This is a genomic window from Lysinibacillus sp. ACHW1.5, assembly GCF_022014815.1.
Lineage (GTDB): Bacteria > Bacillota > Bacilli > Bacillales_A > Planococcaceae > Lysinibacillus > Lysinibacillus capsici.
The window spans coordinates 2,363,307-3,286,052 of record NZ_CP091777.1; the positions used below are offsets into that span (position 1 = coordinate 2,363,307).

Consider the following 922,746-nt stretch of genomic DNA (forward strand, 5'->3'; position numbering starts at 1 on the left):
CTTCTTGTTAGTGAGATTCCTTTACTATTACTATTTTCATCTCTACGATATCCTTATAATCAATGAATGGCTGAGCATCATCGTTCCCAATCGACTGTCTATACTGAACTTCTACTCGATCACCAACTGATAGTGTTTTCGGGACATCCACTAGAGGGAACCATGTACCATTACTGTGTTTTTGCACTAATTCATCGACAGATTTTTGACCAACCTCGCTAGCCAAGACGCCTGAGACAACTAAAAATTCATGTTCCTTAATCGCTAAGACGGTTCCACTTCTGATGAGCTTCATTTGGCTGTCCTTTTCAGGGATTTTATATTTTTTTCGTAAGGCGGCAATGTCTTTATGATAATGTTGTTCTAAATAATTCATGGCTTCTTGCTCGACAAGCCATGTACGAATGGGATTACTTACATCCTTATAATCGGCTTGACTTGCCTCCCATAATAAGTCAAATGTAGCCATTTTATAGGCAATTGGCTTGCCATAGTTCTCGATAAACCCTTCGTTTGTGACTTGCAACATTTGCAGAAGCTTATCATAAGTTGGCCGAGTATCATCCTCATAGCTCCACTCTTGCATGAACTGTTCGAGTGCCTTATCTACTTGCTCTTGTGTAGGTACTAGTTTTTTCGATTGCGCATAAGCAAAGGTCGATTCAAAATATAAAAAATTATCAAAGCTTGCCTTATATAAACGATTCTTTCCGTTCATAAAAGAATCAAGTTGTAAATATAGCTCTAAAATCCGCTCATCTAATACGGGTGGAATAGTAGAAGCTTGCTGTTGTTGTTCATTATATTGCTGATATATAAACAGCCCTATGCAGACACTTAAAATCATAGCCAAAACACCATATGGCCAACGTTTTGCAGATTTTTTTTCTTGGCGTTGCTGTAAATGCTGAACCACATTTGCCATCACACGCTTTTTACTTTCTGATAAATCCCTTACTACACGAGCATCCATTTTACTCATGCAGGAGCACCTCCCATTCAACATGCTGTAATTGTAGCTTCAATAACTCTCGCCCACGACGTAGCCTTGTTTTGACGGTGCTTTCAGGAATCGTTAACAGCTCTGCAATGTCTACCACAGACATTTCTTCAAAATAAAAATGTATAATGACCTCTCGCTGTTTGAAAGGGAGAGCTAGAATCGCATTTTCAATCAAAGTACGTTCATCTTGCTGTACAAGCATATCTCTTCTCATAACGGTTTGCTGCGGAAAAATCTTCTGTTGCACTTGAATTTTCCGATAGGTCCAGCTACGTAAATAATCTTTACTTCGATTACTAACTAATTTTGATAAATACGCCTTTAGCTCCCCACGTTCCTCATAGCTTTGCTGATTATCATAGAACTTAATAAAGACATCCTGTACGATATCTTCAGCACTTTGTAAATCTCTAACATAGTAAAAGGCAAGACGAATAAGCCTCTCTGTATGCTGTTCCATTATTCTTTCCAGTTCATGAATTAGCAACATTCTTCCTCCTCTCTACCCTGTAAACGGTGCTCACGGCTTCGAGGTTTGCCTTTTTTGTCATTTACTCCAAATCATTGTCAGCAAATGGTGTAATCACCTGTTTTTCCGTTGAAGATAATACGATATTAGTAGAAGGTGTGCCATAGGGCATAGCCGCATCAATAAATTGTTCCAATGTTTCTACTGAATAGGTCGCTAATTTAACAATATAGCTAATTTCCCCAGCCACTCGATAACATGCCAAAACATCAGGATGAGCATTACAAAATGAAGAAAGACTTTTACAATCAATGGACTTAAATAAAATAATGGCTTCAATCGTACGCTCCATCTTTTTCAGATTTACCTTTGCATGATAGCCTTCAATTACACCCTGTTCCTCTAGCTTTTTGACTCTTTCAATAACGGCAGGAGAGGATAAATGAACGGTAGTGGCTAATTCCTTCATCGAGATTTTGGCATTTTGCTGTAACTGCTGTAAAATTTGTGTATCAATATGATCCATGGTCCATCACCTTTCTAAATAAATTATTTATGACATAATACCTTTTCAAATAAAGTTTTTCACCTAAAATCCATTATACAACGTATGTAATCTTTTCTCCCTTTTGTTTACAATAAAAGCAATAAAGGAGGCAAAATAAATATGAAAAAAATATTGTTACTATTAGCAAATGGCTTTGAAGCGGTGGAGGCAAGCGTATTTACCGATGTGCTCGGGTGGAATAAGTGGGAAGGTGATGGTACAACAGATGTGGTTACGGTCGGCCTGCATGAACAGCTGCAATGCACCTGGAATTTTAAAGTCACTCCTGAAAAATTGCTCCATGAAATTGTAGTAGAGGATTTTGATGCATTAGCGATTCCTGGAGGCTTTGAGGAAGCTGGTTTTTATGAGGATGCGTTTAGCGAGGAATTTCAGGCAGTCGTTCGCCACTTTGATGAACACAAAAAACCGATTGCAACAATCTGTGTAGCTTCTCTTATTTTAGGCCACAGTGGAATTCTTCAGCATCGTCAAGCAACAACCTATAATCATCCAACAAGTAAACGTTTAGCACAGCTAAAGGGCTATGGCGCAACAATTGTCAACAAGCGCATTGTGCAAACCGATCATATCATCACCTCCTCCAATCCAGGAACAGCCTTTGATGTTGCCTTTCGCTTACTAGAAACTCTAACATCTGCTCCAAACACAGCGAAAGTAAAAGAATTAATGGGCTTCCACTAAAGCATAAAAAAAGTAGGCTTACACCAATATACTTGGCATAAACCTACTTTTTGTATTATTTACTTACTGGTGCTGTTTCGGATGCACTCAAATCCATTTCCTTTGCATTGTCTAGCACATCTTTTGGAATCGTAATTGTCGTTACCGCATTGAAATCATGATATTTGATCGTTGTTTGCTGCCTTGTTTTGATCGAATTGCCTTCTACTTGCATCTTTAATGTCATATCCATAGCAATTTCTTCTACATCGAATGTTTCTTTATTAATCAATAATTTATATGTGAGACCATCAAAGGAAATATTGCCTAATTGTGCCTCTAGATCCGCTTCCATTCCTAAATCCATTGCGCCAAGCTGCTGCTTCACTAGCTCTGTGAATTTATCGCCAGAGCCTTTTAATGTTAATTCATAACGATTTGCTGATTCTACTATTGTAAAATCTTCGGCAAATGCTTGTAGCATCTCCAATTGTTCAGTTGCATCTGGCTGCATCCCTGTTTGGCTCAGTACATCTTCAAATAATTGTTTCGGGAACTTTACCCAAGCCTTTTGTTCTGCCTCATACATATACATACCATCTTTAGCCGTCATATACATTTTAATCGGCAAATTAATCGCTTCACCACTTGTTGGATCTGTTAAAGCCATTGAACCATCAGCAAAGAATTGCATTGGCTCTGTAACAATTTCCATCTTCATGTTGCCTTTAGAATCCATTTTCATAGTTTCCTTACCATCGTTTGCCTCTACTGTCTGAGAGATCGTCATGGTAGCCTTCATGCTTTTTAGCTCTTTTTGCTTGGCTAATGTTTTCGTAAATACTTCCTCTAACAAAGCACTATCCTTTGTTGTAGTAGGCTGTTCTTCTGTTACTTGCTCCTCTTTAGGCTCTTCCTCTTTTACTTCCGTTGTAGGCTGTGTATCCTCAGCTAGGCCTAATGCGTTCACAATAAATGTTGCTAACTGCCCACGAGTAACATTTTTATCTACACCAAATTCTGTGGCAGTAACACCCTTCGCAATGCCTGCCTCATAAAGGGCTGTTACTGCATCTGCAAATGGACTATCTGACTGTACATCTGTGAATGGACTTTTACCTTCTGCTGTTAAACCTGCAGCCTCTGCTACCATTACCGCCATTTGACCACGAGTAATTGTGTCATCTGGACGGAATGTATCATCCTCATAGCCTTGTACAACGCCAAGATTAACTAATGTAACAATCGCTTTATAGTATGGGCTAGATGTGTCGACATCCTTGAAATTCGGATTCTCGACAGCCGTATCCGTTGTAGTTAGATGAAAAGCACTTGCGATCATCTTTGCTGCCTGTCCACGTGTTACATCCTTTGAAGGCTTAAATGTACCATCTGGAAAACCATTAATGATATCTGCCGCATGCAATGTGGAAATACTATTAAAATGCGCATAATCCTCACTCACATCTGAAAATGGACTAGCCGCCGATACAGGTACTACTGCAACAGCAGTAACCGCCATTGCAGCTGTTGCCGCCGTATAAAACTTATGTTTTTTCTTTGTCATAATTAATCGTCCCCCGTTTATGTAAATTTAATGCTTACCTATTAATTTTATCGAAAGAATTGGAAAAATGCTAGGTTCATTGGAAATTAAATTATAATTATCCATTAAATCCGTCATTTGGTGCTATTTATACATATTTTGGTCACTTCTATCCATCACTCTCGTAATAAATAAAAAAACCGACCTCCAAAGAGATCGGTTTTTAGGGCAATGATTACTCAGCAGCTTTTGCGCGTAGAACCATTTGTAGGATACCACCATGGCGGTAGTAGTCTACCTCTACTTCTGAGTCGAAACGAGCTAAAGCTTGGAAAGTTTTAACTGTGCCGTCTTCAGATTTAGCAGTTACTGTTAAGATTTCACGTGGTTTTACGTTGTCAGTAATGTTAACAGAGATTTCTTCTTTACCAGTTAAGCCTAATGTATCAGCAGATTCACCTGGCATAAATTGAAGTGGAAGAACACCCATCATTACTAGGTTAGAACGGTGGATACGCTCGTAAGATTGTGCGATAACAGTTTTCACGCCAAGTAGGAATGTACCTTTCGCAGCCCAGTCACGAGAAGAACCCATACCGTAGTCGTTACCAGCAAGTACGACTAAGCCAGTACCTTGCTCTTGGTATTTCATACATGCGTCATAGATGTACTCTACTTCGCCTGTTGGCCAGTAAGTAGTGAATCCACCCTCTGTACCAGGAGCAACTTGGTTACGGATACGGATGTTTGCAAATGTACCACGCATCATTACTTCGTGGTTACCACGACGAGAACCGTAAGAGTTGAAGTCACGGATTGCAACACCGTTTTCAATTAAATATTTACCTGCAGGTGTATCTTTACCGATTGCACCAGCTGGAGAAATATGGTCAGTTGTGATTGAGTCACCGAACTTCGCCATAATGCGTAAGCCGTCTAAGCCTTTAATAGCTTCTGGCTCTTTTGCAAGACCTTGGAAGAATGGTGGGTTTTGGATGTAAGTTGATTTGTCATCAAATGTGTATAGAGACTCAGTTGATGTTTCAATTGCATTCCATTTTTCGTTCGCTGTGAATACAGTTTCGTATTCTTTTTGGAATAACTCACGGTTAACAACAGTACCTAATACTGCATTAACTTCTTCAGTTGAAGGCCAGATATCAGCGAAGAATACTTCGTTACCATCTTTGTCTTTACCGAATGAATCTTTTTGTAGATCGATATCCACTGTACCAGCAAGTGCATAAGCAACAACAAGTGGTGGAGAAGCTAAGTAGTTAGCTTTTACAAGTGGGTGTACACGACCTTCAAAGTTACGGTTACCAGAAAGAACTGAAGTTACGAATAAGTCATTTGCTTTAATTGCTTCTTCGATTTCAGGTAATAATGGACCTGAGTTACCGATACATGTTGTACAACCGTAACCTACAGTGTTGAAACCGATTTGGTCAAGGTATGTTTGTAAACCTGAATCTTCAAGGTAACCAGTTACAACTTTAGAACCTGGTGCTAAAGAAGTTTTTACCCATTTCGGCACTGTCAGACCTTTTTCTACAGCTTTTTTCGCCACTAAGCCCGCAGCAATTAATACGTATGGGTTAGAAGTATTTGTACAAGAAGTGATCGCAGCAATCGCAACAGCACCTGTTGGAATTTCTACATCGCCTTCAGCGAATTTCGCTACAGAAGTTTTTTCGAATTCATCTTCTGTTAAACCGAAACCTTGTGTACCTTGTGGTGCCACTACTGCTTCTTTGTAACGAGAACGCATTTGAGATAGTGGAATTAAGTCTTGTGGACGTTTAGGACCAGAAAGGTTTGGTTCGATTTCAGCTAAGTTTACTTCTAAAACGTCTGTGTAAACTGGCTCTAATGTTGGATCAAAGAACATGTGGTTCGCTTTTAAGTAAGCTTCTACAACCGCAATGTGCTCTTCGTCACGACCAGTTAAACGCATGTAGTTTAATGATTCTTCGTCGATTGCGAAGTAACCACATGTAGCACCATATTCAGGAGCCATGTTAGAGATTGTCGCACGGTCAGCTAGTGGTAATTTAGATACGCCAGGTCCGAAGAACTCAACGAATTTACCAACTACGCCACGTTGACGTAATACTTGTGTTACTTTTAATGCTAAGTCAGTAGCAGTTGTTCCGTTTGGAAGATCGCCCACTAATTTAACACCGATAACTTCTGGAATAGGGAAGTATGAAGGCTGACCAAGCATACCTGCTTCAGCTTCGATACCACCTACGCCCCATCCAAGAACGCCGATACCGTTGATCATTGTTGTATGAGAGTCAGTACCTACTACTGAATCTGGGAATGTTTCGAATGTGCCATCAGCATTTTCGTTTACGTGTACAACTGGAGCTAAGTACTCTAAGTTTACTTGGTGAACGATACCTGTTGCTGGTGGTACAGCACGGAAGTTATTGTAAGCAGTTTGAGCCCATTTTAAGAAGTTATAACGCTCAGCGTTACGTTCGAATTCTAGGTCCATGTTTGCTTGTAATGCAGATGCATTACCATATTTGTCAACTTGTACAGAGTGGTCAATTACAAGGTCAACTGGAATAGCAGGGTTGATTTTGCTTGGGTCTCCACCCATTTCTTTCATTGCAGAACGAAGAGATGCAAGGTCAACAACTACTGGTACACCAGTAAAGTCTTGTAATACAACGCGAGAAGGCTTGAATGGTACTTCAGCTTCTGGATCAGCACCATTGCCCCATTTTGCTAATTCGTTTACGTGCTCTTCTTTAATTACATACGCATCATATTGACGTAAAACAGATTCTAATAATACTTTGATTGAGTAAGGAAGGTTTGAAACTTTTGCAACGCCAGCTTTTTCAATCGCAGCTAAGTCATAGTAATTGTAAGTTTTACCATTCACTTCGAATGATGCACGGCTGTTGTGTAAATTACCTTGTGCCATTTGCGGATCCCCCTAATATATCTTTTTGAAAAGGCTTTAAAAATGTGTAGCATCTTTTCTCCAATACCCATGATAGCGCATTTATATTCATAAGTAAATTACATTAATATTATCTTTTTTGATAAGCATAACTTATGACCTTGGTTTCTATCCTGATGTTTTTAATTTTTTGATGTGCATAATATCAAGGTTTTGTATTAATGAAGGTTTCTATACCTGTCTAACGAAGTGTATCTAAGTGTATTTAACTGGGGCACTTTTTGGGGCACTTGCTGGGGTACTGGAGTTTTTTTTAAAAAAAAGTGCCCCAGTTCGTAAAAATGCAGATAAAGAAGGTTTGGACAGGTACTATTTTATAAGGAAAGAACGATATAAATTCCCTTAAAGTTAATATTATCTCTTTGCCACAATCTGTGGGATTTTTATTTTTTTATACACAAACAACATTTTACTATATTAATACATTTTTATTATTACAAATAACTACCGAGAGAGTATTTAGGAGGTTGTTTTGGGTTTCAGCAACCTTTTTTGCTGGATCTTTTTTCTTTGACTTTGCCATTTTAATCCTCCTAACAAGAACGTTTGTTTGTACATTTCACAGAACTTACGTCCTTATTTTAGCAATAAAAAAATGTCTAGGCTCAAAATTAAGTGGGTATCTGGGCAATTTCGATAATATCCCAAATTTAATCTTCATAGTAATATAATGTATATAATAAAGAAAAATTTGGAGGTTAACCAATGAAAAAACAAATTAGAGTGGCAGCTATAAGTACACTACTGTTATCTAGTATTGCTGCCCCGTCTGTTTCTTTCGCTAAAGAAACAATTGTAGCAAATGTACAAGCAAATACGAATTTCACAGATGTTGATAAAAACCATTATGCTTACGAGGCAATTAAATGGGCACAGCAGCAAGGCATTGTAAGTGGTTATACAGACAATAAAGGAAAACCAAACGGTAAATTCGGTCCAAATGACAGTGTAACCGAGGCTCAATTCACTAAGATGCTTGTTGAGTTTTATGGATTCAAAGATGATAAAGGAGACCTAAATATACACACACCGGCTCCACTATGGTCTGATACATATTATGATGCATTAGCAGCTTATGGAGTACCCTTAAACGGTTATTTTGACAGTGGATTAAGAAACAAGCCTGTTAAACGTGGGGTTGTCGCACAAGCAATTGGTCACATATCTGGTAATGTCAATTCATTGGCTGATTCAATAAATTACATGATTGGTGAAGGGATTACTACTGGTCAAAATCCACAGTATGAAAACAGTGATTTATTTAAGTACTTTGGGACAAATAATACGTTAACTCGTTCTCAAGCTGTTGCTTTTTTATACCGCATGCATAATATCGGCGTTAACAAAGCTGGAGGTATTGCAGTATCAGTATATAACAACACGGAAAGCTTAACTTTGGCAGCTCTTGCAAATAAAGGTGTGTCGAAATTAGATAGTAGTTTAAAACTAGGAAGTCTAGGTAGTGATAAACCTGTGAGTAATAATAACAGTGGGACAATACCCTCTGGTGAAACTAATTCAGATTATAGTAATTCAAAAATTCCAGTTGCATCTGATGCGCCTGCTAATAGAATAAATGTAAATGACATAAATAAGGTCGTGTCAAAGATTTCAGAAGCAAGCTATAAAAAAATATTAGAAGCAGGTTACGAAGTAAGTTTTACTGATACAAATACTATATATTTGGGGGATTTAGATATTCATGTTAGAGATTCTAATGAAGAAATAGGTTATATTAGTTATAATAAATCAGTTTCTACAGATCTATTAATAAGTTTAGCAAAAGAGCTATTTGGTCTAAAATTAACTACAAATGATCTCTACCCAAGTTTCGAGAATAAAACTAGTGAATACATTATTGAAAACTTTGGTAACGATTTTATTATGAGAGTACAAAATTTTAAAAATTAATTAATACAACAGATTATAAATATAAGAATTTAACGGCTAAGAGAACTATAGTAATCTTAGCCGTTAATAAATTAACGTTGTGAAATAATGATTTTCAAACCTTCAAAATCACCACTTGTCATGGTACCTGAATCAAATTTCTCTAGCCACGACTTATCGATTTTTCCTTTATCTACAGCCTGTTTAATGTAATCACGTACTGCTGCTTTAGTTGCCTCATTTGTGAATTTCATTATGTCATCATCCTTTTCTGTTGGTTTCTGTGTATCTTCTACAATAAGTTGTACCTTAACAGCACTACTTGTTGGTACTACTACTTCTCTTTCTAATTTATAGCCTGCAGGCATCTTCCACGATGCAGGAATTTCGAAATGAGGTGCATCATATTTTCCTGCCTCCCAATAACCTCCCCACGTAATATCTAACCTTTTAGCAATTGCCCCTACCTTTGATAAAGTGGAAATGTCGTATAAGTTTCTTGGCGGTGCTACAGCAATATCCCAGGCTCTACGTGAGATATGATTACTATTACGTGTCCAGGTAACTACTGGTCCTGGTCTTGTTCGCCCTTGCTCATATAAGTAATTTTGGCGCGCTTGGCTGCGGTATGTTTCTGTGATAAAAATGTCTACAATGCCAGCTTTGAAGCATTCCTGAAAAAGTAGTCGACAAGCTGCTTGAGCAGCTGCAGTTAATTCGCTTAAATCTCGACATGTAGTTTTTACACTTGTCATTATTGTTCACCTTCTTTTTTAGCAGCCTTTAGTAAATCAAATGTGCCTGATGCTGTTAATCCTGCAATAAAGCCAGCAATCAACATGATGTACACTGGATAATCAGCTAACGGCCATAAAATCAAACCAATAAAAATACCAATCACTACTGATGTGATTGGCATGTATTGAGTATTAAGATTAAATGTCTTTTTTAGAACTTCTGCAACTGCTAATACAATTGCTACCATCACCATAGCGATCATAAAAATATTTGTTAAATTCATATTATGCACTCTCCTTGTTATAAGTATGTTTTTCAATACGGTCAACTCGACCCTCCAATGTTGAAAGGCTTGAATGAATTCCTTCTAATGCATTTGCTGTCCTTTCTTGAGATTCATTGGAACGCTCTAAATGCGTCATTAACGCCTTTTCCCGTTCTTTTGATTCGTCACGGTGCGATTGATCTAGTTGAATTAAATAATTGAAAATGTATCGTCCTGCAATCAAAACCGCGATTATTAATATGATTGATAAGTAAATCCATGGATTTGAACTATTGGCCACTTTTTCAGCTATACCTGCCCCTGTTATTACTAAAAGCTCCACTGCCCTCACCTCTACATAAAAAATAGCACTGCTCGGCACAGTGCGTTGCTTAGATTTTGACGTAAAATAAAAGGGTGCGTTAAAAAAGCACCCTTTAAATAAAGAATTCCATATTAAGATCTAATTGCGTTATTAAGATAATACCCTTTTACTTCTGAAAATTATCGAAGCAATAGCCAACATAATAAGCGATGCAAACAAAACAAAATATCTCTCTTTTAATTCTAGATCAACAACAAAATAAACAATGCTTAATGCTACCCATGATAGTGTAAATGTCAGAAAAGTATTAAAATACCTCTTTTCGGTTCCATATAAAAGTTGTTGAAGTTTATTAAGTTTAAATATTTTCTTCTCAAAAATCAACCCGTTCCAATCTTCATGAAATAGAAACCTTCCGTTTTCATCCATTAGCAAGATTCTATTTTTAGTTGATTTTCTGAACAAGTACCATTTACCTTCTGTATTCGGCAAAGAAGTAAAAAAGTAATATTTTACCCCGAATATTTTTTTGATTAATATAAGTAGCAAATTTAGTCCTAAAGAAATAACGAATCCAATTATAAATAAATTTACCAATAATATCATTACATGCGTAGATTCAAAATCTTTCACATGATACATTTTTTCAAGAGGTTCTTGATTTAATAATAATAAAATATAAAGTACAAAAGAAATTACTATGGATTCTAGTAATATAGTAGAAGAAAATATCTGTAATTTTTTAAAATTTGACATTAAATGATTCTCTAATGTTGTTGCGTCCCAATTATTAATGGCGTAAGTAATCACTAAAATTAGCAATGAACTGACAGGTACTAAATAGTAATATTCAATATATTTATCAATCATTTCCATCCTTCCTTTCTTACAATTACTCTTTTCGACAAAAGGAAGAGATTACCTTCTAAAAACGACAAAAAATAATGCTAATCCTATGCCTGTGTTTCAAAATCTTGCTTCGTGATTTCTTTGTATTGTTCCGGCGTAATCTCACCGAACGGATTTGCATCAGTTTTTACTGCTAATCGTAATTGTGCTGCAGTTACCCACTTGTACATAAAAGCAATTTGCCAAAATTGCATTATACCTCGCCCCCTTTCATGGCCAAAATTTCTAGTTTCAATTGTGTAACTGTTTGACCAAGGCTGTTTATAAGAAGATCCTTTTGAATACCCTTAATCTTCTCCTGAGCTAATTGTTCGCCTAGCGATAACACTTGTTCATCCAGTTTTAAACCCGTCCCAACTCTTACAGGCTGACCCATAGAGCCATCAGATTCACGCTGTTTATATTCTAAAGCCATTACTCAACCGCCCCCGATATTAGATGGATTTTGTGATTAACATTTGCATCTGGCAGTGTTGTAGACAGTTTTAAAATGATATTGTCTTTCGGCTCTGTGGCCTCATAATAATAGGTATCTTCCACAATGCCATTCATATTAGGCATAGGAGCTGTATTATCAGCTGTTAGCGTTTCATACTGCTCTTGCTCGCCAGCTAGTGTCATGGATAGCTCAACTTTTAGATTCATTTCCTCATCACGCTCGATGAATAATAAAACGCCCTTTGCGGATCCAGCAGGAGGTTTAATTTTATACCTCCCAACAGCATGCAAAATAGGCGTTTTCACTTCATTTTTATTGAGTTTAATCGTTTTACTAGTCTTAGCATCGTAATTGTCGATTACTTCAATAATTATCGTATTTTCATTGACTACGAGTTGGGAAAGAAAAACCTCAAATTCCCAAGCACCACCTGCTCCGTTGTAAACTTCAACTGGGTTAGCCCCATTAATTCGATAGTTAACTTTAATGTTCGAATTAGCGTCCTGATCCGATGCAGTACCACTGATTTTAAATTTATCAGTATTAATAATTCCGCTTGGCACCACTGAATCTATAGCTAGTAGTGGGGCTCTGTTTGGAACGACATAAAATGTTCGCTCTACTGTTTCAGATTGAGCTCCTTCATTATCTACGGCCCAAACTTTCAAGGTATGTGGTACACCTTCTGCTAACGTATCTGTTAATACTATCTCGCCATCAAACAGCTTACCACCTTTAAATGTGAGCTGTTTTGATAGGGATATTTGTATCTGACTTAGATTTGTTGCTAAGACCTTTTTGGGATTATTATCAATTTGATAATAAACAGTAACCGATTGATCTGGATCTTGGTCTATTGCCGTACCTGTGACGTTTAATGTGTCATTTTCATACAAGGTTATATTATTAGTCGGACCCGTTACAGTTACCGTAGGTGCCTTGTTATCCTCATAATCCACGGTGACGACATATTGATAATAATAGGCATATGTGCGGGTATCCACTGCAGGTTTTGTCACAGTACCTTCATAGCTATAGGTACAATACGAAGTTTTAATCGCTCCGCCCGTATTAGGTAATACTGCAGGACAACTACCTGCAGAAATTCGCCCGTTAGAACCACCATCACTATGCGCGCTTGCAGATTTTAAGCTTAATGTCCCGTGGAAACCTTGCCCATCACTATAAGGCATTGTCGAAGGTATACTATCTCCAGGACTGACAGAACCACCTGCAACGCCTGTTTTTGTCTGTGCTGGTGTATACGTACCGCCTGTTTGTACGCTACGCGTAGACGAGCCACCCGACAATGAAATTGTAACTTCGTTTCCATTAATTGATGTAACGACAGCATTACCTGTATTCGCCTTAACTGATATGACTTTAGTTAAATTAGGTATGGTTATCTTAAGAGTTTGGGAACGACTTGTAGATTCCGTAGATGTAAATGCCTTTGTTACCAACTTATACCACCTCCACAATTTCTAATCTATAGGTTTGCCAATTACCCACACCCATTTCAGTGTTTACTGTATCTATTAAAACGTTAGTTCGAGCCACTTTCGCACCCTTTTTGTACGCATTTTTTAATGCTTGTACTTTGATTGTGTTTGTTCCTACTTCTGTGATCACAACGTCCTCTTTAGCAACATCATCAAAAATAGTGACTTGCGTAAATGGCGTAAAACCATCAACACTAGCCACTTTTAAAGTAGTTGTACTGATTGCCACAGGCTCAATGACATCAGTCAAAGCTGTGTCTAATTTAATTTTGTTTGAGCTGCCGTCTAAAGGATCAGCAAATGTCCCTGAGTTGCCAGGTACTCGCCCGTCCAATTCCATCTGGATCTGCATACGTTGCATTTGGCGAGCTTGTTCTATCAAAAAACGGTATGCATTATAAAGACCCCACTCAAGATTATTTCCATATTCCGCCCAAAAAATTGTGCCCTCTTCTAGTACTTCACCAGTGTTGGGGTCAGTTAAATCATCCTCCCATTTCACTCGTTTATATGGATTTGTTTTAAAATTCAAAGGAATTTCTCCTGTCATAAATTCAGCCATTTACTTCCACTTCCTTTGCTTCAACAGTGAGAGGGAATGCAATGGTATAGCCTTGCGCTCCTTTTTGGTAGTTCATAATTTTCACATATAGCTCTCGACCCATCGAATCTACTAAAACTACTCGAGTAATTAGACCTTTTTCGGTTGTTAATTTCACATATTTTCTCAATCCATAACGATCACTAGTATGTGAAATAGGTTTATCATAAACCACTCCATCAATTGTTACCTTTGCCCCAACGACCAAATTACTTAAAAATGCTTCAGTAAGTTGTATTAATAAAGGCTGTATTTCACTCACACTAATCCACCTCCTGCTCTAAATCGCCCACAAGTCCGTGCGCGAAGTAAAAAAGCATACGATCCATCTCGTACGCTTAAATTTTCTTTGCCTATGATTGCTGATTTTGAAGCTGTTTTAAATCGTCCACATATACGATTATTGTTAAAATTCCAAGCATATGTTCCAGCGATCAACACTAAAGAATCCTTAATAGCAAGTATTGTCGCCATCAAGTCGATATTTAAAGGCACGATGCGCTCAATTATATTTATTACCTCTTTATAATAAATGGTTTGCTCTACATCAATGGCTACTTCCATTTCGAAATGATCAATGTCTAGTAAAATTTGATGTTTATTTTCACCCAATAAATTAGTAAGAACCTTAATTAAGTGTTCGAGTACATAAGGTGCTTTATCTTGCATACGAGCAAGTAATCTTAGCTTGCGAAACTTCAATGTTTCACTTTTTAGATCTGCACGAATCCCGAAATCTTTTTCTCTCATTGCAACAGCAGTTTCGCTTGATGTTAAAATAAACTGATCATTTTCCATATCAAAAAGAGCTTCATCAAGTTGGTCCCAACTTGCTGTAACTGTGTTGGACATCTCACGAAACTCTCTAATATTTTTATAGTAAGGTGGTAATTCCTCTAAAAAAGGATTGGTCATGTACTCACTTCCCTCAGTATTACTTGTGAGAGAACAGGGATATCTTTAATCATATTGATGTTCTTATCAAGCCCATTTAACGTGGTTGAAGTAATATCCTCTACTCCTTCGATTTCCACAAGTCTCGCTTCAATATGGGTTATCCTCACATTAATTTCTAAATCCTTATACCAAATTGCACGTAGTTCTGCAAAATACTCTTCTAAAGTTTCGTTTATTTGTGCCTCGATTTGCCCAATGGTTACTCCATTAAGAATTAGTTCACTCTCAACAACAATATCATTTTTTCCTACACCTTCCACGGTGACTCCATGGCCAATAGGTGCCGTGCCGTAGCCCTCACCTTTATACTCGATTGGATCTATAATCTCTTGAACATAGGATACAAACTCTGGTGTTGGTACTTTAAAATCAGAATCAATAATAATAGCTTTTACTGTTCCTCCTCCAAATGGCGCACGTCGTAAACGGACACCACCTACACCTTGAATGGCCCTTAACTTTTTCTTATAATCAGCACGATTCCCTCCAAAAGCTTTCTCACGAATATGATCTAGAAACTTTTGATAAAGGGAGTCATCTGTTTCATCATCTTCACCAGGCACAAGGACATCTGCTAAAATCGCTTTCCCTAACTGATTGTTTGCCTCTAAAGGGAGCATTTCACCATAATCTTTATTTCCAACGGATCCAGCTGTTTGAGCTTCTGCTTTAAATTCACCCGCTTCTATCCGTTCAATTATCGTATATACAATTTCATCTAAACGATATTGGCTACTTATTGACACATCAAGTGGTTGTCCATCACCATCTGCAAACAAAGCACGACGAATAGCCTTACCTGCTTTTTTTCGCTCAACTCCATGCTCATTTACACGCTTTTCAAGATCATCACCGTCTGCCGTAGCAGCAAAAGTTCGACGATAGAGGACAGCCATATCCCAATAAGTTTCAGCGAGTTTCAACGCTGAGGGAGCAAGCGCATCATAGATGACACTACCCTCTCGCTTGTCAACATCATCTGGTACACGTTCAAGCAACGCCGTTAGGATACTATCAAAAGATTGTGCTTCTAAGTAATCAAGCAATCCTTATCGCCTCCTTCAAGAGACTTACATCCCCATAAATAGTGCGAGCGATAAAAGTCACTAATACATCTTCCTTTGAAGTAAATTCAAGGCTAAAATTCTCTAATGAAGTAATACGCTCATCTTGTAGGATTGCGTCATGAATACGCCTAGCTAAGTCTCCTCTAACATACAATTCATCATAACCAACCATATTCTGAAAACCATAGTTATTTGTATAGATAAGATGTTCGAAGCGGATGGTATTTAAAGCTTTGAAAATAGCTTGTTCCATTGCTTTCTGACCATCAATAAATCCTGTACAACACCCTTTTTTGAAATCCAAGTGATATGTTCGAGTGGGTAATTCAACGGCATCGATCACCTCAATTTCTGGTGTTATTGTTATTGCCTCTGTTGGGACTACCATACGCTATCACCTTCCTTGTATCTGTCTGAAACGAAATATTTTTGCCCTCCCTGCACCCTATGCAGCAAAACTTTATCACCTATTTTAAGCCCATCTTCAAAAATAAATTTTGCGTATTTCATGTCATATTTTTCATAAGGATTAGGTGCAGATTCACCTATATTTTTCCGTGTAGAACTTGCTTGTTTCAATGCATCTCCCATACGACCACTAGAAAAATTTTGTGCATGTTCATAAGAAAGCGAAACTATACGTTCATGCCTTGTCAAATGCTCTGCAACAAGCAAAAACTCATCCGTTAAGATGAGCTTGGAATGGACTTCTATTTTCAAGGGCTTCGATTCAATTACTTCACCTACAACAATATTAACTGGATTGGATGCTTGAAAGGCAGCCATGGCTGTTGTTTTGATTAAATCTAGTAAACTCATCATATCACCTTCAATTCTAATGACATTGTATGAACTTTAGGTGTCCACTCATGGGTACAAGCATCCACCAAAAACAGTTGTTTTAACCCTAGCTTTTCGATGAAGATGAACACCATTTTGCCTGCTCGTACACGCCAGTCACCTAAACATTTCAAAGATAGTTTCTTTTTTTCTTTATTGTGTACAGCTAGTAATGCATCTAGTAAGCTCTCAACTTGCGCTTTCGTCATATTTTCATCTACTTTTTCGTAATACTGTAATTGCCCCCATTTAGCGATATTGTTACTATCCTGCGCTATAAATACCCGTCTCTTTGATGCTTTTTTATCATCTAAAACAAGCTTAATGCGATTGTAACTATCATCAATTGATACTGAATAATCGAAATCATATAAGAGACTTTCTTCACCAATATAAAAATCAGTAGGAGGGATAACTAAATCCTTAATATTATGCAGACCAAGTACACCAAAATTGTCCATAAACACAAAGCTTTGGTTGGTTGCTACAATAGCAGAATCAATATACTTCATAATGACATCTAATGCTTTTTTATCTTCCTCTATCATTGCTGGTGCTTTATAGCCTGTCTTTGTAGATACACTTAACTTCAATTTAGCTTTACTACATATTTGAGCTATAGCAGCCTCGGACTGCATTGATTTCATGACAAACGTGTCATTGAACATTAAATACCTCAGTTGGTCATAAGCAGTAATCTTAAATTCGCTGCTTTTCCCCAATTCAGCTTTAAATGAATAACCATAGAAAATTTTGTGCTTCTCATCAGTCACCCTTACAATCGCACCAGATACAATTTTATTTTCGAGTGGCTTAGGATTTAACAGATTAACATTCAGTTCAGAAGCTTTTCCTGTTTTTTCTGTTTTCCAACTAATTGACGTGACAGGAACTTCATATATCTTTCCATCACGATTGTCGATTAATACTTCTATACCTGTCACCTCATTTCTTAGCTGTCCACTCAGGCGGTATTTTTACTTTTAGGCCAATAGGTAATTTTCTTAACTCACTGTCCTTTATTCCATTCAACGATTGTAGCGCCTTGTAGTTTGCTCCATTTCCGGTATACTTTTGAGCTATCTTCCAAAGAGAATCCCCTTTTACTAAACTATAAGTCTGTGGAACAGGTTTAGGATTATCTCGCGGAGCTTCCTTTTTCGCAACTGTTACTGGCTGCTTAATGGACGCCGCTCCCTTTTTAGCAGCATTCTTTTTTACTACTTCCATCTTTTTAAAACCAAACGGCACATGTTTTTTAAAAGAAATTGTGTAATCCACATCTTCTGTGCCAAATTGATCCTTTGGTTCAAAGCTTTCAATTGTCACTAATTCATTAACGGAAAAGGAGCCACCAACATAAATAAAGCGGATAACCGTTTCTGCGGCCATCCACTTGTTTATCTGGTCTATATATATTTGAGGTTCTCTGAACTGAGTTTCTGCATAATGGGTATCATCAGCAGGGAAAAATGATGAGAAAGCAAACTCTGTTAGTTTCATTGGTTTAGGTACATTAACAGTTCCCTTTTTGGCGATAGAAAATTCTTCACCATCAGCGGTGTTTTTAAAAGGGAGTTCAGGTGGATTTACAGGGATACGAAAGCCCTCAGTATCATTCTTAGCACTAAGATAGATGCCTATCATGTATATACCCCCTCAACAGAACGATCTTGCTCATCTTTTAACCACTTCACAATTTGTTTGATTAGTTCCTGCAAGTCCACATCTTTATGAATATCACCTGAAAATTCAATTTTAGGATCACTCTTAATATGTTGCACTATGGTCTTATTATTGTTGGTAATAGGTGAAGCGGAAACATTTTCACGTATGTCTTTTGACACTGCAACATCATCTCTTGACGGAGAGGTTAATGTTTGGGTTACAAGATCATTAATTTCCGTTGCATTGCCGCCTATCCTAGACAAATCATCAAACTTATTAAGCATTTTCTCCATTTTGCTACCTGTAGTATCCTCAAACTTATTATGAACCTGTAAGTTTGGTGTTAAAGAAACAATGTTATTAATGGCCTTACCCTCAGCTATATCTTTAAATATCTCAAGATATTCGTCTGCAAGATTTATTTTGTCCTCAATCTTTTTGACCTTATCAAGTTTACCACCTTTTAGTTTTCCTTTGTCTGGATCTCCTGCTGCACCTAATCCAGATTCAGAAGGAGCGGTTTTTACAACATCATCCATTAAGCTTGCTTTATCAAGAAAAGGATTTTCTTTATTTTTATCATCTTTACCTAATCCAGCTAAACTTTTTGCCTTATCAACTAAGCCACTCACTTTATCAGCAGCGCCCATCATACCGTCATATGCCCATTCGTTTGCTTTATTAAAAGTATCTGGGATACTAAAGAGCTTGGCCTTAGACAAACTAACTACGTTTTTATCACTGGTTGGAGCTTTAATATTTGCAGCAAAGTTCTGCCAATGCTTTGTAATAACATTTGATTTACCAGTCTGTAACTCTCCTATTTTACCGAAATTAACACCAGGTATTTTATTAACTAAGGTGATTAATCCATTTACAGCCTTGATAGCAATGTTAACGCCTGCAACAAAGGCATTTCCTAACGCTGTTGCAGCACTATCAAAACTCCCTGTCATAGCTGACATATTTTCCACTACCATCATGACCAAATCATAAAATAATTTTTTTACTGCATAAACGGGGTCAATAAATAAATTAATAAAGAATTCTGCAAAAATTGTTAAGAAATTTGCTATATTTATAAATTGATTAAGGATATAGGCTCCTAATGCTGCGAAAATGCCTGCTACAAACCCAACTACCGTGGCAGTCTCTTCACCCCACATAACCATGGCCATCACTACTAAGGCAATTACGGTAATGATGGCAATAAGTACCCACGTTATCGGATTTGAAAGAAATGCAGCATTTACAACCCATTGAGCCGCTGCCCAAGCAAGAGTGGCTACTCTAATTAAACCTAATATTGCATATTTAGTTGCTAGTATTGCTACTATTGATCCTATAATCGTTCCTAAAATCACTAAAATAGGTACCACCAAACTAGCATTATCATACATAAACAGCCCTATAGTCCCAATCATGTTATACAATGCCTCAAGAATCGAGAATACGAATGATAGCCCTGATACAAAAAGATTAATAAACACCATTGCATGCCCTGCTAAAATTCCGAAAGCATTGGAATTTACAAATTGTCTAAAACGTACAAATAACGGCTCGAAAGCTCGCTGTGCCCAGTTATTAAAGACTGTCATAGCATCAGCAAATGTCAGTGGCATTTTATTGAATTTGTCTTCAATTTCTGTAGCTGCTGCAAACAAAGATTTTTTAATAATATCAGCAGTAATTTCACCATCTGACGACATATCCTTCAAGCCTTCCATTCCAACACCTGTTGCATCAGCAATCGCTTGACCTAGGAGCGGAGCATTTTCCATTATTGAACGAAATTCATCTCCCTGTAGTCGCCCTGAAGCCATCGCTTGTGTCAATTGGTACATACCTGCTTGTTTCTCTTGTGTCCCCGCTCCTGATACGCTAAATGATTTATTCATAAGCTCTGTGAAACGTAAAGCTTCATCATTGCTTGCAAAAGCATCTTTAGCCAATAGATTTAACTTAGCAACACTTGACGCTGTATCGTTATATGAACTTAAACTTCGTTGAGATGCCCTATAAATCTTGTCTTGTAACTCCTTCTGGGTCTGCAATCCGTCGTTAATATTAGCTAAACGGGCATTAGTATTTGAATAATTATCAGATGCTTGTGTAAATTTACTTAACCCGTTAGTAATGCCTTGAATAGATAAGTACGCAGTTGTAAAACCCAATAGATTAGTTAACAACATACGTACGCTACTGGTGGCAGAATTCGCACTATCCCGGACTCCATTTAGACTATCTCTTAATCTATTTCCTGAAGTTTGCCCCTCGCTACCTGCCAACCTAGCACTTGATCTTAAACGTTCGAAAGAAGCACTTGCACTTTCTATGTCTCGCCGAGCTCTCTGCAAACTGCGCATATCACTAGCTCTATTAGATGCTGTGTGCATTTGTTCCATTGCCCTAATGGTACTATTCATTGCTTTCATCATTTTTTGAAGAGTGCCAGTCATTTTATCTGTTAATGACATCGTTGTGCGTACAGACAGTTTAATCATCCTCCTCCCTAGCCAAAATAAAAAGCACTCAATAAGAGTGCTCCAGACTGTAGACAAACTCAATGAATTTTGAGTTTGCCTACAGTCTTTTTTCTTTTACAATAAAATAAAGTAAAGCCGTTGATTTCCACTACGGGCGGACGCTTTCCGCGGGCGGGGTCGAGCTGCTTCCCTCGCTTCGCTCAGTCCAGGATCTCGACTTTCCCGCTTTTCCCGCAGGAGTCGCCACCCTTCGTTCCAATCAACTCCTACATAAAGAATTCCTTATTCATCTATTGATAAAAAGTACACTTTCGAGGTGATTAACCATGATGACGAAAAATCAAATCAATGAACGTGAACAATTAGAAATGTTAACGATTGATCAATTAGTTCCCCAAGATCATTTAGTACGAAAACTAGAGGCGGCTATTGATTTTTCATTTATCTATCCTTTAGTAGAACATCTCTATTCACCTAATGGGCGTCCTAGTATTGATCCTGTTGTTCTCTTTAAAATGACGTTTATTCAGTACGTTTTTGGTATACGGTCCATGCGTCAAACCATCAAAGAAATTGAAACGAATATGGCGTATCGTTGGTTTTTAGGATTTGGCTTCCATACAGAAGTTCCGCATTTCTCTACCTTTGGTAAAAATTATGTCCGTCGCTTTCAAGACACTGATATATTTGAGCAGATATTCTATCGTATATTAAAAGAGATTATGCATCAAGGACTCCTCCATGCAGACCATTTATTTATCGATTCTACGCATGTGAAAGCGAGTGCGAATAAACGAAAGTATGATAAAAAAGTTGTGCGAAAAGAAACACGGGCTTATGAAGAGAAACTTCAATTAGAGTTAAATATTGATCGTGAGGAACATGGAAAAAAGCCCTTTTCCCCGGAGAAATTTGAAAAAGAAGAATGGAAAGAAATAAAGGAAAGCACGACAGATCCTGAAAGTGGGTATTACGTGAAGGATGAACGTACGAAACAGTTTGCGTATTCTTTTCATGCAGCGACAGATGAAAAGGGCTTTGTCTTAGGTGCCATTGTGACTCCGGGAAATGTGCACGATAGCCATGTATTGCAGCCACTTGTTGAAAGAGTCATTCAAAACGTTCAAAAACCAATCGCTGTTGCGGCAGATGCAGCCTATAAAACACCAGCGATTACGAACTTTTTATTAGAGAATCAAATGTTGCCTGTTCTTCCGTATACACGTCCTAAAACGAAAGATGGATTCTTCCGAAAGCACGAGTATATATATGACGAGCACTATAATTGTTATCTTTGCCCACAAGGGCAGATATTGAAGTATGCAACAACGACGAAAGAAGGATATCGGCAATATAAATCGAATCCTTTGATTTGTGCGAAGTGTCCAAGCCTTTCCCAGTGTACAGAAAGTAAGCATCATCAAAAACTCATTCAACGCCATATCTGGGAGTCGTATGTGGAGGAAGCTGAACATTTACGCCATTCCTATGACATCAAACAAATCTATGCAAAGCGCAAAGAAACGATTGAGCGTGTCTTTGCCGATGCAAAAGAAAAGCATGGTATGCGATGGACAACCTTAAGAGGTCTGAAAAAATTGTCCATGCAGGCGATGCTTACTTTTGCTGCCATGAATTTAAAGAAACTGGCTACTTGGACGTGGCAAGTAGCTTAAGAGAGCAACTATGCTCGAAGCGTATGTTGGATTTGGTAATGTATGACCAAATATCAAGACGACATAGGAAGAAAAATGATAAAAGCCCTTGAGAGTGAACTTCTCGAGGGCTTTTGTCTACAGTCTGAAGCACTCAATAAGAGTGCTCAAAACATTTTTTGCATCAATAACTTATAAATTTTTTCATTAACTTCAATTAAACTTTTCTTACCATCTTTGAACTCAATAACCAATGTATGTGTACCTTTATTTTTTGCAGTTAAGCCTGCTAAGAGTCCAACAGGTCCTAATAATGCCCCGCCAACTAATCCCCGAGTTACGCCGCTTACTGCACTTTTTCTATGTTCTTCTGTAATTAATTCATAAGAATCAACAGTTTCTTTATTCAAAGGAAATTTTTTAGTGAATCCTGTGAATAAAAAAACTTCTTCTTTACTGAAGAACCCCTGTTGGCCAATCATTATGTTTTTTCCTTCATAATCTCCTGCAAGTACCTTATTTTGAGCCATGTGTATCCCTCCTCATACACAAATATACATAACTTGGAGGGATTTCACTATACTGTATTGGCATAACGCTACTATTTCTTTGCCGCTTCTGCCTCTTTTTCAAGCTCTATGTCCAAACTTGCAATGATAAACGCCCTCTCTTTACGATCCATACTTAAAAAGCTATTGGGCAGTATATTAAACCGATGTAGCGCAACATGTGCATAGAAAGCTAGTCCGTCACGCTCATCCTCACTGCCCTGTATTAGTTTTTTGCTTCTTCTATTTCATCTTCTAAAGCATGATCTAAACCACTAATCTCTGATACTTTTTCAGAAATTTGAGATGCTTCTCCAACCCAGAACATTGCACCAAACAATTGCTCAGCACCTTTTACTCCGTATGATTTTTGTAGTTCTGTATCGTTTAAGTCTGGATAAATAATCGAAGCTACACTAATACCACGATTGTAAGCGACTGGATCAAATACACGCTCTTGGCGCCCCTTTCTACCAGGCTTATTTTTAAAGCAGCGGTCATTAATTAAATCAGACTCCGCAGATGTTAAAGGACGTAATTTAATTGATTCTGTAAATCTTTCTAATTTCAGTTCTACTGGATCTGCCTGACGTACATTTTCTTTCATAAAAGCTTTAAAATTGCTCATTTATAAGTTCCTCCTTATTGGATAACACTGAATTGGTTTAAGATTTCAAAATCGTCAAATGTAAATGGGAATTCGTCTTTTAATGTATCAGCGCTATCTGCATCAAGCATTGCCAATAGGGTTTTGTCTGGTACAATGTTTCGAATATCTACTGTTTGTTTACCAGCTGCACTTGTAATATCTGCGTTGACGATTGTTGCATCAAACATCGGTGACTTCCCTGATCGCAAATAATCCGAAGCCATGGCGCGAATTTCTGGACGATGATAGTACATGGTCATCTCTCCAACACCTTTAGCTCCAACAATTTTCGAACCTTCCATACGAGCATTTAGACGCTTTACTTCCACCTTGTTATATTCTACTTCTGCTTTAAACTTTAGAATTTCCGCAATTTCGAATGTTTGACCCTCAATATTAATAAACACCAAGCCCTCACGTGAGGACATGGCGTCTTTTGTTTGCATAACATTTGGTGCCATCAAGCCTTACCTCCTTCTTATTTACACTCGACACGCATATATAATTTTTCCATTGCGTCAATGAACTTGATACCTAAGACTGCTAATACTGCATCTTTTTCATCGCCCTGTTCAACCACAATATCTTCTGGCATATATGGATCAATTACACCAAGTCTTACATAAGGATCAAGAACAGTTTTCATAAGATGTTTCTTAAATAAATCCCGGCCATTCGCATCATTATTCACTTTACCAATGAAGTATTTACGGAAAATATGACGAGCGTTGTTCTCGATAATAGACATGCCACGATCAATCTTCCCCTTCCGGAAATCCTGATTTTTTTTCGGTGAGAATGAGCGGAATGTGTTAATATCTTGCTCCACTACAACTTCATCATTATTGAATGAATAGACAATATGACCATCTTTTAATGCTTGAATAATCTCATCATTGGTCATCGTTTCTGCCTCAATCGCCCCGGGGTATGTTGCATAGGTAAGCGACCCTACTGTAGAAGCGGCAAATGCTGCAGCAAACCAATATACAGCATCTTTTGCTGTTAGCACTTCTCCCCCATCCAAAGTGACGCCATTTTTAATGGATACGGTACTTTCATGGTCAGCTGCATTGTAATTGTTCGTTACAAATGTTACACGTTTACCTACCTGCTCCCGAAATTCCCTCACTTTAAGAGCAAGCAAGGACTTGATGGTATGATCATCTGTACCATATGCAACTGTTTTAAAATCTAAGGAATCTAAAGCTGAGGCAAACTCTGAAATAGATTCGTTCGTTGCTGCTACAGTTGCCCCACCCCCAAGTGTCAAAATCGCATCAGCTCCAGGAAGGCTTCCCGTAAAAATAACAAAGTCATTTGCTTTCAATTCTTCAAAACTCGCTACCTTTTGGGAATCTACTTGTGTAGCTTCAAAATACGTTTTAATAGTTACAGCGCCATCTAAACCAACAGTGACGGTTACATGAATTTTATTTCCGTCTGAGCCACCATATATTGCTGTTGCTGTAAGTCCTTCTGCTGTGGCTTTTGCCTTTTCCCCTAAACCATTGATGTTATACAAGAAAATGTTACTTGTTGCTTTAAATGATTCTCTTACTGGCAAAATCTCTGCAAGTGACTTGCCAAATAGCGCCTTGAATTTTGTATTGGTAGATAGTTTAATAAATTTACCTACCTCACCCCAATCAAGCGCAAGAGGAATAGCTAATGCACCATTTGAATCTAGCCCCATTGTATTAAGGCTATTGGTTTCAAAGTTAATGTACGCATCTGGCCGTACTTTATTTTGCGTTTCCCAAATACCGCCCATTAAGCCTCTACTCCTTTCTTTTTCCATTCATCAACAAGTCTATCCGCTTCACTTTTGGTATAACTCTTACCATCTTCAAGCACTACCTCATACTCTAACCTTGCCTTTGTGGAAGAAGCGGACTCTAAAAAAGCAACCTTGGAGAACTTTTTATTCCCAGGTTGCTTCGCCGTTTTGTTTGTTGTCTCTTGTGTCAAAATCAACGCCCTCCAATGTTCTCATTTTCACTTCTTCTAATATGTCGTGTAGACGAGCTTTCACTTGATATTTCATAACTAATGTTTCATCAACTATTTCACCTTCAATTTCATGTACATGAAACCTACCAGCAAGGTACTTAAAGTTGTTTTGCACGACTTCTAATACATTTAGGCATTCTTCGTCTATATCGTCTGTAGCAGGGAAATAGACCATGCTAAAAGAATAGGTTCGATTGGCTTGATACTTCATACCTCGCTCTTGGTGTACATTTAAAATACGTACTAAAAAAGCAGGTACTTTTAAGCCCTGCTTCACTGGTTTATCGTACACTTTTATTGTTGGGTAAAGAGAACGTATTTGCCTAATTGCAAGTGTCTTAATGCCTTCTGTTACATTTACATCACTCACCTAGAATACGCCTCCATTCTTTCTCAATTTCACGCTCCCACATTCGTGGCGCCAGCCTTTCCATTTCTTGTTCTGTCAGTTCTAACATAAACTGACCGTCCACAAACCCTACTGTACGGCCAGCTATTACAATACGGTGGCCTTTCTCTACAAAAAGTGCGTATTCTACATTGTTATAGATAATAATTTTGTACGTATCGCCTTGCTTAATGATGTGATACTTCCAGTTATTGCGTAAATCACCCGTATCAACAGGCGTAAGCATTTTAACCTTACGGATGGCTAAATGAGCAATTCTTTCTGCCACTTTTTTATGAATCTTACCCGATGCAATGGTGAGCTCTTTCATCTTTTCTGCTAGTTGTTTCACTTCTTCAAATTCAAAGGCCATTAAGCATACACCTTCTTCTTCAAAAGTACTTCCTGATGTGTTACATAAAGAAAAGACTCTTCAGCAGACGTAAATTCATCCGTCATAATCAGCTCGCCATCTTCAAATAGCTGAACCGCAATTTCGTCCCCAGCTAAAATATCAACAGTTGAAGAAAGAAACAGCTTGGCATCATATAGAATCTGATTTGCTTCTCCTTCCACAGTATTATTAAGTGTCTGCATTCCTACTGTAGATAAACGGCAAGGCACATTGGCATGCTTTGTAATCCATTTCTGTCCGGTTGAACTATTAGGCTTTTCATACTCTTCATACCGCTTCACTGTGGCCTCTCGATCATACATGAGCTCAACAGACTTTGTAGCTGTAGCCAATAGCTTTCGAATGTTCAATCTACCACCTCAATTTTCGGAAGCGGTTAAGCTGAGATGTGTAGTTAGTGAGAATTTGCATAGTTTCTTGTTCACTTGTCGTTGTACTGGTACCTAATTCAACGGTGACATCGCCCTCTTTAACAGACTTTGCAACAGCAAAATCGGATGGATTCATGGATTTCATTTCATAGTTGATTAAATCAAGTGTCATATTCGCATGCACGAATTTTATGTCGTCCGGAATATCACTTCGGTTACAATATGTTTTAATCGCTTGAGCTACCTCTTCAATTTTTAGAAGTAGCTCCTCTGTAGTAAATGTATCTGGTTGAACTTTACTTTTTACAATTTCGAATACGTTCAAGCTAAAACCTCCTATTCAGTAGGTTCCGTAGATTTCGTAGTGCGTTTCTTGGATGTTTCTATTACCGATAAAATCTCAAAACTAGGATGCTCAGCGTGTTCACTAAGCACTTCTAATTCCTCACCAACTTTGTACACTTCATCATCATAGCGTACAGGGAAGCTGTTCTCTTTGACTTTCACAAGAGTTTTCATTTAGCAACCTCCTTATATTGTTTGAGCTTGGAAAACGTTATCGGCAGCATGAAATGATGGAATAGCTGTAGCGGCTGCTTTTGTCCAAGTCGAAACTGGGTCTTGTCCTTCTTCAAACACCATTGTGATGATTTTACCCACGCTCGACACGTCTGCACCTTCTCGCAACATACGACTTTCTTCTGGTGTTGGTCCATATAACGTTTCACCTAAAGTTCCATCACCAAACATGACGAATTTGTCTTCATCAAGGTAACGATGTGATGTGTAAGATCCATTGGCTGCTTGCTTACGATACTTTGCATCATATACTGCAATGACAGGCAAATCATGTTGTTGTAAAAAAGCGTTTAAATCTTGTCGTGTTGGAATACGACCTGAATCTTTACCAAATAAAGCAGCAATGATTTTAGCATTTCTTAAAATTGAGCGAAGTATTTTAGTAGAAGTTAATGCACGTGTAGGTTTATCAGTTAAAGTATCTGCCCAACGTTCCATATCACCGATAATATCAGCTGAATCAGCTGTCCATAGTCCAGCACCACTCAAAGCTTCTTGGTGGTCAGACGGTACATGGTAATTGACAGACATATTAAGTCCATTTTCATTCAACGTCACTTTTCCTTTTGATAGCGCTTCGATTCGCATTAATTCAACACGGGCGCGTACACCATTCACAAGTGCATCAACATCATTAAATACGTTTTGCATTAAGTAATTCTTTTCAGCTTCATTGCGAGGTTGAGCCAATGCAATTAAATCTTTCTCAGTAATTTGCATTTTACGTTTAATATAGGCTGCCTCTAAAGCTTGCTTAGAAGCTTCCCGACTACCAATTTCAGCCTCTGTGTCAAATGCATGTACTGATGCAATTGTCGGTAATGAACTTCCTCCTTTAATCATGTCAAACTCAAGCGTAGAATGTTTAACCTCTGGGAAAAGTGTTTCTCCTAGTAACGGCTTGTACTCTCTTGTTTTTGAGTAATCAAGCATTGTTTTTTGATTGAATAATTCTAATACATCTGGCATATTCGTTTACTCCTTTCAAATGGCCGCTATTAGCGGAATGTAATATTCTTTAAAGCTGTTTTCGCTTCTGCTGAAGGTGCTGTGTGTAACCGAGCTTCTAAAATGTAAGCTTGATCAATTAACGAACCAGGTTGTGGTCCGTTTGTTACATCTACATCTGTATACAAAATACCTTTCGCAGTACCGTCATTTGCAGGTAATACTGTCCCTGCTTTAACAATCTTTTTACCGTTTGAATCTGCAACTACACCTACATCACTTACCTGATACGTGAACGATTGCACCTTTGATGATGCTAAAAAATTTACACGTTCTGCTTTTTGTACATTACTTACATATGGCATATAATGTCCTCCCTAATCCCAAATAGTTTTTGTTTCACTTGACTGACTGCGTGTATTTAATTGTTGAGCGATTTGAGCACTGATTGATGTAGATGGTTTATCGTCATTTTTACCTTCACCCGGTTTAGTTCCCTTTGGTAGCGGCTTTTCCTCAGTTTCAGGTGTAAATAAAAAGGCTTTAGATTCGCGCAGTGTTTTAATCTGCTCATCTAAGCCTTTTTTTACGTTACCTTCTTCGTCCAATTCAATTGTTGATTTATCAATAAGACCTGTAACGAGATCAGTATCATGTACTTTACTGGCAAGTGCTAATTTCAAGGCACTTTTAAGTTGGGTATCCTTGATTTTCGCTTCATATTCAGCCTTGTCAGTTTCATTTTGTTGCTGAAGCTCTTCAATTTTTGTCTGTAACCCAGCTGCATCAATTTTTTTCAAATCATTTAGCTGAGTGTCACGTTCTTTCAATTGATTTGTTAGGTCCTTTACTTCATTGATTTTATCGTCAAGACGACTTTTAGGAACCATGGTGCCAAAACCTGCTATTACTTTATCTGCCTGTTCCTCCGATAAACCTAAAGCAATTAAATCTTCTTTTTTCATCGTATAGCCTCCTATTTCCCATTATCGTAGTACGCACGATAGGTTCTTGCTTTGAATCTTTTACGTCTGCAAAGCAAAAAAGACGCAGGATAAGCTTTATGCAACATACTTTGCTTCCCATTCTTTATAATTCATTTTCTTAATCCTACCGTTAGCAGAATTTCGTGTTTCATAAGCCATATACTCAGCTTCATCAAAAAATGGAATCGTCGTAGTTCTGCATCGCGCATGAAATGGGGGTGCATTAGTACCTGGCTTATAATCCTTCACAAAGTAAATATTCATATCCTGCTCTTGGCAAATTTCAGATGTGCGATTGTCCAAAGTAGCAAGGATTTGATAACGTTCCAGATCCGCTTCAATGTATGAATTATTAGCAGCAATGTTATGAAAGAAGTTAGCTTCTGTTCTTACCAGTGCCTCTGCTCTACTTAATACCACGTTAGTAGATTTGCTGATTGCCCTTGATGTTTTACTAAGGGAGCGACCTTGCCTAAATGATTTTTCTAACTCTCTTTTAACAGTAGCCATAGTTGCCGCTTCATGGCCCCAAATGCGCTTTGAAAACTCCTTACCTGACCAGTTATAGGTGAGTACTTCTTTCATAACGCTATCCGTTAACCTAGCGACAGGCTGATAAACAGCAGTAAATGTGGCAATGTCATATAACCCTTTATAATAAGAGTTTTCGTATACTTCTGTTAAACCTGTATACGTATAGGCCTGTAATCCATTCACGCCACCATATAGTTCAAGCATCTGTAACTGGATCTGTAAATGCAGCATCTCTAAACGAGAGATACGAGCACAATAGCCAATTGCTTCTAAAATGCGATCATATTCTGGATTCCTCGACAATGAAAGGGCTTTGTATTGCTGCAATGTAATATTTCGAAAGTCTTTTAACTCTTTGGCCGTTAAATACTTCTTAGCCTCTGAATAGGAGATCTTATTATCAATAGCATAACTAGAATAAAACACCTCAATCTGCTGTATGATGTTCGCTTGTGCCATGCGGAGTTGTTCTTCCATGCGAGCAAGATACTTACTGGCAATAAGTTGTGATTCCAATTCACGTTGTGCAGCACGATTTTCCCAATACTCACTCATCGTCCATCACTTCCGATTGAGACTGGCGCTGTTTCTCCAAAGCCTCTTGATACTCATCTATCTCTTTCTGTTCTTCCGCTTTTTGTTTGGCTAACCTATCCTCAACTTCTGGCGTGTACCACGGATGATTTTCACGGTTGGTTTGATCATCAATAATCCCTACTGACTTCTCACACATTTCAACCGCTTCTACTTCATTAATAATAATGTCACGATTAAATACAAACTTAATTTTTTCATTGGTGAAATCCCCTTGACCAATCATGTCCAAGTAATGAGTAACAAACCACATCATGTGCTCAATGCTCGACTGCATTTCACTCTCTAAAATATTGCAATCCATATCTAAATCACTATAGCGGAATTTAAGTGCTACCCCAGATGCATTGCCCAAATTTTCATGTAATGTATCAACTCCACGGCCAAGCTCATAAATAGCTCTACGTGTACGTTCAAGTTCTTTTTCGTTAGCTTCAGTTTGAATCTCAGCCGATAATTTATCAACATCACCATTTTCATCCGTTTTGACTGCACGATAGACATTAAGATCGTGAAGAAACTCTTTTAAATCGACTCCACCATAATTAATGAGTTTATAGATAAAATTAGGAATATCAGCAAGTACATCTGCATTTGTAGAAGCTTGGGTATTGTAATTGTCAACGAGTGATTTAATCAGCTCAATTAAAGGCTGCTCTTCCTCGTTATACCTGAAATGAATAAGGGGTATCTTTTCCCACAGCACCGGTTGATCACCTAATAAAAAGTGATATCCTTGTTTTCCTCCCGCTGGGACATCAGAGATGAGTGTTGAACCTTCAAATACGTAGTGATCTATCCCATCACTGTGATAATGCTCTACCTTTTTCAACGTCTTTTTGGTCGTACCATCATAATGATTGGTTTCATACACCCGTAAAAACGACTCAATTTTCATATTTTCAGAGTCAGCATAAAACGGTATGATTTGCTCGGATGGAAACCGCATAAAGCTAAGCTCCCCAGTTTCATTAAAGTAAGGATGCAAGTAAGCAACACCTTTGTTAATGGCCTCTTTTCCTACTTTACGTAAGCGGTTAATCATGCCAGCATCAAATATGTCATCTAACTTTTTCTGATAACCTTCATTTTCACTAGTGACTGAAGGTTGCTTCGAAAGAACATAGCCAATTTTTTGATCAACAAGTTTCTTCACGTAGCCATGTATCAGCTTTAAGTTGGACTTCCACTCTGCATCCCGCTTCTTTTCTTCAATGTCCATCTTATTTTTGTAATACCTGTCACCTGTTAACATGAGCTTCCGCTTCGGAGAATCCTCCCAATCCTTTATCTCATTAAGCAGCACTTTTTCATTTTTAATAACGCTTTCCACCATTCGTTTTATCACCTCCTCCATCTGTTCATGCCAACGTGGTCTATATAAATCCTCAATTAGCATTTAATCACCTCACTTTAGAACGGATAAACCACCTTTTTTGAATATGACTGTGTTAACAAAATATCTATCACTATCCATCTGGTGATCATTATGTTTTACTGGCTTATCCTCGCCACGATCTGCCGCTTTTTCATCCCAAATGTAAGACGAAAACTCACGAAAGGTTTCTTTACAGCAATCGTTATACTTGATTAAACCGTTAATAAGCGCATTGCCAACATTTCTAATACCTTCTAACACATCATTTTTCGCCTTTATCACACGTATACCATTCTGTTTTAGTAGTGTGATGAATGAAGAAGCGGACGGGTCAACAATAACACCTTGGAAGTTTTCAACGCCCTTAATAAAATCTAATAAGTCCTTATAATACTCCTGGTCTGTCTTTTGTTTACTTCTCTTACGACCGTCATAATGATATTCCTTAACCTTGTACCAAATCCCATCAAAAAAGCCCCACAGACCAAATGTTGTAGGGTTCTGTGTGCCATAGTCGACACTCACATAGTATTTGGAATATTTGCGTTTCTCTGTTTTCACACTGTGTACGGCCTCATCAAACATATCGTAAATGATACCTTCAGCAAGTACCCATAACCCAAGTATAAATCGTTGATAGAACACACCTTTATACATGCGCTTGTACCGTTCTTTAATACGTTGTGATAACGAAAGGTTATCGTCCATCGTAAAGTGCAGATGCAGCATGTTCTTATCTTCTAGTTGATCTAAGTACTCTAACTTGAACCAATGATAAGGACCAGCTGGGTTACAATTAAACCAGAACTTCGCTCCATCGACAGAACATCGAGCAGTTGCTTGGTTAACAAATGATTGAGGCATAAGTGCTACTTCATCAAAGAACATTCCAGCGAGTGTAATCCCTTGGATAAGATCCTGTGACGCCTCATCTCTTCCACCGAAAATATAAAAATAGTTCACCTTGCCATTTCGAGTGACAGTGAACATATTTTCTGAACGATATTCTTTTACTTTATAACCACGGGACTGCAGCATCCGCTTCAAAGGTTTGAAAACGTTTCGTCTGAACGAACCGATTGTTTTACCGGCCATGCCAAGGTTTTCATCATCAAACGTTTCCATTGCCCACATAACAAATGATAAAGACATAACGATTGTTTTCCCAGCACGAACAGAACCATCACAAATAAGGCCATCTTTATCCTTGTGAGGGGAATCAGATTGCCACCATTTGAGTACTTTGAGTTGCTTCTTGCTAAACGGTTTGAATTTGAATAGAGCAGGTTTCTTCCGTTTACTCATCCCAATCCACTTCCGTTCCCTTAAGCGCCTCTAAGAAACCATCATCCTCAAACTCATCGTCGTCATCACCATTTTCTTTACGGATATCGATTTTGGTAAGTTCGATGTCTGTTTTTGTTTTCTCTATGTTTAGCTGCAACTGCTCGAGTTTGAGTCTACGCTCATCATTATAATCCGCCATCTCAACAAATTGACGAATAGAAGAACGCAACTCCCCTATTGCTCTCGTTTGAGCAGTAAGTAGTTGCGCCTGTCGTTCCCATGCGAATTGGAATTCATATTCTTCTTCAGTTACAGCTTTTTCTACTCCTCCACCATCTTCTTTAGAACGCGGATAGTATTCGTATTTTGCCTTTTTGAGCTCTTTAATTATTTCGTCTTTCGATTCGACATGCATAATACGTTGAGCTCGAATGATAGCAGCATACTGTATCTGTATTTGATCCCAGATTAAATCGGTTGGAGAACGTTCATTCATCGCCTCCATGATTTCGAGTGTTTCTTCTGGCAAGAACTTAGCAAAGAAGCCATGTGTTGTAGCATTCTGATTTTGCTTAGGTGCACCATGGCCTTTTGCGTTGTTGTTACCTATAGGAGCACCACGACTTCTTTTAGTAACGTTACCATTGGATTTAGTAACGTTACCTTTCAATTGGTCATCCCATTTATCTTGGTTCTTCCACTTTCGAATTTGTGAGTCGGATAATTCTAACTGCTCAGCAATATCCTTCAGGAGCATTTGCCCTTTGCTTTCAAGCCACATTTGAAAAGCTTCGTCACGCTTCGGATTTCTTGGTCTAGCCATATCTCATACACCACCACCTCCATCGTCATTTGTTTGTTTTGTAATCACCCCATTATGCTAGTTGCTTGGTAGTAATAACAAAAAGACACTTCTTCTCAAAGTGCCTCTTATTACTATCTATTAATTTCAATTTCTATTTGCTCTAACAATTTTTTTACATCATTCCAAAATTCTATTACTTCTTCTTTACTGAATACCTCTCCAGAATCGTGCGAAAGTTCATTAGCAATATTTATTAAACGTTGTTCAATTACAATATTCCCTTGAAGATCATTAATTTCAGGTTTTAATTTACCTAGATTTAATTGACCATACTGAGCATCTATTTTCAAATCTATTTCTCTAAAGATGCAGTAAAACTTAAATGTATATTCCAAAATCCTTCTTAATGTATTACCTTGGGCAAAAATTTGATCATAATCGTATTCGTCTGTCTCATCTAGTAATTGTTTTACTTTATCAATACGTTCCTGCACATTAATTAGATTTTCTTTTAAAATTATCTTCTTAGAATCCTTCAAAGGTTTTTGTCCTTCTTTTGGTTGAATCAAAAATGAGTAATATGGTAAGTTATGTACTATACATTTTTGCTTTTCATCGATTTTTTCTAAAACATATTCATGGTAAAACTCATGATTATACTTATTTAAACTTACTTTATATCCGTCTTTTTCAAATTCCCTTTTCAGTTTTTTAGTAGGTATCATTTGTGTTTTTACAAGCACAAACACATGTTGCTCCTCAACTATGAATTTAATTTTTTCAATTTGGCATAAAGAGTATATACTAGTAAAATCACCATAAATACTTTTTTCATTCATTTTCCCCATTTTATTTCCAAAGTTTTTAAAAGTAATTTTTAAATAGGAATCATACGGTTCTATTTTCTCAATACGATCATAATTTTTTAAAGAATAATGATCTACATTTACATCACCAGCAGTAGCTTCAATTAAGTGATTTAAAAAATCATAAATACTAGTAGATTTTGTTATAGTACTACCATTAGTTACAGCATACTTATTCTTTAAGTCTAAAAATAATTTTTCACTAATTTCGTAATCATATTCTTTCGGATGAATCAGTGCGTTAAACATATCACTATTCAAATAACTTGATATAAATCGGATTGTCGCTTCTTCATTATAATTAGTAGGAATAGAAATTCTCAGTATTTGATCTGCTTCGTCCGCATGAATTACTTTTACTGAGTTTGATGGAATATATTCATACAAACCACTTTTTGTAATTTCAAACTCAAGTATATTACAATATTCTTCTGGTTTTTCTGATGTTATTTGCGCTCTATTAGAACCATCGAGTTGATATATTTTTACAATTAGATTTTTTTCCATAAAATTTTTTCCTCTCAAAATATTATTTTCTCTTAAACCTACTACATAATTATAATCTTAAAGTCATGAATTTGGAATAATTTTCTACAAATTCCACTCTCAAAATTACACCAAACTCTGCCCTATCAACTCTTAGTGTTTTGCAGTTTTTAAAGTAAAAGTTCCTTGCAGATTCGATCCTGTAACCGAACCGGCTTCTCTTTCTTTGAGCTATAGAAGCATAATAAAAAGCACCTCCGAAGAGATGCTTAAACTATTTTTCAAATTTTATGTTCGTTACCATAGAATGAAAATATACTGCTGTCGGATATGTTGAAAAAGCGCGAATCATTAGCAAAGTAAAATACATGGCTAATACAAAGGTTACCATAAATGAATAAAAAACAGTGCCAGTGAACTTATCTAGTAATGTATAAAGTGAAATAATAAAACCAAAAACAGCTATTAGTACAGGGAAATATTTTGAAGGGTCGTTAGATTCTTTAAAGTCGGCACTCCTCCCTATAACTAGCGCTTGTTGAGTCGAATCCAAAGTTTCTAAAAACTCTATATTTTTGTTTATTCTTTCAATGCCGAAAGGGGATTTCTTTATGTATAAATGTTCATCAATGAATTTCTTCAATTCCTGATCTTTCCCTCTTGTCGCTTCGATTAAATCGCTAATGAAAACACTCTGATCCGAACTATTCGTTTGTTCAGTCATTCAAATCACTCTCCCTCTTTAAGTCATTATTCCACCCGATAATAGAAATTACTTCCTAACCACTAAACTAGACCAGTATTCTCTATATTTTCAAAACTCCTACCTCCTTAGCCCAATACTAACCCAGAAGATAAAATATATGTAACAACTTTTTGCTCTCAAAACCATACCAAACCTGACCATCTCATCGGAATTTGAACTATCAATTGCTTAATACGATACTTTTAGAACATCTTTATCTTTCTAATCATATCCCATAAATCATACCTCTCCAATTACTTACACATTTTCATAAAATCTGATAAATTATTCTCAAATACATGTAAGAGGTGATTGAATTGCTAACTGAAAAGAAAACATGTCGAGATGAATTATTAATAGCTCTTCGTGAATTAATTAAAACTACAGGGAAAAATGAATTCTCAATAAACGAAATCATTACTTTTATGAACAATCAAGGAACTATGTTTAAAAAAGGTACTATCAGAAATCATATTAAATATAGATGCTACGCCAATGCTAAACAACGATACCACGCAACCAATTATGATGATTTAATAATGCTAGAAAACGGTTTGTATTCTTTAAATACTAAATAAAGTGAAGCAACCTGAAGGTCATTTCATCATATCAATAACTAGTTTCTCACGTAGAGAAAAATTTATTTCTATCACTATATAGGTATTTGTACGACAAACTTTATACTGCAAATAAAAAAAGTTTTTCTTTTCTAATGTTATTTGCAATTTTGGATTCTGCACGTTTCACATAATTTTGCACGGTACCACGACTTACCCCTAGTATTTTGGCAGCCTTACTAAAGGTCATTTGCTCTGCTCGTATCATAATGAAAGCGGTACGTTCATTTTCTGTTAAACCGGCCATAGCTTGATTAGCTATATCTTTAACATTAAACATTTTCTCAATTTCTTTAACTACAGAATTGTCGTAACTACAATCAATGACCTCAGCAAGTACACTAGGAGTCATTTTATCACTATCGACATACGTAATTAGGTCTTGCATTAAATGATGGTCCATAACATAAACATCTGTACGTGTAGCGGCCCTATACTCTGCTGGATCATATCCTGTTTCCATCCACTTTATAGCTTCCTGCATATCTTTTATCATACTGAGACACCCTCCTACTACTTTTAACTCTTTAAGAGATTGTTTATATTCTTCGATTAAATCTGGAAAGTACATGGCCATCTTCCTTTCTACTCTATGTAAAAATAAAAAGGACACTAATAGAGTTGACATAATTGCCAACAACTATTAGTGTCCATCGGTTTTTCCGTAAGGACGATTATTTTGTTTTTTTAATACGTATACGTTCAGCCCTCTCCACATCAAGTACTTGACCATTGTGCCAAATGATTGTGTCTTGCCCAAATGATTTTGGTTTTAGCGGTGTAATTATTCCATCTTGTACGATGTATACACCGTTTTCAGATGTGTTGATTTGTTCGATAGATGTCTGTTGTGTCATAGTTTTGCCCCCTATGATATAATCAATTATCTGACTGAACTTATAAAAGGGCAGGAACCAATTTGACGGCTGTAGCGTGTGACGACGCTGCGGCTTTTTATTTAGTATTAATACTTTCCCAATTGTTTAAAATCTCTTGTATTGTATATTTGACAGATTGATGATCATAATTCTTTGCTTTGGAAATAAGTGCTACAAATTCAGCTATCAAGATTTCTTTAGGTAGTTCATTTAACAAATCTTTAATTTCTTTTATTTGTTCGTAATCCAATTTAATCACCCTCAATTTTCATATCCACTAATTTATAGCCTCTTGCCTGGTATGGGAGTTTGTGTTCCCTAAGATAGAATTTTTCAGTAATAACAGCACCTTTGGATTCAGATTTCTTTAATTGATTATCACGTTCATTCTCCGTTTTAGCACGAATAATTATTGATTTTTTCACTCAAACTTCTCCTTCAACTTTTCTTCAAAATGTTCAGTAGAGCATCCGCTTCTAAAAAAGTTGCTAGGACTTCTAAATCACCACTTGCTACGACCATATCCCAAGCAAAACCTACATAGCCATATTCCTCTTGAAGAGTTTTTACTGCCTGTTCAAATCTAGTAAAATCGTATTCACCGAAATTTAATGTTAAAGTCTATGACATTCATTTCACCCTTTCTGCAAATAATCTTTCTAAAACGAAAATTTTTATATGATTAAGAACGTTTTCTAGCAGGCATTTCTACACGTCGCTCTTTATGCTCTTCCCAGTACTCTTCACGATAAGATTCTTTCATACGATATTTCAATTTTTTATCCTCTGTATAAATTTCTAGCCAAATTACTATTTCAAAACAACTTGATTTTAATGGGAAAATAAACCTATAATGAGTTATTAAATATTTATCAAGTAGAGGAACATTATGGATATTAAAGAAATCATCACAAAATATAAGAAAGCTGATAGCACCGAAAAACTTGGAATCATTAGTAATATCGTTACTATAATCACAGCGATAATTGCTTTAGTAACAGGTCAAATACTCACTTTTAATTTCGTTGTTGAAAGTACTTCTCTTATTAAATTAGGATTATATATGATGGGTATGAGTTTTTCGACAATGCTCCTCGGTTTTTATTTTTGGAGCTTAAAGAAGATAAGCATAGTATTCGAAAGCTTTTTTGTTAAAATGTCACTTTATTTGTCATCTACTACAACACAACTTTTTTGTAATATTATAATTTGGTCGTTTTTTCTGGAACTTAAATAATCATACTCCCTGAGTGTGATTATTTATTTGTAATTTAACACCTTAAGTCTAACTTCTTTTACAGAAAGTCTATTGACTCCATATTTCACTATTCGCCTAGTAGACTTTCAAATATCTAGCTCCAATTGACCTGTTATTTCTTTTACATGATCATTCCAAGCAACTTGATAATTCTTGCTATCAGAGTTAGCGGGAACAAAATAGGCTTGTTTTAAATGGCGACCAAGACCATTGGAACCGTACCAAATAGAAATCCTTTTTAATATAGTGCCTGGTATCCAGCCATAAAGTACCTCATAATTTTTATCCGTTTGCTCTAGTAAAATATATTGAGTCTGTTGCTCTGGAGGAAGTATTTCAGATACCTTCAAAATTTCACCCCATTTCCTCTTTCCATTCCCATAGGCTTAGCTTTCCTTTTGCTGGCGCTGGCTCAGATAACACTTTCACTGTATTCAACTCCCATGCATAACGACCATTCATAAAATCACCAAAGTACAGTTCGTCACCCTCTAATTTTTTTCCGAATTCAATGCCAGCAGCGCTTAACTCGTTTGGTATCAAATGGCATTCAACTAATTCAGCAGTAGCAACGACAACTCCAAGTGGTAAGTCTGTATTATCAATTCCATGTCTTTGAAGCGCTCTCTTAATTGGCGGATATTCACAATATTCCTTATCCATTGTTTTACCAGCATGAATAGCAATAGGACCTCGATATTTCGTCTGCCAGCTACGTGTCTCGAACCGCTTCTCACCCAAAGCAATAAGAGTAGCCCAAGGTTGTTTAATTGTGATTGCTTTCATTTGTGTTCTCCTCTAATTCGTCTTTGTAGACCAATAGACGTGCTGGTTTGTAACCTTCGAAATGACTAGTTAGCATATCCACTCTCCGATTTTGGGTATATCCACCTTTTGAAAGTTTCTCTGTTAATTCACACCATTGTGGTCCAATGACAGAAAGTAATCCTTCGTCTACAACTTGTAGTGTGGCATTTGAAATAATTCGTACATGCTCCCACCTTTTTGGATATTCTCGTGTCAATTCTTCCTCTGTAAAGTCAATTACTTTCATAGGCACTAAATCTAAATAATCTACAAAGGAACTTTTACTTCGGGACCAAACATGGGTATCAAATTCACCCGATCTGCAGCCATTAACAAAACATAATGATCCCTTTGGTAGATCTCGCTCTGATCGATTCCCTTTAAATCGGACAACTGGTGCAGAACTTGCTTGTAAAAACCATGGGCGTTCTAGTTCTTGCTTTCGTAATTCATCACGAAAACTTAATTGCTCATTCATTTCTGTCCCTCCTAAAATAAGCTCAATTGCTCATATTCTTGTTTTTTGGAAGGCACGTGCACAGTTTCTACCGTTTCTTGCACCTTTTCCTGCTTATCGTTCACCATAGCCGCTTCTAGTACAGTTCTTGATCCAACTTTTCTAATAGCCTGTAGATCCTCTCCTACTAAAAGCACACTACTTATGACCATATTATCTACAGGCTCATTTCTTTGAATTGACATGCAACCATAAAAATTCTCTATCACTGTTGCCTGTATACCATTTTCATAATGTTTACGTCCTATAATCGATGCGTCTGCAATTTCTACAATGTCACCAACCTCAAATACGATAGCCGTTTCTGTTGCTAATTTTTCAAGAGGTACAATACGCTCAAAACAATCAGTACGTTTATATGCCCCGATCGGTGGACATCTGGACAATGCTTAAAAAACACACTGTAGTAACCATCTGTTCTTGGCTCCGTAATGATGTATTCCTCATCGATCAGATAAAAATGTGAGGGTGGCTTCACTACACGTGCCAAATATTTATTAAGTACTTTAGCTTGCGCATCAACAACAACATCCACTAGCTCAAAGTGATTCTTTTGGTAGGCTCCAAAGTGAGATCCCAGTCTAGGGAAGCGGCTAGCACAATATGCATGACCGCCATGTGGGAAAAGATAGTACACTTCACCTTTTGTAAGATTAGTAGATCCGCCCGTATCAACACATTTTCCCTGTAACATCCTCATCACCTACTTTCGATAAATGGCAGCAAGTAGTGCAAAGTATAACCGTCCATCGATACAGCTTCGCTTGCATGTTCTTCAAGTGTTGCCAGTGGAATCGATTTACGCCCACCACTTTGAGCTGTCTGCCAAGCTGCTTGAAGCGGTGGAAATGGTAAGCGATAGTATTTATCCAACTCGCTGAAATACACAAGTAGAAAAGTGATAGCGCCTTTTTCGTACCAGGAGCGGAGCAGTTCGTATTGATGTTCATGTAAGTTTTGGAGCGGAAAACTTTTGCCCTTCGTTTCCTTTGCATCAAACACCACTGCTCGTCCATTACAGACACCTGCATAGTCCACCCATTCAGGTTTTTCCTTCCGTCCTTCTATTTGGGAGCCTTTATCTTTTGTAATTTGTACAGGCGTTGGAATTTTACGAATATCAGCTAATCCCGCATTACGATATTTTGTGTTGGCCATATCAATGACACGTTCTAAAAACTTGCCACGGTTAGCATGTGTTACTGATTTCGCACGCTGTTTAGTTGATTGATTATGAAACATCCTGTGTCCTCATTTCTTCTCGATTTTCCGCATCTAACACGTCAAATATGGTGATTTGATTTTTCAAAAAATCCTCTTCCAAGTCATCTAAATGCCGTTGCCAGCAAGTGAACCCATATTTTCGTACTATGGATTCACCACTTTTTAAAGGTCTGTTACATCTTTTACAACGACTCATGATGTACTCTTTAGCAAAATTTCTTCAATGATTTCTACATCATCAGCTCTAAATGTAGGAGAAGGACCAAATTCATATTCTTCCGCTTCCCAATCTTTAATAAATTCATCACGCTCATTAACATAAGTGCCAAAGTAAGGATCTTGTTCTGCTTGGTAAAATAATTCCCTAATTCTTTCGTCATCCTCTTTTTGCCATACATATAACCCATAATCGGCAACACCAAATTGACCACGATCATATACAACAACCTCTAAACCATCTAGTTTGTTATAGACATCAATATATCCCTGTATTTCTTCCTCACTAGGTTCTGGACCGACGGATCCATCATACATTTGTTTAATATCATCTGGCGTTTTTCCAGCAGTTCGTAATATAGCTTTGAATATTTTAAACATGAGAAAATCCCCCTATTTTTTAAAATGGCAAATCATCTTCTGATACTTCAATTGGACCTCTACGATTCGCAAATGGATCTTCATCAACTCGCGTATAGCTTGGATGATTCATAGGAGGTTGTTGTTGATTCGTGTTATAGGAGCCTCCAAACTGTTGTTGAGGTTGCCCACCACCATAGGATGGTTGATTATTTCCGTTTGCTTGTCCTCCGTATTGAGGCTGTTGTTGCTGCTGTTGCAGATATTGGTTTGGTTGATTTTGATAATTAGGAGTGTTTTGTGGCCCTCCTCCACCGCTTCGTGATGGTTCTAAAAATTGAATACTATCGGCAACAACGTCAGTGGTATACACTCTTTGACCATTTTGTCCCTCGTAACTTCCCGTTTGGATACGACCCTCTAAACCAATCAAAGCCCCTTTACGTTGATAGTTTGCTAGATTTTCAGCTTGCTTGCGCCATGCTACACAACTGATAAAATCAGCATCACGTTCACCTTGTTCGTTTGCAAATGTGCGATTTACAGCTACTGTGAAGCGACAAGATGCAATACCGTTAGGTGTGTAACGTAACTCAGGATCTTTTGTAAGTCGGCCAACTAATACGACACGATTAATCATTTGTTTGAATCCTCCCTTTTTGTGGCGATGCCAGCATGTACGTTATTTTCTAGGTATCTAAGTTGCTGCATAGCATAATGTGGGCAATGGCTGTCACTTAACCGCTTCTGTACGTCTTGTAGGACTAGAAGCGGAAACTGGTACTCATTGATGAGTTGGTTAATCCGAATTGCAACTTCCTCATGTGTCATCTTTTTAACTGCTTGTACCAGCGCTTTGTCTGTGCCGTTAGTAAAAGTCCCATTAGCCAGTGCAGCCTTTGCCAAATGGTCACGCATTTTCATGTGTTCATCATGTCTGCTCAAATTTTTCTTCCACCTTCCCTAACGTTGCTAAGATTTTTTGTCGTTCTGCTTCAAAGTAAGCTTTCTGTTCTTCCGACGGCTCTGTTTCGACAAGGCTGGATGATTTCATTGGTTCTTGAATGTGTGAGTTTTCCCGATTACGATCTTTAAACCAGCCTGGTACAACCTCTTCACGTCTATTTTTTTGAGGATAAAATCTTTGTGACTGTTTACGTTGCTGAGTTGCTTGGATTTGTTGATTCTTCCACTGCAAGTCAGCCGCTTCTACTGCTTCCAACGTGAAGAGTTTCTTGTTGAACCAATCTTTTAAAATGGTTTCTACATAACCCCAGTTAGTTTTTCCGTTAAGTACAGCCTTCTCCATTGCGTGAATAACTAAAGGCTCTGACAAGTCATTAATCCATTGGTCAATTTTGAAAATGATTAGAGATCCTAATGCTCCAAAATGATTCTGCTCATAAAATGCAAATGCATTCTGTGTTGGAGAAGCGGTTTGCTTTTCTGGTGGTGCTACATAAGCAGGTGGCTCCTTATCATCATTATTATTAATTAATCTATTAGTACTTAGTAAATCAGTACTTGGTATATCAGTACTTAGTAGTCCTTGATTTTCCACTAATGGTTTTTCCACTCGTGGATTTTCCATGGATGGTTTTTCGGGGTATGGTTCTACCATAGGGTGATTTTCCACTAATGGTTTTTCAGGTGATGGCTGTTCCACTAGTTGGTCCTTTTGTTCCCCATCGAACTGTGGAACTTCATATACCACCGTGACCCATTCAAATTTGCCATTTGTTCCACGTCGCCTTTCTTTTTTGACATAGCCGTATTTCTTTAATTCTTTCAAACCTGTATCAAATGATGTATCACCATCCGTGGCCCATTGGGTAAGCTCGCTATTATGAAATGTCCAATCGTCTGGTTTCGAGAGCATAAAGACATGGATGGCTTTTGCTTTCCAACTTAAATTAGTGTCATAAAGCGATGTATTGTTAATGACTGTATAATCTTTGTTTTTGACTACTCTGACGATGTTTTTACTCTCCATCAGCTGATCCTCCTATAAAAATCTATCAGTTCGTTCACAGATGGCGAAGCTACCCTCAATTCGTATAATTTTGTAGCCTTGGTAGCTCAGCCACATGTAGCGGCGTACAAGGCGATCTAATTCCTTTTCATCGCCTGCCGCCTGTTCAAAAATCCATTGTGGCAACAACACTCTGTGCGGTACAGAATTCATTGAGGCACTTGCATCTTGATAGCACGTAAATATTGAATTAAGCTATCCGCTTCTTTCACTGTTAATAAATCCGAATTCTTATCAGGAATTTTGCATCTCTGCATAGCACCGTTATAAACTGTATTAGGATCGGAACCATATGCTGTGGCAACTTCACTCAACAATTTTGCTATTTCATTGAACTGTTCCTGAGTCCTTAAACCTGTGTGATTAGGTTGATTTTTTTGTTGCTGTGGCTGACCACTGTTATTTGGTTGCTTTGGAGAAGCTTGATTCATATATTGATAATCATTACCGCTCGCTCCATTTGCATCATCATCCTTCTCGGTAGCCAGTCCTAACATAGCCGACAAGCTATAGCGCTTCATGTAAGTAATCTGACCACCGAAATCTTGCATGCTGTTGGCAGCTGGGAATTTGAGTGGATAAGATTTCACATACTCTCCTGATTCATGCAGGAATATGGTTTCTACACAAGCCATTGTTAAATTCCCTTCAACGGTTGTATAGCTGTTCTGAATGATGGATAAATGATTTTGGACAAATATTGGTCTGACAGCATCTAAAATGCCATTGAGATCCGTGTATTCAAACGTATATGAACCACCATTTTTGGTGCGAACATTTACTTTTGCATTATGTTTTGGTGTTTGAATAGTAGCCCATGCTTTAGCTAATGCTGCCGAAATATTGACATTACTCTCGGAAAAAAGCATATTCTTCCTCCTAGCTAGTTGATTTTTTGAAGTCTTGGGCGTAAAATACAAAGTAACTATTATTTCGAATAATTTTTTAGACCACTGCCGCAAACAGTGGTTTTTACTTTGTATAGGCCTGTGAATAAATAGTAGAACGTTCTGCAAATTTCAACGTCACAACTTCTCCATCTTTAGCGACACCTTCAAGCCCTGTGTTCTTAACTTGTAAAAATCGAAATTCTTTCTGATCGGATAAACGCTTGAAGAAAACAATACGCATTTCAATCACCTACTTTCTGATGGAATCCCATCAAGCAGCCTATAACTGCAAAGCAATCCGTCAAGGGGAGGAACGGGTTATAGACTGCTTGACGAGAGCGAGTATCGTACTCGCAATCATCTAGTTTTGTGATATAATTATCGAGACTAATATAGTTCTGCTGTTTAATCGCGCCAACGATTAAGCGGCTTTTTTATTGCCAGCAAGCCATAATGATTGGTACGCCAATAGCAACCATGACAATTCCGCATTTCACACAGAACTCCTTATGTTCTTGATCCCGGCCGTCATCTGGCATATACAAATAATTCACTAGCCATTTCACCATGCTGACCACCACTTCCCTACTGACACTAAGCGTTCTTGCAATGACAAATTACTCCATTTATTAACTTTTAATATTTTCATTAGCAAGTTTCTTCACCACCTTTAGGGAAATACCTGACCTACTAAAATCTTGAATTAACCCACCAAAATTTTTGTTATCTTGTAGCTGGACTTCTAAACGTCTGATAGCATGTTCTGCCTTTTTAATCCGCCAAGCACATTCAGCTGCTAAGTTGTATGTACCGTGCTGTCTATGAAATGCCATGGCTCCTTGTAAATCCTCAATGCACGCTTTCTTTGCGGCTATCTCTAGCTCCAATTTCTTTACATGATCCAATTGAAAATCCCTCCCCCTATAAACATTGGTACTGTCTGTAAAAACTGCACTGCTGCATCTGCGCTAAATAATGCCGCTACTACTGTGTCTTGAGAATTTGTAATAGCTGCTGCTCGAGCTAAAAATTTAGCTTCACAAGCAATGAGATTTTGCTCAATTCGACTAATCGTAGATTGCGTAGTATGCATAAGCTCCGCGAAGGCTTCCTGCGATAATTTTGCTTTCTTGCGGCACTTTCTGATTAACTCTCCAACATCTACATGCAATGAAATCACCTCCTTATGCAGAAAGTGCATATTATGCTTACCACGCATGGTTTCTCTATTAAGTTATCTTTATAGTTGAGATATAGATTGTTTGCCCCAATCTCTTTTACATACCTGTCCGGGTAGTTGTTTTTTAGTAATCTTTATTCAAAATTTCATCGAGTACTTTAGCTGTGGGCTCTGCTAACCAAACCCTTTTGTATCTAGAGCCTAATTGTCTTTGGTGCTCCCTAATGCGAGGGTCACAAAGAATATATTTTTCTAATGAGGCCTTACTAAATCTAGTTTCTCGAACTAGATCATCGATATCCCAATACAGTGTTCGTTTCCTAATGGTGGCTTGTACTATTTGGTCGTACCTTTCTAACAGTTCTTTTTTAGAAAGACCAGCGTTCTCCAGTACTATTTGAGTAATGTCCATATCATTTTTAATCACGGTCACTTGGCACCACCTTCAACAAGTTTTAATCCCTGTTGGTTGTAAGCGTTGATTTCCATTCGTAGAGTTGTAGATGGCTGCCACATGGAGATAAATTTGATACTTTCAGCAAAACGTGTTTTAGGAATTTCTCCATAACGTGGGACTTCAAAGTAATTTTTGAAATCTCGCCAAAAAGCGGAAAATACTTGACGGCTTATTTTTTTATAGGCATTCGATTCTTTGCCGCCTAACGCAGCTACCACAACTTCTCGGCCACGCTTACTTATCTGCGCTTCTTGATTGCCATCAATACGCATTGTGACAACAAGGTTTTGTACAGTTTCTTTAACTTCAACAACTTCCATTTGGATGCTCTGCAATTGCTTCCGCGTATTTAACGCTGATTCAAGCGCTAATGTGATAGGATCTTGTGATAGTTGCTTTTCAATCTGTTGCTCCATTTCATTGAAGCGTTCGATGTATTTAACCGCGAATTGTGTGCCCTTTTTGCCAGTCATACGAGTGCCATATAATTCGCACCCCTTCTTAGTTAACAAGAAGCAAGGTTGCTGCTTATTTTGACTATTTGTATAAGTAGATTCGATGAAATAGGACTGGGGTAAATTACCCTCTCCTAATTGAGCAATAATGCGCCTCAGATCTTTCAAGACTTCGTTATGGTCACGTCCGACCATTTCTGCAACTTCTGTACTCGGGATATTCCTTGATAAATGATTCATTTTGAGACCTCCTTCTCTAATACTATTTATTATAGAAATTGGCGTTTTTACATTTTTGGAATTAACTTGCTTATTATCCTGATGTATTCTGATGTATCTAACTTCATTTACGAGTTTGACCTATCCAACGAAGTATATTTAACTTTAAAATTGGAAAAAAGGAGACAACCTCAAGTCAAGAACTTTTTTATAAGTCTGGGAACAATTCAAAAAATGGTGTTTCTAGAACCTGTTCTAGCTTCATTGAAAGCTCTATATTTGGATTAGCTCGTCCAACCTCTAAATGACTAATCAGAGCAGTTGAACAACCAATTAATTTTCCGAGTTGTCCCTGTGAAAGACCCTTGGCTTTTCGTTCAGCAATCATTCGTTCGCGTTTAGAACCTTTAAGATTTCGAAATTGCTGTGAAGGAAACTGCTCTTTGCGTTTCTTTTTACGCTTTGATTTAGTCATGCTCACACCCCCTTTCGTTGTTGGATTAGCGTTGCTACCGCTCCGTGAGCTATGAGGAGGGATAAAACCACTAATATAAAAATTATGCCGTGTAAAAATTACCTTTTGGTAAATCGTTGTTTAAAATAAAAACCTCTTCAAAGGTTAGATCAGGATACTCTGTCAATACACCAGAAATAAATTTCCCGCCCGGGTTACGTTTACCATTGAGAACTCGATTGACAGTACTATGTGCAACTCCAATTTTTTTAGCAAAATTAGCTTCACTTATATTATTTTCTTTCAAATAATCCCTAAGGACATCTTCGTTCAAATATATAGATCGCATTATTATTCCACCACCTTTTACCTTTTGGTAATTACCTTATGGTAAAAATATATCACCGATTTTACCTTATGGCAATACTTTTCTTTTAATTTCTTTATTTAAATTTCCTTTTGGTAATACTGTTGCTTAAAATAATACATAGGAGGGATAGCCATGACCGAATTCGGTTCTTACATAAAAAAAATCAGAGAATCTAAAAACATGACACTAAATCAGGTTGCTTTATACGCTGAAATAAGCGCTGCACAATTATCACGTATAGAGACTGGTAAACGCGGTACACCTAAACCTCCAACTATAGAAAAAATAGCTCGTGCTTTGAAGATAGATTATAACGAACTAATGAAGATTGCTGGTTACTTAGAATCAGATACTTCAGAAGAAACGCAAGTTGAAAAAGACGAAGCTGAGTTCCAGGCTTTCGCCAATAACCCTACCCTACAAAAATGGTACAAGGAATTGCCGAAATCGAAGGAAGAGGATTTGGAGAAGCTTCGAAAGATGTGGGAGATTTTGAAGGATAATGGTGAATTGTAATAAATTCAGTTACTACTTAGGGTGAACACGTATGCTGAACTTTATGGAAACATAAAGAAAGGACCGCATAAAGGCGATCCTGATAACAAATTGATGGCTGCAAGAGCATTCGCTGATGATACAGTTTACGGTGCTGTAAGTAACTTCACAAAAGAGGGTGACGCTATGGATAAATTCTTAGGAAACCATAAGTCATCTCTTGCAAACACAGAGTTATATGGAGCAGTAAGTCGAGTTGCATCTGCATTTGATAACAGCGCAGTTGGTATTATAATGCCCACTCTATAAGTAATTATAGAGAAAGTACTGGGTGAATTCAAAGGAAACCTAAGGCAAAATGCTATGGCAACTTTGAGCCAAGCTGACGAATCCTTTTACGTAGTCAGAAGGTGCAACGCATAGGTATTGAGTAAGGAAACAATAATATACCCACGAGCGCCCAGCACCCTAAGTATAGCTAATTATTAATCTAAAAAGGACATGATAATTTCATGTCCTTTAAAAGTACTATAAATGGTAGTATTATTCATTTATGTTTTATATTATTTTTTTACCATTGTTATAGGTATATTTACGCAAGAACTATTAACTACTATAAACAGGAGTGAAAAAAATTGTTAGTAAGAAAAATTGATATAAAATCTTTTAGGAAATTTGAAAATCAACAATTGAATTTAGGCAAACGTATTACATGCATTTCAGGTTATAATGCAGTTGGAAAATCTACAATTCTTGGAATATTAGCCAATGCAACTGAATATATAAAGAAAGATGGCACTACATTAGATGATCATCCATTTAAAGTTGAATTAAAAGACATAATAAAGTTCCATCCAGATTTTGATGCCACTAAATCAGATGTCTTTACATTCTATTGGGATAATCCCCCTACTAATAGTGACTACGCTGAACAACTTACTTATAGATCAACCTGGCAAGAAGACAATACTAGATATCGCATTTTACCAAAGAAGACTCGAGAACGAAATACTGAAAAGAAGATAAAGTGGCCTACATTGTATTTAGGGTTGAGTAGACTTTATCCTGTTGGTGAAGTACTTGATGATGAAATTACTCCCAAATCACTTTCAACTGATGACTACTTCTTAAAAAGTACCCATAAAAACATACTTTCTTCTAATGAAGATTATCAAGAGTCTGTTTCTTTAAAAATACAGAATACTAAAAAAAATGGTTTTGGAGTAGTTACTGATAAATATGATGCATTGTCCAATTCAGCTGGGCAAGATAATTTAGGTCAAATTTTAAAAGCAGTATTATCATTTAAAAAGCTAAAAGAAAAAATGGGAGAAGATTGGATTGGTGGACAACTTCTAATTGATGAAATTGATGCTACCCTTCATCCAGCTGCACAAAATAAATTAATTGACTTTTTATTTGAGTTCTCAGGACAAAACAATATTCAAGTTATTTTTACAACACATAGTTTATCTTTACTTGAGCATATTCATGATACATACACAAAATCAGTATCCCAAATCACTTCATTAAACAAGGAATCATTTGTCCAATTTGAAATGGCGTATATTTCAAACGGAACTGGGGAAGCTATTATTCATAGGAATCCTGATATTTCAAAGATTAAGCAGGATTTATTAAATCAATATCAAGGAGTGAATAATAAAATTATTAAAATATATTCCGAGGATGCCGAAGCTAGATGGTTTTTTGAGAAGATATTTTCATATTTAAAAAAGAATGAATATATAACATCAGATCCAATTGCTATTAATCATATAAATGTTTCATTAGGACATATGCAATTATTGAAATTATTGGTAGAAGATTATAACTATTTTTCAAAAGGGATTATTTTACTTGATGGTGATGTATCGGAAGAGACAATTAATGAGGAAATTATAGGAAAAATCCCTTTAAAATTTAAGGATACTTCTAAGAACAACAAAATTATCTTAAAATTGCCTGGTGGAGATAATCCAGAAAAAATATTGTGGGAATATGCTAATTTAATTCCAGAAAATCACAAATTCTACTCACTTACAGGAGATTTTGAGTTTCATAAAAGAGCATTTACTGAAAACGGGCCTTTTTCTCCTGTTTATAATACACAATCGAAAGATAGAGAAAAATATAAAGCATGGTTTAAAAATAACAAGTATTATCTAAACTCTTTAATTGAATATTGGATAGAGGATAATTTTGTTGATGTATTGCATTATATGGAGCAACTAAAATTTGTATACGATTACTCGGCCAGACAAAACGGATATCCAGGTATGCTTTTTATAAAAAAAGATGCCCATCCTTAGACGATATATACTATTATAGTATTGAGGTGATTAAATGGCCACTCTATCCCCCCTTCGTTACCCTGGAGGAAAAGATAAAACATATCAATATGTGAAATATTTGGTACAAAAAAATAACATTACTACTTATATTGAGCCTTTCGCTGGGGGTGCTGCTGTTGCCCTCAGACTTTTACTAAATGGTGACGTTCAAAAAATTATAATAAACGACTATGATAAAAGTATTTATGCTTTATGGCACTCAATCATAACGAATCATAAAGAATTGGTAAAACTAATTGCTTCTACAGAGATTACTATGGATGAATGGTATCGACAAAAAGAAGTACAATTAGACAAAGAAAATGCAGACGAAATATCATTAGCCTTCTCTACTCTCTTTTTAAATCGAACTAATCGAGCTGGGATCATAAAGGCTGGTGTAATCGGTGGCAAAGCTCAAAATGGTAAATACAAATTAGATTGCCGATTTAATAAAAAGGAGATAATTAGAAGAATCAATAATATAGCTGAAAAAGCTGACTGTATTGAAATTTATAATATGGATGCTCGGGAGTTTATAACTACTGTTATTAAAAGAACTAGGAAATCACTTACTTTTTTTGATCCTCCTTATTATGATAAAGGCCCGGATTTATATACCAATTTCTATTCACATGACGATCATGCTGAATTAGCCAATACAATTAAAAATATGATGAGGAATCGTTATTGGATACTAACCTATGATATTGCTGAACAAATTGAAAAAATGTATGAAGGCTTTAAACCTCAAAAATATCATTTAAATTATTCAATAGCCAAACCTACAAAAGGTCAAGAGTTTATTTTCTTTTCAAAGAAAATCGATCCAGGTGATATAAAATCGTATTTGAAAATTATCTAACCCTACTTCCAGATAGTAGGGTTTTGTTATACAATTAAACGGAACATATGTTCCATTTCGTCGTTTTAGGGGTTGGTTTACATGCACTATACACATCTTGAAGATTATGTCCAACAGTTCTACACTCGTTTGGGCATTACAGACCCTACCCTGCTGCATGTTGAAGAAGTGGCTTTTAGAATGGGATTGAAAGTTTTTTATTGGCCAGATAAGAGTCAGGCCTTATTTATTAATGGACGGCATTATATTTTTCTTAATGAAAATCAATCGCCACAGCAACAATGGCAAGACTTTTGCCATGAGCTATCACATGTCTTGTTACATACAGGTGATCAATTTCATATGTATCCCCTATTTCGTGAGTATCAGGAATTCAAGGCTAACAATTTTATGTACCATGCTTGTATTCCCACTTTTATGTTGGAGGCTTTGTCAATACATAATCATACCGAACAAACGATTAAACAAGTGATGCAAATCTTTAACGTAGAATACGATTTTGCTTATAGAAGATTAACACAATATAACAATAAGCAGATTATGCAGAGGTTGCATAATATGGCCTGTCTAAATATGAGATGATGAATATAGGACAGTTCATAAGTGAGTTTAATATAGGTTATCTGCTTCAAATTACTGTGGAAGGAGTGATGTTCTAATTGTCCTTAAACTCTATTCAATGTACCTGTCCGGGTCAGTTAGATAGGAAGTGGACGATATGATTAGAAAGAAACTTAATAGTACTAAAAAGGAAAATATTTATTGGTATTATGATTCAAACAAGAAGAAGAAATTTGCCTACCGTTACAAATTTTATGACCATACTGGAGTACGTAGAGAAAAAACGAGACAAAACTTTAACTCTAGTATCGAAGCTGAAAAAGCATTAACAGCATTAAAAGCTACTGTTTTAAATGGTGGAGAAAAAATAATATTTAATGAAAACATGACAATTGCTCAATGGGTAGATATTTATTTTGATCGTAAAAAATCAAAATGGAAAGGTACCTCCCCTAAAACTTATCGTAATGTAATTGAAATTTACATTAAACCTTATATCGGTAGATATAAGCTATCTCGACTGTCCAAAAGTTTTTACCAATCTGAATTTATTGATAAATTATCTTTAATAGCTGCTCCAAAAAGCATTCAAATGTATCATAATTTTTTCATAGGATGTATTAATGCTGCTGTAGAAGATGATATTTTGGATAAAAACCGCATTGCGAAAGCTGAATTACCTAGGATAGAAAAAATTAATAATGATGAAGTCGAGGGCAATTATTTAGCTCCGACTGAGCTAGAATACTTACTTAAATGTGTAAAGCAATCTTGTGATATTTCAAGATATACTTTAATTTCTATTCTAGCAGCTACTGGTATAAGACGTGGCGAAGCTGGAGGTTTACGTTGGTCCGATATAGATTTTAAGAATAATTTAATTTACATCAATCGTACTCGTGATTTTTATGGGGAGCGCTCGGCCAAAACACTAAACAGTATTCGCTGTATTGATATGACAGAGGTACTAGGTAAACAATTAGATCGTTATAGAAAATGGTGTATCGAAAGAAAATTAATTTTCGGGATTCAACATAGCGAGGATGATCTTGTCTTTATAAGTAAAACATGCAAGCCTCTTAATCAAAATGCAGCTAGATTAACGCTAATCTTAATGCATGAATTATATGACGTTAAACTCATCTCTCCTCATGGTTTACGACACACATTTGCTACCATCTCAATTGCATCCGGTACACCGCCAACAACGATTGCCAAAATCCTTGGTATGACTACTTCTACTCTTTTAAAAACCTACGCCCATTCGTTTGCAGACCGAGAGAAAAAAGCCATGCAAGTTCTTAGTGAAATTGTTAATTTCGATTAAAACACTATCTTTCTTTAAAATGGGGCACTTTTTGGGGCACCAATGAGGTTAGCCCCTCCCCAACCCTTGATAATCAAAGGGTTTATAAAAAAATAACTATAAGCATAACTTATGACCTTGGTTTCTATCCTGATGTTTTTAATTTTTTGATGTGCATACTATCAAGGTTTTGTATTAATGAAGGTTTCTATACCTGTCTAACGAAGTGTATCTAAGCGTATTTAACTGGGGTACGATGTGGGGTACAAACTGGGGTACATGAATTTTTCTTAAAAAACGTACCCCAGTAGAAACTTCACCTGGAAATATATATAATAATAGTAGAAATCATAACAAAAAACATATCTACAACAACTTCTACTTTAGAATTATCATTAGCTACTAGCAAACTATATAGAACCATATTTGTCTTGTAAAGGCAATAAAATATAAAGGGTGATACATATTAGTCATATATAATATGTATCACCTTTATCTTCTTGCTCAACAATGCGCCCGATGGTGGAAGATTTCAATAATTATTTATTATACGTTAGTCTAAGTTAAAAGTTCTATTTTAAACAAATGTACATCATTTTTTTTCTGAAATTCTCTCTTATATCACCTTTATTATTTTCAATCATTTTTAAGTATCTATTATAATAATTTCTAATTTCCGTTGTGAAATTTTTTACATCTACTTTGACATACTCTTTATTTTGATATTTCACTAGCTTTACTACATAATCTTCATTAAAAGTTAATTTACTTTTCCCTTTAGTTTGTGCAGAATGAAGTATTCCGCATCTTATATCTGAATAAAACTTGCCTGCCAAGCTTAAATTAAAGATACGGGGAAATTCGCTTACTAAAAAATCTGAATAACTTCTTTTATTTCCGCCCTCTGTCTCATCCCAACCATTTTTAAATTGAAGAAGCGTTTCAATTAATAAACAATTCAGAGCCATTATTATAAAACCATCTCTCATTAACTCTTCTCTTTGAATTAATTCATCTATTACATTAAAATATCTACCTTGAATTCTATCTTGAAAAATTTCTATAGCTGTATCCCAATTATCATCTGAATTCAAACAAAGCCTTAAATCTAAAAAATCATCCTTAGTATACCTTAATGAAATAAATGATTCATTATTGTACTCCATCAAATCACTCCTTCTATTTTATATTTACCAAAGTTATAATTAAGCGCTTTAAAAACATAATCTCCTTAAAATTATTCATAAAAACTTTATAATTTAATACAAAAAAAATTATACTATAATTTCCTCAAGTCTATTTATAACTAATAATAAATATACCCAAAAAATAATTTGGAACTTCTGTAAAACTTGTAATTTTAATCAAAATTATAAAAGTGGTAAAATTTGTAGAAGAGGGGGCATGAACATGAACGAAGTATTTTTAGAATCTTTACTTAATCAAACTGAACATGAGGGGCTGGACTTCAAAAAAGGCTTATATGTAAAACAAAGCTATGAAGAATTACTAAAAGATGTATTAGCAATGGCTAATGCAAAAATAAAAGGTTCAAGATATATTGTATTTGGTGTGAAAGAAAATGCACTGCAAATTAAAGAAATATTTGAGCTTAGCAATCCAGTTGATGCAGCTACTTATCAGGAGATTGTATTAGAAAATATTGAACCACAATTAATCTGCAATCTTACGTATATAAGCTACCAAGAAAAACGATTGGCTATACTTGAAATCACCGAGCCTAAAGAGCAGCCCTATTTAATGAAAAAAAAATACGGTTCTCTACATAAAGGCTTTTGTTATGTAAGAAAAGGTAGTAAAAATGAACATGCGACAAGAGCAGATTTCGATTATTTCTTTAAACAAGGGCAATTTGAAATACATATTCTTGATAAATATTTGGCCGCTGTTGATTCAGAAAGTGGGCATGCTAGTTTGGAGTGTTCGTTTAGAAACTGTACAGAATTTCCGATTTCTATTCGTTCTGCCTTTTTAGAAGTTTGGGACAATAAACAAGTAAGAACTATTCACCGTTTATATGGTTTCGACAAAAATCATATAGGTGCAGATTTCCGCCTTTCTATTCCTGCAATGACCGAGATTACGGATTACTTTGCCTTTGGTTTTACTTCAAATGATTGTTTAATCCTTGAGATGAACGAATATGGATATACCAATCTCCCTTTAAATTTTAAACTATATGTCTATGATACTCTTGATAACGAGTATTATGTTGAAGTTGAAAATTGTCGGGTGATGGCAAAAGGAAAATTCCTTTGGAAAATAAACTCAAAAAATAACTACTTCTAAAAAGAAAGTCCAATAAATTATTAAGGGATGAAACGATTGTAATTTAGGATATCAAATCGCAAAATTTGCAAAGGATGATTCGCACAATAATTCACATCAAAATGGCTTGGAGGAAAAATCCGAGCCATTTCTAGTGTTTACACTGTTATAATCGAAATCAACCATTTTATTTTCCAATTTATAAAACTACTTAGGTAAAACTCCAAAATAGAAGTATTATATTTACCTTTGTTGTTATTTACTGTATAATTGGAATAATTAAATGATAGCGTACTGGGAAAACCCCAATACTAGACTCATAATGAGCGGTATTGGGGTTTTTTCATACTTACCTGTTATTAGATTGGAGGTGAATGTATAGTGATAGCTGCAACAATTATATTTTGTATATTACTGATCATTTTTGCCATACAGACGGTAGCATTAACAATATGTGGGCGCATGTTGTACTTAAATTTGAAGCACAATACTAAGAGTTACAAGCATATAATAATCGCTTTAGCCTGCTTTTTATTTTTAGGTGAAGTATCTGATTGGGTAATGGCTATCCCATTATAATATTAAAGAAAGGCCAAAACGCGATATATAGCTGTCTTGGTCTTTTTATCATTCTACCTCGTACAATTTTGTTTTTTTTGCTATCATCATTATAGACTAGCTTCAAATTTAACATATCTGCTATTTCTCGTACTTGTACATAGGTCCTACCATCTACAATCTTTGCAGGAATCATCTTCGCATCATTCAACATGACTTTTGTTTCTAAAGGTTTACCCACGTTGACTATCTCCTTTTCAATTCCATTTTTTTATATCTAACTTAAATTGTGTCTCTGATATTCCCATACTCTCCAGATATGAATACGGTTCTCTATGTGTTGTACCTTATAAATTGTCAGTAATCCATCTATGGGACTTGATACCATTACCACTACCATCAAGTACAGGTATTCCAGCATCTTTATCAAGCTTTCTCAAAAGCCAAATATACTTATTTCACGCATTGCGTTAACTTGTTCACCTTGGGCTGCTGTTAACGTTTCTAAATTTTCCATTAGTTTTTGTTCACTTTTGGCAGAATTCCAAAAAACATAAACTACTAAACAAATACACATAATTGACCATACTACTTGTGAATTTACTACCTGACTTGCTGCTGTTACTGGATCCTTTACATCACCAATCCTTTGCCCTATTTAAAATAAAAAGCCATGAGAAGCATCGAGATTCCGTAACATGTACCGTTGCCCATCTCGATTGCTCTCATAACATAAAAACCCATTATTTATTAATTCATATTTAATGTAAATATTCACTCTTATTTCTCGTATTATGTTATCAACGAAAAATAAAAAAAACCACCATATTTAACCATTTTATTTTTCGAAATAAATTAAAGCGACGGAGGTCAATTTTTTATGAAAAAACCACCATATGGAATTACCGAACAAGATTTTTTTGCTGGACCATGCATCGATTTTTATCGACAAGTTTTATACAGTTTACCTAATCATCAAGCTATGATGAAGTGGACATATGATTATGCAGTTTTTCTAAAGAATAACTGTCCACTAATCCATAAAGATAGAACTATTCAAGCTATCTACATTCACCTTGTTTATATGGATAACCTTCTAGAAGGTGTTCAACCTAAATATTCTCAAAAGGACTCTGATTTTGCTGGTTGGAAACCAAGAAATGGGTATGTTGGACTTAATCCAATAACATCAAAAGTCCCTTATCTTTAAGTAGGTTAATAAGGTGTCAGTTAGTCAAATAACTGGCACCTTAAAATTCTAATTTTGTGATTTTTTCGTACTCTTCAGGTGTAATCTTACCATAAGGATTTGCATCTGTTTTAACTGCAATTCGTAGTTGTTCAGCTGTTACCCACTTAAACATGAAAGCGATTTGCCAAAACTTCATCATCCCCCACCACCTTTCATTGAAATGACATCTAATTTTAGTTGTGTAAGCTGAGAGCCAAGGTTATTGATCAGGAGGTCCTTTTAAATGCCTTTAATCTTATCCTGTATTAGTTGTTCACCTAATTCCATGACTTGCTCTTCGGTTGTGGGTATCGATCCAACCTTTTCTAGTGGACCTAATTCTCCGTTAGGTAGCCTTTTCTTCCTACTATTATTCCAACACTCCCCATACTAAATAGATTTTATCGTCTATATTTACAATAGCTCTAGAAGTAGTCAGTTTAAGAATGATATTATCCTTCGGTTCTACAGTTTCATGGTAATATTCATCTTCAACAATCCCCTCTCAGACCTCTACAATGTATTCGGGTTAGCTTCAAGTTATATATATATTGCTCCTGCTCGCCAGCCAATGTCATGGATAACTCAACCGTTAAATCAAGGTCTTCATCCCGTTGTATCCAAATTAAAACGCCTCTTGTGGAACCTTTAGGAGGGGAGATTTTATACCTCGCTACAGATTGCAAAATAGGCGTGTTTACAGTGTTTTTATTAAGTTTTATCGTCTTACTTGTTTTAGCATTATAATTATCAATTATGTATCCTTTTTATGAGAGTCCTATCTGTAACAGTTAACGAAATATAGAGTTTGAAGTCCTCTACACGAGAATCTGTATGGCTCATACCTTTTGCATAGGCTTGATAGTTATCAATTGTTACTGGCTCATTAGGATGACCGTCAGTAACGGGCTTAGAACGTGCAGAACGTATTGTACGGTCACTAAAGATTTCGTCAGGCTATTTTGCTCCATCTGAACTTTCCATCTTGTCGTTGATACGAAACACCAGGGCGAGTAATCGGTACATTGACCGTTAAATACCCTTCTGGTGTTTCCATGTAATCTTTTATATATGATGTGTCATAGCGTTATAGTTTCAACGTTTCACCCCTTTCTAAAATTTAAAGTTCAAGCTTCTTCGAAGAGTTGCTAAAAAGAGGTATTTAAAAAAATTGTCAATTAACCTATTTCCAATAAATAAAAAAACCACTCAAAAGAGTAGTCTATTTATTTAAAACTTTATATAATTTCTTACATAATTTTAATGCTTTATACGCTTCTTTACTCGCTTCGGTTTTACCATCAAGCAGATAAGTTATTAACGGAGATACCATGTTATCAGCATTTGCTTGATGTGTGTTTATATTCTTCAAAGCTCTAGTATTATTAATTTTATCTATCAATTTTTCATCTAAAAGGTTATTTTCTTTACATACTTTTAAAAAATCATTCAAACTTAAACCTCTAACATATTGAGCCTTAAATTCTACTTTTAAAAGTTTTTCTATAAATGAAGCTGCCATAATTTGAGAAGAATGATTACTTCCTATAATGTAATTATCTATTGCTTCTGATAATGTTACTTTTAAATTATTATTAACACTTGAGTCTGTAACCAATCTTTTTGTTGTTAATTTATTTATATCCTTGACTTTTTTTCGTCGTACTTTTTGTGCTTTTTTATTTAACATATGTATCCCTCCACTCAGTATAAGGGATATTTTAACATACATTACAGTTAATCATCATCAAAAACTGGAATAGCCACACACCTACAACGATAATCCTCATCAGGCAATACCACTCTTCCATTTACAGTAGGTGGATCATCATATGAAAATACCTTTCCGCTAAGCCTTTTATGCGTATCTCGTACTCGTTCATCAGCTGAATCATACCATTCGAATTTTTCAATACCTATATTCTGATGACGTTGAGCTGTCATTTGCCCTAAGATAGAGCCTGCTTGGTCAACAGCTAAGAATTGCGCTCTACTTTCAGCAACATCTACTCGTTCTAGTATGGACTCACGTATCTGTTTGATAGATTGCCCTTCTTGAACACCATCTCGAACGACATCCTCAACCTCTCTCCGATAATCTTCTTCAATGTTTTTGATGTAATTCACATTGTCTTTGATTTTATTGACTATGAATGTCTCTAACCAAGGTTCTCGTTGTGCCAGATCAATCCCTCTTACAACGAGTTGTTTAGCAATATTATGTCTATTAAACCGATTAACGATATTTACAAATCTTTTAGCTGCTGAAAGCTTTCTCCGCTCACTGAACGACTTAGAAGCTTTATTCGCTAATACTTTAAACATTCGTTTGATATTGTCGAATATCCCAACACCTAAGTATTCTATTGAGTCCTGTCTTTGAACGTTTAACAATGGCACTACATACTTTTCAAACTGCTTTAAGGTTTCATCTCCCAACTCAAGAATCATTTTTCGGATGTCGCGACTGTACGTAACGGCTGCTGCATCTGGGAAACGTGTTATCGGAACCTTTTTACTCATGGCGGTCATGATACCCTTTGTATACTTTAACAGCAAGGTTCTTCAAATCAGCTTCATCTCCACTTCATTTAAGAGATCTGACAACCCAAACTGACCAAAGCATGCCTCGCGGATTTCATCAGCAGTAATAATATTATTGAGTAAGTAAATCTGGTCAATTTCAGCAACTAACTTGCGTATTTCAGCATCTGTTTTAGCATCAACGTTCCAAAGAGGGTTAAATTGTATTTCTCACTCTAATGATTCAGGGTTAATACGTCCTCCTAGCTCCTTTTCGGCCATTAATAACATACGAATCAGCTTTTCTAGATGGGGTTTTTCATATCATTCTCTTGATCTGCTACGATCATCAGGGCAAAAGAAAAAGACTTCCTAAGATGGCTTCATAAATTTTGATTCTTTTTTCTTTATCTATAAACGCAATTAACCAAAAGCAGTCCAAGCTATAAACAATCCAAAAATCACACTAGTAATTACAATAATCGGCACCAAAAGAAGACCTACATATTTTAATCTCTTATCCCCTACATTCTTCCTAAAACCAAATAACCCTAACATAAAGCTCAGAATGAAACAAAGTATCCCTGTAGCAAAAAATACATAAAAAAGTGTTAACTGCATAACGGAATAGTTTTCCATTCCCCTTTGTATCGCGGCGATGCCTGATGCGATAAATAATAGTATACCGATAACCCCAAGAATTATTGAATACATAGAAAATTTATTCATAAGAACACTCCTTCAGTATTATTAGCAAGAACGAACTTACAGTCACATAATCCCCTTACACACTATAATAATCAGGAAGGGAATAATTTGGAACCATATACTACAAACCCCACTTTCAAAACCACACCTAACTCCACCCCATCGGTTACTAGTACATGCCAGCGCTCCTTGGTATCTAATCTTCCTGAGATACTTGGTCACCCGTAAACCAGTCCATTTTATTTGTATGGCTGTTTGATGCAGTTTTCAAAGCAAAATAAAAAGCCTCAACTCATATTGAGTGCGACTTTTGTATCTATGTATTATTCATTCTTTAACTTTGTTGAAATGTAAATTTCAATTCATTCCCCATCCGCCACTTACCTTTATCTGTTAAGGTTAGATTGATAAATCCAAATTTGTCTTCATCAGAATAATCATCTCCTTGTATATACCCGAAGCTTATTAACATGTATATCCCTTGTAGTTCTTCTCTTGGTACATCATTAATTTTGTTACTAAAAAGAATTTCAGTTCTTCCATTTTTAACTTCTTCTAACATTTTCATTTCCACATCATTCATCTCAAATATTCTAAGCACCTTTAACACCCCCAATATACCTATATATATTATAAGGCAAATGGAATGTATTGTAATTACAAGAAATATAAAACACAATAAAAAGCCTCGATCCGAAGATGAAAACTTTGATATTATGGTAGTGCTCTTTTCCTGCTCGTGGTAGAGCGCACCACGTTATTCCTGTAACGAATTGTGTTTAGTGCATTTTCTTGCACTTGTAGTAAGTTTGACTGACATTATGAAAAATGGACGAAGTTCACATATAAACCACTCCTTTCAAAATTCGAACTATACTAATTTATAAATACAAAAAGCCCACCTTATTAGATGTGACTCGCAATAAAACCGTTATGTCAATCTTAAAATTACAATAGACGCGCTGATAACTGAACTACCACCAGCTGTAGTATTTAATAAAGATACGGGAGTGTTTTAATATTCCTTAAAGTAAGAACATCCAAAGCATTTAAAGTCGTGATCACTACCAATAGGTTGTTGTGGTACCTGTACTCCTTGATGGACATTCTTGTTATTACAACTTACCTCCCAATCTTCATGAATTCTGCTAACTCTATTATTAGTTGGCTCTTTTTCACTTCTATTGAGATTGTCGAAACGCATTTTATCATCCTCTTTGTTTTATTACATTATTCAATGAGGGATAAATGAAATAGACAATTTTACTAAACCTGAATGTAATAAATAGCTATCATAAATAAATAAAAGACCACTATATTAAGTGATCTTTGAACAAGGGAATGATTTATTTTTATACATATTATTCTTAACAAAACAAGTAAACTGGCGCATTGCCTTATCTCTAAAAAAATATAGGCCAGCCATGTATGTCATGCTCTGAACTAATTTGCTTGGCGCAGGTAGGTACTCCGTCTGGCTTTCCCTAATAATTCAGCTCCTTTAAATACCAAAGGAGGAAAACCCTGCTGAACCGTTCTATCTCCCATTTTACAAGATAAATTTTTTTACTACCTAATTTGTAAGGTATATAATGTTTGTAACATATATCACATCTAAACATTTATTCGTTTATTATTTCTCAATACTATTGCAAGCATTGAGTATGTAATTCATGAACTGGATAGTATCATCAATACGTTGTTTTTTTGATCTATAATAACGTATGTGTAATCCTTCTCTAATACTAATAGCTTCTTTTATAAGGTTATGCCATCTTTCTGGTATATGATTGATTGCATATTTACTAGCATCTACCTTTGAAACGATATCATATTCTCTAAGTGTATAAAATTGACGTAACATCCCTGTAACAGACCACTCTACTTCCATATCGACAATTTTATTTGGTAACAGAAGAGCTAGGGTCTTATATTTTTTTAATGTCTTTAATCGATTTAACCAATAGGTATTCATATTATCTAAAACATAATCAATTAATATACTTTCATCAACATTAAACACTAGTGTGGTAACATCTGTACCCTTTATAGTGATTCCTTTGGTTTTTAAAATCCACCAAGTAATAGGGTTAGTACCATCATTACTCCATTTTGTTTTACCTTCATTTACGTATAAACAATTCTCTATCTCAGATTGTTTCTTACCAACATCTTTATCTAGTAAATAACACCCATCCATTACTGTTTTCTTATATTTTTGATTTAAGTTTTCATGAAGATCAGATATTATTTTCACATCTGATTCAGTTAGGGATCGATTTACAACAGCAATAAAGTCAATATCACTAGAACCTTCTATGTAAGCATGAAGAGCAATTGAACCATGTAAATATAATGCATCCAGTGTATTAGGAATTTGATTTTCAAATAACGATAAATATTCATTTAAAAAACTTTGAACTTGGATAGAAACTTTAGAATCCACAGAAACTCTCCTTATAATTCTAATCAATACTTATTTTACTAAATAAATAATATAATTCTCTTTTCATTATGAAGATATTCTTTTTTTTATTCGACACTTTTTAAATTAGGAATAGTATACTTTTTCTACTTTATATAATGTCTGCTCGATAGTGGAGCAGAGAACGGCATCCGCTTTGTAAAATTTAACTCGAAAGTATAAACTTTTCAAAAAGTTCTTTATATTATTTTTTTGCTTAAAGGCAGGGAGAAATTCTGAATTTTTCTCCACATCACCAAAACTTTGAATCCACTGCTCTACACAAGTCTGACTAAGTATTTTTCTATTTAAAACACTAATTATGGATTTGACCATTCTCTCATCTTCCCCATCGGAGTAAATTCGCTCTGTTATAGTCATCTTTTCGTAAACCAAATCGAGGATAGTTAAGAGGTCGCTTTTATCCAGTTCGGAACATTGAGCCAAATCATCTAAAACATCTGCTGCATGGGCTATGGCATGAGCCCAGCCTTTTTCTTCATCATACCCACGGTAATCTCGCTCTTCTTGTACATTGTAAAATACTTTCTCTTTTATGTGATGAATTTGCTCTCTTGAGAGAAATGGTGATTCTCTATGCCTCGTTAAGAGGAGCGGTATGACTAGCATGGAGAAAGACCGAGTGAAGACAGAGTCTGTATTTGTTTCACCGAGCTTAAAAAGCAAATGGTTTTTATCCAAAACAACCGGTAAAAGTTGTTCTAGTTCGTTTGCGGTGAGAGATTTATCAGGAATCCAGTGTGATAAGGTTGTATAAATTAGCTCATCACGTAGTTGGGCATTCAAAGAGCCAATGTTATTTATCATTTCTAGTATCAACTGAAATCTATCGGGAGGTACTTGGTACCCATTTTCTTTTATTAATATCAACTTTTCTTTTAAATTCATTTTACACGCTCCTATTAGAAAAATTTGTTTGAAATCAACCCTTTATTGATTAGTAAAGTATTCAACTTACGCCTTTTCTTAATTCGCTCAGTTTTTCTACAACAAAATCATTCAAATCTTTTAGTAATTTATTTGAATCCTTTATGTAATACTTATTATGCCATCGGAACGTTTCTTCTAGTTCATTTAAATTACCTATCGAATCTAAACTATTAATTATTATTTCGATATTCCGATTAATTGTATGTTCGTAACCATTAATTTGGTCTGATAAAATTCCGATGTAAATATTTTCTATTAAAGTATTTAAACAAACCATTAATTCGTTTCGCAGTTTTTCGATTTTCAGATTGTTTTTGACCAAATCCCTTTTAGCCCTATCATAAATTTCGTCATCTTTACGTTTTAAAGAAAATCTATCCTCATATGTGTTAATTATTAGTAATTCTGAAATTATCCATTATTTTTTTGTAGATTTGAGTAGATTTTATAATTTCATGGTTCAACGCTTCTGCTTTGGTAAGAATTAATGCAATGTAATCTCTATCCCTTGCCTGCTTATCTTGTTTTTTTAACGAATCCTCCACTGATTTTTTGTTTGCTTCGATAATGAAAGAAGTAGTTACAATTACGCCTACCATTCCTATTATCCCACCCACTATACTACCTATAAGTCCATTATCAACTTTTAATCCATTGATCAATATTGTATCAATTACGAATGATGTCCCTAAAATTAGGACAACAAAAAATATGATTCCAATAAAAATGTTTTTAATTTTATCTGAGGTTATTTAACCTCCCACTAAATCATAATCTGAGAGATAATAAATTGGAACAATTTTCTACAAATTCCACTTTCAAAACATCACCAACCCCTGCCATCTCAACTCATAGCGTTTTGGCTGTTTGATGCTGTTTTCAAAGCAAAAGAAAAAGGTGTGACCTTTAATATTGTTTTACATTAGATTCGCTTTATGGAATTTCCTTCTAATTACTTTTGCAATGGATTCATATTTGGTAATTCCATTTTCTATTAGTGTTAATTTCGGAAGTGTAAAGTAAATTATTATTGCAGAAGTAATTCCAATAAGAGCACCTACCATTACATCTAATGGATAATGAACTCCTACCCAAATACGTGAAATTCCGACTAATATAGCCAGCAAAATCCATAGAATCCATTTTCCTTTTTTAAATAACCAAAATGTATCTTTAAACCATCGTAAAAGGTGACAATTAATTGCTTAAGCTAACATTATTGTCACTTTGATTTGAAAGCCTTTATGATTAGTTGTATCAATTGCTCGTTTCTGACATGCACGTACAAGTGAACGTGTTTATTTTACATATTCATAATGTATATTGACTCAATCTGAATAGTGAAATATTTACCAGTTTATGTTATCCTTATATAAATTATTAGGAAGCCTCGGGGGTTGTTATGTGTTGAAAATACATTCTACAAATAGATTTATCATATTTATTTTTGGCATTACTTTGATGATAACTGGATTAGGAAGATTATCTGGTTTCTTTGAATATGATTCAGTTATTCCAGATCAATCTGTTGCACTACTATACATATCTATGGGCGTTTTTGTAATGTTCATTTCTTACTTTGTCAAACCCAAAAAAGAAAAAGGTTAATAATTTACCATTCCATATCTTTCAAGCATGTTCCTCATATTGTGTAGTTAGAAACTGTATCCAACCATCCTTGAAATATCTCTTTAATTCTCTTTTCCTAACAACCGTTTCTTTATTGTTATTTACTAATCTTACATACTTACTATTTTTTGTTAGCATGAAAGTATAACTTTCGTATGTTTTAACTTTAAAACCTATGGTATAGGTTCTACGATACTCTAATTTGCTAGGTAGCCAGCCTAGTTTATGCCGTAATATAAATGGTTTCATAAAACATACTCCTTTATTATAAATTCATATAATTTACTGACAGCCCATATTGACTTTCGCACTTTAGTACTTCCTCCATCAACCTCAATTACTCCTATTGTACAATAATCAAACCGAACCATATTTTCAAATATTACTTAATCATGTTATCATTTTGTAAGTTATTACCTAAATATCAGGGTTGTTATAAAATGAAAACACATTCTAAAATTGGACATATCATATTTGTTTTAGGCATCTTATCGCTTTCAATCGGATCAGCGAGATTAACAGGTGCCCTAGAATACAATTCATTTATTTCAAATAAATCTGTTGCAATACTTTTCATTGCTATAGGGGTTTCTGTTATGTTCATTTCATTCTTTGTAAAACCTCTAAAAGTTAAATAACTTTACAGAACAATATCTTTTAAATATCTAACTCCAATTGACCTGTTATTTCTTTTCTTGTACATGATCATTCCAAGCAAGTTGATAATTACTTGCTATCAGAGTTAGCTGGAACAAATTTAAAAGCCTCTAACAGTCAAGTTGCAAACTACGTTTTAAAAAGACCATTAACGATATAACCAGTACTCATATTATTTTATAAGTGACCTGACTTTACTGAGAAAGTGAATTAATATCTTTATTACGAATATGAACAACTCCTGTATTACTAACTTTTATATTCACTTCTGTAATGCCTCTTTTTAAAATATGTTCTATTGCATATCTAATCTCCCATTCTTTAACCTGACCAAGATCATTTGAAATACTAGCATGGCTGGATTTCTTATTTTCACTATGAATAATGACTGTCCCTTCACATTCATATACCTTTACAACACCACCCATAAAACCAGAAGCAATAGTTACAACATCAACTCTTTCCTTTGTTATATCTCGAAATGCTTTAGTTGGAAAATTATATATTTTCGCCATTTTGACCTCTCCTTCCACGGAACGTTTGTTTGTATTTATATTAGAACAAACATTCGCTCTTTAGCAAGGAGAAATTTATGAAAATATAAAAAGTATGTTATGTAGATTTTTTTGAGATTAACGCTTATTCTATGTACAAATTAATCTGCTAATTATTGATAGTTCTTTAACCACTCATAATGCATGTGTAGCCCCTACTTTTTAATCAATTTTAAAACCAATAATACCCATTTATTGAAATATACACTAATATATGATTAAATGTAAATTACTAGGGGATTATACTAGAATGGAGGAATAATAATGGTAAAAACAATTAAAGGTCGCATTTTTGGTTTTGCTCTACTCTCAGCTTTACTTGTTTCATTTTTCATCTATCCATCAGGTAATGTTTCAGCAGCCGAAATCAACGTTGTTCAAAACTCTACTAGTATAGACAATGTCAGTCCAGCTGCTGTGTATACTAAATATGTCACAGTTAATACAAGAACTTCAACGTTTCCACCTGGACAAATTTATCATGTTGAATGGGATGGAGATTTTAAATACGCAGGATACCTAACAAGATTTGATTATGCATACGATCCTGATGCAGGTATTTACTTTGCAACATATAAAGGAAATATTACAATTCAATAAAATTGAATAAACACCTAATCCCCTAGAGTTTTAATAAAGCATAACTAAACATCCTGGTCACTTTTAATAGAAGTGACCATTTTCTTTCGATAATCCTCGGTAAACTTAATTAATTGTCTACCTTCTCCTCGCTAATACGCTTTTGATGTCATGTAAAACTTGATTAATTTATCATCAATCTTGAATTGTTTGTCGTTTATCACTTTGTACAATGCATATTCAGCTGCTATTGACTCCCCACTTTCTTTCCAGTAATCTTTCTGTTTTATTAAATCCTCCAGTGGTTTTAGCAGCCTGTAGACAAACTCAATAAAGTTTGTCTACAGGCTGACACCTTCTTCTCTGTTTTAATGAAAATTTGATTTATTTAGTAAAGTCCCAAAGGCAATGTTCACATTTTTTAAGAAGCTTCTTTACAAATCATTAGTAAATTGCCATCAAGATCTTTAAACACAAAATAAAAATTATCCTGAATCTCTGTAACAAGTTCAACATTATTTTCTCTCATATATTGATAAGAAGCTTGAATATCATCGGTGAAAAGCTAAATAGAAGCAGCTTAAATTATTGTTTTTCATACTGAATATCGTGGTACTCGAAAGTTTCATTTGCTTGCCAATCGCTCGCATACTTCTTGAGGATCAATGTTTATCACTTTCTAAAATATGGGTACATTCTTTTCCTAAATTTTCTAAATACATCGTTAAAATCAACAATTTTCTTCTTTATTTTTCTCTAAAAGTTGCTTTATTTTATTATCTATATTTAATAAAACTAGTTTAATTTGTTTAATCTGATATTCTCTTTGTAACATCTGCTCATATTTTTCTTGAAATATAACTTTGATTTCAAGCAGATTTTGTAATTCTTCTTTTGTCAGTTTTTTATTTTGATCAATATTTTCCGACCAATCAAAAAGCATTTTGATTTCTTGAAGAGAAAATCCTGTTTGTTTAAGTTTAAGTATTGCTTCCACTGTATCAAAGTCTTTCTTGTTATAATTACGGTGCTTATTTTTAATTTCTGGATGCAATAAATTCATTTTTTCATAATAACGTATAGTATCTTTACTAAGACCAGTACATATTGCAAATTCACCAATTTTCATTATGATCCCCTTCTATAATATAAATTTATAAACCATTAGGGTAATTATACAATGGAAAATGAAACGAATGATATGATGGCTGAATGTAATTCGTCCATTTGTTAACCGCCCTTCTGAAACTGCCAATATATGTATCAGGATAAATGCAATTATCAGTAATATAAACATCCAGTCTTTGTTTGGTAGACATAATATTAAGAGAATACTAATTGATACGATAATAAATATGAATGTTCGTACTTCAAATCCAACTTCTTTCCATTTTTTTATCCCAGCCACCCCTATTAAAACCGCGTATAACACAATTAGTATAGTTGTCATAATGACCATCCCCATCACTCCATTCTTTGATTTTATTCATCTTAAAAGATGGAGCCAACTCCATGTCAACAGATAATAAACAACTTACTTTCACTTACAAATAGGCTAAGAAATAATTCCATTAAGCTAAAGTATCATCATCTTCGTCACAAAACACCCTAGTCTAGCTCTGAACAAGCTTTGGTTTAATTTCAAAGTAAAAGAAAAGCCTCCATTTAGGAACCTCCCTAAATGTTTTTTTAATTGCTTAATTAGTACAACCGTGCTAAAATAAATACATGAGTAAAAAAAATAACACAACTAACCAAAAAGAAATGTCATTTATTGAAAAAGCTCGTAGAACTCAAATTGTGGAATGTGCTATCGAAACCATTGCAGAGGTGGGTTACGCTCAAGCTTCTTTAGGTCAAATTGCAAAGCGTGCACAAATCAGTAAGGGGGTTATCTCCTATCACTTTGCAAGTAAGGGGGAATTATTAGAGCAAGTAATTTATGATTACTATATGGCATGTCAAGCTTATACTGCTCCTCTAATAGAAAATCAAAAATCTCCTATAGATAGGCTTAGCGTTTATATTGAATCAAACCTTAGATTCATAGATGAAAATCGGCAGCATGTTTTCGCTGTCATTGAAATTGTTTCTAATGAAAGAACTGCTGATGGCAAACTACGATTTGCGGCGGATCATGATGATACTATTTTTCTTCCCATTGAAAACATACTTACGCTAGGAATGCAAGCGGGTGTCTTCCGAGAATTCACCAAATTGGCTTCAAGAGTAATGGCGTTAACGATACGAAATTCCATTGATGGATTCACTATTGAATTAATGAGAAATCCCCAGTTAAATGTTGAGGAATATACGAGAGAACTGATTACAATATTTGATAAATCAACGAAAAAGTAATAGGTCAGACTTGAGGAGGATAGGTATGTATTACTATGAGGTAATTTGTTCTAGTTGTAGAAACAAATTCAGAGTATACGAGGGGTCACTGAGATTCAGACAGTTAAAGGAAAGAACCGATAAGATTTTTCGTTGCGAAGAATGTTATAGCAAAATTCGTATGGATGCCATTAAAAATTTCTTTAGATAGCTCTTTCAGCCGATCTTGAGAATAATAAAAGGAAGTACAAGTTAAATAAGTATAAAGCCCAGGCTCAAAATTAATGAGTATCTGGGCTTTGGTCAGTCGTTTCTTAAAATGCCTATTCATGTGTGGATTAAGAATTTGCTGCTGATATTCTACTTTGAACACAAAATCTTTGCAAAAATAAAAAGCCATCAAGAACCAGGAACAACTATTACTGCCCCATTCGATTGCACCCATCACATATAAAAAGAACACCTATGTTAGGTGCTCTTCTGATCAATTTTTCTTGTTTAAATCATCTGGATAAACTATCGTGTTAATTACATCTCCATTTGATTCATCTTTAAAAATTACTTTGACTTTATAATCCTTTTCATCTACACCATTAAATAATTGATAGTACATACCTGTTAAAGCTAGTCCGAATGAGGCCATTGTGTCAAGACTATTATCAAATTCTTCTTTGTTTACAGATAAAGTGAATTCTGAAAAGGATTTGTCATAGGTTACATCTTTAATAGATTTGAACTCTTCACTTGCTTTAAGCTCATCTACACTTGCTAGAATGCCTTCTTTTAAACCTTTCATCATTTCTTTATGTTCTGTTTCAGACATTTTATAAGTTAAAGAACCATCCTCATTTTTACTGACTTCCTTCATCCCACTGCTTTTTGCCTTTGAAATAACAGAATCAATGTCCTGACCCTCAAAAAATAGAGCTGGAATAGTTACTTCTACATCTCCACCATCTTTGCTACCTTTTTCCTGGCCCTCACTACAACCAGAGATCAAAACACCTACTAATATAAATAATGGTAGAATCCATTTTCTTGCCATTAAATCTCCTCCTCATACACCAATATACAGAATATGAAGAGATTACACTATACTTTATTAACATAAAGCTCTATTTCTTAACCGCTTCTATACATGAAAAATCATTTCTTTTTTGAGAAACTGATTTTTTTATCGTTATCTTAATGTGTTGGGTGACGTTCCACATCCTAAATAAAATCTATTTCTTACTAAGTGTTCAGTGCTTAATTTTATAAAATTCAACACGTACTTTGATATAATCAATCATGCGTTGTTTTACATTTGTTTTTTTACATTTTCTTCAACAAAGGTTGTGATGAATTTTTATGTTTGCAGTACTTTTGGCTATAAGTATTGGAGCTATTCTTGCTGTGCAAACAGCCATTAATGCTCAATTAAGAAAGTTTGTGATTTCTCCTTTTTTAGCTTCAATGATTTCCTTCACTGTTGGTGTCATCTTCTTAACTATTACATTAGTAAGTAGTGGTTCATCATTGGGGATTCCATTAGATTTATTGTTGAACCAACCTATCTATATATGGTTGGGGGGAATTGGTGGCGCTATTGCGATAACTACTAACATTCTCTTGTTTCCTAAATTGGGAAGTGTGCAAACAACTATCCTACCGATCTTTGGAATGACTCTCATGAGTATGTTAATCGATCATAATGGCTGGTTTAATGCAACACAATATTCCTTTGGATGGAATCGAATCTTTGGCATATTACTAGTCTTACTAGGCGTCCTTTTAGCTACAGCTATACGAAGCAAGAAAAATGAACAGTATTCTCCCCAAACAAATAAGGAGAGTGTGCGGAATCTATGGATTTGGCGCATAGTAGGGATTCTAGCAGGAATGTTACTAGCTATCCAAATCGCTGTTAATGGACAATTAGGAAAAGTTCTTCACTCTTCTTCTCATGCTGCCCTTGTTTCATTCTTTGTTGGTACTATTACCTTGATTATAATTGTTGGGTTAAAAGATCGATCTTACACAAGTATTAAAGAGCCTTTTAAACAAGCTGCTCCTTGGTGGATATGGATTGGCGGGATCTTAGGAGGATCTTATGTTCTCATCAATGTATTTCTTGTCAATCAAATTGGAAATGGCCAAACTGTAGTTCTTGCTTTATTCGGTCAAATCACTGGTAGCTTGCTGGTACAGCAATTCGGATTGTTTAACTCGCTAAAGAATAGAATTCAACCATTACAAATGATTGGTTTAATGGTGATGATAGCTGGGGTATTTTTAATCAGGATATTTTAAATAATTTTCTTTGCTATCCTTGATCGATAAAACTCTTTTTCAAGAATGGATGCGACATTTCCCCAAAACATAAAACCAGAGTTCATCTACAAAATGTAGCATAAACTCTGGTGACAATGGTGGTCTAACTTTATTTTATGAATTGCCTCATGATTATCTCTTCGCCGATACGTCCTATTAGCCTTTCATTCGTATCTTCAAACCCTACCTTTACATATAGTTTCTGTGCTGGTATATTATCTTTGTCTACAACTAAAACAATTTCATCACAATTAGGAAATTCTGCTTTAACAAACTCAACTAGTAATGTCATTCCTTGTTTTGCATAGCCCTTCCCTTGTTCTGTATGATTAATTGATAATGCAGATAATAGCATCGCATTTCTATTCGTAGAATATTTCTTAACTCGTTCATTTGCATTTAGGAGAAAGAAACCAACAGGTGTATTTTCACTTAGAATTACAATGCGATGCTGTCCTTCATTAATTTCCTCAAAATTACTCGGCAGTGCAGAAAATTGTTTTTGCTCTTCAGTAAGTACAAAAGCGTTCAGTCCTTGCATATATTCACTTGAAAAATGTTTTAATTCAACCTTCTTCAGTTTTTCCATTACATAATTCTCCATTCACTTTTTCTATACTTTACCACTTTATTAGGGTGTGGTCATTCATTTATTTGAAATTTCGAAAAACAACACGTTCGTTAGATAAATAAATCACGTAAAAAATGCCCAGGCTCAACATTAATTTGAGTACCTAGGCTTTGTTGTTACTTAGTATATTCATCCTAATACCGTTTTTGGATTTGCCGCTAACACGCTACTGGCTTCATGTTGTACTTTTGTTAGCAATGTATGTAATCTTTACTTGATTTCGTTCACTAACACTGCAGTATTTGGAGCAACAATCGCTTCAATGCCCGAAGCTTTGTAGCTAACTCGAATTGACTCGTTGCTTTTATATAAATGGAAAGTATCCGAACTAAAAACAAATTCCCCGTTCTCATCTAAAGTCGGTGAATAGGTGATATCATAATGGAACTTTATGTCCTTTGCATCGGCTGGCATATCTGGTTCAGGTTGATAATCCTCAGGAACTTCCGTTGTAACGTATCTAAAAAATAGTTGTATGTCGTTTTCATCTATTTTTTTCCAAAGGTCATATGTATTTCCTTGTGCCTTCATACCATCAAAATAAGTTGTTTCCTTTTCTTTATCGGTAAGGGGCAGATAAGGAACGGCTGCTTTTGCTAATTCCGTTATTTTTATTCTTTTCGTTTCTTTCCCTGCGGCATTATAAATCAATAGTGTTTTGTCTAAACTTCCAAACAAATCATCTCTTTTTCCAACCAGAAGATGGTTTTGAAAGGTTAAAAAAACCTCATCAGGTTGCAACTCTACATTATATTGATTTACAATTTTATTCATCTCTTTAGTCATTAAATGTTCTTCAAGGATATATTTTAAATTTCCAAATCCCAAAAAAGGAATGATTGCAGCGATGATCATGCTTAAAAACAACAAACCAAATTTTTTGGCTAAACTAATTTGGTTTTTAATAAAGATAATGGGAATACCCACCGCAAAAGTAAAACCTAATAAGCCAACATATGCAAAAAATTGCATCAACCCTAATTCATCTATTTCGTACATATTAATATATACACACACACCAAGTAGAACGATAGCGATTAATCGTATCAATTGATTTTTCATACTATACTTCCTTCCTTCTACAAACCTCTAAAAGCTATGGACGCACTAAGAAAAGATCGGATAATTTCTCTACAATTGTTTGTCTATTCTCAATTATCAGCCGTGTTTTTCCTTCATAGTTTATTTTGGCTTTTTAATTGTCCCTAAGTTTAGAACTATGTACCATTTTTACGTTTTGTAATGACTAATTAGCATTCTATTTCTATTCCAGTTCCATCGAATACTTTACCTATCAAATCTTACCAATGTCTCACCTTATTTTATATAGGTAATTTTTTCCTTTCTTATAAATAGAAGGAGCCAGGAGATCTGAGTATCATTTTTATAGTATATATCAGCAAGATAACTCGTTACTTATGAATACTACTACTCTTGAGGATCAATATCACAAGTGTATCTCTACCTTCTCTAAAATTATAAAAGACACCAAGTATTAATATCTCAATGGATTATTTACTCTTGGGTATTGTTACAGGGATAGTGGCAACTATTAATATTAATCCTAGATAGAGAGGATATTTTAAACATTCATTCGTTGAATACCCCAATAAATAAGGCATACCTATTATGGCCATTACTACTCCAACTACAAACAAACCCATTTCAATTTTTCTGATCATATTTTTCCACCATCCCTTAACATTTTACCCCTACAACCAGAGAGGCTTTATCTAAGGAGCTTCTTTAAAATAAAAGACACCCCTCGGAAATAAGGAATGTCTAACTTTTTATCTATACACATCTAACAGATTTAACAAATATCTTTCTAATTCATTAATCGCAAACAAAACTTCCTTATGAAGTCTATCCTCGACAACGCTATCATCATTAAAGACCTCTAAGTATTTATTCACTTCTACAAAGAATTTTTCATACTCCTGTAAAAACTTATCAATCGTTTGATCACCAGGTGTTACAGATAAATAAATTGTTTTAAATAAATTAAAATCACTATACGCATTACTTAAAAAATAGATAGCCAGTATTCTATCGTTATTAATATACAATTTCACAAAAGATAGATTTTGTTTTAATTTTTTCAATGCATTGATAAGATTATTCGTTTGCTTCAACATATTTGCCGTATTACTATACATCTGATAATCACCTCCATCTTTATAATAAGCAGAAAACCAACAAATTGGAATAATTTTCTGCAAATTACTAGCTGAAAACTTCCTTTACAATACAATTAAATCGAAATATTAATTAATAATGCTAAATGTATGACAGAAAGGACCCCCAATGGATAAATAATGGATCTTGAAAAGCTATTTTTAAATTCATTTCGAGGATGCCTTTCAAAAAATAAATGCAGGATTGCATGAATGATAAAGAATAGATCAAGGACCCAAAAAATGATGGTTTGATAGTGACTGAAAAGTAAGGAAAGGATTAATACGTATAGAAACAGGTGAATAAAAGTGAATACTTTATAAGCCTTTGAATCTTCCATATCTTTAAGTATTATAAACAATCGCCACTCAGAGCATCTTATTGCATCCATTTCGTGCAAAAGAAATAAAGAAAAGTTAAATAAAAAAAGAACGAGTAATAAATCAGGCATATAAAACCTCCTACAGACTATATACCAAATATTACTATAAAACAACTTTCGAAATACTAAGTAAACATGCCTAAATATGTCGATTTGTAGGCATATGGAGGCTTTCATTCTTTCCCTTATATTAAGCAACATAACCTTTTTACTTCATTCATTTTTGCATAAAGACATTTAAATCCATTTTACATTTAGTTCCAAATGATATTTTATCAAGTGGGCACCATTCTAAAATTGTCCACTTTCCTTGAGTAATCTTCTAGAAGTAAACAAAAGCACACAATCAGAAGGCTTTTCGTTGGTAAATAATATGTGTAATTCCCCAAGAAATAATATAGATTAGCATAATAAAAAACGTCGCCCCTGTATATAAAACCGTAACGGATGTATTATCAACAAAATCAATAATTGTTGTTAAGTGTTCATTCATATACAATGCAATCGGTCTTGAAATCCAAGTTAAGAGGATAAAGCTAATAAGTATAACCGTTGTAATATAACCCTGTTTAAATATCTGAAATAATGGGAAGGTAAGCGCAGCAAATAGTAAGAATAAGCCACTACCAATGGCAATGTCAGATACCGTAAAATGTTTATTGAAAGCTAGCAGCGCTAGACTTGTAACACCTATGGATAAAATCATATAGACAATCGCTCCAAGATAGCGGGATGCGATAATTTCTGTACGTGTGTATGGCAAGGAGTTTAATAATATATTCGTCTCAACTTTTTCATCGTATGCATATGTGTTAAAGGGAATAAAAATACTGGCGACCAGAAAAATTAAAACGGGTGGTGCCCCCAACAAAATAAAAACTAAGATAAAAGGAATAAAAAGTAATAGCTGCCTTTTCTGTAGTATGACATCGCGTTTAATTAAATTAAGCATGATGGATGCCTCCTTTAAAGTAATACATGATATCTTCCAGAGAGGCACGTTCAATAATAACTGTGTCTCCAAAAATATTTTTCGCTGCTTTAATATTATCCGTTAATGCTTCAAATCCTGTGGATGCACGATGAACATGGACAAATGCTTTTTCAGTGTCTCTATCAAGTAGATTCAACTCACCTTTAACGAGCGCATAGTTTTCAGCTACATCGTGTATAGATTGATTAAATACTAATTCCCCTTTCTGTATAAAAGCTATGTAATCTGCGATACGATCTAAATCAGTTGTAATGTGCGTAGAAAAGAAAATAGTGCGATTGCCATCAACCATTAATTCCTGTAATAGATCTAACAGCTCCCGTCTAAAAATGGGATCTAATCCTGCTGTCGGCTCATCCATAATGATTAGCTCTGCATGATGTGAGAGGGCTATTGCTAATGAAGCCTTCATTTGCATCCCTTTAGAAAATGTTTTTATTGCTTTGTTAAGTGGTAATTCGAATTGTTCTACATATTGATAAAATATTGTATCGTCCCAGCGTTTGTAAGCAGGTGCAACTATACGTTTTATATCTTTTAAGTTCAACCCTTCAAAAAATATATTGCCATCGTATACAAACCCAATGCGCTGCTTAATCTCCTTCTCATGCGTCTTGTAGTCTAATCCGAAAAGCTTTACTTCTCCAGCATCTGGCCTTAATAGATTCATCATCGTTTTTATCGTTGTAGACTTACCAGCTCCATTTGCTCCAATGAAACCCGTTACAAAGCCTCGCTTTACCTGTAAATTTATATGATTTACGGAAAAGCCCTTGAACCTCTTTGTGACATTCTTTAATTCAACTACATTTTCCATCCCTTTCACTCCTCGTATAAAATCTTCAATAATTCCTTTAGCTCATCAAGTGACAGGCCTATTTCTCTGCTATTCGCAATGACCGCACTCAGTTGTTCCTCAATAACCTTCAGCTTCTTTTCCCGTATAACCTCCAAATTTTGCTCCGCTACAAAAGATCCTTTACCAACAATGGAATAGATAAAGCCCGCCTTCTCCAATTCTTCATAAGCCCGTTTTGTCGTTATTACACTAATTTGTAAATCCTTTGCGAGGTTACGCATGGAAGGTATAGCTGTACCCTCCTGTAGTTCACCTGCTAAAATAAGTGATTTAATTTGATTCGTAATTTGTTCATAAATTGGCTCCTTTGAACTGTTCGAAATAATTATTTGCATGCCAATCCCTCTTCTTTATTTTTTTGAGAATATCGTTGAAACAATATTCCCTAGTGCTGCAATCAGTATAGCAATAACATGGATTGTGATGAACATATTAAAAAAAGGAAAGGAATAAGGCGTTATCCATTCGGTGAAAAGCCTCGAATCCAAAATCCATCTTCCCATTCTGGCAACTAAATTATTACTATCGTTCATGTTCGGCTCCAGATTAGTGCCATCGACCGCGATAAAGATCAATTGAACAATTAAAAATATACCAATAGTAATGATCCATCGTTTTAACAGATTACTTTCATCCGCTTTTTCAGTGCCTATCACTTAAACAATTCCCCCCACAAATTCGTTATATTGTATATATACTATATAAACATTATATACACAAATAAAAAATTTGTTCAACCACTTTTTTTAAAAAGGAAATTTTATACCATGAAACGATCTATGACATTCAAATACAAAGAAGGAGCCTGTTTTGATAGCTATTATCAAAACAGGCTCCTATTAACAACTTGCCATTCATTGTGTCTTGTCATTCAAATATGTTCATTCTACAGTTGCAATCTGATAATTTATGATATAATGAATCATCTGACTAAATTGGCAAGACAATGGCTGTAGCGTGTGACGACGCTGCGGCTTTTTCTTTGTTTTTTCCTTACGTGGTTAATTTAAATATTTACCCTGCTTGGGTAGTGCGATTTGTTCAAAATCATCGACAAGTTTTTTTAGGTTGCTTGTCAGTTCTTCGCCCTTCATTGGTAATCCGTGCCCTGTGATGGCAACTGAAGGTTTTAGTATTGCTAATTTTTCGATAGATGCTCGAGCAGCCAGCCAATCTGTTGTAAAATATTGAGGGGGACCACTGATTTCTTTTGTCTGCGTAATCACCTTATAAAGAGATTCTTGTTTGACCGTAACAAATGCATCCCCAGCAATAAGCACCTTATCCTTCTCACGGAATAAAGATATATGCCCTGGTGAATGGCCAGGCGTATGAATCCATCTGAAACCTGCCATAAATGGAACACTACCATCAGAAGGTAAAACTTTGAGGTTACCACCTAAATTTATAGCTTCATTTGGAAAAATAGGTGACATTTTAGCAACCAAGCCGTTATTTACCGTTGGATCAGGCTCGGGATAATTTTGTTTTCCAGATAAAAAGGGTATTTCCAATGTATGCGCATAGACAGGAACATCCCACCGCTCTATTAATTCTATGAGTCCTCCGACATGATCAAAATGACCGTGAGTCAGTATGATTGCCTTCGGTCGAGACTTAGAACCATAACGTTCTTCAACAACTGAAATGATCTCATCCGCACTTTTGGGCATCCCCGCATCTATTAGCACAAAATCTTTCATCTGCGGTTCACCATAAAGTACAATATTTACAATTTGAATCGTGTATTGATATAAATCAGGTAATATGTCTATACCTACACCGCTTCCAACAGAAGTTGCTGGGATAAATTTATAATCGTCCCCGTAATTCAAATTCTTGTCCATTTTAAATCATCTTCTTTCAATTAAGTCATTGGAGGTTCAAGCATTAACTATATGAAAATGCCACAACTATTGATGATGGCATACGCATACTTACCTTCTTACTTCTTTTCTTTTTTATTGAAGGGCTGTTCTTTCTGTTGCTCTTGTTCCTCTTTTACTGCTTCTAATTCTTCAGGATTAAATTCCATTGCTATTTCTTCTTGCTCTACTTCATTCTTTTGCTTTTCTTTTGTCAAAACACTCACCTCCAATATGCTTTAAAGTGGCCTTCCTAAAGAAAATCTATACTTTTCACTTTTTCAAAGCTACATTAAACGTATAACTAAACAGAAAACACCCATTCTATAAGTGCGTAGTGTTTCACTACTTAAAGAGCTGCAGAGATTTCTTTCTCTGTGGCTTCTTTTAATTTTTACATTAATAATTTTATTAAAAGTGAATTTTACTTATTTTTTCAGCCATACTAACATGGCTTTAATGGCGAAAAATAAGAAAAGGATGTGTACAGATGGGTATTCTTGGTGGAAATCCAAAAGATGAACCGTTGCATTATGGTGAGGTATTTAGTGTTTGGTCGGGTTTAATTGCAGACTATGGCATGATTTCTGGCTATCAAACGTTTTATAATCATGCTGGTGATGAAGATCTTAAAAAAATTATTGAAGATATCATCGAAACATGCAGGGAAGAAGTAAAGCAATTAGAAAAAATTCTAAAAACAAACGGGATCGCACTACCTCCTGCATCACCTGAGAGACCTGTAGCAAGACTGGAAGATATTCCTCCAGGTGCAAAGTTTAATGATCCAGAAATAAGCGCTGCCCTTACTGCTGACGTTGCAGCTGGATTAGTTGCATGTAGTCAGGCAATGGGTACTTCTACTCGTGAAGACATCGCATTAATGTATGGGCAATTCCATATGGCTAAAGCTCAGCTTGGCGCAAAACTTTTACGTTTAAACAAAAATAAAGGCTGGCTTGTACCACCACCATTACATGTTAATTATCCTGAAAAATAAAGACTCATTCGCTTAATTAGTACAGTACTCAAAGACACGTACGTATATATGGAATAAGTTCTAATTAGAAATTTAGAGACAGTACCCTTTCAATCGTACTAGAAACTGTAAGGGTAGATTTGGGGCATCATACCAGAGATGCCAAATAACTTAAACTAGCTGTAGCGTTTGTCGACGCTGCGGCTTTTTGAATGTATAAATTGACTATATGTACACAAACTATTAATAAGTGTATCGCACACACTTTTATAGGCTGTGGCGTTGGTTGACCGTCATAGTCTTATTTTTATTTTAAAGGCAATAAACTATACACAATGAGTTAACTTTTCATATAAATAGTAGTTTTAAGCTAAACTAGTTTAACTTGTACCTCCCGAATTGTTACTTAGGGTCACTTTCAGCCGAGTGACCCTTAAATATTTTTCAGTTATTTAAACCTCGTTTCTATACTTTACATATTCTAGGTTCTCGAAAGGAGGGACTTTCATATGGGATATGAAGTTTACGGTTCAAACTATGGCAAGCATGATAATTTATCATTCGCTCTAATTGTTGTCCTCTTTATTCTTTTAATTATTGCTGGCGCTACTTTCTTATATCATTAATAATTACCTTCTATTATCCTCAAATATTCATGCTATGATCAAAGGGTCGTCTTCCACCCTGGTGACCCTTTTTTACTACTTACTTTGTAGCATAGAAGAATATATGTAGAAGCTTGCATATGTAAAGTTTGTAGCTTACATAGTGTACTAATCTAACAAGCAGTTCATAGAATATATCAAGCATAATTTTGGCTAAAAATAACGAAGGAGAATGTCTATGAGCATTGATTTTATTACACTTGCCCCAACAGTCATGCAGGTGTTTAAAGCTGGAGATGCAAATCCCAAAAAAGTAAAGCGCATTGTTTATGGACAAGCTAGCTCAGATGCAAATGGAATAGCAACATTCTACTTTACAGACAATGCATTAGTGAATGGCAGTCCTCTCTTATCTACTCTTGACTATGCAGTGGCAAGTGTATACTCGACAAATTCAACAATAAACTTAAGACCGAGGGTTCAAATGAGAGAGAAGAATATTAGTGGAAAATATGTCTCTGCTAATATTACAAATATTAGTGGTGTGACAGTATTAGGAATTAATGTATTAGGATCGGAAAATCCAGTAAGTGGCGTGATTGTAGATTTTATGATTTTAGGTAGTTTTGATTTGTAAACAGATCATACTGAACAAACTCCCTCGTGTTGCTTTTACATTCTTCTTGGTAAAACCTCTTATCCTCACTTCTTTCATCGAGAATAAGCAAGTAACAAATGTATTTTGATATGTAATGAGAAAAAATAAAGACAAAGTCGAAAAAATCGACTTTGTCTACTGAAACCACTCTATTTAAGAATGTTTTTCTTCATTTAAAAATTAAAGTTTAACGATGTTAGCAGCTTGTGGTCCACGTTGACCTTCTTCAACTGTGAATTCAACTTTTTGACCTTCTTCAAGTGATTTGAAACCTTCACCTTGGATAGCTGAGAAGTGAGCGAATACGTCTTGTCCGCCTTCTACTTCGATGAAACCGAAACCTTTTTCTGCGTTAAACCATTTTACTGTACCTTGTGTCATTTAAATGACCTCCAATAATGTTATTAAATAAAATCATACTACTTCCAAAGAAAAAAATTCACATATTACAAAAAGTAACTAACAAAACACGATTACTCTTTGTAATATGTGAATTTATTATTTCTTTAAGAAAGATTCTATTACATACAGTATATGATAAAAAATCGTATTAGTCCAGTGTAAAGTGAATTTTTTTATCAATGAAGGCTAAAACCTGCACGTACCACCATTTTTAAAGGTTAAAATTAGTCATTTCACCGCCATTAAGTAGCTAGAGACAATTGTTTTTGTATTTCAATAGCGACATTCCTTACCTCATTAATCCGTATAGTTTTTGAAGCTGAATATTACATTTAAGGACTTAATTGCCCTATGCATCCTTAGGCTCCACATGGACATGCACTTCGTAAACCCCTTGCTCTTCCACCATATTTTTCTCAACAACCGAAGCAACATCATGTGCTTTCGTGATATTTAACTTTGCATCTACAAGTATAACGACATCAATTACCTCATTATTCCCATAATTTCTTCCTCTGATTTCTTTCAATCCTTTAACGCCATCTATTTTTAAAATAATCTCTTTGTATGTTTGCAGAATTTTCTCATCAAATCCATCTGATAGTTCATGAGAAGCTTCCTTAAAAATCTCCCAAGCTGTTTTACAAATAATGAAACCTACCACAATTGCAGTTATCGTATCTAACCAAGGCATATGTAGTTGTGACCCTAAAATTCCTACAGCGGTTCCAATACTTACCCAAGCGTCTGACAAGTTATCTTTAGCTGCAGCCATAATGGCCTTACTATTGATTTTTCCAGCCAATTGTTTGTTGAAACGATAGACAAAATACATCACCAATGCTGATCCTACCCCTACATAGGCTGCGACCATATCCGGCGATTCTTTACCGCCTTGAAAAATGGAAGAAAAACCACCGACCAATACTTGAATACCAACGGCCATCATAATAAATGATGCGACCATCGATGCAATGGTTTCACTTTTCCAATGACCATAGCGATGATCATGATCTGCTGGTTTTTGTGAAAGCTTTAGTCCAATAAGTACTGCAATAGAGGCAATAATATCTGTCGTATTATTCAACCCATCCGCTTTTAAAGCTTCTGAACCACTCATATAACCAATGCCAACTTTTATGATAGATAAAATTATATAGGCAATAATACTGATAATGGCACCACGTTCACCTAATTTAAGATTATTATATCTTTCTGCTTCCAATTTACTTACCTCCCACTTACGTACCTTATCATCATAACAACCCAATATCGAGTGGGTCTACAGCAACCTTTTTGCCTTACTATACATAAGTAGGCGGAAGATAAAAGTGTTGATGTGGGGAAAAAATAAAGCCCTTAGGAAGAAACGCTGTCACTGGTTCAAAGCCTAGAAATTATTATACTAATCGAATAAAATAGTAGTGTATCTGTTCTTTAAGATTTTTTCCTCCAACGAACACACCTAACAAACCTTGGTCATTTCCAATTTCGGGAATGACCCTTTTTTAGGTACTTATAAGCACGTAGAAAAACCTTGCCACAACTGTAGCAAGGCTTAGAAGAATTATCCTCGTAGAAACCCGCCCTCTGAGTGGATTATTTGTCCAGTTATCCATGTAGCCTCCTCGCTAGCAAGAAAGCTAATCACCTTGGCCACATCCACTGGTGTCCCAATCCGCCCCATTGGAAATTTAGGTAATAGATAGCTTCTAATCTCATCATTCATCCATGTAGAATCTGTTGGCCCTGGATTGACAGCATTGACGGTAATGCCCAGCGGTGCTAGCTCCTGTGCTAATGATCTAGTAAAGGCTGAAATTGCCCCTTTCGTTGCCACATAGGCTAGCTCTCCCATCATAGGACCTAAATCTTGACCAGATGTCATATTAATGATTCTTCCTGAATTTAAATTAGCTTTTTCAAAAAGACGTGCAAATTCCACACAAAGTAGTAAGGTTGATCTCATATTCACCGCGTAATGCTCGTCTAATGTTTGAGCATCTAACGCTAGATAACCATCTTGTGCTGAATGGGCAGCATTATTCACTAAAATGGAAGGTACACCTAGTTTTTCGAAAACCGTTTGGAGTATCCTTTTTGGAGCTTGAGAATCTGATAAATCAATTGACATTTCTTCACATGAAACACCCATACTCAAAATTTCCTGTTTGAATTCTCCTATCCACTTACGATCAGCATGCCAGTGTGTGAAAAAAACATTGACACCGTCCGTAGCCATTCTTCTACAAATAGCTGTTCCAATATCTTGAGGGTGGCTTGCACCCGTAATGATTGCTATTTTACGTGTTGTTTTATTCATTTCTTTTTACCCCTATGCTTTTTGATGGTTATTGAGATTATGAATAAAAAAAGAGCATTACCATCATGGTCTGCTCCGTTTTTAGAAATACAAAACCCTTACACTGCACATCCTTTGAAAATGACCACCATACCTAGACATACACCCTAAGCTACAGAAATTGTCACATGTAGAGTATGTATTCCCCTCTTCATTTAACTGAATTCATACCAAACAAAATTCGTGATAATTTTCTAATCTAAAATTATAATCTTATTTTGAACATCAATAGAAAAGTTTTCTACATCAAATTGATGCTGCTTTATCATATCTTCCGCTAACTGTTGAGCCTTCTTTTTAGCCTTGTGATTTTTTTCTTCTGTTAAATTAATGCTTACTTGAATTCCTTCAGACGTCATACTATGGTCAATGCTGAAAGTCCCGAAATCTTGGGCAAACATCTTCTCAAATAGATTGGCCATGACATCATTATAACTGAGCCGAGTTGAGATCGCTTCTGCTGGCTCATAGAGTTGCTTTAACGTTATTTGAAAAGAGATGGGGTTTAATTCATTAGCTTTGATAACGTCCAGCATTGTTTCCTCTATGTGTTGCTTTGTCTTGTGATCGACCTTGTCGGGTAATGACACAAGGAGCTCTATTTTTCCATTAGGTGAAATTCCGTAATCTAACAGAAAGCTATAGGATTCTTTGCGCAATGTATAAGAAATCTCACTAATTAAAAATTGATATTGCTGAATATAACGCAATAATTCATCATTACTAGGCTGTGACATAGAAACATTGGTTTTTTCAGCATATTGAATAGGTGCATTTGCCAAAAAGAAAAATGCACCACAAACAATGCTTAAAAGTAGAAACCATAACGTAAACAACCTTTTAATAAACATGTATAGCCCCCTTATTCGGGACTATATGCCAACTATCGAAAGTAAATTACGGTAGAATTTTATAAAACAACACACGATCTTGATTTTCACCACCATAATTACTATGAATGGACATATTATCTATCACCTTGTCACCTTTTTCCATTCTAAAACCCAGATTCGTATGGAAGGCGATGGATACTTCATTAATAGGCGACGTGACACATTTCACAATATTTCGATGGTATTGCTTCACCACATGAAAGAATACATCATATAATCTTTTTGCAATATTCTGTTTTCTATAATCAGGATGGACCCCAACAAAATGGATGAACGCTTCATTTGTTTTAGACTGCGATAAAAAGCCAATGAGGAAGCCGATAATCTCGCCATCCTTCTCCATAATTAGGCTTGTATTTGTAAAGTGATCAAAAAATAATTTAGGCAGCTTATCTGACATATTCCTACCACCCCACCACTCATTAATCAATGGAGATAAAGTATAGTAATCTGAACTCTGTACACTACGAATGTTCATGGAATCCCTCCTCCTTTTCAAGTCATACAACAGATTTATGGTCTGAATGTATCTACAGCTATTATATAAATGGTGACAATCACCATAGCATACCCCACTAAAAATGCATATTAAGTTATTGTGCTGAGGCTCATACAAACTCAAAAACAATCACCATAACCAGATATGGATAAAACAATGTAAATGAATACTATCTTTATACCCTCCATCTAGGAAGGTTAATCCTACTCTTATTTTACCCTACCATTTATTTCAATATCAATGGTTCTATTATACCTTTGCCATCACTAATGCCTTTAACGTGTTACTTAAAGCCTGAATGTGGTTCGTGGTGTCTGTCATGCTTACGAGAAGCTGATTTTCATCCTCCACTGAATGTAGAATAGCACCAGTAGAAGCTGCATTTTGCTCCGTCATGTGATTCAGTTTTTCAATTTGCATTTGGATTACCTCAAATTGTGAGATGGCACTACTTAATTCCTGCATCCCTCTTGTTAAATCTGTATTCGTTTCTGTAAAAGAATCCTTTAAATTATTAAAGAAATGACTGACATCCTGTAAAAGCTGTTCACCATGCTGGAGTGCCTTTTCACCGTCATCAGAACGCTGATGAGCCTCTGTTGATTTTTCAAACAAGGTTTTTGTCACATTGGTAATGCTGACAGTAATTGCAGCGCTTTCCTCTGCTAGCTTACGCACCTCATCTGCTACAATGGCAAATCCCTTTCCATGTTCCCCCGCTCTAGCTGCTTCTATCGCGGCATTTAAGGCCAATAAATTAGTCTGTTCTGCAATATGGGTAATCCCCTTTAATAGACTATCCACCGTTTGTAGGCTGTATTGAAGCTCTTTGACAGTTTCCACTGTTGAGCCCATCGCATAACTCATGACGCTCATTTGAGTCATGGCATCCTGCATTTTATCCCATCCTGCTAATACTTCTTGTTGTAGCTCAGTAGATTTAGCGACCGTATCCTTCGAAATCGTCAATGTTTTATTGACAAAATGAACCGAGTCGCCCATTGTGCCGTGAATCATTTGCAAACTGGATGCCTCCTGCTGAATACTTGCAGAAATATCCTCTGTCGCTACTAAAATTTGCTTACTAGAGCCAGAAATCCTTTGCATTGTTTGTTGGAATTGCGTGACATGCTTGTCCAATGCCTGACTGCTCTTTTCAATTTCCTGAAATGTATTTTGTAGTTGATTGAAGGATGCACGCACTTCATTTTGCTGGATTTCTGCATGTTGAATCAGTTCATTCCCCCATTTTGCCAGCAAATAAAAAGCTATAATGACCCCATTCATAATTGCCAGAAGTGTCACAAAGACAATGGTATCATCAAATGGGCCTAACAATGATGACGAGTTGACCATATATAAAATGAAAAAACTAAAATTGGTTAGAATCCCAAAGAAAACAATCAATTCTTTTTTAAAATACAGGGCAATAATGGCCACTGTGCACAGTAAAATATAATGTTTATTTAATGAGAAGCTATCAAGCAAAAATAAGGTAAACACAACACTTGATGGAATGAGGCCAAAAATAAAGCCTTTGACATACGTTTTTATAGGTAAAAAATAATTACATACCGCTAACGCAATGACAGCTAGCCCGATCAATAAAAAATGGATGCCCTTTGATAGAATCATAGGTCCGCATATTAGAATGGCCAAAATTGAGATAATAGCCAAATTGACACGATGAACTTTTCGTGTATCATAACGAAGTTTATGCTCCATTACTATCCCCCTTAAAAAATGAATAGACATTCAGTTAAATTTTCTATTATTATATAGTATAACAACTACTTTTTGTAGCTAAATATTGCATTTATAAGCAGAAATAGCTTATTTTTGAAATAAAAGGGGGAAATTGAATTGACTAGCGTCCAACAAATTGCACCAAATTTCTACTGTATCGATACACATGATTTAGGTCGAGAGCAGCGAACAAGCTCCTATCTATTAATCGATGAAAAGATTGCTCTCATCGAAACTTCGGCCAGTCCATCCGTACCTTATATTATGGAAGGGTTACAGAAATTAAATATTGCAGTAGAGGATATAGACTATGTCATCGTGACACATATTCATTTAGACCATGCAGGCGGAGCAGGGTTATTTTTGCAAAGCTGTCCCAATGCTAAATTAGTGGTTCATCCACGAGGCGCAGCCCACATGATTGATCCAAGTCGTCTTATCCGCAGTGCTAAAGGAGTTTATGGCGCTGAATTTGACCGCCTTTTTGATCCAATTGTGCCCATTGACGCTGCAAAAATTATAGAAGTTCATCACGAACAGCGTTTACAATTAGGTCAACATCAATTAACGTTTTATCATACTGAGGGACATGCTAAGCATCATGTTTCAATGCTTTATTCCGCTACAAACGGCTTGTTTGTAGGAGATACCACAGGTGTTCGCTATCCCGAAATGGATGAGGAAGCAATTGATTTAATCATTCCGTCCACCTCTCCAAATCAATACAACCCTGAAACAATGGAACAATCCTTAAAATTGTACGAAAAGCTACAAGCAAGTGAATTATACTTCGGTCACTATGGGGCTTATAAAAATCCAGCTGAAGCCTATCGTCAGGTGCGCTATTGGACACCGCTCTTTTTAGAAGAAGGTAGAAAAGCGCAAGCAGCATCCAGCCAGTTCCAAGAACAAGTTCACTACTTAGATGCTCGCTTAAAGGAACTTTTATTCAACTATCTACAGGAAAACGACATTCCGTCCGATCATCCTGTCTATCAAACCATCCCATTCGATACCATTGTGTCCGCAATGGGCATACTGGATTACCTCGAAAAAGTAAATGCACAGGTTCCACTATAACGGCAAAAAGAGGTGTTCCCAATGACATTGGGAACACCTCTTTTTTAGAAGCGCTTGCAGTATTGGTCAAAGCGATCTTTTTTGTAAACCTGAGTTTTATCAGGTAAACCCTGCTCGTTTTACATCGCACAGCGCTCATGCCCTGTCAGAGCTTCCCTATCCCCATAAGTGTCCTCATGCCTTTAATTGATCTAGAACTGCTTGAAAATTTTGTTGCTCCCCTACTTCACGAAATAATTGAAAGGGATTGCTCATTTTTTTCATGCGCGCCATGACAAAGGGAATCGTAAAAAGTGTTGGTGTTAGGTTTTCATTGACCTCCTCCCATAGAAGCGGTGTTGCTACTAAACCCATTTCATTGCCCCGAGTAGAATACGGGGCAATGATAGTCTTGCCCTCTGCATGCTGGACATAATCTAAATATAATTTTTCATGACGATTCTTCTTTAAACGCTCAATTGTATATAAATTTGGCTTTTGCTCACATAAAAAGCGACAAACAAACTCTGTAAAAATACGTACCTCTTCATAAGTAAATGTATTTGCGGGTAAAGGAATATACAGCTGTAAACCTTTTCCACCTGATGTTTTGACGAAGGATTGGAGCTGAAAATAATCAATAATGTTCTTTAAATCAAGTGCGCCTGAAACGGCTAATGAAAAATCTTGTACTGAGGGAGGATCTAAGTCGAAAACGATTTCTGTCGGGTACGGAGAATGATGTGTTTGAAATGGAATGTGGAACTCTAATGCCAGCTGATTTCCAAGCCACAATAACGTTTCCAAGTTATTACATACGATATAATCAATATCATCCATCACAGCTGTTGCCACAAAATCAGGCATTTTTTCTGGTCTACTTTTTTGATAAAAACTTTCACCTGGAACACCATGTGGATAGCGTATTAGCGTTAGAGGGCGATCCTTTAGAAAAGGCATTAAATAGGGCGAAATATTTTGCAAATAGAACAAGTATTGATCCTTTGTAATACCCATATTCGGCCATACAGGCTTGTCTGGATGTGTGATAGCAACTGAATCAGGGATAGGATACAGTTGACGTTGCATGTGCAGCCAATGACATTGCTCAGGTGCTATCTCTAATCGAAAGGCATGAAATCTAGGTTCCCGAAGCTTACTACCATCAAAATCAATACAGGCAATATCAACACAAATCGAAGGCTCAAGTGCCCATAGCTCCTTTTTACGCAGTCCATTAGTCTGAAAGAATTTGACAAGTGTTTGATGCTCTTCCTCTGTCATCCCATGCTTAAACGTAACGACTTCTCGTAATTCATTGTCCTCAAAAACTGCACCATGAAAATAACTATTGCTATGGTCATATTGTGTGACAATGACTGTGACATAACGCCAATTTTTTATCTTTAACCAATGATTTGATCGTATGTTTTCAAGCCATTTACTTGTTTTCTTCTTAGCAACAATGCCTTCCCCATTGTAAAGCTTGATGGACTGCCATATGCTCTCATGCTCCTCACTACCATGTATGACTTGGATAGGCGTTGGATTCTCATAGTTTACGCTTGGCCATTTGAACTTCGTCGCAAGCTTGACCAATTGCTCCTTTCGCGTTTTTAAATAGTGGTTTTGGAGAGATTCTCCTTTAAGGGTTAAAACATCAAATGCTAGATAGTGAAAAGGACATGAATGAGCATGTTCCTGAATCACGTCTTGATTTTGCATTCTCCCCCTCTTCTGAACAACGGCAAAATCACTTTTATAATGATTGCGTAAATAAACTAACTCCCCATCCAAGGTTAGGGGTAAAAAGGTTTGGATGGATGTATATATTTGCTGACAAAAAGCTAAAATTTCGGGAAACAGGTGATTTAAATGTCGCCCATTTCTACTAATGAGCTTCGGCTCCTCATCCCAAACTAATAAGCAGCGAAAACCATCATATTTTGTTTCAAATAGCCATTCATCTCCACTAGGAATATCGTTTGTTTCCGATAAAAGCATTGGTTTCATTTCACAATACCTACTTTGCTTTTTATATTCAGTGTTTGAAGATTTCATTTTAAGATACATAAAAAACCTCAAAATACATCATAGTAAGAAAAACGAGGTGACAACAATGCATACAGTGTGGAAAGGCAGTATTTCCTTTGGACTTGTTAATATTCCTGTGAAACTACATGCTGCAACTGAAAATAAAGATGTCAAATTGCGTCAGCTTCACAAAGACTGCCATACGCCGATTAGTTATAAAAAGGTTTGTGAGGGCTGTAACCAAGAGGTAACAGATGAGGATATCGTGAAGGCTTATGAATATGCCAAAAATAAATTTGTTGTGTTGGATCAAGAAGATTTAGAAAACTTGCGTAAGGAAAATGAAGATAAGGCTGTGGAAATTATTGATTTTGTGCAATTAACTGAAATCGATCCAATCTATTTTGAACGCACCTATTTTTTATCACCCGATTCGACGGGAGCCAAAGCCTATTCATTGTTACGAAAAACATTAGAACAATCAGGGAAAATAGGCATTGCCAAAATCGTTATCCGCTCTAAAGAGCAACTTGCCATTGTGCGTGTTTATCAAAATGCCCTTGTGATGGAAACAATTCACTATCCAGATGAGGTAAGGAGCATTGGCGATGTCCCTAATATTCCAAGCGAACAGGATGTAGTACAAAAGGAGCTCGATACAGCCCTCATGTTAGTGGAACAACTAACAACTACATTCAACCCTGAAAAATATACAGATGATTACCGCAATGCTTTATTAGAACTAATTGAAGAAAAGAAAGCTACAAATACGATATCTACAAGCGATAAACAACGTCCAATTCCTGAAAATGTCACGGATTTAATGACAGCTCTACAGGCCTCTTTAGAAAAAACAAAAAAGCCCGCTACAAGAAAACGGACTACACGTACAAAGAAAAATGCCTAAGAACAAGCGTATCCTGACATCGGGATACGCTTTAGAATTGTCGAAAATAGGAATCTAAATCCTTATTGCGCTGAATCATTAAAAGTTTAGCCAATACAGCATGTTGCTGTTTAAAGAATTTAGGCTTTCCTACCCTTTCAAAGCGTTTATTCCAACGAAACATTTTAAAAAAGATCGAAAAAGTAGGTTGATAGTGAGCTTTTTCGAAGCCCATTTTTTGTTTTATAAATCTTTTTATTATACGAAAGACTCGAATTTTATAAGGCGTATCGAGAAAGATAATGCAATCAGCTTGCTGGAAGCTATCAACAACCCACTCCTCCTGATGGATCCCCTCTATAATCCAACTGTTCGTTTGGAGAATGGTTTGTAAGTGCTCCTTTTTTTCTTCATCTGTTCTTAGAATATCCCCTGATTCCTTTCGCATCCATGCCACATTATCAAGCTCATAATAAGGAATCTGCAAGGTTTTAGATAACTTCCTCGCCAATGTCGTTTTCCCACTGCCAACGGACCCAATGATATGTATTTTTTGTGGAAACGCTTTTGTCACAGAACCCCTCCATTGTATGTACCTTTGTAGAAATAATTCCTTTATTATACAATAGATTTCAACTTACATAACGATAGTTTCCCAAGAACATTCGTTCCTACTTATGGTATGATGAAGGAAAACTAGGAGATCTTTATTCATGACAATACATGAGCAAATGTCGCAACAACAAATAGCTGGCCTCAGCATTGCCTATATAAAGGATGGTGAGCTTCAGAAAGCAGTGTGCTTTGGTCAATTAGAGGTCGGGAAAACTAACAGAATCAATACCCAAACCATCTTCAATGCCTGTTCAATTAGTAAACTAGTTACAAGCATTTTAGTGATGAAGCTGGTCGAGCAAGGTATAGTAGATTTAGATGAGGATATTAATCAAAAGCTCACATCTTGGAAGATGCCAGATCATAGCTACACTCAGGGAAAAAAAGTAACATTACGACATTTGTTAAGTCATCAGGCCGGAATTATTGACCCTAAAGGCAGCTTCTCTCCCTTACATTCACGATGGCAGAGGCCTTCGATGGTCGACTTATTAAAAGGTACAACTCCTTATTGTTCCATTCCAATCGATAGTACTTTTGAGGCCGGACAAGAATTTCACTATTCAGATGCTGGCTTTTGCATTGTTCAATTGCTGATTGAGGATACAATAGGCTCAAGTTTTTCAACACTTATGACAGACGTGATTTTCCGACCACTAGCCATGACAAATAGCTTTTTTTCTTCCGCAGTCCCAACTGCCAATACAGCAAGTGGTCATCAGAAAGATGGCACCCTAACAGCACAAAGATACCCTATTTACCCGTATGATGCAGCTTGTGGATTATGGACAACACCGTCAGATCTAGCAAAATTATTACAAGAGGTAATGCAGGCCTTAAAGGGAAAGGGTACACTTGGTTTAGCTTCAATCCATGAGCTAATTCGTCCTCAGGGCTGTAAAGAATGGATGGGCCTTGGTGTATTTCTTGATGGTGCTGGTGAGCAGCTTGAAATATCCTCGCTTGGCTGGGGCGTTGGCTATCAATGTATGCTAGTGGCCTACCCCCACCTAGACAAAGGCTTTGTTGCCATGACTAACACCGATACAGGCGTTCATCAAATGCAAGGTCTCTTAGGAGAAATCTATCGTTCCTTTATCAAATAAAGAAGAGGCTTGATTTAAGCCTCTTTCCTTACCTCATAATGTAGTTGTACCATTTGACCATATCGTTTTGTTTCCAATAGCCTTAAGTTTTCGAATGGACGGGGAGATTTAAACAAGGGTATCCCTGAGCCCAGTAAATGGGGTGTAATCGTAATAATCCATTCGTCAATTAGCCGCTCCTGTAAAAAAGCATCTAGAAGGTTCCCTCCCCCTACCATCCAAATCTTTGTGCCTTCTTGCTCTTTTAAACGTTGAGTAAATGTGATGACATCCTCTTGGATAAACGTCACATGCTCATTTTCCCCAGTTTGAGTTGTTGAGAACACATAGCATTTTTTATCAGGATAAGGGAACGGTTTAAGATGTTCTAGGATATAATCATATGTCCGTTTTCCCATAATGACGGTATCAATGGTTTGATACATATCAGCGTAGCCATTATCACCCTCTCCCTCTGTTTCCTCTAGCCACTGTAGATCATCATTTTCCTTGGCAATAAATCCATCTAAACTCCCTGCAATAAATACCAGTATTTCGCGTGACATTACGTCAGCTCCTCTTCTTTTGAAAATCTCTTGTACAATCTCTATACTAAATATAAAACATGACAACTATTGGCATGATTAAATAAAAAGGTGAACAAAATATGACCAAAGCTAAACGATTAATTGATATTTTGCTATTCGTCAGTGTGAAAAAGAAATTTACAGCGCAGGAAATTGCCGACACCTTCCATATTTCCGTGCGAACGGTGCATCGTTACCTTTTGGATTTAAGTGATATGGGGCTACCCATTTACTCGGAACAAGGAAGACATGGGGGCTATACGGTGCTATCCAATGCTATTCTCCCCCCGATATTATTTACTGAGGAAGAGGCGGTCGCCATCTTCTTTGCATTCCAGTCTTTGCACTATTATCGTGATTTACCCTTTAATACTGAAATGAAGTCTGTCTCTCAAAAGCTGTATGAATCCTTACAGAAGGAAGCCAAGAAAAAGGTGGATACGCTGCAATCCTATATTTCCTTTTGGAACCCTAAAAGAGCCATTACAACACCACTCCTAACGGACGTTTTAGAGGCTATCATCAACCAATCACAATTGCATATCCAGTATGAATCGAAGTCTGGTATCACCTCTAAGCATATCCAGCCTATTGGCGTGTACGCTCATGATGGCTTATGGTATATGCCTGCGCTACTGCTATCAAATGAAAGAATATTACTCTTCCGTGTAGATCGAATTAAAGGGATAAAAATTAGTGAAGCAAACCATAAAACGACGATGAATTTGCAGCAATGGCTTGAAACTGACTATGAGCCTCAGCAGCCTATTCGGTTATATGTAGAATTATCAAGCGAGGGCGTTCGTCAATGTTTAAGTGAGCCCCATCTTGAAAAAGCGGTTGTTCGACATAGTGATGGAACAGGCTATATCGATACGATTATCGATCAACATGAGCTCCACTTTAATAGCTCCCTATTCTTTCGCCTTGGTCAACATGCGATTGTCAAAGAACCATACGCACTAATTCAGCTTATACGTCAGCATGCATATGAGCTATTAGCGATTTACCCTGAGCCAATAGAGCCTCTATAAGATGACAATTTTGTTAGATTCACGTAACATTCATCGTTACTACTTTTAAAAGATCTTCCTTATAATTGGTCTTGAAGGAGGAGATATACGTTGCAACCGACCAACAGTAATAAACGAATTGATACATTAGATTATTTAAGAGGGTTCGCCTTACTGGGCATTATTTTAGTCAATATCCCCTCATTAATGTGGATTGAACCACCTGAATTGGCAAACGATATTGCCTATAGCCGCTTTCTAACACTTTTTGTAGAGGGTAAATTTTTTATCATTTTTTCATTTTTATTTGGAATAGGATTCTATCTCTTTATTTCACGCGCACAGGCAAGGGGCGAAAAAGCCTATGCCTTATTTAGTCGTAGGCTTTTGATTTTACTGTTTATGGGGCTAGTGCATTTTTATTTCCAACCAGGTGAAGCCTTAACTGTCTATGCTATCTTTGGCTTTGTAGCCTTACCTTTTTATAAAATGCGCAAAGACATCAATCTCATCCTTGGACTCATCCTATTAGCCATCACTGCCTATTTTGGTCTAAAAATTTTAATGCCATTTCCACTGATTTTGCTTGGTCTAGTTGCTGGTCAATATCATTTATTTGAAAATATCTCGTTACATCGAAATAAAATCATGTTCGTGACGATTGTAATGGGCTTTATAAGCATGGCTAGCTGGTTTTATCAATGGCAGTATGTCCCTGAGCCTCTTGTTAATATCCAGCATTTGCCCAAGGATCAGCTAGCGGCTCATATTACAAATATTGAGCAATTTTCATTAATCGGACTACAGTTTAGCCCATTCGCTTCTGCCTTTTACATGGGAACAATCATCCTATTATTACAAAGCACTTTGTTCCAGCGACTATTGGCACCGTTAAAAGCATATGGGCGCATGGCCTTGACTAATTACCTGGGGCAAACAGCGCTCATTCTCTTAATTGGCCATACTTTCGGTTTAATTGGACAACTTCGCTATCTTGAATCTTTGTGGATTTGTCTAGGCATTTATGGTTGCCAATTGCTCTTTAGTAAGCTATGGCTATACTTTTTCCGCTTTGGCCCTATGGAATGGCTATGGCGAATCGGGACATATTGGACAATTCCTCCCCTACGACAAAGTACGAAAGATTATTTATCGTAAAGGATAAACACCTATCAGCTTGGTGGTAAACATCATATATTGGTAATGTACCCTACTCGCTTTCCATCTTTGCTCATATCTTCAGCAAGAAACACATCCCCATTTTATTTAGTCACCAAAGTGACTAATTTAAAAACAGCGTTAAGCCATTATTAACGCTGTTTTTTTACTTTTATTACATCTAATAAGTGAATCATTGGGGTTACTTTGTGGGGAATAGGTATTAAAAGCTAATAAAGTTACTGGGACATAAACATACAAGTCACTGGATTTTAAAATCCAGTGACTTGTATTCATTACCATTATTTTTCTCTTGCAAGCAAGTATAGCTCTTCATCTTGATAATTGGTTCACTGTACTAAATACGGGTTAATGCGCCATCAGGTTTGGGAATTTCTTGAACTGTTAGCTGATTCATTTTACAAAAATGTTTAAAGAATTGTTGTGCCAACTCCAGTTCTTTTGGGTCACTTTTCAACGAAATGATATCAAGTAAAATTTGAGCCATCCATAAATTTTCGAAATAACGATATTTCCCTGTCTTCCATGTCATTTTTTCGGGGAATTTTTCATTGATATAATATTGCCAGAAAAGTAACTGATCCGACTCCTGTTCTGTCAGTTGAATTCTGTATTTTGAATGAGCAGGAATATGTCCATCTTCACACAGCTTGCCGACGAATTTTTCATTCACCATATAGACACCTAAAATGCGTCTATCACTTTCAGGCTGGCTGGAATCTCTTACTGTTAAAAGGACAGCGCTATTTTGGTGCAAGCGGCTCGGCTTGTTTGGCTTCCCTTTATTATTACCACTCTTTAATATACCTGAAAAAACATTCCACTCTGAAACAGAACTATTCTGTTCCTCTGAATCACACCAAAAAACCATCTGTGATGCGGGATGAAGTTTATGATTACTCATAAGTTTTTCGTGTTCCAAGCGAAGCAAGAGTTCTTTCCGTTGAAGTTCTTTGGCCTCTTCCATCCGCGATTCTTCTTCTTTTCGTTCAATTTCTTTTTTTTGTATAATTTCCTCAAGTAACTTAGCATCACTTTTATCATGTATTGTTAGGTGCTTTCCAAATACATCTGGAAAAACAAACCTTTTATTTTCTGATGCAAAATGTATTTCAATACTTGAATCATTTTGATTAACTATACTACCTATGCCAAAACGCTTGTGTGTAACTTTCTTATTAATTAGATTCATTCATCTAGTCCTCCTTATGGAATAAAAATTAAGTTACTATTAGATAGTAAAATTTCAAATAACTTCTTTAAAACAATTTCGAATTTTTCTTCTGTTTAAAAATAAAAAAACGTATCCAAATTCTTTCTGCAAAATAGGACATCGGAATTCGAAATACGTTTATAAAAAAATGATCGTAAGACTATTATAACATTTTTTAATAAAATTACAAATTTATTATTGACAACACATTTTTACATGAGTTAAAATATTTATTTATTCTCTGAATGTCATTAGAATCCTGTTAGAAAAGACCATAAACTTCTAAAAAACGCCTTATAAAATCCAACTTTTCCTTGTTACCTATTTGATGCCCATAAATTCTTCACCTGTTTCTTATTCTTAGCATACAATGCAAATAATACCCTTTTTTGTAGGGAGGATTATATGAAGCAAAATAAAGGTAATCGGAATAATGAGGGATTGGAATCCGTGAGTCAAGCAGCTAAGTTGGCTGTCATTGCGGGGGCGATTACAACACTTGGAGACGCTCTAGCGACCATTGCGGCTGGTCTTGCTCTAGAGGATGAGTTGAAGGAAATTGAAAGTAATAGCAATGATATTGACAAACTACAAAAGCAAATTGACGAATTAAATTATGAAATGAAACAATTAAAAAGGATGTTACGTTAATACCGTCTGTACACAAAAACGACAATACCACATGGATATTGTCGTTTTTTAGGCTATTTAGCAGCCCAAAGTTCAATCTCTATTTTTATATCTGGTAGCCCCAATGCAGATACATAAGCAATAGTCATAGAGGGATAGGAATGACCAAACATTACTTCCCATTGCTGATAGAAATGATGCCAATCAATCTCCTCCGTCGCCCATATATTCACCTTTACCACATGAGAAGCATCTAATCCCTCAGTCGCTAAAAGCGCTCCAATATTTTTAAATGTATTGGTGGTTTGTTCAATTAAATCTACTGGCAGTTGATCATCTTGATCAACCCCAATTTGTCCAGAGAATGCATACATTGTTGCATCTTTCGGAATGATTGTGATGTGGCTATACTTTCCAACAGGGCTAGGTACCTGCATTGGATTTTTACGTACTATATTTGTTTTCATATTCTTTTCTCCTTTAGGATTGTATTTTTTTCTAAAAAAGGGCAGACTTATCCCATGTTCGTTGATTTTAGAAAAAAACAGCTGTGGAGAACCCTATACCCATGCTTAAAAAACGAATAGCTCTTTTTTTCATGTGAATTCTCCTCCTTAACCCTAAAGTTATGTTCACTTTACCATTTCTATCCTAGACAATCAATGAAATACCCAAACACTTTTGCATTTCATCGATTATTTCTCAGGCAATTAACTATTCAACCATAGCAATCACAACATATATATAGTAGTGTAAAGCTAAATTAGCCTTACACCTCCGAAATTGTTACTAGGGTCACTCCATCCCAAGTGTCCCTTTGCATAAAAGAACTAGGTACCCCTCTTTGGCGGTACCTGGTTTTTTTGTTATTTGGGGTCGAGTCGCACTTATGTTGGCTAAGTTTTGTCCACCTGCATTACAGCTAGTTTTAATTCATCTGCAAGTAATGCTGAGGTGTAGAATTCTTATACGGAAATATACCATAGCCAATACAAGAACTATAAACTTAAATATAATTACACAGCACACTTCCCTAATGCGATCCTTTTGCTTTAAGCTCAAATACTAGAGATTCTTTGTCTAAGCATTGTTTATACAACAAATATAGAAAATGAATGCAGTATGCAACAAAAATGTTAAGCTTAGTAATTATGAGCCGAGTCATGTTTACATAATTAAGAGATAAAAATATGAATCCCTCCTGTAATAACACTTAATGCCGCTATTGAGATATGGATTGTTCGCAAGCTTCGATTTTTTCTATAGTTGAATAAATTCATTCCTATAATAGCAGTAATTGATAAAAGAATAATTGGAATTAAGCCAATAATTCCTTCATTCTCCAATTCACCCTCATTAAAGTACATGATTATCCCATGACCAATACCTAACAACAATGCCATTGTGCCAAAAAGAATATGATATCTACCTATTAACTTTGCTACGTATAAATATAGCCCTTTAGATTGTGGGAAAGTACGAGTTACAGACTTCAAGAAGGTTCTAATAGGAAAAATCATACCCGCTGCACCAATTCCTATGAATGTACACCAACCAATTAATTCACCAAGGTCCTCATAACGCCCTTCTTCGTGTTGTTGTCTACCGTTACCCTCATCATACTCATCTTTTCCTTCAAAAATATCATCTGCATAAATGGGATTTACATCATAAAAAAAAAACATAACTACCAATACTATCCCAAACATTTTTAAATATCGCATAGGAGATCTCCTTCCATATTGAGGTTCAACATTAGTCTAAGCAACCAATATGAAAAAAATCTGAAAAACGGTACTAGAAAAAATTACGATATTTAATTTAAATTTCTTTTTTGGCTTAGAATAAGTAGAAGATTGGTCGCACAAAAAATTCAGGTGGATTTCATAATGTTGTTATAAATTAGTTATATTGAATATAAAAAAGGTAGGAGGAGCTTCGTTGAAAATACTGTTAGCAGAAGATGATAATCGATTAAGAAAAAACATTGTTCACATCATTCAAAAAGAATTTCATCAGGTGGATGCTGTAGATAATGGTCAGCATGCATTAGAATACATACTGTTTCATACATACGATCTAGTCATTTTAGATTGGATGATGCCAGAAATAAGCGGTATTGATGTGTGCAAAGAAGCTAGAAGAAATGGTTATGAAGGTGGCATTTTAATACTAACAGCAAAGGATGATTGCAATGACATCATCTGCGGATTAGATGCAGGTGCTGATGATTATGTTGTTAAACCATTTAAAATGGAAGAACTCTTAGCGAGAATACGTGCCATTTTAAGAAGAAAAAATAAATCCATTCATCAAATCATTCAAATTGATGATTTAAAGTTATATTTGGATTCCAGAACACTTTTTAAAGATAATCAAGAAATACTATTAACTAAAAACGAATTTTTATTGTTAGAGTACCTTTTTATCAACAAAGGCATCATTCTTACTAGAGAACAAATTTACACACAAGTATGGGGCTTTGATCATGAAATGACTAACAACAACCTTGATGCGTTAGTAAAATTAGTTCGTAAAAAAATCGATCATAATCGTCCAAAATCCATTATTGAAAACATTAGAGGAATAGGATACAGAGTGAGGTAGCATGTTTAAGAAAACTCGTAAAAAACTAACTTTATTTAACTCCATTTATTTTATAGGCTTTTTCTTTGCTTTTCTTATTATTCTATATTTTTCATTAGTTCAACTAATGGATTATCAACAAATAGAAGAACTAGAAACTTATTATAAAGAACAATATCATGACTTTTTTGAGCACAAAAATGATAATAATGGGAAATTAGAATTTAACCCAAATGGTATGTATTTTTACTATATTTATACAAAAGAGCAGATACTAGTCCACGGTGACGAAAACTATCAAGGTTTATTTAAAGACCTAGAAAAAATCATTCAAACCGAAAATCCTTCTAAACGTTTTGTAAAAAATATAAAGTGGCGCGATAAACATCTTTTAATTTTATCGAAACCCATTCAGCCGAACGGTGAATTTCTTGGATATATTGTTATAGGCAAATCGACCACATCACAATATCATTTTTTTCAAAAAATGATCTTACTGTTTATTGTTTTAATTATAATTTTTACAATAATAATTGGATTCTTAAGTTACTACATGGCAGGAAAAGCCATGATTCCCATTCAACATGCACTTGAAAAACAGAAAAGCTTTGTTTCAGATGCTTCTCATGAGTTAAGAACACCGCTAAGCGTATTTTATAGTTCACTCGATATTTTAGAATCTGATGAAGCTAGTAATATGAGTGATTTCGGTAAAGAATTAATCGAAGATTTAAAGCATGAAGCAGAGTTAATGAAAGAGCTATTAGATAAACTATTATTTTTAGCCCGACATGACAAAAATCGTATTCATTCAACTAAAGAAAAAATCTCCTTAACAGAGTTGCTACTAACGATTAGTAGGAAGTTTAAAAGAGCGTTACCGAAATCAATCGTTTTCGAAACAGAAATCCAACCTAATATTGAATTTATTGGAAATTCAAATAATATAACTGAATTAATTTATATATTATTAGATAATGCCGCTCAGTACACACAAAGAGGATCAATCTATCTAAAGCTTTTACAAACTGATAAAATGATATATATCTACATTGAAGATACAGGCATTGGGATTTCTAAGGAAGACCTCCCTTTTATTTTTGATAGATTTTTCCGGAGTGATGCAGTGAGAAACAGAAACGGAACAGGACTAGGACTTGCTATAGCTGATTCTATTGTTCATGATCACGGAGGAACATTCACAGTTCAAAGCGAATTGGAAAAAGGTACAACTTTTTGTATTCAATTTCCTCTTTATACTAAAAAGTAGGCTCTTCATCGTTACATGATGGATAAACCATAGAATGGCATTACATGAATCAGTAGTGCCATTCAACTAGTTTATTTTTTTGAGCTACTTTGGCAGTCTAGCTAACGTGGAGAAACTGCCTTTCATCCATTCAAGCACCGCTTACTTACTAACCCCTTGCTTTTGATCTTTCTTCTTAAACCCATCGCTCATCAACCTTACAAGTAGTGCGGTAATTATAACCATTACCGTACTGCTATAAAATAAAATTACCAACATTTGATTTGAGTCAGTACCAATGAATAGCCCATGAATAAGTGATAATATCCAAGCAGGTAAAACAAGAAAATGCATCTTCTTCCAAAGTGAGAAGTTCATTTTATTTATCCATATATCTGATGTTAAAAGAACTATTAAAAACAAATAAAAAGCTATGGTTCCTAGCCCAGACAACAATGCCTGATAGTTAGCGCTAAAAGGTAATACGATTTCAGAAATAGTATAGGGTTCGTATTGATCAATCATTAGTAAAAGTAAATGTACAATAACAGTTATAAATCCCAACCATCCACTCATTTGATGTAATTGAAAGTATAAGTTTTTATTGGACTTGAGAGTAGAAGATTTCCTTAGTAAACCAAAAAAAATTGACATACTGAAGTAAAAATAACTTAAAAGCCCTAATAATCGAATCCATTCCCAAGTACTAAATAACATCTAATTTTTCTCCTCCTTTCAGCCAATATATACTTCCATCATCTTTTGCTATTAAGCAAGCACAAGGCATCTGTAGTTTGTCAAACCATACTTGTAATTCTTGTTCATTTAATAAAAAAGCCAGTTTTGTTGCCACTTCTGCTTGACATAATGAGTTTGTTATTATTGTTGTTTGAAGGATAGGGCTAATGATTACCTCTCCGGTTCTTCCATCTAATAAGTGATGCTTTTCTTTCCCCTGCTGTTTCCAACTTCTAAATATACGATTCGAAGTGGCAATTGCTCCATTTTGAATTCTAATGGAACTGATCTCTTCGTGTATATGAAATGGATGAGCAATCCCAATGGTCCATGTCTTTTTGCCTGACGACCACATTTTCATATCTCCACCACCATCTACAATTCCATACTCGGGAGAAACCTGTCTAAGCCAATCAGCTATTTTTTCAACTACGTATCCTTTGGCAAATCCACCTAAATCAATTAATTGATTATCCGTTTTTAAAACTTCATTGTGATCTAAAAAAAGAAATGGCTTATTTGTCTTTTTTTCTATTTGTATTGCCTTATACGTTGATTCTTGAAAAGGAAAGGATCGATCGTACCCATGTTGTTCTAAATGTAATTTTAAATACGGAGAAAATATATTATTAGTTAATGTATAATAGTTGTCTGCTGCTTTTAAACAATCATATAATGCAGGAGAAATTCTACCTATTTCTCCTACCTTTAGTTGATTAATTTGATTTAACTCATTATTTGGCTCAAATCTCGACCACTCTCTTGCAACGTGTTGCAACCATTTCACCACTTTGTCTTTCCAATCCATTTTTTGCGTTCCAGCAATTTCAATATAAAAGTTTGTATTCATCGTGTTTAATGAAAGGGTATCCAAGCAACTTCAACTCCACTTCAAACTAAGTTTAGGATCGTTTGGTAGTTCGATCGGTACGAATTTTATTTTGTTGTAGTTGATTCACTCCAACAATTTCAAAATTTGTCCAATCTAATTGAACAAGTTCCTTTTCTCGGTCTGACATTTTTTTTGATTGTTCATTTGTCAAATTTAGATCAGCTATGTTTATATCTGATGGAACATTATTAAATTGCGTTAATAGTAAAGAAGATAATATTACTCCAGAAGTGCCTAATATCCATTTAGCTTTCTTTTGATCTTTCATTCAATCATCTCCCCTTTTTATTTTAATAACTTCAATACAACAACGTTATTCATTTCTTGCCATTCAGCCACATAGCCCAAACCATTTGAAATTACACTAATTGGAACATATATATTATCATTCAAGTAAAATGTAACAGCTGGTATCGGTGTTTTTATCTCGTTATAGTACACAACATTTGTCCCCGCACGAAAAATTAGTTCTGTACCAGCTTTATTAATTTCCAATATTTTACTATTATCATAATTAACTACTTTTGCACCTAAAAGTTCAGCAACAATTTTACCTGGCACATATATTTCACCATCTAAAGGAATCAAGTAAAGTGACACTGTATTATTATTATTTTCTAGTTTTAATTGAATTTCTTTCGCTTCTTTTAGGGGTAACTCTCCTTTATTTACATAAGTAGATCTTGTCCAAATATTCCATGTATTACTATTTGTTTCAGGGTATCTTTGGTCATAATATTCATATTCATCCTCTTCTTTATAATAATCATCATCTTCCTCGTCATCATCATAATCATAATCATCATTGTGCTTTTTATGAACATCACCCTCGTATTTTTTATAATCTTCTTCATCATCCGCATTTGCTATTTTGGCATCAACAAATGGCCAAATTAAACTAATAATTAGCAATATTTTGATAATCCTCATTTTTTCAGCTCCTTTATGATATTTCTATCTTAATTAAGCTAAATGAAAAAATACTGAAAAAACAAAATCATTCATTACAAATTTAACAAATGTATAGACTGCCATGTTTGTTTCGATAGTTAATTTTCTATGAGAATTTAAATAGCATTCTTGATTGAAATCAAAAAAAAATTGCCTTCTGTAAATATAGAAGGCAACTTCAGTATTTTACTAGGCTTTTAGGATTCTCCCCCATAATACCTAATACATTTAATTAAACTAAATAAATCGAATTGCAATTTGTACCCATGAAATGTTGTCACTAAAGAAATTACTAATATTATCTAAAGATTTTATGCTCATAAAGATAGTCATAGGAAAGGTCAACAAACAAATATTCATGCTCGTTGATGGCAATGGAGAATGTTCTTGTAATTTCTCCTGTTTCAATATCCCGATACAATTCAGAGATTTCCCCACTTTGATCGTTGCGCATTTTGATAATCGTTTGAAGGAAATAAGGGCGCCAGCTCCAATTTTTATTGATGGCACGTGGCTGTAGCTCCCAGTTCCCATCAATTCGCATAACGTTAGGGGTTAACTGGAACCCATCCTCATTACAAATATAGAGACGGAAGGAGTAGTTATCCAATAATTCAGCTAAGTACTCTAAATGGGAGACATTGTCGCTTGTTGGTTTCACACGGTGCACAATCGCCTCTAATTCCTCCCTTAATTTTTTCAGCTGCAAATATTGCGCCTCCAGCATTTTCTTTTCGGAAGTAATAAATTGCTGGCATTCTTTTTTAAAACGTTCCTTTAATATATCCTTATCAACAAAAGTCATAGCTGGATTTGCTAGGTATGGCCCTTGATAAAATCTACCGCCATTTTTCCAAGCAAATTGTAGCTGATAAACCGTTTCAATATCTTCAAATAATAGATTCGCTCCAATTTTATAAGCTAGGCTACCAATGGCAGAAATCATGTCCGATTGAGCAGACCAAGAATCGTAATTTAAATCACGTGTATTGACCTTTAAGATATGTGGTGCCAATAGCGCAATATGCTCTAAATGACTTTCGGCTCCTACTTCCTGAACGGCAATTTTCACCCCAAACGTCGTAAAATAGCGTAGGGCGTGATGTAATTTGTTAATATCCCCTATAAAACGATGCTCTGATACGACAAGTACGATACGCTGTAAATCTTTTTCCTCTATATATTGTTGGATAATATTAAAATGACTTTCACCAAAATCTTGCATCAATAAATTTGGATTGCTTGGGATATAAATATCAATCTCTGGTGCAATTTCATCAATTTTGGCTAATGCCGCATGTAAAATTTTATGTTCCATATCAATTCGATATTCTTCTGGAATATCTTCATTGTTGACAAAATCCTTTAAATTAATTTGCTGACCTTGAATTTGTAGATATCCGGAAATTTCGTAGGCAATCACCGTATGCGCATCTGCGCTAAATATCGGTTGATAATACCCATGTATTTGATCTAAATTTGTTAACACTTCAATTGCGTCCATCATCGAAACCTCCAATATGAATAACGTTTTCATTGTTATTCAAAAATAACATTACATTTATCATGACTAGCTTAAAAAATGCTCTATGACTGTATAATAAGTTGTTTAAAGTAAAATCGCAACTTCACTTCTCATCATTAATGGAAATCCGTCCTAATTTTTAACCACCATAATTGCATTATTTCTAACGACTTTCCTACATAGTAGGTTGCTTGTTACACCATCTTGCAACGTTATGCTTTTGTCCAACCAAGGCTGTTCTGATATTTTACTCTCCCTTTAATCTATGCAACTTGACGCAATGACAGCCGTGATAATGGATGATGATTATCCTATACCAGTCAATTAATTCAGTCATTTACCCAGTATTTAAGGACAATTTTATGAAAAAACAGTATCCCAAAAGGACAATAAGAGGCTCCTACTGGCATACTGTTTATTATTATTCAGACATAAAGAAATACCAAATCAGAGCGATTACTGCTAATGATAAAATAACAGCAATTGTTACACGAAGCGGTGAAATAGGGGCATTACCACCAACTCGACCCGTTTGTCCATTCACCATAAAGCGGTAAATCTTTTCCTTATAGCGGAAAGAAGATAACCAAATCGGTAACATTAAATATTTGTATGTAATATCATCATGGTTTGTGGAAAAGCGTAGATTGGATACTACATCCGCCCTATTTTCCCAACGGATTTTGGCTGTAATCTGCGCATGGAGGTGATCATGGATTTCACTTTTTGCTTGGCTCCAGCCATCCTGCAAACCAACACTGTAACGCTCTGATAAAAATCCAGCTACATATTGAGGTTTATAGGCCTTATTATTAAGAAGATTAAATGGTTCAATTTTTCGCATCATGTCTCGATCATAGCGTGTTGTGGCACTCACTAAATGATCGTCTATAAATTCCTGATAAAACCCACTTGTTGAATACCAATCTGTTTCAGTATGCGTTTTACCATCTTTATCCGTAACCGTTCGATGTCGTCCATATCTTGCGGAGTATCTGGAGCTTGTTTTTGAATCAAACGTCCAATACGGGAGGTATACCCCTTTAAAGGCATCAGGCTTTGCACTTATTTTGGCAGCCTTTGGTGTAAACCATCGACCTTTGATCCATTTCTGAAAATGTTCTCCTGCCTGCTTATCCGTTACTTCAAAAGCACATACGCCATTGGGAGCAAGCGTATTTTCAGCGCTCGCTTCCATGACCTGATTTGAGCCGCAGTAAGGACAACTGTCAGCGACCTGCAGAGCATCATAAATTGTCTCGGCCGCGCAAGCTTTACAAATAACTGTTTTCTTCTCCACGCCCCAATTGAAATTCCCACGTTCCTCTGCTTTTAAGAAGTCCATTTCTTGTGCAACCTTTTCCTCTTCTTGCTCAGGGGTTGCAATTTCAGATTCAAATCCACAATACGGACAAGTTAGCTTACCTGTAGCAGGATTAAACTCAATGGATGCACTACAGGATGGACATTCCGCATCAAAGTCAAGCTTTACTTGTTTGACATGTTCAACTTCTTGCGTTGACATAGGTCATCATCTCCTTACTTGACATCCTTTTCATCAAAAACATCGCCGCATTCTGGACAGAATTTAGGCGGATTGGCAGGGTCCTCTGGTGCCCACCCACATTTATCGCATGCATAGAGTAAAGCACCAGCTGGTTTTTTAGAGCCACACTCGCTACAAAACTTTCCTTTATTCACCGCTCCACATGTACATGTCCAGCCCTCTTCCGCTGGTTTTGCTGCACCGCAATTTGAACAGAATTTCCCTGTGTTGTCATGACCACATGCACATGTCCATGTACCAGGTGCTTTGGCTGATTGATTTTGCATCGCAGCCTGAGCCATTTGCGCTTGCTTATTTTGCTCATTCATTTGATAAAGCTGACCAGCATTGACTCCACCTGCTTGTGCAGCCATATTCATCCCCATAAAGCCTGCCATAGCGCCACCATCATTGTTAGCAGCTGCAATCATCGCTTCTGCCTGAGCGCCTGTTAAATGGGCAGCAGCCATACCTGGATCACGCATAACCGCATTGCGTTGTAGTTGTTTTATCATCGCTTCGTCTTCCTCAGAAGCCTTTAGGGTACTAATCCCAAATGACACAACAGCTAAACCACGTGTAGCAAGCCACTTTTCTGATAATACCTTATTGAGTGCGTCTGCTAACGCAACCGTATGCGCAGGTATTTCACTATAACGAACGCCACTTGCTGAAATTTGTGCAAAGGCTGGCTGTAACGCTGTCATTAATTCTGATTTTAACTGGCTATCAATGGCCTCTCGCGTATATTCACGCTCTACATTTCCACATACATTTGTATAGAATAATAACGGATCAATGATTCTATAAGAATACTCACCATGACAACGAATGGCAATGTCGATATCTAATCCGATATTACGATCAATCACACGGAATGGAATTGGTGCGGGAGTACCATATTTATTGCCAACAATCTCCTTTTTATTAAAATAATAAACTCGCTGATCTTTAGCAGGTTCTCCACCAAATGTAAAACGCTTGCCTATCTGTTTAAATGTTTCCATAATGCCATGAGATAAATCTGAGCCATACATAATCGAAGGCTCTGTAGATGTATCATAGACATATTCCCCAGCTTCTGAAGAAAACTCTACAACCTTCCCCTGTTCAACAATCATCATACATTGCCCTTCATTGATGGCAATAATCGAGCCATTGCTAATAATGTTGTCATTTCCTTTATTTGAACCTCGTTTAGAAGTGCGTTTAATACCCTTAGTTACTAGAACATCTGAGGATAATGCCTCACAATAAAAATATTCACGCCATTGATCCTCTAAAACACCTGTTAATGCCCCAACGCCTGCTTTCAATAAACCCATAAATATTCCCACCTTCACATTGATGTTTAGCTTATTTTAACATCTCTTCATACTATGTAATACGCAAAATCAGACAAATTGTTTCATTTTCTTCCTATCAACTAAAAAACGAGAAGCGCCAATGATATAAATCATCAAAACGTTCTCGTTACTTTTTCTGTATTAGGATAAGGCAGCTACTATAACAAGCACCCACGCAACAATAAATAACATGCCACCAATTGGCGTAATCGCACCTAGCTTTTTCACACCTGTCACGGCTAGCACATATAGACTACCAGAGAAGAATACAATCCCTGTAAACATTAAGTAGCCTGCCCAGGAAAGCAAGCTAGAGCTTCCTAAAAATGCAGCATTGGATAGAATGCCAAGGGCTAGAATCCCTAAGGCATGATACATCTGATATTGCACAGCCGTTTCCCAAATGGCTGCATAATGCGGTGAGGCAAACTTATCCTTGAGTGCATGTGCACCAAAAGCACCTAAAACAACACCAAGAGCTGCCAAAATAGCGCCTAAAGCTATAAACATTTCCATCTATTGTTCTCCTATTTTGCCTCGACGGCAATTTCTTTATATTTGGCATCCCAAGCTGGGTCAATCTTACTTAATGATACCGGTCGCAATGTATCCTTATGCGCAAGAATATGTACGGATTGAGCTGTGGCTGCTACCGTGCCATCCTCATGTAAAATTTCATAGCCATACGTCGTTCGTAAACGATCATGCTTTTCTACCCAAGTGCGCACCGTTGCCACTTGTCCATAATGCATGGCTGCTTTATACGAAATCGATAAATCCATCACTGGCGATACATAGCCATCTTTTTCTAAGGCAGCATACTCAAAGCCTGCATCACTTACAAGCTGGGTACGCCCAATTTCCATCCAAATAATATAGTTCGCATGGTACACCACGCCCATTTGGTCTGTCTCTGCGTACCGTATTTCAATCTGTTTCTCACTCACAAACATTTTCTTCACCTCGTCCTACATTATAGCGTAAAAATGTTGATTTGGTGGGGTTTTTGCTCTAAGGAAATTGGAACGGTGAAAAATAGAGCATTACTTTTCTTGGTATTTAAAATAAATATTGATTTTTCTAATATAAATTTTTATTCCATATAAACACTTTTAAGTGGGGTACTATTCGGGGTACCACTTTATGAATAATTATTAAATAAACATGCACGAGCAGGTACAAAACAACCAACAAAAACACCAAGTACTCATTTGAGTGCCCGGTTATTTGTTTATTGTTTCTGGAGTTTTATCAAAATTAAAGCCTTTAAACGATACAATTCTTAAAGAACCTGAAACTGTTTTTTCTACATATGGAACTTTGCTACACAGTCTAGGTTCCAGCCATGTCATATCTCTTTCTGCCTTTAGATAAAGACTATTATTTTGTATACTCAACCAACCATTTGAATGCCAGTTCGTAATTATCGAAAAATTCAACAGACTCTTTTGTGTTGGATTGTTTTAAATGGTTCATTATCTCTCCCTCTTCAAGGAGAAACGCAATTGCTTTGCTGTGTTTTAGCATTGTTTTATTCAAGAACTTATCTTTCCATTCTTTTTGAACAGAAAAATGAGCTGGGATGTATCCTTTTCTATCTACCAATAATTTGTATTCTCTACCTTCAGAAATAAACTGTTGACAAATCTTTTCAAAATCATTAAACCAATCATGAACGTCTTCAATTTTTATTTGACCTATCAGGTGGGTAACAATTATATCTCCTGAAACTTCGGTGTTGACATTTTTTACCATCAACTTAGAATCATCTCCCTCGGTTTCTATTATGCATGAAAACCATATAAACTCAACGCTTACATTACCCCGCCTGCCGTTTACTTGCACTTTATAAAACTATATTCTGATTTAGACAATAAAAATAACGCTAGGCTTCTGGTTCCTTGCCCAATTTAGTTATCCATAAGAATCCCTAAACTGCTCAAAAGTGTATTTGTTCTCGTTCTTTATAGCGTCTATGAGAAAAAAGATAAAATAAAAAGCCATTCAAAATGAATGGCTCAATTACAAACTTAGTATTAAATTATTGCCCTAAAAAATATGACTTAGCTTGCCAACAATTTTGTTAGTGGCACTAAGATTTATTGTAATCGCTCTAAATCCTGATATTCTTTCATATAAGGACCATCTTCTGCAACAAATGAATGATACAATGCCTTTACTGCGAAATTTTTCTCTAAACCCATTTCAGATTTTAGCTTTTTTAATTCATCATGCAATGTTCGATGTTCATTTATAAGCTTTAGCATAACTGTCTTATTATATTTCATTACATCCGCCCTTTTTGTTTACAACATGAAAGCTATAATACACTATTTTCACTTATAATCGCAAGTACAGCCTTGAAAGAAGCAACAGTTGATTATGTATATTCGGTCTTACTATACCTCACCATTACATTTTTTCTTCCACTCTTCATAACGCATAAAAGGCAATGTGACGGTTGGTGGCTTAACCTCTTTGTACGCTTTGGTGAAAGCTTGAATGTAAGTTAGTCCTAAGACAGTCAATACAAGAGGCCAATTGCCTTTGGTAGGTATCGTCCATGTAGTCTCTGCCTCGTTCGTCATTCAGGTAACTTCCATTCACCATATAAATCGTATGGCAACGGCACTGTTTATCTATGGAAGCAATTCTCTATCATCTCGGTGCTTTCGATTTCCACTTACCATAGTGATAGTAACCATCTATATTGCTTTCTGACCATCTAACTACGAACCCTCGTATCAAGTGATGACAACCAGACTGTAGAGAGCCGTGCTGTTTTGGTCGCCTGTTCCTCAATGGCTAGATCAACTTGACCTCACTCAACCACCTTCTGTTCGGGCGACAACAATTCCTTTCTTTCTAGTCCATCCCATCACATTTTCGATTCTAATGGCCCTGTCTGTATAGCTTTCTCCAGCTTGTAAACTCTGTGCTATCTCGATGTTTATGCGCCTGATAATGTTGTTCCTATAAGGTTCAAAGACTTCGAGTAACATCAAGTCCGAAAACCAAGAGTTTTCTTTATTATTGGAGGTTCTACTCAAGCGAGTATACGAACTTGGCGATATGGAGGCCATTTAGGCAGACATTATCGATAAAAATGGTCAGTTACTCGAAAATGGAAGATTAAATATCAAGGTATTTACAACTCCTTAACTTTGGTCATATAAAGCTGTGAATTGATACATTGAGAGATAAACCGCAAATAAAAATAACCCGATTAATAACCAACCATAAACTTTTCTCTCGCTCTGAAATGCTTCAATTCCTTTAGTTAACATGAATAAACCTGAGAAGAATACTATTAAAAAAATCAGATCGTAATCACGTGTTATAAGTAGGTAAGCTGAAAGAGAGACAGTAATGATAGCAAAAACAATTTGTAAAATGTTAAGCATAATATTCCACTCCTCTTTAACTATCATAACAAAAAAAGAAGTCGTGGAAATGATTGTAAATATCTAACCTTTAAATTTATTAAGATACCTAATCTCTTAAAAATTATGGACCGGCCGTGTATGTCTTGCCTCGCACATGTTTGTGAGGCGCAGGTCGTTCTTCGTTCTGTCTTTCCCTAATATTTAGATTTTTAATTGAAGTTCAATCATTTTTTTAAGATACTTCTTTGCAAATCATTAATAAATTCCCATCAAGATCTTTAAACACAAAATAAAAATTATCCTGAATCTCTGTAACAAGCTCAACATTATTTTCTTTCATAAATTGATAAGCAGCTTGAATATCATCGGTTAAAAGCTGGATTGATGGAACTTGGAAAGTGGAAATATTACCATCATCTTTTCTCCACTTTGGCATGGAATCTAAAATTAATCCAGCTGTACCTTTCATGGGTGCCACGAATAAATGTCCAAAATATTCTTCTCCCCCTTCCAAACCAAGTATTTTTCTGTACCATTCTTTTGCTTTCTCTAGGTTACGAACTGGAACAAACACACCGCCGATTTGGTTTTTAATTGGTGATCTATAATCAGGTGTAGTCACAATACTTCCTCCTTTAATAATTTATTTTCACTTTGGAATTCTACTTTTTCAATTCAACGTTATTTTCTACTATTCCTTCTTGCACTAACCTATATTATTTCTTGTCATTAGATAACAATGTAGAGATTTAAATACTGCATAATATAAGAAAATTACATAGTAAATAAAAAAGCCGCAGCGTCATCACACGTTACAGCTTATATTTTTATATTTATTTAAAACCTTAATCCACAATATCAATACTTTTTTTCCTCTTTTACTAGTGTCGTAAGTATAAAACGGTCTCCAGTAGCCATTTCAATCCCTGTACTTGCCCCACCCCCGCCAGCGAAATTGTCTACAATGATTTCTCTGATTAAGCTTAATTGTATGGAAGAGTCTGGGCTGTGTTATTATTTATATTCATTTATGCTCTCCCTAACTTATAACCATTATTAGGGTAAAACTTCACAATATATTTTTCATCATTATCACTTCTCACCCAATCATAACCTAGCAGCTAAAGGGAGAACTACTTGATACTCACTAATAAAAAACACCCTATTTTAAACTGCACCCCAATTGTTAGACACAATGTAACAATTGGGGTGCAGTTCACTTTCAAATTTCAAAACCAATCTATAAATGCAAAAAGCCACACCTATTAGATGTGACTCGCAATAAAAGCTTTATGCTAATCTTAAAATGACAATAGACGCGCTGATAACTAGAATGTCAGGAATAACTAAATTTAATAAAGCTGTTGGGTTTGGATGAATATTTCTCAAAGTAAGAACATCCGATGAATTTAAAGTCGTTATTACTTGACCATTTTCCAAGTTACCAGAATTGTCTCCATAATTGGAACCGGCTATTTGGTTGTCGCCATTGAAAAGAGCAAATGCATTAGGGCCACCTGTAACAAACACCTCGTAGGTAATAAGATAAATACCCGTTTGATTTATAATGATAGGTGCTGTTCCTGGTACATGTGTTACAAACCCTGCAGGAGTAATATTACCATTTGTATTGAAAGTAACGGAACCATTATTCGGGATACCTGGTTGAGCAGTGGTATCATAAATATAAGCAAACCCTGGAAGACCTGTACCTAAAGGTTCTTGTGGTACCTGTACTCCTTGATGGATATTTTTGTTATTACAACTTTCTTCACAATCATCATGAATTCTGCTAATTCTTTTATTAGTTGGTTCCTTTTCACTTCTATTAAAATTGTCGAAACCCATTTTATCATCCTCCTTGTTTTTACATTATTCAATGAAGGGACAAATGAAATAGACAATTTTACTAAACCTTTATGGATTAATTATAAAAAGACCACTATATGAAGTGATCTTTTTAACAAGGAAATAATTTATTTTTCACATATTATTCTTAATAAAACATGTAAACTGGGGTAATATCTTTTCTCTTAAAATATATGGGCTGGCCATGTATGTTTATTAAAGCATTCATTTATAACAATTGCGCCTATCTTTTTAAATCCCACATTTAATCCTCTAAATAATCAAATTTTCTCGCGTGTTCTACTTCCTGAATGGAAACTTGGCGTGTTAATTCATCTGTTTCAGAGATATGGTATGAATCCCATTCGTCATTAACGGCAATTTCTTCAGGATCTTCATATAATTCATCATAATCTTCAAAATCCCCTTCAAAATCGGAAGGTGTTTCAGAAGTTCCATATTTTGCTACAACTTGAAACATATCTTCATAGTCATGAATATCATCCTTGTCATCACGGCCAGCAAAAGAATTGTCAACTGGAGGAAGCATCACTTGCTCTTCAACCGGTCGATCTGTTGGAACGTCTTTTGCAGTATGTTCAATACAAAAAGAGGTATAAGGCAGTGCCACCAATCGATCATATGGGATATCTTGTTGACAAACTTCACATACGCCATAGGAACCATCCTCAATCTTTTGTAAGGCCGTATTTACTTTTGCTAACTCATCAGTGTCATGGACTTTTAACGCCATATCTTTTTCACGCTCGTATAATTCGGTACCCAGATCTGCTGGATGATTATCGATTGTGGACAACTCATCAACAGAATCCCGTAAACTACCTCGTTCTAAATATTCATCATCTGTATCCATTCTTCGTTGGAGCGAGTGTTTTTGCTCAATTAACATATTTTTTAGCTTTGATATCTTCTTCTCATTTAGAATAGTCATCACGTCCTTTTCATTATTATGAACGAATTTGATTGAATTATTTGTTTTAAAGGATAAATTTAAAGACAAAAACGAAACTATATTCTTTGATAAATATGCTATATATAATTAGTTTAGCGTGCGATAAGGACATATTAAATCCGCATGTTTTTTATGCCCTTTTAGATTGTCCTAAAAGTTATGGCCTTCGAATAAAATGCCATTACATTTGATTATTGGAGGCTATTTTATGGATTCTATATTTACCTTTATCTTTTTAGGCATATCAATGGCTGCAACAATTGGACCTGTTAAGACTGTCCTATTGAATACAGGTTTAAAAAATGGCTTTTTTCATGCATGGTTTTTTAGTCTGGGTGCCATAGCAACTGACATTATCTATATGTTTATCGTATATTTTGGAATTGGCCAATTTATCAATTCCATCTGGTTAAAAACAATCCTTTGGTCCTTCGGCTGTTTTGTTCTTTTGTACACCGGTATCGAAAATTTACTATCGCTACATAAAATTGAGATGGATTCGAAAACAGGGAAAAGGACACGACTGAGACAATCCCTCATGACTGGATTTTTCATGTCTTTTTTGAATCCGCTAACCATCCTTTTCTGGCTGGGAATATACGGCTCCATACTCGCAAAAACGGCTGGTATCTCAACAGGGTATGAAATCATTTTGGTGAGTATCGCCATTTTGATGGGCATTATTTTTGTAGATTTTATTTATGCCTTTTTATCCAGTGTCGCTCGAAAATTATTATCTATACAGCTTTTGAAAACGGTCTCTTTTATCTCAGCCTTATTAATGATTGGTTTCGGGATCTACTTTGGGATGCAGGCTTACCAAGTGTTATTCCAATAAACTCACCGACAGCGCATAAAATAAACATGAAAGGAAACCATACCTTTTAAAAGAATATTAGTCGAGGTGTGATAATGGACCAAGAGAAGGTTAATATAAGTGTCTGGTGTATTGTAAGTTTGACTTCTATTCCGCTCATCATGACACTTGGAAATTCAATGCTTATTCCCGTGCTCCCTATACTGGAGGATAAGGTCGGGATCACATCATTTCAGTCGAGCATGATCATAACAAGCTATTCAGTCGCAGCTATTTTTCTGATCCCCGTAGCTGGCTATTTATCGGACCGCTTCGGCAGAAGAAAAGTGATATTACCAAGCTTAATTTTAGCTTTAATCGGTGGTCTGATTGCTGGATTTGCTTCATGGAAAATGGATGACCCCTACGCAATGATTATCGCTGGAAGAATTATTCAGGGAATTGGGGCCGCTGGTGCAATGCCGATCGTAATGCCTCTTGTAGGTGATCTTTACCAGGATGATGACGAAAAAATAAGTTCTACATTAGGGATAATTGAAACGTCTAATACGTTTGGGAAAGTGTTAAGTCCCATTTTAGGATCAATATTTGCTGCGTTTTTATGGTTCCTGCCCTTCTTTTCCATTTCAGCGCTTAGTTTGATTTCGATTGTACTAATTTTTTTCTTCGTTAAAGCTCCTAAAGATGATGATGAACCATTGAAGCTCAAAGAGTTTTTACGGAATACAAAAAAAGTTTTCAAGGAGGAAGGAAAATGGTTATATACCGTATTCCTTAACGGGGTCCTTGTGATGCTCATATTATTTAGTATGCTATTTTTCTTATCAGAAAACCTCGAAAAAGTTCATGATATAAAAGGGATTAAAAAAGGGTTTGTCCTGGCCATCCCGCTTTTATTACTTTGTATAGCTTCATTTATATCTGGTCGAAAAATTAAAGGAAACCTAGGAAGGATTAAAAAAATAATTATTGCCTCCTTGATTGCAATGTCTGTCAGTATTGTCTTTGTTGGGTTTACAAGTAAAAAACTGATTCTTTTATTAGTCGTTACGAGTATAGTGGGGATTGCTATTGGTGCACTATTGCCTGCACTTGACACAATTATTACTGACAATATTAGAAAAGAGTTAAGAGGAACCGTATCCTCTTTTTACAGCTCGGCACGATTTATAGGGGTTGCAGCAGGTCCTCCTATTATGTCACTTGTCATGAAAAATTATCTTCATGCCAGCTATATTACGGCAGGTGTTTTGGGATTCGTTCTCCTGTTTGTTGTCTTAAAGTTTATCAAAGTAGAAGATATTGAAAAAACTAATGAAATGGCATAAAAATAAAGAGCTTTAGATTGAATGACCTTATTTGAAAGCACATCGTTTATCCAGATCTCATACTAAAATAATTCCGCTTAAAAATACTTTTAGAAATAACTTATAAGAAGTAGTCTCTCGGCTACTTCATCATTTGTTGTCGTACTTGATCATTTCATGAGCTTCCAATAGCACGTATGCTATCCCATCAAACAATCTATGAAGTATTTCAACCTCTCTATCTGCATGCACTATCGAAATGCGCTTTTGCACCATTTCCTTAATTCGATCATTTAATGAATATATACGCCGTTGTAATTCCTTTATACAACTTTTGTGCCCACATGCCTTTGGTAATGTTGATTCAATCACTCCAATTTAGCTATTTTTATCAGCTTTCGTTACTGGCTGCCTTGCCTCCTCGATTGTTTCAGCCATCTTTAGTAACTGTTGTTTGCCCTGTTACATAGTTTCGTCCTCCTAAGTTATCATATACTACGTTTACTAGATTGACTTTAAAGGCATCAACCAATTCGAGCTGTAGCGTCTGCAAACACTACGGCTTTTTTTATGTATCTTTAATTGCAAATTAATAATTGCGTGTATCGCACACCCTTATTCGTTTGTGGGACTAGTTGACCGTCACGGCCTCTCTCATGTTAGAGTCACTACCAATCCAGTGACACTAGTTTCTTTCCTCATATTGTTCAATAGCTCCACTATTAGATGTTCTACTAAGGTACTATGTCATGAGAAATAGGTTAACCTCCACTTACATACTTCGCATTGCTTACTAAACCAATCCACACTTTTCTTTAATTTATAGAAATGATTGATTAATAAGACTAGAGAGTATACAGAATACTTCATACTATGAAAATATAATCTGCAGATTATACAAATTTTGTTTATTTGGAGGTGAAATAAATGAGTTTAACTACTGGCCCAATTGAAAATACAGGAAATCAACCAGCTAATGCAGCTAGTGTTCGTGTCAAAATTCTTAACCTTACGGGAGGTTTATTAACTGGCGTAGTAAGAGTTTTTCGACTAGATGGGTCAAGACAATTATTATCAACAACTCCTTTTGCCGCTATTGCCAATGGTTCTACTTTTGTAACGCCTGGTGTAGTTGGAGCTCAATATGAAGTTGAAATTATTCCAAATCAAAATGGTGGAATATATAGCGTTTATGGACGAACAGCTTCAGGTGTAATTATTGCTGCCCAACGGTTTGTGAACTCCGAATTAACACAGATTCTTTAGAATTTAATGTTAAGATTATAAAAGAGGCTGGGACAAAAAGAAAAAATGTTAGACCAAGATATAATTGGTCTAACATTTTTTTGATTTAGGAAGGCATATTTAACTACTTGAAGTGAAAAAGTTAATATCTATTTTTATTATTTTTCAATATAATCGAGTTATGTCCCAGCCTCTTTCCATATTCATTCATTTACCCCCAGCTTGTCACTCCTTGAACTTCAAATTGTCCAGTTAATCCCCATGCATATCCCTATTTCACCCCTACTATTAGCTCCTAATGATTTCAGACCAGAAACTATTCTTCACTCTCCCCTCCTCAACGTCCAAACAACTGTATTTGATATGAATAAGATATTTAGAGAATAGGAGGTGACTATAAAATGGCATCATTTGAAATTGGGGCAAGAGGTCTTTTCAATTTTCGAAACGAACGCTTTTTCGTATTAGTTGAAGATGAAATTACAATTCCAGAAAAAGGTGTGGAGATTGATCCAGTTAATATCTATGAGATTGACCAACAAACTTTTGATTTTATCAGAGATGAAGGAGATACACCTTTAGTTGTACCACGTTTCAATCTTCCTCCTGTACCACCTGGATTTGAACTAGAACGAAAATGTATTTTTACAGTTGATAATTCATACTTTGTGATCTATGAATTAGAAAATGGCACTGATAACTTTGTTATTTTAAGAATCAGTGCTGCTTTATTTAACTCATTGAGAAATGCTGGTGTTCGTGAATGTATTCCTCAAAATTTTATTAATTAATAAAAAAATTATTATATTTATAGTAATGTTCAGCAAGAATCCTCTTCCTTGCTGAACATTTTATTCAAAGTGTACAGTAAAGTTTCTTTGTTTTTATAACACTCACCAATAAACACAGAATAGGTTAACTAAAAATACATTTTGTGTTAACCTATATACATACCATTATTTGGAGGTGTGTGTGTTGACTGACAAAAATAAAATATTACTTAGTTCGGTTGGCAGTTTGGCTTTATTTACTTTAGGAGGATACAGGATATTCACTAACAACTTAGAAGCTATGTCCATACTAGTAGCCTATATTTTCTTTATTTGTGGAGTTATAGGCTTTGTTTTTAATGTAGTAAGGTTGTCAAAAACCCCACGTACTTAGCATTGCTTCGTTGCAATGCTTTTTTCGTTTGCCATAGTCATTCATTTTTCATCTGCACAAAAGTATGATTTAGTCGGATTTTTGCTCTAAGGAAATTGGAACGGTGAAAAATAGAGGGATGCTTTTCTTGATAGTTAAAATAAATAGCGATTTTTCTAACATGATATTCACTACCATCTAAACTTCTATAAATCCTTTTAAGTGCGGTATACTTATAAATAATTTTATACATTAAGCATGAGTAGTTACTTTTATACATACAATGCGTCCCTGATTTACCTCCAACTGAAATAATTGTATTGAAAGAAAGGTTGGATGCTAATCTTTGATTAAAAGAAACTGCTTTGGGAGTGGAGTAAAAATTAGTACTTATTTAAATAAGGGGATGATCGATTGAAATATATTTCTGGTTTGATTGGATTTATTTTTATTGCCTTTGGCAGTTTACTAATGAATATCACTGAAAATGGAGAGACATTTACAAATGTAACATTAAAGATTTCAGGGTTCTTTGCTTTAATTATCGGTTTAAAATTTATTTTTCCACATATGGGCTTTATAAAAAGTAAAAAATAACCAAGTATTCATATGGACACTTGGTTATTTTTTGATTAATCAACAACTTTCAGTGGTTAATTAGCAAACAACCCAGCACTAAATCAATATAAACTAGTGCTGGATTATTTTTTTAGATACTACTTAAACTCAATTTCCTCTGCCGAAGCCCCTTTCGTATAAGTAATAGTAGCTCCATCGGGTAAATTTCGTATTTCTTTTACATTTTTTCCTTCGATAATAATTTCACCTATTTTCGTACCTTTAAAGTCAATAATCGCATTTCCTTTTTTGGGACTAATCGTTACTGTTTTATTCGCAAATCCTTCCCCATGGAATTCAGCATATTGACTAAACACTGCAATTCCATTTTTAATATTCGTATTTTTCCCTAACGATAGCGAAATACTTGGGCGATTCATGATTAGTTTACCAGTTTTGTAGTTATCAATATTGTATACATCTTCAGGTGTTATTGGAGTTGGTATTTCCTCATTGTCTGCCTTCAAATCAATTTGAACTAATACTGGGTCATGATCTGATGCACGGCCTTGTGCTTCTGTAAAGTTCGCATTTATATGAATCAAATCAATTTCTGTAACGTCAGCAAGATTATTCGAAACTAAAATATGATCCAACACTTGATTGTTTCCTTGGAAGAAGTACGTAAAACGATCTTGCTCTGGGGCTTTATCTATCATATTCGTTAAAACATCACCCTTTAACGTTTGAAGAGCTGGTGTGAATTCAAAGTCATTCATGTCCCCTGCTACAATGATATTTAAATCTGGATTAATGGCAAGCCCTTCATCGATAAAGTCATTAATGGCTTGAGCAAGCTGAATACGTTTCTTTACTGATTCTAGCACTGGTGGCTGAGTTGGTCCCCAAAGTGAACCATCTCCACCTTTAGAATTTAGGTGAGCTCCGATAATCACTACACGTTCTTTCTGGAATTCAAATTCGGCTGCAATTGGTTTTCGTGTATCTACAAATTTTGATGGATCAACAAAGCCAGGATTTAAAGCGAGGCTTCCATCTGCTGTCCACGTATTGGTTTGGTCACCCATCCCTTTTGTACCTGACACTAATGAAACACGTTCTGGATTATATAGGTAGCCTACACGAATATTACCGCCAGGTGCACCACCTACTGTATTGTTCATTGGCATGACATCAATCCAATCATACGCAGGACCACCCGCAGCTTTAATTGCATGAATTAATCGCATGTAGCTTTCCGATGCATCTGCATTTCCTGAATCGGTTTGTCCATCATTATCTTGAACTTCGACTAATGTAATAATATCTGGTGATTTCATATTATTCACAAATGTCGCTGCTATTCTGGCTACTTTTTCGTTCGATGTATTGGCAGGATTATTTGAAAAGTTTTCGATATTATAGGAAGCGACATTTAACTTGTCCGCTACTGGTTCAAGATGCGTCACTTCTTGCTGAAGATTCGCTTTTGTCACTTCTGGGAAGACTTTATTTGTGTTCAGTCGATAGCCATCTGTAAAATTCTCTACAAATCCGATAAGGGCATCATTAAAACGATCACCTGAATCATAATTTTTACCAGCTACCCCTTCAAGCATAATTTTTTCTGGGTTATAATCATCGGCCGCTATATTTAAACCACCATTCACATTGAATGTATTATTAGTTGTGCTCGGTACAACAATTGGAGAATCGTTATTATAAATCGGTCCTATTACTCTCGCATCCGGGAATGATACCAGCATATACTCGATAGATTCCCAAAAATCGATGCCATCTTCTTGTGGGTCAAAAATTGCAAAACTATCATTATCGATAATTTTATTTGGTGGCAACAGATCCTCCCCTATCACAAGGGCTTCTGGAGTTCCTGCTGTACCTGTTTTTGTAATATTTGTTGCTGCAATTTGTGTATCTGTCAATCGAGAGTTGCCACCCGCCTCTACTACATTTCCTGAAACGTTAATAACGTCCCCTACTGCTACATTATGTCCTGTCTTATTTACTTTGATAGCAGTTGATTTTACGCCATCAAATGACGACTCGTTTTCTTGCATAATAAAGCTAGTTGAATTTAAAACAAATGTTACAATTCCCGCCACATCATTTACTGTTAAATCGACATATGGTGATTTATGGCTTGCCCCTTGAATATCGCTAATCTTGGCATTTTTAGTATCTATAATTTCATAAACAAATGTAGCCATTGCACTGTTCGTTAAACCTTCTTTTACCGCAATCGCTTTAATTGTCATTGGTTTATTAACAAGGATTTCCTCTGTATACTTCGTACTAGCAGTTGTTGGTGTTGAGCCATTCACTGTGAAATAAATCGTTGCACCTTCTGTCACTGTAGAAAGCGAAACCTTCGTGCCAGCTGTTACGCCTCCGACGTGAGAAGCTTTGATATCCTGGACCTTTGTTACATCTTCAATAACGCGAAGAGGGAGCAATTGATGGTTTGTATATTGACCAACAATCCCTGTAATTTCCCCATACGTTTTTCCACTCACTAAACCAGAATCTCTTGTTTTATCGTAAATAGCAAATGGGCCAGCTTCATCAGTTCCTGTAAAGTTTTGACCCGAACCAGTAACGGTCACATTTTTAATTGTAACTAGTTTCGATTCATTGTCTTCTGCCATCTCATTACTTTTAATAAGATGTGGCTCTGGTGTTGTCGAAGGAACAGGCATACCAACAAGTGAAATATTCGTTAATTGCTTTAGACCGCTATATTCATCTACTCTTCCTTGAACCGTCACTCGATCACCGACATTTGCGGCAAGACTATCCACAGGATAAATGGCTATCGCCACCCCATCTTCATCTTGAATGTGGGCTGTAGCCGTTTCTAATTTTGCTGTCACGATCCCTGATACGATAACAGTTTGCCCGATTGCTTTATTACGAGCTTCCGTAATGGATATAACGGTTGGTTCTTCTTTAATTGTATAATTAAAGGAAGCAATGTCACTATCGTCTAGGCCTGTTGCAGTAGCAAATGCTTTTATAGTCATGGCTTCATTTACAACAATCCCCGCTGCTGCATCATAAACCTCACTAGCTACTGACGGTTCAGAACCATCGATTGTGTAATAGATGGTTGCATTTGGGGTATTTGTAGACAATGTTACTTTCGTTCCTGCATAAACTTCCCCTGTTGCTGGTAAAGCCTTAATATTCTCTACTTGTGTTGGCTCATAGTTTGATACTAATTGGAAGCTTTCCGCGCTTAACGTTTTTAATTGATAGGTCCCGTTAAAAGTTGACGCAATCCCTGTCACTGTGATGACATCATTGTTATTGAAGCCATCTGCTTCAAACTGAGAGAACTGATAGCCTGTACGGTTATCATGGCGAATTAACAGCTCGTTATTTGCTGCATCGACTGCTTTAAATTCAAATGTACCATACGTACCAGATGGCGCTAAATCTTTAATCTTCACATTTTCAAGTGTGATTAATCTTCCTTGTGTGCTATCATCCGCAATCGGTAAATTTACTGTCTGCGGTGTAGGTGCCGTCCCTGTAGAAATCCGTTCAATTGTCGGTGAATTAAATTGAACTTCTCCACTATATAAACTAGTTTTCCCTGTGATGCTGACAATATCTCCAACAGCTAAGCTCCCTGCTTCTGCAGAACTAGAGAAGACATATACCCCTGCTGTCTCATCCTGTACATAGAAGGCCTTGCCTCCCCAGCCACCAGGTGTTGTCGTAACCGTCCCTTGAATTTGAACTGTGCGGTCTGTTCCAACAGCTGCACGAGCTTCGGCAATGGTTACTTCAGTCTCGGGAGGATTTGGTTCGGTTGTATCGTCCCCAACAAACTCCATTGAAGTTGGTGATTTTAGCCCTGCATGGTTACTAAAATATTTTTCTAGTGAACCTGTTATTTTAACTTTTTTCCCAAGATTACTTGGGTTAGTAAATAATCCGAAATTGGCTCTATAGGAGCTTGGCAATTGAATATACAGCATTTTCGTGACATCTGTTTCATCTGGTGTATCAGCAATCGCAATATTTGTGTCACTATCTGCTATTACAGAATAAGAAGTTTCACTTTTGGCGAACCCTACTATATATCCCTCTACAGTAACATTACTCTTTACTGCGGTTGGATCAAATTGATTGACCGCTTCCCCCACGCCAATAGCTTCTGTCGTTTCGGCCTTTACAACTGTGAAGTAAGGTGAAATCATAGAGATTACAAGTAAAAATGATAACGCTATTTTGATAACGACATTACATTCATATTTCTTCATTCGCTTAGCTCCTTATGATTTTAGTCTAACATAATCTTTTCCTTAGGTTTTACATGGAAGTTATTATTCAATTACTGTGTTCCCTACAACGGTTAACCCATCTAAAGAGAGGATTACATTCGGCGCATAAATGATTAAATCCCCCGAAATAGTACCTGTACTACCAGATGGCATTAAAGAAATTCGCATTAAAGCTTCTCCAAAATACAGATGATTAGTTTTTTTCGGGTTTAAATATACCCATCATGGCACGATCATTAAATTATTAATCTTTTTATAAAATTGTGGCGAGCGCTGTACATCCTTGTAATTGGTGTTACTACAACCGCTGAAGCTGTTAATGCGTTCAAATACTTGGATTTCCCCACTTACTCATACTTTGCGTAATCCCTCCCTATTCCTGTTTAGTAAGATAAGTTTTAAATCCTCTTAACAAAATTATCGGTAATTATCAAACAATACCAAAATATTGTTTAACATAATAATTTTAACAGAAAAATAATAAAACTTTGTTATTTAATATGAATATTCTAAATTCTATGTAAAATAGTACATATTTATCTTTTACAATAGTCATTTGAATAGTAGTTTTATATTATGTAATTACATTTCCGTATGAATAAAAAGCGCCAATGTACCAGCTTAGCTCTGTCAGCATAAAAAAACTTCACTTTTGTAGAGAAGGACTGACATGGATAAGTGTTATCTTTTCTTAGAGTGGTCACCATAATAGCAGCTCGCTGAAAGATTGTTGCTTGACTGATTCCCTTCCACCTCCTTCATATGAAGCATCGAGATACAGTAAAACGTACCATAACCCATCGCACTTGTTGTCATAGTGGATAATAAAAAGCCCTCCATTTGTGGAAGGCTAAAGTCAATTCGTTTGGTTTGTTATAGTAAGGAACATCTAATCTTTTAAAGGTTCATCTTCTTCCATTTTCGAATTTTGGTTCTGAAATTTGTAAATGGAGCAACTGAGTTAATATGAACCCATTTCCAAACAGGCCAATTAGCTTGTGTTTTTGCCCATCGTCTTTGATCAACTTCAAATAATTCCTTTTCTGAAAGGGTATTTAACCACTCACATAAATGATTGACAGCTTCATTAAGCATTGATTGTTGTTCCTTCAAAGAGTACTCTCCGTATTGTTGATAAAAAGAGTTATACAATCCACTTAGATTATTCCATTTATAGCCTTCTGCAGGTGTATGTACTTCTTCGCCCTTTTGTTCTTTTTGCTCCCAGTGAAGCAAAAGATTTATCCAACCAAGTTGATAAGAAAGATTTTCAGACGGCGTTTTATCAACTTCTTTAATCCGTTTGTTTTTCAAGATTTCTGGTATATCATGAAATTCGGCAATATATTTTTTATACTTTTCGTTAATCGTACTAATCAATTCTTCTTTGTTGGCATACTGTCTCACTCTATTTCCGTCCCTTCCACCTATTTCTTAAGTTCAGTCTAACATAACGCGAATACGCTAATTTTGAAATTTTTTTTAAAAAAGTTGTTATATGGTAAGTGTTACCTTCTATTTTTTCGGTGGATGTATAAGTAACCAAAATTTACACACACTAACCTTGAGTGTATCACCCATAACGAGTGAAACAGAGAGTTTTATTACGTTCTTCTTTTCTTATGTGTGATGATTAATAATAGAGGTGCTTGAAGTGACTACATTCGGAAAATGCTTATATATCGCATTCTTTATCATTATTTTTTTATTTACAACCATTTGGAATTATAGTAAAAATGGTCATTGGGCTTTGCTAGAAAATTTATTCTTTGCCTTTTGGGTGGCCAGTTTCTTATTCATGGCATTACTACTCAGAAGTAAAAAAGAAGAATCGGAAAAAGCTGAAAATAGAAGCTGATTTGCCTGTTTTAACTAGTGTTAAAATCCGCATCTATATTTGCTGTAGCTCTAATAAGCTGCAGCTTTTTTATTGTTGCATTCATAAAAGCTAGTCAGAACTACTATTTTATCGGTATATTAAAACTTAAAATGTTATACTATTCAATAAATTACTTTGAAGAAAGGAACGTGAATGATGGAGGCGAAGACCATTTTGTTAGATCAACTTTTAGCTAATGCAAATGACCCAAGTTGGTATATCTCATTTTCTGAAGTCGTAGAAGGGTTATCTGAAGCAGAAGCCTTTTGGAAACCCGATTCTTCTAGCCATAGTATGGCTGAAATTGTCCAGCATCTAATCTACTGGAATGAAATTTGGCAAATACGGTATCGAGAAAATCAAGTGAAGGCTCCTTCGCAAACAAATAATGCGAATACGTTTCTAGTTAAAGAGGAGGTAACTTTCTATGAACTAAAAGAAAAGCTATTACATATCCTACTTACGTGGCAAGAATTAATTGAGGAAGAACAACTTTTATCTATCGTAAATGGATTCCCTGTGAAGGCGCAATGGTGGGCCATCATATCTAATGCTGCTACTCATAATGCCTATCATATTGGACAACTCGCTTATTTACGTAAAATGGAAAAATAGACATTTATATGCTATACTCTTAAAATAGGACTACTGTTAATAGTCCTATTTTTATTTGTTGCCGCTTATTTAACTCAAATAACACCAAAGGGAGATGCATGTGAGCCTAGAAGAAATTACACAGATCTATTCATTTTTCTTAACAACGCCACTTATAGTAAGGCTAGTTGTATTTAATTTTATTTTTAAAGCCCACAAACATACTATGGTTATTTTATTGGATGCGATTGTTTTAGTATCAACCACTATTTGGTTAATATTGATTAGAGAGGTCATTTTCCCTCTGCCTTCGTTAATTTTAAATGTATTTAGCGTACTCTACATCCTATTGATTATTGACATTTCTCTCAATTATTATCGCTTAAAAAGGAAGAGCTCCTTGCAGTGAAAAGCCCAATTTATACATATAAACAAGCTCCAAATAAAAGAAAAAAGCATCTTTTTTCAAGATGCTTTGCTCTTACTATTGGGGCAATTCTTCTGGTGTTTTCTCAAATTCAAGTATATGTCCATCAACTTTTGCTCTTTCTAGTTCCTCAATAAATTCTTCCTTACGTTCTTCAAGTCTGGAGTCAAGTGTGTTTTGATAACCCGGAAATAGATTGTAATCTACTGGTTTCCCCATAAGTTCACCTCTTATTCTCAGCTTTTTTATTTATTATAGGGTATATTGATATTTTCTGACAATTGTTTATGTCAATTTTGATTACAAGGACTGACAAGACAATACAACGGAAGTCTTATAAAAAATGCCTACCTATACTTTATTGCCCATAAAATTATGCTGATAAATCGAAACAGCAAGGTTTATCTTTGCCTCTAAACGTGCAATTTTCATAAACTTTGTTGATAATCCCTAGACTGTTCCTCCCCTTTTTTACGGAAAATAAAAGCATTTTCCCTCAATTAGGTATACTACAAAATCTTAAGAAATCTTCATAATTTTTCTCAATAATTATTAATAATTACCATTTACAATAAGAAAAGTCGACAATAGATTAACATAGTTAGGAGCATCTTGTCTTGGGCGTTACAGATATTATGAATAACATTCGAATTTTAATGTTACCAGTCATCCTTATAGTTGGTGCAGAGTTCTTACTTATTGGACTTTATTATTTCCTCTATCATAAAAAACATCAGTCAAATCGAAAAAAAACAAACTTTAAGCAACTGATACTTGTAGCACTCTTTATCGGCTATATTGTATTTGTGTGTGAACTAACGATTTTTGGGCGTGGTTCTTCCCATTTCATGCAAATGAATCTCCAACCATTTAGTGGCTATATAGATGCATGGAAGAAATACTCGTTACGTGATCTTCAAAATTGTATTTTTAACATTTTAATGTTTGTGCCACTAGGCATTTTCTTACCTTTACTTTTCTCTAAATTTAAATTGTTCAAATGGCTTCTTCCTGTAGTGGTGATGGCAACCTTATCCATTGAAACGTATCAAACACTTACAGGAGCAGGGATTTTCGAGCTTGATGACTTAATCAACAACTCGCTTGGTGGGATTATTGGATACCAGTTATATAGACTAGGATCTTCTATTGTTCAGCATAAAAAAATAAAAATGAAAAGTTTGATCGGAAACCTAGCCATTCCTCTCATGATGGGTTTGATTTTTATTGGCATGATGATTGTCTACGCTCAACAGGAATTTGGTCATTTAGCAATTAATGCCTACACAAAATTAAATATGTCGGATGTTGATGTAACCACCTCATTAGATTTACATACAGCATCTACCGTTGCCCCCGTGTATAAAAAAATAATTCATACAGATGAAGTTGAGACTTTGTTGCAAAAGAAATTGGATTTATCAGAGTTAAGTCGGCAGGATATTCGTGGTGATCGTGAGCTCTTATTGAAAGATAAAGCCGAGAACTCGTATACGCTATTTATTAATTCAGAGGGAAATTGGTCGCTAACAGACGATCTTTATACGCCCGTGCAACCTTCTTTAGCTGTGCAAGAGACACTTGTGAAGAAGGCAAAGAGTATGATGGATGAGCTTTCTCTCCTTCCTAAAGATGGGGAGTTTACAGCCTTGGATAATGGCGTATTTGAATGGACGCTTCCTGACCAAGCTGAATTGAACCAAGATTATTGGCTTGGTGAGGTAGAGCTCGGTTTGAAACCAGATGGTAGTTTGTATTCATTATCGTATAATATTCATGAGCATCAATTGATCCGTGAAGTAAATATTTTGTCACCTGCAGAGGTGTATGAGCGAATTAAGAAGGGCGAATTTCCACAGATAAAATATAATGCACTCGTAACAGAAGAAGAACTGTTGATAAAAAAAGGCGATCAGCTTACTGTCGATTTAATAGAGCTCTCGTATATGTATGATACAAAAGATTTCTATCAACCCATATACAGAGTTTCTGGTACATTCAATGGAAAAAGTTGGTTCACCTTGATTCAGGCGAGAAAGTAGCTTTTTTAATACCGCTAACTAAGGAAAGCCCAGACTTGATACTTGGCTTTCTTTTTATATGAGTTGAAATAACATCTCAAACTTTGGAATACTTCTAACAAAATGGACACCATCAACAAGTAACTACTTAACAGAAAAATACTAGTGTTTTTAGGTTTTATCTAATCTGTAGCCTAGGTGCCGGTTCTATTAAAGATAAGAGAGTTGAATATAATATTTATATTGAGAGCATAGAGGAGGGTTAGAGAATGTTCGGTAAACATACATGTCAGAACTGTTGTCCAAATGAAATGAAATATTCCCCAAAAATTGTTGCGCTTCTTGGTCCTGTTGTTCCTGTCCCTTCACCAGATCGAAGTGCTTTAGCGTATGGATCCCTTAGAGGAGATACATTGGGCCTTTTATCACCTGATCCAATACCCGTCACTTTCCAAGTGGTTGGTCCGCTATCAAATGTTACGGTTAGCCCATCTGGGAATGAATTGGTCGTTCAAAATGACGGTGTCTATCAAATCACCATTTCGATTAATGCGCAAGCAACAGCAGCCCCTGATCCTGATCAACCATTTTTCACAGTTAGCATTACCGTCAATGGTCAACCGATTTTTCTAAACGGCATTGCAGTCTTTAATGTTGTCAATAGAAGTAGCTCGGCCTATGTGGTCCAAGCTACATTAGCCGCAGGGGATGTGGTGGGAGCCAGTGCAGCTTCAGATTCCTTCGTCGCTAGTTATGCTAACCGCTCCTTAACGATTGTTCAATTAAATGGTTAGATTAAAAGTATATAAAGGACAGTAGCTCTCATCTCTAAATTTTAGAGATGGGATCTTTTTGATTTGACGAGGAGTGTATTTGGCTTCCTCTAATACTTCATTATTTATTTCTTACTCATAATCAAGTGACGCCAAGTCTGTTCTTCTCCTATTTTTTAGGTACGCCTGAATGATCATGTGTTATAGTAAAAAAAAATAGTTACATGAGGTGGAACAATGGTTAGAAGAAGATAGCTAGCCTCCTAGGTTGTCAGTAGATTTAGGGGGCGAATTTAATTGATAGGAGTGTTCTATACATGAAACAAAATAAATATGATGAAATCAATTTCTTTTCCGAATATGAAAAAATGCCACGTTCCGTTCAAGGACTAGACGCGGCAGGTGAATGGCACGTATTAAAAGCACTTCTTCCAGATTTCCAGGATAAGACCGTACTTGATCTAGGCTGTGGCTTCGGCTGGCATTGTCGCTATGCCCGTGAACAACAGGCAAAATCAGTAATTGGTGTGGATTTATCAGAAAAAATGCTGCAAAAAGCGCAGGAAAAAACGAATGATCCTTTTATTACCTATTTAAAGATGCCGATCGAAGATATCCATTTCTCTGCTTCTCAATTTGATGTAGTAATTAGTTCATTAGCGATTCACTATGTACAATCCTTCGAAGCACTTTGTAAGAAGGTTTATGCTTATCTAAAACCTAATGGTTCATTTGTCTTTTCTGTAGAGCATCCTATATACACATCACGCAATGAACAAGATTGGGTCTACGATGAGAATGGCAACCGCCTGCATTGGGCAGTTGATCATTATCAGATAGAAGGCATTCGAGAAACGACCTTCCTTACCGAAAATGTTATTAAATACCATCGCACACTGTCTACTTATATGAATGTCTTAATACAAGCTGGATTTACGATAAGTGCGGTGAAGGAACCTATGCCTTCAGAGGAAATGCTAAAAAATATTCCGGACATGCAGGATGAACTACGGAGACCTATGTTTTTAATCATTACAGCTGAGAAAAAATAATCACTGTGTGCTTAGGCAATATGGATCGGGTATCGCTAAGTATACAGCTATATCGTATATAAACAAAAAACCAGATGCTCTCTTTTGGGGAGCACCTGGTTTTATTGTGAAAGTGAATCTTACTAACTTACTTAGTTTTGATTCGTTATAATACTACGACAACTTGAGGCGCTGAACAAGTTAAAATATTTTCCAATAGGATTTTAGGGGGAATTAATGCTTTTTCGAGAAAATAAATCATTCTATCAAATTTTAAGTCTTTCTTAGTTTCATTAAAATAAGAAATAACGAAATCTCATAAATGACTAACCGTAGCTCATGACACAGGGTCATTTACCAATGACAGCCCCACTGTATAGGTGGGTGACTGTTTGCTATTTTCACATAATTTAAAGAATGTTTCTACAAACTGAAATTGATAACAATGCTCCCCCTGCTCTAACTGAAAAATTTCTGCTAAAAGCATGAAATCCGCTTCATCATTCTCGCATAGTGATGGAAAAGCAATACAAGCAAGACATGCGCTGTTAAAACCATACAGGTCTCTATGATTTTAACTATGATAGGTGAAGCTACTAACTTTTTCGTGCTATTCATAAAACATGCTGAAGAAACACGTCTGCTAAAGGAACATTAAACAAAAAGACCAGTCACTCTTTTAAAGAGAACTGGCCATTTTGCGTTTAGGTTGAAGACTATGAAATATCTTCATTCATAGATTAACATATTATACTGAACAATATCTGAACAACCATACAAAAAAGACTAGACTCTCACATGATGATGTAAGCTCTAGTCTTTTAAGTGAAAGTGAATCTTACTAAATCTTGTCTAGCTTTAGATTCAAATTACAATACGAATGAACAGGCTAAAGGTTTCATAAATTCTTTATTTTTTCGTTAAATTATAGGACTACCACCACAAAAAGACCAGGAAACACGACAAAATGTGAATCCTGGCCCTTTTGTGAAAAGTGAATGTTACTAGTTTGCTTTAGTTCTTTGTATTCTACTGATGAGTTAGACGGCTGATGTTTTAAAAAGTTACACATTCTTAAAAATTTTTTACTCTACTAATTAAATGGCAAATCAAACACGCCGTTAGCTCCATCCACCATACTAATTGACATAGCACACGCTCCCTCTGACTTATATAGGCTTCCTTTTCCAGTAAAGATGTTTGTCCTTCAGCAGCTACTCTACCTTTAGCCCATATTTTCCCTTCCGAAGCCGTGACACTCCAGTTAAATTGTTGTGTGCCTTTATTTTTCACCTCATATCAGATACCGAGTTCTTCATCAGAATGGACACTATAAAAGGAGGTGTGAAATTCACCATTCCCAGTTGGTTCATCTACATAATTCACAGGGAAGATCTATGCTGTATCCCTACTTATAGCTTGTGTTGGATACTAACTAATTCTGTGAATCTTCCATTGCTTTTTCTAAAAGACTAAAAAAAACGTGATCTTCTATCATTTCAAAGCTTTCATTTGTGTTAAGGAGAACCAATATTTTATTTTTAGAATCAATGAACATCGGGTAGCTTGTATTGAGTGAAATTGTCATTCGGTAATCGTAATCAATAGTTTTTATGGCTGTTTTTTTGAATGTTACCTGTTGAAAAGACTGTATCAATTCTTGCTGTGTTTCTTTTGATATTTTCATTTCAGAAAAGATATCTTCTGTATCTGTATCTATACGATGTAGCGTAACAGTGGAATTTTCCACATGAAAATTAGCATTTTCTAATAGATCAATAGCAGAATAGCGTTGATCTTTCCATGTAATAAGCATACCACTAACAATTACTGCTAAGAGTAAAGATAAGCCTATTTTAAATTTTTTCATATTACTCCTCTTTCTCAGTATCTATAACTTGACAAAAAAATATTTTTATGCTAAAATTTACTTTTAAATAAATATTATATATAATAGGATTCTCCTGGCCAGGGGAATCCTATTTTTTGTTAAGGAGTGTTGGTATGAATCAACAGAAATCTAGTATCACTTCATTAGTTGCTGCCTTTAGTAGAGCCTACCATAGCCAATTTGATACGCCGAAAATTTTTGATGATTATTTAGCCAAGGAATTGATTTCACAAGAAGAATATCAAAATATTCAAGCTAATCTGATACAAGGCATTGCATTTTTTAATAAAGATATCGCTACAAAATTTAAAGACGATTCAAAGGAATTAATAAAATGGATTACACAGGTTCAACTCTCTCCGACTCCTTTGGCACGTGCTGCTTATTGTGAAAGGGTCTTGCATAGCGAAATACAGCTTGGTGTCGAGCAATATGTCATCTTAGGTGCTGGCTTTGATACTTTTCCATATCGTCAGCAACAAGGACAAACCATGCTGGAAATTTTTGAGGTGGATTATCCCACAACACAGACATCCAAAATAAAAAGATTACAGGAAGCTTCTCTCCCCCTCTTGAATCATCTGCATTTTGTACCAATGGATTTTACAAAGCAATTTCAATCTCAATTATTTTCAGAGCAAGGCTTTCAATCTAAAAAAACATTTTTTAGTCTGTTAGGTGTGTCCTATTATTTAACAAAAGATGAATTAGCAAGTTTACTCAATCATCTATTTGCCTTAGTTCCATCAGGTAGTTCCATTGTCTTGGATTATGGTGATGAAACACTCTTCACGGAAAAAGGACTCTCCAATAGAGTAGAAAACATGGTCAAAATGGCCGCAGTTGGTGGTGAACCAATGAAATCATGCTATGCTTATGAGGACATGGAGAGGATGCTAGATCGATTAGGTTTGCTTATATATGAACATCTATCTCCTACAGCGATTCAAGAGCTGTATTTTCAAAATCGAACAGATTACTTATGTGCTTTTGAAACTATCCATTACATGCATATTGTTAAAAAATAGGTCCACCCCATTCAATTTTATAAAATTCTAAATTTTCTTTTTATTACCCAGGCAATTAACTATTTCAATATAGAGAATTAGTATACTATAGTAGTGTAAAGCTAATTAGCCTTACACCTCCTAGATTTGTTACTAGGGTCACTGTTAACGCAGTGACCCGCTTATAATGATTGACAAACACCTAAAGGATTCCCATCAGGGTCATAGAAGGTAAAAAATTTGGTGTCCCCTTCTCCTTCTAAAGCCTCGACTTGAACATGATGATCCACTAGAAATAAATAGGTCTCTTCAATATTTTGAGAAAGGAAGTTCACATATTTCCCCACACCAAAGTGATTGTCTGGAAAATGACATGGCTGATGCTCCTTAGCTTTTACTAAGCAAATGACCGTGGGGGATTGTTCAGTGATTTTCATAACTGCTGCGCCCTCTTCTATATATTGAAGCTTAAATCCGAGTATTTCCTCATACCATTTAGCCGATAATTTAGGATCTTTTATTGGAATAAAAATGGCCTCTACACCTTTAAATAAGGATTGTTTCATTTTTCTTACCTCCATTTCACAGTTTGTTTTCTCATTTTATTCTCCTTCAAAAAGATTCATTGAGATTGTCATTATTGATTATTTTGCCTGTCTTTTGCTTATCCTTAATAGTATCCGAAATGTCTTCTTTTCCTAGAGGAGGTGTCCACCATTAAACACAAGGTATCATTCATCCTATTGCTGTCAGTACTTCTTTTACTAGGTGGATGCTGGAATAAGCGGGAGTTAAACGAACTAGCTATTGTTACGGCTGTTGGTGTGGATAAATCGGACGAGCAATTCGAAATTTCTGTTCAGATTGTTAATCCAAGTCAAGTGGCTTCGAACAAAGCATCTGGCATTCAAGTCCCTGTTTTTACCTACCATGCAAAAGGTAAATCATTATTTGATGCCATTCGAAAATTAACAGCGCTAACACCTAGAAAGCCTTATTATGCGCATGCCCAAATTATTATTATTGGTGAAGAAATGGCTGAGGAAGGTATGAATAGCATTTTAGATTTATTTCAAAGAGACCCAGAAGGACGAAGTGATTTTAACTTTATTGTTTCTCATGATTCGACTGCACAAGAAATATTAAGTGTTTTAACCCCTTTAGAGGATGTGCCTGCTAGCAAAATGTTTAAATCATTAAAGGTTTCTGAAGCAGTATGGGGCACTACAGAATCTGTTATTCTTGATGATTTAATTCAATCGTTAGGCAGTATTGATCATAGTGCCGTCTTACCCTCTATTCATATATACGGTGATGCGGATGCTGGAGATTTTAGCTCGAATATAGAAAAAATGGATAGCCCTGCACAATTAAAATATGGTGGACTGGCCATTTTTAAAAATTATAAGCTCATCGGCTATTTAACAGAACAAGAAAGCAGAGACTATAATTTTTTAAATAATAATATAAAAAGTACATTTGAAATTATTGCTTGTCCTGAAGAAGGGAAAATCTCAACAGAAATTATTAATTCTTCTACTAAAATGACGGGTCATTTTCAAAATGATGTACCCTCGATTTCCATCAAACTTGATATTGAGCAAAACGTTGCAGAGATAAGTTGTCCATTGGATTTAACAAAATCAAAAACCATCGATGCTTTAAATAAAGAAACGAGCAGACAAATCAAAGAGCGATTAGAACGTACACTTCAAACAATTCAACAAACCTATCAAGCCGATTTATTAAAATTTAGTAATGTACTACACCGAGAGGACTATCAAGCATGGAATCGAATTAAAAAGAACTGGCTGACCCTCTATCCAGATCTTGAAGTTCAAATTGAAGTCGATGTGCATACAAAAGGAATAGGAACTGCAACAAAATTAAAACTTGACTAATTCGTAAAAATGACCAGTACTCTTTTAAGGAGTACTGGTCATTTTAATTAACGTACCGCTTCAAACGTTATGAGTGACGTTTCTTCAGTTGGTTGTTGAAGGAACTTATAATTCGCAGAACAAGTTATTGCAGAGAAGCCCACACTTTGTAATAAAAGCTTAAATTCTTCAATCCCATACCAGCGTAATAAAAACTTTTGCAGTTCCGTATCACTTAATGTGCCTTGTTGCCACTTCTCATATTTTAAAACCATCAGCGTATATTGCTCCACCCAATTCATGGCAATCGATTTTCTTTCAAGGGCAATTCCTTCATCTTGTGAAATTTGATGGTAAGATGTCGTAATTTCTCCTGTTTTCCAGTCTGTAGGAAGTAATAAATCTACTAGGAGTCTCCCACCAGGGACAAGGTGCTGATACATAGAGGTTAAAGCTGATAGTGCTTCTTGATGATTTTCAATTAAACAAAATGAGCCTGTAGGCATAACAATGGCTTCGTATTGTTGACCTAAGGTGAATTGGCAAACATTCCCTTCATACAGCACTGGCGTCAATCCTCGTTCTTGGCATCTTTTTCGACAGGATGCTAGCATTTCTGGGGAATGATCAATTCCCTCTATATCAAAGCCTTTTTCCATAAAAGGAATATAGAAACGTCCAGAACCAACCCCTGCTTCTAGAATCTTCCCCTTTACACCTTGCAGTCGTTCTAGATAATATTCAATATCTCCACCAAGCGAGTATCCAACTGGTTTCGTAAAATCATAAAGTGCTGTGCTTAACGGTCCGTAATTTTTGTACATATATTCTCCTCCGATTGTTTGCGGAAGAAATCAACTAATCTATTTATTCTCCCGCACCTTTATTATATTCAATGGGAAAACAGAGCTGACTATCATCATCTATCACTCACTTTCTTGTAAATTTAGTTAAATTATACATTTATTTATTGTTTTAATCAATGTTTCTATTGATTTCCTATACATTACAATTTAATGTACAAATTAGCACAAATTATCAAAAAACCCTTCCCATTAAACGGTACCATTGAGTTAAGAAAGGATGATGGTATGGATTATTTTGAAAGAATTCAAAACGCCATAGAGTTTATTGAGAAAAACCTACATGAAAAGTTAACGATTACAGATATTTCTTCTCAGTCTTACTTTTCAGCATTTCATTTCCAACGACTTTTCCAAGCCATTACAGGTTTTTCTGTGCAGCAGTATATTCGCAACAGGAGACTTTCTGAAGCAGCTTCCTTATTAGCAACAACAAAGCAGAATATACTTGAGATTGCAATCAACTTTCAATATGGTTCTCAGGAGGCATTTACACGGGCATTTGTTCAGTATTTTGGTGTCACACCTGCTAAATACCGAAAAGGAGCCAACTCCATACCATTTCAAACCAAAATAAACTTTTTGGATTATAAACTGGAAGGAGAGCTCCCTATGCAGCGACCGGAAATACTTCACTTATCTAAAAAACGTATTACAGGCTATGAATACAAAACGTCCTTACAAGACGAACAGTACTATGCAGAAATACCTGGCTTTTATTTGGATTTTGGTCAGCAGCATTATTATGAGCGAATTTCACATAAGGTAGCCCCTAATATGGCGTATGGCATTTCTACAAACTTTCAGGAGAATGGTCAATTTTCCTTTATTGTAGGAGAGGAAGTCGAAACATTTGAGGAGCGAATAGAGATAGGCTTCACCCACCTTGAAATTCCTGCTGGTAAATATGCGGAGTTTACATTGAATAGCACTACGGAAGGAATTCAAAATACAAGACGTTTCATTTACGGCGTATGGTTGCCGAATTCTAATTATGAGCGCGATACGGGTCCTGATTTTGAAATAACCGATGTCATGCAATCGATCTATCCACAGGAGATGAAAATGAAAATCTACATTCCCATTAAAGAATAATAAAGGAGCAAGGTCGATGATTATTGAGAAAGTATTTAAGCAGTTCCCTACCCTACATTCAGCTACTTTACAATTTAAAAAAATTGAAGACTCACATATACAAGAGCTATTTGCTATTTATGATAATGACAAGGTATTTGAGTATTGTGGCATCATCCCAAAACATAACCTTCAAACTGTTCAAAAAATGATTGGCCATTTTGAACGTGATTATACGAAGAAAAGCAGGATTAAATGGGGGATCTTCGAAATATCACAGCGTGAAAAACTAGTAGGGATTATCGAAGCGATGGACTTTAATCAAAAAGTAGATATGGTAACAATCGGTTACTATTTAGCTGAAGCATCCTGGGGAAAAGGCATTGCATCAGAGGCAGTTGCAACAATCGTAAAATTTTTATTGGAAGAGGTAAATGTTAATCGAATACAGGCAGAAGTCATGCCTTTAAATGAACCCTCGAAAAAGATTTTGTTAAAAAATGGATTTTCAAAAGAAGGTCTTTTGAGACAAGCTTCATTATGGTCTGGTAAGGGTGTTGTTGATTTAGAGATATACGGCTTATTGAAAGGCGATTACAGTTTGAAAGACTAAACTCTACTAATGAGTTTAGTCTTTTCTTATATTGTACAGATAAATGGACATTTTACCATCTCCTAAAGGGCTCTTTAACATAGACTAGAAATAGATGACTCATGCTAGCATGACATTGTAATCATAAAGGAGCGTTTTAGAAATGGATGGAAACAGATATTTAACACGAATGAATTGGGAATTTAACAATTATCATAAATTTTCTAAATGCTATTGTGAATCAAAGAATGTTTACTTTGGTCACTCTCCCAGCGTAGATCATCCTATTATTGAGGAAGATTCTTATAAAATAAAATATTATAATAGTCCCCAATTTGAAAAAAAATATCAGAAACAAAATCAAATTGAAAAGCATTGTCAAAGCTGTATTTGTAGTCACTTAGAATGTTTTGAACCAGGGTCTTTAGTAGATGTATACCTTTCAGATGGCAGCCAATTTCTAGGAATATACTTTATTTATCTTATTCCGCAAAGCTGCTGCGGGTACTTCCTTCAAATCGATGATATGACACGGCCTGTCATTATGGACTGTCAAAACATTGATGCAATACGTAAAACTTGTTGAGGTAGTTGATACTTTGGCTTTTCTCTTTTTATTATTAAAATAGGCTGGTTAATTGCTATACAAGCATAACCAGCCATTCGACTACCCCTCGTTTATCCATTGAATTAGTTGTTCATTAAAAAATACAGGCTCTTCAAACATAGGATTATGACCACTTTTTTCAAAAATGACTTTCTTTACATAGGGAATATGATCTACTGCATCCCATAATGAAATAGGGGCTACTAAATAATCATACCTGCCTAGACCTAAAAAAATTGGCTTGTTAACTTGTAGCATTTGTTGTAAAAGGTTCTGCTCCGCAAAAGCTACTCCCCATAGATAATCAATAATTTCCATATTCGGATGAACGTTAACCCACATAGAGGTAGCATTGAACATAAAATCATAAAAACTATGCGCCCCCATACGAATACACATATGAACAAAGCGTCGTTCAGGCTCCTTCTTTAGATCCTGCTCCAATAAGGCTATTTCGTGCGCAAATTGATGATTACGCTCCATACTTGCATGTGCCTCAAAATAAGATAAGCTTTGTTGCTGTCTTTTTTGACTATTCGATGTTGCTGTATTTAAGAGTACGAGTTTTTGAACATGCTGGGGATAAGCTTTGGCATACGCCATTGCCATAAATGCATGTCCTGAATGTCCTAACACTATTAAATTATCTAGCTGTAGGATTTGTCTCGCATACTCCATATCCTTCACTATTTTGTCCAATGTATAATCTTCTTGCGTAAATGCTTGAGCTGGCTTACCAAAACCTCGATGATCTAAAAAAATCACCTGGAAATGTTGATAAAAGTCTTCTGAGAACAGACGTGGATAATAAACACTACTCCCCACCACTAAAATTGGTTGGCCTTGCCCCTTTATACAATAGTTTAATTCAAATCCATCACACATAAGTTTTTGATATGTCATTATCTTCATCCTCTTTTCTATTTTTGTATCATCACTCCCTTCCCTCTTGATTTTCCCGTGTTTTTTCCATTGAACGCTCTAGCATTCTATCACCCCAGTAGATGTTATTATTTACATTAACAATAGCATTCCGATAGATTCCTAGCAATGAAGGATCGTGTATACTGAATAAAAGGAGAATGTCTATGAGGGAAGATCTAATAAAGCGTTTGCGGTTATTTTTATTTAATGAGAAGCATCAAACGTTAGTGGGTAAACCTGCAAGTCAAAGGGAAATCATAGAGGCACAGCAACAACTTCATGTACAATTTCACAGCGACTATGTAGCGTTCATTGAAACGTTTGGTGGGGCATATGCAGGTATAGCAATCCATGCTTTTTCTAACGGCTCAAGTCTAGGAAACGAAACCGTTGTCAATTTAACACTGGATTTCCGTCAACAATATAAAGAGTTCCTATCTCCAAATGTTTTAGAAACGAGCTATGTTATTTCAATGGATGGTGGGGGTAATCCCATTTTCATCGATCCATCAGGCCATGTTTTTATTTGCGATCATGATTGTGGAGAAATTAAGCGAATAGCTGATTCATTTGAGTTGCTGATAGAAGATTGTTTTTATGAATGGTAAGTTACTTATAGTAAAGAAGAGGTTAAATATAATGGACAAACAATTAGAACACATACTTACATTAAGAAAAAACGGACAGCTTGAGGAAGCAAATCAATGTATGGTGGCACTGGTCAAGGAACAGCCTCAAAATGCTTATTATCAATTTCAATGTGCTTGGACATTTGATTCTTTAGGGCAGGAAAAAGAGGCTGTTCCGCACTACGAAGAAGCGATAAAGTTGGGGCTAGAAGCAGAAGTTTTAGTGGATGCCTATCTTGGTTTAGGAAGCACCTATCGGACTATAGGACAATACGAGCAAGCAAAACGGATCTTTGAACAAGCCATTCAAGAGTTCCCCAAGGCTGAGCAAATCAAGGTCTTCTATGCCATGACACTCTATAATCTTGGCGAACATGCAAAATCAATGGAAACATTATTGAACACGATATTACGCACAGCCAATCATCAAGGCATTCAAGATTATAAAAAAGCTATTCACTACTACAGTGATAAGCTAGATCAAACATGGTTATAAAAAACAGGCCCTATTTAGAGCCTGTTTTTAGCATTATTATATGGAAGTTTGCTTTTTGAATGTAGAAGATAACGCCATAATCAAGAATGTAAGTATACCGCTAAAGAAAAATAAATAGCTCAATGGAATTAAAAAGAAGTTTTTCTCCACTATCGTACCATCTGCTAGTATCTCATCTCCTATAAGGCCTTTTATAAATAAACATACGATCCCCATGATCATCGGAATTGTGGCAAGTAAATATTTCCCCATTATTTCTTCCTCCATTTGTTAAATCCTTGTTGTAATTGATGATAGCGTTATTTTTATTGCAAGTCAATTATTTTTTATCGAAAAACAATAAATAGTTATTGATTAACACTCCCACCTAAAAGAACAAACGTTCCCTCCTCTTTTAATTTGTTGTACGTGATTTATTATGTTTTTTGAGTAAATTTTGTGCGAGTTAGTATAAATAATTATATAAATTAATGTCGGATAATCTGTTATAATGGGCTATAAAAAACAGCTACTTTATTAAAAGTAACCGTTTTTCCATAAAATCATATTGATTGAGAAGCTTGTTGTATGAGGGCAGCGACCATTTTATCCATCTGAGCAAAGCGATCATCCTGCGTTTGTCCTTGAACATAGCGATAATAGATTTGCTGACAAATAACGGCTAATTTAAAATAAGCAAATGTACAGTAATAATGAATAGCTGACACATCTCGCCCACTTTTCTCTGCATAACGATCAATAAATTGCTGTCGGGTATAAAAGCCTGGTAATACAGTTACTGGTGGTTCACCAAGTGCATATAATAGCATCTTCGGGTCATCCGCTTGCATCCAATAACTCATTGCTACACCAACATCAGCAAGTGGGTCCCCTACTGTTGCCATCTCCCAATCAAAAAGGCCAATCATTTCGGTATAGTCCTCGGAGAACATTGCATTATTCAATTTATAATCGTAATGAATAATGGTTGCCTCATGATTGGACGGAAGATTGTTTTTTAACCACTCTGTTAACATCGCTACCTCTGCATGTTCTGCTGTTTTCGCATTTTCATAACGCTCAATCCAGCCATATACTTGTCTTTCAAGAAATCCGTCAGGCTTCACGATATCCTTTAGCGGAGTGTCCTGATAAGGAATAGCATGTAATGCAACTAAAGAATCAACCATCAGTTCGGACAATTGACGTGCTAGCTCCTCTGTTGGTTCTGTGCCTTTTGGAAAATGTGTATCAAGGACGATTCCTTTTTTGCGCTCCATTAAAAAGAAATCACTCCCGATAATGTCTCGATCCTCTACATAGACATATGGTTTTGGAACCGATGGTAAAAATGGATGCAGTGCCGATAAAATCGTAAATTCCCGCTTCATATCATGCGCTTTTTTGGCAACTGGTCCAAGCGGAGGACGACGTAGAACAGCTTCAAAATCAGCTATTTTTAAACAATACGTCAAATTGGAATGCCCTGCACTAAATTGTGCTATTTCAAGCTTCCCCTGTGGAAGCTCAGTGAAATAACTCTCTAAAAAGGCATGTAGTTTATCAACATCCAAACGTTCACTTGACCTTACTTGCATCGTATCCATTCTATCTCCCTCCTTAAATAATGGAGCTCATGCCCCCATCTACTACAATGACATCCCCAGTTACATAGTCCGAAGCTGGTGCTGCTAAAAATAAAGCTACGCCCTTCAAATCATTTTCGGAGCCTAAGCGTTTCAACGGTGTAACACCCATCAAATAGTCTTGTCCACGTTCGATTAAGACATTGGACATTTTCGTAGGAAAAAAACCTGGTGCAATAGCGTTGACATTGACTCCATGTGGCCCCCATTTGACGGCTAAATCCTTCGTTAAAGTAATGACAGCCCCTTTACTCGCGTTATAGGCAATCGTATCCATAAAGGCTGGTAGCGTCCCACCTAGTCCAGCAATAGAAGCAATATTAATGATTTTGCCGCTTTTCTGCTCTAGCATAATTTTGCCAACGGCTTGGCTGAATAAAAATGTCCCGTTGACATTGACATCAAATACTTTTTGCCAGGCTTCGTAGGGCATATCAATGGCAGGTGTTCCCCATGATGCGCCACTGTTATTGACTAAAATATCAATTCTACCAAATGTTGTAATCGTTTGGGCTACCACATTGGCAATATCCTCAGGCTTTGTGACATCACAGGCTAGAGCTAATGCTTGAACACCAAGCTTTTCGAGCTCAGCGGCAACCTCCTCACATGCCTCCACCTTTCGTGAGCATAAGACCACATTGGCTCCAGCCTCTGCAAATCCTTGAGCAATTTGCGCACCGAGTCCACGTCCTCCACCTGTCACAATCGCTGTTTTACCTTTTAAGCTAAATAACTCCAGGACCGTCATTTCACCAGCTCCTCTTGTTTGTTGGCATGCTTTTTCAATTCTAGTTTAGCAATGGTATTACGATGCACCTCATCTGGTCCATCCGCTAAACGTAATGTACGAGAATTAGCCCATTGTGCAGCAAGCGTTGTATCGGGACCTACCCCAGCAGCACCAAATGCTTGGATAGCTCGATCAATGACTCTGAGTGCCATATTTGGAGCAACTACCTTAATCATAGCAATTTCAGCTTTTGCCTCTTTGTTGCCTACTGTGTCCATCATATAAGCAGCCTTCAATGTTAAAAGTCTTGCTTGCTCAATATCCATCCGAGATTCTGCAATGCGCTCCCGCATTACCCCTTGATCTGCTAGTGGTCGATGAAATGCCTGCCGCGCTTGTACACGCACACACATTTCCTCTAATGCACGCTCTGCGGCACCAATAAGACGCATACAATGATGAATTCTACCTGGTCCTAGTCTGCCTTGCGCAATGGCAAAGCCTTTACCTTCACCCCATAAAATATTTTCCACCGGTACACGCACATTGGTAAATGTAACCTCACCATGTCCTTCTGGCGCATGGTCGTAGCCAAAAGCCGTTAGCATACGCTCCACTTTTACTCCTGGTGTATCCATCGGTACAAGAATCATAGACTGCTGCTCATGGATAGGAGCCGTTGTATCTTTATGCTTGCCCATAAAAATAGCCACCCTACAGCGAGGATCCCCAGCACCAGTTGTCCACCATTTATGGCCATTTAAAATGTATTCATCTCCATCGCGTTCAATGCTTGCCTCAATATTTGTAGCATCACTGGATGCTACGGCTGGCTCCGTCATCGCAAAGCAGGACCGTATTTCACCTCGTAATAATGGTTCTAGCCACTGTTTTTTTTGCTGTGCCGTTCCATAGCGTACAAGTACTTCCATATTGCCTGTGTCAGGTGCATTACAGTTAAACACCTCGGGGGCCAGAAGTGAACGGCCCATGATTTCACATAAAGGTGCATATTCTAAGTTGGTTAAACCTGCCCCATATTCACTATCTGGTAAAAATAAATTCCACAAACCTGCCTGTTGCGCCTTCTGCTTCAGCTCCTCCATAATCGGTGGAATCGCTCCCCAACGATCCTCCATTGCCTCAACCTGTGCAGCATAAACGGCCTCATTTGGATAAATGTATTGCGCCATAAAATTCTTCAGCTTGTCCTGTAACTTCTCAACTTTTTCACTATAGGAAAAATTCATTAGAAGATACCCCCTTTGCTTGAACTTCGCAAAATGAATGAATGTTCATTTTCATTCTTACAATAAATGTTACCGCTATTTTTCTAGTAAAGCAATGTTCTATTTTTGAATTTTCTAATAAAAGAGAAAATTCATTACTATGGACTTACATCATTTATTTTCAAAAAACTGTACTATATCCTTCAGTAATTGTCGGATGGCTAATGGTAAATGACGGTTTTTTAAGTACACTAGATAGACATTGCGACTTAAATTCAGACCCTCTATTTCTTTTTTTACAATCGTTTTAGCAGTCGGTCCTTGCAAGTAATTTTCAGGTAATATGGTCACTCCTAAATGTTCTCGTACAAGCGATACAGCGGTTTCAAAACGCTCAATTTCAAATTGAATATTGATGTTTTTACCAGCCTGTTCAAATGACGTTAAGATATCTCGTCTTGTTTGAAAGCCCTCGGTACTAATAATAAATGGTTCTTCACAAATATCTGAGATGGTTAAAGTATCCTTTTGGGCTAACGGATGATGTAAAGGTAATACTGCGACCAACCGTTCTTCATATAAAGTTTGAACTTCCAACTCTGGATCATCCATTAGCTGATTGGTGATGATTAAATGAGTTTTATAGCTTTTCAAGGATTTTTTCACCCGCTTACTACCTAAAATATCGACTAAATGAATTTTCATGTGAGGATAGTCTTTTTTATAGTTGGCGATTACCTTTGGCAGCCAATGCTTAATAGATTCCATGACACCAATGGTGATGTCTCTCGTGCCATGAACAATCACTTCATCCATTTCGATTTTTAGCACTTCCATATTTTTTACAATAACTTTTGCTCGTTCAAAAAGTAACTCTCCAGCTTCTGTTAATTGCAGATTTCTAGTATTTCTCTCTAATAAAGGGGAGCCAATCTCTTGTTCTAATTTTTTGATCGCATTACTTAAGGAAGGCTGCGAAATATGCAGTCTTTCTGCGGCTTTTGAGAAATTCATCTGTTCTGAAACAGCGATAAAATAGTGTAATTGTTTAATGTCCACCTATAGATACCTCCCAGATTTATAGTTAAAAGCTATAGATTAATATTAATTATATATTAGTAATTATAATTATGTGAATATATAATGAATTACAACAATACTTTTTCTACAATAATATTCACAATGGGGTTGATAAGTTTATGTACACAATGACAGATCAAAAACAATGGAAAGGCCGAATAGATTCAACGACAAATACAAGCAGCTTTCGTTTACATCAACAAGTAAAAAGAGTTGCGATTAATGATGTAAGCGCTTCAGATAAGAAAAATGCTGCTCTCGTTGGCTTTATCTGCGATGAAGGGGTACGTCGAAACCAAGGCCGTGTAGGGGCAGCAAATGGTCCAAACGCCCTACGAGAAGGCTTAGCCAGTTTACCGTGGACATTTGAAGACGATCAGCAAATTATTGATGTTGGCAATATCGTTTGTCTAAATCATGCTTTAGAGGAAGCCCAACGTGAGCTTGGTGAAGTCGTAGCAACAGTACTACAAAAAAACTTATCATGTGTGGTGCTAGGTGGCGGGCATGAAACGCTGTATGGCCATTATTTAGGCGTTCGTTCTGCTCTACCAAAGGAAGCTAAAATCGGCATCATCAATATCGATGCTCACTTTGATTTACGACCATATGATGAACAACCTTCGTCAGGTACGATGTTCCGTCAAATTTTAGAGCAGGATCCACACGCTGACTATTTTGTTGTTGGTATTCAACGCTACGGCAATACAAGAGAACTTTTCGAAAAAGCTGATGAATTAAACGTGGAGTATGTTTATGAGGATCAAATGACGGTAGCCTACCAACAACAATTAACGGATGCATTACAACATTTTATGGATAAGCATGATTATATTCTTTTAACATTATGTATGGATGTATTGAATGCAGCATTTGCTCCAGGTGTAAGTGCTCCATCACCGTTTGGGCTTGACCCATCGACTGTGCGCTCCATTTTGCAACAAGTCACTTCACACCCTCACACCCATTCATTTGATATTTGTGAGGTCAATCCGTTATTAGATGAAAACGGACGTACAGTGAAATTAGGTGCCTATTTTGTATATGAGGCACTGAACAACTTACTTAGGGGGCAAGGTTCATGATCGAAATTAATCAAATTACAACGGTATTCCTAGCTGTTGCACTCTTTGCATTAGGTAGCTTTCTTATCAATAAAATAGTCTTTTTAAAGCGTTTCTGTATCCCAGCACCAGTGGTTGGTGGTTTATTGTTCGCTGCTCTTGCTACCATCTTAAAAACAACGGGTATTTTAGAAATATCACTTGATACTTCTTTACAAAGCTTATTTATGATTACTTTCTTTACGACAATTGGCTTAGGTGCAAGCTTTAAACTTGTAAAGCTCGGTGGTAAATTACTGATTATCTACTGGCTAGCATGTGGCTTCCTAGCGTTAATGCAAAATGTCATTGGGGTATCTCTGGCCTCACTTATGGGGATCCATCCTTTAATCGGTATGATGGCGGGTGCCGTTTCTATGGAGGGTGGTCATGGCGCTGCAGCTGCATTTGGCCAAACCTTAGAAGATTTAGGGATTTCTTCAGCTATGACAATTGGTGCTGCTGCCGCAACATGTGGTCTAGTTGCTGGTGGCTTAATTGGTGGTCCAATTGTCAAATATTTAGTAGGTAAATATAATTTAACACCAGATGAACAAGAATCGGAAGAAGTCCAATATGAAAATAAACATGAGCAAATTACATCGGATTCGTTCTTTACACAAGTCTTATTAATTACTTTCTGTATGGCGGTTGGTACGTACGTCGGCACACTATTCTCAGAAGCAACAGGTTTCGTTCTACCTGGCTATGTAGGAGCAATGTTTGTGGCTGTATTAATGCGCAATATTATGGATAAATTCAAACCTGAAGCCATTAATATGAAAAGCATCTCATTAATTGGAGATGTCACATTAGGTGTATTCCTTTCCATGGCTCTCATGAGTATTAAATTATGGGAAATTGCTGATTTGGCACTACCATTATTCATCATTGTTTTTGCGCAAGTATTCTTTATTGTTGTATTTAGTATTTTTGTGTTATTTAAATTACTTGGCAAAAACTACGATGCTGCTGTTATGGTAGCAGGTTTTGCAGGACATGGTCTAGGCGCAACACCAAATGCCATGGCCAATATGTCAGCCGTTGTGCAACGCTTCGGTCCTTCTAAAAAAGCCTTTCTTGTCGTACCGATTGTCGGCGCATTTTTAATTGACGTATTTGGGATTCCTATTATTATTACGACTATCAATTTATTTAAATAAAAAAGAGCTTTGCATTCGTTCTGAGTAGACGATTGCAAAGCTTTTCTATTATTGTAATATCTCACTTACTGTAACAAATTCATAGCCTTGTTTTTGTAAATAATGAATAACATTTTCTAAACCATTGGCTGTCGTTTGATGGATATCGTGCATTAGAATAATACTCCCATCTTTTACAGAGGCTTTGACATACGCTAAAATTTTATCTGGATTGTGATGTTTCCAATCCAGTGTATCAATCGACCACAAAATCGAGGGGATTGTCATGACAGAACGTACTTGGTCATTGGTCGCCCCATAGGGTGGTCGGAAAACAGTTGGATACTGCCCGATGGCTGCATAAATAGCATTACTTGTGCCATTGACTTCTTGTTTAACGCCTGCTATTGATAAGGTCGTTAATTTTTTATGGCTCAAGGTATGGTTTCCGATTTCATGCCCTGCTTCATAGACTTGTTTAACGATTGCAGCATTTCTTGACACATTTTTACCTACCATAAAGAATGTAGCCTTGGCATCGTATTTCTTTAACGTTGCCAAAATTTGTGGTGTCACCTTAGCATCTGGCCCATCATCAAATGTTAAGGCTACCCGTTTTTTTGCGCCTTTCGCTACTGGCACACCTTTATTATAAACTTTATTATCTATTAACTGAATATCGGCTAGCTCAGAAGCTTTGACATACCCTTTTTGGTCGCCTGCTTCTACATAAGCCCAACCAGCAAGTGTTATGTAATACTGGACAGTTGTTTTATTGGGAAGTGTACCAAGAACTTCTCCGTTTGGACTAGCTGTTAAACGTAATTCAGCACCAGCAACAGCATTAATTTTTTTCTTCGTTGGAGCTGGTTTTTTTAATGCGTTTGTCGCTACATATCCTATCTCCTCGCCATATTGAACGAAAGACCAACCACCAGGTGCTGTGCCATATACATAAATTATTCGTCCTTCATAGAGCTGTCCTACATGCTGGGCATGTTGACTTGGGGCTGTAAATAATGTTGTACCGCCCTTTTGAATGACTAGGTATCCCTCAGACTTCAACTTGACTAAAGCATCAGATGTGACATAGCCCTCCTGCTCTGGCGTTTGAATATGTGTCCAACCTTTACTTACTTTTGTTACTGAAACAAAGTTACCTTTCGAAAGTTCCCCGATCTCCGCACTATTCGTAGAAGCTTCTTCAAAAATAACCGTATCTTTGACTACCTTGTGAATCACCACTGACCCTTCAGCATTTACTGAAAGTTGCCCTGCCAAGATGCACATCATAAACGTCAAAACGATGGCAAAGGGTAAAAATTTTTTCATTGTTCTACACCGCCCTTAGATGTCTTCCATGTCTGTTTGCTAAAAAATTGCTAAGATTTAACTTTTATTATAGAGTAAACAACCCTGCCATAAAATAGTAATAATCAACTAGATTCCCTTTTACGATGCTGCTAAAATTCATATTTTAGTAAATACTTATACATTCCTCCTTCCCTTTTTACTGAGAAACTATGCATAGGTTATGATAATTAAATGATGGTGGCTTATTTTGTAGATTTTTTGTTAGCTCCTTTTTCTCATGCTGCTAAACGACCTACGGACTTAGGTGAGTGACCTTCTCCTTACTGGGAGAGGGCTCTCACCTCTTTGAGCAGGTTCGCCACCTTTTGGAGATGGCTCCCCTCTCTTTTTGAACTGCTCCCTCACTTTTAGCAGCAGCTCTCCCCGTATTTGATGGTTCCTATAAAAAGCTGGTTATCCACCACCGAACCTCAGCTATATAATTCCCCTTTCTATTAAGACGTTAGGAACCATGAAAAAGTTGAGGTTTTTTCATTATTTTTCCTGCTATAAAGCTTCGAAGGCCGTTAGGGCATCTTCAATATGTGGGGGTGGGTTCCATATATAGCTAGGAGCATTGGTTGTAATGAATAAAAAAGATTTCCCTTCTTTCTCGATTATGGTCGCCAGACACAGTCCTGCTTCCGGGGTATAGCCTGTTTTTCCCCCTATTATCGGACTGTCTAGACCCGGTAATTTTGTAAATAATGAGTTTGTGATGATTAATTGATTGGGAACATAGGTTGTGTAGTTTTTTGAGGTAAATATTTGATAAAAGGTAGGATTTTCCAATGCATATCGCAGAAGCTTGCTGATATCCCGCACGGTGGATACATGTGCCTCATCATGTAGGCCACTGGTATTAACAAAATATGTGTCATGCATGCCTAATTCTTGCGCCTTGTTATTCATCAACGTGACAAATTTGTCCTCACTGCCAGCGACAGCATCTGCAAGTGTTCCTGTTGCATCAGCACCTGAGGCAAGGAGTGTACCATACAATAAATCCTCCATCGTGACAAAATCTCCTGCTTGAAAGCCTGCCATCGAAGCATTTTGTGCCGTATAGTTCGCAATCGTTTGGGGCTCTACAATGGTTTGTGTTTGTAAATTATCTGTCATCTCTATGGCAACGATGGCTGTCATGATCTTTGTTAAAGATGCAGGATAAATAATAGCATCCGCATTTTTTTCGTATAATACATCGCCCTGTTCATTGAGTAACAAAGCATTTTGACTATGTAATGATGGCAGTTCTAGATGCGTGAATTCATATGTTTTGCTTGTATAATAAAATAAGAAAACCATGATACAAATACAGCCTACTAACATCCATTTTTTCATAAAAAACGCCTCCTACACATTATAAGAGGCGGCATTTCTGAATATTCCTTGAGAAAAATGGGATACGCTCAAATATTTTCACAGGTAAAAATCATCATCGAAATTTGAACTAATTCTTGTAATCTCTTTATTTGTTAATTTGAACATTACATCTTGAGAAACCTCTAACTTGAGCGTCTCTTCTTTGCTTAGACTTGCATAGACGCCGCGTAAAATACGACCAGTTAAGCCATGCGAGACAATAATCACTTTTGAAAGTGGTTGAATCGTTTCAAGCAAAGCAGTTAATCTGCTTACAACAGCTTCATAGGTTTCCCCATCTGGTGCACGAAAATACCAATTGAAGGCATCTGTGTTCGTTAACAAGGCAGGCCATTGTTGCTGTATTTCCGCCATGGTTAATCCAGCCCATTGTCCCACAGCAACCTCTGTTAAACGTGGATCCTGCCTCACCTTGTTGCTGTCATAGCCCAGTGTTTCACAAAGTATGGCTGTGCTTTGCATGGCTCTTCCCATTGGACTTGATAGGATGGTCCATTCATCTGCATCGCCAATGAGTGATTTCAGCATGCGCGCATTTTGCTGAACCTGCTCCCGACCACGCTCAGTGAGTGGTGAATCAAGCTGTCCTTGATATCTCCCTTGTGTATTATAATTTGTCTCACCATGGCGAAGTAAGTAGATCATTTGCTCCATTTTATATCCCCCATTCTGCTCCCCTTATTAAAGTAAAATTGCTGTTAAACTAACACCAGCACATAAACAAAGCTAAGAAACAAGCATAAAGGACTATACCATTTTGAATCATTTTGAGCAAATGTGGAATGCTTAATCGTTTTAAAAATACCAACATACTTAAAATCACCAATTGCTCGTAGCAAAAATACTAGCGCACAAACGATACTTCCTACTTTTGAAAAAATAGAGGCTTGAAAAAATGGCATGAAGCCTCCTTGAACAAGGATGATACCACTTGCTAGCATCAACAGCATTGCAACAAAGAGCGTTCCCCATTTTCTAGGCGTAAAAACGGCTTGTTGGCTGCCTTCTTTCATAGGAATAACAGCTTCTGTACCCCATCGACCACCAAAGGCCCAATAAATATGTAGGATACTAATGAGCCCTAATAGTCCCACTGCGACAATTGATAAAATAAACATGTTCTACCTCCTCTTCATTTACATACGCTACCGTATGTTCTAGCGTTAAATATAGTCCCTCAAAGCCCATGTTAGCTCCGAGAGACCTTCTTACTGTATTAACAGCTTAATCATTTTTTCGAGATCGAAATGAGGATTGGCTTCAAATCGTGTCATCCAGCCTATATAGGTTAAATAAGCTAATCTTGCACGATCAGTGGATTCGTCTATGCTGATACCACTTTTTTGATAGAGTGTCGCCACACAGGCTATTCGCTGCTCCTCTATTTGAACGATACGCTTTGCGACATCTGAATCATATTTGGCCCAAGCATAAATGCCTATCTCCATCTTTTTATTTTTGTGAAAACTTATCCGTAAAAGCTGCTCTAGAGTAGCATCGACTTGCTCCATATTTTGAATAATGGCCTTTGTTGCATGGTTTTCCCAATAGTCTAGCATGGCATCTAATAGTTGTTGACGATCACGAAAATAATGATAAAAGCTACCTTTACTAATGTTTAATGATCGAGCAAGTGCTTCAATACGTACTTTATGAATCCCCGCTTCTGTTAATTGCTCTAGACCCGCTCTAATCCAATCCTCTTTCGTTACTTGCATAATTGCCCTCCAAAAAATACGTTAGCGTATGTTTTGTCTTATATTACCACTTTATACATCACTCATCAACTTTTATCGTTTTTATGGCGTACATTAATATGATTATTCACTGTAACATGAACTGTTACTAGTCGTGGTAAAATACATGCACACACTAAAATAAACACTAATAGCTTTTTCATGAATTTACTCCTTGTCTTAAAAAGTATTGTCAAACAACTTTTCTGCAATGCCCTGTAAAATATCCTGCTCCTCAAATGTCATGAGTTCTTCTCTCGAGATTGTTGCCTGTTGAATCAATCGGTTTGATTGGATCGTCACTAGTTTCTCAAACAAGTTTCGAATATAACGACCATTCGAGAAATTAGGGATGGTTTCAATCGGCATATGACGTAGCTGTGTTTTCATATGTTGGGCAAATGCTTCGCCAAATTGATAATCGTTCGTTTGACAAAGCATCGCAAAAATATCATAGAGTTCATCCGTGCTAAAATTATCAAATTGTACAAAATGATTAAAGCGAGATTTAAAGCCTGGATTAGATTGTAAAAAATCTTCTATTAGCTCTGTATAGCCCGCAACAATAATTACCAAGTCATCACGTAGATCCTCCATTGCCTTTAATAAACTATCAATAGCTTCCTTCCCAAATGCATCCTGTTTATCATTCATTAATGAATAGGCTTCATCAATAAAAAGTACCCCGCCTTTTGCTTTGTTAACGACTTCCTGAACCTTTAATGCTGTTTGTCCAACATAGCCAGCGACTAAACCTGCACGATCTGTTTCCACAAAATGCCCACTTGAAAGGACGCCAAGATGCTTGTAGATTTGGCCAATAATGCGTGCCACTGTTGTTTTACCAGTGCCTGGATTGCCCGAGAAGACAAGATGATACGTAATAGGAAAGCTTGTTAAACCATGATCCACACGCAGACTTTGAATTTTAATAAAGTTTATTAAATTATGTAATTCCTTCTTTGCATTCGGAAGACCTACAAGACTATCTAATTGTTTTTGTAGCTTGGCAATCTCTTGCTCGACTTCAGGTGTAATGCGTAACCGCTCATCGTTGATAAATTCACCACTATAGATAATTTTGCCTTCTTCATTATAATAATCGCCTCGTCCATGTTTTTTGCCTTGAACGAGGTCACCAATATAGGTAGCTTGCCCATTGGCATAATAGAGCGTTCCTTGCCCTGTCATCATATCCTCTTTAAATTGCCCTTCCGCTTCTAAAATTCCATCCCTAGAATATACTTTGCCTTTACCATGCTTTAGGTCCTCAAAGAAATGACCTTCATAGTAGAGATTAGTTACACCACGTGCAAGCTCCTCAGCTGTTGGTGATTCCGTAGGGTAATATAGCTTCCCAGCCCCTTGCATATGATGCCAAATAAAATCACCCTCATATTGTAAAAATCCATTTGGATAGTACTGCTTGCCTTTTCCCTTTTTCATGCCATGGACAAAGTCACCCTCATACTGCGGTTGATTTAAATGTGGATACTGTGCTCGTAGTGTTTGATAAGGGCTAATTACTTCTTCTTCATAATATAAAACACCATAACCATCCATTAAGTCATTGCGAAAATGACCTTCATAATGGATATGACCATCCTTATATAAAATGCCATGACCCTGTTTTTTATTTTGTATGAATTCACCCTGATAAATGAGTTGTCCTTTCAAATACATAATGCCATTGCCTTGCTTCATATGATTGACGAATTCACCCTCGAATAATAATTCTCCCTCTTGATCAAATAGCGAGCCTTTGCCGTCATAAATATCGTGACCGAAATCATTCTTCTTGACGCCACCTCGATACATAATGATTCCACTTGGGTAAAATAGTTCTTTCTCTTCATGATTATGTGTCATTTAATTGCCTTCCTTCATCATTTCAGTATATGCTCAATTATAGCGTGGAAAAGAATACATATGTGTGAATTTTTAGAATTTAAGGAGACAAGCATGAAAAAAAGATACAAACTACTTCTAGGCATTTTACTACCACTACTTATTCTGTATATCTCGACAATGCTGTTAACACGAGACACTGATTTTACAACAGAGGTAACAGAACGTCTCGAAATGGAGGAAATTCATGAGATTGAAATTATTCGTTCCTCAGATGAAAAAACAGTAACGATTACTGATGCAGCAGAAATCAATCAAATGATGCAGCCATTCAAGGACCTACCTTTAAAAAAGGTGTGGTTTTCGAATTCTGATTCTCATGAAGCATACTGGCTAACACTCTCAATTAATGACAACAGGGAAATTGGCTTGCGTTTAGATGATGACCAGCATTTATTCGTGTATTTATATGAGGAAAATTACATGAAAGATTATAAGCTCACTAAGGATATCGATACGACATTTATCAAACAATTGTTTCAGTAAACGTAAAAACCCGTGCATGTACACACGGGTTTTTATATGTAACGATAATTTTGCTGCATAGCTTGTAAGGTCTCAATAATCTCTTCTCTCAGTTCAATTGGCTCTAATACCTCCATATCGGCTCCTTGACTTAACAACCACTCTTTCACGCCATATTCTAACACTTCTGCCTCAAAAACATATTCATGATTGTTTTGTGAAACTAGGTGGGCTGTTGGGAAACGACTGTAGACTATTTGAGGAGAACGGCCTTTATAGAGAAGACGGATATGAGTAAGGTCATTAGTGTCCTCTACTTGTAATGGATGTACAGATGGAAATTCAAAATGGATAGTCATTTCACGAAAATGCTGAATACGATCCATTCTGTAAACAGTTGGGGTGTCTTGATTATCGCCTATTAAATAAAAATAATGTGTTGAAAAGATAACAGCGAGCGGCTTTAAAATTTTTGCAGTTGGAATCGCTTCACCCTCCTGTAAATAATCAATTGTAATGACCTTTCTCTTTTGAATGGCTGTTGAAATTCCCCATATCAAGGACAATAATGACTTGTTTTGATGGAGATCTTCATATACAATTTTTTCATTTAATAACAGTTGATCGTCTGCTACACGTGAGAGAAGTTGATTAACGATCTCACCGATATCCGATTTTACGAGAGCTTTTGAGGCAATCAGTATTTTAACGATGACTAGTACCTGTTCTTTAGATAAACGATTGTTTTTTGTATGCATTAATTTATACACTTTTTCTGTACGTACATATTGTAAATGGTAATCTAGCTTAGCCTTTTCCAGATACGTACGAATTTCATCGATATCCCGTTGTATGGTTTTTTCACCAACCTGATGTGTCAATGCTTCTTGCTTCTTGTTGATTCCTTGGCCATCCATCAATCGATCAAACATCGATAGTAGGCGATAGCCTTTGCCTTGTTGTGAATCTACCATATATCCCACTCTTTCTTCTATCATGCCCAGCTTGCAGTACATTGGCCATAAATAGCCCTTCTACTGATTGCGTCCAGATTTTTTGCGAGTTGCTCAAAAAGCTTCTCTTCAAAATCTGTGACCTCCACTTGGGCTTTTATCTTGATTCAGTTGGTGTTTTGACACCCACTCCATTTGTGCATTCATCTCATTATCTATAAACTGAATCAAGATAAAACTTCTACTTTATTGGTATAATTTGTACTATACGCATCCTATAATAAATCACCATTCAAGCAGCACAATAGACTGTATTTTTGACATAATTAACTAAAATTTTACAGCATTTTAGATGAATGTGTCACTTTTTAACCATTGAAAAAGGACTTCCATTGAATGAAAGTCCTTGTACTCTTTTATTTGAATTTTACAGCTGTTCCATATACCAATACTTCGGATGTACCATCCATGACAGATGAAGTAGCATAACGAACGCCTACAACTGCATCTGCACCTAATTGTTTGGCTTCCTCTACCATTGCCTCTGTGGCAATTTCACGAGAGCGCACAAGCATCTCCGCATACTCCTTCATTTCTCCACCTACAATATTGCGAAGACCTGCTATCATGTCACGACCAATATTTCTAGATTGAACAGAATTCCCTTTCACTAGCCCTAATGTTTCCATGATATCTTTTCCTGCCACCATGTCTGATGTAGCTAATAGCATCATGATGCCTCCCCGTTCTGTAGTTTTTGTATGGCTTTCACAGCCTCTTCAATAGAAGATGTAATCACGCCATTGCGTTTAACTAACCCCACAACAAATAAATTACGATAAACAAACTGATTCTCTAGCCCATCTCGGATCAGTGCCTCTATTTTTTGCATATTGTCCCGCCCTTGCTGACGAACATCCGTTAGCACCCCAATAATGGGACGATTCAGCATCGAAAACGCACCTATCTCTGCGGCAACGCCTGAATCAATTTCCACCCCATCTAATACAGCTATCAGAACATCGCTATCCTGTAGCATCTCTAAATCTGCTTGGGCAATCGCTAAGCTATCTGCATAGGCAGATTTATCATTGATGGCCTCATTCTCCTGAGGTACATATAATGCGATGCCTGGTACTGCCTCGCGAATAGCTGCTGCCAATTGTTCATTTACAAAACGATCGCCTAACGAAAATAACCCATTTGCTAAATATGCTTTCATGTATAAAACTCCTTAATTAATTATTTTTCAAATATAATTTTATGTCTGCCTTTTTCATCAATAAATGTTGATCGTATATCGAAACCATGCTTGAGGTTGGTAATGAGCATAGCTTTGAATGTATTTCTTCCATATGTACGAACTTTGTGAAAGCCTAAAGTCTTGATATGCTCATGCTGTTGTTTCATTAATTGACTTGCAATTCCCTGACCTCGATGTGCTACATGAACGCCACCCAACCAACTATCAAATACGCCCTTGCGTAATTGCGTCCAGATTTTTTCGAGCTTGCTCGAAAAGCTCCTCTTCAAAATCTGTGACATCCGCTGGGGCATTTATCTTGATTCAGTCGGTATTTGGACACCCTTTATATCAAAGAGTACAATTGTGCATTCATCTCATCACCAATAGAGGTGGGCATTTTCTGATGAATCAAGATAAAATATCATCTGGATGTGGGTAGCCTAGTTTAAAGCCGATTAATGTGTCACCTTCCACTGCCAATATGCAAAGAAGGCCTTCTTTCTTTTCTAGCTTTTCGAGTGGCGAATTTGCTCCATCAAAAACGTGAGCGTGGATTTCTGGTAATTGTTCAAGCCAAGCATAGGGTATGCCTTCAATCGTCACAATATGCATATTCATCACCTCTGTCTGTCATTATAGCAGTTCTATAGCCTGAAGAAAAAGGTAGACATCTGCTCCAAAAGCAATTATTATCACTGCATAAAAGTAACTATTTTCCATCTAAGCTATTTTCGACACCCACCAAATTCAGTATACTTGACCAAAATACAAAACAAGAGCTAGGAGGAAATTCGATTGACACCATTTACTAGTTGGTTAACCAATTCATTGCGCCCCTATTTCGGCCTACATACTTTAGAAGCACATTGGGAAACGATTCCGATTCGAGAGGATTATTTTATTTGCCTTGAAGGTGATCTCATTAAAAAAAGAATTTTCGTGAATGAGCATAGCTACCAAGAAGCGGATGTCGACATTTTAACACGTAATCGTGAAGTCATTGTCCCTCAAACCGCGCGTGGACAAGAAAAGAAATTGAATTATACCAATATCTCCGCTGTGAAAGCTGCAGGCGTTGTTTTTTCTGCTGGTCTAGGTAATGAAAACCATCCATCTAGCTATATCACAGCTCGTAACACTAAAACATATTACCAGCTGCCATTAACAGGCTTTGAGCATTTAACGACTAAGTCGGCTCTCTTGAATTGGTTAGAGCAATTTCCCTCCCAGCTTCCTGCTGATTACTCAGACAAGCTAGAAAAGCTAACCAAGATGAAAAGTCTACGCTATAAGACTGTGCCAGGTGATATTTTTCGTGTAGAAATCGATTTATTTGTAGATGGCTATGTGCTTGTCATTGGCGATTTACGTCAAATGCAAAAGGATCATCTTTTTGGAGAAGATAGTATTTGGCATAATGTAATGACAATGCCATTGTTTGTACGGCCCTATTTGTTGACAACGACAGAGCGCCTGCCTTCTCTTGAGGAAATCATATCAGCTCCATTGGCCCCTCAAACCCATATTGTGATGGATGACCATTTTATGCGGGGATGCTATGAAAAGATAGGCCATAAAATGTTAACAGAATCCGATATTGTATTTCCAATGGGCTATGGCGTGACACTAAACTATGGGAAAGAGCCTCGATATCGTCTATCCTGGGGGACAGGAACAATTAGTAAACCTGCACCTTCCACCTCCTATCAAACAGCTAGCCGTTTTACCAATCATGGTGTCTATGCAGGCGTTGCCAGTGATTGGTTGAAGCAAGAGGAAGGAATTGTAACAGAGTCGCTAGATCATCCACACTTCCGCGAAGATCGTCAGCGGGCACTCGCTGAATTTAGTTTTCCAGAAGATATCTCCTACGATGACTTTAATCGCCAAACGGGTGGATTGACCCGCACCCAATATATTCATTACCTCAATAAAACTTATCATCGTACACAAAAAAAATAGAGGGAGCTTCTAGATGCTCCCCCTCCACTTTTTCATTGATGGTTGATTTCATCCAATAATTACTTATAATATAGAGATATCATTAACCAACTTCCATCACTAGAGGTGCATTTTGTATGTATTTTGGCATTATTCCACTGATTCTTTTCATCGTTTTTCTTATTTCTTACTTCAAAGACCCAAGAAAAATGATCAACGGACTATTATTTAATCTATTTGTCTGTTCATTTCTGCTATTCTGCGTCATTCTATCTTTAGCATCTGACCATTACTTTTTAAGGCTTATTGTCATTATTCCACTGATTGCTCTTTTCATTTTAATTCCTTTTGGTATTGTTGCCTTAATGTTTGGTTTATTTTTAAATGCGAGAGTATTAATGAAGCGAGAAGGTAGACGTTTAGCCAATTCCTTAACATTACTTGTGGCGATTGGCATTTTACTTTTTATCCTATTACCGATTATCAATCCAGCGAGTTTGTTTTCAGTCCACCTCCAGCCCATTTTTGGTGGAATTTCACTCATTACGTTTTATTTTTTTATCCATTTATCCAATTTTTTATCTGCTTATTTTCTCTACCAATTCAATCGCCCTCGATTGAATCAAGATTTTATTATTGTACTAGGCAGTGGATTAATTAATGATAAGGTGCCTCCACTTTTAGCTAGTAGAATTCAAAAGGCCCTTGATTTCTATCATAAGCAAGCAGCAGTGACTACTCCACCTACCATTATTTTCTCTGGTGGACAAGGTCCTGATGAAAATCTACCCGAAGCTGAAGCGATGCAACGATATGCAATAGAAAAAGGCATTCCCATTGAGCATACACTCCAGGAGAACCGCTCTGTGAATACCTATCAAAATATGTTATTTTCTAAGCAGCTCATGGATGATCGGAAACAGGGTGAGGCCTATAACAGTATTTTCACCACGAATAATTTCCATCTTTTTCGTGCGGGTATTTATGCAAGACTTGCGGGCTTAGATAGTCAGGGCATTGGCTCTAAGACAGCCTTTTATTATTGGCCAAATGCGATGATTCGTGAATATGTAGCGATTGTTGTAATGGCACGAAAACGACATATGAAAATGATTGGACCTATTGTAATCATTTCGATTGCGCTATCTCTATTCAGCTTTTTCTTTGTATAGGTTCTAGGAAATGGATTCGTACACTTTTTATAGAAAGTGTTACGAATCCTTTTTGATGCTATCATACCCAAAATTTCTTCAGCTGTTGTTCATAGAATGTCTCATAGTAAAGTTTTCGAGGATAGCGTTGTTCTTGTAATACCTGATAGAGAATGGATTGACCTTCCTCATAGCGAATCCCCTCATCACAATTATCAAATAGTTTGCGTGTCAGCTGTCTTACTAGGTGAACATCTTTTGTGTTCACTCTCCAGCCAAATTGAATTAAATCCAGTTGATCGAGCGGATCTCGATAAGTATCAAGTACCACACAGACATGTGGTTGCTGCTTATTCGAAAATACTAAAACATGTCCTGTATGAATGGATTGACCAAAATAACGTTCGTAAATCTCTGCTAGCGGTACGTGGATTTCAAGCACATCCATGATCGTCTGTAAAGTTGGATGTGCTATATAGTCATCGCTTGTCTCATCTGGATATTCAACCAACTCCATGATGGAAGCCATCATCCAAAAATCATAGGTCATTTCCAATCACTCCATCTATTTTTGTAGCAAACGGTTAATCGCTTGTTCAACCGTCTGAATAAGATAGGCTAAGTTGGTCTGCCATTCTGGCCAACCCTTGGACTCTTGCCATAATTCTACAATCTCTCTACTACCATGTTGATCAGGTACTTCATCTCTAATGTCCTGTAAATACCGCAATATAAATGTCAAAGAGCTTTCATCAACTACCCATTGTATTTGTTCATCCTTACTTTCTTGACCATAAATGGTTCCTGTATCCAGATATTGACTATAAAGCTCTGCCAAAGCCAGGGCACTTATATCGTAGAAAAAATCTATATCCTCCAATGTTTTACCAAAAAAGCCTTGCTGTTTCATAGCCTGTACAATATCCGATAATGTTAGCTGAGTGGATTCCTTATGCTGTTCCATAAACTCCCGCAAAAACGCCACTACATCTAAACCTTCATCACTTTCCAATGCTTTGTATCCCCAAGCCCCCATCTCACTGCACCTCTCTTTTTTATTTTAGTAAAGCTCTGGTAAAAGTAAAATCTGCACATTATTAGTGCAGGACCATGGCAGCAGTTCATTATAGTATGTGCTCTTAAAATACCTTCGCTATATCAATAATCCTCAGCATCCTTTGGTCAGTTTTGTAATCGATCGAAATACTGCTCCTTTTTATAGGTAGGAGCCAAAGTAAAACTTCATCTTTTCCTGTGAATAGCCATCCTGTCCTCTCCAAGTTGCCATTGACATAAAATCAGTTCCACGTCCACGCTCCTTGCGATAATCATCCTTTGATACGAGTAGTCCCGCATAACCCCAGATTTCCATGACCACATCTCGTTCATGTTGATTGGACTTGAAAACATCTTTCCAGCGCTTTTCAAGCTGTCTAGCTGCATCTGTGTCGTTACAGGATTCTATTGCTGCTACCATCTGTTGTAAGATGGCTACGTCATCCTCACTGACATTCAATGCTTCTTGTTCTTTTACCAGGCATTCTAAGTCTAGTAAACAATAGATGAGCCAATTGAGGCGAACCCCTCCCCACTTGATGCGTTCAAAATTAAGCACATTTAAATCTTCATTGACATACGTATCATTGGACATGATTTTCTGCTCATTACAGTAGCCACAGCCACTATAGGAGACCAATGCCACAGGTTGTTCATCATACGTATGCATTGGTAAATCATGCGTAAGAGCCCAGCTCGATAAGGCACTGCGTAAATGTACTTTGCGCGTCGATAAGCTATGCAAAAATGCCTTTACCACAAGCTCCTTTGTTAAGAATTTCTCATGAAGCTGTTGCAATCTTTGTACACATTCATCATGGGAAATCGTTAATTGATCAAACATCAAGCCCTTACTTTTAGCATATTGAAAATCTTCTTCTGTATAGGTATAACCACCTGAACGCCATCCACCAGATTGCCAATAGGTTTGCATTAATATTTTCCTTGCTTTTTGGTCCATTACTCTCTCCTCGCTAGCTAGCATTTTAATTTTTCTTGTAAGGCTAGTGCCATCTCTTTCCATGGTCGCTTCCAATCGGAACTCGCTATTTCTTCCTCTGTTAGTGCTAGCCAATATTCTCCTTCCATGAGCTCAAACATGTCTATCATGGTAACAGGGGCACAAACTGGATTAGCTAATGCTGCGAGCATAGGCTCGGGGCCATCATCCCAGTTATAGCTATTGACAATGGCATGTAAAATAACAGCTGATAATACCTTGCTTATGCGCTGGCACATTGTATTGAGAGAATCCTCGTATAAAATGGCATCAACTTGCTGTTGTTCTTCTACATTCAAAGTTAGACGGATTGCACCTGGTGTATCTACCAATAAATCAGCGATTCTTGCATGCTCCCTTGCTGCAAACCAAGCTGTAGCGGTAATCCCCTCTGGCTCAGATAAATTTACACCCTTTGCAAGTAGTAAAGAAATCACTTCTTTCTGCTTAAACTTTACCGCTTTTTTCAGTGCTGTATCACCAAGCTTATCTCGTGCCTCCAAGTCTATATGCTGTGCCAAAAGAAGCTTGATTCCTTCATGTGGCATTCGATTTGTTATAAAAAGCATTAATGGTGTTCTCCCACGTGCATCTCGCTCATTTACATCTAATTTGCTAATGGCCTCCCGAACGACCTCTAAATCCTTGGATTTACTCACTTCCGTCCATTCCATTCGTCTACCCCCTTCAGGAATCCATCCATTGTCGTAATTTCTCAAGTTCATCCCTTATTGGTGCTGATTCTTGCTTTAGTCGCTGAGCAAGCTTCTTGGAACTACCGAATATTCGATATAAAACAAATGGACGCTGATAATCTGCTTTCTTTTCAAGTTCTTGTCCGAGTGCCACGAGCAAATCTAAATCCATGATGTCAATGTTCTTTATTGGCTTAGCTGATTCACTAGCACCAAGTAAAATAGCTACAAACACAGGCATCATCTCTATTGATAAGCCATGAGCTTCAAGAAAGGCTTCCGCATAAGCATCTTGCACGGATTGATGCTCTGTATCAACGAGTAACATATATCGTTGAACAAGTGGAAAATAATCCTTGCTATAAAGCCCTAATCCAAAAACCGCATAGGTGCTGGGCATAGCTGATTTTTCACTCGGCTCAACATCCTGATACCAAGCAAATTCCTCCATAGCAAGCTGGGCATAGTCCGCTAATAAAGGGAAAAGATTTGGATATTGTAGGCAATTGGCGAAAAATTGATGAAGCTTTGATTTAGCTAACTTTTTAATAGGAAGATAATGTTTCGCTTTACTCTTTAAAGTCAGCTTATAGCCCTTTGAAAAACCTTCTCGTAGCAGTTGAATGATATAGTAAAGGGCTTCACGATAAGCGTTTTCCTCTTCTACCATCACTCGTATATCAATCGTTTGTAAAATATCATTTGCCTGTCCTTCGAATACATCCCGCTTTCTTATACTTTCAAAACGACCGCTTCCTTTTTCCAAATAATTAGCTGCCTGCAGCGAGCCAAGCTGCTTCGCAAGTTCCAAGTATTCTAATCGAGTGGCTGGCTCTTTTTGACCAATCTTCAACGCGACATAAAGAAAGAAATCTAGTTTTTCCTTCTCTAGTTGTTGTACCGAGTCCTCTGTTTTCAATACCCACTCTTTCCGATAATCGCCTGCTTGTTCAAAATAGTGCGTTAAAAAATGCTCCTCTGCCCACTGCTTAAAGGCCATTGTATAATAATAAATCCATTTGTCTAAACGTTCTTTATTCGCCCGATGCTTTTCTTGAAGCCGATGAATAAGTGGTTCGACTTCCTCAGCTGTTTGATGGAAAAAATGTGGATTGACCAAATGCTTCGCAAGGAAAAATTCATCATTGTCACTTGGCCTAAATGGTAGCTCTGCCATCACCTTTGTTTCTATAAAGCTTGCCAGCACTTGTTTCGTTGACGCTAGTTTACGATTATTCAACAGCTCCTTTTGATAATGAAGCACCGTTTTATCATGTTCAAATTCCAGTACAACCTCAAAGCGGTAATCAAAAAATCGGGGACCGTATTGCTCAGATTGAAATACTTCCTCTGTTTTAGTACATAAAGCACTAAAAAGCTCTTCAATATGCTGGACATCTGTAAATTCTTGTATGTATGAACCCGCTTCCACCTTATAGGAGCTATCACTCCAACTAAATGGCTCATAAACATCTATAAAGATTGTGCCATTAGGACTTTTTCCTTTTTTCCAGGCAACTTTCAAATATTGAAGGATGCCTGCTTGTAACCTACTTTGCTCTTTCAGCCCTGTTATTCGTTTACTCTCTTGTTGATAAACAGCCGTGATTTGCTCCCACACAGCCGCTAGAAAATGCTCTACACACTGCTTCACTGTACATCCTCCCTTTCTATTGTTAGAGAAAAATCTCCCGCTAAAGCCTTAGCGAGAGATCCATCTTATCCGATTGTTTTCACAACCGCTCCTTCTTGATTTTTAATATGTGTCTTCAAAATTTGAAAACTTACACCAGCTAAAGAAGAAATAGTGAATTGACTTTCTTGCGGTATCAGCCGCTGACTTAATTCTTCTACCGCTGCCTTGTTCAATGTGATCGTAATCTCTTGACCATTCTCTGAATAGCCTACCTGAGGGCCTGCTTTAAATATTATCGTTATTTGTTGACCGACTAAGGTAAGATCTTTATCTTTCAGAATACGTCCACGTAATAATTTACTAATGACAGCTGCTTGCTTTGCTCCAAGTTGAACAACATTAGACGGTTTGTTAAACCAGCTCTTTTTTTCTACTTCCCAAGCAAGTTGATCTACGAAAAGAAACCCCGTATTAGAGCCATCTTCCTCCATTCCTCGCACAACTGCCTCGGCAACGTCAGGATTTTGTAGGAGAGAAGTTCTTGTTAAATCCGTAGTATAGCTTGGTATTTGCTTCATGCCGGCCTGTAGTACACCAAGCGTATTCCATGTCTGCATCGCTTCTAACTCATCCTCTGAAATACCAACCATTTGGATAAACTCCATCTTGCCATTTGGTGTATCGATTTCAGCAAGCTCTGGATCATGTGTAAAGGCTAGTGCCGTTAATTGTGTGTCGGCATCGAGGCAAATCGGACCATTTGCATCCAAATAATCTCCCGCTCTAAATACATTACCACTATTAAACACATATCTGCCCATATTCTGTAGTAAATTCAATGCCCAAGCAGGTGGCTCTTCCTCATCTAGTTGACGTACTAGTCGAAATGTTAATTCAAATCCATAGCCACTATAGTCCTTGTTTTCAAATTCCTTTTCATATAGTTCCGAGAAGCCATATGTAACAAAATGCCAATGTGGAATGGATGTTTCGCTTTTATAAACACTAATTCCATCTAAAGGATCTTGTCCTCCTAGTGAATAGGGAATCAAAGTTCCATAATGCTTTGGCTCCTGCTCACCATATACCTGTGCTAATGCCTGATCAATCGCATCCCAGCCAACTGCTGCTATTTCATCACTCATTTCCATATCCTCCTTGCTGTTATCACTCGTAGAACGTACGTATCTATTATTTATGATAGCAATTTTATGGGGACTCTTTTAACAGGAATAGGACTCATTTTCCAGTTTCCAGCAACTAGGTTTATTGACATTCTATATGGGGTAAATATGACTAATATTGACGACGCCTTAGCGTAATTGCGTTCATTTTTTTCAGCTTGCTCGAAAAGTATCGGGACACCATTGAATCAAAAGTACAAGTTGTATACATTCATCGCACCACTGATAAAGAAGGGCGTTTTCTGCTGAAAGATAAAAAGACAATCCTCTTACAAAATAGAAGATTGTCGCATGAGTGTCTATTTTACTATTTAAACGTCAGGTAGTGCATCTATTCATTAACCATATAGCATAGCTGGCTCACGTACCGTTTGTAAATAATCTGCCAGTTTCCCTGCAAAGACTTTCTCTAAATACGGTAATTGCGCTAGGCAATGAGGCGTCATTAATGCTGGGTTTTGAACTATTTTTAGGCCTCCCACCTTTAGTAGCGTCGCTACAAACTGGGAACAAAAATAAGCACGCTCACGTCTCACTTCCTTTTGCATCACCACACCAAAGAGTCCGATAAAATTATATTTATAGCGATCTCGATTCCAGTACATATAACGGACAATTTTCATCATGTCTAAATATTGATAATGTGATATACGACAGCGATAAATAACACAATCCGCACACTCAAATAGCCCTCTTTCTGCATCCTCTCGTAAAAAGCCCCCACTTAACGGATTGTTCAATTGCCTTCGCCCAAAGCTATACATATCAAATAGCCCCTCATCAAAGGCTATGGATGCATGATTCATCTCCTTGCCCGTATACATGCCGATCGCTTTTGATAATAACGTCCCTGTTTTGGTTAATACTATGTAAATCGTATGTGCCATATCTTCACCTACTTCAATATTCTCTCTCCTACTACCAATACGTTTTAAATCTTCAAATGGTTTCGTGAATTTCCTTTTTTTATAATTATACACAGCGAATCTTAAATATTTCCTAGTAGAACCTGAAGATTTTCTTAAGATTTGATAGGCTGGAAGTGTTTTTAGAATTTGATTATGACGATGAAAGGATGTTGATTTTTTTACTACCTTTATTTATATGAGCTTAATTGTAGTGTTATGTGTGAGGGGATCGTGAAAATTTTTTCTAAGGAAAGGAATTTATTTATCCTTTTTATTAAAAGACGCTACTCAATATTGAGCAGCGTTTACTGAGTAATCATGCATTTAAATCCGTTATGGCTGGGACATTAATTTCTTTTACACAGGAGACTGCTGATAGATTAATTACACATTGCACAAGAGAGACAATATCTTGTACGGGGATTCGTGTACCTTCATATAAATGAATGGCTTTTTCCGCTCCTTCTTCATAGGGTACTTCTGCTGCCAGTTCACCAGGATTAATGCATGTGACAGCAATTTTATCTTTCCTTAAATGTTCACGCAGTGCATTTGTAATGCCCCTTACGCCGAATTTAGATGTGACAAATGAAACTTGTGCATTGTTTGTGTGATCTAAGCCTGCTGTAGATCCAATTAAAATAACCTTTCCCTGCTTCGCTTGTCTTAAGTTGGGTAAAAGTGCCTGAATATATGTAATCGTAGAAGTTAGATTGATATTGATTAATTTCGAAATATCCTCTACTTCATCCTTATCAAATGTATAATCATCTTCAAAACCACGCTTTTCCCATACACCCACATTATAAATTAATACATCGAGCGGAATGCCTTGTAACACTTCTTTTAAAGTGGAAATTTGTTGTTGACTAGACAGATCAATGGATAACCAGTGACGATTTACTCCATCATTTAGCTCTAAACTATTGGGTCTCGTTCGTGCTACCATCCATACTGTATCTCCTTTGACAGGTAACCCCTTAACAAATGCATCTCCCAATCCTTGGCTAGCTCCAAAGATAATAAAATTCCTACTCATATTACCATCCTTTCTCATGACAAAATGTAATGAAAACCTGTAGCTTGTTGCCGATCAATATATTCTTAAGTGAAAGGAATTTCTGCCTTTCAAAATTATCGCTACTAACTGAAAAGAATGAATAACTTTCACCTTATTTGATCTTAACGTATTTAATGCTATTAATCTCTTTTTATCACTTGAACTTGCCACTGTCTCTTTTACGATTGTCGTATGAAAATTATTGTGAAGAGAACCTAAAGTAGTTGCAGTTACACAGCCTTCTGCAAATAAACCAACAATAATTATTTCTTTAATACCAGTAGCATTTATAAATCTAGTTAGCTCTGGGTCACTTTATATTTGTTATTCATTACCAATAGAATTTATCTGTTTAAACATGCTATCATTTTGTGGATATTGGTTAAAGCAGGTGAAAGATGAAAAGAAAGCTTATTTATACAATAATGTTCGTTTTATTCTGTTTCGTTTTTTTAATGAATCACATTTCTGTCTCTGCAAGTGGCTTTGATGATATAAAAAAACTGCCGAATCAAATGCAACAAGAAGTACAGGATCTAACAAAAAGAAATATTATTAAGGGGACAACACCGACAACTTTTTCCCCAAACACGACGATTACTCGTGGTCAAGTTGTCGTAATGATGGGACGATATATCGAACAGAACGGCATAGCGAAGGTTGATAAAAATTGGGAGGAAATGGATCGTTTTATGGATATGCCCCTTCGTGTGAAGGATCGTGAATTGCTAAAGTATTCAACTTTACTTTACGATAATGGCATCTTTAAAGGAGAAAATGGACGCCTAAATCCATATAATCACATGACACGAGAACAAATGGCACTAACGTTAAACCGACTTATGGTATTAGCCCGAAACTATTCATTGATTGACTATGCCTATGATTTGCAAAGTGATGTAGTGGATATACAGAAAGCAACTAAAGAAGCTAGACCCTATATAGAGGCACTTAATGCTTTAGGCATTTCCAATGTAGATACTTTCAATCCCAAAAACAGTGTGACACGAGTGCAGTTTGCTTCTTTTTTATCAAGAACAATCAAATTAATTGAGCGCAATCACCATGTTATTCATTTTGAAAAAACAGCTGAAGAGCTAGGATTTCAAAAAATTTCAAATGTAACAACGATCAATAAATCACATTTACATGTGTCCTTTTCTAATTCTCTTCTTCATATTTATGCACGCTATGATGGTAACTTTGCCATCGACGAAGAAGTGCTAATTGAAGGGACTAGCCTTTTTGGTCGTCCTCACGAATCACGATTACAGCTAAGAAATCAATTTATGCAATCAAATGCTTTCTCCATTGTAAAAAAATACATTCCAGGTCAACATGGATATATCAATATGAACCTTTTCTTAATGCATAGTTTTACAGATGCGCATTACAAATTATTAGATACAGGAAAAGAATATGGATCAGAAGCAGGATATTTAGATAAACAAGGTATATCTATGTATTTCATAAACAGTGATTCTGGCATAATAGAGCATACAATCAATGGAAATGTATTATCTATGAAAAATGAAGAAATGATAAGAACACCCAAGACGATGCATTACCGATATTATTTCGACTATCAAGGTGTGATGGTATCTGATACAGATGCCATGAATCATATCGGTGATAAGCGTTACACAGTAACAAATAATGGAGATGTTCTATTTGAAGGAAAAGTACTAAAAGATCGTACATTTTATTATTTACCTATCATTCGGCCGGTACCTTTCCATACCTATAATGATGATTTCGGTGGATTTACGTATACCGATGATGTGACATTGCAACAAATTTTAGCCTTCCACAAAACGGACGGACAAAAATCGAGTATTCCCAGACAATACATGCATCCAAAGGTGCTAGTGATTGATGGGAAGAAAAATATATATGGTACAATTAATCTACGGGATGCAACGTTCGGGACTTTCGAAGAGATTAAAAATTATTAATATTCTTATAAATAAAGAAGCCATCTGGTGTTGTTTTTTCAGCATCAGATGGCTTCTTCGTTTACAGTTTTATTCATTGTCCCAAATCGGATAATATGACTCGTTGATTGGGTAGCTATAATAAGGTGGTCTTACGCCAATGGTTGGTGTTAACCAGGTGTCATTCAAATAATGGATCTCAAGTGTAGACGCTTCATTTTCTAATAATCGCGTAACCTCTGGGAAAAATTCAACCTCCATTTTCAGTCCCCCCGTTTCCTTCAGTGCTTGTTTGGATGTTTAACACAAAAAGGTAAGCTTTCATAGTCTATGTTGAAAAGGGGGGATTGGTTATTACTAATCCGAATGACAAGGACTATCGTGAATTATTAGCACAAATCCACTTTTATCAAAAGTGGTTTGAGGACAATAAAAAGGAAGATCCATACCCGCAATATCCTGTCTATGGGAAGATTACGCAATATAAAGAAGTGCCACTTACTCAACCTGAACAAAGACAATTACGCCAACCGGGATTGGAAAGCTTAATGGTTCCTAAGCCCATCATAGAAAATCCTCATTATAAAGGGAGTGGTAAATTAAAGGGAAAAGTTGCGCTTATTACTGGGGGTGATAGCGGGATGGGTGCAGCTGCTGCCATTGCCTTTGCGAAAGAAGAGGCCGATGTGGCCATTGCTTATCTAGATGAGCATGAAGATGCGCTAAGAACGAAAAAAAGAGTTGAAGAATTAGGACAAAAATGTCTGCTGCTTCCTGGAGATCTTCGCTTTAAAAAACAATGTGTAGACATTGTTTCCGAAACGATGAACACTTTTGGTCAATTGGATATTTTATGTAACCATGTTGGGATTCAATTTCAGCAAAATGAGCTGACAGACATCACGGATGAACAGTTTGATGAAACCTTTAAATTAAATGTATATGCTCACTTCTATACGACAAAAGCCGCTCTCCCTTATTTACGAGCAGGAAGCTCCATTATTGGCACTGCCTCCGTTGTGGCTTATGCAGGAGAACCTTTACTCATCGATTATTCTGCTACAAAGGCGGCTATCGTAGGCTGGACTCGTTCCCTAGCTAAAAGCGTTGCCAAAAAACAGATTCGTGTCAACGCGATAGCCCCTGGCCGTATTTGGACACCACTTATTCCTTCTAGCTTTTCCTCTGATGAAAACGCCTTACATGGAACTAATTTATTTAACCGAATGGCTCAGCCCTTTGAAGTCGCCCCTACTTTTGTCTATTTAGCATCAGATGATTCTAGGCATGTTACAGGGCAAGTCTTGCATGTAGATGGTGGCGAATCAACCAATTCATAATTGACGTCATATGGTTTAATAGCAAGACTTAAAATATGTGACAAAATTTTCAACCATAGCAGACAAGGGAAAACCACCTGTTATTTATCCATGATGCCTCGGATTCTACCTATAATAAAAGCTTTACACCCTTATTTCAATTACTTTTCAATTTACTTACAGTGGTAATGTTTATAAGTTCTTTCACATACATTAATGTCGGGATAGCACCTTTAACATCGCCCCCAAGATGTTTTTGTACAATGCTATCCCTTTTTACATACTCTGTTTAGTTGGAGATTTCCCCAAGTTTTAATTTATTAAAAGCCGTTGCATTGTTCTTAGGAAGGTTTTCTTCATTCCAATCATCCTAATAGGACTGTGCCTTTTCCTCCCCCTTTTTCTCAAACTCTGTCTGTAACAATGAGTAGATCAACATATCGCTACGCTACTTTGTCCTGTAACACTATGATATTCATATTGTCTTAAATAGCCTTCTTCTTTAAATGTGAATTTTGTTAGTAACTTCTTGGAGGCAATGTTTTCTACAGCAACAATTGCCTGTATCCTGACTAGACCTAATTGATTAAAGCCAATTGATAATACTTCCTTCATTGTCTCTGACATAATACCTAGATGCCAGTAATCCTCTGATAATTCGTAGCCTATTTCAGCTCATTTACCTACAAATTCACTAAAAAAATCGTTCCTATTACTTCAACTGTCAACTTGTCAGCAATGGCAAAACGAATAATCCAGCCCTTTTTAATTGTTAGTGTCTAGTTAGTTTTTTCCAATAACAGAGAATGCTATTTTGTGAAGGTAAGAACCTCTAGCCACGCCTTTCATATATTATAGTGAAAGGAGTGGCTATTGTGCCTTGGCAACATAAAATTCCGTATTTAATCGGTCAGCCTGTTGGTGTTTCTTTTACAAATGGTCAAGGAACTTCTGGTGTCCTCTGTGGCGTATCAGGAGGAAAACTGCTTGTTCTTGAATATTTGTATCAAAGTCAATTTGCCTTAAAGCAATACGACCTTCATATGATTCATGATGTGAACGGCTTCCCCCCTTGTCATACGCAGCAGCCGTTATACTAAAAAAACATCCTAGAACGGATGTTTTTTTACATCGTGTTGAATACCAAAACAATTAGTTAGTAGAATTTGTTTCATTATTCTTGATGCTATACAGGCTAACAACTAACTCAAGCTACTATTCCATCATAATAATAAAGTAAAGCTTTCACCGCTTTATTCCCGAATGAAGGGACAACTCATTTTTTCTCTACTCGCTAACCCCCCCTTTTGTCCAATACATACTTTAAAAGAAAGAAAGGAGGTGTGTTTCATGAGTTACTGTAATTTCAATAGTTACTGTGGCGGGGACAATGGAAGCGGCAATAGCTCTACATTCGTGCTTATTGTTGTACTATTCATCCTTCTTATTATCGTTGGTGCTAGCTTCATGTGTTAATTGATCGTCTCAGGCTTTAGCCTCTGTTCCATTACAGAAGCTAAAGCCTTTTTACCATGAATCGCTACCACAGCTATTCAAATCTCCTCCCTTTTCGTTTTTTTCTAGCTCATTTATTTTTACTCACAATTAAAAGTTAGTAATTTAGATAGATAACTATCTTAAACCGCTAGCTTCACATAATAATAGTAGTGTAAAGTTCTTGTAACTTTACTTTACACTCCTTTTGGTGCTTGGGGTCACTTTCGTCCGAGTGACCCTGTTCTAGCAACACACATTTAGTTTCTCCTTTTCCCTATCAAGCGGAATCATCGGAACATTCCTACAACAAATTCGTTTTTATAGGAAGGAGGAAAACAATGGGAATTAATTTAAATCTCTGGTCATTTATCTTATCTTTGGGCTGTATTCTATTATTTTTTCTATCAGGTTCAATGAGAGACTTCTTTTACACATATCTTCATTTCCATCCATTACTGTTGACACTACTCTTGTCAGTTGCCTGTTTCTACCTAAGCCTGGTCGGTATGAAAAATGTTAAAAATTTAACGACCTTGCTTCGAGGAATTTTAACAATGGTCATTACACTTATTGTGATGATTAGTATTTCTTTTATTTTACTTTTTGGTACCCTTTTAAGTTAAAATGACCTACCCCCACATTATTTTAATACAAGCCTCCTTGACGAACATTTGTTCTATGGTTAAACTATTAGAAAAGGAGGCTTTTTTATGCAAGAAACAACGAATATTGAGTTAGTACATTTCTCTGAAAGCTATGTAGAGCAGTTAAATCGTTTTGAATTACCTGAAGAACAACACCAATTTACGGCACTTCCTCAAGAGATTTCAATCGAGAAGGTCGGACAGTATCCAATTGTGATTTTAAGTGGTGGCGTACCTGTCGGCTTTTTTGTGCTTCATGCAACGGACAGAGTCCAACAATATTCTAGTAATCCTCAGGCGATGTTACTAACTGCCCTGTCCATCGACCATCAGCAGCAAGGTAGGGGCTATGCTAAAAAGGCTATGTCTGCACTTGCTGATTTTGTGAAGCAGGAGTTTAAAGAATGTAATGAAGTAGTATTAGTCGTCAATCATAAAAATATAGCTGCACAGAATTTATATGTCAAAGTAGGCTTTATGGATCATGGAGAAAGAAGAATGGGACCTATTGGTGAACAAATCGTTATGAATTTGCCATTGTAAAGAGATCGTCACTCATTTGCTTTTCAAAATGAGAGACGTACCTTACAAACAATGGAATTCTATTTTCCCCTACCATCTCTAAGAATTTCATTGTTACACCTCCACTCCCTGGCATATAAGCTTTTCCTTCACGAATTCAACTGCTATGGGGCATGTTTATACAGTATAATAAAGTCAATTAGCTATAGAAAAGGTGGAACTAGACATTGAAAAAAGAGATGTGGCTATGGTTATTAGGAATTTCTCTACTAGCTGGATGTAGTGTTACTGTTCCAAACGAGACAGTAAACACCCCTGCTGAACAGGTCTCATCACAGCTGGAGATACAGCATGAGGCTCCATTGATCGCCGTTTCCGATGATGAGAAGGTGAAATTATTTGCACGAAATGAAGCACAAAATGAAATTACAGAGGTAACTTTAGATATTGATGGTAAGCGGAAAAATTTTGACTGGACAATCCCTGATACAGGAACTAAACCTCAGTTATTCTATACAGATCTGACAAATGATCATAAGGAAGAGGCTGCTATTATTATCCAAACTGGACGAGGGACAGGCCTTAATCACTATGAGATTCATGTGGTAAATGGAGAGGATTTATCGGAGATGAATGTCCAACATTATGAAGACATCGTTGCACATACTATTGAATCAACGATTACGAAAAAAGATGATGGCACATTAGCGATTACGATGAAAGCACAGGGAAAAGAATCTACATTTGATTATGACTTTGATCCAGCACCGGATATCAAGCAAGCGCAACTTGCTTTCGGTGGTGTGGTCATTTATACAGTAGAAAATCAAAAAATAATGTTAAACATCCCTGGATCGATTGGCATCTCACCTATTTATGTAGCCGATGTTCGTATTACCTATCAATTTAATCGTACTAACAATGAGTTTCTTGTTGAGCAAATTGATGTGAAACCTATCGAGAAATAAAGCCGCCAAAAGCTGACCACTCCTGTCATCAGCTTTTGGCTTTTTCGTCGTAGACGTAAGCCTAGGCATTGTGTAAATGTTTATTCATTAGCTCTTCGACTTGGGTTTTTAACGCTTGATTGGCATAGCGTAGTACCTCATCATTGCCTGCGGTAGCCACCTGCACATCACTAAAATAATCATCAATTCGATGCCAGCCAACTAATCGTATTTTTTGCTGGGCGAGCTGACGTTTTAATTGAAAATAATCTTTGTGTAGCTGCTTTAATAAGGCATCCATAGCAGGTAAAAATACACGCTTCATCTTAAAATGCTCCGCCACGGTTAGATCGTGCTGCAAGGATTTCACAGCTAAATCAAGCAGCAAATATTGATGTAATAATCGTCGTTGCTCTCCATTAATCACATCCATCATCTTCTATACGAGCAGCATAAATGTATCTTAACGGGATGTGCTTCGTTGTGGTAATGGTTTCTAGTAGCAGCTGGTCCTCGTTCATCGCTTGAATGGTACCTCCCCATTGCACATAGTTACCATGTTCCCATATAGTTAACATAATATAGTTATGCTGTGTGAATGCTTGTGTGATTATTTGCTGTAATTCTTCAAGCTCCCATTCAGCATGTTCCCGAGGCAACTCTGTCAACACCTCTTGTTTCCATGCCTTCAAAAGCATTAAATGCTCTGGTAGCATCATCGCTGTCCATTTCATCGTTCCTCTATCTCTTATCATTTTTTCCACTCCTTATGCTAAATGCCCGCCCACTAAGCGATTCCGTGAAATAGCTGTACCAGCGCTGGTATAGGAGGCTGCGCGTAATAAGGCCACCACTCCATATTTTCTACGAATCGCATCCATGACATGACCAATGACCTGTCGCTGGTCCTTACGCTCATCAAATAAATCAAGCTGAATGCTACGCTCTGCCTCTAAATTTGTCAGTCTAACAGATAATTGACGCGCTGGCTCACCCGCAAAATGCTCATCTAGTAAGTCCAGACAAGTCTGATACATAACAAGGGTCTCATTGGTTGGACTTTCGATGGTTCTTGAGCGATGGAACCCCTTCGTCATCGCATTGCGACTGTAAGAGAGCCCCAAGCTAACAGTCCGCCCGACATAGCCTGCTTCCCGTGTACGTCGCATCACATCCTCACACATTTCTAGGAGTACAACTGCAATATCCTTTCGTGTGTGATAATCCTTCATGAGCATTTGGCCCTTCCCAAAGCTTAATGCCGCATTGTTCACCAATGGCTCACCTAATGTGGAGAGATCAATGCCCCATGCATGGTAATAGTATTGATTACCCATAATACCAAAGCGCTTTTCTAATTCGGCTAAATCGGCATGGGCTAATCCACCGACCGTTTGAATACCCATCGCATTTAAATTGGCTGCCATCTGTTTCCCAATCCCCCACATATCAGATAAAGGACGCACTGGCCAAAGCTTTGTTGGGACATCGGCATAGGTCCATTTGGCAAAGCCTGTTTTTTTTGCCTCTAAATCTAATGCTAATTTAGCCATCAACATGTTTGGTCCCATACCAATGGCGGACGGAATGCGAAACTTTTCATAAATGTCTTCCTGAATCAATTTGGCTACCTGCTCAGGCGAACCCCAAAGTTGCTCCGTGCCTGTTAGATCTATAAAGCTTTCATCCACACTATAAACATGGATCGCCTCTGGAGGGACATATTGTGCAATCAGACGCGTAATGGCCATGGACATCTCTAGAAAAAAGGACATTTTTGGTTCAAACAACTTAATATCTGGATGTTTGGGAATTTCATAACGCCGATTCCCTGTTTTAATGTTAAATTTTTCTTTCATCACTGGTGATGCAGCCAGCACAATACTGCCAGGTTGTTCAAAATTACCGATGATAGCAATTGGATCTGTCAGCACATCTAGCCCTTCTAGCATGGCAATACAGCTTGCATAAAAGCACTTCATATCAATACAAAAAATATCTTTCTGTGGGAAGTCGTTGTAATTCATATCACCTCAGACTCCCGTTGGAGAATGGGCAGAAGTGCTAGAACATTGTTAATATGAAACGTACGCTTCGCTAGCCTTGTAAAACAAAAGGCGGTAAAGGAATCACCTTTAATATGGATGATTTTCACGCGCCTTTTCGTAATGGCACCTGATTTCGCTATATACATCATGTGAACGATTTGGTGACGATGCATGGCTTTTATCAACTGTTCTTTCATGTTGAATGCTCCTTTACTGACCCTGTTTGCGTTCATGTTGAACAGCATTTTTGATAACTAAGAACAAACGTTTGTGTTTTTATTATACGCACGTATGTTCTGAAATAGAAGTGGTAATTTTAGCTAATTTCTTATCCAGACAGAGGCTGACTGTAGCTAGGCATTTGTGTAAGTCTAGAAGTACCTAAAACATAATCTATGATGATGAATAGCTCAATTTATATGAGAAAGGATGTAAGTATCAGCTCAAATATCGATTATAGCTCCCCTTCTGCAGCGTTCACTTTTGATGTCAATAAAAGTACGCTTTTTAAAAAAGACTCCCGAAATTACATTAATATTCTCGGTGTGGAACAATTAAATACATTAGAAAATACATCTTTGCTTGATATTTTTTTAAGTAAAGACAATGTCATCGAGCCACATTACCATCAAAATGCTGCAGAGCTTGTCTATTGTATTGCAGGAGCAGCAACGGTTTCTCTATTAAATCCCTTTACCAAGAAAATTCAAAACTATCCTATCAAGCCTGGGCAGGTTGCGAATGTACCACAGGGCTGGTGGCATTATGAAGTAGCCACAGAAGATGACACGCATCTACTTGCTATTTTTGATGCGCCAACGCCAGAGGTCATTTTAGGCTCTGATATCTTAAAATTCACACCAGCCAATATTATGGCCCATACGTATTGTTTAGATGAAGAACAATGGAAGAAAACGATTGCACCGATTGTTCCTACGACTTATATCGGACCAGCAAAAGGCTGCAATCGTGTCCAATCAGCAACCGATCAAGCCCCTTATAAACCAACCATGCCACAGCAATATATGAAACCATGTCCATACCCTTATCCCTATCGTTACCCTCCTATGTACCCTTATGGCACCTACTATTAGCGACCTCTTATACACTTTTTATTGTAAAAGATGAATAGAATGTCATTTACTGCTACATCCTAATCTTAAATCAACCTAAGAGTTAGGAAGTGTCAGGATGACAATGATAAATGAAAATCTAGCATCGCTACGATTTAAGGAGGTTTTCAAGCTTTGGTCACAGCTTGGGATCAATCAAGGCTATATTGCTTCCAGTCATGCTTTTTTTAAGCATACGCGTGATAAAAACTTAAAAATCCTTACATTGGAATTTATTCAATGTTTAAAAGAGGAAAATAAACAGCTAACACTGCTATTAAAGGAAAACGGTGTGCTGGCACCAACAGCATCAATAGAATACAGTAAAATGAAAATAACGGATATTCGTGGGAAATCTTTCATTAATGATGGCGAAATAAGTGCTATTTTATCGATGAATATTGCCTCTTCTTTGATTGCCGTAAGCCAAGCTTTAGAGCTGGCAGTAAAGAAAACACATCTAACCAAATATAGTGAACTCCATATGCGTTATGCGCTACTTGGAGCGAGATTGATTGACCTAAGTAAGAGTAAAGGCTGGTTATTAGCCTCTACACACTAAAAAGAAGCCTCCGTTTTAATAACTAACGGAAGCTTCTTTTTTTAATCTTTATCGATTTCTCACGAACAGTAGCTTATACCATTGATTGACTAGGAATGGTAACACCGATAGGCTATAAATAAAGCCTAGCTGTGCTGGTGTTAATGGAGCTACCTCAAAGACCGTTGTAAGCATCGGCATAAATAAGACCATGTGTAAACTTAGCACACCAATGATAAAGGCGAACCACGTATATTTATTCGAAAATACACCAATCGCAAAGATGGATTGTTTGGATCGAGAATTAAAGCCATGCACTAACCTTGACAAGCATAGTGTTGTAAAGGCCATCGTGCTTGCTGTTAACGTATCGCCTGTCGATAAACCGATTTGAAACGCAATAATGGTGGAGATGGCGATTAATATGCCTTCAAGCACAACTTGTGTGGTAAATTTTTTATTTAATAAAGGAGTATGAATGTTTCTAGGCTTGTCCTTCATTGTCTTCTTATTATTTGGCTCTAAACCGATGGCAATAGCAGGCAGACTATCTGTTAATAAGTTGATGAATAGAAGATGGACAGGTGCAAAAGGAACAGGTAAGCCCAGAACCGTTGCATATAACACGACAAAAATAGCGCCTGCATTTCCAGATAATAAGAACAGAATGGCATTTTTAATATTTGTATAGATGCTACGGCCATTGGCGATTGCTTTAACAATTGTTGAAAAATTGTCATCCGTTAAAATCATGGATGAGGCATCTTTTGCAACCTCTGTGCCTGTTACGCCCATAGCCACCCCAATATCTGCTTGCTTCAAAGCAGGTCCATCATTGACACCGTCTCCTGTCATGGCAACCACATGTCCTTTATCCTGCCATGCTTTAACAATTCGAATTTTTTGGGCTGGTGTAACACGGGCATAAACAGAATAATCCTGTACTTTCTCTTGCAGCTCTTGATCAGTTAAGCCTTCGAGTGCATGTCCCTCTATAGCTTCAGCTGGATTTTGCAAAATACCAATTTGTTCGGCAATCGCGGTTGCTGTAATTTTATGGTCTCCTGTAATCATGACGGGTTTAATACCTGCCTTTATACAGCTTTCCACAGCCTCTTTCGACTCTTTTCTCGGAGGGTCCATCATCGCTACTAAGCCGACAAAGATTAAATCTCGTTCCGCTCGTGGATCGACTTTTTGTAGAGGCAATACCTCCTTATAAGCAATGGCTAACACCCTTAAACCATTCATAGAAAAATCACGATTCACCGCCTCGATTTTCTGGCGATGCTGCGGGGTTATCTCAAAAATACCTGTTGATGTTTTGATTCGTGTCACTTTTGGTAAGAGTACATCCAGAGCCCCTTTGGTAATCATGATGGGCTGCTTGTCCATCTGATTGACAGTGCTCATAAGCTTCCTCGTCGAATCAAATGGAATTTCAGCCAATCGTGGATATTGCTCACGTATCTTCAATTCATCTAACCCATACTGTTTCCCCAATTTCACGAGCGCAATTTCTGTAGGATCACCAATTTCTTTGTGGTCACGCTCGACAGCGTCACTACATAAAAGCGCTTTTACCATTAGTTCTTTTTCCACTGGATTTATTGGATTGAGCCAATCATGAGGAATTTTCTTCTGGTCCACAAAAACTTCCTGTACTACCATTTTATTTTCTGTTAAAGTACCTGTTTTATCAGAACAGATGACCGATACACTCCCCAAACTTTCCACAGCATAAAGCTTGCGGATGATCGCATTTTCCTTTGCCATCTTTTGGGTGCCAAAAGCTAATACGATGGTCACGATAGAACTTAAAGCCTCGGGGATAGCCGCCACAGCAAGAGATACAGCAAACATAAAGGATTCCACTAAGGCTCGTCCTCGGATAAGATCAATCGTAAAGATTGCTAAACAAATCAGCGTAATCCCTAAGGCTAATTTTTCACCGAATTGATCGAGACTAATTTGTAATGGCGTTTTCTTTTCCTTTGCTGTATCGAGTAAATTCGCAATTTTTCCGATTTCCGTCTGCATCCCAATTGCCGTAACCATCACGATGCCACGTCCATTGGTCACAAAACTTCCTGAGTACACCATATTTTTCTTATCCGCAATGGTGATATTCTGCTTCCGAATGGGGTCTGTACTTTTTGCCACAGCAATTGATTCGCCTGTAAGAGAGCTTTCGTTGATGTGTAAATTATGGCTTTCTAGTAGTCTTCCATCCGCATTAATATAATCTCCCGCCTCCAACATCAGAAGGTCCCCTACTACAATTTCTTCAGAAGGAATTTCTACTAGTTGATTATGACGCATGACCTTGGCAATGGGAGAGGTCAATGCTTTTAGATTATCTAATGATTGTTCGGCCTTCACATGCTGCACTGTACCTAAAATGGCATTTAAAATAACCACGATCATGATCACAATAGTACTTTCTACTTCTCCTAGTAGAAAGGAAACGAAGGCAGCAACGAGTAAAATGATGACCAATAAATCTTTGAATTGGCCCATAAAAACAGCCAACGTACTTGTCTTTTTCCCTTCCTCTAATACATTATAGCCATAGACTTGTTGCCTCTTTTGGACGTCATCATCAGTCAAACCTTGCGTGGTGACGTTCAATATCTTCATGACTTCAGCAGATGATTGTTGATGATATTCAGTCATTGAGTTCTCCTTCCATTTACAAGATTTGAAAGTCTCCTACTATTTTTCTTAAAAATAATATTCGCTCTTAAAATCTCAAACTCCTCAAATCTGTAAATTCATTAACTACAACAATCTATTCCATAGGTAATTAGAGTATGCTAAGAAACCATAGAGAATTTAATTTTGGGAAGTGTACGAAAATAGATTCATGCAAACCAATTAAAAAGGTATTGGGATGGCTTTCCCAATACCTTTCAGGGCTATCGTTCGATTATGAATGATGATGTGCTGACTGATAATCTACGTGCTGCTCCTGTCCAAGAGGTGCCCTTTTAATAGAAAAGATCGCGCAGCCTAATGCACAAAGAACTAGAATCGTACCAAAGCTAGCTAGGTGCATAACAGAACCTGTCCAAGCAAACATTGCGCCACCAACTGCTGATCCGATAGAAATACCAATTTGCAGGGCAGCTGTATTTAGGCTTTGCTGAATATCCGATGATTGAGGATCCGCCTGAATTAAGTAATTTTGTAATGGCGGTGTCAGTGCCCAGCTCAACGCACCCCATAAAACCGTAAATACTAAAAACAGTGGAAGGGCAATAATTGTATAAGGAATACTAAATAAGACAATGGCAAAGGCTGAGACAATTAAAATAATGGCTTTACTTGTGCCAATTTTATCACTCACCCATCCACCTACAGCATTTCCACTAACAGAGGCAATACCAAAAATTAAGTAACAAATACTAATCCATGAAGCTTTCATATCAAATGCCTCTACTAAAAATGGTGTTAAATAGGCGTAGAGCATGTAATGGCCCGCTAGCATAAATAGGGTAGTTAACTGTGCTGTCAGGATTTTCAAATTCGCCAGCGATTTAATTTGCGCCTTGAGTGGCACTACTTCTCCAATTGGCATTTTTTCAAGTAATAAAGCAATTAATATCATTGAAATCGTTGATAGGATACTAATACCTAAAAATACAGCTCGCCAGCCAAACGCTTCTGTAATAAAAATACCCATTGGCACACCGATCACCAACGCAGAACTTACCCCCATAAAAACAAGCCCCAGTGCTTTAGCACGATGGCGAGGCTCTACGATTTTAGTTGTAATCGTTAATGATAAAACAATCACTAACGCTGTACTCATAGCTGTGAAAATACGTGCGATTAGCACAATGATAAACGTTGTACTAAAGAAGGTCATTAGATTTCCTAACGTAAAAATAAATAAAGAAATAAGGAATAAGCGCTTGCGTTCCACCTTGGCTGTCAAGGATAGTAGGACAGGCGCAGAAATCGCATAAACAAGTGCAAAAATAGTAATTAATTGTCCCGCTGTCGCTAAAGACACATTTAAATCCTCTGCAATATTTGGCAGGATTCCACCAACAATTAATTCAACTAACCCTACTGCAAAGGTAGTCACAGCAAGAATATAAACTCTCCAATTCATCGTAATCTCCCCTTCGATACACGTTCATTTTTGTAGGAGATTGTTTTAAAACAAACTAAAAAAATCCTGACTACAAAAATGAAGCAAAGTTTTGTAGTCAGGATTTTATGGTTCCTGGTAGAGACCCTCAATCCATATTATTGAGGTTATACAGATCAAATATTTACTTTAGCTATAGTAGCACATCAAAATTTCATTGACAATAGCTTTTTTCATAGAATTCATTGCCTCTAAAAATCTTTTTGGCAAGAGAAAATTTCGATTTTCTGCTTATATTTCGACGAATTTGACCATATATATAAACATACAATAACTATTTTACGAGGTGATTGTTTGCGTATAGTAGGATTTGTCTGCTATTTTTTAATACTATTTTATGGCGTAGAATTAGTAGAAGAAGCGTTCACAAATGAAGAACCAGCAAGGCAATCGCCCATGAAAAGTAAGCCATCGCCCATCAAGGAAACCGTTGAAAATTCAAGGATTTGTGTCTATTATCCCACTTATAAAAGCTGTACCGATTTACCCCAACAATAAAAAAGAGGCTACTCAATGGAGTGACCTCTTTTTTCATCATTTTGAGCCAATATGAAAATGACTAAATGGATATAGTATTAATTTCGATTCACCATATACAGCATCCTCTGAAATTAACCCATAATGGCGACTGTCACTACTTTTTAGGCGATTGTCACCAAGCACAAAATACATGCCCTCTGGCACTTCTTTTTCATTCACTAATTGTTCCAATGTAAAGTTTTCCGTAATGCGTAATTGATTAGGATCATCCGTTTGACGGTTCACATAATCTTCTTTATATGCTTTGCCATTGACGTACAATACATCATCTTTCATTTCCACTTTATCCCCTGGAAGACCAATGACACGTTTAATATATAACTCATCTTCGACAGGAGATTGGAAAACAATTTGATCAAAACGCTCGATTTTACTTGTTTTGCTTACAATAATAATATCCTTATCGTGATAAGTAGGATACATAGATGCTCCCTGTACTTTAATCGGCGCAAATAAGAATTGCTTACAGCCAAAAACAACAACAGCTGTAATGACAATAATTTTGATGTAGGATAATATTTCTTTTTTAAGATTGGATGTTTTTTCCGCTTGCATGCTCATTCCCCGATACTGTTTTTTTAATAGTATAACATTTTCTCACTATTATTGACGAATGAATCACACAAATTGTTTCCTATTCATAGAAAAATAGACAAGGCTACAAAGTAACATTGTCTAGAAATTGATATTTTACTGTTTCAACGTTATGAATGGTTAGTTTGTGTAGCAGAGTGATGCTGCTCGTTTAATAAATCTACTGCTAATACGATACCCACTGGTAATGCAAATGCTAATAAAATTGTGCCTACAATCATCACAATCACTCCTTTAACCATTTCTAATGTCAGTATACACTTAATTTTCTGATATTTCAAGAAATATCGAAAAATGATGCATAACAGCAAAAAAATCATTCAACTAGGCATGCACCCTACCTGAATGATTTTTTATCCCTTACATAAATAATTTTAAACATAATACTTGTAGGCCTCTTATTGCTGATTGGACTGGATTTTTTCGCACTTTACGTTTAGGTACATAGCTTTGCATGCAATGATTCAGCGCTGTATACCTCAGCACCTGGGTCCTCCCATTCATTCATCTCCCTCCCTTCGTGGCCAAAAAGTTTACAGCTAGTATACGACATTTGTAAGCAACTTGCTTACTTACTTTTGTAAATGGTTTTTTAAATCTGTTTGTATTTTTTGAAGCTCTGCCTCATTCGGAATATAGTACCAAATGCGGTTAATCCTTTCACCGTCTCCCTGTTCGAACGATAACTGCTCAATATCCTTATCCATTTTTTTATAAATACTTTGCAGCTGAATAAGGTCCTTCACTGAAAAGTTCATGCGAACATTGTCGCCTAGTACATTCAACATATCAGTTGCTTTTAATAATGTTGATGGTGTGGAGGCTTTTTTCATCACCGCTTCAATGATTTGACGTTGTCGAATTTGGCGTCCAAAATCACCGCGAGGATCTTCATAACGAATACGAGAAAAAATAAGGGCCTCATTACCATCTAATGTGATTTCTCCCTTTGGATAATGGTATTCGTCAAAGGTTAAATCCATATCATTATCGATTGTTACGCCACCCAGCGTGTCAATAATCTGTAAAAAGCCCTCCATATTAATAAATACATAATAATCAATGGGTATATCTAAAAAATTTTCGACCGTATCCACAGCCATAGGGACGCCTCCAAAGGCATAGGCATGATTAATCTTATCTACCGTATCATGACCAACGATTTCTGTTCGAGTATCACGGGGTATACTAAGCATTTTCATCGTCTGCTTTTCAGGATTTACAGTGATTACAATCATGGTATCGGAACGTCCACTATCATCTTTACGTTCATCGACCCCAAGCATTAGAACCGAAAAGGGATCTTTTTTAATCACTGTTTTTTCTTCTGGTTGTGCTGCATCTGTTGTTTGAATAAGTGGTGTATTTATTTTATTCATAGTTTTTTGGATGGTAAAGTAGGCAGTACCTATAAAAATTAAAAAAATTGCTAATAGGCTACCAACAATCCACAGCCATAATTTTTTCTTGCTCTTTTTCTCTTTTGAGCGTTTCATGTTTTTTTCCATACATAAGTCCTTTCTTGCTTAACAATTTTGCCCCTCTTTTTGACGTATTAAGTTGGAAAAAAGTTTATCTAGTCTACTTATATGCATAATGAACGAAAAAAAGACGTACACTAGTATTTACTAAATTTACAACATACTATTCCCTCATTTGTCAATTATCTTCCTTTTACATTCATTGCCCTCTATCAAAATGGTGCTATCTTAATTTATTGAAAATTCATTATTGTTGATATATACTATTTTTCAGATACAACGTCTCTATAATAGAAACGGTTTTTAGGAGGAATCACTCAATGTTTCAAAAAAGAAGAGAGCAGCTCGTTTCCCGTATGCAGCAACAGTCAATTGATGTAGCAGTGCTAGTGCCAGGGTCAAACATGTATTATTTTACAGGTCTTCAGTTAAAGCAAAGTGAACGCCTAACAGTAGTCGCTATTACTGCTCATCATCAATTATACTTTCTCGTTCCACAAGTAGAATTAACAAAAGTTGACTTGGGTAATGGAGGGACAATCTTATCCTATTCGGATGAGGAAGGACCGTCACAGGCCATCCAGCAACTAAAAAAAGAACTAGGAACAGCGCAGACACTTGCCGTTGAGTTTGACACCATGCGCGTGAAGGAACAGAAAGCTATCGAAAACCTTACATATGACACTTTATGTGATATCGGTGAAACCATTCGTGATATACGTATGGAAAAAGATGAACACGAAATAGCCCTCATGCGTCAGGCTGTACAGATTGTCGAAGAAAGTCTTGCAGCCACATTACCGATTATTCAAGCTGGTATTTCAGAGATGGAAGTCGCAGCCCAATTAGAATATGAAATGAGACGACGTGGATCAGAGGGAACACCTTTTGGAACCATTGTTGCTTCTGGTTATCGAGGTGCACTTCCTCATGGTAGAGCGAGCACAAAGAAAATAGAGACAGGTGAATTAATTGTCATAGATTTTGGCGCGATTTATAAGGGCTATGTGGCGGATATGACTAGAACAGTTGCTTTAGGAGAAGTTTCTCCAACGCTCAAAACAATTTATAGCATTGTGAAGCAAGCAAATGAAACAGCCATAGCAGCCATAAAACCAGGCATGACAGCTCATGCCATTGATGATCTGGCAAGAGACATTATTCGCGATGCCGGCTATGGCAATTATTTCACACACCGACTTGGCCATGGCATTGGTTTAAGTGCACATGAAGAGCCTTATATGATGCAGCGTAATCAGCTAGTGTTAAAGCCAGGCATGGCCTTTACCGTGGAGCCAGGTATCTATGTGCAGGATGTTGGTGGTGTTCGTATCGAGGATAATTTAATCGTCACAGAAAATGGTTACGAAAATTTAATGACCTATTCGAAAGAATTAATCATTTTATAAGGTTGGTGTGTACAATGATCGATATGAGGAAAATACAACAGGATATGCCGCTACTTGAACACTATATTTATCTAAACACAGCTGCTGCATCTGCCATGCCACAGCCAGTAGTGGATGAAATGACTAGCTATCTCCAAAAACAAGCAAGTATTGGTCCCTACTTGCCCTCTTTTCGTCAAGAAACGTATGCGCAAGTAGAGCGTATTCGAAAAAAAGCAGCATTGTTCATCGGCGCAACAAAAGAGGAGATTGCCTTTGTGCCAAACGGTTCAATGGCGATTAATTATGTCGCAGGTGGCTTGCAATGGAAACGGGGAGATGAGGTCATAGTGCTCGACACAGAAATGTTGAGTAACTATGTGCCTTGGCTTGCCCTTCAGCAACAAGGGGTTCAACTGAAAGTGTTAAAAACTAATGATGAATATAGGGTAGATTTATATGCACTTGAGCAACTCATCACACCACAAACAAAATTGATTGCCTTTGCCCATATGTCTAATGCTGCTGGGGCACTCCAGCCCGCCAAAGAAATATGTCAGCTAGCCCAGCAACACCATGTACTCACATTGCTGAATGCCAATCAAACACTTGGTTTAACCCCCATTCATGTTGCCGAACTTGGCTGTGACTTTCTAGTTGCGAGTGGGCGGAAATGGCTACGCGGCCCTGAAGGATCAGGTATTTTATATGTACGAGAAGCACTCATTCCAACATTGACGCCTATTATGATTGGCTGGGGCAGCACCCAGTGGGATTATCAGAACAATGCCTATTCTTTTGTAGAAACAGCTAAACGTTTTGAACCAGGTTGTCCGATCATTCCAAGTATTTTCGGCTTAGGGGCAGCTATTGATTATGCGAACAATATCGGTATCCATCACATATATGATCGTGTAAAGCAGCTAACAAACTATTTAATTGAACAGCTTGCAACCATTCCAAACATTGTCTTATATGGTCCTCAAAATAGTGCTCATCGATTATCGATTACGCCGTTTAACATTGAAGGGCTGTCACCAGATGAGCTAACCAATGCTTTAGCCGAACATGGGGTCATCATTGAAGCTGGCACATTTATGGCAAATACCATTATGGAACGCAATCAAATTTCTAAAATGGCCCGTTTTTCACCACACTATTTTAATACGTTTGAAGAAATTGACAAGGCCGTATCCATCATGAAAAAAATCCAAGCAAAGGCTCAAGATAGTTAATGTCTATCTTGAGCCTCTTTTTCATGCTTATTCATGATATAATTTAAAGCTGTATTGATCGAAATACCGTTGAATATTCATCGCTCCATATTGAAGAACATTCACCATATCAGGTAACTTCTCCTCTGTTGGCTTACGATAAATAGGGCCAGCAATTGTTAAAGAGGCAATGACTTCTTTTTTACTATTAAAAAGAGGTACACCTAGCCCAAATACTGAATGAGAGTACTCTCCTGTTGAAAAGCACCAGCCTTGCTGTTGTATTTTTTCTAAATCGGCTAACATTTCAGCAGGGTCAGTAATGGTTTCAGGAGTTAATCTTTTCATCCCATGCTCCATAATCTCCTTTTTTCTCTCTTCAGGTAGATAAGCCATGATGACTTTACAAGATGCCCCGATATGTAGTGGTGTCCGCGTGCCAATCGACACTGAAAACTTAATGGTTTGAGAGCTCTCAGCTATTTCTACTGTGACACCATCTGTTCCATCCAGCCATGTTAAAAATACGGATTCTTTGATGGTATCTGCAAGGTTGATCATAATTGGTAAAACAAAGTCAGAAAGATTTAATTTATCTTTAACCATCTGGCCATATTCTAGAAAGCGAAGCCCTAATTCATATTTTTTTGTCTCAGGATTTTGAATAAGAAAGCCTTGTTTTTCGAAGGTTGCTAAAATCCGATAAATAATGGAGTGACTAATATCCATCTCTTTTGCTAGCTCACGAACACCCCATGTAGGATTTTCCTTATTAAAATATTTCAGTACCTCCAATGAGTTATCTAATGTTTTTAATGTCATTTCACACCTCAAATGTCTCTATAATAGAACCGTATTTTGATTATAAAATGAAGACGGACAATTTTCAATAAATTCAACTATTTTACAATTAGATTTTAAATGAACTATTTCATTTCAAGCAGTTCCTATGGACATTCTATCATGCAAAAAAGGAAGGCTATCCGCCTGAATCCTCTTTTTATCCGTCACATTTTGAGTTTTATCCGCCAGTTTGGGTATTCTATCCACTTAGAGACATTCTATCACGCAAAAAAGGAAGGCTATCCGCCAGATTCCTCTTTTTATCCGTCACATTTTGAGTTTTATCCGCCAGTTTGGGCATTCTATCCACTTAGAGTCATTCTATCACGCAAAAAAGGAAGGCTATCCGCCAGATTCCTATTTTTATCCGTCACATTTTGAGTTTTATCCACCAGTTTGGACATTCTATCCACTTAGAGACATTCTATCACGCAAAAAAGGAAGGCTATCCGCCAGATTCCTATTTTTATCCGTCACATTTTGAGTTTTATCCGCCAGTTTACGTACCCAATCCGCCTCAACAATGAAAAATCAACCCACCTCTTAAAAGGTAGGTTGATTTTTTTACATGGTTATTTCTGCTGGATACCCTGTACTAATTTTTCTTGAATCCGCAAGTATTGGGCAATTTCCTCATCATCTAATACTTCAAAAAGCTGTACAAAGACCTCTTTTCCGATAGATTGAGCCTTTGCTAAAGCGCTTTGACCCTCGTCTGTAATTTGTAAGCGAATGGTGCGACGGTCGGATGGATCATATAGTCTTTCTGCTAATCCAAGCTTGACCAGCTTTTCGGCAATGCTCGTCATAGCACCTTTTGTATAGCCGATTGTCTCAGCTAATTCGGCTTGTTTTTGAGGGCCTTTGACATGTAGCTCATTTAAAACTAAAATTGGTGAAATTCCTAAAGGATATGGGAACGCTTTTGTAAAACGTATAATATTCGCATTGTTCACCTGTTCAATCATATGAATCAGTTTAAAAATATTTGTCTGTTTCAAAAAAATCCTCCTCAAACGCTGAGAATTAATGAAGCATTAGTGAGCCTCCATCCACCATAATCGTTTGACCTGTAATGTATTGAGAATCGTCAGAAGCTAAGAAAACAGCTACTCGACCAATATCTTGCTCAATATCACCAAAACGGCCTAACGGGATTTTACTTCTCACCGCTTCATAATACTCTGGCTGTGCTTTTGCCCATGCTTGTACACCTGGTGAATCAGCAAGCGGACTAATGATATTGACATTAATACCAAAACGTCCCCATTCATTTGCGGCAACACGGGAAATACCACGAATGGCTTCCTTGGCAGCGGCATAAGCAGCCTGTGTTTCATGACCTTGAATGCCTGCTCCAGATGCAAAGTTAATAATATTACCCTTAGTTTCTTTTAAATGCGGTAGGGCTGCTTGCATTAAATAGAAGGTTGGATAAAAACCTGTTCCAAATGACAAATCAAGATCTGCTTGTGTAGTTTCTTCTATTGTAACTTGTTTAGCAGCATGAGCGTTATTAACTAGCACATCTAGTTTACCGTATTTTTCTACGACTGTATCAATAATTTTTGGTAATTGGTCGCGTTCCATTAGATTAGCCTGTAAAAACATAGACTTCGGAGACATTTCTTGTAATTCTTTTGCCATTGCCTCGCCTGCTTCTGCATTTAAGTCAACAATTGTAACAATCGCTCCTTCCTTTACCATAGCTTTTGCCATTCCACTACCAATACCACCTGCACCACCAGTAATGATGACCACTTTGTTTTGTAGTTTACCCATTGCAACAACATCTCCTTCTTGTTTATCTGTTAATAGTTTAACATTAAACTATTTAATTTTAAACTAAATTGTTTCCGATAAAAGAGCCTATTCTGGAGAAGGGTTCATCCAAAATAAGCTTTTCTAAAATTGATCTTTCTACATGTTTGTGCCGATTACTCTTTTCCTTCGCTCTATTTCTGATTTGATATTACACCAAATATAGACCCTTTAATGTAGGTTTGTCCTTGTAAAGACTGCAATTGCTCTGGAGTACCAGTTACGACAGCCCCAGTTATTTTCACATCACTTTTCTCCAGGGTTCCATTTTCCCCTACTAAAGCTTGATAAACCTGGTTTGTTTTCCAATCAAAGTTCTTGCTTTTACGCAGAAGCTCAATGTTTCGAATAAAGGTCTCAACCTCATCATTTGAAGTGCGTCGGGGTTTTGGTTTGGATTGCTCTGATTGGAAGCCATAAATGTATGGATCATTGGCTGAAATCGTATTCTGTCCTTGTTTAAAAAAATCTAGTGTATCATCTGTATAGGCATCCACCCACCACCAATCTACTTGTACTTCAGAAGGTAGCTTGCTTTTAATTTCCCTAAAACTATAGGCATCATTAAAGGAAATAGCTAATTCTACTAAAGTATTTTTCTCCAATTGATGCAGTTCACTAATATTATCTTGATAATGGTCGTAGGAAATCCTTGGATGATAAAAAAACATTTCTCGGTCACCTGTGTAGTCATTAAACCGTTCGAATTGATATGTTTCAGCCAGTGATTCTGAACCTTCTATTTGGATGGGGCTAGAAATGGCCGTTCGTGTAAGCGTTCCAAATAAATTATAATCGCTTTTGATAGGCTTCCAAATATATGGCCGATGCTGCTCTCCAAGCACCTTATAGGTTGTTGTTGTTATTTTCCCTCCCAGCAAATAATCGTCATAAACCTGATTACTAATTTGGACATTGGGCGCACTTATTTCGTTAAATAAATGAATATCATCCATTACTTTTTGCGCACTATTTAACGATAAAGCCCTCAGCCCATACCATAATGCTATTAGCACAATTGGTATAACGACCAATGTAATCCCAATCATTTTGACTGTTGACCAAAACCTTGCCTTTCTCATTATTTTTTTCGTTTGTTTATCATCAAACAAAAATTCATTTTCTTCCTTATTCATCATGAACATCCTCCTTAAATCGTTCAGTAAATTCTTCCCTAGCACGTCTGACATGTGTTTTTAGTGTGTTTTCATTCTTATTCATCAGGGCTGAAATTTCCTTATACGATAATCCCAGCTCATATTTCAGGATTAATAATTCCTGATGTAAAATGGATAGTGTTTCGAGTGTATTGTGGATATCCTTTAATTTTTCTTTCTTTAGCATCTGGATCTCAGGAATATGAATGAATGAAGTCAATTGAACTTCCTCTAATTCTATTGTGGGATGACGTGTTTCTTTTCTCTTGAGATCATAAAATTGATTGGTTGCTACACGATATAACCAGCTCATTACTTTGTCTGACTGAATTCCATTTTTATGTAATAAAAATTTATAACATGTATCTTGGACGATATCTTCTGCATCCTCATGGGCTAATCCCCGTTTTCTCAAATAACGATATAGCAGCGTTCCCGCCTGCTGTAGAAATGCATTCATTGATTGCTTTACCATGTCCACCTCCCTTCTGCCTATACAACGCAGAACTCCATGAAAAGTTTACATATTACAAAAAGTTCCCATTAAATATTTTAGTTTAATGAAAACCAACAACATTTATTTTCAAATACATACAAGCATCTTTTTAATTTGACAAGAATATACTGTAGCAGCTAGCTAAAATCACTTTCAAGAAAGGAGTTGTGGATAATGGGTGCTAAATGGATAAAGGTTTCAGTCTTTTATTTATTGATTGTTTTTGCTTTTGGCCTGTTTATGCATTATACGGTTCAACTTCAATGGAAAGCGACACATGCTCATATTGGTGTGGTAGGTTGGCTGACTACTGGATTCATTGGTTTAATTTATTCGACTTATAAAAATGCTGCGGAGACAGGTCTCGCCAAAGCACAGTTCTGGCTTTACAATCTCGGTTTACCCTTCCTTTTTGTTGGCATGATGATGGTGTATTGGGATGTACCACGCTGGTTATTTGAGCTTTTCGTGTCTGGTGGTGGAATTGCTGTAGCGCTGTCTGCCCTGTTATTCTTTATCAATGTCTTCAAATATGTAAGATAAATAGAAAAGCCCCGCTTCAGTTGAAGTGGGGCTTTTCATAGCTATTACTTTATTGTAAGGAGTTCGCCTGCATTTGATACATTTTGTCATAAATTCCGCCAAGCGCTAGCAGTTCATCATGCGTGCCGTTTTCTACAATTTTTCCTCGATCAAGGACAAGAATACGATCTGCATTTTTAATCGTAGAAAGTCGATGCGCAATAATAAACGTTGTTCGTCCTTTTTTCAGGACATCCATCGCATGCTGAATAATTTCTTCTGTTTCCGTATCAATATTCGATGTTGCTTCATCCAATATTAAAATGGCAGGATCAAACGCCAGGGCGCGTGCAAATGAAATCAACTGACGTTGTCCTGAAGATAATGTGCTGCCCTTCTCAATAACTGGCTCCTCATAGCCATTTGGTAAATTAGCTAAAACACGTTCCCCCCCGACAGCATTTAAGGAAGCTTCTATTTTCTCGTGAGAGATGCGCGGATTGTTTAAGCTAACATTGGATGCAATCGTACCCGTAAATAAGTAAGGGTCCTGTAGCACAATACCCATATGTTCACGCATCGTTTGACGTGGAACAGAAGTAATATCAATGCCATCAATAGTTATCTTGCCTTTTGATGGGTCGTAGAAGCGGAATAACAAGTTCATAATGGAACTTTTCCCTGAACCTGTATGACCAACTAAGGCAATTGTTTCACCTTGATGTGCTTCAAATGACAGGTTTTTCAGCACATAGTCATTATCTTTATAGGCAAAGGAAACATCTTCGAAAACCACATTTCCTTTATATCGTGGGATGCTCTTTTCAGAAACAGGCTCACCATTCGTATCTAGCACCTCAAAGACACGTTTACCTGCAATGAGTGAACGCTCAAGCTGTGAAAACTGGTTCACAATATTCGTGATCGGATTAAATAGCTTTGTTAAGTAATCAACAAATGCATACAATGTCCCTGCTGTAATCACTTCAGTTGCTGTGAATGAGCGTGTACCAAAGTAGAAAATAAAGACCGTAAACATGATAAGTCTTAGCGTATTCACAAGGTTAAAGGATGTAGCTGAATCTAGCACCAGCAGCTTACGTTCATACGCATAATGCTCATTATTCATGTCATCAAATTCCTTCGTCATTTGCTGCTCACGACGGAACGCCTGAATAATTGTCATGCCCTGAATAGATTCGTTAATCATGGCATTAATATCTGCAATTTTTGTACGAATGACATCGTTATATTTAGAGGCAAATTTCCGATATAAAATCATCCACACATAAACAATTGGAATCATGGTTAAAGCAAGCATTGCCATTTTCCAATTTAAAATAAAGAGCGCTATATACACCCCAAAAATAGAAATGAAGCTCGTCACAAAATTGGATAGTACCTGTACATATAAATTCCGAACTGCCTCTGTATCATTTGTTACACGCGCAACAATTTTACCTGCTGGTAAATTGTCAAAGTATTGGATTGGTAAAGTTTGAATATGTTCAAAGACATCTTTACGTAATTTTTGGATGACGCGGTTCGCGCCAATTTGTAAATAAATATACATAAAATAACGTAATATGGCTGTTGCAATGGCTAATAGTAAATAAACAATGAGCAACCATGTAATCGGTTTGATTTCTATATGACCGATTGTCATGTAATTATCAATAATATGTTTCGCAATAAACGGTCCAACAAGCTCCGTGAATACGGCAATTGTTAGGAAGAATAAGCCTAATAGTATCGGCTTTTTAAAATACATCGCATAGCGCATTAAACGTTGACTCGTACTCATGAGGCACCTCCTTCTAGCTGCTGACGGTCAAATTGCTCTTTATACCATCCTTGTTGCGCAAGAAGTTCCTCATGTGTTCCCTGCTCTACAATTTGCCCATCATCCAGTACGATGATGACATCGGCATGCTGAATACCAGACAAGCGATGTGTCGTAATAATCGTCGTTTTACCTTGACGTTCACGCTGAATATTTTCAATAATTCTTGCCTCTGTCTTCGCGTCGACAGCGGAGAGTGAATCATCCAGCATTAAAATTTCAGGATCTTTAATTAAAGCACGAGCAATAGATACACGTTGTTTTTGACCACCTGAAAGAGAGACGCCCTTTTCTCCAACAAGTGTTTCAAGGCCCATTGGTAGATTGTCTAAATCCTTTTCAAAATACGCGGCACGTATCGCCTGCTGCAACTCTGCTTGTGTTGCATCTTCTTTCCCAAATAATATATTTTCACGAATAGTTCGTGAGAATAACACATGATCTTGTGGCACATAACCAATCCAATCGAGGATCTGCTCCTTCGTTTGAGCGGTAATATCGATACCGTCAATGGAAAGCTGTCCCTGACCGATTGGGTATTCTCGCAATAATTGGCGTAGGAAGGTTGTTTTACCTGCTCCCGTTTTACCAACAATGCCAAGCGTTTGGCCTTTTTTCAAGGAAAGTGAAATCTGCTGTAGGTTTTTCACCTGACTCATCGGATATTGGAATGTTAAGGCATCAAAGCCAATCGCATTTGGTGTCGCAATCATTTGTGGATTCGGAATATTTTGAACATCCGCCTCGTAGTTCAATGTTTCCTGCACGCGATCTAGTGAGGCATTCCCCTGCTGCATAACATTGATGAGCTCACCAATTGCAAATATTGGCCAAACAGCCAATCCTAAATAAACATTAAACGTGACCAGTTGCCCAACCGTCATCGCCTCAGTTGCCACTAAATGAGCCCCGTAACCAAGTGCTACAACATAGCTAATGCCTGTTCCGACTTTTGTAATCGGGCCAAATAAAGCATTGATTTTCGCTGTATGAATATTTTTCGCATACACAACTTCACTCATATCTGCAAAATTAGCCTCATCCTTTTTTTCCTGCACATAGGCACGCACCACTCGCACTCCTGCTACAGATTCTAGCACACTATCATTTAGTTCCCCAAAAGCATCTTGTGCCTTCATATATCGCTCATGAACAATTTTCCCTAAATATTGAATGAGGATCGCCATAATAGGAACTGGTAACATAGCAAAAAATGTAAGCTTCCACGAAATCATATAGCCCATCGCAAAAATGATAAAGCCCATATAAATCGTTGAATCAATCAACGTCATAATGCCAAAACCTGCTGTCGTGGATACGGCATTCAAGTCATTTGTTGCACGCGCCATCAGGTCACCGGTACGGTTTTTTTCATAAAATGTTGGGGTCATACGTAAAAAATGCTGCATTAAATTACGACGTAAAATTTTCTCAAGGTTGATAGCTCCTTCAAATAGTCGGAATTGCCACACAAAATTTAATAAATAGCCCCCAATAATAATCCCAATAAAAATCAAGACATATTTTGTTAAAATAGCTGGTGTCATTTCTCCTGCAGTCAATAGATCTATAATAGAACCGAGTAAATAGGGAGGGACAACCTCTAATCCACTGGCAACCATTAGTAGAACAATGGCCACCGTATATTGCTTCCAGTATTTTTTAAAGAACCAGCCTAATTTACTTAACACATCAAACATACATCATAACCTTCTTTCCTCCGTGCTGTTGTGGATGACTACCCACTTTCTAGAAATTCCTTTTTGAAAATCATTCTTCTAACTGTTTTTGTCATATACATACACTCCTTTTTTGTTTGCACTACAACCTTTTTTGCACAAAAAAAGACACATACCCTAAAAGAGTAAGTGTCTCTTATAGAAGGCAGGATAATTCCATACCTAGTTCTGCAATAGTAAATAAAGCGTTAGGCACGGACAATGTATGTAACTGTGATTGAATTTGATACTGATAAAATTAACATTGTCATGCCCTCCTTTAGTTTATTTGTTATAGTGTTCTTGAAGATTATCACACTATAGAAATATTTGTCAACTATCACCCTGTTATTTTTTATCATTTTCAGGAAATAGTTAGCGCTTTAAAGCATTGAAATGCTCTAAGGAATCAAGGGGAGAACATGCTTAAAATTACAGTGTTGTCTATAACCTTACAATAATTCTACGGCACAAACATTAACCTAAAGACTGAAATCCAAGGCTAGAGATTTTGATACCCAGTAGTAGACAAGAGAATATTCTTTTTGCGTCTGTTGCACTCCTTCCATATGCTTATCTCATCATCTTTATTTAGTTAATTATTATTTAGTTATTTATTATTTAGTAGTGTCGGGATTTCCGTTTATGGATTAGCCGTCACCGGGTTTTCCGTCAACGGCTTCACATAAGAGGAACAAAGAATTGTCCTTATAATAAAAGATATTTCATTTTCCACATATAATATTTCGAAATATTATTTCATGCGCATCTATAACTTTCTATACACTATATACATTTTAACAATCGATTTTGGGACATAACTTGAATTGAAATATTTCTAAAATTTTTGTCTCATGATACACTTTCATTATAGTCATTTTCAGTAAGGGGTTTTTATGTTGAGGTCATTTCTAGCCGTGGGAATTGGTGGAATTCTTGGTGCCATCTGTCGATATAGTCTGAGTCTCGCCGTTCCCAATACAGAAATATTTCCATTCACAACACTGTTTATTAATTTACTGGGCTGCTTTTGCTTAGCATGGCTTTTTACTTCATTTATAAAACGCACACCTATTGTACTAGGAGTAGGTACAGGGTTTTGTGGAGCTTTTACTACCTTTTCGACATTTTCCTTAGAGACACTATTACTCCTAGAAAATAGCGAGTGGCTACAGGCTGTACTCTATGTTACAGTGAGTGTTTTAGGTGGATTAGTTTGCACATGGCTGGGAATACGACTTGCTAGGGGGCGTATTGCATGATTTTAGTTGGAATTGGTGGATTTTTTGGCGCTCTTTCTAGATTTTATTTAGGAAAATTACTTGTACATCCCTATCCATGGGCGACTTTTATGATTAATTGTACAGGCTCCTTTGCGCTTGGTTTCTTATTTGCCCTACATCTTAGTGATTGGTTATGGCAATTAATGGGCATAGGTTTTTTAGGAGCCTACACAACTTTTTCTACTTTTGGATTTGAATGTCTACAGCTTATAGAACAACAAAAATGGAGACAAGCCATTAGCTATATTGCCAGTACCTTGCTAATTGGCGTACTTTGTGCAGCTATTGGTTATCTAGTCGTATAAAAGAGGGTGAACTAGTGACACAGCCGTCAAAAGAGTTATTGGAGGAATTAGAAGTTGAAATAGAGCAAACGCTCTATGCATTGATTGACCTAGAATTAGAGGAAAATTACGCTACCATGAATACACAATTTGCGCAATTACTTGCCAAGGTTCAGACAGCCCAGTTAATTAATTACAAGCTGGATGTTCTCGTTGAACCTCAAGCTTTTGCAACTGAAACTTGTATTCTTTTACAGAGCCTCATAGAAGCAAAGGCGAGACCAAATAAAAGGCATAAACTGTTAACACATCGCATGATTTTGAAGATATGGTTACGAAAAAATCAACGATTCATGAGGGAATTTCTACCTCAAATGTTTTAGGCGCCACTTGAAATTGCCAGGGCGCCTTTTTTAAATTTGAAGTTTTTGCAACACTTCTTTTATTTTCCCCTCACTGTCAGATCAAATGTTGGTTTGAATATAAGATGATTATTCATAGCGTTGACTTCAGTAGAAGAACATTCTATTACAACATCGGAAAGACAAGAGACATATTTGGAACCTTTCCTTTTAAATGCAATATATATTAACCTAGGAATACGCCATTTTACACCTAAAATAAGCATTTTTTATATATAAAAAGGAGACGACATCTAAAAAATTAGATGTCGTTTTAATTTTCCCATATTAAATTTTTGGATTTTGATTAATTTATCTTTACCAGTTATTTTGGGGTATGGCAAGAACTTTTTCTATTTTGAGCAACTCACAAACTTGAATATAACCGTATCTTTTACGAAGAAAATAACTCTTTCGGATAACCCCTTCGTTAGATAAGTTTTTATTCTACTCCCTGTAAAATAGCCTTTAGTAAACCTGGAAAACGAGTATTTAAATCGTCATATCTAATTGAAATGAACCGTTGAGTTCCTTCTATTCTTGTGTTTATAACCCCTGACTCTCTAAGCACCTTAAAGTGATGCGAGAGGGTTGATTTTGCAACAGGAATTTCAAGATTACTACAAGATTGTTCCCCATTTGCAGCTAAACTCTTAATTATATCTAGCCTTATTTGATCACTAAGTGCATAAAGTACAGTTGATAGATTGATTTCATTAAAACTTGGATGGTAAAGCGTTCTCATATTAGTCACCTACCTAAAAATAATTATTAATTTAATAATTGCAATATATCATAGTTGGTGATATATTTCTATTGTTCGATTATATTCGAACAATAGAAATTGAGGAGATTTGCTATGAAAAAAATATTAACTTTATTTTTCTTTATCATGTTTATTATCGGAACTGACACGTTTATTGTCTCTCCTTTATTACCAACACTACGTGATGTTTTTGACATTTCTATTGAAAAGTCAGGTTGGATTGTATCTGCCTATGCTTTGGGATATGCATTATTTGCGTTAATTTCTGGACCTCTTTCAGATAGCTGGAATCGCAAAAAAGTGATGCTGGTTGGCATACTTAGTTTTGGTATATTCACCTTGCTATGTGGGTATGCTACGGGCTTTTGGAGTATGTTTTTATTTCGATTTTTAGCAGGGGTTAGTGCTGCGTTTACTTCGCCTCAAGTCTGGGCAGCTATTCCCCAGTTAGTTCCATCTAACAAAATACTAAAAGCTATGGGTATAGCCACTGCAGGACTAGCTGTTTCTCAAATGTTAGGTGTGCCAATCGGTAGTTATCTAGCTACTTTCGGTTGGCCAACCCCGTTTATCATTATTGGAATTTGCTCTTTCTTTCTAGCCATTCTTATTGCGGTTTTATTGCCATCTATGCCATCAGTTCATTCACACGAGAAAGATTCTTCTATTTTAGGACGTTACCGTGCTCTACTGGGTGAATCAAGATCAAAGTTAGCTTTTCTCGGCTACTTTATTTTTCAACTAGGAAATTTTGCTGCATTCTCCTTTATCGGCACATGGCTTTCTGACAAATTTCAGCTCAGCATAGCAAGTATTGGAACTGTGTTTTTATTCCTTGGCTTAGGTAATACAATTAGCAGTTTCTTTGGAAGTAGCTTGGTTAAAAAAATTGGTATAAAAACCTCTCTCTCTTTTGGAGTAATGCTACTCGTTTTGCTTTATCTAGTCCTTCCTTTTTTACCAGGTTTACCATATATTAAAGCTGCTTATTTTTTAATTTTTCTGTGCGTAGGAATTGTTTTTCCACTTATGATGAGTTTATTGCAAACACTCTCTTTCACAGCACGCGGAACGATCGCATCACTTGCAAATGCATCAATGTATTTCGGCACAACGTTAGGATCGTTTGTAGCTGGAATGCTTTACGCAAACATCGGCGGTTTTATTGCTGTTAGTATCTTTACAGGAATTTGTTTTACTTTTTCATTGATTTTATTCATAAAAAGTGGAGTTCTACCTACTAATCAGCAAATCAATTCAAAAAATACAACTGCTTAAAAATTTATCATGCCGATACTTACTTGGATTAATAATTTACCCTATATATCTAGTTGCTGAAAATCATGCAGTTAAAATACTAATACTAAAAAGCCAACTACTTAAAGTACAAGTAGCTGACTTTTTAGTGTCTGAAATATGTTTTTTATGAGTAACTCAATATTTTGCAGTTAGGGGATGCTTATCTTGATTATGTTTATCAAGATTAATTCTTTATAAAATTGAATGCCTACTTTTCTTGTTTCGCTTCACTTTCTTTTTCTTTTATATAAAAAATTAGCACTATGTTAAAATCTAAAAGCTACTCCAAAGATAACATCCTTGAAGTAGCTCTTTATTATAACTTTCTATACTTTTCGGGTACTCTGGAAGTAAAAATAGGAACTTCTTTTCTGATTTGTGGTACTTTTTCTAAATTCAATATAGCCCGTATACCTCCAACCTCTTGATCTAATTTCTGAACGATATCTCCCCAAGGGTCTATAATTTGCGAGTTACCTGCAAATATTTCTCCTAGATTTGTCCCAGTTACATTTGATCCAACAACAAACATTTGGTTCTCAATTGCACGTGCACGAAGTAAGGTATTCCAATGTGTTTCTCTTACTAATGGCCATTCTGCTACGACGTGTAGTACTTGAATACCTTGTAATGCTAAGTCACGAATAATTTCAGGAAATCTTAAATCATAACAAGTTATTACGCCCATCTTCACTCCTTCAAGCTCAAATACTTCAACTTGATTTAGTCCACCTGTTAAAAAATTTGGCTCATCTAACATCGGAACAAGGTGTATCTTATCATACGTATGAACAATTTCACCCTTTCGATTTACAATAATTGCTCGATTAAAGATATCTCGACCTTCTAAAAAAGCAATTGAGCCCCCCACCAAATTTACATTAAACTTCTTAGCAAGTAATTGTAAAAATTCAATAGATTGATTGCCATCCACACTACATATTTCTTTTAATTCTTTCAATGCATAGCCCGTCGACCACATTTCTGGAAGAACTACAATATCTAAGTCCTCATAGTAGTTAACTTCTAACCACTGTTCAATGATATTTCTATTCTTTTCTGGGTTTCCTACTTCTAGCTCCATTTGAAATACTAAGTAATTCATATAGCTCACTCCTCAAGTCTATTTAGTAATGAAATATCTGGTTTCACTAACAACCATAAGATAGCTGCAATGAATACAGGAATTACAGTCATTCCTAATGTGATATTCCAGCCAAAATTTTCTGCTAACCAACCACATAACAATGGTGATACAAATGCTCCTAAATTTCCCCACAAATTCATCCAACCCGAAACAGAGCCTGAAAAGTTTCTTCCTAAGTCTGTAGCAGAGGCCCATGAACATACTACAGTGAAACCTAGTGATCCCAAGCACAATGATAGCCATAATACATTCATATAAGGTGATACTGTCATAACAGCAAAGTACATTGAAATAATAAATACTATTAAACCTGATATAGCTAAAAAGGATCTTGATATTTGCTTTGAAAAACCTTTACGTACTAAGTAGTCAGAAAGAATACCACCAGTCATTACAGTTATCAATATAGCTAGCCAAGGTAGGCTCGCAGCAAATCCCATTTTACTTAGTGAAAATCCTCTATCTTCTAATAAGTAAGTAGGTAACCAAACTAAAAAGAACGTAATGATATACAAAACAACAAAATATTGCAGACCTATTGCCCAAAATCTATAATTTTTCAAAAATGTATTCCAAGGTGCTCTAGCTTTAGCCGTATTAACAATTTCTCTGCCTTCTAATATATATTCTTTTTCTTTTTCGTTAACCAATTTATGAATCTCTGGATAGTCTCTAGCTATAACCCACCATACGGCAGCTATAATAATTCCTAACAATCCAAAAATGTAAAATACAGCTTGCCAACCAAAATATTGATAGATATAAACGGTGACGATTGGAGCTATAACTGGTCCAAAATAGGAACCTGCTAATAAAGCACTAGATGCTCTTGCCTTTTCATCTCGTCTAAACCAATTTGTATTAAATACAGCGTTTGCCGGAAACATGGGTCCTTCTCCTACTCCAAATAAGAATCTCACTGCATACAGTAGACCATGAGATTTAACTAATCCAGTTAAACCAGTAAATACTGACCACCATACTAATGCAAAAGTGACCATTTTTCTTGGACCGAATTTTTCCGCCAATAAGCCCGCCGGAATTTGAACTAACGCGTAACCTAATGAGAATAATGATGCAAGCATCCCGAACTGAACTTTATCTAGACCTAAATCATCCATCATTGGCTTTGCTATTATTGATATGTTTGACCTATCCATGTAAGCGATTACACCGATGATAAAGAAAAAGAATGCTAGTCCCCATCTAACCTTTGTTGGTTTTTCTTTCAAAAAAGCGCCCCCTTACTTAATTGACAATAGTATAATGATGTTTTATTTTCCTGTTTAGCTTTGGCTGTTCAACTTCATATTCAAATTTTTCACCAAAGACAAAACCATTTTTTGTAGGTACAGTACCTGAATAAATCACGGTATGTTCTAAATCTATCTCCCCCAGCTTGTTCAGTTTTTCTAATAAAATATCCACCTCTAAAAGTGCTTCCAAAGTGTCTTCTTGATATAAAAACCTTTCACTATTAGAAGTAACATACGATCGCAAAATGATAGTATCCCAATCTTCTATTAAGTCCTTCAGTCTCCAAAAATCGGATGCTAGAGGTTTATCACATACTAATTTAGACTTTAAAATATTATCTTTTTCAACCTCTCTATCCGTATGATCACTGCCTAGAGTAAACAACCATTCTTGTCCATCATGGAATAATACATATTCAGCCTCTCCAGAAGAAAATTTGCTACCATGACATTCATTAGAAAAGTTAAGTTGTTCAATATTTTGTGGATATATCATAGGAACACTTGGTGGGGGTGCAATTCCCAATTCTTTTAATTCATCTATGTGTTCTTGGATTTTATCGACATTCCTTCCACCATAACCCACAACAATTACTTTTTTAATGTCAATTTCATGTTTTCTCACCTCACTATTGATAAGGTGTAAATTGATTGTTTTCTTCATTTAAATTGCTCCTTAATTGATTAATCACTTCTTTTTTAGTATTTTCAACGTGGCTATTTGATGCTAATAAAAGTTGATTTATATCTTGTGATTTTAAAGCTTTTATAATTTCTTTATGTTCAGTAATTGTTTCTTCAATACGTGATTTTTCAGTAATGGCTTTTAACCCAAACCATCTTATCTTATCGCCAATTTCCTCAAACCACTTTTCTATTTGCTCATTTTTAGTTAATGATACGATTTGAGCATGGAACTCCTTATCCAACTCAATAAATTTTTGCTGATCTGTTCTATTATTTTCTTGTTCTTTAACATACTCCTCTAAAGTATTTATTTGTTCTAAAGTAATCGTCCCACATATTTTTTCAAGTGCAAAACGGTCAAAAATCATCCTTATTTCCATTACTTCAATAACATCTTCTTCTGTAATTTCTTTTATAAAAGTACCTACTCGTGGCTTTGAAACTATCCATTTTTCCCTTTCTAGCAACGACAGAGATTCTCTTATAGGCGTTCTGCTTATTCCTAATTTTTCACTCAATTCTCTCTCATAGATTGCTTGTCCTGGCAATAATTCATAGTTCAAAATGGATTTCTTAATTTCCTTAAAAGCTATATCTCTAAGTGCCATACCTGTCTCTATTTTTTTCATTGGAAGCCCCCTTCGTGGTATGTGGTATACCAGAGATTTTACAACAATTCTAAAGTTCAGTCAATTTTAAATTGATATTTTATATTTTAGTTGTATTTTGCTCTATTGCGACCTTACCTTCCCAAAATCGAAAAGAATTTTTTTACGTAGTAATATATATAAAAAAACGCCATTACAATATTTCAATTGTTAATGGCGTTTTATCATACATCTTTTTTTATTTTTAAATCTATTTGATAACAAAATGCAAAAAATAATTACTGCAAATATTTAAGTACTATATTAATTTAGGGAATTTTATTTTCAACTAATTTCCATACACTTTCAAAACTCTCCTTATAAAACTCATTATCCCAGCGATCTGCAAAATATGGATTATGGAAATATACAAATGCTGTAATAATGGCAGATCCTGCTTCTTTTAATCCACTAATGGATTCTGCTTTTTGTGCTAATACTTTTAAATGCTCTTTAACAAGGATTTGAGTGCCTTCTAAGTAATCCGTATATAACCTAAACATACGTTCGTCGTCATGATAAAGCTTTTTTTTGGTAGTTGCTAGAAGCCAAAGCCAATCATGAAGTGCAGCAGCAGGACTTAGATCTTTAGGAGCTTCCCATTCTAATAATTCTTTAGAAGTAATTTTTAACCACCTAAGTGCAAGTTGCTGCATTAGGTCCTCTTTATTTTTGTAATGTTTATAAAATGCCGCATGTGTAACTCCAAGTTCTTTTGCAATATCAGAAAGAGTTGTTTTTTGTACACCCTTTCTCATAATAATGTCTTCTGCAACAGAAAAAATCTTCTCTTTTGTTAGTATTGCCATTATGGAACCCCCTAGTTTTACTAAGTTACATTATACAGTATAACAACCAAGTTACAAAATGTTGACTTTGTAACTAAACGATGTATAATAGTGGTGTTGATAGGTTACAAATTAAAATAATCGTAACCTACTTCAACTATTTAAGAGCAAAGGAGTTAATATCATGACAAAAAAAATTATTGAAACACAAGATTTACGAGTTGCACTTGTTACAGGCGGCTCTGGTGGAATTGGACAAGCTGTAGTAAAAAAACTAGCTAAAAATGGATTTGCTGTTGCTGTTCATTATTCTGGTAATAAGCTCAAAGCAGAAACTCTAGTGAATGAGATTGTAAAACAAGATGGAAAAGCAATTAGTATTGGTGGAGATGTAGCAGATGAAAAAGCTATGCAAAAAGCTTTCGATATAATTGAAGAAAAATTTGGTGGTATTGATGTTGTAATCAATACAGCAGGTATTATGTTACTCGGTTCTATCGCTGAGTTGAACTTAGCCGATTTAGATAAAATGCACCGCACAAATATTCGAGGAGCTTTCGTAATATCCCAACAAGCTGCGCGACGAGTTCGCAAAGGTGGTGCAATTATTAATATTTCTACTTCGGTTACTCGTACACAATTTCCAACATACGGGGCTTACGTAGCAAGTAAAGCAGCGGTTGAATCAATAACAATGATATTGGCACGCGAGTTACGTGGTAAAGATATCACCGTTAATGCAGTGGCTCCAGGTCCAACTGCAACATCATTATTTTTAGATGGAAAAGATAAGCAAACAATCGATAATCTTTCTAAAGCAGCACCACTTGAACGTCTTGGTACACCAGAGGACATTGCAGACACAGTAACATATTTAGCAACTTCAGGACGATGGATTAATGGACAAGTTATCTTTTCAAATGGTGGTCTTGCTTAATTTTTCACATTAGGAGGAATAAATAATGAAGAGTGAAGAACAAAAGAAAGTCATAGTTATAACAGGAGCTTCAAGTGGATTTGGTGCTCTAACTGCTAGAACACTTTCAAAAGCTGGACATATTGTCTATGCAGGTATGCGGGAAACAAATGGTCGTAATGCTCATCAAGTAAAAGCGATTAACGATTATTCGACTAAACATATGGTAAATATTAACGCAATTGAAATGGATGTGAATTCACAGTATTCTATTGATTCTGCAGTGAGAGAGATTTTAACAAAACATACCCATATCGATGTCTTAATCCATAATGCTGGACATATGGTTGTTGGTCCAGCAGAAGCGTTTACACCTGAGCAACTAGCCGAAATGTACAATATCAATGTGTTATCGACTCAACGTGTTAATCGTGCTGTGCTCCCTAACATGCGGAAACGTGGTCAAGGTCTAATTATTTGGGTGTCTAGCTCAAGTGTTAAAGGTGGAACACCACCCTACTTGGCCCCTTATTTTGCCGCAAAAGCTGGTATGGACTCATTGGCAGTTTCTTATGCTGCTGAACTTGCCCGATTTGGAATAGAAACTTCAATCGTAGTACCAGGTTCTTTTACTAGTGGAACGAATCATTTTATTAACGCTGGTCAACCACAAGACAAACAAGTACAAGCTGAATACGATGCTAAGTACAATAGTTTAATAGATCAAATAGGCGAAAAGCTAGCTGCTATTTCTCCTGAGGATGCTGATGTATCTATGGTATCTGATGAAATTGCACGTATTGTTTCTCTACCAGAAGGTGAAAGACCATACCGAGTACACATTGATCCAGTGGATGATGGCTCAGAGGAGGTCTCAATTGTTGCTGATCGTGTTAGAACAGAATTCCTCACTAGAATAGGCTTAGATGATCTACTTCAAAAAAACAAGTGAACGAGCTACTTTTTAGAAATGTAGGCCGAAACGAGATAATAGTACCAAGTAATAAGTAGAATAAACCAAAGAACGTTTGCAATACTAACGAGAGAAGGATTACCACCCTTATAATGAATGGTATATATTGAGCTTTTTAATGGTGAGCAACGAACTAGATTTTACAAAAACTGCAGTGAAGGTTTTTATAGAGTACTGCAATTTTAATGTAAAAAAGCATTCCATTATTACTTTAAAAGGGATCATTCGATAGAAAATTTCTATAATTATTATAGAAATTATCAAATAGATAAATGATAAATACTCTTTTACAATAAAGAAGCCTTTATCGAAAGGCAATTTTAAAAAGAAAGGTGTTTTAATGATGCTTAATGAAGTAGCCGGTATTAAAATTCCAGATTCTAAATTAGCAAAAGATGCACAAGATATTTTGAGGGAAAATGGAAATGATTTACTATGGAACCATTCAAATCGTGTATTTTTATTTAGTGCCATTAAGGGAAAAGAAGCAAATAAGAAGTTCGATTTAGAATTACTATATATCAGCGCATTATTCCATGATTTAGGATTAACAAAAGAGTATAGCAGTCCAGATTTACGATTTGAAGTAGATGGTGCAAATGCTGCAAGAAGCTTTTTGCAACAATATCAAGTTCCAGAAGAGTCAATTCGTCTTGTCTGGGATGCAATAGCATTGCATACAACAGTTGGTATTGCAGAACATAAAGAATCTGAAGTATCATTACTGAATTCAGGTATATCTTTAGATGTTATAGGGAAAGGTTTTGAACAATTTCCAGCTGAATTGAGAGAAGAAATTGTACAAGCATTCCCACGTAATAATTTCAAACAAGACATTATTCCAGCTTTTTATGAAGGTTTTAAGCATAAACCAGAAACTACCTTTGGTAATATGAATGCTGATGTCGTTAAATTCTTTGAACCGAACTATAAACAAAAAAATTTCTGTGAATGTATATTACATTCACCTTGGAAAAATTAGCAAATCAATATTTAATTTTAAAGGTTTAGAACCTCTTTATAATATCATTTTTAATCACAGGGAGATATAAAAATTCATTTATATGTGCCCCCTCTTAATAAGTTATTTTAAAAAATTTAATTAGAAATAGTGCATAACCATTTTATTTAGTTTGTCTAGCTTTTGACATAATGGCAAGACATACTAATAATTATTGTAGTAATAGCATATTGGTTAATTTCCAATATATCCACTCAAGTAAAACATTGTAATAATAAAAATGTATTAAGCGGCTTGAGCTTAGAATTCTAAAGGGCTCAAGCCGCTTAATCATTTCTGTTAGCAATAGCGATTAAAACAATGAATATTGTCTTCAATCGCCAGTTTTCCCCCCTTGATACGACTCGTATATATAAATAATAATTCTTACACTCCAAAGTGCCCTAAAAGGATTCAATGGTTCCGTTAACAATACATCGACCAACACCTGATATACTTTGTGGCATACTGGCTGTGTCAACACTTTGCTTAAATTCCTTTGATTTATGTTGATTTTATAAAAAGTTTGATGCTCTCCTGAGTAGTTTTTTTATTTTTTAACCACTCTTTCTGTTGAAGCTCCTCAATTTTTCCAATGGCCCAATGTGTAGAATGTAGAAGGGACATTACTAAACTTGCACTAATTTAATATCCATAATCTTATGAATTGAATTATTTTTGCTTTATTAATTGTTCAACAAGTAGTTGAGATTTTAACCCTTCTAACCCATCCACGAGTGGTTGCTCATCATTTTGAATACAATAAATGAAATGCTTTACAGCATCTTCAAAGCCTCGTTGTTTTAATATTGTATCCCATGAAGAAGAAACGGTTGTAGAAATTACATTTCCTTCTTCGATTTCTGTTGTATTCATGTTTTTTACACGGATAATTGCTCCGTCTGTAATCAATTCTATTTGTTCTAAATTCGTTCCTGCTTTTCTATGCATAGCTGTGGAGAAAGATATATTTTGAGAGGATTCATACATATGCTGCGCATATAAAAGTTGATTTTCATCGTTCGTATGAACAGTTCCATACAACACATTAAGATCTCCATCACCCAGCCAACGTACTGTATCGACTAAGTGGAGATAATCATCTAACATTGTGAACCCATAAGAATAAGGACCCACACTATCTGTTCTGTGCTTTTCAACACGTACCCAAGCTATATTATTTGCTTTTTCCTTTGCTTTTACATACATAGGAGCAAAACGACGATTGAATCCAACCATAAGCTTTCTTCCCAATTTTCCACTTAATTCGACTAATTTTTCTGATTCCGAAATAGATGCTGCCAATGGTTTATCAACATATACATCTATTCCTTTGTAAAGTAGTTCCGAAACCACATTAAAATGTGATTCAGTGGAACTGTGTACAAACACGGCATCACACTCTTGAGCCAATGCTGGTAAGCTATCGAAATCTTTTATACGATACTGATTACAGATTACCTTTCTCTTCTCTCTACTGGGTGAAAATGCACCCGCAAATGTCCAATCTATTTCTTTAGAAAGAATTGGCAAATATGCTTTCTGAGCGATGCCACCCAGTCCTACCATTCCGATTCTAGGTTTCATCGAATTAATCATCCTTTATCATATTTTAATTTGGTATCAAAGCTATTTTAATAATTTTTCAAAGTATACATAACTCTTAATTTGGACCTGAAAATCTTGAAGAGTTTTATACTTATAATCCACACATTTAGAATAGGGCGCAATCCTTAGGTCAGTTGTTTACAATTAGTTTCTACACATCTTCAAAGCTCTCCTTTTAAAACTAATTATTCCTAAGGTCCCAACTTCTGAATAACTGGCTTAGGATCACCTGTATTTAATGAAGAGGGTAACGTTTTACTGTATTTATTTTCGGTCCCTACAGTTCAATTTACACGTAAGTGAAATAGAAAAGATTAAAATCAAATTAATCACGCATGCTATTCCCCAGTTAATTCCCTCTAACAAAATACAAAAGATGGGTATAGCCACTACAGGATTAGCTGTTTCTCAAATGCTAGGTGTGCCAATCGGTAGTTAAGTCGCCGAGTATCTATCGGTTTTGAAACTACATAGATCTGTTTTCCTATCTTGCGAGAAAAGTTATAAAAAAAGAAAGCCTAGTACAATAGAGCCAACTACATAAAGTACAAGTAGTTGGCTTTTTAGTGTCTGAAATTTGTTTTCTATGAGCATGCTAATATTTACCATAATTCTACCTTCCAGCAAGAAAATAAAATCTTAATTTTCTTTCCTAGAAGTAAAATTTTACTTTCTAAGAACAATAAAACTTATTTTTAAAGTGGGAAGCCCTCTTTAAAAATGAGGGCTTTATATGCTAGTACGTATGGTCAATGTTACAGGTGACCGTAACGCTTTTTTAATTTTATAAATTATTTTTCACTTTTTCTCTCTCAATCAACATTGTACCTTTTTCTTTTAGGTTTGTATGGAAAGAGAAAGCTTTTTCAAGAATGTGTGGAGTATGACCACCAACTTTCTCTTTTGCTTCTAAAAAGTAATCACGTAATTGTGGTCTGTACTTAGGATGTGCAATTTCGATAAGCTTTTCTGCTCTTTTCACTGGTGGAAGTCCTCGAAGATCAGCATATCCTTGTTCTGTTACAATTACGTCTACATCGTGCTCTGTATGGTCAACATGAGATACAAAAGGAACGATTGTTGAGATAGCTCCGTCTTTTGCTAGGGAAGAAGTTACAAAAATTGTAATTCTAGCGTTACGTGCAAAGTCCCCAGATCCACCAATTCCATTCATTACTTTTGTTCCGCTAACATGAGTTGAATTTACGTTTCCGTAAATATCTACTTCAATTGCTGTGTTAAATGAAATAACTCCTAGGCGACGAATAATTTCTGGATGGTTAGAAATTTCCTGAGGTCTGAACAAAACTTTATCTTTGTATTTCTCTAAATCTGCAGATAGTGAATCAACACGTTTCTTTGAAAGGGAGAATGATGTACCAGCTGCAAATTTAACTACACCAGCATCTATTAAGTCAAAGATCCCATCCTGTAATACTTCAGAAAAAACCTCGATATCTTTAAATTGAGAATTTTTCATACCATTTAGAACTGCATTAGCAACAGAACCTACTCCAGATTGTAATGGAGCTAATGATTCAGTTAAACGTCCTGCTTTTACTTCACCAGCTAAGAACTCTAATAAATTATTTGCAATTTGCTGTGTTTCTTCATTTGGCTCGAATAATGGTGAAGGAATATCTGGCTGTTCTGATAAAACAATTCCTTTCACTTTATCTGGATCAACCTTAATTCCAATTTCTCCAATTCGATCTGAAACTTTGTACATAGGAATCTCTCTACGCTCACCTTGATTCCCTAGTACAAGGATATCATGAAGTCCCTCGTACGCTTTAGGAGCAGTTGTGTTTAATTCAATGATAACATTTTCAGATTTTTCCACAAAAATAGGTGAATTTCCAACAGAACCAGTTGGAATAATATAACCTTCTTCAGTGATTGCAGCTGCTTCAATAATTGCATAATCAATTTTTCCTAATGACCCTTTTCTTATCTCTTCTGCAGTATGTGATACATGTTGATCAATATAGTATATTTCACCAGTATTGATTTTCTTACGCATTACAGGGTTACCTTGATACGGAACACGTAAGTTAATGATCCCAGCTTCAGCCATTGATTGGTCAGCAGCAGGTCCTAATGAAGCTCCAGTATATAGATTGATTTTGAAGTCTTCTGTCTCACCGCGCTTAGAAAGTGCAAGTGGAAATTCTTTCGGTTCACCAAAAAGTGTAAATCCACTCATTCCAATGTTCATTCCGTCTTCAATCCAAGAAGCTGCCTCCTCCGCAGAAACAACTTTGTCCAAAAACACTTTATTTCTGATAAATTGGCTTAAATCTTTTTCCATTAACAATCACCTCTAAATAGTTATTTAATTTGATAGTAAAAATATCAAAAATGACTATTGCATTCATGATTGTTCTTAATTGTAAAAAGGATTCCATTATTCGTCTATCATATCCTTTCTATGATAATGATAGAAAAAAACTATAATATAAAACTTCGCAAGGAATTAATGTCATCTTTGTTTGTGTGAAAATAAAGCTTTTCGATTTCACGTACTAATAACTTAATATATTCACGTGCTGCATAATTAATAAAACAGTTCTTTTTCATTACGAGATAAACAGTGCTGGTTAAAGTTGGGTTTTCAATTTTTTGAAAAAACAAATCCTCTGTATCATAAAATTCATATAATGTTCGGGATACAATACTACAACCAACTCCACTTCTAACTAAACTCAAGATAGACTTAATACTTGACGTTTCAACAATAGGCTCTATTTGCTTTCCAAGCTCATAGCTAGTTTTATCTATTATTTTTCTACATTGATGCATACTAGGAAATAAAATAAGAGGACTATCTAAAACAGAAGAAAATGAAACTTTTTGTTCATCATTACTTTGATTACCTATTAGATAAAATTCTTCATCATATAATTTAGTCACTTGCAATAAATCATTAGTATTAATTTGGAAATCAATACCGAAATCAGCTCGATTTTCTAAAACAGCCTTTTCCACTTGATCAGTCGTTTGAATGAACACTTTAATGTTAGGATATAACTGGTTAAATAGAATACACAAAGTAGATACTAAATCAGTTATTTCTCCTGGAAGCACAGCGATTCTCAATTCCCCGATTTCTACTTCCGTAAATTCTGTAATTTGTGAAAACAAACTTTGTAAGGAACCTTGAATATTTAATGCTTCTTTTTGTACAATTTCCCCTACTTGTGTAAGTTCAATTTTCTTTCCAATACGGTTAAATAGTGAATATCCAATCTCTTTTTCAAGAATCTTAATTTGATGACTTAATGTGGGTTGAGAGATTCCTAACTTTTCAGCTGCTTTTGTAAAATGTAGTTCTTTACTAACCATTAAAAAATATTCTAAATGGCGTAATTCCATCTTATTTCAATCCTTTCTAATTAAACTTTATCTATTTTTACATGTTTTATGGTCAGATAATAATCTGGTATAAAGTAATTTTATTACTAAAAGAATTATTCTACAATATGGTCCGATTATTGAACATGGAGAACAATGTTCTCTTACTCAAAATTGTAAACCGAATAAAGTTTAACACGAAAAAAAGCTAACTACTTATTCTTAAGTAGTTGGCTTTTTTGTTTTATCCTATCATTTTTTATTATAGATACTTGAGAGCATGTTCTACTCTTGTTGTTTTACTATTTATTATCCCCTTATATCAAATAAAAACGAAATAAAATGAATAAATTCTCTAAATATCTCCCTTGGATTAAAGCTGATGGTATAAACCCCACCTAGAACAAACAATTGTGATTGATGTTTTGATTAACTTTTCCAAGGTGAATGTAAAATACATTCACAGAAATTCTTTGGTTTAAAGTTCGGTTTACAGAATTCAACGACATCAGATTTAATATTACCAAAGGTAGTTTCTGGTTTATGCTTAAAACCTTCATAAAAAGCTGGAATAATGTCTTGTTTGAAATTATTACGTGGGAATGCTTGTACAATTTCTTCTCTCAATTCAGCTGGAAATTGTTTAAAACCATCCCCCATAACGTCTAACCCTACACCTGAGTACAATAATGATACTTCAGATTCTTTATGTTCTGCTATTCCAATTGTCGTATGCAATGCTATTGCATCCCAGACAAGGCGAATTGACTCTTCTGGAACTTGATATTGTTGCAAAAAGCTTCTTGCAGCATTTGCACCATCTACTTCAAATCGTAAATCTGGACTGCTATACTCTTTTGTTAATCCTAAATCGTGGAATAATGCACTGATATACAGTAACTCTAGATCATAATTCTTTTTTGCCTCTTTTCCCATAATGGCACCAAATAGAAATACACGGTTCGAATGATTCCAAAGTAAATCATTTCCGTAGTCTCTTAAAATATCTCGTGCATCCCTTGCTAAAATAGAATCTGGAATTTTAATACCTGCTACTTCATTAAGCATAATCTAAAACACCTTTCCAATCTAATAGTCCTCATTTTCATAAGGCCATCTTCATTTTAAAAAAGTTTACATCATTTATCTATTAAATCATTTCTATGATAATCATAGTTTTTTTCTATATTAGATATTATTTTTAAAGTAAGGTAATTACATTGGAAACTACTTGTTTTTAGTTATAAATTTTGTATCGTTAATTGATTTTACTTTTCAAAATGTGCTGACCCAAAAAAGTTAGACATATTTAGTTAAGCTACTTCTAAGACCTGAGTTTCGGTACTCCACCTGGCTTAGGTCTTTTAATTTTGCCTTCACTCGTTTGTGATTGTAATAGTGAATATAGTGATGTAATTCCTGTTCATAATGCCATGGATTCAAATTCTTGTAGATACAGGAAAACTCTTTGGAATCCCTCGCATAGCAAAGGGTCTACAAAAGACACAAAAAATCCCCATAAAAGTAAGATTGGAGTCAAACTTTTACAGGGCAGTTCGTTTCGACAATCAACCTATTTTTCCTCTGCATTCTTATAGGAATGTTTAAAAGGAAGCTTCCATCTTAATTTATTATTCACCGATAACATGCGAATCACTACTATAAAAATAACAATGACTGACAATTCAAGCGGGCTGTCCCACCCTAACCATATACAAAGGGCACATACAAATGTGAGGACAGCATGGATTTCTTCTCTTAATGCAAGCGGTGTTCTACCAGCTAACAAATCTCGAACCATCCCTCCACCAACACCAGTAAACATCGACGCTATAATAATGATACCTAGGTCGTGATGTAAGCTTTTTGCTAACAATCCGCCTTGTATTGCGAAAGAAGCTAGGCCAATTGAATCAAAGAAATAGCCCCAGCGGTTCCAATGATGAATCCAGTTCCTTTTGACAAATAAAATGGTCGTCAGCGTGACTAAAACGACTAATAAGGATTGCCGTTCCCATATATCTGACACAGGGATATCCAGTACAACATTGCGGATAATGGAACCACCATAAGACGTTGTCAGACCAAGCACAAATATGCCAATAAAAGAATAGTTGGCCTGTAACGCAACAAATGCTCCACTAATGGCGTAGGCAATAATGCCAATGATATGTAATACTGACCATGTCACATCATCCATCTCCTTTTTACTATACAAAAAAGCCCACCATAAAATAGTTGCGCATTGAGTACGCAAGCTATTTTATGGTGGGCTAATATCCTAGCAGTAGTACCTACTAATTTATCCATCTCACCATGTATCATAAAAGAATATAGCTGCTGTGCCATACTAATTGACACAACGACCATAAAATTTCCTAGTTAGAATTGTAATTGATTTTTTTATTAAACTCAATATGAATTTTTGATTATAGCGTTTCATACATGACTTGGCCCATTAAAGAGATGTCATAATCTCCTAATGCAGCTACTTCAGATTGGAAATCAGGTGTATTTAAAATCTCCTTCACCATATCGATGAGCGGTTGATTTTCTGGTGTTTTTAATAACACAATATCGTAACGTTCAGTGACCATCGGTATAAAATCGACCTGAATAAGCTTGGCGATTTTTTCAATGCCAATCCCAACATCTGCACGTCCATTGGCAACTGCAGAGGCGACATCGAGGTGGCTCATTTCTTCATGGGTATAGCCTGCAATCGTGGATGGAGCGATACCGTGAATGCGCAATTGTTCATCTAACAGAGTACGAGCACCTGAGCCTTTCTCACGGTTGATGAATGTGAATGTCTTTGTTTGGAAATCTTCAAATGTGCGTATCTCCAGCGGATTCCCCTTTTGAACATAGAAACCTGCTTTACGTGATACAACATTGATGAGAACAAAGGCATGGCTGACAAAGATTTTTTTTACATAAGGAGTATTATAATCTCCTGTATCCCCATCAAACATATGTAAACTCGCAATATCACAGTCTCCGTGATACAACGCCATTACACCATTAAAACTACCTTCATGTGAGCGTAATACTTTCGTAGATCGTCGTTTCTCGATATATTTTGCTAAAATATCTAATACTAAATCTTGCCCACTCACTATAATTTTCGCGTGATTTTTAGTCGGAGTGGCTATGGAAGCCTGTGCCAAAGCTGGCATACTACCTGTTTTTTGATTTTGTATATAGGTTTGCAAGTCAGCACGATCTACCCGCATTTGTCGCCCTACGCGGAAAACTGGCAAATCACCCTTTTTCACTAAATCATAAATTGTTAATTTTGAAACCTTTAATAATTGTGCAACCTCTTCAATCGTATAGGATTGTTCTTGTGACATGTAAAAGTTCTCCTCCTATAAGCCTCTATTTTACATGGTAACGTATTTATAGCCTTATGAACATCTTGACATTTTCTACCCTTACTAACTTTCTTTTTTATTTATATCTGATTATAATTAGTTATGTCTTGTTATAACGAGTAATAAAAGGAGTATACTCATCGTGAAAAAATATTATCGTTTATTTGCGACACTGTTAGTACTAGTTGGACTATTAGCAGCCTGTGGTAACCAAGAGGCGGCAACAAACGAACCAGTTGAACTAACAATTTCTGCGGCAGCTAGTCTACAGGATGCCTTAGAAGAACTGAAAACAACTTATGAACAACAACACGATACAATCAAAATTCTCTATAACTTTGGAGGTTCAGGTGCTTTACAGCAACAAATTTTACAAGGGGCTCCTGCAGACCTTTTCTTTTCAGCAGCAAAGGATAAATTTGATGCGCTTGTAGAGAAAGAAATGATCGATCAAAAGCTAGGAACGGATCTTTTAGCCAATGATTTAGTATTAATCGTGCCTAAAAGCAATGAAAAGCAAATTCAATCCTTTGAAGATTTACAACAAGCAGGAAAAATTGCACTCGGTACGCCCGAAACGGTTCCTGCCGGACAGTATGGTGTGGACACATTAAAAAATATGCAACTGTGGGATTCACTCGAATCAAAAGTAGTGTATACAAAAGATGTACGTCAAGTACTTACTTATACAGAAACAGAAAATGTGGATGCAGGTATGGTCTATAAAACAGATGCCCTTGTCTCTGATAAGGTCAATGTCGTGGCAACTGCCGATGATGCTATGCACGCACCGATTATTTATCCTGTAGGTGTTCTAAAAGCTAGTAAACATGCACAAGAGGCGGAGGATTTTTATCACTTCTTACAAAGTGATGAAGCTATGGATGTCTTTGAAAAGTATAGATTTAAAGGGGCTCAATAAAAGATGAGTACCGATTTTTGGTCTCCACTTAGGCTTTCGATCGAAATTGCTTTTGTTGCAGGGATCATCGCTATTATAGCAGGTATTTTAATGGGTAAATGGATGGCAACCCATGATTTCAAAGGCAAAATAGTGCTAGAAACGGTATTGCTGTTACCATTGGTATTACCACCTACAGTAGTCGGTTTCCTGCTTATCGTCATTTTCGGGAAAAATAGTATGTTAGGAGATATCATTATCTGGCTATTCGATCAACCTATCATGTTCACATGGTGGGCGGCCGTCATCGCTTCTACAATCGTTGCCTTTCCATTAATGTATCAATCAGCTAAAACTGGCTTTGCCTCTGTCGATCGAGATATTGAAAATGCAGCACGTGTGGATGGAGCGAATGAATGGCAGGTCTTTCTTTATGTGTCCATTCCCCTTGCATTAAAGGCACTTGTTTCTGGTGGGATTCTAAGCTTCACACGAGCTTTGGGTGAGTTTGGAGCGACACTTATGTTTGCGGGAAATATTCCAGGGAAAACACAAACAACACCGCTAGCAATATATATGGCCATCGATTCTGGAAACATGACCCTTGCCTGGACATGGGTTCTGTGTATGATCGCCATTTCCTTCCTTTTACTTCTTAGTATCCATATCCTGAAAGTATAAAAGAGGTAGTTGGCTCTAGCCAACTACCTCTTTTTGCTTATCCCCCACTGATCGGTGGAATAAAGGCGATTGTGTCGCCAGATTTGACAATCGTCGTATCCGTTGCAAATTCTTCATTAACCGCTGTCATGATCTGTTGTAATGATAGCTGAGGGTAGCGCATTTCCATCCACTCTTTTAACTGCGCAACTGTCACATCTGACAGCTCTACTGATAGCTTTGATTCACCTAGTGCTTCCTGTAGGTGGGCAAATAATAAAATGTTAATCACAGGTTTTCCTCCTCCTGAATGGCTGGTTTCCCTTGCGGATAGGGAACATTTTCTAATTGATCACCAATCCACTCTGTCCCGTCCTCCCAATGTTCTTTTTTCCATATGGGCACGATTTGTTTTATGCGATCAATTGCATATTCATTCGCCATGTAAGCTATTTTACGATGCGGTGATGACACAGCAATCACTACGGCAATATCGGAAATAGCTAAATGACCGACACGATGGGTGATGGCTACTTTTGCTTCTGGCCACTCTTCTTGTATTTCCTTTGCAATCTGTTCAAACATTTTAATCGCCATTGCTGGATAGGCTTGATATTCCAAATGCATCGTTTTTTTACCATTTGTCATTTCACGCACTGTACCGATGAATAATGTGATGGCTCCAGCATTTCGACTAAGGACTTTTTGTCTTACTTCCTCCACATCTATTGGTTGATCGATAACTTCAAATAACGCTGTCGTCATAGTTTTTCCCTCATTTCTGTCAACAAAAATTCCATATATTGTGATTCTTCATGAATCGAAAAAGCAGGGATTGCAAGGGATAGATCAAGCGGACAGCTTGGCCAATAAATCACACAGCGGATATTGGTTACTTGCTGTAGTAGTACTTGATCCTGTGCAGTGCGCAGCAGCACAGCCTTCGGATAATGTTCATTTTTATACCCTTCAATTAGCATGATATCCAGTGGAAGGGACTCATAAATCGCTAGTATATCAGCCAATTGCCAGCTATTTTGGTGGATACTCATACGTAAAGTACCCGCCCCCTCCACTGCTGTAACAACCGCACCTGCTTGCTCATGCCGACTACTATCCTTGGAAGTTTCGATCGTCGGTACTCCACCATGTCCATGATGCTTAATGGTTCCTACCCTTAGCCCTTCCATTGTAGCCTGCTTGATCAATTGCTCCATCAATGTTGTTTTCCCACTATTTTGATAGCCAACTATCTGTAAGATTTTTCGATATTGTCCCAAGGCCACTCACTTCCTTGCAGATCTTCTAGCAAAAGGACATCCACTTGCATACCCTTTTCATAGCCTCTAGAGCCACCTGGTAAAACAATGAATGCATTGGCTGTCGCTAAAGATGAAACTGCACTCGATTTATCGAACCCAGATGGGACAGTTACGAGCTTCCCTTTTTCATATTCGATACGAGCTCGTACAAAGCGTGTAAAGGGATTTGGCTTTGTAAAATTAGCCCCTAAAATAGCTTGCTCTCTGCGTAAATGTGGTTGAGTATGCCCATATGCAGAACGTATAATCGGACGTACAAATAGCTCAAAGCCAACATAGCAGGCTGAAGGATTACCAGAAAGACCAAATAATAATTTGTCGTTGCGAGCAGCAACCGTTGTCACACTACCTGGACGCATCGCTATTTTATTAAACAATACCTTTGCATCGATCGCCTCATAAATAGCTGGTAAATAATCATAATCACCTACGGAAACGCCACCCGTTGTAATTAAAATATCTACTTCCTGTAAGGCTTTTTCTACGTTTTCAATACATAATGTAAGATCATCGCTCAACTTGCCGAAATATTTCACTTCTGCCCCAGCACGCTCAATTTGCGCCATCATCATATAGGCATTACTATTGCGAATCTTACCTGGCTGTAAAGCTTCACCTGGCTCTAGTAATTCGCTACCAGTGGCAAGCACACCAATAACTGTTTTACGATAAACAGGTACTTGCTCGTAGCCAAAAGTAGCAAGTAAGGCCATCACACCCGGGGTAATATATTGGCCTTGTTCAATGAGGACTGCGCCTTGCTGCACATCTTCCCCTTTATAGGAAATATTAGTACCTGCTTCAAAAGGTCGTTTAATCGACATGTACTTTTGGTGATTTTCTTCGAATGTTTGGGTTAATTCTAGCATGACCACTGCATCACATCCTTGCGGTATCGGGGCCCCGGTCATAATGCGGACTGCTTGATAATCGCCAACTACGTCTTCATAGACATAGCCTGCGCCAATTTCTCCAACGACTTGAAAGCGGACTGGATGCTGTGAAGATGCCTCTTGGCTATCGACGGAACGAATGGCATAGCCATCATACGGTGAACGATCAAAAGCAGGTACATCATGATCGGCTCTAATAGCTTGTGCTATAAAGCGTCCATGTGCTTGCGTTAATGACACATGCTCCTTTTTTGCTTGAAAGGCATAGTCCATTACACGATGAACGGCTTCTGCCACAGGAATTGGTTGTCTTTTTTCTACCATTTGGTACACTCCCTTAACCTAATAAACGATAATAAATGCTTTTGGCTTTCTGTATATCTTGTATACCATGTATCACAACTCGCCCATCTTGGAAAATAACGATTCGGTAATCGTCCGCTTGGCAAGATAGCAAATAAGGATTAACCTGGACTTCTCCGTGGGAACGGAGCTGATTTGCCAGCTGATCAAGCGAATAGTAAATGGGCTTTGGTGGTCGAATTTGTACCGCGTCTCGGCCACAAAGGATCTGTAATTTCGTTTGATTTTCATAGGATAGGTAAGGATAGGTCGGCTTGTCGCCACAAGATGGACAATCACCTTGCCTTATTTTCTCCACATTGATTTCATAGTGTTGATTTTGCCAAACATCAAACGTTAAGTAGCTTTTTCGTAAGGCTTTGTCATCTCCAACAAGCAGCTTGAAAACCTCTGCCACCTGATAAGCAGCAACAATTTGAACTGCTGGACTAATAATGCCAACGGTATCACAAGTCATCCCTGTATGGGGCATCACCTTTAATAAGCAATGCAAACAAGGCGTTTTACCTGGTACAACCGTGTAAGTCGCACCATAACTACCAACACAAGAGCCATATACCCAAGGAATACGATATTTTTGCGCAAGGTCATTCATGACAAAACGAACATCAAAATTATCGGTCGCATCGACCATCACATCAACATCTTCTAGTAATGGTAGCAAGGTCTCTGTACAAGCATCCATAATGCCGACATGAATTTCTACCTCTGTGTTTATTTGTTGGAGACGCTTTTTAGCTGCGATAACTTTGGGCATTTTTTCTTGTGCATCTAGCTCTGTATATAATTGCTGTCTTTGTAAATTACTCCACTCTACATAATCACGATCAATGAGTGTCAGCCTGCCAATACCTGCTCGCACAAGCGCTTCTGCACTAGCACTCCCCAATGCCCCCGCACCTATAATAAGGACGTGTTTTTGCTGAAGGGATTGTTGCCCAGTTTGTCCGATAGGGTGAAATAATTGTTGTCTAGAATATCTATTTTGCATACGTATGTGGCCTTTCTTTCTATGAATTTTCGTTTGACCTTTTCATTTATAGCATTATAATAAAAGCAATGTTTTTTAGCAAAAACGCATTTGAAGGAGGTCTTACTGTGCATCCCTCACATCAGCAGCAACCAATTCAAGTTGCCATTTTAACGGTCAGTGATACACGCACAAAGGCAGATGATCATGCTGGTCAGCGTATTCAGTCCTTACTACAAAAAGCTGCATTTGAAGTTATAGACTACCAACTAACAAAGGATGAACCGCTCGATATCGCTCATCATGTTAAAAATTGGTGCAGCGATCCAACAATTAATACCATTATCGTTACTGGTGGAACAGGATTTACACCAAGAGACCAAACCTATGACACCATTCTGCCTCTGTTTGAAAAAGAAATGATGGGGTTTGGTGAATTATTTCGAATGCTCAGCTATGAAGAAATTGGCCCAAAGGCGATGTTTAGTCGTGCCACGGCAGGAAGTCTCCAGCAAACAGCCATTTATGTTTTACCAGGCTCCACAAATGCGGTGACTTTAGCTATGACGAAGCTCATAGTACCTACAGTCCAACATTTTGTTGGTGAGTTGAAGCGCTTATGAAAATTGCAGGTATAGTGTTAGCTGGCGGTCAATCCTCTCGCTATGGACAGCCAAAAATGTTTGAGAAGTTTGCTGGACTGCCATTATATAAACATAGTCTCATAGCCCTGCAAAAAAATCAGCTAAACCCTCTTATTATCGCTACAAATGCGCACTTACAACATCAGTTTGGACAGGAAAATGTCCACTGGGTTATTGAAAAGCAGCCACATCAAGGCCCTCTTTTTGCTTTGCATCATATCATGACAGCCTATCCTGATGTGGAATGGTTTTTTGTCGTAGCAAGCGATATGCCTTATATGAATGCAGAATTTATCCAAAAAATGGTAGGCTTGATTAATGACACGTATGATGCTATTGTTCCGACACAAGCGCTACGCGATCAGCCATTAGCTGCATTATATCGACGTACTGCTTTACCAAAGGCGACACAATTAACGACACAAAATAAACGGAGTATGAAAGTGCTTTTAGAGCAACTTCGTGTTTGTTATGTCCCTTTTGATGACAATAGCTCAACATTTATCAATATCAACGCACAACAAGACTGGTCACAAACAAGTAAAAAGGAGTTTAATAATGAATAATTTTACACACTGGAACGAAGAAGGTCGTCCTAAAATGGTCGATATCTCCGCAAAAGAAATCACAACACGTACAGCCATTGCGCGCAGTACGATTCTTTTATCCGATGCGGTCTATGAAGCCATCCAACAAGGTGGCATTAAAAAAGGTGATCCGACGCAAGTTGCGCAAATTGCAGGGATTATGGGCGCTAAAAAAACAGCTGATATCATTCCCATGTGCCATCCCATCATGCTACAGGGTACGGATTTCCAGTTTGACTATGAAAAAGCAGAGAATGGCTATGAGCTCCATATTCAAGCCACTGTTAAATGCAGTGGAAAAACGGGTGTTGAAATGGAAGCTCTCACTGCTGTGTCTGTCGCAGCACTAACTTTTTATGATATGTGCAAAGCCGTTGATAAGACGATGGTCATCAAAGAAACTTACCTTGTTGAAAAAACAGGTGGGAAAAGTGGCACTTTTGTGCATAAATAAACAGAAAAAATTCGGCATTATTGTGCCGATTTTTTTCTGTTTTTTACACCCTACCCCCCAATATGAGACATTTCAATTTTTGACGTTTTCCTTTTTGCCATCGTTTGTTCATTGCGTTCATCTGAATAACGATCATTTCTTGTTTCCCAAACGTTCGTTATGCACTTGATGATGGCAGCATCATCTTGCCCTGAACGTAACAATTCCCTTAAATCCGTGCCTTCTGTTGCAAATAAACAAGTGTATAATGAACCTTCTGCAGAGAGACGAGCACGTGAGCAATTGGAGCAAAATGAATCCGTTACAGATGAAATTATACCAATTTCACCTTGAGCATCTTGATACTGATAACGCGTTGCCACCTCTCCTTTATAATTGGGCGCTACTGGTTGTAACGGCGTAAACTGATGGATTTGCTCAATAATCTCTTTTTTGGACACCACATCATCCAAGCGCCAGCCGTTCGAATTCCCTACATCCATATATTCAATAAAGCGTAGAATATGCTGTTTTTCTTTAAAAAACTGCGCCATTGTAACAATATCTTGTTCGTTTTTCCCTTTTTGAACAACCATATTAATTTTTACTTGTAAGCCCGCTTCTGCAGCCTTTTCAATTCCCTCTAACACTGGCAATACCTTGCCTCTATGACCATTCATCTCGAAAAAACGCTCATCATCAAGCGAGTCTAAACTAACAGAAACTCGGGCTAAGCCTGCCTGTGCCAATGAATGTGCGTATTTTTTTAATAACGAGCCATTGGTTGTTAAAGCAATATCTTCTACACCTTTTATGCGGTGAATACGGGCAATTAATTCGGGCAAATCACGACGTAGTAAGGGTTCCCCACCTGTAATCCGTATTTTTTTCACGCCCAATGAAACAAAGATTTTTACTAATCGTTCAATTTCATCAAAACTTAATATTTTATCAGACGGTAAAAATGCGTAATCTGGACCAAATACTTCTGCTGGCATACAATAGCGACAGCGAAAATTACAACGATCTGTCACGGATATTCTTAAATCTCTTAACGGTCTGTGTAATTGGTCTTGTAGATTCGTCATCTAATCTCCTTCTTTCAATTCATTAGCTGGTAATAGGATGCGTTGTGGATGTGTATAAATATTCAATGTCTGTTGCCGAATAAAGCCAACCGTCGTAATACCAAGCTGCTCTGCTAATTGCAATGCTAATTCTGTGGGTGCTGATTTAGACAGCACGATGGCACAGCCTATTTTGGAAACCTTTAGTAAAATCTCTGATGATATTCGTCCGCTAAAGACGATAATTTTATCTTCCATACGGATGTTGTTGCGTAGGCAATAGCCGTAAATTTTATCCAAAGCATTATGACGTCCAATATCCATGCGACTTAGGACGATGCCATTTACATCACATAGTGCAGCATTATGCACCCCACCCGTTTTCTTAAAAATATCTGCACTATCCTGCATCGCATGCATTAAACGGAAGCAATCTTCGGTCGTTATTTGCACATGGACTTGATCCATTTTTTTCGCTACTAATGCATCGTTCGTAAACACAAAGCCTTGTCGACTCATCCCACAGCAAGACGTAATATAGCGCTTGTTTTGCGTCTGTTGGTAATAAGGATTAATATGCTTTGTTTTAATATGCACAAAACCCTCTTTCTCTTGGTGCCAAATTTCCTCAATATCCTCAAAACTACGAATCACTCGTTCAGAAGCTAAGTAGCCAATAACCATATCTTCTACATACTCTGGTGTACAGACCATCGTGACAAATTCTTGCTGATTAATTTTTACGGTAACAGCGTATTCTGAAACAATTAAATCAACCATTTCTGTCACTCGTTGTCCTTCAACACGCACAATTTTTCTTGTCATTGCTCGATCCATAAGGCATCCCCTTTATTCACTGATATGCTTTTCAAAAACAAAGACGGAAATCGCAAAATCCTCTTCAATTTTAATATCTGAAAATAAGTGAAGTAATTTGCTGCCCATCAATTCTTCCATACCCTCTGGTGGCGATTGTCTATATAAATCTTGAATCATACTCGTCCTTGCAGCATGCACCATTTTCAGCCCTTCTGGTGTACTGGCAATAAATTTTTCTGTCGGAGTGATATTTCCGTATAAGGTAGATACAGCCATATTCTCGACAAAAACAGTATGAATACGTTCAGGACCTTTACCAAATACTTCCTTTCTTAACTTTCGAATCATGTCATTAAATTCGTGGATTTTTTTAGACATAGCAACGATTCTCCCATCATAATTAAACTTTTTTAGGCAAATGGTTATGTAGGCCACCCTTACAGTTTGTTAATGATATAGCAACTTTTAAAAAAATAAAAGAGAAAATACTTTTTGATAATAATTCTCATTTAATAAATTTTATGATAAATATTGTTCATTTTGAAGGAAAGGGCTATACTATTCATATCACAAATGGAATTAATTTATTTTGAACCCTATGTTACGATGTTGCATAGTGTTTTTAATAGTTGAATTCTATTGTAATTAAAAAATAAAAGTAGATTGAGTTTTTAGCAAGACCTGCTAAGAATTTTATCCACCATGAATTATTAGCATGTCTCGGACATGTAATTTCATGGTGGATTTTTTTATTTTTTCAAAACCGAGACATGGATAACATGTTATGATCTAGCAATTTACCTATTTTGAGGTAGCTTCAAGAACCATTGGGAATTACAATGATAACAAGACAATCTTTTCAACAATCACCAACTCGATTTGTTATTCCCTTTTGTCTTAAGCTGTACCATGTTATCCGATTCGTCTCAAAGTGCAAAAGGAGGAAGTTACCTTGACTCAAATTAATATTAATGGCGTACCGTATGAAGTAAAAGAAGGAGCTACAATCCTTGATACCATTAATCAACATGACATTCCGCATCCACAGATTTGTCATGTGCCCGCTGTTGACCCCATTGAAACATGTGATACATGTATCGTGGAAGTGAATGGCCAATTAGTTCGTTCCTGCTCTACAAAGGCAGTAGACGGCATGAATGTACTCCTAACTTCTGACAAAGCAAAAGCGGCACAAACAGAAGCGATGGACCGTCTACTCGAAAATCATTTACTGTATTGTACAGTTTGTGATAACAACAATGGCAATTGTGCTTTACACAACACTGCCGAAATGATGGAAATCGAGCATCAAAAATATCCCTACCAGCCAAAAGTTGAACCTCATGAAGTAGATATGTCACATCCGTTTTATCGATATGATCCTAACCAATGTATCGCTTGTGGTCAGTGCGTAGAGGTTTGTCAGAATCTACAGGTAAATGAAACATTATCCCTTGATTGGGAAGCAGAAAGACCACGTGTCATTTGGGATACGGGCGTTGCTATCAATGATTCTTCCTGTGTAAGTTGTGGTCAATGCGTAACCGTATGTCCATGTAATGCCTTAATGGAAAAATCCATGCTTGGAGAGGCTGGATTTATGACTGGCCTCAAACAGGATATGTTAGATCCGATGATCAGTTTGATTAAGGAAGTTGAACCAGGCTATAGCGGTATTTTCGCCGTTTCTGAAGTGGAAGCAGCCATGCGTAGTAAGCGCACCAAAAAAACAAAAACAGTATGTACTTTCTGTGGTGTAGGCTGCTCGTTCGAAGTTTGGACAAAGGGTCGTAAAATTTTAAAAGTACAGCCTTCCGATGGTCCAGTAAATGCGATTTCTACATGTGTCAAAGGGAAATTTGGCTGGGATTTTATCAATTCTGAGGAACGTATTACAAAACCACTCATTCGTAAAAATAATGAGTTTGTGGAATCATCGTGGGATGAAGCACTTGATTTAATTGCAACAAAACTAGGTGGCATTCAACAACAATATGGTCCAGGTTCTGTTGGCTTTATCTCCTCTTCTAAAATTACAAATGAAGAGAATTACTTAATTCAAAAAATGGCCCGTCAATTATTTGGAACAAACGATGTCGATAATTGTTCTCGTTATTGCCAATCTCCTGCAACTGATGGTTTATTACGTACAGTTGGCATGGGAGGAGATGCTGGTACGATCAAAGATATTGCTAAGGCTGGACTTGTCATTATTGTTGGGGCTAATCCAGCTGAGGGACATCCTGTTTTAGCAACACGTGTGAAACGTGCACATAAATTACATGGTCAGAAATTAATTGTTGCTGATATTCGTAAGCATGAAATGGCAGAGCGTTCCGACATCTTTATGCGTCCAAAGCAAGGTACTGACCAAGTTTGGTTAATGGCTGTTACCAAATATATCATTGATCAAGGTTGGCATGATGAAGCGTTTATTCAAGAAAACGTCCTTCATTATGATGATTTTAAACAAGTACTTGCAACCTATACACTTGATTATGCACAAGAAATGACTGGTATTAGTAAGGAAACATTGATCGAAGTAGCTGAAATGATTCGTGATGCAGATGGTACATGTGTTCTTTGGGGCATGGGGGTAACACAAAATACTGGTGGCTCCTATACATCCGCAGCGATTTCAAATTTACTTTTAGCAACTGGGAACTATCGTCGTCCAGGTGCTGGTGCCTACCCACTCCGCGGCCATAACAATGTGCAAGGTGCCTGCGATATGGGGACACTTCCAAATCTATTGCCAGGCTATCAAAGAGTCACAGATGACGAGGCACGTGCAAAATTCGAAAAAGCCTATGGTGTCCCTATTCAACCACAGCCTGGTCGAAATAATATGCAAATGTTAGATGCGATCATGGAAGGGAAAATGAAAGCGATGTATTTAGTGGGCGAAGATATGGCACTTGTTGACTGTAATGCCAACCATGTAGATGAGGTGCTCTCACAGCTTGACTTTTTCGTTGTCCAAGATTGTTTCCTATCACGCACAGCACAATATGCAGATGTGATTTTACCTGCTGCACCTTCGCTTGAAAAAGAAGGTACATTTACGAATACGGAACGTCGTGTTCAACGCCTGTATCAAGTATTACCAACACTTGGTGAGTCGAAAGTAGATTGGGAAATATTGCAAGCGGTTGCTCGTCGTTTAGGGGCAGATTGGCATTATGATCACCCAAGCGACATTTTTGATGAAATGGCGAGCCTGTCTCCCCTCTTCTCACAAGCCAACTATGATGTTCTTGAAGGCTGGGGAAGCTTCTGTTGGGGTAGCCATGATGGTAAAGATACACCATTATTATATGAAGATGGCTTTAACTTCCCTGATAAGAAGGCTCGTTTTGCTTTAAATGATTGGGTGCAGCCTGTTGAGTTTGAAGCACAATACGATTGTCATATTAATAATGGCCGTATGCTTGAACACTTCCATGAAGGAAATCTAACAAATAAATCGAAAGGTATTCAATCGAAAGTACCTGAAATTTTCGTTGAAGTATCACCAGAATTGGCGAAAGAACGAGGCATTGCAGATGGAGCCCTACTTCGTTTAGTGTCTCCATATGGTGCCTTGAAGCTAAATGCTCTTGTTACAGATCGCGTACAAGGAAACGAATTATTCTTACCAATGAACTCTGTTAGCAAAGATTCAGCCATCAACTTCCTAACTGGCCCTGCAGCAGATGTGAATACGTCAACACCAGCTTATAAACAAACAAAAGTACGAGTAGAAGTGCTAAAAGCAAAAGGTAAATCACCACTTCCTCGCACAAACCCACGCTATAAAAAGCGTCATCCTCAAAATGGTGTTGAGGTACAACGAAAATGGAATCGTCCTGGCTACGTTCACTTAACAACCATAAACGAAAGAGAGTGAGAGCATGGCTGTACCCATTACAGGCATTAAAAAACAACAATTAACAGAAGAACAACTAAAAGAACAAAAATTAGATAATCTAAAAGAACTGCTTTCTGAAAATGAAGAAGCCGTCAATCAGGTGTTTAGTATTATGGCTGAATTAAATGATATCGGTGCACTAGAAGCAGCAATGAAGCTACTTGAAGCCAAAGAGGAAGTGGCACATATTGCACTTGGACAATTAACACGTAAGCCTGTAACCAATATCATTAACAATTTAATGGGTGTTGCGGGAGCATTGACGGCGCTCAATCCTGAAACAACGACTAAGCTGATTGAAGGCTTAAATACAGGCGTAGATGAAGCAAGTAAAGCACTTGAATCGAATGAAAAGGTCAGTGCCTTTAAGCTCATGAAAATGATAAACGATCCAGATGTTAATCGTGCGCTCAATTTTGGGGTTCATTTCTTAAAGGGACTCGGCAAAGGCTTAAAAGAATAAGGTGGTTCCTAAATGTTAACAAAAGAAAATGTTGTAAACGCATTGAAACAGGTAAATGATCCTGAGCTACATCAGAGTATTGTAGATTTGAATATGGTGCGAAACATTCAAATACATGACAACCATATAGCGCTGGATATTATTTTGACCATACCAGGATGTCCGTTAAAGGCGAAAATACAGCAAGATGTGGAGGAGGCCTTACAAGCGCTTGGTGCCTCCACTGTTACCATTAGCTTTGGCGCTATGACAGACCAGGAGCGTCGCACTTTAACCGCCTCTCTACAGGCAAAGAATGTGACTGATCAAGGAATGCCAAACATGCTATTGCCTAATTCTGGTGTTCAATTCATTGCCATTACAAGTGGTAAAGGCGGTGTTGGAAAGTCTACAGTGACCATTAATTTAGCGGTTGCACTTGCTCGTCTTGGCAAACGTGTAGGTATTTTAGATGCTGATATCTATGGTTTCAGTATCCCTGCCATGATGAAGATTGATCAAAAGCCTACCATGCTTGATCAAACGGCGATTCCAGTAGAACGTAACGGCGTAAAAATAATGTCGATGGGCTTTTTTACAAATGACAACCAGCCTGTTATGTGGCGTGGTCCTATGCTCAATAAGTGGATTCGCAATTTCCTTGTCAACACGCTATGGGGAGATTTAGATTACCTCCTCATCGATTTACCACCTGGTACAGGAGATGTTGCAATTGATATGGCTGCGATGATTCCACAAGCCCAAGAAATCATCGTGACAACACCGCATCTTGCCGCTTCTCATGTTGCATCTCGTGCAGGCTTGATGGCGCAACATACGAAACACACGATTCTTGGTGTTGTTGAAAACATGGCCTATTTTGAAGGCGCTGACGGTCAAAAAAACTATCTATTTGGACAAGGCGGAGCCGAACAATTAGCAGATTTATTGCAGACCGATGTAATCGCTCAAATTCCTTTTGCTCAACCTGAGGAAAATACAGGTTCCTCGGTCTATGATGAAGTGTCGATAATCGGTGAAGTGTTTACTCATTTAGCAGAAGATCTACTCTATAAATAATTTAAAACCCTTGATTTGTTTTTACGCAAATCAAGGGTTTTTTTTTCGATCACTTATAACCAGCCTTTTGTAACACCTGCATGAAATAAAAACGATACGTATTTTTTACAAATGTCTCTAGAGGTAGCCCTACATTCACTTGATATTTTGTAAATATAAAATAAAATCGTTTATCCCACTTTAGGCGTAATAACTCGCCTGCTTCTTCGCCATACTTCATCGTAAATTCTTCCATCAAAGGTTCGATCATCTCATAACAATAATCTTTTAAATGGGCCAGTGCTTCAATATCCTTATCCCTTTGAAAGCGTATAATCCAATCTACTAATTGTTCATTCATATTTGCACGCCGTCCTTTTAATAAGAGTTTCTTCCTATTAAATTATACTCCTTTTTTGGCGAATCAAAAAAAGAACGATTTTTCCAATAGATTTCACTCATCAATAGGACGATTCCAACGTAGATGATAGTGAACAGACCTCTTTTTCGTTTCTTTATCGAATACTAGTAATCTATCACCAGCTTGAATGACGTAGCTATTCTCTAATGTCCGAACAGTGGGCTGTTGTTGTTGGGAATTAATGATGCCAATATTGCGTTCCCACAATACCTGATGTTTGTTCATATCATAGAGCAATAACATGTGTTCAGCACTTTCTCGCTGTGTTTGTCGATATGAAACAAGAGCCGTTTTTTCTATGATATCTACATCCACCACTTTTGGTTGTAAATTTTCATAGGCTTGAATGGCTGGCTCGGTTAGGACAGCTTGACTAAAATCGCGAATGGCCTGATAATCCTCTACAGGCTGTGGATGTGTAGCAAAATAGCCCGGCAACTCTGTCTCGATGAAAAAACGGGCAGATAGGTAATCTTGAGCCTTCGCATCCTCACTTAATGTTTTACCATCAAAGCGATAGAATTTGCCATCGACCCCTTCCAAATATAAATGGTTCTCTAGGACAGCCATTTGATGTGCATTATTGCTCAATATTGCTATTAATGACGGATGTTGCGTTCGAAAATCTTTTTCAGAAAGTAGTTCTTTGCCTGTTTCCATATCTACCAAGGATAATTGACCAAACTCATCATCACGATGATGGACAAGAACACCCCCCATAAATTCCCCAAGCAGTGTTTCTTTATAGGAAGCTGATTTTGTCCATTGCTTTTCACCTGTTTGTAAATTCACAGCTACTAGGAGATGGTGTGCGATTAAATGCGTAATTCCATTCGATGTCCCATTATTTTCTGAGCCTTGCACCATTTGAACAGCAATGCTTTGTGAATCATCTGTATAAATCGGCGAATCGGATTTGATGGGAAAGCCTCTCCCCGCTAAGCCAAAAACAATCATTAATAGATTACTGACGAATAAAAAGGCAATGAGCAAAATGCTAGAAATAACGAGTCGTTTTCGTTTCATGACGATAAACAAAAATAGTAGAAGTCCCGTACCTAACACGATGCAGAAAAAAATATCGTGGATAAGCCAACCATTTAAACGCCATGAATAGATATATCGTTGTAGAAATTGTTCCACTTCTCTACCCCCCTCAAACAACGACTAACTAAAATCTGAATAAAGGACATAACGGTCACATTCCAAGCATTGAAATAAATAGCCTTGATGATGACCATTGTTCATTAAGGATGCAGAAAGTTCTTCTTTTGAAAAGCCGGTATAATTATCAAATTGATCCTCAATTCCTAGCTCTACTAAATCACGCCAACCAACATAGCCGATAAACGCACAATAGTCAGAGCAATGTGCCACCCAATTATTGCCCTGCCAGCTTACATAGCCAGGCGTCCGAAAGAGTACTTCCTCAGCAAACTTGGGGTTCGTAACCTGTTCATCATCCATTAAGTCTTGCTGGAAAGAACCATCATATTTTTGAGCTGCTTCCCCGCTATGGATGCAGGAAGGACAAAGATAATCTACGTCCTCAATTGCATAAATACCACCAGTATAATAGACATCCACTTCTTGCTCGCAACAATCACATACAACGATTTCATCTGTTTCAAAAATTCCAGCCTCTAGAGGGTTTGGTAGATATTTAAACGTAGGAATTTTCGTTTTGAGCTGCTGATGGTCTCTAATTTTTCTTGGCAGCAGAGGATTCACCGAATTTGGTTTATCTATGTAGGTCTGGAGAACGCCATACTTTTTTCGATCCTTTTTATCGTCTTTATTCATAATGACAGTAAATAACTGATATGCCTCAGGATACATCCTAAGTAAACAGTAAACCTCTACTAATATCCTTAATGTTTCTTCTGATTGTTGAACCTGCTTTAATTGATCTTTAAACATATGCATTTGATTAATGGTTATTGGATTGGAAGGATTAAATTTTTGTCTTAGTTCGTGCCATTCTTCCGCAATCGTCATAAAAAATAGGCCTCCTTCTCACTTGCTATTTGGCAAATGAATACTCCTTTATCATTTGACAGATTTCCACTTTATAGTTTGTGTACCATTTGTCTTTACCCAATTGTTGTGCTGTTAAATGCTTGGCATTGTCTTTCCATGCTTGGATAGCCTCTAGCGATTCCCAATAAGATACCGTTATGCCCTTTCCTTCCTCATTTCTAACACTTTCAACACGAATGAAACCAGGCTGTTGCTGTGCTAAGGCATCAATTAGGTCAGCCATCTTGCCATAGCCATCCCCATCTTGCTCAGTTCTTTGCGATGTAAAAATCACTGCATAATATGTTTCCATTTATTTCTCCTCCTCTATTACTTTTATTGTAAACCATAATGACTTTGACTAAAATCTAAATATAGGACACTGAAAGGATTGTGACAGAATGGGAATTAATCCAAACATGGCAGAAATAGCGGCACTTCTTGGTGAAACGTCAAGGGCAACCATACTTGCTAGTATGATGGACGGTCGTTTTCATACGGCTAGTGAACTAGCATATATGGCTGCCATCAAACCACAAACTGCTAGCTTTCATCTTGCTAAATTAGTAGAAGGAAAGCTGATAAAAGTTGAAAAGCAGGGACGTCATCGTTATTTTCAATTGGCTGGTGAGGACATTGCTCAATTTTTAGAGTCATTCCTAGCCATCTCTCCACCACCTGAAGTACGTTCATTAAAGCAATCGAGCCAAATCAAGTTATTACAGGATGCTAGAACTTGCTATGATCATCTTGCTGGTAAATTGGGTGTCCAATTAACGGAATCGATGCTGAAGGCAGGCTATCTTACATTGGAGGGTAAACAATTTGTCCTGACAGATGAGGGCATATTATTTTTTACGACATTCGGAATCGATTTAACTGCTTTAAAGAGAAAACGACGATCCTTTTCTCATGCCTGTTTAGATTGGAGTGAACGGCGTTATCATTTAGCTGGTGCACTAGGCTGTGAGCTATTAAATCAATTTTTCAACCTTGGTTGGCTTTTACGAGTTCCCTCTATTCGCGCCATTAAAGTGACGGAGAAAGGGAAAATAGGCTTTAAAGAGGTCTTTCATTTAGATTTGTAAAATAGGAAAGGGCACGGGGTTATCTCCTAGCCTTTTCTCCACTAAAAGTTCGGTTTACTAAATAAATGCCCATGATGATGAATAAGCCGCCAACCATTAGTGATGGTTTTAACGGTTCTTCCAATAACACCCAGCCTGTTAATACGCCAAAAAAAGGAGCTAAAAATAAATAGGCACTTGTTTTTCCTGGATCACTATTTTGCAGAAGATAATACCACCCTGCAAATTGTATGATCGAGGAAAAAATACTAAGCCACAACAGAATCAATAACGATTGTGGATTCACAATAAAAAATGGCTGTTCTAACAATGCGCTTCCTAGTAATAAGAGTAAGCCACCAAATAGCATCTGATATGCAGATAAAACCCACGTATCAAATAACACGCCCCATTTTTTCACTAACAGGGTGGCAGTAGCCCAAAAAACAGCTGATAGCAAGCCAAAAAGGATACCTACTTTCCATTCAACTTGTGCCCCCATCGTAATTATCACCCCGATTAAGCCAAACAAAACCCCGATCCATTGATAGAAACGATAGGACACTTTCATGAAAATGGTGGCAAAAATTACAACTAGTAATGGGTTTGTAAATGTTAAAATAGAAGACTCACTTGCCGTGATGGTGCGGAGACTTAAAAAAATACACCCCATCACACCTGCTGTTTGAAAGAGCCCGATCATGCATAACTTGAACCACTCACTCCTTGTACTAGGATGAGGTCTCTTCAAGATAATAACAACGATAGCCATGATTATACCAGCCAATATAAAGCGAAGTGCAGCTAATAATAAAGGCGAGGCATACGGTAAGCCTAATTTAACAATGGCAAATGATGAACCCATTAAAAAGGTCGTTACTACTAATAAAGCAATAAATTGATAATTTTTCATCCAATAGCTCCTTACCTGATAGAATAATTGTTCTACGTACATTATAATCAGGAAGTATTTCAATGCTCATCGAAGTATGGATTACAACTCAATTTAAAGATTTTATAAAATTTCGTAAGGAAGAGGATAGTATTAAAAAATCTTACCTCCAACAGCAAAGAGGTAAGAAACTATGGATTATTTATTTTGCATAAACGATCTGACGTTGTCTGCGATTTCCTCCGATTTTGTATGGTGTAAGTAATGATCCCCATCCAGTGTGATTACTTTGCCGTATACGGAATGTTTGACTTGTTCTTCATGAAGCGGTATCCAGTTCTTTTCAACTCCACCACTTTTCGCTTGGACAAATAAGAGAAGAGGTAGATCTTTAGGGAATGTAAGAGTTTTGGCTGCCGTGAAATTTTTGCTAATATGCTCTAATTCATTTGAAGTGCTTGTATTATAAAAGTTTTTGAGTGTAATCATCCTAATTTGCTCTTTTGTGTCGTCATCATACGGAAGACCTGCATAGGGATCATCTGAAAATTTTATAAGAATTCTTGCAATCCCTGATTTTTTTAGCAGCTGTAACGACTTAATTGGAAACTTCGTGTCCATACCACCCTGTGTAGGGACACTGCTATCAATCCCGACAAATCCAGTTACCTCATTCGGATATTTATTAACATAATCGAGTCCATAGATGCCTGCTATCGAATGTCCCATTAGCATATACCGATCAATCTTTAACTCCTGTAAAGCTTCATGGATTTCACTAACAATATTCTCTGTGCTTCGTTCTTTAGCTGTATCCTCACTTAAGCCATAGCCAAAGGGCTCTATTGAAACGATTTTATAATAGGGAGCTAGTTCATCTATCAATGGCTTAAAGTCGAGCGTTGGTGCTGCAGTACCGAAGCCTGGTAGTAATACGATGGTTTCAGCACCCTTACCTTGAATGGTGACATTCATTTTTTCCCCATTCACGGAGACGAGCTGACCATAAGGTTCTATTTTTCCTTGCTCTATTTTGTTGCAAATCATGTTTATTGTAAAAACAATGACAAGTAGCCCCACAATGGATATACCTAGGACTGCCATTGATTTCAGTAAAACACGCATAAATTTTTTCATGTTTGATGCACGAGGGGATTCACCTTTACTCGTGCCTCCTCCTTTACTACGATATTCCAGCTACTTTTGAGCTGTTAGTGCAACTATAAAGGAGAAAGATGTCTGCCGAATGACGACAATATGAACACAAGATGAACAACAAAAAAATGTTACGACATCTCTATAGGAGTCGTAACATGCTTTCTTTACTTTAAGGTAATAGGTAATCTGACAATCATTGACGTCCCATGCCCAAGCTCACTCTCGACTTCAATTTCTCCTCGATGTAGCGAGACGATTTGCTTCACGATAGCAAGCCCCATCCCACTGCCTTCATACTTGTGACTATGGGAACGATCAGCCTTGAAAAATCGTTCGAATATACGATGCTGATCCGCTAAAGAAATTCCAATGCCTCTATCCGTTATTCGGACTGTCACATGATTTGCGCTTTGCTTCATGCTGATCTCAATCGTCTCATTAGGACTTGAAAATTTAATACTATTCGTAAGAATATTTGTCCATACCTGATGTAATTGATCGTAATCAGCCATGAGGCGAACAGCCTTCAACTGGAGCTCAAAATCAATATTGCGAGAGGACCATTGAGGCTGGAGGGAGACAATGACACGTCTAATTTGTTCATCTAGACTGAACGTATCGAGATGTATTGGCTGTGTCTTTGATTCTAGTAAGCTCAGCTTTAAAAGGCTATCACTCATCTTAGACATTCGATTGGCTTCCGAAATGATGATATCAAGATAACGGTTTTTCTCGTCATCCGTTACATCAACTTGTTTCAGTGCTAATGCGTAACCAGAAATGGAGGTAAGTGGAGACTGCACCTCATGGGACACATTCGATACAAAATCTCTCCTCATTTGCTCTAGCTGCTGTAACTCCTCCGCCATATCTTCAAAGCTTTTAGCCAACGTACCTAACTCCCCTGATTGCTTAATATTTAATTCGACATTGAAATCACCACCAGCAATATGTTTAGTGGCTTGTGTTAGTTTTTTGATGGGCTTGACTAAAAACATCGCTGCAACTAAAAACACAACGCTTCCTATTACTAAGGCATAAGTAGCAAAATTCAGAATCAACTTGATGGAAAAGGAGGTTGAAGGTAAAGCAATCGTTTGGATAAACATCGCTCTTGTTCCCATTTCAGTTGTTAGAGGTATGCCGACAAGTATGGATGAAATACCACTTGGAATTACTTGAATGACCTCTCCATCCAGTACAGCTTGTACTTGTTCCATTGTTACAGGGGCTAACTCATTGCCATGAAGCTTTCCGTAAGCCATAAACTGCCCTGTTTCTTCATAAATGCGAACATGATAGGATTCAAGCTGATGCATATCGCGTATAAAACGATCGGCTTCATGATATGGCAATGTGTCAAAAATTTGTACCATGTCTTGTCCAAAATTTAGTAAGGGAATTTGCAAGTTTTCATTTAATTTATCTTTAAATACCCATGTTGCCATGAAAAAAGAGATAACAGTCCCCCCAATGACAGCAACTAGAAAGATTAAAACGACGCGAGTATATAAAGATTTAATCATTCCTCAACCTCAAGCCTATAGCCCAGACCCCTTATTGTGTCGATATGAAAATCAGTGATGGTGTTGAAGCGCTCACGCAGGCGCTTAATATGTACATCGATGGTTCGATTATCTCCCGCATAATCAATCCCCCAAATTTGATCGATCAGTTGTTCTCTTGTATAGACTTGTCCAGGTGTTTCGGCAAGCTTATATAATAATTCAAATTCCTTGAGCGGTAGTGAAATAACATCTTTTCCTCTCATAATTTTATAGGTCTGACGGTCCAGCGTGATTTGACCAAGTTGAATGGTCTGCGAATGGCCAATCCTGTAGCGCTTCAAAAGTGCCTTTACACGTACAGTTAGCTCTAACGGATCAAATGGCTTTGTTAAATAATCATCCGTTCCAAGCTCAAAGCCCTTCACTTTTTCCCATGTTTCCCCTCTTGCAGTCAGCATCAGTAGAGGAAGATCCGTATTCATTTTGCGGAGCTCCTTACATAGTGTCCAGCCATCCATTGTTGGCATCATAATATCCAGTACAACAAGATCAATAGATGTTGAGCCGTAGATGGCTAATGCTTCTTTACCATCTCCTGCCTCCATTGTAGTGAACCCGTCTTTGCGCAGAAAAAGGCAAACAAGTTCACGAATGTTCGCATCATCATCCGCAACAAGTATCGTCGGCATACATTCGTTCCCCTCTTTTCGAATCTATTATTCACCCACATTATACTATATAATTTCTTTACTTCTCCCCTACCACACCTCACGATTAATTGCTGTGGCCTAAAAAACCACTTCCTAAAAATAGAAAGGAAGTGGTTCTAATCAAGCAATTAACTTTGCAAACCATGCAACGTAATGAGCACCTGGAATCAATAATAACTGTGCCACAATGGTTCCTAAAAATCTGGAGAACATCATCATAACAGACATTCTTTTCAGGTCTAGATAGCTTCCTCTCTTATTGATCACATCATCTGCTAGAATGGATATTTTCGGGTCAATGAATAGGATTAATAGTATTGTTGCAATGCCATTAATTAATCCAGATGCCATAACAGCAGTAGTCTTTAATTGTGGTACTAATAATGTGGCATACAATGCAGATAAAACGCCAATCGTATAGATAGCTGTAATAACAATATTGATAACAAATAATTTAATCGGGATATCCTGTAGACGAATGCCTTTTAAATAACTAAAATTCGGTGTATGAATATGCTTCATCCCCCGTCTTACATAGTCAAATGTAAAGCCCTTTTTCAATAAAGCCGGGATTGAGCCTCTTTCCTCAGCCAAATGAACGATAGCTCTTGAAAAAATGGCTACAAAGGTGGGGATAAGTAAGATTCCTACGATTGTTCCAAGCGAAGCCGCTCCAATAATTAGTCGAAATTGATGTTCTACAAATGCCATGGCATTCTCCGTAGGTGCTGTATCAACAAGGCTCCCTGTGAATGGTTGTTGCATCATATTTGCTAACCTCGACACCATGACCATTACATTAAAAAGAGATAAAGCCGAAGCTAGTAATTTGACACGTGCTCCTGATAAACGAACTGCATATGCAAGCGTTTCAATCGCATGAATGATTAAAATAAATAAAGCAATCATGATTAATTTTTCTGTTATTAAATCCACATATGTACCTACTCTTTGCTTTCTAACAATTTAATATTGTAACGCTTATTCAATAAAATAGTTCCAATTGAAAAAATGTGCTGTCCACGCCATAAAAGGTAATTATAAAAGTCGAGAGGTTGATTTCCGTTCCGCCAGCGTACTTTCTAAGGGGTCGTCCGATTAGCCGCTTCACTCACTTGCGTTCGCTCCAGGGTCTCATCTGTGACGCTAAATCCCCAAGGAGTAACGCTGGCTCCTCTCCAATCAACCATTCTACAAAAGTGTCTTTTCCTCTTTCATACTGGCAGTAGTGATGAGTGACTACCCTCGCCATAAAGAGTAGTGAACACCTTTGTTTTATTTGAAAATTTTTTCTAAAAAAAGAAACATTTTAACGGGTTGGAGTGGAAGGCTACTTGAATCTTCTTGAATAGCGATACAGGTAACCTCTAAACGGAGCTGTGTTCGCCCAGAGGAAAGCATGTAACCTGCACGGAAATTTTTCAACACTATGAAAAAACTTACCCTACGAAAGGGTAAGTTTTTTGTTACTTCTACAGTTGCTTTACCATTAATTTTAATAAATCATCCTGTGACATCTCTTCCGTCAGCAGCGTTTCACCATCCACCCCAAGATAATCATGCGGATTCCACCAAGCACGTAAAGAATCTTCTCCGAAGTCATTTTTTTTGGAGCTAGAATGATGACGAATAACGGTTTCCTCAAAAGATAAATCAAAATAATAAGTATTGGCCTTCTGATCATAGAAGTGGATTAAATCTTTTAACATAGCTCCATAACGACTGGCATATAATATTCCTTCTACAATGACAACTTCACAACGACCTTTACCATACTCTGCGATTTGACGAATTAATTCAATAGAAAGATTGCCTTCTCGATCATGCACCTTTAACATATCACGTCGGACAACATCTTGCGCAATCAAAAGTGTACCATGTCCCAGATGATGCTGAAGTTTCTTTGCAACTGTCGTTTTCCCACTACCTGAATTTCCTCGGATAATAATTAGCTTAGATGCCAATTTCCCCTTCTCCTTTTAAGCTGCTCTCCTAGACCAAATGACAACAGGAATCAATACTAACGACAATAGCCCTCCTGCTAAGGACAACACTGCATAGCTTGAATTCGCCACTACCATACCTGATAGTGCACCACCTGATGCCCCTGCCAATGCCACAAAAACATCCATCTTCCCCTGTGTTTTTGCACGGGTAGAAGGCTCCGTCGCATCAACAATTTGAGCAGTTCCACTAATTAAGCCAAAGTTCCAACCTAATCCCAGTAAAGAAAGTGCCACAATGAGTAACACCATGGAATCGCTTGGTGCAAATGCAGCCACTACGCCAGCGAGTAGTAACGTAATACCTGAAGCTATACTCATTGCTGTACGTCCGATTTTATCAACAAGAATACCTGTGACAAGTGATGGCAGATACATAGCACCTACATGAAACCCTATCACAATACCAACCTCGGCTAATCCATGTCCATGATGTTTCATATGGACAGGTGTCATTGTCATGATGGCCACCATGACAATTTGTGTCAGGACCATAACTGTTGCTCCTACCGCTAGGCCTCTTTTATTGCTAGATATAGGCATGGATGGTGTTTGATTTTCTTTGTTCATTTTTTGCTTATGTGCCTCTATGGCTTTCGCTATTTCTAGCGGGTCAGGACGCAGCATCGTAAACAATACAAGCCCCGCCATAATAAAGGCCAAAGCTGATAATAGAAATGGACCCGCTAAAGCTGGAATACCGATAGACAGTGCTACTTTTCCCATCCATTCTACTAAATTTGGACCTAAAACAGCACCAAACGTGGTCATAAGCATGGTTGTACTAATCGCCGTAGCACGTTGCTTATTATTGGCTAAATCTGTCCCAGCGTAGCGTGCCTGTAAATTAGTTGCCGTACCAGCTCCATAGATTAATAGAGAGGCAAACAATAACAAAATACTATTCATTAAAGTAGCAAGGACTACACCTATTGCACCAAGTCCACCCACTATAAAACCTGATGATAAGCCTATGCGGCGACCATAACGCTGTGATAGTTTTCCTACAATGAAAGCCGCACCCGCAGAGCCTAACGTAAATAATGCAGAGGGTACACCCGCATAGGCATCCGTTCCAAGCATTTGTTGTGCCAGTAGAGCGCCTACCGTAATACCCGCCGCAAGTCCAGCTCCCCCAAAAATTTGGGATAAGCTAACAACTATCAGTACACGCCTATATAGGTTTTTTAGTTTTTCTGGTGACTCAATATAGGACGCAATTGACTCTTGAGATTTTTCAACCATTTTTCAACCTTCTTTCTCTATGTATATCAAATAAGATTACTTGAATTAATGAAGAAGGAACCGTCTCCATCTAGACAGTTCCTTTCCTATGCTACCACCTTTTTATACCTCTATCGTATGCCCCAATTGGTGTCATGCATAAAGGACATGATATTAATGTGCATGCATAACGACATTCTTTTTCTTAGCGTAAAATAAGAAAGTAGTGGTTAAACTTAAGCTTATGATTCCGAAAACAAGTCCCATACCACTTAAACCAATTAAATCTAGCATCATACCTGTCGATAAAAGCACGATTTGAAAGACGACGGAATCAATCATGTTGCGGAATGAGAAAAAGCGTCCATGAAACTGTTTGGGTACTTGTTTTTGGAAAATTACCATTGTCGTTGGGAAAAAACAGCCAACTGAAAAGCCAAAAACGCCAAATGCCACTAAAGCGAAAAATGGAATATCTGCCAGTAATAATAGGAGCTCCATTGAGCCGATAATAAAGGCCAATGAAAAAAGCAGTGTACCCATTTGTACACGGTCAGCAATCATTTTCAAACCAGCTGCACCAAGCATAAATCCGATACCTTCCACCGTATACAATAATCCTGAAATTGTGGTAGATTGATGAATTTCAGATATTTTCATAATCACTAAATTAAAAGAGCCTAAAAATAATGTAGGAATTAACATTAAGACAAGCGTCATCAAGACGACTGGATGCTCTTTCACCATCGGTAACACTTCTTTAAAATTCCCTTTTTCTTTGTTTGTCATCGTTTCCGTAGATGCTTCATCCAATTGCAATAAACTAGTAATGACAAACATGCCTAAATAGACAATAAATGAAATAATATATAACCATTTTAACTCAAAAAAACTGAGCATAAACCCGGCAGCGGCTGTACCGATGATCCTTGAAATGGTTCTCGCATTCATTTGCCAAGCATTTAATGTAATTAAATCCTGTTCCTTCGCAATCATGGGAATAATAGATTGCAAGGCAGGCATATAAAATGCTGCTGTTATTTGCAGCGTGATTAAAAATAGAATCATCCAAATGACCGAATTAGTATAAAGTGCGATAAACATAAATAAAACACTGATGATGCGTCCGATACTCGCCATCTGGACAACCGTTTTTTTCTTCGATTGGTCAATGATACGTCCTGCCATTGGACCAACAACTAAGCCTGCTAAAATACCACAAGAAATAATTAATGATTTGTGAAAGTCAGAAGGTACTACCTCTTGCATAAAGGCTAAATTGCCAATAATGCCAGCCCATAAGCCGAGACCTACGACAAATTCACCTAATAAAATAATCCATACGTTTCGATTTCTCCACATGCTGTTCTCCTTGTTGCTATCATAAAATTTATCGTAACAAAATTTTAAATATTCGTACATAAAAATATAGAAAAATTTGCTAGATGCTACTATTCTTTCTCTTTCTAGTTTATCTTAACGAGTATACTATTTTTCCTAGAAGGAGTACTCATTCAAAAGTTTGAACTTGTCCTCAAAAGAAAAAACATCGTTTGATGGGCGTATCAAACGACGTTTTTCATTAAGAAGTTTCTAGTTTATGAACAAGTACTTTTTTTCTACGCTCAACGATTTTTTGACAAATGAATGTCACGATAAAAATGAAGCCGACTGTTGTTGCCATCATACCTGCTATAGAGGTATCCCAAAATTTCGCTAAATAATAGCCAATGACGGAAGCAGCAGCTCCAAAGAGCATACTATAGACGAACATTTGCTTAATCGTCTTGCTGATTAAATAGGAGGTAGCAGCTGGCCCAATCAACATGGCAACCACTAAAATGGCCCCTACACTATCAAAAGCTGCCACTGTTGTAAACGAAATCGATGTCATAAAGCCATAATGAAGAAAGACAACGGGAATGCCGAGGGTTGCTGCATACACAGGGTCAAACGTCGCAAGCTTCATTTCTTTAAAGAATAGGAGTAGGAACGCAATATTAATGACGAGGACGAGTAAGAGCATCCATACTGCCTTAGGCATTGCCAGCCCAAGCAATGTCCATTTATCCCAAGGAACAAAAGCAATTTCTCCCATTAAAACATGCTCAACATCTAAGTGCACATTGCCTGCAAATAAGGTGATAAGGAGAACACCTGCTGCAAACAGAGATGTAAACACTACGCCTATCGCTGCGTCTTCTTGAATACCAGAAGAATGTAATAATTGCACAAGATAGGCTGTTAAAATCCCTGCAAACGCAGCACCTACCAACATCCAAAAACCATTCAACGTTTGGGTAATAAGGTAAGCCATCACGATGCCAAAGAGCACTGTATGACTGATGGCATCTGCAATCATGGACATTCTACGCAAGATGAGGAAGACACCTGCAATTCCACAAGTTACCCCAACTAACAGTCCCGTGAATACAACCCAAAATTCGATCATCCTACACCACCCTGCTTTCGAAATTGCATTTTCCTACGATATTTACTAATTTGACCAGTTGGACTTATAAAATACGATAGAAAGAATATACCTGCTGCCACTAAGACAATTATAGGACCCGTCGATAACCCTGTTCGAATCGCACTAATAAAGGTTCCTGTTATGCCAGCGATACCTCCAATCGCAGCACTTAAAATGAGCATTGTGCTCAATTTTTTTGTCCATAACTTGGCACTGGCAGCAGGAATAATTAATAAAGCTGACATTAAAATAACGCCAACAGCTTGTATACCTGTAACAATTGTCATGACAATTAAAACCGTTAATGTTGCCTTTAAAGCCTCAATTGGTAAGCCAATCCCTTTTGCATAAACAGGATCAAAGATCAGTAGCTTCCATTCCTTATAAAGCAAGAGACTAACCACAATAATGATGGTTGCACTAATAAAGAGCCACATTAAATCTGCCTTGGTCATCGTCGCTGCTTTACCGAAAATAAAATTATTCAGACCACTCTGATTCCCCAGTGGGCTACGGTTAACCACTGTTAAAAATACAACACCAACACCAAAAAATACGGTGAGGACTAATCCAATGGCAGCGTCAGCCTTCATTTTTGAAAATGACACAATCCATTGAATACAATACACAGATAATGCAGATGTAATGCCCGCTCCTAGCATTAAAATTGGCAATTCCTTTTGACCTGTTAGCAGGAACGCAAGAGCAATACCTGGTAATGCTGCATGCGCAGCAGCATCCCCAACTAGACTTTGTTTCTGTAAGAAGGAGAACGTGCCTGTGACGCCTGCTGCAATGCCAAGTAACATCGTTCCACTCAGTACCCACAATAAGTTACCGCTTAACATTATGTCCCTCCTTACACATGCTGCATCATGAAAAGTTTACCACCATATGTTTTTTGTAATTGCTCTGGTGTAAAAACATCTTCCGTTGCGCCTGATGCTAAAATCGTTTTGTTTAATAGAATCGTATAGTCAAAGTATTCCTTGACGGTTTGAAGATCGTGATGCACAACAAAAATACTTTTTCCCTGTGCCTTTAAATCCTTTAGAATATCAATAATCGTTTTTTCTGTCGCAGCATCTACTCCTGCAAATGGTTCATCTAAAAAATATATATCTGCATTTTGTGCAAGGGCTCTAGCTAGGAATACACGCTGTTGCTGGCCTCCTGAAAGCTGCCCGATGGAACGCTCTGCAAAATCCTGCATCCCAACACTTGCTAAAGCTTGTCGAGCAACAATTTTATCCTGCTTAGACGGTCTTTTAAATAGGCCTGTATGGCCATAACGCCCCATGAGCACCACATCCAACGCATTTGTTGGGAAATCCCAATCCACCGCATTACGCTGAGGCACATAGCCTACGACTAAACTCTTTGGCTCAAACACCTTCCCTAAAATTTCTACCTTTCCCACTTTATTAGGAAGCTGATTTAAAATGGCCTTTAAAAATGTGGATTTCCCTGCACCATTTGGGCCAATAATGGCAGCTAGATGACCTGTAGGCACTGTTACACAGGCATTTTCTAATACTGTTTTTTTATCATACGCAACTGATAGATTTTCCACTGTTAATGCATACATATTCTTCACCTACTTTAATGCATCGACGATCGTGTCGATGTTATGTTGATACATACCTATATACGTACCTTCTGTTGTTCCTTCAGCTCCCATAGCATCTGAGAATAATTCCCCACCGATGACAATGTCGTGGCCTTTCTCCTTAGCCCCTTCAATAACAGCTTTCATTGCCTTATCGGACACACTGGATTCTATAAAAAGAGCCTTAATCTTATTTTCTACTAAGAAATCAACCATCTCCTGGACATCCTTCACACCATACTCTGAATCCGTACTCAGTCCTTGCAAGCCACGTACTTCAAATCCCTGACTTCTGCCAAAGTAATTGAATGCATCATGAGCCGTTACTAATATTCTTTGTTGCTGTGGTATTTCATTCACACGCTTTTCTGCGTAGCTTTGTAAATCATCCAGCTTTTTCAAGTAAGCTGCTTCATTTGTTTGAAAATCTACTTTAAATTCAGGGTATTCTTCCTGAAGCTGCGTACTGATTGCCTTGACAACACCTTTCCAAAGCTCAACATCAAACCAAATATGTGGATCATGGAGCATGGCATCCGTATCACTGGCAAGCAGTTGCTTTTCATCTAATGTCTCGCCCACTGCCAAGACCGTTTTATCCTTCGCCATTTGTTCAAATATATCGAGCATTTGTCCTTCTAAATGTAAGCCATTATAAAAAATGACTTCTGCTTTATCCAATTTCGATAAATCACTTTGAGTCGCCTTGTAGAGATGGGGATCTACGCCTGGACCCATCAATGCTGATACCTGTAAATGATCACCACTGATTTCTTTAATCGCATCTGCAATTTGTCCTGTGGTTGCAACCACAATGCCTTCTTTTTCACCCTCTGTTTCTGCTGAACAGCCAAATAATAGAAATGAGAGTGATAATACCACCACACCTAACCATTGTTTCATTTTCCTACCTCAACTTTCTCTTTATTAAGCAATTGTTTGAAAAAAGTGCCTAAACTACGAAGTAACCAATTGGCGGACAAGCCGTAAATTGGTTGTCATGCCCGCCCTAGTCGTATTCAACGCCAATATCCCAACTTTTTCCACACAATACCTTAATTTATATTCATTTTCCTGACAAGCTGGCGCCAGCTCATCCAGAAAAGGATTAACATCATACCTGCGCCTACTGAATCGGTCAGTTTCCATACGATTGCTAAAATAATTAAAATGGCCATTGGAAGAATCGTCAGTTTGAAATCACCTAAATCTTTCATTCACGCACTCTTCTTTCTTTGGAGATATTTTGTTTCCCTTAGGAAAAATATATGCTTAATACAAAGAAAATTCAACTACTTTATGAAAATTTCTTTAAAAAAATTTTTTTCTTATACAAAAATTAGTTTAGCCCAAACAAAAAAATCCCTAATGCAGACATTAGAGATTCTTTTATAAAAATACATAGATTTATGTTAATATACTTTTATTCTTCTTTTTCTAGCGGCTTTCCTATAAATTCAAATGCATAAATATGTGTTTTTGTTAATTCAATAATATCCTTGATTAAAGCTTCTTCTGATTTTTCATAGCCGCTTGCAATCCATTGCATCATCAATCCATAAAAGCCGTAGGAAGTATAATGCTTGAACATGTTCATGTTGACAGGCTGCTGATTGATCGTCTCAAATTTAAATTGCTCTTGATAAATTTTTGTGATCGTTAAGGGCATACGGGTGTGCAACCCAGGAATCGTATCTTCCACATTCAGCAGCTCGAAAAACAAACGGTGCTTATAAATGTAATGAATAATATTAAAGGATGGTGCTTTCAATTTTGTCGTGTATACCTTTTCTCCATATAGGTAGGGTTCACCTACTGCCACTTCCAGACCATTCAACATTTGTTCTAGTAAATTCTCTGCTAGTTCAAATTTATCTTGAAAATGCACATAAAAGGTACTACGGTTATAGCCCGCTCGTTCTACAATATCCTTCACTGTAATGGCTTGAAAACCATGTTGTTTCATTAAATCGACAAACGCTTCATAAAAATGACGGCGGGTTCTTTCTTGTCTTTGTGTCCATTTTGGCAATTTTACTTCCCCCTTTTAGACATTTCAGGCACATATGTCTACTAGTTAGATATTTACTACGACATTAATGATTGTTTCCGTTTTCAGGCGTTTTACAATAAAAGTACACCGTGATTTACACAGTGTGCAAGAAAAAAGTTTGTTTAAGGGAGTGTCATGTATGGGGAAATTACAAGATAAAGTCGCAATTATTACAGGTGGTGCTTCTGGTATCGGTGCTGCAACAGCCCAATTATTTGTAGCAGAGGGAGCAAAAGTGGTGCTTGTGGACCTAAACGAGGAAAAAGGCGAAGCATTTGCAGCTGAACTACAGGCAACAGGAGCAGAAGCCATGTTTATCAAAGCAAATGTAACGGATGAACAGGAAGTAGCAGCTATTTATCAAACAACTATTGAGGCATTTGGCAAAGTCGATGTCCTTTTTAATAATGCAGGGATTGGTCGTGTTACGCCAACTGAGGAGCTTCCTTATGCGGAATGGCGTCAAACTGTAAATGTAGACTTAGATGGTGTATTTTTAATGGCGCAGGCTGCCATCAAAGAAATGCTAAAAGCGAATGGTGGTACAATCGTTAATACAGCTTCGATGTATGGTTGGGTTGGCTCGCCAGGATCAGCTGCTTATAATGCAGCAAAAGGAGGCGTGATTAATTTAACACGTTCATTAGCATTAGAATTTGCTACGCGAGGGATTCGTGTCAATGCCCTATGTCCAGGCTTTATTGATACACCAATTATCCCAGAAGAAAGTAAGGAGCCATTACGTCAGATCACACCTATGCAACGACTAGGACAACCAGAGGAAATGGCAAAAGCTGTTTTATTTATGGCATGTGACGATTCAACGTTTATGACAGGGAACACATTAACAGTAGATGGTGGCTACACAGCCCAATAACGACGTTTAAAATAATCGCTACCCGACAAAGGGCAGCGATTATTTTTTCACTAGAAAAATTTGCAGTTTTTATCCATTTCCTGCAAACTATTACTAAAGCGAGCAAGAAAGGATGAAGACAACAAATGAAAAAATTAATAGGTACATTATTATTTTCTATTCTGATTATAGCTAGTGCAGGCAATGTACAAGCTGCTGGCTTTCGAGACGTATCAAAGGATCATTATGCATATGAAGCTATTTTATGGGCAGAAGAATATGATATTGTTAATGGCTTTACAGACGGTACATTTAAACCAAATGCTACCATTACTGAACAGCAATTAGCAAAACTATTAGCCAATTTTTATGAGCTCGAAACACCTATCGACGAATTAAAAAAGCAAACGCCTTCGGCAAACTGGTCGGATGAATTCTATAACCAACTCGCAAGCTATGGGGTGCCTTTAAATGGCTATTTCGACAACCGAATCCGAGCGGCTACTGTGAAGCGTGGTGTAGTGGCACAGGCTATTGCTCATTTAGCTAGCGGTAAGAAGGGCTTAGATCAATCTATTCAATTTTTACTTGATACCTATATTTCTTCAGGGCTAAATCCACAGTATGAAGAGCGCAATTTACAAAAGTTTTATGGCGTGACAAGCAACATGACCCGTGCGCAAGTTGTCACGATGCTCTATCGTATGGACGAACGAAATTATTATGAAATTTCAGCGGATGCACAAGCCATTCATGAGAATGCCAACAACGTATCTTTAAATAATAGGGCAAAAAATGCTCAAAATCAGCTCGACAAATCATTACAGCAGGCTACTCCTAGTAAAAGCGCATGGGAAGGTGTGTATACTTACTACTATAAATGGGGTAAGGGTACAAATGAGTTTAACCGCCGTGATGCTATAATCTCCAATGCCACAAACAAGAGCTTTTCTATTGCTTTAACGGCGAATGATGGCTCCGCTTCAGGTAGTGTAAATGGCACAGCCACAATTACAAGCAATACGAAAGCCCTTATGAATACATCCTCGAATGGCAATCGTTGTGTTGTCGAGTTTGAACGTTTATCTAATAATGCCCTAAAGGTGTCCGAGATTGATTGTCGTGCTGAACGTAATGAAGGCACCAATTTTTCGGGTACCCTCAAGCAGCAATAATTTGTAACAGAGTCTGAATCATTCAGGCTCTTTTTTCATCCTTAAAAGCTTCATAGCTATGTTTGGCGATGGCAATAAAATCTTCGAGACAGGGATGCATATGCTTATCTTTATGCCATGCAATATCTGTATAAATTGGCGCTAAATCAATTGTGGACGGTACTTCCATTAATTGCCCACTTTCCAGCTCCTTCTCTACAACCATTTTAGGTAAAAATGTAATACCTAACCCTGCCATCACACATTGCTTGATTGCTTCAATACTGGCGAATTCAATCATTTGTAAGGGATTGACACCCTCTTGCTGTAGCTGTGCTTCTAAATGATTACGATAGGAGCACCCTGTTTCTGTTAACAACATCGTTTCAGTTGAAATTTGTTGAGCCGATAGAGGCTGACTAATTTCTTTGGGGGCACTCACAAAAACAAGCTGTTCCTGAATCAATCGCTCTCGCTTGAGCATGGCTGTTTCCTGATAAGTGTCCGTTATCAATGCAATATCAAGTTTACCAGCTTGTAATAAATCCTTTGCAATAGCTGTTGTATGCACAGGCTTGAAAATGATTTTCACTTGCGGGTGTGCTTGTTGAAATTGCTGTAAAATACTTGGTAGTCGATAGACACACTGACTTTCCTGTGCCCCTACCTTCAATAGGACTTGCTCCTGCTCGTTGGATATAGCTTTTTTCATTTCACGGTCTAGCTCAAGCATTTTTTTTGCATAATGCTGTAGACGCTTGCCCTCTTCTGTGAGAATAATGCGCTTGCCAAGCCGCTCAAAAAGATGAACACCTAACTCTTGTTCTAATGTTTTTATCTGAGCTGTAATACTCGATTGAGCGTAGTCAAGAAGCTGAGCTGTCTGTGTAAAGCTTAATGTTTCAGCTGCAGTAAAAAACGTTTGAAGCTGCTTAATATCCATCACTTGAACCCCTTCATCTATTTCTTCGATAGTTTTGTTGAAACATTCATCCTTTTCGATAATAAAATCCAATATACACTAGTTTGTAGCTGAAAGAAAGAGATGGCTGCATTTACCAATAGCGCAAGTAAATATCTAACATCAAAAGAACCTTTCATCATATAAAGAGAAACGAATTTGGAGACTTCTTTCCTCCAAATTCGTTTCATTGTATTGTGCTATAAAAATAGTCAATATCATCTAAAGGCCAATAAGGTCGACTTATTGTAATTCTTTTCTAAGATGATCAGCTGCAGACAATGCTTTTAGATCTTGAAGGATCTCGCCTGGCTTGTTTCCTTCTCCTAGAATATATCCCTCAAAGGTTATCCCAACAAAATCAAAAATATGTTGAAATTGCTGAATCATTGGTAACCCCTTTATATAAGGCTCATCTCCACCAACTGCAATGACATATGCTTTTTTAGAAGACATTAATGCTTTAAAATCAGGATAATTCGGGTCTCTTAAGGTTTGTGACCATCGATCTATAAAGTTCTTCATCGCTCCTGTCATACTATACCAATAAATAGGCGTAGAAAATATAAGAATATCATGTGGAAGAATACGGTCAATGACGGCGTTATAATCATCGCTGACATCTGTGAACCCTTCCGCAGCATGACGCTTATCGATTATTGGCTGAATAACACAGTCCTTTAGATAAATTTCTTCAATTATTAGGCCTTGAGTGGCTAATTTTGTTAAAGTCTCTACATTCCCATTCGGCCGATTGCCACCGTAAATAACTGCTATTGACATTTAGAATTTCCCCGTTTCCTTGAAGTTTTTACTATTGTTCCCGTATACCTATATCTTATTATGAATTTACAATTCGATAAAGATGATTATTTCGATAAAATCAATCGAAAAAAATGATTTTAAAGGGGTTGCTCTTTTGCAAAATGGATAAAGATAGAAACATTTTTTTGCTGTATTGAGCTTCTATACCCTATTCTGTATTAAATATCTTGAGAAAAATCAAAATGTCTCTTTAGTTTTTAAGAAACGAGGATAGTGTAAAAGAGAAACATGAATACTGTGAATGATAGTGATTGAGATATGCTAAAGTTAACAAAGTATTGCATTAATCCAAGCATTAATATTCTTGTTTTCTAAAAATTTGTCGCACATAGCAAGTTAGTAGTCACTGTTTGCTAGTTACAAGGCGTGATTGAAAAGATACTATATACACTGTCCCGTTCAAACAAAGCAGGGCAAAAATCACGATATGAACAATAAATATACATGATGAAGGAGCCTCAAATTGATGTTGTTACATACCTCTAATCGTATTAAAATGCCTTTGGGATTTTGGGAAGGATTACGTCAAGTAGGAATTGCCCCGCAAGACGTGGTTCGTAAAGCACGACTACCTATCACTATTATTAAGGAACCAGTCGTCTCTATAACCCAATATTTTTCGATGTGGCAGGCTTATTCCGATATCATTGACGACACTGCTAGAGGAATCATCAAACTAGCGACTAGCTTTGAACCAACTCATTACCCACCTACTGTCCTAGTAGCCTACCATGCACGTGATTATCGTGATGCGTTAAAGAGAATGGTACGGTACAAACAACTGTGTCCGCCTGAAAGCTTGCGTATCACTGAGGAAGGTGAGGATTGTACAATCGAACTAGATTGGGCGTATACTGAGCAACCTGGTCCACCTATGCTGGTTGGTATCACACTTGCATTTCTTCTTGAGCTCGGACGTCGGGGGACAGGTCAACCGATAGCAGCAAAGTTAGTTGAATTTTCACATCCTATGGGCGATGTACAAACGCTTGAAGAGTATTTCGGTTGCAGTATCCAAATGGGTGCAACGTGTAACCGGTTGACGATACACCGTGGGGATCTGGATCGTCCCTTTGCCTCATATAACTTAGAGTTACTGGAAATGTTGACCCCTCTTCTGGATCAATCGTTGAATGAGCACCAACATAGCAGCTCCTTCACTGAGATGGTTAAATGGATAATAAAACGTAGCTTAGCAGGAGGACGCCCTGACATACAGACAGTCGCGAGCGAGTTAGGAATGAGCGACCGTACCTTGCAGCGCAGGCTTACTAGCGAATGCACGAGCTTTAAGTTTTTGTTAACACAGGTTCGACGTGATCAGGCACGCGAGTATCTAGCAGACCCCTCGCTTGATATTAAAGATGTCGCCTTCCTGATTGGATACGAAGATCAGAACTCGTTTTACCGTGCCTTCCACCTTTGGGAAGGTGATACGCCTTCAAATTGGCGTTCTAAACATGTAGGAACAAATTAGATAAATATAAAATTTTGAAACACAATAGCAATAGTCAGACATTCAAAAAAGTTGGAGTTTTATTTTTACATCCACTTTAGAAAATCAGAATAGATAGAGGAGCAATGTAATATGGATATAGGATTGAACAATAAAACAGCTTTAGTGACCGGATCTACAAGAGGTATAGGGAAAGCAATCGCTATCGAACTAGCCAAAGAAGGTGTGAACGTACTAATAAATGGACGAAATGATGAAGAGGTACAACGCACTGTAAATGAAATTAAATTAACTTATCCATCTACTTTTCCACAAAATGCTACAGCCGATATTGCTGATATACAGCAAAGAGAAGCTTTATTTGAAAAATATCCCTGTATTGATATTTTAGTTAACAATATGGGTATCTATGAAATTATGCCATATGAAGATGTTGATGATGATACATGGGAAAAATACTTTCGTATGAATGTTCTTGCGGCAAATGGATTATCTAAATTTTACTTGCCTAAAATGTTGGAAAATAATTTTGGTCGCATTATTTTTATTGCAAGTGAAGAAGCAATTATGCCCTCGGGACAAATGCCTCAATATTGCATGACAAAAACGATGCTATTATCTTTGTCAAAAAGCCTATCTAAATTAACAATAGGAAGAGAGGTTACAATTAATACAATCATGCCAGGACCAACACTCTCCGAGAATGTGTATCAAATAATTGATGGTATGTTTCCTAATAAAGACATGAGTTTTTCTGAGAAAGAGAGAGAATTTATGATGACAAACCTACCTCAATCAGAAATCCAAAGATTTATCAAACCCATCGAAATAGGGAGAATAACTACATTTGTATGTAGTCCATTTGCATCTGCATTTAAAGGTTCACCAATTCGTATGGATGGTGGTATGGTACCGACAATTTTTTAACATTCCCCTCGTCTCCATGACGATAAATCGCATGGCTGCATATTGCTCGATGAAGGAGCAGAAGGAGCATCTGGGAAAATATATTTCCACGACGTAAAAAAGATTTACCTAATTACGGTATACAGAATGATAATAAACGACCTAATCGCTTACCGCAATTAGGTCGTTCTACCGTCTATGCTTCTACTGAGATATGCTGGAAGGTTGTCACATCAAATAATCCTGTATCTGTTAGCTTTAAAGTAGGAATAACTGGTAATGCCACAAAAGAAAACGTTAGTAAAAAATGGAAATCTAATGTTGGATTAAGCGTCTTTAATGCCCTGTGCAAGCCAGCTAGCTGCTCCTTTGCCTGCTGAGCTGGTACATCTGTCATCAAGCCACCAATGGTTAATGGCATCTCCGCTAGAATTTGGCCATCCGCAACGATCACAAAACCCCCTTGGATTTCCTGAATGCGCGTAAGCGCCAGGACCATATCCTCATCATTTGTACCTACAACAAGGGCATTATGTGAATCATGAGCTACTGTTGTGGCTACTGCTCCTTTTTGTAAGCCAAAGCCTTTGACGATTCCTAAACCTGTCGTGTGTAACTGATGATGACGTTCGATGACGGCTAGTTTCAATAAATCTTGTTCTACAGACGGGACGAAAAAACCATCCTTTACAGGTACATCCATTATTACATGATTGGTAATTAGCTGATTTGGCACAATCTCCATTACATTCGCCTTTGTACCTTTTGTGAATGCTAGTTGTAGCCTATCCTTTGTAATGGTTGGTAAATGGACAGATTGGTGGATATGAGCAGGTACAACTGGCTCTTGACGATTTGTCAGCATTTTACCATCTTCAGCCACTTTCTGCCCATTTTTCCATACGGCCTTTGCTTGCATTGTGGACAAATTCTCTACTAACACAAAATCTGCCTTATAGCCTGGTGCAAGTACACCTCGATCCAATAAACGATAGCATTCTGCGGTGTTTACGGTTGCTAACTGGATTGCTTGCAATGGTGGCATTCCTTCAGCTATTGCCATGGCGATATCATAATTGATGCTACCTTCGTCAATTAACTCATCCACATATTTATCATCTGTACAAAATCCAAAGCGACGAGCATTATGTGACTGGACAGCTGGCAATAAATCACGTAAGTTTTTCGCGGCTGAGCCCTCTCGGATTAGTACATACATCCCCTGCTCTACACGGTCAATGGCTTCCTCAGCCGTTACACATTCATGATCTGTGTGAATACCCGCAGCTCGATAGCCTGTAATTTGTTCGCTTTGTAGACCTGCACAATGCCCATCAATGACTAAATTTGCTTCCTGCGATAATAAAATTTTCTGAAGCATGTCCTCTTGTCCATTTAATACCGCTGGGAAATCCATCACCTCTGCTAATCCTCGAACCTGTTCATGTTGTAAAAATGGCGCCAAATCCTTAGCCGTTAGTGTAGCACCTGCATTTTCAAACTGTGTACCCGGTACACTGGATGGCAGCATCACAAAAATATCCATATCTGCCTTTTGTGCATCATCGAGCATAAATTGAATACCTTCTGCTCCTGCGACATTGGCGATCTCATGAGGGTCTGTCATCACTGTTGTAATCCCATGAGGAAGTAAAACGCGACTAAATTCCCCTGGTGTCAACATAGAAGACTCAATATGTATATGACCATCAATTAAACCAGGAATGACATAGCCTCCTGCCGCATCCTCTTCCTGTTTAGCGTGAAACTTATTCGTGCGATCTAGAGCAACAATCACACCATTCTTTACGACGATATCTGCTTTTTGCCATGTTAACGAAAAAACATCCGCAATTTGCGCATTTCTCAGTATAAAATCTGCCTCTAGTTTTCCTTGAGATGATAATACATTTTGTGTTAGCTGCTGTAATTTTATCGACATAACCTATACTCCTTTTTCTTTTAAGAACTATCATGCCAAAAAGATGCTAACCATTGCAACTATTTGTCGTTACATCAGTAAAAAACGACCATTGTCAATGGTCGTTTGAAAATTCTAGCTCTTTAGGTGGTTGCCCTTTTTTATTCATCAAGCGCATACGAATAGGCTCAATCTTTAATGTCACCATTTCATCCTGATTGCCAATAAAGATACTCGTAAAAAATTCAGCTAGTTTATTTTTTATCCCTTCTTCATGTACTTCCGTAAGCTTGCCTTCTATTTCTACATACGTATCACCAAAGCCACCATTTTCGTAGCCATATAAAATATGGGTATATGGGTTTTTGCGTAGCTCTTCCATTTTTTCTGAATGTTTATTCGTCACTGTATACAATACAAAATCTTCATGCTGGAATGTCATGTATCGAGAGTAAGGTTTGCCATTTTCTACAGTTGCCATTGTGCCAATCTTTTCTCGGTTTAACACTTCTAAAATTTCATCACGTACAGAAGTCATAGTATCCCATCCTTTCATATATATATCTATTTTGCCCTCTCCCAAGAAAGCTAAACCGTCTTTTTTTGAAAAATGTGAAATGACAATCTTCGAGCATATTGAAAATCTATTGTTATAATAACTGGATGGACAACAGGAATTTTCGAATGAATGAGGGTTAAAAAATGAAACAAGCTTTTTTTACGCGCTGTTTGTTTTTCATAACAGGCATTATCGTGCTTTCTTTTGGTATCACATTAACAATTAAAGGCCAACTCTTTGGAGTGGGCTCATGGGATGTACTACATATTGGTTTAACAAAAACAGTAGGCCTATCAATCGGTTCATGGTCCATTATTTTGGGACTTGCTATTTTAGCGTTTGATATGCTGATTACAAAAAAATTCCCTTTACCTGGAACGTTTATCGATATGTTTTTGGCTGGCATTTTTATTGATATTTTCAACTATTGGCTACCCGATATTGATGGTTTTTGGATGCAACTTATTTCTTACCTTACAGGGTTAGTGTTGCTAGGCTGGGGCTGTGGGATGTATATGGTGGCGAATTTAGGTATTGGACCTCGGGATACACTCATGCTGATGATGGTCCATAAGCTTGGCTGGAGTGTGACTCGCTCTCGTACAACAATGGAAGTAACAGTTGCAATCATTGGCTTCCTACTTGGCGGTCCTATAGGCATCGGTACGGTATTTATGGCATTTGGACTTGGACCAATTGTACAATTTGCCTTATCCTATAACGAAAAATTATTTATGCGATGGACAGGCGTGAAAAGCGCCGTTGTCTAAACTTTAATGACAATGCAGTTTTTGCATTGTCTTTTTTTACGGTTGAAATATACAGTCCAACTATATATAATCAAACTATATAGTCCAACTGTATATTTGAGGTGAAGATGTGAAAAAACATAAATTATTACCTTTATCCGAAACCATGCATTATATTCTACTCGCCTTACGTGAACCGCTACATGGCTATGCGATGATGCAAAAAATTGAGGAAATGAGTGCTGGTACAGTCCGAATTGCTGCAGGTACGATGTATGGAGCCATTGACAATTTATTGAATTATCATTGGATTACACCTGTTGAAACCCAGGATACAAGACGCAAGGTTTATCAAACGACAGAAGAGGGTCTAGAAATATTAGCCGCAGAGCAACAAAGATTGCAGCACATTTTATCTTTATATGAGGGAGCTGGCGAACATGATAAAGTTTAAAGTCTTTTTTGATATCGAAAAGGAAGAGCGTTGGTTAAACGAAATGTTAGCCAAGGGTTGGCTATGCTCCAACATAAACTCAGCAGGTATTTATACATTTCAGCCTACTGAAGATCTTGAACAAGTTATTCGGATTGATTGTCAGCAGGAGCTTCGCAAAGAAAAGAAAGCGACCTATAAGCAATTACATGAGGATTTTGGCTGGCGTATAGTAAAAGAAAAAGCCTATGACGGCACCTACTATTGGTTAAAAAGAAAAGATGGCAATGATGAATTATTTTCAGATCATGATTCCCACATTGCGAAATATAAACGTTTAATGAAACAAGCAAGCAACTGGGCCATACTGTCATTTATCTTCTTAATGATTTTTTATGCCAACGATAGTTACTACTCCCTTTTCAGTATAAAAAATGCGTATTTTACACCTGGTTTATGGGAGAAAGAAGGGTTTTCTTTCCTTTTTGCCTTTTTATTTGAAACACCCTTTGCTATCGGGCGCTTTATCCCACCATGGCTATTTTTAGTAACTTGTAGTATTTACATCACACTGTATTATCGTTATCGTAAATCCATATAGCAATTTTTATAGCAAATAACAAGGAGCCTCTTACGTAGTGTAAGGAGGCTCCTCATAGTGTTGAAAAACAAAACAATCAATAGAATTTTTGTGAAAGGTGAAAATGGATTTCTGTTGCAGGCTACTTGCTTTCCTGTGGGCAATAAAGTGAAGGTGTTCATTACTCTTTATGAAGAGGTGTTGTCACGCATCACTTCTCCACCTTGGAAATAAGAACTTATCCCCTCTAAGAATACAGATAATGGGCTATTTGATCGCTATGCTAGTATGAAAAAGTAAAGACATTTTGCAGAATGGTTGATTGGAGTGGAGCCAGCGTCACGCCTAGGGGATTTAGCGTCACTGAGGAGACCCTGGAGCGAGCGCAAGTGAGTGAAGCGGCTCATCGGACGCCCCCTGGAAAGGACGCTGGCGGAACGGAAATCAACCTCTCACCTTGCTAAAAGGTCTTTTTCTGCTAGTGACATGATCTTTTTCAACAACAGGAGGAGCCCCTTACGTAGTGTAAGGAGGCTCATCTTTCCTTTATGCTTCTGGTTCAGCAGTATTTTGTCCTGTTGCTTCCATCACTTCTGGTGTATCGTCCACTGTATCATCTTCCTGTACGTTTTCAGCAGCAGGTGGTGTAATCGTCACGAGTGTGTAGTCATCCTCTTGTAAAATTTCAAACGAGAACTGTTGACGAATATCTCCGACGTATAGAGAAGTCCCAATTGCAACATTTGTAACATCTATTTCAATGGTTTCTGGAATGTCAGTTGGCTTCACTTTAATACGCACTTCACGATTAGGCTGGAGCAGGAATCCGCCATCAGCAACTCCTACTGCATCCCCAATTACAGTCACTGGAATATCCACTTCTAGCTCCTCTGACATATTGATGGATTTAAAATCCACATGCTTAACATTCCCTTTTAATGCACAACGTTGTACCTCTGTCAAAACTGCATTAATCCGTTTTCCTTCAACATCTAATTGGAAAACACTTTTTGTGCCGTGTGTAGCTAACATTTTTGCAAAGGCTCTCGCATCTAACATAATCGCCGTTGATTCCATTTGAAAGCCGTAAACTACACCTGGAATGCCCCCATTTTGTCGAAGCTGTGTTAAAGAAGATTGTTGTCCCTTTTGACGTTTACTGGCAGTTAAAACCATATTCATCGAATATTTCCCCTTTCATGGAAACTAGTCTCATAAAAGGTTTTGCCTTTTCTATTGTATTTTATACATAGCAAGCAAGCGATTATTTGGTCAGCCTTGTAGTAATAATTTAAATTTTATTAGCGAAAAAACATAAAAAAACACCTCCTCTGTTCATGGAACAAAGGAAGTGTCTTTCTGTCTTAATATAGTGCTATTTTTGTATGCAATAGCTCATGTAACTCATGCAATTTTTTAATTTCATAATGTGGTTCAATATCACTCGTATTTTCAACATTGCGGATGTTAAACCAGCATGTATCAATGCCTGACAGCAATCCGCCTTTAATGTCTGATGTCAAAGAATCGCCGATTATAAGCGTTTTAGCTTTATCAAAATGCTCAATCCGCTCAAATACATAATCAAAAAAGGCAGGCATTGGTTTTTGATAGCCCGTTTGCTCGGAGATAAAGATGCCTTTAAAATATTGTGCTAAATCGGCATCCACTAGTCGTTTATTCTGTGTCAACGTTACGCCATTTGATACGACATACAAATGATAGTGATTGGCTAGTTGAGCGATGACTTCATAAGCTCCCTCTACATAATGATGTGCTTCCTGTAAGTATTTTTGGAATAACGATTCAAAGTAGACACCATCGACCTCCATCCCAAATTCCTTTAAAGCAATCGCAAATCTTGTATTATGTAGTGTATTTTTGGTCACTTCCCCACGCTCAAAAGCTCGCCACATCGATTCATTAATTTCTTTGTAACGCGCTATCATCTCGGGCGTAGTGGCTATCTTTTCCTCGCTGAACATGCGGTCAAGTGCTGCATTTTCAGCTAAATCAAAATCTAGTAATGTATCATCTACGTCAAACAATAATATCTCATATTTCGTCATGTTCATTCCCACTTTCTTTAATGCATTATGACTTTTACTCTATATCATGATAACGTTTTTTATGAAAAATAACAGTAAAATGTCCTATGACAGAATATTAGCACATGTATGCGCTTTATACACATGCTTATCCGTCCATTGAAACGAGGGAACTTTTTCGATAATGGAAAAAACGTCTAGCCCTAAAATAGCCCGTTCTGCAATTTCATATTTGAAATTATCGTTGAATATGAGACAATAGAATGCTAGAAAGGAAGATGTACGAAAGATGACGACCTTACAAAAACGAAAATGTTAGAGTAATTGCTTCCGTTGCAGGTTTTAGTATGAATTTAACAATTAAGAGGTACTGGTGATTGGTATTTTAATACAAAGCCATATTAAGGAGGTTTATAGGTTTGCAAAAGTCTAGCATATTTAATAGAATTGCGTTAGTAGTGCTGTCTATTATGGTTATCGGGGTTCTTTATTCTTTCATTTGGCATAAAGAGCGTTTTGATAGACCAATTTGGATACAAGTTGTGATGACTTTTTGCTTTTTAATGTTGAGTATAAATAACTTCAGACTAAGGAAATACGCTATGGGTTGGGTTTTTGCTGGAGTAGTAGTAGCTTTTGGAATCAGTATATTTTGGGGCACTACTGCTGTTTAATCAAGCAACACCATGTCAGTAAACTTAGATCAGCCAACGATTTCTTGTTAATTTTTATGACAAAACTTCAAATTCAGATAAAGAGTAAAACGACTGTTTAAAAAGAATGGTCTTACAAAGACAAAGGCTCAAAGCTGTGAATAACAGGCTATAGGCCTTTTTCTTTGTATTAAGGTACAAGTAAATTGTGTTTTGACAAACTTTTAAATTTAAACTGAGTAGAAAAATTATATAGTATATATCGCTAAAAAACCTCCAATGGTTATTCCAATGGAGGTCTTCAATTCATTATTTAACTGAGCCACTAATAAATGTTTTATCAGGATAATACATATTCTTTACAATTACATTTGGTCCTAAACATTTGACTGCTGGACAGTGGCAATTAATTGATTTAGAAATATTGGAATCTAACCACCGTTCGTAAATTTGAGGTAATGATTCATTTTTTATATTTCCGAAAGCCGAACCGTCATCTGAGAAATCCGTAACCGATATATCCCCTGTGAAAATATTTAAATTCATTCTTGATCGTCCATCAACATCATTTCTGATTGTTATATTATGTTCACTATTGATTCGCTTGATTAACGCTAAATCTCGCTCATCTTGACTACAAGGGTAAAATGGCAATGTACCAAACAATACCCATATGTCTTTATTTCTATAATCAAGAATTTCATTCACAACTTTTCTGTATTCCTCCAAACTAATAACTTCTAAATTTTCAGCGAAGTCACTAGCATACATAGGATGAATTTCGTGTCGCTTACATAACATTTCGTTAGCCACTTCATTATGAATTTTCTCCATATAGGGTACAGTATTACGATTTAACATTGTTTCTGCTGATACAAACATCCCTCCTTTGGAAAGTTCCCTTGCATTGTCGAAAATATTACGATATAAATTGCCTCTATATTCAATTGAAGGTTGCTTTTCCATCATAGCGAAGCCTGTTTCAACAAATTCTTTTTCATCACACCAGTTATGTGATATGTGCATAACATCTAGATAAGGAGCAATTAATTCGTAATGAGACATAGGCAAAGTTAAATTCGAATTAATTTGCGTCTTAATTCCCCTACCCTTAGCGTATTTCAAAAGTGGTAACAAATTTTCCTTTATACCCTTTTTAGTCATTAAAGGTTCTCCACCTGTAAAACTCATTGTACGTAAAGTTTCCACCTCATCTAACTTGTGGATAATTTCTTCTGTAGGTAATGCTGGTAATTCTTTGGTTAATAATGTGTAGCCAACTGCACAATGCGAACATCTCATATTACATAAATGTGTTGTAGTAAATTCAATATTTGATAAAGTTAATTTCCCATACCTATCAATGTCATGGTAACTTTCCCATTCATCATGAGTTTTCTGTACTGTAAACATATAAAAAACTTCCTTTCCATGCTTATAATTTTCGCACAGATAAAATAATTTTTAAAGTGCATTTATTTATAAATTATCTCGGAATCGAACTTAATCTTTATTATAACTTTTTTATTATTTTGTTTACATCTGCTCTATTTCTGACAACTCTATCTTCGTATCCTCTTTTATCTTCTATACAATTAATTTTTCTTGCGCCACTGTAATTACAAGGAGTTTAAATTATATGCTTTTATTTTCGATTTACAGTAAACAGGCGATGTGATTGTTACCGACTTTGGTGACACACCAGCCCTCGGCACTATTGTACATGACGAACTACCATTGATTTTTGATAAATGGATGGCAACCGACTTGGCAAAATCACTTAACTGCCACTGTCCAGCAGTCAAATGCTTAGGGCCAAATGTACTTGTAAAAAATATGTATTATCAAGATGCCGCGTTTGTGAGTGGCTCTGCTCGTGTATACGTTCATCGATAAAGAAAGAAACTCCATGTTGAACAAAGACTGATCAACATGGAGTTTCTTTTATATATGGCGTTATAGATTGTAGGTTGTCCTTATACCTGTTCTTTAAGGCATTATATATAATTGTTCGATCGTAAGTGAGGAATCCGCCTCTTGATTTTTCTTGTCTTCGGAAATGATTTTCCCTTCATAAATCAATCCACCTGTACGTAAATCAACGATAGACAACCACTGTCCATCAGAAACACGATATATTAAATAAAATTTTCCCTCTGCTATACGTAAATATGGAGCATCATTCTCATTCGTAATGCTTGAATATTGAAGGGTTAAGGGGTCTTCCCACTGTTTCTTTTCAATATGATATCGATTCAGCGTTAAACCATTGGCTGAATATACAGGAATGTATATCGTTTCTTTATGAATAAGCATTGACTTCCGATAGGGTTTTAATTCTTCTGGCATAGTCCATTCCTCTGCTTCATTCTTGGCATTATTATAGAGATATATTTGACTAGAGATAATTTCTGGCTCAGTACCTTCTTTTCGATCACTATATTTTTCTACCATATATAAATAATAATTTTCGTTTTGAGTAGTAGTATTGTTTTCATTAAAAATACGGATACTGGAAGTGCCTCTTTCTTCTGACACTAATTCTGCAAGGATGTCGTCCTTTACTAATTCCTTCTTGTTCTCATCAATCGTATAGACATGCAACTCTTCCCTACCTTTTATAAGATAGTTGGCTGATAAATAGTTTGTTGTTAATATATTTATTTTTCCATTCCCTACGTAGACGTCATTTACATTAATCCAATCATAGCTTGCTTTGACTGGTATATCGATCTTAAAGGAAGAACTATCATTTGTTTTTTTATCAAGTGTATCAATTTGAAGCGTTATAACATTGCCTCTAGCTTCTTTTCGACCATCATCTAGAAATATTGTGTAAGTCAAATGTGATTTGTCTTCATAATATTTTCTTGGATCAAATTCTTTCCCACGCATAAAATTACGGTGTTCCTCAATATATTTTCGAAGAATCATAGGTTCATTCGGTGCCATCAAATCTCTAAAAAAAGACTGACTATTGGGATTCGTGGAACCATCCTTTGATATGTACAACATATGATAAAGATCATTACTTTGATAACTTGTTTGAAGAATAAGATTTTCGATTTCTTCCTTATTTCCGCTGATCGTTTCAATTTTATAGGTTCTATCATTTTTAGAAGCCATTGCTGTTTTTTGGATATAGTAAGAACTGATAAACACCACGATGAAGAAACTAATACTGATTGTTTTCCAATATTTTTTCATTGTTATACCTCCTCTAGACCCTGATTTTATATTTTAGTAAATGATTCGCAATCCAAATGGCACTGCCTAAAACAATCGTGCTCGTAACCAGTACCATTAAGAAAATTTCAAGTGGGTAAAAGTAATTTGTATAAACATTAACTAATAGGATTGGAGCAAAAAATACCCCAAGTGACAGTAAGCCATAAAAAATAGCGTAAAAAATCCCTTTTAAACCATAACTCCGCTCAATTAAAATCGCGGTAAATATTACTGCCACGAAAAGTAACCCAAGTGCATATACCAGAATAAACTCTGTAAAGCTAGTCGGATACAGCCACCTCCACATATTTAAAGTAGAACTAGCATAAATTGAGAAATTTGATTGGAGGTCTATTGGTATAATTTTATTCACTATTTGTTTTTCCATCAAAATTAGCAAGATTTGCAAAGCAATCAAGCCAAGAACTAAAAGCATAATCGTCGTTAATTTCGCAAAATAAATGGCGATTCTTTCAGTTGGTAACATGAATAATCTGTAAATAAATGTATTTTTACCAAACCAATCTCGATACCAAATAAAGAAAACATAGATCATCAACATGGCGATACAAAAAAAGATTGGCAGCAGAAACCATTCTGAATCAGTGAATCGATCGAAAGAAAAAGTCCCGTATTGCTCCACATACTGGTTCATGGATAACTGGTTTTCTGCCATCAACTGTTTAGCATTTTTCATATAGGTTTGTGAGATAATTCCCGCTCCTATAAGCTGGCTGAGCATGGTCAAGCCTATTAAAATCAAATACAATTTAAAAAATCGATTTACTTCAAAATTAACAAGTTTTAAATAGTTTTTCATGCTCGATATACCTCCCTCATCACATCAACCACTGATTTCCCTTCATTTTCACGTACTTCCTCCACGCTAAATTCCCTCAATACTGCACCGTCATCCATAAGGACTGCTTTATCAATCAAATGCTCAATATCACTAATTTCATGCGTTGTTATAATGACACCACGTTCTTCAATTAAATGGCTTGTAAACACCTCTGCAATCTGCTCACGAGAGAAAATATCAATGCCAGAGAATGGTTCATCCATCAGTAAATAATCGACATCAAGTGACAATCCCAGTAGCATATTCACTTTTGCTGTATTTCCTTTCGATAAGTTAGCAATACGTTCATTCGGATCAAGTTTAAAAAATTGTAATAATTCTTCTGCCCTCTGAGGATTCCAGCTTTTATAAAAATCAGCCATGAACGCAAAAGCTTCATTGATTTTCATTTGTGGCAACATCGTTATTGTGTCTGGGATGAAGGTTATTTTTTCAAAACTTTCTTTTGTGATTTTTTCTCCATCCATTAAAATTTCACCACTATTAATTGGGGTGAGCGCCATAATAGCTTTCATAATGGTCGTCTTACCTACACCATTTATTCCTATTAAACAAGTAATCTCTCCTTTTTCTGCAGTAAAAGAAATGTCTTTTAAAACCTGTTTCCTGCCGTATTTCTTGTTAACATTTTTTACTTCTATCATTTCGATTCCTCCGCTTCTCCGCTTTCGGCATCATGTTTTTTCTTTACAAGTTCCAATACTTCGGCTAAAGGCACATCGATAGATTTAATAGAGCCTAAAAATAAGTCAACCGCTTCGATAATCAATTCCTCACGGACATTTTTAAGGACTGCTTCATCTTTCGTAATGCAGCTAGGCATATTCCCCTCTGTAAAAATCAATCCTTGTTCCTCCATTTCCTTATAAGCTCGTTGTGCAGTATTTGGGTTAATCTTTAACTGATTGGCTAATTCCCTTCTGGATGGAATCTCCTGACCTGGCTCATAAAATCCCTTGGCAATTTGTTCTTTCAAATGCCGAATCACTTGGACATACACCGGGTCCCGATTATTAAAATTTATAGTCAAATAACTCAACTCCTCAAAAATTAATTCCGCGTATTAAACACTTAATACACAGTATGTAGAATGATGGGTTGCACCTATCAACATGGACATATTTTTTCTCACGTTAACACCTCATCGTATTAAGCACTTAATACACCGACAATAAAAAAATGTATTAAGCATATAATACACTTCTTGAAATGTATTATATGCTTAATACACATTTTAAGTCAACCACATTTATGGAAATATCTATCAATAATTAAAATCACAGCCAGTTCTAGCATGTACATCATGGATGCAAATATACTTTTCTTCAAACAGACGAGTGTTTTTATTTTCATTGTTAGTTAGTAATAAATGTATGTTTTCTTGTATTTACTTCTTTAGCACAAAAAATTAAATTTTATGGTCACTAGAGGTATAAGAAATAGAGGTAGGGCTATACTATTAAAGATTTCACTTCAAATCCAATGACTAGGAGGGTTAACCCGATGAGTGCGATTGATCGATAACTCAGAAGGACCATCAAAACTGAATAAGCTAAAGTACAGATTTCTTAGGAATATCTTAAGATCCTATGCGGAAGCGAGGCAGTGTGTCATGGAGCAGAAAATGTAAGTGGTAATCAGACCCGGAAGTAAATTTCCGGGTTTTTCTAATTGTAAAATCGCTATTCTATTTCAGCTAAATACATAAAAGCCATATTCAGATGAATATGGCTTTTCCTCTTATCTGATTAATTCCTTCGCAAGGAATCTATAGGTATTTAAACGACTTTCTAATGCATATTGATTGCAATTTAGCATTACTTCATCAAAGCCATAGCGTTCTTGCTCAGCGCTTAAAAAAGCAGCAATATCTTGGGGTGTCCCGACAAGATTCGCCTTGCGATTATTGTCAATCGTCAATTTATCCATTTCAGTTAATGGATAATCTTTCGCTTCTTCGGGTGACATTGTTTGAATGATTTGCCCTTTCATTAATTGAAGACGAGAAATATCAATCGGTTTAGCTAAATATTCCGCTTCTTCTAGGGTTGGGGCAACTGTTGCTGCATATGTCACAATGATTTGTGGTTTATCCATATAATAAGAAGGCGTAAAATAGGCTTTATAGGCATCAAAGATATCCTTTGACATATTGCCCGTGAAAAATTGTGCATACGAATAGCCTACTCCCAGCTGGCCAGCCTGCATTGCGCTCTGACCACTAGAACCTAGTAACCAAGCCTCTGGTAATGAAATATGAGCAGGAGCTGCAACGACTTGATCATAGACATGTTCACCTGTTTTTTGATTATTCATTAGCTTTAATATGATTTCTAGCTTATCATACTGTTCTGTGAAGCGTTGTCGTCTTCCCTCAGCCAAGGCATAGATAGCGGCATGATCACCACCAGGAGCTCTCCCCACACCAAAATCAATACGATTGGGTGCCAGCCCCGATAATGTTTTAAAGACCTCTGCTAGCTTATAGGGTGAATAATGCATCATCATGACACCACCCGTACCAATGCGAAGCCGCTGTGTTTTAGCAGCTAAAAAAGCAGCAGTTACTTCAGGAGCTGAACTCGCCAATGACTGGCTATTATGGTGTTCAGCAAGCCACATACGGTGATAGCCAAGCTCTTCACCTAGCAATGCCAGCTGTTCTGTACGTTGGAAGGCCTCTTCTGCAGAATGACCTTTTGGAATCGGCATTTGATCTAAAATACTTAATCTCATGTAAAACATCCTCTCTGTCTCTAGCTCCCCCTTTTACTGTAATACAGTTTGGATGATTTACAAAATAAAAAACCTTACTCATAAGCTAGTTGTTTCTTTTCCCAAGTGTGATAGACCATGCCAACAAGCTTTTGTTGTTGTTGCTGGTTTAATACGACTTCTTTAAATTTCATTGCCTCTAGGGAAAATTGCTGCGTTTGTTCGTTCACGACAAATTGGAGAATAGCATGTCCTTTTTCGTCTTGAAACGTAATATCACCTGATAATTCTACAACTTGCTCCCCAGTTTTTGCTTCATAATAGCGCCAGTAAGGTTCATAAAAAGCGTAATTAAACGCATTTCGAACTGTGACATCTGAAAAATTCTCCAAATAGCCTTCCTTTACGGTATCAATATACTCATGATCTGTTATATCTTTTTTTGCATTAAAGACATACCCTACAAGTACGCCCATAAACACAACACAGAGAAATACACGTATATGATTTCCTAAACTCATGTCATCACGTCCCCTTTACGTAAAAACACCATTATCTACATAATACATCAAAATAATGACTCCAAGTAGAATTTTTTTGAGTTATGTAGAAATTATCGTCATTTCAAATCGAATCACTTCATTTATTTCTATTAAAAAATAGCAGCTAGAGTGTTTACAGCCTATCCTCAGTTCGCTACTATCAGATTATTATGATAGAAAAGAGATGACCTATTGTGCCTTTTGATTTAGATTTAGATGTAAATATTTTATTAATTTTAATCCTCTTCGGTTTTTTAGCAGCCTTTATTGATTCAGTGGTTGGAGGAGGTGGGCTTATCTCATTACCAGCTCTTATGTTCGTTGGTCTTCCTCCCTCTGTTGCCGTAGCAACCAATAAATTGGCAGGTACAATGGGTTCCCTTACTAGTACAGTGACATTTTATCGCTCTGGTAAACTAGATATAAAAGCCGTCTATAAGCTATTCCCCTTCGTCTTTTTTGGCTCTATGCTGGGTGCTTGGATTGTCCACTTAATGGACCCAAGTGTACTGAAGCCATTAATGCTGATTATGCTTGCAGTTGTTGCCATTTATACCATCTTTAAAAAAGACTGGGGCAGTATGACCACCTTTAAACCATTAACTCCTAAGCGTTCTATTATTTTTGTTTTCGTGATTACACTTATTGGCTTTTATGATGGCTTTTTAGGTCCTGGGACAGGCTCGTTTCTACTCTTTGCTTTTCTCATAGTGGGCTTTGATTTTTTACAATCAGCAGGAAACGCCAAATTTTTAAATTTCGGCAGTAATGTAGCTGCCCTCCTTATGTTTATATACTTAGGACAAATAAATTATGCCTATGGACTACCAATGGGTCTTGCGCAAATTGCAGGAGCTATTGTTGGTTCAAAATTTGCCATTAAACGCGGCAGTGGCTATGTACGTAAATTATTTATCGTTGTGACCATTCTATTACTCTTGAAAAATACATATGACTATTTTTCATGATCAGCCGTTATACTAACGTATGCCAATACTATAGAAGGATCAAACTTATCTCAATTGGGGTAAGTTTTTTTCATGGTATCAACTTTTTCCCTCTCCTCGTACGTCTAGTAAATGTATACAATTTGATAATGTTAAAAAGGAGCTTCTTTGGACATGAGAACAAGAAATGCATTTCAACATGAAGAGGTGTTTGTCCAATTCATTCGAGAACAAAAAGAGCGTTTTTATTTGCTCGCGTATAGCTATACAAAAAATGAACAGGACGCACTAGATGTTGTACAAGACAGTATCCAAAAAGCCATGCTTTCATTAGATCGACTTGAGAATGTGACCTATATGAAAAGCTGGTTTTATAAAATAGTTGTCCGTACAGCCATAGATTTTTTACGTAAGCATAAACGCTTACAAGTGACAGATGATGATACATTACAATATTTAACACCTGCTCAAGAGGATGTTTATGAGAATGTTGACTTGGAGCATGCGTTGGATGAACTCCCGCAAATGTATCGAGAGGTTGTCATTCTCCATTATTTCGAGGATTTAAAACTCGCTGACGTGGCGAACATCCTCGACATTAAGTTGAGTACAGCCAAATCGCGTCTTTATAAAGCATTAAAACTATTGAAAATCCAATTGGAAGATGTGAAGGGAGAAACTGCACATGGATAAAAAATTACAGGAGTTAGAAAAACAATATATGAAAGTCCCGATTCCAAAAGAGCTAGACTTCGTGGTTGAAAAAGCACTTAAGCAAGGTCGAAAAAAGAAAAAAAATCGTACACCTCAATGGGTCCTTGGATCTGCCGCTGCAGCCATGCTATTTACAGCTGGTTTAAATGTAAGTCCTGCAATGGCCCGCACACTCTCAGAAATTCCCGTGGTTGGTAGTGTGATAAAAGTATTGACTTGGACAGAATATGAAGTGGCTGAAGATAATTATGATGCCAACATTAAAGTACCTTCTATTGAAAACTTAGAAAATCAAGATCTGGCGAATACATTAAATGAAAAATATCGTGCAGAAGGTAAGACACTTTACGATGAATTTATGGCAGAAGTGGGCGATTTAAAATTAAATGGCGGTGGTCATTTAGGTATTGATAGTGGCTACGAAATCAAAACTGATAACGAACAAATTTTGTCGATTGGCCGTTATGTAGTGAATACCGTTGCTTCTTCTTCAACGGTGATGGAATACGATACGATCGATAAAGAAAACGAAATTTTAATTACTTTACCTATGCTCTTTAAAGATCAACACTATATTGAAACAATTAGTGAAAATATTAAAGAACAAATGCGTACACAAATAGCTGAATCGAATCAAGATAAAGTTTATTGGGTAAAGGGTGCTGGCCTTGCCGATGAAGCGTTAATGGAGGAATTTACAACTATTAAACCTGATCAGCAATTCTACATTTCTGATAAAGGCAAGCTTGTGATTTCCTTTGATAAATATGAAGTGGCACCTGGCTATATGGGCGTTGTAGAGTTTGAAATCCCAACAGATGTCTTAAAAGACGATCTTGTAAGCACAAAATATATTCATTAATTTAGCTTACTTTTCCTATGACGAGGTATTGGATGATGGTGTCATCCAATACCTCGTTTTTTCATGAAACCATACCATTTTCTGCTTATAAAGCCGACTTTTTTTGTCAAAGCTAATATGTATCAATCAATGTTAGAGGGTTTTCAACATGAAAAGTGTAGGATCAATCAGTATTTTACATGTCATCTTCCTATCAATGACTGTTATTGGCTTAAAAAATCATGTAACCATTATTCCTCCACTACTAGATGTGGCCAAAAGAGATGGCTGGCTATCCGTATTGTTTGCTGGAGGAATTATTTTCTTTTGGCTATTTTTATTAGTATATATTCAATCAAAATCTAATCAGGAGCCCATCCGAGATTGGCTCGATTCAAAAATAGGGAAAATTGGCTCTACTATTGTTATTTATACAGTTGCTATTTTTTTAATGATTATCGCAGCTTTTACAATGGTTGAAACACTGCAATGGATTAATACTACATTTTTACCACAAACCCCTGTGATCATCTTACTATTTATCTATACCATTCTGTGTATTCTTCTTGTGACGACTAGCTTACAGACGCTCGTTATTTTAAACGTTTTTGTATTATTCGGAGTAGTTATCTTTGGCTTTTTCGTTGCCTTTACGAACATGCAGGTGAAAGATTATGAATTATTACGTCCATTTTTTGAACATGGATTCCAGCCTGTCTTGCGAGGCATGATTTTCCCTGCATCAGGGTTTATTGAGCTTTTAATGTTGCTATTTTTACAGCATCAATTTAAGGAACGTATTCGCTGGTACCACTTTGCTATTATGCTGGCCATTTTAGTAGGACTGACATTAGGACCTTTAATTGGAGCCATTACAGAATTTGGACCGAATGAAGCGGCTAAGCAACGCTATCCTGCCTACGAAGAATGGGGATTAGTGACAATTGGTCGCTATATCGAGCATCTTGACTTTTTCTCCATTTATCAATGGCTGACAGGAACCTTTATTCGTGTTAGTTTCCTTTTGTACATTGTGGTAGATTTATTGAAGATGACAGGAGATCCGAAGCGTATATGGCAAATGCTCGCTCCTCCCTTCTTTATTCTTTGTTTACCATTAATCATGCTAAATGAAAGCCTTTTTTTAAAGGTAAAAGGACATTATATTCTTGCAGCCACTTTTATTTTTTTCTTTTTACTGTCAATATTTTTCGTAGTCGTAGCTTTCTTGTCGGATAAATCTTCTAAAAAGGGGAAAACTGAAAAACAAGATAGGAAAAGTGGTGAATCATAATGCCTCAGCAAGAACAAGCGCTAGATCTTAGTACGCTCAGAAAATTATTTCAAAAATCAGCAGATATTCAATTTCAGGAATATATGTTTAATCAGCAGAAAGTACACTTTATTACGTGTGATGCTATGATTGATCAACAAATGCTTAATGAAGTGATTATTCAACGTATTCAATATTTATATGATCATTTGGATGAGGTTCCCTTTGAAGAGAATATCGCAAGGCATCTTCATGTTCCAAGTATTCAAAAAGTACAAGACAAGGAACAGCTAATAACTTTTGTCTATAGTGGCTTCATGTTGTTGTATTTTGACGAAGACAATCTTTTATATGCAAGCAATATTGCCCAAAAGCCGAATCGCCAGCCTGAAGAAACGCGCATGGAGGTTCTTGTTAAAGGGCCAAGAGATAATTTCATTGAAGATATTCGCGTCAATATCGCACTCATAAGAAAACGTTTGCCGACCAATTCATTTTGTGTGGAAAAAGTGGAGCTTGGGAAACGATCAAAAACTACGGTAGCCATTCTTTATTTTGATGATATTGTGGATATGGATATTTTACATGGCATCAAAAAGCAGCTTGCTGCTGTTGATACAGATATTGTTTTTAGTGGCGATTTATTGATGGAACGGGTGAATAAAAATTCCAAGCTTTTTCCGAAGTTTGATTATACGGGACGACCTGATTATGCGGTTCAGGCCTTAGCGAGAGGACGTTTTATTATTTTTGTAGATGGCGTCGCCTATGCTATCATTACCCCTGTCAATTTGTTTCTCTTACTGAAATCAGCTGAGGATAATGAATATCCTATTATTTTCAGTTCACTCGAACGATTATTAAGAATATTCGGTATTCTAATCGGATTACTACTCCCTGCATTTTGGCTTGCCTTGACAACCTATCACCAAAACCAATTGCCGCTTCAACTACTCGCAACCGTCGTGCAAGCGAAGGCTGGCTTACCGCTCCCCTCCTCGCTTGAAATGTTGCTCATGTTGCTGATGTTTGAATTATTTCGTGAAGCAGGCTTGCGTCTCCCTTCCGTTATTGGTGGGACCATCAGTGTTGTAGGTGGATTAATTATTGGGGATGCAGCCATTCGAGCAGGTGTAACGAGTCCTGAAATGATCGTTGTCATCGCTATTTCTACCATTGCTTCCTTCACATTAGTGAATCAGTCACTTGTTACTTCAGTTAGCATATTACGCGTTGCCTTTATCTTTGCTAGTGCCTTTTTCGGGTTATTTGGCTTCTTTGTTTCTTTATACCTGACACTGCTTTATTTAAGTAATATTCGAATTTACGGCTACTCTTACATGAACCTAGCAACAGATCTAAATTGGGCAACCATTAAAAAATCCATCTTTCGATTATCACCCAAAGGCTATACAGAGCGGAACAAAGCGCTTGCTCCTCAAGATTATACACGAACTTCAAAAGGGCATGAGAACAAAGATTCTCCAAATAAAAACAAATAGCATCCCTATCGATTGTGAAGGGATGCTATTTTTATTCGCTCAACTATTTTGGACTCTTTCTTTGATAAGGTCCAGTACACTTTCCCAATGACCTTTCATTTCTTCTCGTACTATTTGATCAGAAAGATGTTCTTGATGAAAGCTAATGGTTGTTTTATTACGCTCTTTGGGTAAAATACGGATTTGTACGGTAGATGGTTTTGACCACTCTTCCTTTTGCCAAGTCAATCGAAGCTGCTCTAATGGTTTAACAATCCTGATTTCGCCTGTCCCTGTCTTTGAATGGAATTTGTACCCAGGTTCGAATATAACTGAAGTGTCTTCCCCCAGCCATGTACGTACTCCTTCTGTTGTCGTAATCAATGCCCATGCTTGCTCCTGCGAAATTGGAAATGTCCTTCTAACCCCGATTTGAAAACCCACACTTTTCGTTTGACCGATGATTCTCTCGTTATCCATTGCTTCACCCCTATTTTATGACCTTTATTGTGAACTGTAATGTTCTATTCGATTTACCTGCTAAACATTCCTTCTATGATTCATAAATGAATGTTCCATTTTCCATATTAAAGATTTGACCTGTTACCCTATGCATATTCGATGGCATTACCTTCAATCGATTCCCTCTTTCCACATAAACCTTCACTATGCATGTCAGTGTCCTTTGGCTACCACATAAGCAGTAGGACAAGTAACTAAGGGAAGCAACCAAAAAAGGGAAATTGTTTTAAAAAACAATCTCCCCCTCCTTCATTTACGTCAATTCCACAAACTCTTTCTGAACGCTTTGTTCTGTTTGTCCCTTGCGAAATTGAATATGATGAAGCTTTGCAAAAATCCCATTTTGAGCCACTAGCTCATCATAGGTACCATCCTCTTCAATGCCCTTCGGTGTCACAACTAATACGCGATCGGCATTGCGAATAGTTGCCAGTCGATGGGCAATAACTAGTGTTGTACGATTTTCAGCAAGCTCTGTTAACGATTGCTGAATAATCATTTCTGTTTCTGTATCTAAGGCAGAGGTTGCCTCGTCCAAAATTAAGATAGGCGGGTTCTTTAGGAACATACGAGCAATCGCTAGTCGTTGCTTTTGTCCTCCTGATAATTTTAAGCCACGTTCACCTATTTGTGTATCATAGCCATCGGGTAGCTCAGCAATAAATGCCTCTAGATGTGCTTTTTTCGCTGCCTCTCGAATTTCCGCTTCACTTGCATCTAATTTTCCATAGGCAATGTTTTCACGAATCGTACCTGTAAATAAAAAGACGTCCTGCTGTACGATACCAATTTGAGCACGTAATGACGCTTGTGTCATATGACGTATATCGATACCATCAATCGTAATAGCGCCTTTTGTCACCTCATAAAATCGAGGAATCAATGAGCAGATTGTAGTTTTACCAGCACCCGAAGGCCCTACAAAGGCAATGGTTTGGCCAGCTTTTACATCAAATGATATATCATGTAAAACCTGTTTGGATGCATCATAATTAAAATGAACGTGATTGAAGGCAATATTTCCATCTAAATGTTTGATAACCTTTGCATCCTCACGATCTTGAATTTCTGGCTCCTGTTCAATTAATTCACGGAAGCGCTTAAAGCCAGCCATTCCTTTCGGATAAAGCTCTAATAAAGCACTAATTTTATCAATTGGTTTAATCAGGACATTCGTATATAAAACAAAGCTCACTAGCTCCCCATAAGATAATTTCCCATTAAAGCTTAGCCAAGCGCCGACCACTAACACCATTAATGTAAGGAGGCGCGTCATCATGTAAATACTGGAGTGTGTCCCTGCCATAATTTTATAGGCATATAATTTAGCCGTACGGAAAAATCCATTTTGCTCCTTAAAGCGTTTAATTTCAAAATCTTCATTTGTAAAGGATTTCACAACACGGACACCAGACACACTATCCTCTACACGTCCGTTCACATCAGCAATTTTGCCATACATCGTTTTCCAAGCATTGTTCATTTTTATATTACTAAATGTCACAAGCCATGTTAAAAATGGCACCATAATCGCTGCAATCAAAGCGAGTGTTGGATTGACATTAAACATAATGGCAAAGGCCCCAACAAAGGTCATGATCGCAATAAAGAGATCCTCTGGTCCATGATGGGCAAACTCACCTATATCAAACAAATCATTGGTAATGCGACTCATAATATGACCTGTTTTCGTATTATCAAAGAATCGGAAAGATTGCCTTTGTACATGCGTAAATAATTCCTGACGCATATCCGTTTCGATATTTATGCCTAGTTTATGCCCTAAATAGTTAACGATAAAGTTCAATAATGTACTAATGGCATAAACAAGCAGTAATAGGACACTTATTTTCACGATCATGCCCCAATCCCCTGTTGGCAATAACTCATCGATAAACCATTGAACAGCCAATGGAAACGCAAGCTCTAAGATTGCTACAATAATGGCACTCGAAAAATCGATGACAAACAATCGTTTATGTGGCTTGTAGTAGGAAAAAAATTTTCTATACATGTTTGTCTCCTCTCTAAGTTGTAAAAATTTTGCCTATCTTTTAATAGTACCATTTGTGCAAACGTAACGGAAAAGTATTTTTTCTCCATAGCAGTATATTTTTATTTACTTTTAAAATGTTGCATGTTACTATGTTAGTAAGAATTGAATAGCTTTTGACTTTATTGTCAAAGGGGAGTAGCTAGCAGATGCGATCGAAGCATCTGATTCACATTCGTCATTACATGGTATATTACCATCGGGTGTGATGGCATTTTTTGTCACACAGAACACTTTCTGTGCAACGAACAGTTAATTGCTTAGCAAGACCTTTGCCTATTTTTTAGGCAGGGGTCTTTTTCTTTTGCTTAAAATAGGGAAAGAATAAGTTAGCAAGCCATTCATTTCTGTTCAACAATTAAAGGAGGCAATAAATTTGGAGGCAATATTTTTAGAATACGCATGGGTACTTGTCGTATTAATTGTACTAGAAGGTTTGTTAGCAGCAGACAACGCCGTCGTAATGGCTGTTATGGTTAAGCATTTACCAAAGGCACAACAACAAAAAGCTTTATTGTATGGATTGGTGGGGGCATTTGTTTTCCGTTTTGCCGCATTATTCCTTATTACAACGCTCGTTAATTTCTGGCAGATTCAAGCAATAGGTGCAGCTTATCTACTGTTTATGTCTATTAAGCATATTTATGATTCGCGGAAAGCATCTCAAAACTCCGAAGAAATTCAAGAGCCGAAAAAACAATCTGGCTTCTGGATGACGGTTGTAAAAGTAGAACTTGCTGATATCGCATTTGCTGTGGATTCTATTCTTGCGGCGGTTGCCATTGCTGTCACACTTCCACATATCGGTGATTTTGATATTGGCGGTATTAACGCAGGTCAGTTCGCAGTGATGTTCTTAGGTGGTATTATTGGTGTCATCATGATGCGTTTCGCAGCTCGTTGGTTTGTAAAGGTTCTCGACAAATTCCCATCACTTGAAACAGCTGCTTTCCTAATTGTCGGCTGGGTTGGTGTAAAATTAGCTGTATTAACATTAGCACATGAAAAATTGGGTGTGATTCCACACGAATTCCCCCACTCCACTCTTTGGAAAGCTATTTTCTGGATTGTCTTAATTGCTATCGCATTAGGTGGCTACCTAATCGGTGTCAAAAATCAAAAGAAACAAGAACAATAATAATGAAAAATCGCTTCGATTACGATCGGGGCGATTTTTTTATTTTCTTAAAAGTATAAAAGAAGGTATTTTCTAATTGAGAACGAATATCAATTATTTTTCACATGAATTGCTTTAAAAATTAAATTTTTTGTATGTTACGGCTTCTACGCTGTATACTAGTAAAGAAGTCATTTACTGCAAAAGGAGGAAAACTTTTATGTTATCTGAAAAACTACACACAGCTCTTAATGAACAAATGAATTTTGAATTCTACTCTGCGCATGCCTATATGGCAATGGCAGCCTATTGCACAGATCAAGATTATGATGGCTTCGCTAACTTCTTTTTAGTACAAGCAGAAGAAGAACGCTTCCATGCCATGAAATTTTATAATTTCTTAAGTGATATGGGCTACCGCGCAACAATTCAAGGTTTTGAAAGCCCAGGCAATCATTTCGAATCCATTTTAGATGCCTTTAAAACGGCTCTATCACACGAAAAAGAAGTAACACGCCGTATTTACAATTTATCAGACATTGCTTTAGATGAACGTGAGCATGCGACAATGGCCTTCTTAAAATGGTTCATCGACGAGCAAGTAGAAGAAGAATCTACATTTGATACATTAATTCGTAAAATCGAGCGTATCGAAACTGACTCAAACGCAATCTTTATGCTTGATGCAGAATTGGCGACTCGTACTTTTACACCAGATACAGAAGCATGATAGTTCTTATAAAAAAATCTGCCATGAAGGCAGATTTTTTTAGGTAACTATCTTGCTTGTGGGATTTTCAAAAGATGCAATAAAAGAGAAACGTTGAAAAATCAACGTTTCTCAGGTTCTTTATGGTTCTCTTACCACTCCATCAAAGGCAGCTTGATAGATTTGATAGATATCTTCACGCCCTAATGGCATTGGACTTCGAGCTAAAATGCGAGTTTGTTTTGTAGCATCCTCTGTTAGCTGTTCAAGTGCTGATGCAGGGATATTAAATCCTTGTAATGTTGAGGGAATTTTCACATCTTGAACGAGTTGTTGTAAGGCATCAACACATTTATAGGAAGCCTCTTCTTGCGATAAATAGGATGATGATATTCCCATGGCATCTAAAATATCTTTCATTCGTTTTTCACAGCTTTGACGAATATACCCCATGACATATGGTAATAGTACTGCATTGGAATCACCATGAGCTATATGGAACTGACCTCCCAGGGGATAGGCTAAGGCATGGACGCCTGCTACACCGGCATTGAAAAAGGCTAATCCTGCTAAATAGCTGCCATAACTCATATCTGTGCGCGCTTGCTTGTCTTGTCCATTATGGACAGCTGTTCGGATTGACTGGCTAATTAATCGGATAGCTTGTAGTGCAAGTGCGTCCGTTACTGCATTCGCATTTACGGATACGTAGGCTTCTATCGCATGAGTTAACGCGTCTACCCCAGTCGCTGCTGTCACCTTTGATGGTAAGGAAATCGTTAAGGCAGGATCTACAATCGCTACATCCGCTAATAAATAATCATGTGTCACAACATCCTTGGTTGTATCCAGTGATAACACAGAAATATTTGTTACCTCCGAGCCTGTCCCAGAAGTGGTAGGAATTAAGATTTTAGGTAACCCTTTATTATCTAATGTTTTCGTTCCTGTTAGGTTTAAATAATCTGCAACTTTTCCATCATGTTTTGCTAATACGGCGGCAAGCTTTGCTAAATCTAGTGCACTGCCCCCACCTACACCAATCACCAAATCAAATGGATGCTTTCTCGTAAAATCAACCAGTTTTTCGCCAATTGCAAGCGGAGGCTCTGGTGCAATATCCGTATAAATGGTTGTGGTATAGCCTTTCTCCATTAAAGGCTTTTCCACATTGTCCGTTAGACCTATTTCTTTTAATAATGGATCGGTCACGATTAAAATATTGTGAGCATTAAACTTCTTTACCTCTAGCAGAAGCTGACTCAAACAGCCCCAGCCAGTATAGCTAGCAGGCGTAAAGGTTAATTTATGCATGGCTTCTCTACTCCTATCTATTCATAATAGCCTTCCGTCGATTTTCTAAATGATTTAAATTGAATAGGATCATGGCCAAACCATACCTGTGAATTTGTTTCATTTGCTAGTCTTCGAATCCGTTCCACAGTTGTATTATAACCTACAGAATCGTAGATAATGCCTGGTGGCTTGACAGGAGGGCCAAAGCTTTCTGCCGTATAAATGGCATCTGAAGCTAAAATAATACCACCTGTGTCAGGCATTTGAATATGCAAACCTAGCATTCCCCAAGCATGACCACTACCAAAATTTAATACTTGTATCCCTTCAGCTAGTTTTACATGATCCTCGCCACGTTTGATTAAGCGCCATTGTAGATTGTTTTTAATCCACATATCAATGTCACCCCAAACATAGGCACCGTCTTTCACGTTTCTAGCATATGTTTGTAATGTGCCATTAAACTCATCTTCCTGTACAATAATTGTGGCATTTGTAAAGAGTTCTAAGCACCCTGCATGGTCGAGATGCAAATGGGAAGCAACAACATACTTGATATCCTCTGGACGAACATTTAATTCTTCTAGACGATGATGTAAATAGCATTCTTCTGGCATATTAATAGGAAATGATTTTTGCGTAAATTCACCCCATCGCCCTTCTGGACCCATTGAGTTTGGATTGCATGCTGTATCAAATAGAATTTTACCTTCTGGATGATCAATCAATACTGTATAAACAGGGAATTCAACAAATTCATTTGGCTGGTTTGGATGATCGATGGTTGCGGGATTGTGCATCGCAATCATATAATTTTTATCCATTCGCATCGTACCATTGTCCATCACATACAATTTTGGATGTTGTTTAATCATTTTCATTTTCCCATCTCCATTCGTGATTATTGGTTATTCCAAATTACTAGCTTCATTTCCGTCATTTCTTCTAACGCATATTTAATGCCTTCACGGCCTGTGCCGCTTTCCTTTACACCACCATATGGCATGTGATCTACTCGATAAGTAGGTACATCATTAATGATGACTCCACCAACGTGCAATGCTTTTGTAGCCTGAAAAGCTGTCTGAATAGAAGGAGTGAAGATGCCTGCCTGTAGGCCATAGTGAGAATCATTGATAGCCGCTATCCCTTCATCAATGGTGGATACCGTATTAACGATAACAACAGGTGCAAAAATTTCTTCACAGGATACACGACTCTGTGGCTGAACATTATATAAAACAGTGGGCAATAAAATATGATTGTCAATGTGACCACCTGTAATTACTTGTGCCCCTTCAGCTACTGCCTCTTCAATCCATTGATAAGCACGCTGTTGTTCAGCTTGTGAAATCATCATAGCAAGATCTGTTTGATTATCCATTGGATCACCAATTGTAAGCTGCTCTATTTTTTCCTTCAGCCGTATTAAAAATTCCTCCACCATACTTTCCATGACATAGATACGTTGTAAAGAAATGCAGACTTGACCTTGGTTGGAAAAGGCCCCCATCACAATGCGATCCATAATACGCTCTAGCTGTACCCCTTCGTCTATAATTACGCCTGCATTGGAACCTAATTCTAAGGTTACTTTCTTCAAGCCTGCTCGATTGCGTAGAGAAATCCCTACCGCTGGACTTCCTGTAAACGTTATCATCTTAACATTTGGATGTGCTAAAAATGCATCGCCTACTAATTTACCTTGACCAGTTACAAGATTAAAGGCACCTGCTGGTAAATTTGTTTGCGCCAATAATTTTGCCAAAAAATGGGCAGATAATGCTGTTTGTGTGGCAGGTTTCAATACAATCGTATTGCCAGCAGCTAATGCAGGTCCAACTTTGTGTGCTACTAGATTTTGCGGAAAGTTAAATGGTGTAATCGCTGCCACAACACCGATTGGCTCTCTTAATGTATAAGCAAAGCGCCCCTCTCCATTTTTTGATGCATCCATTGGAACCATTTCACCAGTAAGTCGCTTTGCTTCTTCTGCCGCAAATTTATAGGTTTCAACTGTGCGATCAATTTCAGCGTAAGCATACTTTAATGGTTTAGCTGATTCCATTGCAATGATACTTGCTGCTTCATCTCTATTTTCTGCAAAAAGGGTGGATAACTGCTCTAATATCTCTGCTCGTTGAAAAGCAGTTAATGCAGCCATTTGAGGAGCTGCAGCATGCGCACTTTCAATGGCCTCCTGTACATCTTTTTCAGTGGCCATCGCAAAGTGTGCCAATACCTCTTGTGAATAGGGAGCATGGATCTCCATCCATTCAGCAGTTATCTTCCATTCTCCATTAATCCATAAGCCCTTTTTCAATCGTAATTCACTCCTTTCTTTTTATGGTTACGTATTCATTTCAGAAAATAAAGAAATGAATACGTAACCATTTTGGTGTAAAAAATAAACTGATGGTCTATCAGTTTATTTTACACGTTGTATTTCTTGGGAAAATCTTAACAGACTCTGTTTGTCTAATGCAAGTACTTTTTTTCTCCATTACCTCAAATAATTTTTCGATAGCAATAAAACCTAAGTTCTCTTCTGATGTTAAACCTACTGTTGTTAAGGCAATAGAGTGATGTTTACTAAGCTCGACATTATCAATACCAATGATATTAAAATCTCTCGGAACCTGAAAACCTCTCTCTAAACAAAGATTCAATATTTCAATGGCAATGGCATCCGTAGCAGCACAAATAGCTGTTGGTCTTTTTTCGAGTTGTAAAAGCTCTGCAAACGCACGTTCAATATCCATTTTATTGGTGTTCGTTAAAAAAGTAGGCACTAATTTTGCATCTAGCCCATAATCCTGTAAAGCTTGTTCAAATCCCAGATAGCGTCCATAGAAGGTACTCATTTGATGTGGACCCCCTATCCAACATAAAGAGTCATGCCCTAATGATAGGACATGCTTGGTCGCAAGGTAACCTGCTTGAACATTATCAATTTCTACAAAATGTCTATTCTCTTTATGCTTACGGTTAAACATAATAAATGGAATAGCTAGTTTTTCTAGTTTATAAAATAAATCATCTTGATACAACATAGAAGACAATATAATTGCGTCTGCTTTCGTTTCTAAAACAGCATTGTAGATTGAATTAAGATTATCCTCTGTGCCAAAATAGACATTCACTTTATAGCCACGTGCATTAACATAATTCACGATGGCTGTAGTTGTATCAACAAAAAAAGGGTTGTGTAAGGGCCCCGAAATCAATGTAATAATGCCTGTTTTTTTCTGAACAAGCGATCTTGCTATATCATTTGGCACATAGTTTAGTTCCTCTATCGCCTGCATTACTTTTTCAATTGTTTTTGGCTTTACAAGCTCTGGTGTATTCAATACTCTAGATACAGTTGTTTGTGAGACACCAGCATGCTTCGCCACATCTTTTGAAGATACCAAAAAAACCACCCATTTCATCATTGTGAAGCTATATTATATCATCTATAGAATAATGATTATAGTGATGATTTCTTCTCTACCTTAACGCTTTCGCTCATATGGCTTTGCAGCTTCACTCGCTTTAAAGTTATAAACAGGTTTAATAACTTTGACAATATCTACAGTTTCCCCAATCGCAGAAGTAATTTCTGTCATCGGCTTATAGGCCATTGGTGCCTCATCCAATGTTTCTTCATTGACTGATGTTGTCCAAATCCCCTGCATCGTATCTTTAAAATCGGCCATATTCAAAGCTTTTTTCGCTGCGCGTCGTGAAAACATGCGTCCTGCTCCATGGGGGGCTGAATAATTCCATTCCGCATTGCCTTTCCCTATACAAATCAGAGATCCATCCCGCATATTCATTGGAATAACTAGCTTTTCATCTTTATTTGCACGAACAGCCCCTTTGCGAAGCGTCATCGTTTCTGTATCGATATAGTTATGAATCGTATCAAACGTATCCGTAAAATGCCAATCCATCTGTTTAGCTATGGTTTCTGCAATGGTCCAACGATTCATCCGTGCAAATTGCTGTGCAATCTTCATATCATGGATATAATCATGGAAAGCTTCACCCTCTAAATATGACAAGTCTTTCGGAACGAACGGTGTTTGTTCTTTATAGGCTTGTATCATGGATTGAATCTCTTGTTGTCGTCCTTGCTGTTTCATTGCTTCTATTTTTTCTGTCAAATCTTCTCGACGTAAATTTTCATAAGCTCTTTTTTGATGCCAATTAGCAACCTTTGCCCCTACATAGCGTGACCCCGTATGGATGAGCAAATAGTGCTGATCATCTTCATCTTTGGCAAGCTCAATAAAATGGTTGCCTCCCCCAAGTGTACCTAATGACAAGTTCGTATAGTCATCTTTCAAGCCGCTCGCTCGAAATTGTTTACCTTCAAACTCTACAAAATGTCGGCTTGGCGATACTTCTTTATGAATATCCTGCCCACTGGGTACATATGTGCGAATGATGGCATCGAGTTGAGCAAAATCAACTGTTGTTACGTCAAGTTGTGCTACAAATACACCACACCCCACATCAATGCCGACAAGATTGGGTACAACACGGTCTTGCAATTGGATGGTCGTGCCAATGACACATCCTTTACCCGCATGATAATCTGGCATAATACGTACTTTAGTGCCTGCCATAAAAGCCTGGTCTGTTAGTTCTTGAATCTGATCAACAGCTGTTTGTAATGCTGTTTGCGCAAAGATTTTTGCATTCGTGAAGCGTCCATTTATTTCAATCAAGTGTATCCCTCCTTACTACTTATACGTAAAACTGGAATGATTTGTTTCATATCATAAAGAAAACGTTCTAAAAGCATGCTACTTTTAGAACGTTTGGTGAAAACCTAATCTTCATATTGTACAACTAATTTTTTAGGTATTTCGGGTATATCATTTGATTTTACATCTTCTTCCCTTAAGTCAAGCATTTGCATGGGATATTTTTCTTGCACCTCAAAAGGTATTGCAATACTTTCCATTTTATTATTCATTTGACTTCTTGCGAGTAAGCCATTGTTTGATAAATCAATGGCTAAAATAGCCTGCACAGTTTCCTCAAGCATGGCAATATCCTTCGATTTCAACGGCATTTGCTCATTCATTAAAAATGGTTGAAGATGTTCTTTTATATAACCCTGTGCTTCGATTAAGCAAGAAAATTCATTTAATTTTTCAGCATAGCGCTTTAACTGACGCTTATCTTTTGCACGCTGTTGATTTAGTTTCTGTACTTTTTGTTCAATACGGCTCATGCGTACTTTCACTAAATCAATCAAAAAAGGCTGTGTATCTCGAATCGCCTGTAGCATTGAAACCTCTGCTTGTTGTACCTTGGCATATTGGGCGACACAAACCTCTTGCTGCTCATTGAGTTTTTGAACACGCTCTTTGAAAAATTCATTTTGCGTATGTTGGCCAAAGAAAGCTTTCATAAGACCTTTACCATGAATTTTTTTATGTTGTGCATCTAAACGCTCATATTCGCGTAAATACTCACTGTGCATGTTGCGGTATTCACGCAACACTTGTTGATAGTGCACAGCAATTTCAGTAAATTCTTCCACCTTGGAATCGTGTAAATAATCATGTTGCGCTATCGTTTGTAATAGCTGATACAGTGTTTGAACCTGTTTAAACGTGTTCGCTACCTGTTCATATTCTTGCTCATATTCTTTGACAATTGCTAAGTCACGTTGATAGCGAGAATATTCATATTGGGTATCGCCTGCGTATTTTTCAATATTCTCTACAGCAGATTGAAATGGATCTCGTTGTGGAATTACAGTTAATTCGAAGCGGAATCGTTCAAGCCATTGTAAGAAGCGAATTAGGATGGCATATGTTTTTTTATCACTATTTTCAGCCACACGATGAATGTGAGCAATTAATTGATCATACTGACTTTTTTGCCAAAGCTCATGACTGTCTGTTTGTTTGGCTACTAGTGCATTAATTGCTGAAATCCCTATAAAATCACTCATCAAATGACCAATACGTTGTTGTTCAGAGTCCATAAATGCTGTGGCATGTTCCTCATCATCGATGCCGTTGATGACACATAAAGGTTCAACACCTTTATTCTTTAACGTTTCAATTAAGAGAAGTTCAGCATCCATTGCCATTGAACCAGCGCGTAACACCCAGAAAATTTCATCAACACGGTTCATAAGCGCCTCTGAAAAATAAGCCATTTCTCCTCCGCCTGCTTCTAATGACACAGAATCAATTATTGTCACGGATTTTAATAAATCATTTTTCAAATAGACTTCTAGGTAATCTAAGTGTTCACGTAAAATCTGGGAAGCAAACGTATCGCCAGTTGTTAGTAGCTCTAATTTACTGAGATCAAATACAGCGACAACACCATCTAAAAAATAAGCTTTAATCTCTTCTTGCTCGCCGTAGCGTATAAAAGTATTTACACTTGTTGGATGCTGATCATCTACCGATAATATTTCGCGTCCTAGAAGTCCATTCACAAGTGTTGTTTTGCCCACCCGCTCTTTTCCAACTATTAAAATCATCGTCTGGTTATTGGCATCTTGAATGATTCGATTTAAATGTTTTGCTGTATCTTTCACATATGTATTTTGGACGATGATGCCATACAAGTGTCGTAGTTGGTCAACAAATTGCGGCAAAATATTATTCGCTGAGGTTGTATTTTCGATTGGCGTATTGTCAATGTTCGTCATCCTCAAAACCTCTTTTCGTATGTATCTATAAGACCATTATAAATGAAACTATGGCTTTTCTAATACACGGATTGATAAAAAGAGGACAATATACTTATACGTTTATACGACAAATAGGAATTCATCCTTACACCTATTTCCTGTCTGCTTCATATATGATTGCTACACAGACTAAAGGGAATAGTCCCATCTATGAGTTTAGAAGTATTAGGCTTGGAGATTTCTCTCCAAGGTTGCTGAATAGCTGACCTTTGTCCTATTCCTCCAAACCAGCCATACGAGCATAAACAGCTCCAAGTAATGGCATTCCACCTTGGGCACCTAATTTCTCTACAGATAAGGAGGCAGCGATATTAGCAAAATATACAGCCTCATCCAACGATTGCCCTTCTACTAAAGCATAGGCTAAAGCACCATTAAAGGTATCACCTGCGCCCGTTGTATCCACGACTGTTGTCATATAACCTGGAACATGAATTGGATAGGAGCCATCGAAATAACGTGCACCATCACTTCCTAGCGTCACGATTAATTTATTAGGATATTTTTCTAAAACTTGTTCCACTGGCTCGTTAAAAATTTCAGCACATTCTGTCTCGTTAGGTGTTAAATAGGTAATATCGTCCATCCACTGCACATCAAAATTGGCTGCTGGAGCAGGGTTCAACAGTATCGGAACACCCGCTTCTTTACATAAATGAATGGCATGGGCTGTCGTCTCTTTAGGGATTTCAAGCTGTATAATTACCAAGTTACTTTTTTGTATCAACTCTTTTGAAGCTTCAAGATGGGATATGCTTAGGTCATAATTAGCTCCAGGTACGACAACAATTCGATTATCGTTATTGTAAATAAGTATATTAGCAATGCCTGTAGGAGCAGTGGTGCTTTTTACAATGGCGTTTGTCTGAATCTGCTCTTGCTGTAAAGCAGCATGTAATGTCTCACCAAAATGATCATTCCCTAAACAGCCAACCATCGCCACCTCACTGCCAAGACGAGCTGCGGCAACTGCTTGATTAGCCCCTTTTCCTCCTGGAACTGTTTGAAACGAGTTACCTAGAATGGTTTCCCCCTGCTTTGGAAAAGCATTCATTTGTACAACTAAATCCATATTTAAACTTCCTATAACTGTAATCATGGAATTCCACCTTTCATCTTTTGATCAAACAAAAAAACAACTGAAATGAGTAGTATCATTTCAGTAGCTTAACAATATAAAAATTCGTATGAATTAAAAATTTCCGAAATGCCTATCGACTGTTTTAGGGATGCTTTCAAAAGCTAGCTGGATTTGTCCTTTAATATACAAATATTTTTATAATGATAACATAGTGCCACCTTCGCATTTGATGTTTCCTTTATTATAAATAATTTCATATAGGAAATGCACTACAAACACAAAAAAACTGAAGACAACATCAAATTTGTCTTCAGTCACATCCATTAATAGGCTACTCGCTTCGCCTCATATGCGGCGATGTGGTCCTCATATTTAAAGGTTAAGGCGATTTCATCCCAACCATTCAGTAACGTTTCTTTATAGTACGGGTCAATTGTAAAATGATAAACTGTACCATCTTCACCTGTTACGGTTTGCTCTGCAAGATTTACTTCCATACTATAGGGCTTTGCTAAGCCTTTTGCTAAAATAGCATCACATTCCGATTCTGTTAGCTTAATCGGTAAGATACCGTTTTTGAAGCAGTTATTATGAAAAATATCTGCAAAAGAAGGTGCCATCACAACGTTAAAACCGTAATCTAAAATTGCCCATGGTGCATGTTCACGAGAGGAGCCACAGCCGAAATTATCTTGCGCCACTAGAATTTTAGATTCTTTAAATTCAGGTTTATTTAATACAAAGTCAGCTATTTCATTGCCTTGTGCATCGAAACGCCAATGGTAAAATAAAAACTGTCCAAAACCTGTGCGCTCAATACGTTTTAGAAATTCTTTTGAAATAATTTGATCGGTATCAACATTTTTTCGATCAAGTGGTGTGATGACACTATTTACGATATTAATTGGTTCCATTTTTCAATCATCCCTTCCCGAGTAAAGCAAGACTTACACTGTTTCCTTCACAAATTCACGTACATCGACGAAGTGACCTGCAATCGCAGCGGCTGCTGCCATTGGTGGTGACACTAAATGTGTACGAGCTCCTGCGCCCTGACGTCCTTCAAAGTTGCGGTTTGAGGTAGAGGCACAGCGTTCTCCAGCTGGTACGACGTCATCATTCATCGCAAGGCACATCGAGCAACCAGACTCACGCCATTCAAAGCCAGCATCCAAAAAGATTTTATCTAAACCTTCTGCCTCAGCTTGTTTTTTCGTTGTATGTGAGCCTGGGACAACGATGGCTGTGACCTTGTCATGCACCTTACGCCCTTTGATAACATCAGCAGCTGCACGCAAATCACTAATGCGTGAGTTTGTACAGGAGCCAATGAAGACATGCTGGATGTCAATGGATGTTAATGGCTGGCCTTCCTCTAAGCCCATATAGGCAAGTGCTTTTTGAAGTGCCGCCTTGTCTGATTCATCCTCATAATCTGCTTGTGTTGGAACATGCCCAGAAACACCAGTACCCATCGATGGGTTTGTTCCCCACGTAATGATTGGTTCAATTTCTTCAGCTTTTATAATACGAACCGTATCGTACGTTGCATCTTCGTCTGAAGCAAGACTTAACCAGTAAGCGGCTGCTTCTTCCAATTTTTCTCCCTGCGGTGCATATTTGCGTCCACGAATATAATCGACTGTTGTTTGGTCAGGTGAGATAAGCCCTGCTTTTGCGCCTGCCTCAATTGACATATTACAAATCGTCATGCGTTCTTCCATAGATAGTTTGTGGATAGCCTCTCCAGTGAATTCCACAATATGTCCTGTACCAACACCTATTCCGAACTTGGCAATGATGGCTAGAATAATATCCTTTGCCGCTACCCCAACTGGTAGCTCCCCTTCGACACGAATCTCCATCGTTTTCGGCTTATTTTGCCATAATGTTTGCGTCGATAATACATGCTCCACCTCTGATGTTCCAATACCAAATGCAATGGCCCCAAAGGCACCGTGAGTCGATGTATGAGAATCCCCACAAACAATGGTTTTACCAGGCTGTGTTAATCCAAGCTCTGGCCCAATCACATGGACAATCCCTTGGTCAGGGTGACCCATGCCTGCTAACTCAACGCCAAATTCCTCAGCATTTTTAGCTAATGTTTCGATTTGATTGCGCGCAATGGGATCATGGATAGTTGGTAAATTTTTTGTTGGTACGTTATGATCCATTGTCGCAAAGCTTAAATCAGGACGACGCACTTTACGTCCGTTCATGCGTAACCCTTCAAAAGCTTGCGGAGATGTTACTTCATGAATTAAATGAAGATCAATATATAACAGGTCCGGTTTGCCCTCTTCCTGATAAACAACATGTTTATCCCAAATCTTTTCAATTATATTTTTACCCATTGTCTTCACCTATTTCTTTAAATATATGTTGTCATAATACTTTGTGATACAAAGCTAGTATCAATTTCGTTAATTACCTTATCTGTCCATTCATTAGTTGATAAAATACGACTGCCGTCACGAGCAAGATCTGCTGTAAAGTAGCCATCATCAAATACTGCACTTACAGCGCGTTCAATTTCTGCTGCTTCTTCTTTTAAGCCAAATGAATATTGCAGCATCATCGCTACGGATAAAATGGTTGCAGCAGGATTTGCTACACCTTGCCCTGCAATTTCTGGTGCTGAGCCATGTACTGGTTCATATAAGCCAAAATTATCACCACGAATGGATGCGGATGGTAAAACACCTAGAGAACCAGTAATAACAGATGCTTCATCACTTAAAATATCACCAAACATATTTTCAGTAACGACTACATCATAGTGTCCAGGATTTGTAATCAGTTTCATTGCGACAGAGTCTACTAGGTTATGTTCTACGATTACATCTGGATACTCTTTTTTCTTTGCTTCTACAACTTCACGCCATAAGCGACTTGTTTCAAGCACATTCGCCTTGTCAACAGAGCATAATTTGCCACCACGTAAACGTGCTAGTTCAAAGGCATTTTCAACGATACGCTCTACCTCTGCTTTAGAGTACACCGTTGTATCAATTGCGCCATTTTCAGTACGCATACGTGGTTCCCCGAAGTATACGCCGCCTGTTAGTTCACGTACAATCATTAAATCAACGTTTTCAGCCACTTCACGCTTTAATGGTGAAGCATCTAGTAAACTCGGGAACGCCTTTACTGGACGTAGATTGGCAAATAAATCGAAGTGTTTCCGAATTCGTAGTAACCCTTTCTCTGGGCGCAATTCAGGAGGGTTTTGATCCCACTTTGGACCACCTACAGCTCCTAATAAAATCGCATCACTATTTTCACACATCTCGATTGTTTCATCCGGTAATGGATTATTATGCTGGTCGATCGCAGCACCACCAATTGTTGCATATCCTAAATGAAATGTATGATTAAATCGTTTACCAATCACCTGTAATACACGTACAGCAGAAGCAACAACCTCTGGCCCAATTCCATCACCGGGAAGTACTGTAATTTTTCTCTCCATCGTCAAAACACCTTTCTTTGTATAGCGTATTCGCTAATTTAGTAAAGACGCTCACCTACCTTTTATCGAGGTGAGCGTAGTCATTACGTCTAAGCGTAATTTTTGGTTAATTGATACAATACGCCATGACATCATTGCATCCGACTTGTGAATGGTACTTCATACAATTCACTACCTCAGAAACCTATACAGGATGTGCGCGAAGGCTTGCTTGAATTAAATGACGGTTAATAGCATTTAAATAAGCTTTTGCCGATGCTTCTAAAACATCTTGAGAGGAATTACGGCCTGTAGTCGAAACCTCATCATAGCGAATATTAATAACCGCTTCACCCAGTGCATCTCGTCCTTTGCCAACCGAGGTCACACGGTAATCAATGACATGTACAGCTCCAGGTACAAGTTGCTCCAGTGTATTAAAAATGGCTTCTACTGAACCAGAGCCAGTAGCTACAACGGTTTTCTCTAGTCCCTCAGGTGTAAGCACAATGGCTGTCGCTGTAGGAATATTTTCAGTACCATATTGTACCTGCACCATTTTCAACTCAAAGAGTGGTACATCTTCTACTTGAACTTGCTGCTCAGTAAGAAGAGTGAGTAAATCTTCCTCTGTAATTTCTTTTTTACGATCAGCCAATTTTTTAAATTCCACAAATGCTTTGTTCAACTTTTCATCAGAAAGATGGAAGCCCATTGTTTCCGCACGATCACGGAAGGCTGCACGACCAGAATGTTTCCCGAGAACTAATGGTATTTCACCTTCGCCGATTAAAGAAGGTGAAATAATTTCATAGGTTTCTGGATTTTTTAAGACACCATCTTGATGGATGCCCGATTCGTGTGCAAATGCATTTCTTCCTACAATCGCTTTATTTGGCTGAATCACAACATTTGTCAATTTACTGACTAATTGAGACGTCCGTTTAATTTCTTGCAACTGAATGCCTGTTTGCACCTGATAAATGTCCTTGCGAATATGAAGTGCTACAGCAATTTCCTCGAGTGCCACATTACCTGCGCGCTCGCCGATACCATTGATCGTTCCTTCGACTTGTGCAGCACCATTTTCTATTGCTGCAATCGTGTTAGCTGTTGCCATCCCTAAATCATCATGACAATGGGCGGAGAATTTCACTTTGTCAGCACCTTTGACATTTTCCAGTAGGAACTTAAATAATGCACCATATTCTTGTGGGGATGCATACCCTACAGTGTCTGGAACATTAATCGTTGTTGCACCAGCAGCAACCACTTCGTTCATAATTCGCACTAAAAATTCACGATCAGAGCGGAATGCATCCTCAGCAGACCATTGTACAAGTGGGAAGAATTTTTTAGCGTATTTAACAGCCTCTATCGCTTGCTCCACCACTTGATCAGGAGATTTTTTTAATTTGTATTCCATATGAATAGGTGATGTGGCTAGAAAAATATGAATATGTGGCTGTTGTGCTAATTTTATCGCTTCCCATGTAGCATCAATATCCTTTTGGATACAGCGAGCTAGCCCCGTCACAATGGAATTTTTTACTGTACCTGCAATGCGATGGACCGCATCAAAGTCACCGGGTGACGAAGCAGGAAATCCTGCTTCGATAATTGTCACACCAAGGCGCTCTAATTGTTTGGCAATTTCAATCTTCTCAGCTGTGTTTAAGTTAATCCCAGCAGATTGTTCACCATCGCGAAGCGTAGTATCGAAAATATCAATTTTTCGCACTTGTCGCCACTTCTCTCACAACTTTTTCTTTACCTTCGTTGATGAATGGCATCATAGCACGTAGTTTAGCGCCTACTTCTTCGATTTGATGGTTCGCACCAGCTTCTTTGAATTTTGTATATTCTGGACGACCATTTTCATTTTCTTGAATCCAACGACGAGCAAATGTACCATCTTGGATATCTGTTAATACATCTTTCATACGAGCTTTTACAGACTCATCGATGATGCGTGGTCCTGCCACATAATCTCCCCACTCTGCTGTATCTGAAACTGAGTAGCGCATTGTTGCCATACCGCCCTCAAACATTAGGTCAACAATTAATTTAAGCTCATGTAGTGTTTCAAAGTAGGCTAATTCTGGTTGATAACCAGCTTCTACTAATGTTTCGAATCCTGCTCTTACTAGCTGTGTTGCACCACCACAAAGTACCGCTTGTTCACCAAATAAATCTGTCTCTGTTTCTTCTTTGAATGTTGTTTCAAGAAGCCCACCACGTGCAGCACCGATTCCTTTACCATACGCAAGCGCTAAATCTTTTGCTTGGCCTGTAGCATCTTGGTGAATAGCGAATAGTCCTGGTACCCCAGCACCTTCTTGGAATTGACGACGAACTAGATGTCCTGGTCCTTTTGGTGCTACTAAAAATACGTCAACGTCTGCTGGTGGTGTAATTTGACCGAAATGGATATTGAAGCCGTGTGCAAACATCAATGCTTTACCAGCTTGTAAATGTGGCGCAATTTCCGCTTCATAAACTGCTTTTTGACGCTCATCTGGTAATAGAATTTGGATAACATCTGCTTCTTGTGCAGCTTCAGCTACTGTTTTTACGTCAATACCATCTGCTTTTGCCGCATCGAAAGATCCACCTGGACGAACGCCTACTACCACGTCAAAACCTGATTCTTTAAGGTTTAAAGCATGTGCATGACCTTGTGAACCGTAACCGATAATTGCGATTTTCTTTCCTTTTAATACGTCCTCGTTGATATTTTGCTCATAGTACATTGTAGCCATAGTTAATTTCCTCCTAGAATATGTTTTGTTTTTTATAGCTTTAGATTCTTGCTTTGTCTATAAAGCTATTTATTTTTATATGCAAACTATTTTAAAATAGAGAGCTGCGGGTTTGAGACTTTTTGTGTTTCACGAACGGAGGCAGTTGCTCCTGTACGTGTAAGTTCTTTAATGCCATACGGTCGAATGAGTTCGATGAAGGCATCAATCTTCTCTGGATGTCCTACTACTTGATATGTCACAACATTTTTGGCTGTATCAATAATTTGGGCTCGGAACGGCTCAACAATTGAATTCATTTCCAAACGTAAATTTGGTGGGGAAATCACCTTTACTAGTGCTAGCTCTCGCAGAACAATCGATTTATCGGTTATGTCATTGACCTTTAACACATCAATTTGCTTGGATAACTGTTTCACTAGCTGCTCAATTTTGCGTTCGTCCTCTACGTTAACAACGAAGGTCATCTTTGAAAAATTCGGTTGCTCCGTATGACCTACTGTAATCGATTCAATATTGAACTGACGCTTCATCAATAAACCTGTCAAACGGTTTAATACACCACTTTGGTTAATCACAGTTACGGTAATTACTCGTTTCAATTCTTTTTCACCCCAATCATTTCATGTAAGCCTTTGCCAGGTGCTACCATTGGGTAAACACATTCAAGCTGTTTCACTCGACAGTCAATTAATACTGGCTCATCAGACAGCAGTGCCTCACGGAAAATAGACTCTGCTTCATCGATTGTGTTAATACGATAGCCTTTAATGTCATAAGCATCAGCTAACTTAACAAAATCTGGTTGGATCGGCATCAGTGATGATGAATAGCGCTCTTCATAGAATGTTTGTTGCCATTGACGCACCATGCCTAGACAGCTATTATTCAAAATCACTATTTTTACTGGTAAGTTAAATTCCTGTAGGATGGATAGCTCCTGTGCCGTCATTTGGAATCCTGCATCTCCTACAATCGAAATAACTTTTTTGTCTGGCTTCGCAAATTGGGCGCCAATTGCGGCCGGGAAGCCGAAGCCCATCGTACCAAGTCCACCAGACGTTACCCATGCATGATCATTATTTAAATGATAATATTGTGCTGCCCACATTTGATGCTGCCCAACATCTGTCGTCACAATGGCATTCCCTTCAGTTACCTTGTGCACTAATTGCAATGCCTCTTGTGGTAGGATTTCTTGCGTATTTGTATCCTTGCAATACCATAATGGATATTCCATTGCATGATTCCTTAAATAAGCTAACCAATCGGCTGTATCAGGACCTTGGAAATCCTTTTTCAATAGGGCTTTTAAAGCCTCCTTGGCATCAGCAACAATTGGAATATCTGTCGGTACATTTTTGCCAATTTCAGCAGGATCAATATCGATATGGATAATCGTTGCATTTGGTGCAAATGTAGCTAGATTACCTGTTAGACGATCATCAAATCGTGCCCCAATATTGAGTAATAAATCCGATTTTGTGATCGCTGTATTTGCTGTAGCTGTACCATGCATCCCAGCCATCCCAAGGAATAAGTCATGTTCACCATGGATGGAGCCCAATCCTAGCAATGTGTTCGTTACTGGAATACGATATTTTTCTGCGAAAGTCGTTAATTCCTCACGTGCATCCGCAAAAAGAACACCTGCACCCGCTAAGATGATTGGGTTTTTTGCCAATGAAATGGCTTGAATCGCCTTTTGGACTTGTAGATAATTTGGTTTATATGTTGGCTGATAGCCTGGTAAATAAATTTCATCAGGTGCTTGCGGTGGATTCTCTACATCAAACAACATTTGGGAAACGTTTTTTGGGAAATCCACGACAACTGGTCCCTTACGACCTGTGCTAGCGATATGGAAAGCTTCCTTCACAATGCGGGGAATATCATTGACATCCTGCACCTGATAGTTGTGCTTTGTAATCGGTGTTGTAATCCCCATAATATCGGCTTCTTGGAAAGCATCTGTTCCGATCACAGATGTCGCAACCTGTCCTGTAAAAACAACCAATGGAATAGAGTCGATCATGGCATCCGCAATACCTGTTACAAGGTTTGTTGCACCAGGTCCACTTGTGGCAATAACAACGCCCGTTTTACCTGAAACACGAGCATAGCCTTCCGCCGCATGAATAGCACCCTGTTCATGTCTTGTTAAAATATGGCGAATTGGGTTTTTATACATCGCATCATAAATTTGTAATACGGCTCCTCCTGGATAGCCAAAGACAATTTCAACCCCTTGATCGTGCAATGCCTGCACTAATACATCTGCACCGTCCTTTGCTTGATAGGTTTGTTCAGCTGTTGCTGTTGTAGCTAATTGTTCTTGTTCATTGATTGAAACATTCGCACTCATCAAATTATGCCTCCTTCATTTCTTTCAAACTCACACATCAGTGTTGTAGATTAGTGAAGTGTCAATAGCTGGATTGACTATTCCTCTCATCCTTTTCGTTGAGAGGCTGTTCAATTGCATCGTGAAAATAATAAAAAGCCTTTTTCTCCACACGCAAAGAACTACCTTACGTAGGGATGAAAAAGACTTTCCATGGTACCACCCTTTTTTATAGCAAATAATTGCTACCTCGCGAATAAATGACAGCATTTATGCACCAATGCGAAAGACATCGCATCCAATATAGTGCCATAAAACATTTATTCATTAATAACGAGCACTTTCGACTATGCCCGGAGCTATCTAATGGTGTTAACACGTTTAATAGCCCACTCCGAGGGGATGTCGGATCTAGTTGTATCGCCGGCTTCCAGCACGACCGGCTCTCTGGTAGATACAAGGCTCTAGAACCTTTAACCTCATCAACGTTTTTATTTATCTAGTTGTTAAATTTTCATTACGCCTCCAGTGGAAGCGCTCGTCACTAATTTTGAATATCTTGCTAACCAACCCCGTTTGATTTTTGGCTCAAAGACTGGTAATTTTGCACGACGTTCAGCTAAAACTTCATCTGAAACTTGTAAATTAATCGTACGATTTGGTAGATCAATTTCGATAATATCTCCGTTTTCTACTAAAGCGATTGGACCGCCTTCAGCAGCTTCTGGTGAAATATGGCCAATTGAAATACCACGAGATGCACCTGAGAAACGACCATCTGTAATTAATGCAACCTTTGTACCAAGGCCTCGACCTTGAATGGCAGATGTTGGTGCAAGCATTTCTGGCATCCCTGGGCCACCCTTAGGTCCTTCATAGCGAATGACGACTACATGGCCCTCTTTCACCGTTCCATTATCAATGTTTTCTTGTGCTGCTTCTTGTGAATCAAAAACAATTGCCTCGCCCTTGAATACTTTGATAGAAGGATCAACGGCCCCTACTTTAATAACAGAGCCATCTGGTGCGATGTTACCGAATAAAACGGATAATCCACCTACAGCACTATATGGATTGTCTTTTGTTCGAATGACTTGATCATTCGTGATGTGATAATCTTTGACAAGCTCACCCATTGTAACGCCTGCTACGGTTGGACGGTCTGGATGAATAGCACCTGGAATAGATGTTAATTCATTAATAATGGCACTTACTCCACCCGCTTTATTAATATCATCCATTGAAATATCTGAAGCAGGCATGATTTTTGCTAAATAAGGCACTCTTTCCGCTACTTTATTAATATCTTCAATGTTGTAATCTATTTCGGCTTCATTGGCAATTGCTAATGTATGAAGAACTGTATTTGTGGAGCCCCCCATTGCCATATCAAGAGCAAAAGCATCATCAATTGCCTCTTTTGTAATAATATCGCGAGGTTTAACGTCTTCCTTGACCATGCGAATTAATTGCTTAGCTGCTTCTTTAATCAGCTTGTGACGCTCTTCAGAAGTGGCAACGATTGTACCATTTCCAGGTAAAGCAACACCAAGCATTTCCATTAAGCAGTTCATGGAATTTGCTGTAAACATGCCTGAGCATGAACCACACGTCGGACAAGCATTATTCTCAATATCCAACAGCTCTTCCGCAGACATTTTTCCTGATTTGTGTGCTCCTACACCTTCAAACACAGATGTTAAGGAAAGCTGTTTCCCTGCTGCAGAAGTTCCTGCCTCCATTGGACCACCTGAAACAAAGATAGATGGTACATTCGTACGAACCGCTGCCATAAGCATTCCTGGTGTAATTTTGTCACAGTTTGGAATATAAAATACGCCATCAAACCAATGTGCATTAATAACTGTTTCAGCAGAGTCTGCTATAATTTCACGACTTGGTAAGGAATAACGCATACCAATATGCCCCATTGCAATACCATCATCGACACCAATTGTATTAAATTCGAATGGAATACCACCCGCTTCAATAATAGCTTCTTTCACTACATCAGCGAACGTACGTAAATGAACGTGACCTGGTATTATGTCGATATAAGAGTTACAAACCCCAATAAATGGTTTGCCTAGATCTTTTGCTTTTACTTTGCCTGTTGCATATAAAAGACTTCGATGTGGCGCTCGATCTACGCCTACTTTAATCATGTCACTTCTCATTTTAAACGCCCCTCATTGCTATCCATACTATGTTCGTTTCTATAGACAAAATGTTCTGTCTTTTTAATTTTTGTTTATAGAGTAATAGTCTCTTAGACGATTACCGCTGTAACGAACGTGTTAAATTGTTGTTATCATAGTACGAAAAAAAGGTCTCGTCAACAGTATTTTTTGAATTGTTTAAACAATTCAAAAAATCTGTCAAAATTGAAATCGTTTACATGCTGATTAAGCATCAGTTTTATCTCGTTTTGATAAAAATTTTGACATTTCGTTCAAATTTTAATTTTTCAATAATAAACAACAATAAGTAAATAAATAATTCCCATATATTTGAATAACTTAAATCATCCAACCCTAGAGATAACGCTTACAATAGAAACAATTTTTTTAAGTATCCTGTAAAAAATACTTGTTCAGGATCATATTGGTGTCGAATGCTTAAAAACTTTTCAATCTCTGGATACAACGCATAGACCGTTTGCGCTGTTAAATGATGTTGTTTTCCCCAGTGAGGACGACCTTCATATTTTTGCATCAATGTATGCACCCATTTAAAGTAAGGCTCTTCTGCCATTCCCTTATACATATGAAAGGCTATAAAAGCCGACTCACGCCCTTGTGTTGGACTTAAAAAACCTGCTTCGCCTGCAGTTGTTCGACACTCTAAAGGAAAATGAACATTAAAAGTCCCTTTTTTAAAGGTTGCATGGATTTCCTCCAAACAAGCTTCAAACTGTGATAGTGGGATGGCATATTCACTCTCTTGGAACTTCACGCTACGAGGTGAGGGATAAATTTCATAGCTTATCCCTACTTTTTCACTTTCTACCACATTGGCAGCCGCTATTTTGCTCATGGCACCACTTAAACCTGGTTTCCACTTACAAAGCTCTGACATCGCAAAGAAAGCACCATTTTCTACTATTTGTAGCTTTAACGTTTCTATTTTTTTATTCCATTCACTTTGAAAGACAGGCGCGACCGCGTTCATCCGTTTTACTTGAATTGTTTCACTACCAGGGAAATAAAACCACTCCACATGACGATGTTGACGAATATCCCCCGCAAATAACGAGAGACCATTTGTCAATGTTTCTCTTGCCCCCACATAATGCAAACCATATAGTGGTATGACTTTAATCGTTACTTTGACCAGAACACCTAGCATCCCAAGAGATACATGCAGTGCTTCAGATAAATCATCCATACCTCTCCTATGTTCCTGATAAGTACCCGTACCGTCTACAAATCCCCATGCCTGGACAGCTGACGATAGAGAACCAAGTGTAACCCCTGTACCATGTGTGCCAGTTGACACTGCTCCTGCTATGGTTTGCTCCTGTATATCGCCCATATTGATTAACGCAAAACCGTGTTTCGCTAGCATTGGTCCAATTTCATATAGGTAGGTCCCCGCCCATAATGTTGCCTCCTGCCTTTCCTCATTCACAGCGATTAATCCACGCAGATTATGTAAGGAAATGGCTATATGCTCAGGCATAGCCACAGCGCTAAAAGAATGAGCAGCACCTGTGACACGGATTGTCTTTCCTGATTGACACGCATGCTTCACAATTGCTGAAACTTCATCAATAGAGTGTGGTAAATACATTTCACTCGGATAGGAAATAACATTACCAGCCCAGTTTGTCCACTTTTCACCATTTCGCCATTTTTCTATAGAAAACATTGTCCATCCCCCCTATATGTTGTGTAATGTCCTGCATACTTGTTCCCACGAATAGCATGGAGGACCTGAAAACGCTCACAAAGCTCTCCAGCCTTCGCATGTCGAAAATAAATGGTATCGCCAATATGGACACTCTTCCCTTTGACCTTAATGGGTGTTTGCACTTCCCCTGCGCCTTCTAGGCTAAGATATGCAAAAGTAGTAGGGTCATAGAATACAGGCAAACGATCCATCCCAATGGCTCCAGAAGCCGTGTAGCCTCCCCCATGACAAACAACGATATTTTTTTCCGGCATTCTTGTTACACGTAAGGCAAATCCAGCAGCCTTTTCTAGCTGTAAATGTGTAAATTGATCGAACAATGCAGGTGCATAAAAAGCTGAGCCAACTGTAATTTCCGTTACTTCCTTCTGTTGATTGGTGTACGTCATACTTCCCGATCCTCCACCATTCACAAAGCGCAGGTTGGGAAAATAGGCCTTGATATGGGCGATCGCTAATCGACGAAACTGCGTTACTTGCTTTTTGGCTTGTACTTGCATGGCTTCTATGATTCTACCTTTTAAAGCATTTGCAGGACGATTGCCAACCCCTGCTATTTGTGCCTCATAGCCCATCGCTCCTACCACTTCAATTACAGGGGTATTTTGAATGGTTTGTAAAAAAGGTGTCAACGTTTCAAGAGAAGACAATGACGAACGTTTTGTTCCAAAATACAATACTTTATAATCATTCGAAACATTAAGATCAATGCAAACCTGTACACATACGCCTATCTCTTGTCCTAATTTCGCCAATAGTTGGATATGTTCTGCTCTGTCTACCATAAAGGTAACGATTTTTCCTTCCTTTACAAAATGCAACAATCGACGAATCATTGCTTCCTCCATTACTGGATAGCCAAGCAATAAGTCATCAAACTGCTGCTCCAATAAAAAAAGGGTCTCTGCTGCAGTAAATGTCATAACCCCCACAACATTCACAAGTTTTTTCTGTATATAACGAAGGACCTCAATAGAACGAATCGATTTTGTTGCAATACGAATTTGTTTTCCACCACAAGCATCTTGAACCATTTGTATATTTTTATCTAGTGCATCTAAATCTAACCATGCAAATGGTCTTTCCAAATCACAAAATGCTTGATCCAATCTTGACGTCATTTCATCACTCCCTTGTATAAACTATGTATTTGACATTTAGCAGAACAATTCCTTTTTTCAGTTAATTAAGCATAATAAAACAACCGTGAGCCTGTTTTACAATAAGACTACACGGTTGTTTTAATAGGGGATAAACATTTTATTCACCTTTCTATTAAGTTGATTACGATGCGTATAAGAATTCAGCTGCAAGATTTAGCATCACTAATAAATGCAAACCAGCAATTAAAAATCCTTGACGATTTAAACGTTTCATAACAGCCATATTCATACGACCACGCTCCTTTTCTACATTATAATCCCTTTATACAGAATTTTCAAACTATTAAAAAGTGGAAATTTACCCATTTTTCTTTCTCTACTCTAAAAATTCTCCCCAAAAATAAGGAATTGTACAGGGAATTGACATTCTGTTTCAATAAATAATGTATTTTTTCACGAATGAAATGGCTATTGTAGTAAATAATTTAGTTAAATGGCTGTTTTTTATTGTTACTGGCGTTTCATTCATTTCTGGTACGAATTGAATGCATGAACATACTATAGAAGTAAGCGATAATCGGTGTATGTACAATATAGAAGTAATTGTAGTTAATGTGGACATTTTCACAGTAATTTATGCAGTTGGATTAGCTATAAAGTGAGCACAGCAAAGGAGCTGCATTCATTTGTCTACAGCCTTATTTACAACATGTAATAATTACTAAACAAATCACAGTGTTTAATCTACTCCATTCAGGGTATAACTAAGTAATCGCCATTATATCTTAAATTTAAGGAGATGAAAGTAATGATTAGTTTCATTTGGTATTTAATTATTGGAGGAATTCTTGGATGGTTAGCTGGCGTCATTTTAGGTAAAGATGTACCAGGCGGCATCATCGGGAATATTATTGCAGGGATTGTCGGTTCTTGGATTGGTAGTATGGTTTTAGGGAACTGGGGCTGGAGAGTAAGTGATTTCTATGTGTTCCCAGCACTAATCGGTGCCATCGTGTTGATCTTTATCGTCAGCCTTATTTTAAAAGGTATGCGTAAAGCAACTTAAATATGTAATGAAGAGCCATCCAGTGTGATGGCTCTTTATTATTTTCCATGTAAAAGAACAGCTGCTTGGAGCTCATCGTGAAAATCATCATACAACTGGTAGTAATATAACACATCCTCAACATATTTCTCGCTATGGTTGTATTGATAAACAGCTTTCTTAATATTCCCTGTCGCAGCACCGTATTTAGATAAGTAATTCGCAGCACTAAATACTGCATCCTCTATATCATAAGGATCGGCTATTCCATCCCCATTTGCGTCAACACCATATCCTCCGTATTTAGCAATCTTCTCAGGACTCATTAATTCAGTTTTCGTGATACTTCCTTTACCTAAACCTGAGCATGTAGGATGCTGCCAGCCAACGAATGTACAGGGCATGAATTGCATATGCCCCTCTGCCCCAGCAGATGATACCATTGATTTTACCGTAGAAAACCGTGTTTCAATACGATGATGAGCAGCAAGTAATGTCCAGGGTACACCATATTTTTCTTCTGCAGCTACATAAACGGGAATGTATTGCTCAGGAATTTTCATATCGAAATGCTGTTGAATCTCCTCAATTGCCTTTTGCTGGACAAGCTTTTCGAATATCGGTAATGTTTGAAGCTCTTTCCAAGCAAAAAACGTGAGGACATACACGGTAATTGCAATTGGAATCAATAATGCTATCATACCCAATTTTGTCGCGGGTGATAACATGGGTTTGTTATTCTTTTTCTTTGCCATACGTCACACCTAATCTAGTATTCTTTTTCTATATTACCAAATTTTCCGTCATGTGCAGTATATCTTTTCATTTTGAAAGATTGAAGTCTTCCACATCTATGAAAGTACATCATTTCCACCATGAAAGCAGTTGAAAGGTTTGGTAAAAATATAGTAAAATACAGATTGATTCGTTTATTGGTTATTAATAGGGAGGAATTTATTTTGTGGAAAGACTTTAAAGAATTTGCGATGAAAGGCAATATTGTCGATCTAGCAGTAGCAGTAGTTATTGGTGGTGCTTTCGGTAAAATTGTTACCTCCTTAGTTGAAAATATCATCATGCCATTGGTCGGTGTTTTAACAGGTGGTATTGATTTAACAAAGAGTTTTGTTTTTGGCTCAGGTGAAGCCCAAATCAATTTTGGTGTATTTCTACAATCCATCATTGATTTTTTAATCATAGCATTTGCCATTTTTATGGCCTTACGAATTATGACAAAGCTCACACGTAAAAAAGAAGAAGCAGTCGTGGAAGAACCAGCACCTGAACTCGATGCCAAAGAAGAGCTTCTCAAAGAAATTCGCGACTTGCTAAAAAAAGAACAAGCCTAACATGTTGTTAAAGCATCTGTCTCTCAAAGGAGGCAGATGTTTTTATTTTGCATCCTTTACTTTTTGTGTTCTATCCGCTACTTCAAAACCTATCCCTCACTTTGTCTGTTCTATCCGCCACTTTTCACGTTGTATCCGCTACTTTTCACGTTCTAACCGCTACTTCAAAACCTATCCCTCACTTTGTCTGTTCTATCCGCCACTTTTCACGTTGTATCCACTACTTTTCACGTTCTAACCGCTACTTCAAAACCTATCCCTCACTTTGTCTGTTCTATCCGCCACTTTTCACGTTGTATCCACTACTTTTCATGTTCTAACTGCTACTTCAAACCTATCCCTCACTTTGTCTGTTCTATCCGCCACTTTTCACGTTGTATCCACCACTTTTTACGTTCTATCCGCTACTTCAAAACCTATCCCTCACTTTGTCTGTTCTATCCGCCACTTTTCGCGTTGTATCCACTACTTTTCACGTTCTAACCGCTACTTTCTATCTTCTATTCGCTAACTTAGAAACTATTTATTTCGCATAAAGCCACAGTTAATCTCCTACTATTCCTAGGTGATTAACTATAAATAATCTAGCTAATTTTCAGAAATCACCTTGTTCTTCTTTAGTATCCATGTTAAATTGGTAACAATTATTGAGAATACTATTAAATTGAAAGCGAAAGCTGTTGCTTTTAATAATATTGAAGAAAAGAGTGACGTCATGACATTAAACAGAAGTATAGAAACAAAGCTTGTACAACTTGGTAATTTAAGTGACCCAGCAACAGGAGCTGTGAGCCCACCCATTCACTTATCGACTGCTTATAAACATACTGGGATTGGTGAATCTACTGGTTTTGACTATACACGTACAAAAAATCCAACACGTGCTCTTTTAGAAGCAGGAATTGCTGATTTAGAGGGTGGCGATATGGGCTTTGCCTGTAGTTCCGGGATGGCTGCCATTCAATTGGTGTTATCCCTATTTAAACCAGGCGATGAATTAGTCGTGCCAGATGATTTATATGGTGGTACATATAGACTATTTAACTTCTTCCAAGATACTTATAATATTAAGCCTGTTTATTCAAAATTTGAATCGGTTGAACAGGTGGAAGCATTGATGAATGAAAATACCCGTGCAATATTTATTGAAACACCAACAAATCCACTTATGCAGGAGTTTGATTTACAAGTGTATGCGGAGTTAGCACATAAGCATGGGGCATGGCTAATTGTGGATAATACATTTTATACGCCATACTTCCAACGCCCTATTGAATTAGGCGCAGATATTGTGCTTCATTCTGCAACGAAGTATATTGGTGGTCATAATGATGTTTTAGCTGGGCTAGTGGTTGCTAAAGGCACAGAATTAGCCGAACGCATTGGCTTTATTCATAATGGTAGTGGTATGGTGCTAGGAGCTATGGATTCATGGTTACTTATTCGTGGTCTAAAAACAATGCATCTACGCTTAAAGCAACATGATGCCAATGCGAAGGCAATTGCTGCTTACTTAGAGGAAGAAGAGTTAGTGACCGATGTCCTTTATACTGGAAAAGGTGGCATGCTGTCATTCCGCTTGCAAAAGCCTGAGTGGATTGACCCATTCCTTCGTAACTTAAAGTTAATTACTTTTGCTGAAAGTCTTGGCGGTGTCGAAAGCTTTATTACGTATCCTGCTACACAAACACATGCAGATATGCCTTATGAAGAGCGTGTGGAGCGTGGCGTTTGTGATCGTTTATTACGCTTCTCTGTTGGCATTGAGGAAGCAGAAGATTTAATGGCAGACTTACGACAAGTGTTTGATATCCTTAGAAAAGAGGCGTAATTGATGAAGCACCGTATTGAAACAAGCCTCATTCACGCAGGTGTTCGTGATGGCTATAGTAATAAAAAAGGGGCTGTTAACGTCCCGATGTATCTGTCGTCTACTTTCCATCAAGAAAGTATAGATGAATTTGGAGAATATGATTATGCTCGTTCAGGCAACCCTACAAGAGATGCGTTAGAAAAAGCTGTAGCAGAGCTTGAGGGTGGCGTTCGTGCCCATGCATTTTCATCTGGTATCGCTGCCGTATCAGCAGCATTAATGCTGTTATCGCAGGGAGATCATATCGTCATGACTGAGGATGTTTATGGTGGAACCTATCGTTTTGTAACAAAGGTGTTGCCGCGCTTTGGGATTTCCCATACATTTGTAGATTTTACGGATCTAGCAGCTGTAGAAGCAGCAATCACGCCAGCTACAAAACTACTTTATATGGAAACACCATCAAATCCAACGTTAGGCATTACAGATATTCGTGGTGTAGTGGCGCTTGCTAAGCAACACCACTGCCTCACATTCTTGGATAATACTTTTATGACACCGTTACACCAACGCCCACTAGAACTTGGTGTAGATGTCGTCATTCATAGTGCAACGAAGTTTTTATCTGGACATTCTGATATTATTGCTGGCTTAACGGTTACTGCCGATGAAAAGCTAGGTCAGGATCTCTACTTTATCCAAAATTCATTCGGTAATATTTTAGGTGTACAGGATTCATTCACACTACTACAAAACATCAAAACAACAGATGTACGTTTTAGTCGTTCTGCTGAATCTGCACAAAAAATTGCTGTGTATTTGGCTAGCAATCCACTAGTTGAGCAGGTCTACTATCCAGGGCTTGCTTCACACCCTGGCTACGCTATTCATCAACGTCAAAGCACAAGTCCTGGGGCCGTTTTATCCTTCCGACTACCAAGCTATACAGCTGCAAAGGCATTGGTTGAGGCGATGACAATTCCAGTATTTGCGGTCTCTCTTGGAGGAGTAGAATCTATCCTTTCTTACCCTGCAAAAATGAGTCATGCTGCTATGGAGCCTGAAGAGCGTGCTAAACGAGGCATCACAGATGGTCTTCTACGTTTTTCTGTAGGACTTGAGCATGTTGATGATTTAATTGCTGATTTTGCACAAGCCCTAGAGATTGCTGCCAAGGCTTAATTGAATCAACATAAAAACCGCGTCCAATTGACGCGGTTTTATTATGATAGGTTCAATTTCTCACCTTTGCTAACAATCGGTATAAATAATCGCCATGCCCCTTTGCTAGCAGGGCATCTTGCTCAGCTGAAATCCAATAGAATGAAAAGATTAAATCCCCTTCGTTTAAGCCTGTTGGATGATGTTGCCATGCATCCCGTGTTTCATCGGATGTTAAATGATAAAAATACCGTTTCTGTAAAACACCTGATGGATGGTTAAAATAATCCTGTGCTATTAGCGCTTGAACGACAAGTGTGGTTAGACCTGTTTCTTCTAGCATTTCACGTTTCACAGCATCTAAAGGTGTTTCCCCTTCCTCAACCGTACCTTTGGGCACCTGGATACCTGCCCCAACTGAATTCTGTTCAAATACGAGTACCTGTAATTGATCCTCATGCGTTCTCGTGATATAGCCAAAAGCTTTTTCAATTACTTGCATGAAAGTGACCCCCTTTGAATGATTGAATGTTACAATAAAGAGAAAAATTGGAATAGCAGGTGAAAAGTGTTGACACTTATTATACGACAGATGCAAGAAAATGACATTACTTTTGTACAAGAAATTGCTAGAATAAGCTGGCATCATACATACGAAGGAATCATTCCACGTGACATTCAAGATCGTTTTTTACAACTAGCTTATAGTCGAGAACGATTAATCGAACGTCTTATCAATAGTCCGTTTCTCGTTGCAATTTTTGATGAATGGCTAGTAGGCTTTGCTAATTTTTCAAATGTAACACAAGGTGAGGCGGAGCTACATGCGATTTATTTACATCCTGATATGCATGGTAAGGGCGTGGGTACTGCACTTTTACAGGAAGGACTACGCATGCTCCCAAATCTATCGTCTTTATTTGTTTGTGTAGAGAAAGAAAATAAACTTGGTATGCATTTTTATCAAGCAAAGGGATTTGTAGCAATAGAAGAATTTGATGAACAATTTGATGGCCATCTACTTAAAACAGTTAAATTGGTTAAACAATATGAAAAAGTGTAACGGTTCTTGCAACTACCGTTACACTTTTATTTATGTAAGATTTATCTGCTCCGCTTGGAAAACAAGTGCTGTTAAGCCCGTTATACTACCAGATTCATGTGCCTGTCCTTGATGCCATAGTACTCCCTGTCCTGTTTTTATCGTGATTTTTTCACCATCTTCACCACTAATCCATCCCTCTCCATTAATAACGATAAATAGCTGTGGAATGGGGGCGTCATGCAAACCAACCACACCGCCTGGCTCAATATAGATGAAACCAATCATCGTAGGTACTTCCGTTTTCGTGATTTTTCTATAAAATGTATCGATGGATTGGTATTGATGAATTGGATTTGCTAAATCTTGTGTAAATTGTATGAGTTGCATTTCGCGAAAATCCCTTCCTATTAGGCTAGTTCTTCTTCAGCAAATGCTAAAAGTGTTCCATCTTCTTTTTTAAAATAAAAAGCAAATGCATCATAGCCATTTCTTTTAATCGTTTCCCAGTTAGTGGTTTCTCCATTTATAAGTTGAACATTTTCTTGTTCATCTACCTCATATTCGTCTATTTCTTCGTCATAGTCGATGTTATAGAAAAATGATAATACGACTTTTGTTTCGGGTAAATTATATTTTTCTAGTGGACGGTTGTCACGGTGATTCTCTGTATACGCCTCACAAAATAGCGCATTATAACCATGTAGCGTCGCATCAAAGAGCAAAATTTCCTCCGCGGATAAAGGATCTTTAGCAACGATTCTAGCGGTTGAGCCTGTAATATAAGGCATTTCCTCCCCTTCAATCATTAGCAAATCACCGTAATACCAAATTTCAAATTGTTCATTGCCTGCACTAGAATGAAGCTGAAACTGGGATTCAACGTCATCTATAATTTGGACGTTTCCTGCAAATTGCTGTAGATAAATGGGAATAGGATTAATCATAGCTTTCCCCTCCTTTTCTGTTAGAAATTACTTCCTTACAATATAATACATCTTTCTTAGTCATAAAGAAAAACCCAGAATTTTTTCTGGGCTTGATGACACTTACTTTTCTAGCATGATTAAAACTGACGGGCCTTTGCTTCACTTCGCAAGAGACGGTTATGGAGAGTAATCTCCGTTTCACCATTTACTTGCGATTTTGATCGCTTAATCCTTGACCAGTTGCGGTGGATTTTTTGAGATTTGGGGTCTAGTTGTTCGAACCTACTCATTTTTCATCCTCCTCATCATTATAGATTTCATAAGTGAAATCTTCTTTATTATGACCAGTTAAGGTGAATTTATACTAATTTCATAAGAAGCTTATTTACTTCACTTTATTAGTTTTCGCTTAACCAAGTTAACGCATATTGTACATATAATTCGGCTCCAACGCGCAAACCATCTTCATCGATAGTAAAATGGCCGTTATGATGTGCCCAGCGTGTATCCTTTTCTGTATTGCCTGAGCCTACTAGAGCAAAACAGCCAGGTACTTCATCTAAGTAAAAGCTAAAGTCTTCTCCACCCATTGTCGGATCATCAATATGATAAGCATCCGCGCCAAAATGTTCAGCTGCAAGGCGCTCGACTAAGCTGGCACTCGCCACATCATTGTTGACGGCTTGTGTACCATATTCATAAACGACCTCTGCTGTGCCACCATAAAGTGAGGCAATCTGGTCAGCATAATGACGAATTTGCGTTTCGATATGTGAACGAACCTCTTTATCAAAACAACGCACAGTCCCTTCTAAAATGGCATCTTCTGCAATTACATTAAAGCGTGTGCCAACCTCCATTTTTCCAATTGTAAGAACGGCAGGTTGAAGTGGATTGACTGTACGTGCCACAACTGTTTGGACATTCAAAGCAAACGTTGAAGCAATCATCACGGCATCAATGGCATCATGTGGTACTGCGGCATGACCGCCCTGCCCTTTAAAGCGCACTTTGAAAATATCAGCAGAGGCAAAGGCAGGACCTTTATTACACTGAATTTTCCCTGTGTCAATTTGTGACCAAATATGAATACCAAAGACGTTATCTACACCTTTCATTGCTCCTTGCTCTACCATCGCTTTTGCGCCTGTAGCTACTTCTTCCGCTGGCTGGAAAATAAAACGAACTGTTCCCTCAATTTCTTCTTGTACCGTATGTAATGTCTTAGCTGCAATCAGCAACATGGCTGTATGCGCATCATGACCACAGGCATGCATCTTACCATCCGTTTTAGAGCGATACGGAATATCTTCTCGTATTTCATAAACTGACAATGCATCCATATCTGCACGTAAGGCAACGGTTTTTCCTTCCTTGCCCCCTTTTAACTCCGCAATAATGCCTGTTGGCTCTGTTCGTCTATATGGAATACCAAGGTTCTCTAAATATGCTGCTACATAATTCGTTGTTTCATATTCTTCCCAAGAAAGCTCTGGCTCACTGTGCAATTTTTGACGAATTGCCACAAGCTCACTATTTAATTCCGCAATAATTTCTTTCATTTTATTCATGCTGACTCTCTCCTTCTTTATAGCCAATTGACAAAAATACCCGCTAAAATCACAGATGTTATCGTTACACTAATGAAACCTCCCACAAGCATCGGTGGTAACATATGACTTAACAGCATTTCTCGTTCTTTTTGATCGGCTGTGGACGATTTCACTACTTCATTCGTTAAAATATAATCTGCGGGGAACCCATAGAGCGCTGTTAAGGATACAGCAAACGCTAAATTCGGGCTGACCTTTAAAACTTTCCCTGCGATGAAAGAGAAAATATACATACCAATAACTGCTAAGACAATAGACACTACTAATGGCACAATAATACGCATCAGCATTTCAGGGGAAGCCTGTTTTAAGCCATCAAATATAAAGAGCATTAACCCCATAATGGCAAAACCGAAGCCATTTGCTTTTTGCAATGGTTGTCTTTCTAAAAAACCAAATGTCGATGCAAGGACACCAAACACTAGGCATAGCACTAACGCATTGACTGTCACAACAGGTGCTAATGCTGTAGATGTACCATACGCTAATAATCCAACAAGCGCTAAACGGAAAAATTTAAAGTATTCTGTATTGTACTTGGGAGGAATTTTCCTAAATAATTTTGGTTGCTCAGATGCCTGTTCAACATCTTCCTCTACCTGTGTTACCGATTGTATATTCCCTTGCTGGTGTTCTTTTAATAAACGTTTTGCTTCACGCTTCAATACAATGGACGTGATGGGATATCCTGCAAAACCTTGAATGACATAAATTACAATGGCAAAGACGGCTAAATCCTCTAAGCCAGCTGCAGAAGCGCCTTCTGACATCACTAGCGCTGCCACAACACCACCGACTAATGGTGGAACTGCAACAATCATCGTTTTTAAATCAAATAGCAAGGCACCAATTGTAAATAATATGGCGATGATGCCTACAATACCTGCTAAAGAAATAACGATGGCTTTCCACTGGTTTTTCAATTCCTTAAGGGACAGAAGTGTACCCATATTCGTAATTAATAAATACATTAACATCGTGGCAACGACTGGACCAATCCCGGCAATACTAACAATATCTTTCGGGAAGAATGTCCAATAGCCAATTAAAAATAATACCGCACAGACGAACACAGATGGAATCCACGCCTTCGTTCTTGTTGCTACGATATCTCCGATGTAAAGAATAGCAAGTACTATCGTCAGTGCTAACATTTGCGACATATCAAAGAATTCTCCTAACTTAGTAATTTTTTAATGTCATCTATAATAATACTAATTATTCTTAAAATTCTATTTTTACAGAAAAGAAGAAAAACAGCGCGTGAACGAGCATATTCGCGACACTAAAATTACGGTTTTCCAAATATTTAGATTTTAAAGAATTTTCATAAAGCGCTTACAAAAAAAATAGAACCATTATAAAATGGTTCTACTTTCTCTTACATGCTATTTTTTGAAACGATTACCTGTGTTCGCATAGATCAATAAAAATATCGTAAGGGCAACAAAAAGTACAAGACCTACATGAAATAACCATTGTGTATGGAAAAATTCGTTTAGTATCCATAAAAGGACACAAAAACAGTAGCCATACATCATTTTTCCCATAAATCTTGCCAGTGCCTTTTCATCATATTGTTCTTTATTTTCCTGTGCCATCGTATGAAAGCCTTCAAGTAGAAAAGCTCCTTTACCTTGCGATAGAACAATGGCGAAGATGAGAAACGGCAGCATGATTATTAAATAGACAAGTACTCCCAAGGTTAATTATCCTACTTTTCATTTTTAATAAATTGCTCAATTGCTGGTAGTAATTCTTCATGCAGTGGCAGCGAAGGGTCTGCATAGGTTGCTAAGTTTTTGGCGCGATCTGCCGGTGCCTTTTTCAATACGTGATTCATACCCGCTAGATAAAGTAATTTTGAGTCTTGTTTGCCTTTCTTCAATGCCTCAGCATCGGCTTCCTTCACTTGTAAATCCGTTGTTCCTTGGACTAACAATACACGGCTTTTTACTTTTGCAAGCTCATTAGCAGGTTGATATTTTAGCAAGGAAATTAGAAAAGGCTGTACAGATGGACGGAAAAGGGCCTGTAGCTCTGGCGAAATATTTTTCACTTGCTCCCCTTGCTTTAAAGCTGTCAAAATATTCGTGGATTCATTAAAAAGCTTTGGTGCTAATTGACCTTTTAATTGCTCTAAAAGCACTTCATCTAACGATCTACCTGCACCAGCTAAGGAGACAAAGGATGCTACGCCTGTCTTTTGAGCCGCGAGCAAACCAATGAGTGAGCCTTCGCTATGGCCAATTATATGGACACTTGTGTAGGCTTTATCAGCCATCAATGTTTGGATAATTTGTACAGCATCATCCACGTATTGGTCAAACGTTCCATCCCCTTCCTTTGTTAAGAGCGCTTGATTGTCACCAAGTCCTCGCTTATCATAACGCACCGTCGCAATGCCCTGTTGTGCTAAACCTTCGGCCAACATTTTCAAGCTATTATTTTTTCCAGCCAAAGCGGAATTACCATCTTTATCAGTTGGCCCCGATCCTGCTATTATCAGTGCCACTGGTGATGGAGATGGGGAAGCCTTTTGTACAGCTACCGTTAAGTTGCCGTTTTGAACGGGAATTTTTAATGTGTCATAGGTAACAGGTTGCTCTTTATAAGCCTTTAGTATTAAAGGAAATTTCCCACCATTTTGTTGAAATGTAGCCTCTATTTGTTCATTTTTGATTGTGCCATTAATGGCAATAGCAGAGCCGTTTAAATTTATGGACACTTTTACTTTATCACCTGTATACGTCACACTTTGAAACGGAAAATTAGATAAGCCCTGTGCTGGCACGGATAATGTACCACTTTCCTTCTTTAAATCAATAATAATCGGTAATGGTCCGTTTGGCGTTTCAATATTCCCTTCCCATTTTCCAATAAACTGTTCATTCATTGCATTTGTCCCCTTTGTTCCTTGATGTTGAGCAGTGACCTCTTTTTGCCCACAGGCAGCTAAAAGTAAAATTGTACAGCAAATCAATAACCATTTTTTCATCTAATCTTCCTTTCTATATGAAAATCACCAATAAAATTGGCAGTAACGTAATCACTATTAAGATGTAACACCATTTGTTCGCGAAATTAACAGTCCAACCAATCCCGAACTTTTTAGGCACTAATAGGGATGGATCATTTTTATTGCAATAAAAAATACCCCATTTCCAGTATTGATCATCTGTGGCAGCTGTTTCATTTGTATGTACCTCATCAAAACGTTCATTACTTTTACTGAGCTTCCAAATGAACACTAGTAAACCACCCAACGTAACGACATTAAAGACAAGAAAAAGTGGGAAGAAGTAGGGAGCTGTTTGGTCTTGTAAAATAACAGTTGTATAGTGTAAAACAACAAATAGAATTGTCATACTAAAATTAATAGCTGCCAGGTACCAGCTTCCGTATTTACGCTGAGTTAACTCCCGATGAATGGATGCTTCTTTGGCCTGTGCACTTAATTGAATTTTGGCACTTTTCATGCCTTGACTCATCATGAAAAAACTAATTTGTATTGCCAATAATATAAGTGGCATACTGATGACTGAGAGCCGCGATTTTTGAGTCCAACCATCGACCTCCCCTCCCCCATTCCAATGTATCGCGAAAACCTCAGGGATTGACTCATAGTTCATGTACGTAAAAGCGATTAATGCAAGTGTGATGATAATGGGTACACTAAAAAATATAGGTGATAATGTTTCCTCTTTCTGACGGATAGACAAATCTGTCACATATATTGTTTTTATTTGTGCCTCCCACTGCTCCTGCACCTTTAATTTTTTCGTTTTAGCATGATAACTCATGTAAAGACCTGATGATAAAAGGAGCATGACATACAAAAGGATAAAGGAAATTAAAGATACCTTCTCCTCTTGTATAGGTGAAAGATAGAGAGCGATTTGACCTACTAGGAATAAGCCAGCAATCCCTGCGATGATTTGGCTATAATGCTTCTTCCACAGCTTTAATTGTGGATGTTTGACATATGGTTCGGGTATGGAAACACCAAAAACAAGTGTTTTTCTTGTTAAATGTGGTGTCATCATTTCCATAATTCCGACAATGATAAAGATGCCTACAATTATAAGCATACTACCCCTACTTCCATTGTTTTAAAATTCGCTGGAACAAACTTGTCATTTGCTCTTTCTCGAGGCCACGCGCAAAAGCCTCCGCCATGATAGGCTTCAAGGCATTTTCGACTTTTTCAACCTCCGTTTCTTCCAGCGCTCTCTTTTGACCACCAATAATGACCGCTTTTGCTTTCGGCTTCAATTCAATTAAGCCCTTCTCTTCAAGCTCATGATAACTTTTACTGACCGTGCTAACATTGATGCCTAGATCTGTAGCCATCGAACGTACAGACGGTAAAGTATCACCATTTTTCAGCTCACCTTGCGCAATGCATTCTATTATTTGATTGGCCAATTGTTTATATAGCTGCAATTCACTGTTTGGATCTAATTGTATTTGCATAATAACCCTCCAATCTGTATTGCTTGTAACCAAACAGAAATCTGTTATGTATAGAGTAATACAGATTTTCTTTAATGTCAAATGAAGGAATTTTTTATGGTGTTGAGTAGAGGTTTTTTCACAATAAGGGCGGGAGCCTTCCCTTAGTAGTGCTTTGAACTTCATTAGAGCGGGTTCTCCTCCCCTAGGAGCACTTTGAACTCCATTTAGAGCGGATACCCCTTCCTTAGGAGCGCTTTGAATTTCATTTAGAGCGGATATCTTGAGTACTTTAGACCCCAAATAAGAAACAAAAAGGACCCAGAATAATTCTGGATCCATGGACACTTATTGCTTCTATTTGATTTTTAACTGGTATGGTTTACACTTCTTCTTAATCTATAGCAAAACAGAATAGTCTGTTTCACCTTTAGGCTTAAGATTTATGAAGCTTCAACCTTCAACAGTTGTGGCGGACTTTCCTGAGATTCTTGGTCTTTGGGTGTTTGACTATTACTACTCATTCTGCATCCTCCCCATCAGATTAGATTAATAAGTGGTTCCTCTCTTATTATGAGCCTTCTTCTATTTTTTATACATGCTTTAGCTTTTTTCTGCAAAGACTTGTTGGGCTATCGTTAAAGCATTTTGCACTCTTGGAAAACCGATGTAGGGTGCTAATTGTAAAAGTGCCTCGACCACTTCTGTCTGTGTCAAGCCTGCATGTAATCCACGCTGAATATGCGTTTTGGTTTGTGGTGCAGCACCTTGTGTAACTACCGCTGTTATCACGACGAGTGCTCGACTCTTTGCATCCAGCCCAGGCCGTGCATAGACATCACCGTAAGCAAATTCAATAATCATTTTGCGTAAATCGGGTGCTATATCGGCTAATGCATCGGATTCAATCATCTGTGCTGCTTCTTCTTCTGTCACATATTGTTTAATTGTTTCGAGCCCCTTTGTAAAACGTTCATTCATTTCTTCATCCCTCCTACATTTACTTATACAAAAACCCCAATTCCGCGTCTCCAGAATTGGGGATTGTCCTTCACATATGTAAGGTTCTCTTCTTTACGTCACCCTCTGGCTCAGTGAAAAAGGATAAAGGTTTTCATAGTGCCTCACAGGACAGCTTTAATGAATATCTATGCAAAAAGTCACAAGGACATGCACGCAAAAATTAAATGGCTACAAGACAGGCTTTCGCTTTTTCAATTTGGATTTTTACTTGTTCAAAGCCAGTACCACCTAAGGAATGGCGGCGGCGAACAGCAGCTTCTGGCGCTAGTACATCATAAATATCCGCTTCAATTAACGTACTTTCTTGCTGCATTTCTTCCAATGGCAAGTCTAATAAATAAATGCCCTTTTGAATACATGTAAAGACAAGCTTACCAGTCACCTCATGTGCCTCACGGAATGGCATCCCCTTTGTAGCGAGGTAATCTGCTAGCTCCGTTGCATTTGAAAAATCAGCGTGAACAGCCTGATGTAAGCGTTCCGTGTTGACAGTCATTGTACGAACCATACCTTCAAAGATTTTAAGTGAACCAAGGATCGTATGAACAGTGTCAAACATCCCCTCTTTGTCCTCCTGCATATCTTTGTTATATGTTAATGGTGTGCCTTTTAACACCGTTAATAAGCCCATTAGATTCCCATAAACACGCCCTGTTTTACCACGAATAAGCTCTGCCATATCTGGGTTTTTCTTTTGTGGCATAATCGAAGAACCTGTTGAGAAGGCATCATCCAGTTCGATAAATTTAAATTCATCTGTAGACCAGATAATAATTTCCTCAGCAAAGCGTGATAAATGCGCCATAAGTAAGGAAGAATGACTTAAAAATTCCACGATAAAATCACGATCACTTACAGCATCCATGGAGTTTGCGTAAACCTCGCTAAACCCTAATAGCTCTGCTGATTTTAAACGGTCAATCGGGAAAGTTGTCCCTGCCATTGCCCCAGCACCTAAAGGTAAAATATCAATACGTTTTATGGATTCTGTAAAACGTTGTTTATCACGCTCTAGCATCCAAAAATAAGCCATTAAATGGTGTGCAAAGGAGATTGGCTGTGCACGTTGTAGATGCGTATAACCTGGTGCAATCGTTTCAATATGCTCTTGTGCTTTGTCTAATAGTGTTTGTTGGAACGTCACAATTAAATCAATTGCTTCCTGCACACGCTTTTTCAAGAAAAGATGCATATCCGTTGCTACTTGGTCATTTCGGCTACGTCCTGTATGTAGTTTGCCACCGACAGGACCTATTAAATCAATTAACATTTTTTCTAAATTTAAGTGTATATCTTCATTGGCAACGCTAAATTCAAGCTCACCTGCGATTGCCTTATCTTTTAATTGGGCAAGACCACCTAGTATGGCCTCTACATCAGCTGCTGGTAAAATTCCTGTGGCACCAAGCATTGTGACATGTGCAACACTACCTTCAAGGTCCTCTAGCACAAGTTGCTGGTCAAAGCCAATGGATGCGCCAAATTCGTCTACCCATGCTTCTGCTGATTTTTGGAAACGTCCACCCCAAAGTTTTGTCATGTCAGCTCACCTTTTCCTCGATTACTTATCAAAAGGTGTAGTATAAGCACAAATGCCTCACCACACCTTGCTTGTTCAACATTACTTTTTATTCACAGATGAGTTCACTACAGTTGGTAGACCCCATAACTCGATAAAGCCTACAGCGGAAGCATGATTGAATTGATCTTCCTTCGAGTATGTTGCTAGCTTTTCACTGTATAATGAATTTGGTGATTTACGTCCTTCTACAATCGCATGTCCTTTAAATAGTTTCACACGTACTGTACCATTCACATATTGTTGTGTTTGCGCAAGGAATGCTTCCAGAGCATCACGTAATGGTGAGAACCATAGACCGTCGTAAATTAATTCGGATAGTTTTTTCTCGATTACTGGCTTGAAGTGTGCTAATTCTTTTACAAGCGTTAAGTCCTCAAGCTCTTTATGCGCTGTTAACAGCACTTTTGCACCTGGAATTTCATAAACCTCACGAGATTTAATACCAACTAAACGATTTTCAACGTGATCGATACGTCCTACACCATGAGCACCCGCTACTGCATTTAATTCTTGAATTAAATCAGCAAGCTTCATTTCTTTTCCGTTTAATGCTACTGGTTTACCAGCTACAAACTCGATTTCCACATACTCTGCTTCATTCGGTGCATTTTCAACAGAAACAGTTAAGCCATACGCTTCTTCTGGTGGTGACACCCATGGGTCTTCCATGATGCCAGCTTCATTCGCACGGCCCCATAGGTTTTGGTCGATTGAGAATGGTGAATCCAATGTTGCAGGAATCGGTACATTATGCTTCATTGCATATTCGATTTCCTCATCACGGCTCCAGCCCCACTCACGTACTGGTGCTAATACCTCTAAATCTGGATTTAATGCTTTAATCGATACTTCAAAACGAACTTGGTCATTCCCTTTACCTGTGCAACCATGCGCAACAGCATCTGCGCCTACTTGATTAGCAATCTCTACTAGTTTTTTCGAGATAAGTGGACGGGAAAGTGCTGATACTAAAGGATACTTTTGCTCATACCATGTATGTGCTTGTAAAGAAATTAATGCATACCCTTCAGCAAATTCGTCTTTCGCATCTACCATATAAGATTCAATCGCTCCTACTTGAAGCGCTTTATTTTTTACGAATTCAAGATCTTTCCCTTCGCCAACGTCAAGACATACTGCAATTACGTCCCAACCTTGTTCTTTTAACCATGGAATTGCTACCGAAGTATCAAGTCCACCTGAATAAGCTAATACCACTTTTTTATTTGCCATTAAAAATGCGCCTCCATTGCTCTATCGATATGTATGTTTATACATTCATTTAAAAGTTTATACACGAATAGTATCATGTTATAAAAATAAATACAAGTGTATTTTTATAAATTCATAGACTTTTATTTTTATTGTCAAAAGTAAGTCGTTCCTTGTATAAGGTTGACAAGAAATCCATGGCAATTCACTCAAAAAAACGTTTTTTTACTATATATATAAATGTATACTATATAAATTTAGCAACGGACGAAAAAAAAGAATCCATGATACAAACTGGATTCTTTCTAGTTACTTAGCTGATCTATCTTATACAATACTTTTTTAGGATTAATCAAAATCAGTAGAACGGCCACCGCCGAATATAAAATGGCATTATACATGATTAAATCAATTAGGTTGCCATTGATAGAGCCGATAAAAAAATTAAAGAGCTGATGAATAATAATAGGAATCATTAAATTCTGATTGATCGTATAAAATACTGTCATGATGATGGTCGTAGCTATAATCGTTAACATAAAGAAGAAGCTATATTTGATCAAATCCATTCCTATAAACCCTGTTGTAAGCCATATCGGTAAATGCCACATTCCCCACCAAAAGCCTATGATAATTGAAGCTATTAATGGCGAATACTTCTTTTGCAGCTCCAGCAGTGCAAAGCCCCTCCATCCTAACTCCTCACCCAGTGGTCCTGACAAAAGCGTTTTAACAAAATAAAAACTGAGCATGCCCCATGAAGACACCGTAAAAATAGAGTTTTCTTCATAATTATTCATGATTTGAAACAAAATCATGATAAAGATAGCTGTTTGTATCATCACGATTAAAACAATTACTGAAAGTGACAATTTGTTTTTGAATTTTTGTTTGACAAAGTGGATAAAACGTTGTCCAGGATAGATTCTTGGAAATAGTAACGCAAAGGCAAAGGTGGATGACCAAGCCGATAGACAGCGTACGGTATCAAATAGCCAAGTAGGATAGCCTAATAGCTTGACGGCTCCTACAACACAGAAAAGTGGCCAAAAAATAATATTGGTTAAAATAATAAAGCTTGCTACTGGTTTTTTTAATTTCTTTTTTCTACGCAAGTAGATCCCCCATTTCATCTGAATATCTTCAGCATAAACCTAGGGGTTGCTCACAGGTCAAACCCATTTTGCCATTATTTTATCGGTACATACATTTCTAAAAAAATACGTTCAAGCCCTTCTTCATAAGTGGTAAGCAATAAGTTGATATAAACAAGCCCTAAAAGCTCGTAGCCATTTTCCTTAGCTACTTTTCTTATACCAGCCTCTACTTTATTGTCTGTATTTTTGCCACCTGTTGACCAGCGCCCATCTTCAATAATTGTATAAAGACATTTGGGATGTGCTAAAACTTCACCTTTAATTGGATAATCGCTATTTTCTACTTTCCTGACAACCATAAATTTATTTACGAGCATTCCGCTATCATCGAATCTAATAACTCTTCTTAAAGAAGTAAGAATTACCGCTTTCTTTATACTATCTGCATTTTCTTTTAACGAATCATATTCATCATAGGCTGTATAATGATCTATTACGCCCATTATTTCTAATGGTTTCATTTCCTTTATAGTATACGTGCCTAGATATTGGCTAATTTTTTGACAATCCTCTTTTACAAGCTGGAGCTTTTTTAATTGTAGCTTTTTATAAGCTATTTCCTCTAACATTACTTGTTCTTTTTCTACTAACAATGATTGGATGCCCTCTATACTCTTGCCTTTTCTCAATTCCTGAATCTTTTTGATTTCAAAATCAATTTCTCTATAAAAATTGATTGTTGTGATATCGTATATATCAAAATGATTGTATGTTCTATACCCATTTTCACTATTTTGCTGGGGCTTTACTAATCCCTTTTCTTCATAAAATTTTAAGGTATCTCTAGAAACTCCTAAAAATTTTGCAACTTGACCAATTGTATACATCTAAGTCTTCCTTTCATCTCTTCCTCTTTACTACTATAGCTACTATTATATGTAAATATGAAAAAAACCGTAGACAAGCTCGTGAAGCAAGTTTACAGTTTCAAATGTTGTTATTTCTTATGGAAAAATGATTTGCCTAGCCATTCAATGGTCGCAGGGGCTAATGCATACAATTTACTCGACAATCCCATAATTCTAGGTAGATTAATCTCACGAACAGGACGATCAATCGTTTTCACTGTCTCTTTGGCTACTTCCTCCGCTGACAATAAAAAGCGCCCTAAGGATTCTCGGTAGCCACTTGTATCATTGGCTTTATCTAAAAATGGTGTATCAATGGGACCAGGATGGATGGCTGTCACTTTTACATTGTACGGAGCTAATTCCATACGCAATCCATTGGTAAAACCGACAATAGCATGTTTCGTCGCAGCATAGACACTCGCTTTTGGTGTGGCCACCTTCCCAGCCTGAGAACCAATGAATATTAAATGGCCCTGTTTGCGCTCTATCATCTTAGAGGCTAATCGTTTGGCAAGATAAATGGGTACGCTAACATTTAATTCGATCATTTGCGCAATATCCTCATCCTGTAAAGCAGGGGCTACAGCAAACTTCCCTACACCTGCTGAAAGAATCGCTACATCAATCGGTGGTAGCTGCGCACAAACATCATCAAGTGTATGTAGATTGGTTAAATCCGCTTGGATCACTTGAGCCCCTAAACGCTCTAGCACCTTTAGTGCAACGGCATTGCGACCTGTGGCATAAACAATATGCCCTTGAGCTACTAGTAATTCAGTTATCTTTAAGCCAACCCCACTTGTAGCTCCTGTCACAAAGATTGTTTTGTTAGGATGTTTCATGTATAAACCTACTTCCTTTGAAATAAATAGATACCTGCTTCTGTCTTTGTTGACGTAATATAGTCATTGGCCTCTAGGTAATCTAAATGACCAAGTGTTTTAGATAAAGTTAAACCAAGCTGATGCTGGAAGATAGCCGGATACAAGCGTTTTGTTACTTGGACAACTGTTAATTGATCATCGCCTAATAATTCAAAAACTTTCATTGATTGTTGGTGCTGTCGCTCTAATCGTTTATCAATTAACAACGGAATATCCTCTAGCTCTGCTCCATGCCCTGTATGCATCATTTTGACAGGTAATTGACGTAGAATTTCAAGGGATGCATTATATTGTAGTAAAGATTTTGTACGTCCTACAGTACGATCCAATGGTGGCTCTATTAATGGATTGGGCGTTATTTTTTCAAGCAATAAATCTCCACCAATCACATGATGAGTTTTTTCATCCCAAAAAATGAAGTGACTTTGTGCGTGACCTAATGTTTCGATTGCCTTTAATCCTGGATGCCCAGGAACTTCATCTCCATCTGCCAAAATTTGCGTTAATGGTCGTTCCCCTACAAGCTCCAATTCACGACGAACATGGACACTTTTTGCAATATATTCTTGTGGTACCCCATGCTCCAATAAACGTTCACTGTAAAATTGTTCATGATAGCGTAAAAAGTCTTCATCATGACGAAGCCATTTGTCATTATAGGCATGCCCTAAAATTTCTGCATATGGAAAAGCATCGACCCATCCCGCATGATCTGGATGGTGATGGGTTAACACAACCTGTTCAATATCTTGCATGTCAAAGCCTGCTGCTCGAATCCCCCATTTTAAAGCATCATAGGCTTCCATTGTTTTTGGGCCAACATCAAAAATGCTAAGTGCATCGCCTTTTACAATAAATGCATTGACATCTCCTACTGCATAGGGTGTTGGTATTTCTATCTTGTATATAGACAAAGTTGTCTCCCCCTTTTCACGCACTTGTGAATACTGATTCATTCTATTTTACAAGTTTTTTCTGTTTTCGTCATCCTCCTGTTGACAGGTTGCTTATTCCTCACTATAATTTTGAATAATCTAATTATTTATGTGCGTTGAAGAAGACGAGTACGTATCTGGTGAAGGTGTTAGAGAGTGTTACATTTGCTGAGAGTAACATCACCCGCTCCCATTACCGAACCTACTTCTGAGCAGTTATGCAAACATAACCGTTTCCCTTGCGATAAGAGGGCTAAGAGTTGTGCCAACAATTGGCAAACAAAGGTGGTACCGCGGAAACGAGAGCGTTTTCGTCCTTCTAGATAAGGACGAGAGCGCTTTTTTATTTTGAACTGGAGGTTTTGTTCATGAAAAAAATTTTATTTATCGGTGCAGGCTCAATGGCGGAAGCATTGATGCAAGGCTGGATTAAACAAAAGGTGTTCACACCACAGGAAATTTACGTCACCAATCGCTCAGACAAGGAACGCTTACATTTCCTACATGAAACATATGGTGTCCATTGTGTGTTTGATCCTGCGATTTTTCAACAGGCAGATCTGATTATCTTAGCGATGAAGCCGAAAGATGCTATTGCTGCTATGTGTGATTTAAAGCCTAAACTTACGGCACACACTGCTGTACTATCTATTTTAGCAGGCATTGCGATTGATACAATTACAGAATTTTTAGGGAGTCGCCCAGTAGCAAGGGTGATGCCGAATACTTCCGCTACAATCGGCATGTCAGCAAGTGGCATTGCATTCAATAACGAGGTATCTGCAGACCAGCGTATCCTATTCCTCCAGTTATTAGAGGCTGTTGGCTCCGTTATTGAAGTCGATGAGGATCAGTTACATGCAGTCACAGCCCTTTCAGGTAGCGGCCCTGCCTATATCTATTATTTAATGGAAGCTTTTGAACGAGTAGGGACGAAGGTAGGCTTATCGAAAGATACGGTGCGCTTGCTCATGACTCAAACACTTGCGGGGACAGCTGAGATGCTCAAGCAGTCATTAGATGAACCAGATGTCTTACGCAAAAAGGTGACAAGTCCTGGTGGCACGACGGAGGCAGGGATACAGGCATTAGAGCAATATCAATTTAATGAAGCCATCGAAGCCTGTATTAAAGAAGCCGAGGCACGATCTCGTTCACTTGCAAATGGGTAGCATTATGTGCAAAATAGAGTGTATCACTAGGAATTAGGAGGCTTTATTTTGAGTAAATTATTCGAACCCTATACATTGCAATCTATCACCTTAAAAAACCGTGTTGTGATGGCACCTATGTGCATGTACTCAGCACAAGACGATGGCATGGTAACACCCTTTCATTTGGTCCATTATGCAACACGTGCAGCTGGTCAAGTAGGCTTAATCATTTTAGAAGCTACTGGTGTTGTGCCAGAAGGTCGTATCTCAAATAAGGATTTAGGGATTTGGGATGATGCACATATTGAAGGATTAAGTCAATTAGTTGAGGGGATGAAAGCGTACGGCGCTAAAACAGGCATCCAGCTTGCACATGCTGGTCGCAAAGCAACAGTAGATGGCGAAATTTTTGCTCCATCAGCGATTGCCTTTAGTTCAGACTATAAAACGCCAACAGAAATGACAGAAGAGGACATTCACTATGTCATCGAGGCATTTAAACAAGCAGCTATTCGTGCCGCAAAGGCTGGCTTTGATGTACTAGAAATTCATGGCGCACATGGCTATTTAATTAGCGAGTTTTTATCACCTGCTACGAATAAACGTCAAGATCGATATGGGGGCTCACAGGAAAATCGATATCGCATTCTACGTCAAGTCATCGATGCTGTTCGCAGTGTATGGGATGGTCCTTTATTGGTACGTGTCTCTGCGGAAGATTATGCGGAAGATGGTACAACAATGGATGACTTTATTGTTTTTAGCCGCTGGATGAAATCTCAAGGTGTTGATTTAGTTGATGTGTCAACAGGGGGCGTTGTACCAGCAGCCATCAATGTCTTTCCAGGCTATCAGGTACCACATGCAGAAGCGATTAAGCATGGGGCTGATATTCCTACTGGTGCAGTTGGTCTTATTACCACAGCCATTCAAGCCGAAGAGATACTCCAAAATAATCGTGCAGATTTAATATTCTTAGCGCGTGTTTTATTACGAGACCCTTACTGGGCACTACATGCAGCTAAAGAGCTAGGAGAAGACGTGCAGCCTCCCGTTCAATACGTTCGTGGTTGGTAATTACATTTCCATCAAAAAACAGCTTGTGCTCCAGCAAGCTGTTTTTTCATTAGAAAAGTGGATTTTGTTTTAATTCTTCATCAATAGCCTGTACCAATGTCTCCGCGTCATCTGCTGTCACAACTTCCCCATTTACTATCGCAAAAATACCTTGCTCACAGATTTCACAATGGGATGTACAACCAGATTCCTCTATCTCAATATCTTCTCGTTCTACTAATACATCATACGCATCTGCCGCACCAAGAGCTAAATTAGTGATACAAAACTCCACTCTATTTTTTAGCTGCTGTGGTTCCTTCTTTTTTTTAAAAAGAGAAAATACCATGTTTATTGACCCCCTACTCTCTAAAAATAATCATACCACAATTCCATAAACTACATGAAAACTGTAGCGTTAAGCAAAATGATTATCATAAAATACTATTAATCTTTCAGCTCAATCAACATAAGTTTTTCTTTTGAAATTAATGTACAACCATTAAACGAAGATGACTGCCTTGAAAAAAGGTAGTTACAAACTTATCATGCAAAACCTTCAAGTACAATTTTGCAGTCAACTAAAATAGCTATTTATGTTGTTCAATCAAATCATCAGTCTACTCCATAGATCGTGTAAACAAAACTCCCACACAAATGTAGTGCTTTTATTAAGTAAATATTAAAAACAACCAAGTCTCTTATGTATGACCTGGTTGTTTTATCTATTATTTAACGTATTGTGTCTTTTTAATAACCGATTTTAACGCCACCCCTACTACACATATAAATCCAATAAATAACAATAAAAATCCTATTGGAATAAGAAAGAATGGTTCTTCTAATGTACCATCAGGTGCTACATTACTCCCTTTCACCATAAAGATTAAAAAACTAAGTACGCCTAATATGATTGGCATTCATGCCAAAATATATTTTTTCATAACTTTTTCTTCTCTCCTAAATATTTTTATGTTTAATTCCTACACTGCAGCTTTCTACAACTCGCTGTAACAATCATAAACCCAAAATATATTCTAAGTCAATTATTTTTTATTGATAAACAATAAATTTTTATTCTAATTCAACCAATCTCAAAATTGACATTTTGAAATTCTAACTATAAAATGACCATAATCTCAAGTGATAATATGGAAGGATGATTTGTATGAACTATGAAGATTTAATGCAATGGAAAGGTTATTTGTTTTTAGATAATATAGTAGAGCCAGGGACAAACTCTTTGAGAGTCTCTATTTCTAGAGCTTCCGTCAGCTCCGAAATCGAGGATATAAGTTTTGAGGAATATACTATAAATGATGTCTATCCTATTGAAATTGATAAGACATTACCGGTCATAGAATTCGATTCATATGTAGCCTATACTGTTTTTGACGAATCATTTCATTTTGTCAATCAAGAAGATGATTTCTTGGGTAACTCAGTACGTCTTTTTACAAAATCAACTTATTTAGATTTTATAAGTAAAGGAACTATAGCTCTCGATATCTATTCCTACAAGGAGCTATTCCATTATCAGATTGTTTGTTTAGACCATATTATTGATATTGTCTCATTTGATAAACCTACTATTATAAGCGAATAAGTATTTTTTAAAACAGTCAATGAAATTTTGTTGTCTGTTTTCTTTATTTCTATTAAAGCATCTCGTAAAAGGTAGCTCCCGTAAGTTCAATTATTTTTTAATAGAAACTTTAAAATATTTTTTGTAAACTCTTCGTATGAAGTATTCTTTCCACGCTGGTTATACCACTTTCGTATTGTTTCTACTAACCAAAACGGCACAGAATTTCCATCAATTACATGATAGTATTGCTCATATCCTTTTTTTAAATGCTCCCATCGATGATCATTACCCTGTAGTGTGTACTCAGAGACATCAATTATTTTTGCCCTTCCATTCTGTAGCAAAATATTTTTCAAATGAATATCACGAGGGTTAAGGCCCTTCTTCCGAACATATTCTCTTGCATCCTCCACTTCATTTATAACCTGTTTTGGAATGTGAATACCTTGTAGAATGCAATCAAAAAGCGTTTTTCCTTCTTCGTAACTTAAAACAAGGTATTCGTCATGTGAAGCAAAGCATGTTGAAAAGAAAGGTGAATCTCCAAGTATTTGATACACATTTGCTTCAACTTTTACTTTGTGCACTTTGTCTTTGGCATATAGTTTAAATGCATACGCTGGGGCGGAAAGAGCTTGAAAAACAGCCGCATCCGTTCCAACACCTATACATTTCAAATCATCAGCTTCACCACTTATGGTAACAGGCTCATTATTTGGGTTTGAAAAAACGTTTATTTTAGAAAGAGAACCTATAGCTTTGTCCCAGTCGTTTTCCATTTCCATCTCTCCCATCATTTACATTGAAGAAAACTACACTACTTCAGTAGGAATTCTATATCGCCCCTAACAATATTCAAATCTCAAGTTTCCTACACATACTCTTTAATTTTAAAACGTTGGGAACTACTAGAAGTTTCTATTTCCATTTCTCCATATGGAAAGTATACTGCTTAGTTAGCTACAGAAGAACAAGTTCTATTCTCTATTTACCCTTAACCACCTTTATTAAAAACTCAGAGTGATTTGGGTTTTATTTTTTATCATGATTGTCACGAACTAATAGCTAGCCTTGACACAAAAAGAAACGCTGTGTCAGACTACTTCACAGCGTTTCTTCTATTAATCTTTAAAAATCATATTCAGCATCTTTTTTGGCTCGAATTTCTGCAAAAGCCTCTGTAACCATCACGGTATCCTCCGCTAACCGTTCTAGACGAAAAAGGACATCATCATTGAAAATTTCTTTACGTAAAAAATCCTTTTCTTCTATAAATACATAGGTCGGTACGATGTGCGCTTTCATATAAGCAAGGATCGGCTTTAGTTGCTGTTCCACCATTAAATAATGCTTGGATGTACCCGCTGTAACAATAACACTGACGACTTTATCGCGGAAGGCATTGACAGGTAAAAGGTCAAAGATGTTTTTTAATGTAGCTGGTATAGATGCTTGGAATGTTGGCGTCCCAATAACGATCGCATCTGCAGCCATAATGGTTTCCGTCACATATTTTGTATCGCCTTCATAGTCAAAGTAATTACGTCCATCACTAAAAACTAGCTGATAGTCAGCAAGATCTAGTAATGTTACTTCATGCTGTGGGTATTTTTCTTGTAACATCTCGACTAACTTTTGTGTAGCTGTTCTTGTCTTTGAGCCGACAATAGAACCCGCAAGTGCGACAATTTTCATAATGAGCCACTCCTTATTTTGCTGTGTGTTTTTTTATCGCTGGAATTATATCATTACCAATGATTTCAATATTTTTCATCAATTTTTCGAATGGTACGCCACCAAAATCGATTTGTGCCATAAAGCGTTGCATGCCATATAGTTCGTATTGATAAAGTAGTTTTTCAATAATTTGCTCTTTACTGCCCACCATTAAAGCATCACGTGTATCAGGCGCTTGTGCAAATTGTTGCTTTGGATAGCCCCCACCACGAATCGCTTGGAAACCACCGTTTAAATGTGGATACATGCCCTGCAATGCCTCTTTTGTTGTGTCTGCTACATAAAACAAGCTTGTTGTGGCAATAGGTAATTCATTTGGGTCAAAGCCTTTGCGCTCTGCCGCTTCGCGATAGGCATCCACTGATGGTTTAAAGTTGATAGCAGGTCCACCTAATGTTGTAAGCATCATCGGAATGCCCATATAACCTGCTTTAATGGCGCTGGCAGGTGGTCCACCCACCGCACGCCATATTGGCAACGAGCCGTTTTTTGGCTGCGGTAAAATTTGTGCATGGTGGAGAGGTGCTCTAAATTGCCCTTCCCAAGTCACAAGCTCCTCATCATTGATTTTCATAAGAAGCTCTAATTTTTCCTCAAAGATTTCTTCATAATCTTGTAAATCAACACCTAGTAAGTGATAGGCACCTACACGTGAACCACGTCCCGCTACAATTTCTGCACGACCATTTGATAATAAATCAATTGTGGCAAAATCCTCATATACTCGTACAGGGTCTGAAACACTTAATACGGTTGCGGAGCTAGATAATTTAATGGTCGAAGTTGCTTGTGCGATAGCACCTAACACGACCGTATGTGCCTGTGTTGTAAAATAAGACTGATGACTTTCACCTATGCCAAATACATCAATTCCAGCTTGCTCTGCTAATTGACTTGCCTCGACTAGCTCTTTTAGTCGTTGTTGAGCAGAAATACGCTCGCCCGTTAGTGGATTAGGGATATGATCTCCTAAAGAGTACAGTCCGAATTCGAGTCCTTGTGCTTGATCAATACGATATTTTTCCATTATGTGTTATCTCTCCTTATTCTAGCGGTTCTAAAATAGCTTCAATTTCTGAACGTCTCTCTTCTAAAAATGGCGGGAGGTCTAACTCTTTGCCAAGTTCTTCGACTGCTGAATCTACCGTAAACCCTGGCCCATCTGTCGCCATTTCAAATAAAATACCGTTACGATCTCTAAAATATAGACTTTGAAAATAATAACGATCAACCACACCAGTACTATCCAATCCAAGCTCCTTAATTTTGGTATCCCATTGCTGTAATTCTTCAACGGTTGCAACACGTAACGCAAGATGGTGAATACTGCCTTTACCAGGTTTCTCGCTTGGTCCTTCTAATTCTTTGACAACAATCTCGCCAAGCACTTCCCCTTCTATCGATTGTAGGACCGTTTCTTTGTCCTTTTCGGCAATAACTGTATAGTGAAATAAATCTTGTAATAAATTGACCGTTCTTGGTAAATATCGCACAGTGATTTCGATCGTTCCCATGCCTAAAATACGATGTTCCTTCGGTATATTATTTCCATCCCATGGTTGCCATTGAGCAGGCGTTTCTTGTCCTTGGTGGTTTAACAATACCATCCGTAAACCTTCATGATCTTCAAAAAATAAAGCCTCTTTGCCTGCATAAGTAGTGATTTCGCTATGTTCTACCTCTAGCTGCTGAAAGCGTTCTTTCCAATATAGTAGGCTTTCGGAGCTAGGTACAAGTAAGCCAATGCGCGTAATAGCATTCGTCCCTCGCACTGTACGTCCTGCAACAGGCATTTCAAAAAATGTTAATTCTGTACCTGCTGCGCCTGTTAAGTCTCCATAAAATAAGTGATACATGGAAGGTGAGTCTTGATTCACCGTTTTTTTCACACGTCGTAACCCTAAAATAGTTGTGTAAAAGTGATTATTCTGTTTACCATTTTTCGTTAGCATTGATATATGATGGTGTCCGCTTAATTTGTTCATCATAATTGTTCCTCCTCATTATTTTCACTTGACTAAGCAAGTGATTTTACAAAAAAAATTACACGGGTGGCAATTTTTTTTCTCGACTATGTTTTTCAAGCTTTGTCATCGCAATATATAAAGATTTAATTTCTTCAGCTGTTAATACTTCTTCAAAAAACGAAGACTGGAAGTGAAGTTGACTAGGTGTTGCTGCATCAATCATTTGCTCCCCTTTTGATGTCAATGAGATGGTTTTCGTCTTCCAATTTTGTTTACGCTCGATTAGTCCCTCTTTTTCTAGTCGGGCAAGCATGCGAGACATGCCACCTTGTGTTACAGTTACTTTTTCTGCTAATTGAGACTGTGTAATCGGGGCATATGTTTTAATCTGGATTAACACATCAAATTGTGCTGTCGTTAAGTCGAAACGTTTTAAAAATTCATTCGATAACTGATTACTTTGCGTTGTAAAGCGCATCATCCGAATCCACGTTAAGGTGCCTATTGTATGATTTCTCATGACTTCACCCTCCCTTCAGTTATCACTTTACCACGCAAGTGATACTTCTGCAAGAAAAATATCTCGAATTCAAGATATTTTTTTAACATAGGGAGACCCCCTATATGATGCCAGGTGTTGTAACAGGATATAAATTGCCCTTAAGAGCAAAAGAAATTCTACCCGTTTCTTCTGATACAACCATTACAAGTGCATCACTTTGCTCACTCAATCCCAGCGCTGCACGATGTCTTGTTCCTAATTTCTTTTCCCCTGTATACCGCTCTGACAATGGCAGTACATTGGCAGCTGACTCAATTTGATTTTGATGGACAAGTACCGCTCCATCGTGAAGTGGATTACCAGGGAAGAAAATAGATTCTAATAAAGAATGGGTTAAATCTGCACCAATATGAATACCAGGCTGAATTAAATTCTCTAAAGCATCCTGTCTTTGAATAACAATTAAACCACCATGCCTTCTCAAAGACATATTTTGCACACTGTGTGATAGCTCTGGATACTTTTCAGTAAACGGGGAAAGATAACAATTTAAATAGAACGTTGCAGCTTTCATTTCAATTGTCATAAACTTCTCTTTAATTTTCTCAAAATTACCGAGGAGACAATTTGCATCTGTATCCATTTCCTGTACACTCTGCTGTAAAGACATGATCACTTCGAGAAGCTCATCTTTTAAAGTTTCTTTCATTGGTGAAAAATCACAATTTGTTGGATCCACAAAAAGCACCTCTCTTTTTTCAAAATCGTGAAGCCTCTTCTTCCCTTAGTTTCTCTATTTAGGCTATTTTTATGCGTATTAGAAATGAGGTTAATGAGTAGTTTGCCCTTTCCTTACATATAGAGACAATAGTAGTCCAATGCTACTTAAAATCGTTGTGGCAATAAAAGCAGTTCGAATACCATTTAGCATCGGATCAGCTACTCCCAACTGATGTTGTAAAGTCGTCACAGTACTCATGATGGTTACAAGTAATGCCGTCACTAATGCACCCCCAACCATACGCAATGTGCTAGTCATTGCTGTTGCATGGGCCATTAAATGTGTAGGTAACGCATTCATGCCAGCAGTTGTTAGGGGCATCATAATCATTGAAATCCCAAAGGAAATCATCGTAAACACCCCTGCCAGTAGCAAAAGTTTCGTATTCATTGATATCGCTATAAGCAGACTTGTTCCAAGGAAAATACATGTGAATCCTACTAGTGCTAAGCCCTTTCCTCCAACTTTATCGAAAATCTTCCCTGTCACTGGAGACATAAAGCCCATCACGAGAGCACCAATTAATAAAACTAATCCTGTTTCAAGTGCAGAAAGTTGACGCACGTTTTGAATATAAAAGGTTAATAGTATTTGCGTACCAATCATAATGGCATAGACCAAACTTGATAGGAAGGTTGTGATAGAGAACATAGTAGATTGAAAGACACGAAATTCTAGCATGGGTTTGGGTAATCGTAGCTGTCGCCTAATAAATAAAGTCAACATCGTCCCACCTATCCCTAATGTGACAACAACCTGCATTGATTGGAAGCCAGCTGTTCCTGCAATACTAAAACCATATAACAAACCTCCCCACCCTAAAGAAGAAAACACGATGGAAAGAGCGTCTAACTTTCCCTCTTTTGTAGTCGTTACATTTTTCATAAAAATCGTCGCTACTGTCAACACCATGACCGAAACAGGTAGGACAGTAAAAAATAAATGTCGCCATGTAAGATGTTCTAATATCCAGCCAGATAAAGTTGGGCCAACTGCTGGCGCAAAACCTGTTACAAGACCAGCTAGCCCCATAATTGAACCCCGTTTTTCTTTTGGATACATCGTTAATAAAATTGTTTGCATTAACGGCATAATCACCCCTGCTCCAGCTGCTTGAATAATTCTTGCGAGAAGCAAAATTGTAAAGGTTGGGGCAAAGGCACCTAAAAAAGTACCGATACTAAATAACGTGAGGGCAACGATTAGCAGCAATCGATTTGAAAAACGACCGATTAGAAATGCTGTAATGGGGATGAGAATTCCATTCGTCAATAAATAAATTGTCGTGAGCCATTGTGCTAAGTTAGCATGAATCTTAAAATCTTCCATAATGGGCGGCATAGCTATGAGTAATAAAGTCTGGTTGAGAATAGACACAAATGCTGCAGATAGTAAAATTGCTACTATAACATTTCTTTTTTCCTTCATGTTTGAATCCCCTTTAATTTGTTAGTTAGTTATAACTAACATTTTATTTAAAAAATATATGAAAGCTTTGTGGGTAGAGCATTAAATACAGACTCCACCCACAAAAGTAGCTACTAAATGATCAACAAAACTTTCCTTTTGGTTTTTTAAAAAATGATCATCCCAAAATGCATTGGATACAAAGAATCCGAAAAGGCTCGTTAAAAAAACAGTGGCCTGCCCATTTGTATCAATATCCTTGATCTTTCTCTGTTGGATTTGGACTTGAAAATAACCTTCCAATAATTTTAGTAATTGTTTGGTTTTGCTATCCGAAATAAGCTCCATTACTCCTGGTAGTATACTTCTATCTTGTATAGTAATGAGAAATATCGCTTTATTTTTTTCCATAAAAGCTAGATAAGCGTTAGCAATTTGCTGTAAGTCATTCACTAGATTTCCTGATAAATCTCGAGCAAATAACTGTTCAAAGTATGGAATATAAGAATGTCTATCTAGCACAGCTTGTAGAATCCCCATTTTTGTTTCAAAATGACGAAAAACAGTCATTTCACTCACTCCAGCAGTTAAAGCAATATCTTTCACAGAGACATTGGAGTAGCCCCTTTCAGTCATTAAGCTTGTCGCAGCAGCAAGAATTTTATCCTTTGTGTCTTTTTTCATTTTACACGTCCCCTAAATGTTAGTTATGACTAACAAAAATATAGAGGATTAAACCCAATTTGTCAAAAAAAAGTGTTGTTAATAGAACATGTTCTATTAACAACACTTTTGAGTTACATATGCCCTGCTCGGATTTTCTTTACGATGCTGAAAGTCGTGTAGGCAGCAGCAGGTGCTAATACGACAATAAAAATAATCCACACAGTTAAATTATTTGTTGCTTTTAATGTTTCATAATTTGTCATGACAAAAATAAGTAGACCGAACAATAGTAAATAACTCAGCACATTTGGAAAAATGACGATTAATCGTAATAATGCTGGCGGCATCTTTTGTTGATTCATTTAAACCACACCCCTTTTTTCAATTATACGGGAATCTAGTGATTTATCGTACTATATTTTTCCTTTTATACTTTATATTTGCCTGCTGATAGTTGGAGGTTTTCCGCTGTTGTATTCAATTGGTCGATAAATGCGGTCATACTCTCCATATTTTCCGCTTGATGTTTAGCCTTTTGAGCAACGGCATCAACACTTTGCGAAGTCTGCTTAGCCAAGAGCGAAACATCTTCCATGGTAGCTGTTACTTCTTCTGTACTAGCAGCAATTTCCTCGGTGGAGCTTGACACTAAATCCACTTGTGTTGCTAACACCTGTACATCATTATGAATTCCTTCAAACGATTGCTGTGCTTCTAGTACGATAGCACGTCCTGTATGTAAGACATCTGCTGTTGCTTGGATGGTTGCTACAATATTGGCTGTTTCCTTTTGGACATTCATCACCACCTGGGTGATTCTATCCGCCGCACTCTTAGAATCTTCAGCTAATTTCCGAACTTCTTCAGCTACAACGGCAAAGCCTTTCCCCGCTTCACCTGCACGTGCCGCTTCAATAGATGCATTTAATGCCAGTAAATTCGTTTGATCAGAAATTCCTGTAATCACATTAGTAAATTCCCCAATCATTGTAGATAGTTTTTCAAGCTCCTGTGTTCCAATCACCGCAAAATTCGTTTTCTCATGAATAGTCACCAGTTGCTTTTGTAAGGACTGCATAATTTGTAATCCGTTATCTGCGTTTTCCTCAGTATTACGCGAAATACTAGAAATTTCTGCTATGGATTCCGAAATATATTGAATGCTGCGTGCCAATTCCTCCATTGAGTGCGCACTGTCTGCCGTATTATTCTGTTGTGCAAAGGAGGCCTGCGCTACCTGACTAGATTCTCCTTGGATAATTGCGGCTGAGTCAAGTGTTTCATGAGCATTTTCTTGAATTGTATAGGTAGCTTCTTTTATTTGATTGGCCCCTTGCTTGATTTCACACATAATTTGTTGGAAATTATCCATCATCCCATTAAATGATGTCACTAATTGGCCAATCTCATCCTTTGCATGGATTGGAATACGCTTGGTTAAATCTGCTTCTCCTTTACTAATTTCCTCTAAGGAGTTGCGCACACTTAAAATACGCGATACTTGCTTCGAAATAGACAGGCCCGTAGTGAAGAAAATCACACAGACAACGATCAATGAAGCTACAATTGTGCCTACCAAAATTTGTGAGAGGATCGCATTGGATACAATGATAGCTAAGTATGTACCGTTTGATAATGGTTTTACATATTGCGTGACACGCGTGCCATCGTAGCGCCCTGAAAATTCAGTTGACTTTTGTGCTGAAAATTGGGCTGGCTCAAAACCAATATCCGCTAAATTTTGTTTTGCTGTAGCGGCAATGGCTTGGCCTTTTTCATCTACAATTGCGGCGAATAATACGATTGAGGATAAATAGTTGTCCAGTTGATCGATATAGGATTCACTACCGATACTTGCTTCTAAATCTAGTAGCTGCTGTCCATGGCGGGCCACCTGTACAATTTGTGGAGTTGCTGGATTCCAGCTACCTACCCCGACAAATTTGAAAAATTGATCATCGACATCGCGAATTTGTGCTTTTTGGACAATTTCTTTCGCTCTTCCATCTAAGAGTTGCATATATTCAGCAGCTTGTCCGTTTGGATCAGCACCAAAGTTAAAATCAACAGTTGGAGCTACTGATGTCACCGTTGTATTCCCTTTATCATCTGTACTCCAAATCTCATCAATGCCACCTCGCTCAGCAATGGCCTTTAAATCCTCATATGTAGCACCTTTGTCAATGATGTAAGAAGCCATTACAGATTCAGCAATCATTTCTTTTTCCATAATTTCTTCTGCTTTTTCTCTAGATTGAATCGCTCCTTCCAACCCCATGACAATGGAGTTGGCGATTGCTTCTCCATTGCTTTTTTCACTTTTATATGTAGCTTGATAAACATAAATAGAAAATGCCGCTATAATGAACACCACAATGCCCATAATCTCCAGAAGCATTTTCCATTTCATTGACTTTCTCATGATGAGATCCCCCTAAAAATTACGATTATTTCCACTTCATCATACAATATTACTTCCATATATTTCATTAACAATTTATTAAATATAAAATAATAAGTTTTGAAGAAGTTGAAATTGTCATTAATTTGTAAAATTTTCGAAATAGATAAGCATGGAGGATAAAACTAACTATTTTGTACTAGTAGAGGCATACAAAAAAGCATATTTCTCATGACTAAACAGTAATATTTAAACAAATTCATCTATACATCTTTAGGACTATAAACTAAAAACATCTATTAGAAGAATCTCCTCTAATAGATGTTTTTCACTTAATAATTATATCAAAATAATTTATTGTGTTGCCATGTATAAACGGCTTGATCAGCTGTTAGGAATGTATTCGGAAAAATCCCCTGTGCTTCAGCTAAAAATTGTGGTAAGTCATATGGAAGAAAACGCGCGCTTAAATGATTTAATAATAAATAGTGTGCACCAGCTTGCTGTGCGACTTTTGCAGCCTCCACGTTTGTTGCATGACCGTAGCTTGCTGCTAAATCTGTTGTTGTACCATCAAAAGTTGCTTCATGAACAATGATGTCAGCGCCCATTGATAATTGGATTGCTTCTTCACAATATTTTGTATCGCCTAAGACTGACAATGTAAAGCCCTTTTTGGCTGGTGCAACCACGTCTTTCGCAAGTATCACATCACCATTTTCAAGTACAATATCGTGGCCATTTTTTAATTGACCTAGTAAAGGTCCCTTTGGAACGCCAAGTGCCTGTGCTTTGTCGATTAATAATTCGCCTGGTAAATCCTTTTGTTCGATACGATACCCATAGCAAGGTACAACATGGCGCAATTCTTTAGCATGAATTGTAAAATGAGCATCCTCAAAAATAATGCCTTCTTGTACCTCTACAAAGCGTAAAGGATATGTTAAATGGGTTTTTGATAGCGCTAATGTTTGTTCAATCCACTGCTGTAAGCCAGATGGCCCGAAGATTGTTAGGGGCTCATCCCCACCTTGAAAGGAACGCGAGCTTAAAAAGCCTGGAAGGCCAAAAATATGATCTCCATGTAAATGTGTAATAAAAATTTTCGTTACTTTCCGTGGCTTTAACGACGTATGAAGGATTTGATGCTGTGTCGCCTCCCCACAGTCAAATAGCCACATTTCACTTACTTCGTCTAATAGCTTTACCATCAGAGCACTTGTATTTCGTTCTTTTGAAGGCATGCCTGCGCCTGTCCCTAGAAAATGTAGCTGCAACATATGTCACCTCACTTCTTATTAATATCGTTTTATTGTACCTTATCCGTTCCCATAAGAAAAACCTTTGGTGTACAGTTTCTCCAAAGGTTTCTTGATTATTTTGGTTGCCATGAAACAAGCGCCGCATGGAAATCATGACGATAATAATAACGTCCATCCTTTTCTTCGATAAAAGGTAGCAGTGATTCTTCTACATGGGCTCGCTGAAAATTCGTCGTTAATATTTTTTTACTCTGCGTTGTCACAAGCTGCTCATAGCTTTCATATTCATAGACACGTTCTAGAGGGATAATCTGACAATCCGCGTAAATATCCATTTCATAGAGTAGATTCAAAAACTCGATATAATCTCTGCGCGGAAATTTAATGTCATACCCATACTTTTCATATAACTTTTCATAGTGTGGCTGAATGGGGCCTGTCGTCATCCCAATGATAGCACGCTTTCTCGCCAGCCGATTCATGTGATATAAAGCCGCTTTTATTTCATACATTCGGTAAAAACAATTCACGCCCAAGACGATATCATGTGGTTCAATCTCATCATCCTCTAAACTTTCCCACTTTGCATGAATATAGGAAACGTGCTCCTCCTGCGGTATACACTGTTGTAAGTAATGTAAAATGCTTTCCGAGCTATCTACACACGTGAGCTTCCTTACTTTATCAGCTAATGGAAATGTATAATTGCCCCACCCAGGACCAATTTCTAATACAGAATGCTGAGGTTCAATCTTTTTTTGAAGCTCCTGAAAAATCAATGCAGCATAAGGATCTGTTTGGCCCACTTTTTTACGTGCCACGGATTGGGCCCAAAATTGCTCCTCTAGCTGATCATTCACCATTCGTTCAGGCATATTGCCATGCCAGTCCTTCATGCCTTCCTGCCATAATGCCTCATAGTTAATGGCTAACGGTCCTTTTCTCGTCATATAAATACCTCTAACGATAATATTTCATATATTTTTTTCATATCAAGATTTGCTCGAACGTGGTCGGCTAACATATTATAGGCATCTTCTCTTCGTTCTGCGTCACTTTTCACATCACCTGGTAAAGCTGCTAGCCCTTTTTTCACTCGTATTTCATTGACGAGCTGACGGGTAAAGGGACGATTATGGAACAAGCCGTGGAAATACGTGCCAATCACTTGCTCATCTTGACTAACCGCTCCATCTTCTCTTCCATCCTCTAACAGTAAAAACGGTGATACCGCATCACGTAAAATTTTCGTACGTCCTAGATGGATTTCATAGCCTGTCAATGTGTCCTGCCCTCTTACGCCTGTCATTTGCACCGTTTTTTTATTGCCTACAAAGATGGTTTCCATCGGTAATAGCCCAAGACCATTTGCAGATTCACCATTCCCCTCCACCGCTTCTGGATCAAGTAATGTTTCACCAAGCATTTGGAAACCGCCACAAATGCCAATAATTTTAGTACCGCACTCACGTAAATGTGTGATGGCTTGATCGAAGCCCTGTGCTTTTAGCCAAGCTAAATCATCCATTGTACTTTTCGTTCCTGGCAGAATGAGTAAATCTGGTGTACCTAATTCATTGACATGACCAATTAAACGTACACCCACCTCAGGCTCATCGAAAAATGGATCAATATCGGTGAAGTTTGAAATACGAGGTAAACGAATCATGGCTACATCTACAGCAAATTCGCCTGGCTTTGGTTTTTTAAAACGTAGTGACGATAATGCAAGAGAATCCTCTGCTTCAATATTGACATCGACATAAGGAATCACACCAAGTACCGGAATACCCGTTTCGCGCTCCACCCATGCCAAACCATCATCCAGTAATTCACGCATGCCTCTAAACTTATTGATAATTAATCCCTTCACACGTGCTCGTTCTCCCTCATCTAACAATGCCAGTGTACCAACAATCGAGGCAAAGACACCGCCACGATCAATATCAGCAACGAGGACTACCGCTGCATCTGCTAAATGAGCCATTCGCATATTAGCAATATCGCGATCCTTTAAGTTAATTTCTGCTGGGCTACCAGCGCCCTCTAGGACAATAACATCATATGTATGTTGAAGCGTGCGTACTGATTTTTCTATGATTGGCATCGCTTCTTGCACAAAATTATTGCGGTAGCTTTTGGCATCCATATTTAAAAAATGCTTACCATGAACGATAACCTCTGACATCATATCTTGCTTCGGTTTCAGCAAAATAGGATTCATATCCGTCGTTGCAACAACACGAGCTGCCTCTGCCTGTACCCCTTGTGCGCGGCCGATTTCACCGCCATCCTTTGTAACAAATGAATTAAGAGCCATATTTTGTGATTTAAATGGGACTACCTTCAGTCCATCATCTGAAAATATACGACATAGTGCAGTACAAATCATACTTTTTCCAACATCGGAAGCTGTTCCTTGAATCATGATTGATTTTGCTGGCATAGTCACTCTCCTCCGTAATTATTCTATGGCAGAACGCATGTATTCGTTTTCGCTTTGTGTGTATTTCCTCCAGCAATTGCAAAGGGCTTTAAAATTCAAGCCCTTTCACCGCTGGAATCCCTTCATCATAATAATGCTTTGTCGCCTCAATGGTTGACACTAAATCAGCCATTGCTAGTAATGCCGGATTCGCACTTCGCCCTGTGACAACCAAATGCATTGTTGAAGGGCGATGTAGGATTGCCTCAATGACTTCTGCTAGGGGAAGAACATCATCGATTGGAAACTTGGTGATCGCTAGGGCATTGTTCAGTTCATCTAAGACCAATAAATCAATGCTGTCATCCTGTAGAGCTGCCTTCGTTTTTTTCCAAGCCTTCGCTAATGCAGCTCGATGCTCCTCAGGTGTTTTTGTCCATGTAAACCCTATGCCCATTTGTTCCATTTCTACGCCTAGCTTTCGAAGGGCAATTTGCTCTCCATAAGTACGTTCTGGGGATTTGATAAACTGCATATAACGCACATTTAAGCCTCGACCAACCGCACGCAATGTAACACCAAGTGATGCAGTCGTTTTGCCCTTACCTTCACCTGTATATACTAAAAACAAGCCTTTTCTTGCCATGCTGATAGCCTCCTTACAGCCATGTTGTCTTTTCTGCAAACGGTGTTCGTTTCTTGTCGGTTTGTTCTTGCTCCTGTGGGTAGCCAATAAATATTGTACCAACTACTTTTTGAGCGTCGCTTGCACCAATAAACGTATGCATACGAGGATCATGTACGAGGCCAACACCACGTGTACGCCAAACAAAGCCAAGACCTAGCTCCTCTGCTGTCAACCACATAGACATAATGGCACTACATACAGCAAAGACATTATCTTCTGTCGCATCTGTGTCTCCCTCTACTATGTCAGCTGTCACCACAATGGCTACAGGGGTTGTTTGTACAACCTTTAATGAACTTTCCACTAAATTTGGCTTCGTGGGAAAGCGTTCATGTAAATAAGCACTTGCCATTTCTTCATAACGCTTCATGGCTTCATCTTGAATGACATAAAAATGCCAGGGCTCACGCATCCGGTCATTCGGTGCATAGGTTGCTGCCTGTAAAATTTGCTCAATTTTTTCTTTCTCTACTGGTTGTGTCGTGTAATTACGAATTGCTCGACGTTTTTTTAATGCTTCCGTGACAGTCATAGTACTTCCTCCTTGTGCGCTTATAAGAAATGATTATGAAAAGGTAAGTCCTTGCTCTTCAAACCATTGAATTTTTTCACGTACATTGACAACCTCGCCAACCACAATCATAGAAGGATTATGGTACCCTTCACGCTCAATGATGCTAGCTATCTCATTTAACGGCCCTGTAATCGTGCGTTGCTGAGCAGTTGTTCCCCACTCAATGACTGCTACTGGCGTTGTTGCCTTCCGTCCATTTTCGATTAATTTGCGAGCAATGTAGGCAATATTACCAACGCTCATATAAAAGGCAACGGTATCTATACCCGTAGCTAATGCGGGCCAATTCAAAAAATCTTGTCCTTTTTCTTCACGACCATGTCCAGTTACAAGGGCAAAGCTTGTCGCAAAGTCTCTATGTGTAACTGGAATTCCTGCGTATGCAGGAGCTGCTATTCCCGCTGTAATCCCCGGAACGATTTCATAGGCAATGCCATGATTTTTTAATATTTCAGCTTCCTCCGCGCCTCGTCCAAAAACAAAGGGATCGCCACCTTTGAGGCGTGTAACAATTTTACCTTCTTGTGCTTTTTCCACGAGTAATGCATTTATTTCCTCTTGAATGAGATGATGCTTCCCAGGTAATTTGCCACAATAAACTAGCTCCGCATCCTTTTTTGCAAAATCAAGCAATTTAGGATTTACAAGACGGTCATAAGCAATTACATCAGACTTTTGAATACATTCCAGTCCATACACAGTAATGAGCTTCGGATCGCCAGGACCTGCTCCCACGATATATACGATTCCATCCTTCATTGCGTTGCTCCCATCAATAGTTGTTGTAAATAGGCTTCTCGTCGATCGATCTCACCATGACGTGTCCATTCAAGGATGTTTGGCTCTAGCAATGCTTGTAATGCCGCACGTCTTTGTGGACCTTTATCATACTGAGCAGCAATCATTAATCGAGCTTGCTGTAAAAAGCATACATAGTCATCATAAGCATCATCGAATTGCTCTTCTAAATCTGCTTTAATCTTGCGGGCTAGGCTTGGGCTTGCTCCCGATGTCGAAACAGTTACCACCAATGGACCACGGCGAACAGTAGCAGGCGTAATAAAATCACTTTCACTTTGTTTATCTGTGCGGTTGATTAATTGCCAATGCTGTGCTGCTTCTTGAACGGCTTCGTTCACAGCTGTCACATTCGTTGCAGCGATAATGAGAATGGCATCATCTAAATCACGAGGTTCAAATTCCTTTTGCTTCCAAGTAATTTGCCCTGACTCTGCAAGTGACTGTAATGTGTCATGTAAGGTTGGACTGACAATCACGATGTTTGCCTTTGCTGGTAACAGGGATGCTACCTTCTGCGTTGCCACGTGACCCCCGCCTACAATCACTACTGTTTTATATTCTAGATTGATATGAATAGGAAAATAATTAGTCATTACTTTTCACCTTCTTACAAGCTGTTAACCAATTGTCAACTAGCTTTGGGTTTGATACAAAATGGAAATGAGTATAGCCAGCCACTAAATTTCCTTCTTGATAGCCTTCTTTCTTTTTGCCAAAACGACCAATCGTTTCATAGGCTGCTGTATTGTGAGAACCACTATATTTGGAATAATGGAACTCATGGCCCTTCGCTTGTTCCTCAGCACCAATTAAGAAATTATCGGCTGTGCCAAAAATTTCACGATAACCAAGTGCTGCTAGTTTTGTTTGCATCGCCACTTCTCCAGGAATTACCCCTACCATGTCATAACGGTCGCCATGGCTATTTGTAATGGCCTCTGTTAAATACATAAAGCCCCCACACTCAGCTAATGTTGGAAGACCTTTAGCAATGACTTGACGAATAGAGTCTTTAACGACTGTATTGGTAGCAAGTGACTCTGCAAATTCCTCAGGAAAGCCACCACCAATATACAAGCCATCTGCTTCAGCTGGTACAGGCTCATTCGCAAGCGGTGAGAAAAACTGTAGTGTCGCACCTTTCGCACGTAACAAAGCCAAGTTTTCTTCATAATAAAAATTAAAAGCTGCATCTCTTGCAACTGCTATACAAATATTTCGTGAAGGCTCCTCCCTAAATAAATGGCCTGATTCTTGCAAGATAGGAGCCTTTGTTAAATGTATTAATTGATCCAAATCAATCGTTTCCGCCATCAGGTTCCCTAGTTTATCAAAAAATGAATCTAGCTCTCCTCTTTCAATAGCAGGTACTAACCCTAAATGACGACTCGGGATATCGATCCCTTCCTCACGCTTTAGGTAGCCAATAACAGGTATGCCGCATTCTTGTTCAATAGCTGCCTTCGCAATTTCGTAATGACCGACACTACCAACCTGGTTCGCAATAACACCAACGATATTCGGCTTATCTGATAGTAATTGGAAGCCTTTCACAACTGCTGCTACGCTACGTGCCATGCTAGCACAATTGACAATTAAAATAACAGGACTCTCTGTCACTACACTAATATCAGCAGCAGACCCAGCGTCAGATAAAGGGCTTTTACCGTCATAAAAGCCCATCACACCTTCAATAATGGACACATCTGCATCTATACTTGCACGTGCCACAATATCACGGACTGCTTCGTGTGAGAACATCCAGCTATCAATATTACGTGATATTCTGCCCGTTACAGCTGTATGATAGGTTGGGTCGATATAATCAGGACCGCATTTAAAGCCCTGCACCACGTTCCCTTTGTTTTGAAGTGCCTTCATCAGTCCAATGGTAAAAGTAGTTTTGCCTACACCACTGCCCGTACCAGCTAGTACAAAGCGATTTGTTTGCATGGACTTCCTCCTTAAAATAGATATCTAGCAACTGAAATCGTAGCATTACCCGATTTTTTCTTCCCTAATAGAAGTGATGGAACCTGTGCATAGCGCATTGCTGCTGGTTCACTCACGCCGTATGCACCTGTATATTTAAAGACTGTTTCAGAGGGTGATGGAAATTCGATTTCATTTAATTCATCCGGTGTATACGTAACGAACTCCCAATCATATTTCTTCGTAATCTCTAAGAAACATTGCTCATCTTTCTTCAAATCAATCGTGCATAAGGCTTTCACACTTTTTTTCGAAAGCTTTAACTCTACCAAGGTTTCATCGATTACTTGTTCAATTTCCTCTAAAGATGTACCACGGTTACAGCCCATTCCTAGCACAATGGATTTTGGGCGATAAATAACACCGTTTTCTAGAAGAACCTCTTCTTCAGGTTCAATGATTCGATCTGTTATTAATAATGTGGCATGGGGAGTAGCTTGGATGGCTGCCTGTGTGGATGGATAGATTTTAATTTGCTCTGGCATCGGTGTATCACGCATCCACCAATCACGTTCGCCTGTTTCCTGTACAATGGCTACATGTTCCTCATTTACAACAGATGCACTAACTGGTGTCAATTTATCCGCACTATCCCATACCCAGCCAAAGCGGGCTCCAAATAAATCAACTGGAATCGTCTTTTGTACATCAGAAGCCGTTGTAATAATCGGATTTGCACCAAGTGCAGCTGCCACCTCGTGTGTTAGCTCATTGGCCCCACCTAAATGCCCTGATAATACGCTAATAACATTTTCCCCTCGATCATCAATCACCACAACGCCAGGGTCTGTCTTTTTATCCTTTAAAATCGGTGCAATCATTCGTATAACTGCCCCTAGTGAAATAATTAAAATTAACCCTTTATATTGCTTAAAAAGTGTTGGCAATAGCAGACGCACTGTTCCTGTAAATAGTTGAATATGCTTTTCTCCTTCATCGCCTTGTTCAAATTTACTCATATAATATAAATCACTTGCTGCAAAGGTTTGCTGCAGACGACGTCCTATTTGGACACCATGCTTCGTAATAGCTACAACGGCATAAGGATTACGTTGGTCAACCTCTGGTAACACACCCTCTTGTAACTCAATCACTCGTCTTCACACCTTTTCTAAAGCCATGTGTAAAGCTTGCATCATATAACTTCGAACGATATTGATCCTTATCATGAATGTTCGGATCTAATGCCCAGCCCGCTAAAATCATCGCATGCTTACGAATACCATTCACACGCATCGCTTCATCTAATTCGATTAAAGTTGTTCGTACGATTTTTTGATCGGGCCATGAAGCACGTTGAATAACTGCTACAGGCGTGTCATCAGCCCAACCAGCATTTTGTAGCTCTTTGACAATTTTCTTCGTCAGCGTTGCACTAAGGAATAAGGCAATTGTACAATGATGGCTCGCTAAATCACGTAGCTTTTCAAATTCTGGTACAGGTGTGCGCCCCTCTGCACGTGTTAGAATAAGGGTTTGGGTTAGATCAGGAATTGTTAGCTCAGCTCCGATTGCAGCGGCCGATGCAAATACAGAGCTAACTCCTGGAATGACTTCATACCCAATGCCTTCCTTTTTTAATAGTGCAACTTGCTCCATAATGGCACCATACATCGCTGGGTCTCCTGTATGCATTCGTGCCACTGTTTTCCCAGCATTGACTCGGTCCACCATCACAGCAACCATTTCCTCCAAATGCATACCAGCTGTACGAATGACCTCAGCATCTGGTCTAGCTTTCGCAATAAGGTCCTCACTCACTAAAGAATCTGTATACATGACAACGTCCGCTGTTTGTAACATATGTAAACCTTTGACTGTAATTAAATCTGGATCACCAGGACCAGCGCCGACAATATAGATTTTTTTCATTATTTACGCACCACCATTAATGTTAAATATTCTAAATCGACACCATCCAACTCACGCACATCCCAAATGATTTCTTCATCAGATGTTACCTTTGTCACCACGGATGCTTTATCTAATAAATCTAAATCGCGTAGCACTTCAAGCATTAAATCAATCACTTTCGCCACTTTAATAAAAACAACAGCATCATGGGTTTCAATCGCTTCACGCATAGCTTCGTAATTGTCATACGCTGGAATAATCGCAACACGATCATCACCATCCGCTAACGCAATGCCTAAGCGCGATGCAGAGCCGTTAAATGAAGAAATCCCTGGTACCGTGCGAATTTCAACATCTGGATGCTTGTCCTGCATTAGCTTCATCATATGAATAAACGTACTATACAATAATGGATCGCCCTCTGTAACAAAGGCTACATCTTTGCCTGCTTGTAATTTTTCGTAGACAAGTTCTACTGACTTTGTCCATTCACGTTCTAAAACAGCCTCATCTTTCGTCATTGGGAATACAAGACCAAGCATATCTTTTTCTTCTGGATTAATATACACATCTACAATACGATGGGCATAGCTTTTACTGCCTTTTAGCTTTTTTGGGTAAGCAATAACAGGTGATTCCTGAATCACTCGAAATGCCTTTACTGTAATTAATTCTGGATCGCCAGGACCAACGCCCAAGCCATATAAAATTCCTAGATTACTCATGATTTTCTTCCTTTCGATAAGCGGAAATAATGTATATTGGATTTAATGGCACAAAGCGTGTCATATCTAAAATTGGTTTACTGCGTGCCAGCTGAGCCTGTAAAATGTCAACAGCAAAACCACAAGCTTTAAATGCCTCAACAGCTTTATATAAATTTTCAATAGTCGCCGCATTTAAGACAATGCGCCCATTTTGCTTTAAACGCTGACAGCATAATTGCAGTAACTCAACCATTTCACCACCAGTGCCCCCTATGAAAATGGCATCAGGGTCTGGAAAGTTGTCTAAACCCTCTGGTGCTTTACTATGGATAGCAGTCATATCGACTCGAAACTTTTGTTGGTTTTGAAGACAGTTTTCTAAATCAGGGGCATTTTTTTCTACGGCAAAAACTTGTCCCTCAGGAGCAAGCTTACCTGCCTCAATAGCCATGGATCCCGTACATGTGCCAATATCCCAAATAATGCTATCCCGTTGAAGCTGCATGGCTTGCAAACTTAGAACTCGAATTTCTTTCTTCGTAATAAGTCCTTTATCTGGCTTTCGTTGTGAAAATTCCTCATCATCAATCCCAAGTGTGTAGCGTTTCGGTGCTATTGTTTGTTTTAAAACCACGACATTTAAAGGAGAAAAATGAGTAACTTCCATTTCATCGAGCGAGTACCAGCCACTTTTTTCGTTGTCGCCCTGTAAATTTTCGGCTACAAAGGCACGATATTCCGTCATACCAAAATGCTTTAAATATCGAGCAAGAGCATTCGGACTATTCTCTGCATCTGTTAAAAGTGCTACTTTCTTTTTGCCATCAATTCGCTGTGCCAAGCCCTTCATTGGTCGTCCATGAATACTCGTTACGTAAGCATCCTGCCAGCTCTCTCCCATTTTCGCAAAGGCCAGCTGGACAGAGCTCATATAGGGATAAACCTCTATTTGTAGCTTTTTTGCTAAATAGCCTCCGATGCCATAAAATAATGGATCTCCAGATGCAAGAATCACGGTATTTCTTGTTTCTTCAGACAATCTTTCAACAAGTGTTGAAAGATCTCCTTTTATCAAGATTTTTTCACCCCTAAAGTCTGAGAAAAAATCAAGTACTCGCTCACCACCAACAAGTACCTCACAGTCTTCAATCCACTGAAGGTATTGCGGTAATAAGCTTGCTAATCCGTTATCCCCGATCCCAATCAACTTCATCGATCGATGCAATGTCATCAGCCCTTCCTAATAATTGTCCCTGCATCGAATAGATCGATGTGGAAAGCGTTAAACCGCCCTTAATATGATGGATAGAGGAATAGCAGCAAGCCTCACATAAACGATGGAAGAACGCATCATAGCCCTTCTCCATCATCATCTCACCTACTTGTGAAGCTGTATTTGCCTCTAGAACTTGTGCTATCGTTTCTCTATCTGCCCCTATATCCTCTGCCAGTTGTGCTAAAAAATTAAAATCGATTGGTGCACTTTTGGAATGCACCATCATGACTCCTTGTGCGACTTTAGAAAATTTCCCCATCATCCCAACGAGTGAAACTTGTTTGATGCCTATACGCTTACAATGCTTTAATGTAAAACCTACAAAGTCACCCATTTCAATAAACGCTTCTTCTGCTAGATGTGGGTATTGTTTCATCGCAAACTTCTCACTTCGTCCACCTGTTGTCACCACTAAATGCTCACAGCCAGCCTCTTTCGCTACACTAATAGCTTGGACAATACTGGCCATATAAGCAGAACTCGAAAAAGGCACGACGGTTCCCCTTGTGCCTAAGATTGAGATGCCCCCAAGTATACCGAGTCGTCCATTTAACGTTTTTTTAGCAATCTCCTCTCCCTTAGGTACAGAAATCACCACATTCACGCCTCGAGTAATGTGAAATTCGTCCAACACACCTTGGACCGTGCTATAAATCATTTTACGGGGTACAGGATTAATGGCTGCCTCTCCGACAGGCACTGGCAGGCCAGGCTTTGTGACACGCCCGACGCCAATACCTCCATCTAAATGAATCCCAGGTGTATCTGCCCAGCTCACTGTGCCAACGATGAGTGCCTGATGGGTCGCATCAGGATCATCACCAGCATCTTTAATCGTTTCACAGCTGACAGCATTTTCTTCAAATATGCATTTTTCAATTGTAAAGGTTGCATCTCGACCAATAGGTAAATGAATCGTACTTGTCTCTTGCTCCTCCTTGGTAATAAGGGCAAGCAGTGCAGCCTTTGATACAGCAGTTGCACAGGCTCCCGTCGTATAACCGTGACGCATGTCCTTGGGGTCCTTTTTTGGCTTCCGCTCCATTATTTTTTCGCCTGTTCGTCCGCTAAAAGTGAGATGGCATTTAAAGCAGCAACCGTCACTGTACTACCGCCTTTACGACCAACATTTGTAATGTACGGAATCCCTTCTAGTTTAAGCAGCTCTTCTTTTGACTCAGCTGCTGACACAAAACCAACAGGCATACCGATAATTAAATCTGGTTTTGCTAGCCCTTCTTTAATTAATCGAATCAATTCCAGCAATGCAGTTGGTGCATTACCAATGGCATAAATACCACCTTCATGTAATTTGGATGCCTTTTGCATCGAAATAATGGCACGTGTTGTATTTTGTTTTTTCGCTTCTATTGATACATCTTCATCCGCAATATAGCAATGCAAATCACCGCCATGTTTTTGGAAACGCTTTTTACCAGAGCCACTTTCAATCATTTGCACATCTGCAATGACATGACGTCCTGCAAGAATAGACTTGATACCCGCTTCAATAGCACCTGGTGTAATGATGACACTACGACCTAGCTCGAAATCAGCTGATGCATGGATAATGCGACGTACAACTTTCCATTCATCTTCTGAGAAGTCATGCTCGCCCATTTCCTCTGCAATAATAGAGAAACTGTAATCGTAAATTTTATCTGGGTCTACCGTTAATGGTTTAAAATCTGTTTTAAAATCCATGGAAAATGCCTCCTAAATTGTATGTTCAACAGCCTGTAATACTTCTTCAAATGTTGAATATTGTTGGCCGTACTGTATATTTGGTCGTGCAATAAGAATCGTTTCAATCTGGCATGCGAGAGCTGCCTCTAGCTTCTCATCAACTGAGCCCACTTTACCGCTTTCTTTGGTAATCAACAACGTCACTCCGTATTGACGAAATAGAGCTTCATTTAATTCCTTTGAAAACGGACCTTGAATAGCCACAATATCTCGCTGCGCCACGCCAAGTGCCTCACATTTTTCCATATTATCCAGTCGTGGAAGCATACGAGCGATTACTCTTGTATTTTCTAAGCCCTGTAAAACCCTTGTAAATGTAGCGAGTGTTTTACTACCTGTCGTTAGCATAATGACACCGCGTTTTTCTGCAGCTAGCTGAGCTGCCTCCTCATAATCCTTTACAACAGTAATCAAAGGATGGGCATAATGTTCATGAGCTCTTTCATAGCGAATATAAGGAATCTTTGCCTGCTCTGCCGCTGCCATCGCATTTTTAGAGGCTTCCTCCGCAAATGGATGAGAAGCATCTACCACCAATTGATAGCCCTGCTCTGTCATGATGGTCGCCATTTCCTCAGCTGTCAGTCTACCGATTAAATGTGGCAGGCCAACGTCAGCAAGACTAGAGGCTGCCGATTCAGTGACGACCGTAGCGGTTACCGCATAACCTGCGCTTTGTAATGCAAGGGCTAGATCCCTTGCATCACTTGTCCCTGCTAACATGAAAATCATTTTACCGGCTCCTCTTCATGATGATGGTCATGGTCATGATGGTGATGGTCATGCCCATGATCGTGATGGTCGTGATGATGATGCGCATGTCCATGATCGTGATCGTGATCATGATGGTGATGATGATGTGCATGTCCATGATCGTGATCATGATGGTGATGATGATGTGCATGTCCATGTACTGCCGCATAGGCGCGATAATCTTCTAGATCTTGCATACCTGTTGATGTACCGTTGATTGCCTGTTCAATACGCTCTAATAAAACATTTTGTAACCGTTCATGGTAGCCAAAATAGTTAGCAATTTGAATATCACAATCTGGATAAAGTTCATTAAACTTCTCACACATGCCATGCATGCGTTCCATCAAAATGCCTGTGAATAAAAAGTATGGTAACATGATGATTTTTTTTGCACCTAGTTTGACACAACGTTCAATTCCTTCTTCAACGCGTGGATCTGTGACACCCATAAAAGCACTTTCTACGTATTTTACAGGTAGTTTTTCCCATAAAAGTCGCGTGATTTTATAAAAATCACCATTAGCAGATGGATCACTGCCACCTCGTGCAATCAATAAAATCGCTGTGTCTTCCTGCTCTTGTTCTGAATTAAAGCCAATTTCAGCTAGGCGATCTTGTAAAATGGCAAAGATTTCATCATGGATACCAATTGTTTGACCATATGTGAAGGTAATCGCTGGATAATGCTCACGCGCATGCTCGATTTCCGCTGGAATATGCAGCTTTGAATGGCCTGCATGCAGTAAAATGATTGGAATTACATGTACCTCTGTAGCTCCCTTTTTCACACAGTTTGTAATACCTTCTTCGATGTTAGGTGAAGCAAATTCAAGGAAACAAGTTTCCACTAAAAATTGTTCATCAATACGAGGTGTCATTTGTTCGATAAATGTACGAACCTCATCATTTCCTGCTGCTAAACGGCTCCCATGGCCGACAAATAAAATAGCTTTCATCTCTCTACTCCTTACTAGTCGCCGCACGGAGCTGGCTCTACTTTTATTTTGGAAGACATATCTTGATACGTAAAATGCAGTATTTTTTTCACACGTTTAAAATATTTAAATAAGCGTTCATTTGGATGAGCATTTGCTTTATATTCTTCAATAATATCTGTAATGAGTGGAATCAGCTGCTCAGGCTCCAGCCCTTCTACAACAGGCTGTGCTGCGTGTGCAGTACGACCGACTGGTTTTGCTCCAATAAAGACATCAAATTTACTTTTGCGGTAGACGATGCCAATATCATCAAATACAGCCCGATAACAGGCCATCCCACAGCCATTAAAGCCAATATTTAATGTCTTCGGTAAGGACATACCGCCTAGTTTTTCTTGTATTTCCTCTGCATATGGTATTGAATCAGCCTTTTCACCGTAGCAAAAATCACAAGCCTTCAGTGATAACACATCACCAATCGGGGCTAATAAAAACCCTACTTCCTGTAATTTCTCTGTGATCTGTTCAGGGGCAGTCGTTGGTATTTTCAAATGAATTTGATGATCTGGTGTGTATTCCATCGTCCCCTCATCCCCAACGACCTCCGCTAACGTCATCATTTGCTGGGGAGTAAAAAACTTATTGGCTACACCAGGACTTACTGCTAATTCAAAAATAGATTCTATTTTTTGCTGTACAAGCTTCGGTGTTATTTTGACTGCGCTTGTCCCTTTTACCATTGCAAGTGCCGCTGTAGCCATTTCAAGAGCTGTTTTTTTCGGCTTTGGCGTAGCGGCTATACTGGGTTTATTAAAGCGCCCTGCATTAGGGTCAGCCGTAAAGTCATTTCGCGCTGTTCCTGTCTCTTGGTTCATTGCCCAAGGTTCATTTTCTTCGCGTAAACGTTGATGTGGACGTAATGGCTGTTTCTCTTCACCCAGGGTATATTTACGTTGGTAACCGCGGGGCGTAATCATCTTATTGTCATAGAAAAATGTTGACGAATTCCCGATAATGACAGTTGTCAGCATACCAATATCATGTTCTAGCATTTCTGCTAGTGTTGTCATGGTCACTTCTTGACGTTCTCGATAGGCACTTTTCACAAGCCCAACTGGTGTGTCTGGCGAACGATATTCTAAGAGTATTCGTTGAGCCTCGACAATTTGTCTTGTTCGACGTCCACTTTTAGGATTGTATAAAGCAATGACAAAGTCCGCCATTGCAGCTGCCTCGACACGCTTTGCAATTAAATTCCATGGTGTTAGATGGTCACTCAAACTGATTGTACAAGCATCATGCATAATAGGTGCACCAAGTATGCTAGCGCATGAATTAATCGCAGAAATCCCAGGAACAATTTCTACTTCAATTCCTGTAGCTTCTGTCCAGCCTAGCTCAATTAACACCTCATAGACTAATCCTGCCATGCCATAGACGCCTGCATCACCACTCGAAATTACTGAGACGATGCTCCCTGCTTCGGCTTGACGAACGGCTTCCTGTGCACGCGACACTTCTTCTGTCATGCCTGTACTAACAATCGATTTTGCACTTACTAAATCTTGAATCAGCTCTACATAGGTTTTATAGCCTATAATCATATCACTTTGTTGTAAAGCCTCTACTGCACGTGTCGTAATATGCTTAAAATCTCCAGGTCCAAAGCCTACTACGAAAATTTTTCCTTTTTGCGCCATGTTGTTACCCCTCTTTCACCTTTTCGATCCCTTTAATGGCAGTTGTTTGAGCAGTACGCTGTAATGTACCTTCACGAAGTGTAAAGACATGTTCGTTGTATAAGGATTCATGATGTAAATCTTGTACTAGTGTTCTAGCATGCTCTGTTGATGGCACACGATACCAGTTTCCTTGAGGATAAGCGATTACCACACAAGCATCCTTGCAGCGTCCATTACAGCGCGTTCTTGTCGTATGTATTTCCTGATCGAGTGCTTGCCGCTGTATCTCATCTCGAATGGCTAAGGTAATTTCCTCCCCATCCTTTTTCATGCAGCTACTGCCATTGCAAATAAAGAGATGTGTTTTCATCCCCTCTAAATTCCAAGTTGTCATCTTCTGTCTCCCCTCATTTGCTTTTTGGAAAAAGAAAAACCTTTACTCTATAACGAAGAGTAAAGGTTTTGTAGAAGCCAAATAAAAACGAATAGAATGAAATACAGGTACCCGCTTTCGCTTCAACTTCTCCCTCCGAAAAGTTTGCATGCACAATCAAATAAGCAGGTTTCCTGACTTAAGCTTCATTTTACTGTCGCACCTTCCCAAGTTTGCACCAGTGGCTTTGCGATTTCATCAGCTATTACAGTAGCGGGGGCTGTATTGGATTTTCACCAATTTCCCTATTATCTCGAGCTATTCGAGCACTTATTGACGTTTTATATGAAATTTTTAGTAGAATTTTAAATAGAAAACTGTCTTTATCATATCTTATTATTTTAAAATTTCAATATTTCTTTAAAAATTTATGACAAATTTATCAATTTTGAATGGAACTAGGTATGAAATTTATACAATCATATAATTTGCACACAAAATTTTATCAGAATATTCACCGTTGACCTTTAATTTAAAAAATTTCATAAAAGGTATAGCATATTTATGGAAATTCATGTTACACTTTGTCGTGAAATCTCACAATTTGAATGTTTTTCGGTGCAAAGTGCTTGTCATTTTGCTTAAAAGGGAAGCCGGTTTGAGTCCGGCGCGGTCCCGCCACTGTAATAGGGAGCTTTATAGAATATGTCACTGTCCAACGGATGGGAAGACCTATAAAGCATTGAACTAGAGCCAGGAGACCTGCCGAAAAATAAGTGATCGTTTCAACCTACGAGGATAGGTGTGCGGCTTAGCAGATGAGACTGTTATTTGCTTTTTTAGCTATGCACTTTTCCACCTAAGGAGAAGTGCTTTTTTTAATTACGCACGCAATATTCTAAAAATCTATTAATTAGTTAGGAGGAAAGCTTTTTGACATTATCATGGTGGAAACTTAGTTATTTTTTACTGGCCTTTTTAATCGTGCCAAAACGTGCCTTTGCCATGCATATCATGGAAGGTTTTTTACCAATCGAATGGGCTATTTTTTGGTGGGTGATCTCTATCCCATTTATCATTCTAGGATTGCGTTCTATTCGAAAAACCATTGATGAAAATCCTGAAACAAAAATGCTTTTGGGGCTTTCAGGAGCCTTTGCCTTTGTGCTATCCGCCCTAAAAATCCCTTCAGTTACAGGTAGTTGCTCTCACCCAACTGGTGTAGGACTTGGGACAGTACTTTTTGGCCCTCTAGCAATGAGTGTAATTGGAACAATCGTTTTATTATTTCAATCTTTATTATTAGCTCATGGAGGAATTACAACTTTAGGGGCTAATGCCTTTTCTATGGCTATTGTTGGTCCTTTTATTGCTTACTTTGTCTTTAAAGGGGCTCAAAAAGTAGGGTTGTCATTTTCACTAGCCATATTCTTTGCAGCTATGCTTGGTGATTTAGGTACATACATTGTGACTTCTGTACAACTAGCACTAGCCTTTCCTTCAGAGGTTGGAGGCTTTATGGCATCCTTTACAAAGTTTGCAGGTATTTTTGCCTTAACGCAAATTCCTTTAGCAGTGAGTGAAGGAATTTTAACGGTCATTGTGATGAATTTCTTGAAAAAATACAATGTTAGCGAATTAAAAACGTTACGTGTTTTCTCAACAAAGGAGGCACATTAACAAATGAAAAAAAATTTATTGTTATTAGCAATTGTTGTGTTGTTAGCCATCATTCCCTTATTCATACAAAAAGGTGCTGAATTTGGTGGTGCTGATGGAGAAGCAGAAGCAGCTATCGGTGAAATCAATGCGGAATATGAACCATGGTTTGAAAGTCTATGGGAGCCACCAAGTGGTGAAATCGAAAGCTTATTATTCGTGCTACAGGCAGCTATAGGAGCTGGCTTTATTGGCTACTTCATCGGCTATATGCGTGGCAAACACAAAGAAGGTTAACCATTATGTTACTCATTGATAAGTATGCCTATCTGAATAAGCTAGCGTCCGTTCATCCGCTAGAAAAAATGATATTTTCACTTGGACTACTTCTCATAACGCTCATCATGAGAGATGAACGACTTTCACTCATTACATTTTTAGTAATGAGTGCTTTTATCATTTTAGGTGCAAAAATTCCGCTTGCATACTACGGCAAATTATTATTGCTACCTAGCTTTTTCTTATTAACAAGTCTCGTATCTATTTTACTTTCCTTTACATCATCAACGAATACACTCCCTGCCCATATTTGGTCGTTTACATTTAGGAATTGGACTGTCTTTATTGGGAATGCAAGTGTGTTAGCAGCGCAACAGCTGTTCTTTATTGTCCTTGGCAGCATTAGTTGTTTATACTTTTTAATTCTAACCACTTCCGTACAAGGAATATGTTATGTGCTACGACAATGGCGACTCCCCTCTTTATTAGTGGAGCTCGTCGAACTAACCTATCGTTTTATTTTTATGTTTTTAGAAAGCATGCAAAATATACATCTCGCCCAGCAAGCACGTCTCGGCTATCATTCACCGATGCAATGGCTACGCTCTGTCTCCATGCTTATTGTGGCATTATTTGTGGAAATGTTTCAGCGTAGCCGGGAGCTCAACAACGCCATACAATCACGTGGAGGCGAGGCCGTCTACTGGCAAGAGATGGGCTCTTATAGCAAGAAAAATTGGCTAGGCATGGCAGCTATTTTACTAGTCCTCATCGTATATGGAGGGTATTTTACATGACAGCATTTTATTTTGAACTCAACCAATTATCTTATGCCTATGCGGATGGTACGAAGGCGTTGTCAGATATTACATTAGACATTCCAAAAGGTAAAAAAATCGCCATACTCGGGCATAATGGCGCAGGAAAATCGACTTTATTTCAGCATCTTAACGGTATTTTAAAACCTACAGCTGGGACGATTATATTCGAAGGCAACGGTCTGGAATATAGTCGAAAAGCTTTAAAGGCCCTACGCCAAAAAGTCGGCATTGTTTTTCAGAATGCAGATCATCAGCTTTTTTCAGGGACCGTCAAGCAAGATATAGCATTTGGCCCATTGAATCTCGGCTGGTCTACTGAAAAAACGGAAGAAAAAATAGCATGGGCCGTTGCGCAAACCGAAGTGGAAGATTTGCTTGATAAACCCATTCATTTTTTAAGCGTAGGTCAGAAAAAACGTGTAGCAATGGCAGGTGTTTTAGCGATGGAGCCCTCTGTCCTTTTGTTAGATGAACCAACAGCAGGTCTTGATAATTATTATGCTACACAAGTATTACAATACTTAGCCAAATTAGATGATGGTGAGAGAACCATTTTACTAGCAACCCATGACATACCTCTCGCCTATGAATGGGCAGATCTAATCATTGTTATGGAGGCTGGAAAAATTATTTATAACGGTGATCCAATCACCTTGTTTTATGAAGACGAATTGTTACATCGCGCGCATCTTGAACGTCCATGGATTTTTGAAATGGTCATAGCTTTGCAAAAAAAGAAGCTATTGCAGGAAAATATCAACATCCCTCGTTCCAAGCAGGAGCTACAACAATTAATAGAAATGATCTAAAGCTTTTAACAATGCTAGGTTTTTTCGTTAAACCTACCAAAAATTAAAATAGCAAAGAAAAATTTTCCTACATTACGAAACTTTTCTAATCTTTGTCCGTATTAATATAGTCGAGATTTAATTTATAACACCAAGGAGAGATAACAATTGAAAAGTTGGTATAAAAAATCAGTCGCTGTTGTAGCATCTGCTGCACTCATGGTTCCTACTGCTTCTGCCTTTGCTGAGGCACCTCAGCATAAAGCGAAAAACATGCTGGCAAACAGTGCGAAACAAACAGAGAAGAATGAAGAAAAATGGATGAGTAAGGATACAATTGTTATCAAGCATTCAGGTCTTGATAAAAACGTACATAAAAAAATTGGCTCCAAGGTCATCCGCTCCATTCCTTCATTAGGGTATGATGTTGTACAACTAAATAAAGGCGTATCGATTGAAAAAGCCGTCTCTTACTATTTAAAGCAAAACGGAATATCAAGTGTATCTCCTAGTTACATCTATCATTCTTTTAATAAAGAAGCTGATCCTAAAAAACAAGAGATGTATCATTTAAACTTACTGCAAATGGATAAGGCACTAGAATTAGCAGGCAACCATGATGTCACAGTTGCTGTCATTGATTCTGGTGTAGATTTTAAACACCCCGATCTAAAGTCACAAGTACTCCCACCCTATAATGCAGCAGCACCTGCTAATACTACCTATTCAGGCGATCACGGAACACATGTGGCAGGTATTATCGCCGCAGCAAAAGATAATGGCGTAGGTGGGCATGGGATTAATCCGAATGCAAAGTTACTGCCAATTGATGTATTTAATGGCAAAGAAGGTGCTAATGATTTCATCATTGCACAGGGTATTCTTTATGCAATTGAGCAGGGCGTTGACGTCATTAATATGAGTCTAGGAGGCTATGGTGAATCTCCCCTGATGAAGGAAGCCGTTCAGAAGGCGATTGATAGTGGGATTACAATTGTGGCGGCCGCAGGCAATGAATCGACAGATGAATATTCCTTCCCCGCTTCTTACGAAGGTGTCATTAGTGTTGGTTCAACAAACGAACGCAACAAACTATCAAGCTACTCCAATTACGGCCCGTCTGTGGATATTGTTGCACCAGGGGAAGACATTTATAGTACCGTTCATGATGCGAAGAAAGGATCATCTTTTGTCAAATTTAGTGGAACATCCATGGCCTCTCCTGTCGTGGCAGGTATCGCCTCTCTTCTTAAATCCAAAGACTCATCTTTAAAACCGCATCAAATAGAAGCGATTTTAGAAATGACCGCGCAAGATTTGGGCGAGAAAGGCTATGATCTTACTTATGGTCACGGATTAGTTGACCCTGTAAAAGCATTACAATTTGATTTAAATAAATTGCCTAAGCATTATTCAGAGACAAAGGAAGATCGTATTAAGAACGCCAAGATCCTTGCTAAAAATAAGCTAAATACAGAACAGGGTGCTTTTGAACAGCAAGACGAAAAGAAATGGTATAAAGTCGATTTAGAAGAAAATGAATATGCTCAATTAACATTAAAAGGCGCTGACAAATACGACTATGCCTTTGATTTATATTTCTACCCAAATAGCGGGATTGGAGATGTAGAGCCTATCCATGTGAATGATGTTCGCGTAGGAAAAAAAGAAGGTTATCTATTTAAAGCAGATCAAAAGGGAACGCTTGTCATTGGTGTCAAAGATCATAATGGAAGCTATAGTTTAAAAGGCAAATCTACTTACATTTTTACAGCACAAACGACGAAGGACTTGCCAATTGATACAATAGACAAGTCTACGATGGAGCCTATTAAAAAGTTCCCATATAGTACAGCAGGTAAAAACTATACATTACTGTCAAAAGATCAACAACAAGATCAAGATTACTTCACGTTCTCTGTCAAAAAACCGACGACGTTACAATTTGATCTATCGGGAATTCCAGGTGTCACTGCCTCTATGGAGCTTTATCTAAAAGATGACTTTAATCCTGTGCCACCAGAAGAAATCGATCAAGCTGAAAATGATGAAGGTGAAGAAGAAGCCTATCCAATGCAGACCGCTTATGGTACAGCAAAAGGTGAACCGGTTCGTATGATTATCGATGCTGTTCCAGATCAAGAGTACGTTTTAAGTGTATCTAATGAAAGTAATAGCGAGTTTTCTATGGAGATGTTCTTTAGTGGCGGCATCGAAAAAGAAGAAACGATCAGTGAATCGATGATCCCTTACACATTAAAAGGCGAAGTAGTTTCCCTCCCACCTGATGAGGATGGTCTCCCTATAGATGAAGCCATGATCGAAGAAAATGTTCCAGAGAGCCAATTACCGCTTATAGAAAACAACATAAAAAAACGTAATGAAATTGACAGCCTGATGAGTATGTTATTGAATCCTACGGCTTCAGGCAACCTAGAAAATGTTGACCCTATCATTAAGCAGGCAATCCGGTTTGAAATAGGTGACGATCAAAAAGCTTATTTCCAAACAGATTATGATGAGGATTATTTCTTATTTAAAGCGAAGGAAGACGCCCTTTATAGCTTCAGCTTTTTGAAAGGCATGAACCAAATGCCGACAGGTACAGTGTTTGAATATGATGAAGAAACAAAAGAATTAATTCCCGTTTCTTCCTTAACTAATGACCTTGGTATACTGGCACTACTACTTGGTTCAGCTGGTAACGAAGACGATGCAAAGGTCATCCCATTGAAAAAGGACAAAACATACGTGGTAGCCGTTGTCAATGCTGGAGAACGATCTGCTGAGCCTTATACATTGAAAACAAAGAAAATAGGCGATATTCCAGCAGAGTACAATCCAAACAATCATGAGGAAGCAAAAGCGCTAAAAATTCAACCAGGTACAACTTATAAAGACCACCTGATTTATCAAGATGATGTAGATTATTACTACTATAAGCAACAAGGCAATGATGAGGTCATGAGTCTGCTTCTTTCTTCGGTTCCCTTTACAAATGAACAATTAGCTCAGCTACCTAAAGAACTACAAAAAGACTTAAAATTTGCAGGAGCTATCATCGAAGATACGAACGGCAATATGAAGATTGATGCCAAAGAAATGGAAACAGAAATTCCATTCGGACTAGGTGATAATATTCTTGAAATGTTACTTGGAATGATGGGTACAAACGATGTAAATACATCGTTTAAGGCAAAGAAGGATCGAGGCTATTTTATTCTAGTCAACAGCATGGGGCTTGGCCAAGTATCGATTCAGCCTTATACATTAACATTGTTTGATCATAAGCATGTGGATGAAGATGCGGATTCAAAATTAGTAAATGGAGTACCTAGCAAGCCATCTGTTCTTGTGAAAAAGGATGAGAAATGGGTTGCAACGCAATATTTAAATGCAGGTATACCATTTGGTGATAAAGACTATTTTGAATGGAATAACGACCAGAAACGCGAAGTCTTCTTCTCACTCCAAACCGAAAAAGCGTTGGATGGTGTTATTCGAGTGTTAGATGCAAACGGAAAAACCGTCAAAACATTCGATCTTTACGGTGTTGGTGATGCCGAGGTTGGTACGGTGGAGCTAGATGCGGGTAAATATTATATTGAAGTAAGTGAGTTTGATGGCAAAGCTAGCACACAACCCTATACACTTGAAATAAAATAGTTAGAATTAAAAATATCCCCTAGATCAAAACGATCTAGGGGATATTTATGATCTGAAAGAAGCATTTTCATCCAACGATGTGCTTCACCACTTCAGCTTACATAAAATATTTAACATAATTACAATATTCATCTTGCTTCATTTGTAGCTTTTCATAAAGCTTACGTGCATTTACATTATCAGCCGCCGTTTGTAACGTGACATAGCGAGCATACTGTTGCTCGCAATAATGAAATACCTTTTCCATCAATGCCTTGCCCACCCCTAGGCCTCTAGCATCTTCTGTTACATAAATATCATTTAAAATATAGGCTCGCTGTAAAGCAATGGACGAAAATGTTGGATATAATTGTGTAAATCCAATTATCTTGTCATCCATCAGCGCGATAAAAATGACGGATTCTTTCAAGGCCAATCGTAATTGTAAAAATGCCTTGGCACTGCTTATATCTGACTCAATTCCATAAAATTGACGATATTCATCAAACAGTTTTGCTAAGTCCTCTAGTTCATCCATTGTTGCTTGTAGTATTTCCATTCTAGTCTCCCCTTGTGTCTACCCATGATTGTCTAGCTTTATAAAACTAGTTTTTATTATATAGGAAATACTGGTATAAAGAAAAGAATCTCCTCTCAATCCAGAAAAGATTCACTTTTATTCACCTAAATAATTGGCAACCTTCTTGACGATCTGCCTCCAATTTAATTCCTTGCGGGCAAATGCTTGAAGCTGGACACAAGTATCTGCCAATAATGATTCCTGTGCTGCAACTTGTTGCAATGTCCGACCTATCGCCTCCCAATCATGTGTAGGATGGATTGTACCAAAACGCTGTTGTTGTGTAATATCAGCAGCACCATCCACATCTGTTGTCACGATATAGCAACCATTTTTAGCTGCCTCCGCAAAGACATGGGCATAGCATTCGACTAAAGACGTTAAGCAAAAAATTTTAGCCTTACGATACTCCTCTTCTAGCTGGACCTTATCAACAATAGGTCCTACCATCGTTACTTGAGCGGCAAGCGGATGACTATCTAGTAATAGTCTCAGCTCTTCTTGAAATGAGACTGACATCGGCCCTACTAAACGAAGCTCCCAATCTGGCAGTTGTGCTGCTAAAAATGCCTTGACTGTCAAAATTGTTTGCTTCTCTGGTGCATCCAATCGCCCAACTGTTAGAATTCTATTTTCTTTCTCATGAAACGGCACTGGCTCTGTGGGAAAATGTTCATAAAAACCATTGGGTATATGTTTCACATCCAATTGTGAAAAGTCTTTGATGGCTGTTTGAATAGATATGCATTCAGAGGTAAGGAGATCACAAAGCTGCAACAACTCTAAAAAATAGGGATAGGTTTTTAATCGATTTAGCCAAAATCGATTAACATCTAATTTCATATAAATTTTGCCATTTGGATTAAAATGCTTATAGGTTTTCAAAATAGCTAAATAGGATGGATAGGGTCCAATAGCAAAGGCAATATCGATGTCCCTTGCATGCTGGGCTAAATAAGCATTCATATTCACCACATAATCATCTTCAAATGGTACAGACTCAAATTTTACAGTGGGAAAGACTTGTTGAAGTAGAGCTTCATTCATTTCTGTCGTGACAATAGTGACCTCATAGCCTAAATGTTCCCCCAACAAAATAGGCACTAGACTCAAATCTTTGAAAATATGGGCATCCGAAAGTTTGTAAGATTCTACGCTACAAATAAATGCTATCCTTTTTGTCATCGTATCCCTCTTTCTAAAAAAAGCGCTCTCGCTAGTTTATGACCTCTCTTGCTAAATGTGCTTATGTTAGTAAATTTTCGTCTTTCTTATGCCATATCTCTAGTAACCATAAAAATTCTATCTAAAAACACTCTCTTAAAAACATCCTAAAATAAGCAATTGCCTACAGTAGCACTACGTCTACGCATATTGTATTAAAGGATCTACTCAGTCACATGGAACAACTCTACTAATGAACATAGAATGGAGGGATCAGATGAAGATTAGTTTTTTATCACCTGCATTTAATAGCGAAGAATGGATCGTAACGATGCTTGATAGTATTCCTAAAGAATATGCCTATGAAATTATTGTGGTAGATGATGGCTCTACAGACAATACGCTAGCCATTTTACAGGATTATCAGAAAAACTGTGCAGCTTTAAAAATCATCGTTCATCCTACGAATTTAGGTGCAAGTGTTGCCTACAATCGATGTATTGCAGAAGCGACAGGAGATTATATAGCCATCATCGATAGTGATGACCACTATTTACCTGCTATTCGCAATGTACTAGCACAAGTGGATGGCACATTTGATATTTACTATTACAACATGATTATTAAAAATGGCTTTGCTTTTATTAAAGATGAATCCAACCGCTATTCCTTGCCCGGGCAATTTAAGATTATCAGGAGAAGTTTAATTGGAGATGCGAAATTTACGATACGGAAAGATATTGCAGGAGATTGGGATTTTAATTGCGCCCTGATGGATAAAAATCCGACAAGTAAATATACTAACGAATTTGCTTATTGGTACAACTACCCTAGGGAGAACTCAGAATGTGACCTACATCAAAGAGGATTGAAATAAGAGCATGCAGGAGGTGTAACGAACTATACAATGTTTACAGATAAAATATTATTGATTACTGGAGGCACGGGCTCTTTCGGGAACGCCGTATTAAAGCGATTCTTAAATACGGATATCAAGGAAATTCGGATTTTTTCAAGGGATGAAAAAAAGCAAGATGATATGCGAAAACACTATCAGCATACAAAAATTAAATTTTATATCGGGGATGTCCGCGATATTCAAAGCATTCACAATGCGATGTATAATGTTGACTATGTATTTCATGCCGCCGCTCTCAAGCAAGTTCCCTCCTGCGAATTTTTTCCCTTAGAAGCTGTGAAAACCAATATTTTAGGAACAGATCACGTACTAACAGCCGCCATTCAAGCTGGCGTCAAGAAAATCATTTGCCTGTCAACAGATAAGGCCGCGTACCCTGTCAATGCGATGGGTATATCCAAGGCAATGATGGAAAAAACGTTTATTGCGAAGTCACGAATGGTTGACCCTCGCCATACCCTAATTTGTGGCACTCGATACGGTAATGTCATGGCTTCACGAGGCTCGGTTATCCCATTATTCATTGAACAAATAAAGGCTGGGAAACCTTTAACGATTACGGACCCTCATATGACACGTTTTATGATGAGCCTTGAGGAAGCGGTAGAATTGGTATTGTACGCATTCTCACATGCTCAAAACGGGGATATTATGGTGCAAAAATCACCTGCTGCCACAATAGCAAATTTAGCACAGGCTTTACTTGAGATCTTTCAAGCAAACAACGCCATACAAATTATCGGAACACGGCACGGAGAAAAAATGTATGAAGTATTATGTACGAAGGAAGAAGCGGCAAAAGCTATTGATATGGGCCATTTCTATCGAATCCCCGCGGATAATCGAGATTTAAATTATGGAAAATACCTCGATGAGGGCTCTCCAAAAATTACATTAACGGATGAATATAACTCGAACAATACCCAACAATTAAGTGTGGCTGACATTAAAGTAAAGCTATTAACATTGCCTCTTATACAAGAAGAGCTCCTTCATTGGACAGGAGGAAAACCATGAAATTTTTAGTGCTCGGTGCTACAGGCATGGCTGGTCATACTATTGCCATCTATTTATGTGAACAAGGGCATGATGTAACAACATACTCTCGAACCCCTTTTCCCTATGGCAATAATAGAACAGGGGATGTGACAGACGCCCATTTTTTAAGGTCGCTACTACTAGACAATGAGGTAGATGTCGTCATTAATTGTATTGGTGTTTTAAACAATGCTTGTGAGGCTCATCCTGCCCAAAGTGTTTTACTGAATAGCTATTTACCACATGCCATTGTATCTCTCCTTGAAAATCGTCACACAAAGCTTATTCATCTAAGTACCGACTGCGTATTTTCAGGCAAAAGTGCTCCCTACTATGAAAATAGTGTACTAGACGGGGAAACCTTTTATGACCGCACCAAAGGTATAGGGGAAGTGAATAACGACAAGCACATAACATTTCGTAATTCCATAATTGGTCCTGATTTGAAAAAGGATGGCATCGGACTCTTCAATTGGTTTATGCAACAAAAAAGTCCCGTCTATGGCTATTCGGGTGCTATTTGGACGGGAGTGACAACACTTACTTTGGCTAAAGCCATTGAACATGCTGCACAACAAGATTTAACAGGACTTTATCATCTCGTCAATACGACAAATATTTCTAAACACGATCTACTGCATCTATTTAATAAGCACTTCCTGAACAACAGTATAAAAATTCTTCCTCATCACGTTGTTCAAATCAATAAAACATTAATAAATACAAGAAATGACTTTTCATTTCTTGTCCCTAGCTACGAAGAAATGTTGATAGAGATGAAGGAATGGATATTGCAGCATAAACACTTATATCCTCACTATTTTCAATGATCCATACATCAACTCCATTATGGATGACGATTCGTAATGGGGTTCCCCTACCGAATAACTGTCCCTTCAGGTAATTGACCATCCTTAATCCAATTCTCTACAAAGCGATTAAAAAATGCAGGCTGGGCTAATGAGACGCCGTGACCGATGTTCTTCAATAACACACCCTTGCTATTTGGATGACTTCGCACAAGTGCTTTAGCGGATTTTCTCATGTTGCTTTTCTCTTTTTCTCCCACAGTTATTAGGATCTTTCCTTGAGCTTTGTTAAAGTCAGCTGGGATGGAAAACGACATATTTTCTCGCAAAATTTGAATCAATGTATCTACTTTCATCGTGGCACTCTCTTGATAGTAACGCTCAAAATAATCTTCTTGAATGTACAGGGCTTTTGCTTGAAGTTTCGCAAATGTTTTATTTTTTATAAGTGGAAATGACAGCCGAATAAACGGTTGAAGCATCCTTTCTACAGTAGGAGAGGGTATCACGAGCGCACTATTGATGATCGTAAAATCGATTAAACTAGGCTGTAGACTTAGCATTTGAATAGCGATTTGCGCTCCTAAAGAGAAACCAATTACTATAACAGGCTTCCCATTGGCTTTTTTCTCAATAAGCAGAAGAAGCTCTTTCGCACTTTGTTCAATGGAAAATGGATTGTGTGTCATTAACTCAGGTATAACACAGTGATAATGGGAAAAATGGTGAACTTGCTGATCCCACATCCACCCTCCAACCCCCCCTCCGTGAATAAACATCATAAAAGGATTGTTAGCATCCCCATACTCCTTGTATTGCATAGATACACCTACTTTCATTCTTTCTCATTCATGGTCATCTAAAAAATCTTTACTAAAGCTTGTTTGTGATTGATAGGAGGAACGTTTCCCTAAATCTACACCTCGTTTTATAATCCCCTTGCCAAACCGTCCCTCAATTTCATCGACAAGCTTGAGAATCGGTTCATCTTTCGCATGCTCCTGAAAATCAAATATCGATAATTGCTGTGAATAATCTTTACGATCCACCACATTGGAAACCGTTACACCAAGTAATCTTACAGGAGATTCATCCCAATGCTTATCAAATAAAGTACAAGCAATGTCGTAAATTTCTTCATAACGATACAGGACATTGGACATTGTTTTCGAACGTGTATGATTATGCCAATCAGCATCCCGAATTTGAATGCTCACAGTTGAACCTGCTAAGCGCTTGGCATCAAGACGCTCCACCACTTTTTTACATAGACCTTCGATTGTTTTATGAAGTGTACGAACATCTGTTACATCTTCTGGTAAAGTTGTTGAATTCCCAACGCTTTTCGTATCAAAAATTGCCTCAGGATCGACCATGCGCTGATCCACCCCATTGGCCCTTGCTCGAAGCCGTACCCCATTCTTCCCTAAAATTTGCTTCATTTTAAATTCTTCTGTCTTAGCTAGATCACCTATTGTAAAGATGCCTTGTGCATTTAATTTTTTAGCAGTACTTGCTCCAATCCCATGCATGTTGACAACCTCACGATGCCATAATTGCTGTTCAATATCCCGTATTCGTAGTACGGTAATCCCCATTGGTTTCTTCATATCAGAGGCTGTTTTCGCTAAAAATTTATTCGGTGCAATACCGATGGAACAAGGTAAATCCAGCTCAGCTAAAATGCGCACTTGTATTTCCTGGGCAATACTTAAGGCATGCCGTTCCTTGCTTAGCTCAGTCACATCCAAGTAGCCCTCATCAATCGAAACAGGCTCTACTAATGGTGTATAGCTTCGAAGAATGGTGAACATTTCTTTAGATGCATGACGATACTTTTGAAAATCTGGAGGTAATAACAATAGCTCAGGACATTTACGCTTCGCTTCATGAACAGTCATAGTTGTATAAATGCCTAGCGCTCTTGCTTCATATGAACAAGTTACTAAAATGCCACGCCGTTCCTTTGGGTTCCCTGCAATTGCGATAGGCTTCCCCTTTAAACTTGGGTCATGTGCTTGCTCCACAGAAGCATAGAAACTGTTCATATCCACATGCAAAATAACACGCCCTTTATGTGCCATGTTCATCACCTCGTTTCTTTCTTAGCCTTATTATACGCCCCATAACCTCTAATCAACAAATGCATAATCACCATTACTTTCGAGGAGGTCCTTTAAAATAATTAACGCTTGCTCAAGTTGAGATTCTGGTGCTGCAATGGCTAAACGAACGGCATTGACAGGCTTTGTATTCCCTACGGCAAAGCGTTCCGCTGCATAGACTTGTACACCAGCTTTCGAAGCTAACAATTCAAATTGAACACCCGTAAATTTGTCAGGCAATTGGAGCCACCTAAAAATACATTCCTCATCCCCTAATATGTGATAATCCCCTAAATACTGATCGACAAGCGCATTTTGCTGCTTGGCATATGCTCGGTGTTTTTCTAATATCGTTTGGGCAACACCTTCATGGATTAATCGTGCTGCAAGCTCCAGCATGATAGGAGAAACAGAAATGTTGATATTATAGAGCGTTTCCATTATTTTTTTACGTAGCGCAGGCGGTGTCACAAGGAAGGATAATCGTAAACCAGGTGATAGTGTTTTAGATAGGCTAGCAATGTAAATAACCTTATCGGGTGCATAAGAAGCAATCGGAGCAAGCGGTTGCTCCTTGAGAAAGCTATAGATAGCATCCTCGATTACAAGCAAATCCTTCTGTCTTGCCACGTCTGCAATCATTTTTCTTGTTTCTACTGACATCGTATGAGTCGTTGGGTTATGAAAATCAGGGATCACATAGATTCCTTTGATATGTTCATTTTTACACGCATATAGTAATCCTTCTTTTGTCATTTCACCCTGACATTGTTGGATAGCCACAAGCTGGATACCAAGCATATTTGCAGCTGTTTTAATGCCTGCATAGGTAATTGGATCTGTACCAATGCGGTCGCCTGGCTGAAATAAAGCTGCAAGGGTTCCCACAATGGCATTTTGTCCGCCTGCTCCTAGAAGAATAGGCTGATCTGTTTGAAAATTTACTAGTTCGAGTAGCTTCATCACGGCTTCGTTTTGCCATGCATTGCCCTCAGGTCGTCCATATTGAAATAGCATGCTAAAACTAGGTTCGTTTATCATTTTCTTCATAAAGCGTGTAATATCATCATTCACAAAATTATCTGGTAAAACAGAGCCCATTTCAATGATAGGTGTGGCATGGTTGGTTGGCAGTAACATTTTATTGCTAGCCGCATCTGTTGAAACGAATGTACCGCTGCCAATCGAGGCATAAATTAATCCTTTTTGGCCACAAAGCTTAAAGGCTCTTGTAATCGTACTCAAATTCACATCTAAAAAATCAGCTAATTCACGCTGGGGTGGCAATTTTGTGCCTGGTACTAGCTTTCCATCCTTAATATCTTGTTCTAGCTGATGTGCGATGGCTATATATAACGGAGCAGAAATATTGCTAATATCCGGCTTCCAACTCATTGGATACTCGTCAAATGAATTAATAGGCATTCACTAGGCCCTTCTTTCTCTTAATTTGCATACAATAGTTTAATTGTCTTGCATACAATGATAATATTGTATGCACACGATGACAATGATATAATTTTTAAAAAATCAGAAAAAAAGGACCGATAATTATGCAATATTCTGAAAGAATCTTAAAAACACCATCCTCATTTATTCGAAATATTTTAAAAGTGACAGATGCAGAGGACGTTATTTCCTTTGCAGGCGGGCTTCCAAACCCAATTTCTTTCCCGATTGATGCATTGAGAGCATCCGTAGACCATGCTATTACAGTAAATGGCAGCCGATTATTCCAATATTCATCCACACAGGGTTATGCACCATTGCGTGAATATATTGCCGCGAAATATCAACGTGTCCATGGACTTGATGTACATGCTGACGATGTCTTTATTACTACAGGTTCACAGCAAGCGCTTGAACTAATTGGTAAAGTACTTATCAATAAAGGCGATGGCATTATCATCGAAGAGCCAGGTTACCTAGGGGCTATCCAAGCCTTTACTTTAACAGAGCCCACTTTCCATGGTGTTACGCTAGAAAATGATGGTCTTAACTTAGAAGAGTTAGAGCGTGCTCTACAACAACCAAATGTAAAATTCATTTATACGGTGCCGAACTTCCAAAACCCAACAGGACTCACATATTCGAAAGAAAAGCGTGAGCAAATTTGCGAAATAGTGGCAAAATATGATGTTGCTTTAATTGAGGATGATCCATACGGGGAGCTACGTTTCCAAGGGGAGCCACTTCCATATATCGGTGCTGGTAAATTAGAAAATAGTATTTTACTAGGTTCTTTCTCTAAAACGGTCACACCAGGCATGCGTCTTGGCTTTATTATCACAAAAAACAAAGAGCTTTTGCAGCATATTGAAACAGCGAAGCAAGCGTCTGATCTTCATACTAATATTTTTTCACAATATGTTATCTACGATTACTTAGCAAGTAATGATTATACCGAACATGTAAAGAAAATTATTGCTTTATATAAAAATCAGTCGGATGCGATGCTTGATGCTATGCAGGAGTTTTTCCCTGCCCATGTTGAATATACACGACCTGAGGGTGGCATGTTCATTTGGGCAACCATGAAGGACGGTACACCGGCCCTTGATGTATTCAATAAAGCGATGGAACAAAAGGTTGCCTTCGTGCCTGGCGATCCATTCTACACATCAAAAACGAATGTGAACACAATGCGTCTTAATTATACAAATGCAACACCTGAAGTCATCCGTGAGGGAATTAAACGTTTAGCTAGTATTTTATAAAACGAAAACGTATAAACGCTGTGAAAAGCGTTTATACGTTTTTTAATGTGGATAGTAAATAGTCATACTAAGTCGTGTTACTGTACTACCTGGATTGCTGTATGTGTGTGGACGGTCAGCCTTCAATCGTATGGCATCACCACTTGTTAATCGATAATCCTGACCCTGTATATGGATGATTAATTCCCCATCAAAAACGGTTATATATTCCTCCGTTCCTTCTCGATGAGCCTCAGCATCTAACGTTCCATTTTCTTTGATTTCAATTGTATATATTTCAAAACGACTATCCTTTTGATAGGGGAAATGAGGATAAACCATATATCGGCCATGATCTTCCTTCAATACTTGAATTTCTTTACCGCGAATAACCTCCGTCTCAGGTTGGGGAGGATGAATAAGCTCTGTAAACGAAACCTTTAATCCATTTGCAATTTTCCAAATCGTTGTCAAAGTTGGACTGGATTCTCCCCTCTCAATTTGACCAATCATCGTTTTACTCACGCCACTAAGCTGAGAAACTTTCTCTAAGCTTAATTTCTCCCTTTCTCGAATTGCCTTTAAATTTCTCGCAAAGACGAGATGAATTTCTTCCATCCAAAAGCCCTCCTTGTATGTACAATATAACGTACATTTTGTATAATAAAAAGACCGACGTTATACAGTCTATTTCGTGCATTATATCACACAACTTGAAAGAAGGGATTGTTTTGCCTGTATTTTCCTTTTTATTATTTATCATCATTACAAGCTTTACACCTGGCCCTAATAATTTTATGGCGATGGTTTTTGCTAAACAACATGGCTTAGCGAAAACGATTCCATTCTGTTTAGGTGTAGGGATTGGTTTTTTCATCATTATTGGTCTTAGTAGCTTTTTTAACACGATCATGTTAAACATTTTACCTGCCATTGAATTACCCCTAACCATATTTGGTGTAGGCTATATGTTGTACCTGGCTTATAAAATTTTAACAAGCAAAGAATTAGAGGAGCACGACAACGAAGAAGAAAAACGAAACCTATTTTTTTTAGGAGCGTTCGTTCAATTTATTAACCCAAAAGGTATTTTATTTGGTCTTACTGTTGTCGCAACTTACATCCTACCCTACTACTCATCCTACATAAGCTATCTACTCTTCTCGTTCTTTTTAGCGCTAATAGGGGTAATCAGTACATTTAGTTGGTCATTATGTGGCTCCGTTTTTCAAAAAGCACTACAGCAATACCGAAAACCATTTAACATGATCATGGCACTTTTATTAATGTACAGTGCTGTTTCCATTGTTTTACATTAAAAAACAGCCCTCTGTCGGTAGAGGGCTACTTTATCAGCAACTTATTTTGTATACGTTAAAACGGCATTTTTCTTGAATTTTGCTAAAGCTTCTGTTGCCTCATTTTTGCTCGCGTACTCAAAAATTCGAACGTCCTTTTTATCAAAAACTGTAATAACCCACATGTGAAAAGCTCCCTTCACTCATTATTTTTGTAATATAACAACCACCAAAATTTGTGATACGACTTATCAACTGTTTTATAACAATTCCTTACTTGATTCTTATTTTACGCTGATTTTTTCAAAAAGAAAGCTTTATGTGAAGGTCTTCACAAACTGTTCAATTTCAAAACGCTTTCATTGAACAATTTGTGAAAACCTTAATTTTATAGGTATATCAACAGACAGTGATGTCAGGTCTATCCGTCTCTTTTCATCTATAGCCAAAAAACCGTACAAAAGTACGGTTTTTGCTGTAGTAGTAGATTTGCATGTCATAAGTTTAACAAAATACTTCTTCTTGTTTATGTGTTAATTCAATTTCGAAGCCCAAATCCTCCAGCATGCGATAATCGCTATTCGCTTCCTGTCCTGCTGTTGTTAAATAATCCCCAACAAAAATACTATTAGCTGCATAGAGACCAAGTGGCTGAAGTGAGCCTAAATTGATTTCACGACCACCCGAAATACGGATTTCCTTTGTCGGATTGATGTAGCGGAATAAAGCTAAAACCTTTAAACAATAACGGGGATTTAAATCCTTTGTCCCTTCTAGCTTTGTGCCATCAATTGCATTTAAAAAGTTTACAGGAATAGAATCAGCGTCCAATTGATGGAGGGCGCGTGCAATATTGACGACATCCTCTTTTGTTTCCTTCATCCCAATAATGGCACCCGAGCAAGGTGAAATTCCATGCTTTTTCACAATCTCTACCGTATTGACACGATCCTCATATGTATGTGAGGTCGTGATGAAGGAATGATGACGTTCCGCTGTATTTAAATTATGATTGTAGCGATCCACCCCCGCTTCCTTTAGTTGCTGTGCCTGTTCTTCTTTTAATAAGCCAAGACAGGCACAAACCTTCAAGCCATACTTTTCTTTTATTTCAGCAACCGCCTCACTCACGACATTGACATCCTTACGTGTTGGCCCACGACCACTGGCTACAATACAATACGTCCCAATCTTATTGTCAAACGCTCGTTTTGCACCTGCTAAAATTTCCTCTTTTGTAATAAATGGATATTTCTCAATAGGAGCCGTTGATTTAGAGGACTGGGAGCAATAGCCACAATCCTCGGGGCAATAACCGCTTTTGGCGTTCATAATCATATTCAATTTAACTTTTTTACCATAATAATGACGACGAATCGTAAAAGCACCATCCATAAGCTGTAATAGCTCATCATCCTCACTATTTAATATGGCAAGTGCCTCTTCATTGCTAATGATCTTTCCAGCAATAACTTCTTGTGCTAATTGGTAATAATTCATATTACATTCTCCCCCTCTACGTGTGAAAATTTCACATTTCTTGCTGACTGAAATACTTTATACAAGCGCTCAGCTAATAGCGCTGATGTAATAGCTAAGCAAAAATCAGCGACAATACTACTTAAAAAGCCGACAACAAACACATGTGACCAGCTTGACTTCATGTCTAACCAGAAATTCAATGCTACATACAAATAAGGAACAGCCACAGCATAAATAATAACCAGCCCAATAATGGTTGCTACAATAAAATGCTTTTTCGTCGGCGTCTCAATCCTTTCAATAATGAACCCAATCACATAGGCGGCTAGGGCAAAGCCAATCAGATAACCAAAAGTTGGCTGTAAGACATATGTGATACCACCACCCTGTGTAAAAACAGGTAAGCCTACTAAGCCCACGCTGATATAGACAAGTTGACTATAAAAACCATTCCGACTACCCAATAAACAGCCTGCTAAAAATACAAAAACAATCTGTAATGTAAACGGTACGACAGGCAATGGAATTTTAACAAAAGCTCCGATTGCTGTTAGAGCAGCAAACATGGCAATCATGACTAGCGCTAATGTTTGTTGTCGCTTACCCACCCTTAGCCCCCCTGTCCTGGAAAAATTGTTCGATTGTCTCTTTCGTTGTATGAATCATAAATGACATTTCCTCTTCAGAAATAATATAAGGTGGCATAAAATACAGAACATTGCCAAGCGGTCTGATGAGTAAGCCTTTCGTTAAAGCCCGTTGATAAATTTGATAGCCGATACGCTCCTCACTGGCGAACGCTTCCTTTGTCCACCGGTCCTTTACTAGTTCAATCGCTCCCACTAAACCAACTTGTCGGTATTCACCCACATAAGGCATATCACAAAAAGCTTCCATGGCTAACGCTCGCATGTATTGTCCCTTGTGCTGAATCATCTCCATCACTTGTTCCTCTTGAAACATCGTTAATACTTCCAGTGCCACACGACAGGCCAATGTATTGCCTGAATAGCTATGCGAATGTAAAAAAGCCTTCATTGTTCCGTAATCATCATAAAAAGCGTCATAGATTTGCTCCGTCGTTAAGACAACTGATAAAGGTAAATAACCACCTGTTAGCCCCTTTGATAAACACATAAAATCTGGCATGATGTCCGCTTGTTGACAGGCAAATAATGTACCGGTCCGACCAAAACCTACAGCAATTTCATCTGCAATGAAGTGCACATCATAATGTGAGCACAACGCCCGTAAGCGCTGTAAATAGACAGGTGGGTACATTTTCATACCTGCTGCAGCCTGAATTAATGGTTCAATAATAACTGCCGTGATTTCCTCATGATGCGCTTGAAGTTGTTCCTCAACAAATTGACTACATGGTGCATTACAGCTTGCTGGATCTTCCTGAAATGGACAGCGGAAGCAATCTGGTCCTTTGGCACGAACAGTATCTAATAACAGAGGCTGGTAAACTTCATTGTAAAGCCCTACCCCTCCTATGGATAAAGCACCAATAGTTTCTCCATGATAGGCATCCGTCAAGGCGAGAAAGCGCTTTTTTGCTGGTTTCCCCGTCTGCATATGGTATTGAAAGCTCATTTTCAGTGCAACTTCAATAGCAGATGAGCCATTATCGGCAAAAAAGACTTTATGTAATCCCTGTGGTGCTAATGCAGTTAATTTTTCAGCCAATTGTATGGCTGGTTCATGTGTAAAATTAGCAAAGATCGTATGCTCTAATGTAAATGCTTGCTCACTTAAAGCTTGGCTAATACGCGGATTGGCATGTCCAAATAAATTAACCCACCAGGAAGATACAGCATCCAAGTAACGCTGATCATGTTCGTCATAAAGCCACACGCCTTGCCCCTTTTTTATGACGATGGGTGGAAATGCCTCATAGTCCTTCATTTGTGAGCATGGATGCCATACATGACGTAAATCTCTTAGCTGTAAATCAGTTAATGCTTGTTTCATAGTTAAAAAGCCTTTCAAACAGTGTGGTGTGTGTCATGGCATAATCCATTAGCTGTGACACATTTTGTAGCTTTGGAATAATCGCATAGGGCAAGGGATGGTACTGTAAAATCGTTTGTATATTATCTTGCTCCATACGGCTACCTGTGTTCCCATTAAACACTATGCCAAGAACGTCAACTTCACGAGAGCGCAATGCCTCTATTGTTAATAATGTGTGATTGATCGTCCCTAGGGATGTCCTTGTAACAAGCACTACTGGCAGCTTGCTACTGACGATGACATCAAGCAGCGTCATCCCATGGGGAGCAGTAAAAGGAACAAAAAGCCCACCCGCTCCTTCACATATCACAACATCATAGGATGCTTGTAATAATTGAATCCGCAATAATAGCTCATTGACATCAATTTGCTGCCCCTCCAGTTGCGCAGCAAAATGTGGCGATGCAGCTTCTCTAAATGAATAGCTATTGAGATGCTCTTGTTGAAGCTTTTGTAAGGAATACTTCTCATACATGGCTGTATCATGATAATAGCCACGACCGTTTTCGTATACCTCTCCTGTTTGCACAGGCTTGTATGGTGAAACTTTCAAGCCTTGTTTTTGTAAATGACACATCAACATGGTGGTGACAATTGTTTTCCCAACATCCGTATCTGTACCGACAACCCAAAAATGTTGCATTGTTAACCTCCCTCTTTTAAGTTAACCATTAACACTATTTAAGTTAACACATATATTTTTGTTTTGTAAATGCTATTTCTATATTTTTCTGAATACACTATTTTTGTTAATAAAAACAGCAAATCTTGTATTAAAATAAGAAAACGCTAAACTCCCACCATTTATGGCAAGAATCTAGCGTTCATTGATAGTCATGATAATAATCTCTCAAAAATGATTTCATAGTCTGTTGGTTTCCCATGTCCATTATAAGCAATCGGCAATACTTGCACTAAACGCCAACCTTGCTTCGCGTATTCTTCGATTGTTTTCCGATAGGTAGATTCCTGAAAAAAGCTACCTAAATGTGCTTGTACAAATTTATACTCATACATTGACTCACCCCCTGTAAATCTTTACGTAACTACGGAGTCAAGGTTTCAATAATTAGTAGGTTCTCGCTTTTGAATATTATGATTATTTTAAAGGATTTTAATCTTCACTCGTAGTATTAAACTACATGGGGGTGGTAGTATGTTTGGCATTTTTAAAGAACCAGCGAAGTTCATCGATACATATGAACAAGTGCATTCAATTTTAAAATCATTACTTACCTATGAACTAAAAGAATTACCAAATCGCTATGAATTTTGGTATCGGGTGGCCATCCGTCAAGAGGAGTATCGGACATTACAAGCAGAGCATCGGGCAAAAATCTCAATGACTTCTGCCGTAGGGCGTTTTCATCAAACACAATATGAAGTGATGACACAGAAATTAGCAAAGTTTGAACGCTTATCCGATATTTATAAACTATTTTGTATGGAAGAAGAACGAGAGCTATTAAACCATCGTCTCTCTTTTCATCAAGAAACGATTGCTGCCATCTATGACCATGTTCAACATAAAGAGCTGTATACGTACAGTGATAGTGTTCAACAGCAATTTTGGGAGGCCGTCCGTGATGATCTACTCCATGCTATCGCACACCTAGATTAATTTTTTAGAGACTTCATTTTCTCATGGGGAAATAGAAGTCTTTTTAGTGATTATTTTAACCTAAAGGTTATGAGGGATTCTAAAATCATGCGAGTTCTAAGTCTTCTAATTCCCAACCTAGACAAAAGTTGGTATATTTGAAATAGGAAGGTGATTAATAGATATGTCGAACGAGAAAATTTTAATAGTGGAAGATGATATAGATATTATGGAGGTTTTGTCGCTCACGCTAGCTAATGCTAATTATAGTGTATTAAAGGCATCCTCTCTATCCAGTGGCTGGCATCTCGCTGTCACGCAACAACCAGATTTAATCTTGTTAGATGTTAATTTACCAGATGGTACAGGCTTCGAGTTAGCCAAAAGAATTCGTGATGTGTCGGATGTCATTATCATTTTTGTGACCGTCAATCACCTAATTGAACAGAAACTTGAGGGCTTTGAGGTGGGGGCAGATGATTATATGACAAAGCCATTTATTCCAAAAGAATTATTGGCCCGTATCCAAGCACATTTAAAAAGAAGGAACCCATCAAAGAAAAGTAATATTGTACATATTGATAATTTGTCCATACATTTAGATGAGAAAAATGTTTATAAGGATGGTCAGCTTTTAAATTTATTTACGAAGGAGAAGCTGCTCCTCTTTTTTCTAATTGAGCATGCGAATCAAGTGATTAGTGTTGATCAACTCATTGATCATGTGTGGGGCTATGACGGTGTCACTGATTTGAAAACCGTATCTGTCCATATTAGTACACTTCGTCGTAAAATTGAAGATATCCCCTCAAAGCCGAAATGGATTCAAACAGTGAGAGGTTTTGGCTACCAATTTGTCTATAAAAAAGAGAGTGGTGAGAAGTAAAAAAACACTCACCACCCCTTTTTAATTTTTTATCAATGTCTTAACTAGTGGTAATGTAAAGCTAAATATGCTTCCTTCATTTTCAAGACTTTCAACAAAAATCTCACCATTATGCTGGTGAACAATTTGTTTACAGATAGCTAAGCCAATGCCGTGCGAATGTGCTTCATGGATGTTAGTTGCTCGATAATAGCTATCAAAAATAAAGGGAAGATCACTCTCAGCAATACCAATGCCACTATCTGCTATTGAACAACTCAAGTGCTTGTTCTCTACATGAATGGACACTTGAATACCACCATTTGATGTATATTTCATTGCATTGGTCATGATATTTTCAATCACTTGATTGATTCGTGTTTTATCAATCAAGAGCTGAGCTTCTTCATGACCATAAAAGTGAGCACTGAATGTTAATCCTGATTGTTTTACTTCATCCTCATAACGGGTTACCATTTGTAAAAATAATTCCTTCGCCTTTACCTCAGTAAAAGAAAATTCTGCTCTACCAGCTTCTAGATTTGCTAAATCAAACAAATCTTGAATTAAGCTATTTAATGATAGTAGCCTTTCTTTACTCCGTTTTAAATATTTCTTTCTGGCTACTGCGTCAACTATCACGCCCTCTAGCATAAGTTCTATATACCCTAATGTAGAGGTTAACGGGGAGCGTAATTCATGGGAAATACTATGCAAGAGTTTTTTACGTTCCAGTTCATTTTTTTCTAAACGTTCATTCATTTTTATCAAATGCCGATTCGTCTCATCTAGCTCCTTAGTACGCAACTGAACACGTTTTTCTAAATCTCCATATATTTTCGCATTTTCAAAAGAAACGGCAATTTGAGCCGCAATCACTTTCAATAGCTGAACATGAGATGGATGGAAGGCATTCGTCATTAAGGTATTCTCAAAATACAAAATCGAAATAATTTCATTTTGATGGATAATCGGCAGGCAAAGAATAGATTTAGCCGTCGAGTAGGAGAAAAGAGGATGCTGTGTCATTTGTGCATTGTCGATAATCACATGCTCTTTACTATTAAGAACATAGCGTATAATCGATTGCATATTCGCATTAAAATTCTCCATACTTTGGTGTTCATACATCGTAAACGTTTTTTCTGCAGCTTCCGCCTTTGCCAACACCAATAATTCCTGCCGCTGTTTATGAATGAAATAACCACTATTTGCCCCCACATGCTTTAACAGTGAAAACAATATTTTATGCAGTAAATCTTCCATACGAATAGCTGTTGCAAATGATTGAGTCGTTTCAAAAACCGTCATCATATCAAACGTGAGTGAATCTCTACTATGATTCTCCAGTTTGCGATGTATTTGATAATCTCTTGCCCATCTTCTAGCAACTGTTTCTGCTCCCCACGTTTCAATATTTTGAATACCATTTAGTATATAATGTCTTGCCGTTTTCTTTTGCTGTTTTGCGAAATAATAGTTTGCCGCTCGTTCATATGCTAAGGCTGTGTCCTGGACAAATCCATTCATACTTGCTAATCGTATTGCTCGGTCATAATAGAGTTCTGCCTCATTGTCGTTGTTGTGTAAACGGTAATTCTCTGCCATTAATAAAGCATAGAGATGCTCATAATTTTCTGAAGAATAAACAGCCCATTTCTTAAATTTCTTAAGGCTTTGACGTATATCCTTTAAAAACAACCTCTGCTCCTGTACCTGACAATTTTGACTATGCAGAAAGTGAAATTGCCACATGGACCGATAAAAATAATAGACCGTGGTGATTGGTAATGTATAAGTGTCCTTACTTAGCTTCTTTAATTCAACCAGAATCGCTTTCCCTTGTTTTTCATCAGCTAATAAAAAAGACATTTGTAAACGCACTGAATAATGCATGATTTTAATAGCAGGCTGATCCTGTATTGTGATGGGATAAGCCCAATGTACAGGATGATGAGGAGTGCGGAGGATATTCATCCATCTCCCCATTTCCGCTAAAAAGTCAATCGAAAGGGTACTTGCATGATTAGAAAATTCCTCTTGTTGTCGTTTAATTTCTTGTTGTAAATCCTCTAGGGCAACACCCTGAATAAGTCGTATCGCAACAATAAAACATGAAGCTGAGGATACTAGATGATATAAGCCGAGTTCTTGGCATTTTGCTTGAGCCTCGTCAATATATTGAATACTGGTTTCATAGGGTTCTGTCCAATGACTGATAAACACGCCATACACATAATAAGTATGGCCCTTGATATATATGCTTTCTTGGTTATCTGCCACAATGATGGCTAGTTTGCCAAAGCGAGTGGCTTCTTTTATATTGGTAAAACCTGCATTTAAAAGCATAGCATAGTTAATCAATACCATGCCGCTTTTCGATGTAGCGCCATACTTCAACTGTAAACGTAGCCCTTTCATTAAAAGAATACCTGTTAAGTTAGGATTTAATAGGAAAGCACTTGCCGTCATATTAATAATTAAATGAATCAAAATATCAATTTCTTTACTATTCGTTGGTGGATGCTGCAACAAGTCTTGGTCAGACATACGTCGCAATGCCCATTTCAACAATAAATACTCTTTTAGAAGCTGTGACTTTTTAGGATATGCTGAAATTTTAAGATTCGCAACTTGAAAACCTGCCAAGCCTGCTTCTAGACCAATAATAGGGTTATCGGACTCAATGTATAATACTGTTTTCAAATTGTTAATCATCAGTTTTTCTAATTTTGTCTGTGCATGCTGCAAAGCTTCTGTTAAATGCCTTTCCGATTGTTCGTAGTGACCAGTTAAATATTCACATTCACCTAAATTTGCATATAATTTAACCGACTGTTCTCTCCTAGTCTCCCAATGATCAGGTGTCAATAGTTCTTTACTAGTTGTAAAAAATTTTAGCGCATTATCAAAGAGCCCTATTCTTTTAGCCTCAATACCGAGTTGATAATTCCAAATAGCCAGCTTTTGCTTTTCTTCCCCAGTCAATAAGTGTCGACTGTAATTGAAATGCATGACGATTTCGCTTAATCGATCATGATCAGCAGCTATTTGAGGATCATCTGTTAAAAGTTGGCCAATTTGATAATGAAATTTTGCACGCAATTGCCCTGATAATTCCTGATAAGCTACTTGTTGAATACGATCATGGATAAATCGGAATTTGGTAGAAAATGTATGTAAAATCCCTTCATGCTCTAACGTACTTGCCCATTTATAATGGGCATCTAACGGAATAATAAAGCCATTTTCAACAAGTGTTTCCAGGTGTTTTAATAACGCTTGAGCGGATAAGGACACGAGCTTTAAGACATCTGTAAATTCAAAGCGCTGCCCAAAACATGCAACTATTCGTAAAATCTCATGGGCTTCTGTTGTTAAATTAGCCATTCTAGTTTCAATAAAGGCTAGTAGCTCGTTATTTAAACGGGATAAATTAAATTTCTTACGATTAAACTCCCATTCTTTTGTTGTTGCATTAAAATAAATTGTGTTATCTTGCTGGAGTGAACGAAACGCTTCTTTCACAAATAACGGATTCCCTTTGGTCAAATTAAATAATTGCTTGGTAATGAGCTGTATGGTATGAGGCTTTGCATGGAAAGACGCCTTCAACCATTGTTGAACATGTTGTTCCTGAAGCAGAGGTAAATGGATATGATGACCGCTCGAAAAACTAGTAGTTCTTTGCTGATTTTCCTCCCCTGTGCTGTCCTTATTCACTCGGAATGTACCAATCATCATAAAGTATCCTGCTCGGTGTTGCTCAAAGATTTGGGTCATAATTTCAATTGTACTTTGATTGGCCCAATGCAAATCATCTACAAACCATATAACTGGTTTCTTCTGAATAGCAAATGTCAATAAAATTTTTTGAATCGATATAAACGTATACGAATGAAGCTGTTTTGTATTTTGGCTAACTTCTTTTTGGAAGTGTACTTCCTCCTTCACAAACCATTTAAGTTCAGGTAATAGATGGATAAGTTCATCTGTCACAACTAATTTAACCTCTTGAAATAATTTTTCCCACAAATGGACAGACCTTTCACCTTCCATATAAATAAATTTTAATAAACTCCTTAAAGGATGGATGACAATGGAATAGTCATTTTCTAATTGCAATTGCTCATACTTAGTTGTAATAAAATAGCCTTTTGCGGCCGCAATTTCACCCTTTAGTTCTTGAACTAACTTGGACTTTCCATACCCTGCTTTTCCTGATATCGTAACCATCTTTTTGTCACCTTTTGCAACCTGACGAAAAATAGAGGAAAGCTCTGCGAATTGCGATTCTCTCCCATACAGCTTCGTAGACAGCCCCATATTCAGATGCAAATCCTGTTTACCAAGCAGGAAATTTTCAAGCGGTTCGTTTACTAAAAGTTTCTGTTGGATATGTAGTAAATCCTCTCTTAAACCAATGGCACTTTGATAACGATCAGCTGGATTTTTAGCTAATAGCTTTTCAATGATTTCCCAAAGCAAAGAATGATAACGACTGTCTATACTCACCAATGCCTCGGGTTTTTTGGTGATGATTTCATAAATCAAATCGACGGCATCCTTTGCTTGAAAAGGTAATTGCCCCCCCAGTATTTCGTAAAAAATGATCCCCAGTGCATATAAATCTGTCCGATAGTCTACCTCTAAATGAAGTCTGCCCGTTTGCTCAGGTGCATAATAGGGTAGCTGTTCTAGTCGTTCATAGGGATTTTCTATCACAACTGGAGATTCTACATCATATTTTGTACTAAATTCAGAGCTTAATAGTTTTATTTTTAAAGAATTAGGATTGATTAAGATTTGATTAGGATGTAGGTGTAGGTATAGTAAACCACTTTGTTGCATTTTCATACAAATATTGACAAGGTCAATCGCAATCTGTAGAAATTGATGCAAAGAAATCAAGTTATTACTGAATTGCTTTAAGGGGACTCCATTAAAATTTTCATAAATGATCGCATATTGATCATCTATATAATCAATAGCAATTGGCTTTAATAACCAAGGATTTTGCTCATTCGAAAACAAAGAAAATTCATATTGTAGTTTGGCTCTCGTCTCTGCTGAATTATGATGAACACTTTTTACCAGTACCAGTTTGTTAAATTTCTTCATATACATTCTTTGTAGATGCCAATCTTGACTAGACTGTAAAAGAATACAATCATTCACACATAAACCCTCCTCTTCAATACTAGTTGTTTATTATCTTTGTAACCGCTTTATATTTTTGCAACGCTACCTTTATATTGATTTGTTTCATCGATTGTCCAGCAAAGCTAAAAACAAGGCTCTCTAACTTCTTTGGTGTAATATGATAGAGCTCCAATTTTCGGTTTGTACCGATTAATGGGGTATATTCCTCTTCAAATGAACAGATGGCAGTCGCTTCACAATAATCTGCGATTTGCAATAACTCCTCTTTGCTTGTTGTAATGTCTATGATAATAGGACAGATTCCCTTTACATAAAAAACACCTTCTAATAACAGTAAAGGAATACTTGCTCGTAGATTTTGATCGACTAGAAAGATGGAAGAGCTTTTTGTTTTCGTATCTTTTCGCAAATGGAATATAGCCTTGTTTAATAACCCTCTTAACTTTACTCGTACATTTTCTAACATTACTTGTTCTTTGAGCACATCAAAGATTTGGTATACGGGGATATAAATTTTAGTAATGCATTCGGAAATGGTGTGTTGCTCAACTAGCTTATTATAATATTTCTCCATTAAATGCGCTTCGCCTTTTATTAAATACTCAGAAAATTTCTGAAACAACTGATCCGGTGTTTCTACATAATATGTAATAAGTTTCTCAATTTTTATTTGAAGATTTACTGGTAACTTAAAAATTGTATTCGAATCTAATCTTCTAACCGTAGGAAGAAGCGGGAACATAAGATTGACATGTTCTACTAAGGCATGCGTTCCATCTGACAAAAGGACAATGGACTTTTCTGGATAGATACCAATAAAATCAACAAATTTAGCCAAAAGCTTTCCGTCTAATAAATGCTTTTCTTTATAGATAGTAGCTATAGCTTCTGCAGCCCCTATTTCTTGTTGATAGGGGCGATTCATCGTGATAGCCGAGTAGATATCAATCAGCTGTAGTAATAATACTACCTTTGGAATCTCTTTTCCTGCTAATCCATCTGGATAACCAGAGCCATCGATCCGTTCATGATGTAGTTTTGCCAAAAAGGCAATGGATTCAAGTCCAAGTTCCTTTAATAGGTCATAGCCAAGCTGTGTATGCTTCTGCATGATAGTAAATTCTTCCACAGTTAGTTTTTCCTCTTTCGATAAAATTTCATGTGGAATATTTAATTTACCAATATCATGAAATAAAAAGCCTAATGCATAATGCTCTAAATCAGGAATACCTTCTTTTTTCGCAAATAATGTACCGAGTGTAAATACGTCAAGCGCATGCATATAAGTATATTCATCATATTTTTTTAGTGTCTGCAATAGCCTTCGATAGCTTAGATTCTCCATATACATTTCAAATAAATCTCGCACAAATACGATATCATCCATATTTTTTAAAGCATGACCATATCGTCTCTCCGTACTCAATGCTGCTAGCGCTTGCAGGAATTTAGGCATTCCATTCCATTCACTACTTACTAAAGAATCTTGTTGCTGTTGTACTGTAATAGACTGTATTTGATTAACCTCTTTGTCTATCGGCACTTCAATATATACCTGTTGAACATGACGGTTTTTTAATAATGTAATAATACGTGCTGTTAATACACTTCCCTTTTTTATTAGCATACGATTTTCAACATATAAATCTTTCCCTAAAACAAAGCCTTCCTGTAAATCAGTAATCTTTCTTGGAACTACCTTCAAAATAAACACTCCTTCTATTTTAGTTCATTAAAACTATAAAATCCGAAGGTTAAAATTAGGTTAAATAGTATTCATCACTTTTTATTAAAACAGGATAAAATAATCATATTCTAGTAAATCACTAGGTCCTTTGTTGTTGAAATGCAATCTCCGAGCTAAGTATATTGAATATTTTATTAAACTATAAAGAATGGATTTCTCTCCATTTCTTAACAGATGAGATGATAATCATCAGTAAAGACTTTTTATCCGAAAGCATGGCTAAAAATCAATCAATAAAAAAATAGTCCATGTTTTGATCATAAAACATTGACTATTTCATGTTGTTAAATAGAGTTGAAGTCAACGGCAGAAAAAGCAACTTTGCAAGGTGAGAGGTTGATTTCCGTTCCGCCAGCGTCCTATCCAGGGGGGCATCCGATATGCCGCTTCACTCACTTCCGTTCGCTCCAAGGACTCCTCTGAGATGCTAAATCCTCCTAGGAGTGACGCTAGCTCCACTACAATCAACCCTGCTGCACAAGTGTTTTCAATATAGAAAAGTAATGCGTGACAACACCTCTCCATAAAGAGTTGCGAACCCTTTACTTTATTTGAAAACCAGGAATATTTTTATGGGGTGGAGTGGAAGGCTACTTTACTCCCGTAGGATAGCGAAAGAGGCGAGGCCATAGGAAAACCAATAGCCTGCAACAGAAATTCGTTTCTACCTTTTAATTGACTATTTTGTTTTTTAACACTAAAAATAGTCAATGTTGTTGGCTCATTGCCATTCCTTCTACAAGCATTTGTCTAAATTCTTGAACCTGGTCTGCTTTAATGGCGATATGACTATAGTGCTTCTTGATCCCTAGCATAAACGTTACTTCCACAGGCTCTTTCATTTTCAAAATAAAATGCGGATAGGCCTCACCAAAATCACGTGCTATAAAGTCTATTGTATCTTTTGATAATTTTCCCTCTAATCGCTCCTTGTCTTCGATGATTTCAGCAATATGATCAAAACGAATTTCAGTACGTTTCATTAATCCCAGAGATAAGTACAATGTATCATTTGTGACATACACAGGATTTAGGCGAATAGCCTGCATATCCGCAAGAAAGAAGATTACTGAATAAATATTAAAAACAAGCAACACAATGGAAAGTATCATTGACTTTTCATGTAGCCACCAATGAATACCAATTGTTTCAATAGCAATCCCATGAATAATCATGAGCTGAAAAGCGATATAGCTAGAATTTTTATGCAAAGTTAAACCTTGTCGTTCTTGTCTTTTCCAACTCGCGAAACCATAATAAAGCACTAATAAATCGGCACAGAACATCTGAATAACTGGATGCTTGGGTGCATGTTTTTCTACAGCTTTTGAAAATGAAAAGAGATCAGGTAAAGAGCTGCTCCGCACTTCCCCTAGGATTTTAGGCAGGTATCGTACAAGTGTTGCCACTAGGATAATTTCTAATAGAATAATAGACCCTTCAATCGCAAATCCAGCCCATGTCACTGCCACATAAGGCTGAAGGTGTTCCATAGGAATGATAAAACGTGCTGCAATACAGCCAGCTGCAGCTAATAGGATGGCTTGCTTTAATGAAAATTTTCCTTTATAAAGCATAAATAGCACAGGTACCACCACAATACAATCAATCAATGAGCCCATGACAACACCATTTGTTTCGATAGGTAAAAGAGATGTGCCAAATCCTGTATTATAGAGTGTATAGTTACTTGCTAATACCACTAATAATAAGGCTAGCCAAATATTTTGCTTACTTTTTAAGACCATTCACAACGCCCCCTCTCTACTAATAATTTTACTTTATGCCAAATGGTTCATCTTGTATAGAATTTGAGAATAAAAGATGTTCCTATTTCCATTCACGTTCAATTATTTTTCACACTTAAAAACTTCTTACGATAAACATGTGGCGGATAGCCAGTGTATTCTTTAAACTTTTCAATATAATAACTGACAGTACTAAAGCCTGTTTCAACCGCTATTTCTGTTACAGATCGCTCACTACCTTTCAATAATTCTATGCTTTTGCGCAGTCGATATTGGCATAAATAGGTAAATGGTGTCATGCCCACTATTTTCTTAAAAAAACGACTACATTCAGCGCGACTTATATACACTTGGCTAGCTAAATCTTCTAATGCTATTTTCTGCTGATAATGTGCGTGTAAAAAATCTAGCATAGCTTTTGCTCGTTCATGCTGCACAATAGTGGCAGAATCCATTATTTGTTCTGTCAATAAGGATTGGGTTAGCATGGATTCCCAAATAAATAGAAGCTCTCTCCGTACCTTTAACTCAAAAAAAGCAGTTTGCTCTCGCATTAATTCAGCAATCGTTGCTACTTTCTGTGCTAACTCTTCTGTTAATTTGACATAAGGTATTCGATTTCTTGTAATATACGGTTCTACATATTTGGAGAAAAAGACACTGCCCTCATGCCCCCCCATTAACTTTGGATCTACATTTACACAATAAACGATCGCTTGCTCAATTTGATAAGGTTTTGCTTCATGTAATCCCGAGGCATTAATAAAGAGCCCCTCGCCTTGCTTCAATACAAAAACGTCCGTCCCCACTCGATACTGTGCACATCCCTTTTTTATAAAAACAAATTGTATTTCTTTATGCCAATGGAGAGGTAGAAAATCCATGCTTTCTAATCGCATAATCGTTTCATACAAGGCAACTGGAAATTCCTTTGTTCCATGCAAGGTTAATTCTTGTAAATCTTTAGCAATTTTAATATGTGTTAATGGCATTTATAACACCTCAATATATTGATATTTTATTGGATTAAATCGATATTTTTTTCCACTTAATCACTTTATAATCATCTTATATTGATAGTTTAGGAGATGTAAACAGATGAATCAAATTATCCAAAATAAACGTACACTGGGCTTTCTACTAGTTATTCTTGGAGCAAGTTTCTGGGGAATCGGAGGGACCGTTGCCCAACGACTATTTCAGCAGGACAATTTAGAAGTTGGCTGGCTTGTTTCTAGTCGTTTACTTTTAGCAGGTCTGTTACTAATAGCTATTTATAAAATGACCCATCGGCAAGAATCCATTTTCATCATATGGCGCACAAAGCAAAATGCTTTTAGACAAATTTTATTTAGCCTACTCGGCATGCTTGCTGTCCAATACACCTATATGATGTCAATCGCTATTGGTAATTCAGCTGTAGCCACATTATTACAATATTTAGCGCCACTGTTTATCATGGCTTATTACTTTCTAACCAGGCAAAGTCCATTGACAAAGCAGGATGGTATAGCTGTGTCACTTACACTTGTGGGGACCTTTTTATTATTAACAAACGGTTCTTTTTCAACATTGTCCGTTCCTTTTATGGCTGTGTTGTGGGGGATCTTATCTGGTCTTTCTGTTGCATTTTATACCATTTATGCCGTCCCCCTTTTACAGCAATTCCATTCATTACTAGTTGTCGGCTGGTCGATGATCATCGGTGGTATAGTAATGAGTATAGCTCACCCACCATGGGCTATCGACCTATCAGAATGGACGTTTTCAACCATTGCCTATTTTCTCTTTATTGTTATTTTTGGGACAATGTTCGCTTTTTGGTTTTATATTGCTAGCTTGCACTATCTTTCACCAAAGGAGTCAAGCCTACTAGGTAGTCTTGAACCATTAATGGCTGTCATCACAAGTGTTTGGTGGTTAAAGATTGCTTTTGGTGGCTATCAGTTTATTGGTACATTGCTAATTCTTCTGATGATTTTATACCTTACAGTATTTCAGAAAAAGCAAGCTTGAAAACAGAAAATTAAGAGAGTTATGAATTTTAATAGTCAATACCTCCTATTACCAAGATAGTAATATATGAATTTATACATAAAATTTACATATTTTATCTATCTTTTCTCCTTATTTGTCTACTATACTGAACATAACAACAGATATAAGGAGGTATTTTATGGATAAAAAAGTTATTTTTTTCGAGGTGGAGGGCGGCACAGATAAAGGACCAGATGGCTATCGCCCAGATACAATGCCAATGGTGGAAGCGCTACAGCAACGTGGACAGGATGCAGAGGTGCTCTTCTTTGATATCACAAAAAAGCAGGAAATCTTTCACTATGTGAAGGAACATGGTATTGCCTATGTATCTCGTATTAACCCAGGCAACTTACAGCATGAGGATGAGTACTTTGCTATGCTACAAGAGCTATGCCAAGCTGGCGTTATAGGGATGCCACATCCAGACGCCATGATTAGCTATGGTTCAAAAGACGTATTATCAAAACTGACGACAACAAATTTAGTACCTGATGATACATTTGCCTACTACACAATCGAAGCATTCAAAAAACAATTCCCTGCTTCCTTAGCCTTAACAGAGCGTGTTTTGAAGCAAAATCGTGGTTCCACTGGAGAAGGTATTTGGCGTGTAAAATTGGTGGAACCGCTTGCAGAGGGGATCACTGAAGTGCCACTTGATGCACAAATCAAATGTACTGAAGCAAAAGATAACCATGTAGAATATTGGCAGCTTGACGACTTTATGACATTTTGTGAGCAGTATATTACAGGGACGAATGGTATGTTAATTGATATGCGCTTTCTTCCAAGGATTACAGAAGGCGAAATCCGCTTATTCATGTTGCGCGATCATCCTGTACACGTCGTACATAAAAAACCAGCTGCTACCGAGGATGCCTTTAGCGCAACTCTATTCTCTGGCGCTCAATACCGCTATGACAAACCTGAAGACTGGCAAGAGCTGGTACAGAACTTTTTAAAGCAGCTCCCTCAAGTAACAAACCTACTAGGCAATTATGATTTACCGCTAATCTGGACTGCTGACTTTATGCTAGATACCAATGAAGTCGGAGAAGATTGCTATATTTTAGGTGAGATGAATTGTTCTTGTGTTGGCTTTACTTCAGAACTAGCATTAGCGCATGAAGTAGCAGAAGAAATTTTAGCTTGTATAAAAGAGCATACTGAGGCTGTTGCACAATAAAAAAAAGTGCGATCTTTAGGGATCGCACTTTTCATATATAAATCTTAATTCCTTGTATAAATTCATAGATAAAATAACAAGCGAAGCCAATCAATAAGAAGCCTGCGACAATTGTAAATGTCCTAATCATCTTCCGATTCATAGCTTTACGAGTAACCGAGACAATGGTCAGCAAACCGATATCGTGGAGTAAAATTCCACTTAAAACACCAGCAGCAATAATTAAAAAGCTCGTTGACTCCCCTTGTCCATAAGATTTTGCTAGCACCACACCAAATACGTTGACCCAAAAAACAAGATTACCAGGCGAAATGGCCACTAGTAAGCCGTTAAAATAAGAGGCAAAAAACGATTTGGTTACTTTTTCTCCTGCCAATGTAATATCATGGTCAGCATTCTTGATAGAATCATAGCCTAACAAGAATAAAAAGCCCGCTCCAATAATCCACATAGGTAGTTGAATCAAAGGCATAGCCAAGATGGAGGCTAGTCCCATATACAAAGCAAAAACCAATACTATATCAATGGTCATACCACCAAGCCCAACTGCCCAGCCGTGCATAAAACCATTTTTGAGTCCTTGCTTTGTCATTTCTACTGTAATAGCTCCTACAGGCATGGCAATGGCAAGTCCTACCAATACATACGCTACATATAAACTCAAAAAAACACTTCTTTCATGTCATCGATAAGCTTCATACGTCCGTTTATGGTTTCACTATAGCATAATTATACTTGAAAGGAAATAATTATTAAAAGATACATGTCTTTTTACCTGTTAGAGCATTTGCTTTTTCCATTGTGCTAACAAATCTTTTGACTTCTCCAAATCCAATTTCAATGAGATTTGCTTAGCTGTACAACGTTTTTTAGCTTTCTCCCACGCTTCTTCCAAGGCAGGCAAATAACTTAAATTTTTTGTCGCTGCTACTAGCTGGAAAAATATATTACCTTGAATATAGTGCCAACGAGGATTCATTCCATCTAGGAGTATTGCTTCTTCAATCAGTCTTAATGCCAAATAAGGGCTACCTTCGTGGCGATTTAAAAACTGTGCAAATGCTCCCCAATACAATGCCTTATTGGGCTGCAATTTGATTGCCTCCGCATACTGCACTGATGCCTTGTCCTGTTCTTTTGCAAGGACATAATATTCTGCCATTGTATAATAGGCGTTCGCCTGCGCTTCTATAGGTCCTGCTAATAATTCATCGACCACTTTACCAAATTGCTCATCATCCTGACTACCTATATAAGCTGCGAGAACATCTCGTTCTGGATACGAACCATCTGTACGTTCCTTACTTTGCTTTGCTTTGTCATCAGTAGGCTGAGGCATATTTGCATACCCATTTGCCTCTAGCATTGCCACATGCTGCTGAATGACTTGATAGGCCTCTTCTGCGATCGCTGTATCATTGCCCAATATTTCTTTAGCTAGTTGATAACTTTCCTTTACTTGACCACTCAAAAATAAGTCATTGACTTGTTGAACTTGCTCGTTCATTTGTTTTACCACCATTAAAATCCTCACCTTCGCAAAAGAAAAATCTTATTGCTAGTTTACCATTTAAGTAGTATAAGCAAAAGCCAATATGTCCTAATCTTTCTATTATTCTTTTAATTTAAACGCCTTTACATGTTGTTCGAGTGTGTGTGCCATGTGATTTGTTTCATTAGAGCCATGTGCCACCTCATCAATGCTTGCAGTTGTTTGCTGTGCTGCGACAGTAATCATATTCATCGTTTCTTCTATATCACGAATAGATTCTGTTAATTGTTGAATCATCTGCACAATACGTGAAGATTTTTCGTTTTCAGCGGTCATAGCATTAGAAATGGTAATCATTTCTTCTACTGTTGCAGCCACTGCTGTAGAAATATTTCCTAAAGATTGTGCGGTTAGACGCACTGTCTCTGTTCCTTTTTCAATATATTGCGTATTATCATTCGTAGATGACATGACCTGCTGCACATGCTTCATTATATCCTGAATCAGCTGTTCAACTTGCAATACCTCTTGATTAGATTGTTCAGCAAGCTTCCGTACTTCCTCAGCAACAATAGCAAAGCCTTTGCCATGCTCTCCTGCTCTAGCCGCTTCAATGGAAGCATTCAGTGCTAGTAAATTTGTTTGTGATGCGATGTTCGCAATAGACGTTGTAATCGTTTGAATTTTGGTTGCAGATGTAACCAAGTTTTCTACTGTTTGTCGTACCTCACCTGATCCGCTGTGAATTAATGCCATATCACTGCTTATATCTTTTGCTAGTCGCTCACCCTCTGTTGCTAATTCCATCGTTTGTCGAGCATTATCAGCACTGTTATTGGCATTGCTTTGAATCATTTGAAGGTCCTGTGCTAAAGAAGTAAGAACATCTGTCGCATTTTCAGCATGATGCATCCCTGCCGTCACGGCACTTGTTACCTCTTCGATATTATTGGCGACACCTTGAATGGTATTACTCATATCGTTCAAGGTGGAAGCGGTTTCATCTGCATTATTCGTTAAAGTATTAGAAGTGGAACGCATCGTCATAATCATATTTTGTAAATTAGCTGTCATTCGATTTAATGTATTCGCTAAATCTGCTACTTCATCTTTACTGTTTATTTTTGTTTCAGGTACAGCTAAATTACCATTGGCAATTTCTTTCGCCTGCTGAATCAGCACACTAATCGGTCTTACTTTACGACGGATTAAAAAGCCTGTAATAATGGAAGCAATTAGCATAGGGAAAATACTAATTAAAATCCCATTCCGTACAACATCCCAAGTTCGCTCCTTAACAATATTGGCATCAAAGTCGATGACACTAATGGCAATAATCTCTTTACTGGAATCATGGTCTTTAAAAATAGGGGCATAACCAGATAAACGGTCCATCCCTGCATAGGTATAAGGCTGTGAGTATGTTGGATGCTTATGTGTAAGCAACATATCAATAGCTTCTTTATCTAAATAAAATTGATCACCAGGGGTATAGCCTTTTTCAGCCAAATGATCATCAAGCGCTAATAATGTGCCATCCAACGATAAAATATATTGTGTTTGGAAAATATCTTTATGACCTGTTGTCCAGTTCAAATCTTTCCCAATGCTTTCCTGTACAGCCTTGTCGCCTTGAATGGCCTTGTCCAATTGTTGCGGATTGATCAAACCTGTCGTGATATTGGCACAGCCATAGGCCTCAACACCAGCAGCATCATAAAGTTTATTGTAAGCAGTTATGTATGTAGCGAACGAAGTAATCCCTAGCATCACCACTAAAATACCAGCGATAATCGTCCCAAGTTGAAAAGTTAATGAATTGCGTAATTTCACGATCCATCCTCTCCCCTTTCTTGTAATAATCTATGAATATTCCTGTTGTTTTTCATCATACTACAAAAAGATGTATTAAAAAAGCATCTTTAATTATTCTAGTAAGATAAAAACATTGGAAAAAGTTCTGAATTGTGCGATAATTGAAGTTAATTATCTTGAATCCTGAGCATTACCAATTCATCTAATAGGAGGGCTTGCTATGAATAAACGCTTTCATCTTATATCGATTGTTACAGGAAACTTCTTAACAATAGGGGCCATTTTTATTTATGCCATGCAAAGTCAAATGGAAGTAGCCCTCAGTACGTATGCTCTTGTGATGGGTTTTTTTAGTACTTTGCTTGTGGTTTTCTTCTATATATGGGGGGAAGAAAAACACCAAGTATCCAATCGTTTTCTGAAATAATATGTATCTTTTTCCAGTATATAGATACATGTAGCACGATTAATGTGGTTCCTTCCCTTTCTATAGAGGGATTTTTTTATGTAAAGTCAGTAGGAATGATTTAGTAACAGGAATCAAATAGTCAATCGGAAGAGATACTAGGTCATAACATTCATTGAGAAAAATTTTTACTTGATGTCGATGTATCTAGGATGAGTTCTGATGTAACGTCACCAATTATTTAGGTCTATACAACAGCTATTTTCCTCAATTTTTACTAAAATGGCGTTGTAGATTTATTCATGATTCCCTTCTTTTCCGAAGCATTCCCCTCCGTATACGTCTAATTGTTGTAGAAAAATAAATTTTTTTGTAGAAAATTTTAAAACAATGATTGAGTAGTATATCAATTTTCTGTATAATCAGCTTGTTTGACAATACTTTATATGAACTTGGGGGTAGACAATTGGGTAAAGCATTGATTATCGGAGCTGGCGGAGTTGCCAGTGTTGTGGTACACAAGTGTGTTCAAAATTCGGACGTATTTGAGGAAATTTGTATCGCAAGTAGAACTGTTTCAAAATGTGACGCTCTAAAAGAAAAACTAGACGGCGGAAAAACAAAAATTCATACTGCACAGGTAGACGCAGACAATACAGAAGAGGTTATTGAGCTTATTAAAGCTTTCGGACCAGATGTAGTGATTAACGTGGCTCTACCTTATCAGGACTTAACGATTATGGATGCTTGCTTAGCGACAGGTGTGCACTATGTGGATACTGCAAACTACGAGCCACCTGAAACGGCAAAATTTGAATATAAATGGCAATGGGCTTATAAAGAGAAGTTTGAAAAAGCTGGCTTAACTGCATTACTCGGAAGCGGTTTTGACCCAGGTGTAACAGGCGTTTTCACAGCTCATGCACAAAAACATGAATTTGATGAAATCCACTATATCGATATCGTGGATGCCAATGCTGGAGATCATGGATATCATTTCGCAACAAACTTCAACCCAGAAATTAACATTCGTGAAATTACAGCGAATGGTCGTTACTGGAAAGAAGGCGAGTGGATTGAAACAGCACCACTTGAGAAAAAAGAAGTGTATAACCTACCTGAAATCGGACCAAAAGATATTTACCTTCTATACCATGAAGAGCTAGAATCACTTGCAAAAAATATCAAAGGTTTAAAACAAATCCGCTTCTGGATGACGTTCTCTGAAAAATATCTAACACACTTAAAAGTATTAGAAAACGTAGGTATGACATCAATTGAGCCAATCGAATTTGAAGGACAAATGATTCAACCAATCCACTTCCTTAAAGCGGTATTACCAGATCCAGCTTCACTTGGACCACGTACAAAAGGTAAAACAAACATCGGTTGTATCATTCGCGGTCTAAAAGATGGTAAAGAAAAAACGTACTATGTGTACAATGTATGTGACCACGAAGAGTGCTACAACGAGGTTGGTTCACAAGCGATTTCTTATACAACTGGCGTACCAGCTATGATCGGTGCAATGCTTGTGATGAACGGTGAATGGCGTAAACCAGGTGTATGGAATGTGGAAGATTTCAATCCAGATCCATTCATGGATGCACTAAATAAATGGGGTCTACCATGGCAAGAAAGCCATAATCCAGAATTATTAGACCTTGATTTAGATGCAAAGGAATTAAGCCGATGAAACCAATTGATTTTTCAAAAGTTCCATCCCCTTCTTATGTAGTGGATGAGCGATTATTAACAAAGAATCTTGAGCTTTTAAAATCAATTCAAGATCGAACAGGCTGCCGCATTTTATTAGCCCTTAAAGGCTTCTCTATGCATTCAACATTCCCACTAGTAGGGGAATATTTAGCGGGCATTACAGCTAGCTCACTGCATGAGGCACGTCTTGGCTATGAAAAAATGGGCAAAGAAGTTCACGTTTATGCACCTGCTTATATTGAGCATGAAATGGACGAGCTTCTAGGCTATGTGGATCACATCGTATTTAACTCATTTAACCAATGGGCTCAGTTCAAGGATAAAGTGAAATCTGCTGGTAAAACAATTGAATGTGGTATTCGTGTGAATCCTGAATACTCAGAAATTGAAACAGCTCTTTATGATCCTTGCTACACAAACTCTCGCCTTGGTACAACATTGGCTAACTTTGATAAATCACAGCTTGACGGTATCGATGGCTTGCACTTCCATGCGATGTGTGAACAAAACTCTGATACATTAGAGCGTATTATTGAAGTAGTTGAGGAAAAATTTGGTGATGTTTTACACCAAATGAAATGGTTAAACTTCGGTGGCGGTCACCATATTACACGTGATGATTATGATGTAGAAAAACTTGTGAACATCATTAATTATATTCAAGAAAAGTATAACCTGCTTGTTTATCTTGAGCCAGGTGAAGCAGTAGCCCTTAATACAGGCTATTTAGTAGCAACAGTGCTAGATATTCAAGAAAATGGAATGGATCTTGCTATTTTAGATACATCAGCAACATGTCACATGCCTGATGTACTTGAAATGCCTTACCGTCCAATGATTATAGGTTCTGGACAAGCAAATGAATTAGCACACACATATCGCTTAGGCGGACTAACATGTCTAGCTGGTGATGTGATTGGCGATTATTCGTTTGAACAGCCATTAAAACCTGGTGATCGTCTTGTATTCACAGATATGGCTCATTATTCAATGGTTAAAAACCATATGTTTAACGGTGTCAACCTACCATCTATCGTTTCTTATAATGATGAAGAAGGTATTAAAATCATTCGTGAATTTAAATTCGAGGACTACAGTGGTCGACTGTCCTAATACCAATAGAAAAGCCCTTCCAGTTTAACACTGGAAGGGCTTTTTTTATGGACGCATAGTCATCCAATTCTCCACATAATGAATGGCTACTCCATGAAAAGCGTCATTATTTGAAAAATGTTGCTGAACAAGTATAAGCTGTTCATTCATAAAGGCTTCTCCATTATCATAAAAAGTAATATTTACCCCTTCCTCTGAAGCGCCTGTTTCTACACCAATTACAATTGATTTGTTCATAGTGGAAGCATAAGCGATTTCATGTTCTACAATAGTGATAATATCTTTTGCAGCATCACGATAGGCCATGATCGTCACACTATCCACATGGTCAATGACCCAATCAGCTAATAACCCTTTTCCAAATTCATTATAATACGGAACTTCATCAAACCAAAATGGCATATCTACTTCTAAAGTAAGTTGTAACTGACTCGCTTTCTCACTTGCTTTCATTATTAGTGTTTGATAGGATTCTATCGTTTGTGCTTGATGTAAGTTCCATCCACTATTTAAATAAGGTTCTACATCAAGGTGAATCCCAGAAAATTGCTCAGATTCAGTTGAATTCTCATTATATGTATGTAACCAATTAAACAATTCATCTTGGCTTCGACTACCCTCAGCTGAAACCCAGCTTGCAGCACCATCCAATGCATAAATGCGAATACCTTTGTCAGAAGCGTTACTAATAAAATGCTTATAGTCATCGCTCGCTATGCCTTGATCGATTTGCAGATAAACTTTATTGACATCGTTATGTTCTAAAAATAATAATATTTTTTCTTGGTCATCCCTGATAAGGGATGTATCCCACAGCCACGTAGCCTTTTCCTGTATAGCCATGGCATCAACCTTTCCACTTGATAAAGCTAATAAACTAATCATGATGACGATTAGTGCGGTCCATACTTTTAATTGTCTCTTCATACGAACTAACTCCATTCTACTCGCCTCGGCTCCTAGAACAGAACCTGGCAACCTGACAATCATGCACTAAATTATAGTGTTTAGACTCATGGCTTGGCGTCCCTCCCTTTCGATGAAGTTTGCCTTTTTCAGTTTTTTCTTAATCATTATCATACGCGGTTAGCGATGGTTTGTCTGTAGGTATAATGCATAATTGTCACATGTATGATCAGGTAAAAACGACAAAATACAGGTTAAATTTACTATTCAAACATAAAAAAACGTAGAGTACTTAAGCCTCTACGTTTTCCTTTTCATTTTCAAGCATTTTGTGTAAATAATTGATGATCTCACGAATGCCCTCTAATGAATTAACCAATATTTTGGGATCAACATACGTAATCATTCGATTTTCAAGATTAGCTACCGCAGTAAAATAGCGTGTTTTACTATAATTGACTAGACCCAATTGCTGAAGTACTGATTCATCGAAATCAAGAATTTCACGTGCTTCTGTAACAAGTAATCCATAATTAACAACATCTGTATTCAACACAATGATACGAGCAGTTGCTGTATTCGATGAACGATTGTACAGTATGCGTTCAAAATCAAGAACAGGTACAAGCTCACCGCGAATTCTTGTAAAGCCTAGAAGATAGTTAGGTAAATGAGGAATAGGTGTTACTTGCTCTAATTTTTCAATTGAAATCGCTTGCTCCACAGGCACAGCATACTCCTCTGTCCCACAAGCAAATACGACTGCTTTGACACTTTCCATAGGGTCACATCCTTATTCGACTGTTAGTTTTTCGCCGATTCTTTGACGATTTCTACTAGTAAATCTGCTAATTTTTCAAGTTCTTCTACTGGTATTTTTTCATTTGTTGTATGGATATCCTCGTATCCAACAGATAAATTAACTGTAGGAATGCCAAAGCCTGCGATGACGTTTGCATCTGAGCCTCCACCAGAAATACCTAGTGTCGGTGTGCGATCAATATTGCGTGCAGCAGCCATAGCTACCTGAACTACTTTATCAGATTCCGTTACACGGAAGCCTGGATACATTAGCTTCACTTCTACCTCTGCACGTGCGCCTAAAGAAGCAGCTACTTGTTCAAACGTATCTTGCATATGCTTTGTTTGCGCATCCAATTTAACTTTGTCTATAGAGCGTGCTTCTGCAAGAATTGTCGCTTCGTCACAAACAATATTCGTCGCTTGTCCACCTTCAAAACGCCCAATATTTGCTGTCGTTTCTTCATCTAAACGACCTAGTTTCATTTGAGCAATACATTTTGATGCGACTGTTATGGCAGAAATACCCTTTTCAGGAGCAACCCCTGCATGTGCCGTTTTTCCAATAATCTTTGTGAAAATTTTCGCTTGGAATGGCGCTGCTGTCACGATACCACCAACTTTGCCATCGCTATCAACCGCAAATCCATATTTTGCTTTAATGTTTGCTGGATCTAACTCTTTAGCGCCAACAAGGCCACTTTCTTCACCAGCCGTAATAATAAATTCAATATCGCCATGTGCAATATTTTGCTCTTTCAAACGTTTGATCATCTCCAATAGAGCAGCTAGTCCTGCTTTATCATCGGCCCCCAAAATCGTTGTACCATCTGATACGATATAGCCATCTTCACGTAAAGACGGTTTGATGCCTTTTCCCGGAACAACAGTATCCATATGAGAAGTGAAATAGATTGGCTCTACATTCAATGTGCCCTTTAATGTAGCAATAATATTACCTGCCCCATGTCCATTACGCGTATGTGCATCGTCTTGAATCACTGAAAATCCTAGTGCAGTTAACTTATCTACAAGAATTGGTGCTATTAGTTGTTCATGTTTTGTTTCTGAATCAATTTGTACGAGCTCAAAAAACTCTTCTACTAAACGACTTGTCATGTTGTAAAACTCCCTTAGTTTACGTGTATTTCCACGTTATAGTATATGTATTATTTTAGCACAACGTCAGAAGAGTTGAAATCATTGAACAATACTACCAAAATAAAAAGTCTGAGAAAAATCTCAGACTTTCCTTAGTCATTGAAAATAAGCTCTTTTTCTTTTTCTAATGATTGTAGGTAGTTGACAGCTTTATTATGTTTATCCTGTAAGCGCCAAATCGTATTATGTACATCATCTTGAACACGTGAGACCTGTTCCCTTGCTGTTGAGATTTTAGAATGAACAGACCATGCTGAAAAAATATCATCAAAAAAGTAATCCGCAAACTTAACAAACCCATCTGTTTCAATATGCAACGATTTCGTAGACATCTCATGAACATCTAATAATTCATTATGAAACCGTTGTAAGGCAATTTGAGCACTGTGTAAATCGTTTTCAGACTGATCGAGCGCATCATGCTTTAAGTGCGTAGCAATCAGCCCTCCACCAAGAAATGTATCCCATGTGGAATACCCATTGGCCGAATGTAATGAAGCTGCTGCTTGCCCTAGCCTTGTAAGAGCTACTTCTCCCGCTTCCTCCGCCTCTTTAATTTCTCTAATGAGCTGCTTTGTTAGCATTTCCTCATGACCTAAATGCTCTAGCCTTTCTGCTTGGGCAGCATCATGAATCTGTAAATACTTCTTCTTTTTTAGGTAGACCTGTTGAAGTGATTGCTGAAGCGCATTTTCATCAATCTGGGCTAGCTGATTCATCACTTGCATGTTGTCCTCTGCTAAATCTTTTTGCATTTTCTTTGCTTCATTCAGCTTTAATTCAAGTACTGCCGCCTTATCAATTTTTTCTGCCCTCAGTTCATCTTGTTGCCCTGTCCACGTACGAATCATATTCATAAACGAGAAACCATCCAATTTATCAAGTTTGGATCGAATTTGATGGAGTGCTGCCGTATGATTGTCTATTTCCTGTTGTGTATGTTTAATTTGTCCATCAATTAACTGATTTTGTTCGTTTAATCTAGATGCTTTTCTAAGTTGTGTATGAATCTTTTCTTGCTCTATTTGTAATTGCTGCCATTCCATTCATCTCAACTCCTCCTATCTATCAGTACGGATGACAAACAAAAATGTTTCACTTTTTGGCAATGAAAAACCTAGCAACTTTTGAGCTGCTAGGCTTGTATGACTATTATAGAGGAATATTACCGTGCTTTTTCTCCGGACGTGTTTCATGTTTGTTTGACAGCATATCAAGTCCTTGAATCAGTTTGATACGTGTATCTCGTGGATCGATTACGTCGTCTACCATACCGCGAGATGCTGCTACATATGGGTTAGCAAATTTTTCTTTATATTCTTCGATTTTCGCTGCACGAGTTGCTTCTGGGTCATCTGATTTTGCAATTTCACGGGCAAAAATGATGTTAGCTGCGCCAGCAGCACCCATAACAGCAATTTCAGCATTTGGCCATGCAAATACAAGGTCAGCACCGATAGATTTAGAGTTTAAGGCAACGTAAGCGCCTCCATAAGCTTTACGTAAAATCACTGTAATTTTTGGAACAGTCGCTTCTGAATAAGCATACAGAATTTTCGCACCATGACGAATAATACCACCATGTTCTTGTTTAACACCTGGGAAGAAGCCAGAAACGTCTTCAAATGTGATGATCGGGATATTGTATGCATCACAAGTACGAATGAAACGAGCTGCTTTATCAGAAGAATCGATATCTAAGCCACCAGCAAGAACTTTTGGTTGGTTACAAACAAGTCCAACTGATTCGCCAGCAATACGTGCAAAACCGACTACTACGTTTTTAGCAAACTCTGCATGGACTTCCATGAACGAACCTTCATCCACTACTTGCTCAACAACTTTACGTACATCATATGGACGTGTTGTTTCGATTGGTACTGTATCTACGATTTCTGGACGGTAGTCATCCCCTTCAGGTCTAGCTTGTCGAGGTGCCTTTTCTTTATTATTTTGTGGTAAGTAGCTTAATAGTTTTTTAATTTCATCAATTGCCGCCTCTTCAGAAGGAGCACGGAAATGAGCATTCCCACTGACCGCATTATTTACTTTCGAACCACCTAAATCTTCAGCAGAAATTTTCTCTCCTGTTACCGTTTCGATTACTTTAGGTCCCGTAATGAACATTTGAGATGTTTTATCCACCATTAGAATAAAGTCAGTAATAGCTGGAGAATAAACAGCTCCACCAGCACAAGGTCCCATAATCACAGAGATTTGCGGAATCACACCAGAATAAATGGCATTTCGGTAGAAGATATGACCATAGCCATCTAGTGAAAGAACACCCTCTTGAATACGTGCACCACCTGAGTCATTGATGCCGATAAATGGTGTACCATTTTTTGCAGCTAGATCCATCACTGTGGCCATTTTTTTCGCATGCATTTCACCGAGCGCCCCACCAAACACTGTGAAATCTTGAGAGAATAAGTATACGGGACGTCCGTTAATTTTACCAAATCCAGTTACGACACCATCACCAGGTCCCTCCATTTTTTCCATGCCGAAGTCTACTGTACGGTGTGTAATAAATGGGTTAATTTCGAAAAATGTACCTTCGTCTAGCAACAAGTCTATACGCTCACGAGCAGTAAGTTTCCCCTTCTCATGCTGCTTATCGATACGATCATAGCCCCCACCAAGTTCAATTACCGTTTTACGGTCATACAAGTCATTGATTTTGTCGAACATATCCATACTAATCACTTATCCCCTTTTCCACTTTTATCACATAATTCATATAACACCCCAAATGAGGATTTAGGATGCATAAACGCAACCTCTGCCCCTCCAGCACCTGGCCCTGGCTCTTCGGATAAGAGACGTACACCTTTTTCACGAAGCTCTGCCATTCGTTCACGAATTCCCGTCACACCAAATGCAACATGGTGAATTCCTTCTCCACGTTTTTCAATAAAACCATGGATGGCACTTTTATCACTCATTGGTTCTAATAGCTCGATTTTCACGTTCCCTGCATCGATAAATGCCACACGAACCTGTTGAGATTCTACTTCTTCCACTTTCATCAACTTTAAGCCTAAAGTTTCTGTATAATATGTAATGCGTTCATCAAGATCGCGCACTGCAATCCCAATATGGTCTACTTTCTCCATGGTGACATCTCCTTCTGTTATGGTACATACTCTATTTTACAGACTTTTTTGTCAAAACTCTACTACTTGAGAAATTTTTCAGATTTGCTAAACTATTTATAAGAAAAGAAGGAGCGAACGAGCATATGAGTAATAAAAAATTTCAAAAAGTCGTTATTTATAGTATGATCGCGATTATGCTAATCTCATCTCTAGCATTCGGATTATCTATGATAATTTAAGGCAAAGCATGAGGCGTCCACACTACTGTGGGCGCTCTTTTTTAGTCTTTAACCCTTTAAATGACTGCTTTATTTCTAAATACCTGTCCATTTCCTCTATAAACTGATAGAGGGCTGCCTGAGCGATAAATTGCTCATGGCTTTGTGGTAAAGGAAGCTGAGAAAAATCGCGCTTAACGTGTTCGAGCTTTTCGCGGTAATGACTAGCCGTATTTCCCGAATGAACATGCTCACCTAGGTCTTGTAAAAAATCTGCCACAATTTCAGCCTCTTGTACTATAACAGGTAATGTCGTCACTTTGGGTAGCACTCTCTCGATAATTTCTAGCTGTTGCTCTCGCATATCGAAATAGACATAGTAATCATTTTTACGTCTTGTAAAATGGTTTTGAACATCTTTAAACGCCAATGATTTTGCCTCTTCTAGTGCTTTGATTGCCTCGATAATTTCTTGGCCGTTCCACAACGTATCTCCTTGCCGTAAATAGCTGGCAATTTCTAAAAAAATCTTACTATATAGCTCCTCTATTTTGACTCTGTAGTAATTTAATTCCTTTTGAATGTCTGGCATATACATATTAATGGCGATCCCTGTTCCATAACCGATAGCCATCAACGCTAATTCATTATAAACAAGTGTCAATGAGTAACCTTCAGCAGCATAAATATGCATAATAATCACGACACTGGAGATAAATCCATCCGCTACCTTTAAAGATACAATGGTGGGTATAAAGAGTATAAGCATGCCTGCTAGTGTAAGTGGATGGTAAGCAAATAACTCAAAGCTTACAAAGGCAAAAAGCATTGCTACAATACTTGCAACCAATCGAGTATAGGCTGCATAAATGGATTTCTTTTTTGTTGGCTGCACACATAATATGGTTAGAATACCAGCAGATGCATATGAGGCTAAATCAAAATACTGTGCAATGGCAATAGCGATGGCCGCACCAATTGCTGTTTTTAAAGTTCGATAGCCGATTGAAAACTTCTTCAGGCCGACTGCCTCCCATCCTTTAGTACTCTTCACTCATTCAGCTAATTATTTAGCCAATATTACAAAAATTTTAACGATAATGAAACTATCTATACATGAGGATCAGTAGGAAGCCTACATAGATAGCATGATCTATGAGGCTTTTCTACTTGATTGAAAATGATTTTTCTTATGCAAGAATAGACTTAAAGCTCGTCACAATATTCTTCAAAGTTTGCTTGTAAATTTGTCACAACTGACATTGGGTCATGCCCTTCAATTTCATAGCGTCCCACTTCTGCGACAACTTGTCCGTCTTTTAATAGTACGAATGATGGTGATGAAGGTAGATGATCTTCTCCAAAATGGTAACGCGCTGCTGCAGTTGCTTCTTTATCTTGCCCTGCAAACACTGTTACTAAATGGTCTGGACGTTTATCATAATGAACGCATTGTGCTGCTGCTGGACGAGCGATACCACCCGCACAACCACACACTGAGTTCACCATTACTAATGTTGTACCTGGACGAGCAAACGCCTCTTCTACAGCTTCTGGTGTTGTTAATTGTTCATAACCAGCTGCCTCAATTTCAGCACGTGCTGTTTTTAAAATTTCCTGCATAAATAAATCGTAATCCATATTCATATAGCGATAGCTCCTTTCAAGTTCGCGCCAATTTAGTTATATTTCAGATAGTAGATTTTTGACGCTTATCCATCTCTTATCATAGCAGTTTGCAAGCAATTTGTGCACCTACTTGCTCAACACATTTCAGTTGAAATTACTACGATTTCAATAAGACTCGTTTACTTGTCTTCCTGCTCCTCGCTAAATAAACGATCCACACCTTGTGTAACTGTCAACTGTCCACTTAAAATTTGACGTTCAAGCTGTTGTACTTGTGCTTTACGTTGCGGGTTTCCATAAAAGAGATCTATTAAATGATCGGTAATCATCGATTGGAACCACTCTTTTGTTTGTTGCTGGCGTCGGGTAGCCCAATAGTGATTTGCTTCTACGATTTGCTTGAATTCCCCAATTGTGTCCCAAACCTTATCAAGCCCTCGATTTTCTAGTGAACTAACAGGCATGGCAGTTGACATCCAACCAGGTGTAGCAGGCTGTAAAAAGTGCAAAATTTGTTTGTACTCTGCAACCGTTTTTTTAGCTAGACGTACATTATCACCATCCGCCTTATGCACGACAATTGCATCTGCTAATTCCATAATGCCTTTTTTCATGCCCTGCAATTCATCCCCCGCTCCTGTTAAAACAAGAAGCAGGAAGAAGTCAACCATGCCACGGACATAGGTTTCACTTTGTCCAACACCAACTGTTTCAATTAAAATCACATCATAGCCTGCTGCCTCACAAACTAACATGGTTTCTCGTGTCTTTTTGTGAACACCCCCTAGGGTACCTGCCGATGGCGATGGACGCACAAATGCACTAGGCTTCTTAACGAGCTCTTCCATACGCGTTTTATCGCCAAGTATACTTCCTCCCGATAGAGAAGAACTTGGATCAATGGCAAGAACAGCAACTCGTTTCCCCATATCACAAAGCATAGTACCGAAAGCCTCTATGAATGAGCTTTTTCCTGCCCCAGGCACACCTGTTATGCCAATTCGGATACTATTTCCTGTATGTGGAAGAAGCTCCTGCAATAGTTCTTGTGCCTGTACTTTATGGGTAGCGTTTGAACTTTCAATGAGGGTAATGGCTTTTGATAAATGTGTGCGAGAGCCCGCACGTACTTGTTGTGCAAGCTCTCCTACATTTAGAGTGTCTGCCTTTTTCTTTCGGAACTTTTTGGGTGTACCATATTGCATCCCGTCGTGAGTCGCCTCTACTCCGTCCATGACAAATAGCGCACTGTCTTCCATTCCTTTATTTTTGTCCATTATTCAGACACTTCCTCATAGCCTAAACGTTTGTAGATTTCTTCAATAATTTTTTGTGCGGATACAGGAATCACTGTACCTGGTCCGAAAATAGCTACTGCACCGGCATTATAAAGGAAATCATAATCTTGTGCTGGTATAACACCACCCACAATAATGATAATATCTTCACGACCTAGTTTTTCAAGCTCAGCTATCAATTCAGGCACTAATGTTTTATGTCCTGCTGCTAGTGAAGACACACCAATAACATGAACATCATTTTCAACAGCCATTTGAGCAGCCTCAGCAGGCGTCATAAATAATGGAGAAATATCTACGTCAAAGCCTAAATCTGCATAACCAGTTGCGACAACCTTTGCACCACGGTCATGTCCATCTTGTCCCATTTTAGCAACTAAAATACGTGGACGACGACCTTCATTTTCAAGGAATTCTTCTGTCATTTGTTTCACTTCCGCAATTTGCTCCTCATCAGAGAAGTTTGCAGAGTAAACACCAGAGATCGAACGAATGACCGCTTTATGACGACCAGAAACTGCTTCAATTGCATCAGATATTTCACCTAAAGAAGCACGAGCGCGCGCTGCATCCACTGCTACCGCTAGCAGGTTTTCTTCTCCATCTTGAGCCGCCTTCGTTAAGCGAGCTAAATGTTTTTGAACTTCCGCTTCATCACGAGCTGCCTTCATCGCTTCTAAACGTTCAATCTGTTTTTGACGAACAATTGTATTATCGATATCTAAAATATCAATTGGTTCTTCTTTTGCTAAACGATACTTATTCACGCCAACAATCGTTTCTGTTTTAGAATCAATTTTAGCTTGACGTTTTGCTGCGGCTTCCTCAACCTTCATTTTTGGAAGTCCCGTTTCAATCGCTTTAGCCATACCACCAAGTGCTTCAATCTCTTCAATTAACGCCCAAGCAGATTTCGTAATTTCTTCTGTTAATTTCTCCACGTAGTACGAACCACCCCATGGATCAATGACTTTTGTCATCGCTGTTTCCTCTTGTAAAAATAACTGTGTATTACGCGCGATACGTGCAGAGAAATCAGTTGGAAGTGCAATTGCTTCATCCAGTGCATTCGTATGAAGAGATTGCGTATGTCCCATCGAAGAGGCATTGGCTTCGATTAATGTACGTGCAACATTGTTAAATGGATCTTGCTCAGTTAATGACCAGCCAGATGTTTGGGAATGCGTACGTAATGCTAATGTCTTCGGATTTTTCGGGTTAAACGTAGACATCATTTGTGCCCAAATACGACGTGCTGCACGCATTTTAGCAACTTCCATGTAATAGTTCATACCAATTGCCCAGAAGAACGATAGGCGAGGTGCAAATGCATCAATATCAATGCCTGCTTTTAATCCTGTTCGTACATACTCCAAGCCATCTGCTAATGTATAGGCAAGCTCAATGTCATTTGTTGCGCCTGCTTCTTGAATATGGTAACCCGAAATTGAAATAGAGTTAAATTTTGGCATATACTTCGCAGTATATTCAAAAATATCTGCAATGATTTTCATTGACATAGCTGGTGGGTAAATATATGTATTACGCACCATGTATTCTTTTAAAATATCATTTTGAATAGTACCTGCTAATTGATCTGGCGTTACCCCTTGTTCTTCCGCTGCTACAATATAGAATGCAAGGACGGGTAAAACGGCACCATTCATGGTCATTGAAACAGACATTTGGTCTAACGGGATTTGATCGAAAAGGATTTTCATATCCTCAACTGAGTCAATCGCAACCCCAGCTTTTCCTACATCCCCTGTTACACGTGGATGATCAGAGTCATAGCCTCGGTGTGTTGCTAAATCAAACGCTACCGAAAGACCTTTTTGTCCCATAGCCAAATTTCGTTTGTAAAAGGCATTGGATTCTTCAGCAGTTGAGAAACCTGCGTATTGGCGAACCGTCCATGGACGTGCTACATACATAGTAGGGTATGGCCCACGTGTGTTGGGTGCAATTCCTGCCACATCATTTAGATGTTTAGCCTCTTTAATATCTTCTTTTGTGTAAATATCTTTAATTTCAATTCCCTCATTTGTCATGAACTTATCTGCAGACGCTTGAGGTGCTTCAGCTGTTAAAACCTTTTCTATTTCTACTGCATTAAAATTTGGCTTGCTCATCGTTGGACCTCCTTCATGCTCGCAAACACGGACTGTAATTTTTCAATGATGTTTTGTCCTGCGAAAATAAAGCCGTTTAAGCCATTTGCTAACCATGCTTCTTCTTCGTCTTTAAATTTGCCCGCTACATCTACAAGCATATTCGCTGGTTTCTCAGCTAAAATAGCCGATACAAATGCTTTTGTATCATCATCATTGCCTGCAATCACTACATACTTAGCCTCTGTTGCCTTCAGCCAAGCTACTGCCTCTTCTACAGTTGTCACTGGCTCACTTTTTTCTGGTACAAGACCCACTGTGTTTAAGAAGCCCGCTACAAAATCTGCGCGTGGTTTAGAGTTTTTTAATGATCCTAATGCTAATATACCTGTTTTCACATTTGCTGCTGTCATGTCTGCACGTAAATCTTCAAATGGAGCAGCAATTCGCTTAATATCAGCAAATAATGGATTTGTTTCCTGTTCAAGGATATCAGCTGGATTAGCATAAATATTCGTTCCAATTAATGATTGCTTACGTGTTTGCGCAGCTTTGATGCGCTTTTGATAGGATGCTTCCACTTCTTCTGCAAGCTTGCCAGAGGCTGTATAGTTATCGATACCGCCAGCTGCCTGAATATCTAAAAATAATGCCCATGCTTCTTTCACAAAATCTGCTGTTAACGACTCGATAAAGTAAGAGCCCCCTGCTGGATCTTTTACTTTTAAGACATTTGTTTCTTCTCTTAAAATTAATGACACATTACGAGCGATACGAATGGATTGATCCGTAGGCTTCGTTAACACGTCATGTGGATGAACAGTAAAGAGATCAGCACCACCGATTAAACCAGAAAGCGCTTCATTTGAAGAGCGTAATAAATTTACATACACATCTAATTTAGAAAAGCTTCTTAATGATGTTTCAGCAACAGTAGGGATTTTCACATGATCTGTTACGCCATAAGCCGATGAGAACGCTTTCCAAAGTACTTTAAAAGCACGTAGCTTTGCAATCTCCGTAAAGAATTGTGTATCAATGGCAAAAGATACAAAAAACTTCTTCGAGAATGCTTCAAAGCTTTCTTCTTGTTCTGCAAATTTGGCTGCTAATGCAAGTGCAAAGGCTAATTCTTGTACAGCGTTAGCACCTTCATTATGATAAACCGTTGTGTCTGCACTGACTGAGCGCACGTTCGGAAATGCAGTCAAAGTGATAGGGTTTTTTGAAATAATGTAACCTTTAATGGACTCTTGTTGATCTACTGGAATGTTGTCGAATACTGCTAATAACGGGTCTTTTGAATTTTCAATAGTAATTTTAAACGAATATTCTGAGAAATATGATGCTAATTTGACCAATACTTCTTCTGTCCAAGCAAAGCTCACTCGGCTATCAATCGTAATAACTTCATTGCCTCGAGCTAGGCTATCATCAAGCTGTGCAAAAAAAGCTTCGCTTGAATCAGCGTGAATTTGTTGTGCCACCTGAAATACTTGATCATTTTGTAGGGAACGGATTGTGGCAACTTGTAAATCAAGCTCTTCTCCAAGCTTAGCTACTAAACTTTCTTGCGTGTAAAGCGGCTGTAGTGTAACACCTTCATTTGTTTTTGTGAATAGTGACTCAAATGGTTTCCCTTTTAAAGCTTTGATTGCTGCATCTTGCCAGTCTGAATAGGCTGGTATTTCAAATTCAATATTTTTCATGTTGTTTGACATGCGGACGCTTAATCAGCTTCCCCCCTTAGTAGTTTCTATTTGTTATTCTACATGACAAATTGCGACTCGAAAAGCATAAAAAAAATCGGAAACCCTTATACAGCAGGTTTCCGACGAGTCATCAGTAGACTGACGTTGAAGATTTATTTGTATTTTCGAGTATTTCTTTCACTCTATTTAGGAATTTACCACAGACAAGTCCATCAAGTACACGATGGTCTAATGATAAACATAAATTCACAATATCACGTGCAGCAAACATTCCACCTGGTAAAACAACAGGTTTTTTTACAATACTTTCCACCTGTAAAATCGCTGCTTGTGGGTAATTGATGATGCCCATTGATTGAACAGAGCCAAAAGCACCAGTATTATTCACTGTAAATGTACCACCAGTAATGTCATCCATTGCTAATTTCCCAGCACGAACTTTGATAGCCAGTTCATGGATTTCTTTCGCAATTCCTTTAATGGATTTTTCATCTGCGTGTTTTATAACAGGTACAAATAAGGCATCATCCGTTGCTACTGCAATCGAAATATTGATGTCATGTTTTTGAATGATTTTATCTTCCGCCCACATCGAATTCAGCATTGGGAATTCTTTTAAAGCTTGAGCAACCGCTTTTACAAAGAAGGCGAAATATGTAAGATTAAAGCCTTCTTTTTGCTTAAATTCATTCTTTAAGCTATCGCGATAAGTCACTAAATCTGTTACATCCACTTCCATCATCATCCAAGCATGCGGCGCTTCATGTACACTTTTCACCATATTATTCGCAATGGCACGACGGATCTTCGTCACTGGAATTTCGATATCTCCTGGATGAATAGGTTGTACAGGAGCAGCTGCTTTTTCCACTTGTTGCTGAGGTGCTGGAGCTGCTGCAGGTGCTGATGTCGTTTGAACGGTTGGAGCTGCTTGTGCTACATCATTTGCCGTTGGGATATTACCCGTTTCAATTAGCTTTAACAGGTCTTTTCGTGTAATACGACCACCCTCGCCAGTACCTGTTACAAGGTCTAAAGCTATATCATGCTCCTGCGCAAGTCGAAGAACAGCTGGTGAATAACGTACTTTACCCGTTCGTGCCTCTTTTGGTGCAGATACTGGAGCGGCTACCTGCTGTGGCGCCTCCTGTTTCTTTTGAACACCTGCATTTAAAATAGCCGTACTTACCGCTGATTTTTTTTCAGGTGGCGGAGCTGGTAATTCACCTTCTCCTGCTATTTCAATCGAGCAAACGACTGCTCCAACTGGTAATGTCTGACCTTCTTGCGCAAGAAGCTCCGTGATAACCCCTTCAAATGATGACGGGATTTCAGCATTTACTTTATCTGTAACAACCTCTGCTAATGGATCATATTTTTTAACTGTATCTCCAGGCTTTACAAGCCATTTTTCAATTGTACCTTCTGTTACACTTTCGCCGAGCTGTGGCATTGTAATATTTTGAACCGACATCCTTTATTCCTCCCATCAATTAAGCCTAGGCGTCATTGTACCTGATGCAGCGCTAAAAAACATTAAACGTAGATAGGCATTTAGGCAGATTTTGACTTTGCACATATGAAAGTCAAAATCTGTTGTTCCGTCTGAGGCTTTTATTTTTTCATTCAGCCTTGTTGTGATCTATTAGAACGCAGCAAGTTCTCGCATAGCACGTTCCACTTTATCAGGATTAATCATAAAATATTTCTCCATCGTTGGTGCATATGGCATGGCTGGCACATCAGGTCCCGCTAGACGTTGAATTGGTGCATCAAGTTCAAATAAACAATGTTCTGCAATAATTGCAGCAACCTCACTCATGATACTACCTTCTTTATTATCCTCTGTGACAAGCAATACTTTACCTGTTTTACTTGCAGCCTCAATAATCGCTTCTTTATCCAGAGGGTAAACTGTACGCAAGTCAAGGATATGAGCGGAAATACCGTCCGCTGCTAGGCGTTCTGCCGCTTGTAAAGCAAAGTGGACTGCTAAACCATAGGTAATGACTGTCACGTCATCCCCTTCACGTTTTACATCTGCTTTACCAATTGGCAATGTGTAATCATCTAGTGGTACTTCCCCTTTAATTAAACGATAGGCACGTTTATGTTCGAAAAATAATACCGGATCTTCATCACGAATAGCAGCTTTCAGTAAACCTTTTGCATCATACGGTGTTGATGGAATGACAATTTTCAAACCAGGTGTACCAGCAAAAAGTGCTTCAACGGATTGTGAATGATAAAGTGCCCCATGAATACCTCCGCCAAAAGGTGCGCGGATGACCATTGGACAAGTCCAGTCATTATTAGAACGGTAACGAATTTTGGCTGCTTCAGAGACGATTTGATTGACAGCTGGCATAATAAAATCAGCAAACTGCATTTCAGCAATCGGACGCATACCGTACATCGCAGCACCGATACCTACACCAGCTATTGCACTTTCTGCAAGAGGTGTATCAAGCACGCGGTATTCACCAAATTGATCGTATAGTCCAGTAGTGGCTTTGAATACACCGCCTTTACGACCAACGTCCTCTCCTAAAATGAAAACTCGTTCGTCACGTTCCATCTCTTCTTTCATTGCTAATGTAATCGCATCAATATAAGACATTACTGCCATTACATGTCACCTCCGTCCACTGGTGCATAAACATATTTAAGTGCATGCTCTGGTTGTGCATATGGAGCCGCTTCAGCATAATCAGTTGCTTCATTTACTTCTGCCATAACACGCTCTTCAATTTCAGTACGTATCGCGTCAGTCATCACGCCAGCATCCATTAAATACTTTTCAAATAATACAATTGGATCCTTTGCTTTGCCTTCTGCAATATCTTCAGCCGTACGGTATTGACGGTCATCATCATCTGAAGAATGGGCTGTTAAACGATATGTTACTGTTTCGATTAAGCTTGGACCTTCCCCATTACGTGCACGATCTGCAGCCTCTTTTACCACTTTATACACTTGTAACGGATTTTTCCCATCCACTGTCACTCCTGGCATTCCGTAGCCAATCCCACGATCAGATACTTTTGCACAGCCTAGTTGACGTTCTACTGGCACCGAAATCGCATATTGATTGTTTTCTACCATAATAATGACTGGTAGCTTATGCACACCTGCAAAGTTCGCTCCTTCATGGAAGTCTCCTTGGTTGGATGAACCTTCACCAAGCGTAACGAAAGAAACAAAATCTTCTTTTTGTAGACGTCCTGCAAGTGCAACACCCACTGCGTGTGGAACTTGAGTCGTAACAGGAGAAGAACCTGTTAAAATACGATTTTTCTTTTGACCAAAGTGGCCTGGCATTTGACGACCCCCAGAGTTTGGATCTTCTGCTTTAGCAAACGCAGATAGCATCAGTTCTTTTGGTGTCATACCAAAATGTAAAACAACACCCATATCACGATAATAAGGTGCAATATAATCCTTACTTTTATCCAGTGCAAAGGCTGCTCCAACCTGTGCCGCCTCTTGACCTTGACAGGAAATTACAAACGGAATTTTACCAGAACGGTTTAACAACCACATACGCTCATCTAGTCTTCTGGCCATTAACATTGTTTCGAACATAGCAAGTACATCTTCATTTGACAAACCTAAATCTTCATGTTTGATTTGAACATCTTGCATACGAACACCCCTTTCGTATTATAGAGAAATAACTATCTTATCCTATATCCCCACATTTGGATATGTTAGTTATGAAATTCAGAAAATTAAAAATGGATAGCGCGATCATCCACTGCTAGAGCAGATTCCACTAACACCTCATTTAAGGATGGATGTGGATGAATTGCCTGACTAATTTCCCATGGTGTTGCATCTAACACTTTTGCTAACGATGCTTCACCAATTAAATCTGTTACATGAGGCCCTACCATATGAATACCCAAAATATCATCTGTTTCTTCATCAGCAATAATTTTGACAAAGCCTTCTGTCTCTCCATTTACTAATGCTTTACCAATAGCCTTAAACGGGAATTTACCAATTTTTAATGAAAATCCTTGTTCTTTAGCAGCACTTTCTGTTAATCCTATGCTAGCAACCTCTGGATAGGAATAAACACATTTTGGTACTTTTAGTGCATCCAATGTCTCTGTTTTCCCTGTTGCTATATGCTCAATAGCCGAAAGCCCTTCATGAGAAGCAACATGCGCTAATTGTAAGCCACCAATCACATCTCCTATGGCATACATATGAGACTCTTTCGTTTGATAGGAATCATTCACTTTAATAAAGCCATTCTCCACTTGAATCTCTGTATTTTCTAGACCAATACCTTGCGTATTCGCCTCACGTCCTACACAAAGTAATAGTTTATCAGCCTCAAAAACTTCTTCTTTTTCATTCACTTGCGCAGAAATGAAAACGTTATCATTTTCAATTTTGAATGTATTTGTATCTAAGCGAGCATTCGTAACAATACGAACGCCTCGTTTCTCAAGTTGTTTCGTCACTTCTTTAACGATGTCCGCATCTTCTGCTGGTAAAATGGATGGACCATATTCTACCACTGTTACATATACACCAAAATCGCATAGCATAGATGCCCACTCAATTCCAATGACACCACCACCAACGATCAGCAAGGACTTTGGTAAACTTTCTAACTGTAATGCGTGGTCTGAATTCAGCACATATTGCCCATCTATCGTTAACCCTGCCATACCACGAGGCTTTGAGCCCGTTGCAATGACAACATTCGTAGGCACAAGCATTTCATTTTCATCGCCATTGGACATTTCTACAGATATTGTACCAGGCATAGGTGAGAAAATAGATGGACCCAAAATTCGCCCTGTACCATGATAAACATCTATTTTGCCTTTTTTCATCAGTGTATTCACACCCTGACTTAATTGCTCAACGATTGCTTGTTTCCTAGCTTGAACTTTGTCAAATTGTAATGTCACACCTTCAATATCGACGCCATATTCGCTAGCTGTTTTATTAGCCATACGATATACTTCTGCACTTCGGAGTAAGGCTTTACTTGGAATACAGCCTTTATGCAAGCATGTACCTCCTAAACGCTCACGCTCTACAATGGCTGTTTTTAAGCCTAGCTGAGCAGCTCGGATGGCTGCAACATATCCACCTGTACCTCCACCTAAAATGACAACATCATAATTTTGAGCCATGTTTATTCCCCCCTATTGAGAAAAGTGCTAAAGGATTCTATTAAACAATAACCAAGTGATATTTTTAACAGTCAGTCTTTAGAAAAACTTTAGCATTATTTCATTTAAGACCTAATTTCTTCTTGAAAATAGAAGAAGTCGACAATGCGACTTCTCTTCATGTATCAACCGTGTAAATTAGCGACCGTGTAAAATATTTTTTTCATTTTTTAAAAATTGGCTGCGAGATTTTGCTACGCGAGCGATACGTTCCTCAGCTAAGCGGTTCGCTGCCACATATGTTGGAATGCCATCTCGTTTTGAAATAGCAAAGATTTTTTCAATACTATCATAAATGCCATCAACACGTTTCATTGCACGTTCACGATTATAGCCATATAATTCATCTGCAACGTTAATTACGCCACCAGCATTGATTACATAATCTGGCGCATAGACGATACCTAATTCATGTAGGTAGTCACCATGACGTGAATCTTTTAATTGGTTATTGGCAGATCCAGCAATCACTTTCGCTTTTAATTGCGGAATTGTTTCATCATTTAAAATTGCCCCTAATGCACAAGGTGAGAAGATATCAACTTCTTGTGCATAGATTTCATCTGGTGCCACTGCAATCGCGTCGAAGTCATTAACAACTCGATCAATAGCTGCCTGATTGATATCTGTTACAACAAGTTTTGCTCCTTCATTATGTAAATACTCGCAAAGCTTGTAGGCTACATTTCCTAGACCCTGTACAGAAATTTTTAAACCTTCTAGTGAGTCTGAACCGAATGCTTCTTTTGCAGCTGCCTTCATACCACGGTAAACACCATAAGCTGTTACTGGAGATGGGTTACCTGAAGAACCAAATGCAGGAGAAATTCCTGTTACATAATTTGTTTCTTCATGGATTAAATCCATATCCGATACCGTTGTACCTACATCTTCAGCTGTAATATAGCGGCCATTTAATCCTTGGATGAAACGACCTAATGCACGGAACATCTCTTCGTTTTTATCTTTAAATGGGTCACCAATAATGACCGTTTTTCCACCGCCAAGGTTTAAACCAGCTGCAGCATTTTTGTAAGTCATTCCGCGTGCTAAACGTAATGCATCTTCAATTGCATTTTCTTCCGAAGCATACGTCCACATACGTGCCCCACCTAGTGCTGGTCCAAGTGTTGTATCATGGATAGCGATAACCGCTTTTAACCCTGATGCTTCATCTTGGCAAAATACCAATTGTTCGTAATCATACTTTTCCATATACTTGAAGATTTCCATGAAACTCGCCCCTTTGCTTTGGAAAGTGCATCCCCAAATGCCCATCCAATCAAGTTTTATCTAACAATCTAATCTTTATAGCGTACTCACTCAGCAAATTCTGAGCTCCTATTCGGTAGTAGGTGTTTAGACCCTAATACTTAAAGAAGAAATTGTTTAGTAATGGATAATATTGCTCCACTTATTTTTACAATACTGACAAATTCACAATTTCGCAACTATTATTACATATTCTTATTTAAGTAAGAATTTTCTAAACATTCAGTTACAATTGCTACTTTCTGTCCTGTCACGTTTTTAGCTAAAAATATTATATTGGTTTATTCCCTTCCTTGACATTCCCCCATCCACAGGTAAAATTAATCATAGGAATAAGGAGGGGTATACATGGCCCGTTTAGCTGCATTTATTGTAATGCTTATTCCAGGTCTTATGGCTGCAGGTGGCATTAAATTTATGCGTGATACATTATTTGGTAAGCTCATTTCACCATTCCCATTTTTATGGCTGCAATTTGTAGTTGGTGTCATTTTCTTTGTCATAGGCTTTGGGTTTTTCGCTGGATTTTTACTGCATCGTGATCGAAAAAACGGAAAAGTAGCACCACGCTTCCAAAAAAAATAAAAAAAGCTATCCAAATAAGTCATGGAAGACTTACTGGATAGCTCTTTTTATACCCGTTGCTGAGATGTGATGACTTTGTCAGGATAATCCGTAATCCAACCAATAACAGAAGGGTGCGGATTGGTTAAAAATGGTTCTGTGCCATCAATAGCATAAAAACGACATGCTTTTTCACTTGTAACGCAGGCCTCTAAGTATCTTGGTTTGTAGTACCTTTTATGCATATGCACACTATCAGCCGCTTTATAATCAGCTAGAAGATCCCATTTTATTTTTTTCGTAGCAATAAGGGCCGTTTCAAATTCAGGTCTATGCTTTTTTACGATCTCTAAAAGCTCATAGTGAAAGGATGAAAAATGACTACCCTTTGGCAGAGCCAACCCTCCAAGAAAATGAATTAGCCCACTCTTATTGTCCAAGATCGTTGATTTTAATTCAATATTCAACGGCATCTGCTGTATATTTGCCCATGCTAAAACTGCCTCAAACGCTGGCATTTTATAGGACGAAAATAGACGTCTCCAAGGCTTGCCAAGTTTAAAGCGCAGAAGCTCCTCCATCGTACAATCACTCACCAATTTATTGGTGCCTACTAACCTCGATAATTGTGGGTCATGATACACTACAGGTAATCCATCTTTTGAGAATTGAATATCTAATTCAATCCCATCAGCACCTAGTTCTAATGCCCTTTCAAAAGCTTGAAAGGTATTCTCTAATGCATAAGCAGAAGCACCTCGATGTGCAAAAACAGGGATAAAAGCTGCCTTAGACATTTAACTCACCAAATTCTAGCAGGAATTTACCATTCGTCATTTTGCTTAATAAAGATGATTTTCTGCCAATTTGAATATAAGTTCCAGGGTGGGCCTCTTTTGTCACAATAATCTCTTCTTTCCCTACATAACGCATTTCATCCATCAATAATTTTATTTCACGATCTAACGTAACCGCTTCTGCCTTTAATTTAGTTAAGGCTTGCTTTGTTACTTCAAATGATGCTGATTGTTCTTTGGACATTTGATTGAGAAAAGGCAATAAATTTTTCATGCTATTCTCGTGTGTTGAAATCTCTGTTTGCAATTGTTTTAGCTGCGCTGCCTTTTCCTGCATCACGGTGCTATTTTCCTGCTTATTTATACTTTCTATTATTAAATCAGTTCGACGCTCTAATCGGTTTCCTGAAATGGCCGTAACAATCGTATTTTTGGCTACTGCACGTCCCCCAATAATTTTACCTTTTCGTTCATCCACATAAATCGAATGAGCAGAAAGCTGTGATCCTAGTGCGTAAAAACCAATATGAATACTATTAGCTGCAAATAAATTTGCTTCATTCACATGTTTAACAAATATATTGCCACCTGCTTCTACCACTGTTGAACCAAGCCCAAAGATCCCCCCACGGATATATACATCACCCTCAATGGATTTAATAAGCTTGGCACCGCTTACACCCTCAGCCCCTTCAATGGAAATATCGCCAGTCGCAATAACTGTATAGCCATTTGTTACTGTACCTTTAATACTAAGTGACCCATTAAATTCAAGGTTCCCTGTTTCTACCCCAACATCACCATTTATAGGAAGGTGCCTGTTTACACCAATCATGCCTTTGACATCATCTAAAACGCCAGCAATCTTCGAGCGAATGACGATTTTTCCGTCTTCTTCTACTTCATAAGCAGATTTTGTATCATATTTGATAGGATAATCTCGTCCAGGTACAGCAGCAACTTCTTGACCTAGCACATTTTTCCCTGGTTTACCTAATGTAGCAGGAATCTTTTCACCTAGCCAAGAGCCTTCTGAAATTTCTGAAATAAAATTCATATCATAGTAATCCGCTTTACCATCTTCACGAATGACTGGCTTTCTCTCGGGTTTAGGTAAGTATGTAATTTGTGCATCTATTCCTGCAATTGGTTGCTCGCCTTGAGCAATTAAGAATGCCTTTCCTGGTTCAGCCTTCAATATATCAAAATCTAATATGCCGTGTATAATTCCATTTTCATTGAGTGTTTCGCGGATTTGTTCTGTTAATTTTTCTTTATTATTTTGAATATAATCAATCGTTTCATATATAAAAACAGAGGCTGACATCTTATCACGTGCCACTTCTGCTTCAATGTTCGGAAGCCAACGTCCAATTTCAACAGGTTTGGTATTTTGGGTTGATAACACATTTTTTAAAATTGAAAAATTAGATAATTTCAGTCGTGGATGACTACGTAGGATGCTATCAAATTCTTTTAGTGGGAAACCTGCGCTAAAAGTAAGCATAAATACCTTGCCATTTTCCTCAGAAATTTCGAAGTTTTCATTTCGAACTAGAATCAAGCTACCTCCTCCTTCCCTCTACATGTAAGTATATACAATCCACATACATTTGTTTAGAGACCATTGTCACTACCGAGAAAGAAAATAGTACCACTTAATCATTAAAATATAAGACAATATTTTATTTTCTCTAAACAAATATAGATATTTCATACTAATAAATTGTTTGTTTTTGAGTTTTTTATTAAAATTACCGATAAATTCAAAGTAATTCCATCAGACTATTTTGAATAAATCACCTTCCAAGTACAGGTATCAAGAGGTGCTTCCCACTAAACTATAGGTCAATATAGGTCTTTTTATCTAATAACGTATGGATATTCCTTTCAATTTGAAAAGTAGAACCTAGTTGTATCAGTTGCTGTCGATTCATATATTGCATACTTATTTTACCACCGAATGCTAAACGCACCTCAAATAGCTCTTCTGTTATCTGTGTGATTTCGAGTGAATTCATTCCATCTAATTGAAAATTTATACTTTTTATTGTGATCACCTACTTTAAGTTTTGTGAAAAGGTCTCAAATGATTTTTCTATTCAACTTAGAATATGTCTTTAAATCCACTATTCATGTATATATCGCGTATTTTTAGCTGATTTAGACGTTCTTTTAACGGTATCAATGTTAAAGGTCAACCACAATAATTTCCACAGTATTTGTTAAAGTAACAAAAAAAGCGCCCCTTTAAACAATAAGATTTAAAAAGGCGCTATACTATGCGAAGTATAATTGCTGTATATGTTAATGATCTGTATCGATACTAGCTAGCCATCATGTCAATACGAATTTTGTCTGCGATCATGGCGATGAATTCGCTATTTGTTGGTTTGGATTTCAAGTGATGGACTGTATAACCAAACATTGATGAAATGGATTCATAATTGCCCCTATTCCAGGCAACCTCGATGGCGTGGCGAATCGCACGTTCCACGCGGGATGGTGTTGTATTGAATTTTTTAGCGATTTCTGGATATAAAATTTTTGTCACAGATCCTAATAATTCAATATCCTCAAAGACCATTTGAATGGCTTCACGCAAATAAGAGTAGCCCTTAATATGTGCAGGTACACCGATTTCTTTGATGATGGCTGTAATCGTACTGTCTAATTGATGCTGATTTAATTTTTGAGGTACTGTCGGTTGTAATACGCTTGTTTTTTTCGGAAGTGTCGCCTTCTGTCCAGCACAATGTAAAATCTTTTGTACCAATTGGTCGAATTCAAAGGGCTTTAGCATGAAATAAGAAGCTCCTAAATCCACCGCCTGTTTCATGACATCCTCTTGGCCAAAAGCCGTTAGCATAATGACTTGAATTGATGACATTTTTTCATTTTGATACATGGACTCTAATACTGCTAAACCGTCAAGATGAGGCATTATTATATCTAGAAGTAAAATATCTGGTGTAAATTCCTCAAGCATTTGTAGACATACTTTTCCATTTGAAGCAGTTGCAATAATTTCTATTTCGGCATGTCCTTGAAAATACTGCTCCATCGTTTTTAATAACTCACGATTATCATCTGCAATCGCTACTTTTACCTTTGTCATTTCAATTCCTCCTTCTGGACTTGCTTTGAACACCTCAAAGCGATAACCTAAACCCCTAAATGCCGTTTTTGGCACACTGTGGAATTTTCGACATTTTTGTTTTAAAAACCTTTTCTATTTCCAAAAATGAGTATGTAGTCCGATACTTTCTTTTTATATCGACAAGTTACGCTAAATGACGCGACTTGTCGAATGCTCTTATAACTTATTTTAGATAAATTTAGTAGATAAAACTACAGTTTTTTTAAATATCATGCCTTCTTCAGGAAATTATCGGAAATACATGTTGGATTCGATGAAATAAAGGTAAAAAATCCGTGTAGTTTCCCGCAGCTTTTGTCCTGCCTGGGGAAAATTAAACGGATTTTTACCTTTCATACCTTTTTATGAAGACCTTCTTAACATTTCCGCTACTGTTAGCGCTGCACCTTTTTTCGGCTCCTCCACAAACATATGTGTCACAGCACCGACAAAACGACCGTCTTGGATAATAGGACTGCCACTCATTCCCTGCAAAATGCCACCTGTTTTTTCAATGAGCTTCTCGTCAGATACTATAAATTCAAGGCGTTCATTTTCCACTTTGGTAATTTCTATTGAAAAGGTTTCCACCTTACTGCCTTCAATGGCTGTATAGATTTCAGCTTTCCCCGTTTTTATATCTTTTTCATGCATAATTTCTATCGCTTTGGGCAATCTTTGTTGATAACCGTCTTCCCAGCGGCCAAAAATACCATAAATAGTATTTTTATCTATACTGCCTAGACGTTCTTGATGCTTTTCAATGGAGGAAATTTTATAGCCTGGTTGGCCTGGTGTGCTTTTTCGGATTTGCTGAATAGAAGCTAAAAAAATGGAGCCAGCTCTAAAAACAGGGGCTTCTTGTAGGGTTGAATCGACAATTTGATGACCTAGTGCACCGTAATTTTTTGTCTCTGGATCAATATAAGTCAGTGTTCCTACTCCATCTGTTTCATCTTTTAAAAAGGAAATGACATGCTCTGCTTCTTGGTTTTGTAATTCCAATGTAATTTGTTGGCCTTCACTATTGATCGTCCATTTCTGTTGGCCATCTTTTGCCACAGCCTGCTTGGCATCAGCAAGGGATTTTACTGGTATATCGTTTATTTTTTCAATAACAGCGCCTCCTTTCATCCACTGATTGGAAGCTAATAGTACATCGTGTGCGACAAATACATGTGACAATTGAAGTTGAATTCCAATTGCTTCGCCCATCGGTATAAGCTTTTTGGCGGCTAAAGCTTGTATAGGCATCACTAATAAAAAGATGAGCATAGGCAAAATGACTAATTGACGCCAATGACGATTCATACGACACCTCCTTTTCATTTTTGTCTTTTTACTATGTGTTGTTGTGACGTTCTTATAAGCGGTAAATATTTGCGCAAAATGAAAAAAGCCAGAAACAGCTGAACTGTTTCTGGAATAATGGTTAACGCATTTGTTTTTTTCGTTCATCTGCCATTTTTAAAAGCTCCGTGGCATGCTGTAGTGTCAAAGCTGTAATTTCTGTTCCGGACATCATACGGCTAACTTCCTCTATACGAGCATCTTGATCAATTTCTGATAAGGAAGTAAACGTTCGATCATGCTCGACTTCTTTTTTGATGAAGTAATGATGATCAGCCATCGCTGCAACTTGAGGTAAATGTGAAATACATAAAACTTGAGAATTAACAGAAATTGCGGCAATTTTCTCTGCAATCGCTTGCGCAACACGACCACTGACACCTGTATCCACCTCATCAAATATAATGGAAGTAATTCCATTGGAAGAAGAGAAAATCGTTTTCAACGCTAGCATCATTCGTGATAATTCTCCACCTGATGCAATTTTCGGTAAAGACTTTGGTGGTTCCCCAACGTTTGTGGAAATGTAGAAGATAATTTGATCTTTCCCATTGGCATCGAAATAGGGTAATTCATCGAAATTGACAATAAATTTTGCTTTTTCCATATGTAATTCACGTAGCTCTGCCATAATTGCTTCACTCAATTGTTGAGCTGCAGCTTTACGTACAGTTGAAAGTTCACTAGCCAGCTCATTGAGTACAGCTTCCATCTCTAACACACGTCGTTCTTTCACCTGCAAAATCTCATCACGATTCAACAGCTCATTTAACTCGTTTTTAATTTTTTCATAATAAGCCAAGATCTCTTCCACTGTCGTACCATATTTGCGTTTTAAAGTTTGCAACAGCGCTAAACGTTGCTCAACCTCGTTTAAACGTGCAGGGTCAAATTCTAATTCATCTAACACATTTTTTACCTGATAGGCTGCATCCTGTAATGCATAAAACGCAGTTGTCACTGCCTCAGATGACTCTTTGAATTGCTCATCAACCGTCGCAGCATCTTCTAAAGCACCCATTGCCGTTCCAATCCAATCAAGCCCTTTTGTTTCACCCTGAATGGCTTCATAGGCTGCACTAGAACGTTCAAAAATTTTGTTAAAATTCATCAAACGACGGCGTTCATCTAGAAGCTCGTCTTCTTCACCTAACTTTAAATTAGCTTCGTCCAACTCTTTAATTTGAAATTGATACAAATCGATACGTTGTGCCATCAACTGCTCATCAATGGATATAGAAGCTAAGTCTTTTTTGAGCAAACGGTATTCATCGTATTGGGAACGATAGTTTTTTTGAATTGGCGACAGCTCTTCTTCTGCAAACTGATCCAGCAAATTGATGTGCTGTTTTTCATCCATTAGCTCTTGATTTTCATGTTGGCCATGAATATCAATGAGACTTGCCCCAATGTCTCTTAGTACCGATAAAGGCACAAGCTTACCATTCACTCGGCAAATACTCTTACCAGTATCATTCAAATCACGACGTAAAATAATTGTATCTTCTTCTATTTCAATGCCTGCTTCTTCTAACTTTTTCAGAACAGGATGAGCTGAACTCGAAATTTGAAATAAGCCACCCAATTCTGCTTTTCTTGCGCCATGACGAATAAATTCAGTGTTGCCTCGTCCACCTGCAAGTAAATGCACCGCATCAATGATAATGGATTTTCCGGCACCTGTTTCCCCAGTGAGAACTGTTAAGCCTTCTAAAAAGCTGACAGTCAAATCCTCAATGATAGCAAAGTTTCGAATACTAAGCTCTCTTAACACAAATTGTCACCTCTAAATCAAATTAACCATTTTTTATAGCATGTCTAATAAACGATTTTTTGTATTTTCACGCTCATTTTCATTTCGACAAATAATTAAAATGGTATCATCTCCAGAAATTGTCCCTAAAATTTCCGGCCAATCTAAATGGTCAAGTAGGGAAGCAATGGCATTCGCATTCCCAGGAAGAGCTTTCATGACTAAAAAATGTGATGCCCCATCAATACTTACAAAAGCATCCGCTAATGCACGATGTAATTTTTGGACTGGATTGAAACGTTGATCCGCGGGTAGGCTATATTTATAACGCCCATCCTGTAATGGTACTTTTACTAAATGAAGCTCTTTTATATCTCTTGATACTGTAGCTTGTGTCACATTATAGCCTGCTTCTTTTAAAAAATCGACTAAATCATCTTGTGTTTCAATTTCATGATTGGCGATAATATCCCGAATCCGTATATGTCGTTGCCCTTTATTCAACGAAATCACCTCTTATAAATAATTGTATATGTGTATAATCACACTACCATTTTCAACAAAAAAGCACAAGAAAAAACACGGCTCTATAAGCGAGCACGTGTTATTTTAAAGAATTATGCGCTTCTTCAACGAGTGCATTAAAAGCTGTATATGCAGGTAGCACTTCTTGTTCAATAGGATTCACTAAATGGAATAAAAATTCAATATTTCCTTCTCCACCTGTGATTGGAGAGAACGAAGCATCTTTTACAACAAAACCAATTTCAGTTGCCATTGCAGCCGTTTTTTCCAAAACTTCTAAATGTACTTTTTTATCACGAACAATTCCCTTTTTACCTACTTTATCTTTCCCAGCTTCAAACTGAGGTTTCACCAATGCCATAACATCCCCGCCTGGCAGCAATAATGTTTTTAATACTGGTAAAATCAGTGATAACGAAATAAAGCTAACATCGATTGTTGCAAAATCAGGTAAACCTTCTGATAAATCGGCTGCCGTTGTATAGCGAAAATTCGTTTTCTCCATTACTGTCACTCGTTCATCGGAACGTATTTTCCATGCTAATTGGTTCGAACCAACATCTAGTGCATAGCAATGTCTTGCACCATGTTGTAAGGCACAATCTGTAAAGCCACCTGTAGAGGAGCCAATGTCAAGCATTAGCTTCCCTTCTACAGACATATCAAAAATTTGTAGCGCCTTTTCTAATTTAAGGCCTCCACGACTCACATATTTTAAATCTGAGCCCTTTACTTGTAGCGGTGCATCCACGGCAATTTTCTCGCCTGCCTTATCAATTCGTATTTCATTTGAAAAGACAAGGCCTGCCATAATGGACCGTTTTGCTTTTTCTCTTGTTTCACATAGTCCACGCTCTACAAGTAAAATATCTACACGTTCTTTTGGTTGTTTTGTCATTATTTATTCAAACCCACTTGCTGTTTTTGTTGAAGTAATACATGCATACGTGCAACCGTATCTTCTGCTGTCATATGAATTTCTGCGAGTAGCTGATCTACGTTGCCATGCTCAATATATTGATCTGGGATGCCCATTCGATCAACTAGCGCATTTAAATAGCCGTGGTCATGAGCAAACTCTAATACACCACTACCAAATCCACCTTGTAGAACAGCTTCTTCAATTGTTAAAATCGGTTTTTGACTAGATAATATACGGTGTAGCACATCCTCATCCATCGGTTTGATAAAGCGTGCATTGACCACTTCAATATCGATTCCTTGTTGCGCAAGCATTTCAGCAGCAGCCATTGCCATTGGAATCGTTGTTCCAAATGTCAAAATAGATGCATCTTTCCCCTCACGTAAAACTTCCCAGCTACCAATTGGTAAAGCTATAAGCTCATCATCTAATGGCACACCAATTCCATTACCACGTGGATAACGAAGTGCAATAGGACCACCATCATAATCAATTGCTGTTTTTACCATATGTTGCCCTTCATTCTCATCCTTTGGCATCATAATTGTCATGTTTGGAATATGACGAAGGAAAGCAATATCAAATACACCTTGATGTGTTTCCCCATCTGCTCCCACTAAACCAGCCCGATCAATACCAATAAAGACATTTAAATTCGGGCGAGCAATATCATGCAATACTTGGTCATATGCACGTTGCAGGAACGTAGAATAAATCGCTAAAAATGGCTTCATCTTTTGCGTAGCTAATCCTGCAGCCATCGTTGCCGCATGCTGCTCCGCAATCCCTACATCAAAGAAACGATTTGGGAAGTCCTTTTGAATACCTTGTAGCTTTGAACCTACAGGCATGGCAGGTGTAATCGTTACCACTCGCTCATTTTCATGAGCAATTTTACGAACCGTCTCAGCAATTAAACTACTCCAAGCTGGTCCAGTAGTCTCAGACTTCACAAAGGCACCATTTTCAATTTTATAAGGACCTGTTCCATGCCAATTTCCGATTGTATCATCCTCGGCTGGTTTATAGCCCTTTCCTTTTTTCGTAATAACATGAACAAGGACTGGCCCTTTTACTTTTTTCGCATGTGATAATGTCATTTCAAGCGCTTCAAAATCATGTCCATCAATTGGACCAAGATATTTAAAACCTAGCTCCTCAAAAAACACACCAGATACTACTAAATATTTTAAGCTATCCTTTACGCGTTCAACAGTAGAGGCAAGCTTTCCACCTAATACTGGAATCTTATTAATAAGTGATTCCAGCTCTTCCTTGGCTTTTGAATACTCCTTGGCTGTACGTAGACGACCTAAAACATTGTGTAATGCGCCAACATTTGGTGCAATCGACATTTCATTATCATTGAGGATGACAATCATATTTGTTTTTGCATGGCCAATATGATTTAATGCCTCAAGTGCCATACCACCTGTTAAAGCCCCATCACCAATAATAGGGATAACAAAGTTGTTTTCTTTTTTTATATCACGTGCTGCTGCCATACCCATGGCTGCTGATAAAGATGTCGAGCTATGACCTGTTTCCCACTCATCATGTTCACTCTCCACGCGCTTTGGAAATCCACAAAGCCCTTTGAACTGACGTAGTGTGTCAAATTGACTCGCACGACCTGTTAAAATTTTATGCACGTAAGCTTGGTGGCCAACATCCCACAAAAACTTATCTTTAGGACTGTCAAACATTTTATGCAGCATCATCGTTAACTCAACTACGCCTAAATTCGGCCCGATATGCCCACCTGTGACAGAACATTTTTCGATTAAGAAGGTACGAATTTCTTGGGCAAGCTGCTCAAGTTCCTTCTTATTTAAGTTTTTTAAAAAGGATGGACTAGTTATTTTATTTAAATCCACCTTTCTCACACACCTTTTCAATAAAATATTCACCGCAATTGTGTTTCCACCATTATAGCAGTGTTATCAATATGCTAAAAGTACGAGCACTTCATTGTTTACATATTGCAAACGTTCCCACCTATTCTAGCATATTCTTTTCCTTCAACGCCTTGATTTTCTCTTAGTTTTTACGATGAACTATATAAGCAGCAAAGTCACGTAATAGGCTGACATCTATTGGTAATTGATCGAGTGCGTTAATGGCATGTTGATAATGCTCAGCAAGCTTTTCTTTTGCTCCCTCTAGGGTTAAGAGGGCTGGATAAGTGCTTTTATCACTAGCGACATCTTTTCCAGCTGTTTTTCCTAGTTCTTCAGTCGTTCCCTCAATATCTAAAATATCGTCTTGAATTTGGAAAGCTAAACCAATATGATGCGCATATTGTTTCAATGTAGCACGGTCTTGTGCTGATACATCTGCAAGTACGGCTCCCGCTTCAATACTAAAACGCAATAAAGCACCTGTTTTATTGACATGGACTTGTTCCAATTCAGCTAAATTAAGCTGACGTTGCTCCCCTTCCATATCTAGTACTTGACCACCAACCATGCCTTCTGCACCTGCTGCAACGCTTAGCAATTGGACAAGTTCAATACGCTTTTCAGCAGAGATATCCATACGTGCTAAAATGCCAAATGCCAGTGTGTTTAATGCATCTCCAGCAAGCGTAGCCAGCGCTTCTCCATAAACTTTATGATTTGTTGGCTTGCCTCTTCTGAAATCATCATTATCCATGCTTGGTAGATCATCATGAATTAAAGAATACGTGTGAATGATTTCAATGACCGAACCGACAATCAAACCGTCCTGAAGATTTTCGCGGTAAAGCTCTAGTACCGCTAACACAAAAAGAGGACGAATTCGTTTCCCCCCTGCCTTTAATGAATAAAGCATGGATTCCTTTAAATCTGCGGGTGCATCAATTTGTTCAACAAGTGCAAACATCGTCTCTTCAATTTGTGGTGTATTGCTTTCAATAAAGTACTTTAATGGCTCATTCATTTCCTAATTCTCTCCCTTTAGTGGATCAAATGCTGTTGTTTCACCAGTCTCTTGGACAATTGATACAAGCTGCTCCTCAGCATGTTGCAGCTTACTATGGCAAAACTTTGATAGCTCCATTCCTTGCTTGTATAAATCAATCGCATTTTCCAATGGCACATCACCCTGTTCTAACTGGCGAACGATTTCTTCTAATGCCGTCATGGCTTCTGCAAATGTTTGTTGTTTTTCAGTCACAACAATTCCCCCTCATTCTTTGGCAAGATATTCGTCACTTTAGCCACAACCTTTCCATCATGGAAGGTCAGTGTCAGTTGATCTTGCTTTTGCACCTCAGTGGATGATTTGATCATTTGCTGATCTTTATATGCTACTGTAAATCCTCTTGTTAGAATGGACAGTGGATTTAAAGCTTCTAATGTTCTAACGGTTGACTCAAATTGTTGTTGCTGTTTTGCCACATAATACGTTGTAGCACGTGATAATTGTTGAACGCGCGCTTCAAGCTCTCTCTGATGAAAAGCAAGTGCCTTTTTGGGTGAATGTTGCTCCACCGTACTATGTAATTGTTGAAGTTGGGCAGCTTTTTTCATCAAGCTCACTTGCATTGCTGCCTGCAACCCTGACTCAAGCTGTGCCAATCTTTCTGTAAAAGGTCGATAAAGTCTTTCCGGCATGGACAATGGATAAGACTGCTGGAGCTTATTTAGACGTTGTCGCTCTGCCATAAGTTGCGACCTAACCATTTGATGAAGCTGTGATTTCTGCGTAAGCACACGTTGGTAGAGATCCGCTTGATCTGGCACAGCCATCTCTGCAGCAGCTGTTGGAGTAGGTGCACGTAAATCGGCTACATAATCGGCGATCGTTGTATCTGTTTCATGGCCAACCGCACTTATAATAGGGATTCGGCTTTCAAAAATAGCTCTTGCCACAATTTCTTCATTAAAAGCCCATAAATCCTCGATGGAGCCTCCTCCTCGCCCGACAATCAACACATCACAGCTTGCCTCTTGATTAGCACGTTGAATATTTTGCACAATATTCGGTGCAGCCTGAGCTCCTTGCACAAGTGTTGGATAAATCAAAATTTCAGCAAGTGGATAACGCCTCTTTAAGGTTGTACAAATATCCCGTATAGCTGCACCAGTTGTTGACGTGAGTACACCAATTTTTTCAGGAAATTTTGGTATCGGTTGTTTCCACTCAGGTTTAAAAAGGCCTTCTTTTTGTAATTGCTCTTTTAATTGATTGAAGGCAACAAATAAGCTACCAATGCCATCCGGTTGCATTTCTTGTACATATAGCTGATAGGTTCCATAGCCTTCGTAAACGTTTACATCCCCTCGGATAAATACTTGCATACCTTCCTTTGGTTCAAACGCTAATTTGGTAGCCGCTGTTTTAAACATCGTCGCAGCTATTCGGGCACCATCATCCTTTAATGTAAAGTAAATATGGCCGGATTGATGAATTTTCACATTCGATAACTCACCTTTTACATACACTTCACGCAAATGTGGATCTGCATCGAATTTTCGTTTAATATATTTTGTTAACGCTTTTACTGTTAAATAAGAAGCAGAGGACATGTTTTCGGCTCCTTTACTAAAATCAAGTTTTTCACAAAACTACACCTATCATAACATTTTTTGCAGTCGTTGACGTGCCAAAATGCAGTTTCGGTAGAAAAAATGACTGTCTTTCTTCTATTGAAAAACAACTATAACACATTCCTACACGTTCTCACTATTAGAAACCGTATATTATGACAAATAACAAATAAAGCCCCATAACTTCATACGTTATGAGACTTTATATTTTAATAGAATAGTAATAAAAGAGTTCCTACAATAAAACAATAATACGTAAAGTAGCTAAGTTTACCACTTTTCATAATGCCCATAAACCAACGCATCGCAAAATAAGTCATAATGAGAGTTGCCAAGAAAGTGGCGGCATATGGAAGAGCTAATGCACCTTTACTCGGCTCGTCTAAAAAATCTGTAATGCCAAGGACTACCCCACCTAAACTTACAGGAATATAAAGCATAAAGGAAAAACGTAAGGCTGTATCCTGCTTCATTCCTACTGCTATGGCGGAAATAATCGTGGCTCCTGAACGGCTAATACCTGGCGTTAAAGCAACTGCTTGCCCCAGCCCTACAATGATGGCATCTTTAGCACGTAAATCCGCATCGTTCTTCTTGCCACGCATATTACGAATTAGCCATAATGCAGTCCCTGTCACAAATAGCATGAGCGCAATCGTCGTCATACTTACGTTATCTGCAATGACATCACTTAATAACACCCCTAAAACGCCAGCAGGAATTGAACCGATGATAATATAGAGAGCAAAGCGAAAATCCGCGTTATACCGCTTTTCTCCAGTTTTTAAGTAAAGAAAAAAATGACTGATCAGACGAACAATATCCTCACGATAAATATACATAATAGCAAGTAACGAAGCTGTATTTGTTAAGATAGCAAAAGTAAAACCTTGTTCACCTAGTCCCAGCATTTCGCTAGCAATCATTACATGTCCACTCGACGATACAGGAATTGGCTCTGTAAAGCCTTGGACAAGTCCAATAATGATATGCTTGACAATTAACACAATATCGATATTTTCCATAAAAACCTCCTCCTCAGTATGTATGTCCCAAACGTTACATTAGACGACATAATCGAAGAAAAGTTCTGATTTTACACAACAAAAAAGTCACCTCAAACAATGTTGAGATGACTTTTTTCAAAAGGTCTTTTATTTTGCAAGCGTATTTTCAGCTGCTTGCACTGTGTTGAATAGTAACATCGTGATGGTCATGGGTCCTACACCACCTGGTACAGGCGTAATATGAGACGCAATTCCATCTACTTCTGCAAAGTTTACGTCACCGCATAATTTATTGTTGTCATCGCGATTAATGCCTACATCAATAACAACAGCCCCTTCTTTCACGTGCTCTTTCGTAATAAAGTTTGCACGTCCAACTGCAGCAATTAAAATATCTGCTTGTTTTGTAAATAAAGGTAAATCTGGCGTTTTAGAGTGTGTATAGGTTACCGTAGCATCCTTTTGTAAAAGTAGTTGTCCCATTGGTTTACCAACGATATGACTACGACCTACGATTACAGCATGCTTTCCTGCGATTTCAATTCCTGAATACTCAAGAAGCTTCATCACGCCAAACGGTGTACAAGGTAAAAATGTATCTTGGCCAAGCATCATTTTCCCAACGCTTACAGGTGAGAATCCATCGACGTCCTTCTCGACAGCAATCGTTGCAATGACTGTATCCTCATCAATATGTTTTGGGAGTGGTAATTGAACTAAAATACCATGAATATCCTCACGTTGATTTAAAAGCTCAATTTGCGCTAGTAATTCCTCTTGCGTTGTCTCTTCTGGTAATTTAATGAGTTCTGAAAACATACCAATCGCTTCACAAGATTTTTGTTTATTTCTCACATATGTAGCTGATGCCTGGTTGTCTCCAACTAATACAACCGCTAAACCAGGTGTTAGCCCTCGCTCTTTTAAACGAATGACACGCTCTGCTACAGCATTACGAATTTCTTGACCAATCTCTTTACCATTAATAATTGCACTTGACATAAACCTTCGTTACTCCTTCCAATTCAACACATTATTCTTGTTCTGTAAATTTAGAAAGTACACCATTGACGAATTTAGATGAACTATCATCGCCAAATGTTTTACATAACTCGATTGCTTCGTTTAGTACTACTCTTTTTGGTGTTTCTGGCATGTATAACAATTCATATACAGCTAAACGTAAAACCGTTCTTTCAATTTTGGGTAGACGGGCAAGTGACCACTTTTCAAGATGCTGTTCTAATGTAGCATCGATTTCCTCCAAATGTTCAGCTGTTCCATTCACGATCTTTTCGTAGAAGGCATTGGTAGGTTGACCTTTAATATGGCCCATTGCTTCTTCAACTGTTAGATCCGTATTGTCTAGCTGAAACAAAACTTGCAACGCTTTTTCGCGTGCTTCATGTCGTTTCATGTAAAGCTCTCCTTCTTAAGTGGCATTAAGGTTTATAATAGCATAAAATCACATGAGAAACACGATTTCAAGCAAGTTTTCAATAATCTGAACCTTTTTCAAGGAACTTTTTGTTTAAGCCCACTTCTCATCGAATAGTGGTATTCAAAAATAAATGTTTCCTGTTCGGAATGGTATAATAAAGAAAAAACTTTAGAGGTGTCACAATGCAACATGAAGCTATATGTTCTAGCTGCAAAAAACATTTAAAATGGTTGAAGGTGAAAAAAATATCAACAAATGAAGGAACGTACATCTCACCTATTTTACTGGGTGGATGCAAGCATAAAATTCGTTTTGATGCCATTCAAAACTTTTTTAGCTTTTATTAGTGGAGGCCATTTATGAAGGAACATTATTATACGATAGGTGAGGTTGCCAAACTTTCAAACTTATCGGTTCAGACATTACGTTATTATGATCAAATTGATTTATTTAAGCCTGCTTATATCGATACCTTCACCAATTATCGGTATTATAAAGGCAATCAGCTATTCTATTTAGACATTATAAAGTCCCTTAAATATATCGGCGTGACGCTCGATGATATAAAAAAAGCACTTAGATTAACCTCTGAGGAATTGCTTGATTTTTTAGCTCAGCAGGAGCTACGCATCAATGAAAAAATTTCACGTTTAAACGAAGCAAAAAATACTTTACTGAAAACAAAAAAGCAATTACAAGAGCAAATTGATATCCCAGTCTTCGGTGAAATTTATGTGCAGATAGAGGAAGCAATGCCCGTTCTTCAAGTAACCACTACTGCATTAACACCGACATCGAGCACCAGTACATACTATGCCACTTTAATTAAAATCATCGAAAAGGAAGGCAGTGTCTTAAACAGTCGTTATGGCTGTATTTATCCACTAGAGCCTTATAAAGATGTCAATGACATCATTTATGATGCTATTTTCACTCCCCTATTAACGGAGCGCACATTTTCGCAGCTTTCACCAAACATACAACAAACTATTATTCCTGGCGGTAAATATGTATGCATTGCCTTTATTTACGACCCTGATACTTATTTTTCATACTATGAAAAATTGAGAAATCATGTATTGGCTCAGCAGGAACTATTTGAGTCGCAAGTGTATGAGCTATATATGCCAGCAACGCTCACTATGGAGCAAGAAAAGAAATTTATAGTAGAATTAAAGATTAGGCAAAAACAAGTGACACAAAATTTCTCCGAAAAAGTAGTGGCGCATTCGTATAACTCTCTACCTGAACTCCCAAACTAAGAAAAATTTTAAAAAATAAAAACAAATCTTTTGACCCTATAGTTACTATAGGGTTTATCGTATTACATGGAAATATTCTAGTAGATTGAAAACATGTATCGCGAACCATTAGAAGGAGAAGTTTATGAGCAAGAAGCAAAATATAACCTTAGCTATTTTATTATCTAATCTTTTCATTGCCTTTTTAGGGATTGGTTTAGTCATCCCTGTTTTACCAACCATCATGAATGAGCTACATATTTCAGGCTCTGTTGTTGGTTATATGGTGGCAGCCTTTGCCATTACACAATTAATTGCATCACCAATTGCAGGTAAGCTTGTTGATAATATTGGCCGCAAAGTTATGATTGTTGCAGGTCTTTTTATTTTTGGACTTTCTGAGTTTTTATTTGGGTTTGGTCGTTCTGTTGAAATTCTTTTTGTCTCTCGTATGTTAGGTGGCGTGAGTGCAGCTTTCATTATGCCAGCCGTAACCGCCTATATAGCTGATATTACGACATTGGCACAACGTCCTAAGGCACTTGGCTATATGAGTGCAGCCATTAGCACAGGTTTTATTATCGGCCCTGGGATCGGTGGATTTTTGGCTGAAATTGGTACACGTGTCCCATTTTATGCAGCTGGGGTACTTGGTCTGTTTGCAGCTATCCTGTCATTGCTATTTTTAAAAGAGCCAACACGTGCTACAGACAATGAAGAAGTAGCACAATCCATGTTAGGTAGTGTCAAGCGTGTGTTTAGTCCACTCTACTTCATACCATTCATTCTTATTTTCGTGCTATCATTTGGCCTCGCTGCATTCGAATCATTGTTTAGCTTATTCGTCGATCACAAATTTGCGTTTACACCATCGGACATTGCCATTATTATTACAGGAAGTGGTATTGTAGGCGCACTAGCTCAATTAATACTATTTGATTGGCTGACAAAGAAAATGGGTGAGATTAATGTTATTCGTTACTCACTAATCCTTTCAGCAGTATTAACATTTGCCATGACGATTGTGAGTCATTATTTTGCCATCTTATTCGTTACATTCTTTATTTTCGTAGGCTTCGATTTAATTCGACCTGCTGTTACTTCGTATTTATCGAAAATTGCTGGCAATGAACAAGGATTTGTTGGTGGCATGAACTCTATGTTTACAAGTCTTGGTAATATTTTTGGCCCTATCCTAGGTGGTGTATTGTTCGATATCAATCTGAACTATCCATACTACTTTGCTACAATCGTATTGGTGCTTGGCGTCATACTTGCGTTATTCTGGAGAAAGCCAAAGCATATAGAATTATAAAAATAACGATACACATCCACATGAATCCTAGAGAAATCCATTTAAAAAGGATTGCCCTTTGATGAATAAATCATCATCGGGCAATCCTTTTCTTTTTTATTCATGCACTACTGTTTCTTCTTTTTCAAAGTGAATACCTGTAATATGCACATTTACTTCTGCTGTTTCTAGTGCCGTCATATTAAAAATAGCCTGACGGATTTGCGTTTGAACTTCTTTTGCTACCTTAGGAATGGCATATCCATATTTCACAGAGCAAAATACATCAATCGCAATTTCACCAGTTTCCGTTACACCTGATTTAATGCCTTTATTGTGTACTTTTTTACCGAAACGTTCCACGACACCCGTCGCAATATTCCCACGAGTTGCAGCAATGCCTTCTACTTCATTAACAGCAATCCCAGCCACAACTTCGATCACCTCTGCCGCTACCTCAATTTTTCCAAGCTCTTCTTTCCCAGAAGGTGTTGGTTGTACGAAAGATTGTCCTACTTTCTCTGCCATACAAATATCATCCTTTCCCTTACACATCACAAACAAGTGCTGTACTTACATTTATTATACTATAAAAAGGAAGGTTTGGCTGTCGAAAGCCGTTTTAAATTAAAACCGACTTTACTAATCCACTACATCGATTAAATAAATTCCCTTTTCAAATCCCCCACGAGCTTTCTTCTTGTGTTCACGCGTCACTTCTAGCTCCTCAAAGCGTACACCTAGCACACCGATAGCCATATGAATGAGCTCCAGTATATCTGCGAGCTCTTCAACACTATCTTCTTTATGCTGGGCTTCGTAAAATTCTGTAGCCTCTTCTATCATTTTAGCTTTTATTGCCTTTATTAGTTCACTAGGTTCTAAAATACGTGCATGATAGGATAAACCCTTCGCTTCAATTACTTCTAAAATTTTATCCCTCACTAGCTTATTGTATATAGGCATCCATTGTTTCACTCCTTTTAAGGGGGGATGACTATTTCTTTCTTCTATTATATAGTATTCTTTCTATAATATAGAATCAATTTGAGATAAAGTAGAGGTAGAGTATGTTACAAAAATGGTTGTTTGGTATCGGTGGGGTTGTCCTCATGTTGACAATGCTCTTTTTATTTTTGGGGAATAGAGCTAATGAAGACACATTGCTTGCGAAAAATATAATGGAAAAAGCAAATAGCGGTACAACAGTAGTTTCACTAAATAAATTAACGGATTTTGACTGGGAAAAAGCGCAAATTTTCGGACCTTATACAACGAAAGATGTGATTGAAGAAACAATGGACATACAGTTTAAAGGTAGTATTAGTGGATTAGATGTACGGGAAGATATTTGCCTTCTTGTCTTTGTGAAAGAGGGCCATGCGATAAAGACAGCTGTGCTTTACAGAGACATGGGAGACTATTCAACAAAGAATGGTATGTTAACACCAGATAACGATCTTCTATCTATAAAATAGAACTTTTATCATCTTTTTCACCACACTTCTATTGGTAACGGTTTAAGCTTCTATAACGGTCAATCTTTCTTCTATAATTGATCTTCCTACCTGCAAGTAAGTCTTCCATCTAGTTATACTTATACATAAAAAACCTCCTAACTAATAATAGCTAGGAGGTTTAAACTTGCGAACGCTTACTTCACTTTTTCTGCTACACCCAATACATCGTTCTCTTCTAGGAACTTTGTATTGAATTGTGCTGATTTGAAAACATCATTGTTCATCAATGCTTGGTGGAATGGTTGTTTTAGGGAAAAATTTCGAATGTTTAATTGTATATCATTGGTCTACTTTGAAGTTTGTTCCACAGTCATATGATGCAAAAGCGTTTAGATTATTGCTGGTGAAGCCGCCCACAACCTAACTATCATGAATGTTGTTAAATCAACGTTTGTTTAGGTTGATATAGGTAACTTATAAATTTGGAAGATATGTTACCATATAAAGCTACTGTCATATCGCTTCAATTTCTTTTTTATGGGGTGTTGGAGTATCAGGTAGATTAGTATTCTCAACACTAATTTCCAAAATATCGGAATTAAGGGGCAAGGCAATAATAGGTTTATCATCATACCAACAATGATCCTTTTCTTCATATAGTTATAACTAACTATCATATCATAGTTCTTCTTCACCTGTTGAATTACTGTAATTGCCTCGTTAATTTCTGTGTTAAAAATTCTCTATTAGACGAAACTCTCTCTCCACGTTCTTCTAAAATTGAATGAATCATCTTTTCTTCACGAACACAATCATTAAATTGCTCTTTGAAAACTAACATGAATGGAGTTAGAACACCTGTTGATTTTGATAATTCTTCTAATTGTTCTTCAGGTGTTCTTCTAGTTAAGCATTCGTAGAAGGATTCATCATCAATCAGAGCATATATACTTTCAGAATCCCTCCCTGCCATGAAAACTATCTAACATGGATATTTATAATAAAATCCTCTTTATTAGTTGCATCTGCAAACTCATATATATTTTCTTGCAATATCCCAATATCCTATTTTTCTTCCACAAACAATCTCTCCTTTGCTATTATTATACATGGTGTAAAATAGAAAGAGGCTGGGACAAAAGTATTTTAACCAGTCAAAAAGCCGAACTATTGAAGAAACAATTGTGAAATGTTCTTCATCGTTCGGCTTTCTCTTTTTCATTTGAACTAGTTATGCCTACTATCATTCGGCTTTTTGAAGCGATTATTTCGTTATGCCCCAGCCTCTTTTGCAATGAATGATTACTTTTCCCTTAAAGCAGTCAATAAAGTAATTTGGCTACGGTCACGAGCTTCTGCTAATTGGTCGATTGTTTGCTCCCCATATGACGTTTGCACATTGGCAATTAATTTAGCGACATTGGCATCGTTTAGTTCAGGCTGTCCTAGGTTTGCCCAGCTTTGTTGCATATTGCGTCCAAGATGTGCCATAAAGTGTTCAAAGCCACCTTGTCCACCACCTAAATGGAAGGATAAGAAAGGCCCACCAATTGCCCAACGTATACCGATGGATTGTTGGACAATAGTATCTAATTCTTTGGCATCAACAACGCCCTCTAATACAAGGTGAATACATTCCTTAAATAAGGCTGATTGTAGACGGTTTGCTACAAAGCCTGGCACTTCTTTTTTTATTTCTACAGGTGTCTTTCCTAAAATATTATAAAATTCAAATGCTTTGTCAATTGTTACTTGTGATGTTTTTTCACCAGCAGAAATCTCCACAAGTGGAATCAGATGTGGCGGGTTAAATGGATGGCCAATACATACACGTTCTGGTGTTACCATGCGTTCAGCAATAACCGTTGCTGGAATACCTGATGAAGAAGAAAATAGCAATGTGTCCTTGTCCACTAGTTGTTCGAGTTTTTGGTATAAATCTTGTTTAAATGCTGGATTTTCAGGTCCATTTTCTTGTACAACTTTCACACCTTTTAATGCTTTTTCTAAGTCTTTTTCAATGATTAAATTTGCTGTTAAATTGTCTACATTATAACCTAATGCTTGCAATGCTGGCTTAATGGTATTCAAACCATGGTGTATATCTTCCTCTAATGTGTCACTAATATCATTGACACGCACTTCCATTCCATTGGCCAAAAATAATGCTGTCCATGAAATACCGATAACGCCAGCCCCAATTACTGTTACTGGGCTATATTGTGTTAATTGTTTATTCATCTTACTCAAACTCCTTCTTCAATTGGCTTTGATGGTTCTGCCTATATTATAATGAATTATATTGAAAACTAAAAAACCACCTCCCTTCAAATTGCAACACATAAGGAAAATATGTTGGAATTCTATAGAAAAGAGATGATATATGTATACAACTGCCAATCATAAAATGGAGCGTAAAATGGAATATGCTTTATTAGCTTGTATGGAACATCAAACATTTGACAATATCACAATCAGTGAAATTTGCATACAGGCTAACATTAATCGTTCCACATTTTATCGCCATTTCCCATCTAAGGATGCACTTTTGCAAAAAACTTATCAACATGCTTTAGAACCTCTTTTAGGTAATCTATATCGTTTTTTTGATAAACATCATAGTATTGCTGAGGCACAGCTTTATTTAAGTAACCATATTTTTCATTATATTTATGATAATCAATTCTTGTATCAAACATTACTATTCAAAGATTCTCATTTTTATTTCATATTAAAAGATTTTATCCAAGCTTACTATCTCTCCTTTTATGAAGGAATTGAACTAATTAATAAAGAAATATTGACCGAATCCATCCTTGCCAACTACATCGCTTCTGCCTATGCAGGAATGATTTATGATTGGGTCAAAGAGGGTTGCTCACCACCACCAGTAGAAATGGCTGAGAAAATGAGATTGTTAAATTCAAATGGTCCTATGAGCTTTTTAATTGAAAAGAAAAAAGAAAGTGAGCAATAAATAAAGAGGCTGGGACAAAAGTATTTTGGCCAGTCAAAAAGCCGAACTATCGAAGAAACAATTGTGAAATGTTCCTTCATCGTTCGGCTTTCTCTGTTTAATTTGGACTAGTTCTGCCTACTATTATTCAGCTTTTTGAAGCGATTATTTTGTTATTTTCCAACCTCAGTAGGAAATCATAGATAATAGCCTTTAAATCAAAATAAGCGTTTTCTACATCGTCACGACACTCTTTGAAGTGTGCTTACGGAATGTTGTCCATTGGCTCGTAGTTAGGATTGAGTTCTCGTTATCTGATTCCTTTGCCTGTCTAATAAGGTCAATATAAGCTTTATCCCCTCTGTTGGTCTTTACCTGATTATCATGGAAATATGAATATGTCAGGCATGGAATAAACATTTCAGTTTTTAGACGTTCTATACTTATTCTACTAATGTCAAAAATACATCTATGCTATCACTTACTACTTCATTTACAATTACAAGTAAAGAAGGAGGAAGTAGAAAGTGAATTTATTTATAGATAACTCAGTTGTAAGTAGCATGGCAATTCAATTAGCTCTTATTCTAATAATCATGCTTGTAGCAGGTGTTGCTATAGGTTTGATTTTGAAAGTTGTTAAAGCCCCACAGTGGGTTTTCAAACCTTTTATTACGCTAGCTGTCCTAGTTGGAATGTACTTTGTGTTCAAAGTCATAACTTAACTTCATAAACCATTGCTTTGATTTTTCTATGTGATATTACTTTCTCTTTCTTCACAATTGCATTGAATAAGTTTGTTTAGTTTATTACTTGATAGTCAACACATAAAACTCAGCTACCATTTAAGTGATTGCTATCTAGTGCAAATATCTACATTAGTTAATTTTTAAAAAGGTAGTTGCTCTATAGTCACTACTACATCATTATAAACATCTTTAGTCATAACCATCATCTTTTGGAATGACTTCGGTACTTGATAAAAATTACTGTAACTGTTTGCATAGTAAGATAGCCTTTTTGATATGGTGCAAGTTGATTTTTCTGTGATAAGTGATTCACCAAATTTATTAATAAAAATATATATATTGCGTTTTCTATAATGACTTCAAATTTTATTGTTTTGTCCAATCAATCGCTTTAAAAAGCGTTCTAATTCATCGTCAATAGGAAGTTTTAATGCCTCCCTCTCCTTCATAATGTCCCCCTCAATAATTAGTAACTAATTATCAAAAGCAATGTGCTTTTCCTCTAATTGCACTAACTTATTTACTCTCAAACCACATTTATAAATTGTTAAAACTGCTACTGCATCACGAAATTGAATGAAGTTGCTCATATCAAAAGTAGATAATAGAATAGCTAAATTATTTTCATTTGCAGAGGGCTTGATTCTTTCATCTACTTTTATTTTTACATCCTTCCAAAATCGTTTTTCTATCCATATTGTCAAACATGCGATTTAATATTGCCTTTACAACACGTAGTTTACTTTGCTTTGTAATATCTTTAACATTCCCTAATGAAGCAATAAAACCAAATAATGTTTCTAAAGAAATCTCGTCTGCATATTCAATATTCATATTTTCACATGCGATTAAAACTATAATCCTAGTCCCTAATTGTCCGATTCCAAATACCTGACAATCATTAAAGCTGAATAGGCGCTAATACGATTCCCCTTTAATCGAACAGAATTAACATCTACCACAATGGATGTCGCTATAATAAGTGGCTCGTCACTCTCATTCTCAGAATTTATTCTTTTCAGCTCAATAGGACTATAATCACCAAATCAAATATTCCTGTTCTTTGCTTATTTTTGGACATAAAAAAACCTCCAACCTAAATAAATTTAGTTAGAGGTAAAAAATTTCGGATATCCCGATTTGTTTTATTCCAAGTTTTATTCCCTATACGCTTACTTCACTTTTTCTGCTACACCCAATACATCGTTCTCTTCTAGGAACTTTGTATTGAATTGTGCTGATTTGAAAACATCATTGTTCATCAATGCTTGGTGGAATGGAATGGTTGTATTAATTCCAGGACCAGATACTTCGAATTCACTTAAGGCACGATTCATTTTTGCAATCGCTTCTTCACGTGTATCCGCATGAACAATTAGTTTTGCTACCATTGAATCGTAATATGGTGGGATTGTATAGCCCGCATAGACAGCAGAATCAATACGTACACCATAACCACCTGGTGTTATATACGTATCAACAGTTCCTGCTGAAGGCATGAAGTTTTTATAGGCATTTTCTGCGTTAATACGGCATTCAATCGCCCAACCATTTAATTTTATATCATCTTGTGTGAATGGAAGCTTCTCACCAGATGCAATTTTTAATTGTTGTTGTACAAGATCTACACCAGAAATCATTTCTGTTACTGGGTGCTCAACCTGAATACGAGTGTTCATTTCCATGAAGTAGAACTTGTCCTCTTGATAGTCATAGATAAACTCGATTGTGCCAGCACCTTCATAGTTACATGCTTGTGCCGCTTTTACTGCAGCTGCACCCATTTCAGCACGACGCTCAGAAGATAGAGCTGGAGATGGTGCTTCCTCTACTAACTTCTGCATACGACGTTGAACCGTACAGTCACGTTCGCCTAAATGCACCACGTTACCGTAGCCATCTGCTAAAACTTGGATTTCACAGTGACGGAAGTACTCGATAAATTTCTCTAAATATACGCCAGGGTTACCGAATGCTGCCGCAGCCTCTTTTTGCGTAATTTCAATACCTTTTACAAGATCTTCTTCTGTACGTGCTACACGGATTCCTTTACCGCCACCACCAGCAGTTGCTTTGATGATGACAGGGTAACCAATTTTAGCAGCCCATTCTTTACCAGTTTCGATATCTGGTACAATACCAGTACCTGGAACAAGTGGAACGCCTGCTGCTTCCATTGTTGTACGTGCAACGTCCTTGATGCCCATAATTTTAATAGAATCAGATGATGGACCGATAAATTTAATGCCAGCGTTTTCACAAGCTTCCGCAAAATCAGCGTTTTCTGATACGAAGCCATATCCTGGGTGGATGCCATCAGCACCTGTCTTTTCAGCTACACTAAGTAGCGCTGGGAAGCTAAGATAAGAATCTTTTGATAGCTTCGGTCCGATGCAATAAGCTTCGTCTGCTAACTTCACATGTAATGCGTCAGCATCTGCTTCAGAGTACACAGCAACCGATTGAATGCCTAACTCTTTACAAGCACGAATGATACGCACAGCGATTTCGCCGCGGTTTGCAATTAAAACTTTTTTCATTTGTTTTGCACTCCTTACTCAGCTTTTACAAGGAATAATGGTTGGCCGTACTCTACTAAGTCGCCATCTTTAACTAGAATTTCAACGATTTCCCCTTGCACTTCTGCTTCGATTTCGTTGAATAATTTCATTGCTTCTACGATACATACGATTGTTTCGTCCCCTACTTTGTCACCCACTTTTACGTATGCAGGAGAATCTGGGTTTGGTGCTTGATAGAAAGTACCGACCATTGGAGATACAATTTTATGTAACGATGGGTCGTTAACTGATGGTGCCGCTGCAGCTGGTGCTGGCGCTTCTTCTTTCGCTGGTGCAGGTGTTACTGCTGGAGCTTCTGCTGGTGCAGATTGTTGTACAACAGGGGCTACTACTTCTTTTTTAGGTGCTACAGTTTCTGTAACAACAACATTATTCTTTTTAAGTTTTACTTTTGCGCCATCTACTTCATACACAAACTCGTCAATTGAAGAAGAATCCACTAATTTGATAATTTCACGAATTTCTTGAATTTTGAACATTTCTAACTCTCCTTATGAATTAAAATCTACTACAATAACTATTCTATATTTTTTCGTATCAATTTGAAATAGTTAAATGAAAATTAAGTAAATATGAACAAAATAAAAGGCTTTCCTTTACTAAGCGAAAGCCTTTTCATGAAGCTGATATATAACAACCCTTTGCGAATTAACTAAAAATTTGTTTTTTTCTTTATTTTTTAATAATTATTTGCACTGAACTTGACTTGCACATCATTTGCGCCTTCCATCTCTGTTTTTACCAGGTAAATAATTTCGTTTGCTTGAGCTTTTGACAATTCTTCAGCCATCACTGTCACCGACACTTTTTCTCCCTCAGCACGAACAAACGCATCCGAGTAACCTAATGATTTTACGAGCATCTCAAGCATAGCTTCCGCTGATTCACGTTTAATAAGGCCATCCATTTCATTATATGCCTCATTTTTTTCTTCGGCAGAATATTCTTCTGAGGCAATCTTTTGTGTTAACTGTTCACGAAGCTGACTTCTCTCATCACTAACCTGCATACGCATTTCTTCAAATAAGTGACTTGGTGAAGATACTTCTTGTGTTATATCATTTGTTGCTTCCTGATCTGTAACACCTGTGACAGCTGTTTGTTGCAGTGTATCATCTGTAAAAATAGTAAGACCATTGAATTGCTTGGCTGGATCTACCAAATAATACACTGAAATAACTGCTACTAAACTTAATAATGTCATAAACCAAACTGTTCTTCTACGTACGCGCATTTACTTTTCCTCCTTATTTTCCATTGGAACGATAATAATTCGATGAATCGGTAATTGCATCACTTGACTGACGACAGCACGAATTTCATTTTTCACAAAGATATCGGAAGCACCCTCTGAAACAACGAGCATTCCTGTCACGTTTTTCGCGCCTTGTTCAGTCCCTCGAAAATATTGGCTGAATAGTTTATTGGTATCCTGATCATCTGTCATCTCTCCATAATAAAAGTAGACTTTAACCTTCCCTACACCTTCCATTGCCTTCAGGGTTTGCTCAAGTTTTTCTTCATTCGTGAGCGGTGAACCTTTGTCGCTTGTCGAATTCGTTTGATACATAGGTAAAATGATGAAAATTCCCACGGAGGCAGCTATCAAAATTAAAACCATCAATGACGTTGTTTTTTTTCGTGTCTTTTCCACATCACTTGTACATTGCCTCCTTTCATCTTCTCTTTTTCAAGTGTATGTACGCTTGTTTCTTCCTATGAATTGATAAATGGAATCTTTAATAGCAATTGCAAAAATACTAACGTGATGACCAACTTTGTCAGTGAAATTATTTCCTTATCATCCGTTAGAAACACAAAAATCTGACAGACAAACAGCAATGCCAATAAAAGAATCAATCTATCTCCCCCCTGCCATGACTTGTACGAACACAATGAGGAAAAAACAAGAAAACATAAATGAAAAAGCAATTAAAAATGATACAGCACATAAAGTAAATAGCGATTTGCTAACTTGATCTAGTAGTCTACAAATATCATCAAAGGCAATGGGTTCTAAAATAGCCGCGAGCATTTTCAAAGAATAGGCACTGACTACAAGCTGCACGGTTGGGATAAAAGACACTGTAATGACGGCGATAAAGGCGCTAATACTTGTAAGAGAAGATGTAAATTGAGTCATATGCTGAAACATCGAAAAACTATCCACAATAAAAGAACCTACAACTGGAATATTTTCTTCAATTAATTTTTTGACGGGCTCCGCTACAGCCGCATTGACACTAAATGCTGCTACACCGCTTGCGGTCATCAGTAAGACATAGCAAATAACTGAGGCCGACACGATGCTCATAATTGTAAAGCGAATCAATTCAGCTATTCGAGTAAAGGATATTTCCTTAACGATTACACTGCATACATCAAAGACAATGGCCAAAAGCACGCCAGGAATAAGCCACTTACTACTGATAATGGTGAGGACTTGTACAAAAAACAGTAAAAAAGGCTGCCAGGAAGCAATCGCTGTAATACTACTGGATAATAAAAAGCTTGATGTAAGAATTGGATAAAATGCCGTAAATAGATGGGCTAGTCCTTGTGCAATTTCATCAATTAATGTAAAGGAGTTGACAACAACAGGACCGATTGTTGCTAAAACGATAAGAAAAAAAAGTATCCTTGTCCCTTTTTCAAACTCTGGTAATAGCATGTTCACAATCAAAATGATGATGACGTAGCTGCAAAGCATGAGCGTCATCTTGAGCAAGAGAAAGAATGGGTCGATTAAAAACGATAATATTTGCTCCTGCAATGGCTTCGCTCCTTAGTTTAGCCTTTTTAAAATGGCCGACACCTCCTGTAGAACAGCCAGAAATTCTTTAAACCAATACAGCAAAATCACAATTTTCACCGCAGCAAAAACGATGTTCCCGAGCACTTTATAATTATGTTCTGCCAAAAGCAATGCCACCCACTGCCCGACATAGAACATACTTGCACTGATTAAAATAGCCTTCGCATAAGGTAAAAACGCAAGTGTTTCTAACAATTGTTTGGCGAAAGGCAATAAAAGCGTCGAGAACAACATGCCAAAAAGCAAAAAAGAAAACATCACACTGATTAGCGCATGGAGTGGCTGTATAACTTCTTTTATCAGCAATAATAAAAGCAGCATGACAACAGCGACGATGACAATTTCCATTCACATTACCCGGATGAGGTAAGCCATTGGAAGAAGGTTAAAATCTCATTAAAGAATAGACGTAAAAAGCGAAGTAATTCTGCTGTCATATATAAGTAAGCAATGAAAAAGAGGAAAAATGAAAACTCCTTCTTCCCTGTTTGATCAAAGAAAACATGAAGAAGCGCAACGACTAGTCCCACTCCAGCAACTCTTAATACGTCTTGTAATTCCATTCCTACGCCCCCTCGTGTACAGCAATATATGTCGCTCTTCAAAAAAAAAGACCTCTATACAGATGTATAGAGATCTTCTACGATAAAAAATTATAATAGTTTGCTCACAATGTTTTTCACCGTATCCGTTTGCTGTATGAGGTGACTATTTTCACCCATCCACATGGATAAATATTCTGCATTACCTTGCTCAGCACTTTCCTTACGAATGGTCGTCGTTAGATAATTTTGTAGTGGATAGGGTGCTACTGTCGCATCCTCCATACGTTTCGTGAAATCATTTGCTAAACCTCTTGCTGGTTTACCAGTAAAGGCAAGCGTAATCGTCGTTTGTTGTTCTTTTGATGCCAATACAGCATTTTTATAGAGTGGCGAAATTTCGCATTCATCTGCCACTAGTAAAGCCGTCCCAATTTGAACTGCCTGTGCCCCACTTTCAAGTGCCTTTTGAATATCCTCTTTGGTTACAAGGCCTCCCGCAGCTATAATCGGAATCTCAACTTTTCCCACTACTTGTTGTAGTAAGTCATGCAATGGAATTAATTGCAGAGGGTCAGTAAATGAGCCTCGATGACCGCCTGCCTCTCCCCCTTGTAATACAACCGCATCCATTCCTGCTTGCTCCACCAGTATGGCTTCCTCTAATGTGGTAGCAGTACCAATCGTATAGACACCATGATCTTTTAATTGTTTAAGAACAGCTGGAGATGGCAGCCCAAAAGTAAATGAACAAACTGCTACCTTTTCTTCAATCACAGCTTGAACCTGTCCTGCAAAAACTTCCTTTGATGTTACGCTCTGTACAGGGGATAATCCTAATTCATCGTAAAAAGGTTGCAGTGCCATTCTGGCTTGTTGTAAAACCTCGACATCAATTTTGGGTTCTTCTTGCACAAATAAATTGACCGCAAAGGGCTTTGTCGTTAATTTCTTCACTTCTTGAATAAACTGCTTTGTTTGCTCACCATCTAAGTAACCTGCACCAATTGAACCTAATAGGCCTGCCTCAGCACAAGCCGCCACAAATTTAGGTGATGTCACGCCTGCCATTGGTGCTTGTATAATTGGATATCGCATATCAAATGTTGTTTGTAGCATACCTTTCACTCCTTACTCTGATTGTAAACAATTCTACCAGTAATGACCATCTATCTGATGATAGAAACTTGATAGTACCTCAATAAAAATTAAATAGTGCTTCTATCTATTATCACATTAAATGAACGATTTGACAGTATATGTATAAGAAAAAAATAAAAACCTACTCTTTAATGAAAAGAGTAGGCTGATCATTATGCACGTGAAACGTAAGAACCTTCATCCGTGTTAATGATTAAAACGTCACCTTGGTTAACGAAGAATGGTACTTGTACGATTAGACCTGTTTCAAGAGTAGCAGGTTTTGTACCGCCAGAAGCTGTATCACCTTTGATTCCTGGTTCTGTTTCTGTTACCTCTAATTGAACAGTGTTTGGTAATTCAACACCTAACATTTCACCTTGGTAAGATTGAATATGCACTTCCATGTTTTCTTTTAGGAATTTTAATTCATACTCAATAGCAGATGAAGCTAGTTCAGTTTGCTCATATGATTCCAAGTCCATAAATACATGCTCATCACCTTGTGCATATAAATATTGCATCTTACGATTATCGATTTGTGCCTTTTCAACTTTTTCACCAGCGCGGAATGTTTTTTCATTCACTGAGCCGTTACGTAGGTTACGTAATTTAGAACGTACGAATGCAGCACCTTTACCTGGTTTCACGTGTTGGAAATCTAACACGCGGTATAATTGGCCATCAACAATAATTGTTAGACCTGTACGGAAATCGTTTACTGAGATCATTTGTGTTCCTCCAAAGTTTATAAAATAATGAGTTCTTTTGACGAATGTGTTAGTAGTTCATTACCCGTTTCTGTGATTAAAATATCATCCTCGATACGGACACCACCGATTCCAGGTAAGTAAACACCTGGTTCAATCGTCACGGCCATACCTGGCTCTAGCACTGTATCAGAACGCATCGATAAGCCAGGGCCTTCATGTACTTCAAGACCAATACCGTGTCCTAAAGAATGACCAAATGCTTCGCCATATCCTTTTTCTTTTAAGTAGTCACGTGCAATCGCGTCCGCTTGAATGCCTGTTAATCCAGGACCCACTTTTTCAAGTGCTAACAGTTGAGAAGCAAGGACTGCATTGTACATATCTACCAATTTTTCAGATGGTTCTCCCACAGCCACAGTACGTGTGATATCCGAAATATAGCCATTATAAAGCGCACCAAAGTCTAATGTAACAAAGTCGCCTTTTTCAATCACTTTATTCGTTGCAACGCCGTGTGGTAATGCTGAACGAAGACCAGACGCAACAATCGTGTCAAACGAAGACTGAGTTGCTCCTTGTTTACGCATGAAAAACTCTAATTCATTCGAAACTTCAAGCTCGGTTTTACCAGGCTTGATGAAGCCTAAAATATGTGTAAATGCGTGATCTGCAATTTCACACGCAGCCTTAATAATATTAATCTCTTGTTCCGTCTTAATCAAGCGAATTTTTTCAATTAGCCCAGAAATCGGCACTAAATCTGCTTGAATCTTCGATTTATACAGTTCATAGGTGCCATAGCTTACAGTATCTTTCTCAAAGCCCAATAATTTGATACCCATATTATTTACTTGAGTAGCAATTTCTTCAAAAATTGTGGCTTCATGCTTGACAATACGGAAGTCCTGAATTTGTGCAGCAGCCTGCTCTGTATAACGGAAATCTGTAATAAATACAGCATCATTTTGAGACACAATTGCTACGCCTGCTGTCCCTGTAAAACCTGTCATATAGCGACGGTTGTACCCATTCGTAATTAAAATACCATCGATGCTTTGTTCTTGAAGTGCTTTACGTAGCTTTTGTAATTTCAACATAATCAATTCTCCCTCTCGATAAATGTACGTAGTGCCAGTTCATAGCCTTTCGTACCTAGTCCACAAATTTGACCAAGGCAGGCCGGAGCAAGATAGGAATGATGTCGGAAAGCCTCACGTTTGTGGATATTGGAAATATGTACTTCGATAACTGGCACAGAAATACCTGCTATCGCATCATGCAATGCGATACTTGTATGGGTATATGCACCAGGATTAAAGATAATACCATCATATTTTTCGTCCTCTGCTTCATGCACCCAATCTACTAGTACCCCTTCATGATTGGATTGACGAAATTCAACTGTAGCACCTAAAGAAGCCGCAAGATTTTGAACATTTTCTCGAACATCATCCAATGTTTCATGTCCATAAATATGTGGCTCTCGTTTACCAAGTCGATTTAAGTTCGGTCCATTCAAACATAATAACTTCACGCTTCTATTCGCCTCTTTCTATGTACTTGCCATTTATTTTATCATACACCGTGCATTCAGCAACTAATTTCAACTAGTGGTGCCATAAATATCCCCTTAAAGGAAGGGGATATTTTGTACCTTCAACTTTGTTTTTGTGCTGTATGTTCCTTCTGATGGAAATTGGCGGTTTCAAGCAAGAAACGTAATAAACAAATAACGGTCACCATAAAGGGAATCGACAGTTTTTTGAAAGACGTAAGCTGTAATGGTAAATCCAAAGCAATCCATTCCAATGAGATGGTCACCAAGAGACCTAATAAAAGGGAAGAAAAGACAGCTGGGATAATATATACATAGCGCATAGTCATGTATAAAAATAAGCCGATAATAAATAGTAGAAAAATAAAAAAGGTCCATTGAAATAATTTGGAGCTTTCTTCAAACCAATTCCATTTTTTATAAAACCCAATCGGATGCCATTTAATGAGATGGAAATAATGTAAACCCTTTAAGCACAGCGCTAAAACAAGCGCATTGACAAGTGCTGTAATTGTCGCTACTTTCACCCTATACCTCTCCTTTATGCACACTAATTATTTCCTAAAATGTACGATTAGTGTAGCCATATAGAAAATTTACTATGCGTAACGGTAGAGGTTTTTCACTAAATTTAGTACAATGGTACAGTTGAAATATATAAAGAGAGTGGTGTTAGCCTTGAGCAATTCACCTGTATACGGGGGACAAGCACAATTAGAGGGTGTGATGTTCGGAGGAAAGGAACATACTGTTACAGCCATTCGTCGTAACGATGATTCCATTGATTATTATCATTTCAAAAAAGTACAAAAACCTTTATTACAAAAGCTTAAAAAAATCCCATTTGTACGAGGCGTTGTGGCGCTGATAGAATCCGCTGGCTTAGGTTCTCGTCACATGCAATTTGCTGGGGATCGCTATGATGTGACACCTGGTGAAGAGGAAGATCATAAAGAAGAAGGCTCTAAACTTCAAATGATACTGGGCGTTGCTGTAGTAGGTATTCTTTCTTTTTTATTTGGAAAATTTGCCTTTACATTAATTCCTGTTTTTATAGCTGATTTTTTCTCAAAATGGATTGAAGGCAAAACGGGACAGATTTTACTGGAAAGTGGTATTAAATTATTATTACTGCTAGCCTATTTATATTTTATCTCGTTAACGCCCCTCATTAAACGAGTATTTCAGTACCATGGTGCAGAGCATAAGGTGATAAACTGCTATGAAGCTGGATTAGACATTACCGTAAAAAATGTTCAAGCTCAATCACGCCTACACTATCGTTGTGGCAGTAGCTTCATATTATTCACCGTGTTCGTCGGTATGTTTTTATATTTCTTTGTACCTACAGATCCACTGTGGCTTCGTATTTTAGATCGTATTCTATTAATCCCTGTTGTTCTGGGGATCTCATTTGAAGTCTTACAAGCGACAAATGCCTGCCGTAATATTCCAGTGTTACGCTTCCTTGGCTACCCTGGCTTATGGCTCCAATTACTAACAACTCGTGAACCGAAGGACGATCAAGTAGAAGTAGCAATTGCTTCCTTTAATATGCTACGCCAAGTAGAGCAGCAACCTGAAATCGCTGCGACATTAAATCATGATTAATAAAAAAGGCAGCCCAACGTCGGAGCTGCCTTTTTCTTATTTTGACCCGTCTTGCATTTTCTGTTTAAACATAAAGATGGCGAGAGTTGTCATAATGACTGTATAACCAATGACAACAATAAGTGAATAAAACATATTAGCATACTCTGCATGTAAGATAGCCCTAGCTGCATTGACTGCGTGCATGAAAGGTAAAAGCTGCGCAATCTTTTGAAATGTTCCACCAATCATATCTAATTCGAACCATGTTCCACTTAACCATGTTGTCACATTAACAAAGATGGCAAATATCCCTCCTACCTGCTTATCTGTAAATAATGTCCCAAATAATAATCCACAACTAATATAGAGTGGTGAGATTATTAGAAGTATAAGGATCATAAAGAGGATAGACTTATTAAATGGCAACCCTAAAAACATGGCGGTAGCTAAACAAACAAAAATTTGTAGCAGGGCTATTGGTAGCAAAGGTATCATATACCCTAAAATGTAATCAGCAGCAGACAAAGGAGAAACAAAAATCCTCATTAAAAAGGATGAGCTTTTATCTTTTCCTAGTAACATTCCTGAAAACAGTGTGAGAAAAGAAAAACTAAATACAATGACGCCTGGTGTCAGATTATTCATTTCATATAAAGCAAACGGCATATTTTTTTGCATAACAGAAAACAAGCCTAATAAAAGGATTGGTAAGCCTATACCAAATAATAAAGTGATTGGATCGCGGACAATCTCTTTATGATTCCTTGTTGCAAACGCTGCTACCCTCACAATAACGCCTCCTCTGTTTTTTCCAAGAATACCTCTTCTAAAGAATGCTTGTCTGTTTCACTGATCAATTGTTGTATCGTGCCTAGTGCACATATTTGCCCATTGTGCATAATTCCTACACGATCAGCCAAAGCCTCTATTTCTTCTAAATAATGGGAGGTCAAAATAATCGTGACATGTCCTTTTAAGTGCTTCAATATGTTCCATACATCATTCCTTGCCCGTATGTCCATCCCTAAAGTCGGTTCATCGAGGAACAATACTTTTGGGTTTGACATGAGGGCCATTGCTACACTTAAACGACGCTGGTAGCCGCCTGATAGTGTCTTAGCCTTATCATGTTGACGTGGTGTCAGTCCGAATAAGGCCATTTTGTCATATACTTGTTGTTGTGCTTGTTCCTTTTCGTAGCCATAAATCTGACTGAATAATAATAGATTTTCATATACCGTTAAATTAGGTGCAACGGCCGTTTCTTGGGGAGAAATATTAATAACCTTTTTTATAGCCTGTGTATTTTGCACAATGCTTTTTCCATCTATTGTGGCATCCCCCTCTGTAGGTGAAAGGAGCCCACACAACATTTTGATAGTGGTTGTTTTGCCAGCGCCATTTTGTCCTAAAAGAGCAAAAAGTTCCCCTTGATGGATTTGTAAATTTAAATGATTAACGACTACGCGCTCTTTATAAAGCTTTGTTAAATCTCTTATGTTAATCATCATGCTCTTCACCTCGCTTGATAAGAATCGCATTAATTTTTTCTATGTCACGTTGTGAAAATCGATATTGTAAAACCCATGTCACAATATAAGTTCCGAGAAAGCTGGCTACGAGAGAAAAAATATTAGCCATCGTTTTTGGCATCCATAGTAGCGTTACAATCGGTATCCAAATCATTGCCGTTATGAAAAAGTGGACAAAATATTGTTTCAGCATTCCCCAGCTAGCCATTTCAAAAATAAGAGCAGCAAGAGCAAAGGTAGTGCCAATGACACCCGTTAATAGAATTTGAGTAATAATTGCACTTATTTCATCTATAAAGTAAGCACGAAATTCTGGCACCACCCAAACATATTTTCCTTGCCCTATGCCCATTGATACAAAAAATTGCACAATTTGTCCCATTACTATACCGATCAAAAATCCACCAACAATACGTGTTAAAATGTCTTTTCGCATATTTATCACCTCAGATTCCTAATTGCTTCTTGATTTTGCTTACATAACGCCTTGAAGCGTATGTTTTCGTGCCATTCTTCAATTCAACTCCGATTGTACCTGTTCTACTAATGTCCATATGCTTGATCATGTAGCGATTGACTATTTCAGCATTTGAAATACGGAGAAACATTTGAGGATTGAGCTTTTCCTCCAGCTCATAAAGACGCAAACGTACCGTATAAACACCGTGCATACTCTGGACACAAACCTTTTTTTGCTCTGTATAAATACGCACGATCTCCTTACTATCGATCAATTCAACGCCTTTATGAGAGAAAGCTAATAAAGTGCTTTCCGCTGTCGTAGTAATAATTTGCATAAGATGCTCAATGTCATCAGTCATTTTATCTGTGAGAATGATTACTTTAGGTTCTTTATATGTAGGGTCAATCGATATTTCCACCTTCATATGATCACTGTCCTTTCTACGCCTCACTATAAATTTTTCCATACATGTTGTAAATGGATTATCGACAACTGGTCGTTATCAAGGAATAAGTGGTAATCTCAAAGATTCTGGCGAACAATAAAAAACACCCTTTAGATAGGCCTATCCAAAGGGGTTAAACGTACAACTTAGCTTACTTAGAATCTTTTTTTACTTACTAGTAGGGCTGTAAAAACACCCATCATATTCAGGAGCTTTTAAAATATTGGAGGTAAGCTCAATGATTGATTAAATTTTCCCAAATCAATTGCAGTGATTGATTGTTTTGAGACACCAACTAATTTGGACAAATCCTTCTGCGATTTCTGCAATTCACAAATTATATTTTTCAAATATCTACAGATAAATAAACCTTGCTAAAAATGTACAGAGAAAAAAACGTGTTTTGAATGGAGCAAAACACGTTTTTCTGTGAATTATTTACTTAGGATATTGATAATCTTTTGTTGCGCATCCACTGCCTCAGGGATCGGCATCACAACAAACACATGATTCATCTTAGGATAAACAAAGGTATCAATCGCAACACCTTGTTCTGTTAGCTTTTCATCAAACTGTATTGCATCTGGATATAAGCTTTCGTGGGACCCAATAAAATGAGTAATCTTGCCAACTCCTTGAAAATCGCCGTAAATTGGACTAATTATGGGATCCTTTAGAGCTTTATCAGCTGCCCATATTTTTGTTATGACTTCCATCCCTTCACTAGCTAACATGGGATCGTTTTCTTCATATTCCTGAATAAGTGGATTTTCTAAACTCATATCAACACATGCCGACAATAAAATAATATCTTGCGGCTGAGGCAGACGGTCTTGCTTCAACAGTTGAATGAGACCGAGTGCTATATTTCCACCTGCTGAATCTCCTATAATGGTTAATTGATTGGAGCTTTCAATAGATGCTAGAATCTCTTTATATAAGCTGAGCATCTTTGGGTACGTATCTTGATAGCTAAAATGAGGGACTTTTGGATAGATAGGCGCAATAACTTTTGCATTTAAGGCTTGTGCTATTTTATCCATGAACAACCAGTGTAAATTTAAAGGTTGATTCGTCCAAGCTCCACCATGAATATAAAGAATCACCATTTGTGATGAAGACTTTTGGTCATTTAAAATAAAAACCTGCATATCCTCGAATGTTTGCTCCTTCAAAGCGCTTAAAAGATTGACATCCTCCCCAATCACATAGGGGTGAATATTTTCTGTTCCTCTTTGCTTAATAAATTGTTGAGCATTTTCAATACTAGAAAAGCTCTTTTTATTACTTTGTGAAAACAATAATTTTTCAAATTGCACACTCTCTACAGATCGTTCTCCATTAAAAATTTCTATACTCATGTTTTTCTCTCCTTTTATTGTTCATTCTGTTTCCAAACATGTAATGATTAATAAAGTGATGTGCCAAACCACTAAAACTGAGTAATCGACAATAGTAAAATGCATCTTTTTAGCGAACTTTATTTTAATTCCACATTTTGAAGAATACTCCTTCTAAAATCTATCATCAAATAAAAAGACCTTCCTGTTGTAATCCATTGATTGTGCTGTATATAAAAAGCTGCCATTTTGAAACAAAATGACAGCTTTCATGTTGTTGAAAAAAGATGATGTCAACAGCAGAAAAAGTAACTTTGCAAGGTGAGAGGTTGATTTCCGTTCCGCCAGCGTCCTTTCCAAGGGGCGTCCGATGAGCCGCTTCACTCACTTCCGTTCGCTGCAGGGTCTCATCTGTGACGCTAAATCCCCTAGGAGTGACGCTGGCTCCACTCCAATCAACTATTCTGCAAAATGTCTTTACTTTTTTCATAGTAGTGGAGCGATCAAATCACCAATTATCTATATTCTTAGAGGGTTATTTTCAATGTGGAGATGTGATGCTTGGCAACACCACTTCATAAAGAGTAGTGAACACCTTCAATTACTAAAAAAACTTTCGCTAAAAAGGTAACACTTTGGTGGATTGGAGTGGAAGGCTACTTGACTCCCGTGGGATAGAGAGACAGGCGAGCCACTAAACGGAGCGGTAGCGGAGGAAGCGGTTTGGCGGTCGCCCACAGGAAAGAAAGTAGCTTGCAACGGAAATCCATTTCTACCTTTCAGTTGACTGTTTTATTTTTCAACACTAAGAAAGCTGCCGTTTTGAAACAAAATGACAGCTTTCAATTAGGTATCTGTTCCCTCCAACCTACCGCTATATTATTGGAGGTGGATTTGATAATGGCGAGTAACTATACCTATCCCATTTTCTAACCTCTTCCACTCTATGAATGAGGCTAATCAATTTTGTCTTGCTAAATGTAGATAGTTAAGATTGATTATCCTGAAATAATTCATCTACTTCTTTTGATAAAATTTCTACCTCATCTTCTGAATTTGGAAATAGGGCTTGATTTGCCTTTTCATCTATTGCTTTATGTTTTTGCTTGTTTATTATGTGGAGTTCCATCATTCAGAGGTAGCTATACAAAAGCGACACGTATGTATTCCTCGTTCTTTAAGCTTTCAAGGTGATGCAATTCAAGGTCATCCATCGTAATTCGACGGATTTTTAGTTTTTTATCATAATCCCCTGCCCAGAACCTAATTAATTCAGCACCTTGCTCTGGTTGTATATGTTCCTTCAAATAACTTAAAAAATCTTCTAAAAATTGAGGACCCCAATTTCCCTCGATGCCGTATACAAAGGATTTTTCATTATAAAGCCCTAAGTCATAAGGTGGATTATTCCATTCAAATATATTCAAATTTTCAAAAGCTGATTCATCTGCTGCATGTAAAACTCGTGTATCATCGTCCATCAAATGCCACGACTGTGTTGGTGTACTCTCTGTAATTGGATATAATTTTTTTAATTCTCCTACTGTTATTTCAGCAATTCCTGTACAATCAACTGTTTGTAAAGCACTGTTCGCCACTAGGACAGAATATAACGTCATATGCTTGTCTCCTTAAGCTTTATTCTAATATTCGCTTCATAATGTTCTTCATTTAGTCTCACTACTTCAAGTTCTTTTTTATTGTCATTCAATTTTAATGCTAAACTTTGAATGCCAAAGAATTCTGTGAAGGTATGACTTCCAATAATAAGATTTATTCCTTTAAACTGAGCATATTGAATTGTATATAAATTACATTCACCTGTAATATATACATCACATTTATTTTCAACCGCTTCCTTCAGGCAAGCTGTTGTGCCTCCATTTCCACAGACTAAGCCTACTCGATTCACCATTTTGTTATTGAACTGCCAAAATCTAACGGGTTCTTCAAGTAAAAATTCAAGTTTTGTTACGAAATCTTTAAATTCAATTTCTTCCTCATATTCAGCGATTCTACCGAAAAACAACCCTTCCCATTCATGGGTTCTTTTAATAATCTCTAAATTCAATTTTTTTAATAAGCTATCATTTGTGCCAAAGTTACAGTCATCAAGTGGTAAGTGATTATAGTAATGGCTTATACCGTTCGCTGCTAGTTTTTCAGTACATGCCTCTTTTAATCCATAGATTTCATCCCATGCATCATGGTGTGTTAACATCATGTCCACTCCATGAATTCTTGCTTCCTCTATCGTTTCAAGCGTTAGGTTAACACAGTATCCTATTTTCTTCACTTCTTTATTTGCCTTGTATGTAACCCCAGATTCATTAGCATAGATTTCCTGATTTGTTACATTAAAAAGTTCATCAATTCTTTCAACTATTAGTGAAACATCCATACTTCCATCCCCCTTCTCATTTCAATACTTCTTATCTAAATTAATAAGTAAATATTCCTATTTACACAAAAATACCCCTTTAGATTATCTTAAACTAAAGGGGTAAAAAGTTACAACTTGTAGGTTTGGAATAAAGTTTGAGCAAAAATACCTCGCAAACCCTTACTTTATGATAAATAAGAAGAATCCCTTTAAAAAAAAGATTGATCAAAAGGGATACCTCTTTAGCAGTTTTAAGTTAGGTTTTTATAAAAAAGTTTGATTGTTTTCTACCTATGTTGCTCCACAATCGCGCCCTTTAATTGAATAAAAATATTTACAACTCATTTCTTTATGTAATTTACAACGTCATTAATATAACTATCGATAGGTTCGCCAGTATTTACAACTATGCACTGATAATCAGTGGGTCTTTTACTATTGACTAATGTATATTTAAAATTCTCTTCGGAAGTTACCTCACTTATTTGACTTATCATTCTTTCTCGATTTTTCAATCTAAAATTAATCTCTTGAAGATCATCAAGGTAGCACTCAACATATTTGTACTTCACATTATATTTTTTTGACATAGCAATTCCTCGATCTACCATTTCTTGATAAAGGCAAGGGCTATCAAATACTACATTTTGCCCTTGTGATAAGTAAAATTCAATTAAAGACCAATCAATATTATATGAAATCTTACCAGTTAATTTTGAATCGATTTGAATTTCTTCTGTTGACTGTAATAAAGCAGATTTTACAATGTCGTGGTCTATTATGACTGCTCCTGTACGCTCAGCAATTTGACGAGAAAGTGTAGACTTTCCAGACCCAGGAAAGCCAGACATTTGAACAAAAAACATGTTAATCCCTCACTTCTTCTACTATAAATAAAGTATCTATTGCAATAACGGAAAACTCTTATTAAATAACCAAGTTGTTTTCAAGAACTACCCCTAAATTTTAACATAAATGTACAAATCTCTTTAGAGGCAGTTATTCAACTAAATGGCCCTTTAAACAAAAAAGACGCGTTCCTAAATAAACGCACCATTTAATAGAATAAGTATAATATGCTCAAATATCTTCTTTAGGGAGCGAGCAGAAACTATTATTCTAAATTTATTGAATAATGTATTCTATTATATTAGAATTTAGGAAATACATAATAAGGAGGCTCTTTTATGAAACACCTTTATTCCCCATATCCAGCTGAAAGTATTTCCTTACAAGTAGAATCTTCACCTGTTTGGGAAGTGATACTTGGTATTGCAGGTTACACACATAGGCAACTTCGACATACATTCGATTTAGATGGAAAGTGGTTATCAGAGCAAGATTCAATGCCTTTATCATTATTAAAACATTTGAAGGTAATTGAGGAGACCAATTTATGGTATGGACTGATTATGCTTCAAGATAAATTATCTGCATTATCTGTTCAAGATTTTTCGAATCAACTTTCAGAAATTCCAATTGCTCGCTTTTATGACATACTTTTGCCGTACAAAGATCGGAATACTGAGCCTATAAGAAAAGCGACAGCCACTGAACATCATCGAGGTGAATTATTTGAGAAGTATGCGACATATTTTGAAGACCACGATTACTTAGGTGGGTATGTGCGTAATCTTAGTCGTTATACACAACAAGAAATTTGTGACCTATTCAACAATACATTAGTTGAGTGGTACATGTGGATAAGTCAACAAGAAGAATGGGAAAAATGGACTCATGCGCTTGCTTTTGAACAGAAACAATACAAATCATTGGATATAACAAATCCTATTGAGGAAATCGAACGAATTACGGGTGGAATCAAGTATCTCCCTGAACCTTCTGTCTGGAATGTCAAATTAATTCCACACGTATCTTATCGTCCTTGGATCTTAGAAAAACGCACACCTGATACTAAACTTTTCTTTTATCCTTTAAAGGAAGAATATTTGATAGAGCCTGGTGTTCCATCAAATGAGTTAATTCGTGGTCATAAGGCCTTAGGGGATGAACTTCGATTGAAATTGCTTTATCAACTTTTAAAGGGACCTTTATCACTTCAAGAGTTGAGCGTGCAGTTTAATACATCTAAAACAACACTACATCACCAACTTTCTATATTGAAAGCAGCAAAGTTTATTCGTGTTGATAAAGGTATCTATTCAGCAAATCTAACGCAGATTAACGCTTTTTCTGGACGACTCACTCAGTACCTGGGGTTCACAAATGAATAAGTTCTCTAATTCATTTAAAGCACTTTGGATAGGTGAAATTGTATCCGAATTTGGTGGAGCAGCTGGAGCAATCATTAATGGATTGTTACTTTATGAATTGACAGGTTCAAAGGAATGGATGGGTGTACTTTGGCTTGTATATTTTATCCCCTCTTTAATTTTTCAAGGCATTAGTGCGCCTTTCCTAAACCATGTTGTGAAGGAGAAAATGCTTCAAAACATACAGTTGATTCGTGCTGGAGCCTATATCCTTCCACTTGTTGGTTATTTAATTGGTACAGACGTGGGGACCATTTTAGGATTAGTCGTTTTACAATGTTTGTTAGGCTTGATGCAACCAATTTACGCAAGTCTATCTTTTTCACTTCTACCAGAAATTTGTAAAGAGAAAGAACTTGTCGAAGCAAATGCATTACTAGATGGAACTATTCGACTTATGAGTTTTATCGCTCCTGGAGCAACTTCATTATTGCTGTTGGTCAGTCCTATACATTTTATATATGGATTTTCATCTGTACTGTTCCTCGTCAGTTTTCTCGCACTTTCACGTATCCCTCAATCAAGTAAGAAGAAAGTGGCAACTTGGACAAAGAAATTTTGGTGGGCAGAAATGAAGGAAGGCTATCGAACATTCTTTAAATATCCAAATCTTTTTCGACTTACCATTCTTTCTTCCACGGTACAGTTTGCAGTTGGAGCAACGATGGTTTTAAGTATTCCTTTTATACGAGGAGACCTTAATGGTCATTCTTGGGAATATGCGATCTTTTCTGGGTCTTTCCCAGTCGGTTATGCTGTAGGTATGGTACTACTTACGAAGTTACCAAAAACTTATCAAACTATGTACCTCGGTTTAATAGGAGGAGGTCTTTCATTCGTACTCTTGTTTTTTGTAAATTCAGTTCCTATTGCATGGGTGTGTGAATTGTTTGGAGGAATGGTATTTCCTTTATTCAATGCTCAAAGCGCAGCAATTTTTCAGCGTGAAGCACCTAGAGATCGTTTAACCCAACTAAGTGCAGTTCGATTACTATTCATTCGAGTTACCATGCCATTAGGGATATTGTTTGCTTCCTCAACATTTTTAGATTTAAGTACGCGACAAATATATGCGATTGTTGGTATGTTAATTGTCTTACCTGGATTATTTCACCTCCTTGCTTCATTTTCCCAACCAAATAAAGATTTACTTACAAATAAAAAATAAAAAACAAGTGAATATAGCTTCAGAATATAGATTGATCAAAAATTTACCTTCAGGCTTTATTTATCAGCAAATGCAAAAACTCCATTTTGAAAAAAGATTGGTCAAAATGGAGTTTATCTTTATCTAACGCTATATTTAAACAATAAATCCATTGAAAACGTTCCTCAACAATTTGGTCCGATTGCTGAATAAGGAAAAAATCCTGCATATAACAGGATTTTTGATCAAACTATTATAAATTATTATTCTAAGATCTAACAACAGTTCATCTTTTTTATAAACGGTATAACTTTTTTCAAAACGGTACAACTTTATTACAAACGGTTAAACTTTGTTTTAAAGATACAACAACTGTTATTAAATCTAATTTATAAACCGCATTTCAACTGTGCGCCACAGTTTGTACATGTATTACAGCCGCCCATTTCTTCGACTGTGCCTTTACGGCATACTGGGCATGTATTCCCAACGTCTGAGCCAATAACAGTTGTTGACTCTAACGCTTGAATCGTATCTACTAATACGACTGGACGTTTTGTATGTTCTTCCACCAATTCCTCTTCAAATGAAAGTTGATCCATATCATTTTCTTCTGCTTTTAGTGTAAGTACTTGTGAATCACGGCTACCGTCAACATAGACCGTACCACCCTTAGCGCCACCTTTATATAGTCGCTCGTACACTTTTTCAACTTGCTGTACTGTATAGCCTTTTGGTGCGTTTACAGTTTTAGAAATAGAGGAATCGATCCATTTTTGAATAATGCATTGCACATCCGCATGCGCTTCTGGTTTTAGCTCCATTGCTGTAACGAACCATTCTGGAAGCTCTTGCTCATTTACTTCTGGATGACGGTTCAAATATTCTTGGACAATTTCAGCTTTTACTTCAATGAATTTACCTAGACGACCAGAACGATAGTACGTGAAGGAGAAGTATGGCTCAAGACCTGTTGCTACCCCTACCATTGTTCCTGTGGACCCTGTTGGTGCAACCGTTAATAAATGTGAGTTACGGATACCAGTCGCTAAAATTTGCTCTTTGATATGAGCAGGCATTTTTTGCATAAAGCCTGTCTCTGTAAAGGCTTTACGTAAACGTGCTGTTTCTTCGTCTGTAGCACCTACTAAGAACGGGAAGCTACCACGCTCTTTCGCAAGCTCTGTAGACGCCTCATACGCAGTTTCAGCGATTGTTTTAAAGATATCATCGACTAACGCATTCCCTGCTTCTGAACCGTATTCTTTTTCACAGTAAATCAGCAAATCGGCTAAGCCCATAACGCCTAATCCAACACGACGTTCACCAAGAGCTTGTACACGGTTTTCTTCTAAGAAGTAAGGTGTCGCATCAATCACATTATCCTGCATACGAACACCAACACGAACTGTTTCACGTAGTGCTTCGTAATCAACTGATTGATTTTCTTTATTCGCAAACTGTGCTAAATTCACAGCAGCTAAGTTACACACAGAATATGGTGCAAGTGGTTGCTCGCCACATGGGTTCGTCGCTACAACACTTTGACCGTATGCCTTTGCATTTGTCATGTCATTGGCGTTGTCAATGAAGAAAATACCTGGCTCTGCTGAGTATGTTGCACATACATTAATTAAATTCCATAACTCTTTTGCTTTAATTGTACGGTATGTGCGGACTTTATAGCCCATTTTCTCCCATTCACGAACATCACCAACTTCATGCCATTTCGTGTTGTAAACGCTCATTTCTTCCTTTGTATATTCTTCAACAGCTGGGAAACGAAGCTCGAAGTCAGCATCTTTTTCAACTGCTTCCATAAATTCTTTTGTTAATGTCACAGAAATGTTGGCACCTGTTAAAAACTCTGGGTTATGAACAGTGTACGTGCCACCATCACGTAATTTATTTTCAGCCTCACGAATGATCGCTGTATCAAATCCACCTAAGCCTTCAATGTTTTTATAATTCACGATGCCTTGATACATCGCTTCTTCTTGCATAGAAAGTGGCTTGAAGTTTAATTTTTCTTTGGCTAGACGGATGATTGTTTCATCCGTTGTATTTTCGATCAGGTAACGCAGAATACGTGGATTTTGCATTTTGGAAATAATAAACTCCACAATATCTGGATGCCAATCTGCTAGCATAATCATTTGTGCGCCACGACGTGATCCACCTTGCTCCACAAGATGTGTCAATTTAGCAATGTCATCTAACCAGGATACAGAACCAGATGATTTACCGTTTACACCACGAGCTAATGTGTTACGTGGGCGTAATGTTGAACCATTTGTTCCAACACCTCCACCGCGGCTCATAATCTCCATAACTTGCTTACGGTGATCACTGATACCTTCACGAGAGTCAGCGACAAATGGCATCACGTAACAGTTAAAGAAGGTTACATCAGTTTCAGATCCAGCTCCATAAATCACTCGTCCAGCTGGAATGAATTTCAAGGATACTAATTGCTCATAAAATTTTTCAAACCATTCTTGGCGTTTTTCTGGTGTTTTTTCAACAGCGGCAAGGCCCGTTGCATTTCGTTTTGCAATTTGTTCATAATATATCTCAAGAGGCTTTTCTAGCACGTCAATTGAACGCGTAATCACACCCGTTTCTTGCTCTTGCGGATCGTCTAATGCGCTACGATAATCTTCTTCAATCAAAATCTCTGCTGTTTTTGTAGACATATCCAATTTTTGAATTGTCCCTAAACCACGTGCAGGAAATTTCGGATCAGCTTTTACCGTTAATACAACAAAGTCGCCGGCTTTCAATGTTTTCTTTTCTGTGTCTTTAAACGAATAGCGATCGATCATGACAAGTCTCGATACACCTTTGTGTGTAATATGCATATCAGATGTTACGGGGTGTACCTGCGGGAATTGTTCAATATCTTTGTTTAACTGTTCAAATTGATTGTTTACTTCGGGTTGATGATTTGTGAGTACCATCGTTTTGCCTCCCTTATTTTCTTCATTACAAAATAAATACACAATATCTCGTGTTGTTAAACACTACATATTGTGTATATGTCTTTAAAAAAGATACTATATATAGTTTTTTAATTCAACTCTTGCTTTTTTTAATAGATTCAGAACTACTTGTTATGACTAGGATTGAACGTTAAAAAATATTTTTTTCATACCATTTTTTACTTTTTAAAGTTCCACTCATCTGAAGCATATTTTTTTTCTTCTAAAGCTTGGACATATTCTAATTGCTCCTCAGAAAGTGTAAATGGTTTTAATTCAATTTGCAACGATTTTGCAAAACCATCTCTAAAAGCTGTCACACATTGTTCAACTGTCACTGGCTCTTTTACAAGACTGTTGATGGCAACAGCCTTTTCTGGTAGCTTTCTACGCATACGATTCTTCGCTTCTTCACTGGAGAAATTAAATACGGATAATAATTTCTCTTGATCCAAATCTAATAAAATGGCGCCATGCTGTAAAATGACACCCTTTTGACGTGTTTGAGCACTTCCAGCTATTTTTTTCCCTTCTACGACAAGTTCATACCAACTTGGTGCATCAAAGCAAACAGCACTTTTTGGACTCTTCAGGTCCGCTCTTTTCTCCTCTGTATCAGGTACACTAAAATAGGCATCCATACCCAGGTTATGGAAACCTTGCAAAATTCCCTCACTTAACACACGATATGCCTCTGTCACAGATTCTGGCATATTCGGATAGCTTTCCGTCACAATGACACTATAAGTTAGCTCATGTTCATGTAGGACAGCTCGTCCACCAGTTGGTCGACGTACAAAACCTAAGCCTTGTTCACGCACAGCATCTAAATTAATATCTCTTTTAGCTTGTTGAAAATAACCAATGGATAATGTCGCAGGCTCCCACTCGTAGAAACGAATTACTGGTGGAATTAACCCCTCACTATGCCAATCAAGTAATGCTTCATCTAGTGCCATATTAAAAGAAGGACTACATTTCCCTGAATTTAAAAAATACCAAGTTGTCATATGCTCATCTCCTACAAATATAAAATGATCCATCAGGCCCCACCTGTGGGTCAACTTTAACGAATAGTATACTACAGTTCAAATTGCGAACGATTGCTTGTGTAACGAAAAAAGCGATTTCGCTATAACCTAGTTAATTTTATCAAACTCATTGGACTATCGCTAGCGCATCTTTTATAATAATAGAGAAGATAGAAAGGGGTAAGAAAATCTTGGACATACTTATCACAATCGGTGTCGTTTTAGTAGTCACAATTGCATATATCGGAATTAATGCACTACGACTCAAAAAAGCCGTAACCAACCTAACACAAGAGCAATTCATAGAAGGCTATCGTAAAGCCCAGCTGATCGATGTTCGTGAGCAAAAAGAATTTGATGCTGGTCATATTCTTGGTGCACGAAATGTTCCTTCGACAACACTACGTCAACGTTATAAAGAAATTCGCCCAGATTTACCAGTATATCTATACTGTCAAAATACAGGCCGTAGCTCACGTGCTGCACTATTTCTTAAAAAACGTGGGTACAACCAAATTTACCAACTTCAAGGTGGTTTCAAAACTTGGACAGGTAAAATAAAAGCAAAAAAATATTAATGCTCTCATCAGAAAAAGTCGTCTCAAAGTACTATGAGACGACTTCTTTTTTAAAAAATTCAGAGTTTCTACTATATTATATCTATTTCAAATGATGCTGTACGAGCTTCATGTCATTAAAATAAAAAAGTAAAGCAACAAAACGCATTATAATCCCCTTTTTGATACAAAGTCTACTTTGAACGAGTTCGCTACTTGAGTCGGGTCCTCATAAAAATGAGCGCTTCGTCCACTTTTTTGAGCGTCCTTTTCATTTGTTTGAGCACTTCCACACTCTTTTGGAGCGGTTTTCACTTATGTTTGAGCACTTCGACAGCTATGTTGAGCAATCTTCCAATAATCCATCTCATATTAAAAACCCCTTCACGAAACACTTTGTATGACCAAAAATACTATTTTTCGTTAGAGATATGCCTGTTACGAACCCCATTCTTCTATTTTTCTGAAAATAGTCAAAATTTATTGTTGAATAATTTTAGAAGCACTGTTAGGATGTATAATATCTTACAATAATAATTGATTATCAAGTTAATAAGCTATGAATGCTATGGATCAAACTATAGCAGGAGCAGTTCTGGAGAGAGCGCACATTGCGTCGCCGAAGGGTTCACTATCTCAGGCAAAAGGACAGAGGAATAATACAGCTTTTATAAGCGATGCTACATAAAATATTTAACCTATTTCATGTAGACATCTGCGAGTAAATGATATTTGTTATTCTGACGTTTTTCCGAGACTAGTGTCACAACTAGTCTCTTTTTATTTTTCCAGTCATAGTTTTTTATGCATCTTTGAGGGGGATTAACGTGGAACAGCAACAATTAAAACGAGATTTAAAAAATCGCCATGTGCAGCTTATTGCCATTGGCGGAACAATTGGGACTGGTTTATTTTTAGGCTCTGGAAAAGCCATTGCCTTAGCAGGGCCTTCGATCATCCTAGCCTACTTAATTGTGGGGACAGCGCTATTTTTTGTGATGCGTGCCTTAGGTGAATTGTTACTATCCAACGCAGGCTACACTTCATTTACGGATTTTGCATCCGAGTACATAGGGCCTTGGGCAGGTTATGTAACAGGTTGGACATACTGGTTCTGTTGGATTATGACCGCAATGGCAGACATTATTGCGGTGGGGGTTTATACACAATATTGGTTTGATCTCCCACAATGGGTGCCAGCCATTGGTTGCCTTGTATTGTTATTACTACTAAATCTATTAACCGTTAAGCTTTTTGGTGAGCTAGAATTTTGGTTCGCTATTATTAAAGTTATTACGATTGTCGCACTTATTATTATTGGTCTTATTATGTTAGTAACTGGCTTTCAAACTAGCTCAGGGACCGTATCAGTTGAAAATCTGTGGGCACATGGAGGCATGTTCCCAAATGGTATATACGGCTTTTTAATGGCCTTCCAAATGGTAGTCTTTGCATTTGTTGGAGTGGAATTAGTGGGGGTTTCAGCAGCTGAAACCGCAGATCCTCAAAAAAATATTCCTTCTGCCATTAATAAAATTCCATTTCGCATTTTGCTTTTCTATGTAGGGGCATTATTTGTCATTTTATGTATTAACCCATGGTATGAAATGTCTGCTTCAAGCAGTCCCTTTGTCCAAGTGTTTACATTAGCAGGTATCCCGATTGCTGCTGGTATTATAAATTTTGTTGTGCTTACTTCAGCGGCTTCAGCAGGTAACAGTGGGTTATTCTCCACAAGTCGGATGCTCTATAATCTTGGTAACAATAAACAGGCATCTCCAGCATTCGCAAAACTCAACAGAAACAGTGTGCCAAGTAATGCTCTCGTTATTTCTGCTATTGTTGTATCAGTTGGTGCTCTGTTAAGTAAGTTGATGCCAGAGAATGCCTTTAGTGTTGTGACGACAATCAGTGCAATTTGTTTTATATGGGTGTGGAGCATTATCATCATTTCTCACATCATCTACAAACGAAAAAAACGTGCTTTACATGAAGCTTCCATCTTCAAAGCACCACTGACTCCTTTTATCAACTACGTCGTGCTTGCGTTTTTCGCCTTTTTATTAATGGTGATGTTTATTTCTGAGGCTACGCGTACAGCACTGCTGTTAACACCAATTTGGTTTATCGCTTTATTTATTATTTATAAAATGAAAAAAAGATGACTTCAGACTAAGCGCTGAAATCATCTTCACTTATTAAAAAATAGTCATATCCCATTCTGTTGCTAGCTGTTTCAGCAACTGTACACCTGCCACACTGTTTCCTATTGGATCAATCGCTGGTCCGTAAATTCCGATACCACAGCCAGTAGGAAACGGCGAGTGCAGGCCTGCATGTCCTGGAACAGCCGCAAGAATCGCACCTGATACACCACTTTTGGCAGGGAGGCCAATAAATGCCGCAAACTTCCCTGAGGCATTGTACATACCACACGTTACCATTAAAGCCTTCGCTAATTTTGCCACTTGTTTTGGGAATAGCTGTTTCTTTAACAGTGGGTGATAGCCATCATTCGCAATAACTAGGCCAATCATGGCTAAATCTGATACATTGACTTCAATTGCACATTGCTTCAAATAAACCTCAAGTGCCGCCTCTACTGGACAATCTAAAAACCCTGAATCCATTAAGTAATAGGCCAATGCTCGATTACGATTAGCCGTTTGCCACTCTGACTGGAATACTTCTTCATTGATACTCAATTGCTTGCCGATGATTTGTTCTAAAAATTGTAGAATCTTTGTGACCTTCTCTTGCGGAGAATGACCAGCCAACATGGAGGATACCGTAATAGCCCCAGCATTAATCATCGGGTTAAAGGGTTTACCTGGCTGATGACTTTCTAAGCGAATAATTGAGTTAAAGGTATCTCCTGTTGGTTCAACATCTACTCTTTCTAAAACATATGGTAAGCCTCGATCCATACAGGCTAAAATAAAGGTAATAACCTTGGAAACGCTTTGAAGGGTAAATAGTTCTTCGGTATCTCCCGCTTTGATTTCGTGGCCTTCAGTCCCCACAATCGCCACAGCTAATTGATTAGGATCTTTTTTGGCTAAAGCAGGGATATAATTAGCACATTGCCCTTCTTTGGTAGCTGCACGATACTGTGATACCCACTGTGCTAGAAGATGATGCTGATGATTGGGTTGTGTTGACATGTCGCGTTCTCCTTTCAAAATGAGGCAAAAACAGAGCCTTCATAGTTCTCCTATGAAGACTCTATCCTGTTAGCGCTTAGGTGGCTGTGTTCCCTCTGGAATTAAAGATTGATATGTTTCACCATCTAGACGTTCTTGCCATTCCTTTTTCGCTTTTTCAATGTATAGAGGATTATCTAGCAACGCTAAGGCTGTACAAGCCATAATTTTAGCAGCCTGTAGCATTCCTTTATGCGCTATTGGGGTCACTCCCTGAGACACTACCTGCCATGTATGTAATGGTGTCCCTAATGCCATGCATACAGTTGTACACTGTACGGTTGGTACGTTCCAGCTAACATCGCCAACATCTGTAGAGCCACCCATAATAAATTCAGGTAGCATGCCTGGAACATGATCAGCAATCACTTTGCCTTGTAATTGCTTGGCATCTTCTCTGCGTAAGCCCACTAATGAAGCTGCTTGTACTTCTGGTGTAAACGTATTGAAAATTGCCTGCGCATACTGTTCATCCTCTATTGTATAGTCTGGCATACCAATTTCAAGTATTTGTTGATACATCACATCATAAAGTGTTTTATTTGTAATAAGATTTGATGCAGCACCTTCAAACTCAATGTCCACTGACGTCCCTGTCATCATTGTGGCACCCTTTGCAATGTTCTCAACGCGCTGATAAATTTCCTGCACTTGCTGCTTTTTAGGTGCCCTAACTAGATACGTTACCTCTGCATATGGTTGAACGACATTTGGCGAAGTTCCGCCAGAATTAGTAATGGCATAATGCACACGTGCTTCTGGAATGATGTGTTCTCGTAAGTAGTTTACCCCAACATTCATAAGCTCAACAGCATCTAAAGCACTTCGTCCAAGATGTGGTGCAGCTGCGGCATGAGCACTTTTGCCCGTAAACTTAAACGTTGCGGCATAGTTTGCTAGAGAACTACACGTCATCACAGTCGAAAACGTACCTGGATGCCAAGAGATCGCGATATCAACATCATCAAAAAGGCCAGCCTTTGCCATATAAGCTTTACCAGATCCATTCTCCTCTGCAGGGCAACTGTAAAAACGGATTGTTGCTGACTGATGATTTTGCTCTAAATAATCCTTTACAGCAACAGCAGCTGCGAATGCGCCAGTACCTAATAAATTATGACCACAGCCATGTCCGCTTCCACCATCAACAAGAGGCTCATGTTGTGTCGCCCCACCTTTTTGACTCAAGCCTGGAAGCGCATCATATTCACCTAAAAAGGCAATGACAGGCTGACCAGAACCATACGTTCCAACAAGCGCTGTTTCAAGAGCAGCAACACCGACTTCTGTTTGAAAACCCTCTTTTTCTAGTGCCTGTTTCATATATTCCATCGATTTCTTTTCTTGAAAATGAAGCTCGGGCACAGCCCAAATCGCATCGCTTAATGCTACTGTAGCTTGCTGTTTTGCTTCAATTAATGTTGAAATTTTTTCATGATAACTCATATTTGTCCCTCCAAATTCATTATGCTTTTAATAATGTTCCTTTTTGGTCGTTTAATGTGACAAGCGATACAATACAGATAAGCGCAAAGCCAATTAACATCCAAAAGGCTGCATCAAAGGAGCCATTAAAGGCATCAACCATAAATCCAATTGCCATCGGTGTAACAAACCCTGCTAATTGTCCCCCTGTATTGGCAATCCCCATTGCAGAACCTGTGATAGAGGAAGGTAATTTCTTGAGCACAATAACAGGTAGTAATGTAATGACAAACGCAATAAAGATCGAAACGACTGTTTGGTAACCAATAAATAACGTCACTGTTTTGGCAGTAAACATTAAATACAATAAAAGACCAATGACTGCGCAGGAAATAGAGCCTAACACTTTCTCCATACCTTTTGGTAGCTTATCAATGATATAGCCACTACCATATACACCAATTATCGTTGTAATAGCTGGTATTGTTTGCGCCCAACCAATGGACATTAAATCCAAGCCTCGATTTTTTTGAAGATATGTTGGAATCCAAGAAACTAATCCCCAGTTCACTGCATAAATACAAAAATAAGCAATGATTAAATTCCACATTAGGGGTGTTTTCAATAACTCTTTAAAATTCACTTTGTTCGTAGTATTTTCTGTTCCAGCAGTAGCTGCCTCATCTTGCGGGAGTTGAATGTATTTCCAATATAAAAAGGCAATTATGGCCCCAATTGCTCCAATGATGATAAACATCATGCGCCAGCCAATCGTTCCTAATAGATAAGCAGCTAGCAAAGGGACGATGAGTGAAACAATGCCACCAGAAGTAAGCATGATGGACATCGCTCTACCTCTTTCCTCTTTTGGGAAAATCGTAGCAATAATTTTAGAGCTTGATGGCTGAAAACCACCCTCACCAATACCAAATAAAAAACGAATTACAATCATCGCTGTTAAAGACCAAGCAATAGCTGTTAGGCCCGTAAAAATAGACCACATGATAACAGCCATCAATAAAACTCGTTTTGCGCCAAACTTATCGGCAAGCCAGCCACCCGGTATTTGCATAATGGCATAGCCTAAAAAGAAAGCGCTTAAAATAATACCCGTTGAAGATGCATCCAGTTGCAAATCTCCTGTAATCGAAACCACTGCATAGTTCATAATATAGCGATCTAAATTCCCTAAAGACCAGCCTAAAAATAAAAGTGCAAGGATGACATTTCTAGATTTCTTCGTTATTTCATTTGTTGTCATACATATCCCTCCCATATATAGAAATCCTCTCTTTATTGCCACGACTATTCTTGAATATGCTTGCCCCCTTGTCCGTAAATCCCCTTTTATATACCGACATTTTCGTTATATATTCGTATAATAATCAAAGTTCAATAAAAAGACAATATTTTTTTGAAAATTTCTAATAGATAATCGTCTTCGTAAATCCATATTATGTACCTAAATAACCGCTGAATTTAGTGATTTATCAGTATTTAAGGCTTCAAAAAGCATAAAAAAATGTCCCACACCATTTATTGGTTTGGGACATTTTTGTTTTTAGACAAGTTGATACATTTTAATAGGTCTGCCTCGAGTATGCTGTAATTCTTCTCCACAAATTCTCGCTAAATCTACATTACATAAATCTGCTACGATTCGTTGGGCATTTCTCTCGCTCATTTGCAGTTGTGTCGCTAAATCCTTTGTCGTAAAATGCTTCCAATGCATTTTTTGTACAAGTGCATGGATTTTCATATAGGTTTTAATACTAATATTCCCTTTTTTTAGTTTTTCTAAAATATAAGGGTCTTCTGCTCGGTAGGAATAGGATAGCTCTTCTACATGCCCTACCGATTCAATAATGGTGCCATCATCCTGTATCATCACGATGTCAATAGCCTCGTTTTCCTTCGTCTGTCTTAGTCCTCGGTGAGCATGTAACTCAGCATTGAACACTGTTTGAGCAAAGCCAATGCCTGCTGTCACCTTTGTCTCCATTTCAATCGACAACTGATACATTTTTTCCTGTAAAAATCGTATTTGCCCTTCAATCGCACCTCTTGTACTAAAGATCGTATATTTACCATTCCCCTCTTCAATAAGAGAGCCATCAATCTGTTCACAGAGCTGTAGTAGATTTTCCTTCGTGCGCAATTCTAAATATTGAATACGATAGCCTTGCTTCATGCGCTCTTTTAATGAATCGAAGTCCTTAATTTCAAGCATGACTGCACCAATTTGTGTCTCTTTATAATAGGACGTTTTGATCTTCTCTGTAAAAAGTTGAACTGTATGATAAATTTCTGTTTTTGTTGGGGAAACCCAATAAGATGGCACACCACGTTTCTTCAGCTCTTCATCAACAGAGGGATAACAAGTAATCGCAAAATCAATTTTGCCCGCCTGCCAAAGGCTATAGTGGAAATCAAATAGCTCTTGTGGATCAATAGCGACATCAAATTCCTTTAGATACATATGGTGGACATTATGCTGAATCTCTGCAAGACTTTCTGAAGCCATTTGAGAAGGCGAAGGAATAATATCGATACTAACATTTTCTATAAACTTTTTTTGCTGATAGGATTGTTCTAAAAAACCCCGATAAATAGCCGCTTCGGAAAAAATAATATGGGTCAATTTATCTTGGGATACATTCGTTTGGCGGGCAAGTTTATAAGGGATGTAACCAGAAAACAACCAGAAATCGACAGCCTGATTATGTGTCTCCACAAGATGCTTTGTTTCCGTCGCCACTTCATATATATACGGAATAAATTCCATATCCTGTTCGATTTCTCGTGCTAAGGCAATAATTCTTTCAACGGATTGAATGGGACCAACAACACCTATTTTATACATCTTTTGTTCCTACCTTCTTTGTGAAACTACAATCTTATGTAAAAAATTTCTTCCTTTGTTGTACATAGTATAGCGGACAATCAAATTACTAGACAAATCTTATGTATAAAGAAAAGCCTCGAAAACTGTTCGAGGCCATCTGGAAGTAACAATTATTGCTCGGTTGGATACATGTTTGTATAGAGTAACTCTAATCTTTTAGAGAGCTTTCCATAGGCTGTTTGCCATGCTTTACGTGCAGCATCATTACTGCTCCCTGCTGGTTCGTATATAGCATGCACCTCTTCAACCTTCTTCAAATCACCCTCTGCTTGCGTGAGCTTCGAATAATTTTTAACAACCTTCTTATCAGCATCACTCAGAGCATCATAGGCTTTACGGATTTCACTTACTTTCTCCTGTAAACCATTGATATATTCACCTTTTACAAGAAGTGAATTGATGGATTCAATTAATGACAATGCATTTTCATTCGTTTGCTGTTGTCCTTTTTGCTTATCAATGATCAATTGTCTAGTTCCTGCATCAATCAGGCTCACTTGTTTAGATGTAAGCTTTTCATATGCCTTGATCACAGTGCTTGGATTTGAAGCAAAGGATTTCTCATAGGTCTTCATAAAGCTTTCCACTTTTTTCACGTCAGCAAGCGCAGTTTTTAAAATATCATAGTTTGTAATCAATTTTTTCTCACTTGAACTAAGGCTACTATATTGTGTCGAAAGATTTTTAATACTTTCAATCGTTACGACATAGAGATTATTGGAAACAATTGTGGCAATATCATTATTTAGCTGTGTAATTTTCGATGCATTTTCATCTATATTTTGATTTTTTAATAAAGCTTCATATTGTTCTTTTGCTAAATGCTGCTGATTCGCAGGTAATTTCGCATAAGCTTTTTGCACTGTTTCAATTTTTTTAGCCTTTTTCGCAGCATCTGTTTCTTCTCTAGCGGTCTGTATTTTTTTATAGAAGGATTTCACACCTGTAATATCCTTATTTGCTGCTGTTAATAAATAATAATTTGTCACGTATTTTCTTGCAGCTGAAGACAATTTTTTATAGGATTCAGAAGCTGTATTAACAGCGGTTTCTAATTGATTGAATGAATATTTCGTAACATCCGCAAATTTGGCAATATCCGCCACTAACGCCTCTGCTGCTGCTTTATCAGTAGGCACTTTACCATTGCCATCAACTGAAATCTTTGGCGTGTTTAGTAAAAATTCTTCAGCATTATATACAAGTGATTGCTGTAAATTTGTAAGATTATTATAAGCTTTTAAAGTACTTGTATAGCTTGAATTAAGTTTACTTTCCTTTACACCAGTTGTTGCAGATAACTTTTGATAGGCATCCATATCTTTAATTACTTTTTCAGCTGCTTTTAAATCTTTCTGTAAGGCAACAAGACTATCGTAGCCAATAATTTGTGCTGCTGAGGCTTTCGTTAAGCTCTTATATTCCTTGATCATTTGATTGACATTATTGACATGACTTTGCCATGAACCAGCAGACGGATTGAACGGATAAACATCATCGCTAATATAGCTATCTATAACATTATTTAAATTTATAATTTGGCTTTCTTCTGCACGTTCTGCTGTAGTCAAACGCTGCACATACACATCTGGCACTAATTTTAATTGTTTATACGTTAATTTTTCATAGGCTGTACGGATTGATTTAGCAGTCGTCACTTGTTTATTAGGCGTACTATTTGTAGCTAATTTATCAAATGATTTAATGAATTGCTCGACCTTTTTAATATCCGATTTAGCCTCAGACAAAATTGCTTGGTTTTGAACAGCGGCTCGGTAGCTTTGTGATAATTTCTCAATATCTGCTTCGATTGTCTTTACGCTCGCTTGTAAGGAATCAACATCCGAAGCTACATATTTCACAAGTGAATTCTCATAGGATAATAAATTAATAATAGCTTGATTGAGTTTTCTCACTTCTTTTATCTCTTCAAGATCATTTGGCTCGTTTAATAGATTTTTAATGCTCTTATATAGGGTCTCATCTACATCTAAGCTACGCTGTAACAGATCTAGCTTATTATAAGCCTCTTCTAGTTCCTTTATTTCTTTTTCATTACTAGTCTCTATTTTGCTCCATTTTTCGTTTAACTTAGTTATTAATTCAACATCAGCAAGTGCTCGCTTTAAGACATCATAATTAGACACATTCCCTTTAGCTGCCGCTGATAAGGATTGATAGTTTTTTTCTAGTTCCGCAACTTTAGCACCAAATTCTGCTAAGCTTGATACATTGTATTTATTATCATTGACCAGTAAAGCTTTAATCTCTTTCGTTAAAGTATCAGTGGGTTGTTTAGAGACAGTAATGGTATCAGATAGTTTAGATTCCGCAAAAGAAAGACCCACTTTTGCTTTGACGGTGACAGCAATATTTTGAATATCCTTTTCAATGGCATCCTTCGGAATCGTATATGTACTACCTGAAGCACCCTCTATGATCGTAAAGGAGGTATCACCTAATTTATAAAACCATTGATAACTATATGTAATTTGATCACTTTGCAATTTTGCACCATTCTTATCAGTGACAGTAATACCAGCTACTTTCACTGTTTCTCCAGGTGCTACAAAACCAGCGGATTGACCTTCTAACGTTGGGATGGTGATATCGAGCTCTAATGGCTCAATATGGCGCGGTGCACTTTTAAATTTTTTACCGTCTGTCGTAGTTGCTTCCACAAAAATGCTTTTTCCAGCTGCTTCAACAGGCACTTTTAAGGAAATAGACGTTGCTCCAGAGATGGGCTTATTTGTTGAACCCTCATCACCAGTAATTTCCTCTAGATAATACCATTGATAGGCATTGACGATTGTATCATTTGGTAATTTTTCTACTTTTAATGTTGCATTGACAATATTTTCACCAGTGACTGAAACTGTTTCGGCCGCACCTGCTACAGTGGGAACGATAAGTGCTACAGGAATAGCTGCTGCTGTTAAAAATAATTTTTTATTCAAATCTATTGACCTCCTCAATCCTTCTCCTGATTATATCGGTCATATGGCCATAATTTCCTTGAATATTAGGTAAATACTCTAAAAAGTGTATTTTTTCCTGATTTACTATTTAACAAATAATATTTTTTTGATAACGTTTTATTATTTTTGATTATAAATAAAATACTTTTCAAACAAAAGCCTTCTAACCCACATTCGTAGCCTCTACGAAGAGATTAAAAGGTATTAAAAAAATATATGCACTTTTGCTTCCGCTTCATCTGGTTATCCTCGTATCATATAAGTTGGTCGGGTCAGGGTCTTATAGGTATAGGGATTCGTATGCTGGGTTTCACTTACTTGGATACGAATCGTCATCCCTTCTCCTACTTTGCTATTTAATGCGAATTTCCCATTAAAAGCTTGAACGCGCTCCTGCATGCCTTGTATGCCCATAGAATCGGCAAGTAGAATATCATCTATATTACAACCAACACCATCATCGCTATACAAAATTTGGAATCCCTCTTCGGTGCCCAGTAAATGTATTTCAACTGTATTAGCATAGGAATGTTTTAACGCATTGTTTAATAGTTCTTGGAACAGCCGATAAATCATTAAATTTAAGCGCTCATCCTCTAAATAGAGGCGGTCAATTGTATAGATCAAAACAAAATTAGCCCGTTTATGAATTTTTTGTATTAATTTTTCAAGGGCTGCATTTAAGCCCAATGTATCTAATAGAGGTGGCTTTAAGTTTTCGCAGTAGCCCCTCAAATCATTCAGAGAGATAATCATATGTTCATGAAGCTTTATAAGTTTAGATGGGATCTCCTCTTTTTCTTTTGTATGCATGAGGACATCCATTTCCCTTGCAATGTGCAGTTGCTCTTGTAAAATCGTATCATGAAGTTCCTGTGCTAACTGATATTTTTCTTCCTCAAACCTTAGCCAAAGCAATTTATTGAGCCATGGTAGCTGTCGATTATCAGCTTCTTTCATATGCTTTAACTGATTTAAAAGCTCCTCAACCATTTTTGTGTTTTCGATAAAATTATTTAAATAGAGTAGCAATAATTCTAGCCATAGCAGTTCCTCGTCCTTGAGATAAATCGTTTTATTATGATCCACAACAAGGATTCGTTTAAAGTTCACATCCTGATGAATAAAGGCGATATAGAAATGATCTGTCTTTTTTATATCTCCCAAGCCTAATCTTTCGACTAGTACCTCATCTATTTGATGCTGCGTGTATTCTTTGGATTTATTGGTTAAGGTAACTTGATGTGTTTGAAAATCATATGTGAGCACATACACACTTTCCATTTCAAGCTGCACCACAACCTCTTGTACAAATTTCTCCAATAAGTCCTCAATCTTCACCACTCTACCAATACTCTCAACGGTCGTATACAAACGGTGGATGTAGTCGCCTTTTGTAGAAAATAAAATTTTCCGCTTACGATAATCAATCCGCTCTTTAATGTAGAACAACGCCATTAACGATAGAAAGGCAAAAAAGAAAATCTCTGTCATACGCGAAACTGATAAATCTGCAAATAAATATAAACCGATTAACAGCCATATCGTAAAGCCAAATGAGAAATTAAAATAATAACGCAATCGAGAAATGAAATACTCCATATCAAAAATACGTTCAGTGAGTTGTGTAAAAATGAAGCTGAATGGAATTAGTAAAAGAAATAATGAACAAATATCAGCAGAAAGTAGTTGTTCATTGAAAAAAATTTGAGGTAAAGCATATAAAAATAAAAAAGGCAGAAATGGGATAATTATACTCATTAATAAAAGCTTTAGATGGGAAGATTTATACTTAAAAAAACCTACAATTAAAATTCCAAGATTCAATAGTATTAATAGAAAAAATAGCCATAGTATCAATTCAGATAATATCGGATTAATTGATGGATAAAAAATACTAAAAACACTCATTGCAACAGCCAAAAAAGGTAAAACAAAGAAATTTCTTATATTTTTTAAGAATAACCACTTTATATCTAAAAACAAAAAATATTCTTTTAAAAAGAGCAATAAAATGACTAAACACAGAAGTAAACTACTACGATTAATAATCATACCTATATTATCTAAACGTCCTGAAGCACCAATACTTACATAGGCTAAAGAAACACTTAGAATAAATAATATAAGTAAATTAGTAAGTTTTTGGTTAATTCTTTTAGAATATAAGTATATTGTAATGAATAATGTTAGAAAATAATAACAAGCTGGTATTATCAATAAATAGTAAAATTGTTGAGGAATATCTAGATTTTTTATCTGTATAGAGACTATCCTACCATCCGACTTTTGAATTGTAATTTCTTTCGCTGCTCTTATGGCAGAATCAAAGGATATATAAGATAAATTACTTATTTTAACATTATCAACGTATAAAACAATATCTCCAGGAACAATTTTATGCTTAGACGCCCAATTTTTATAGTAAGAATCCGTTATTGTCCAATTATCATTTATTTTTTCTAATTCTATATTTAAAAAGGGCGTGCTATAAGTAATATAAAGTAAATAAATACCTGAAATTAAATAGAATCCTATAGCAAGCCCAAACCATTTATTTTTTAAATATTTTAGTACCAAACGCGATTTTCTAAACATACATCTTCATCAAACGAATCCAATATTGCCTTTTGCTCTAATGCTGTTACACCAATGAGAGAAGCTTTTTTTTCTTTTAACAATGTCACCAACGTCGGATTTTGCTCTAAATACTGAATCATGTTAATCATTAAAATCGCCTCATTTCTTCATTTTTTAAGTTTATAGTCACTATTTTTTGCCAATAATTCCTCTTAATAAGGAATTATTAACCATTTATGTAACTATATTTTCATTATACTACCTCTTTCCAATAATTCAACATTATTTTCTAAAAAATTCAAAAAATAATAGAATACGTAATAATTTTGCTTTATTTTCAATTATTTTTCTCCAAGAGTAGACATAAAAATCAAAAGAAAAGCCTCTTCCTTCTAGTAGGAAGAAGCTTTTCATTTATATCTCTTACTCATACTGACATCCTTCTTGTAGCCACTTGCTTAAATCAGAAGTAATCAATGTTGCATGCTCCGGGTTCATATCACCACTATCTACTGCTAAAACACGATAATCCTCTGCCTTTATGTCCATTAAAAAGATCATTCCTCCACTATCATCCCCAATAGCAATATAGCCTTTTGCATATTCCGCCACTTCCCAAGTCTCGTTTCTTTCTACAATTTCCTCCGTGCCATAAATGAACACACCATTCGTAAACGATAAACCGTTACTTTCCTTTAATACAAGTGTATAGGCACTCGGAAGTTGGCAATTCAACTTATTTTCTATGTGTACAATTTGGTGATCTGTTGCTGGTGGATTAGCTGTATAGCTATTATGTATAGGTAACATGTCGTCACCGTCCTTTCCAATAAACTTTTTTACGTCTGCGCTGCACAAAATTCATAAAACGCCAGGATTAAGGCATCAACCTTTTGTTTACTGACAATTTTACCTAACCATTCTTCTGGAATATTGTCCAACTGTTTATACATACCCGCTATCGATCCTGTAATCGCTGCAACTGTGTCCGTATCTTCTCCTAAATTAACTGCCTTAAGAATGGCGTCTTTAAATGTTGTAGAATTACCTACGCACCAAATGGCCGCCTCTAATGAATGAACAATATAGCCGCTTGATTGAATCTCGTCTTCAGGCGTATTTAAAAAGTTTTCATGAAAAATCCTTGCATAAGCATTTAACTCTGCTTTCATTTCATGTTGTAAATTATTTTGAAGTAGTTCAAAAACCTCTTTTAAGGCCACTTCTAGTGAATTATTTTGGTATAAGCTTAATAATAGCTCAATGTAAATAATGGATCCTACTATGGAACGCGGATGACCATGAGTAATCTCTGTATATTGATGTACTAAATCTTTTCTTTTAGCAAAATCTAACTCATGCATGACCACGAATACTAAAGGAGCTATCCTCATTAGTGTACCATTGCCATTATCAAACTCGCCCGTTTTACCACATTGTGCTGGCGGAACACCTTTTTTATAGTTGGAAACGGCTTCTGCTGTAGTTATTCCAATATCAAACATTTCGCCAAATGGTGTAAGATAGCCCTGCTCCATGTATTGTACAAATTTGTTCATTAATGTTTTGGTATCCCCATTTTCAATAATGTTCTCGACCAGGCAGAGTGTTAGCGAAGTATCGTCAGACCAAGTGCCAGGTGGCTGATTATAAGTACCATACCCCATCACATCTTGCACATGGAAAGTTCCTCTTTGTTTAAACTCAACAGGTACGCCCATTAGATCACCAATAATCCCGCCGTATAAAGTGTCAAACACTCGCTCCCTCAATTTTGTATCTACCATTGATGCCACCCCTAACTTTTATTTAATTTATCACAATTCAAAAACAGTACATTTAATTTTATAATAAATCAATTCCTCATTTATTATTTTTTCAATCTCTCTCCAACCCCCTCCTGCTAAACCTGAACCAATTTTAGGCATCTGTATCGATAATCGATTTTTTAATGCAAATCTCGCAACTTTTCTTAAACATAAACGAAGCGCATCATAATCAATATAGGTTGTACGATCTTTATCATTTTTCTTCACACCGTGTTGTGCAAGCATATTGGCAACAAAAGTAGCTTTCTGCTGGTCTACACATACAAACTGAACCTCTCCTAACCCAAAAGTTTCTTTATCCTTCGACCATTTTATATATTCATTTTTGGCAAAAGGGAATTGCTTTGATAAAGATAAAACAAAGCCTTTTCCCCATTTTCCTAAAATATTAACAACATGAATGATGAGTGTATGTTCTTCGAAAGGAAGAGAAGCATCACCCTTTAAGTAGTTTATGTGAGAATTGTTAGCTACAATTCCCTCCTGCCATTTATTCTCAAATTCTAATTGAGTAATAGGTACACTATCGCTTAAATCTAAACTCTCGATATGTCCGTCATACAATAAAGATCCAACATCTTCGTTCCAATCGTGCAATGATGAAGAACTATATATATCATTATTTATTATGTTGATCTGCCTAGTTGCAACGCCATCATCAAATTCTGTATATAATTGTCCATAACCTTTTAAAAATTCAATATTATCACATTTATAGTATAATAGACTATTACTAGTCCTTGCGTGACTCTCTACCACTGTTTACCTCCATTTTGGAATATCCAAATACATTTTTCAACCAATAATAAAAGTCCTGTTTCGACTAAAACTTTAATTCGCATATATTTAACAATCAAAACCACTTCCATAATCAATTTTCATAATTTAAAGACACTTTCCCTTTTTATGAATAGTATAGCATTTCTAGGTATTTCACCTAATATGAAAACCTCAGCATCTTTCTTTGCATAACTATATGCTGGATTTTCAAGTGGGCAGTCATTTGTAAGAGTGTTTCTAGTAATCTACCACCAGCACCATAAACACGATCTTTTTTGTCTTTTGTTTCATATAGATTGCCTACATCATCGACGCTACGGTATAAGAAATAAGCATTTGCACCCTTCCAAGCTAATACTGTACGAGGAAGTGGAGCGTAATACGCCTTTTCGCCCCAATCTGCTAATGTATAAGATGTTCCACCGATAATTTATTCAAATTTCGGGAACTCATTTGAGATTGTATAAAGTGAAGCTGTTACGGTAGGTAGCTTTTTATGAGCCATTTGCATCTTTGTAAATCACCATTGTTTTTTTAGCAGTTTGATTACCTGAAGCGTTTAAGTTATAGTTATGGTTTTTTGCGAATGTTTTACCATTCACAGTAATTGAATTTCCAATTTCATTAACGTCAACACAGATAGAGCTAGAAGATGTAGGTGTTTGATCGTAAGATTGAGTGTTGTAAAAAACCGCCATTGATACCATAATACGATGTACTCGTTAAGGGTTTACAGATTGTTTCTGTGCAAATGTTAGATAAAGGTGTTTTAATCATGTGAACGAAGGGGCGACCCATCATCCAAAGTTCGCTTGAATAAGTATAATTTGTAGCCATAAGATAGTTCCTCCTAAAGTTATGCAATATTTTGTTGCAACACTCTATAAAGGGGAATTTCGATTTGATTTAACAACCTCCTAAAAAAAGGTTTTAAAAAGGTTTTATTCACGTTCATACATATTTAGTCTTATTCGTAAAAAAAGCCCAAGCTGTATACAAAATGGGAAATGCCCCGAACATCCTCGCTACAATGACTGTTGTAATTTTATAGATTTGGAGTTTTCGCGATAAATATCCATAGGTTATACATCGTTGATTTAACAATGTTTTTCGATTGGATCACCAATTGCAGCATGTATAAAATTCTGCATAAATAGCATCAGAATTTAATCTTTACTTCTTATGATAAACAAAATATTCTAAGCCTCCATACGTCTTAAGCCATTTAAAATCAAAGTATGAGTATAATAACCTTGAATAAAATAACCATCTTAAACGAACGTAAACGACCTATAATTTGATTTCCATGAGTCTTATTTGGTAAAACAAACAAAAAAGCATTTCCCAAAAAACAATACAATACTGTTAATTTTCGGCAATGTATAAATAAAAAAGACCACCTCGTATGAGATGGATACATCATTCATCTATTCAATTAAAGCACCACGTTTGTTGAACAAGGAATTTTGTTTACCCTTCAACAATTGCAAGATATTTTTTGATTTCTCCTTCAGATTCAACAATTAAAATATCTCCTCGTTCTTTGGTGGAAAAAATCTTTGTACCAACAGGAAGTTTATTCGACATCTCATCTCTAAAATCTGTATTAGCATCATTTTTTGTTTTTATTTCACCGATTTGAACATCTTTTGTTAAAGACAATTTTTCAACCCAATCAATATTAGCTTTGTAGATAACTCCATCATACTGAAAAATATCAGCATCAGAATCTAATGTTAAAGCTTCTTCGGCATCTATACTGTCAATTGATACTGTTGTAGTTCCCCCTTGAATATTGCATCCTGTAATCATGAATAAAGCTAATGCGATCAAACCATAGAATAATTTTTTTATTTTATTTACCCACCTCTTTTATATAGACACCAATTATCCACCAAAAGTTACATATTCAACTAAATTTCTTCGTTAGTTGAACAAGAATCCGTTCCACAACTCTTTAAGTTTTGATATCAAGGCTGACCAAGACTTTCGAACTACCTTTTTACTAAAATTAACTAATTTATAAAAATTATTTATATATTTTAATTATTGGTATAAAATGGGGTTGTTTAAAAAATACCTAGGGGTTTTAACTTGAAATCAAAATCGAAACTTGCTGTTATGCTTCTGTCTTTTGTTTTATTATTTTCTATATTTCAAAACACAGCTTCAGCATACTCTTTAACTGGTTGGCGTTTTACTAGTACGAACTTTATTTCGTATAAATGGGGAGATAGCTTCAATAATGGCGTTGATACAAATTGTTAATTCTAATATCTCTAAAAATAGTTTTATCTTCTATTTTTTCTAAATTAAATCTGATGTTTTCACCTCGCAGCATTGCAAGAGATTCTTGCATATCTAAACCATCAAAATTAATTGATGTTAAAACATTTGAAACATTTATATATATTCGAGGTAAATAGCGCAAACAATCCACTAAGGAGAAGTTCCGTTATGAAAATTTTAATAACTTTGAACGTCCAAAGATAGATTAACACCAAATACACGATACATTAATTCTTCTCTAATACACAAAAACATAGGTAAAGAAGTGCTAATAGCGTCTTCTTACCTATGTTTGGAAATATTCATCATAAATATTTACTACTAGTTCAATTATAGTAAAGCTCACAACTTCAGAAAGAATCTTGAAATCTTTAAGAAACAAAACATTAGGATAAAGTGTACATCATCCATACAACAACAATATCGTTTGTACAACTTAAAAATCCAGATAATTATATAATGCTCTAGATGCCCTCGTAGTCTTATTTCCTCATACACATGTTTCTGAAAACTATATTATCTTACTTAAGTTTTGCCTGAATATGCTTGCAAAAATCAAGAAATGAAGGAGCAACAATAATAGCATTCTCAGGGTCGTAACTTACTTCATAATCCATGTATTTAATTTCTCCTGTTTGAATATCAATCCAAAAATCATTATCAGCATGATTATCAGCAAAAGGAATATGAAATAGAACAAAGTCTTCAAATTCCTCAGAATAATCTATCCTTCTATCTTTTGCTCTTTCAATAGATGTTGTATAATCAGAATCTTCCTCATCTTCGATTAAGGGGATATGAAAAAAACTACCAATTTCTATAGAATAATAATCCTTATTTGAAGCTTCATAAAAATTATGCGGATAAATATATGCCCCTTTAGAAAACACTCCACCATTAGTAGTAAGGTAAAACTTTATAAAATCTTTTTTACCTGGAAACTCATCAGGTACAATTTCATTTATTTGGGAAAGCGATATACTCTTCCAAGAATTCTCAAATAAAATATCATTATTAAAAAATTCATTAGAATTACTTTTAAAATTGTTGTTCATTTAGGTTACACACCCTCCTTTTAATTTATTTCTTCTTTTAGTTGCTTCCGCAACTGCTTCTGGCGAACCATATTTAAAACCTGTATCCTTTTTAAAATCATCAGCACCGCCTACATGTGGGTATTTATGGTATTCTTCGTGTACAAATTGCATTCTCATTGTATTCGTCTTAGGATCGTAATCTATATGATGAGATCGATAATTTTTGCCTGGATCATTAATTCCAGCTTCTTTTGCAAGTGCGGCTCTATCATCAAAATATGAACCAGTTGCATCTATAGTAAATATACCATGTGGATTATTCGGACTTATAGTTTTAGGATGTATTACTCCTCACCAGTAGAAAGGAAAATGATTGGTTGCCTTACTATTAATCCAAAGGGATCTATCATTGCATTTAGATCACTAACATAACCGTATAATGTAGGATTCCCACCCGCAAGTCCAATCGGGTCAATTTGAGTATAATTCCCTTGCTCTGGGTCGTAGTATCGGAATCGGTTATAATACAATCCGATTTCTACATCCTCATACTGCCCCTGATATCTAAATGGAATAAAGTCTCTTCAGAACCAGATGGATCTCGCTCAAGCTTGAAGATTGCATGTATGTTTATTCTCAGTCTCTATTAACAGACTGTTTTCTCAAAACATTTCTTAAATGCAACGGAATGAAAACTGTTCGCTTACGCGATGATATGAAAAAAGAAGGCTTAAGCGCCTTCTTTTTTATATTTCTACTATTATTTATCTAACTATGATATTGCCAATATTATAATCTTTCTCTTATTATATTTTTAAAAATTACCACTTTACCCCCTATATTAAAGTTATACCTTCCATCTTCCCATAGATTATTAAGCCTTCTAATTCATTAATTGCACCAATATCTTCAATAGTCCTTATCTTCCCATTCAACTTCAGATAACTGTTTACAATTTTCATGTTTAAGATAAAAAGGTAAATACTACTTTAAAACAAAAAAACGATTATGATTAACTTGAAATTTTTCTGAATTTTCCAACCTATCTATTTCGGGCTTTATAAGCCTCTTTTTCATAAATTAAATTCCTCTATATTTTAGTTTCTAATGAATACACTATAATGATTTATTTCTGCTCAATCCTCACTTTTGCACCTAAAGAAATAAAGTATTCAGCTAAAACTAAAATATTTTCTCCATATCCCGCAGCTATTAGAAATCCTTTATTATTTAAACCGTTTCGTATCTCATCAAGTGATAATCCTGTTTCTTTTTTTAATGCTAGTATCACTTTTGATTTATTTTCACCTGGATTATCCAGATACACATAATTCTTTTTTGCTTTTTCTATAATCCGTTGCTCAATTGGAGCAAAATTATCTTTTGATTTTACAATAGGAAGAAATCCGCATAAAACCCTAATTTCCTCCTCACTTAACTTAACTTTCCACTCTTTCTCCATTAAATCATAAAAATCAGATTGATATTCACCTCTTTTATAGTATCTATCATCGTGTTTATCAAGCCAAACAGATAGAAAATAGTCGAATTTTTCTAGTGAATCCACTAGTAGTTTTGGTGAAAAATCTTCTCCAACATAATCGTAATAAATTGGAGTTTCTGCTTTACTTATATCGGCAATCACTGGATTTCCACTCCAACTGGAAATAATAATCCAATTTTCACGCCATTTCATTGTCTTTGAAATATCTATCCAACCTTTATCATCTCTTATAAACCTGTAACCTTCTAACGCAACTGTTAGATTTTCTATACCAAATATATAGAAATCGTTAGTCCAATAAAACATTATATCTTTGGATTTTGGTAAATCACTGTACCATTTCAAAAGCGCTTGGCTTAAAATTGGAAGTTTGAAAACTTTTCCTAACTCCCGTTTAGTTTCTGTAGATGTTCCTAAACATTTTATCTTATTGGCATTTTCTTGCTTAGAAATTGAACGAGCTAGATACTTCATCGTTTTTTACAGCTCCTTTCACTGTTATATCTATCTATCATTGCTTGGCGATCAATTAGTCTACCAGTAGTTGCATTAGTATAACTTCCTCTATGACCTCTCTCACCATATAAATGTTCATTATATCCTCCAACATGTTTAGCATTAGGTAAAAATCTAATATTTCTTGGATCTCCCTTCCAAGCATTCCCTAAAGCCCCGTTCTTATGATTAGTAATATGATGTCCTGTATAACCACTCACTTTTCCCCGGCTTTTTAGTTCTTCTATTTCAGCTTCATCCCAAAGATGAGATCCACTCCCTGTTTTTTCAACCAATTCTTTTTCTAATTCCCAAGCACGTTCTATACCTTGATAATACGATCCATTTATTGGTGTTACTTTTGTTGGTTTATACATAATTAAGTTCAATTCTGATAAATCTACACCAGGAAGCATTGGAGATTTAGGGGCTAGACCAAATATATCCAATGAATTATTTGGGTTCCCGACATAACCATACAAAGTAGGATTCCCACCCGCAAGTCCAATCGGATCTATTTGAGTATAATTCCCTTGCTCTGAGTCGTAGTATCGGAATCGGTTATAATACAATCCAATTTCTACATCATCATACTGACCTTGATATCTAAATGGAATAAAGTCTTTCTCACCTGTAAATTCTTTCACTCTACCGTAAACATCAAGCTCTGCAGACCAAACTCTATTACCCTCATCATCATAGGCTTCAACAGACGTTCCGAGATAATCACTAATAATACTATAATGACCTTCACTCGTAATCTTTGCAGAAGGGACGAAGCCGTCATTGAACACCCATGTAACAAGATCATCTGCTATATCGGTATCAGTCTGTGAAGAATTCAGATTGTCTAAAGTATCTGCAACATTCTGTGTGGAGTACTCATGCAGAATCGTATTGCCATCCCATACAAAATGAGTTGCCTTATCCTCAGAACGCTTCTCTATCCGTCTACCTAGAGCATCATACTTGAAAATAACTTCTGTGAGATCAGGACGAATGACCTTCGACATCATGCCATTGCCATAATACTCGTACTTCCACGTATCACCATTGTTTTCGACTTTCTCTATGAGATTTCCTTCTTCATCATAAGAGAATTGGGCATCTTTCGTTTCAAGTAATCTACTACCAGGGCCGTAAACGCGATCTTTTTTGTCTTTTGTTTCATATAGATTACCGACATCATCGACGCTACGGTATAAGAAATCAAATTTACTGTCTTGATTGGCCCAGACGAGGTTACTGAATTCGTCGTATCCGTACGTTACTTTTACACCAGTTAGCTCATTGACCATGCTGCGTAATTGGTGATTCACATCCCAAATAGTAATTCTATTTCAGATGTGTTATGTGAGGTGACATCAAGTCATTTCAATATCTTTCTTCAATAATTAACAATAAATTCTTTAAAATTAAAATTCTAGCGGTTTTTGCTTTTTTAAAGCTTCAGTGTTGACTATATTTACTGGAAACTGATGAGAGTCCTTGCACTATAATAAAAGAGTAGCAATAATCCAAATTCTATGGATTTATGCTACTCTCTTTTAATTAGGTTCGAAATATATTCAAGATACTTTTTGGTCAAATGCTCAATCTTCTAACCTTCTGAAGGAGAGTACCTTCAAATCATAAAGAATATTGCCTCTCTCGTTTCAAACAATTTCTAATCTTCTTTTGTCTTTATTTAATGCCCTTTTTATCTTTTTACTAATCCTGTTGGAAGTACTCAGGATCTTCCATGATCTTGGATAAAAATTCTTCAAGAGAGCTGGCAATCTTCTTTTGGTTTTCATAAATAGGACTTTATTCACTATCTGTTAATTCTATTGAAAAAGGCACAGACTCCCATCCATTAAAAAGAATAGTTTATTCTCTTCATCATAGGGTGGGTAAGCTTCAAAAAATCCTTGTCTTAATCGAAAGTCTCTTATTAATTCAGGACTTAACACACAAGTCTTCATAGCCATCATGATAAAACTTTTCTAAAAAACTCCCAAGTGCTCCAAGACACCAAAGGGCGTCTTTCATCTAATAGAAATATAGGTTCTAAATAATCAAATGCATTATCTAACGCTTCAATTTCATCCATTATTTCATATGATGGGTCTGGAATAAATATTTATTTTTTTTAATATCAGCTAGTTCTATTAATCGAGCTAATTTATCAATAAATCTTTAATTTTCTTTTCCATATAAAACCTCTCCTCATTAATTGATTTATCTATCCAAGTTTATTACAAGTTTCTTTACCTCTTGGAAGATCCCCTGCTTTTATTTTTCTTTTTGTACTCTTTTAATAGTTGCGTCATCATTTATTCCTGGTTTCCATCTACTTTTTATTTTATTCACTTCTTGCTTCTATCTTTGTGTTTGCTTCCTGTAAGTATCATTAACACAAAAAACATAGGTAAAGAAGTATTAAAAATTCCTTCTTACCTATGTTTCAATATTTTCCCAATAATCATCTATTATTACGATGTATGACTAAAAATTCTACTTCTACTTGAAGATATATTTTAATACAAAAAATTCCGGCCTTCGTACATTTCATCCCATTACCAACAGAACATCTTTAATTTATGTCGTGAATTTTTTGCTTTCGGCAGGCGAATCATTCGTCTAAGTGATTAGAGCTATTGAAGCATCTTACAACGGAAAAATATATTTCTATTCAAGAAGTCTTAATGAGAAATAGGTATTGTCATTATTTAACTGTAATATTTATTCCTTTGTACTCATGTTGCTACCCCAACTTTATCAAAAGATAAACCTTTAATTTGATTATTTTCAATAAAGTCAATAAACTTTTGAGTACAATAATAAAAATTAATTTTAACATCTCTAAAGAGAATTTGATCGGATATTTCGTTTAATTTGAACTTAATTTCTTTATTTCTTAGCATACTAAGAGATTGTTGGGTATCTAAACCATCAAAATCAATAGCAGGAATTACTTTAAGTACATTTATATATATGAAATCCTCCGAAATATTTTTTATCCTTACAGGAAACATTTCAATTTCATTTGGCAGTAATTTTTTAAATTGATTTTCAAATTTCTTTTTCACAATTAAAGTAGAACCAAAACAACGTGCATCAAAATCTAAAAGCTCATTTTTTTGTAAATTATCCTTTGATATTGCAAAAATATCTTCTTTCCATTCTAAAGTAATTTTTTGTCCTTTAAAAGTTGAAAAAAGTCTCACGTCTTTTTCATCAAGAAAAGTCAAATCAAAATAGTCAAAATCATTTCCTATTTTAAATATATCCATATTAATCCCTCGCCTTGTTTTATTACCATATTTTTTTATTAAATAGTAAATCATTTCGTATTAATTCTAATTCAGCTTTTACTAACGCTCTTCCTCCTAACATCTCAGCAGATTCTAATCTTTGAGCAACATTTTCAAAATATTCTTTGGTATGAATTATTCTATGATAAGCCCCTGGTTGTTTACTATTTGGATCCATATGTTTTAAATAAATTCCATTATGAGCACTATTGATATCAATATCTACTCTTTTTAGTACATCTCTTGCCCTCTGAGCTGCTTGGTTTGAATGATCCCCCGCTACAATATGATGAGCTGCTGAACCTTTATACTTATGCCAAGCACGTTTCATGTACCCTTCATTCTTTCTTAACTCTCGATTAGCTTTGTTCATATTTTTCTTTAACTCTTTAGTACAAGAAAGACCAAAAATATCTATTGAGTTATTTGTATCTTGTACATAGCCATATAAGACCAAACCTCCATTAAGCCCAATTGGATCCTTTTGCGTATACATACCCTCAATTGGTGAATAATTTCTAAATCTGTTGTAGTAAAGGCCAGTTTCTTCATCCTCGTATTGCCCTTGATATCGGAATGGTATAAAATCCTTGTCACTGTTAAACGCTTTTGACTGGCCATAAATATCTAACTCATTGGACCAAACCTTATTACCATCATTTTCGTAGGCTTCAGAAGGTGTACCTAGATAATCACTAATAAGCTTCTTCAACTAATCAATCGATCTAATAAATTCCTTAAATTGATTTATTATTTACACCACACTCATCAATTTAAAGTCTCTCCATACAAATCTCACATAACTAATTCTTTTTTAGCGTGGGCCTTTTATTCATATACCTTACCTACATATAGCATAATATACAATAGTTTCAAGTCTATATTTTTGGGTGTATCTAAACCAGAATTTTCATAAAATCCTTCCATATCTTCCATCCATCCCTCAATGGCTTGAAGAAATAAATCTATAGATTTATTCTCCCATTCATCTATATTTTTTTGATAATCCGTTGATAATAAATTTACAAATTCTAAGAATTGTTGCTTGTTTGATACGTTTTCAATTTTGTTGTACCAATCCATATTATTCACACCTCTCTATTTCAACTATTGACTCTATTTTTCCTACAAATCACCTGTCTAGATCCACCTCTTTAAAACAATTGATGTCCCACCATTTTTTGTTGATATTTTAAACCATTGATTCTTCACTTGCCCAGTTTACTGGAATTTCATCAATACCTGCTAGTATTCATCAGTATCCTTTCAAACATTAACATAGTAAAACAGTTGTATTTACCTTAACTGAGAAGATATTTTCTTATCCATAGCCTAAGAGTTACAAGGAAGCTCCTAGCATAGAAAAGAGTTTTCGAAATATTAAAAGAGATGACTTCGGCAACATGCAGAAGTCATCTAATTAATACAGCATTCTTTTTTTACTAAACTGCTAAATTATGGGGCACAGTTGACAAAATTTAATTTTTTTACTACAAAAAATTAAAAACGCATCATTTTAAATAGTAAATAAAAGCTATCTAATGAAAACATCCCTTTATATTTAAATTTCATTTTTTCGAATTTGGAAGAAGCTAAAACCAAATCTCTGGAAGCGATAACACATCTTCAATAGTAATTAGTTTAATTTTTTTCGGAACAAAAATAATAATTTGTAATATCCTGTTTTGTATATTTTCGTTATACGTTTTTTACTATTCTGTATGACCAACTTTTTCATAACGTAATCCTTTGATTTGATTATTATTCATTAGATTAATAAAGAAATCTGTAACAAAATAGCTTGATGACATTTTGCTATCTCTAAATATGGACTCGTTTTTTACAGTTTGAAGATCAAAAACGTACCTATTATTTCTTACCATTTCCATTATTTCGTCTGAAGACATTTTATCCACATTTTTAATAGATTTAATTTTATTCGTTACATTTATATAATAATATGGACCTCTATCCGTATTAACTGGCAAAATTTCAACTTTTTCACTATAATTAGCTTCCAAAATCTCTTTCAGATTATTATTCACGATTAAAATACCATCAAAATAGCATGAAGCATCAAAATCTTCAAATCGTTTATCCTTTTTCTTTCCTTTTTCTTTGAAAATTTCAAACTCTAAAGGTATCCAATTGTCTCCTAATTTTTGACCTTCAAAGTTTAAATAGTTAGATGAACTTCCTTGTTTAAATACAAAAAATTTAAAAACATCATAGTCACTTTTAATTTCATATATATCCAAAATTAATACACCTTCTTGTCAAATAATAATTCATTCCTAATTAACTCTAATTCTTTTTCTACAGCTGATTTCCCTCCAACTTTACTTGCATTGATTATTTGTTTGTTTACATCCTCATAATATTTATTTGTATGAATCACCCTATGATACGCTCCTGGTTGTTTACTATTAGGGTATATGTGTTTCAAATAAATACCATTATCAGCTGAATTTACATCGATTTTATAATGAGCTAATATATCCCTCGCAGGCTGAGCCCTTAAATCATCGCCAGCAACAATATGATGGGCAGCCGACCCTTTCTCCTTATGCCAAGCCCTTTTGATATATCCTTCTGTTTTGGCCAGTTCTTTGTTAGCTTTATTCATATTTTTCTTAAGCTCTTTTGTATAAGAAAGCCCAAATATATCAATCCAAATATTCGTATCACTGACATGCCCATAAAGCGTAGGATTTCCTCCTGCAAGACCTATCGGATCAATCTGAGTATAATTCCCTTGCTCTGGGTCGTAGTATCGGAATCGGTTATAATACAATCCTATTTCCACATCTTCATACTGCCCTTGATAACACTCTTTCACTCGTCCATAAATATCAAGCTGAGCATACCAAACCCTATTACCCTCTTCGTCAAAAGCTTCTACCCTTCACTCGTAATCTTTGTAGAAGGGACAAACCTTTCATTAAATACTCATGTAACTAGATTGTTCTGTAATTCATGCTTGTTTTGTGACTCAACTAAGTTTTCTCGTTCAACTGTATCATTCTGCGTGAAACACTCATCGAGAATCTTATTCCATATTTCTTGAAATCACTGTAATTTGAAAAGGGGCAAAAATCCCTTTAGTGTGATTTATTGCCCCTCAGAATTGATACTTAGGTATCTCTCCTATACTATTTTAATCTATCTTTGCCACATTAAAGTTATATCTTTCATCTTCCCGTGGATCATTAAAACCTTCAAATTCGTTTACTTTTTTTAGAGAAAACAAAAAACCAAAGTTTGAATTTGGATAATCTAATTTCTTCTTACGCGCAAATCCTTTTATAGATACCGAATATTTACCAGAAGAAACACTGTATCTAAATCCGGAATATAGTGTTTTACCATCTAAAGTTTCATAAGATACTTCATCATTTCCTAAAAATTCATTTTTATCAAATTCATAAAATGAACCAATATCTGCAATCCACAATGAATCTTTAACTTCAATATTAAAGTCATGATAAACGAATTTTTCTTCCCATTCATCGTCAAATGACTGATTACAATTTTCAAGTTTGATTATATACTCTATGGAATTTATAGGCAAAAAAGGTATCCAAATACCATTTTTAAGTGAAGCTAAATAACGATTATGATTATCCTGAAAATTTTTTAAAATTTTTTTTGTCCTAACTTTTTCTTTCTTTAAAAAGTCTTGCAGGACGTCTATTGAAAATAAACAAATTCCGTAACTCCCAGTATCTAAAATTCTATCCATTATAACATCTCCTTTTTTTCTATTTACAAGGGATTTTTCCATTAGAATGTAATTCTTTTAATTTCTCTAAAGCTTCTGCAGGAGTTAAATCTTTGAATAACTTTTCTTTTGTGTATGGGATTTTTAAAAAACCTTTAACGTCAATGTCTTTGTAAGCTTTAGCAGCTTTTTCAAAAAATTCATCTGTTGTACCAGTAAATTTTGAACCATGATAAGGTATTCCATCTTCTATAAGCTTTCTATGCAATTTTTTGTGAAGTTCTGCCGTTCCCGCTCCTTCATCTGGATACCAAGAAATTGAATGAATTTGACTTAACTCTGAAATGTCTAAAGCCTTTGCTATTGATCTCGGCATCAAATGATGTCCCATACCAGTATCCAATAAATCTGAATATAAACCAAATTTATCAATATTGTTATTTGTATCCCGGACATATCCATATAAGGTAGGATTCCCACCCGCAAGTCCAATCGGGTCAATTTGAGTATAATTCCCTTGTTCTGGGTCGTAGTATCGGAATCGGTTATAATACAATCCTGTTTCTACATCTTCATACTGCCCTTGATAACGGAATGGAATAAAGTCTTTCTCACCAGTGAACTCTTTCACTCGTCCATAAATATCAAGCTGAGCAGACCAAACCCTATTACCCTCTTCGTCATATGCCTCAACAGGTGTTCCAAGATAATCACTAATAATACTGTAATGACCTTCACTCGTAATCTTTGCAGAAGGGACGAAGCTATCATTGAACACCCATGTAACAAGATTATCTGCAATAGCAGTATCGGTTTGTGAAGTATTTAGATTATCTAAAGTATCTGCAGCATTCTGCGTGGAATACTTATGTAGAATCGTATTGCCATGCATACAAAATGAGTTGCCTTATCCTTTATTAATACAATTATAAAAAAATTGTTTTTTACTTTTTGTATGTTACAAGTATTATTTTGTTATTTTACCAAAAAGCCAGATATAAGTTTTCAAATAACACAAAAACATATGTAAAGTAAAATCTAATTCATTTACTTTACATATGTCTCGTTTAAATCAGTAATAGTATTTTTCTTAATTTAATATTACTCTTATTTATTAAACTTTTTAATATTTCCGTTCTTCCTCTTCCTCATCTAGTAAGTAATTAAAAAAGTCAGAAAAGTCCTCCCATACATCTGGTTTAGAAATAAAATCCTGCATTTCTAATTTAGTTACTTCTACAGAATCAAGCCACATAATTGATGGTTTTTTTTCAGTATCCATAACAATAATACTTTCAGCTTCTTCAGCAATTACAATAAATCTGTTCGGCAAACCAACTGCTTCTCGGATTCTTATAGTTTCGCTTATAAAATTAGTTGGCTCAGAAAATAGAAAAGAATGGATATCTATCCCACCAACAATACCTCCACTGTAAAAGCCAGATATTTCACGGAAATCACTAGGTAGCTTTATTTGAAGTTCATTTTCAATTTTATCTAAATCCTCTTTAGAAACTCCATCAATATCATATAAAGCTTTATATTTATTTCGTAATTCATTCATATCTTTCATATTTTATTTACCTCCAAAATTCTATTTTTTACATCGTGTTTTAAAATATTCTCTAGTATCAACATTAAATTGAGGTCTATTTATTGGATAAATAGGATGTGGCTTGTTTCTTCCAAATTGGCTATGCAATATATCCTGCCCATATTTTCCTACTCCATGATATCGAGTACTTGCCTCTACTAATGCTCCCCTCGAATCTTGACCTAAGTGATGTAAAGTTACAAAGCTACCATCAGCAAGTTGAGGTGCTAATCCATATTTATTCGCCGCATCTCTATTTGTCATTCCTCTCCCCTTTGCACTACCAAGTGTTCTTACTTTATCCCAGTCGATATCATCCCTTTGATATACATCATATGTTTGTTTAGTACCCTTTGGTCGAGTAGCAGTCCAACTAATTTTTTTCCAATTTATCAACCCAAATGGATCAATATCCATAAGCGGATCTCTAACATACCCATACAACGTTGGGTTATTCCCTGCAAGCCCAATCGGGTCTGGCTGAGTATACATCCCCACATCTGAGTCGTAGTATCGGAATCGGTTATAATACAATCCTGTTTCTACATCTTCATACTGCCCTTGATAACGGAATGGAATAAAGTCTTTCTCACCAGTGAACTCTTTCACTCGTCCATAAACATCAAGTTCAGCTGTCCAAACCCTATTCCCTTTTTCATCATAGGCTTCAACAGGCGTTCCAAGATAATCACTAATAATGCTATAATGACCTTCACTCGTAATCTTTGCAGAAGGGACGAAGCCGTCATTGAACACCCATGTAACAAGATCATCTGCTATATCGGTATCAGTCTGTGAAGAATTCAGATTGTCTAAAGTATCTGCAACATTCTGTGTGGAGTACTCATGCAGAATCGTATTGCCATCCCATACAAAATGCGTTGCCTTATCCTCAGAACGCTTCTCTATTCGCCTACCTAATGAATCATACTTGAAAGTAACTTCCGTATGATCTGGCTTAATGACCTTCGACAACATGCCATTGCCATAGTACTCATACTTCCACGTATCACCATTCTTTTCGACTTTCTCTACGAGATTTCCTTCTTCATCATAAGAGAATTGGGCATCTTGTGATTCTAGTAATCTACTGCCAGCACCATAAACACGATCTTTTTTGTCTTTTGTTTCATATAGATTGCCGACATCATCGACGCTACGGTATAAGAAATCAAATTTACTGTCTTGATTGGCCCAGACGAGGTTACTGAATTCGTCGTAACCATACGTTACTTTTACACCAGTTAGCTCATTGACCATGCTGCGTAATTGGTGATTCACATCCCAATTATACACACGTCTTCGCGTATTTCGGCTTTGACTACTTACGCGATGGTGTGTTGGTCTACCTGTGATGTCATATTGCCATTTACTGATGACATCCCCTGGCAGGATTCGCTCAATCTCTTGCCCGAGTTCATTGTATTGCATCGAGGCTGTCCACTGGGCTTGCTCGGAGCGAGAGGCAGTCATTTGTAAGATATTGCCCAGCTCATTACGCATGACATCGATTTTGTCACCGAGGCTGCTTGTTATTTGGGAGCGATTGCCTAACTCGTCATAGCTACTGGCAATCCACTGGTCATTTTGCCACTCCTTGATGACTTGGCCGGATGGGTCTCGTTCTAGTTTGACGGTTACATGGTCGTTTTCCGTTTCTTTTAGCGAGCCGTTTTTGTCATAGGCAAACGTTTCCCATGTGCCATCATAGTAGTCTGATCGTATGACATTCCCTAGATCATCATGCTGATACGCTGTCCAACGATTTCCTGGACGTTGGATGCGCTGAACCAATCCTGCTGGACTTCGCTCATACGTTTTTTCCATATCATCAAAGCCGATTTCCTTGATGATATGGCCTTTCGTATCACGTTCAAACGTATATGCTTCGCCTCTTTCATTGATCACAGCGGTTAATTGCTCCTCTGTATCATAAGTGAATTGTACTTTCTTACCACCTTGTTTTCGAGACGTTAGGCTACCAAGAATCGTGTAATCAAAGGCAACTTGCGTATGGTTATCTTTCGCAAAAATAATATCGTCATAGGCATTGTACTGTAATTGCACATCGTTACCATCTGAAAGATTTGCGCGAACAAGGCGATTCAAGTGATCGTAACGGAACTTCTCTGTCGCCCCTAATGGATTGGTTGTACTAATGCAGTTACCTCGGCGGTCATATGTCCAAGTGGAGCTTGTCCCGTCTGGTAATGTCACTTGGCTCAAGTTCAAATCTGCATCATACGCTAAGCTTACCATATGACCTTGCGCATTTGTCACTGTGTCAATTAAACGATGCTCATTATAGGAAAATTCAGTCTTTGTACCGTCTTCTAACATAATTGCCTGCAATGTACCGTCTTCATTATAGATCCACTGACGACTTTCGCCCTCTGCGTTAACTGCTTGAATGAGCCTATCCTTAGTATCATACTGTGAGGATAATGTACTGCCATCTGCAAGAGTGATGGTTACCGGATTTGCCCATTCATCATAGCTGAATGTTGTTGTGCGGCCATCTTCATCTACTTCTTGGAGTAATTCAAAGTCCTCATTATATTGATAGCTGACTTCACTGCCATCTGGATAGACAATTTTCGTACACAAGTTATCTTCATTAAAATAGTAATAGCTTGTATGTCCTAAACTATTAGTGATTTCATTATAGCCGTCGAAATAGGCAAGCTCACCTGCTAGAACATTGCCATCTCCCCATGTTCTGATTACTCGTGCCCCTGTTGTTGGGCCATCGTAGCGCCAGAAGAAGCTATTTTTATTGCGGTCGATTTTTTGCATCATTAAGTGATTCACATAGGTTATATGCGTGCTCTGACCTAATGCATCCTGAATTTCGATTAGATCCTGAACATCATTATAAACATAGCGCACCAATACTTCACGATTGTTCTGATTACGTAAGGCAACTTCTGTCATTCTTCCTGCCTCATTGGTCGTAACATCTAGAATTCTGCCAACGCTATCTGTTACTTGAGATAGGAAACCTTTATTGTTATAGGCGAATTGAAGATGGTGCTCTTGCTCATTTTTTACTTCTTTTAATCGGTATGTTGAGGTTGTTACTTGTTCGAATGCATAAATTAATCGTGTATCATGCTCAAACAAATGATACTCTTCCCCTGTATTCATCAGGGTCATTCTTTCTTTTTTATTAAAATATGGCAAATTTATTGGTAAAATTGGAAACCCAACTGCACGACCATCTGTTACTACAATCCCAATCAGGTCTTCTTCCTCAAATATCTCTAAGGCAAGATCGTAGATAAAGTGCATACCATGACCTGACAAGCCAACCCTGCTACTATCACTGTACCAAGCTCGTTCCCATGAAAGAGGGATTGGTCCAGGTAGCTCAAAGTCTACACCTTCATATATCATTCGTCCTGTAATTAAATCAACAGGTTCAAAGCCTTTTTTACAGAATTTATCACTTAACCCTTTTGTACAATTAAATTTCTTTAATACCCCATGGTTAAATTTCGTTAGCTCTGTTTTGGCCATTGCTTTCATACCGTCTACTGCCTTCGAAACAGCTAGCACTTCGTCCATGGAGGCGATGACTTTATCTGCTGCTGTCTTGACGCTCTTTGAGCCCTTGTTGGCTACCGCTGATACGGTATCTAGCGTCTTGGATACTTTTGTGTAAGCTGCTTTCATCCCTTTAACTGCTTTTGAAGCATCAACTGCCTTATCCGCAGCCTTTGCCGTTTTACTCGCTGCCTCTGCCACTTTTGCTGCTTTCTTGGCCTTGTATGCTGTTTTTGCTGCATCACCAACTATTGGAACCGCCCCCACTAAGTTCATGGCTGCGCCCATATAGTCTCCCCGAGCTAAACTAATACCTGCATTCGCAATATCTGCAATTGTCCCTATACCAGGAATGAATCCAGCTACATCCAGTGCCAAACTTACACCATCTAATAAACTACTAAAAAAGCCTTTTTTCTCTTTTTTCACCTCTGCCTTTTGGGGGAAAATGACGTCAACTTTCGACGTAGCTTCGATTGCTTCTTCATTTAACTTCGGAGGTTGGCTTTTCTTCTCTGTACCTTCCTGATCAATAAGTGTACTAATTAACTGTGTGTCAGCAGCAAGGATTACATGACTTTGCTCCTTTGCTGAAATGGCAATCCACTCTTCCGCCTCTACAGATAGCTCTTTCATACCGCTAATGTCAAGTGTTTCGTCCGCTGCAAGCATGATGGTACTGTTACTAAGAAATGTTACACCTTCTCCATCATCCATCTTTAAGTCCAATACCCCATCTACTGCACTAAAGGTAATATCCCCAACACCTAATGTCACATCTTTCCCAGCATTGGTCGCTAATGATTTAACGGTCGTGTCCGCCATTTTCTTCGTCTGCTTTTGACCACCCTCAGGTGTGACTGGGTCAACCCGGACAGAGCTAATAACGATAGCCTCTTCTTCCACTGCACTCGGAAAATGTAATTGGGCACGTGCTCCTATTTGAGGCATTAAATACATAACCCCATTCGCATCGGCAGAATAAGCAAACCAATGGGCCTTTGCTTTATCTTGTTTTTTATCAATATCCAAATGAATTTTCACCGTGTTCTGTGTGACATCGATGATCTTTCCTGTAAAAGCTGCCCCAATAAGATCTAAATTGCGTACCAATCGCTGGCGAATACTTTTCTCTGGTTGGGCAGTATAGTGAAACGTTAAGACACCACCCTCAAGACAGACTTCCCGAGCCGTAATAACATAGGATCTTCCTTTTAATTGGACTGTAGTGCCTAGCTCATAGGCCTCTGTGCTTTCAAACTCACAAAAAGTATAATCGATTTCGCTTACATCAGTGCCATCGTTTTCAGTAATCATCCGATACGTATCGATATCCATTCGTATTGTGGAAGGTAAATGGTCGATTGATATGCTTTTCCTACTTTGCGGTGTACCCAACCAAAATCGCGGCCCTTTTCCTTTTAAATCTGGGAAAACAACCGCATTTAGATTTGAGGCCATTCTTTTAATAAATGCCCAATCTGTTTCTAAGTATTGAATGGAAATATGACCAATGGCTTGGCTATTAGAAGCATGGTCGATGTAATCACCCTGAGGGTAGGCTCCCACAATATGATTCATTAACTCTACATACGTCATAGTCGCATCTTGGAAAGACCGGGAACGTTTCTCAATATCCATGTTTGCTGTAAACGATACCGCTTCAACTAAGACATAATGCACACCTTGAACAGCCTGTAACTCTGCATTTTCGATTCGTCCTGAAAACAAAATACCTTGCTCTCGTCCAAATTTCACAACCACTTCATCAGTATGACTGACCCTTTGAATATACTTTTGTGCTTGCTCTTCAGCAATCATTCCTGTAAAGTACAATCTCGCATGGTCATTGCCTTTATGTTTAATGGTTAGTTTATCTAAATGAATAAGAGGATAAGGCCATTCAAGCACAAGATCCTCATACGTACTAATCATGTGGACTTCTTTTTTTTCTAGCGTTGTCATTGCTTACCTCCTTTCAAGCAATTTATTTTTTAAAAACCTTGTTTTGGTATTTCCAAATCCTCTTGTCCATCATGAACTATATCGATTTTGCCTCCGCCTGCAGAGCATTGCGTATGACAACGGTTTAATAGCGCTTGCTTCCCCTCGATATTGACATTTTCCATCCCTTCCATCCAGTCGATGGAACATGCTGGCGTACACGGCTTTTTTAATTTCAAGCAAACACCAAAGGTTGGGATATTTTCAGGGTTTCGATCGCCTACATTCATAACGGCTTTGCCTTTTATATAAACGCCATGATCCTGTGGTAAATTTAAATAATTCAGATGGCTACCATGCTCACAGGAAATGATTGCTCCATGTACCACATAACTAAATTGCTCTTGTCCCGAACCCTCTGTCTCCAAATTTTCTACAACTTGAGCCATTTGCTATCCTTCCCTTCAGATTATTTGTGATCATTTTCGCGTTTACACTGTAGCTACAGTGTTTCATAATTTATCGTTTCTCTAGCTTTACTCGCTGTAGCTGAATTCCAAGAAATGATCGCCTTAAGAGACTTTCTGCTACATCCAAATTAACGATGGTAAAAGATTCCCTTTTGCCATCAACCTGAAAAATACAATCCAATTCCACACTTTTGGGGTTAATCACAAGCTCCTTTATGCGTCCGTCTGGATAATACGTCGTTTCATGTGAAATACAATGCTTTTTCACAATGTCCAAAAGCCAATAGATGCGCTGTGTTCCTTTCATAACATCCGTAAAAACAATGGCCGTAAATGCTAAGTTATCCTCGTATTTTACTAATAACTTTTTTAATTGTTCAGACACGATTCTCCGAGGCTTTTCTAAATAATCCAAATAGAGTGCATTCTCTTTTTCTATCACTTCTCCAAAAACAGACGAACAGACAAAATCATCATCGAGGTCTGTCTTCATAGGAATAATTGGATTAGTAATACTTTGATCTTGCCGAAGAATAAAATACTCCATCTTTTCCTCCTGTAACCACCATTGCTTCCCTTCATCACTTTTGTACAAAGTTAATGAATCCAATGAATGTCTTTTATCTGTTCTGGGCTGAATAGATACTTTTCTTGATCGCGTTTAAAGAAGGTTGCACCTTTTAGATTGGCACCTGTAAAATTGGTACCTGCCATCTGCGCAAACTCAAATCTTGCATTTTCTAAATTCGCATTACTGAAATCTGTGCCAAGATAGCTCGCAACTTCATAATTGGAAAGCCTTAGCGTTTTTCCCTGCGCATGAGTAAAATTCGCGCCTGCTAAATTAGCCTGTCGAAAATCAGCATCTTGAATGGCTGCATATGAAAAATCAGCATTGGCTAATCTACACTGTTGAAAACTAGTACCAATGCATACACTGTGTTTCCATGAGGAGCCTTCTAAATTACTCTCTTTGAAATTCGCATAGGAGAAGTCCAGCTGATTGAAATCTTTCTGCTGTAAGGGAAGGTTCGAGAAGTTTTCAAACGTATACGATTGGTCGGTCTCTTTGTTCTCTAACCATAAAAGAAGGTTCTTCTCCTCACGTTCCCGTTCGTCGATGATTGCAACATCTTCACTGAACCCTTTATATTCACCGACACGAAAACGTAAGCACGCTGTTCGTTGAAAATTGATTTTTGGTACGCATTCTTTTTGATAGCGAAAGAGATAGCGTATCAATTGAATGATAAAGTGATGAAATAGGATAACTGTCTGCTGAATAATGACCCGAACGTCCGCTGCTTGAATGCTGAGATAGGGTTTTCTTTCTTTTTCAAGTATTGTTTGTAACTCTGTAATTGCCTCACTCAGCCAATCCGCTTCATACTGTGCCGTGCATTCTGTCCATTCGTAATACCAAGCTTCTCCATAGGCTTCTAGCAAATACGTAAACTTGTTTTCTAGCAAAGACGTTCTTAGCAATGAAAAATGAATAAAAGCAACAGATGCTAATCTTCCCTGCCTTTGCTGCTCTCTAATATTCGCAAACAACTGTTCAAGGGAGTGAATGATTGGCTGTAGCAAAAGTTCCTTGTTTTGGCGAAACCGTCGAACAACTTTCTCTTGCAATCGGCTGACATGAACTGACACGCATTCATCCATAAAATGCTGTAATGCTTCTTCTCGTTTCATGCATCCACTTCCTCACTAATTTGCTCGTACTTCCGTTCCCTTAATTTCCATTTTGTCTTCCATCTTGATGGAATTATCTTTACACGTCATCTCAATTTTCTCATTTGCATTAATCATAATTTGCTTCGCATTGATGACGACTTTATCTGTTGCTTTTAAGTTAATATTTTTATCACTTATGATTGAAATACCATTATCATCCATAAGTGAAATCATTAATCCCCCACCAGAAATGACAATCCGATCAGGAGCTAGTAGAATTTGTTTCCCATGCTTCGTTCTCAGTGTTTTCACATCTGGGTCAGCCATTCGCATCGGGTCTTGGCGACTATCTTCTGGCGCTGTAGCACCTGATTGCCCACCACCATCTTGACTAGTAGGATTCGTTGCTGCTAACATTGCTCCAGATTGGGGAGGTGCTTTTGATACGGAGCTAATGGCAATCCCTTCATCCTCACGATTGCTTGGGAAATAAATTCTAACGTTGTCAGATAGCTCAGGCATAAAATACCATCCTGTATTATCTTCCGATGCATAGATTGTTGAATATGGAAACCAATAGGCCGTGTCCTTTTCTTGCCCCTCATCAAAATTGACATGAATACGAATTTTGTCCCCAGCCACATCAATTACTTTTCCTTGAATAGAGGCACCAATAATAGCTTGATTGTAAGTCGTGTGAACACTAAAGCCATTTTGTGGTGTTAACGTATAGATATGCTTTAATAAACCATTTTTTAGCTTTGAGACAATTTTATAAACATACAATTTCATTGATTGGAAAGTAACTTCATTACCTATTTTGAATGATTGAGTCGACTCCACCTCATAGTACATGTAGTCACTATCCGTAATGCTATCGAGATGATTTTTACTAGAGATTAGGAAGTTGCCGATTGCTTTTTTAACTCGGTAATTAAGGGCATCCATTTTTGGTGTGTTACCCGGTTGAAACGGTACACCGAAGTAGAACTTTGCCGCCCCATGAATGGTATCTGGCACCAAGCCTGTATGAAATCTCGATGCCATTCGCTTAAGAAATTCCCAATCGGTCTCTAAATATTGCATCGTGAAGCTACCAAGACTAGCCCCCTTTGTGACATGGTCCATAAAATCCGCGCCTGGTTGATCGGCAATACATACATTGATTAATTCACTATAGGGCATGCTTGCATTTTGATATGTTTGATTTTTCTTCTTCACATCTAACTTATACGTATGTGAAACGGCTTTAACCTCCAAATAATACGTACCCATAACCATTTTCACTTGGACATCTAACGCAAGCCCATTAAATATAGGTGTGGATTGTCCATTGCTACCAATTTGTAATACTTCAATGGCTGTTTCTGCATCTGTCATATAGACGTAGGAATCTTCAAGTTCATCTGGAATCACGCCTGTTAAACGCAATGTTGCATGCTCGTTCATTTGTTGTGTAATTTCGATTTCACTAACGCGGATATTATAGGGCATCACAACCATATCTTTATACGTTAAAGCTGTTTCCTTATTTACTCGCTCCATCAAACAACACCTTCTCCATCTAATGATTTGTTTTCGATTGAGATTGATTCCATCATGCCGTATGCAATGGGTTGCCAAATAGGTATTTCTGATTTCAAGCAATTGACCGAGCCTGTTGCTACATTATCGCCTACCATAAACAAAAACATTAAATTGTAAATTTTAGAATCTAGAGCCTTCGTAATGAAATCAAAATAGCCGATTTGACGACCATCCACTTCTTTTATGCCAATATCTAACATATCAGCATCTGGCTGTAATTTTCGAAGGATATTCATCATCGTATGTGTGAAATCTTCTAATTCCTCTTCTTGAATCTGTTGCTCCATCATTTTCATCGTGATGTTAATAGATGTACTTTCACTTGTGTAGATATAATCGGGTCTACGGCTTGATGGATATTTAATATCCATTAATTCAGGTTCCATCTCTTCAAAAGCTGTAGGGATAAACATCCGAATTTGGTCCTCATAAAAACTACTCTCTGCAAATTCAATCATTTCATCTTCAATCGTTAGCTGGCCTTCTTTAATGGCTTGAACGATGTCAGTATGTAACAATTGGTTTTCAATGTTCTCCAGTCGTTTCTTCTGCCTTGCATGCTTCGTCATCTCAATGACTTCTTCATCCATGAAATTCATTTTTTCCCCTCCTTTGTTATTCGTATTTCTTATCTTCCTCTAACTAGCCAACCTCTTAATTCACTAGTAGACTATTAATCAACTATCATGCGCTTAGGTCGCCCTTGACCGACCCCTTTCATCCGACTACTGCCCTTAGATTCCAACAAAATGCGATTTAAATATTTATGAATTTGGCTATTAGATAAAGATTGATAGTCCAACTCTAGCCGGTTGCAAATATAGAAATCAATTACATCTCGTTGCACTCTCTCCTGATTTAAGCACTCTAAGGCAAAGGCAATATCATACGGATTAGTGGGTCGATTTTTTAAAAGCTCTCGCGAAAAGTATTGCAAAATGAGTGGATGGTAGGTGCTTTTTTCCAGCCCTGCATACTGACAATGAAGATAATTAACAGTATTATATTCTGTCGCAAAGTCGAAAAAATCGGTATGCTGTGAGCGTAATTTGGCACCTAATTTTAATTTAAAGCGCGCTAATTCTAGTTCATTATGAGCAAGCTCTAACGAATCGTCTAAGACAATCTCTGTTCTGTAATTGCTAAAGTCTAAGTCATTTGCTTCTTCAGCAAATCGCACTTTTAAAATCGTTTCACTTCCTGTAGCTTCATAAGGAAGCTCATAGCTACTATCTAGCATATAGAGCCTTCCTTTATGCTTAATAATGCCTTTTGTAATGATAAGACGTGTATCCGCTACAATAATATGGACACCAGCAATGATGCCGTTTGAATAATCTTGAAAATATAAATCTAAAAAATCTCTTGGGTAATCTCGCAAATTCTCCAGCATTTCTCGCTTTAAAATGCGACCTTTATGAAAATGTGGATATTGATTAGCAAACAAGCTGTCACCCACCTCTTTTCTTTTTTATCACGTGAGCTTGCTCTACTTTAATCCGTCAAAGAAATCTAGTTCCGATAAATCAGCTTCAAAGGCGAAGAATTCCTTCTTTCCAATAAACAGCTGTTCGTCTTTTCGTGCTACTGGCACCACATGAAAGCCCCAATGATCTTCGCCTGCAAAAACAAAGAATTTCACTTCGCCATTCATGATAGAATCCGTCTCGTCTTGTGGAATTTTATCGTAATAGTTTGCCGCAATATTTTCATAAAGAACAGGCTTAAAATTCTCAGGACGATTAAAGTAAGTGTATTTATAGGATGACTGATTGTCACTGCCAGTTAGGAAAAACTCCACCTCTGTTACACCCCATGGACGGGAAATAGTACCATGAATTTGGTTTAGCCTTTCTAAGCTACTAATAAGTAATTTTTCCTGGCGATTATGTGTAAAGGCACTTACAGCATAAGGTACAACAGGAGCATGATTTGTCACTTTTGTTTCAATCATGCCTATCTTTTTCGCATTTAAATAACGCAGTGCTCCTCTAAGGCAAGCAAGCTTTAATTCTGGCACTTTACCAATATTTTCAGCTTTTTGCCTAAATTCAATGCTTCGTCCGGGTACAAATTCTTTTAAGGCCTCACGAAATGCATCAATCTTACAGGACTGTCCAGTTAATTTAATAATAGAGTATTCGCCCAAAAGACCACTCTCATAAAATTCCTCTAAAAACTCACGCACAATATCATAAATATCAGCCTTTATAAGATGATTAATTTCTTTTATGTTGAAAAAGACATTTGGATAATCATAAACTTCCTTAAATTGATTGTTTTCAAGCAGAGATAGGCACCATCGATCTACTGCTGTCACATTTAAATCGCTATCGTGCTGCATATCACTGTCCGAATAAAAGCGGCTTCTTAAAATGCCTGTTTTACGGAAAAATTCCTTCTTCATTTCCTCTGCCATTTCCCATAAGAAATAATAATTATTTCTGACACGTAAGTATTCATCACGTGTGCGATTTTCATATTCCTTAAAGCGAGTTGGAATGATATACTCAGCATCTGAAAAGGCTTTTTCAAATTGTTTGTATACCTCGTCAACCCCATGATCGTCTACATATCGATAAATATCCTTGCCTGGAATATCAATGAGTGCATCAATATCATAAGCACTTTTTCCCCGACTATAGTAATTGGCAAAGACAATCTTCATAAATTGGAAAATACGATAGGTAATATTGTTGCCACCAAAATTGGTATCTCCATTTTCATAGGTTGTATGAATATCAATTTTGTATGAAATATGTCCATCCTCTATTCGAAACTTACAGGAGGAAAGGTCGGCTGTTCCACCACCACAATCAATGACCAGTGCCTTATATTCCTTCCCATCCAAGAAGCTATTATTCTCTATTTGATTGGCGATTGTATTATAAAGAACCGCCATCCCTTCATCGAGAGCATGTTCTGTTTCGATGTTGTATTCAGGTAAAATTGTCTGAAACATATCTAAAAATTGATTTTTCAGCTTTACAGGACTGGAAATATGTAAATGCTTGAAGCGACATTTAAATTGATGTTCTGCCATTTGAATAATATAAAGCATAAACTCTCTTAATATCTGACTTCGCGGAACAAGTGCTGTATTTCCGTTCGCATCCATTATCTCTTCCAATTTGGCATAATTACTAACCCAGCGTTTAATGCCTTGGAATTTCGTTGCCAATGAAGTGTAGCTATTTTTTTTCATCATTTTTAACGCTTCATAGCCATAGTAATAGCTCACTTGATCTTGATTTGAGCAATCTGCCACTGTCATGACTGTCGGCACTACTTCGATCCATTCATTTTGGTGAAGCGGATCTGGAAACTGGACAAAATTAATGCTATTTAGCTGAATTCTGTCATTTAATAGGTCATGGCTACAAGGAGAAGAGACATAATCACTTTCTAAGTAAACACCAGCCGTTGTATTGGTAGTTCCAAAATCAATGGCAAGAATCGCATCGGTTGTTTCCAGCTGTTTAATCTCTAAATCTGGTATTGGAACCTTATAGTAGTGAAGGTTTGTAGGCGGAAGTGGGGTCTCCTGATAGTAAGTCTTATAGATATACTCAGAATCTTGCTTTCGTAAAAATATAAAGCTGTAGTTTTTATTGTTAGTCTTTCGAATTTCTAGTGCCTCATCTGCCGCAAAATAGTACTTGTTTGGCTGCTGATCGTCTTTTATAACATGAAGGATGCCGCAAAGATCTAGCTGCTCATTGACTAGCAGTACATTGGATTCAACTAGAAATCCTCCTGTTTCTACGAAATACTGGTCTGGCTTATCAATTTTCATACCGCTATATAAGCTCATTTTGGCAGGAATTTTTATCTCACCATTGTCAGACAGTGGTGTTTTTAAATACTGCTGCACAGCCGCTTCTACTCTTTCGAATCCCCCATCCTTACTTTCTTTAATTAGAGGGTTTTCTTCAGCGCCACGATATCGTAAAATTTTGTCGATTAACTCGTCTCTGGTTAATGTATTAATAAGCCCTGTCACAAGTTTTTCCTTATAACAAATATTCCTCAGCTGGAAGGTTGTCATTTCCATTAATTCTACTCTTGTATAGGTCATAAACTTTTTTTCTGTATAACGCTTATTCGCATACAGTTTATATGAATATTTAGTCGTCATTACGAATCCCTCCTCTGCCCTGTTTAGTAAAGAGCTATTCGATCTAGCTTCATTGTTTCCTCTGCATCGATTATGCCGAAGTGATATTGCCAATAAACCTCTATATGGAAGCTGATAGGCAAAAATATTTCCTGTATGAGCTGTACCTTTTGCTCATTCTGCTCTGTCTTCTTCTGACGTATATATAAAAGCAGCTCATCTTGCTCCTCTGATTTTACATAGATGAAACAACCTTTAAAGAGCCTTTTTAGCGTATCCTTTAATAAGTAAATTTCATCCCCGGTCTGGTACAGTCTCAGCATGTTCAGGACCACGATTTCTTGTTCCTTTTTTGAAAACGAACAAATATTATGACGTACTACATTGCCAAATACATTGGCTTCGATATCTTTTAAAATAAAGCGAATAAAAAACTCTTTTTTATTCATCCCCTGCATACGATCAATGTCAGCTAAGAAATGCAGTACGATGTCAAAAAAATATTCCCTAAACGCTCTATCAGATGTATTATCCGGGTGAAAAAGATTGTTAAAAATATCAAAGTAGCGATAGTACGGATTTACTTCGACGTGCTGCTCAACCAACTGTGTATTTAAAAACTGTGGACTAAGCTCCATATAGGGCGAATATGTCTCGGCAAGGTGAAAATTTATATCCTTTTTAGAAAGTCCTTCATCCTCGGCTTTAATGAGCAAATCCCAAATATAATTCATAGCCACACACCTACACATTTATATTCAAAGAAATGTCGCTGTACCTCGGATACTAAAAAGCTCAAAATATCATTTGCTATAAAATCTTTTTTCTCTTTTGCCTTAAACTTTAGTAGCATCGTTTTTTTATGACTATTTTCTCCTATCATTTCTGTTAAGAAAGGGTTTACTGAATGCGTAAAACCTGCTCTTGAAAAAGAGTCCACTATCTCCACATCTACTAGCTCAACGCTAACAGCTGCCTCGAAGGAGTTAATCATCCTAGTAATCTCCCCCTTCGTTTTAACATTTGCAGTATACTTACTAGCAAATTTGTGCATAAAATGCTCTATTCGTCGATTGGAAACAAGCTCATAATGAAGCTTTCCAATTTTTTCATCTTCCATTTTTGCAATTTTGATTAACTGCCAAACCCCTGATTTGTCTTGTGGTGAAACAATGGTTAATTCATTATCTGAACGTTTAACGTAGCGAACATTCTCCTCATCCGCTTCAACAAGATACCCATGCTCGTTGCCAATTTTGCGGATTGAAAGGACATGCTCATAATTGACCTTATCGATAGCAGGAATGGGGAACCCCACATTCTTGACCTCATGTCGCTCAATATTCCATAGTGGAACCATGTCCACTCTCTTTTTTGGCTCGTATTCCTCTAAATCAACTATTATCTCAATGATTTCATTATCTTCATTGAAAGGTGGACAATCCACTAAATGTACATCCAAAAATTTATAGGCGTATGGGTGATTAATGGTTTTCCATGGCAATCCATTAATTTGGAATATCGGATATAGCTGATCGATTTCTTGCAAATAGTCTGAATTTCTTGAAAGGCTTACCTTTATCTCTAGTTGTCCTTCTGTTGTGATGAGAGTTCCGTTAAAGCGTCGTTTCTCAACTAATAACTGCTGAATTTGTATCGAGTCACACTCTAGAAATAAAGTACACAGGACGGCTTGTTCTTTGTTTTTTAACGATTGAAGTAATTTGGCTGTATCGATTGCTTTCGTTTCTAAATCAGTTGGTCGCATCGGAAATAAACATTGATGAATCGGGTCAACATCCTCCTTTGAACTAAGCGTGACATAAATGTCAAACCTATTCTCAACATCTTCTATTTCGTTAAATACTCGCTCTTCAAGCTTTCTATTCATTTCATCCTGATAGTCAATTAAATTTACAAAAACGCCACTGACAATATCTTTTAGCAGTTGACGTTGCTCTAAATCCTCTATTTTGCGTAACCGTTCAAACATGAGCTCTTTTATCACTTTACTTTCCCTCTTTCATCACTTCAGCATCAGATGACTCATTAGCAGCTGCTCCTTCTTCAAATGGTATTGCCGCTTCGTAAGATGGGTCTATATCAGTAGCCGGTGCCTGAGGAGGTGGATTTAATTTATCATTGGCGTTCATAACCTTTCGCTCAAGACCTAAAACCTTTGACAGTAGCTCTGTCTCCTGATAAATTTCCTGTGCAAGTGTATAATATTCAATCGCTTTTCCGTACTCTTGACGTGCATAGCTCTGATCTCCACTTTTTTCTAAACCTTCTGCCTTCAATTCCTTCTGGGCCTTTTTCAATTCAGCAATTTTAGCCTCTGTCTCTTCTATTTTTGTCTTTATTTGAGGCTCGCCCGTATAGGAGATGGTGAGGGCCTTTTTCCTTGCCTTTTCATATGTTTCAAGTGCCCCATTGTAATCTTCTGCTTCAAATCGAAAATCTCCATCCTTCACAGCTTCAGCAATTTGAACAATCGTATCCATATTCGCTATTCTTTGCTCAGTAGCTTCCTTTCCAAAGTTCTTAATGAGCTTTCCTTCTTTTTTAGCCTTTTCATATTGCTCAAGAGCATCTGTAAATTTTCCTGCTTCAGCTGATTTATCTCCATTTAAGATGAGATCAGTAATTCTTAACTTTTTAGCCAGTAAATTTCTATGTATTGGATCCTTCAATTTTTTGGCTGCATTTCTGCCCTCACTATATTCCAGAAGCGCTTTTTCATAATTTCCATCTTGAAAATAAAGATTTCCGCTCTTTTCATGGTCCTTCATTTCAACGGTTAATTCTGCCATTTTTTTGGCTTGCTTCGCTTGATAAAAAATAGTACTGCCCCCAACGACTAACGCTACGATTAATGCGGCAGCAATCATTTTAATGTACTTCATTTTTTTCTTATTTGTTTCCTGATAAACCTTATTAGCAAATATAGTGGCAATTGTATAATTATTTACAACCTTCCTTTGCCTACTTAGAAGCACCTCTTCCAATAAATCCGTGTATTGCTCAGGGTCTTTCGTGTCCTCCAGTGCGTCGGCCATTTCAATCTCATTAACATCCTCCCAAAAGCCCGCCGTACAAAGCACTAACACATCTCCATCCAATAACTTCATTTTCTTAGACACAAAGGGCTTAAAATCTTCAGGTTTACCAAGATAATTTAGTAGGTTGCTTCTTTCCTCGTGCTGGCTTATATCCAGTGAACGATTTCTGCTGTTTACGATCTCCTGCGCTAAGCTTTGATCAGTAGTTTTATACGATAAAGTACCATTTCGAAAATGATATAGCCTCGAATTTCCCGCGACTGCAACAATCATTTTTGAGTAATCTGATATGACGATAACAATACTTGCCTTTAATCTCACCCTTAAGCTTTGAGCCTGAAGTATAGCTTGCGCATTTTTTAGATATTTTTTAATACTTCTCCTGGACATAGATGGTTTTTCCATAAACTTTTCCAAAATTGCCTTCACAGCAAGTTCTGCGCTACTTATTTCCTGATCAGAATCTAACCCTTTTACAGCTACCCAGCAGGCTACATCGTCGAGCTCTGTATAGGCAAAGTAATCTTTGTTCTGCAAAAATGAACCAGCTTCAGATAGAAAACTAGTTTTAAAGTCGCTGTTTTCTTTTCTCATGATTACTCCTCCTTAACATGTAAAATGTTTACCATGTTTTTTCTAGAATAACGATGGTTGCATTATCTTGATTTTTTAAGCGTTTTTGTTCAACAGCTTTAATAATGTCTTGAGCAATATCATAGGGAGGAGTTGGCTGTGAGAGAATTTTTTCCATTTCAACCTCTGTTAACGTATCATAGACTCCATCGCTAAATAGACAGACCTTATCGCCCCTATTTAGCTGAATAGGGCTCTTCCCTATATCTAAATTTTTAAAGCCTTCATACCCTAAATAATTGATAAGTCTCTTTTTCAGAGGATTTTCTTGCACCTCAAGCTGAGTTATTTCACCAGAAATATATCGCTCTGTTAATACTGATTCAAAAATATGCTTTTGGTTAACCGCTATAAATTCGCCATTTCTAAAAATTTTGATAACACTATCTCCTACAGCCCCCCAATGGAGTAAACCTTCCTTGTCGATAATGGCCGTGACTAGGGTAGTTCCTCCGTTCGAGCCATTTAAATTTTCTAAAATCATATGATTACTTGCTATGGCTGCTTCCTTAAAATAGTTAGGTAGATTTTTTAAGGTAGTAAGCTTTTTAAATTCTTCTATAAATGTCGTTACAGCGATAGTACTGGCCATACGACCATTGGCTAAACCACTTATACCATCTGCAAGCACTGCAATTGTGCCATGCGTTGTTTCGGTTGTGGAGAAATAATCATCCTGTTCATCACGTCTTCCAATCGTTTGACCATTCCCAATATAAATTTTCCCTTTATCCATTTTTTGAGCTAGAATAAATCTGATAATTAGCAAAACGATGAGTATAATGATGAAAATTAAGGCAATTATGTAAGGCACTAAATTTTGGTCCATATATCATCATTCCTCACTTTGATTGTTTTCCCATTCAAAGTGAACGCCACATAATGGAATAAATAAAAACATACTTCTCCCTAACTGAATAACATCATAAGCTGCTAATTCAGTTGGGGTATAAACGGCTTCATTATTCAGATAAGCTAATCCCGAGGCATCACCTGGTAATAAATAAAAATTACGCTTTTTCGGATCATATACAATGACAGCATGATTACGATTCGAGATGGAATTATCTCCTGCTATCCGGATATGCATGTCTTCTGCTCTACCTATAAAATTCTTTTCAGTTAAGATGCGATAATCTCTCCCCATTTGAGGGCCTTCAATACAAACCAACCAACCTGTTACTGGATCAATTCCATCCATTTCTCCTAAATAGGGCAATGTTTTATCTTCTGATTCAACGACAGGAGCTGTTGGGCTATTTTGTCTGTGCTCTTGCTCCACCATCACGTTACAATATGGACAAATATTGCGATGTCTCCTTGAACTAAACATGTGACCATTTGTACATCTTATCAAACTCATTTCGTTATCCCCCATCTATGTTCCGAATTTCTTTCTCTATTTCACCAAAATTCGCGTATTTGCTATGTATATCGTGTCACCATTACCTAATGGGTAAGGGATCTCTTGTTTTAATCTATTTTTAACGCGCTTATTAGCTTTTTTTAAGCCAACACCATTTACTGAATCAATATCCTCTATATACCAAATACCAGCTACACAATTTAATACAGCATGCTCATAATTCACAAGAGATTCATATTCCGTTCCACATAAATCAATATCTGCCTTATGTTCAGCTGTACTTTTCCCGATAAGCAATGAAATTTGATCACCAAGCTCCCATTCATCTACTTTCATCCCGCGTTCATTAAGTAGTACAAGCTTTGAAATGTCGTTGTTTGTTTTCGCTTGAGTGAGTGATTTTGCCTCGTATTTGAGAGAACCATAAATAATGGCAAGTATCACCATTACGGTTCCGATAACAAATTTTAAAAGGACTTCCTGATTCATAACAAAAACATATAGGATAAAAAAGAAGGCAATTGTGATAATAATAATATCGATGAGTCTTATAAACATTTTTTTCCTTGCATTGTTACTATAATCTTTACTTGAATATGGTTCCTGCATATAATCACACTCCCTCTTGCCATTTTGAATTATTTATTAAAGAAACGTTCGAATAAATCTGTAGTATCAAGAGGATTCTTCTTATTTTTCTTATGTAACGTTGAGGACGTTTCCTTTGTTTTAGGATTAAAGCCAAAGAAATGTTCAAAGTTTTTTTCAATATTGTTCATATTAAAATCTGGCCTTTTTGCAGTCGATTGTTGACTTGTCGATTGCTTGTTAGCTGAGTGTTCATGATTCCAGCTTTGCGCAGCGCCATCTAGTCGAGCATCATATGCCTTCCTAGCCGCTTCATCCTTCAAAACTTTATATGCCTCTGTTACTTCTAAGAAAATTTTTTCAGACTCTTTGTTTCCTCCGCTTACATCAGGATGATGCTTTTTTGAAAGCTTTCGATAAGCGAGCTTTATTTGATCTTGTGTCGCGTCTTTACTAATACCTAATGTGTCATAATGTGTTTTCATTTTTTCATCCCCAGTACTAGGATTATTCAAAAATTATCTAAGGAGCTATATTAAGCCCCTTAGATAATTTTTAGTGTGCTATCTCACTCTTAGACAGCGTAGCCGCCTTCGATTTTTGCCAAATCTGTTTTGTCTTTCTTTTGTTTAACAAATAAGAAGAATTCACCAATACCTTCTGTGTCACCATATCTTTCTGTATAATCCACCACAAAAGCATTTGGGAAATGAATTTTTCTTACTACTTGATCTGCTGAAACAACCTCTAATGTCACTTTACGGTAACAGTCAGCCTTTTCAGCTGGTACTAATGACCATAAACCTAATTTCATCGTATCATCAGAATTATCACCATCAGTTGCTGTAAGAATTTTACCTCTTACTTTTAAAGTGGCTCCAACATCTGTAGAACGTGCGTTAGAATCATTTGGCGTATCTGTTTCATATTCAACAGACATAATGCTTTCTAACCCTAGTTCAATTGCCTCTGATCCTTCTACTTTTAATACAAAACCCATTCTAATTCCCTCCTAATATTTTTTGAATCTCCTGTTCATAAGATGAAAGTTTTTAACACTTGCTGTTTTCATTTCTCAATAAAACATCGAGAAATATGTAACACTCCACCTTAATGAAGATTCTTATTTATGTTAAAAGATTTAAAAAATCTTAAACATACGACTGAAAAATTGAATAATTGTATGTTTAAACTTGTTAGGCTTTAACAGCACTTGTCCCTTTTGTAATCATTACTTCTAAATTCTTCACATTGCCATTAAACACAAGGTCAATTTGACACGTGCTCGTTTTCTCATCGATAATGTAGCCGATATCATCTCCATCATGGATAATGGAGTTGACATAGCCTTTATCATTCAGCCATTTACTTTTTTGACTGCTTGGATTATTACTGAAGAACCTAACAATATTTTCATGCTTAAAGTCACCTGATTGGAATCGCAGTATTCTTTCAATATACGTACTCACCTGTGTTTTGTAGATAGAATCGAATCCATCCTCTTCCATCGCTAAGCTTCTAGCTTTATAGACAGTAATACGTTTAATATCTTTATCTTGGAGCTGGGCATTTTCTGACGAGAACACAAAGCCAAAGCTTCTGCTGTTAATCGCATCTTTAATATTATTCGTAAAGCCTGAGATTTCCTTTGCCATTGTTGTAACAGCTCTAAGCGAGTTTTCACCGGCTTCAATATCGAATCGTACGCCAGGATAATTACGTTTTACATTTCTGAAGGACTCCTTTAAATACTCAGGGCATTGGTAGGCGGAAACAATGCCTGCGGCTACATAGCTAGCCCCGACATAGACCCCTTCGATCCATAGCTTTAAAATATCTTCCTTTTCTTTAGATAAACGGGCGCCATTTTCCGTCGTGTACATTCTCGCATCAATAACGACACCTGATTTATCCTTTGGAATTATGGTGAAGTTCGGTAAGCACGGTATCGCAAACTCACTATAGTCTTTTCGAACAAGCACGGCGCATTTATCAATCAGACGATCTATCCCTGCGGTTGCAATCCCATTGAATGTTGTTTCTTCCTCCGCCATGAAGTTAAAGAAAACCTGCACTTTGTAATCTTTTATCGTATCTAGAAGAATCGATAGGGATTCCATTGTATTGCCTTCTTGCTTGGCAACCTTTTCATTCCCTTTAAATCTAGATCGGCTGACCTTCATTTTTCCAGTAGCCTCTAGCTCCAGTGCAGGAACAATGCCGTACCACACCGTATCCGTAAAGTCATTTTTAGAGTTTACAGTATTTAAATACGTCCGTAATCGTGGTAGGTTATTACTTTTCACGAGCATATCGAGCTTAGTGTTTGTCACAAGCAATGATGGCTGCATCCCTTTATTTTTCGTTGTGTACTGATCAAAGTACATTTTAATGCCTAGGAGCTTTTCCACTAGAGGCTTGACCGTTTTTACAAATTCATCCTTCGCATTCTTATAGAACTCAAGGTATGTATTGTAATTTTGAACCTCTGTTTCCACATCAAATTCCGCCTTCACAGCTGGTAGAGGAGAGAACGTTCTTACAACTAAATCTTTTACATAGGAAGAAGGAGACTCTGTAATGGCCTCATAATCTTCTTCAAAAACAGTACTTAAACCATAGTTACTATTTTCTTCAATCACCATCAGTTCCGAGCTATTGTTTTGAGGTGCCTCAATAATTTTCAACTCGCCATTATCACCAATAGAAAGGGTCCCAATTTGTAATTTTTCGGATTCTCCTTCATCCTGATTAACGCCTAACAATAATCTAGTTTTAATATCTTCGATTGCTAAAGGTAGCATGGCCATGACATTGTTGTAATTTTTACTGGCTACTTCAAACATCAGATTCAGCTTGTCACCAGTATCTAATTTTTTCGGATCACCCTCATCTAGCTTCTCATATTCACCGTAAAGGTAATGAATTTCCTTACGAACTTGGCGAATGTCGTCCATGACTTTCTTAGGAGAGATCATATCAAGTAGATTTTCGAATTTAAAATCTACATTTGTGATGCCCTGGCTTCTTTTGGTATCAATGAGGGTGAAGAGCATCTTTAAAAAATCATTATTTTGATCGATTGCTATTTCAGAAATACAATCATCTTGAATACCTTCAGGTTTCTTCAGGGTATACATTACCTTTTGATTAGCGGCATTGTAGAATGAATAAACCGTTGGAGAAAACTTATCTAAAAATTCGTCAAAGCTTTTGACAAGAAGATATTGATGAATTTCTTTAATCTTTTCATCACTTAGACTGTCGATCCCCTTTACATCTCCAACAAGCGTAATTAAGTCCATCTTTTCAGGATTAATTTCTTCAAATAGCATGGTTCTGTTTGTTTGACTAATAATATCCATTCATTCGGCTGTATTATTATACAGCCATCCCTCCTTTTTACATCGGATTTCGAGTAAGCACAATCATCTGCGAGCGGTAACTTAAAATTAACTTTTTAGTTATAAAATTCCATTTAAAGAAAAAGAAACTGCAGTTTAGCTAAACTGAAGTTAAAATTTTATAACCATTTTATCTACATCACAAATGACATTATGTATCACAACGTAACTATACAATATCTTATTTTATTGTCAATATTTACATTGTAATATTTTGTTAATTAAAATGTAAATTGATATTTTAATAGGAAAAATTAAACATACCTAATTTTATGATATTTTTTTTAAAAAAAATGTGTTTTTCCACTTTTTTTAATAAAAAAAGACAGCCTAGGGTGAATTTTTTAATCCTCTTAGGCTGTACAGAGCGCTGATCTTACACTACAAAATGATAAGAATGGATTACTTTTTCTAGATAATTGGTCATTTAGAATTATTTACCTTTAAATAGTTCCTTATCCTATTGACAAATTCTTCAACTGTTATTACCCACTTCATGATTTGTAGGGAAGGACACCGTTTTTTTACTTGTACTGCCAACCCCCACATAATGATGTAGGATAAGAGAAGACTTACACTATTATTATGTTCTTTTACTTGTTCAATTTTATCCTCAATAAGCCGCTGGGAAACATCAGGAGGAATACTATCTGTCATTGAAAAGTAAAATGTTGCAGCAAAACTATATACATCAGTATAGACACCTTGCGCGGATTTATTAGAATATTGCTCAAGAGGAGAGTAACCTGAGCTTGTAAAAATTTGATTATCTTTAGCTGTTTTATAAAAAATTGCTGACCCAAAATCTAGTAAAAATGGATTACCTTCTGAATCTATCAAAATATTACTTGGCTTAATGTCACGATGGAGAATCCCCAGTTTATGTACATAGCACAGTGCATCTATTAAAGGAAGAAAGATACTTTTGTATAAATGGTCTCGATCCTGGACAGGAAAATCCTTTAGATATTGATCTAATAGTTTTCCTTCATAATAATCCATAATGATATAAATCGATCCATTTTCCTCAAAATGATCAGTATATTTGACTATATTACGATGATTTATTTGCTGCATAATAAATGCTTCATTTAGAAAAATTCCTTTTAGATCCTTGAATTTTTGCTTTGTTGAAGGCAAACGATTGATGATTGTTCTATTATCTAAATCCCGTATAGCCATTTCTTTTGGAAAGAATTCTTTAACAATTAGTTGCTCTGCATTGTTAATATTTTCCGCAAGGTAGACGATGGATAATTTACTAGTAGCAACAACTTCTTTTATTTTATATGTATTATTCAGAACACTATTTATCGGTAAGCTCAATTCACATTGAGTTGCTTGCATTTTTGCTCCTTCCCCCTTATAAGCTTTGAAAACCTGTATGCAAATATAGATCAAATTATCTACCTTTTAACTAAAATACAAATTAATGTAAGTATACCAATTTATATCTTTTTATTAAATAGTGATCTTCTTTCCATTTGAGGTTTGGTACATCTATTTGACATTTTGATTTTTTATCCATCTCTCGTTAAGAATTTCTTATTATATTAGAAAGTCGAATTAACACTAACCTTTATTCATAAAAAAAGCTTAAATCACATTTAAATAGGTGATTCAAGCAGTTGATTTCAAAAGATAATCTAGCCATATATTTTTGTGAGATATTTATTTTATGTAGATTCTATATATTTATAAAAAAACAGATTCCTCTTTACATGAATCCAGTCCTAAAAGGTCTTGATGTGTTTTATCATAAACTTCCCAATATGTATTTGAAAAAAAAGAACTTTTATTTATTAAGTTTATAACGTTGTAGGGTGATTTCTTTATTGATTGTACGACACCTTTTATATCACATAACCTCTAAATCTATGAGTAACCAAAAACTCCTTCTTATACCCTAACAAATATGTTTACCTGTTAATGAATCTATTGAGTATATTTCCTTCTATTCTCATGAGTAGCTAAATCTGCATAACGTGTCGTAATTGGTAATCGACTATTTTTTTCTACAAAATGTAGAGTTATTTTTATTGAAGTCTCTAAATCGATCCAGTTACCGCATGAAATAAAAATGGGCTTTACATCCTTTCTCGTTCTCAATACTGCTCCATATACTTCTCCATCAACCTTAATATAAGTAAAATTTCCTGTTTCATTTTTTGGCATTTGAAAATCCGTGTCTTTTATCTTTAAGTAGCTTTTTGCAACGCCTATTGTGGGTTTCTTCAAATAAAATGAGGCATGTGTTGCGATTCCCATATGCCTATAATGTAAATAACCATTTCCATCAAACATATAAAGATCTGGTTCACATTGCAGCTTTTTCACTGCTTCTATCACCATCGGAAGTTCCCTAAAAGCAAGATATCCTGGAATATATGGCACATCTATTTGACCCCAATATTCTACTTCTTCGATAATTTGTTTGGTAATATAATCGATTACGACAATACAACAAACCCCATAATCTTGCTTCCCCTCTGTCCAATATGCAATGTCAATTCCAGCTACCCGACGAATAGCTGCTAACTGAAAATTGTTTTCTAATGAAATCTTAGAAATCCATTTTTCTTGTTCAATCTTAAACAATTCTTCCCTTTTCATTTTCCACCATTCATCCATTCTTTCACTTTTTTTACTTGTCTTTTATGCTTTTCTTTCTTTGCCCATTAAAATAGCTAACTATATCTAATTCTCTCTCGTTTTAAAAAATTTTCAAACCTTTTCATTATATCTTCATGCGTAGTTGGAAGTTCTTGGGGCATATAATTAACCAATATTGTGCTTTCTTCATTTAATTGAGGAAAATAATTAGTTCTTATAGCTAACATGAGTTTATCTAAATCTTCACTAGATATTCCCCAAGCAAGTTCATGAACAAATTCACTTTCGTCACCAATTTCCATCAATTCTACTGCATAATGAGAGATAATCCCTTTATTAAAATATTTCCCGTAAACCAAATGTTGCGCATCTTATCTGCTCTACCTTTGGCTCCAGACCAAATGCCATCTACTGCACCTAGAGTTAGATAATTTGCAAAATCATATGGAGAATCGAGTGCTTTATCTGCTCTTTTGTCCTACTGTGCGCTTTAAATTATGGCTTAAGCCCAGAAATATTTACATCCAATATTGCAACGTTACTATAATTCTTTTGAGGGTAATTTATCGCGAATGTGAAAACACGAAAAGCACTTGTTGAATGTTATACATCAAGTGCTTTAAGTAATTTTCCTAACAATATTTTTAGGTTCTAAAAAATCTTGCTTTTATTCTTTTAAAATAAGAATACCTTTACAGAGTTAATTTTCAAATCCAATTACAATCCATTCATCTACATAACTCCAAAAATTTATATTATATTTTGGCTTTAATTTCGCAGACCAAAAGGTTGCATTATTATCAACACAATTTGTATAATCTATCGCTATATAGCTTCCCATACCGTTAGTGAAAAAGCCAAAAGATGAATCTAGGTTAATTTTTATCGGTTCTTCTAAATCATCAATAATACTCCATTCAATATCTTCATCACCAAGGTATGTTACTGATTCTAGTGGAACTAAGCCCATCGACTCACTCGCATAATAATAAAAACCATCGTGAACATTTTCATAAAATTTTTGAATCGAAGAAGGTATTTTACTCCACGATTTCTCTAATTCTATGTTTTTTTGTCTCTTTTGAGGATTACGCCCTTCGTAATATAATATGTCTCCTTTTGAATTTCTTATAGTATATAAAACTGAATATTCTCCTTCCATTTCGATTATTTCAATATTTGTAAGATATTCGTTTAGATAAGAGATCGTGTTCCGTAGTTCAATCCCTATATTTTTTTCCCAAATTTTCACAAATAAATCAATTCTTTTTTTGATATCGTCATTATAAAAGATTTTTTTCCATTCAATTGGTATTTCATTATCCTCAAGTTTTTCAATTTGATCAATTGTTAATATGCGAACATTTTCATTGTACTTTTTTAAATAAGTAAGTTTTTGGTTCATCTCTAGTCATCTCCTTTTTTATTTAACTCATTAAAATCATCTATCTGTTTCTGTATCTTTCTTTCAAGCTCTTTTTCTTTGACAATCATTTTTTCCCTAAATTCAGGATTTACCTCTATTTCTCCTGGTTTCCCTTCCGTATAATGTGTCCACTCTTCATACGATTTAGACTGCTTAGAAGTATTGGCAGATTTACTTAACTCCACAAAATTTTCTGAATTATTTAAAATATCTAATTTCTGGGAGGTTGTTAAATTACCGAAACCATCCATCCTAGCAATTCTATCCATCGAAACAATATGATCAGCTTCCAATGCACCCTTAAATGTTTTTCCAGGAAGGACTTGATCTTTGGTTACTGTTTTTTTATCGTGTCCTTCATTTACTTTATCTCTCAATTTTTGTGTTGGCGTCTGTCCTCTTAACATATCATATTCTTCGTCTGATATTTGCCTATCACCATATCGAGGTGAGGTACCAATTTGGCTCGCATCCTTATTCTCATCAGGCTTTTTATTCGAGCCATTTTGTGGTGGTTGGGAATTAGATGGCTTCGGACTCGAGGATGACGTATTTTTTCCAACCGATCCTGTATCCGAAATCCGTCCAACGTTCACACCTGCCAACTCCATCTGCGGGGCTCCTAGCTGACGCAGCTGTTGTTTGACTTCGTCTACTTTCGATTGGATTTGGGTTTTGGCGTTCGCTACTTGCTTGTTGACTTTTTCTTTTACATTGCCTAAAAGGCCTTTATTCGCCTTTTGAGCACTTTCACTGATACCCTTCGCTGCCTTCGCACCTTTATTGACCCATTTACCTGCTGTTGCCGCATTACCCACTACTGGAATCATAGCGCCAAAGGAGAGGGCCGCATTGACCTTGTCACCTCTTGCCGCATAAATAATACCATTCACACCATCTGCTACTTCTCCTACAACGGGGACCATCCCGACTATATCTAAGCCCGTTTGGAGCGTATTTAACAGATTTTTAGGTTTTACAGCATTTTTCACTGCTTTGGTCGTTGCTTGCGCAGCCTTTTTCACAACTGGTAGTACTTGTTTCTTCACTACCTGCTTCGTCTGTTTGACAGCGGTCTTTACCTGTTGCTTGGCCTTCGAAACAGCCGCCTTTGTTTTTTTCACAACCTTTTTCGTGGTCAGAACAGCTTTTTTAATTGCCTTTTTTGCCCGTTTAACCAATTTACTCTTGGATAAACTATTTTTTAGCTTCCGTGCCTTGGTAAAGAATTTACCCCACTTCTTCTTTTTCTTCTTTCCGTTACATAAATTGAGATTAACGTAACGCTTAGACGCTATTTTTAGTATAAGTTCATTGTATGCGGCTTTAGCGATATACTCAACCCCTTTACCGATACAAATTTATTGTGTATCGTAAAAGGTAATATGAATAATAGGAAGGGAAATATCATGCCAATATCAATCAAACTAAAGGAAATCTTGAAACAACGTGACCTTTCACAACGTGAGTTAGCACGAATGACAGGACTACGACCAAATACAATCAGCCATCTTTGTTCAGACAATGTGGACAGGGTTTATCTATCAACATTAGAAACAGTATGCAAAGTGTTAGACATCGACATTCAGGAGTTAATCGAGGTGGAGTAGCCTCTCGCTCTAGTAATCGTTATATGTACGTAAAAGTTGCGAAAAATTTAAAGGCAGGGAGAAGCGAAGGTATGGCTTTGGAGAATAGAAATGGTGGTAACTGATGATATTATGGTTATTTGCTTAACAAAATAAAGAGTAAATAGGACATACTTTTTAAAGGTATTGTACGTACTATATAATTCGTAAAAACTTAATATGAGGCTTACAGGAGTTACTCATATTCTCTGCATAACAATTGAACTATTCGACACTGGGTATCCCCACCAACAAAAAAGAAACCTTGATAGGCTCATTAACCAAATCAAGGTTCTTTTATTATTCTTTTTCAATTAGTATAGTATTACAAACAACTTCTACATTTAAAGGCGGCATAAAAATATTACATTTTAATATATCTTCTCCATCAATCTGTACATCTGTAATCTCAACATCTTGAATAAAATAAGGAATTTGAGTTTTCGTTAACTCTTTTAAGGGTTTCAATCTATCATCAACACTTGTTACAAATGAGAATTTCGAACATCCAGTAAAAAGTAAGATTACATTAAAATCTGTGTCTTCAAATACAATTCTAAGTTCATCTCCAAAAAAACTGGACTCCATTTGCAGTACTCTAGCATCCCAATAATGCAGTTCTTCAATTTCATTTAGTATTTTCTGAGCATTCAAGTTACTCCACCTCACTTTTTATATGGAATATGAGCATCCGGGCTTTTTCTATCCACAACGTTTAGGTTTACATCAAGCGGATTACCACTTTCATCAAAAATATGAACATGGTCATACTTTGTAACTTTGTCAGGAGGGTCAATTTTCATCCGGACATTTCCATTAGCATCTCTAATATGAACAAAACCGTTATTCTCAGTGTATTTCCAGTTACTTGGTAACCCATCTAATATATCATTTTTAGTCATGTTAGGAATATTATCGGCATTAATTTTTCCTACAAAATTACCTACACCATTACCCGTACCCTTATCCTCGGCAGGCTTTTTATTCGAGCCATTTTGTGATGATTGGGTATTAGTAGTTTCGGACTTAGAGTTGTTGTGTTTCTTCCAACTGTATATGTAGAAAAGCACTTGTCGCCTGTTATAGACAATCAAGTGCTTTAAGTTTATAAATTTTCTAATTTATTAATATTTGCAAGTTTTATAAGTTATTTTAGTATTGACAGTATGACATCTTTTTTACTACATGGCAAGTGTACCTTTTAAACCCTTTAGCTTGTTTAATCTCGTGTGTTTGTTGCTTATGCCATCCATAAAGTGGTCCTTGTAAGTAATATGTCATCTCACCCATTTTCGCTCTTATTACATTAGTATAAAAAAACATTTCTTGACGGCTTGCCTTCATGAGTTATTTATTCAAATTCAAGGATATCTTTAACTGTACACAAAAAAACTATTTATATCCTTGTTTATCGCCACGAGCTTTGTCATTATCGTTTATTTAGTCACTTTTCCATACAAAACTACCTCTTGCATGTAAAATGTCATCTCGCCTAATTCTCACACTTTTATTCTTAGACCACTGTTTACATAGTGCTCCTTGATGGCCCAGCCTTTATTAGCTTTCGAATCAAATATCAGATTACTTTTTAACCATAAATTTCATTGAGTTAAGGAAAAACCTTGAGAGGCATATAGCCAGTCAAGGTTTAACAACTCAATATCTATCCTCAAAAAGACAATTAAATATTGTAACGTCTTCCTCTTTTAACTCTAAAGAAATATTCGGCACTACAACATTCAGAATAGCTTCGTCTAGCGTTTGAATTCCATTATTATTTAATATTTCTAAAATCCTTATATTAATTCGCTCTGTTTCTTTATTAAGTGGAGAATATGCTTCATTTTTGTACAGCCCCATCATTGTAGTTGTACCTAACATATTTAACCACTGAATACGGAGCAATTAATGAAATTAACACCATAACCCCTGTTACCTCATGCTTTTCCTTAAGATAATCGTTAAACTCATCACTACCTATTCTAAAGTCCGGACTTAGTGATGATTGAATAAAATAAGAAAAGCACGTTGAATAACTGAAGTCGGTAAGATTATCAATGAATATCTGTTCTACCTCATCATTGAACTTACTAACCCAATATTCCTTATCAATATACTTAGCAAGTATATATTGAAAATCACCTTTTCCATACAATCTGTCAATTGTATTTAGTAAAACTTCTCTCATATTTTATCTCCATGAATATTACCTTTTTTATCAATATGAACTTTCACCCTAGTTTCTCCATTTGGTCCAACAGGCTTGCCAAAATCATAAGTTTTTACACTTCCATCTGCTCGTACCGGAGTAAAATTCATCCATGCTTCTTGAGTTAACTGTACACCATTTTTGACCTTCAGGCATTGTGACTTGGTTGAAACGTTATTACCATGCCCTGGCACATGCTTACCTTGCTTTCCTGCATCTACTTTTAGAATGCCACTACCTTTATTAATATTTTGTTGATTTAATTAGTCCTTCATTGTGACCACCTGTGCTCTTTCAGTGAAAATTAATGATATAGTTGGGATGAAGAAGAAACCACAACATGAGCGACTAGCTCACATTGTGGTTTCTTGGTTGTATTGTAAAATCCGCTGATACAGGTCGATAATAAAATATTTTCGTGACTATTATTAGTTTAGATACATAAATCTATCTTAAAGTTAGGTGTTATTGTAACTTCGATTACTGGCTCTTTACTTTGTTGCTTAATTATTAATAGTTTAGCATTCTCTACCCTAATTTCCTCTACATTTTGTATTTCAACGTCATATAATGGATTTTGAAGTTGTTTATTGTCCAATCTTATTGTTACATATTGGTCATAAACTGAAAAAGAAAATGCTATTTCTAATCCTAGAGGACCTTGCATCTTATATTTGTAAATTTCAGCTTCTTTATCAATTATTATTGGCTCACTATTGAATATTTCAAGCAGTAAGTATTCATCATATTTTATTGCCATGAAAATCACCCTCACTTCTTCTTGCTTCCCTTCGGAATTACCGTAATAACATCACCATTTGTGTTAGTAATTACAGTAGCGGCTTCACCATCATATTTTAGTGTATTTGGTCTATTTCCAGGAGTAGGTATTACATTTCTAATTGTATCCTCTACAACCATAGGTGGAACACCCCTTGGGTCAACAAATTTTTCAAATTCTTTAGTACCTGGCTTTAATCCCTTTTCAATGGCTCTTTTTTCTAACTCAACGTTAACTTGGATCAGATTAGGTGCCATTCTTTCTAGTGCATGTTCTGAATATCTTCTTCCCCCTATCTCACCGCCACCACGAGGAATATCCCATCCGGTTTCATTTTTACCCGTACCCTTATTCTCATCAGGCTTTTTATTCGAGCCATTTTGTGGTGGTTGGGAATTAGATGGCTTCGGACTTGGAGTTGTTGTGTTTCTTCCAACCGTTCCTGTATCCTCTATGCGTCTGACGTTTACACCTGCTCCTGCTAACTCCATCTCTGGTGGTCGCAGTTGACGCAGCTGTTGTTTGACTTCGTCTACTTTGGCTTGGATCTGCGTTTTTACATTTGAGACTTGCTTGTTGACTTTTTCTTTTACATTGCCTAAAAGACCTTTATTCGCTTTTTGAGCACTTTCACTGATACCCTTCGCTGCCTTCGCACCTTTATTGACCCATTTACCTGCTGTTGCCGCATTACCCACTACTGGAATCATAGCGCCAAAGGAGAGGGCCGCATTGACCTTGTCACCTCTTGCCGCATAAATAATACCATTCACGCCATCTGCTACTTCTCCTACAACGGGGACCATCCCGACTATATCTAAGCCCGTTTGGAGCGTATTTAACAGATTTTTAGGTTTTACAGCATTTTTCACTGCTTTGGTCGTTGCTTGTGCAGCTTTTTTCATCGCTGGTAGTACTTGTTTCTTCACTACCTGCTTCGTTTGTTTGACTGCGGTCTTTACCTGTTGCTTGGCCTTCGAAACAGCCGCCTTTGTTTTTTTCACAACCTTTTTCGTGGTCAGAACAGCTTTTTTAATTGCCTTTTTCGCCCGTTTAACCAATTTACTCTTGGATAAACTATTTTTCAGCTTCCGTGCCTTGGTAAAGAATTTACCCCACTTCTTCTTTTTCTTCTTGCGTTTTTTCTTCTTTTTATTGGATTTTCTTTGTTTTTTCTTCGTAGAGCTCTTCTTTTTGGAGGATTTCTTAGTGCTCTTTCCTTTTGATCCGCCGCTCTTTCCTTTTTTCTTTCCACTTGGGGAGCCTACTTTCGGAATCATCCCTAGTAAGCTTCCTGCTAATCCTAATAGACCCATTAGGCATCACCCCCACCAACAGGGATCATCCCCATGACGTCTAGGGCTGCCTCCAGGTCTGCTTCCTCTTCTTGCGCTGCGACAGATACAGGGGCTTTAATGGAGCCATCCATCGTCACTACCTGTCCCTGAATATCGGTATTGCCATCAAATACAAGACTGCTTGAGCCGCATGTGAAACGCATCGACTCCGCTGCACTCATGGACACACGTTTTCCGGCAAAGGTGATCGTGTCGTTGGCTTTGACCAGCAAGGAGGGCTTACTATGCACAGTGATGCCGCTGTCCTGATGGAGCTGCAGAAAGACAGCACCCTCCTTGGCGGTAAATGTTACGGACTGTGGGTCTAGCTTCATTTCCTTCCCTTTCGGTGTACCCCAGTAAGACGTTTTGGGATCAGCTGTTTTCGGGTTGGACTCGCCACCCTTTCGTACACTATGACGAACAAACGCTGCTTCCTCTCGATGTGTTGGGAAGGTTAGGTGGACGCTATCTCCTTCCTCTGGTGGGCTGTAAAAGCCACTATTCCCTTGCCGTATATGGTTAGCCAATCCATTTTTATGGTTTTACCCCTAGCGTTGTTTGTTTAACTTCTTATATAATTTCTTTTTTGAATGTATCCCTTTTTTATTCACGTATTATATGAAATTAAAAAGGTAGAAAAGCTGTTAGAACAACGTTTCTACCTTTAACTATTTGTTTTGACAAAGTATCCTATTAGGACATGGAAGTAAGACAAAATTCATAGCTAGTCATACAACTGTATATACCTTTCATTTAAAGGTATATTGACATTCTTAACTAATTCAATTTTTAGTAGCTCTATTTTATTTGATAGAATCGAAATGAACAATGCATAATAATCTCCTGTAGTTGGATAAGAAAATAAGCCATACCCTTTAGATGAAATAATTTTGTTCACTTCCTTTATTTTTTCTGGTAAAAACTCATATTCCAATTTACCAAGTTGCTCAAGTTCATCAAGGTTCTCCTAATACGTGTTCTAAATACAATTATTTTTCTTCTTCATACGCTAAGGCAATCTCCACTACTTCTTCTGGTGATAAATCCTCTTCATTCCAAAAAATTAAGTCACTAGGGGCTGGATGAGGAACATTATCTTCTAAAATTTCTATATATTCGCTTACTTCTTCATCAGACAGCTTAGGATTACATATTTTATTTACTAGTTCAACTAATTCATTAAAAGTTAGCTTTTTATCTATAATTATTCACTCATCCTTGGTGAAATAAATTGACAATAAATAAAATGTTAGCTTTTTAATCTTAAATTTCCTATTAATTCTTGAACATTCTCAGCAATATACTCAAATGTACCTCTTTCAAAATCTTCTAATTGAATTATTCCACTATTGTTCTCAATAACCACTAACAAACCATTTCCCTCAATTCCAATAGGTACCTTTTCTAAACTATCACCGTGATTTTTTTTATATCCTTTCAAAGACTCTCGGAAGGAACTTAGGCCAGTGCTCGGTAGGACAGGTTCTAATGTAATATAGTGCTCCTTAAAAAATCCATCTAAGTCTGCAAACCAATATGAGTTAAAATAATCAACTATTGATTTATGCAAATTTATATCAAATTCATCTTCTAATCTTGTAAAATTTTGTGAAACAGCCATTTCTACAGGTTTCCATGAGATATATTCATCCTCATCAGCTTCACCTTCATAAATTATTAGATTATCATCACTACTAACTGGTGTTTTAAATAAAAAATCTAAACCTTCTGCAGCCACCTCTTTCCTCATCTGAAAGTATATCTGCATTGCTTCTTTTGTTGACAAAATTATCACCCTTTACTTATTTAAAAATTTTTCAAGTAATTTAGCATACTCACTATCATTTCCCCAAACACCTGCAGCTTTTTCGGCATTATGAATACCACCTGTTCCTGGGTGTAACTTTGAAGGCACTGCAACTGCTTGGCCACCCCCACCTACGTGATGATGGATTAATTTATCATTATATAATTCCTTCATATCATATTGAGGGAAATGTTCCCTAAATGTTTTATCATTTATAGGAGCGAAACCTAAATCAATTTTTTGTTTATTTGCTTTACTTAAACTTTCTGGATGTTTATTCATTATTTCTTTCCAATAAAAGTCTTTATCACGTAACCAACCTTCTGCATTGGTTCCTGGTTTACCCTTACCCACATATGGCATTTCTACTGTAATTCTTGGGTCAGCAGTATATTTTTTTTCTAATTTTTTCAAATCTGCATTTCTATAAGTCCTTATAGGATGATTAGCATTACCCGTACCCTTATTCTCATCAGGCTTTTTATTCGAGCCATTTTGTGGTGGTTGGGAATTAGATGGCTTCGGACTCGAGGAGGACGTATTTTTTCCAACCGTTCCTGTATCCTCTATGCGTCTAACGTTTACACCTGCTCCTGCTAACTCCATCTCTGATGGTCGCAGCTGACGCAGCTGTTGTTTGACTTCGTCTACTTTGGCTTGGATCTGCGTTTTTACATTTGAGACTTGCTTGTTGACTTTTTCTTTTACATTGCCTAAAAGGCCTTTATTCGCTTTTTGAGCACTTTCACTGATACCCTTCGCTGCCTTCGCACCTTTATTGACCCATTTACCAGCTGTTGCTGCATTGCCCACTACTGGGATCATAGCGCCAAAGGAGAGAGCCGCATTGACCTTGTCACCTCTTGCCGCATAAATAATACCATTCACACCATCTGCTACTTCTCCTACAACGGGGACCATCCCGACTATATCTAAGCCCGTTTGTAGCGTATTTAACAGATTTTTAGGTTTTACAGCATTTTTCACTGCTTTGGTCGTTGCTTGTGCAGCCCTTTTCACGACTGGTAGTACTTGTTTCTTCACTACCTGCTTCGTCTGTTTGACAGCGGTCTTTACCTGTTGCTTGGCCTTCGACACGGCCGCCTTTGTTTTTTTCACAACCTTTTTCGTGGTCAGAACAGCTTTTTTAATTGCCTTTTTCGCCCGTTTAACCAATTTACTCTTGGATAAACTATTTTTTAGCTTCCGTGCCTTGGTAAAGAATTTACCCCACTTCTTCTTTTTCTTCTTGCGTTTTTTCTTCTTTTTATTGGATTTTCTTTGTTTTTTCTTCGTAGAGCTCTTCTTTTTGGAGGATTTCTTAGTGCTCTTTCCTTTTGATCCGCCGCTCTTTCCTTTTGATCCGCCGCTCTTTCCTTTTTTCTTTCCACCTGGGGAGCCTACTTTCGGAATCATCCCTAGTAAGCTTCCTGCTAATCCTAATAGACCCATTAGGCATCACCCCCACCAACAGGGATCATCCCCATGACGTCTAGGGCTGCCTCCAGGTCTGCTTCCTCTTCTTGCGCAGCGACAGATACAGGGGCTTTAATGGAGCCATCCATCGTCACTACCTGTCCCTGAATATCGGTATTGCCATCAAATACAAGACTGCTTGAGCCGCATGTGAAACGCATCGACTCCGTTGCACTCATGGACACACGTTTTCCGGCAAAGGTGATCGTGTCGTTGGCTTTGACCAGCAAGGAGGGCTTACTATGCACAGTGATGCCGCTATCCTGATGGAGCTGCAGAAAGACAGCGCCCTCCTTGGCGGTAAATGTTACGGACTGTGGGTCTAGCTTCATTTCCTTCCCTTTCGGTGTACCCCAGTAAGACGTTTTGGGATCAGCTGTTTTCGGGTTGGACTCGCCACCCTTTCGTACACTATGACGAACAAACGCTGCTTCCTCTCGATGTGTTGGGAAGGTTAGGTGGACGCTATCTCCTTCCTCTGGTGGGCTGTAAAAGCCACTATGTCCCTCTGCCGTATAAGGCGTAGCAAGTGGGAACCACGTAGCTTCTTCCTTTTTTTGTGTCTCATCGATACTGAGGTGGACTCGAACCTGATCCTTTTTGACCTCTAATACCTTTCCTTCAATCGCTGTGCCCGGTAGGAACGGAATACTGCGCCTATCTTGACGTATGCCTTTTTCGAACAGCAGATGATACTCATAGGTAAGGATGCCTTGCTTCATGCGGGCGATAGACTTGGCTACTACCAGCTCCTTGCCCTGGAGCAGAACGCGATCACCCAGTTTCAATGTTTTTCTAGATTCTATCACGTAGGCAACTGTATCCCGCTCTTCAATTGGCTGCTCGATGTCATTATGCTTACTATGTAAAAACTTAGAGCGATCCTTTAAGATCGTATAATTTGCCAAGGAAAGCTTTTGCATTCGCCCTTCAGGTAGGCCAAACCAAAACTTCGGCTTATCAGCATCCACTGCGGCGACTAATACAGCCCGAAAATGGGAGGCCATACGTTGTAAAAATTGCCAATCCGTCTCCTTATATTGTAATATAAATTGCTTAAGAGGAGTAGCTTTCGATACAGTATCAATAACATCTGCACCTGAATAATCTTCTAGCACCTTTTTTAACATCGCCTCATAAGTCATTTTATGATGCTGAAAGGAGCGGTATTTTTGTTTACAATCCAAGGTGAATGTAGAAGAAACAGCCTCTAATTCAACTTGATATACACCCCTTGTCATTCGTACCGCAATTTCTGTTACCTGCCCTTTAAAAAGCGCATGCAGCCGTTGACCTTTGTGTTTTTGATAGAGCTCTATTCGATCTGCCGTACTGGCAAGCTGCATACAACTATCTTTCTTTTCCGCAGGAATAAATCCCGTTATTGCTAATCTTGCATGGTCGTTCACTGTTTGAGTCAACGTGAGATTATGCAATGTTTGGATTTCATAGGGGGATACGAGTTCAAGCTCACCGTATCCGATTACTTCCTCGTATGTGTTCACATGAATTCCCTTCTTTCCTCAGGGGACAATCGCTTATTCTTGCCCATCATCTTCTACTTTTATCGTTCCACAATACATACACATATTAATCGATTGACTAACTAACGCTGGATGATTTTCAATTAATTGATCATCCTTCCCATTAATCCAGGGCATTGTAATCACAGGTGTACAGGGCATGGGCTTTAAGACACCATTATTAGCAGCTGTAGCTGCCGCAACAGTTGGATTCGCTAATGTCTGGCATAAGCCAAATGGTTGAATATTGACATAAGGCTTATAATCCATCGTATTCATCTGCGCCTTATTTTTCGTATAAACACCGTGACTGACTGGCATTTTTAAAATACTCGTTTGATCTCCTTGTGAACAGGATAATTTGGCACCAGCTACGACATAACTCCGTTGGTCGCCACCCTTTGTCTGCAATTCTTCTGACATAGAAAAACCATCCTTTCGATACGTAAGGTGTTACCACTTTTGCTAAACATAAGACTTAACTGCAATACTTACGTCTGACGACTCTTTCTTCAAATTGCTCTAATTTTAATCTCGCTATTTTCTCCCTACCATTTATCTAAAGCACCTTCCATCATGTGCTTTAATCCTTTTTCAAGCACCTCATCTATTTTCCTACAGAAAGAATGTCGTTCCATCTTCCTTCAGTTTGTATTTTTTGTAATCGTATTCCCCGAAAATCTCTGCGTAGAATACTCTCTGCTAATTCAATATTCACCACTATAAACTGTTCTTTAATGCCCTCGATTTGAAAGAATGAATAAGGAGCAGCCAACTGCTCATCTATGACTAGCTTCTTCAACGTACCATCCAGATGAAATTCCGTTTGAGTGGAAAGACAACGCACTCTTGGTGGGATCACCAGCCAATATAAGGTTTGCATTAATTTAGGCATATCCGTGAGAACAACTGCTTTAAATGGCATATTCGGGACATACTTTTCCACTAATTGTTTAACAGCATCAGAAATAAGCATGATTGGCTTTTCTATGAGATCGGTATACACCACCTCGCCTTTTTCTAATACAGGAAATTGCCGTTCAAGTTCCTCTAATTCTTCCATTCTTTCAATGGTTAATAGCTCTTTTTTAATCACTTGGGCAATACCAACAGGTTTCACAGCATTTGTGATACGTTCATCTTGAGATAGAATAAAATAGTTCATCTTTCGTCTCCTTTTTTCACACTGTCTACTTCCAAATGACACTAGCAGCCTGGAATGGATCTAGCTTTACATATTCCTTTGCTTCCTTAGAGAAAATAGCCATTTCTAAATTGGCTCCCGCAAAATTTGTATTTCTAACATTTGCCCCCATAAAGCTGGCCCCTCGTAAATTCGCTAGCTCAAAATTGGCGCCTTCTAAATTCGCATCGGTAAAACGAACCGGTAAATAGCCAGGTATTTCCCATTTCTGACGATCTAGTAGACCACTCGCTCCTTGTACTTGTTGAAAATTCGCTCCCTGTAACTGACTATTACTAAAATCCGCCTCATAAATTGCGCTAAAGCTCAAATCCGTGTCCATTAGCTGACTCTCCCGAAAGCTAGTACCAATCAACAGACATTCACGCATATGACAATTGGTTAAATTGGCTTTGTGGAAAAAGGCATAGCGAATATCCAAGCCTTCATATCGCCCACCTGCTAAATTTAAATGGCTAAATACCTCGTATGGATATTCCTCCTCTAATTGTTCATCTAGCCAAGCCTTTATTTCTTCACTATCCTTCGCTGAAAAATCCTCGCTATAGACAACCTCATTCATATCCATAAACTCGCCTACACGTATCTCGACAGCCACATCCCGATCTAGCGCCAAATACTCTGGACATCGAATAATGTCAGGTAGCGCATATCTAGCGAGACTTATTACATATTGGTGAAAATGTTTGGCGTCCTGAAGTCTAATGCGATCAATATCTGCTTGAGTAATTGCCCCCATAAAAGTTTTGCTATACAAACTTAATTCTTCAATGTATTGCTCTAAAAAATGATGCGCCCAGCCTGCATCATAAGTAGTTAAAAGTGGATGAATATCAAAAAACCATTCCTCATCCGTAGCTTCTACTAAATAGTGAGGGTTGCTCTCTAGTAGCTCTGTGCGTAGCATTGAAAACGTGATATGTGCAATCGGTCCTTTCTGTTGAAGCGTTTGCTGTTGTTTGAGTTGCTGACATATTTTTTGAAAAGACATCCTAAAATCATCAGCGAGCCTATCCTTGGAGGCTTGAAAAAAATCCTCAAGCAATAAGAGATATTTCAACCGTCTTTTTTCTACTTCGTTATCATAAAAATGCTGTAAAACTCCCTGTGTCTGCATATAAGTCTCCTTCCTTCTCATTCACACGCAACCATTTTAATTTGCCTTTACTTCCTTCCCAAAAATCTGCACACTGCCATTCATCGTTATTTTACTTTCTTTGCATTGTAAAGAAATTTCTTCCTCCGCAGACAAAAGAATTTTCTTACTCGCATTCACTGATATATCTGCCTCAGAGATTAGTTTAATTTCTTTTTTACTAAATATTTCAATACCATTTGCTTCGTTTAGCCGAATAAAAATATCCCCATCCTGTGCAGTAATAACCACTTCAGTTGGACTCATTTTAATTTCTTTACCAAAGGCTGTACGATAATATTTGGTTGAGGGATCATCTAGTTTGTTCGTTGCTGAAGTATCTAAATTTTTTCGTATGGAGCTGCTAGAAATTCCTTCCTCCTCCCGATGTGAAGGAAAATAGACATGAACAAAATCATTAATTTCAGGCATACAATACCAACCACTATGTCCCTCTGCTGTATAGCCTGTAGAATAAAGAAACCAATGTGCTTTGCCTTTATCCTGCTTCTCATCAATCGCTAAATGCACCTTAATATGATCCTTTGCGACTTCTAATACTTTTCCTTCCAGTGATAAGCCTGAGATCGCATCGTTAAATAGTTCACTTTTATTCATGCCATTTTTCGTTGACAGCGTATAATAATGTTTCAGCAAGCCACCCTTCATGGTTGTGTATGCTTCACATATATAAAGCGTTTGTTGATGAAAAGTGACATGATCTCCTATTTCCATTACCTTATCTGTTTCCACCTCATAGTATAGAAAGTCATGCTCTCCCATACCTCCATTACCATTCTCTGTATATAGAAGGTAATCTGCTAGTTTTTTTCGGGTCGTATAATGGTAATCTTCTAGCTTGCCTTTAGCTCTACCAGCAGGCACACCAAAATGGAACTTTGGCTTATCAAAGGTAGCAGCAGGCACTAGTCCAGTGTTAAAACGTGAGGCTAGTCTTTTTAAAAATTGCCAATCTGTCTCTCGATATTGCAGGGTAAACTTGTCTAATTTAGCACCCTTTGTTGCTTCATCAATAATGTCAAGACCAGGATAAAAAGGATGTAATAGTTTGAATAAAGACGAATAGGTCATTTCCTTATCCTGATAGGAGCGATTTTTCTTTTTAATGTCTAGCTGGTAGGTGCTTGAAGCCGCTTCTACTTCAATATAATAAATGCCACGAACTGAACGAACCTTCACATCTAAAATTACACCTTTAAATAAGGGTGAAGGGATACCAAGATGATTAAGCTGATTTACTTCAATTGCCGATTTTGCCTCCGTCATTTCCACATATGTGTCTCTCGCTACTTCAGGCACAATACCAGTAAAACGTAACGTAGCATGTTCATTCATTTTTTTTACGATAGTAAGCTCTTGAATACTAATAAGCTCAAAAGGTAGAATTTGAATATTATGATAAGCTGTCACGACACTACTCATCGTATTCCCCCTCCGTTCCTACTATTTGAAGCAAATCGCAAGGATTCCATCATAGCTCTCGCAATCGGACGCCAAGTTTCAAGGTCCTCCTCCATACAATTGAAGGTTCCAATAAGTGCTATTCCTTCGATAGAGGCAAAGAACATTAAATTAAAAATATCGCCATCAATAGCCGGTGTAATAATCTCTAAAAAGCCTACTGTCTTTTCGTCAATCTTCAGGACATCCGTATCAAGCCAATCAGCTGAAGGTTGAGCTTGTTCAAGGATATCAATCATATTTTCTTGAAAAGCAGCAACTCCCTCCTCCTGTAATCGATGTGGAGTCAGGTTGAAGGCAAGATTAATCGATGAGGATTCATCTGTATAAATTAGATTTGGTCGACGGTCCGATGGGTACTTTAAGGCTGCTAATTCAGTAGACATCTTAGAAAATAGTTTTGGCATACGAATCGTCATTTTACCATCCAATAATGACTGCTCCATCACCCCTATCTTCTCATCATCAATGATGATGTAGCTTTGATAGATATTTACTTTTTCAAGGTCTTGCTCCTCCTGCTTAGATGCCTGCTCAGGCTCCTGTTCCTTTTGTAAGGCTACTTGTCGCTGGGCTAGCTCATGTTGCTCCTGCTCTCTCATTTCATTTCTTAATGCAATAATTTTTTCATCTATAAACTTCATCCCAATCACCTTCCGTTTTTTCATCAACTATATTTCAACCTATCAACTATTATTTGCTTAGTCCCTACACATCCTTCATGACACAGAATTTGAAATCTGATCCTTCCATTGCCTCAACCATCTCATCAAAGGCATACCTGTTGGCAATGCTTCTCTCTACTTCTTCCTCACAAAAATATGAGTTTGAGTGCTATCTTTTCTATGTATAGGATCTTTTATTTCCGCCTTTAAAGTAATTTTAGGGAGATTAAAAATAATCTAAGGAACTATAAAAGTTCCTTAGATAATTAGTAGTGTTTTATCCTGCTGCAATCTTAGACAGCGTAGCCGCCTTCGATTTTTGCCAAATCTGTTTTGTCTTTCTTTTGCTTAATAAATAAGAAGAATTCACCGATACCTTCTGTGTCACCATATCTTTCTGTATAATCCACCACAAAAGCGTTCGGGAAATGAATTTTTCTTACTACTTGATCCGCTGAAACAACCTCTAATGTCACTTTACGGTAACAATCAGCCTTTTCAGCTGGTACTAATGACCATAAACCTAATTTCATCGTATCATCAGAATTATCACCATCAGTTGCTGTAAGAATTTTACCTCTTACTTTTAAAGTGGCTCCAACATCTGTAGAGCGAGCGTTCGAATCATTTGGTGTATCTGTTTCATATTCGACAGTCATGATGCTTTCTAAGCCTAATTCAATTGCCTCTGAACCTTCTACTTTTAATACAAAACCCATTTTCTTACCCCCTAAAATTTGTTAAATCAAGACATCTAACTGTTCTGCAGAATATTAGCAATTAGTCTCTCGATTCTTATTTATGTTAAAAGATTTAAAAAATCTTAAACATACGACTGAAAAATTGAATAATTGTAGGTTTATACTTGTTAGGCTTTAACAGCACTTGTCCCTTTTGTAATCATTACTTCTAAATTCTTCACATTGCCATTAAACACAAGGTCAATTTGACACGTGCTCGTTTTCTCGTCAATAATGTAGCCGATATCATCTCCATCATGGAATTTCTTTAATCTTTTCATCACTTAGACTGTCGATCCCCTTTACATCTCCAACAAGCGTAATTAAGTCCATTTTTTCAGGATTAATTTCTTCAAATAGCATGGTTCTGTTTGTTTGATTAATAATCTCCATTCATTTGGCTGTATATTTCTACAGCCGTCCCTCCTTTAGATAACGAATTTCGGGTAAGCATAAACATTTAGTGATAAAAATACAGGATTAGAATTATATAACTACTTCTTATAAAGAATATTTCAGGAATAAAAATCAATTTGAGGCTAAGCTATGTACTAGAAACTCTAATTCTTCTTTTATGCATTTTTTATTCACTAATGATAGGATGTATCACAAAAGTAACTATATAACACCAAAAATTAATGTCAATATTTTCTATAGAAGATATTGACATTAAAAACAATTTAAAGTATTTTTAGTAAAAATGTTACATATAATAATTATGATATTTTTTCAGTTAATATAGGATTAATCCTATTTTTTTATAAAAAAAAAACTAAAGGTTCAATTACTCTTGGGCCCAAAGCTGTTTTTTTAAATAATCTTCTATATAGGAAAAATGAATAAAAAGTATTAATCAAATAACGACATTAGTCTTTTAGGATGAATATACATAAAATAGTTCTTTAAGCATTTGTACTTTTCTTTCAGGATATTATGAATTTCAAAAAGGAAAGTCCAACCTCCAAAAATAGTTAGGAGAAATAGCATTGTTCACCTCTTCATTTACAACTTCACCCTCTTATCCTTGGAAAGTTACATCTAAACAAAATAATCGAAAATTTTGCTTTCCTTTTATGATTTTCTTCCCAAAAGTCATGAGCCAGTAATCAGTCACACTTTTATTTGGCTTTATATTACGTCGCCAGCACGCTAAAATCCAATGTTCATCCATTCAGCTTGTAATTTAAGGTGCAAAAAAAACCGTTCACCTAAACGTGAACGGTTTTGGAGACTATGCTTTTTGATAACGAAGCACTGGTGTACGAGCAGCGCGTGTTTCGTCTAGACGAGATACGACTGTTGTATGAGGTGCTTCTTGAACGATTGATGGATTTTCTTCTGCTTCTTTCGCAATTTGAATCATTACATCACAGAATGCATCTAATGTTTCTTTAGATTCAGTTTCAGTTGGCTCGATCATTAACGCCTCTTCCACATTTAATGGGAAGTATGTTGTAGGTGGATGGTAGCCAAAGTCTAACAAACGTTTTGCGATATCTAATGTACGAACGCCTAGCTTCTTCTGACGACGACCTGATAAGACAAATTCATGTTTACAGTGACGGTTATATGGTAGATCGTAGAATGGCTCTAAGCGACGCATCATATAGTTTGCGTTTAATACAGCATATTCTGTAACAGCTTTTAAGCCATCTGGCCCCATTGTACGAATATAAGTATAAGCACGAACATTGATACCAAAGTTACCATAGTAAGGTTTTACGCGTCCGATTGATTGTGGACGATCGTAGTCAAAGTGATATGTGCCTTCTTCAGTTCTTACTAATACTGGTTTTGGTAGGAATGGAATTAAATCTGCTTTTACACCTACTGGACCAGAACCTGGGCCACCGCCACCATGTGGGCCTGTAAATGTTTTGTGTAGATTTAAATGCACACAGTCAAAGCCCATATCGCCAGGACGTGCTTTACTCATTACAGCATTGAGGTTCGCACCATCATAGTACACTTTACCGCCTACAGAGTGAATTAGCTCTGCCATTTCGATAATGTTTTCTTCAAATAACCCTAGTGTATTCGGGTTCGTTAACATGAGTGCTGCTGTATCAGAACCTACTACTTTGCGAAGGTCTTCGATATCAACTAAGCCATTTTCATCTGATTTAACAGTGATTGTTTCAAAGCCTGCTACTGTCGCAGATGCTGGGTTTGTACCGTGAGCTGAATCAGGAACGATTACCTTGTTACGGTGACCTTCACCATTTGCTTCATGGAACGCACGAATCATCATTAACGCTGTCCATTCACCATGAGCACCTGCTGCTGGTTGTAATGTAACTTCATCCATCCCAGTAATTTCCACTAAAGAAGTTTGAAGATCGTAAAGAAGCTCCATTGCCCCTTGTACTGTTGATTCATCCTGTAATGGGTGAACATTTGCAAAGCCTGAAAGACGTGCAACTGTTTCGTTAATTTTCGGATTATATTTCATCGTACAAGAGCCAAGCGGATAGAAGCCCGAGTCTACCCCATGGTTTCTACGAGAAAGTGCTGTATAATGACGCATAATATCAAGCTCAGATACTTCAGGTAGTTCTGCTGCCTCTGAACGTACTAGGTTTGCAGGTAATAAATCTGCTAGGTCTACTTCAGGCACATCTAGTGCTTCTAAACTATAGCCAACGCGACCTTCTTTTGAAATTTCAAAAATGAGTGATTGATTTTCGTTATGCATTAAGAGCCCCCATTTCTGCAACAAGTGCATCAATTTCTTCCTTCGTGCGTAATTCAGTTACTGCGATTAGCACATGATTTTTAAGAGAGTCATAATTTTGACCTAAAGGATAGCCACCGATAATACCCTTTTCGATTAAGCCTTTATTGATTTCCTTCACACATTTATTCGTTTTCACAACGATTTCATTGAAGTGTGCACCTTGGAATGCTACTGTAAAGCCTGCTGCTTCAAAGGCATTTTTTGCATAACGTGTTTTCGCGATATTTTGAGTAGCCATTTCACGAATTCCCTGTTTTCCTAGAGCTGTCATCGCTACAGAAGCTGCAAGTGCAAGTAGTGCTTGGTTTGAGCAAATATTCGAAGTTGCCTTATCACGACGGATATGTTGCTCACGTGCTTGTAGTGTTAATACGTATCCACGACGGCCTTCACCATCCACTGTTTCACCAACAAGACGTCCTGGAACCTTACGCATCAATTTTGTTGTCACTGCAAAGAAACCACAATGTGGGCCGCCGAAAGCTTCAGAAATACCAAATACTTGCGCATCACCTACACAAATATCAGCACCAAGCTTGCCAGGAGGCGTTAAAATTCCTAATGCCAATGGGTTAGAAGATACAACGAGTAAGCTTTTTGCAGCATGTGCAATATCCCCGATCACTTGGATGTCTTCCACTTGGCCGAAGAAGTTTGGATATTGGGCAATAACAGCTGCTGTGTTGTCATCGATCAACTCTTTTAATGCATCCACATCTGTCACACCATCTTTTTGCGGGATAGTCACAATCTCAATGGATTGACCGTAGGCATATGTAGCAACAACATCGCGATATTCTGGGTGCACTGCTTCAGACACTAAAATTTTCTTGCGACGCGTATGACCAGCTGCCAGCATACCTGCCTCTGCTAAAGCTGTACCACCGTCATACATAGAAGAGTTTGCAAGATCCATACCCGTTAGCTCGGCAATCATCGTTTGGAATTCAAAGATGGCTTGTAGTTCACCTTGTGAAATCTCTGGCTGATATGGTGTATAAGCTGTATAGAATTCTGAACGAGAAATAACATGGTCTACGATCACTGGTTTATAGTGGTTATAAACACCTGCACCTAAAAATGATACGTTGGCATTTGTGTCTTTATTTTTAGCAGCAAGTGCCGTTAACTCTTTTAATAACGCAGATTCTGATTTTGCTTCTTTAATATCATAAAGGCCTTTAAAGCGGACTTTCTCAGGAATATCCTCAAATAACTCATCGACTGAGGATACACCGATTACGTCTAACATTTCTTTTTGATCTTGCTCCGTCATAGGTAAATAACGATGTTTCATAAATGTAGGTCCCTCTTTTCAACTATTATTTTGAACGCTTGTAAAACGGTGTTTCTACTGTTATTACCTTTAAGTGTTTACCGCGAATTTCAATTTCCAGTTCAGTTCCGATTGTTGCGAATTGACTGTCAATTAATGCGTGACCAACATTACGTTTTGATGAAGGAAGCTGTGTACCAGTTGTCACTTCACCGATTTCTTGACCATCCTTAAACACTTTGTAGCCATGGCGTGGAATGCCTTTATCAATCATTTCAATGCCTACAAGTTTGCGTGGTAGACCATTTTCCTTTTGAGCTACTAATGCTTCATGACCAATGAAGCCTTCTTTATTTAATTTCACAGCGAAGCCAATACCAGCCTCTAGAGGAGAAATTGTTGCTGATAGCTCTTGACCATATAGTGGTAGCCCCGCTTCAAAACGAAGTGTATCACGACATCCTAGTCCAGCTGGAACCACACCTTTTTCTTGACCTGCCTCTAAAATTTTCCCCCAAAGCGCTTTGATGTCTTCTGGAGCGCCATATAATTCAAAGCCATCTTCTCCTGTATAGCCACTGCGAGAAACTAATACTTTATGTCCGGCAACCTCCACATTCTCTTGGAAGCGGAAAAATTTAATGGCACTTACATCAGTTGAAGTAAGGGATTGAAGAACTTCTTCTGCTAGTGGCCCTTGAAGAGCAATTTGTGCATAGGCATCTGATTGGTTATCAATCGTCACATCATATTGATGTTGATTTTCCATCATCCAATCGTAGTCTTTTTCAATGTTAGCTGCATTGACACATAATAAATAGTGATTGTCAGCTAATTTATATGTTAATAAATCATCAACAACGCCACCATCTTCATAGCACATTGCCGTGTACTGCGCTTGACCATCGACAATTTTTGAGACATCATTTGATAACAGATTTTGTAAAAAATCTAATGCATCGGGACCAGTTACTAAAATCTCTCCCATATGTGATACATCAAATAAGCCTGCACGATTACGCACTGCATCGTGTTCTTCTTTAATAGAAGAGAATTGAACTGGTAATTCCCATCCACCGAAGTCAACTGTTTTTGCACCATATTTCGCGTATTCTTCAAATAGAGGTGTACGTTTTAATTCATTCGCCATTCTTTTTTGCCCCCTTATTGTTAGTTACATTTTTACTGGTAGTAGTTCGTCTGCTTTTTGTATTCCTACAATCAATTACGTAAAACTGGCTATAGACATAAAAAAAGACAGACGAACCCCTTTTCGGGATTCTCTGTCCTTGCACCTGAAAGTTACACCAGACTGGCTCGCAAGCTTTACCCTTGCCAATCAGTCGGCTTTCCCCTTTGGTGGCTGTTATTGTTATACTACAGCTCTCTCCAGAGTTGCGTCTTGTACGAGTCCTTTTACCTGAGAGATTCATAGCCCATTGCTACTTGCTCCTTCGGTGGCGTCTACACGCTCTCTCCCCGCACAATCATCCGCCCAAGATAAATCTTGGTACTATTTAGTATTCAATGAACATTTAGTTACTTATTTGTCTATATCCTAACATTAAATGCATTGGAAAGGCAATCATTTTTTAAAAGATAATAAAACACGAACATTAAATTGACATAATATATTCATCGTTCGTTTTTTAACCTTTTCACTTGAAATACTAAATACTCTAGAATTTGGCGAATCGTCCTACCTTCTGTCAGCACCTGAATATGACCTGCATCACGGTAAAACTTCCTTCTGTAGTGATACAGACTTTCTAGCTCCTCCTTTGTAGAGCTCTGTACAATGGGTCTATTTGGATCATGCTGAACTCGTTTATAAATATCCTCAAACGACGCATCTAAAAAAAACACCAATCCACTGCGTCTCATAATTTTTCGATTTTCAGCATTAATGGCAACGCCACCACCAGTCGAAATAATGCAAGCCTCGTCCCTGAAATTTTTCAAAAATTCTGTTTCTATTTCTCGAAAGTGGGCCTCACCGTATTTTTCAAAAATCTGTGGAATGGTCATCCCCTGCTGACGCACAATTTCATGATCCATATCATAATATGGCATCTTCAATAAATAGCTTAAGCGTCTTCCTAATGCACTTTTTCCACTACCCATAAAACCAACTAAATATATTTTTCGCAATTCGATTCACCTTCTTATAACTACGATTCTACACTGTCTGACAAAATTTGTCCCAATAAATTTATCGTAGCTCGAACATTCAATTTTTCTAGCCCATCATATGTTCGATACTGCATTTCATAAGACATATAATACGCAAGAACAAAAGTAGTTACAAAAAATAATAATGCAATTGCGATCAAAAAAATAGCCCCTCTGTCATTTTTCAATAATTGGCACATAAAAGGCTCGCTCCTTTTGAATACCACTCGCCATTTCAACAGCTACCGTCAGCTTATTTTCGGAATAGCTAAATTGACATTTATTGATTCCTATTAGCATAGGAACATGTCCACCCTTTACCTGCTCACGAATAATATTTGAGTAGCAATCAACATGATGGAGCGTATTAGCTGTTTGGAAAGTTATTCTTTTTTGATCTTCACGAATGGAAAAGGTGGAAAGTTCTTTTAGAGAGAGGTTCAAGTCGGAAACAAATAGTTCCCACTTTGTTTGTTCATCTGTTAGCATAGTTGATTTCATTTCTGCAAACCAAAGTATTATAAGGACAAAAAAATGAGAAATAAGCACAAAAACGACTAATTGAAACATAGCTTCTATTAATGTATAGCCTTTTTCATTCATGAGGCTTCACCTGTCACTTGGATACATTTTTGGCGTGACTCCTGTAAATTTTGAAATTGGACACAAACTTGTTGTTCGTCAACGATCCAATGATAAGCAACCTGTTCAATGGTCCGAGAGCCCTCTGTTACTTGAATCGCATGGTACTGTTTTAAACCTTCGTATGCTGTTTCAGCTGCAATTAGCTCCATTTTTTTATTAGCAAGATTTGTTTTCATCGTATAGGTAATGGGGATTAACGAGGTACAAAGTAACATCAAAATACCCACACCTAAAATAGTTTCTACAAAAGAATAGCCTGACTCATTCAATCCTAGCTCTCCCTCGCCCTAATGTTATGATTACTTTTTTCTTGCCCTGTGGTGTTTTAAATGCCATGGTGCCTGCTGACATCACATTGCCGCTGTAGTTATAGACAAGTGTTTGAATGGAACTCTCAGCTGGCAAAAATTCAACCCCCTTCGGAAAAGAACGTTCATATAAATGAGTATAAATATCTTTTTGAATAGTATAACGATTTATTGAACCTTCCATTTTCAAGGCTATATATTGTCGTTGGCTCATACTATAGGTTTGAATATATTGAATATCTAGCTGTAATTGCGTAAAAAATCGTTCTAATTCCTTGGTTTCTGCTATTTTCAATGAGAATTTACTAACAATTGCTGTTAAACTCATAACAAGAAATAAGACAACCAGCATTTCAAGAATGGTAAAACCGCCGTTTTTACGAACATTCATTAGCTATCCGTACCTGTTTCCAAGTTGACATTGGCTGGACGTACCTCTCCCTCATTAGTAATCACTATTTCTTCTTTATTTGGGCAGGTTGTTTCATTTTCCTTTAAATAGCCCTTTGCCACTAAATCCTCTAAGGTAGGATAAGCCATATAATCTACACGATACGCCTCTACTTGACCTTGTACCATGCTTATATAAGCCGTACAGCCTTTCTTATCTATTGTGGCGAAATGCTTTGTAACATTTGGGATTGTAATTAAAATAAGAATAGATATAATTAACAAAACTATAAGCATCTCAATTAAAGTAAAACCATCTTGTTGGTTAAGACGTTTCATCATCTTCCTCCTAAACTAATTCAATCATGTGATAGATGGGTAATAATAAACTGATATAAGCCGCTATTATACAAGCAGCTATAAGGATAAAGAAACTAGGCTGCACAAACGATAATATTTTTTGCAAAAGCTGTTCCTGCTTTTCCATTAATAAATCGCTATACAATATTAACTCTTTTGCTAAATAACCGCTGTGCTCGCCATGCTCAACGAACATCGGAAAGTCCTTTTGAAAAACGGCCATGATCGTTACCGCCTGTGTGAGTGATTCTCCAAAGATGACTCTATCTTTTATACGCTGTGAAAGAACTTGAAGAAATGGTTGTAGTTGCTGTTCCTCTAATAGCTGTAGGCTTGCTTGTAATGAAAATCCACTTTGTAGTAAGCTTCCTAAATAAGCAGCAAATTGCCTTGTCAAAGTCAACCTAAAATAGCGTTGTAGAAAGGGGATTTTTAATAAGACTGTAAGTTGATGAGCAACAGCTTGTCGTTTAAGATAGAATCGAAAAAGGAATACGCTACCTATTACTATGAACATGGTCGAGATAACTACATCTGGAACATGCAATAACAGATTGGACAATGCAATGCTTGTCTCCTCTGTTTCAGAGGTACGACTGCCGACCATTCTTTCAATGTTCGGCAAAAAAAATGTACGAAACACAAAAAATAATAACAATAAAAAGATAATCAGTGTGACAGGATAGATCAGCAGCTTGATTAACTTTTTTTTAGTCTTTTCACTTACTGTTATCTGTTTAGCTACACCTTCAAACGCTTCTATCATATGACCATTGTTTTCCGCCACCTTAATTGCCATTAAATAATGATTCCCTAGCTGTAATGTTTCAAATATCCCTGCAACGCCTACTCCTTGTCTGAGCTTTTCATCAATTTGCTGTTGTATGTCCTCATGTGCTTCAATATGATGAGGTAGTAGCATGGAAATAGCTTGGGGAAATAAATATCCTTCCTGCATTAATACACATAAACGATTGAAAAGCTGAGCTTGCTCCTTTACCCGCCATTTCGTAGCCCGATTATAAAAAAGAGCCATTTTATCGATGTATGTTTGTAACTGCATATAGGCTCTCCACTAATTCTTTTTGTCCCATTAATGTTAAATCATAAGGAAGTTTGTAATTGCCCTTATCTTTGATGGCGGTGATGGCTCTTGATAGATGGTCATCATGTAATATCTCATAGACAGCTCGACGTTCTTCATGTATAGCTGAGGTTTGAACAAGCATTTGGGCAACTATACCGATAACCGTTTGACGAAGCTCTTCTATCGACACACCTAAATCCATTAAACGATAGAGACAATTAATGGAGTCTTTTGCATGAATAGTGGAGACAACTAAGTGCCCTGTTAAAGAAGCTTGGATGGCAATATTTGCTGTTTCTCTATCGCGAATTTCACCAATCATAATGACATCAGGTGAATGGCGTAAAATGGCTTTTAATCCTGCAGCATACGTAACGCCTGCTCGCTCGTTGACTTGAATTTGAAGTAAATTGGCTTGACTGTTTTCTACAGGGTCTTCTAAAGAGATTACATGTCGATTCAATTCTGTGGAACAGTAGTGGATGAGGGAATAAAGTGAAGTAGACTTGCCAGAGCCTGTTGCTCCCGTAAAAAACAGAAGACCTTGTCGGTTTTGTATCAGTTCCATGAGTTGGTGAGCTGCGCTTTTGGAAAAGCTTAGGGAAGTTAGTGGAAATGCATGATTTTGGAGAAGTAAACGAATAATTAAGCTTTCTTTTAAAAATACAGAAGGAAGTGTGGATACTCGAAACGAATAAGAATTTTGCTCCATTGCCTTTTGAAAGGCACCGCTTTGAGGTTTACGACGCTCACTAATATCTAATTCTGCAAGAAATTTATAGTAAGAGATCATTCTTTCTGCAAGTTCATAAGGTAGCTCACCAGCTTGTAGAAGTTTATCATATTTTCGAAAATAGATCCGATACTTTATGTTTCCTGGAACTAGCAATAAATCGGATGCTCCAAAATGATAGGCCTTTAGTAAAAGTTGCTCACATTTTTGTTCGACAACTGTTTCAAAATTCTGCATATATGCACCTCTCTTTTAGTTCATTCGAATATGACCGCTCTATTCGTTATTTCCTAGTATAAAGAGGAACTCGCCACGAGAAAAGCCCTTTTCAGAAAATAAAAATTTGTAAGTTAATTTTCTACCAAAAATGTTTTTTGCTATAAAAATGTGGATAAAGTGCAATTTTCCACTAAAAAAGAATATAAATACATGAAAAAATTAATATTTATGCCGAAATGAACTGTATCTTTTTCAATAATACAATATAATAGTATCAACATGATTATTTTCCTAACACTTGGTAGACGAACATAATTTTTATAATAAATTAAAGAGGTGAAGCTCATGATCCATCCATTAAAAATTACTAGTACACTAGCGGATGAAACAAGATACTCTATTTATGAGTACATATTGCAAGAGAAAAAAACAGTTACTGTACAACATATTGCTGATAAATTCGGTATCCATCCAAACGTTGCTCGACTTCATTTAACGAAGCTTTCAGAAATAAATATTATTACAGCTGACTATGTAAAAACAGGTAAAGGTGGCAGACCTGGACGTGTTTATAAAGCTTCAGAAAAAGGCGTATCTCTTACTTTTCCAAGACGCGAGGAAGATCGTTTATTAAAATGGACGATACAATTAATTGAAGACTTTGGTCCATCTGCATTAACAAAGTGCCAGGAAATTAGCTACCAAGACGGCTACCAGCAAATGAAAAATTATATGAGTGCTGAATTGACAGTAAGTAATTCTCTTTCCTTCGATGAAAAACTTCAGCTATTAACGGACAATGCCGCTTTAATTGGCTATATTCCACAAATTCAACAAACTGAGCAAGGAAAAAAAGTTATCTTCTCCATTTTCAATTGTCCATTCCAGGAGCAACTGACAGCCTATTCTGAAATTGTTTGTTCATTACATGAATCCTATTTAAAAGGTCAATTAGATGCATTGTTTACGAATAATGAATTTGTGCAAATGGAAAGTATGATACATAATTGCGATTTATGTAAATATGAAATAAACGTGACAGAAATCGATAGCTAGATTAAAAATCCATTTGTTTGTCACAAACATGGAGAAGTTCCAGTTTACAGACACCTTTCATATCATTTATAATGAGTAAGAGATTATTGTGTCGTGGGCAAAAGGAGGGGAAATTTCATGGATAATATGTATAAAGTTATGGCATTCTGGACAGGTATTTTTGCCGTTATGTTCTACCTTGGAGGTATGAACGAGGTATCGCTATTATTCTTAGGTAATACAGGTTTATTCTTATTATTAGGCTTCTTAAACCTTTCAGAACGTATGTACATGTACATTTTCGGAGCATATTTAACTGTATTCTTCGCTGGCTTCACGTACTATACAACATTCATTCACGTACCTGGTGGCGGTCATTAATACAAACAAAATCGCGTATCTCACTTTCGGTGAGATACGCTTTTTTCTGTGCTAAAACAGTTTATTGTCCCTATTTTAAAATCCATTTAAAAAAGGATTTGTCTCCATTTCTGCACCTACCGTTGTATAATTACCGTGTCCAGGATAGATAATAGTATCCTCAGGTAATGTCAACAGTTTATGATGGATAGATTCCAATAAAATTTTGGTTGATCCACCTAATAGATCTGTACGTCCTACACCTTGTTCAAATAACGTATCTCCCACGATGGCAAAACCGTCATTTTCAAAGATATAAGAAATACTCCCCGGTGAATGCCCAGGTGTAAAAACAGCTTGAAACACAAAATTACTTATTTCAATTTGCTGCTCTTTTTTGATGATTGTATCTTGCGCTGGTGCGGCTACCCTATAATCTGGTAATGCAGGATATTTACTAGAGCCATTCTTCGTTGGATCTGCTAGCCAACTAACTTCCTTTTCATGAATCCATACAGGAACGTCAAATACCTCACGCACTGCATCTACTGCCCCTATATGATCAAAATGGGCATGTGTTAAAAAGATAGCAAGAGGTTTTAAGCCGTTGCTACGGATTGTTTTAATTAGACGCTCCGCCTCTTCACCTGGATCAAATACGATACATTCTTTTTCTTTATTCGATACGATATAGCAATTCGTTTGGACGGGACCAAGAGAATAACTTCGTACGTTCATCATAGTTATCACCTCAACTTCCTATTATACAGGCTTTGCCACAATTTGACGATAAATGTTCATAGTTTACAGTATTTTAGTCCTCGACAAAAACAAGTAGAACGTTTACAATTAAGGAGGAATATTGTTTGCGACATTCATTTTCTGATGTCGAAAGGAGTGTCTATTTTTAATGAACTTATTAATGGTTATTTTTGGTCTAGTAGCGATTTTAGCTGTATTTGGTACATTCCAAGCAATTAAAGAAAAGAACCTATTAAGCGTTGTTTTCAACTTATTAAGTGCTGCTGTATTCGGATGGTTCGTCATCATGACGATTGTTCACAGCGGTTACCCACCAAAATTACACTAAAATTCAGACAAAAAAAGAGCAGTCTCTTCGGAGATTGCTCTTTTTTTGTCTATTATTACTTATTGAATTGAAGAAACCGCTTCTTGCCGATTTGTAGAACATCATTATTCATTAATACTTGTGATATGTCATCCATCGCCATTTTTTCTCCATTCAAGGATACTCCTTTTTGCTTGATTACCCTCAAAAACTCACTCTTACTTTGAATAAAACCCATTGCCACTAGTTGTGGAATGATATCCACGATTCTTTCCTTATCAATTTCTAAGAGCAGTATAGGAATGTTTTTCGGTATTTCCTTTTTTTGAAATGCTGCTTCAAAATAAGCTTTTGCTTCCTCCACTGCTGTAGATCCATGGTATAAAGCCGTTATAATTTCTGCTAATAGGAATTTCAAATCGCGGGGATTCTCTCCCTTTTGTAGTCTATCTTGAATAGCCTGTACGTGTAGTGGATGCTCATCTGTTGCTAATTCGAAATATTTGATAATTAAAGTATCTGGTACTTCCATCACCTTTTTAAACATAATCTCAGGTGCTTCATTGATGCCAATATAATTACCTAAACTCTTACTCATTTTTTCAATACCATCTAACCCCTCTAGTAAGGGCATAAAAATAGCAATTTGTTTTTCTAATCCTCGATGCTTTTGTAAGGTGCGTCCCATTAAAATATTGAACGTCTGATCCGTTCCACCTAACTCTATATCTGCCTCAAGTTCTACTGAATCATATGCTTGCATAAGCGGGTAGAAAAACTCATGTATACCAATTGGGATGTGCTGTTGGTAACGTTTCTGAAAATCTTCGCGCTCTAGAAGTCGAGCAACAGATGTTGTGGCTGCTAGCTTGATGACTTCTTCAAAGGACAGCTTCGCTAACCATTCACTATTAAAACGAACCGTTGTCTTGTTCGGATCTAGTACTTTAAAAATTTGCTCACAATAAGTTTGGGCGTTTTTCTTCACTATATCGTCATTTAAGGCTGTTCGCCCCTTAGCTTTACCTGTAGGATCGCCAATTCGTCCTGTAAAATCACCGATAACAATCACTGCATGATGGCCTAAATCTTGCATTTGCTTGATTTTCCGTAGAACAACCGCATGACCTAAATGAATATCTGGTGCGGACGGATCGAGCCCTAGCTTAATCGTTAAAGGTCGCTGTTCTTTATACGATCGCTCTAATTTTTTAAGTAAATCCTGTTCATCAACAATCTTGCTAGCACCTTTCTTGATAATCGCTATTTGCTCCTTTGGTGTAAAAAACATACGAAACATCTCCTTGTAATATTAAATATTAATATTGCAAGTTCTATAAGAGTATATGGGGTACCGATTTTGTTGACAAGGCCTTAATCACTTTACACGTTTTGGCTTAGAAGGCATAAAAAAAACGCCTTTAGGAAATTCCTAAAGGACGTAGATAAACGTGTTACCACCTTTTTTCGAGAGCTATTCACATAGCTCTCCTCAACAAGTACAGCCATAGCGATACTTTTGCAATGATTACGGATGCAACCCCGTCGTAGCCTACTATAGTTTCGGTACGCAGCTCCAAGATGTATTCACTTTAATATCCCCTTGCGCCTCTCAACAACCGGCTACTCTCTGTCAGTTCCATTAAAGTTACTCGTTCTTTTCGATGCCTTTCACTCTTATACTCCGAAATGCGAAAAACAAATCTTCGTTATGCAGATATTTACACTTATTATAATCGTATCTTGCTATTTGTCAATAAAAAGAAATGTTCAATAAAGTGTATTCACGTTGCATAGTGTTGTAAAACATTGCGAAAGATGTTTTCGTTAGCATAGGCTTCACAAAAATTTTATGAATGGATGCTTGAGACTCATTCCTTTTTATCAGCAATATAAAAAGAGAGATCCCCTATACGAGATCTCTCTTTGATTATTTAACTGAATCCTGCTTTAAATTACCTGTTTTTTCGTCATAGAAGCGAAGTAAGTCTCCATTAATGATGGCATCAGAATTTTCTAGCTCCATTGTAGCACGATCAGCATAAGACTGACATGGCTCACCATCTATTTCTTCGCCAGTTGCTTTGTCATAGCAAGCTTCACCAGCATAGACGTATTTATCTGTAATAAAACGTCCATCACGGAAGACTACAAAGTCCTCATGCTCTGGAGAGAATAAATCTGCACCCATTTGCATATCTTTTGACGTTTCAACGCCAAGAAGGTGTAAGATCGTTGGACGTAAATCCATTTGTCCTGAAATCTCAGCCATTTCTTTTCCATCGCCAGCTCCTGGGATATGGATGAATAAAGGTACTTCTTGAAGCATTGCATTATCCATTGGTGTAATTTGATCTTTTCCTAAATATTGCGCCATTGCTTTATTATGGTTCTCAGAAATACCATAGTGATCCCCATACATCACAATAATAGAATTATCATAGACACCTTGATCTTTTAACTGTTGGAAGAAGTCTTTTAAAGCCTCATCCATGTAACGTACTGTTTGGAAGTAACGATTTAATGTACCTGAATTTGAATCATATTCAGGAATCATAATATCTTCTGGATCCAATGTAAATGGATAATGGTTCGTTAAAGTAATCAGTCTAGAGTAGAATGGCTGAGGCATATCTTTCATTAAAGCAGCTGATTGCTCTAAGAATGGAACATCTTTCATTCCCCAGTTTACAGCTTGCCCCTCTTCCACAGTATATGAATCTATATCGTAGAATTTATTAATTTTTAACGATTGATACATCATGTCACGATTCCAGAATGATTTATTATTAGGGTGCATGACATTTGTAAAGTATCCATTTTCTCCAAGGCGTTCAGCCATTGAATTATACGTATTTCCACCATGCGTGAAGAATACAGCACCTCGACCTAAACCAAACAATGAGTTTTCAACAATAAACTCCGAGTCAGATGTTTTTCCTAAACCTGTTTGGTGATAGAAGTTACTGAAATAATACGTATCTTTATCCTTTGTTAAAGAGTTTAAGAATGGCGTAATTTCATGACCATTCATGTCATTATTAATGACAAAGTTTTGTAATGACTCCATCGATACCACAATCAGGTTACGACCTTTATATTTCCCAAACATCTCTGGATTTACAGCAGCCTGATTAGAACGTATATAGTTGTTCACTTCTACTAGTTCACTACCATCAGCTAACGCACGTTGTGCAGATGATTTAGATTGAATATAAATGTCATACAAGTGGTAATTGTACGTACCAATGTTTTTTACTAATAATTCGCGGTCAAAACTACGTGTTAGTAATTGTGGACGCTCAGTTTCTGCTAATCCTAAATTTAAGAATGTCATTGCTATTGCAAGCACAAAGAATGCACGACGGAATTCAATATTCACTTTAAATGCATCTTTCATTTTTGGTAAAAATTTATTCGCTAAGATTAAGATCACGACATCAACGAAATATAATACATCCCAAGGCTCAACAATGGCTGCTACTGATGTTCCTAAGTCACTAAAGTTACTTGTTTGGAATAATACTGGTAGCGTAATAAAATCATTGTAGAATCGATAGAACGCTACATTTCCGTATAAAACAATGGACAAAATAACGCTGACCGTAATCAAATAACGATTTCTAGCTTTTGCTGATTTAAAGAATAGTGATAAACCATACGTAAATAGCAAGAAGCTTAATGGATTAATAAATAAAATAAACTGTTGCATTGCATTTTCAATTTTCATTTCAAAGCTTGTGTGGTAAACAATGACCGTTTTGATCCAAGTTGCTATAATTGCTAGTATCATAAATGAATGTTTAGGCCACTTTATTGATTTCATTCCTAACATCCTCCCTACTTCCTTACAAAAAAATAATAATTTTTTACATTTTGTTACGGAAACAAAATATATCTTAATCCTTTTTTAACAGATAATCAACACATATCTTGTGGAAAATTTTTTCACCCTGCTCTTTCTATGCACCAGATATCTATATATACGTTTTGCATTGTAAAAAGTTTCATAAAAACATAAAAACAGCGGAAACCCACTGTTTTTAAGAATATTACATACATGTTACATTAATTTTACAATACCCAATTACATTATATTTCAAACATTACTTTTTATGCTCTTCCATACGAAGTCTTGTTGTTTCTTGTCGAATAAGCAGTAGGGCCATCTGATAATCTTTTATGTCTAGTACATTCGCTTTATAGAGCTCACGTATTTCATCCTCCATCAGCATTAAATCGCCAATAGGATCACGTGTATAAATATAGGTACCATATGTTTTCAAGAGTTCATAAATATCTAGCATTTTATCCATTTTCGTTCGCTCCTCGTTGTGCAACACAGTCAATACGTTTTGTGGGCGTCACAATGATATCTACTGGGCAATCATGTGCTTCAGTAGGAACACAATCAATGATTTGCTCATCAAAGAGCAGCGACATCAGCTTACCCTTCTTATAGTTTAATACATAGCGGTCATAATAACCACCGCCATAGCCGATTCGATAACCGTATGGATCAAAAACAACGCCTGGTACAACAATGATATCCATCTCATTTGCGTCAACAAACTCACTTTTTGCTGGAATGGGCTCACGCAAATGCATATATACAGTTTCAAGCTGTGCAAATGATTCAATGGCAAAAAACGACATTTCTCTTGTTTTCGGGTGACATTTAGGAACTGCGACCTTTTTACCTAGTTTCCATAATTCCTCAATTATAAGAATTGTGTCGACTTCTGGCTTATTTGAAATGGTCATGCCAATTGTATTTGCTTCTATTATATATGGTTCCTGTAGCACCTTTTTTAAAACAGCTAATGATTGACGATGATAGTCCTCATCCGTCATAGTTGCAAGAGCTTGGCGTACCGTGTTTCGTAAAGTTGTTTTATCCATCTAGGCTACCTCCTATATCGTAAAACTTCATATCCTCCTGGAATTGTTACATTGAATGATGTGATAAAATGTAGAAAGCCAAAACCACTTGTGGTTTTGGCTTAATGAGCGATTACTTAGTTTCACGGTGAAGAGTGTATTTCTTCTCGCGAGAGCAATATTTTTTAAGTTCAAGACGCTCTGGATTGTTACGCTTGTTCTTTTTAGAAATGTAGTTACGTTCGCCGCAATCTGTGCAAGCTAAAGTAATATTTACGCGCATCATTAACCCTCCCACTCTATATCAAGAATTTAAATTTGAGCATGATTTATACGACTAACCTATTATAACATAAACTGAAAAAAAATCTACCTTCATTTCATATTAAGTTTGCATATGGTAAAATATCTTATAATTACATACTACATTGAGGTGAAGCTATTGGATTTATCCATCGTATTAATGAGTATCGGCATTTTTCTGATCATCGTTTCGTTCTTTTTCAAAAATAGCTCGAAAAAAATCGAACAAGATGTCGAAGAATTATCTATCTCCATCTTCCAAGAAACGAATAATTTAAAGCGTCGTCTAAAGATTGTGGAGGAAGAACTTTTACTAGAGCCTGAGTTCCAAGTGAAATCAAAATCAAGTATCCCTCCAAAAGGCCAAGATTCTAAAGTGCATCAAGTCATGCAGGCTGTTCAACAGGCTGCACAGGGGGCAAAAGTTGGACAAACAACAGCACAAGCAAAACCGATTCATCAAATTATTATTAGTCAGGTACTTGAATTAAATAAACAGGGTCTTTCTATAGCAGATATTAGTATTCGCTCAAATTTAACAGAAGAGCAAGTTCGGCAAGTGATTGCAAACGGGGGGCGTTGATTGATGAATATGTCTGCCATTCGCGCATTTGGTATAGCCATTTTTCTTGTTGGGGCATTGCTTGCACTCGCAAACCACTTCGATGTAAATATTGGTCTTCCTACCAAGGAATTTTCCAATCAACAACAGGTAAAAGAACTACAAAACAAATTAAGTAAGGCCAATCAAGAAATTGCCTCGTTAAAGGATCAATTAAAGCAAGTACATACGACTGAAAAAACTTCGACAACAGATGCATCTGAACAAGCTGATGAAGAAGCGGATACAGATGTTACAACGATGTCTCTGCAAATCTATAGTGGTATCACACCGTATAGTGTGGCACAAAAACTTGAAGACGGTGGCATTATTACCAATAGTGTTGAAATGGAGTTACTACTCGCTAACCCTAAATATGCTAGAAGCTTACAAATCGGCTCCTATGAGGTCAATTCTTCCATGACTTTAGAAGAAATAGCTAATTTAATTACAGGCAAGAAACAATAACATAAAAAGCTGTCGCCCATTCAGATATGAGGCGACAGCTTTTTTATTACGCTAAACTTTCTAGAAAGGCTTGCATCATCATACTGCCTTCTTTTGTGCCAATTGATTCGGGATGAAACTGCAGCCCATAAAGAGGATATTCTTTATGTTGGATGGCCATAATCTCTCCGTCATCCCCCGCTGTTGCGAGTATCTTAAAATCCATGTGTAAAGTTTGTTCTTCAATAATAAGTGAATGATAGCGCATAACCTCGATATCTCCATCTAATTTGGCAAATAAACCCGTTTGCTCGTATTGTAATGGGGACAGCTTTCCGTGCATAATGTTTTTGGCCTGCACAATATTTGCGCCAAAAGCCAGCCCTATCGATTGGTGCCCAAGACAAATACCTAAAATAGGGAATTTTTGATAGAGTTCCTTGATGACCTCTATCGTTATCCCTGCTTCATTTGGCGTTCCTGGCCCTGGTGATAAAATGATGGCTTCTGGCGATAGTTTTTGAATTTCTTCTATAGTAATGGCATCATTTCGTACAACCTTGACGCTTTTTCCAAGCATACTGATTTGTTGAAATAAATTATAGGTAAAAGAATCGTAGTTATCTATTATTAAAATCATTTTTTTACCTCCAATAGGGCACGTGCCTTATTCAGTGTTTCTTCATATTCTGACAATGGAATCGAATCATAAACAATACCTGCTCCTGCCTGTACATGTGCCTTTTGATCCTTAATGAGCATCGTGCGAATCGCGAGGGCCAAGTCCATATCACCAGTTGTCGAAATGTAGCCTACTGCTCCCGCATATACCCCACGCTTTACTGGTTCTAATTCATTAATCAGTTGCATGGCCCGAATTTTTGGCGCCCCTGACACTGTGCCAGCAGGTAAACAAGCACGAAGTACATCCAGAACATGGAGGTCATCTCGCAATTCGGCAATCACCTCAGATACCATATGCATCACATATTTATAGCGCTCTATTTTCATATATTTAGTTAGCTTGACGGAACCGACTTTTGCAATACGACCAAGATCATTGCGACCTAAATCCACTAACATACGGTGTTCAGCTATTTCCTTGCTATCCTCTAATAGCGCATTTGCGATTGCTTCATCCTGTTCTATTGTCATGCCACGCGGCTTTGTACCTGCTATTGGGTTGGTTGTCACTTTTCGATTTTTTACCTTTACAAGACTTTCAGGAGATGTTCCTAAAATAACATAGTCACCATAATCCATATAAAACATATAGGGTGACGGGTTAGACGTGCGCAATTGACGATAGAGCGAAAATGGCGAACCTGTAAACGGCGCAGAAAAACGTTGCGATAACACAATTTGGAAAATATCACCTCTCAAAATATGCTGCTTAGCACGTTCCACCAAAGCAACAAATCGTTCCTTTGAAATCATAGGCTTAAACTGTAGCTCATCCACCTTTAATGCCTCAAAGGTCGTACCTGCACAAAGCTGTTGCTCCATCGTTGTAATAGCAGCTTCCATCTCCTCTAATGAACGCCCATCCTGAAATAGATCAATCGAAGCTAGTGTAATTTCCTGTGTTAGATGATCAAAAACAATAAATGTATCATAGAAAAAAACATGAACATCAGGCATAGCTAAATCATCCTGTAAATAGTCCCCTATTTTTTCTGTGTAAAATGCTGTTTCATAGCCAAAGACACCTATCGCTCCTCCAAAGAAAGCAAAAGGATAGCTTTCTTCATGAAAGGGTATTAGTTCTTTTAATCGATCAAGCACATTGCCCCTAGCCTTGTCATTTTCTGCTCCTTTTGAAAACACGAATTCTTCATTGTTTCCTTTTAGTTCAGCCACTGGATTGATGGCGATAAAGGAATATCGCCCACTTTCCTCATGTTTCGCTGAGGATTCGAACAACATTTTATGCTGCCCTTTCAGTGATTGATACACAGAGATCGGGGTCATCATATCCCCCTGTAATACTTTCATAGCATACTTTCTAAGCTCAACTGTCATACTCTTCTCTCCTTCTCTAAGCTCTTCTCATCTACACCTCATCTATCTTTAGCAGCAGAAATCTGCTAAAGGCTTTCTCTTCATTCAGCTAAAACATTTGCCGTCTAAAGAAAAAAATATAAAAAGGCCTTTCCATCACAAAAGGACGGAAAAGCCGTGGTGCCACCTTCATTGGTCTCCTGATAGGAAAACCCTCTCTAAGCCCTGTAACGTAGGCATCCGCTAATCCGTACTTTTTTCAGGATTAGAGCTCCAAAGTCCATTCACTAAACATTTGTACTAGTTTTCACCAACCACTAGCTCTCTATAACAAATTGTACTAGCTACTACTCTTCATCAAAGCTGATTTCTTGGTAATATTGTAAAGCAAACTATCTTACAATTCAATTTATTTTTTATTTCGCAGACTTTCTTCTTCAGGATGGCTAGCTAATGTAATCGATAGCTCCTCCATTATTTGACGAATCGCAAATAAAATATCCTGCCGCACTTCCAGCATAACAGCAGTATCATTTGTGGCAACAAAGAATCGAACAAGCACGCGATACGAATCATGATGAAATTCATCTATAAATACATGAATCATGTCTTTCTCTGTTTTAGCATGTAAATAAATTTCCTTATGAATGGCCGTTAAAGCGCTACGTATGTCTTCCTCATCATTATCAGCAGCGATATATAAAAATTGCTCACACTTCCGTTTTTCTCGTTTAGATAAATTATAAAGAGGACGATTCACTAAATAGGAGTTCGGCACATACACAAGTCCTTTATCGCCTGTTTGAATTAACGTACTTCTTAAATTGATATCCTCAATCGTTCCTTCAATTTTTTGATCCTCTGTCGCAATCCAATCTCCTATTTGGAATGGATTATCTAAAGCTACGGACATGCCACCAAATACATGCGCTAGTGTATCGCGAATCCCAAAGGCAATCGCCACACCCGTTAAGCCGATTCCAGTTAAAAAGCCATTCAGATTAAAATCCCAAAAGGAAGCAATCGTAAACATAGCAAAAATCATGATAAGTACTTTACCGATTCGTAGAAAAAACGGTAATAAAACATTCTGATCCTCTTCGCTCGTTAATTCAAATGGTTGTTTCGTATAAAAATTCAAAACATCATAAATCCCTTTAAAAGCAAGAAACACCATAATAGACAATACAAAATTCTTTGTTGATGGATGTGTAAATAAAGGGACTTTTATTAAATAAGATAAGCTTAGCACAATGACCGTCGTCATAAAGGCATAGCCAATTGCTTTACTAAATTGAGCCAGTACATTTGCTTGGAAATTGCGCTGACGATCTTTTAAAAATAGCACAACACGATGAATAATTTTTTTGATGATGAATCGTTGAATAAGCCACCCTACTAAACAAATAATGACAGCAATTAAGCCATCTAGCCAGGTTGGGACTGTAAATTTAGGTAATAACCAATGTAATGAATCCATGTATTTCTCCTTTATAACTACCTATGTATCGCCAGCAAAAAGGAGCCGACCTTCAGTAATGGTTAGCCCCGTTCTTGTTATTGTATGGCATCATCTGCAAAAAAAGCCCTACTAGCAAACCAAAATTGCTGTTTATTAAAGTTATGTTCATGCATGGCAATTACCGAAAATTCAGCATGATATTTTTGCTTCATTTCCTTTAGCATCATTTTTGCTTGCTTGCCAACGAGATGCTGCCCATCAATAGGTGCTCCTTCTGTAAAAATAATGACATCTGCTTCTGTACCTAATTGATTTTCCTGTAGCAATGCTTTCACAAATTGTAAAACAGGTAAAATGGCTGCCTCTCCCTTTGCCTTATATTCGATAAAACTTTTAAAATCAGCTAAATTTAAATGACCATTTTCAAAGCGGTAGTGGACATGAATTTGCCGATCATACGGTACAATGTATAAATCACGGCCTTCTCGATGTGCACTCATAAATAACGCTAAAATCATACTTTTACAAATCTCAGAATAAGCGGCCATTCCTGTCGTTTGTTCTAAACAAATAATCATCGGGCCAGGGTCTTGTTGATAATCATGAAAGGGTACATAGTAAATATTGCCGCTTTTCGTTGTCTGTTGCTTCAGCTTTTGACGTCTAAGCTCTAACCATTTTCGTTCATAATACTGGCGTTGCTCTTTGCCATTTGCTAAGCGTTCTGCCTTCTCAATAGCAGGAATATTCTCTTGGATTTCATGCATGATATCCGTCAATTCCAGAGCAAATGCTGCCATATTTCGTAATGGCTCACTCTTGAAAAAATAATCGATAAAATAATGTTGTTCCCCTTCACTTAACTCCTCTATATGTAGGTTTTCATAGAGAAAACGTAAATAGTCAAGTTGTTCTATTGTCAACTGCTTGTCAAATTGCTTGATGAGGGATTCAATTGCATCTTTCATATAGCAGCACCTCCTAAGCACCACATTTTTTGGATAATGTCTATAGTATAACCAAAAAAAATTTTTGACAATACAAAAACGCTTGCTATAAAGACGCTACAGCCAAAGACAATGTTGCTGCTTCAGGAGATTTTTTTCTGCAAATGAAAAAAAGAGCTAAAACGCAGCTCTTCTTTCTTAATTATTTAATTCATAATGTTTGCCTTTTACTAAGTAAAATAGATGTTCAGCAATATTTGTAGCATGATCAGCAGAACGCTCTAAATAGCGGCAAATAAATGTTAGGTGCGTAATCTGTGAAATATGGGAGGGGTTTTCTACCCCAGCACGGAGTAAAAGGGTGATCGTTGCCCCGTATAAATCGTCCACGTAATCATCTAACTCTGCAATCTCTTTAGCGCGTACCGTATCTTCCTCAGTAAAGGCCTTCATGATGCTCTCTAGCATTTCTACTGTTTTATTGCACATGGTTTGGAGATTTGTTATTGGGAATATCATTGGCTCCTTACCAATTCGAATTGCTTCTTTAGCTATATTAACCGCATAGTCCCCTACTCTTTCCATATCTGAAGCTGCCTTTACGAGAACCATGAGACGGCGTAAATCTGTTGCTACTGGTTGTTGCTTGGCAATCATTAGGATCACATGGTCATTAATTTCTTCTTCAAGGCGATTAATGATTAAATCGTCCTCCAAAATTTTCAAAGACTTTTCTAAATCCTGCTCTACCAATGCTTCAAAAGCTGTTTTTAATGCAAGGATACTGCTATTGGCAATGGCAAGAAATTGCCCCTGTACCTCTTTTAACTCTTGTTCAAAACGTTCACGTACGATCATTCATTGCTCCTCCTTAGCCGAAACGTCCCGAAATATAGTCTTCTGTACGTTGATCTGCTGGTGTTTGGAAAATAACATCCGTTTTATCGTATTCGACAACCTCTCCACTTAGGAAGAATGCTGTACGATCAGAAATACGTGCCGCTTGCTGCATATTATGTGTCACGATGACAATGGAATAATCCTTTTTCAGTTCTTGGACCAGCTCTTCCACTTTCAACGTAGAAATCGGGTCCAAGGCAGATGTTGGCTCATCCATTAAGATGACATCAGGCTCAATCGCTAAGCAACGTGCAATACAAATACGTTGTTGCTGACCACCTGATAATCCGTAGGCATTTTGATTCAAACGGTCTTTTACCTCGTCCCAAATGGCTGCCCCTCTTAATGATTTCTCCACAATTTCATCGAGAATTTTTTTATTTTTAATGCCATGAATTCTTGGTCCATAGGCAATGTTATCATAAATAGATTTTGGAAACGGGTTTGGCTTTTGGAATACCATACCTACACGTGTTCTTAATTCCTCTACCGTATAGTTTTTATCTAAAATATTTCGCTCACGATATAAAATTTCTCCTGATGTACGTACGATTGGTACAAGTTCAACCATGCGGTTTAATGTTTTTAGATACGTAGATTTCCCACAGCCAGATGGTCCAATAATAGCCGTTACTTCATTTTCATAGATGCTTAAATTAACATCTTTTAAACCATGATGATCACCATACCATAAGTTTAAATCGCGTGTATCATAGACAATATTTTTCGCCACATCTGCTACAGACTTAGTCGTTGCCTGATTCCGTTTGACAATTGTTTTTTCCTCTTTAAAATCTACTACCATAAGGTCACCTCATTAATAACGTTTTTGGAATTTATTTCGGATATAGATGGCGATCGAATTCATTAATAGCAGCACTGTCATAAGCACTAAAATACCTGCTGCTGCTACATACTGAAAGGCTTCTTGTGGTCGTTTTGCCCAATCATAGATTTGCATTGGTAATGCTGTAAATTGACTCAGCAAGCCATTCGGTAAAAACTGCAGGATAACTGGAATTCCAATTACAACTAGTGGAGCTGTTTCTCCAATGGCACGAGATAAGGCTAAAATACTTCCTGTTAAAATACCTGGGATGGCAGCTGGCAATACAACACGCAAAATCGTTTGCCATTTCGTTGCACCCATGCCATATGAAGCTTCACGTTGTTCGTTTGGCACTGCACGAATAGCCTCTTGAGCCGCTACAATGATAACAGGTAAAATTAACAAACTCATTGTAAAGCCAGCAGCTAAAATACTTTTTCCTAGACCCATCATACGTACAAAAATAGTTAATCCAAGTAATCCAAAAACAATGGAAGGAACACCTGCTAGATTCGATATATTCATGCGAATAAAGTCATTGATTTTATTTTTCTTGGCATACTCCTCTAAATAAATCGCAGTACCAACTCCTAAAATAATTGATACTGGTGCTACAACTGCCATTAACCAAAGCGAACCGATTAAAGCAGCTTTGATACCTGCCTTATCCGCAAATCGTGAGGCAAAATTCGTCAAGAAATCGATATTTAAGTAATCAATCCCCTGTGTCACAATGCGGTACAGTAAAATAGCTAAAGCAACAAGTGCAAACGTAGTAGCTAAGAAAAAGAGCGTTTTCCAAACTTTATTTGCTGTAATACGCTTTGTCATTCGTTTCATGACGACCGTGTCATCCATATAGCGCATGCTAGTAAACCTCCCTGAAGCGTTTCGAAATATAGTGAGCAAGTAAATTCATTACTAGAGTAAAGATAAATAGTGTGAATCCTACTGAATAAATTGAGTAATAAATGGTTGTACCATAACCCGCATCACCAGTTGAAACCTGTACAATGTATGCAGTCATTGTTTGAATAGAGTCTGTTACATTAAGGTCAAATTTCGGTGTTGAACCACCTGCAAGCGATACAATCATTGTTTCTCCAATTGCCCGGGAAATAGCTAACACAACAGAAGCGATAATCCCTGAAAGCGCAGCGGGTAATACTACTTTGATTGCTACTTCAAATTTCGTCGCACCTAGAGCTAAGGCTCCTTCACGCATACTATTTGGTACAGAGGACATGGCATCTTCTGAAAGAGATGTAATCATTGGTAAAATCATAATCCCTACAACAATACCAGGACTTAATGCATTAAAAAGTTTTAGTCCAGGTACAATTTCTTGTAAAACTGGAGTGACAAATGTTAAAGCGAAGAAGCCATAAACAATTGTTGGCACACCTGCTAATACCTCTAAAATAGGTTTCACTGTTCGTCGTGTTTTCTCACTTGCATATTCACTTAAATAGATAGCTGAAGCAATTCCAAATGGTACAGCTACTACAACTGCAATAAGTGTCACTTTTAATGTACCAGCGATTAATGGCAGAATCCCAAATAACGGTTCGTTACCTGAAAACGGTAACCATTTAGTACCGAAAAGGAAATCCGTAATCGACACACGTTTAAAGAATTCAAACGTTTCAAAAATAAGGGTGAAAACAATGCCAAATGTTGTTAATATCGAAATAATAGCTGCAGAAAATAATAGAGCTGGCATGGCTTTTTCCACTATTTTCTTTGTTTTTTGGTTGCGCGAATTTGCAATTAATTGCTGCACAGATGATGTCTTATCTTCCTTTTGAGAAACCATTGGGAGCTCCTTTCAAATAAGTGAGGGAAAGAGCACACATCTCTTTCCCTCTATGCATGTCTTCTTATTTTAAGCCTTCTAAAGTTTTTAAGCCTTCAGTATATTTTTCTTCAGGTAAACGAACATAGCCTACTGCTTCAGCCATATCGCCTGCGTTTTCAAGTGTAAATTTAATGAAGTCGTAAGCTGCTTCATTGTCCTTCATCGCACTATTTTTTACGTATGTGAATAATGGACGTGAAAGTGGTGTATATTCGCCACCTTCAATTGTTTCATTTGTTGGCTCTACGCCATTTACTTTGACAATGTTTAATTTATCTTTATTTTCAAGGTAGTACGCATAACCGAAGAAGCCGATCGCATTTTTATCACCAGCTACACCTTGCACTAGCATATTATCATCCTCTGATAATGTTGCTGAGCTTACTAGATCTGCTCCATCTAAAATCACTTCATCAAAGTAGTCGTATGTGCCTGAATCAGTACCTGGTGAATAGTAAACGATTTTTTCATCTGGCCAAGATGGATCAATATCAGACCACTTTTTCTCTGTCCCATCTTCAACCCAAATTTTTTGTAGTTGTTCTACCGTTAAATCCTTCGCCCAATCATTTTCTGGGTTCACGACTACTGATAAACCGTCATATGCTAAAGCTAGCTCTGTAAAATCAATGCCCGCTTCTTCTAATTTCGCTTTCTCTTCATCTTTTATATTACGAGATGCATTTGAAAAGTCTGTTTCACCTGCGATGAATTTTTCAAAACCACCACCAGTACCAGAAACCCCCACTGATACTTTGACATCTGGTTGTGTACCTGCATACTCTTCAACAACTGCCTCAATGATTGGTGCTACTGTTGATGAGCCATCTCCAGCTACAGACCCTTGTAGCTTTTCATCAGCAGCTTCTTGTCCTGAGCTTGCTGGTGCGTTCGTTTCTGTATTGTTTCCGTTTTGTGCAGAATCGCTACCACATGCACCTAGCATTAATGCAGAACCCATTACCGCTGTCATCGTTAAGTACTTCCACTTTTTCATCTCATTTGCCTCCGTCATGAACTGTTTTATAGTTATTTGTCTTACAATCTTTACTATAATGACTGATTGTTGAAGTCGTATAAACGGTTCGTAAAAGAGATGTAAAGGAATGTAATGCTTTGTAAACGTTTGTAAAGATGAATTTACAATAGAGGAAACTTGCTTCCTATAGGAAAGGTGTTATAATAAGCAATTGTGTCAGGAAATATTTAATTTAATGATAAGGAGAGTTTGACCTTTGTCATGAAACATGCAAAAGTACAAAATGCCGATTATTTTAAAACATATTTATCATTAGTAATGGAACATCGGGACTATACACTTCAAGAGGCGATTGATTTTATGCTAGCTTCTTATTTCTATAACAATATAGAACTTTATGGGGTAAAACCAAGAGAGCAATTTGAATTAGCCATTCAGCAATTATCCGCATAAAGGCACTAAATATCCGAAAGGGGCGTTTTGCTATGCAAACGCCCCTTTCACTACTTAGTTCAGTTGAGATTTCGCTACTGATTGAGTTCATCAGCACTTTTGACAAGTGCCTCTGAATTGCGCACAATGTCAGCTATCGCTATAGTGGATTTTTGAATAAGTGCTGATGTATTTTCCATTCCTGCCTGTTTATCATGAATAGCAATCACCCAACTCGTATCTTAATGCCTTATTATCTCTAGCTATACATGCCCTATTTACTTTAGGATTAGCGGTCGTGATTAGTCTTAAAAAAGTAAAAATAAAACGGATTTGGAAAATAATTTTTCCAAATCCGTTTTGTATTAGCGTATATCCAATACCCTTTAATCCTGCTCATTCTCTCCAATTTTTTCTTCCGTAATTGCTGGTAAAATTGGCTGTTTCACATTACTATCTGTTACTTTTTCAGCTTGATATTTAGCTTTTAATTCAAAATACTTATCTAAAGAACGTCTAGCAATGACATTATTTTGATAGTAGTGTGGAGCTAAGTTTGTATTAACCCATGGGATCACAACTGCATAGGCAATTTCAGGATTTTCATACGGGGCAAAGCCAACATGCGTTAAATTAATCGTATTTGTGCCGTAGTGCTCACGTAACGGACCATAATACACTACCTCTGCTGTCCCTGTTTTCCCTGCTGCTGTATAAGGAGCATCGGCAAATTGTGCTCGTGCTGTACCATGTGAACCAGTATATACACGACGTAGCCCTTGCTTTACATAGTCGATCTCTTCTTTAGGATTATCAATTTGATTCAAAATAGTTGGACCTACTTCAGTTACTAATTGTCCTAATTGCTTGCCATCCTGTGATGGGTCACGAACTTCTTTCACAACATGTGGCTGAATACGATAGCCACCATTGGCAACTGTTGAAATATATTGTGCAAGTTGAAGTGGTGTATACGTATCATACTGACCAATCGCCAAGTCAAGTGTTTTACCACCCATTGTTGGACCTGATGGACCACGCACTCCGCTAAATTCATTTGGTAAATCAATGCCTGTTTTCACACCTAAACCAAATTGCGCATAATTATTACGCATTTTGGAGAACGTATCGTCCTTTAAGCGTAATGGCATACCATAACTATAAGGGGTTCCATTAAGCAGCAACGCAATTTTAAACATATAGGAGTTGGAAGAACGTTCTAATGCCAACAAGTCATTCATCGGAATATATCCAGCCCTGTTAAAAATAGACGTTTTCGGATCCGTGCTAGCTAATTTAATCGGCTCGTCTCCCATTGAAGTCCCCATCGAAATAACGTCCTGATTGTAGCCAGTAAGGACTGTCGCTGCTTTAACTGATGAACCTGCTTCATAAGCCGTTGTAAACGATCCATATGCATAGTCAACGACTTCATTTTTCCCTGTCTCGGGATTCTTTTCTATTTTCTTACCCACCATCGATAAAATGTCGCCTGTATTCGGATCCATCATAATTAGGAAGGCACGGTCTAATAAATAGGAGCCTGGAAGTGCCTTTAAATTAAGCAGTTCTTCTTCTACAATCTTATCCGTTTCAGCCTGCAGCTCACTATCCAATGAAAGGATTAAGTCTTTACCTGGCTCCCCTTCATAGGTTGTGACTGTATCGACTACTTGACCTTTTTTATTGGTAATATTTTTGACGACTGTTTTTTGACCTTGTAGTAATTCTTCATACTGTGCTTCAATATAACTTTCTCCCACACGGTCATTACGTGAGTAGTCACGTGCTAAATAGTAATTGAGCTTCTCTTTTGGTATCCCTTTTGTTGGGACCGTTGTACGACCAAGAATAGATAAAGATGATAATTTAACACGTTTCCAGTCTGTTGTTGTATTAACACCTGGTAGTTCAGTTAAACGCTCAGATACACGAGCAAATTCATCAGCTGATACATTTTCACTTTTAATAATTTGAGGAGATAGATTATAGCCAGATACCATCTCACGATAAATCGCTAATACCTCTAAATCTGCCTCTGTTAATTGTAAAAGTTCTTCGTTTGTTATACGTTCCCGTACCAGTTTATCAATCTCTGCATTAATTTGACTGGTTGTAATATTTTCTTGTGCATTAATTTTTGTTTTTTCTGCCTCTGTGACTTTTTCATAGGCAGCATCGTGATTTTGTAATATCCAGAAATCCTGTTTATCACGCAATGTGACACGCTTTGTTGGCTGTTCTATTAATTGTGCCAGCTTTTTCGCGATATCAAGCATCTCCTCTGATGTGGTCGTTTGCATTTTTGTATAAGTAATGGCATTTTCTGGGTGATTATCCACTAAAATACGGCCATAACGGTCATACATGCGTCCCCTTGGTACACTTGTATTCACAGGTACCTCTTCTTTACGCTCTAAATCACGTACATAATCTTCCCCTTTGACGATTTGCATATAGCCAAGTCTAAAAATTAACATTGAAAATACGATAAATATTGCAAAGAAAAGGATATTCATACGAAATGTTAAGTTAGAATGATGTTTTGCTTTAACACTCGCCGCGCGATTTTTTCCTGGTGCTTTGCGCATATGTATTCCCCTCCTCATCTTCTGATCATTTCAATACACGATACCTAGTATACCATTCGAAGGTATGACAGAAAAGCACGCACTTTCGATTTCTTATGTAAAACATCATTTATTTGACGGTACTTTATGGAGAAAGGTTGCCCTATTTCACGCTCTCCTTATATTTCGTCTTCATTATCCTGCTATTTTCAGATTCTCACCCTTAATTTGCAGTTTTATCCAACAAAAAAAGGCTATGCCCCGTGATTGCTCACTTTAGGCACAGCCAATTATTCGTTATTATTTTGCAGCTTGGAATTTAGCTTCTACTACATCCCAGTTTACTACGTTCCAGAAAGCACCGATGTAATCTGGACGACGGTTTTGGTAGTTTAGGTAGTATGCATGTTCCCATACATCTAAGCCTAAAACTGGCGTTTTCCCTTCCATTACTGGAGAGTCTTGGTTTGGAGTAGACGTAACAGCAACTGAGTCACCATCAACGATTAACCAAGCCCAACCTGAACCAAAGCGAGTTGTAGCAGCTTTAGCAAATTCTTCTTTGAAAGCATCAAAAGAACCGAATTTAGCATCGATTGCTTTTGCTACTTCACCAACTGGTGTATTTGAACCGCCTGGAGCGATTACTTCCCAGAATAATGTATGGTTAGCATGTCCGCCACCGTTGTTGCGTACAGCAGTTTGTTTGTCAGCTGGAAGAGCATCTAGGTTTGCGATTAAGTCGTTAATGTCTTTTTCAGCAAATTCAGTACCTTCTACTGCTGCGTTTAAGTTTGTTACATAAGTATTGTGGTGTTTAGAATGGTGAATTTCCATTGTTTTTGCATCGATATGTGGTTCTAATGCGTCATAAGCGTAAGTTAATTGTGGTAATTCGTAAGCCATTGTTAAGTTCCTCCCTAAAATAAGAAATAATTAGTACATCCTTAGATTATCAAAATTGGTCAAACCATTCAACGAAAAATACTTCAATTTGAAGATTTCAGCCTTTTGACCGAAATACCGATATGTTTACTATCTTACCCTTTACTCACACACACTAAACCTTAAATGTGAGGCATTAAATAGCGATAAAAAATACAATAATCATAACAATTTGAATAACAGCCTTGACAACAGTAGATGTCAAAAAGCCAATTAAAGAACCGACACCACTTTTCACTGCCTCACTAAATGTACGTTTCTCAACGATTAGTTCCGCAATCACAGCCCCTAAAAATGGTCCAATTAAAATCCCTGCCACAGGGATCACAAATGGTCCAATTAATAACCCGATGGTGCTCCCCCACATGCCAGCATTGGAACCACCAAACTTTTTGATACCAAACGCATTTGCCACAGTATCTGCCCCAAATAACAACACGACAAATAGTATTTCAATGACCCAAAACCACCAGCTTAGCTCTGCGAATGAGAAAAATAAGCCATAGAGCAAAAATCCACCAACTAAAAACAGTACTCCGGGAATAATTGGATATACTAAACCAATAAATGAAATAATAAAGCAGGCAATCACTAAGATCCAGCCAACAACTTCCATAAAGATTCTCTCCTTTTAACGTGCATTGCCTTTCATACGAAATAACAAAGTGAAAAGTTTCATTAATGACGAATGCCTAAAATAGAATCTGCAATATTTACTGCATGGTCTCCTATACGCTCTAGGTTGCTCACGATATCCATATAAACAATTCCTGCCGCCCCACTACACTCATTCGTGTTTAATCGGGCAATATGCTTTTGACGTAGTTTATCTTCCATATCATCAATCAGGCTTTCTAGCTCTGTTACTTCTTGAGCTAAGCTTAAGCTAGCGGTATCTAATGCTTCTATACTTTTGCGCACTGCCTCTATAGCTAAACTAAACATACCTATTAAGTCCTGTCGCGCTGATTTACTTAAGCTTACCTCGTGGTGATCCTTGTACTGTAAAAGCTCTAATATATTTTCAAAGTGATCCCCAATTCGTTCAAAATCCCTTACATTTGTCAATAAAGTATGATGTCTTACTGAGTCTGCACGGGAAAGAGGCTGCTTAGACACCATTACTAAATAATCAGTAATTTCATTGTCTAGATGATTAAGCCCGACTTCTAGCTGTAGCACCGTTGGAATATGCTCTGCCTCTCCAGATTTCATATATAAAAACGTTTCTTCCAACCCACGCAATGCATGTTCACCCATTCGTAATACCTCTTCTTTAGCTTGACCTAGCGCAATAGCAGGAGAGGAATCAATGAATGATGGATCTAAATGCTTTGTTGTTACATTGATATTGCCATCATGTCCCGGCAGTAGCTTTGTAACTAAGGCTGCGAGTCCAGCAATAAATGGTAGTTGGATCATCATATTAAAGACATTGAATGAGCCATGAGCAATGGCAATTTGCATGCGAGGCTCTAAATGAAATACGCCACTGATCCACTGTACATATTGCATAAACGGTGTGAACAATAACATGAAAATAATCGTTCCAATCACATTAAATAATACATGAGCCGCTGCTGCACGCTTAGCGTAAATAGAAGCACCAAGGGAAGCTAAAACAGCTGTAATGGTCGTGCCAATATTTTCTCCAAACAATATCGGTAAAGCACTATTTAAACCAATTAATTGTTCTGCATATAAACCTTGCAATACCCCCACCGTTGCGGTAGAGCTTTGCACAAGTAAGGTAAAAATGGTTCCTAAAAATATGCCTAATATCGGTTGATTACTTAAATGAAGCGTTAACGATGCAAAATCTGCAAGCTGGTGTAACGCCTGCATACTAGCACTCATCAACTCTAGCCCTAAAAATAAACCGCCAAAGCCAAATAGAATCTGACCAATATGTTGATACGTTGCTTTCTTTAAGAAAAATAAACAGGCAGCCCCAATTGCCAATAAAGGGTAAAAATAGAGTCCAATATTAATACCAATAATAAATGCTGTAATCGTTGTACCAATATTTGCCCCCATAATGACACCGATTGCTTGACGCAGTGTTAAAAAACCAGCACTCACTAATCCTACAGTGATGACTGTTGTGGCAGAACTTGATTGTATGCAAATCGTTACAAATATACCTACCAGGACACCCATAATAGGGTTTGTGGTAAAGCGATTTAACCATTCACGTAACCGATCATCCGCTGATTTTTGAAGTCCATCCCCCATGAATTTAATGGAAAATAAAAAGACCCCTAGCCCGCCTATAAACTGAAAGAGAATGCTTTGCCAATCTATTGTCAATTGTTTTCGCTCCAATTCCTACATCTCTACTACCCTCGTTCTAATCATTAAATGATTCCAAACAAAAAGTAAAGAAATCCTTTAACTTCTTTACATAATGTTAACATTTTAACATCAAGACCCTCCTCATTTATACTTCTTTCATATCTTGTCCTCTTTGAACATGTTAAAATATCGATTGGAGGAGATATAGCATGAAACACTCACAGCTTTTTATTGATAGTCTTATACATCCTAAAAAACTAGCAGCCTATCGTTTATTACCTATTGGAAAGGTTATTCAATATACTTTTCTACTGATTACCATTGTGTCCGTATTCTCTTTAGGTCGTTTTGCAGCAGGTATGTCCGTTGATACATTCGATATGGATAGTTTAACTGGTTTAACAGATTACATAGAGGGCATTAAATGGCTCTTATATCCATTCACCTTCCTAATGCTTTTCGTCGTGACAACAATGCTTATTTTTGCACAAATTGCCCTTTATGCTTTAGCAGGTTTATTTATCTTGAAAGCGATGAAGCGTCGAGGTGAGTATCGCCATATCTGGAGAACAACTACCTTTGCGATCACTTGGGCTACATTACTTTCGATGTTAGCAGACTATCTGCCCGTTAGCAGTACTGTTATCACTGTACTATCTTTATTTTTAACCATTTCTCTATTAATTGTGGCCTTTACAAAATATCCAAAACAACCAAATATAAAATAATGTGCATGAATCCCCTCTCTTCTCAATATAGTGTAGAAAAGGAGGGGATTTTTTGCGAGCATTCATCTTAACAACTATCATCATTATAATTGCCTTTGTCGTCAAAGTAGATTTAACAGAAGGGTCCATCCCACTTGCGGCTTTATCCACAAAGAGCTCAGAAAACGGACTTTGTGAACAACAGCGTGAGCCAAATTATATTACTGTACAAACGATTGAAGGAGATACTATTCATAGTTTATTTGCTCTACACCCTGCTAAAGTTCCCATGACCTTTCCAGAACGCTTACAACTTTTTTACAACTTAAACCCATACTTACAATTACAAGCACTAGTTCCAGGTGAAAATATCAAGCTTCCTCTCTCATTTGAGCTAGAAAACAAATGCGGAAAATGAAAAGTTAGCGTTTCTTCCTTGTCCTTATTTTCTTACACTGCTAAAATAAATGACAGTGACGGCTGAAAATAGAGGCCCGAAAAGGAGAGAAAGTTAATGAGTGAAATTTGTCACCGTTCAAATACACGTCCTGTGCGTGTCGGTAACTTAACAATTGGTGGTAGTAATGAATTATTCATTCAAAGTATGTGTACAACCAAAACACATGATGTAGAAGCAACAGTTGCAGAAATTCTTCGTCTTGAGGAAGCGGGCTGTCAAGTTGTTCGTGTTGCTGTACCAGATGAACGTGCAGCGGACGCGATTGCCGAAATCAAAAAACGTATTCATATTCCATTAGTAGCTGATATTCATTTTGATTATAGATTAGCATTAAAAGCCATTGAAAATGGTATTGATAAAGTACGTATTAATCCAGGTAATATTGGTCGTAAAGAAAAAGTGGAAGCTGTTGTTAATGCAGCCAAAGCAAAAGGTATACCCATTCGTATTGGTGTAAATGCCGGTTCATTAGAGCGTCATATTTTAGAAAAATACGGCTATCCTACAGCTGATGGGATGGTAGAATCTGCTCTACATCATATTAAAATTTTGGAAGACTTGGACTTCCACGATATTATCGTATCAATGAAGGCATCTGACGTTAATCTTGCCATTGAAGCCTATGAAAAGGCATCTAAAGCCTTTAATTATCCGCTTCATTTAGGGATTACAGAATCAGGGACATTATTTGCTGGTACTGTAAAATCAGCAGCAGGTCTTGGAGCCATCCTATCAAAAGGGATTGGAAACACATTACGTATCTCCCTTTCTGCTGACCCTGTAGAAGAGGTTAAAGTAGCAAGAGAATTATTAAAATCCTTTGGCCTCGCTTCTAATATGGCAACTCTGATTTCTTGCCCAACATGTGGACGTATTGAAATTGATTTAATTTCTATCGCAAATGAAGTAGAAGAATATATTTCAAAATTAAATGTACCGTTAAAAGTAGCTGTTCTAGGCTGTGCAGTAAACGGTCCTGGAGAAGCGCGTGAGGCAGATATCGGTATCGCTGGTGCCCGTGGTGAAGGCTTGTTATTCATGAAGGGGAAAACAGTCCGTAAAGTGCCAGAAGAAACAATGGTGGAAGAACTGAAGAAAGAAATTGATAAATTAGCAGCAGAAATGGAAGAAAAACGTGCAGCGGAAGAAGCTCAAAAAGCGAATGCCTAAGGAGGTGCTAGCATGAAAAAGCCCCGCTTTGGTATTGATATTGATGGGACTGTGACATGTCCAAGTACACTCATTCCACATATTAATAAACAGTACAATGTAAATATTACGCTGGATGATGTTTGTGAATATGATTTTTTATCTGCCTTCCCACACCCTATTGACCGAAGTGCCTTTAATACTTGGTTTAAGGAAAATGAACCTTACATGTACGAAGTCTCTGAGTTGGCAAAAGATGCAAAAAATATTCTAAGCGCTTGGAAAAATAATTTTGAGCTGTATTATATTTCTGCTCGAGGTGAAAATGTAGCAGACATCACGGTCAATTGGTTTAAATCGCAAGCTATACCTTACGACCATATCGAGCTTCTCGGCAGCCATGATAAACTAGCCGCTGCAAAAAAACATCGTGTAGAAGCTTTCTTTGAGGATAAGCATGATAATGCAGTAATGCTGGCAGAGGAGTTAAAAATACCTGTTGTGTTATTTGACACACCTTATAATCGTCTTGCTGTTCCTAATAATGTTGTAAGGGTTTATAACTGGCAGGAAGCGAATCAATTTATTACACAATTTTTCAAATAAGTATAAGAGCTGTAGGCAAGGTTGGATGTAAATTTCAACTCGCCTACAGCTCTTTTAATTTAATATTGAAATTTAGCGAGTGCTGCCTGTAATGAGTCCGTCATAGCTGTTAATTGTTGGGCTTTGTTATTGATGTCATGAACCGCTAAATTCTGTTGTTCCATCGTTGCCATTAGCTCCTCTGTTCCTGCTGAGGATTGCTGGCTAACAGCCGTCATATTTTCTACTGCACGGACAACCTCCTGCGTCTCCCGTTGAATGACACTGGAGGCAGCTGTCACATTATCGATTTGCGCTACTGTATCGACAATATGGCGTAAAATCGCATCAAGTGCCTGCTTATTGGCATCAATATATTGCGTATTGTTTTCCACAGCTAAGACAACAGTTTGCATAGCATCACTAGCCTTTGCTGCTTCCCTAACAACCATATCAATAATGGAGGCGATTTGGCTCGTTGATTTGGCTGATTCCTCTGCAAGCTTTCGTACTTCCTCTGCCACAATCGAAAAGCCCTTGCCATGCTCACCTGCACGAGCAGCTTCTATCGCCGCATTTAATGCTAATAAATTTGTTTGACCTGCAATAGCATTAATGACTTGTAAAATACGATTAATTTCTGTTGATTGGTCACTGAGCTGTTGGACGACCATAGCTGTCAGTGACACTTTTTCAGACATCACTACCATCCCTTGAATAGACTGCTCTGCATGAATTAAACCTTGTTTAGAAGACGCTGTTGTATGCTGAGAATCCTGAAGCATTTCTTCAATTGCCATTTGAATTGCTTGCAATTTCTGCTCAACCTCTTGTGTAACGCCTAATGTGGTAGATGCCTGTTCGGCTTGTACAGTAGCACCTGTCGCCAACTCACTTGTTGTGGTTAACACCTGTTCGATACTGATGCTCATATCATTGGTAGAAGCACGTAATTCTCCGCTGTATACATTCACCTGATTGGAAATATGTGTAGCTGCTTGTAACAGCTCGCGCATATTGTCTGTCATATGATTCATTGCATGTGCAAGCTCACCAATTTCATCCTTCGAACGAACCTGTAACGGCTCCACTGCTAAATTTCCACCAGCAATAGTTTTGACCTGTTCCACTGTCTGAACCACTGGTTTGACGATCCGTTGAGCTATCCAAGTAATGGCACCAACTAATACAATAATACCAATAATAGCTAGTAGTATCGATAACCACATTGCCTCACTTGCGGCGGCCATTACCTCTTCAGATGGAATAATTACCTGCAATGCCCACGGTGTCGACGTTTGACCAATTTGGATAGGTGAGACAGCAATAAAGGAAGCTTCCTGCAAATAGGTTGAATAATCCTCTACTAGATAGGGTTTGCCCTGCTCAACAGCAGACAAAATTTTATCCGCACTTTTATATTTCTCCATTTCAGTCACTGGTCTATTGACATAATCAGGAGATGGATGGGAAACAAATGACCCCTTATGAGACACAATGGCACTATACCCTGTATCATATAGTACAATTTCATTATTAATGGCAACCAATGTTTCTAAGCTTATATCAATTCCAACAAGACCAACGACTTTTCCATCTATTTGAATAGGGATAGCTGTGGACGTCATTAATACTTCTTGACCATCAATTGGGTAAGTGAGCGGCTCTAAAATAACCTCTTGTTTCAACGTTTTAGGTAATACATAATAATCACTAGTTTCATAGTCTTCTAGAGGAGCAAGCGTCACACCTTTGTTGCTGCGTGCCCAATATGGAAGGAAACGACCTGATGCATCATGCCCTTTCAAATTGGCAAAATGAGCATCTTGTCCATCAAAGGCATTTGGCTCCCAAATTGTCCAAACCCCTAGAAAGGTGTCATTTTGTTCGAGTAATTGTTTGAGCATCTCGTTTGCTAAATCACGATCTCCCTTATGATTAGCTACCATTGTTTGGAGATTAGAGGCTACTGTCCTTGCTGTATCCATCGCATAATCAAGTTCCATTTGCATTTGATATGCACTTTCGGACGCCCTCGATTGAGCAAGCTGTCGTGCATCCTCCACTGCTAATGAATTAGTTTTTACAATATTGACACTTAAAATAATGATGAACACAAACATCATTGTAGATAACGTTGTCAGTAAAATTTTATGTAGTAATTTCATATGTACCAGCTCCTGCCTATAGCAACTAAATAAATAATAGCATTTATGCGACAATAAATAACAAAATATTCAGAAAAATTTTTTCTATAGAAAGTAACTCACAATATAGCTGCATGTCATCCCGTTGTACAGAAGATGACACGCAACCTTAGTTCTCTACTAAGAATGAAATTTTGCTAGTGTTTGTTGTAAGGAGTTCGTCATACCAGATAAGCTTTCTGCCATATTTTTCAGCTCATGAACCGCGGTATTTTGCTGCTCCATCGTTGCTAATAGCTCCTCTGTTCCTGCTGAGGACTGCTGGCTGACAGCCGTCATATTTTCCACTGCCCGCACTACCTCTACTGTTTCCTTTTGAATTAAATGAGAGGCAGTCGTCACTTCGTCAATTTGCGCTACAGTATCATTGATATGCTGTAAGATGGCATCAAGTGCTTGTTTATTGGCATCAAGATACTGTGTGTTGGTTTGCACAGCAGCTACAACATTTTGCATGGCATCCCCTGCTTTTACAGTATCCTTCACAACCGTATCAATAATAGCTGCAATTTGATTCGTCGATTTGGCGGACTCCTCCGCAAGTTTGCGTACTTCCTCTGCTACAACAGAGAAGCCTTTCCCATGCTCACCTGCACGAGCAGCCTCTATCGCAGCATTAAGTGCAAGTAAATCCGTTTGACCTGCAATAGCATTGATTACTTGTAAAATACGATTAATTTCAGTCGATTGGTCACTGAGCTGCTGGACAACAGAGGCTGTTAATGTGACTTGCTCCGACATCGCCTCCATGCCTTGAATCGATTGTTCCGCATGAACCAATCCTTGCTTGGATGCCTGCGTTGTCTCCTGAGAGCGATGAGTCATTTCCTTGATAGCCACTTGAATAGCTTGCAATTTCTGCTCTACCTCTTGCGTTACACCTAGCGTTAGGGCTGCATGCTCAGCTTGTAAGGTTGCTCCTGTCGCTAACTCACCTGTTGTCGTTAGCACTTGATCGATACTAACACTCATATTATTTGTGGAAGACATGAGTCGATCACTATAGGTACTTGCCTGATTTGAAATTTGCCTTGCTTCCTGAATCAATGTTCGTGTATTACTTGTCATGATATTGACAGCCTTTGCTAAATGACCAAGCTCGTCCTTGCTATCCTCCGCTAATGGTTCCACTGCTAAATTTCCATCTGCTATCGCTTGCACCTGTGCCACTGCCATTACGATAGGTCGAACAATTCGACGAATAAGCCATGTTAGCACGATTAAAAGATAAATCAGGCCAGCAACGCCTATGATGACCATCGTCCATGTGAGTTTTGTTGTTTGTGCTAACACTTCTTTAGTCGGTACTGTGACAAGCAATGACCACGGAGTTTCCGCTTTTCCAATATGAATGGGAGCAGTGACAATATAGCTATCCTCTTGTAAATAGCTTGAAAAATCTTGAATAACAGAAGCCTTGCCCTGCTGAATGGCTGTTTGGATCTCGTTTCTATATGTATACTGTTCTTGCTCAGCAAATGGCTTTGTCACATAATCCTTGTTTGGATGTGTCACAAACATGCCATTATTCGAGATAATCGAACCATAGCCACTATCAAATAATTTTACTTGTTGGCTTAGTTGAGCGAATGTTTCTAAACTCATATCCACGGCCACGATACCTTTAAATTCATTGTCAATCGTAACAGGCACAATGATAGACGTTAATAACACATCCTTACCAGCGACAGGATAAACAAATGGTTCCAAAATCATTTCCTGTCCTTTTTGTTTCGGTAATAGATAAAAATCAGATGTATCATAATCAACAATAGGAGAAGGAACGATACTATCACCATCGCGCGTCCAAAATGGAACATAGCTTCCTGATGCATCATGCCTTTCTGTATTAATGTATTTTTCATCTTGCCCGTCGAAGGCATTAGGCTCCCATACAGACCAAACACCCATAAATTGCTCATTATTTTTCAAAATACGTTGGAACATAGCATCTGTTAAAGCACGATCAGCCTTTTGTTCTTCCACCATTGTCGTTAAATTAGCTGCAAGCGTACGTGCTGTATCCATAGCATAATCAAGCTGAAGTTGAATCTGGTAGGCGTGATCAGAAGTTTCTGCCTGTGCCATTTTTTGAGCTGTTTCTATTGTTAAATTTTTTGTTTGATAAATATTCACAACGGTCAGTACTGCAAATACGACAAATACTGTTCCAATGACAGTTGCGAGAATTTTCCCCAATAAATTCATATGCATCATCTCCTTTAGATAGAAAGTAATAGATAAGTAACCAATTAAGCTAATTATAGCATCAATCACCATGAGTAAAGTATCTAAATCAGGAGGAAATATGTATTTTTTATAGATAAAAACTCCTGTTTCCAGGAGTTTTAACGTATAGCTCGCTATATGTCAAGTATGCCTCGTAGCCAACGCTCCACAAAGTTTTCAAACGTAATTCCATAATTATCATAAACAGCATGATAAACAAAATATGTTCCTAATCGATCAAGCATTTCATCATTAATTTTCATCACAAACCGCTCCCATTCTTTTGTTTTTTTACTAAATATTCAGACTTATATAATTCTCAAATGCCGAACAATCAAGTGGAGGTCGCATCGTTGCAAAACCGTCACAAACTACCGCCTTCATGCCCTTTCTTCATATTTTTCTTTTCGTTAAGATAGTTATAACAACTTACTAGACTGGAGGGACTACTTGTGAAATGGATGACAAAAGTTGCTTATATCACATGCATCTGCGTACTACTTTCTGGCTGTGGTGGTCGATTTTCAGAAATTAAAGATGCTGCTTCAGGCATCAATTCAGCTGCTAATTCCGCAGCTAGTGCAGTTAGCCGAGATGTCCATGCAATACGTGCTCTAGACATTAACTATAAAGATACATCGTTTACCGTTAATGACCTATTTAAAACTATTTTACGTGACATACGCTGGGATTATGACCTTGAAAAAAGTGAGCTGCATGTGAGAGGTACTTGGCAGCCACCACTATTTTCTGATCAGGCGTGGAGTGACGATATGAAAGAAAAGCTTACTGAATCAGGCTTTGTGACTGTTACCTGTCAAATAATTGACGACAAAATTGATAGCCAACAAACGAGCATAACACTTACATATAATGATGAAATTCTCTTACAAAAAAATGGTGAGGAAGCACTCCATCACCTATACGATACTTATTTACTTCCGTAAAACCTAGGAACGTCTCTACCATTTAATCATGGTAGAAACGTTCTTTTTTTGAAAAAAATCTTATAATTTCGAAATATCAAAGGCTATCATTTGAATAAACTAAAACCATCACGTTATAATCAAAGTATCACGTGATGGTTTGGAGGTGTTTGCATTGGGACAGAAAAATTAAAGATTGGCGAGCTTGCAGAAAAAACAGGCATTACTAAACGAACAATTGATTACTATACAAATATTGGTTTGCTAGATGCAGAACGATCTGCAGCAAATTATCGCTACTATGACCAAGCCATGATTAAACGGCTTCAATTGATTGAACAGCGCAAACAACAGGGGCTTTCACTTGTACAAATCCAACATGAGTTAAACATCACACCCTATGAAGAAATCGATGTACAGATGCTTCGTTTAAAAATGCAAGATTTAGAGCATGATGTTACATCTCTGCTCGCACAAATGAACAGGCAAGATGATAAAAAAATTGAAACGATTAAGAAAAATGTTTCACCCGAAAGTATTGCATTAATGCAATCTTTATTATTACTCATTCATAATTAGGAGGTGACGTTCTGTTTTTACAGAACGACTATTTGGAGACCATAATAAACCTATCGATTTTTACCATTTTATTAGCTTTAACAGGCTTTTTCGTGGCAACAGAATTTGCCATTGTAAAAGTACGTTCCTCAAGACTCGATCAGCTGGTTGCAGAAGGCAATAAAAAAGCAGTTGCTGCTAGACATGTTGTTCAACACTTAGATGAATACTTATCAGCGTGTCAATTAGGGATTACTGTAACCGCTCTTGGTATCGGGATGGTTGGTGAAAAAACTTTTGAATTTATGCTTCACCCGCTATTCGAAATAATCGGCATTTCTGATAAATATATGACGATCTTTACAATTGGAACAGCCTTTGCCATTGCTACATTTTTACATGTAGTGGTCGGCGAATTAGCCCCAAAAACAGCTGCCATTCAAAAAGCTGAATCCATTACACTTCTTTTTGCAAAACCCATTATGTTTTTCTATAAGATCATGTATCCATTTATTTGGTTCTTGAACGGTTCTGCACGCGTGTTAGTTGGCTTATTCGGAATGAAACCTGCTAGCGAACATGAGCTATCTCATACAGAGGAAGAATTGCGATTATTACTGTCTGAAAGCTTTAAAAGTGGTGAAATCAATAAATCTGAGCTCAAATATGTCAATAACGTCTTTGAATTTGATGAACGTATTGCTCGTGAAATCATGGTTCCCCGAACAGAAATTATTGGAATTGAACAAAATGAATCTTTTACAAACATTATTCATTACATCGCTGCTGAAAAATATACGCGTTACCCGATCTATGATGGGGACCGAGATAATATATTAGGTTTCATCAATGCGAAAGAACTATTAACGCAGGGTCTACTTGAACAACTTACAGACGACTCCTTAGTTCTAGAAGATTTCATAAATCCTGTCATTCGCGTAATTGAAACAATGCCCATTCAAGAATTACTTGTACGTATGCAAAAGGAACGAATCCATATGGCTATCCTAATGGATGAGTATGGTGGTACATCTGGCCTTGTAACGGTTGAAGATATTTTAGAAGAAATTGTTGGTGAAATTCGAGATGAGTTTGATGATGATGAAATTGCGGATATTCGAAAAATTACAGATCATCACTATTTATTAAATGCAAAAATGCTTGTGGAAGATGTAGAAAATCTATTAAACATTACCCTGGATGCTGAAGAAGTGGAAACATTAGGTGGTTGGTTCTTAACTGTGAATAACGGCATTAAAGCATCAAAAAATATTGAGCTAGGCTCCTATATTTTTAGCATCTATGAGCAACAAGGTCATCAAATTCATTATATAGAGGTTCGTCCTCTTCGAAAAAGTCTACCTCTTAAAACAGAGGTTCAATCGTAACAGTAGGAAACAGTATTCCTTATTCCATTATTAGCCATTTCACTATATAATGAATAGAGAAAATGATTTTAGTTGCAGGGGGCCATACACATGACATTATTTAAGCTATATCATTCAGATGGTATTCACATTATTACTGATGTAAAAAAACACAAAACAAATATTGAGTTAAAAACAATCACAGGAGAAGTTCTATTTATTATCGTGGTAACAGATGAAAATTACACAGTCTACGATGATCGGTTTGCAGGAGCTTCCAAACAATTAAATTCAGTGGAGGCTTTCGATATTGATGGGAGTTTTCGTAGTTTAGATTTCGATAATATGCGCGCACTATTTAAAGAATCTTTTACAAAGCTATTACAAGAGATTGCTGTGTGTGTCAAAAATAAAGAGGAGCTTGTGGATATTGATACACTCCGCCATAAGGTCAGCGCTCAGATTAAAGGCATCCACTTCAGGGTGATCTCGGATACGAAAAAATATGAAATCTAGCATCCAACAGACTGTCCATTAGGGGCAGTCTGTTTTAATTTTACGCGACCTCTGCCACTTCCCAAGGTGAAAGAAAAACACGCTTCTTTACTTTCATGTATAATGGAACTTAACAATCTGAAAATAAGGGGTGTTAGGATGAATCGTGAACAATTAATCACACTCGTTTCAGAAAAACTGAAATTAATCCGTACAGAAAAAGCTTTCACACAGGATCAAATGAGTGATTTACTAGGATTATCAAAAAAAACACTTGTCCAAATTGAAAAGGGCCGTATACTAGCTGGCTGGACAACCACTGTTACAGTTTGCACATTGTGTAGAGACAGTACGATTTTACAGCATGAGCTTGGTGGTGATCCATTAGAGGTTGTAGATTTAATCGCAAATAATGGAACATTGCAGCCAAAGGAGAAAACAATGGGTGGATACATATGGTGGAAAAACATTCAGGAGTATGGTGGTTTTCGACTACAGCAAAACGTCATCAGTCAGCATTATCGCATTTTAGACAGCAATAATTTTCGCCTCATTTCAACATTTGATGAACAAATAGCTAAGCAAGCATGGGAAAAACTACAGATATAATTTTTAAGTCAAACAGTAGGAGCATTGCAATTTGCTTCTGCTGTTACGTTTCAAGCATTTCCCTCCTCTCATCACCCATCTTCTCTAGACAAATGAATAAAGCTATAAAAACATCCTTCATATGATAAACATAGTAGTAAGAGAATTGTTTCTTTAAAAATTCTATGAAAAAAGCTAGGAGAAGCTAGAAAAGTCGAAACTTGTAGAATAATTCTCTATACTTAAGGGTAAAGCTGTACTATTAGAAAGGATGCTCGTAAATGAACCGTATACTAGCAATTAGTGACATACATGGAGAATTAGGGCTACTGGAAGAATTATTATTAAAAGCAAACTATGACCCAATGAACGACCAGCTTTTTCTTCTTGGTGATTATATTGATAGAGGGCCCTCTTCTAGTGGTGTGTTAAATTTAGTGAGTGAACTACAGACAAAAGGTGCACGAGTTTTACTAGGCAATCATGAGGCGATTATGCTCCATGCATGCCGTTCAGGCCTTGCTAAGCCATGGAACCATTGGGTAGGACTTTGTGGTGGTGAGGCTACATTAGCAAGCTATGGCTATCAGTTGGCAGACTTTGAGGAAGCCATCCAAAGTAATACTCTGCCTAGCTTTATTAAAACGCTCCCTAAGCTTGAAGAACATTTACAGTTAATGGAGACATTTGAAATATATATTGAGTTAGAGGATGCTATTTTCGTTCACGGTGGCGTTGTGCCAGGTGCTGCAATAGCCGAAACTGACCCTATGCGCTTACTTTGGATTCGCGAGGAATTCCACGCAGGTTATCAAGGGGAAAAAACAGTAATCTTCGGCCATACCCCTACGTATAACCTGCATCATGATCCAACTGATTATCGTGTTTATTTCGGAGAAAATAATATTATTGGTATTGATGGTGGCGCTGTGTTTGGCGGACAGTTACATGCATTCGAGTGGCCTAGTCGCCAAATCATTTCAGTCGATAATAAAAAACCAACAAGTAACGAGTAAACTTGTTGGTTTTTATTTTCGTAATTGTTTTCGCACAACGATATTTTTTCAGCGCCATTTTTGAAAAATTAATATAACTTAAAAATAACCCCTACTAGCGAGTACACAATAACTGTTGAGAATAGTATAGTCATATGGAACAGGGAAAAAACAAACATTTTGGTAGCCCATTTCACTTGATCTGTATTACTATGATAACCGTAAATACTCATCACTAACCAAGCAACACTTAAGATCAATGCCACAAGCATGATGCCTACACTTAACGAGCCAAATAAAAAGCTTGATAGAATCAATAATATTAAATAAAAATTGGTTTGATAATACGTTCGACGCATCCCTTTGATAACTGGTAGCATGGGTACACTGGCTGCTTCATAGTCTACACGTTTGCGAATGGCAATAGCATAGAAATGTGGCATTTGCCAAATGACCATAACAAAAAATAAACCAAGTATCGCTGGGTGTGTAATATCTGTAGATACAGCGGACCAACCAATTAATGGTGGTACCGCACCACTAATACTACCAATTTCTGTATTATATATCGTACGACGCTTTGTCCACATGGTATAAGGGACTACATATAGGAATACACCTAATAATCCAAATGCCGCTGCTAAAGGAGAGGCAAGTGCCAACACAGCTACGCCAATAATTAACATTACAACAGCTAATGATAAAGTCGATTTTGCCGACATTTCACCTGTTACAGTTGGTCTGCTTTGTGTACGAGGCATAATTGCATCAATATCACGATCATAGACATTATTAAAGGCCCCCGCAGCTCCAATGACAAGGGCAGAACCGATTGTTGAAAAAATAATTTCTGGTATATTGTCTACAAACGTCATTTTATTTTTGTACATGCCTAGCGTTAAACCAGCCCACATAGGTATTAAATTAGATTTGATAATCCCTGTCTTGACGGTTTGCGCTAAAATAGAAGAACGTGATGACTTCCCTCTTGTTTTTTCGGAGGATAGTGGTTTATGCTCCGTTTTCAGATTTTGTTCCATTCAGCTTAATTCCTTTTCTCCATAATTTCTACACGCTTTCATCGATAGAAAGCGACAAAATTTGCATCTAGCACATCAAATTATTATTTTACCCCTTTTAGATCTGTTCTGTCTCTCTTTTCACATAAAGTACATGTTTTTCATCTAACAAAGCACGTTCATTCACAACATCTACTATGATACCACCGACTGACGTGAATTTGAACCTTCTTGCCTCGATTCTTCCAAACACTATTGGAGAAAAATAATTTGATAATAGGTCATATTACGATAGCCAAAAAAACCGAGACAAATTTTTGCCTCGGATTTCCTTTTATTGAATTTCCTCCTGTAGTTGCTGCGCTAAAAATGCCACTAGATCACGAAGATTATCGGGTGTTACACCATGTCCATCTGGGTATTGTTTAAATGTCACCGTAGCACCAAATTGTTCAAAGATCTCCTTGCTTTCCATTCCCCATTGAGATGGGATTACATAATCATAATCACCGTGCGAAATAAAAGCATGTAAATGTTCTACAGAACGAATAGCGTATTCCTCCGTCACAAACTTTGGCGTATAGCCACTTAATGCAACAATACCCGTCACTAAATTCCCCATAACAAAGGCCAGTGATTGTGCTAAAACCGCCCCTTGGCTAAAGCCTAAAACAAATACTTTATGAGGATCGATTTGATATTCTTCGATGGCCTCTAATATAAATCGTTGCAATGCAATCAACACTTTATCGAAGATTGCACGATCTGGTTGCCCCACCTCTTGAATGGTAAAAAAAGCATAGCCGGGATGTTGAGTAATTGGCCCTCGCAAGCTAAATATATGACATTGCTCTTGAAAATCTTGCACTAATTGTGGTAAATCATCTTCATGGCTGCCCATGCCATGAAGCAAAAAAATAGCAGGGTATTTCTTCGTAGGGTCCATATTTGTTGGTTGTGTATGGTTAAAAGTAAATGGTGTATTCATTAATCAAATTCCTTTCACGTGAAGCTTTGTAACAAAATTAGTGTAATTTTGTTTTATTAATTAATCCATCAGTATGGTAGGCAATATAGCCATTGACAATTCGTATCGTTTCTTGTGGATCTGCGTTAAAGAGTATTTTTGACTGCTCTGGCGTGGATACAAGCACGGTTAATAAATCCATACGCATGGAATGCCCAGCAGAGCTATAGGCATAATCATAAATAATCGCTTCCTCTGTCATGCCTTCTGTCTCATATTGCTTATGGAATAAATTCTTTGCAGCATCCAATTGCTCTGCCACTTGTTGACGAATTCGCATCTGATGCATTAATAATTCCTCTTCAAGAGCTGATGGCTTTAGCCACTCCTTAGCTTGAAGCATTTTTAGAAATTCCTGCTGCCAAGCCTGTTCATTCTCAGTAAAATAAAGCATATTAATCATCAACATGTCCCAAAAGTCCATAGATGTTGCGGCTGATTGTCGCTGCATAGTAATTGTTTCTTTAAAATGCTCTTCCACTTTTGTAATATTCATATTGCGAACTAAATGATTACATACGTTTTCTATAAACTTATTTGCCGCTTCTTGTGCCATAAAAAATCCGTCCTTTATATCTACAAATCATTTTCTTTCTTATCATACCATGATTGTGAAATATGGCAACGAACCCGGCTCACTAGATTTCTCAGTAAAAAAGATGTCTCCATATGCATTGGAGACATCCTCACTGTGTTGGAAAACAAAATCATCCAAAGTATTTTTTGAAAGGTGAAAAGAGATTTTCGTTGAAGACTACTTGCTTTCCTGTGGGCGAGCGCCAAATTGTTTCCTCCGTTACCGATCCATGCAGGGGCTCGCCTGTCTCGCTATCCAACGGGAGTCATGTAGGCTCCCACTCCACTCTATAAAAATGTATCTTCTTAGCAAAGTCAAATAAAGTGAAGGTATTTACTACTCATTTTATGGAGAGGTGGTGTCACGCTTCACTTCTCCACATGGAAAATAAGAGCCTATTCCCTCTAAAAATACAAATAATGGGCCATTTGATTGCTATGCTCCTATGAAAAAAGTAAAGACACTTTGCAGAATGATTGATTGGAGTGGAGCCAGCCTCAGTCTTAGGGAATTTAGCTTCACAGGTGAGACCCTGAAGCAAACGCAAGTGAGTGAAGCGTCTCATCGGACGACCCCTGGAAAGGACGCTGGCGGAACGGAAATCAACCCTCTCCCTTGCCAAAAGGTCTTTTTTCGCTGTTGACATAATCTTATTTCAAGAAAATAAGGATGTCTCCATATACATTGGGGACATCCGCATAGTGTTGTAAAGTAATTATCGTTTGTGAAAGGTGAAAATAGGAATCCCTAAATATCAGGAGAAAACATAGCTATCCATATTATCTACTGTATTTTGAATGGCCTCTTTCAATGACCGCTGTTGTTCGCCACAAGAAGCTAGTGCATCCTCTAAGGTGATTGCTGCATTCGCCATAAATGGAGCCATTTGCAAATCCTTAGCTAATTGAATTAGTACGAGCGCTTTATTCCATTTCCAACGAGGATTTGTTGGATCTAGCTGTATCGCTTGTTCTAAATAACCGAGCGCATCAAATGGCATCCAACCAAAACGATGCATCGTCTGCCCTGTGATCCCCCAGTAGACAGCCTTATTCGGATTTTGCTTTACTGCTTGCTGAAAGCAGTGAACACTCTCATTGTATTGATGTGCGAATAGGAACAGCTCCCCCTGTGTAAAAAAAGATTGCGCCTTGTCTGCGGGTGTTCCAGTTTTTGCGACTTCCTCCAATTGCTGAATACGCTTCGCAAATGACTCTTCATCTTTTATTGCCCGTATATCTGCAACTAGATCTGATTCTGGATAGCTTTCATCAGCTCGTTCCACATGCTGTACTTCGAGATGAGCAGTTGGCTTTGGATAACGATCATATTCATATTCTTCTAATAATCGAATATATTTTTGTGCCAATACTTTGTCCTCTTCGTTTGTCACCTGCTTCGCTAATTCATAGCATTTCATCAGTTCACCATTATAAAAATAATCATCCATTGACATTCAGAATTCCTCCAGTGTACAACTATTCAGTATTTTTAGTATACACTACAAAAACAAAAGAGACCGTATCTAAATAATTATGATACAGTCTCTTCCTTTTCTATTTATTTAACACAACCGTATTTAAGAACGTTCGTAAATCTTCTTCTTTAAGAGCTCCTACAAAGCGATTTACTTCTTTACCATCTTCGAAACGAATGAATGTTGGTGTTGCTTCAATATTATATTTTTCCCATAGATCATCGTATTCATAGACATTCAATTGAGCAATATCAACACCAAGCTCATCGGCAATTGGCATTAATACTGGTGTAAATGCTTGACAGTGTACACAGATTGGACTGAAGAAGTAAGCATTGACCGGTTCACCCGCTTTAATTTTAGCTTTTAGTTCGTCTGGTAACATAATGTTTTGATAGTTTTCATCATCCAATTGATCAATTGTTTCTTGTTTTAGCTTTTTATCGCCATAAGGGTTATTTGCACTTTCTAATTTACTTTTGTTTGAGACGTTGGTAAGCACAATAATTGCTGCAAATAAAACAACAATCACCGAACCAATAATTAATAATTTTTTCACTAAAGTAGTGACCTCCTTTTTTACACTAAAAGCCCTAGTTTTAGTGCATTCGCGATTGATTATAAATTGTTTTGAAAACCTAGTAAACTAATTCGCCTTTAAATGAAGATATTTCACATTTATAACATAATTTCAAGTATATTTGGGAACATACATAGTGAGAGTTCATGAAAATTTGAATGTGGGGTGATCATGATGAAAAACTCGTTCCAGCATGTTTTTCAAATTTATACAAAAGATATCCGTAATATTGTCACAAACTGGGTCGTAGCTGTCATTATAGGTGGGCTAATTTTTCTTCCATCTCTTTATGCCTGGCTAAATATTTATGCCTCCATGGACCCTTACGCCCACACCTCTAATATGAAAATCGCGATTGTCAATGAAGATACGGGAACCACGGTAAGAGATGAAGCAATTAATGTCGGGAATGAAGTAATTGAGACTTTACGTACGAATAAAAGCTTTACTTGGAAGCTGGAAACAGAGAAAAAAGCTAAGGAACAATTAAAAAATGGTGATTACTTTGCAGTCATAATCATTCCAAATGATTTTTCGCAAAAACTAACCTCTATTTTAACCGACCAACCAACGAAGGCCCATATTGATTATTATGTAAATGAAAAAAAGAATCCTATTGCCCCTAAAATTACAAGTAAAGGAGCGAGCGTACTTACACAGCAGGTTTCGAATGAATTTGTATCCACCGTCAATGGGACACTTTTTTCTATTTTTAATTCAATTGGAATTGAAATGGAACGTGACATACCTGATTTTCGCAAATTCGAAAACTATGTTTTTACTATCGAACAGCATTTACCTGATATTAATTCATTTTTAACGCAAGCCTCTACTCAAGGAAAAGAGGCAAATCAATTACTTAATCAGGCGCTGACACAAGTTCCACAGGTGGAACAACTAACAACAGATGGTTTAACTACCATTCAAAAGGGTTTACATTTAGTGAATGAAGCAGATGCTTTATTTAATGAACTATCCCCTATCATCAAAAAGGATGTCACAACTGTTCAAAATATTGCCCAACATTTTACAGAGATCATCAATAAGCTCAATCGTATAAATTTTGACCCTGCCTCCATTACGCAAACGAAAGAGGCACTTAAAAATCAATTGTCAACTTCTAAAGACAACATAAACAAGAGTATTCAAACGCTTGAGGCACTGCAAAAATTAATTCAGGCAGATGCTTCGACTCGTAAGCAATTAGAAGACTCTTTAACAACCATTATTGGTTCTTTACAGGAAAGTAATGCCGAAGCGAATCAACCCATCATCGAACAGCTGACAGCCATTCGCGAAGCTTTGGAACATCCTCCAAACTTCATTGATTCTACGTCAAATGCGCTTAGCTCATTACAACAATTACAGACGCTACATGACGATTTACTAAATAAAGTGGATCAATTAAAGCCAATTGATAAAGATGTTATCAAGCAAGACATTACAGCTATTCAGCAAATCGCACAAAATGCTACAGCTAATTTACAAAAATTCTTATCCTATTATAGCGAAAGTCTAGAGCCACAAATTCGATCTACCCTTACCAGTGCGAAGCAAACTTTAACTAACGCTTCTACCATGCTGACAAATGTAAAACAATTCATACCTCAGGCAACAGATAAATTGACACAGGCCAAAAACACGCTAGGAACAGCAAATCAAGCTATTCAAAAAATACAAACTGAATTTCCAACTTTAAGTGCTAAAATCAAAGAATTAGCGAATAAGCTACGAACTTTAGAAGAAGAAGCGGATCTAGCAGAGATTGTGCAATTACTAAAAAATGATGTCAACGCCGAACGTGATTTCTTTGAGGAGCCTATTAAATTAAAGGAACATCGCGTATTCCCTATTGCGAACTATGGAACAGCCATGACACCGTTTTACACAGTACTCTCTATTTGGGTAGGCTGTTTACTGTTAATTTCATTATTGTCTGTGAATCTCCACGGAGATTCATCTTATAGTATTCGAGAAATTTACTTTGGTCGACTCTTAACATTTGCAACTTTCTCGTTTATTCAAACTCTCATTATTACCATTGGAGATATTTTCTTAGTAGACGGCTCCATTCAAGCACCTGCCTACTTTATCTTATTTGGACTTTTTATTAGTCTCGTATTTGTAACGGTTGTCTATACACTCGTATCCGTCTTCGGTAATGTAGGAAAAGCTTTAGCGATTGTGATGCTTGTGTTACAAATTGCAGGCTCTGGTGGAACCTATCCAGTCGAGTTATTGCCGAGGTTCTTCCAAATAATCAACCCTTTTTTACCATTTACGTATGCGATTGAAATGATGCGGGAAGCTGTCGGCGGAATTATTTGGTCAACAGTCTGGATGGACCTCATCTTCCTATTTGGTTTCTGGTTCATTTTTATCCTGTTCGGATTCTTCTTAAAAAAATTATTGAGCGAGAAAATGGAACATTTCATGAACAAAACACGTGGATTAGATATATTTCACTGATTTTCTACGAGGCGTCTGTAAATGTTTATGAAAACGATGTTATAATGGAAGTATTGTAAACATGTAGGAGGCGCTATTTTTGAAGAAATCGATTACTATTTTTGTTATATTGGCGTTACTGTTACTAAGTGCTTGTGGAGAAAATAAAAACAGTGCTGAAACCTCTCCTAAAGCAAATGACGCTTCACATGAAGGTCATGACCATGCAGAGGCATCTGGTGATATCCAAGAAGAAACGGCTTCTGCTGACGTCCTACCAACCTTTTTAGAGGGCAAACAAGAAAATATACGCTTAGTCTATCAAATCGCTGGACAATCAACAGAGATTCTCGAATGGATGCCATGCTATTGCGGCTGTGGGGAATCTGCTGGCCATAAAAGTAATTTAAATTGCTTTATTCAGGAAAAACGTGAGGATGGTTCGATTGTTTGGGATGATCATGGGACGCGTTGTTTAGTGTGCTTAGAGATTGCTGTCCAATCAGCACAACTGCACAAGGAAGGCAAGAGCTTAAAAGAAATTCGTCAGTTCATTGATGACACGTATAAAGAGGGCTATGCAAAACCAACACCAACGGACATGCCTGCATAAAAAAGCAAAGTCGCACATTCGCGACTTTGCTTTTATTGTTTCAGTTGATTTTTCTTTCGTTTACGAAGGATGATATACAGGATAACGGCAATGACAAGGATGAGCCCAACAAATTCTGCCATTAAAACATAGGATATTTCACCTTTTTTAGCTACTTTACCGTCTTCCTTATCAGCATTTTGATTTATGGCTACAACAAATTGCCCTTCTTTTGTTTCAATCGCAGCGTCTGTCTGTGAATTTGTCTCTTTCAAGTGAGCATAAAAGTTACCTTTTACAGAGGCATTTTCTAATGAATGAATCCATAATAAAGGCTCTTTAAGCTGCCAGAAATTTTTCGTTATGAACACATATTGGCCAATTGCCTCAGGTAAAAACCCTTGTGAGATAAGCTGCTCAGATGTGTGAGGGATCTTTGAGGATTGCTTGGCAAGCCATGTTAGCTGTTCCATTTCTCCCATAAAAATGACTGTTTTTTCATCGTCATCATCCTAATTAAAAGTTATTTACCCATAACGAATTCCCGATTTTTAATTATAGTATACAACAAATGGAATGGCTAAGTTTTTATATGAGTAATGTCACACATAATCTAGCCCTAAAATAAAAAAGATGCCCAATAAAGGTCTATAGACCCATCGAACATCTACATTTATTCAATCTAACCCAATTTCTTTGTATATATTTCTCTTGAAAACAAAATTGTTATTACAATGAATGGAATACATATACCAATTGTTTCGATTTTAGTGACGTTATTTGACAAGCTTCAAAATGGTTTTAAAATGTTCATGATCTGCACGTTGTAGTAGCTCATACAAGATCATTTCGGTGCTAGTTGGGTAAATACCAAGCGCATGCATCTTTGTAAGCCCAATTTCTTTATTTGCCTTTGTTCGAGAAGATACGGCATCTACAACAACCTCTACTTCAAATCCTTGTTCTTTCAGTTGTCTAGCCGATTGGTACACACAAATATGTGTTTCGATACCTGTCACAATGAATTGAGTACGTCCATTTTCCTTCATCGCCTCTACAAATGCCTCTTCTTGGCACGCACTAAAGGCCATTTTAGGAATCGGTTGCCCTTCTAAATGCTGAGCAATCTCAAGAGCCGTTCCCCCTAAACGACTTGGATTTTGTTCTAGCCATAAAATAGGTACTTCCAGTGCCTGCATTGCTTGTACGAGCTTTGCCACATTTTCAATTACCATTTCACTGTCATCAACAATTGTTGCTAACTTTCCTTGCACATCTACCACTACTAAACAAGCTTTCTCTACTGTAAACATCCTGAACACCTCTTTTTCTTTTCTTTATAATATTATACAAAAACCTGCTTATCTCTCGTAAAGTAATAAGGAGTTTTCTCTAACAATCGATTTTAATGGTTTTGCTTTAGCCTGTAGGTTTCACACTCCCAATAAGGAAATACTTGTAAATTAAAACACGAACATTATCGTTTTTATGGCAACAAAAAATATTTAATATACGGAAAATATCACTTAATTTCAAAAATAACTTTCTATTTGTTCGTTTTTAATGAAAATACCTGCTTAAATGTGTACATTTTGTTGCGAGTCTGTCTCCATTCTGCTCAAATATTAAGAATTTTATTTTTTCTCTTGAAAATTAGGTTATAATCCAGTAAAGTTCTGTTATTAACCAAACAAGGAGTGTACCACTTTGACACAACGTGCATACAATTTCAACGCAGGTCCATCTGCTCTACCACAAGAAGTATTAGAAAATGCTCAACAGCAATTAGTAAACTTCCGTGATTCAGGTATGTCCATTATGGAAATGAGTCACCGTAGTGCCATTTTTGATGAAGTACATAACGAAGCCATTACTTTATTAAAAAAACTTTATGCTATTCCTGAAAACTATGAGGTACTATTCTTACAGGGTGGAGCAAGCCTTCAGTTTACAATGGTGCCTATGAACTTCTTAACAACTGAGCAAAAAGCTAGCTATGTATTATCAGGCTCATGGTCTGAGAAAGCTTTTAAGGAAGCTAAATTATTTGGGACACCTGTTGAAGCTGCAAGCACAAAAGAAAACCAATACCGCAATATTCCTGCTTTAGAAGATATTCAATTCAATGAAGATGATGCATATGTTCACATCACATCCAATAATACGATATATGGTACGCAATGGAAAAACTACCCTGATACAGGAAATGTTCCATTAGTGGCAGATATGTCAAGTGACATCCTATCAAAACCCGTTGATATTGAAAAGTTCGGAATCATCTATGCTGGTGCTCAAAAAAACCTTGGTCCTTCAGGTGTAACGGTCGTAATTATTCGCAAAGATTTACTTGAAAAAGCCAATAAAAATATTCCGACGATGCTAAAGTATACAACACATGCTGATAGTAATTCACTTTATAATACACCTCCAACATTTGGGATCTATATGCTAGGCGAGGTGTTAAAATGGGTTGAAGCTAAAGGCGGCGTAACAGAAATTGAGAAACATAATGAATTAAAGGCCAAAGTCATTTATGATGCCATTGACAATAGTAATGGCTTCTACAAAGGCCATGCCACACCAGAAAGTCGTTCTTTAATGAACATTACATTCCGTGTTGCAGATGAGGAGCTGGAAAAATTATTCCTTGTAGAGGCAAAGGCAGCAGGTTTTGTTGGGCTAAATGGACATCGTTCTGTAGGTGGTTGTCGTGCTTCCACTTATAATGCAGTGCCCCTTGAGGCATGTGAAGCTTTACGAGATTTCATGGTAGATTTCCAACAAAAACATCAATAAACTTCTATTTAAAAGATGAATCTTTACAGAAATGTAAAGATTCATCTCAGACTGTAGACAAAAGCCCTCGAGAAGTTCACTCTCAAGGGCTTTTATCATTTTTCTTCCTATGTCGTCTTGATATTTGGTCATACATTACCAAATCCAACATACGCTTCGAGCATAGTTGCTCTCTTAAGCTACTTGCCACGTCCAAGTAGCCAGTTTCTTTAAATTCATGGCAGCAAAAGTAAGCATCGCCTGCATGGACAATTTTTTCAGACCTCTTAAGGTTGTCCATCGCATACCATGCTTTTCTTTTGCATCGGCAAAGACACGCTCAATCGTTTCTTTGCGCTTTGCATAGATTTGTTTGATGTCATAGGAATGGCGTAAATGTTCAGCTTCCTCCACATACGACTCCCAGATATGGCGTTGAATGAGTTTTTGATGATGCTTACTTTCTGTACACTGGGAAAGGCTTGGACACTTCGCACAAATCAAAGGATTCGATTTATATTGCCGATATCCTTCTTTCGTCGTTGTTGCATACTTCAATATCTGCCCTTGTGGGCAAAGATAACAATTATAGTGCTCGTCATATATATACTCGTGCTTTCGGAAGAATCCATCTTTCGTTTTAGGACGTGTATACGGAAGAACAGGCAACATTTGATTCTCTAATAAAAAGTTCGTAATCGCTGGTGTTTTATAGGCTGCATCTGCCGCAACAGCGATTGGTTTTTGAACGTTTTGAATGACTCTTTCAACAAGTGGCTGCAATACATGGCTATCGTGCACATTTCCCGGAGTCACAATGGCACCTAAGACAAAGCCCTTTTCATCTGTCGCTGCATGAAAAGAATACGCAAACTGTTTCGTACGTTCATCCTTCACGTAATACCCACTTTCAGGATCTGTCGTGCTTTCCTTTATTTCTTTCCATTCTTCTTTTTCAAATTTCTCCGGGGAAAAGGGCTTTTTTCCATGTTCCTCACGATCAATATTTAACTCTAATTGAAGTTTCTCTTCATAAGCCCGTGTTTCTTTTCGCACAACTTTTTTATCATACTTTCGTTTATTCGCACTCGCTTTCACATGCGTAGAATCGATAAATAAATGGTCTGCATGGAGGAGTCCTTGATGCATAATCTCTTTTAATATACGATAGAATATCTGCTCAAATATATCAGTGTCTTGAAAGCGACGGACATAATTTTTACCAAAGGTAGAGAAATGCGGAACTTCTGTATGGAAGCCAAATCCTAAAAACCAACGATACGCCATATTCGTTTCAATTTCTTTGATGGTTTGACGCATGGACCGTATACCAAAAACGTACTGAATAAACGTCATTTTAAAGAGAACAACAGGATCAATACTAGGACGCCCATTAGGTGAATAGAGATGTTCTACTAAAGGATAGATAAATGAAAAATCAATAGCCGCCTCTAGTTTTCGTACTAAATGATCTTGGGGAACTAATTGATCAATCGTTAACATTTCTAATTGTTCACGTTCATTGATTTGATTTTTCGTCATCATGGTTAATCACCTCGAAAGTGTACTTTTTATCAATAGATGAATAAGGAATTCTTTATGTAGGAGTTGATTGGAACGAAGGGTGGCGACTCCTGCGGGAAAAGCGGGAAAGTCGAGATCCTGGACTGAGCGAAGCGAGGGAAGCAGCTCGACCCCGCCCGCGGAAAGCGTCCGCCCGTAGTGGAAATCAACGGCTTTACTTTATTTTATTGTAAAAGAAAAAAGACTGTAGACAAAAGCCCTCGAGAAGTTCACTCTCAAGGGCTTTTATCATTTTTCTTCCTATGTCGTCTTGATATTTGGTCATACATTACCAAATCCAACATACGCTTCGAGCATAGTTGCTCTCTTAAGCTACTTGCCACGTCCAAGTAGCCAGTTTCTTTAAATTCATGGCAGCAAAAGTAAGCATCGCCTGCATGGACAATTTTTTCAGACCTCTTAAGGTTGTCCATCGCATACCATGCTTTTCTTTTGCATCGGCAAAGACACGCTCAATCGTTTCTTTGCGCTTTGCATAGATTTGTTTGATGTCATAGGAATGGCGTAAATGTTCAGCTTCCTCCACATACGACTCCCAGATATGGCGTTGAATGAGTTTTTGATGATGCTTACTTTCTGTACACTGGGAAAGGCTTGGACACTTCGCACAAATCAAAGGATTCGATTTATATTGCCGATATCCTTCTTTCGTCGTTGTTGCATACTTCAATATCTGCCCTTGTGGGCAAAGATAACAATTATAGTGCTCGTCATATATATACTCGTGCTTTCGGAAGAATCCATCTTTCGTTTTAGGACGTGTATACGGAAGAACAGGCAACATTTGATTCTCTAATAAAAAGTTCGTAATCGCTGGTGTTTTATAGGCTGCATCTGCCGCAACAGCGATTGGTTTTTGAACGTTTTGAATGACTCTTTCAACAAGTGGCTGCAATACATGGCTATCGTGCACATTTCCCGGAGTCACAATGGCACCTAAGACAAAGCCCTTTTCATCTGTCGCTGCATGAAAAGAATACGCAAACTGTTTCGTACGTTCATCCTTCACGTAATACCCACTTTCAGGATCTGTCGTGCTTTCCTTTATTTCTTTCCATTCTTCTTTTTCAAATTTCTCCGGGGAAAAGGGCTTTTTTCCATGTTCCTCACGATCAATATTTAACTCTAATTGAAGTTTCTCTTCATAAGCCCGTGTTTCTTTTCGCACAACTTTTTTATCATACTTTCGTTTATTCGCACTCGCTTTCACATGCGTAGAATCGATAAATAAATGGTCTGCATGGAGGAGTCCTTGATGCATAATCTCTTTTAATATACGATAGAATATCTGCTCAAATATATCAGTGTCTTGAAAGCGACGGACATAATTTTTACCAAAGGTAGAGAAATGCGGAACTTCTGTATGGAAGCCAAATCCTAAAAACCAACGATACGCCATATTCGTTTCAATTTCTTTGATGGTTTGACGCATGGACCGTATACCAAAAACGTACTGAATAAACGTCATTTTAAAGAGAACAACAGGATCAATACTAGGACGCCCATTAGGTGAATAGAGATGTTCTACTAAAGGATAGATAAATGAAAAATCAATAGCCGCCTCTAGTTTTCGTACTAAATGATCTTGGGGAACTAATTGATCAATCGTTAACATTTCTAATTGTTCACGTTCATTGATTTGATTTTTCGTCATCATGGTTAATCACCTCGAAAGTGTACTTTTTATCAATAGATGAATAAGGAATTCTTTATGTAGGAGTTGATTGGAACGAAGGGTGGCGACTCCTGCGGGAAAAGCGGGAAAGTCGAGATCCTGGACTGAGCGAAGCGAGGGAAGCAGCTCGACCCCGCCCGCGGAAAGCGTCCGCCCGTAGTGGAAATCAACGGCTTTACTTTATTTTATTGTAAAAGAAAAAAGACTGTAGGCAAACTCAAAATTCATTGAGTTTGTCTACAGTCTGAGATGAATCTTTACAGAAATGTAAAGATTCATCTTTTTTTCGCGCTTGTAGAAGGAAATCAGAAATCTATTCCCATACCATTAGCTTGATTAGATGTTTATAGCAATATTTCAGCTTAGGGCTTTACACATTGCAAAAGTTTTTGAGAAAAATATAGATTTTTAAGCAGCCTATCGGACATATCGCCAGCCTCTAGCTATGCACCAAACATAGATTATTACTGTAAGGGTTACCCTTACGAAACTAGAGGAAGGGAGGTCTAGACAATGGAAGATAAAAGATATATGTCACATATGAACTGGCAAGGCTGTAAATGTCCTAAAAAAGAGGAAAAATGCTGTCAACGTAAAGTTGAAAAATGCCATTGCCAAAAAGAGGAAAAATGTCACTGTAAAAAAGAAGAAAAATGTACACCAAGAATGAGCAGCAACTGTAGAGGCTGTATTTGTCACCAATTAAGAAAATTAGAGCTAGCTACTACACTAGATATCTTCTTATCTGGAGGTATTAGCTTCTTAGGTGTGACTTTCATTTCCTTCGATCCAAGAAATTGCTGTGCATACTTCCTTGAGCCAGGTGCAGCAGCTGCTTCTCCTTTAATTGTAGATTGCAATAAAATTGTTGCGATTCGTCGAGTGGCAGTAGCTTAATCCTTTTAGAGGGTAGCCTTCTATTGGCACCCTCTTCTTACATAGAAAAAAACTCTGTCAACATTTAATGTGACAGAGTTTCATGCTTACAATCAGGACATTTACCGTATATTTCAAACTTATGATTTTCAATTTCATAATCAGGCAATTTTTCACCTAACATTTCCATTGGACAAAGATTAAGCTCTTTGACGTTGCCACAGTCCATACAGATAAAATGATGGTGATGATGCGCAGATTCACAGTGCATACGGAAATTACGTTCCCCTGATAGCTCTGTTTCTTCTAATATCCCAAGTTTCACAAAAGTAGCAAGGTTACGATAAATAGTATCAAAACTCATTCCCGGAAAATCTTTTTTTAAAACATCCAATAAATCACGGGCTGTTAGATATTTATCTGTTGCTGCAAACATATCTAATATTAACTCCCGTTTATCTGTTTTTTTATAGCCATTTTCCTTTAATATTTCCCACGCTCTTGAAATATTCATTGCGCTACCTCCCCCTGCTTTGCAGCTATTTTAAAGGCTACTTTCTTCCCTAGGATTACAAGTAACAAAATCAGAATAGAAGTGACAACAATCGTGCCTCCTGGCGCTAAATCCATATAAAATGCGCTAATTAGACCAATTAGTACAGCTGTTTCTCCAAAAACAATGGCATAAATGATGGTTTGCTTAAAGCCCTTTGCTAAGCGCATTGCTGCTGCAACAGGCAATGTCATTAGAGATGATACAAGTAAAATACCAACTATGCGCATACTTGCCGCAATGACAAGCGCTGTGACAATCATAAATAAAAGATGAACCCAACGAGCTGGAAGTCCACTAGCTTTTGCATATTCCTCATCAAAAGACAAAACAAATAATTCTTTAAAAAATAAAAACAAAAAGATTATCACAATGGCAGCAATGCCAATCACTACCCATAAGTCTTGACGAGATACAGCCGAAACTGAGCCGAATAAATAACTCATTAAATCTGTGCTAAAACCACTGGCAAGTGAAATAAAGATGGCGCTAATCCCAATACCACCTGACATGATAATAGGAATGGCAAGCTCCTCATAGTGCTTATACAAACGTCTTAAACGCTCAATCAAGACAGAGCCACTCACAGAGGCTAGTATTCCTAGATAAATAGGATTGAGCATTGCTAAGGCTGTTACTGATTGACTAATGTATAAGCTCCCAGCAATTCCAGCAAGTGTTACATGCGACAAAGCATCCGCAATCAAGGATAGCCTACGTACAACAATAAACACACCTAGCAGGGGCGCAAGTATGCCAATTAATAATCCAGAGAAAAAGGCATTTTGTAAAAATTCATAATGTAAAATTGCTTCAATCATATGCCTGCTCCTTCTAATGAATCTTTCTCACGGAATGGCCATACCAAGCGTCTAGCGCATCCTGAGAAATATTATCAAATTCATTTTTATAGCCGTGGAAGTGAATCGTTTGATTCAAACATGCCACATGGCTAATACGATTCGATACCGTATCGACATCGTGTGTGACAAGAATCATCGTAATTCCTTGTTCCCGATTTAATTTCGCCAGCATATCATAAAATGACTGCACATTCTCGTGATCAATGCCGACAGTTGGCTCATCTAAAATGAGCAGTTTGGGATCACTGACTAAAGCTCTTGCAATAAAAACACGTTGTTGTTGTCCACCAGATAGTTCTCCAATGTTGCGATTCATATAAGCATCCATACCAACTGCCTTTAAAGCTTCTTGAACTTTGTCTTTGGCATCTCGGCCAGGTCTTTTAAAAAGCCCTAATTTTTTCGTTAATCCACTTTTCACGACCTCTTGCACGGTTGCCGGGAACCCAGAATTAAAGGCATTGGATTTTTGCGAGACATAGCCAATCCATTCACGGTGCTTAAAATTTGCACTTGGTTCACCAAATAATTTTATGTCTCCGGATAAAGGTTTCAGCAAACCTAAAATAATTTTTAATAATGTTGATTTTCCCGAACCATTTGGGCCGAGAAGTGCTAAAAAATCTCCCTCTTCTACACGAAAAGAAATGTTTTTTAAAACTTGCGTATAGTCATATTGAAATGACACATTTTCAATGTCAATAAGTGTTGTTTTCATGCATGATCGCTTCTTTCTAATTCAAAATCATTACGATTTACAAATTGTAAGTATAAAGGAAAGTGCAGTTTTTGTAAAGAAAAGAAGATGGATGCTTTTTCGAATAGCTGATTGCAAGTGTATAAATGATTTCGTGAAAATTAATGAGATAAAGGAGGATTGACTTTGAGTATTCAATTTTTACAGCAATTAGCACAAAGCACGGATAAGGAAATTGTCGCGATTGCTCGTGAAGAAGGCTTTAGCATTACGACTTCTGAAGTAAAAAAACTTCGACCTTATTTGGAGCAATTCTCATTTTCTTGGCTATTTTTAGGGATTCCTAAAGATATTCTTGTTGAAGTGGAGGCCGTTTTAGGAAGAAAGCGCTCTCGTCAACTCATCGCCTTGTTTACAAAATAAAAAAAGCCCGAAATCAGAACTAGCCTGATTTCGGGTTATTTCTGTTAGCCTTTTAAAGCTTCAATATGCTCAGGTTTAAAAGTACCGCTTCGTAACATATCGATTTCCACTTTATACGGAGCTACCTTAGATTTAGCGTCACTCTTGAGAGGGACAAAGGGTGTTTCTAAAATTTTAGGAACATCCATTAATTGTGGATGGTGTACGACATAGTTAAGGGCATCAAACCCAATATGACCAAAGCCAATATTTTCGTGACGATCCTTACCTGCACCGCGCACATTTTTGGAGTCATTGATATGCAATACTTTAATGCGTTCCACGCCTATCATTTTATCAAATTCGTTTAATACACCATCAAAATCTTCCACGATATTATAGCCAGCATCATGTGTATGACAGGTATCAAAGCATATAGAAAGTCGCTCGTTATTCGTTACACCATCAATAATTTTAGCAAGTTCTTCAAAGGAACGTCCACATTCTGTTCCCTTCCCTGCCATGGTTTCTAATGCAATTTGAACGGGATAGTTCTGAGATAATACCTCATTCAAACCTTCAATAATTTTAGCAATACCAGCATCAGCACCAGCTCCTACATGGGCACCAGGGTGTAAAACAATTTGCGTTGCCTCCAGTGCAGCAGTACGTTCAATTTCCGATTGTAGAAAATCTACACCGAGACGGAATGTTTCTGGTTTTTCCGTATTGCCAATATTAATAATGTAAGGTGCATGTACAACAATATTGGTCATCCCATGCTCTTTCATATGCAGGAGTCCATTCATAATGTTTAAGTCAGCAATGGCTTTGCGACGTGTATTTTGCGGTGCTCCAGTATAAATCATAAATGTATTGGCTCCGTATGACAGTGCCTCTTTACTAGAGCCAAGTAGCATTTCTTTCCCGCTCATCGAAACATGTGAGCCAAGTAACATGTAAAAGCCCCCTTATTTTTTACCGCGTGCCTTTAAGCGACGTTCACGTTTTTTAATTTTTTCCATTTCCCACTTCATATTACGTTTATAGCCAGGTTTTACCTTTTTAGGCTTACGTACCAACGCTTTTGCTTTCACATCAATTTCATTCTCTTGCTTCACACGATTTTTACGGGCATGACGCTCTTTTAACTCTGACCATTCGCCATCTTTTACATCTTTTTGCACAAAAGGAATGCCCATTTTTTCTACGCGCACTACTGCATCCTCGTCTGATGGCTCAAATAAAGTAATGGCTGTCCCTTTATTGCCTGCACGCGCTGTTCGACCAACGCGGTGAATAAAGAATTCTAAGTCTTCTGGAATCTCGTAGTTAATAACATGAGAAATGCCTTGGATATCAATACCACGAGCAGCTAAGTCAGTTGCTACAATGTATTGGTAGTCAAGATCACGGATTTGCTTCATCATTTTTTTACGATCACGTGGACTTAAATCACCGTGAATTTGGCCACAACGGATACCATGCTCATTTAAGTAGCCAGCAACATGTTCTGCTGTTTTACGTGTGTTGGTAAAGATAACAGCTAAAAAGGGATTAATGCCCTCAATGACTTCTAATAAACGTTTATTACGCGATTTTGAGCGCACTGGTACAAGTACAAAATCGATGCCTTCTGCCACTGGTCGTTTATCATTCATATGGACATGCACTGGCGCTTCCATATATTTCTTTAAAAATGGCTGAAGTTTTTCTGGAATTGTTGCAGAAAAAACATACATTTCAAGCTTTTCTGGCATCTGGGAAGCAAATCCATCAATCTCTTCAATGAAGCCCATATCAAAAGCTAGATCCGCTTCATCGACAACTAAAATTGGTGCTGTATGCACAAATAACGCTTGTGCTGAAACAAGGTCACGAATACGACCTGGTGTCCCAACAACAATTTGTGGCTGTGTTTTTAATTTATCAATGGAGCGTTGTTTGTCCGTACCCCCAATAAATAGTTTTGCTTGAATAGCAGTTCCTTCTATTAATTGATTTAATGCATCAAAAATTTGCTGTGCTAACTCTCGTGTAGGAGAAGTAATAACGGCCTGTACTTCCTGTTTTTCTACATCAATACGTTGAACAATTGGAATTAAAAAACTATGTGTTTTCCCTGTTCCTGTATGTGCCTGTCCAATAGCACTTTTCCCTTTTAATAAAAGCGGAATAATTTCTTTTTGAATTGGTGTCGGTTCTGTAAAGCCAAGATTTGCAATGGCGTCCTGCAAAAATGGCTGAAAATTATAATCAGTATATTTTGACATCATTCGTTCCTCCTAACATCTTTTTCATTGTACCATGATTCGAACTTTAAGGTATATTTACGTCCTATTTCTTACTAGCATAAACATATTTTTAATGTTTTATTATCACCGTAACAAAGCCCTTATCAAAGGTACTTGAAATACGCAGAATATGCAATCAAAAAAGCGCTGTAACAATGTTCGAAAACGCTTGTAATATGTAATTTTTATGTCAATTTATAGGGAACTAATGATTAGCAGATTCCCCACATGTTATGATAGAGCTGTAAGATATTATGGGAGGTTGGTAGATTATGAAAGCAGCAAGATGGTATAAAGCAAAAGACATCCGTGTAGAAAACATTGAAGAACCAGTCATCGCACCTGGAAAAGTAAAAATCAAAGTACATTGGACAGGGATTTGTGGTAGTGATTTACATGAATACGCAGCTGGGCCAATCTTTATTCCAGTGGAGCAACCTCACTATGTAAGTAAAGACATAGCACCTATTGTAATGGGACATGAATTTTCAGGTGAAGTAGTTGAAATTGGCGATGGTGTTACATCTGTTAAAATCGGTGATCCTGTAGTAGTAGAACCAATCCTTGCATGTGGCGAATGTGCTGCCTGTAAAAAAGGTAAATATAATATTTGTAAACATTTAGGTTTCCACGGTCTTTCAGGCGGTGGCGGAGGATTCTCCGAATATACAATGGTAGATGAGAAAATGGTTCACAAAATGCCAGAAGGGCTTTCTTATGAGCAAGGAGCACTTGTAGAACCAGCAGCAGTCGCTCTACATGCCGTGCGTCAAAGTAAATTAAAAGCCGGTGACAAAGCTGCCGTCTTTGGAACTGGACCAATCGGGCTTCTTGTCATTGAAGCATTACGTGCAGCAGGCGCAGCAGAAATCTATGCTGTAGAGCTTTCAGCAGAGCGTGCCGCAAAAGCTTTAGAACTTGGTGCAACAGCCGTTATTAACCCTAAAGATGAAGATGCCGTTGCGCGTCTACATGAATTAACAAATGGTGGTGTAGATGTTGCCTTTGAAGTAACGGGCGTTCCTGTGGTATTACAACAAGCTATTGACTCAACAACTTTTGAAGGTGAAACAATCATCGTGTCGATTTGGGAGTCTACAGCTGCTATCCAACCGAACAATATCGTTCTATCAGAACGTACAGTCAAAGGAATTATTGCCTACCGCGATATTTTCCCAGCCGTAATGGAGCTGATGACACAAGGTTACTTCCCTGCAGACAAGCTTGTTACGAAACGAATTGCTCTTGATGAAGTGGTAACAGAAGGCTTTGAAGCATTAATGAAGGAACGTAATCATATTAAAATTCTTGTAAATTCTCAAGCATAAAATACGATCAGGTAGAGAATAAAGCATTTCTCTACCTGATTTTATAGTTATTATTCTTGTCTATTATCCATTTTTTTCATGATAGTTAAATTCGCCATTAGAACGTTCACTTTATTTTCTCCAAAGATTCCTAGTGTTCGTTTCTCCGTATTTTCTTCAATGATTTTTTCAATCTCTTCTTCTGAAAGACCGCTTGCTAGGGCAATGCGCTTCACTTGAATGTTTGCAGCCTTCACACTAATATGTGGATCCAGCCCTGAGCCAGAAGCTGTCATTAAATCTGCAGGTATATCTTGGCGTTTTACTGTTGGGTTTGCAAGTAGAAACTTCTTGATATCTGCTTCAATTCGCTTCTTCAATTCTGGATTAGATGGTGCATAGTTAAAAGTTCCAGAAGTCACACCACTATAATTTAACTGACCATTTTTGTCTGGTACCGTATCATCCTCAGTATAAACATTATAATGAATGGCTGAAACACGTCCCCAGAAATATGATGGTGCTGAAAAGGATTGACCGATCAGTTCTGAACCAACAGCTTTACCATTGATTTCTAGTAAACTACCATTTGCTTGATGATGGAGTAATCCTTGAGCTAAAGCAGTCACCGCAAAAGGGTAGATTAGCCCACACAGTATAAACATTGTTATTGTAATAAGAATTGCTTGCTTTAAGTTCATAAATAGTTTTCGCATGTACCTTCCTCCTATAGCCCAAAACTACGGCATAGTGGACCAACTAGTATGTCAATTAACTTAATCCCAATAAAAGGAGCTATAATACCACCTATACCATAGACTAATAAATTTTTATTCAAAAGTTTTGTAGCACTCATTGGTTTATACGTTACTCCCTTTATTGCAATTGGAATTAACAAGGGAATAATGACTGCATTAAAAATTAAGGCAGAAATAATCGCACTTGTTGAAGAATTAAGTTTCATTATGTTTAATGCGCTCATCTCAGGTACAGCCACCATCAACATAGCAGGTATGATGGCAAAATATTTTGCTATATCGTTAGCGATACTAAATGTTGTTAAAGCGCCACGTGTCATCAGAAGCTGCTTCCCTATCTCTACAATTTCAATAATTTTAGTTGGATTTGAATCTAAATCAACCATATTAGCTGCTTCTTTTGCTGCATTTGTACCTGAATTCATTGCAAGACCAACATTGGCCTGCGCTAACGCTGGTGCATCATTTGTACCATCACCAGTCATTGCTACTACCTTCCCTTGTGCCTGTTCATCCTTAATGACTTGAATCTTATCCTCAGGTTTGCTTTCTGCGATAAAGCTATCTACTCCAGCTTCCTTTGCAATGGCTGCTGCTGTAAGTGGATTATCTCCTGTACACATAATGGTTTTAATCCCCATTTCACGAAGCTGTTCAAAACGTTCCTTTAGCCCAGCCTTGACAATATCCTTTAGATAAATAACGCCTAAAATTTTATCATTCAGTGCTACGACCAGAGGCGTCCCCCCTACTGTAGATACTTGTTGAACCAGCAACTCTAGATTTGAAGGAATACTGTACCCTGCCTTCAAACTCTCTCTTTTTATCGTATCATAGGCACCTTTTCGAATTTTTGTGCCATCCACCCTATCCAAGCCACTCATTCGTGTTTGTGCAGTAAAGGGAATATGTTTACTTGTCTGGATAATGCTTTTTTCACCGTCCGTATTCACCCCTAATTCGCAAGCAAGCGATAAGATAGATTTTCCCTCAGGTGTATCATCTGTTAGAGAACTAAGCCATGCAGCTTGCATTAACTCTTCCCTGGCAACTCCTTTTACTGGTAGAAACTCAGCTGCCATTCGATTGCCATATGTTATCGTGCCAGTCTTATCTAAGATTAATGTATCCACATCTCCACAGGCTTCCACCGCTCTCCCAGACATTGCGATGACGTTAAATTGTGTTACCCTATCCATACCTGCAATACCAATTGCGGATAATAATCCACCAATCGTTGTAGGAATTAAACAAACTGTAAGTGCTATTAATGTTGCGATAGAAATTGGCACATTCAAATACATAGTCATTGGATAGAGGGACACTACCACTAACAGAAAGATAATTGTTAAACTTACTAGAAGTGTATTAAGGGCTATTTCATTTGGTGTTTTCTTACGGCTAGCCCCTTCAATAAGCGAAATCATTTTATCCAGAAATGATTCGCCAGGCAATGAAGTAATTTCAATCATCAACCAATCACTCGTAACCGTCGTACCACCCGTAACGGATGAAAAATCGCCGCCTCGTTCTTTTACAACAGGGGCAGATTCACCTGTTATTGCCGATTCATCCACAGTAGCAATGCCATCAATGACTTCCCCATCATTTGGAATTACCTCTCCAGCTTGAACTAATACAATATCTCCTTTTTTTAGGTCATTGGCCTGTTTAAGGATTTCCGTACCATCATGAAGCAACACACGAGCCTGTGTCACTGTCTTTGTTTTTTTTAAAGTTTGAACTTGTGCTTTACCTCTTCCTTCTGCAATTGACTCTGCAAAATTAGCAAATAGAATTGTAACAAAAAGTAGGATAGCAACTATTCCATTGTATAATCGAGCGTGTTCTTCAACTACACTCCCAAACATATTTGGAAAAAGAACTAATAGCACCACAAACAAAAATCCTACTTCTACAACAAACATAACAGGATTTTTTAGCATATAAGTGGGACTAAACTTTTTTAAAGCGTCTATCATTGCATTTTTCAGCATCTTACTTGTCAAAAAACTCTTTCTTACTGTTTCCATATGCTCTCTCCTCCATTAAGAATAAAGTTGTAAATGCTCTGTAATTGGACCAAGTGCTAAAGCTGGTAAAAATGTTAGGGCACCAATCATTAAAACGATAGCCACTAGTAAAAAAGTAAAAGTAGTATTATCCGTTTTTAATGTTCCTTTTGAATCACTGTGCCAAAATTTTTTGGCAAGTAGTGACGCAATCGCAAGTTGAATGATAATGGTTAAATATCGTCCAAAGAACATTGCAAGTCCTGTTGTCACGTTCCAAAATGTGGAGTTATCTGCTAACCCTTCGAACCCTGAGCCGTTGTTGGCAGAGGCTGAAGCAAATTCATATAAAACCTGTGATAATCCGTGAGCACCTGGATTCGTTATCCCTGCTATTCCTGTTGGTGTTACAACTGCTAGTGCTGAAAATAGCAAAATAATAGCCGGATGAATCAAAATGCATAGAGCAATTAATTTCATTTCTTTCTCTTCAATCTTTTTACCTAAAAACTGAGGAGATCGCCCAATCATTAAACAGGCAATAAAAATTGTTAGTAGAACATACATCATCATGTTCATCAGGCCGACCCCTTTACCACCAAACACAACATTTAGCATCATATTAAACATCGGTACTAGACCCCCAAGAGGCGTCAATGTATCGTGCATATTGTTAACAGATCCTGTTGTAAACGCAGTAGTGACAGTGGTAAATAATGCTGATTGTACTACTCCAAAACGCATTTCTTTTCCTTCCATGCTCCCTAGCTCCTGTGTTATACCGAGTTCACTTATAATTGGATTACCAGCCTTCTCTGCTATGTACACAGTCACTAATCCGAGTAGAAACAATATACTCATTGCTGCAAAAATAGCTAAACCTTGTTTTCCAAAAATAGTTTTCTTTTTTCTATAAGCAATCATCAAACTAAAGGCAACTACACAAGCGCCCGGCAATAGCATCATCGATAACATCTCCACTATATTTGAGAGAACGGTTGGATTTTCAAAAGGTGTTGTTGAATTGGCTCCGTTAAAGCCCCCACCATTCGTACCTATATGCTTAATCGATTCTAGAGAAGCAACAGGTCCAAGTGCAATATCTTGTAATTTTCCTTCGATTGTTTGTACTGTTTTATTTGCACTTAAGGTTTGTGGTGTCCCTTGAGATACTAAAATAATGGCAACAACGATGGAGATAGGCATTAAAATACGCGTAATAACACGAACAAAATCAATAAAGAAATTCCCAATAGTATCTGTTTTCGCAACAAGGCGACGACAGAACGCCATACAAGCTGCATAACCAGTAGCTGCAGATGTAAACATCATGAAGATAATGACTAGCATCTGTGATAAATAACTGAGTCCAGATTCACCGCTATAATGTTGAAGATTTGTGTTGGTTATAAAAGAAATGATTGTGTTAAATGAAAGTGTAGCTTCCATATTGCTAATATTATTTGGATTTAAAAACAGGAATGATTGAATGCGCAACAAAAAATATCCAATAAAAACCATAATTGCATTTGAAAGTATTAATGAAAGTACATATTCTTTACCATTCATATCTACTTGTTTAATGCCACACAATTTATAAATTACTGCATCAACTTTGTCTAAAATAGGATCAAGCCATGTTTTTTGATGTAATGTTACTCGATATAGATAATGCCCAGTTAAGATAACGAGCGGTAAATAAATAATTAATACTATGGCTATTTGCCACATAGTGCATTACCTCCTAACAGCCTTTAATAATTTTCAGGACAAAGTAATGCATGCCCTAGATAACCAAACAAGAATACAAGTACAATCCCGATAAAAATCCACATTCCTATCTCCTCCTTATTGCTCATCCACTAGCTTGAAGCACCATGTAGTTAATGACAAAAGACTTCCGAAGCTTATCAGTAACAATACAACCATATAAAAGTCCATCAATAAAATACCCCTCCTTCATTTAGGTTGTTCTCATCATACTGACTTTCAAATTAATGTAGTGTTAGGAAATCTACTTTTCTATTAAGAAAGCATAAAGAGGCAAAATCTTTATACTTTCTTAATGGGAGTTAACGCTATAATACAAATGAGGTGAACGAGGATGGAAAATACACGTCCAACTCCTGAGATGTTTTTAGCTAGACTTCAACAGGAGCAACAAATTTTAGGGAATTTAAAAATCTTTCTCGGTTATGCTGCTGGAGTAGGTAAAACTTACGCAATGTTAGATGCAGCACATCAAGCTCAAAAATTAGGTAAAGATGTGGTGGTTGGCTATGTAGAACCGCATCCTCGTCCAGATACGTTAGCTTTACTAGAAGGGCTTGAGCAAATTCCGACGAAAAAAATAAGCTATAGAGGAAAAGCTTTTTATGAATTAGATATTGATGCCGTATTGCAGCGCAAGCCAGAAATTGTTCTTATCGATGAATTGGCACATTCCAATGTTCCAACAATGCGGCACAAGAAGCGTTTTGGAGATGTTGAAGAACTACTGTCAAAGGGGATTCATGTTTATACAACTGTAAATATTCAACATATTGAAAGCCTTCATGACTTAGTAGAAGAAATTACTGACATTAAAGTACGAGAGCGTATCCCTGATTACTTAATTGATCAAGCATCTCAAATAAAAGTTGTAGATATTGAACCAGATGAACTAATACAACGCCTACAAGAAGGTAAAGTTTATGCAAAACAACAAGCGGAAAAAGCACTGCATTCTTTTTTCCGTAAACAAAATTTAGTATCATTACGAGAAATCGCATTACGTAGAGCAGCGGATACAATCAACTATAAACAAATAAACAACCATGAATCTGTCAAACACCCTGTACAAATTGAAGAACACCTACTAGTTGGTATCAGTAGCTCTCCTACAAATGCAAAAGTTATTAGAACCACTGCAAGACTTGCACAAGCATTACACGGTAAATTTACTGCTCTTTATGTACAAAACCTGCAGGAGCAAGAAGGAAGTAGTGCAAATTCAGAACGATTACAACAACACATTAAACTTGTGGAACAGCTTGGCGGCCATGTCGTCATCGTTCAAGAAGACGACGTAGCAGCAGCCCTTGCTAATTATGCTCAAATTAGTGGGGTCACGAAACTTGTTATCGGACGAACAAGTATGAGGAAAAAATGGTGGCGACCAAGCACAAAAATAAGTGACCGCCTGAATGAATTTGTTCCGAACTTAGCCTTACACATAGTACCAGATCAAGAAAATGAACCATTTTATTTTCCTAGTATAAGTAATAAATTATCATTTGAATGGCTTGATTTGTTCAAAATGTTTATCGTATTTTGCTTCATATCAATTGTCGGCTTATATCTATATTCAATAGGTATAAGCGAGTCAAACATCATTACAATTTACATTTTAGGGGTCCTCATCCTTGCTATTTGGTCAACTGGATCGATGATGAGTATTATTAACTCCATTATTGCTGTCTTACTTTTTAATTACTTTTTTACAGAGCCTCGATTTTCATTTGATGCTTATCATCGTGACTATCCAATGACATTTTTTATCATGTTTATCTCTGGCGTAATTACGAGTAGCTTAACAAAGAAGATAAAGGAGCAAACCATTATAGCCATTCGTAAATCTTATCGAATGGAGGTGCTCCTTGAAACAAATCGTAGGCTTCAACATGCTAAGTCTATTGAAGAAATAATAGTTGAAGGCATGTCTCAAATTGTTAAATTAGTAGAAAAGCCTGTACAATTTTTCGAAATAAATAACCAGGTAATTGAGAAATCATCTTTCTTTCGTACTGAAACAATGTCTAGTAGTGAAAATCAAAAAATAGCTGTACTTTTCGATAATCCAAATGAATGTGGTGTTGTTAGTTGGGTTACAAATAATAGGCATGTAGCAGGTGTATCTACAGACATCTTTCCTGAAGTGAACGCTTATTATATACCTGTTATTTCTAATGGAGATGTGAAGGGTGTTATAGGTATTGCCCTATCTAAAGTCTCCCCATTGCCTGCATTTGAGCGCAATATTTTGCACGCCATTATTAATGATTTTTCATTCGCTTTGGATAAATGGTATTTACAGAAACTTAATGAGGAAGTAGCGCGAGAAGCTGAAATGGAACAGATGCGAGCTAACCTTTTACGTGCAATCTCTCATGACCTTAGGACACCACTCACTGCTATCTCTGGAAATGCAGATATCTTACTCAACAATGCACCACTAATACCAGAGATTGAAAAAAATAAATTGTATGAAGATATTTATAAAAATTCAAAATGGCTTGTACAAATGGTTGAAAATTTACTAGCTGTATCTAAGTTAGAGGATGGGCAATTTGCGTTAGAAATGCAAATTGAACTAGTAGAAGATATTATTCAAGAGGCACTTTCCCATGTTATTCGTCAAAACAATACACATAAAATATCTTATGAAATTAAACCTGAGTTTTTATTTGCTTTAATGGATGCTCGACTCATCATACAAGTTTTCATTAATATCATCGATAATGCATTGACTTACACCCCACCAGGTAGTGCCATTACGATCATAGTGAAAGAATCAGATGGATTCGTAAGTTTTAGTATTTCTGACAATGGGCCTGGAATCGATGACGCTTTAAAAAGTAGCTTGTTTGAGCCATTTACAACTGGAAAAGTACAACGCAGTGATAGTAGACGTGGTCTTGGTTTAGGCTTAGCACTCTGTCAAACAATTTTAAAATTACATGGTAGCAGCATAAACGTTTCAGATAATAAACCACAAGGAACGATTTTTAACTTTTCGCTGAAAAAAGGAGTAATGAAATTTGATGAGTAAAAGAATTCTAGTAGTTGAGGACGATGTAGCAATTGCCAATTTAATCAAAATGACATTAGCGACAAACCATTATGAATTCGACATTGCACGTGATGGTAATAGTGCCCTTCAAAAGGCTCTTACCATAAAACCTGACGTTTTTATTTTAGATTTAGGTCTACCAGACATAGATGGCGTAGAACTAATCACAAAAATTAGAAGTTGGAATCAAACACCAATTATCGTCGTAAGTGCTCGTGGAGAAGAACATGATAAAATTAATGCTTTGGATGCAGGTGCAGATGATTATGTAACAAAGCCATTTAGTGTGGAAGAATTATTAGCAAGAATTCGGGTTGCCTTAAGAAGAATGGCCTATGAACAACCACTTGAAAAAGAGAATCCCATTTTCACAAATGGTTATCTTCAAATTAATTATGTTGATCATACAGTATTTGTAAATGGAAAAGAAATACATGTGACGCCGATTGAATATAAACTTTTAATTGTTTTATCCAAAAATGTTGGGAAAGTTCTAACACATAATTATATTTTAAAGGAAATCTGGCAAAACGCTCTTCAATCAGATGTTCCAAGTTTACGAGTATTTATGGCTACACTTCGAAAAAAAATAGAAGTTAATCCAGCACAGCCCAAACTTATTCAGACACATGTACGGGTAGGCTATCGAATGCTTCGCTATCATGAAGAGGATGAATGAATATGGAGCCTAAGGTCTAGCTGTATTTGGACTTCTACTTTACAAATTCCATATTACATTTTGCTTTTATGTAGCTTTATTGAACCCTCCTATTAGCCTTTGCATATCATAGCTATAGTCAGGTATGTCATCAATGAAAAACAAGTAGAAAGGAGATCATTATGGTATTTCGACCACCTTATCCATACCCAATGTATCCGGGTGGCATGAGAATGCCCATGCCCATGCAAACACCTCCACAGATGTCACCACAGTCCTTTTTCCCGCCTGGAGGCTTCCCTGTTCAACCACGAATTCCAGGCGGCTTTCCAATGGCTAATGGAATAGGTTCATTTGGAGGGCAAATGCCGATGCCACCTGTGCAAGAAGCTTCAAAAGTCGGTTCATTTTTACAGCAAGCCAACAGTTTATTTAATACAGCCAAAACCTATACCCCCTATATCCAACAAGCTATGCCGATGGTGAAAAATATTCCATCACTTTTAAAATTGTATAAAGGATTCCAAGGACTTCCTTCCGCTGGCGGTGGAGCAACAGAAGCAGCAGGAAGCGATAGTAAGGCTGCTGGAAGTAGACGGTCATCTAGGCAAAGTGCATCATTTACGCCTCCCGAGCCACTTCCATCTAAACCACGTATTTTCCAACCACCAATGTAAATGAACGTTTCTTTGTATTCACTGTCACTGTCCGTTATAATGTAGATAGGTAAGCTTGAAAGGAGTCACAACCACCATGCAAGTATTAAAAATTAATCCACGTGGCTATTGCTACGGTGTTGTGGATGCGATGGTGATCGCTCGTAACGCCGCACTTGATAAAACATTACCAAGACCTATCTACATCTTAGGGATGATTGTGCATAATAAACACGTCACAGATGCGTTTGAAGAGGATGGGATCATCACGTTAGATGGTGATAACCGCCTAGAAATTATTGAACAAGTTGAAACAGGTACTGTCATTTTTACAGCACATGGTGTTTCACCGGAAATTCGTGAGATTGCGAAGCGAAAAGGCTTAGTGTCCATTGATGCTACATGTCCTGATGTAACAGTTACCCACGATTTAATTCGTGAAAAATCAGCAGAAGGCTATGACATTATTTATATTGGTAAAAAAGGACATCCCGAACCAGAGGGTGCTATTGGCGTTGCCCCAGATCATGTCCACTTAGTACAGTCTTCTAACGATATTGATGCTTTACAATTAACGAATGATAAATTACTTGTCACAAATCAAACGACAATGAGCCAATGGGATGTCGCCCATTTAATGGATAGTTTAAAAGAAAAATTCCCACATATTGAGGTACACAAAGAGATCTGTTTAGCTACACAAGTCCGTCAAGAGGCTGTTGCACAGCAAGCAGGTGAAGCGGATTTACTTATTGTTGTAGGTGATCCTAAATCTAATAACTCGAACCGCTTAACACAAGTTTCTGTAGAAATTGCAGGAACACCATCCTATCGAATTGCAGATGTTTCAGAGCTAAAAGTAGAATGGTTAAAAGGTATCAACATCGTTGCTGTAACAGCAGGTGCTTCTACGCCAACACCAATTGTAAAAGAGGTTATTAACTTCCTTGATCAATTTGATGAAAATGATCCATCTACACACGAGATTAAGCGTACAGTAACACTAGATAAAATTCTGCCAAAGATTAAGACACCAACACCTGTTGATAAAATTATGCCTTATTAATTACTCGCAAAAAATCCTGATGGTCATTTTGACAATCAGGATTTTCTTTATTTACTAAAGTAATAGTTTATAGGACGACCAATGCCACCATAATGGACATCCATTGTGATTTCCTCTTGTTTTTCGAGGTAATCTAAATATCTTCTAGCTGTTACGCGGGCAATGCCAATTCCACTGGCTACTTCTTCCGCTGAGGCACCATCCACCGATTGTAAAAAGTGCACAACTTTTTCAAGTGTTGTACGATTAAAACCTTTTGGGAGATTTTTTTCGGATTTCAATGTAACAGATTGATCCAACATGGTTTGTCCATCACGATAATGAAATAACTGATCTAATTCTCCCTGTGTGAGCTCTCGTTCTGTTTGAGTTTGCTTGTTAAAGCGTAAATAATTGTCAAGTGTCCCTTTAACACGTTCAAAAGAAAAGGGCTTCATAATATAATCAAAAACACCTAGATGCAGTATCTGTTTCACTGTCTCCATATCATTTGCGGCTGTCACGGTAATAACATCTACTGGTAGATCGAGCTCACGTATTTTGCGTAAGCTTGTAATACCATCTTGCTCTGGCATAAAAATATCCATAAAAACTAAATCAGGCTTCAGTTGGCAAATTTGCGTAATGCCTTCTAACCCATTAGGTGCCTGTCCAACCACTTGAAAATGCTCTACCTTTTCAATAAATTGACGATTTACCTCTCGTACCATTGGATCATCCTCTATTAATAATACCCTGATTTGTGCCACTGCTAGCCCTCCATCCCATTATGAATAATAAAAGGTGATTAAAAAACTTGTTCCTTTGTTCGGCTCACTGATGACTTCGATGTCACCCTGCCCTTTTTCGACAATTTCCTTTATTAAAAATAATCCTATTCCACGGTAGTTTTTCTCTTTTGTAGAATAACCATTATCAAAAATGTGCTGTTTGACCTCTTCCGTCATGCCAACACCATTATCGGTTACTAATATGGCTAAAACGTCATCATCTTCATCCACAGAAACATGAATCACCTTCTCCTCGACCTGTACATCCTTTAATGCATCAAACGCATTTTCTATCAAATTACCAAAGAGAATGACGAAATCATGATGATCCAAATTAGCTGGAAATGATGTTAATCGGCTTTCACGGTCAATTTCCAAACGAATTCCTTGTTCCTTCGCATAGGAAATTTTACTGAGCAATAGCCCAGAAATATTTTCATTTTTTATTCGTTCGTTTAAAAAGTTAGTGATTTCATCATGCTCTTCCTTCACTTGTGTTAAGTAGGAAAGTGCCTGTTCATGATGACCTAGCTGTAAAAGACCCGCTATCGTATGCAGTTTATTTTTATGTTCATGTGTTTGTACACGAAGGGCTTGGACAAATGCTCTAACGCCTGTTAATTCTTCGGCAAGCTTTTTCACTTCCGTACGGTCTTTAAACATGGCCACTGCACCAACAGTTTCGCCATTCACCTGTATTGGAATTCGATTACTCATAATACTATGATTATTAATATACAGCTCACGATTAAATAACGGCTGATCCAGCTCTAAAATTTCAGGAAGTCGTGTATCTGGCAAGACATGAAAGATTTTCTGTCCTATCAATGTAGAGGGTTTTTCATAAACGCCTAAGATATCACAGGCTTTTTCATTAAAAATCGTTATGGTCAAATCATTATCGATAGCAATGATGCCTTCGTGCATGGCATTAAACGTTTCTGTACGTTCTACATACATTTTGGCAATTTCATGCGGCTCTAATCCAAACATTTGCTTTTTCATATGAAGCCCCAATGTTCGTGCTCCCCATGCACTAAATAGTAACGATAATAGAACAGTAATCATTAGTTCGGTTTGCATTGTTTGCAGTAACTCCACTACCGTAAGAACACTGTACCCTACTACTGTAACACCTATTTGTTGTCCTTCATGATTCATAATCGGAACAAACGCACGAACCATATTACCATGTTCCCCACGTGCAATCGACGTATAGTAATGCTCTGAAAAAGCAGCGTTTAAATCTCCAGATTGTGATATTCGACCAAGTTCCTGGCTATTAGGATGAGAATATTTTCGTCGTTGCATATCAAGAACAACAATATATTTTGCCCCATTGATATCACGGATTTCTTCTACAACAGGATTAATATGCTGTACGGCATCATAGTAATTTTCACTAGCAATATATGTTTTTATTTCAGGAAGCTGTGAGACGGTTTTTGCTACAAGAAGTGCTTGATCACTTAGTTTGGTCTTTTGCTCATTCATGACAAAACCTAACAAAAAGGTACCGCCAATGCTAAAGGAAAGCATGAGAATAAAAAAAGTTAGAGACATAATTTTTCTTTGCATGGATAACTTCTGAAATTTCAACTGACCGCCTCCCTCCTACTATATTTTAGCTTACTCCATATGTTAGAATAACAAAAACATCAGAAAATACGAATTAATTGGGTGTATACAATGAAAAAATTTATTATTGGAACGATTATAACTGTGTTTGTGTTAATCCTCACTATCAGTGTTCAGCAAGGATTACTATTCGCCAAGCCGCTTCCCTATGATGATGAGCAAAAGGGTTTAGACACACAGATAACAATTCACTTAAGTCATGTCGTCGCTGAAAATACCCCTAAAGGTCAAGCTGCCAACAAATTTGCTGAGCTAGTAGAAGAAAAAACAAATGGGAGGGTCAAAGTACATGTCTACTCCAACTCCTCTTTATTTAATGATGAAAATGAATTTCAGGCATTGCAAAAGGGAGAAGTGGAAATGATCATTCCTACTTTTTCTAAAATGACAGCTTATGTTCCTAATTGGCAAGTGCTTGATTTACCCTTTCTATTTAATACAAATGAGCAAGTAAAGGAAGTCCTAACGGGTTCTATTGGTGAACAATTGGTGAATGAGCTAGAGCCGTTCCATATTAAAGGGCTTGGCTTTTGGTACAATGGGTTTAAGCATCTAACCTCTGTTAAGCAGCCTATTCATACTTTTGAAGATTTGCAGGGCTTACGAGTGCGTACGATGCCAAGTAAAACATTAGAAAAGCAATTTGAAGTGGTCAAAGCAACACCTATACCTATTTCTTTTAGTGAGGTCTTTTCGGATTTAGAGAAGCATGCAATAGATGCACAAGAAAATACCGCTTCAAATATCTATTCAAAGGGTTTTTACAAAGTACAAAAGCATATGACGATCACCCAGCATGGAATTTTAGGCTATGCTGTGTTAATGAATGAAACCTTTTGGAATTCTTTACCTATCAAAATTCAGCATCAGTTGTTGGATGCTATGAAAGAAACAACCGATTGGCAATTTGAGCAGGCTGAACTTATGAATGAACAAGATATGGACAAGCTGAAACAGCTAGATGATTTTGATGTGTATACAATGAGTCCCCAAGAAAGACAGCGCTTTAAGGAACAACTTGCACCTGTTTATGATTTTTATAGAGCCCATCTTCAAAACGATCAAATCTTAGCAGAGATTAAAAAAATCGTTGCTCCTTAATACTTTTGTTCATTAATGAAAAATCCTTACAATACGTAAGGATTTTTTCTTTTGTATTATAATAGATTCACCAATCTTACAACTACTATAAAACAGCTTAAAACCCTTGATATTACTAGCCTTAACTTCTTTTCCTCTCAGAATGAACAAAATGAACAATACAACCATTACGGTCATAAACACTATTGTCGGAAAATTTCAGCTATGATAACCACATGAAAGCGTTCACACAATATTCATAGATGTTGTAGGGGGAGAACTATATGCGGATAAATTTTAAAAACTTAACAGTACAAGTATTGATCGCCATTGTGCTAGGGATTATCATCGGAGCAACATTCCCAGAATTCGGGGCAAAGCTCAAAATCTTGGCGGATATATTTATTAAACTTATTAAAATGTTAATAGCACCAATTATCTTCTTAACAGTCGTAATCGGCATTGGTAGCATGGGGGATGTCAAAAAGGTTGGTAAAATTGGTGGAAAAGCTTTAATTTATTTTGAAATTGTTTCAACTTTTGCCCTTGCAATTGGCTTAATCGTTGTCAATATTGTTCAACCAGGTAAAGGTTTTAATACAGATGCAGCAAGCGGTGCTGATGTTTCACAATATACAGACGCTGCGGCTGCAGAGCATGGTTTAGGTGCATTTGTTATGCAAATTATTCCTGAAAATGTAGTTGGTGCTTTAGCAAATGGTGAATTATTACCAGTCTTGTTCTCAGCTGTTTTATTTGGACTAGCTGCGGCGGCGATTGGAGAACCAGCTAAACCTGTTATTAAATTTTTCGAGCAAGTTGCAGATATTTTCTTTAAAATCGTTAACATGGTGATGAAAATTTCTCCTATTGGTGCGTTTGGTGCCATGAGTTATACAATCGGAAATTTTGGACTTAAATCATTAGGAAACTTAGGATTTTTAATGCTATCTGTTTACATGACAATGTTCATTTTTATTGTTGTGATCATTGGATTGATTACCCATTACTTCGGCTTTAGTATTTTTAAATTTATCAAGTACATTAAAGATGAAATCTTTATCGTTATCGGAACATCTTCATCTGAATCTGCATTACCTTCCATGATGCGTAAGCTTGAAAACTATGGTTGTTCAAAGCAAGTGGTAGGGCTAGTGATTCCTACAGGCTATTCATTTAACTTAGATGGAACATCCATTTACTTATCAATGGCTGCTATCTTTATTGCGCAAGCCTATGGTGTGGATTTAGATGTTTGGCATCAAATTACGTTATTAGCCATCTTAATGCTTACTTCTAAAGGGGCAGCTGGTGTAACAGGCTCTGGCTTTATTACACTTGCAGCAACATTAGCAGCATTCCCGATGATCCCAGTAGAGGGGATTGCCCTTTTAATCGGCGTCGATCGCTTCATGTCAGAAGCACGTGCAGTTACAAATCTAATTGGTAATGGTGTAGCAACAGTGGTCGTGTCAAAAATGGAAAAAGAATTTGATACAGAGCAGGAAAAGCGTGCTCTGTCCGGTCATACCCAAATGTCCTAAAATGAAAAGGGCTGCTGAAAGTAAAGAATTTGCTACTTCAGCAGCCCGTTCTTTTATTTATAAAGAGGCAAGTAGATAAAAAACACCGTAGAGCTAGTTTCTTGAAACCTCATCGACTACCTCCTCGTATAAATAATGACTGGAGGTTTCTTTATGACAACTTTTACACTTACCTATCCGAAGGGCTTTAAAAGCTTCACAGATATTCCAATCGTGAATGAACACAACGAAACAGTATGTGTACTTCAAAAAATGGAGCGTACCTCTGCTGGTAAAGTACTGAATGCTGTCTTGCTGGTAGCTGCACAGCAAACATTACCGTACCGTTATGAGACACGAACTACATTAGGTGCACCACTTTTTCAAGTACAATCTACCCTGTTAACAAAAGGAGTCAGCCATCAAATTGTTATGCCTGATGGCAGCTTGATACCCATTCAACGGAAAACAGTGCAATTATTAGAATCCTCTTATTCATTTACAATGGACGATTTAGAATTTCGTTTTGAAAAGGATTTTACCTCTACTGCTAATTTTATTGCAATGATGAAAAGATTGCGAGTGCAAGCTTTATTGAGACTGAGCTAATAAAGATAGGTATACAGTTTAAGCTTTTCCAAGCAGATGATATGCGCTTTGTTGCACTCCTAGCAACTCTTTATCAAGCTCTCTTTGCAACAACTACATAGCTGCTTTAAACATGTCAAAGGCATCGAGCATTAAAATCTCGATGCCTTAATCCTATGTTATTTTTCTACACAGCTAATTTATTTTTTCTCGTTGGGCATTTAATATGTTAATAACATAGGAAGCATTTTGTGATGCTTTTGCTTGTACAATCTTCTTGATGGCTTCTTCCATCCTTAAAGCTAACTCAAGTGCCTCATGCGTAGCGCCCTTTATCGTTGTTTGTATGGTAATGGTTGTTCGATTTTCAATAACTAAATATTCATATACGTCAAAAGCTTCTAAGCCCGCAATTAAATCTTCCATCAAAAGGTTCATATCATCCCCCATTATCTTGTTGTTATCAAGCAAGGAGGTAAACTCCCATCTTTCAAAAACTATGGGATAGTCCTTTAAGGGCGACGTTTTTAAAGCATTTTTTGCTATGGATTCCATATCTTTTTTAATTGACTGGAAATAGTCTTCTCCGCCTACAACTTGGATTACTAATTCCTTTTCTTCCGTCGTTTTAACGTCAATGCCGACATACTTTTCAAGTAGCTTATCCTTCAATCGAGCCAGACTCAACTCTTCATTTGTTATAAGCGATTGAGCCTCTTTATTTGCTTCTGACCTTTTCTCTCCTGCAAATTTATCAAATAGGACCAACATAGATATAATGACTACCAACAGTCCGATGACAAGCCCAAACCGTTTACCCATTGAATCCCTCCTGATAGGAAGGTATGTCCCCTTTTACTACAATATTCGCTTTTCTAGCTTGAAACAGCACATACTTTTCATACTAAAATGCAGTGTCCATACAGTATCTCCACTCTTTATAATTGAATTTGTATCGCTTATTTTTCCCTATATATTCCGGGACGCGAAATAAATTTGCTTTGTTTTGTCCTTTCTGTGTCATGCTTCTCAAAAAGGAGTACACTTAAGAAGTAGTAATTCTATCATTATGGAGGGTTTTAAATGGCATCAAAAGCAGCGGATATTAAAAATATACTGACATTAAATCTGCTTGTACAAATCTTAGAGGAACGTGGCATTATGACAGATAAAGAACTAAAAGAGCGTCTCACTAATACAGTAAAACTATCTTCGATGGAGAATGATTTAAAGGAAAAAGTCCTTGAAGAAATCAAACATTAATGGATTTTACCTCATCAAAAAACGACCGCTTTCTGAAAGCGGCCGTCTGAATCAAAGCTTTAAGTTTAGGATCGAATTGTTTTCAAAGCAGTTGACCATGGCACAAGCTGATCTAACATTTGATGAACTGAATCTGCTTGCACCTCTTTTGGTTTAAAGACAGAGCCGTTTTCAAAATCAGTAAATAATGATAGTGCTGGATGTACTCGAACATCTGCAACTAGCAATTCTCCGAGAATTCCTCGTAGATGCTCTGCTGCACGCGCACCTCCAACAGAACCATAAGAGACGATACCAGCAGCTTTATTGTTCCATTCAACTCGTAAATAATCTAATGCATTTTTTAATGCACCTGTAATGGAGTGATTGTACTCAGCAACAATAAAGACAAAGCCGTCACAAGCTGCTACTTTTTCTGACCATGCAGCTACCCCAGAAGTATCTCCACCTGGTTCCCCTAAAAATGGTAATTTAAATTCAGCGATATCAATAATTTCATATTCCGCATCACGACGTTTTTCCGCAACTTCCTTTACCCAAGCTCCAACTTGTGGGCTTACACGACCTTCTCGCGTACTTCCTAAAATAATACCGATTTTTAACATATGACGCCTCCTCTTATCATCCATTCTTGTGACTCCATCACGGTTTATCGTACGTGTTCGCCACTCGTAACCATTTTGGTCAGAAAAATATCCCTTTATTCATCACCCGTTAATTAGCTCTGAATAGTTAGAATTGAATTATCTCTAATTCAAGATTAAGGTATCATCAACCATTCTTTCCTGTCAAATATTTAATCTAGAGGGATAAAGAGGATTATTTTGTTTTAATGGGCTGCTCCAATGCCTCTAATTCCTCTTCAATAGAGGCGTATTGTCTTTCCACAACATACTTGGCATCTGACAAGGCAGCATTATAAATATAGGGGGCAATATGCTCCTTGATAAAATCTAACATACGTTCAGCTTCAAATTCACTAATGTCTTCATCACGCTGATTATAAAAAAAACGTTGAATATCAGCAAGAATCATTTCCTGCTGATCTTTAGATAAACGAATAAACAAGACAACTCTCTCCACTTCTGTTAATCAATTTTATCTACATCTTATCACTGTTCATAGATTCCTTGCATTCAAAAAGGCTGAAACACTAGTACTGCTAGCGTTCAGCCCCATCTCATTGTTTACATTCAAATGAGTAGCTAGTGGATAAAAAGTTTTTCTCCTTTGCTACAATTGCTTGTCCACCATCATCTTCACATTGCTGTGTCATTGCATCGATTTTCTTATCATTGACCATATTGGTCATCACCGTCATACCAATACCAAAAACAACGATGAATAAACCAATCATGATCCATAGCTTGCCTGCTTTATTACCAGCTGGTCTTTCATTAGCCATATTAGTTCCCTCACTTATACAAATAAAAATGGTTCTGTATGGATCGTTGATTGGATGAATTCAACCAAGTATTTTTTATCCTCACATAGTTCAGCCATTTTTTTTGCTACTCCTGCAATCATTACCTTTTCTACATGATGACCAGGATCTACTATTTGCAGATCAATGGCTTGTGCGTCCTGAGCTGTATGGAAGTACATATCGCCTGTTAAGAAAACATCAGCTCCTGCACGTTTTGCCGCATAGATATATTTATTACCATCTCCACCAACAAGCGCAACCTTGCTGACCTTCGATTGTAAATCACCCACTACACGCACAGCTGGCACATCTAGTTGCTGTTTAACGAATTCAGCAAATTGTTGTAACGTCATGTCTTTTGTTAAGTAACCTACACGCCCTAATCCCATCACATTTGTTTGCTGCTCAAGACGTATTACATCATAGGCAGGCTCCTCATAAGGATGGCTAGTAAGCATGGCCTTTAACACGCGGCCTTTAATGGATTCAGGAAAAACAACTTCTACCTTTACTTCTTCCTCCACATGTAATTCACCAACAGAGCCAACGAACGGATTAGCTCCTGCTAATGCACGGAACCGACCTTCTCCAGTCGTTGTATAACTACATGCTTCATAGTCGCCAATACGACCCGCCCCAGCTTTTGCAAGCGCCTCACGTAATGCTTGGGCATTAGCAGTTGGTATAAAGACTGCCAGCTTCAACAAATTCTCAGCATACGTTTCTTCTAATATTGAACGGTTTTTTAGCTGTAGGGCATCTGCTAATAAATCATTTACCCCACCTTCGGCTACATCTAAATTTGTATGAGCGGCATATACAGCAATATCGTGTTTAATGAGCTTTTCATATAAGCGCCCTGCTGGATGATCTGTGCGGATATTCGCTAGGCGTCTAAAGATTGGTGGATGATGTGCGATAATCAGCTCACAGCCTTTTTCTATTGCCTCATTTGCCACGGCTTCAGTGACATCTAACGTCACCAAAACTTTACTTACAGGTTTGTTGAGGGTCCCTATCGCTAGTCCAATTGGATCATTGTCCATACAAGCTAGTTTTTTGGGCGACCATGCTTCGAACACTTGAATAACTTCTTGGCCATTTACCGTTTTCATCTTACAAAACTCCTTCTACTAAATGTATCAGAGCCGTTAACTCTGCACGTTTTTCTTCAATTTCAGGTGTTTGTTCTGCTCCTTCAATGGATTGTAGTACACGTTGCCAATTGTCTTTTTCACGCAACCATTTTTTCGTAAATGCTGGTGATTTACGCAGGCTTAGCTTAGGTCCAAACAAAATCTCGGCTGTAGAGAGCTCCATTTGCCCTCTTTGTAACACAAGGATTTCATAGATTTTATCATCTTCCTCTAAAATCTCTTCATCAAGAATCGCCCATTGATGTGCTAAAGCCCACTCACGGATAACCTTGGCGTGAATATTCGGTTGTAGGATTAGACGTGTGACACCTTGAAGCTTTTCTGGATGCTTCTCTAGAATGGAAACAATTAATGGTCCACCCATGCCAGCTATTGTCACCGTATCCACATGGTCAGCTTCTTCGATCGCTGCTAAACCGTCTGCAAGGCGTACTATAATTTTTTCAGTTAAGTTTTCCTTCTGTACTTGTCCTACCGCCGATTCATAGGGTCCTTTTACAACTTCCCCTGCTATGGCATATGAGGCAGTCCCTTTGTGAATTAAATAGCATGGTAGATAGGCATGGTCACTACCAATATCCGCCATGACTGCTCCTGTAGGAACAAATTTCGCTACTGCTTCTAATCGCTTTGAAAGTTTTTGTGCGTTCATTTTTATACCGCCTATCTTCAATAGAGTCCATTAATAGTATGGATGATGTCGTGAAAAAAAACAAATGGAGTTGTCTCACATTTCTATGTGGACAACCCCATCTTCATGATGCTTAAATCTAAAAAGTAGCTGTACTATTTCAGTACAGCTACTTGTCAGTTTTACTATTCTAAAGTAGAAATGTATTCAGCGATTGCTTTTGCTTCCTCTTCAGTTTTCATGTTTGGTTGCATTGGAGTACCTTCGATACCCTTTGTTAAAACTTCTACGATATGTGCTTCATCTAAGCCATGTAGATTTGGACCCATACTACCAGTTAAGTCACCACCATGACAACCGATACAAGATTGTACTAGTGCTGAACCATCAGCTTCTGCATCTGTTGTTTCTGTAGTAGTTTCGCCACCACCCTCATGTTCAGCAGCAATTTCTTTCTTGTTATCTGCACCTTGTAAAGACATGAAGAAAATAAGACCAATACCAAATGCCAGAATTAAGATGTAAGGAACGACTGGATTGTTTTTCATAAGTTTCCCCTCCTCATTTTAAGTCTACTTCTATTATAATATAGAATCAGTCAACATCTAATATTGTACTTCATTAACAAAGAAACGAAAAGCCCTATTCGCTAAGTTTTCCTTTGTTTGTAACAAATTCGACATTTCTGTATCTATTGGATAAAATATGTCTTGCCAACATCCAAAATTGGTCAAATTTATCCTTTTATACAATTTCTTTTTCATTATATTTATGCTGTTATCATACCCTTTTCACTCATTGATATACCCAAAATTAAAAAATCTGTACGTTTTTAATGAGCGTACAGATTTTGAATCTTCTGAGGTAAAAACTTTAACATGATACTGACCCTATTATAGATAAATTGTCACAAATTATGGTTTTATATAAACACTAAAGTTCAATTAAGTTTCTAACCTGATTTAGTAGATGGAGTTCCTTGTACATCGATAGAAATACCATTTGCTAAATCAGGATAAATTTATGATATAGTATCCAACTAGTGCTATTAATCCTAAAGCACCTGAGACTGTGAAATATAGAAGTTTCATTTTAATACCTGACAAAAGCCAAATGACACAATTTGCTGCAATCAAGCAAAATAAAACCGTATTATTTCCACTAAAATATGTAGTACAAATTCGGATCGACATACTAAATAACAGGATGGCCGCTAGTACATGAAAAATGGGAGCTAGTAGATGTTTTTTTCGAGCCATTTGCCAGGCAGCAATAAATAAGATGCATGCACCTACTCCCACGATTACTGTAAAAATCAATGTGAAAGATTGCATTGTAAAATAGAGTGCCAAAACAGCCATTATGGCGATACATAGACCCACTACCAATAGGATCATTTTTCTTTTTTCTGATGGCAAGACCGCTTGTTTAGGATGTTGCACTGGTTCTAACTCCTCTATGTCAGCCCCCTCTGTATAAAGAGCTGCTAAAAAGTCACAATAGTGCTCAGGTAAAAGTTTATTTTGCTTCCAAAACAAAATTTCATTAAGGATTATTTTTTTTCGAGGATTTGTCATAGTGTTAGCTCCAAACATTGCTTAATAATGGTTGTATTACAATTTTATCTCACACTATTTGAAAACACATCTGTATAAAGTCGCAAATCTAGCATTTCCCTCATTCTAATTATCTATGATTGCCTAACATCGATAGGTGAATAGCAGGGCTAATTTCTTTTTGTTGACTTTTCAATTCTATAAAAAAGGAGCTATACCAATTAGTCATTTTCTCACTACTTGGATAGCTCCAGCTATTTTAAATTTTATTCTAAGAAATCTTTTAAACGTTTACTACGAGAAGGATGGCGTAATTTTCTTAGAGCTTTCGCCTCGATCTGACGGATACGTTCACGCGTTACGCCAAAGACTTTCCCAACCTCTTCTAATGTACGTGTGCGACCATCGTCTAACCCAAAACGTAAACGAAGTACGTTTTCCTCACGGTCTGTTAACGTATCTAGTACATCTTCTAATTGTTCTTTTAACAGTTCATAGGCTGCATGGTCGGAAGGAGATTGTGCTTCTGAGTCCTCGATAAAGTCTCCTAAATGGGAATCATCTTCTTCTCCAATTGGTGTTTCAAGAGATACTGGTTCTTGTGCAATTTTTAAAATTTCACGTACTTTTTCAGGTGTTAAATCCATTTCCTCTCCAATTTCCTCTGGAGAAGGCTCACGACCTAAATCTTGTAAAAGTTGACGTTGTACACGTATTAATTTATTAATGGTTTCGACCATATGGACAGGAATACGAATCGTACGCGCTTGGTCAGCGATGGCACGTGTAATCGCCTGACGAATCCACCATGTAGCGTAAGTCGAGAACTTAAATCCTTTACGGTAATCGAATTTTTCAACAGCCTTAATAAGACCCATATTTCCTTCTTGAATTAAGTCAAGGAATAGCATTCCACGACCAACATAGCGTTTTGCAATCGATACTACTAGACGTAAGTTCGCTTCCGCAAGGCGTTTACGTGCTTCCTCGTCCCCTTGCTCAATACGTTCAGCAAGTGCAATTTCTTGCTCAGCAGATAATAAATCTACTCGGCCGATTTCTTTTAAATACATACGTACAGGGTCATTGATTTTAACACCTGGTGGCACACTCAAATCATTTAAGTCGAAAGTTTCTTCGTTCGCTTCTTCTTTCATTAGACTTTCTTCTTCAAATTCTTCTTTTCCAATGATTTGAATATCTTTATGCTTTTCAAGATCCTCAGCAAAATGGAAAATTTCTTCATTTTCCAATTCATAAGGTGTTAGTTTCTCTGAAATTTCTTTCATTGAAATTTCACCCTCTGTTTTTGCTTTTTCTTGTAGGAATTTTTTTGCATCATCTAATGTAATTTCTACTTCTATCTCTTTTGAACGTTCTGACTTGTCCGCCATAAACCTTCCTCCTTCTAAACAACCGAATCGGGTTAAATCGCCGATAACGATTTTCTTAAATGAATAATCTGTTGGGCGATTTCAAGTGCACGTGCATACTCATGCATCTTCTCCGCTTCCTTTGACTCATGCATCTTTTGATAAATTTCTTGCTCAATTCTATATTTTTGAAGCTGACGGATAGAGTCCATAACCTCTGCCTCTGCTTGATCAGGATCTCGCTCAACTAAAGCCGCTTCCATGACAATTTTTCGTAATTCAGCGTCATCCAAAATTTCCACAAAACGTTGATAATCAGGATGACCATACTCCTCATAAAATCCAACTAAGCGAACAAAAACTGCCATATAGGCATCTCGTACAAATGGCTCTTTTTGCTCACTACGTAATACCCTGTCCACTACATCTATATTATGAAGCATATGAGCCAGTAATAAACGTTCGGCACGTTCGGCTGCGTCCATAGGCTTTTGTTGTTGCGTGACTGGCATTGAAGGTATCTGTGTAGGCATTTCTACTTTAGCAGAACGTACCTGATTAGCCTCCAGTTTTCGGAATTGGGCATAAATGGCTTCTTCCGAGATGTTTGTTTCATTTGATAGCTGTCGTATATACAAATCTCGTTCAACTGGTGAAGATCTTCCCACTAGCTGCTCAAGAACTTCTTGAATATATTGAAGCGTATCGTTTTCAAATTGAAAGTTCTTATTGCGTCTAGCATGCATCATCATAAAAGCAATATACGCATGAGGTTTTTCCAAAATTTGTTCCTTAAATGCTTGTCCACCTAAAGTGTGAATGTATTCATCAGGATCTAATTTTTCTGGCAACACGGCAATATCAACTTTCATTCGCTCTGTATGCAGTAGCTGCGCCGCTCGTTTCGCTGCATCAAATCCAGCATTATCACCATCATAGCAAATCGTAATTTGCTCTACTAAGCGCTTTAGCTTTGTGATATGCTGATTTGTTAACGAAGTACCCATTGTCGCAACAACATTCATGACACCTACAGAGTTGGCTGCTAAAACGTCCATAAATCCTTCCATCAATACTACTTGACGATTTTTTCTGATAGAAGTTCGTGCTTTATCTAGGTTATACAGCACTTCACTTTTTTGGAAAATTGGTGATTCTGGACTATTTAAATATTTTGCTTCCTCACCATTGGATGAAAGGATACGTCCTGAGAAGGCAATAATTTTACCATTCTCATCTCGAATAGGAAACATGATACGTCCTCTAAAACGATCAAAATAACGCTCTTCTCCCTCTCTTTTGATGATTAAGCCACTTTCGGCAATTTCTTGTAAGTTATAACCTTTTCTTTCAAGCAATATTGTTAATGCATCAAAGCTTGGGAGAGACCAACCAATGTTATTAGATTCGATAAGTTCCCTTGTAAATCCTCTTTCTAGCAAATAATTTAAAGGTTCTTCACCATCTTCTGTATTCAACAGTAAATGATGAAAAAAATCTGCTGCAAAAGCGTGTGCTTCTTTCATCCTTTCTTCCGCTTTAGATATCTTTTTCGTTCCTCCAGGGAAACTTGGCTCAACATCTAAGTGTATGCCAACACGTTCCCCAAGTTTCACAACTGCATCAGGAAAAGAAATGCCTTCAATATCCATTACAAAAGTAATGGCATTGCCCCCTGCACCACAACCAAAGCAATGAAAAATTTGCTTGTCTGTAGATACAGAAAAAGACGGTGTTTGCTCTCCATGAAATGGACAGAGACCAAACCAATTTCGCCCACGCTTAGTAAGCTGCATGTATTCACTAATAACATCAACGATATCTGATTGTGTGCGAATCTGCTCAATTACTTCTTCTGGAATCTTCCCTGCCAAATCCATCACCATCTTTAATATTTGCGTTCTAGAAACACAATTCGCTATTCGTTTTAAAATTCCTTTATTTCTCGACAAAAAATTAGGATTTTTCTCTTATAAATATTTTTACCACAATTTTATTATTATAAAACAAAAATTAGTTTTTATCTATACCATTTTCAAAATCCACTCAAAAAAACCGCCTCTGCTAACCGAGGTGGTTTAAAATTCTATCCTTATTTACAGGTCAAAATATGTTCGATAATCGTATTTGCTGTCTCTTCAACAGCTTTATTTGTCACATCGATAACTTGACAACCTATTCTACCGACAATTTTTTCAAAATGCTGAATCTCATCAAGAATTCTTTCATGCTGTGCATAGATAGCATCATCATTCAAGCCGAGAGACATTAATCTTTCTTTCCGAATTGAGTTTAACTTCTCAGGGGAAATAATCAATCCAAAGCATTTTTTAGGGTCTATCTGTAATAGCTCTTCTGGTGGTTCTACCTCTGGCACTAAAGGTACATTCGCCACTTTATATTTTTTATGGGCTAAATATTGTGATAGTGGTGTTTTAGAAGTTCGTGATACACCAACTAGTACAATATCAGCCTGTAATAATCCTCTTGGATCTCTACCATCATCATATTTTACCGCAAATTCAATCGCTTCAATTTTTTTGAAATAATCATCATCCAGCAGATGAACAATACCAGGCGTTTCTAATGGATTTTCTTCCATAAAAGCTGCCATTGATTGTAAGGCTGGCCCTAAAATATCAACAGCCTGAATTTTTTCTTGTTCACATAAATCATGTAATAATTTACGCATTTCTTGGCGAACAAGTGTATAAACAATAAACGCTCGCTGTTGCGAAGCAAGAAAAACAATTTTACGGATAAGCTCCTCTGATTGAATATGTGGAAATCGACGAATCACAGTATTTTCAAGACCCGGTCGGAACTGGCTAATAACCGCTTTTGCAACTTGATCACCAGTTTCACCGACAGAATCAGATACAACAAATACGCGTAGTCTTTTCATGCAGCTCTCCTTCATTTAGACATTTTGTGCAAGAGATAAGAAAGCCCGTGTAATCGTTGTTTTTGTAAGACGACCAACAATCGTTAAACCACCCTCTTGCGGTTCAACTACTGGTAGTGAATCAACCTCACGTTCAATAAGTTTGTTCGCTGCAACAATTAAAGAATCTGATCTTTCACAGTACGAAATATTTGGCATACGCGTCATAATAATATGTACTGGAATTTTATTCAAATCCTGCGTGCCAATACTTGTACGCAGTAAATCTTTGCGAGATAGTACGCCTGTCAAAAACTCATTCTTATCTACGACAAAGAGTGTACCAACATCTTCTGAAAACATAAAGCAAATTGCATCATAAACCGTCATTGTTTCAGGGACAACTACTGGCCCTGAATGAAAATCCTTCACTTTTAAATTGTGAATACTATCTATTAATGTAACAGATGCCTTCTTACCTGAATAAAAATAACCAACCCTTGGTCTTGCATCCAGAAATCCTGCCATTGTTAGGATTGCTAAATCCGGTCTTAGAGTTGCTCTTGTCAGATTGAGACGTTCGGCAATATGTTCCCCCGTAATAGGGCCATTTTCTTTCACAATTTGTAATATGTCTTCCTGACGTTTATTGAGTTCGATTGGACTCACCGCCTCAAATCTAATAGTGTTATACTTATGCTCAATTATTATATACTATTTTAATAATTATTGCGAATTAAAGAACTACATGCTACAATATTGACACATACGCTTGCTCTATCTGTATTTTCGAGCAAATTGCGTTATACAGGCGATGATGGGAAAAAAGTATCTGTTCCATTCTATAGCGAGTAGAAGATGGTGAAAGTCTACACAGCAACAGAGAAAAGGCACTCCCTGAGCTAACTTTTTGAAAAGAGGTTTTAAACTACTCGTTTAAAACAATCAGGGTGGAACCGCGGGTATTAGCACTCGTCCCTGGGCATACAATGTGCCCGGAGACGGGTGCTATTTTCATTTAGTTGCAACTGAATGAAAAAACTATGGCGTTTTTACCGCTAAAACAACGTATTAAAAATTTAAAGGAGGCTATTTTATGGTTAACAAATCAATGGAAACCATCGTATCTTTAGCGAAGCATCGAGGCTTTGTCTTCCCTGGTTCTGAAATCTACGGAGGTTTAGCAAACACGTGGGATTATGGTCCACTAGGTGTCGAATTAAAAAATAATATTAAAAAAGCATGGTGGCAAAAGTTTGTTCAGGAATCTGAATACAATGTAGGTATTGATGCTGCTATTTTGATGAATCCAAAAGCTTGGGTTGCTTCTGGTCACGTAGGAAACTTCAATGACCCAATGATCGACTGTAAATCATGTAAGGCCCGCCACCGTGCAGATAAAATTATCGAAGACGCTGCATTAGCGAAAGGCGATGAAATCATTGTTGATGGTATGACATTCGACCAAATGAAAGAAACAATGATTAAATATGACGTAGTATGCCCTGATTGCGGAAAGGCTGATTTCACAGATATTCGCCAATTCAACCTCATGTTTAAAACATTCCAAGGTGTAACGGAATCCTCTACAAATGAAATTTATTTACGCCCAGAAACGGCACAAGGTATTTTCGTGAACTTTAAAAACGTTCAACGTTCTATGCGTAAACGTACACCATTTGGTATCGCACAAATCGGTAAATCTTTCCGTAACGAAATTACACCGGGTAACTTCACATTCCGTACACGTGAATTCGAACAAATGGAGCTTGAATTCTTCTGTAAACCTGGCGAAGACCTTGAATGGCATGCATATTGGAAAGAATTCTGTAAAAATTGGTTACTAAACCTAGGCATGAAAGAAGATTCGATGCGCCTTCGTGACCATGAGGATGATGAGCTATCTCACTACTCTAACGCTACAACAGATATCGAATTCAAATTCCCATTTGGCTGGGGAGAGCTTTGGGGTGTTGCAGATCGTACAGATTACGACTTAAAACAACATATGGAACACTCTGGTGAAGATTTCACTTACATTGATCCTGTATCAAATGAACGTTATGTTCCTTATTGTATTGAACCATCATTAGGAGCTGATCGTGTAACATTAGCTTTCCTGTGTGATGCCTATGATGAAGAGGAACTAGAAGGTGATGATAAACGTACGGTTTTACGTTTCCACCCTGCTCTGGCTCCATTTAAAGCTGCTGTACTACCACTTTCTAAAAAATTATCTGATGAAGCTACAGATGTTTGGGCTGAACTGCGTAAAGCCTTCCCTGTTGATTTTGATGAATCACAATCAATTGGTAAACGTTACCGTCGTCAAGATGAAATTGGTACACCATTCTGTATCACATATGATTTTGATTCAAAAGAGGATGGCCAAGTAACAGTACGTCATCGTGACTCTATGACACAAGTTCGTATGCCTATTGCTGAAGTAAAAGCATATATTGAAAAACACCTACAATTCTAATCACTTAAATGCTCAAAAAAGAGGGGGTAGCCAGCAGGCAACTCCCTCTTTCTTATGCTTTAAATGTTGAAAATAAGCGCTCTTGCATTTTTTCCTCGAATGAAAACTTTTTCATGCTCAAACCTATTAAGCTCACTAATAGCTCCTCAATATCCGCTAGTGAGTAATAAAGGAATGTACCTTCTCGCATTGGACGAACCCGTTTGTCAAAAGTTAGTTCATCTTCAATAAAGTAAGCGACATTAACATCACAATGTTCCATCAATTGTGTAATACGTTGATCATCACCTGGGTTTATAAAGAATGGCACAATTTTATCAATATACAAAATACTTTGAACAAGCTTAATGAAGAAATTTTCACGCAACGATGTCTCCACAACTAATATGGTCGTTTGCTCATGTTGATAATCCATATATAAAACGTTTAATTGCTCCTCTAGTAGCGTTTTTAAAATACCAATAGAATTGCGATACTTTGTCATATCCGTTTGGATTTCCCTTGTTAGTAAACGTAAAATACGAAAGGCTGGCAGAAAAATTTTTAAGACAATTTCTTTAGGATGTAAATGGTCAATTAATTTATTAAAATGAATTCTCAGATTATTTTCGTCACAGCGGATTAATTGCTCTACAAATAAGTTGAATATCTCTTCAAAGCTATTCGCTCGATAGTCGATCATTTTCGTAATTTTCACACTATAGTTCAAAGGTAAGTTCATTGATTTTTGCTCATCTAACAATCTTACTTTTGGTAATGTAGGAAATAAATCATAAACAAGCTCTACTTGTGCACTGCGATTATCGGATAACATAACAACAGAGTTTACTGGGTAAATCCCTAAACATTCTACAAATTTATGCATAAAGCTCTCATTATATAAATGTCGATCTCTGTATAAGACAGCTAAGGCATCTGTAGCACCATAGCCAACATGATAGACTCTCTTGGATGTCATCGCTGAATATACATCAACAATTTGTAATAATTGTACACCCTCACTCATATCATCCGCACAAAGTTGATTTGGATAGCCCTTTCCCGCAAAACGTTCATGATGATCTCGTGCCAAGTAGGCAATGTCTTTCTCGTTATGTTCCATGAGTAGCTCGTAGCCTTTTGTTGTGTGCGTCTTTACAATATCGAACTCATCTTCAGAGAGTTTACGTTTCAGATTTAATATTTCTTGGGGTATAAAAACCTTCCCGATATCATGGAACAGGTAGCCCCTAGCTAATGTTTCAATATCTGTTAAACCTAGGTATCTAGCAAAAATCGTACCTAATACAAACACATCAAATGAATGGACAAATGAATACTCGTCCCATTCCTTTAAACGCATAAGTAGCTCATAGCGATGTTTTTTCTCCAAAATCTTTTCAAAAACACCTCTTACATAAGCCGTATCCTGTATGCTTTTAAGAATTTGTCCATAGCGTAATTCGTGCACGACATTCTCCAGCGTTGTCATAAAAAGCTGACTAACTGTCTCTTTATAATCATCCACAGGATCTCTTTTTTCAATTAATGGGGCAAATAGATCTTCATATTCTCTTGTTCGTTGAGCACTTAAATCATGGACAATTCGAACTGAATCAGATGGCAAATAGACAGATAATTCATCTACTTTACGAAGTTTAAGTAAGGCAATAATTCGCTCCGTTAAAACTAGATCCTTTTTAGCCAATAAACGATACTCTGAAAAAATATCTTCTGCTAATATATCATTTGCTTCAACTTCATGAATACTTAAGGTTACTTTTCGTAGCATATATTTTGCCACATACGCAATGTACTAAGCACTATGTGACTCCCTCCTTCTTCCATAGGACTGCGCTATTCTGATAAACGTATAACAATACGTTTTGCTGATAGAGGCTTTTATATTTCATAGGCATGTCTAAAGTGATCTAGCGTACATCAGTTTCGATGGAGATTAAACGACTTAATTATATTTAAAAAATATAATTACCATTATCTATACCATTTACAATATCATAGGTTAAAATGCCTTTTCAACTAGTATATGGGTCTCGAATGAACAGTTTCTACCACTTATATAATGAAAACTAAACAAAAATACAAATCTTTTTACCTATTAAAATACTTATAAATATATAGATAAATAAAAATATAGATAAATAAGACTTCATATTATTCATTTAAAGACGGAAAAATAACAAATAAAATTAAATTTACGCAATAATTTTATTTTGTAAAAATTGAAATTTATTCATTAAAAAGAAAGGTAATCTAGTTGCATCCTCCTATAAAATCAAAGGTATTTCTTTTTATTTAAAAGATAAAATGAAGCGAGTTCTGTGCTATGCAAGTTAATTAGTTTTAGCTCCCCCTTTTTACTTAAGGTATTGGTGATTACCAAACACGTCATGATATGGATGAAATTCCCTCTATGCGTTGTTCCATCTATTTGGTATAAATAAGTTATTATAGTTAGTATTAGCTGTTAAATAAAGAATAATTAACAGGCTAAAGACATATCACCTTTTAACATTCATTCGTCCGGAAGTTTGAACTGATACATAGGAAGGTCTGACCAGAAACATATATACTATAAAATTTTCTATTGTACTTTTTGGAGGAATTTAATTGCAGTCTCAACGTTTATTTCAACTAGCTATGGCTTCTGCTTTAGCAACAAGTGCGATTATTATCGCACCACCCGCACACGCAGCATCATTTTTTCCTGATATCAACCCAACCAATGAAGAAGGTAAGGCTATTATTCAATTAGCAGAGCGTGGCATTATTTCAGGCTATATGGATGGGACATTTAAACCCGCTAATCCTATTACACGTACACAGGCTGCGAAGATTTTAGCAGGTATTTTAAAGTTAGATACAGTTCACGTAAAAAACCCCCAATTCAAAGACATCAAACCTGGCGATGAAAACTACGGAGCCATTGCAGCATTAGCAAATGCTGGCATTATTAATGGTGCAAATGGTTATTTCTACCCTACTCAAAATATAACTCGCGAGCAAATGTCTAAAATGATTGCGAAGGGCTTTGGATTAACAAGTACGAGTAACACGCAATTACCATTTACAGACGTTAAAAAGGGGAATGAATTTGAGCCTCATATTAAAGCATTGTTTGTAAATGGGATTACCAAAGGAACATCTGCAACGACTTTCGGCCCAAAAAGCAATGTAAAGCGCTCTCAGCTGGCTGCTTTTGTTGTACGAGCTGAAAAGTTGCTAGGCAATGCAACCGTCTATGCAAGTCAATTTAAACAGGACTATATTTTTGCTTCTTATGGTGGTCTTGAGCCAGCAGAGGATATTTTCACATGGAATGAAGAGGAAGATATGACAGAGTCTATCACGATTACCCCTATAAAAGAAGGTACGGGTAAATTAGTGATTACTGGATTGACTGATGATTCAGAGGACTTTATTGACATTTTTTATTTAGTACATGTCAAAAATGTAAATGGTAAGCTGAAGGTAACACTTGAAGAAGTAAAAGAAGATGATTATATCGAAAATTTACCACTCGATTTGTCTGAGAGCAAATTACCATTCATGCCAACAGAGGTGACGGTTCAAAATGCGAATGGACAGCCACTCGCTTCAAATTTCTATAACTTTAATCAACAAGATCAAACACTGTCCATCTCGCAAAATGGACAATACATTGTTACATTTTCAGATGGGACGCAACAACAAAAGATGGCCGCAGATGTGTATTCCTATGATTTTGTTCGCAGCATTGATTTATATCATTTGACAGATGAATTAATACTGACAGCGCAAGAATTACCTTTCGAACCAACACATGTAGCACTCGAAAGCTTTGGTTTTGAGCCAGTGCCTGTAAAAGCGACAATTCTTGACGGGCAACTACATATTACGCCAAAAGCTGAAGGTCTAGCGATTCTCCATTTAACAGGTAAAAACAATGAAACAGCATACCTTTATATTGAAAGTAAAAAAATTGCTGGACACTGGGCCTTTTTAGTGACAGAGGATGAGGATGAATTTTAAATAACGTGAAATGCCAGATGAACATTATGATTCATCTGGCATTTTGTCTTTCGAGCGTATTTGCAGTTCAGGGGTACGTTCTAGTTGCTCTATAAATTTTCTCGTCTTAAACCGAATACCGGTTTGTTCTTCATAAATGGTTGTTATAATTTTTTTAATGAAATATTTTGTTTCTTTTTTTAGTTCTATTTTCCCAATTTGGTCGATAGGAACGGTGTAGAACATCCTGATAAGTTTCAGCTGTGTTGGCGTTAAGCGAATGATATAGGGGTCATGCTGATAACAGCGATGGCATAAGAATCCTCCTTGAGCAAAGGAAAAAGCGAATTCCCCATCTACTGCGCCACACGCAGCACAGGCATGTAAAATAGGTTGTACACCTGTATAGGGCAACATTTTCCATTCAACAAATAGCGTAATAGCTTCAGGATCATAGCCATCCTCAATTGCTTGTAGTGCATGTAGTAAAACATCGAACGCAAATGGCTCTGGCTTTCCTTCTTCCACAACTCGCTCCACTAATTCCATAATATAGCTAGCATAAGCAGTAGCCATAATATCCTCACGAATATGGCGCATGGAATTTAAATGTTCTCCCTGTTGCAAAGTTCCCATGCCTGTATGATGTTGTACCATAAACATCCCATAGGTAAAGGGTTGCGTGATGGAAGCCAATCTACTAGAAGGTTTTTTTGCCCCTCTAGCCATCGTAGCCACTTTACCAGCTTCCCGAGTTAGCAAAATAACAATCTTATTCGATTCCCCATAAGCGCGAACCTTTAATACAATCCCCTCCCATTTATGAAGCATAATCCCCCTCCTTTCTTAAAAGAACAATCCATGAAAAGAAAGCTGCCCAAAATAATTTTGGACAGCTCAAAAATAAAAATGATCAAATACTGCTAGATCCTTTTGTGCCTACAAGAAGAAGTGAACCTGAAACCGTCACGTCAAAATTTGGCGTCTATTCCTGATTCAACTTGCAATGAACACTGACGGAAAAACATATGTTCATGTCCACAAAAAGTGGAATTCTTCACTTCACGAACGGTACAACTCATTTGATAAGCCAGGAAAAAACTTAATATTCATCATCACGGAATCCAAAATCGCGTAAATGTGTAGCTTTATTACGCCAATCTTTTTGCACCTTTACCCATAGCTCTAAATAAACTTTAGACCCTAAAAGCATTTCGATATCCTTTCGCGCACGTGTCCCTACTTCTTTTAGCAGGGCTCCACGTTTTCCGATAACAATCCCTTTTTGAGAATCGCGCTCCACAATAATCGTAGCCGCTACATGAATTTTATCATCATTTTCTTCATCACGACGAATTTTATCAATTACCACTGCGATAGAATGGGGAATTTCTTCACGCGTTAAATGTAGGACTTTTTCACGAATAAGTTCAGAGATAATAAATCGTTCAGGATGATCTGTCACTTGATCTGCTGGGTAATACTGTGGTCCTTCTGGTAAATACTTCGCCAAGGTCACTAATAAATTTTCAACATTATTGCCTTGTAGCGCAGAAATCGGTACAATCTCCGCAAAGTCATAACGCTCTTTATAGCTTTCAATAATTCCCATTAGTTCATCTGGATGAATGGCATCAATTTTATTGATGACCAAAAAGACAGGTGTTGGATTTCCTGCTAGCATTTCTAAAATAAATTCATCACCTTTACCGAGTTTTTGCTCAGCATTAACCATAAACATAATAACGTCCACTTCACGCAATGTGTTTTTAGAAACCTTCAGCATGAAATCGCCTAGTTTATGCTTTGGCTTGTGAATACCTGGTGTATCAATAAAAATCATTTGGCTATCATCTGTTGTCAGTACGCCTTGTACTTTATTTCGTGTTGTTTGCGGCTTATCACTCATGATCGCAATTTTTTGGCCAATGACACGATTTAAAAATGTCGATTTGCCAACGTTTGGACGACCAATGATGGAGATAAAGCCTGATTTATAGCCATTTTTAGTTTCCTGCATTCTCTAAATCCTCCGTCGTAAATGCAAACGGTAGTAATTCGCCTACTGATGTTACCGTCACATCACCTTTTAAGTTCGTTAAATAGACAGGCATAGTTGGAGCACAAAACTCCATCATGACCTGGCGACATGCTCCACATGGGGCGCATGGCCCATCCGTATCAGCTACAATGGCAATGGCGTCGAATTCGTAAATCCCCTCCGATACTGCCTTAAAAAACGCTGTACGCTCAGCACAATTTGTCATACTATAGCCTGCATTTTCAATATTACAGCCGTGAATAACCTCTCCATCTTTTGTTAGTAGAGCTGCCCCTACTTTAAATTTTGAATAAGGAACATAGGCTTTTTCACGTGCCTTTTTTGATTCTTCTAATAATGCATGCATATCCATTGTCATCTATACTAATTCTCCCTCACATTTATGGTTTATTTTCAATTAGAAGACACTCATTTCCATTAAAACCATTTTGGCAGAAAGATGAGTAATCCGATTATAGCACTGAATAGCGCAAATACAAGCACTGCACCTGCTGCAATATCTTTTGCTTGCTTAGCAAGCGGATGTATCTCCGGGGAAGCTAAATCGACTACCCGTTCGATAGCTGTATTCATCATTTCCAGTGCAAACATTAGTGCTATTAATAGTAGCACAATATACCACTCCATACGAGATAAACCTGTCAAATAACTAGCCAGTATAACAATGATTGCACTTACTATATGTGATTTAAAATTTTGTTCTTTACTTGCAGTTATGATGCCTTCAAAAGCATAGCCAAAAGATCGCAAGTATTTTCGCAAATTCATCTAGTCTCGACCTAAGCCAAAAGTTTGGAGAATCTCATCTTGCTTTGCAAACATCACTTTCTCTTCTTCTGGCTCCATATGGTCATAACCAAGTAAATGTAAAAAACCATGTACAGCTAAAAAGCCTAATTCTCGTTCAAAGGAATGATTGTATTCCTCAGCCTGCTCTTTTGCACGATCAGTCGAAATAATGATATCACCTAATACACGTGGCATACCTTCAAAAGTAACTTCCATTTCTCCTTCCCCTAGCTCCTCTAGTGCAAAGGAAATGACATCTGTTGGCTGATCTTTGCCACGATATTCACGATTAATATCTTGTATTGCCTTGTTTGTAACAAACGTCACTGAAACCTCTGTTTCTGGCTCAATATTTTCTACACTTGCAGCATGCTGTAATAGCTTTTCAACAAGTTCGATATGTTGTGCTCCCACTTCATTTGTTTCATCCGTAAAATCAATTGTTAAAATCATAGATCCTCCTACTTATCTGCCTTTGGATATTCAATACGTGAATGGAATATCCCATTCAACGTTTCACAAAGAACTCTCTCTATACATTTTAACTCTTTTATTGAAATATCGCATTCATCAAACTGATTATCTTGGACGCGATCATCGATAATCGCTCGTACTAGCTTCTGAATTTTCTCTGCATTTGGCTCTTTCATAGAACGTACTGCTGCCTCGACACTATCCGCAACACTTATAACAGCTGCTTCTTTTGTTTGTGGTTTGGGCCCTGGGTATCGGAACTTTGACTCATCAATATTTTTTCCTTCTTCCTTTGCTTTAAACAAGAAGAATTTTAACAAACTTGTGCCATGATGTTGTAAAGCGATATCGATAATTTCTTGGGGCATTTTATAACGTTTTAACATATTGGCACCATCTGTCGTATGGGCGATAATAATCTCTGCACTTGTTTCAGGTGGTAACGAATCATGCGGATTGATGCCCGACATCTGATTTTCGATGAAAAAGGAAGGTCGTTTAGTTTTACCAATATCATGATAATAACAACCCACACGTGCTAATAAACCGTCAGCACCAATCTCTTCACACGCAGCTTCCGCTAAGTTCGCTACCATCACACTATGATGATATGTCCCTGGAGTTTCCATTAATAATTTTTTTAATAATGGATGGTTGGGATTGGATAGCTCAATTAAGCGCAAAGACGAAAGCAAGCTAAACGCCGATTCAAAGAATGGTAAAAGTCCCATCGTTAATGCCCCTGAAAGTAAGGCAGATAACATCGCTGCTATTAAGTAAAATGCTAACTCTGGTAAGCCATAGGATGATTGTGTCATTAACAAATAAAACGCGATAAATGCCATATTTACAAGCGAAATCACACCAACCGCGTGTAAAATATGTGAGCGTTTTTCCACACTACGCAAAAAGAATAGGCTTGCAAACCCTCCGAATATAATATACAGCGTAATTTCCATTTGCATAACTGAAGAATAGCCTTCTTGAAAAATTACTCCTGCTGAAGCAGCCGTCATAACTGTAATTAATACAGCAGCTCGCTCATCTGCTAGCAATCGTACAAGCATCGTAGCAAGTGCTGTCGGGAATAAAAAGGCAATCGTCACATCAAAGCCACTAGAAACTAAGCTAATAAATTTCATTAGCAAAATAGACAAGCTATAAACAATCACTGTCACTAACAGTGCATTACGTTTTTTTCGTTCGTTCGTCTCCCAACGCTCAAATAAAATATACAAAAACATCATTTGCAGTAGCGTTAAAATAATAAGCCCTGCAATAGGCTTCAAGGAGGCTTTATTACTAACCATCCCTAATAGCTCTAATTGTCTATAAGCCTCATTGTCAATAACTTGGCCTTCCTGAACAATAATCTGACCTTGTAAAATTCGTGTTGGCTCTACACTTTCTTTGGCCTGCTGTTTTCGGATCTTTGTTTGTTCTTCATTAATTGTTTCATTTTCAATAATGCTTGTACGTCCTATTAACACGACTGTATTGAATATTTTATCAGGATATCCTCGTTGTCCACGAATCTTTGTCTCAAAATCATTTTGTGCAACAAAGACGTTCTCGGGTCGGATGGATTTTTGTAAATATTCCTCTACAAATTTAGATAATTGCGTACTTGTTCTAGTTAAATCATCTTCACTTTGCACTAACAGACCTTCGAGCTGAGAATCTGTAAAAATTAACGGCATCTGGTCTTCGTCAATGGATTCAAATTTTTTTCGAAGCTGTGTAACTTGATCTGCAATAGGAATAGGTTCCTTACTATTAGCAACATCTTTTTTCACTTCCAAAACATAATCAAATAATGATGTTACAATCGCTGCTCTTTGCTTGGCGACATCCTCCGAAAATTGATAGACTGAATCCACTGCATTGGCAGCTTTTTCTCGCTCTAGCTGTGTTTTATAAGTGTCTTCAATCGTTTTAGTAGATCGTACGGTTTCAGGCGCAAGCTGTAATGGTTTGAAATCATATGTAACCCCTTTAACATCGCCATACATGAACCCAAATTGTAGGCCACCTGTTAAAATGAGAATGATGATAAGAAAGTAGCGAAAACCGATAAGCTCTGTAAATTTTCGAAGTTGTTTCTCCATCTGGCACCTCCTCTATCTACCTACTATCATACCAATTCAGCATACATTTTTCTCGAAAAATGTATAAGAAAGCAAAAAACAGCTATGCATCTTCGCATAGCTGTCACATTTTTTTCCATATTTTGATTAAATTCGTGGTTTAGGTTTTAACTATACGGATGTTTTAAACCTCGTTACCCCTGTCGCTTCGCTTTCGGGCAGACTTTAAACCTCGTTGCCCCTGTCGCTTCGCTTTCGGGCAGACTTTAAACCTCGTTGCCCCTGTCGCTTCGCTTTCGGGGCAGACTTTAAACCTCGTTGCCCCTGTCGCTTTGCTTTCGGGCAGACTTTAAACCTCGTTGCCCCTGTCGCTTCGCTTTCGGGGCTGACTTTAAACCTCGTTGCCCCTGTCGCTTCGCTTTCGGGGCTGACTTTAAACCTCGTTGCCCCTGTCGCTTCGCTTTCGGGGCTGACTTTAAACCTCGTTGCCCCTGTCGCTTCGCTTTCGGGGCTGACTTTAAACCTCGTTGCCCCTGTCGCTTCGCTTTCGGGGCAGACTTTAGAATTGCTACGCAATTCTAAAGTTGCTGTTCTTCGTAGGCTTGAATGATTTTGGCTACGATTGGGTGACGTACGACATCGCCTTGTTCTAGTACTTGGAAATGAATAGATTTAACATACTTTAATGTACGTTCTGCTACAATCAAGCCAGATTCTGTATTTTTGGGTAAGTCGATTTGTGTTTTATCACCTGTGATGACCATTTTAGAGCCGAAGCCTAGACGAGTTAGGAACATTTTCATTTGTTGATGTGTTGTATTTTGTGCTTCATCTAAAATAACAAAGGCATCATCTAATGTACGGCCACGCATATAGGCTAAAGGGGCGATTTCAATTGTTCCGCGTTCAATTAGCCGCTGTGTCTGTTCCGAGCCGTAGATGTCGTTTAAAGCGTCGTAGAGAGGTCGTAAATATGGATCGACCTTTTCCTTTAAATCCCCTGGAAGAAAGCCTAGAGATTCTCCAGCTTCAACAGCAGGACGAGTTAAAATAATTCTCTTAACATGGCCGTTTTTAAGTGCCTGTGTTGCCATGACTACCGCTAAATACGTTTTCCCAGTACCGGCTGGACCAATACCGAAAACAACGTCTTTATGACGGATTGCTTGTATGTATTCTCGTTGACCAATTGTTTTTGCACGAATTGACTTACCTTTCGTCGTGCGTGCTATTTCTTCATCATATAGTTCTGCAAAATACTCGATTGTTCCTTTTTGTGTCATTTCAATAGCTGTTGTGACATCACGTTGATCAATATTAATTCCTTTGCGAATGACCTTCAATAAAGCATGCAGAAGAAATGTTGCCTGTTCCTTAGCATTTTCTTCACCCGCAAGTTGAATTTGTTCACCACGCGTAATGATATGAACATTAAGTGCTTCTTCAACTAATTTCATATTTGCATCGGAAATACCTAGTAGCATAACCGCTTCATTTGGATTATCCACCTGTAATACAGTTAACTGTTCTGACATAATCATTCTCCTTGTAGGCCTTGTATTGGACTTGCAATGTTTTCATTGACTAAAAATAGAACTTTCCCTTCAACTGTACCATTCCCCCACTTTGCCTGTAAAAGGTTTTCTTTCTTGATGATTGTTTTTGCAGGTAACGAACGTAATACTTTTTCATGCAATAAAGGAATCAGCAATGACTCAATTTTCGATTCATCTAACTCTACTTGCATCGTTTTCGTCTGTTGCTCCTCTACAATTGAAACATAGGGGGATAGCCAATTCGGTAAATCTTTTCTTTGTACATAATCCACCTTTTCCTGATGTATACCCTTTATCAACACTCGCCATTGCTTTTGCTGCAAGGTTTCCACAGTAATTTTTGTTGGAATTTTAAATGAACATTCAAGCCAATAGTCTGCATAAACCTCTCCCTTCGCCCCTACAAAAACTTGATCTGTACCACTTTCTAATACCCCACTTACGAGGACGTCACCCTCGTAGGCTGTATCATTTACTGAAATTTTTCGCTCGCCATGCTGTATATTAAAATGTGTAATGACACCACTTTTCGTTGCTACTATATGGGAGGCTAATTTATCAGTTGTTTGCTCTGTTTGTTTAGGTGATTCTTGTGGTCTCAAAATTACTCGTCCGCCATGTTTATCAATATGAACCCATGATAGCTCTCGGTGTTGCTCTAACAGTTTTTGTCGTATAACCGTATTGGAAGGTAACCTTTTTTGAGATAAAGGGGTTTCTAATTGAAAGGTTTCATGAAAGGTCTTACCTAAACGCTGCTCTAGTTCTGGTGTTGCGGCTTCTATGTCCACTCGCCATATGACTTGTGCACAAAGAATTGGAATAGCAATCATAAAGGCTAAGCCCAATAAAGTCCAAATTTGCGCTCGAAAAACTTGAAGCTCATCTGCATAAAATACAGCCATTTTTAAGCGAAAACGTCTTCGTACACGGCGAATTTTTGGTAGATAATGCATCGTCGTTTCAAAGGAAACTTCCTGCTCACGAAAGACAACACGCTTTAATGGGACATGTTGAGCGTGCAATGCTTGAATAAAAGGATGAACATTTTCATGGCGCTTTATACGTATAATAATTGGCCGATTATTCCACATTTTTGCTCACACCCATATTCTTTGTCATTTTCATATGAAGCTCCTGTAGATTGTCAACAGTGAGATGTAGCATTTCTTCTTTGAGCGCATTGATTGTCACTGAATCCGCATTGACAGTAATATGATAATCTGCATAGACAAACGAACAGGTCGTCGCATCTGCATGAATAAAACGGTAGGGTCCAATAATTTTTAATGATTCGTATTCTAACAACTCAAGTAGTGGCGTTAATTGAAATAATTTTTTCATAAAAAAATGCCTCCTTCTTCGGCAATATATGCATCGAAAAAGGAGGACATGCTAGTTATTTTCTTTTTGATTTCGGTGGACCTAATATTTCAGCCATCACGATTGCTTGCATAAGATCATTTTTAGATTGAGGTAGTTGTAAAGTCGAATTTGTGCCAACTGATTGCACTTCCTTTTTTCCAGCAGCTAATCGTCCTCGACCTTCTCGATTAGAAGAACGGCTAGGGATATCTGCGGGAATGACAGTTGGGGCAACATAGCTTGGCATTTCTTTTTTCACTTGTGCTTCAACAAACTTTTTAGGTTCCTCGACTTTCTCATTTTCTGGAATCCAATCTCCTATAAATTCTCGTGCAAAATCTTCAAAACTCTGTGCTTTCCCAGTCCGATGTGGCGCTTTCTCCGTAACTGGAGGCTCTACCACGGTATCTTTATTAAAAGGAGGCATCTGCTTCTGAGGCTTTTTATTTTTTGATTTTCCGAAAATAGAGCTGACTATGGCAATTATGGCAAAGAGTATTAATTGTTCCATATTATTAGTTCTGCTCCTTTCCGTTATTAAGCATTAGGTTCATTTGTTTCAGGTTTATCTGTGCTCACTTTTGAAATCGAATCGCGCATCGCTGTATCCGCTTGGATATTACGATAGTTCATATAATCCATAATACCAAGATTACCGGAACGTAAGGCTTCAGCCATCGCTTGTGGTACTTCTGCCTCTGCTTCTACTACTTTCGCCTTCATCTCTTGAACACGTGCAATCATTTCTTGCTCATTTGCAACAGCCATAGCACGACGTTCCTCGGCTTTTGCTTGTGCAATGTTTTTATCTGCTTGTGCTTGTTCAATCTGTAATTCTGCACCGATATTTTTACCGATATCTACATCGGCAATATCAATGGACAAGATTTCAAAGGCTGTTCCTGAATCTAACCCTTTAGATAATACTGTTTGCGAAATCATATCTGGATTTTCTAAAACTTCTGTATGATGTGTCGCTGAACCGATAGTTGAAACAATCCCCTCACCAACACGAGCAATAACTGTTTCTTCACCAGCACCACCGACTAAACGCTCGATGTTGGCACGCACGGTAATACGAGCCTTTGCTTTTACTTCAATCCCGTTCATTGCTACACCTGAAATGAACGGTGTTTCAATAACTTTTGGATTAACAGACATTTGAACAGCTTCTAATACATCACGCCCAGCTAAATCAATTGCTGCACAACGTTCAAATGACAGCTCTATATTGGCACGGTGAGCCGCAATTAAGGCATTCACTACACGGTCAACATTACCACCTGCTAAATAGTGACTCTCTAACTGATTAATCGTTACAGGTAAACCAGCTTTATGTGCTTTAATCAACGGATTAACAATTCGAGACGGGATAACACGACGTAAGCGCATCCCAATTAATGTGAAAATACTCACACGTACACCTGCTGCTAATGCAGAAATCCACAATGCTACGGGTACAAAGGTAAAGAATACCGCAAGCACAATGAATAAAATAACTAGTCCAGCAATAGGACCAATCAAAGCTAAATCAAAACCCATTTTCTATTCCTCCATCTCTTTATCTGTTTGTCTCACAACAATGCGTGAGCCTTCAACTTTAATAATTTCTACATGTTGATTAACATCGATATAGCCACCTTCTGATACAATATCAATGCGTTCACTACCAAGTACCATTGTTCCAGATGGACGAAGTGGCGTAAGCGTTTTCCCAATTTTCCCTAACAGTTCTGTGCGATTCACATTGGATACATACCCTTCTTCTGTCGTGGTTGCATCCATTAACACAAGCCTGTTTAAGACATGCAGTTTTTTTCCGAAAAATTTCATCAGAATCACCATTCCTATCATCGCTATCACAAGCGCAATGAGAATTGCTACTATCATTTGCATCATATTTGCACCTGCCAGTATCAGACTTAGTACTATTAAGACACCACCTAAAATACCAATAATTCCACCGGGGACAAAAAACTCTGCAATTAAAAGGGCTAAGCCAACAATAAATAACAATAATGTTTCATATCCCGCAAAGCCGGCCACCATATGTCCAAAGAAAAATAAACCAAGTGCTGATAAGCCCATTATACCTGGAACACCAAATCCTGGCGAATAAAGCTCCATCACAAGTCCTAAGCTAGCGATAGACAATAGAATAGGTACAATGATGGGATTTGTAATAAAACGAGCTAACTTTTCAGAAAAGGTTGGTTCAATGGGAACAACATCACTACCATTCAAGTTGGTTACTTCTAAAAGCTCCTGAAAATCTTTAACCGTCCCTTCAGAATATTTAACCTTTGCTGCCTCTGAGGCTGATAGGGTTAACAAATTCTTTCCGCCAGCACGGTATTCTGGTAGTTCATAGTTGGTATCTGCCATTGCTAATGCATATTTAGGGTCGCGCCCTGACGTTTCTGCTGCTGCTTTCATTTGAGCAAGCCAAGCGCTATTGGCCTTTAGGTCGGCTGCATTACCTGCTGAATCGATAACTGCTGCTGCACCAATTGTTCCATTTGGAACCATGTAGATCTTATCCGCATGTAAGGCTAAAAACGCTCCTGCTGAGTGCGCATCCTTATTAATATAAGCAATCGTTTTTATTTGCGTTGCATCCATAAGCATGGCGATATCGCTTGCTGCATTCACAAAACCGCCAGGCGTATGTATTTCTAAGATAATTGCCTCTGCATTGTTTTCTTCAGCCTCTTTAAAAGCTCGTTCTAAAAATGCATGAAGTCCTCGCTCTACTTCATTACGAATCGGAACATGATAAACCTTATTACTGGCAAAAGCCGAAGTTAATGGAAACGCTAACAAAAAAGTCATCCATATCACTAGTAAATAGCTGAGGATTCTCCGTTTTCGCATCTTTTCCCCTCCCTTCTAACATGCCTCTCCTCTGTATATACGGTCAATCATGCGAAAAGTTTCACAAATCTTAAAAATTTATTCACTTATTTATCACTAGATCTAATCCCAATTATCAACACTTAGTATGCGAAAAAAAGCCGAATGAAATCATTTTGATTCATTCGGCTTTTTCATATGTACGTAAAGTTGAGCAATGTAAAATACCTGAAATTAATCAAAAATGTGATTAATTTCAGGTATAACTTTGTCTGCTCAGTGAATCATACAATTGCGTGTTATGAACGTAGGGATTTTTAATGGGAAATTAAATTACCACTTACGTTTACGTGCAGCTTCTGATTTCTTTTTACGTTTTACGCTAGGTTTTTCGTAGAACTCGCGCTTTCTAACTTCTTGAATTGTACCACTTTTTGATACAGTACGTTTGAAGCGGCGAAGAGCATCTTCAAGCGATTCGTTTTTGCGAACGACAGTTTTTGACATCTCTCTTTCCCTCCCTCCGAACACACGTCAATACACAATTAGGCAAATCACCTTCTGTTGTGTACTAAAAAATTATATCGTATTGTCTAATAATGGTCAATAGAAAGTATGCGAAATTATCAAGTGAATTTTTGGTTTTATTTTTGCTCGAATTATTCATACACAATTCGCCCACAATAAAAATAATTACATTTTCTTAACAATTAAGGGGTTTACAAAAAATAGAATAAGGGCGTAGAATAAATCACATTCAATTTCATATCGGCCAAATCTCAACTATTTGAGAACGGAGGAACCAATCTTTTGGGGTTAATTCTGCTTTAGCAGAAGGGATGAGAAAGCTCTTTCGCCATCCTACCCGTCAGCTAACTTCGTCGGCTAAAGCGAAGGAGGTCGTTATTGACCACCATTATTAGCATGCTTTCTACCCTTTTCATGCTCTAATCGTAGGTCTTTTTATTATGCCATCTAACAAACAGTTGTTTACTATTCAGAATTGAGGAAAAATTAAATGAACAATTTTAAAAGAGCATTAAATCCTCCCAAAGTTCTTGTATTGGGCTTTGCCCTCATCATTGCCATAGGTACGTTTCTTTTAACAATGCCATTTTCTACTGAGGATGGGAAGGGTTTGCCCTTTTTAGATGCTTTATTCACTGCTACATCAGCTACTTGTGTCACAGGTTTAATTGTAGTCGATACAGGTGATACCTTCTCTACTTTTGGCGAAGTGGTTCTTTTATTCTTAATCCAAATTGGCGGTTTAGGATTTATGACATTTGCCACATTATTATTTTTACTGCTTGGAAAGAAAATTTCATTAAAAGAAAGACTGCTGCTAAAAGAAGCATTTAATAATATCTCCATTGCTGGTCTTGTTCGATTAGTGAAAAGAATATTACTCTTTACAGCATGTATTGAAATAATCGGTGGTCTTATTCTATCCATTCGTTTTTCTTTTGATATGCCTATTGGAAAGGCCCTTTATTTTGGATTTTTTCATGCCATATCCAACTTCAACAACGCTGGCTTCGATTTAATGGGTGGCTTTAACGGAATGACTGCCTATGTTGATGATCCCTTTGTTGTTTTCACCATCTGTACTCTTATTACAATCGGCGGATTAGGCTTTATTGTGATGAATGAATTATATGAATATCGTGTGACTAAAAGGCTTTCTGTCCATTCAAAAATAGTCTTAGTAACGACACTTTTGCTCACTGTTAGTGGAACCATTTTGATATTTTTGTTTGAGTATGGCAACCAAAAGACACTGGGACCATTATCCGAATGGGGTAAAGTGTTAGGTTCCCTTTACCAAGCGGTTACACCACGAACTGCTGGCTCCAATACACTGGCTATTGGGGACTTAACGCATTCTACATTATTTTTAATGATTCTTTTCATGTTTATTGGGGCAGGCTCTGGGTCGACTGCTGGAGGTATTAAAATCACAACCTTTGCTGTTTTAGTAGCTACTATGTGGTCACAAATTCGAGGAAAAGAAGATGTCGTTCTCTTTAAACGTAGAATTGTTACTGAAACTATCTTAAAGGCTTTGACGGTTACAATGTGTGGAGGATTAATTGTTGTAGTCGTGACGATTCTTCTCAGTATCACGGAACAGCATCATAGCTTTATGATGTACTTATTTGAGGCTACCTCTGCGTTTGGTACTGTTGGTCTTTCGATGGGCCTAACTCCAGAGCTAACACCTGCTGGTCGTCTTCTTCTGATTATTACAATGTTCGCAGGAAGAGTAGGACCACTAACCATTGCTTTTGCCATTGCAAAACGAAGAAAAAAAGAGAGTTTCCGCCACCCAAAAGGAAATATTATGATTGGATAACCAAATGAGAGGAAGACAGAACGCTATGACCATTAAACAATACGCTGTGATTGGCTTAGGTAGATTCGGAACAAGCGTCGCTCGCAGATTGCATGAAGCTGGACAGGAAATATTAGGAATTGATATAAATGAAGAAAGAGTAGAGGATGCCGAACCCTATGTGACTCACGCTGTGGTAGCAGATACAACAGAAGAAAAAGCCTTAAAATCGATTGGTATTGGTAACTTCGATTGTGTTATCGTGGCGATCGGTAATGATATGCAATCTAGTATTTTAACCGTCTCTTTATTAAAAGAGCTAGGGATCAAAAAAGTGATTGCAAAGGCACTTGGTAAAAGACATGGGCAAGTGTTAGATAAAGTAGGAGCTGATTGGATTATTTACCCAGAAAGAGATATGGGTGAACGTGTGGCTAATCAACTCCTATCCCCAAATATGTTGAATTATATCGAATTATCAAAGGAATACAGCATTGAAGAAATTATGATTCCTTCCAAAATGGCTGGACAAAACCTTCGTGATTTAGACTTGCGCGCAAAATATAACGTCAGTGTAATTGCAATTGTGCGCGAGGGAGAAATTATTATCTCCCCTTCTCCTGAGCAAATTATTGAAAAGGAAGATTTATTAGTAATGATTGGTCATCGAAAAGATCTTAGCTTATTCTCAAATATTCAGTAACCACAAAAAGGCTGTTTCAAGCTCAACTTGATACAGCCTTTTTGTCTTAGAAAACTTTCTTTTGATCTCTATCATCTTTTAAAATTTCAACAGCCTCTCTGAAGCGTTGGGAATGAACAATTTCCCGTTCACGTAAAAACTTCAAACTATCATTTAAATCCGTGTCATCTGATAAGTCAATAATCCATTGATATGTGGCACGTGCCTTTTCTTCAGCTGCAATATCCTCATACAAGTCCGCGATAGGGTCGCCCTTTGCTTGAATATAGGTTGCTGTGAATGGTACACCTGAGGCATTTTGATAAAATAGAGCCCGATCGTGATTTACATAATGATCACCCAAACCAGCTTCTTTCAGCATTTCTGGTGTTGCATCTTTTGTTAGCTTATAAATCATCGTGGCAATCATTTCTAAATGTGAAAATTCCTCTGTTGCTATATCGGTCAATAACCCTACTACTTTGTCAGGAATCGTATAGCGCTGATTCATGTAGCGTAGAGCTGCTGCCAGTTCCCCATCCGCTCCTCCATATTGTTCAATTAAAAACTTTGCAAGCATTGGGTTACATGTACTAACTTTTACCGGATACTGGAGTTTCTTTTCATAATACCACAAAGATTTTTCCTCCTAGTCTTTTGTTTAGACTTGCCATGGCCATGGTGTATCAATCCAGTTAAAAGGATAATTCGAATAGCTTCTCCCAAAATTCATGAGTGGTCCATACTTTTGCTCAAAATCAATTTTAAGTTTCATACTTTTCTCTGTATTTTCATTAAATTGCTGAATAGCGTCATAATCGTGCGGATGAGTGTCTAAATAGAGGTTTAATTCAACAATGACGAAATCAATTGCTTGTATTTCTTCTAATTGCTTATAAAATTCGGGCGGCATCTTTTTAGTCATGCTTCCTCCCTCCTTTTAGGGGAAATGGATATGGGCTAAACAACTGTGGCCATAGTGTACCCGCCATTAGCGCTTCTCTTGCGGTTGGAAATTGTGGAAGTCCAGGTGGTTGAAAACCCATATATAATTGTGGGGGTGTTGCATAATATTTAACTTCTATAGGCTTACAAGGATCAAAGGGGCTAATATAGGGCCTCCAAGACTTATATTGTGTAAACATGACATCCTCCTTTCTGTATTTACATTCATCAGTGGAGTATATGTGCATAGAAAATTATTATGCTGATTAAACACAAAGAAGCCATAAGCTCATGTCAATGTACACATGAGCTTATGGCGCTATAAAAAGATAATATTAATAGTTGGAGTCGGCAATTAAACCATTCATAATAGCTACACCAGAGCTAGCCCCAATACGAGTCGCACCTGCTTCTACCATTTTTTTCATGTCCTCTAAGCTACGAACACCACCTGATGCTTTTACACCAAGTTCTGGACCTACAGTTTTACGCATCAGCGCGATATCCTCTGCTGTTGCTCCACCAGTAGAAAAACCTGTAGATGTTTTCACATAGTCAGCACCCGCTGCTACAGCTAACTCACATGCTTTCACTTTTTCTTCGTCTGTTAGTAAGCATGATTCAATAATGACTTTTACAAGTGCGCTATCTTTAGCTGCTTCTACCACAGCTGCGATATCTGCCTGTACAAGCTCATAGTTTTTATCTTTCAACGCACCGATATTAATAACCATATCTACTTCTTTTGCACCGTTAGCAATGGCGTCTTTTGCTTCAAATGCTTTGACTGCTGGCGTATTGGCACCAAGTGGGAAGCCGATAACCGTACAAACTAACACGTCTGTACCCTGTAATAATTCACTACTACGTTTTACCCAAGTTGGATTTACACAAACAGAAGCAAAGTTAAATTGTTTAGCTTCTGCACATAATTTTTCAATTTGTTCTTTTGTTGCCTCAGCCTTTAATAATGTATGATCAATCATACGTGCAAAATTTTTTTCCATTGTTGAACGCTCCTTCATTAAACAAGATGTACGTACCTCTTCGAATCATATCATTTTTTCGCGATGGCGTCTAATTTCTTTCTATATAATGAACACCCAAATATAAACATTACAGAACGAGTCATGTTTATCTGAAGTCCTCAAAAGATTGTATAGAAAGTGATAACTTAATTATTTCACAAAAAAATCTTATATGTACTGATTTTATAAGGATTATGTTATCATAAATCACGTATCTAAAATATGTACAACGAAAAACTTATTAAATGTTTGGAAACACAAGGTAATGTGAATTGAAAGGATGATATATATCATGAGTAACGAGCGATCAAAAATCGTGAGTTTTCATACTCTAGGTTGTAAAGTAAATCATTACGAAACAGAAGCAATTTGGCAGCTGTTTAAAGAAGAAGGCTATGATCGAACAGAATTTGATCAACAAGCAGACGTTTACGTCATTAATACATGCACAGTTACGAATACTGGAGATAAAAAATCACGTCAGGTTATTCGTCGAGCAATTCGCCAAAATCCGGATGCAGTTATTTGTGTAACAGGATGCTATGCACAAACATCCCCTGCAGAAATTATGGCAATCCCTGGTGTTGATATTGTTGTTGGAACACAAGATCGTACGAAATTACTTGGTTATATTGAACAATATCGTGCGGAACGACAACCGATTAATGCTGTACGTAACATTATGAAAAACCGAGTATACGAAGAATTAGATGTACCAGCATTTACAGACCGTACACGTGCTTCGTTAAAAATCCAAGAAGGCTGTAACAATTTCTGTACATTTTGTATTATTCCATGGGCACGTGGTTTAATGCGTTCTCGTGACCCACAAGAAGTATTACATCAAGCACAGCAATTAGTAGATGCTGGTTATCTTGAAATTGTCTTAACTGGTATTCATACAGGTGGCTATGGTCAGGATTTAAAAGATTATAATCTTGCTCAATTACTACGTGATTTAGAGGCCAATGTAACAGGCTTAAAGCGTCTTCGTATTTCATCCATTGAGGCTAGTCAATTAACAGATGAAGTAATTGAAGTACTACGTGAATCAAAGATTGTCGTGAATCATTTACACATCCCTATTCAATCTGGTTCTGATACGGTATTAAAACGTATGCGTCGTAAATATACAATGGAGTTCTTCGGTGAACGTTTAACAAAATTACATGAGGCTTTACCTGATTTAGCTGTTACTTCTGATGTAATCGTTGGTTTTCCAGGTGAGACAGAGGAAGAGTTTATGGACACATATAACTTTATTCGCGATCATAAATTTTCTGAGCTACACGTTTTCCCATTCTCTCCTCGTACAGGAACCCCTGCTGCACGTATGGAAGATCAAATTGATGAAGACATTAAAAATGAGCGTGTGCATCGACTCATCTCTTTAAACGATCAGCTAGCAAAAGAGTATGCTTCTCGTTTTGAAGATCAAGTGCTAGAAGTTATCCCTGAAGAATTTGTGCATGATGACAGTGAAGAAGAAGGCCTTCTAACAGGCTATACAGACAATTACTTAAAAGTAGTTTTTGAGGGTCCAGAAAGTCTAATCGGACAACTTGTAAAAGTAAAAATTACACAAGCAGGCTACCCTCACTCAAAAGGACAATTTGTACGCGTTTTAGAAACAGTGAAATAAATAGTGAAAAAAGGGTTGCCCATTATATATGGCAACCCTTTTTCCTTTTAATGAAGCTAATCATTCACTTGTATTTGATTTTTCATAATATTGATAAATGCTTTTAAAGATTGACAGCTCCTATAAGAAAATTAGTAGTACAAACAAAATATCCATCTGTACTACCAGCTTTGTTAATATATTATAATCTTCTACTGTCCTCTAAACTAGCATTTATCAAGGACTAGGAGGAGGTGTAAGTCCTAAAAGAACAGGCGTTATTACGCTACTGCCAGCACCAAGGCGGATTTGTTGAATTTGCAATACTTTTACAGTAAGTTCTAAGACAATTTTTTCACGTAATGTGCTGAATGTCCCTTCAGGAGCCGCCATAATCGGTGAAAAATCAAGTTCAAAGAAGTTGGCAGCTACTAATTCACCAAATGGTTGTTCATTGTATTTAACAAGATTTTGGAAGAAAGCCTTATCTAATCGAGCATCCATTTGTGTTCTTTCGTTAAGGAAGTTCGCTTCAGCAAACTCGGAAATGCCTAAGATTGGTGTTGCGCCTCCAGGTGTTTGTGGGAAAATAAGATCTGTAAAACCAGAAAACGGAACGTCAGCAATTCTATCTCGAAGTGCCCCATTACATGCTGATGAAGCATATTCAATATTTTTCCGAATATGTCCTGCTACAAATAATTTAGCTCTTGTTACTCTAAAGAAATCAGTACCACCAATACGTGCAAAGCTAACTGGTACCAGTTTCACTTGATTTAGGAAGACATTCTTTTTCACTCGTTTGATTTCTGTAGCAGCAGGGCTAAGTGTAATATCCGACTCAACAACGATTTGCAGTGTTGGTTCTGCCAATACAACTGGAACTTTGATAGTTGGCGTTGTAACTGGTGTAGTGACTACTGGTGTAATCTCATTCGTTAATGGAATTTGTTCAGTTGATGTTACAGGACAAGGTTGAAATTGGCTTTCTAATTGATCGCTCAAAAAATTCCCTCATTTCATTTTTTAGTATTAGAGAGCTCTCCTATCGCTAGAATATGTAGCATTTAAATCTATACATGGACGTATATATTAGTTTTATTTTTTATTTGAATTAAGGGATAAATTTCTATAACCCTCCATTACCTTGCCAGTCAAACAGTACTTTAATTTTTTGTACTTGTAACATTTGGATAATTAATTCTAATACTATATTTTGACACAATCGATTGGGATGAATGGCTGACTTATTTTGCGTATTAGATACCCTATATTCAATATTATGCTGTATGTAGCCTTCTATAAATAAATTCCCCTTTAATACAGTTCTTGTTCCATTTCCCAATGACTGGGATCTATGAATAGGTACAAATCTACAATCGGATAGTACTACCTCATTTGTGATCTCTTTAACCTCTTCAATTCCTTTATCAAAAGCAATTTTTTCCTCCATACATATTTCTATTTTGTATTCCCCTAGCACAACAGGAACTCGTATATGTATAAAAGGCTCAGAGGAGTTAATCTCTCCTTTTTTAATTGCTTGTGAGTTATGTAAGGGAACTACTACTGATTTAAACGGATGCTGCTCACTACCATTTTTTTTATTAGTATCCGTTCTCATTAAAGAAATCATTTGATTAATGTTGGAGCTAACCAAACGACAATCTGGTTGTTCAGGGTAAATCGAAATCGTTTGGAGTAGCTTCGTCTGAAGTTGGGGAGATAGGTTATCATTTAAATCAAGAAAATCAAATATTGTATTTTGAACATTATCACCATAAATAGGAGCATGAAGAAAATCGTTAATTTCTACATAAGTAGAAAAGGGACTTTTTTGGATAATGGTGCATACTTCTCCTTGTAAAGACTTTGCAATCTCTTTATTACGATTTGGAGGATTGTTTTTCTCCTTTTCTGCTATATCATCCAAATGCATATTATTTTCAGCCTCTGACAGAGCTCTATTGAAAGATTTTGGATTATTGTCTGATTGGGCTGTTGAATTTTGTTCTTCAAGGGAGTTCTCATCACTATCTAGTAGATGGTCAATTTCTACCTTTGTTGGACTGGGTACGATTTGATTGCATGCTATCTGGTCTAAAGTGAATTCCTCTACATGGTTCTCATCCATATGTCGGAAATTTTCTTCGTTCTCCTTAACATTCGCTTCTATAGGTATGGGTATGGACGCTAATTGCTCTATTAAGGTCACTTTTGTGTGACTCTCATCGATATCTATGTGATGTTCGTTTTCTTGCTCAACATTTGTTTCTTTAGATATAGGTAGATCTTCATTAGATGGTAATAGCTCTGCTAGGCTAGCATCCTCCCTGAAGTTCTCAAAATTTGGGTGATGTTCGTTTTCTTCCTCAATAGTCGGCTCAATAGGTTCGGAGAGCTCTTCATTAGAGATTATATGGTCTGTTAAAGTTGATTCTTCTGTAATTGGTTTATATTCTTTTTCATCAAGCAGATTATTATTTCCATTAAAAGTCTGTTCTAATGGAGATTCGTCATCTATTTTAGTTTGATACCTCCACTCAGTGTATTTATTTTGTTTAGAGGATATTTTTTTCATCTCTCTAAAATTAATCCATGGAGTTGCCATTCATTCACTCCCAAATAATGATTTGACAAAAAAAGCATAACCATCAATTTTTAATTAAGTTTTAATCCATTAGCTAATTCTTCTGATACGATTATGTTAGGACAATTGAAAATCTACAATACTAATTACAATCCATATTATGCAATATTTTTACTTTTGTCACAGTCCCACCATGAGATACAATTGGAAGACGCATGTCCTTATCTTGCCAAAAAAAGCAGTTAAAAGTTCGAGTAAAAGTGAACTTTCAACTGCCCAACAACATATTTGATTTTATATCAGTATTATTGTTACCATTTTTGCTCCACTACATAAAAAAATTAACAAGGCTCAGTAGGCGGAATCATATCAGGAACAATTGGTGTTGCTGGTGGAGTAAGCCCTGGTAGAACAGGTGTTACTACACTACTTCCAGCGCCCAAACGGATTTGTTGAACTTGCAATACTTTTACAGTAAGTTCTAAGACAATTTTTTCACGTAATGTGCTGAATGCTTCTTCAGGAGCTGCCATAATCGGTGAAAAATCAAGTTCAAAGAAATTGGCTGCTACTAATTCACCAAATGGTTGTTCATTGTATTTAACGAGATTTTGGAAAAAAGCCTTATCTAATCGAGCATCCATTTGTGTTCTTTCGTTAAGGAAGTTCGCTTCAGCAAACTCGGAAATGCCTAAGATTGGTGTTGCGCCTCCAGGTGTTTGTGGGAAAATAAGATCTGTAAAACCAGAAAACGGAACATCAGCAATTCTATCCTGAAGTGCCCCATTACATGATGATGAAGCATATTCGATATTTTTCCGAATATGTCCTGCTACAAATAATTTAGCTCGTGTTACTCTAAAGAAATCAGTGTTAGCAATACGCGCAAAGCTAACTGGTACCAATTTCACTTGATTTAGAAAGACATTCTTTTTCACTCGTTTAATCTCTGTCGCTGCAGGACTAAGTGTAATATCCGACTCGACAACGATTTGCAGTGTTGGTTCTGCCAGTACAACTGGAATTTTAATAGTTGGCGTCGTAAGTGGTGTAGTAACTAGTGGTGTAATCTCATTCGTTAAGGGTATTTGTTCAGTTGATGTTACTGGACAAGGTTGAATTTGATTAAATTGTTCACTCAAAAAATTCCCTCATTTCAATATAGTATTAGTGAGCTCTCCTATCGCTAGAGTATGTCGCAATTAAATCTATGTATGGACATTGAACTTGTTCTTTTACATATTTTATTTGGAATGTTTGAGGTTGTGATTTTCCCGGTTGATCTTACACAATGCGCTAAAACTCCATTTAAGCAGGAATTTAACGCAGACCCCCTTCAAATATGATTTACGTAAAAAAACCACTTAATAATATTAAGTGGCCAGACTGTAGACAAACTCAATGAATTTTGAGTTTGCCTACAGTCTTTTTTCTTTTACAATAAAATAAAGTAAAGCCGTTGATTTCCACTACGGGCGGACGCTTTCCGCGGGCGGGGTCGAGCTGCTTCCCTCGCTTCGCTCAGTCCAGGATCTCGACTTTCCCGCTTTTCCCGCAGGAGTCGCCACCCTTCGTTCCAATCAACTCCTACATAAAGAATTCCTTATTCATCTATTGATAAAAAGTACACTTTCGAGGTGATTAACCATGATGACGAAAAATCAAATCAATGAACGTGAACAATTAGAAATGTTAACGATTGATCAATTAGTTCCCCAAGATCATTTAGTACGAAAACTAGAGGCGGCTATTGATTTTTCATTTATCTATCCTTTAGTAGAACATCTCTATTCACCTAATGGGCGTCCTAGTATTGATCCTGTTGTTCTCTTTAAAATGACGTTTATTCAGTACGTTTTTGGTATACGGTCCATGCGTCAAACCATCAAAGAAATTGAAACGAATATGGCGTATCGTTGGTTTTTAGGATTTGGCTTCCATACAGAAGTTCCGCATTTCTCTACCTTTGGTAAAAATTATGTCCGTCGCTTTCAAGACACTGATATATTTGAGCAGATATTCTATCGTATATTAAAAGAGATTATGCATCAAGGACTCCTCCATGCAGACCATTTATTTATCGATTCTACGCATGTGAAAGCGAGTGCGAATAAACGAAAGTATGATAAAAAAGTTGTGCGAAAAGAAACACGGGCTTATGAAGAGAAACTTCAATTAGAGTTAAATATTGATCGTGAGGAACATGGAAAAAAGCCCTTTTCCCCGGAGAAATTTGAAAAAGAAGAATGGAAAGAAATAAAGGAAAGCACGACAGATCCTGAAAGTGGGTATTACGTGAAGGATGAACGTACGAAACAGTTTGCGTATTCTTTTCATGCAGCGACAGATGAAAAGGGCTTTGTCTTAGGTGCCATTGTGACTCCGGGAAATGTGCACGATAGCCATGTATTGCAGCCACTTGTTGAAAGAGTCATTCAAAACGTTCAAAAACCAATCGCTGTTGCGGCAGATGCAGCCTATAAAACACCAGCGATTACGAACTTTTTATTAGAGAATCAAATGTTGCCTGTTCTTCCGTATACACGTCCTAAAACGAAAGATGGATTCTTCCGAAAGCACGAGTATATATATGACGAGCACTATAATTGTTATCTTTGCCCACAAGGGCAGATATTGAAGTATGCAACAACGACGAAAGAAGGATATCGGCAATATAAATCGAATCCTTTGATTTGTGCGAAGTGTCCAAGCCTTTCCCAGTGTACAGAAAGTAAGCATCATCAAAAACTCATTCAACGCCATATCTGGGAGTCGTATGTGGAGGAAGCTGAACATTTACGCCATTCCTATGACATCAAACAAATCTATGCAAAGCGCAAAGAAACGATTGAGCGTGTCTTTGCCGATGCAAAAGAAAAGCATGGTATGCGATGGACAACCTTAAGAGGTCTGAAAAAATTGTCCATGCAGGCGATGCTTACTTTTGCTGCCATGAATTTAAAGAAACTGGCTACTTGGACGTGGCAAGTAGCTTAAGAGAGCAACTATGCTCGAAGCGTATGTTGGATTTGGTAATGTATGACCAAATATCAAGACGACATAGGAAGAAAAATGATAAAAGCCCTTGAGAGTGAACTTCTCGAGGGCTTTTGTCTACAGTCTGACCACTTAATAATATTAAGTGGCTTTCTCTAAGTTATGTTGATAATAAATTATACATAGCTGTTATTCAAATTCATAGGATATGGCAGACAGTGCGTATAATGGCGCTGTTTCTGCTCGTAAAATTCTCGGTCCTAATGACATCGTTTGAGCGCCTGCTTGTAATAGCGCTTCCGACTCTTGACGAGAAATGCCTCCCTCAGGACCAAAGATAATAAGCATTGATTTCGATTTCTTATCATACACGTTTTTTAGCTTCTCCGCAAACCTTGTGCGCTTTTCAGCCTTTGCATCCTCTTCATCAGCAATAAAAACGGCATCGAATTGATCTATTTGTTGTACTAGCTGTTTAAATGATATGGGTTCAAAAACTGTTGGAATATGCGTACGGTGAGCTTGTTCCGCAGCTTCCTTAGCAATTTTCTGTAATCTTTCTTGCTTTTTTGCTCCTTTTTTCTTGTCCCATTTCACAATGGAGCGCTCAGCTTCAAAGGGTAATAAAGCAAACATTCCTAGCTCTGTGGCTTTTTGGGTAATAAGCTCCAGCTTATCACCCTTCGGTAAACCACATGCTACTGTTACTTGAATGGGTAACTCTGGGGAAGGGATTGTTTGTCCAGTCGCTTCAATGACAACCTCATCCCCTTCAAATCCTTCAATTGTGCATATATACGCAGTGTTTTGTGCAACAACTACAATGTTGTCGCCTTGCTTCATACGCATCACTCGTTCAATATGCCGTGCATCTTCTCCACTAATACGTGCATTTTCGATAGCTGTCTCAATAAAATAACGTTGCATGCCACACAGTCCTTTCTAGCAAGAAAGGAAAACGCCAAATCACAAGCACACGGCTCACGATTTGGCGCTTCCTCAGTCATGTTATAGTGGACGACGGGCAATAATGGCTACCCAATCTTCCATTAATAATACTTCTTCAATCACAAAGCCTGAAGCTTCTAGTGCTACTTTCACATCATCTCGTTTTGCACCGATGATGCCCGAAGTGACATATAATCCACCTGGTTTTACAATTGTATACGCGTCATCTGTGAAGGACATGATGATTTCAGCCAAAATATTAGCGACTACTACATCTGCTGGTTCTTTTACAGTATCCAATAAGTTACCATGGAACACTGCCACCTTATCTTCCACTTTATTTAATGCTACATTTTCTCGCGCTGAACGTACAGCAACCTCATCTAAATCAAGCGCATGCACACTTTTGGCACCAAGTAATGCTGCACCAATAGACAATACACCCGATCCTGTACCGATATCAACAACTGTATCCCCTTCTTTAATGACCTTTTCAAGTCCTTGTAAACACATTACCGTTGTTGGGTGGGTACCTGTACCAAATGCCATACCAGGGTCTAATTCAATAATTAGTTCATCTGTTGAAACAGGTGTGTATTCCTCCCATGTCGGTACGATAGTAAAGCGTTCAGAAATCTTAACAGGATGGTAGTATTGCTTCCAGGCAGTTGCCCAATCTTCTTCATTGACTTCCACAATGGATACCACATTTTCACCGATATCAATGTTAAAGTTCGTTAAATTTGTGATAGCTGCTTTTATTTCTTCGACTGTTTCATTTAAAAAACTAGACTCTGATAAATAAGCTTTAACAATCACGCCATCTTTCGGAAAATCATCTTCATTTAGCGCATAAATTTCACCATATTGATCTTCACGTGGCTTCGCAAACTCTGCAGAATCTTCGATGACAACACCACTTGCACCTGCTTCATGCAAAATATTCGAAATTGCTTCTACCGCATCATTTTTTGTATGAATGGATAATTCTGACCACTTCACGTAGCTCTTCAGCTCCTCTAATTATTCACCTTGGAATTTTTTCTTAATTTTATCGAATAGTGAACTACCTTGTTCTTCAGGGATATCGCCACTAATTTCTGCAAATTCTCGTAGTAATTGTTTTTGTCTTTCCGTTAATTTTTCTGGTGTCATCACTTTTACTGTCACATATTGATTACCCATACCATAACCATGAACATTTTTAACACCTTTATCTTTTAGACGGAATTGAGCACCTGACTGTGTTCCAGCTGGAATACGTAATTTTACTTTCCCATGGACTGTTGGTACTTCAATTTCATCCCCAAGTGCTGCTTGAGGGAATGTTAATTTCAACTCGAAGTAAATATCGTCTCCATCTCGTTCAAAATCCTTGTGTCCTTGAACGCGGAACATAATATATAAATCCCCTGCAGGTCCACCGTTTATACCTGGTTCACCTTGACCAGATACACGAATTTGTTGTCCATCATCCACACCTGCTGGAATCGTCACTTTAATTTTCTTACGTTTTTGGACTTTTCCTTCTCCACGACAAGTCGTACATTTTTCTTTAATAATTTTACCTGTTCCATGACATGTTGAGCATGTACGACGATTCATCATACGACCAAATGGTGTATCCACTGCTTGATTGATTTGTCCTGCACCTTTACATGTCGAACATGTTTCTGGTTGCGTGCCTGGTTGTGCTCCTGAACCGTGACATGTTTCACACGTTTCATCTTTTGGGATTTCTATTTCTGTTTCTTTTCCAAAAATAGCTTCCTCAAATTGGATGTTCATACGATATTGCAGATCATCCCCTTTACGTGGCGCATTTGGATCCTGACGGCGACCACCTCCGCCAAAGAATGAACTGAAAATATCCTCGAAGCCGCCAAAGCCGCCCCCTCCAAAGCCACCACCAAAACCAGCATTCGGATCCTCATGACCAAATTGGTCGTAGCGTGCTTTTTTCTGGTCGTCACTTAATACTTCATATGCTTCAGCGATTTCTTTGAATTTTTCATCTGCACCTGGCTCTTTATTAAGGTCAGGGTGATATTGTTTTGATAATTTACGGTATGCTTTTTTAATCTCATCTTTTGTAGCCGATTTTGTTAAACCAAGCACCTCGTAATAATCGCGTTTCTCCATGATTCACACTCCGCTCTGTTTGCATAAAATCTATTGTAACATGCAGTTGAAAAAACTGCCTCTTTTTTTCGATTAAAGGTTCTATAAATTCCAATAATGAAGATATTCACTTCCTAGCAGCTAACGTATGCAACTATCCCATAAATGGTGCATTTACGTGAAGTGACCTCACATCATGACAAAAGCCAAAGCCGCAAGCGGTCTTTGGCTTTTTCACTTTACTGTGTTACTTCTTATTTATCATCTTTTACTTCTTCGAATTCAGCGTCTACAACACCGTCATCTTTTTTACCAGCATCAGTGTCTGCACCTGCATCGCCACCTTGAGCTGCTTGAGCAGCTGCTGCCGCTTGTTCGTAAACTTTCATCACTAGTGGCTGTAATACGCCTTCTAGTTTTTCTTTAGCTGCTTTAATACCTTCTAATTCACCAGCTTCAAGCGCTTTTTTCAATTCATCACGAGCATCTTCCACAGATTTTTTCTCGTCTTCTGTAATTTGCTCACCAAGGTCAGCAATTGTTTTATCCACTTGGAATACTAATTGGTCTGCTTCGTTACGAAGATCTGCTTCTTCTTTACGTTTAGCATCTGCTTCAGCATTAGCTTCAGCATCTTTTACCATGCGTTCAATTTCTTCCTCTGATAAACCAGAATCAGATTGAATCACAATTGTTTGCTCTTTGTTCGTACCAAGATCTTTTGCTTTTACAGATACGATACCGTTTTTATCAATATCGAATGTTACTTCGATTTGAGGTACACCACGAGGTGCTGGTGGAATATCTGCTAATTGGAAGCGACCTAATGTTTTATTGTCAGCTGCCATTGAACGCTCACCTTGTAAAACATGAATATCTACTGCTGGTTGGTTATCAGCTGCTGTAGAGAAAACTTGAGATTTTGAAGTAGGGATAGTTGTGTTACGGTCGATTAATTTTGTGAACACGCCACCCATTGTTTCAATACCAAGTGAAAGAGGTGTTACGTCAAGTAATACAACGTCTTTCACATCACCTGTTAATACGCCACCTTGTACTGCAGCACCCATTGCAACAACTTCGTCAGGGTTAACACCACGGTGAGGCTCTTTCCCTGTTTCTTTACGTACCGCTTCTTGTACTGCCGGAATACGTGTAGAACCACCCACTAAAATAACTTGGTCAATTTCAGAAGTTGACAAACCTGCATCAGATAATGCTTGACGCACTGGTCCTACTGTACGGTTTACTAATGGTAAAGTAATTTCGTCAAATTTCGCACGCGTTAAAGAAATTTCTAAGTGTAATGGACCTGCTTCTCCAGCTGTAATGAATGGTAGAGAGATTTGAGTTGATGTTACACCAGATAAATCTTTTTTCGCTTTTTCAGCAGCATCTTTTAATCGTTGCATCGCCATTTTATCTTTTGATAAGTCTATGCCATTTTCTTTTTTGAATTCAGCTACTAGATATTCGATAATTGCGTCATCGAAATCATCTCCACCTAGTTTGTTATCACCAGCTGTAGCTAGTACTTCAAAGACACCGTCACCTAACTCAAGGATAGACACGTCAAACGTACCGCCTCCAAGGTCAAATACTAATACTTTTTGATCTTGATCTTGTTTATCTAATCCATAAGCAAGAGCTGCAGCAGTTGGTTCGTTGATGATACGCTCTACTTCTAGACCTGCGATTTTACCAGCATCTTTAGTTGCTTGACGCTGTGCATCGTTAAAGTAAGCAGGAACTGTAATAACTGCTTTTGTCACTTTTTCCCCTAAGTAGTCTTCAGCATAGCCTTTTAAGTATTGAAGAATCATTGCAGATACTTCTTGTGGCGTGTAGTCTTTATCTTCTACTGTTACTTTTTCAGCTGTACCCATTTTTGATTTAATAGAAATGATTGTGTTAGGATTTGTTACTGATTGACGTTTCGCCACTTCACCAACTTGACGTTCACCATTTTTAAAGGCAACAACAGATGGCGTTGTACGGTTTCCTTCTGGGTTTGGAATTACTTTTGGTTCTCCACCTTCAAGTACAGAAACGCAAGAGTTTGTTGTTCCTAAGTCAATACCAATAATTTTGCTCATTAAAATTTCCTCCTATTATGTCAACGCAAGGGATGCGTTTTCTAACTAATTTTAATTGATTAAATAGTGCAAGACTATTCGTTCACAGATACCATTGTTGGGCGTAATACACGATCCTTTAAGATATACCCTTTTTGTAGTTCGCGTAAGACGATACCCGTTTCTTTTTCACTATCTTGTTCTTGCATAACAGCTTGGTGAATCGTTGGATCAAATTGCTCACCTTCAGCTTTAATCACTTGTAGACCTTCTTTTTCTGTTGCTTCAATTAAAGAGCGATACACCATTTCAATTCCTTTAATGATCGATGCAGTCTCTTCAGAAGTTGTCTCAACTTGTAAAGCACGTTCAAAATTATCAAGGACTGGTAATAGATCAGATAGTAAGCTTTGGGCGCGATACTTTTCAGCTGCCTCACGGTCTAACTGATTACGACGGCGCATATTATCGAAGTCAGCACGTAAACGTAGGTGACGATTTTCCTCATCAGCCAGCTTTGCTTGTAGTTCAGCCAGCTTAGCCTCATACTGTTCTTCAATTGATAACTCTGCTTCTTCCTGAACTTCTGTTTGCTCTACTTCCTCAGTTGTCGTTTCAGCTTGTACATCTTCTTGTACTAAATCTTTGTTTTCAGTTGTTTCCGTCACTTGAATCCTCCTCATTATCATTCACTACGATTCTTCATAAAGGCTTGTGTTAAATCCAAGCGCATTACGTCTAATAAAGCCACAACACGCTTATAATCCATACGTGTAGGGCCAATAATAGCAATGGCTCCCTGTTGATCATCACCAATAGAATAGGTAGTGGTAATGACACTGCAATTTTCCATTTCTAGTTGTTTATTTTCTGAGCCTATCCGAATATGAATACCTGATTCATTCGGATGGAAAAGTGACTGCACTTGGCTAGTCGTCTCCATTAAGTCCAAAATCATCCGGACTTTATTTAAGTCATGGAATTCTGGCTGGTTGAACATATTCGTTTTCCCACCATAGAAAATTTTACTTTCTGAATTATGCATTGTTGCTGTGATAAGTGCGCGAATAAAATCATCCGCTGATCGAACATGTTGCTGTAACACGGCTAGCACTTCAGCTTCAAGGCTTTTATGGAGATCTTCTAATGAAACTCCAATAAGGCGATCATTTAAGATATTCACCATTTTCTCTAAATCAGAAGCGGTAAAGTCAGGGGGTAGAGTGAACATGCGGTTTTCTACATGCCCATTATTCGTCACGATAATCGCTACTGCTGTGTCGCTAGAAAGGGGGACAATTGAAAACCGTTTAACACGATGCCTCTGGACATCAGGTCCTAAAAGTATGGAAGTATAAGATGTCAGCTCTGATAAAATGTTGGCTGACTTTCGGATAATATGCTCTACTTCTACTAGTCGATCATTAAAAATTGATTGAATTTGTTGAATGTCCTTGGAATTGATACCTTGAGGACTCAACAAATGATCTACATAAAATCTGTAACCCTTTTCCGAAGGCACTCGACCAGAGGAGGTATGCGTTTTTTCTAAAAAGCCTAATTCCTCTAAATCCGCCATTTCGTTTCGAATAGTGGCTGGACTAAATGTAATCCCTTGTTTTTTGGAGATTTGGCGAGAACCTACCGGCTGCGCAGACACAATAAAGTCGTCTACAATGACTTGCAATATCTGTAACTGCCGATTTGTTAGCATGATTATCACCTCTGTTAGCACTCAACTAAGAGGAGTGCTAATACTATTATTAAGTTATCAAATCCCACATTTTATGTCAACGATATCGCTCAATCTTCTAGCAAAAATTGTTGAAATACTTCATTGCCCACAAAACGTCCTTTTCTTGTCAGGCGTACACCAAGTTCATCCTGTTCTAAAAGCCCCTTTGACACTAGATCTTTTATTACCACATCATAATGGGCAGACATCGGTGTTTTAAATTTCTCTTCATATAAAGTGTGCATAACACCCTCTGTTTTTCTTAGCCCTAAAAACATTTGTTCTTCTCTTTTTTCCACTTGTGATACTTCATGTGCGTGGACAATTGGTAGCTCATTTGCCTCAACAGCTTCCATATACTTTTTTAATGGACCGTGATTGGAATAGCGTATACCTGCTAAATACCCATGAGCCCCTGCGCCAAACCCCGCATATTCATCATTATCCCAATAAATCTTGTTATGCTCTGAATGATACCCAGGCTTTGCAAAATTACTAATTTCGTATTGTTGAAGCCCATGTAAGGCCATTTGTTGCATCAGCACATCATACATATCCGCTTCTAAATCTTCTGTCGGTAAATACAGTTTCCCTTTAGCGTACTGATTATAAAAAATCGTTTTGGGTTCCACAATAAGAGAATAGGCGGAGAAATGTGGCAAATCAAGAGTAAAAGCTTTGGCTAAGGAGTCCTTCCATTGAGCCATTGTTTGTCCAGGTAAACCATACATTAAATCAATGCTAATATTACGGAAGCCAATTTTTCTTGCCAAGGCGATCGTTTCATAGACATGATCATTACTATGAGTGCGTCCAATCTTCTGTAGTAATCCTTGGTCAAAAGATTGTACACCCATGCTTAATCGATTAACACCACCGTCAAACAACACCTGCAATTTGGCTGCAGACAATTCATCCGGATTTGCCTCTGATGTAAATTCTGTCACACTATTCATTGGAATATACGTATGAATAGACGTTAGTAGTTTGTCCAATTGCTCAGGAGATAAAGCTGTCGGTGTTCCACCACCCAGAAAAATCGTCTCGATGTTATGGAATTTTTCAGGATGTTTTTCTGTTGTCAAGGCCATTTCTTTTCCAAGCGCTTCTATATATTCATCCACTGGTTGATTTTTAAAATAAAATTTATTGAAATCACAATAATTGCAGATTTGATGACAGAAAGGAATATGAATGTAAACACCTCGTGCCATAGCAATCCCTTCTTTCCCGTTAAGTCTTTTCCATTTCTACATTATAACGAATCGATAGAAGGAACGCTATGAAACCCCATAGGTTCTTTTAATGAATATTGCTTCTGTAATGACAAAACAAACTGCACCTCCGATTATTAGTTAGAATCTAACAATCGAAAGTGCAGAATTTTTCATGTATAAAAAATGATGCCCACAGCCATTCCTAACAGCACCAATAAATAAGGCTGTATTTTCCACCGAATTAAACACCATAAAAAAATAGCCACTATGAAAATATCTAACATGCTAAGGATGGTTTGTGTCACAATAGGATCTACAAAAGCAGCGGCTAGAATGCCAACGACCGCCGCATTCGCGCCTGCCATCGCACCTCTAAGACGTGCAATTCGACTTAGGCTAATCCAAAATGGTAGCGCCCCAACCACTAGCAAAAACGCTGGTAAAAATATTGCAAGAGTAGCAATAATTGCTCCTGGAACGCCTGCAATAACCATACCGATATATGCAGCAAATGTAAATAAAGGTCCTGGAACTGCTTGTGTCATACCGTAGCCAGCTAAAAAATCTGAAGTACTTATTTGACCACTTTGAACAAATTGTGTTTCCAGTAAAGGTAAAACTACGTGACCGCCACCGAATACTAAGGCACCTGCAAGATAAAACTTCTCTATCATGGAAATCCACTCATGATGCCATAAGGCACTTAATATAGGTAAACCTAGGAGTAGCATGAAAAAAAGTACTACTAAAACCGTGCCAGTTGTTTTAGAAATAGGTATAAGAACTAATTTTGAGGTATTACCCTCGTCACTTTTTTTTAGAAGTTGAAAGCCTAAACAAGCAGCGATCAATATTGCTGCGATTTGAGCAAATGGATTTAGCCATGTCAATACTGTTATCATTGTCAATAAAGCAATCAACCAATGCCATTTTGTCGAGAGTAGCTTTTTGCTCATATCAAAAATAGCATGGGCGACAATCGCCACTGCTACTAACTTCAAACCATGAATCCAATCCATCTTTAACTCTGTATACTTGGAGAAATAGGCAAAAAGTATAAGTATCAGAACGGATGGTAAGGTAAAACCAAGAAATGATAGAAAGCTTCCTAACACTCCTCCTCTAAGTAAACCAATTCCCATCCCCACCTGACTAGATGCAGGACCGGGCAAAAATTGACTTAACATAACAAGTTGACCATAATCATGTGCAGAAAGCCATTTACGTTTCTGTACATATTCCTGTTGAAAATAACCTAGATGAGCTGTTGGGCCTCCAAACGAGGTACAGCCCAATTTTAAAGCAACAAAAAAAATCTCCCAAAGCCTTCGCAAACTCTCAACTACTTTCCATATCTTTTATTTCATCTTACACGGAAGGCTATGTTTTTTAGGTTAAGAGTTTGTAAAATTTACTTCATTATTCATCTCTCTTTATTTTAATTGCAGAACCTACTTTACTACCCTCTTTATTGATTGGAATTAAAGTGTATTTTTTTTCTGTTAGATAGAGTGCATCTACACGACTTCCCCACCTAGTACCCTCTTTATTTAATGGATAGGGTGTTGCAAAAGTCCATGATTGTCCAGATTTTGATTGGATTTTAAAGTGTAGCGCATCATTGACAACACTTTCCTCAGTATGAAAATAAATCGTTGTAGAAATAGGTGTGGAGACAACTTTATCAATAGTTATTTCCTGCCGATCAACATGTTTCACTTTTTTATCAATAGAAAAGATTTCACGATCTTGTTGTAATTGCTCTTGTGAAGCATCTACCTGAAATTCCCATGGCTTCTCAATTGGTGTTTCAACATTCCAATCTTTATAACGAATAACTAATTCTAATTGTTCATCAGTCGGAAAATCATCCATTTTAATACTATTGTATATCGTATAGACGTTGGCAGACTTTGCTATGGACTGTCCTCCATTACGAACCATATAATCTTGACCATTGACGAGAATTTGCGGAAAGAAAAACACTTGATGGTCTGGCTTAAACTCTTTTCCAGGTTCGAAAGTTGCATTCAGTAAAATTTGATTGTCATCTATAATCACTTCATTTAATGTTAACCGTCCTAAGCTATTGCTAGCTGTTTTCCCCACATCCGTTTTATAGGCTTCAAAATTCACATCCTGATCCCACCACAAATACAGCGTCGATCCACTAGCAATCATTAATAAAAGGATCACAATAATAAGCCATTTCTTACTTCTCCGATTTTCCTTATCCAAATCCACAACTCGAATCATATCATTGGACAACCGTACACCTCATTTTTATAAAAATCGTTATGATTCATTGTAGTGCTCAATCATGCATTATATAACCTTCTATGTTGAAGATTCATTATGTATAAAAGGATTTACATCCCTTTATGTAGATGACGAACTTTATTGACTTCACGCATTAAATAGTCCACAAAGAGATCATCTCTTACTAGCCATGCTTGTTTATTTCGCTTTAAAAACCACTCTGCTTCATTAAAGCTCGCAAAGGATTGTGTCAGTGGCATGTTATTTTTTTCAATTATCCAATCAACCTCATCGTTTGAAGAAAGCACGAACATTTCATCTTGCTGATTTTTATAGAAACTCCCAAACGTAGACCCTTTTACATTATAGCGATTTCTTTTAGCATCCTCTGGAATAGGCTCTATATGGAATGTTGCCACTACATACTGGTTGTAAGCTTCCACCGTTAATGAGCAGCCAGCAGCCTTTTGATGCCCACCTCCACCATATTTGGCAGCAATTGCTGACACATCAATATGATCATGGATTGTTCGAAAGGATATCTTTTTACTGCCCATATTAATCATCGCAATATAATCAAGATGCGGATTTTCCTTTCCCAATTCATTGCCAAGTTCAGAAAGATAGGATTCTGCATAGACAACCCCAGCATAGTATTCACCCAAAGTGGTTTGAATAAGTTCCCGTTTCTTACGCCGAATGTAACGTTCTGTTTTTTCTTCTTCCATGCTTAAAATTTTCTTTTCAAAATCATCGAAGTCAAAGTGATCACTTGTTTTTAAACGCTCAAGCATCTTCTCTTCAAACTCTTCAATAGACACTAGAAAAAAGAGTGCATTTAATCTTTGCGCTTGTAAATTGCCGTTCTTTTCCCATTCCCATGTATCGTATTGTCTTACTAACTCTACAAATTCAGAAACGGCTTCTGTTTTTTCTAATAGTCCATGGATAACCAGGTATTGATAATATAAAGATGTAGCTGACGTTAAAAAGCCTTGCTCGTCCTCAATTAATACTTTTCCCCATTCATATTGATTGAAATGGAGTGCTGTCTTATGATGATCCAGCAATTGCACATTACCAGTCGCCTGATAATAATCATGAATCCTTTTTTCATTCTCTTCATTTGGAGAAAGATCTGTAATAAACAAAAATGTTTTCTGTTGCTCATTCTCCAAAAAGAATTCGATTTCGCGATCAAGTGCAGTAATGGAATTGTAGCGTATCTTCACCTCATCGTTAAAAGCAAGCTTGGCTAAAATCCCACACCCTACTCCGTCTAAATCGTTATGTGATAATAATTTATACATGCTCTCACCTCGATTGTAGTATGAGTATTTTTTCGGTATTCAAACAGCTAATGACGTTCAATACGTAACAACATTGATATTGTTTTTCAGATAACATACATTAAAACCATATATCTTTAGGATGAAAGGGGACACAGTGAATGAAAAGGAAACTAGCTTATAGTGGAATCGGATTTATTTTGTCTTTGTTTTAAACCTTTGTAATTGTAATTAAATTCTTTTATTCTTGCGAAATTTTCTCCAATTGGGCGATCACTTTATCGTATGTTGCCAATTTAATTTGTTCTAGCACTTTAATCTGAGCCTGTTGTCTTTCAGCTTCCATCATTATCAAAGTTGTTTCTACATTCATTTCCCTCTGCTCCTTCTACATTAAAATAGGTTATTTAGAATCTCTATTCAAAATCTCCTTGATTAACCCAAAATATTTCATCCAATGTCGCATTCACTGTATAGCAAATCAGTAAACAAAGCTTCAAGGATGGATTAAAACTCCCCTTCTCTATCCGTAGTACAGTCTGTCTTGATATTCCTACTGCATCGGCTAATTGTTGTTGTGTCAAATCTGCTTTGACACGTGCAATTTTTACATGATTTTTCATATATTAACCTCCATATATATGGAGTAAAATATAGTTTACTTTATGTAAATTATATATCACATATATTTTAAAAATAATATCTAATGTTACACCTATTTAGTAGAACAGAATATACTTCGTAGTATAAAAGAAAATAAAATAATTGGTATATTTATGGTAATTAAATATTTTTTATATTAGAATTTTCCATGAATGGTTTTTGTATATCAACCGTTCCCGAAATATCAGAAAAGAATGGGGGTCTTAAATGAAAAAATCAGTCCTACTTAGAGTATTGGCATTTATAGCCGTATTGCTTATCCTTTTTTCAGATGGGATACAAACCTATGATTTTCTTATCCTATTGTTTGCTGTTTTCTTTATAGGTACCCCGTGGTACAAATTTTTCAAAAAAAAGTAAATTTAAATTTAGGAGGAATAGTAAATGAAGAAAAAATTGATCTTTTTTGTAATGGTTATGTTTTTAGCATTTCAACCCCTATCTGTAAATTTAGGTGCTTTAGCTAAAGAAAAAAATGAAACTACTGACACTACTGATTGTAATAGTTGCTCACAACAAGCACCTTTGCAAATTGAAAAGAATGGTTTCCTTAATGACTCAGTAGTTGTAAATGAAGTGAAACAGGATTTAGATATTGCAGAGAATTTCACACATAGTGAATACAGTAGAGAAGACTTTGATTGGCAAAATACTGAGTATATGGATTACGGTAAGAATAAAGATGGTTTGATGATTCCTTATAAAAAGAACAATGAAAGTTTTGATATTCGATTATTGACTACTTATGATAAAACCACTGGTGAAGTTGGCGAATTTATCATTATGAAATCAACTTTAGATATAGAGAATAATGAAATCAATGTTACTTATGCAACATTAAACAATGAAGACATGCTTGGTATGACTCTTGAAGTAGGTACAAATAAAGTAATTGATAAACAAGTTTATTTCGATGAAAATTCAGAAGTTTCCCTTTTATCAACCAATAGTGCTAAAGCAGGTTATTGGAGTGATTCATGGGAATGCTTAAAAAACTATTGGTATGATGCCCCTGAACTAACAAAACAAATTTGTAGTGCCGCATGTGCGTCAGTAATATTTGGTGGCAATGTTGTAGGTGCTGTTGCGTGTGCTAGTTGTTTAGGTTCTCATGTTATGGTATGTCTAATCCATTAATAGTTAATTAAAAATCCCCTTCTATGGACGTTTAAAAGGTAAACCGATAATAAAATTGTTTAATATTATTATAAAAATATAAGAGCCTTGCTACACTCTAGCGTGTAGTAAGGCTCTTTAAAGTTGTTTAATTCTTATTGAACTAAAGCACCCTGTTAGTTGAAGAACTAATTTTACGAAATAATTCCTTTATAATTGTTGTATAGTACTATATTATTCCGCATGTTCTTTCATTATTTTATCAAGTGCTTTAAGATAAGCATCTTTATTTTCCTTACTTAACTCATAAAGTGCATTATCCCAATTTTCCCCATCTACACCCGATAAATGTGGAGTACTTTTTAGTACAGCTTCTTGCATATTCGGTTTATCCTCTTTACTAGCGTCTTTAATAAGCTTTGTTGCTTTTCTTGCATCTGTAACCCCTACTTGTATGTCTTTGTGAATGTCTTTGTATTTAACAGGAACATTTATATATTCCATATTGTCTAAAATCTTATCCATCTTGATTGCTGTTTTTAAAATATCTTTTTCTTTTTCTTTTTCTTTGTCTTCCATAGCTTTCATCGAGTTTACTATGAATATCTTAAAAATATCACTCAAGCATTTGCCAACTACAATGCCCATCGAAAAGAAAAAGTAAATACTATCTCTAAACAATCATGGAATATTGGCAAAATGGCTCAGATGAATAATCGTTTTTTAATTAGCCTGAGAAATAAGTTATTAAAATTAACACCACAAGTAATGATTCAAAAACAAGCACAGCATGTCTATAATTTTGAAACCACAAAATAAGGAACTCTTAAAATCTGCACTTTCTTTGTGCAGATTTTTTCTTTTAACTAGGCAAATAGATAAAAAGTAATAGCTATTAAAGTTTTTCTTATAATAATATCATCATCCTTTTTCATTTTAAGATATTTCTTTAAAAATCAAGCTACAGTAACATAGTTAGAATTTGTCAATAAAACTTAGATTTTTCAGAAATGTCTATAAATATTTTTTCAGTAAAATATAATCACCATCTCTACTAAAATATGCTATTATACCTTTAGTATAATGTCCTATTTTTATGGAAGTAAAAATAGAGGAAATATGAACTATAAAAGGATGATGAATATGCAAAATATCCAACAATTATTCCAGAGCGAAGATGGAAATATCCAACAAAGAGAGAATTTTTTATCCCTATTAGAGAAAATTGTTTCCTCATTAGATGAATTAAAGAACCCAAATAAGACAACTCTTGGTCCAATGAAAGAGCGATCTGCTAATTTTTATCAAGAGCTTATGCAAGAGCATCAAGTGCCAACAACTGGGATTGGACTAGATCAAGTTGTAAAAGAATTGACACATTTAATGCAAGGACACCCTTATCATACACGTAATTTTGTAACAAATGTTTTACCAATGGCAAGTATTCCTGGAGTGTTAGGACAGTTTACAAATGCGCTATTGAATGGCAATAATTTATGGGATGTTTATGGTCCTGCTGCAGCTGAGTGTGAGGTTAAAGTAGTCGCAATGATGTCTAAATTAGTAGGCTATGATTATACAAAAAGTTTTGGCTACACAACATGGGGTGGACAAGGTGCTGTTTTCAGTGGACTTCGTCTTGCCATTGCAAAACAATTCCCACAAGCAAAAGAAGATGGTGTTCCTACTAATTTATATTGCTTTGCTTCAGAGAATGCCCATTACAGTCTTTTAAAATCAGTAGAAGCAGTGGGTATCGGCAGTAAACATTTAGTGCGTGTAAAAGCGGGTAAAGATCATTCGATGGATGTGGAGGACTTACGAGCACGTATGACAGAAGTCATCGAAAATGGCGGTATTCCTGTCTATGTAGTAGCGACAACAGGTGCTACTGATCAATTTGGTATTGATGATGTCCAAGCCATCAAAGTAGTCACAACAACCCTTGAGAAGAAATACAACTTACAACCAGTACATATTCATGCTGATTCGGCTTTAGGTGGTTTTTATGCCTTCTTCAATGATTATGATTTTAATAAAAATCCACTCCAATTCGAGGCAGAGGTTTTACAAGGATTAGCACAAATCCATGAACGTATGCAACATCTAGCCATTGCAGATAGTCTTTGCTTTGACTTCCAAAAGCTTGGACAAACACCTTATTTAACTAGTCTATTCTTAATTAAGGAAGGTAAAAGTTTACAGCTACTAGATATTGAGGACTTTGATACGCCATATGTAGGCAATCGTGGCTATGGCTCTTATCATACTGGCTATACATTAGAATGCTCTCGTATGGGTAGCTCCATTGCAATTTTTGCTGCATTACAGGCATTCGGCAAAGAGGGCTATCAACAACTATTAGCTAATTATGTACGAGTGAATTTAGCGTTCCGTGCTCAATTAGCTGATAAAACACCAATGTTACAAGTGGTGAATGAAATGAATATCGGTCCTGTAACAGCTTTCCGTTTGTATCCAGATGGGCTGAATTGGCAAGCTGAACAAGCTGGTCATTATACACAAGATCAAATTGAACATATTAATGGCATCAACGCTTCATTCTTTGAAATTATTGGAGAAGGTCGAGACGAAGTATTCTTTGGTGACACAACACGAGTTTGCACCGTTCATACAAGTGATACAACACAACATGTTCCAGTTGCAGCGGCAAAATTCTTCTCAATTTCACCTTATACGGAGACAGCGCATATTCCTGATATGATTCAATTCTTACAGCAAAAGCTTAAAGTACTGGAGGCGTCTCACATTGCGTATCGTCACTAAATTTAAGAGCTCTTTACTCTATAAATATATAGCCAGTTTCACCATTCCAATAGCGATTATTTCCTTGCTCTTTAGTATTGTGTTATTTGCCGTTTCTTACCGCATTATTGACAACTTTGTTATTAAACAATTTGAATCTACTTTAGAGATTACATCGACAACGATTTTTGAAGATATTGAGAAAAATGATGTAAAGGCAGCGGATAATGGTAGCCCTGACAAATACAAAAAGCTTTTAGATCAATTGAATGCAACGGTTAAAAAATATGATGTTGAAAACGCCTATATCCTTTCTAAAGCAAATGGTAAGGAACATATCGTCGCTCTAAGTAATACCGACAATCATCAGCAAGATTATGTATTTAGTGAAGAAATGCATGAAGCCGTAGCTACTGGTAATACACAAACAAGTGATATTTATAAGGATGAGTATGGTATCCACAAATCCATCTTTATCCCATTTAAAGATACAGATATTATTTTCGGTTTAGATATGGATGCCTCCTTCATCGCTGAACTTCAAACGGAAACACTATGGATCTGTATTATTCTTACAGTTATATTTATTATTTTTGGCGTGATCGTTGCTTACTTTATTAGTGTAGGTATTACGAAGCCAATCAAAAAAATGACTCGCTATGTCAGTCAAGTTGCACAAGGTGATTTAGCCGTCGAACCTCTCCAAATAAAAGGGTCCAATGAAATTGCCCAGCTGTCTTCAGGGATAGAAAATATGACGGAAGATTTACGCTCGTTGATTCATCAAATCGCCCAAAATGCTGAACAAGTGGCCGCCATGTCGGAGGAATTAACAGCAAGCTCTGAACAGACAAGTGCATCCATTCAGCAAATAACCTCTTCTATGCAAGAGGTTGCAGCGGGTTCGGAAAAGCAGACCTCTTCGATTGAAGAAGTAGATAGTCATATTACAACCATCTCAAACAAAATGTCAGAGGTAGTGACAAGTGTAACCGATGTTACAGATAAGGCATTCCAAGCATCTGCTATATCAGAAAAAGGCAACACAACGATCCAAGATGCTACTGAAAAAATGGCTGTAACATCTCAGGCTATTCAAGAGTCAGCAGCTGTAGTAGAACGTTTAAGCACATACACAAATGAAATTGGGGATATTGTGACATTGATTACCCAGATTACGGATCAAACGAATTTACTTGCATTAAATGCTTCGATTGAGGCAGCGCGTGCAGGCGAACACGGTAAAGGCTTTGCAGTTGTAGCGGAAGAAGTCCGTAAATTAGCCGATCAATCATTGGAGGCAACTAACAGTATTCGAACACGCATTGAAACGATTAAAGAGGAATCTTCACAAGCCGTCAAATCAATGGCTATCAGTAGCAGTAATCTTGCCGAAAGCTCCACAACATTCAATGCATCCGGAGAGGCATTTGCTGAAATCTATGCCCAAGTCACTGCACTGACGAGAGAAATGGACCATGTCAATAACGTGATGTCCAATATCAATGAAGGTGTTAGTAGTATTGCTAGTTCTGTTGAACAAGTGGGGGTTGTAGCTGTACAAGCTTCAGGCAATATTCAAAACGTAGCAGCTGCCTCTGAGGAGCAATCCGCAAGTATTGAAGAAATAACCGCTTCTTCGAACAACTTAGCTGAAATGGCGCAACAGCTTCGCAATATTATTCAAAAATTCAAGTTATAAAATATAACTAATCCGCTATCCTAATTATGAGATAGCGGATTTTTCCATCCATAAAAAAACTTCTACCGTAGTGGTAGAAGTTTATGCAATAATACTCTTCACAACTTTTGAAATAACGGCACCTTCAGCCTGACCTGTCAGCAATGGTTTTGCAATTTTCATCGCTTCTCCCATGTTCATTCCTTTTCCAACACCAGCTGCCACTAATTTCTCTGCAATTTCTTCTTCTGATAATTGCTTTGGTAAAAATGATCTCAAAAGTGTCAATTTGGCTTCCTCTTTTTCAATCAGGTCTGCTCGCCCTGCCGTTTGTGCACCTTCTAAAGCTTGATTTGTTTGTTTGACCTCTCGATTAATAATAGCTATTTCTTCGTCAGCTGTTAAAGCCTCTCCCTTTTCTTTTTCAGCTAAGTCTAATGCTGACTTTAAAAGGGATAATACACCCTTCGCTAACGTATCTTTTTCTCTCATTGCCGTTTTTAATTGTTCAAATACTTCAGTTTTTAACAATGATCTCACTCCTTCTAACCGTCTATATCAAAAAAATTATATCATAAAAATCATGAAGGATTATAGTTCGTTGCATCTGCTAACTTTACTTTATAGTGTAATATTCCCTTTAACTCGCCTTGATAAGAAAAAATGCCTTGCTGAATTAATTGGCGTAGACGATAGTCAATCCATTCAACCTCTCTCAATTCCTCCATATGCCCCATTACCTCTCCAATTAACCTAGCTGCAACTTGATAATGAATTTCCTCTTGTTCTTCCTGTAAACGTTTCGCACAGGCAATGATCAAGTCATCTTCTCTATCTTCGTTGTTATTGCCCCAAAGTTCATGGTATTTCCAGGTATGTATGCAATCGTAATCATCCATTAACAGATTTAGCCCTTCTTTGCATAGGGAGTGCCTCAATGCCTCTTTTAATGGCCGTGATTGGAAATGCTCATAAAAATAACATAAATCCTCTGCTCTGACTTCACCAGTTGATCTTGGATAATGATCCTCTGCTAACTGTGGTAAAGTATACAACTCATGAAATAACTGAAAAGTATCTAATACATAGATATCATTTGTTTTCTGTTTGAGCATCGCCAAAACGAGTCGAAGTCCTATTTGCTCATGAGCATTTTGACAAGTCCAAACGATTATATCCTGATGAGGGGGAATATTTTTAATTTTATCTATTGCTTCCTTCATCTCCCGCTCACCTATCATCAATCCATCGTCTTCTATTAAATAGCGCTGTTCCAACCATTGAAAACGAGCTTCAATTCCGTCCCGTGTATGTACATCTTTCAAAGGACCAACAGAAAAATTACCTGGCACAACAATAATCTCCTCGGACTTAGCATAGTCAGGATTACGAAAGGCTGCTTTCAAGCTCCCCCCAGGTGAATGACCGAATACAATATGCACCGTTTGTACCTTTGAAGGATCCCGCTCCTCGGCTTGTTGTAATAAAAACTGTAACATGCTGTCTCTTGACTGTTCATTTATTAAAGTTAAAAGCAGCATCTTCTTTGCATCAGCTTCACTCAGTCGTTGTATTGACTTTTTTAGTTGATTGATCTTCTTCATCATCTGTACTCCTTTATTTCAAAACACCTAGCCTAATCATACCTCTTTATTACCTCAAATTACTAATTTAGTTAGTTTTAAAGATATGTTACTACTATTGCTAGTGAATTCTTTAATCTGGGCGGAGGCTCACTTCTTTTGAGCGACTTGCTCACTTTTTGGAGCAGGACAATGTATGAACTATTTTCTCCAGATCTAAAAACACTCATGTCCCTATAAAAAAACATACTACACGTAGTAGCTCAACTACGACGGTAGTATGTTATTTAATCAACATTCGTTAAAAATACTTTTCCTTTTTTAGTTCCCTCAACAGCATCGATCGCCTTATGGATATCCAATAATGGATAATGAGCATGTACATTCATCATTTTTAAGGAGCCATCCTGTACAAGGTATATAAGCTGTTGCATCGTTTGTTGCCATTTTTCAATTGACGTCTGACGTTGCCAATGGCGTAAATGAAACATCCTCGCTTGTACCTTTGCTTCCTTCACAATGTTTGTCCAATTTACCTGAATACCCGATAAAAGGCCAATAGCTAAAAAAATACCCTCGGGCTTTACGCAGAAGGCAAGCTGATTGCCAGCCTCTCCACCAATCGAATCAATTGCTGCATCTGCTCCCTTACCATCTGTTAATGCCATAACGGTTTCGTAAAGTGGCATTTGAGAGGTATCAATGACAAATGCTGCCCCAAGTTGCAGTAATTCTTCAGTATGCTGATTATTTCGTGTCACTGCAATAAGTCGATAGCCTAGCAATTTCGCAAGTTGAGCATAAAGATGTCCAATGGCAGAACCACAAGCATTTACTAATAAGACATCGTTTGCTTGTAAATTAAGTACCTCTGAGCATGTTACGAAGGCTGTAATTGGATTAATATACATTTGTGCTGCTGTAAAATCATCCATCGTGTCAGGAATAGTCACTGCAAAATCTGCTTGCGTTTTCACTACTTCCTGCCAAGTTCCCTCCCCCCTTAACGGTAATACGCGCTGACCAATAATCTTTGGTGAAACAAGCGGTCCAACAGCTTCTATTATTCCTACTCCCTCATAGCCAGGGATAGTTGGTAAAGTGATTCTATGAGCATATTTCCCCCATATTGGGATTAAATCTGAGGGATTAATCGGTCTGGCTAGCATGCGAACAAGAATTTCTTGACCTTGAGGAGGCTCGATTGTTTTATTCTCTAGCCTTACAACCTCTTGCGGATTTCCAAATTCATAAATTTTTAGGCATTTTGCTTTCAACGATTCTAGCTCCTTTATTCATTCCGTATAAAACAACATCATACCAGGAGCATCTATTTCACGTTCCTTAAAGCCAAGCTTCTGGTAGAAAGGTTGTTTACCTTTGGCACAAAATAATTGAACCCATTTTATATTTTCTTTCTGACATTGCTCTAAAAGAGCATCCATCACCATTGTGCCAACTCCTTTTCTTTGATAATCAGGGTGCACCATCACATCACAGATAAATGTTTGATAGATACCATCAGAGATAATACGTCCATAGCCAATTAGATTGCCTTCATCATATATAGATGTACTGAACCAGCTATTACAAATAGCCTTGTATAATTGTTCATACGTATACTGCCCTTTTGCATTCCAGCCAGTTGTTTGGTGCAATGCTTTATACGAGTCTATCGTCGGATTTGTTTCTTTGATTATATACATATAACACCCTCCTTATTTTGAATAAATATACAAAAAAATATATATTTAATCAACAATAAGTTTATGATATTAAAGTTGCAGAAGCGTTAATTGACCTTTTTCATCCATATTTAATTGTAAAGCTTCGTCTATTTCAATACTAATTGGACTGATAACTGCTTTCTTATCAGAAAAATACCACAGACGTCCTCTCGGTCCTAATAGGATATTGGCTCCGTCTTCATAGTTTCCTAGAAAATTAAGGCCATCCAGTTGAATTTCCTTGTTTGCTATAGGGTTTATAGCATATTTCTTTAATTTTTCAGCAATTGTTTGAATGTCATCTGACGTTAAATTGATTTCTCCAATATGTAACACTTGCTCTACAGAAAAATTAACTTCAGCATGTTTTGGATTTATTTCCTGTCTTGAAATAAGCTCCACTATATTGCCTTCTGGATCGTAGAAATAGCATGCATATGCTTTTAAAAACTCAAAATAGACTTCATCCTGCCCCTCTGAATCCAGCAAGCCTACATGCTCTTCTGCCCAAATCTTTGCCTGTTGAAATAAGTTACTAGGAATATTTAATGCAAAATGATACTGCTTTGGCATTTTAGAAGACAACTTTTCAAATGTCATCCTGCTTTCCCCCATGGCTATTGTAAAATAGTCAGCTGTTCTTTCTAACAAAGTAAAGCCTAACAAATCAACATAAAACTGCTCCATTTTTTGCATATCATAGGCATATAATTTTACCTTCGTAATCTTCATCTTTAAGCACCCCTTTACCCTCCCTACTATACAAGCAGCTGATAAGAATGGCTTCATGCAAAAGAATGAAGTTTACTTTCGTGTAGTTAAAGCCGCTCTCGGTCTCCCCTGCTATTTGGCTGCGATATCACGAGGAATTCTACATCTTCTTGTGAATCGTTTCGCATTTGATGTGGTACATGTGGAGGTACTTCAATTCCGTCATGCTGCTTTAACTCAATTCTTTGATCATTCAGTTCTATTGTAGCTGTGCCTGAAAGAACAAAGAAAAACTGCTGTGCATGATGGTGATAGTGATTTACCTCAGCTGTTTGCGCAGACATTCGCTCATGTATCACACTAAGCTCCTTATTTTGAACAAGATGCCAGCCATCTCACTGTGCACCCCATTGATAGTGTTGTGCTAATGCTTTGTTAATTTTCATCCTTACACCTCCTTTCCTGCTTTAGAGGAGGGATATCCATCATTCTTGTTAATTTCCCTCATTCAATAAATTCAGCTAGGCTAATTTTCCTTTTTTGAAAATCTGCACGGATAGCCTGTAACTCGGCTTCTAACTTTAAGGCACCTGCTTCAACTCCCCTATAAATTACTAGCGGGGGCTGTTCTAAAGCCCTTCTCGCTTGTGAATAATCATAAGATAATAATTTTTTTAGCAACAATAATGTCTTTAGTTTATCTTTTCCGTCCCCAGTAATAGTTAGTTCATAGTACGCTACAGAACTTTCTTCAGGCAACATGTCTTCTAAACCAGGTGGAATCAGTACACTTTCAAGGAACAAAATTAAATTGTCATAAGCCATGGAAAAATGCCAACTGCCTGTCCCATGAAGAGCGGTAAAAACAGCCGTATCACCTCTTGATAGATCCAGACAATAGGGATCGCCTTCATCTGTGGCAATGACTAAATAATCATGTGGCCAATCCTCAATCATCTCATCTGTCACCGGATTATAATTATAGCCCTCCTGCCCACGTATTAAATCTCTTGCGCCATAGATATTTAGATTAATATAATCACCTGTAGCCCATGTAACCCTTTCAACAACATAATGTCTCAAAAAATAAACATACTCTGCTGGCAATGACCACCCACCATCCACAAATTGGCTAATATCCTCTTCTGATTGATGATAAAAAACCATGGGATAGGCTGACTCCCGCTCCTGAAGCTCATCAATAAAATCATGCATTTGCTGTAATACTGCATCGAGTTTCTTTTCTGAATCTTTCAATGGAATTCTCTCCTTTTGATGACCAAGTGTCTTTCTTGCATTTTAACATACCCCATCATTAACCAAATAAGGGGAACATGTTATAATCATTAAAATAGACTGGTAGTATGCATAACGTGAACAAAAATAACGGATGGGAGCGATCTGTCATGCAACATACGAATGAACAGATAATACAGCAAGCCAACACGGAATTTTTGAAAGCACTTCGCTATTTAGATTATGGCAAGGTAAAACAAGGGGAAGCATGTCTCAAACAAGCCACCCATTTGGCAAATCTGCTGAATGACCATATCACATTTATTCGTGCTGCCATTTGTTATGGAGAGTTGCTATGGCACGCTGAAAAATATGATGCCTCCGATCATTGGTTACAGCTGGCACTTGATCGATTGACCGCAGTACAGCAAGATATAAATGACTTACTAGATGTGGATGTGCATCGAGCTCGATCCCTACTAAACCACCAACGACATCCATTATAAGGAGCAAGCAATCATGAAATTACTTATTAGACGTCCAGAACAGTCGGACATCCAGGCGTTACACGAATTCTTTGATCTTGTCATTCGGGATACTTATAAAAAAGAAGGGATTGCCGAGCTAGTGGACGATCAACAGGATGAATGGGAAACGAAAAAACAGTATGTAGCAATGGACTTAGAAAGCCAGGGCAAAAAAAGATTTTTCTGGTTAGCTTTAAATGAAGAAACCCATGACATAATAGGTACTATCGAATGCGGTGAAGCCAACGAAATCATTCAACAAACGATCAAAGAAGAACTATTCAATTGTCTAGAAATCGGTACCCTTTTTGTTCATCCTGACTATCAAAATCGTGGGATCGGCACCATACTACTACAGAAAATGCTCCTAACGTTAGAAAATCGAAGGGTTCCTAGTTTTTGTTTAGATAGTGGATATAAACAAGCGCAAATGATCTGGCAGAAGAAATTTGGACAGCCTGATTTTATCCTTGAAAACTATTGGGGAGCAAATAGTCACCATATGATATGGAAACGAACACTACCATTTCGAATATAGAAGTAAAAAATGCTCTATCCGATTACACAAGAACTTTATGTAAAAAACAAATCTTTAGTCAATAACATGCTTTATGCATACAATATAAAACACTTTCCAAAAGATTTACAGGGTCGTTATTAGGAGATACACACAAGCTTCGTGGTTTAGGGTATGACAAATTACAATGAATATTCAGTATGATTTCCACTTAGCTTTCAAGTGTTACCATCTGATGAAAATATCCTAATAACAATTTACGGGACTCTCGATATGTGGGATAAGACTCTAAAAAAGACTTTAGATCAGTATGATGATTGGTAAGCAATAAAGAGATTATAAATGCTAATACTTATTATGTTTGGAGGGGAATGAAATGTTAAAATTCATTGATGATTTAGCTGGTGCGGTTTTCGATGTTTTTATGTTGTTTTGTTATTTCTTTGCAGGCGTAATAATTGTAGGAGTCCCCATTTTTTTATTAGCCAAGTTTTTCCTATTGTTTCACTAAATTTCAAACAGGTTGGTCCCACTATAAAAGGAATCACTATAAATAGTGATTCCTTTTATGACGAATACACTCAATATTAGGCTAAATATTTTGCTGCTAGTTCTCAGGTACTTATGGGCGAGACAATGCTATTATTTAATAAATTTATCATAGAACCGTTTGAGCATCGTTGCCATTTGTTGTCTTGTGAGTGTATCTGTAGGATTCATACACTTGCCATCGCCTCGTATAACTCCCTCTTCAATGGCCCACTCCCAATCTTCTTTATGTGCTGGTGATACCCTAGCATTTGATTTTATCCCAACTAATAACTCTTTCATTTCAGTAAGTTCCTGTTTTAGTTGTTTATTTTCTTTCTTTAATTCTTCATACTGAGAAAATGCTATTTCCTTCTTCTTATCAGTATCTGTGAACCAGGATAAAGACTTAGATCCATTTAATTGGTTTAAATCTACAGTTCCTTTAATACCTGCTACAATCCCTTTGTCTGTGTACTGCCATAAGTCACAAGCAAAGTTTGGCTTTAGTCCCGGTGAGCTAGAGCCACTATAGCGAGGAATCCACAGGAAATCATAATTTTTAACGGTATCCATCAGATAAGGTTTGTAAAAATGATGGCCTGTATATAGCCCGACTTTTACAGTCTTACTTTTTAAATAATCAATAAACACCTGTGTGCCTTGTACGATATTTTGGACACTAGCACCAAAGCTTTCTTCGATATCTACAACATAAAATAGCGGATTATAGTTTTTTGCTCTGTTATAGAAGTCTTTTGCTTGTTCCAATGCCTCAGTACCATTTTTAAAGGTAACATAAATATAAACACCAAAAGGTACCTTGTACTTAATACATGCTTCTATATTTTGAACGTATTTACGGTCAATTGTGCTTGTACCATATTGTGTGCGGATGATAGCCAAATCAACATCTTTAACCGCTTCAGACCAATCAATATCTCCTTGATGATGTGAAATGTCTATGATATAACTCATACAATTTTCTCCTCCCTAAAAATAGTAAATAAATTATGAATAGCGACAAACCCATTGCTTCAAGCATTATTTAGAATCATTCATTAAATAAAGTTATGTAGATTATTTTAGTCCTTATAGGTTCTTCATTTACCGATTTTTAGTGGTCAGATAATTAATAAGACAGAGCACATTTCACATAGTCGAATTAACTCTAAAAAAATAGCGGCTTTATATCAAATATTTACTTTGTAATTAAGTGCTAATTCATCCCCAGGTAACCCTCTTATTCCCCAATTATGTTTAGGCGTTTCAAAAATTGTAATTTCAACATCTTGAGGTGAAATATTTAATTGGTTATTTATGCGTTCAAATAGTAGCTTTACTAATTGTTTTTTAGCTTGAATCGTTCTTTTTCCAGCATTCGAATAGCTTCTAAGATTATCCCTCTGAAATTACTCATTTTCTCCCTCTCATTAATGGAATCTCTATCTAAATAAGGACTGTAGAATTATTTAAGCTTGTTCATCTAACCTGCCCCGTTTTCCATCCATGTAACACAAAATAGATACTACACCAAAGAAAATGGAAGATTTTCACGTTCTTTCATTGGAGTTTAACAACACTTCTTTCTTTATGTATGGCTCTCTAAAAAACAAAAATAACGGTAATGCCAGCGATAAACCAACTGTAAACAAAGTTAATAGACATATCCACTTTTCTTTAATGTTATACTTTCTTGACTCATTAAACATAAAGATTATAAAAACAAAGCATGAAATAAAAAAGTCAACAGCGAAGAAGGTCGATATCGAGTTTGCAAATAATAAATCTACTAATAACCCTAAATCAAATCCGTTTTTGTTCAAGAATTGCACCAAAAAATAATACGGGAATACTGTGCCGATAATCGCAAATAACAAGTACACGTTTCTCATTTAAATTAAACTCCCCCTCTCTATGATTTTTCACAAATATTATACTTCTTAATTAATCTCTTTTAGTTTAATAATACCTCATAAATAATTAATTTAAATAAATATTTCCATATATGATAATTAATTATAGATTAACATTTAAAATTTTAATATTATAAACTATATATTCCAAGAGAATATTGTGAATTATTTCTAACACTAAGAAAAGGTGGATTGATTATGAATTCAATATATAAGCCATTAATTTTAGCGGTGGTAGTAGGGGTATATGTATATATAGCCAGTAAAAGTGATAATAATGTGATATCAAATTTTGTCATACTTTATCTTATAATTACAATAGTTTATTTATTATTCAGAAAAATTGAAGAGAAAAGAAAAAGAGTAAGGAGAAGATAACTTAATTAAAAGTAGGAGATTCGAGACTCTGTGAAAAGATTCACTGTAAATTAGCCAACTATCTGAAAAAAAAGCAGCTGATAGTAGCCAAATACCCAGTTACTCAATAAATACGAGTATCTCGGCATTATTATTAACGATGCTAACTGAAAATGGACAACCAATAAAAACAAGTCAAAAAGATTAGGACATAGCAGATCAGCAATTACTGAAGACCGCTATGTCCATTTAACACAGAAGATGGCAAGAGATGCTGCCTATATTTTTGATGCCATCGCTAAAGATTTTTAAATTGCTTGCACAATTTCAATGCGGTGGCAAATGGTGGCAATCTCCACCCACCTGATACAAGACTATTTGCTTAAATCCTTATAAACCCTGATTATATCAAACTTACTTCGAATCATCCATTTTCAGCACAGCCATGAATGCCTCTTGAGGGACTTCGACTGAGCCTACTTGTTTCATACGTTTTTTACCTTCTTTTTGTTTATCAAGAAGCTTTCGTTTACGAGAAATATCTCCCCCGTAACATTTCGCTAATACGTTTTTACGGATGGCTTTAATTGTTGAACGCGCCACGATTTTTTGTCCAACTGCTGCTTGAATTGGTACTTCAAATTGTTGGCGTGGAATTAATTCTTTTAATTTTTCTACGATGATTTTGCCTCGATCGTAGGCAAAGTCACGGTGTACGATAAAGCTTAGTGCATCGACTTGCTCACCATTTAATAAAATATCCATTTTTACTAATTTCGATGGCTGGTAACCAATAAGTTCATAGTCGAATGATGCATAGCCCTTTGTATTTGATTTTAAATAGTCAAAGAAATCATAGACAATTTCTGATAATGGCATTTCATAAATAATACTTACGCGCGACGTATCAATATAATCCATTGTCATGAAATTACCACGCTTCATTTGACAAAGTTCCATAACCGCTCCCACATAATCATTTGGTACCATGATGGTTGCTTTCACATATGGTTCCTCGACACGATCGATTTTTTGTGGGTCTGGCATAAAGGATGGATTATCAACTTTAAGCTCGGTACCATCTGTCATATGAACGTTGTAAATTACGGAAGGTGCTGTTGTAATTAAGTCGATATTAAATTCACGCTCAATACGCTCCTGAATAATTTCCATATGTAGTAATCCTAAGAATCCACAGCGGAAACCAAAACCAAGTGCTTGCGATGTCTCTGGCTCATATTGTAGAGCAGAATCATTTAACTCTAGCTTTTCTAACGCTTCACGTAAATCGTTGTACTTGGCTGTATCAATTGGATACAAACCACAGTAGACCATTGGGTTCAAACGGCGATAACCAGCTAATGGCTCAGCTGCAGGTCGATTTGCATAGGTTACAGTATCCCCTACACGTGTGTCTCCTACATTTTTGATAGATGCAGTTAAATACCCTACATCCCCCACTGTTAATTCAGCCTGTGGCACAACTTTTGGTGTATGTACCCCAACTTCAATAACTTCGAATTCCGCACCGGTTGCCATCATGCGAATTTTATCGCCAGGCTTGACAGTACCATTAATGACACGAATCGAAATGATAACACCTTTATAAGCATCGTAAACAGAGTCAAAAATTAAAGCTTGTAGTGGAGCATCTGGATCACCAGTTGGTGCAGGTACCTTCTCTACGATTTGCTCTAAAATATCCTCGATACCAATACCTGCTTTTGCAGAAGCTAAAACTGCTTCAGAGGCATCTAATCCAATAACGTCTTCTACTTCTTGACGTACACGTTCAGGGTCAGCTGCAGGTAAATCAATTTTATTGATTACAGGTAAAATTTCTAAGTCATTGTCAAGTGCTAAGTAAACATTTGCTAGTGTTTGTGCTTCAATCCCTTGTGCTGCGTCCACAACTAAAATGGCACCCTCACAAGCAGCTAAACTACGTGATACTTCATATGTGAAATCGACGTGTCCTGGTGTGTCGATTAAATGGAATGTATACACTTCGCCGTCTTTTGCTTCGTACTTTAATTGAACTGCATTTAACTTAATTGTAATGCCTCGCTCACGCTCTAAATCCATTGAGTCGAGGAGCTGTGCCTTCATCTCACGGGAAGTTAAAGATTTTGTTTGCTCTAAAATACGGTCAGCAAGCGTTGATTTCCCATGGTCAATATGTGCAATAATAGAGAAATTTCGTATATTCTCTTGTCGTTTTAAACGTGCTTCTCGGTTCATCTTTTCCACTCCTAATTAAACTATAATGAATTATACTATGAACGTTACGCAAAGTACAACAGCAACTAGACTTGAAAGCCTATAATATCAATACTTTCAGTGTTTCACATCGTTTTTAAATTTTACAGTATTAAGGATGTAAATACAGAGAAATCTGCTACGGTAGCACACGATGTGTGACAATATAGATGGAAATGCGTCTACTTGCCAAGAGGAGGGATTCGGTTGAAAAAATTCATAGTAGGATGGTTGGTGCTTCTTGTCTTAGTTGGATGTGGCACACCAAAAGACCATGTAAACAATAAAGAGGCGGCAACAATTGAAGGATATGTGACAGCCACTCAAGAAAGCAGGTTCCTCGTTGTAAGCAATGAACCTGTCCCTTCAAATGATTCCAACACACAATTTGTAGATGCACTTTGGGTAACAACAACCAAAACGTTAGAGATAGGGGATTATGTCAAAGTATGGGCAGATACGATTGATGAATCTTACCCTGGTCAAACAAATACAGAGAAGATTGAGGTTTTACCCTCCACCGTAAAAAGTACGCTTTCTCCAAAAGATATCATCATCCATGTAGCCAAAAAACTTGAACACAATCCCATCATTACAAACATAAACTATGATCCTAAAAAGAAAGAATGGATATTGAACTATTTTCCTCGTACTCAAGGGACCGATCAATTAGTTAAGCTTACTATACAGGATCAACAACCAATAGAGTAAATAGGCCGAGCAAATAGTCTTAAGGTCAATTTTTTTGAAATAGTAACACTCCAAGAAAGATGTCAGATATAGAAAAAGTCAGCTACGCAGACAAAACTGTGTATACTGACTTTTTTATTTTATTTGTTTAAGGATTGTTGAATGAGCTTTGTTAAAACTTCTACCCCTTTTTTCTCTAAATGTACACCGTCAGGGGCAAAGTATTCAGGGTGATTGATGGCTGCTGCATGCCAGTCAATTAGTGTTATTCGCTCATGTTCCTGTGCTTTTTGCAGTAAAGCTTCATTCACCTTTGCTTCCCAAGATCGCGGCACACGTGTATTCACTAAATAAATATCGGCATTTGAAAAAGCTTCAAGGAGGGCATCCATTTGGTCAGTCGTAAAATAACCATTTGTCCCCAATTGTAGAATGACGGCATGATTAGGTTGATTAAAACTTGCATAATTTGGGGCAAGTTTTACAGCTTGCGAAACTTGACGGCCTATTTTTCCATCGATTGTAATAGTCGGATACATAGTATGTAAGCTCGGGGCAATATCAATCATTAAGGAATCGCCAATGGCTAGTATGCCACGATAAAACTCATCCTTTTCAGGCTCTATAATGGTGTTATTTTCTTCTTGTTTAGGTGTTTCTATCTCCTGAACATCCTCTCCTCCCTCATCCTTACTTTGAGAAGGCTTGTCAGTGGAGGCTTCAGCTTGTTTGTCCTGCTTGTTCAGATTGGCTGTAGGCTCTTCGCCATTAATTTTTATCGTTGTTGGCAGCGTTTTAGATGGGTGTTGCTGACTTTCACCCACTACACCTGTCATGCCTGTGAAAAATACAAGCAGGAAAAGAGGAACCATAACCGTTGATATTTTTCGTGGAAAAGTAAGGCTTCCCCACTTATTTTTATTACAAATCAGATATTTTTGACAATAGACTCTGAACCCTTCTTTTCGGATGGGCATCTCAATGAAGCGATAGGATAGCTCTGCAATCATTAGGATTAGTAAAAGCTGCAGGAATATTCGCCAATAGGAGGGATTACCAATTTCATGAATGGGTGTCCCTAAAACCATGACAGGATAATGCCATAGATAAATGCCGTAGGAACGAGAGCCTATCCAACATAATGGCTTCCATGCTAATATTTTTCCTAGTATGCTGACTGGATGAGAAATACATGCAATCAAAACGGCAGCATTCAAGCAAAATAAAAACATGCCTCCTCTATAAAGAAAGGATTGATATTCATCCACATACACTATGCTTACTAAAAAAATAGTAAGTGCCATGAAACTCATCGTATTTAGTTTCTTCACATGGTTCGCTGATAATTTTTGAGAAGATAGTCGTTTCATTGGCCAAACAAGTGCTAGCCAACAGCCTATTAATAATTCAAAACAACGTGTGTCCGTTCCATAATAAACACGACTAGGATCAGCGCCTGGCTGATAGAGTAATGCCATTACGAATGCTGAACAAAGGGCACCACAAAAGACGATATTTGCTAGTTTATTTTGTTTTTTAACAACAAAAAGTCCAATCATTAAGAGCAATGGCCAAATCAAGTAAAATTGTTCTTCAATAGCTAATGACCATAGGTTTTTTAAAGGTGATGGAGAACCGAAACTATCAAAATAAGAGAGTTTATGAAAAATGAACCACCAATTACTTGAATAAAAAATGGAGGACAATGCATCCCCGCGCAAAGTATGGAGAAGCTCTTTATGAAAGAGCATTGCCCAAACAAATGATGTAACAATCATAACGTAGGCAGCTGGTAGTAGCCTTCTAAATCGTCCCACCCAAAATTTCTTTAGGCTGACTGTTAATTGATTGCCCTTTAAAGGTAAGATGGTAGAGGTGATTAAATAGCCCGATAATACAAAGAAGATATCTACTCCTAAAAAGCCACCTCTAGCCCAACTGAAGTTAAAATGATAAGCAATAACTGCTAATACAGCCAATGCTCGAATCCCGTCTAGTCCAGGAATATAACGATGATTTAATGACTTGCCTGACATACTATTCCTTCCTTCAATAATCTCTCAATTTCGTTTCGGTATAATGTGTTGGTTTTTTCTAGCTGTACAATGAGAAGTCAATCTAAAAGCGCTGTCACAATCTGTAATAACCGCACACGGCTTCGGATAAATGATGTTAGGGAGTAGCGCTTTTTGAAGGTATTCCCTTCCGTATCAAGATAAAACCTGTTGTCACGTAATAGAACCTTTTGATTAATAACCATCCCCTCTCTATTATTTTTACTTATTCACTTATATGTTTGACGATTGAAATACGATAAAAGTTTGAGAGAAAAATGAAACGTTATCACTTTTTATCTTCTAAAAATTCATATGTATATTTTGCTATAGACTTAAAAAGGCATTCCAAAAATGGGATATACTTCAAAAGTATGTTTGCTTTATTTGCATATGCCTTCACTTAACGTTTTATCATGAAATTCGCGAGCCAACTTGAAAATTATAAGACAAGAATGGAGCAATGGAAAGACAATTAATGAGAATTATTTCTGGAAATTTTATTATCATACAATATTAAAAAAGTGAGCCCACAAGAGTCCCACTTTTTAATATGATTGGTCTATTTTGTTGAATCATTGACAAACGCTTTTGATATGGCCTTACCAATTACAGCAATTGTACGATTAACCTCTTCCTCAGTATTACCAATTCCACCAATCTCAATAATCATCATTTGCTTTGCTAAATCCTGATTGTATCGCCCATCAACCCCATCACCACTTTTAGAAATAACCCCTTTAGAAATTTTTGGAACGATGGCATTTAGTGTGGATGATAAACTTTCAGCATAGGCTGTATTCCAGCGGTAATTAGCATGCTCTGCCCCAACAACAATAGCGATTTTCGCATAATTTTCCCCATTATATGAGATCGTTGTAAGATCATGTTTTAATGAGTCACGATGTAAATCAACTATTAAATCATAATTATTTGTTTCTAAATGCTTACTTAAATATGGCCTCATCACATTATAAGATTCATGATAGCCTTTACCCTCTTCTTGTAATTTCTTCATAATATCTACATCAAGAACATCCGTCTTTAAACCATTTACATTAAAATGATTCACAATCTTATCCTTCAGGCTCATAATATTGACCGTTTCATGAGAAGTCGCTACCTTACCACTCACTGCTTTCACCATGGGTTCATATGCTTCATGCGTATGGGTAAATAACACTAACACTTTAAATGGGTCCGGGTCTAGGGCTTGATCTGGTTCAGGTTCTTTCGTTTGTTCCAGTACACTTTGTTCAGCTAAATTGGTAGCAGCAAACACGACTTGCTTATCTTCTGATTGTTTGATCGGAGTCGATGCTTGCTTGTTGAACGGAAGTTGCCCAGCAATGACAGGTAATACGAAAAAGAACAATAATATACCAAATGACCATTGTAGTTTTTTTAGCAAAGTCACACCCTCCTCCCCATATCGTATGGAGGGGGGATGTTAATTAGAACGAAAATAAATTTCTTGTTTTACGCATAAATAAGCGTGTTTTAGAAGGACTACTCTAAGCATTGTTTCTTCATTATTTATAAATCACTTGCCCAATCCATTAGCATAGAAGCCACTAATTTTGCATAGCGATCAATCCAATAGTCTGCTTCTTTTGGTGTAACCATCAATTGTGTGTGGGAGCCAGCGAAGGTTTCCTCAAACAGCTGCTGCCGCTCCTCCTTCGTCCATGTCGCCCATTCTCCAAATATAGGTTGTACTAACGTCATATCCAGTTCCTTGTTGATATCTGGTTGCCATGAGGATAATGAAAGCTTCGATGACGGTTTACTGCGTTCAGCCACACGAGCAGCTATCGAACGGAGCATAGTTTCTACCGCATCAGCAATTAATACAGGTGCATCTACTACAGTAGGTATCCCTATTGCTGTTACGGGAATGCCAAGCATCTTATAGGAAATCTCTTGCCGTTGATTGCCTACTCCTGAACCTGGATGTATGCCTGTATCTGTTAATTGAATCGTTTTACAGAGTCGATTACTCGCTCTTGTAGCAAGTGCATCTACTACAATGATTAATTTCGGTTGCAGACGTTCAGCAATAGCAGCCACAAACTCACCTGTTTCGTAGCCTGTTTGTCCTGTTACACCAGGAGCATACATGACAAATTTTTCATCAATGACATCTAAACTATGCAAATGGTCAATTAAATAGGGACCTATTGCATCAGGTGTAATAGTGCGATTGCCTAAACCGACTATTAAAATTTTATCGTCTTCTTGCCAAGAAAGTGCGTCATGCATTTTTTTGAAATTGACAAGCAATTCTTGTTCAAGTTGTGCAAAGCCTTCTTGATCTTCTAATGTTAGCGTAGGGACAGAAAGGGTAATATACTGCCCTTCCTTTTTACCAATTTGCTTTTCCCCTTCAGCATCTACAAGAACATCTGTAATTTTTACTCGACCAGCATTCCGATCTTCAATTTGAATGCCACTTGATTGTTCAAGCTTTTCTTTTTGCTCTTTGGTCTGATGGACAACTACCTCTTCTGATTCATCGATTAAATCTGTTCGTTGCCAATTAAAATTTTGCATACAGTTCACCTCAAGCTGTAGTTTGTTCAAACTGTCAAGTAAATATTCTTTGCATTTATCTATTGCAATTTGGCCAAGCGTTTGTTAAAATGATTTTTGTTGTATTGACACAAGAAATCAATGAGAAGATATCATCTCGTACCTAATTTAGGAGGTGAAATATATGCCAAACATTAAATCTGCGATTAAACGCGTAAAAGTTAACGAAAAAGCTAACATTGCTAATTCTCAAGCTAAATCTGCAATGCGTACTACAGTGAAAAAAGCTGAAAACGCTGTTGCTGCTAACGCTGAAAACAAACAAGAACTTTTACAAGCAGCTTTCAAATCTTTAGATAAAGCAGCTTCAAAAGGACTTATCCACAAAAACGCGGCGGCTCGTAAAAAGTCTCGCCTTGCTAAAAAAGCGTAATTGTTTAAAGGATCAGATACTCTATTAGGAGTAGCTGATCTTTTTAATTTTATAGAGAACTTAAAAAGCTGCCCTTATTGGACAGCTTTCTTTGCCTATAGTTGGCGCAATAAAAATAGCTCTAGATAGCGCTCTCGATTTCCACCAGACGATTTGAGCTGTAAATCAACCTCTGCTAATTGATATAATGCCCGTAGCAAATTTTCTTCTGAAGGCCGATGCCGTTGCTCAATCATAAGTTTGACGCGATACGGATGAATTTTTAAATTTTTAGCGATTTGTTGAGGGTGATACCCTTTTTTCAATAAATAAAAAACATTGGACATGGTACGAACATTGGATGCTAGCAAGCCCACTAACATAATAGGTTCTTGTTTTTGTCGCAATAAATCATGGTAGATGGACAAGGCTCCGACAGAGTCATTCGCCAAATATGCGTTAAGCATTTTAAAGGCATCTTGCTCTAATGTTTTTGCCACCAAATCCTCCACTAAAGAAGTTGTAATTTCGCCACCATCACCTAAATAAAGGGTTAGCTTGTCAATTTCCATCTGTAATTGTAGCATGTTGGCTCCGACCATCGTAACAAGCAATTCAATAGCATCTTGTGTAATGCTATTACCTTGTGCTTTGACAATGCCTTGAATCCATACGGCTAAATCCTGCTCTTTTGGTGTTTCTGCTTGTACAAATAATGCATGCTCTTTCATCATTTTAGTCACTTTTTTGCGTTCATCCAATTTTTCATAAGGGGCAATAAAAACCGTTACGGAAAAATCAGAAGGATTTGACAGCCATGTTTCCAATCGTTTCACATCATGATCGATTTTTTCCTTCCCTTTCTCGGTTGCCTTTAAAAGCGAAGCATTTTTAGCAATAATAAGCTTACGTTCTGAGAAAAAAGGAATGGTATCTGCTTCATCCATGACTGCATCTACTGGTACTTCTTCTAAATCAAATGTGGACATCTCCAGATCTTCTTCTGGACCCATTGCCTCTTTTAAACGTTTAATGGTTTCATCTATAAAATAGCTTTCTTCACCAACAAGCAAATATACTGGTGCAAGCTTACCTTTTTTTATTGTATTCCAAACCGTTGAAATCATAATTTCCCCTCCATCTAGCAATACTATTAGTATACATGATTTCATAGTCCTTTGTGTCTTTGACCGAATTGTGTCGATTCCTTGCCAGACGGGGAAATCACCTTTTCGATATAGCTTTTATGACCATGTTGTCTTATAATAAATAACAGAATTGGAGGGATAACAATGAATCCATTTGAAGGAAAAAACATACAATGTCGACGTAACGATGCCATCGATTCTGGTGTTGGCTTCGGTGTATCATTTGGCGTTTTCACGCTTATGTTTATTATTGCAACTATAGTAGAATTTGTATCACAGTAATTGGACTTATGCAGGAGAAGGGCCTTGGTCATTGGACAAGGCCCTTTTCATTTACGCTAACGGACCAGCGATTATCACGAATACGTATTTCGATTGATCCATTCACCCCTGTTGTCCATGTCACTAAATCTCTACTGACAAAACGTTGTACTACTTCTTCATGTGGATGACCATAACGATTATGGAGACCTGCACTAAAAACGGTTAATTGGGGCTGTAGCAGCTCGACAAATTCTTCTGTGCTTGATGTCTTACTCCCATGATGCCCTGCCTTCAGCAATGTGAGATTGGCCAATAAAGGTCCATAACGCTTGATCAGCTGTTGTTCGCCATATTGCTCCAAATCCCCTGTAAATAACGCTGTAAACGCCTTTTGCTGCATGTACAGGACAAGAGAATCATCATTTCCCTCATAAAAGGCGTCATCAGGCCATAAGTAATAAAAATCTGTATCCCCTACATGCCACGAAGTCCCCTTCATTTTTTCTTTAATAGGAATATGTCGCTTATTTGCTTCGCGTAATAAATCATTCATTAAAGGCTCATTCAATGAACCAGGTGTAACGTGTATTTCCCTCATGTTAATCTCCTGTAATACTTCCTCTGCTCCCTCAATATGATCTGCGTCCGCATGCGAAGCAATAAAAATATCGATAGTTCGTATACCCTTGCCTTTTAAAAATGGGACGACAACTTGCTTCCCTACCTCATAAGGACTATCTGCTTTTTTCCACGATGCCTGCTCAAAGCGCAATACTCCACCTGTATCTATAACATAGACAGCCCGTCTAAAAGGCAATTCAATGACGATACTATCTCCTTGACCTACATTTAAAAAGGTAATCTTTGTTTCGTTATACAACATGGGTGCCAAATGAATCCCAATAACAGGGATGACAAGGATCAACATAGCTTTCCTGAACCCTTTTATTTCCAAATAATAAAAGCTCGCTAAAACACTTACCATCGCCACGCTACTCAGCCAAATAGATGGTTTGCCTGGTGACCATAATTGCCAAGGAAGCACTTGCATATAAAGGATTATTTCGGTCAGCCAATTACGCAGTGGTTCATAGCCAGCAAATAGGACATTAGCAAGTGGTAAAGAAAGATAAGATAGCACAAAGGCAATCATGTTAAAGGGTAATATAATAAAGGAAAACAGTGGAACAAAAACAATATTGACAAAAAATGAGGATAAAGATAATTCATAAAAATGATGGAGTAATAGTGGGTAAACGAGCAGTTGGCACACGAATGTGATAAAAAAAGAACGACCTAGCCAAGTTCTTGTCTGCTTAAAAATAATACCAGAATAAAGAAGACTAGCGGTTGCTAAATAGGATAGCTGGAAACCAATTTGGAAAATAACACCTGGCTCAAGCAAAACAAAGCCTATAAAGCTAATAGCTAATGCATCATCGATCGAAAGAACCCACTTAAAAAAGCGCAGTAACATCATCAATTCTACTACAGAAACAGCACGCCATACGGAAGGTGCTCCCCCTGCAATGACTCCATAAATCGGTAAGAGGATCAATAGCACGACTGTAGCCATTTCCTTGCGAACTCTTATTCTAAGTAATCCTTGAAAAAAGAGCCAAGACATCAGCGCGACATGTAGCCCAGAAATCGCAAATAAATGGGTAATACCGAGCTTTTGATAGGCACGCTGCAGTTCATCCTCCATCTGATCTTGCACCCCTATTAAAAGTGCTTGAGCCTCTGCTACAAGTGATTTGGGAAAAGTCTTCTCTATATGCTTTTTCATATTGTGTCTTACTTCGGCAAGAATAGTGAAGATGGAGGTTCGTTTTGCTACATAATGCCAATTCGTGATTTCAACAACGCCTGTTGCTCCTTTGCTCGTTAAATAGTTTGACATGGAAAAGGCATAAGCATGGGCAGATGGAGAGGGAGCCACGAGTTCACCTTTTGCAGTATACGTCATTCCAGTTAATGAGGTATTTTCATAAAAATTTTTCTCTTGTTCCGAGGAAAAAGTATAAACTACGTAAAGTTTTTGGCCATGTGTTGTTGTCGCAAACCCACGGAGTTTTTGCCCGTTTATTTTATAGTCACTTGACCAAGTTATAGGGAAGGTTGACGGTAAAGAGGAAGGTTCCGTCAGATGATTGATAGAAAGGAAACAATAAGTTAGGAGACCACTAGTTAGCACAAAAATTGCAAGAAAACGTGACTCACCTTTTATGGTGAGCCACAGGACTAGTAGCAGTAAAAAAATGAGTAGCCATGCTGATTTGTATACTGCAATAGCAGCTATTAGTACAGCAAGAGCTACCATAATCCATCTATGCTTTAAAGCTTGATGCCAAATAATGCACTCACCTTCTGTTCATATGGGAGCAATTTTTCAGCAGATATCCCACTCTCGCGAAGCTCGTGCAGCATTTCTGTATACAAAGCTAGCTTGTCATCTCGTAAAAAATCGATTTTACGTTCATCAAAGGGTACATGAACTACTTCTACTCCAGCTTTTGCAAATAACTCCTGTGCATATGGATTATTTTTATAATCCGTTGCGTAATACACACGTTCGATGCCAGCTTGAATGATAGATTTTGTACATGGTAAACATGGGAAATGTGTTACATACAAATCAGCACCTTTTGTCGGTGTTCCATATTTAGCACATTGCAGTAAGGCATTCATTTCAGCATGCACGGTGCGGACGCAATGGTTGTCAACCACATAGCACCCTTTTTCGATACAATGCTCGTCCCCTGTAATGGAACCGTTATACCCACCTGCAATGATGCGTTTGTCCCGTACAACAGTTGCTCCTACAGCTAGTCTTGTACATGTACTGCGTAATGCGAGTAAATGGCTTTGTGCCATAAAAAATTGATCCCAAGTAATTCGCTCCATATGACTACCTCCAAAAATTGTCTAACAAATTAACTTTCTCTTGCTTTTCTACTATAGTGTAGCCCTTTTAGAAAAGGGGCGTCAATATACCATCCTGTAAAAGCATTACTTTACAGTAATCGCATCCTTTAGCTTCTCAAATGTTTTATCACCAATCCCACTAACATTTTTTAAGTCATCTATAGTTTGAAACTGCCCATTCTCCTCTCGATACGTAAGGATACTTTGTGCTTTGGAAGGACCGATTCCTGGCAATGTTGCTAACGTTGCTACATCAGCTTTATTGATATTAATCTTTTGCTCCTTATTAGTCTCAGTAGGTAGCGTTAACAGGGAAGAGGCTTCTTCCTCTAGCTGTTCGCCCTTGATAGGAATGTAGATAACCATTTCATCCTGTACCTTTTGGGCATGATTGATCAATTGTGTGTCAGCCATCTCTGTATAGCCACCAGCAAGCTGTACAACATCTTTTATACGTTGATCTTGCTGAAGCTCATAAACGCCTGGATACATTACAGCACCCTTTATTTCCACAAATACCTGCTGCATAACCGCTTCCTCAGCAGATTCACTCAAATTTTTTTCTTCAATAGGTTGGATTGTGTCGATGAGCTCTTCTTGGGGAGGTGAAGAGTCAGAACTCGAAAAATAGAAGTAACAAAGTCCACTGACGACTAGTATGCTGGGGAATAACATACTTTTTTTGTACTTTTGCCATAAAGAGTGTAGCACAGTACCATCCTTTCCTTGCGAAAGGTCATCATATGGAGTTATATATATCTTACACTATGGATGGGTGGTTGAAAATGATAAAAAAACATCAGGAGTTTCAATTTACCTGTTGAAGAGAGCTATCCTCTTAGTTATATCCAGTTTTATCCGACAATTTAGCCTCTTTATCCGCCTGTTTAAGTGTTCTATCCGCTACTTTAATCTTTCTATCCACTACTTTAGCTTTTCTATCCATCAAAAAAGCCACACTGCGTATTACACAGTGTAGCTCCCTTTTCTTTATTTCAGCGCACGAATAAAAATGCGTTCACTTTCCTCATCAGGTGCCTCATCTGTAAAGTCTGCTGTAATTTCCACATGACTAAAACCAATCGAATGCAACCAAGCCATATACTGCTCGATAGTGTAAGTACGTTGCACGTGCTCCTCATCAAAGCGTTCATATAATTCACTTGCGTCATCTCGTACATAAAAGGTCATTTGATGAATAACCGAATGTTCAAAGTCGGCAGGCTCCGTATGCCATATATAACTAATGTCACCATCATCATATGTGAACGGACCATCTAAAAAAATCTCATTCATTTTAAATAACGAGTGAACATCAAAAAACAGCTGACCTCCATCACGCAACGCCGCATAGATACGTTCTAATGTCGTATAAACAGAGTGCTCCTCTACCACATAATTCAAGGAATCAATTGTGATTGTGACAACATCGATTTCCTCAAAGCCATCTAGTTCGACCATAGACATACAGTATAATGGTGCATGGTAGCCTGCACGAGCAAAGCGTTCTGCGGCAATGGACAGCATCTCTTCTGATAAATCGATTCCACTGACTTGATAACCAGACTTTGCAAATAACAAGCTAAGTACACCAGTACCACAACCAATATCCAACAGTTTTGGGTACTGGCTGCTTGGTGCATGCTGTACAACCCAATCTACATAAAGATTGTAAGGAATATCCGTTTGCAGCTCATCATAGACATGAGCAAAGCGTTCGTAACTCACTTAGGCCTCTGGCATGTCTAGTTGCGGTGCATCGCCCCAAAGACGCTCTAAATTATAATAAGCACGCTCATCCTTATGGAATACATGTGCCACAACATCGCCTAGGTCAACTAGTACCCAACGAGCTCCATCGAATCCTTCGACACGGCGAATTTCATAGCCTTGTTGTTCAGCTACATCCTGTAATTCGCGTGCAATGGCTTGCACTTGGCGATCTGAGTTACCATGAGCAATGATAAAATAATCTGCTAAAAGGGAAATTCCTTGCATATTTAAAACGACAATATCCTCACCATGTTTGTCGTCAATTGCTTTGTACGCTGCTTGTAATAAAGTTGAAGTCATCCTTCACTATCCTCTCTGTTCATCATATCGTTATAACATTCTATAGATAAAGGATAAATCGGCTGCTTTGTGTCAATTAAAAATGCCAAAGTATGGCGTACACATGCACTCATCGCCTTATCCAAATTTTTTTGTGCTTTTTTGCGCAGACGATCAACTCCATCAAATCGACGGTTCGGTTCAATCATATCTGCGACAAAAATAATTTTTTCTAAACGGCTCATATTAGCCCTTCCAGTTGTATGGAAACGAATAGCATTCAACAGCTCTTCGTCTGTGATACCGAACTCACTTTGTGCTATATATGCACCTACTGGACCATGTAGTATTTCACTACCCCATCCAATTAGTCTTTCATCTAATTTTTCATCACGAACGATATTTTCCATCCACTCAATATCAGCATATTTAGCAATATCATGGAGGATAGCTGCTGTTTCAGCTTTTTTTACGTCCTCGCCATATTTATGAGCTAGGTTGATGGCCGTTTCCATCACGCCGACTGTATGAATATAACGTTTTTCAGGCATTCTTGGCTTAATCGCCGCTAAATACTGTTCGCGTTCCATAAAGACCTTCCTCTCGTATGAACGTCTCTACCGCTTCTGGTAGTAGAAATGTCACCGTTCCTCCTGTAGCCAGGCGTTCACGAATCAGTGTGGACGATAAATCGATTTGAGGTATTTCCACCATACGTATAGGGTACTCTGTTGCCGCAGCTGTCCCTGGACGTTTTACTCCGACAAACTGAACAAGTTTCACTAAATCATCTATACAATGCCATGTATGTAGCGAATCAATCATATCGCCACCGATGATAAAGTAAAATTTCACATTCGGCTCTCTTCTACACAATGCAGAAAGTGTCTCATAGGAATAGGATACGCCACCCTTCTCAAGCTCATACGACTCTACTGAAAAATAAGGAAATGGACGAATCGCACGTTTTACCATTTCAAGTCGCTCAACATTACTAGCATCAAAACGTGCATGCTTATGTGGTGGGATGGCATTAGGCATAAAGCGGATTTCATCAAGTTCTAGCGCATGAAATACTTCATTTGCCATTAAAAGATGACCCATATGTGGCGGGTTAAATGTACCTCCAAGTAAACCGACCCTTTTCATCGTCTCACCTTATTTCGTTACTTTTGGTAATACAATCTTTTTATGATTGCGTGACTCTTTATATAAAACAACTGTCAGACCGATTAATTGGACAAGCTCCGCATGAGCACCTGTGGCTAATGCTTCTGCGACTTCATGTTTATCCTCTTCACAGTTATCTAAAATACGTACTTTAATCAATTCACGTACTTCTAATGCCTCGCGAATTTGCTTTGTCATTTCATCATTAACGCCACCTTTTCCCACTTGGAAAATAGGTGTTAAATGGTGTGCTTCTGCACGTAAAAAACGTTTCTGTTTACCTGTTAACATAAAAATTAGTTTCCTCCTAATTGCGCCTTCAGTTGCGCAATCATTGAATTTGTATTTGGATAGTTTCCTAACCAGTGTTCAAAAGCGATGGCTCCTTGATGGACAAACATTCCTAAGCCAGTGACAATCGTTGCTCCTTTTTCTTCAGCCGCTTGTAAAAAAGGCGTCATTAATGGATTATACACAATATCCGCAACAATTGCTTCTTTCATCAGCCGATCTAATGAAAATGGCATTGAAAAATTGCCCGTGGAAAGGCCAGCTGATGTCATTTGCACAATAATGCTGAAATCAGCTAGCGTTTCTTCCGCTTGTTGTAATGAAATAGCACGTCCCATACCCATTTCATCAATAATCATTTGTGCATTCGTCACCGTACGATTGGCAATGGTTACATGACAATAGCCTTGTTGCTGCATAGCAAAGGCAATGCCTCGAGCAGCACCTCCAGCACCAACAAGTAATACAGGCTTGTCTTTATGAGAAACCCCAACGGCTTCTTCCAGTGATCGAACAAATCCAATACCATCTGTATTATAGCCTTTCAGCTTTCCTTCTGTTGTTCGTACGACTGTATTCACTGCGCCCATTTTTTGTGCCAGCTCATCTAGCTCGTCTAGATACGGAATGATTGCTGTTTTATGAGGAATGGTCACGTTCCAGCCACTTGCCCCTAATGTCTTCAAACCAGCAACAGCAGATTCTAATTGATCAGGCGTTACATGTAAAGGAATATATGTCGCATCAATTGACATGTCCTCAAACCAAGCATTGTGCATGGCAGGTGATTTTGAATGTTCAATTGGATCACCCATAACTGCAAACCATTTCTTCATTTTCTAGTCCCTCTCTCTACTATGTCCTCCATTTAGATCAGCGAAGGACGAATTGAAACTTGTACACCTTTTGGGGCGTAAGCTGCTACTACTACATTCGCATGTTGAACGGTAATCCAGCCAAGTCCAGAAAATACAACATCTGTTTTCGCTTCTTTGATGGAAAATTCGTGACGAACCAATGGCGGTAACTGGTCGATAAAGTCCGCAGTTGGGGGAGCCAATAATTCTCCTTTATGCTCTTCATATAACGCATCTGCCTTCTCAAGCTTTGTACGATGAATTGGTAAATCATTTGCCACATGGATGGTAAAGGCAGAACGGTCACCCTGAATAAAATCAAATCTTGCCAATGCACCAATAAATAGCGTTTGCCCAGCATTTTGTTGATAGACTTTCGGCTTAATTTCTTTTTTCGGCATAATATATTTTAATTCACTGGCATCAATATGATGAGCCATTTGATGATGATTAATAATACCTGGCGTATCATATAATGCACTACCATCATCCAATGGAATATCTATCATGTCTAAAGTAGTACCTGGGAAATGTGAGGTTGTAATCACTTCACCCTCACCTGTTGCCTGCTTAATAATTCGGTTAATAAACGTAGATTTCCCAACATTTGTACAGCCAACAACATATACATTTTGTCCTTTACGATATTCATCGATGGCTTCCATTGCTTCTGCCATCCCTTTGCCTTTATGGGCACTGACTAATAGGACATCCACAGGCTGTAGCCCAAGAGCCTTTGCTTCACGTTTCAGCCAGTTGATAACTTTTTTTGGCTTCACTGACTTTGGTAATAAATCAGCTTTGTTGGCAATCAATAGGACAGGATTCTTCCCTACAAAACGATGAAGCCCTGGTAGCCAGCTTCCATTAAAATCAAATATATCAACAATTTTTACGATTAAGCCTTGCTGTGTACCAAGACCATTTAAAATACGTAAAAAATCGTCATCTGTTAACGATACTGGTTGAATTTCATTGTAATTTTTCAAACGGAAGCAACGCTGGCAAATGACCACATCCTTTTCTAATGATGATGGGGGTGCATACCCAACTGCTGTTTTATCTTCTGTTTGAATTGTTGTACCACAGCCAATACAATTTGGCATTTCAATCATTCTTGTTCCTCCCAAGTTATAATTCCTTTTCGTTTCAAATCATTAAAAACGCGACGTTCAATGAAACGATTCAATTTTGTTACAAGCCCATCTGATTGTGCAACAGGCTTCACGAGCACTGTGTGCAAGCCTAAGCGGTTTGCGCCCATTACATCCGTAAGGAGTTGATCTCCTACCATTACTACTTCATGTGGACGCAAGCCTAGTTGTATCAGCGCATTATAAAAAGCATTACGAAGTGGCTTTTTCGCCTTGTGAATGTAAGGAATACCTAATGGCTCAGCAAAATGCTTTACACGAGCTTCCTTGTTATTTGACGCAATAATAACACGAATACCTGATTCTTTCATAATGCGTAACCAAATGATTAGCTCTTCTGTTGCATCTGGACGATCCCATTCAACAAGTGTATTATCTAAATCCGTAATGATTCCTCTAATCCCTAATTCTTGTAACTTTTCCGGCGTAATTTCAAAAATATTCGTCACAAATTCGTTCGGTAATAAAAAATTATACAAAATAGCGACCCCTAATCTTAACGTATTATTCGACCATTATAGCATATTTGCAAAGGCTTCACCCATTCGAATTGGGCTTCCTTTTACAACATTATCCGTAAATTTAATTGTATCCTTTTCAAACAGCATCACAACAGTAGAACCAAATGAGAAATAACCAACTTCCTGCCCTTTCTGCCATTTCGTTGTTGTATTGGTAAGCACAATGGAATTCACAAAGGTTGCACCTACTTTGATAAATGCAACATGCTGATTATTTGCTGCTTTCAGCTCAGTCACTAAACGATAATTATGAGAAATTGGTTTTTTACCGTATGTAAGACCTAACTGATTCACAGGATAAGATTTCTGACCAAGTGTATATTGTCGTAAGACTTCTCCATCTATCGGGCTATGGATACGATGGTAATCAGCAGGACTTAAATAAAAAACGATAAAATGTCCGTCTGCATATTGTGCAGCTCGTTCTGTATTGCCGAGTAAATCTTGTAATGCATAAGGCTTACCCTTCACAAGAAATGTCATATCCCATTCAATACGTCCAAAGGATTCCACTTTTGCGTCCACTGGGCTGGCATAGACAGTTGGATTTTTTTCAATAGGTCGAGCTTCTTCAATAAGTTCTCTTGTAAAAAAATCATGTAAACATGAAAATTGTTGTTGTTTTTTTGAAACTTCTTCAAGGTTAATATCGTATAACTTCATGTAGCTTGGTATTATACGTTTACTCCACTTCGCTTTTGCTATTGTCTGCAAAAGATGGGAAGATTGCTTACCATTCGTTAGTTCTATCAAGCGTTGATATAGTTTTTCTTTCATACAGTAAAACCCCTATCCATTAATTTAGACTGTCAATTTTTTCGCATTCGAAGTATAATGGTACAATATCTTAAGTGCAAAGGAGTGATCCCCCTTGTTTTTTTATCACAAGTTGGTGGATACCACGGTTAAGAAAATGAAATCGCACGCAGCTAACTTCATAACAATTAGTAATATGTCCTTTGGAGGCGCGGCTATTATGGCCACTCTACATGAATACTATAGCTATAGTGTCTTGTTTATCTTTATAGCAGCTCTTCTTGATCGCTACGATGGTAAGGTAGCGAGAGCGCTCGGACAAGTGTCAGAATTAGGTAAACAATTAGATTCTATGAGTGATATTATATCATTTGGTGTGGCGCCTGCATTATTAATGTATGAAGTTGTTCTAGTTGATTTTGGTTTTGTCGGCATGATGATGGCCGTATTATTTATCGTCTGTGGCGCGATGCGTTTAGCTCGCTTCAATATTAGCGAAGCGAACGGTTATTTCACAGGTTTACCAATTACAGCCGCAGGTACGTTCTTAACTTTAACGTATTTCGCAGCTTATACGTTCCATCCGGCATTTTATCTTTTCCTTTTCCCCATTTTAGCTTTACTCATGATTAGTACATTTACGTTAAAAAAAGTGTAACAGCACATTTGCTGTTGCACTTTTTTCATTTCCCACGTCTTTTAAACATATACTGTCGAAAAATGGGGAAAGGATGAAATCTTTCAATGAGCGGAATTTTTACATCGATGTTGCAGTTATGGCTTGAAATCCCTGCGTTGCTTGGCTATTTAAAGGGGCAAACATTCCATAAACCCTTTTCAAAAGAAGAGGAAGCTGCTTGTATTGAACGATTTTTAGGTGGCGATGAGCAAGCGCGTCTTGATCTAATAGAACGTAATATGAGGCTTGTCGCACATGTCGTTAAAAAATTCCATCCAAAACATGAGCAACTCGATGATTATATTTCTATTGGAACAATTGGACTAATGAAAGCCGTTGAGAGCTATACTCCTGATAAAAAAACTAGACTTGCCACATATGCAGCTCGTTGCATTGAAAATGAGATTTTAATGCATCTACGCACCCAAAAGAAAGTGCAAAAAGACGTTTCGCTATTTGAGCCGATTGGAACTGATAAAGATGGGAACGCACTGCAAATTCGCGATTTACTTCAGTGTGATGAAGAAAGTGCCACAGAGAAGCTAGAGCATAAAGAGCATGTAGCACAACTATACCACTATTTGCATATGCTCGATGAACGTGAGCTCGAAATTGTGACACTCCGTTATGGCTTAAATCAACAGGATGCACTTACGCAAAAGGAAATTGCAGCACGCTTAAATATTTCACGTAGCTATGTATCTCGCATTGAAAAACGGGCACTTATTAAACTCTATCAACTATATAAACGAGACCAAAAAACTATTGAATAATATATTGTAAAATGGTTATGAAAAAAATTCAATCCTTCAATGGCGGAAGAATATGCCTATTTCATGGCATATAAAAAAACTCCTTTGCGACATGACTATGTCGCAAAGGAGCTTTCCCGTCATACTAGTGTGCTGATTCAGATAGTTCTGCTGAAATCAACGTACCTATTAAAGTTGTAATAATGACTACACCTGCTGTTAAAAATAACATCATGAATGCCTCCCATTCTATTATGAAGAGATTGATTAATGTCAGTGTAGCATTTGTTTTTTGTATCAACTGTGATTTTTCTCACAGAATAAACCACACATTTTGACCATTCTGTGTAGTTTATAGTGAGGAAATTGCTTTTAATACGACTTGTGTCGAATGTTTTGCAGCAACTGGTAAAAATTCATCAAAGCTAATATTCGATTCTTTACCTGCAATATCTGATAATGCACGAATGACTACAAAAGGTGTAGCAAATTGATAACAAACTTGTGCAACTGCAGCCGCTTCCATCTCTACAGCTTTCATTTGAGGGAAATGGCGACGAACAGCCTCTACACGTTCAGGATCATTCATAAAAGCATCCCCAGAGCAAATTAAACCAACGCCATACTGGTGCTCTCCAACTGCCTTTACAGCCTCCTCAGCTACCTTCATCAATTTCTCATCTGATTTATATGCTGCTGGCATACCAGCCATTTGTCCAATTTCATAGCCAAAGATTGTGACATCTACATCGTGGTGACGAACTTCATCAGAAATAACGACAGCGCCTACCTCAAGTGCTTCATCATACCCACCTGCAGAGCCTGTATTAATGACAACATCTGGTTTAAACTCATGTAAAAGGATTGTCGTAGACATAGCAGCATTTACTTTACCAATACCGCTTTTTAATAATACGACTTCCTTTCCTTCAAAAGTTCCTGTTGTATACTCACTACCTGCAATCGTTGTGCTGTGTGCATCGTCTAATGCTGCTCTTAGAAGCTCCACTTCCTCTTCCATTGCGCCAATTACTGCAATTTTCATCTACTGTTACTTCCCTTCTTTTATCAACTCTATTAAAAATAATCAAAAGAGTGATTTTCGTCAATAGGCGCCTTCTAATGTATTTAGTTGCTCAAGCTTCACTGGCTTCCAACCTTCATTATCAACCCATTCCATACTTACACGATACATTTGAGATTTATCATTGGTCGAAACAGTAGCAATGGATGAATTAGGACCACCATTATTTTGCATACGCCAGATGATCATATTGCTTTGGTCAATACCAGTCACCGTAGATACTGTTGCTACTTTCTCAGCCCAGTCTACAGACTTGTCGTCATATGAAGACACATGCTGACCTGTTTGAGTTGTTGGTGTTGGCTGCCAATTTTTATTCGTGATAACCTTCTCAACAATAGGATTATCTGAGGCTGATTCTTCTGCTGTGCCTTGTTCTTCCTGGGATGTCTCAGGTTCTGATTCTTCCTCTGAAGGTTTATCTTCTTCTACAGCTAGATCTTCTTTTTCTTCATCCGTCGGTTCTTTCTCTACTTCTTTTTCTTCATCACCGCTCTGTTCTTCTTGAGCTGGTTCCTCTTTCACCGCTTGATCTGCATCATCTTGCCATTTAAACACATAGGTTGCTGTGATAATAATGAGGACAACCACAACACCAATTAAAATATTCAATAGTTTATCTAGCTTTTTATTACGAGATGGCTGCAAATGACGACCACTTCGAGTTTGTCGTTCACTCATAATGTCTCCCCCTCTCTAGGCAATATTCTATCAAGTTCGACAGCACTTGCAAAATAATTCTACTCACTATTTTATTAAATAGTTTTCACGCTAAAAATGGTACAAGCAGTCAGCCAAAGGCTAACTGCTTGTACCTATACATATTATTTAATTGAGAGAATTTTCACTTTCATTTCGCCGCCAGGTGTTTGAACGACAACCTCTTCACCTTCAGCACGACCAAGTAGACCTTTTGCAATTGGTGATTCATTCGAAATACGGAATTCCATAGGATCTGCCTCAGCAGAACCAACAATTGTATAAGATTCTTCATCTGTTGATGGCTTACCATTGATGATTTCTACGAATGTAACCGTTTTCCCTAATGATACTACACTGTTATCTGTCTCGTCTTCAGAAATAATCACTGCATTGCGAATCATAGATTTTAATGTTGAAATACGACCTTCTAAAAAGGCTTGTTCTTCTTTAGCAGAATCGTACTCAGCGTTTTCAGAAAGATCTCCAAAATCACGTGCTATTTTAATGCGTTCAACGATTTCTTTTCGTGTTTCAGTTTCTAATTTTACTAATTCTTCTTCTAATTTACGTTTTCCCTCAGCTGTCATAGGGTACTGTTTTTCATTTGCCAAAGTCCTTCACTCCTTGTTTCTTCAATATAAAAACATAAAACTCGACTAAATGCATGGAAGATGCATCTAATCGAATTTTATTATTTTTAAACGTTTTCAAATTACGCTTTGACCTAATAGTATGCATGCTTTTTCAAAATATGCATGTAAATATTGTCAATACCACTCTATCTTATTACAATACGTTGTCGGTTTCAAGAATAGTTTTAATTTTCGTTACCATTAAATCAATCGCCACCTCATTATCCCCACCTTCAGGAATAATGATATCAGCATAACGTTTCGTTGGTTCAATAAATAAATTATGCATCGGTCGAACCGCTGATAAATACTGCTCAATCACCGAATCCGTTGTACGTCCACGCTCTTTAATATCACGCATAATGCGGCGAATAATACGTAAATCTGAATCTGTATCCACAAATAATTTAATATCCATTAAATCACGTAAATCAGCATCCTCTAAGACTAGAATACCTTCTAGTATAATAACATCTACTGGTTCAACGTGTATAACTTCTTCTGCCCTTGTATGCTGGACGTAATCATACACAGGTTTTTCAATTGGTTGACGCACTAACAACTTTTTTATGTGCTCAATTAATAAATCATTATCGAAAGCTAACGGATGATCGTAGTTAGTTCCTAAGCGTTCTTCAAATGTTAAATGACTTTGATCCTTATAATAAAAATCTTGTTCAATTACCACAACAGAATGCTCACGGAAAACATCATAAATGGCACGCGTCACGCTCGTTTTTCCCGAGCATGAGCCACCTGCGATTCCGATGACAACAGGACGCTTCACTGCCATTAGTTATTCTCCTTTCGCATCATGTTATGCGGCTTCAATGGTGTATCACATTTAAATTTGACAATTTGTAATGGATGACGAGCTGCATCTAGGCTATTGCCATCCTCGTCCCAAATTTCACCCATTGTTAAACGGAAATTCTCAATTTCAGGACCAAAGAATTCTACTTCGTCACCAGGTTTAAAATAATTACGCTGTTGCATTGTCACTATTTTTGTCTCTGGATCATGCTCTAAAATAAGTCCAGCAAATTCATAGGTTGTTTTACGACCATGCACACCAAACATCTGCTCCTCAAAGCCAGGTGCATCATGGAAGAATGCTTCAGCCGTATCACGGTTAGCACATTTGTCTAATTCCTCTAGCCATTCACGTTTAATTTTAAAGTTATCAGGATCTGCACAATAAGCATCAATCACTTTACGGTACACAGAAACAACTGTCGCTACATAGTGAATGGATTTCATACGACCTTCAACTTTTAACGAGTCGATACCTAGCTCAATCATATGAGGAATCGCTTCAATTAATTTTAAATCTTTTGGACTCATCGCAAATGGTGCATGACTCTCATCGAAAAGTGCTTTTTCTTCACCATCTTCTAATTCATATAGATCGTAGTCCCAACGGCATGATTGGCAGCATCCCCCTCGGTTTGAGTCACGAGCCGTCATATGATTAGAAAGAACGCAACGACCAGAGTAGGCAATACACATTGCTCCATGAACAAAGGCCTCAATTTCAATGTCGACCTTTTCCTTCATCAGCTTCATTTCTTCTCCGCCCACTTCACGTGCTAATACAACACGATGTAAACCTTCTTCTTTCCAGTACTGCACGGCCTTCCAGTTGGACAATGATTGCTGAGTAGAAAGGTGAATTTCAAGCTTAGGTGCTGCTGTACGACATGTTTCAATAATGAGCGGGTCTGCTACAATAATACCAGTTACGCCGACTGATTCAATATCCTTTAAGTAACGCTCTAAGCCATCCATATTTTCATTGTGGGCAAAAATATTTGTTGTTACATATATTTTCGCACCATATTGATTGGCAAATTCTACACCTTCACGCATCTCTTCAATTGAAAAGTTATCCGCATTCGATCGTAGACCAAACTCTCGCCCACCGATAAATACAGCATCTGCTCCGTAATGGACAGCTATTTTTAATTTCTCTAAACTACCCGCTGGAGCAAGTAGCTCTGGTTTTTTAGTAATGACACGTTTACCGTTGACAATCTCACGGATTTTGTCATTTTGCTCTAACGCTAATGCCATGTTATTGTCCCCTCCTAGTAAACTGTTTCCTTAAAGATAAAGCCTGTATCTAATGGTCTAATAGCTGGTTGCATATCTTCAATTTTTGCTAATAAATCGTCTTTTATTTCTTCATATGCCTCTTCTGATTCGTCAAAATACGTATCGATCGCTTTTCGATAAGCTTCTGTTACTGCGACTACATAGTCTGGCGTTTGAAGAACACCTTCAATTTTTAGAGCATCGATGCCACCTTCAAATAATTCGCCTAGTTCATCAATAATACACATATCATTTGGACTGAAAATATGTGTACCATTTACATCTTCATATATTGGATACTTATTATTTCGTTCATCATCATGTAGGAACATATTACGATTTTCTTGGCGATTTTCAATCGCCATTACTTTATCTTGATATAAGAAATAATGGCCGAGTAATGGACGTTTTGATTGGAACATACATGTCATGCCATGTACTTGTACTTCAATTTCCATCTCGGTATTTTCTTTAATTTCTAATACTTCATCAAGAGAAAGCTCACGCGCTAACACAGCACGCGTTGCACCACGTTGCCCCCAGTAATTAGCCGTAAACCAGTTTGTAGCTGTCGTTTCTGGATTCCAATGTAACGGGATCGTAACACCTTGCTCTCTGCGAATAATGAGTACCGCTGGATCACCGTAAATTAAACGGTCCACACCGATACGTTGCATTTCTTTTACATAATCAGCAAGTGCCTCTAGTTTCTCATTATGGAAAAGTGCATTGACTGCAACATATACCTTTTTACCCGCTTCGTGTATAAGCTTTGTCGCTTGTTCTACTTCTTCAACTGAGAACTCTCCTGCTAGACGTAGACCAAATTGTTGTTCACCAATAACAAAAGCATCTGCTCCAGCAACTAAAAGTGCTTTTATATGTTCTAATGATTGTGGTGTCACAAGCAATTCTGGTTTTTTCATAGTAGTCACCTCTTCAAACATAGTAATAAACCATCACCGACTGGTAAAAAAGCACTTGTATACTCCGGGTGCTGCATAATCCAATCCGTGAAGTTTTTTAAATTGCGAATCATTGTTCGCTTACGACGTGGAACATCCTTCAACTCTAAATCAGACAAACCATGCATGTACATATTATCGATATACAATACCCCACCTGATTTTACTAAAGGTGCATATTTTTCAAAAAAGCGTTGGTATTGTCCCTTCGCAGCATCAATAAAGACCGCATCGAATGTTGTGTTAATAGCCTCGTCATCCACTTCTAAAGCGTCACCCTCAATGACCGTAATTCGATCTGATACAGTCGAACGTTTAATATAGGCTTTTGCCCTTGCTACACGATCTTGATCACGTTCAATTGTAACAATTTGGACATGAGGCAATGCCTCTGCCATACGAATAGCAGAGTAACCAATTGCTGTACCTATCTCTAAAATTTTTGACGGATTCTGAATACGCAACAGTTGATTTAATGCATCAATACCTGCTAGTTGCATGATCGGTACGTGATGCTCCTCCGCATATGCTTCCATTTCTAAAAGCAATTCATTACGTGGCTGTATAAATGATTGTATATATGCATCTGATAATTCCATTGTTTCCACCCTCATTTAAAAGGCAACGAGCGTTTGCCGTTGTCTGTACTTCATCATTTATCAACAAAAAGAAAAAGACCAAACGTGATGTCTTGGTACTTTGCCATACAAAAATGAGCAATTGCTTCGATATGCTCAAACAATTGCCACCACGCATATTTGTCCCGCATAAATGAACGGATTGATCAAAAATCACACTTTATAATAGCATGAAAATAGAAGGAAAGCTATTTTTCTTTCCTTCTATCCATCTGTTTGCTATATGATTTTTGTTCTTCCTATACGTTTACTCTTCTTTTCGTAAATATTTTTCTACCTTCTGCAAATGCTCATCATAGGTTTTTGAGAAGTGGTTGACACCCTCTTTATCTGCTAGGAAGTAGAAATAATCTGTTTGACTTGGATTTAATGATGCCTCAATCGAGGTTTTACCTGCACCCGCTATTGGACCAGGTGGTAGACCTTTATTTTTGTATGTGTTATAGGCATTATCCACTTCTAAATCCTCATATAGAACACGATCCTTGTGATCACCCAGTGCATAGAGTACGGTTGGGTCGGTTTGGAGTGGCATCCCTTCATTGATTCGATTATAGAAGACACTTGCAATAGTCTCTCGATCCGTTTGAGCAGTCGCTTCTTCTTCCAATAATGAAGCAAATGTTAACAGCTGATGTACGGACATTTGTTTTTCAGCTAATACATCACTATAGTTCTTCACCACATTGTTCATGGCTGCTATCATCTCTTCTACAATCGCTTGTAAGGATGGTTTTTCCTCATAATAAGAATACGTAGCTGGATATAAATAGCCCTCTAAGTCATAGCGAATATTGTCAGCTAAAACCGCCTCTGTAACTAGCTCAGGATAATTAGCCATCATTTGCTGAACAAATGTGTCACTCGTCACAAGATCCATAAATTCTTTTTGTGTGTACGGTGTTTTCTTTTCAATCACTTTCCCAATTTGTTCAAGTGTTAAGCCTTCTGGGACTGTCATCGTAAAGACAGGCTTACGATATACCTTCCCTGTTTTCAAGCTTTCAATGAGTTCATCAAATGTCATTGCCTGTGTTAAATCATAATTTCCCGCTTGAAATTGTGATTCATTTTTAAATTTTGCATAGTATTTAAAAACACGTGCATCTTTTATGACACCTTTTTTCTCTAGTAGTGTTGAAATGGAGGACAAACTAGAGCCAATTGGTACTTCTACTGCAATTGTTTTCGTTGCATTAGGGTCTAATGGTTTTAGAGCACCTTTTACATAATTGTACCCAAATAAACCAACAACTCCAATTATTAGTACGAAAACAATGGCAATAATTGCGACGATTTTTCTCACCATTTTTACCTCAGATTTTCTTTCTTGCATTTTTGAAAACATTTCTTGTTTTTTTGAACCGTTATCCACGGGTTTCCCCCCTATCACTATTCAATATCATACTAGAAATCAACTTTCACGACAAACAGAAATCGACAATTCAGGAGAAATTACATATGTAAAAAATCTGCCAACAACTTTCGTTAGCAGATTTTTGAGCATTCTAGAAATAGTTTATCCTATAAAGTGTTTAATACTTCTTCTACAAGTTCCCATTCTTCATCTGACTCAATCGGGTATAACTCTTCAATCTGGCCTTCATTTCCAGCTAGATATTGGGCTGCAAAAATATCACGCTCATCAATCGGTTCATCTGTTGCTGGCACATATAATACATACGATTTACCGAATTGCTCAGATGAAAATGTATGAATGACTTCGCACACTTGATCTTTTCCTTCTTCGTCTGTCACAGTAATTAGCTGTGGTTCTTCTTCAAATTCATCAAGTAATGTTAACACCACTTCATTAATCATTTCCCATTCGGCATCTGTTTCAACAGGCTGTAAATTTGTCATCTCACCTGTATTGTCATCATAATCAAAAGTCATCGCCGAAAGGTCTCCTGGAATTTCTTGACCTGTTTCATCTAGAAGGGAAAATAACACATAGGACTTGTCCTCCGCATCAAAGGTAAAGACCACACGACACTGCTGTTCCTTACCATCTTTCCCAATGATCATAAATTCTTGCGTTTCTTCATTCATTCTGTTTCCTCCTTTATGACAATTTGATGTCATTTATTAAATCGTTTTTTTGAGGTTAGACACTTTAGAATAGCTTCTCCTATTTTTGAGCAAGTTTTCCCTGCATTTCTTCTCTACCTTTGAGCAGGTTCTCGATGTTTGGAGTGGGGCTTGGAGCGGTTACACTCTATTTCTAAGCGAATCCACAAACTTTATGAACGTTTCTCAACAATTGTGGATCAAATTCACACATCTACAATGCATTCATTCTTCAATTTAACAATCCTTCTACATTAGAAAAGCTTCAATAAAAAAGGAACAAGGACTGCAAGCTGCGATCCTTGTTCCAAGCTTTGAGTTAGAAGATTAGTCTTCGTTTTCATCCTCTAAAGCGTTTAAAACGTCCTCTACCATATCCCACTCTGCTTCAGTTTCGATTGGTGTTAATTCACCATCTTCACCATTTTCAGATGGTACAAATGAAGATACAAAGATTTCAACTGAGCCATCTTCATCTTCCTCTGCGCCTACCATTGAGTAAAACACATATGATTTGCCAAACTCTGGAGATTCATGAACGTGAATCACTTCACAAAGCTGCTCGTTTCCGTTTTCGTCAATCACTGTAATGTGTTGAACATGTAGTTCTTCTTCATGGTTATGCTCGTGTGCCATGCATTGTCACCTCATCAATTAATTTTTGCTATCTAAGTAGCCTTGTAAAATCATCACAGCTGCCATTTTATCAATGACCTGCTTGCGCTTTTTGCGACTCACGTCCGCTTCGATCAGCATACGTTCAGCAGCCATCGTCGTTAAACGTTCATCCCATAATTTGACCGGTAGTGAGAAATGCTCTTCTAATAGCTTTTTATAGTTTTCAGAAGCCTCTCCACGCGGTCCAACCGTATTATTCATGTTTTTTGGAAAACCTACAACAAATTCTGTTATAGTATATTCCTTTACTAGCTCAGCGATACGGTCAATACCGAACTCACCATTAGCTTCATCAATTTTTACGGTTTCAATACCTTGGGCGGTCCAACCAAGTGCATCACTTACAGCAACACCCACAGTTTTTGACCCAACGTCTAATCCCATAATTCTCATTTCTAGTCCTCGTTATTCTTTTTGATATAAAATTTAACAAGCTCCTCTAGAATTTCGTCACGCTCAAGCTTGCGAATTAAATTACGAGCATCCTGATGGCGAGGAATATACGCCGGATCACCAGAAAGTAAGTAACCAACAATCTGATTGATAGGGTTATATCCCTTTTCCTCTAATGAAGAATGAACTTTCAACATTACCTGCTTGACTTCCTGTTCCATTGATTCTTCTGGAAAATTAAATTTCATCGTTTGATCAAATGAACTCATGACCAGCACCTCGCTTTCAGAAATAAGGAGATGTGCAAACAAGCTCATCTCCAATTTCTCTTTATTATAACATGTTTTGGTGAATTAATTAAATGGATTTAACATAATCATACACAGAAAGTAGTGCTTCATCAAGTTTTGATGCATCTTTTGCACCTGCCATCGCCATATCTGGACGACCGCCACCTTTACCACCACATGCTTCCGCAACCATTTTCACAATATTCCCTGCATGGTAATTGCCACCAACTAATTCTTTTGAAACACCAGCACATAACATAACTTTTTCACCATCAACTGCTCCAAGAACAATGACTGCTTTTGGCATTTTTGCTTTCAGGTCATCCATCATTTGACGGAGTTGATTGTTATCCTTCGCTTCCACTTTTGTAGATAGCACTGTCACATCTCCAATTGTTTGAGCGGCATCAACAACTGCCCCTGCCTGTGCATTGGCGATTTTTTGAGATAATGCTTCGTTTTCACGTTGTAATTCTTTATAGTCTGCTTGTAATGCCTGTACTTTTGTAACAATATCTTTAGCATTTGCTTTTAATAATGCTGCTGCATCATTTAATAATGCTTCTTCTTCTTTTACTGCTTCATAAGCAACTTTTCCTGTAACAGCTTCAATACGACGAGTACCTGCACCGATACCACCTTCTGAAACAATTTTAAAGAAGCCAATTTCAGAAGAGCGTTTAACATGGATACCACCACATAGCTCAATCGAATAATCTCCGATGGATACTACACGTACAACATCTCCATATTTTTCACCGAATAATGCCATAGCACCCATTGCTTTTGCTTCATCAATGCCTTTTTCTTCAATAACGACCTCTATATCATCCCACACTTTTTCATTTACAATACGTTCAATTTGCTGTAATTCTTCTTTTGTAACTTGACCAAAGTGAGAGAAATCAAAACGTAAACGATCAGGTCCTACATATGATCCAGCTTGGTTCACATGATCACCTAGCACATCTTTTAATGCACGTTGCATAATATGTGTTGCCGTATGGTTTTTAATGATTAAATTACGGTCATCACGATTGACCACTGCTTGCACTGCATCTTCCACATGCATTTCCCCAGATTCAACTACTACTGTATGAAGCGGTTGACCATTCGGTGCTTTTTGAACATCTTTTACAACAGCCGTAAAGCTATCATTTGAAATAGTACCACTATCAGCAATTTGACCACCCATTTCAGCGTAGAATGGTGTCTTCGCTAAAATAACCAATGCTTCCTGACCTTCAGAAGCGACTTTCGCAACTTGACCATTGACGATCATTGCAGCGATTTCAGTATTAACACTTAACGTATCATAGCCAACAAATTCACTTGCAACCGTTAAGTTTGCTAATACTTCATTCTGGACTTGCATCGAATCAACATCTTGTCGTGCAGCACGCGCGCGTTCACGTTGCTCTTCCATCGCTGCCTCAAAACCTTCATGATCTACTTTCATGCCTACTTCCTCTGCATATTCTTCCGTTAGCTCGATTGGGAAACCATACGTATCATATAAACGGAAAGCATCTGCTCCTGGGATGTAATCATGACCAGCTGCTTTTTGAGATTCCACTACTTCATTAAAGATAGCTAAACCACCATCTAATGTTTCGTGGAAACGAATTTCTTCATTTTTAATGACACGTTGAATAAATTCGCATTTCTCTGTAACTTCTGGATAGAAGTCTTCCATAATTTTACCCACAGTTGGTACAAGTTCAAACATAAATGGTTTTTCAATACCAATTTGTTTAGCATAGCGAACGGCACGACGTAGTAAGCGACGTAATACATAGCCACGGCCTTCATTTGAAGGCAGGGCACCATCGCCTATAGCAAATGCTACTGTACGGATATGGTCTGCAATCACTTTAAATGGTGTATTAATATCTTCATCTGAGCCAAAGATTTCATTTAAGTCTACTTCGCCAGGTCGTTTATATTTACGATTGGCAAACTCCTCGATTTTTTCAATAATTGGCATAAATAAATCAGTATCAAAGTTTGTTGGTACATTTTGCACGACGGACACAATACGCTCTAAGCCCATACCTGTATCAATATTTTGCTTTGGTAGTGGCGTGTAAGTGCCATCAGGATTATGGTTAAATTGAGAGAACACAAGGTTCCAAATTTCTAGGTAACGCTCATTTTCTCCTCCTGGATACATTTCAGGGTCATTTTCATCTGAGCCGTATTCTACGCCGCGATCATAAAAAATCTCTGAGTTCGGACCAGATGGGCCTTCTCCTATATCCCAGAAGTTCCCTTCTAAACGAATTAAACGTTCTTCTGGAATACCGATTTCCTGATGCCAAACATCATATGCTTCCTGGTCTTCTGGGTGAATCGTGATGGATAATAATGCTGGATCAAAGCCCATCCATTTTTTATCTGTTAAAAACTCCCAAGCATAATGAATTGCTTCTTTTTTAAAGTAGTCACCAATAGAGAAGTTTCCTAACATTTCAAAGAATGTATGGTGTCGAGCTGTTTTCCCAACGTTTTCAATATCGTTGGTACGAATCGATTTTTGAGCATTTGTAATACGTGGATTATCAGGGATAATACGGCCATCAAAATATGGTTTCAAAGTTGCAACACCTGAGTTGATCCAAAGAAGTGATGGATCATTTATTGGCACAAGTGGTGCTGATGGCTCATGATGATGCCCCTTTTCTTTAAAAAATTCCAAATACATACGGCGAATATCTACTGCTTTCATTGGATAAATTCCTCCTATTTTATATTGTAAAATCACGATACGAATCCTGCGATTTACCGAAGAAAATAAAAAAAGCCCTCATCCCCAAAAAGGGACGAGGACTTGTCATTAGTCTCGCGGTACCACCCTAGTTGTAAGTAAAAACCTTACTTACCTCTTTAGCACTTGTAACGTCAGTGAACGGCAGGGATTAGCTGCACTCTGGAGTAGCTTTCGGCATTTGCTGTTGTGAGGATTTTTTCAGCCTAGAAATCCCTTTCTTGTGCACACACAAATACGTACTTTTTCCATCATCGTTTTTACTTTTTCTATCGAAAATTATAAAAAAAATCTATTGCGCTGTCAATTAGTACTAGTATGACTAACACTAACTAAGCAATCATTTTTTTGAAATATATCCACATACCCCATGTAAAGATAACTAAGAAGGCGCTAATTGCAATAGTTGTATAAGGGGTATCTTGATAAGGCAAAGGTACATTCATTCCAAAAAAACTAGTAATTACTGATAGTGGTAACATAATTGTCGAAATGACCGTTAATAAATTCAGCTTTTCAATGGATTTCCCACTGATAATTGAAAAATACGTATCAAGCGTGCTGTTCACTAAATCGCGATATGTCTCTGTGGAGTCGACAATACGCTCTAGATGGTCATTCAAATCTTTATAGAATGGAATATTTTCTTCTTGAATATCAAATTTCCACTGGCCATTGATTGTAGAAAAAATTCTTCTTTGTGGCATAATGGCCTGACGAATTAAAATAATTGTCCGCTTCAATGCAAGAAATTCCTCTGTCACCACTTTTGGTTGATAATCATAAATTTCTTCTTCTAGTTCATCTATACGTGCGCGAATTCGTTCTAATACTGGGAAGTATTCGTCTGTAATACCGTCAATAATTGTATGCAATAAAAAATCAGTACCCTTTTCCAAAAATCTTGGGCTATTAACACAAACATTTTCCATTTTTCCTAGCCATTGCAACTTTTGTTTATGCACAGTCACAATATAGTTTGGTCCCATAAAAATATTTAACTCAACGGTTGTAATTTCATTGTTACTTTTCTCATTATAAATTGGTGCATGGAGCACAAAAAATTTATAATCACCATAACTATCCATTTTTGGACGTGAGCCTTCATGTAAGCAATCTTCAACTGCGAGTGGATGAAAGCCAAATACATCAGCTATATTATTCAATTCATTATAACTATAAGCATATAAATCTACCCATAATAAATCTTCGTTATGAATAGGGAGTTGTAAATCAATCATATTGAAATCATGTTGGACTGTCTTACTGCAGCTATTATAATAGTGGATTTTAATCATTGCATTTCACCTCGTGTTTGTTATTGAGGGAAACAAAAGGTCATCCTGAATCACCCTTTGTCTGCATCGGTGATCAGAAATCGATGACTTTTTATGTGTTTCCGTTTGCCTAAATGATACTTATTCGGTTCAGGACTACTATCCATTTCTCATCACCTTCCTTCCATAACAAAAACACGCCTTCGACGAATGAAGGCGTGTTGAATACACATATCAAAAAAATAGCAATAAAATACATTGCATGCTTGTTACCTTCAAACGTTGAGTTTTAGCACTATGCGGCATAGGAATATGTCCAGCTACGTTAAAAAACACCTTATTTCGATGATTTCTGTTGACCCATTGGCGTCTCTCGACATTTTTGGGTAGTAGCGTATCTCCAGCATAGGAGCCTCACCTAACGAAGGGAGTCTTATTTTTTTATTCCTGTAAATGATAACGGATAGTTTCACAACTGTCAAACTTTCTATCATTCATTTTTCAAAAAGTCTTCCACTCTTTGCACTAGATGCTCTCGTTGATAAGATTGATAAAGCAGGCTAGATAAACGTACAGGATCACCAAAGAAAAAGCGTTCGTACAATGTCTGTCTTGTGCCAAAACTACTCATCGTTAAATCCCAAGCCAAACGGAATTTCTTTACTCGCTCTTCTCCTTTGTCTTTGAATGATTGCAAATAATGTTCAAGATCACCGTCATCCGTTGCAAAAGCTTTTGCACTCGGTATGGACATTAATCCACTTGCTCCCAGTTGCTGGATGATATCTGTAAAGGTAGGATATACTTTCGGGAAGATATGAATAGCGACCTGTAATGTTGATTGGTCTGGTCTGATAAAGCCAAAGGAATCCCTTTGTGCCTCAATTTCTGATTTTAATTGCAATGCTTTCATCGTTTCTAATGCTACGATGACATCTACCACTTTTTGATGGACATGTTGGTAATCCCCAATATTTATGGAATCCACAATCATTTGTACAACCCCTAAGATGAATTCCGTCTTAGCAATTTGACGTGATAGCACATGATGCAAAGTATACGCTTGGAAGCCACTAACATTCATAAATTGATTGGCTACTTCAACATTTTCGTAATAAAATACTCGTTCCCAGGGGACAACTACATCATCAAACACAACGATTGCATCCATTTCTTCAAAACGTGCACTTAACGGATAATCAAAGGTAGAATCTCCCCCTACAAATGATTGCCGGCATAAAAACTTTAAGCCTTTCGTGTTACTTGGAATAGAAAACCCGAAACCTTTTCCTTCATCATAGCCATTTGTCGATAAAACAAGAAGCTCATCTGTGATGCCACCCTGTGTCGCTAGTAATCTTGCCCCTTTAATGATTAAGCCCTCACTTGTTTTCCCAATGATTTTAGCTGCAATGGTTACTTCTTCATCCTCATAGTAAAAGCGCTTGCGATTTACCTGTGGTTCGATAAAGGTATGTGTCATCGTAATATCATTCTCGCGAGCATACTCATAGAACTTTAGCAAATGCTCTGGGAAACAATTTGGCTTCTCTTTTAAAAAATCTGACGCTGATGCAAGGGCCATTAATGTTGTATTCATATAATCAGGGCTTCTCCCCATAAAGCCTTGAGAAGATAATGCCCATTCCCTTGCCGCTTGGCGCCTTTTCACAAGATCTTCTGGCGTCAATACTTGAAGAAATGACATGCCAACTTTCTGTTTACTAGTTGGCGATTCATAGGTCATTTTTTCAAGAAGTGCCTCTTGATGTTGTAAATCAAAAAGTTTCGCTTGACTCTGGATAATTCCTTTAAAGGCAGGATGTTCTGACACCTTTCCTGTCACGACTTTCCCATCTATCGAAATATACGTTTTTAAAGCATCAATTCGTTCAATATACTGCTGCCCTGTCATTATCGGCATGCTGTCACCCCTATACATTCCCTATGTTTTTGTACTCATCTAGTATATGAAATGTCCAAATATTAGGTGACGATACATCAATTAGAAAAACCCGATTAGACAGTCTAATCGGGAATATATATTTTAGTCATCCAAAAAATCATATGGAGAGACATCATTCATACCAATCATTGGATGAATATAAGGGGCTGTTTCTACTGTTAGCTTTGGTTCAATGGAAACCGGCTCCTGCATCCCTTCATTTTCTACTGGCACTGCCTCGACTTCCACAAGTTCTTCCTCAATTTCCATTGGGTTAAGTCTTGCACGTAAAGAGGTGAAACGCTGAAGGTCATCTGTACGCTGTAAACCATCCGCAAGCACATCTGGTTCACCACATAAAATCAAAAAGTTTTTAGCACGCGTAATACCTGTGTATAAAAGGTTACGCCGTAACATTTTGGAATACCCTCTAACCACTGGCATAATGACCGTTTGAAACTCAGAGCCCTGTGATTTATGGATGGAGCAACAATAAGCTAGTGTCAATTGATTGAGATCACTTCGTTGATAGGTCACCTCAATGCCATCAAAGGATACGATCAGTAAATCTTGTTTTTCGACCGTCTCTTTCGCTTTAATAATACTAATGACCTCACCCATATCTCCATTAAAGACATTGCTTTCAGGTTGATTGACAAGCTGAAGCACTTTATCCTTTATTCGATAGGTGACATCCCCAAAAACTAGCTCTTTTCGTGTGCCAGTATCATTTGGGTTAATTAGCTCCTGAATCATTTTATTTAAATTATCTATCCCAGCTGGTCCTTTATACATGGGCGCCAACACTTGAATATTACGGATTTCCTGGCCCTTTGCGACAGCACTTTTAACAACCTGTGTAACAACGTTGGCAACTTGATCGGCTGAAGCCTTTATAAACGAACGATCAGAGGTTTTAGCTGTTAACTCTTGTGGAATCGTTCCTTTTTTTATTTGATGGGCAAGTTCAATAATCGTCGAGCCTTCTGCTTGTCGGTAAACATCTGTTAGCTCGACAGTTGGTAGCTGCTTGGATGCTAATAGATCCTTTAACACCTGTCCTGGACCTACTGGTGGAAGCTGATCCTGATCTCCAACAAAGACAACTTGAACATCTTCATGTAAAGCCTTTAATAATTGATGGGCAAGCCATGTATCAACCATGGACATTTCATCCACGATAATCAACTTACCTGTCACTTCACGCTCTGTTTCTTCCTCTTTTTCTTGCCCTGTAAAACCGAGCAGTCGATGAATGGTCATCGCAGGAAGCTCTGTTGATTCGGCTAATCGTTTAGCAGCACGTCCAGTTGGTGCACAAAGAATAATCGGAAAAGGCTCCTCTTTTTGAGCATACTCTTTTGGATTTAAGGATAAGCCATGAAGCTTTGCATAAACTTCCACAACTCCCCGTACAACAGTGGTTTTCCCCGTACCAGGACCACCCGTTAAAATCATAACAGCTGAATTTAAAGCCTGTTCGATGGCATTCGCTTGTGTTTCTGCATAGGTAACATTGAGTAGCTCCTCTGTTTCTCCAATGGCTTTTCGAATTTCATCTTTACTAAAATGTTCAGCCTTATTATTTCGCTCGATAAGCGATAAGATTTTCGATGCAATCCCTACCTCTGAAAAATAGAGTGACGGTAAATATAACCTTGTCTCTTCACCACAAATTTTGCCTTCTTCACGGAGACCGATACAGGCTTGAGAAATATCCTCGAATGGTATCTCCTGTCGTTGGCTTTGTTCAAGCATTTCCTTAACGAGCGGTAAAACATGTTCTGCGTCTAGATAGACATGTCCATCCGATAAAGCTGCTGTATTTAAAATATGTAAAATCGCTGCTTTGACACGATCAGGGTGTTTACCAGTTATACCCAATTTCGCACCTAGCTCGTCAGCTCGAAAGAAACCTACCCCTTCCACATCTTCAATTAAGCGGTATGGATTTTCTGTCAGTAATTCAATGGCTTCTGTTCGATAGGTTTGGTAAATTTTCATCCCAAGCTGTGGACCAAATCCCCACTCATTCAATTGAATCATGACCCGCTCTAAGCCTAAGTTTTGCTCAATGGTGCGGTGAATGACTTCTTTTTTTTCAGCAGATAGACGTGGAACAGCATCGAGGGCACTGGGATCTTCTAAAATAACACGGAGTGCATTAGCACCTAGTTTTTCAACAATCGTTTCAGCTGTTTTTTTCCCGATCCCTACAAAGAGATCACTAGATAAATAATGAATAATTCCTTGCTCGGTTGCTGGTACCTCTTTTGTAAATGTCTCAATTTGAAATTGAGCGCCGTATTTAGGATGCTGTTTTAAAATACCAGTAAATCGATATTGTTCATCCATTTGTAGTGGGGGAAAATAACCTACAACAATAATCTCTTTATCTTCATATTGCAAATTCGTCTCTTGAATTTTCACACGTACAATCGAATACATATTTTGCGCATTATGAAAGATAGAGACGATCGGACGTCCGAGTATAAAAAATTTATTGAGTTCAAATAAATCTAAATGATCTGTCATGTTCGGTCCGTCCTTTCTTATAGTTTTCAATCTTTTTATTTTACCATAGCCACATGAAAATATCGCAGACAAAAATATATTCACTTCGTTATTTTTACATTATTTCGACAAATGACAATTCTCTGCCTTTATCCTCCGTTCCATGCTATGATTAATATGAATTAGTTGCACGGAAGGATTGTGAAATTATTGGAATTTAGACCTTGCATCGATTTACACGATGGCAAAGTAAAGCAAATTGTGGGCAGCACTTTGGGATATACAAATCAAGCAGTTATAGAAAACTTTATTTCTCAACATGACGCTAGCTACTATGCACAAATGTTTGCCCAAGATCGTTTAACAGGTGGACACGTTATTATGCTAGGCTCTGGTAATGAAGAAGCTGCCATATCCGCTTTAACAACCTATCCTCAAGGCTTGCAAATAGGTGGTGGTATTACGGCTGACAATGCTCAAAAATATATTGACGCAGGTGCTTCGCATGTCATTGTCACATCCTATATTTTTCATGATGGTCAGCTCGATTTAGCGCGTTTAAAGCGTTTAAATCAATTAATTGGTAAAGAACACCTTGTCATCGATCTTAGTTGTAAGATGCGTGACGGGAAGTGGTTTGTCATGACAGATAAATGGACTACATTTAGTCATTTCGAAGTTAATGCTGCGTCGATTGCCTATATTGAAGATTTTTGTGATGAGCTGTTAATACATGCTGTCGATGTTGAAGGAAAAAAGGGTGGCATGCAGGAAAGCCTGGTACAGGATTTAGCTGACTGGACATCTATTCCAACTACCTATGCAGGTGGCGTTCGTTCAATCGAAGACTTAGAAAAATTTAATCAATTAGCCCATGGAAAACTTCATGTAACCATTGGAAGTGCGCTCTCAATTTTTGGTGGCGATTTACCTTATACAGATGTAGTCGAATATTGTAAAAAAGGCGGGATCTTGTGAAGCTTATTTATAAAGATTATGTTTTTCCATTTCAAGAAACAAATTTAGAGAGAATTATAGATGGTAAGTATTTTAAAGTGAATAAAAAAGATCATTCTCTTGCGATTCATGTGCAACTTGACAACGAACAAATGTTACTGGAATTTTCAAAATCACTGAAGGCAACATGTGGGTTCTTACGCGATCAAGAAACAGAGCCTTATATCGGAACCTATATTGATTTACAAATTTTCGTTGATGAGTTTAATAAGCGCTATAACTTAAATGCTGAAATTATTAGTTAAAACAGGGGGACAGATGGTTCCCATTGTTTTAACCTTAAATCCTCTTCTGCATTCTTCCTTACCCCTATTTATGAAACCTTTTCATTGTTATGTGAGTTATATATTGTATAGCATAACCATAGGAGGTTTACGTGACTAATCTACATACTCAAAATTTCCTTCCTTATTTTTTTATGCTCCCTGCTCTTCTAATAGGGATGATCACCATGATCTCCTATGGCGTAGGCTTTCATATTTGGATACAGAACATGTTCATCTGGGTTGTTGGCATTAGTTTTTGCTATGTTATGTCAACAAAAAATACCTTTAAATTTTTAGATATTAGCCCTCTTTCTATTCTAACTTTTTTAATCTTTTTACTCATTATGCCCTTTTGGTTTAATGGTATAGAGGGTGTCCATCGATGGATAACTTTCGGTCCTTTTAATTTTTATATAGCTAGTATTTGTTTGCCTATATTAATTATTAATTTATGGACGCTTTCAATCAATAAAAATTTATCATTCATGATAGGATTCATGTTCCTCATAGAAGGTATATTATTATTGCAACCTGATGCAGGGCAAATCACTGCGTTCGCTAGTGCATCCACCATTATTTTGTGGAGAGCTATAGAAAATTCCATTTGGAAGTACATTTCACTACTCTTATTAGCTTTTTTTGTCATCGCATCATGGATTTTTCTTGATCATTTAGCTCCAGTCCCATATGTCGAGCAAATTATTTTTTTAGTGGCTGATATGGGCAGTATTTTTCTTTGTTTAGGTGTTTTAGCACTCCTATTGTTAATTTATCCATTCTTTATCCCATGGAAAAAAGATACCTTGTCATTAGCTTTAGGCTTATATTTTCTAATGACAATCCTTGTCACATTCGCGGGTCATTTTCCTATGCCTATTATGGGCTATGGCATTTCACCAATTATTGGCTATCTCATTGCCATCACAGCTATACAAAAAATAAAAATTGAACAAACCGAAAAGAAAGGATTTACAAACGATGAAAACTGAACTAGAAGTAAACACTTTAAAATCATTTCAAACTGAATTAACACGCTTCTTTTTAGCTTACAAATTTGCTCTACAGGAAGTGGAAACGAAAATTAATATATTACAAGAAGAATTTAAGTTAATTCATGAATATAATCCAATTGAGCATGTATCTACACGTGTAAAATCACCTAAAAGTATTTTAACGAAGATGATGAAAAAAGAGCTTCCTCCATCGATAGAAGCTGTGCGTGAAAATATCCGCGATATAGCTGGTGCTCGCATCACCTGTTCCTTCGTGGAGGATATTTACAAGGTAAGCGCCATGTTACAAGCACAGCATGACATAGAAGTTGTTGAGGTGAAGGATTATATAGCCAATCCAAAAGAAAATGGCTACCAAAGCTTACATCTCATTATTAAAATTCCTATCTTTATGTCAGACCATATGGAAAAGGTCTATACAGAGATCCAAATTCGTACAATTGCAATGGATTTCTGGGCAAGCTTAGAACACAAAATTTATTATAAGTATAACAAAGAAGTACCTGAGCATATTCGACATGAATTAAAGGAAGCCGCGCTACAAGCAGCTGAATTAGATCGAAAAATGGAGCGACTGAATAAGGAAATCAATATTTTAAAAGAAAATGAAGCCGAGCCTTCATTGCTAGACAGTACCCCCATCGCACATTTAGCGAAATACTTAACGGAACTACCTGGCAATAAAATAATGGATGACGCTCTATTCAAAAAGTAAAATTATGCTATGGTTTAGTCATCAAATAAAAAACCCACCTCACATGCTGCTTGACCACAGAATGTGAGGTGGATTTTACTATTAGTTGCTATTGCGCCTTCCTTGTGGATTTCGTTGCTACAAAAAAGGAGAAAATAAGTGCACCAATAGCAAAAATAAAGGTAGCTATATATACATAACTGACGCCATTCGCGATAGTGTCCTTTAAAAAGCTTACTTCTTCTAAATTAAACCCACCTTTTGCAAATTCACCGTTTAATTGAATTTCACCTTTTCCTAATGAAGCCATTTTTTCACTCGTTGCTAGGTTGAAAATCATACCGAATAGCGCTGCACCAATCGCTTGGCTAAATGTATTTGTAAAAGAGTTCAAACCAATTGAAATACCAAGCTGCTTTGGATCTGCCACCTTTTGTATGGAAATCATCAACATCGGCATAATAAAGCCCATCCCAAGCCCTATTAACGATGAGGCGAAATAAACGCTGAAATCACTAGAATCTGAAGATAGTCTTGCCAACAATAGTGTACCCGTAACAAGTAAAATCGTACCCATTTGGATAATGCGTTTATTTGTTAAACGACCGATTAAATAACCTGCCATAATCGAGTTCACCGTCCAAAAAATAGACATTGGTGTTAATAATAAACCAGCCTGCGTTGCATTTTTGCCTAAAACACTTTGAGCAAATATAGGAATATAAACAGTTACACCAATGACAATAGACATACCGCTTAAAGTTAATGCATTAATGACCATTAGTCGTCCATTTTTAAACAGTGTTAACGGAATAATTGGCTCCTCTGCTCGTAACTCCACCCAGATAAAAATACTTAAGAATACAAGAGCAACACCGTACATTAACAGCGATTGACCTGATAACCAGGTTTGTGTTTTACTGTTTTCGATAATAACAAATAGTAACGCAACCATGCCAATTGTAAAAAACACTGCACCTAGGTAGTCAATTTTACGCTTCACTGCCTCTAGTTGTTCTTTATAATGTTTAGCAATTAAATAAATAGAGGCTAAACCAAACGGTACATTAATGAAGAAAATAAAATGCCAAGATACTTGGTCAACTATAAAGCCTCCAAATAACGGACCTACTACACCAGAAACGCCCCATACCATACTTAAATAGCTTTGTCCTTTGGCACGCTCTTTTTCAGTCTTAAACAATTCACCCACCATTGTTAATGTAATCGGCAAAATTGAACCTGCGCCGATACCTTGAATTGCTCGAAAAACAATTAATTGCTCCATGGATTGAGCTAAACCACATAACATAGAACCTACTAAAAAAATAATGATACCTGTAATAATCATCCGTTTACGCCCAAATAAATCGGCTAATTTACCAAAAATAATCGCCGCTATGGCTGAAGCTAGTAAATAAGCAGAATAAATCCAGCTTATTAAGTCTACGCCTAATAAATCAGCTGTTATACTCGGAATAGCAGTACTAACAATAGTTCCCTCAATTGCAGCGAGTGCTGTTACAAGTAATAGTGCAATAAATACTTTATTCATTCTGTCACCTTTTCCTTTCCTGCATGACATACATTACCAAGTTTGAACTAGAATTAAAAGAGAAAGGGATTCAATTTATGAAAAAAATAAACGATGTTTTTATGTTTTACTAGAAAAAATCAATAAAAAAGCAGCAAGAATGTTAATCAACATTCACTCGCTGCTTATTATCTATCAGTTAAATCGTTGAGCAATCATATCGTAAATATAACGTGCTTGGTCATATTCAGGTTGTAAGGTAAAGGCTTGTTTCAAATGATACATTGCATCCTCTGTTTGTTCAGTAGACACGGCATATAGTACGCCTAAATTATAATGTGCATCGGCATTATTCCAATCCTGTTCAACCAAAAGATCCAGTTCCTGCTTCCCTTCCTCAAACATTTCTAATGCACATAGTACTATCGCATAGGCTAAACGAATCTGTGTATCTTCAGGAGCAATTTCTACCGCACGTTGTAAATAAGGTAATGCCAATTTTGAGTTATCCAACCGTTCAAAGCATTTCCCCATCATATAATAGACATCGGCACCTTCAATATGATGTTTTAGCGCTTGCTCATATAGCTTCACAGCCTCGGCATAGCGTTCAGCATTGTAATATAAATTCGCTAGACCGTAATAGGCTGTAGCTGCTGATTCATCTACAGTGATTGCCTTTTGGAAGAAACGTTCTGCGCGTTCAGTATCCTCTAATACGGCTAATAAATTGCCGAAATTTACATACCCAATAGCATTTTCAGGCTCTGCCTCTATTGCTTTTGTAAATAGTTGAGCAGCATCCTCATAACGTTTTTCTTGAAATGCTTGGATGCCCTGTTCATTATAATTCATTTGTTCTTCACCTCTATGTAGCGAAAGACTGCTTTTAGGAAGCCAAGAGGCCATAAAAGCAGTCTTAACGCAATTTATCCAACATATGTTAGTTTTTCATTACGTTTAAAGACTTCATCAATCGTTCCGCCACCCATACACTCTTCTCCATTGTATAGTACTACAGCTTGGCCAGGTGTAATTGCACGTACAGGTTCTGCAAATGTAATGTGTGCACGCCCATCTGGTAAAATTTCAACTTCTACTGGTGTATCAGTTTGACGATAACGGAATTTTGCGGTGCAAGAAAATTTCCCAGGCAATTTTTTTGTCGAAGTATAGTTCATTTTCACAGCTGTTAATGATGTTGAATACGAATATTCATTGTCAAAGCCTTGTCCAACAAGTAGAACATTACGTGCTAAATCTTTTCCTAGCACAAACCAAGGCTCGCCATCCCCACCAATACCAAGCCCGTGTCGTTGGCCAAGTGTATAGTACATTAAACCATCGTGTTGGCCCATTACAACGCCATCCATTGTTTCCATTTTCCCAGGTTGCGCTGGTAAATATTGACTTAAGAACTCCTTGAAATTACGTTCACCGATAAAGCAAATGCCTGTTGAATCTTTTTTCTTTGCCGTAGCAAGGCCAGCTTCTTCTGCAATTTTTCGTACTTCTTTTTTCTCTATATCACCAATTGGGAACATTACATGCGCCAATTGCTCTTGCGATAATTGATTTAAAAAGTATGTTTGATCTTTATTATCATCAACGCCACGTAACATTCTAACTTCACCATCACCATTACGATCAATTCGTGCATAGTGACCTGTCGCTAAATAATCAGCACCAAGGTTCATGGCATGCTCTAAAAATGCTTTAAATTTAATTTCTTTATTGCACATAACATCAGGATTTGGTGTACGCCCTGCTTTATATTCTTCTAAAAAGTATGTGAAAACTTTATCCCAATATTGTTTCTCGAAATTGACAGCATAGTATGGGATACCAATTTGATTACATACTTTTATTACATCGTCATAATCTTCCGTTGCCGTACAAACACCGTTTTCGTCTGTATCATCCCAGTTTTTCATAAAGATCCCGATTACTTCATACCCTTGTTGTTTTAACAAGTATGCCGCCACCGATGAATCTACCCCACCTGACATGCCGACAACAACTCGAATTTGAGAGGGGTCACGTGTTTCTTTCATTGTGGTCACCTTTTCTTTTATCTAATTACAGTTTATGTTTCCATATTTTAACGAAACATAACATAAGTATTTTGCAAATTATTTTTTAGCTAGTTTTTTCACAATTTGAGCCGTTTTTTCTGCTGCATCTTGTATATCCTTTTCCGTTAAACCCTGCCCAAAGCTGAATCGGATTGAATTCCGTAGCTCCTCTGCACTTTGTCCAAACATTGCTACTAACACATGAGAAGGATCAATCGATCCTGCAGTACATGCCGAACCACTCGAAACATAGATACCTGCCATATCAAGGTTCACTAAAAATGATTCTACCTCCATGCCTGCAAAGCTAATATTTAAGACATGAGGCAACGAATACACCTCATCACCATTTACATGGAATGCTAGCTTTTCCTGTGAAAAAACAGCAAGCATAATTTGCTTAAAGTGATTGTATAGTGAACGCTTTTCTTCACGCAACTCATTTGCAACTTGCACTGCAGTCGCAAAAGCAATAATGGCAGGTATATTTTCAGTACCTGCACGACGTTTTTTCTCTTGTGCGCCCCCAAGAGCATAACTTGCTAACGGTGTTCCTGCTTTTTGATAAAGGAATCCAACACCTTTTGGACCGTTGATTTTATGAGCAGATACACTTAATAAATCCACCTGTAATTCATTTACATCAATGCACTCTAAGCCATAAGCCTGAACCGCATCTGTATGGAATATGGCACTATGCTCACGCAATAACGCGCCAATTTCAGCAATTGGCTGAATCGTTCCTACTTCATTATTTCCATACATAATTGTTACTAAAATGGTATCATCACGAAGGGCTTTTTGGACATCCTCAACCGCGACACGCCCTCTTTGATCGACAGGTAAATAGGTCACCTCAAAGCCATCACGTTCAAGTTTTTCACACGTATGTAATACTGCATGATGCTCTACTTGCGTTGTAATGATGTGTTTTCCTTCATTTGCACGGGCATAGACAGTTCCTAAAATTGCCATATTATCAGCTTCTGTGCCACCACTTGTGAAAATAATTTCCCCTGCTTGCGCACCAATTGATTTCGCCAATAGCTCACGTGCATCATCTAGATATTTCCTTGCTTCTCGACCTGCTTTATGAATACTCGATGCATTGCCAAAAACCTCTTGCATAGCAGTCGTCATCGCTTCTATTACTTGGCCATTCATTGGAGATGTGGCCGCATGATCGAGATAGATATATGAATTCATGTTGAAAACTCCTTTTTAAACTCTGTGACATCCGCCAGAGGCTTTCGCTTGATTCAGTTAATGCTTGCAAAATAATACAAGTGTTCTTCGCTCCTCTATAAGTGGGGAGTCTTCCGTACTTAGTGGTTCATTTTAGTACAAAAACATTGCTGAATCGAGATAAAAGCACAAAACCCACATCACTCATCGTAAAAATAGTCATTGGGATGTGAATAGTTCACAATCTCCCATAAAGATGAAGTGAATGCAGGAGTAGCGCTTTAGCTTAAACTATTTTAAATATAGAACATGTAGCCTTCCACTACATTTTCTTCTGTATACTGTGCTAAATCTTCAATTGTCGTTGTATCTAACACATTTTTTACTGCATCGCGAATACGTAGCCATAACTCACGCTGAGGTGCTTCTTCATTTTCAATACCCTCTACTGGTTGAATCGGCCCTTCTAGCACACTAATAACATGGGCTGCTGAAATTTCGCTAGGTGGATTTGCTAGCATATAACCACCATAAGCACCACGTACACTTTTTACTAAGCCTGAATTACGAAGCGGAGATACTAATTGCTCTAAATATGCCTCTGAAAGCTCCTTTTCCGCCGCAATTTTACGCAAGGGAATTGGCCCTTCCCCATAATGCTTTGCTAATTCAATCATAATTGTAAGCCCATAACGGCCCTTTGTTGAAATTTTCATTTTATCACCCTCAATTAGTCTAGTCAAAATACTACCAACAGTATATCATAATCTCCTCTTGATGAACTCGGAAATACACCTAGAAGGATATGATATACTAATTAAAGCGATTCAAAATCGTTCAAAATCCATATGAGTGCTTTATTTTAGCGTAAAAAATGTATGAAACAAAATGACAACGACAGAAAGGGGAAGTTATTTTGCACAATGAACCACTCGCTTTTCGAATGCGACCTTTGACCCTTGATGAGATTGTTGGTCATCAGGATTTCATTGGTCCCAACACAGCCCTTTATAAAATGATTCAAAATGAACATGTCCCTTCTATGTTGCTATATGGAGAACCTGGAATCGGTAAAACATCCATTGCCAATGCCATTGCAGGAAGTTCCAAGCTCCCTTTCTTCGCACTTAATGCCACACGAGCTGGCAAAAAAGATGTGGAAGATATTGTACAGGAAGCCAGAATTTCAGGGAAAGTAATACTTTTCTTAGATGAAATTCACCGTTTCAATAAATTACAGCAGGATACGCTGTTACCACATGTAGAAAATGGATCAATTGTATTAATTGGTGCCACGACAGAAAATCCATATCATGATGTTAATCCAGCAATTCGTTCGCGCTGTGGCGAAATTTACCAGCTGAAACGCTTAACGAAGGAAAATTTAATCGAACTAGTTGAAAAAGCACTGGCTGATGAAAGACGGGGACTAGGTAAATATCATTTTGCCTTAACACCATCACAAATTGAACAAATTGCAGCCGCAGCAAACGGAGATGCACGAAAGGCATTAACTTTGCTAGAATCCATTTACTATGCCAGTGATGAGGTGGATGGACAAACGGTTGCTGCCGACCATGTCATTGAACATCTCATTAGTCGAATTGGTGTGTATGGTGATAAAAAAGGATCACATTTTTATAATTTACTATCAGCCCTGCAAAAATCTGTGCGTGGCAGTGATACTAATGCTGCTCTGTATTATTTAGCGCATTTATTGGAAACAGGTGATTTAGTGGCTGTCAGCAGACGCCTACTTGTGATGGCCTATGAAGATATTGGTCTAGCTAATCCCGACGTCGGACCTCATATATTAGCTGCTATTCAAGCAGCAGAACGACTAGGATTACCAGAGGCACGTATCCCACTTGCGAGTGCTGTCATTGAAATGTGCCTTGCCTCAAAATCCAACTCAGCCATTGTGGCAATTGATGCTGCCATTAAAGCTATTCATGAAGGCAAAACAGGTGATATACCTCATCATTTGCGAGATGCTCATTACGAGGGTGCAAAAGATTTAGGACACGTTGGCTATCAATATCCTCATAACACACCAATTGGTACTTTTGGTGGTTGGGTAGACCAACAATATTTGCCAGACGAACTTGTAGGAACTGAATTCTACAAACCTGTTATTGCTGGTGAGGAAAAGCGCATGGCTGGCATCTACGACAAACTAAAATCATTTCATGATAAGAAATAATAAAACAAAAGCAAAGTCACTATCTTAAGTAATTGAAATGACTTTGCTTTTTATATAACAACAGGATGGGCTGCTCTAGCAATCATCCCGTAAAGCTCGGGTTATTTGTCGTATATCGTTCTTGATAAAACAAATTTAATGGTTCTGCCAAATGTCGAAGTGATGGCAAGATGGATTCTTTCACATCTCCTTCATTTGCCTTACTATGCAAAAAAACAATCAAATTATACGACTGATACAACAAGCTCGCGAACTCTTGACTGTTTTCTCTTACCTCAAAGCGAATTGCTTTTACAGCAATTGCTTGTGCAATTTTTTGTTCTCTTGTTTCACAGGAGGGCTCCTTACTTAATTCATCATCCGACACTCTGTATAACCGTTTTAATGCACCATATACCTCTTTATTTCCACTAAATCGATCTTTTAACCATTGCAAGACAAATTGCAAAAGAATGACTGCATACATAAGGGAAAGACATTCATCGCCACGTGATTTTTTTGCTAAGCGTTGGAAATATTCTGCTTGTGTGACTAGTTCAAAAAGAATTAAACGTATTGGATAAAGCATGGCATGACCGCTATTGATGTACAGCTTTTCTCGATCTCTATACATAGCCAACCAAATATCTTTGACCAATGAAATAGATTTCCTTGTTGAGAGCGCTAATTGACATTGAATAAGCTCCTGCTCAATTGTCGGTTGGATAAGCTGTAGAAATAAAAGTTCATCTTCCTCACTAACTAATAAAAGCGGATTTTCCAAATTCGCCAAATCTATTTCTATTCCATTTACAATCATTGCTTAGCCCCCTTCCCATAAGTTTTTACAGCGTTAAGCAGAGTGAGCATATCTATTACCCATTTTTTAACTATAATTCGACAAAAAAACATAAATACCTTTCTAGAAAATATGTCTTTTTACTTTCCCTACAACTAAAAAAGAATCCACGCTACTAAAAAAGGCAAGTAAATCACTCTCTTTCCAATCGAACATTGTAGAAAGACTGATTCAATTCCTATTAGTTACGTAGATTCTTGACGTATAGGCTATTTTCAGAAAATAGATAGTCTATTATTGTCTAAGGTCTATGCTGGAAGTTCTTGATCCACAAATAATTTAAAGTGTTGAAGACATTGCTTCACTTCACCTTTTTGTGACAGCACCTCGTTGCGTATGTTTGTTGCTTTTTCTTCATCCTCTAGCACTTCAGTTAAAAGAGCCATGATATCTTCTAATAATTGCTCATTCTCTTCCTGCTCAATACTCGGTAAGGAATACGCTGCTATTTTTAATAAATGCTCTACTTTTTCAGGTGTTTCTTGCAAAGCATTCGAAGAATAATAGGTCGATGCAGCTAAAAAGTAGCATAATTTTGCACAACAATCGATAAATAAATGCCAATACGTATTTGCTTTTGGTAATTCCCCTGCCCGTTGATTAACATATTCCTTATAATAGGTAGTGACTTGTATATATAAAGGATTCAATTCTCTCATGGCTTTCGGATAGTTGTTGGATGTATCCAAATAGTCAAATACAATGGCATTCATTTTCTCTTGAAGTTTAACAATATCTAAATGATCACGAATTACTTGAATTTCCATTTTCCCACTCTCCCATATGTCATTTGCTGTTTAGCTTCCTGGCTATTCACTGAGTAGCACCAAGCATCCCAAACAAACAGATCGATTATCTAATGGATGATTCAAATTATAGCAATAAACCATCTGAAGTAGTGTGGACATGAAAAAAATAAGACAATTTCGTGAATTAATAGCATTTTATGTACATAAGAGGAACTATTTTGGTAAAATTATACCCTTTGTACATAATCCTCAAATAAGCATGGTTCGTTTGCTCGATCGATAATTTCAATAATACTTCCATGCACATATTTTTTAATGCGCTTTTGAGGTATATAAAAATAAGCATTGTTCATAATTAACCATTCACTTAATGTTAAATCACTACCTGCTTGTTGATTCGTTAAGATTTTTTTGTGTCGCAGAACATCGGCCATTTTATAAAAACCATCTGACAATTCGTAGGCTGATACATCAAAATTAAAAATGGGGCTGACAACCTGTCCAACATCAAAAATATGTATAGTTTGGTTTTCTTCATCTATAGCTAACTCTACTGTACTAATCTCGTCAAAAAGATTTAAACCTCTATACGCCATTTGATAAATTTTTTCCATTTGTATACGCCTCCTTTTTTACAACGGTCTAATTGTAACATAGAAAAAGTAGCTACCTCTAAAGACAATTAAGGCAGCTACTTCTACGAAAATGAACATTTATGCTGTTTTTTGACTATTACCAAAGCACCGTACTTGGTATTAACCTTGTACGCGCGTAATTTTCACATCTTTTAGGATGGTATTGACTACCCAGCTTGCTGCAATTAAACCTGCTACCGACGGTACAAAAGCGTTAGATGAAGGTGGCATCTTTGCTTTACGAATTGCTGCATCAGGCTTACCTACATGTTCGACAACATCTGGACGTACGACAATTGGACTTTCATCTGAAAATACAACCGTAACACCCTTATGAATTCCTTCTTTACGTAGCTTAGTACGAATGATTTTAGCCAATGGGTCTGTATGTGTTTTTGAAATATCTGCAATTTGGAAGCGAGTAGGGTCCATTTTATTTGCTGCACCCATGCTTGAAATAATAGGAATATTACGCTTTAAACATTCCTTCATTATATGAATTTTATACATCACTGTATCACTTGCATCGATCACATAATCAATACCTTGTGCAAAAAATTCTTCATAGGTTTCTTCCGTATAAAACATGTGCATGTCAATCACTTCACATGCTGGGTTAATATCTGCAATACGCTCTTTCATGACAGCTGATTTTGATTGACCAACTGTTGATAAGTATGCAACAAGTTGTCTGTTGACATTTGTGATATCTACATTGTCCTTATCGACTAGAATAATACGGCCGATTCCGCTTCGTGCACATGCCTCAGCAGCAAATGAACCAACACCACCCACGCCAAGAATGGCAACCGTTGTATTTTTTAATTTCTCGAGACCCTCTGTTCCTATTGCGAGCTCGTTACGTGAAAATTGATGTAACATCCTGACACTCTCCATCTATGAAATTTTATTAGTAAACCTAGTTATATACTAAGATAAAATCAAAACCTATCTTACATTTTATCATGTTATTGTTCAAGATAAAAATATAAAGAAAAAGTCAAAATTGTCTACTTAAATCCTCTGAGATAATAATCCATAAAAAGATTTCATCCCTTTTAGTTCAATATATGGTAAAATAGCACTTTAAAAATTAGTTAATTTAATTAGGTAAATCTTAGATAACATTATGCTCAACCACATAAAGAAAAAGAGATTGATGACTCAATCTCTTTCTCACTCTTCTTTACTTTGTAAAACCAAATGATGCCCATGGTTGAATGCATGTTAATAAAAATAGTTCTTCCTCTACAATGCTAGCTACGACATTACTCGATCCTGTATTCGGAATGTCCTTTAGCACAATCTGTAGCTCTCCCTTATAACGAACATCTAAATTATTATCAATCGTGACATCTCCTCTTTTTAATGGCCGTATATCATGCACAGGAAAATCTCCATTTTTATATTTCACACGGGATTGGGTGCTTCGAATCACGTATTCAGACACATCACCTCGATTAAAATGAGGCTCTTTATAAAGAATTGTCTCCTCTAGAATACTTGTGTCTTCAGACTGGACAACCTTTAACTCAAGCTTATTACGATTTAATTGTCCTAATGCACGTAGTTCTTCCTTAGAAGCGAACATATTGCCAATAATACAATCGTCAATTAACCCTGTATGCCATAAATCTTTCGCCTGTACAGTGATTGGGAGATGACGGTGTTCCTCTAATGTAGGTAACCCGTGCTCTGTTTGCTCCCAAGGTCCATATTGACCATGTTGTGAGGAGATCATCGCTGCCGTTCTCACATTGTGCGCTTTAAAGTGCTGTGACGTTTGTAAAAAATGCTGACGAGATAGCCCAGTAAAGCGTTTTGGATAAAAATTATGACAGCCGATAATGTTCTCTTTATTGGGCTGATAAGAGATAATATTATCTACATACTTCGTACCATTACTCATGTTTAATTCTATTTTTAGATGACTCCCATCAAGTGACATCAACGCTTCTTCTTGACCTGAAAATCCCATATCTAAACGTAAGGCTGCCAAATAATAATGTTCTTTTAAATAGCCAATATCCTTATAGGTTAAGCCTAAATCATCAAAAATACCTGGTGCAATATCAGCGGATATATCAAAGCCAAGGCGTTGCGCAAATTCGTTGATTTGTTGTAATTTTTGACGCTCCTCATCCTGTTTTAATGACATTAGGCATGTGAATATACGATCAAAGCCATTGTCATGAGCCAGTTGAACATAGCGCTTCATCTCCTCTAGCGTACTATGCTGCGGATATAGCGAGATTCCTAATCTTTTCACTTCAAACCCTCCGTTAATTGACGCTTATACTTCCACTTTTTGTCCTCTGGATTCCACTACAGATTCCTCACTCTGTGCCGCTAAAGCAGCTTTTTGCTCATTCTGCCTTGCCATACGGTTCGCCATTGAGATAAATGGCAGATAAATACAAACAGCGATGACAATTAAAACCATACTCAAAACTGCACCACGCCAAGATTGAGTTGCTAAAAAACCATTAATAATCGGCGGTGTTGTCCAAGGCGGTGAAACGGTAGCGGCTGGCACCCAGCCCCATTTCGTTGCAAAGAATGCAATTGTTACGTTTATCATTGGTGTCAAAATGAACGGAACAAATAAAACCGGATTTAATACAATTGGTAACCCAAAAAGTAATGGCTCATTGATATTGAAAATCCCAGGTGCTGCGGATAATTTCCCAACTGTATTATATTGCTTATTCTTTCTCGCAAATATGAAAATCGCAATAATAAGTGCTATTGTTGTGCCAGAGCCTCCCATATTAATAAAAGCATCAAAGAATGGTTTATTGACAATGTAAGGCGCAACTTTACCAGCAGAGATTGCTGCAACATTTTCATTAATAGCTGGTAAATTAATCGTTTGCATGAATGGTTCGATGATATTTGCTCCATGTACGCCAAGTGTCCATAAAAATGTAGGTATAAATGCCAAAATTAAAGCAGCAAGCCATGTATTTGTTAGACCCATAAATGGCTCTTGAATCGCAGAGTAGAAGGACCCGACAATATCTGGTATATCAAAACCTGCTGAAATAATTGTACGTACTAAAGCAAATATTCCAATCGTAATAATGGCAGGAAGTAACGCAGCAAATGATTTGGCAACAGCTGGTGGTACACCAGTTGGCATTTTAATTAGTAGTTTAGGATTGCCAGACAATCTACAAAACAATTCTGTAGAAAGTAGTGCTACAATCAGAGCAATAAATATACCACCCGTGCCTGTTGTTAAGCCGGTTAATCCGCCTTCCCCGAAAGTCCCAAACGTCATGTAGCTTGATAGACTAATTACTCCAGCAGACAGACCATCTTTTTGATAACTTTTAGCAAGATGATAAGCAACAGTAAAGGCAAGTAGCAGTGAAATGATATTAAATGTAGCACTCCAAATATTACCGCCAAATTGAGTCCATGTCTCATGTTTCCAAATGGCATCGAGTGTATTTTGATAAAATTTGATAGGCAAATTGTTAATAAGTACAGCCAAAGATCCCACAATCGTTAAAGGCATAATCGTAATAAATCCGTCACGAATGGCAACTAAATGACGCTGATTCCCAACCCTAGCAGCAACCGGTACAAACTTTTCTTCTAAAAAACGGAACACTCACATACACTCCCTTTACTTTTTATTGATAACATCAAAATTTGATGTTACTCCCCTTGGATTCGTTCATATAGCTCAATCATTTCCTGTGCTAAATCTCGAAAAGTAATAGCATTCATTAAATGATCCTGGGCATGAATTAATAACATGGAAACCTCTACCTTTTCTCCCCTTGCTTCTTGAGACAGTAACCCCGTTTGAGCATGATGCGCTTCAATTAATGACTCATTCGCTAATTTGATTTTTTCTTTTGCTGCCTCAATTTGCCCCTTTTTTGCTAGCTGAATAGCTTCCATACACTCACTTTTCGTATTTCCACTATGCACAATCAGTCCCATAATGGATGCCATTAATGCTGTATCTTCCATTCCCCATTGCCCCTTCTTTCATCCAATTAGTTGTAGAGCCTGTTTCAGGACATTTTCACCGTTCATCATGCCGTAATCCGCCATATTGATCACATCGATTGGAAAACCTTTATCCTTATATTTTGTTTCAAATGACCCTTTCAAATAACGAACCTGTGGGCCTAATAAAAGAACATCAGCTTTCTTTGTCGCTAATATTTTTTCCACCTCTCCTTCTGCAATGGCGTAAATATCCGCTTCAATATTTTGCTCTTGCGCTGCTTTTTGCATCTTTGACACTAATAAACTAGTACTCATGCCTGCTACACACACTAACATGATGTTTTTCATTCGATACACTCCTTTTATTTTCTTCGATTGTGTAATCGCTTACTTATTTTGAGAATAGCACCTATTGGTATATACCACAATACAAATTTTCCATTAATTTTATTTATATCAAGTTATTTACAAAATTGGACTATGTCAATTTTGTCGTGAAATTAATGATTAAAACCAACTGGTATAGTCCAGAAAAAAACGCAAAAAATTTTTAAATTTTCTTATTATTCAATACCTAGAAATACTCATAAAATGCTGGTTTTTCAGTAGGGATTGCCCATTGCCACTGTTCGATAACCTTTTCTACCGTAGGTTGATTAGCATAGACCACCACTTCTTTGACAGAAAGATAACCTACCATCATCGCAGAAAAAAGATTAATTGGTAGTGTTAGCATATGCTTGTCAGAGACCGAATTTGTCTCAATTATTGAGACCTGACCATTTTTATTTATTTGATAAACATGCTCATTCCAGAGACAAAATGGATCTTCAATACGAATAGTTAGTGTTTCTTGAATATCCTTCCACGGATACTGCTGCATAAATACATAAACATCTACTACTCTAATCATCACATCCTGTATGACTTCCCTTTTGAATTGCGGCTCCTTGAAATAAAAGCCAAAAGGATAATGATTACTAGTAACTCCAGTTATGCTACTGACACTTGCTGCATGAGATGTCATATAACGCCACATAGCTTGTTCAGCTAAGAGATTTGCTACAATAAAGTCTTGGATAGTAAATGTCCCATCTCGAATCGTATAACGAATATAGCCTTCTAAGTTATTGTCTTGAAAATAGGCAGCAAAGTGACTATCTGGGCTCCTTCTTTCAAGTCTTTTCCACCATCCTTCATCCCTTACCATGCCACCATTTCGAATGATTGCCTGTGCATTATGAAAATCCTTAATCATCTGAAAGAGCGCAGGATCTAACCACTCAAAGCTCATCCTTTTCATGTCGTCTACTTGTTTCCCTAAAGAGGGAAACATAGTTTGAGGGATTGTATAATGGAGCTTCTCAAAAAATAATTCCCAACCAAAATAACGATAGAAGGACACAGAAAATGGCGCTAATACTGAAATCGTTTGTCCATTGTCTCTCATTTTTTGCAGCGCTTCTGTCATAAGCCTTTTGATAATACCCTGTTGTCGATACTCAGGATACGTTGCAACAAAGCCGATGCCTCCCATTTTAAATGAAACTCCATGCACTGTAATATTTAGCGGTAATATTAATAGCTGCCCAACAATTTTTTTGTCATCATAAGCACCTAAGGTCGTGCTTTGTTCAATCCAATAATGAAAATCCTCTCGACGAGCCCCTGAGTACTTATTTGGAAAGCAATAGTCTCTCAATCGATGAATCTGCCCATAATCATTAGGCGAGACGATGTGAATGTCCATTTAATCACCCCTTAAATTCCAAATATTCAGATAATTATTCATAAGATTCTTTTACAGTGGCATAATCACAACCACTGCAAGAATCTTTTATCCCTCTTGCCATTCTTCTCCTATTGCTTTAGACAACATGACTTCAGTAATAGTTTGAAATAATGTTGCTACATCTGGCCCATCTGCTGAAATTTCCACTATACTCCCTGGTTTTACACCTAGTGACATTACGCCCATAATAGACTTTAAATTAACGGATCTTTCTTCATATGTTAATTTAATATCACTTTGGAATGGTGTCACTGCAGTTACGAGTAATGCAGCCGGTCTGGCATGAATACCTTCAGTAGATGTAATTTTATACATTTTCTTCATTTACATACCCCACTCTTTCACGTAAAATTAATCCGATGTTGATATTTGGCAATCATTTTCTCATTATGTGACCAATCCGAATCAACATTATTGCTGACAAAAATCGGTAACTCTCTTGAGGACTTTGCTAGTGTTTCTATGATTTCACTGAACAAAGCATTTAATAGTAATGAACCAATAACAGTAGATGCTGGCGCATACTGAATGTCATGTATAGTTAGTACACCATCACCAATCGGTATATGGGTATTAATTACAAAATCTACCACCTCTTCTAGCCGCAGCCCACTGTGATGACGTGTAGTCTGTTCCTTATAGTGGAGCGATTGGAGGGATAGCACAAATATCCCTGAATCCTTTGCTAATAAAGCAGCGTCGATAGGTGCTGCATTTCTCCCAGAGGTTGAAATGACGATGCAAACATCATTTTCACGAAAGTCAAACTGTTCCTTATGCAGTTCAATAATAGTTGAATCTTTCTCATTGATTGAAGAAGCTAATGCCCCAGCATGTAAAGCTAATGGTTCAATAAAAACAGGACGGACGGGTACTAAACCACCTGCTCGATAAAATGCCTCCTGTGCCAATAGCTGTGAATGACCACAACCAAATAATTGAATTATCCCACCTTTTTGGAGACGTTGGACAATAATTTGAGCCACATCACTTATATGTGATGCCTCCTGTTCCTTCACAACCTGGATAAGCTTTTCGATTTCAGAAAAATATGCATGCATAAAATCACCTTTTAATTTCACTTATGAATTTATAACGATCAGCTCGATACGTACTGCGTACAAGCTCAAAGGGCTTACCATCTGATAAATAACTTGTACGTTTGATAATTAAAACTGGTGCTGTTTGATTAATTTGTAGAAACTTACTATCCTCTTTCGATACGATGGCTGCCTCCATCTGTTGTACCGCATTCCCAATTTTTTGATGGAACTTTGCTTCGATTAAGGCATAAAGCGAGCCCATTATTTGCTTCTCATCCAACTCCGGATAAATTTTAACTGGGATATATGTTCTTTCGATTGCCATTGGTTGCGCATCTGCATTTCTTATGCGCACTACAAAAAATACTTCTTCGCCAGACTCTATCATCAAATCTCTTGCAATATCCACTGGTGGTATGATTTTCTCAAATCGTAATACCTTACTGCTTGGTTCCATTCCTCTTGCCCGCATATCTTCCGTGAAACTCGTTAAGCCTTTTAACGGTTGCTCTAATTTTGGATTTGCAACATACGTTCCTCTCCCTTTTTCTCGATATAATAGACCACTATTTACTAGATTGGTAATGGATTGACGAACAGTCATTCTACTTACATCAAATTGTGCAGAAAGCTCTCGTTCTGATGGGATGGTCTCACCAATTCTGTATTCTTCTAAATAAATTCGTTGTTTAATAATCTCTTCTATTTGTATATAAATAGGTATATGAGAATTTTTCTCTAACAATTCTTGCACCTTCCTTATCACCTTTATGATTTCTCCATACAACTTTACCTCGTTAGATCGGTTTTTGTATTTCGCATGATTCAACAAAGCTAAATGATATCCACGATAACAGTGTGAAAAGGACATATTTACTTGTCGCTTGATGTGGTAACTTTCTCACTATCATTGTAGCATCTGCGCTCAATCATTGTACCATTATATTCTCAACTGACTAATCACCGTCTTGTAATTTTGATCCAATTTGCCTTTTTTCGATAGGCTTTTCCCTCATGTGTTTTGTATCAATCACAATTAAAACGCTTTCAAAATCATTTAAATAAAGTGTTTATCCTCGTAATATCTGCCTAAAGATATAATGTATCTTTTCCTTTAGCGGATATAGCTTCTCAAAAGGTATAGTTGTCTATACCAATTATATGCTGCTTCATCAGAAATAAAAAGTGATTTTCCATATTTTCTAAACATTCACTTAAAATATTCTACTAGTTCTTGTTTAATTTTATGTAAAAAAAGGAGCTATTAATAAGCTCCTCTCAATCCTATGTATAGGACGAATCCCAATTGTGCCGTAATGCCAAGAAACATTCGTTTTGAACCCGCAATTTGCAGGTGGGTGCCCGCTTTGCAACTTTAAACGTCCCGCTTTATTAGGGGCATGTTTGCGACTACAAAATGAAGGCTCCCGATTCTATAATGTTCGGTCAAAACTGTGAAGTAGAGTTAGCAGTTAGACAAACACATCAGGATTCGTATTACAGTTATCATAACACCACTTTTCTGATAATTCAAACGATTTTCTCTAATAATCTATAAATTTATAAGAAAACGCAAAAAATACCTAGATTCCCTACAGTATTTGCTAGGTAATCCAGGTATTTTGTATTATACATTATTTTCTAAATGGTTTGATGGCCAGACTTAGCTCACTTAATTGCTCTGGAGATACTTCGCTTGGTGCTTCTGTCATCAAGCAGCTAGCACTAGCAGTTTTAGGGAATGCAATTGTATCGCGTAAATTAGTACGACCTGCTAATAGCATAACGAAGCGATCAAGACCAAAGGCAAGACCTGCATGTGGTGGTACGCCGTATTCAAACGCTTCTAATAGGAAGCCAAATTGTGCTTGTGCTTCTTCTTCTGAGAAGCCAAGTAATTCAAACATTTTCTCTTGTAGGTCACGTTCGTAAATACGTAATGAACCACCACCAAGTTCATAGCCGTTTAAAACGATATCATATGCTTGTGCACGTACTGCTGCAGGGTCTGTGTCCATTAACGCTATATCTTCATCAAACGGGCGTGTGAATGGATGGTGTGCTGCATAGTAGCGTCCATCTTCCTCTGAGTATTCGAATAATGGCCAATCAGTAATCCAAAGGAAAGCAAATTGTGATTCATCGATCAGATTTAAATCTTGTCCTAATTTTGTACGAAGAGCACCTAATGAAGCTGCTACAACAGCGGCTTTATCTGCTACAAATACTAGAATATCGCCAACTTCTGCTCCCATACGCTCGATTAAGGCTGCTGCTAATGCCTCGTCAAAGAATTTCGCAATTGGTCCGTTTAAGCCTTCTTCTGTTACCTTTAACCAGGCAAGACCTTTTGCTCCGTAAATCCCAACGAATTTTGTTAACTCGTCCATGTCTTTACGAGAATATTTGTCAGCTGCACCTTTAATATTGATACTTTTCACTTGTTTTCCTTGTGCAACAGTATCAGCAAATACTTTGAAATTACAGCCTTCAAAAATATCATTTAACGCCACAAGCTCTAATCCAAAACGTACATCTGGCTTATCTGAACCATAACGATCCATTGCTTCTTGGTATTTCATGCGCTGGAATGGTGCAGGAATGTCAATTCCTTTTACTTCTTTCATAACCGCTTGAATTAAGCGCTCGTTCATTTCTAATACTTCTTCTTGTGTTAAGAAGCTCGTTTCAATGTCCACCTGTGTAAACTCTGGTTGACGGTCAGCACGTAAATCTTCGTCACGGAAGCAACGCGCAATTTGGAAGTACTTTTCAAAACCAGCAACCATTAATAATTGCTTAAATAATTGAGGTGATTGTGGTAAGGCATAAAATTCACCTTCATGTACACGTGAAGGAACTAAATAGTCTCGAGCACCCTCTGGCGTTGATTTTGTTAAAATTGGTGTTTCAACTTCTAAGAATCCTTCATTTTGTAGGAAGTTACGAATTGTACGTGTCACATCAGAACGCATTTTGAAAGTATCGAACATTACGGGACGACGTAAGTCTAGATAACGATATTTTAAACGTAAATCTTCTGATACATCTGTACGATCTTCGATTTGGAATGGCGTTGTTTTTGCCGTATTAATTACGACTAATTTTGTTGCTTCCACTTCAATTTTACCGTTTGGTACATTCGGGTTGATTTGATCCTCTGTACGAAGGATGACTGTGCCTTCCACTTCGATCACATATTCACTACGCACTTTATCCGCTAATGCGTGTGCTTCTGCAACATCTGGACTAAACACAACTTGCGTAATACCTGTACGGTCACGCAAATCAATAAAAATTAAACCACCAAGGTCACGACGACGCTGTACCCAACCTTTTAATACGACTTTTTCGCCTTGTAACGCTTCTGACAGCTCGTTACTAGCATGTGTTCTTGTAGCCATTGTTAAATTCCTCCAAAATATCTTCAATTTATGTAGCATTTCCTAGAAATGCCCTCTGTTTATTTTTAAGCTTTTTGTGTTAAATAGTTCACTAGCTCTGAAAACGCCACTTTGTGCTGCTCCCCAGATTCCATATGTTTTACAGCCGCTGCTTGCTCTTCAAGTTCTGTTTCGCCAAGAACAAGCGTATATTTTGCACCTAGTCGATCCGCTGATTTCATTTGAGCTTTCATTTTACGGTCTAAATAATCCATCTCTGTCGCAAGTCCCTTTGCTCGGAAAGTGCTTGTCAGCTCAACAGCCTTTTGCTTCGCTTCATCGCCCATTGCAATAATGTAAACATCTAGCCCTGATGCTGTGTCTAATTCAACACCCTCCGCTTCAAGTGCCAGCAACAAGCGCTCAATACTTAATGCAAAACCTATACCTGGTACATCTGGACCGCCAATTTCTTGCACTAATCCATTGTAGCGTCCACCACCACATAATGTTGTAATAGCACCAAAGCCTGATGCTGTGGACATAATTTCAAAAGTTGTGTGATTATAATAATCAAGTCCTCGTACAAGATTTGGATCGACCTCATATGAAATACCCAATGTATCTAAGTACGATTTCACTTGAGCGAAATAAGCAGCTGACTCTTCTGTTAAGAAATCAGTTAACGCTGGAGCCGTTTGCATTAATGGATGCTCACGATCTACCTTACAATCTAAAATTCGCAATGGATTCTTTTGTAAACGATTTTGACAGTCTGAGCAAAATTCATGAATATGTGGCTCAAAATGCTGTAATAAAGCAGTACGATGTGTATCACGTGTTTCTTTATCGCCAAGAGAATTAATCACTAATTTTAAATCCTTTAAACCCGCTGAATCGTAGACGTCCATCGCAAGAGCAATGACTTCTGCATCAATCGCAGGATCTGCTGAACCAATTGCTTCTACCCCAAACTGTACAAATTGACGATAACGACCAGCCTGTTGGCGCTCATAGCGGAACATTGGTCCTAAATAAGAAAGCTTAACTGGCTGATCAGGAGCACCAAACATTTTATGCTCCACATAGGCACGTACGACACCAGCCGTATTTTCTGGACGTAGTGTTAATGAACGCCCTCCACGATCTTCAAATGTATACATTTCCTTTTGTACAACATCAGTTGTTTCCCCAACACCACGTGCAAATAGATCCGTTTGCTCGAAAATTGGTGTGCGAATTTCGTTATAGCGATAAACACGACAAATATCACGAATAATCGCTTCAACTTTTTGCCATTTTTCAGATTGACCTGGCAAAATATCTTGTGTCCCTCGTGGCACTTTAAAACTCATGTAATTCCCTCCTATATTGATTGCTTATGATAGAGCAGCTGTAGTCCCACTTTGAGCGAATGCATGCTTTGGTTGAGCAAATTTTTGTCCTGTTGGAGCGGGTTACAGCCTTGATGAGCGCTTTTCATACTAATTAGAGCGCCTTCCCCTCTTTTCTGAGCAAAAACAACAATCCCTCTTCAAAAACTCATTACTTTTTGAACAACAAAAAAGCCCTCGTCCCTTGCAATAGCAAGGGACGAGAGCTGTATAAGCTTCCGCGGTTCCACCCTAGTTGACACAAATGATTACATGTGTCCTCCTCTTAATCGGATAACGGCCGATTCCGTTTTTTCCTACTAGGCACTGCTTTTCAGAAAAAAGCCTCTCAAGTGTTATTCACGTGATACATTTTTGTAGGAAAGATTGCAGCCTAAGTCTTTCCCTCTCTTTTCCAATAGTGGTATACGCTACTTGCTTGGTCATAAGCGATTAATCATTTTTCGATTACCCTTTATGTTAGTCACTAGCCAAAGCAATGTCAACTATTTTTGTATTTTTCATCAGTCTATCTTGAAAATAACTAATTCTGTTACCATTTTACCACGAATTTTATGATAAAAGCATGGTAAAATAGCACAAGGAATAGGAGGAATCTGATGAGGACAACAATTTTACATAGTATAATCATCTTCGTACTAATGGTAACGATGGCGATTCCAAATAAGAACTTTGTTCAAAGAGCTTCCGCTGACACCAGTGATCTAAAAGTCGCTGGAACGATTCTTCATTTGCGAGAGGGTCCTGGATTGTCTTATCCCATTATTACGACTTTAGAAGAAGGTGACCCTTTAACCTCAATCGGTCGAGAAGGTGATTGGTACCAAGTCAAAGCAGGTAATTACGAAGGATGGGTTGCCTCTTGGCTGACAGCACCTACTAATGCTAAACAAGTGATTGACAAAACCGTCATTTCACAAGTTGACCGTTTAAATATTCGAACAGAACCAGATATCTCTTCAGCTGTTCTTGGTCAACTTTCTACAGGTAACCAAGCAAACCTCGTTGAAGAAAATGAAGAATGGGCAAAAATCGATTGGAATGGATTAACAGGATGGGTGTCAAAGGATTATGTCACGATCAACGATAACCCTAAAAAAGAAACGGAACCCAAGGAAGATGCTGTTGAAGTAACTACTACACCCACAGCACCCGCCAACAAAGATACAACCTTCACCATTTTAGTGGACACCCTTAATGTTCGTAAGAAGCCAGATTTGAACGCTAAAAAAATCGGCTCAGCAACAAAAGGACAAGCCTTTAAAGTACTTACACATGAGCATAATTGGGTACAAATTCAGTACAATGATAAAAAAGTAGGTTGGGTCTATAGTTTTTACGGTACATTCTCCAATAAAGTAAAAAGTACCTCAAAAACGTCAACTTCCAAAGAGTTAGAATCTGTTACGATTATCTATAATGGGACAAACCTACGAACAGATGCCTCAACAGCTGCAGAAGTAGTTGAACGAGTAGATGCTGGTGGAAATTACCCAATTGTAGGCGTTAAAAATGATTTTTATGAAATACAAATAGACGACGAAAAAACAGCTTTTGTCGCGAACTGGGTAGTTACAACAAGTTCCAATAAAGCGACAAGTCCACAGAAAGAAAAGGAAGAGCCTCGCAAAAAAGGTACGTTAACTGGATTAACGATCGTTGTTGATGCTGGTCACGGTGGAAATGATCATGGCACAACTGGTCAACGAGGTACAGAGGAAAAGGGCATTACTTTAAAAACGGCTACTTTGCTTGCTTCCAAGTTAAGTGCTGCTGGCGCAAACGTTGTCATGACGAGAGAATCGGATGAATATGTGGCATTGCGTAAGCGTGTATCGATTGCCCATCAATATGAGGCAGATGCCTTTATTAGCCTTCATTATGATGCGACAGATGATAGCTCCATTAACGGCTTCACATCCTATTATATGAATAGTAATCAAAAAGGGCTTGCTGAAGCAATTCATGATGGCCTTTCCAGTAAACTAGATTTAAGAGACCGTGGTACACAACAAGGAAATTATTTAGTTTTACGAGAGAATCGTCAAAAGGCCGTCCTTATTGAGTTAGGCTTTTTAAGTAATTCCAGTGAGGAGCGCGTCATTACAACAGCTAAATTCCGTGAACAAGCGACTCTTGGTATTTATCAGGGAATTCTCAGCTACTTTAATGAACAAGATGAATAAGCAAAAAAAAGCTGCGGATGATGATAACATCCACAGCTTTTTTATATTTAAGATATTCCTAATGCTACCGCAGCAATTAGCGCCAGACAGGCAATCAATGCCCACCCAAGAATCATCTTCCAGATAAACTTAATCCATTTTTCATATGGGATACCTGCAACAGCTAGATACGCCATTAATGCAGACGAAGTAGGAATAATAGAGTTCGTTAAGGAATCCCCATATTGGAAGGCTAAAACAGCCACTTGTCGCTCTAATCCTAATAAATCAGTGATTGGAATCATAATCGGCATTGTTGCAGCTGCCTGTCCACTACCAGATGAAATAAATAAATTCAAAAGAGCTTGGATAAATAACATGCCGATTGCACTGATAGCATGTGGCAAATGTCCAATTGTTTCTGATGCTGCATAAACGATTGTATCAATAATTTTCCCCTGCTCTAAAACAACTGTAATAGCACGGGCAAAACCTACAATTAAAGCACCAAATGTTACGGCCTTGGCTCCCTCAATAAAGGAATCAAAGATAGTAGCAGGTTTTAAACCACCAATTAATCCTGCAATTAACCCCATAATTAAAAAGGATGCAGTTAGCTGCGTTAAGAACCAGCCCCAGTTAAAGACACCATAAATATTAAAGCCAATCCCACAAGCCATGACAATAAATACGAATTTATGCTTGCCTGTTAATGCAGGGATGTCAATCGCTGAAACATTGGATTTAGCTTTTTGCTCAATATCGTAAATAACGCTTGCTTGAGGATTCTTTTTCACCTTAAAAGCATAGCGAGATACATAGAAAATAGCAAAACTTAATACAAAAACATAGACAACAGCACGGAAGCCAATCCCTGAGAATAATGGTACATCCGCTAATGATTGTGCTACACCTACCGTAAAGGGATTAAGCATTCCTCCAAAAAATCCACTGGCGGCACCAAGTGTAATCATGGCTGTTCCTGTTACAGCATCAAAGCCCATCGCGCGTGCAATGGCCACACCAATTGGTACGAAAATAATAGTTTCTTCCGCCATCCCCATTGTAAAACCACCAACAGAGAATAAAATCATCGATAAAGGAATCAGTAATTTCTCTCTGCCCTCTAAAGCTTTTACTCCTTTATAAACACCAGCCTCAATAGCACCTGTAGAACGAATAATACCAAATACACCACTGACTAAAAAAATGTAGAAAATAATTTGAGCCCCTTTTTCGAGACCCATTGGAACCGCTGTAAACATTTCAAAAAAGGAAACTGGCTCACTCTCAATATGATGATAGCTTCCATCTACAACGAGCATTCGCCCTTCTTCATCCTCTACACGTTCAAACTCACCCGCTGGTATAATATAGCTTGCAATACCTGCTAAAAAAATAATAGCAAAAATAATCGTATATGTATGAGGTACTTTCAACCAGCTTTTCTTCTTGGCCCCCTGTTCATTTTCCATTAAATCGCGCTCCTTTTTCTGATTTAGACATTAGCCGTATATTGTCGCTATTTGTCGCTAATTGAAAATAAATATACATGAGTTTAAATTTATTGTAAAGTATTAATTTTCTATTATTTCTGAAAGCACACGCTATCTTTCCTAATTAAACCTCTTGTTCCTCTTCTATAAACATGGAAAATTTTATTCACATACTCAAATAATAATGGGCATTTTCAACGTTATTTTTTGTTTTCCAAAATAATAATTTTATCTTATATGACGAATTGTTTTTTATTAAGGCAGGAGCAATATGCGGCGGTGTTAGAAATGATAAAGTTTAAATGGATTGTCCTTAAATGCTTTTTATTCATGAACTTCATAAAGTTCCCCTTATTAGTGGGATAAATTAATGATGAAAGACATCAAAGGTTGTAAGTAGAATGGAAAATCGTAGATTAACTATCCATGAGGAATCAAATGGACTTTCTTACATATCGTTTATATTTTTTTAAAAAAATAATATTCAAAGAGTAGCAACTGTTTTAATAGTTTTTATCTCTTCGAAATAAATTTGCTATTTAGGTATTATTATTTGCATTAAACAAATAAAAAAGAACCTTCTATCATTTATGATGATTTGAAGGTTCATACTTTCTCATTTTTTTGTAGTTTCCAATGTAACCCATACAATTTCCTCCATCCGAATGAAGAAAGGCGTACGATTTATCTCAAGAACCATATGGTCAGGTAGTATGGATAATAAAATACCTTGTTGAATATTTTTTTCTGTTTGCACAACTACTGCCTGACCAATCATCATGTTAAGAGTTTCGTATAAATATGGATTTGTTATACTTCTCGTCTGCGTCATGTTTAAGACACTCCTTCCTATAAAACTAACCATACTCTTTAGTATATGAAGGAATTATAGGAAATGTTCCATTATTTTGACTCTAGAAGAATTGTGACTGGACCATCATTAATTAGTGCTACATCCATCATGGCACCAAAAATACCTGTTTCCACATGTAAGCCCTGTTCGCGTAAAGCTTGATTAAAAGCCTCCCACAGTGGCTCAGCTGCTTCTGGTCTAGCTGCATTGATAAAACTTGGACGATTCCCTTTTTTTGCATCCCCATACAGTGTAAATTGCGAGACGGATAAAATAGCGCCCCCATGCTCTAAGATCGAATGATTCATTTTTCCATCTGCATCTTCCCAGAGACGTAAATTGGCTACTTTTTTTGCTAAATAGGCAACATCCTCTTGTGTGTCTTCATGTGTAATTCCCACTAAAAGAACATAGCCATGATCAATTGCTCCTGTAACAGTTCCGTCCACTGTTACAGAGGCAGCTTTACTGCGTTGTAATACTACTTTCATGTACTAAACCCCAATCCTATATTGCCTATCAATTAGTTAATGACGCGTTGCACCGAATAAATATCAGGTGTTTGTTTAATTCGCTCAACTACTTTATGCAAATGTGAAATATTTGAAATAGAAATTGTTAAATGAATTGTTGCCATTTTATCACGGTCAGCACGTCCACTTACTGCTAAAATATTCGTTTTCGTTTCACTAACAATTTGCATGATTTCATTTAAAATGCCAGGTCTATCAAAAGCTGAAACCTCAATATCAACAGGGTATTCCTTTTTCTCAGGAATGACACCATGCTCCCATTCCACTTCAATTAAGCGCTCCTGCTCATCCTCAATTTGAATATTTGGACAGTCCTCACGATGGACAGAAACACCTCTCCCCTTCGTAATAAAGCCTACAATATCATCCCCAGGAACGGGCGTACAGCAGCGAGAAAGTCGAATGAGCATATTATCAATACCCTTTACAATAACACCCGATTCCGTACGCTTTTGTGGAATTGGATTTTTCATTTTTTGTTCAATTTTCTCTAGTGCTTCTTCCTGCTCACGTTCTTTACGACGTTTTTCAGCTAAACGATTTACGACCTGTTGCGCAGTAATACCATTCACACCAACTGCCGCATACAAATCTTCTTCATTCGTATAGTTAAATTTGTCGCATACCCGTTTTAGGTTTTCGGAGGACATCGTTTCCTTTAAATCGAAATCCTGAGCACGGATTTCTTTTTCAATCATTTCTTTACCTTTGACAATATTTTCTTCACGCAGGTGTCGTTTAAAGAATTGCTTTATTTTATTCTTCGCCTGCGAGGATTGAGCTATTTTAAGCCAATCGCGACTCGGACCAAAGGATTGTTTAGAAGTTAAAATTTCAATGATATCGCCCGTTTTTAATGGTGTATCAAGCGGTACCATCTTCCCATTGATTTTCGCTCCAATCGTACGATTTCCTACTTCGGAATGAACACGGTAGGCAAAATCAATAGGAACAGAACCTGCTGGCAATTCAATGACATCACCTTCAGGTGTAAAGACATAAACCATATCAGAAAATAAATCAAATTTTAAGGATTCCATAAATTCTTCTGCGTTGGAAGATTCATTTTGAAACTCCAAAATTTCACGGAACCACGTTAATTTTTGGTCGACATTTTGCTTTTGATGATCAACGTTTTTACCTTCTTTATATGCCCAGTGCGCCGCAATCCCGTACTCTGCAATTTTGTGCATTTCCTTTGTACGAATCTGTACCTCCAACGGATCACCATAAGGTCCAATAACAGTCGTGTGTAGAGACTGGTACAGGTTTTGTTTTGGCATAGCAATATAGTCTTTAAAGCGTCCTGGCATTGGTTTCCAAAGTGTATGCACAATCCCTAATACGGCATAGCAATCTTTAATACTATCGACAAGAACACGAATGGCTAATAAATCATAAATTTCATTAAACTGTTTCTTTTGTAACACCATTTTTCGATAGATACTGTAAATATGTTTTGGTCGACCATAGACATCTGCGTCAATTTCAACCTCATTCAGTTGTGATTTCATCTCAGCCATCACATTTTCTAAATAAGCTTCACGTTCATCACGTTTTTTCTTCATCAGACTGACAATACGATAATATTGTTGTGGGTTTAAATAGCGCAGTGCTGTATCTTCAAGCTCCCATTTTACAGTCGAAATTCCAAGACGATGAGCAAGTGGTGCAAAAATCTCGAGCGTCTCTTTTGAAATGCGTCGTTGCTTTTCAGCAGGTAAATGCTTTAACGTACGCATATTATGAAGACGGTCTGCTAGCTTAATGAGGATGACACGAATATCTTGCGCCATAGCCACAAACATTTTCCGATGATTTTCTGCCTGCTGCGCCTCTTTAGATAAATATTTAATTTTCCCTAGTTTGGTAACACCATCAACAAGCACGGCCACCTCTTCGCCAAATTCACGTACCAAATCATCCCGTGTAAAATCGGTATCTTCGACAACATCATGTAAAAAACCTGCCGCTACAGTTTCCGGGTCCATTTGTAATTCAGCTAGAATACCTGCTACTTGTACTGGGTGAATAATATACGGTTCACCAGAGCTACGGAATTGCTCAATATGGGCATCCCTTGCTAATTCATATGCTTTTTTCACGAATGCGACATTTTCATCATTCATGTAGGATTTGACTAACTCAAAAACGTCCTCAGGAGTCAAAATTTGCTCTTTCGCCATAACATGTCCACCTTGCTCGTCAAATTTTTCAGATTAGATATAAACTTAATTGTATAAAATATTGTGGTCTATTGTAAAGAGACTGTATCATTTAGTTTAGTTAATCTCGTGAACAGTTCGAAAAATGGAAAAAATATTCTTCTTTTTAATAAAAAAGACCCTCTGCGACTTCACGTCACAAAGAGTCCTTGTTTCGACAAATTGATTAATGTAATTGATTGTAAGCTACAGCAATTTTCGCGCCGACTACTGCATTGTTTTTCACTAATGCAATGTTGGCATCAAGACTTTTACCTTCTGTTAATTCTTTAACTTTGCCAAGTAAGAATGGTGTAACATTTTTACCTTGAATGCCATTCTCTTCAGCTTCAACTAAAGCTTTTTCAATAATGTTTGTAATAAATGCATGCTCTAATGCTTCAGACTCAGGAATTGGATTTGCGATGACAGCGCCACCTTTTAAGCCTAATTGCCATTTCGCAGATAGCATTGCTGCAATTTCTTCTGGCGTATCTAATTGGAAGTTTACATCAAATCCACTTTGACGTGTGTAGAATGCTGGTAATTCATTCGTACCATAACCAACCACTGGCACACCTTTTGTTTCAAGATATTCTAATGTAAGACCGATGTCTAAAATAGATTTTGCACCCGCACAGATAACGGCAACATTTGTTTGTGCTAATTCTTCTAAATCAGCAGAGACATCCATTGTTGTTTCCGCACCACGATGTACACCACCAATACCACCTGTAACAAAGATTTCAATACCTGCAAGCTCTGCACAGATCATTGTCGCTGCAACTGTTGTCGCACCTAATTTTTTCGTTGCTAGTAAGTAGCCTAAGTCACGACGTGAAGCTTTTGCAACACCTTGAGCATTACCGAACATTTCTAGCTCTTCATCTGATAGACCAATTTTAATTTTCCCATCAATTAATGCAATTGTTGCTGGGACTGCACCATTATCGCGAATAATTTGCTCAACTTCACGCGCAGTTTGCACGTTTTGTGGGTATGGCATACCGTGTGAAATAATTGTTGATTCTAACGCAACGATCGGTAGACCTTTTGCTTGTCCTGCTTTTACTTCTTCTGATAATACGATGAATTCTTTCATGTTGTTATTCCTCCATTTCATTTTTCAACAAATCTACTGATAATTCAGGTCTTACTGTATAAGGAGATGCCAATGTATTTTTTGCATTGGTTAATCCAGCATCAATACATGTCTCAAAAGATTGTCCAGTCAGCCAGCTGTGAATAACAGCGCTGACAAAGGCATCTCCTGCTCCTGTCACATCTTCAATTTTGTCAATCACTTTAGCGGCAACATGACAAGGGGCAATCGTTGTAGATGCTGCATAAACGCCCTTGCTGCCAGCCGTGATAATGACATGCTCCGCACCTAATTGTAGGAGCTGTTGTAAAGCTTTTTCATAATGGGTAGCGTTTTCAATTTTATGTCCAACAATCGTTTCCGCTTCATCTGTGTTACAAATAAACCAAGTTACGCCTTGTAATGTTTCAGGTAGTCGATTCATTTTTGGCGAAGATACTGGCACAATGACAAGTGGAATATCACGAGCAAGGGCTACTTGCTGGATATACGCCACAGTTTCTTTTGGACAGTTTAAATCCAAAATAAAACAGCCCGCGTTTACAAGCATTGTTTCATGTTTTTTCAACAAGCTCGGTAACAGAAGATCGTAAACCTCCATATTTGCTACAGCTAGTGCTAGCTCACCCTGTTCATCCATGATGGCAGTATAAGAACCTGTGGAAGCCTCTGCAAGCTGCTCTACATAACGTAGATTCATAAAGGATTCCGAAGCCTCTTGGATCACTTGCCAATCAGCATCCTTACCTGCCGTTGTCAGTAACGTCACTTGGTGATTTAATCTGCCTAAGTTTTCAGCAATATTTCGACCAACGCCACCTACACTAAAGGAAGAGCTGGCAGGGTTAGATGTTCCAAATTGAACATTGCCCTTTACATGGAATTTGCGGTCTAAATTAGCTCCACCGATGCAAATAATTTCATTTTCTTCGGGTAATATATAAGCACGACCTACAATTTTTCCTTGCTTCGTTAAACTAGACACTAAATTAGCAAGCACAGGACGCGACAGATTCATTGCATCTGCCATTTCTTGCTGAGACATAAACGGATTCTGGCGAATTAAAGCAAGCACCGCCTGTTCTCTTTCATTCATAGCATCACCTTTTATTATATTTGTTTATATTATAAACTTTTGTTTGTGTTATGTCAAAAGATTCTTTATTAAAAAAGTTGAACCTCATCTTACCGAGGTTCAACTTTTATGTGTTTACGCTTGCTGGGGTGTTTGTTTTTTAACAATGATAACGAATAAACTGGCCATTGCACAAAACATTCCTGCAAGGAAAAATGCCCATGTATAAGAATTGAAAAATTTATAAATTACCCCCCCACCATACGCAGCAACCGCTGCTCCTGCTTGATGTGAAGCAAATATCCAGCCGTAGATAATACTGCTTTTTTGCATACCAAAAATTTGTCGTGTCATACTGATGGTTGGTGGCACTGTAGCAATCCAATCTAGTCCGTAAAAAATCGTGAAAATCGTTAATAAAACAAATGATCCTTGTGCGAGTGCATAAGGGAGCAATAATAAAGATGCACCTCTTAACAGGTAATACCAAAACAATAACCACCGATTATCGAAGCGATCAGATAACCAGCCAGACGCAGTTGTACCTAATAAATTAAAAATGCCCATAAAAGAAAGGAATGATGCGGCAGTGACTAAAGGAACGCCAAAGCTAATACAATAAGAAACAAAATGAGTACCAATTAATCCGCTTGTCGATAGCCCACAAATAAAAAAACTACCTGCTAAGAGCCAAAATGCTTTAACCTTAATCGCCTCAAATAAACCTTTAAAAGCCATAGCTATTGGATTCTTTTTTTGCTGTATTTGTTGTTCCTCTATAGCCTCCTCTTGTCCATAAGGAGTTAACCCCATATCCTGAGGTCTATTTTTTATAAAAAGCGCAATCATGAAAAATATTATGATACTAAGGAGTAGCATTAATGCGATAGCCCATCGCCAAGAATAGTGTTCAATAATGATAGCTAGAACTGGTAATAAAATTAACTGGCCCGTGGCTGTACTTGCCGTTAAAATACCAACCGCTAATCCTCTGCGTTTTACAAACCAATGATTCGCAACATATGGGCTAAGGACAGTTAAAAAAAGACTTGCTCCAAGACCAATAATGCCCCCCCAAATAACAATTAGCTGCCAGGATTCACTCATCAAAAATGTTAAAGTCATTCCTAATACTAAAGTTGCCATAGCACCTAGCATCATTTTCTTTAAGCCAATGACTTCAAGTAATGCAGCCATAAATGGTCCAGATATGCCATATAAAAACAAACTTACAGCAAAGGCTAAAGCAATGGTTGAACGATCCCAGTGAAATTCTTTTTCAAGAGGGTCGATAAACACGCCAGATGATGACATTGTAATTCCTGCGACAATTATCGAGAAAAATGTGACGATTAAAATAAACCAACTATAATGAACACGTTTCACCTCAACACCTTCTTTTCTTTGATAGACTACAAAACATGTATATACATGTTTAAGTCTGCTTATTTCATTTATATGTATATACATGTATAATCATAGTAAGCGTTCATAAAGCTGTCAAGAAGTAATTTCTAGTTATTGGGTGTATACTTATAATGAGTAGAATCCCCTTAAAGGAGTACTGTCGATGAAGAATCAACTTAAAAATATTGATTATACACAAATTTGTGTTTGTGCAAACCTTAGAAAAAAAACAAGGGTTGTCACACAATTATATGATAAGCTGCTACAGCCTACAGGTTTAAAAGTTACACAATATTCAATGCTTGCACATATTGACCTTCAACAAGCTGTCTCAATCAGCCGTTTAGGTGAAATTTTACAACTGGATCAAACCACTATAACACGTAATATTAATCTATTAAAGCAACATGGCTATGTTGAGTTAAAGCGAGATACCAATGATGCTCGTACCAAAAAAATAACGCTCACTGAAAAAGGTTTAGAAAAGCTGCATGAAGCAGCACCGATTTGGCAAGGCATTCAAGATAGAATTATCGAGGATATTGGAACCGAAAAATACGCAGATTTCTACGATACCTTGCGAACAATGCAAAAAATTATTCAAGCCTATGACGAAGTATAAAAAAAGCGCCCACAGTATAGGGCGCTTTTTGCCATGCTCTTAATATTGAATAAGTGTTTTAATATTTAAATCGCCAAGCTTTTCGCGACCATTTAATTCTAGAAGTTCAATCAGGAATGCACAGCCTACTACCTGACCACCTAATTGTTCTACTAAACGAACCGTTGCTTCAACTGTACCACCAGTCGCTAGTAAATCATCACAGATTAAAACTTTTTGACCAGGCTTAATTGCATCATGATGCATTGTTAACGTATCTTTACCATATTCAAGACCGTAGTCTGCACTTATTACCTCACGTGGTAATTTACCAGGTTTACGAACAGGGGCAAAGCCGATTTCAAGTGCATAGGCAACTGGACAACCGATAATAAAACCACGTGCCTCAGGGCCAACAATAATTTCAGCGCCCACTTCTTTTGCATATTCTACGATTTGGTCTGTTGCATATTTGTATGCAGGACCATTATCCATAATTGTTGTAATATCTCTGAAGGTAATGCCCTCTTTCGGCCAATTTTCAACCGTTGTAACGTATTGCTTTAAATCCATGTTATTGCTCCTCCTACGAAACGTTATTCGTCCGCTGATGTTAAACGTTCATCAAACCATTGTTTTAATTCTATATAAGGAGCATAGACAAGCTTTTGCTCCATTTCAATCTGTTCTGAACGTTGTTTGTAAGACGGTGCCTCTGTTAGTGCTTGTTTTGGAGCATTCACGTTGACAGTCGTCAGTCCACTCTCCATTTTAACAAAATCAAGCTCAAAAAACACCTGTGTCATAAATTTTAGTGTATCTAATGGCCACCCCGTATGCTTCGCTAAATCTGCGATATGCATATCAAGCGGAAAGGCTGGTCGATTTTTCAAGAACTTATAATACCAAGCAAATTGCTCACGAGTAGGTAGACCACTGAAGTATTGTGAGTCAGGCATATAAAAATGAGCATAAATACGTGAAGGGGCTGTCTTCTGTAAAACGTCCTCTAGCTTTTGAACATTGTGTGGCAAGTCTAAGAGCACGATGTAATCACTTTGTTCAATATTTGAAAGGGCTGGGTCAACCAGTGTAATAGATGCACCTATTAATGATTGATAATAGGTCATCGTTTCTGGACGAAAGGCGATAAACCGGGCCACGTCCTTCGGTACGGTATTCAGCCATCGAGCTGTTTGACGGATACCACGAATATCAAATAACTGCCATTCTGTAGTTTGGACATCCTCGATCATAAATTGGGCTTTTTTACGCCCCTGCCATTCGTTAATTTGCAAATCGCCTATAAAGGAAACTTTGATGCCATACGTTAATTCATCATGTAAATGCCCTTTGTTAAAACCAACACTATCCAATTTATCATAGCCGTTTGTTATTTCCATTTTAATATGATTCTCGCCCGCTCCAATTTTACGCATGGAGGCGATTTCTACATCCTCCAGCACATACACAGGCTTAGGGAAATCTGTGCCAAATGGTCCTAGTGTTGAAATTTCCTCAATAGCATCCGCTGAAATTTCATCTATGCTGAGCGGTATATCAATATGCACTACAGGTGTTAATTGCGCCTCTGTTAAACAGGCTCTTGCCTGAGCATCTAAGCGAGTACGTAGTTCATCCACATGCTCTAATGATAAGGTCATACCTGCAGCCATAGGATGTCCACCAAAATGTGGTAAAATATCTCGATTTTTAGCTAGTTCATTATATAGATGAAAACCTTCAATACTTCGAGCAGAACCTTTTGCTATGCCCTTTTCTGGATCGAGTGACAGCACAATCGTTGGACGGTAATACAGTTCAACGAGACGTGAGGCTACAATTCCTACAACACCTGCGTTCCAGCCCTCGCCAGCAACAACAAGAACTAAGGAATTGCCGATTTTTTCATCTGCTTCAATCAGTGCGATGGCTTCATCTGTAATACTTTTCACAATATCTTTGCGCTCGGTATTGCAGGCATTTAGCTTTTTTGCCAATGCGGTTGCTTTAGCATTATCCTCCGCCATTAATAATTCAACACCAGGAGCTGCTTCACCTAGACGACCAACAGCATTCAATCGTGGACCAAAATAAAAGCCAATCGTTTCTTCTGTAATTTTCGTCTGCTCTGTACTGGCTATGTCACACATCGCTTGTACCCATGGACTAAGGGAACGACGCATTTCTTGTATGCCCCTCTTCACGAGATAGCGATTTTCATCCACCAACGGAACTAAATCTGCTACAGTGCCAATCGCCACAAATTCTATTAGATGGCTTGGTAGTTCACCATAAAGAGCATGTGCCAGCTTAAAGGCTACCCCTACTCCTGCTAGCTCGCCAAATGGATATTGCCCTTCTGGTATTCGGGGATGAAGAATAATATCTGCTGGTGGTAGCTCCTCACCTGGTTCATGGTGATCTGTCACAATGACATCCATACCAAGCTCCTTTGCTACTCGAATAGGCTCAATACCAGATATACCATTATCCACTGTAATGATTAACTGTACACCATCTTCATAGGCCTCCCGAAATAGGGCTTCATGCGGACCATAGCCATGGATAAAACGATTCGGAATTTTAAAGGAGACGTCTGCTCCAAGATCTAGTAAAACATGTAACATAACGGTTGTGCTTGTCACACCATCCGCATCATAATCACCATACACTAAAATTTTCTCACCATTTTCTAGTGCTTGTTCAATTCGTGCTACCGCTTCAGCCATACCATGCATAAGAAATGGGTCATGGATATTTGCCTCAGTCATATTTAATAAGCTTTCTGCCTCAGCCGTTGTTTCGCAGCCTCGTGCTGCTAAAATTTTTGCTGCAATCGCAGAAAGTTGTAAGTCATTTTGTAATGCTTGTACAAGTGTTGCGTCAGGACGCTCCACCTGCCATCTTTTTTTCGATAGAATCATCTGCTCACTTCCTTACGAAAGCTATTATACCGAATTTCTATTGGTTGCGCACTATCCGTTAGATTGATAGTTTTATCCATTGGTTTTTAATTTCTATCCGTCACTTTTCCATTTCTTTCCGCCAATTAAAGCACTTCATCAAAAAAAGCCTACTCTTCTAAAGAGTAGACTTTTCTAACATACCTTTCGAGGCGGCTACTAATGCTTCCACCATTGCCAAATCTCCTTGATGCAATGCCATCACAATGGCACTACCGACAATTACACCATCTCCCAAAGCCCCCATCTTTTTCACTTGCTCAGGTGTTGAAATACCAAAGCCTGCAAGCACAGGGATTGGACTTGCTTGACGTAAGCTGGCAAAATGCTGTTCTAAATTATCGGCAAAACGTGATCTTGCTCCTGTGATCCCATTAACGGTCACTGCATAAACAAAGCCCTGACTAGCTGCTGCGATGCGTGCTATACGCTCTGGAGGGCTTGTCAATGAGATAAGCTGTACCACATCAATGCCATATGGATTTAATGCATCACGTAACAACTCGCTCTCTTCCAAAGGGACATCTGGTACAATTAACCCCTTAACTCCTCCAGCTACACAGGCTTGCGCAAAAGACTTTAAGCCATATGCTAATACTGGATTGAAATAAGTCATGACTACGAGAGGCACTGTTATTTCATCTTTAAATGACGCGAGTGTTTGCAACACGTTTCTTAATGTCACACCAGCTATGAGAGCACGTTCTCCTGCTCGTTCGATCGTTGGACCATCAGCAACAGGATCTGTAAAAGGAATTCCTACTTCAATAGCTGTTACCTCTAATTGCTGCAGTTTTAAGATAATTGGCTTAATGGTCTCTAGCCCTCCGTCACCTGCCATGATATATGGTATGAAAGCCTTATGACCTGCAGCATTTGCCTGTTCGATCGCTTGCTGTAAAGTTGTCATTTTACATCCCCCCCTAGTGCTGCTCGAACTGTGTGAACATCTTTATCTCCTCGACCAGATAAGCACACAACAATGATCTGATCTTTCGCCATAGTCTTTGCAAGTTTTGCCGTATAAGCAATGGCATGAGAACTTTCAAGTGCAGGTAGTATCCCTTCCGTTCGGCTTAATAATTGTAGTGCCTCCAGTGCTTCAGCATCTGTGATGGAGTCAAATTGAGCTCGACCAATATCATGTAAATAACAATGCTCTGGTCCTTTCCCTGGATAATCTAACCCAGCTGAAATAGAATGTGCTTCTTGGACAAAGCCGTTTTCATCCTGTAATAAATACATGTAGGCGCCATGTAATACACCTAATTGTCCACCTGCGATGGCCGCAGCATGCTTCCCAGTTTCAAGACCACTTCCTGCTGCTTCAACACCGTATAAGGCAACTGATTCATCATCAACGAATGGGTGAAACATACCGATTGCGTTACTGCCACCTCCAATACAGGCAACAACTGCATCAGGTAAACGCCCCACTTTTTGCATGATTTGCCTTCTAGTTTCTACCCCAATGACACGCTGAAAGTCCCGAACAATTTTCGGAAATGGATGAGGACCTAAGGCAGAGCCTAAAATATAGTGGGTATCCTCAACATTTGTTACCCAGTAACGTAGGGCAGCGTTCACAGCATCCTTTAATGTTTTAGAACCACTTTCCACCGATTGAACCTTTGTGCCAAGCAACTCCATACGAAAGACATTTAACTGCTGACGTTTTATATCTTCTGCTCCCATAAAAACAACACATTCTAGATTTAATAATGCACATGCAGTAGCTGTTGCCACACCATGCTGCCCAGCTCCTGTTTCAGCTACGATTTTCTTTTTACCCATGCGTTTGGCTAGAAGTGCTTGCCCAATCGCATTATTAATTTTATGTGCACCTGTATGGTTTAAATCTTCACGCTTTAAATAAATCTTTGCTCCATCTAGCGCCTTCGTTAAATTTTCTGCGTAATAGAGCGGTGTTTCACGGCCAACATAGTCTTCTAAATAATAGGACAGCTCCTCTGTAAATGCAGGGTCTAGTAATGCTTGCTCATAAGCAGCTTCTAATTCAAGCAAGGCTGTCATTAATGTTTCGGGCACAAACCGACCACCAAATTGTCCAAAACGCCCTTCTTTTGTCGGTACACTATTTGCTATTGATATTCCCATCATCTGCTCCCCCTCTTTACTGCCTGTAAAAAAGCTTGTATTTTGCTAGAATCCTTGCTTCCATCTGTTTCTACACCACTCGAAACATCCACCATAAAAGGCCCTACATCTGTAATAGCCGCTTCAATATTGTCTACATTGAGACCACCCGCTAATAGTAATTTTTCTTTGGGAATCCCTACTTGCTCAAGGAGTGTCCAATCAAAAGTGTGACCACTCCCGCCTTTAAACTCTGTACCAGGCGCGTCAAATAAATAATAATCTACCTGATAGCTAGCAGCCGCTTGAACATCCTCTTTTTCTCGTATCGATAATGCCTTTATGGCGGGATAACCTTGCTCCTGAATAAATGCTGGCGTTTCCTCCCCATGATATTGCACATAATCTAAGGGCACTCGCTCTACTGCTTCCTTTAATTCGGCTGACGTTGGATTCACAAAGACACCTATTTTTAAAACACCTTGTGGTACATGCTTCGCTAACTGTTGGGCTTGCTCAATGGATACACGGCGTTTACTCGGTGCAAAAACAAACCCTATAGCATCTGCACCAGCATGAACAGCTGTTTTGACATGTTCTTGCTCCTGTAGACCACAAATTTTGACCTTTGTCATACCGATGCCCCCTCTTTACTTACTTGCAAATCTCGTAGTGCTTGCCCCGCATCTCCACTCCTCATCAAAGCTTCACCTACCAGGACACCACTAGCCCCCATCGAGGCTACTAGCTTCGCATCGTCCTGCGTCCATATACCGCTCTCACTAATTAATACTCGATTCTCATCAAATGGAAACACATTAGCAATTTCTCTGGTACGCTCTAGGCTTACTTCAAAGGTACGTAAATCACGATTATTAACGCCAATTAACTTTGCATCTACCGCAAGAGCGCGTTCAAGCTCTTCACAATCGTGTACTTCCACTAAAACCTCTAGGCCTAAGCCCGTTGCATAGCTATATAAATCACGTAAGGCATCGTCTGTTAAGGCTGCCACAATTAATAAAATAATGGATGCACCTGCCGCCTTGGCAAATCGAATCTGCACTCGATCAATCATAAAATCCTTACAAAGAAGTGGGGTATCTACAGCAGCAGCAACTGCTGCTAAATCTTCAAAGGAGCCTTTAAAAAATTCCTTGTCTGTTAAGACCGAAATAGCTGCTGCTCCTGCTAGTGCATAGACTTTTGCTTGAGCAACTGGGTCTGCTCCGCCAGCTATTAACCCTTTGGAAGGGGAAGCACGCTTCATTTCCGCGATGACTTGCAGTGTATGAGCTTGACACAATGATTCAATGAACGAGCGACGTGGCGTTTCTGTAAAGTTTGCTAAAGGATCTGGCTGCTCTAATAAAGCACCTACCTCAATCTTTTTTTGCAGTAATATTTTATTGAGTATATTCATTACCCTACCTCCACTTCTTTAATTTGCATGCTATATGTTACAACCGCCTCTAATTTTTGTTGTGCTCTCCCGCTAAAAATACTTTCCTTTGCCATAGCTACACCCTCTTTGATGGTTTCCGCTTGACCATAGCCAAATAAGCCGATGCCAGCATTTAATACGACTGTATCTAAATAAGGACTCCGTTCCCCAGCCAATATTTTTTGCATAATCACCGCATTTTCATCTGCATTGCCACCACGGATGGCCTCTAAAGGGGCCATTTGAAGACCGACATCTTCTGCGGTTAGGGAAAAGGGAATTAGATCTCCTTTATCTACTAAAACCAATGTATTTTGACCTGCTAATGAAGCCTCGTCTAAGCCTTGTGGTCCTGAGACGACAATGGCCCGCTCACGTCCAAGCATTTGTAAGACTGAGGCATATTCCATAACAAAATTCGGTCGATTAATGCCTGTAAATTGTGTGGATAATGGGACCGGATTTGTTAAAGGACCAACAAGATTAAAGATTGTCGGTTTTCCTAATGAACGGCGAACTTCACCAATTCTCTTTAATTTCGGATGAACATTCGGTGCATAAATAAAAGCGATTCCCTCTCGCTCTAGCAAATGGGCTGTTTGTGGGATGGAAATAGCTGTATGAATACCTAGTGCCTCTAGCACATCTGAGCTACCAGAGGAGGAAGAGATTTTACGGTTCCCATGCTTGGCAATTTTGACACCTGCCCCAGCTAACACGAAAGCAGAAGCTGTACTGATATTAAAAGTATGAAGACCATCTCCACCTGTACCGCAATTATCCATATAGCCACCTTCTTTTACGGCTATATCAAGAGCAAAAGATCGCATAATAGTTGCTAATGCGGCTACTTCATGTGCAGTTTCTCCCTTCGCAGCTAAAGCTGTTAAAAAGCTTGCTATTTCTTCTTTAGGAGTATCATCCTGAAATAACCATTGCGCTGCCTGTAGCATTTCTTCGTACATGAGATGTGTTCCCTGCAGTACTTTCCTTTGTAATCGTTCCATTAGTTTTGCCCCCCATTGTTCACCAGTAACTGTAAAAATGCCAGTTCTTCCTCTTGCACTTGATGTAAAACGTTTTGCACATTTGTATATTTGGTAACAGTTATTGTTGCTTGCAAATGCATGGTATCCTGTTTAACTACAATAGATTGACCTGTTAAGGCAAAATCCAAATGACCATTAAATCCAATAAAGCCGAGAGCACCAAAATAACCAGCTGCATACGGAAGCTCCGTTGCTGAAAGTGGGGATATGGTTGCTGCTAAAACATCCAGGGCATGAAGCATTGGTAAAAGCTTTCCTTCCACCATAGTCGTCATGTGCAGTGCCTTTTTGGACCGCTGGATACGCATAGCCTCCATGACCTGAACAGAATCTCGGAAACAAACCGACTGTAATTCTTGCTGAATAGCCCTAACAAGAAGTGCATGTGATTGCCTAATGCTTTCATGGTTGTATAATTTACGTTCATTTTCTAGTTCTTCATTTTTTGTTTCCCCTCGCGGATATGTTCCCTCTGTAGGAGTCGCAATAACGCTTTCACCTTTTACTCGGATTAGACTTTCAGGAGAAGTACCTAACACAACATGATCCTCAAATTCAATATAATACATATAGGCTGCAGGCTTTTTTTTACGTAGCTGTCGATACAAAGCCAACGTATCACCTTGAAAATTGGCTACATTGTGGTTCAGCAAAACTACCCTTGTTATGTCATCATGTAAGTTGGCTTGCATTGTCTGTAAAACCGTTGCAAATGATTCGTTTGTTGTAGTATCAAGCGGTTGATAACGATAAGATGCTTCGTCACTGATATGCCCGTTTACTATTTGTTGAGCCAATTCTTCCAAATCAGGTTCCTGCTTTTCTGCATCTATATTTGTATGAATCAATGTCACTTCATCTGTTTGATGATCGAAGACAATAATCGTTTCATAGACATGAAAATAAGCATCAGGCAGTTCTATTTTTTTATCTACGAACATCGTTGTACCGCCAAAGCCTATATATCCAACGGCACCACCTGAAAATGGAAATTTCGTCGTATTGGAAATACGTGGCATGAGGCGTTTAAGAAGAACAAAAAGTTCCCCTTGATGCACGTATGTTTTTCCTGTTTTATAGGAAAACTCTTGGATTTCTTGGCCCACACCTTTATATGTTTTTCGTGGATTAGCACCAATGAAGGAAAATCTTCCAGCTCCTTCGTGTTGGGCAGAACTTTCCAATAAAAATTTATGTTTTCCCTGTAAACGCCTAAAAATCAAAATAGGTGTTAAAGAATCGCCATTGATCGTTTTCATTTTTGTTCTTGAACTCGTTATTTGCATAGCTTTTTTGCTCCTTTTTCAAAGATTCCTTTAGCTAATGTCTAGACGAATGCTGAATGAAAATAAAAAAGCCCTCTGCAAAAAGGATTATTCCTAATTGCAGAGGACGATTATGACCGCGTTGCCACCTCATATTAGAGCATATGCTCTCACTTTTGTGCTTTACATCATGGCTATGGTAAACCATACCTTGAAAGCACCCCTATAACGTGGGGAATCACGTTCGCTTTTTTATAAGCGACTCTCATAAGTCCATTCACATAAGCTGTAAATCAGTTTACACCAGCCACTGACTCTCTTTATTACACACTTAGGCTACTACTCTTATTCAACAATTTCTCAGCTATTCTCATCTAAACTCAGCTCATCTGTTCTGTGGCTGACCTCGCTCCCGAGATCTTCTACCTTGACCGAACAAAAAGTTAGCCTTAATTCTATGCCAATCCAATCCTATTGTCAATCAATTCTGACGAAAAAAGTTGAAATTCCTATTTTATCAGAGGAATCAAAAGTAGGTATATTATCCTTCTATAAAAACTTATTGGAGAATAAGATTTCCTACGATTGAAAATTCCTTGACTATTGACCATGTAAATATATCAAGTTATAGTAATTTCAGTACATCAATTTTTTCCATATAATAAAAGAAAGTAGGAAGTTTATGTCCGTTCGCAAAAAATTAAATATAGGATTCATTTCCTTAACATGTTTACTTTTTATCTCAAGCATCGTATCATTTATTCAATTTAAAACAACTCAGAATGATTTAGAAGAAGTATTAAAGCATCGGATGGTGCAAATCCAATTAACAGATAAAATCCAACAACAACTTGCTTCTCAAGGTTTATTTTTACGCGCCTATATTTTAAATAAGAAGGACGAAACAGCTAAGGCCAATTTAGATCGCTATGAAAAGTTGTTACCTGAAACAGTTCATGAACTTTCTACTATTGTTCGATCAGATTATACAAAAAATATTATGCAGCAAATCACGGAATTGCAAAAAGAGTTACTGTCAAATTCACAGAAAGCTTTACAAGCGTTTAATAGTGGCAACACGGATCTAGCACTCTCAATCATCAATAATGATGTTACAAAATACAATAAGGACATTTTTAAGTTAACAACTGAATTATTAGCTTATCACGATGAACAGCTTCAAAATGTTGACCAATCTGTTAATCAAACCGTTTCACGCGCTATTATCATTGCTATTAGCCTTCTCCTTGCAAGTATTATTATTGGTTTATATTTTATGCATATGGTCAAAGCCTCCATTGTCGTGCCCCTACGCAAGGTTATTGGAGCAGCAGATACATTAGCACAAGGTGATTTAACAATTGCTGAGCTTGACCATCAATCCAAAGATGAGATCGGTACACTTGCCAATGCAGTCAATACATTAAAACAAAATCTAGCTGGTTTAATGACTAACATTCAAGATCGTGCATCCCATTTATCGGCTGTTTCAGAAGAGCTTTCTGCTAGCACTGAAGAAGTAACTGCAACGTCCGATAATATTGCTCAACGAATTCAAAATAATGTAACACATATCACTTCTTCTGCTAGTGCCTCTCAGCAAAGTGCTGTGGCAATGGATGAAACTGCATCAGGTGTCCAACGCATTGCAGAGGCGACTCAAAGTCTTCATCACAATGCAGAAAATCTGACTCAGCTTGCCCATACAGGTGGTGCAACGATTGCAACAGCAAAAGAACAGATGAATATGATCGCACTAGCAACTTCTGATATTGCAACATTAACGCAAAAACTAAGTAAGCAATCAGAAGAAATTGGGCAAATTACAACAGTGATTACAGCAATTTCAGAACAAACAAATTTACTGGCACTAAATGCAGCTATTGAAGCAGCAAGAGCAGGAGAACATGGGAAAGGCTTTGCAGTCGTAGCGGATGAGGTACGAAAGCTTGCTGAGGAATCGACTCAATCTGCCAATCAAATCGTTGCTATTACAAAAGAAATTCTAACCGATACACAAAATGTAGCAGCATCAGTAGATAATGGTTTAGCTTCTGTAAAGGACGGTGTAGCCAAAATTCATGAGGCTGGAGATGCTTTCTATTCCATCACCTCTGCTGTTGCTGCATTCACAGAGCAAATTGAAGAAATTTCTGCCACATCAGAAGAAATCTCTGCTAGTGCAGAGCAGGTTGCAGCTTCTGTCACGGAAATTGCCAATGTTTCTAACGAATCAGCAACGAATTCTCATATGATTGCAGAATCTGTTGACGAGCAAGTTGCGACCATGCAGCAGGTAAATACTGTCGCAGAAGAATTAAGTGAAAATGCGCAACAGCTACAAGGCTTAATCCAGCAATTTAAATTGTAAAACTATATGAAAATTCTGCTGCTTTTTATAAAAGGCAGCAGTTTTTTTGCATGAAAAAAGCAGAGAATAGAAAACCATATGTTTTCCATTCTCTGCTCATTATATTATACAGTAGGCTCGTCTGTACCCCATTGTTTCTTCTCTTTTTTACGTAGCTTCCCATCTGATTTTTTCATTTCACGAATTTTTAATGAATACCAGATTTGAGCTGCGATACAGATTGAAGAATACATACCTGTAATCAAACCAATCAATAACGCGATAGAGAAGTTTTGAATAGATGGTGCACCAAAAATTAATAGGGCTACAACAACGATAATTACAGTTAATACTGTATTAACCGAACGACCCATTGTTTGGCGTAGCGATTTATTCACAATATTCGCCAATACTTCACGGTCATTAATGGTATCATAACGATCTAAGTTTTCCCGCATACGGTCAAAGGTAACGATCGTATCGTTGATGGAATACCCAACAATTGTTAATACAGCCGCAATAAACGTAATATCTACTTCTAAACGCATGAAGCTAAAGACGGCAACAATTAAGAATACATCATGCAATAATGAAACAATTGCACCAATACCCATGCGCCATTCAAAGCGAATTGCTACATAAATGATAATCCCTATTGCTGCAAGAGATAAAGCCTTAATCGCATTTTTTACAAGTTCCTTACCAACTGTAGGCGATACAGTACTTACAGCTGGTTCATGACCATATTTTTCGCCAGCTTCTTTTTTAAATTCTAAAATTTCTGCTTGTGTAAGGTCATCTTTATAGCGAATGACTGCTGTATTACTTTTCTCACCAGAGAGTATGATATCTTCTGATGAAAAATCAATGCTATCTAGATATTTGGACACTTCTTCTTTTGTTAATGTTTGATTCGATTCAATTTGGACACGAGTACCGCTTGAGAAATCGATACCTAGGTTAAGGCGGAAGATGCCAAGAACCACTAAACCAGCCACTAAAATGGCTAATGAGAACGTATAGAATTTCTTACGGTTGTGAACAAAGTCAAATCGATCGAATTTCGTTGATAAATCTAATGTACCAATATTTTCATCTAGACTATGCTGTTTAGATTTTGCAATACCAAACCATGCAGGACTGTTGAAATAGCCACTGTTTACAAGTAGTCCTAATAGGACACGTGAGCCCCAAACTGCTGTTAAGAAGCTCAATAAAATACTAATAATTAATGTTGTAGCAAATCCTTTAACAGAGCTTGTTCCCCATTGGAACAATACTGCTGCAGCTAATAAAGTTGTCAACTGCGCATCGACAATGGCTGATAAAGATTGTTTAGAACCAATTTGGAAGGCTTGTTTAGCGGAATAACCCACTCGTAGCTCTTCACGTATACGTTCTGCCGCTAAAATATTGGCATCTACTGCCATCCCTATACCCAGGACAATGGCCGCAATACCTGGGAGTGTTAATACCGCATTAATCCAGTCAAAGACCACTAATACTAGGAATGTAAACACAACCAGTGTAATGATGGAAATAAAGCCTGGTAAACGATAGTAGAATAGCATAAATAAGAAAATAACTACTACGCCGACAATACCAGCAAAAATAGTACTTTTCAGTGCTGCATCACCAAATTGAGCACCAACAGAAGTTGAATAAATTTCATCTAGCTTTACAGGCAATGCCCCAGCATTTAAAATATCTGCTAAATTTTTTGTTTCTTCAACAGAGAAATTACCGCTAATCATAACATCAGTTGTATTTAATGTTTGACTAACTGTTGCTGCAGATGCATAGCGAGGCTTTGCTTTTTGTGATTCCGCTTTATAGGAATCGACACCCTCTTCAAAGTCTAACCATACAACCAGTAAATTTTGACCTGCGGGTTTTGCTGCAATTTTACTTGTTATATCAGCAAATTTTTTCGCATCTTTTAAAGTTAAGGATACAATCGGACGATTTTGTTGGTCAAAGGAGCCTTTAGCACCGTTAGCTTTCAAATCGTCTCCATCTAATAATAAATTATCATCAACATCACGGAATGTTAAATTCGCAGAAGTAGACAATAACTTACGTGCCGATTCCTGATCTTCAACACCAGCTAATTGCACACGAATACGATTTTTGTCCTCAACCTGAATACTCGGTTCACTAACCCCCATCGTATTTACACGTTCACCAAGTGCAGTGGATGTTGCTGTGACAATTTCTGGTGTAATTTTTTGTCCTTCTTTTAATTCATTTACCTCGTAAAGCACTTCAAACCCGCCCTGTAAGTCAAGACCAAGCTTGATGTCCTTTAAGACGCCGGTTACAGTCGTACTAATACCTGCTGCCAATAGCACGATAATCAGTAGGAATGCAACTATACGACTTTTTAGTTTCATCAATAAATCCTCCTCGAATTGGTGTAAGGGCTGTCCTTACACGCCAAACAAGTAACTAGCAATACCTTTTGAAACGTTTAATCCTCCTTTTCATCTAGAATCGTGTTACCTGTGCTTCAAAAAGGTTGCTATACTTATTTCAATCGTTCATAACGCGCAAGTTTATCTTAGTATTATTAGGTACTAGCCTTCTAAATGTCAATAAAAGCATAGAAGACTTATGTAAGTAAGAACTTATTCAAAATAAAAAAAGCGCAACACACTTATTATGAAACAGGTTGCGCTTGGTGTCAATTCAACACGTATAGGATTCTTTGAATTATTGTAAAATTTGACACATCATTGATTACGTTCTGACTGGACCAAGCAGTAATTGTAACTCTTCTGTATTGACTTCTCCAAACCAATTATTACTTTGTAAAAACTCTACTTGATTAAATGAGACGATATCAGATGGTGATACCGAAAAAATGGTAGAAATGACTTCATGTATACGCAGTTGATCAACTTTCTTTTTACGCCATTTTTTTTCAATACAGTAGCGCCAGAGTTCTTCAGCTGTAATAGCAGTATATTGATAATGCTGAAACTCTGCTATCTTACTATCAATTGCCGGACGAATCTTTTCAAATAGTTGCTCATATTGCATACTCATTTTGAATCATCTCCAATCAAAGTCGTAACGTAAGACATGCTTGCATACAAATAGTGTAAATGAATTTTTGCGGCTTGAGAAGGGACGGATGGCATGAGTTCTTTTGTACGAGGTACATTATTTTTAATGTTTGTGATTTTTTTATCTAAACTTTTTGGCTTCTTTTATAGAATGCAATTTATGCGGATTGCTGGTGAAGAGGCTGTCGGTATTTATATGACCGTCTATCCAGCGTTTATTTTCTTCATCTCACTCATTCAACTAGGACTACCTATCGCTGTGGCTAAAATAGTGGCTGAATTACTAGCAAAAAATAAACGTGAGAACATCTTTGGTGTCATGCGTACAGCCATTCTTTGGTCATTCATTGGCATGATCATTTTTATGCCACTCGTTGCACTAACAATACCATATATTTCAACAACTCTATTACATAATGAACAGACAACATTTACACTATGGATTGCACTCTTTGCTGTACCAGTATCAGTTGGATCTGGCTTATTACGTGCCTATTTACAAGGTGTTGCTAAGATAACACCGACAGCATGGGCACAAATGATCGAACAAATTGTACGTATTAGTTTCATTACATTAATGCTACCCTATGTGGCTAATTACAATAATGCTGCTGTCACGGCTGCGGCCGCAATGGGCATTACACTGCTAGCTGAAGTTGTAGCCTTCTTGTATTTATGGCTACACTATATCGTGTCCAAAAAGAAATTACTGACACGAAAAACTAAAATTGAAGGGTATCCTGCATCACCAATGTTGCGTATTGCCCTTCCCTCTGCAGGCAGTAAACTTTTTGGTTCTTTCACTTGGTTTTTAGAGCCGATTATCTTTTTAAAAGCTTTAACTGTGGCCGGTTTAACCGCTTCTGCTGCCACTATTTTATATGGTGTCATCTCAGGTGTTTTGGTGCCATTACTGTTATTTCCCGCCTTTGTATCAACAGCCTTATCGATTGTGCTCATTCCAGCTGTTAGTGATGCCGTCGCTCGTCAGCACACCCCTCTATTACAGGAACGAATATCGGTGTCCCTAAGATTGTCTTCGCTAGTGGGGTGCTTTGCTGCTACGTATTTCTTTGTGCATGGAGATGAATTGGCGATGAAGCTTTTTCATTTAGAAGAAAATCGCGGGTACGTTAAAATTTTAGCTCCTATTTTTTATTTTTATTATATTCAAAGCCCTCTACACTCCATCTTACAGGCAATTGGTGAGGCAAGAGCTGCCATGATGAACTCCATCTATGGTGGACTAGGTAAACTTTTCGTGATGTTTGTACTTGCCTCTCAACCAGGAATCCAGGAAAAAGGAGCCGTTGTAGCTATTGGCTTTGGTGTATTACTAACGTCATTCTTGCATATTGCAACAGTTAGACAACGTAAAAACCTGCGTGCTGGCTTCAGAATGTTTGTCGTGCCTTATAGTTGTTTTATTGCTGTTTGCGTCGCTCAGTATTTCCTTATTCCAATACTATCACTACCATTTATTTTAAGTAGTGGTGTGACATTATTTTTGCTATTTACCTTTTTATTATTTACCAATCAGTTGCGTATTACAGATTTCCGTTACATTAAAAAATTAGCAAAGAAAGTCTAGGATTCCTTTAATTGGATATGCAGCTTATTGTCTTCCCAAATACAAAAAAATACTGTTTCACTGTCAGTAATATTATTTTTTGCTAGCTCACCCATTAGCCAATCCACATCTTTATGCATGGTAAATAAATGTCTCTCTTGAATATCACCGTCGATAATCAATGGATACACAAAGGCTTTTTCATCTTTTTTATAGACAGAAAGATTGCCTGAAGGCTCTAAATACGCAAAGGCTACATCTGTCACAGATGCAATTCCGTTTTCTCGTAATTGCTGACATAAATCATCTAAATTATAGCGGTGTTTTCTCATCTCACTCTCTAAAATAACACCGTCTTTTACTAATAAAGCAGGATCACCATCCACTAGGTCACGTATTTTTTTGAACTTTAATGACAAAAAGGCACTTAATATTTGAATAAAGAGCAAAATAATGATCGGTAGTATGGCATTAAAGAGAGGATTTTTATAATCGTCTAGCGCAAAGGCTGCTACTTCTGCAATTAATACAAATACGACCAAATCGATGACTGATAATTCACCTACTTCTCGTTTACCCATTAAACGGAAAACGATGATGATAAACACATACAAAAAGCAAGTTCTAAAAATAATATGGTAATATTCTTCCATATAAACACCCCCATACTATCAAGGTGACCTTACTTATTGTTTTTTATACAGTTTTCAAGGAATAGTCCGTACTTGTTCGTACACACTAACATAGAGCTTATATGCTTATTACAATAAACATGCAAACAAGGTGAGGACATGACAAAAAAAATAATTGTTTTCGTTTTTGTTTATATCCTTTTTCTTATTAGACCTTATCCTATTTATGGGTATCAGGAACAGGAAATACCTATTCTTATGTACCATCATTTAGAGGACAATATAAACAATACTACAGTTATTTCACCCAAAAGCTTCGAAAATCAAATGAAATTACTTAAAATGGAAGGCTATCAGGCCATTTCTGCTCAGCAATTATATGATTACTTAAACGACCAAGCGCCGTTACCTCAAAAGCCTGTGTTAATTACTTTTGACGATGGGTATTTTAGTAATTATGAAAAAGCTTACCCGATATTGAAAAAATATGATATGCATGCAGAAATCTTTGTGATTGCAAGCCGAATCCTAGAGATGAATGGGAACAATCACTATCCAAATGAAACAGCAAAGATGAGTTGGGATCAATTAAAGGAAATGAAGGATTATATTACAATCCAGAGTCATACTTGGGACTTACATTATAAATTACCTTCAAAAAACGGTAAACTAAATGGCGCAGTATTTGGTCCTAGTATTGTAAATGGGCAACTAGAGAGTCAGGTTGAATATGAGGAAAGGGTAAGAAATGATTTTATTCATTCAAGAAAAATAATCAAAGAAAAGTTAGGATATGAACCAATAGCAATAAGCTATCCTTATGGGATTTATTCACCCTCCACCATCCAATTAGCCAAGGAAGCTGGCTTTAAGATGACCTTTGTCATACAAAATAAACATGTGAAAAAAGGCGATTCCCTATTTACGTTAAGCAGAATAACGATTAATGGCAATGATACTGGTGAGGCATTTATTCATAAATTAAAAACTACAACGGCAAAAAACATTTAAACATAGCCATCCAATATTAGATAAAAAAGACTTACAATATAGCTATCGCCTATTGTAAGCCTTTTCTTCTTTGTTACTGATTGTCATTGACAATTCGTCCAATTGCTTGACGGTCAAATTTCACTCGTACATTGTCAGCAATTTTTAATGTTACTGCTGTGTCTTCAATTGCATCAATAACACCGTGTAAACCACCAATTGTAATGACTTTATCTCCACGTTGCAAACTACTTTGCATATTTTGTGTTTCCTGCTGTCTTTTTTTAGCTGGACGGATTAAGATAAACCACATTGCAACGAACATTAATAATATTGGTGCTAATCCTAATAATTGATCCATAATAGCATCTTGCCCCCTTTCCAAATCTCACTTTTTTAGTATAGACTATTCCACCATTAAAAAGCGATGGACAAGCCCAAAAATTTTCTCAATTACTAATATTTTTTCTATGATTGACAATATTTTGCTAGAAATATTCACTTTTTACAAAGTTTTGAATGATTTGCAAAACTATTGCTATTGATGATGGACATTAGGAAATGCCTAATGACCTTTTTAATTTAGCGCATGTAATGATCCTATTCGTCTAGTTTAAAAGTTTTTTGCATCTGGCCCATTAAAGCCGTATTTTTCAAAGAACTCTTCACGGAAATCACCAAGACGATCTTGACGAATTGCCTCACGTACTTGCTCCATCAATTTTAATAGGAAGTGTAAATTATGATAGGATGTTAAACGAATACCGAACGTTTCTTCCGTGCGAATAAGGTGACGAACATAGGCACGAGAATAATTTTTACATGTATAGCAGTCACAGTTCGGATCAATCGGTCCAAAGTCACGTGCATATTTTGCATTTTTCACTACTAGACGTCCTTCTGATGTCATCAGTGTTCCATTACGTGCAATACGTGTTGGCAGTACACAGTCAAACATATCAATACCACGAATTGCCCCATCAATTAAAGAATCGGGTGAACCCACACCCATTAAATAACGAGGCTTATTTTCAGGCATCATTGGCGTAGTAAATTCTAAAACGCGGTTCATCACATCTTTCGGTTCTCCAACGGATAATCCACCAATTGCATAGCCTGGGAAATCTAGTTCTACTAACGCTTCTGCTGAGCGGCGGCGTAAATCTTCGTACTCTCCACCTTGAATAATGCCAAATAAACCTTGCTCCTCTGGACGCTGATGTGCTTCCTTACAGCGTTTTGCCCAACGAGTTGTTCGATCAACTGATTTCAGCATATAGTCATGTGTCGCAGGATACGGTGGACATTCATCAAAGGCCATCATAATATCAGAGCCTAAATCATTTTGAATTTCCATTGCCTTTTCTGGGCTCAAAAATAACTTATCTCCATTGAGGTGATTACGGAAATGAACTCCTTCCTCCTCAATTTTCCTGAATTGACTAAGTGAAAATACTTGGAAACCACCTGAATCCGTTAAAATTGGACGATCCCAGTTCATAAATTTATGAAGTCCGCCTGCTTCTTTGACAATATCATTACCTGGACGAAGCCATAAATGGTACGTATTGGACAGAATAATACCGGCATTCATCTCTTTTAATTCTTCTGGTGACATGGTCTTCACCGTTGCTTGTGTGCCAACAGGCATAAATGCTGGTGTTTCAAAGGAGCCGTGTGGTGTATGGACGATGCCAAGACGTGCTCCTGTTTGTTTACATGTATGAAGTAGTTCATATCGAATTGCTGGTTGTGTCATAAAATAAATAATCCTTTCTTATCTGAAGTAAAAACAGTACTCCGATTTTATCCACTATTATTTTTTGGGACGTATAAACATTGCATCACCAAAACTAAAGAAGCGATATCTTTCTTCTACAGCTTGCTGATAAGCACTTAAAATGGTCTCACGAGTAGCTAGCGTACTAACAAGCATGACTAGTGTTGATTTTGGTAAATGGAAGTTTGTGATTAACCCATCCACCACCGTAAAATTGTAGCCTGGATAGATGAAAATAGACGTCCAACCTTGTTCTGCTCGCACTTCTCCCTCATATTTAGAACCAATTGTCTCTAATGTACGAGTAGAGGTTGTCCCAACAGCTACTACCTTGCCACCGTTACGCTTTACGCGATTAATTGTATCTGCTGCTTGTTCTGTAACACTATAGAATTCCGCATGCATTTCATGGTTCTCAATCGAGTCTACACTAACGGGACGAAAAGTGCCAAGACCGACATGCAGCGTAATAAAGACAACCTCTACGCCTTTAGCCTTCACTTGAGCTAATAGCTCCTCTGTAAAATGCAGCCCAGCTGTAGGCGCTGCGGCAGAACCACGCTCTTTGGCATAAACGGTTTGATAACGATCCTTATCCTCTAGTTTTTCACGAATATAGGGAGGTAATGGCATTTCACCAAGTTGCTCTAATATTTCATAAAAAATACCATCATACTGAAATTCAAATGTACGTCCGCCATGTTCAAGCTCACCTGTACATGTAGCTGTTAATAAACCGTCACCAAATGTGATGACTGTTCCTACCTTTACACGCTTTGCCGGTTTTACAAGTGTTTCCCACTCATCTGTACCAGCCATTTGCTTCAGTAGCAATACTTCTATATGTGCACCTGTTTCTTCTTTTACACCCATTAAACGAGCAGGTAAAACTCTTGTATCATTTAGTACAAGACAGTCTCCAGCATGTAGCTCGTCTAATACATGGGCAAAATGGTGGTGCTCCACTTTATTTGAGCCCGGTGTCACGACCATTAATCGACTGGCTGTACGATCCACTAATGGTGTTTGGGCAATAAGTTCCTCTGGTAATTCAAAATCAAAATCTTCTACACGCATGAAAATAACTTCCTTCTTTATGTTTGTTGGGGATACTCATATCCAAAATGTTCGTAGGCTAAATGTGTGGCTACTCTTCCTCTCGGGGTACGTTGAATAAGGCCAATTTGCATCAAATAAGGCTCGTATACATCTTCTATCGTAACCCGTTCCTCACCAATTGATGCAGCAAGAGTATCTAAGCCTACTGGTCCTCCTCGGAATCGCTCAATCATATTGGTTACAAGTTTATGGTCAATATGATCAAGCCCTCTAGGATCTACTTGTAACAGCTCTAATGCTCGCTGTGCAAGACCCTCCGTTATCATACCATCTCCAAGCACTTGTGCATAATCTCGCACTCGTTTCAATAAACGATTGGCAATTCGAGGTGTTCCACGTGAGCGTCTCGCCATTTCCATTGCTGCTACTTGCTCTATTTCTACCTCAAATAAATGTGCACTTCTCACAACAATTTCTGCAAGCGATCGGTCATCATAATATTCTAGGCGCAGCAACACACCAAAGCGATCTCTTAGAGGAGCTGATAAAGCACCCGCTCTTGTTGTTGCACCTACAAGGGTAAAGGGAGGTAAATCAAGTCGTACAGAACGTGCTTCAGGACCTTTTCCTACCACAATATCTAAGCAGAAGTCTTCCATTGCTGGATATAATACTTCTTCAATAGCACGGGGCAGTCGATGAATTTCATCAATAAATAAAACGTCTCCAGGCTCTAGTGAACTTAAAATAGCTGCCAAATCTCCTGGACGCTCAATCGCAGGGCCACTTGTCATGCGTACGTTAACATTCATCTCATTTGCGATAACAGCCGCTAAGGTCGTTTTACCAAGTCCTGGAGGTCCATATAACAACACATGATCTAAACTTTCTTGGCGAAGCTTTGCTGCTTCAATGAATATTTGTAAGTTTTCCTTTACTTTATGTTGCCCAATATACTGTGCTAATTTTTGAGGACGTAAAGATAACTCAAACTGCTCATCATAGCTACCTGCTTCACTTGCCATCATACGTTCAGACATGCACCCTTCCTCCTTTCCTTATTTTAATTTTAGCAGTAGTTGCAATGCTTGTTTCATAAAGGCATCTGTCGTTTCAAGTTTATCGTTATCCTCTAGCTGTGGTTTAATTTTTTCTAGCTCTTTTTCAGAATAGCCAAGAGCCATTAAGGCAAGTAAGGCTTCTTCTAATTCGTGTTTATAGGCATGTACACCAAACAAAGGTAATTCATCTTCTGCACTAGGTAATTCAAGTGTATCTAATAATGAACCAAGTTTACCCTTCAAGTCGAGGATCATTTGACGTGCTGTTTTTTTACCAACTCCAGGGAATTTCACTAAAAACGCTTCGTCCTCTCGTTCAATTGCGCTAATAACCTGTTGTGGATTACCTGTAGCTAAAATCGCTAAAGCGCCCTTTGGTCCTATTCCTGACACTAAAATAAGCTTACGGAATAACTCACGCTGATCTAGGTTAGGGAAGCCATATAAAACTTGCGCATCCTCTCGTACATGCAAATGAACATATATCTGTTGCTCAAGGGCAGATGTTCGAAAAGCAAATGGATTAGGCGTATTAAGTTGCCACCCAATCCCCTGTTGTTCCAGCACAATAAATTCAGGTGTAATACGAGTAATTTGTCCTTTTAAATAATCATACATCTATAATCCCTCACAATCATCGTCTTCGATTATAGCATATAGCGAACGAATGCTCGACAAAAAGTAGCCTCTAAACTCCGTTCGCAGACAAAAATGACCGCCAATTGACGGTCATTTCTTGACAAATCTATCAATATCGTACCACAGTTTTGGCCAGTAGGTGAGGGCTCGTTTTGTAAATGGTACTAAATAATCTAAAAATACTAGCTGTTGCTCTAGTGGCAAATCTATAGCAAACAGCCATTCTCGTAATAACTCATTCGGGTATTTCAAGCGATGAAGCTTTCTTTTATCCAGTCGTTTCAGCTCAGGTAACTCTGCAAAAATCTTTCCAAGATCATAATCTACAGCAGGTAACACACGATGTAACCATAAAATATACTCATCATCCGCTTCACCAAGGTGCGCTAAATCAAAATCAATTAAACGTAATTGTCCATCGGAGCACCATAAAAAATTATGATGAACTACATCCCCATGCAATAGCGTAATCTCTTTTTCAGGTGCATCTTCCAATGCAATCAATTGTAATGACTTATCACTATAATGCAATATTTGATCAATTTCTTCTTTCGTTAAAAATGTTCGAAACTCATTTCTTCTACTTTTAAAACGCATATGACGCATTTGCCATTTTAAAAGCTGTGAGTAGGTATGCAAGCCTGGCACGCGCTGCCACGCAATCTTTTTATGTGTGTCATGTAAAGCGATTAATAGTCTAAGAGATTCCTTACGATCTTTTTTATGCGCAAAGTTAGCACCGTGGCTTCCTTCTTGCCACATTTGCACAATTAACTGCTCATCATCGCTCTGAACTAATGGTAGGATCAAAGAAGGTTCCATACGTCCTAATTGGCGATGAATGGTTCTTACCTTCTCCGCAATTTCCACTTGCTTTGCACGTTTGACAAAATAATTTTTCGATCGATATTTATATTTCCAAATATTTGGCTTTACTTCTTCTACAATATACGCTTTTTCACCATCGATAAGGCGTCATCCCGCCTGGGAAATAATGCGGAGACATCCAAGGACCTGCTGCTGATGGGCATGGTGGTGGACATTGTGTCGGACATGGTGGTGGCGGGCAATGGCAAGGGTCCATTTGCCAATTTGGCATCATCATTGGTTGTGTGCCACAGCCACAAGATTGACCCATGTTCATATCAGGCATCATCATTGGTTGTGTGCCACAACCACAGGATTGCCCCATATTCATATCGGGCATCATATCCATTTGTGGCTTTTGGTGATCTTGCGTATGGAAGAATGGTGATGTGGACTCTAAAAAGTCTTCCATTCCACCTACTTTATGATCTGGCATGTCATAGGACATTGGCTGCTGTGGCATCGTATAATGCTCGACCTGCGGCTGCATTGGCATCGGCCACCACATCTGATGATAGATTGGCTGATGGCAACTTGAACAATGAGGTACAGCAGGCATTTGTGGCATGATATGCATTGGTGGATGTGGTGCTGGTTGTGGCATTGGCATTGGCTTTGGTTTAGCTACAGGCGGTGGTGGCGGTGTAGGTGCTGGCGGTGGTGGTGGCTGTATTTGTACAGGTGGTGTTGTAACATTTTGCTCCATTTGTGGCATCACCAATTGCTGGTGCCAATTCATTTCCACAGGCTGCGGTACCCACATCGGCTGTTGTGGCATCTGCATTGGCATTGGCATCGGTATTGGTATCGGTATCATTTGTGGTTCTGGCATTGGCATAGGAGCTGGTGGTGGCGGTACAATTGGCGGTGGTGGTGGCATTGGTCGCTGTACCTCTTTTTTAGGACTTTCCTTTGGTGTCTCCTTATGCACTTGTGTTTCCTTTTTCGGCATTTCTTTATGTGAATCTCTATGCGGCTCTTTGTTTATTTTTTCAGGCAATATAATTTCCATGCCTGGTACAATATAATCTGGGTTGGCAAGATGGACATTGAGCCGCTTCAAATCTTCAAACGAAATGCCGTACTCTTTCGCAATCTTCCACAATGTATCTCCCTTTTGAACAATATGAATACGCAATTTTTTCCTCCCTTCCTCTCTACGTATCATATGTTCAATGTTTCATTTGGATACAAAAATTTCAGCAAGTTAGAAAAGCTTCATGGTACACTAATTCATAAGGAACGCTGATTCCTTTATTACGAGCAGGGGTGATCTCTTATGAAAAAAATGTTAGGCGAAGAACGCCGACTGCAACTATTAGCGCAATTAAAAAAAAATAAAGCACCTATAACTGGGACAGACTTAGCAAAGTTCGCCAATGTTTCTAGACAAGTAATCGTCAATGATATGACTTTATTAAAGGCAAGAAATGAGCCCATTATTGCCACAAGCCAAGGTTATCTTTATATGCATCAAGAACAAATACAGCAAACCGTTGAACGAACATTCCCTTGCTTGCATACATCAGAGCAGACGGAAGATGAATTAATGACGATTGTAGACTGTGGCGGAACCGTCAAAAATGTCATTGTCGAACATCCAATATATGGTGAACTGACAGCCTCTATCATGGTATCCAACCGCCATGAGGTGAAACAATTTATCGAACGTGTGAATGCAACACAGGCCAACTATTTATCTGCTCTCACTGGCGGCATCCATCTACATGTCATCACAGCACCCTCTGTTGAAGTTTTAACATTAATTGAGGGAGCTTTACAAAAAAAGGGCTACTTAGTGTCAGATCAATGAATAGTAAAAGCACCGTCTGAAAAATTGATTTCAAACGGTGCTTTCTGTTTTTTAATGCTGGTATTGTTTCGTTAAGCGCGGGCTTCTGTCCGCAGCTATTGTTCCCTTAAAGGCGAGTATTTCCCTATCAGGAAAGAAATCTTTGACGTTGAGCAGGCGTAGGCAATAAGCATTCACTTTTTTTTCCAAACAAACGATAGCGTTGCTTTGCAAATAATCGATATAATGCATTGCGAATAAATGGTGGTACAAGAATGAAGGTGTAGAAACAAGGCCACAATCCATCAAATTTACGGCAAATGTTTAACGCAGCGGTAGATTCAACAGACACTTTCCCTTGTTCAATTAGAATTACACTATCTATATTCTTTGGTATATGATATTGAGTGAGAAGCGATTGACCAGCCTCGCTTTGCAGCGATGCAAATTGAAAATAGCCAGCTTGATCATGTTTGATGATAAATTGAACAGTGCTATCACAAAAATTACAGACACCATCGAATAAAATAATCCCACCCATCTTCTTTCCTCCTCCTTCACATTACTATGCTTCGTCTGATGTTACATAAGTAAAATAGGTACCCAGTGACTTTACTTTGCAGCCTAGCGCAGCTAATTCTTCCATTGCCCCACGCATCATCGGTTCCTTTTCATCTGCTAATACATCAATCATAAAGAAATAATCACCTAATCCAGTTTTTAATGGACGTGATTCGATTTTACTTAAATTTAGCTGACGCCATGCAAAAACAGAAAGCACCTGATGTAATGCACCTGAACGATCTGTTGGTAAGGTAATCATAAATGTTGTTTTTGCTTGCCCATCTGATAGCTCTTGTGGCAATCGTTTATTTTGCTTAGACAGTACAAAGAATCGTGTATGATTAAAATGAAAATCATGGATATTCTGCTCCACTATTTCAAGACCATATTTTTCCGCTGCGGCTGCATTTCCGACTGCCGCTATACACTCTTGTGGATTCTCTGATACATATTTTGCTGCTGCTGCAGTTGAAGTTGTTTGATGTAATGGTACATGACTAAAACGATAAAATAAATATTTATGACATTGAGCTAGTGCATGCGGATGAGAATAAACACCTTCGATTGACTGCCAATCATCCTTCTGCGCTTTATTGACCATTAAATGCTGCTGAATTTTCAGCAATAACTCTCCAGTCACATAAAGTGTTGCCTCATGGAATAAGTAATCTAATGTTAATGATACAGAGCCCTCTAGTGCATTTTCTAGCGGCACGACAGCTAAATCTACCTTTCCCTCTGCAACAGCCTCTATACATTCTGGAATCGTGGCACACGGTACGAGCCACTCATTTGGAAAAGTAGCCTTTGTTGCTAAGTATGTAAATGATGCTTCTGGTCCTAGATAGGCGATTCGATTTTCCCATTGTTGTTTTGTCATTGCAAATACCTCCTTTATGGCACAATAAGGAGCAGTCCCACGTGATGAATAACGCTTGGGACAGCTCCTTATTTGAGCTTTGTTATCGTATCTTTACCCATTGGGTTATTCAACACGATGTTTGTCATTTTGTCAAAAATTAAAGGATTGAACACTCTCTGTGCTTATAATGCTCCAGAACTAATCACTTCCGCTGATTCCACAAAATCTAAGCGTTTTAATTGCTGGATAAGATCATCAAGATCACAAGTCATGCTTGTTACATCTAATGACAATGTAACATTAGCACGTCCCTGAATAGGGATTGTTTGATGAATCGTTAAGACATTACAATGTGTAATTGTCACAGTTTCTAAAAGCTTGGCAAGTGTTCCTTTTCTATCTTGAAGCTGTAAAAAGACTGTTAAAATGCGTTCCTGCACAATTGAATGAAAAGGAAAAACCGCATCACGATATTTGTAAAACGCACTTCGCGATAAATCCACCTGCTTTACCGCATCCCAAATGGAAGATACTGAACCACTTGATAGTAAGTGTTTCGCCTCCAAAGTTTTTTGCATTGCATCCGTTAAAACATCCTCACGAACTAAATAATATCGCTGATTCGCAACATTCTTCATACGCTTCCCCCTAAAACTCATGTCTTAATCGACAAATTCAAATTCAAACTCTTGTAGGCGAACTGTATCGCCATCTTGTGCTCCACGCTCACGCAGAGCCTCGTCCACACCCATTGCACGCAATTGACGAGCAAAACGACGTATACCATCCTCACGGCTAAAGTCCGTCATTTTAAATAAACGCTCAATTGCATAACCACTAATAATAAATGTACCATCATCATCACGTGTGATTTCGAAATCTTCACCTTTCGCCTCATGCTTGTACATTACGGTTGCGTCTGATTGCTCCTCTAGATCATCATATAGTGGGAATTCAGGCGTTACTTCTAATAGATCGGCAATGGCAAAAAGTAGCTCTTTTAAACCTTGACGTGAAACAGCAGAAATTGGGAAAATTTGAACGTCTTCTCCAACCTTCTGACGGAAAGCTTGTAAATTCTCTTCTGCATCTGGCATATCCATTTTATTGGCTACGATAATTTGTGGACGCTCTGTTAAACGAAGATTATATTGTTTTAGCTCTTCATTAATTGTTAAATAATCTTCATATGGATCGCGGCCTTCCATCCCTGACATATCAATGACATGAACGATAACGCGTGTACGTTCGATATGTCGTAAAAATTGATGACCTAATCCAACGCCTTGATGTGCTCCTTCAATAAGCCCTGGTAAATCAGCCATCGCAAAGCTTCGATGGTCATCCGTTTCAATCATGCCTAAGTTCGGTACAATTGTTGTGAAATGATAAGCACCAATTTTTGGCTTTGCCGCGGAAACAACAGATAAAAGTGTTGATTTACCAACACTTGGGAAACCAACTAACCCTACATCTGCTAAAACTTTTAACTCTAATATAACATTTAATTCTTGTCCTGGCTCACCTTTTTCAGAAAGTTCTGGCGCTGGGTTGGCAGGTGTAGCAAAGCGAGAATTACCTCGTCCACCTCTGCCTGCTTTCGCAATAACTGCTCTTTGCCCATGCTCGACTAAGTCAGCAATAACGGCATTTGTTTCTTCATTCATAACCACTGTGCCTGGTGGTACTTTAACAATTAAATCCTCCGCATTTTTACCATGCATGCCTTTACTCATCCCATGCTCGCCACGAGGTGCTTTAAAATGGCGTTTATAGCGGAAATCCATTAATGTTCGTAAGCCCTCTTCTACTTCAAATACAACGTTACCACCGTGTCCACCATCTCCACCAGCTGGACCACCATTTGGTACATATTTTTCACGGCGAAAGGCTACCATACCGTCTCCGCCATCGCCACCTTTAACATAAATCTTTACGTGATCGACAAACATTTAGTTCACTCCCTATTTGCACTCAAGACATATTGCCAGCGTGTAGTTGTCTGCTCAATTGTTTGAATGTCGAATTGTTTCAAACCTTTTTCGGTGAATGCATCAGCACTCCATAACCCATTTAGCGTGAATGTCACGGCAAATGTATGATCGTCAACACGTACATCAAGCGTTAGGATCTGCTCTGTAAATGGATCTAATGTATCATAAACATGCATAACTGTTTTGTTTAAATAATCTACAACTTCCTGATCAATATCATTGGTCACAGGCTTTTTTATCTCACCGCCTAGCTTCCATGCTAATGATGGGTAACGCCATGCTGCTGTTTGAAGCCATTCAATTGTTTGTGGTAATTGTAGTCGATTGAGGATAGAAAATACTCGTAATTGTTCTGAATAATGTTGAATAAGTTTTTTCGATTCCTCGATTCTACCTAAATCTAAATTCATGCGAATCAGTTGCAGTTGATTCACATAATCATGATTTGCAAAACGTAATACTTCACTAATGGTTAGTGATTGATTGTTCATCCCATTCACTCCAATAAAGTTATCCTTACTAGTATAACAAGTTTTGCTGTATTTTTCCCTTAATTCTTTAATCAATTATACCTTGGTGTCATTGCGTCCAATCGGCTTTTTTGAAATGTAGCCAAAAAAAGGACTGCAATAAATGCAGTCCTCCGCTTTATGTTATCTTATAAAAGATTAAGCTTCTTGTGTTGTTGGATAAACAGATACTTGTTTGCGATCGCGACCTAAACGTTCAAATTTAACAACGCCGTCAACTTTAGCAAATAGTGTATCGTCACCACCACGACCTACGTTTGTACCTGGGTAAATTTTTGTACCGCGTTGACGGTAAAGAATTGAACCACCTGTTACGAATTGGCCATCAGCACGTTTTGCACCAAGTCGTTTAGACTCAGAGTCACGTCCGTTTTTAGTAGAACCTACCCCTTTTTTCGATGCAAAAAGTTGAAGGTCTAATGCTAATAATAATTTCATCGAGTTCCACCTCCTACTTGGTTGTAGTTGATTTGGATGTATTGTCCGTAATTTTGCACCATAGAATACACTTGGGCAGTCATTACTTGAACAATTAACTGTAGTTTTGCATCTACTTCAGGCTCTATGTCTGATGGTAAATCTACCTTGAGATAGCCTCCACCTTCAGCAGCTTGTTCGATTTCTGGCTGAATTTGTAATAATGCATAAATAGCATTCACTGTACCAATGGCTATAGTTGATGCTCCTGCACATACTAAATCCTTACCAGATTCATCATAACCAGCATGTCCTGAAAATTCGAATGCTGACACATGTCTATTTTCATCGTGATGAATCGTAACTTGTATCATTCGCTATACCTCACAATTAAGCGTTGATTGCTTCAACAACTAATTTTGTGTAAGGTTGACGGTGACCTTGTTTACGACGGTAGTTCTTTTTAGCTTTCAATTTGAAAACAACGATTTTTTTCGCACGGCCTTCTTTAACAACTTTAGCTGTTACAGTAGCGCCTTCTACGAATGGAGCGCCAACTTTAACGTTTTCGCCACCTACGAATAAAACTTTATCAAAAGTTACAACCTCATCAGCTTCTACGCCTAATTTTTCAACATAGATTTCTTGACCAGCTTCTACTTTGACTTGTTTACCACCAGTTTCAATAATTGCGTACATTTTACTGCACCTCCTCTTAGACTCAGACTCGCCTGTTTCATAAGGTGATCTTACTAGACACTTAAACCTTTACAGAGCGGTTGTAGTAGCACGGGTGCTACAAACAATAACATTAAAATATTACCACACGATTTTTTTCAAGTCAATCTATTCATAACATATTTTTCAAAAGCAACTCGATATTTTCGATAACGCCATTCTTTCAACACTTGCAACCAGATGAATAAATTTATGATGGCTAAAAAAATAGATTGTGGCAAGAACTTGAAAGTGACAAGTAATAGTATAGTAGCTACGATGAATGATAACCAATAATATAGCTCTATCACGTGAGCTCTTGGATATTTTAAAAATAGGCAGGCTAACAATATCCTTCCACCATCTAACGGTATGATGGGTACAATATTTACAGCCAATAACACGAGTTGTACATTTATAAGCTTAGTAGCGAGTAAATCAGGCATAAAAAAAGCGAGGCCAATCCCAATAATCGTAGCGATTGGCCCTCCTAATGCAATCCATAGGAGTGACGAAGCTTGCACAACCGCTGGATTTTCAAATTGAATTTCTCCCCCGTATGGTGTAATTACGCAGGATTTCACCTTCACTCCACACATTACTGCCGCAATTAAGTGACCAGCCTCATGCCACAGTAAGGAAAACAGAATGATCGCGTAATAGGCTAACTGGCCACTAAAAATCATGACAAATACGAGAGGGATACACAGAAGATGTAATTTAATCCTCATTTGTCTCCGTCGTTTCAAGCCATTGCACAATTTGCTCTAAATCATAATGGGCATCTCCCTTTTCGATGGACACATAAAGTTGACCCGCTTCTTTCATGCCAATTAAATCATTTGCTTGAATAGATGTGTATGGTAGTTGAGCTAAACTATCTAACATACCATAGGAAACGGTTGTACCATCTTCATAGCTGATGGTCATGGTCTTACCTGTGTACTTTGTATGGCCAGTAAAAACGACTAATCCATTTTGACCAGCATAGATAGGTAAGCCAACATCATACTGCAATAGATAGCCTTCTTTAAATACTTGGGCATTCGCAAATGTTAAAAGATCTGCCTGCCCTACATCACTAGAAACCATGATGGTCTCTTTTTCTTTTTCGAACCAGCTTTGTCCGAGTTCACTTAAATACGTTAAATCAGCAGAGGTTGTAACAAGCTTCCGAACAGGTGTATCCACTACACCCTGGTCCTCTAAACGAATTACAAGCATGATCGCCGCCACAAGAAGTATCGTGACAAACCATTTCCATTTTTTAAACAAGCCCTCATCCTTTTTTCCTCACTATATGTGATTGCATGTCCAAACATGCACAAGAAAAAACCTTCTCGTACAATTGCACGAAAAGGTTTTAATTTATTTTGAGAAAAGGGCTTTAAGTTTTGAAAACATCCCTCTTTGCTCATCTTGTATAGCCATTAATGGCACTGATTCACCAAGAATACGACGGGCAATATTTCGATAGCCTAATGACGCTTTATTTGAGGGGTCCATTACAATTGGTTCACCTTTATTAGAAGATGAGATGACGCCTTCACTGTCTATAATAATGCCTAATAAATCAATAGATAAATGAGTTGTAATTTCATTGACATCCAGTGTGTCACCGCTCTTCATCATATGTTGTCGAATACGATTAATGATCAGTTTAGGTGCTGTGATCTCTTCCTGCTCCAGTAAACCAATAATACGATCTGCATCACGAACAGCAGAAATTTCAGGTGTTGTGACAACAATCGCATGATCTGCACCAGCAACAGCGTTACGGTAGCCTTGCTCAATTCCCGCTGGGCAATCGATTAATACATAATCATAATCTCTTTTCAATTCCTCTACTAAGCTCTTCATTTGCTCAGGGGTAACAGCATTTTTATCTGTTGTTTGAGCAGCAGGTAATAAAAATAGTTTCTCATCTACGCGTTTATCCTTAATCAATGCTTGATGAATTTTACAGCGTCCTTCCACCACATCAACTAGGTCATAAATAATACGATTTTCAAGGCCTAAAATCACATCTAAATTACGTAGGCCAATATCCGTATCCACTAAACATATTTTTTTACCTTGTAGAGCCAATGCAGTCCCAAGGTTAGCCGTTGTCGTTGTTTTACCGACACCGCCTTTACCTGAAGTTATGACGATCGCTTCTCCCACACTAGCTTCCTCCCTTAGACACATTTAACAATGGTCGAATATTTTTTAAGGCATGAATTTGATCGTACGTAATGCGTCCATCGTAGCCAATAAATGCACAAGTCATTTCTACTTGATTTATCGCTTTTACATGTTCATCTGACATTACCTGAACTTGATCGGCAATCATGATATGCGTGGCTTCAAATCGAGATGCTGCAATAATTGCTTCTTTATTGCCTTGCATACCAGCATGTGCAATCCCTTTAAGTCTACCTAGGACATATACATTACCTCCAGCCTCAACACGACCGTTTGGATTGACATTTCCTATGATGGTAATATCCCCAGATGAACGCAGAATTTGTCCTGATCTGACCACTCCTATATATGTATCTTGTTGGCTTTCAAACATCTTCTGGTTGCTCTCGTGGACAGTCAGTACTTCACTTTGCACCTTCGATACAATAAGCTGTTCTGTTTCTTCTATAATTTTTATAAGTTCATTTAATTGTTCTTCAGTACAGTATCGATAGCCTAAGTATAATTGTACATCAACTTTACCATCGATACCGCCCTCTAAAACCTTATTCTTTAATTCTTCCACTAGTTCACTATACGCACATTGGTCGTCTAGGCGTAGTACAAAACCGTCCTTCGTTCCCTTCATATTAACTAACTGTTTTTTCATGAATGCCTCACCTCACGTTGTTCTTTGTTAAGAAACCTCACGTGCTCTCTGTAAGACACGCGCATTAATTAGATACTTGAAGGCCCACCCAAGAATCATTAAAAATAAAGCATTCGCAATGATTGTTGGTAGTAGTCGTGAACGTAAGAAATCCGCTAAAGGAATTGCTGTAAAATCGATTAGGAAAAAGAATTGATAGAGAATAAATTCTAAAATCGCTACTAGTACAACTGAAATTGTAGTTGTTACAACTAAGTGCTGATGTATAACTTTCACGATAGACCCTGCCAAAAAACATATAAGTGGATAAAGTACTGAATATAATCCAATAATATCAATGTAAAACACATCATACAAGACACCAAAAAAAAGTCCATACATTACCGCACGTTGACGGCTGTAATAGATGGATATAAAAATAAGGTATAAGATTAAAAAACGCGGTACCAGAAAATAGACTTCCCCTTTAATTTCAATCGGGGAAAGCATAGCAAATTCTGGTTCTAACAGGAATAGTAAAACCGCTACAGAGGGAATGAGAAATCGAACCATCACTCCGCCTCCTCTTCACTCGCCTCTTGCGGATTCGATAAATCCTCATTCGTTGCATTGCCATCTGAACCATCAATACTTGTGGATGTTCGCTTGGCAATCACAACATGCTCTAAAATTGAAAAATCAGCAGATGGTTTGACATACGCCATTTTCGTTAAACCAAAGTCATCTGTACTAACTTCCGTAATTTCTCCTATCGGCACTCCCTTAGGGAAAATACCACCAAGACCTGAAGAAACTACTTGCTCGCCTTCTTTCACCTTCATGCTAGAATCGATTCGCTTCATAATGAGTTCATTACGTTCTTCATCAAAGCCCTCGATTAAACCGTATGCTTCTTTTTCTCCTAGCACCATCGCGGAAACACGATAGTTTGGATTATTTGTATTTAAAAGCTCTACCTCAGATGTGAAAGGTGTAACTAGGGTAATTTTCCCCACTAACCCTTTCGCGGTCATAACTGCCATATTTTTTTTGACTCCATGAGAAGACCCTTTATCTAAAATAATTTTCTCTTCCCACTGGTCAGGATTTCTAGCAATCACTGTTGCTTGAATTGGATTAAATGCCTTTAAGCTCTCAGTTTTATCCAAAAGCTCTCGAAGCTTGTTATTCTCTGATTTTAAATCCGTAGCCTCAGCTTGTACAACTGCAAAATCTTCTAAGCGTGCTTTCAAACGTTTATTTTCTTCGTACGTGTTTAAGAGGGAGTCAATACTATTAAAAACACCATTAATATAATTCGCCGGCTTCGCAACAAGCGATTGTGCGAAACCGACAGTATCTTTAATAATTTGCTCTGGTAAAGTTGCATTCGTCCGATCACGTAATGAGAAGCTAATCAATGCCACAAGAAAAACCATGCCTATGAGCAGCAAAATTACTTTCTTATTGAAAAAAAAGTGTGGCATTGCCTAAACCTCCTTACCCTTTAACTTGTTGTTGACGAATTAAGTCGATATGATCTAATGCCTTACCTGTACCAATCGCTACACAGTCTAAAGGATCTTCTGCAATGAATACTGGCATATTTGTCTCTTGGCTGATTACTTTGTCTAAGTTTGTTAGCAGTGCCCCACCACCAGTTAATACAATACCGCGCTCCATTACATCAGCAGATAATTCTGGAGGTGTTTGTTCTAATGTTTTACGAACACCGTCAATAATAGAGGCAACCGCTTCACGTAAGGATTCAGAAATTTCCTGTGAAGAAATTTCGATTGTTTTCGGTAATCCTGTTAACAGGTCACGACCTCTAATATCCATTCGTGCTTCTGGTCCTTCTGCCAATGCAGTACCAATTTCCATTTTCACGGCTTCCGCTGTACGTTCACCAATTGTTAAATTATACGTTTTACGGATATACGAAATGATGGATTGATCCATTGCATCACCACCAACACGTACAGATTCACTCGTTACAATACCACCTAAAGAAATAACGGCAACTTCTGTTGTACCTCCACCGATATCAACAACCATTGACCCTGTAGGATCCCATACAGGAAGATTTGAACCGATTGCTGCTGCAAATGGCTCTTCGATTGTGAACGCCTCTTTTGCACCTGCTTGGCGTGCAGCATCAATAACAGCACGCTGCTCCACTGAAGTAATACCATAAGGTACACAAATCATAACATTTGGTTTTTTCCAGTTGCCTCCAGAGTTTTTACATGCTTCTTTTAAATAATACTCAATCATTGCTGTTGTAATATCGAAGTCAGCAATAACGCCATCTTTCATTGGACGAATTGCTACGATTGAGCCAGGTGTTCGACCAATCATATTTTTCGCATCATTACCAACGGCAACAATATCCCCTGTTTTTGTATTTTTTGCTACAACTGAAGGTTCACGTAATACGATTCCCTTTCCTTTAATAAACACTAATGTATTCGCTGTGCCGAGGTCAATCCCGACATCTTTGCTTCCTAGTCCAAACAAATTGTGTACTCCCTTTCTATATAAGCCATACTTTCGTTGACATCCAATATATTTGACGACAATGTATAGGAAATTGAATTGTGTACATACACAATTGACTCCTTTCAACGTCCATAACATCTGTCAAATTTTTTTATCTCCATCAGTTGGTAGTTTACACCTATGAAAAAACTACACACTCATTCACCTCACCACCAATTTTGATGGGAGTCCTCCCTGAATAAAGATAAAATTCATACCGTTCATTATAACGGAAAAACGCAAGAATTTGTAGTATCACATACTTCATCTCACAGAAAAGATACTATTTTAATTCCCTCTTAAACTAAAAATAGTACGTATAGATTAGCATATAATTTTTATTCCCATAAGACAATGTGTATCAGGCTACCAATTTTTGTGAAGATAATTGCTTTTCTATGAATACATTAACGTTATGTAAGAAAAAAGGTTCGCCAATATACCACAAAAAAATACAAAAAATTTTTAGGATTGGCTATAATTAAGGCCATTTATAGTAATAGCATCTTCTAAACAACAAATGGATTCATCATAAAAAACTCTGCATATTGTATGCAGAGTTAAAAATATCCTTTTTCCTTTAAACTAATATATTGATGATCGCCGATGATGACGTGATCTATTAACTCTATTCCAATAATATAGCCTGCTTCAACAATTCGCTTTGTTACTTCAATGTCCTCCGTGCTCGGTGTTGGCACACCACTTGGATGGTTGTGGGCACATATAATAGAAGCGGCAGACCTTTTGACAGCTTCTCGAAATATTTCTCTAGGATGAACAATGGAAGCATTTAAACTGCCAATGAAAATCGTCTGCTTATGAATAATTTGATTTTTTATATTTAAAAAAAGGACTACAAAATGCTCCTGATTAAGCGAGGTCATATCAGGCATTAAGTAAGTTGCTGCATCTTGCGGAGAACGAATTGTGAATTTCTCATCATTATGTTTTTGAGCCAGTCTTCTACCAAGTTCAACGGCAGCCATTAATTGAATGGCTTTCACCTCGCCTATTCCTTTAATCGCCATCATTTCTTCGATGGTTGCATGCTTCAAATGATGGAGTCGTTCAAAAACATTTAACACCCTATTTGCAAGAACAAGCACAGATTCTTCCTTTGTGCCTGTCCTCAATAAAATAGCGAGTAGCTCTTGATTCGATAAACTCTCAGCTCCTTGTCGTAATAGCCGTTCACGGGGGCGATCCTCTATATTGACATCACGTATCATCAAAGTTGGTAAAGCGTCTTCTAGCAAAAATATTCACTCCTTCGCAAATTGGACTATCTGTAGATCCACCAATTGCGAAAACAAAGCTGCAAGTGGTAAACCTACAACATTGTTATAATCTCCTTCAATTCGTTTAACTAATAGTGTACCAATCGTTTGAATGCCATAACCACCCGCTTTATCAAAAGGATCTCCTGAATCTACATAAGCTTCGATTAATTCCTGCGATAGACGGTGGAAAACAACTGTAGTCTCTTCCACAAAGGTCGTTTCCTTTCCATTCGGTTCGATTATAGCGACCGCAGTCATCACACTATGTTTGTTATCTGACAAACGTAATAAGTGAGAAATAGCTTCCTCACGCGTTTTAGGTTTATGTAGTAGCTCTTGATTGTAAACAACGATTGTATCTGCACCAATAATCGTGGCATTAGCTGCTTTTTTGGCTACATCACGCGTCTTCAATAAAGCTACCCCTTTTACATAATCCTGCATTGTATGAGCTTGTACACTTGTTTCTTCCACTTCACTTGTCAAGACTTCAAACGGGAGTGCTAGCATGTTAAGCAATTCCTTGCGCCTAGGGGAAGCAGAAGCAAGGACAAGCTTATGATTTGTTTTTAACATTATCTGATCATTCCTCCTTATCCTTATGATACAGAAGAATGCACAATTTGAAAATTTTCAAAAAAACAAGATAATGAAGATTTCATTATTATTTATTGTTAAAACTTCACTTGAAGACACGTATTTTTAGATTGGTAATGTGCAAAAACATGCAGACGAATGATGTTGATATCGTTGGAAATAGTAGAGGCCGCTGCGCCAATGGACTGCCAATCCTCAGGTAGCGTTGAGTCCTTGCCATTTTCCTTAAAATTTAATTTTGCGGCATTTTTATCTGCTAAAGCAGTTGGTATTTCTGCCAAGGTAGGTTCTTTACAGCTTTCACCACTGACGCTAAATGCCTTTTTAAAGGTTGCGGGGTCCTGTAAAAATTTTAGCTGACTTTCCTCCGTCACCATGCTTGTCCACACATAAAACTTGTCATCAACTTGAACGATCGCGCTCTCTTTTAAGGCAGGATACTCAGCAACAAATGAACTTGCGCTCTCATAGTTTGAATACACGCCGGCTTGGCTTGCATAAAACATCGATGCATTAGATGTATTGGTTGTCTCTCCGGCAGTTGGAATCGTTTCTGTTTGTGATTGATTATTTGCCACTTCACTACCATTTTTATTTAAAGGTAATTGTGTGCTGGCTTGTAAAACGCCCAGAAAAATTGCTACACCTAATAGTCCAACAAATCCACCAATAATCATTGCTCGAAATATTTGTTTTTTCATCACATGACTTACAATTTTCATTCAACTATCACCTCATCCTTCCACCTATCTATGCCAACATCATATGATATTATATGTACATTCCATAGGGTAAATGCGAATTTATTATTTTTTGATACGGGACTCATTACAATCTAAATTTGCAGCTATAAAAAAACTAGGACTCACTTTCAAGAGCCCTAGTTTTTTCATTGTTTTAATCTATGACGAACCTCTGTTAATAAGTATAACGAGCCTGCTACAATGGTTCTCTGCTGTCTATGTGATTGTGCCTGTATAAAGGATGTATAGTCTACCAAGGTTGTTTTCGATGTTGCATGAGAAAGTTTGACCATTTGATGGGCTGGCATTGCTCGTGAATTAGCAAAATCAACGAAGTAAAAGTCATCACTCACCTGCTCTAGAAGTCTGAGAATCTGCTGAATATCTTTATCTGCTAGTATGCCAACGACAAATGTTATCGGCTCATTTGGATATTCACATTGAATCGTTTCTACTAATTTTTCAGCACTTGCAGGATTATGCGCACCATCCAATATAACGAAAGGCATTATTTCTTCAAAGCGTCCCAAAATAGAGGCCTTTTGCACAGCTTGACGAATAGCTGTTTGATCAATAGACACGCCTAATACTGACGTGACTTCAAAAAATGCTGTAATGGCGAGAGCCATATTGTTCCCCTGATGTGTCCCCTTCATAGAACGATTCAGGTTCGTTATCTGGAACTGCTGCACGTCGTTCATATAGCTTTCTCCATCAGTTGTTTGCTTAATGGCAAAATGCTGACCTAATGCAAATAGAGTGGCTTTTTTTCGAACGGCTACTGCATCCACAACTCGCTTCGCCTCACCAGGCAATTCACCAATAATAACTGGGCGTTGTTGTTTAATAATACCTGCTTTATGGTGTGCAATGCTTTCAAGCGTATCCCCTAAAAACTTTGTGTGCTCTAAAGCAATACTTGGGATAATAGAGACAATAGGTGTTACCACATTTGTGCTATCCAATAAACCACCCATGCCCGCTTCAATCAGCGCAATATCCACCTGCCCATTGACAAAATGTAAAAATGCCGCCACCGTCAGCAATTCAAAATCGGTTAGTTTGCCACTCAGCCCAGCCTCATGTATCTGTTGGAAAACCTGATCCATTTCAGCCTCTGTTATAGGTTGACCAGCTATTTGAATTTGGTCATGAACATCAACGATACATGGTGACATAAATTTGCCTACGCGTAAGCCATGTTCTTGTGCAATTGCCTCTAGAAATGTTAACGTAGAGCCTTTGCCATTTGTACCCGCTAAGTGGACAACACGCAAAGTTTGCTCAGGATTACCTAAATATGATAAAGCCTCTTCAATCGCTGTAAGACCTGGTTTAATGATATCATCACTTTTAACCTGCCATTTCTCTTTATAATGATCAAAGTTTGGGATCATCGTCCTTCCTCCTGTAGCCACTGTCGAGCTTGTGCTATAAAGTATAATGAGCCTGTAATGACAACAATATCCTCTTTTTGGCGTTCTCGCACTACGGTTTGGAGGCTATTTAGCCATTCTGTATGAACCGTTTTATTTGCATGAGTCGACAACATCGCTAAGCTTTCAGCTGGCATTGCATTCGGCAGGTCTATTTGTGTAAAAATGATCGAGGTGGCAACAGCATCCATTAGTTCTATACTGTTGGCATGATCTTTATCTGCTAATGCCGCATAAATAAAGTGATAATTGTTTCTTGGATAGACATTTTTTAGTGTTTGGATCAGAGCAGCTGTCCCCTCTGAATTATGAGCACCATCTAGCACAATTTGATTTGGCCATTGCTCAAAGCGGCCTGCCCATTGCGCACATTGTAGTCCTTGACAAATAGACTCATTAGTAATGACAATTGCCTCCTGCTGACGTAATGTTAACATGGCTGTGATTGCCAAACTTGCATTATTTATTTGATGTTGACCAGCCATTTTTAATGGTACATCCTTCATCAAGACAGGGTCCTTTTCATATGTAAAATGCTGATAGTCAGTACTTTGCCAACTATTTGTCACCATGAAGTCTTGACCTAAAACATAGCACGTCGCATGTCGTTCCTCTGCCGTGGCTTTAATGACAGCCAATGCCTCCTCATTATGAACACCTACAACAACTGGTATGCCTTCCTTGATGATACCAGCTTTTTCAGCGGCAACCTTTGCGAAAGTGTCGCCTAAAAAGGCTGTATGCTCTAACGAGATCGTTGTAATAATAGCTAAAAGTGGCGTTACGACATTAGTCGCATCCAAACGCCCTCCAAGCCCTGTCTCAATAAGAGCTATATCTACACCTTCCTGTGCAAAATACTGAAACATAATGAGTGTAACTACCTCAAAAAAGCTTGGAAATTCGCCATTGTAGTGTTCTTCTATAATTTTCGCAAGTTTATTGAAATAGTAGAGAAATTGCTCATCCGAAATTTGGTGGCCGTTAATGGTCATACGTTCATTAACTCGCTCTAAATGTGGAGACGTAAATGCCCCTACAGTGTAGCCTGCATGTTGAAGCATTTCTCTTAATGCGTTCACCGTAGAACCTTTACCATTTGAACCTGCTACATGGATTACTCTTAGCTTGTTGTGAGGTTCATGTAAATGCCCTAGTACTTCTCGCATAAGGACAAGTGGCGCACGTTTATGATCAACTGCTTTTAATGTAAAAATAAATTTTGTACATTCGTTCATTGTGTTAAACAAAAGAAACACTCCTTCTTACTGCAATAACTTTATTTTAGTACAAGTAACGTTTAATAACATAGCAAAATGACAAAATACAAAAAACACGCAGCTAGCAACTGCGTGTTCGTACTAATATTATTTTAATGTACCTTGTGAGCCCCTAATAAAGCACCCATATTATTTAAAATAGTTTTGGCATCACTATTTAATAATGGATGGACATCTGGGCGTTGCACTAATTCAAAAGCGTTTTTTAACGTCCTTTTTAGCATCGATATATCAAAATCTGAGCAATACTCATTAATTTTTTGGATCGTTAATAAATCTGTTCGCGATAATTTAGGGCTATCCTGTTGGGGGTTACTATTTGCTAATATGTGCTTAATAAGGACACGGCCACTTGTATTCAATAAGCGATAATACTTTGCTTCTGATAATTTTAAGAGATTCGTTTCGATTAATACTCTCGCGCTTACAAAGTCTAATTCATCACATGCTTTGTTGACTTTTGTAATAATAGTTGCTATATTCCCTGACACTTTCAACACCTCCATTAGCTCTTATTTTCTTTCTAAAAAAGACTCTCTATCCAAAAAACATCCATTCCCAATCTTAGATTTGGTTTTTCACGGCTCAATAACATGAAATTAGGTTTTGTTTCCTATTATTTCAGTGAGCAACATCATCTATTAGACCAATTTATTTAAAATAATACTATATATTTTTTCCTAATTCAATGTATATCTTTAGCTCTACATAAAAAAAGCAATGGATGACTTTTTCGTCATCCATCGCTTCGTCTTTACATATTTTTTAATTCTTCTAAACGTTTTAACACAACTGCATGCTTGCTTTCGTAATCTGCTAATTTCTCACGTTCTGCGTTGACTAACGCTTCCGGTGCTTTCGATACAAACTTCTCATTCGATAATTTACCTGTAACAAGCTTTACTTCTTTTGCCCATTTCTCTAATTCTTTTTCAAGACGGGCAATTTCTTCCTCAAGATTGATCAGTCCAACAAGAGGCAGGAATACCTGTGCTCCTGTCACAACAGCGGTCATTGATTGTCCTGGAGCCTCTAAACCTTCACCAATTGTTAAAGTGTCAGGATTACAGAATTTTTCTAGATATGCTTGATTATCTTTAAGTACAGCTGATGTTGCTGCATCTTTCGCTGAAATAAACAACGGTACTTTTTTGCTCATCGGTGTATTTACTTCCGCACGAATATTACGTACTGAACGTATAATATCCATTAGGAGCTTCATATTATCTGCTTCATCAGCAAAATGAAGATCTGTGCGTACTGTTGGCCATGCTGCTACTGTAATAGATTCACCTTCGTGTGGTAAGTGCTGCCAGATTTCTTCTGTAACGAAAGGCATAAATGGATGTAAAAGACGCATTGTTTGATCTAGTACGTAAGCTAAAATAGATCGAGTTGTCTTTTTAGCTGCTTCATCCTCCCCGTAAAGTGGTAATTTTGCCATTTCAATATACCAAGAACAGAAATCATCCCAAATGAAATTGTATAATTCACGGCCAACTTCGCCGAATTCATAGCGCTCTGCAAGAGAGGTTACGCGTTCAATCGTTTCATTTAAGCGCGTTAAAATCCATTTGTCAGCTACTGATTTTTCACCAGTTAAATCGATCTCATCATATGTCATACCATCCATATTCATAAGCGCAAAACGTGATGCATTCCAAATCTTATTGGCAAAGTTCCATACTGCTTCAACTTTTTCAGTTGTATAGCGTAAATCTTGACCAGGTGATGAACCAGTAGCTAAGAAGTAGCGTAATGAATCTGCACCGTATTGTTCAATGACATCCATTGGATCAACACCATTGCCAAGTGATTTACTCATTTTACGCCCTTCACCATCACGTACTAAACCATGAATTAGCACATCTTTAAATGGACGTTGATCTGTAAACTCAAGACCTTGGAAAATCATTCGAGAAACCCAGAAGAAAATAATATCATAGCCTGTTACTAATGTATTTGTTGGATAATAACGTTTATATTCTTCATTTGCTTCATCTGGCCAACCCATAGTAGAAAACGGCCATAGTGCTGAAGAGAACCATGTATCTAGTACATCTTCATCTTGCGTCCAGTTTTCTGCATCTGCTGGGGCTTCTTTACCTACGTATATTTCGCCTGTTTCATTATGGTACCAGGCTGGGATTTGATGGCCCCACCATAATTGACGAGAAATACACCAATCGCGTATATTCTCCATCCAGCGGGAATATGTGTTTTCAAAACGAGCAGGAACAAAGTTTACTTTCCCTTCTTCGTCCTTTTGCAGCTCTAGGGAAGCATCAGCAAGTGGTTGCATTTTAACGAACCATTGTGCTGAAAGATATGGCTCAACAACAGCACCAGAACGTTCAGAGTGTCCTACTGAATGCATATGCTCTTCAATGCGAATTAACACACCTGCTTCTTGTAAATCAGCAACAATTTGCTTGCGGCATTCGAAGCGATCCATTCCTTTATATTTGCCAGCAAGATCATTCATTGTGCCGTCTTCATTCATTACTAGAATGCGCTCTAGATTATGACGATTACCAACTTCAAAGTCATTCGGATCATGGGCTGGTGTCATTTTTACAACCCCAGTACCAAATTCCATATCAACGTACTCATCAGCAACAATTGGAATTTCACGACCTACAATCGGTAAAATAACGTTTTTACCAATTAAGTGCTGATAACGCTCATCGTTCGGGTGAACAGCTACCCCAGAGTCACCAAGCATTGTTTCGGGACGTGTTGTAGCAACTTCTACATAGCCAGAGCCATCAGCTAATGGATATTTCATATGATAGAAGGCACCTTGCACATCCTGATAAATTACCTCGATATCAGATAATGCTGTTTTTGCTGCTGGGTCCCAGTTGATAATACGTTCACCACGATAAATTAAACCTTTTTCATATAACTGAACAAAAACTGTTTTTACCGCATCTGAAAGACCTTTATCTAATGTGAAACGTTCACGTGTATAATCTAATCCAAGACCAAGCTTTGCCCATTGATCACGAATATGTCCAGCATACTCTTCTTTCCATTCCCATGTTTTTTCGAGGAATTTTTCACGTCCTAAATCATAACGTGTAATATTATCCTCACGCAGCTTGGCTTCTACTTTTGCCTGTGTTGCTATACCAGCATGGTCCATACCTGGTAACCATAGGGCATCATAGCCTTGCATGCGTTTCATACGAATGAGGATATCTTGTAGTGTTGTATCCCAAGCATGACCAAGGTGTAATTTACCTGTTACGTTTGGTGGTGGAATAACGATTGAATAGGGCTTTTTCCCACTTTCAGGCTGTGCCTCGAAAAACTTCCCTTGTAACCACCATTCATAGCGACCAGCTTCAATGGACTGTGGGTCATATTTAGTTGGCATTGAAATGTTTTCTGTCATATTGACTCCTCCTATTGTTTGAAAATTGTTGGTAAAGAAAACTATTTATTTTTTTACCCAATAAAAAAACTCCTCTCGTCTAAAAGGACGAAGGAGTTTTAGTTCGCGGTACCACCTTTAATTCCAGCAGGGTTAAGATAAATGTTAAAAAACATATTTTCTCAGCCTATTCTACTGGCTCTCAATTCGGTAACGGTGTTTAACCGGCTTTAACTACTTTTAGTTCACTAAAGCTGCTCAAGGGCTACCTTCAATTTCGTACAAATAGAAACTTCTCAGCTACCGTTTCCTCTCTGAAAATGTAGTCAAAATTTACTCTTCCCTATCATAGCATCTGTATTTGATTTTCCTTATTGTACCGCAGGATCGAGTCATTTTTCAAGTTATTTAGTCATCTTTTAGTAAGAGGAAAGTAAATAGAAAAGGAAGTGACAATTCAAATGCGACGACGCAAGTATAACCCTTGGCTTTTACCACCTTGGCTACGACAAGTTCGTTTTTATTGCAGAACCATCATCGTGCCGATTTGTGCTTTTCAGTTTATCCGTGTCATTATTGTGCCAACATCAGGTGATTTAGTCTTCTTATTACTCCTGCTACTTCTCTGCTATTTACTTTTGAAAGATATCATTTGAAACACGAACTTTAAGCGGTGTATATTCTTCTGTTAGATCCCAAATCATAGAAGGCACTTCATGCCAAGTACTGGATTCGCGTACAACAATATGGCTTGAGGATTCTCTTAATACAGCTTTTTGCTCAACTGTTGTAGAATTCTCTTGGCGTGAAGCTGCTGCTACTGCGGCAGGTTGTTTCACTTGAACACTTTCTTCAATTGCAGCTAATGTCTCCTCTTGTTCGAAAGCATGTGTTGATAGGTGCGGATTGTCTAACACATCTTTTTCAACAACAGGTTCATATTCATTGAAAGCACTTGTGACTGTCCACTCAAGCTGACACATCTGATTTGTCAGACTAGGGCGAATATCCTTGACCATTAAATCTTTGACATCGGATTCCTTTGGTAAATCCACATGTAAAGGAACGGCATACTCAAAATAACCAGTATCTCCTTGAATATCAAGGGCATCAATTGTAATTAAGTCTTCATTTTCTGCAAATGCTTGCATATCTTGAAAATCAAAGCGAACGTGTGCGGTGATATGATAGATGCCCATAAGTCGCAAAGAATCCTCTAACTGCATTGCCTGCCACTGTGGCTTAATTTGAACAGCTGCTATTTCAGTTGGGCAGCCATATCCAGGAAAACAAAATGTTTCGCGCATATTCCAAGTTTTGTGTTCGATAATAATCCCTCCCTTTGCATCATATGACGATTCGAAGGATAGTATGCTAGGGTGTTGCCATTTGAACATAGTTAAAAATAGATACTACTAAAAAAATGGCATGCTAGAAGTATTAGTCTAGCATGCCATTCCCATGGTTGTTCGTATCATTAAACATTTACTAATTTAATTTTATTAGCTACACGATCTGTTAGCATTTGTGTTGCCTTTGGAACGATCGGTTTAAAAATCGGATTTAGAACAGGGCCAGCTAACCCGCCCGCAATGACTTCTAAGAATCCTGTCATTTTAGTATTTTCAGCGTCAATACTTTCTGCGAGGAAATAGCCATTTCCTGTGAAGTTATCAGAAAGACCCTTTAATTCAAATGTAACTTTTGATGGTGCTAACCATTCTAAGATTGTAATTTCTACTTCAACTGTTTTTTTCAGAACGCCAACATTGCCTTTAAAAGTCCAAGTGGAGTGTTTCTCATCAATCATTTCATGTGCATTATAACCAGGGACAAGCTTTGCCCATTTTTCCATATCACTAACGAAATCCCATACATGTTCAATCCCTACGGGTACCTCGACCGTGTGTGTGCCTGTTGCCATATCAATTCACTACTTTCTTTTATGAATAGCTATATTATAAACGATATCGCCCACAATTTGGCTATGCTGAAAGATGTAATTTTGACAAAAGCAGGTCCTTCATCCAGTATAGTTGAGCTTACTTACTAGTAAATATATGCTATTATTCCTTTTTGCTCATGTATTCCTCAAGCACTATAATGCCTACTGCTTAATCCATTAAAAAAGGTAATGTCAATGGGATATAAAGCAATTTACAAGGCGAGGGTTGATTTCCTTTCCGCCAGCGTCCTATCCAGGGGGCGTTCGTGAGTGACAACACCTCTCCATAAAATGAGTAGTGAACACTTTCACTTTATTTGAAAACCTTTGCTATAAAGAAAATTTATGAGGTGGAGCGGAAGGTGCTTGACTCCCGTGGGATAGCTAAAGAGATGAGGCCACAGGAAAGCAAGTAGCCTACAACGGAAACATTTTCACCTTTCGCAAAAATTCTCGTGATGGTTTTGTTTTTTAACAGCAGAAGAGCACGCTAGAAAAAACTCTAGCATGCTCTATCAAATTTTATTGCGCTAACTGTGCAAATACTTTATGGAATGCTGCCACTGTTGTCGCAATGTGCTCTTCCGTGTGAGCTGTTGAGATGAATAGTCCCTCGAATTGAGAAGGAGGTAAGAAAATACCTTCCTCTGCCATTAGACGGAAATATTCAGCGAATAATTGTAAATCTGATGTCTTAGCAGTAGCAAAATCAACGACATCTTCATTCGTGAAGAAGAAGCCAATCATAGAGCCTGCACGATTAACAGTGTGCGGGATATTATATTTAGTTGCTGCTTCACGGAAACCAGCCTCAAGCTGATCTCCTAATTTTTTAAAGTAATCATACGTACCATGGTCTAAACGTGATAACGTTTCATAACCGGCTGTCATCGCTAGCGGATTCCCTGATAATGTTCCTGCTTGATAAATTGGTCCAGCGGGTGCTACTTGCTCCATAATTTCTTTTTTCCCAGCGAATGCGCCTACAGGGAGACCACCTCCGATTACTTTACCTAAAGTAGTCATATCAGGCGTTACCCCAAAATATCCTTGTGCGCAGCCATAATCAACGCGGAAACCTGTCATAACTTCGTCAAAGATTAATAATGCACCGTGCTCTGCAGTAAGTGCACGCAAACCTTCTAGGAAACCTGGTTGTGGAGGTACAACACCCATATTTCCTGCTACTGGCTCCACAATTACCGCAGCTAACTCAGTGCCAAATTTCTCGAAAATCACTTTTGCCCCTTCTAAATCATTATAGGCAACTGTCAACGTATTGCGGGCGATATCTGCAGGTACGCCAGGGCTATCAGGTAGGCCTAATGTGGCAACACCAGAACCAGCTTTAATCAATAAGGAGTCACCGTGACCATGATAAGACCCTTCAAACTTTAAGATCTTATCACGTCCTGTCACACCACGAGCTACACGTAATGCAGACATAGTAGCCTCTGTTCCTGAAGATACAAAGCGAATCATTTCCATTCCTGGTAGACGGTCTAATACTAATTGAGCTAAGCGATTTTCTGTATAGCTTGGAGCACCGAAGGAAGAACCCTTCGCAGCTGTATCTGCAATTGCTTTCACTACCTCTGGATGTGTATGTCCTAAAATTAGCGGACCCCAAGACAATACATAATCAATATATTCATTACCGTCAATGTCTTTAATGATTGCCCCATGGCCAGATTCCATGAAAATTGGGTCCATATTTACTGATTTGAATGCACGTACTGGGCTACTTACACCGCCCGGCATTAATTGAACAGCTTCAGCATAAGCTTGTTTTGATTTTTCGTAAGAACGTGTCATTTATTTCTCCTCCAACCAACGTGCAACATCTTTTGCATGATACGTAATGATTAAATCAGAGCCTGCACGTTTCATGCCTAATAATGTTTCAAGCACAACTTTTTTCTCTTCAATCCAACCATTTATAGCAGCCGCTTTAATCATTGCATATTCACCTGAAACGTTATACGCAACAAGCGGTAATGGATAGTTATTTTTCATGTCTCGAATAATATCTAAATAGCTAAGGGCAGGCTTGACAATTAGGAAATCTGCGCCCTCTTCGATATCTGACTCTGCTTCACGGAATGCCTCTAGACGATTTGATGGATCCATTTGGTAGGATTTACGATCACCAAATTGCGGAGCACCATCTGCAGCATCACGGAAAGGTCCATAGTAACTGGATGCATATTTGACTGCATAGGACATAATCGGGATATGTTCAAATCCAGCTTCATCCAGACCAGCGCGAATTGCCGTTACAAAGCCATCCATCATATTTGATGGAGCAATGATATCAGCGCCAGCTTTTGCTTGTGATATCGCCGTGCGAGCTAAAACATCTAATGAAGGATCATTCAAAATTTGATCGCCCTCAATTAAGCCACAATGTCCATGATCCGTAAATTCACATAAGCATGTATCCGCGATGACTAACAACTCAGGATGACGTGTTTTAATGAGTCGAGTCGCTTCTTGCACAATGCCATGATCATGAAATGCACCTGTTCCAACCGCATCCTTTTCAGCTGGCAAGCCAAATAAAATAACTGCAGGAATACCTAATGCTACGACCTCATCCACCTCTGCCTCTAGTTTATCTAATGAAAATTGAAAAACGCCAGGCATTGAATGTACTTCATTTTTAATATTTTCGCCTTCTATTACAAAAATAGGATAGATCAGGTCCTCTTTATGTAAGTATGTTTCTTTTACCATTGATCTCATCGTTGCATTGGCACGCAAACGACGGTGTCTTTGAAATTGTAGTTTTGTCATGATTTGTCCCCTACTTTCATAATTTCTTCGATGACTGCTTGCATTGTATAAACGCTTGGCATAATATCCACAGTAGCACCGTATTGTTCAAGAGCTGCTTCCGTAATATGGCCGATGGCTGCAATGTGAGCTGCTTCCCAGCCAATATGTGGCACAACTTCCATTGCATACACGTCAACTGCTGAAGGACTAGCAAAAATCACTGTAACATTTTGATGTTGCTGGATGCAACTGACAATAACAGATGTTTGATCATGTCGTTCTATCGTTTCATAGACTGTCCATTCTTTTAATTCAAAAGGCAATCCATCCTTCAACGTACTTTTCGCCTTTTCTCCTCGAATAAACAGACATCTAGGTTGATTACCCGCTACACTCGGAAATTCTTTAACGAAAATATCAGCACTAAATATGGAAGGCATAAAGCTCACTTGAAATCCTAAATTTTCTAATGCTGTTGTTGTTTTAGTTCCAATGGAAGCTATTTTTCCTTTGAAATGACTTGCATTAAATTGATGTCGAAGCATTTTACTAGCAAAAGCTTCTACAGCATTTTGACTAGTGAAAATCAACCAATCATATTGCTTAGCGTGGTTTAATAGTTCAGGATCCTTGCTATCTAATCGTTCACAAGTTTCAATTAATGGGGCTACGATGGCATGTCCACCTAAAGCTGTTATATTTTCGACAATGGTTGTTGTCTTGGATGTGCCTGTTAAAAGTATGGTTTTACCCTTTAGAGGTAAATTACTGGGCATCTTGCTCTGCCTTTACACGCTGAATTAAATCGAAAGCTCCTTGTTTTGTTAAACTAGCAGCTAGCTCCTCTCCAATTTTTTGTGCATCTGTGCCAACTACTGTTTCCTTATATACAACAGATGCATCTGGAGCAGCAACAAGGCCTGTTAATGTAATTTCTTCCCCATTTGAAGTGGCATACCCAGCAATCGGAACTTGACAACCACCATCCATTGCCGCTAAAAATGCACGTTCTGCATGTGCTTCTTGCCAAGTGAATGAATCAGTCAACTTACCTAATTCGGCTAAAAGCTCCGCATCATCGGCACGACATTCAATGCCAAGAGAGCCTTGCGCTACAGCTGGTAGACATTGTTCGACAGGTAAAAGCTCAGTGACTACATCATCACTCCACCCAAGGCGTTTCAAACCAGCCGCTGCTAAAATAATGGCATCATATTCTTCTGTCTCAAGCTTAGCTAAGCGTGTATCAACATTGCCACGAATCCATTTAATTTCGATATCAGGACGTACTGTTAAAAGCTGAGCACTACGACGTAAAGAACTTGTCCCAACGACTGCTCCCGCAGGAAGGTCAGCAAATTTAACATGCCCTTTCGAAATAAATGCATCACGAGCATCTTCACGTGGTGGAATACAACCAATCACTAGCCCATCTGGCAATACAGCAGGCATATCTTTCATAGAATGAACAGCAAAGTCAATTTCTTTATCGTAAAGGGCTTGTTCAATTTCTTTTACAAACAACCCTTTCCCACCTACTTTTGAAAGCTGTACATCTAAAATTTGGTCACCTTTTGTTACAATCTCTTTTACTTCAAATTCGAATGGTGCACCAGCCGCTTTTAATTCATTAATGAACCAATTTGTTTGCGTTAGCGCTAATTTACTTCTCCTAGAACCTACAATAATTTTTCTCAACAGTCTCCAACCTTTCTTCTAATACCATAAATGGAATCGCGATAAACTACTACCTAAGAAGAAGTTTACAACAACTAATAGATAGGCATAAATATGTACCCATGCATAAGTTGTACCTGTCAGCTTGCTTTTGCGATTCACATATAGGATAAAACAATACAAAATTAAAATAATGAAGGACCCTATGATTTTCGCATCGAAAATCGAAAGACTCTCTAATGTTAATAGTGCCCATTCAAACCCTAATATTAAACTTATAAATAACATCGGAATTCCAATGAAAAATGAAATATTCATCCAGCTGCTTGTCTGCTGCAAGGAAGGCAATCTAGTCCATAAATGCGACCACTTTTTCTTTTTCAGCAATCGATATAGAACGAGATACAAAATGGCAAACACAAATGTTAATGTAAACGCTGCATAAGACAATATTGCAAATGATATATGAATAAAAAGCATCTCTGAAATTAAAGTATCCCCGACAGCTCCTGTAGGACGTTTCGGCATAAAAGTAAAGATACTAGCGAATAAAAATCCTAGTATATTAATAATAAACACAGGTAAATCCACTCTTGCTATGCAATGAAGGATAATGGATAACGTCACGAGTAACCAGGAATAAAAAAGTATTCCCTCAGACAAGGATAAAATCGGAAAACGCTTCGTTTCCACAAACGTTAAAATGATAATGGCACTTTGAATCATCCATACAAATGAAACAAGCCAAAAAGCAATGCGTCTTGCACGTACTTGCTTATAAAAATAATCAGTAAAGTAAAAAACTAGACTGATCGCATACAAGACGATCATCACTTCATAGAGCCTCGTCATGGTCAAATCAGCCAATAGACATCCCTTCTTTGTCGTGAAATTAATAAACTATTTTAGCATAGAAAACAAAAAAACGTTTTCGTATCCTTAGTTTACCATACAGATACGAAAACGCCTCATGTAATATCAGTAGAAAATCCAATTGCGCGTAACACCCATGTACAATCACAGCTTTCTACGTGAGCGCAATAGATAATTTAGAAAGAGTACTTTGGTTCAGTAGAAGTCTGAGATACTTGTGCGCGTTCTTTGCGCTCAAGCTCTTGCTTTGTCATCTCATGAACTTCAGCTTCCACAGCATCCTCTATACCAAAAATTTGTTGGAATAAACGTAACTGTTCATTTGCTTTTGGAGAATTAGCCATTTCTTTAGCTTGCAAGATTGGCTCTTTTAACAATTGATTGATAATAGATTTTGTATGTTTGCTTAAAATTTTACGTTCACGTTCCGTTAAATCTGGCATTTTATTTTCGATACTTGTCATAGTCTCTTGTTGAATACGATTTGCTTTTTTACGTAATGCTGAGATGACTGGCACTACCCCAAGAGTAGCTACCCAGTCTTTAAATTGCACAACTTCTTCGCCAATCATATTAGTAATATCAGCAGCAGCACGTTCACGCTCTGCTAAGTTCGCTTCGACAATACCTTGTAAATCATCAATATCATATAGAAATACATTTGGTAGGTCGCCAACTCGTGGGTCAATATCACGAGGAACCGCTATATCTACCATGAATAATGGTTTTCCTTTACGTAAACGTTCCACAAATTGCATTAGCTCGTAATCAATAACATAATCAGTAGCACCTGTTGAAGTAATTAAAATATCCGCTTCTAACAAAGAACATTGTAATTCCTTCATTGATTTAGCTTCACCATGGAATTTAGCTGCTAAGCTTTCTGCTTTTTCAAATGTACGGTTAATGACAGTAACTTTCCCTACACCACTACCGTAAAGGTTCTCAATTGCAAGTTCCCCCATTTTTCCTGCACCTAAAATAGCTACATGCTTGCGTTGTAATGAGCCAAAAATTTTCTTTGCTAATTCTACGGCCGCATAGGAAACGGATACCGCATTCTCACCAATCGCTGTTTCATTATGAGCACGCTTTGCAAATGTTACTGCTTGTTTAAATAGCTGATTGTATACCGTTCCTGTTGTGCCAATCTCTTGTCCACTTAAAAAGCTTTTTTTTACTTGCCCTAAAATTTGTGTTTCACCTAGAACCATTGAATCGATTCCAGCTGTCACTTTAAATAAATGTTCGACTGCCTCATCTTCTTCACGAATCGTTAAATACGAAGAAAATGTCTCCACAGGCAAATCAAACCAGTTGGCTAAAAATTGTTTCACAAAATGACGTCCAGTATGCAATTGATCCACAACAGCATATATTTCTGTACGATTACATGTCGAAACAATTACGTTCTCTAATATACTTTTTTGCTTTTGCAGCGCTTCCATTGCTTGTGGCAGTTCACTCTCAATGAATGATAACTTCTCACGTATTTCAACAGGCGCTGTTTTATAATTCAAGCCTACTACGATGGTATGCATGAATAACACCTCACACGTTCTAATTCACAAATCTCATTATAGCACAGTTCGACAAGAGTTCATCAATAATTTGTGAACATGTCATGAAGAACTGTAATTCGTCATCTACATTAGAATTATTATAAACTAAGTGTAACAAATTATACGTGTTGTTTCAAATTAAAAAACTGCCCCCATTATCGGAGGCAGTTTTCTCATTAATTTGTTATTGTAACACTCTTTATTGCAATTATATTACCATCTTTATCGTATGCTATAAACTCAATCTCATCATTGACTTTAAAATCCTGCATAGTTTGAACAGTTTTTGTTAACATATACACTTGATCACTACGCTTTTGCAAATCAAACTGGACATCCCCACTGATTGAATTAAAACGTACATTCATCTTCGCAACGTTTTGACAGTTACCATCAACTCGAGCACTCATTGTAATATAACCTTTTCGTAGCGAAACACTTGTCTCTTCAAATAAATCATCTGGATTGATACAGCTTGAAGCTTGCGTTTTACATAAAATAGTATCAATTAACTTCTGGAAGACTTGATGCAATTGCAAATTATCAATTGCATGGAAGTACGTTCCGCCCGTTTCTGAAGATAATTGCATTAAAGTGGCGTCATTTACTTGTGATTTTTTGCCCATACTAACTGTGTATACTTTGACACCTTGCTTTTTCGCGTCATTTATAACTTTTGTCATTTTTGATTTACTTGTTTTACCATCAGATACAACGACAATCGCTTTGGATGTTTTCGAATCATTCGAGAATTTTGTTAAAGCAATATCGATGCCTGCAAAAATATCGGTTGCACCCTTATCTTTCGATGCTTTATAAAGATCTTTTTTCAACACATTTTCTGTTGTACCTTCTCCAAGTACTGTCGCTTTTGTATTGGTTTCAATGACTATGTTATTTTTAGCCTTTAATTGATTGATTAGTTCAATCATTTTCTTCCCACGATAATTTGTTGGATCAACAGCCTTCATGGAAGAAGAATAATCCACTACATAGGCAATTTCTGTTGCTAAAGAACAAGAGTTTTTACTGAAGTATGGATTCGTAAAAATATCTTTCGTCACTGTTTTATCTTTTAAACCCTTCAAGGACGTTGCATAGCGAGGGTCTATTGGATTGACAAGTCTTGCTTCCACTTTAGATTTGCCATATATAACTGAATCAAAGTAGGCTACAGCAGTACCTGGATTCCCTGTATTATTTAATGGATCAGAAGTGTTCGTAATGAATGAAGCTGTTTTTTCTACTCCGTCATACTTAATTTTGACTGTTCCTTGATAATCTGTAATAGGCTCTCCACCAGGACGCACTAAAGTCACCATTACTTTTGTATAACGATCTTTTCCTGATGGTCTTGATGCAGCATCCGCACTTTCCTTTAGGGCCTCTACTCGTTTTTTAAACGCCTCTACTTGTCCAAGTAATTTACCGCCTTGGTATTTTAATAATACCGTGCGGTCATAGTTACTTAAGTTAGTGAAAATCGAATAAATCTTCATAACACTGTCATAATGTTCTAATGTTAAATCTTTTTCGTCTGGCATTTCTTTCATAAGCTGAATAATGGCGCCGACTGGATTAATGTTCTCTACCTGTGAGGCAATATCATCATCAATGCCCTGAACGCGATAAATAGGACGACCATCGTCAGCAATTAAATACATTATTTCCGTTTTAGCTGGCGTTGTAACAGAGTTCTCAAAACGTGTCTTTAAAAGTTCCTCAAATAAGTGAACAGAAATATCATAGTTTTCAAATTGAAGAATAGCATTTTCATAACCTAATGCCGGATATTTAGGATCAGATCCACCGTAACGCAAATAGATGTTTTGCACATTCCCTAAAACGTCCGTCACATTTGTTTGCTGCCCAATACTAAATAATTTTTTATCTGAATTAGAATCTAGAGGAACTGGGCTATAAACATCAATTAAGTTTTGCGTAAAGAACTCTGGAATATCTTCACTTTTCGGAAATTCAGGAATTACGCTCCCATTATCATCTGTATTTGCTGGGTCGTATACTTGGTAATCAATACGCAATTCAGGCTGTGGTGCATAACGCACTTCTGCATTTAGTTTCTCTCCAACAAGACACTTCATTGCTGGGTCCGTATTATTAATCAGTTCAAAAGTTATTGTATCACGTACTGATTTAGTTAGTTTTGGTGCTACCACTATAGCTGATACAGTTGAACCATCCGATTGGACAATGTCAACTGCTTCACCTGAAGTATCAACAATATTTCCGTAGGATGCTTTCACGCGGAATGAATAGGATTTATCATCAGCGATAGGATCACCATTACAAGCCTTTAAAGACACCGTAACTAGTGTTGTATCCACATTATTTGCAATTAAATCAGGCTTTTCCACCACGATACTCTGCAATGCATTATTAACATTATTTGGTCCAGTAAAATCATTGGAATTATCCTTTGGCTCTTCAAAATCAGCACTACTAGATCCCATAAAACCAGGCGGTAATGTAATGCTATCATTATCACGACCAGCTGGACTACGTTTTAATCCTTGTACTGCGAAAGTACTATTTTGAACAGCACGATAGAAAAATACAGCAACATCACCCCTTGTTAATTTTGTGGATGGATGAAAGCTAGCGAATGTGTTTTTGCCTGTAGAGCTTGTAGATAAATCATTTGAATATAAATATTGAACTGCCTGTGGCTCATCTAAATCTAAGCCTTTAAAAGCCGCGTAAATTTGGGCAAATTGGCCACGTGTTACAGCTTTTGTTCGATTCGTATTTACATGTGTACCGTTAAATGGTAAATAAAAATCACTATAGAAATTATAAGCAACACTATCAATATAAGATAAAGCATAGTTACGATCTAGTTTGGCAAACATCAGAACAAGATCGCGATCAGTCACTTGATCATTTGGTAAAAAGTTACTTGCACTATTTAAGGACATCAGGTCATTATCAACCGCCCATGAAATAGCTTTATAATTATTGCTATTTGTTGGAACATCTCTAATTGTTGTAGCTGCTTGCGTAACAGTAGGTGTAGCTGTCATCAGTAGAAGCATGAAGCAAAGCATAGCAAGCAATGCTTTTTTTACATATGTCATTTTTGTTCCATCCTTTCTTTAGTTAAAGAACAATATGTCATCACGGTAGTTTTGTTTTAAGTCATCCTCTAAATATTTCAAGAATCGTTCTATAACAACTGACGCCTCTGCACGCGTTAGCGGTTTATTTGGATTAAAACGACCAGCAGTATCACCAATCATTAAGCCAAGTTCATTCGCTATATAGATGCCATCTCTTGCATAATTTGGAATCTGTTTGTCATCTGAAAATTTAGTTAAGTAACCAGGATCAGGTGCTCTATTTTCAAGTCCTAAGGCACGGACAAAGATAGTTGCAGCCTGTGCGCGATTAATCGCATTATCTGGCTTAAAGTAGTCAGCTGATACACCTTTAATTATCCCTTTATTTAACGCTGATTCAATATAACCGTAATCTTTGATAGAACGCTTCAAGTCTTTAAAAACACTTGTAGTAGGTGTCTTTTTTGATTTCTTTTCTTCAAACACACGTAAATCAACCGCTTTACCAATAGCCGTCGTAAAATCAATACGTTTCATTGGTGTATTAGGAGAAAAGAAGTTACTTGAATCTGAGTAAATACCTAGAGAATAAAGTTTTTCAATTGCTTCTTTCGCGTAATGGGTTGTTAAATCTCTGAATTTAGGAATGATAAGACGTTCAATTGTCGGCATGTACTCTGTATCTAAATCAAGTGTCCCTTTTTGTCCTGACGATAGGTCGTATGTATATTCAGAAATAACATCCTTTTCACTTACGACTGCATATCCACCTTCAAAACTCCCTAAGCTACCGAGATTTTCCTCATAATTTAAAACACGTGATTTACTTGTAGATAGACGATTTTTCACATGACTTGTTTTACCATCACTATAGGAATAAACAGATTCCGTGATTTGAGTTTCTGTCGCACCCCAAAAGTTCTCATAGCCTGCATGTCGACTATCTGTTTCAATTGTGACTGTGTTTTGAACAGCATTTTTTCCTTTTCCTGTTTCAAAAGCATAGGTTTTTCTAGAAATAATATTTCCTGAGTAATAATCAGAGGCTGCACGATTATCAGTAACTGTTCCTTGTGAAAATTGATAATCGACTAAGGAATAAGTAATAGCGCCAATTGTAATTTTTTCAGTGTATTTCTTCACTTCACCATTGGATGTTTTTTGACCAAGAACTGCATAATCCACTACATCTGATTCATAGGCAATATTTCTTGTCAATGTAGCGCCATTGCTTGCTGTTAACTTCATGTTATATGTTTCAGTTAATTTACCTTTTGATTCTTTTTGTGCAATTTTAATATCTTTACTTGTCCCTTTAAAAATAACAGGTGTCCCTGAAAGGAACACAGCTTCTTCATATGTATATTCGTTTTTTACAGCGCCTGTTGTTTCTAATGAAGCAGCTGATGCATTGAATGGAATAGTTGTTCCAATCAAAAAAACAGCAAGGACTAGAAACATTATTTTAGATAATTTTTTTTGCATTCGCTTTTCCTCTCTTTCACTGTGCATTTGCGTGCATAATGAAGCTTGTTTCTAATATCACTAAAAAAATCTACTCATCTTGCTAATGTATCCACAAGTTAGCCTATTCGAAGTAACTTCCTCATCTTTCGATTATGAAACATATTCGCATAAGACTCGCAGATTTTTTTAGTTTACTATTCATGCTAATCTACCAAAATAAAATGAGCTTTAACAAATCGATCTGATAATACAACTAAACGATCAGATGGCTGTAAGTCAGAAGCTTGAATTACCTTACCTGCTTTAATCAGTGTCGCTTGGTCAATATTCATATTAACCATTTCACCTGCTTCATACCAACGTCCATTTTGCCATTGACTAACACTCTTGACATTAATGACTGCAGGATACGTAGATTTCACAGACTGTAGTTTCCCTGCGAGCATTAGTGGGGCAACAGGTTTAGCCTTGTCTAGAATATGGAGAGCTTGTACATGGCCTTCTTTCACATAGAAATAACCATAATCTCCCTCAGATAAGTAAAGTTCAATATCTGGCATGACACTATATGTTTTATTGCCGTCATCTACCATAGCTTTCGTTGAATTACTAACTGACAGTACAGTACGATCTGCTTTCTTGAAAACATTTGATTCAATCTTCATCGCATCGTCAATTTCAATTACATATCCATCTGCTTGAGATAAGCGTCCATAATATAATTCATGACCTGCAAGATTAGGTGACATGAAGCTATCGCTTGTAACTTGTATTACTTGGGCATAGTGATCACGAGTAGCACCATCAGCCACGACAAAAGCAGTACCATATGCCATAAGACCAGTAGGTTCAATTAATCGTCCATTTCGAATTAAAATAGTTCCATTGTGGAAATACATTGTTCCTGCTGTTTTCAGTTTCAGTAGTTGGTAATCTGTATCAACAGACAGCATTGGTTCGTAATATGTTCTTTCATTATTTTTCAATACGACAATTTTCTCGATTACTTCCTTACCAAATTGTTTAACGGTCGCATAGTATGCTTCGCTACCTATATAATTTTTCAGCTGACCTTTCTCAACTTTCGTATTCCCAACATATATCGGTACTTTGGAAGTAAAAGGCATAGTTGAAAGATCATTTGTTGTTTGAGAGCCAAATTGCCAGTTAACAAAGGCATGTTGATTTTTCACGGTAAGTTTGTTGGCATTAGGATTGACCGCTTGTATCTCACCTTTATATAAGTTTTCAACGAGCGTGCCTGTTTCACTGATAGCTACCTTTGATATGACTGAGGAAGTTTTATTTTTGAAACTTAATTTAACGCGATCCCCTACGTATAATGCACTAATATCTGTTGCAGAAGAACCTTTTTGATAATTGGTTTCTTTGTTTAAATAGTATGTCGTTTCTGCGCCAACATCTGGTTTTACCATGATAAATAAACCATTTGGATCAATACTCGTTACGACACCAGCAGTTGTTTTACCGTTACTGCTTTCTGTTGATGGTACATTTGTTTCTGTTGGTGTATGAGAGGTGCCGCGAAGTTCAACAACACTTCTAAGAGAAATTTCAGCCTCGACTTCCATCCCCATCTTAAAACCCTCAATCGTTGTAGACGTATTATTAATATATAATCTAGTATTTTTATTAATATTAAACGTTACTGTTCGCCCACGATCATTTTCCAAAGTTATTTTACTAAGTTGCTTTTCTATCGTACCATCTGGCTTCGTATATTCTGAAAACGTTACATCAACAAATGTCCCTGTCACTAGTTGGGCAGCTTTAGCAGATTGATGAAAGGAAAAACCAACTATCATCAATAACGTAATCATCAGTATGTAAAAATATTTTTTCAAAAAACCTGCCTCCTTACTAATTATTAGTATATCGTATTATTGGTAGTTTTTCTTATTCGAAAAGTTACATTTTAGGCCTTCTTGAATTTATTTCTAAAACAAAAGTTGAGATAGCTTTTAACTTCAACCTACTTCATATCTGAATATCAATTGTATGTCCGGCTGTTGGATGTGGAGCATCTAACATTTCAACTAACTGTTCTGTATTTTGCTGTTGCATTTCCATTGTCTGTTTCGTAACAGCTAAAGATACATTTTGCATAAGTGCTGCTTGGTTCATTGTCATCGATAAAGCTGCGATATCCATATAGTCCACCTCCTCTCTAATTTATCGGACAAATAGTTTCATCATCAAGTATTTTCCCTAAATTTCTACATCACCTTGACTGAAAATACAAAAACATCTATTGTCCTAACGCTTTAGATACAATAGATGTTTTTTATTACATTTTATTTTCGATTGTTTTCCAAGCTTCCTCAAAGCCAAGACCCGTTTCTGAAGAGAAGACAATAAGAGGATCACTTTTTTCCAACTCCAGCGTCTCTTTGACAATTTTCTTATGTTTATCCCATTTACCTTTTGGAATTTTATCTGCCTTCGTTGCAATGACAATGCAAGGAATATTGTAATGCTTTAAAAAATCATACATCATACGATCATCAGCTGTTGGAGGATGTCGCAAATCTATAATTTGTACGACTGCTTTTAACTCCTGACGTCCTGTAAAATAGCGCTCGATCATTTTTCCCCATGCCTCACGCTCTGTTTTAGAAACCTTTGCATAACCATACCCTGGAACATCTACAAAAAATAGCTGCTCTTCAATCTTATAAAAGTTAAGGGTTTGTGTTTTACCAGGCTTAGATGAAATACGTGCTAAAGCTTTACGTCCGATCATTCGATTAATGAAGGAAGACTTTCCTACATTCGAACGACCCGCTAATGCAAATTCTGGCAGTCCATCTTCTGGATATTGGTCTGGTCGTACCGCACTAATGACCATTTCGACATTATGGACTTTCATTTTTTTAAAAACCTCCGTCCAGCGCATAGGCTAAAACTTCATCAGCCGATGTCACTAGTTTAAATGTTAGTTGCTCACGTACACTATCAGGAATATCCTCTATATCACGTTCATTATCCTTAGGACAAATGATTGTCGTTAATCCCGCACGGTGAGCGCTTAATGTTTTTTCTTTTAAGCCGCCGATTGGCAATACACGGCCACGCAAGGTAATCTCACCTGTCATACCTACCTCGCGGCGAATCGGACGATGTAGAATAGCCGAAACGATAGCTGTTGCCATTGTAATACCAGCTGATGGTCCATCTTTTGGTACAGCACCTTCTGGTACATGGATATGAATATCATGAGTATCAAAAAATTCTGCATCCACATTAAGGTGTTCCATCTTCGTACGAACATAGGATAATGCTGTTTGAGCAGATTCCTTCATTACTTCACCAAGCTTACCAGTAAGTTGCAACTTCCCTTTACCTGGCGTTAAAGAAACTTCAATTTGTAATGTATCTCCACCAACTGTTGTATACGCAAGTCCAGTTGCGACACCCACTTGATTTTCCTTTTCAGCCTGTCCATAGCGGAAACGATGTTTACCGAGTAAATCTTGTAATGACTTTGAGCTAACCGTTACGCGTTTTTTCTCACCAGATACAATTACTTTGGCAATTTTACGGCAAAGCGTAGCGATTTGTCGTTCTAAACCACGCACTCCTGCTTCTCGAGTATAATAACGTATAATATCAGTGACTGCTTCATCTTTGATTACCACTTGTGTTTTTTTCAAGCCATGCTCTTTCAACTGCTTTGGTATAAGATGATTTTTTGTAATTTGAGCTTTCTCGATTTCAGTATAGCCCGCAATAGAAATTACTTCCATACGATCTAATAATGGTCCTGGGATGCTACTTAAATCATTGGCAGTTGCAATAAATAACACATTAGATAGATCATATGGTTCCTCAATATAATGATCACTAAATGTATTATTCTGTGCAGGGTCTAAAACTTCAAGCATAGCTGCTGCAGGGTCACCTCTAAAATCATTCGACATTTTATCGATTTCATCTAATAAAAATACTGGATTAATGGTACCTGCTTTTTTCATTCCTTGAATAATACGTCCTGGCATTGCACCAACATACGTACGTCGATGTCCGCGAATTTCCGATTCATCTCGAACACCACCTAAAGAAATACGAATAAACTTTCGATCTAAACTTTCGGCAATGGAGCGAGCTAATGATGTTTTACCAACACCTGGAGGCCCTGCTAAGCATAAAATAGGTCCTCGCAGTGAATTTTTCAACTGACGTACTGCTAAATATTCTAGAACACGTTCTTTGACTTTTTCTAGTCCATCATGATCTCGGTTTAAAATATTTTCAGCATGGGCAATATTCATGCGATCCTCTGTAGCATTTGTCCACGGTAACGATATAAGCCAATCAATATAATTGCGAATAACACCGCTTTCTGCACTAGCTCCAGGTATTTTTTCATAGCGATCTAATTCTTTCAGTGCTGCTTCCTTTGTTGTTTCTGGCATACCAGCTTCGTCGATACGCTTCCGTAATTCTGCAACTTCTCCAGTTTTCCCTTCGCGATCTCCCAGCTCCGTTTGAATAGCTTTCATTTGCTCACGTAAATAATATTCCTTTTGCGTACGCTCCATTGACTGCTTTACTTTGGAATTAATCTTCTTTTCTAGATCCAATACTTCCTGTTCATCATGCAAGCGAATAATTAAATGATCTAGTCGTTTTTTAACGCTTAGCATTTCTAATACTTCTTGCTTGTCGGCAATTTTAAACGGCAAATGAGAAGCAATAATATCTGCTAAACGGCCAGGCTCTTCAATATCCGTTACAGTATTGATCGTCTCAGTCGTAATTTTATTGGAGGATTTAGCATATTTTTCAAAATACGTCAACAATGTCCGCATCAATGCTTGTGTTTCTACATCTTTTTCTGTTGACTCCTCTTTAATCTCAATATCGACAACCGTATACTTCTCTAACGCACGATAGTTTTTCCACGTTGCACGAGCAACTCCTTCTACAAGGATACGTAACGTGCCATTCGGTAATTTAAGCATTTGTTTGACATAAGCAATTGTACCAACTGAATACAAATCTTGCTCTTCAGGTTGTTCATCGTGCATTTCTTTTTGTGTTACCAATAAAATCATTTGGTCCTCTAACATTGCCTGCTCAAGCGCCGCTACAGAACGATTTCTACCCACATCAATATGTAACACCATCGATGGGAATACTAAAAGTCCACGCAAAGGCAATAATGGTACATTTGTTGTTTTTTGTATTGTCACCATGCGGGCATTCACCTCCGTCAAAATTTTCATGTTAACATCCCGCGCTACTAGTATGTGTTTAAAAAGTTGATTCACACTAGATATTGAAGCGAGCCAAAAATTTCTTCAAGTTACAGCTGCTTTATGTAGGAATGAATAAAAAGCTGACTGTCGATATGTGCGAATATTGCACAATCGAAGTCAGCTAATTACTCTCTATCTCACAACGGTAGACAGCCACGTCTATTCATTATGCTGAAGTTTTAGTGTCGCTACCTTCATCGAGTTCAGTGCCATCTTCAAGAAGCAATTTCGGTTTTTCTTTATCCGTAATTGTTTTTGCTGTAATGATACATTTTTTTACGTCTTCACGTGAAGGTAATTCGTACATTACATCAAGCATTGTTGACTCAATAATTGAACGAAGACCACGCGCACCTGTTTTACGTTCAATTGCTTCCTTAGCAATTGCTACAAGAGCATCTTCATCAAATTCAAGCTCAACGCCATCTAATTCAAGCATTTTTTGATATTGCTTGGCTAGTGCATTTTTCGGCTCTGTTAAAATTTGTACTAGTGCTGCTTCATTTAATTGCTCCAGACTCGCAAGTACAGGTAATCGACCAATGAACTCTGGTATTAAACCAAATTTCAATAAATCCTCAGGAATCAGCTTGGACATGATAGAACCTTCATCTACATCTACTTTATTCGGATCTGAACCGAATCCTATTACTTTTTCACCCTGACGTCGTTTAATGATGGTTTCAATACCATCAAATGCACCGCCAACAATGAAAAGAATATTGGTTGTATCGATCTGTAAGAATTCTTGATGAGGATGTTTTCGCCCTCCTTGTGGTGGAACACTTGCAACTGTTCCTTCAAGAATTTTTAGGAGTGCCTGCTGAACACCTTCGCCGGAAACATCTCGTGTAATAGATGGATTTTCCGACTTACGTGCAACCTTGTCAATTTCATCAATATAGATAATCCCTTTTTCAGCGCGTTCAATATCATAATCAGCTGATTGAATTAACTTTAATAAAATATTTTCAACGTCCTCACCAACATAACCTGCTTCAGTTAAGGAGGTAGCATCCGCAATAGCGAATGGAACATTTAAAATACGTGCTAACGTTTGAGCTAATAAAGTTTTACCGCTACCAGTTGGGCCGATTAACACAATGTTCGATTTTGCTAATTCAATATCATCAATTTTACTATTCGTATTGATACGTTTATAGTGATTGTAAACTGCGACTGCCAATGCTTTTTTAGCACGCTCTTGTCCAATTACATACTCATCTAAAATCGTTAAGATTTCTTTCGGTTTTGGAATATCTTGGAATTCGATTTCCTCTTCTACACCAAGTTCCTCTACAACGATCTCTGAACAAAGCTCGATACATTCATCACAAATATAAACACCTGGACCTGCAACTAATTTACGCACTTGTTCTTGTGGTTTTCCACAAAATGAGCATTTTAAATTGCCTTTTTCATCATTAAATTTGAACAATATGTTTCACCCCTATTCAAGCAACAATCTTACAAGATTATTGAACCTTTATCAAATAAATTGTCTGCATCATTTACGCCTCAGTAATTATGCATGTGTAGATTATAACGCATCGTCATGTACTTTACTTCATTTGTCTTTCGAAGCATGCTATAGGAACCTGCTTACTTCGCCACCTTATACTGCTATAAAGTTACATTTATTCACTTCCGACACACTACAAACTACTGATCTCTATTTATAAAATCTACTACATTCATCAACCAAGGGTATATCAATCAAAAAATAAATTTTATATAGTTAGAACCTTTCTGAATGAAGTTAAGTTTAGCATCGTATCAATTTCGCCTTGACTCTAATAGCGTCCGGACTTCCAACAAATCCTTGACGCCTGCCAGCAGGCACTATCTTCATCCAGTCGTGGTTTAAACACACACTAAAAAGGTTAAAAGGCTTACAGCTCGCCATCTATGTGAGATGGGAGTTTTTTGTACCTAACATTATACTTTGGATACAAAAACATCTGCTGAATGAAGATAAAAACTAAAACAATACTATGTATAAGTGAAGTATAAAGTGAATTAAATGTTAAGGGGACTGATTGCTAAGAGTTTATGTGATAAAACAAGGCACGGATGAATGCCGTACCTTGTTTTTTTGGGCTATCTAATTACACAAAATCTTATTCAGTAATTTTAGCGTTTTCTACTAAAAATTCAACTGTTTTTTGGATTTTGATGTCGTTTTCAAGTACTGCTGTTCCACCTAAAGCACTTGTGATTTGATCTTTTGTCATGTTAAATTGAGCAGCCATTTTTTCTAATTCTGCTTCAATATCAGCTTCAGATGCTTCAATTTTTTCAGCTTCAGCGATTGCTTCAAGTGTTAATGATACACGCACACGGCTTTCAGCTTCTTCTTTCATTTGGCCACGTAAGTCTTCTTCTGATTGACCAGAGAATTGGTAGTAAAGGTCTAGGTTCATACCTTGCATTTGTAAACGTTGACCAAATTCTTGTAACATACGATCAGTTTCAGAGTTGATCATGCCTGCTGGTACTTCAAAATCAGCATTTTCAGCTGCTTTTTCTACAAGCTCATCACGAAGAGCTGCATCTGATTCTGTTTCCTTTTGAGCTGCAGTTTGTTCTTTAATTTTAGCGCGTAAAGCTTCAACGCCTTCAACTTCTGGATCTAATTCTTTTGCAAATTCATCATTTAACTCAGGAAGAACTTTTGTTTTAACTTCTTTCACTGTTACTTTGAAAGTAGCTTCTTTACCAGCTAATTCAGCTGCATGATATTCTTCTGGGAATGTAACAACAACATCTTTCGATTCGCCAGCTTTAACACCAACTAGTTGCTCTTCAAAACCTGGAATGAATGAACCTGAACCGATTTCTAGTGGATAGTCTTCACCTTTACCACCTTCAAAAGCTTCTTCACCAACGAAACCTTCGAAGTCGATTACAGCTGTATCACCTTCTACGATTGCTTCGTCTTCTTTGATTTCAAGCTCTGCTTTACGAGCTAATTGATCTTGAATTTGTGCATCTACTTCTTCATCCGTTACTTCTACTGGAAGTTTAGATACTTCTAGACCTTTATAGTCTCCTAGCTTTGGTTCTGGTTTCACTGTTACTTGTGCAGTGAATGTGAAATCTTGGCCGTGTACAAAGTTTTCTGTACCAGCGATTTCTGGGTAATCAACTGGCATAATTCCAGCTTCATCAATTGCTTTTGCATAAGATTCAGGAACGATGATTTCTAATGCATCTTGGTATAGAGATTCGATACCAAAACGTTGTTCAAACATTTTACGAGGCATTTTACCTTTACGGAAACCTGGTACGTTAATTTGTTTTACAACTTTTTTGAACGCTTGGTCCATTGCTGCGTCGATTTCTGCAGCAGGTACTTCGATTGTAAGAGTACCGATATTACCTTCTTGTTTTTCCCATTTTGCTGACATGTATAAATACCTCCAAATAAATAATCAAGTTTAGATGTTAGACAATTCATTCGTAACTACGATTTTGACAACCATTTTAGTATAACATAGATGTGTATAGTTTCAACTTATTTCATACCTAATGTAGTTCTGTTAGCTTTTCTAACATTTGTAAAAAGTCAATGATTTCATAGTCCATTTCTTGTATATTTCCAAGCATTGCTAAGACAAAATCAATATAACTATAGGCAACATCATCTGCTTCGAACGGGTGCCATTCAAATGGATACGTTACAATGGCATGCTTTGCCATTAAATATTGTACCATTTCTAACGTTGATGGGTCTTGCTCTAGCTTCACTTCTAGTATATTTTTTATTTTTCCATACTGCGGTAGCTGGTTAGGCAATACTAATTCAGTAGGATTAACAATTTTAGTTTGATTAAATTTGGACACTATAACATTTATAGCTACTTCTTGTTCTACTAATAATATGAGTGCTAGACTCTGGACAAACGGATGGATCGTCGAACATTCAATAATTTCTTTCAATGGCTCTTTTAATTGTCTTACATTTGTATCCATAAGTCGATGTAAGCGAATGGATTGCTCATTCGGACTAAGTGTCCTGAATTTTTCAAGGTCATATTCCTGTTCTTCTATTAAACGTTGTGCATTTTCCTTTTTTTCTAGATTCTTAGACACTTCACTATTCAAATTTTTTAAGCGTTCAAATTTTTCAATTTGATCCAGAGGCAAAACATTTTCTTCAAGTAGGGTTGTAATTAATGACTCTACTTGATGATATTCTTTTAACTGCATGCATACGGTAATGTACAATTCCATGATTTCTACATAAAATGACGTACCCAATGAAAATAATTGCTCACAAATATTCTTTGTCTTGCTATAGTCCTTCAATTCATACAAAGCAAAAGCATAGGCACTAAGAGCAAGTTCATCTCCATCTTCGTACATAAATGCCTTTTCAAAACTCGCCACCGCTTTTTCATACTGAAAATTTTCAGCAAACATATGTCCTTCACGTATTAAAGTTTGGACAGCGCCCGGAAAAACAACAACATTGTCATGTTTAATGACATGACGCTTTCTTTTTGTCATTTTTCTCACCTCATTGTTCTAATTTTTCATTTCTGCTATTTACTAAAAAATCCACAAGTTTCTTGTTTTTAACAAAAAATCATTGCTTTTGCATTCATATTTTGTAATAAATTGTATTATAATTAGAATAGTCTAAAATTTACTACAATTCGCAGACGCTCCCCCTTTGTTGTCTGCATCAAGAAAATCAAGTTCTTAACAAGGAGTGGAATCCATGCAATTACTTGATACAATTACAGAATTTGATCATTGTATCTCATCTGCATTCGAGGCATTATCGATTAAAGTCATTTCAATTTCTACAACGGACGGCCATTTTCAAGATAAGCCGATAGAATTTGAACTTTTAACACGCACCAAAATTGATGTCTACACACAAGAAGCCAGCACCTATATTTTAAAAATTCAAGGGTGTATTCCTGGATCTATTGCACTTGGTCATCAAAATGAGTCTCTTTCCATTATTCCTCAAAAAGTAAACATTGAATGTAACTACAAGCTGTTACATGTTGATAAAAAAGATATGCAGCAGATTTTACAGCATCCTGAACCAAATCGTCACTATAGTGAATGGCTCATTGATGCAATCAAAAATGCTAATATTCTTGTCGAGTTAAAGACGAATCAACACACGCTCACTGAATGGCCAATTGGCATTAAATCAGCAGTCATTATTTAGCTAGACAAAGACATACTTAAATAGGTATGTCTTTTTTATTGTTCACATTTTAGTTTTACCATTTTATTGCGTTTCTATCATAACAACTTTCTATAGTTTCTGGAAATAATATTGTAAAAATTATGTGACATTCTAACTGTGCTTAATTAAAATGAAGGTTTCAAATTTATCCCTTCGAAATGAAATGGCGCTATAATATATAGTACAAAAATAAGTTGGGGGCTTTTCTAACATGGATATTAAAGAAACATTACAGTCTTTTTCTACAATGACACTGTCTGAGCGTCAGACATTTATGTTCCAGCATAGTGATTGGCTATTACAGGAGATGTTAGCCCATATTGGCTCAGTTGATGCCGAATTACGAGACCACCTCATTTATCGCACCTTTGTTGATTTACTAAGTGATAATTTATTGAGTTCTCAACAACTTCAATATTTGTTTGATACAGTTACGGGTGAGGATTTTTTATATTTACATATCGGAGATAAAACAGAGGATAGTGTCTTTACTCGTTCGTTTTCCGCATTACTAGTTGCAGGTCTTCTTGCAAAGGACGCTGAATTACTCGTTTTAAGAGATGAAGACCTACAATTGTTCTTTAAAAAAATTGGCCGTTATTTGTTATTAGAACAGGATACGAGAGGATATGTTCAGGAAAAAGGATGGGCACACAGTATTGCACATGGTGCAGATTTAGCTACAACAACAATAAAACATCCAAAATTCGATTTACGGTATGCACCATCCATTTTACATGCATTAAAACTTGTCACTTGGAAAGAAACAGTCTTTGTTAACGATGAAGAGGAACGTTTAATTAATATAGTGGATGCATTATTGCTTCAAAATTACTCAGAGGAAGCACTAATCGAATTTGTTGAGCAGGCTTTTGATAAATTTGAAATGCATTTAATGACACAAGGTTATAATGAGCTCTTCTTTAGTGGAAGAACTTGTACCTTAAACTTTATGAAAACACTATATTTTTCTTTGAAAATGAATAATAAAGCGCCACAGCTTCAAAATACGATTTATGGACAAGTAGCCAAATGGCTGAAGCTTGGTGATTGACAGGTAATTTTAAAAATGCTGAATTACACCGCTTAATTCTTGATAACATAAATTTTTTCTAAAATACTAGCAAACTAAGAGCTGGCTTAGTTTGCTTTTTACTTTTCAAATAAAACAAATGAAGTAAAAATATGGATATTAAAGAAAACCAGTTATTATATTAACATAATTAATATTTCGCTCCATTTATTCCCTCCTCACTCATTCCTTTCATTGAAAATTCAACCTATTGTTTCCATAAAACGTCATTGCATCTACTCCTTTTTTGGATAAAAGGCAAATAAAAAATCCCAATAGGTCTGGTATGACAATGATTTTATTACAAAACAGCGTCTAAAATGTGAAATACCATTTTTCACATTTTAAATTATTTACTTAGGTAAACATCAGGAATGCAGTATTTTCAACGTTTCCACAGTGTTTAATAATTAAAACCTATAAATACCAATACTAAAATAACGATTTTTGTTCAAAAAATGTTCAAATTCAATACCGCTATACTATCATTTTCATAACAAAATTATGTTTTTTCTTAAAAACAGGGCGTATAATCCAATGTGCAAACAACGAGAGATTGTGACAATCGTAGGTAACCAAGTATGTATTTAAACGATTGCGCAAATCATTGATTTTGCTAACGCTTGCATCAGATCAATCAACACTAGATTTTATGTTTCATATTGAACCATGCCATTGTAATTTCTTATGTTGTTGATTGATACGCCAAGATAAAAGAGGTGACCTCAGTATCAACTATTTGTAAATGTGACACTGACAAAAAACACATGAATTTTATGAATAGCCGTTCTATAGAAAGGAGTCAAACATGAAGAAAAAATTAAGTTTAATGTTAGTAGCATTGAGTGCGATTGCTCTTCTTGCTGGATGTGAACCATTAACAGTGTTCAATCCAAAAGGACCTAATGCTGAAACATTATCAAACACAATTATCTTATCCATTATTACAATGGCCTTTATATTGCTAGTCGTGTATGTGCTTTTAGCCTTTATGCTTACAAAATATCGCGCATCAAAAGCAGCTGCAGATTATGAGCCTCCTCATGAAGAAGGAAGCCATCTGCTTGAAATTACATGGACAGTAATTCCAATTATTATCGTAGCATTTTTAGCTGTTGTGACAGTAAGAACAACATCTACAGTAGAAGCTCAACCAGCAGGTTATGACGATAAGGAGCCTTTAGTGATTTATGCATCATCATCAAACTGGAAATGGCACTTTAGTTATCCAGAAGAAGGTGTTGAAACAGTTAACTATGTAAACATTCCAGTGGATCGTCCAATCGAATTTAAGCTTTACTCATTTGGTCCAATTACTAGTTTCTGGATTCCTCAATTAGCAGGTCAAAAATATGCTATGAGTGATATGTTAACAACCATTCACCTTGCAGCAGATGAAGTTGGTTCATTTATGGGACGTAACTCTAACTTTAATGGACGTGGCTTTGCAGAAATGGAATTTGAAGCACAATCTATGACACAAGAAGACTTTGATAAATGGGTTGCTGATGTTAAAGCGAAAGAGGCACCATTAACAGAAGAAAAATTTGATGAGCTGTTAGAGGCAGAACATGTTGGTCGCCAAAGCTTCTCATCTACACACTTAGACTTTAGACCAGCTCCAATGGAACATGGTAAACACATGAATATGGATGAAATGGATCATGGGGATATGTCTGAAGAAGACACGAATAATGAACATTCTGGTCATTAATTTGATTTTATCGTTGAACGAATCGAGACATTAATTTTTAATTCTGAAAGGAGCGCATCCAATGAGTATGGAAGAATTATTCCATCCAATGCAAGAACCGATGATTTTAGCGGCAGCTATTAGTATCGTAGTTGGTGCAGTGGTTATCGTAGCAGGCCTTACTTATTTCAAAAAATGGGGCTATTTCTACAAAAACTGGCTATCAACTGTTGACCATAAAAAAATCGGGATTATGTATATCGCAGTAGCTTTATTAATGCTATTCCGCGGTGGTATCGATGCACTATTAATGCGTGCACAAACAGCCGTTCCAGATAACGGACTTCTTGATGCACAACACTATAATGAAATTTTCACAACACACGGTTTATTAATGATTCTATTTATGGCGATGCCATTTGTTATCGGCTTAATGAACATTGTCATTCCACTTCAAATCGGTGCACGTGACGTTGCTTTCCCACGTCTAAACGCTGTCAGCTTCTGGCTATTTGCAGCAGGTGCTGGTTTATTAAACTTATCATTCATTATCGGTGGTTCACCAGACGCTGGTTGGACAGCCTACTTCCCTCTTGCAAGTACGGATTTTAGTCCGACTGTAGGGAATAACTATTATTCTTTAGCCCTTCAATTGTCAGGTATTGGTACTTTAATGACAGGTGTTAACTTTATCACGACGATCATTAAAATGCGTGCACCTGGTATGACATTAATGAAAATGCCAATGTTTTCTTGGTCCATTTTAATTACAAACATTATTATCGTATTCGCGTTCCCAGTATTAACTGTAGCGCTTGCTCTTATGATGTTTGACCGTCAATTCGGGACAAAATTCTTTGCGATGCAAGACGGTGGTATGGATATGCTTTGGGCCAACCTTTTCTGGGTTTGGGGACATCCTGAGGTTTATATCGTTATCCTACCTGCTTTCGGTATTTTCTCAGAAATCATCGCAACATTCGCACGTAAAAACTTATACGGTTACAAATCAATGGTGATGAGTATGGTGGTCATTTCCCTACTATCATTCGTAGTTTGGGCCCACCACTTCTATACAATGGGTCATGGTGTAATGGTAAACAGTGTTTTCTCTATTACAACAATGGCAATCGCAGTTCCTACTGGGGTTAAAATATTTAACTGGCTACTCACAATGAGGCACGGGAAAATTCAATTTACAACACCGATGCTTTATGCACTTGGCTTTATTCCTATCTTCACAATTGGTGGGGTTACAGGGGTAATGCTAGCGATGGCAAGTGCTGACTACCAATATCATAATACGATGTTCTTAGTTGCCCACTTCCACTATGTATTAATTCCAGGTACAGTATTTGGTGTCCTTGCAGGTTACCACTACTGGTGGCCAAAAATGTTCGGTTTCCGTCTAAATGAAAAATTAGGGAAAGCTGGTTTCTGGTTCATTGCCATCAGCTTCAACGTAACGTTCTTCCCACTATTCATTTTAGGTTTAGATGGATATGCTCGTCGTATGTACACTTATTCTGAGTCTACTGGTTATGGTCCATTGAACATGTTATCGTTCGTTGGTGCTCTAGGACTTGCAGTCGGCTTTGCATTAATCGTCTACAATATTTACTACAGCTGGAAGCATATGCCTCGTAATGAAAAGGCAGATGTTTGGGATGGTCGTACACTTGAGTGGGCTACTCATTCTCCAGTACCAGAATATAACTTTGCCGTAGTGCCTACCGTTACTCGCTTAGATGAGTTCTGGTTCGCGAAAAAAGAAGGTCGCGATATTACGGCAGGTACAATCGAAAAAATTCACATGCCAAATAATACAGGCACACCATTCTGGATGAGTGGATTCTTCTTCCTTGCAGCATTCTTCGCTGTATTTAATCTATGGATTCCAGCCATCATCAGTATGCTTGGTGTATTTGGCTTCATGATCCATCGTTCATTTGAAAAAGATCATGGTCGTTACATTTCAGTTGAGGAAGTAATGGCAACTGAGAAAAGCTTGAGAGGTGATAAATAATATGAAAATCGATTCTTCACTTCCATTAGAATATAGTACAGAGGAAAACCGTCTAAAAATCTTTGGTTTTTGGATTTTCCTTGGCGCCGAAATCGTGTTATTTGCCACTTTATTTACTGTGTATTTCACACTTCATACACGTACAGGTAGTGGACCAAATGGTGCTGAGATTTTCGAATTAACTCCAGTTCTATGGGAAACATTCTTATTATTAACAAGTAGTTTCACCATTGGTCTTGGTGTTCATGCAATGCGTATTGGTCGTAAAAAAGCGATGATGACATTCTTTATCATCACGCTATTACTAGGCCTTGGCTTCTTAGCTATTGAGATTGATGAATTTGTCACATATGTACACGAAGGTGCGACGATTCAAACAAGCGCTTTCTTATCGTCCTTAATGACTTTACTTGGAACGCACGGTGCCCACGTAACATTCGGTTTCTTCTGGGGCGTAGCTATTTTAATCCAAGTAGCGAAACGTGGCTTAAACCCACAAACGGCTAATAAAGCGTTTATCTTCTCACTGTACTGGCATTTCCTAGACGTTGTTTGGATTTTCATCTTCAGCTTCGTCTACTTGAAAGGACTGATTAGCTGATGAAGGAATTATTCCCAAAACAACATGTGATGGGCTTCGGCTTCTCACTATTACTAACAATCGTAGCTTTAGCAGTTGTAAAATTTGATATGTCTCTTAATATGGCATTTGGAATTTTACTAGTAACTGCTCTTGCACAGGCAACTGTACAATTAGTATTATTCATGCACATCGGTGAATCTGAAGATAAAAAAACGTTATATACAACAATTTTATACTCAGTATTCGTAGGTGTTGTGACAATCATCGGTACATTATTTGCTATGATCTGGGGTTATAATTGATCCATTACACTATTGTGTAAGCAAAAGGCTGTCTGAACTTATCGTCCTTGTACGATAAGTTCGTGACAGCTTTTTTGTTTTATCCCTATTCATTTGGTAATTATCGCGTTTAGCGCTTACAAAAGTAGGAGTAATGTTATTTTTTTAATAAAAAAGTAGTTCTTTTCTAACAATTTATGAAACTTTTGCTTTTCTAGTGCGTATAGTAGTAGATAGTGTTTTTTACCAAGAATAGGAGATGAAAGTAATGAAGAAAATTTTTAAAGTATTAGCAGTCGGAACACTAGCGTTGACACTTGCCGCATGTAATTCAAGCGCTACGCCTACGAAAGACACAACTAATAAAAGCAAACTCACTTTAGAACAAGTGTATGACAAAGCAGTAGATCGTCAGGCTGATATTCAAAGTGCAAGTGCTAAAATGGATATGACACAGGTGACAAAGGTTGGGTCTGGTGATGAAGCAATGGAGTTTTCAATCGACTCCAAAATGGAGATGGATATCATCGTTGATCCACTTGCAATGCATTTATCAGGATCTATGACAATGCCTGATATGATGAATGAAGGTCAAGAAACAATGGACATGCCAATTGAAATGTATATGAAAAAAGATACAGGCTTATTTATGAAGGATTCGACAACAGATAGCTGGTTAAAGCTTCCTGATGAGAACTTTGATGCTATATTAGATCAAACGGCTGCTTCTGCAGATGCGAAGGAACAGCTAGAACAATTGAAAAAATTCATTAAGGACTTTACATTTGAACAAACGGATGATGAATATGTCCTTACATTAGATGCAAAAGGCGATAAATTCAAAGAGCTAATCGATTCTGAGATTAATAAGTCTATGCAAGAAATGGGTCTAGAAGAGAATCCAATGGATCAACTATCAATTGAAAAAATTAACTACGTGCTACACATCGATAAAGAGACTTTCGATACGAACAAAATGGATATGGATTTTGACTTAAAAATGGCCGTAGAAGGTGATGAATTGTTAATGAATACAAAATCAGTCGTTACGTATACTGAATTTAATCATCTAAAAACAATCGATATACCTCAAAGCATTATTGATAACGCTCAAACATTCCAATAATAAAAGAACCTGCTTGTCTACACAAGCAGGTTCTTTTACTCTCAACTATTTTAACAACTAACGAACAATCAACACATCACAAAGCGCATGACGTACCACTTTCTCTGCCACAGAGCCTAACATCATTTTCTCCATACGATTTAATCCAGTTGCACCGCAAACAATTAAATCAACCTGAGGTAACTGTGTTAAAATGCCTTTTGGTGAACCTGTTTCTACAATGGATTCGACCTCTTTGACTCCTGTCTGTAATGCCTCTTTTTCTAGCTTTTCCATTTTAAGAATGTTTTCCTTCTTCAATTCCTCGGCATATTTTAAGTCATATGCTGAAACTGCTCCAAACGATTTTGTATCAATGACATTCACCAATTGCAAAATAGCATTGTGTTCCTTTGCTAATTGACTAGCTCGATCCAATGCTTTTAATGATTGTTCTGAGAAATCAATTGCTACTGCGATCTTAAGATAGTTTGCCATGTTTGTCCTCCCCATTCATCCTACCATTCCATGTTTTCTCAAATATTATATCACAATGGCGTTCGATATAGTTTATCATCCTGAGGTTGCGGATTTCCACGACCATCTGTATTATTGCTAATAAAATAAAGAAATTCTCCATCTACAAAGACATCACGAATTCTACCAAATTCTGATAGTAATTCATTGTGTTTGTTCTTATTTATATCAAAAGCTAGGACTGCTGTGCCTCTTAGGGCAGCGACATATAATTGATCATTTACAATAGCAATGCCTGATGGTGCCCATGTGATAGAAGAACCAGATGTAAAAAGAGGTGTTATCATCCCCTGCTCTTTCTCCATTCCTTCAATAAGAGGCCAGCCATAATTCTTCCCCTTCTCAATGATATTAATTTCATCATTTCCTGCATTGCCATGCTCACTGGCATACATCGTACCATCAGTAGACCATGTTAAGCCTTGTGGATTTCGATGTCCATAGCTGTATATATAGGATTGAGGAAAAGGATTATCATTCGGTATGGTGCCATCCAAATTGATGCGCAAAATTTTCCCTTCTAAAGCTTCCACATCCTGTGCTAAAGAAGGTTGTGTTGCATCTCCTACCGTTGCATACAACTTGCCGTCAGGACCTATTTTCAAACGTCCCCCATGATGGTATGTACCACTCCTTATTCGATCCATAATAACATCCTGTTCGAGCCATTTATTATCGCTAAACGTTAACGTAACAATTCGATTAAATTGTTCCTCTTCCTCGACATACGTATAATACGCATAGGCAACTTGACTAGTAGGAAAATTAGGTGCTAACACAAATCCCAACATACCCGCTTCTGGAGCAGTTGATAGCTCCTTTTTCAGGATAACCTGCTGTCTATCAACGCCCCCTTCCGCAATCTTTACAATACTGCCAGGCCTTTCTGCTATATAAAAGACATCTCCACTTTTTTGAATTGACCAAGGTGACTGCAATTGATCTGCTATTATTTCGATAGAGGAATTCATGGCATCTTTAGCTTGATTTTCCTCACTTTCTAACCTATTATCGTTATTATCCTTCGTTGACGTACAAGCAACACATAGAATCATCGTTAGCAGTATTAAAGGTATGTAACGTCCCATGATTAATCATCCTCTCATTTATGAAAAATAGAAAGAGACGCCACCTAGACGCCTCTCTTACTTTTTATACTTTCAAACAGGATTATTTCACCAAATGTTCTTGTTTTCTCTAACACCTCTAGAAAGGCTTCTTTACGATGGATGAGTCGTTCTTGGTGCAATTTCTGATAGGAATGCTGAAAATCATCTATAGCTATTTTATCCATAAACTCACCTCATATAGTAGTACGTGCTAATATCATTATAATGTTGGAAAATTCTTACGACAATTCTATTTATATTTTTGATTATATGTTCCCAAAATAATAAGGATAAAAGACATATAATTTCTTGCAGCAGCTATTTAAATTTATCTAACTAATGAATGAAAAATGGTAGTACTTTTTCTTCCACAGCTTGTTCACCTGCTTGAATCCATCTACTTTTATCATGAATGTATCCATCTTTATCAAGCGGAGTTTGAAATTGACTAACACCAGTTGCATCTAGTAAGGAGCCCTCATCATAATCTAGACCAATATTCTCAACATGCTTAATGACAAATGGCTTTTGAAAACGAATTTGAGCATCTTCATTATCAAGCTCTCCTGATGTGACGATAAAAGGGACACGTAAATAAATAGTTTCTCCAGCCTCTTTCCATAATACCGAGTCAAAGCTGCCTTTATAGTACTCCCAATTCCCGCCGATCGTGAAACCTCGATCGGCAATTTTATCTCGTAAATAGCCAAATCCTATCTCTTTTCCAACAATTTTTGAATCAAATTGTAACAATTTATCTTCTCCTCCTTTCACTCGATAAAAGTTTAACCTAAAAGACAATATTACAAACTAGCTAAAAGATCATTTTGCTGAACAAAAAAATCCCGAAACCTGAGTAAATTATGGTTTCGGGATTTTCGTGAATTTTTTATAAAGGCACTGAAATATTTCGATGTAACACATATTTAGCAGCTTCTACATACTCTGTGACAGCTCTTTGACTGACTGCGGCTGTAGGGACAATACTCTCAAAGCCATGATAGCAGCCTGGGTATAAGTGGAATTCAACATCTACTCCAGCCTGACATAGCTTGGTTACATATTGCAAAGTCTCATCACGAAACGGATCAAGTTGACCCACACATGTATAGGTAAATGGTAAACCTGATAAATCATCCGCTCTAGCTGCGGCGGCATATGGTGGTACATTGTCGCTACCATTTTCTCCATTCAAATACATTTTCCATCCCTTTTGATTAAGTGAGTGGTTCCAGATCATATGTCCCGTAATTTCTAATGAAGATGGGGTATTATTGCGATCATCAATCATTGGATAGAGCGGCATTTGGAAACTAAGCTTCGGATAATTTCGATCGCGTGTAAGTAGTGCAAGTGCAGCTGTGAGCCCACCACCAGCACTTGCTCCAGCAATCCCTAAACGGGTAGGATCTATCCCTAATTCATCCGCATGATCTGCTACCCATTTTAACGCTGTATAGCAATCTTCAAGCGGAGCTGGATAAGGATGTTCAGGCGCAAGTCGATAGTCTACAGATACTACAACACAATTCGCTTCATTGACAAAACGCTGACAAAGCACATCATCACCCTCTGGTGCTCCTAAGACATAGCCTCCACCATGAATCCATAGCAGGCCTGGGTATATTTCCTTTTGCTCTTTTGATTTATAAATACGAAGACGAAGAGAATCATTATTATCAGGCCCTTGAATGACTTTATTTTCTACTATGATGTGCTCTTCAATTGGAGCTGGCACAGCAACGGCTGCCATTCCTTCTCTTGTAGCTTGTACATTATCCAAATCTAATGGGGGAAAAATTGCTAACGTTTCTTTTAGTTCTGAATCAATACGATGTTCCATTAAAATCCTTCCTCTCTTATTTAAAATGTTTTTACGATGTTAAACCGCCATCAATTGGGACGACAGCACCATTCACATAAGAAGCTTCCTGCGAAATTAAGAAAGCGATTACATTTGCGATTTCAGTAGGGTCTGCCAATCTACGTAATGGTCCATTTTCTTCTGGACTCGATGCCAATCCCTTTGTCATGTTTGTCCTCACGCCACCAGGACAAATTGCATTCACGCGAATCCCTTTAGGTCCATATTCCATGGCCGCCGTTTTAGTTAATCCAATTACACCATGCTTACTTGCCGCATAACCACCTAGATAGGGTTGTCCCTGTATACCAGCTGCTGAGGATGTATTCACAATGACACCTGATTGCTGTTGCTCCATTTCTTTTAATACATACTTTAAGCCGAGAAACGCCCCTTTAAGATTGACCGAGATTATTCTATCAAACGTTTCCTCTTCTAAATCTCCCAGTAGTGTAGGTGGGCTTAAAACACCTGCATTATTGATAAAAGCATCAATCCTGCCAAATGTTTCTTTTGCAGCGTCCACATATTTTTTGACATCCTTGCTTTGTGAAACATCACCTTGGACAAAAATTGCTTGTTGGTGATATTCCTTCACAGCATGTAGTGTGTCTTGTCCACTTTTTTCATCAAAATCCACTAAAACTAATGCTTTGCCCATAGTGGCAAGCAATTTTGCAGTCTGTCTTCCTATACCGCTTCCAGCACCTGTAATAATGACTACTTGTTGCTCCATATTGATATATGCTCCCCTCTCACAAACTATGATATTGATTTTAATTTCATTAACTTAAAGCCTTCATAATTGTTTTGAGCCACTTTATTACAATGTTTTGTGTAATAATCAAATCCTCCTAGATAGATTAAAAAACTTCGAGGTTTGCCCTCAATATTGGCTCCCGTATACCAGGAATCACCTTTGACGTAGAGTGTTGCATTAGCAACATCTCGACAATGTGTGCTCCAAGCTTGCTCTGCTTCTATTGTTGGTTCCACAAGATCAATGTCATGCTCACGCAAATAATGCATGCACTCGGCAATCCATTCGACATGCTGCTCAATAGCAATCGGCATGTTCACGAGAACAGAAGGGCTTTCTGGTCCCGTAATCATAAATAAATTAGGAAAACCTGCTGTTGTGAGTCCAAGATAGGTTTGAACAGCTGCCCCATCCTTCCACTTCTCTTTTAATGACACGCCATTCCTTCCTCGGATATCAATCTTAAATAATGGCCCTGTCATGCCATCATAGCCTGTCGCAAAAATGATGATCTCTAAATCAAAATGGTTATCCGCCGTTTGAATACCTTCTCCTGTTATTTTTTGAATAGGTGATTCTTTGACATCAACCAGTAAAACATTCTCCCTATTATAGGTTTCAAAATAATCGCTATCTAAAACCTGTCTTTTCGTGCCATACATATACTTAGGACATAGTTTTTCTGCAACCACAGGATCTTTCACAATCTGTCGTATTTTGGAGTGAATAAATTCTGCCGCTCTTTCATTGGACTGTTCATTCGTTAACAAGTCATGATAAGTAGCTGAGAAGGCAAAGCCACCTTGTGCCCAAGCTTTCTCAAAAACCGCCTGCCTCTTATCATCAGGTTCTTCCATTGCAGATTGCTGATTTTGTGCAAAAGGTGTACCTGAAACCGAATTTCTCATGGAACGTTTTATCGCTTCAAAATTTTTCTTCGTTTCTTTGATAAAGTCCTCTTCATATGCATGGTTACGAGCGGGAATCGTATATTGTGGAGTGCGTTGAAACACCGTTAACTGCTCTGCTTCTTTTGCAATAACAGGTATTGCCTGAATCCCGCTTGAGCCTGTCCCAATAATTCCTACACGCTTCCCAGTAAAATCAACCTTTTCATGTGGCCAATGCCCCGTGTGATACCATTTTCCGTTAAATTGTTGCAACCCCTGGATGTTAGGAACATTTGCTGCAGATAGACAGCCTATTCCTGTAATAAAGTACCTTGTTAAAATGTACTGCCCATCGTTTAGATGAATCATCCATTTATGTCGTTTTTCATCAAAATGAGCTGCAGTGACTCTTGTGCTAAATTGGATAGCTGATCGCAATTGAAAACGATCGGCTACGTAATTTAAGTAGCGTAATATTTCCGCTTGCTCTGGAAATCTAGATGTCCAAGTCCATTCTTCATATAATTCTTTTGAAAATGTGTAGTTATAATAGATGCTTTCAATATCACATCTAGCACCAGGATAACGATTCCAATACCAAACACCACCTACACCATCTCCAGCCTCGTATACAATGGTTGAAAAGCCTTTACTCCTCAACTGATGTAGCATATACAGACCTGCAAACCCAGCACCTAGAACAACTGCATCCACCTCTTTAATTGTTTGACTACTCACCTGTTGCTCCTCCTTACGCCAAAATAGAGAAATATGGCTTTACTTAGCTTAAATACTACAACTTACAGAATATATTGAAAATTCCTTATTTTAAGCGTAGTATATACTTAAAAAAGGGGATAGGTCATGTCCAATCTTTATACCATTCAAAAACGTTTCGACACAGTACAAAGTTATGCCAACCATGAAGAGCTGTTGATACACATTTTGCAGGTATATTTAGATGCTTTTCCTATCAAGGATGCCTATTTATTGAGGTATTCTCCAATAGGCTTTGTAGCAGAAGGAATCATTTTTTTAAATGAATCGGGTGGTAGTCATATCGGTGAAATTCGTGAGGAGATTCGTAGCTTCCCTATTATTTATGCTGCTATTGAAGATAAGAAGGCTAAATTTTGCACAGGAATGGACTATTTAAAAAATATCAGTATGAAATATTCTATTCCCTCGCAAAATAATACGTTTTTAATTGTCCCTATTTTCATTGGGTCATATGTTTTTGGCTATATTTGTAGTACTCAATTAGAAGAGGAAATCGATATAAATGATAAGCTGTTAGATGACATGACCACCTTTGGAAACATGATTGGACAGCTTATCATACAAGCTAGAACTAGCAAAAAAGAGGGCTTTCTGAGCAAGCGTGAATTAGAGGTAATGAGACAGGTAGCGCAGGGAGATAGTACCAAGGAAATAGCAGATGTTATGAAATTAAGTGAAGTAACCATTACACAATATGTAAAATCTGCTATCAAAAAATTGCGTGCCAAAAATCGCTCTCATGCCATCAGCATTCTTTATCAAGAAGGAATCATTCTTTAAAAAGCCAGGGGAGCACGCTACTCCCCTTTTTTTAGAAGTCCACAATTGTCTTCGCTTTAACAACTATCTTACCCCCAGTAGGCCTTCATTAAATCTATTGACCACGCTGGCTGTTTAACTTCCTCTTTAGGTAAAAATTCTTTCATTACAGGCTTTATATCTAGTATAGGTGTGCCATCTCTGGCGTCTAGCCCTTGAACGATTAATCCTCTTGATTTGACCTCTGACAAGGCAACGATTGTACTTCCTAATTTATTGGGTCTATTTTTACCTCTTTGTGCGAAAATGCCAACCTCTGGATAATCATGATTATTTCTCGGATGTCTTGCCTCATATTGAATTTGATCGTCTGTAACCTTATCAAAATAAAAAATAATTTCTAGATGAGAAAAATCTTCTATTCCTTTTAAGGACGCCTCTTGGATATGATCAGCAAGTTCAATAGTTGAAATAATCTCTCCCCAATGATCATCTTTTAACATTTGCCGATTGTTACGAACGGTAGCGATTGATTGAATAGTATATTGCATGTCTTTTATCCCCCATCTTTTCGAATATCTACTATATGTCCTTTCATTTCTGTATAGACTAAATGGACAGAAAAAAAGATGATTAACGATGTTAATCACCTGACGTGCCATAATCCTTAATGGAAACCTTCACTTCACATGTAATAGGAACCTCACTAAACGTTTGATCCCATTCTTTTTTTCTTTTTTGCCATACTTTCGGGTAATCGATTCTTAGTTTATTGCCAAACCCAGAAACATCTGTTTGAAATTCATGTTGCGTTTTATCTAGTGCCTTCCTCACTAATTGCTCTATCTCTTTTTCAAATACTTTCTCTGCTTTTTTCAAAAATTGATTATCAAATGCTTTATCGGAGAGAACCCAATGTTCAGCAATTCTTCCCTCTGATTGAATTTTTATCGTAAAGGAGATTTGATCCCCTTTTACATGTGGAATAATTTTACTTTTAGCTGAAATAATTTCATACACAATAGGTGCTCCTGACTCCTCATCAAAGCCTTTGACAAGGCCACCTTTCGCATCGCCAGACATCCATGCAATCCCTTCTAGGTCACTCTCATTTAAAAAGCCTCGTAGCTTTTTGGTTTTTCCTTCAATGATAGCAGCGCCTGCAAATTTTACTTCTCCATTTTCTGTACTCACATTTTGCAATAAAAAGCTAGAATCTGAATACAGCTTCCCCTCTAGTTTGGCTACGGTCATCGGAGGCAAAATTTTAGTCGTCCTTTCATGTCCCTCCATCATTTCTACTAATTGAAAGGCAGGAATTTTAGTTGGTTCATTTGTTTCCAGTGCCTGACTTGCCTGATCCTGAGCAATAAAGAGCAGTCCACTCGGCCGTATTTCTAATTCTCTTAGAAAAAAATCCAACGTTTGCTGGAGATTGATAGTACTAGCTAATTCCTCACCAATAATAATTACTTTGGAATGTTCAGCAAAAGAACGTTTATCCACCTTTAACAGCATATTTCGTAAAGTTGGTAACACCGCATCACCTGTCTCAGAAACATTTTTATACGCTTTTTCTGGCAATGCTCCCTCTTTTGTTCCAGAAACCGTTGTCTCTGACGTAACAAATTGATTGGTAATTGTTAGCAACTGTCTGTTTGCATACCTAGCATCTTGTTGCTCTTCAGAGGAAACATCACCCGTTTCTAAATCCAATGATGTACCTACAATAAGGCCTAAATCCTCTATCTCTTTACTACTCCAACATCCAGTAAGAAGTAAGGTTACCGTCGCAACTAGAAGTAAACGTACACAGCAATGTATTCGCTTCATGCTTTCTTTCCTTTCAATTTCGAAATAAGGAGTAAGGTTATCGGTACTACACCAAATAAAATTAATGCAGCATGACCAATCTTATCGCCAAATGTAAATAGATCATTAATATTTTTAGGTGTCATCGCAATAATATAAATAATTGGCAACAATCCGTATAAGAAGGGATGCATATTTTTCTTAAACAGTTGGGCTAATCCTAAAGTAGCGGCATAATAAGTAATCGTAAAGGTCGCAAAGATTTGCATAATCCAAATTACCAGAAGAAATGACTCAAAGCGTTCAAAAATTAAACCAGGGATTTCAAAACTTCGCATTAATTCAATCGTTGGCCAAGTCCTTGTCAAAACACCTTCAATGGATAGAGCACCAATGACCATCACAACCGTGATGACATAAAAGAGCAAGGGTATGGCTATACCCGCCAGTACAACCTTGACGGCTTTTGATTTATCTGAAGGGTACATAAATGCCACAAGTAGTAGCATAATTTCAGGTCCTAAAAATGCCAGTGTCGCTGTTTTAATTCCCTTTAACATCGGAACAACACCCAGTCCAAGTACTGGTCTCAAATTATCAATTTCAAAAATCCCTAAGCTTAAAAAAGCCACAAGTAAAAAAATAACAAAGGTAATTGGAAAAATGATTTCAAATAAACGAGCGATTGTATTGATGCCACCGCTTATTAAGTAAAGCCCAACCCATAAGAAAGGCAAAATAATCGCCCAAGTGGGGGTCCCTTCTAATAAAAAGAGAGAAGTTACTTCAGCCATGATGCGAACTTCAAAGGCAGAAATGGTAAAAAAGTAGGCAATTACACACGCACTTATAAACCAGCCTAACCACTTCCCTATGATATCTTGATTATATTGATAAAATGTTTTGTCAGGGTATTGTTGGCTTAGCTTCACAATAATTACACCTGCAATCATTGCAACGACTCCACCTAAAAATACACTAATCCAAACATCTGGCGTTTTTACTTTTTCTACAGATGCACGAGGTAAAGTAAGAATCCCAGTGGCAAGAATATAGTTAATAATAATAACAACTGCTTGTGACGTCGTTATTTTATCTTTCATACTGCTGTTCATGGCTGTTTTGCTCCCTTTCTCTTATTCCCCTTTGCGGACCGAATCTTTTGGCTTTAACAATCTAGGACGATGCTTCATCATCTTTAACGGCATTCGCACCATAAAATCTTTCCAATCACCTGCTCGATACGGAATAGTTGGGCTCAAATAGGATACACCGAAGCTTTTTAGCTTTACCAAATGACTGCAAAGGAATAAGAAGAATAGAATGATGCCATATAGTCCAAATAAAGCTGCGGAAAACATCGCCACAAAACGTAGCATTCTTAACGTGATACCAGCATTATATTGAGGGATAGCAAAAGAGGAAATTGCTGTTAATGCAACCACAATGACCATGATTGGACTAACAATTCCTGCCTGTACGGCGGCTTCTCCAATAACAAGCCCTCCAACGATCCCCATCGTCGGACCAATTGGCTTCGGTAGACGAAGTCCTGCTTCTCGTAATATCTCAATAGCGACTTCCATAATGAGGGCTTCAATCAATGCTGGGAACGGTACTCCCTGCCTTGTTGCCATCATGGACAGCGCTAGTTTAGTGGGGATTAAACCTTGATGAAATGATACAAAAGCAATGTACAGGGATGGGCCAAATAAAGAGATGCCTGCAGCAAAATAGCGAAGCAAGCGAATAAGTGAGCTCGATAACCAACGTTCATAGTAATCCTCTGGTGATTGCAGTAGCATATTAAACGTGACTGGCACAATTAATGCAAAGGGAGTTCCATCTAAAAGAATTGCGACTCGTCCCTCTAGTAAAGCAGCAATAACCCGATCAGGACGCTCGGTACTTTGCACTTGCGAAAATGGGCTGAGATAATCATCCTCAATCAATTGCTCAATATATCCCGATTCAGCAACATCATCCAAATGGATTGTTTCAATTCGTTCCTTCACCTCTTTGACAAGATTAGGCTGCACAATTTCATCTATATAGGCTAAAACCAACTCTTTTTTCGTACGTTCGCCTACTTCCATCTCGATAATCGATAAATTTCGATTCTCACCATGCTGTCTTAATAAAGAGGTATTCACACTTAATTTTTCCGTGAAGCCCACTCTTGGTCCACGTACCATTGCTTCAGAAACAGGCTCCTCAAGATTTCGAGTTTTGCCATGTGCCGTACCAATGATAAATACATTCTGTATGCCATCCACAATTAATACAGTGGAACCAGTTAATACTTTCCCAACAGCTTTCATGACTTTCGATTCCTCTAGCAGTTCACTCACTGGTAGGATTTCATTTCTAATTGATTGATGTAATTCATGACCTCTTAAAACAGACGACTTTTTTGTATGTCCATTCATTAATGATTTCAAAATATGTTTGTCAATTAATTCTTTATCGCATAATCCTTTAAGAAAAACGATCGCTGCACGATTATCCGTATTTCCTATTTGAAATTCTCTAAAATGAATATCCCAATTATGACCAAGTTCTTTCCTCATTTGTAAAAGATCTTTATTAAAATCTCCTGTAAATTGCTCTAACGTTTTTTGAATAGGTATGTGTACCATCTCAACTTGTTCACTATTTTCTTTCATCTCAATTTTGCCATTGCTCTTATTAACAAATAAAAAAACATGGAACAATTTATAAATTAAATATGGAATAAAAAACGCTAAAAAGCCTTGTAAAAAAACTTGCCAATGTGGCATGTAGGAAATCACCTTTTCCCACATATTGATCACCCTCTTTAGTACACTTGTACAGAGTATCCCTACATGTTTTTATCTTTATCTAAGCAGCAGTATTTTAAACTTCCAATCCTCAACATTCTTTCATAATAAGACACTAACATTCGGTGACCATAAAAAAACCAGCCTCAAATGAGTACTGGTACTTATAAAAGCAATCTTTAGCTTATGGTATACTAGCTACTATGAAAAATTAGAAGGTGAAATTTATGCTAGAAGTCAGTGAAAGTAAATTAACACAATATAGTCTGCATTTTTTGAGTGAGACGCTTATTTTAGGAGAAGAAGTTTTTTCACAACCTGAGGTCATGTTAGAAGCAGCCTTTACACAGCTCGCTTTTAGTAAAATTGATGTGGAACAGCAATATGAATTTTTCCATGAAAGCAATCTTGCACTCCATGAAGTTTTTACGTATTCGAGAGCTATTTTCGAAAAGGGAAGTAACTTCCTAGAACATTCACAAAATATTGCCAAGCACTTACATAGTGTGTCACAGCATCCTAACATCAAAAGCGGAGAACTGTTTATTGGCCTTTTTGAAAATTGTTTACTATTAAATGAGGCTAAAAAGATTATTGCTATTGTCAAAATTGATGAAAAAGAAATGTTTTTAGATGTGAAAAATGAACACAATCAAATGATCGTGAACGGCGTGGATGGCATTAACGTTAAGAAAATTAATAATATGGCTATTATTGTTGATATGGGACCAGATCAATCTCCTGCCGTGTATATTAAAACAAAACGTAAAGAAGATATAGTTTATTGGCAAGAACGATTTTTAAAAATTAAGGCAGCGGATGAGCATTATTATAAAACCCATTTAGCATTAACAGAATGTAAAAAATTCATTTTAAAGGAAGAAAATTATACAAGCACAGAAAAACTTGGCCTCTTGAATAAAACACTGGATTACTTTAGAAATGAAGAGGAGTTTCAGGTAAATCATTATATTGATACTGTTTTTGAGCAAGCGGACACTACGCAAAAAGATATCATCATTAATTCGGTCAAACCCTATGAAACTGTCATTTCTGATAGTGCGCTAGAAAAGGCTGAAAAGAAATACAAACGTAAAATCAAACTGGATTCCAATATTGAAATCCAAGTAAATATCCAACATATTGACCAAATAGATGAATTAATTGAAGTTGGCTATGATGAGGCAACGAATCGCAAATTCTATAAAATCTATTTCCAGGATGAACAGTAGAAGAGCTTGGATTAAACGGATGTAAGTTATCTTATGAGATTAAACATTAGATCTCCTAAAATCTTCAATTAGGAGAAAAAGAGCTTAAAACAGTATAGGCTGCAATAATGCCTTAGTTCGTGCCCATGAATTTTCTCTGGAAGCGCACTAATCCTTGTAAATCTTTGCTTCGCTAATCAACCCTTTGCATGGTCTGAGCTGTAAATAATAGCTATTTTTCAAAGACTACAGATACTAAAACAGTGAGTCTTATCATGAATCCTCCACTCTTTAATTTCTTAAAAATTTTTTTAAAAAGTTAAAACTTTTTCAATTGGTAAAACGTCTAATAATTGGTAACAGAAGTTAACCTAAAGGAGAATTGATAAATATGAAAAAACCTGCTAAAAAAACATGGCTATTAGCTTCAGCATTAACACTAGGGATGGCTGTATTAACACCGCTTCAAGCTGGTGCAACAGCTGTTGATACAACAAATAATGTAACGATTCAAATAGAACAAAAAATAACAGGTACCATTAAATATTTTGATGGCGGCAGCATTACCCTTAAAGGAACAGATGGAAAAAACTACTACATCGGTTTACACAATTTCTCAGATAAACAAATTGAGCAGTTAAAGCTAGCCGAGGGGCAAGAAATTTTAGTTGAGGGTAGTATTGTGAAAGATTACTCAGATTTCTTTACCTTTGCCGTCTATAAAAAAAGCTTACCTAAAGAAGTAACAAAAGAAGAATTAGTCCAACTAGAGAAACTCTTTTCTGACATGAAAAAGGCTGAAAAAGAAGAGAATTATGAGGAAATGGAACGAATCTATCAGGCGATGGATAACATCACAAGACCTTACGAATTAGCAAATTGGCAACCTGAGCCTTTTGAAGAATTTATTAATGAAGCTGCATTCGCTGAAAAAAATATTGTTATCAAAGCACAAGATAAAGAACAGCTAAAAACACTTTATAGTAACTGGATTAAGTATGTAAAAGAAAATAAAACGGATGAGGCATCAGAAAACATTGATAAAATTTTCACTATTCTTGAACCTTATTACCAAGAATTATATCCACCTTTAACTTTTGAAGAATATATGGCGGATATGAACGTCGATTTAACAAAAGAGGAACTTGCAAAACTTAAAACGCTCTATGAAGAGGCACAAAAAGCTGAAAAAGATAAAGACGAAGAATTGGCCATGAAGAAATGGGATGCATTCTATGAAATACTTCGCCCACACTTTAAACCAGTTCCCTTCGAGGAATATATGGCAGATATCGAATTCAGCATTAGTAATGCGGATTACGCAAAATTAAAGCAACACTATGAAGAAGCAGTTGCCCTTGAACAAAAGGGTGAAGATGAAAAAGCTGGCGAGCAATGGGAAGCCTTTTATAAAGTTTTAGACCCTTATTACGAAGCGAACAGAGAAATTCTTATCTCACCATCTAAATTAACATTTAACGGTCAGGATTTTACGCCAGAGCCAGAAACAAATTAAATAAAATTTCAAGGGCCCTCCTATTGGTTTTAGGAGTGGCCCTTTTTGAAGTGACAATTTTGTCATGTTATCCCGGAAATAGTCATGTTAATCGATGGTTTACCCTTATTTTTCTTGTTACAGTAAACCATGTTGCCACAAGCACATTACGTTCTAAGGAGAAAAACAACATGACATTATTCATGAAGAAATCGGTGATGATGACAGTAATGTTACTATTTTTTACGTTCACACCCGGATTTGGACACGCAGCATCAAATGATACAATTAGTAAAATTGATCAGTTTATTAAGGAGCAGCAAACCATTAGTAAAATCCCAGGAATTTCAGTAATTATTGTTGATAAAGGGAAAACCGTCTATCAACGGGGCTTTGGCTTTGCAGATACGAAAACAAAAACACCTGTTACCTCTGATACTCTTTTTGAGTTAGGCTCCACGTCTAAGGCATTTACAGGACTCGCTATTTTACAATTAGAAAAACAAGGTTTGTTAAAACGGTCAGATGATGTCCGAAAGTATATCCCTTGGTTATCATTAACCTATAAAGGCGAGGATCAGGCTGTGACAATACAGCAGCTATTGTCTCATACTAGCGGAATTCCCTCAAATTCCATTACTCAAATCCCAGAAAGCACAGCGGATAATGCCCTTGAATTAACTGTTAAAACACTGCTGGATCAATCACTAAATCGTCAACCAGGGAGTTCTTTTGAGTATGCAACCATCAACTATGATGTCTTAGGCCTCGTCATTGAACAAGTTGCAAAACAGCCATTCGATCAGTATATTCAACAGAAAATTTTACAACCTGTTGGTATGCATCAATCTTTTGTAGGAATTCACCAAGTACATTCCACACATATGGCTTCTGGCTATAAAATAGGTCTAATGAGAGAGCAGCGATACATACCACCTATCTATCGTGGCAATATCCCCGCTGGTTATATCATCAGTAACGCTAATGATATAGCCAGATGGTTAAAATTACAGGTAGGAAACAGTGATATCTATTCAATCAGTAACAATTTAATTCAAGAATCGCATACTCCAGATCTAACAGTGGAGCCTTTTGATACGAATACTTACTATGCAAACGGTTGGGCCGTTGTGAAAAAGGACACAAAGTCATATATCTACCATGCTGGTGAGAATCCAACCTTTTCCTCGTATTTCATTTTGCAACCTGACGAACAAATCGGCGTGGCTATTTTAGCCAATATGAATACAAGCTCTACAACAGCGATTGGACAAGGTGTCATGGATTTATGGGAGGGCAAAACGATTGACATGCAACATATCAGCAGCTATCAAAAGCTAGATAAAATTGTAACAATCATATGTGCTATCATCATCGCAATCAGCATTATGTTCTGTTATCTATTCGTTCAAAATATACGCAGCCTTTATAAAAAACAACGTCGTATGGCAAATCTAAATTACAAAAGAATATTGTTATTATCTGCCCATACTATACTTGTGGCGACAATGCTGACAGCACTATTTATCACGCCTAACATATTACTTGGTGGCTTAAATTGGACATTTATTGAAGTTTGGGCACCAACTTCTATTACATTCCTGTTGTATAGCTCCATTTCGGCCAGTCTTCTATATTTATTATTAGGCTTTATGATGATTGGTACTAAAAGAAAGAATTAAAAATTTAATCGTTTAAAAGATATTTAGCTACAATTAATAACGCTATCTTGATTGAATACTGCGTGATATGAGCTAAAGGTAAAGATGCTGACCTGTATCATTCATTGCAACTACATCCATCTTTGTAGGTAAGAATTGATTCCTTCAGCCCTTTGGAAAGAGTTGTAGGAACAGACCATATCATTTTAGAGAAATATTAATACTTGGGAGCGGAACAAACTCTTTCCGCTCTAATGTTTTTTCATCAACAATTCTTATAGTTGGTGTAATGATTAGCGTTCGAATAGTAGAATCAGGTATAAAAACCTCAACATAACCATTTACTCGCCCAGAACCGCTTTTAATAGTTGTTGCTCCTACATTTTCATATACATTTCCAAGATTATCTTTTATGTCTACCATTAAAAATTCTGTCTCCCAATCAAGATTTCCCTCAAAATAAAGAGTGGTTATATATTTTCCCTCTGTTATTTGATTATAAAATAACTGGTATTGATCATTACCAAAGGGTATATTTACTTTTCTTGAATAGGCTCGGGTTGGTGTAAGTTCTAACTGAAAGTCCCAAGCTCCTTCTACAAGAGTCGTATTTTCAATACCTATAAAATCTTGAGGACGCCATTGAACATTTATCTTTTCATCAATTACTTTGTCTGAAATTCTCGCTGTAAACATACCAATCCAAGTAGCCTCATTCTTTTTAACGATTTGATGACTAAGTACGTCTAGCTTGTTTCCGTTGCCTTCTAAATCGCCCTTCCAAAATAGAGGGGGTTCATCTATCGATTGTTCGTGTTTCATTTCATAACTAACCGATACAATCGTTCCATCGAAAAAAGCCTCAGCTAATTCAATGAAGGTTCCGTTACTTTCGTCTATTTGATTGATGGTTGATGCATTATCACTAAATACTTGTAATTGGGGATTATCATTGCTATTTAATAGTTGCTGTACAATTGGTACTCGATTAGCCACTACAGGTAGCCAAATGCTGCTACTAGCAAAAATAAATGTGAGCATGGCGACAATACTAACCCACCTCCATTTTTTAAATACATACTTCTTGGTTGAAGATGACCGTAAAACACTTTTTTCAATATTAATCTTTTCCCAATCAGATAATTCAATTGGTTCAATCTCATCAATATCTATTTCGATGAAGTCCTTTTCGTTCATTTAGATACCTCCCAGCTCTTCTGTTAACTTTAACTTACCTCGATATAAACGATTTTCTACAGCTGATTTAGATAGACCAAATATCTCAGCGATTTCTCCGTTGGAATATCCTAAGTAGTATTTCAAGAGAAAAATTTCCTGATCGTTTTTACTTAAATTTAAAATACTGATAAATAGTTGCTCTTTTTGTACTTTTTGTTCTACGATTCTTTCTGGTAGATCCTTGCTATTTGAAATTGATGAAAGTAACTCGACTGTTTTAGGCTTATTTTGAAGGCTTCTATATGTATCAATCGCTTTATATTTTGCAATAACGCCAATCCATTTTTTAAAATCAATCTCATCGCCAGTAAATTGAATACTCTTTTGCCAAATGGTTAGAAATACATCGTTGATACATTCTTCAATAGCTGTTTGATTGGGCTGTAACACTTTCACTACAATGGCTTTAACATAACCTCCATATTTGTTAATCACTTCTCTTAAAGCTTGTTCATCTTTTTTTTGTAGCTGATTAATTAATGAATACACGAAGTTAGAAAACCTCCTTTCCTTTCTTCTCTACAAGTAATAACGAGCAAATGAAAGAAAACTCTCACATTATTTAAATAAAAAAATAAATGATTCCTTTCCGCAACACATTGTAGCTAAAAATAGAAACGGAAAAACATCGACTTACTGTTTCAAACCCGCTCCATCATCATGCATCAAAAAATTATTTTTTATCTTATGGACTGGATTGACAACTAATCATCAGGCTGTAACAAGCGCCTTTGAGTTTCATCCTATCAAGTGTTTAGTGATACTCATCCATCCTTCACCCAAGATTCTCTTTAAAATTACCTAAATACGATTCATTAGACGAATACCCTTTTCTCTTTCAATGACATTCATACAATAAACTGAAGAAAGGAGAGATCTTGATGGGATACTTTGGAAACATGGGTAATTTCAATTGTTGTTATGGAGGCTATGGTAATGACTATAGCGGCGGTTATAGTATGGGTTGTTGTGGCATGGACTATGGCGGCAAAAACAATAGTTCAACATTCGTTTTAATCGTTGTGCTATTCATTCTTCTCATTATTGTCGGAGCAACATTCGTGCAAAAAGAATATTAATAGTTATTGATAAACATGAAAAAGGGATGATCTTCATTAATAGCAGCTCACATTAATGTCGATACATCCACAGCAAAGAGGGTCACTTCCAGCCTATGTGACCCTTTTTTAAACCTGCTTGTCTTTCACCTTATTTAATTTTAAATTCTCCATTTCTCACATTTGCGGTAATACGCATCGCTAAAGAAATATAATAAGCCAACATTCTTACTCCCATTTACGCCCCATATCCGCTTTTACATCATAAAGTTTTTAAAAATGAAACCACCTAAAGCAATGAATCGTATACTTACTTATGAAAAGCCAGCACTTTTTTTGTAAAAGGGGTCGAGTAATGTGAGAGAATGGTTGCAAGGAAGGAAAAACAAAAAGAGAAGAGATAAGAGACGTAAAGATCAATATTCATTAATTGACTTATTTCTTGATGTACTAATTTGGATACCAGAATTACTTTTCCTCCCATTTAGAATCATTTATTGGTTGTTGAGAGGAGTTGGAAGGTTTATTGGAGAAGGTTTTAATTAAAAAACCGCTCAAAAGGATGTCATTTGATTTTTTGTACCAATATGATTGAGGCAAAGGAAAATTTTGTTGGGCATTCAAAAGGGATAAAGTCATTTAGTTGAGGCGCTGACCCTATCCCTCTCCAAGTGGCATTCTCCTTTAAATTAGATTAATTGGAGATAAACGGTGCTTTTTGTACATACTTTTGATTTTCTATTTGGTTAATGATGAATGTAGCTATATCCCGATTTGTTATTTTTGTACCTGGCATATCTCCAAGATTTTCCTTTATGAACCCTACTTCATCTCCCTCTACGATAAATGGAAGCCGAATTAGTGTCCATTTGATTACTTGATTATAGCTAAGGAGATGCCATTCTTTTTTCTTATCCATCATCATTTTTGAATAAATAATTTCAAATATCTTTGCACCCATTCTATTTATAATACTCTTTGTATCTCCAGCAATGGTTAGCGATCCACCCGTTACCCCAATATAACGATCCATATGTAAATCAGACATGACTCCCAATATATTTTCCGTTACTTTACTATAAATCGGTTTTTCTTTCATTGGTTGACCAAAAGTATTGATAACGATTTGACAATCTTTTAATAGCTTTTGAAGATCCTCGATATTTTGTACATTTCCTTCTATTACCTCAATCCTACTGTCTCTGAAAACTAACTTTTCTGGGTTTCTAACAAGCATCCGTACGTGATACCCTTTCTCTAATGCTTTAGAAGCAATGTAACGCCCCGCTTTACCTGTTCCCCCGATAATTGCTATCTTTTTATAAACGTCCATGATGCCCCCCTAATTATCATAATAATATGTATACGGGCAAATCATGGTTTAGATTCAATAATTCGATTATTCACCTCTCTTTATCAAATGAGATAAAGAAATAGTAATTTTGTTTATTCTAGCTAGAGCTTTTGTCTAAGCAAAAGAAAAAGAACCACTCTCTTAAAAGAAAATGGCACTTCAATGCCTCATCGTACTAACTTGATAATACGCTTTTTAGGTGTATTCAACTTAACTCTTGTGTAAAAAAATAGATCAGTGATTTATATTATTTACTAAGTCTTTATTATAGGCAATCCACTTCTCCATTTCTCTCTCGACAGCTCGGTTTTGCCATTCAAACCAAATACCTGTACATTCACTGCAGTGACTATCGACACCCTTTTTTTCATGTGTATCTTTACATGTAAACACAGTCTTTTTACGACAACTATAACAGTAAATGACTATGTCTTTATAAAATTCCATCCCGATCAACTCCTCAAATTTACACCTATTTCTTTCCTTTTTTCATCTAAATTATTCTTTAAAAAGAAATAAGTAAGGATGATGAGTGCCATCATGTTTGTCCTCTCCTTACTAATAAAAGCGATTCAAATCCTTACTATTAAGGGATTTGAATCGCTTTTTCTGTTAGTCCAATTTTCTATTTGAACCTTAAGGAGAATATAAAATCTTGGTATTGCCATACTTATTCAAAAATGACCAATAAAAAAGCAATTCAAGGTAATGGTATGATATCCTATAGACTTTGATATCGTACACAATTCCTTGAACCGCCTTAAATTATTTAGACTCTACATTTTCATCAGGAGAGTAATTATATTGAGAAGGATCAACTGGCGTATAACCTGTTGGCGTATAGAATCTCAATAGGTCACCATTCACGACTCTATCAGATAACGCCAATTTATGATCTACTTCATTTTTAATCGTCTTTGCTTCCTCTAATTGACTGTCGTCTAATGGTAAGCCTGTTTTATTATCATAATATTTTTCATTAATTGAATAAATCGTAGGGCTGACAAAATCGCCATTTCTAAATGGTACAATTTCATCATGCTCTTCTGATAATAAGTCTGAACCAAATTGAACAAATTGTTGTGAATCAATTCCTAGTAAATGCAATAACGTTGGCAGTAGGTCTGTTTGGCCACCATAGCTATGGTTGGTCCCACCTTGTATGCCTGGAACATGTATAAATAATGGTACACGTTGTAAATTAGCACTTTCATATGGTGTAATCTCTTTTCCAATGACTTGTTCCATCGCTTTATTATGATTATCAGAAATACCATAATGGTCACCATAAAGAACAATCATTGAATGATCATATAATCCTGATTCCTTTAATTGCTGGAAGACCTGTTGAATTGCTTCGTCTGCATAACGAGCTGTTTGGAAATAATTATCAACGCTTGCATCTCCCGTATTGGCTTTATCAATTGTCACTAAATCTTGATTCATTTTATATGGATAGTGATTCCCTACCGTAATTAATTTTGTATAAAAAGGTTGTGGTAAGGAGCTTAAAAGACTTTGAGATTGTTCAAAGAATGGTTTATCTAACAAACCATATTCAGCCATGTCCTCGGAAGTCCCTGTGTTATAGTAACTAGCATCGAAGAATTTGTCGAAGCCAAATGATTTATAAATTACATTTCTATTCCAGAAGCTTCCGTTATTACCATGGAATACAGCTGATGTATAACCATAATCTTTTAAAATACTAGGAGCTGCCTGATACGTATTTTGTGCTTTTGTAATATAAGCAGATCCTTGTGGTAATCCAAATAAAGAATTTTCAAGCATAAATTCTGCATCAGACGTTTTCCCTTGACCTGTTTGATGGAAGAAATTATCAAAATACAATGTATTCTTATCTTTTGCTAATGAATTTAAAAATGGTGTTACTTCTTCACCATTTAATTTATAGTCGATTAAAAAGTTTTGGAATGATTCTAAATGTAAATAGATAACGTTCATTCCCTTTGCTGCACCGAAATATTGGGCATTTGGTTTGGCATAGTTTGACTTTGTATAGTTAATTACTTCAGTAATATCACTACTATCCGCCAAAGCTCTCTGAGAAGAGGCTTTCATCGTTTCAACTGAGTCATAAATCGTATAGTTATACATCCCTAGATATTTCACAATATAGTTTCTATCAAAACCTCGCGTTAATAGTTGAGGACGATTAGTTTCAGCTAGTCCTAAATTAAGGATTGATACCGCTAATGCAAAGGCAATGATTGCCATTCCTTTTTTATAGCCAAAACGTTTGGTATCTTTTTGGATTTTTTTAGAGAATCGTAGATAAAACATAACCATTACATCCACAAAGAACAAGATATCATAAGGCTTTAATAAAGAAAGAACACTACCACCTAAATCTCCAAAATTCTGCGTTTGAGAAAGTGTAGGTAATGTAATGAAATCACTAAAGAATCGGTAATAAACAATATTGGCATATAAAACAATAGACATTAAAGTGTAGACAACAACGAGTGATGTGTATTTTCTTTTACCCTTAAATAAAAATGAAAATCCTAGAAATAGCATTGCTGAGCCTAGTGGATTTATTAGTAAAAGGAATTGTTGTATGACTCCTTCTACACCTAAGTCAAATTGTGATAGTTGAGAGATGTATGTTTTAATCCATAACATTAATACTGCTACTATATAAATTCCTAAAAAGTTTTGTAATAGGTTATCTTTTTTATTTGCTAGATTTTTCATTTTTGCACCTACCTTTTACTGATTAAATTAAAATCTAGTTATATATGAACTTAACTGATAAGTACTGTATGGCACGTTAAAAAATGTTACGTTACAATAGCTTTTTTCGCGACCAATGTATAGTACTCCCCATTTAAACTTCTGTCAAGTTGTTAGCTATTCTTCATATAAATATTTCTAATTAACCTAAATATTGTCCAAAAAATACCCAGTAAACATTAGTGTTTAACTAAAATTTACTGGATATTATAAGCCATAAGTAAATGCCTTCATGAAATCTGCCTCGCAATTTTTCTCATTTGGGCATCAAAAAATCTTCCATTCTAATGAATTGGAAGATAATCTGGTATGCTATTCACTTTTAGCTGATAAACAATTGGATTTTATTGCACCATTTTTCTAGCATATATATATTTCTACAGTGTCTCTCATTCTATTTAAACGTTTCTTTATTTATTTGAGCACCTACTGAATCTTTCAATGATGAAGAAAGACCTCTTCTGATTAGATTGGCAGAAACAGGCGCTCTCCCCATTTCCCTTGCCCAAATTGATAATTGTCCTATATGGTGAATTTCATGTGCAATGGTATGACGAATGACTTCACCCCATGTATGCGTCTCCATACTACCATCGGCTAATGGATTATGAAGTATTCGCTCTTCCATACTATCATCCCATTGCTTTACAAAGCTTTCGACGTCTAAATGAAATGCAGCTTCCAATTTACGAACCTTTTCCAAGCTATTATATTCATCAAAGCTCTCCTGAAAGTCTGTTTTCCCCTGTAAAAGACGAATCCAACTCCATTCAACATCAATGATATGGAAAAGTGTGTGTAATATACTGCCCATTCCTCCAGTTCGGTTTTGCAAAAGTTCTTCTTCAGTCAACTCTTCACACCAACGAAACCAACCTTCCCGAACTAGCCAATTATATTTAAAAAATGTTTGCAAAAAAGCACCTCCGTAGTTGTTGAAAAAATATTATAACTCACTATTTCTTCATATAAAGTGAGGATCCCTTCTTTGCTCTTTTCAGATATCCAAATAAGCACTACAAGTAACATAAGAATAACAAGATTCCTAATCTAAATTTCTAGTAATTACCATTTCTGGTTACTCTTATGAATTTTTCTATAAACGTAATCTGCATTATCTAGGTTTTTCCAGCTACTAATAAAATTTAGTATTAGCATAAAAATTCCAAATAAAATAAATGCCACCATATATTTACCTATGAAAAATACAACAAATATTGCAACCAAAAGTAATATCATTAAAATTATTACGAGGATTTGTAATTTCCCCTTTTTCTTCTCATCCATCTGTTCAACCTCCCATCAGAGCGCCAATACTTTTCTTAAATGTTTTCTTTGGTTTATTTTAACATAAAAATTCATTTTTTCTAAAAAATCAATTATTTTATGTAAAAGCCAAACATCAGAAATTTCCTACCAAATTTACCTTACATAGTCTTGGGGTAATCTGAAATTTTAAGGATGAAATAGAAATAAACAAGGGATATTTTATTGGATAAGATAAATAATATCTTGAGGAGGTGTCGACATGAAACGAGACAAAAAAAATACAGAATTTGCAACAGACGAGCCAACAAAACAATCATTTGCTAGTGGAGCAGACCCAAAAAAACCTAATGGGCGCAAAGAATATACGGAAGCCCCACGCCCACAACGTGAAGAAGACCTTATTATGGATGAGAAAAAAGGTAAGTCAACTTCATTATAATGTAAGAAAAGTTAGTATTTTTGACCACTCTATTAGAGGTGGTCTTTTTTCATTTTCTCCACATCATGTAACCCTATTTAAAGATTGAGACCACCCATCATGGAGTGGTCTTTCTACTATTATTAAATACAGATTATTTTAATTAACTTATCTCATCGCCAGTATATTATATATTAAAACAAAAAAGTAAATTTATGTTTTTTAACCTAATTTTAACCTTTTATTGATAATCTATAGTTGTTTCAACAATTAAATTACTAGGAGGAATAATTATGACAGTAGCAGTAAAAAATTTTAGTAGTATTATGAATCAAATGAGAGATGCTTATACGGGAGAGCAAACCAAAGAATTTTCTTTAGCAGCGTTCATTGGACTTCAAGCTCCTTCATTATCAGACGCACCTGATGAATTACAAAAACTAACACAAGAATATCAGGAGAACGTTAATAATTTTTATGTGCAAGAAGAATTAGACTTAAAAGAAAATGTTAAGCAATTAGAAATTGATAAAAATCAAACAACTTTTTTTGAAAATATGCGTAAGAAAAAAGAGGAAGCTTTAAAAAAATCGGAAGACATGATCAATAAATACTACGATTCATTGATAGATTTTGGTGAAGAGCATCCTTCAGCCCAAACACTAATACTTACTATTGCTGATAAAGTCGGTGCCTTTATACAAGATATTATGGATAAAGTTTTAAATGTTTTTGTTACCGTTGTGGAAACTGTAAAAAATGCAATAAGTGCTGCTATTAATTTCATTTCCTCTACTTTTAATTCAATTGTTAGCACTACGAAAAATTTCTTTTCTAGTTTATTTTAAAAACATTCTTAGCAGGACTGTCTATGGGCAATCTTGTTTTACATTCAATACACTTTACAAGAAACAGATCAAAGAGCTAGTGCTCACTTTGATAAGCTTTTTAATAAAAGGATTGATTTGGACAAATTATGGGGAAATTTTAAGGCTATTCATATTAATGCATAAAAACAAAAAGCCTTACAGCCGTTATGGCTGTAAGGCTTTGCTTGACGTCCCAGGAGGGATTCGAACCCCCGACCGTACGCTTAGAAGGCGTATGCTCTATCCAGCTGAGCTACTGAGACAACAACGTTTCTATGATTTTAGGGATTCGGTCAAATTACGTTCTTAGACCGAAAGTATCTTTAAAATATATTATAACATATTTAAGATTCTCGTGGCATCATACCGACACTAAGAACCACAAGGGATTGAATGCTTTTCCATACTTATTACGATTTTCTTTACTAGGGAGTATCATATATTTACCAACTTGGTTCGAAACCTAAAAATATTATCTAATATCACTGTAAAAATTTGTTGATATTAACTTCAATTTCTTTAATTAATTCGTTAATAACTATGTTATTATTACTACTTCGAGCAATCATTATTAAAAATGAACGTGTTCCATTTAAATAGTTAGCTAAATCTTCAAAATCTGAAAAATTAAATCCTGATAAATTTAATTTTGTCAGTACATGCTTTTTCTTAGTATTATTACAGATATATAGACATGTATTTAATTTAGCTCGCTTTTTTCGTGTTAAATTAATTTTATCTGTAATACGAAATCCATTTAAGTTCAAACTTCCAATAGAAAATTTTGTTTTACGATTATTTACATAGAAATTAGATTCATTTAAAATCTTTTTTATAGTTTTGATAAAAAAAGGAGCATGTATTACTTTTCTATCACTTGAAAAAATCATGTCATCTGCATACCTTGAATATCTTATACCGAATTTTTCACAATATCTAGCTATTCTTATATCAGTAAATCTAAAAACTATGTTAGATAAGGAAGGAGAGGTAACCGCCCCTTGTGGCAATTTGTTATCTACTGTAGTTAGCTTAACTATATTATCTATTATTTCTTTACTTATTTTTGACGAATTAGTATGTACATGTTTTTCTAATGTTCGTTCAATATGAAATGATTTTATACTACTAAAAAAGTCTTTTAAATCTAATTTCAAATAATAAATATTTTTGTAATTTTTATAAACATGTGTATATAAAAAATCAATATATGAACGTCCTTTTACAAATCCGAAGGCATTTTCAGATATAGGTATATCATCTAAAAAATTCATTAAAATATTCTTTTGTAATATATATAACTCTGAACTATCATCTATACAATATATTTCTCTATGCCCTTTTGTTTTAGGTATTTTAACAATATTATAATTTTCCTCTATATTTGAGTCAGTGACCTTTTTTACGTCTTCGTATTTCATTTCAAAAACTTCTTTAAAAAAAGATTTTCCAGAGTAAATATTCATACTTCTCCTCCACTTAAGTACCTCTCCCAGCCTCGCAACGCGTTTTAAGCGTAGGCCCCTTACTTTTTCCTAATTCTAATCCGGAAATGACCACTAATAGTGTTTTTTCATTAGCCACTATAATCCTAAGTGCTTCTCGACAAACTCAGGGGAACTTCAATAAGTTCCATTTATCTACTTAATAAATACTCTCTATTAAAGAAATTATATGAAACAACTCTGGAAAATCAGCTTTAATTCTCTCTCTAATTTCAATTTTTGTCAAATTTTCTTTTTTTATAACTTCTTTAAAATAATATGTAATGAATTCGTTTACCCACCCACTTGTTTTACCTTGCATTAAAGCCTCAATAGATTCAACTATTGGAGTAACAGCAATATTCTCTTTCATTTTACTAATCTTTTTCTTACTAAAAATCTCCAAATTATCGAATTTTCCTTTTTGAATCAACCTAGCAATGGTAAGTTGTATTGCTATTGGAAGATTATTATTAAAACAATTATCTATCTCTTGTTCTTTCTTTTGAGATTTTTTATATTTTTCTCGCAACCACTCAATATAATAGCTTAAACTATTTTCGTTAATTAAAACTCCTTCAATAGTAGTTGAGTTTGGATATACATTATAATTTTTACAATACTCTTTGATTAATTCATGCAGCTTATTATGGTAACTATTACCAGACGGTACTCCCCAAACATCACTATAATAAAATGATGTCTTATTAGTCATATTTTCGATTCGTTTCCTTAAATTTAATGTTTTGTTTCTTTGCTTCCCCCAAGATAACCTCTCTTGTTTCGCTATAACTTTATTTCTTAAGGGATTTATTGCTTTATCACCATCTATTATAACAATTTTATTAATTTGCTTTTCATATTTATATATTTTATCCATATCTAATAACGTTAAAAAAGGTATAGAAATATCTGTATGTAGTGGGTGAAGTAGCCTAAGTTTCTGTATATCACTATCGAAGCTATACACACTTACTTTCTTTAAAATTTCAAAGCTATCCCTTAATTCTGGTGAATTAAATAATTGAATTTCAGTTGCTCCCTCAACAAAAACAATCATTTTTTCAAAAAAATAACTAGTTTCTTTTTCAGACAACAAATGCTTTCCTTTTTCTTCAATCATCATATTTAACGGATATATTTCAGAATAATTCCTTTCAAATTTAAACTGGTATACTTTTATTGCTTCACAATTAACAAATAAATTTTTTAATAACCTAGAAGAGTGTGTGGCAATAAACATAGTTACTCTGTCGTTATTCTCATAAATTAATTCGCTAATTCTATCAATATATCCCGTATGTAGACTTATTTCTGGTTCATCTAAAATTATTATTGGAAATTTTAATTTAACAGTAGGCACCCAATTAATTAATTCCATATAAAGTTTGATATAATTATATGAATTTAACCCATCAGAATAATAATTCAGTTCTTTATTTAAAAAACTTATTTGTTCACCACCTAATAAATGCTTGTACAAATTATCATTGTTATATGATTTTTTTACTTCTAAATTGTTTTTCTTTAAAATTCCTTCTATTTCTTTTAAATAGTTTGATTCCTTGTTTTTTAATTCGGGCATATAATCAGATATTATTTTTGAAAGTTCTTCTTGTTTCTTTTTAGTCAAATGCCCAATCTGAGCAATTAATTTCCAAATATCTTTCCAGTCAGTTAATTCTATTTCTCTTGCTCTTAAAATATATAGGGGAAACAGGTTTATTATTAATTTCCTATCTGCTTTTTCTTTAATATTACATTTAATTCTACCACTTTTATACACTTCTAATTTTACTGTCAAAATACCCCTTTCACTATAAGTATTTAATAAAGAAAATATTTTCGAGAAATAGTTGAAATTATCACTATCTATATCTAATCTACTAATTTGGTTACGTACAATTTTCTTTAGTAATCCTATATCATATGTTATAGACAAACTCATTTTTTCTATGTAAGGATTATTTTTATCCCTATATTCATCCCATAACAATGTACCATTCTCTAAGTATAGGTAAAATGCTTCCATTAACTTTATGAAATTACTTTTTCCTGCACCGTTTTCTCCTAAAATAACGTTAAGTTTATCAGCAGTTAACCTTAATTTTTTATAAGATTTCACATTTACAAATTCTACCGCTTGAATCACACTTTTCATTCCTTTTACAACAAATTTATATTACATAAATCTAATATTTGCCACTGAAACTTACATTAATATATTACCAAATAAATACAAACAACTCATCTATTAATTAGGGAACGCAAGGGAACAAAAAGTAATATTATACCCACCCCGTGCCGAATGTTTCGTTTAGTACTCTTTTTACACTTAGTAACGCTCATTTGATACGGGAGAAAATTTCACAAATTTTTTCGAGTTACCTACATATTAATCCACTTTTTTATTAGCCACGTTCCCTCTCTATGCCTAATCAAATAAACTTACTTTTATATTTCATTATCATGTTATTACTTCTTTTATCAAATCTTATAATTCGTATAGAAATGAATAGAGGAGGTTAATTGTTTTATGTTTTTGACCGCGAAAAAGGTAGCAGAATTATTCAATGTAACAGAACTCACCGTCTATAGGTGGGCAAAAAGCGGAAAAGTACCAAGCTTTAATGTTGGTGGAGTTATTCGCTTTGATTACGATGAAATTATGGAATATATACGTAAGGGAGTAGACGAAAAATGACGTACACAGTTGAAAAAGTAAGCCGAATTCTAAGTAGATTAAACATGGGATTTACTACGAGTGCTGCTAAACGATTAGCAGAAAGTAAATTGAAAAGAGTAGAACGTCCTAACAACTACTATAACACCAGCTTTAATTACCTAGTAGACGTACAAAGCTTAGAGAAGTATTTAATTAACGAATGCAAGTTAGATGCTAGCTTAGTTCATTCGGTAATATATGGAGGGAATCATTAATGTTGCGAGTTGAATTAGCTGAAAAGATTATAGAGTATTTAGGTTTTAGTTGTTCCATGATACATAGAGCTATTAACGCTAACGTGTTAGAAACTGTTTCAGATGATAGGGTATTCAGTGATTATAAATATGCTATTACTAGGAGTTCATTCCATAATTATCTCTATAAACTTGGATTAAGTGAAAGGGAAATTGATAGCATAATGGCATCTTTTTAGCAGATAATTCGCCCTCTTTTTTTAAAGGGAGGGCATTTTAATTTTCATTCATATAAATTTTTTGTTAACAAAATAGCCCTTTTCGGTACTAAAAGTGTGAGAAAGTTATTCTCGTATTTTAAAGGAGGAATTATATTATGACTGATTACTTTTTACACCCTAATTGGGAAAGTAAAACAGCTATTAAATATGACTCTAATGGGAAGATATTGGATAAATTATTTTTGGTTTCTGAAAATGATAAAGAAAAGGAAAGGAAGCAGCGCGAAGCATATAAAAAAAAGCTTGGATGGAGTTTAACAAATGAAACAGGACGACTAGAGCATCACATTGGTTGTTTTCAAGAGAATATTAGGGCTCTCATCTCAAATCTATCATTAACAGAATGCGGCATTTTAATTACACTATTAGCGAAAATGTTGTTAGGAAAAGATGGTATCCTAACTAATGCAAATAAGCCTATGACAGTTACCGATATTCAATCTTATATCGGTAAAGGGCGAACAAAAACATCGCAATACCTTAATAAATTTTCTACATTAGGTATTTTAGAACCAATACCTAAAGGTAGAACAAAAAGCTACCGTGTAAATCCTCAATACCACATTTTGGGTAAACATCCTAAAAGCCATACGAACTTACACTTCGTTAAGCTTTATAAAAACAAACTTAATGAATTAATAGATATCTTAAAGTTAAACGAACTTGGCTTCATATATAAAGCCTTGTCTCTATGTCATTATAACGAGTTCTATCTTGTACACAATCCTAATGAACCAGACACAAGAAACTTAAAATTCATCAATCGAATTGAACTTGGTGAAATTATGAATGAGAATGTCGACAATATAACTAAGATTGTTAAATCCCTAGGTGAAAAAGGTGTTTGTTATCAAACTCCTAAAGTGGTTTCATATAGAATACACCCGCACATTGTACGTCCGTTAGGAAGCATACCTAATCAACGAATCATAGACATTTGTAATGAATTCGAAGCTCATAAAAAAGAAGCTTTACGTAGAAAAACTAGTAAATTAGCACTTTACTAGAATACGGTAAATACTGAACATATCGCCAGAAATATGGTGACAGCTTTGCTGTCACCGAGTCAGCGTAGCTGACTCAATACTGTTTTTATCATTCTAAAATTTTATTTAGTAAAGTTGGTTTTTATTAAGATAACTGTAGTAAAAATATTTTAGAGATTCCGCAATCTAGTTTATAGATACTCTCTCAAATCCTTTGCTACTTCTTCTACACCCAAATCCAAATATTGCGTTGTAACTGCTAAATCTGAATGTCCTAGTGCCTTACTAATAAGTCTATACTAGCACCCTTCTCATACAAATTCTTCGCGTATGCCCTTCTAATTGCGTGTGCATTAATATTCTCTAATCCAAATCGCTTTGAATACTTTGTTAGCTGCTTTGATATTGCGTTATTAGTGGATTTAGTATTTAGTGTCGTTCCTTTAGTTGAAATAAAAAGATTACTATTCTTTTCGCCATAATGATTGCGTATCTTATCGTTGTACTGAATTAGCACTTTGTATATGCTCATTAACAGTTCGTCAATTGGCAGCTTTAACAATTGATGATTTTTCAATATGGAACCTTCTAATACGAGCGTTTTATTCTCCCAGTCAATATTCTGCTCTCTTAATTGACCTAGCGTATTAATCCGAACCCCCGTTTTATACATTGTAAGAATGGCGGCTACATCTCTTAAACCTATAAAGGTATTCTTATCAATCAATGATACAAGTATGGCAATATCATTGGGCTTAGCACCCTTTTTAACCTTCTTATCGACCTTTACATTAACTGATTGCCAATAATTCAAGCTTAACCATCCATTATTAAAGCACTTCCCTAAAAATGATTTCAGCACTTTTAAGCGTGTTAGCTTTGTTTGATTCACTACTTCCATACTATTGAGCCACCAATATATCGTATCGACTGTAATATCCTCCAAATACTTTACATCCGCGCTCTTAGCAAAATTCATTAGTACCGTTTCATAATCTTTAATTGTTCGAGGACGATAACCGCTTGCTTCCATTTGATTAATTACCGTTCTTAAAGCCTCTGTAAAAGGTTTATACCGCGCGGTTGTCAGTTGCACTCCTTTATTAACTTTTGTCAGTTCAGTTGAGCGGAACGTAAAATCAACATCAAACAATCCAGACTTTTTAGTCATAAAAAAATCCTCCATTCAATCGAATTGGAAGATACTTGCGTTCATTTAGATAACGTAATTGTGGGTACAAAAAAAGGGATTCTATGTCAGTGACCGAAGCCCCGACCGAATCCCTAGTTTCTCACAAATCCAATTGTATCAATGGTTTGTGACTAATTTTTAGACGTCCCAGGAGGGATTCGAACCCCCGACCGACGGCTTAGAAGGCTGTGGTTATAGGTTTTCTAGCTTTTATACATTTATATAAATCTTGCAATTACAGCCTATTTATCAATCCATCTACTATGTTCCTATTATTCTTTCTTCCTATTTATCTGTTTTTATATTTATTTGGGCACCTCGTGGGCACCAGTTAAAATCCATACTGACAACACCTACCAGTATTGATACAATTTTATTGTATTGCCAACAAGCTATAAGGAAGGAGGAAATGTACTTGAATATACAAGAACAAATTAGAGATTTATTAAAGCCAGCTGGTAAACAAGTTATTTCGTTTGTTGAAGAAGATATAGATATTTTGTCAACTCATATTGAGGATGATGAACAGATAATATCTGCAACAACAGGTTCAAAAAAGTTAACGTACTTTTTATTCTTATTGACTACTAAAAGATTGCTTACATTGGAAAAAGATAAAAAAGGAAAAACGTTTGTTTCTTATGATGTAAATGCAATTAGTAACTTAGTCGTTAACAGAAAAATATTTGCTGTAGAAGTTGATTTCACCTATTTAAAGAATGAGATTAAACTCAAACTAACTAATGATAATGCAACAAAACCTTTCGCGAATGAGCTTGAAAATATCTTTGGCATTCCAGAAAAAACAATACCTAAAAAGAAAGAAAAGGAACCTAAAGCAATCAAGCTAAACATGAACATCTTAAATGGAAAAGAACAATTGAAAGATCGTGGTTTTAGTTATGTTCTTAGACAAACTAAGCATGGATATGTAGACATTCTGATTGACAACAAAGAACCTGAAACTTTTAAGTTAGTAAGATGGGAACGCGTTGAAAATATTCAGAAAAGCGCTCTTGATATAGCAGGTTGGACAGTAATCGGCAGTAAATTTGGGAATGCTGGAGCGATTGCAGGAGCTATGGGGGCTAATATCGGAAAGGATAAATCCGTAGCAACCCTCTTCTTGAAGCGTGAAAACGGAGAAAAAATACCTTTAGTCATTAAGTGTGATAAGAAGGATCTTGAAAAACTTTCATTATTAATTGTTGCTGAAGAGGAAGAGACTACACAAGCAGCTCCCCCTTCTACAACATCGTCAATTCCAACGGATGAATTGATCAAATTGAAAGAACTAATGGATGCTGGTATTTTAACACAGGAAGAATTTGATGCAAAGAAGAAACAGCTTTTAGGTATCTAAACTTTAAGACCACTCAATCAAGAGTGGTTTTTTATATAAAACTATTCATAGCCTCTTTGGTTTCAATCGAATATGTTTCGTCTTCATGGATAATTGGTTCGTTGCGATCTATCCTAATTTCACTTTCTGGGCCACGATTCATATCCTCTTCAATCAATCGTTTCACATACTTGCTGAAATTACGTGCTTTGCCTGTCAATGGGTTAATCTGTTCTGCGTGATTTAATAGTGCAAGGTCGTGTTCGTCTTTGGTATTAAAGCTGACAGGTTTGTTCTTCCTACCTTCATTACTCATCCAAATGCCCCCTTCGCTATTGCATAAAATCCAACAGCATTTGAAAAGACAGGATGTAAAGTTGTCACCCCATTTCCACGATGTATTGTTGGATTAATGATTTCTGCATTAATGTAATGTTCTATTATATATGGTGCTATTCCTTCTGTAATACCTCCACAAATCAAGATTTTGTCATTTTTATTCCATTTCAATTTTGTTGTATTGCGTATGATCCCCCTAGCTATCTTTTGTACATCGTCTTTATTGGATACTGTTTCAACCCCAAAATTAAATGTGGTGCTTGCGTTATTAACATGCTTTCTATCGATAATCGTTGCCGCATTAACAGTTCCACTTCCAACGTCAATTACTCGGATAATCCCATCACTAGGTTGCGCCCAGAATGCCCCACTACCTTCAGGAGCTACGGCCACTCTTTCTATAGATACTTTTCTTATCTTCCCATTAACCTTTATTTCATGATTACCTTTCAACATAGCAATAATTGAGTCTTTTTCAGCTTGTTTATGACGTTTAATTGGCTGTCCTGTTACAAAGTTTACTTGTTCAATATGCGGGCAGTATCGACTTAAATAACGATGTATTGCAAGTAGGACTCTTATTTTGGTATCCTCATGAGCCTTACTATCTCCATATCTAGTTCCATCCCCGAATTCATCCTCAAACTGTGCGATTGTTCCGGCAAACCCTTTACGGCCAGCAATTTCAAACTCCATGTCATCAGGACCAAACGATTCTTCAACATCACGTTCAAACCAATCACAAATATTCGTTTTAAATGAGTCAACTCCAAACGGTCCAACTACCTTCGCTTTGTGATTCCCTGCATCGATACCCAAAATTATTTTATTCAATCCAATCCCCTTTCTTTTTTTGTATTACAAATGTAGTACATTCTATAACTCAACGACTTGGATTATTACAATTGTAATAAATATTTTTCGGGTAGTTCTTTTCCATTTTCCTGTTACGTATACCTACATTAAGCCTAGGAATCGATTAAAGTTAGGATTAATTCCTAGGGATAAGTTACGAACAGGTATGGGGAGGAGGAAAATTTTTCGATGGGGAGTAGGAGAATCACTCGCTCAGATAAAAAAGTTGATGTGAAGCCCACTATCTCGGAAAGCCTAAAAACTACTTTGTATCGCTTTGCTGAAATTTGTGATGAACCTGTTAAAGATGTAGCAGAAAGGTTATGTAATACTGGAGCTGTATCGGAGATTATCGTTGAAGAAATAAGGAAGTGGTTCCGAAGAGATTATCGTTGGAAGAACACAATCACTTTAGGTTACCCAGAAAGACCGAAATTAAGGATCACTGTTCATGCTGATAAAGGCAAAGTAACAATCAAATTTAAACGGAGAGACTACGACCAATTAAGTGTGTTAGCATTTGCGCTTGATATTACACCTACCACCACTGCTGCAGTTTTAATTCGTGTGACACTAGGCAACAGGAAATTCATGCAATGGTATTTGTCAACCTATTTATTGCATTTAGACCAATTGAAGATACGTCAGATTTATCGCTTACTCAAATTATAAAAAGGAGATGACTTATGGACATCATTGACTTTGTAGGCTATACGTTTAGTGGTGGTATCATAGTCGTGTGGGTTGCTGAAAAGGTTGATCGTGTGGTTAAAATTGTGAAGTTGATGTTCGGTGAATCGATTGACGAGGCTATTACTGTGGTAATGAAGGTCATTCCTAATAAAAAGAAAGAACATGATGAACTAGAGGTTTAGTTCACTAAAAACCAGATGCTAAAATGAGCACCTGGTTTCTTTAATTCTTCAAATATCTAAATATCAACTCTTCAGTATGGGTTTTCAGGGCTTGATTAGCATACTGATGCACTTCATCTTCTCCAGGCGTTCGTATTGTCACCTCGCTAAAATGCTCACTTATTTTCACCCATCTTACTACCTCAATCTTTTGTTTAGCTAAAAAACGCTTTTTGTTGTAATAATCGTTTCGTATATCCTTTAAAAGTGAATCTACTATGTTGAGATATACCTTGGACATTTTGAGACTCCCTAACACATCATAATCACGCTGTAATGATTTGATTGCCATATCTAATTTTATATACTCATAAAGCACTTGGCGATCTTCTCTATTAATCATCACTGTCTACTAATAAAGCTCTTTGAATTTTATCGAATGTAATTCGCTTTATTGAAAAGTCAGTGTCTAACAGCAACTCTTTTTTATAAACGTCAGTACCAGTGACCCTGCCTACCTCATCATGCAACTTATTTTGTTCCCATAATGTCAATCTCACAAGCTTTTGCATCTTAAAAGCACGCTGGATGGTTTGTTCTATTTCTTCAAGCTCCCATTCGGTCAACTCACGCTTTTTATCGTAAAATTGTTCTTGCTTCCATTCTCGGATTTTCACCAGATGTTCTGGCAGCATCATAGCTGTCCACTTCATGTTCCCACGGTCTCTCAGCATCCCAAACAACCTCCACTAATAATCCAAATTCGAAACACTCAAAATGTCTAAAAAATGCACTTTATGGACATCCATGTGTTTATCCTGAATGTGGATCATCTTTGTGTTTGGGTCCATTTTTGTTACCTTTCCTTCTAATGACCCCGACTTATTGTAAACAGCAAACATCCGAAACTTACAATCTTCTAGTGCTTCACTTAAACTGTAGCCAAGCTCCTCAAGGTCAAACTCGTCGCGTTCAGGGTGTTTAGATGGTTGTTTTGGTTTTTCAGCAACCTTTTTAGATGGATCCTTTTTCTTTGACTTTGCCATATTCATTCCTCCTAATAAGAACATTTGTTTGTACTTATTATAGAACTAATGTTCTATTTTTGGCAATGAAAATAATTATCTATTTTCATTCCAGTTACTTAGAAACTATGGTAAATTATGATATAATGCCTACCAAAAGGAGTTTTTTAAATGCCTTGGAAGTCGAGACCAGCTATTCTTAATAATATTCCTGGTAACATTGATAATATTTTAGCAATTGATGAGAACGGAATACCAAGTTTAAAAGATTTACTGCAGCCTAAAAATGATTTACTGCAATGGTTTACAATTACAGGTGTTGTTTTTACTAGAGAAGGTTTTAAAACATTTATTGACGATATTACAAAATTAAAAAATAAATACTGGAACAATGGGTGTTTTAATAAGAAAAAGGTTGTATTTCACTCCCGAGATATTCGAAAAAAGACAGGTGCCTTTAATCCTAAGTTAATTAATTATGAACATTTTCTTGAAGACTTAAAAGTTTTAATAAGTGATAGTGATTACAGTATATACAGTTCTTCAATTGATAAATTTTCCCATGTTAGGTCTTATATCAATCCCTATCCAGTTTACGATTTATGCCTTGAATTTTTACTAGAACGATATTGTTATGAATTAAATTCTGGAAATAAAAACGGTATTATAGTAGTAGAATCAAGAGGAGAGAAGGAAAATAAATTACTTCTTGATACAGCTTTAAAGTTAATTACTTATGGTAATCGATATCATGATTCATCTTTTTTCTCAAACATAAAAGGAATTTACTTTAACCCAAAACGTACAAAAGATAAAAAATTATCATACCCACAACTTGAGTTAGCAGATCTCGTTTCTTTTCCCATACATTCATATGTGAAAAATGACTATAAAAGTGATGAATTTTCAGCAATTGAGTCTAAATTATATAATTATCCAAACTATCAGGGGTATGGCATGAAATTATTCCCTAATAAATAATAGGAGTGAAAATAACATGACATTAATGAATAACACACAAAAACTAGACGAATGGACACAAGAGAAAAAAGTTTTAGTCAATACTTATAATGGTAACCCAGAGTCATATAAGGAAATGACAATTAACAGAGGTGATATTTATTTGTGTAAAATTGGAGAAAATATCGGAGAAGAGCAAAACAATGATAGACCTGTAATCGTTTTATCAAAAACATTTTATAATAATGTCAGCACTCAAATTACAGTTGCTCCTTTATCTACTACCATCAGATACAAAACAGTAAGAGGAAAGCGTATTCCTAGGATTAAAACACAATTTATATTAAAAAAAAGCGATTATCCTTTTTTAACAGAGGATTCTTGTATTAAATGTGAACAAATAAGAAGTTTAAGTAAGGTTAGGTTGGCCCCTCATAAATTAGGCACTGTGGATCAGGAAGCCTTAAATAAAATTATGGTACGTGTAAAAGATTTGTTTGACATTTAAAATTAACGCAAGTATAATAAGTTTGCATTAATAATTTGCTTATCAAGTCATAAGCAACCTACACAGTATGGTTTGAGGTTATCTCAAACGCACATCTTGTGATGTGTTTGTGTTTCTTCTTGAGGCCTCTTGTCAGGCCTTTTTATTTTGGAACAAAATAGACCAAGGTAGAGGTTTAGCTGTTTTGGTCATTAAAAAAATGCCCAGGCTCAAATTAATGAGTACCTGGGCTTTTAAGAAACAAAAAAGTATACATAATATGCCAAATGTGGTACAGTAAATTTACTTAAATTAATTTAATTTTAACTTTGACACAGGAAGCACCTGGGGATAAGTCATCTTTATGATGGCTTTATCCTCAGGTGCTTTTTCATTTGAAAGGAGGTGAAAGGAATGCTAGGATTTATGAAATTATCAGTCTTAGCTTTGATCTTTATCGTGGTATCTGCATTAGGATTAATTTACCTATTTAACAATTCCATTAGTTTTAGAAAGACCAGATATTATGATTCTCGATTAAAGTTATACTGGGCCGGTGCTATTGTAATTACTGTTGGATTAACATTTCTTCTTACTCATTAAAAACAAATGCCCGATAAAACAATACTATCGGGCATACCTTTCTTTCATCTTGTTAAAAAACCTATTCCATATTATCGTTGAGAAATAATAATTTTCAAACCTTCAAAATCACCACTTGTCATAGTACCTGAATCAAATTTCTCAAGCCAAGACTTATCAATCTTGCCTTTATCTACAGCCTGTTTAATGTAATCACGCACAGCATTTTCAGTTGTTGGGTTTGTAAATCTCATTGTTTCATCATCCTTTTCTTGTGATTTATCTTTAACAATTAGTTGTACTTTCAGCTTACTATTAGACGGCACAATAACTTGCCCTTCTAACTTGTACCCTTTTGGCATTGTCCAATTTGAAGGAATTTCAAAATGAGGTGCATCATACTTTCCAGCTTCCCAATACCCACCCCATTCAATGCCTAGCTTTTTAGCAATTACCCCTACTTTCGAAAGCGTAGAAATGTCATATAGGTTTCTTGGCGGTGCTACAGCAATATCCCAAGCTCTACGAGATGTATGATTGCTGTTACGCGTCCATGTAACTTTTTGACCTGGTCGTGATCTTCCTTGTTCATAAAGGTAATTTTGACGAGCTTGGCTGCGGAATGTTTCTGTGATGAAAATAAAATCTATACCTGCCTTGTAGCATTCTTGAAAGAGTAGTCGGCACGCTGTTTGTGCTGTAGCTGTTAATTCGCTTAGATCACGGCAAGTTGTTGTTATACTCGTCATTTCACATCATCCTTTGTTTTTCCATATTCTAATGCTTGTTCACTGTCCCCTGTACCTGGAGTAGTTGGATCAACAACCACACCAATCAGCACAAAAAAAGCGAGCACAGTGTTAAATAACTCTGTAACTCGCTCATTATAAATTGTTGTGTCGTAGCCGAATAACGCACCGATTTGTTGCACTAACAGTAGTAGTAAAGCAAATGCTCCCACTAAGAATGGTTTGTGTTTTAATCGTACTTTCCAGTTGATTTTCATTGTAGGTTCCTCCTATAACATTTTATTTGCCGCAAAAATTATTCCTATTGCTCCAGTAATGACACCAGTAACAATTCCACCAATAATCAGTCGAACAATCCAAGTCGTATTGGATTTAATTGCAGTTAAATCATCTTTCATATCCTTGATGTTATTTTCTGCAATAGAGATTCGAACCTCATGAGCATTTACTTTTTCTTTCAACATATTGTGTTCAGTTACACTTACATACGATGATCCTTCCATATCATCACCAATCCTTTGCCCTAAAATTAAAGCTATGAGAAGCATCGAGATTCAGTAACATGTACTGTTGCCCATCTCAATTGCTCTCATAGCTAAAAAACATAAAAAATAACACTGATCGGTACAGTGCATTACTTTACTTAGGTATTAATGATACAATATAATAAGCACTCTCAGCTGAGAGTGCTTATACCAAGCTATATATACTCCAATTTCACATCAGATTCATCAATGTTTAAACCATTAGCTACTAATTCAACTAAAACAATGTCAGTTGTGTCATAAGTCTTTTCATTGATGAAATGATTAGTTATTTCTTTATTTTTAATTTCATTTTTATTGAGATCAAAAATTTTCACATCATCAATTACCACATAATATTCATGGTCTTCATTATCATATTCTCTTTTAACAAAGATTTTTGCAGACTCGGTTTTCATATCATCATCCTCCCTTCGTATATATAATTCGACAAAAGGTAATGATTTCCTTCTTTGATAGACAAATTACTTAGTTATTTGAGCCTATTTTTTCAACTCGTACTTCAATGCATCAATCTCACGCCTCATTTTGCTAATAAAAGTAGGCTTATCATTATCAAACACGACCTCAACCTTACGCTTTCCGTACTCACAAATCACTTTAGCTGCGGTAATTCGGGTATCCATGGTCACACACCAACCTTTATCTCGGACCGTCACCATATCGCCTACACTATAATCTTCATCATATATAAGTCTTGATGTAGTCAATATCTGGCCACCTAAGTAAACCTCTTGGGCATGTTCGGCCAGCTTTTCGTTACCTCGCTTGACTAGTCCAGCATTAGTAGTTAAATCACGTGCATCAACAAACATTTCATATCGATCTTTTCCAACAGCTTCACCGATTTGAACTATTTTTCTATAGATGCCCTCACCCTGCCCTGCAACGATAGCAAAATTTTTATATTCCAGATCACTTTCGGTGTATTCGAGTGATTCAATCGTTTCAAATTCTGTTGAAAAAATGGCTTGAGGCAATCCGACTTGATTAGCTACTAGATTGCGCCCTTCATTTATCACGAATACGAACTGTTTATTATGCAAATCAAGTTCTATATTCCAACCTAATCCATGAAGCTCTGATAGTTCTTTGAGCTTTTCATTTAATGGGTCGTAACGTGCTTTTTCTTCAATTTCTGGACCTCGATTTTGATTATCCGCTAGCACAAGGTTAGGGAATACACGGTTAGGATCAACTGGATTAATCATTTGCGTGTCAACAAAATGCCGCATGACTGTTTCTACATCACCAGTAACCTCTTCATGCGCTTTTTCAGGTGCTGGGTAAATTAAACGTTGAGAGGTAAAGGTTTTAAGTGATAAAGCTTTAACTCGCCAACTCTCTGTTTGTTTGCCGTTTTCATCAAGTTCGATTTCACGATAGCGAATAATATAGGCTTGGTCCAATCGGTTATACGGAAAGATGATGTTACCCTTTGTCAGCTTATCCGCATGCTGTAGGTAACGATTAATCTGAAGTTCTAGCTCTCCTATATCAGACCAGGAGATGCCTATTTGTGCCGATGAGTATCGATCTACTTCGCCTAGTAAGTTAAAATCATCATCAATAACTCTTAGTGGGATGTTCTGCAATGTGATCACCTTCTTTTGCATAATAAAAAGCACCCTACGATGAGAGTGCCTTACTTTATCTTAATTGAACTGTTTTTAGATTTTTGCTCCAACAAATTCAATATTTCATCTAATACAGCCATATTGAACGAAGCATGTGGAACAAACGGTGCAATTGTACTTAAGTTGGGTTCATAATAATCATATGAATCAATCGTAATACCACCGAATTGCCTTAAATGATTCATATCAACTATATCATTTGAAAAATCCGAAACAATTTGGTTAAAAACCATATTTCTTGTTTCAGCATTTTCAAATCTATAAGATTTACTCTCACTTACTTTTCCATCTGCATAATCTAAATTGATTTGATATTCTACATACATTTTTCTCACCATCCTCTTGTCTATAATAATTCGACAAAAGGGTTTATTTACCTTTGAATTCAGACAAAAAAATAACGCTAGCTTTATGCTGCGTCTACGTAATCAATACCTGTTATAGTTTCATACTGATCGACAGTAATCATTGCTGCTTTTACAAAAATCTTTAAACTCTCGTCATTGTAAGATGGATGTTTTGTGTCATAATATCTTTTTACAGTTGCATACCACATTATAAATTACCTCCCTTTTTCAGCATGGCTACTTCCATAAGCAGCTCGCCTTGCGTTTTTTCAAGTTCTACAATCCGCACCTTATCTGCTGCATTCTCTAACAAAGCAACACCTAACGCTTCATTTATTTGAGCATACTTTTCATCTTCAGTAGGTGGGAAATCTGCGTACTCATAATACATTTCTTTAGTACTTTTGTTTACAAAAAGCGTAGCATTTTTACCGTTATCCTCTCTTACTGGTAAGGATTCTACCAATAATCCAGTTTGATTTAATTCCTCTTCCGTTTTACCAAGTCCATAAGTTTCATCAAATGGCATATTATGCACACCGTCAACTCTATAAATACTACCTTGAATAAGAGCTAAATCACTTAGATAAATCATATGCTATTGCCCTCCTTCTATTATTTTGTACATTGGTTTCTCTAAAAAAATCATCCCATTTGAGCCTTGATAAGTCGCTCCTAAAGTTTTTCCGTCTCTTGCTGGCCTTACCATTGTAACCCCTGGTGCTACTGCCCAAGTTTTAGCAGATGAACCTAAAAAATCAAACGTGTTTTCATTAAAAGCGTGTGACTTTTTAGCATCAAAGTACACTAAGTTGTTAGCATACCTATTAAATGCTGCATTTGAAAACTGTGGATAAACTTGCGCTTTATTATCACTAATTGTCCTTTCATTGATAACACTACCATCTATAGAGTTAAATTTCGTAAAACGTAAATAATAGTACCCTGCGATACTGTATTCCAATACTGGATTACCATTAGAATCTAATGCCCATAGCATATAGTTAGGGTCATTTGCGTCTACTTTCTTCCATGCAGTCTTTTCCCAGATTAACTCTAAGTCAAAGTTTAATTTTCTAACGGCATAAACAGTGTTAATTATATATATGCATTTATTTATAGGGTCAACTAGCATATCAGAAATTTGTTGACTTGTAGGTGATGTATATTTCTTGATCATAACCCCATCTGCTAAGTTTACCTTATATACAACATGCGCTGAGTGCATAAATATATGTCCTTCATTGTCTATAGAAACTTTACCTGACCTACTAAAGTTTTTATTAACTACATTTTCTACCGTTTTTAAATATAGCTGAGTTTTACCACCGTTAATATATCTAGCGAGCGCACCACTAGCAGAAGTGTATACATCTTGGTCATCATCCGAAACATACATATCATAAACATTAGGTAAATTAATACCACTCATAGTTACCGTAAAATCATCAAGATTATATAATGTTGCTTGCCCAACTTGGGCATTACCTATTGTTGTTACTGCTAATTTCGTGCCAATAGCTACCGTAGAAAGATAGTAGTTACGAGTATAAGATTCTGTAATATCCACCACTTCTGTTAACCCTTTAAATATTTTGTTATAATCAAAGTCGTCACCACCCCCATCACCCTGTAAGATAAAATTTCCAGTCGCACTATTGTAACGCACAGTATAAATACTTTTAGCTGCTAAAGCCCCTGCTTTTAACTGCTCACCTTTGGCATTTAAAACTGGTACAGCGCCTAAATTATTAACATTTAATGTTACTGGACCAGTATTAGCTAGTGAGTTAGCAAATGATACAGCAAATCCTAATGGTAAAGAAGATAGTATATGATCCAATGTTATAACCTTATCATTTTCATTTGTAGCTACAGCAAAATGAACATGACTTGTAAAATCATCTGCATGGGTTGTTAGCGTGTCATTTACCTGTTTAACTGCTCTAGGTGTAACTGCTTCAGTGGTTGATTCACTACTTACAGAATCAACTATTTTTACATGTCCAGGTGTCGAAGTAGTTGCTGCATTGTTTTCATGAGCCTCAAAATCTTGTTCTAACGTTGTAATTTTAGCAGCTAATGTAGCTGCTACATCACCATCTAAAATATTTTGAATCGATGCAAACCAAGCGTCAAAATTCGCTTTTTCCTGTGCTTGCCAAGCATCAAAATTTGCCATCTCCTGCAACTGCCACGCAATTACTTCTGCTTCCACTCCACCTTTTATCGAATTAAACCAAAGATCCCATTGTTGTTGGAACACACTAGTAGGTACGCTAATGAGTGAATAAACAATGCCACATAGATCCTCATCCATCCGTTCATCCACGAGATTTAGCTGTTCTAGTGAAGCTGTATTTGCCATTATCCTAATTTGTGCCAACGATATTTCATATACGTAATTGTCGCGTTGCAAAGTAGGAGCAACTGGGTTTTCAGCTGACACACCTTCTTTTACAAACAGCCTAATGTATCGTGCATTGTTCCGTTTATCCAATCTCAAAACAATACGGTCAATTCGATCTACATCTGGTTCTGGTAAACCATGTGTTAAAAAAAGTGGCGTTGTATTTTTGTATTGGTACCCCTGCATTAATGCTTTACCCGGTTCTATAATTGTCTGCATGGTACCAGGGTTTACCTTTACTAAAAGATTGGGTGTTCCGTCTTTGTGCAATAGTCCACTAGACAGTACATCTCCAAAATAATCAGCAAAATCACTAGCATAATGCCAACGCTCATCTCCTGGTGCACTATTAAAAAACTTAAATATTTCAGCCACTGTCATTCCTCCTATACTGCGTTGTAGCGTTTATGATAGCTAATGTTTACGATTGAACCCTGCACATCATTGTCAGCTGTATAACTAATGTCGTTCTCACCTAGCTGCAACTTAAAAAATACACTGTCTAAATCGAGCCAGTTTATAACATCCCTGCGAGATCCACCCTCATCGACAAACTCAACCGATTTCGTGCCTGGTGTTGTATCAATCACCATCTTTTCACCTTCAGCGAGCGTTTGGTTAACTTTAATGAATTCACCTGTTGTTACGTTTTCGATTTTAGGGTTATCTGCTGGTCCGAAAAACTCAATGTACAACGGTGCCGCAACATCCCCATCATTGTTAATGATACGTCGATCTCTCTGCATGCCCATTTGAAACGGGCCAGAAAAGGGAAACTGAAATAACGGTTGAAAGGCTGGCTCTTCATCAATTTTCAAACTGCGCCAATATGGATCAGGTGCGACAAAATTAATCATACTTTTTTGTAATGTTTTAGCTCTCCCGTCACCATCAGGAAAAGCTGGTACACTTGATGCAACTACTAAAATCTCTCGTACTAGATAGTCATTTTCATAACGTAAGGTACCAGGGCCTAACTTCGGGTTAACAATACGTGCAACTTCTGTTCTTCGCCTTGATACGGTTTCATATCCACCTTCATCGATGGCATTTACGATAAGAAATGTAATATCTATCGAACGTTCATCCAGCAGTACATCTATTAATGTACTACCGTCCTCATAGGGTACTTTTTGTGTTTGGAGATTAGCTGACACATCTCCCAAACCCTCAATATTTTGCAAATAAAAAGGAGGACCGCCAAATGTGACGGACTCTCCAAAGCGATTTGTGTATGTGACTGTCTCCACTAAGCGACCTCTCCTTTAATTAATTGTAAGCCATTTGTTGCGCTACTTTTTTCAATTGTCGTGCATTCTCTGAAGGACTTAAAGGTGTTGGTGAATGTAAGTGTACTTCTTGATGTACACCTTTATCATTCGTACCTTGTTCTACAGCACCGTTTACTTCTACATCAACCTTCACTTTATGCTCAATTTCTGTTTGGATTGCATCGATGGCACCACTGATATCTTTGATAATATCACTAACTTCTACATGAGGCTGAATCCACTCGGCTACTCTTTCGGCAGCTTTTATGGCATCCGATTTCATGTCTGCAAGACCAATAATAATGCCTTTTATAAGGTTATGACCCACGAACTTTTTACCCCAGCGGCTTGGGCTATGGATATCAAGGGCATCCTGAATAGTTTGCTTAATTGCCTCAGCAATCGCTTGGGCTTGCGCAAGTAAAGCAGGTATCATCTCGGATAGCCCTTGCTGCATACCCTTGATAACATTACCACCAATCTCAGGCATATCAGCAACCATGGAATTAAACTCGTCTTTTGTACCCTCTCGGATTTCTGACACAGCTGCTTGCCATTCTGCTGCATACATATCAAGTTGAGCCGCTGTAGATGCACGTAATGCTTGTATTTGTGCTTCTGTATCCAACCTCATTTGTTCATGTTCAGATATCGATTGAGTGTGAGCAAGTTCGGATTTTTCTTTCCAAAGCGCTGTGTACTCTGCAAGTTCGGCTTCACTTAAACCATTAAGAGCTGTAATTTCTGATGCTGCTTTAGGACCCATGGCTTGTAATTCTGCTAATAGCCCTTTATCCAATCCTTTTGCTGTTAATGACTGAAGATCAGACATCCAGTCCTTAAAGGCATCATTTTGACCACGTAAATTACTAATTAATTCTTGCCCTGATACTTCCGATTTTTCACTAACTGCATCAAATAATCCAACAGTACTGTACAGTGACTGCTTACGTGATGAGACAGCATCTTCATAAGCTTTATTTAAAGCAGCTTCACCATCGATCAGTTTTTGGTTAGCATCTTGTATCTTTTTCAAATAGTCATCGTTGATCTTCACAAGCTCGTTATGGATAGCCTTTTTTGCTTCAACAATCTTTTCTTCATAATAGATGCGTTCCTCTGTTCCTTCTGCATAGTTTGCTAAGAAATTTTGATACGCTTCTAATTCATCCGCAAGTGACATTGTGTTGAATTTCTTACGCTGTTCTACATAAGCTTTTTCAACTTCGAATCGCTCTTTAAGACTTTCTTCAATTACAGCTAATTGTTCCTTATAAGCAGCCGTGACTTCATCGATTTGTTCAGTGACTTGAGAATATTGATCATACGCATCGCCAACCTCAAAAGAATGACCGCCTTGTGCAGCGTTTACTGCGTCAATATATTCGTAAAGAGCTTTTTCTCTCTCTTTATTTAATACGGCCATTTGCTTGTTGTAATCTTCTTCAATCTTGATGCGCTCATCTGCTGAATGAGCACTTAGTTCAACAAGTTTGTCGTGTAAACCGCCAATTGTATCAAGCGTGGCATTCAGTTGATTAGTTGGAACCTTTGGTACAAACCACTGAGACATATTAATCGTTGCTTTAAGCGCTAAAGATTTCATGCTCTCTATACCAACAATAACCCCTTTTACGACATTGACCCCTATCAAATCCCTTGTGAGGCGCGAGGGTGAGTGGATGTCTAAAGCTGACTGCATCGTAGTGGCAATGGATGTAGCTATTTCGCGCGCTTTAGCCTCTAAAGGCCCTTGCATACTAGATAGACCATTCAATAATCCTTGTCCAGCCTGTCTGCCAATCTCAGGTAATGAGGAGAAACCGTCACTAGTAGCTTCTGTGATTCCTTTAACAGCTGCAGTCCATTCCTTGTGAAGGTTATCTAGCTCTATCTCAGCATTTTCAGTCATGGAAGCTATAATTAATTGCGTGCTATCTTTTAATCCTTTGAACTCGGCCTCAGCTTGTGTACGAGCAAGTTCGCCCATTTCTTGATACATATCACTGTACTGTTTAAGCTCATGCTCAGATAAAGAATTAAGCGCTTTTAACTCACCAAGTGCTGCTGGACCCATTTGACGTAATTCTTCAAGTAGCCCCTTGTCAATAGCCTTTTCGGATAGCTTTTCTACTTCAGCCTGCCAAGCTTTAAATCCGTCGACCTGAGACTTTAGGTTATTAAGAAGATCATTACCTGATCTATCAATCTTTACTTCAAACGCTTCAAAGATTCCGCCAAGATTACGTAAAGACTTTTCACGATCTTTAACCGCATCTTCATAAACTTTTGTTAGCTTCTCTTCTTCTTCTTTCAGATTCTTATTAACTTCGCTGATTCTACTGGAATACGTTTCGTTAATAGTAGCAAGCTCTTCGCTTACAGCTTTCAAGGCATTCTTGTACTGGATTTGCGCTTTGATTTTAGCAGTAGTGCCATCAGTAAACGTCTTGAGCGCTTCTTCCCACAATCTAGCTTCTTGCGCGTTGCTAATTAACTCTAACTCTCGTTTACCTTCGATAAAGCTTTTCACTGAGTCTAATCGAGCTGTGTCGGCTTTTTCCTGAATGGCTTTAATCTTTTCAGCATATTTTTCTTGAGCAGCAATAGATTTAGCTGCTGCATCTGCCTCTAGCTTTTTGATATGCGCTAGATCAGCTGCAGTTAACTTACGCTTAGCAGCCTGTGCTTTCAGATGAATTTGCTGTATGTTGTACGCTTTGTCTGTTTCGATCTTCGCAAGTTTAGTAGCATTTTCCTTGGTTAACTTTTCGACTTGGGCATTTGAATTATCAACAGTTTTTAGTATGACATTGACCATTTCAACCATGGCTTTTTCTAGAGCTGGTGAACGACCTTCTACGCCAACCAAAATGCCATTTACAACATCAGCCCCTGGCCCAATCATCTCGCGCGCGGGCGAGTGAATTCCAAGCAATTTCTTAAATTTTTCTGGTATAGCATTAGCAATTTCGGATATTTTCGACTTAACACTATCCATCATACTGCTTATACCATTTACAAGGCCTTGAATAATATAGCGTCCTATTGAATGTAGATTAACGCTTTCTAAGAACGATTTGGCCTTGTTCCAGCCGTTCACAACAGCCGTTTTTACATTATCCATCGCTGTCGTAACAGTTGTTTTAAATCCGTTCCAAATCTTATCTATGACTGATTTAATACCATTAAGGATAGATGTCGTCGCTGTTTTAATTCCTGTCCAAATGCTTTTCACAACATTAGCAATAGCATTTAAAATGCTTGAAATAACATTCTTAATTCCATTCCATACAGAACGCACAAGACCCGAAATACTCGTAAATAAATTATCTAAGAATGTCGCGATACTTCTCCAAATATTCGTGAAAACAGATTTAATGCCGTTTAACACCGTTGTGAAGAAGCTTTTGATACTGTTCCAAACTGACGTTATTGTTGACTTCATGCTATTGAAAACAGAAGTAACCAAACTTTTTAATGTATTTAAAGTATTTGTAAAGATACCTTTAATTGCTGTCCATACACCTTGTAAAAACGTCTTAGCTGTTGAACCAAATGCCTTTAATGGTCCTAGTAATTTACCTACGAAATAGAGATTAACAACACCCCATACAGCTTGTAGTGCACCATTAAGTATTTGTTTAATACCATCCCATACGCCTTTCCAGTCACCTTGGAATAATGATGAGAAGGTTTGAATGATTCCTAGGATTACCTTAGTTACTCCGTTAATGACGTTCTTAATTGCTTCCCAAGTGGAAACAATAATCGCTTTTACGACTGGCCATATAAACTGCATAATTGCACCGATTGCAGACATAACTGTTGTTATAATATTCCCAATAGCTTTCCACACAGTGGATGCAGTAGATTTAATGCTTTCTTGGTTCTCATTCCAGAATGAGGTGATTTGTGACCAGACCGATGAAATTAAGCTTCCTACTGCTGTAACAGCTGTTGAGATAGCTGTTTTAATCGCTGCCCAAACTGTTTGCACCTGACTACGGAATGTTTCGTTTGTATTGTATAAACCTACAAAAATTGCTATTAAGCCAGTGACCACACCAATTACAATGCCTACATTACTTGTTATGATTCCAAGTGCTGGACCTAATGCTGGAATTACTCTAGTTGCGAGATTTGCAATTGTAGTACCCAAAGTATTCAGCCTTGGTAAAAATGCAATAAATGACGATCCAACCTTTGTTATAGCTGGAATCAAACCTTTAAATAATGTCCCAAATGCAATGATGTTAGGTACTAATGCAAGTAAAATACCGCCGAATGAGATAAATCCTGCTATCAGGACCCCAATCGTACGATTACCTTCCATCAAACTATTAGCAAACTCTAAAAACTTATTTGCTAGGTTGATAATGGTTGCACCAAGAGGAGCCATGCCAATCCCGAGGTTTACTAAGAATTTAGTTAAGTTTCCAATCAAACTCATTACACTAGGTGCTGTTTGATGTACATAATCAATAAACTGTTGGAATCCTTGGCTTTGACTTAATGTAGCAGACCACTCTTTAAATCTAGCCATCATCGAAACTAGACCATCCATCATACCTTGTGATGATCCAGCAAATGCGCTGAAGAAATAAATAACCCCTGCTGTTGCATCACGGAATATCGCTCGAACCTTCGGCATATTCGTCGCAACATAATCCATGAATGATTGGAATTTTGCGCTATCACTTAAGCCATTTGCCCATTCAGCAAAACGTGCTGTCATCGCTTCAAACCCTTTTGCAGTACTCGCACTTAATGGAGCAAAAGCAGTTAACATGGATAGTAAACCTTTAAATAAGTTGCCAAAAGAGCGACTAAATGTTTCAAGCATTGTAGCCCCACTAGTATTAAGGTAATCCAAGAACTTTTGAATAGGTGGCGTAGCTATCGCTTTATTAAGTTGGTCCATTAAGTTTGCCACTGCTTGAGCACTAGACAAAAGCAGTGGTCTTAATTTAGTAAGTAATGCATCAGTAAATTGCATTGCACTTGTAAAAGCTTGTAAGACAGGTTTTTCTGTCTCAGTAACTAGCGATTGATATGTTTTTTTCATGTTGTCAAAAGAAGCTTTAGAGCTCTTTTGCACTGAATTTAACTGCGCATTTTCATCAAACAACTTCTTGATTGTTGGTATTGCTACAGCTGCAAATGCTCCTGCTGCTGCACCTGCCGCCGTAAACGCGCCTACTAGTGCAAATGCTGAACCTGCTGTTACTCCTAACATGACACCCAAGTTAGCAATTGCAACCCCAACATTTGCAATAATAGGCACAATTGCTGGTAAGACAGCGATTAATGAACCTGATATCGTATGTTGTGCCAATTCACCAAAGGCTCGTAAATTAGAAGCAATGCGTTGAATCTTTCTTTGGAAATCTTCAATCCGTGCCTCAATTTTGATGACCACTTTTTCTCGTACTAATGCTGCAATACGCGCTCGGATTTCAGCCATACGTCTGTTAAATTCGCTAACATCTGCCCCGATGTCGACCCTGACATCATTGGCCGTTGTACGAATTGTATTTTGCACTTGGCGCATTCGAGCCATAAACTCTGTAATGCGCGCTCCAATCCGCGCTGTAAAATTACCGTTCATCTAACTCACCCTTTCTTACTTAAGTTTTCAGCCCACTTCTTCATAGCTTCTTGAGCTTTAGCATGACGTGTTGTATCGATTTTCTTTGATTCTTTCCATGCTTTATCTCCACCTGTGATGCGATCACGTGCTGATTTTGCATCAAATAAATCCTTCTCAATTCGTAGCTTTTTCTTATTAGCAGCTATGCGATTAAATACAGCCATACGAGCCATGTTGTCATAGTTGTCAACGACCTGCAGTAAAGCACCTTTTTTAAAAGCTTTGTACTCGTTTGGTGTCCATGACATTATTAAATCGACATCATACAAATTCATGTGCTGAGCAACGTCTGTTAGGACTTCGAGCCATTCTAAGCCAGCAACTCGGTTTTTGCGTCCAATAGCATCTGAACGCCCTGAGCGTTCTCTTTCTTCTCTGCTTCTGTTCGGGCCATCCCTTTGAATAGCTCTAAGTTCTTCCAAAACGTCGTCACACTTTTTTTGAAAAAACCCGAAGCGTCAATTTCACGGAATGCTTCTTTAAATAATTGATCCGTATCGCCATCTTCTTCGATACGTGCTTCAAGAGCCTCTTCGATATCTGCGATGGATGGGCGCTTCTTTAAATGGGCCAGACCACAATCCCAAAATGCTTTTAATGCATCAATGTCATACTGTAGCAAGCCCGTATAAATGCCATTAAAACCGCCTACCTCGTTTCCTTTGTCATCTTTTTGGTTATAGTTTTTATCCGCCAGATTTTTAAATGCGAAACCGAATTTCGCCTCTTGTTGTGTACCTGCAATCGTTAATGTAGCCATGTGTTATAGCCTCCTAAATAATTTTTTCGGATTAGAAAAAGCACTCACTATGGAGTGCTCGAATTATGTTGCAGTGACTGTTACAGCGACAGTAGCTGTTTTACCTCCACTTGCCGTTGTGATGGTAATCGTTGCTGAACCTTCAGCTACACCTGTGATTAATCCAGCAGTTGTCACCGTAGCGATTGCCACATCGCTTGAAACAAATGTTACATTTTTGTTGGTTGCTTCTACTGGAAGAACTGTAACTGTAAGTTGACGAGTGCTGCCAACTACTACCGATGTTGTTTGTGGCGTAACTGATACGCTATCCACTACTACACCTTCCGTTTGATCCTTACCAAATTCACCAGACTTTTCGCCAGGTGTTTCGAAGCCGTATGTCGCAAACTCAATTACCTCCTGTGGTAATTTAGGTAGTTTACCTTGCTGTGATTTTCCGATAACTTGGAGTGTTGCAGAGATCTCTTGGAAACCGTCACCTGGTGAAGACTTTTCCACTGATTCAACTAACGTGTAGGCAAAATTTGCATCGTGAGTACCATCTTCATTTACTTTCAAATCAACTTCCCACACTTTTAATTGTTTCTCGTTTCGGATTGCATCGAGAATTGCCTTTTGCCCAGGATCCTTTTTATCTCCGTAAGCTGAGATTTCAAATGATTCACTTGATTGGCCGTACGCTAAGATACGACCAAATTTCGTTTGCTCATCTACTAATTCACTCTCAAGTGAATAACTATTTTCAGTAAGATTCCCAATCAAGAATCCATCTGAACCAAGTGCTGCATCTGCTAGCTGTACAAGTAAGACCGTGTCTTTACCGTTTTGCATAAGTGTTTTCCCTCCTAAAAATAAAAACAGCCCATTTAGGACTGTCAGATGTTTTGTACTTTATATTGAATTGATAAAATGCCATGCTTTACATCGGGGCTATTATCGTCTATAACGCGAGATTCACGTCTTAGGACACTTAATACTCTTGCGCCTGGTATGGAGTAATTTCGAGACATTAGAGCCTGCTGGCAAGCTGATAGCATTTCATACGTCTTACGCTTACCGCTGTAATCATCGTTATCCTTCCACCATGTGTGGATTGTAAAAGTTATGGTTTCGATATTGCTTGTTTTGGTATCAAATGGGCTCGTATAAGGCTCTGAGATTGCCACGTATGGATAAGGTGTATTCTCGTCTACTGCATCATAAACACCAAGATCATCTTCATCTTTTCTAGTGATGGCCGTTAGTGCTTCACATGCAGTTAACTTTTGAAAAATAGCTTTTTGAAGTTCAAAGAAAGGCAAGGCATAGTAATTACTCATAAGCCCAATCGCCTCATTTCTGTTTTAAAATATTCTTGGCCTGCATCAACTGCTGGGCCCCAGAATTGTTGAGCTTTCATCCCTTCTGTTGTTACATAACGGCCAAGCTTTAAACTGTAATAAGTCCAAGGTGTTCTGCGGCCATTTCCATTTTGAGCATAGATACCAGTACCATACTCGACGTATATGGCATAATGAACACCAACCGTAACAATAGCGTTAAATTTACCAAGCATCTTCATTTCAATTGAATCTCGCAAGCTACCATCATCAACAGGAGCTAGAGCCTTGGCCTGCGTTTGTATAAGCCGCGCTGTCTCATAAACAATGTCAGATATCTTATCCAGTAGCCCTTCTTCAAATCTACGTGCTGCCCTTAGCAACTCGCGTCCTCCGAATGTAATCCTAGCCATTATTCAGTCACCAACTTTAATGCCACACGCATGATTTCGTGTTGACCACCCTGGTCCTCAGCACGACCTGCGAATGCATATATCTCACCTTCATAGCGTAATCGCATGCTAGAAGTCAAATCGGTTCTGTAAGGATAATACATGTACCTATCCAAAGGATTACTTAGCTGTTGCGCATAATACTGCTCTTTGCTTGTTGGTGTATCAACAAAAGCATCAAGCGTATCTACTGGCACCCATATGGTTGTTGAACCGCCAGCACCGTCTGATACTTTCTTCTTCTGAACTACTTCAACTTCATGAGGAAATTCATCGTAATGCATGGAATTTCACCCTCTTATAAGGCCTTAGATAAGTCCAGATGGCTTTTGGAAACTCTGTATCATAGGAATACGAGACAGTCCCCATCGTGCGCCCTGCTAGACCTGTTGTTTGCATATTAAACTGAATCGCTTTAGCGATGAATAGCTTAACGGCAAGTGGCATTTCGGACGGTTCCCACTTACCATTACAATGGTCTTTCGCTACATCAAATAAAATAGGAGCCATTGCACGATAAAATCCATCATGCTTAGCTCCTGTAACATTATTCAATTGCTTTAGCTGATCTAATTCTTCTTGTGTTGGTTCCCACATAAGACCACCTACTTTTCTGTTTCATCATCTGTTTCTGATTTCTTCGAAGGAGCACGTTTTGGCTTTGGTGCTTCTACCTCTTCAAATTCATCAGTACGTAAAAGACGGGCACCATGTTCCTCAGTGACCGCCCATGTAATTTCTGTTTTTAAGTTTTTAACAAACACGTAGAACCCCTCCTTATTGTGGACGTTTAGCTGATAACACTGCTAGAGCTTCAGGACGCGTTACTTTGGCACCGTACAGGTGAAGTCCTTTCACTGCATCAGCGAAACGTTTCTCCATGCGGTAACCTTCTACTTGCGCTGCTTGCTCCGCATACGTCCAGGCCATGTTATGACCAGCAATGATTTTAGAGTTTGCAACCACTCCAGTGTCTGCTGCAATAGTAGGAGCATTGTTAGATTTCATTAATAAAAAGCCTGCAGCACGACCAACCACACCATTAATTAAACGATCATCAGCCGGGAGTGCGCCAGAACCTACAAAGCGATCATCTTTCAGTAAGAGACCCTCAAACCAAGGTGGTAGAACAGCAAAACGCCCTTCTGTTGGAATGTTTGATTCATCGAGTTTAGTCGAAAGGTCTACTAGGTATTCATAAGCATTTTCCTTTGTCACATCAATAGGTGCTGCATCTGTACCAATTACATTCGTAGCATGTACATAATGTGAGGCGATAAATTGATCTGCTACATTTGATAATGCATAAGCTGCTTCTCGCATTGCAGCATCCATCAGCTTCGGATTTTGTTGGATTTTATCTAAGTCATCAATTTGGAAATTAAAGAATTTAGACTGATCAATCACTAAGTTACGAGTGTTATCAGAAAGTTCCTCTGGATCAGTCATATCATTATTTCGCGTGTAATCGCCTACTGATACTGCACCAATACCATTGATTTTCACAGTGTCACCATAAGCCGTGATTTCGCCTTCGTAATCACGATTGATTACTCCAGTTTGTCCGAATACTAAAGATTTTTGTAAGTTGTGTAATAGTCGAGCTGACCAGATTTTTGGAATAAAGTTTGTTGCTGCCATAATAATGTTTCCTCCTTACCGATAATCGGTTATAATAATTTGTTTTTAACGATTTCATCCCAGTTAGCATTGATTTCTTCAGTAGTCATTTTCATAACAGCTTCTTTTGTCAATGCGGTAGGTTGACCGCCTTTAGGTGGTGGTGGCGTGCCTCCATCTTTGAAACGCTTGTCCACTTCTGCTTGTACAGCCGCATTAAATTCTGCTTCTAAGATGCCTAAATTAGCAGTTGTCTTTTCTGCATCCTCACCTACAAAGAACTCTACTAATTTTGCTGGTAAACTCTTTTCTGTTGCAGTAGACAACGCTTGATTAAATAGCTTTTCACGCGCTGCTTCTTTTTGAGATTGCTCAAATTGTGCTTTTAAATCGCGTAACTGTTTTGCTTCTTCTGATTCAGGTGGATAACGCTTGGAAATCTCATCTTCTAATTTCTTTGGAAGAGTTTTAGTTTCATAAGTCTTAATAGCATCAGTTACTCGAGTATCAGCAAATGACTGTAGCCATTTCTTACCCTCATCATTGTCATTTAGAAATGATTGAACCGTTTCGAGTGTCAACGCAGCCCCTTGACCGTTTCCCCCTGATGCTGGCTCCGGTGTAGGTTCAGGTGTTGGCTCTGGATTAGGATCTCCTTCTCCCGCAAGCATTTGAATATCTAAAGGTATTAACGTTTTAAGATTGAATGGATTTTGATTCATAATTTCCTCCTTGCCCAATTTAGTTATTCATAAGAATCCCTAAACTGTTCAAAAGTTTATTTGTTCTCGTTCTTTATAGCGTCTACGAGAGTAAAGACAAAAATAAAAAGCCGTATGACTACGACTAAAATTACTCCAAATTTCATCTGGACTTACATTATTTAGTTAACTATCATAAAAATGAGGTGATACTTTGTCAGGCATTTTTAAATACACAAAATATATTCTTATGTTTATTTCCGCAATTCAGTTAGCAAGGTTTAGTCCAGAATATTTAGAACCAATACTTCTTTATGAGTATCTAGTATTGATAGCGTTTTGTTTTTTTCTAGGCATTCTGGAAGATTTTTTAAAGCCAAGTAAAAAAACAAATATTTTAGTGCGTGTAGCCATTATCATTTGTTCTCTTGTGTTATTTTTTACATCAGTCTCTCTCAAATCAATTGCTACAATTATTTTTTCGGTAATAATGTTTATTGCTATCAGTTTCTCAGTTTATTTAGAGATTAGGCAAAAGGATTAAATCACCTTTTGCTTTTACTCCTCTCCACTGAATTGTTTTCTCCACTCTTTATAACTCATGAACGGAATTGTAACACTAGGTGGTTTCACCAGTTTGTACGCTTTGTTAAAAGCCTGTCTGTAGGACAATCCTAAATCAGACATATAAGCATCAATACGAGCAGCCAATTGCTTCTGGTACGTATCGTCCATGTAATCTCTGCCTCTACGGTACTCTGGTAACTTGCCATTCACCATATAAATCGTATGACATCGACATTGTATATCCATTGAAGCAATGCCCCATAACCTTGGTGCTTTTGATTTCCATTTACCATAATGATAATAGCCATCTTTATCAGCTTTCTGACCATCTAGCTTTCTATGAGACTTCCTTACCCTGGTATCAAGTGAGGACATCCAAACCTTGGTTAGCCGAGCTGTCTTGCTAGCCTGTTCCTCAATAGCTAGGTCAACTTGCGACCTTACTCGACCACCTTCTGTTCTGGCAACAAGTATAGCTTTCTTTCTCGTCCAACCCATAGCTTGTTCAATTCGAATTGCCATGTCTGTGTAACTTTCACCAGCTTGTAAACTCTGTGCAATCTCGATGTTTAAACGCCTGATAATATCGTTTCTATGAGCCTCGAATATCTTAGGTAACGTTAAAAACTCAACAGGATTAGTTAACGCTGCTTGTATCACTTCAACAGAAGGTATTTTAAAGCCCATTTCCTCACCTGTTGACTGCTGTAGCAAATATGCCATCAATAAGTACCTCTCGATGTAAAGTCGCTCCTGTGAAGCTTGTATGAGCTTGATAATCTCTTTATAATCAGCATTTAGTTGTTGAGCAATTAATTTCATCTCTTGGTTAAAGCGATTGTACTTATTGACATCAGTCCAGGTAGCTTGACCGTTCTTACCGAACTTGCGGTGCATCTCTAACATCTGACTAAGTATCGACTTTAAGCGTCTTGCAAAAACAACCTCAATATCCCTCTCAGCTTTAGCTTCTAAATCATCTAAGATACGATTGATTTCCTGTTGATTCATCGGCTAACCTCTCCCGATCCACCGCATTTTTTACATACAATTTGCTTCCCTGTTTTAGTGCTTGTTACTTCACCAGTACCTCCACAATCTTCGCACATCTTTTTGCTACTTAATGATGTACTCTTCTCCTCTTTTTTCTTCGGGAAGATGTCGTCCATTTCTTGCGCTCCGATTTCGTCTAAAGGTTCAAGCTCATTACCATACAATTGAGCATCCTTCTGCATCTCTTCTAGTTCATACTCCACATCATCAACAATTGTTAACTTAGAAAGTCGAGTGCGTTCTGACACTAACCCTTTTAAGGCTTGTGAGGCTTGAGCTTCTGATAGTAAATCAACAGGGATGTTTCGCTTGTATTCATACCAAACTTTCAAGTAATCGTCCTTAGAGCAAATACCTTTTTTGGCCCATGCACTACATAAGACTTTGAATTGGTAACGTAAAGCTGTCGTAAACTTTCGCTCCATTGTTTTGCATTTGTTCTCAAGGGCCATAAGTTTATACTTCATTGCTACGCCACTAGCATTACCAGCAAACGATTCATCACTGAAATTCACACTCTTAGCTAGGCGCATGATGTTCTCTTCAAGGCGGTTTAAATGGTTCTCAATCATTTGATCATTAACATCTTTGGTTAGATATTTAATGTCGTCATCTTCGCCCATCAATTCAAAGATGCCAGTTCGAGCGACCTTCTTCGCATCTTCGTCATCCATCCCCATACCTTTAAGCACTAGGTATGCCAATCGGAACTGTTCGATTTCGTTTGAAGCATCAGATAAAGTTCTATCATAAGCGTCGATAAGGTTGTACACCTTATCTGCATCGCCCTGCAGCTCCTCATTATTGGGAACACCGAATAAAGGGCAATAGTCAAATAAGTGCTTCCTTTCGTCTTTCAAAACAAATGGTGAATCAGTATCAGAGCGAGTGTAGAGTCGTTCAGTTGTTGCATCATAAAACACCAGCTGCTCAATCTCTACTTTTTCTCCCTCAGCATCTAGTTCAGCACTTTTGAAGTATCGCAGTGCGTATTTTGGTTCACTTACATTTGCTGTTTCAGAAAGGATGATAGTTTCCCATGGATCAATTGTTGTAACTCGTTCATTTCCATCGGTATCAATATAAAGCAGTCTTGCTGAATAGCCACAAATAGCTGTTTTCTTGCCAGATTCACTGTCCAAATCATCGACAGAATTACGCAAATTAAAAAGCTCAATCGCCTCAGATAATTTATCAAGGCCTTGAGCTTGCTTGTCTACTACGTATGAGATTGGATTACCAAACATGTAGCCAACCTTTGTGTCTACTATTTCAGCGTCTAAAGGGTTATTAAGAGTATTGTTCACCTTGTCGTCAACACGGACTACATTGTCATTACCTTGGGCATAATCAGTTGGCTTACGTGTTAAAATCGGTACTGCTGATAGTTCTGCTTTATAGCGATTGTAGTTGAGTAATCGTTTGTTTCGTTCAGCTTTAGTTTCTGAAACGAGCTTATCAAGTAATAGAAGTGTAACACCCTTCGCATCGATATAAGCAATGTATTCGTTCACTGTACCACCTCCTTATCGGTTCTTCCCTGTGATGATTTCTTTATAATAATGCGTATAAATCGCATAGCGTAGAGCATCCAGTACGTCATCCCACAATTTAATTGGTTCTCCAGTGCTCGAATTCCATACGTATTGAAAAATTTCATCTTCAAAACGTTTCACTTTATCACGAACAACAAACAACCTTTCTAATTTGAAACGTCTAGCTACTTCTTCTATTCCTGCTACAACTGTTTTTTTTGCATTGAACGCTCGTATTTTTTCGCGTTTAAAACGTGCAACATGTTCTGGTCGAGCTGTATCACAATAAAAGTTGATATTGCCATAACGCTCTTTAATATCTTTCGCTATCTTTACCCAATCATCAATCTCATAATATTGATGAGCATACTCTTCACACAAATACACATCGCCTTGGTCGTCTTCTGCCAGTACAACAATAGATCCAAAGTGCTCATATCCCCAGTCAACGCCAGCAAAATATTTTACGATATTCTTTTTGCTGAATTCTACAGAAGAAACATAATGTACGTTCTCTTTAAAATCTTTATATACAATACCTTCTGCAGCTACCCAGCGTCCGTAAATATCGCGTTCAGTAAACATGCCTGAAGGTGTACTTGCTACAATTGATTCGATGTATTCCTCATCTAATTTATCGTTATCAAATAAAGAAAAATTGAATACGCGAATGTTCAAACGACCACTTTCTAAAGTTTGACCATCTTTGTCAATGTAGTCTTTCTTGATACTGTGTGCTGGATTCTCCGGGTTTGTATCAATAAATATTCGAGCTCCTGGGTAAGAACAACGTGAAATAACTTCTTTTACAAATGTGTCATGTAATGCAGTTCCTTCATTGACGAAAGCCCCTGCGGATGTAAATCCACGTGCCTTTTTCCAGGAATCTGCTTTTGCCCCATCAAACACGTATACCTTATTACCAAAAATCGTAACAGCATTAGCCTTATTGAGCTTCAATTCTTTGCCCAATATCATTTCCATATCATCTAGTACATTTCGTCTTATACTCGCCTGTGTAGCGCCACCGATGATAAAAGATAGCCCTTGTCCTTCATACTTTGCAATATGCATTAAAAAAAGCAAGATAAACACGAATGTTTTCCCTGCTCGCTTTGCACCACTTGCGACTATGATTTTAGGCTTTTCTTTAACGAACGAATCCATAACGGACTGTTGTTTTTTTGTTAATTCAGCCATTACTCTTCACCAGCCATGCGACGTAACATTTTCGCAATCTCTGATTCTTGCTTATTACTATCAGGGTTTTCGAGTTTGCTAATTTCGGCTTTTGTTTTATTGATGTTCAACTGCATCTGCTCAAGCTTCAACCTACGCTCATCATCCTGATCCGCCATCTCCACAAATTGACGAATAGAAGAACGCAACTCCCCAATTGCTCTCGATTGAGCAGTGAGTAGTTGCGCCTGTCGTTCCCATGCGAATTGGAAGTTGTATTCTTCTTCTGTTACAGCTTTTTCTACGCCTCCGCCATCCTCTTTGGATCGTGGGTAGTATTCGTATTTTGCCTTTTTGAGCTCTTTAATCATTTCATCTTTAGATTCCACATGCATAATCCGTTGAGCTCTTATGATTGCAGCATACTGAATCTGTATCTGATCCCAGATTAAATCGGCTGGAGAACGTTCATTCATAGCTTCCATGATTTCGAGCGTTTCCTCTGGTAAGAACTTTTGAAAGAAACCATGTGTCAGAGCATTTGAGTTTTGTTTTGGAGCTGATGCATTTTTATTACCTCGATTACCTTTTGCGTTAGCATTACCAACAGGTGCTCCTCTTTCTCTCTGAACATTTTTAATTGTAGTACTACATTCATTTGTTTGTAGTACTACATTCCACTTATCACGACTTTTCCATGCTGAAATTGTTTTCTCTGGTACTTCTAGTTGTTCAGCTATAGCTCGATTTGTGATATCTCCGTCATGTTGCTTGAATATATCAAACGCTTCATCCCTTCTAGGGTCTCTTTGTCTAGCCATATCTCATAAACACCACCTCCAACACAAAAATTATTCAAAAGAAAAACCCCTCCATATTAGGAGAGGTTTTTTATTTCCAATTCTGCATTTCGTATTTTTAATGTCATAAGTTCCATTTCCATATTTGCAGTTTCTATTGCATCTTTCAAACTCTTTTCCATTACTTTTTCGAAATCCATTTTCATAGATTCATCAATTATTTGGGCTGCTTTATTCCAAGCGTTTTTCTCATTTTGTATTGCATTGTTTTTGATATCATTTAAAAACTTCTTGTTTGTCTTAGCAAAGAGATTTTGCTGAATCTTATCCCATAATTTTGTTGAATGCATATGATTCTTTTCTAAATTCTCATCTAATGCATGTCCAATTTCATGACAAAGAATAATTATGAAATAATCTTCAAAATCGATATCATTGAAGTCTTCCTTCAAGTCATTTCTCAAAGTTTCAACATTGTAATAAATACTATGTTCGTCCAAACTGTAACACATTTCATAACGTTCCTCATCAGAAACTTTTAATTCAATATCTGTTAGATTCGCCTTAATAAAACACTCCTGAATTCGCTTTTCTAATTCTGCTGACAATTTCATAAGTTCCACCTCCCACCCAATCATAAACTAGCAGATGAAATATATGTAATAACTTTTTGCTCTCAAAACCACACCAAACTCCGCCCTCTCATCACAAAGTGTTTTGGCTGTTTGATGCAGTATTCAAAGCAAAAGAAAAACACCCCTAAGGATGTTTATTTTAGTTTTTTATCTCACTTTTCTTTAATCTGATTTCTTTTCGTACAAGTTTTTGAAAATCAGCTAATTTTTCTTGTATTAGATTAAATCCTTTTCTATCGGATACTCCTTCTATTTCTCCAGATTCATAAATTTGCATGGCCATAAAATCATAGAAATCCTTTATCTTAATTAACTCAGCATAAACTTCTAAGCTACCTCTTTGCGCATATTCATATAATTTTCTTTTTATAGACAAATGCTTTTGGACATAATTAAGTATTTCTTGATATGGAGCATGATTCTCATTATATTCAAACCAAATGTATTCGTTTATCTCCTCAACTTCTCTTTGTAAAGGGTATAAAAACATTAATTCTTCTTTTATTTTCTTCTCATTTTCTATTAATCTATTTGATTCGATTGTTCGTTTAACACCAATTAATGTGATGAAGCCACCTATTATCGCACCTACAAATGCAATTATTCCAGCTAATAAAGTTGTGTCTATTGTCTCGAACTCTATAAGGACCAAACCGATTGTTAATAAAGTGGTTAATGTGGTTAATGCTATAACAGACCATTCTGCAATTTCTTTCACTATAAATTCCCCCCACTTAATAATAAAGTGAGAATGAAAAATTTCAACCATTTATAAAAATAATAAAAAGCCTCCATCCTAAGATGAAAGCTTTGATATTGTGGTAAATTGTCGAGAGCTCACTTGCGACTCGTGGTAGAGCGACACCACGTTATTTTGTAACGAATTGTGTTCTAGATTTATAGTGCATTTCCGTGCACTTTGTTGATGTAGTAAGTTTGACTGAAATTATGGAAAGTGGACGAAGTTCACATATAAACCACTCCTTCAGTTTTATTTGCCTGTTCCCTATATCTCTTAAAAAATATGGGCCGGCCATGTATGTCTTGCTCCGAACTAATTTGCTCGGCGCAGGTCGGTCGTCGGTCTGTCTTTCCCTAATATTTAGGTTTTTATAAATACCAAGAGAGGAAAAGCTTACCGCGCCGTCCTGCCTCCCAGTTTACAATGGATTTTTTATTTCACAAAACATGCTACATGTTTTACATTTGTTCCTTTTGTTACATCTGTTTCATTTGTTTCTTTCGTTCCACAATCGCGCCTGATTGTGGAAGATCGGTTTTTCAATTAAATGTCCTATAATTTTCTTCGTTTGTTTTTCAAATCATTTATTTTAATAACACCATAATAAACAATCCAAAATAAGAGAATTAAAAATACAGAATAATTCTTTTTACTTTCAGGCAATAAAATTAAAGTTACAATATATATAAGAACACTAGGAACAAGTAATACCCAATACAATTTTCGTCTATTCATTTAAAATCACTTCTCCTTCAAGACAATCTATTGACAGTATAGCTCTCGCGCAAACAACCCTAATAAAGGAATTTTAAATATATTATACCATTAACAAAAAAGCTCCTAAAGCGTCCTTTGGTGACCTTAATTGTTATTCAACAATCTGGCCCCGATTTTTGAATAAATGTTATTAAAAAGAAGTAGCCCATTGGCTACTTCATCATCTGACTTAAAATATTATTTCTCACTCTAAATATCGTTGTACTAGATAGTCTCATATGTTTACCAATCGCTCGCATACTATCCCCATCCAGCAGTCTATGAAGGACCTCAACCTCCCTGTCACCAATCACGTAAGGAATACGTTTTTGCACTTCTTCAATCTTTTGCTCATATTCCTTAATACGATAATTTAACGAATATACACGACGCTGTACTTCTGTATAAACTGGATCACTTGTACCTCCACTAGCTTTTGGCAATGTTGCCTCAATCCCATACATAGCCGTTTTTGCCCCAATGTAGCTATTGATATCAGCTTTCGCTACTGGCTGCCTTGCTTCCTCGATTGTTTCAACCATCCATCGATAATTCTCAATCCATTGTAGTAAATCCTCTTTTGTAACTTTAATTTGCCCTTGTTTCATAGGTTTGCCCTCCTACGGTGTGATATACTAGAGTTGTGAACACCATCAAAGGGCATAAACCAATTCGAGCTGTAGCGTGTGCAAACGCTGCGGCTTTTTCTTTTCTAAAACTACTAATATGCTATAATTTGGTTAAAAAGGAAGTAGATAAATTATGTTCGATTTTATTATTGGAATATTAGAAATTATGGCTAAGATTATTTCAGTTATATGGGATGTACTTGTTTTACCATACAAGCTAATTTGGATAATTTTAGTTATCGGTATTCTAGCTAAATTTTATTTTAAAAAATCCCGAATTAACTAATCCTTAAAGTTTGGTAGGTAAATCCCCGCCGAACTTTTTTCGTTATTTCCTCAAAGTGTTCAGCAACTAAAATAAAGCAAGTTGCTTAATTTCATAATTCATTATTAGTAATTCTTCAGCTGGTGCCCCCATATTCTCGCCACCAACAACTTGTTTAAATGCCTGGTGAGTTTCCACAAACCAATCTTTATATATATTTTTTAATAACGGATCCTGATAGTAACTAATCATCACTTTGGCCTTGCATGAATTAAGCATATCAGCAAGTTCAATATGATCTTTTTCAGTAAATCCGCCTGCATAGTATTTTTCACGCCCAATATAAGGTGGATCGACATACATTAACGCTTCGGCCGAGTCATATTTATCAATTATTTCTCGGAAGTCTTTCTTTTCGATCATTACCCCTTGCATCCTCTTTGAAAAATCTTGTATTGCCTTACAAGCATTCACATAACCCATAGCAGGATTTTGACTACTTGTTGTACTATGTCGCCATCCAGTATTAGGTACTTCATCAGCATTACCACGACTAATGGCTGATCTATTTAAGTAAAAAAATCTAACAGCCTGGTCAAACGGATCTCGAGGTAAAGGCTCTCTCTTCCATTTTTCAAAAAGTTCTCTACTATAGGGTAATTGTTGGCATGAATCAGCTAAATCGTTTGGCCGATCGATTGCCTGCATAATAAAATTTACTACTGATCCATCAATGTCGTTATAGACTTCGTGATTGACTCTTGGCTTGCGTGAAATGACATGTGCTGCACCCCCAAACGGCTCAACATATACTTTGTGACTTGGCATTTTACTAATGATTAGATCAGCTTGTTTTCCTTTTCCTCCAAACCAAATTAATGGAGTTCTTGACATTATAAACACCTCCTGGTATTGAACATTTTCTTTCAATTACACCTCTAATTGCTTTAATTTCATGTTCCAAAGTTCTGCAATTTCTTTTGCAACATCAATCTCAAAATCATCAAAGATATAGGCGTTTTCAATATTCCTTGTGAATGTATAATGCCATCTAATGTCAGAATCATTAGCGATATATTCGGATATGATATCTGGTAATTCGCCTCTTATTTTTGGGGGTGTCATATAACTTTGATAAACAAGGTATCGTACCATATTAGATTCACCCTATTTCGCATTCTCTTTTTCAACTATTACTCAACACTGGCTCTTTATTCTTTTTAAACTCCTCAAACCAATCATCATAATCTCCATCCAGCTGTTTTCCTATTAATCCATGCTTTCTTGGTTTGATTACACCTAGTAGCTCCAAATCCATAACTATAAGAGCAGCACTGACCTTATGAATGTTCAACTTGCGATAAATCAGATTAAGAGAGAAATCAGCTTCCCACATACCAATGAATTTTTCGATCTGTGCATGTGTGAAATCCAGTTGCACCATTTCATGTTCTTCCTGTGAAAATAAGATGTATCGATTCTCTACTTTTGGTGCCATTCAATCGTCACCTCTGCCCTCGGATTATCCGAATACCACTTACGAGCAACTAACTCTGTCACTTGGCTGTCATCACGCCATATAACCTTGCTTAGACCGTCTTTAATGCCTTTTGCCAGATTGTCGATGTCTGGTTTAGTTGTTGGTCGCAACTCACCATTTAACGCCTGCTGTAGCTTTTTCTTGCTATTGCTGATAGCTTTTGGCATCTTACGATAAACATCGATAGTTAGCTTTATATCCTCTGTAATTAGTGATTCTGGTGCATGCTCTGCAGCTACTAGTCTCACGAATGATTTATAGTCTTTGGATTCTTTTGGATCGAATGTACCATTTCTTGTTACTCGTGGTCTTTGTTGTGCCTGCACATCTCCAGGTATTTCAAATGTGAGTACGTTCATGTTTGCCCTCCTGTCAGCACTCTCAGAAGTCTGCTGATAAAACAACCTAATGCGGTTCTACCAGCAGCATGTATTTTAGTTACAATTCAAAAATCCTCATAATTCAGCTTGTTATTTACCTGTTGGTACTGCTACTTCAACACCCATTTTAATTAGTTTGGATTATTATTTACGTTAAAGGAGAAAGTTGTTATACTATTTTTCAGAAAACAATATTCTATTATTATGAAACAGATGAAAAATTATCCTTTCTAATTTATAGATAACTAGGAGATAAAAAATGGGACCTATTTTTCCTATTGTTGTAGGAGCTTTTATGTTTATACCTTTGTTAATTATTAGTAGTGTCTATAATTTAATTACTGAAAAGGTTACTGAAAAAGAAATAAGGCCAGTAAAAAACATTGCAAAGAATATCGGTGGTACCATATATGATTTAAGTCGAATAACTGCATATGCTGTTATTCCAACAGGATTATATATATCAAGTATCTATTCTCATATAGCACTTTTTTCAGAATACTTTAAGGAAAATGAATTAGAAGTCTTTTCATTTTTTGTCTTTACATTATTATTGATAAGTGGTTATCACTCTTTGCGTTTTTTATTGAGATACAAAAGTTTTTATATTGAAAGAGTAGATTATTTATTTTTCTTGGTTTTGGTGCCTCTTTTTGTACCATTAGCAGGTGGGATTTTGATAAGAATTGCTTTTTGGTTCTATTATGACTTACTTTCATTCCTTCTATAATTTGTTATACTAATCAGTAGTAACTATAAAATCTTGTTTCTTTATTTCTCTTTCAAAATCTTATTAGATGTACTCCGTCCACCTTTCTTAAGAGAAACTTATCACCTTAAGGCGGTGGGCTATTCTATTAAATTACCTTTCTTCATTTACAAGAATTACATCTACATCCTCATTCCATGTAAATGTTTCTTCACATGCTTTACACCTTTTTAATTTACTCATGCAGCCATCGCCCCTTCCATTTTCATGATGAGATAATCCGTAGCCTCATCAGCATCTTTCAGCCCTACCATGACTCTCAATTGCTCCAAACGGTTATATGCCATGATTTCGTTTTGTTTGCCTCCAAAGCGTTGATGTTGCCCAAGGTACAAAATGATTTGGTCGATTAAGAATTGTTCATTCATAATTTTCACCATCCTCTACCTCACGTTCATGTTGCGTGACATAAATGTATGGTCTTGTATGGAAATAATCATTTTCTTCGGGGTACTGCACCTCAACTTCTGGATGCCTTGATACGAACTCTTCCACGTCCCATACGTTGCCTATATCTTCTGTTACTAATGGAATACCGACCAAGCTATGACGTGTGTTTCCTGACCAACCAGTTTGTTTTAAAGACTGGATGTTTTCGTGCATTGCTTCTAAATTGTTATGAATTACTCTGATTGTTTCTTTAACCTTTGTTTCAATAACGTGCATCCCTCATTCACTCCCCACTAATTTGTTAAAAGCTTCACGGTCGCCAGTTTCCAAAGCGACATCAACAGCAGCGCTTTTGTAATTCTGTTTGTTGAAATCTTCAAGTTCACGGTAAAGATGATTCATTGCAATGTCCCAATACATGCCGCCTATCTCAATAGCTGCTCTGTATACATCTTTGCTCATATCCCTTCACCCTCCATCAAGGGGCTATGCGCCCCTCGTTTATTTCAACCGCCAATCAATTCCTTCTGTTTCTAAAACTTCACCGTTTTTATCTAGCAATCTACTAGCCCCTGCGTATCCAATACGTTCCGCAATGGTAGCTCTATCCTCATTGCTGTTGAAAATAATTGGTAACTTTCGTTTGTAACGTTCATTGATAACGTGGTAATACAATCCCTCACGAGCCTCTGTCCATTTGGCTTTCCCGATGTCATCCCAAACGAGAACATCTGCTGTTAAAACATCATTCAATAAGCCGTAATACGTTTCACTATTGTCGTCCATTCGTTTAGCAGCCATCATTTCATCCATGAAAGCTACATCAGATACAACCAGCACGTTAAAGCCTTTTTTTATCAATTGTTTGGATAAAGCTATTTGTAAATGCGTCTTCCCTATACCGAAGTTGTTATGTCTGTTTTTTAGTTCAAGGCGCTCATTAGGTGGTAAAGAACGAATCCTTTGCTCACCTATAGTTGCTATAAAACCGATGTTTTGAGCCCCTTCCTTTTTAAGTGCCTCACGATCTACTGGGAATGATTCTAAGTAACCTTTAATCATCGAGAACATTCGCTGTTGCATATCCGTTTCTCGAACATAATTTTCAAATTTGGCATGTACAAATTCCTCTGGAATCAACGCATTCTTAAATCTACGTTTCCAACTATTAACCTCTCGGCAATCACAAGGCTTATGAATCTCGTATTTTTGGTTCCCTTTTTCTTCGTAATGAGAGAAAACGAACTCTGTTCCATTACATTTAGGGCACTTATCCTCCCCAGGCTTGTTTGTCTCGTTCGAGTTGCTCATAGAAGGCATCGATGCCTGTTCCTGCATGAACTTTAGAATTTGTTGAAATCTGTCTGTTTGCAAAGTGTCCTTTAGTGATTCCATCAGGTTTAGCCTCCTTTGCTACCCAATCTTTATAAGAGTTAATACCTTTTTCAAGTGCCCAGTTTCGTAAAATACCCTCTACATATTCGATGCTTGATTTTCCAAGGTCGGCAGTAAGCTTAATTGCCTCAATAATCAATAAGTGATCTGGATAAAATTCAAGCAGCTTGTCCATTTTTTTATGGTCTGTAAAGTTGCTCATACGGATTAATGAATCAAAGGTAGTTTTTATTTCAAGAAAAGGATTATTAGTTGAAGAAGGAGAAGAGACCGACGACTGACTGTCTTCTCTCTTTTCTTTTTCTTTTTTATTTTCTTTTTTATTTTCTTTTTCTTTTTCTTTTTGTCCACGTATCGTAAGAACCCGCATCATTACTGGATTCTTCATTTTTTGACGAATCGTTATACGTATCGTGTGACGTATCGTAGTACGACTCGTAGACGATACGTACAGAATCATTCGAGATTCCTTCGCCTACCCATCGAATTAATGAAGTATCTTTCACTTCTTTTAACTCTGATTTCACACAATCAAGAATCGGTTTGCCCCCACGATTCAGGTTGTATTTCCCCCAATTTTTAATGGCTATCTCACGAGTTTCTTCGTTGTATTTAATAATCTTGTGATGGTCCCTAAAGCGTTGTAGCAAGGCACCAGCACTTTCCATTGAGTAGCCCATATCAAAAGCTATTTGTTTTTTAGTAATTTGATAGATACCAATCTGAGTCGTACTTTCATTTGTCAGCAAATATAGGAAGAAGTACTTGTCCTCTGCTGTCATTTCCTCAACCACACGAGGATCGTTCCAAAAAGTTGTGTAGACGTATCTGTATTTAGCCATTTGCCCTCGCCCCTCCTAGTACGTTTTGACTGGCTCCCAGTCGTTTGCATATGCTGCCTCATTGAACTTATCTACTGACATATCAATGTTGACTGGCTCATATGTTTCAAGCCATTTTGCGACATCGTAACTGATGGAAGCTCTATTACCGAATTTTTCAAGCATGTAAGCTTTGTGTGCCTCTGAATGTGCTATTACCTCATCAATTTCTGATTGTCCTGGCTTTTGGCGATCATCCCGAACTATGATGAAAGCGTCTTGGATATCATCCATCGTTATATCACCATCTGGATCACTGAAATCTGCTACATCAATATCTGCAGCTAGATAACGTCCTTCTTTATCACGATGTTTTAAGACGATGACAGGAACAGTAGTAATAATTTCATCCTCTCCACCAAAGATGTTTTGTTGAAATACTTTCATGGTTCGCCCTCCATATTTTCAATATTCAAATTTTTAATCACAGACTTATTCACAAAATCCACAAGAAATAGAATTTAACTTCACTAGGATTACGTTTTCGTTTCTCAATGACCTCGAAAATAACCTCTGTTGCATTCTCCTTAAATGGCACGGATGGTATTTCTGGAACCTCGCTAGGTTTAACCTCATGACCATATTGTGAGTATGGTGTGTCTGTTGCTAAGAATTGCTGACCTATGCCTTTTCTTGTAAGCATTACAGCATCTTTTGAGTGGATTGAAACGTGTCTATACTTACCACTCTGTTCAAGCTCTAGTTTCTTTTGTTCAATGAATTGTTGTAGTTGAATACTCATGTAATTGTCCCTCCACACTTTTAAATTAAGCCCCTATAAACCTTTAATTTTTGAATCAGCTCATAACATTGTTCTTCATTAAACATGCCGATGTGAGCCTTTTCAGGTGGTAAGTTCATTAACTCTTGCATTACTTGATACGCCTTGCCTCTACCCATTTTTCGACACTTGCCTTTCCACAGAGGATCAAACATTGAATGAGCCGTTTTCCTCATCGACCGTAATCTTTTATTCGCTAATGTCCCTAGTGGCGTTTTCCCTTTACCATGCGTACCTACATAAGCATCACAAGGTCTACACACATACATATTCACACCATAATCTTGACCATAAAATTCTTTGCTGGACATAAACTCAGCCTCGTTACCACAGTAGCCACAAATCATTTCTAAACCTCCTATAACAACCTCTGTTCACGCTCACAAACCACAAAACTACCACTCACTTTGACAATTCGATAGTTCGGATATCTAGTCATGTACTGCAGCACCAAACGTCTGATTTCATCGTTATCCTTTGCCTGTTGGAATATCCAAGCAGGCAGAAGGACTTTGTGTGGTACGTTACTGTTCAATGATTAATTCCTCTTGAACTGGTTCTTCTTCAACTACCGAATAGTCAGTTACATCAATAACTTCACTCATATCCTTTGAAACCTCTGTTTTAATAGTTTCATCAGCCTCAACAACCTTTTGAAGCTCAATTGACTTAGGAGCAAACTTTAATACTTCTTTTAGTACTGTCTTTTTGGCCATTGCGTCATAATTGGTCTTCCAAGGACTTGTCCAACCCTTCTGAACTGCTTGAGAGAACTTGTGAGCATGTTTTTCAATTCGTTCTCTTGTCCAGTAAACAAAGTCGTATCCTCCGTTTTTCAAGTGGTATACAGCATAGTAGCCGATTGGCTCGCCCTCTGGGTTTTGTGAAGGAACATGTACTAAATCTTTGTGTAATCCGTAAGAGTATGAAAATTCATCTTCTTGGTACACTTCATGGGCATAAATAGCTTTGTATTGACCACTTCTAACAGCTAGGTCAATTAAGCCTTTATAACCTAACTGGAACTGAACCTGTTTTCCGTAAGGAATTAAGTACGCTTGCCCTAGCCCTGTATTTGGTTCAACACCTAGTTGAGCTGATTGCATAAGTGCTGCTACAAAACTGATTTGGTCGCACTCTAGTAATTTTGGTGTTGTTCGAACTGCTGTTAATGCAATTCGAGCGATACGATCAGAATCCATGTGTTTCGGTAAAGCGCGTTGGATTTCAGGACCCATCTTTTTTAACAATGCATTTAATGATGGTTCAGGCGTTACTTGCTTTGATACTTGATTCTGTGACTTTGCTTTTAATTCATTTGTAGTAGCCATTTATTAAGCCTCCAATTTTTTAATTGTTAGTCGTCGCGAAGATGATGGTTTAATGAATTTCTCGTAAATATCAGGAACCTCTACTTTCAGCCGTTTACTATCAACACGATTCGAAACAACTGTTTTATATGTCACCTTATGACGTTGAGAGTGCCCTTCTGTAGCGTTTTCTAACTTTAGCTTTAACCGATTCTCGTACTCTTTCTTTTGTTGCTCTAACGCTTTAATTTCATCTGAAATAGAATCGATAGCATCCAGTAGTACATCGTCATCCTTTGTGAGCATGATGGCCGTACCGTCATCTTGTGGGTACATTTTTTTGATTAATTCATTGGTTGCTTCTGAACCATCAATCGGTGGAGCTATGTCTTTTAGGACATGATTTTCCCAGAAATCTTTCTCACGTTCGATAAGGATTTGTATAAATTCTTCATCACGCTCGATTTCTTTCCAAATGAATTTATTGCCACCAACAAGAACAGCGATATAAGCCTTTTCAAAGCCTGTAACAGCTAGGTAATGATGAACTTGGCATAAATAACTAGCTGGTATTTCTTCGCCTACCCAGGCGTCTTTCACGTACTCACTAGCTGTTTTACACTCAAGCACTGCTCGTTCTCCAACAACAACCCTATCAAGGTTAGCAAGCATGAAATCATGTTCTGGATGGACCAACATTTTATTTAATCGTCGAACCTTTTTTCCTGTTCGTTTTGCAAACTCTTGAGCTACAAAATCCTCTAGTGCATTTCCAAAATAAACAGCTTCGTTATCGATTTCCTCGTGATACTGGCCTGTTTTTTCTAAGAACACCTGGTAAGCACTTTTATATTGATTGAATCCCATAATTGCCCCAACATCTGACCCACCGATACCAGCGCGACGAGCATCTAACCACTCGTCACGACTCATATCAGCAGTTGTAATTTTTGCTAAAACCATGCAAATTACTTCCTTTCGTGATATGATGGTAAAAATGATTTGTTAAGCCACTATTCTGAGTAGTGGTTTATTTTTTTGTGTAAAATTTAGCATTGTAGTTATCCTCTAAATACGTATGGATGTTGTCTAAATGAACGATATCTCCATTTGGAAACTCCATATAGTCGTCGTTATAAACGATTAAGCTACCGTAGATATCACGAAAATCTCTCTCGATATACCGAAATGTAGGTACGCTATTTACGGATTCAATCGTTCCTAACACCATTGGATTTTCAACTTCCATAAGTTGTCGCATGTGCTCACCTTCTTTCCTATGTATTGATGGCATCCCATCAAGCAACTCACAGTGGCAAAGCATAACCGTAGGGAGACGGCAAATTGCTGGCTGCTTGACGGAAGCGAGATAACTCTCGCAAACGTCGAAACTTGTGATATAATAGATTTGTATATGTTGTCTGCTGTTTAATCTTCGCTCGATTAAGCAGCTTTTTTGTATTCATTTAGCCTCAATAACACCCTCTTATCGCAGAAGAAATGTACATATATTAACCTCTGCTTTAATGTCATGTGTCGCCATGCTCTAGGCTTGATGCGCAAGTTTCTTCACCACCTGAACAAGTATTCCTCGCTGGTTTAAATCAGCAACCGTTGCCCATAACTCTTTTTTCTTATGAAGTTTTTCTAGTTGATTCAACGAATTATGTAGGTCTCGTTCTAGTTGTTTTGCTATGTTGATACGACCTGCTTTTACGTGTAGTTTGATTACATCTGTTAGATCATCTATGCAAGCTAGTTCTCTTTCAATTTGTTCATCTATATTCATTTAATAAATCCTACCTTTTGAAGATATTTGTAATGGTCCATCCATACACCTGTGTAGCTAATACCAAGGTGCTCGGTTGTTACTGCGATAAAGTTCGCTAGTGCTGTAGCTGCCTCAACTGCCTCTTCAATCATGTCCAAAATGTTTTTTCGCTCATAATGCTCAATGGCATCGCTAGGTTTTGCAAGGCTTGTACTAGTTATGGCGTCCAAGGCTTCTTGGAGTTCTTCTATTGTTTTCTCTCGTACACTACAGCGATGGAGGTCTACGTTTGGGCCGTTCAAGTAAATGGGCCCTGTTCCTGTGTACTCATGCTGCACTGCTAAAGCAAGCTTCGGATTATCGAATCGATTAACCAGTGTTCTACTAATATCCGATGGCACTTTAGCACGGCCATTTTCATATCGAGAAAGCCGTTCCCTTCCAACACCAATGTCTAAGCCAAGACTTAGCTGTGTCTCACCACCCCTTAATTCTTTTATTACTCCCCCAACTGTATTTTCAGTGACATTCACATTTACCACCCTTTCTATTTAATTAAGGTCACATTTCAGTCTAAAGTTAACTTGGTTGCAACCATCAAATTTCAGTAATTTGTGTATAATAATGGTTAAGAGGTAGATTTGCCCCTACCTCTCGATTTCTACTAGATTGGTAGTTTGATTTATCTTGAGGCCATTTGCCCTGGCCTCTCCTATGCTCTTAATAATCTAAGCCTTTCATTTTCACTCACATAGATACCAAGACGTGAGTTCATGTATGACACATTATTGTTTTTCCATGCCAATACTTTGTCTCTTGGATAACGAGCACTTAATGCTAAACACTTTGGAAAGCCATCCATGCGAATTATTTTTTCTACTGTTGGTAATTCGCAATTGAATATTTTAGCTACATCTTCTTTTTTTAAGTTTGGTGGTAGAGAATTTTCGAATTTCGCTTTTTCTATCTCTCGGCCATCTTCTACACCCTGCTTATATGCTTTTTGAAACAAATCAGCTAATTCAGCGTTTAATAACGCTTCTTTTAGTTCATCTATTGTTAGATTCATAGTTTCGCCTCCAATCTCAAGCGCTGGTATAGCGCCTATCTTATTCGTTAGAAACTTTTTTTAAATACTCATTTGCAGCATGTAGGAAACCTTTCGAAGTATCGATGCCGTTTTCTTCTAAAATAACTAACAATTTTTCAATTCTTTTTTCATTCAAATCCGAAGTTAGACTTGTAACAGATTCTATTATTTCAAGCGATTTTTTCATCTCTTTGTTGAAATCAAACAGCGGATCATAGAAGCTGAACAGAGTTACACCTCCTACATCTTCTAAATACTCATCGAAAAGATTCGAGTTTGATCTGGTCACTTTTTCGAAATAAACGCCCATCGGATAAGAATCTGTTTCTTCTTCTCTAACGAATGAATAGTTGTAACAATCAACATTTAATTTTTCTGCTATTTTCAATACGTCGTCACTGATTTCTTTGGCAATTAAACAAACCCTTTTGATATTTTTGTCAAAAGAATATTCAAATGTTTGATAAACGTCCTTCCTCTTTGCTTTGCCGATTTTCAATTCTAAAGCGAACTGGCCGTTTATCGAAATATCAGATCTTCCGAACCCTAAGTATTCTTGTCTTTTAATGCTTTTTTCATCACCGTAATAATCAATGAAATCTTTAAAAATCATGTTTTCTAAATCCTTTTCGAAACGGAAATTTTCTTTTTCAATTTGAATTCTTTCATCACAGATTAATAAATTTTTATAATTGCGACCAAACAAGATTTCTTTTTGATTCTCTTGATGCAACTTATATTCTTCATCTTGAACAACGACTCCGTTATACGCATCAATGAAAATTTCATAAGCATCGAAACTGGATTGTACGAGCAAATATTTTGCATAAGCATGGCAATATGAAACGAACGTTGAAAAATTTTGTTTTTTACCAAAAACTCTGAAATATTCACTCTTATAATGTGGGTGCATCATATTTATTACAGCTAAATACTTAATGTTGATTACATTAGACATTTTTAATCCTCCTATGCTAGTTGTTTATTACCTTCAATGAGCTTTAACTTCATTCGCTCCATCGTTGGTAAAATGCCTTTTGCTTTTAAAGTTTCGTAAAGGAATAAACGCCCTTTTTGCGTCCACTTTGTATGAAGTCTTACACCAGTGGAACCATCTGGCTTTTTGTATTCTTTCGTTTCAGATTTTGTGTAGCCTTGACCTTTGAACTTGCTATACAGTAACCATTGTTTATTCAAGCTGTATTGAATGCCATGCTCGTTTAATAATTTATTTAGTGCGTATGCACTCATTCCGTAATCCTCTGCAATCTGCGAAGTTAGGAGTAAATCAGTACATTTCAGTACTTCGTCAACGTAAGTTACGATTGGTTGCATATCAGCTACTTGTTGCTGATACATTTGCTTTTCGATTTCAAGTTGTTCGTTCTTTTCAACTTCTTTGACTAACGCCAGTAAGGCTTCTTTGTAATTAGTTGGTAATTGTGGTTGCGTTTGAACGATTTTCAATTCACCTTTACGCAAACTTTCTAATAAGTCGTATACGAAGTCGTAAAATTCATCTGCTTTTGGTTGTTGGCTTTTTCGGATGACTTCGTAAATACCTTTTTCGTTGTAGATGAACGTTTCGTATTGCTTACCATCAGTTCCGACCAGTTTGGTCTGTACTGAAAATTGGTCAAGACGTTCCTCGTGTCGCTTATGAATTTTACGAATAGCTGTTTCTGGTTCTGAATATTCAAGCGCTTCACCTATTTGTTTGCGCGTCATAAACACATCGCCATTTTCGTTTTGCCATAAATCACATACAACAGAATTGAATGCTCGGCTTTGAACTAAGATTAAATTCATTGTTATTCCTCCTTGTATCACGCTGTTTTCTCTTGTGCATTTTTTGCACAAAATTCAATAAAAAAAATCGTCCAGTCAATACCTAATACTTTAGCAATAGCTTGTGCAACTTTTACACTTGGTTTTAATCCATTCTCTATTTTGGTGTAATAAGAGCGTTCAATTCCCACCATATTTGATACTTGTTCATGGGATAATTTGAGAGCTTTTCGCTGTTCCTTTAAAATTTCTGGAAACATGTCACCACCTCCTTTGTGCATTTCTTACACATAGTATATCGTGCATTTTTTGCACAGTCAATACATTTTGTGTAGTTTTTTCACAAATTATTTATTGTGCAAAAAATTCACCTATAATAGAGAGAATAGAAAGGAGCGTACTGTATGAAATATGGCGAGATATTAAAAAAATTACGCACTGAAAAAGGTTTGTCTCAAAAAGAACTAACTGACCGCCTTACAATCAATAGATCAACATATGCTCGTTATGAAACTTCTTCAACACAACCTGACTTTGAAACCTTAAGTAAATTAGCTGACTTTTATGATGTATCTGTAGATTATCTACTAGGTAGAACTGATAACAAGAATGCTTTACATAAACAAGCTGGTATCTCGGACGATGACTATAACAATTTAAGTGCATATCAAAAAGAAGTTATTGATTTCTTCTTAACTAGAGAAAATTTGTTTTTTAAAAACCAACCCGAAAATTTGCTTGATGCTTTAGAGCAATTCGAAGTTTATTACGAGGTATGGAAAAAGCAACAAGAAAATAAGAAGTGATTTTACATTCTTATGTAGACTTTCCAGACATTTAAAAATTCGCCTTTTCAGTGGTGGATTTTTTTGTTAACATCAAAAGAACATATGTTTGCAAAAAGAGGGATGTTATGACGTTTGTTTATACTCATTTAGAAGATTACGTTCGCGATTTATACACTAGTATTGGGGTAACTAAACCTTCCCACTTAGATCCGCGGATAATTGGCCCGAAGCTTAGCTTCACAGTAATTTACTTACCAATAGATTCAGTAAGTTACGACAATATAATAATTATAGATTCAAGATTATCTAAGCAAGAACAATGGCAAGAATTTTGCCATGAATTAGGCCATGTAATCTCGCATTCTGGCAATCAAACAAAAACTCACCCTTTATTTGTAGAGTACCAGGAATGGAAAGCAAATAATTTTGCTTTGCAAGCTTGTGTTCCTACTTTTATGTTAAATAAAATTAGACTTCCTATAGATGAAGAATTGGCGATTATTAAAATTTGTCTACTTTTCAAAGTTGAATATGACTTCGCTGAAAAGAGACTCAATCATTACTTTAACAATCATTTTTTAAGAATTGTAATCTAGTTGAAAGGAGTTATTAACATGGGATATGTACAGAAAATCAGTAAGAACAAATTTAAACTTATCGCTGATTTAGGTTATCGGGGTAATCGTCGGATTCGTAAAACAAAAAATGTAGAAGCGAAAAATGAAAAAGAAGCGCTACGATTACTGATCCTGTTCGAAGAAGAAATGAAACAAAATAAAGATGTCTATTTTAGTGATATTGAATCTATCACTCTAAATAATCTATTTCCACGATGGAAAGAAAATTATGCAAAACAACATTATAGCGCACGATCATTTCATGATAACTGTACACATTTAGAAAAGCGTATTCTTCCTATTTTCGGCGATATGAAATTAAAAGATATTAAAAAAGTGGATGTAGTTTTTTTTGTTGGTGACTTACAAAAGAAAAAGCGTAGATTAGATGGTGATGAAAGTGAACTGGCCCCCTCAACCATCCATAACATATACAAAGCATTCGCTAGTATTATGAATGTAGCTGTTGAATGGAATTTAATCGAAGAAAGTCCATGTAAAAATATAAAACTACCCAAACTCAAATATGAAGATGGAAAAGCCTACAATGAGGGACAAGTTAAATTGTTGTTTGAGCGATTAAATAATAGAGAGACTGCTGAAAAACGATTGTTAGTTGAACTGGCTGTAGTAAGCGCTGCTCGACAAGGTGAACTAGTAGCCATCGAAGAAAAACACTTAAACATAGAAAACAATACCTTATTAATTGAACAAGCTTTAGTTAATTTAACTGGAGAAGGAATCATTGTAAAAGAGACGAAAGGTAAAAGAAAACGAGTTGTGACTATCCCTTCAAATATCATGAATGATTTAGTTACACTTGCTGCAGTAAAAAAATATCAATTAGAAGAAGCTGATGACGAGCGAGAATGGGAAGGACATATTTTTCTTTTCTCAAATGAGTTTGGTAAACCTTATCGTCCAGATTCAATAAGTCAGTGGTGGGATCGTTTTATGAAAAGGAATCCTGATTTACCTAGAATTCGTTTTCACGATTTAAGACATACTTCAGCTACCCTGTTAATTCATGCTGGTGAACATCCAAAAGTTATTCAATCGAGATTAGGTCATTCTAATATCACAACTACAATGAATACTTACGGACATCTTTTACAAGAAACAGATCAACGAGCTAGTTCTCATTTTGATAAACTTTTCGATGAAAAAGACTGATTTGGGCACCTCTTGGGCACCAAACAAAGAATTATACATTCTTGCATAAAAATAATAAGCCTTACAACCGTTGTGGCTGTAAGGCTTTGCTTGACGTCCCAGGAGGGATTCGAACCCCCGACCGACGGCTTAGAAGGCCGTTGCTCTATCCAGCTGAGCTACTGAGACATGATGTCGTTTCTTATGTATTCCATAGGAAGGACAATATTTATTATATGTACTTTATAGCATAATGTCAACATTAATTTTACTATGCAGGCAAGGTTTGCCTCATATTTTTTATCATATGTTGCTACAGCATCCATTATACCATTTCTTCCCCCTCTTAACAGGACGGATAGCAAAATATTTGCTACACTATTGGCGATAAAAAAGTAGGAGGTTTGTGGATGTTTAAAGATTTAGTCGTTATGGTCACAGGTGGTGCACAAGGGATTGGTAAGGGTATTACGCTTGCATATGCACAACAAGGTGCAAAAGTGGTGATTGCTGATTTGAAGGCAGGCTTAGGTCAACAGTTAGAACAGGATATGCTTGCTCAAGGCTACTCTGCATTATTTGTGCCAACGGATGTGACAAAGGAACAGGATATCATTCATTTGATGCAGCGAGCTGTTGAGCAATATGGAACCATTCATATTTTAATTAATAATGCTGGGAAGTTCCAGCATCAATCTCCCTATGAGGTAACGTTTGATGAGTGGCAGGATTTGTTGCAGACGAATTTAACGGGTACCTTTTTCTGTGCCAGAGAGGCTGCAAAAGTGATGCGGCATAATGCAAAGGGTGGTTCCATTGTTTCGCTGGCCTCAACGCGAGCTGAAATGTCAGAGCCTCATTCAGAAGCTTATGCGGCTACAAAGGGTGGTATCATCGCGTTAACACATGCTTTAGCGCGATCTTTAGGGCCAGATCAAATTACAGTGAATTGTATTTCCCCTGGGTGGATTGAAACAGGTGATTACGAGGCACTACGGCCAATCGACCATGCGCAGCATTTGTCAGGAAGGGTTGGTCTGCCTGAGGATATTGCACAGGCTTGTCTCTATTTAACAAACCCGATCAATAACTTTGTGACAGGTATTAATCTTACAGTTGATGGTGGCATGACGAAGAAAATGATGTATGAAGCGTAATTTTGTCGTCTCTTCTTTTCTTTCTTGTTCTTCATACTCCGAGATTCCTTAGAGTATGCTACTGTAGGAGAAAGAACAAGAAGGAGTGAAGCCTTGTACCCCTATTCAAATGGTTTTTCATTAAGTCAGCTGTATCATGCTCCCTATACGCAGTATACGGCTCCGATTCGTCACATTTTACAGTCAAATGATTACCGACGCTGTATTAGTAAAGGCGAAGCAGACTTTATGGCTATGAACCGCTTACTTTGGATGGAGCATGTGAATTGGACACGGATGACTATTATTAGCATTGTGTTTAATTTGCCTGATTTACCCTTTGTGCAGCAGCGTTTGCTACGCAATGCAACCGATTTAGGGAATTGTTTACGCCCCTTTTATGGTGACTCCGTGGCGGATCGTTATGCAGCTTTAATTAAAGAGCATCTGGTAATTGCGGCTCAATTAGTGACAGCTGCTGCGAAAGGTGACGCTACCACAGCGGAAGCTAAAGAGAGGGAATGGTATCGTAATGCAGATGATATTGCTTTCTTTTTGCATACAATCAATCCATACCTAACTAGAGAGGCCGTACAAAAAATGTTTTATACGCATTTAGCTTTAACGAAAAATGAAGCTGTCACGATGATACAAAAAGATTATCAGGCAGATGTAGAGGTATTTGATGAAATTGAAGCAGAGGCACTTGCGATGTCGGATATGATTGCCAGCGCCATCGTTATGCAATTTTGCTACCTCTTTTAATGCAAAAATCTTGATGGATTTATGATCATTTTATGCTCAACTACTGGAGGAAAAACTCTCGCCGTTTTGTTTTTAGCATAATGAGCACGAGGCTGCATGCCCTGAAGTTTCCCCTTCATAAAAGAGGCTAATGTATTGCTTTCAATCGTTACGTTGGCTCTTTTTAATTCCCACGGGGAGTGGTGAATATCAATGCGAAAAAGTGTATCCTTCCATTTCGCCCATGAATGGTAGCGCTCTACAATCCATCGGTCAAAATTAGTATTGGTCTTGTCTCCTATAGTATAAATAACCCTCAATCTTTCGTCACATGCTTTGTAATGGCTTGTATATGAATAGTGATTCCCTCTTTGTTTTACTAGGATGTTGGAATGGCGATATGGCAAGCTACCTATTGCCGTAATTTTTGATAAGAAATTATTCGTCACATCTAAATGAAAAAAATAAATGCCTTTCATGCCGTTATACTCCACATATGTTCGGACATTCAATTGTAAATAGGTATTCATCCCAGGAAGAGGTGGTAAAAAGCGTAGCCGATGTCGATAAACTTTAAAAAGGACAGCACTAAGCCAGGCATTTTGTTCAAAGAGATCGAGCTTCAGTTCTTTAGGTACATGTTTTTCGAGTTCTTGAGGGGCTATCGGCCAATGTAAAAATAGAACATCTTGCCATGTTTGAGTCATCATCCACATCGTAAAACTCCTTTCTAATCACTAGTTTTTCCTAGAAAGGAGTTCTTCAAACAAACGATCTATTGATTTTGGTCAGCAGACTCTATTTCGACATAACGATAATATAAGTTTCGTAATTCAGATTCTTTATATAAGCCTAAATGACTTTTAAATTGAGGATGAACCATAATTCCATGAGCACGTAAAACTTTGACAAACCAACCCTTTGAATACTTATGCACCAACCCTATTCTCCTTTATTTTTATTCATACATAGAATATGCGTTTGAATACGGTAGAGTGCCTTTACAAATAAAAAACGAGAGAATAAATAGCTCTCGTTTTTAGTTATGTGCCACAAAACGTACGATATGGTTGATTAGTCGGTTCAGGTAATGAAGCGTATTCTTGTTGGTCTTTCGTATGAGCATATGGCTGGGCTAGGACTTTTAGTAAGTTGTTCATCACACTATAATCGCCTTGTTCTACAGCCGCTTCCAAAGCTTCTTCTACCCTGTGGTTTCGTGGAATAACAGCTGGATTATGTTGACGCATTAATTGTTGTGACATGTCTTTTGTTTGCTGCTGTCTCGCTAATCGAGCTTGCCATTTGTGATGCCAGTCTTTAAAAGCTGATGCATTAAATAATGGGGAATCCTCCAATTGCTCAAATGTTAAGGCGATAAATGTATTCGTATAATCAGCTTGATATTGCTGAAGAAGCTGAAGAAGCTCTTCAACAAGCTTGATGTCTTCTTGCTCCTCATTAAAAATGCCTAGCTTTGCACGCATACCTTCCAACCAATTTTCTACATATAATTTTGGATACTGTTGTAGCGTTTCTTGTGCCAGTTGAATGGCTTTTTCTTGATCATCATCAATTAAAGGTAGTAAGGACTCTGCTAAGCGCGTTAAATTCCAGCCACCGATATTGGGCTGATTTCCATAAGCATAGCGTCCTTGGTGATCAATCGAGCTAAACACAGTCGCAGGATCATAGATGTCCATGAATGCACAAGGACCATAATCAATGGTTTCACCGCTAATGGTCATATTATCGGTGTTCATGACGCCATGGATAAAGCCCACTAACTGCCACTTTGCTATAAGGGAGGCTTGTTTCTTTATGACTTCATTTAACAAATAAAGATAACGATTTTGATTGCCAATATTAGCTGCGTAATGTCGTTCTATTGCATAATCAGCTAAAAGCTGTAGCTCCTCATCTGTCCCCCATTGCGCAGCATATTGAAATGTCCCTACCCGCAAATGACTACTTGCAACTCTTGTGACAATAGCGCCTGGTAGTTCCGTTTCTCGAATAATCATTTCACCTGTAGTGACTACTGCTAGACTACGTGAAGTTGGGATCCCTAGTGCAAACATCGCTTCACTAATAATATATTCTCTTAGCATTGGACCTAATGCGGCTCGCCCGTCTCCACCGCGAGAATAAGGTGTTCTACCTGATCCTTTTAAAGCAATATCATACCGTTCCTTTTGAGGTGTGATTTGCTCCCCATATAATAGAGCCCTACCGTCACCTAGCATATTAAAATGACCAAATTGATGCCCTGCGTAAGCCTGTGCAATCGGTTCGCCACCTTCTGGAGTTGTATTACCAGCTAAAACGGCTAATGCTTCCTCACTCTTTAAAGCCTGAATGTCTAACCCAAGTGAGGCTGCAACTGATTCATTTAATAAGATCAATTTTGGTGAACGAACAGGATTTAACGATATGTCGGAATAAAAAATACTTGGTAGTTGAACGTAACTATTATCAAAATGCCAGCCAATTGTTTTTTTCATATTTTCTCCTTTATTGCCTTTACGATTTATTTTTGCTATTTCAGCATGAATCATTCATAGGCAATTTTACCATTATCAGTAGCCCAAATAAAAATCCGCATACTTTACTAGTTATGCGGATTTTCTCTATTATTGTCGATCAAATGTATATGTAGCCATACATTGATTATCATCTGTCATGCAATCAACTTTAAAAGATGTCGCATTGATTTCCACAACAGCAAAGCTTTTCTCTTTACGACCACGTGGTTTTAATAAGCTGCCTGGATTTAAAAATAGGATATCATCCATCATTTCGGCACCAAGAATATGTGAATGACCAAAGCAAACGATCTGTGCACCTACTTCTTTAGCACGATAGGATAATGATAAGATGGAATTTTTCACATTGAATAAATGACCGTGTGTCACAAAAATCTTTACATCATGGACCATGAAAATTTCTTCTTCAGGGAAAGCTTTCTCACGATCACAGTTTCCACGTACTTTTTTCAATCCTTCTAATGCCTCATGTGAATAGGGAAGTTCACTATCTCCACAATGAACCACAATATCTATTTCAGGATAAAAACCTCTAACCTTTTCGATGACATGGCTGTCACCATGTGTATCGCTCATAACAAGCATTTTCATGGATATCACCTCTTATTTGATAAGATTCGGTAATTGCTCCTTTAACTTGCGAATTGCATTGCCTCGGTGAGAAATAGAACCCTTTTCCTCTGGTGAAAGCTCAGCCATCATTCGATTTAAGCTTGGCACAAAAAAGATTGGATCATAGCCAAAGCCATTCGTTCCGCGCTTTTCATGGGCAATGACGCCTTCACATGTACCAAATACCGTTGTTGTTGCGAAATCAGGTCCTGCAATTGCAATACAGCAGCAAAAACGTGCTGTACGTTTGTCATCTTCGACGCCTTGTAAATTTTCTAACAGTTTAATCATGTTTGCTTCATCGTCATGGTCACCAGCATAGCGAGCGGAGTACACACCTGGCTCACCTTTTAATGCATCTACTGCTAAACCACTGTCATCTGCAATAACAATGGTATTAAGCTCCTTCGCCAATGCTTCTGCTTTTAAGATGGCATTTTCTTCGAATGTTGTTCCTGTTTCTTCTATTTCCATATCTGGCGCCACTTCAAACATTGTTACGACTTCATAACCAAGTGGTCCAAATAATGCTTCAAAATCTTTTGCTTTTCCTTTATTTTTTGTGGCGATGACTACTTGTTTCATATTATTGATTCCCTCCAACTTTGTGTGCCAGTTCACCAAGCGTTATTTTTTGAAGCTCCACTAATTGTTGTATGCCTTTTTCACCTAATGCTAACAATTCATTTAGTTCTTCACGAGAAAAAGTAGCTTCCTCACCAGTACCTTGTAATTCAACAAATCGTCCTGCGCCTGTCATCACAATGTTCATATCAACAGCTGCAGCCACATCTTCTACATAATTTAAATCAAGAATAGCGCCTTGTTCTTCAACGATCCCAACACTTGTAGCTGCTAAAAAGTCTGTTACTGGGAATTTTTCAAATGGCTTTTCTTCAGCAAATTTAGCAATGGCCTGTGTCATGGCAACAAATGCTCCCGTAATGGATGCTGTACGAGTACCGCCATCCGCTTGAATGACATCACAGTCAATCCATACAGTACGTTCGCCTAGCGCCTCTAAATCGACTACAGCACGCAATGCACGCCCAATCAAGCGCTGTATCTCCATTGTACGACCATTGACTTTCCCACGAGAGGATTCACGTGGTGTACGTTGAGCGGTTGCACGAGGCAGCATGGAATACTCGGCTGTAATCCACCCTTTCCCTTGCCCACGTAGAAAACCAGGTACCTTGTCTTCAATCGTTGCGGTGCAAATTACTTTTGTATTGCCTACTTGAATTAATACGGAGCCTTCAGGGTGTAATAGATACTCACTATCTATTTTCACAGGTCGTAGCCCATCTGCATTTCTACCATCATATCTTGTCATATATTTCGTTCCTCCTAAAAACTTTCGCGCCCTCATCTTATCATAATTTGTGCCATCAAAAAAGTACTCGGTGGCTTATGTACAATGCTAAAAACGTAAAAAATCAGCCTAGCCTGTTGCTAAGCTGATTTTTTATTTTAATGTGATACGTTTTATGTCGAGAGTACCTTGCTCTAACCAATTCTCAGCAATCGAACGGAAAATTGGGACAGAACCAGTTGCAAAAAATCTATGAGCAGGCACCGCATTTGCATTTGCTAAAGTGCCATTATACGCTAACATTTCCTGTACATCCTTTGCTGTTTCCTCCGCAGAAGATAAAACATTCACATCTTCTCCGACAACAGCTTCAATTTGTTTTTGTAAAATAGGATAATGTGTACACCCTAAAATAACCGTATCAAATTGTCGATTTTTCAACGGCTTTAAGCCTTCTGCTATTAAATTATTTGCAAAGTCACCTTTATATTCGCCACTTTCTACAAGTGGTACGAATGTGGGACAAGCTAGTGGAATAATATGTGTTGACGTATTGAGTGACAATAAGGCTTCTTCATACGCCCCACTTTTAATTGTTCCTTCTGTTGCAAGCACAACGACTTCATGTCGCTTCGTTTTTTTTACAGCTGCACGTGCGCCAGCATTGATAACACCTAGTACTGGAAAAGGCATATTTCTTTGTAAACTTTCGAGTGCTACTGCAGTCGCTGTATTACAAGCTATAACGAGCATCTTAACATTCATTTTTTCGAGTGCTTTTGCCATTTGCCAAGTAAAATTCCGTACTTCCTGACGACTTCTTGGACCATACGGACACCTTGCTGTATCGCCAATATAATAAATCGTTTCGTTTGGCAATCGCTTCATGATTTCTTTTGCTACGGTTAAACCGCCTACTCCTGAGTCAATAACGCCTATCGGGGCATTCATACTTTCCGCCTCAATCCTGTTTCATGTGTACATGTAGTTTTTCTAAATAGCTTGATAATTGCGCGACTTCTTGTTCATTAAAACCAACAAGCATCTCTTGCAAATATTGCTGTCTTTTTTCAATTACTTCTTGAATGATACGTTCGCCCTTTTCGAGAAGATGAACGACAACGACACGGCGATCATTTTCATCACGCACACGCTTGACTAATTCATTTTTCTCCATTCGGTCCACTAAATCTGTTGTCGTGCTAAAAGCTAAATATAAACGGTTTGATAATTCGCCAATTGTAATATCACCAAGCTCTTCTAACCACTGTAATGCAACAAATTGTGGCGGCGTAATCGCATAATCGGAAACAATTTCTCTTCCCTTTTGCTTCACGATGGCCGCTATATAGCGTAATTCCTTTTCAACCGTTGCAACGGTTTCAGGTGAGTGCTTTGTTACTTCATCCGACATATAACTATTTCACTCCTAAAAATACGTTGAATAGTTCTATTTTGTCGTTTTTTTCACGAAATAGCAAGTGTCCATTAGTCTAATTTAAATTCTTCCAAGCGTAACAGCTCAATTAACGCCTGAGATCGATTCGTTACACCTAGCTTTTGAATTGTATTGGAAATGTGATTTCGCACTGTTTTTTCACTAATACCAAGCTGCTCTGCAATATCTCTCGTTGTTTTTTCAGCTAATAAAAGCGCAAATATTTCACGTTCTCGGTTTGTTAAAAGAGAACGATGATGAGAGCCATTCATTCAGTTACACCCTCCTCCCCCGCACGTATTGTAACTTATGTTAAGGGGCAGGAAGCGGTGACGGCTATTTGCATGATTATTCCATGTTTCCTTAAAAATTTCGAAAATTACATTGTTACATTCATAAATTTTACGTAAAAAGTAAAACCTACTATTTCACTTAATTTACATATACTTATATATTGAACTAGTGAGGCAGAATGGCCAACTGAATGAATTTTGTTTTTTCTTCCTCTGAAATCGGCACACTTTTACCTGTACGAGGATCCATTTGCACAATTGTGCCACGACCAGTGAAACAGATTTCGTCCTTTTGATTTTTTGCTAGATAGTGAATGTCCAGCGACGAATTCCCAACTTGCGCGATTTTTGTATAGATTCGTAGTACATCATCAAAGAAAACCTGCCTTACATAATCACATTGTAAATCGGCTACAATGGGTATAGATTTCACATTCTCTTCTCCAACTGAGGGCATTAAAATTCCTAAATGTCGGAAGTAATCAATTCTTGCCTGCTCAAAATATGTAAAGCTAATCGTATTGTTCATATGACCATACATGTCTGTTTCTGAAAATCGCACTCGTACCTCACTAAAAAATGAAAAACCCTTTTCCCACTCTTGAAAATTATCGATATAATTTGCCTTCATGATATACCATCCCCTGTCATGTAATTGCCCGTCTTTTATCAATCAACGGCAAACAAAATGAATACATATTCATTATAAAAGAAAATACTATATTATCATAGAAAAAACGTAAATAACACTTGATAAATTTCATTTCTATAACTTTAAAAAACTCCCTTACACTTCGTGTAAGGGAGTTCAGCTTGTCCATATATTAGTCTACGTAGTGGTCAGAACCGAAGAAGTTACGGAACATTTGCACTGTAGTTGCACGGTTTAATGAAGCGATGGATGTTGTTAAAGGAATACCTTTTGGACATGCAGCAACACAGTTTTGAGAGTTACCACAGTTTGCAAGGCCACCGTCACCCATAATCGCATTTAAACGTTCATCTTTAATCATAGCACCAGTTGGGTGAGTGTTGAAAAGACGTACTTGTGATAATGGAGCTGGTCCGATGAATGAAGCCTTTTCAGACACGTTTGGACATGCTTCCATACATACACCACAAGTCATACATTTAGATAGTTCATAAGCCCATTGACGTTTACCTTCTGGCATACGTGGACCTTCACCTAAATCATACGTACCATCGATTGGTACCCATGCTTTAACTTTTTTAAGCGCGTTGAACATACGTTCACGGTCAACTTGTAAGTCACGAATAACAGGGAATGTTTTCATTGGCTCCAATTTAATCGGCTCTGTCAATTGGTCTACTAGTGTAGAACATGATTGACGCGGACGGCCATTGATCACCATTGAACATGCACCACAAACTTCTTCTAAACAGTTCATATCCCATGATACTGGTGATGTGTTTACACCATCTTCAGTAACAGGATTTTTTTGAATTTCCATTAAAATTGAAATTACGTTCATACCATGACGGTAAGGCACTTGGAATTTTTGCCAGTAGCTATTGCCGCCTTGTGTATCTTGACGTAAGATTTCCACTTTGACCATTCTTCCAGTATTTGCTGCGATTTGCATAACTTTTAGTCTCCTTTCGCAGAGTAGTCGCGTTTACGTGGTGGGATTAATGAAACGTCGACTTCTTGGTACGTGATGATTGGATTACCAGTAGCTGGGTCAAACTTCGCCATTGTTGTTTTTAAGAAGTTCTCGTCATCACGGTTAGGGAAATCAGGTTTATAGTGTGCACCACGAGATTCATTACGTAATAGTGCACCTTTTGTCATTACTTTTGCAAGCACTAACATATTTTTAAGCTGACGTGTAAAGTGCGCGCCTTGATTGCTCCATTTTTGCGTATCATTGATGTTGATGTTGCTCCAGCGCTCAGTAAGCTCATCAAGTTTTTTCAATGTATCTTCAAGCTGATCATTGTAACGTACTACAGTCATTGTAGCAGTCATCATTTCACCAAGCTCTTTATGCAGTAAGTAAGCGTTTTCTGTGCCTTCCATTTTCATGATAGCATCCCATTTCGCTTGTTCCTCTTTTACACGAGCATCGTAAATCTCTTGTGGAAGATCTTCTGCATGCTTTTTAAGGTGTTTTACATAGTCTACTGCGTTTGGTCCTGCAACCATACCACCGTAGATAGCAGATAATAATGAGTTTGCACCAAGACGGTTTGCACCATGTTGAGAGTAATCACATTCACCTGCTGCAAATAGACCAGGAATTTCAGTCATTTGATTGTAGTCAACCCATAATCCACCCATTGAATAGTGGACAGCTGGGAAAATTTTCATTGGTAATTTACGTGGGTCATCCCCTACGAATTTTTCGTAGATTTCGATGATACCACCAAGTTTAACATCCAATTCATGTGGATCTTTATGTGAAAGATCTAGGTATACCATGTTTTCGCCATTGATACCAAGTTTTTGGTTTACACAAACGTCGAAAATTTCACGTGTTGCAATATCACGTGGTACTAAGTTACCATAAGCTGGGTATTTTTCTTCTAGGAAGTACCAAGGTTTACCGTCTTTATAAGTCCAAATACGACCACCTTCACCACGAGCTGATTCTGACATTAGACGGTTTTTGTCATCTCCAGGAATCGCTGTTGGGTGAATTTGAATGAATTCACCATTCGCATATGAAGCACCTTGTTGATAAACGATAGAAGCAGCAGAACCTGTGTTAATAACAGAGTTTGTTGTTTTACCGAAGATAATACCAGGGCCACCAGTCGCCATAATAACAGCGTCTGCACGGAATGATTTAATTTCTTCTGTACGCATATCTTGCGCTACGATACCACGACAAACGCCGTCTTCATCGATAATAACACCAAGGAATTCCCAGTGTTCATATTTATTTACTAAACCAGCTACTTCATGAGAACGAACTTGCTCATCTAGCGCATATAGTAATTGTTGACCAGTTGTTGCACCAGAGAAAGCTGTACGGTGCATTAAAGTACCACCAAAACGACGGAAATCTAAAAGCCCTTCTGGTGTACGGTTGAACATAACACCCATACGGTCCATTAAGTGGATAATGCCAGGTGCTGCATCACACATACCTTTTACTGGTGGTTGGTTCGCTAGGAAGTCCCCACCATATACTGTATCATCAAAGTGGATCCATGGAGAATCCCCTTCACCTTTAGTATTTACCGCACCATTAATTCCGCCTTGCGCACAAACAGAGTGTGAGCGTTTTACAGGAACTAATGAGAATAAATCAACTTCAGTACCAACTTCAGCTGCTTTAATCGTTGCCATCAGACCGGCAAGACCACCGCCGACAACAATTATTTTGCTTTTCGCCATGATTATTTCTCACTCCTCTTAAAAAATTGCAATGATTGCATGTGCTCTATCGTAGCTTCTATTGAATTATACGAAAGCTAAAATAGCAGCCACACCAACTACACTTAGAATTACGAAAAGAATGTTTGTTACGTAAGTAGCGATCTTTTGAGACTGAGGAGATTGTGTAATACCCCAGCTTACTAGGAATGCCCATAAACCGTTAGATAAGTGGAAAGTTGCTGATAAAATACCAACAATGTAGAATCCAAGCATGAATGGATTAGCAACAATATTCGCCATCATGTCGTAATCAACGTGTGTGCCAAGTGCTTTTTGAATACGAGTTTGGAAAATATGCCATGCAATGAATATCACTAAGAATACACCAGTAAAACGTTGTAAAGAGAACATCCAGTTACGGTACGTGCTGAAACGTCCAGTGTTTGGTGTAGCAGTGAATGCAATGTAGACACCATAGAATGCGTGGAACATTAATGGAATATAGATGACAATCCATTCAACTAGGATAAGGAATGGAATCTTTTCCATTACTGCGGTAGCATCGTTGTAACTTTCTGCCCCGCCTGTTGCTGTAAAGTTAATGAACAGGTGCATCGTTAAAAACAGACCTACTGGAATGATCCCAAGTAGAGAATGTAAGCGACGCCATAAAAACTCTCGATCTTTCGACAAGACTGTTACCCCCCTTAGTACTTAAAATAGCACAACAAAAGAAGTCATCATTTTGTAAATGATACTTCATTGACTGTGTATTTCATCATGGTACAATATTATGACATGTTTATTGTACTCTCAAGAGCTACGAGCGTCAAGGCAACTCGGAGTTTTTCATAGAGCTTATTAAAGAACTAATCTAGTACATGATGCGTCGTTTTTTCTCGAAAAATCTATCATTACTTTATTACCGTTAAATTTTAAGAAAATTCTAAGAAAGAAGGATAACAATGTTAAACACTCCATCTCCTACAATCTCATCATTTGGCTATGAGATCATTCGTGATCATATTCTATCTTCTATACTTGGTAAACATGAAGATGACGTCCTTTATTGGGCAGGTAAAGAGCTTGCTCGCAAGTTCCCATGTAAAAGTCAAGATGAACTTATCGCATTTTTCGCAGATGCCTGCTGGGGTACATTAGAACTCATAAAGGAATCAAAAGATGGACGTATTTTCCAGTTGACAAATGACCCTGAAATTCTGCAAATAAAGCAGCGCAGCTTTAAACTTGAAGCTGGATTTATAGCAGAGCAAATTCAACTAGCTAAAGGCTACCTAACAGAATGCTATAATGAAAAACGGGAAAAGCAACAATACGTCATGTTTACAGTCAAATGGGACGTTAAAGAACGTATTATGAATACCATTCCCTCAGAATAATTAAAAAGGATTGTTTCCCATTAAAGAATGGGATGACAATCCTTCTTTTTTCTTCCTTTTATTTCGGTCAATTACATAAAATGCTGTTTCTTCTATTATTATATGTAAAGTGCTTGCTCTAAATTAAACTCATCATGGAGAGCATTAGCTGCTTGGATCATATCATCCTGTGGTACAACAACGGACACTTTTATTTCAGAAGTACTAACCATTTTTACAGGGATATTTTCACGACGTAACCGATCAAACATACGAGCAGCAACGCCTGGATTGGAAGCCATGCCTGAACCAATAATAGAAACTTTTGCTAGTCCAATTTCGAAGTCAGCAAAACTAAATCCAAGTGATAATTTACTATCCTCTAAAACACGTAATGCTTCCGCAAATTCCTCTTTTAAAATGGAAAACGATACAGTTGGCTTCAACCCATCAATAATGGCT

At 37.4% G+C, this 922,746-nt stretch carries 966 protein-coding genes, 2 tRNA genes, 1 other RNA gene, 6 pseudogenes, 8 riboswitches and 7 other annotated features (1 of these 990 cut by a window edge); of the genes and pseudogenes, 226 read left to right on the top strand and 749 right to left on the bottom strand.

Features of this window, described 5'->3' with window-relative positions; translation table 11 throughout:
* Window positions 1-7: 7 nt before the first annotated feature.
* From L6W14_RS11645 to L6W14_RS11655, 3 genes are all read right to left on the bottom strand, one after another.
* Complete coding sequence (locus tag L6W14_RS11645; RefSeq protein WP_131520124.1) at window positions 8-982, bottom strand: DUF3221 domain-containing protein; 975 nt, start codon at window positions 980-982, stop codon at window positions 8-10.
* Window positions 975-1,490, bottom strand: coding sequence for a sigma-70 family RNA polymerase sigma factor (locus L6W14_RS11650; protein WP_371824168.1), 516 nt, complete (start codon window positions 1,488-1,490; stop codon window positions 975-977). Before L6W14_RS11650 ends, L6W14_RS11645 begins: the two co-directional genes overlap by 8 nt.
* Before the next feature lie 64 nt (window positions 1,491-1,554).
* On the bottom strand, window positions 1,555-1,998 hold the full coding sequence (locus tag L6W14_RS11655) for an Lrp/AsnC family transcriptional regulator (protein WP_004227844.1): 444 nt from the start codon (window positions 1,996-1,998) through the stop codon (window positions 1,555-1,557).
* A 141-nt stretch (window positions 1,999-2,139) separates the two neighbouring features.
* Here L6W14_RS11655 and L6W14_RS11660 point away from each other — a divergent pair, with 141 nt between their 5' ends.
* Window positions 2,140-2,724 (top strand): DJ-1/PfpI family protein, encoded by a 585-nt coding sequence (locus L6W14_RS11660; protein ID WP_237898025.1) that lies wholly within the window; start codon window positions 2,140-2,142, stop codon window positions 2,722-2,724.
* Between the two features lie 55 nt (window positions 2,725-2,779).
* Here the strand turns inward: L6W14_RS11660 and L6W14_RS11665 are convergent, their stop codons facing one another.
* Both L6W14_RS11665 and acnA read right to left on the bottom strand, forming a co-directional pair.
* On the bottom strand, window positions 2,780-4,270 hold the full coding sequence (locus L6W14_RS11665) for an S-layer homology domain-containing protein (RefSeq protein WP_237898026.1): 1,491 nt from the start codon (window positions 4,268-4,270) through the stop codon (window positions 2,780-2,782).
* A gap of 214 nt (window positions 4,271-4,484) precedes the next feature.
* Window positions 4,485-7,190: an aconitate hydratase AcnA gene (gene acnA / locus L6W14_RS11670; RefSeq protein WP_048393126.1), complete on the bottom strand. Its 2,706-nt coding sequence runs from the start codon at window positions 7,188-7,190 to the stop codon at window positions 4,485-4,487.
* Between the two features lie 744 nt (window positions 7,191-7,934).
* Here acnA and L6W14_RS11675 point away from each other — a divergent pair.
* A complete protein-coding gene (locus L6W14_RS11675; protein ID WP_237898027.1) occupies window positions 7,935-9,140 on the top strand; it encodes an S-layer homology domain-containing protein in 1,206 nt (401 codons plus the stop codon).
* Between the two features lie 71 nt (window positions 9,141-9,211).
* On the opposite strand, the gene L6W14_RS11680 is transcribed toward L6W14_RS11675, so the two are convergent.
* The 16 genes from L6W14_RS11680 to L6W14_RS11755 all read right to left on the bottom strand — a co-directional run bounded on the left by L6W14_RS11680 (window position 9,212) and on the right by L6W14_RS11755 (window position 20,934).
* The gene (locus tag L6W14_RS11680; protein WP_237898028.1) at window positions 9,212-9,874 is read right to left on the bottom strand and encodes a M15 family metallopeptidase; all 663 of its coding nucleotides are present in this window, start codon (window positions 9,872-9,874) and stop codon (window positions 9,212-9,214) included.
* Window positions 9,874-10,140: a holin gene (locus L6W14_RS11685; protein ID WP_237898029.1), complete on the bottom strand. Its 267-nt coding sequence runs from the start codon at window positions 10,138-10,140 to the stop codon at window positions 9,874-9,876. Before L6W14_RS11685 ends, L6W14_RS11680 begins: the two co-directional genes overlap by 1 nt.
* Window position 10,141: 1 nt before the next feature.
* Complete coding sequence (locus tag L6W14_RS11690; RefSeq protein WP_004227828.1) at window positions 10,142-10,465, bottom strand: hypothetical protein; 324 nt, start codon at window positions 10,463-10,465, stop codon at window positions 10,142-10,144.
* A gap of 132 nt (window positions 10,466-10,597) precedes the next feature.
* Entirely contained in the window at window positions 10,598-11,317 is a 720-nt protein-coding gene (locus L6W14_RS11695) for a hypothetical protein (protein ID WP_237898030.1), read from the bottom strand.
* An 83-nt stretch (window positions 11,318-11,400) separates the two neighbouring features.
* Complete coding sequence (locus L6W14_RS11700) at window positions 11,401-11,550, bottom strand: XkdX family protein (protein ID WP_237898031.1); 150 nt, start codon at window positions 11,548-11,550, stop codon at window positions 11,401-11,403.
* On the bottom strand, window positions 11,550-11,771 hold the full coding sequence (locus L6W14_RS11705) for an XkdW family protein (RefSeq protein ID WP_237898032.1): 222 nt from the start codon (window positions 11,769-11,771) through the stop codon (window positions 11,550-11,552). The genes L6W14_RS11700 and L6W14_RS11705 overlap by 1 nt, the downstream gene beginning before the upstream one ends.
* A complete protein-coding gene (locus tag L6W14_RS11710; RefSeq protein ID WP_237898033.1) occupies window positions 11,771-13,258 on the bottom strand; it encodes a hypothetical protein in 1,488 nt (495 codons plus the stop codon). The genes L6W14_RS11705 and L6W14_RS11710 overlap by 1 nt, the downstream gene beginning before the upstream one ends.
* A 1-nt stretch (window position 13,259) precedes the next feature.
* Window positions 13,260-13,859 (bottom strand): integrase, encoded by a 600-nt coding sequence (locus tag L6W14_RS11715; RefSeq protein ID WP_237898034.1) that lies wholly within the window; start codon window positions 13,857-13,859, stop codon window positions 13,260-13,262.
* Entirely contained in the window at window positions 13,852-14,160 is a 309-nt protein-coding gene (locus L6W14_RS11720; RefSeq protein WP_237898035.1) for a hypothetical protein, read from the bottom strand. Before L6W14_RS11720 ends, L6W14_RS11715 begins: the two co-directional genes overlap by 8 nt.
* The gene (locus tag L6W14_RS11725) at window positions 14,157-14,813 is read right to left on the bottom strand and encodes a putative phage tail protein (protein WP_237898036.1); all 657 of its coding nucleotides are present in this window, start codon (window positions 14,811-14,813) and stop codon (window positions 14,157-14,159) included. The genes L6W14_RS11720 and L6W14_RS11725 overlap by 4 nt, the downstream gene beginning before the upstream one ends.
* Window positions 14,810-15,901, bottom strand: coding sequence for a baseplate J/gp47 family protein (locus L6W14_RS11730; protein WP_237898037.1), 1,092 nt, complete (start codon window positions 15,899-15,901; stop codon window positions 14,810-14,812). The genes L6W14_RS11725 and L6W14_RS11730 overlap by 4 nt, the downstream gene beginning before the upstream one ends.
* A complete protein-coding gene (locus tag L6W14_RS11735; RefSeq protein WP_237898038.1) occupies window positions 15,894-16,310 on the bottom strand; it encodes a DUF2634 domain-containing protein in 417 nt (138 codons plus the stop codon). Before L6W14_RS11735 ends, L6W14_RS11730 begins: the two co-directional genes overlap by 8 nt.
* Window positions 16,304-16,741, bottom strand: coding sequence for a DUF2577 domain-containing protein (locus L6W14_RS11740; protein ID WP_237898039.1), 438 nt, complete (start codon window positions 16,739-16,741; stop codon window positions 16,304-16,306). The genes L6W14_RS11735 and L6W14_RS11740 overlap by 7 nt, the downstream gene beginning before the upstream one ends.
* Window positions 16,741-17,706, bottom strand: a complete 966-nt coding sequence (locus tag L6W14_RS11745) for an XkdQ/YqbQ family protein (RefSeq protein WP_237898040.1) — start codon at window positions 17,704-17,706, stop codon at window positions 16,741-16,743. Before L6W14_RS11745 ends, L6W14_RS11740 begins: the two co-directional genes overlap by 1 nt.
* A 1-nt stretch (window position 17,707) precedes the next feature.
* Window positions 17,708-18,409 (bottom strand): LysM peptidoglycan-binding domain-containing protein, encoded by a 702-nt coding sequence (locus L6W14_RS11750; RefSeq protein ID WP_237898041.1) that lies wholly within the window; start codon window positions 18,407-18,409, stop codon window positions 17,708-17,710.
* A complete protein-coding gene (locus L6W14_RS11755) occupies window positions 18,406-20,934 on the bottom strand; it encodes a tape measure protein (protein WP_237898042.1) in 2,529 nt (842 codons plus the stop codon). Before L6W14_RS11755 ends, L6W14_RS11750 begins: the two co-directional genes overlap by 4 nt.
* A gap of 308 nt (window positions 20,935-21,242) precedes the next feature.
* Here L6W14_RS11755 and L6W14_RS11760 point away from each other — a divergent pair, with 308 nt between their 5' ends.
* Window positions 21,243-22,592 (top strand): IS1182-like element ISBsp5 family transposase, encoded by a 1,350-nt coding sequence (locus L6W14_RS11760; RefSeq protein ID WP_237898043.1) that lies wholly within the window; start codon window positions 21,243-21,245, stop codon window positions 22,590-22,592.
* Between the two features lie 146 nt (window positions 22,593-22,738).
* On the opposite strand, the gene L6W14_RS11765 is transcribed toward L6W14_RS11760, so the two are convergent.
* From L6W14_RS11765 to L6W14_RS11855, 19 genes are all read right to left on the bottom strand, one after another.
* A complete protein-coding gene (locus L6W14_RS11765) occupies window positions 22,739-23,101 on the bottom strand; it encodes a hypothetical protein (protein WP_237898044.1) in 363 nt (120 codons plus the stop codon).
* 244 nt (window positions 23,102-23,345) lie between these two features.
* On the bottom strand, window positions 23,346-23,747 hold the full coding sequence (locus L6W14_RS11770; RefSeq protein WP_036075119.1) for a phage tail assembly chaperone: 402 nt from the start codon (window positions 23,745-23,747) through the stop codon (window positions 23,346-23,348).
* Window positions 23,748-23,761: 14 nt separating this feature from the next.
* Window positions 23,762-24,229 carry a phage tail tube protein gene (locus L6W14_RS11775; RefSeq protein WP_205443772.1) on the bottom strand — a complete coding sequence of 156 codons (468 nt, stop codon included), beginning with the start codon at window positions 24,227-24,229 and terminating at the stop codon, window positions 23,762-23,764.
* 17 nt (window positions 24,230-24,246) lie between these two features.
* Window positions 24,247-25,542 carry a phage tail sheath subtilisin-like domain-containing protein gene (locus L6W14_RS11780; RefSeq protein WP_237898045.1) on the bottom strand — a complete coding sequence of 432 codons (1,296 nt, stop codon included), beginning with the start codon at window positions 25,540-25,542 and terminating at the stop codon, window positions 24,247-24,249.
* Entirely contained in the window at window positions 25,542-25,739 is a 198-nt protein-coding gene (locus tag L6W14_RS11785; RefSeq protein ID WP_237898046.1) for a hypothetical protein, read from the bottom strand. The genes L6W14_RS11780 and L6W14_RS11785 overlap by 1 nt, the downstream gene beginning before the upstream one ends.
* Window positions 25,693-26,151 (bottom strand): phage tail terminator family protein, encoded by a 459-nt coding sequence (locus L6W14_RS11790; RefSeq protein ID WP_237898047.1) that lies wholly within the window; start codon window positions 26,149-26,151, stop codon window positions 25,693-25,695. Before L6W14_RS11790 ends, L6W14_RS11785 begins: the two co-directional genes overlap by 47 nt.
* On the bottom strand, window positions 26,144-26,542 hold the full coding sequence (locus tag L6W14_RS11795; RefSeq protein WP_237898048.1) for an HK97 gp10 family phage protein: 399 nt from the start codon (window positions 26,540-26,542) through the stop codon (window positions 26,144-26,146). Before L6W14_RS11795 ends, L6W14_RS11790 begins: the two co-directional genes overlap by 8 nt.
* Complete coding sequence (locus tag L6W14_RS11800; RefSeq protein WP_237898049.1) at window positions 26,542-26,934, bottom strand: hypothetical protein; 393 nt, start codon at window positions 26,932-26,934, stop codon at window positions 26,542-26,544. The genes L6W14_RS11795 and L6W14_RS11800 overlap by 1 nt, the downstream gene beginning before the upstream one ends.
* A 1-nt stretch (window position 26,935) precedes the next feature.
* The gene (locus tag L6W14_RS11805) at window positions 26,936-27,280 is read right to left on the bottom strand and encodes a head-tail connector protein (RefSeq protein WP_237898050.1); all 345 of its coding nucleotides are present in this window, start codon (window positions 27,278-27,280) and stop codon (window positions 26,936-26,938) included.
* Window positions 27,281-27,291: 11 nt separating this feature from the next.
* Window positions 27,292-27,474 carry a hypothetical protein gene (locus L6W14_RS11810; protein WP_205443782.1) on the bottom strand — a complete coding sequence of 61 codons (183 nt, stop codon included), beginning with the start codon at window positions 27,472-27,474 and terminating at the stop codon, window positions 27,292-27,294.
* A 12-nt stretch (window positions 27,475-27,486) separates the two neighbouring features.
* Entirely contained in the window at window positions 27,487-28,503 is a 1,017-nt protein-coding gene (locus L6W14_RS11815; protein WP_237898051.1) for a major capsid protein, read from the bottom strand.
* A 29-nt stretch (window positions 28,504-28,532) separates the two neighbouring features.
* Window positions 28,533-28,847 carry a hypothetical protein gene (locus L6W14_RS11820; protein WP_237898052.1) on the bottom strand — a complete coding sequence of 105 codons (315 nt, stop codon included), beginning with the start codon at window positions 28,845-28,847 and terminating at the stop codon, window positions 28,533-28,535.
* 12 nt (window positions 28,848-28,859) lie between these two features.
* Entirely contained in the window at window positions 28,860-29,447 is a 588-nt protein-coding gene (locus L6W14_RS11825; protein ID WP_237898053.1) for a phage scaffolding protein, read from the bottom strand.
* 96 nt (window positions 29,448-29,543) lie between these two features.
* Window positions 29,544-30,557 carry a minor capsid protein gene (locus L6W14_RS11830; RefSeq protein WP_237898054.1) on the bottom strand — a complete coding sequence of 338 codons (1,014 nt, stop codon included), beginning with the start codon at window positions 30,555-30,557 and terminating at the stop codon, window positions 29,544-29,546.
* Window positions 30,550-31,995, bottom strand: coding sequence for a phage portal protein (locus L6W14_RS11835; RefSeq protein ID WP_237898055.1), 1,446 nt, complete (start codon window positions 31,993-31,995; stop codon window positions 30,550-30,552). Before L6W14_RS11835 ends, L6W14_RS11830 begins: the two co-directional genes overlap by 8 nt.
* 9 nt (window positions 31,996-32,004) lie before the next feature.
* Entirely contained in the window at window positions 32,005-33,279 is a 1,275-nt protein-coding gene (locus tag L6W14_RS11840; RefSeq protein WP_237898056.1) for a PBSX family phage terminase large subunit, read from the bottom strand.
* Window positions 33,272-34,084: a phage terminase small subunit gene (terS, locus tag L6W14_RS11845; RefSeq protein ID WP_237898057.1), complete on the bottom strand. Its 813-nt coding sequence runs from the start codon at window positions 34,082-34,084 to the stop codon at window positions 33,272-33,274. Before terS (L6W14_RS11845) ends, L6W14_RS11840 begins: the two co-directional genes overlap by 8 nt.
* Before the next feature lie 113 nt (window positions 34,085-34,197).
* Window positions 34,198-35,439, bottom strand: a complete 1,242-nt coding sequence (locus L6W14_RS11850; protein ID WP_237898058.1) for a hypothetical protein — start codon at window positions 35,437-35,439, stop codon at window positions 34,198-34,200.
* 253 nt (window positions 35,440-35,692) lie between these two features.
* Entirely contained in the window at window positions 35,693-36,142 is a 450-nt protein-coding gene (locus L6W14_RS11855; RefSeq protein WP_237898059.1) for a hypothetical protein, read from the bottom strand.
* A gap of 338 nt (window positions 36,143-36,480) precedes the next feature.
* Between L6W14_RS11855 and L6W14_RS11860 the strand changes: the two genes are divergently transcribed.
* Window positions 36,481-36,741, top strand: coding sequence for a DUF7669 domain-containing protein (locus tag L6W14_RS11860; protein WP_237898060.1), 261 nt, complete (start codon window positions 36,481-36,483; stop codon window positions 36,739-36,741).
* A gap of 100 nt (window positions 36,742-36,841) precedes the next feature.
* Here L6W14_RS11860 and L6W14_RS11865 read toward each other — a convergent pair whose 3' ends face one another.
* The 4 genes from L6W14_RS11865 to L6W14_RS11880 form a co-directional block, all read right to left on the bottom strand.
* The gene (locus L6W14_RS11865) at window positions 36,842-37,357 is read right to left on the bottom strand and encodes a sigma factor-like helix-turn-helix DNA-binding protein (protein ID WP_237898061.1); all 516 of its coding nucleotides are present in this window, start codon (window positions 37,355-37,357) and stop codon (window positions 36,842-36,844) included.
* Between the two features lie 97 nt (window positions 37,358-37,454).
* Complete coding sequence (locus L6W14_RS11870; protein ID WP_237898062.1) at window positions 37,455-37,637, bottom strand: DUF3954 domain-containing protein; 183 nt, start codon at window positions 37,635-37,637, stop codon at window positions 37,455-37,457.
* Window positions 37,638-37,734: 97 nt separating this feature from the next.
* Window positions 37,735-37,908 carry a hypothetical protein gene (locus L6W14_RS11875; RefSeq protein ID WP_205443803.1) on the bottom strand — a complete coding sequence of 58 codons (174 nt, stop codon included), beginning with the start codon at window positions 37,906-37,908 and terminating at the stop codon, window positions 37,735-37,737.
* A 1-nt stretch (window position 37,909) separates the two neighbouring features.
* Window positions 37,910-38,083: a hypothetical protein gene (locus tag L6W14_RS11880; RefSeq protein ID WP_237898063.1), complete on the bottom strand. Its 174-nt coding sequence runs from the start codon at window positions 38,081-38,083 to the stop codon at window positions 37,910-37,912.
* A gap of 464 nt (window positions 38,084-38,547) precedes the next feature.
* On the opposite strand from L6W14_RS11880, the gene L6W14_RS11885 reads away from it, so the two are divergent.
* Entirely contained in the window at window positions 38,548-38,895 is a 348-nt protein-coding gene (locus L6W14_RS11885) for a hypothetical protein (protein WP_237898064.1), read from the top strand.
* 107 nt (window positions 38,896-39,002) lie between these two features.
* Here L6W14_RS11885 and L6W14_RS11890 read toward each other — a convergent pair whose 3' ends face one another.
* The 20 genes from L6W14_RS11890 to L6W14_RS11975 form a co-directional block, all read right to left on the bottom strand.
* Window positions 39,003-39,266 carry a hypothetical protein gene (locus tag L6W14_RS11890; protein ID WP_237898065.1) on the bottom strand — a complete coding sequence of 88 codons (264 nt, stop codon included), beginning with the start codon at window positions 39,264-39,266 and terminating at the stop codon, window positions 39,003-39,005.
* A 4-nt stretch (window positions 39,267-39,270) separates the two neighbouring features.
* On the bottom strand, window positions 39,271-39,702 hold the full coding sequence (locus L6W14_RS11895) for an ASCH domain-containing protein (RefSeq protein ID WP_237898066.1): 432 nt from the start codon (window positions 39,700-39,702) through the stop codon (window positions 39,271-39,273).
* Window positions 39,683-40,201, bottom strand: a complete 519-nt coding sequence (locus L6W14_RS11900; protein ID WP_237898067.1) for a hypothetical protein — start codon at window positions 40,199-40,201, stop codon at window positions 39,683-39,685. Before L6W14_RS11900 ends, L6W14_RS11895 begins: the two co-directional genes overlap by 20 nt.
* 11 nt (window positions 40,202-40,212) lie before the next feature.
* Entirely contained in the window at window positions 40,213-40,626 is a 414-nt protein-coding gene (locus L6W14_RS11905) for a hypothetical protein (protein WP_237898068.1), read from the bottom strand.
* 313 nt (window positions 40,627-40,939) lie between these two features.
* Window positions 40,940-41,482 (bottom strand): Holliday junction resolvase RecU, encoded by a 543-nt coding sequence (locus L6W14_RS11910; protein WP_237898069.1) that lies wholly within the window; start codon window positions 41,480-41,482, stop codon window positions 40,940-40,942.
* On the bottom strand, window positions 41,472-41,660 hold the full coding sequence (locus L6W14_RS23185) for a hypothetical protein (RefSeq protein ID WP_371824150.1): 189 nt from the start codon (window positions 41,658-41,660) through the stop codon (window positions 41,472-41,474). The genes L6W14_RS11910 and L6W14_RS23185 overlap by 11 nt, the downstream gene beginning before the upstream one ends.
* Window positions 41,657-42,061: a hypothetical protein gene (locus tag L6W14_RS11915; RefSeq protein WP_237898070.1), complete on the bottom strand. Its 405-nt coding sequence runs from the start codon at window positions 42,059-42,061 to the stop codon at window positions 41,657-41,659. Before L6W14_RS11915 ends, L6W14_RS23185 begins: the two co-directional genes overlap by 4 nt.
* Window positions 42,062-42,080: 19 nt before the next feature.
* Complete coding sequence (ssb, locus tag L6W14_RS11920) at window positions 42,081-42,680, bottom strand: single-stranded DNA-binding protein (RefSeq protein ID WP_237898071.1); 600 nt, start codon at window positions 42,678-42,680, stop codon at window positions 42,081-42,083.
* Window positions 42,677-42,985, bottom strand: coding sequence for a DUF6877 family protein (locus tag L6W14_RS11925; RefSeq protein WP_237898072.1), 309 nt, complete (start codon window positions 42,983-42,985; stop codon window positions 42,677-42,679). The genes ssb and L6W14_RS11925 overlap by 4 nt, the downstream gene beginning before the upstream one ends.
* Complete coding sequence (locus L6W14_RS11930) at window positions 42,972-44,033, bottom strand: DnaD domain-containing protein (RefSeq protein ID WP_237898073.1); 1,062 nt, start codon at window positions 44,031-44,033, stop codon at window positions 42,972-42,974. Before L6W14_RS11930 ends, L6W14_RS11925 begins: the two co-directional genes overlap by 14 nt.
* A 12-nt stretch (window positions 44,034-44,045) precedes the next feature.
* The gene (locus L6W14_RS11935) at window positions 44,046-44,225 is read right to left on the bottom strand and encodes a hypothetical protein (RefSeq protein ID WP_237898074.1); all 180 of its coding nucleotides are present in this window, start codon (window positions 44,223-44,225) and stop codon (window positions 44,046-44,048) included.
* Complete coding sequence (locus L6W14_RS11940; protein ID WP_237898075.1) at window positions 44,222-44,941, bottom strand: ERF family protein; 720 nt, start codon at window positions 44,939-44,941, stop codon at window positions 44,222-44,224. The genes L6W14_RS11935 and L6W14_RS11940 overlap by 4 nt, the downstream gene beginning before the upstream one ends.
* A gap of 103 nt (window positions 44,942-45,044) precedes the next feature.
* Window positions 45,045-45,203 carry a hypothetical protein gene (locus L6W14_RS11945; RefSeq protein ID WP_237898076.1) on the bottom strand — a complete coding sequence of 53 codons (159 nt, stop codon included), beginning with the start codon at window positions 45,201-45,203 and terminating at the stop codon, window positions 45,045-45,047.
* Window positions 45,204-45,396: 193 nt separating this feature from the next.
* Entirely contained in the window at window positions 45,397-45,531 is a 135-nt protein-coding gene (locus tag L6W14_RS23040; protein WP_256451364.1) for a hypothetical protein, read from the bottom strand.
* Between the two features lie 60 nt (window positions 45,532-45,591).
* On the bottom strand, window positions 45,592-45,867 hold the full coding sequence (locus L6W14_RS11950) for a hypothetical protein (RefSeq protein WP_237898077.1): 276 nt from the start codon (window positions 45,865-45,867) through the stop codon (window positions 45,592-45,594).
* A complete protein-coding gene (locus L6W14_RS11955) occupies window positions 45,855-46,133 on the bottom strand; it encodes a helix-turn-helix domain-containing protein (protein WP_237898078.1) in 279 nt (92 codons plus the stop codon). Before L6W14_RS11955 ends, L6W14_RS11950 begins: the two co-directional genes overlap by 13 nt.
* A 133-nt stretch (window positions 46,134-46,266) precedes the next feature.
* Window positions 46,267-46,575, bottom strand: a complete 309-nt coding sequence (locus L6W14_RS11960) for a hypothetical protein (RefSeq protein ID WP_237898079.1) — start codon at window positions 46,573-46,575, stop codon at window positions 46,267-46,269.
* Window positions 46,572-47,294 carry a Rha family transcriptional regulator gene (locus tag L6W14_RS11965; protein WP_237898080.1) on the bottom strand — a complete coding sequence of 241 codons (723 nt, stop codon included), beginning with the start codon at window positions 47,292-47,294 and terminating at the stop codon, window positions 46,572-46,574. Before L6W14_RS11965 ends, L6W14_RS11960 begins: the two co-directional genes overlap by 4 nt.
* A 187-nt stretch (window positions 47,295-47,481) precedes the next feature.
* Window positions 47,482-47,748 (bottom strand): helix-turn-helix transcriptional regulator, encoded by a 267-nt coding sequence (locus tag L6W14_RS11970; RefSeq protein WP_237898081.1) that lies wholly within the window; start codon window positions 47,746-47,748, stop codon window positions 47,482-47,484.
* An 82-nt stretch (window positions 47,749-47,830) separates the two neighbouring features.
* Entirely contained in the window at window positions 47,831-48,076 is a 246-nt protein-coding gene (locus L6W14_RS11975) for a helix-turn-helix transcriptional regulator (protein WP_237898082.1), read from the bottom strand.
* A 153-nt stretch (window positions 48,077-48,229) separates the two neighbouring features.
* Here L6W14_RS11975 and L6W14_RS11980 point away from each other — a divergent pair, with 153 nt between their 5' ends.
* From L6W14_RS11980 to L6W14_RS12005, 6 genes are all read left to right on the top strand, one after another.
* A complete protein-coding gene (locus L6W14_RS11980; protein WP_237898083.1) occupies window positions 48,230-48,613 on the top strand; it encodes a helix-turn-helix domain-containing protein in 384 nt (127 codons plus the stop codon).
* Between the two features lie 93 nt (window positions 48,614-48,706).
* Complete coding sequence (locus L6W14_RS11985) at window positions 48,707-48,901, top strand: hypothetical protein (protein WP_237898084.1); 195 nt, start codon at window positions 48,707-48,709, stop codon at window positions 48,899-48,901.
* A gap of 326 nt (window positions 48,902-49,227) precedes the next feature.
* Window positions 49,228-50,904 carry an AAA family ATPase gene (locus L6W14_RS11990; protein ID WP_237898085.1) on the top strand — a complete coding sequence of 559 codons (1,677 nt, stop codon included), beginning with the start codon at window positions 49,228-49,230 and terminating at the stop codon, window positions 50,902-50,904.
* Window positions 50,905-50,938: 34 nt separating this feature from the next.
* Window positions 50,939-51,790, top strand: coding sequence for a DNA adenine methylase (locus L6W14_RS11995; protein ID WP_237898086.1), 852 nt, complete (start codon window positions 50,939-50,941; stop codon window positions 51,788-51,790).
* An 81-nt stretch (window positions 51,791-51,871) separates the two neighbouring features.
* The gene (locus L6W14_RS12000; RefSeq protein WP_237898087.1) at window positions 51,872-52,372 is read left to right on the top strand and encodes an ImmA/IrrE family metallo-endopeptidase; all 501 of its coding nucleotides are present in this window, start codon (window positions 51,872-51,874) and stop codon (window positions 52,370-52,372) included.
* Between the two features lie 136 nt (window positions 52,373-52,508).
* Window positions 52,509-53,678: a tyrosine-type recombinase/integrase gene (locus L6W14_RS12005; RefSeq protein WP_237898088.1), complete on the top strand. Its 1,170-nt coding sequence runs from the start codon at window positions 52,509-52,511 to the stop codon at window positions 53,676-53,678.
* A 551-nt stretch (window positions 53,679-54,229) separates the two neighbouring features.
* Here the strand turns inward: L6W14_RS12005 and L6W14_RS12010 are convergent.
* Entirely contained in the window at window positions 54,230-54,823 is a 594-nt protein-coding gene (locus L6W14_RS12010; RefSeq protein WP_131520120.1) for a hypothetical protein, read from the bottom strand.
* Between the two features lie 244 nt (window positions 54,824-55,067).
* Here L6W14_RS12010 and L6W14_RS12015 point away from each other — a divergent pair, with 244 nt between their 5' ends.
* Window positions 55,068-55,967 carry an AlbA family DNA-binding domain-containing protein gene (locus tag L6W14_RS12015; RefSeq protein WP_193767323.1) on the top strand — a complete coding sequence of 300 codons (900 nt, stop codon included), beginning with the start codon at window positions 55,068-55,070 and terminating at the stop codon, window positions 55,965-55,967.
* Between the two features lie 544 nt (window positions 55,968-56,511).
* Here L6W14_RS12015 and L6W14_RS12020 read toward each other — a convergent pair.
* Window positions 56,512-56,745, bottom strand: coding sequence for a hypothetical protein (locus tag L6W14_RS12020; protein ID WP_131520118.1), 234 nt, complete (start codon window positions 56,743-56,745; stop codon window positions 56,512-56,514).
* 639 nt (window positions 56,746-57,384) lie between these two features.
* On the opposite strand from L6W14_RS12020, the gene L6W14_RS12025 reads away from it, so the two are divergent.
* Entirely contained in the window at window positions 57,385-57,714 is a 330-nt protein-coding gene (locus L6W14_RS12025; RefSeq protein ID WP_131520117.1) for a hypothetical protein, read from the top strand.
* 40 nt (window positions 57,715-57,754) lie between these two features.
* Here L6W14_RS12025 and L6W14_RS12030 read toward each other — a convergent pair whose 3' ends face one another.
* The 10 genes from L6W14_RS12030 to L6W14_RS12070 all read right to left on the bottom strand — a co-directional run bounded on the left by L6W14_RS12030 (window position 57,755) and on the right by L6W14_RS12070 (window position 65,508).
* Window positions 57,755-57,895, bottom strand: a complete 141-nt coding sequence (locus L6W14_RS12030) for an XkdX family protein (protein WP_371824151.1) — start codon at window positions 57,893-57,895, stop codon at window positions 57,755-57,757.
* Window positions 57,896-58,485: 590 nt separating this feature from the next.
* A complete protein-coding gene (locus L6W14_RS23190; protein ID WP_131520395.1) occupies window positions 58,486-58,683 on the bottom strand; it encodes a DUF2213 domain-containing protein in 198 nt (65 codons plus the stop codon).
* 274 nt (window positions 58,684-58,957) lie between these two features.
* Window positions 58,958-59,425, bottom strand: coding sequence for a hypothetical protein (locus tag L6W14_RS12035; RefSeq protein WP_131520116.1), 468 nt, complete (start codon window positions 59,423-59,425; stop codon window positions 58,958-58,960).
* 47 nt (window positions 59,426-59,472) lie between these two features.
* On the bottom strand, window positions 59,473-60,258 hold the full coding sequence (locus L6W14_RS12040; RefSeq protein ID WP_237898089.1) for a minor capsid protein: 786 nt from the start codon (window positions 60,256-60,258) through the stop codon (window positions 59,473-59,475).
* Between the two features lie 423 nt (window positions 60,259-60,681).
* On the bottom strand, window positions 60,682-60,987 hold the full coding sequence (locus L6W14_RS12045) for a hypothetical protein (RefSeq protein ID WP_131520114.1): 306 nt from the start codon (window positions 60,985-60,987) through the stop codon (window positions 60,682-60,684).
* A 313-nt stretch (window positions 60,988-61,300) separates the two neighbouring features.
* Entirely contained in the window at window positions 61,301-61,567 is a 267-nt protein-coding gene (locus L6W14_RS12050) for a hypothetical protein (RefSeq protein ID WP_237898090.1), read from the bottom strand.
* A 1,032-nt stretch (window positions 61,568-62,599) separates the two neighbouring features.
* Window positions 62,600-63,412: an aminoglycoside adenylyltransferase domain-containing protein gene (locus tag L6W14_RS12055; RefSeq protein WP_237898091.1), complete on the bottom strand. Its 813-nt coding sequence runs from the start codon at window positions 63,410-63,412 to the stop codon at window positions 62,600-62,602.
* 105 nt (window positions 63,413-63,517) lie between these two features.
* Window positions 63,518-64,339, bottom strand: coding sequence for a DUF2785 domain-containing protein (locus L6W14_RS12060; protein ID WP_237898092.1), 822 nt, complete (start codon window positions 64,337-64,339; stop codon window positions 63,518-63,520).
* Window positions 64,340-64,770: 431 nt separating this feature from the next.
* Window positions 64,771-64,980, bottom strand: coding sequence for a hypothetical protein (locus tag L6W14_RS12065; protein WP_237898093.1), 210 nt, complete (start codon window positions 64,978-64,980; stop codon window positions 64,771-64,773).
* A gap of 318 nt (window positions 64,981-65,298) precedes the next feature.
* A complete protein-coding gene (locus tag L6W14_RS12070) occupies window positions 65,299-65,508 on the bottom strand; it encodes a phosphatase PAP2 family protein (RefSeq protein WP_371824152.1) in 210 nt (69 codons plus the stop codon).
* A gap of 277 nt (window positions 65,509-65,785) precedes the next feature.
* Between L6W14_RS12070 and L6W14_RS12075 the strand changes: the two genes are divergently transcribed.
* On the top strand, window positions 65,786-65,989 hold the full coding sequence (locus L6W14_RS12075) for a hypothetical protein (protein ID WP_227744867.1): 204 nt from the start codon (window positions 65,786-65,788) through the stop codon (window positions 65,987-65,989).
* Between the two features lie 21 nt (window positions 65,990-66,010).
* Here L6W14_RS12075 and L6W14_RS12080 read toward each other — a convergent pair whose 3' ends face one another.
* Window positions 66,011-66,259 carry a hypothetical protein gene (locus L6W14_RS12080; protein WP_237898094.1) on the bottom strand — a complete coding sequence of 83 codons (249 nt, stop codon included), beginning with the start codon at window positions 66,257-66,259 and terminating at the stop codon, window positions 66,011-66,013.
* A 602-nt stretch (window positions 66,260-66,861) separates the two neighbouring features.
* Window positions 66,862-67,182, bottom strand: coding sequence for a DUF1827 family protein (locus L6W14_RS12085; RefSeq protein WP_048392662.1), 321 nt, complete (start codon window positions 67,180-67,182; stop codon window positions 66,862-66,864).
* 303 nt (window positions 67,183-67,485) lie between these two features.
* Here L6W14_RS12085 and L6W14_RS12090 point away from each other — a divergent pair, with 303 nt between their 5' ends.
* Window positions 67,486-67,821, top strand: coding sequence for a hypothetical protein (locus L6W14_RS12090; RefSeq protein ID WP_054550262.1), 336 nt, complete (start codon window positions 67,486-67,488; stop codon window positions 67,819-67,821).
* A 709-nt stretch (window positions 67,822-68,530) separates the two neighbouring features.
* Here L6W14_RS12090 and L6W14_RS12095 read toward each other — a convergent pair.
* Complete coding sequence (locus L6W14_RS12095) at window positions 68,531-68,929, bottom strand: MerR family transcriptional regulator (protein ID WP_131520109.1); 399 nt, start codon at window positions 68,927-68,929, stop codon at window positions 68,531-68,533.
* Window positions 68,930-69,528: 599 nt separating this feature from the next.
* Between L6W14_RS12095 and L6W14_RS12100 the strand changes: the two genes are divergently transcribed.
* Complete coding sequence (locus L6W14_RS12100; protein ID WP_131520108.1) at window positions 69,529-70,158, top strand: TetR/AcrR family transcriptional regulator; 630 nt, start codon at window positions 69,529-69,531, stop codon at window positions 70,156-70,158.
* Between the two features lie 25 nt (window positions 70,159-70,183).
* Complete coding sequence (locus L6W14_RS12105; protein ID WP_131520107.1) at window positions 70,184-70,348, top strand: DUF2197 domain-containing protein; 165 nt, start codon at window positions 70,184-70,186, stop codon at window positions 70,346-70,348.
* Window positions 70,349-70,621: 273 nt separating this feature from the next.
* On the opposite strand, the gene L6W14_RS12110 is transcribed toward L6W14_RS12105, so the two are convergent.
* Window positions 70,622-71,182 (bottom strand): hypothetical protein, encoded by a 561-nt coding sequence (locus L6W14_RS12110; protein WP_131520106.1) that lies wholly within the window; start codon window positions 71,180-71,182, stop codon window positions 70,622-70,624.
* Window positions 71,183-71,487: 305 nt separating this feature from the next.
* On the opposite strand from L6W14_RS12110, the gene L6W14_RS12115 reads away from it, so the two are divergent.
* On the top strand, window positions 71,488-72,429 hold the full coding sequence (locus L6W14_RS12115; RefSeq protein ID WP_237898095.1) for a DMT family transporter: 942 nt from the start codon (window positions 71,488-71,490) through the stop codon (window positions 72,427-72,429).
* A 130-nt stretch (window positions 72,430-72,559) separates the two neighbouring features.
* Here L6W14_RS12115 and L6W14_RS12120 read toward each other — a convergent pair whose 3' ends face one another.
* From L6W14_RS12120 to L6W14_RS12160, 10 genes are all read right to left on the bottom strand, one after another.
* Window positions 72,560-73,039 (bottom strand): GNAT family N-acetyltransferase, encoded by a 480-nt coding sequence (locus tag L6W14_RS12120; RefSeq protein ID WP_054550269.1) that lies wholly within the window; start codon window positions 73,037-73,039, stop codon window positions 72,560-72,562.
* A 252-nt stretch (window positions 73,040-73,291) separates the two neighbouring features.
* On the bottom strand, window positions 73,292-74,143 hold the full coding sequence (locus L6W14_RS12125) for a hypothetical protein (RefSeq protein ID WP_237898096.1): 852 nt from the start codon (window positions 74,141-74,143) through the stop codon (window positions 73,292-73,294).
* 728 nt (window positions 74,144-74,871) lie between these two features.
* A complete protein-coding gene (locus L6W14_RS12130; protein WP_237898097.1) occupies window positions 74,872-75,240 on the bottom strand; it encodes a hypothetical protein in 369 nt (122 codons plus the stop codon).
* Window positions 75,241-75,335: 95 nt separating this feature from the next.
* On the bottom strand, window positions 75,336-75,842 hold the full coding sequence (locus L6W14_RS23195; RefSeq protein WP_311199625.1) for a DUF6713 family protein: 507 nt from the start codon (window positions 75,840-75,842) through the stop codon (window positions 75,336-75,338).
* A 145-nt stretch (window positions 75,843-75,987) separates the two neighbouring features.
* Window positions 75,988-76,593, bottom strand: a complete 606-nt coding sequence (locus L6W14_RS12135) for an ABC-2 transporter permease (RefSeq protein WP_054550271.1) — start codon at window positions 76,591-76,593, stop codon at window positions 75,988-75,990.
* Entirely contained in the window at window positions 76,586-77,452 is an 867-nt protein-coding gene (locus tag L6W14_RS12140; RefSeq protein WP_048392631.1) for an ABC transporter ATP-binding protein, read from the bottom strand. Before L6W14_RS12140 ends, L6W14_RS12135 begins: the two co-directional genes overlap by 8 nt.
* Window positions 77,453-77,457: 5 nt before the next feature.
* A complete protein-coding gene (locus L6W14_RS12145; protein ID WP_004225203.1) occupies window positions 77,458-77,829 on the bottom strand; it encodes a GntR family transcriptional regulator in 372 nt (123 codons plus the stop codon).
* Window positions 77,830-77,844: 15 nt separating this feature from the next.
* Window positions 77,845-78,150 (bottom strand): YfzA family protein, encoded by a 306-nt coding sequence (locus L6W14_RS12150; RefSeq protein ID WP_237898098.1) that lies wholly within the window; start codon window positions 78,148-78,150, stop codon window positions 77,845-77,847.
* 345 nt (window positions 78,151-78,495) lie between these two features.
* Window positions 78,496-79,341 (bottom strand): MBL fold metallo-hydrolase, encoded by an 846-nt coding sequence (locus tag L6W14_RS12155; RefSeq protein ID WP_066037309.1) that lies wholly within the window; start codon window positions 79,339-79,341, stop codon window positions 78,496-78,498.
* Between the two features lie 98 nt (window positions 79,342-79,439).
* Window positions 79,440-79,577, bottom strand: a complete 138-nt coding sequence (locus L6W14_RS12160) for a hypothetical protein (protein ID WP_155483390.1) — start codon at window positions 79,575-79,577, stop codon at window positions 79,440-79,442.
* Window positions 79,578-79,849: 272 nt separating this feature from the next.
* Between L6W14_RS12160 and L6W14_RS12165 the strand changes: the two genes are divergently transcribed.
* The 3 genes from L6W14_RS12165 to L6W14_RS12175 all read left to right on the top strand — a co-directional run bounded on the left by L6W14_RS12165 (window position 79,850) and on the right by L6W14_RS12175 (window position 81,580).
* Window positions 79,850-80,359, top strand: a complete 510-nt coding sequence (locus tag L6W14_RS12165; protein WP_237898099.1) for a DUF3231 family protein — start codon at window positions 79,850-79,852, stop codon at window positions 80,357-80,359.
* A 488-nt stretch (window positions 80,360-80,847) separates the two neighbouring features.
* Window positions 80,848-80,964: a YjcZ family sporulation protein gene (locus L6W14_RS12170; protein WP_004225198.1), complete on the top strand. Its 117-nt coding sequence runs from the start codon at window positions 80,848-80,850 to the stop codon at window positions 80,962-80,964.
* 217 nt (window positions 80,965-81,181) lie between these two features.
* Complete coding sequence (locus tag L6W14_RS12175) at window positions 81,182-81,580, top strand: hypothetical protein (protein WP_131520099.1); 399 nt, start codon at window positions 81,182-81,184, stop codon at window positions 81,578-81,580.
* 201 nt (window positions 81,581-81,781) lie between these two features.
* On the opposite strand, the gene L6W14_RS12180 is transcribed toward L6W14_RS12175, so the two are convergent.
* The 6 genes from L6W14_RS12180 to L6W14_RS12205 all read right to left on the bottom strand — a co-directional run bounded on the left by L6W14_RS12180 (window position 81,782) and on the right by L6W14_RS12205 (window position 87,482).
* Window positions 81,782-81,982, bottom strand: coding sequence for a cold-shock protein (locus L6W14_RS12180; protein ID WP_004225195.1), 201 nt, complete (start codon window positions 81,980-81,982; stop codon window positions 81,782-81,784).
* Between the two features lie 370 nt (window positions 81,983-82,352).
* A complete protein-coding gene (locus tag L6W14_RS12185; protein WP_131520098.1) occupies window positions 82,353-83,228 on the bottom strand; it encodes a cation diffusion facilitator family transporter in 876 nt (291 codons plus the stop codon).
* 342 nt (window positions 83,229-83,570) lie between these two features.
* A complete protein-coding gene (locus L6W14_RS12190) occupies window positions 83,571-84,326 on the bottom strand; it encodes an SDR family oxidoreductase (protein WP_237898100.1) in 756 nt (251 codons plus the stop codon).
* Between the two features lie 233 nt (window positions 84,327-84,559).
* Window positions 84,560-85,216 (bottom strand): hypothetical protein, encoded by a 657-nt coding sequence (locus L6W14_RS12195; protein ID WP_131520096.1) that lies wholly within the window; start codon window positions 85,214-85,216, stop codon window positions 84,560-84,562.
* Between the two features lie 46 nt (window positions 85,217-85,262).
* A complete protein-coding gene (locus L6W14_RS12200; RefSeq protein ID WP_131520095.1) occupies window positions 85,263-85,736 on the bottom strand; it encodes a GNAT family N-acetyltransferase in 474 nt (157 codons plus the stop codon).
* A 270-nt stretch (window positions 85,737-86,006) separates the two neighbouring features.
* A complete protein-coding gene (locus L6W14_RS12205; protein ID WP_131520094.1) occupies window positions 86,007-87,482 on the bottom strand; it encodes a methyl-accepting chemotaxis protein in 1,476 nt (491 codons plus the stop codon).
* A gap of 138 nt (window positions 87,483-87,620) precedes the next feature.
* Here L6W14_RS12205 and L6W14_RS12210 point away from each other — a divergent pair, with 138 nt between their 5' ends.
* Window positions 87,621-88,583, top strand: a complete 963-nt coding sequence (locus tag L6W14_RS12210; protein ID WP_237898101.1) for an MBL fold metallo-hydrolase — start codon at window positions 87,621-87,623, stop codon at window positions 88,581-88,583.
* 174 nt (window positions 88,584-88,757) lie between these two features.
* Here the strand turns inward: L6W14_RS12210 and L6W14_RS12215 are convergent, their stop codons facing one another.
* On the bottom strand, window positions 88,758-90,575 hold the full coding sequence (locus L6W14_RS12215) for a DNA ligase D (RefSeq protein ID WP_237898102.1): 1,818 nt from the start codon (window positions 90,573-90,575) through the stop codon (window positions 88,758-88,760).
* 106 nt (window positions 90,576-90,681) lie between these two features.
* Between L6W14_RS12215 and L6W14_RS12220 the strand changes: the two genes are divergently transcribed.
* Entirely contained in the window at window positions 90,682-91,503 is an 822-nt protein-coding gene (locus L6W14_RS12220; RefSeq protein ID WP_004225181.1) for a non-homologous end joining protein Ku, read from the top strand.
* 31 nt (window positions 91,504-91,534) lie between these two features.
* On the opposite strand, the gene L6W14_RS12225 is transcribed toward L6W14_RS12220, so the two are convergent.
* Window positions 91,535-92,056, bottom strand: coding sequence for an AAA family ATPase (locus L6W14_RS12225; RefSeq protein WP_237898103.1), 522 nt, complete (start codon window positions 92,054-92,056; stop codon window positions 91,535-91,537).
* Between the two features lie 139 nt (window positions 92,057-92,195).
* On the opposite strand from L6W14_RS12225, the gene L6W14_RS12230 reads away from it, so the two are divergent.
* Entirely contained in the window at window positions 92,196-93,203 is a 1,008-nt protein-coding gene (locus tag L6W14_RS12230) for a serine hydrolase domain-containing protein (RefSeq protein WP_237898104.1), read from the top strand.
* 14 nt (window positions 93,204-93,217) lie between these two features.
* On the opposite strand, the gene L6W14_RS12235 is transcribed toward L6W14_RS12230, so the two are convergent.
* A complete protein-coding gene (locus L6W14_RS12235; protein ID WP_131520089.1) occupies window positions 93,218-93,748 on the bottom strand; it encodes a dihydrofolate reductase family protein in 531 nt (176 codons plus the stop codon).
* A 101-nt stretch (window positions 93,749-93,849) separates the two neighbouring features.
* Here L6W14_RS12235 and L6W14_RS12240 point away from each other — a divergent pair, with 101 nt between their 5' ends.
* Together L6W14_RS12240 and L6W14_RS12245 are read left to right on the top strand one after the other, a co-directional pair.
* Window positions 93,850-94,803, top strand: a complete 954-nt coding sequence (locus L6W14_RS12240) for a helix-turn-helix transcriptional regulator (RefSeq protein WP_131520088.1) — start codon at window positions 93,850-93,852, stop codon at window positions 94,801-94,803.
* Window positions 94,804-94,893: 90 nt separating this feature from the next.
* The gene (locus L6W14_RS12245) at window positions 94,894-95,940 is read left to right on the top strand and encodes a DUF418 domain-containing protein (protein WP_237898105.1); all 1,047 of its coding nucleotides are present in this window, start codon (window positions 94,894-94,896) and stop codon (window positions 95,938-95,940) included.
* Between the two features lie 358 nt (window positions 95,941-96,298).
* Here the strand turns inward: L6W14_RS12245 and L6W14_RS12250 are convergent, their stop codons facing one another.
* Window positions 96,299-97,153, bottom strand: coding sequence for a malate synthase (locus tag L6W14_RS12250; RefSeq protein ID WP_237898106.1), 855 nt, complete (start codon window positions 97,151-97,153; stop codon window positions 96,299-96,301).
* A gap of 426 nt (window positions 97,154-97,579) precedes the next feature.
* Between L6W14_RS12250 and L6W14_RS12255 the strand changes: the two genes are divergently transcribed.
* A complete protein-coding gene (locus L6W14_RS12255; protein WP_048392591.1) occupies window positions 97,580-97,825 on the top strand; it encodes a hypothetical protein in 246 nt (81 codons plus the stop codon).
* Between the two features lie 53 nt (window positions 97,826-97,878).
* Here L6W14_RS12255 and L6W14_RS12260 read toward each other — a convergent pair whose 3' ends face one another.
* Entirely contained in the window at window positions 97,879-98,271 is a 393-nt protein-coding gene (locus L6W14_RS12260; RefSeq protein WP_103118256.1) for a RidA family protein, read from the bottom strand.
* Window positions 98,272-98,979: 708 nt separating this feature from the next.
* Window positions 98,980-99,528, bottom strand: coding sequence for a hypothetical protein (locus L6W14_RS12265; protein ID WP_237898107.1), 549 nt, complete (start codon window positions 99,526-99,528; stop codon window positions 98,980-98,982).
* Between the two features lie 217 nt (window positions 99,529-99,745).
* Between L6W14_RS12265 and L6W14_RS12270 the strand changes: the two genes are divergently transcribed.
* Window positions 99,746-100,411 (top strand): response regulator transcription factor, encoded by a 666-nt coding sequence (locus tag L6W14_RS12270; RefSeq protein ID WP_237898108.1) that lies wholly within the window; start codon window positions 99,746-99,748, stop codon window positions 100,409-100,411.
* 106 nt (window positions 100,412-100,517) lie between these two features.
* A complete protein-coding gene (locus L6W14_RS12275; RefSeq protein WP_237898109.1) occupies window positions 100,518-101,660 on the top strand; it encodes a sensor histidine kinase in 1,143 nt (380 codons plus the stop codon).
* Between the two features lie 141 nt (window positions 101,661-101,801).
* Here L6W14_RS12275 and L6W14_RS12280 read toward each other — a convergent pair whose 3' ends face one another.
* From L6W14_RS12280 to L6W14_RS12355, 16 genes are all read right to left on the bottom strand, one after another.
* Window positions 101,802-102,356, bottom strand: a complete 555-nt coding sequence (locus tag L6W14_RS12280) for a ferric reductase-like transmembrane domain-containing protein (RefSeq protein WP_131520081.1) — start codon at window positions 102,354-102,356, stop codon at window positions 101,802-101,804.
* On the bottom strand, window positions 102,346-103,251 hold the full coding sequence (locus tag L6W14_RS12285; RefSeq protein ID WP_237898110.1) for an FAD:protein FMN transferase: 906 nt from the start codon (window positions 103,249-103,251) through the stop codon (window positions 102,346-102,348). Before L6W14_RS12285 ends, L6W14_RS12280 begins: the two co-directional genes overlap by 11 nt.
* Before the next feature lie 28 nt (window positions 103,252-103,279).
* Entirely contained in the window at window positions 103,280-103,537 is a 258-nt protein-coding gene (locus L6W14_RS12290) for a hypothetical protein (protein WP_054550292.1), read from the bottom strand.
* Between the two features lie 17 nt (window positions 103,538-103,554).
* Window positions 103,555-104,199 carry a copper amine oxidase N-terminal domain-containing protein gene (locus L6W14_RS12295; protein WP_237898111.1) on the bottom strand — a complete coding sequence of 215 codons (645 nt, stop codon included), beginning with the start codon at window positions 104,197-104,199 and terminating at the stop codon, window positions 103,555-103,557.
* Window positions 104,200-104,518: 319 nt separating this feature from the next.
* Window positions 104,519-105,724: an EAL-associated domain-containing protein gene (locus tag L6W14_RS12300; RefSeq protein WP_036076413.1), complete on the bottom strand. Its 1,206-nt coding sequence runs from the start codon at window positions 105,722-105,724 to the stop codon at window positions 104,519-104,521.
* Between the two features lie 442 nt (window positions 105,725-106,166).
* Window positions 106,167-107,270: a TFIIB-type zinc ribbon-containing protein gene (locus tag L6W14_RS12305; protein ID WP_131520077.1), complete on the bottom strand. Its 1,104-nt coding sequence runs from the start codon at window positions 107,268-107,270 to the stop codon at window positions 106,167-106,169.
* Window positions 107,271-107,284: 14 nt separating this feature from the next.
* Window positions 107,285-108,616, bottom strand: coding sequence for an SPFH domain-containing protein (locus tag L6W14_RS12310; protein ID WP_112118514.1), 1,332 nt, complete (start codon window positions 108,614-108,616; stop codon window positions 107,285-107,287).
* A gap of 162 nt (window positions 108,617-108,778) precedes the next feature.
* Window positions 108,779-109,153: a DUF423 domain-containing protein gene (locus L6W14_RS12315; RefSeq protein ID WP_131520076.1), complete on the bottom strand. Its 375-nt coding sequence runs from the start codon at window positions 109,151-109,153 to the stop codon at window positions 108,779-108,781.
* Between the two features lie 11 nt (window positions 109,154-109,164).
* A complete protein-coding gene (locus tag L6W14_RS12320) occupies window positions 109,165-109,590 on the bottom strand; it encodes an acyl-CoA thioesterase (protein WP_004225136.1) in 426 nt (141 codons plus the stop codon).
* Between the two features lie 427 nt (window positions 109,591-110,017).
* On the bottom strand, window positions 110,018-110,482 hold the full coding sequence (locus tag L6W14_RS12325) for an STAS/SEC14 domain-containing protein (RefSeq protein WP_237898112.1): 465 nt from the start codon (window positions 110,480-110,482) through the stop codon (window positions 110,018-110,020).
* Between the two features lie 254 nt (window positions 110,483-110,736).
* Window positions 110,737-110,925, bottom strand: a complete 189-nt coding sequence (locus L6W14_RS12330) for a hypothetical protein (RefSeq protein ID WP_054550360.1) — start codon at window positions 110,923-110,925, stop codon at window positions 110,737-110,739.
* A gap of 111 nt (window positions 110,926-111,036) precedes the next feature.
* Window positions 111,037-111,225: a hypothetical protein gene (locus L6W14_RS12335; RefSeq protein WP_131520074.1), complete on the bottom strand. Its 189-nt coding sequence runs from the start codon at window positions 111,223-111,225 to the stop codon at window positions 111,037-111,039.
* A gap of 570 nt (window positions 111,226-111,795) precedes the next feature.
* Window positions 111,796-112,041, bottom strand: coding sequence for a DUF3953 domain-containing protein (locus L6W14_RS12340; RefSeq protein ID WP_131520073.1), 246 nt, complete (start codon window positions 112,039-112,041; stop codon window positions 111,796-111,798).
* A gap of 214 nt (window positions 112,042-112,255) precedes the next feature.
* Window positions 112,256-112,645, bottom strand: coding sequence for a VOC family protein (locus L6W14_RS12345; RefSeq protein WP_237898113.1), 390 nt, complete (start codon window positions 112,643-112,645; stop codon window positions 112,256-112,258).
* Window positions 112,646-113,313: 668 nt separating this feature from the next.
* A complete protein-coding gene (locus L6W14_RS12350; RefSeq protein ID WP_103118266.1) occupies window positions 113,314-113,871 on the bottom strand; it encodes a hypothetical protein in 558 nt (185 codons plus the stop codon).
* Between the two features lie 265 nt (window positions 113,872-114,136).
* Window positions 114,137-114,817, bottom strand: a complete 681-nt coding sequence (locus L6W14_RS12355) for a TraR/DksA C4-type zinc finger protein (RefSeq protein ID WP_131520392.1) — start codon at window positions 114,815-114,817, stop codon at window positions 114,137-114,139.
* Between the two features lie 235 nt (window positions 114,818-115,052).
* Between L6W14_RS12355 and L6W14_RS12360 the strand changes: the two genes are divergently transcribed.
* From L6W14_RS12360 to L6W14_RS12380, 5 genes are all read left to right on the top strand, one after another.
* Entirely contained in the window at window positions 115,053-115,682 is a 630-nt protein-coding gene (locus tag L6W14_RS12360; protein ID WP_048392575.1) for a LysE family translocator, read from the top strand.
* 74 nt (window positions 115,683-115,756) lie between these two features.
* Window positions 115,757-116,989 carry an MFS transporter gene (locus L6W14_RS12365; RefSeq protein ID WP_237898114.1) on the top strand — a complete coding sequence of 411 codons (1,233 nt, stop codon included), beginning with the start codon at window positions 115,757-115,759 and terminating at the stop codon, window positions 116,987-116,989.
* Window positions 116,990-117,895: 906 nt separating this feature from the next.
* Window positions 117,896-118,234, top strand: a complete 339-nt coding sequence (locus L6W14_RS12370) for a hypothetical protein (protein WP_048392571.1) — start codon at window positions 117,896-117,898, stop codon at window positions 118,232-118,234.
* Window positions 118,235-118,614: 380 nt separating this feature from the next.
* The gene (locus L6W14_RS12375) at window positions 118,615-119,004 is read left to right on the top strand and encodes a spore coat protein (protein ID WP_131520069.1); all 390 of its coding nucleotides are present in this window, start codon (window positions 118,615-118,617) and stop codon (window positions 119,002-119,004) included.
* Between the two features lie 766 nt (window positions 119,005-119,770).
* Window positions 119,771-119,953, top strand: a complete 183-nt coding sequence (locus L6W14_RS12380; RefSeq protein ID WP_237898115.1) for a hypothetical protein — start codon at window positions 119,771-119,773, stop codon at window positions 119,951-119,953.
* Window positions 119,954-120,072: 119 nt separating this feature from the next.
* Here the strand turns inward: L6W14_RS12380 and L6W14_RS12385 are convergent, their stop codons facing one another.
* From L6W14_RS12385 to L6W14_RS12390, 3 genes are all read right to left on the bottom strand, one after another.
* Window positions 120,073-124,203, bottom strand: a complete 4,131-nt coding sequence (locus L6W14_RS12385; protein ID WP_237898116.1) for a chitobiase/beta-hexosaminidase C-terminal domain-containing protein — start codon at window positions 124,201-124,203, stop codon at window positions 120,073-120,075.
* A gap of 63 nt (window positions 124,204-124,266) precedes the next feature.
* Window positions 124,267-124,392, bottom strand: a complete 126-nt coding sequence (locus L6W14_RS23045; RefSeq protein ID WP_255501574.1) for a hypothetical protein — start codon at window positions 124,390-124,392, stop codon at window positions 124,267-124,269.
* Window positions 124,393-125,121: 729 nt separating this feature from the next.
* A complete protein-coding gene (locus L6W14_RS12390; RefSeq protein WP_131520065.1) occupies window positions 125,122-125,631 on the bottom strand; it encodes a ClbS/DfsB family four-helix bundle protein in 510 nt (169 codons plus the stop codon).
* Window positions 125,632-125,878: 247 nt separating this feature from the next.
* Here L6W14_RS12390 and L6W14_RS12395 point away from each other — a divergent pair, with 247 nt between their 5' ends.
* A complete protein-coding gene (locus tag L6W14_RS12395) occupies window positions 125,879-126,082 on the top strand; it encodes an RNA polymerase subunit sigma (RefSeq protein ID WP_131520064.1) in 204 nt (67 codons plus the stop codon).
* 174 nt (window positions 126,083-126,256) lie between these two features.
* Window positions 126,257-126,718, top strand: coding sequence for a DinB family protein (locus L6W14_RS12400; protein ID WP_048392558.1), 462 nt, complete (start codon window positions 126,257-126,259; stop codon window positions 126,716-126,718).
* A gap of 463 nt (window positions 126,719-127,181) precedes the next feature.
* Here L6W14_RS12400 and L6W14_RS12405 read toward each other — a convergent pair whose 3' ends face one another.
* On the bottom strand, window positions 127,182-127,343 hold the full coding sequence (locus L6W14_RS12405) for a hypothetical protein (RefSeq protein ID WP_193767318.1): 162 nt from the start codon (window positions 127,341-127,343) through the stop codon (window positions 127,182-127,184).
* Window positions 127,344-127,741: 398 nt separating this feature from the next.
* Here L6W14_RS12405 and L6W14_RS12410 point away from each other — a divergent pair, with 398 nt between their 5' ends.
* From L6W14_RS12410 to L6W14_RS12420, 3 genes are all read left to right on the top strand, one after another.
* Window positions 127,742-129,166: a VanZ family protein gene (locus L6W14_RS12410; protein WP_131520063.1), complete on the top strand. Its 1,425-nt coding sequence runs from the start codon at window positions 127,742-127,744 to the stop codon at window positions 129,164-129,166.
* A 248-nt stretch (window positions 129,167-129,414) separates the two neighbouring features.
* Window positions 129,415-129,939, top strand: a complete 525-nt coding sequence (locus L6W14_RS12415) for a hypothetical protein (protein ID WP_237898117.1) — start codon at window positions 129,415-129,417, stop codon at window positions 129,937-129,939.
* A gap of 296 nt (window positions 129,940-130,235) precedes the next feature.
* Complete coding sequence (locus L6W14_RS12420) at window positions 130,236-130,970, top strand: class I SAM-dependent methyltransferase (RefSeq protein ID WP_237898118.1); 735 nt, start codon at window positions 130,236-130,238, stop codon at window positions 130,968-130,970.
* A gap of 1,414 nt (window positions 130,971-132,384) precedes the next feature.
* Here the strand turns inward: L6W14_RS12420 and L6W14_RS12425 are convergent.
* Window positions 132,385-132,819: a hypothetical protein gene (locus L6W14_RS12425; protein ID WP_237898119.1), complete on the bottom strand. Its 435-nt coding sequence runs from the start codon at window positions 132,817-132,819 to the stop codon at window positions 132,385-132,387.
* 134 nt (window positions 132,820-132,953) lie between these two features.
* Here L6W14_RS12425 and L6W14_RS12430 point away from each other — a divergent pair, with 134 nt between their 5' ends.
* Window positions 132,954-133,868 (top strand): class I SAM-dependent methyltransferase, encoded by a 915-nt coding sequence (locus L6W14_RS12430; RefSeq protein ID WP_131520059.1) that lies wholly within the window; start codon window positions 132,954-132,956, stop codon window positions 133,866-133,868.
* 161 nt (window positions 133,869-134,029) lie between these two features.
* Here L6W14_RS12430 and L6W14_RS12435 read toward each other — a convergent pair whose 3' ends face one another.
* A complete protein-coding gene (locus L6W14_RS12435; protein WP_131520058.1) occupies window positions 134,030-134,413 on the bottom strand; it encodes a VOC family protein in 384 nt (127 codons plus the stop codon).
* Window positions 134,414-134,554: 141 nt separating this feature from the next.
* On the opposite strand from L6W14_RS12435, the gene L6W14_RS12440 reads away from it, so the two are divergent.
* A complete protein-coding gene (locus tag L6W14_RS12440; protein WP_131520057.1) occupies window positions 134,555-135,748 on the top strand; it encodes a Ger(x)C family spore germination protein in 1,194 nt (397 codons plus the stop codon).
* 47 nt (window positions 135,749-135,795) lie between these two features.
* Here the strand turns inward: L6W14_RS12440 and L6W14_RS12445 are convergent, their stop codons facing one another.
* Window positions 135,796-136,551, bottom strand: a complete 756-nt coding sequence (locus tag L6W14_RS12445; RefSeq protein WP_131520056.1) for a class I SAM-dependent methyltransferase — start codon at window positions 136,549-136,551, stop codon at window positions 135,796-135,798.
* A 267-nt stretch (window positions 136,552-136,818) separates the two neighbouring features.
* On the opposite strand from L6W14_RS12445, the gene L6W14_RS12450 reads away from it, so the two are divergent.
* The 3 genes from L6W14_RS12450 (at window position 136,819) to L6W14_RS12460 (ending at window position 138,842) form a co-directional block, all read left to right on the top strand.
* Complete coding sequence (locus L6W14_RS12450; protein ID WP_193767316.1) at window positions 136,819-137,685, top strand: AraC family transcriptional regulator; 867 nt, start codon at window positions 136,819-136,821, stop codon at window positions 137,683-137,685.
* A gap of 16 nt (window positions 137,686-137,701) precedes the next feature.
* Window positions 137,702-138,277, top strand: coding sequence for a GNAT family N-acetyltransferase (locus L6W14_RS12455; protein ID WP_237898121.1), 576 nt, complete (start codon window positions 137,702-137,704; stop codon window positions 138,275-138,277).
* Window positions 138,278-138,419: 142 nt separating this feature from the next.
* Window positions 138,420-138,842 carry a hypothetical protein gene (locus tag L6W14_RS12460; protein WP_237898122.1) on the top strand — a complete coding sequence of 141 codons (423 nt, stop codon included), beginning with the start codon at window positions 138,420-138,422 and terminating at the stop codon, window positions 138,840-138,842.
* Window positions 138,843-138,923: 81 nt separating this feature from the next.
* On the opposite strand, the gene L6W14_RS12465 is transcribed toward L6W14_RS12460, so the two are convergent.
* Window positions 138,924-139,766, bottom strand: a complete 843-nt coding sequence (locus tag L6W14_RS12465) for an alpha/beta fold hydrolase (protein WP_237898123.1) — start codon at window positions 139,764-139,766, stop codon at window positions 138,924-138,926.
* Window positions 139,767-139,951: 185 nt separating this feature from the next.
* Here L6W14_RS12465 and L6W14_RS12470 point away from each other — a divergent pair, with 185 nt between their 5' ends.
* Both L6W14_RS12470 and L6W14_RS12475 read left to right on the top strand, forming a co-directional pair.
* Complete coding sequence (locus L6W14_RS12470) at window positions 139,952-140,395, top strand: SMI1/KNR4 family protein (protein WP_237898124.1); 444 nt, start codon at window positions 139,952-139,954, stop codon at window positions 140,393-140,395.
* Window positions 140,396-140,426: 31 nt separating this feature from the next.
* On the top strand, window positions 140,427-140,912 hold the full coding sequence (locus L6W14_RS12475; protein ID WP_131520050.1) for a tetratricopeptide repeat protein: 486 nt from the start codon (window positions 140,427-140,429) through the stop codon (window positions 140,910-140,912).
* Between the two features lie 36 nt (window positions 140,913-140,948).
* Here the strand turns inward: L6W14_RS12475 and L6W14_RS12480 are convergent, their stop codons facing one another.
* The 5 genes from L6W14_RS12480 to L6W14_RS12500 form a co-directional block, all read right to left on the bottom strand.
* Complete coding sequence (locus L6W14_RS12480; protein WP_048392534.1) at window positions 140,949-141,164, bottom strand: DUF3955 domain-containing protein; 216 nt, start codon at window positions 141,162-141,164, stop codon at window positions 140,949-140,951.
* A 290-nt stretch (window positions 141,165-141,454) separates the two neighbouring features.
* Window positions 141,455-142,498 (bottom strand): phosphotransferase family protein, encoded by a 1,044-nt coding sequence (locus tag L6W14_RS12485; RefSeq protein ID WP_237898125.1) that lies wholly within the window; start codon window positions 142,496-142,498, stop codon window positions 141,455-141,457.
* A gap of 13 nt (window positions 142,499-142,511) precedes the next feature.
* Window positions 142,512-143,288 carry an SDR family oxidoreductase gene (locus tag L6W14_RS12490; protein ID WP_131520049.1) on the bottom strand — a complete coding sequence of 259 codons (777 nt, stop codon included), beginning with the start codon at window positions 143,286-143,288 and terminating at the stop codon, window positions 142,512-142,514.
* On the bottom strand, window positions 143,285-144,520 hold the full coding sequence (locus L6W14_RS12495) for an acyl-CoA dehydrogenase family protein (protein ID WP_054550382.1): 1,236 nt from the start codon (window positions 144,518-144,520) through the stop codon (window positions 143,285-143,287). Before L6W14_RS12495 ends, L6W14_RS12490 begins: the two co-directional genes overlap by 4 nt.
* A 150-nt stretch (window positions 144,521-144,670) precedes the next feature.
* Window positions 144,671-145,558 (bottom strand): LysR family transcriptional regulator, encoded by an 888-nt coding sequence (locus L6W14_RS12500; RefSeq protein ID WP_048392528.1) that lies wholly within the window; start codon window positions 145,556-145,558, stop codon window positions 144,671-144,673.
* Between the two features lie 140 nt (window positions 145,559-145,698).
* Here L6W14_RS12500 and hutG point away from each other — a divergent pair, with 140 nt between their 5' ends.
* Window positions 145,699-146,664, top strand: a complete 966-nt coding sequence (hutG, locus tag L6W14_RS12505; RefSeq protein ID WP_237898126.1) for a formimidoylglutamase — start codon at window positions 145,699-145,701, stop codon at window positions 146,662-146,664.
* Window positions 146,661-147,845 (top strand): sodium/glutamate symporter, encoded by a 1,185-nt coding sequence (gene gltS, locus L6W14_RS12510; RefSeq protein WP_237898127.1) that lies wholly within the window; start codon window positions 146,661-146,663, stop codon window positions 147,843-147,845. The genes hutG and gltS overlap by 4 nt, the downstream gene beginning before the upstream one ends.
* A 48-nt stretch (window positions 147,846-147,893) precedes the next feature.
* Here the strand turns inward: gltS and L6W14_RS12515 are convergent, their stop codons facing one another.
* The 6 genes from L6W14_RS12515 to L6W14_RS12540 all read right to left on the bottom strand — a co-directional run bounded on the left by L6W14_RS12515 (window position 147,894) and on the right by L6W14_RS12540 (window position 154,168).
* Entirely contained in the window at window positions 147,894-149,156 is a 1,263-nt protein-coding gene (locus L6W14_RS12515; protein WP_131520046.1) for a polysaccharide deacetylase family protein, read from the bottom strand.
* Window positions 149,157-149,684: 528 nt separating this feature from the next.
* Complete coding sequence (locus L6W14_RS12520; RefSeq protein ID WP_131520045.1) at window positions 149,685-150,521, bottom strand: D-alanyl-D-alanine carboxypeptidase family protein; 837 nt, start codon at window positions 150,519-150,521, stop codon at window positions 149,685-149,687.
* 78 nt (window positions 150,522-150,599) lie between these two features.
* Entirely contained in the window at window positions 150,600-151,217 is a 618-nt protein-coding gene (locus L6W14_RS12525) for a histidine phosphatase family protein (RefSeq protein WP_131520044.1), read from the bottom strand.
* A 44-nt stretch (window positions 151,218-151,261) separates the two neighbouring features.
* On the bottom strand, window positions 151,262-151,681 hold the full coding sequence (locus tag L6W14_RS12530; RefSeq protein WP_054550386.1) for a DUF3995 domain-containing protein: 420 nt from the start codon (window positions 151,679-151,681) through the stop codon (window positions 151,262-151,264).
* A gap of 90 nt (window positions 151,682-151,771) precedes the next feature.
* A complete protein-coding gene (locus L6W14_RS12535; RefSeq protein ID WP_131520043.1) occupies window positions 151,772-152,281 on the bottom strand; it encodes a TetR/AcrR family transcriptional regulator in 510 nt (169 codons plus the stop codon).
* Between the two features lie 198 nt (window positions 152,282-152,479).
* A complete protein-coding gene (locus L6W14_RS12540; protein ID WP_237898128.1) occupies window positions 152,480-154,168 on the bottom strand; it encodes an AAA family ATPase in 1,689 nt (562 codons plus the stop codon).
* 93 nt (window positions 154,169-154,261) lie between these two features.
* Here L6W14_RS12540 and L6W14_RS12545 point away from each other — a divergent pair, with 93 nt between their 5' ends.
* Complete coding sequence (locus tag L6W14_RS12545) at window positions 154,262-154,693, top strand: hypothetical protein (RefSeq protein ID WP_131520041.1); 432 nt, start codon at window positions 154,262-154,264, stop codon at window positions 154,691-154,693.
* Between the two features lie 32 nt (window positions 154,694-154,725).
* Here the strand turns inward: L6W14_RS12545 and L6W14_RS12550 are convergent, their stop codons facing one another.
* The 5 genes from L6W14_RS12550 to L6W14_RS12570 form a co-directional block, all read right to left on the bottom strand.
* Window positions 154,726-155,646, bottom strand: coding sequence for a helix-turn-helix transcriptional regulator (locus tag L6W14_RS12550; RefSeq protein WP_237898129.1), 921 nt, complete (start codon window positions 155,644-155,646; stop codon window positions 154,726-154,728).
* 395 nt (window positions 155,647-156,041) lie between these two features.
* Entirely contained in the window at window positions 156,042-156,356 is a 315-nt protein-coding gene (locus L6W14_RS12555; RefSeq protein WP_004225046.1) for a YbjQ family protein, read from the bottom strand.
* A complete protein-coding gene (locus L6W14_RS12560) occupies window positions 156,356-156,847 on the bottom strand; it encodes a nucleoside 2-deoxyribosyltransferase (RefSeq protein WP_131520039.1) in 492 nt (163 codons plus the stop codon). Before L6W14_RS12560 ends, L6W14_RS12555 begins: the two co-directional genes overlap by 1 nt.
* 20 nt (window positions 156,848-156,867) lie before the next feature.
* A complete protein-coding gene (locus L6W14_RS12565) occupies window positions 156,868-157,158 on the bottom strand; it encodes a hypothetical protein (protein ID WP_237898130.1) in 291 nt (96 codons plus the stop codon).
* A gap of 121 nt (window positions 157,159-157,279) precedes the next feature.
* Window positions 157,280-157,483 (bottom strand): hypothetical protein, encoded by a 204-nt coding sequence (locus L6W14_RS12570; RefSeq protein ID WP_237898131.1) that lies wholly within the window; start codon window positions 157,481-157,483, stop codon window positions 157,280-157,282.
* Between the two features lie 183 nt (window positions 157,484-157,666).
* Here L6W14_RS12570 and L6W14_RS12575 point away from each other — a divergent pair, with 183 nt between their 5' ends.
* Together L6W14_RS12575 and L6W14_RS12580 are read left to right on the top strand one after the other, a co-directional pair.
* Window positions 157,667-158,833, top strand: a complete 1,167-nt coding sequence (locus tag L6W14_RS12575; RefSeq protein WP_237898132.1) for an immunity 26/phosphotriesterase HocA family protein — start codon at window positions 157,667-157,669, stop codon at window positions 158,831-158,833.
* Between the two features lie 116 nt (window positions 158,834-158,949).
* Window positions 158,950-159,984: a YdcF family protein gene (locus tag L6W14_RS12580; protein ID WP_237898133.1), complete on the top strand. Its 1,035-nt coding sequence runs from the start codon at window positions 158,950-158,952 to the stop codon at window positions 159,982-159,984.
* Between the two features lie 61 nt (window positions 159,985-160,045).
* Here the strand turns inward: L6W14_RS12580 and L6W14_RS12585 are convergent, their stop codons facing one another.
* From L6W14_RS12585 to L6W14_RS23200, 9 genes and pseudogenes are all read right to left on the bottom strand, one after another.
* Window positions 160,046-160,513 carry a hypothetical protein gene (locus tag L6W14_RS12585; RefSeq protein ID WP_131520037.1) on the bottom strand — a complete coding sequence of 156 codons (468 nt, stop codon included), beginning with the start codon at window positions 160,511-160,513 and terminating at the stop codon, window positions 160,046-160,048.
* A 15-nt stretch (window positions 160,514-160,528) separates the two neighbouring features.
* Window positions 160,529-160,999 carry a DUF4259 domain-containing protein gene (locus tag L6W14_RS12590; protein WP_131520036.1) on the bottom strand — a complete coding sequence of 157 codons (471 nt, stop codon included), beginning with the start codon at window positions 160,997-160,999 and terminating at the stop codon, window positions 160,529-160,531.
* A gap of 180 nt (window positions 161,000-161,179) precedes the next feature.
* Window positions 161,180-161,980, bottom strand: a complete 801-nt coding sequence (locus L6W14_RS12595; RefSeq protein WP_237898134.1) for a hypothetical protein — start codon at window positions 161,978-161,980, stop codon at window positions 161,180-161,182.
* A 17-nt stretch (window positions 161,981-161,997) separates the two neighbouring features.
* Window positions 161,998-162,693, bottom strand: coding sequence for a DUF4274 domain-containing protein (locus L6W14_RS12600; RefSeq protein ID WP_237898135.1), 696 nt, complete (start codon window positions 162,691-162,693; stop codon window positions 161,998-162,000).
* Window positions 162,694-162,706: 13 nt separating this feature from the next.
* Window positions 162,707-164,368, bottom strand: a complete 1,662-nt coding sequence (locus tag L6W14_RS12605) for a DUF6138 family protein (RefSeq protein ID WP_237898136.1) — start codon at window positions 164,366-164,368, stop codon at window positions 162,707-162,709.
* 65 nt (window positions 164,369-164,433) lie between these two features.
* Window positions 164,434-165,495 carry a suppressor of fused domain protein gene (locus L6W14_RS12610; protein ID WP_237898137.1) on the bottom strand — a complete coding sequence of 354 codons (1,062 nt, stop codon included), beginning with the start codon at window positions 165,493-165,495 and terminating at the stop codon, window positions 164,434-164,436.
* Window positions 165,496-165,872: 377 nt separating this feature from the next.
* Complete coding sequence (locus L6W14_RS12615) at window positions 165,873-166,421, bottom strand: hypothetical protein (protein ID WP_131520031.1); 549 nt, start codon at window positions 166,419-166,421, stop codon at window positions 165,873-165,875.
* Between the two features lie 337 nt (window positions 166,422-166,758).
* Window positions 166,759-167,481, bottom strand: coding sequence for an SDR family NAD(P)-dependent oxidoreductase (locus tag L6W14_RS12620; RefSeq protein ID WP_131520030.1), 723 nt, complete (start codon window positions 167,479-167,481; stop codon window positions 166,759-166,761).
* 54 nt (window positions 167,482-167,535) lie between these two features.
* A pseudogene (locus tag L6W14_RS23200) lies at window positions 167,536-167,802 on the bottom strand (isochorismatase family protein); the annotation flags it as partial.
* A 98-nt stretch (window positions 167,803-167,900) separates the two neighbouring features.
* Between L6W14_RS23200 and L6W14_RS12625 the strand changes: the two are divergent.
* Window positions 167,901-169,457 (top strand): S-layer homology domain-containing protein, encoded by a 1,557-nt coding sequence (locus tag L6W14_RS12625; RefSeq protein WP_237898138.1) that lies wholly within the window; start codon window positions 167,901-167,903, stop codon window positions 169,455-169,457.
* A 69-nt stretch (window positions 169,458-169,526) separates the two neighbouring features.
* Here the strand turns inward: L6W14_RS12625 and L6W14_RS12630 are convergent, their stop codons facing one another.
* A complete protein-coding gene (locus L6W14_RS12630; RefSeq protein ID WP_193767315.1) occupies window positions 169,527-169,697 on the bottom strand; it encodes a hypothetical protein in 171 nt (56 codons plus the stop codon).
* 92 nt (window positions 169,698-169,789) lie between these two features.
* Here L6W14_RS12630 and L6W14_RS12635 point away from each other — a divergent pair, with 92 nt between their 5' ends.
* Window positions 169,790-170,776, top strand: coding sequence for an SDR family oxidoreductase (locus L6W14_RS12635; RefSeq protein ID WP_036076497.1), 987 nt, complete (start codon window positions 169,790-169,792; stop codon window positions 170,774-170,776).
* Between the two features lie 411 nt (window positions 170,777-171,187).
* Here L6W14_RS12635 and L6W14_RS12640 read toward each other — a convergent pair whose 3' ends face one another.
* Window positions 171,188-171,424 (bottom strand): GNAT family N-acetyltransferase, encoded by a 237-nt coding sequence (locus L6W14_RS12640; RefSeq protein WP_256451374.1) that lies wholly within the window; start codon window positions 171,422-171,424, stop codon window positions 171,188-171,190.
* A 206-nt stretch (window positions 171,425-171,630) separates the two neighbouring features.
* On the opposite strand from L6W14_RS12640, the gene L6W14_RS12645 reads away from it, so the two are divergent.
* The 5 genes from L6W14_RS12645 to L6W14_RS12665 all read left to right on the top strand — a co-directional run bounded on the left by L6W14_RS12645 (window position 171,631) and on the right by L6W14_RS12665 (window position 174,386).
* Window positions 171,631-171,855, top strand: a complete 225-nt coding sequence (locus tag L6W14_RS12645; RefSeq protein WP_004224247.1) for a hypothetical protein — start codon at window positions 171,631-171,633, stop codon at window positions 171,853-171,855.
* A gap of 250 nt (window positions 171,856-172,105) precedes the next feature.
* Window positions 172,106-172,231, top strand: a complete 126-nt coding sequence (locus L6W14_RS12650; protein ID WP_081011033.1) for a YjcZ family sporulation protein — start codon at window positions 172,106-172,108, stop codon at window positions 172,229-172,231.
* Window positions 172,232-172,590: 359 nt separating this feature from the next.
* Entirely contained in the window at window positions 172,591-172,875 is a 285-nt protein-coding gene (locus tag L6W14_RS12655; RefSeq protein WP_131520028.1) for a hypothetical protein, read from the top strand.
* Between the two features lie 87 nt (window positions 172,876-172,962).
* Window positions 172,963-173,439, top strand: a complete 477-nt coding sequence (locus L6W14_RS12660) for a GNAT family N-acetyltransferase (RefSeq protein WP_048392488.1) — start codon at window positions 172,963-172,965, stop codon at window positions 173,437-173,439.
* A 206-nt stretch (window positions 173,440-173,645) separates the two neighbouring features.
* Window positions 173,646-174,386, top strand: a complete 741-nt coding sequence (locus tag L6W14_RS12665; RefSeq protein WP_054550404.1) for a hypothetical protein — start codon at window positions 173,646-173,648, stop codon at window positions 174,384-174,386.
* Window positions 174,387-174,447: 61 nt separating this feature from the next.
* On the opposite strand, the gene L6W14_RS12670 is transcribed toward L6W14_RS12665, so the two are convergent.
* From L6W14_RS12670 to L6W14_RS12685, 4 genes are read right to left on the bottom strand one after another with little or no spacing between them, the layout of a single operon-like run.
* Window positions 174,448-174,801, bottom strand: coding sequence for a YhjD family protein (locus L6W14_RS12670; protein ID WP_009370358.1), 354 nt, complete (start codon window positions 174,799-174,801; stop codon window positions 174,448-174,450).
* On the bottom strand, window positions 174,785-175,120 hold the full coding sequence (locus tag L6W14_RS12675) for a YolD-like family protein (RefSeq protein WP_009370357.1): 336 nt from the start codon (window positions 175,118-175,120) through the stop codon (window positions 174,785-174,787). The genes L6W14_RS12670 and L6W14_RS12675 overlap by 17 nt, the downstream gene beginning before the upstream one ends.
* A gap of 12 nt (window positions 175,121-175,132) precedes the next feature.
* Window positions 175,133-176,392 carry a Y-family DNA polymerase gene (locus tag L6W14_RS12680; protein WP_131521427.1) on the bottom strand — a complete coding sequence of 420 codons (1,260 nt, stop codon included), beginning with the start codon at window positions 176,390-176,392 and terminating at the stop codon, window positions 175,133-175,135.
* Window positions 176,389-176,610, bottom strand: a complete 222-nt coding sequence (locus tag L6W14_RS12685; RefSeq protein ID WP_048392481.1) for a transcriptional regulator — start codon at window positions 176,608-176,610, stop codon at window positions 176,389-176,391. Before L6W14_RS12685 ends, L6W14_RS12680 begins: the two co-directional genes overlap by 4 nt.
* 240 nt (window positions 176,611-176,850) lie before the next feature.
* Between L6W14_RS12685 and L6W14_RS12690 the strand changes: the two genes are divergently transcribed.
* Both L6W14_RS12690 and L6W14_RS12695 read left to right on the top strand, forming a co-directional pair.
* A complete protein-coding gene (locus L6W14_RS12690) occupies window positions 176,851-177,507 on the top strand; it encodes a cupin domain-containing protein (protein WP_348638180.1) in 657 nt (218 codons plus the stop codon).
* A 97-nt stretch (window positions 177,508-177,604) separates the two neighbouring features.
* Window positions 177,605-178,087, top strand: coding sequence for a DUF3231 family protein (locus L6W14_RS12695; protein WP_048392480.1), 483 nt, complete (start codon window positions 177,605-177,607; stop codon window positions 178,085-178,087).
* Window positions 178,088-178,135: 48 nt separating this feature from the next.
* Here L6W14_RS12695 and L6W14_RS12700 read toward each other — a convergent pair whose 3' ends face one another.
* Both L6W14_RS12700 and L6W14_RS12705 read right to left on the bottom strand, forming a co-directional pair.
* Entirely contained in the window at window positions 178,136-180,742 is a 2,607-nt protein-coding gene (locus tag L6W14_RS12700) for a cation-translocating P-type ATPase (RefSeq protein ID WP_131521428.1), read from the bottom strand.
* A 253-nt stretch (window positions 180,743-180,995) separates the two neighbouring features.
* A complete protein-coding gene (locus L6W14_RS12705; protein WP_237898139.1) occupies window positions 180,996-182,186 on the bottom strand; it encodes an MFS transporter in 1,191 nt (396 codons plus the stop codon).
* A 74-nt stretch (window positions 182,187-182,260) separates the two neighbouring features.
* Window positions 182,261-182,360, bottom strand: a riboswitch (purine riboswitch).
* Window positions 182,361-182,519: 159 nt separating this feature from the next.
* On the opposite strand from L6W14_RS12705, the gene L6W14_RS12710 reads away from it, so the two are divergent.
* Window positions 182,520-182,723 (top strand): hypothetical protein, encoded by a 204-nt coding sequence (locus L6W14_RS12710; protein ID WP_237898140.1) that lies wholly within the window; start codon window positions 182,520-182,522, stop codon window positions 182,721-182,723.
* Window positions 182,724-182,759: 36 nt separating this feature from the next.
* Here L6W14_RS12710 and lepB read toward each other — a convergent pair whose 3' ends face one another.
* From lepB to L6W14_RS12725, 3 genes are all read right to left on the bottom strand, one after another.
* Window positions 182,760-183,320 (bottom strand): signal peptidase I, encoded by a 561-nt coding sequence (lepB, locus tag L6W14_RS12715; RefSeq protein ID WP_048392477.1) that lies wholly within the window; start codon window positions 183,318-183,320, stop codon window positions 182,760-182,762.
* A gap of 149 nt (window positions 183,321-183,469) precedes the next feature.
* Complete coding sequence (locus L6W14_RS12720) at window positions 183,470-183,580, bottom strand: hypothetical protein (RefSeq protein ID WP_004230560.1); 111 nt, start codon at window positions 183,578-183,580, stop codon at window positions 183,470-183,472.
* A gap of 351 nt (window positions 183,581-183,931) precedes the next feature.
* Window positions 183,932-184,867: an LCP family glycopolymer transferase gene (locus L6W14_RS12725; protein ID WP_054550408.1), complete on the bottom strand. Its 936-nt coding sequence runs from the start codon at window positions 184,865-184,867 to the stop codon at window positions 183,932-183,934.
* A 293-nt stretch (window positions 184,868-185,160) separates the two neighbouring features.
* Between L6W14_RS12725 and L6W14_RS12730 the strand changes: the two genes are divergently transcribed.
* Both L6W14_RS12730 and L6W14_RS12735 read left to right on the top strand, forming a co-directional pair.
* On the top strand, window positions 185,161-186,249 hold the full coding sequence (locus tag L6W14_RS12730; RefSeq protein ID WP_237898141.1) for a M24 family metallopeptidase: 1,089 nt from the start codon (window positions 185,161-185,163) through the stop codon (window positions 186,247-186,249).
* Between the two features lie 14 nt (window positions 186,250-186,263).
* Window positions 186,264-187,463 carry an aminotransferase class V-fold PLP-dependent enzyme gene (locus L6W14_RS12735; RefSeq protein ID WP_237898142.1) on the top strand — a complete coding sequence of 400 codons (1,200 nt, stop codon included), beginning with the start codon at window positions 186,264-186,266 and terminating at the stop codon, window positions 187,461-187,463.
* A 27-nt stretch (window positions 187,464-187,490) separates the two neighbouring features.
* Here L6W14_RS12735 and L6W14_RS12740 read toward each other — a convergent pair whose 3' ends face one another.
* The 5 genes from L6W14_RS12740 to L6W14_RS12760 form a co-directional block, all read right to left on the bottom strand.
* Entirely contained in the window at window positions 187,491-188,264 is a 774-nt protein-coding gene (locus L6W14_RS12740) for an IclR family transcriptional regulator (protein WP_131521432.1), read from the bottom strand.
* Window positions 188,265-188,857: 593 nt separating this feature from the next.
* Window positions 188,858-189,286, bottom strand: a complete 429-nt coding sequence (locus tag L6W14_RS12745; RefSeq protein WP_004230567.1) for a MarR family winged helix-turn-helix transcriptional regulator — start codon at window positions 189,284-189,286, stop codon at window positions 188,858-188,860.
* A 25-nt stretch (window positions 189,287-189,311) separates the two neighbouring features.
* Window positions 189,312-190,067 (bottom strand): SDR family NAD(P)-dependent oxidoreductase, encoded by a 756-nt coding sequence (locus tag L6W14_RS12750; RefSeq protein WP_036077242.1) that lies wholly within the window; start codon window positions 190,065-190,067, stop codon window positions 189,312-189,314.
* 173 nt (window positions 190,068-190,240) lie between these two features.
* Window positions 190,241-191,245 carry an anti sigma factor C-terminal domain-containing protein gene (locus tag L6W14_RS12755; RefSeq protein WP_237898143.1) on the bottom strand — a complete coding sequence of 335 codons (1,005 nt, stop codon included), beginning with the start codon at window positions 191,243-191,245 and terminating at the stop codon, window positions 190,241-190,243.
* Window positions 191,235-191,738, bottom strand: a complete 504-nt coding sequence (locus L6W14_RS12760; RefSeq protein WP_237898144.1) for an RNA polymerase sigma factor — start codon at window positions 191,736-191,738, stop codon at window positions 191,235-191,237. The genes L6W14_RS12755 and L6W14_RS12760 overlap by 11 nt, the downstream gene beginning before the upstream one ends.
* Before the next feature lie 195 nt (window positions 191,739-191,933).
* Here L6W14_RS12760 and L6W14_RS12765 point away from each other — a divergent pair, with 195 nt between their 5' ends.
* Window positions 191,934-192,302 carry a hypothetical protein gene (locus L6W14_RS12765; RefSeq protein ID WP_237898145.1) on the top strand — a complete coding sequence of 123 codons (369 nt, stop codon included), beginning with the start codon at window positions 191,934-191,936 and terminating at the stop codon, window positions 192,300-192,302.
* 49 nt (window positions 192,303-192,351) lie between these two features.
* Here the strand turns inward: L6W14_RS12765 and L6W14_RS12770 are convergent, their stop codons facing one another.
* Both L6W14_RS12770 and L6W14_RS12775 read right to left on the bottom strand, forming a co-directional pair.
* The gene (locus L6W14_RS12770; protein ID WP_237898146.1) at window positions 192,352-194,085 is read right to left on the bottom strand and encodes an ABC transporter ATP-binding protein; all 1,734 of its coding nucleotides are present in this window, start codon (window positions 194,083-194,085) and stop codon (window positions 192,352-192,354) included.
* Window positions 194,082-195,824 (bottom strand): ABC transporter ATP-binding protein, encoded by a 1,743-nt coding sequence (locus L6W14_RS12775; protein WP_115673309.1) that lies wholly within the window; start codon window positions 195,822-195,824, stop codon window positions 194,082-194,084. Before L6W14_RS12775 ends, L6W14_RS12770 begins: the two co-directional genes overlap by 4 nt.
* Before the next feature lie 914 nt (window positions 195,825-196,738).
* Here L6W14_RS12775 and crcB (L6W14_RS12780) point away from each other — a divergent pair.
* From crcB (L6W14_RS12780) to L6W14_RS12790, 3 genes are read left to right on the top strand one after another with little or no spacing between them, the layout of a single operon-like run.
* On the top strand, window positions 196,739-197,104 hold the full coding sequence (gene crcB, locus L6W14_RS12780; protein ID WP_131521435.1) for a fluoride efflux transporter CrcB: 366 nt from the start codon (window positions 196,739-196,741) through the stop codon (window positions 197,102-197,104).
* Window positions 197,101-197,430, top strand: coding sequence for a fluoride efflux transporter CrcB (crcB, locus tag L6W14_RS12785; protein WP_131521436.1), 330 nt, complete (start codon window positions 197,101-197,103; stop codon window positions 197,428-197,430). Before crcB (L6W14_RS12780) ends, crcB (L6W14_RS12785) begins: the two co-directional genes overlap by 4 nt.
* 14 nt (window positions 197,431-197,444) lie before the next feature.
* Window positions 197,445-197,792, top strand: a complete 348-nt coding sequence (locus L6W14_RS12790; protein WP_048392463.1) for a hypothetical protein — start codon at window positions 197,445-197,447, stop codon at window positions 197,790-197,792.
* 460 nt (window positions 197,793-198,252) lie between these two features.
* Here the strand turns inward: L6W14_RS12790 and L6W14_RS12795 are convergent, their stop codons facing one another.
* On the bottom strand, window positions 198,253-198,555 hold the full coding sequence (locus L6W14_RS12795) for an ArsR/SmtB family transcription factor (RefSeq protein ID WP_131521437.1): 303 nt from the start codon (window positions 198,553-198,555) through the stop codon (window positions 198,253-198,255).
* 114 nt (window positions 198,556-198,669) lie between these two features.
* Between L6W14_RS12795 and L6W14_RS12800 the strand changes: the two genes are divergently transcribed.
* Entirely contained in the window at window positions 198,670-199,854 is a 1,185-nt protein-coding gene (locus L6W14_RS12800) for an MFS transporter (protein ID WP_237898147.1), read from the top strand.
* A gap of 337 nt (window positions 199,855-200,191) precedes the next feature.
* Here L6W14_RS12800 and L6W14_RS12805 read toward each other — a convergent pair whose 3' ends face one another.
* From L6W14_RS12805 to L6W14_RS12825, 5 genes are all read right to left on the bottom strand, one after another.
* The gene (locus L6W14_RS12805) at window positions 200,192-200,980 is read right to left on the bottom strand and encodes a carbon-nitrogen family hydrolase (protein WP_237898148.1); all 789 of its coding nucleotides are present in this window, start codon (window positions 200,978-200,980) and stop codon (window positions 200,192-200,194) included.
* Between the two features lie 5 nt (window positions 200,981-200,985).
* Window positions 200,986-202,254, bottom strand: coding sequence for an MFS transporter (locus L6W14_RS12810; protein ID WP_237898149.1), 1,269 nt, complete (start codon window positions 202,252-202,254; stop codon window positions 200,986-200,988).
* 16 nt (window positions 202,255-202,270) lie between these two features.
* A complete protein-coding gene (locus tag L6W14_RS12815) occupies window positions 202,271-202,942 on the bottom strand; it encodes a DUF2848 family protein (RefSeq protein WP_131521441.1) in 672 nt (223 codons plus the stop codon).
* Window positions 202,908-203,594 carry a GntR family transcriptional regulator gene (locus L6W14_RS12820; RefSeq protein ID WP_131521442.1) on the bottom strand — a complete coding sequence of 229 codons (687 nt, stop codon included), beginning with the start codon at window positions 203,592-203,594 and terminating at the stop codon, window positions 202,908-202,910. The genes L6W14_RS12815 and L6W14_RS12820 overlap by 35 nt, the downstream gene beginning before the upstream one ends.
* 287 nt (window positions 203,595-203,881) lie before the next feature.
* Window positions 203,882-204,421 carry a TetR/AcrR family transcriptional regulator gene (locus L6W14_RS12825; RefSeq protein ID WP_131521443.1) on the bottom strand — a complete coding sequence of 180 codons (540 nt, stop codon included), beginning with the start codon at window positions 204,419-204,421 and terminating at the stop codon, window positions 203,882-203,884.
* Between the two features lie 163 nt (window positions 204,422-204,584).
* Here L6W14_RS12825 and L6W14_RS12830 point away from each other — a divergent pair, with 163 nt between their 5' ends.
* The 3 genes from L6W14_RS12830 (at window position 204,585) to L6W14_RS12840 (ending at window position 207,271) form a co-directional block, all read left to right on the top strand.
* Complete coding sequence (locus L6W14_RS12830) at window positions 204,585-205,337, top strand: SDR family oxidoreductase (protein ID WP_237898150.1); 753 nt, start codon at window positions 204,585-204,587, stop codon at window positions 205,335-205,337.
* Between the two features lie 25 nt (window positions 205,338-205,362).
* Window positions 205,363-206,268 carry an SDR family oxidoreductase gene (locus L6W14_RS12835; protein ID WP_237898151.1) on the top strand — a complete coding sequence of 302 codons (906 nt, stop codon included), beginning with the start codon at window positions 205,363-205,365 and terminating at the stop codon, window positions 206,266-206,268.
* 364 nt (window positions 206,269-206,632) lie between these two features.
* The gene (locus tag L6W14_RS12840; protein ID WP_237898152.1) at window positions 206,633-207,271 is read left to right on the top strand and encodes an HD domain-containing protein; all 639 of its coding nucleotides are present in this window, start codon (window positions 206,633-206,635) and stop codon (window positions 207,269-207,271) included.
* A 690-nt stretch (window positions 207,272-207,961) separates the two neighbouring features.
* Here the strand turns inward: L6W14_RS12840 and L6W14_RS12845 are convergent.
* The 7 genes and pseudogenes from L6W14_RS12845 to L6W14_RS12875 form a co-directional block, all read right to left on the bottom strand.
* A complete protein-coding gene (locus L6W14_RS12845; protein WP_131521447.1) occupies window positions 207,962-208,876 on the bottom strand; it encodes a Gfo/Idh/MocA family protein in 915 nt (304 codons plus the stop codon).
* An 805-nt stretch (window positions 208,877-209,681) separates the two neighbouring features.
* Window positions 209,682-211,208: a succinyl-CoA:acetate CoA-transferase ScpC gene (locus L6W14_RS12850; protein WP_131521448.1), complete on the bottom strand. Its 1,527-nt coding sequence runs from the start codon at window positions 211,206-211,208 to the stop codon at window positions 209,682-209,684.
* Between the two features lie 140 nt (window positions 211,209-211,348).
* Entirely contained in the window at window positions 211,349-212,272 is a 924-nt protein-coding gene (locus tag L6W14_RS12855; protein WP_131521449.1) for a LysR family transcriptional regulator, read from the bottom strand.
* Between the two features lie 408 nt (window positions 212,273-212,680).
* Complete coding sequence (locus L6W14_RS12860; protein WP_131521450.1) at window positions 212,681-213,319, bottom strand: HD domain-containing protein; 639 nt, start codon at window positions 213,317-213,319, stop codon at window positions 212,681-212,683.
* A gap of 231 nt (window positions 213,320-213,550) precedes the next feature.
* Window positions 213,551-213,713, bottom strand: a pseudogene (locus L6W14_RS12865) (IS3 family transposase); the annotation flags it as partial.
* 111 nt (window positions 213,714-213,824) lie between these two features.
* Entirely contained in the window at window positions 213,825-214,451 is a 627-nt protein-coding gene (locus L6W14_RS12870) for a trimeric intracellular cation channel family protein (RefSeq protein WP_227744964.1), read from the bottom strand.
* 229 nt (window positions 214,452-214,680) lie between these two features.
* A complete protein-coding gene (locus L6W14_RS12875) occupies window positions 214,681-215,607 on the bottom strand; it encodes a substrate-binding domain-containing protein (RefSeq protein ID WP_237898153.1) in 927 nt (308 codons plus the stop codon).
* Between the two features lie 163 nt (window positions 215,608-215,770).
* On the opposite strand from L6W14_RS12875, the gene modA reads away from it, so the two are divergent.
* Window positions 215,771-216,550, top strand: a complete 780-nt coding sequence (gene modA, locus L6W14_RS12880) for a molybdate ABC transporter substrate-binding protein (protein ID WP_237898154.1) — start codon at window positions 215,771-215,773, stop codon at window positions 216,548-216,550.
* A 3-nt stretch (window positions 216,551-216,553) separates the two neighbouring features.
* On the top strand, window positions 216,554-217,210 hold the full coding sequence (modB, locus tag L6W14_RS12885) for a molybdate ABC transporter permease subunit (RefSeq protein ID WP_054550421.1): 657 nt from the start codon (window positions 216,554-216,556) through the stop codon (window positions 217,208-217,210).
* 37 nt (window positions 217,211-217,247) lie between these two features.
* On the opposite strand, the gene moaD is transcribed toward modB, so the two are convergent.
* Genes moaD through L6W14_RS12910 form a run of 5 tightly spaced genes read right to left on the bottom strand, consistent with a single transcriptional unit; the run spans window position 217,248 to window position 220,758 of the window.
* Window positions 217,248-217,481 carry a molybdopterin converting factor subunit 1 gene (gene moaD, locus L6W14_RS12890; protein ID WP_131521454.1) on the bottom strand — a complete coding sequence of 78 codons (234 nt, stop codon included), beginning with the start codon at window positions 217,479-217,481 and terminating at the stop codon, window positions 217,248-217,250.
* On the bottom strand, window positions 217,478-217,954 hold the full coding sequence (locus L6W14_RS12895; RefSeq protein ID WP_048392456.1) for a molybdenum cofactor biosynthesis protein MoaE: 477 nt from the start codon (window positions 217,952-217,954) through the stop codon (window positions 217,478-217,480). Before L6W14_RS12895 ends, moaD begins: the two co-directional genes overlap by 4 nt.
* Window positions 217,951-218,475 (bottom strand): molybdopterin-guanine dinucleotide biosynthesis protein B, encoded by a 525-nt coding sequence (gene mobB / locus L6W14_RS12900; protein WP_305799914.1) that lies wholly within the window; start codon window positions 218,473-218,475, stop codon window positions 217,951-217,953. Before mobB ends, L6W14_RS12895 begins: the two co-directional genes overlap by 4 nt.
* The gene (gene glp, locus L6W14_RS12905; protein ID WP_237898156.1) at window positions 218,439-219,728 is read right to left on the bottom strand and encodes a molybdopterin molybdotransferase MoeA; all 1,290 of its coding nucleotides are present in this window, start codon (window positions 219,726-219,728) and stop codon (window positions 218,439-218,441) included. The genes mobB and glp overlap by 37 nt, the downstream gene beginning before the upstream one ends.
* A 13-nt stretch (window positions 219,729-219,741) precedes the next feature.
* On the bottom strand, window positions 219,742-220,758 hold the full coding sequence (locus tag L6W14_RS12910) for a thiazole biosynthesis adenylyltransferase ThiF (protein WP_131521457.1): 1,017 nt from the start codon (window positions 220,756-220,758) through the stop codon (window positions 219,742-219,744).
* Between the two features lie 107 nt (window positions 220,759-220,865).
* Between L6W14_RS12910 and L6W14_RS12915 the strand changes: the two genes are divergently transcribed.
* The 3 genes from L6W14_RS12915 to moaC are packed head-to-tail and all read left to right on the top strand — an operon-like array spanning window position 220,866 to window position 222,422.
* Complete coding sequence (locus L6W14_RS12915; RefSeq protein ID WP_237898157.1) at window positions 220,866-221,360, top strand: MogA/MoaB family molybdenum cofactor biosynthesis protein; 495 nt, start codon at window positions 220,866-220,868, stop codon at window positions 221,358-221,360.
* Window positions 221,357-221,947, top strand: coding sequence for a molybdenum cofactor guanylyltransferase (locus L6W14_RS12920; RefSeq protein ID WP_131521459.1), 591 nt, complete (start codon window positions 221,357-221,359; stop codon window positions 221,945-221,947). Before L6W14_RS12915 ends, L6W14_RS12920 begins: the two co-directional genes overlap by 4 nt.
* Complete coding sequence (gene moaC, locus L6W14_RS12925) at window positions 221,940-222,422, top strand: cyclic pyranopterin monophosphate synthase MoaC (RefSeq protein WP_048392450.1); 483 nt, start codon at window positions 221,940-221,942, stop codon at window positions 222,420-222,422. The genes L6W14_RS12920 and moaC overlap by 8 nt, the downstream gene beginning before the upstream one ends.
* A 50-nt stretch (window positions 222,423-222,472) precedes the next feature.
* On the opposite strand, the gene moaA is transcribed toward moaC, so the two are convergent.
* The 3 genes from moaA to L6W14_RS12940 are packed head-to-tail and all read right to left on the bottom strand — an operon-like array spanning window position 222,473 to window position 224,665.
* Entirely contained in the window at window positions 222,473-223,489 is a 1,017-nt protein-coding gene (gene moaA / locus L6W14_RS12930; RefSeq protein ID WP_131521460.1) for a GTP 3',8-cyclase MoaA, read from the bottom strand.
* Window positions 223,490-224,305 (bottom strand): formate dehydrogenase accessory sulfurtransferase FdhD, encoded by an 816-nt coding sequence (gene fdhD / locus L6W14_RS12935; protein ID WP_004230594.1) that lies wholly within the window; start codon window positions 224,303-224,305, stop codon window positions 223,490-223,492.
* 12 nt (window positions 224,306-224,317) lie between these two features.
* Window positions 224,318-224,665: a Na-translocating system protein MpsC family protein gene (locus L6W14_RS12940; RefSeq protein WP_004230595.1), complete on the bottom strand. Its 348-nt coding sequence runs from the start codon at window positions 224,663-224,665 to the stop codon at window positions 224,318-224,320.
* 574 nt (window positions 224,666-225,239) lie between these two features.
* Here L6W14_RS12940 and fdhF point away from each other — a divergent pair.
* Genes fdhF through L6W14_RS12955 form a run of 3 tightly spaced genes read left to right on the top strand, consistent with a single transcriptional unit; the run spans window position 225,240 to window position 229,719 of the window.
* Window positions 225,240-228,176: a formate dehydrogenase subunit alpha gene (gene fdhF, locus L6W14_RS12945; RefSeq protein ID WP_237898158.1), complete on the top strand. Its 2,937-nt coding sequence runs from the start codon at window positions 225,240-225,242 to the stop codon at window positions 228,174-228,176.
* Window positions 228,177-228,180: 4 nt separating this feature from the next.
* Window positions 228,181-228,660, top strand: a complete 480-nt coding sequence (locus L6W14_RS12950; RefSeq protein WP_131521463.1) for a helical membrane plugin domain-containing protein — start codon at window positions 228,181-228,183, stop codon at window positions 228,658-228,660.
* Window positions 228,661-228,672: 12 nt separating this feature from the next.
* Window positions 228,673-229,719, top strand: coding sequence for an Mrp/NBP35 family ATP-binding protein (locus L6W14_RS12955; protein ID WP_131521464.1), 1,047 nt, complete (start codon window positions 228,673-228,675; stop codon window positions 229,717-229,719).
* A gap of 49 nt (window positions 229,720-229,768) precedes the next feature.
* Here L6W14_RS12955 and L6W14_RS12960 read toward each other — a convergent pair whose 3' ends face one another.
* The 4 genes from L6W14_RS12960 to L6W14_RS12975 form a co-directional block, all read right to left on the bottom strand.
* The gene (locus tag L6W14_RS12960; RefSeq protein ID WP_048392436.1) at window positions 229,769-230,059 is read right to left on the bottom strand and encodes a hypothetical protein; all 291 of its coding nucleotides are present in this window, start codon (window positions 230,057-230,059) and stop codon (window positions 229,769-229,771) included.
* A gap of 93 nt (window positions 230,060-230,152) precedes the next feature.
* Entirely contained in the window at window positions 230,153-231,262 is a 1,110-nt protein-coding gene (locus L6W14_RS12965; RefSeq protein WP_237898159.1) for a PQQ-like beta-propeller repeat protein, read from the bottom strand.
* A gap of 24 nt (window positions 231,263-231,286) precedes the next feature.
* Window positions 231,287-232,117, bottom strand: a complete 831-nt coding sequence (locus tag L6W14_RS12970; RefSeq protein ID WP_131521466.1) for a CbrC family protein — start codon at window positions 232,115-232,117, stop codon at window positions 231,287-231,289.
* A 25-nt stretch (window positions 232,118-232,142) separates the two neighbouring features.
* On the bottom strand, window positions 232,143-232,451 hold the full coding sequence (locus L6W14_RS12975) for an antibiotic biosynthesis monooxygenase family protein (protein WP_131521467.1): 309 nt from the start codon (window positions 232,449-232,451) through the stop codon (window positions 232,143-232,145).
* A gap of 88 nt (window positions 232,452-232,539) precedes the next feature.
* Between L6W14_RS12975 and L6W14_RS12980 the strand changes: the two genes are divergently transcribed.
* On the top strand, window positions 232,540-233,226 hold the full coding sequence (locus L6W14_RS12980; protein ID WP_066037762.1) for an ArsR/SmtB family transcription factor: 687 nt from the start codon (window positions 232,540-232,542) through the stop codon (window positions 233,224-233,226).
* 19 nt (window positions 233,227-233,245) lie between these two features.
* Here L6W14_RS12980 and L6W14_RS12985 read toward each other — a convergent pair whose 3' ends face one another.
* The 14 genes from L6W14_RS12985 to L6W14_RS13050 all read right to left on the bottom strand — a co-directional run bounded on the left by L6W14_RS12985 (window position 233,246) and on the right by L6W14_RS13050 (window position 246,814).
* Window positions 233,246-234,118 (bottom strand): DMT family transporter, encoded by an 873-nt coding sequence (locus tag L6W14_RS12985; RefSeq protein ID WP_131521468.1) that lies wholly within the window; start codon window positions 234,116-234,118, stop codon window positions 233,246-233,248.
* 177 nt (window positions 234,119-234,295) lie between these two features.
* Window positions 234,296-235,234: an alpha/beta hydrolase gene (locus tag L6W14_RS12990; RefSeq protein WP_237898160.1), complete on the bottom strand. Its 939-nt coding sequence runs from the start codon at window positions 235,232-235,234 to the stop codon at window positions 234,296-234,298.
* Between the two features lie 185 nt (window positions 235,235-235,419).
* A complete protein-coding gene (locus tag L6W14_RS12995; protein ID WP_237898161.1) occupies window positions 235,420-236,781 on the bottom strand; it encodes a sensor histidine kinase in 1,362 nt (453 codons plus the stop codon).
* Window positions 236,778-237,452: a response regulator transcription factor gene (locus tag L6W14_RS13000; RefSeq protein ID WP_131521471.1), complete on the bottom strand. Its 675-nt coding sequence runs from the start codon at window positions 237,450-237,452 to the stop codon at window positions 236,778-236,780. The genes L6W14_RS12995 and L6W14_RS13000 overlap by 4 nt, the downstream gene beginning before the upstream one ends.
* 141 nt (window positions 237,453-237,593) lie before the next feature.
* A complete protein-coding gene (locus tag L6W14_RS13005) occupies window positions 237,594-238,382 on the bottom strand; it encodes a lipid II flippase Amj family protein (RefSeq protein ID WP_305799925.1) in 789 nt (262 codons plus the stop codon).
* Between the two features lie 563 nt (window positions 238,383-238,945).
* Window positions 238,946-239,437, bottom strand: coding sequence for a kinase (locus tag L6W14_RS13010; protein ID WP_237898163.1), 492 nt, complete (start codon window positions 239,435-239,437; stop codon window positions 238,946-238,948).
* A 15-nt stretch (window positions 239,438-239,452) separates the two neighbouring features.
* Window positions 239,453-240,721 carry an MFS transporter gene (locus L6W14_RS13015; protein WP_131521472.1) on the bottom strand — a complete coding sequence of 423 codons (1,269 nt, stop codon included), beginning with the start codon at window positions 240,719-240,721 and terminating at the stop codon, window positions 239,453-239,455.
* A gap of 153 nt (window positions 240,722-240,874) precedes the next feature.
* Window positions 240,875-242,062, bottom strand: coding sequence for an MFS transporter (locus tag L6W14_RS13020; RefSeq protein WP_237898164.1), 1,188 nt, complete (start codon window positions 242,060-242,062; stop codon window positions 240,875-240,877).
* Window positions 242,063-242,282: 220 nt separating this feature from the next.
* Window positions 242,283-243,152 (bottom strand): metal ABC transporter permease, encoded by an 870-nt coding sequence (locus L6W14_RS13025; protein ID WP_237898165.1) that lies wholly within the window; start codon window positions 243,150-243,152, stop codon window positions 242,283-242,285.
* Window positions 243,149-244,021 carry a metal ABC transporter permease gene (locus L6W14_RS13030; RefSeq protein ID WP_237898166.1) on the bottom strand — a complete coding sequence of 291 codons (873 nt, stop codon included), beginning with the start codon at window positions 244,019-244,021 and terminating at the stop codon, window positions 243,149-243,151. Before L6W14_RS13030 ends, L6W14_RS13025 begins: the two co-directional genes overlap by 4 nt.
* A gap of 11 nt (window positions 244,022-244,032) precedes the next feature.
* A complete protein-coding gene (locus L6W14_RS13035) occupies window positions 244,033-244,761 on the bottom strand; it encodes a metal ABC transporter ATP-binding protein (RefSeq protein ID WP_048392425.1) in 729 nt (242 codons plus the stop codon).
* A gap of 9 nt (window positions 244,762-244,770) precedes the next feature.
* On the bottom strand, window positions 244,771-245,685 hold the full coding sequence (locus L6W14_RS13040; protein ID WP_237898167.1) for a metal ABC transporter solute-binding protein, Zn/Mn family: 915 nt from the start codon (window positions 245,683-245,685) through the stop codon (window positions 244,771-244,773).
* Between the two features lie 152 nt (window positions 245,686-245,837).
* Entirely contained in the window at window positions 245,838-245,999 is a 162-nt protein-coding gene (locus L6W14_RS13045) for a hypothetical protein (RefSeq protein WP_237898168.1), read from the bottom strand.
* Window positions 246,000-246,205: 206 nt separating this feature from the next.
* On the bottom strand, window positions 246,206-246,814 hold the full coding sequence (locus tag L6W14_RS13050) for a TetR/AcrR family transcriptional regulator (protein WP_066037768.1): 609 nt from the start codon (window positions 246,812-246,814) through the stop codon (window positions 246,206-246,208).
* A 160-nt stretch (window positions 246,815-246,974) separates the two neighbouring features.
* On the opposite strand from L6W14_RS13050, the gene L6W14_RS13055 reads away from it, so the two are divergent.
* Both L6W14_RS13055 and L6W14_RS13060 read left to right on the top strand, forming a co-directional pair.
* Window positions 246,975-247,712: an SDR family NAD(P)-dependent oxidoreductase gene (locus L6W14_RS13055; RefSeq protein ID WP_237898169.1), complete on the top strand. Its 738-nt coding sequence runs from the start codon at window positions 246,975-246,977 to the stop codon at window positions 247,710-247,712.
* Window positions 247,713-247,837: 125 nt separating this feature from the next.
* Window positions 247,838-248,866 (top strand): S-layer homology domain-containing protein, encoded by a 1,029-nt coding sequence (locus L6W14_RS13060; RefSeq protein ID WP_066037769.1) that lies wholly within the window; start codon window positions 247,838-247,840, stop codon window positions 248,864-248,866.
* Window positions 248,867-248,888: 22 nt separating this feature from the next.
* Here the strand turns inward: L6W14_RS13060 and L6W14_RS13065 are convergent, their stop codons facing one another.
* Entirely contained in the window at window positions 248,889-249,788 is a 900-nt protein-coding gene (locus L6W14_RS13065; protein ID WP_103119090.1) for a LysR family transcriptional regulator, read from the bottom strand.
* 261 nt (window positions 249,789-250,049) lie between these two features.
* The gene (locus tag L6W14_RS13070; protein ID WP_237898170.1) at window positions 250,050-250,589 is read right to left on the bottom strand and encodes a flavodoxin family protein; all 540 of its coding nucleotides are present in this window, start codon (window positions 250,587-250,589) and stop codon (window positions 250,050-250,052) included.
* Window positions 250,590-251,097: 508 nt separating this feature from the next.
* On the opposite strand from L6W14_RS13070, the gene L6W14_RS13075 reads away from it, so the two are divergent.
* Both L6W14_RS13075 and L6W14_RS13080 read left to right on the top strand, forming a co-directional pair.
* Complete coding sequence (locus L6W14_RS13075) at window positions 251,098-252,108, top strand: AraC family transcriptional regulator (protein WP_131521582.1); 1,011 nt, start codon at window positions 251,098-251,100, stop codon at window positions 252,106-252,108.
* Between the two features lie 111 nt (window positions 252,109-252,219).
* Window positions 252,220-253,014 carry an SDR family NAD(P)-dependent oxidoreductase gene (locus L6W14_RS13080; protein WP_131521477.1) on the top strand — a complete coding sequence of 265 codons (795 nt, stop codon included), beginning with the start codon at window positions 252,220-252,222 and terminating at the stop codon, window positions 253,012-253,014.
* A 175-nt stretch (window positions 253,015-253,189) separates the two neighbouring features.
* On the opposite strand, the gene ade is transcribed toward L6W14_RS13080, so the two are convergent.
* Both ade and L6W14_RS13090 read right to left on the bottom strand, forming a co-directional pair.
* A complete protein-coding gene (gene ade, locus L6W14_RS13085; RefSeq protein ID WP_131521478.1) occupies window positions 253,190-254,935 on the bottom strand; it encodes an adenine deaminase in 1,746 nt (581 codons plus the stop codon).
* 94 nt (window positions 254,936-255,029) lie between these two features.
* Complete coding sequence (locus tag L6W14_RS13090) at window positions 255,030-255,452, bottom strand: pyridoxamine 5'-phosphate oxidase family protein (protein ID WP_048392416.1); 423 nt, start codon at window positions 255,450-255,452, stop codon at window positions 255,030-255,032.
* 164 nt (window positions 255,453-255,616) lie between these two features.
* Here L6W14_RS13090 and L6W14_RS13095 point away from each other — a divergent pair, with 164 nt between their 5' ends.
* From L6W14_RS13095 to L6W14_RS13110, 4 genes are all read left to right on the top strand, one after another.
* Complete coding sequence (locus L6W14_RS13095) at window positions 255,617-256,243, top strand: YczE/YyaS/YitT family protein (protein WP_004230690.1); 627 nt, start codon at window positions 255,617-255,619, stop codon at window positions 256,241-256,243.
* Window positions 256,244-256,388: 145 nt separating this feature from the next.
* Complete coding sequence (locus tag L6W14_RS13100; RefSeq protein ID WP_193767394.1) at window positions 256,389-256,676, top strand: PadR family transcriptional regulator; 288 nt, start codon at window positions 256,389-256,391, stop codon at window positions 256,674-256,676.
* Window positions 256,663-257,256, top strand: a complete 594-nt coding sequence (locus L6W14_RS13105; protein ID WP_131521480.1) for a DUF2812 domain-containing protein — start codon at window positions 256,663-256,665, stop codon at window positions 257,254-257,256. Before L6W14_RS13100 ends, L6W14_RS13105 begins: the two co-directional genes overlap by 14 nt.
* Before the next feature lie 57 nt (window positions 257,257-257,313).
* Entirely contained in the window at window positions 257,314-257,469 is a 156-nt protein-coding gene (locus tag L6W14_RS13110) for a hypothetical protein (RefSeq protein WP_193767392.1), read from the top strand.
* Window positions 257,470-257,781: 312 nt separating this feature from the next.
* On the opposite strand, the gene L6W14_RS13115 is transcribed toward L6W14_RS13110, so the two are convergent.
* Together L6W14_RS13115 and L6W14_RS13120 are read right to left on the bottom strand one after the other, a co-directional pair.
* Window positions 257,782-258,417 (bottom strand): 50S ribosomal protein L25/general stress protein Ctc, encoded by a 636-nt coding sequence (locus L6W14_RS13115; protein ID WP_048392414.1) that lies wholly within the window; start codon window positions 258,415-258,417, stop codon window positions 257,782-257,784.
* Between the two features lie 182 nt (window positions 258,418-258,599).
* Entirely contained in the window at window positions 258,600-259,304 is a 705-nt protein-coding gene (locus L6W14_RS13120) for a YjjG family noncanonical pyrimidine nucleotidase (RefSeq protein ID WP_131521481.1), read from the bottom strand.
* 398 nt (window positions 259,305-259,702) lie between these two features.
* Here L6W14_RS13120 and L6W14_RS13125 point away from each other — a divergent pair, with 398 nt between their 5' ends.
* Entirely contained in the window at window positions 259,703-259,957 is a 255-nt protein-coding gene (locus L6W14_RS13125; RefSeq protein WP_131521482.1) for a hypothetical protein, read from the top strand.
* A 288-nt stretch (window positions 259,958-260,245) separates the two neighbouring features.
* Here L6W14_RS13125 and yfkAB read toward each other — a convergent pair whose 3' ends face one another.
* Window positions 260,246-261,349 carry a radical SAM/CxCxxxxC motif protein YfkAB gene (gene yfkAB / locus L6W14_RS13130; RefSeq protein ID WP_237898171.1) on the bottom strand — a complete coding sequence of 368 codons (1,104 nt, stop codon included), beginning with the start codon at window positions 261,347-261,349 and terminating at the stop codon, window positions 260,246-260,248.
* 252 nt (window positions 261,350-261,601) lie between these two features.
* On the opposite strand from yfkAB, the pseudogene L6W14_RS13135 reads away from it, so the two are divergent.
* Window positions 261,602-261,832 (top strand): annotated as a pseudogene (locus tag L6W14_RS13135) (radical SAM/CxCxxxxC motif protein YfkAB); the annotation flags it as partial.
* A 93-nt stretch (window positions 261,833-261,925) separates the two neighbouring features.
* Here L6W14_RS13135 and L6W14_RS13140 read toward each other — a convergent pair.
* From L6W14_RS13140 to L6W14_RS13165, 6 genes are all read right to left on the bottom strand, one after another.
* Window positions 261,926-263,143, bottom strand: a complete 1,218-nt coding sequence (locus L6W14_RS13140; protein ID WP_131521484.1) for a hypothetical protein — start codon at window positions 263,141-263,143, stop codon at window positions 261,926-261,928.
* Window positions 263,144-263,156: 13 nt separating this feature from the next.
* The gene (locus tag L6W14_RS13145) at window positions 263,157-263,984 is read right to left on the bottom strand and encodes a hypothetical protein (protein WP_237898172.1); all 828 of its coding nucleotides are present in this window, start codon (window positions 263,982-263,984) and stop codon (window positions 263,157-263,159) included.
* Window positions 263,981-264,670 carry an ABC transporter ATP-binding protein gene (locus L6W14_RS13150; RefSeq protein ID WP_048392404.1) on the bottom strand — a complete coding sequence of 230 codons (690 nt, stop codon included), beginning with the start codon at window positions 264,668-264,670 and terminating at the stop codon, window positions 263,981-263,983. Before L6W14_RS13150 ends, L6W14_RS13145 begins: the two co-directional genes overlap by 4 nt.
* Window positions 264,667-265,056, bottom strand: coding sequence for a GntR family transcriptional regulator (locus L6W14_RS13155; RefSeq protein WP_004230719.1), 390 nt, complete (start codon window positions 265,054-265,056; stop codon window positions 264,667-264,669). Before L6W14_RS13155 ends, L6W14_RS13150 begins: the two co-directional genes overlap by 4 nt.
* Before the next feature lie 710 nt (window positions 265,057-265,766).
* Complete coding sequence (locus L6W14_RS13160) at window positions 265,767-266,762, bottom strand: LLM class flavin-dependent oxidoreductase (RefSeq protein ID WP_131521487.1); 996 nt, start codon at window positions 266,760-266,762, stop codon at window positions 265,767-265,769.
* 74 nt (window positions 266,763-266,836) lie between these two features.
* Entirely contained in the window at window positions 266,837-267,262 is a 426-nt protein-coding gene (locus L6W14_RS13165) for a hypothetical protein (RefSeq protein WP_048392403.1), read from the bottom strand.
* Window positions 267,263-267,477: 215 nt separating this feature from the next.
* On the opposite strand from L6W14_RS13165, the gene L6W14_RS13170 reads away from it, so the two are divergent.
* The 5 genes from L6W14_RS13170 (at window position 267,478) to L6W14_RS13190 (ending at window position 272,560) form a co-directional block, all read left to right on the top strand.
* Window positions 267,478-268,251 (top strand): sulfite exporter TauE/SafE family protein, encoded by a 774-nt coding sequence (locus L6W14_RS13170; RefSeq protein WP_131521488.1) that lies wholly within the window; start codon window positions 267,478-267,480, stop codon window positions 268,249-268,251.
* Window positions 268,252-268,404: 153 nt separating this feature from the next.
* Window positions 268,405-268,923 carry an RNA polymerase sigma factor SigV gene (locus tag L6W14_RS13175; protein WP_004230723.1) on the top strand — a complete coding sequence of 173 codons (519 nt, stop codon included), beginning with the start codon at window positions 268,405-268,407 and terminating at the stop codon, window positions 268,921-268,923.
* Window positions 268,916-269,806 (top strand): anti-sigma-V factor RsiV, encoded by an 891-nt coding sequence (locus L6W14_RS13180; RefSeq protein WP_131521490.1) that lies wholly within the window; start codon window positions 268,916-268,918, stop codon window positions 269,804-269,806. The genes L6W14_RS13175 and L6W14_RS13180 overlap by 8 nt, the downstream gene beginning before the upstream one ends.
* A gap of 148 nt (window positions 269,807-269,954) precedes the next feature.
* Window positions 269,955-271,079, top strand: coding sequence for a GerAB/ArcD/ProY family transporter (locus L6W14_RS13185; RefSeq protein WP_131521491.1), 1,125 nt, complete (start codon window positions 269,955-269,957; stop codon window positions 271,077-271,079).
* Window positions 271,079-272,560 carry a spore germination protein gene (locus L6W14_RS13190; RefSeq protein WP_237898173.1) on the top strand — a complete coding sequence of 494 codons (1,482 nt, stop codon included), beginning with the start codon at window positions 271,079-271,081 and terminating at the stop codon, window positions 272,558-272,560. The genes L6W14_RS13185 and L6W14_RS13190 overlap by 1 nt, the downstream gene beginning before the upstream one ends.
* Before the next feature lie 39 nt (window positions 272,561-272,599).
* On the opposite strand, the gene L6W14_RS13195 is transcribed toward L6W14_RS13190, so the two are convergent.
* Window positions 272,600-273,019 carry an SRPBCC family protein gene (locus L6W14_RS13195; protein WP_237898174.1) on the bottom strand — a complete coding sequence of 140 codons (420 nt, stop codon included), beginning with the start codon at window positions 273,017-273,019 and terminating at the stop codon, window positions 272,600-272,602.
* A 295-nt stretch (window positions 273,020-273,314) separates the two neighbouring features.
* Window positions 273,315-275,075, bottom strand: coding sequence for an ABC transporter ATP-binding protein (locus L6W14_RS13200; RefSeq protein WP_131521494.1), 1,761 nt, complete (start codon window positions 275,073-275,075; stop codon window positions 273,315-273,317).
* 415 nt (window positions 275,076-275,490) lie between these two features.
* Here L6W14_RS13200 and L6W14_RS13205 point away from each other — a divergent pair, with 415 nt between their 5' ends.
* Both L6W14_RS13205 and L6W14_RS13210 read left to right on the top strand, forming a co-directional pair.
* The gene (locus tag L6W14_RS13205) at window positions 275,491-276,252 is read left to right on the top strand and encodes a TerC family protein (protein WP_016994674.1); all 762 of its coding nucleotides are present in this window, start codon (window positions 275,491-275,493) and stop codon (window positions 276,250-276,252) included.
* 199 nt (window positions 276,253-276,451) lie between these two features.
* Window positions 276,452-276,961, top strand: a complete 510-nt coding sequence (locus L6W14_RS13210; RefSeq protein WP_048392396.1) for a ferritin — start codon at window positions 276,452-276,454, stop codon at window positions 276,959-276,961.
* A 120-nt stretch (window positions 276,962-277,081) separates the two neighbouring features.
* Here L6W14_RS13210 and L6W14_RS13215 read toward each other — a convergent pair whose 3' ends face one another.
* The 17 genes from L6W14_RS13215 to L6W14_RS13295 all read right to left on the bottom strand — a co-directional run bounded on the left by L6W14_RS13215 (window position 277,082) and on the right by L6W14_RS13295 (window position 299,625).
* Entirely contained in the window at window positions 277,082-278,254 is a 1,173-nt protein-coding gene (locus tag L6W14_RS13215) for an iron-containing alcohol dehydrogenase (RefSeq protein WP_131521495.1), read from the bottom strand.
* A gap of 17 nt (window positions 278,255-278,271) precedes the next feature.
* Window positions 278,272-279,117 (bottom strand): AhlS family quorum-quenching N-acyl homoserine lactonase, encoded by an 846-nt coding sequence (locus L6W14_RS13220; RefSeq protein ID WP_237898175.1) that lies wholly within the window; start codon window positions 279,115-279,117, stop codon window positions 278,272-278,274.
* Window positions 279,118-279,137: 20 nt separating this feature from the next.
* Window positions 279,138-280,559, bottom strand: a complete 1,422-nt coding sequence (locus L6W14_RS13225; protein ID WP_131521496.1) for an aldehyde dehydrogenase family protein — start codon at window positions 280,557-280,559, stop codon at window positions 279,138-279,140.
* Between the two features lie 100 nt (window positions 280,560-280,659).
* The gene (locus L6W14_RS13230; protein WP_231595618.1) at window positions 280,660-281,661 is read right to left on the bottom strand and encodes a LacI family DNA-binding transcriptional regulator; all 1,002 of its coding nucleotides are present in this window, start codon (window positions 281,659-281,661) and stop codon (window positions 280,660-280,662) included.
* 72 nt (window positions 281,662-281,733) lie between these two features.
* A complete protein-coding gene (locus L6W14_RS13235) occupies window positions 281,734-282,954 on the bottom strand; it encodes an RtcB family protein (protein WP_237898176.1) in 1,221 nt (406 codons plus the stop codon).
* A 104-nt stretch (window positions 282,955-283,058) separates the two neighbouring features.
* Window positions 283,059-284,909, bottom strand: coding sequence for a dynamin family protein (locus L6W14_RS13240; protein WP_237898177.1), 1,851 nt, complete (start codon window positions 284,907-284,909; stop codon window positions 283,059-283,061).
* A 256-nt stretch (window positions 284,910-285,165) separates the two neighbouring features.
* On the bottom strand, window positions 285,166-286,050 hold the full coding sequence (gene rbsK, locus L6W14_RS13245) for a ribokinase (RefSeq protein ID WP_131521500.1): 885 nt from the start codon (window positions 286,048-286,050) through the stop codon (window positions 285,166-285,168).
* 305 nt (window positions 286,051-286,355) lie between these two features.
* On the bottom strand, window positions 286,356-286,946 hold the full coding sequence (gene leuD / locus L6W14_RS13250) for a 3-isopropylmalate dehydratase small subunit (protein ID WP_131521501.1): 591 nt from the start codon (window positions 286,944-286,946) through the stop codon (window positions 286,356-286,358).
* A gap of 33 nt (window positions 286,947-286,979) precedes the next feature.
* Complete coding sequence (leuC, locus tag L6W14_RS13255; protein WP_131521502.1) at window positions 286,980-288,389, bottom strand: 3-isopropylmalate dehydratase large subunit; 1,410 nt, start codon at window positions 288,387-288,389, stop codon at window positions 286,980-286,982.
* Window positions 288,390-288,406: 17 nt separating this feature from the next.
* Window positions 288,407-289,507, bottom strand: a complete 1,101-nt coding sequence (gene leuB, locus L6W14_RS13260) for a 3-isopropylmalate dehydrogenase (RefSeq protein ID WP_004231422.1) — start codon at window positions 289,505-289,507, stop codon at window positions 288,407-288,409.
* 184 nt (window positions 289,508-289,691) lie between these two features.
* Window positions 289,692-291,227: a 2-isopropylmalate synthase gene (locus L6W14_RS13265; protein ID WP_131521503.1), complete on the bottom strand. Its 1,536-nt coding sequence runs from the start codon at window positions 291,225-291,227 to the stop codon at window positions 289,692-289,694.
* Window positions 291,214-292,248, bottom strand: coding sequence for a ketol-acid reductoisomerase (ilvC, locus tag L6W14_RS13270; protein WP_016991908.1), 1,035 nt, complete (start codon window positions 292,246-292,248; stop codon window positions 291,214-291,216). The genes L6W14_RS13265 and ilvC overlap by 14 nt, the downstream gene beginning before the upstream one ends.
* An 86-nt stretch (window positions 292,249-292,334) precedes the next feature.
* Window positions 292,335-292,850 (bottom strand): acetolactate synthase small subunit, encoded by a 516-nt coding sequence (ilvN, locus tag L6W14_RS13275; protein ID WP_004231416.1) that lies wholly within the window; start codon window positions 292,848-292,850, stop codon window positions 292,335-292,337.
* A complete protein-coding gene (gene ilvB / locus L6W14_RS13280; RefSeq protein WP_237898178.1) occupies window positions 292,847-294,613 on the bottom strand; it encodes a biosynthetic-type acetolactate synthase large subunit in 1,767 nt (588 codons plus the stop codon). The genes ilvN and ilvB overlap by 4 nt, the downstream gene beginning before the upstream one ends.
* 485 nt (window positions 294,614-295,098) lie before the next feature.
* Window positions 295,099-296,769 (bottom strand): dihydroxy-acid dehydratase, encoded by a 1,671-nt coding sequence (gene ilvD / locus L6W14_RS13285; protein ID WP_004231412.1) that lies wholly within the window; start codon window positions 296,767-296,769, stop codon window positions 295,099-295,101.
* A 370-nt stretch (window positions 296,770-297,139) separates the two neighbouring features.
* Window positions 297,140-298,462: a D-arabinono-1,4-lactone oxidase gene (locus L6W14_RS13290; RefSeq protein ID WP_131521505.1), complete on the bottom strand. Its 1,323-nt coding sequence runs from the start codon at window positions 298,460-298,462 to the stop codon at window positions 297,140-297,142.
* Complete coding sequence (locus tag L6W14_RS13295) at window positions 298,450-299,625, bottom strand: amino acid deaminase/aldolase (RefSeq protein WP_237898179.1); 1,176 nt, start codon at window positions 299,623-299,625, stop codon at window positions 298,450-298,452. The genes L6W14_RS13290 and L6W14_RS13295 overlap by 13 nt, the downstream gene beginning before the upstream one ends.
* A 790-nt stretch (window positions 299,626-300,415) precedes the next feature.
* On the opposite strand from L6W14_RS13295, the gene L6W14_RS13300 reads away from it, so the two are divergent.
* Window positions 300,416-300,673 carry a GlsB/YeaQ/YmgE family stress response membrane protein gene (locus L6W14_RS13300; RefSeq protein WP_004231402.1) on the top strand — a complete coding sequence of 86 codons (258 nt, stop codon included), beginning with the start codon at window positions 300,416-300,418 and terminating at the stop codon, window positions 300,671-300,673.
* A gap of 38 nt (window positions 300,674-300,711) precedes the next feature.
* Here L6W14_RS13300 and L6W14_RS13305 read toward each other — a convergent pair whose 3' ends face one another.
* Complete coding sequence (locus L6W14_RS13305) at window positions 300,712-301,407, bottom strand: lytic transglycosylase domain-containing protein (protein ID WP_237898180.1); 696 nt, start codon at window positions 301,405-301,407, stop codon at window positions 300,712-300,714.
* A 204-nt stretch (window positions 301,408-301,611) separates the two neighbouring features.
* On the opposite strand from L6W14_RS13305, the gene mscL reads away from it, so the two are divergent.
* From mscL to L6W14_RS13320, 3 genes are all read left to right on the top strand, one after another.
* Window positions 301,612-302,001: a large conductance mechanosensitive channel protein MscL gene (gene mscL, locus L6W14_RS13310; RefSeq protein WP_009370295.1), complete on the top strand. Its 390-nt coding sequence runs from the start codon at window positions 301,612-301,614 to the stop codon at window positions 301,999-302,001.
* A 715-nt stretch (window positions 302,002-302,716) separates the two neighbouring features.
* Window positions 302,717-303,832, top strand: coding sequence for a methionine biosynthesis PLP-dependent protein (locus L6W14_RS13315; RefSeq protein WP_131521508.1), 1,116 nt, complete (start codon window positions 302,717-302,719; stop codon window positions 303,830-303,832).
* A 3-nt stretch (window positions 303,833-303,835) separates the two neighbouring features.
* Window positions 303,836-304,996, top strand: coding sequence for an aminotransferase class I/II-fold pyridoxal phosphate-dependent enzyme (locus L6W14_RS13320; protein WP_131521509.1), 1,161 nt, complete (start codon window positions 303,836-303,838; stop codon window positions 304,994-304,996).
* Between the two features lie 52 nt (window positions 304,997-305,048).
* Here L6W14_RS13320 and L6W14_RS13325 read toward each other — a convergent pair whose 3' ends face one another.
* Window positions 305,049-305,477: an NUDIX hydrolase gene (locus L6W14_RS13325; RefSeq protein WP_004231389.1), complete on the bottom strand. Its 429-nt coding sequence runs from the start codon at window positions 305,475-305,477 to the stop codon at window positions 305,049-305,051.
* Between the two features lie 69 nt (window positions 305,478-305,546).
* On the opposite strand from L6W14_RS13325, the gene L6W14_RS13330 reads away from it, so the two are divergent.
* The gene (locus tag L6W14_RS13330) at window positions 305,547-306,038 is read left to right on the top strand and encodes a GNAT family N-acetyltransferase (RefSeq protein WP_004231387.1); all 492 of its coding nucleotides are present in this window, start codon (window positions 305,547-305,549) and stop codon (window positions 306,036-306,038) included.
* Between the two features lie 30 nt (window positions 306,039-306,068).
* Here L6W14_RS13330 and L6W14_RS13335 read toward each other — a convergent pair whose 3' ends face one another.
* From L6W14_RS13335 to L6W14_RS13410, 16 genes are all read right to left on the bottom strand, one after another.
* Window positions 306,069-306,407 (bottom strand): cupin domain-containing protein, encoded by a 339-nt coding sequence (locus L6W14_RS13335; protein WP_131521510.1) that lies wholly within the window; start codon window positions 306,405-306,407, stop codon window positions 306,069-306,071.
* Window positions 306,408-306,427: 20 nt separating this feature from the next.
* Window positions 306,428-306,964: a hypothetical protein gene (locus L6W14_RS13340; protein ID WP_131521511.1), complete on the bottom strand. Its 537-nt coding sequence runs from the start codon at window positions 306,962-306,964 to the stop codon at window positions 306,428-306,430.
* A 119-nt stretch (window positions 306,965-307,083) separates the two neighbouring features.
* Window positions 307,084-307,236, bottom strand: coding sequence for a YpzG family protein (locus L6W14_RS13345; protein WP_004231380.1), 153 nt, complete (start codon window positions 307,234-307,236; stop codon window positions 307,084-307,086).
* Between the two features lie 108 nt (window positions 307,237-307,344).
* Window positions 307,345-308,517, bottom strand: coding sequence for an amidohydrolase (locus tag L6W14_RS13350; RefSeq protein WP_237898181.1), 1,173 nt, complete (start codon window positions 308,515-308,517; stop codon window positions 307,345-307,347).
* A gap of 17 nt (window positions 308,518-308,534) precedes the next feature.
* Entirely contained in the window at window positions 308,535-309,722 is a 1,188-nt protein-coding gene (locus L6W14_RS13355) for a hypothetical protein (RefSeq protein ID WP_131521513.1), read from the bottom strand.
* A gap of 225 nt (window positions 309,723-309,947) precedes the next feature.
* Entirely contained in the window at window positions 309,948-310,262 is a 315-nt protein-coding gene (locus tag L6W14_RS13360) for a DUF3784 domain-containing protein (protein ID WP_131521514.1), read from the bottom strand.
* Between the two features lie 11 nt (window positions 310,263-310,273).
* Window positions 310,274-311,557 carry an alpha/beta hydrolase gene (locus tag L6W14_RS13365; RefSeq protein WP_237898182.1) on the bottom strand — a complete coding sequence of 428 codons (1,284 nt, stop codon included), beginning with the start codon at window positions 311,555-311,557 and terminating at the stop codon, window positions 310,274-310,276.
* A gap of 13 nt (window positions 311,558-311,570) precedes the next feature.
* Window positions 311,571-312,650 carry a DUF1648 domain-containing protein gene (locus L6W14_RS13370; RefSeq protein WP_237898183.1) on the bottom strand — a complete coding sequence of 360 codons (1,080 nt, stop codon included), beginning with the start codon at window positions 312,648-312,650 and terminating at the stop codon, window positions 311,571-311,573.
* A gap of 7 nt (window positions 312,651-312,657) precedes the next feature.
* On the bottom strand, window positions 312,658-313,035 hold the full coding sequence (locus L6W14_RS13375) for a GntR family transcriptional regulator (RefSeq protein ID WP_054549216.1): 378 nt from the start codon (window positions 313,033-313,035) through the stop codon (window positions 312,658-312,660).
* 582 nt (window positions 313,036-313,617) lie between these two features.
* Window positions 313,618-313,995, bottom strand: a complete 378-nt coding sequence (locus L6W14_RS13380; RefSeq protein WP_131521517.1) for a carboxymuconolactone decarboxylase family protein — start codon at window positions 313,993-313,995, stop codon at window positions 313,618-313,620.
* A 202-nt stretch (window positions 313,996-314,197) separates the two neighbouring features.
* Window positions 314,198-315,577, bottom strand: a complete 1,380-nt coding sequence (gene argH / locus L6W14_RS13385; RefSeq protein ID WP_009370279.1) for an argininosuccinate lyase — start codon at window positions 315,575-315,577, stop codon at window positions 314,198-314,200.
* Window positions 315,578-315,658: 81 nt separating this feature from the next.
* Entirely contained in the window at window positions 315,659-316,852 is a 1,194-nt protein-coding gene (locus L6W14_RS13390) for an argininosuccinate synthase (protein WP_004231366.1), read from the bottom strand.
* Between the two features lie 284 nt (window positions 316,853-317,136).
* Complete coding sequence (locus tag L6W14_RS13395) at window positions 317,137-317,946, bottom strand: CPBP family intramembrane glutamic endopeptidase (RefSeq protein ID WP_131521518.1); 810 nt, start codon at window positions 317,944-317,946, stop codon at window positions 317,137-317,139.
* A gap of 74 nt (window positions 317,947-318,020) precedes the next feature.
* Complete coding sequence (locus tag L6W14_RS13400; RefSeq protein WP_237898184.1) at window positions 318,021-318,815, bottom strand: MerR family transcriptional regulator; 795 nt, start codon at window positions 318,813-318,815, stop codon at window positions 318,021-318,023.
* A gap of 110 nt (window positions 318,816-318,925) precedes the next feature.
* Window positions 318,926-319,681, bottom strand: a complete 756-nt coding sequence (locus L6W14_RS13405; RefSeq protein WP_237898185.1) for an SDR family NAD(P)-dependent oxidoreductase — start codon at window positions 319,679-319,681, stop codon at window positions 318,926-318,928.
* Between the two features lie 8 nt (window positions 319,682-319,689).
* Window positions 319,690-320,679 (bottom strand): MBL fold metallo-hydrolase, encoded by a 990-nt coding sequence (locus L6W14_RS13410; RefSeq protein WP_237898186.1) that lies wholly within the window; start codon window positions 320,677-320,679, stop codon window positions 319,690-319,692.
* Between the two features lie 347 nt (window positions 320,680-321,026).
* On the opposite strand from L6W14_RS13410, the gene proC reads away from it, so the two are divergent.
* Window positions 321,027-321,830, top strand: coding sequence for a pyrroline-5-carboxylate reductase (gene proC, locus L6W14_RS13415; protein ID WP_004231357.1), 804 nt, complete (start codon window positions 321,027-321,029; stop codon window positions 321,828-321,830).
* 48 nt (window positions 321,831-321,878) lie between these two features.
* Complete coding sequence (namA, locus tag L6W14_RS13420; RefSeq protein WP_131521523.1) at window positions 321,879-322,889, top strand: NADPH dehydrogenase NamA; 1,011 nt, start codon at window positions 321,879-321,881, stop codon at window positions 322,887-322,889.
* 49 nt (window positions 322,890-322,938) lie between these two features.
* On the opposite strand, the gene L6W14_RS13425 is transcribed toward namA, so the two are convergent.
* Window positions 322,939-323,217 carry a YuzB family protein gene (locus tag L6W14_RS13425; RefSeq protein ID WP_004231354.1) on the bottom strand — a complete coding sequence of 93 codons (279 nt, stop codon included), beginning with the start codon at window positions 323,215-323,217 and terminating at the stop codon, window positions 322,939-322,941.
* A gap of 379 nt (window positions 323,218-323,596) precedes the next feature.
* Window positions 323,597-323,788 (bottom strand): DUF3955 domain-containing protein, encoded by a 192-nt coding sequence (locus L6W14_RS13430; protein ID WP_227744961.1) that lies wholly within the window; start codon window positions 323,786-323,788, stop codon window positions 323,597-323,599.
* A gap of 248 nt (window positions 323,789-324,036) precedes the next feature.
* Between L6W14_RS13430 and L6W14_RS13435 the strand changes: the two genes are divergently transcribed.
* Window positions 324,037-324,474 carry a hypothetical protein gene (locus L6W14_RS13435; RefSeq protein ID WP_237898187.1) on the top strand — a complete coding sequence of 146 codons (438 nt, stop codon included), beginning with the start codon at window positions 324,037-324,039 and terminating at the stop codon, window positions 324,472-324,474.
* Window positions 324,475-324,560: 86 nt separating this feature from the next.
* Here L6W14_RS13435 and L6W14_RS13440 read toward each other — a convergent pair whose 3' ends face one another.
* The 28 genes from L6W14_RS13440 to L6W14_RS13575 all read right to left on the bottom strand — a co-directional run bounded on the left by L6W14_RS13440 (window position 324,561) and on the right by L6W14_RS13575 (window position 351,012).
* Window positions 324,561-325,235 (bottom strand): serine/threonine protein kinase, encoded by a 675-nt coding sequence (locus L6W14_RS13440; protein WP_131521525.1) that lies wholly within the window; start codon window positions 325,233-325,235, stop codon window positions 324,561-324,563.
* A gap of 349 nt (window positions 325,236-325,584) precedes the next feature.
* Complete coding sequence (locus L6W14_RS13445; RefSeq protein ID WP_237898188.1) at window positions 325,585-326,151, bottom strand: NADPH-dependent FMN reductase; 567 nt, start codon at window positions 326,149-326,151, stop codon at window positions 325,585-325,587.
* A 13-nt stretch (window positions 326,152-326,164) separates the two neighbouring features.
* On the bottom strand, window positions 326,165-327,220 hold the full coding sequence (locus tag L6W14_RS13450; RefSeq protein WP_131521583.1) for an LLM class flavin-dependent oxidoreductase: 1,056 nt from the start codon (window positions 327,218-327,220) through the stop codon (window positions 326,165-326,167).
* Window positions 327,221-327,236: 16 nt separating this feature from the next.
* A complete protein-coding gene (locus L6W14_RS13455) occupies window positions 327,237-328,178 on the bottom strand; it encodes a ring-cleaving dioxygenase (RefSeq protein ID WP_237900982.1) in 942 nt (313 codons plus the stop codon).
* Between the two features lie 58 nt (window positions 328,179-328,236).
* Entirely contained in the window at window positions 328,237-328,680 is a 444-nt protein-coding gene (locus L6W14_RS13460) for a MarR family winged helix-turn-helix transcriptional regulator (RefSeq protein ID WP_237898189.1), read from the bottom strand.
* Between the two features lie 100 nt (window positions 328,681-328,780).
* Window positions 328,781-329,401, bottom strand: coding sequence for a sporulation-specific diadenylate cyclase CdaS (gene cdaS, locus L6W14_RS13465; RefSeq protein ID WP_054549207.1), 621 nt, complete (start codon window positions 329,399-329,401; stop codon window positions 328,781-328,783).
* Between the two features lie 90 nt (window positions 329,402-329,491).
* Window positions 329,492-330,871, bottom strand: coding sequence for a DHA2 family efflux MFS transporter permease subunit (locus tag L6W14_RS13470; RefSeq protein ID WP_131521527.1), 1,380 nt, complete (start codon window positions 330,869-330,871; stop codon window positions 329,492-329,494).
* Between the two features lie 81 nt (window positions 330,872-330,952).
* A complete protein-coding gene (locus L6W14_RS13475) occupies window positions 330,953-331,534 on the bottom strand; it encodes a TetR/AcrR family transcriptional regulator (RefSeq protein ID WP_237898190.1) in 582 nt (193 codons plus the stop codon).
* A 113-nt stretch (window positions 331,535-331,647) separates the two neighbouring features.
* A complete protein-coding gene (locus L6W14_RS13480; protein ID WP_131521529.1) occupies window positions 331,648-331,878 on the bottom strand; it encodes an acyl-phosphate glycerol 3-phosphate acyltransferase in 231 nt (76 codons plus the stop codon).
* Window positions 331,879-331,943: 65 nt separating this feature from the next.
* Complete coding sequence (locus L6W14_RS13485; protein WP_237898191.1) at window positions 331,944-333,938, bottom strand: methyl-accepting chemotaxis protein; 1,995 nt, start codon at window positions 333,936-333,938, stop codon at window positions 331,944-331,946.
* Window positions 333,939-334,261: 323 nt separating this feature from the next.
* Complete coding sequence (rnz, locus tag L6W14_RS13490; protein ID WP_131521585.1) at window positions 334,262-335,194, bottom strand: ribonuclease Z; 933 nt, start codon at window positions 335,192-335,194, stop codon at window positions 334,262-334,264.
* Window positions 335,195-335,292: 98 nt separating this feature from the next.
* On the bottom strand, window positions 335,293-336,129 hold the full coding sequence (locus L6W14_RS13495) for a class I SAM-dependent methyltransferase (RefSeq protein ID WP_131521531.1): 837 nt from the start codon (window positions 336,127-336,129) through the stop codon (window positions 335,293-335,295).
* Window positions 336,126-337,625: a cobyric acid synthase gene (locus tag L6W14_RS13500; protein WP_237898192.1), complete on the bottom strand. Its 1,500-nt coding sequence runs from the start codon at window positions 337,623-337,625 to the stop codon at window positions 336,126-336,128. The genes L6W14_RS13495 and L6W14_RS13500 overlap by 4 nt, the downstream gene beginning before the upstream one ends.
* A gap of 88 nt (window positions 337,626-337,713) precedes the next feature.
* Entirely contained in the window at window positions 337,714-338,250 is a 537-nt protein-coding gene (locus L6W14_RS13505; protein ID WP_131521533.1) for a cob(I)yrinic acid a,c-diamide adenosyltransferase, read from the bottom strand.
* 13 nt (window positions 338,251-338,263) lie between these two features.
* Entirely contained in the window at window positions 338,264-338,824 is a 561-nt protein-coding gene (locus L6W14_RS13510; RefSeq protein WP_131521534.1) for a nitroreductase family protein, read from the bottom strand.
* Between the two features lie 33 nt (window positions 338,825-338,857).
* On the bottom strand, window positions 338,858-339,625 hold the full coding sequence (gene cobA, locus L6W14_RS13515; protein ID WP_131521535.1) for a uroporphyrinogen-III C-methyltransferase: 768 nt from the start codon (window positions 339,623-339,625) through the stop codon (window positions 338,858-338,860).
* Window positions 339,622-340,260, bottom strand: coding sequence for a precorrin-2 dehydrogenase/sirohydrochlorin ferrochelatase family protein (locus L6W14_RS13520; protein ID WP_131521536.1), 639 nt, complete (start codon window positions 340,258-340,260; stop codon window positions 339,622-339,624). The genes cobA and L6W14_RS13520 overlap by 4 nt, the downstream gene beginning before the upstream one ends.
* Complete coding sequence (locus L6W14_RS13525) at window positions 340,253-341,620, bottom strand: cobyrinic acid a,c-diamide synthase CobB (RefSeq protein WP_131521537.1); 1,368 nt, start codon at window positions 341,618-341,620, stop codon at window positions 340,253-340,255. Before L6W14_RS13525 ends, L6W14_RS13520 begins: the two co-directional genes overlap by 8 nt.
* 11 nt (window positions 341,621-341,631) lie before the next feature.
* A complete protein-coding gene (locus tag L6W14_RS13530; RefSeq protein WP_237898193.1) occupies window positions 341,632-342,753 on the bottom strand; it encodes a cobalt-precorrin 5A hydrolase in 1,122 nt (373 codons plus the stop codon).
* Complete coding sequence (cobM, locus tag L6W14_RS13535; protein WP_131521539.1) at window positions 342,746-343,531, bottom strand: precorrin-4 C(11)-methyltransferase; 786 nt, start codon at window positions 343,529-343,531, stop codon at window positions 342,746-342,748. The genes L6W14_RS13530 and cobM overlap by 8 nt, the downstream gene beginning before the upstream one ends.
* A complete protein-coding gene (cobI, locus tag L6W14_RS13540; RefSeq protein ID WP_004231310.1) occupies window positions 343,531-344,238 on the bottom strand; it encodes a precorrin-2 C(20)-methyltransferase in 708 nt (235 codons plus the stop codon). The genes cobM and cobI overlap by 1 nt, the downstream gene beginning before the upstream one ends.
* Window positions 344,231-345,451 carry a precorrin-6y C5,15-methyltransferase (decarboxylating) subunit CbiE gene (cbiE, locus tag L6W14_RS13545; RefSeq protein WP_237898194.1) on the bottom strand — a complete coding sequence of 407 codons (1,221 nt, stop codon included), beginning with the start codon at window positions 345,449-345,451 and terminating at the stop codon, window positions 344,231-344,233. Before cbiE ends, cobI begins: the two co-directional genes overlap by 8 nt.
* Window positions 345,408-346,541 (bottom strand): cobalt-precorrin-5B (C(1))-methyltransferase, encoded by a 1,134-nt coding sequence (locus L6W14_RS13550; protein ID WP_237898195.1) that lies wholly within the window; start codon window positions 346,539-346,541, stop codon window positions 345,408-345,410. The genes cbiE and L6W14_RS13550 overlap by 44 nt, the downstream gene beginning before the upstream one ends.
* Window positions 346,541-347,200 carry a precorrin-8X methylmutase gene (locus L6W14_RS13555; RefSeq protein ID WP_004231303.1) on the bottom strand — a complete coding sequence of 220 codons (660 nt, stop codon included), beginning with the start codon at window positions 347,198-347,200 and terminating at the stop codon, window positions 346,541-346,543. Before L6W14_RS13555 ends, L6W14_RS13550 begins: the two co-directional genes overlap by 1 nt.
* A 12-nt stretch (window positions 347,201-347,212) precedes the next feature.
* Window positions 347,213-347,974 carry a precorrin-6A reductase gene (gene cobK, locus L6W14_RS13560; RefSeq protein ID WP_237898196.1) on the bottom strand — a complete coding sequence of 254 codons (762 nt, stop codon included), beginning with the start codon at window positions 347,972-347,974 and terminating at the stop codon, window positions 347,213-347,215.
* Window positions 347,971-348,954 (bottom strand): sirohydrochlorin chelatase, encoded by a 984-nt coding sequence (locus L6W14_RS13565; RefSeq protein WP_237898197.1) that lies wholly within the window; start codon window positions 348,952-348,954, stop codon window positions 347,971-347,973. The genes cobK and L6W14_RS13565 overlap by 4 nt, the downstream gene beginning before the upstream one ends.
* Window positions 348,955-348,968: 14 nt before the next feature.
* Complete coding sequence (cobJ, locus tag L6W14_RS13570) at window positions 348,969-350,636, bottom strand: precorrin-3B C(17)-methyltransferase (RefSeq protein ID WP_237898198.1); 1,668 nt, start codon at window positions 350,634-350,636, stop codon at window positions 348,969-348,971.
* Between the two features lie 4 nt (window positions 350,637-350,640).
* Window positions 350,641-351,012, bottom strand: coding sequence for a (2Fe-2S) ferredoxin domain-containing protein (locus L6W14_RS13575; RefSeq protein WP_004231296.1), 372 nt, complete (start codon window positions 351,010-351,012; stop codon window positions 350,641-350,643).
* 145 nt (window positions 351,013-351,157) lie between these two features.
* Window positions 351,158-351,340: riboswitch (cobalamin riboswitch) on the bottom strand.
* 250 nt (window positions 351,341-351,590) lie between these two features.
* Window positions 351,591-351,776: riboswitch (cobalamin riboswitch) on the top strand.
* A gap of 148 nt (window positions 351,777-351,924) precedes the next feature.
* On the opposite strand from L6W14_RS13575, the gene L6W14_RS13580 reads away from it, so the two are divergent.
* From L6W14_RS13580 to L6W14_RS13600, 5 genes are all read left to right on the top strand, one after another.
* Complete coding sequence (locus L6W14_RS13580) at window positions 351,925-352,671, top strand: energy-coupling factor ABC transporter permease (protein ID WP_115673360.1); 747 nt, start codon at window positions 351,925-351,927, stop codon at window positions 352,669-352,671.
* A gap of 3 nt (window positions 352,672-352,674) precedes the next feature.
* Window positions 352,675-352,947 carry an energy-coupling factor ABC transporter substrate-binding protein gene (locus tag L6W14_RS13585; protein ID WP_009370241.1) on the top strand — a complete coding sequence of 91 codons (273 nt, stop codon included), beginning with the start codon at window positions 352,675-352,677 and terminating at the stop codon, window positions 352,945-352,947.
* Window positions 352,948-352,952: 5 nt separating this feature from the next.
* Entirely contained in the window at window positions 352,953-353,726 is a 774-nt protein-coding gene (cbiQ, locus tag L6W14_RS13590) for a cobalt ECF transporter T component CbiQ (protein ID WP_237898199.1), read from the top strand.
* Window positions 353,723-354,559 (top strand): energy-coupling factor ABC transporter ATP-binding protein, encoded by an 837-nt coding sequence (locus tag L6W14_RS13595; protein ID WP_237898200.1) that lies wholly within the window; start codon window positions 353,723-353,725, stop codon window positions 354,557-354,559. Before cbiQ ends, L6W14_RS13595 begins: the two co-directional genes overlap by 4 nt.
* 147 nt (window positions 354,560-354,706) lie before the next feature.
* A complete protein-coding gene (locus L6W14_RS13600) occupies window positions 354,707-358,204 on the top strand; it encodes a S8 family serine peptidase (RefSeq protein WP_237898201.1) in 3,498 nt (1,165 codons plus the stop codon).
* Window positions 358,205-358,301: 97 nt separating this feature from the next.
* Here the strand turns inward: L6W14_RS13600 and L6W14_RS13605 are convergent, their stop codons facing one another.
* Window positions 358,302-358,742 (bottom strand): GNAT family N-acetyltransferase, encoded by a 441-nt coding sequence (locus L6W14_RS13605; protein WP_048392339.1) that lies wholly within the window; start codon window positions 358,740-358,742, stop codon window positions 358,302-358,304.
* Window positions 358,743-358,859: 117 nt separating this feature from the next.
* On the bottom strand, window positions 358,860-359,948 hold the full coding sequence (locus L6W14_RS13610; protein WP_237898202.1) for a glycosyltransferase family 4 protein: 1,089 nt from the start codon (window positions 359,946-359,948) through the stop codon (window positions 358,860-358,862).
* A gap of 256 nt (window positions 359,949-360,204) precedes the next feature.
* Here L6W14_RS13610 and L6W14_RS13615 point away from each other — a divergent pair, with 256 nt between their 5' ends.
* Genes L6W14_RS13615 through L6W14_RS13625 form a run of 3 tightly spaced genes read left to right on the top strand, consistent with a single transcriptional unit; the run spans window position 360,205 to window position 362,714 of the window.
* Complete coding sequence (locus L6W14_RS13615) at window positions 360,205-360,804, top strand: glycosyltransferase family 2 protein (RefSeq protein ID WP_016993848.1); 600 nt, start codon at window positions 360,205-360,207, stop codon at window positions 360,802-360,804.
* A 30-nt stretch (window positions 360,805-360,834) separates the two neighbouring features.
* Window positions 360,835-361,863: a polysaccharide biosynthesis protein gene (locus L6W14_RS13620; RefSeq protein WP_131521546.1), complete on the top strand. Its 1,029-nt coding sequence runs from the start codon at window positions 360,835-360,837 to the stop codon at window positions 361,861-361,863.
* On the top strand, window positions 361,860-362,714 hold the full coding sequence (locus L6W14_RS13625) for an SDR family oxidoreductase (protein WP_237898203.1): 855 nt from the start codon (window positions 361,860-361,862) through the stop codon (window positions 362,712-362,714). The genes L6W14_RS13620 and L6W14_RS13625 overlap by 4 nt, the downstream gene beginning before the upstream one ends.
* A gap of 47 nt (window positions 362,715-362,761) precedes the next feature.
* Here the strand turns inward: L6W14_RS13625 and L6W14_RS13630 are convergent, their stop codons facing one another.
* The 3 genes from L6W14_RS13630 to L6W14_RS13640 are packed head-to-tail and all read right to left on the bottom strand — an operon-like array spanning window position 362,762 to window position 366,223.
* Window positions 362,762-363,514, bottom strand: coding sequence for an alpha/beta fold hydrolase (locus L6W14_RS13630; RefSeq protein WP_112118346.1), 753 nt, complete (start codon window positions 363,512-363,514; stop codon window positions 362,762-362,764).
* Between the two features lie 24 nt (window positions 363,515-363,538).
* Complete coding sequence (locus L6W14_RS13635) at window positions 363,539-364,777, bottom strand: DNA polymerase IV (protein WP_115673363.1); 1,239 nt, start codon at window positions 364,775-364,777, stop codon at window positions 363,539-363,541.
* A gap of 48 nt (window positions 364,778-364,825) precedes the next feature.
* Entirely contained in the window at window positions 364,826-366,223 is a 1,398-nt protein-coding gene (locus tag L6W14_RS13640; protein WP_004231269.1) for an aminotransferase-like domain-containing protein, read from the bottom strand.
* A gap of 128 nt (window positions 366,224-366,351) precedes the next feature.
* Here L6W14_RS13640 and L6W14_RS13645 point away from each other — a divergent pair, with 128 nt between their 5' ends.
* Entirely contained in the window at window positions 366,352-367,515 is a 1,164-nt protein-coding gene (locus L6W14_RS13645; RefSeq protein ID WP_048392333.1) for an aminotransferase-like domain-containing protein, read from the top strand.
* 42 nt (window positions 367,516-367,557) lie between these two features.
* On the opposite strand, the gene L6W14_RS13650 is transcribed toward L6W14_RS13645, so the two are convergent.
* Window positions 367,558-368,112, bottom strand: a complete 555-nt coding sequence (locus L6W14_RS13650) for a helix-turn-helix domain-containing protein (RefSeq protein WP_131521549.1) — start codon at window positions 368,110-368,112, stop codon at window positions 367,558-367,560.
* A gap of 113 nt (window positions 368,113-368,225) precedes the next feature.
* On the opposite strand from L6W14_RS13650, the gene L6W14_RS13655 reads away from it, so the two are divergent.
* Complete coding sequence (locus L6W14_RS13655; RefSeq protein ID WP_131521550.1) at window positions 368,226-368,813, top strand: LysE family transporter; 588 nt, start codon at window positions 368,226-368,228, stop codon at window positions 368,811-368,813.
* Window positions 368,814-368,854: 41 nt separating this feature from the next.
* Here L6W14_RS13655 and L6W14_RS23050 read toward each other — a convergent pair whose 3' ends face one another.
* The 6 genes from L6W14_RS23050 to L6W14_RS13680 form a co-directional block, all read right to left on the bottom strand.
* A complete protein-coding gene (locus tag L6W14_RS23050) occupies window positions 368,855-368,977 on the bottom strand; it encodes a hypothetical protein (RefSeq protein ID WP_004231260.1) in 123 nt (40 codons plus the stop codon).
* 319 nt (window positions 368,978-369,296) lie between these two features.
* The gene (bioB, locus tag L6W14_RS13660; RefSeq protein WP_237898204.1) at window positions 369,297-370,292 is read right to left on the bottom strand and encodes a biotin synthase BioB; all 996 of its coding nucleotides are present in this window, start codon (window positions 370,290-370,292) and stop codon (window positions 369,297-369,299) included.
* Window positions 370,289-370,882, bottom strand: coding sequence for a biotin transporter BioY (locus L6W14_RS13665; RefSeq protein ID WP_237898205.1), 594 nt, complete (start codon window positions 370,880-370,882; stop codon window positions 370,289-370,291). Before L6W14_RS13665 ends, bioB begins: the two co-directional genes overlap by 4 nt.
* The gene (bioA, locus tag L6W14_RS13670) at window positions 370,875-372,251 is read right to left on the bottom strand and encodes an adenosylmethionine--8-amino-7-oxononanoate transaminase (protein ID WP_237898206.1); all 1,377 of its coding nucleotides are present in this window, start codon (window positions 372,249-372,251) and stop codon (window positions 370,875-370,877) included. The genes L6W14_RS13665 and bioA overlap by 8 nt, the downstream gene beginning before the upstream one ends.
* On the bottom strand, window positions 372,232-372,936 hold the full coding sequence (gene bioD / locus L6W14_RS13675) for a dethiobiotin synthase (RefSeq protein ID WP_237898207.1): 705 nt from the start codon (window positions 372,934-372,936) through the stop codon (window positions 372,232-372,234). The genes bioA and bioD overlap by 20 nt, the downstream gene beginning before the upstream one ends.
* Before the next feature lie 191 nt (window positions 372,937-373,127).
* Entirely contained in the window at window positions 373,128-373,310 is a 183-nt protein-coding gene (locus L6W14_RS13680) for a DUF4177 domain-containing protein (protein WP_004231251.1), read from the bottom strand.
* A 139-nt stretch (window positions 373,311-373,449) separates the two neighbouring features.
* Here L6W14_RS13680 and L6W14_RS13685 point away from each other — a divergent pair, with 139 nt between their 5' ends.
* The gene (locus tag L6W14_RS13685; RefSeq protein WP_131521552.1) at window positions 373,450-373,914 is read left to right on the top strand and encodes a hypothetical protein; all 465 of its coding nucleotides are present in this window, start codon (window positions 373,450-373,452) and stop codon (window positions 373,912-373,914) included.
* Between the two features lie 163 nt (window positions 373,915-374,077).
* Window positions 374,078-374,779: a response regulator transcription factor gene (locus L6W14_RS13690; RefSeq protein WP_131521553.1), complete on the top strand. Its 702-nt coding sequence runs from the start codon at window positions 374,078-374,080 to the stop codon at window positions 374,777-374,779.
* 21 nt (window positions 374,780-374,800) lie between these two features.
* Here the strand turns inward: L6W14_RS13690 and L6W14_RS13695 are convergent, their stop codons facing one another.
* From L6W14_RS13695 to L6W14_RS13710, 4 genes are all read right to left on the bottom strand, one after another.
* Entirely contained in the window at window positions 374,801-379,936 is a 5,136-nt protein-coding gene (locus tag L6W14_RS13695; RefSeq protein ID WP_131521554.1) for an ATP-binding protein, read from the bottom strand.
* Window positions 379,937-379,958: 22 nt separating this feature from the next.
* The gene (locus L6W14_RS13700) at window positions 379,959-381,626 is read right to left on the bottom strand and encodes an HD-GYP domain-containing protein (protein WP_237898208.1); all 1,668 of its coding nucleotides are present in this window, start codon (window positions 381,624-381,626) and stop codon (window positions 379,959-379,961) included.
* Window positions 381,627-382,375: 749 nt separating this feature from the next.
* The gene (locus tag L6W14_RS13705) at window positions 382,376-383,416 is read right to left on the bottom strand and encodes a beta-carotene 15,15'-monooxygenase (protein WP_131521556.1); all 1,041 of its coding nucleotides are present in this window, start codon (window positions 383,414-383,416) and stop codon (window positions 382,376-382,378) included.
* A 98-nt stretch (window positions 383,417-383,514) separates the two neighbouring features.
* Window positions 383,515-384,408 (bottom strand): AraC family transcriptional regulator, encoded by an 894-nt coding sequence (locus L6W14_RS13710; protein ID WP_237898209.1) that lies wholly within the window; start codon window positions 384,406-384,408, stop codon window positions 383,515-383,517.
* A 106-nt stretch (window positions 384,409-384,514) separates the two neighbouring features.
* Between L6W14_RS13710 and L6W14_RS13715 the strand changes: the two genes are divergently transcribed.
* The gene (locus L6W14_RS13715; protein WP_131521558.1) at window positions 384,515-385,432 is read left to right on the top strand and encodes a DMT family transporter; all 918 of its coding nucleotides are present in this window, start codon (window positions 384,515-384,517) and stop codon (window positions 385,430-385,432) included.
* A gap of 160 nt (window positions 385,433-385,592) precedes the next feature.
* Window positions 385,593-386,642, top strand: coding sequence for a Cj0069 family protein (locus tag L6W14_RS13720; protein ID WP_237898210.1), 1,050 nt, complete (start codon window positions 385,593-385,595; stop codon window positions 386,640-386,642).
* A gap of 31 nt (window positions 386,643-386,673) precedes the next feature.
* Here L6W14_RS13720 and L6W14_RS13725 read toward each other — a convergent pair whose 3' ends face one another.
* The 3 genes from L6W14_RS13725 to L6W14_RS13735 form a co-directional block, all read right to left on the bottom strand.
* The gene (locus tag L6W14_RS13725; protein WP_048392317.1) at window positions 386,674-387,306 is read right to left on the bottom strand and encodes a LysE family translocator; all 633 of its coding nucleotides are present in this window, start codon (window positions 387,304-387,306) and stop codon (window positions 386,674-386,676) included.
* A 114-nt stretch (window positions 387,307-387,420) separates the two neighbouring features.
* The gene (locus tag L6W14_RS13730) at window positions 387,421-388,164 is read right to left on the bottom strand and encodes a tetratricopeptide repeat protein (protein ID WP_131521560.1); all 744 of its coding nucleotides are present in this window, start codon (window positions 388,162-388,164) and stop codon (window positions 387,421-387,423) included.
* A gap of 90 nt (window positions 388,165-388,254) precedes the next feature.
* Window positions 388,255-389,967, bottom strand: a complete 1,713-nt coding sequence (locus L6W14_RS13735) for a methyl-accepting chemotaxis protein (RefSeq protein ID WP_237898211.1) — start codon at window positions 389,965-389,967, stop codon at window positions 388,255-388,257.
* A gap of 202 nt (window positions 389,968-390,169) precedes the next feature.
* Between L6W14_RS13735 and L6W14_RS13740 the strand changes: the two genes are divergently transcribed.
* The 3 genes from L6W14_RS13740 (at window position 390,170) to nspC (ending at window position 393,187) form a co-directional block, all read left to right on the top strand.
* Window positions 390,170-390,376 (top strand): hypothetical protein, encoded by a 207-nt coding sequence (locus tag L6W14_RS13740; RefSeq protein WP_131521562.1) that lies wholly within the window; start codon window positions 390,170-390,172, stop codon window positions 390,374-390,376.
* Window positions 390,377-390,821: 445 nt separating this feature from the next.
* Window positions 390,822-392,051 (top strand): saccharopine dehydrogenase family protein, encoded by a 1,230-nt coding sequence (locus L6W14_RS13745; RefSeq protein WP_048392314.1) that lies wholly within the window; start codon window positions 390,822-390,824, stop codon window positions 392,049-392,051.
* Entirely contained in the window at window positions 392,048-393,187 is a 1,140-nt protein-coding gene (gene nspC, locus L6W14_RS13750) for a carboxynorspermidine decarboxylase (RefSeq protein WP_131521563.1), read from the top strand. The genes L6W14_RS13745 and nspC overlap by 4 nt, the downstream gene beginning before the upstream one ends.
* Before the next feature lie 45 nt (window positions 393,188-393,232).
* Here the strand turns inward: nspC and L6W14_RS13755 are convergent, their stop codons facing one another.
* The 6 genes from L6W14_RS13755 to mce form a co-directional block, all read right to left on the bottom strand.
* Window positions 393,233-394,114 (bottom strand): amidase, encoded by an 882-nt coding sequence (locus tag L6W14_RS13755; protein WP_237898212.1) that lies wholly within the window; start codon window positions 394,112-394,114, stop codon window positions 393,233-393,235.
* A gap of 43 nt (window positions 394,115-394,157) precedes the next feature.
* Window positions 394,158-394,248, bottom strand: a riboswitch (cyclic di-GMP riboswitch).
* 137 nt (window positions 394,249-394,385) lie between these two features.
* A complete protein-coding gene (locus L6W14_RS13760) occupies window positions 394,386-394,874 on the bottom strand; it encodes a chemotaxis protein CheW (protein ID WP_048392313.1) in 489 nt (162 codons plus the stop codon).
* A gap of 23 nt (window positions 394,875-394,897) precedes the next feature.
* Window positions 394,898-396,013, bottom strand: coding sequence for a M20/M25/M40 family metallo-hydrolase (locus L6W14_RS13765; protein ID WP_131521565.1), 1,116 nt, complete (start codon window positions 396,011-396,013; stop codon window positions 394,898-394,900).
* Between the two features lie 134 nt (window positions 396,014-396,147).
* A complete protein-coding gene (locus tag L6W14_RS13770) occupies window positions 396,148-397,101 on the bottom strand; it encodes a hypothetical protein (RefSeq protein WP_131521566.1) in 954 nt (317 codons plus the stop codon).
* Between the two features lie 106 nt (window positions 397,102-397,207).
* Window positions 397,208-398,755 (bottom strand): acyl-CoA carboxylase subunit beta, encoded by a 1,548-nt coding sequence (locus L6W14_RS13775; protein WP_009370220.1) that lies wholly within the window; start codon window positions 398,753-398,755, stop codon window positions 397,208-397,210.
* A gap of 5 nt (window positions 398,756-398,760) precedes the next feature.
* A complete protein-coding gene (gene mce, locus L6W14_RS13780) occupies window positions 398,761-399,174 on the bottom strand; it encodes a methylmalonyl-CoA epimerase (protein ID WP_004231207.1) in 414 nt (137 codons plus the stop codon).
* A gap of 125 nt (window positions 399,175-399,299) precedes the next feature.
* Here mce and prli42 point away from each other — a divergent pair, with 125 nt between their 5' ends.
* Window positions 399,300-399,395 carry a stressosome-associated protein Prli42 gene (prli42, locus tag L6W14_RS23055; protein ID WP_009370219.1) on the top strand — a complete coding sequence of 32 codons (96 nt, stop codon included), beginning with the start codon at window positions 399,300-399,302 and terminating at the stop codon, window positions 399,393-399,395.
* A gap of 22 nt (window positions 399,396-399,417) precedes the next feature.
* Here prli42 and L6W14_RS13790 read toward each other — a convergent pair whose 3' ends face one another.
* The 10 genes from L6W14_RS13790 to L6W14_RS13835 all read right to left on the bottom strand — a co-directional run bounded on the left by L6W14_RS13790 (window position 399,418) and on the right by L6W14_RS13835 (window position 412,555).
* The gene (locus tag L6W14_RS13790) at window positions 399,418-400,428 is read right to left on the bottom strand and encodes an aromatic acid exporter family protein (RefSeq protein WP_131521568.1); all 1,011 of its coding nucleotides are present in this window, start codon (window positions 400,426-400,428) and stop codon (window positions 399,418-399,420) included.
* Between the two features lie 152 nt (window positions 400,429-400,580).
* Window positions 400,581-401,021, bottom strand: coding sequence for a BrxA/BrxB family bacilliredoxin (locus L6W14_RS13795; RefSeq protein ID WP_004231203.1), 441 nt, complete (start codon window positions 401,019-401,021; stop codon window positions 400,581-400,583).
* A gap of 161 nt (window positions 401,022-401,182) precedes the next feature.
* Window positions 401,183-402,280 carry a methylmalonyl Co-A mutase-associated GTPase MeaB gene (gene meaB, locus L6W14_RS13800; RefSeq protein WP_131521569.1) on the bottom strand — a complete coding sequence of 366 codons (1,098 nt, stop codon included), beginning with the start codon at window positions 402,278-402,280 and terminating at the stop codon, window positions 401,183-401,185.
* Window positions 402,280-404,433 carry a methylmalonyl-CoA mutase gene (scpA, locus tag L6W14_RS13805; protein ID WP_131521570.1) on the bottom strand — a complete coding sequence of 718 codons (2,154 nt, stop codon included), beginning with the start codon at window positions 404,431-404,433 and terminating at the stop codon, window positions 402,280-402,282. The genes meaB and scpA overlap by 1 nt, the downstream gene beginning before the upstream one ends.
* Complete coding sequence (locus L6W14_RS13810; RefSeq protein WP_131521571.1) at window positions 404,430-406,133, bottom strand: methylmalonyl-CoA mutase family protein; 1,704 nt, start codon at window positions 406,131-406,133, stop codon at window positions 404,430-404,432. Before L6W14_RS13810 ends, scpA begins: the two co-directional genes overlap by 4 nt.
* 121 nt (window positions 406,134-406,254) lie before the next feature.
* Window positions 406,255-407,598, bottom strand: a complete 1,344-nt coding sequence (locus L6W14_RS13815) for a dihydrolipoamide acetyltransferase family protein (protein WP_131521572.1) — start codon at window positions 407,596-407,598, stop codon at window positions 406,255-406,257.
* Between the two features lie 171 nt (window positions 407,599-407,769).
* Entirely contained in the window at window positions 407,770-408,753 is a 984-nt protein-coding gene (locus L6W14_RS13820; protein ID WP_016993882.1) for an alpha-ketoacid dehydrogenase subunit beta, read from the bottom strand.
* The gene (locus L6W14_RS13825) at window positions 408,753-409,769 is read right to left on the bottom strand and encodes a thiamine pyrophosphate-dependent dehydrogenase E1 component subunit alpha (protein ID WP_237898213.1); all 1,017 of its coding nucleotides are present in this window, start codon (window positions 409,767-409,769) and stop codon (window positions 408,753-408,755) included. Before L6W14_RS13825 ends, L6W14_RS13820 begins: the two co-directional genes overlap by 1 nt.
* 86 nt (window positions 409,770-409,855) lie before the next feature.
* A complete protein-coding gene (gene lpdA, locus L6W14_RS13830) occupies window positions 409,856-411,283 on the bottom strand; it encodes a dihydrolipoyl dehydrogenase (protein WP_237898214.1) in 1,428 nt (475 codons plus the stop codon).
* Window positions 411,284-411,460: 177 nt separating this feature from the next.
* Entirely contained in the window at window positions 411,461-412,555 is a 1,095-nt protein-coding gene (locus tag L6W14_RS13835) for a Leu/Phe/Val dehydrogenase (RefSeq protein ID WP_036076580.1), read from the bottom strand.
* 387 nt (window positions 412,556-412,942) lie between these two features.
* Here L6W14_RS13835 and L6W14_RS13840 point away from each other — a divergent pair, with 387 nt between their 5' ends.
* Complete coding sequence (locus L6W14_RS13840) at window positions 412,943-413,179, top strand: DUF2627 domain-containing protein (RefSeq protein WP_004231186.1); 237 nt, start codon at window positions 412,943-412,945, stop codon at window positions 413,177-413,179.
* A gap of 47 nt (window positions 413,180-413,226) precedes the next feature.
* On the opposite strand, the gene L6W14_RS13845 is transcribed toward L6W14_RS13840, so the two are convergent.
* From L6W14_RS13845 to nusB, 15 genes are all read right to left on the bottom strand, one after another.
* Window positions 413,227-413,955 carry a glycerophosphodiester phosphodiesterase gene (locus L6W14_RS13845; RefSeq protein ID WP_237898215.1) on the bottom strand — a complete coding sequence of 243 codons (729 nt, stop codon included), beginning with the start codon at window positions 413,953-413,955 and terminating at the stop codon, window positions 413,227-413,229.
* The gene (locus L6W14_RS13850; protein ID WP_131521576.1) at window positions 413,948-415,519 is read right to left on the bottom strand and encodes a flagellar assembly protein A; all 1,572 of its coding nucleotides are present in this window, start codon (window positions 415,517-415,519) and stop codon (window positions 413,948-413,950) included. Before L6W14_RS13850 ends, L6W14_RS13845 begins: the two co-directional genes overlap by 8 nt.
* 277 nt (window positions 415,520-415,796) lie before the next feature.
* Window positions 415,797-415,976 (bottom strand): hypothetical protein, encoded by a 180-nt coding sequence (locus tag L6W14_RS13855; RefSeq protein WP_131521577.1) that lies wholly within the window; start codon window positions 415,974-415,976, stop codon window positions 415,797-415,799.
* A 305-nt stretch (window positions 415,977-416,281) separates the two neighbouring features.
* On the bottom strand, window positions 416,282-417,073 hold the full coding sequence (gene spo0A, locus L6W14_RS13860) for a sporulation transcription factor Spo0A (RefSeq protein WP_016993890.1): 792 nt from the start codon (window positions 417,071-417,073) through the stop codon (window positions 416,282-416,284).
* Between the two features lie 384 nt (window positions 417,074-417,457).
* Window positions 417,458-418,405, bottom strand: coding sequence for a SpoIVB peptidase S55 domain-containing protein (locus tag L6W14_RS13865; RefSeq protein WP_009370207.1), 948 nt, complete (start codon window positions 418,403-418,405; stop codon window positions 417,458-417,460).
* Between the two features lie 121 nt (window positions 418,406-418,526).
* Window positions 418,527-420,218, bottom strand: a complete 1,692-nt coding sequence (gene recN / locus L6W14_RS13870; RefSeq protein WP_131522461.1) for a DNA repair protein RecN — start codon at window positions 420,216-420,218, stop codon at window positions 418,527-418,529.
* 33 nt (window positions 420,219-420,251) lie between these two features.
* Window positions 420,252-420,701, bottom strand: coding sequence for a transcriptional regulator AhrC/ArgR (gene ahrC / locus L6W14_RS13875; protein ID WP_004231170.1), 450 nt, complete (start codon window positions 420,699-420,701; stop codon window positions 420,252-420,254).
* A gap of 100 nt (window positions 420,702-420,801) precedes the next feature.
* Window positions 420,802-421,620 (bottom strand): TlyA family RNA methyltransferase, encoded by an 819-nt coding sequence (locus L6W14_RS13880; RefSeq protein WP_131522460.1) that lies wholly within the window; start codon window positions 421,618-421,620, stop codon window positions 420,802-420,804.
* Window positions 421,620-423,521 (bottom strand): 1-deoxy-D-xylulose-5-phosphate synthase, encoded by a 1,902-nt coding sequence (gene dxs, locus L6W14_RS13885; RefSeq protein ID WP_131522459.1) that lies wholly within the window; start codon window positions 423,519-423,521, stop codon window positions 421,620-421,622. The genes L6W14_RS13880 and dxs overlap by 1 nt, the downstream gene beginning before the upstream one ends.
* A gap of 163 nt (window positions 423,522-423,684) precedes the next feature.
* Window positions 423,685-424,566, bottom strand: a complete 882-nt coding sequence (locus L6W14_RS13890) for a polyprenyl synthetase family protein (protein ID WP_131522458.1) — start codon at window positions 424,564-424,566, stop codon at window positions 423,685-423,687.
* 3 nt (window positions 424,567-424,569) lie between these two features.
* Entirely contained in the window at window positions 424,570-424,803 is a 234-nt protein-coding gene (gene xseB / locus L6W14_RS13895) for an exodeoxyribonuclease VII small subunit (protein ID WP_008179899.1), read from the bottom strand.
* Window positions 424,800-426,158: an exodeoxyribonuclease VII large subunit gene (xseA, locus tag L6W14_RS13900; RefSeq protein WP_131522457.1), complete on the bottom strand. Its 1,359-nt coding sequence runs from the start codon at window positions 426,156-426,158 to the stop codon at window positions 424,800-424,802. The genes xseB and xseA overlap by 4 nt, the downstream gene beginning before the upstream one ends.
* Before the next feature lie 230 nt (window positions 426,159-426,388).
* Complete coding sequence (locus L6W14_RS13905) at window positions 426,389-427,204, bottom strand: undecaprenyl-diphosphate phosphatase (RefSeq protein WP_131522456.1); 816 nt, start codon at window positions 427,202-427,204, stop codon at window positions 426,389-426,391.
* Window positions 427,205-427,333: 129 nt separating this feature from the next.
* Window positions 427,334-428,188, bottom strand: a complete 855-nt coding sequence (gene folD, locus L6W14_RS13910; RefSeq protein WP_237898216.1) for a bifunctional methylenetetrahydrofolate dehydrogenase/methenyltetrahydrofolate cyclohydrolase FolD — start codon at window positions 428,186-428,188, stop codon at window positions 427,334-427,336.
* A 31-nt stretch (window positions 428,189-428,219) separates the two neighbouring features.
* On the bottom strand, window positions 428,220-428,603 hold the full coding sequence (gene nusB, locus L6W14_RS13915) for a transcription antitermination factor NusB (RefSeq protein WP_004231146.1): 384 nt from the start codon (window positions 428,601-428,603) through the stop codon (window positions 428,220-428,222).
* 383 nt (window positions 428,604-428,986) lie between these two features.
* Between nusB and L6W14_RS13920 the strand changes: the two genes are divergently transcribed.
* Window positions 428,987-429,889 (top strand): MerR family transcriptional regulator, encoded by a 903-nt coding sequence (locus tag L6W14_RS13920; protein WP_237898217.1) that lies wholly within the window; start codon window positions 428,987-428,989, stop codon window positions 429,887-429,889.
* Between the two features lie 124 nt (window positions 429,890-430,013).
* Window positions 430,014-431,183, top strand: a complete 1,170-nt coding sequence (locus tag L6W14_RS13925; protein WP_048392291.1) for an MFS transporter — start codon at window positions 430,014-430,016, stop codon at window positions 431,181-431,183.
* Window positions 431,184-431,279: 96 nt separating this feature from the next.
* Here the strand turns inward: L6W14_RS13925 and L6W14_RS13930 are convergent, their stop codons facing one another.
* Both L6W14_RS13930 and L6W14_RS13935 read right to left on the bottom strand, forming a co-directional pair.
* The gene (locus L6W14_RS13930) at window positions 431,280-431,690 is read right to left on the bottom strand and encodes an Asp23/Gls24 family envelope stress response protein (RefSeq protein WP_004231142.1); all 411 of its coding nucleotides are present in this window, start codon (window positions 431,688-431,690) and stop codon (window positions 431,280-431,282) included.
* A 114-nt stretch (window positions 431,691-431,804) separates the two neighbouring features.
* Window positions 431,805-432,128, bottom strand: coding sequence for a nucleoside triphosphate pyrophosphohydrolase (locus L6W14_RS13935; protein ID WP_237898218.1), 324 nt, complete (start codon window positions 432,126-432,128; stop codon window positions 431,805-431,807).
* A 104-nt stretch (window positions 432,129-432,232) separates the two neighbouring features.
* Between L6W14_RS13935 and L6W14_RS13940 the strand changes: the two genes are divergently transcribed.
* Window positions 432,233-432,640, top strand: coding sequence for a hypothetical protein (locus L6W14_RS13940; RefSeq protein ID WP_237898219.1), 408 nt, complete (start codon window positions 432,233-432,235; stop codon window positions 432,638-432,640).
* A 685-nt stretch (window positions 432,641-433,325) separates the two neighbouring features.
* On the opposite strand, the gene L6W14_RS13945 is transcribed toward L6W14_RS13940, so the two are convergent.
* Together L6W14_RS13945 and L6W14_RS13950 are read right to left on the bottom strand one after the other, a co-directional pair.
* Window positions 433,326-433,595 (bottom strand): GIY-YIG nuclease family protein, encoded by a 270-nt coding sequence (locus L6W14_RS13945; RefSeq protein WP_237898220.1) that lies wholly within the window; start codon window positions 433,593-433,595, stop codon window positions 433,326-433,328.
* Window positions 433,596-433,924: 329 nt separating this feature from the next.
* Window positions 433,925-434,863 (bottom strand): 3-hydroxyacyl-CoA dehydrogenase NAD-binding domain-containing protein, encoded by a 939-nt coding sequence (locus L6W14_RS13950; protein WP_131522451.1) that lies wholly within the window; start codon window positions 434,861-434,863, stop codon window positions 433,925-433,927.
* 142 nt (window positions 434,864-435,005) lie between these two features.
* Between L6W14_RS13950 and L6W14_RS13955 the strand changes: the two genes are divergently transcribed.
* Together L6W14_RS13955 and L6W14_RS13960 are read left to right on the top strand one after the other, a co-directional pair.
* Window positions 435,006-435,599 (top strand): TetR/AcrR family transcriptional regulator, encoded by a 594-nt coding sequence (locus L6W14_RS13955; protein ID WP_131522450.1) that lies wholly within the window; start codon window positions 435,006-435,008, stop codon window positions 435,597-435,599.
* Window positions 435,600-436,105: 506 nt separating this feature from the next.
* Window positions 436,106-436,303 carry a hypothetical protein gene (locus tag L6W14_RS13960; RefSeq protein WP_131522449.1) on the top strand — a complete coding sequence of 66 codons (198 nt, stop codon included), beginning with the start codon at window positions 436,106-436,108 and terminating at the stop codon, window positions 436,301-436,303.
* A 1,196-nt stretch (window positions 436,304-437,499) separates the two neighbouring features.
* Here L6W14_RS13960 and accC read toward each other — a convergent pair.
* From accC to L6W14_RS14025, 13 genes are all read right to left on the bottom strand, one after another.
* The gene (gene accC, locus L6W14_RS13965; protein WP_004231135.1) at window positions 437,500-438,867 is read right to left on the bottom strand and encodes an acetyl-CoA carboxylase biotin carboxylase subunit; all 1,368 of its coding nucleotides are present in this window, start codon (window positions 438,865-438,867) and stop codon (window positions 437,500-437,502) included.
* A gap of 14 nt (window positions 438,868-438,881) precedes the next feature.
* On the bottom strand, window positions 438,882-439,388 hold the full coding sequence (gene accB, locus L6W14_RS13970) for an acetyl-CoA carboxylase biotin carboxyl carrier protein (protein WP_004231133.1): 507 nt from the start codon (window positions 439,386-439,388) through the stop codon (window positions 438,882-438,884).
* Window positions 439,389-439,588: 200 nt separating this feature from the next.
* Window positions 439,589-440,143: a SpoIIIAH-like family protein gene (locus L6W14_RS13975; RefSeq protein WP_004231131.1), complete on the bottom strand. Its 555-nt coding sequence runs from the start codon at window positions 440,141-440,143 to the stop codon at window positions 439,589-439,591.
* A complete protein-coding gene (locus L6W14_RS13980) occupies window positions 440,144-440,563 on the bottom strand; it encodes a hypothetical protein (protein WP_131522447.1) in 420 nt (139 codons plus the stop codon).
* Between the two features lie 62 nt (window positions 440,564-440,625).
* Window positions 440,626-440,769 carry a hypothetical protein gene (locus tag L6W14_RS13985; protein ID WP_004231124.1) on the bottom strand — a complete coding sequence of 48 codons (144 nt, stop codon included), beginning with the start codon at window positions 440,767-440,769 and terminating at the stop codon, window positions 440,626-440,628.
* Between the two features lies 1 nt (window position 440,770).
* Window positions 440,771-441,682 carry a stage III sporulation protein AE gene (locus tag L6W14_RS13990; RefSeq protein ID WP_004231121.1) on the bottom strand — a complete coding sequence of 304 codons (912 nt, stop codon included), beginning with the start codon at window positions 441,680-441,682 and terminating at the stop codon, window positions 440,771-440,773.
* 12 nt (window positions 441,683-441,694) lie between these two features.
* Complete coding sequence (locus L6W14_RS13995) at window positions 441,695-442,072, bottom strand: hypothetical protein (RefSeq protein WP_016994741.1); 378 nt, start codon at window positions 442,070-442,072, stop codon at window positions 441,695-441,697.
* A gap of 5 nt (window positions 442,073-442,077) precedes the next feature.
* Window positions 442,078-442,287, bottom strand: coding sequence for a hypothetical protein (locus tag L6W14_RS14000; protein WP_012295089.1), 210 nt, complete (start codon window positions 442,285-442,287; stop codon window positions 442,078-442,080).
* 90 nt (window positions 442,288-442,377) lie between these two features.
* Window positions 442,378-443,385, bottom strand: coding sequence for an NAD(P)H-dependent flavin oxidoreductase (locus L6W14_RS14005; RefSeq protein WP_131522446.1), 1,008 nt, complete (start codon window positions 443,383-443,385; stop codon window positions 442,378-442,380).
* 194 nt (window positions 443,386-443,579) lie between these two features.
* Window positions 443,580-444,137, bottom strand: a complete 558-nt coding sequence (efp, locus tag L6W14_RS14010) for an elongation factor P (RefSeq protein WP_004231115.1) — start codon at window positions 444,135-444,137, stop codon at window positions 443,580-443,582.
* 17 nt (window positions 444,138-444,154) lie between these two features.
* The gene (locus L6W14_RS14015) at window positions 444,155-445,216 is read right to left on the bottom strand and encodes a M24 family metallopeptidase (RefSeq protein ID WP_237898221.1); all 1,062 of its coding nucleotides are present in this window, start codon (window positions 445,214-445,216) and stop codon (window positions 444,155-444,157) included.
* A gap of 2 nt (window positions 445,217-445,218) precedes the next feature.
* Window positions 445,219-445,653, bottom strand: a complete 435-nt coding sequence (gene aroQ / locus L6W14_RS14020; RefSeq protein ID WP_004231111.1) for a type II 3-dehydroquinate dehydratase — start codon at window positions 445,651-445,653, stop codon at window positions 445,219-445,221.
* Between the two features lie 122 nt (window positions 445,654-445,775).
* Window positions 445,776-446,201: a hypothetical protein gene (locus tag L6W14_RS14025; RefSeq protein ID WP_048392286.1), complete on the bottom strand. Its 426-nt coding sequence runs from the start codon at window positions 446,199-446,201 to the stop codon at window positions 445,776-445,778.
* A gap of 112 nt (window positions 446,202-446,313) precedes the next feature.
* On the opposite strand from L6W14_RS14025, the gene L6W14_RS14030 reads away from it, so the two are divergent.
* Complete coding sequence (locus L6W14_RS14030) at window positions 446,314-447,285, top strand: DUF1385 domain-containing protein (RefSeq protein WP_048392285.1); 972 nt, start codon at window positions 446,314-446,316, stop codon at window positions 447,283-447,285.
* Window positions 447,286-447,321: 36 nt separating this feature from the next.
* Here the strand turns inward: L6W14_RS14030 and L6W14_RS14035 are convergent, their stop codons facing one another.
* The 8 genes from L6W14_RS14035 to L6W14_RS14075 form a co-directional block, all read right to left on the bottom strand.
* On the bottom strand, window positions 447,322-448,056 hold the full coding sequence (locus L6W14_RS14035; RefSeq protein WP_131522444.1) for an ABC transporter permease: 735 nt from the start codon (window positions 448,054-448,056) through the stop codon (window positions 447,322-447,324).
* A complete protein-coding gene (locus L6W14_RS14040) occupies window positions 448,053-448,778 on the bottom strand; it encodes an ABC transporter ATP-binding protein (protein WP_237898222.1) in 726 nt (241 codons plus the stop codon). The genes L6W14_RS14035 and L6W14_RS14040 overlap by 4 nt, the downstream gene beginning before the upstream one ends.
* Window positions 448,768-449,235: a DUF3021 domain-containing protein gene (locus L6W14_RS14045; protein WP_237898223.1), complete on the bottom strand. Its 468-nt coding sequence runs from the start codon at window positions 449,233-449,235 to the stop codon at window positions 448,768-448,770. The genes L6W14_RS14040 and L6W14_RS14045 overlap by 11 nt, the downstream gene beginning before the upstream one ends.
* A gap of 10 nt (window positions 449,236-449,245) precedes the next feature.
* Entirely contained in the window at window positions 449,246-449,686 is a 441-nt protein-coding gene (locus L6W14_RS14050) for a LytTR family DNA-binding domain-containing protein (RefSeq protein WP_131522441.1), read from the bottom strand.
* Between the two features lie 455 nt (window positions 449,687-450,141).
* Window positions 450,142-451,068: an alpha/beta hydrolase fold domain-containing protein gene (locus L6W14_RS14060; RefSeq protein WP_237898224.1), complete on the bottom strand. Its 927-nt coding sequence runs from the start codon at window positions 451,066-451,068 to the stop codon at window positions 450,142-450,144.
* A 1,121-nt stretch (window positions 451,069-452,189) separates the two neighbouring features.
* Window positions 452,190-452,666, bottom strand: a complete 477-nt coding sequence (locus tag L6W14_RS14065; RefSeq protein WP_237898225.1) for a hypothetical protein — start codon at window positions 452,664-452,666, stop codon at window positions 452,190-452,192.
* Entirely contained in the window at window positions 452,663-453,448 is a 786-nt protein-coding gene (locus L6W14_RS14070) for a Nif3-like dinuclear metal center hexameric protein (protein WP_237898226.1), read from the bottom strand. The genes L6W14_RS14065 and L6W14_RS14070 overlap by 4 nt, the downstream gene beginning before the upstream one ends.
* A gap of 323 nt (window positions 453,449-453,771) precedes the next feature.
* Window positions 453,772-454,296 (bottom strand): P-loop nucleotide/nucleoside kinase family protein, encoded by a 525-nt coding sequence (locus L6W14_RS14075; RefSeq protein WP_237898227.1) that lies wholly within the window; start codon window positions 454,294-454,296, stop codon window positions 453,772-453,774.
* A 321-nt stretch (window positions 454,297-454,617) separates the two neighbouring features.
* Between L6W14_RS14075 and L6W14_RS14080 the strand changes: the two genes are divergently transcribed.
* On the top strand, window positions 454,618-455,664 hold the full coding sequence (locus L6W14_RS14080; RefSeq protein ID WP_237898228.1) for an ArsR family transcriptional regulator: 1,047 nt from the start codon (window positions 454,618-454,620) through the stop codon (window positions 455,662-455,664).
* Entirely contained in the window at window positions 455,657-456,871 is a 1,215-nt protein-coding gene (locus tag L6W14_RS14085) for an MFS transporter (RefSeq protein ID WP_237898229.1), read from the top strand. The genes L6W14_RS14080 and L6W14_RS14085 overlap by 8 nt, the downstream gene beginning before the upstream one ends.
* A 368-nt stretch (window positions 456,872-457,239) precedes the next feature.
* Here L6W14_RS14085 and L6W14_RS14090 read toward each other — a convergent pair whose 3' ends face one another.
* Together L6W14_RS14090 and L6W14_RS14095 are read right to left on the bottom strand one after the other, a co-directional pair.
* The gene (locus L6W14_RS14090) at window positions 457,240-459,810 is read right to left on the bottom strand and encodes a vitamin B12-dependent ribonucleotide reductase (protein ID WP_237898230.1); all 2,571 of its coding nucleotides are present in this window, start codon (window positions 459,808-459,810) and stop codon (window positions 457,240-457,242) included.
* 200 nt (window positions 459,811-460,010) lie between these two features.
* Window positions 460,011-460,790: a lipoate--protein ligase family protein gene (locus L6W14_RS14095; protein WP_081010955.1), complete on the bottom strand. Its 780-nt coding sequence runs from the start codon at window positions 460,788-460,790 to the stop codon at window positions 460,011-460,013.
* Between the two features lie 263 nt (window positions 460,791-461,053).
* Here L6W14_RS14095 and L6W14_RS14100 point away from each other — a divergent pair, with 263 nt between their 5' ends.
* Complete coding sequence (locus L6W14_RS14100; protein WP_004231073.1) at window positions 461,054-461,440, top strand: rhodanese-like domain-containing protein; 387 nt, start codon at window positions 461,054-461,056, stop codon at window positions 461,438-461,440.
* Window positions 461,441-462,004: 564 nt separating this feature from the next.
* Window positions 462,005-462,081, top strand: a riboswitch (glycine riboswitch).
* 165 nt (window positions 462,082-462,246) lie between these two features.
* Window positions 462,247-463,584 carry an amino acid permease gene (locus L6W14_RS14105; RefSeq protein ID WP_237898231.1) on the top strand — a complete coding sequence of 446 codons (1,338 nt, stop codon included), beginning with the start codon at window positions 462,247-462,249 and terminating at the stop codon, window positions 463,582-463,584.
* A 33-nt stretch (window positions 463,585-463,617) separates the two neighbouring features.
* Here the strand turns inward: L6W14_RS14105 and L6W14_RS14110 are convergent, their stop codons facing one another.
* The 12 genes from L6W14_RS14110 to L6W14_RS14165 form a co-directional block, all read right to left on the bottom strand.
* On the bottom strand, window positions 463,618-464,583 hold the full coding sequence (locus tag L6W14_RS14110) for a glutaminase (RefSeq protein ID WP_048392274.1): 966 nt from the start codon (window positions 464,581-464,583) through the stop codon (window positions 463,618-463,620).
* A 69-nt stretch (window positions 464,584-464,652) separates the two neighbouring features.
* Window positions 464,653-466,068, bottom strand: coding sequence for a M20 family metallopeptidase (locus L6W14_RS14115; protein ID WP_237898232.1), 1,416 nt, complete (start codon window positions 466,066-466,068; stop codon window positions 464,653-464,655).
* Between the two features lie 19 nt (window positions 466,069-466,087).
* Window positions 466,088-467,308: an MFS transporter gene (locus L6W14_RS14120; protein WP_131522434.1), complete on the bottom strand. Its 1,221-nt coding sequence runs from the start codon at window positions 467,306-467,308 to the stop codon at window positions 466,088-466,090.
* A gap of 300 nt (window positions 467,309-467,608) precedes the next feature.
* Entirely contained in the window at window positions 467,609-468,910 is a 1,302-nt protein-coding gene (locus L6W14_RS14125) for a hypothetical protein (protein WP_237898233.1), read from the bottom strand.
* Between the two features lie 152 nt (window positions 468,911-469,062).
* Window positions 469,063-471,912, bottom strand: a complete 2,850-nt coding sequence (locus tag L6W14_RS14130) for a hypothetical protein (protein WP_237898234.1) — start codon at window positions 471,910-471,912, stop codon at window positions 469,063-469,065.
* Window positions 471,913-472,176: 264 nt separating this feature from the next.
* Window positions 472,177-474,531 carry a sensor histidine kinase gene (locus tag L6W14_RS14135; RefSeq protein ID WP_237898235.1) on the bottom strand — a complete coding sequence of 785 codons (2,355 nt, stop codon included), beginning with the start codon at window positions 474,529-474,531 and terminating at the stop codon, window positions 472,177-472,179.
* Window positions 474,504-474,662 (bottom strand): competence pheromone ComX, encoded by a 159-nt coding sequence (gene comX, locus L6W14_RS14140; RefSeq protein ID WP_131522431.1) that lies wholly within the window; start codon window positions 474,660-474,662, stop codon window positions 474,504-474,506. Before comX ends, L6W14_RS14135 begins: the two co-directional genes overlap by 28 nt.
* 274 nt (window positions 474,663-474,936) lie before the next feature.
* A complete protein-coding gene (locus L6W14_RS14145) occupies window positions 474,937-475,323 on the bottom strand; it encodes an SMI1/KNR4 family protein (RefSeq protein WP_237898236.1) in 387 nt (128 codons plus the stop codon).
* A 29-nt stretch (window positions 475,324-475,352) separates the two neighbouring features.
* Window positions 475,353-476,300: an ADP-ribosylglycohydrolase family protein gene (locus L6W14_RS14150; RefSeq protein ID WP_237898237.1), complete on the bottom strand. Its 948-nt coding sequence runs from the start codon at window positions 476,298-476,300 to the stop codon at window positions 475,353-475,355.
* 30 nt (window positions 476,301-476,330) lie between these two features.
* Window positions 476,331-477,101 carry a macro domain-containing protein gene (locus L6W14_RS14155; protein ID WP_131522428.1) on the bottom strand — a complete coding sequence of 257 codons (771 nt, stop codon included), beginning with the start codon at window positions 477,099-477,101 and terminating at the stop codon, window positions 476,331-476,333.
* A 515-nt stretch (window positions 477,102-477,616) separates the two neighbouring features.
* A complete protein-coding gene (locus L6W14_RS14160; protein ID WP_131522427.1) occupies window positions 477,617-477,829 on the bottom strand; it encodes a hypothetical protein in 213 nt (70 codons plus the stop codon).
* Between the two features lie 763 nt (window positions 477,830-478,592).
* Window positions 478,593-478,934, bottom strand: a complete 342-nt coding sequence (locus tag L6W14_RS14165; RefSeq protein WP_237898238.1) for a hypothetical protein — start codon at window positions 478,932-478,934, stop codon at window positions 478,593-478,595.
* A gap of 282 nt (window positions 478,935-479,216) precedes the next feature.
* Here L6W14_RS14165 and L6W14_RS14170 point away from each other — a divergent pair, with 282 nt between their 5' ends.
* Window positions 479,217-479,390, top strand: coding sequence for a hypothetical protein (locus L6W14_RS14170; RefSeq protein WP_237898239.1), 174 nt, complete (start codon window positions 479,217-479,219; stop codon window positions 479,388-479,390).
* Window positions 479,391-479,932: 542 nt separating this feature from the next.
* Here the strand turns inward: L6W14_RS14170 and L6W14_RS14175 are convergent.
* The 35 genes from L6W14_RS14175 to L6W14_RS14360 all read right to left on the bottom strand — a co-directional run bounded on the left by L6W14_RS14175 (window position 479,933) and on the right by L6W14_RS14360 (window position 518,615).
* The gene (locus tag L6W14_RS14175; RefSeq protein ID WP_131520648.1) at window positions 479,933-480,466 is read right to left on the bottom strand and encodes an SMI1/KNR4 family protein; all 534 of its coding nucleotides are present in this window, start codon (window positions 480,464-480,466) and stop codon (window positions 479,933-479,935) included.
* On the bottom strand, window positions 480,467-480,625 hold the full coding sequence (locus L6W14_RS14180; protein WP_237898240.1) for a hypothetical protein: 159 nt from the start codon (window positions 480,623-480,625) through the stop codon (window positions 480,467-480,469).
* A gap of 167 nt (window positions 480,626-480,792) precedes the next feature.
* The gene (locus tag L6W14_RS14185; RefSeq protein WP_256451375.1) at window positions 480,793-481,023 is read right to left on the bottom strand and encodes an RHS repeat-associated core domain-containing protein; all 231 of its coding nucleotides are present in this window, start codon (window positions 481,021-481,023) and stop codon (window positions 480,793-480,795) included.
* 551 nt (window positions 481,024-481,574) lie between these two features.
* Entirely contained in the window at window positions 481,575-482,426 is an 852-nt protein-coding gene (locus L6W14_RS14190; protein WP_131520647.1) for a hypothetical protein, read from the bottom strand.
* Window positions 482,423-483,766, bottom strand: a complete 1,344-nt coding sequence (locus L6W14_RS14195) for an RHS repeat-associated core domain-containing protein (RefSeq protein ID WP_131520646.1) — start codon at window positions 483,764-483,766, stop codon at window positions 482,423-482,425. Before L6W14_RS14195 ends, L6W14_RS14190 begins: the two co-directional genes overlap by 4 nt.
* Before the next feature lie 1,419 nt (window positions 483,767-485,185).
* Window positions 485,186-485,722, bottom strand: a complete 537-nt coding sequence (locus tag L6W14_RS14200) for a hypothetical protein (protein ID WP_237898242.1) — start codon at window positions 485,720-485,722, stop codon at window positions 485,186-485,188.
* Window positions 485,723-485,744: 22 nt separating this feature from the next.
* Window positions 485,745-486,455: an RHS repeat-associated core domain-containing protein gene (locus L6W14_RS23145; protein WP_131520644.1), complete on the bottom strand. Its 711-nt coding sequence runs from the start codon at window positions 486,453-486,455 to the stop codon at window positions 485,745-485,747.
* Window positions 486,456-486,571: 116 nt separating this feature from the next.
* The gene (locus L6W14_RS14215) at window positions 486,572-486,826 is read right to left on the bottom strand and encodes a DUF7660 family protein (protein ID WP_131520643.1); all 255 of its coding nucleotides are present in this window, start codon (window positions 486,824-486,826) and stop codon (window positions 486,572-486,574) included.
* A 629-nt stretch (window positions 486,827-487,455) separates the two neighbouring features.
* On the bottom strand, window positions 487,456-488,001 hold the full coding sequence (locus L6W14_RS14220) for an imm11 family protein (protein WP_131520642.1): 546 nt from the start codon (window positions 487,999-488,001) through the stop codon (window positions 487,456-487,458).
* A 2-nt stretch (window positions 488,002-488,003) separates the two neighbouring features.
* Complete coding sequence (locus L6W14_RS23150; protein ID WP_305799915.1) at window positions 488,004-488,582, bottom strand: AHH domain-containing protein; 579 nt, start codon at window positions 488,580-488,582, stop codon at window positions 488,004-488,006.
* A 318-nt stretch (window positions 488,583-488,900) separates the two neighbouring features.
* Window positions 488,901-489,485: a hypothetical protein gene (locus tag L6W14_RS14235; RefSeq protein ID WP_227744912.1), complete on the bottom strand. Its 585-nt coding sequence runs from the start codon at window positions 489,483-489,485 to the stop codon at window positions 488,901-488,903.
* 19 nt (window positions 489,486-489,504) lie between these two features.
* Window positions 489,505-490,356, bottom strand: coding sequence for an RHS repeat domain-containing protein (locus L6W14_RS23065; protein ID WP_305799916.1), 852 nt, complete (start codon window positions 490,354-490,356; stop codon window positions 489,505-489,507).
* A gap of 231 nt (window positions 490,357-490,587) precedes the next feature.
* Window positions 490,588-491,037 (bottom strand): SMI1/KNR4 family protein, encoded by a 450-nt coding sequence (locus L6W14_RS14250; RefSeq protein ID WP_036074795.1) that lies wholly within the window; start codon window positions 491,035-491,037, stop codon window positions 490,588-490,590.
* A gap of 21 nt (window positions 491,038-491,058) precedes the next feature.
* Entirely contained in the window at window positions 491,059-496,569 is a 5,511-nt protein-coding gene (locus tag L6W14_RS14255) for an RHS repeat-associated core domain-containing protein (RefSeq protein ID WP_237898243.1), read from the bottom strand.
* Between the two features lie 29 nt (window positions 496,570-496,598).
* Window positions 496,599-496,997 (bottom strand): DUF4280 domain-containing protein, encoded by a 399-nt coding sequence (locus tag L6W14_RS14260; RefSeq protein ID WP_036075055.1) that lies wholly within the window; start codon window positions 496,995-496,997, stop codon window positions 496,599-496,601.
* Window positions 496,998-497,067: 70 nt separating this feature from the next.
* Complete coding sequence (locus L6W14_RS14265) at window positions 497,068-497,565, bottom strand: hypothetical protein (protein ID WP_036075054.1); 498 nt, start codon at window positions 497,563-497,565, stop codon at window positions 497,068-497,070.
* Between the two features lie 50 nt (window positions 497,566-497,615).
* Window positions 497,616-498,713 (bottom strand): pentapeptide repeat-containing protein, encoded by a 1,098-nt coding sequence (locus L6W14_RS14270; protein WP_237898244.1) that lies wholly within the window; start codon window positions 498,711-498,713, stop codon window positions 497,616-497,618.
* 15 nt (window positions 498,714-498,728) lie between these two features.
* Window positions 498,729-500,240 (bottom strand): phage baseplate assembly protein V, encoded by a 1,512-nt coding sequence (locus L6W14_RS14275; protein ID WP_036075052.1) that lies wholly within the window; start codon window positions 500,238-500,240, stop codon window positions 498,729-498,731.
* Window positions 500,240-500,881 (bottom strand): hypothetical protein, encoded by a 642-nt coding sequence (locus L6W14_RS14280; protein WP_131520635.1) that lies wholly within the window; start codon window positions 500,879-500,881, stop codon window positions 500,240-500,242. Before L6W14_RS14280 ends, L6W14_RS14275 begins: the two co-directional genes overlap by 1 nt.
* A 74-nt stretch (window positions 500,882-500,955) precedes the next feature.
* Window positions 500,956-501,729, bottom strand: coding sequence for a hypothetical protein (locus L6W14_RS14285; RefSeq protein ID WP_036075048.1), 774 nt, complete (start codon window positions 501,727-501,729; stop codon window positions 500,956-500,958).
* 42 nt (window positions 501,730-501,771) lie between these two features.
* Complete coding sequence (locus L6W14_RS14290) at window positions 501,772-504,420, bottom strand: acetate and sugar kinases/Hsc70/actin family protein (RefSeq protein WP_237898245.1); 2,649 nt, start codon at window positions 504,418-504,420, stop codon at window positions 501,772-501,774.
* A 23-nt stretch (window positions 504,421-504,443) separates the two neighbouring features.
* Window positions 504,444-505,139, bottom strand: coding sequence for an iron-dependent peroxidase (locus L6W14_RS14295; RefSeq protein ID WP_081977432.1), 696 nt, complete (start codon window positions 505,137-505,139; stop codon window positions 504,444-504,446).
* Window positions 505,130-506,407, bottom strand: a complete 1,278-nt coding sequence (locus L6W14_RS14300) for a normocyte-binding protein (RefSeq protein ID WP_371824153.1) — start codon at window positions 506,405-506,407, stop codon at window positions 505,130-505,132. The genes L6W14_RS14295 and L6W14_RS14300 overlap by 10 nt, the downstream gene beginning before the upstream one ends.
* Before the next feature lies 1 nt (window position 506,408).
* Window positions 506,409-508,055 carry a serine/threonine protein phosphatase gene (locus tag L6W14_RS14305; RefSeq protein WP_227744911.1) on the bottom strand — a complete coding sequence of 549 codons (1,647 nt, stop codon included), beginning with the start codon at window positions 508,053-508,055 and terminating at the stop codon, window positions 506,409-506,411.
* Between the two features lie 28 nt (window positions 508,056-508,083).
* Window positions 508,084-508,923: a PP2C family protein-serine/threonine phosphatase gene (locus L6W14_RS14310; protein ID WP_131520633.1), complete on the bottom strand. Its 840-nt coding sequence runs from the start codon at window positions 508,921-508,923 to the stop codon at window positions 508,084-508,086.
* 6 nt (window positions 508,924-508,929) lie between these two features.
* On the bottom strand, window positions 508,930-509,457 hold the full coding sequence (locus L6W14_RS14315; protein WP_131520632.1) for an FHA domain-containing protein: 528 nt from the start codon (window positions 509,455-509,457) through the stop codon (window positions 508,930-508,932).
* 36 nt (window positions 509,458-509,493) lie between these two features.
* Window positions 509,494-510,069, bottom strand: a complete 576-nt coding sequence (locus tag L6W14_RS14320) for an FHA domain-containing protein (RefSeq protein WP_036075043.1) — start codon at window positions 510,067-510,069, stop codon at window positions 509,494-509,496.
* Window positions 510,070-510,098: 29 nt separating this feature from the next.
* A complete protein-coding gene (locus L6W14_RS14325) occupies window positions 510,099-510,533 on the bottom strand; it encodes a J domain-containing protein (RefSeq protein WP_036075042.1) in 435 nt (144 codons plus the stop codon).
* Window positions 510,534-510,622: 89 nt separating this feature from the next.
* Entirely contained in the window at window positions 510,623-511,048 is a 426-nt protein-coding gene (locus tag L6W14_RS14330) for a hypothetical protein (RefSeq protein WP_036075041.1), read from the bottom strand.
* Between the two features lie 196 nt (window positions 511,049-511,244).
* Window positions 511,245-513,413 (bottom strand): transcriptional regulator, encoded by a 2,169-nt coding sequence (locus L6W14_RS14335; RefSeq protein WP_036075040.1) that lies wholly within the window; start codon window positions 513,411-513,413, stop codon window positions 511,245-511,247.
* A 462-nt stretch (window positions 513,414-513,875) separates the two neighbouring features.
* Window positions 513,876-514,799 (bottom strand): serine/threonine-protein kinase, encoded by a 924-nt coding sequence (locus tag L6W14_RS14340; protein ID WP_131520631.1) that lies wholly within the window; start codon window positions 514,797-514,799, stop codon window positions 513,876-513,878.
* A gap of 588 nt (window positions 514,800-515,387) precedes the next feature.
* Entirely contained in the window at window positions 515,388-516,083 is a 696-nt protein-coding gene (locus L6W14_RS14345; RefSeq protein ID WP_237898246.1) for an endonuclease V, read from the bottom strand.
* A 56-nt stretch (window positions 516,084-516,139) separates the two neighbouring features.
* Window positions 516,140-516,367: a hypothetical protein gene (locus L6W14_RS14350; protein ID WP_227744910.1), complete on the bottom strand. Its 228-nt coding sequence runs from the start codon at window positions 516,365-516,367 to the stop codon at window positions 516,140-516,142.
* A 398-nt stretch (window positions 516,368-516,765) separates the two neighbouring features.
* Window positions 516,766-517,470: an SMI1/KNR4 family protein gene (locus L6W14_RS14355; protein ID WP_131520629.1), complete on the bottom strand. Its 705-nt coding sequence runs from the start codon at window positions 517,468-517,470 to the stop codon at window positions 516,766-516,768.
* A gap of 2 nt (window positions 517,471-517,472) precedes the next feature.
* A complete protein-coding gene (locus L6W14_RS14360) occupies window positions 517,473-518,615 on the bottom strand; it encodes a hypothetical protein (protein ID WP_237898247.1) in 1,143 nt (380 codons plus the stop codon).
* Between the two features lie 285 nt (window positions 518,616-518,900).
* Here L6W14_RS14360 and L6W14_RS14365 point away from each other — a divergent pair, with 285 nt between their 5' ends.
* Window positions 518,901-519,101, top strand: coding sequence for a helix-turn-helix domain-containing protein (locus L6W14_RS14365; RefSeq protein WP_131520623.1), 201 nt, complete (start codon window positions 518,901-518,903; stop codon window positions 519,099-519,101).
* A 318-nt stretch (window positions 519,102-519,419) separates the two neighbouring features.
* Here L6W14_RS14365 and L6W14_RS14370 read toward each other — a convergent pair whose 3' ends face one another.
* The 30 genes from L6W14_RS14370 to comGA all read right to left on the bottom strand — a co-directional run bounded on the left by L6W14_RS14370 (window position 519,420) and on the right by comGA (window position 543,426).
* Window positions 519,420-519,773: a hypothetical protein gene (locus L6W14_RS14370; protein WP_036074807.1), complete on the bottom strand. Its 354-nt coding sequence runs from the start codon at window positions 519,771-519,773 to the stop codon at window positions 519,420-519,422.
* An 11-nt stretch (window positions 519,774-519,784) separates the two neighbouring features.
* Window positions 519,785-520,189, bottom strand: a complete 405-nt coding sequence (locus L6W14_RS14375) for a hypothetical protein (RefSeq protein ID WP_237898248.1) — start codon at window positions 520,187-520,189, stop codon at window positions 519,785-519,787.
* 770 nt (window positions 520,190-520,959) lie between these two features.
* On the bottom strand, window positions 520,960-521,307 hold the full coding sequence (locus L6W14_RS14380; RefSeq protein ID WP_227744907.1) for a hypothetical protein: 348 nt from the start codon (window positions 521,305-521,307) through the stop codon (window positions 520,960-520,962).
* Window positions 521,304-521,522 (bottom strand): hypothetical protein, encoded by a 219-nt coding sequence (locus L6W14_RS14385; RefSeq protein WP_131520622.1) that lies wholly within the window; start codon window positions 521,520-521,522, stop codon window positions 521,304-521,306. Before L6W14_RS14385 ends, L6W14_RS14380 begins: the two co-directional genes overlap by 4 nt.
* A 239-nt stretch (window positions 521,523-521,761) precedes the next feature.
* Window positions 521,762-522,088: a hypothetical protein gene (locus tag L6W14_RS14390; protein ID WP_131520621.1), complete on the bottom strand. Its 327-nt coding sequence runs from the start codon at window positions 522,086-522,088 to the stop codon at window positions 521,762-521,764.
* An 11-nt stretch (window positions 522,089-522,099) separates the two neighbouring features.
* A complete protein-coding gene (locus L6W14_RS14395; RefSeq protein ID WP_237898249.1) occupies window positions 522,100-523,425 on the bottom strand; it encodes a hypothetical protein in 1,326 nt (441 codons plus the stop codon).
* A complete protein-coding gene (locus tag L6W14_RS14400) occupies window positions 523,425-523,628 on the bottom strand; it encodes a hypothetical protein (RefSeq protein ID WP_237898250.1) in 204 nt (67 codons plus the stop codon). The genes L6W14_RS14395 and L6W14_RS14400 overlap by 1 nt, the downstream gene beginning before the upstream one ends.
* Before the next feature lie 810 nt (window positions 523,629-524,438).
* Window positions 524,439-524,651 carry a bacteriocin immunity protein gene (locus L6W14_RS14405; RefSeq protein ID WP_081977429.1) on the bottom strand — a complete coding sequence of 71 codons (213 nt, stop codon included), beginning with the start codon at window positions 524,649-524,651 and terminating at the stop codon, window positions 524,439-524,441.
* A gap of 47 nt (window positions 524,652-524,698) precedes the next feature.
* Window positions 524,699-525,217, bottom strand: coding sequence for a SecY-interacting protein Syd (locus L6W14_RS14410; protein ID WP_036074957.1), 519 nt, complete (start codon window positions 525,215-525,217; stop codon window positions 524,699-524,701).
* 30 nt (window positions 525,218-525,247) lie between these two features.
* The gene (locus L6W14_RS14415) at window positions 525,248-526,708 is read right to left on the bottom strand and encodes a hypothetical protein (RefSeq protein ID WP_237898251.1); all 1,461 of its coding nucleotides are present in this window, start codon (window positions 526,706-526,708) and stop codon (window positions 525,248-525,250) included.
* Window positions 526,708-528,237 (bottom strand): contractile injection system protein, VgrG/Pvc8 family, encoded by a 1,530-nt coding sequence (locus tag L6W14_RS14420; RefSeq protein ID WP_237898252.1) that lies wholly within the window; start codon window positions 528,235-528,237, stop codon window positions 526,708-526,710. The genes L6W14_RS14415 and L6W14_RS14420 overlap by 1 nt, the downstream gene beginning before the upstream one ends.
* A gap of 33 nt (window positions 528,238-528,270) precedes the next feature.
* Window positions 528,271-528,678 (bottom strand): DUF4280 domain-containing protein, encoded by a 408-nt coding sequence (locus L6W14_RS14425; RefSeq protein ID WP_036076149.1) that lies wholly within the window; start codon window positions 528,676-528,678, stop codon window positions 528,271-528,273.
* 184 nt (window positions 528,679-528,862) lie between these two features.
* Window positions 528,863-529,420: a serine protease gene (locus L6W14_RS14430; protein WP_237898253.1), complete on the bottom strand. Its 558-nt coding sequence runs from the start codon at window positions 529,418-529,420 to the stop codon at window positions 528,863-528,865.
* 25 nt (window positions 529,421-529,445) lie between these two features.
* The gene (locus L6W14_RS14435; protein ID WP_237898254.1) at window positions 529,446-530,576 is read right to left on the bottom strand and encodes a pentapeptide repeat-containing protein; all 1,131 of its coding nucleotides are present in this window, start codon (window positions 530,574-530,576) and stop codon (window positions 529,446-529,448) included.
* Between the two features lie 36 nt (window positions 530,577-530,612).
* Window positions 530,613-532,037, bottom strand: coding sequence for a DUF2345 domain-containing protein (locus L6W14_RS14440; RefSeq protein WP_237898255.1), 1,425 nt, complete (start codon window positions 532,035-532,037; stop codon window positions 530,613-530,615).
* The gene (locus tag L6W14_RS14445; RefSeq protein WP_237898256.1) at window positions 532,034-532,720 is read right to left on the bottom strand and encodes a hypothetical protein; all 687 of its coding nucleotides are present in this window, start codon (window positions 532,718-532,720) and stop codon (window positions 532,034-532,036) included. Before L6W14_RS14445 ends, L6W14_RS14440 begins: the two co-directional genes overlap by 4 nt.
* A 314-nt stretch (window positions 532,721-533,034) precedes the next feature.
* Window positions 533,035-533,460, bottom strand: a complete 426-nt coding sequence (locus L6W14_RS14450; protein ID WP_036076155.1) for a hypothetical protein — start codon at window positions 533,458-533,460, stop codon at window positions 533,035-533,037.
* Between the two features lie 149 nt (window positions 533,461-533,609).
* The gene (locus L6W14_RS14455; RefSeq protein WP_176408523.1) at window positions 533,610-533,765 is read right to left on the bottom strand and encodes a hypothetical protein; all 156 of its coding nucleotides are present in this window, start codon (window positions 533,763-533,765) and stop codon (window positions 533,610-533,612) included.
* Window positions 533,737-533,874: a hypothetical protein gene (locus L6W14_RS14460; RefSeq protein ID WP_156113261.1), complete on the bottom strand. Its 138-nt coding sequence runs from the start codon at window positions 533,872-533,874 to the stop codon at window positions 533,737-533,739. Before L6W14_RS14460 ends, L6W14_RS14455 begins: the two co-directional genes overlap by 29 nt.
* An 838-nt stretch (window positions 533,875-534,712) precedes the next feature.
* Window positions 534,713-536,176 (bottom strand): aminomethyl-transferring glycine dehydrogenase subunit GcvPB, encoded by a 1,464-nt coding sequence (gcvPB, locus tag L6W14_RS14465; RefSeq protein ID WP_016993972.1) that lies wholly within the window; start codon window positions 536,174-536,176, stop codon window positions 534,713-534,715.
* Window positions 536,169-537,515: an aminomethyl-transferring glycine dehydrogenase subunit GcvPA gene (gcvPA, locus tag L6W14_RS14470; RefSeq protein ID WP_016993971.1), complete on the bottom strand. Its 1,347-nt coding sequence runs from the start codon at window positions 537,513-537,515 to the stop codon at window positions 536,169-536,171. The genes gcvPB and gcvPA overlap by 8 nt, the downstream gene beginning before the upstream one ends.
* A 25-nt stretch (window positions 537,516-537,540) precedes the next feature.
* Window positions 537,541-538,644, bottom strand: coding sequence for a glycine cleavage system aminomethyltransferase GcvT (gene gcvT, locus L6W14_RS14475; RefSeq protein WP_237898257.1), 1,104 nt, complete (start codon window positions 538,642-538,644; stop codon window positions 537,541-537,543).
* A 248-nt stretch (window positions 538,645-538,892) separates the two neighbouring features.
* Window positions 538,893-538,985, bottom strand: a riboswitch (glycine riboswitch).
* Between the two features lie 144 nt (window positions 538,986-539,129).
* Window positions 539,130-539,645: a shikimate kinase gene (locus tag L6W14_RS14480; protein ID WP_004231053.1), complete on the bottom strand. Its 516-nt coding sequence runs from the start codon at window positions 539,643-539,645 to the stop codon at window positions 539,130-539,132.
* 20 nt (window positions 539,646-539,665) lie between these two features.
* A complete protein-coding gene (locus L6W14_RS14485; protein WP_225340350.1) occupies window positions 539,666-539,827 on the bottom strand; it encodes a hypothetical protein in 162 nt (53 codons plus the stop codon).
* Window positions 539,828-539,843: 16 nt separating this feature from the next.
* Window positions 539,844-540,269, bottom strand: coding sequence for a competence type IV pilus minor pilin ComGF (gene comGF, locus L6W14_RS14490; RefSeq protein WP_131520615.1), 426 nt, complete (start codon window positions 540,267-540,269; stop codon window positions 539,844-539,846).
* A complete protein-coding gene (locus tag L6W14_RS14495) occupies window positions 540,266-540,580 on the bottom strand; it encodes a hypothetical protein (protein WP_131520614.1) in 315 nt (104 codons plus the stop codon). The genes comGF and L6W14_RS14495 overlap by 4 nt, the downstream gene beginning before the upstream one ends.
* Window positions 540,573-541,010, bottom strand: a complete 438-nt coding sequence (comGD, locus tag L6W14_RS14500; protein WP_131520613.1) for a competence type IV pilus minor pilin ComGD — start codon at window positions 541,008-541,010, stop codon at window positions 540,573-540,575. Before comGD ends, L6W14_RS14495 begins: the two co-directional genes overlap by 8 nt.
* On the bottom strand, window positions 541,010-541,348 hold the full coding sequence (gene comGC / locus L6W14_RS14505; RefSeq protein WP_131520612.1) for a competence type IV pilus major pilin ComGC: 339 nt from the start codon (window positions 541,346-541,348) through the stop codon (window positions 541,010-541,012). Before comGC ends, comGD begins: the two co-directional genes overlap by 1 nt.
* A 10-nt stretch (window positions 541,349-541,358) precedes the next feature.
* Window positions 541,359-542,432: a competence type IV pilus assembly protein ComGB gene (gene comGB, locus L6W14_RS14510; protein WP_237898258.1), complete on the bottom strand. Its 1,074-nt coding sequence runs from the start codon at window positions 542,430-542,432 to the stop codon at window positions 541,359-541,361.
* Complete coding sequence (gene comGA / locus L6W14_RS14515) at window positions 542,407-543,426, bottom strand: competence type IV pilus ATPase ComGA (protein ID WP_131520610.1); 1,020 nt, start codon at window positions 543,424-543,426, stop codon at window positions 542,407-542,409. The genes comGB and comGA overlap by 26 nt, the downstream gene beginning before the upstream one ends.
* Window positions 543,427-543,753: 327 nt before the next feature.
* Here comGA and L6W14_RS14520 point away from each other — a divergent pair, with 327 nt between their 5' ends.
* Together L6W14_RS14520 and L6W14_RS14525 are read left to right on the top strand one after the other, a co-directional pair.
* A complete protein-coding gene (locus L6W14_RS14520) occupies window positions 543,754-544,464 on the top strand; it encodes a helix-turn-helix transcriptional regulator (RefSeq protein WP_131520609.1) in 711 nt (236 codons plus the stop codon).
* Window positions 544,465-544,581: 117 nt separating this feature from the next.
* On the top strand, window positions 544,582-544,824 hold the full coding sequence (locus L6W14_RS14525) for a DUF2626 family protein (protein ID WP_004231035.1): 243 nt from the start codon (window positions 544,582-544,584) through the stop codon (window positions 544,822-544,824).
* 75 nt (window positions 544,825-544,899) lie between these two features.
* Here the strand turns inward: L6W14_RS14525 and L6W14_RS14530 are convergent, their stop codons facing one another.
* The gene (locus L6W14_RS14530; RefSeq protein ID WP_131520608.1) at window positions 544,900-545,544 is read right to left on the bottom strand and encodes an MBL fold metallo-hydrolase; all 645 of its coding nucleotides are present in this window, start codon (window positions 545,542-545,544) and stop codon (window positions 544,900-544,902) included.
* A gap of 169 nt (window positions 545,545-545,713) precedes the next feature.
* On the opposite strand from L6W14_RS14530, the gene L6W14_RS14535 reads away from it, so the two are divergent.
* Entirely contained in the window at window positions 545,714-545,893 is a 180-nt protein-coding gene (locus L6W14_RS14535; protein WP_004231029.1) for a DUF2759 domain-containing protein, read from the top strand.
* A 55-nt stretch (window positions 545,894-545,948) separates the two neighbouring features.
* On the opposite strand, the gene tyrS is transcribed toward L6W14_RS14535, so the two are convergent.
* The 5 genes from tyrS to rpmG form a co-directional block, all read right to left on the bottom strand.
* Window positions 545,949-547,163: a tyrosine--tRNA ligase gene (gene tyrS / locus L6W14_RS14540; protein WP_131520607.1), complete on the bottom strand. Its 1,215-nt coding sequence runs from the start codon at window positions 547,161-547,163 to the stop codon at window positions 545,949-545,951.
* Window positions 547,164-547,304: 141 nt separating this feature from the next.
* Window positions 547,305-547,546, bottom strand: a binding site (T-box leader).
* Between the two features lie 256 nt (window positions 547,547-547,802).
* On the bottom strand, window positions 547,803-549,698 hold the full coding sequence (locus L6W14_RS14545; RefSeq protein ID WP_237898259.1) for an LTA synthase family protein: 1,896 nt from the start codon (window positions 549,696-549,698) through the stop codon (window positions 547,803-547,805).
* Window positions 549,699-549,978: 280 nt separating this feature from the next.
* Window positions 549,979-550,188: a YqgQ family protein gene (locus L6W14_RS14550; protein WP_004231021.1), complete on the bottom strand. Its 210-nt coding sequence runs from the start codon at window positions 550,186-550,188 to the stop codon at window positions 549,979-549,981.
* Window positions 550,181-550,774 (bottom strand): 5-formyltetrahydrofolate cyclo-ligase, encoded by a 594-nt coding sequence (locus tag L6W14_RS14555; RefSeq protein ID WP_131520605.1) that lies wholly within the window; start codon window positions 550,772-550,774, stop codon window positions 550,181-550,183. Before L6W14_RS14555 ends, L6W14_RS14550 begins: the two co-directional genes overlap by 8 nt.
* 112 nt (window positions 550,775-550,886) lie before the next feature.
* Window positions 550,887-551,036 (bottom strand): 50S ribosomal protein L33, encoded by a 150-nt coding sequence (gene rpmG, locus L6W14_RS14560; protein ID WP_008408521.1) that lies wholly within the window; start codon window positions 551,034-551,036, stop codon window positions 550,887-550,889.
* A 150-nt stretch (window positions 551,037-551,186) separates the two neighbouring features.
* Here rpmG and L6W14_RS14565 point away from each other — a divergent pair, with 150 nt between their 5' ends.
* Together L6W14_RS14565 and L6W14_RS14570 are read left to right on the top strand one after the other, a co-directional pair.
* Complete coding sequence (locus L6W14_RS14565) at window positions 551,187-551,639, top strand: hypothetical protein (protein ID WP_237900987.1); 453 nt, start codon at window positions 551,187-551,189, stop codon at window positions 551,637-551,639.
* 3 nt (window positions 551,640-551,642) lie between these two features.
* A complete protein-coding gene (locus tag L6W14_RS14570; protein ID WP_131520651.1) occupies window positions 551,643-552,125 on the top strand; it encodes a hypothetical protein in 483 nt (160 codons plus the stop codon).
* A gap of 46 nt (window positions 552,126-552,171) precedes the next feature.
* On the opposite strand, the gene L6W14_RS14575 is transcribed toward L6W14_RS14570, so the two are convergent.
* The 9 genes from L6W14_RS14575 to L6W14_RS14615 all read right to left on the bottom strand — a co-directional run bounded on the left by L6W14_RS14575 (window position 552,172) and on the right by L6W14_RS14615 (window position 561,098).
* A complete protein-coding gene (locus L6W14_RS14575) occupies window positions 552,172-552,744 on the bottom strand; it encodes an anthranilate synthase component II (RefSeq protein ID WP_131520603.1) in 573 nt (190 codons plus the stop codon).
* On the bottom strand, window positions 552,741-554,126 hold the full coding sequence (trpE, locus tag L6W14_RS14580) for an anthranilate synthase component I (protein ID WP_237898260.1): 1,386 nt from the start codon (window positions 554,124-554,126) through the stop codon (window positions 552,741-552,743). Before trpE ends, L6W14_RS14575 begins: the two co-directional genes overlap by 4 nt.
* Before the next feature lie 138 nt (window positions 554,127-554,264).
* Window positions 554,265-554,475: a binding site (T-box leader), on the bottom strand.
* A 39-nt stretch (window positions 554,476-554,514) separates the two neighbouring features.
* Window positions 554,515-555,585: a mechanosensitive ion channel family protein gene (locus tag L6W14_RS14585; RefSeq protein ID WP_131520601.1), complete on the bottom strand. Its 1,071-nt coding sequence runs from the start codon at window positions 555,583-555,585 to the stop codon at window positions 554,515-554,517.
* A gap of 77 nt (window positions 555,586-555,662) precedes the next feature.
* On the bottom strand, window positions 555,663-556,535 hold the full coding sequence (locus L6W14_RS14590) for a vWA domain-containing protein (RefSeq protein ID WP_237898261.1): 873 nt from the start codon (window positions 556,533-556,535) through the stop codon (window positions 555,663-555,665).
* A gap of 177 nt (window positions 556,536-556,712) precedes the next feature.
* Window positions 556,713-557,372 carry a phosphate signaling complex protein PhoU gene (gene phoU / locus L6W14_RS14595; protein WP_048392248.1) on the bottom strand — a complete coding sequence of 220 codons (660 nt, stop codon included), beginning with the start codon at window positions 557,370-557,372 and terminating at the stop codon, window positions 556,713-556,715.
* A gap of 13 nt (window positions 557,373-557,385) precedes the next feature.
* Complete coding sequence (gene pstB / locus L6W14_RS14600) at window positions 557,386-558,219, bottom strand: phosphate ABC transporter ATP-binding protein PstB (protein ID WP_131520599.1); 834 nt, start codon at window positions 558,217-558,219, stop codon at window positions 557,386-557,388.
* A gap of 12 nt (window positions 558,220-558,231) precedes the next feature.
* On the bottom strand, window positions 558,232-559,110 hold the full coding sequence (gene pstA, locus L6W14_RS14605; RefSeq protein WP_048392246.1) for a phosphate ABC transporter permease PstA: 879 nt from the start codon (window positions 559,108-559,110) through the stop codon (window positions 558,232-558,234).
* A gap of 1 nt (window position 559,111) precedes the next feature.
* Entirely contained in the window at window positions 559,112-560,059 is a 948-nt protein-coding gene (gene pstC / locus L6W14_RS14610; protein ID WP_004231004.1) for a phosphate ABC transporter permease subunit PstC, read from the bottom strand.
* Between the two features lie 64 nt (window positions 560,060-560,123).
* Window positions 560,124-561,098: a PstS family phosphate ABC transporter substrate-binding protein gene (locus L6W14_RS14615; protein WP_131520598.1), complete on the bottom strand. Its 975-nt coding sequence runs from the start codon at window positions 561,096-561,098 to the stop codon at window positions 560,124-560,126.
* A 243-nt stretch (window positions 561,099-561,341) separates the two neighbouring features.
* On the opposite strand from L6W14_RS14615, the gene L6W14_RS14620 reads away from it, so the two are divergent.
* Window positions 561,342-561,533 (top strand): hypothetical protein, encoded by a 192-nt coding sequence (locus L6W14_RS14620; RefSeq protein ID WP_131520597.1) that lies wholly within the window; start codon window positions 561,342-561,344, stop codon window positions 561,531-561,533.
* Window positions 561,534-561,607: 74 nt separating this feature from the next.
* On the opposite strand, the gene L6W14_RS23070 is transcribed toward L6W14_RS14620, so the two are convergent.
* From L6W14_RS23070 to L6W14_RS14640, 5 genes are all read right to left on the bottom strand, one after another.
* Window positions 561,608-561,742 carry a hypothetical protein gene (locus L6W14_RS23070; protein ID WP_255501590.1) on the bottom strand — a complete coding sequence of 45 codons (135 nt, stop codon included), beginning with the start codon at window positions 561,740-561,742 and terminating at the stop codon, window positions 561,608-561,610.
* Window positions 561,743-561,898: 156 nt separating this feature from the next.
* A complete protein-coding gene (locus tag L6W14_RS14625) occupies window positions 561,899-564,103 on the bottom strand; it encodes a peptidoglycan D,D-transpeptidase FtsI family protein (protein ID WP_131520596.1) in 2,205 nt (734 codons plus the stop codon).
* Window positions 564,104-564,382: 279 nt separating this feature from the next.
* On the bottom strand, window positions 564,383-564,988 hold the full coding sequence (locus L6W14_RS14630) for a superoxide dismutase (RefSeq protein WP_016995356.1): 606 nt from the start codon (window positions 564,986-564,988) through the stop codon (window positions 564,383-564,385).
* A gap of 175 nt (window positions 564,989-565,163) precedes the next feature.
* Complete coding sequence (locus L6W14_RS14635; protein ID WP_004230999.1) at window positions 565,164-565,643, bottom strand: DUF456 domain-containing protein; 480 nt, start codon at window positions 565,641-565,643, stop codon at window positions 565,164-565,166.
* A gap of 62 nt (window positions 565,644-565,705) precedes the next feature.
* Window positions 565,706-567,337, bottom strand: a complete 1,632-nt coding sequence (locus tag L6W14_RS14640; protein WP_131520595.1) for a Na/Pi cotransporter family protein — start codon at window positions 567,335-567,337, stop codon at window positions 565,706-565,708.
* A 194-nt stretch (window positions 567,338-567,531) separates the two neighbouring features.
* Between L6W14_RS14640 and L6W14_RS14645 the strand changes: the two genes are divergently transcribed.
* From L6W14_RS14645 to L6W14_RS14660, 4 genes are all read left to right on the top strand, one after another.
* Complete coding sequence (locus L6W14_RS14645) at window positions 567,532-568,050, top strand: DUF1189 family protein (RefSeq protein WP_066036426.1); 519 nt, start codon at window positions 567,532-567,534, stop codon at window positions 568,048-568,050.
* Between the two features lie 52 nt (window positions 568,051-568,102).
* The gene (locus L6W14_RS14650; protein ID WP_131520594.1) at window positions 568,103-568,447 is read left to right on the top strand and encodes a hypothetical protein; all 345 of its coding nucleotides are present in this window, start codon (window positions 568,103-568,105) and stop codon (window positions 568,445-568,447) included.
* A gap of 96 nt (window positions 568,448-568,543) precedes the next feature.
* Window positions 568,544-569,659 carry a flavodoxin-dependent (E)-4-hydroxy-3-methylbut-2-enyl-diphosphate synthase gene (gene ispG / locus L6W14_RS14655; RefSeq protein ID WP_004230987.1) on the top strand — a complete coding sequence of 372 codons (1,116 nt, stop codon included), beginning with the start codon at window positions 568,544-568,546 and terminating at the stop codon, window positions 569,657-569,659.
* A 12-nt stretch (window positions 569,660-569,671) separates the two neighbouring features.
* Window positions 569,672-570,244 carry a 5' nucleotidase, NT5C type gene (locus L6W14_RS14660; RefSeq protein WP_131520593.1) on the top strand — a complete coding sequence of 191 codons (573 nt, stop codon included), beginning with the start codon at window positions 569,672-569,674 and terminating at the stop codon, window positions 570,242-570,244.
* A 59-nt stretch (window positions 570,245-570,303) separates the two neighbouring features.
* Here the strand turns inward: L6W14_RS14660 and L6W14_RS14665 are convergent, their stop codons facing one another.
* From L6W14_RS14665 to L6W14_RS23075, 3 genes are all read right to left on the bottom strand, one after another.
* On the bottom strand, window positions 570,304-572,391 hold the full coding sequence (locus tag L6W14_RS14665; RefSeq protein WP_237898262.1) for a methyl-accepting chemotaxis protein: 2,088 nt from the start codon (window positions 572,389-572,391) through the stop codon (window positions 570,304-570,306).
* A gap of 159 nt (window positions 572,392-572,550) precedes the next feature.
* Window positions 572,551-574,638, bottom strand: a complete 2,088-nt coding sequence (locus L6W14_RS14670) for a methyl-accepting chemotaxis protein (protein ID WP_237898263.1) — start codon at window positions 574,636-574,638, stop codon at window positions 572,551-572,553.
* A 155-nt stretch (window positions 574,639-574,793) separates the two neighbouring features.
* Window positions 574,794-574,922 carry a hypothetical protein gene (locus tag L6W14_RS23075; RefSeq protein WP_004227289.1) on the bottom strand — a complete coding sequence of 43 codons (129 nt, stop codon included), beginning with the start codon at window positions 574,920-574,922 and terminating at the stop codon, window positions 574,794-574,796.
* Between the two features lie 198 nt (window positions 574,923-575,120).
* Here L6W14_RS23075 and L6W14_RS14675 point away from each other — a divergent pair, with 198 nt between their 5' ends.
* The 6 genes from L6W14_RS14675 (at window position 575,121) to L6W14_RS14700 (ending at window position 579,609) form a co-directional block, all read left to right on the top strand.
* A complete protein-coding gene (locus L6W14_RS14675) occupies window positions 575,121-575,606 on the top strand; it encodes a hypothetical protein (protein ID WP_227744916.1) in 486 nt (161 codons plus the stop codon).
* A gap of 216 nt (window positions 575,607-575,822) precedes the next feature.
* Window positions 575,823-576,164 carry a MerR family transcriptional regulator gene (locus L6W14_RS14680; protein WP_237900989.1) on the top strand — a complete coding sequence of 114 codons (342 nt, stop codon included), beginning with the start codon at window positions 575,823-575,825 and terminating at the stop codon, window positions 576,162-576,164.
* Between the two features lie 32 nt (window positions 576,165-576,196).
* Entirely contained in the window at window positions 576,197-577,531 is a 1,335-nt protein-coding gene (locus tag L6W14_RS14685; RefSeq protein ID WP_237898264.1) for a hemolysin family protein, read from the top strand.
* 90 nt (window positions 577,532-577,621) lie between these two features.
* Entirely contained in the window at window positions 577,622-578,026 is a 405-nt protein-coding gene (locus L6W14_RS14690) for a hypothetical protein (RefSeq protein ID WP_131520587.1), read from the top strand.
* Window positions 578,027-578,164: 138 nt separating this feature from the next.
* Window positions 578,165-578,614, top strand: coding sequence for a helix-turn-helix transcriptional regulator (locus tag L6W14_RS14695; RefSeq protein ID WP_009370152.1), 450 nt, complete (start codon window positions 578,165-578,167; stop codon window positions 578,612-578,614).
* Window positions 578,615-578,874: 260 nt separating this feature from the next.
* Window positions 578,875-579,609 carry a metallophosphoesterase gene (locus L6W14_RS14700; protein WP_131520586.1) on the top strand — a complete coding sequence of 245 codons (735 nt, stop codon included), beginning with the start codon at window positions 578,875-578,877 and terminating at the stop codon, window positions 579,607-579,609.
* A 68-nt stretch (window positions 579,610-579,677) separates the two neighbouring features.
* Here the strand turns inward: L6W14_RS14700 and cyoE are convergent, their stop codons facing one another.
* The 5 genes from cyoE to L6W14_RS14725 form a co-directional block, all read right to left on the bottom strand.
* Window positions 579,678-580,628 carry a heme o synthase gene (cyoE, locus tag L6W14_RS14705; RefSeq protein ID WP_131520585.1) on the bottom strand — a complete coding sequence of 317 codons (951 nt, stop codon included), beginning with the start codon at window positions 580,626-580,628 and terminating at the stop codon, window positions 579,678-579,680.
* A 313-nt stretch (window positions 580,629-580,941) separates the two neighbouring features.
* Window positions 580,942-581,595 carry an alpha/beta hydrolase gene (locus L6W14_RS14710; RefSeq protein WP_066036432.1) on the bottom strand — a complete coding sequence of 218 codons (654 nt, stop codon included), beginning with the start codon at window positions 581,593-581,595 and terminating at the stop codon, window positions 580,942-580,944.
* 37 nt (window positions 581,596-581,632) lie between these two features.
* On the bottom strand, window positions 581,633-582,190 hold the full coding sequence (locus L6W14_RS14715) for a hypothetical protein (RefSeq protein WP_131520584.1): 558 nt from the start codon (window positions 582,188-582,190) through the stop codon (window positions 581,633-581,635).
* 775 nt (window positions 582,191-582,965) lie between these two features.
* The gene (locus tag L6W14_RS14720) at window positions 582,966-583,667 is read right to left on the bottom strand and encodes a tetratricopeptide repeat protein (protein ID WP_131520583.1); all 702 of its coding nucleotides are present in this window, start codon (window positions 583,665-583,667) and stop codon (window positions 582,966-582,968) included.
* 100 nt (window positions 583,668-583,767) lie between these two features.
* The gene (locus tag L6W14_RS14725) at window positions 583,768-584,247 is read right to left on the bottom strand and encodes a thioredoxin family protein (protein WP_131520582.1); all 480 of its coding nucleotides are present in this window, start codon (window positions 584,245-584,247) and stop codon (window positions 583,768-583,770) included.
* Between the two features lie 192 nt (window positions 584,248-584,439).
* Between L6W14_RS14725 and L6W14_RS14730 the strand changes: the two genes are divergently transcribed.
* A complete protein-coding gene (locus L6W14_RS14730) occupies window positions 584,440-586,737 on the top strand; it encodes a YhgE/Pip domain-containing protein (RefSeq protein WP_237898265.1) in 2,298 nt (765 codons plus the stop codon).
* A 79-nt stretch (window positions 586,738-586,816) separates the two neighbouring features.
* Window positions 586,817-587,329, top strand: a complete 513-nt coding sequence (locus tag L6W14_RS14735) for a PCYCGC motif-containing (lipo)protein (protein WP_131520580.1) — start codon at window positions 586,817-586,819, stop codon at window positions 587,327-587,329.
* Between the two features lie 32 nt (window positions 587,330-587,361).
* Here L6W14_RS14735 and L6W14_RS14740 read toward each other — a convergent pair whose 3' ends face one another.
* Window positions 587,362-587,781, bottom strand: a complete 420-nt coding sequence (locus L6W14_RS14740; RefSeq protein ID WP_227744903.1) for a hypothetical protein — start codon at window positions 587,779-587,781, stop codon at window positions 587,362-587,364.
* Between the two features lie 303 nt (window positions 587,782-588,084).
* Complete coding sequence (locus tag L6W14_RS14745; RefSeq protein WP_131520578.1) at window positions 588,085-588,621, bottom strand: hydrolase; 537 nt, start codon at window positions 588,619-588,621, stop codon at window positions 588,085-588,087.
* 394 nt (window positions 588,622-589,015) lie between these two features.
* Between L6W14_RS14745 and serC the strand changes: the two genes are divergently transcribed.
* Window positions 589,016-590,104: a 3-phosphoserine/phosphohydroxythreonine transaminase gene (gene serC, locus L6W14_RS14750; RefSeq protein ID WP_131520577.1), complete on the top strand. Its 1,089-nt coding sequence runs from the start codon at window positions 589,016-589,018 to the stop codon at window positions 590,102-590,104.
* 174 nt (window positions 590,105-590,278) lie between these two features.
* Here serC and L6W14_RS14755 read toward each other — a convergent pair whose 3' ends face one another.
* Window positions 590,279-591,628, bottom strand: a complete 1,350-nt coding sequence (locus L6W14_RS14755) for an IS1182-like element ISBsp5 family transposase (RefSeq protein WP_237898043.1) — start codon at window positions 591,626-591,628, stop codon at window positions 590,279-590,281.
* A gap of 346 nt (window positions 591,629-591,974) precedes the next feature.
* Window positions 591,975-593,324, bottom strand: coding sequence for an IS1182-like element ISBsp5 family transposase (locus L6W14_RS14760; protein ID WP_237898043.1), 1,350 nt, complete (start codon window positions 593,322-593,324; stop codon window positions 591,975-591,977).
* A gap of 531 nt (window positions 593,325-593,855) precedes the next feature.
* Here L6W14_RS14760 and L6W14_RS14765 point away from each other — a divergent pair.
* Entirely contained in the window at window positions 593,856-594,239 is a 384-nt protein-coding gene (locus tag L6W14_RS14765; protein WP_048392221.1) for a hypothetical protein, read from the top strand.
* Window positions 594,240-594,303: 64 nt separating this feature from the next.
* Here the strand turns inward: L6W14_RS14765 and L6W14_RS14770 are convergent, their stop codons facing one another.
* Genes L6W14_RS14770 through L6W14_RS14780 form a run of 3 tightly spaced genes read right to left on the bottom strand, consistent with a single transcriptional unit; the run spans window position 594,304 to window position 596,352 of the window.
* Entirely contained in the window at window positions 594,304-594,732 is a 429-nt protein-coding gene (locus L6W14_RS14770; protein ID WP_004227247.1) for a Fur family transcriptional regulator, read from the bottom strand.
* Window positions 594,729-595,592, bottom strand: a complete 864-nt coding sequence (locus L6W14_RS14775) for a metal ABC transporter permease (RefSeq protein WP_131520576.1) — start codon at window positions 595,590-595,592, stop codon at window positions 594,729-594,731. Before L6W14_RS14775 ends, L6W14_RS14770 begins: the two co-directional genes overlap by 4 nt.
* A gap of 13 nt (window positions 595,593-595,605) precedes the next feature.
* The gene (locus tag L6W14_RS14780) at window positions 595,606-596,352 is read right to left on the bottom strand and encodes a metal ABC transporter ATP-binding protein (RefSeq protein ID WP_131520575.1); all 747 of its coding nucleotides are present in this window, start codon (window positions 596,350-596,352) and stop codon (window positions 595,606-595,608) included.
* 165 nt (window positions 596,353-596,517) lie between these two features.
* Between L6W14_RS14780 and L6W14_RS14785 the strand changes: the two genes are divergently transcribed.
* Entirely contained in the window at window positions 596,518-596,754 is a 237-nt protein-coding gene (locus L6W14_RS14785; protein ID WP_004227236.1) for a Nif11 family protein, read from the top strand.
* A 44-nt stretch (window positions 596,755-596,798) separates the two neighbouring features.
* On the opposite strand, the gene L6W14_RS14790 is transcribed toward L6W14_RS14785, so the two are convergent.
* Both L6W14_RS14790 and L6W14_RS14795 read right to left on the bottom strand, forming a co-directional pair.
* On the bottom strand, window positions 596,799-597,692 hold the full coding sequence (locus L6W14_RS14790; RefSeq protein WP_131520574.1) for a deoxyribonuclease IV: 894 nt from the start codon (window positions 597,690-597,692) through the stop codon (window positions 596,799-596,801).
* Window positions 597,693-597,704: 12 nt separating this feature from the next.
* Window positions 597,705-599,006, bottom strand: coding sequence for a DEAD/DEAH box helicase (locus L6W14_RS14795; RefSeq protein ID WP_048392216.1), 1,302 nt, complete (start codon window positions 599,004-599,006; stop codon window positions 597,705-597,707).
* A gap of 293 nt (window positions 599,007-599,299) precedes the next feature.
* Between L6W14_RS14795 and L6W14_RS14800 the strand changes: the two genes are divergently transcribed.
* Complete coding sequence (locus L6W14_RS14800) at window positions 599,300-600,355, top strand: 2,3-butanediol dehydrogenase (RefSeq protein ID WP_131520573.1); 1,056 nt, start codon at window positions 599,300-599,302, stop codon at window positions 600,353-600,355.
* Window positions 600,356-600,405: 50 nt separating this feature from the next.
* Here the strand turns inward: L6W14_RS14800 and kdpC are convergent, their stop codons facing one another.
* The 3 genes from kdpC to kdpA are packed head-to-tail and all read right to left on the bottom strand — an operon-like array spanning window position 600,406 to window position 604,835.
* The gene (gene kdpC, locus L6W14_RS14805; RefSeq protein ID WP_115674097.1) at window positions 600,406-601,050 is read right to left on the bottom strand and encodes a potassium-transporting ATPase subunit KdpC; all 645 of its coding nucleotides are present in this window, start codon (window positions 601,048-601,050) and stop codon (window positions 600,406-600,408) included.
* A gap of 11 nt (window positions 601,051-601,061) precedes the next feature.
* Window positions 601,062-603,125, bottom strand: a complete 2,064-nt coding sequence (gene kdpB / locus L6W14_RS14810) for a potassium-transporting ATPase subunit KdpB (protein WP_131520572.1) — start codon at window positions 603,123-603,125, stop codon at window positions 601,062-601,064.
* Between the two features lie 15 nt (window positions 603,126-603,140).
* Window positions 603,141-604,835, bottom strand: coding sequence for a potassium-transporting ATPase subunit KdpA (gene kdpA, locus L6W14_RS14815; RefSeq protein ID WP_131520571.1), 1,695 nt, complete (start codon window positions 604,833-604,835; stop codon window positions 603,141-603,143).
* A gap of 373 nt (window positions 604,836-605,208) precedes the next feature.
* Between kdpA and L6W14_RS14820 the strand changes: the two genes are divergently transcribed.
* From L6W14_RS14820 to L6W14_RS14835, 4 genes are all read left to right on the top strand, one after another.
* Window positions 605,209-607,914: a sensor histidine kinase gene (locus L6W14_RS14820; protein ID WP_237898266.1), complete on the top strand. Its 2,706-nt coding sequence runs from the start codon at window positions 605,209-605,211 to the stop codon at window positions 607,912-607,914.
* Window positions 607,907-608,614, top strand: a complete 708-nt coding sequence (locus L6W14_RS14825) for a response regulator transcription factor (protein ID WP_004227221.1) — start codon at window positions 607,907-607,909, stop codon at window positions 608,612-608,614. Before L6W14_RS14820 ends, L6W14_RS14825 begins: the two co-directional genes overlap by 8 nt.
* A 161-nt stretch (window positions 608,615-608,775) precedes the next feature.
* Window positions 608,776-609,270 carry a VrrA/YqfQ family protein gene (gene vrrA, locus L6W14_RS14830; RefSeq protein ID WP_004227219.1) on the top strand — a complete coding sequence of 165 codons (495 nt, stop codon included), beginning with the start codon at window positions 608,776-608,778 and terminating at the stop codon, window positions 609,268-609,270.
* A 76-nt stretch (window positions 609,271-609,346) separates the two neighbouring features.
* A complete protein-coding gene (locus tag L6W14_RS14835) occupies window positions 609,347-610,315 on the top strand; it encodes a 4-hydroxy-3-methylbut-2-enyl diphosphate reductase (protein ID WP_048392210.1) in 969 nt (322 codons plus the stop codon).
* Window positions 610,316-610,362: 47 nt separating this feature from the next.
* On the opposite strand, the gene L6W14_RS14840 is transcribed toward L6W14_RS14835, so the two are convergent.
* Together L6W14_RS14840 and L6W14_RS14845 are read right to left on the bottom strand one after the other, a co-directional pair.
* Window positions 610,363-611,064, bottom strand: a complete 702-nt coding sequence (locus L6W14_RS14840; protein ID WP_016993520.1) for a response regulator — start codon at window positions 611,062-611,064, stop codon at window positions 610,363-610,365.
* Between the two features lie 18 nt (window positions 611,065-611,082).
* Window positions 611,083-612,624 (bottom strand): ATP-binding protein, encoded by a 1,542-nt coding sequence (locus L6W14_RS14845; RefSeq protein ID WP_193767350.1) that lies wholly within the window; start codon window positions 612,622-612,624, stop codon window positions 611,083-611,085.
* A 150-nt stretch (window positions 612,625-612,774) separates the two neighbouring features.
* Between L6W14_RS14845 and L6W14_RS14850 the strand changes: the two genes are divergently transcribed.
* The 3 genes from L6W14_RS14850 (at window position 612,775) to L6W14_RS14860 (ending at window position 615,935) form a co-directional block, all read left to right on the top strand.
* Entirely contained in the window at window positions 612,775-613,824 is a 1,050-nt protein-coding gene (locus tag L6W14_RS14850; protein ID WP_131520568.1) for a TRAP transporter substrate-binding protein, read from the top strand.
* 263 nt (window positions 613,825-614,087) lie between these two features.
* Complete coding sequence (locus L6W14_RS14855) at window positions 614,088-615,347, top strand: dicarboxylate/amino acid:cation symporter (protein ID WP_131520567.1); 1,260 nt, start codon at window positions 614,088-614,090, stop codon at window positions 615,345-615,347.
* Window positions 615,348-615,500: 153 nt separating this feature from the next.
* Window positions 615,501-615,935, top strand: coding sequence for a tubby C-terminal domain-like protein (locus L6W14_RS14860; protein ID WP_237898267.1), 435 nt, complete (start codon window positions 615,501-615,503; stop codon window positions 615,933-615,935).
* Window positions 615,936-616,109: 174 nt separating this feature from the next.
* Here the strand turns inward: L6W14_RS14860 and L6W14_RS14865 are convergent, their stop codons facing one another.
* Complete coding sequence (locus L6W14_RS14865) at window positions 616,110-616,736, bottom strand: hypothetical protein (RefSeq protein WP_131520565.1); 627 nt, start codon at window positions 616,734-616,736, stop codon at window positions 616,110-616,112.
* A gap of 261 nt (window positions 616,737-616,997) precedes the next feature.
* On the opposite strand from L6W14_RS14865, the gene L6W14_RS14870 reads away from it, so the two are divergent.
* Window positions 616,998-617,177, top strand: a complete 180-nt coding sequence (locus tag L6W14_RS14870; protein WP_054550103.1) for a hypothetical protein — start codon at window positions 616,998-617,000, stop codon at window positions 617,175-617,177.
* 65 nt (window positions 617,178-617,242) lie between these two features.
* Here L6W14_RS14870 and L6W14_RS14875 read toward each other — a convergent pair whose 3' ends face one another.
* The 11 genes from L6W14_RS14875 to L6W14_RS14925 all read right to left on the bottom strand — a co-directional run bounded on the left by L6W14_RS14875 (window position 617,243) and on the right by L6W14_RS14925 (window position 626,873).
* Window positions 617,243-617,782: an NADPH-dependent FMN reductase gene (locus L6W14_RS14875; protein ID WP_048392202.1), complete on the bottom strand. Its 540-nt coding sequence runs from the start codon at window positions 617,780-617,782 to the stop codon at window positions 617,243-617,245.
* Between the two features lie 214 nt (window positions 617,783-617,996).
* Window positions 617,997-618,245, bottom strand: coding sequence for a DUF2164 domain-containing protein (locus tag L6W14_RS14880; RefSeq protein WP_048392201.1), 249 nt, complete (start codon window positions 618,243-618,245; stop codon window positions 617,997-617,999).
* 112 nt (window positions 618,246-618,357) lie between these two features.
* The gene (locus L6W14_RS14885; RefSeq protein WP_048392200.1) at window positions 618,358-618,582 is read right to left on the bottom strand and encodes a hypothetical protein; all 225 of its coding nucleotides are present in this window, start codon (window positions 618,580-618,582) and stop codon (window positions 618,358-618,360) included.
* 14 nt (window positions 618,583-618,596) lie between these two features.
* Window positions 618,597-619,718, bottom strand: a complete 1,122-nt coding sequence (locus L6W14_RS14890) for a Nif3-like dinuclear metal center hexameric protein (RefSeq protein ID WP_131520564.1) — start codon at window positions 619,716-619,718, stop codon at window positions 618,597-618,599.
* Between the two features lies 1 nt (window position 619,719).
* Entirely contained in the window at window positions 619,720-620,412 is a 693-nt protein-coding gene (locus L6W14_RS14895) for a tRNA (adenine(22)-N(1))-methyltransferase (protein ID WP_131520563.1), read from the bottom strand.
* A gap of 164 nt (window positions 620,413-620,576) precedes the next feature.
* Complete coding sequence (gene cccA, locus L6W14_RS14900) at window positions 620,577-620,939, bottom strand: cytochrome c550 (RefSeq protein ID WP_016993532.1); 363 nt, start codon at window positions 620,937-620,939, stop codon at window positions 620,577-620,579.
* 462 nt (window positions 620,940-621,401) lie between these two features.
* Window positions 621,402-621,968 (bottom strand): hypothetical protein, encoded by a 567-nt coding sequence (locus L6W14_RS14905; RefSeq protein ID WP_131520562.1) that lies wholly within the window; start codon window positions 621,966-621,968, stop codon window positions 621,402-621,404.
* Between the two features lie 245 nt (window positions 621,969-622,213).
* Complete coding sequence (gene rpoD / locus L6W14_RS14910) at window positions 622,214-623,341, bottom strand: RNA polymerase sigma factor RpoD (protein WP_004227165.1); 1,128 nt, start codon at window positions 623,339-623,341, stop codon at window positions 622,214-622,216.
* A gap of 32 nt (window positions 623,342-623,373) precedes the next feature.
* On the bottom strand, window positions 623,374-625,206 hold the full coding sequence (gene dnaG / locus L6W14_RS14915; protein WP_081011013.1) for a DNA primase: 1,833 nt from the start codon (window positions 625,204-625,206) through the stop codon (window positions 623,374-623,376).
* Window positions 625,207-625,412: 206 nt separating this feature from the next.
* Window positions 625,413-626,225, bottom strand: a complete 813-nt coding sequence (locus L6W14_RS14920; RefSeq protein ID WP_004227157.1) for a pyruvate, water dikinase regulatory protein — start codon at window positions 626,223-626,225, stop codon at window positions 625,413-625,415.
* A gap of 15 nt (window positions 626,226-626,240) precedes the next feature.
* Complete coding sequence (locus L6W14_RS14925; protein WP_004227151.1) at window positions 626,241-626,873, bottom strand: transcriptional regulator CcpN; 633 nt, start codon at window positions 626,871-626,873, stop codon at window positions 626,241-626,243.
* Window positions 626,874-627,300: 427 nt separating this feature from the next.
* Between L6W14_RS14925 and L6W14_RS14930 the strand changes: the two genes are divergently transcribed.
* Entirely contained in the window at window positions 627,301-628,686 is a 1,386-nt protein-coding gene (locus L6W14_RS14930; RefSeq protein ID WP_237898268.1) for a glycine--tRNA ligase, read from the top strand.
* Window positions 628,687-628,738: 52 nt separating this feature from the next.
* On the opposite strand, the gene L6W14_RS14935 is transcribed toward L6W14_RS14930, so the two are convergent.
* Entirely contained in the window at window positions 628,739-630,457 is a 1,719-nt protein-coding gene (locus tag L6W14_RS14935; protein WP_131520561.1) for an HD-GYP domain-containing protein, read from the bottom strand.
* An 839-nt stretch (window positions 630,458-631,296) separates the two neighbouring features.
* Here L6W14_RS14935 and L6W14_RS14940 point away from each other — a divergent pair.
* The gene (locus L6W14_RS14940; RefSeq protein WP_131520560.1) at window positions 631,297-632,697 is read left to right on the top strand and encodes an S-layer homology domain-containing protein; all 1,401 of its coding nucleotides are present in this window, start codon (window positions 631,297-631,299) and stop codon (window positions 632,695-632,697) included.
* A 24-nt stretch (window positions 632,698-632,721) separates the two neighbouring features.
* Here the strand turns inward: L6W14_RS14940 and recO are convergent, their stop codons facing one another.
* The 13 genes from recO to rpsU all read right to left on the bottom strand — a co-directional run bounded on the left by recO (window position 632,722) and on the right by rpsU (window position 644,369).
* The gene (gene recO, locus L6W14_RS14945) at window positions 632,722-633,507 is read right to left on the bottom strand and encodes a DNA repair protein RecO (RefSeq protein ID WP_048392194.1); all 786 of its coding nucleotides are present in this window, start codon (window positions 633,505-633,507) and stop codon (window positions 632,722-632,724) included.
* Between the two features lie 271 nt (window positions 633,508-633,778).
* Window positions 633,779-634,696, bottom strand: a complete 918-nt coding sequence (gene era / locus L6W14_RS14950) for a GTPase Era (protein WP_131520559.1) — start codon at window positions 634,694-634,696, stop codon at window positions 633,779-633,781.
* The gene (locus L6W14_RS14955; RefSeq protein ID WP_131520558.1) at window positions 634,683-635,096 is read right to left on the bottom strand and encodes a cytidine deaminase; all 414 of its coding nucleotides are present in this window, start codon (window positions 635,094-635,096) and stop codon (window positions 634,683-634,685) included. The genes era and L6W14_RS14955 overlap by 14 nt, the downstream gene beginning before the upstream one ends.
* Window positions 635,097-635,155: 59 nt before the next feature.
* Window positions 635,156-635,506, bottom strand: a complete 351-nt coding sequence (locus L6W14_RS14960; protein WP_131520557.1) for a diacylglycerol kinase family protein — start codon at window positions 635,504-635,506, stop codon at window positions 635,156-635,158.
* The gene (gene ybeY, locus L6W14_RS14965; RefSeq protein ID WP_048392192.1) at window positions 635,507-635,980 is read right to left on the bottom strand and encodes an rRNA maturation RNase YbeY; all 474 of its coding nucleotides are present in this window, start codon (window positions 635,978-635,980) and stop codon (window positions 635,507-635,509) included.
* 8 nt (window positions 635,981-635,988) lie between these two features.
* Entirely contained in the window at window positions 635,989-638,109 is a 2,121-nt protein-coding gene (locus L6W14_RS14970) for an HD family phosphohydrolase (protein WP_237898269.1), read from the bottom strand.
* A gap of 557 nt (window positions 638,110-638,666) precedes the next feature.
* Window positions 638,667-639,623, bottom strand: coding sequence for a PhoH family protein (locus L6W14_RS14975; RefSeq protein ID WP_016994096.1), 957 nt, complete (start codon window positions 639,621-639,623; stop codon window positions 638,667-638,669).
* 2 nt (window positions 639,624-639,625) lie between these two features.
* Window positions 639,626-640,738 carry a sporulation protein YqfD gene (locus tag L6W14_RS14980; RefSeq protein ID WP_131520555.1) on the bottom strand — a complete coding sequence of 371 codons (1,113 nt, stop codon included), beginning with the start codon at window positions 640,736-640,738 and terminating at the stop codon, window positions 639,626-639,628.
* A complete protein-coding gene (locus L6W14_RS14985; protein ID WP_048392190.1) occupies window positions 640,728-640,988 on the bottom strand; it encodes a hypothetical protein in 261 nt (86 codons plus the stop codon). The genes L6W14_RS14980 and L6W14_RS14985 overlap by 11 nt, the downstream gene beginning before the upstream one ends.
* Before the next feature lie 55 nt (window positions 640,989-641,043).
* Window positions 641,044-641,520 (bottom strand): hypothetical protein, encoded by a 477-nt coding sequence (locus L6W14_RS14990; RefSeq protein ID WP_131520554.1) that lies wholly within the window; start codon window positions 641,518-641,520, stop codon window positions 641,044-641,046.
* A 26-nt stretch (window positions 641,521-641,546) separates the two neighbouring features.
* The gene (gene floA, locus L6W14_RS14995) at window positions 641,547-642,551 is read right to left on the bottom strand and encodes a flotillin-like protein FloA (protein WP_004227087.1); all 1,005 of its coding nucleotides are present in this window, start codon (window positions 642,549-642,551) and stop codon (window positions 641,547-641,549) included.
* A 3-nt stretch (window positions 642,552-642,554) separates the two neighbouring features.
* The gene (locus L6W14_RS15000) at window positions 642,555-643,883 is read right to left on the bottom strand and encodes an NfeD family protein (RefSeq protein ID WP_131520553.1); all 1,329 of its coding nucleotides are present in this window, start codon (window positions 643,881-643,883) and stop codon (window positions 642,555-642,557) included.
* Window positions 643,884-644,195: 312 nt separating this feature from the next.
* Window positions 644,196-644,369 (bottom strand): 30S ribosomal protein S21, encoded by a 174-nt coding sequence (gene rpsU, locus L6W14_RS15005; RefSeq protein WP_004227078.1) that lies wholly within the window; start codon window positions 644,367-644,369, stop codon window positions 644,196-644,198.
* Window positions 644,370-644,622: 253 nt separating this feature from the next.
* Window positions 644,623-644,764, top strand: a riboswitch (cyclic di-AMP (ydaO/yuaA leader).
* A gap of 116 nt (window positions 644,765-644,880) precedes the next feature.
* Between rpsU and L6W14_RS15010 the strand changes: the two genes are divergently transcribed.
* A complete protein-coding gene (locus L6W14_RS15010; RefSeq protein WP_131520552.1) occupies window positions 644,881-646,218 on the top strand; it encodes a TrkH family potassium uptake protein in 1,338 nt (445 codons plus the stop codon).
* A gap of 25 nt (window positions 646,219-646,243) precedes the next feature.
* Complete coding sequence (locus tag L6W14_RS15015) at window positions 646,244-646,900, top strand: potassium channel family protein (protein ID WP_004227067.1); 657 nt, start codon at window positions 646,244-646,246, stop codon at window positions 646,898-646,900.
* Between the two features lie 46 nt (window positions 646,901-646,946).
* On the opposite strand, the gene L6W14_RS15020 is transcribed toward L6W14_RS15015, so the two are convergent.
* From L6W14_RS15020 to deoC, 4 genes are all read right to left on the bottom strand, one after another.
* Window positions 646,947-647,516: a manganese catalase family protein gene (locus L6W14_RS15020; RefSeq protein WP_004227065.1), complete on the bottom strand. Its 570-nt coding sequence runs from the start codon at window positions 647,514-647,516 to the stop codon at window positions 646,947-646,949.
* A 24-nt stretch (window positions 647,517-647,540) separates the two neighbouring features.
* The gene (locus L6W14_RS15025; RefSeq protein ID WP_016994107.1) at window positions 647,541-647,804 is read right to left on the bottom strand and encodes a spore coat protein CotJB; all 264 of its coding nucleotides are present in this window, start codon (window positions 647,802-647,804) and stop codon (window positions 647,541-647,543) included.
* Window positions 647,797-648,024, bottom strand: a complete 228-nt coding sequence (locus L6W14_RS15030; protein WP_004227061.1) for a spore coat associated protein CotJA — start codon at window positions 648,022-648,024, stop codon at window positions 647,797-647,799. Before L6W14_RS15030 ends, L6W14_RS15025 begins: the two co-directional genes overlap by 8 nt.
* A 135-nt stretch (window positions 648,025-648,159) precedes the next feature.
* Window positions 648,160-648,831, bottom strand: a complete 672-nt coding sequence (deoC, locus tag L6W14_RS15035) for a deoxyribose-phosphate aldolase (RefSeq protein ID WP_237898270.1) — start codon at window positions 648,829-648,831, stop codon at window positions 648,160-648,162.
* Window positions 648,832-649,144: 313 nt separating this feature from the next.
* Here deoC and mtaB point away from each other — a divergent pair, with 313 nt between their 5' ends.
* Window positions 649,145-650,494, top strand: a complete 1,350-nt coding sequence (gene mtaB, locus L6W14_RS15040) for a tRNA (N(6)-L-threonylcarbamoyladenosine(37)-C(2))-methylthiotransferase MtaB (protein ID WP_048392185.1) — start codon at window positions 649,145-649,147, stop codon at window positions 650,492-650,494.
* 216 nt (window positions 650,495-650,710) lie between these two features.
* On the opposite strand, the gene L6W14_RS15045 is transcribed toward mtaB, so the two are convergent.
* From L6W14_RS15045 to L6W14_RS15055, 3 genes are all read right to left on the bottom strand, one after another.
* Window positions 650,711-651,478 carry a CsxC family protein gene (locus L6W14_RS15045; RefSeq protein ID WP_131520549.1) on the bottom strand — a complete coding sequence of 256 codons (768 nt, stop codon included), beginning with the start codon at window positions 651,476-651,478 and terminating at the stop codon, window positions 650,711-650,713.
* A 124-nt stretch (window positions 651,479-651,602) separates the two neighbouring features.
* Window positions 651,603-653,084, bottom strand: a complete 1,482-nt coding sequence (locus L6W14_RS15050) for a BC_2427 family protein (protein ID WP_237898271.1) — start codon at window positions 653,082-653,084, stop codon at window positions 651,603-651,605.
* 320 nt (window positions 653,085-653,404) lie between these two features.
* Entirely contained in the window at window positions 653,405-654,205 is an 801-nt protein-coding gene (locus L6W14_RS15055; RefSeq protein WP_131520548.1) for a CsxC family protein, read from the bottom strand.
* Window positions 654,206-654,710: 505 nt separating this feature from the next.
* Between L6W14_RS15055 and L6W14_RS15060 the strand changes: the two genes are divergently transcribed.
* Window positions 654,711-656,060: an IS1182-like element ISBsp5 family transposase gene (locus L6W14_RS15060; RefSeq protein ID WP_237898043.1), complete on the top strand. Its 1,350-nt coding sequence runs from the start codon at window positions 654,711-654,713 to the stop codon at window positions 656,058-656,060.
* 189 nt (window positions 656,061-656,249) lie between these two features.
* Here L6W14_RS15060 and L6W14_RS15065 read toward each other — a convergent pair whose 3' ends face one another.
* The 12 genes from L6W14_RS15065 to L6W14_RS15115 all read right to left on the bottom strand — a co-directional run bounded on the left by L6W14_RS15065 (window position 656,250) and on the right by L6W14_RS15115 (window position 668,327).
* On the bottom strand, window positions 656,250-656,987 hold the full coding sequence (locus tag L6W14_RS15065; RefSeq protein ID WP_009373826.1) for a 16S rRNA (uracil(1498)-N(3))-methyltransferase: 738 nt from the start codon (window positions 656,985-656,987) through the stop codon (window positions 656,250-656,252).
* Between the two features lie 81 nt (window positions 656,988-657,068).
* Window positions 657,069-658,010 carry a 50S ribosomal protein L11 methyltransferase gene (gene prmA / locus L6W14_RS15070; protein WP_004227050.1) on the bottom strand — a complete coding sequence of 314 codons (942 nt, stop codon included), beginning with the start codon at window positions 658,008-658,010 and terminating at the stop codon, window positions 657,069-657,071.
* A gap of 21 nt (window positions 658,011-658,031) precedes the next feature.
* Complete coding sequence (dnaJ, locus tag L6W14_RS15075) at window positions 658,032-659,150, bottom strand: molecular chaperone DnaJ (protein ID WP_237898272.1); 1,119 nt, start codon at window positions 659,148-659,150, stop codon at window positions 658,032-658,034.
* A gap of 233 nt (window positions 659,151-659,383) precedes the next feature.
* Entirely contained in the window at window positions 659,384-661,225 is a 1,842-nt protein-coding gene (gene dnaK, locus L6W14_RS15080) for a molecular chaperone DnaK (RefSeq protein ID WP_131520547.1), read from the bottom strand.
* A gap of 74 nt (window positions 661,226-661,299) precedes the next feature.
* Window positions 661,300-661,872: a nucleotide exchange factor GrpE gene (gene grpE, locus L6W14_RS15085; protein WP_131520546.1), complete on the bottom strand. Its 573-nt coding sequence runs from the start codon at window positions 661,870-661,872 to the stop codon at window positions 661,300-661,302.
* A gap of 17 nt (window positions 661,873-661,889) precedes the next feature.
* A complete protein-coding gene (gene hrcA / locus L6W14_RS15090) occupies window positions 661,890-662,918 on the bottom strand; it encodes a heat-inducible transcriptional repressor HrcA (protein ID WP_131520545.1) in 1,029 nt (342 codons plus the stop codon).
* An 89-nt stretch (window positions 662,919-663,007) separates the two neighbouring features.
* Entirely contained in the window at window positions 663,008-664,153 is a 1,146-nt protein-coding gene (hemW, locus tag L6W14_RS15095) for a radical SAM family heme chaperone HemW (RefSeq protein WP_237898273.1), read from the bottom strand.
* Window positions 664,154-664,326: 173 nt separating this feature from the next.
* Window positions 664,327-665,511: a chromate efflux transporter gene (gene chrA / locus L6W14_RS15100; protein ID WP_237900991.1), complete on the bottom strand. Its 1,185-nt coding sequence runs from the start codon at window positions 665,509-665,511 to the stop codon at window positions 664,327-664,329.
* A 64-nt stretch (window positions 665,512-665,575) separates the two neighbouring features.
* On the bottom strand, window positions 665,576-666,424 hold the full coding sequence (locus L6W14_RS15105; RefSeq protein ID WP_131520542.1) for a DUF4179 domain-containing protein: 849 nt from the start codon (window positions 666,422-666,424) through the stop codon (window positions 665,576-665,578).
* 101 nt (window positions 666,425-666,525) lie between these two features.
* Window positions 666,526-667,725, bottom strand: a complete 1,200-nt coding sequence (locus tag L6W14_RS15110; RefSeq protein WP_131520541.1) for a DHH family phosphoesterase — start codon at window positions 667,723-667,725, stop codon at window positions 666,526-666,528.
* A 220-nt stretch (window positions 667,726-667,945) separates the two neighbouring features.
* Window positions 667,946-668,077, bottom strand: a complete 132-nt coding sequence (locus L6W14_RS23080; protein WP_255501587.1) for a hypothetical protein — start codon at window positions 668,075-668,077, stop codon at window positions 667,946-667,948.
* A 43-nt stretch (window positions 668,078-668,120) separates the two neighbouring features.
* Window positions 668,121-668,327 (bottom strand): helix-turn-helix transcriptional regulator, encoded by a 207-nt coding sequence (locus L6W14_RS15115; RefSeq protein WP_054550090.1) that lies wholly within the window; start codon window positions 668,325-668,327, stop codon window positions 668,121-668,123.
* A 424-nt stretch (window positions 668,328-668,751) separates the two neighbouring features.
* Here L6W14_RS15115 and L6W14_RS15120 point away from each other — a divergent pair, with 424 nt between their 5' ends.
* Complete coding sequence (locus tag L6W14_RS15120) at window positions 668,752-669,504, top strand: hypothetical protein (RefSeq protein ID WP_227744900.1); 753 nt, start codon at window positions 668,752-668,754, stop codon at window positions 669,502-669,504.
* Between the two features lie 213 nt (window positions 669,505-669,717).
* Here the strand turns inward: L6W14_RS15120 and L6W14_RS15125 are convergent.
* Window positions 669,718-670,053: pseudogene (locus L6W14_RS15125) on the bottom strand (hypothetical protein); the annotation flags it as partial.
* A gap of 573 nt (window positions 670,054-670,626) precedes the next feature.
* Between L6W14_RS15125 and L6W14_RS15130 the strand changes: the two are divergent.
* Window positions 670,627-672,270: a pyridoxal phosphate-dependent decarboxylase family protein gene (locus L6W14_RS15130; RefSeq protein ID WP_131520540.1), complete on the top strand. Its 1,644-nt coding sequence runs from the start codon at window positions 670,627-670,629 to the stop codon at window positions 672,268-672,270.
* Window positions 672,254-673,951, top strand: coding sequence for a methyl-accepting chemotaxis protein (locus L6W14_RS15135; RefSeq protein WP_131520539.1), 1,698 nt, complete (start codon window positions 672,254-672,256; stop codon window positions 673,949-673,951). Before L6W14_RS15130 ends, L6W14_RS15135 begins: the two co-directional genes overlap by 17 nt.
* An 81-nt stretch (window positions 673,952-674,032) precedes the next feature.
* Here the strand turns inward: L6W14_RS15135 and L6W14_RS15140 are convergent, their stop codons facing one another.
* The 7 genes and pseudogenes from L6W14_RS15140 to L6W14_RS15170 form a co-directional block, all read right to left on the bottom strand.
* Complete coding sequence (locus L6W14_RS15140) at window positions 674,033-674,461, bottom strand: GatB/YqeY domain-containing protein (protein WP_131520538.1); 429 nt, start codon at window positions 674,459-674,461, stop codon at window positions 674,033-674,035.
* Window positions 674,462-674,511: 50 nt separating this feature from the next.
* On the bottom strand, window positions 674,512-675,534 hold the full coding sequence (locus tag L6W14_RS15145; RefSeq protein ID WP_237898275.1) for a DUF1835 domain-containing protein: 1,023 nt from the start codon (window positions 675,532-675,534) through the stop codon (window positions 674,512-674,514).
* Between the two features lie 266 nt (window positions 675,535-675,800).
* The gene (locus L6W14_RS15150) at window positions 675,801-676,790 is read right to left on the bottom strand and encodes a zinc-dependent alcohol dehydrogenase family protein (RefSeq protein WP_131520536.1); all 990 of its coding nucleotides are present in this window, start codon (window positions 676,788-676,790) and stop codon (window positions 675,801-675,803) included.
* A gap of 18 nt (window positions 676,791-676,808) precedes the next feature.
* Complete coding sequence (locus L6W14_RS15155; RefSeq protein WP_036076278.1) at window positions 676,809-677,219, bottom strand: GNAT family N-acetyltransferase; 411 nt, start codon at window positions 677,217-677,219, stop codon at window positions 676,809-676,811.
* A gap of 69 nt (window positions 677,220-677,288) precedes the next feature.
* Window positions 677,289-677,972 carry a VOC family protein gene (locus tag L6W14_RS15160; protein WP_131520535.1) on the bottom strand — a complete coding sequence of 228 codons (684 nt, stop codon included), beginning with the start codon at window positions 677,970-677,972 and terminating at the stop codon, window positions 677,289-677,291.
* Between the two features lie 86 nt (window positions 677,973-678,058).
* Window positions 678,059-678,397 (bottom strand): annotated as a pseudogene (locus L6W14_RS15165) (cupin domain-containing protein).
* A 58-nt stretch (window positions 678,398-678,455) separates the two neighbouring features.
* Entirely contained in the window at window positions 678,456-679,208 is a 753-nt protein-coding gene (locus tag L6W14_RS15170; protein ID WP_131520533.1) for an SMI1/KNR4 family protein, read from the bottom strand.
* A 149-nt stretch (window positions 679,209-679,357) separates the two neighbouring features.
* Between L6W14_RS15170 and L6W14_RS15175 the strand changes: the two genes are divergently transcribed.
* From L6W14_RS15175 to L6W14_RS23085, 3 genes are all read left to right on the top strand, one after another.
* Window positions 679,358-679,693, top strand: a complete 336-nt coding sequence (locus tag L6W14_RS15175) for a hypothetical protein (RefSeq protein ID WP_131520532.1) — start codon at window positions 679,358-679,360, stop codon at window positions 679,691-679,693.
* 13 nt (window positions 679,694-679,706) lie between these two features.
* Window positions 679,707-680,252, top strand: a complete 546-nt coding sequence (locus L6W14_RS15180; protein ID WP_131520531.1) for a GNAT family N-acetyltransferase — start codon at window positions 679,707-679,709, stop codon at window positions 680,250-680,252.
* A gap of 355 nt (window positions 680,253-680,607) precedes the next feature.
* Window positions 680,608-680,742, top strand: a complete 135-nt coding sequence (locus L6W14_RS23085; RefSeq protein WP_004226973.1) for a hypothetical protein — start codon at window positions 680,608-680,610, stop codon at window positions 680,740-680,742.
* 131 nt (window positions 680,743-680,873) lie between these two features.
* Here the strand turns inward: L6W14_RS23085 and L6W14_RS15185 are convergent, their stop codons facing one another.
* The 4 genes and pseudogenes from L6W14_RS15185 to lepA form a co-directional block, all read right to left on the bottom strand.
* On the bottom strand, window positions 680,874-681,737 hold the full coding sequence (locus L6W14_RS15185) for a GH25 family lysozyme (protein WP_131520530.1): 864 nt from the start codon (window positions 681,735-681,737) through the stop codon (window positions 680,874-680,876).
* 215 nt (window positions 681,738-681,952) lie between these two features.
* Window positions 681,953-682,129, bottom strand: a pseudogene (locus L6W14_RS15190) (tautomerase family protein); the annotation flags it as partial.
* A 183-nt stretch (window positions 682,130-682,312) separates the two neighbouring features.
* Window positions 682,313-682,654 (bottom strand): DUF2834 domain-containing protein, encoded by a 342-nt coding sequence (locus tag L6W14_RS15195; protein ID WP_131520529.1) that lies wholly within the window; start codon window positions 682,652-682,654, stop codon window positions 682,313-682,315.
* Window positions 682,655-683,446: 792 nt separating this feature from the next.
* Window positions 683,447-685,273, bottom strand: coding sequence for a translation elongation factor 4 (lepA, locus tag L6W14_RS15200; RefSeq protein ID WP_004226914.1), 1,827 nt, complete (start codon window positions 685,271-685,273; stop codon window positions 683,447-683,449).
* A gap of 225 nt (window positions 685,274-685,498) precedes the next feature.
* Here lepA and L6W14_RS15205 point away from each other — a divergent pair, with 225 nt between their 5' ends.
* Window positions 685,499-686,002, top strand: coding sequence for a DUF3221 domain-containing protein (locus tag L6W14_RS15205; protein WP_193767342.1), 504 nt, complete (start codon window positions 685,499-685,501; stop codon window positions 686,000-686,002).
* A 119-nt stretch (window positions 686,003-686,121) separates the two neighbouring features.
* Here the strand turns inward: L6W14_RS15205 and L6W14_RS15210 are convergent, their stop codons facing one another.
* The 3 genes from L6W14_RS15210 to gpr all read right to left on the bottom strand — a co-directional run bounded on the left by L6W14_RS15210 (window position 686,122) and on the right by gpr (window position 690,588).
* Window positions 686,122-688,017 (bottom strand): acyltransferase family protein, encoded by a 1,896-nt coding sequence (locus tag L6W14_RS15210; RefSeq protein ID WP_237898276.1) that lies wholly within the window; start codon window positions 688,015-688,017, stop codon window positions 686,122-686,124.
* A 580-nt stretch (window positions 688,018-688,597) separates the two neighbouring features.
* Entirely contained in the window at window positions 688,598-689,452 is an 855-nt protein-coding gene (gene spoIIP / locus L6W14_RS15215; protein ID WP_225340378.1) for a stage II sporulation protein P, read from the bottom strand.
* A 119-nt stretch (window positions 689,453-689,571) separates the two neighbouring features.
* Complete coding sequence (gene gpr / locus L6W14_RS15220) at window positions 689,572-690,588, bottom strand: GPR endopeptidase (protein ID WP_131520525.1); 1,017 nt, start codon at window positions 690,586-690,588, stop codon at window positions 689,572-689,574.
* 163 nt (window positions 690,589-690,751) lie between these two features.
* On the opposite strand from gpr, the gene rpsT reads away from it, so the two are divergent.
* Complete coding sequence (gene rpsT / locus L6W14_RS15225; protein ID WP_004226906.1) at window positions 690,752-691,000, top strand: 30S ribosomal protein S20; 249 nt, start codon at window positions 690,752-690,754, stop codon at window positions 690,998-691,000.
* A gap of 95 nt (window positions 691,001-691,095) precedes the next feature.
* On the opposite strand, the gene holA is transcribed toward rpsT, so the two are convergent.
* Window positions 691,096-692,106 carry a DNA polymerase III subunit delta gene (gene holA, locus L6W14_RS15230; RefSeq protein ID WP_237898277.1) on the bottom strand — a complete coding sequence of 337 codons (1,011 nt, stop codon included), beginning with the start codon at window positions 692,104-692,106 and terminating at the stop codon, window positions 691,096-691,098.
* Window positions 692,107-692,271: 165 nt separating this feature from the next.
* On the opposite strand from holA, the gene L6W14_RS15235 reads away from it, so the two are divergent.
* On the top strand, window positions 692,272-692,409 hold the full coding sequence (locus L6W14_RS15235; protein ID WP_004226902.1) for a YqzM family protein: 138 nt from the start codon (window positions 692,272-692,274) through the stop codon (window positions 692,407-692,409).
* Between the two features lie 28 nt (window positions 692,410-692,437).
* On the opposite strand, the gene L6W14_RS15240 is transcribed toward L6W14_RS15235, so the two are convergent.
* The 12 genes from L6W14_RS15240 to L6W14_RS15295 all read right to left on the bottom strand — a co-directional run bounded on the left by L6W14_RS15240 (window position 692,438) and on the right by L6W14_RS15295 (window position 702,141).
* Window positions 692,438-694,714 carry a DNA internalization-related competence protein ComEC/Rec2 gene (locus L6W14_RS15240; protein WP_237898278.1) on the bottom strand — a complete coding sequence of 759 codons (2,277 nt, stop codon included), beginning with the start codon at window positions 694,712-694,714 and terminating at the stop codon, window positions 692,438-692,440.
* Between the two features lie 14 nt (window positions 694,715-694,728).
* Window positions 694,729-695,298: a ComE operon protein 2 gene (locus L6W14_RS15245; RefSeq protein WP_237898279.1), complete on the bottom strand. Its 570-nt coding sequence runs from the start codon at window positions 695,296-695,298 to the stop codon at window positions 694,729-694,731.
* A 105-nt stretch (window positions 695,299-695,403) separates the two neighbouring features.
* Window positions 695,404-696,030, bottom strand: a complete 627-nt coding sequence (locus L6W14_RS15250) for a helix-hairpin-helix domain-containing protein (RefSeq protein ID WP_237898280.1) — start codon at window positions 696,028-696,030, stop codon at window positions 695,404-695,406.
* Window positions 696,031-696,309: 279 nt separating this feature from the next.
* Entirely contained in the window at window positions 696,310-697,047 is a 738-nt protein-coding gene (locus tag L6W14_RS15255; protein ID WP_237898281.1) for a class I SAM-dependent DNA methyltransferase, read from the bottom strand.
* Window positions 697,048-697,392, bottom strand: a complete 345-nt coding sequence (rsfS, locus tag L6W14_RS15260; RefSeq protein WP_004226890.1) for a ribosome silencing factor — start codon at window positions 697,390-697,392, stop codon at window positions 697,048-697,050. It lies immediately after the preceding gene.
* Window positions 697,389-697,961, bottom strand: coding sequence for a bis(5'-nucleosyl)-tetraphosphatase (symmetrical) YqeK (yqeK, locus tag L6W14_RS15265; RefSeq protein WP_237898282.1), 573 nt, complete (start codon window positions 697,959-697,961; stop codon window positions 697,389-697,391). The genes rsfS and yqeK overlap by 4 nt, the downstream gene beginning before the upstream one ends.
* Window positions 697,930-698,520, bottom strand: a complete 591-nt coding sequence (locus tag L6W14_RS15270; RefSeq protein ID WP_221679999.1) for a nicotinate-nucleotide adenylyltransferase — start codon at window positions 698,518-698,520, stop codon at window positions 697,930-697,932. Before L6W14_RS15270 ends, yqeK begins: the two co-directional genes overlap by 32 nt.
* A 9-nt stretch (window positions 698,521-698,529) precedes the next feature.
* Window positions 698,530-698,832: a ribosome assembly RNA-binding protein YhbY gene (gene yhbY, locus L6W14_RS15275; RefSeq protein ID WP_048392151.1), complete on the bottom strand. Its 303-nt coding sequence runs from the start codon at window positions 698,830-698,832 to the stop codon at window positions 698,530-698,532.
* Window positions 698,833-698,837: 5 nt separating this feature from the next.
* Window positions 698,838-699,668, bottom strand: a complete 831-nt coding sequence (aroE, locus tag L6W14_RS15280; protein WP_237898283.1) for a shikimate dehydrogenase — start codon at window positions 699,666-699,668, stop codon at window positions 698,838-698,840.
* 32 nt (window positions 699,669-699,700) lie between these two features.
* Complete coding sequence (gene yqeH, locus L6W14_RS15285; protein ID WP_054550069.1) at window positions 699,701-700,804, bottom strand: ribosome biogenesis GTPase YqeH; 1,104 nt, start codon at window positions 700,802-700,804, stop codon at window positions 699,701-699,703.
* Window positions 700,801-701,322, bottom strand: a complete 522-nt coding sequence (locus tag L6W14_RS15290) for a YqeG family HAD IIIA-type phosphatase (RefSeq protein WP_237898284.1) — start codon at window positions 701,320-701,322, stop codon at window positions 700,801-700,803. The genes yqeH and L6W14_RS15290 overlap by 4 nt, the downstream gene beginning before the upstream one ends.
* A gap of 36 nt (window positions 701,323-701,358) precedes the next feature.
* A complete protein-coding gene (locus L6W14_RS15295) occupies window positions 701,359-702,141 on the bottom strand; it encodes a phosphatidylserine decarboxylase (RefSeq protein WP_048392148.1) in 783 nt (260 codons plus the stop codon).
* 136 nt (window positions 702,142-702,277) lie between these two features.
* Between L6W14_RS15295 and pssA the strand changes: the two genes are divergently transcribed.
* Both pssA and sigK read left to right on the top strand, forming a co-directional pair.
* Window positions 702,278-702,778 carry a CDP-diacylglycerol--serine O-phosphatidyltransferase gene (gene pssA / locus L6W14_RS15300; RefSeq protein ID WP_048392670.1) on the top strand — a complete coding sequence of 167 codons (501 nt, stop codon included), beginning with the start codon at window positions 702,278-702,280 and terminating at the stop codon, window positions 702,776-702,778.
* Between the two features lie 86 nt (window positions 702,779-702,864).
* A complete protein-coding gene (sigK, locus tag L6W14_RS15305) occupies window positions 702,865-703,572 on the top strand; it encodes an RNA polymerase sporulation sigma factor SigK (protein WP_004226867.1) in 708 nt (235 codons plus the stop codon).
* A 331-nt stretch (window positions 703,573-703,903) separates the two neighbouring features.
* Here sigK and mtnN read toward each other — a convergent pair whose 3' ends face one another.
* The 16 genes from mtnN to L6W14_RS15385 all read right to left on the bottom strand — a co-directional run bounded on the left by mtnN (window position 703,904) and on the right by L6W14_RS15385 (window position 721,621).
* The gene (gene mtnN / locus L6W14_RS15310) at window positions 703,904-704,596 is read right to left on the bottom strand and encodes a 5'-methylthioadenosine/S-adenosylhomocysteine nucleosidase (RefSeq protein WP_016994157.1); all 693 of its coding nucleotides are present in this window, start codon (window positions 704,594-704,596) and stop codon (window positions 703,904-703,906) included.
* A 60-nt stretch (window positions 704,597-704,656) separates the two neighbouring features.
* Window positions 704,657-705,316 carry a YrrS family protein gene (locus L6W14_RS15315; protein WP_131520520.1) on the bottom strand — a complete coding sequence of 220 codons (660 nt, stop codon included), beginning with the start codon at window positions 705,314-705,316 and terminating at the stop codon, window positions 704,657-704,659.
* Between the two features lie 143 nt (window positions 705,317-705,459).
* Window positions 705,460-705,948: a transcription elongation factor GreA gene (gene greA / locus L6W14_RS15320; RefSeq protein WP_004226860.1), complete on the bottom strand. Its 489-nt coding sequence runs from the start codon at window positions 705,946-705,948 to the stop codon at window positions 705,460-705,462.
* Between the two features lie 175 nt (window positions 705,949-706,123).
* Entirely contained in the window at window positions 706,124-706,762 is a 639-nt protein-coding gene (gene udk / locus L6W14_RS15325; RefSeq protein ID WP_004226858.1) for a uridine kinase, read from the bottom strand.
* Window positions 706,762-708,042, bottom strand: a complete 1,281-nt coding sequence (locus L6W14_RS15330) for a peptidase U32 family protein (protein WP_054550066.1) — start codon at window positions 708,040-708,042, stop codon at window positions 706,762-706,764. Before L6W14_RS15330 ends, udk begins: the two co-directional genes overlap by 1 nt.
* Window positions 708,043-708,056: 14 nt before the next feature.
* Window positions 708,057-708,989: a peptidase U32 family protein gene (locus tag L6W14_RS15335; protein ID WP_131520518.1), complete on the bottom strand. Its 933-nt coding sequence runs from the start codon at window positions 708,987-708,989 to the stop codon at window positions 708,057-708,059.
* Window positions 708,990-708,994: 5 nt separating this feature from the next.
* A complete protein-coding gene (locus tag L6W14_RS15340) occupies window positions 708,995-709,627 on the bottom strand; it encodes an O-methyltransferase (RefSeq protein WP_131520517.1) in 633 nt (210 codons plus the stop codon).
* 286 nt (window positions 709,628-709,913) lie between these two features.
* Window positions 709,914-711,041, bottom strand: a complete 1,128-nt coding sequence (gene mltG, locus L6W14_RS15345) for an endolytic transglycosylase MltG (protein WP_048392143.1) — start codon at window positions 711,039-711,041, stop codon at window positions 709,914-709,916.
* A gap of 149 nt (window positions 711,042-711,190) precedes the next feature.
* Complete coding sequence (locus tag L6W14_RS15350; RefSeq protein ID WP_237898285.1) at window positions 711,191-711,718, bottom strand: DUF1292 domain-containing protein; 528 nt, start codon at window positions 711,716-711,718, stop codon at window positions 711,191-711,193.
* 345 nt (window positions 711,719-712,063) lie between these two features.
* Complete coding sequence (locus L6W14_RS15355) at window positions 712,064-712,372, bottom strand: DUF1292 domain-containing protein (RefSeq protein ID WP_004226842.1); 309 nt, start codon at window positions 712,370-712,372, stop codon at window positions 712,064-712,066.
* A gap of 18 nt (window positions 712,373-712,390) precedes the next feature.
* Entirely contained in the window at window positions 712,391-712,807 is a 417-nt protein-coding gene (ruvX, locus tag L6W14_RS15360; RefSeq protein WP_004226840.1) for a Holliday junction resolvase RuvX, read from the bottom strand.
* Window positions 712,808-712,809: 2 nt separating this feature from the next.
* On the bottom strand, window positions 712,810-713,076 hold the full coding sequence (locus tag L6W14_RS15365) for an IreB family regulatory phosphoprotein (RefSeq protein ID WP_004226839.1): 267 nt from the start codon (window positions 713,074-713,076) through the stop codon (window positions 712,810-712,812).
* Window positions 713,077-713,164: 88 nt separating this feature from the next.
* The gene (gene alaS, locus L6W14_RS15370) at window positions 713,165-715,825 is read right to left on the bottom strand and encodes an alanine--tRNA ligase (protein WP_115674134.1); all 2,661 of its coding nucleotides are present in this window, start codon (window positions 715,823-715,825) and stop codon (window positions 713,165-713,167) included.
* An 87-nt stretch (window positions 715,826-715,912) separates the two neighbouring features.
* Window positions 715,913-716,128, bottom strand: a binding site (T-box leader).
* Window positions 716,129-716,196: 68 nt separating this feature from the next.
* Complete coding sequence (gene corA / locus L6W14_RS15375; RefSeq protein ID WP_131520515.1) at window positions 716,197-717,162, bottom strand: magnesium/cobalt transporter CorA; 966 nt, start codon at window positions 717,160-717,162, stop codon at window positions 716,197-716,199.
* 246 nt (window positions 717,163-717,408) lie between these two features.
* A riboswitch (M-box (ykoK) riboswitch) is annotated at window positions 717,409-717,574 on the bottom strand.
* A gap of 57 nt (window positions 717,575-717,631) precedes the next feature.
* Window positions 717,632-719,065, bottom strand: a complete 1,434-nt coding sequence (gene hpaB, locus L6W14_RS15380) for a 4-hydroxyphenylacetate 3-monooxygenase, oxygenase component (protein WP_131520514.1) — start codon at window positions 719,063-719,065, stop codon at window positions 717,632-717,634.
* A 123-nt stretch (window positions 719,066-719,188) separates the two neighbouring features.
* Window positions 719,189-721,621, bottom strand: a complete 2,433-nt coding sequence (locus tag L6W14_RS15385) for an SF1B family DNA helicase RecD2 (RefSeq protein WP_237898286.1) — start codon at window positions 721,619-721,621, stop codon at window positions 719,189-719,191.
* Between the two features lie 189 nt (window positions 721,622-721,810).
* Here L6W14_RS15385 and hisA point away from each other — a divergent pair, with 189 nt between their 5' ends.
* From hisA to L6W14_RS15405, 4 genes are all read left to right on the top strand, one after another.
* Window positions 721,811-722,578, top strand: a complete 768-nt coding sequence (gene hisA, locus L6W14_RS15390) for a phosphoribosylformimino-5-aminoimidazole carboxamide ribotide isomerase (protein ID WP_237898287.1) — start codon at window positions 721,811-721,813, stop codon at window positions 722,576-722,578.
* The gene (locus tag L6W14_RS15395; protein ID WP_048392136.1) at window positions 722,575-722,862 is read left to right on the top strand and encodes a hypothetical protein; all 288 of its coding nucleotides are present in this window, start codon (window positions 722,575-722,577) and stop codon (window positions 722,860-722,862) included. Before hisA ends, L6W14_RS15395 begins: the two co-directional genes overlap by 4 nt.
* A 131-nt stretch (window positions 722,863-722,993) precedes the next feature.
* Window positions 722,994-723,872, top strand: a complete 879-nt coding sequence (locus L6W14_RS15400; protein WP_237898288.1) for a putative peptidoglycan glycosyltransferase FtsW/RodA — start codon at window positions 722,994-722,996, stop codon at window positions 723,870-723,872.
* A complete protein-coding gene (locus L6W14_RS15405) occupies window positions 723,862-724,611 on the top strand; it encodes a GTP pyrophosphokinase (protein ID WP_237898289.1) in 750 nt (249 codons plus the stop codon). Before L6W14_RS15400 ends, L6W14_RS15405 begins: the two co-directional genes overlap by 11 nt.
* Window positions 724,612-724,699: 88 nt before the next feature.
* Here L6W14_RS15405 and L6W14_RS15410 read toward each other — a convergent pair whose 3' ends face one another.
* From L6W14_RS15410 to cymR, 5 genes are all read right to left on the bottom strand, one after another.
* Window positions 724,700-726,145, bottom strand: coding sequence for an MDR family MFS transporter (locus L6W14_RS15410; protein ID WP_237898290.1), 1,446 nt, complete (start codon window positions 726,143-726,145; stop codon window positions 724,700-724,702).
* A gap of 174 nt (window positions 726,146-726,319) precedes the next feature.
* Complete coding sequence (locus L6W14_RS15415) at window positions 726,320-726,979, bottom strand: tetratricopeptide repeat protein (RefSeq protein WP_237898291.1); 660 nt, start codon at window positions 726,977-726,979, stop codon at window positions 726,320-726,322.
* Between the two features lie 74 nt (window positions 726,980-727,053).
* Complete coding sequence (gene mnmA, locus L6W14_RS15420) at window positions 727,054-728,178, bottom strand: tRNA 2-thiouridine(34) synthase MnmA (RefSeq protein WP_237898292.1); 1,125 nt, start codon at window positions 728,176-728,178, stop codon at window positions 727,054-727,056.
* A 78-nt stretch (window positions 728,179-728,256) separates the two neighbouring features.
* Complete coding sequence (locus tag L6W14_RS15425) at window positions 728,257-729,405, bottom strand: cysteine desulfurase family protein (protein ID WP_237898293.1); 1,149 nt, start codon at window positions 729,403-729,405, stop codon at window positions 728,257-728,259.
* 275 nt (window positions 729,406-729,680) lie between these two features.
* Window positions 729,681-730,100, bottom strand: coding sequence for a cysteine metabolism transcriptional regulator CymR (cymR, locus tag L6W14_RS15430; protein ID WP_004226809.1), 420 nt, complete (start codon window positions 730,098-730,100; stop codon window positions 729,681-729,683).
* 200 nt (window positions 730,101-730,300) lie between these two features.
* Here cymR and L6W14_RS15435 point away from each other — a divergent pair, with 200 nt between their 5' ends.
* The gene (locus tag L6W14_RS15435; RefSeq protein WP_237898294.1) at window positions 730,301-731,587 is read left to right on the top strand and encodes a replication-associated recombination protein A; all 1,287 of its coding nucleotides are present in this window, start codon (window positions 730,301-730,303) and stop codon (window positions 731,585-731,587) included.
* A gap of 82 nt (window positions 731,588-731,669) precedes the next feature.
* On the opposite strand, the gene L6W14_RS15440 is transcribed toward L6W14_RS15435, so the two are convergent.
* From L6W14_RS15440 to hisS, 15 genes are all read right to left on the bottom strand, one after another.
* Entirely contained in the window at window positions 731,670-732,386 is a 717-nt protein-coding gene (locus tag L6W14_RS15440) for a hypothetical protein (RefSeq protein WP_237898295.1), read from the bottom strand.
* A gap of 287 nt (window positions 732,387-732,673) precedes the next feature.
* The gene (locus L6W14_RS15445; RefSeq protein ID WP_237898296.1) at window positions 732,674-733,192 is read right to left on the bottom strand and encodes a hypothetical protein; all 519 of its coding nucleotides are present in this window, start codon (window positions 733,190-733,192) and stop codon (window positions 732,674-732,676) included.
* Window positions 733,193-733,401: 209 nt separating this feature from the next.
* Entirely contained in the window at window positions 733,402-733,788 is a 387-nt protein-coding gene (locus L6W14_RS15450; protein ID WP_237898297.1) for a hypothetical protein, read from the bottom strand.
* A gap of 141 nt (window positions 733,789-733,929) precedes the next feature.
* Window positions 733,930-734,691, bottom strand: coding sequence for a tRNA threonylcarbamoyladenosine dehydratase (locus tag L6W14_RS15455; RefSeq protein ID WP_048392126.1), 762 nt, complete (start codon window positions 734,689-734,691; stop codon window positions 733,930-733,932).
* A 304-nt stretch (window positions 734,692-734,995) separates the two neighbouring features.
* A complete protein-coding gene (locus L6W14_RS15460) occupies window positions 734,996-736,078 on the bottom strand; it encodes a DUF871 domain-containing protein (RefSeq protein ID WP_237898298.1) in 1,083 nt (360 codons plus the stop codon).
* A 24-nt stretch (window positions 736,079-736,102) separates the two neighbouring features.
* Window positions 736,103-737,428 (bottom strand): PTS sugar transporter subunit IIC, encoded by a 1,326-nt coding sequence (locus tag L6W14_RS15465; protein WP_237898299.1) that lies wholly within the window; start codon window positions 737,426-737,428, stop codon window positions 736,103-736,105.
* Between the two features lie 47 nt (window positions 737,429-737,475).
* Entirely contained in the window at window positions 737,476-737,796 is a 321-nt protein-coding gene (locus tag L6W14_RS15470; protein WP_004226783.1) for a PTS lactose/cellobiose transporter subunit IIA, read from the bottom strand.
* Window positions 737,797-737,814: 18 nt separating this feature from the next.
* Window positions 737,815-738,126: a PTS sugar transporter subunit IIB gene (locus tag L6W14_RS15475; protein ID WP_103118482.1), complete on the bottom strand. Its 312-nt coding sequence runs from the start codon at window positions 738,124-738,126 to the stop codon at window positions 737,815-737,817.
* 226 nt (window positions 738,127-738,352) lie between these two features.
* Entirely contained in the window at window positions 738,353-739,528 is a 1,176-nt protein-coding gene (gene eis, locus L6W14_RS15480; RefSeq protein ID WP_131520509.1) for a GNAT family N-acetyltransferase, read from the bottom strand.
* Window positions 739,529-739,615: 87 nt separating this feature from the next.
* Complete coding sequence (locus tag L6W14_RS15485; protein ID WP_131520508.1) at window positions 739,616-739,894, bottom strand: HPr family phosphocarrier protein; 279 nt, start codon at window positions 739,892-739,894, stop codon at window positions 739,616-739,618.
* A gap of 17 nt (window positions 739,895-739,911) precedes the next feature.
* Complete coding sequence (locus L6W14_RS15490) at window positions 739,912-740,631, bottom strand: sugar isomerase domain-containing protein (RefSeq protein ID WP_131520507.1); 720 nt, start codon at window positions 740,629-740,631, stop codon at window positions 739,912-739,914.
* A gap of 4 nt (window positions 740,632-740,635) precedes the next feature.
* The gene (locus tag L6W14_RS15495) at window positions 740,636-741,358 is read right to left on the bottom strand and encodes a GntR family transcriptional regulator (protein ID WP_004226770.1); all 723 of its coding nucleotides are present in this window, start codon (window positions 741,356-741,358) and stop codon (window positions 740,636-740,638) included.
* 550 nt (window positions 741,359-741,908) lie between these two features.
* Window positions 741,909-742,108, bottom strand: a non-coding RNA gene (gene ssrS, locus L6W14_RS15500) — 6S RNA.
* A gap of 139 nt (window positions 742,109-742,247) precedes the next feature.
* Entirely contained in the window at window positions 742,248-744,017 is a 1,770-nt protein-coding gene (gene aspS / locus L6W14_RS15505) for an aspartate--tRNA ligase (RefSeq protein WP_004226768.1), read from the bottom strand.
* A 65-nt stretch (window positions 744,018-744,082) separates the two neighbouring features.
* Window positions 744,083-745,351, bottom strand: a complete 1,269-nt coding sequence (hisS, locus tag L6W14_RS15510; protein WP_237898300.1) for a histidine--tRNA ligase — start codon at window positions 745,349-745,351, stop codon at window positions 744,083-744,085.
* A 231-nt stretch (window positions 745,352-745,582) separates the two neighbouring features.
* Window positions 745,583-745,825: a binding site (T-box leader), on the bottom strand.
* A gap of 164 nt (window positions 745,826-745,989) precedes the next feature.
* On the opposite strand from hisS, the gene L6W14_RS15515 reads away from it, so the two are divergent.
* On the top strand, window positions 745,990-747,576 hold the full coding sequence (locus L6W14_RS15515) for an N-acetylmuramoyl-L-alanine amidase family protein (protein ID WP_237898301.1): 1,587 nt from the start codon (window positions 745,990-745,992) through the stop codon (window positions 747,574-747,576).
* Window positions 747,577-747,623: 47 nt separating this feature from the next.
* Here the strand turns inward: L6W14_RS15515 and L6W14_RS15520 are convergent, their stop codons facing one another.
* The 7 genes from L6W14_RS15520 to L6W14_RS15550 all read right to left on the bottom strand — a co-directional run bounded on the left by L6W14_RS15520 (window position 747,624) and on the right by L6W14_RS15550 (window position 756,204).
* A complete protein-coding gene (locus tag L6W14_RS15520; protein WP_237898302.1) occupies window positions 747,624-749,030 on the bottom strand; it encodes a YfcC family protein in 1,407 nt (468 codons plus the stop codon).
* Between the two features lie 637 nt (window positions 749,031-749,667).
* Window positions 749,668-749,883: a DUF2642 domain-containing protein gene (locus L6W14_RS15525; RefSeq protein ID WP_004226745.1), complete on the bottom strand. Its 216-nt coding sequence runs from the start codon at window positions 749,881-749,883 to the stop codon at window positions 749,668-749,670.
* Window positions 749,884-749,954: 71 nt separating this feature from the next.
* On the bottom strand, window positions 749,955-750,395 hold the full coding sequence (gene dtd / locus L6W14_RS15530) for a D-aminoacyl-tRNA deacylase (protein WP_048392115.1): 441 nt from the start codon (window positions 750,393-750,395) through the stop codon (window positions 749,955-749,957).
* Between the two features lie 32 nt (window positions 750,396-750,427).
* The gene (locus tag L6W14_RS15535; protein WP_048392114.1) at window positions 750,428-752,623 is read right to left on the bottom strand and encodes a RelA/SpoT family protein; all 2,196 of its coding nucleotides are present in this window, start codon (window positions 752,621-752,623) and stop codon (window positions 750,428-750,430) included.
* Between the two features lie 205 nt (window positions 752,624-752,828).
* The gene (locus tag L6W14_RS15540; RefSeq protein WP_048392113.1) at window positions 752,829-753,743 is read right to left on the bottom strand and encodes a pseudouridine-5'-phosphate glycosidase; all 915 of its coding nucleotides are present in this window, start codon (window positions 753,741-753,743) and stop codon (window positions 752,829-752,831) included.
* Between the two features lie 4 nt (window positions 753,744-753,747).
* Complete coding sequence (locus tag L6W14_RS15545; protein WP_009373750.1) at window positions 753,748-754,839, bottom strand: carbohydrate kinase; 1,092 nt, start codon at window positions 754,837-754,839, stop codon at window positions 753,748-753,750.
* A 114-nt stretch (window positions 754,840-754,953) separates the two neighbouring features.
* Window positions 754,954-756,204 carry an MFS transporter gene (locus L6W14_RS15550; protein WP_237898303.1) on the bottom strand — a complete coding sequence of 417 codons (1,251 nt, stop codon included), beginning with the start codon at window positions 756,202-756,204 and terminating at the stop codon, window positions 754,954-754,956.
* A 184-nt stretch (window positions 756,205-756,388) separates the two neighbouring features.
* Between L6W14_RS15550 and L6W14_RS15555 the strand changes: the two genes are divergently transcribed.
* Entirely contained in the window at window positions 756,389-756,847 is a 459-nt protein-coding gene (locus L6W14_RS15555; protein ID WP_009373748.1) for a MarR family winged helix-turn-helix transcriptional regulator, read from the top strand.
* A 39-nt stretch (window positions 756,848-756,886) separates the two neighbouring features.
* On the opposite strand, the gene L6W14_RS15560 is transcribed toward L6W14_RS15555, so the two are convergent.
* The 8 genes from L6W14_RS15560 to L6W14_RS15595 form a co-directional block, all read right to left on the bottom strand.
* A complete protein-coding gene (locus tag L6W14_RS15560) occupies window positions 756,887-757,399 on the bottom strand; it encodes an adenine phosphoribosyltransferase (protein WP_004226730.1) in 513 nt (170 codons plus the stop codon).
* Window positions 757,400-757,422: 23 nt separating this feature from the next.
* Entirely contained in the window at window positions 757,423-759,753 is a 2,331-nt protein-coding gene (recJ, locus tag L6W14_RS15565) for a single-stranded-DNA-specific exonuclease RecJ (protein WP_237898304.1), read from the bottom strand.
* Window positions 759,754-759,910: 157 nt separating this feature from the next.
* Window positions 759,911-760,702 carry a tryptophan synthase subunit alpha gene (trpA, locus tag L6W14_RS15570; RefSeq protein WP_131520503.1) on the bottom strand — a complete coding sequence of 264 codons (792 nt, stop codon included), beginning with the start codon at window positions 760,700-760,702 and terminating at the stop codon, window positions 759,911-759,913.
* Window positions 760,699-761,910 carry a tryptophan synthase subunit beta gene (trpB, locus tag L6W14_RS15575; RefSeq protein ID WP_237898305.1) on the bottom strand — a complete coding sequence of 404 codons (1,212 nt, stop codon included), beginning with the start codon at window positions 761,908-761,910 and terminating at the stop codon, window positions 760,699-760,701. Before trpB ends, trpA begins: the two co-directional genes overlap by 4 nt.
* Window positions 761,910-762,524 carry a phosphoribosylanthranilate isomerase gene (locus L6W14_RS15580; RefSeq protein ID WP_131520501.1) on the bottom strand — a complete coding sequence of 205 codons (615 nt, stop codon included), beginning with the start codon at window positions 762,522-762,524 and terminating at the stop codon, window positions 761,910-761,912. The genes trpB and L6W14_RS15580 overlap by 1 nt, the downstream gene beginning before the upstream one ends.
* Complete coding sequence (gene trpC / locus L6W14_RS15585; RefSeq protein WP_048392105.1) at window positions 762,521-763,312, bottom strand: indole-3-glycerol phosphate synthase TrpC; 792 nt, start codon at window positions 763,310-763,312, stop codon at window positions 762,521-762,523. The genes L6W14_RS15580 and trpC overlap by 4 nt, the downstream gene beginning before the upstream one ends.
* Window positions 763,312-764,340 carry an anthranilate phosphoribosyltransferase gene (trpD, locus tag L6W14_RS15590; protein WP_131520499.1) on the bottom strand — a complete coding sequence of 343 codons (1,029 nt, stop codon included), beginning with the start codon at window positions 764,338-764,340 and terminating at the stop codon, window positions 763,312-763,314. The genes trpC and trpD overlap by 1 nt, the downstream gene beginning before the upstream one ends.
* Window positions 764,340-765,668, bottom strand: coding sequence for a chorismate-binding protein (locus L6W14_RS15595; protein WP_237898306.1), 1,329 nt, complete (start codon window positions 765,666-765,668; stop codon window positions 764,340-764,342). The genes trpD and L6W14_RS15595 overlap by 1 nt, the downstream gene beginning before the upstream one ends.
* Before the next feature lie 99 nt (window positions 765,669-765,767).
* Window positions 765,768-766,009 (bottom strand) — a binding site (T-box leader).
* Window positions 766,010-766,329: 320 nt separating this feature from the next.
* Between L6W14_RS15595 and L6W14_RS15600 the strand changes: the two genes are divergently transcribed.
* A complete protein-coding gene (locus L6W14_RS15600) occupies window positions 766,330-768,018 on the top strand; it encodes a methyl-accepting chemotaxis protein (protein ID WP_131520497.1) in 1,689 nt (562 codons plus the stop codon).
* 104 nt (window positions 768,019-768,122) lie between these two features.
* Here L6W14_RS15600 and secDF read toward each other — a convergent pair whose 3' ends face one another.
* Together secDF and L6W14_RS15610 are read right to left on the bottom strand one after the other, a co-directional pair.
* Entirely contained in the window at window positions 768,123-770,390 is a 2,268-nt protein-coding gene (gene secDF, locus L6W14_RS15605; protein ID WP_131520496.1) for a protein translocase subunit SecDF, read from the bottom strand.
* A 346-nt stretch (window positions 770,391-770,736) separates the two neighbouring features.
* A complete protein-coding gene (locus L6W14_RS15610; RefSeq protein WP_237898307.1) occupies window positions 770,737-771,045 on the bottom strand; it encodes a post-transcriptional regulator in 309 nt (102 codons plus the stop codon).
* Between the two features lie 93 nt (window positions 771,046-771,138).
* Here L6W14_RS15610 and L6W14_RS15615 point away from each other — a divergent pair, with 93 nt between their 5' ends.
* Window positions 771,139-772,656 carry a putative polysaccharide biosynthesis protein gene (locus tag L6W14_RS15615; RefSeq protein WP_048395180.1) on the top strand — a complete coding sequence of 506 codons (1,518 nt, stop codon included), beginning with the start codon at window positions 771,139-771,141 and terminating at the stop codon, window positions 772,654-772,656.
* Here L6W14_RS15615 and L6W14_RS15620 read toward each other — a convergent pair.
* Entirely contained in the window at window positions 772,653-773,288 is a 636-nt protein-coding gene (locus L6W14_RS15620; RefSeq protein ID WP_066036504.1) for a DUF421 domain-containing protein, read from the bottom strand. The genes L6W14_RS15615 and L6W14_RS15620 overlap by 4 nt on opposite strands.
* 138 nt (window positions 773,289-773,426) lie before the next feature.
* Here L6W14_RS15620 and L6W14_RS15625 point away from each other — a divergent pair, with 138 nt between their 5' ends.
* A complete protein-coding gene (locus L6W14_RS15625; protein ID WP_237898308.1) occupies window positions 773,427-774,278 on the top strand; it encodes a polysaccharide deacetylase family protein in 852 nt (283 codons plus the stop codon).
* 73 nt (window positions 774,279-774,351) lie between these two features.
* On the opposite strand, the gene yajC is transcribed toward L6W14_RS15625, so the two are convergent.
* From yajC to L6W14_RS23155, 7 genes are all read right to left on the bottom strand, one after another.
* Window positions 774,352-774,618: a preprotein translocase subunit YajC gene (gene yajC / locus L6W14_RS15630; protein ID WP_004226696.1), complete on the bottom strand. Its 267-nt coding sequence runs from the start codon at window positions 774,616-774,618 to the stop codon at window positions 774,352-774,354.
* A gap of 252 nt (window positions 774,619-774,870) precedes the next feature.
* Window positions 774,871-776,016 (bottom strand): tRNA guanosine(34) transglycosylase Tgt, encoded by a 1,146-nt coding sequence (tgt, locus tag L6W14_RS15635; protein ID WP_016991901.1) that lies wholly within the window; start codon window positions 776,014-776,016, stop codon window positions 774,871-774,873.
* Between the two features lie 57 nt (window positions 776,017-776,073).
* Window positions 776,074-777,114: a tRNA preQ1(34) S-adenosylmethionine ribosyltransferase-isomerase QueA gene (gene queA, locus L6W14_RS15640; protein WP_237898309.1), complete on the bottom strand. Its 1,041-nt coding sequence runs from the start codon at window positions 777,112-777,114 to the stop codon at window positions 776,074-776,076.
* A gap of 17 nt (window positions 777,115-777,131) precedes the next feature.
* Window positions 777,132-778,136, bottom strand: coding sequence for a Holliday junction branch migration DNA helicase RuvB (ruvB, locus tag L6W14_RS15645; RefSeq protein WP_131520491.1), 1,005 nt, complete (start codon window positions 778,134-778,136; stop codon window positions 777,132-777,134).
* Window positions 778,137-778,154: 18 nt separating this feature from the next.
* A complete protein-coding gene (ruvA, locus tag L6W14_RS15650; protein ID WP_048395174.1) occupies window positions 778,155-778,775 on the bottom strand; it encodes a Holliday junction branch migration protein RuvA in 621 nt (206 codons plus the stop codon).
* Between the two features lie 111 nt (window positions 778,776-778,886).
* Window positions 778,887-779,765: a phosphotransferase gene (locus tag L6W14_RS15655; protein ID WP_313872351.1), complete on the bottom strand. Its 879-nt coding sequence runs from the start codon at window positions 779,763-779,765 to the stop codon at window positions 778,887-778,889.
* Window positions 779,755-780,801, bottom strand: coding sequence for a LysM peptidoglycan-binding domain-containing protein (locus tag L6W14_RS23155; protein ID WP_281116050.1), 1,047 nt, complete (start codon window positions 780,799-780,801; stop codon window positions 779,755-779,757). Before L6W14_RS23155 ends, L6W14_RS15655 begins: the two co-directional genes overlap by 11 nt.
* Before the next feature lie 141 nt (window positions 780,802-780,942).
* Between L6W14_RS23155 and L6W14_RS15665 the strand changes: the two genes are divergently transcribed.
* Window positions 780,943-781,476 (top strand): transcription repressor NadR, encoded by a 534-nt coding sequence (locus tag L6W14_RS15665; protein WP_131520487.1) that lies wholly within the window; start codon window positions 780,943-780,945, stop codon window positions 781,474-781,476.
* A 127-nt stretch (window positions 781,477-781,603) separates the two neighbouring features.
* Here the strand turns inward: L6W14_RS15665 and L6W14_RS15670 are convergent, their stop codons facing one another.
* The 22 genes from L6W14_RS15670 to L6W14_RS15775 form a co-directional block, all read right to left on the bottom strand.
* Entirely contained in the window at window positions 781,604-781,996 is a 393-nt protein-coding gene (locus L6W14_RS15670; RefSeq protein ID WP_237898310.1) for a thiol-disulfide oxidoreductase DCC family protein, read from the bottom strand.
* 24 nt (window positions 781,997-782,020) lie between these two features.
* Window positions 782,021-782,899 (bottom strand): prephenate dehydratase, encoded by an 879-nt coding sequence (gene pheA, locus L6W14_RS15675; RefSeq protein ID WP_048395164.1) that lies wholly within the window; start codon window positions 782,897-782,899, stop codon window positions 782,021-782,023.
* 164 nt (window positions 782,900-783,063) lie between these two features.
* Window positions 783,064-783,519, bottom strand: coding sequence for an ACT domain-containing protein (locus tag L6W14_RS15680; protein ID WP_004226679.1), 456 nt, complete (start codon window positions 783,517-783,519; stop codon window positions 783,064-783,066).
* Between the two features lie 24 nt (window positions 783,520-783,543).
* Window positions 783,544-784,833 carry a GTPase ObgE gene (gene obgE / locus L6W14_RS15685; protein ID WP_054550027.1) on the bottom strand — a complete coding sequence of 430 codons (1,290 nt, stop codon included), beginning with the start codon at window positions 784,831-784,833 and terminating at the stop codon, window positions 783,544-783,546.
* Window positions 784,834-784,838: 5 nt separating this feature from the next.
* Complete coding sequence (locus L6W14_RS15690; RefSeq protein ID WP_131520486.1) at window positions 784,839-785,366, bottom strand: Spo0B domain-containing protein; 528 nt, start codon at window positions 785,364-785,366, stop codon at window positions 784,839-784,841.
* A gap of 177 nt (window positions 785,367-785,543) precedes the next feature.
* Window positions 785,544-785,843 (bottom strand): 50S ribosomal protein L27, encoded by a 300-nt coding sequence (gene rpmA, locus L6W14_RS15695; protein WP_016991892.1) that lies wholly within the window; start codon window positions 785,841-785,843, stop codon window positions 785,544-785,546.
* Window positions 785,840-786,196, bottom strand: a complete 357-nt coding sequence (locus L6W14_RS15700; protein ID WP_016991891.1) for a ribosomal-processing cysteine protease Prp — start codon at window positions 786,194-786,196, stop codon at window positions 785,840-785,842. The genes rpmA and L6W14_RS15700 overlap by 4 nt, the downstream gene beginning before the upstream one ends.
* A gap of 16 nt (window positions 786,197-786,212) precedes the next feature.
* Window positions 786,213-786,521 carry a 50S ribosomal protein L21 gene (gene rplU, locus L6W14_RS15705; RefSeq protein WP_004226667.1) on the bottom strand — a complete coding sequence of 103 codons (309 nt, stop codon included), beginning with the start codon at window positions 786,519-786,521 and terminating at the stop codon, window positions 786,213-786,215.
* Window positions 786,522-786,535: 14 nt separating this feature from the next.
* Window positions 786,536-786,613, bottom strand: a sequence feature (ribosomal protein L21 leader region).
* A 45-nt stretch (window positions 786,614-786,658) separates the two neighbouring features.
* Window positions 786,659-787,270 carry a zinc metalloprotease gene (locus L6W14_RS15710; RefSeq protein ID WP_131520485.1) on the bottom strand — a complete coding sequence of 204 codons (612 nt, stop codon included), beginning with the start codon at window positions 787,268-787,270 and terminating at the stop codon, window positions 786,659-786,661.
* Entirely contained in the window at window positions 787,260-787,814 is a 555-nt protein-coding gene (locus tag L6W14_RS15715) for a peptidoglycan DD-metalloendopeptidase family protein (protein WP_016991889.1), read from the bottom strand. The genes L6W14_RS15710 and L6W14_RS15715 overlap by 11 nt, the downstream gene beginning before the upstream one ends.
* Window positions 787,815-787,907: 93 nt before the next feature.
* On the bottom strand, window positions 787,908-788,705 hold the full coding sequence (gene minD / locus L6W14_RS15720) for a septum site-determining protein MinD (protein ID WP_131520484.1): 798 nt from the start codon (window positions 788,703-788,705) through the stop codon (window positions 787,908-787,910).
* A gap of 1 nt (window position 788,706) precedes the next feature.
* A complete protein-coding gene (gene minC, locus L6W14_RS15725; RefSeq protein ID WP_131520483.1) occupies window positions 788,707-789,375 on the bottom strand; it encodes a septum site-determining protein MinC in 669 nt (222 codons plus the stop codon).
* 27 nt (window positions 789,376-789,402) lie between these two features.
* Window positions 789,403-789,927, bottom strand: a complete 525-nt coding sequence (gene mreD / locus L6W14_RS15730) for a rod shape-determining protein MreD (protein ID WP_004226656.1) — start codon at window positions 789,925-789,927, stop codon at window positions 789,403-789,405.
* Window positions 789,927-790,841, bottom strand: coding sequence for a rod shape-determining protein MreC (mreC, locus tag L6W14_RS15735; protein WP_048395155.1), 915 nt, complete (start codon window positions 790,839-790,841; stop codon window positions 789,927-789,929). Before mreC ends, mreD begins: the two co-directional genes overlap by 1 nt.
* A gap of 13 nt (window positions 790,842-790,854) precedes the next feature.
* Window positions 790,855-791,874, bottom strand: coding sequence for a rod shape-determining protein (locus L6W14_RS15740; protein WP_004226654.1), 1,020 nt, complete (start codon window positions 791,872-791,874; stop codon window positions 790,855-790,857).
* Between the two features lie 581 nt (window positions 791,875-792,455).
* Window positions 792,456-793,127 (bottom strand): RadC family protein, encoded by a 672-nt coding sequence (radC, locus tag L6W14_RS15745; RefSeq protein ID WP_175400705.1) that lies wholly within the window; start codon window positions 793,125-793,127, stop codon window positions 792,456-792,458.
* 33 nt (window positions 793,128-793,160) lie between these two features.
* A complete protein-coding gene (locus L6W14_RS15750; protein WP_131520482.1) occupies window positions 793,161-793,754 on the bottom strand; it encodes a Maf family protein in 594 nt (197 codons plus the stop codon).
* A 98-nt stretch (window positions 793,755-793,852) separates the two neighbouring features.
* Window positions 793,853-794,497, bottom strand: coding sequence for a hypothetical protein (locus L6W14_RS15755; protein ID WP_131520481.1), 645 nt, complete (start codon window positions 794,495-794,497; stop codon window positions 793,853-793,855).
* Between the two features lie 167 nt (window positions 794,498-794,664).
* Window positions 794,665-795,915: a bifunctional folylpolyglutamate synthase/dihydrofolate synthase gene (locus tag L6W14_RS15760; protein WP_237898311.1), complete on the bottom strand. Its 1,251-nt coding sequence runs from the start codon at window positions 795,913-795,915 to the stop codon at window positions 794,665-794,667.
* Window positions 795,912-797,192, bottom strand: a complete 1,281-nt coding sequence (locus tag L6W14_RS15765; RefSeq protein WP_193767348.1) for a bifunctional folylpolyglutamate synthase/dihydrofolate synthase — start codon at window positions 797,190-797,192, stop codon at window positions 795,912-795,914. Before L6W14_RS15765 ends, L6W14_RS15760 begins: the two co-directional genes overlap by 4 nt.
* 134 nt (window positions 797,193-797,326) lie before the next feature.
* Window positions 797,327-797,725 carry a hypothetical protein gene (locus tag L6W14_RS15770; protein WP_131520478.1) on the bottom strand — a complete coding sequence of 133 codons (399 nt, stop codon included), beginning with the start codon at window positions 797,723-797,725 and terminating at the stop codon, window positions 797,327-797,329.
* 263 nt (window positions 797,726-797,988) lie between these two features.
* A complete protein-coding gene (locus L6W14_RS15775) occupies window positions 797,989-800,634 on the bottom strand; it encodes a valine--tRNA ligase (protein ID WP_237898312.1) in 2,646 nt (881 codons plus the stop codon).
* A gap of 80 nt (window positions 800,635-800,714) precedes the next feature.
* Window positions 800,715-800,972 (bottom strand) — a binding site (T-box leader).
* A 102-nt stretch (window positions 800,973-801,074) separates the two neighbouring features.
* On the opposite strand from L6W14_RS15775, the gene L6W14_RS15780 reads away from it, so the two are divergent.
* Window positions 801,075-801,269, top strand: coding sequence for a hypothetical protein (locus L6W14_RS15780; protein WP_036124009.1), 195 nt, complete (start codon window positions 801,075-801,077; stop codon window positions 801,267-801,269).
* On the opposite strand, the gene L6W14_RS15785 is transcribed toward L6W14_RS15780, so the two are convergent.
* From L6W14_RS15785 to L6W14_RS15865, 17 genes are all read right to left on the bottom strand, one after another.
* The gene (locus L6W14_RS15785; RefSeq protein ID WP_131520476.1) at window positions 801,246-802,010 is read right to left on the bottom strand and encodes a valyl-tRNA synthetase; all 765 of its coding nucleotides are present in this window, start codon (window positions 802,008-802,010) and stop codon (window positions 801,246-801,248) included. The two genes, L6W14_RS15780 and L6W14_RS15785, sit on opposite strands and share 24 nt — an antisense overlap.
* Window positions 802,011-802,090: 80 nt before the next feature.
* Window positions 802,091-802,537 (bottom strand): SRPBCC family protein, encoded by a 447-nt coding sequence (locus L6W14_RS15790; RefSeq protein ID WP_131520475.1) that lies wholly within the window; start codon window positions 802,535-802,537, stop codon window positions 802,091-802,093.
* Window positions 802,538-803,080: 543 nt separating this feature from the next.
* The gene (gene hemL / locus L6W14_RS15795; RefSeq protein WP_131520474.1) at window positions 803,081-804,373 is read right to left on the bottom strand and encodes a glutamate-1-semialdehyde 2,1-aminomutase; all 1,293 of its coding nucleotides are present in this window, start codon (window positions 804,371-804,373) and stop codon (window positions 803,081-803,083) included.
* Window positions 804,374-805,354: a porphobilinogen synthase gene (hemB, locus tag L6W14_RS15800; protein ID WP_054550020.1), complete on the bottom strand. Its 981-nt coding sequence runs from the start codon at window positions 805,352-805,354 to the stop codon at window positions 804,374-804,376. It lies immediately after the preceding gene.
* Window positions 805,351-806,112: a uroporphyrinogen-III synthase gene (locus L6W14_RS15805; RefSeq protein WP_131520472.1), complete on the bottom strand. Its 762-nt coding sequence runs from the start codon at window positions 806,110-806,112 to the stop codon at window positions 805,351-805,353. Before L6W14_RS15805 ends, hemB begins: the two co-directional genes overlap by 4 nt.
* Entirely contained in the window at window positions 806,102-807,034 is a 933-nt protein-coding gene (gene hemC / locus L6W14_RS15810; RefSeq protein ID WP_131520471.1) for a hydroxymethylbilane synthase, read from the bottom strand. Before hemC ends, L6W14_RS15805 begins: the two co-directional genes overlap by 11 nt.
* Window positions 807,035-807,052: 18 nt before the next feature.
* Entirely contained in the window at window positions 807,053-807,880 is an 828-nt protein-coding gene (locus L6W14_RS15815) for a cytochrome C assembly family protein (RefSeq protein ID WP_004226624.1), read from the bottom strand.
* A gap of 182 nt (window positions 807,881-808,062) precedes the next feature.
* A complete protein-coding gene (hemA, locus tag L6W14_RS15820) occupies window positions 808,063-809,427 on the bottom strand; it encodes a glutamyl-tRNA reductase (RefSeq protein WP_048395129.1) in 1,365 nt (454 codons plus the stop codon).
* 197 nt (window positions 809,428-809,624) lie between these two features.
* On the bottom strand, window positions 809,625-812,543 hold the full coding sequence (locus L6W14_RS15825; RefSeq protein WP_237898313.1) for a vWA domain-containing protein: 2,919 nt from the start codon (window positions 812,541-812,543) through the stop codon (window positions 809,625-809,627).
* Window positions 812,544-812,561: 18 nt separating this feature from the next.
* A complete protein-coding gene (locus L6W14_RS15830) occupies window positions 812,562-814,010 on the bottom strand; it encodes an S-layer homology domain-containing protein (protein ID WP_237898314.1) in 1,449 nt (482 codons plus the stop codon).
* 185 nt (window positions 814,011-814,195) lie between these two features.
* Window positions 814,196-815,857 carry an epsilon-toxin family protein gene (locus L6W14_RS15835; protein ID WP_237898315.1) on the bottom strand — a complete coding sequence of 554 codons (1,662 nt, stop codon included), beginning with the start codon at window positions 815,855-815,857 and terminating at the stop codon, window positions 814,196-814,198.
* A 133-nt stretch (window positions 815,858-815,990) separates the two neighbouring features.
* Window positions 815,991-816,164, bottom strand: coding sequence for a YjfB family protein (locus L6W14_RS15840; RefSeq protein ID WP_131520467.1), 174 nt, complete (start codon window positions 816,162-816,164; stop codon window positions 815,991-815,993).
* A gap of 136 nt (window positions 816,165-816,300) precedes the next feature.
* The gene (gene yihA / locus L6W14_RS15845) at window positions 816,301-816,882 is read right to left on the bottom strand and encodes a ribosome biogenesis GTP-binding protein YihA/YsxC (RefSeq protein ID WP_004226613.1); all 582 of its coding nucleotides are present in this window, start codon (window positions 816,880-816,882) and stop codon (window positions 816,301-816,303) included.
* Window positions 816,883-816,886: 4 nt separating this feature from the next.
* Window positions 816,887-819,211, bottom strand: a complete 2,325-nt coding sequence (gene lon, locus L6W14_RS15850) for an endopeptidase La (protein WP_048395119.1) — start codon at window positions 819,209-819,211, stop codon at window positions 816,887-816,889.
* Between the two features lie 229 nt (window positions 819,212-819,440).
* Window positions 819,441-820,712 carry an ATP-dependent protease ATP-binding subunit ClpX gene (gene clpX, locus L6W14_RS15855; RefSeq protein WP_036075657.1) on the bottom strand — a complete coding sequence of 424 codons (1,272 nt, stop codon included), beginning with the start codon at window positions 820,710-820,712 and terminating at the stop codon, window positions 819,441-819,443.
* A 682-nt stretch (window positions 820,713-821,394) separates the two neighbouring features.
* Window positions 821,395-822,684: a trigger factor gene (gene tig / locus L6W14_RS15860; protein ID WP_048395116.1), complete on the bottom strand. Its 1,290-nt coding sequence runs from the start codon at window positions 822,682-822,684 to the stop codon at window positions 821,395-821,397.
* Window positions 822,685-822,802: 118 nt separating this feature from the next.
* Window positions 822,803-823,786 carry a tetratricopeptide repeat protein gene (locus L6W14_RS15865; protein WP_131520466.1) on the bottom strand — a complete coding sequence of 328 codons (984 nt, stop codon included), beginning with the start codon at window positions 823,784-823,786 and terminating at the stop codon, window positions 822,803-822,805.
* Between the two features lie 214 nt (window positions 823,787-824,000).
* Here L6W14_RS15865 and L6W14_RS15870 point away from each other — a divergent pair, with 214 nt between their 5' ends.
* The 7 genes from L6W14_RS15870 (at window position 824,001) to L6W14_RS15900 (ending at window position 831,267) form a co-directional block, all read left to right on the top strand.
* Window positions 824,001-824,465 (top strand): hypothetical protein, encoded by a 465-nt coding sequence (locus L6W14_RS15870; protein ID WP_237898316.1) that lies wholly within the window; start codon window positions 824,001-824,003, stop codon window positions 824,463-824,465.
* A 232-nt stretch (window positions 824,466-824,697) separates the two neighbouring features.
* The gene (locus L6W14_RS15875; protein ID WP_131520465.1) at window positions 824,698-825,540 is read left to right on the top strand and encodes a DUF2785 domain-containing protein; all 843 of its coding nucleotides are present in this window, start codon (window positions 824,698-824,700) and stop codon (window positions 825,538-825,540) included.
* An 826-nt stretch (window positions 825,541-826,366) separates the two neighbouring features.
* Window positions 826,367-827,272, top strand: coding sequence for a cytochrome aa3 quinol oxidase subunit II (qoxA, locus tag L6W14_RS15880; RefSeq protein WP_131520464.1), 906 nt, complete (start codon window positions 826,367-826,369; stop codon window positions 827,270-827,272).
* Between the two features lie 61 nt (window positions 827,273-827,333).
* On the top strand, window positions 827,334-829,277 hold the full coding sequence (qoxB, locus tag L6W14_RS15885) for a cytochrome aa3 quinol oxidase subunit I (RefSeq protein WP_048395108.1): 1,944 nt from the start codon (window positions 827,334-827,336) through the stop codon (window positions 829,275-829,277).
* 1 nt (window position 829,278) lies between these two features.
* A complete protein-coding gene (qoxC, locus tag L6W14_RS15890) occupies window positions 829,279-829,878 on the top strand; it encodes a cytochrome aa3 quinol oxidase subunit III (protein ID WP_004226587.1) in 600 nt (199 codons plus the stop codon).
* On the top strand, window positions 829,878-830,162 hold the full coding sequence (gene qoxD / locus L6W14_RS15895; protein WP_004226585.1) for a cytochrome aa3 quinol oxidase subunit IV: 285 nt from the start codon (window positions 829,878-829,880) through the stop codon (window positions 830,160-830,162). Before qoxC ends, qoxD begins: the two co-directional genes overlap by 1 nt.
* Before the next feature lie 247 nt (window positions 830,163-830,409).
* Window positions 830,410-831,267, top strand: coding sequence for a DUF6612 family protein (locus L6W14_RS15900; protein ID WP_131520463.1), 858 nt, complete (start codon window positions 830,410-830,412; stop codon window positions 831,265-831,267).
* Window positions 831,268-831,324: 57 nt separating this feature from the next.
* Here the strand turns inward: L6W14_RS15900 and L6W14_RS15905 are convergent, their stop codons facing one another.
* The 7 genes from L6W14_RS15905 to L6W14_RS15935 form a co-directional block, all read right to left on the bottom strand.
* Window positions 831,325-831,744 carry a universal stress protein gene (locus L6W14_RS15905; RefSeq protein WP_054550012.1) on the bottom strand — a complete coding sequence of 140 codons (420 nt, stop codon included), beginning with the start codon at window positions 831,742-831,744 and terminating at the stop codon, window positions 831,325-831,327.
* 50 nt (window positions 831,745-831,794) lie between these two features.
* Window positions 831,795-832,871, bottom strand: coding sequence for a PQQ-dependent sugar dehydrogenase (locus L6W14_RS15910; RefSeq protein ID WP_237898317.1), 1,077 nt, complete (start codon window positions 832,869-832,871; stop codon window positions 831,795-831,797).
* A gap of 44 nt (window positions 832,872-832,915) precedes the next feature.
* Complete coding sequence (locus L6W14_RS15915; protein WP_167444838.1) at window positions 832,916-833,077, bottom strand: hypothetical protein; 162 nt, start codon at window positions 833,075-833,077, stop codon at window positions 832,916-832,918.
* Between the two features lie 151 nt (window positions 833,078-833,228).
* On the bottom strand, window positions 833,229-833,645 hold the full coding sequence (locus L6W14_RS15920; RefSeq protein ID WP_048395101.1) for a YugN family protein: 417 nt from the start codon (window positions 833,643-833,645) through the stop codon (window positions 833,229-833,231).
* Window positions 833,646-833,781: 136 nt separating this feature from the next.
* A complete protein-coding gene (locus tag L6W14_RS15925) occupies window positions 833,782-834,735 on the bottom strand; it encodes an alpha/beta hydrolase (RefSeq protein WP_066036519.1) in 954 nt (317 codons plus the stop codon).
* Window positions 834,736-834,766: 31 nt separating this feature from the next.
* Entirely contained in the window at window positions 834,767-835,498 is a 732-nt protein-coding gene (locus L6W14_RS15930) for an SDR family NAD(P)-dependent oxidoreductase (protein WP_066036520.1), read from the bottom strand.
* Between the two features lie 20 nt (window positions 835,499-835,518).
* Window positions 835,519-837,144, bottom strand: coding sequence for a flavin-containing monooxygenase (locus L6W14_RS15935; RefSeq protein ID WP_237898318.1), 1,626 nt, complete (start codon window positions 837,142-837,144; stop codon window positions 835,519-835,521).
* Window positions 837,145-837,270: 126 nt separating this feature from the next.
* Here L6W14_RS15935 and L6W14_RS15940 point away from each other — a divergent pair, with 126 nt between their 5' ends.
* A complete protein-coding gene (locus tag L6W14_RS15940; RefSeq protein WP_131520458.1) occupies window positions 837,271-837,966 on the top strand; it encodes a response regulator transcription factor in 696 nt (231 codons plus the stop codon).
* 68 nt (window positions 837,967-838,034) lie between these two features.
* Here L6W14_RS15940 and L6W14_RS15945 read toward each other — a convergent pair whose 3' ends face one another.
* The 4 genes from L6W14_RS15945 to L6W14_RS15960 all read right to left on the bottom strand — a co-directional run bounded on the left by L6W14_RS15945 (window position 838,035) and on the right by L6W14_RS15960 (window position 842,561).
* Window positions 838,035-838,496 carry an SAM-dependent methyltransferase gene (locus tag L6W14_RS15945; protein WP_237898319.1) on the bottom strand — a complete coding sequence of 154 codons (462 nt, stop codon included), beginning with the start codon at window positions 838,494-838,496 and terminating at the stop codon, window positions 838,035-838,037.
* A 91-nt stretch (window positions 838,497-838,587) separates the two neighbouring features.
* The gene (locus tag L6W14_RS15950) at window positions 838,588-839,778 is read right to left on the bottom strand and encodes a Ger(x)C family spore germination protein (RefSeq protein WP_237898320.1); all 1,191 of its coding nucleotides are present in this window, start codon (window positions 839,776-839,778) and stop codon (window positions 838,588-838,590) included.
* Window positions 839,775-840,872 (bottom strand): spore germination protein, encoded by a 1,098-nt coding sequence (locus tag L6W14_RS15955; RefSeq protein ID WP_048395089.1) that lies wholly within the window; start codon window positions 840,870-840,872, stop codon window positions 839,775-839,777. Before L6W14_RS15955 ends, L6W14_RS15950 begins: the two co-directional genes overlap by 4 nt.
* Before the next feature lie 21 nt (window positions 840,873-840,893).
* Window positions 840,894-842,561, bottom strand: a complete 1,668-nt coding sequence (locus L6W14_RS15960; RefSeq protein WP_131520456.1) for a spore germination protein — start codon at window positions 842,559-842,561, stop codon at window positions 840,894-840,896.
* Window positions 842,562-842,785: 224 nt separating this feature from the next.
* On the opposite strand from L6W14_RS15960, the gene L6W14_RS15965 reads away from it, so the two are divergent.
* The 3 genes from L6W14_RS15965 to L6W14_RS15975 all read left to right on the top strand — a co-directional run bounded on the left by L6W14_RS15965 (window position 842,786) and on the right by L6W14_RS15975 (window position 846,946).
* Window positions 842,786-843,790: a nucleoid-associated protein gene (locus L6W14_RS15965; RefSeq protein WP_066036525.1), complete on the top strand. Its 1,005-nt coding sequence runs from the start codon at window positions 842,786-842,788 to the stop codon at window positions 843,788-843,790.
* Window positions 843,791-844,160: 370 nt separating this feature from the next.
* The gene (locus L6W14_RS15970; protein ID WP_131520455.1) at window positions 844,161-845,285 is read left to right on the top strand and encodes a hypothetical protein; all 1,125 of its coding nucleotides are present in this window, start codon (window positions 844,161-844,163) and stop codon (window positions 845,283-845,285) included.
* 170 nt (window positions 845,286-845,455) lie between these two features.
* The gene (locus tag L6W14_RS15975) at window positions 845,456-846,946 is read left to right on the top strand and encodes a serine hydrolase domain-containing protein (protein WP_237898321.1); all 1,491 of its coding nucleotides are present in this window, start codon (window positions 845,456-845,458) and stop codon (window positions 846,944-846,946) included.
* Window positions 846,947-847,126: 180 nt separating this feature from the next.
* Here L6W14_RS15975 and L6W14_RS15980 read toward each other — a convergent pair whose 3' ends face one another.
* Together L6W14_RS15980 and L6W14_RS15985 are read right to left on the bottom strand one after the other, a co-directional pair.
* Window positions 847,127-848,122: a DUF4179 domain-containing protein gene (locus L6W14_RS15980; RefSeq protein ID WP_237898322.1), complete on the bottom strand. Its 996-nt coding sequence runs from the start codon at window positions 848,120-848,122 to the stop codon at window positions 847,127-847,129.
* The gene (locus tag L6W14_RS15985) at window positions 848,123-848,653 is read right to left on the bottom strand and encodes a sigma-70 family RNA polymerase sigma factor (RefSeq protein WP_048395075.1); all 531 of its coding nucleotides are present in this window, start codon (window positions 848,651-848,653) and stop codon (window positions 848,123-848,125) included.
* A gap of 392 nt (window positions 848,654-849,045) precedes the next feature.
* Here L6W14_RS15985 and L6W14_RS23205 point away from each other — a divergent pair, with 392 nt between their 5' ends.
* Together L6W14_RS23205 and L6W14_RS15995 are read left to right on the top strand one after the other, a co-directional pair.
* Window positions 849,046-849,243 carry a YjcZ family sporulation protein gene (locus L6W14_RS23205; RefSeq protein WP_048395072.1) on the top strand — a complete coding sequence of 66 codons (198 nt, stop codon included), beginning with the start codon at window positions 849,046-849,048 and terminating at the stop codon, window positions 849,241-849,243.
* 336 nt (window positions 849,244-849,579) lie between these two features.
* Window positions 849,580-849,768, top strand: a complete 189-nt coding sequence (locus L6W14_RS15995) for a hypothetical protein (protein ID WP_048395071.1) — start codon at window positions 849,580-849,582, stop codon at window positions 849,766-849,768.
* Between the two features lie 148 nt (window positions 849,769-849,916).
* Here the strand turns inward: L6W14_RS15995 and L6W14_RS16000 are convergent, their stop codons facing one another.
* The 4 genes from L6W14_RS16000 to L6W14_RS16015 form a co-directional block, all read right to left on the bottom strand.
* Complete coding sequence (locus tag L6W14_RS16000; RefSeq protein ID WP_066036529.1) at window positions 849,917-850,555, bottom strand: NAD(P)H-binding protein; 639 nt, start codon at window positions 850,553-850,555, stop codon at window positions 849,917-849,919.
* Between the two features lie 786 nt (window positions 850,556-851,341).
* Entirely contained in the window at window positions 851,342-853,294 is a 1,953-nt protein-coding gene (locus L6W14_RS16005; RefSeq protein ID WP_131520451.1) for a lipoteichoic acid synthase, read from the bottom strand.
* A gap of 433 nt (window positions 853,295-853,727) precedes the next feature.
* Window positions 853,728-854,249, bottom strand: coding sequence for a DinB family protein (locus L6W14_RS16010; RefSeq protein WP_131520450.1), 522 nt, complete (start codon window positions 854,247-854,249; stop codon window positions 853,728-853,730).
* A gap of 149 nt (window positions 854,250-854,398) precedes the next feature.
* Window positions 854,399-854,620 (bottom strand): hypothetical protein, encoded by a 222-nt coding sequence (locus tag L6W14_RS16015; protein ID WP_237898323.1) that lies wholly within the window; start codon window positions 854,618-854,620, stop codon window positions 854,399-854,401.
* 241 nt (window positions 854,621-854,861) lie between these two features.
* Between L6W14_RS16015 and L6W14_RS16020 the strand changes: the two genes are divergently transcribed.
* Both L6W14_RS16020 and L6W14_RS16025 read left to right on the top strand, forming a co-directional pair.
* The gene (locus tag L6W14_RS16020; RefSeq protein ID WP_048393711.1) at window positions 854,862-855,041 is read left to right on the top strand and encodes a hypothetical protein; all 180 of its coding nucleotides are present in this window, start codon (window positions 854,862-854,864) and stop codon (window positions 855,039-855,041) included.
* Window positions 855,042-855,313: 272 nt separating this feature from the next.
* On the top strand, window positions 855,314-855,868 hold the full coding sequence (locus L6W14_RS16025) for a hypothetical protein (protein ID WP_131520448.1): 555 nt from the start codon (window positions 855,314-855,316) through the stop codon (window positions 855,866-855,868).
* Window positions 855,869-856,078: 210 nt separating this feature from the next.
* On the opposite strand, the gene L6W14_RS16030 is transcribed toward L6W14_RS16025, so the two are convergent.
* From L6W14_RS16030 to L6W14_RS16040, 3 genes are all read right to left on the bottom strand, one after another.
* Window positions 856,079-856,152, bottom strand: a tRNA-Arg gene (locus L6W14_RS16030).
* Between the two features lie 219 nt (window positions 856,153-856,371).
* The gene (locus L6W14_RS16035) at window positions 856,372-857,355 is read right to left on the bottom strand and encodes a reverse transcriptase family protein (protein ID WP_237898324.1); all 984 of its coding nucleotides are present in this window, start codon (window positions 857,353-857,355) and stop codon (window positions 856,372-856,374) included.
* A gap of 178 nt (window positions 857,356-857,533) precedes the next feature.
* On the bottom strand, window positions 857,534-859,525 hold the full coding sequence (locus L6W14_RS16040; protein WP_237898325.1) for a retron Eco8 family effector endonuclease: 1,992 nt from the start codon (window positions 859,523-859,525) through the stop codon (window positions 857,534-857,536).
* A gap of 384 nt (window positions 859,526-859,909) precedes the next feature.
* On the opposite strand from L6W14_RS16040, the gene L6W14_RS16045 reads away from it, so the two are divergent.
* From L6W14_RS16045 to L6W14_RS16055, 3 genes are all read left to right on the top strand, one after another.
* Entirely contained in the window at window positions 859,910-860,077 is a 168-nt protein-coding gene (locus L6W14_RS16045; protein WP_237898326.1) for a helix-turn-helix domain-containing protein, read from the top strand.
* Window positions 860,074-860,313 (top strand): hypothetical protein, encoded by a 240-nt coding sequence (locus L6W14_RS16050; RefSeq protein ID WP_237898327.1) that lies wholly within the window; start codon window positions 860,074-860,076, stop codon window positions 860,311-860,313. Before L6W14_RS16045 ends, L6W14_RS16050 begins: the two co-directional genes overlap by 4 nt.
* A 355-nt stretch (window positions 860,314-860,668) precedes the next feature.
* On the top strand, window positions 860,669-861,580 hold the full coding sequence (locus L6W14_RS16055) for a helix-turn-helix domain-containing protein (protein ID WP_237898328.1): 912 nt from the start codon (window positions 860,669-860,671) through the stop codon (window positions 861,578-861,580).
* 253 nt (window positions 861,581-861,833) lie between these two features.
* On the opposite strand, the gene L6W14_RS16060 is transcribed toward L6W14_RS16055, so the two are convergent.
* A complete protein-coding gene (locus tag L6W14_RS16060; RefSeq protein WP_237898329.1) occupies window positions 861,834-862,730 on the bottom strand; it encodes a tyrosine-type recombinase/integrase in 897 nt (298 codons plus the stop codon).
* Between the two features lie 436 nt (window positions 862,731-863,166).
* Here L6W14_RS16060 and L6W14_RS16065 point away from each other — a divergent pair, with 436 nt between their 5' ends.
* Window positions 863,167-864,114, top strand: a complete 948-nt coding sequence (locus L6W14_RS16065) for an SHOCT domain-containing protein (protein ID WP_237898330.1) — start codon at window positions 863,167-863,169, stop codon at window positions 864,112-864,114.
* Window positions 864,115-864,145: 31 nt separating this feature from the next.
* Here L6W14_RS16065 and L6W14_RS16070 read toward each other — a convergent pair whose 3' ends face one another.
* Complete coding sequence (locus L6W14_RS16070) at window positions 864,146-864,409, bottom strand: hypothetical protein (protein ID WP_237898331.1); 264 nt, start codon at window positions 864,407-864,409, stop codon at window positions 864,146-864,148.
* On the bottom strand, window positions 864,406-865,266 hold the full coding sequence (locus tag L6W14_RS16075) for a ParM/StbA family protein (RefSeq protein ID WP_237898332.1): 861 nt from the start codon (window positions 865,264-865,266) through the stop codon (window positions 864,406-864,408). Before L6W14_RS16075 ends, L6W14_RS16070 begins: the two co-directional genes overlap by 4 nt.
* Before the next feature lie 210 nt (window positions 865,267-865,476).
* On the opposite strand from L6W14_RS16075, the gene L6W14_RS16080 reads away from it, so the two are divergent.
* Both L6W14_RS16080 and L6W14_RS16085 read left to right on the top strand, forming a co-directional pair.
* A complete protein-coding gene (locus L6W14_RS16080; protein ID WP_237898333.1) occupies window positions 865,477-865,959 on the top strand; it encodes a hypothetical protein in 483 nt (160 codons plus the stop codon).
* Window positions 865,960-865,973: 14 nt separating this feature from the next.
* Window positions 865,974-866,162 carry a hypothetical protein gene (locus L6W14_RS16085; RefSeq protein ID WP_237898334.1) on the top strand — a complete coding sequence of 63 codons (189 nt, stop codon included), beginning with the start codon at window positions 865,974-865,976 and terminating at the stop codon, window positions 866,160-866,162.
* Between the two features lie 40 nt (window positions 866,163-866,202).
* Here L6W14_RS16085 and L6W14_RS16090 read toward each other — a convergent pair whose 3' ends face one another.
* Genes L6W14_RS16090 through L6W14_RS16100 form a run of 3 tightly spaced genes read right to left on the bottom strand, consistent with a single transcriptional unit; the run spans window position 866,203 to window position 867,187 of the window.
* Entirely contained in the window at window positions 866,203-866,544 is a 342-nt protein-coding gene (locus L6W14_RS16090; protein WP_237898335.1) for a YhjD family protein, read from the bottom strand.
* On the bottom strand, window positions 866,537-866,875 hold the full coding sequence (locus L6W14_RS16095; protein WP_237898336.1) for a YolD-like family protein: 339 nt from the start codon (window positions 866,873-866,875) through the stop codon (window positions 866,537-866,539). Before L6W14_RS16095 ends, L6W14_RS16090 begins: the two co-directional genes overlap by 8 nt.
* Window positions 866,876-866,890: 15 nt before the next feature.
* Complete coding sequence (locus L6W14_RS16100) at window positions 866,891-867,187, bottom strand: YolD-like family protein (RefSeq protein WP_237898337.1); 297 nt, start codon at window positions 867,185-867,187, stop codon at window positions 866,891-866,893.
* A gap of 150 nt (window positions 867,188-867,337) precedes the next feature.
* Here L6W14_RS16100 and L6W14_RS16105 point away from each other — a divergent pair, with 150 nt between their 5' ends.
* Window positions 867,338-868,147, top strand: coding sequence for a hypothetical protein (locus L6W14_RS16105; protein WP_237898338.1), 810 nt, complete (start codon window positions 867,338-867,340; stop codon window positions 868,145-868,147).
* A gap of 16 nt (window positions 868,148-868,163) precedes the next feature.
* Window positions 868,164-868,634 carry a type II toxin-antitoxin system PemK/MazF family toxin gene (locus tag L6W14_RS16110; RefSeq protein WP_237898339.1) on the top strand — a complete coding sequence of 157 codons (471 nt, stop codon included), beginning with the start codon at window positions 868,164-868,166 and terminating at the stop codon, window positions 868,632-868,634.
* A gap of 653 nt (window positions 868,635-869,287) precedes the next feature.
* On the opposite strand, the gene L6W14_RS16115 is transcribed toward L6W14_RS16110, so the two are convergent.
* From L6W14_RS16115 to L6W14_RS16215, 21 genes are all read right to left on the bottom strand, one after another.
* Complete coding sequence (locus L6W14_RS16115; protein WP_237898340.1) at window positions 869,288-869,944, bottom strand: M15 family metallopeptidase; 657 nt, start codon at window positions 869,942-869,944, stop codon at window positions 869,288-869,290.
* Window positions 869,941-870,201, bottom strand: a complete 261-nt coding sequence (locus tag L6W14_RS16120) for a phage holin (protein WP_237898341.1) — start codon at window positions 870,199-870,201, stop codon at window positions 869,941-869,943. Before L6W14_RS16120 ends, L6W14_RS16115 begins: the two co-directional genes overlap by 4 nt.
* A 12-nt stretch (window positions 870,202-870,213) precedes the next feature.
* Window positions 870,214-870,447: a hemolysin XhlA family protein gene (locus tag L6W14_RS16125; protein ID WP_052125280.1), complete on the bottom strand. Its 234-nt coding sequence runs from the start codon at window positions 870,445-870,447 to the stop codon at window positions 870,214-870,216.
* Window positions 870,448-870,644: 197 nt separating this feature from the next.
* Window positions 870,645-870,887 (bottom strand): hypothetical protein, encoded by a 243-nt coding sequence (locus L6W14_RS16130; protein WP_237898342.1) that lies wholly within the window; start codon window positions 870,885-870,887, stop codon window positions 870,645-870,647.
* 84 nt (window positions 870,888-870,971) lie between these two features.
* A complete protein-coding gene (locus L6W14_RS16135) occupies window positions 870,972-872,105 on the bottom strand; it encodes a siphovirus ReqiPepy6 Gp37-like family protein (protein WP_237898343.1) in 1,134 nt (377 codons plus the stop codon).
* Between the two features lie 29 nt (window positions 872,106-872,134).
* Window positions 872,135-872,452, bottom strand: coding sequence for a hypothetical protein (locus tag L6W14_RS16140; RefSeq protein ID WP_131522654.1), 318 nt, complete (start codon window positions 872,450-872,452; stop codon window positions 872,135-872,137).
* 83 nt (window positions 872,453-872,535) lie between these two features.
* On the bottom strand, window positions 872,536-872,682 hold the full coding sequence (locus L6W14_RS16145) for an XkdX family protein (RefSeq protein ID WP_131522655.1): 147 nt from the start codon (window positions 872,680-872,682) through the stop codon (window positions 872,536-872,538).
* On the bottom strand, window positions 872,682-873,068 hold the full coding sequence (locus L6W14_RS16150) for a hypothetical protein (protein WP_237898344.1): 387 nt from the start codon (window positions 873,066-873,068) through the stop codon (window positions 872,682-872,684). The genes L6W14_RS16145 and L6W14_RS16150 overlap by 1 nt, the downstream gene beginning before the upstream one ends.
* A 3-nt stretch (window positions 873,069-873,071) precedes the next feature.
* Window positions 873,072-875,258: a phage tail protein gene (locus L6W14_RS16155; protein WP_237898345.1), complete on the bottom strand. Its 2,187-nt coding sequence runs from the start codon at window positions 875,256-875,258 to the stop codon at window positions 873,072-873,074.
* An 11-nt stretch (window positions 875,259-875,269) separates the two neighbouring features.
* Window positions 875,270-876,133 (bottom strand): phage tail family protein, encoded by an 864-nt coding sequence (locus tag L6W14_RS16160; protein WP_237898346.1) that lies wholly within the window; start codon window positions 876,131-876,133, stop codon window positions 875,270-875,272.
* Between the two features lie 19 nt (window positions 876,134-876,152).
* Window positions 876,153-881,765 (bottom strand): phage tail protein, encoded by a 5,613-nt coding sequence (locus L6W14_RS16165; RefSeq protein WP_237898347.1) that lies wholly within the window; start codon window positions 881,763-881,765, stop codon window positions 876,153-876,155.
* A gap of 5 nt (window positions 881,766-881,770) precedes the next feature.
* Window positions 881,771-882,229, bottom strand: a complete 459-nt coding sequence (locus tag L6W14_RS16170) for a hypothetical protein (RefSeq protein WP_237898348.1) — start codon at window positions 882,227-882,229, stop codon at window positions 881,771-881,773.
* Complete coding sequence (locus tag L6W14_RS16175) at window positions 882,118-882,567, bottom strand: tail assembly chaperone (protein WP_237898349.1); 450 nt, start codon at window positions 882,565-882,567, stop codon at window positions 882,118-882,120. The genes L6W14_RS16170 and L6W14_RS16175 overlap by 112 nt, the downstream gene beginning before the upstream one ends.
* A 63-nt stretch (window positions 882,568-882,630) precedes the next feature.
* Window positions 882,631-883,401, bottom strand: coding sequence for a phage major tail protein, TP901-1 family (locus tag L6W14_RS16180; protein ID WP_237898350.1), 771 nt, complete (start codon window positions 883,399-883,401; stop codon window positions 882,631-882,633).
* 44 nt (window positions 883,402-883,445) lie between these two features.
* Window positions 883,446-883,889 (bottom strand): DUF3168 domain-containing protein, encoded by a 444-nt coding sequence (locus L6W14_RS16185; protein ID WP_237898351.1) that lies wholly within the window; start codon window positions 883,887-883,889, stop codon window positions 883,446-883,448.
* Window positions 883,886-884,302 carry an HK97-gp10 family putative phage morphogenesis protein gene (locus L6W14_RS16190; protein WP_237898352.1) on the bottom strand — a complete coding sequence of 139 codons (417 nt, stop codon included), beginning with the start codon at window positions 884,300-884,302 and terminating at the stop codon, window positions 883,886-883,888. Before L6W14_RS16190 ends, L6W14_RS16185 begins: the two co-directional genes overlap by 4 nt.
* Window positions 884,302-884,625, bottom strand: coding sequence for a phage head closure protein (locus tag L6W14_RS16195; RefSeq protein WP_237898353.1), 324 nt, complete (start codon window positions 884,623-884,625; stop codon window positions 884,302-884,304). The genes L6W14_RS16190 and L6W14_RS16195 overlap by 1 nt, the downstream gene beginning before the upstream one ends.
* Window positions 884,612-884,938, bottom strand: a complete 327-nt coding sequence (locus tag L6W14_RS16200; RefSeq protein WP_237898354.1) for a head-tail connector protein — start codon at window positions 884,936-884,938, stop codon at window positions 884,612-884,614. Before L6W14_RS16200 ends, L6W14_RS16195 begins: the two co-directional genes overlap by 14 nt.
* 8 nt (window positions 884,939-884,946) lie before the next feature.
* A complete protein-coding gene (locus L6W14_RS16205) occupies window positions 884,947-885,105 on the bottom strand; it encodes a DUF7302 family protein (RefSeq protein WP_237898355.1) in 159 nt (52 codons plus the stop codon).
* Between the two features lie 13 nt (window positions 885,106-885,118).
* The gene (locus L6W14_RS16210; protein ID WP_237898356.1) at window positions 885,119-885,982 is read right to left on the bottom strand and encodes a phage major capsid protein; all 864 of its coding nucleotides are present in this window, start codon (window positions 885,980-885,982) and stop codon (window positions 885,119-885,121) included.
* A gap of 29 nt (window positions 885,983-886,011) precedes the next feature.
* Window positions 886,012-886,683, bottom strand: coding sequence for a DUF4355 domain-containing protein (locus L6W14_RS16215; RefSeq protein WP_237898357.1), 672 nt, complete (start codon window positions 886,681-886,683; stop codon window positions 886,012-886,014).
* Window positions 886,684-886,876: 193 nt separating this feature from the next.
* Between L6W14_RS16215 and L6W14_RS16220 the strand changes: the two genes are divergently transcribed.
* On the top strand, window positions 886,877-887,206 hold the full coding sequence (locus tag L6W14_RS16220) for a hypothetical protein (protein ID WP_237898358.1): 330 nt from the start codon (window positions 886,877-886,879) through the stop codon (window positions 887,204-887,206).
* Window positions 887,207-887,220: 14 nt separating this feature from the next.
* On the opposite strand, the gene L6W14_RS16225 is transcribed toward L6W14_RS16220, so the two are convergent.
* From L6W14_RS16225 to L6W14_RS16275, 11 genes are all read right to left on the bottom strand, one after another.
* On the bottom strand, window positions 887,221-888,240 hold the full coding sequence (locus L6W14_RS16225) for a phage head morphogenesis protein (RefSeq protein WP_237898359.1): 1,020 nt from the start codon (window positions 888,238-888,240) through the stop codon (window positions 887,221-887,223).
* Window positions 888,237-889,796, bottom strand: coding sequence for a phage portal protein (locus L6W14_RS16230; protein ID WP_237898360.1), 1,560 nt, complete (start codon window positions 889,794-889,796; stop codon window positions 888,237-888,239). Before L6W14_RS16230 ends, L6W14_RS16225 begins: the two co-directional genes overlap by 4 nt.
* A gap of 12 nt (window positions 889,797-889,808) precedes the next feature.
* Window positions 889,809-891,017 (bottom strand): PBSX family phage terminase large subunit, encoded by a 1,209-nt coding sequence (locus tag L6W14_RS16235; RefSeq protein WP_237898362.1) that lies wholly within the window; start codon window positions 891,015-891,017, stop codon window positions 889,809-889,811.
* Complete coding sequence (gene terS / locus L6W14_RS16240) at window positions 891,017-891,817, bottom strand: phage terminase small subunit (RefSeq protein WP_237898363.1); 801 nt, start codon at window positions 891,815-891,817, stop codon at window positions 891,017-891,019. Before terS (L6W14_RS16240) ends, L6W14_RS16235 begins: the two co-directional genes overlap by 1 nt.
* 56 nt (window positions 891,818-891,873) lie before the next feature.
* The gene (locus L6W14_RS16245) at window positions 891,874-892,410 is read right to left on the bottom strand and encodes a hypothetical protein (RefSeq protein WP_237898364.1); all 537 of its coding nucleotides are present in this window, start codon (window positions 892,408-892,410) and stop codon (window positions 891,874-891,876) included.
* Window positions 892,411-892,570: 160 nt separating this feature from the next.
* Entirely contained in the window at window positions 892,571-893,149 is a 579-nt protein-coding gene (locus L6W14_RS16250; protein ID WP_237898365.1) for a hypothetical protein, read from the bottom strand.
* Between the two features lie 953 nt (window positions 893,150-894,102).
* Window positions 894,103-894,537 carry a LuxR C-terminal-related transcriptional regulator gene (locus L6W14_RS16255; protein WP_237898366.1) on the bottom strand — a complete coding sequence of 145 codons (435 nt, stop codon included), beginning with the start codon at window positions 894,535-894,537 and terminating at the stop codon, window positions 894,103-894,105.
* A 373-nt stretch (window positions 894,538-894,910) separates the two neighbouring features.
* Window positions 894,911-895,717, bottom strand: a complete 807-nt coding sequence (locus tag L6W14_RS16260) for a DNA adenine methylase (protein WP_237898367.1) — start codon at window positions 895,715-895,717, stop codon at window positions 894,911-894,913.
* 36 nt (window positions 895,718-895,753) lie between these two features.
* Window positions 895,754-895,978 (bottom strand): hypothetical protein, encoded by a 225-nt coding sequence (locus tag L6W14_RS16265; protein WP_131521415.1) that lies wholly within the window; start codon window positions 895,976-895,978, stop codon window positions 895,754-895,756.
* 31 nt (window positions 895,979-896,009) lie between these two features.
* Entirely contained in the window at window positions 896,010-896,321 is a 312-nt protein-coding gene (locus L6W14_RS16270; RefSeq protein WP_131521414.1) for a hypothetical protein, read from the bottom strand.
* A complete protein-coding gene (locus L6W14_RS16275) occupies window positions 896,306-896,722 on the bottom strand; it encodes a RusA family crossover junction endodeoxyribonuclease (RefSeq protein ID WP_131521413.1) in 417 nt (138 codons plus the stop codon). Before L6W14_RS16275 ends, L6W14_RS16270 begins: the two co-directional genes overlap by 16 nt.
* Before the next feature lie 280 nt (window positions 896,723-897,002).
* On the opposite strand from L6W14_RS16275, the gene L6W14_RS16280 reads away from it, so the two are divergent.
* Window positions 897,003-897,473 (top strand): hypothetical protein, encoded by a 471-nt coding sequence (locus L6W14_RS16280; RefSeq protein WP_131521412.1) that lies wholly within the window; start codon window positions 897,003-897,005, stop codon window positions 897,471-897,473.
* A gap of 218 nt (window positions 897,474-897,691) precedes the next feature.
* Here L6W14_RS16280 and L6W14_RS16285 read toward each other — a convergent pair whose 3' ends face one another.
* The 19 genes from L6W14_RS16285 to L6W14_RS16375 form a co-directional block, all read right to left on the bottom strand.
* The gene (locus L6W14_RS16285; protein ID WP_237898368.1) at window positions 897,692-897,880 is read right to left on the bottom strand and encodes a hypothetical protein; all 189 of its coding nucleotides are present in this window, start codon (window positions 897,878-897,880) and stop codon (window positions 897,692-897,694) included.
* On the bottom strand, window positions 897,873-898,178 hold the full coding sequence (locus tag L6W14_RS16290; protein WP_237898370.1) for a hypothetical protein: 306 nt from the start codon (window positions 898,176-898,178) through the stop codon (window positions 897,873-897,875). Before L6W14_RS16290 ends, L6W14_RS16285 begins: the two co-directional genes overlap by 8 nt.
* 3 nt (window positions 898,179-898,181) lie before the next feature.
* Entirely contained in the window at window positions 898,182-898,364 is a 183-nt protein-coding gene (locus L6W14_RS16295; RefSeq protein ID WP_237898372.1) for a hypothetical protein, read from the bottom strand.
* A 39-nt stretch (window positions 898,365-898,403) separates the two neighbouring features.
* On the bottom strand, window positions 898,404-899,240 hold the full coding sequence (locus L6W14_RS16300; protein WP_237900993.1) for an ATP-binding protein: 837 nt from the start codon (window positions 899,238-899,240) through the stop codon (window positions 898,404-898,406).
* A complete protein-coding gene (locus L6W14_RS23210; protein ID WP_371824154.1) occupies window positions 899,173-899,685 on the bottom strand; it encodes a DnaD domain protein in 513 nt (170 codons plus the stop codon). Before L6W14_RS23210 ends, L6W14_RS16300 begins: the two co-directional genes overlap by 68 nt.
* Window positions 899,618-900,139 (bottom strand): hypothetical protein, encoded by a 522-nt coding sequence (locus L6W14_RS16310; RefSeq protein ID WP_371824155.1) that lies wholly within the window; start codon window positions 900,137-900,139, stop codon window positions 899,618-899,620. Before L6W14_RS16310 ends, L6W14_RS23210 begins: the two co-directional genes overlap by 68 nt.
* Before the next feature lie 15 nt (window positions 900,140-900,154).
* Window positions 900,155-900,565 (bottom strand): hypothetical protein, encoded by a 411-nt coding sequence (locus L6W14_RS16315; protein WP_237898373.1) that lies wholly within the window; start codon window positions 900,563-900,565, stop codon window positions 900,155-900,157.
* Between the two features lie 49 nt (window positions 900,566-900,614).
* Window positions 900,615-900,920 carry a hypothetical protein gene (locus tag L6W14_RS16320; RefSeq protein WP_237898375.1) on the bottom strand — a complete coding sequence of 102 codons (306 nt, stop codon included), beginning with the start codon at window positions 900,918-900,920 and terminating at the stop codon, window positions 900,615-900,617.
* 20 nt (window positions 900,921-900,940) lie between these two features.
* On the bottom strand, window positions 900,941-901,306 hold the full coding sequence (locus L6W14_RS16325; protein ID WP_237898377.1) for a zinc-finger-containing protein: 366 nt from the start codon (window positions 901,304-901,306) through the stop codon (window positions 900,941-900,943).
* Between the two features lie 11 nt (window positions 901,307-901,317).
* Window positions 901,318-901,494 (bottom strand): hypothetical protein, encoded by a 177-nt coding sequence (locus tag L6W14_RS16330; RefSeq protein ID WP_237898385.1) that lies wholly within the window; start codon window positions 901,492-901,494, stop codon window positions 901,318-901,320.
* Window positions 901,484-902,290 (bottom strand): recombinase RecT, encoded by an 807-nt coding sequence (locus L6W14_RS16335; RefSeq protein ID WP_237898387.1) that lies wholly within the window; start codon window positions 902,288-902,290, stop codon window positions 901,484-901,486. Before L6W14_RS16335 ends, L6W14_RS16330 begins: the two co-directional genes overlap by 11 nt.
* Window positions 902,291-902,293: 3 nt before the next feature.
* Entirely contained in the window at window positions 902,294-903,232 is a 939-nt protein-coding gene (locus L6W14_RS16340; protein ID WP_237898388.1) for a YqaJ viral recombinase family nuclease, read from the bottom strand.
* 67 nt (window positions 903,233-903,299) lie between these two features.
* Window positions 903,300-903,530: a YqaI family protein gene (locus L6W14_RS16345; protein WP_237898389.1), complete on the bottom strand. Its 231-nt coding sequence runs from the start codon at window positions 903,528-903,530 to the stop codon at window positions 903,300-903,302.
* Window positions 903,531-903,815: 285 nt separating this feature from the next.
* On the bottom strand, window positions 903,816-904,058 hold the full coding sequence (locus L6W14_RS16350; RefSeq protein WP_237898390.1) for a hypothetical protein: 243 nt from the start codon (window positions 904,056-904,058) through the stop codon (window positions 903,816-903,818).
* Window positions 904,055-904,573 carry a helix-turn-helix domain-containing protein gene (locus tag L6W14_RS16355; RefSeq protein ID WP_237898391.1) on the bottom strand — a complete coding sequence of 173 codons (519 nt, stop codon included), beginning with the start codon at window positions 904,571-904,573 and terminating at the stop codon, window positions 904,055-904,057. Before L6W14_RS16355 ends, L6W14_RS16350 begins: the two co-directional genes overlap by 4 nt.
* Window positions 904,574-904,752: 179 nt before the next feature.
* Window positions 904,753-905,109 (bottom strand): hypothetical protein, encoded by a 357-nt coding sequence (locus tag L6W14_RS16360; RefSeq protein WP_237898392.1) that lies wholly within the window; start codon window positions 905,107-905,109, stop codon window positions 904,753-904,755.
* Between the two features lie 40 nt (window positions 905,110-905,149).
* Entirely contained in the window at window positions 905,150-906,088 is a 939-nt protein-coding gene (locus L6W14_RS16365) for a PDDEXK family nuclease (protein ID WP_237898393.1), read from the bottom strand.
* An 11-nt stretch (window positions 906,089-906,099) separates the two neighbouring features.
* A complete protein-coding gene (locus L6W14_RS16370) occupies window positions 906,100-906,939 on the bottom strand; it encodes a phage antirepressor KilAC domain-containing protein (protein WP_237898396.1) in 840 nt (279 codons plus the stop codon).
* A gap of 17 nt (window positions 906,940-906,956) precedes the next feature.
* Window positions 906,957-907,178: a helix-turn-helix domain-containing protein gene (locus L6W14_RS16375; protein ID WP_237898398.1), complete on the bottom strand. Its 222-nt coding sequence runs from the start codon at window positions 907,176-907,178 to the stop codon at window positions 906,957-906,959.
* A gap of 144 nt (window positions 907,179-907,322) precedes the next feature.
* On the opposite strand from L6W14_RS16375, the gene L6W14_RS16380 reads away from it, so the two are divergent.
* The 3 genes from L6W14_RS16380 to L6W14_RS16390 all read left to right on the top strand — a co-directional run bounded on the left by L6W14_RS16380 (window position 907,323) and on the right by L6W14_RS16390 (window position 909,496).
* On the top strand, window positions 907,323-907,724 hold the full coding sequence (locus L6W14_RS16380; protein WP_237898400.1) for a helix-turn-helix domain-containing protein: 402 nt from the start codon (window positions 907,323-907,325) through the stop codon (window positions 907,722-907,724).
* A gap of 107 nt (window positions 907,725-907,831) precedes the next feature.
* Entirely contained in the window at window positions 907,832-908,302 is a 471-nt protein-coding gene (locus tag L6W14_RS16385) for an ImmA/IrrE family metallo-endopeptidase (RefSeq protein WP_237898401.1), read from the top strand.
* Window positions 908,303-908,320: 18 nt separating this feature from the next.
* Entirely contained in the window at window positions 908,321-909,496 is a 1,176-nt protein-coding gene (locus tag L6W14_RS16390; protein WP_237898402.1) for a tyrosine-type recombinase/integrase, read from the top strand.
* A gap of 94 nt (window positions 909,497-909,590) precedes the next feature.
* Here the strand turns inward: L6W14_RS16390 and L6W14_RS16395 are convergent.
* Window positions 909,591-909,664: transfer RNA gene (locus L6W14_RS16395), tRNA-Arg, on the bottom strand.
* Between the two features lie 221 nt (window positions 909,665-909,885).
* On the opposite strand from L6W14_RS16395, the gene L6W14_RS16400 reads away from it, so the two are divergent.
* A complete protein-coding gene (locus L6W14_RS16400; RefSeq protein WP_131521394.1) occupies window positions 909,886-910,632 on the top strand; it encodes an SDR family NAD(P)-dependent oxidoreductase in 747 nt (248 codons plus the stop codon).
* A gap of 93 nt (window positions 910,633-910,725) precedes the next feature.
* Window positions 910,726-911,376 carry a hypothetical protein gene (locus tag L6W14_RS16405; RefSeq protein WP_131521393.1) on the top strand — a complete coding sequence of 217 codons (651 nt, stop codon included), beginning with the start codon at window positions 910,726-910,728 and terminating at the stop codon, window positions 911,374-911,376.
* Here the strand turns inward: L6W14_RS16405 and L6W14_RS16410 are convergent.
* The 13 genes from L6W14_RS16410 to L6W14_RS16470 form a co-directional block, all read right to left on the bottom strand.
* On the bottom strand, window positions 911,373-912,071 hold the full coding sequence (locus L6W14_RS16410) for a YqjF family protein (RefSeq protein WP_131521392.1): 699 nt from the start codon (window positions 912,069-912,071) through the stop codon (window positions 911,373-911,375). The genes L6W14_RS16405 and L6W14_RS16410 overlap by 4 nt on opposite strands.
* 59 nt (window positions 912,072-912,130) lie before the next feature.
* Entirely contained in the window at window positions 912,131-912,292 is a 162-nt protein-coding gene (locus tag L6W14_RS16415) for a DUF2639 domain-containing protein (protein WP_083225372.1), read from the bottom strand.
* Between the two features lie 106 nt (window positions 912,293-912,398).
* A complete protein-coding gene (locus L6W14_RS16420; RefSeq protein ID WP_131521391.1) occupies window positions 912,399-913,859 on the bottom strand; it encodes a protein adenylyltransferase SelO in 1,461 nt (486 codons plus the stop codon).
* A gap of 129 nt (window positions 913,860-913,988) precedes the next feature.
* On the bottom strand, window positions 913,989-914,492 hold the full coding sequence (locus L6W14_RS16425; protein ID WP_131521390.1) for a metallophosphoesterase: 504 nt from the start codon (window positions 914,490-914,492) through the stop codon (window positions 913,989-913,991).
* A 12-nt stretch (window positions 914,493-914,504) separates the two neighbouring features.
* On the bottom strand, window positions 914,505-915,098 hold the full coding sequence (locus tag L6W14_RS16430; RefSeq protein WP_237898403.1) for an XTP/dITP diphosphatase: 594 nt from the start codon (window positions 915,096-915,098) through the stop codon (window positions 914,505-914,507).
* A 1-nt stretch (window position 915,099) separates the two neighbouring features.
* Window positions 915,100-915,849, bottom strand: a complete 750-nt coding sequence (rph, locus tag L6W14_RS16435) for a ribonuclease PH (protein ID WP_112116289.1) — start codon at window positions 915,847-915,849, stop codon at window positions 915,100-915,102.
* A 132-nt stretch (window positions 915,850-915,981) separates the two neighbouring features.
* A complete protein-coding gene (gene racE, locus L6W14_RS16440) occupies window positions 915,982-916,779 on the bottom strand; it encodes a glutamate racemase (protein ID WP_004226440.1) in 798 nt (265 codons plus the stop codon).
* Between the two features lie 10 nt (window positions 916,780-916,789).
* Window positions 916,790-917,242, bottom strand: coding sequence for a MarR family winged helix-turn-helix transcriptional regulator (locus L6W14_RS16445; protein WP_016991542.1), 453 nt, complete (start codon window positions 917,240-917,242; stop codon window positions 916,790-916,792).
* 74 nt (window positions 917,243-917,316) lie between these two features.
* On the bottom strand, window positions 917,317-917,538 hold the full coding sequence (locus L6W14_RS16450; RefSeq protein WP_004226437.1) for a helix-turn-helix domain-containing protein: 222 nt from the start codon (window positions 917,536-917,538) through the stop codon (window positions 917,317-917,319).
* Window positions 917,539-917,725: 187 nt separating this feature from the next.
* Window positions 917,726-918,190, bottom strand: coding sequence for an acyl-CoA thioesterase (locus tag L6W14_RS16455; RefSeq protein WP_131521388.1), 465 nt, complete (start codon window positions 918,188-918,190; stop codon window positions 917,726-917,728).
* Between the two features lie 193 nt (window positions 918,191-918,383).
* Window positions 918,384-919,163 carry a succinate dehydrogenase iron-sulfur subunit gene (gene sdhB, locus L6W14_RS16460; protein ID WP_004226431.1) on the bottom strand — a complete coding sequence of 260 codons (780 nt, stop codon included), beginning with the start codon at window positions 919,161-919,163 and terminating at the stop codon, window positions 918,384-918,386.
* A gap of 5 nt (window positions 919,164-919,168) precedes the next feature.
* Complete coding sequence (sdhA, locus tag L6W14_RS16465) at window positions 919,169-920,923, bottom strand: succinate dehydrogenase flavoprotein subunit (protein ID WP_237898404.1); 1,755 nt, start codon at window positions 920,921-920,923, stop codon at window positions 919,169-919,171.
* 66 nt (window positions 920,924-920,989) lie between these two features.
* Window positions 920,990-921,598: a succinate dehydrogenase cytochrome b558 subunit gene (locus L6W14_RS16470; RefSeq protein WP_004226428.1), complete on the bottom strand. Its 609-nt coding sequence runs from the start codon at window positions 921,596-921,598 to the stop codon at window positions 920,990-920,992.
* A gap of 272 nt (window positions 921,599-921,870) precedes the next feature.
* On the opposite strand from L6W14_RS16470, the gene L6W14_RS16475 reads away from it, so the two are divergent.
* Complete coding sequence (locus L6W14_RS16475) at window positions 921,871-922,305, top strand: YslB family protein (RefSeq protein ID WP_048393678.1); 435 nt, start codon at window positions 921,871-921,873, stop codon at window positions 922,303-922,305.
* A 98-nt stretch (window positions 922,306-922,403) separates the two neighbouring features.
* Here the strand turns inward: L6W14_RS16475 and L6W14_RS16480 are convergent, their stop codons facing one another.
* Window positions 922,404-922,746: the 3' end of an aspartate kinase gene (locus tag L6W14_RS16480; RefSeq protein WP_237898405.1), read on the bottom strand. The gene runs 884 nt beyond the window's last position; the window shows 343 of its 1,227 coding nt (coding positions 885-1,227); the start codon falls outside the window, past its right edge — the gene reads right to left on this strand; its stop codon occupies window positions 922,404-922,406.

Coding starts and splice junctions, on each gene's coding strand:
- L6W14_RS11645 (WP_131520124.1), bottom strand. CDS start 982: ATGAGTAAAATGGATGCTCGTGTAGTAAGGGATTTATCAGAAAGTAAA.
- L6W14_RS11655 (WP_004227844.1), bottom strand. CDS start 1,998: ATGGATCATATTGATACACAAATTTTACAGCAGTTACAGCAAAATGCC.
- L6W14_RS11660 (WP_237898025.1), top strand. CDS start 2,140: ATGAAAAAAATATTGTTACTATTAGCAAATGGCTTTGAAGCGGTGGAG.
- L6W14_RS11665 (WP_237898026.1), bottom strand. CDS start 4,270: ATGACAAAGAAAAAACATAAGTTTTATACGGCGGCAACAGCTGCAATG.
- acnA (WP_048393126.1), bottom strand. CDS start 7,190: ATGGCACAAGGTAATTTACACAACAGCCGTGCATCATTCGAAGTGAAT.
- L6W14_RS11675 (WP_237898027.1), top strand. CDS start 7,935: ATGAAAAAACAAATTAGAGTGGCAGCTATAAGTACACTACTGTTATCT.
- L6W14_RS11680 (WP_237898028.1), bottom strand. CDS start 9,874: ATGACAAGTGTAAAAACTACATGTCGAGATTTAAGCGAATTAACTGCA.
- L6W14_RS11685 (WP_237898029.1), bottom strand. CDS start 10,140: ATGAATTTAACAAATATTTTTATGATCGCTATGGTGATGGTAGCAATT.
- L6W14_RS11695 (WP_237898030.1), bottom strand. CDS start 11,317: ATGATTGATAAATATATTGAATATTACTATTTAGTACCTGTCAGTTCA.
- L6W14_RS11700 (WP_237898031.1), bottom strand. CDS start 11,550: ATGCAATTTTGGCAAATTGCTTTTATGTACAAGTGGGTAACTGCAGCA.
- L6W14_RS11705 (WP_237898032.1), bottom strand. CDS start 11,771: ATGGCTTTAGAATATAAACAGCGTGAATCTGATGGCTCTATGGGTCAG.
- L6W14_RS11715 (WP_237898034.1), bottom strand. CDS start 13,859: ATGGCTGAATTTATGACAGGAGAAATTCCTTTGAATTTTAAAACAAAT.
- L6W14_RS11725 (WP_237898036.1), bottom strand. CDS start 14,813: ATGACCAATCCTTTTTTAGAGGAATTACCACCTTACTATAAAAATATT.
- L6W14_RS11735 (WP_237898038.1), bottom strand. CDS start 16,310: ATGGTAGTCCCAACAGAGGCAATAACAATAACACCAGAAATTGAGGTG.
- L6W14_RS11740 (WP_237898039.1), bottom strand. CDS start 16,741: ATGAGTTTACTAGATTTAATCAAAACAACAGCCATGGCTGCCTTTCAA.
- L6W14_RS11750 (WP_237898041.1), bottom strand. CDS start 18,409: ATGATAGGCATCTATCTTAGTGCTAAGAATGATACTGAGGGCTTTCGT.
- L6W14_RS11755 (WP_237898042.1), bottom strand. CDS start 20,934: ATGATTAAACTGTCTGTACGCACAACGATGTCATTAACAGATAAAATG.
- L6W14_RS11760 (WP_237898043.1), top strand. CDS start 21,243: ATGATGACGAAAAATCAAATCAATGAACGTGAACAATTAGAAATGTTA.
- L6W14_RS11765 (WP_237898044.1), bottom strand. CDS start 23,101: ATGGCTCAAAATAAGGTACTTGCAGGAGATTATGAAGGAAAAAACATA.
- L6W14_RS11770 (WP_036075119.1), bottom strand. CDS start 23,747: ATGAGCAATTTTAAAGCTTTTATGAAAGAAAATGTACGTCAGGCAGAT.
- L6W14_RS11775 (WP_205443772.1), bottom strand. CDS start 24,229: ATGGCACCAAATGTTATGCAAACAAAAGACGCCATGTCCTCACGTGAG.
- L6W14_RS11780 (WP_237898045.1), bottom strand. CDS start 25,542: ATGGGCGGTATTTGGGAAACGCAAAATAAAGTACGGCCAGATGCGTAC.
- L6W14_RS11795 (WP_237898048.1), bottom strand. CDS start 26,542: ATGGCCTTTGAATTTGAAGAAGTGAAACAACTAGCAGAAAAGATGAAA.
- L6W14_RS11810 (WP_205443782.1), bottom strand. CDS start 27,474: ATGAAAACTCTTGTGAAAGTCAAAGAGAACAGCTTCCCTGTACGCTAT.
- L6W14_RS11815 (WP_237898051.1), bottom strand. CDS start 28,503: ATGCCAGATGTATTAGAATTATTCAATCAAAAAACAATGCTTGATTAC.
- L6W14_RS11820 (WP_237898052.1), bottom strand. CDS start 28,847: ATGCCATATGTAAGTAATGTACAAAAAGCAGAACGTGTAAATTTTTTA.
- L6W14_RS11825 (WP_237898053.1), bottom strand. CDS start 29,447: ATGAAAAAAGAAGATTTAATTGCTTTAGGTTTATCGGAGGAACAGGCA.
- L6W14_RS11830 (WP_237898054.1), bottom strand. CDS start 30,557: ATGAGTGAGTATTGGGAAAATCGTGCTGCACAACGTGAATTGGAATCA.
- L6W14_RS11835 (WP_237898055.1), bottom strand. CDS start 31,995: ATGCTAATTGAGGATTTATATAGACCACGTTGGCATGAACAGATGGAG.
- L6W14_RS11840 (WP_237898056.1), bottom strand. CDS start 33,279: ATGAGTAAACGGAAGAAACCTGCTCTATTCAAATTCAAACCGTTTAGC.
- terS (WP_237898057.1), bottom strand. CDS start 34,084: ATGGCTAGACCAAGAAATCCGAAGCGTGACGAAGCTTTTCAAATGTGG.
- L6W14_RS11850 (WP_237898058.1), bottom strand. CDS start 35,439: ATGGAAAAAAATCTAATTGTAAAAATATATCAACTCGATGGTTCTAAT.
- L6W14_RS11855 (WP_237898059.1), bottom strand. CDS start 36,142: ATGACTGAACAAACGAATAGTTCGGATCAGAGTGTTTTCATTAGCGAT.
- L6W14_RS11865 (WP_237898061.1), bottom strand. CDS start 37,357: ATGGCCATGTACTTTCCAGATTTAATCGAAGAATATAAACAATCTCTT.
- L6W14_RS11870 (WP_237898062.1), bottom strand. CDS start 37,637: ATGACACAACAGACATCTATCGAACAAATCAACACATCTGAAAACGGT.
- L6W14_RS11885 (WP_237898064.1), top strand. CDS start 38,548: ATGGATATTAAAGAAATCATCACAAAATATAAGAAAGCTGATAGCACC.
- L6W14_RS11895 (WP_237898066.1), bottom strand. CDS start 39,702: ATGAAAGCAATCACAATTAAACAACCTTGGGCTACTCTTATTGCTTTG.
- L6W14_RS11900 (WP_237898067.1), bottom strand. CDS start 40,201: ATGAATGAGCAATTAAGTTTTCGTGATGAATTACGAAAGCAAGAACTA.
- L6W14_RS11910 (WP_237898069.1), bottom strand. CDS start 41,482: ATGTTTCATAATCAATCAACTAAACAGCGTGCGAAATCAGTAACACAT.
- L6W14_RS23185 (WP_371824150.1), bottom strand. CDS start 41,660: ATGAGTCGTTGTAAAAGATGTAACAGACCTTTAAAAAGTGGTGAATCC.
- L6W14_RS11915 (WP_237898070.1), bottom strand. CDS start 42,061: ATGTTTAAAATATTCAAAGCTATATTACGAACTGCTGGAAAAACGCCA.
- ssb (WP_237898071.1), bottom strand. CDS start 42,680: ATGATTAATCGTGTCGTATTAGTTGGCCGACTTACAAAAGATCCTGAG.
- L6W14_RS11930 (WP_237898073.1), bottom strand. CDS start 44,033: ATGGAGAGTAAAAACATCGTCAGAGTAGTCAAAAACAAAGATTATACA.
- L6W14_RS11935 (WP_237898074.1), bottom strand. CDS start 44,225: ATGAATTCTGTACCGCACAGAGTGTTGTTGCCACAATGGATTTTTGAA.
- L6W14_RS11940 (WP_237898075.1), bottom strand. CDS start 44,941: ATGCTTTTTTCCGAGAGTAATGTCAATATTTCGGCAGCATTAGCTAAA.
- L6W14_RS11945 (WP_237898076.1), bottom strand. CDS start 45,203: ATGCGTATTGTTTTCTTCAAGCGTTTATCCGATCAGAAAGAATTTCGA.
- L6W14_RS23040 (WP_256451364.1), bottom strand. CDS start 45,531: ATGGTGAAATGGCTAGTGAATTATTTGTATATGCCAGATGACGGCCGG.
- L6W14_RS11965 (WP_237898080.1), bottom strand. CDS start 47,294: ATGAATCATTTATCAAGGAATATCCCGAGTACAGAAGTTGCAGAAATG.
- L6W14_RS11970 (WP_237898081.1), bottom strand. CDS start 47,748: ATGACTAAATCAAAGCGTAAAAAGAAACGCAAAGAGCAGTTTCCTTCA.
- L6W14_RS11975 (WP_237898082.1), bottom strand. CDS start 48,076: ATGCGATCTATATATTTGAACGAAGATGTCCTTAGGGATTATTTGAAA.
- L6W14_RS11980 (WP_237898083.1), top strand. CDS start 48,230: ATGACCGAATTCGGTTCTTACATAAAAAAAATCAGAGAATCTAAAAAC.
- L6W14_RS11985 (WP_237898084.1), top strand. CDS start 48,707: ATGGCTGCAAGAGCATTCGCTGATGATACAGTTTACGGTGCTGTAAGT.
- L6W14_RS11995 (WP_237898086.1), top strand. CDS start 50,939: ATGGCCACTCTATCCCCCCTTCGTTACCCTGGAGGAAAAGATAAAACA.
- L6W14_RS12000 (WP_237898087.1), top strand. CDS start 51,872: ATGCACTATACACATCTTGAAGATTATGTCCAACAGTTCTACACTCGT.
- L6W14_RS12005 (WP_237898088.1), top strand. CDS start 52,509: ATGATTAGAAAGAAACTTAATAGTACTAAAAAGGAAAATATTTATTGG.
- L6W14_RS12010 (WP_131520120.1), bottom strand. CDS start 54,823: ATGGAGTACAATAATGAATCATTTATTTCATTAAGGTATACTAAGGAT.
- L6W14_RS12015 (WP_193767323.1), top strand. CDS start 55,068: ATGAACGAAGTATTTTTAGAATCTTTACTTAATCAAACTGAACATGAG.
- L6W14_RS12025 (WP_131520117.1), top strand. CDS start 57,385: ATGAAAAAACCACCATATGGAATTACCGAACAAGATTTTTTTGCTGGA.
- L6W14_RS12030 (WP_371824151.1), bottom strand. CDS start 57,895: ATGATGAAGTTTTGGCAAATCGCTTTCATGTTTAAGTGGGTAACAGCT.
- L6W14_RS12035 (WP_131520116.1), bottom strand. CDS start 59,425: ATGTTAAATAAAAAAGCACAAAAAGTACGACGAAAAAAAGTCAAGGAT.
- L6W14_RS12040 (WP_237898089.1), bottom strand. CDS start 60,258: ATGAGTAAAAAGGTTCCGATAACACGTTTCCCAGATGCAGCAGCCGTT.
- L6W14_RS12045 (WP_131520114.1), bottom strand. CDS start 60,987: ATGAATAAATTTTCTATGTATTCAATAATTCTTGGGGTTATCGGTATA.
- L6W14_RS12060 (WP_237898092.1), bottom strand. CDS start 64,339: ATGAATTTAAAAGAAAAGTTGATATTAATAAAAGAAAATGGGTACCAA.
- L6W14_RS12065 (WP_237898093.1), bottom strand. CDS start 64,980: ATGGTAGGCGTAATTGTAACTACTTCTTTCATTATCGAAGCAAACAAA.
- L6W14_RS12080 (WP_237898094.1), bottom strand. CDS start 66,259: ATGAAACCATTTATATTACGGCATAAACTAGGCTGGCTACCTAGCAAA.
- L6W14_RS12085 (WP_048392662.1), bottom strand. CDS start 67,182: ATGGCGAAAATATATAATTTTCCAACTAAAGCATTTCGAGATATAACA.
- L6W14_RS12090 (WP_054550262.1), top strand. CDS start 67,486: ATGGTAAAAACAATTAAAGGTCGCATTTTTGGTTTTGCTCTACTCTCA.
- L6W14_RS12095 (WP_131520109.1), bottom strand. CDS start 68,929: ATGAAAATTGGTGAATTTGCAATATGTACTGGTCTTAGTAAAGATACT.
- L6W14_RS12100 (WP_131520108.1), top strand. CDS start 69,529: ATGAGTAAAAAAAATAACACAACTAACCAAAAAGAAATGTCATTTATT.
- L6W14_RS12105 (WP_131520107.1), top strand. CDS start 70,184: ATGTATTACTATGAGGTAATTTGTTCTAGTTGTAGAAACAAATTCAGA.
- L6W14_RS12110 (WP_131520106.1), bottom strand. CDS start 71,182: ATGGCAAGAAAATGGATTCTACCATTATTTATATTAGTAGGTGTTTTG.
- L6W14_RS12115 (WP_237898095.1), top strand. CDS start 71,488: ATGTTTGCAGTACTTTTGGCTATAAGTATTGGAGCTATTCTTGCTGTG.
- L6W14_RS12120 (WP_054550269.1), bottom strand. CDS start 73,039: ATGGAAAAACTGAAGAAGGTTGAATTAAAACATTTTTCAAGTGAATAT.
- L6W14_RS12125 (WP_237898096.1), bottom strand. CDS start 74,143: ATGAAAAATCAATTGATACGATTAATCGCTATCGTTCTACTTGGTGTG.
- L6W14_RS12130 (WP_237898097.1), bottom strand. CDS start 75,240: ATGTATAGTAATACGGCAAATATGTTGAAGCAAACGAATAATCTTATC.
- L6W14_RS23195 (WP_311199625.1), bottom strand. CDS start 75,842: ATGTTGCTTAATATAAGGGAAAGAATGAAAGCCTCCATATGCCTACAA.
- L6W14_RS12135 (WP_054550271.1), bottom strand. CDS start 76,593: ATGCTTAATTTAATTAAACGCGATGTCATACTACAGAAAAGGCAGCTA.
- L6W14_RS12140 (WP_048392631.1), bottom strand. CDS start 77,452: ATGGAAAATGTAGTTGAATTAAAGAATGTCACAAAGAGGTTCAAGGGC.
- L6W14_RS12145 (WP_004225203.1), bottom strand. CDS start 77,829: ATGCAAATAATTATTTCGAACAGTTCAAAGGAGCCAATTTATGAACAA.
- L6W14_RS12155 (WP_066037309.1), bottom strand. CDS start 79,341: ATGGACAAGAATTTGAATTACGGGGACGATTATAAATTTATCCCAGCA.
- L6W14_RS12165 (WP_237898099.1), top strand. CDS start 79,850: ATGGGTATTCTTGGTGGAAATCCAAAAGATGAACCGTTGCATTATGGT.
- L6W14_RS12170 (WP_004225198.1), top strand. CDS start 80,848: ATGGGATATGAAGTTTACGGTTCAAACTATGGCAAGCATGATAATTTA.
- L6W14_RS12175 (WP_131520099.1), top strand. CDS start 81,182: ATGAGCATTGATTTTATTACACTTGCCCCAACAGTCATGCAGGTGTTT.
- L6W14_RS12180 (WP_004225195.1), bottom strand. CDS start 81,982: ATGACACAAGGTACAGTAAAATGGTTTAACGCAGAAAAAGGTTTCGGT.
- L6W14_RS12190 (WP_237898100.1), bottom strand. CDS start 84,326: ATGAATAAAACAACACGTAAAATAGCAATCATTACGGGTGCAAGCCAC.
- L6W14_RS12195 (WP_131520096.1), bottom strand. CDS start 85,216: ATGTTTATTAAAAGGTTGTTTACGTTATGGTTTCTACTTTTAAGCATT.
- L6W14_RS12200 (WP_131520095.1), bottom strand. CDS start 85,736: ATGAACATTCGTAGTGTACAGAGTTCAGATTACTATACTTTATCTCCA.
- L6W14_RS12205 (WP_131520094.1), bottom strand. CDS start 87,482: ATGGAGCATAAACTTCGTTATGATACACGAAAAGTTCATCGTGTCAAT.
- L6W14_RS12215 (WP_237898102.1), bottom strand. CDS start 90,575: ATGAAACCAATGCTTTTATCGGAAACAAACGATATTCCTAGTGGAGAT.
- L6W14_RS12220 (WP_004225181.1), top strand. CDS start 90,682: ATGCATACAGTGTGGAAAGGCAGTATTTCCTTTGGACTTGTTAATATT.
- L6W14_RS12230 (WP_237898104.1), top strand. CDS start 92,196: ATGACAATACATGAGCAAATGTCGCAACAACAAATAGCTGGCCTCAGC.
- L6W14_RS12235 (WP_131520089.1), bottom strand. CDS start 93,748: ATGTCACGCGAAATACTGGTATTTATTGCAGGGAGTTTAGATGGATTT.
- L6W14_RS12240 (WP_131520088.1), top strand. CDS start 93,850: ATGACCAAAGCTAAACGATTAATTGATATTTTGCTATTCGTCAGTGTG.
- L6W14_RS12250 (WP_237898106.1), bottom strand. CDS start 97,153: ATGAATCTAATTAATAAGAAAGTTACACACAAGCGTTTTGGCATAGGT.
- L6W14_RS12255 (WP_048392591.1), top strand. CDS start 97,580: ATGAAGCAAAATAAAGGTAATCGGAATAATGAGGGATTGGAATCCGTG.
- L6W14_RS12260 (WP_103118256.1), bottom strand. CDS start 98,271: ATGAAAACAAATATAGTACGTAAAAATCCAATGCAGGTACCTAGCCCT.
- L6W14_RS12265 (WP_237898107.1), bottom strand. CDS start 99,528: ATGCGATATTTAAAAATGTTTGGGATAGTATTGGTAGTTATGTTTTTT.
- L6W14_RS12275 (WP_237898109.1), top strand. CDS start 100,518: ATGGATTATCAACAAATAGAAGAACTAGAAACTTATTATAAAGAACAA.
- L6W14_RS12280 (WP_131520081.1), bottom strand. CDS start 102,356: ATGTTATTTAGTACTTGGGAATGGATTCGATTATTAGGGCTTTTAAGT.
- L6W14_RS12290 (WP_054550292.1), bottom strand. CDS start 103,537: ATGAAAGATCAAAAGAAAGCTAAATGGATATTAGGCACTTCTGGAGTA.
- L6W14_RS12295 (WP_237898111.1), bottom strand. CDS start 104,199: ATGAGGATTATCAAAATATTGCTAATTATTAGTTTAATTTGGCCATTT.
- L6W14_RS12300 (WP_036076413.1), bottom strand. CDS start 105,724: ATGGACGCAATTGAAGTGTTAACAAATTTAGATCAAATACATGGGTAT.
- L6W14_RS12305 (WP_131520077.1), bottom strand. CDS start 107,270: ATGTCAACGCAAGAAGTTGAACATGTCAAACAAGTAAAGCTTGACTTT.
- L6W14_RS12310 (WP_112118514.1), bottom strand. CDS start 108,616: ATGGGTTTATTGAAAGCAGGCGTTGGGGCATTAACAGGTGTTTTAGAG.
- L6W14_RS12315 (WP_131520076.1), bottom strand. CDS start 109,153: ATGGAAATGTTTATAGCTTTAGGCGCTATTTTGGCAGCTCTTGGTGTT.
- L6W14_RS12320 (WP_004225136.1), bottom strand. CDS start 109,590: ATGTTTGTGAGTGAGAAACAGATTGAAATACGGTACGCAGAGACAGAC.
- L6W14_RS12330 (WP_054550360.1), bottom strand. CDS start 110,925: ATGAAATATAATAAGACAGTTATGCTAAAGCTTATAAATGAACATCGA.
- L6W14_RS12335 (WP_131520074.1), bottom strand. CDS start 111,225: ATGACGAACGAGGCAGAGACTACATGGACGATACCTACCAAAGGCAAT.
- L6W14_RS12340 (WP_131520073.1), bottom strand. CDS start 112,041: ATGCTTAACATTTTACAAATTGTTTTTGCTATCATTACTGTCTCTCTT.
- L6W14_RS12350 (WP_103118266.1), bottom strand. CDS start 113,871: ATGGGTTTCGACAATTTTAATAGAAGTGAAAAGGAACCAACTAATAAA.
- L6W14_RS12360 (WP_048392575.1), top strand. CDS start 115,053: ATGGATTCTATATTTACCTTTATCTTTTTAGGCATATCAATGGCTGCA.
- L6W14_RS12365 (WP_237898114.1), top strand. CDS start 115,757: ATGGACCAAGAGAAGGTTAATATAAGTGTCTGGTGTATTGTAAGTTTG.
- L6W14_RS12370 (WP_048392571.1), top strand. CDS start 117,896: ATGAGTTTAACTACTGGCCCAATTGAAAATACAGGAAATCAACCAGCT.
- L6W14_RS12375 (WP_131520069.1), top strand. CDS start 118,615: ATGGCATCATTTGAAATTGGGGCAAGAGGTCTTTTCAATTTTCGAAAC.
- L6W14_RS12385 (WP_237898116.1), bottom strand. CDS start 124,203: ATGAAGAAATATGAATGTAATGTCGTTATCAAAATAGCGTTATCATTT.
- L6W14_RS23045 (WP_255501574.1), bottom strand. CDS start 124,392: ATGCGAATTTCTTTAATGCCATCTGGTAGTACAGGTACTATTTCGGGG.
- L6W14_RS12400 (WP_048392558.1), top strand. CDS start 126,257: ATGATGGAGGCGAAGACCATTTTGTTAGATCAACTTTTAGCTAATGCA.
- L6W14_RS12405 (WP_193767318.1), bottom strand. CDS start 127,343: ATGGGGAAACCAGTAGATTACAATCTATTTCCGGGTTATCAAAACACA.
- L6W14_RS12415 (WP_237898117.1), top strand. CDS start 129,415: ATGTTCGGTAAACATACATGTCAGAACTGTTGTCCAAATGAAATGAAA.
- L6W14_RS12420 (WP_237898118.1), top strand. CDS start 130,236: ATGAAACAAAATAAATATGATGAAATCAATTTCTTTTCCGAATATGAA.
- L6W14_RS12425 (WP_237898119.1), bottom strand. CDS start 132,819: ATGAAAAAATTTAAAATAGGCTTATCTTTACTCTTAGCAGTAATTGTT.
- L6W14_RS12430 (WP_131520059.1), top strand. CDS start 132,954: ATGAATCAACAGAAATCTAGTATCACTTCATTAGTTGCTGCCTTTAGT.
- L6W14_RS12435 (WP_131520058.1), bottom strand. CDS start 134,413: ATGAAACAATCCTTATTTAAAGGTGTAGAGGCCATTTTTATTCCAATA.
- L6W14_RS12445 (WP_131520056.1), bottom strand. CDS start 136,551: ATGTACAAAAATTACGGACCGTTAAGCACAGCACTTTATGATTTTACG.
- L6W14_RS12450 (WP_193767316.1), top strand. CDS start 136,819: ATGGATTATTTTGAAAGAATTCAAAACGCCATAGAGTTTATTGAGAAA.
- L6W14_RS12455 (WP_237898121.1), top strand. CDS start 137,702: ATGATTATTGAGAAAGTATTTAAGCAGTTCCCTACCCTACATTCAGCT.
- L6W14_RS12460 (WP_237898122.1), top strand. CDS start 138,420: ATGGATGGAAACAGATATTTAACACGAATGAATTGGGAATTTAACAAT.
- L6W14_RS12465 (WP_237898123.1), bottom strand. CDS start 139,766: ATGACATATCAAAAACTTATGTGTGATGGATTTGAATTAAACTATTGT.
- L6W14_RS12470 (WP_237898124.1), top strand. CDS start 139,952: ATGAGGGAAGATCTAATAAAGCGTTTGCGGTTATTTTTATTTAATGAG.
- L6W14_RS12475 (WP_131520050.1), top strand. CDS start 140,427: ATGGACAAACAATTAGAACACATACTTACATTAAGAAAAAACGGACAG.
- L6W14_RS12480 (WP_048392534.1), bottom strand. CDS start 141,164: ATGGGGAAATATTTACTTGCCACAATTCCGATGATCATGGGGATCGTA.
- L6W14_RS12485 (WP_237898125.1), bottom strand. CDS start 142,498: ATGGATACGATGCAAGTAAGGTCAAGTGAACGTTTGGATGTTGATAAA.
- L6W14_RS12490 (WP_131520049.1), bottom strand. CDS start 143,288: ATGACGGTCCTGGAGTTATTTAGCTTAAAAGGTAAAACAGCGATTGTG.
- L6W14_RS12495 (WP_054550382.1), bottom strand. CDS start 144,520: ATGAATTTTTCCTATAGTGAAAAAGTTGAGAAGTTACAGGACAAGCTG.
- hutG (WP_237898126.1), top strand. CDS start 145,699: ATGTACACAATGACAGATCAAAAACAATGGAAAGGCCGAATAGATTCA.
- gltS (WP_237898127.1), top strand. CDS start 146,661: ATGATCGAAATTAATCAAATTACAACGGTATTCCTAGCTGTTGCACTC.
- L6W14_RS12515 (WP_131520046.1), bottom strand. CDS start 149,156: ATGAAAAAATTTTTACCCTTTGCCATCGTTTTGACGTTTATGATGTGC.
- L6W14_RS12520 (WP_131520045.1), bottom strand. CDS start 150,521: ATGAAAAAATGGATGTTAGTAGGCTGTATTTGTATCATGGTTTTCTTA.
- L6W14_RS12525 (WP_131520044.1), bottom strand. CDS start 151,217: ATGGAGCAAATGATCTACTTACTTCGCCATGGTGAGACAAATTATAAT.
- L6W14_RS12530 (WP_054550386.1), bottom strand. CDS start 151,681: ATGTTTATTTTATCAATTGTCGCAGTGGGACTATTAGGGCTCATTAGT.
- L6W14_RS12535 (WP_131520043.1), bottom strand. CDS start 152,281: ATGCAAGTAACGAAAGAGGATTGGATTAGAGCGGGTCTAGAGCAATTA.
- L6W14_RS12540 (WP_237898128.1), bottom strand. CDS start 154,168: ATGACACATAATCATGAAGAGAAAGAACTATTTTACCCAAGTGGAATC.
- L6W14_RS12545 (WP_131520041.1), top strand. CDS start 154,262: ATGAAAAAAAGATACAAACTACTTCTAGGCATTTTACTACCACTACTT.
- L6W14_RS12550 (WP_237898129.1), bottom strand. CDS start 155,646: ATGGTAGATTCACAACAAGGCAAAGGCTATCGCCTACTATCGATGTTT.
- L6W14_RS12555 (WP_004225046.1), bottom strand. CDS start 156,356: ATGCTATTAGCTACATCAGACATGGTGGCAGGAAAAGATATCATGGAA.
- L6W14_RS12560 (WP_131520039.1), bottom strand. CDS start 156,847: ATGAAAGCATATTTAGCAAATGGGTTATTTTCGTTAGGCGATCGTTTT.
- L6W14_RS12570 (WP_237898131.1), bottom strand. CDS start 157,483: ATGCATATTGTGACGATTGAAGGCATACCCTATGCTTGGCTTGAACAA.
- L6W14_RS12580 (WP_237898133.1), top strand. CDS start 158,950: ATGTATTTTGGCATTATTCCACTGATTCTTTTCATCGTTTTTCTTATT.
- L6W14_RS12585 (WP_131520037.1), bottom strand. CDS start 160,513: ATGACCTATGATTTTTGGATGATGGCTTCCATCATGGAGTTGGTTGAA.
- L6W14_RS12590 (WP_131520036.1), bottom strand. CDS start 160,999: ATGGGGGCTTGGGGATACAAAGCATTGGAAAGTGATGAAGGTTTAGAT.
- L6W14_RS12595 (WP_237898134.1), bottom strand. CDS start 161,980: ATGGACCAAAAAGCAAGGAAAATATTAATGCAAACCTATTGGCAATCT.
- L6W14_RS12600 (WP_237898135.1), bottom strand. CDS start 162,693: ATGGAATGGACGGAAGTGAGTAAATCCAAGGATTTAGAGGTCGTTCGG.
- L6W14_RS12610 (WP_237898137.1), bottom strand. CDS start 165,495: ATGAGTGATGAAATAGCAGCAGTTGGCTGGGATGCGATTGATCAGGCA.
- L6W14_RS12615 (WP_131520031.1), bottom strand. CDS start 166,421: ATGGCACATACGATTTACATAGTATTAACCAAAACAGGGACGTTATTA.
- L6W14_RS12620 (WP_131520030.1), bottom strand. CDS start 167,481: ATGAGTAGGAATTTTATTATCTTTGGAGCTAGCCAAGGATTGGGAGAT.
- L6W14_RS12625 (WP_237898138.1), top strand. CDS start 167,901: ATGAAAAGAAAGCTTATTTATACAATAATGTTCGTTTTATTCTGTTTC.
- L6W14_RS12630 (WP_193767315.1), bottom strand. CDS start 169,697: ATGGAGGTTGAATTTTTCCCAGAGGTTACGCGATTATTAGAAAATGAA.
- L6W14_RS12650 (WP_081011033.1), top strand. CDS start 172,106: ATGAGTTACTGTAATTTCAATAGTTACTGTGGCGGGGACAATGGAAGC.
- L6W14_RS12655 (WP_131520028.1), top strand. CDS start 172,591: ATGGGAATTAATTTAAATCTCTGGTCATTTATCTTATCTTTGGGCTGT.
- L6W14_RS12660 (WP_048392488.1), top strand. CDS start 172,963: ATGCAAGAAACAACGAATATTGAGTTAGTACATTTCTCTGAAAGCTAT.
- L6W14_RS12670 (WP_009370358.1), bottom strand. CDS start 174,801: ATGATGGATGTGATTAATGGAGAGCAACGACGATTATTACATCAATAT.
- L6W14_RS12675 (WP_009370357.1), bottom strand. CDS start 175,120: ATGATAAGAGATAGAGGAACGATGAAATGGACAGCGATGATGCTACCA.
- L6W14_RS12680 (WP_131521427.1), bottom strand. CDS start 176,392: ATGAATTACAACGACTTCCCACAGAAAGATATTTTTTGTATTGATATG.
- L6W14_RS12685 (WP_048392481.1), bottom strand. CDS start 176,610: ATGAAAGAACAGTTGATAAAAGCCATGCATCGTCACCAAATCGTTCAC.
- L6W14_RS12695 (WP_048392480.1), top strand. CDS start 177,605: ATGACAATGATAAATGAAAATCTAGCATCGCTACGATTTAAGGAGGTT.
- L6W14_RS12700 (WP_131521428.1), bottom strand. CDS start 180,742: ATGACTGAATATCATCAACAATCATCTGCTGAAGTCATGAAGATATTG.
- L6W14_RS12705 (WP_237898139.1), bottom strand. CDS start 182,186: ATGAATTGGAGAGTTTATATTCTTGCTGTGACTACCTTTGCAGTAGGG.
- lepB (WP_048392477.1), bottom strand. CDS start 183,320: ATGCAAGCGGAAAAAACATCCAATCTTAAAAAAGAAATATTATCCTAC.
- L6W14_RS12720 (WP_004230560.1), bottom strand. CDS start 183,580: ATGATTGTAGGCACAATTTTATTAGCATTTGCATTACCAGTGGGTATC.
- L6W14_RS12725 (WP_054550408.1), bottom strand. CDS start 184,867: ATGGAAAAAAACATGAAACGCTCAAAAGAGAAAAAGAGCAAGAAAAAA.
- L6W14_RS12730 (WP_237898141.1), top strand. CDS start 185,161: ATGTTTCAAAAAAGAAGAGAGCAGCTCGTTTCCCGTATGCAGCAACAG.
- L6W14_RS12735 (WP_237898142.1), top strand. CDS start 186,264: ATGATCGATATGAGGAAAATACAACAGGATATGCCGCTACTTGAACAC.
- L6W14_RS12740 (WP_131521432.1), bottom strand. CDS start 188,264: ATGACATTAAAAACATTAGATAACTCATTGGAGGTACTGAAATATTTT.
- L6W14_RS12750 (WP_036077242.1), bottom strand. CDS start 190,067: ATGGGTAAACTACAAAACAAAGTGGTCATCATTACTGGTGGTGCAGGT.
- L6W14_RS12755 (WP_237898143.1), bottom strand. CDS start 191,245: ATGATGAATAAGGAAGAAAATGAATTTTTGTTTGATGATAAACAAACG.
- L6W14_RS12760 (WP_237898144.1), bottom strand. CDS start 191,738: ATGGTAAAGCAATCAATGAATGCATTTCTACAGCAGGCGGGAACGCTG.
- L6W14_RS12765 (WP_237898145.1), top strand. CDS start 191,934: ATGGGTGCTAAATGGATAAAGGTTTCAGTCTTTTATTTATTGATTGTT.
- L6W14_RS12770 (WP_237898146.1), bottom strand. CDS start 194,085: ATGAGTACGAGTCAACGTTTAATGCGCTATGCGATGTATTTTAAAAAG.
- L6W14_RS12775 (WP_115673309.1), bottom strand. CDS start 195,824: ATGTTTGATGTGTTAAGTAAATTAGGCTGGTTCTTTAAAAAATACTGG.
- crcB (WP_131521435.1), top strand. CDS start 196,739: ATGTTGAGGTCATTTCTAGCCGTGGGAATTGGTGGAATTCTTGGTGCC.
- crcB (WP_131521436.1), top strand. CDS start 197,101: ATGATTTTAGTTGGAATTGGTGGATTTTTTGGCGCTCTTTCTAGATTT.
- L6W14_RS12795 (WP_131521437.1), bottom strand. CDS start 198,555: ATGAGAACGCTTTACCATCCAAGTTTTAATGAAATCAATCTATCAACT.
- L6W14_RS12800 (WP_237898147.1), top strand. CDS start 198,670: ATGAAAAAAATATTAACTTTATTTTTCTTTATCATGTTTATTATCGGA.
- L6W14_RS12805 (WP_237898148.1), bottom strand. CDS start 200,980: ATGAATTACTTAGTATTTCAAATGGAGCTAGAAGTAGGAAACCCAGAA.
- L6W14_RS12815 (WP_131521441.1), bottom strand. CDS start 202,942: ATGAAGAAAACAATCAATTTACACCTTATCAATAGTGAGGTGAGAAAA.
- L6W14_RS12820 (WP_131521442.1), bottom strand. CDS start 203,594: ATGAAAAAAATAGAGACAGGTATGGCACTTAGAGATATAGCTTTTAAG.
- L6W14_RS12825 (WP_131521443.1), bottom strand. CDS start 204,421: ATGGCAATACTAACAAAAGAGAAGATTTTTTCTGTTGCAGAAGACATT.
- L6W14_RS12830 (WP_237898150.1), top strand. CDS start 204,585: ATGACAAAAAAAATTATTGAAACACAAGATTTACGAGTTGCACTTGTT.
- L6W14_RS12835 (WP_237898151.1), top strand. CDS start 205,363: ATGAAGAGTGAAGAACAAAAGAAAGTCATAGTTATAACAGGAGCTTCA.
- L6W14_RS12840 (WP_237898152.1), top strand. CDS start 206,633: ATGCTTAATGAAGTAGCCGGTATTAAAATTCCAGATTCTAAATTAGCA.
- L6W14_RS12845 (WP_131521447.1), bottom strand. CDS start 208,876: ATGAAACCTAGAATCGGAATGGTAGGACTGGGTGGCATCGCTCAGAAA.
- L6W14_RS12850 (WP_131521448.1), bottom strand. CDS start 211,208: ATGGAAAAAGATTTAAGCCAATTTATCAGAAATAAAGTGTTTTTGGAC.
- L6W14_RS12855 (WP_131521449.1), bottom strand. CDS start 212,272: ATGGAATTACGCCATTTAGAATATTTTTTAATGGTTAGTAAAGAACTA.
- L6W14_RS12860 (WP_131521450.1), bottom strand. CDS start 213,319: ATGCTTAATGAAGTAGCAGGTATTAAAATTCCAGATTCTATTTTAGCA.
- L6W14_RS12870 (WP_227744964.1), bottom strand. CDS start 214,451: ATGGATGATGTGACATGGTCAGTATTACATATCATTGGCATTATTGCC.
- L6W14_RS12875 (WP_237898153.1), bottom strand. CDS start 215,607: ATGTCACAAGAACAATCCTATACGATTGAAGAGGTTGCACAATTATTA.
- modB (WP_054550421.1), top strand. CDS start 216,554: ATGAGTACCGATTTTTGGTCTCCACTTAGGCTTTCGATCGAAATTGCT.
- L6W14_RS12895 (WP_048392456.1), bottom strand. CDS start 217,954: ATGACGACAGCGTTATTTGAAGTTATCGATCAACCAATAGATGTGGAG.
- glp (WP_237898156.1), bottom strand. CDS start 219,728: ATGGTAGAAAAAAGACAACCAATTCCTGTGGCAGAAGCCGTTCATCGT.
- L6W14_RS12910 (WP_131521457.1), bottom strand. CDS start 220,758: ATGCAAAATAGATATTCTAGACAACAATTATTTCACCCTATCGGACAA.
- L6W14_RS12920 (WP_131521459.1), top strand. CDS start 221,357: ATGAAAATTGCAGGTATAGTGTTAGCTGGCGGTCAATCCTCTCGCTAT.
- moaC (WP_048392450.1), top strand. CDS start 221,940: ATGAATAATTTTACACACTGGAACGAAGAAGGTCGTCCTAAAATGGTC.
- moaA (WP_131521460.1), bottom strand. CDS start 223,489: ATGACGAATCTACAAGACCAATTACACAGACCGTTAAGAGATTTAAGA.
- fdhD (WP_004230594.1), bottom strand. CDS start 224,305: ATGGATCGAGCAATGACAAGAAAAATTGTGCGTGTTGAAGGACAACGA.
- L6W14_RS12940 (WP_004230595.1), bottom strand. CDS start 224,665: ATGTCTAAAAAAATCCACGAATTTAATGACATGATTCGAAAGTTAAGA.
- L6W14_RS12950 (WP_131521463.1), top strand. CDS start 228,181: ATGGCTGTACCCATTACAGGCATTAAAAAACAACAATTAACAGAAGAA.
- L6W14_RS12955 (WP_131521464.1), top strand. CDS start 228,673: ATGTTAACAAAAGAAAATGTTGTAAACGCATTGAAACAGGTAAATGAT.
- L6W14_RS12960 (WP_048392436.1), bottom strand. CDS start 230,059: ATGAATGAACAATTAGTAGATTGGATTATACGCTTTCAAAGGGATAAG.
- L6W14_RS12970 (WP_131521466.1), bottom strand. CDS start 232,117: ATGACGATTGCGGAAGAATGGCACGAACTAAGACAAAAATTTAATCCT.
- L6W14_RS12975 (WP_131521467.1), bottom strand. CDS start 232,451: ATGGAAACATATTATGCAGTGATTTTTACATCGCAAAGAACTGAGCAA.
- L6W14_RS12980 (WP_066037762.1), top strand. CDS start 232,540: ATGGGAATTAATCCAAACATGGCAGAAATAGCGGCACTTCTTGGTGAA.
- L6W14_RS12985 (WP_131521468.1), bottom strand. CDS start 234,118: ATGAAAAATTATCAATTTATTGCTTTATTAGTAGTAACGACCTTTTTA.
- L6W14_RS12990 (WP_237898160.1), bottom strand. CDS start 235,234: ATGAAAAAATTTATGCGTGTTTTACTGAAATCAATGGCAGTCCTAGGT.
- L6W14_RS12995 (WP_237898161.1), bottom strand. CDS start 236,781: ATGATTAAATCTTTATATACTCGCGTCGTTTTAATCTTTCTAGTTGCT.
- L6W14_RS13000 (WP_131521471.1), bottom strand. CDS start 237,452: ATGCCGACGATACTTGTTGCGGATGATGATGCGAACATTCGTGAACTT.
- L6W14_RS13005 (WP_305799925.1), bottom strand. CDS start 238,382: ATGATTGCTTTATTTATTTTAATCATTCATGCGATTGAAACGCTTGCA.
- L6W14_RS13015 (WP_131521472.1), bottom strand. CDS start 240,721: ATGGTTGAAAAATCTCAAGAGTCAATTGCGTCCTATATTGAGTCACCA.
- L6W14_RS13020 (WP_237898164.1), bottom strand. CDS start 242,062: ATGTGGAGAAATCGAAACGTATGGATTATTTTATTAGGTGAATTTGTC.
- L6W14_RS13025 (WP_237898165.1), bottom strand. CDS start 243,152: ATGATCGAATTTTGGGTTGTATTCACGGGACTGTTAGTTGGGGTAACT.
- L6W14_RS13030 (WP_237898166.1), bottom strand. CDS start 244,021: ATGTTAAGCGGTAACTTATTGTGGGTACTGAGTGGAACGATGTTACTT.
- L6W14_RS13035 (WP_048392425.1), bottom strand. CDS start 244,761: ATGTATGCATTAACAGTGGAAAATCTATCAGTTGCGTATGATAAAAAA.
- L6W14_RS13040 (WP_237898167.1), bottom strand. CDS start 245,685: ATGAAACAATGGTTAGGTGTGGTGGTATTATCACTCTCATTTCTATTA.
- L6W14_RS13045 (WP_237898168.1), bottom strand. CDS start 245,999: ATGAAAGATTTAGGTGATTTCAAACTGACGATTCTTCCAATGGCCATT.
- L6W14_RS13055 (WP_237898169.1), top strand. CDS start 246,975: ATGGGGAAATTACAAGATAAAGTCGCAATTATTACAGGTGGTGCTTCT.
- L6W14_RS13060 (WP_066037769.1), top strand. CDS start 247,838: ATGAAAAAATTAATAGGTACATTATTATTTTCTATTCTGATTATAGCT.
- L6W14_RS13065 (WP_103119090.1), bottom strand. CDS start 249,788: ATGGATATTAAGCAGCTTCAAACGTTTTTTACTGCAGCTGAAACATTA.
- L6W14_RS13070 (WP_237898170.1), bottom strand. CDS start 250,589: ATGTCAATAGCAGTTATTTACGGTGGCAATCGGCCGAATGGGAATGTA.
- L6W14_RS13075 (WP_131521582.1), top strand. CDS start 251,098: ATGTTGTTACATACCTCTAATCGTATTAAAATGCCTTTGGGATTTTGG.
- L6W14_RS13080 (WP_131521477.1), top strand. CDS start 252,220: ATGGATATAGGATTGAACAATAAAACAGCTTTAGTGACCGGATCTACA.
- ade (WP_131521478.1), bottom strand. CDS start 254,935: ATGTCGATAAAATTACAGCAGCTAACACAAAATGTATTATCATCTCAA.
- L6W14_RS13090 (WP_048392416.1), bottom strand. CDS start 255,452: ATGACTTCTGTACGTGATGAAATTTTAGAAGTGTTAAACCGAGAAAAG.
- L6W14_RS13095 (WP_004230690.1), top strand. CDS start 255,617: ATGAAACAAGCTTTTTTTACGCGCTGTTTGTTTTTCATAACAGGCATT.
- L6W14_RS13100 (WP_193767394.1), top strand. CDS start 256,389: ATGCATTATATTCTACTCGCCTTACGTGAACCGCTACATGGCTATGCG.
- L6W14_RS13105 (WP_131521480.1), top strand. CDS start 256,663: ATGATAAAGTTTAAAGTCTTTTTTGATATCGAAAAGGAAGAGCGTTGG.
- L6W14_RS13115 (WP_048392414.1), bottom strand. CDS start 258,417: ATGAATATGGTTTTAACTGCCAGTAAACGTCAAAAGGGACAACAATCT.
- L6W14_RS13120 (WP_131521481.1), bottom strand. CDS start 259,304: ATGACGAAATATGAGATATTATTGTTTGACGTAGATGATACATTACTA.
- yfkAB (WP_237898171.1), bottom strand. CDS start 261,349: ATGTTTACAGTACAGAAAACTCATGATGAATGGGAAAGTTACCATGAC.
- L6W14_RS13140 (WP_131521484.1), bottom strand. CDS start 263,143: ATGAAAAAATATTGGAAAACAATCAGTATTAGTTTCTTCATCGTGGTG.
- L6W14_RS13145 (WP_237898172.1), bottom strand. CDS start 263,984: ATGAAAAACTATTTAAAACTTGTTAATTTTGAAGTAAATCGATTTTTT.
- L6W14_RS13150 (WP_048392404.1), bottom strand. CDS start 264,670: ATGATAGAAGTAAAAAATGTTAACAAGAAATACGGCAGGAAACAGGTT.
- L6W14_RS13160 (WP_131521487.1), bottom strand. CDS start 266,762: ATGAGATTAAGTATTTTAGATCAAATGCCGATTCCAAAAGGTCATTCT.
- L6W14_RS13165 (WP_048392403.1), bottom strand. CDS start 267,262: ATGAGTTTAGGAAATCATATACGTGTATTTCTCTGTGTTGTGTTTATG.
- L6W14_RS13175 (WP_004230723.1), top strand. CDS start 268,405: ATGAGAACAAGAAATGCATTTCAACATGAAGAGGTGTTTGTCCAATTC.
- L6W14_RS13180 (WP_131521490.1), top strand. CDS start 268,916: ATGGATAAAAAATTACAGGAGTTAGAAAAACAATATATGAAAGTCCCG.
- L6W14_RS13185 (WP_131521491.1), top strand. CDS start 269,955: ATGAAAAGTGTAGGATCAATCAGTATTTTACATGTCATCTTCCTATCA.
- L6W14_RS13190 (WP_237898173.1), top strand. CDS start 271,079: ATGCCTCAGCAAGAACAAGCGCTAGATCTTAGTACGCTCAGAAAATTA.
- L6W14_RS13195 (WP_237898174.1), bottom strand. CDS start 273,019: ATGGATAACGAGAGAATCATCGGTCAAACGAAAAGTGTGGGTTTTCAA.
- L6W14_RS13200 (WP_131521494.1), bottom strand. CDS start 275,075: ATGTATAGAAAATTTTTTTCCTACTACAAGCCACATAAACGATTGTTT.
- L6W14_RS13210 (WP_048392396.1), top strand. CDS start 276,452: ATGTTATCTGAAAAACTACACACAGCTCTTAATGAACAAATGAATTTT.
- L6W14_RS13215 (WP_131521495.1), bottom strand. CDS start 278,254: ATGCATAAATTAACCTTTACGCCTGCTAGCTATACTGGCTGGGGCTGT.
- L6W14_RS13220 (WP_237898175.1), bottom strand. CDS start 279,117: ATGAAAATGATTAAACAACATCCAAAATTGTATGTGATGGACAATGGT.
- L6W14_RS13240 (WP_237898177.1), bottom strand. CDS start 284,909: ATGACGAACATTGACAATACGCCAATCGAAAATACAACCTCAGCGAAT.
- rbsK (WP_131521500.1), bottom strand. CDS start 286,050: ATGATTACAGTTATAGGAAGTTTAAATATGGATTTAGTTGTACAAATG.
- leuD (WP_131521501.1), bottom strand. CDS start 286,946: ATGGAACCAATTAATATCGTAAATAGTGTCATCACACCACTTGATCGA.
- leuC (WP_131521502.1), bottom strand. CDS start 288,389: ATGGGTAAAAATATAATTGAAAAGATTTGGGATAAACATGTTGTTTAT.
- leuB (WP_004231422.1), bottom strand. CDS start 289,507: ATGGAGAGAAAAATTACAGTACTTCCCGGTGATGGAATTGGGCCAGAG.
- ilvC (WP_016991908.1), bottom strand. CDS start 292,248: ATGGCTACAATGTACTATGAGCAAAATATCAACGAGGACGTATTAAAA.
- ilvB (WP_237898178.1), bottom strand. CDS start 294,613: ATGAGTGCGAATGTTTCAATCAATGAACAAGAACAATTAGCTACAACA.
- ilvD (WP_004231412.1), bottom strand. CDS start 296,769: ATGAGAAGTGACATGATTAAAGTAGGCGTAGATCGAGCGCCACATCGA.
- L6W14_RS13290 (WP_131521505.1), bottom strand. CDS start 298,462: ATGTTTTCTATAGAAAAATGGCGAAATGGTGAAAAGTGGACAAACTGG.
- L6W14_RS13295 (WP_237898179.1), bottom strand. CDS start 299,625: ATGACGTCAAGATTGGATCAAGCATTTTGTGATTTGGAAAGACCATTT.
- L6W14_RS13300 (WP_004231402.1), top strand. CDS start 300,416: ATGATTAGTTTCATTTGGTATTTAATTATTGGAGGAATTCTTGGATGG.
- L6W14_RS13305 (WP_237898180.1), bottom strand. CDS start 301,407: ATGGCAAAGAAAAAGAATAACAAACCCATGTTATCACCCGCGACAAAA.
- L6W14_RS13315 (WP_131521508.1), top strand. CDS start 302,717: ATGACATTAAACAGAAGTATAGAAACAAAGCTTGTACAACTTGGTAAT.
- L6W14_RS13320 (WP_131521509.1), top strand. CDS start 303,836: ATGAAGCACCGTATTGAAACAAGCCTCATTCACGCAGGTGTTCGTGAT.
- L6W14_RS13325 (WP_004231389.1), bottom strand. CDS start 305,477: ATGCAAGTAATTGAAAAAGCTTTTGGCTATATCACGAGAACGCATGAG.
- L6W14_RS13335 (WP_131521510.1), bottom strand. CDS start 306,407: ATGCAACTCATACAATTTACACAAGATTTAGCAAATCCAATTCATCAA.
- L6W14_RS13340 (WP_131521511.1), bottom strand. CDS start 306,964: ATGATTAATCCTATTCCCATTTATCTACAGCAATTTGCAGGAAACGTC.
- L6W14_RS13345 (WP_004231380.1), bottom strand. CDS start 307,236: ATGAGTAGGTTCGAACAACTAGACCCCAAATCTCAAAAAATCCACCGC.
- L6W14_RS13350 (WP_237898181.1), bottom strand. CDS start 308,517: ATGAATAAAATGAAAGAAATTATTGCGGAATTAAATAGTGAGCTTGTG.
- L6W14_RS13355 (WP_131521513.1), bottom strand. CDS start 309,722: ATGTCGCAAATGTTAGCACTGACGATAGTACTTGCTATTCTTTACATC.
- L6W14_RS13365 (WP_237898182.1), bottom strand. CDS start 311,557: ATGAAAAAATGGTTATTGATTTGCTGTACAATTTTACTTTTAGCTGCC.
- L6W14_RS13370 (WP_237898183.1), bottom strand. CDS start 312,650: ATGCTTATAATTGTAGGCATCTTTATCATTGTCGGAATTATGGAAATG.
- L6W14_RS13375 (WP_054549216.1), bottom strand. CDS start 313,035: ATGCAAATACAATTAGATCCAAACAGTGAATTGCAGCTATATAAACAA.
- L6W14_RS13380 (WP_131521517.1), bottom strand. CDS start 313,995: ATGAATGAACGTTTTACAAAGGGGCTCGAAACAATTAAACAATATGTG.
- argH (WP_009370279.1), bottom strand. CDS start 315,577: ATGACAAAACTTTGGGGTGGACGTTTCCAAAAATCAGCAGAAGCATGG.
- L6W14_RS13390 (WP_004231366.1), bottom strand. CDS start 316,852: ATGGCAAATAAAAAAGTGGTATTAGCTTATTCAGGTGGACTTGATACT.
- L6W14_RS13400 (WP_237898184.1), bottom strand. CDS start 318,815: ATGTATACAATTGGTCAAGTTGCAAAATTTTTAGGAGTTTCTAGAGAT.
- L6W14_RS13405 (WP_237898185.1), bottom strand. CDS start 319,681: ATGAAACATCCTAACAAAACAATCTTTGTGACAGGAGCTACAAGTGGG.
- L6W14_RS13410 (WP_237898186.1), bottom strand. CDS start 320,679: ATGAATCAGTATTCACAAGTGCGTGAAAAGGGGGAGACAACTTTGTCT.
- proC (WP_004231357.1), top strand. CDS start 321,027: ATGAAAAAAATTTTATTTATCGGTGCAGGCTCAATGGCGGAAGCATTG.
- L6W14_RS13425 (WP_004231354.1), bottom strand. CDS start 323,217: ATGGTATTTTCTCTTTTTAAAAAAAAGAAGGAACCACAGCAGCTAAAA.
- L6W14_RS13430 (WP_227744961.1), bottom strand. CDS start 323,788: ATGCCAATCATATTAGGCGTACTTAGTTTTTTAATCTTTATGGTGAAA.
- L6W14_RS13435 (WP_237898187.1), top strand. CDS start 324,037: ATGAACTATGAAGATTTAATGCAATGGAAAGGTTATTTGTTTTTAGAT.
- L6W14_RS13440 (WP_131521525.1), bottom strand. CDS start 325,235: ATGGAAAACGACTGGGACAAAGCTATAGGTTCTCTTTCTAAAATAAAC.
- L6W14_RS13445 (WP_237898188.1), bottom strand. CDS start 326,151: ATGAAAATTGTCGCACTTGCGGGTTCTATTGTCGGCTCAAAGACAAGA.
- L6W14_RS13450 (WP_131521583.1), bottom strand. CDS start 327,220: ATGGAAAAATATCGTATTGATCAAGCACAAGGACTCGAATTCGGACTG.
- L6W14_RS13455 (WP_237900982.1), bottom strand. CDS start 328,178: ATGAACAAATTAAGCGGACACCATCATATATCAATGCTAACGAAAAAT.
- L6W14_RS13460 (WP_237898189.1), bottom strand. CDS start 328,680: ATGAGAAATCATACAATAGGCACCTTAACGTGGATTCGGATGATGCGC.
- L6W14_RS13470 (WP_131521527.1), bottom strand. CDS start 330,871: ATGAAGGAAAAAAGAAATGTTATAGTAGCAATTTTACTATCTGCAGCA.
- L6W14_RS13475 (WP_237898190.1), bottom strand. CDS start 331,534: ATGAAAAAAGACACAAAGGATAAAATTCTTGCTGCTGCGACAAGCTTA.
- L6W14_RS13480 (WP_131521529.1), bottom strand. CDS start 331,878: ATGAATCAACAAAAGATGCCGCCAGCATTATTACGATTAATCGTCATT.
- L6W14_RS13485 (WP_237898191.1), bottom strand. CDS start 333,938: ATGAGAAAGTCAATGAAATGGAAAATGCTTCTGGAGATTATGGGCATT.
- L6W14_RS13495 (WP_131521531.1), bottom strand. CDS start 336,129: ATGACGAGAAAAGGACCGTTAGCCATTAACTATGAGGCATTATGGCAG.
- L6W14_RS13500 (WP_237898192.1), bottom strand. CDS start 337,625: ATGCCAGCAAAATCAATCATGATTCAAGGAACAGCTTCCGATGTTGGA.
- L6W14_RS13505 (WP_131521533.1), bottom strand. CDS start 338,250: ATGGCAAGAAAAGGCTTGTTTTTAGTATATACAGGTGAAGGTAAGGGC.
- L6W14_RS13510 (WP_131521534.1), bottom strand. CDS start 338,824: ATGACTGTCACGGAAGCATTAAAAAAACGTCGAGCAATTCGTAATTAC.
- cobA (WP_131521535.1), bottom strand. CDS start 339,625: ATGAAGGATGGAATCGTATATATCGTGGGAGCAGGTCCTGGCGATCCG.
- L6W14_RS13520 (WP_131521536.1), bottom strand. CDS start 340,260: ATGACTAATTATTTTCCTATTCATATCAATCTAGAATATAAAACAGTA.
- L6W14_RS13525 (WP_131521537.1), bottom strand. CDS start 341,620: ATGCAAACAAATCGCTTTGTACTAGCTGGTACGGGCAGTGGTGTAGGC.
- cobM (WP_131521539.1), bottom strand. CDS start 343,531: ATGAAAAAAATCTATATTGTCGGCGCTGGTCCTGGTGATCCAGATTTA.
- cobI (WP_004231310.1), bottom strand. CDS start 344,238: ATGAGTAATCTAGGAATTTTATATGGCTTGGGCGTTGGTCCTGGCGAT.
- cbiE (WP_237898194.1), bottom strand. CDS start 345,451: ATGACATTGCATCGATCGATGAAGTTGATTGGGATCGGGGATAACGGA.
- L6W14_RS13550 (WP_237898195.1), bottom strand. CDS start 346,541: ATGGAGCGGAAGCCAAAAAAGGACCCCAAGGACATGCGTCACGGTTAT.
- L6W14_RS13555 (WP_004231303.1), bottom strand. CDS start 347,200: ATGGATTTTAAAACAGATTTTAAACCATTAACGGTAGACCCAGATAAA.
- cobK (WP_237898196.1), bottom strand. CDS start 347,974: ATGATTTTCATGTTAGCAGGGACAAGTGATGCAAGGGATCTAGCCCTT.
- L6W14_RS13565 (WP_237898197.1), bottom strand. CDS start 348,954: ATGAAAGCTATTTTATTTGTCGGCCATGGGAGCCGTTTAGCAGCAGGA.
- cobJ (WP_237898198.1), bottom strand. CDS start 350,636: ATGGCGCAAAAAGGAAAAATTTTCGTAGTAGGCTTTGGACCTGGAGAT.
- L6W14_RS13575 (WP_004231296.1), bottom strand. CDS start 351,012: ATGACAACTTGGAATTTAGAGGGGATGAAAACACATCTCTTTATTTGC.
- L6W14_RS13585 (WP_009370241.1), top strand. CDS start 352,675: ATGAAAAAAAATTTATTGTTATTAGCAATTGTTGTGTTGTTAGCCATC.
- cbiQ (WP_237898199.1), top strand. CDS start 352,953: ATGTTACTCATTGATAAGTATGCCTATCTGAATAAGCTAGCGTCCGTT.
- L6W14_RS13595 (WP_237898200.1), top strand. CDS start 353,723: ATGACAGCATTTTATTTTGAACTCAACCAATTATCTTATGCCTATGCG.
- L6W14_RS13605 (WP_048392339.1), bottom strand. CDS start 358,742: ATGGAAATACTACAAGCAACAATGGATGAACTAGAGGACTTAGCAAAA.
- L6W14_RS13610 (WP_237898202.1), bottom strand. CDS start 359,948: ATGACAAAAAGGATAGCATTTATTTGTAGCGTAGAATCTTACAAACTT.
- L6W14_RS13615 (WP_016993848.1), top strand. CDS start 360,205: ATGAAGATTAGTTTTTTATCACCTGCATTTAATAGCGAAGAATGGATC.
- L6W14_RS13620 (WP_131521546.1), top strand. CDS start 360,835: ATGTTTACAGATAAAATATTATTGATTACTGGAGGCACGGGCTCTTTC.
- L6W14_RS13625 (WP_237898203.1), top strand. CDS start 361,860: ATGAAATTTTTAGTGCTCGGTGCTACAGGCATGGCTGGTCATACTATT.
- L6W14_RS13630 (WP_112118346.1), bottom strand. CDS start 363,514: ATGCAATACAAGGAGTATGGGGATGCTAACAATCCTTTTATGATGTTT.
- L6W14_RS13635 (WP_115673363.1), bottom strand. CDS start 364,777: ATGGCACATAAAGGGCGTGTTATTTTGCATGTGGATATGAACAGTTTC.
- L6W14_RS13640 (WP_004231269.1), bottom strand. CDS start 366,223: ATGCCTATTAATTCATTTGACGAGTATCCAATGAGTTGGAAGCCGGAT.
- L6W14_RS13645 (WP_048392333.1), top strand. CDS start 366,352: ATGCAATATTCTGAAAGAATCTTAAAAACACCATCCTCATTTATTCGA.
- L6W14_RS13650 (WP_131521549.1), bottom strand. CDS start 368,112: ATGGAAGAAATTCATCTCGTCTTTGCGAGAAATTTAAAGGCAATTCGA.
- L6W14_RS23050 (WP_004231260.1), bottom strand. CDS start 368,977: ATGTGGGTTATTACAGTTTTTGATAAAAAGGACGTTCGAATTTTTGAG.
- bioB (WP_237898204.1), bottom strand. CDS start 370,292: ATGAATTATTACCAATTAGCACAAGAAGTTATTGCTGGAAAGATCATT.
- bioA (WP_237898206.1), bottom strand. CDS start 372,251: ATGAAACAAGCATTAACTGATTTACAGCTAAGAGATTTACGTCATGTA.
- bioD (WP_237898207.1), bottom strand. CDS start 372,936: ATGCAACATTTTTGGGTTGTCGGTACAGATACGGATGTTGGGAAAACA.
- L6W14_RS13680 (WP_004231251.1), bottom strand. CDS start 373,310: ATGTATGAGTATAAATTTGTACAAGCACATTTAGGTAGCTTTTTTCAG.
- L6W14_RS13685 (WP_131521552.1), top strand. CDS start 373,450: ATGTTTGGCATTTTTAAAGAACCAGCGAAGTTCATCGATACATATGAA.
- L6W14_RS13690 (WP_131521553.1), top strand. CDS start 374,078: ATGTCGAACGAGAAAATTTTAATAGTGGAAGATGATATAGATATTATG.
- L6W14_RS13705 (WP_131521556.1), bottom strand. CDS start 383,416: ATGGTCTTAAAAAGTAAGCAAAATATTTGGCTAGCCTTATTATTAGTG.
- L6W14_RS13710 (WP_237898209.1), bottom strand. CDS start 384,408: ATGCCATTAACACATATTAAAATTGCTAAAGATTTACAAGAATTAACC.
- L6W14_RS13715 (WP_131521558.1), top strand. CDS start 384,515: ATGAATCAAATTATCCAAAATAAACGTACACTGGGCTTTCTACTAGTT.
- L6W14_RS13720 (WP_237898210.1), top strand. CDS start 385,593: ATGGATAAAAAAGTTATTTTTTTCGAGGTGGAGGGCGGCACAGATAAA.
- L6W14_RS13730 (WP_131521560.1), bottom strand. CDS start 388,164: ATGGTGGTAAAACAAATGAACGAGCAAGTTCAACAAGTCAATGACTTA.
- L6W14_RS13740 (WP_131521562.1), top strand. CDS start 390,170: ATGAATAAACGCTTTCATCTTATATCGATTGTTACAGGAAACTTCTTA.
- nspC (WP_131521563.1), top strand. CDS start 392,048: ATGAAACCAATTGATTTTTCAAAAGTTCCATCCCCTTCTTATGTAGTG.
- L6W14_RS13755 (WP_237898212.1), bottom strand. CDS start 394,114: ATGAAGAGACAATTAAAAGTATGGACCGCACTAATCGTCATCATGATT.
- L6W14_RS13760 (WP_048392313.1), bottom strand. CDS start 394,874: ATGGAAAGTGTCAAAGCAGTCGTATTTGCTTGTGGGACAGAGGAGTAT.
- L6W14_RS13765 (WP_131521565.1), bottom strand. CDS start 396,013: ATGACAAGTCGTTTAGTAGAAGAGTTTTTTGAGCTCGTACAAATTGAT.
- L6W14_RS13770 (WP_131521566.1), bottom strand. CDS start 397,101: ATGGAATGGCAGCAATTACAAATAGAGCAAGAAAAGATTCATACACAA.
- L6W14_RS13775 (WP_009370220.1), bottom strand. CDS start 398,755: ATGGATATGTTCGACAAAATCAATGACTTGTATGACCGTAAAACGGTA.
- mce (WP_004231207.1), bottom strand. CDS start 399,174: ATGGAGAAAGTAGACCATATTGGGATTGCAGTGCGCGATCTTGATGAA.
- prli42 (WP_009370219.1), top strand. CDS start 399,300: ATGAGTAATAAAAAATTTCAAAAAGTCGTTATTTATAGTATGATCGCG.
- L6W14_RS13795 (WP_004231203.1), bottom strand. CDS start 401,021: ATGAATATGGATTACGATTTATTTATGCAGGAAATTTTAAAAACAGCA.
- meaB (WP_131521569.1), bottom strand. CDS start 402,280: ATGGACAAAAATAAAGGAATGGAAGACAGTGCGCTATTTGTCATGGAC.
- scpA (WP_131521570.1), bottom strand. CDS start 404,433: ATGAGCAAGCCAAATTTTAATGCAGTAGAAATAGAAAAGGTTTTAACA.
- L6W14_RS13810 (WP_131521571.1), bottom strand. CDS start 406,133: ATGTCAAACAACATGAAAAATATTGAATTTGAAATACCAGCCTATTCA.
- L6W14_RS13815 (WP_131521572.1), bottom strand. CDS start 407,598: ATGTCGGTTCAAAATATTACAATGCCACAGCTCGGCGAAAGTGTAACA.
- L6W14_RS13820 (WP_016993882.1), bottom strand. CDS start 408,753: ATGGCAGTAATGTCTTATATTGATGCGATTACATTAGCAATGAAAGAA.
- L6W14_RS13825 (WP_237898213.1), bottom strand. CDS start 409,769: ATGCAAGATGTTCAAATCAAACATGAAGATTTAGGTTTGTCAAATGAA.
- lpdA (WP_237898214.1), bottom strand. CDS start 411,283: ATGGCTCAAAATTATGATGTTGTCATTTTAGGTGGAGGTACAGGTGGA.
- L6W14_RS13835 (WP_036076580.1), bottom strand. CDS start 412,555: ATGGAAATCTTCAAGTATATGGAAAAGTATGATTACGAACAATTGGTA.
- L6W14_RS13840 (WP_004231186.1), top strand. CDS start 412,943: ATGGCCCGTTTAGCTGCATTTATTGTAATGCTTATTCCAGGTCTTATG.
- L6W14_RS13845 (WP_237898215.1), bottom strand. CDS start 413,955: ATGTCTAAGGCAGCTTTTATCCCTGTTTTTGCACATCGAGGTGCTTCT.
- L6W14_RS13855 (WP_131521577.1), bottom strand. CDS start 415,976: ATGAATTCACTCGAAATCACACAGATAACAGAAGAGCTATTTGAGGTG.
- spo0A (WP_016993890.1), bottom strand. CDS start 417,073: ATGACAAAGGTAAAAGTAGCGATTGCAGATGATAATCGTGAGTTATTA.
- L6W14_RS13865 (WP_009370207.1), bottom strand. CDS start 418,405: ATGAATCGTCATTGGCGTCAATTAGTCATTTTGCCTATGCTCATCTTT.
- L6W14_RS13880 (WP_131522460.1), bottom strand. CDS start 421,620: ATGACAAAACAACCAAAAGAACGTGTAGATATTTTACTTGTAGAGCGT.
- L6W14_RS13890 (WP_131522458.1), bottom strand. CDS start 424,566: ATGAATGAGCCATTAAAGTACTTTATTGAAAGCAATACACCACAAATT.
- xseA (WP_131522457.1), bottom strand. CDS start 426,158: ATGTCCTCTGCTTCTTATTTAACAGTAAAAGCGTTAACAAAATATATT.
- L6W14_RS13905 (WP_131522456.1), bottom strand. CDS start 427,204: ATGGAAAATATCGATATTGTGTTAATTGTCAAGCATATCATTATTGGA.
- folD (WP_237898216.1), bottom strand. CDS start 428,188: ATGTCAAGTGCAATTATTAATGGTAAAGAGATTGGTCAAGAAATTCGT.
- nusB (WP_004231146.1), bottom strand. CDS start 428,603: ATGAAACGACATGAAGCACGCGAAAAAGCGTTGCAAGTTTTGTTTCAG.
- L6W14_RS13920 (WP_237898217.1), top strand. CDS start 428,987: ATGAAGGAACATTATTATACGATAGGTGAGGTTGCCAAACTTTCAAAC.
- L6W14_RS13925 (WP_048392291.1), top strand. CDS start 430,014: ATGAGCAAGAAGCAAAATATAACCTTAGCTATTTTATTATCTAATCTT.
- L6W14_RS13930 (WP_004231142.1), bottom strand. CDS start 431,690: ATGGCAGAGAAAGTAGGACAATCTTTCGTACAACCAACACCTTCTGGG.
- L6W14_RS13935 (WP_237898218.1), bottom strand. CDS start 432,128: ATGCCTATATACAATAAGCTAGTGAGGGATAAAATTTTAGAAGTAATT.
- L6W14_RS13940 (WP_237898219.1), top strand. CDS start 432,233: ATGTTACAAAAATGGTTGTTTGGTATCGGTGGGGTTGTCCTCATGTTG.
- L6W14_RS13945 (WP_237898220.1), bottom strand. CDS start 433,595: ATGGCAGGGAGGGATTCTGAAAGTATATATGCTCTGATTGATGATGAA.
- L6W14_RS13950 (WP_131522451.1), bottom strand. CDS start 434,863: ATGAATAAACAATTAACACAATATAGCCCAGTAACAGTAATTGGGGCT.
- L6W14_RS13955 (WP_131522450.1), top strand. CDS start 435,006: ATGTATACAACTGCCAATCATAAAATGGAGCGTAAAATGGAATATGCT.
- accC (WP_004231135.1), bottom strand. CDS start 438,867: ATGAAAAAAGTTTTAATTGCAAACCGCGGCGAAATCGCTGTGCGTATC.
- accB (WP_004231133.1), bottom strand. CDS start 439,388: ATGTTCAAAATTCAAGAAATTCGTGAAATTATCAAATTAGTGGATTCT.
- L6W14_RS13975 (WP_004231131.1), bottom strand. CDS start 440,143: ATGCGCGTACGTAGAAGAACAGTTTGGTTTATGACATTATTAAGTTTA.
- L6W14_RS13995 (WP_016994741.1), bottom strand. CDS start 442,072: ATGGAAATTGTCATCGTCGCTGTTGTCATGCTGCTTTTATTATTGCTG.
- L6W14_RS14000 (WP_012295089.1), bottom strand. CDS start 442,287: ATGGAATTACAAGACGTATTAAGAGTTGCTGGAGTGGGACTAGTCGTT.
- L6W14_RS14005 (WP_131522446.1), bottom strand. CDS start 443,385: ATGCTACAAACAACATTTGATATGCGATATCCAATTATACAAGCACCA.
- efp (WP_004231115.1), bottom strand. CDS start 444,137: ATGATCTCAGTAAACGATTTCCGTACAGGTCTAACAATTATTGTTGAT.
- L6W14_RS14015 (WP_237898221.1), bottom strand. CDS start 445,216: ATGTTGAAATTACAAAAGCTACGTAAAGCACTTCAAGAACAAAGCATC.
- L6W14_RS14030 (WP_048392285.1), top strand. CDS start 446,314: ATGGTACAGTTGAAATATATAAAGAGAGTGGTGTTAGCCTTGAGCAAT.
- L6W14_RS14040 (WP_237898222.1), bottom strand. CDS start 448,778: ATGATGATTAACATAAGAGATTTAACAAAGCTTTATAAAGAGCGCGTA.
- L6W14_RS14045 (WP_237898223.1), bottom strand. CDS start 449,235: ATGCGAAAAGACATTTTAACACGTATTGTTGGTGGATTTTTGATCGGT.
- L6W14_RS14050 (WP_131522441.1), bottom strand. CDS start 449,686: ATGAAGGTGGAAATATCGATTGACCCTACATATAAAGAACCTAAAGTA.
- L6W14_RS14060 (WP_237898224.1), bottom strand. CDS start 451,068: ATGAGTATAGAAATTTTTAATGGAGAACGATCTGTAGAGAGTGTGCAA.
- L6W14_RS14065 (WP_237898225.1), bottom strand. CDS start 452,666: ATGACGTTATATTCTGTCCTAGTGGCGAACAGTGCTTTACAAACAGTT.
- L6W14_RS14070 (WP_237898226.1), bottom strand. CDS start 453,448: ATGGATGTTTCACTAATAGTTGAAAGAATTGATGAACTTTTTAATGTA.
- L6W14_RS14075 (WP_237898227.1), bottom strand. CDS start 454,296: ATGTTTTTTGTTCAAATGTCTGGCTTTCCTGGGTCTGGAAAGTCTACA.
- L6W14_RS14080 (WP_237898228.1), top strand. CDS start 454,618: ATGAAACACCTTTATTCCCCATATCCAGCTGAAAGTATTTCCTTACAA.
- L6W14_RS14085 (WP_237898229.1), top strand. CDS start 455,657: ATGAATAAGTTCTCTAATTCATTTAAAGCACTTTGGATAGGTGAAATT.
- L6W14_RS14090 (WP_237898230.1), bottom strand. CDS start 459,810: ATGGTACTCACAAATCATCAACCCGAAGTAAACAATCAATTTGAACAG.
- L6W14_RS14095 (WP_081010955.1), bottom strand. CDS start 460,790: ATGGCACTAGATGAAGCATTACTTGATTGGCATAGTGAGGGGTTAATT.
- L6W14_RS14110 (WP_048392274.1), bottom strand. CDS start 464,583: ATGTCAACACAACCCAATCATCAGCATCATCTTCTAGCACAGTGGGTA.
- L6W14_RS14115 (WP_237898232.1), bottom strand. CDS start 466,068: ATGAGTTATCATGAAAAAATTTCAACATTAATTGAAGCAAAACAGCAA.
- L6W14_RS14120 (WP_131522434.1), bottom strand. CDS start 467,308: ATGACAACAAATGAAATAACGAAGAAATCTAGAAATGTCATCCTTGCA.
- L6W14_RS14125 (WP_237898233.1), bottom strand. CDS start 468,910: ATGTATAAAATAGGTGTTGTTGGTCCCATTCAATCCGTTGAAAGAATT.
- L6W14_RS14135 (WP_237898235.1), bottom strand. CDS start 474,531: ATGTTTAGAAAATCGCGTTTGGTACTAAAATATTTAAAAAATAAATGG.
- comX (WP_131522431.1), bottom strand. CDS start 474,662: ATGATTAACATGATTCAGTATTTAGAGCAAAATCCGACGTTGGTGACA.
- L6W14_RS14145 (WP_237898236.1), bottom strand. CDS start 475,323: ATGTTACCTATACATAATAGCTATACAGCTAATCCACCAGCAACAGAT.
- L6W14_RS14150 (WP_237898237.1), bottom strand. CDS start 476,300: ATGGTAGATACAAAATTGAGGGAGCGAGTGTTTGACACTTTATACGGC.
- L6W14_RS14160 (WP_131522427.1), bottom strand. CDS start 477,829: ATGGTATCAATGGCGGTTTTTTACAACACTCAATCTTACGATCAAACA.
- L6W14_RS14165 (WP_237898238.1), bottom strand. CDS start 478,934: ATGATTACAGGATGCAATATTCAAGGGGGAACTACAACAGTATCAATT.
- L6W14_RS14175 (WP_131520648.1), bottom strand. CDS start 480,466: ATGAACAACAATTTTAAAAGTAATTCTAATGAATTTTTTAATAATGAT.
- L6W14_RS14180 (WP_237898240.1), bottom strand. CDS start 480,625: ATGAGAATGCAATTTGTACACGAAGAATACCATAAATACCCACATGTA.
- L6W14_RS14190 (WP_131520647.1), bottom strand. CDS start 482,426: ATGAAGTATCTAGCTCGTTCAATTTCTAAGCAAGAAAATGCCAATAAG.
- L6W14_RS14200 (WP_237898242.1), bottom strand. CDS start 485,722: ATGGATATATTTAAAATAGGAAATGATTTTGACTATTTTGATTTGACT.
- L6W14_RS14215 (WP_131520643.1), bottom strand. CDS start 486,826: ATGGATTGGTACAACAAAATTGAAAACGTATCAAACAAGCAACAATTC.
- L6W14_RS14235 (WP_227744912.1), bottom strand. CDS start 489,485: ATGGATAGAATTTTAGATACTGGGAGTTACGGAATTTGTTTATTTTCA.
- L6W14_RS23065 (WP_305799916.1), bottom strand. CDS start 490,356: ATGCATGGCAATACGATTCTACATAAGTATTCCACGCAGAATGCTGCA.
- L6W14_RS14250 (WP_036074795.1), bottom strand. CDS start 491,037: ATGAAAGATATGAATGAATTACGAAATAAATATAAAGCTTTATATGAT.
- L6W14_RS14255 (WP_237898243.1), bottom strand. CDS start 496,569: ATGACAACGCTAGAAAAAAAAGAAGTCCACATGATTAGTACGTATGAG.
- L6W14_RS14260 (WP_036075055.1), bottom strand. CDS start 496,997: ATGGCTCAAGTTGTAGAAAATTTGGAGACAGAGGGTTCGGGACAAGAG.
- L6W14_RS14265 (WP_036075054.1), bottom strand. CDS start 497,565: ATGGAGTATTTTATTCTTCGGCAAGATCAAAGTATTACTAATCCAATT.
- L6W14_RS14270 (WP_237898244.1), bottom strand. CDS start 498,713: ATGAAACGAGAAGAAGCATTACAGCATTTTATGGATGAATGCGTGTCA.
- L6W14_RS14275 (WP_036075052.1), bottom strand. CDS start 500,240: ATGGAGCGAGTAAATAAGGAAACAGCTTTAACGTATAAAGATATGGTT.
- L6W14_RS14280 (WP_131520635.1), bottom strand. CDS start 500,881: ATGAATTTCATGGATGAAGAAGTCATTGAGATGACGAAGCATGCAAGG.
- L6W14_RS14290 (WP_237898245.1), bottom strand. CDS start 504,420: ATGACGACTAAATATTCATATAAACTGTATGCGAATAAGCGTTATACA.
- L6W14_RS14305 (WP_227744911.1), bottom strand. CDS start 508,055: ATGAGAAAAGAAAACAGCGACTTTAAAACTAGTTTTCTATCTGAAGCT.
- L6W14_RS14310 (WP_131520633.1), bottom strand. CDS start 508,923: ATGGACCAAAATTTAGTGCCTTACATAATTGCCTTAATTTTCATCATT.
- L6W14_RS14315 (WP_131520632.1), bottom strand. CDS start 509,457: ATGAGTTTGATAAGATGTACAAATGGTCACATGTTTAGTTCAAGGAGA.
- L6W14_RS14320 (WP_036075043.1), bottom strand. CDS start 510,069: ATGCAGGAACCATATTCAAGTAAAGATTATAGTAACAATGCAAGGAAA.
- L6W14_RS14325 (WP_036075042.1), bottom strand. CDS start 510,533: ATGAAAACACATTATGACACATTAGGTATTAGTAAAGACGCGACACAA.
- L6W14_RS14330 (WP_036075041.1), bottom strand. CDS start 511,048: ATGGGTTTTGTATTAAAAGTAGAAGGATCAGAGGCAATTGAACTAGGG.
- L6W14_RS14335 (WP_036075040.1), bottom strand. CDS start 513,413: ATGGATATTATTAGTCAAACAAACAGAACCATGCTATTTGAAGAAATT.
- L6W14_RS14340 (WP_131520631.1), bottom strand. CDS start 514,799: ATGCAAGCAACTCAATGTGAATTGAGCTTACCGATAAATAGTGTTCTG.
- L6W14_RS14345 (WP_237898246.1), bottom strand. CDS start 516,083: ATGGATGAATGGTGGAAAATGAAAAGGGAAGAATTGTTTAAGATTGAA.
- L6W14_RS14350 (WP_227744910.1), bottom strand. CDS start 516,367: ATGGAAATTGGTGACGAAAGTGAATTTGTTCATGAACTTGCTTGGGGA.
- L6W14_RS14355 (WP_131520629.1), bottom strand. CDS start 517,470: ATGAACCAAAAACTTACTTATTTAAAAAAGTACAATGAAAATGTTCGC.
- L6W14_RS14365 (WP_131520623.1), top strand. CDS start 518,901: ATGCCAATATCAATCAAACTAAAGGAAATCTTGAAACAACGTGACCTT.
- L6W14_RS14380 (WP_227744907.1), bottom strand. CDS start 521,307: ATGAGAGAAGTTTTACTAAATACAATTGACAGATTGTATGGAAAAGGT.
- L6W14_RS14390 (WP_131520621.1), bottom strand. CDS start 522,088: ATGGCAATAAAATATGATGAATACTTACTGCTTGAAATATTCAATAGT.
- L6W14_RS14395 (WP_237898249.1), bottom strand. CDS start 523,425: ATGGGTCTATTAGGATTAGCAGGAAGCTTACTAGGGATGATTCCGAAA.
- L6W14_RS14400 (WP_237898250.1), bottom strand. CDS start 523,628: ATGAGTGCAGCGGAGTCGATGCGTTTCACATGCGGCTCAAGCAGTCTT.
- L6W14_RS14410 (WP_036074957.1), bottom strand. CDS start 525,217: ATGCAGATATACTTTCAGATGAGGAAAGAGGTGGCTGCAGAAGGTTTA.
- L6W14_RS14415 (WP_237898251.1), bottom strand. CDS start 526,708: ATGGGTCTATTAGGATTAGCAGGAAGCTTACTAGGGATGATTCCGAAA.
- L6W14_RS14425 (WP_036076149.1), bottom strand. CDS start 528,678: ATGTCAGAAGAATTGCAGACAAAGGGTGGCGACCAACGGAGTTATGTC.
- L6W14_RS14430 (WP_237898253.1), bottom strand. CDS start 529,420: ATGAACTATTTTATTCTATCTCAAGATGAACGTATCACAAATGCTGTG.
- L6W14_RS14435 (WP_237898254.1), bottom strand. CDS start 530,576: ATGCAGACACAGGGAGTTTTACAGCATTTTTATGATAACGAAGTAGAA.
- L6W14_RS14440 (WP_237898255.1), bottom strand. CDS start 532,037: ATGAGTAGTGTCGTGACAGCTTATCATAATATTCAAATTCTACCTTTT.
- L6W14_RS14445 (WP_237898256.1), bottom strand. CDS start 532,720: ATGAAGTTTATAGATGAAAAAATTATTGCATTAAGAAATGAAATGAGA.
- L6W14_RS14450 (WP_036076155.1), bottom strand. CDS start 533,460: ATGGGTTTTGTATTAAAAGTAGAAGGTTCAGAGGCAATTGAATTAGGC.
- L6W14_RS14460 (WP_156113261.1), bottom strand. CDS start 533,874: ATGGAGATTATTAATCAAACAAACAGAACCATGCTATTTGAAGAAATT.
- gcvPB (WP_016993972.1), bottom strand. CDS start 536,176: ATGCATAACGAAAATCAATCACTCATTTTTGAAATTTCAAAAGAAGGT.
- gcvPA (WP_016993971.1), bottom strand. CDS start 537,515: ATGAAACATCGTTATTTACCTATGACGGAGCAAGATCAAAAAGAAATG.
- gcvT (WP_237898257.1), bottom strand. CDS start 538,644: ATGGCGAATGAATTAAAACGTACACCTCTATTTGAAGAATACGCGAAA.
- comGF (WP_131520615.1), bottom strand. CDS start 540,269: ATGAATGAAAAAGGCTATACATTAATAGAAGCTATGTTTCAATTAGTC.
- comGD (WP_131520613.1), bottom strand. CDS start 541,010: ATGAATGTTCGTAAAAACGGCGGTTTTACCATTCTTGAAATGCTGGTT.
- comGC (WP_131520612.1), bottom strand. CDS start 541,348: ATGAAACGTCTTAACCAACAAGATGGTTTTACTTTAATTGAGATGCTT.
- comGB (WP_237898258.1), bottom strand. CDS start 542,432: ATGCAGTTACAAACATACATCGATAAAATGGCTCTTTTTTATAATCGG.
- comGA (WP_131520610.1), bottom strand. CDS start 543,426: ATGCAGAATTTTGAAACAGTTGTCGAACAAAAATGTGAGCAACTTTTA.
- L6W14_RS14520 (WP_131520609.1), top strand. CDS start 543,754: ATGATCCATCCATTAAAAATTACTAGTACACTAGCGGATGAAACAAGA.
- L6W14_RS14525 (WP_004231035.1), top strand. CDS start 544,582: ATGGATAATATGTATAAAGTTATGGCATTCTGGACAGGTATTTTTGCC.
- L6W14_RS14530 (WP_131520608.1), bottom strand. CDS start 545,544: ATGATGAACGTACGAAGTTATTCTCTTGGTCCCGTCCAAACGAATTGC.
- L6W14_RS14535 (WP_004231029.1), top strand. CDS start 545,714: ATGAACTTATTAATGGTTATTTTTGGTCTAGTAGCGATTTTAGCTGTA.
- tyrS (WP_131520607.1), bottom strand. CDS start 547,163: ATGTTTTTTACACCAAAGGAGCAAATAGCGATTATCAAGAAAGGTGCT.
- L6W14_RS14545 (WP_237898259.1), bottom strand. CDS start 549,698: ATGAAATCAATAAAGTGGCCTAAACATTCATTTATGATACTAGCAATT.
- L6W14_RS14550 (WP_004231021.1), bottom strand. CDS start 550,188: ATGGATAAAATGCTAGATATTTATGAACTCTTGAAAACATATGGTACC.
- L6W14_RS14555 (WP_131520605.1), bottom strand. CDS start 550,774: ATGGATAAAACAACTTTACGAAACACGGTACGCCAAGCTCTTGCAACT.
- rpmG (WP_008408521.1), bottom strand. CDS start 551,036: ATGCGCGTAAATATTACTTTAGCTTGCACAGATTGCGGCGAACGTAAC.
- L6W14_RS14570 (WP_131520651.1), top strand. CDS start 551,643: ATGAATATGTCTGCCATTCGCGCATTTGGTATAGCCATTTTTCTTGTT.
- L6W14_RS14575 (WP_131520603.1), bottom strand. CDS start 552,744: ATGATTTTAATAATAGATAACTACGATTCTTTTACCTATAATTTATTT.
- trpE (WP_237898260.1), bottom strand. CDS start 554,126: ATGACAGTTGAGCTTAGAAAGTATGCTATGAAAGTATTACAGGGGGAT.
- L6W14_RS14585 (WP_131520601.1), bottom strand. CDS start 555,585: ATGGATTCATTACATTGGTTATTACCTAAATTTACAGTCCCAACCTGG.
- L6W14_RS14590 (WP_237898261.1), bottom strand. CDS start 556,535: ATGAAAGATGCAATTGAATCCCTCATCAAGCAATTTGACAAGCAGTTG.
- phoU (WP_048392248.1), bottom strand. CDS start 557,372: ATGATCGTACGTGAACGTTTTGAACAAGAGTTAAAAGAGGTACAGGGG.
- pstB (WP_131520599.1), bottom strand. CDS start 558,219: ATGGTAGTAGATTTTAAAGAGGAAAAAACAATTGTCAAACGGAATCAG.
- pstA (WP_048392246.1), bottom strand. CDS start 559,110: ATGCGCTATATGGATGACACGGTCGTCATGAAACGAATGACAAAGCGT.
- pstC (WP_004231004.1), bottom strand. CDS start 560,059: ATGGTTTCTCAAAAGGAAGATAAGACATCATCTGTGCAGCAATTAATT.
- L6W14_RS14615 (WP_131520598.1), bottom strand. CDS start 561,098: ATGAAAAAGTGGAAGTACTTAACGATGACAGCGGTAATGGGTTCTGCA.
- L6W14_RS14620 (WP_131520597.1), top strand. CDS start 561,342: ATGAAACATGCAAAAGTACAAAATGCCGATTATTTTAAAACATATTTA.
- L6W14_RS14625 (WP_131520596.1), bottom strand. CDS start 564,103: ATGCGCAAAGCACCAGGAAAAAATCGCGCGGCGAGTGTTAAAGCAAAA.
- L6W14_RS14630 (WP_016995356.1), bottom strand. CDS start 564,988: ATGGCTTACGAATTACCACAATTAACTTACGCTTATGACGCATTAGAA.
- L6W14_RS14635 (WP_004230999.1), bottom strand. CDS start 565,643: ATGGAAGTTGTTGGCTGGATCTTAGTGATTGCCTGCTTTATTATTTCA.
- L6W14_RS14645 (WP_066036426.1), top strand. CDS start 567,532: ATGAAACACTCACAGCTTTTTATTGATAGTCTTATACATCCTAAAAAA.
- ispG (WP_004230987.1), top strand. CDS start 568,544: ATGAGTGAAATTTGTCACCGTTCAAATACACGTCCTGTGCGTGTCGGT.
- L6W14_RS14660 (WP_131520593.1), top strand. CDS start 569,672: ATGAAAAAGCCCCGCTTTGGTATTGATATTGATGGGACTGTGACATGT.
- L6W14_RS14665 (WP_237898262.1), bottom strand. CDS start 572,391: ATGAAATTACTACATAAAATTTTACTGACAACGTTATCTACAATGATG.
- L6W14_RS14670 (WP_237898263.1), bottom strand. CDS start 574,638: ATGAATTTATTGGGGAAAATTCTCGCAACTGTCATTGGAACAGTATTT.
- L6W14_RS23075 (WP_004227289.1), bottom strand. CDS start 574,922: ATGAAAATTAATGATGAAATGCTTGATCGATTAGGAACATATTTTGTT.
- L6W14_RS14675 (WP_227744916.1), top strand. CDS start 575,121: ATGACAAAAGTTGCTTATATCACATGCATCTGCGTACTACTTTCTGGC.
- L6W14_RS14690 (WP_131520587.1), top strand. CDS start 577,622: ATGACATTATTTAAGCTATATCATTCAGATGGTATTCACATTATTACT.
- L6W14_RS14695 (WP_009370152.1), top strand. CDS start 578,165: ATGAATCGTGAACAATTAATCACACTCGTTTCAGAAAAACTGAAATTA.
- L6W14_RS14700 (WP_131520586.1), top strand. CDS start 578,875: ATGAACCGTATACTAGCAATTAGTGACATACATGGAGAATTAGGGCTA.
- cyoE (WP_131520585.1), bottom strand. CDS start 580,628: ATGGAACAAAATCTGAAAACGGAGCATAAACCACTATCCTCCGAAAAA.
- L6W14_RS14710 (WP_066036432.1), bottom strand. CDS start 581,595: ATGAATACACCATTTACTTTTAACCATACACAACCAACAAATATGGAC.
- L6W14_RS14715 (WP_131520584.1), bottom strand. CDS start 582,190: ATGGCACAAGAAGCGGCAAATAAGTTTATAGAAAACGTATGTAATCAT.
- L6W14_RS14720 (WP_131520583.1), bottom strand. CDS start 583,667: ATGTCAATGGATGATTATTTTTATAATGGTGAACTGATGAAATGCTAT.
- L6W14_RS14730 (WP_237898265.1), top strand. CDS start 584,440: ATGATGAAAAACTCGTTCCAGCATGTTTTTCAAATTTATACAAAAGAT.
- L6W14_RS14740 (WP_227744903.1), bottom strand. CDS start 587,781: ATGGAACAGCTAACATGGCTTGCCAAGCAATCCTCAAAGATCCCTCAC.
- L6W14_RS14745 (WP_131520578.1), bottom strand. CDS start 588,621: ATGTTTACAGTAGAGAAAGCTTGTTTAGTAGTGGTAGATGTGCAAGGA.
- L6W14_RS14755 (WP_237898043.1), bottom strand. CDS start 591,628: ATGATGACGAAAAATCAAATCAATGAACGTGAACAATTAGAAATGTTA.
- L6W14_RS14760 (WP_237898043.1), bottom strand. CDS start 593,324: ATGATGACGAAAAATCAAATCAATGAACGTGAACAATTAGAAATGTTA.
- L6W14_RS14765 (WP_048392221.1), top strand. CDS start 593,856: ATGGAAGATAAAAGATATATGTCACATATGAACTGGCAAGGCTGTAAA.
- L6W14_RS14770 (WP_004227247.1), bottom strand. CDS start 594,732: ATGAATATTTCAAGAGCGTGGGAAATATTAAAGGAAAATGGCTATAAA.
- L6W14_RS14775 (WP_131520576.1), bottom strand. CDS start 595,592: ATGATTGAAGCAATTTTACATTATGAATTTTTACAAAATGCCTTTTTC.
- L6W14_RS14780 (WP_131520575.1), bottom strand. CDS start 596,352: ATGAAAACAACACTTATTGACATTGAAAATGTGTCATTTCAATATGAC.
- L6W14_RS14790 (WP_131520574.1), bottom strand. CDS start 597,692: ATGTTACTTGGCTCACATGTTTCGATGAGCGGGAAAGAAATGCTACTT.
- L6W14_RS14795 (WP_048392216.1), bottom strand. CDS start 599,006: ATGTCAAAATATACTGATTATAATTTTCAGCCATTTTTGCAGGACGCC.
- L6W14_RS14800 (WP_131520573.1), top strand. CDS start 599,300: ATGAAAGCAGCAAGATGGTATAAAGCAAAAGACATCCGTGTAGAAAAC.
- kdpC (WP_115674097.1), bottom strand. CDS start 601,050: ATGCGAAAACTATTTATGAACTTAAAGCAAGCAATTCTTATTACAATA.
- kdpB (WP_131520572.1), bottom strand. CDS start 603,125: ATGGAAACAGTAAGAAAGAGTTTTTTGACAAGTAAGATGCTGAAAAAT.
- kdpA (WP_131520571.1), bottom strand. CDS start 604,835: ATGTGGCAAATAGCCATAGTATTAATTATTTATTTACCGCTCGTTATC.
- L6W14_RS14820 (WP_237898266.1), top strand. CDS start 605,209: ATGGAAAATACACGTCCAACTCCTGAGATGTTTTTAGCTAGACTTCAA.
- L6W14_RS14825 (WP_004227221.1), top strand. CDS start 607,907: ATGAGTAAAAGAATTCTAGTAGTTGAGGACGATGTAGCAATTGCCAAT.
- vrrA (WP_004227219.1), top strand. CDS start 608,776: ATGGTATTTCGACCACCTTATCCATACCCAATGTATCCGGGTGGCATG.
- L6W14_RS14835 (WP_048392210.1), top strand. CDS start 609,347: ATGCAAGTATTAAAAATTAATCCACGTGGCTATTGCTACGGTGTTGTG.
- L6W14_RS14845 (WP_193767350.1), bottom strand. CDS start 612,624: ATGCTTTCCTTTAGCATTGGCGGTACCTTTTTGTTAGGTTTTGTCATG.
- L6W14_RS14850 (WP_131520568.1), top strand. CDS start 612,775: ATGAAAAAATTTATTATTGGAACGATTATAACTGTGTTTGTGTTAATC.
- L6W14_RS14855 (WP_131520567.1), top strand. CDS start 614,088: ATGCGGATAAATTTTAAAAACTTAACAGTACAAGTATTGATCGCCATT.
- L6W14_RS14860 (WP_237898267.1), top strand. CDS start 615,501: ATGACAACTTTTACACTTACCTATCCGAAGGGCTTTAAAAGCTTCACA.
- L6W14_RS14865 (WP_131520565.1), bottom strand. CDS start 616,736: ATGGGTAAACGGTTTGGGCTTGTCATCGGACTGTTGGTAGTCATTATA.
- L6W14_RS14870 (WP_054550103.1), top strand. CDS start 616,998: ATGGCATCAAAAGCAGCGGATATTAAAAATATACTGACATTAAATCTG.
- L6W14_RS14875 (WP_048392202.1), bottom strand. CDS start 617,782: ATGTTAAAAATCGGTATTATTTTAGGAAGTACGCGAGAAGGTCGTGTA.
- L6W14_RS14885 (WP_048392200.1), bottom strand. CDS start 618,582: ATGGCTAATGAAAGACCAGCTGGTAATAAAGCAGGCAAGCTATGGATC.
- L6W14_RS14890 (WP_131520564.1), bottom strand. CDS start 619,718: ATGAAAACGGTAAATGGCCAAGAAGTTATTCAAGTGTTCGAAGCATGG.
- L6W14_RS14895 (WP_131520563.1), bottom strand. CDS start 620,412: ATGAACGCACAAAAACTTTCAAAGCGATTAGAAGCAGTAGCGAAATTT.
- cccA (WP_016993532.1), bottom strand. CDS start 620,939: ATGAAAAACAATCCAGTCGTTCCTTACATCTTAATTCTGGCATTTGGT.
- L6W14_RS14905 (WP_131520562.1), bottom strand. CDS start 621,968: ATGACAAATCCTCGAAAAAAAATAATCCTTAATGAAATTTTGTTTTGG.
- rpoD (WP_004227165.1), bottom strand. CDS start 623,341: ATGGCGGACAAGTCAGAACGTTCAAAAGAGATAGAAGTAGAAATTACA.
- dnaG (WP_081011013.1), bottom strand. CDS start 625,206: ATGGTGATGGATTTGGCAGGGAAGATTCCAGAAGAAGTAATTGAGCAG.
- L6W14_RS14920 (WP_004227157.1), bottom strand. CDS start 626,225: ATGAAAAGACTACGCGTATTTGTTGTATCTGATTCTGTCGGTGAAACT.
- L6W14_RS14930 (WP_237898268.1), top strand. CDS start 627,301: ATGGTTAACAAATCAATGGAAACCATCGTATCTTTAGCGAAGCATCGA.
- L6W14_RS14935 (WP_131520561.1), bottom strand. CDS start 630,457: ATGCTACGAAAAGTAACCTTAAGTATTCATGAAGTTGAAGCAAATGAT.
- recO (WP_048392194.1), bottom strand. CDS start 633,507: ATGCTTCATAAATGGGAGGGGATTGTATTAAAGGTTCGCGCTTATGGG.
- era (WP_131520559.1), bottom strand. CDS start 634,696: ATGCAGGAAACTAAAAATGGCTATAAATCAGGCTTTATCTCCATCATT.
- L6W14_RS14955 (WP_131520558.1), bottom strand. CDS start 635,096: ATGACAATGGATATGCATGCATTATTAGAAGAATCAAAAAAGGCACGT.
- L6W14_RS14960 (WP_131520557.1), bottom strand. CDS start 635,506: ATGAATTTGCGAAAATACTTGCGATCTTTTGGCTATGCTTTTGAAGGC.
- ybeY (WP_048392192.1), bottom strand. CDS start 635,980: ATGATTTTAACAATTGATTTTACGGATGAAACAAATGAAGTGGGAGCA.
- L6W14_RS14970 (WP_237898269.1), bottom strand. CDS start 638,109: ATGGAGAAACAACTTCGAAAATTTACAGAGCTTATCGGTTTTCGCTAC.
- L6W14_RS14975 (WP_016994096.1), bottom strand. CDS start 639,623: ATGTCAGAACAGTTAACTGTATTACAGGTGGATAATCCAAATGAAGCG.
- L6W14_RS14980 (WP_131520555.1), bottom strand. CDS start 640,738: ATGTGGAATAATCGGCCAATTATTATACGTATAAAGCGCCATGAAAAT.
- L6W14_RS14985 (WP_048392190.1), bottom strand. CDS start 640,988: ATGAAAAAATTATTTCAATTAACGCCACTACTTGAGTTGTTAGAATAC.
- L6W14_RS14990 (WP_131520554.1), bottom strand. CDS start 641,520: ATGGAACAATTAATACTCTTTGCCATAATTGCCATAGTCAGCTCTATT.
- floA (WP_004227087.1), bottom strand. CDS start 642,551: ATGGGTTTTGATTTAGCTTTGATTGGTCCTATTGCTGGACTAGTTATT.
- L6W14_RS15000 (WP_131520553.1), bottom strand. CDS start 643,883: ATGCGAAAACGGAGAATCCTCAGCTATTTACTAGTGATATGGATGACT.
- rpsU (WP_004227078.1), bottom strand. CDS start 644,369: ATGTCAAAAACTGTCGTTCGCAAAAACGAATCGCTTGAAGATGCTCTT.
- L6W14_RS15010 (WP_131520552.1), top strand. CDS start 644,881: ATGAACAATTTTAAAAGAGCATTAAATCCTCCCAAAGTTCTTGTATTG.
- L6W14_RS15015 (WP_004227067.1), top strand. CDS start 646,244: ATGACCATTAAACAATACGCTGTGATTGGCTTAGGTAGATTCGGAACA.
- L6W14_RS15025 (WP_016994107.1), bottom strand. CDS start 647,804: ATGACTAAAAAGATGCCGCCCGAATTTTATAAGCAATTAGAAGAAATA.
- L6W14_RS15030 (WP_004227061.1), bottom strand. CDS start 648,024: ATGTTTACACAATATAAGTCTTGGAGGCCCTATATTAGCCCCTTTGAT.
- deoC (WP_237898270.1), bottom strand. CDS start 648,831: ATGGAAAAAAATTTTGCACGTATGATTGATCATACATTATTAAAGGCT.
- mtaB (WP_048392185.1), top strand. CDS start 649,145: ATGAGTAACGAGCGATCAAAAATCGTGAGTTTTCATACTCTAGGTTGT.
- L6W14_RS15050 (WP_237898271.1), bottom strand. CDS start 653,084: ATGGCAACTCCATGGATTAATTTTAGAGAGATGAAAAAAATATCCTCT.
- L6W14_RS15060 (WP_237898043.1), top strand. CDS start 654,711: ATGATGACGAAAAATCAAATCAATGAACGTGAACAATTAGAAATGTTA.
- L6W14_RS15065 (WP_009373826.1), bottom strand. CDS start 656,987: ATGCAACGTTATTTTATTGAGACAGCTATCGAAAATGCACGTATTAGT.
- dnaJ (WP_237898272.1), bottom strand. CDS start 659,150: ATGGAGAAACGCGATTATTACGAGGTGCTTGGTTTAACAAAATCGGCT.
- dnaK (WP_131520547.1), bottom strand. CDS start 661,225: ATGAGCAAAATTATTGGTATTGACTTAGGAACAACAAACTCTTGCGTT.
- hrcA (WP_131520545.1), bottom strand. CDS start 662,918: ATGCTAACAAATCGGCAGTTACAGATATTGCAAGTCATTGTAGACGAC.
- hemW (WP_237898273.1), bottom strand. CDS start 664,153: ATGGCACGAGGTGTTTACATTCATATTCCTTTCTGTCATCAAATCTGC.
- L6W14_RS15110 (WP_131520541.1), bottom strand. CDS start 667,725: ATGTATAAATTATTATCACATAACGATTTAGACGGAGTAGGGTGTGGG.
- L6W14_RS23080 (WP_255501587.1), bottom strand. CDS start 668,077: ATGAATGTAGAAACAACTTTGATAATGATGGAAGCTGAAAGACAACAG.
- L6W14_RS15115 (WP_054550090.1), bottom strand. CDS start 668,327: ATGAAAAATCATGTAAAAATTGCACGTGTCAAAGCAGATTTGACACAA.
- L6W14_RS15120 (WP_227744900.1), top strand. CDS start 668,752: ATGAAGAAAAAATTGATCTTTTTTGTAATGGTTATGTTTTTAGCATTT.
- L6W14_RS15130 (WP_131520540.1), top strand. CDS start 670,627: ATGCAAAATATCCAACAATTATTCCAGAGCGAAGATGGAAATATCCAA.
- L6W14_RS15145 (WP_237898275.1), bottom strand. CDS start 675,534: ATGAAGAAGATCAATCAACTAAAAAAGTCAATACAACGACTGAGTGAA.
- L6W14_RS15155 (WP_036076278.1), bottom strand. CDS start 677,219: ATGTATATAATCAAAGAAACAAATCCGACGATAGACTCGTATAAAGCA.
- L6W14_RS15160 (WP_131520535.1), bottom strand. CDS start 677,972: ATGAAGATTACGAAGGTAAAATTATATGCCTATGATATGCAAAAAATG.
- L6W14_RS15175 (WP_131520532.1), top strand. CDS start 679,358: ATGCAACATACGAATGAACAGATAATACAGCAAGCCAACACGGAATTT.
- L6W14_RS15180 (WP_131520531.1), top strand. CDS start 679,707: ATGAAATTACTTATTAGACGTCCAGAACAGTCGGACATCCAGGCGTTA.
- L6W14_RS23085 (WP_004226973.1), top strand. CDS start 680,608: ATGTTAAAATTCATTGATGATTTAGCTGGTGCGGTTTTCGATGTTTTT.
- L6W14_RS15185 (WP_131520530.1), bottom strand. CDS start 681,737: ATGAGTTATATCATAGACATTTCACATCATCAAGGAGATATTGATTGG.
- L6W14_RS15195 (WP_131520529.1), bottom strand. CDS start 682,654: ATGAGAAACGTGTACTTGTTATTTGCGATTATCGGCACAGTATTCCCG.
- lepA (WP_004226914.1), bottom strand. CDS start 685,273: ATGAACCGAGAAGCACGTTTAAAACGACAAGAGAATATACGAAATTTC.
- L6W14_RS15210 (WP_237898276.1), bottom strand. CDS start 688,017: ATGTCAGGCAAGTCATTAAATCATCGTTATATTCCTGGACTAGACGGG.
- gpr (WP_131520525.1), bottom strand. CDS start 690,588: ATGCAAAATTTTAATTGGCAACGAACAGATTTAATCGATGAATCAGAA.
- rpsT (WP_004226906.1), top strand. CDS start 690,752: ATGCCAAACATTAAATCTGCGATTAAACGCGTAAAAGTTAACGAAAAA.
- holA (WP_237898277.1), bottom strand. CDS start 692,106: ATGATTTCAACGGTTTGGAATACAATAAAAAAAGGTAAGCTTGCACCA.
- L6W14_RS15235 (WP_004226902.1), top strand. CDS start 692,272: ATGAATCCATTTGAAGGAAAAAACATACAATGTCGACGTAACGATGCC.
- L6W14_RS15240 (WP_237898278.1), bottom strand. CDS start 694,714: ATGGTAGCTCTTGCTGTACTAATAGCTGCTATTGCAGTATACAAATCA.
- L6W14_RS15245 (WP_237898279.1), bottom strand. CDS start 695,298: ATGGAGCGAATTACTTGGGATCAATTTTTTATGGCACAAAGCCATTTA.
- rsfS (WP_004226890.1), bottom strand. CDS start 697,392: ATGACTTCAACTTTATTACAAGCAGCGTACAAAGCAATTGACGACAAA.
- yqeK (WP_237898282.1), bottom strand. CDS start 697,961: ATGGAACGCGAACAGTATTTAGCGGCGATTAAGCCAAGAATGCCTGAA.
- L6W14_RS15270 (WP_221679999.1), bottom strand. CDS start 698,520: ATGAAAAGGGTCGGTTTACTTGGAGGTACATTTAACCCGCCACATATG.
- yhbY (WP_048392151.1), bottom strand. CDS start 698,832: ATGTTAACAGGTAAACAGAAACGTTTTTTACGTGCAGAAGCACACCAT.
- aroE (WP_237898283.1), bottom strand. CDS start 699,668: ATGAAGAAATGGTTTGCAGTTATGGGTGATCCAATTGAACATTCAAAA.
- yqeH (WP_054550069.1), bottom strand. CDS start 700,804: ATGATTGAAATGCCAAATTGTATTGGCTGTGGTACAACAATTCAAACA.
- L6W14_RS15295 (WP_048392148.1), bottom strand. CDS start 702,141: ATGAAAGAAAAACTATATCAACGCTTGATAGAACTAACGAATGGTAAG.
- pssA (WP_048392670.1), top strand. CDS start 702,278: ATGAAATCGCACGCAGCTAACTTCATAACAATTAGTAATATGTCCTTT.
- sigK (WP_004226867.1), top strand. CDS start 702,865: ATGAGCGGAATTTTTACATCGATGTTGCAGTTATGGCTTGAAATCCCT.
- mtnN (WP_016994157.1), bottom strand. CDS start 704,596: ATGAAAATTGCAGTAATTGGCGCAATGGAAGAGGAAGTGGAGCTTCTA.
- L6W14_RS15315 (WP_131520520.1), bottom strand. CDS start 705,316: ATGAGTGAACGACAAACTCGAAGTGGTCGTCATTTGCAGCCATCTCGT.
- udk (WP_004226858.1), bottom strand. CDS start 706,762: ATGGCAGTGAAGCGTCCTGTTGTCATCGGAATCGCAGGTGGCTCATGC.
- L6W14_RS15330 (WP_054550066.1), bottom strand. CDS start 708,042: ATGGCATTAGCGTTAGAGCAAAATGACAAAATCCGTGAGATTGTCAAC.
- L6W14_RS15335 (WP_131520518.1), bottom strand. CDS start 708,989: ATGAAAAAACCAGAATTGCTTGTGACACCACAATCATTAGAACATATA.
- L6W14_RS15340 (WP_131520517.1), bottom strand. CDS start 709,627: ATGGAATTATCAGATGCATATATACAATCATTTATACAGCCACGTAAT.
- L6W14_RS15350 (WP_237898285.1), bottom strand. CDS start 711,718: ATGAATGAAGAAACGCAAGAATTTATGATCATTGGGAAAGATGGTAAG.
- L6W14_RS15355 (WP_004226842.1), bottom strand. CDS start 712,372: ATGGCACACGAGCATAACCATGAAGAAGAACTACATGTTCAACACATT.
- ruvX (WP_004226840.1), bottom strand. CDS start 712,807: ATGAGAATTATGGGATTAGACGTTGGGTCAAAAACTGTGGGTGTTGCT.
- L6W14_RS15365 (WP_004226839.1), bottom strand. CDS start 713,076: ATGAGTTCATTTGATCAAACGATGAAATTTAATTTTCCAGAAGAATCA.
- alaS (WP_115674134.1), bottom strand. CDS start 715,825: ATGAAAGCAGTAGATATTCGCCGTATGTATTTGGAATTTTTTAAAGAA.
- corA (WP_131520515.1), bottom strand. CDS start 717,162: ATGATTAAAATCCACTATTATAATAGCTGCAGTAAGACAGTCCAACAT.
- hpaB (WP_131520514.1), bottom strand. CDS start 719,065: ATGCCGATAATGACAGGGCAGCAGTATATTGAACGAATTGATGCTTTA.
- L6W14_RS15385 (WP_237898286.1), bottom strand. CDS start 721,621: ATGACAGATCATTTAGATTTATTTGAACTCAATAAATTTTTTATACTC.
- L6W14_RS15405 (WP_237898289.1), top strand. CDS start 723,862: ATGAAAACTGAACTAGAAGTAAACACTTTAAAATCATTTCAAACTGAA.
- L6W14_RS15410 (WP_237898290.1), bottom strand. CDS start 726,145: ATGAATAAAGTATTTATTGCACTATTACTTGTAACAGCACTCGCTGCA.
- L6W14_RS15415 (WP_237898291.1), bottom strand. CDS start 726,979: ATGAATTATAATGAACAGGGCATCCAAGCATTTCAAGAAAAACGTTAT.
- mnmA (WP_237898292.1), bottom strand. CDS start 728,178: ATGAAAGAAACACGTGACCCCTCTCAAATTCGAGTTGTTGTCGGCATG.
- L6W14_RS15425 (WP_237898293.1), bottom strand. CDS start 729,405: ATGAATTCATATATCTATCTCGATCATGCGGCCACATCTCCAATGAAT.
- cymR (WP_004226809.1), bottom strand. CDS start 730,100: ATGAAAATTTCAACAAAGGGCCGTTATGGGCTTACAATTATGATTGAA.
- L6W14_RS15440 (WP_237898295.1), bottom strand. CDS start 732,386: ATGATTGTAAATGGAATAGAAATAGATTTGGCGAATTTGGAAAATCCG.
- L6W14_RS15445 (WP_237898296.1), bottom strand. CDS start 733,192: ATGGAAATTCAAGTAATTCGTGATCATTTAGATATTGTTAAACTTCAA.
- L6W14_RS15450 (WP_237898297.1), bottom strand. CDS start 733,788: ATGGAAAAAATTTATCAAATGGCGTATAGAGGTTTAAATCTTTTTGAC.
- L6W14_RS15455 (WP_048392126.1), bottom strand. CDS start 734,691: ATGTTACATCAATTTTCACGTAACGAGCTCGCAATAGGAACAGAGGGT.
- L6W14_RS15470 (WP_004226783.1), bottom strand. CDS start 737,796: ATGGAAGATACAGCATTAATGGCATCCATTATGGGACTGATTGTGCAT.
- L6W14_RS15475 (WP_103118482.1), bottom strand. CDS start 738,126: ATGAAAAACATCATGTTAGTGTGTGTAGCAGGCATGAGTACTAGTTTA.
- eis (WP_131520509.1), bottom strand. CDS start 739,528: ATGGACATTCACATCGTCTCGCCTAATGATTATGGGCAGATTCATCGA.
- L6W14_RS15485 (WP_131520508.1), bottom strand. CDS start 739,894: ATGAAGAAAATGTATAAAATTACATCTACTGAAGGTATTCATGCCAGA.
- L6W14_RS15490 (WP_131520507.1), bottom strand. CDS start 740,631: ATGCATGCATATTTTTCTGAAATCGAAAAGCTTATCCAGGTTGTGAAG.
- aspS (WP_004226768.1), bottom strand. CDS start 744,017: ATGGCTACAAGAACACATGCTAGTAACGAGCTGTCAGAAGCGTTACAA.
- hisS (WP_237898300.1), bottom strand. CDS start 745,351: ATGAGTTTTAAAGTGCCACGAGGGACACAAGATATTTTGCCAGGTCAA.
- L6W14_RS15515 (WP_237898301.1), top strand. CDS start 745,990: ATGAGGACAACAATTTTACATAGTATAATCATCTTCGTACTAATGGTA.
- L6W14_RS15520 (WP_237898302.1), bottom strand. CDS start 749,030: ATGGAAAATGAACAGGGGGCCAAGAAGAAAAGCTGGTTGAAAGTACCT.
- L6W14_RS15525 (WP_004226745.1), bottom strand. CDS start 749,883: ATGACGCAGACGAGAAGTATAACAAATCCATATTTATACGAAACTCTT.
- dtd (WP_048392115.1), bottom strand. CDS start 750,395: ATGAAAGTAGTATTACAACGCAGTAAAGCTGCCTCTGTAACAGTGGAC.
- L6W14_RS15535 (WP_048392114.1), bottom strand. CDS start 752,623: ATGGCGAAAGAGCAAATTTTGACTCCTGAGGACGTTTTTGAGTTAGTC.
- L6W14_RS15540 (WP_048392113.1), bottom strand. CDS start 753,743: ATGAAAGAATTCATCGTATTATCAGAAGAAGTAAAAGCAGGACAAGCA.
- L6W14_RS15545 (WP_009373750.1), bottom strand. CDS start 754,839: ATGAATGAAAGAGAACAGGCGGTGCTTGCTTTAATTCGCCAGAATCCG.
- L6W14_RS15555 (WP_009373748.1), top strand. CDS start 756,389: ATGAAGAATCAACTTAAAAATATTGATTATACACAAATTTGTGTTTGT.
- L6W14_RS15560 (WP_004226730.1), bottom strand. CDS start 757,399: ATGGATTTAAAGCAATACGTTACAACGGTTGAAAATTGGCCGAAAGAG.
- recJ (WP_237898304.1), bottom strand. CDS start 759,753: ATGATTCTATCGAAAAAAAGATGGCAGGTGGAGCGTCCTGACGCAACA.
- trpA (WP_131520503.1), bottom strand. CDS start 760,702: ATGACAACTTTACAGCAAGCGATCGAACAGGCAAATGCTGCAGGTCAT.
- trpB (WP_237898305.1), bottom strand. CDS start 761,910: ATGGGAATATCAATAGCAAATAGTGTACCGACAAAAGAAGGGCGTTTT.
- L6W14_RS15580 (WP_131520501.1), bottom strand. CDS start 762,524: ATGACAAAGGTCAAAATTTGTGGTCTACAGGAGCAAGAACATGTCAAA.
- trpC (WP_048392105.1), bottom strand. CDS start 763,312: ATGAATATACTCAATAAAATATTACTGCAAAAAAAGATTGAGGTAGGT.
- trpD (WP_131520499.1), bottom strand. CDS start 764,340: ATGGAACGATTACAAAGGAAAGTACTGCAGGGAACACATCTCATGTAC.
- L6W14_RS15595 (WP_237898306.1), bottom strand. CDS start 765,668: ATGCAAATAACGAGTTCAAGAACAAAAATGAAAACGATCAATGGCGAT.
- L6W14_RS15600 (WP_131520497.1), top strand. CDS start 766,330: ATGTCCGTTCGCAAAAAATTAAATATAGGATTCATTTCCTTAACATGT.
- secDF (WP_131520496.1), bottom strand. CDS start 770,390: ATGAAACTAAAAAGTCGTATAGTTGCATTCCTACTGATTATCGTGCTA.
- L6W14_RS15610 (WP_237898307.1), bottom strand. CDS start 771,045: ATGAGTATGCAATATGAGCAACTATTTGAAAAGATTCGTCCGGCAATT.
- L6W14_RS15615 (WP_048395180.1), top strand. CDS start 771,139: ATGAGTTCTTTTGTACGAGGTACATTATTTTTAATGTTTGTGATTTTT.
- L6W14_RS15620 (WP_066036504.1), bottom strand. CDS start 773,288: ATGGAAGAATATTACCATATTATTTTTAGAACTTGCTTTTTGTATGTG.
- L6W14_RS15625 (WP_237898308.1), top strand. CDS start 773,427: ATGACAAAAAAAATAATTGTTTTCGTTTTTGTTTATATCCTTTTTCTT.
- yajC (WP_004226696.1), bottom strand. CDS start 774,618: ATGGATCAATTATTAGGATTAGCACCAATATTATTAATGTTCGTTGCA.
- tgt (WP_016991901.1), bottom strand. CDS start 776,016: ATGACACAACCAGCAATTCGATATGAACTACTTCATACATGTAAACAA.
- queA (WP_237898309.1), bottom strand. CDS start 777,114: ATGCGTGTAGAAGATTTTGATTTTGAATTACCAGAGGAACTTATTGCC.
- ruvB (WP_131520491.1), bottom strand. CDS start 778,136: ATGTCTGAACGTATGATGGCAAGTGAAGCAGGTAGCTATGATGAGCAG.
- ruvA (WP_048395174.1), bottom strand. CDS start 778,775: ATGTATGATTATTTAAAAGGACAAATTACTCGTATTACACCTGAATTT.
- L6W14_RS15665 (WP_131520487.1), top strand. CDS start 780,943: ATGAAAAAAATGTTAGGCGAAGAACGCCGACTGCAACTATTAGCGCAA.
- L6W14_RS15670 (WP_237898310.1), bottom strand. CDS start 781,996: ATGGGTGGGATTATTTTATTCGATGGTGTCTGTAATTTTTGTGATAGC.
- pheA (WP_048395164.1), bottom strand. CDS start 782,899: ATGACAAAACAACAATGGGAAAATCGAATCGCCTATCTAGGACCAGAA.
- L6W14_RS15680 (WP_004226679.1), bottom strand. CDS start 783,519: ATGAAGAATGTTGCGAATCAGCGATATTATTTAGTTCGTGAGGATGTT.
- obgE (WP_054550027.1), bottom strand. CDS start 784,833: ATGTTTGTCGATCACGTAAAGATTTATGTTAAAGGTGGCGATGGCGGA.
- L6W14_RS15690 (WP_131520486.1), bottom strand. CDS start 785,366: ATGAACAATCAATCACTAACCATTAGTGAAGTATTACGTTTTGCAAAT.
- rpmA (WP_016991892.1), bottom strand. CDS start 785,843: ATGAAATTATTATTAGCATTAGACCTTCAACTTTTTGCATCGAAAAAA.
- L6W14_RS15700 (WP_016991891.1), bottom strand. CDS start 786,196: ATGATACAAGTTACGATTCATCACGATGAAAATAGACATGTGTCAGCA.
- rplU (WP_004226667.1), bottom strand. CDS start 786,521: ATGTACGCAATTATTGAAACTGGTGGTAAACAAGTCAAAGTAGAAGCT.
- L6W14_RS15710 (WP_131520485.1), bottom strand. CDS start 787,270: ATGAGGATTAAATTACATCTTCTGTGTATCCCTCTCGTATTTGTCATG.
- minC (WP_131520483.1), bottom strand. CDS start 789,375: ATGAAAAAACAGTTAGTTAATATGAAGGGAACGAAGGACGGTTTTGTA.
- mreD (WP_004226656.1), bottom strand. CDS start 789,927: ATGGTTCGATTTCTCATTCCCTCTGTAGCGGTTTTACTATTCCTGTTA.
- mreC (WP_048395155.1), bottom strand. CDS start 790,841: ATGCCACACTTTTTTTTCAATAAGAAAGTAATTTTGCTGCTCATAGGC.
- radC (WP_175400705.1), bottom strand. CDS start 793,127: ATGATACGTGATGTCAATATAGAGGATCGCCCCCGTGAACGGCTATTA.
- L6W14_RS15750 (WP_131520482.1), bottom strand. CDS start 793,754: ATGTTAAAAACAAATCATAAGCTTGTCCTTGCTTCTGCTTCCCCTAGG.
- L6W14_RS15755 (WP_131520481.1), bottom strand. CDS start 794,497: ATGAAAATTGTAAGTCATGTGATGAAAAAACAAATATTTCGAGCAATG.
- L6W14_RS15760 (WP_237898311.1), bottom strand. CDS start 795,915: ATGATCCCAAACTTTGATCATTATAAAGAGAAATGGCAGGTTAAAAGT.
- L6W14_RS15765 (WP_193767348.1), bottom strand. CDS start 797,192: ATGAACGAATGTACAAAATTTATTTTTACATTAAAAGCAGTTGATCAT.
- L6W14_RS15775 (WP_237898312.1), bottom strand. CDS start 800,634: ATGACAGAAAACATTTCAATGCCAACTAAATATGACCCACAGTCCATT.
- L6W14_RS15780 (WP_036124009.1), top strand. CDS start 801,075: ATGCGACGACGCAAGTATAACCCTTGGCTTTTACCACCTTGGCTACGA.
- L6W14_RS15785 (WP_131520476.1), bottom strand. CDS start 802,010: ATGTTCAAATGGCAACACCCTAGCATACTATCCTTCGAATCGTCATAT.
- L6W14_RS15790 (WP_131520475.1), bottom strand. CDS start 802,537: ATGGCAACAGGCACACACACGGTCGAGGTACCCGTAGGGATTGAACAT.
- hemL (WP_131520474.1), bottom strand. CDS start 804,373: ATGACACGTTCTTACGAAAAATCAAAACAAGCTTATGCTGAAGCTGTT.
- hemB (WP_054550020.1), bottom strand. CDS start 805,354: ATGACAAAACTACAATTTCAAAGACACCGTCGTTTGCGTGCCAATGCA.
- L6W14_RS15805 (WP_131520472.1), bottom strand. CDS start 806,112: ATGCCCAGTAATTTACCTCTAAAGGGTAAAACCATACTTTTAACAGGC.
- hemA (WP_048395129.1), bottom strand. CDS start 809,427: ATGCATACCATCGTAGTAGGCTTGAATTATAAAACAGCGCCTGTTGAA.
- L6W14_RS15825 (WP_237898313.1), bottom strand. CDS start 812,543: ATGACATATGTAAAAAAAGCATTGCTTGCTATGCTTTGCTTCATGCTT.
- L6W14_RS15830 (WP_237898314.1), bottom strand. CDS start 814,010: ATGCAAAAAAAATTATCTAAAATAATGTTTCTAGTCCTTGCTGTTTTT.
- L6W14_RS15840 (WP_131520467.1), bottom strand. CDS start 816,164: ATGGATATCGCAGCTTTATCGATGACAATGAACCAAGCAGCACTTATG.
- yihA (WP_004226613.1), bottom strand. CDS start 816,882: ATGAAAGTCCATAATGTCGAAATGGTCATTAGTGCGGTACGACCAGAC.
- lon (WP_048395119.1), bottom strand. CDS start 819,211: ATGGTGACAATACAAAAAACAACAAATGTACCATTATTGCCTTTGCGT.
- tig (WP_048395116.1), bottom strand. CDS start 822,684: ATGTCAGCAAAATGGGAAAAACAAGAAGGTAATATCGGTACTCTTACA.
- L6W14_RS15865 (WP_131520466.1), bottom strand. CDS start 823,786: ATGACAAAAAGAAAGCGTCATGTCATTAAACATGACAATGTTGTTGTT.
- L6W14_RS15870 (WP_237898316.1), top strand. CDS start 824,001: ATGCAATTACTTGATACAATTACAGAATTTGATCATTGTATCTCATCT.
- L6W14_RS15875 (WP_131520465.1), top strand. CDS start 824,698: ATGGATATTAAAGAAACATTACAGTCTTTTTCTACAATGACACTGTCT.
- qoxA (WP_131520464.1), top strand. CDS start 826,367: ATGAAGAAAAAATTAAGTTTAATGTTAGTAGCATTGAGTGCGATTGCT.
- qoxB (WP_048395108.1), top strand. CDS start 827,334: ATGAGTATGGAAGAATTATTCCATCCAATGCAAGAACCGATGATTTTA.
- qoxC (WP_004226587.1), top strand. CDS start 829,279: ATGAAAATCGATTCTTCACTTCCATTAGAATATAGTACAGAGGAAAAC.
- qoxD (WP_004226585.1), top strand. CDS start 829,878: ATGAAGGAATTATTCCCAAAACAACATGTGATGGGCTTCGGCTTCTCA.
- L6W14_RS15900 (WP_131520463.1), top strand. CDS start 830,410: ATGAAGAAAATTTTTAAAGTATTAGCAGTCGGAACACTAGCGTTGACA.
- L6W14_RS15905 (WP_054550012.1), bottom strand. CDS start 831,744: ATGGCAAACTATCTTAAGATCGCAGTAGCAATTGATTTCTCAGAACAA.
- L6W14_RS15910 (WP_237898317.1), bottom strand. CDS start 832,871: ATGGGACGTTACATACCTTTAATACTGCTAACGATGATTCTATGTGTT.
- L6W14_RS15915 (WP_167444838.1), bottom strand. CDS start 833,077: ATGGATAAAATAGCTATAGATGATTTTCAGCATTCCTATCAGAAATTG.
- L6W14_RS15925 (WP_066036519.1), bottom strand. CDS start 834,735: ATGGAACATCGTATTGATTCAGAACTAAAAGAAACGTTAGCAATTTTT.
- L6W14_RS15940 (WP_131520458.1), top strand. CDS start 837,271: ATGTCCAATCTTTATACCATTCAAAAACGTTTCGACACAGTACAAAGT.
- L6W14_RS15945 (WP_237898319.1), bottom strand. CDS start 838,496: ATGCAATATACTATTCAATCAATCGCTACCGTTCGTAACAATCGGCAA.
- L6W14_RS15950 (WP_237898320.1), bottom strand. CDS start 839,778: ATGAAGCGAATACATTGCTGTGTACGTTTACTTCTAGTTGCGACGGTA.
- L6W14_RS15955 (WP_048395089.1), bottom strand. CDS start 840,872: ATGAACAGCAGTATGAAAGATAAAATAACGACGTCACAAGCAGTTGTT.
- L6W14_RS15960 (WP_131520456.1), bottom strand. CDS start 842,561: ATGTGGGAAAAGGTGATTTCCTACATGCCACATTGGCAAGTTTTTTTA.
- L6W14_RS15965 (WP_066036525.1), top strand. CDS start 842,786: ATGCTAGAAGTCAGTGAAAGTAAATTAACACAATATAGTCTGCATTTT.
- L6W14_RS15970 (WP_131520455.1), top strand. CDS start 844,161: ATGAAAAAACCTGCTAAAAAAACATGGCTATTAGCTTCAGCATTAACA.
- L6W14_RS15975 (WP_237898321.1), top strand. CDS start 845,456: ATGACATTATTCATGAAGAAATCGGTGATGATGACAGTAATGTTACTA.
- L6W14_RS15980 (WP_237898322.1), bottom strand. CDS start 848,122: ATGAACGAAAAGGACTTCATCGAAATAGATATTGATGAGATTGAACCA.
- L6W14_RS23205 (WP_048395072.1), top strand. CDS start 849,046: ATGGGATACTTTGGAAACATGGGTAATTTCAATTGTTGTTATGGAGGC.
- L6W14_RS16000 (WP_066036529.1), bottom strand. CDS start 850,555: ATGGACGTTTATAAAAAGATAGCAATTATCGGGGGAACAGGTAAAGCG.
- L6W14_RS16005 (WP_131520451.1), bottom strand. CDS start 853,294: ATGAAAAATCTAGCAAATAAAAAAGATAACCTATTACAAAACTTTTTA.
- L6W14_RS16015 (WP_237898323.1), bottom strand. CDS start 854,620: ATGGATGAGAAGAAAAAGGGGAAATTACAAATCCTCGTAATAATTTTA.
- L6W14_RS16020 (WP_048393711.1), top strand. CDS start 854,862: ATGAAACGAGACAAAAAAAATACAGAATTTGCAACAGACGAGCCAACA.
- L6W14_RS16025 (WP_131520448.1), top strand. CDS start 855,314: ATGACAGTAGCAGTAAAAAATTTTAGTAGTATTATGAATCAAATGAGA.
- L6W14_RS16035 (WP_237898324.1), bottom strand. CDS start 857,355: ATGAATATTTACTCTGGAAAATCTTTTTTTAAAGAAGTTTTTGAAATG.
- L6W14_RS16045 (WP_237898326.1), top strand. CDS start 859,910: ATGTTTTTGACCGCGAAAAAGGTAGCAGAATTATTCAATGTAACAGAA.
- L6W14_RS16050 (WP_237898327.1), top strand. CDS start 860,074: ATGACGTACACAGTTGAAAAAGTAAGCCGAATTCTAAGTAGATTAAAC.
- L6W14_RS16055 (WP_237898328.1), top strand. CDS start 860,669: ATGACTGATTACTTTTTACACCCTAATTGGGAAAGTAAAACAGCTATT.
- L6W14_RS16060 (WP_237898329.1), bottom strand. CDS start 862,730: ATGACTAAAAAGTCTGGATTGTTTGATGTTGATTTTACGTTCCGCTCA.
- L6W14_RS16070 (WP_237898331.1), bottom strand. CDS start 864,409: ATGAGTAATGAAGGTAGGAAGAACAAACCTGTCAGCTTTAATACCAAA.
- L6W14_RS16080 (WP_237898333.1), top strand. CDS start 865,477: ATGGGGAGTAGGAGAATCACTCGCTCAGATAAAAAAGTTGATGTGAAG.
- L6W14_RS16085 (WP_237898334.1), top strand. CDS start 865,974: ATGGACATCATTGACTTTGTAGGCTATACGTTTAGTGGTGGTATCATA.
- L6W14_RS16090 (WP_237898335.1), bottom strand. CDS start 866,544: ATGATTAATAGAGAAGATCGCCAAGTGCTTTATGAGTATATAAAATTA.
- L6W14_RS16095 (WP_237898336.1), bottom strand. CDS start 866,875: ATGCTGAGAGACCGTGGGAACATGAAGTGGACAGCTATGATGCTGCCA.
- L6W14_RS16100 (WP_237898337.1), bottom strand. CDS start 867,187: ATGGCAAAGTCAAAGAAAAAGGATCCATCTAAAAAGGTTGCTGAAAAA.
- L6W14_RS16105 (WP_237898338.1), top strand. CDS start 867,338: ATGCCTTGGAAGTCGAGACCAGCTATTCTTAATAATATTCCTGGTAAC.
- L6W14_RS16110 (WP_237898339.1), top strand. CDS start 868,164: ATGACATTAATGAATAACACACAAAAACTAGACGAATGGACACAAGAG.
- L6W14_RS16115 (WP_237898340.1), bottom strand. CDS start 869,944: ATGACGAGTATAACAACAACTTGCCGTGATCTAAGCGAATTAACAGCT.
- L6W14_RS16120 (WP_237898341.1), bottom strand. CDS start 870,201: ATGAAAATCAACTGGAAAGTACGATTAAAACACAAACCATTCTTAGTG.
- L6W14_RS16125 (WP_052125280.1), bottom strand. CDS start 870,447: ATGGAAGGATCATCGTATGTAAGTGTAACTGAACACAATATGTTGAAA.
- L6W14_RS16130 (WP_237898342.1), bottom strand. CDS start 870,887: ATGAAAACCGAGTCTGCAAAAATCTTTGTTAAAAGAGAATATGATAAT.
- L6W14_RS16135 (WP_237898343.1), bottom strand. CDS start 872,105: ATGCAAAAGAAGGTGATCACATTGCAGAACATCCCACTAAGAGTTATT.
- L6W14_RS16140 (WP_131522654.1), bottom strand. CDS start 872,452: ATGTATGTAGAATATCAAATCAATTTAGATTATGCAGATGGAAAAGTA.
- L6W14_RS16145 (WP_131522655.1), bottom strand. CDS start 872,682: ATGTGGTATGCAACTGTAAAAAGATATTATGACACAAAACATCCATCT.
- L6W14_RS16150 (WP_237898344.1), bottom strand. CDS start 873,068: ATGATTTATCTAAGTGATTTAGCTCTTATTCAAGGTAGTATTTATAGA.
- L6W14_RS16165 (WP_237898347.1), bottom strand. CDS start 881,765: ATGAACGGTAATTTTACAGCGCGGATTGGAGCGCGCATTACAGAGTTT.
- L6W14_RS16175 (WP_237898349.1), bottom strand. CDS start 882,567: ATGGCTACATTAACGATTGCAGGTACACAACAAGAGGCGAAATTCGGT.
- L6W14_RS16180 (WP_237898350.1), bottom strand. CDS start 883,401: ATGCAAAACGGTAAAGACACGGTCTTACTTGTACAGCTAGCAGATGCA.
- L6W14_RS16185 (WP_237898351.1), bottom strand. CDS start 883,889: ATGAGTAATTACTATGCCTTGCCTTTCTTTGAACTTCAAAAAGCTATT.
- L6W14_RS16190 (WP_237898352.1), bottom strand. CDS start 884,302: ATGGCTAGGATTACATTCGGAGGACGCGAGTTGCTAAGGGCAGCACGT.
- L6W14_RS16195 (WP_237898353.1), bottom strand. CDS start 884,625: ATGCATTACGATGAATTTCCTCATGAAGTTGAAGTAGTTCAGAAGAAG.
- L6W14_RS16200 (WP_237898354.1), bottom strand. CDS start 884,938: ATGTGGGAACCAACACAAGAAGAATTAGATCAGCTAAAGCAATTGAAT.
- L6W14_RS16210 (WP_237898356.1), bottom strand. CDS start 885,982: ATGGCAGCAACAAACTTTATTCCAAAAATCTGGTCAGCTCGACTATTA.
- L6W14_RS16215 (WP_237898357.1), bottom strand. CDS start 886,683: ATGAATCAAAATCCATTCAATCTTAAAACGTTAATACCTTTAGATATT.
- L6W14_RS16225 (WP_237898359.1), bottom strand. CDS start 888,240: ATGAATCAACAGGAAATCAATCGTATCTTAGATGATTTAGAAGCTAAA.
- L6W14_RS16235 (WP_237898362.1), bottom strand. CDS start 891,017: ATGGCTGAATTAACAAAAAAACAACAGTCCGTTATGGATTCGTTCGTT.
- terS (WP_237898363.1), bottom strand. CDS start 891,817: ATGGCTAGACAAAGAGACCCTAGAAGGGATGAAGCGTTTGATATATTC.
- L6W14_RS16245 (WP_237898364.1), bottom strand. CDS start 892,410: ATGAAATTGTCAGCAGAATTAGAAAAGCGAATTCAGGAGTGTTTTATT.
- L6W14_RS16255 (WP_237898366.1), bottom strand. CDS start 894,537: ATGAAACAAGGGCAAATTAAAGTTACAAAAGAGGATTTACTACAATGG.
- L6W14_RS16260 (WP_237898367.1), bottom strand. CDS start 895,717: ATGTCAAGAACTCCATTAATTTGGTTTGGAGGAAAAGGAAAACAAGCT.
- L6W14_RS16265 (WP_131521415.1), bottom strand. CDS start 895,978: ATGGTACGATACCTTGTTTATCAAAGTTATATGACACCCCCAAAAATA.
- L6W14_RS16270 (WP_131521414.1), bottom strand. CDS start 896,321: ATGGCACCAAAAGTAGAGAATCGATACATCTTATTTTCACAGGAAGAA.
- L6W14_RS16275 (WP_131521413.1), bottom strand. CDS start 896,722: ATGAACGTACTCACATTTGAAATACCTGGAGATGTGCAGGCACAACAA.
- L6W14_RS16280 (WP_131521412.1), top strand. CDS start 897,003: ATGGGACCTATTTTTCCTATTGTTGTAGGAGCTTTTATGTTTATACCT.
- L6W14_RS16285 (WP_237898368.1), bottom strand. CDS start 897,880: ATGAATGAACAATTCTTAATCGACCAAATCATTTTGTACCTTGGGCAA.
- L6W14_RS16290 (WP_237898370.1), bottom strand. CDS start 898,178: ATGCACGTTATTGAAACAAAGGTTAAAGAAACAATCAGAGTAATTCAT.
- L6W14_RS16295 (WP_237898372.1), bottom strand. CDS start 898,364: ATGAGCAAAGATGTATACAGAGCAGCTATTGAGATAGGCGGCATGTAT.
- L6W14_RS16300 (WP_237900993.1), bottom strand. CDS start 899,240: ATGCAGGAACAGGCATCGATGCCTTCTATGAGCAACTCGAACGAGACA.
- L6W14_RS23210 (WP_371824154.1), bottom strand. CDS start 899,685: ATGAAGAATCCAGTAATGATGCGGGTTCTTACGATACGTGGACAAAAA.
- L6W14_RS16310 (WP_371824155.1), bottom strand. CDS start 900,139: ATGGCTAAATACAGATACGTCTACACAACTTTTTGGAACGATCCTCGT.
- L6W14_RS16315 (WP_237898373.1), bottom strand. CDS start 900,565: ATGAAAGTATTTCAACAAAACATCTTTGGTGGAGAGGATGAAATTATT.
- L6W14_RS16320 (WP_237898375.1), bottom strand. CDS start 900,920: ATGAGTATTCAACTACAACAATTCATTGAACAAAAGAAACTAGAGCTT.
- L6W14_RS16325 (WP_237898377.1), bottom strand. CDS start 901,306: ATGATTTGTGGCTACTGTGGTAACGAGGCTGAGTTTATGTCCAGCAAA.
- L6W14_RS16335 (WP_237898387.1), bottom strand. CDS start 902,290: ATGGCTACTACAAATGAATTAAAAGCAAAGTCACAGAATCAAGTATCA.
- L6W14_RS16340 (WP_237898388.1), bottom strand. CDS start 903,232: ATGGTTTTAGCAAAAATTACAACTGCTGATATGAGTCGTGACGAGTGG.
- L6W14_RS16345 (WP_237898389.1), bottom strand. CDS start 903,530: ATGCGACAACTTATGGAAGTTGAAAATCCAATGGTGTTAGGAACGATT.
- L6W14_RS16350 (WP_237898390.1), bottom strand. CDS start 904,058: ATGAATATAGATGAACAAATTGAAAGAGAACTAGCTTGCATAGATGAT.
- L6W14_RS16360 (WP_237898392.1), bottom strand. CDS start 905,109: ATGAATCTAACAATAGATGAACTAAAAGAAGCGTTATTAAACGCTGAA.
- L6W14_RS16365 (WP_237898393.1), bottom strand. CDS start 906,088: ATGTCTAATGTAATCAACATTAAGTATTTAGCTGTAATAAATATGATG.
- L6W14_RS16370 (WP_237898396.1), bottom strand. CDS start 906,939: ATGAATTTAATCTTAGTTCAAAGCCGAGCATTCAATTCTGTTGTATGT.
- L6W14_RS16375 (WP_237898398.1), bottom strand. CDS start 907,178: ATGTTTCCAGAAATTTTAAAGGAACAGCGAAAAGCTCTCAAATTATCC.
- L6W14_RS16380 (WP_237898400.1), top strand. CDS start 907,323: ATGAAATATGGCGAGATATTAAAAAAATTACGCACTGAAAAAGGTTTG.
- L6W14_RS16385 (WP_237898401.1), top strand. CDS start 907,832: ATGACGTTTGTTTATACTCATTTAGAAGATTACGTTCGCGATTTATAC.
- L6W14_RS16390 (WP_237898402.1), top strand. CDS start 908,321: ATGGGATATGTACAGAAAATCAGTAAGAACAAATTTAAACTTATCGCT.
- L6W14_RS16400 (WP_131521394.1), top strand. CDS start 909,886: ATGTTTAAAGATTTAGTCGTTATGGTCACAGGTGGTGCACAAGGGATT.
- L6W14_RS16410 (WP_131521392.1), bottom strand. CDS start 912,071: ATGTGGATGATGACTCAAACATGGCAAGATGTTCTATTTTTACATTGG.
- L6W14_RS16420 (WP_131521391.1), bottom strand. CDS start 913,859: ATGAAAAAAACAATTGGCTGGCATTTTGATAATAGTTACGTTCAACTA.
- L6W14_RS16425 (WP_131521390.1), bottom strand. CDS start 914,492: ATGAAAATGCTTGTTATGAGCGATACACATGGTGACAGCCATGTCATC.
- L6W14_RS16430 (WP_237898403.1), bottom strand. CDS start 915,098: ATGAAACAAGTAGTCATCGCCACAAAAAATAAAGGAAAAGCAAAAGAT.
- rph (WP_112116289.1), bottom strand. CDS start 915,849: ATGACAAGATATGATGGTAGAAATGCAGATGGGCTACGACCTGTGAAA.
- racE (WP_004226440.1), bottom strand. CDS start 916,779: ATGAATGCCCCGATAGGCGTTATTGACTCAGGAGTAGGCGGTTTAACC.
- L6W14_RS16445 (WP_016991542.1), bottom strand. CDS start 917,242: ATGTCGGATGAAGTAACAAAGCACTCACCTGAAACCGTTGCAACGGTT.
- L6W14_RS16450 (WP_004226437.1), bottom strand. CDS start 917,538: ATGAATGGCTCTCATCATCGTTCTCTTTTAACAAACCGAGAACGTGAA.
- L6W14_RS16455 (WP_131521388.1), bottom strand. CDS start 918,190: ATGAAGGCAAATTATATCGATAATTTTCAAGAGTGGGAAAAGGGTTTT.
- sdhB (WP_004226431.1), bottom strand. CDS start 919,163: ATGCAAATCGCAGCAAATACTGGAAGAATGGTCAAAGTGGAAATCTTA.
- sdhA (WP_237898404.1), bottom strand. CDS start 920,923: ATGGCGAAAAGCAAAATAATTGTTGTCGGCGGTGGTCTTGCCGGTCTG.
- L6W14_RS16475 (WP_048393678.1), top strand. CDS start 921,871: ATGTTAAACACTCCATCTCCTACAATCTCATCATTTGGCTATGAGATC.